Below are 895,581 nucleotides of genomic sequence, written 5' to 3' on the forward strand. Positions count from 1 at the left end.
AGGGCGAATAAGTACGTCGCATGACGACCCGAAACCAGGTGATCTATCCATGAGCAGGTTGAAGGTAAGGTAACACTTACTGGAGGACCGAACCGGTGAATGTTGAAAAATTCTCGGATGACTTGTGGATAGGGGTGAAAGGCCAATCAAACCTGGACATAGCTGGTTCTCCGCGAAAACTATTTAGGTAGTGCCTCGGACGAATTCCTTGGGGGGTAGAGCACTGAATGGATGCGGGCGGCGCGAGCTGTACCAATTCTAATCAAACTCCGAATACCCAAGAGAACTATCCGGGAGACACACGGCGGGTGCTAACGTCCGTCGTGAAAAGGGAAACAACCCTAACCATCATCTAAGGCCCCCAAGTACTGGCTAAGTGGGAAACGATGTGGGTTTGCTTTGACAACCAGGATGTTGGCTTAGAAGCAGCCATCATTTAAAGAAAGCGTAACAGCTCACTGGTCAAGCGAACCTGCGCGGAAAATGTAACGGGGCTAAAGCCAGTCGCCGAAGGTATGGGTGTGCGTAAGCACGCGGTAGCGGAGCGTTCCGTAAGCCGATGAAGGTGAGGCGTGAGCCTTGCTGGAGGTATCGGAAGTGAGAATGCTGACATGAGTAGCGATAAAGAGGGTGAGAGACCCTCTCGCCGAAAGCCCAAGGGTTCCTGCGTAAAGCTAATCTGCGCAGGGTTAGTCGGCCCCTAAGGCGAGGCCGAAAGGCGTAGTCGATGGGAATCAGGTGAATATTCCTGAACCAGTTGGAAGTGACGGATCTGGTAAATTGTCAGGGCTTATTGGATTGCTCCTGGCAGTGAACAGGTCCCTGGAAATAACTCCAACGGAGACCGTACCCGAAACCGACACAGGTGGGCAGGTAGAGTATACCAAGGCGCTTGAGAGAACTATGCTGAAGGAACTCGGCAAATTGCACGCGTAACTTCGGGATAAGCGTGACTCTCTTTTGGGCAACCAGATGAGAGTGGCACAAGCCAGGGGGTAGCGACTGTTTATCAAAAACACAGGGCTCTGCGAAGCCGCAAGGCGACGTATAGGGTCTGACGCCTGCCCGGTGCCTGAAGGTTAAAAGGAGGGGTGCAAGCTCTGAATTGAAGCCCAGGTAAACGGCGGCCGTAACTATAACGGTCCTAAGGTAGCGAAATTCCTTGTCGGGTAAGTTCCGACCTGCACGAATGGCGTAACGACTTCCCCACTGTCTCCAGCATAGGCTCAGCGAAATTGAATTCCCCGTGAAGATGCGGGGTTCCCGCGGTCAGACGGAAAGACCCTATGAACCTTTACTGCAGCTTCGCCTTGGCGTTAGCAGCAACATGTGTAGGATAGGTGGGAGGCTATGAAACCGGGGCGCCAGTTCCGGCGGAGCCATCCTTGAAATACCACCCTTATTGTTGCTGACGTCTAACCGCGGCCCGTTATCCGGGTCCGGGACATGGCGTGGCGGGCAGTTTGACTGGGGCGGTCGCCTCCCAAAGTGTAACGGAGGCGCGCGATGGTGGGCTCAGACCGGTCGGAAATCGGTCGTCGAGTGCAATGGCATAAGCCCGCCTGACTGCGAGACTGACAAGTCGAGCAGAGACGAAAGTCGGCCATAGTGATCCGGTGGTCCTGCGTGGAAGGGCCATCGCTCAACGAATAAAAGGTACTCTAGGGATAACAGGCTGATTTTGCCCAAGAGTCCATATCGACGGCAAAGTTTGGCACCTCGATGTCGGCTCATCACATCCTGGGGCTGGAGCAGGTCCCAAGGGTTCGGCTGTTCGCCGATTAAAGTGGTACGTGAGCTGGGTTCAGAACGTCGTGAGACAGTTTGGTCCCTATCTGCCGTGGGTGTACGAGACTTGAGAGGATCTGTCCCTAGTACGAGAGGACCGGGATGGACACACCTCTGGTGGACCTGTCATGGCGCCAGCTGTGCAGCAGGGTAGCTAAGTGTGGAATAGATAACCGCTGAAAGCATCTAAGCGGGAAACTAACCTCAAAACAAGGTCTCGCTGAGAGCCGTGGAAGACCACCACGTTGATAGGCCGGGTGTGGAAGTGCGGCGACGCATGGAGCTTACCGGTACTAATAGCTCGATAGGCTTGATCGTTCTTCAGTCAAACCCATGCACAAGCATGGCTCTACTTCAGACACTGATGTCTTCTTCACAATCACTGCCCTCGAAAGAGGGCTGTCGATATCCTTTTCGCTGACCTGGTGGCTTTGCCGGGGGTTCCCCACCCGATCCCATTCCGAACTCGGTCGTTAAGTCCCCCTGGGCCAATGGTACTTCGTCTCAAGGCGCGGGAGAGTAGGTCGCCGCCAGGTCCGCCAAAAGGATATCAATCACAAGTCCACGAACCCTCCCTCACAATCAACAAACACCCTGACGCGGGGTGGAGCAGCCCGGTAGCTCGTCAGGCTCATAACCTGAAGGTCACAGGTTCAAATCCTGTCCCCGCACCCAGTGGTTTCGTCCGATTTTCGCGCTCCGTCGATTTTCGCGGGGCGTTTTCTTTTGGCCAGAAACACAATTCATAGTTGCATTTTAGTCGCACTCACTGCCTGAAGCGCGAATTTTTCTGGCCTTCCGTAGCGTTGGACCAATTTTCTCCGCTCAAAGCCCATAGCGCGGACCGAGGTTTTGCGTCATGACTTCCCACGGAAGGACGCGGGCCGACTATCAGCCCGTCGATTGAGGTGTTTGAGGATAATATGGCGAACGGTGTCGTTAAGTGGTTCAACCCGGCCAAGGGCTTTGGCTTCATTCAGCCCGAGGACGGCGGCCAGGACGTGTTCGTCCACATCGCCGCGGTTGAGCGCTCGGGTCTGTCGGGCCTGAACGAAGGTGATCAAGTCGCGTACGAACTGGAAGAAGACCGCCGCTCGGGCAAGACCTCGGCGGGTCAGCTGCGCGTGACGGGCCATGGCGCCGTTCCCGCCGGCGGTGGCGCTGGTCGCGGTCCGCGTCCCCCGCGCAGCTTTGACGCTCCGCGTGGCGGCGGCGGTGGCGGTTTCTCGGCCGGCACCGGCGAGAGCGGCACGGGCGTCGTGAAGTGGTTCAACACTACCAAGGGCTTTGGCTTCATCCAGCCGGACAACGGCGGCGGCGATGTGTTCGTCCACATCTCGGCCGTGGAACGCGCCGGTCTGCGCGGCCTGAACGAAGGCCAGCAAGTCGGTTACGAGCTTGAACAGGACCGCCGCTCGGGCAAGACCTCGGCCGGCAACCTGCGCATCCTCTAAGCGCCAACGAAAAGGCCGCCCAGACGGACGGCCTTTTCGAAAGACTTTCGAGGGCCCCGCCCGACGTTGATGCGTCGGACGGGGCTCTTTTCGTTTCCGCGAGGCGGGCTAGCCGGAAGCCCGCTCCGATACGGCCTGATTCACGGCCAGGGCGGTGAGATTGACGATCCCGCGCGCGGTGACGCTCGGGATCAGCACGTGCAAGGGCTTGGCCATGCCGAGCAGGAGAGGGCCCACCAGAAGGGATTCCGTCGCCGCGCTCAGCAGCGTCAGGCCGATATTGGCCGCGTCCAGGGTCGGCATCACCAGCAGGTTGGCCGAGCCCTTCAGCGGGCTGTCGGCCACCATGCGGTCGCGCAGGTGCTGGCTCAGGGCGGCATCGGCGTGCATTTCCCCGTCGACCTCCAGCTCGGGCGCCTGGGCGCGCAGTAGGGCCAGGGCGTCACGCATCTTGCGCGCCGTCGGCGAGTTGCTGGCCCCGAACGAGGAGTGCGATAGCAGGGCCGCCTTGGGCGTCAGACCAAAGCGCCGCACAGCCTCGGCCGCGAGTTGGGTGCATTCGGCGATCTGCTCGGCGGTCGGGTCGACATTGACGTGGGTGTCGCAGAAGAACAGCGTGCCCTTGTCCAGGATCAGCGACGACATCGCATAGACGCGGCTGACATTGTCGCGCTTGGGGATGATCGGCAGAGCGTACTTCATGTGCTGCCACCAGTCGCCGCTGCCGCCGACCAAGGCGGCTTCGACATGGCCTGAGGCCAGCAGCATGGAGGCCGCCACGGTGCGGCGACCCGTGACCCGCCGCTCGGCCGCGATCGGCGGCACGCCGCGACGCCCGACCAGATGCTGATAGTCGGTGATGAGGGGGGCAAACAGCGCCTTGTCCGCCTGAGGATCGACGATCTCGACCTTGCCGTTCAGGCGCAGACCCAGCTCCTCGATCTTGCCGAGGATCACGTCGCGGCGGCCCACGAGCACTGGATAGGCCAGGCCCTCGTCCACGACCGTCTGCACGGCGCGCAGCACGCGTTCGTCTTCGGCCTCGGCGTAGGCGACCTTGACCGGCTGCTTGCGGGCGCGCTCGAAAACGGGGCGCATCAACTGTCCGGAGCGATAGACGAACAGCTCCAGCTCGGCCTGGTAAGCGTCGAAGTCGGCGATCGGGCGTGTGGCCACGCCGCTGTCCATCGCCGCCTTGGCCACGGCCGGGGCGATCTGCAGGATCAGGCGCGGGTCGAAGGGCTTGGGGATGATGTACTGCGAGCCAAACACCGGCGCGGCGCCGCCATAGGCGCTGGCGACGACCTCAGAGGCCTCGGCGCGAGCCAGTTCGGCGATGGCTTCGACGGCGGCGACCTTCATCGCCTCGTTGATCTCGCTGGCCCCGACGTCCAAAGCGCCCCGGAAGATGAAAGGGAAGCACAGGACGTTGTTGACCTGGTTGGCGTAGTCGCTGCGGCCGGTGGCCATGATCGCGTCGGGGCGGCTCTCATAGACCAACTCCGGCAGGATCTCCGGCTCAGGATTGGCCATGGCCAGGATCAGCGGGTTGGGCGCCAGCAGCGGCAGCCATTCAGGCTTGAAGACGCGCGGGGCCGAGAGGCCTAGGAAGATGTCGGCCCCGGGCAGAACCTCGGGCAGGGTGCGGGCGTCGGTCTGCCGGGCGTAACGGGCCATGTTGTCGGGCATGTCCGGTTCGCGGCCGGCGTGCACGACGCCCTTGATGTCGGTCAGCGTGACGTTTTCGACCGGCAGGCCCATCGAGACCAGCAGGTCGACGCAGGCGAGGGCGGCCGCACCGGCGCCGGAGGTCACCAACTTGACGTCCTTGAGCTGCTTCCCCTGGACGAGCAGGGCGTTGCGGACGGCTGCGGCGCAGACGATGGCGGTGCCGTGCTGGTCATCGTGGAAGACCGGTATGTTCATCCGCTCGCGCAGTTTGCGCTCGATGACGAAGCACTCGGGAGCCTTGATGTCTTCGAGGTTCACCCCACCGAAGGTGGGTTCCAGCGCCGCCACCACCTCGATGAAGCGGTCGGGATCCTTGGCGTCGACCTCGATGTCGAAGACGTCGATGCCGGCGAACTTCTTGAAGAGGACGGCCTTACCTTCCATCACCGGCTTGGACGCCAGCGGGCCGATGTCTCCCAGACCGAGCACCGCGGTGCCGTTCGAGATCACGGCCACGAGGTTGCCGCGCGCGGTGTAGTCGCGGGCGAGGTCAGGGTTCTCTGCGATGGCGACGCACGGCGCGGCGACGCCGGGCGAATAGGCGAGGGCTAGGTCGCGCTGGGTGGCCATCCGCTTTGTCGCCTCGATCGCCAGTTTCCCGGGGCGCGGCAGCCGGTGATAATCCAGGGCGGCTTTGCGGAAATCCTCGTCCATCGATCGGTCCTCTGGGCGGCCTGCGCGGCGCGGTTAGCCTGCCTCGTCTGCGTGCGAAGCGTGAAGAGCTTTGCTAGCGATGTTGGCGCGGCAATTCCAACCCTTCGCCGCCCGATCCTCGTTTTTTGTTGGTAGCGCTACCATTGTGCGAGCGCGATCAGCGGCGTTTTCGGGTCTCATAAGTAATAAATCTATTATATAATGCCTGTGCTTCGGGCGCCCGTCGCCGCCTTCCTTGGCGCTCCTCCTTCCAGAGCGGCCTTGTCGGGCGCGGCGCTGGACAGGGCGTCCGGAGCGACCCAGCATCGCTCTAACGAGCACTTCAAGGGACAGCGCATGAGCGGGCTGACGACACATATTCTCGACCAGGCGTCCGGCAAGCCGGCGGCCGATGTTGTCGTGAGGGTGTCGCGGCGCGAGGGCGACACTGTCCGAAAGCTGGCGGAATTCCGCACCGACGCTGACGGCCGTGCGCGACTTGTCGCCGGAGAGGCGCTTGAGATTGGTGGCTACCGTCTGGAGTTCGCGATCGGCGACCATTTCAAGGCTTCGGGCCTGACGGTTAACGACCCGCCGTTCCTCGACGTGGTGGTGATCGACTTCGCTGTGTCCAGCCTCGAGCAGCATTGGCACGTGCCGCTGCTGGTTTCGCCCTATGGCTACTCGACCTATCGGGGGAGCTGATGGGCGCGGTCATCCGGTTCTTGCTCGACGGCGAGGTTCAGGAGGTGCGGGGCGCCAATCCGACCACCACCGTTCTGGAGCATCTTCGCGGCCCCCTACGCCGAACGGGTACCAAGGAAGGGTGCGCCGAGGGTGACTGCGGCTCTTGCACCGTCCTGATCGGCGAGGCTGACGGCCAGGGCACGATGTGGCGCGCGGTGAACAGCTGCATCCAGTTCCTGCCCATGCTGCACGGCAAGGCGCTGATGACGGTGGAGAGTCTGGCCAAGGACAAGGTTCCGCATCCCGTCCAGCAGGCCATGATCGACAAGCATGGCTCGCAATGCGGCTTCTGCACGCCGGGCATCCTGATGTCGCTATATGGCCGGGCCGTGGGCGCTAAGGGTGCGGAAGGGCCGGTGGGGGAGGTGCTGGCGGGGAACCTTTGCCGCTGCACCGGCTATGGCCCGATCATCGAGGTAGCCAAGGGCGTGGAGGCCGAAGCGCCGCCTGCGGTCGACCTGTCGGCGGTCCGTGACGAGACCATGCTGGCCCTGCGCTATGAAGACGAGATCCACGGCATCACCCGCACCTGGCTGGCGCCGCGCACGGTCGAGGAACTGGCAAAGGCTTATGCCGCCCATCCCGATGCGACCATCGTCGCCGGCGCGACCGATGTGGGGCTGTGGGTCACCAAGCAACGCCGCCCCCTACCGGCCCTGATCAGCGTCGCCGAGGTGGCCGAGCTCAAGTCGCTGGAGGATACGGCCGACGGCCTGCGCATCGGCGCCGGCGTGCGCTATGTCGACGCGATCGAGGCGGTGGCGAAGCTCTACCCCGATCTCGGGGCCATGATGCGGCGCCTGGGTTCGACCCAGGTGCGTAACAGCGGCACGATCGGCGGGAATATAGCCAACGGCTCGCCGATCGGCGATATGCCGCCGGCGCTGATCGCGGCGGGCGCGCGCCTAATGTTGCGTCAGGGCGACGAGCGGCGCGAGCTGGCGCTGGAGGACTTCTTCCTCGATTACGGCCAGCAGGACCGGCGGCCGGGCGAGTTCGTCGAAGCGGTGCTGGCGCCGTGTCTGGAGGCGGGACGCCTGTTCAAGGTCTTCAAGCTGTCCAAGCGTTTCGACCAGGATATCTCGGCGGTGTGCGGCGCGTTCTTGCTGGCCATCGAGGACGGCGTGGTGACCGACGCGCGCATCGCGTTCGGGGGCATGGCGGGCACGCCCAAGCGGGCCAAGGCCTGCGAGGCGGCCTTGATCGGCCGGCCGTGGACGGAAGCGACCATCGAGGTGGCGATGGCCGCGCTCGACGCCGACTACAGCCCGATGAGCGACATGCGCGCCTCGGCCGCCTATCGCGCCCTGGCGGCGCGGAACATGCTGCGCAAGGTGTTCCTGGAGGCCCAGGGCGTCGAGGCCCGCGTCACGCCGGAGAGCGCCCATGGCTGATGCCGCCGCGACCGCGCCGATAACCAAGCCGCCGCAGGGTGTCCATGCCCCCTTGCCGCATGACAGCGCCGCCCGCCATGTGGCCGGCTCCGCCGTCTATATCGACGACATGCCCGAGCCTGCGGGTCTGCTGCATGTGGCCTTCGGCCTTAGCACCAAGTCGCACGCGAAGATCACACGGATGGACCTGTCGGCGGTCCGCGCCGCGCCGGGCGTGGTGCTGGTGATCAGCGCCGAGGACATTCCGGGCGAAAACGACGTCAGCCCTGTCATCCGTGACGACCGACTGTTCGCTGACGGCGAGGTCTATTGCGTGGGCCAGAGCCTGTTCGCGGTCGCGGCGACCTCGCTAGCCGCCGCGCGCGCTGCGGCCGCCAAGGCCGTGGTCGATTACGAGGACCTACCCGCCGCCGTCGATATTACCACCGCCCGCGCCATGGACCTGAAGATCGAAGCCAGCCAGCGCATGGCGCGCGGCGACGCCCAGGCCGCGCTCGCCGCTGCGCCGCGTCGCGTGCAAGGCCAGTTCGCGATCGGTGGTCAGGATCACTTCTATCTCGAAGGCCAGATCGCCCTGGCGACCCCGCGCGAGGATGGCGACGTCCACGTCTGGTCGTCTACCCAGCATCCCACCGAGGTGCAGCACCTGATCGCCCGCGTGCTGGGCAAGCCCGACCACTGCGTCACCGTCGAGGTGCGCCGCATGGGCGGGGGCTTCGGCGGCAAGGAGACGCAAGCCTCGCTGTTCGCCGCCGCCGCCGCCCTGGTGGCGGTCAAGACCGGGCGACCGGCCAAGTGCCGTCCCGACCGCGACGAGGACATGGTCATGACCGGCAAGCGGCATGACTTCGAGGCGGTCTACGACGTCGGCTTCGACGATGGGGGCCGCCTGACCGGTCTGTCTTTGGAGCTGTCGTCGCGCTGCGGGGCCACGACGGACCTGTCGCCGGCGATCAACGACCGGGCGATGTTCCACGCCGACAACGCCTACTACCTGCCGGCCGTCGAGATCGTCTCGCACCGCTATCGGACCCACACGGTCTCCAACACCGCGTTCCGAGGCTTCGGCGGGCCGCAGGGCATGATCGCGATCGAGCGGGTGATGGACGCCATCGCCGCCGCCACGGGGCTGGACCCGCTGGAGGTGCGTCGGCGCAACCTCTATGGCGGCGAAGGGCGAAACCTCACGCCCTATCATCAGGTGGTCGAGGACAATGTCGCCCCGCAGCTGATCGAGGAGCTGGCGGCCTCGTGCGACTACGCGGCCCGCCGTCGTGAGATCGAGGCGTTCAACCGGTCTAGCCCCGTGCTGAAAAAGGGCATCGCCCTGACGCCGGTTAAGTTCGGGATCTCGTTCACGACGACACACCTGAACCAGGCCGGCGCCCTGATCCACCTCTATGCCGACGGCTCGATCATGCTGAACCACGGCGGGACCGAGATGGGGCAGGGGCTGAACACCAAGGTCGCCCAGATCGTCGCCCAGGCGTTCCAGGTCGACATCTCGCGGGTGAAGATCACCTCGACCGTCACCGACAAGGTGCCCAACACCTCGGCGACCGCCGCCTCGTCGGGCGCGGACCTCAACGGCATGGCGGCGCTGAACGCGGCCGAGACGATCAAGGCGCGGCTGGTGGACTTCGCGGCCGCCAAGTGGGGCGTGGCCGCGACCGAGGTGGCCTTCACGCCCGACGGCGTGCGGGTGGGCCGCCAGACCCTGGCGTTCGACGCCGTCGTGCGCCAGGCCTATCTGGCCCGGATCTCGCTGTCGGCCACCGGCTTCTACGCCACGCCCAAGATCCACTACGACCGCGCCACCCATACCGGCCGGCCGTTCTACTACTTCGCCTATGGCGCGGCGTGCAGCGAGGTGCTGATCGATACCCTGACCGGCGAGATGAAGGTCACGCGCGCCGACATCCTGCACGACGTGGGCAAGTCGCTGAACCCGGCCCTGGACCTGGGCCAGATCGAGGGCGGCTTCATCCAGGGCATGGGCTGGCTGACCACCGAAGAGCTGGTGTTCGACGCTCAGGGGTGCCTGCGGACTCACGCGCCCTCGACCTACAAGATCCCGACCTGCGGCGACCGCCCGGCGCACCTGGACGTGCGGCTCTGGAAGGCCGGACGCAATGTCGAGGCCACGGTTCACCGCTCCAAGGCCGTGGGCGAGCCGCCGCTGATGCTGGCGATCTCGGTGCATTCGGCGATCACCCAGGCGGTGTCGAGCGTCGGGGACGGTCGGGTTTTTCCGCACCTTGATGCCCCAGCGACGCCCGAGGCGATCCTGATGGCGTGCGAGGATGTGCGGAGGCGGGCTCATGAATGAATCCCTCTTCCATAGGGAGAGGGAGGGGCCCGCCGCGAAGCGGTGGGAGGGTGAGGGGTTACGCCCTCATCCGCTGAAACCCCTCACCCCTACCCCTCTCCCTAAAGGAGAGGGATCATGAGCAACTGGGCCCGCGCCGCTCTGGCGCGCCTCGACGCCCATGACGAGGCCGCCCTGGTCACCGTTCTCGCCACCGAGGGGTCTGCTCCGCGTGAGGCCGGGACCAAGATGGTCGTCTGGCGCGGCGGTCAGGCCGGCACCATCGGCGGCGGCAATCTTGAGTACCGCGTCGCCGACCAGGCGCGGCGCATGCTGGACGGCGGCCAGGCCCATTTCGCGATCCAGGACTATCCGCTGGGGCCGCTACTGGCCCAGTGCTGCGGCGGCCGCGTGCGGCTGTTCCTCGAGCGTCTGAACGACAACAGCCGCGACTGGCTGACCGACGCGGCCAAGCGCATGGACGCGGCCCAGCCGTTCGAGGTCCGCACCCGGTTCGAGCCGGGTCTCTTGACCAAAACCGTCGCGCCGATCCTGTCCACCGAGGCCGACGGCCCGCTGGTGACCCTGGCTGGCGCGCCCGCCACCGCGCGCGGGGTTCGGCCAGAGCTGGGCGATGTCTTGGTCGAGCGCGCCGACGCGCCGCGTCCGCCGCTGCTGCTGTTCGGCGCCGGCCATGTGGGTCAGGCGATCGCCAAGGCGTTCGAGCCACTGCCGTTCCGCCTCTTCTGGTACGACAGCCGTCCTGAGACCGCCGACATTCCCGGCGTCACCGTGCTGGAGCCCGCCGAACTGGCGGCCAAGGCGATGGGCGCGGGGGCGGACGCCTATGGCCTGGTCCTGACCCATGACCACGCGCTGGACTACGCCCTGGTCTCGGCCGGTCTGGCGGGCGGGGGATTTGGCTATTTCGGCGTTATAGGCTCGAAGACCAAGCGCGCGCGGTTCATGAAACGGTTGCGCGATGATGGTTTCTCGGAAGCCGTGCTGACCCGCCTGACCTGTCCGATCGGTTTGCCGCACCTGAAGAGCAAGGCGCCTGAGGTGATCGCCGTGTCGGTGGCCGCCGACCTCCTGATGCGCCAGGAAGCGGCGCGCATTCGCAATGACGAGACCGCCAGTGCAAGCGTTTAGGGCCTCCATCCTCCACCTGCTGGACGATCCCGCCAAGCAGACGGAGGGCGCGGTCGCCTTCCACGAGGACGGCCTGCTGCTGGTCGAGGACGGCCGCGTGATCGGCTGCGGCGCCTATGCCGAGCTCGCCCCTTGGCTGGGCGGCGCCGAGCCCGAGGACCTGACCGGTCATCTGATCACGCCGGGCTTTATCGACACCCACATCCACTTCCCCCAGGTCGATGTCATCGCCGCCCACGGCAAGCAGCTTCTGGACTGGCTGGAGCAGCACACCTTCCCGGCCGAAGCAGCCTTCGCCGATCCCAAGCACGCCGCCGACACCGCCGCCTTCTTTCTGGACGAGCTGCTGCGCAACGGCACGACGACGGCCCTGGTGTTCGGCTCGGTGCACAAGGTGTCGGTCGACGCCCTGTTCGCCGAGGCCTACGCGCGCAACATGCGGCTGATCGCGGGCAAGTCGCTGATGGACCGCAACGCGCCGGACGGCCTCACGGACACCGTCGAGTCCAGCCGCCATGACATGCAGGCCCTGATCGCCGACTGGCACGGCAAGGGCCGCCTTGGCTACGCGGTCACGCCGCGCTTCGCCATCAGTTGCAGCGACGCCCAGCTGGCCATGGCCGGCGAGATCCTGGCCGAGCATCCCGACGTCTGGATGCAGACGCACCTCTCGGAGAACCTGCACGAGATCAAGGAGACGGCGCGGCTGTTTCCTGACGCGAAGGACTATCTGGACGTCTATGACCGCTTCGGTCTGCTCCGCCAGCGCTCGGTCTTCGCCCACTGCGTCCACCTGAAGGGCGACGCTTTCCGGCGCCTGGCGGCAAAGGGCGGGGCGGTGGCCTTCTGTCCGACCTCGAACCTGTTCCTGGGCTCAGGCCTGTTCCCGCTGGAGGAGGCCTGCTCGCACGGCGTGAAGGTCGGCATGGGCACCGATGTCGGCGCGGGCACCACCTTCTCGATCCTCCACACCCTGGGCGAGGCCTACAAGGTCGGCCAACTGCGCGGCGATGCGCTGGACCCCTTCCAGGCCCTGTACCTGGCCACCCTGGGCGGGGCGCGGGCGCTGGATCTCAACGACAAGATCGGCAATCTGGCCCCCGGCAAGGAAGCCGACTTCGTCGTGCTGGACCTGGCGGCGACGCCGCTGATCGCGCGGCGCCTGGCAGGGGCGAAGAGCTTGGCCGACAGGCTCTTTGCGCTGACCGTGCTGGGTGATGACCGCGTGGTGGCGCGGACGTATGTGGCGGGCGTGGAGCGGCATAGGCGGGGGTAGCTTTGAGACCTGCCCCTCCGCGCTGCGCGCTCCTCCCCCGGAGGGGGAAGAAGGATCATCTTCCGCCCGTCTTTGGGGGCGGACGACCCGCGAAGCGGGTCAGGTGGGGGGAGTCACCCGTACTTCGCCCTCATCGTTTCCGCGTACAGCGTCAGCAGTCGCGCGCCATCCACCGCCACGGTGGCGGCCTGGATCGGCTGGTCGTCCCAGGCTGAGGGGCCGAACAGTTCACCCTCGGCCTTCTGGCAGGTCTGGCCCAGGGCGATGCCTTCGGTGACCACGCGCACCGAACCCCGGCGCACGGTGAAAAGCGTCGGATCGATCACATAGGCTACGGCCGCAGCGTCATGGACGCAGCAGCCGACGACGCCGTCGCGCTCGCCATAGAAGGCCGCATAGGGCTTGGAGATGGCGTTCAGGAAGGTCAGGGCGTCCGAGCCTCCCGTAGACAGCTCGTCCATATAGTCGGGTGACATCACGACCTGGGTCGTCACGTCCAGGCTGACGGCGGTCAGGCTCCAGGGCGCGGTGAAGACCTGGTCGGCGGCTTCCGGATCGTTCCAGATATTGGCCTCGGCCACCGGCGTGACATTGCCAGGCTTGCCCGCCACGCCGAACGCGCCGCCCATGATGACGACGGACTTCAGCAGGTGGGCGACCTCGGGGTCGGCCTGCAGCGCCAGGGCCAGGTTGGTCAGCGGGCCAACGGCGCACAGCACCACCTCGCCCGGATACTGGCGGGCCAGATCGATGATCGCCTGGTGAGCAGGCTTGGCCTCCGGCTGGGCGGGAATCAGGCCCGTCAGCTCCACATCGCCCAGGCCGTTCACGCCGTGCACGAAGGTGGGCGAGGGGTTGCGCGGACGCGTCAGCGGCTTGTCCGTGCCCTTGTAGACCGGCGCCGTCAGGCCGAAGCGGTCCTTGAGGTACAGCGCGTTACGGGTGGTGGTCTCGATGTCGGAATTGCCGAAGATGGTCGTCACCGCGATCAGGTCGAGGGCGGGGCTCGCCTCGATGAACAGCAGCGCCATCGCGTCGTCGATGCCGGGATCGGTGTCGAAGATGATCTTGGTCGTCATGGAAGGGCTCTAGCGTTTTTCTTGTTCTGGAGCGAGGCGCTGATCGCTCCCGCCCTGCATCAGGGATACGTGGGCGCACACGACCTTCCAGCCGTCGGCGGTGCGGACCCAGGTCTGGCTCTGGCGGCCGATCTTGCCGGTGTCTTCACGGCGGAATTCGACATTGGCGATCGCGAAGTCCGCGCCAAAGGTGGTGACCTCGGTGCGAAGGCGCGTGCGGGGCGGCGAACCACCGGCCCGGCCGACGCGGAAGGCGGCGATCTCGTCAAAGCCCCAGAGGTTCTCCGCCACGCCCAGGCGCACGGTATGCGGCGAGGCCCAGAAGGCGCCGTCCAACGCCGCGACGTCATTGGACATCAGCGCCACTTCGTAGGCGTCGACCAGGGCGGTGACCTCGGCCAGCACGGCAAGATCGTTGACGATCATAGCGCCCCCGTCGGCGGATGGGCCGCCACCACGCCGGCGTGTTGCAGGCGCAGGGCGGCGGCGAAGGCCAGGTCCTCGCGCCAGGCCGGCGCGATGATCTGCACGCCGATCGGCAACTGGCCGGGACGGTTCACCGGCGCGGCGACCACGGGCAGGCCGACATAGCTGATCGGCTGGGTGAAGGCGCCCAGGTTCTTGCGCACCGACACCGGAACCCCGTCCATCTCCATCGTCGCCTGGCCTATCGGCGGAGCCGGACACACCGAGGCGGGCGCCAGCAGGATGTCGTAGTGCTGGAAAGCCTCGCGAACCTCGTCGCGGAAGATCGTGCGGAAACGCTTGGCGGCCTCGGCCACGCCCTCGGGCAGCAGGGCGCCGGCCAAAAGGCGGTCGCGGACGGCGGGGTCATAGTCCATGGCGCGCTTGGCCAGATCATCGTGATGCAACTCGCCGCCCTCGAACGCCGTCAGGCAGAAGGCGGCGGCGCGGGCGGCCTGGGCGCTCTGCAGGGTGACGGTGTTACTGGCTTCCAATGCGTCACCGACGCGACCCAGCGCCTCGAGCACCTCGCGAAAGGCGCCCTGCTGGAACCAGCCGCCCAGCACACCCACGCGCAAGGGCTGCTCGGCCAGGGCGTCGAGCCGACTCGCCAGCAGCTCGGCCTCGCGGACGCAGATCGGATCGCCGGCCGGATCGGCGCCCTGCAGCACGTCGTAGGCCAGGGCCAGATCCTCGACCGAGCGCGCGAAGGGGCCGACATGGTCCAGGCTCTCGACGAACGGGAAGACGCCCTGGCGCGACAGGCGGCCATAGGTGGGCTTGAGGCCGAACACGCCGCACAGGCCGGCGGGAATGCGGATCGAGCCGTTGGTGTCTGAGCCCAGGGTCAGGGGGACGAGGCCCGCCGCCACGGCCGCCGCCGAACCGCCCGACGAGCCGCCGGCGATCCGCGTCGGATCATGCGGATTGCGCACCGGGCCGTCATGCGCGTTCTCAGTGACGAAGCCGTAGGCGAACTCGTCCATGTTCAGCGCGCCCACCAGGATGGCGCCGGCGGCGGTCAGGCGTTGGACCAGGGTGGCGTCGCGGGGCGGCGGTGCGGCGTCGCGACGGATCTTGGATCCGGCCAGGGTGGGCAAGCCTTCGATATCGAAGAGGTTCTTCACGGCGAACGGCACACCGGCCAGCGAGCCGACGGCGCGACCCGCCGCGATGTCAGTGTCGACGGCCTCGGCGGCGGCGAGAGCGCGTTCGGCGGTCACCGCCGTGAAGGCGTTGATATCGCCGTCCAGGCGCTGGATGCGCGAGAGGGTGGCTTCGGTCACCGCGCGGGCGGTGACCCGGCCGGCGCGGACCTCGCCGGCGATCTCGACGACGCTGCAGAAGCTCACGGCTGGAAGGTCTCCGAGGCCTCGCCGGCCGCATCGCCCAGCGCGGCGACGAAGAGGGCGGTCTGGCTCTTGAGCAGGACGAGGTTGTCGATCACGCCGGGCAGAGCTGGGGCGGGCGGTTCGACGCCACGCTCGGTGGCGCGGCGCCGCGCCCAGGCGGCCACCTCGTCGTCGTCGAGGGCCAGGAAGGCTGTCGTGTCCGCGTCGAGCGCCATGGGCGGGATTCCATAAGTAAGAAAAAACTTCATACACCCGGGTTCGCCGGACGCGCCAGTCCCGCTTTCTCGGCAACCGTGATCCGCTCAAGCGTGCGGCACTGGGGCTGTGGATCGCTCGCCTGGAAGGCAGGTTGAGGTCAAGCCACGTGAGCATGGCGCTTCGCCTTAGGCCCCATCGCCGGTTCGGCTCAGATGCGTTTGTAAGGAAGGACTTACTTGATGGCGCATCACCGCCTGGCCTCTACGCCCGACACCGTCCGCTTTGGCATGTTCGACGCGGCGTTCGATCCTGTGCTTGTGGTGCAGTCAGGCGACAGGGTTACGGTCGAGTGCGTCTCGGGCGGCGTCGAAGTGATGCCTCCGGCCGGGTCGCCTTACGCCATCCCGCCGGCGCTCCAGGCGATCCACGATAGCAACCCGCCTCGCATCGGTCCGCACATCCTCACAGGGCCGATCGCCGTCGCTGGCGCCGAGCCCGGCGACATGCTGGAGGTGCGGATCGAGACGATCGAACCCAACAACGACTGGGGCTATTGCGCCGTGCGTCCGCTGGCCGGAACGCTGCCCGAGGACTTCCCTGAGCGCTATGTCAGCCATATCGCTGTCGACGCCGCCCGCGGGGTCTGCAAGCCGGAGTGGGCCCCGGAGATGCCTCTGGCGCCGTTCTTCGGGACGATGGGCGTGGCCCCGCCCGCGAAGTATGGCCGTCTCTCCAGCCGTGAGCCGCGCGAGCACGGCGGCAATATGGACAACAAGGAGCTGGTCGCCGGCTCGACGCTCTATCTGCCGGTCTGGGTTCCGGGCGCGAACTTCTCGGTCGGTGACGGTCACGGGCGCCAAGGCGACGGCGAGGTCTGCGTCAACGCGCTGGAGATGGGCCTCACTGGGACCTTCACCTTCGTGCTCCACAAGAAGGCGCATGGGGCCGCAGACGCCGGCGCCTTCGCCTGGCCGCGCGCGGAGACGCCGACGCATCACATTCTGATGGGCTTCCACGAGGATCTCGATCTGGCCATGAAGCAGGCCCTGCGCCAAACGATCGACTTCATCACCGCCCGCACCGCCCTGACGCGTGTGCAGGCCTATCAGTTCTGTTCGCTGGCGGTGGACTTCCGGGTCACCCAGACCGTGAACGGCGAAAAGGGCGTTCACGCGCTGCTGGCCAAGGGAGTGCTCGTCTAACCCGGCGGGGTCCGTTTACCCTTAATATTCCCGTCAACGTAGAAAGGGTTTCGGCACGCGACTTGCAGCCGATAGGTCACGCTGAGGTTGCAGTGTGATTTCGGGAGCGGGTGATGGATTTGCGCGGTACGCAGGGCGCCGACACTTTGGTCGGCGGCGCCGACGATGATGTCATCTACGGCTTCGAAGGCGCCGATACGCTCAAGGGCGGCGGCGGCAACGACGTCCTCGCCGGCAATGAGGGCAATGACGTCCTGCAGGGCGGCGACGGCGACGACTATCTGCTGGGCGGTGCGGGCAACGACACGATCGACGGCGGCGCGGGCAACGACTGGGCGGCCTATGAGGACGCCGCAGCCGGCGTGAAGGTCGACCTCACCCTGAACGGCGCCCAGAACACGGTCGGGGCCGGGACCGACAAGCTTATCGGGATCGAGAACGTCTACGGCTCGGCCTTCAACGACACCCTGATCGGAAGCGCGGCGGCCAATATGATGGTCGGCGGCGCAGGCAATGACACGGTCAGCGGCGGCAAGGGCGACGACACCCTGTGGGGCTCGGACGGCCATGACACGCTGGATGGCGGCGACGGCGACGACTACTTGGTCGGCGGCGCGGGCGATGACCTGATCAAGGGCGGCGCGGGCTGGGACTGGTCGTCCTATGAGGACGCCGCGGCCGGCGTCACCGTCGACCTGACCAAGACCACGGCCCAGAACACCGGCGGCGGTGGGACCGACACCCTGAGCGGCATCGAGCACCTCTATGGCAGCAAGTTCGCCGACGTCCTGACCGGCGACGCTAAGGACAACTACCTGTGGGGCGACGCCGGCGACGACAAGCTCTACGGCGGCGCGGGCGATGACCACCTGTCCGGCGGAGCAGGCGTCAATGTCATCGACGGCGGCGAAGGCTGGGACACGGTCGACTACGCGTTCAGCGAGGTCGGGGTGTCGATCAATCTTTCGGGCGCGCCGGCGCCGCAGATCCCCATTCCGGACGGCGTGGACGCGCTGGTCTCGATCGAGGCGGCGATGGGCTCGACCCATAACGACTACATCGTCGGCAACGACGCGGAGAACTATCTGTTCGGTGACGCGGGCGACGACGTGCTGTTTGGCATCGGCGGCCACGATGTTCTTGACGGCGGCGAGGGTAACGACGTTCTGCGCGGCAGTTTCCGTAAGCCTGGGGATATGCTGCTGGGCGGCGCGGGGCGCGACCAGATCATCGTCTGGACAGGCCCAGGCAGCGAGGGCGACGCAACCATCGTCGATGGCGGGACCGGGGTCGACGACCTGATCTTCTCGTCAATCGTCGACATCACGCTGGATCTGTCGAAGACCGGCGACCAGGTGATCGCGCCCGGCGTCCACATGGTCGTCTCGAATATCGAGAACGTGATGGGAGGCTCCGGAAATGACCGCCTCACGGGCGACGCGGGCGACAACAAGATCGTCGGTCAGGCCGGTGACGACGTTCTGGACGGCGGCGCGGGCTTCGACATCGCCTCATACGAGGGTGACCAGAGCGTTCGGGTGGACCTCTCCAAAACCGGACCGCAGAATACCGGCGGCGCCGGCGTTGATACGCTCCGCAACTTCGAAGGCCTGAAGGGTTCGCTGAGAGCCGACGTCCTAATCGGCGACGCTAAGGACAACACAGTCGAAGGCGGCCTGGGCGACGACATCATCGACGGCGGGGCCGGCGCCGACACCGCGATCTTCATCGGCAACGCCAACCAGTACACCTGGAACCGGAACGCCAACGGGACCTGGACGGTCAAGGGACTCGAAGGCACGGACACGCTGCTGAACATCGAGACGCTGAAGTTCAGCGACAAGTCGGTGACGCTGTCGCCGTCGGCGACGACGGTGACAGTGGATGATGTGCTGAGCAGCAAGTCGCCGCTAATGGGCGACAGCGAGGCCAACATCCTGACGGGTCGCGCTCTGGGCGACACGATCTACGGCTACGGCGGCGCTGACGTGATCACTGGGGGGAAGGGCGCGGATGCTCTATACGGCGGTGAGGGGAACGACACGTTCGTCTTTGCGGCGGGTGATACGACCTGGTCTGCGACCAGCGACGTCGGCGTGGATGTGATCCTGGACTGGGAGGCCGGCGACAAGCTCGTGTTCGGCGCGCCCGCTATGTCGTTCGAGGTTGGCAAGTTCACCGCGAATAGCTGGCAGGAAGCCCTGGCGGACGCGTCGCTTCACGTCGACACGTCGCATAAGGCCTTTTTGGCGTATCAAGTAGGGGGCGACGTCTACGTCCTCTACCAACCGAACGCCTCGACTGGCGTCTTCGAGAACGTGGTCAAACTGGCCAACACCACGCTCGACAAGGTCAGCATGGCGACCTTTATCCCGAGCATCGGTGTTTCCTTCGAAGGCGATAGCGCCGCCAACCTTCTGTGGGGAACCGGGTTCGACGACACCATTGATGGCAAGGGCGGGGACGACGTGATCTGGGGGGGCGCCGGTTCGGATAAACTGACCGGCGGCGCGGGAGCAGACCGGTTCCAGTTCTTGAACGGCGACAGTGGGTTCAGTGCAAAGTTGGATACAGGTGTCGATGTCATCACCGACTTCGAAGTCGGTGATCGGCTCGCATTCCAGTGGAATTTCGGCACGCTCAGCCTGAGCGAAATTCAGATCAACACCGGAAACCTGGGCAGTCCGACCAGCGCTGTCTTCCAGCTCGTTATGCAAGGTTGGATAAACCAGCGCGCTACGGGAGCCGGTCCGCGCTTCATAATCTTCGGGTCCGAAGGCGACACGTATGTGCTCGCTGACGTAGATGGTTACATCGACTTAAATGGGCAGACGCACGATTGGATGTACGACACGACGATCAAGCTCCAGGGCTTCAATCCGGCAAACTTCACGGTCGACATGATCACAGGGGCTTAGTCCACCACCCCTCCCGCAACCGCGACTGCATCCTTACGATGTCGTTACGTCGGCGTAAGGGTGTGCCGCTCTTCCGCAAGGCGTTCGGAGTCCGTCCAACTAAGGACGGGCCCGCACCATTGGAGGGAAGTGTATGAAGTCGTTGTTGCCCGCCGTCGCCTTGCTCGCGCTGGCCGCCTGCTCACCCCAGCCCGCCGCCGACAAGAAGGCCGAGGCGCCCGGCGCCGCGCCGGCCGCCGCCGCGCCCAAGCCGCCCAAGGCCGACATCCCGGCCGGCGACTACACGCTGGACAAGAGCCACGCCTCGCTGACCTTCAAGGTCAGCCACCTGGGTTTCTCGAACTACACGGCCAGCTTCGCCGATTTCGACGCCAAGCTGCGCTTTGATCAGGCCAACGCCGCCGCCAGTTCGCTGGAGGCGACGATCGATCCTAAGTCGCTGACACTGCCTGCGCCGCCGCCCGGCTTCCAGAAGGATTTGACCGGTCCGCAGTGGCTGGACGCGGCGCGGTATCCGGCGATCACCTTCAAGTCGACCAGGATCGAGACCACCGGTCCCGACACCGGCAAGGTCACTGGCGATTTGACCCTGCACGGGGTGACCAAGCCGGTGACCCTGGATGTGACGTATAACGGCGGCTATGTCGGCCATCCGATGGATCCGAACGCGCGGATCGGCTTCTCGGCCAAGGGGGCGTTCAAGCGCTCGGACTTCGGGATCGCCTACGGCGTTCCGGCGCCCGGCACGACCATGGGCGTCGGCGACGAGGTCCAGGTCGAGATCGAGGCCGAGTTCAGCGGCCCGCCGCTGAAGGCCGCGTCCTCCAGCTAGCGCTTCGGCGCCCCCCGCGTCAGATAGCCTTCCAGCAGGGCCAGGGCGTGGTCGAGCCGCGCCCGGCGCCATTCCGGCGCGCTCATGTCGGTGTTCAGCGTGGCCGACAGCGAATAGCCGTTGGCCAGGTGAAAGCGGCTCATGGCCGCGATCGTCACATAGATCTGCACCGGGTCGAGATCAGGCCCGAACAACCCTTGCTTCTGACCGCTCTCGATCAGCCGCTCGATCGTGCGGCGCAGCGGGAAGGCCGTCTCAGTGACGACCCGCGATTGCGACGCGAACTTGCCGTGCTGCAGGTTCTCGTTGCGCAGCAGGCCCTCGAAGCGCGGGTTCTTCTCGAAATAGTCGAAGGTGAAACGCTGCAGCTCCAGAAAGCCGTCCAGCGGCTTGTCGAAGTCGATCTTCAGCTCGGCCTCGCGGGCCCGGAGGTCCATGTAGGCGCCTTCGAGAACGGCCATATACAGGCCCTTCTTGTCCCCGAAGTAGTGGTAGAGCATCCGGATATTGCACTTGGCCGCCTTGACGATCTTCTCGATCCGGGCGCCCGCGAAGCCGGCCTGGGCGAACTCCTTGAGGGCCGCGGCGAGGATCGCCTTGCGAGTGCGCTCGGCGTTACGCTTGCGCGGCGCGCCGTCCGCAGCCTCGAGGGCGGCGTCGGCTTGCGCGTCCAGGACGGCGTCGGTCACGGGATCTTGGCTCCCTGTTTGATCCAGGCGCCCAGCTGGGCCCGCTCCTCATCGGTCATGCCGGTCTCGTTGCCAAGAGGCATGCTGGTCGAGAGCACCGCGCGTTCGTTGATTTTCGCCGCATAGGTCTTGATGTGCGCCGGCGTGTCGAAGGTCGCGCCCAGCGGCGGGGCCGAGAACCCCGCGTGGGTCGGCGTAGCGGCGTGGCAGGTCACGCAGTGTTTCTGGACGATGGCCTGGGCGGTGGTGAAGGGCACCTCGCTGGTGATCTCAACCTTGTCCTTGGGCTTCATCGACGCGATGGCCGTGGCGCCGAAGATCAGCATGGCGCCGTAGAACAGGAACTCGTGCCGGATCTTCCCGAAGTGGCGCTGGATGAAGAAGTAGCGGATCGCGATCGCGCCGGCGCTGATCATGGCCAGCAGCAGCCAGGCCTTCGGGTGTCCCGAGACGGCCGGATAGTGGTTGCTGATCATGATGAAGATGACCGGCAACGTCATGTGGGTGTTGTGCACCGACCGCTGCTTGCCCATGGCGCCCAGGCGTGGGTCGACGGGGCGGCCGGCCAGCATGTCGGCGACGATCTTGCGCTGGTTGGGGATGATGACCAGGAACACGTTCCCGACCATGCAGGTGCCGATGATCGCGCCCACATGGATGAACGCGCCTCGGTCGGAGAACAGTTGCGTCAGCGCCCAGGTCGCGGCGGTCAGGATCGAAAACCAGACGACGCCGAACAGCTTGCCGTTCTGGCCCAGGGGCGAGCGGCACAGGGCCTCGTAGGTCGCGAGGCCGCCGAAGATGAAGGCCAGGCCCACGCCGATCGCCTGGGTTTGCGTGAAGGCGTGCCTGACCGGGTCGATCAGATAGACCCCCGCCTGCCAGTAATAGAGCACGATCAGCAGCGCAAAGCCCGACAGCCAGGTGGTGTAGGCCTCCCATTTGAACCAGTGCAGGTGCTCGGGCATGTGCGCAGGGGCGTTCAGATACTTCTGCGAGTGGTAGAAGCCGCCGCCGTGTACGGCCCACAGCTCGCCCTTCACGCCGTCCTTTGGGGGATCGGGATCGCGCAGATTGTTGTCCAGCCAGACGAAGTAGAAGGACGCGCCAATCCAGGCCACGCCCGCCACCACGTGCAGCCATCGCAGGGCCATGCTGGCCCAGCCCGCGAAATCGTAGTCCATCAGTTGGTCACCGCGTCGAGCAGTCGAAGCTTGGAGATCAGGCCGATCTGGATGATGGCCTCGGCGATCTCGGCCGCCTCGTCGTTGGAAAGCCGCGTCTGCATGGCCGCCAGGATCGCGGCCTTGTCGTTCAGCCGCACGCAGATGATGAACGGAAAGCCGAAGCGATCCCGATAGGCGGCGTTCAGGTCATGGAAGCGCGCGAACTCCTCGGGCGTCAGCCGGTCAAGGCCCGCGCTGGCCTGCTCGGCGTTGCTCTCAGCCGTCAGCTGCTTGGCGATCGCGGCCTTGCTGGCCAGTTCCGGGTGGGCGCGGATCAAGGCCAGCTTGTCGGCGGTGGTCGCGGTGTTGAGCACCGCCATCATCGCGTCGTGCAGGGCCTCGACGCTGGCGAACGGACGCTCGCTCCAGGCGCGCTCGACCACCCAGGGCGACAGCTCGAAAGCGAACCCCAAAGCGGTGGCGAAGCCGGTCTGGTTCATGCTGTTGAGCCGAGCCAGGGTCAGGGGCGGGGCGCCGCTCATGGCAAAGCTCCTCTCCCTTCCCCCTCGATGGGGGAAGGGCCGGGGATGGGGGTGAGCTCAGTGCTGTTCAGGTTGGGTCCGAGAGGCGCGAACGGGGCATTGATCAGCTTGCTGGCGGACGCCGCAATCACCCCCATCCCAACCCTTCCCCCATCGAGGGGGAAGGGCTTGGAGAACATGCTCATGCCTTGCCCTCCTGATACGGATGCGTCGCGATCCAGTGCCGCGCGATGTCGATGCGCCGGGCCACCCAGACGCGGTCATGGTTCGTCACGTGCTCCAGGAAACGCCGCAGGGCGCCGATGCGGCCGGGCTTGCCGACCACGCGGCAATGCAAGCCGACGCTCATCATCTTCGGCGCGGTTTCGCCCTCCAGGTAGAGGGCGTCGAAGGCGTCGCGCAGATAGGTGAAGAACTGCTCGCCGGTGTTGAACCCTTGCGCCGCCGTGAAGCGCATGTCGTTGGCTTCCAGCGTGTAGGGCACGATCAGCTGCGGGCGGCCGTGCTGGTCGTCCCAGTAGGGCAGGTCGTCGGCGTAGCTGTCGGCGTCGTAGAGAAAGCCGCCTTCCTGGGCCACGAGCCGCGCGGTGTTGGGGCTGGTGCGCCCCTGGTACCAGCCTAGCGGGCGTTCGCCGGTCAGGCGTTTCTGGATTTCGATGGCCTGCTGGATGTGCTCCAGCTCCTGGTCTGGCGTGAAGTGCTGATAGTCGATCCAGCGATAGCCGTGGCTGGCGATCTCCCAGCCGGACTTCATCATCGCCTCGACCGCCTGGGGATGGCGCTCCATGGCCTGGGCGACGCCGAACACGGTCAGCGGCAGGCCGAACTCCTCGAACAGGCGTCGGATGCGCCAGAAGCCGGCGCGCGAGCCGTATTCGTAGAGGCTCTCCATCGACATGTGCCGCATCCCCTGGATGGGCTGGGCGCCGACCATCTCCGACAGGAAGAACTCGGAGACGGGATCGCCGTGCAGGATTGAGCGCTCGGCGCCTTCTTCGTAGTTCAAAACGAACTGGACGGCGACGCGGGCGTCATTGGGCCAGCGCGCGTGCGGCGGATGCTCGCCATAGCCGATGAGGTCGCGGGGATAGGTCGCAGTCATGCCTTCTGCCCCCGCTGGGGGCGGACGACCGCGCGCAGCGCGGTCAGGTGGGGGCGACTAAGGTGACTACTCACTGACTTGCCCCCTCCGCGCTTCGCGCTCCTCCCCCGGAGGGGGAAGAAGGTGCTGATCGGCCCGCTCATCCGTACACCTTCGCCGCCGCGTCGACGCCTGCGCCGGCCGGAGCGCTGAAGCCTTCCCAGCGCAGCACGGCCTCGAAGGCCGCCAACGTCTGCAAGACCGCGTGTTTGCGGGCGTTCACGCCCATCGTGCCGATCCGCCAGATCTTGCCGGTCAGGGGGCCGAAGGCCGAGCCGATCTCGATCTCGAAGTCGGTGCGCATACGCGCCTTCACGCGGTCGTAGTCGACGCCGTCAGGGACCCAGATGCCGGTGACGTTGGTCATCTTGTGCGCCTTGTCGCCATAGATCGACAGGCCCATGGCCTCCAGGCCAGCGGTCATGGCCGCGCCCGCCTTGGCGTGGCGCTCGAAGCGCGCCGGCAGCCCTTCCTCCAGCACCAGCCGCGCGCATTCGCGGGCCGCGAACAGCATCGGGGCGCATTCGGTGTGGTGGTTCAGGCGCTTCTCGGACCAGTAGTCCATGATCATCGCCAGATCGAAATAGTTCGAGGCGATGCGGCGGCCGGCGCCCGCCGCGCCGCCGGTTCCGACGAGGCCCTTCTCGACATGGCGACGCGAGAAGATGTGCTCGGCGGCCTGGTCGCTGATGGTGATCGGGGCCGAGCCGGAGGGGCCGCCCAGGCACTTCTGGAGGCCGGCGGTGACGATGTCGGCGCCCCAGGCGTCGACCGGAACGTCCATGCCCGACAGGGTGGCGGTGGCGTCGACATACATCAGCGCCCCGTGCGCGCGGCAGATCGCGCCGATCTCGCTAAGCGGCTGGGCCATGGTGGTCGAGGTGTCGCCGTGGACGCAGGCCACCAGGCGCGGCTTGACGCGCTTGACGGCGTCCTCGACCGCCTGCGGATCGACCACGGTCCCCCAGGGGGCCTCGACGAAGGTGACCTTGGCGTCGCAGCGCTCGGCGATCTCGGCCAAGAGCAGGCCAAAGCGCCCGGCGTTGACCACCACGACGTCGTCGCCCGGCTGAAGGGTCGAGACCAGCGCCGCCTCGATGCCGGCGCGCGAGGTGCCGTCGATCGTGAAGGTCCAGCGGTTCTTCGTCTGGAAGACCCCGCGATAGAGGGCCATGACCTCGTTCATATAGCCGGTGAACTCGGGGTCGAACTGGCCGAGCAGCTGCACCGACATGGCCCGCAGCACGCGCGGGTGCACGTTGATTGGGCCGGGGCCCATCAGCAGGCGGGCAGGGTGGTCGAGCTCGTGAAAGGCGCCAAGGGTGTCTTGGGTCATGCGCGTTCGCGTCGTTCTAGCTTGTCGATGAAGGTGAGCATGGCGCGGGCCGCCAAGGCGCAGTCGGCCTCGGTGACGGCCTCGGCCGGATTGTGGCTGATCCCGCCCTCGCAGCGGATGAACAGCATGGCGGTGGGGCAGAGGTCGGCCATCACCATGGCGTCGTGACCCGCGCCCGAGGGCAGCCGGCGGACGGGCAGGCCCAGGGCGGCGAGGCTGTCTTCCAGCAGACCCATCAGCGACGGATCGCAGGGACTCTCGGCCAGGGCCTGCATCAGGGTGACGGTCGCCGAAAGGCCCCGCGCGGCGGCGATGGTGTGGATCTCGGCAGTGACCGCTTCGACGGCGGCGTCGCGCGTGGACGAGGTCTCGGCGCGGATGTCCATCGAGAACTCGACCGCGCCCGGAATGACGTTGAAGGCGCCGGGTAGGGCGGTCATGCGGCCGACCGTGCCGACCAAGCCGTCGGTTCCGGCGCGGCAGATCCGCTCCAGCGCCAGCATGGCCTCGGCGGCGGCGGGGCCCGGGTCCTTGCGCAGACCCATGGGCGTGGTGCCCGCGTGCCCGGCCTGACCCTCGATACGGACCATCAGGCGCTTCTGGGCGGCGATGGCGGTGACGACGCCCAGGGCCAGGCCCTCGGCCTCCAGCACGGGGCCTTGCTCGATGTGGGCTTCCAAGAAGGCCAGCACGTCTTCGGGCCGGCGCGCGGCGCTGGCGATCCCGACCGGATCGCCGCCGAATTCCGCCAAGGCCTCGGCCACCGACACGCCGTCGGCGTCGCGCATCTCCAGAGCGCTGACGTCCAGCACGCCCGCGATCGCGCGGCTGCAGCTCATCGAGGCGGGGAAACGCGAGCCTTCTTCGTCGCCGAACGCGACCACTTCGATCGCGAACGGCAGGCGGCGGCCGGCGCGATTCAGCGCCTCCACAACGTCGATTCCCAGCATGATCCCGAGCGGCCCGTCATAGCGTCCACCGTTGCGGACGCTGTCGATGTGCGAGCCGATGATCAGGGCCTTCGCGCCCGGCGCTTCACCCTCGTAGCGACCGATGAGATTGGCGACGGCGTCGCGGCGGACGCTCATGCCGGCTTCGGCCATCCAGCCAGCGAGGGCCTCCAGCGCGGCCTCGTGAGCCGGTGTCAGGAAACGGCGCGTAAGCTGGCCTTCGATCTCGCTGTAGGGCGCAAGACCCAGGGCGTCGCAGCGCGCCTTGGCCCTTACCCCGATGTCGAAACCGTCTGTCACGTCTGGCTAGGCCCCCGCTTCGTCACCAACCCTAGCAGGCTGCGCCCGCGGGTCCCGTGTCACAAGCCTTTGTGGGGCGAGTTGGCGAAGGGCGCCCGCGCGAGCGCCACGCCGCCGTCACGGGCGCCTCTTCATAAGTCATAATTTGCTTACTTAGGAAGGGCGTTCCGACAGAACGGGGCGGACGGGATCATCCGCAAGCGCCAGGCGGCTTCTTGGGAAGGCTTCTGGCAGCTCGTCGCGCAGGAAGGCCATCATCTTTTCACGGACTTCGCAGCGCAGATCGAAGGTGATCGGCGCATTGCGCGCGCTGATCAGACAGCGGATCTCCATCACGTCGGGGCGCAGGTCGGTGACAGCCAGATTCACGACCTTGCCGTCCCACAGCGGCGAAGCGCGCGCGATCTCCTCCAGCTTGGCCCGCAGCCGATCGACGGGGGCGGCCGGGTCCACATACAGCATCGCCGTCCCGATCAGCGCGGCGTTTTCGCGGGTCCAGTTCTGGAACGGCGTCTGGATAAAATAGGTCAGCGGCAGAACCAGGCGTCGCCAGTCCCACAGGCGCACGACGACATAGGTTGCGGTGATTTCCTCGATGTTTCCCCACTCCTTTTCGACGATCACCGCATCGTCGATCCGAATGGGCTGGGTCACTGCGATCTGGATGCCCGCGATCAGGTTGGTCAGCAGGGGCTGCAGGGCCAGGCCGACGATGAGGCTGGCGGCGCCGCCGGCGGCGAGCAGGCTGACGCCCCACTGTTTGACCCCGGGTACGGTCATCAGGGCCAGGGCAAGGGTGAACAACCCGACCAGGATCGCCATCGCCCGTCGAAGAATCCGCACCTGGGTGATGTGCTTGCGCGCCAGAAGGTTGTCTTCGACATCCACCTTGAAGCCGCGCAGATAAAGCGCCGCCGCGATGTCCAGCGCGGTCATCGCCATCCAGCCAACCAGCAGAATGAACAGGACGAGCAGGACGTGTCGCGATGCGTCGGCCTGGCCGGCGGAAAGCGGCGCGGCGGAGACGGCGGGACCCAGCGCGGTGACCACAAGCGCCATGCGTGTCGGGCGCCGGGTGCGGGCGATCAGCGCCTGCCAGAAGGCGTCGCGCCGCGAGAGGGTTCGCCGCACCAATCGGACCAAGGCGGCGTGCGTAGCGAGGGCCGTAAGCAGGGCCAGAGCGATCAGAAGCAGGCTTATCAGCCAGGGCGGGGCCCAGGCGAAGCCGGTGACGAGACCAGACAGGTCGGCGGTGAGGGCGTCCATGACCAAGGCGAACGCCTCGCCGAGGTCATGGCTCCCTTGCGAACGTCAGCGCGCAGCGAACCAACGCGCCGCCGCATAGCCGGCTGACGCCGCGACGGTGGTGATGAACGTCCCCCAGGCCATGTCGACCAGGGTGATCGTTGTCGACCAGGTCTTCATCGTCGCTTGATTGGTCAGGTCATAGGTGGCGTAGGCGACCAGGCCGAACACCGCCGCGTGGACCAGAAGCCGCTTCCAGCCGCCCTCGCGCAGCGCCGGCATCACGGCCAGGATGACGATCCCCGCCACATAGAGCAGGTAAAAGACCACGGCCGGCGGCATCGACGGCTTGTCGGCCAGCAACTCACCGATGCGAGGCTGGTAGAGGCGATTGACCATTTGGGTCAGCCAGATGATGTCGAGGACCAGCATCGCCAGCGCGGTCCCGACATAGGCGACGGCGAACTGGATCATTGGGCGGTCTCCGTAGGGATCGGGCGCATCCGGTAGTGGCTGACGCCCCATTCCTCGCCGCCGCGATGGCCGAACAGGCCGGCGGTCGCCAGGAAGAACAGGCGCCAGCGGCGGCGCCAGACGGAGGCGTGCTTGCCGTAGACCTCAGCCAGGATCGGATCGATCGTGGCGCGGCGGGCATCGAAGTTCTCAAGCCACTGGCGGGCGGTGCGGGCGTAGTGCTCGCCGCTCCAGCGCCAGTCCCGCTCGACCGTGAAGAGATCAGGGAATTGGCGCGGCAGATCATGGCTGGGCATGACGCCGCCGCTGAAGAAGTACTGGGCGATCCAGTCGGCGGGATCATCGACCTCGAAGCGGTAGGGCGTATTCTTGTGCGTGAACACGTGCAGGAACAGCAGGCCGTCCGGCTTCAGCCAGCCCCGCACCCGGGTCAGCAGCGCGCGCCAGTTGGACATGTGCTCGAACATCTCGACAGAGACCACGCGGTCGAAGCGCTGGTCGGTCTGGAAGTCGTTCATGTCGGCGGTGATGACCTTCAGGTTGGTCAGGCCCTGCTCTGCAGCGCGGGCTTCGATGAAGGCGCGCTGCGAGGCCGAGTTCGAGACCGAGGTGATGGACGAGTTGGGGCACCGGGCCGCCATCCACAGCGACAGCGAGCCCCAGCCGCAACCCAGTTCCAGGACCGACTGGCCATCGCGCAGGTCCGCGTGCTCGGCCGTCTCGCGCAGAGCCGCCGCTTCGCCTTCGGCCAGGGTGGTGGCGCCCGGCGGATAGAGGCCGCTGGAGTATTTCAGGTTGGGGCCCAGCACCGCCTCGAAGAACGGAGCCGGCAGTTCGTAGTGCTGCTCGTTGGCGTTGGCGGTGTGGGTCGCGATTGGACGCGTTTCCATCTCGCGGGCGAAGGACGAGGTCGCGTCGGCCGGCGCCTGTTCAAGGCGGCGTCGCGCGTCGCCCACGAGAAAGTCGATCGCCGCGCGCGACACGACGTCGGGCATCGGCGCGTCCTCAAAGGCGTGGATCGCGGTCTTCACCAGGCTCATGGTCGTTCTCCGGGAGGCTTGAGAACGGTTACGCACGGACAAGGCGTTCGGATGCGTCCGGAGGTCGCAGCGGAGCGTAACGGGTTGCAGGCGTCGTCGTGTCGCCTTGGGAGATTGTCTTGGCCGCTGTTGTTCCTCGCCAATCCATCGCCGTGATCGGCGCTGGCGTTTCTGGGCTTTCCGCCGCGTGGCTGCTGTCGCACCGGCACGATGTGACGCTGTACGAAGCCGACAATCGCCTGGGCGGACACGCCAACACGATCATCGCCGAGGGCGTGGCGGTCGACACCGGCTTCATTGTCTACAACGAGCCGAACTATCCGAATTTGACGGCGCTGTTCCGCCATATCGGCGTCGAGACGACCGAGACCGACATGTCTTTCGGCGTTTCGCTCGACGGCGGCGCGCTGGAGTATTCGAGCACCAAGCTGCTGGCCCAGAAGCGCAACGCCGTGAACCCGCGCTTCCTGAAGATGCTGCTGGACGTCGTGCGGTTCTATCGCGAGGGCCGCAACATTCCTGCCGATCTGGAGCAGGGCGGCCTCTGCCGGCTGGACGACTATCTGCGCCGCCAGGGCTTTGGCCGGGCGTTCCAGGAAGACCACCTGCTGCCCCAGGCCGCCGCCATCTGGTCGGCCTCGCTGCGTGACATCCGAGAGTTTCCCGCCGCCGCATTGCTGCGCTTCTTCGACAATCACGGCCTGATGCTGCCGATCGACAAGCGTCCCATCTGGCGCACCGTCGTGGGCGGCTCGGCGCGCTATGTCGAAAAGCTGGCGGCCGGGGTTTCAGGCCCGATCCTGACCGGCCGTCCCGTCAAGGCGATCCATCGCGGGCCGGATGGCGTGAAGATCGAGGATACGACCGGCGAGACCCGGGCGTTTGACCACGTGGTCATCGGCGCGCACGCCGACCAGGCTTTGTCGATGCTGGCCTCGCCGACCGCCGAGGAACGCGACCTTCTGGGCGTCTTCCGCTACAGCCGCAACCGGGCCGTGCTGCACAGCGATCCGGCCCTGATGCCCAAGCGTCGACGCGCTTGGGCCAGCTGGAACCATGTCGGCCGTCGCGGCGAGGACGGCGAGGGCGGTGTCACCTACTGGATGAACATCCTTCAGCCGCTGGGCGTGGACCGCCCCTACTTCCTGTCGCTGAACCCCATGCAGGACCCCGCCGGCCTGATGCACGATCAGGTCTACGAGCACCCGCTGTTCGACGGTCCGGCGATGATGGCCCAGCGTCGCCTGTGGTCTCTTCAGGGGCGCCGGCGCACCTGGTTCTGCGGCGCCTATTTCGGATCGGGCTTCCACGAAGACGGCCTGCAGGCCGGGTTGGCCGTCGCCGAGCAGCTGGGCGGCGTTCGTCGTCCCTGGCTCGTGCCCAACCCGTCGGGCCGCATCGTCCTGGACGTGGCCGAGCCCGCCGCTGATCGTGAGTTGGTTGCGTGATGAGCCGCTCGGCGCTCTTTGCGGGCCACGTCGTCCATGATCGGACCCGCCCTAAGCGTCATCATCTGCGCTACGGCGTCTTCATGCTGCTGCTCGACCTCGACGAGGTCGAAGCGCTCAGCGCGCGGCTTCGCCTGTTCTCCCGGCGGGGCTGGAACCTGATCGGGTTCCATTCGCGTGACCATCTCGACGATCCCGGAGCGACGCTGCGGGACGAGGTGCTGGCCAAGCTGTCGGTCCATGGCCTAGCCGAGGGGGTGACGAGCATCCGGGTTCTGACCATGCCCCGCATCCTGGGCAAGGGCTTCAACCCGCTGACGGTATTCTTCTGCTACAATGCCCAGGACGGCCTGGTCGCCACCGTCCACGCCGTGCGCAACACGTTCGGCCAGCGCCACGACTACGTGATGCCGGCCCGCCTCGGTCGCGACGGCTGGGTGGAGCAGACGGCAGACAAGGCCTTTTACGTCTCGCCGTTCCTGCCGATGGACCTGCGCTACGGCTTCGAGACGCGCCCGCCGAGCGAGGACGTCCATGTGGGCGTCGACGTGCTGGACGAGGCGGGCATCGTGCTCTCCGCCACGTTTGAGGGCGAGCGCCGCGCCTTGACCGATGGCGCGATCCTGAAGGCGCTGATCGGCCATCCCTGGCAGGTCGCCGGGGTGCTGGTGGCGATCCACTGGGAAGCCCTGAAGATCATCCTCAAGGGCTTCCGCTACTATCCGCAGGACAAGGCCACGCGCGGGCTGCGTCGCCCGGCGGCCACCTGAGCGCCTCTAAGCCATCCAGGCTTCGAGGTCCCTCAGCGCCCGCAGGCTCATCAGCCGCTTTTTGGCGCGGCCGCGCTCCTTCAGCGGGATCTTCTTGCCCTCTTCGTCAACCTTGGGCGCCTCAAGCGGCGGCAGCAGACCGTAGTTGATGTTCATCGGCTGGAAGCTGCCGGGGCCGACGCCCGCGTCCAGATGGCCGCCGGTGATGTGCTCGACGAGGGCGCCCAGGGCGGTGGTCGGGGGCGGGGCGTCGATGGGCGCGCCCTTGCGGTCGGCGGCGGCGAAGCGACCCGTCAGCAAGCCCATCGCCGCGCTCTCGACATAGCCCTCAACGCCGGTGACCTGACCCGCGAAGCGCAGGCGCGGCATGGCCTTCATCCGCAGCGATTTGTCCAGCAGCTTGGGCGAGTTGATGAAGGTGTTGCGGTGCAGCCCGCCCAGGCGCGCGAACTGGGCGTTCTCCAGGCCCGGGATCATGCGGAAGGTCTCGGCCTGGACGCCGTGCTTCAGCTTGGTCTGGAAGCCGACCATGTTCCACAGGGTGCCCAAAGCGTTGTCCTGGCGCAGTTGGACGATGGCGTAGGATTTCACGGTCGGGTCGCGCGGATTGGTCAGGCCGACCGGCTTCATCGGACCATGGCGCAGGGTCTCGCGGCCGCGTTCGGCCATCACCTCGATCGGCAGGCAGCCGTCGAAATAGGGGACGTTCTCCCATTCCTTGAACTCGGACTTGGGGCCGGCCAGCAGGGCGTCGATGAAGGCCTCGTACTGGTCCTTGTTCATCGGGCAATTGATGTAGGCGGCCGCGTCGCCGCCCGGGCCTTCCTTGTCGTAGCGCGACTGGCGCCAGGCGACGTCCATGTTGATGGACTCGAAATGGATGATCGGCGCGATGGCGTCGAAGAACGACAGCTGCCCTTCGCCGGTCAGGTCCAGGATCGCCTGGGCCAGGGCGGGCGAGGTGAGGGGACCGGTCGCGACGATGACGTTATCCCAGTCGACAGGGGGCAGGCCGGCTATCTCCTCGCGGACGATCGTGACCAGCGGGTGCTGCGACAGGCGCTTGGTGACTTCTGCGGAGAAGCCGTCGCGATCAACGGCCAGAGCCCCGCCGGCCGGCACCTGGTGCTGGTCGGCGCAGGCCATGATCAGGCTGTCCAGCTTGCGCATCTCGGCGTGCAGCAGGCCGACGGCGTTGAACTGCCAGTCGTCGGACCGGAACGAGTTGGAGCAGACCATCTCGGCCAGGCCGTCGGTCTGGTGGGCGTCGGTGATGACTTTGCCGCTGGCGTCGTCCTTGCGCATCTCGTGCAGGATCACCGGAACGCCGCTCTGGGCGATCTGCCAGGCGGCTTCGGAACCGGCGAGGCCGCCGCCGATGATGTGCACAGGCTGATAGGTCGAGTTCGTGGTCATGGCGCGCCCTATACCCCCGGCTGTCGTTTGGCGAAACCTCGTGTAGGCTCATGATCCTGGGCCGGGCCCTGCGCGCCGGGCGAGCATGGGGAGGGGACATGGCGACGTTTTCCGTAACCGAGGCGGCGACGGCCGGCTTCGGTGTCATAGGCCGCAAGCCTTTGGCGGTGGTCGGCTGGGCGCTGGCGCTCGCGATTGGGATGATCATTCCCGCGATCCTGGGCTTCCTGGCGCTAGGGCCGCAGGTGCAGCAGATGATGCAGATGGCCATGACGCAGAAGGAGGGCGCGCCCGATCCGGAGTTCATGCGTCAGATGCTTCAGGCGCAGTCGGGGATGACGGCCGCGAACCTGCTGTTCTGGCTGTGGTCGACCTTCCTCAAGGCGGTGTTCTGCGCCGCCGTCTTCCGCGCGGTCCTGACCCCCAAGGCGTCTTCCTGGGCCTATCTGCGTCTCGGTTCCCGCGAGATGTGGCTCACCCTGCTCCTGCTGGTGGAGCAAGTGCTGATCATGATCGTCGCCTTCGTGGTGGCCCTGGTGATCGCCGTCCTGGCGGCCGTTGCGGGCGTCAGCGGCGGCGAGAACGGCGCGATGGCGGCGGTCACCACCGCCTTCGCGGGCGCGGCGGTCGCCATCGCGGTTCTGGTCTGGTTGGCTCTCCGCCTGTCGATGGCCGCGCCGATGACCTTCGCCGACAATCAGTTCCGGCTCTTTGAGTCCTGGGCGCTGACGAAGGGCCAAGGCTGGCGCCTGTTGGGCGTGGCGTTGCTGGTCGTGGTGTTCGTGATCGGGGTCGAGATCCTGATCGGCGCGGTGCTGCTGGGCACGGTCTTCGCCGCCGGCGGCTCGCTGGCGGCGCTCCATGGCGAGGCCGGCTTCGAGGCGTTCATGGCTCGGCCGCCCCTGACGATCCTGCGGGATGTGTGGCCTTGGGTCGCGGTGATCGGCGTGATCGGCGCGCTGTTCAGTGCGGTGGTGCAGGCCATCTTCTACGCGCCGTGGGCGGCGGTGCATCGGGCGCTCACCTCGGAGGCCTGATCGGCCGTGGCCTCTGCGTGACGGTGCGTCGAAATCCTGAGTTCGATGCGCACCACCATCGCCAGACGCGCGGGGAGCCCTTAGATTATCGGGGATAGCGGCGACTCATCCGGTTTCTCGGAGTGGGCCCCGCACCTGAGGACGTGATCGAATGACGGAAGGATCGGCGGGCGTTGGCGCGACCTTGCGCGCGGGCCTTTCCGATGTGGGCGGGGCCGTTCGCGACTGCTGGGGCGCGCTCGCCCTGGCGGCGATGTTGAGCATGACCGCCAGCGCGCTGCCGTCCGGCGCGCGGTTCGTGGTCGCGCTCGTCGCCGGTGTCATCGCCCAGGGCGCGCTGTTCCGCCGAGCCTTCGCGCGCGCTGGCGGCCTCAAGGGGCTGCGCTGGGGCGCCGACGAGTGGCGCCTGCTGGCCGCTCAGTTGATGATCCTGGGCCTCTTCGTCCTGATCGGCTCGATCCTCTTGATCATCGTCGGCGGCGTGGCGCTCGGCGTGGCGCGGACGGCCGCTCCGAACTTCGACCCTTCGACGTCCGAGGCCTGGCGGGCGGCGTTCGCCCAGGCCGGACCGGCCGGACTGATCGTCGCCATCGTGCCCCTGGCCAGCCTGTTCATTCTGATCTGGCTGGGGCTGCGCCTGTCGCTGTCGGCTCCGGCCACGGTCGACCAAGCCGGTGTGCGCGTGCTCAGCGCCTTTCCGCTGACCCGAGGCCGGACGCATATTCTGCTGGTCGTCGGTCTCGCCATCTCGGTTCCCGTCATCGTGCTGAGCGCCCTGCTGGGCTTGGCGCCCGGACAGGGCGCGGTGGTGACCGGGTTGATGGCCGTCTGCACCTATTTCTACGCCATGCCGGCCTGGACCGGCGCGCTCGCCCACTTCTACCGCCACGGCGCGGCTCAGCAGGACGCCTGAATGTCTGTTCGTCCCGTCGATGCGGCCCTCGAGGGCCTTCAGACCATGCGCCGCCGGCCGCTGATCGTGCTGGCCTGGGCGGGATTCTCCCTCGTCATGCTGCCCATCCTGGGGCTGCTGGTGAAGATCGGCCTGGGCGATGAGGGCCGTCAGGTTCTGGCCGGTCGTGGCTCGTCGGCCGACCCTCGGGAGATGCTGGACCTCGTCATGCACCTGGGCGGGGTCATGGTGCTGCTGATCGCCCTGGCCCTGTTGCTGGGCGCGGTCCTGCAAGCCGCGATTATTCGTTCGGTCATCGAGCCGCGGAACGATCGCTTCGCCTACCTGCGGCTGGGCAAGGAAGAGATCCAGCTTTTGATCGTGTCGCTGATCACCTGGGCCACGGCGCTGCTGTGCACGGTTATTCCGTCGGGCGTGGTGGTCTTGGGCTCCTCGCTCCTGTCGGGTGCGGCGGCCGCCTGGTTCGCGTTCCTCGGCGCCCTGGCGGTGATCGGCTTCTCGCTTTGGGTGGCGGTGCGCCTTTCGCTGCTGGGGCCGCACGCCTTCTCGCACCACCACATCGACATCCGGGCGGCCTGGATCCAGACGCACGGACAGTTCCTGCGTCTGCTTGGCATGTTCGTGCTAACGATCGTGATCTGGCTGCTCATCTCCCTGCTGGGCGCGGCTGTGGCGAGCGTGATCGGGAAGTCACTGACGGCGGCGGTCAATCTCGGCGCCAGCGGGGTGGCGGGCAGCAACTCGTGGCTGATCCTCAGCCTTCTGGCCAACCTCCTGCTGGCCCCGATCTTCCTGACGCTGCAGACGGTGATCCTGGTGGCCGCCCCGGCCCGCGCCTTCGCCCAGTTGAATCAGGACGAGATCGACGCGGGCCTGCACGCCTAGTTCACGCGGTCGCACTGGGGCGGGCGGCCATCCGCTCGCGCCAGGCCAGGACGTGCTTGGCTTCCGCCGGTGTCGAAAGCCCCGTGAAGTCGGCGAAGTCCAGCGTGGTCTGCCCGGTGATGTCGGCGATCGTATAGGTGTCGCCGGTCAGGTAGGGCCGGCCGTCCGACAACTCGCGATCCAGCCAGAGCTGCGCCTTCTCGACCACCTCACGATTGGATTCCCCGAACTCGACGTTCTGCTTCAACAAGCGCGCGGTCAGCGGATGGGCGTGGCGCCAGAACATGCCGACGGGGACCATCAGGCGAAACTCCATGCGACGGGTCCACATCTCAATATGCGCCTGCTCAAGCGCGCTGACACCGAACAGGGGCGGGTCAGGGTGCAGCACCTCGAAGTAGCGGCAGATGGCGATGGTCTCGCTGATCGTGGTTCCGTCATCCAGTTCCAGCACCGGCACCTGCCCCAGACTGTTGCGCGCCAGGTGTTCGGGACTGCGATGCCCGCCCTCGCGCATGCCGATGCGGATTTCCGGAACCTCCACGCCCTTTTCGGCCAGGAAGATACGCACCCGGCGCGGGTTTGGCGCGGGCATGGCTTCGCCGTAGAGCTTCATCAAACCTCCCTCGGCCGCTTCAGCGGGCCGTTCAAACGAACGTTAGAGGTGAGCGCGGCGGAAGCAAGCGCTCCGGCGACGATTTCACACGCCGCGCCCTGTTGAAGCGTCGCGAACCTTGTTAGGCGTAGGACGACTCCCGGTCCCACCACTCAAGAGCAAGTCATGGCGAAGTTCTCGGCCTCCGACGCGGCCTTTTCCGGTTTCCGCCTGGTGCGGGAAAATCTGAAGACGGTCGGAATCTGGATCGTGGTGATGACCGTGGTGTCGATCATCGCCAACGCCCTGACCATCAAGTTTTTCGGGGCGCAGATCGAGGCGGCTACGGCGCTGATGACCGATCCAAACGGCGCGCAGCCCGAGGAGATGGCAAAGATCGCCGACCAGATGACGCCGACTCTGCTGTGGACTCTGCCCTACAACCTGTTTGTCCAAGGCGTCACCCTGGCGGCGCTGAACCGCGTGATCCAGCGCCGCAGCGACAGCCGCTTCGCCCATCTGCGTCTTGGCATGGACGAGGTTCGCCAGATCGTCGTGTCGATCCTGACTGGTCTTTTGTTGATGGCGGTGGTGTTTGGCGCGGCTCTGCTGACGGGCGTTCTGGCGGCGGTCGGCGGCGGGGCGGTGGGCGTCCTGGTGTCTCTCGTCGCCATCTGCGGCGCGATCTATCTGATGGTCCGCCTGTCCCTGGCCAGCGCCATGACCTTCGACAAGGGACAGATCATCTTTTTCCGATCCATGCAGGTCACCAAGGGCGCGTTCTGGTCGCTGCTCGGGGCCTACCTGGTCGCGGCCGTGATGAGCGTGATTGTCTGGCTGCTGATCTTCATCATCGTTTATGCGGCGGTGGCCATCGTGACCGGGGACTTCTCGACGGCAGGCAATGCGCTGCGCGCCGACACCAGCTCGCTCAGCGCCTATTTCACGCCATCGGGCATCGTCCAACAGCTGTTCTCGGGCTTCATGGCGGTGCTGAGCGCCCTGATCGTTCTGTCGCCCGCGCCCACCATCTATCGTGAACTGACCGCCGGCCAGACGACCCCGGAAGGCTGGGGCGGCTAAGCCGTCCCAGACCTTACAGGCTTCTAGGCGCGCTTGGCGGCTTTCAGCTGCGCCACGCGCGCCTTGCGGCGCTCCTCGTGGCGGTCCAGCAGCTCCTTCAGATAGCGGCCGGTCCAGCTGGCCTCGACCTTGGCCACGTCCTGAGGCGAGCCCACCGCGACGATCTCGCCGCCGCCGTCGCCGCCCTCGGGGCCGAAGTCGAGCAGCCAGTCCGCCGTCTTCACCACGTCCAGATTGTGCTCGATGACGACCACGGTGTTGCCCTGGTCGACCAGCTCATGCAGCACCTCGAGCAGCTTCTTGGTGTCCTCGAAGTGCAGGCCGGTGGTCGGCTCGTCGAGGATGTACAGCGTGCGGCCGGTGGCGCGCTTGCTGAGCTCCTTGGACAGCTTCACGCGCTGGGCCTCGCCGCCCGACAGGGTCGTGGCCTGCTGGCCGACCTTGATGTAGCTGAGGCCGACGCGCTTGAGCGTTTCCATCTTGTCGCGGATCGGCGGCACGGCCTTGAAGAAGTCGGCGGCCTCCTCGACCGTCATGTCCAGCACGTCGGCGATCGTCTTGCCCTTGAACACGACATCCAGGGTCTCGCGGTTGTAGCGCTTGCCCTTGCAGATATCGCAGGTGACGTAGACGTCGGGCAGGAAGTGCATCTCGATCTTGATGACGCCGTCGCCCTGACAGGCCTCGCAGCGGCCGCCCTTGACGTTGAAGCTGAACCGGCCCGGGCCATAGCCGCGCGCCTTGCTTTCCGGCAGGCCGGCGAACCAGTCGCGGATCGGGCCGAAGGCGCCGGTATAGGTCGCCGGGTTCGAGCGCGGGGTGCGGCCGATCGGCGACTGGTCGATGTCGATGACCTTGTCGAAGTGCTCAAGGCCCTCGATCCGCTCGTGCGGGGCGGGGGCGTCGCTGGCGTTGTTCAGACGGCGCGCGGCGGCCTTGTACAGGGTCTCGATCGTGAAGGTCGACTTGCCGCCGCCCGACACGCCGGTGATGCAGGTGAAGGTCCCGACCGGGATCTCGGCCGTGACGCCTTTCAGGTTGTTGCCGGTGGCGCCGACGACGCGCAGCATCTTCTTCTTGCTAAACGGCCGGCGCTGCTCAGGCACCTCGATCTCGCGGGCGCCGGTCAGGTACTGGCCGGTCAGGCTCTTGGGATTGGCCATGATTTCGGCGGGCTTGCCCTGGGCGACGATCTCGCCGCCATGGACGCCGGCGGCCGGGCCCATGTCGATCACGTAGTCGGCGGTCAGGATGGCTTCTTCGTCGTGCTCGACGATCAGCACCGAGTTGCCGAGGTCCCGCAGGCCCTGCAGCGAGGTCAGCAGGCGGGTGTTGTCGCGTTGGTGCAGGCCGATCGACGGCTCATCCAGCACGTAGAGAACCCCGGTCAGGCCCGATCCGATCTGGCTGGCCAGGCGGATCCGCTGGCTCTCGCCGCCCGACAGCGTGCCCGAGCCGCGCGACATGTTCAGATAGTCCAGGCCCACATCGACCAGGAACCGCAGGCGGTCGTTGATCTCCTTCAGAATCCGCCGGGCGATCTCCATCTGCTTGGCGGTCAGCTGGTCTTCCAGGCCGCTGAACCAGTCCCGCGCGGGGCGGATCGCCATCATCGAGACCTCGGCGATGTCCTTGCCGGACACCTTCACTGCCAGGGCTTCCGGCTTCAGGCGTTTGCCGTGGCAGGTCTCGCAGGGCGTGTCGGACTGGAAGCGCCCCAGCTCCTCACGCACCCAGCTGGAGTCGGTCTCGCGCCAGCGGCGCTCCAGGTTCGGCAGCACGCCTTCAAAGGGCTTTTCGACCTCGTATTTGCGGGCGTTGTCGTCATAGACGAACTTGATCTTCTGGCCCTTGGAGCCATTCAGCACCACGTCGCGGGCGTCGGCCGACAGCTTGTGCCACGGCTCGTCCATCGAGAAGCCGTAGTGCCGCGCCAGGGCCTGCAGGGTCTGGGTGTAGAGCGGTGAGGGTCCCTTCGCCCAAGGGGCGACCGCGCCCTTGTGCAGGCTCTTGTCCTTGTCGGGGATGACCAGATCGGCGTCGAAGGCCAGCTTCGCGCCCAGGCCGTCGCAGACCGGGCAGGCGCCGGCCGGATTGTTGAACGAGAACAGGCGCGGCTCGATCTCGGCGATCGTGAAGCCGCTGACCGGGCAGGCGAAGCGTTCGGAGAACAGGATGCGCTTGGGCTCAGTCTCGCCCTCCTCGATGGTGGCGAACTCGGCGACAGCCAGGCCATCGGCCAGGCGCAAAGCCTGCTCGATGGAGTCGGCCAGGCGCTGCTCCATGTCGGGCTTGGTCACCACGCGGTCCACGACCACGTCGATGTCGTGCTTGAACTTCTTGTCGAGGGCCGGAGCGTCCTCGATCGGATAGAACTCGCCGTCGATCTTCAACCGCTGAAAGCCGGCCTTCTGCCACTCGGCGATCTCTTTCTTGTACTCGCCCTTGCGGTCGCGGACGACGGGGGCGAGCAGGTAGAGACGCGTGCCTTCGGGCAGGGCGGTGATCTTGTCGACCATCTGGCTGATGGTCTGGCTCTCGATCGGCAGGCCGGTGGCGGGCGAATAGGGGACCCCGACGCGCGCCCACAGCAGGCGCATGTAGTCGTGGATCTCGGTCACCGTGCCGACGGTCGAGCGCGGGTTGCGGCTGGTGGTCTTCTGCTCGATCGAGATCGCGGGCGAGAGGCCTTCGATCAGATCGACGTCGGGCTTGCTCATCAGCTCCAGGAACTGGCGGGCGTAGGCCGACAGGCTCTCCACGTAACGGCGCTGGCCCTCGGCGTAGATCGTGTCGAAAGCCAGAGACGACTTGCCCGAGCCCGACAGGCCGGTCAGCACGACCAGCTCGCCGCGCGGGATGTCGACGCTGACGTCCTTGAGATTGTGCTCACGGGCTCCGCGAACGCGGATGAAGTTCAGTTGCTCAGCCATGATGTCCGGAACGTTGGACCGCGAGGTGGGTCGCGGCGCAGCGGCTATATGTAGGGCTCATCGCGCGGATTAACACAAGAACAAGATGCGAACAAATGTCGCGCGCGTGAGCCGAGGCGGCTGCTGACAGCCCGTGTCAGCAGGGCGGGCGGCTGACCCGGGCGTTGGCAATCCCTAAACCCTGTTTGGAAGCGGGTTCTTCAGGCTGGACGTGGTTCAAAGGCCAAGCGCGCGCAATGTCCCCACGCGCGCCAAGGGAGACCGGTCATGGCCAAGAAGGCCGCCGCAAGCGGAAAGCAGGAAGCCAAGCACGACGCCTTCGACGCCCTGAAGGGCGTGGAGGCTAAGCCGCGCTCGATCGTCATCGATGGTCTGGTCTTTATCGGTGGGATCGGGTCGCTGCTCTACGTCCTCCACACCATGGCGCCCAGCTAGGTCGGCCTTGGTCACGCTTGCGGCGGATTGTTTGCGAGCGTACTGAACGTCCTTCGTATCCGATGGAGGCTCCCATGATCAGCAAGACGGAAGACCGCTTCGTCCTTTCCGTTTCCCTGACCGTGGGTTCGCATGTCCTTCGTCACTCTGGATTCCGTCGCCGCCGCCACGCCTGACGGCCGGCTTCTCTTCGAAAATCTGAACCTCTCGATCGGGGCCGAGCGCATCGGTCTCGTCGGACGCAACGGCGCGGGCAAGAGCACCTTGCTGGCGCTGATTGTCGGCGCGCGGGCGCCGTCCGCCGGGACCGTCGCTCGGACCGGTTCGGTCGGCCTGCTGGATCAGGTTCCAGATCTCTCCGATCAGGCCCGGCTGGTCGACCTTCTGGGCGTCGGCGCGGCCTGGGATCGCCTGTCACGGATCGAATGCGGCGAAGGCGACGCGGTCGACTTGAACGAGGCCGACTGGACCTTGCCGACGCGGCTCGAGCAGGCCTTGGCCGAGGTTGGCCTGACCGAGGTCGTACCCGAGCAGCCGGTCGCGGCGCTGTCGGGCGGCCAGGCGACGCGCGCGGGTCTGGCCCGGCTGCTGATCGCTGCGCCCGACGTGCTGCTGCTGGACGAGCCCACCAACAATCTCGACGCCGAGGCCCGCGATGCGGTCGGGCGGCTGCTGTCGCGCTGGCGGGGTGGCGCGGTGGTGGTCAGTCATGACCGCGCGCTGCTGCGCGGCATGGACCGGATCGTGGAGCTGTCGTCGCTCGGCGCGCGGTCCTACGGCGGCGGCTATGATCTCTATGCCGAGCGCAAGGCGCTGGAGGCCGAGGCCGCCCAGCGTGAACTTGACCACGCGGAGAAGGAGGTCCGGCGTGTGGCCCGCGAGGCTCAGGTCGCGCGCGAGCGCAAGGACCGCCGCGACGCAGCCGGTCGTCGTTTCGCCGATCGTGGCGGGACTCCGAAGGTCCTTTTGGGGGCTATGGCCGAGCGGGCGGAGAACAGCGGGGCAAGGGCGGGCAAGCTCGCCGACAAGCTGGCGGCCCAGGCGGAGACCGCCAGGGCCTCGGCCGAGGCGCGGGTGGAACGCGCGCGGGCCCTGGGCTTCGAACTCCCGTCGAGCGGCCTGCCCGAGGGCCGCACGGTGCTGACCCTCGACGATCTCGGCTTCGCCTGGCCCGGCCGCGAACCCGTGATCGACGGCCTGTCATTCCGGGTTTGTGGACCCGAACGCCTGGCGGTCAGTGGGCCCGACGGCGCGGGAAAGACCACGCTGATCCGCCTCGTCACCGGCGATCTGGCGCCGACGCACGGGACGGTGAGTCTCGGCGTGCCGGTGGCCCTGCTTGACCAGCGCGCCGCCGTACTAAGGGACCAGGAGACGATCCTGGAGAATTTCCGGCGACTGAACCCGGCGTCCAGCCTCAATGACGCCCATGCGGCGCTGGCCCGCTTCCTGTTCCGCAACACGGCGGCCCACCAGATGTGCGGAACCTTGAGCGGCGGCGAGCGCTTGCGCGCGGCCCTGGCCTGCGTACTGTGCGGCGCCACCCCGCCGCAACTGCTGGTGCTGGACGAGCCGACCAACCACCTTGATCTGGCCTCCATCGCGGCGATCGAGACCGCGCTTTCGGCCTATGACGGCGCGCTGCAGGTTGTCAGCCACGACCAGGATTTCCTAAGGGCGATCGGCGTGACACGACACATCCGCTTGGGAGACCGCCGCCATTGAGCCTGGACGTCGAGGCCTTCATTCGCGAGCGGTTGCCGCTCGAGCCCGTCCTGGGCGCGCCGGAGGTGCGCCTGCATCGCGCCGGGCCGCACAGCGGCCTCATGCGCTTGGCCGAGGCGGATCCAGACTTCGAGCCACCCTACTGGTCGCGCCCCTGGGGCGGGGGTCTGGTCCTGGCCCGGCACGTGCTGGATAACCCCGACCTCGTGGCCGGCCGGCGTGTGATGGACCTGGGCGCCGGCTCGGGTCTGGTGGCCATCGCCGCCGCGCTGGCGGGCGCGGCCAAAGTCGTCGCCGTGGACGTGGATCCCTACGCGATCACCGCAGCGCGACTGAACGCGGCGGCCAACGGCGTGGCGTTGTCGTATCTGCGGGCTGATCTGACGCGCGGGGCGCCGCCCGATGTGGACCTGATCCTGGTGGGCGATCTGTTCTATGCGCGAGGTCTGGCCCGCCGGGTGGAGGCCTTTCTTCGCCGTTGCCAGTCGGCCGGGGTGTCCGTGCTGATCGGCGACCCCGGGCGGGAAGCGCTGCCGGCGGCGCGTCTGCACGTCGTCGCCGAGCACCCGGTCGTCGACTATGGCGATCCGGGCGGAGCGGTCAGGAACGCCGCCGTATACGCGCTGATCTAGCTAGGCCTTGCGATTCAGCGTGATCGCCGCGCCGTGCTGCGGACGGTCGGCGACCACGCCGCCGGCGCCATAGGTGGCGGCCGGCGCGGCGCGCTGGCTGGCGATCTCCTGGGCCACGGCATGAACCAGGCCCTCGGTGACGGTCTTGGCGGCGTTCACCGCCCGCGCCTGGCGCGCCAGAACGGCGTCGAACGCTTCGGTGGCCCGCATCAGACGCTGGCGAAGCTCAAGGCGCGCGCTTTCCACCAGCCCGACATTGGCCCGCACCCGCATCGACTCGTGGCGATAGACATTGGCGAGCTTGGCGGTCTCCTCGACGTATTGGACGGCCTCGTGGGGGCGATGCGTCTCGAAGGCGACGGCTTCCTTGGCGATCAGATCGGTCAGGCGCTCGGTCAGCAGGATCAGTTGGTGGACGCGATCGTCGGCGTCGACGGCGGCGATGGCCATGACTCTACTCCTTCAGACCCTGAAGCTTCAGCATTTCGCGCTGGATGGTGGAGGCCAGGCCCACCCCGCCGGCCTTGGTGATTTCCTTGGAGATCGCGTCGGTCAGGACCGACTTGAACATCTCCTCGCCGTTGCCGCCGCCGAAGGGCGCGGAGGTCTTCACCCCCTCGAACATCTGCTGCGTCATCACTGACAGGAATGAGGCCTCGAAGGTCTTGGCGGTCTCGGCGATCCGGGCGCGTTTGACCTTCTCCTCGGCCGACACGACGAGCTGCTTGGCGGTCGCTGCTGCGGCGTCGATGCGAGGGGGCAGGCTGGTCAGGGCGGAAAGCAAGCTCATCACATCACCTCGATATCGGCTTGCAGCGCGCCGGCGGCTTTCACCGCCTGCAGGATCGAGATCATGTCGCGCGGGGTGACGCCGAGCGCGTTGAGGCCCCCAATCAGACCCTTCAACGACGGCGCGCCGCCCAGGGTCAGGAACTGCTTACCCTTCTCTTCCTCGACATTGACCGTCGACTGCGGGACGACCGCGGTCTGGCCCTGGCTGAACGGCGCCGGCTGGCTGACGGCGGGGTTTTCCTGCACCGAGATGGTCAGGTTGCCTTGGGCGATGGCCACCTTGCTGATCCGCACGTCGTCGCCCATGACGATGACGCCGGCCACTTCGTCGATCACCACCTTGGCCGGGCCATCGGGCTCGACGGTCAGGTTCTCGATGTTGGTCATGAAGGTGATCATGTCCATGCCGGGCGGGGCGCGGGTGGCGATGATCGTGGGGTTCTGGGCCTGAGCGCAGCCGGGGAACTTGGCGTTGATGGCGTCGGCGACGCGGCGTGCGGTGGTGAAGTCGGGATTGCGCAGGGTCAGGCGCATGATGTCCATGTTGACCATCTGGAACCCGGTTTCGCGTTCGATGACGCCGCCGCCGGCGATACGGCCGGCCGTCGGTACGCCCTTGGTGACCGAGCTGCCCGAGGCGCCGCCCGCCGAGACCGAGCCGGTCTGCACCGTGCCCTGGGCCACCGCATAGGTCTGGCCGTCGGCGCCTTGCAGGCTGGTGACGATCAGGGTGCCGCCCAGCAGGCTCTTGGCGTCGCCCAGGGTCGAGACGGTGACGTCCACCTTCGACCCAGCGGCCGAGAACGGCGGCAGATTGGCTGTCACCATGACGGCGGCGGTGTTCTTGGTGTTGAGGTTGGCGTCGCGGACGTTGACCCCCTGACGCTCCAGCATCGCCTCCAGGCTCTGCTTGGTCATCGGCGCATTGCGCAGGCTGTCGCCCGTGCCGTTGAGGCCGACGACGATGCCGTAGCCGATCAGCTGGTTCTCGCGAACGCCCTCGAAGGCGACGATGTCCTTGATCCGCGACTTGGCGAACGCCGGCGCGGCGACCAGGCAAGAGGCGGCGACCAGGGCGGTCAGAACGGTGCGAAAGAATGAACGCGGCATGGCTGTCCCGTGGCGGGGAGACGTCCCCACGCCGCTCCATGCCAGAAGCGGGCCAGTTTCATGAGCGTGTCCAATCCCTTGTGACTCAAGGGATTTCGGGATGGGCGTCGGTTCCGTCGGCGCCTCGCGGCAGATTCTGCCCGGCATTAACCATACTTCAAGCGCCGGGGCTGATAGTGGTTGCTGTGGCGAGGTCAGTGACTCGCGCGCGTGGCTTTTGGAGCTGTCGGATGAAGGTTTCCAGCACGGGGGGCGTCTCGGCGACCGGCGCGTCGCGAGCCAAGCCGGCCGGTGGTTCGTCGAGCTTTTCGTTGCCCTCCGTCAACGCCGCCAGCGGCGCGGCCAGCACCGCCTCGGTCGGTGGCCTGACCGGCGTGGGTTCGGTCGACGCCCTGTTGGCCCTCCAGGCGGCCGGCCCCGTCGGAGGCCCCCTGGAGCGCCGCAAGCGTGCGGTGCGCCGCGCCGACGATATCCTCGACATCCTGGGCGAGGTGCGGATCGCCCTGATTGACGGCGACATCTCGCACGCGACGCTGGACCGCTTGTCGCGCGCCCTCCGTGAGCAGCGCGACGCCACCGACGACCCCCGTCTGGAGGGCGTCTTGAACGAGATCGAGACCCGGGCCGCCGTCGAGCTGGCCAAGCTCGAAGCCCGCGGGCGCTGACATGCGCGGGGCGAGGCGTCAAAACCGGATGTCGACTCGCCACGCTCTGATCGCTCGCGCGTTTCACACCCGTCGCCGTCGCGATTTTGAACCTCACGGAAGAAAGCGCGCGTCTGAACGCGCCGCTCACGCGAGGTTCATTGAACGCGGCTCACCTTTTGGTATAAGCACCCGGCCTTCGAGGGCTGAGTTCATTGGGGCGTGAGGCGTTAATGCAAACGGCCGCAAGTCTGCTAGAGAAATCCGACTACCGTCCTTCCGAGGACGAGCCTTTTATGAACGAGCGGCAGCTTGAGTATTTCAAGCAAAAGCTGCTGGCATGGAAAGAAGAGATCCTCCGCGAATCTCGCGAGACGGTTTCCCATCTCCAGAAAGAAACCGAGAATCATGCCGATCTGGCCGATCGCGCGTCCTCGGAAACCGACCGGGCTCTTGAGCTCCGCACTCGTGATCGCCAACGCAAGCTGATCTCCAAGATCGACCAGGCCCTGCGCCGCGTCGAGGACGGCTCGTACGGCTATTGCGAGGAGACGGGCGAGCCGATCGGCCTGGCCCGACTGGAAGCTCGCCCGACGGCGACCATGAGTGTCGAAGCCCAGGAACGCCACGAGCGCCGGGAACGCGTCCACCGCGACGACTAGGTCCTCGTCGTTGGCGCCAGCCAGGCGCGGGGTGATCAAATGCTAACGGCCCGGGGCGCAACCCCGGGCCGTTTTTTCGTCTCACCCATCCCAGAAGCGCCGGGCCCGCAGGTGCGGGCCCGCGCCTCCAGGCTACTTCGCCGGATTGCCGTCGGCGTCGATGATACGCGGCTCGACACCCATCGCCTTCAGCTTGGGCTCGACCGCAGCGCGGTCGCCGACCACGACCCAGATCAGTTCTTCGGGCTTGATCACCTTCTTGGCCGCCGCGGTCGCCGCGTCGAGCGTGACCGAGCGGACATAGTTCGAATAGTTCTCGGGATAGCTGTCGGGCAGGTTGAAGTTGACCAGCTCTGAGATCGACCCGCCGACGCCGGCGGCGGTTTCCCACGAGCCGGGCAGCGACAGGGTCAGGCTGTTCTGGGCCTTGGCCAGTTCGGCGGCGGTGATCGGCTTGTCGCCGATGATCCCCAGAAGCTCCTTGCGCGCCTCGGCGAACGACTCGGCGGTCTTGTCGGTCTGGACCGGCGCCAGGGCCATGAACAGACGCGTGCCGCGCGCGCCGGTCACCAGGCTGCGGGCGCCATACGACCAGTGCTTGTCCTCGCGCAGGTTCATGTTGAGGCGCGAGACAAAGTCGCCGCCGAACAGGGTGTTCATCACGTCGATCGCGGCTTCATCGCTCGGATCGCGCGGCGCGACCAGGTTGCCGACCATCAGCATCGACTGCTGGGCGCCGGGCTTGTCGATCAGGTAGACCGCCGCCTTGCTGGGAGCGGCCGTGACGGAGGGCTTGGCCCTGGCCTGAGCGCCGGTCCAGCCGCCCAGCTGCGCTTCCAGCTTCGGCATGATCTGTTCCAGCGTGGTGTCGCCGACGATGATCAGGGTGGCGTCCTTGGGCTGCAGCCACGCCTTCTGGTAGGCGATCAGGTCGTCTCGCGTGATCGAGCCGACGCTGGCCTCGGTCGACAGCACGCCATAGGGGCTGGACGGGCCATAGGCGAGCACCGGCAGGATCCGCGAGGCCATGGCGTTCGGGTTCTGCTTGGCCTGCTGGATGCCGGCGATCGACAGGCGCTTGCGGCGGGTCAGGTCGTCGGGCGTGTAGGCCGGATTGCGCAGGATGTCGGCATAGAGCGCCAGGGCCGGATCAAGCGTGGTGGTCAGGGTGTTCAGCGAGACCGTCGAGGTGTCGAGGCCGTTGCTGGTGCGCACGGACGCGCCCAACTGCGCCAACTCGCGGCTCAGGGTCAGGTTGTCGCGATTGGTGGTGCCCTCGGTCATCATGCCGACCGCCAGGGACGAGACGCCGGCCTTGCCGCTCGTCTCGGCCGCCTGGCCGGCGTCGAACAGCAGGCTCAACTGGACCTGCGGCGTCTCATGCCGCTCGGCCAGCACGACCTTCAGACCGTTCGAGAGCACGCCCCGGTGCAGCTTCACGAAGCTCGGCGGCTTCTGGGCCCCGACCTCGGGCATCGCCTTGCGGTCGGCGCCGACGGTCGCGGCCTTGTAGTTGGGGAAGGGGCTGACGGTGAGGGTGAAGTCACCGTCGCTCAGCCACTTACGGCCGGCCGCGACCAAATCCGAAGCCTTGGCCGCCCGCACCCGGTCGAGGCTGCGCTTATAGGCGCCGGCGTCGCCAAGATAGACCTGGTTCTGCGCCAGGATGTCGGACTTGCCGCCGAAACCGCCGATCCGCTCGGCGCCGCGCACCACGTTGGCCAGGTTGTTGGTGCGGACCTTGGCGACCTCCTCGGGCGTCGGGCCATCGCGCAGCAGGCGCTGGAATTCCTCGTCAAAGGCCTTTTCGACCGCCGCCGGATCACCGCCCGGCTTGACGGTCAGGGTGACCAGGAACTGGCCGCCGATCTCGCTGGGGCTGACACCGGCGCTGACGGCGGTCGCGGTCTGGTCGGTGAACACCAGGCGCTTGTAGAGCCGCGAGGTCTTGTCCGAGACCAGGACTTCGCCCAGCAAATCCAGATAGTCGGTGTCGGCCGCGCCGAAGCCCGGCGTGTTCCACACCTTGTAGATGCGCGTCTGCGGCACGCGATCCTGCATCTCGGCGCGCTGTGAGCCGGTCCGCTTGGCGATCCATTCCTTTTGGCGCGTCACGGGCGGGCCCGACGGGATGTCGCCGAAGTACTTTTCGGCCTTGGCCTTGGCCTCGGCGACGGTGATGTCGCCGGCCAGCACCAGCGTCGCGTTGGCCGGTCCGTAGTAGTTCTTGAACCAGGTCTTCACGTCGTCCAGCGAGGCGGCGTCGAGATCGGCCATCGAGCCGATGACCGAGTGGCCGTACGGGTGATCCTTGGGATAGGTGCTCTCGGTGATGATGTCCCAGACCTGGCCGTAGGGCTGGTTCTCGCCCTGGCGCTTCTCGTTCTGGACGACGCCGCGCTGCTCATCCAGCTTGGCCTTGTCGATGGCGTTGACCAACCAGCCCATGCGGTCGCTTTCCAGCCACAGCACCTGGTCCAGCGCCGCTGTCGGTACGTTCTGGAAGTAGTTGGTGCGGTCCTCGTTGGTGGTCCCGTTCATGTCGGTGGCGCCCAGCTTCTCCAGCGCCTTGAACCAGTCGTCGTTGAAGTGCTCCGAGCCGTTGAACATCAGGTGCTCGAACAGGTGGGCGAAGCCGGTCTTGCCGACCGGCTCGTTCTTGGAGCCGACATGGTACCAGATGTTCACCGCGACGATCGGCGCCTTGTGGTCCTCGTGGACGATGACGGTGAGGCCGTTCGACAGCTTGAAGGTGGTGTGCGGGATGTCGATGGTCGGCAAGGCCGTGGCCATCGCACCGGTGACCTTCGCCGCAGCCTTGGGCGGGGCGGCTTTGGCGGGCGTGGCGGCCAGCGCCGGCGAGGCGGCGACGAGGGCCGCGATGGCGGCGGACGCGAACAGCTTCTTCATGGTCATTCCAGCTAGGAGTACGCTCCCCGATGAGCGCGGGCACCGTAGGTTGCGTTCGGTCCGGCTGGCAAGCGCCCATAGCCACGCTCTAAGGCCGCTCGCCTACCAGAGTGATTTGGCCGCGCGCTCGGGCCAGGCACGGTCATAGGATTCGCCGCCCACTTCGCCGTCCGTGACCGCCGCCAGCATGGCTCCGGGCGAGGGCAGGGACATCGGGTCCACCTGGCTCTCCGCCTTCCACAGGCCTGAACGCACGATCGCGCGGGCGCATTGGAAGTAGGCTTCCTCGACGGTGACGACGATGACCGTGCGCGGCGTCTTGCCGTCGACCGCGAAGCTCTCAAGCAAGTCCGGAGCAGCGCTCAGAACCGCGCGACCATTGACCCGGAAGGTCGTGCCCGACCCGGGGATCAGGAACAGCAGCGCTACGCGCGGGTCACGCACGATATTGCGCAGGGAGTCGATGCGATTGTTCCCACGACGGTCCGGCAGCATCAGGGTCTTGCGGTCGGCGATCCGCACGAAGCCCGGCCGATCGCCACGCGGACTGCAGTCGAGACCTTCCGGGCCGCAAGTGGCCAGGGCGACAAACGGCGAGGCCTCGATCAGGGTCGCATACTGCGGCGTGATATAGGGGGTGACCTTGACCGTCGAGGCCGGCGTGGGCGCGGGTTGGTAGAGCGCTTCAAGCGCCTCCAGGGTGGTGATCTCGTGCAATCGCGTCCTCCCCTACACCGGCTCGAGGCGTTCGGAGCGGGCGGCCCAATCCTAGGCGTCGAAGGCCCGAGCGCAAGCCTCGGCCAGATGGCGCGGCGAGATCGGCTTGTCGACGACCGGCTTGAGGTGGTCTCGCACCTGATCGGCGTTGCCCGTCACATAGACCACCGGAATATGTCCCAGTTGTCGCTGAATGGCCTCGACCGCCTCGACGCCGGTGCCGCCGACGATCCGATAGTCCGCAGTGATCAAATCGGGAGGATTGGCCAGCGCCAGCGCCAGAGCATCACCCGGGCTGTCGGCGATGTCGAAACTGGTGAAGCCCTGCTCCGCCAGGAGAGCCTCGACCTCGAACGCGACGAGGATTTCGTCCTCGATGATCAACACGTGTCGGGCCTTCTCGTGCTCGGTCATCGCCGCAGCCTTCTCCGTCGTCCCGATTCCCATTTCAATGTGGTCTTGAGGCCGTACGCTAGTCGCTTTTTCGTGATCTGATGAAAAGCTTACGTCTTCCGCGTCGCTCTGGATGTGTCGGGGCGTAAAGCAGGCTATGGAAGAGAAAAACAAGCCTTAGCAGGAGCGCCCCTTGTCTTTGATCCTCACCGAGAAGCGCGGTCACATCGCCATCCTGACCTTGAATCGCCCGGACGCGATGAACGCGCTGGGCGCCCCAGGCGACGGCGACCAGGTGGCGGCGGCCTGCGAGGCGATCAACGACGATCAGGACATCCGCTGCGTGATCCTGACTGGCGCAGGCAAGGCCTTCTCGGCCGGCGGCGACGTCAAGGCGATGAAGGCCCGCGAAGGCGCGTTCGGCGGTAACGGCGTCAAGGTCCGCGACGGCTATCGCAAGAACATCCACCGCATCGTCCGCGCCATCTATGGCCTGGAGGTTCCCTCGATCGCGGCGGTGAACGGCGCGGCCATCGGCCTGGGCTGCGACGTGGCCTGCATGACCGACATCCGCATCGCCGCCGACACCGCCCGGTTCGGCGTCACCTTCCTGAAGCTGGGCCTGATCCCTGGCGACGGCGGCGCCTGGTTGATGCCGCGCACCATCGGCATGAGCCGCGCGGCCGAGCTCTTGTTCACCGGCGACGTCATCGACGCGACTAAGGCCGCCGAGTGGGGCTTGATCAGCAAGGCCGTCCCCGCTGGCGACCTGATGGGTGAGGCCCTGGCCCTGGCCGAGCGGATCGCCCAACAGCCGCCACACGCCCTGCGCATGGCCAAGAGCCTGCTCAAGCACGGCCAGACCGCCAGCTACGACACCCTGATGGAGATGAGCGCGGCCGCCCAGGCCATCGCCCACCACACCGAGGACCACATGGAAGGCGTCGACGCGATCCTCGAAAAGCGCAGCCCTGTGTTCAAGGGCGCCTGAGGATGGGTAAGGAGGCGAGCGGCGTCTGGGGCCAGCTGTCCGACGGCGAGAGCGAGGGCAAGCTCCTGTGGGAGCCGCCCAAGCTCATCTTCCGGGGCGCCGTGCGCGGCATCTATCAAGGCCACGCCCTGAAGAACGTCCGCGCCGACGGCGACGACCTTGTCTTGAGCGACGGCACGCGCTTCACCCTGGAGCCCGGTCAGGCCGCCAAGTGGGTCCACGCCATCCTCAACCCGCCCTCGCGCCTGGACAAGCTGGGCGTGAAGCCCGGCATGACGGTGGTGATCGACGGCGTGGACGACGAGGCCTTCCTTGAGGAGCTTTCGACCCGCGTGGAGCCGGTCGAGGCCGACGAGGATATCGACATCCTGTTCCTGGCCGCCGAGGACCTGGCCGATCTTGACCGCATGGACGACTGGAAGGGCGCCCTGGCCGACAAGGGCGCGATCTGGGTCGTCTCGAAGAAGGGCAAGGGGGCGCCGCTGAAGGACACCGACATCCTGGGCGCCGCGCGCGGCCTGGGGTTCTCGGACACCAAGGTCTGCGGGTTTTCGAGCACGCACACGGCGCTGCGGTTCGTGAAGCGCAAGGGCGGGTGAGGGGGCGTGGGCCGGGGCGCTGTTCTCCGCTCCGCTTTCAAACTGTTGGCCATCTCAAATAGACCGACCTCCCCGGCGAACGCCGGGGCCCAGATTCATCCGGAGCGGCCGGGGGTGATGCGACATCGCGCGGCGCTTGTTGGACAGCCGCTGGTGGGCTCGATCTGGATCCCGGCATTCGCCGGGAAGGTCGGGTTTTTGGGGGGAGGCGAGAGACAGTTCGCGATCCTTGGCGGCCGGGAAATCCCTCTTCCAAAGGGAGAGGGAGGGGCCCGCCGCGTAGCGGTGGGAGGGAGAGGGGTTACGAGGTTTGACGGCGTGCCGGCGCTCCGTCGGACGCCATAACCCCTCTCCCCAACCCTCTCCCTTTGGGAGAGGGAGCATGGTCGCTTCCCCACCCTTCTCAGCCCTCCGGAACGTCCGCTTCCTATGTCCGCATCGGGTTCGCCGGTGACCCGCTTATTTACCGGCGGCCAAGAGCCTGTGCCGCGAGGCAGCCAGCAGCAGCAGTCGCCGCCGCTCCGCCTCGCCGCGATAGAGAAAGTCGTGGGGCAGTCCTAGTCGCACACTGGCCTGGCAGGGCGGAGAACTCCGGATCGCGATCTTGTCGGCCAGTCTCCCGGCCGCCTTCAGCGCCAGGCCTTCGGCGAGGCTTAGGTCGTGCTCGCGCCCCAGCGCCAGCGTCCGCCGCACCGGCGGCGGCAGAAGCGAGACGGCGGCCCGCGCCAGCGCGCGATGCAGGGGTCTTGGGACGACGGGCGCGGCCTGCCCGGACGCGATGGTCTGCAGGAACTCATCGACGATCGGATGCGGCTCGAAGCGCGGCGCCAGCGCCTGCAGCATCGCCATGAATTCGGCCTCCGAGCCTGGCGAGACCGTCGCGCCATAGAGATGGGCGACGAGCGCGGCCTCCTCGTAGAAGCGGTTCTTCTCAGCCTCGCTCAACGGTTCGACAAACCGGTCATAGGCGGTGACGAAGCCATAGACCGCCGTGGCGGCGACCCAGTTCAGGAGGTCGGGGTCCAGCGCCCGGTAGGCTTCGCCGTCCGGCGTCTCGCCCGACACGCGGGCGTGCATGTTGTTGACGCCCTGGATCACCCGCCGCGCCGCCGAGACGGGGCCATAGACCCCGATCAGGGCCGCGGTTCCGGTGCGCCTCGCCCGGCCGAGCGGATCGCTCTTGAAGGTCGAGTGATCCCACACCCCCGACCGGATGCGCGGCTCGGCGAACTCCAGCAGCACCGCCGCCACGCCCCCGACCGCCAGGGCGATCGGGTTCTTGTAGACGCGCCAGTGTACGGAGCCGGGGTCGAGCAGAGCCGGCTCGCCGAGCGGATGGGCGTAGTCGATCTTCCAGCCGAGATAGGTGGACGGGTGGGCCATCAGCGCTCCTTGCGCCGTAATCTCGGCGCTCAGCGGGCGGGCCGCAACCGATCCGCCTAACCCCTGTCCAGCCGATCAGGCCGGTTCCAGCACCTTCTCCGGCGCAGCCTTCACCGAAGCGCCGGTTTTACGGCCGAACTGCATCACGCCGTCCTCGACCTTGCCCATCCGCAGGGTCATCAGGTCCAGCGCGTAGTTCTGATGCACCTTCCAGGGCTTACGCGTCCCCTGCTTGGGGAACTGGCCGATTGAGCGGGTGATATAGCCCGACGAGAAGTCCAGCCACGGCGCGGCCTCGACCTCGCCGTCGAGCCGCGGCACGCAGTAGTCGGCGCCCGTGCGGTCCATGTGGTTGAGCAGGCGGCAGACATACTCGCTGGTCAGGTCGGCCTTCAACGTCCAGCTGGCGTTGGTGTAGCCGAACACCGAGGCCAGGTTCGGCACGTCGCTGAACATCATGCCCTTGTAGCTCATCGACTGCGACAGGTCGGCGACCTTGCCGTCGACCACGACCTCCATGCCGCTGAGCAGCTGAAGCTGCAGGCCCGTGGCGGTGACCACGACATCGGCGTCCAGGGTCTTGCCGGACTTCAGCTGGACGCCCGTCTCGGTGAAGGTGTCGATGTGGTCGGTGACCACCGAGGCCGCGCCGCTCTTCAGCGCGTCGAACAGATCGGCGTCGGGCACCAGGCACAGGCGCTGGTCCCAAGGATTGTAGCGCGGGGTGAAGTGGGTCTCGACGTCATAGTCGGGGCCCAGGTGCTCGCGCACCATGGACAGCAGGCGCTCCTTGGTCTTTTCCGGCTTCTTGCGGGCCAGGTTGAAGAACAAGAGCTGGAACAGCACGTTCTTCCAGCGGGTGATGCCATACGCGGTCATGGCCGGAAGCTTCGATCGCAGCCAGTTGGCGATGCCGTCCTCGGCCGGGCGCGACACCACATAGGTCGGCGAGCGCTGCAGCATGGTGACATGGGCGGCGGTCTTGGCCATTTCGGGCACCAGGGTCACGGCGGTGGCGCCGCTGCCGATGACCACGACCTTCTTGCCGCTGTAGTCGAGGTCTTCTGGCCAGTGCTGCGGATGGACGATGCGGCCCTTGAAGCGCTCGGTTCCGGCGAAGTCCGGCGTATAACCGGCCGAATAGCGGTAGTAGCCCGAGCACATGTGCAGGAAGCGGCAGGTGAAGGTAACCGGCTTGCCGTCGTGTTCGGCCTCGACGGTCCAGGTCGCGGTCTCACTGGACCAGCTGGCGCGCTTGACCAGGTGCTTGAAGCGGATGTGGCGGTCGATGTCATGCTCGCGGGCGGTCTCGCGGACATAGTCCAGGATCGACGGGCCGTCGGCGATGGCCTTGGCCGCCTTCCAGGGCTTGAAGCTGTAGCCCAGGGTGTACATGTCGCTGTCGGAGCGGATGCCGGGATAGCGGAACAGGTCCCAGGTGCCGCCGATCGCCTCGCGCCCTTCGAGGATCGCGTAGGTCTTGCCGGGGCAGTGCTTTTGCAGGTGGTAGGCCGCGCCGATCCCTGAAAGCCCCGCGCCCACGATCAGTACGTCGACATGTTCCATCGCCATCTCAGTTTCCGCCCCCTGGCAAGCGCCGCGCGCCCGCATGTTCCAACCGCGTCCGCCCGCCGGTTGACCCGGCGTGGTGTATGTGAACGTTGTTCACCAACAAACGACCGTTTTGACCGTACGTCAACCGTGACCCGTCGACGCGAAGGCGGGTTTTGATTGCGTACGAATGGGGCGGCGGCTTAAGCGGTGTCTCATGTCCCTTCGCGACTTTGGTCTTCTGGTGCTGATCTGCCTGGTGTGGGCGGGCAGCAACATCATCTCCAAGCTGGTGGTCGCCCACTGGGGCGTGCCGCCGCTCTATTACGCGGCCGTGCGCTTTGCTCTGGTGGCGTTGCTGACCTTGCCGTGGCTGCTGCCCGCGCCTCGGCCGACCTGGCGGATGGTGCTGGTGGGCCTTCTGATGGGCGGCGGCAACTTCGCCCTCCTGTTCATGGGCTTTCAGACCGCCTCGCCGTCGGCCGCCTCGGTGGTGATCCAGGTCGGGGTGCCGTTCACGACCCTGCTGTCGGTGCTGATCCTGGGCGAGAAGATCCGCTGGCGCCGAGGCCTGGGCATCGCCCTGACCCTCCTCGGCGCGGTGGTGGTGATGTGGAGTCCCAAGGGCATCGAGCTGTCGGCGGGGCTCTGGCTCATCGTGGCGGCGGCGTTCACCGGCTCCCTGGGCGCGGTGATGATGAAGCAGATCGAGGGTGTGAAGCCGTTGCAGTTCCAAGCTTGGGTGGGCTTCTCCTCGCTCTGGCCCCTGGCGGCGATGAGCGCCTTCATGGAGCCGGGGCAGGTGGCGGCGGGCCTCCACGCTGGCTGGCCGTTCGTCGCGGCGGTGGTGTTCTCGGCCGTGGTGGTTTCGATCCTGGCCCACACGGCCTATTACGGCCTGATCCAGCGCTATGAGGCCAATCTGATCGCGCCGCTGACCCTGATGACGCCGCTCTTCACGATCGGCATGGGCGTGGTGGTCACCCACGACCACTTCGATCTGCGGATGGGGATCGGCGCGGCCCTGGCGCTGCTGGGCGTTCTGATCATCGCGCTTCGGCGGAATCAGGTCATGCCCCTGCTGATGTCGCTGCGGAGCCGCCTGCAATGAGCCTGTCCCTGATCGAGGCCCCGTCGCCCAATTTCGACGCCCGCAAGGCCGTGCCCGACACGGTGATCCTGCACTATACGGGCATGGAGACCGGCGAGGCGGCGATCGAGCGCCTGCGCGATCCCGAGGCCAAGGTCAGCGCCCACTACTGCGTCGAGGAGGACGGCCGCATCGTGCGCCTGGTGGCCGAGGAGCGTCGGGCCTGGCACGCCGGCGCGGCCTTCTGGAAGGGCGTCAAGGACATCAACTCGGCCTCAATCGGGATCGAGATCGTCAATCCCGGCCACGAGTTCGGCTATCGCCCGTTCCCCGAGGCCCAGATCGCCGCGGTGATCAACCTGCTGGCCGACATCCGCTTGCGCTGGATGATCCCCGATGCCCGCATCCTCGGCCATTCCGACGTCGCGCCGGCGCGCAAGATCGATCCCGGCGAGCTCTTCCCCTGGAAGCGCCTGGCCGAGAGCGGCCATGGCCTGTGGATCGAGCCGCCGCCTTCGCCCGGCGCGCCTTTGGGCCAAGGCGAGGAGGGGACCGGCGTCTTCGCGCTGCAGGCCGGTTTGACGCGCCTGGGCTATGACTGCGCGCCCAGCGGAAAGTACGACGAATGGACCGCCACCGTCGTCTCGGCCTTCCAGCGCCACTGGCTGCAGAGCCGCTTTGACGGAATCGCCGACGGGGAGACCCGCGCCCGTCTCGTGGGCCTGCTGCGGGCGGGCGCCGACTGATGCATCCGGCCCCGGCTTTCCGCGTCGAGGACCGTGCGGTTCTGCTCGATTTCCTGCGCGCCCATCCGTTCGTGACGCTCGCCGCCAGCGTCGGCGGGCGGCCCTTCGTGGCCCAGTCGCCGATCGTCATTCGCGAGCTTTCCGGCGAGATCGCGCTGGACTTCCACCTGTCGCGCGGCAACGTCCTGACGCCGCACCTGACCCAAGGCTTCCCGGCCATCGCCTTGGCGACCGGCCCGGACGCCTATGTCAGCCCCGACTGGTACGAGAGCCCCGATCAGGTGCCGACCTGGAACTATCTCGCCGTCGAGGCCGAGGGCGCGGTGGCGCCGCTGAACGACGAGGAGCTGACCGCGCTGCTCGACGACCTGTCGGCCCAGGAAGAGGCCCGGCTAGCGCCGAAGACGCCCTGGACCCGCGATAAGATGAAGGTCGGCAAGTTCGAGGCCCTGCTGCGTGGCATCATGGGCGGGCGCTTGTTCGTCGAGCGTCTGGAGGGGACCTTCAAGCTCTCGCAGAACAAGTCGGACGCCGACCGCCTGGGCGCGGCCAAGGGCCTGGGCGACCATCCGATCGCGGGGCTGATGCGCTCCTGACTCCCTCTCCCAAAGGGAGAGGGCGGGGCCCGCCGCGAAGCGGTGGGAGGGAGAGGGGTTATGAGGTTTGACGGCGTGCCGGCGCGCCGTCGGACGCTATAACCCCTCTCCCCAACCCTCTCCCTGTGGGAGAGGGCGCCGGTCGGATGTCTGTTGACCTCGCGGCCCGGCAAGGTCATTGAACCCCCGGACCAGATGGTCGGGCGGTCGCGTCGTCTTCGGACGCCGAGGAAAGTCCGGGCTCCACGGTGACAAGGCGGTGGGTAACGCCCACCGGGAGCGATCCCAGGGATAGCGCCACAGAAAGCAAACCGCCTCCCGTTCGCGGGCGGTAAGGGTGAAAGGGTGGGGTAAGAGCCCACCGCGGACCTGGTGACAGGGACGGCATGGCAAGCCCCGCCTGGAGCAAGACCGAATAGGGACCCCGCGTCGGCCTCGCGCCGACTAGGCCGTCACTGGCCGAGAGGGTCCGGGTAGGTCGCGAGAGCCGTCCAGCAATGGCCGGCCTAGAGGAATGATCGTCGCCGTCTCGCAAGAGGCGGAACAGAACCCGGCTTACAGATCATCTGGTCCATTTTCGGCGGAGGCGGGGAGCGCCCCCTCCGACGCGCGGCGACGCCGCGATCCACCTTGCCCCGTAGGCGGGAACGCAAACCGAAGTCGAATTGAGTGCGCTGTCACCGTTATCGACGGTTATCTGAATTCCACCTCCTGTTGAACTGTCAATGATGTCCAGCGTTGTCGGTGCAAATATCGCCAAGGCGTGATTTAAATATTTCAATGCGTTTGCTAATCGCAAGCGCGATTGTTGCGGAAATGAATATAAATACTATAGCGTGAGTGTAATGATAATTATTATTGTGGGAAATTGTTAGGTGCTTCCCGAGGCCAATGTTGAACGCTACGTGAGCCGACATCGCCACCAGCACCGCGTGCCATGTCTTCCCGGTAAGTAGGCCGAATACGATCGCCGTTGCTGAGGCGACATGAAGAGCGGCTGCCGGCGCGTAGTCGATCAGGCTGTGGCCGATATTTTGGTATCCGACCGCGCGACTTGCGAACTCGGCCACGGCAACGCCAAGCCCAGCAAAGGCAATGGCGACCAAGCCGCTGGAGCGCATCTTCAAGATGAAGCCCGCAGCACATAGCCGCGCCAACTCTTCCGCGATCGCCGACAATGCCAATGGCGAGATTGCGTAGAAATCGCTGGCGCGGAAACTATGTGGCAACGGTAGTGCTAGGCCTAAAAAGAGAAGAATAGTTGTAAGCGCAATGCTCAATAATATCCAAAATATTATTCCGATCATCCCGAAAACGCAGGAGCGCATAACTTTTATCTCCACAGAAGGGGGGGCGGTTCTCCCTCTCGTCTATTAAATTAAGTGCCGCCTAGCGTGCCTCCTGGGCGATATTTGGAAGAACTACGATGGCAGTGTGCTTAAGTTCCGACAGTTCCCTACAGCCCAGGCTCGCGCTTGGCTCGACGTCAATCTAGTGCGCTGTCACCGTAATCCGCAGCACCGACAACGGCCCTGAGCGTGCTGGCCGACAATCCCGCCGTCACGCTGGCCCTGGGTATCGCAACCATGGTGCAACTGATCCTCTCCACCCTTCTCATCTTCCTCTTCGGTCTGGCCGTGAAGCGCCGCTTCCAGATCAGCTAGGCGACCGTCCGGCGACCCTCTGCGTCGGCTGCGCCGCCACCTCTTCCACGTGGAGAGGGTTTTCCCCTGCCTCGCAATGGGCTCAACTGACACTGCGGGCGTCGCCTAACTCATCAGTTCTGTGTATGTTCTGTGGATTAACTTTCCACCTCCGTGAGCAAGGGGTGCAACATCTTTGAAATTGCGATGAATTGCTCTGGAGTGTCATTGTATCCCAGTTCATCCCATGTTAACCCAATTCTCGTCGGAGCGAGGGTGGTGGCTCGCTGACCGGCTTGGGTCTGGCGGGGTTTAAGCTTCAGTGTTTCTCTCGACGTTCGAGAAACAGCTCGACAGCAAGCGGCGCATTGTCGTGCCGCAGGAATTCCGCGCGGCCGTCTCGGGTCCCTTTGACGGCATCTTCTGCTTCCCCTCGATCGAGGCCGACTGCCTGGAGGCGGGCGGCAAGGCGCTGTATGATCGCTATCAGGCGGTGATCGAGGAGATGCCGTTCGGCGATCCCGTCCGCACGGCGCTGGAGACCAGCATCCTGGGCGGCATGGCCCGGCTGACCTTTGATACAGCTGGTCGCATTACGCTGCCCGACCATCTGTGCGACATGTTCGGCCTTACGGATTCGGTGGCCGTCGTCGGTATGGGTGAGCGTTTTCAGATCTGGTCGCGCGAGGCCTTCCAGGCCCATCGCGCGCAGCAGCGTGATCTGGCGCGCGAAGGCCTGGCGGCCCTGCGCGCCCAGCAGCGCGCGGCCAAGTTCGGGGGCGCAGCGTGAGCGCCGCGCCGCACATCTCGGTCCTGCTGGACGAGGTCGTCCAGGCGCTGGACGTCAAGCCCGGTGACGTCGTCGTCGACGGCACCTTCGGGGCGGGCGGCTATACCCGTGCGGTGCTGCCGACCGGCGCTGGCGTCGTGGCCTTTGATCGCGATCCGACCGTCCGCCAGTTCGCCGAGGGCCTGCCGGCCGATCGCTTCCGCCTGGTCCAGGCCCGCTTCTCCGAAATGCTGGACGAGCTGGGCCCGCAGAGCGTCGACGGCGTGATGCTGGATCTGGGCGTTTCGTCGATGCAACTGGACCAGGCCGAGCGCGGCTTTTCGTTCATGCGCGACGGGCCGCTGGACATGCGGATGGGCGATACCGGCCCCACCGCAGCCGACCTCGTCAACACGCTGGAACAGACCGAGCTGGCGCGCATCCTCTATGTCTATGGCGAGGAGCACGCCTCGCGCCGCATCGCCAGCTTCATCGTCCGCCGCCGCGAGGAAAAGCCGTTCGAGCGCACCCTGGACCTGGCCGAGGTGATCGAGCGCGCGGTCGGTGGCCGCAAGGGCGCCAAGGTCCATCCGGCCACGCGGTCGTTCCAGGGGCTGCGCATCGCGGTCAATGACGAGCTGGGCGAGCTGGAGGCGGGCCTCGCCGCCGCCGAGCGGGTGCTCAAGCCCGGCGGACGGCTGGTGGTGGTCACCTTCCATTCGCTGGAGGACCGCATCGTCAAGGCGTTCCTGGCCGAGCGGGCCGGGCGCACGCCGGGCGGCTCGCGCCATGCGCCGCCGGTCCAGGCGGGCGCGGCGCCCAGCTTCCAGCTGATCTCCAACAAGGCCATCGCCCCGAGCGAGGCCGAGCTGGCCGTCAACCCGCGCGCCCGGTCCTCGAAACTGCGCGCGGCCGTTCGCACCGATGCTCCGGTGTGGGAGGGCGCGGCATGACGATGTCCGGCGTCTTCAATCGACGTGTCCGGGGTTTCCGCGTCGTCGAGGTCGCGGGGCTTTGCATCCTGCTGACCCTGGTCACCACCGTCTATCTGGCCAAGACGTTCGCGGGCCGTGAGCGCCAGGAGATCGCCCGCATCGAGCAGGAGATCGAGGAGGAGGCCGCGCGCAAGCGCCTGCTGGAGGCCGAGGTTGCGCACCTCGAACAGCCTCGCCGCATCGAGCAGCTGGCGCGGATGATGCAACTGAAGCCGATCGCGCCGGATCGTGAAATCACCGAAGACGCTCTGATCGATGTCGCGCGCCGCCGCGAGCTGCCGAAGGCGGCGGTGTCGGCCGAGCCGATCACGCCTGAGGCCTTGGCCGCCGACGCGCCTGAACCGCTGCCCGACGATGCGGCGGTTCCTGCGGCCCCCACGCCGGGGGCGCCGCGATGAGCCTTTCGAACCTGGGTCCTGGCGGCTTCCAGTCGCCGCTCTGGCGGTGGGTGATCGAGCGCGTCTGGCGGCTGGAGCACGCTTTTGAGCGTTCGCGCGCGGCGGCGCGTCCCGAAGACGACACCCGCATCCGTATCTTTCTGGTCATGGGTTTCTTCGGCCTGTGCTTCGTCGGCGTGAGCCTGGGGGCGGGCTGGTCGGCGTTGTTCTCGCGCGCGGGGCAGGGCAACGCCTACGCTCAGGGCGTGGAGGGCGCACGCGGCGATCTCGTCGATCGCAACGGCAAGCTGCTGGCGGTGGATCTCGCGCACTACGCGCTCTACGTCGATCCGCGGGAGATCTGGGACGCCAAGGAAACGCGCACGGCGCTGGGCCGGGCGCTGCCGCAGGTGCCGGGCAAGCGTCTGGACAAGGTGGTGTACGGCGATCACCGCGCCTTCGTCCTGGGCGGCCTGACGCCCGACGAGAAGGACGCGATCTTCAACCTGGGTCTGCCGGGCGTGTCGTTCGAGGAGCAGGAGCGGCGGATGTATCCGCTGGGCGCGACCGCCGCCCACCTGATCGGCTTCGTCGACAGCGGCGGCAAGGGCCTTGCCGGCGCCGAGCGGGCGCTGGACGATCCGATCCGCCGCGCGGCGGGCGGCGAGGGCGGTCCGACCCAGCTGTCGATCGACATCCGGGTGCAGGCCGCGCTTGAGGACGAGTTGCGCAAGGCCGCAGAGGAGTTCACGCCCAAGGGCGCCGTCGGTTTGGTCACCAACGTCCACACCGGCGAGATCCTGGGTATGGCCAGCTGGCCGGACTATGACGCGAACAAGGCGGGGGAAGCCACCGACGACCAGCGCCTGAACCGCGCCGCCGCCTCGGTGTACGAGATGGGCTCGACCTTCAAGGCGTTCACCGTGGCGATTGGGCTGGATACGGGCGTGGCGACGGCGTCGTCGACCTTTGACGCGCGAGAGCCGTTCAAGCTCGGCTACCGCACGATTCACGACTATCACGCCGCCCGGGCCATCCTGACCCTGGTAGAGGTGTTCAAACACTCCTCGAATATCGGCACGGCCATGCTGGCCGAGCGGATCGGCGGCGAGCGTCTGAGCCAATATTTCACCAATCTGGGCCTGACCAAACCGGCCAAGGTGGAGCTGAAGGAGTCGGCCCGGCCCCTGACGCCGCGCAAGTGGGACCAGGACGCGGTGGCCTCGACCTCGTTCGGTCACGGCATGAACGTCAGTCCCCTGGCCCTGGCCCAGGCGATGAACGCCCTGCTCAACGGCGGCGAGATGATGCCCCTGACCATCCGCAAGCTGCCGCCGGGCGTTCGTCCCGAAGGCAAGCGCGTGTTGTCGGAGAATACTTCGGCCGAGATGTTGAAGATCATGCGGGCCAATGTGGTGCCCGGCGAAGGGGGCAGCGGCGGCAAGGCCGACGTGCCGGGCCTGTCGGTCGGCGGCAAGACGGGGACCGGTGAAAAGTACGATCCCGCGATCCGGGGCTACAATCATCAGCGGCAGGTGTCGTCGTTCGCCGCGACCTTCCCAACGGACGGGCCGGTCGAGGCCGACCGCTACTTTGTCCTGATCCTGCTGGACGAGCCGAAGGGCAACGCCAATTCGTTTGGCTTCTCGACCGGCGGCTGGGTCGCCGCGCCGGCCGCAGGCCGGGTTATCGAACGCATCGCGCCGTTCCTCGGCGTCAAACGCAAGACCGAGCTGGTGACCATCGCCAGCCAGCCAAAGACGGCCACTCCGGAGGCGGGGCTATGACCAGACGATTGTCCGACCTGTTCAACCGTCCGTTCGTCCATGATCCCGTGATCGCCGGTGTCACCGCCGACAGCCGCAAGGTCACGGCCGGCTGGCTGTTCGCGGCCCTGCCGGGGACTAAGGTCGACGGCCGCGACTTCGCCGAAGGCGCGGTCGCCAAGGGCGCGGCGGCGATCCTGGCGCCGGAGGGCGGGCTGGAAGGTTTGGGCGTGCCGGTGGTGCGCTCCGAGGACGCCCGCCGCGCCTACGCCCTCGCGTCGGCGGCGTTCTGGGGCAAGCAGCCGGCCATGTGCGTGGCCGTCACCGGCACCAACGGCAAGACCTCGGTGGCCGGCTTCTGCCGCCAGATCTTCGCCAAGCTGGGCCACAAGGCCGCCAGCATGGGCACTCTGGGGGTCGTTGTCAGCCAGCCGGGCCAGCCCGACCAGCAGCTGACGCCCCCGGGGCTGACCACGCCGGACGCCGGTGACGTCGCCGAGATGATCGCCCGCCTGGCCGACATGGGTGTGACCCATCTGGCGCTCGAGGCCAGCTCGCACGGCGTCGACCAGCGCCGCATCGACGGCGTCAAGCTGAGCGCGGCCGGCTTTACCAACTTCACCCAGGACCACCTCGACTATCACGGCTCGATGGAGGCCTATCGCGCCGCCAAGCTGCGCCTGTTCGACACCCTGACGCCCGTCGGCGCCACGGCGGTGCTGAACGCCGACAGCGAGGCGTTCCCCACTTTCGCCTCGGCCGCCGTCACCTCGGGCCAGAGCGTCTTCTCCGTCGGCGAGGACGGGCAGGGCCTGCGGTTGTTGTCGCGGACCCCGACACCGGCCGGCCAGGACCTGCTCGTCGAGGCGGAGGGGGGCGTTCATCACCTCAAGCTGCCGCTGGCCGGCGCTTTCCAGGCGTCGAATGTGCTTGTCGCGGCGGGCCTGTGCATCGCCGCCGGCGAGGACAGCGCCAAGGTGCTCAAGGCCCTGGAAAGCCTGGAAGGCGCGGCCGGTCGCCTGCAGCGCGTGGGGCGCGGCCCCAAGGGGGGCGAGGCCTATGTCGACTACGCCCACACGCCCGATGGCCTGCAAACGGTGCTTGAGGCGCTGCGGCCGCACACCGCCGGCAAGCTGATCGCGGTGTTCGGCGCAGGCGGCGACCGGGACCGGGGCAAGCGTCCGTTGATGGGCGCCATCGGCGCGAAGCTTGCCGACATCGCCATCGTCACCGACGATAATCCGCGTTCGGAAGATCCGGCCTCGATCCGCGCCGCGATCCTGGAGGGCGCGCCGGGCGCCCGCGAGATCGGCGATCGCCGGGCCGCCATCCGCGCTGCGGTCGAGCTTATGGTCGAGGGCGACGTGCTGGTCGTCGCTGGCAAGGGTCACGAGCAGGGCCAGATCGTCGCCGGCGTCGTGCATCCGTTCGACGATGTGGCCGAGACCCTGGCCGCTCTGGAGGGCGTCGATGCCTGACGCCCTCTGGACCGCTGATGAGATCGCCCAGGCGGTTGGCGGCCAGGTGGCCGGCGACTTCGCCGCCACCGGCGTCTCGATCGACACCCGCTCGGTGGAGCATGGCGACCTGTTTGTGCCGCTGGTCGGCGCACGCGACGGTCATGACTTCGTGGCCCAGGCGGTAGCGAACGGCGCGGCGGGCGTCCTGGCGGCCAAGGCCGTCGACGCCCCGGCGGTGATGGTCGCCGACACCTTCAAGGCGCTGGAAGCCTTGGGCGTCGCCGCCCGTGAGCGCGCGCCCCAGTGCAGACGCGGCGCGGTGACGGGTTCGGTCGGCAAGACCAGCGTCACCCGCGCCATCGAGGCGGGCCTGCGCCTGGCCGGCAAGGCCCACGCCTCGGTCAAGAGCTACAACAACCACATCGGCGTCCCCCTGACCCTGGCGCGGATGCCGCGCGACACCGAACGGGCGGTGTTCGAGGTCGGCATGAACCACGAGGGCGAGATCGTCCCGCTGTCGGGCTTCATCCAGCCGCATGCGGTGGCGATCACCACCGTTGGCCCCGTCCACATCGAGAACTTCCCGGACGGCGAGGCCGGCGTCGCCCGCGCCAAGGCCGAAATCTTCGCGGGTCTGCGGCCCGGCGGCGTCACTGTGCTGAACGCCGATAACCGTTGGTTCGACTACCTGAAGGGCGAGGCCGAGAAGGCTGGCGCGACCGTCTGGAGCTTCGGCGAGGCCGCCGGGGCGACCGCCCGCCTGACCGGCTTCCAGGTGGAGGGCGCGGGCGCGACCGTTTCGGTCGAACTACGCGGCGAGACCTTCAGCTTCCCGATCCGCCAGACCGGCGTCCACTGGGGGCCCAACAGCCTGTGCGTGCTGCTGATGCTGGAAGCGCTGGGCGTCTCGCGCGACACCGCCCTGGCGGCGCTGGCGGCCTTCGCGCCCATCGAGGGGCGGGGCGCCGAGAAGACGATCCGCATTCCTGGCGGCGCCTTCACCCTGGTCGACGAGAGCTACAACGCCAACCCGGTCTCGATGCAGGCCGCGCTCAAGACCCTGGGGGCGCGCAAGGTCGCCGGCCGCCGGGTGGTGGCGCTGACCGACATGCTCGAATTGGGCGAGGACTCCGAGCGGTTTCACGCCGGGCTTGCGGACCCGATCGCGGCCGCGAACATCGACGTCGTTTTTCTGGCGGGCGTCCACATGAAATCGCTGTGGGAGGCGCTTCCTCCGACTCGGCGGGGCGGCTACGCGGAGGTTACTGAAAAGTTAACGTCGGTGTTGGCGGGGGCGATCCAGCCTGGCGATGTGGTGATGGTGAAGGGGTCGAACGGCTCCAGGGCTGGCGCGCTCGCCGTCGCTCTGTCCGCGCTCGATCTTGGGGAACAGGGCTGATGCTGTACCTTCTGTACGAATGGCTGACGCGCTCGCAAGAGCACTTTCCAGCCCTGAACCTGTTGAAATACCTGACCTTTCGGTCCGGCATGGCGATGCTCACCGCCTATATCGTCGCTGTGGCCATGGGCTCGCGCTTCATTCGCTGGATGAAGGCCAAGCAGGGCAAGGGCCAACCGATCCGCACCGACGGCATCGCCCGTCACGTCACCGAAAAGGCCGGCACGCCCACCATGGGGGGCTTCATGATCCTGGCCGGGCTGTTCGTCGGCGCCCTGCTTTGGGCGGACCTGCGCAACGTCCATGTCTGGGTGGTGCTGCTGGTCACCGGCAGCTACGGCGTGCTGGGCTTCATGGACGACTACGCCAAGGTCACCAAGCAGACCACGGCCGGTCTTTCCAGCGTTCAAAAGCTGGTGGCGCAGTTCATCGTCGCGATCATCGCCACGGTCATCCTGGTCCTGTTCGCGCCCAAGTCGCCGATGACGCCGGGCATGGAAACCAGTCTGGTCTTCCCGATCTTCAAGGCGCTGGTGATCAATCTGGGCTGGTTTTACGTCGCCTTCGCGGCGTTCACGATCGCCGGCTTCTCCAACGCCGTGAACCTGACCGACGGCCTGGATGGCCTGGCCATCGTGCCGGTGATGTTCGCCGCCTCGACCTTCGGCCTGATCGCCTACCTCGTCGGCAACTACAAGTTCGCCGACTATCTGAACCTGCACTTCGCGCCGGGCGTCGGTGAGCTGGCGGTGCTGTGCGGGGCGATCATCGGCGGGGGCATGGGTTTCCTCTGGTACAACGCCCCGCCGGCCAAGATCTTCATGGGCGACACCGGTTCGCTGGCTCTAGGCGGCGCGCTGGGCGCGATCGCCGTCTGCGCCAAGCACGAGCTGGTGCTGGGCATCGTCGGCGGCCTGTTCGTGGCCGAGGCGCTGTCGGTGATGATCCAGGTCGCCTACTTCAAGAAGACCGGCAAGCGGGTCTTCCTGATGGCGCCGATCCACCACCACTTCGAGAAGCTGGGCTGGGCCGAGTCCACCGTCGTGATCCGCTTCTGGATCGTGTCGATGATCCTGGCCTTCATCGGCCTGGCCACGCTGAAGCTGCGATAGGGGGCGAGCCGATGATCCCCGTCCGCGGATTCGAGGACAAGACCGTTGCGGTGTTCGGCCTGGGCCGCACCGGCCTGACGGCGGCGCGCGCCTTGATCGCGGGGGGCGCCAAGGTCGCCCTGTGGGACGAAAAGCCGGCCAGCCGCGAAGCGGCCGCCGCAGAGGGTTTTCCAGTCGTCGACCTGGAGGCCGCCGACTGGAGCCAGTTCGCCGCTCTGATGCTGTCGCCGGGCGTGCCGCTGACCCATCCCAAGCCTCACTGGACCGTCCAGAAGGCCAAGGCCGCCGGAGTCGAGGTGCTGGGCGATGTCGAGCTGTTCGCGCGCACGGTCAACGCCGCGCCGGCCCACAAGCGCCCCAAGATCATCGCCATCACCGGCACCAACGGCAAGTCGACGACGACGGCTCTGATCGGTCACCTGTGCGCCTCCGCCGGGCGCGACACGCGGATCGGCGGCAATATCGGTCTCGGCGTTCTCGGCCTCGAGGACATGCACGGCGGCGCGGTCTATGTGCTGGAGTTGTCGTCCTACCAGCTGGACCTGACCTCCAGTCTGCACGCCGACGCGGTGGTGCTGCTGAACATCTCGCCCGACCATCTGGATCGTCACGGCGGCATGGACGGCTATATCGCCGCCAAGCGCCGGATCTTCCTGAACCAAGGCAAGGGCGACACGGCGATCATCGGGGTCGACGACGCCTGGTGCCAGCAGATCTGCACCGAGATCACCGCCGCCAATCGCCGCACCATCTGGCCGATCAGCGCCGGGAAGGCGATGGGCCGGGGCGTCTATGCGCTGCAGGGCGTTCTCTATGACGCGACCGGCGAGCGCGTGGTCGAGGTCGCCGACATCCTGCGCGCCCGCAGCCTGCCGGGCCGTCACAACTGGCAGAACGCCGCCGCCGCCTACGCCGCCGCGCGCGCCATCGGCATTCCGATGCAGGACGCGGTCGACGGTCTGATGACCTTCCCGGGCCTGGCGCACCGGATGGAAACGGTCGGCAAGCTCGGCAAGGTGCGTTTCGTCAACGACAGCAAGGCCACCAACGCCGACGCCGCGCGGCAGGCGATGTCGTCCTATCCGAAGTTCTATTGGATTGCCGGCGGTGTGGCCAAGGCCGGCGGCATCGACGACCTGAAGGACCTGTTCCCCCGCATCGCCAAGGCCTACCTGATCGGCGAGGCGGCCGAGCCCTTCTCCTGGACGCTGGCGGGCAAGGCCGAATGCGTGCTCAGCGGCACGCTGGAGCGGGCGGTGCAGCAGGCCTATGCCGACGCCGCCGCCAGCGGGGAGGAGGCGATCGTCCTGCTGTCGCCCGCCTGCGCCTCCTTCGATCAGTTCAGCGACTTCGAGGCGCGCGGCGAGGCGTTCCGCGCCGCCGTGAACGGCCTTTCGGCGAGCGGCGGCAAGGCCGCCGTCGCTTAAGGGATGACCCCGCCGGCCGAGGCCCCCGAACCGGAGAGCGCCAAGGCCGCTTCGACCCCTTGGCGTTCGGTCCTGCGGGTCGCGGCCATCGACCGCGCCAGCCTGAGGCAGGCCGGTCGCCAAGCCCTGCCTTGGCTGGCCTGGCTGCGCCGGCGGACCCGATCTTCCGAACTCTGGGTCATCGCCGTCGCCACGGTGGTCGGTCTCGTGGCCGGCGCCCTGGCGGTGCTGCTGGGCGCGCTGGCCCATGGGACGCAGGTGTGGATCTTCGATTTCGATCCCAACCAGCGTCTGTCGGCGCAGGCCCGGATCGAACCCTGGCGCCTGCTGGCCATCCCGCTGGGCGGACTCGTGCTGGGCCTGTTCACCGCCGCGATCCTGCGCTTTCGACCCAGCCACGCCGTCGACCCGGTCGAGGCCAACGCCTTGCACGGCGGGCGGCTGTCGGTCCGCGACAGCCTGTTCATCTGCATCCAGACGCTGATCTCGAACGGATCGGGGGCGTCGGTTGGGCTAGAGGCGGCCTACGCCCAGGCCGGGGGCGCGACCGCGTCCTGGGTCGGACAACGGCTGAGCCTGCGGCGGGGCGACCTGCGGATCCTGGTCGGGGCGGGCGCCGGTGCGGCGATCGCCGCAGCCTTCGGCGCGCCGCTGACCGGCGCCTTCTACGCGTTCGAGATCGTCATCGGCGCCTACACCGTCGCCAACATCGCGCCCGTGGCCGCCGCCGCCCTGGCGGGCGTGCTGGTCGCCAAGGCCCTCGGCTCGACCCCCTACCTGATCAAGACCTCGGTCGTCGCCATTTCCTCGCCCGCCGACTACGCGCTTTATGGCCTTCTGGGTCTGCTCGCGGCCGTCTTCGGCGTGATGTTGATGCGCGCCGTGGCGGTCGCCGACCGATGGGCGGCCAAGGCCCCGCTGCCGCGTTGGTCCAAGCCGGCGATCGGCGGCGTCGCCCTGGCGGCCCTGGCGCTGGCGACGCCGCAGACCCTTTCGGGCGGTCACGGCGCCCTGCACCTGGACCTCAACAGCGACCTGCCTCTGAAGGTCCTGCTGGTGCTGATCCTGATGAAGTCGGTGGCCTCGATCGTGTCCCTGAGCGCGGGCTTTCGGGGCGGGCTGTTCTTCGCCGCCCTGTTCCTCGGCGCGCTGACGGGCCAGGCGTTCGCCGAGGTGGTGAACCTGACGGCCGGGGACGGTCGCCTCGACCCGATCGCCGCCTCGCTGGTCGGCATGGGCGCGCTGGGCGTCGCCATCGTCGGCGGTCCCTTCACCATGTCGTTCCTGGTGCTGGAGGCGACGGGCGACTTCACCGTCACCGGCGCGACCCTGGCCGCCTCGCTGATCGCCAGCGCCGTCGTGCGCGAGACGTTTGGCTACTCGTTCTCGACCTGGCGCCTGCACCTTCGGGGCGAGACCATCCGCAGCGCTCACGACGTCAGCTGGATGCGGAACCTCACCGCCGGCAAGATGATGCGCCGCGACGTGAAGACGATCCCCTCGGCCACCACCCTGGCCGAGTTCCGCCGCCGTTTTCCGCTCGGCTCGACCAAGCGCGCAGTGCTGACCGATGAGACCGGACGCTACGCCGGTATCGTCGCCACGGCGGCCGTCTACGCCGAGCCGGCTGAACGCGAAGCGACCGTCGCGTCTCTGGCCGCCCATACCCGTGTCGCCCTGGCGCCGGAGCTGTCCATCAAGGCGATCATGACCGCTTTCGACGAAACCGGCGCCGACGAACTGGCCGTCGTCGACGAGGGCGGCGAGGTGATCGGCCTGATCACCGAAGCCCACGTGACGCGGCGCTACGCGGAAGAGCTGGAAAAGGCGCGGCGGGAGTTGACGGGAGATACGGGGTAGGGGGCTTCTGAAGACTCGGACGGGACATCTAACTGGACCGACCTCCCCGGCGAATGCCGGGGCCCAGATCCATCCGGAGCGGCTGGGGTTGGTGCGACATCGCGCGGCGTTCAGTGACTGGCGTCAGTGGGTTCGATCTGGATCCCGGCGTTCGCCGGGAAGGTCGGGCTTTCGGATGGAGCTGGAGTCTTGGCGCGCCGTTTGACTGACCTCGGCTAGACTCGCTTTTCAATGTCCCATGATTGTATGGTTTTCATGGGCTCCATCTCTGGGTGTTTGAAAGCGAGTGGCATAGAAATGCTTCCACCTCACAATGACGCCTCGCGTTTCATCAGCTTGGCCGGGCTCGCCATTCTCGTCGTGTTCATCGGTGTCTTGCTGTGGCAGACGCTCCGTGGCGACGACATCACGGTCGGGGTGAGACCGGGTGGGCGCTTGCCTGTTGTTTCAAGCGCTTCTGGGAACTGACAGCCCTCGGCGAGCTCCCAACCTCCGCCCCTCACCCCAGCGGCATGAACGCGTCGGCCTTGTCCAGCGAGGCCAGCGGCGCGTCGATGGCGCACCGCAGGCCGTCGGCACGATAGTCGACGGAGACGGTTGCGGAGAGCTCGCCCGGTAGCGCGGCTTCGACGATCCGCGAGCCGAAGCCACGGCGTTCCGGGGGGCGCACGGAGGGGCCCCCGCTCTCGCGCCATTCGATATGCAGGCGGTCCTCGGGTTCGACCGTCCAGGTGACGTCCACATGGCCGGAGGGGGCGGACAGCGCGCCGTACTTCAGGGCGTTGATCGCCAATTCGTGGAAGGCCAGGGCCATGACGACGGCGGGCTTGGGCGAAACCTTCAGGTCAGGACCCTTCACAGTCAGTTGGGACGGGTTCGAGCGGTAAGGCGTCACCGCACCATCGACGATCTGGCGCAGACTCGCGGCGGACCAGTTCTGGTCCGTCAGCACGTTGTGCGTGGCGGCGATGGCCATCAGCCGTCCTTCGAGCGCGTCACGCACGGAAGACTCGACCCCGGCGTTGCGCAGCGACTGGTTAGCGATCGACTGGACGGTGGCCAGGGTGTTCTTGACCCGGTGGTTCAGCTCGTTGACCAGCAATTGGCGATGGTCTTCGGCCAGGCGCTCGCCGGTCACGTCGCGCGAGGTCGCCAAAACGCGGATGACCCGTCCGCCATCGAGGATCGGCGACACGGTGGTGTCCCACCAGCGCGGCGCGCCCTTGGCTGTCGGGCAAAACGCCCGGAAGGCGACGGCGTGGCCGGCCATGGCCGCGCGCAGCGCCTGTTCGACCGCCGCCCGGCTCTCGGGCGGCCACATGTCGGGCCAATACTGATGTCGATTACGGCCCTCGAAATCCTCGATCTCCAGAAGCAACTTGCCCTGGGTGTTCATGTATTCGAGGTGGCCGTCGGCGCTGATGACGCGGATGCAGTCCTGACTAGCCTCGACGACGCTGAGGAAATAGGCCCCAGCGCCCTCCAGAACAGCCTTGTCGGATGCGTCGTCTGCCACGCCACGTCCCTGCCCGATACGGGCAATGATCACGTCAAGCGCGAAGAATACAAGCGTCGGTTTTGAGCCCTGGCGCTTTTCGGCTCGGCTCGGCTCGGACCGGCCGAGACGCCGTGTTCAGTCGAAGAGTTCGGCCAGTTCGTTCAACAAGCTCTCTCGCCAAGTCTCCAGATTGGCGACGCTGCGCGCGCGATCTAGAATGTCACGCGCTTTTTCAACGTCCTCGGCGTCGGCCTCGTCGACGGTTTCCAGCGCCTGCAGCGCTTCGTGCGCGGCCTCATAGCCGCCCGAGGCGACCAGTTCGACCAGCAAGGCGACATGGTCCGAACAGTCGAGGAAACCTAGCGCGTGGATCAGCGGCCCGCGCTTGTCGGCCAGGTCAGGGCGCTGGATCAGTCGCACCAGCAGCGCTTCAAGGCCGGGCGTTCCCGCTTGCGCCAGCCGCAGGGCGAGGGCGTTGCGCTGGTCGGTATCGGCGGTGGTTTCCAGGAGGCGGATGTCGTCGGAGGCGGCCATGGCTTCCTCATCACGCGCTTTTCGCCGCATGTCCACGGGGTTAGACCGGTCCGGCAAGGTTTGATTAACCCTCCGACCCGACTCTCCGCCCATGGCCTCCAACGCGACACATGCTTTCGCCCGCACCGACCGCACCGCGCTCGGCCTGTGGTGGTGGACGACGGATCGCTGGCTGCTGGGCGCGACCGCGATTTTGGTGACCTTGGGCGTGCTGCTGTCTTTCGCCTCCAGTCCGGCGGCGGCCCAGCGGATCGGTATCGACAACCAATTCCATTTCGCCCAGCGCATGTGCCTCTTCGCCAGCGCTTCGACGGTGCTGATGCTTGGGGTGTCTATGCTGTCGCCCAAGGGCATCCGGCGCGCGGCGTTTTTCATCTATCTCGGGGCGATCGCAGTGATGATCGCCCTGCCGTTCATCGGCCACAACGCCAAGGGCGCCACGCGCTGGCTACAGTTCGGCGGCTTCACTCTGCAGCCGTCGGAATTCATGAAGCCGGCCCTGATCGTGCTGATCTCATGGATGTTCGCCGAGGGCCAGAAGGGCGAGGGGGTGCCGGGCGTATCGATCGCCTTCCTACTGTATTTCATCGCCGTGGCGCTGCTGCTGATCCAGCCCGACGTCGGTCAGACGGTGTTGATCACCATCGCCTTCGGCGCGGCCTTCTGGATGGCGGGCGTGCCGATCAGCTGGATCATGGGGCTGGGCGTTGTGGCCGTAGGCGGGCTGATCTCGACCTACTTCCTTTTCGACCATGTCCATGCCCGGGTGCAGAAGTTCCTCAGTCCCGACCAGGCCGACACTCACCAAATCACGCGCGCCGCCGAGGCCATCCGCGCCGGCGGCCTGTTCGGGCGGGGGCCGGGCGAGGGGGTGATGAAGCGTCACGTGCCCGACCTGCAGACCGACTTCATCTATTCGGTAGCGGCCGAGGAATACGGCCTGATCTTCTCGTGGTGCCTGATCAGCCTGTTCGCCTTCGTCGTCGTGCGCGGGCTCTACAAGGCGATGAAGCTGAACGACCCGTTCGAACAGGTCGCGGCGGCCGGATTGTTCGTCCTTGTGGGTCAACAGGCGCTGATCAATATCGCGGTGAACTTGAACATGATCCCAACCAAGGGCATGACGCTCCCGTTCATCAGTTACGGGGGCTCTTCGATGCTCGCGATGGGTTTGACGCTGGGCATGGCCCTGGCCTTGGTGCGCAAGCGCCCCGGCGCCTATGGCGCGAGCGGCGAGTTCGGCTTCGGCCGCGCTGACGCCTGATGAGCAAGCTGGCCGTTGTCGCCGCCGGGGGAACCGGCGGCCATATGTTCCCCGCCCAGGCCCTGGCCGAGGCGCTGGCCACGCGGGGCTGGCGCGTGGCGCTGGCCACCGATGATCGCGGCGCGCTGTACGCCGACAAGTTCCCGGCGCAGGAGCGGCTGGCCCTGTCGGCCGCCACGGCCAAGTCGAACGATCCGCTGGGCATGCTCAAGGCCGGTGTCGTGGTGATGCAGGGCGTGATGCAGGCGCGCGCGGCGTTCAAGCGTCTCGACCCGGCCGTTGTGGTCGGCTTTGGCGGCTATCCGGCGCTGCCGGCGCTGCTGGGCGCGCTGTCGCAAGGTCGTCCCACCGTCATCCACGAACAGAACGCCGTTCTGGGCCGCGTGAACCGTTTCCTCGCCCCGCGCGTCAACGAAGTGGCCTGCGCCTTCCCGACGCTGGAAAAGGCCACGCCGGCGGTGAAGGCCCGCGCGCATGTGGTCGGCAATCCCGTTCGCCCGCCCGTGCGGGATCTGTTCGACGTGCCCTATCTGGCGCCCGAGGTGCAGTTGCGCCTCCTGGTCACCGGCGGCAGCCAGGGCGCGCGCCTGCTCTCCGAGCTGATCCCCGAGGCGGTGGCCAAGCTGCCCGAAGAGATGCGCGGGCGCCTGAAGGTGTTCCAACAGGCCCGCGCCGAGAGCATGGAGCAGGCCCGCAAGGTCTATCGCAACGCCATGGTCGACTGCGAGGTCGCGCCGTTCTTCCGCGACATGGCCGGCTATCTGCGCCAATCCCACCTGGTCATCGGCCGCTCTGGCGCCTCGACCTGCACCGAGCTGGCGGTGGCCGGCCGCCCCTCGATCCTGGTGCCGCTGAAGATCGCCGCCGACGACCACCAGCGCTTCAACGCCAAGCTGCTGGAAGAGGCCGGCGGGGCGGCCGTGTGCCTGGAGGACGAGCTGACCGTCGACGTGATGGCCGCCGCGCTGAAGGCGCTGCTGTCCAAGCCCGAACGCCTGGAAAAGATGGCGGCCGGCGCGCGGTCCGTGGCCAAGCCAAACGCGGCGGAAGAGCTGGCGGATCTGGTGGAGAAGACGGCGCGCCTCTGACTTGAGCCTGCGCAAAGCTGTCACCCACGTAGCAGCTTAAGGCGAACGCGCGGCGGCGAGGACTGCCTGCGCAAATGAGGTTCGCCCATGTTTAGGACTTTGATGATCGTCGGCGCCATCGCGGGCGTCGCCCATGCCGCCTCGGCCTCCGCTGCGGAGCTCACGGTCAAGATGCGCAACCAGGGCGCTGAGGGGCCGATGGTGTTCGAACCCTCTTCGGCCAAGCTCAAGCCCGGCGATACCATCCGCTTCGTCCCCACGGACGCGGGCCACAACGTCGAGACCATTCCGGGCCTCGCGCCGGCCGGCGTCCCGCCTGTCAAAGGCGTGATGGGCAAGGAGGTCGTTGTGAAAGTGGCCAAGCCGGGCGTCTACGGCTTCAAGTGTCTGCCGCACTGGGGCATGGGCATGGTCTTCGTCGCCAAGGTGGGCGACGCAAAGCTCGATCCTGCGGCCTCGAGCGCCGTTCTCGCCTCGGCGCCGCCGTTGACCAAACGTCGCCTGACGGCGGCTTTCAACGCGATCAGGTAGACCGCGCGGGGCGTTACGGTTCTGCGCCTGTTTCGATCAGCGGGCGGCCGATCCGCACGGCTTCCTCGATGCTGCTCGCCACCGGGACCTTGGTGAAGGGCTTCCACCCGTCGCAGACGACCTTGGCCACCCCTTCTTCGGCGCTTCCCGCCGGCAGGGGCTGGGCCGGACGGAGCGCGCCGGTCACGGGACCCTCGCGGCCGCCCGCCCGCACGCTGCCAAAGCCCGCATGGGCGATGGTGCGGGCGTCGCAGTCGATGACCTCGTGCCGCCAGCCGCCCCAGAACTCTTCGGCGCCGGCCTTGAAGCCGCCTTCGGTGACCTGCAGCACGCGCAGTTTGGCGGTCCGACCCGTCCACTGGACGCCGCCCATGTCGACGAACATCGCAAAGCGGCCGACATCGGCCAGGCGCAGCTCAAGCGGGGGCGGAAGCGTCGTCGGGGAGGCGGTTTGGGCGAGCACCGGGCTTGTCCACACAACCAGCGCCAACAGGGCGTTTCGCGCCGCGCGCAAATGGTCTAATCGGCTTTTCATGATCCAGCGTCGACGCCCCGTACCCTTCGAACTCGGCCCCGTGCACTTCATCGGCATCGGCGGCATTGGCATGTCCGGCATCGCCGAGATCATGCTGCGTATCGGCTACACCGTTCAGGGCAGCGACGCCAAGGCCAGCGCCAACACCGAGCGCCTGGAAAAGCTGGGCGCGCGCATCTTCATCGGCCATGACGCCGCCCACGTCGAGGGCGCGTCGGCCATCGTCTATTCGACCGCCGTGAAGGCCGATAACCCCGAAATGGTCGCCGGCCGCGACAAGCGCCTGCCGCTGGTCCGCCGCGCCGAAATGCTGGCCGAGTTGATGCGCCTGCAGTTCTCGATCGCGGTGGGCGGCACGCACGGCAAGACCACGACCACGTCGATGGTCGCCACGCTGCTGGACGCCGGCGGGCTTGATCCGACCGTCGTCAACGGCGGCATCATCAACGCCTATGGCACCAACGCCAAGGTCGGCGAGGGCGACTGGATCGTCGTAGAGGCCGACGAAAGCGACGGCTCGTTCCTGAAGCTGAAGTCGACCGTGGCCATCGTCACCAATATCGACGCCGAGCACCTGGACCACTGGGGCGACTTCGACGCGGTGAAGAAGGGCTTCCAGGACTTCATCCAGAACATCCCGTTCTACGGCTTCGCCGCCGTCTGCACCGACCACCCCGAAGTGCAGGCCCTGACCGCGCGGATCGAGAACCGCCGCCTGGTGACCTACGGGACCAATCCGCAGGCCGAGGTGCGGGTTTCCAACATCGAGATGGGCCCGGACGGCGCCAAGTTCGACATCGTGGTCTCGCCGCGCGACGGCGAGGTCGTCCGCTATGACGGGCTGAAGATGCCGATGGCCGGCCACCACAACGTGCTGAACGCCGCGGCCGCCGTCGCCGTAGCGCGCGAGCTGGGCGTCGACGTCGCCTCGATCGCCAAGGGCCTGGCGGGCTTTGGTGGGGTCAAGCGCCGCTTCACCACGACCGGCGTCGCGAACGGGATCCGCGTGGTCGACGACTACGGCCACCACCCGGTCGAGATCGCCGCCGTGCTGAAGGCCGCCCGCGCCGTGTCGACGGGCAAGGTGATCGCCGTGGTCCAGCCGCACCGGTACACCCGCCTGCGTGACCTGATGACCGAGTTCTCCAGCTGCTTCAACGACGCCGACACGGTGGTCGTGGCCGACGTCTACACGGCCGGCGAGCAGCCGATCGAGGGCGTCAACCGTGACGCCCTCGTCGAAGGGCTCAAAAAGTTCGGCCACCGCCGGGCCCTGCCGCTGGAAAGCCCGACGGCCCTGCCGCGCCTGATCGCCGCCGAGGCGACCAGCGGCGACCTCGTCGTGCTGCTGGGCGCCGGCGACATCACCACGTGGGCCTATGCGCTGCCGGGGCAGCTTGAGGCCCTATCGCAGTGAGCTGGAAGACCCAACTCCCGACCGTCCGCGGCAAGCTGCTGATCGACGAGGCTCTGGCGCCGTTCACCTGGTTCCGGGTCGGCGGTCCGGCCGACGTCGTGTTCCTGCCGGCTGATGAGCAGGACCTGTCGGACTTCCTCAAGGCGCTGGATCCGACCGTGCCGGTCATGGCGATCGGCGTTGGGTCGAACCTCCTGGTCCGCGACGGCGGCGTCGAGGGCGTGGTGATCCGCCTGGGCAAGGGCTTCAACACGGTCGAGCCGCTGGGCGACAACCGCATCAAGGCCGGCTCGGCTGTCCCTGACGCCATCCTGGCCCGCAAGGCGGCGGAAGCGGGCGTCGCGGGGCTGGAATTCTATGTCGGCGTGCCCGGCACGATCGGCGGCGCGGTGATCATGAACGCCGGCTGCTACGGGTCCGAGACCGTCAATGTGGTCAAGTCGGTGCGCGTGATGGATCGCGCCGGAGTCGTCCGCGAACTGAGCGTCGAGGACCTGCACTACACCTATCGCCATAGCGTCCTGCAGGACGGCGAGCCGGTGATCGTGCTGGACGCGATCTTCGAAGGAACACCGGACGAGCCGGAGGCGATCAAGGCCCGCATGGCCGAGATCACCGCGCGCCGCGAAACCACCCAGCCCATCCGTGAGAAGACCGGTGGCTCGACCTTCAAGAACCCGCCGGGCCACTCGTCGTGGAAGCTGGTCGACGAGGCCGGCTGGCGGGGCAAGGCTTTTTCGGCGAGCGGCAAGGGCGGCGGTGCAATGTTCAGCCCGTTGCACAGCAACTTCCTGATCAACACCGGCGAGGCGACGGCCGCCGACCTGGAGGGGTTGGGTGAGGCGGTCCGCGCCGACGTCAAGGCCAAGACCGGCGTCCAGCTGGACTGGGAAATCAAGCGCATCGGCCGGGCGGGGTAGGGCGGCCAACGCCGCTGGCCCCCACCTGACCACGCTCCGCGTGGTCGTCCGCCCCCAAAGGGGGCAGAAGGAAACGCGGGCCTTCTTCCCCCTTTGGGGGAGGAGCGCGTCAGCGCGGAGGGGGTGAGTAAGAGGATTGCAGCCTCCATCCCATTGCTGACTCCCCGCGGCGCGAACCGGTGTTATGACTCCCGCGCCTCTGGGGAGAATCCGTGCTCATGTTCCGTCGACTATTGATCGCTTCCGCCGCCGTCGCTCTGCTCTCGGGTGGCGCTCAAGCGCAAACTGTTGCGCAGAAGCAGGGCATCAAGGACTACTTCGCGGCCGAGGCCGTAGGCCCGATCGCAACCGCCGAGGCGCTGCGCGACAAGGCGCTGCGCGACTATCTGGCCTGGGACATCACCGAGGATCTCACCACCAATATCGGCCCGCGCCTGGTGGGCTCGCCGGCCATGGCCAAGGCCAAGGACTGGGGCGTGGCCAAGTTCAAGGCGCTGGGTTTCACCAACATCAAGGTCGAGGAGTTCGCCAAGCCGTCTTGGACGCGCGGCGAGGAGAGCGCCGAGCTGGTCGCGCCCTACGCCATGAAGCTGGGCGCGGTGGGCTTGGGCCGCACCGTCTCGACGCCGGCCGGGGGGATCGAGGCCGAGGTCGCGCTGTTCAAGACCTTCGCCGACATGATGGCCGCGCCCGAAGGCGCGCTGAAGGGCAAGATCGTGGTCATCACCCAGCCGATGGTCCGCACCCAGGACGGCGCCGGCTATGGCGTGGCGGGGATCTCGCGCCGGGTGGGCCCGGTCGAGGCGGCTAAGCGCGGCGCGGTCGCCATGCTGATCCGCTCGATCTCGACCTCCGACTCCACTGTCCCGCACACCGGCGGCACCGCCAGCGGCGAAGGCGTGGTGACGATCCCGGCCGCCGCCATCGGCGTCCCCGAAGCCGAGCAGCTGGAGCGCCTGGCCGCCCGCAAGGTCCCGATGCGGGTCAAGCTGAAGCTGGAGTCGAGCGTCAATCCCAACAACGTGGCCTGGAACATCTCGGGCGACATCAAGGGCTCGGAAAAGCCGGACGAGGTCATCGTCATCGGTGGCCACCTGGATAGCTGGGACGTCGGCACCGGCGCGCTGGACGACGCCACGGGCATCGCCATCACCACGGCGGCCGCCAAGCTGATCGGCGACCTGCCCAAGCGCCCCAAGCGCACCATTCGCGTCGTGATGTGGGGCTCCGAGGAGAGCGGCGGGTCGTCGGAGGCCTATCTGGCCGCGCACAAGGACGAGCTCAACAAGATGGTGCTGGCCGGCGAGAGCGACTCCGGCGCGGACCGCATCTACAGCCTGCAGGTTCCGGCGGGGTCGCTGGAGCATCCTGTCGTCAAGGCCGCCGCCAGCGTGCTGGCCCCGCTGAAGATCTATGTCGACCGCGCCCCAGCGGCCGGCGCGGGCGCCGATGTCAGCGGGATCGAACGGGCGGGCGTGCCGGTCATCAAACTGAACCAGGACGCCAGCCGCTACTTCGATTACCACCACACCATGGACGACACGCTGGACAAGGTTCGCCCCGCCGAACTGGCCCAGAACGTCGCCGCGTGGGCTTCGTTGGTCTATCTGGTGGCCGACAGCGACGTGGATTTCCGTGCGCTGAAGCCGGCGGCTCCGACCCCGACCGCGAAGTAGGCTTCGGCTACAATACAGTGTCATCCCGGACGGCCCGCAGGCCCGATCCGGGACCCTGGGGCCAAGCGCGATGCAGCGGCCCCTGGGTCCCGGCTCTTCCCCCGGCTTTCGCCGGGGTGCGGCCGGGATGACGCGGCTTTGTTCAGCGTCTTGCTGTTGGCAGGCGCGCGCGGGCTGACTAGGAGTGGCTGAACGTCGCAGCCCTCCTGAAGAGTCTCCCGCCAAATGACCCAGCAGCCCCTGTCCGGCCGCCATATCGCCGTCCTGCTCGGCGGCCCCTCGTCGGAACGCAAGGTCAGTCTGGTGTCGGGCGCCGAATGCGCAGACGCACTGGAGCGGCTGGGGGCCAGGGTCACGCGGATCGACCCCGGTCCGGATGTGGCCCAGGTGCTGACGGCGACCAAGCCGGACATGGTCTTCAACGCCCTGCACGGCGAATGGGGCGAGGATGGTTGCGTCCAGGGCGTGCTGGAAACGCTGAAGCTGCCCTACACCCACTCGGGCGTGTTGGCCTCGGCCCTGGCGATGGACAAGGCCAAGGCCAAGGCCGTGCTGGCGGCCGCTGGCGTGGTCGTGCCGGGCGGCGGTCTCTTCAACCGCCATGATGTCGCACGCGACCATGTGTTGCAGCCCCCCTACGTGGTGAAGCCGAACGCCGAGGGCTCTTCGGTGGGTGTGTTCATCATCAAGGAAGGGGCCAACCGGCCGCCCGAGGAAGTGGGGGCACCGTCCTGGACCTTTGGCGAAGAGGTGATGGTCGAGCCCTACATCCAGGGGATGGAACTGGCCGTCGCCGTCCTGGGTGAGTCAAATGGCCCCAGGGCCCTGGCGGTGACCGATATCCGTGCATCCACAGGTTTTTATGACTACGAGGCCAAGTACTCCGAGGGCGGCTCAATCCACGTCCTGCCGGCCCCAATCCCCAACGCTGTAAGGGATCGCGCGATGCGGATGGCCGAGCTGGCGCATACCGCTCTTGGTTGCCGAGGGGTAACCCGGTCTGACTTCCGTTATGACGACATTAACGACCTTCTGGTCCTTCTAGAGGTCAACACGCAGCCCGGCATGACGCCGACCTCGCTCGCCCCCGAGCAGGCCGACCACGTCGGGATCCCGTTTGACCAGTTAGTTTTGTGGATCGTGGAGGACGCTTATGCCCGCTGTAGTGCGGGGGGGACCGCCTAAGCCTAGGCGACCCCGGGCCGAAGCGCCCGCAAGTCCGAGCAAAGGCAAGCCGGCGCCCCGCAAGGCGCAGCCGGCTGCGAAGCTGCACGCCGCGCGGGGCGTGGGCCTGTCGCCCACGGTGGCCCTTAGCGTGGCCGGCGCCGCCTTGGGTCTTGGCCTTGTGGTGATGCTTGCGACCGGCCACCGCGCCGAGCGTCTCGGTGCGACCATGGTGCGCGGCGTCGACAACAGCTTCGCCTCGGCCGGTTTCAAGCTGAAGACCGTCCATATCCGCGGCGCCTCGGCGACCGCGCAAGCTGACATCCTGAAGGCCTCGGGCCTTTATCTCGATCAGCCGACCCTGGGCATGGACCTCGCCGACATTCGCGCGCGCGTGCAGGGCGTGGGCTGGGTCAAGGACGCCAAGGTCGTCCGTATGCTGCCCGATACGGTGCTGATCGCCGTTGAAGAGCGGCCGGCCTTGGCGGTGTGGCAGAACAAGGGCCGGATGAAGGTCATCGACGGGGAAGGCCAGGTGATCACCGAGGCCGACCCCGCGCGCTTCCCGCAACTGCCGCTGGTGGTGGGGCAGGGCGCCGACCAGGCCGCGGGCCTGATCCTGCCGGCCGTGGCGTCGCGTCCGCGTCTGCGCGACCGGCTGGAGGCGATGGTCCGTGTGGACGATCGTCGCTGGGACCTGCGGTTGAAGGACGGCTCGCTGATCCAGCTACCGGCGATCGACGAAGAATCCGCGCTGATTCAATTGGATCAGCTCGACCAACGGCAGCGAATCCTGGACATGGGTTTTGCGCGGATCGATCTGCGCGACCCCGAAATGGTGGCTGTGAGACCTCGCGACGTGGTGCTGCCCGGGCAGCCTGCGGCCGACGGGGCGTAACTGACGTGATGGGCTGAGGTGGCAATAGCAATGTCGCGAATGGAGGATCGGAAACAGGCCCGCGAAGGTCTGAAGGCCACGCTCGTGCGCCAGCCCGCCATCGCGGCCGTCGATCTGGGCGCGTCGAAGGTGACGTGCTTCATCATGAAGGCTGATGGCATTCATCGGGACAACCGCACCCTGACCACAGCCGGCGTCGGCTATGTGCAGTCGCGCGGCGTGCGCGGCGGCGCGATCGTCAATCTGGATGAGGCCGCCCAAGCCATCGCTCAGGCCGTCGAACGCGCCGAGACTGTCGCCGGCGTCAGCGTTCAGGGCGTCAGCGTCTGCACCGCCGGCGGCCAGCTGGCCAGCCACCGCGTTCACACCCAGGTGTCGCTGGGCGCGCGTCCGATCGGCGACGGCGACCTGTCGCGCGCCATCGCTTCGGCCCTGGCCCAGGTCCGCATTCCCGGCCGCAAACCGATCCACCTGCTTCCCATCGCCTGGTCCGTCGACGGCCAGCGCGGTATCCGCGACCCGCGCGCCATGTTCGGCCGCGCTCTGGGTCTTGAGCTGCTGGTGGTCTCGGTCAACGAGAACATCTTCCACACGTTGGCCCACTGCGTGGAGCGGGCGCACCTGTCGTTCGAAGGCATCGTCGCCGCGCCGTTCGCCTCGGCCCTGGCGGCCCTGGAAGAGGACGAGATGGACCTCGGCGCCGTCTGCATCGACATGGGCGGCGGCTCGACCTCCGTGGCCGTGTTCAACAACGGCGCGCTCTGCCACGTCGACAGCCTCGCTGTCGGCGGCGGGCACGTCACCCAGGACATCGCGCGCGGCCTTCAGACCTCGGTCGTCGGCGCCGAGCGCATCAAGACCCTGCACGGCAGCGCCATCGCCTCGGCCAACGAGGATCGCGAGATGATCGAGGCGCCGCCGCGCGGCGACGATCCTGGCGCGGGTCCGGTGATCGCCCCGCGCAGCCTGCTCAAGGGCATCATCCAGCCGCGTGTCGAGGAGACCCTGGAACTGCTGCGCGAACGCCTGAAGGCTTCGGGTGCGCCGGTCGAGCCGGGCGCGGGGATCGTGCTGACGGGCGGCGCCAGCCAGCTGGCCGGCGTGCGCGAAGTGGCGGTGCGCGTCTTCGACCGTCCGGTTCGCCTGGGCCGTCCACGTAGGGTTCCTCATTTGGCCGACGCCGCCTCGGGGCCGGCCTTCTGCGCCGCCGCAGGGGTTCTGCACCGCACGGCCTTTGGCCCGCGCGAAGCCGTTTCCTCCAAGGCCCTGGCCGGCGGCGTGGCGCGCAAGCGGCCAATCGATCCGAACGCCAGTCCCGTCGCCAAGGCCGCCGCCTGGCTGCGCGACAATCTCTAGGCCGCGACAAAAGCGCGCGAAGTCTTAAAGCGTGAGTAACACTACAGTTTAACTTTCGGGGCCCGGTCGAGCGTCTTGACCGGGCCTTCTGCTGCGTGGAAGTGGCGGTAGACGGAGGTTTTGAGCCTCAGCGGCGTTCGGTCGCACGCGCCTGTGGATCCCGTTAGAACCTTTGGTTCATTGAGGGATTCTGTTGATAGACCACAATTTATCCAACGGCCCCGCTCGACCGGGCCACGACTCAGATTATGCAGTTAACCGCCGATTAACGATGGTGGTTGTTCTGTTAACACGATCGTCGAGGCATCCCCGGCGATTAGGTGTCGCCGAGGTCTAATTTGACGATTTCGGCGTAAGGACGCGAGGGTCCCATGGCTATTTCTCTTTCCGCGCCGCGTACGACCGAGCTGAAGCCGCGCATCGTGGTTTTCGGCGTTGGCGGCGCTGGCGGCAACGCCGTGAACAACATGATCGAGGCGGGCCTCGAGGGTGTGGAGTTCGTGGTGGCCAATACTGACGCTCAGCAGCTTCAGTTCGCCAAGACGGACCGTCGCATCCAGCTGGGTGTTCAGATCACCCAGGGCCTGGGCGCCGGCGCGCACCCTGAAGTGGGCATGAGCGCGGCCGAAGAGAGCTTCCCGGAGATCGGCGAGCACCTCGACGGCGCTCACATGGTTTTCATCACCGCCGGCATGGGCGGCGGCACCGGCACCGGCGCGGCGCCGATCATCGCCAAGTGCGCCCGTGAACGCGGCATCCTGACCGTCGGCGTCGTGACCAAGCCCTTCCACTTCGAAGGCCGTCACCGTATGCGTCTGGCCGATAGCGGCATCCAGGAGCTGCAGCGCTACGTCGACACCCTGATCGTCATTCCGAACCAGAACCTGTTCCGCGTCGCCAACGAGCGCACGACCTTCGCCGAGGCCTTCGGCATGGCCGACCAGGTGCTGCACTCGGGCGTGCGTTCGATCACCGACCTGATGGTGCTGCCGGGCCTGATCAACCTCGACTTCGCCGACGTACGCACGGTCATGACCGAGATGGGCAAGGCGATGATGGGCACGGGCGAAGGCACGGGCGAAGACCGCGCCCTGATGGCCGCTCAGAACGCCATCGCCAACCCGCTGCTGGACGAAGTCTCGCTGAAGGGCGCCAAGGCCGTGCTGGTCAATGTGACCGGCGGCATGGACATGACCCTGCTGGAAGTCGACGAGGCCGCCAACGCGATTTCGGATCAGGTCGATCCGGAAGCCAACATCATCTTCGGCGCGGCCTTCGATCCGTCGCTGGAAGGCGTGATCCGCGTGTCGGTGGTGGCCACCGGCATGGACGGCGCTTCGATCGCCCAGATCGAGCCCAAGCCTGTGTCGCGCAACACCTCGGCGGCTCCGTTGATCGCCGAAACCACGCGTCCGGCGCCGCAGCCGGAGCCGGCCCGTCCGACCGCACGCTATGAAGCCGCGCGTCCTGCCGAACGTCCGGTCGCCTTCGCCCCGGAGCCCGCTCCGGAGCCGGAGATCGTGATGTCGGCGCCTCAGGCCGAGCCGGAGGCCGAACTCTATTACGACGAGCCGACCGTAGCTGAAGAACCGCGTATTTCCGCGGCTCCGGCCCGGCCGGTGACCCGCATCGTCGACCCGCTGGTCGATGAAGCCGGTGACGAGCCGCTGTTCCCGGAGAGCAACTACTACGAGGAGCGTCGTCCGCAGAAGCAGGGCGGGTTCTTCTCGATGTTCGGCGGCGGTCGCCAGCGGTACGAGCAACAGGCCTCCGCGCCGCAGCCGCAATCGCGTTCGGCCCAGAGCGCGCGTCCGCAGATGCAGCCGATCGAGACGCCCCAGGCCGACGACGCCGAGGACCTTGAGATCCCGTCGTTCCTGCGCCGCCTGGCGAACTGAAAGACCCCCAAGACCTGAACAGACGCCCCGGGATCGCTCCCGGGGCGTTTTGCTTTGTGCGCTCGCCTTGCGACTCTCGCCCGCCTTGGTCACAGTTCGCGCCGCGATCGCGAGGGGAAATCTATGCGCAAGCTTTTGTTCGGCCTGTCGGCCTTGACCTTGGCCGTGGCCAGCGCGGCGGCCGCGCAGGACCCCGGTCCCGCAGCCCCTGTTCAATACGAAGTCGCGTTCTCCAACGCCACGCACCGGGAAGCCCAGATCACCGCGATCTTCCGCAAGGTCCCCAAGGGCGCCTTGCAATTGCGGATGTCGCGGTCGTCGCCTGGCCGCTACGCAATCCATGAATTCGCCAAGAACGTCTATCGGGTCAGCGCCGTCGACGGCGCGGGCAAGCCGCTGAAGGTCGAGCGCGCCGAGCCCTACGGCTGGTCCGTTTCAGGCCACGACGGGACGGTGAAGGTCACCTACACCCTGTACGCTGATCGCGGTGACGGCACCTATTCGCAGGTCGACACGACCCACGCGCACCTGAACATGCCGGCGACCTTCCTGTGGGCGGTCGGCTATGACGACAAGCCGATCCGTGTGCGTTTCGAACGCGCCGATCCAAGCTGGAAGATCGCCACCCAGCTCCCGCCGGTGGCCGGACAGGCCGACAGCTTCTGGGCGCCCAACCTTCAGTACTTCATGGACAGCCCCACCGAGCTCAGCGCCATGACCGTGCGCGAGTGGACGGTGACCGACAAGGGGCGCGATTACACCTTCCGCCTGGCTCTGCATGATCCCGGCACGCCCGAGGACGCTGACAAGTTCGCTGAGAAGTTGAAGGCCATCGTGCCCGAGCACATCAAGGTGTTCGGCGAGCTGCCGAAGTTCGACTATGGCCAGTACACCTTTATCGCCGACTACATGCCGCAGATCACCGGCGACGGCATGGAGCATCGCAACTCCACCTTCATCAGCCAGCCGCGCTCGCTGTTCCGAGGCAATTTCAGCCAGCTGGGCACGGCCAGTCACGAGCTGTTCCACGCCTGGAACGTCGAGCGAATTCGTCCGGCCGAGCTGGAGCCGTTCGACTTCACCAAGGCCAATCCGACCCCGTCGCTATGGCTGGCCGAGGGCTTCACCCAGTACTACGGCCCGCTGCTGATCCGTCGGGCGGGGCAGTCGACCACCGACGAGTTCCTGACCGGGCTGTCCGGCACGTTGAACGGCGTGGTCAATGGACCCGGCCGGCTCTATGGTTCGCCGCAGGAGATGAGCCTGCGCGCGCCGTTCGTCGACGCCGCCGCCGCGCTGGACCCTGTTAATCCGAACATCTTCACGTCGTACTACCCCTACGGTGCGGTGATCGGTCTGGCCTTGGACCTGCAGCTGCGCGGGCGCGACAAGCCGCTCAGCCTTGATGACTTCATGAAGCAGATGTGGCGCGCCCACGGGGTGACCGAAAAGCCCTACAAGCCGGCCGACATCCGCGCCGCCCTGGCCAAGACGACGGGGGATCAGGCCTTCGCCGACGCGTTCTTCAAGGCCAGCATCGAGGGCTCGGCCCTGCCGGACTTCGCGCCGCTGCTGGAGCGGGCGGGGCTGAAGCTGCGCCAGAAGTCGCCCAAGAAGGCCTGGCTGGGAGCCGGCCGCGTCAAGGTCAGCGGAACCGACCTGCTGCTCGATGCGCCGCCCGTACCGAACAGCCCGCTCTACGGAGCCGGCGTCGAGGTCGGCGACCGGATCGTCAGCATCGGGCGCTTCGTATTCGCCAACGAGAGCGACTGGACGGACGCGTTGGACCGCCTGAAGCCGGGCGAGTCCACGACTGTGAAATTCATCCAGCGGGGCCAAAGCCGCGAGGCGCCGCTCACGGTCGCCGCCGATCCAACCTTGGAGGTGGTGCGTTTCGAGAAGGCCGATCTCAAGCCGACCGAGGCGCAGCTCGCGTTCCGAAAGGCGTGGTTGGGCGCGGAGACCGAGGCGGCGAAGTAGGGCGCGCCGGGCCAGTCCGACGGGTCTGTTACTGTATAACATTCCCACTTGTCGGGCGCGCCGAAATTGTCCAATATGTTATAACATAACATTTTGGATCTTCCCATGAGTGCTGTGTCTTCCCCGGCGGTCGCGAGGGTCGACCGCCGATTGCCGGTCACGGTCCTGTCGGGCTTTCTCGGCGCCGGCAAGACGACCCTCCTGAACCACGTCCTGGCCAACCGCGAAGGCAAGAAGGTCGCGGTGATCGTCAACGACATGAGCGAGGTCAATATCGACGCGGCCCTGGTCGCCGAGGGCGGCGCGGACCTTTCGCGCACCGACGAAGCCCTGGTCGAGATGTCGAACGGCTGCATCTGTTGCACGCTGCGCGAGGATCTGCTGAGCGAGGTGCGCCGTCTCGCCGCCGAGCGTCGTTTCGATTACCTGCTGATCGAGTCGACGGGCGTTTCCGAGCCGATGCCGGTGGCGGCCACCTTCGATTTCCGTGACGAGGCCGAGCAGAGCCTGTCGGACGTGGCCCGGCTGGACACCATGGTCACCGTGGTCGACGCCTTCAACTTCCTGCGCGACTACAGCTCGCGCGATCGGCTGGCCGATCGTGGCGAGACGGCGGGGGAGGGCGATACGCGCACGGTCGTCGACCTACTGGTCGAGCAGATCGAGTTCGCCGACGTGATCGTGCTGAACAAGACCGATCTGGTCTCGGCCGACGACCTGGGCCAACTCGAGGCGATCATCGCCACGTTCAATCCGCAGGCGCGGATCGTCCGGTCCGAGCGCGGCGCCGTAGCTCTGGACGAGGTGCTTGACACCGGCCTCTTCGATCCTGTCCGGGCCGAAGGCGCGGCGGGCTGGCAGAAGGCGCTGATGGGGGAGGTCCTGCCGGAGACGGAGGAATACGGGATCAGCCACTTCGTCTATCGGGCGTCCAAGCCCTTCCGTCCCGAGAAGCTGAAAGCCTGGCTGGAAAGCGAATGGCCCGGCGTCATTCGCTCCAAGGGTTTCGTCTGGCTGGCGACCCGGACGGATCGGGTCGGCGGCTGGAGCCAGGCGGGGGCGGTCACGCAGTTTGGTCCGCACGGCCGCTGGTGGGCCACGGCGCCTCGGGATCAGTGGCCCGACGATCCGGCCTGGCGAGCGGCGATCGAAAAGGTCTGGAAACCTGTCCATGGCGACCGCCGCCAGGAGATCGTGCTGATCGGCCAGAACATGGATCGGGCGGCTCTGACCCGCGGCTTCGATGCCTGCCTGCTGTCGGACCTGCAGTTCGGCTTTGGTCCCAAGGCCTGGGCCAAGCTCCCTGACCCGTTCGCGCCTTGGTGAAGACCGCGCCGCCCGTGGACGCCGAGGGCGTCCTCCAGGAACCGACGCCCGAGTGGGTCGCCGCGCGTTTCGGGGTCAGCCGCGAGGAAGCCGAGTGGACCCTGGTCCTCTATCGGTTCTCGATGCTGCACCCCGAAGGGCCGGAGCCCGGGCGCTTCTTCTGCGAGGCGCTTTAGCTTGCGGACGTCCCGAAGCTCGCGGAACGGGCGCGGGCGGTGCGGAACGCGCCCGTGACGCCGAAACAGATCGATGCCGCTAGCAGGACGATCGTCGTGGCCACGCTGGCCTCGGGACCAAAAGCACCGCCCGTCAGCCACCACGGCGCGCCAGCCTTGGGGGCCAAGTCGATGACGAGGCTCTGCACCGCGATCCGGCCGCCGCTGACTTCGAGGCCGAATCCGACGCCCAGAAGCCAGTTCCAGGCGGTATGCCAGGCGCAGACGCCCCACAGCGACCCTTCCTTGATCGCATAGAGGCTGATCATGACGCCAAACAGGATCAGGTTGACCAGGGCCAAGGCCAGGTCCTTCGACGGCGCGATGTTGCCGCCATGCATGACGGCGAACAGCACGCTGTTGATGACGACGGCGGCGACAAGACCGTGGCGCGAGGCGACCAGTTGCATCAGCCAGCCGCGCATCAGCAGCTCTTCGGTCCCGCCCTGGATCATGAAGCCGCCGAGCAGGGCCAGGATCGGCAGGAAGAGGATCGGCGACGGCGCGGTCCAGACGCCGCGCCCCTCGATCCGATAGCCGCCGGCGATCCAGATCAGCGCGATGACGGCGAGCAGGAAGCCACAGCCGACCAGCAGGCCGCGCATGTATCGCCGGACAAACGCGCCATTGAAGCCCAGAACCCGCGGCGTACGCCGCTCGAACAGCCAGACCCAGGCCAGCAGCAGCAGGGCGGTGAAGCCGAAGCCAGCCAGTTGGATGACGAGTGGTAGCCACTGGGTCGCGAGATCGGCCTGATGGAAGCCCATCGGCTTCAATACGGCGAAGATCGTGGCCAGTTGGCCCAGAACGAAGAAGACGATGATTAGCGGAATGGCCGCCGCCGTCCATGTGCGGCGATGCTTGGGCGCTCTAGGCCCGTAGAGTTCGACATTCTTCAAGGTGAGCCCCCGCTCGTTCGGTGTCCGCCGGTTATGGTCGGCGCCAAGGCTGCGCTCGTCGCCCAGAACGCGACGTCTGGAAACTTAATTATGTCTCATGAAGTCCCGCGCGTCCGTGCGAACGCGCGGCTTCTAGATCAAAAGCTCGATCAGAACCTGGACACGGTCGCCCGCCGTGACGCCGGCCCGACGGCGAACCTCGGCCTTCACGGGTAACAGGAAGCTCTTTGAGCGATTGTCGGGAAACACCGAGGTGTTCCAGGTAACCCCGCCGATTTGGGCTCGCACCCGAACGGAGCCGAAGCCCTCCGCCGGTCCGCTCAAGGCGCGAAGGCTCGCCGCGACTTCGCCGGGGAGGGTCGTGAAGAACCAACCGCCAGCTCCGGACGAGCGCCAGATCTCGGCTTCGAAGGTGTATTGCATGGCCCTTCCGTCCTTTCAGGGCGGAAGATGGAGGGCGGCGCGTCGAGGCTTGTCAGCATCCGACGCGCCGCCGTCCGGTTAGTCGATCTTGACGAACGGCGTTCCGCCGCTGGTCACCTTGGGCATCTCACCGTTCCACTTTTCGATGGCCAGCTGCTGCAGGACTTGCGGATTGGCGCGCAGGGCCTCGCCCTTGATGCGGATGGCCTCGGCCTCGCCCCGCGCCTTGGCGACGGCGGCGTTGGCTAGGGCGGTTTCCTTGGCTTCGAGCGCCTTGGCCGCCAAGGCTTCCTGCTCGAGCTGGGTCTTGGCCTGCATCTGCTGGATGATCGCCTGCGGGTAGCGGATCGAGCCGATCCAGTCGAGCTGGCTGATGTTGACGCCATGGCGGGCCCACTTGCCGGCCACGCGGGCATAGGCCTTCTGGATCACCATCTGGCGTCCGCCGCTGTAGAGCGTCTCGACCCCGACCTTCTCGGCCTCGGCCGCGACGGCCGAGCGGACGTCGTTGCGGATCGGGCCGTCCAGCAGCTGGTCGAACGACAGGCGGTAGGTCTGGTACAGGTTCGGGGCTGAGGCCGGATTGACCTGCAGCGTCACCGAGATGTCCGCAGTCATCGGCAGGCCGGTGTTGTCCGAGAAGGTGATTTCCTCGTTCTCGTTGCCACGCTCGTCGGCTTCGCGTGTGTAGCCATAGGTGCGCTGGATCACCGGATACTGGATGATCCGCTCGCCAACGCCGCGCAGATACCAACGGGCGGGCAGGGGCTCGGGGTCGACGCCGGCCGACGAGCCCAGGGTGCGAATCTTCACGCCGACATTGCCCGGCTCGACCGTCGAGCTCTGGGTGACGACGACGCAGGAGCTCAGCAACAGCAGCACGACGCCGACGCTGATGGCCAAGGCCTGCTTGCCCTTGCTTTGGAAAGGCGACTTGAAGGGGGGCTTATTGCTGGAGGGGATGGCGAATGGGCTCTCGGGCATGCGGGGGTCCTCGCTCTAGATTTTCCACAGATGGTAGAGCGGTAAGCGCGACCGTGCGCAAGCGGTGTCTCCCACTCGCCTCGTAATTCCGCTAGCCTGACACGATCTGCCAATTTTATCCGAAAACCGGTCACGATGAAGCTGACGCGCGCCGATCGTAAGATTCTTCAGATCCTGCAGGAAGATGGCAAGATCTCGAACGTCGAGCTAGCCGAGCGGGTGGGCCTGTCGCCCAGTCCCTGCCTGCGCCGCGTCAAGCAACTGGAGGCGTCCGGCCTGATCAGCGGCTATGTGGCCCTGCTGGACCGGCGCAAGGCCCGGCTGGATGTGCTGGCCTATGTCGAGGTGCAGGTCGATCGCCACAGCGAGGAGGCCGCGGAGGCTTTCAAGCAGGCGGTTCTGCGCGAGCCCGAGGTCGTCGGCTGCTACGCCATGACCGGGGGGTACGACTACCTGCTGCGCGTGGTGGTGCCGAGCCTGGACGCCTATGCCGATTTCACCATGAAGCGCCTCCTGAAGATGCCGGCCGTGAAGGACGTGCGCTCCTCGTTCGTGCTGGACACCATCAAGGACCAGACGGCGCTGCCCTTGGATCATCTGCACTGATGCGTGGCCAAATTTCGCATCCTGTGGCTAGTGAGATTTGATTCAGGTCATAAACTGCCAATTCTTCGGACAAGAGTGGTCACAATCGACAGGTTCTGACATCGGCTTGGCGTTAAGCTCCGCAGGCTGGTTGTCACGGCGCTTCGGCGCTGCTCGCAGGAGGTCGCATGTCTGCTTATTCGGTGTTCGCCGGGCTGAAGCCCCAGGCCCCGGACGCGCTGCTGTCGTTGATCGGCCTCTATCGCCGCGACCCGCGTCCCGAGAAGATCGACCTGGGGGTCGGGGTGTTTCGTGACGACGCCGGCGCCACCCCGGTTCTGGCCTCGGTCAAGGCGGCCGAGCGCCTGCTGCTCGAAGGCCAGTCTACCAAGGCCTATCTCGGCCCCGAGGGCGACATCGGCTATCTCGACCTGCTCAAGCCGATCATCTTCGGCGACCGGATCGACCACGAGATGTTCGCCGTGCAGACGCCTGGCGGCACCGGCGCCATCCGTCTGGCGTGCGAGCTGCTCAAGGCGGCCAAGCCGGACCTGCGGATGTTCATCGGCGTCCCGACCTGGCCCAACCACACCCAGATTCTCGACCAGCTGGGGATCGAGACCGTCGCCTTCCGTCACTACGACCAGCGCGCCCAGCGGCTGGCTTTCGACGAGATGATGGCCACGTTGGAGACGGCGCGGGCCGGCGACGCGGTGCTGCTGCACGGCTGTTGCCACAACCCGTCGGGCGCCGATTACAGCCTGGACCAGTGGGCGGCGATCGCCGAGCTGGTGGCGCGCAAGGGGCTGACCCCGCTGATCGATCTCGCCTACCAGGGCCTGGGTCTGGGTCTGGAGCCCGACGCGGCAGGCATGCGCCTTGTTCTGGCGGCCGCCGAGGACGGTCTTCTGGCCTATTCCTGCGACAAGAATTTCGGTCTCTACCGCGAGCGTGTCGGCGCGCTCTACACGCTGACGCGCGACGCCGAGACACTGGACATCACCGCCAGCAACATCCGCGCCCTGGCCCGCACCAACTGGTCGATGCCGCCGGATCACGGCGCGGCGACTGTGCGGGTGATCCTTGAGTCCGAGGCCCTGACCGCGCTCTGGCGCGACGAGCTGGAGGCGATGCGCGCGCGGGTCGCGGGGCTGCGTCAGGGTCTGGCCAAGGCGAGCCCGGTGCTGGCTCCGCTGGCCGGCCAGCACGGCCTGTTCGCCCTGCTACCGCTGTCGCCGGCCCAGGTCGCCGCGCTGCGCGAGCGCCACGGCGTCTACATGGCCGGCTCGGGCCGTATCAATCTGGCGGGCCTGACCCCCGACACCATCGATGTTTTCGCGCGGGCCTTCGGGGCCTGTCTGCAAGGAGAACCCGCATGACCCTCGTCACCGAACAGAACCCCCTGGGCCTCGACGGCTTCGAGTTCGTCGAGTTCACCAGCCCCGATCCGGCGGCCATGAAGGCCCTGATCGAGCAGCTGGGCTTCGTCGCCGCCAGCACTCATCCGACCAAGGCCGCGACCCGCTACAAGCAGGGCCGGGTCAACCTGATCGTCAACGAGGAGGCGACCGGCCAGGTCGCCGACTTCCGCGCCGCGCATGGCCCGTCGGCCAACGGCATGGCCTTCCGCGTCGAGAACGCCGAGCAAGCCTATGCCGACGCGATCAAGCGCGGCGCCAAGGCCGCCGACGCCTCGCGGTCTCTGCTGGGTTCGGACGCCAAGGTGCTGGAAGGCATCGGCGGCAGCTTGCTCTATCTCGTCGACCGCTACGGCGATGCGGGCACGATCTACGACGCCTGGGATCAGGTTCCCGGCGCCGCTGAAGCAGAAGCCGCCAACAACGTCGGCCTGGATCTGCTCGACCACCTGACCCACAACGTCAAGCGTGGCCAGATGCGGACGTGGTCGACCTTCTACAACCAGATCTTCGGCTTCGAAGAGCAGAAGTACTTCGACATCAAGGGCCAGGCGACCGGCCTGTTCAGCCAGGCGATGATCGCGCCCGACAAGGCCATCCGCATCCCTCTGAACGAGAGCCAGGACGACAAGAGCCAGATCGAGGAGTTCATCCGCCAGTACAACGGCGAGGGCATCCAGCACCTGGCGATGACGACGGACAACATCTACGAGACCGTCGAGAAGCTGCGCGCGCGCGGCGTGAAGCTGCAGGACACCATCGAGACCTATTACGAGCTGGTCGACAAGCGCGTGCCCGGCCACGGCGAGGACCTGGAGCGCCTGCGCAAGAACCGCATCCTGATCGACGGCGCCGTCGGCGAGGAGGGCCTGCTGCTGCAGATCTTCACCGAGAACCTGTTTGGTCCGATCTTCTTCGAGATCATCCAGCGCAAGGGCAACGAAGGCTTCGGCAACGGCAACTTCCAGGCCCTGTTCGAGAGCATCGAGCTGGACCAGATCCGTCGTGGGGTGATCACGGTCGACGCCTGAGGATGCGGCCTCAAAATACCCTTCGGCGTCATCCCGGCCGAAGCGTAGCGTAGAGCCGGGACCCAGGGGCGGCGCGCACAGCGTTCCGTGACCCCTGGGTCCCGGATCGCCCTTTTCAGGGCGTCCGGGATGACACGGGAAAAGTGCTGAACAAGGCACGGGAACGCACATGGACCTCCGCTACCAAACCGGCTTCGGCTCCTATTTCGAAACCGAGGCGCATCCCGGCGCTCTGCCGATCGGGCGCAACTCGCCGCAGAAGGTTCCGTTCGGCCTCTATGCCGAGCAGCTGTCGGGCTCGGCCTTCACCGCGCCGCGTCATGAAAACCGCCGCACCTGGCTCTATCGCCTGCGGCCCAGCGCCGGCCATGGGGCCTACCAGCCCTATGCGCAGGACAAGCTGGTCTCGGCCTTTCCCGGTCCCGCCACGCCCAACCGCCTGCGCTGGAGCCCGCTGGAGATCCCCGCCGCGCCGACCGACTTCGTCGACGGCCTGGTGAGCCTGGCCGGCAACGCCGACGCCGCCACCCTGGGCGGGATCGCCGCGCACGTCTATCTGGCCAACGCCTCGATGAAGAAGCGGGCGTTCTACAACGCCGACGGCGAGATGCTGATCGTGCCGCAGATGGGCGAGCTGACCCTGGTCACCGAGATGGGCGTGCTCAAGGCCGGCCCCGGCCACATCGCGGTGATCCCGCGCGGCGTGCGCTTCCGGGTCGAGGTCGAGGGCCCCTCGCGCGGCTATGTCTGCGAGAACTACGGGGCGGCCTTCCGCCTCCCGGAACTGGGCCCCATCGGCGCCAACGGCCTGGCCAATCCGCGTGACTTCGAAGCGCCAGTGGCGGCCTTCGAGGACATCGACGCGCCTACTGAAGTGATCCAGAAGTTCCAGGGCGCGCTGTGGGCCGCGATCTGGGATCACAGCCCGCTGGACGTGGTGGCCTGGCACGGCAACCTGACGCCGTACCGCTATGATCTGTCGCGCTTCAACACGATCAACACGGTCAGCTACGACCACCCCGATCCATCGATCTTCACGGTCCTGACCTCGCCCAGCGACACGCCCGGGACGGCCAACTGCGACTTCGTGATCTTCCCGCCGCGCTGGATGGTGGCCGAGGACACGTTCCGGCCGCCGTGGTTCCACCGCAACGTGATGAGCGAGTTCATGGGCCTGATCCACGGCGCCTATGACGCTAAGGAGGGCGGCTTCGTGCCCGGCGGCGCGTCTCTGCACAACTGCATGAGCGACCACGGCCCCGACGTGGCCAGCCACAAGAAGGCGACCGAGGCGGTCCTGGCCCCGCACAAGATCGACGGGACCATGGCCTTCATGTTCGAGAGCCGCTGGGTGTTCCGCCCGACGGCCCTGGCCCTGGAATCTGCGGCGCTGCAACCCGACTATGACGCCTGCTGGACCGGCTTCCCCAAGGCCCGCCTGTCCTGATCCAAATCCTGTATGCGATCTCCCGTAAGGACGCGCGCCGGCCTCGAACCGGCTTGCGCGCGGTCCGGCGATGTGGGGGGATGGCTGAAAATCCAAAGTCCCGGAGGAAAACCGAATGAAGCTCGCGTCTCTCAAGGGTGGTCGCGACGGCCGTCTGGTGGTGGTCTCCAACGACCTGGCCTGGTTCACTGACGCCGGGACGATCGCGCCGACCCTGCAGGCTGCGCTCGACAACTGGGAGCGCTGCGGGCCCATGCTGGCGGGTCTGGCCGAGAGCCTCGAGCACGGTTCCGTGCCCAAGGAACGCTTCCACGAGCACGAGGCGCTGAGCCCGCTGCCGCGCGCCTATCAGTGGGTGGACGGCTCGGCCTACGTGAACCACGTGCAGCTGGTGCGCAAAGCGCGCGGCGCCGAGATGCCCGACAGCTTCTGGACAGACCCTCTGATGTATCAGGGCGCGTCGGACGGTTTCCTGGCCCCGCGTGATCCGATCCCGCTGGCCGACGCCAGCTGGGGCTGTGACCTGGAGGGGGAGGTGGCGGTCATCGTCGACGACGTGCCGCTGGGCGCGACCCGCGAGGAGGCCCTGGCCGCCATCCGCCTGGTGATGCTCTGCAATGATGTCTCGCTGCGCAACCTGATCCCGGGCGAGTTGGCCAAGGGCTTCGGCTTCGTGCAGTCCAAGCCCGCCAGCGCCTTTTCGCCGGTCGCAGTGTCGCCCGACGCGCTGGGCGAGGCTTGGAAGGACGGCAAGCTGCACGGCGCGCTCTTGATCGAGCTGGACGGCAAGGACTTCGGCCGCGCCGACGCCGGGGTCGACATGACCTTCGACTTCGGCACGCTGGTGGCTCACGCGGCCAAGACCCGTCCGCTGTGCGCCGGCACCATCGTCGGCTCGGGCACGGTCAGCAACCGCGACGCCGACGGCGGCCCCGGCAAGCCGGTCAGCGAAGGGGGGCTCGGCTATTCGTGCCTGGCCGAGGTTCGCACGGTCGAGACCATCCTGCATGGCGCGCCCAAGACGCCGTTCCTGCTGGGCGGTGACACGATCCGCATCGAGATGAAGGACGCCAAGGGCCACTCGATCTTCGGGGCCATCGAGCAGACGGTCGAGCGGATTTGACGGACGAGACGGCGCCCGTCGCAGCTGGACGGATTTGGGAAACGCGGGCCGGGATCAATCTTGGCCCGCTGGATCTGATCCCCGACGGCGGCGCGCGAAACTATGTGCTGCAGATCGGCGAGGCGCGCTTCCACGGCTTTGTGGTGCGCCGGGGCGAGGCGGTGTTCGGCTATGTCGACCGCTGCCCCCACGCCGGCCTGCCGTTGGCTCAGGAACTGGACCGTTACCTGACGCCGGACGGCGACCTGATCGCCTGCTCCTGGCACGGGGCGGTGTTTAGCGTTGAGGACGGCGCTTGCGTGGGCGGGCCCTGCGTCGGCGCTCGGCTCAAGCCCTGGCCGGTCGAACTAAGAGACGGGCGGGTGGTGACGGCCTAATCGTCGCCTTCAGGCCCGTCGCCCATACGCCAGCCTCCGCCTAAGGCCTGATATAGGGCGATCACGTTCAGCAGCCTTGCCTCCCGTACCTGAGTGACGGTCAAATCGGCTGCAAAAAGGCCGCGTTGAGCATCGAGCGGTTCAAGATAGGCGGCGTATCCCGCCTCGAAACGTCTTTGCGCGTGGGCGAGGGCCTTGGCGTTCGCATCGCGTTGCCTTTGCGTCGCGATTTCTTGGGCGGCCAACTGGTCCAACCCTTCCAGCGCGCTCTCCACCTCGCCGAAAGCAGTTAGCGCGGCCTTGCGATAGGCGAATGCGGCCTGGTCCCGGCGCGCCGCCGCGCCGTCCGCCTGGGCGCGCAGGCGACCGGCGTCGAACAGAGGCGCCAGGACGCTGCCCCCGACGCTCCAGACGGTGAGCGGATCGAGGTGACGCACGAACAACTCGCCCGCGGCGGCCGAGAGACGGACCTGGGGCAGGAAGGCGGCGCGCGCTGAAGCCAGGCTCGCGTCCGACGCGGCCAAAGTCGCCTCGGCCTGGGCGAGGTCTGGGCGACGTCGGAGCAGCGTCGATGGCAGCGGCGCACGAGGTGTCGGCACGGTCAGAGCGGCGAGCTCCCCTCGCGCCACCGGCCCACTGTTGCGTCCAAGAAGGATATTGAGGGCTGTCTCTTGCCGACTGATCGCCAGCGCGAGCGCCGGCGCGCGTTGCGCCGCCGCCTCGAGTTCGGCTAGCGCCTGTTGGCGCTCAAGGTCAGCCGTCTGACCCACGCGCGCCCGGTGGTCGGCGCGGGCGGCGGCCTCCCGCCGAGAAGCCAGGGCCGCCTCGGCGGTGGCGCGCTGAGCGTCTAGGGACAGCAGGCTCACATAGGCTCTGGCCACGGCGCCGGCGATCGAAAGGCGGGCGGCGTCTCGCGCGTATATGTTGGCCTGAAGGCTGGCGCGTGCCGCGCGATCGGCCTCGCGAATTCGACCCCAGAGATCGGCCTCATAGGCGACCTGGATCTGCGGCTGAGCAACGGTTGTGGTGCGCGGTGTTCCGAACGGGCTAAGTTCTCGGCTCTTCTGCGCGCCCAGGGAGAGGTTGATCGAAGGGGCCAGGGCCGATTGCGCCTGTTGGCGCAGCGCCTCGGCCTCGCGCACGCGCGCTTCGGCTATGGCAAGGTCGGTATTGTTGGCGAGGGCGACCGCGATCAGGTTGGCCAGATGTTCGTCGCCGAATGAACGCCAAACGTCGGTCACCGAGGTCTCGGTTTCCACCGTGGCTGGCGCTCGCCACGCCGTCGGCGCCTGAACTGTGGCGGCGGGCGGGGGACTAGAGCCTGGCGGCGTCGCGCAAGCCGCTAGAATGGGGAGGCTGGCGAAGGCCAGGATCATGCGCCGCATCAGCGCGCTCCCGCTTTGGCCGTGTCGACCTCGACCTGGACCGACATTCCAGGGCGCAGCCGTTCCAGGTCGCGCTGGCCGGCGTCCAGCAGAATCCGCACCGGCAGACGTTGGGCGATCTTGGTGAAGTTGCCCGTCGCATTCTGCGGCGGCAGCAGGCTGAACTCCGATCCCGTCGCCGGCGAAATCGACTCCACTCGGCCGGTGAACGCTTGGTCGCCCAAGGCGTCGACCGTAACGCGAGCGATCTGGCCAGGGCGCATCCGCCCGGACTGGCGTTCCTTGTAGTTGGCGATCACCCAACGTTGCGGCGGCACCAGCGCCACCAACTGGCTGCCAGCGGTGACGTACTGTCCGAGCCGCACGCCGACCTGGCCCAACTGACCGTCTGTCGGCGCCACCACGCGGGTGTTGGCCAGATCGATTTCGGCGAGCCGGACGGCGGCTTGGGCGCCGGCCACGGCCGCCTCCAGACCCTGCCGCGAAACGCTGACGGATCGCACATCCTGACGCGCGATCTCGCCCGCCGCCTGGGCCGAGACCAGCGTCGCCTCAGCGGCTCTGAGGCTCGCACGCGCCTGATCTCGCTCGCGCTGAGAAACCGAGCCATCGCCGACCAGCTGATCCATGCGCGCAAGGTCGGCCCGCGCCCGTTCCACTTGAGCGCTCGCCGAGCGGATGTCGGCAAGTCTGGCTTGAACGGCGGCGTCACGCGAAGCGCGCGCCTGGGCGGCGTTGGCCAGATCGGCCTGACGCGCCGCGAGCGTGGCGCGCGCTTGTTCGAGGCGCTGGATGTAGAGCCGCTGATCGATCTCGAACAGGGATTGGCCGGCGCGAACGGTCTCGAAGTCTCTGGCCATCACCTTGACGACGTAGCCGCTCGACTGAGGTGCGATGACGGTCACCTGGCCGCGCACATAGGCATTGTCGGTGCGCTGCACCGATCCGGCGAACGGCGGAAGCTTCCAGAGGAACAGGATCAGCAAGATCAGCGCGACCGCGCCGAGGACTGTCAGGCCCAAGGCGCGCCGGCTTGGAGGCGCTGGCCTTGCTGAGGATGCGCTGGCGGTCGCCCGGTCTTCGGGTTGAGGTGTGGCGGACGGATCGGAAGATGAGGCGTCGGTCATGGGGTCTCTGCGGTGGCGAGCGGAGCTGCGGGCGGCGCGTCGGCGGCGCTGCGGGTGCGGAGGGCGAGTCGGACAAACAGGAAGCCGGCGTAGGCGAACTGGAGAAGAGCGATCACGCCGATGACGAGGAAAACGTCGTTGAAGGCGAGGATATTGGCCTGCTGGGTGACCTGTTGTCCGAGTAGCGCGGTCGCGTCGATCGTGCGCAAGGCGGGGTCCGCCTGGGTGGAGGCGTAGACGCCGCCATAGCTCTGCAAGGTCGCCGCGATATTGGGGTCTGTGGCGGTCAATCGCTCGGCCAAGGCCACGGCGTGATGTTGCGCACGGACGGTCTGAAGCGTGCCAAGCAGAGCCGCACCACCCAGGCCGCCGAGATTCTGGGCGACGCCGAACATCACCGAGAAGGTGATGATCGAGCCGAGGCCCCGGCTCAGCAACTGACCGATGCCGAACATGAATGAAGGTCCCAGGAACATGGCGGCTGCGAAGGCCAGCAAGGCCTGGCTCACAAAAAGGTTGGCGGGTCCGATCTGTGGCGTGGCGCGGGCGTCGAGAAACGCGCCTGCGGCGATGAGCAGGATCGAGAGGAGAAATTGCGGGGCCAGGGTCTTGGTGTTCAGCGTAGCAGCGCTGATCACGACGCCTGCGGCCGTCGCCGCCAGCACGACCATGTAGAGCAGGCGTTGTTGTTCCGGAGCAAAGCCCAGGGCCTGCATCAGGCCGGCCGCGCCGACGCTCTGTTCGGACAGGATGACGCGAACCAGGGCGATGTTGAAGGCGAAGCGCAGGAAAGTCCCCGTCGCCACCCAGCGCGTGTCGATCAGCGGATGGGCCCGATGATGCTCTATCAAGGCTCCTGCGGCCAGAAGCACGACGGCGCCGACAAGGCTCCAACCCAGCCACGGCGCCTCGAACCACCACACAATCCGGCCGAGCCCCAAGACGGCGACGATCAGGCCGAGCCCCGCGCCCAGCAGTCCGAAGGAGAGGATGTCGGTCGACTCGAAGACGTGGATGCGCGCGCCTTGCGGCAGCCGAAACAGCACGACGGCGGCCAGGCTGGCCAGCGCCAGGCAGGCTTCCAGCGCGTAGAGGCCTTGCCAATAGGCGGCGTCCAGCAGATCAGGCGAGATCACGCGCGCCAGAGGGCCTCCCAGCTGCGAGACGCCGACGCCGAGCACCAGGGCGCCGATCCGGAACGAGGCCGGGAACGCCTGCAACATGTAGAACATCGCCAGGGCGCTCAGCGCTGCGGCGCCGACACCGCTGATCGCGCGGAGGAACAGCGCCATCGGGTAGGTGTCCAGGCTCAGATGAGCGAAGGCGGCCACCGTATAGAGGGCCAGGAACACCAGGGTGAAGCGTCGAATGCCGAACTGCTGGCGATACTTCACCAGCAGCAGGTTCATCGAGATGTTGGTCATGATGTAGACTGTCGTCAGCCAGGCCCCTTGCGTCGGGGTCAGGCCTAGCGCGCCCTGAATGGCCGGCAGATTCACCTGCACCAAGGCCGAGCCCAGGGATCCGGTGACGCCGATCAGCAGGGCGATCAGGCCATGGATAAGCCGGAAGGTGCGCGGAAAGTCCGGCGTTGACGGGGAGCCCGGGAGAAAGGGGCGCTCGTGGGGCAGCCAGTCCGGCGTTTCTCCAATGGGCTGGCCATGGGTGGGCATGCGCAAGGGCTCAGGTTCGGCGGGCGCTCATGCGTCCTCGTACGGTGCAGGGAGCGATTTTGTACGGTGAAGGTTCCCAACGCTTTGCGCGATGTTCGTTGGCCATGCCCCAGACAAAAGAACGGCCGCCTTCCAGGAGAAGAAGGCGGCCGAGTCATTGGGAGGAAACGCCCGAAAGGGCTGTGTTTCCTATAGCGAGGTCCGTTCGGCTTGACAACGTTGTCACGAAAATAATTTCGCCGAACGGTGAAATTGGTGGCGACGGGGCGAGCCTACTTCTTCTTGGCGGCCTGGACTTCGATCTCGACCAGCATGCCGTCAGCGACCAGGGCGCTGATCTGGCTGGTGATCCGGGCGGGCTTGTTGGGCTGGGCGGCGGTGCCGAAATAGGTCTTGTAGCCCTCCATCATACCCATGAAGTCCATCTTGCCGTCCTTGGCCGGGTCGCCGACCAGCAGCACGCGCATCATGACGACATCGGCCATGGTGGCGCCCTGGCTCTTCAGGGCGGCTTCGATGCGGCCCAGAACGCCCAGGGTCTGGGTCTTGGTGTCGCCGAACTTGGCCACGCCGGTAGCCTTGTCGTCGATGACTGGCGGGGTCATGCCGCTGACATAGATCATGTCGTAGCCGGCCGGTACGGTGACGACGCTGGCGATAGCCGACTTGGGATCGCCGCCACGGACGATGTCCTGGGCGTGGGCGGCGCCGGCGAGGGCGCAGAGGCCGGCGGCGAGGGCGACGAGGCGTTTCATGAGTATTCTCCCTTGGAAATTGAAGGATCAGTGAGCCTGGAGCCCGCGCGAGGCGGTCTTGGCGCCGCCGCGCGCCGCGGCGATCTGCTTGGGCGCCAAGGCCGGCGCCTTGTTGCCCCACGACGAGCGGACATAGGTCAGGATGGCCGCCAGATCGGCGTCGGACAGGTCGTCCTTGAACGCCGGCATGCCCGCGCGGCCATTCAGCACGGTGGAGGCGACGATCTTGGGATCTCCCTGGACGAGGGGCGATCCGGCCAGGGCGGGGAAGGCGCCCTTGACGCCCTTGCCGGTGACCTGGTGGCAGGCCGAGCAGTTGTCCATGTACAGCGACTTGCCATCAGCAGCGGCCACGGCCGGCGCGACGAGGCCGGCGATCAGACAAAGCGCTGCGAGACGGGGGGCGGCGAGGCGGTAAACGACGGTCATGCGGTTCCTCGGGACTCGGGGTGTTTCAGGCCTGCTGCACGCGGGCGTGGATCTTCGCGATCTGAGCCCAGGCCGACTCGATGGCGCCGGCCTGCCAGCCACCAAGGTAGCTGAGGTGCTCGCCAGCGAGATAGAGCCGCCCGTCGGGCTCGCACAGCAGCGGATAGGCGCTCTTGCGCCCCGCCTCGCCCCATTCGGCCCAGCCGCCCAGATTGTGCTCGGCCAGGTGCCAGCTGAAGGAAAAGGCGTTGTCGAAGTTTTCGGCGTATTCTGGGAAGATTTTCTGGCCCGCCGCCACGGCGAAGGCGGCGCGGTCGGCCGGGCTCTTGGCGCTGATCCGCGCCGCTTCGCCGCCAAACGCGTAGTAACCCAGCAGCACGCCCTTCTGGCCCTGCCAGCCATAGGAGGGTAGGGAGATCGAGTTGATCCCGGCCAGGTCGGTATAGATATGGCCGCCGTAGATGTGGTGCTTGTCTTCCCAGAAGCGGCTCTTCATCTGGATGCCGATCTTGTTGACCGGGGCGTAGGCCACACCGCCCATCGCCGCCTTGAACGGGGCGGAGGCGTCGAGGTCGATCTGCTTGAGCACGCTCAGCGGAATGGTGCAGACGCAGTAGTCGGCGGTGACTTCGCCTGGCTTGCCATCGGCGCCCTTGAACGCGACGGTGACCCCGGTCGGCGACTGTCGGATCTTTTCGACCACTGTGGAGTAGCGGATCATCGGCCCGACCTGCTTTTCGAAGGCCTTGGCGATCCGGTCCATGCCGCCGATCGGCTGCAGCATGGTGCGCTGCTGCTCGAAGCCGGTGACCGAGCTCAGCACCTTCCAGGCGTTGCTGTCGAGGACGTCCTTGAAGGCGAAGGGCGGTAGTTCTTCGCCTGGCGTCATCCCCGCGCCTGGATGCACGGAGAAGCCGCGGCCCTCTGTGCCCTTGTAGGCGAGGTCCTTGGACAGGCGGCCTTCGTTGACGAGGTAGGCGACAAAGCGCTCGCGATCCAGGCCTGACAGCGGGGCGTCCAGGGCTCCCAGGCTGGCGGCCTTGGCCACCAGTTCAGCGGTGTAGCCGCGAATGTCAGCGGCGACCTCGCCCTTGCGGATGGGCTTGCCGTTCAGCGGGCCCTTGCCCTTCTCGAAATAGATATAGGCCGCGTCATTGTCGTTGACAAAGCTCTCCAGCGGCACGCCGAATTGCTTGGTGTAGTGCAGGGTCGAGCGGTGGTGATACGGGATCCGCCAGGCGCCGTGATTGATGTACTGGCCCTCGTCGAAGTCGCAGGTCTGTTGGTTGCCCATCAGATCGGTGTGCTTGAAGCCCTTGCGCGCGGTCTGGCAGCGGCCGCCAGCGAAGTCGCGGGCCTCTAGGATCTGAACCTGATAGCCCGCCTTGGACAGTTCGTAGGCGGCGGTCATCCCCGCCAGGCCCGCGCCCAGGATCACGACCTTGGTGTTCTTGGCCCCGCCGCTCAGGGCAGGCGGCGTCTCGGCCGCCGAAGCCTGTGAAAAGCCCAGCGCCTCCATGCCCGACAGCACCAGAGACGTGCCGCCAATGGCGGCCAAGCTTTCAAAGAACCGGCGGCGCGTCAGTACGCCGCCGCCCGAAGACGCGTCCAAACCACTCATCAAATCCCGCCCTTGTGTCTTGGGCCGGCGCCCCCTCGCGTCCGGCCACGGTCGCCGACGGGCTAGCCGCGCCGGACAGGGAGCATCTCGAAATCAGCCGCCCCCGCGCGCAATCCATTTTGGCGGCGCCCCCGGCCTCACCGCCGATAAGCCTCGCCATTGGGCGCCGCGCACCCAGGCCTGAGCGATCGATGAGCGTGTGGCATAAAGGACGGTGCGGACGAAGGAATCGGCTTCTCAGCGTCAGGTTGTCGCCGTGAAGGAGTGCTGATGACGATCCCCCATTCAAACCTTCGCCTTCGCTTGGCGCTGGCTGACGACATGCCCGTGCTCTCGGCCTTGATGGATCGGGCGATCGGCGAGCTGCTGCGCGACTTCCTACCGCCCGAGGGCGTGGCCGCCTCGTACGAGATCATGGGTCTGGACACACAGCTGATCGCCGACGGCACCTATTTCGTCGTCGAAGACGCGGGCGAGATCGCCGGCTGCGGCGGCTGGAGCCGGCGCGCCACGCTGTTCGGCGGCGACCACTCGGCGGGACGCGACGCGGCGCTTCTGGACCCGAAGACCGACGCCGCGCGGGTCCGCGCGATGTACACGCACCCCGACCACACCCGAAAGGGCGTGGGCCGGATCATTCTCGACGCCTGCGAGGCCGCCGCCCGCGCCGAGGGCTTCAGCCGCGTCGAGATGGCCGCCACCATGGGCGGCGTGCCGCTCTATCGGGCGTGCGGTTATCACGACATCGAGCCTTTCGAGGCCGTGACGTCGACGGGCTATCGCGTGCCGCTGATCCGGATGGGGAAGGGGCTTTAGCGCCCAAAGCGTACAGCCAAATAGCAGAAGGGCCGGGGTGTTCCCCGGCCCTTCGCATGTTGAAGTCTGGGCGAGCGTTAGAAGGTCGCCGAGACCTTGGCGTACCAGAAGCCGCCTTGCCAATCGACGATGGTGTCCGAGCGGTAGATGCGGCCGTTGGTGGCCGACTCGCCCGTCATGTCAGGATCGGGATAGTTGGCGAACAGGTTCCGCGCGCCGATCGCGACCGAGTAGTTGTCGGTGGCCTGGTAGGACAGTTCCATGTCGAAGAACGTCTCCGGATCCCACTTCTGAACGATCGGGTTGGCGACGCTGAACATGTTCTTGTACGGCCCCCAGATGTTCAGGCGGCCGGTGGCCTTGAACTTGTCGATCTGGTGGGTCGCCGAGATCACCGACCGCCAGCGCGGCGCAGCGTTCTCGAAGTCATGCACGCCTTCGGCGTCGAAGAAGTTGGCCGAGAAGACCTTGTCGATCTTGAACTTGTTGTAGTTGCCGCTCACCGAGAGGTTGGTCGACTGGCCGTTCTCCCAGGCCTTGCGGTAGGTGGCCACGACGTCGACACCGGTGGTCGTCGAGTCGAAGGCGTTCTGGAAGAACTGCACCTGACCGATAGTGTCGGCGCCGGGAATGCTGGCCGAAACCAGCGCCGTCCGGATCGCCGGGGTCACGGTGATCGGCGTCGTGGCGTAGAACTGGTCCTTGATCTTGATGCTGTAGGCGTCGACCGTGAGCGACAGCCCCTCGAACGGCGTGGCGGTGAAGCCAATGGCGAAGTTGGTCGACTTTTCAGGCTTCAACTCCTTGGCGCCCAGGAACTGGGCCACCGGATTGGTCGCCGGGAAGAGACCCGAAGCGATGATCGCGCCGTTCTCGACCCGGGTCGACACGTTGGTGGTGAAGGCCTGGCCGGGGGTCGGGGCGCGGAAGCCGGTGCCCACCGAACCGCGCAGACCGAAGTTCGGGGTCACTTGGTACTGGGTGGCGGCCTTGCCGTTCCAGGTGCTGCCGAAGTCCGAGAAGTGTTCGCCGCGCACCGCGAAGTCGAGGAACCACTCTTCGGTCACGTTGCCGGAGGTTTCCAGATAACCAGCGTAGGAGTTGCGGGTCAGCTTGCCGGAGTAGAGCGGCGTGTTGCCAGGGAAGCCGTTCGAACCGACCGCCAGGGCGTTGTAGACCGGGTCGATGCCCGCAAAGCCGTCGGCGTTGGTCGAGAGGTAGTTGGCGCAGTTCAGACCGGCCGTGGCCGGCAGGGCCAGACCGGCTGCGGTTGGGGTGCGTGTGGTGGCGTTACAGAACTTGAAGGGATCGGGCACGGCCCAGCTCCCAGCGACATACGACGGGACATCGCCCGGCTCGATCTCATAGCCTTCCTTGCGGTATTCGGCGCCGAAGTTGATCGTCACCGGGGTCTTGAAGCCGAGCCCTTCCCAATCATAGGCGAAATCGGCGTTCGCGGCGGACTCGCTCGAGATCAGGGCGCCGTCATAGAACTTCTTGGGCGAGGCCGGTCCCATCGAGGGGTTGACGGTGTCCCACAGCGTGTAGGCGATCTTGTCGTTGCCGTAGCGCGCCGACAGATCGTAGCTCAGACCATAGCTCGTCAGGCCCTTGAAGCCGCCCGTGAGGCTGTAGTCGGTCACGTCGCCGCCGAACATGGGCGTGAAGCCGGCGGGGAAGATCGAGCTGAACTGGAAAGTCGAACCGTCCTGCAGTCGGATCGGCGTGGCGTTCACGGCGTTGCTGACCGGCGGGCGATAGTTGAAGTATTCGACTGCGCTGCTCTTGGAGTAGTTGGCGAAGGCGTAGACCGACAGATTGTCGCTAAACGCATAGCCGGCGTTGACGACAGCGCGGGTGGCCTCCGCGTCGGGCTGACCCCACTTCTGAACATAGTCGTTGATCAGCGCGCCGTAGGCCGGATTGGTCGCCGCGTAGCTGGCGACGCAGAAGCCGGCCGACTGGTTCGGAATGCCGACGTTACAGTACTGACGACCGCGATTGACCTGGTTCTGGCTGGTGTATTCGACCGTGGTGTTGATGAAACCGTTCTCGCCGAGCGGCAGGCCGAGGTTACCGGTGACCAGTACATCCTCGCCGTCGCCCAGGTAGAATTGGCCGTACTGGGCTGTCAGCGAACCGCCGCTGGGGCTGTCCTTCAGCTGGAAGTCGATGACGCCGGCGATGGCGTCCGAACCGTATTGCGCGCCGGCGCCGTCGCGCGTGACGACCACGTTCTTCAGGGCCGAGGCAGGGATCGTGGCCGCGTCGGGCGCCTGGGCGCCGGTGCCGCCGATCGTGACCAGCGCCGAGCGGTGACGGCGCTTGGAGTTGACCATGAAGAGGGTCTTGTCGGTGGGAAGGCCGCGCAGGCTGGCGGGGCGAATGAAGGTGGCGCCGTCCGAAATCGGCTCACGGGCCAGAGTGTAGGACGGGACCAGCGTCTTCAGGATGTCGTTGGTGTCGGTGAAGGTCGAGGCCTTGATGTCGGCTTCGCCGAAGGAGTCGACCGGGACGGCGGAGTCGAGAACCGTGCGCGGTTTGCCGCGGGCGGTGACGACAACTGTTTCAAGCTCCGAGGCTTGGCTCGGCGCGTCGGTCGCAGGCGTCGCTGCCGAAGAAATCTCCGCACTGGCGGCGGGTTGGCAGTAAACGAAAGTAATCGATAGCGCGGAAATACCCGCGAGAAGCGCGGGTTTAAAACGCCGAGTCATAAGTAGCCCCCTCATTGTGTTTATTGACGCATGTCGATTCCCTTCTCCATGGCGTTTTTCTCCCGTCGATTATATTTTTGAACGCGGGCACTAAAATTTATCGACGCACTGTCGATCTATTCATGAGGTTTCAAGCTGTGGCGTTCGGCAATGGGCGCGAGGCAGAAAAGCGCGCAAGCCGCGCGAGCGCCTCTTGGGCGCCCCTTTGCGCGGCGTCTGTTCACGGATTTTAGGCAGATCGCCCCCGCGCGATCCCCGCGAAGGTGGCGACGAGGCGGTGGTGCGACGCCAGGTTCAGGCGCAGAGCCGCAGCGGTTGAGCCATTTCGTCGGTGTCCTCGGTCTCGAAGAGCTCGAAGGCCTCTTCCCAGGGCATGAGGCGCGACTCGCGCAGCTCGGCGTCGTCGGTGACCCGGACGATCTGGTCCTCGCGGTCGTTCCAGACCAGGCCGATGTCGGTGACCCGCTCGACGTCGCGGCCCAGCAGCAGGAACATGTCGGCCTTGGCCGCACGCTCGTGGCTGATGCGGCGCAGGGTGCGCCCGCCGCCCAGGTCGCGATGGATATCGGCGAAGTCCAGCACCGCCGAGATCATGGCGGCGTTGACGGGAGCGACGGTCCAGGCGGGGCAGGCGAAGCGGGTCATCGGGGATCCTTGGGGTCTCCAGGGGCGATGATCGAAGATTGTCCGCGCATTGCGACAGAAACGGTCGTATGACATTGGCATGAGACACGAGAAAGCCACCCGCCTGCTGGATCTGGCCCGCATGTTGGCGGGCTCGGCCGAAGGCTTGACCCTGGACGAGATGGCTTCGGCCCTCGGTGTGGGACGCCGGACCGCCGAACGGATGCGCGACGCGGTCTGGGCGGCCTTCCCGCAGATGGAGGCCTTGGACGATCCGCCGACCAAGCGCTTCCGCATCCCGTCGGGCCTTGACGGCGTCTTCCAGACCCCGACCGCCGAGGAGTTGGCCGCCCTGCGTGTGGCCGCCGACTCGCTGAAGGCCTCCGGCGCCGACGCGCGCGCGGCGTCGCTCTACGCGCTGGAGGCTAAGCTGTTGTCGGCGCTGCGCGGTTCGGCCCGCCGCCGGGTGGCCCCGGACGTTGAGGCTCTTGTACAGGCCGAGACCATCGCCGTTCACGCCGGTCCACGTCCGTTTGAGGACCAGGCCGTGCTCAGCGCGATCCGGACGGCCATCAAGGGGCTGCAGGCGCTGTCGTTCCGCTACGAGGGCGGCTCCACGCCCGGGCGTACGCGTGAGGTCACCCCGTTGGGCGTGTTGTTCGGGCGCTCCAACTACCTGGTCGCGCTGGAAGGGCAGGGCGGCAAGCCGCGCTCCTGGCGCCTGGATCGCATGAGCGATCTGACGGTGCTCGACAGGCCCGCGCCGCCGCCGGCGGACTTCTCATTGCAGGCCTTCGCCGACGAGAGCTTCGGCATCTATCACGACGAGATTCAGGACGTGGTGCTGCGCATCCACAAGAGCCGGGCCGAGGACGCCTTGCGCTGGCGCTTCCACGCTACGCAGAAAGTCACCCCGGAAGCGGACGGCTCGGTGCTGGTCACTTTCCGGGCCGGCGGCATGCGCGAGCTGTCCTGGCACCTCTTCACCTGGGGCGACGCCGTCGAGATCGTCGCGCCGCAGGCGCTGAAGGACATGATGGTCCAGGAGCTACGTGAGGCTGGTCGCGCGCACGGGGCGTGGTAGGAGCGGATGCATGAACTACCGCCACGCCTTTCACGCCGGCAACTTCGCCGATCTGCACAAGCACGCGATCCTGCTGGCCATGCTGTCGGCCTTGCAGGAGGAGAGCCCGGCGCTGGCGGCGATCGACACGCACGCGGGGGCGGGCGGCTATGACCTGGCCGGCGAGATGGCGCGGCGCTCGGGCGAGGCCCAGGCGGGGATCTTCCGGCTGAAGGCGGCGATCGACGCGCCGTCGGTGTTCCAGCCTCTGCTCGACGCGGTCGCGCTGATGAACGGCGGCAAGGCCGGCGACCTCTATCCTGGCTCCCCGCGCCTGATCGCGCGCGCGCTGCGTCCCGCCGATCGCTATGCGGGCTGCGAGCTTCGCGACGACGATGTCGTCTTGCTGCGCAAGACACTGGCGCCGCACGCCAACGCCCGCGCCTTGCAGGCCGACGGCTTCGAGACCGCCGCCCGGGAGGCTGGCAAGGGCGGCCGGGGCTTTGTCGTCATCGACCCGCCGTTCGAGCGGCCGGACGACTACGACCGCATTGTCGCCTCCACCCGCGCGATCCTGACGCGCGCGCCCGATGCGGCCTTGGCGATCTGGCTGCCGATCAAGGATCTGGAGACCTTCGACGCCTTCCTGCGCGGGATGGAGACCGTCACGAACGACCTGTTAGTGGCCGAGCTTCGCCTCCGCCCCCTGACGGACCCGATGAAGATGAACGGCTGCGCGATGGTGATGATCGGCGCCCCCGGGGCGGTCGACGCGGCCGCCGCCGAGGCGGGCGACTGGCTCGCCGCGCGGCTCGGTGAGCCTGGCGGCCGTTCGCGCGTGTGGCGGACCTGACATGGCGCGGGCCGGGCCGACCTTCGCCCAAGCGTTGCCGGTCTGGCTGAAGGTGGGGGTACTCGGGTTCGGCGGTCCGGCGGGCCAGATCGCGCTGCTGCACCGCGAGGTGGTTGAGACGCGCGGTTGGGTCGACGACGACGATTTCAGCCGCGCCCTGAGCTTCTGCATGCTCCTGCCCGGCCCTGAGGCGCAGCAGCTGGCGACCTGGCTGGGCTGGCGGCTGCACGGCGTCCGGGGCGGGCTGGCGGCGGGCCTGCTGTTCGTCCTGCCGGGCCTGGCGGTGATCCTGGGACTCTCGGCGCTGTACGTCACCCATGGCCGCTCCGCCTGGGCCGGTCCGGTCCTGCTGGGCCTGAAGGCCGCAGTGGTGGCCTTGGTCGTTCAGGCGCTGCTCCGGATCGGCCAGAGAACCGTAAAGGACCGCGTGTCAGCGGCCGTGGCGATCGGCGCCTTCGCCCTGACGGCGTTCACCCTTCTGCCGTTCCCCTTGGTGATCCTGGCGGCCGGCGCGGTGGGATGGCTCCTCGGCGGGAAAGGGCAGGCGGCCGGTGTCCCTGTCGCGCCCGTGAGGCTGGGCGGCGTGCGCATGGCCCTGGTCTGCCTGGCGGCCTGGCTGGCGCCGATCGCCCTGGCCTGGGCGATCGCGCCGGGCTCGACCCTGGCCTGGATGGGCCTGACCTTCGGCGGGCTGGCGGCGATCAGCTTCGGCGGCGCCTATGCGGCCCTGGCCTATCTGGGACAGGCGGCGGCGGGCTTTGGCTGGCTGTCGGCGAGCCAGATGCTGGACGGGCTGGGCTTGGCCGAGACGACGCCGGGCCCCCTGGTTCTGGTGTTCGTGTTCGTCGGTTTCGTCGGCGCCTTCCAGGCCGCGCCGCCCGACAGCGCCTGGCTGCTGGCGGCGCTGGGCGGGTTGATGGCGGCCTGGACCACCTTCGCGCCGTCGTTCCTGTGGATCTTCGCGGGCGGACCCTGGATCGAGCGGTGGGGACGTCAACCTAGGCCCGGACGGGCGCTGGCGATGGTGTCGGCGGCGGCTGTAGGCGTCATCGGTCAGTTGGCGCTGTGGTTTACGATCCATCTGCTGTTCCGGAGCGGGCGAACCGTCGAGGCCGGCCCCCTGCGGCTGCTCGTTCCCGACCTCGGCGCGGTGAATCCCGGCGCTTTGGGCCTTGTGCTCCTGGCCCTGGGCCTGACGTTTGCTATGCGGCTGCCCATGCTGGCGATGATCGCCGTGACGATGGGCGCGGCGGTTCTTCTGCGGGTGATCGGATTCAATTGACGCTAGGTTAGTTTTTTGCGCTTGCGAACGCGAATTCCGTGTTATGTTGCACCGCAATAAATCGCGGTTGCCAGGAGCGCGCCATGGTTTCCCTCTTCAGCTTTCTCCCTGAGTACCCGGTCGACAAGGTCGAGCCCGAAACCGCGCCCCGCGTGGCGGTGGGCGCGGCCTCGCCTCTGTGGTTGATGTTTGGCGGCGCTGCAGCCGCCGGCGCGGCCTATTGGTGGTGGGCCTCGCGCTGGCGCGAGGCGGTGAACCTCGAAGCGCTGATGGCCCTGGCGCCGGAGCCCGTGGCGCCGGTCGAGCCTGAAACGGTTCTGGAGGCGGCGGCCGAACCGGTCGTCGAGGCGATGACGGAGACCTCCGAGGTCGTCGAGGCCGTGGCGGAGACCATTTTGGCTCCGATCGAGGCCGCCGTTGCTGTGGCAGCCGAGCCGGTCGAAGAGATTGGCGCGGCCGACGAAACCCTGGCGTCGCCTTTTGAGGCGTCCGAAGCGACCGAGGTGTCGCCGATCGCGCTCGAGGCGTTGGTCGTTGAACCGGTGGCCGAAGCGGAAGTCGAAGCCGAGACGGTTAAGGCGGTCGAAGTGATGGAGTCGGTCGGTGACGACCTGACCCGTCTGGTCGGGATCGGTCCCAAGCTGGCGGCGTCCTTGGCCGAACTCGGCGTGACGCGCTTCAGCCAGATCGCCGCCTGGACGCCCGACGAATTGGCCTCTATCGACCAACTCCTCGGCCTGAAAGGCCGCGCCGAACGCGACGCCTGGATCGCCCAGGCCAAGCGCTTCGCCGAGCCGGCGCAGGCCTAACCGCAACCCTCTTCCCTCTCCGGGGAAGCAGCGCGAGCGCGGAGCGAGGCGAGGACAGGATCGCCTCCTCAGCAGTCATCGCATCCCCAGCCCTTCACCACGCAGGGGAAGGGAGACTCCCTTGTCGTCGCCCGTGGCCCGCGACCAATCGCCTCGGCCAGGCGATTAACCGGGATTCACCACGCACAGGTACGCCGCCTTAACCATCACCGACCATACTGTTCTGGAATGGGACTGGAGGGGCGCATGGGGCAGCACGTGGAAACCCTGGTGATCGGGGCCGGTCCGGCCGGCCTGACGACCGCCTATACCCTGGCCAAGGCCGGGCGCGGCGTGACCGTGCTGGAGATGGACCCGACCTATGTCGGCGGAATCAGCCGGACCGTCGACTACAAGGGGTTCAAGTTCGACATCGGCGGTCACCGGTTCTTCTCCAAGAGCAAGGAGATCGTCGACCTCTGGAACGAGATCCTGCCCGACGATTTCATCGACCGGCCGCGCCTGTCGCGGATCTATTACCGCGAGAAGTTCTACGCCTATCCGCTGAAGGCTTTCGAGGCCCTGGCCAATCTGGGCGTCTGGACGGCCACCAAGTGCATGGCCTCGTTCGGCTGGGCCAAGCTGAACCCGATCGAGAACCCGACCACCTTCCACCAGTGGGTGCGCAACCAATTCGGCGAGAAGCTGTTTTCGATCTTCTTCAAGACCTACACCGAAAAGGTGTGGGGTATGAGCTGCGACGAGATCTCGGCCGACTGGGCCAGCCAGCGGATCAAGGGCCTGGACCTGGGCGCGGCGATCATCGACGGCGTCAAGCGCTCGCTCGGCCTGCGCGGCAAGGCCGCCGAGGGCGGACCCAAGACCCTGATCGAGAGCTTCCGCTATCCCCGCAAGGGCCCCGGCATGATGTGGGAGGCCTGCGCCGACAAGGTGATGGCCCTCGGCGGCGACGTCCGGATGGGCCGCAAGGTCGACGGCCTGCACTACGACAAGATGGCCAAGATCTGGACCGTCGCGGTGACCTGCGCCGACGGCCGCAGGGAGATCTACACGGCCAACGAGGTGGTCTCGTCTGCGCCGATCCGCGAGCTGATGCAGTCGATCAGCCCCACGCCGATCAGCGTCTTCCATGCCGGCGAGCTGATGTATCGCGACTTCATCACCGTGGTCCTGATCGGCAAGCCGCAGAAAGAGCTGCCCGACAACTGGATCTATATCCATGACCCGTCGGTGAAGGTCGGCCGTGTGCAGAACTTCCGCTCGTGGTCGCCGGAGATGATCCCGGACGGCGTCTCGACGTGCCTGGGCCTGGAATACTTCTGCTTCGAAGGCGACGGTCTCTGGACAACCTCTGACGAGGACCTGATCACCCAGGCCAAGCGCGAGATCGGCAAGATCGGCCTGATGGAGCCCGCCGACGTCTACGACGCCTGCGTCGTGCGCCAGCACAAGGCCTATCCGGTCTATGACGACGCCTATGCCGAGCACGTGAAGATGGTCCGGCTGGACCTGAAGATGCACTTCCCGGGCCTGCACCTCGTGGGCCGCAACGGCATGCACAAGTACAACAACCAGGACCACGCCATGATGACCGGCCTGCTGACGGCCGAGAACATCATCGCCGGCGAGATCATCCACGACGTCTGGGAAGTCAACGAGGACGCCGAGTACGGCGAGGCCGGTGTCTCGGGCGCCCGCGAGGCCCTGCGCAGCGAGCGGGCCGTGCCGACCAAGGTCGCCGCATGATTTTCACCCTGGCCGGACCGATCTGGCGCCTCCTGCCGGTGGGCCTGCGCGAGCTGATCCTCTATGGCATGGCCAGCGCTGCGGCGCTGGCGGTCGACTGGGGGCTTCTGGTCCTGTTGACCTGGATGGGCGTCGACTATCTGGTCGCCTCGGGCGTCGGCTTCTGCGCCGGCATCGGCGTCGCCTACGCCCTGTCGATCCGGATGGTCTTCGCCCATCGTCCGATCGCCGAGCGCTGGCGCGAGTTCACCGGCTTTCTCGGCGTGGGCCTCGCCGGCCTGCTGCTGACCCAGGGCCTGATGATGGTCTGGGTCGAGGCGTTCGGCATGGCGCCCGCCGCCGCCAAGGGGCCCACGGCCTGCTTCGTCTTCCTGTTCAACTTCACCGTCCGTCGGGCGCTGCTGTTCCGCGCGCCGCGCACCGACATCGCTGCGTCGTGAACCGCTCAGAGCCTGTCGGTTTCCGATGGAGCCAGCGAACCCGACACGCAGGCTTTGAGTCGTAGGTTATGAGCGTAACTGGCGCTGAAACCGGTTCCCAATCTGGGCGGCCCGCTCTGGCGCGCTTCGCCGACAGCCGCTGGCTCGGCTGGCTGGCGGCGTTTGGCCTCTTTCTGCTCAGCCGTCCGTTTTCGGGCGTCCACCACGACGGCCGCCTCTATGTCGGTGACGCCCTGGCCAAGCTGGACCCCGCCGGCGTCGGTCAGGACCTGATCTTCGTCCACGACGGCCAGTTCGGGTTCAGCCTCTATACACCGCTGCTGGCCCGGCTGATCGCGATCCTGGGCCTGTCCGGCGCGACCCTGGCGATCGTCGTCGTGACGCTGCTCGCCTGGTTCGCGGCCCTCGTCTTGTTGATCGAACGCCTCCTGGCCGACCGCTCACCAGGCGAGCGATGGGTCGCTCTGGTCTTCGCCGCGATCCTGCCGCCCCTCTATGGCGCGATGAACGTCATCGGCTTTGGCGAGCCTTACGCCACGCCGCGCGGACTGGCTGAAGCTGTGGGTCTGCTAGGCATGGCCGGCTATCTGTCGGGTCGGCGAATCCTGGGCCTGTGCGCCTGTGGGCTGGCCATGCTGTTCCATCCGATCATGGGCCTGTGCGCCGCCGCCGTTATCGGGCTGGCGGTCGCCCTGGAGGATCGCCGCTGGCTATGGGCGGGCTTGGCGGCGCTCGGCGTTTTCACCTTCGCCGGACTGCTTCGCCTGCCCTTGGCCGACCGCATCGTCACGGTCATGGATCCAGCCTGGCGCGCGATCGTCGAGACGCGCAGTCCGATCCTGTTTCCCTCGCTCTGGAGCGCGGAGACCTGGGGGCGGATCGCCGTACAGGCCTGCACGCTCGCGGCGGCCGCGTCGCTGCTGACCGGCGCGCCCCGACGGCTGGCGTTGGCCGCGCTGGCGGCCGGACTGGCCGGAGTGGCCGCCGCCGCACTGCTCGGCGATCGTTTCTCGCTGCTGCTTTTCCTGCAGGCCCAGACGTGGCGCACGCTCGAGCCCATGGCGGTGCTGTCCGCCATCAGCCTTGCCTTGGTCTGCATCGCGGCCCCGAGGAGGGGCGCGGCCGGCCTGATCGGACTGGCTTTTCTGGGCATGGGCTGGATGTTTCGCAACATCGGCGACCTTGGATTGCTGGCCGGGCCGATTGGGCTGGTGTTCTGGCTGCTCGCCGACCGGGCGCGCCTGTCGCGGCCGAGACTTTACGGAGCGATCGCGGTCGGCGTTTTGGGCGTGGCTCTGCTGAGCTATGCGGCGCTGCGGACTTTTGCCTTGGGCCAAACTCTCGCCCGTCTGCCCGACACCTGGCCCTTCAGCCACGGGCTGGTGTGGAGCAGCGACCTGCCGACCCTGCTTATCGTGGCCGTGCTTGGGCTGTGGATGGCGCGGTCGTGGACCGCGCCTGTCCGAACGATGCGCCTGGCCGGCCTGCTCGTGATCGGGCTTCTCGTCGCCCTGCTATGGGACGACCGATCGGCCTATGTCCGCCAGCGGGACTTGGGTCGAGACCCGGCCTTGATGTCGATCATCGCGTCGAAGTCCGGCGATATTCTCTGGCTGGCCGGTGATGTCGAGCCCTGGGTTCTGGCGGGGCGCCCCAGTTGGGGCAGCAAGGTGCAGAGCGCCGGTATCGTGTTCTCGCGACCGCTGGCGATGGCCCTGCACGACCGGGTGGCGCGGCTCGAAGCCTCAGGGCTGGCAGGACGCGACTGGATTCGCCCGCTGACCTTGGACTCTCTGAAGCCGCCACGGCCCGAACCGAGGAAGGTGCGCGCGTTCTGCGAGGCGCCCGACGCCCCGGCGTGGATCGTCTCACCGCTGTGGGACGGGGAGGGGGCGCTGGACCCGCGTCTGAGCGCTCGCACCTGGTCACCAAAAGCGCCTTATGTCGAAGACCTCTCCGACGCCTCGGGCCGGCGCTGGAGAACGGCGCGGCGTTACGCGGTGATTCCGTGCCGAGGCGCTTGAACCGACTCCGGACGCGAGCGGCGCGCGGTCAGGCGGCTTGCGCTCCAGCAGATGAAATGCACGAGCGCATCAGCCAGGCCGACGATCGCGGCCAGCACGAAAACGCTCGAAATCGCAAGGATCGCCAGTACCGACATGGTGGTCTCCCGTTCGCTTGATCAAGGCGAAACAGGGTCTGCGGGTTCCCGGCTGGCGGGCTGAAAACCGGGAAAATCAACGCATATGGTTGACAACGTTGTCACGTTTCCGGTGAATGCGGCATCCGCGCGAAGACGGATCTGACATATCGTCACTAGGGAGTGGTGCAGTGATTGCGGTGCTGACGTTGAACCTCGGAGGTGTCGGCCAATGACCGACGCCGCGATCGCCAAGGCCACGACCAAGGGCGGGGGTGTCAAACTTGCCGTCGTCTACGTGACCTGCCTCTTCTTCATCTGGGCGCTGGTCACCAATCTGCTCGATCCGCTGCTGAAGACCATGAAGACGGTCTTCACCCTGACGCCGGTTGAGGCCAGCCTGACGGGCTTCGCCTTCTTCATCGCCTATGGGATCATGTCGCTGCCCTCGGCGGCGTTTCTCTCCAAGCTGGGCTACGCCCGCTCGGTGATGGTCGGCCTGGGCGGCATCGTCGCCGGCTGCTTCATCGCCATCGCCGCGGCCAAGCTTCACGTCTTCGGCGTCTTCCTAGTCGGCCTGTTCGTGATGGCTTCGGGCGTCACTCTGCTGCAGGTCGCGGCCAATCCGCTGATCGCCTCGATGGGCAAGCCCGAGGAGTCCTCGTTCCGCCTGAACCTCTCGCAGGCCTTCAACTCGCTGGGCGCGGCCTGCGGCCTGTGGTTCGGCGCGAACTTCCTGCTGAAAGGCGACATCTTCAAGAAGGACGTCGTCATCACCGACGCCATGCGCGAACAGGCGCTGGGCTTCGTCAGCAACGTCTATCTGGCCATTGGTCTGGGCCTGGCGCTGTTCATCCTGCTGATCTTCATGGTCCGCCAGAAGATCACCGACGCCGCCCCCAAGACCGGCCAGCTGGTCAACCCGTTCACGGCCCTGACCTCCAAGTGGGCCAACCTCGGCGCGATCGGCATCTTCCTCTATGTCGGCGCGGAAGTGGCGATCTCGCTGCACCTGCTGCTGTTCCTGGAACAGGCGCACATTCTCGATATCTCGTCCGAGCAGGCTGGCAAGCTGACCACCTTCTACATGGTCTTCGCCATGATCGGGCGGTTCGCGGGCTCGGCCCTGCTGAAGACGATCAAGGATTACATCATGCTGGCCGTCGTCGCCGTTGGCGCGATCGCCCTCTGCATGGTCGTCATCCTGACCAAGGACATGACGCCCAGCGCCCACGCCGGAACCGTGAACCTGCTGCTGGCCTCGGCGCCGGTGACGTCGGGACTGATCCCGGCCTTCGCGGCCCTGCTGATCGGCCTGTTCAACTCGATCATGTTCCCGACCATCTTCACCCTGACGCTGCAGCGTTCGTCGGCGCCGACCTCGGCGACCTCGGGCCTGCTGTGCATGGCCATCGTCGGCGGCGCCTTCCTGCCGCTGGCCTTCGCCAAGATCGAGGAAATGACCGGGTCCATGGCAATGGGCTTCGCCGCGCCGCTGGCCTGCTACGTCTATGTTCTGTGGTTCGCCTTGGTCGCCAAGAAGGCCCCGACCCACGAGATTCAGGAGGGCGTGGCCGGCGGCCACTAGCCTTTCGCCCGAAACTGCCCTGCAAGCGCCCCCGGGAGGTTTGTCCTCCCGGGGTTCTTTTTGCGCCGGAGGTCGCCCGGCGCGGAGCGCGGTCGCCGCGTTTTTAGGCGCTTCAGTTTTCCTGGGGCCGCCCCCCGAAAAACCTCACTCGTAAATCCCAGCGCACAACACGACATTGCCGGCTTACGATCGCCGAGGAACGTCATGGCCGCAGCACAAGCCAAGAGCAGCCGCTTCATCAGCGGCTTCGGAGCACAGGTCCTGATCGCCATGGTCGCGGGCCTGGCCCTGGGGCTTCTGGCCCGTAACCTCGGGCCGGCCGAGGGGCAGGGCGGCTACGCCCTGGCCGAGACCCTGCACCAAGTGGGACAGATCTTCGTCCAGCTGCTGCGGGTTCTAGTCCCGCCGTTGGTCTTCACGGCGATCGTCGCCAGCATCGCCAACATCGCCCAGATGCAGAACGCCGCCCGCCTGGTGTGGCGGACGCTGTTCTGGTTCGCGGTCACGGCCCTGATCGCGGTGGTGATCGGGATCGCGCTGGGCCTGATCCTGCAACCCGGCCTGCACGCCAGCCTGGACGCCGCCGCCGCCAAGGCCCCGAAGACGCACGGCTCGTGGCTCGATTTCCTGACCGGCCTCGTGCCAGTGAACATCCTGGGGCTGGCGGCCTCGACCAAGATTTCCGACGCGGGCGCGGCCAGCACCTCGCTGTCGTTCAACGTCCTGCAGATCGTGGTGATCTCGCTCGTCACCGGCGTCGCGGCCCTCAAGGTCGGGGAGGCGGGCGAGGCGTTCCTGAAATTCAACGCCTCGGCCCTGGCCATTGTTCGCAAGGTGCTGTGGTGGGTTATCCGCCTGACGCCGATCGGCACGGTCGGCCTGTTCGGCAACGCCGTCGCCCAGTACGGCTGGACGACCCTGGGGCAGCTGGGCGCCTTCACCGGGGCCATCTACGCCGGACTGGGCCTGGTTTTGCTGGTCGTCTATCCGAGCCTGCTGGCGCTGAACGGGCTGAATCCCGTCCGCTTCTTTCAAGGAGCCTGGCCGGCGATTCAGCTGGGCTTCGTGTCGCGCTCGTCTGTGGGCACGCTGCCCGTGACCGAGACCGTGACGGAGACGCGTCTGGGCGTGCCGCGCGCCTACGCCGCCTTTGCCGTGCCCCTGGGCGCGACCACCAAGATGGACGGCTGCGCGGCTATCTATCCCGCCATCGCGGCGATCTTCGTCGCGCAGTTCTTCGGCGTGCATCTGGCCTGGTCGGACTATCTGCTGATTGTGTTCGTCTCGGTCATCGGCTCGGCGGCGACCGCGGGCCTGACCGGCGCGACAGTGATGCTGACCCTGACGCTGTCCACCCTGGGGCTGCCGCTGGAAGGGGCGGGGCTCCTGCTGGCGATCGATCCGATCCTCGATATGGGGCGTACGGCGGTGAACGTCGCGGGCCAGGCGCTGGTCCCGACCTTGGTCGCCAAGCGCGAAGGCATCCTGGACCTGGACGCCTACAACGCCCCGGACGTTGCGGCCGACGCAGCGCTGCACGCGGCCGAATAGGCGAGCGCGGTTGCGTGGTGGCGCTTTAGCGGCGAGTTTGCGCGCCTCGTGAAGCGTCCCCGGGGGATTCCATGGCCTTGAAGACGAAGACCGGCGGCCCTGCGGGGCCCAGCCGACGCGGATTCTTGTCTGGCGCGGCCGCGTTGGCGGGTCTGGCGGTGACGGCGCCCCCGGCTTTCGCCCGGGCCTCTGGGCGCGTCGAGGCGCTGCTGGCCCAGATGACGCTTGAGGAGAAGGCTGGCCAGCTTTCGTGCTTCGCCGACATGATCCGTCCGCCGATCGGCGACATGAATCCGCTGGTCAACATCCGTAACGCCCAGACGCTGACGGCCGAGGTCAAGGCGGGGCGGATCGGGACCCTGATGAACGGCGTCGGCGCCCAGGCCGGGCTTGAGACCCAGAGAGCGGCGGTCGAAGGATCGCGTCTGAAGATCCCGCTGCTATTCGCCGCCGACGTCATTCACGGCTTCCGCACCGTCTATCCTATCCCGCTGGCCGAGGCGGCCAGCTTTGATCCGCATCTGGCCGAGCGGACGGCTCGGGCGGCGGCGGTCGAAGCCTCGGCCTCGGGCCTGCACTGGACGTTCGCGCCGATGGTCGACGTGGCGCGCGACCAACGTTGGGGGCGTGTCGCCGAAGGCGCGGGCGAGGACGTCTATCTGGGCGAGGTCATGGCCGCCGCCCGCGTGCGTGGCTTCCAGGGCAAGGATCTCAAGGCCGACGACAGCATGCTGGCCACGCCCAAGCACTTCGCCGGCTATGGCGCGGTGATGGCCGGCTTGGAGTACAATTCTGTGGAGCTCTCCGAGGCCAGCCTTCGCGAGACGCATCTGCCGCCGTTCCAGGCGTCGTTCGCCGCCGGGGCCCTGACGACGATGTCGGCGTTCAACGACATTAACGGCGTCCCGGCGACCGCCAACCGCCGCCTGCTGACCGACGTGCTGCGCGGCGAGTGGGGCTTCAAGGGGGTCGTCATCTCGGACTACACCGCCGACCAGGAACTGGTGGCGCACGGTTACGCGGCCGATGATCGCGACGCCGCCCGGCTGGCCATTCTGGCGGGCATCGATATCAGCATGCAGAGCGGGCTCTACATCCGCTACCTGCCGGAGCTGGTCACGTCGGGTGCGGTCCCCGTCGAGGTCGTGGACCAGGCGGTTCGACGGGTGCTGGCGCTGAAGGAGGCGATCGGCCTCTTCGACAACCCGTATCGGTCCCTCGACCCCGAAGCCGAGGCCAAACGCACCGCCACCCCGGCGATGCGGGCGCTCAGTCGCGAGTCCGGCGCCCGGTCGATCGTGCTGTTGAAGAACGAACAGAACCTGCTGCCGCTCCCCAAGGCGGGAAAGCGCCTCGCGCTGATCGGACCCTTCGCCGACGACCGGGACAACGTTTTGGGCGCCTGGGGCGGCTTCTTTGCCGACCGCCGCCTGAACGTGGATCTTGCTACGGGACTGCGGGCGCAACTGGCCGATCCGGCCAGTCTGATCGTCGAGCGCGGCTGCGAGGTCGAGACCACCCTGGCCGGCGGGTTCGAACGCGCGGTCGCCGCGGCCCAAGCGGCCGACATCGTGCTGCTGGCGGTCGGCGAGAGCCAGGACATGACGGGCGAGGCCAAGTCTAGAACCGACATCCGGATTCCGCCGGTTCAGCAGCGCCTTGCCGAGGCCGTCGCGGCCACCGGCAAACCCGTCGTCGTGCTGTTACGGCACGGGCGCGCTATCGCGCTCGAGGGCGTCGTTCGCGATGCTCCTGCGATCCTGGCGACCTGGTTCCTGGGCAGCGAGATGGGCAATGCGGTGGCGGACGTGCTGTTCGGGACCGTCAATCCCTCGGGACGGCTGCCGGTCAGCTTCCCGATCGACAGCGGTCAGCAGCCCTTCTTCTACAACAGCCGGACCACCGGGCGCCCCGCGCCTACGGATGCGAACGCGCAGGAATACAAGGCGCGCTGGCGTTCCATCCGCAACGACGCGCTCTATCCGTTCGGGTTCGGCCTAGGTTACGCCCCGTTCGTTTTGTCCGACCTGAAACTGAGCGCCACGAAGCTGGCCTGGAGTGACACGTTGCATGTCAGCGCCCGCGTACGGAACGCCGGACAGGTTCACGGGGATCACGTTATCCAGCTCTACATTCGGGACCGGGTCGCCAGCCGGACCCGTCCGGTGCGGGAACTGAAGGGTTTCCAGCGGATCTCGCTGGCGCCGGGCGCCGAGCGCGAAGTGCGCTTCGAGCTCAAGCGCGAGAACCTGATGTTCGTGGGTGACAACGACTACTGGACGGCCGAGCCGGGCGTTTTCGACGTCTGGGTGGCCAATTCAGCGACCGATGGCCTGTCGGCGAGCTTCGAACTGGCGCCAGCCGAACGCGCTTAGCCGAATCGAAATCTTAATCGAACCCGGATTTCAGCCGACCGGGCGGGTCCAGAAGGTCTGCGCGCGCCGCGAATATTAGTTCTGCGTCAACAGATTTGACGATGGCAGGTCCAGGCTTCGTCGAGGCTTTTAATCCCGTGATGCATTGACCTGAAAGGGTTTTTTGAAGTGCGGGACCTTTCTGCGGAGAGGTTCTTCGGCGCGGGCGGCGGCAAAGTTGATCTGCGGCCGCGTGTCTCGTTGAAAGGTGTTGGAAAGGAAATATGGTTACCGCGACGTAGCCGTGGTCTGGCTATATTAGGCGCTCGCGTACGAGGGCGTCTTCAGCACTGCTCGGGCGCGCGATGGGGGCGTCCACCAGCAAGGATGGACGTATGGCGATCTCCAGTCTTTCCGCGGCGCAGATCTCGGCCCTTTCGGTCACCGCGATCCAAGGGCTGACCACCACGGACATTCAGTCCCTCAACGGAACGCAGATCGCCGCCATCAGCGCGACGGGCATCGGCGCGCTCGCCGACACTCAGGTCGCCGCGCTCTCGACGACCCAGGTCAAGGCGCTGACAGCGACGCAGATCCCGAAGTTCGCGACTTCGGTGGTTTTCGACGTCACCCAGCTGACGCAACTCTCCACCCAGCAGGTCTCGGCGCTCACCTCCACCCAACTGGCGGCGCTCGACACCTCCCACATCGCCGTGCTCAGCGCGACGCAGATCAGCGCGCTCTCGGCCAGCAACTTCTCGGGCCTGGACTCCACCCAGGTGGGCCAGCTCAACGAGACCCAGGTCAAAGGACTGACGGCCAGTCAGGTCAAGGGCCTGACCGTCACCGATATCGGCGAACTGGCCAGCACGCAGCTGGCCGCCCTGGCCACCGATCGCATCGCCGCCCTCAGCGTCACCAACCTGTCGGCGCTGGATTCGACGCAGGTGGGCGCGCTCAGCACCAGCCAGGTGGCGGCGCTCTCGACGACCCAGCTCAAGGGCTTGACCACGACGGACATCGGCGAGTTGGCGACGACCCAGGTCGCGGCGCTGTCCGCCGCCCAGGTCGGCGCGCTGTCGCCCACCAATTTCTCAGCCCTCAGCGCCACCCAGGTGGGCGCGCTGTCGGTGACTCAGGTCAAGGGCGTCACGGTTGACCAGATCAAGGGTCTGACCACCACCGATATCGGCGAGTTGGCCGACACCCAGGTGGGGGCGCTGAGCACGTCCCAGGTCGGCGCGCTGGCGACCACCCAGGCGCAGCAGCTTTCGACGACCCAGCTGGCGATCCTGGCTTCGACCCAGGTCGCGGCTCTGGGCGCGGCCAACTTCTCGGCGCTGAACGCCACCCAGGTCGGCTCGCTGAGCGAGACGCAGTTCAAGGGGCTGACGACCGCCCAACTCGGCGCGCTGACCGCCGCCGATATCGGCGAGCTGGCGACCACTCAGATCGCGGCGTTGTCGGCCTCTCAGCTTGGCGCTCTGACCGCCACTGCGGTTTCGGCGCTGGACGCGACGCAGGTCGCCGTCCTGTCGACGACCCAGGTCAAGGGCCTGGCGACGACGCAGTTGAAGGGTCTGTCGGCGGCCGACATTGGCGAACTGTCGAGCACGCAGATCAGCGCGCTGTCGACGACCCAGCTGGCGGGCGTCACTGCTACGAACGTGTCGGCGCTGGACGCGACCCAGGTGGCTGCGCTTTCGGCCACCCAGATCAAGGGGCTGACGGCTGACCAACTGAAGGGGCTCAACGCCACCGACATTGGCGAGTTGGCCGACACCCAGGTGGCGGCGCTGCTGGTCGATCAGATCAAAAACCTGTCTGCGGCCAATGTTTCGGCGCTGAACCAGACCCAGGCAGCGGCCCTGACGACCACCCAGGTCGCGGGCCTGACGGCTTCCCAGGTCAAGGGGCTCACCACCACCGACATCGACGAGCTGTCGGCGACGCAGCTGGGCGCGCTGACGACCGCGCAGATCAACCTTCTGGCCTCGACCCAGGTGCAGGAGCTGTCGACCACCCAGATTGGCGGCCTGTCCTCCACCCAGATCGGCGCGCTGACCCCGACCAACTTGGCCCTGCTGGACGCCACGCAACTCGGCGCGCTGACCGCGACCCAACTCAAGGGCCTGACCAGCGCCCAGATGGCGGGGCTGACGACCACGAACCTCGGCAATTTGGCCGACACTCAGGTCGCGGCGCTGTCGTCGACGCAGCTCGGCGCGCTGACAGCGACTGGCTTTTCCGCCCTGAACAGCACCCAAGTCGCGGCCCTGTCGGAAACGCAGGTCAAGGGCCTGACCGCCTCGCAGCTGAAGGCGCTGAACGCCACCGACATCGGCGAACTGTCCACCACTCAGCTGACGGCGCTGTCGACCGCTCAGCTCGGCGCGTTGACGGCGACCAACGTCTCGGCGCTGGACGCCACCCAGACGGCGGCCCTGACCACCACTCAGATCAAGGGTTTGACGGCCGATCAGCTGAAGGGCCTGACGACAACCGACATCGGCGAGCTGGCGGACACCCAGATCGCCGCCCTGACGGCGGATCAGATCAAGAATCTGTCGGCGACCAATGTCTCGGCCCTCAGCCAGACCCAGGTCGCCGCGCTGAACGGCACCCAGATCAAGGGTCTGACGACCACCCAGCTCCAGGGCCTGACGACGACGGACATCGCTGAGCTGTCCGCGACCCAGGTTGGCGCTCTGGCGACATCGCAGATTTCCGCGATCAGCCTGACCAACATCAAGAGCCTCTCGACCACTCAGGTCAGCGCGCTCAGTGCGGCCCAGATCGGCGCGCTGTCAGCAACGAACTTCTCGGCGCTGGATGCGACGCAGATCGGGGCTCTGAACGAAACCCAGGTGAAGGGCCTGACGACCTCGCAACTCGCCGCCTTGAACGCTACGGACATTGGTGAGCTGGCGACGACTCAACTGGCGGCGCTGGCGTCGACGCAGATCGGCGCGCTCTCGGCGACGGCCTTCTCGGCGCTGGACGCGACCCAGACCGCCGCTCTGTCCACGACTCAGGTCAAGGGCCTGACCGCCACCCAGTTGAAAGGCCTCACGGCCGCTGACATCGTCGATCTGGCCGACACCCAGGTCGGCGCTCTGAGCGCGACGCAGCTGGGAGCCCTGACCTCGACGGGCTTCTCGGCCCTCAACGCAACACAGGTCGCGGCCCTGACGACCACTCAGGTCAAGGGTCTCACCGCCGACCAGCTCAAGGGGCTGACGGCTACGGATATCGGCGAGCTGGCTGACACCCAGGTCGCGGCGCTCTCCGCCGACCAGATCAAGAACCTGTCGGCGGCCAATGTCTCGGCGCTCAGCCAGACCCAGATCGCCGCGCTGAGCAACACCCAGGTCCAGGCGCTGTCGGCCACCCAGTTGAAGGGCCTGACGACCACCGACATCGACGAGTTGTCCGCCACCCAGGTCGGCGCGCTTTCGGCGGCTCAGATCACGGCCCTGGCCTCGACCCAGGTGCAGGAACTGTCCACGACCCAGATCGGCGGGCTGTCCTCGACCCAGGTGGGTGCGATCACCGCGACCAACCTCAGCCTGCTGAACGCCACCCAGCTTGGGGCCCTGACCTCGACCCAGATCAAGGGGCTGACCGCCGGCCAGATGGCCGGGCTGACGACGAACAACATCTCGGCCCTGGCCGACACCCAGGTCGCGGCCCTGTCGTCGACCCAGCTGGGCGCTCTGAACGCGACGAATTTCTCGGCCCTCGACGGCACGCAGGTCGCCGCCTTGACCGAGACCCAGATCAAGGGCGTGACGACCACGCAGCTGAAGGCTCTGACGACCACGGACGTGGCCGAGCTTTCGTCCACCCAGGTTTCCGCGCTGTCGGCGGTCCAGATCGGCGCGCTGACCGCGACAAACTTCTCCGCGTTGAACGCGACGCAGGTGGGAGCGCTGAACGCCACCCAGATCAAGGGAATCACGGCTGACCAGATCAAGGGTCTGTCGACGACCGATGTCGCCGAGTTGGCCAATACGCAGATCGGGGCGCTGAGCGCCGACCAGATCAAGAACCTCTCGGCCACCAACCTGTCGGCGCTGGACGCCACCCAGACCGCCGCGTTGACCGTCACCCAGATGAAGGGCCTGACGAACACCCAGCTCGGCGGGCTGACGACGACGGATATCAGCGAACTGGCCGACACCCAGATCGGGGCGCTTTCCTCGGCTCAGATCACGGCGCTGAACGTTCAAGACCTCACCACCACCCAGATCGCCGGTCTGAGCTCCTCCGTGATCGGGGCGATCGGGCCGACCAAGTTCTCGGCATGGAACGCCACGCAGGTATCGGCGCTGAACGCCACCCAGATCAAAGGTCTCACCACCAGCCAGCTCTCGGCCCTGACGCCTACGGATATCGGCGAACTGGCCGACACCCAGGTCGCGGCCCTGACCGCGACCCAGCTTGGCGCCCTGTCGGCGACCGGTTTCTCGACGCTTGACGCGACGCAGGTGGCCGCGCTGTCGACCACTCAGGTCAAAGGCCTGACGGCCACCCAACTGAAGGGCCTGACGACGACGGACATCGCCGAGCTGTCCGACACCCAGGTGGCGGCCCTGACCGCGACCCAGCTTGGCGCGCTGACGGCGACCGGGTTCTCGGCGCTCGACGCAACCCAGTTGGCGGCGCTGAGCACGACCCAGATCAAGGGGCTTACCGCCGACCAGTTGAAGGGGCTCTCGGCCACCGACATCGGCGAGTTCTCGACCACGCAGGTCCAGGCGCTGACGGCCGACCAGCTTAAGAACCTCTCGGCGACCAATGTCTCGGCCCTCGTCGGCACCCAGGTCGCGGCGCTCAGCAACACCCAGATTCAGTCGCTTTCGGCCACGCAGCTGAAGGGTCTGTCGGTGACCGATATCGACGAGCTGTCGGCGACGCAGATCGGCGCGCTCAGCACGGCGCAGATCGCGACCCTGGCGGACACGCAGGTCGCGGAGCTGTCGACAACCCAACTCGGCGGTCTCACGGCCACCCAACTCGGCTCGCTCAGCAACACCGCCTTGAAGGCGCTGAACACGACGCAGATGCAGGCGTTGTCGGCGACCCAGATCAAGGGGCTCACCGCGACCCAGCTGAAGAGCTGGGGCGCGGACGAATTCGTCGAGTTCTCGACGCAGATCACCAACCTGGCCTCGACGCAGATCGGGGCCCTCACCGGAACGGCGCTGGACAGCCTGAGCACAACGCAAGTCCAGAGCCTTTCGAGCACGCAGGCCCAAGGTCTGGTCGCCACGCAGATCACAGGTCTGCCTTCGCCTGGGTTCCTCCATAATCTGGACTCGACACAGGCCTCGGCCCTGTCGACCTCGGTCATCGCGACGATCACCGCCACCAGTCTGAACGCCCTGACGACGACGGCGACGCAGAGCCTGACCGCCACCCAGCTCAAGGCGCTGACGGCGACTCAGGGCAAAGCCATGGCCGGCGTGTTCATCAACGACATCAGCGAAACCCAGGCGGGTCAGCTAAGCACCAACTTCCTCTCGGCGCTGACGATGTTGGATGGTCTTTACGAGACCCAAGTCCAAGCGCTGACCACGACCCAGATCAAGGCCCTGACGACGACCCAGATTTCGTCGCTGTCCGGCGCGTTCCTGGCACGCATTAACGAAACGCAGGGCGCGGCGCTGACGACTGCGCAGATCGCGGCGTTGGCCTCGACCAATCTGGCGTCGCTGGACACGACGACCGTCAAGGCGCTGAGCACGACCCAGCTCGGCGCCCTCAGCAAGGCGGCGTCCAACGCCTTTGTCGTGGCGTTCCAAAACGATCTCGAAGCGACCCAGATCCCCGGTCTGAGCACGACGACGATCGCGGCCATGTCGAACGGCATTCTGGGTTCGTTCAGCACAACAAACCTGGCCGCTCTGACAGGCACCCAGATGTCGGCCATGTCGACGACCAATCTGAGGGCTCTGGATGAGACCAAGGTCGGGGCGCTGACCGCGACGCAGGTGAAGGGCCTCTCGGCCACTCAGATCAATGGCATGACCTACTATGCGCAGACCTTCAACGAGACCGTCATGGCCTCGCTGAGCGCGACGCAGGTCGGCGGCTTTGACGCCACGGCGCTGCAGTACATGGACGCTACGGACTGGGGCGCCCTCAGCAGCACCCAGATCAAGGGTTTGACGGCGACCCAGGTGAAAGGGCTGACCACCAACGCGGTTGGCCTGCTGGCCGATACGCAAGTCGGTGCTTTGACCACGGCTCAGGTCGCGGCGTTCAGCACGACGGGCTTCTCCGCTTTGAATGCGACCCAGGTGGCCGCACTGTCGAGCACGCAGGTCAAGGCGCTTACGGCTGATCAGCTCAAGAACCTGTCGACCACCGACATGGCCGAGTTCACGACGACACAGATCGCGGCGCTCACCGCCGATCAGCTTAAGAACCTGTCGGCGACCAATGTCTCCGCGTTTGCCGACACCCAGGTTGCGGCGCTGAGCAACACCCAGATCCAGGCGCTTTCGGCTACACAGCTGAAGGGTCTGTCAGTGACCGACATCGACGAGCTGTCGGCGACCCAGATCGGCGCGCTGTCCGCCGCCCAGATCGCGGCTCTGGCCTCGACGCAGGTGCAGGAGTTGTCGACGACCCAGATCGGCGGTCTCACGGCCACGCAAGTGGGGGCGATCCCGGCGACAAACCTGAGCCTGCTCAACGGAACCCAGTTGGGCGCCCTGACGACCACACAGGTCAAGGGCCTGACCGTCGCTCAGCTCGGCGGCCTCAACACCACCAACATCAGCGACCTTGCCGACACCCAGGTGGGCGCGCTGAGCTCGACGCAGCTGGGCGGCCTGACCGCGACCGGCTTCTCGAACCTCAACGGCACGCAGGTCGCCGCGCTCAGCAGCACCCAGTTGAAGGGTCTGACCGCCACGCAACTGAAGGGCCTGACCACCACCGATATCGGTGAGCTCGCCGACACCCAGATCGCAGCGCTAAGCGCGGCCCAGATCGGTTCGCTGTCGTCGACTAACGTCTCGGCGCTGAACGCGACCCAGGTCGCGGCCTTGACGACCACCCAGATCAAGGGTCTGACCGTCGATCAGATAAAGGGTTTGACGACGACGGACATCGGCGAATTGGGCGACACCCAGATCGCCGCCCTGGCCACCAGCCAGCTGGCCGCCCTGTCCACGACCAACATCTCAGCCTTCAACGCCACGCAGACGGCGGCGCTGACCGTAACGCAGGTCAAGGGGCTGACGGTTGATCAGGTGAAGGGCCTGTCGACGACGGATATTGGTGAGCTTGCCAACACCCAGGTGGGCGCGCTGACCAATTCGCAGATCACCGCCTTGGCCACCACCCAGGCCCAGCAGCTGACGACCACCCAGTTGTCGGCCTTGAGCGGGACTCAACTGGGGGCCCTGACGGCGACGGTCTTCTCGACGCTCGACGCGACCCAGATCGGTTCGCTCAGCAGCACTCAGGTCAAGGGTCTGGTCAGCAGCCAGCTGGCAGGTCTGACGACGACCGATATCGGTGAGTTCGCCGACACCCAGATCGCGGCGCTGGCCGTCACACAGTTGACCGCCTTGTCGGCGACGAACGTCTCGGCGCTGACCGCCACCCAGACGGCGGCGCTATCGACGACCCAGGTCAAGGGGCTGACGACGACGCAGCTGAAGGGGCTGAGCTCGACCGATATCGCCGACTTGACCGCGACCCAGATCGGCGCGCTGGCCTCAACCCAGCTCGGCGCCCTGACCACCACGGTGATCGACAGCTTGACCACGACCCAGATCGGCCAATTGCAGCCCACGCAGCTGCCAGGTCTGACGTCGACCCAGCTCGACTATCTGTCGACCACTAATATCGAGGCGATGACCAGCACGCAGGCGAATGCTCTGACCAGCACTCAGGTGCAGAGCCTGAGCGACGCTCAGGTGGCCTCGTATCTGAACGTCACCTAACCGTGGCCTCCGCCGATCGCTCCGTTCGGAGCGGTCGGCGGATCGCTCTTCGGCCGATGGTCGAGGTTTCGGCCCCATGCCATCATCGCCCAGGGCTGACTCGCGCTCTGCGTTTCCCTGTGCTTGTCCGCCGCCTATCGCTTTCAGGAAGACAATGGCTGACGTCGACACCCTGGAAATGCTCAGCAAACTAACCGCCGAAGGCTGTTCGCTCGGCGACGTCATCACGCTTGCCGGCGATCTCGCCACCCAGGGGCAGCCGGCCCTCGCGGACCAGGCCTACAAGATTTGGGTCAAGTTCAACGCCGAGCATCCGCAGCTGTCCGTGGCGCTGTTCAACCGCTCGGTGTTGCAGGCCGCGCTCGGCGATAACGTCGGCGCCGCCACCTCGCTCGAGCAGGCCATAGCCATCAACCCTGACTTCATGCCCGCCTATGTGAATCTGGGCGGACTCCAGGAGCGGGCGGGGCTGAACGAGCTGGCCATCGCGACCTGGGAGGCCGGAGCCAACCGGCCGTTCGTGCTCAGCGGCATGGGGGTCAGCTACGCCTTCACCTGCCTCAAGCAGATCGCGCGTCTGCTGGGCGACATGCACCAGCCTGCGCGGGCGGAATTGGCGCTGCAACGCGCGGCCGACATTGATCCCAGCGCCATGGACGTTATCGGTCAGCTGGTCGCCACGCGCCTGTCGCAGTGCAAGTGGCCCGCCGTGCAGCCGAACGATCGCCTCAGCCGTGAAGCGCTTTTGAACGGCGTCAATCCGCTGTCGATCGCGGCCTATTCGGATGATCCGCTTCTGCAACTTGGCGCGGCCAACCAGTTCATCGAGCGCGAGGCCAAGACCACGCCCGAGCAGATCCGCGCCGACCGCCGTGATGCGCCGATCGACCTCACCGGCCGCCGGCCGCGGATTGGCTATATTTCATCCGACCTGCGCGACCACGCCGTGGGTTACCTGATGGCCGAACTATTCGAGGTGCACGACAAGTCGAGGGTCGAGGTCTTCGCCTATTACTGCGGACCGGAGTCCAGCGATGGCCTGAACACGCGAATCCGCGCGGCGGCCGAGCATTTCACCGATATCCGCCTGATGAGCGACGACGAGGCCGCCCAGCGCATCGCCGACGACGGCATCGACATTCTGGTCGACGTGAACGGCCACACCCGCGACGCCCGCACGGCCGTCTTCGCGCGGCGTCCTGCGCCGATTATCATCAACTGGCTGGGCTATCCCGGCACGATGGGCAGCGACTATCACCACTACATCATCGGCGATCCGTGGATCATCCCGCCGGAGATGGAGCTCTATTACTCCGAGGCCGTCCGTCGGATTCCCTGCTATCAGCCCAACGACCGCCGCCGCGTCGTGGCCAGCGAGGTCCCGACGCGCGCCGAGGCGGGCCTGCCCGCAGACGCCTTCGTGTTCTGCTGCTTCAACGGCACGCAGAAGATCACGCCGCACGTCTTCGACCGATGGATGGAGATCCTCAAGCGCACGCCCGGCAGTGTGCTCTGGCTGCTGGAAAGCAACCCGGAGACCAACGCCCGCCTGCGCGACAGCGCCGAGGCGCGCGGTGTGGATCGGACGCGTCTGGTCTTCGCGCCGAAGATGCAGAACGCCTTCCATCTGGCGCGCTATCGCCTGGCGGACCTGTTCCTCGACACCACGCCCTATGGCGCCCACACGACGGCCTCCGACGCCCTCTGGATGGCTGTGCCGGTGCTGACTTGGTCCGGCCGCTCGTTCGCTTCGCGGGTCTGCGGCAGCCTGGTGCGTAGCGCCGGCTTGCCTGAATTGGTCGTCGACAGCGCTGAAGCCTATGTCGAAAAGGCTGTCGAGATCGGTTCTGACCGTGCGCGCGCCCAAGCCTTGCGCGCGACGCTGGAGGCCAATCGCGACACCTGCGTCCTGTTCGACATGGACCTGTTGGCCGACAAGCTGGAGGCGCTCTACAGCGAGATGATCGCCGAGTATCAAGCCGGCCATCGCCCGAAGCCCAACCTCGCCAATCTCTCCACCTACCTGGAGATCGGGCTGTCGCTGGATCGCGATGAGCGGGAGGTCCAGAGCGAGTCCGATCTGCACGCGGTCTATCGTCACGAGTTGGCGCGGCGTCACGCCGTCAAGGCCATGGCGCCGGATGGGCGTCTCTGGGAAGGCCAGGATCGGTGAACCACGACCAACTACAGGCCCTAAAGCTGGACGGCTATGCGCCGCGCACGATGCTGGACGTCGGCGCGCATGTCGGCAGCTTCACGCGCGGCTTCCTGCAGGTGTTTCCCGACTGCGCGCCGACGCTGGTCGAGCCCAATCCATTCTGCGAGCCCGATCTGGCGGCGATGCCGTTCGAACGGCACATGGTCGCCGCCTCGGACGAGAACGGCGAGGCTGAGCTGTTCCTGACCAAGGAATGGCTGCAGTCGACGGGGACATCGCTCTATCGCGAGAACACCGACTTCTTCCGCGACGATGTGATGATCCGCCGCGTCGTGCCCAAGGCGCGGCTGGATGATTTGCTGGCGGGGCGTCGCTTCGACTTCGTGAAGATCGACACCCAGGGCGCGGAACTGGACGTGCTGCGCGGCGGCGAGACCGTCCTGCGCCAGGCCGACTACATCCTCCTCGAGATCTCGGTCGTGAACTTCAACCAGGGCGCGCCGCCGGCCGAGCTGGTGTTCGCGCAACTGAAGTCTATGGGCTTCGTCCCGGTCGACGTGACCGATTTCCACCGCTTGCGCGGCGTGCAGGACGGCGGGCTTCTACAGCTGGATTTTCTGTTCAAGCGCAGGGCCGCGCGTCCCTCGCAGTTCGCGCAACTGTCCGGACTGAACGATCTTGGCCCGCTGGTCGCCCATCTGCGGGCGCGCAAGGCGGCGGATCCCGCATTCAGCGTGCTGCTGATCGGCGGCGGGCCGCCAGGATGGCCAGAGGACCTCCGTGACGCCACGCTTGGGGGGGCAAACGGGGCGCATGCCGGTGATCTGTCCGATCCGGAGACCTACCGAGGCCTGCTGGCGCAGGTCGCGCGCGAGGGACGCTTCAACTATGCCGTCGCGCCGCATGTGCTCCAGACCCTGGCCCGTCCGTCGGCGTTGCTGGAGCGTCTGCCGCTAATCGCTGAAGCTGGCTGGATCACCACGCCGTCGCGCTATCTCGAGATGCTGCCGGTTGAAGGCCCGCATCGCGGCTTCGCCCATCACCGGTGGGGCGTGGACCATGAGCAGGGCGCGCTGATCCTGGCGCCCAAGACTCCGCTCGTTGAGCGCATGGCCTTTCCGGCTGAAGCGCACTGGCGGCAGGCCACCGACCGCTTCGAGCTGCAGGTCGGCTGGCGAGGCGGCCTGCGCTACGAGATCCTGACAGGGGAAGGCGTACTTCCGACCCAAGACGCCGGGAAGGCGCTGCTCGGGCGCTTCTTCGAGGGCGTGAGCGCCGATGACGCGGCGCCGGTCGCGACGACGGAAGCCCCGCTCGACATCGCGGCGGAGTTGGCTAGGGCAATAGCCGCCGCGCGCGACACGGACTCCGGCCTGCATCCGCTGGGGCGCATGAAGTACTATCATGACGCCGTCAGCCTGATCCTGTGCGAGCCGCTTGCCGCCGAGCGTCTGGCCTTGTTCGAAGCGTTGCTCGACGAGGCGGCGGCGCTGCGGGTCGAGCCTCCGACGCCGGAATGGCGCGACTGGGTGATCCACTATCAAGTGGTCATGGAGGCGTTGACCGGCGCCGAACTGGACGCGCCTACGCCCGACGCGTTGGACGATGGCCCTCAGGTCTTTCTGACCGGCGATGGCCGCACGCTCGACGGCGAGGGGCTGAAGGCGCACGCCGACGCCGTGGGCGCCCAGGTCGTGTTCTTCGCCGCGGCCGACGCGCGCTATGTCGAGCTCTACGGGCGCTGGCTGGCCTTGTCGGTCATCAAGCACAGCGACGTGCCGTTCCTGGTGGTGATCCACGTGATCGGTGGGGCCGAACGCCTCGCGGAGGCTGCCGCAACCGTTGGCGTGAGCGACCCCCGCCTCATCTTCACCGGTGACACCTTCGACGCCTCGGCCATCACTACCCGGTGTTACGAAGCCCCTCCCAAGGGGCTGATCGAGATCCCTGTCGCGCACTACCAGTCGGTGCGTTTCCAGCGCCTGGGCGGGCTGCTGGATATGCTGCAAAGGCCCGTCTTCGTCTCCGACATCGACCTCTTGCTACAGCGAGGCGTCGAGGACCTTTTGGACCAGTGGCGCGACGCCGACTTCGTCATCAACGAGAATGAACGCAACACCCAGGCAGGTTCGCGGATCACCGCGAACCTGCTGTTGGCGCAGCCGACGGCGACGACCGCGATCATGCTGCGCTGGCTGCGGGCCTATCTGGATGAGCGGCTGTCGCGAGAGACCGTCACCCGCTGGATCGACCAAGTCGCCCTGAACCTGGCGCGACATCACTTGGCGCTGAAGGTCCCCGACGCGAAGATCGGCGCCTTCGACACCTTCAGCGACATCAACAACGTGATGTTCAGCGCGTACGTGCCCGGCCACCCCTTCCGGTTTCTGTCGCTTTACCACGGCTTCGACACGTCGACGCTGGAGGAGTAGGGCGCTCAGAACGCGACGCGGGCCCGCATCAGGGTGGCGTCGCCGCAGCGGGCCCACAGGTCCGCGCCGTCTTCTGTCAGGCGCCCCTCCGCCGTGACCGTCTCGCCGGCGTAGGCGGGTTTGAGCGCGCGGAACGAAAAGTGGCTGATCTCGCGGGGAGGCATGGCGTCGAGCAGCAGCAGGGCGATCAGAGGCCCATGCACGACGAGGCCGGGATACCCCTCGGCCTGAGTCGCATAGCTCAGGTCATAGTGGATGCGGTGGCTGTTCGAGGTGGCGGCGGAGAAGGCGAAAAGCAGCACGGGATCGGTCGCCGTGGCGCGGCTCCATGCGGCCACGGGAGCCGGCTCGCTGTCGGCCACGCGCGGCGCGGGCGCAGCGCCCGTGTAGACGAGGGTCTGACGCTCCCGGACGCGGACCTCGCCAGCCTGTGAGATCTCGCGATTGACGGTGACGAAGGTGAGGGGGCCGCTGGCGCCCGGCTTTTCCTCGATATTGGCGATGGTCTCGACCAGGTCGGTCTCCTGACCCGCCAGCAGCGCGCCGGAAAAGGTCATGTCGGCCGAGGCGAACATCCGGCGCGGCGCTTCGATCGGCGGGAGGAAGAGGCCGCGACGCGGGTGGCCGTCGGGGCCGAGGTCGGCGCGGGACACAGGTTCGGCGAGACAAGCCCAGTGCCAGGCCGGCGGGACCTCGGAGGGCGGCGGTCGATCCAGCAGCGCCGCCAGCCTGGCGAGGTCGGCGGCCTCCAGCACGGCGGTCCTCTCGCGTGTGCGCCCAATCCAGTCCGCGTACGGCGACATCAGTACGAGCGCGGCAGGCCGAGCACGTGCTCGGCGACATAGGCCAGGATCAGGTTCGTCGAGATCGGGGCCACCTGATAGAGGCGCGTCTCGCGGAACTTGCGCTCGATGTCGTACTCCTCGGCGAAGCCGAAGCCGCCGTGAGTCTGAAGGCACATGTCGGCCGCCGCCCACGAGGCTTCCGAGGCCAGCATCTTGCCGATATTGGCCTGCTCGCCGCAGGGCTGGCCCGCGTCGTAGCGCGCCGCAGCGTCATAGATGGTCAGGCGCGCGGCGTGAGTCTGGGCGTAGGCGCGGGCGATCGGGAACTGCACACCCTGATTCTGGCCGATGGGGCGTCCAAAGACCACGCGGCTATTGGCGTAGTCGCGCGCCTTGCCGATCAGCCAGGCGGCGTCGCCCAGGCACTCGGCCCCGATCAGGATGCGCTCGGCGTTCATCCCGTCGAGGATGTAGCGGAAGCCCTTGCCTTCCTCGCCGATCAGACTGTCGGCGGGGATGACGAGGTTGTCGAAGAAGACCTCGGTCGTGGCGTGGTTCAGCATGGTGGCGATCGGCTTGATCGTCAGGCCCTTGCCGAGCGCGGCGCGCATGTCGACCAGGAACACCGACAGGCCGTCGGCCTTGCGGGAGACCTGATCCTTGGGCGTCGTGCGGGCCAACAGCACCATCAGGTCGGAGTGCTCGGCCCGGCTGGTCCAGACCTTTTGGCCGTTGATGACATAGGTGTCGCCCTCGCGGCGAGCGAAGGTCGAGATCGAGGTCGTGTCGGTGCCGGCCGTGGGTTCGGTGACCCCGAAGGCCTGCAGGCGGATCGAACCATCGGCGATGCGCGGCAGCCAGGTCTTCTTCTGCGCCGTCGAGCCGTGCCGCAGCACCGTGCCCATGGTGTACATCTGGGCGTGCAGGGCTGCCGCGTTGCCGCCGCTAGCGTGGACCTCTTCCAGGATCGCGGCGGCGGCCGTCAGGCCAAGACCGCCGCCGCCGTATTCCTCGGGTATCAGCACGCCCAGAAGGCCTGCCTTGGTCATGGCGGCCACGAACGCGGTCGGGTAGGCCTTCTCACGATCCAGGCCCCGCCAATAGGGCGGGGGAAAGTCGCGGCACAGGGCCCGCACCGTATGGCGCAGAGCCTCGATCAGTTCGGGATCGGCGAGCGACACTAGACGCGCTCGAAGGCCAGCGCCGCGCCCTGGCCGACGCCGATGCAGAGGGTGGCGAGACCGCGCTTGCCGCCGCTCGCCTCCAGTTGACGCAAGGCAGTGAGCACCAGCCGCGCGCCGGACGCGCCCAGCGGGTGGCCCAGCGCGATGGCGCCGCCATTGGCGTTCACGTGCGCGCCATCGTCGGACAGGCCCAGCTGCCGCAGCACCGCCAGACCCTGGGCGGCGAAGGCCTCGTTCAGCTCGACGGTGTCGAAGTCGCCGATGGCGAGGCCCGTCTTGCCCATCAGCTTGCGGACGGCGGGAACGGGACCGATGCCCATGACGCGCGGCTCGACCCCGGCGGTGGCGTAGCCGGTGATCCGGGCGCGCGGCGTCAGGCCATGGCGCTTCACCGCGTCCTCCGACGCGATAATCAGGGCCACCGCGCCGTCATTGACGCCCGAGGCGTTGCCGGCCGTCACCGTGCCGCCCTCGCGGACGATCGGTTTCAGCTTGGCCAGGGCCTCCAGGGTGGTCTCGCGGGGGTGCTCGTCGCGATCGACGATCGTCGGACCGGCCTTGCCGGGGATCTCCACGGGCGTGATCTCGCCGGCCAGGAAGCCGTTGGCCTGGGCGGCGGCGGCGCGGGCCTGGCTGCGCAGGGCGAAGGCGTCCTGGTCCTGGCGATTGACGCCGTAGTCGTCAGCGACGTTCTCGGCGGTCTCGGGCATGGAGTCGACGCCGTACAGCTTGCGCATGGTGGGGTTGATGAAGCGCCAGCCGATGGTGGTGTCGAAGATCTCGGCGTTGCGGGAGAAGGCGCTATCGGCCTTGCCCATCACGAACGGCGCGCGGCTCATGCTCTCGACCCCGCCGGCGATGACGAGGTCGTTGTGCCCCGAAGCGATGGCGCGCGCGGCATAGCCGACGGCCTCCAGGCCCGAGGCGCAGAGGCGGTTGACGGTGACGCCCGGAACCGAGACAGGATAGCCGGCCAGCAGCAGCGCCATGCGCGCGACGTTGCGGTTGTCCTCACCGGCCTGGTTGGCGCTGCCCAGCACCACCTCGTCGATGGCGGAAAGATCCAGGCCGGGATTGCGTGCGGCCAGGGCCTTCAGCGGGATCGCCGCCAGATCGTCGGCGCGCACCTTCGAGAGAGCTCCGCCATAGCGGCCGATCGGGGTGCGGATCCCGTCACAGATATAGGCGGTGGTCATGCGAGCTCTCCCATCGTCGCGATCAAACACTTGTTAGATGCGCGAGGTCTGAGCCTCAACGGTTTTCGAGTTGCGAGCCGAAGGAGCGGCCCGTCTCAGCGTTTGACCGAGGTCGGGGCGGTCATCCGCAGGATTTCGCGGCTGCGACGGGTGATACCGTAGAGCGTTCCCTTGTCGCTCTCATCCCAGTCAATGGCTTGCCCCTCGGCCTCCATCGGCAGGGTTTCCAGATGGTCGAGCACACCGCCGCCATTCGGAACCGCCACGACGTAGAGTTCCGGCAGGTCGTGGCCGCTGAGATAAAGGCGACCGTCGGGACCCCAACCGCCCCCCGAGATGCTCATCGGCTTGATGCGCTCCAGGATCGTGGCGGGCAGGGCCCAGCCTTCAAGTCGCCGCCATTGGTCGTCGAACTTGACGAGGGTCGTATGGCGGTGGTCGCGCGGGGGCTCGCCGCCCTTCGCGTCATAGTTGGCGAACATCGCCCACCAGAAGCCGTCCTTGCGGTCCACCCAGGTGATCGAACCCGTACCCAGGCCCAGAGAGACGCTCTTGCGATGCGCCAGGCTCATGGGATCGAAGAACTCGACCGTGCTGACCTGCGGCGTGCCCGGGAAGTTGGAGCTGGCGCACACCAGATCCCTTCCGATCACGGCGCAGGAATTGATGTGCGGAAAGCGCGACCGCTCGCCGGTCCATTCCCCGCGTTTCTCGCCCGTCTTCTTGTCGAGACGAACGATGTTGAAGTTGCTGACCGCGTAGAGGTCGTGCGGCCCGACCGCGACGCCTTGGCTCGCGTTGCTGGCGTAGCGGCGAACCGTCTCGAAGCCCGCCGTGCTCGGCGATACGGGAGTCGGCGCGGCCTGAAGCGCGACCACTAGAGCTAGGACGAGCGACACGACCCTACCTCTCCGCCTAGAAGTTCACGGCCGCGCCGACCCAATAGGTCCGGCCGTAGTTCGCCCACTCTTGAAGATTGCGGCGGCCAGGGCCAGTCACTTCCTGACGGCCGGTGTTCGACAGGTTCTGGCCTTCGACGAACAGGCTCACGTGCTTGTTCCAGCGCCAGGACAGGCTGGCGTCGAACACGTGGCGACCCTTCCAGTACTGGTCGGAATTGACGTTGGCGTCGTTGATCGTCTCCAGCTGGCCGCCGATGTAGTTGTGCGACACGCGGGCCTCGAAGGGGCCGCGCTGATAGTAGACCGCCGCGTTGGTGGTGATCTCCGGCTGTTGGAACAGGCCCGTGACGCGCGGACCGGTCGAGGTCAGGAACGTGAACTCGGTGTCGAGCCAGGTGACGTTGCCGTTGAAGCCGAACCCGTCGAACGGCGCCGGCAGGAAGGTGAAGGCCTGCTGCACCGCGAACTCGACGCCCTTGATCTTGGCCGTCTCGGCGTTGCGCGGCGTCGAGATCAGGACCGTCTCCACGCCCCGGCCGACGTCCAGCCGCTCGCTCGACGACAGGGTGAAGATCTCGTTCTTGATGTCCTTGGAGAACAGGGCCAGCGAGATCATGCCGTCAGTCGGATAGAGCTCGACGGAGATGTCGAAGCCTTCGCTCTCGCGCGCCTTCAGGTTGGGGTTGCCGCGCGAGAGAGTCGGCTGGCTGCCGTCGAAATTCAGGTTCTCGGTTGCGGCCAGAGAGCCATAGTCCGGTCGGCCGATGGTGTTGGTCCAGGCCGCGCGGACGATCAGGTCCTCACGCGGCTTCCACTGCAGGTGCAGGCTGGGCAGCCAGTTGTCGTAGCTGCCGTTGTTGGACACCGGGGTCAGCACGCCGCCGGTGTTGCGCACCGCGTCGGACTCCACCTTGGTGTGCTCATAGCGCAGGCCGCCCAGAAGGGTCAGGTCGCCGACCTGATAGCTGGCCTGTGCGTAACCGGCCTGCACGTCCTCGCCGACATCGTAGTTGCCGGTCGGCGCGGCCACGGTGGTTGTGAAGCGGCCGCGATTGGCGCGGAAGAAGGCGGTGGCTGCGTCCGCATCGATGCGCGGATCAAGACGGTAGCGACCGGCGATCAGCTCGGCCGGGCCAGGCTTGTCCACTTCGGCGAGGGTGTAGGTGAAGCCCGATCCAGCGCGATAGGTCACCTGACTGTTGCGCGAGTCGCGTTCGCTGGATCGCAGAACGCCGCCGAACTTCACTCGCCAGTGGGCTTCGTCGTCATAGGCGAAGTCCAAGCGCGCCTCGCTCGTGCTTTCGTTGGCCTTGGTCAGCGCGTCCCGGTGCTGCTGCAAGACGTAGTTGGCCGGATTGCGCAGCGCCGCTTCGTTGATCGGGTTGAAGGTCGGGAACAACGGATTGGTGGTGTCGTAGGTGAAGGCGTAGTTGGCGCCTTGGGCGTCGACAGTACGGAACTCTACCGAGTGATTGGGCACCTTGAGGCCGGCCAATGAGTAGACGAAACCGCCTTCGGCTTTCCAGTTCGGCGCAAAGGACCAGGCAAAACCCGTGCGGGCCAGGCCGATCTCGCGGGTCGTGATCGGCTGGTTCAGGTGGATGATGCCACGGCCGCGCGCGAAGGCGCCGCTGGTCGGGGTCTGGTTGGCGACATTGCCCAGCGGTTCGATCCGATACTCGATCCGCTCTTCGTCATCCTCCATGCGCGAGGCCAGCACCGAGGCGTCCCAGCGGAACGTATCGCTCGGGCGGTATTCGAGCTTGGCGTTCAAGCCGCTGCGCTGCTTGGTGTTGTTGTACCAGAACAGGCGCACCTGAGTGGGCACCTGGAAGCCGTTGCCCGTCGCCGCGCCCGACAGCACCGGCGCCCCGGCGGCGGTGTACTCCCGAACGCTGGGCGAGGCGGCCTCGACTTGGGGGATGTCGTAGTCCAGTTGCTCGTGAGAGCCGCCGACGACGACACCCCATTGATCCTCGGCGCCGAAGGTGCGACCGGCGGCGAAGGCCAGGCGATACGAAGGCTTGTCGTTTCGGACATCGCCGCTACGCTCATACTGGCCGTAAGAGGCCATGCCGTTGAAGAACGGGCGTTTGGCGTCGAAGGCGCTGCGAGTCGTGACGTTGATGACGCCGCCGATGGCGTTGCCGTCATTCTCCGGCGTCACTGTCTTAATGACTTCCAGGCGGCCTGCCATCACCGAGGGGACGATGTCCATCGGCACGGTGCGATCGCTCTCGTCTACAGAGGCCACGGGCGCACCGTCGATCGTGGTGCGGTTGTAGGTCGACCGCAGGCCGCGGACGACGGGGAAGCGGGGCTCGCCCTGGTCTTCCATGACCGAGATGCCGGGGATCCGGCGCAGGGCGGCGGCGGTGTTGTGATCCGGCAGCTTGCCGATGTCGTCGGCGGAAACCACGTCAGACACGACGAACGCTTCACGCTTGACCGCGATGGCGGCGCGCTGGGCTTCGCGCTGGCCCGTGATCACCACCTCATCGACGGTCGTCGCGTCCTGCGCGGAGGCGATGACCGGGGCGCTCAGGGCGCTCGTCGCCAACAGACCTGCGATCACTTTGCGAGACACAAACTTGGACACGAGCCGACTCCCACCGCTGATTGGGGCCGGTCATAAGGAGGCTCGACGACGCCAAGGCTAAGGTTTCGTCGCGCTTTGGCGACGGAAAAACGAAGGTTCTGTGTCTGGGGGGGGAGTCCGGTTGTGACGTGTGGTCAAACCCCTGGGCGCCTTAGTCTCAAGCCAGGCCGATAGCGCCTGGCGCTTCGCCCGCGCCCAGACCGGACACTTCAGCCGGCGTCTTGAGCAAAATCGATCTCTAGCTCATCCGTTTGCTTGTTTGGGCGCGGACGGGTGAGGCTCAGCCCCCTGAAGATCCGCGCAATGCAGAAAGGCGACGGGATAACCCGTCGCCTTTGCAAAGCCCGTCGACAGCCTGATCAGGGCTTTGCGAGCACTGTACCCTGCAGGGTGGTCGTCTCGGGAACGGGCGGCCCGCCAGTTTTGTAGCTGGCGATCAGCTGCGCCTTCTCCGCCGCCATCTGCTCCCCCAGCGCGTCCATGTCGAGGCCGGCCTTGCGGGCCTGGCTGAACATGCCTTCGACGCGCTGTTCTTCCTCCTTAACGTGGTGCTCGATCATTTCCGACAGCACCTTGACCTTGGCGTCGTAGAACGCGTCATCCGGACCGCCAGCCTCGATCTCGGCGATCAGCACCTTGGCGCCGTCATGCTCGACATAGGCCTCCTTGAGCAGGTCCTCCTCCACCTTGCCCTCGCAGGCCGGGTAAAAGATGTCCTCTTCGAGCTTTGTGTGGACCGTCAGCTCCATGCAGATCTTTTCGGCCAGGACCTTTTTCTTGCCGTCACCCTTGGCGGCTTCGAATTGGGCGAAAAGGTCTTCGACCTTTCTGTGGTCGGCCTTCAGCAGGGCCACGGCGTCGAGTTTGGGGGCGTCAGCCATCTTCGTGGTCTCCATAAAACAGCCAGGGAGACTGTTGGAAGGGGTAACGGGGGGCTTGTGGCCTTGTTCCAAGAGCGGCAGGTCTTGCGAGACGTTCTCGAACGCCCCCGTGGGATACCCGCCTTGGATGTCCTGCTTCTCGAACCTCAGACGCGGCGGGGGCGCTAAGTGTCCTTTCTGACGATCAAGACCTCGACCTGATCGTCCTTCTGATGGAAACGGATGTCGACCCGCGCGGCGCCGAGCGGAAGATCCTCGATCTCCAGCCGATCGATCCCAATCGGGAGGCGCGGCTGGGTGACGCTGACCGCGCCGGTCCATCCATCGACCGTCACGCCCAGGCACGCCTGCAGCATCATGAAGATCGATCCGGCCGCCCAAGCCTGCGGCAGGCACGCGACAGGGTACGCGACCGGCGGTTCGCCCGCAGCCCGCTTGAAGCCGCAGAACAGTTCGGGAAGACGCATCTCGAAGCTAGCGGCGGTCTCGAACAGGCCTGCGGTCAGCCGCACCACGCCGTCGCGCTCGCCGTAATTGGCCATGCCCTGCGCGCAAAGGCCCGTATCGTGAGGCCAGATCGACCCGTTGTGATAGGACATCGGATTATAGCGCGGCTGTCCCTGGGCCAGGGTCCGTATCCCCCACCCTGCGTTGAAGTCCGGCGCCAGAAGAGTCTGGATGACCGCCTGAGCCCTGTCAGGGCTGGGCAAGCCCGAGAACAGCAGGTGGCCAGCATTGGAGCCGCGGACTTCGCAGGGCTTGCCCTGGCCGTCGATGGCCATGGCGTAGAACTGCTGGTCCTCCATCCAGAACCGGCTCTCGACCACGTCACGAAGCTGATGGGCGCGGGCGAGCCAGCCCTGGGCCAGTTCGGCCTCGCCCCGCCGTTCGGCCAGCCGCGCCATGCCCTTGAACGCCGCGAAGGCGTAGCCCTGTACTTCGACCACGGCGATGGGCCCCGCGGGAAAGCGGCCGTCGGCATGAAAGACGCTGTCCTCACTGTCCTTCCAGTTCTGGTTCGACAGGCCCGTATCGGCGCCGCGCGCATAGTCGATCAGGCCATCTCCGTCGCTGTCGCCGAAATCCTCGATCCACGCGATGGCCTTCCGCAACGACGGCCACAGCGCGTCGACAAAGTCCAAGTCGCCCGTGCGTTCGGCGTAGGCGCAGGCCAGGGCGACAAACAGCGGCGTCGTGTCGACCCCCCCGTAATAGCGCCCGAACGGCAACTCACCGAGCGTGGTCATCTCGCCCCGCCGGGTCTCGTGCATGATCTTGCCCGGCGCGCTGTCCTGAAAGGCCGATATCTCCATCGCCTGATGTCGAGCCAGATAGGACAGGACGCCACGGGCCAGACCAGGCTCGATCCACAACACCTGCCAGGCGGTGATGATTGCATCGCGTCCGAACGGTGTCGAAAACCAGGGAATGCCGGCGTAGGGGTAGGGCCCTGTATCTAGCTCCGTCGTCAGCAGGGCGAGATCAGCTCTGGATTTCTGGATCCACTCGTTGAACAGACGGCCCGAACTATGCACGCGCGCGCCTCGACGCGTACGCCGCCGCATGTCCAGGCGCGCCTGCGCGGCGGCCGCCCGCCAACGCTCGCGGCAGGGCGCGGGGGCCAGGACCGGGCCGATCTCGAGATAGAGCTCGAAACGATCTTCGCTGGAGAGCATGAACAGAAAGTCCGCGCGGTTCGCGGTCAATCGACCCGGCGGCTCCGAAAAACTGATGACGCTGCCCCGCTCGATGTTGTCCAGGCCCACATAGTCGAAGGCCACGCTGCGCCCCGCCGCGCGGGCCGGCGACCGGCGGCCGCGCGCGATGCGTTTGGAGCCCCGAACCTCGAACATGTCGGCGAAGTCGGCGTCGAACTCCAGCGCCACGGGCGCCATAACCAGGTCGCGACCGTAGTTGGTGAAGGTTAGGCGCTCATAGCACCGGCGGTCCCACAGGAAACGCTTCCGCTCGACATGGATCACGCCATGAGGCGCGGCCCCCGCCCCCAGCAGGGGTAAGTCCTGGTTGGTGTTGTGGCTGCTGAAGAAGACGTTGTCCTGCGACACCGCCGCGCTCAACAGGGACGGTTGGTGGCCGCCCAAAGTCAGCCTCAGCCTGGAGATCAGCCGCGTGTCGTTATGAAATAGGCCATCGCCCGCGCCGACGATGTCGCCGAACGCGTCGGCGACCATGAAGGTGTCATGGTCCTTGAGTGCGAACAGTCTGAACGGCGAGCGTGGTTCGCGCGCATCTAAGTGTTCGCTGGGCGCAGTGTCGACGGGAACCGGTTGATTCATCTCCGGACCTCCTTCCAGGGTCAGGCGATGCAGGCCAGGCTCAGCGCCGGACGCCCGGCCTTAAGCATGTCATCATAGAGTTCAATGTAACGACGAGCCATGGCGACGGCGGAAAACCGCAGGTCAAAGCAATCGCGGATCGTCTTTCGGCTCAACGCGTCAAGACGTCCTACCGCCTTCGCCGCTTCTTCTTCGCCGTTGACGATGAAACCGGTCAGACCGTCGACCAGGACCTCCCGGACCGAGCCATGGTCGTAAGCGATCACCGGTGCTCCGCGCGCCATGGCCTCGATCATCACCAGACCAAAGGGCTCCGGCCAGTCGATCGGGAACAGCAGGGCTTCCGCCGCACCCAGGAACTGCGCCTTGTCGCGGTCACCGATCTCACCGACGAACTCGACGAGCGGATCGGAGAGCAACGGCTCTATGACCTGGTGGAAATAGGCGCGATCAGCATCATCGACCTTGGCCGCCAACTTGATCGGCATGCCCACGCGACGTGCGATATCGATCGCGCGGTCTGGCCCCTTCTCGGGCGAGATGCGCCCCAGGAAGGCAAGATAGCCGCCGGCGGCGGCCGGCAACACTTCATCCTCGATATGCATGCCGTGCAACACCGTACCGAGCCAGTTGGCGTCCGGAAGGGGCGTGCGTTGGGCGTCCGAGATCGAGACCACGCCGAACTGCGAAAAGCGTTGATAGACGCCAGCCAGATCCTTCAGATCCAGGCGGCCGTGCAGCGTGGTGATCGTCTTTTCCGGCATGTCGGCGAACATGCCAAACTGGATCATGTCGGTATGAAAGTGGATCAGGTCGAACTCGTGCGCCCGTCGCCGGACTTCCCACAGCATGCTCATGTGCGCCGCGAGGTCTGATTTGAGCGGCGCTGGGTCCAGGCGCAGAGCCTGGTCGCGCACCGGGGCCAAACGGGCCCGCGTGCGGGCCTCGGCGCTGGCGAAAAGGGTGACGTCATGGCCAAGCTCGACCAGGGCGTCGGAAAGATGGGCCACAACCCGTTCGGTGCCGCCATAGAGGCGCGGGGGCACGGCCTCATAAAGCGGGGATACTTGGGCGATACGCATGGGGAGACGTCCTTGGCTCACCGGGCAAGCCGCGCGGCTCAAGACCCAACCGCGTCAGTGGCGGTGAGTTCCCGTCTGCTCGCCAGGAAATCGAATCGCCGTCTTTGGCCTGCTTCCAGAAACGCGATATCCGGCGCCCGGCCGAGAAGGCGCCCCTCATCACATCGCGAGATGGCCCAGCGCGACCGATCTCTTCCGGATGTTCAAGTCCCTTCAGGAGGCGTTCAAGCGGCCTTCAAGCTGGCCGACATGGCCAGCGTTCGGTTGAGCAGGGGAGATCATGCGACCGGTTCGGCGACAAAGCCGTGCTCGCCTGAAATTCGGATCTGGCAGGCTTTTCCCTGCCCAAAGCAGACTTGAGCGCGTTTGGCGGCCGAAGCCTTGACGATATCCTTGTCGGCTGACGTCGCAAAGAAGATCCCTTCCTCTTCGGCCGCCCACAGGCCCGCCTTGCGGCAAACTGTGATGACAACGCGCTGGACGATCGGCTTTTTCATCGAAATGTTCCTTGCCCCGTAGGGGCGACATCAAAGGCGCCGGACGCGCGGCAACCCATCAGCGCTCGGATTTTAGTCTTCACGGCGCGGAGAGCGTCCCGCTTGCAAGGCCGCATCCGAGGCCTTCTGGCCGAGCTTTTCGGCGAGCCAGCCGACCTGTGCTGTCAGCGCATTGAGCTGACGCTGAACGTCATCGCAGCTCCGGCGAAGCTGTTCGCATTCTTGTCGCAGATACTGAAGGTCGTCGCTCATGCCCGTGCTTTCAGTGTCTCCAAACGGGGAGGTCTGCGCTGCGGCCGGCGGTGACGCTCGTACGAGGCCATCGGGCGGACGTCATGCAAGGCCGTTGGGGCCGAGCGCGTTATCGCTCTCGCATCGTTCCAGATAGACCAGCCCCGCAGCCGTTGGCCGCCAACCGCCCCGGCCGTGCTGGGCCAAACCCAGCGTGGCCAGCTGCTGAACTTCGCGGATGTTCACCGGATCAAGATGGCCAGTGCGTATCCGCCGCTCCAACTGCCTCAAGGCTCGCAGCGCGTCGCTGGCAAGGCTGTGCTCGCCGCGATCACACTCGGATTTTGCAACGAGCCTAAGATCGGGGGGCGTTGATGGACTCTCAGGATCAGACATGGCTGGGCTCCAGTTTCAACGTCTTGCGGGCGCGACAGAGGGGATCGATTTTTGACTGGTCCGCAGATGGGCGATCATCCAGCGGCGCAGGTCACGTCCTCGCTCTTCGGTCCCGCGTTCATCGTCCGGCAGACCGAGCGCCGTCATCAGAGTCTCATGCACCAGAAAGTGCGCGGCGTTGTGATCGGGCTGCAGTCGGTCGGCAAGAGGATGGAGGTCGCGGGCTTGCGTGATGAGCTGGGCGTTGCGTTGGAGGCGGGGCAACATCTCGGCGAACCTTCATAAAGGGCTCGACAGCGTATCGACGCGCCAAAGCGAGCTCAGAAAAATCATATCGATAAAAAATTCTACACACCTCCATCGACTATTTCAGTTTTCGGAGGATATTTTACTGTTTGACAATGCGCTTATTTTCCCAAATCGTCGACACAATATTTATTAAATATTTTTCCGTTCCACGCGAGAACTCGCTCTGGTGGCGGGATTAATTCGTAACGGCGGCCACGCGTCGCTCGCTTTCAGGATCAACCATGCGCTTCGACATTGAAGCTTCGCTGACCTACGACTTTCCAGCGCCTTGCGAGGTGTTACTCTTGGTTGAGGCCTCGCACGGGCATGGGCAGACGGTATTGGCCGAGGCCCTAACGTTCTGGCCGCCTGTCACAGCGACGCGTATCGACGACGCCGTGACTGGTGAGCGCCGAACAGTGTTTACGGCGACGGGCCGTGTAAACGCGCTCTATCGCGCAACCGTAGAGGTCGCGCCCTCGGAACACGATTTCCTCAACGCCCCTGAGTTAGCGATCCATCACCTGCCGGGCGACACGCTAGCCTATCTTCGCACAAGCCGTTACAGCCCCTCGGATCGCCTCATGCGGTTTGTCGAGCGGGAGTTCGGCGCGTTGAGCGGCGGGACCAAGGTGGCGGCGATCGTCGCTTGGATCGCCAGTCACATCGACTATCAGGCCAACGTCAGCCACTCGGCGACAACGGCTGTCGACACCTTCATCGACCGCGCCGGCGTTTGCCGTGACTTCAGCAACCTGATGGTTGCGCTTTGCCGCGCGGCCAATGTTCCAGCGCGGGCCGTGAGCGCCTATGCCTGGGGTCTGGACCCGCCCGACCTGCACGCCGTCGCCGAGGTCTATCTGGGCGGTCGCTGGTGGCTGATTGACGCCACCGGCATGGCGCGCACCGAAAGCTTAGTCCGCGTCGCGACCGGGCGGGACGCGGCCGACATCGCCTTCATGACCATCTTTGGAAGCGCGGCCCTTTGTGAGCAACACTTCAAGATCGCCAGGATGGACGGATAGGATTGCAATCTGGGACCCATCTTACAGGCCGAAACCGCCGGGAGACCGGGGTCCGTGGCGTGACACGTTCCGGTCAAGCTCCGCAGGTCCGCGCCGGGCGGGGCAGGCGATACAGCGTCGGGCAGTGACGCTCGGTTCATTCGAGGATGACGACTGGCGGATCGCCTGATGGTCTCAAGCGAAGAGATGCGCCTTCAGGGGCAGGATCGCGGCGCCGCGCGCCGAGGGCTCGTCTGCGACCCCCGCCGGCATGATCGGGGGAAGCGGGCGCGGCGCGCCCCGTCGGGGGGACTCGAAGGGCGCGATATCCGGAATTAAGGCCTGGGCCAAGGTGGTGGGAATGCGTCCGCCCAGGACTATGACTTCCGGGTCCGCCACGGCGCCCAAGGCTGAAACGATGACGTCGAGGGGCTCGCGCACACGCGCGCGCCAAGCTGCGACACCCGGCATATCGGGCGCGAACCTCGCCGTCAGGTCGGAGATCGAGTCGACGTCGACGCCCGCATCGCGGACCATTTCAAGAAGCAGGCTCATCGTCGGGCGATCATCGAACAGCCGCAATGGCAGGGCGCCGGCCACTTCGCCCGCGTTGCCGCGGGCGCCCCGCACGAGTTCGCCGTTCAAGACCAGGGCGCCGCCTACGCCGGCGGCGAAGTGAACATAGGCGAACGTCGGGTGGGCGCGACCTACGCCCAGGAAGCCCTCGGCGAGTGCGGCGGCCGAAGCGTCGTTCTCGATGATGACAGGCAGGCCCAGGCGGCTGGAGAACATGGCGCGCAGGTCGATCAGCGCGAAATCGTCCAGCGGCGCCGGCGGATTGAGGCGGCGCCCGTCCTCGACGAAATAGCCGGTCACTGCGACGCCGACGCCCAGCAGCCGTGAACGGTCCGGCACGTGCTGGTCGCTCATGGCTTTCAACAAGTCCTGCACGCGGGCCAAGACGGCTTCCGCGGACATGTCCCGGCGAGGCTCGAAGTGATTGTCGAGCACTTCGCCCCGCAAGTTCATCAGAACCACGGAGAGAGCGTCGGTCATCAGCGAGACGCCAAAAGTGAAAGCGCCAATTGGGGCCAACTCTATGCCAAATCCACCTGACGGGTTCCCGCGCGTGCTGATCCGCTCGCCGCGCCGCACGAGGCCTCGCGCTTCCAGGCCCTCGACCAGGCGTGAGACTGACTGGATCGTAAGGTGCGTCTCGCGGGCTAACTCGGCGCGTCCGATCACCCCATGACGCAGGATCAGGCTCAGCAGCGCCCGCTCGTTACGGCTCGCGGCCACGTCGAGGCGACGGGAGAAGGCGGGCTGCGCGGCGAGGCTGGTCTTGCTGGTCATCGTCCGATGTGTGGCGCGGACATCTCGGTTTCGTCAAACCCAAGACGCTAGCTTATTGTCACAAAATAGTTAGTTTAAGTGAGTAATGGGTTCGGGGTCACTTTTTGGGGGTTCCGATGAACACGTCCTTCCGCTTTCGCAGCCTCTTGCTGGCGTCCGCAGCGACCTTGTTCTCGCTCGACGTCGCCATCGCGCAGACGTCGGTCGCCGCCACTCAGGACGCTGTGGACGCAGTCGTGATCACCGGCGGGCGGCTTCAGAATCGGCTGGCGATCACTGAGCGTCGCGACAACCTCCAGGTTACGGACTCCGTTACGTCGGACGACGTGGGCAAACTGCCGGACTTCAATATCGGCGAGGCTCTGGCGCGCATTCCCGGCGTCGCGGTGCAAAACGATCAGGGCGAGGCGCGCTTCGTCACGGTCCGCGCGATGAACGCGAACTATAATTACACACAGGTGGACGGCGTCTCGATCGCCGTGCCTGACCGTAATGGCCGTCGGGTGTTTATGGATGTCATGCCCGCCGCCCTGGCTGCGAGGATCGACGTCTACAAGACCTTCACGCCCAATCTCGAGGGCGGCGCGATCGGCGGAGTCATCGATATCCGCACCGCCAGCGCCTTTGATCGCTCGCGCCGCGGCCTGCGCGTTTCCGCCGAGATCGGCCAGTATGACAACAATGAAGGGTACGAAGGCGCGGGGCCCTCGGGAGCCATGAGCGTCTCTTACGGAACGACATTCGGCGCCACCGACAAGTTCGGCATGGTGCTGTTCGCCAACTACTACAAGCGCGACTCCTACTCTCCGCAGACCGAGTACGGCAGCACGCGCTACTTCTACAACGCCAATGGGACAAGCGCGGGCCAGCCGGGGGCCAATACCGGGACCTATCCTGGCACGGGACTGGCCGTCCCAGGCGAGCGCCGGTGGATGTTCTATCACAACGACCGCACCCGTCTGGGCGGGGGCGCCAAGCTGGAATACCGCCCGACCGGCGACGACTACGTCTTTCTCCGTGGCTTCTGGAACACGGCTACTGACAACGAGGCGCGCCAGACCGACCTGTGGACCCACGGCGGGAACGGAACGCTCTCCAACCAGACCGCGACGAGTGGAGAACTACGCAACGCTTCCAACCTTTCGATCCAGCAAAACCTCGGTCAGTTCGACTTCGAGCGCACCGTCTGGGCGCTGACCACGGGTGGCGATCACAAGCCGGGCGGAGGGGAACTCTCCTGGCGGCTGAACTACTCGGGCTCCCACTTCGAAAACTGGGAGGACTGGGCTGAGTGGCGCCAGAACGGCGCCAATGTCGCCTTCGCCTTCCAGCGAGCCGGCGACCACTACGTGTTCACGCCCCTGAACCCGACAGCCTTCAACGACTACAAGCTCTATGCGCCTTTCCGTCGCCAATACGATGGTCGCGAGCTGAACGAGGACATCTACGAAGCAAAGCTCGATTTCGGGCGTCCGATCGACGACCACTGGAGCGTCAAGGTCGGCGGTCAAGTCCGCCGCATCGATCGTGCGTTTGACGAGAACCGCAATCGCTACCTGCCGGCGGCCGGCAACACCTACACCCTCGCCGCCGCTAACGTCCTGAATCCGAGGGTTTGCCACCAGATCCCGGGCGCCGGCCAAGGCCAGTGCATCCTCATCATCGACCCCGGCGCTTCCAACGCTCAGTTTCTAGCCCACCTGGCCGCCAATCCGGGGCAATGGACGCTGGACACCATGTCTACGGATGACAACAACCTCGACTATAGCCTGCGAGAGACGGTCACCAGCGGCTATGGCCTCGTGCGCTACAATGGCGAACGGCTGAACCTGGTGGCGGGCGCGCGCTATGAGAAGACGTCCACCCGAGCCGAGGGACGTCGGCAGGTCGGAAGCGCCTGGACCGACACGCGTAACGAAGGCGGCTACAGTGATTTCCTTCCGTCGCTCAACGTGAGCTACGATCTCGCCGACGCCGTAAAGCTGCGCTCGGCCTACTCAAAGTCGATCGGCCGCGTGCCCTTCAACGCGGTCGCTCCGGTGGGCGAGCGCCTGAATGAGACCGCCTCGCCGATCACCCTGGCGCGCTCAAACCCGGATCTCTTGCCGCGTCGTGCGGACAATGTCGACGTCGCCGTCGACTGGTACTTCGGCCAGGGACGTGGTCTGCTGTCCGCCAGCCTATTCTACAAGAAAATCCGCAATGAGTTTTTCACCGCTTCGGCGGTGACGAGCGTCGAACTGAATGGCCAGCAGATCGAAGCGCTGGTCACCCAGCCGAGAAATGCCGGCAGCCCGGTCGATGTCCTGGGTGTCGAACTGAACCTGGTGCGCGAACTCGACTTCATCCTGCCCCCAAGCTTGAAGGGCTTCACGGTCTCGACAAACGTCACGCTGCTCGACACCAACTTCAAGCAGATCATGACCGACGGCTCGGAGGTCGAGTTGGCCACCATGGTCGGTCAGCCGAACACCACCTACAACATTGCATTGTCGTATGATCGGGGACGGATCTCGGGGCGACTGGCCTACAACTACACGAGCATCCGGATGTCCGAGCGGGTGAACAACACCACAGCCTATCGCAATCGCTATGACGGCGCCGACGAGTCCCTGGACTTCAAGGTTCGCTACAAGGTCAACGACAAGCTTTGGGCGCAGTTCACAGCCTCCAACCTGATCGGGGCGGAGCGCACCGAATGGATCGGCTGGAATCGTGAGCTTCCCATGGTGGCCGCCGACTACGGCGCGGCCTACTTCGTCGGCTTCAACTTGCGCTATTGAGATCGCCGTGAATTGCAAAATCATCCGCCGTCTGACGGCGCTCGTTGTCGCTGCGGGTCTGCTGGCGGGGTGCGTGAGCACGCCGGCTCCGCAAGATCGGCTCAGCCTCCTGCGCGGCCGCTTCCTGGATCCAAATGGACCCGTGATGGTGGTCGCCCACCGGGCCTGCTGGACGTCGACGGCCGAGAACTCGCTGGCGGCCATCGACCGGTGCCGCGACCTTGGCGTCGACATGGTCGAGCTCGATGTGCAGCGCACCCGCGATGGTCAGCTGGTCCTGATGCACGACTCCACGGTCGACCGCACGACCAACGGAACCGGCCGTGTCGCGGACCTGACCCTCACCCAGATCAAGGCTCTGCGGCTGAAGGCGGGGGCGGGCGGTCCGGCCGCGCCTTTAACCGGGCAATCCCCACCGACCTTCGCCGAGGCGATGCGCGCCGCGCGCGGTATGCTGGTCAATGTCGACGCCAAAGGCGAGGTCAATTTGCAGGCCGCCCAAGAGCTGGAAGGGATGGGTCTCATCGATCAGGCTGTGATCAAGAGCGCGGCCCCCGCCGACGATCCGGCGCTCCTCGAGGTGCTAACCGGCAGGACATTGTTGTTCATGCCGATTTTGCGGGAGCGCGACGGGCGATCGCTGGCGGTCGAGGCCGACCGTTACGCGCAAAGGCCGCCGGCCTTCGAGATCGTGTTCACCAGCGAAGCCTTCTTCCGGTCCGGCGCGCCGGCGCTTCGCTCGCGTCCCGCAAGGGTCTGGGTCAACACGCTGCAGCCCGGCCATGCTGCGGGCCACGTGGACGCTGACGCGGTGAAGGCCCCTGAAGCTCACTGGGGGCGCTTGATCGACATGGGCGCCAACATCATCCAGACCGACGCCCCGGCCGACCTCATCGCCTGGCTGAAACGTTGCGGCTGTGGCGGCGCGCGGCCGTAAAGCCGATCCAACTCATCAGGATAAGCTGCAATCCGTCATGGCGGCCGGAGCGCTCAATCGTCTGTGTCGCGCCGCCGCGATCACAGGCTGACGAAGAGCGCGCCGGAGGCGCGCAGGACGCCTACCCGCCTGCGCCCCTCGCGCTCAGTCTCCGATCGCGGCTGCGGGGCCATGGCCTAGAACGACGCCCGCAGGGTGACGCCCCAGGTGCGCGGGTCCCCCGGCTGACCGGCGATCAGGCCAGTGTTGCTGGGACCCACGGCCAGGAACTCGAAATAGTTCTCGTCGAAGGCGTTGCGCACCCAGCCATAGAGATTGAGGCCCTCCGGCGTGCGGAAGCCGGCCCGGAAGTTGGCGATCGCATAGCCGTCGACCCAGGTGTAGGCCGAGGGCGACGGATTGGATGAGAACTTGCTCCGATAGCTGCCGTCATAGCCGACATAGAACTCGCCGGTCTTGCCGAGAAAATCGCCCGGAACATTCACCTCGGCGCCTAGCGCCACGCTCCACTTCGAGACGCCGGGCAGGCGCTGGCCCGAGACGTCGCAGTTGGCCGGGCTGAGCGCGCCCGCCACGCCGGCCGCGCCCGGAACCTGGGTCCCGGTCGCCACCGTGCCGCCCGACAGCTCCGGCGGGCACGGCGCATCCACGAAGCGCACATACTTGGCGTCGGTGTAGGCGGCGTTCAGATAGGTCGAGAAGCGGGCGTTGGGCCGATAGGCCGAGTCCAGCTCCACGCCCTGCGTGCGCACCTTGCCGGCGTTGGCCAGGTAGCCGCGCAGCACGCCCAGTTGTCCGTTGCTTACCGTGGCCTGGTAGTTCTTGATGTCGCTGCGGAACACCGCGAGGTTAGCCGTCAGCGTGCGGTCCAGCCACTGGGTCTTCAGGCCGCCTTCGACGTGATTGATGTCCTCGGGCTTGATCGCGCCCGCAGCTTCGATCGGCTTGCCCGCCGCGTCGGTCGGCAGGCCGTTCTGGTTGATGCCGCCGGTCTTGAAGCTCTTGGCGTAGGTGGCGTAGGCCAGCAAGTCGCGATTCAACTGATAGCTGGCCGACAGATCGTAGGTGAAGTTCCAGTCGTCGAAGCTGGGGGCGCTGACTTGCGGGGTATAGACCGCCAGCTGGGCCGCGCGCCGCGCGCCGGTGTCGGTGAGCAGCACGGGCGCGCCCTGGCCGTCGATCACCTTGCGCTCATAGAAGCCCGACTTCTCGTCGTAGTTCAGGCGCGCGCCGGGTGTCAGGGTGAAGGCGTCGGTGACTTTCCAGCTGAGCTGGCCGAACACCGCGAAGCTCGTGCTCTTCAGCCACTGGGTGTTGAGCGCCGTCAGGCCCGCCAGGACACTGGAGTCGTTGGACAAGGCGTTGCTGGGGTTGATGTTCCAGCGGCTGGCCGCCGCGCCCTGCTGCTCGGTGCCCTGGGTGTCGATACGCTGGTGGAAGGCGAAGGCGCCGACAACTAGATCATGCGCGTCCCAGGAGCGGTTGAAGCGCAGTTCCTGGCTGTACTGGTCCTGCTGCGAGGGGTTCTGCGACTTGGCCACGATCGACAAGCCCAGGAAGTCGCGGTCGTTCTGCGGCTTCCAGTCCCAGAAGCGCCAGGCCGTGACCGAGGTCAGGGTTCCGCCCGCGACGTTCCAGACCACCTTGGCCGAGGCGCCGCCGACCTTGTTGCCGGCGTTGAGCTCGGCGTCGACGTCCGTGACGCGGTCGAAGGCGTTGGTGCTGGGGACCGCATAACCTAGGGCCGAAGTCAGGGCCGCGTACTGACGGTTCAGCGCCCGTTGGGTGGCGCCGGTGCGCACATAGATCTGGGCGAAGCCCTCGGGGTCCTGGCGGCTGTAGTCGGCGGCCAGGGTCACAGCCAGATCGTCGCTCGGCTTGAACAGCAGCTGGCCGCGCAGGCCCAGATTGTCCTGCTCATTGATGTATCGGCGGCTGGTGACGTTATAGATCGTGCCGCGCCGATGGGTGCTGGACACCGCCAACCGTGCGGCGACCTTGTCGCTCAGCGGCCCGGAGATAGCCGCCTTGGCCTGCTTATAGTCCAGATTGCCCAGCGAGATCTCGGCGTTCGCCTCGAAGTCGAAAGTCGGCTGGCGGGTAGTGATGTTGATCGCGCCGGCGGTCGTGTTCTTGCCGTACAGCGTGCCCTGCGGACCGCGCAGCACCTCGATGCGGTCCACGTCCAGGAAGTCGAAGGTCGCCGTAGCGACCCGCGAATTGTAGACATCGTCGACATAGATGCCGACGCCCTGCTCAAAGCCGTCGCTGGTCAGGCCGAACGGCACGCCAAGACCCCGGATGTTGACCGAGGTGTTGCGGGGATTGGACGAGTAGAACTGCAGGGTCGGCGTCAGTTGCTGCAGACGACCGACATTAAATGAGCCCGTGCCGTCCAGGCGGTCGCCGCCGACCACGGAAACGGCCAGCGGCACCGACTGTACGGTCTCTGACCGGCGGCGGGCCGTGACCGTCAAGGCCTCGACCGTCGCGCCGGCCACGTTGGAGCCGTCGGTGACAGCGCCCGGGACCCCGGAATCGGAGCCTGACACCGTCGTGCCCTCGGCCACGCCGGCATAGGCCCCGCTGGCGCCGCCGCAGAGCAGCGCCGCGAGCAGCAGGGCCTTGGTGGCGTCTTTACGCTGGATGAAGGACATGTCCGATCCCCTCGGTTGAAGTCTGGGGGAAGCGATATCCCTTAAAGCCCATCGGACTAATTGGGTTTAATTGAGGTAGGCGTTAGCTATTCTCGTAACGCCGTTCTTGCGTTCGTACCGGGGCCAGGCGACATAACTTGGCGTTGAGGTCGATGACGCGCCCGGTCTGAATGTCGCCTTCCTGGAAGGACGCCAACGACGGCAACTGGCGCTACACGGACGCGCAAAGTTATCAGACGGTAAGTCGGCCAGGTCGGAAACTAGCCCCGACAGCCAAGCGCGTTTTTGAGATCAATTCAGGGGCATTTCAGGGGCGGCGCCCCAAGTCGGCTTCAGCGGAAGCCTAGATCTCCTTGCGGAGAATGGTGGGTGTACAAGGATTCGAACCTTGGACCCGCTGATTAAGAGTCAGCTGCTCTACCAACTGAGCTATACACCCATTCGACGGTCCGAAGCACTTGCGAGCCCCGGCGGCGAGGCGCGGAACATACGCAATGATTTTGGGAGCGCAAGCGCTTTTTTCATGGCCAGACGAGATATTAGCGGCGCGGTCGATTTCGCCTATCTGGAGGGGTTCGCGGCCGGGGATTTCGCGGTTGTTGACGAGGTGCTGGCGCTATTCCGCGAACAGGCCGCGCTGTGGGCGCCGATGCTGGATCAGGCCCATCCCGGCTGGAGAGACGCTGTCCATACCGTCAAGGGCGCGGCCCGGGGCGTCGGGGCCTTCGCCTTGGGTGAGGTCTGCGAGCGCTGTGAAGCGGGGCAGGAGAGCCTCGAGGCGGTCAAGACGGCGCTGGACGTGGCGCTGCTGGACATCGCCGCCTACGCGCATGAACAGGCGCTCCGTTCGCTGAAGGGCTAGCCCCCAAAAAGAGGGGCCGAAGCTTGCGCTTCGGCCCGCAGGGGAGTGGAGGGGAAGGCGCGCTTTAGAATGTGGCGCGCAGGGTGAGCTGGTAGGTGCGCCCGTCGTAGTCGATGAAGCGGGGCAGCATCGGATCGTTCTCGTATTCGGCGCGCTGGGCGTTGGTCAGGTTGAACGCGTCGACCGAGACCGTCATGCTCTCGGTGAGCTTGTACGAGGCCGAGGCGTCCAGCTGGCTGCGGGCCTTGACCGTCCGGGCGTCGCCGACGAACGAGTTGCCGGCGGCAAGATCGTACTTGTCGCGCCAGTTATAGACGAGGCGGACGCCGCCCCAGCCGGCTTCGTAGTACCCGATCACGTTGAGGTTGTTCTTCGACACGCTGGGCAGGGTGATCTTCTTGCCTGCCGTGTCGACCCCGTCGATCTTGGTGTACGAGTAATTGAACGCGCCGCCGAAGTTCTTCCAGAAGCCCGGCAGGAAATCCAGGTTCTGCTGGATGTTGAACTCCAGGCCCGTCACGGTCATCGGCGACTGGTTGGTCCGGCCGCTGACGCGCACCTCGGCGTTCTTCAGGATGCCGCCCGAGCCGACGAAGCGGTTGGAGCTGACGCACTTGGGCGAACCTGCCGAGGTGTCGATCGTCAGCGTGCCAAGATCGACGTCGATGCCATCGATCTTGCCGCTGGCCGGGCATAGCACAGACGGATCAGTGATCGGGCCGATGAAGCCCTTGATCTCCTTGCGGTAGGCCGCGAGCGAGACCAATCCGCCTGGACGGTTGTACCACTCCAGCGACGCGTCGAACGAGTCGGCGGTGTAGGGCTTGATGTCGGTGGCGCCGAGCGTGACCGTATAGACTGGGTCGGTCGGCGGGTTCACGTCGACGGGCACCTGAACAAAGGTCGTCGGGACGTTGTCGCGCGGCTGCGGACGCACATAGGTGCGATAGGCGGCGGCGCGGAACACCAGGTCGTCCCGCAGGTCGGCCATGAAGATCGCCGAGGGCAGCCAGTAGTCATACTCGTTCTTGCGCGTCGAGGTGCTGAGCGAGTGGTTGATGGGGCCGGCCTGACCGGAGAGGGCGGTGGTGCAGTTCTTACAGTTCAGGGCGACGATTTCTTGCTGGGTGCGCTCGTAGCGCGTGCCGAGCGTGCCGCGGAACGGAATGCTGAACAGGTCGCCTTTAAACTTCGCCGCCACATAGGCCGAATAGACGTCGTTCTGGTTGCTGAAGTTGTTGTTCCAGTAGTTGCCGTCCGTGTAGTTGTTCACGAAGCCGTACGGCGTGAGGAAGACGCCCGGCGCGCCCAATTGGAACTGATCGGGGAGGCCGTTCGGGTTCAAGGCGGTGCGTAGATTGGTGTTGAGCGGCGTCAGGGCCGTCAGCACGCGTTGCACGTCGACGGTCATCCAGTTGGCCGTCGCGCCTGGGGCTTTGCCGCCAAAGAAATCGTTCGCGTAGGACAGCTGCGAAGCCATGTCCGGCGTGATGTTCTGGGTCTGGGCGCCGAGGGCCGTGTTGCGAGAGCCGCTGGAGGTGAACTTGGCCGTTTCTGCGCGGCCGCCGAACTGCAGCACGGTGAAGAAGCCGTCGAGGGTGCGCTCGAAATCGACCTGGAAAGCGTCGAGCGTGTTGTCGGCCTTGCCGTTCGTGCCGGTGACGCCGAAGCGGTCGGCGGCGGTGGTGGCGCTCTGGCCTGGCATCGGCGCGCCAGCCTGGGTGGTGGCGGTGGCGGTCGCCGGGATCGGGAAGCCCCCGTTGGGCAGGTGGGTCGGTTTGGGGGTCGTCAGGTTGGCCGAGTAGTTCGACAGGTCCGAGCCGCCCAGGTTCACCAGCGCCACGATGCCGTTCAGGCCAGCGGGGCCGAGGTTGCGATAGGGGTTCTGGACGACGTCGAACTCGATCTGGTTGGCATAGGCCTTGGCGCGCGAGACGGTGAGGGTGGCCGTGGCCTTCCAATCGTCGTTCTTGAACTCGAGGGTCGGGTTGATAGCCCAGGTCGAGTTTTCCGCCGGTTCTGAGCGGACCGAGTCGAACGTGTTGATATTCTCGGCCTTGAACGAATTGATGTAGGCGCGGTCGCCGTTCGGCGTCTTGACGATGAAAGGCGTGCCGATCTCGCTGATCTTGGCGACGGCCGAGGTGGCGCCCAGGCCCGTATTGGTTCCGTTACCAGCGCCGGCGTCGATGTAGAGCAGATGGTTGGTGGCCTCATCCAGCTTGCGCTTGGTCATGAAGGCGTTGGCGCCGAACTTCCAGGACTCGTTGATGCGGTATTCAAACCCGGTGGAGGCCGAAAGGGTCGTGCCGCGATTGAACTTGACCAGCTGGCGCGTCTGGCTGGGGTAGTAGACGCCGCCCGGATACTGGGCCAGCAGCGCGTCGTAGACAGGGTTCGAGCCGGCGGCGGCCTGATTGCCCAACTGGATCGCACCCAGGCGGTTGCCCCACGAATTCACCGTGATCGAGTCGCGGCGGAACTTTTCGTCCTTCCAGGCGACTACGCCGAAGACCGCGAAATCGTCGGTCAGGTGCTTGTTGTAGCCCAGCGAGGCCAACGGGCTGCCGAGGCTTCCCAGGTCATTGTACTCGTAGGACAGCTTGGCGAAGCCGCCGTCCTTGCGCGACAGGGCGGGGTTGATCCGGAGGTCGACATTGCCCGACAAGCCGCCGGCCAGGTTCGACGCCGACGGCGTCTTGATCACGTTGATCGCCGTGAAGATGTCCGAGTTGAACGCGCCCAGCGGCGTTGAGCCGTTCAGGATCGGATCGGCGAAAGCGCCGCCGTTCAGCGTGGTGCGGGCGAAGCTGCCGGGCAGGCCGCGCAGGCTGATCGTGGCGTTCCGGCTGCCGGCTTCGCGGTTGATCTGGACGCCCGGAATCCGTTGGATCGCTTCGCCGACATTGAGGTCCGGGAAGCGGCCCAGGCCGTCCGACGAGATGCCATCGGAAATTTCGAGGGTTTCGCGTTTGGTGGCGATCGCGTTGGCGTAAGCTTGGCGGAAACCGGTGACGACGACCGCCTCGACGGTTTCGGCTTCGGACTTCTGACCTTCGGCGGTCTGAGCGTGCGCGGCCGATCCAACGGCCAGCGCGGCGCAGGACGCCAGCAGCGCGGCGCGAAGGGCGAAGGTGTTGCGAGCATGGATCATGAGTATGCCTCCCCCGGCGCACTCAGATGGCGCCTTCAAGGGAGTTATCCGACCAGTCTATGCGCTTGTCAACAATTGGTAATGCCAATTCGTCCCGCAAGTCTCTTGCGGTAAGGCCAAGGCGCGGCGCGGCTCGTCCGATCGTTAGTCAGAATCGCGATGGGCGAAAGGGCGGCAAACCACCTGATCTCCCTGCTGCCCCCGCGTGTTCATGTCGGTTGGCGATGCGAGGTCTGGGTTGCCTACATTAATGGTATGACCAGATGGGTGTAGGCGACTTGACCTCTGGTCGCGCCGAATCCTTTCAGAATAAAGGAAGGGTAATTGGCGGCGGACCGCCGCCGCGGCTAGAACAGGGGCTCTGACATCAGGAGCCTTTCATGCCGACCAGTCCCTGGAGCCATCAGCGCAACGCCAATGTCGCTGACGACATCGACTTCGAAATCAAGGGCGAGGACCTGCAGTTCGTCGAGATCGAGCTTGATCCGGGCGAAAGCGCGGTGGCCGAGGCCGGCGCCTTCGTCTGGAAAGACGCCAGCGTCCAGATGACCACTGTGTTCGGCGACGGCGCGGCCGACCAGGGCGGCGGCTTCATGGGCAAGCTGCTCGGCGCGGGCAAGCGCCTGATCACGGGCGAGAGCCTCTTTACGACCGTCTTCACGCACCACGGGACGGGCAAGGCGCGCGTGGCGTTCGCCTCACCAACACCGGGCACCATCCTGCCGCTGAACCTGGGGCAGTTGGGCGGGACGCTGATCTGCCAGAAAGACAGCTTCCTGGCGGCGGCCCGCGGCGTCTCGATCGGTCTTCACTTCCAGAAGCGGATGATGACCGGCCTCTTCGGCGGAGAAGGCTTCATCATGCAGCGGCTGGAAGGCGACGGCTGGGTGTTCGTCCAGATGGGCGGCACGCTAGTCGAGCGCACCCTGGCGCCCGGCGAGGAGTTGCACATCGATACGGGCTGTCTGGCCGCCTACACGCCGGATGTGGACTTCGACCTCGTCATGGCCGGTGGCGTTAAGAGCGTGTTGTTCGGCGGCGAGGGGCTGTTCTTCGCCCGCGTGCGCGGTCCCGGCAAGGTCTGGATCCAGTCCCTGCCGTTCGCGCGTCTGGCCGGCCGCATGCTGCAGGCCGCCAACCACCAGGGCGGCAATCAGGGCGAGGGCTCGATCCTGGGCGGCTTTGGTCGGATGATCGACGGGAACTGAGGCGGCGCACGACGCCCCCTCCTTCTCGCTACGTATCCGCAGCGATCCACCTCCCCCGCGTGCGGGGGAGGAAGGGTTCTATCCTTCCCCGTGCAACGGGGGAGGTGGCCCAAAGGGCCGGAGGGGGCGCTGATCGCTACCCCTTCGTCCGGTCCCAGCTGTCGTATTCATAGGCGATGCAGCGGTCGATCAGCGTGCGCCACACTGGCTCCGCGATCGCCTCAGACAGCCCCGCTTCGCGCGCGGCGGCCTTGACCTTGGTCACCACGTCCTCGATCCGCGCGCGGTCGAAGACCTTGTTGCGGTCGGCCTTGATGCGCGCCGCCGCGTCCATGTAGCCCTGACGCTCGGTCAGGAGCTGGACCAGGGCCCGGTCCAGGGCGTCAACGCCCCGGCGCACATCGGCCATGGTCTGGCAGTCGGCGGGCGCGAGGCGCTCATCGACCGTGAGAGTCGTCGTTTTCATGCGCCCCTTTAAGCGGTTTTGGGGCGGTCGGACCATCCCAAAACCTGACGATTGCGGCGTCAGATGCCCGCGCCGTTATCCATCGTGCGCAGCGCGGCCTCATGGGCCTCGGCTTCGGCCTTCAGCCAGTTCACGAAGGCCTTCACCTGCGGCAATCGTCCCTTCGCCTTGGGGTGGACCACGTAGTAGGCGAAGTCGACGGCGGTCGAAGCCTCGAACGGGATGACCAGGCGCCCGGAGTCGAGGTCGGCCTGGGCCAGGGTGCGCTTGGCCAGGGCGATGCCCCGGCCGTTGGCGGCGGCCTCGATCACCAGGCTGGACTGGTTGAAGCGCGGACCCCGCGCGCCATCGACGCCCTTGATCCCTCGCGCGGCCAGCCACATCGCCCAGTCGGGGCAGCTGTCGTCGGCGTCGGGCGAGCCGTCGTGCAGCAGGATATGGTGGGCCAAGTCCTCCGGCCGCTCCAAGGCGTTGTGCTCAAGCAGTTCCGGGCTTGCGACAGGCACCACCGTTTCCTGCAGCAGGCGGATGACCTCCAGACCTGGGTAGCGGCCGGACCCGTAGCGGATGGCCATGTCAACCTCGCCGGTGGCGAAGTCCACGACCTCCATACCCGCCGACAGCCAGACGTCCACCTGCGGATGGGCCTGCTCGAACTTGCCCAGACGCGGCACCAGCCACTTGGCGGCGAAGGACGGGGCGGCCGTCAGGGTCAGACGACGGCCGTCGACGGCCGCGGTCAGCAGGCTGGCCGCCTCGGCCAGGCGATCGAACGCCTCGCGCAAGGCGGGCAGGGCGGTCTGCGCCGCGTCGGTCAGCAGCAGGCCCTTAGGTGTGCGCTTGAAGAGGGCCGCGCCAACATAATCTTCGAGGTTTTGGATCTGCTGGCTGACTGCGCCGGGGGTCACCGACAGCTCGTCCGCCGCCCGGCTGAAGTTCAGATGGCGTGCGGCCGCCTCGAACGCGCGCAAGGCGTTCAGGGGCGGCAGGCGACGGCGCTCGTTGGGTCTTTCCATGAGTTTTACTGAACGCCCCGGCAGAAGTCCTTGTTTGCGAATTGGCCCCTTCGAGCCGAGTTTGCAAGCGTTCGCTGGCGGATTGGCCCTTTTCGTCGGCGAGTGCGAGCGGGGTTGTCCTTAGGGGCGACCCCGCCTTGCGTTCCACCGCTTTATTCCGAGCGGCTTGATAGAGGTTCTAAACCCATGGCCCGCCAGCCGGCCCGAAATCGCGCTCCCGGACTCGTCGTCGTCGGTGGAAAACACGCCGGTCGCGCGCTCGGTGTGGTCTGGCTGGTGGGGGCTGGTCCCGGCGATCCGGACCTCCTGACGTTCCGAGCGTTCAACGCCCTGCGGGCCGCCGACGTCGTGGTGCACGACGGCCTGGTCTCGGACGAAATCCTCGACCTCGCCCCGAGCCGCGCCCGGCGGATAAACGTCGCCAAGCGCAAGTCGCGCCACATCCTGCCTCAGGACGACATCAACCAACTGCTTGTCGCGCTGGCGCTTGAGGGGCTGACCGTAGTCCGGCTGAAGGGCGGTGATCCGTTTCTGTTCGGTCGCGGCGGCGAAGAACTCGCGGCCTGTCGCGCAGCAGGCGTCGACTGCCACGTGGTGCCGGGCGTCACCGCCGCCCTCGCAGCCAGCGCCGGAGCCGGAGCTCCGCTGACCCACAGGGGCTCGGCCCAGGCGGTGACCTTCGTCACGGGTCATGCAGCGCACGGAGAGCCTGACCTCGACTGGGTCGCGCTGGCGCGTCCGAACCAGACGGTCGTCGTCTATATGGGCGTCTCGACCGCCGCCTTGATCGCCGAGCGCCTTGTCGCCGCAGGCCGCGCGGCGTCGACGCCGGCCCTGATCGTCGAGAATGCGAGCCGCCAGGACGAGCGCCGACTTCTGACGACCTTGTCCGGACTGGCCAAGGCCGCCGCTTCCGTGCGTGGGCCCGCGCTGCTGATGGTGGGCGAAGCCATGGCGATAGCGGATGTCGCGGTTCCCGCAACGGACTCCGCACCGACCGTTTCTCTTGAGCGGAGCGCTCGCTGATGAAAGCCGTAGTCGCCAATCGCCTGATCGACGGCGAGGTCGTGTTCTGGAAATCCGGGCAGTGGGTGGAGCGCTTCGGCGACGCCGAGCTGTTCGACTCTGAGGCGCCGGTCGAGCAGGCCGTCGCGGTCGGCAAGTCTCAGCCGACCGTCGTGGTCGACGTCTATCCGATCGACCTCGTGCAGTCCGAAGGGCGCTGGGCGCCGCTCAGCTATCGCGAACGCATCCGGGCGCTGGGCCCGACCAACGAACCCACGCACGGCAAGCAGGCCGAGGGTGGCGACGTCGTCGAGGCGCTGCGTCACGCCGCCGGCGCGGCGCGCTCGACCGGTCGCGTTGACCTGATCCGCAGGAAGTAGGGCGGCATGTACCAGTACGATCTCATCGACAAGGAATTCCTGGCTGACCGCTCGGCCGAGTTCCGAGGACAGGTCGCCCGCCGTCTGTCCGGCGAGCTGACCGAGGACCAGTTCAAGCCGCTGCGGCTGATGAACGGCCTCTATCTGCAACTGCACGCCTACATGCTGCGGGTCGCGATCCCGTACGGCTCGCTAAATCCGACCCAGGCCCGCCGCCTGGCCGAGATCGCGCGCGACTATGACAAGGGCTATGGCCACTTCACCACGCGCCAGAACATCCAGTTCAACTGGATCAAGCTGAAGGACGCGCCCGAGATCCTGGACAAGCTGGCGGAGGTGGATCTCCACGCGATCCAGACCAGCGGCAACTGCATCCGCAACACCACGTCCGACCCCTATGCCGGCGCGACCGCCGAGGAGGTCGACGACCCGCGCGTCTGGTGCGAGGTGATCCGCCAGTGGTCGACCCTGCACCCGGAATTCTCGTTCCTGCCGCGCAAGTTCAAGATCGCCATCACCGCCTCGGCCAGGGACCGCACGGCGGCCAAGGTCCACGACATCGGCCTCTTGCTGCGCCAGGGCCGTGACGGCCAGCAGGGCTTCGAGGTGATCGTCGGCGGCGGGCAGGGGCGCACGCCCTATGTCGGCCCGACCATCAAAGAGTTCCTGCCGACCGACCGGCTGCTAAGCTATCTGGAGGCGGTCCTGCGCGTCTACAATCGCCATGGCCGCCGGGACAACATCTACAAGGCCCGGATCAAGATCCTGGTCGCTGCGCTGGGCGCCGAAGAGTTCGCCCGCCAGGTCGAGGAGGAATGGAGCAAGATCGACGCCGCGCGCGCCGACCTGCCGGCCTCTGAACTGGCCCGTATCCGCGCCGCCTTCGCCACGACGCCGTTCGAGACGCTGCCGGCGCGTTCCGAAGCGTTCGAGGCGGCCAAGGCCAAGGACGCGGCCTTCGCCCGGTTCGTTCGCAACAACGTCCGCCCCCACAAGCAGCCCGGCTATGCGATTGTCGAAATCTCGCTGAAGGCCCAGGAGCAGACACCGGGCGACGCCTCGGCTGACCAACTGGACGTTGTGGCCGATCTGGCCGAGCGCTACGGCTTTAACGATCTGCGCGTGACCCACGCTCAGAACCTGGTCCTGCCGCACATCAAGCTGGACGACCTGCCGACCGTGTTCGCAGCGCTGCAGGCGGCCAATCTGGCGACGCCGAACATCGACCTGGTCAGCGACATTATCGCCTGCCCGGGCCTCGACTACTGCGCCCTGGCCAACGCCCGCGCCATCCCGGTCGCCCAGTACATCGCCCGCCAGTTCGCGGACCTGGATCGCGCCGAACAGGTCGGCGAGCTGAAGATCAAGATCAGTGGCTGCATCAACGCCTGCGGCCACCACCACGTCGCCCACATCGGCATCCTGGGCGTCGATAAAAAGGGCGAGGAATTCTACCAGCTTTCGCTGGGCGGCTCGGGCGCGGAAGACGCCTCAATCGGCAAGATCCTGGGTCCGGCCCTGCCGGCCGACAAGGTCGCCTCGGCCGTGGACCAACTGGTCGAAGCCTATCTGAACGCCCGCGTCGACGGAGAGCGCTTCCTCGACACCTATCGTCGGGTCGGCCTCGAGCCCTTCAAGGAGGCGGTCTATGCCCAAGCTGATTGAGCTCGTTGACGGTCAAGCCCGCTGGGCCGAGGACAGCTTCGCACATCTGGCTGACGACGATGCGATCCCGTCCGCTGGCGACGTGATCCTGTCGCTGGCCCGCTTCCAGGCCGAGGGGGACGCTCTGCTGTCCTCCAACAGCCGTCGCGTCGGCGTGCGGATCGAGCCCGACCATGAGGTCGAGGTCCTGGCCTATGACCTGCCGCGCATCGCGGTGGTGGCCCTGGCCTTTCCGAAGTTCCGTGACGGTCGCGCCTATACCTCGGCTCGGCTGCTGCGCGAACGGTTCGGCTATCAAGGCCAGATCCGCGCCGTGGGCGATGTGCTGCAGGAGCAGGCGGGTTTCATGGTCCGGTGCGGCTTCGACGCGTTCGAGCCCGCTGACGGCGCGACGCCTGACGTGCTGACCAAGGCGGCCAGTCGCTTCCGGCATGTCTATCAGCGCGCGGCCGACGATCGCCCGATCGCCTTGGATGAGAGGGCGGTCTGATGGCCTACGACCAGACGAGCGCGACGGCTCCCGGCCTGGCCGCCCGGCTGGACGCCGAGCTGCGCGAGGCTCATCCGAGCGAAATCCTGCGCACGGCCCATGAGCGCTTCGGCGACAAGCTGGCGCTGGTCTCGTCGTTCGGCGCGGAGTCGGCGGTGCTGCTGCATCTGGCGTCGCGTGTCTCTCCCGCCATCCCGGTGCTCTTTCTCGATACCGGCATGCTGTTTGGCCAGACGCTGGATTACCGCAAAAACCTCGCGGCCCGCTTTGGCCTGACCGATGTCCGCGACCTGCGACCGGCCTTCGCCGATCTGGCGACCCAGGACCCCAACTCCGACCTCTGGCGCACCAGCGTCGACGGCTGCTGCCATATCCGCAAGGTGCTGCCGCTGGACCGGGCGCTGGGCGGTTTTGACGCCTGGATCACCGGCCGCAAGCGCTTCCATGGCGGCGATCGCCTGAGCTTGCCGGTGGTCGAGGAGGCTGACGGCAAGATCAAGTTCAACCCGCTGGCCAACTGGTCCAAGGCCGAGCTTGACACCTATGTCGCCGAGCATGACCTGCCGGCCCATCCGCTGGTGGCCCAAGGCTACGCCTCGATCGGCTGCTGGCCCTGCACCCAGCCGTCTGAAGACGGTCGCTCGGGGCGTTGGGCCGGCCAGGAGAAGACCGAGTGCGGCATCCATGTCGCCCGCGCGCCCGGCGTCGCGCCGAACGTGGGCGGGGATATTTGACGCTTCTCCCTCCCCCTCAATGGGGGAGGGCAGGGTGGGGTTGATCCGACGGGTGATGCAGCGCGCTGCATCCCGTTCAGCGGTCACCCCTATCCCCAACCCTTCCTCCATCAAGGGGGAAGGGGGCCAAATCACTCCCCCGGTCGATACGTCCGCACCGCGTGCTTCTTGACGTCCTCGGGATAGAAATAGACGTCCCGCAGGTTACCGACGCTGTATCGCAGCGCCTGGTCATTGAAGTGCGGCGAGGCTGGATCGCCGCTCTCGCCACCGACCGAAACGGCCCGGGCGCGGACCTTGTCGCCGAACTGCACGACGGCCACGAAGCTGTTGCCCAGGGTGCCGTAGTACTTCTTTGTGCCCGGCCAACGCTTCGCGCCGAACGAGGCCAGCGAGCCCCACTGCGCCGAGGTGAAGCCGACGGGGATACTGGGCTTGTTGTCGTCGAAGGTCTGGACGATGGCGCCATCGTTGCGCTGGAAGCGGTTGATCTCGCCCCACGGCGTCTTCCATGAGCCGAAGTCGGCGGTCAGGCGGTCGGAGGCTTCGGCCAAGGCCGCCAGCTTGTCGGCCGCCGAGAGCTTGTCGGCCATGTAGTCGTAGGTATTGAGCCCCTCGGCCTTGGCGGCGGGCGCGGCCTTGGCCCACATCGCCTCGCCCCAGAACACCGCGAGCGAGGTTTCTGTCGAGCGCTTAGACCACTTGCGGTCCCAGGCGGCCAGGTCGGCCACCTGGGCGGCGACCTTGGCCTTGACCGGATCGCTGTCCGGCGTCGCGGCGTAAGCGGTCTCGAGCGTGGGGATCAGGCGCGCGAAGGCGGTCAGGTAGGGATCGTAAGCCTTCTCGATCAGACCGCCCAGCGTGAGGTTCTTCACGTCCTTCAGGACCAGTTCGGCATGAAGCCCGCGCGGGTTTTCTCCGAACGTGTCCATGTATTTCGGGAAATTCGCCTGCTTGGGGCTGTAGGGCCCCGCCGCCGTATAGGGCCAGTTGTTGGTGTTGAAGGCCCAGCCGTTCGGCGGGTTCAGCACCTGCGGGGCGTCTTTCAGGGCGTGCAGTCCCTTCCAGTCTGTCGCCGGGTTCGAGCCGTCGACGGGCTTGGTGTAGTCGAAGCGATCGTCGCGGATCGGGATGAACTGCGGGTGCAGATAGGCGATCTCGCCCTTGGCGCTGGCGAACAGGGTGTTGTTCGAGGAATTGGCCTTCAGCTCGGCCACCTTCATGAACGAGGCGTAGTCGGTCGCCTTGGTCCGCAGGAACGACTGCTGAAGCGCGGCGACGGGCTTGTTCATCAGCGCGATGCTGATCCACTTGCCGTCGGCCTCTCGCACGATGGGACCGCGATGGGTCTTGAAGACCGTGAACTTGCGCTCGGCCATCGATCCGTCGGCGGCGCGATAGGGGACGGTGATCACCTCGGTCTTCAGCGGGCGAAGCTGGTCGCCGTACTTGTAGAAGCGCTGGCCGTCTTTCTCGACGATCGTTTCGGCGAACTCGTCGACGACGTCGACGCCGCTGGAGGTGTGCATCCAGCCGGCCTTGGCGTTGAAGCCCTGATAGATGAAGAACTGGCCCCAGGTCGTGGCGCCGTAGGCGTTGAGGCCCTCGCCGCTGGAGACCTGCATCTCCGAGCGGAAGAAGAAGCTGGTGTGCGGGTTGATCAGCAGCATCGCTTCACCGTCGAGGGTCAGCTTTGGCGCGATGGCGATGCCGTTCGAACCGCTGGGCTCCTTAAAGAGAAGGCCCTTCTCGTCGGCGGTCATGGCCATCTGACGCTTGCCATAGAAGGCTTCCAACTGCGTGAGCGCCACCCGTTCGATGTCGCCGCCGATGCTGCCTTCGGAGAAGCTGAGCGCCATCCACGGCTCGAAGCGCTGGATGACGCGCGGCTGCACCGCCGGATGAGTGTCCAGATAGTAGTTCAGGCCGTCGGCCCAGGCGTTCATCAACGCCTTCAGCCAGGCTGGGCTCTTGGCGTAGTCGGCCTTCAGCACCGCCGGGTCGATGAACAGCTTCTGGCGCAGGTCGGCCCAGATCGCCTTCTCGCCCTCGGCTTCTGCGGTCCGGCCCAGCGATGTCATGAAGTTGGTCTCGACGCGGTTGAAGTCGTCCTCGGCTTGGGCGTAGGCCATGCCGAACACCGCATCGGCGTCAGTCTTGCCGTGGATATGGGCGATGCCCCAATCGTCGCGGATGATCTCGACCTTGGCCGCGCGAGCCTTCAGCCGAGACAGCGTGTCGCCGGCCTGCGCCGAGCCTGCGCAAAGCGCGATGGCTAGCGCCAGAATGCTGATCGTGTGGCGACGCATGGACTATCCCCAAAGACCTGATGTTCCCCAGATGCAGAGGATTCAAGCCGAGTTCGGGAAGCAACGCCAGTCCGCTTGGCGGAGTTGAGCCGCTATTGCGGGGGGCAGCCCTTGAATTCGCCGACCTTGGAGACCGAGAGGCTGGAAAGGTCCAGGTCGCGCAGGGCCTTCATGGAGTTCGCGCCAAAGCCGCTGAACAGGTCGAGCTTGAGGCCCTTGATCGCCCCGCCGATGTCCGAGGCGTACCAGTAGCCGTCATGCTTCTCGCCGTTCGGCATGGGCAGACCGACGGTCTCCTTGATGAAGATCACCGTGCGCCGCGGGATCACCTTCGGATCGACGGCGACCGTGCGCATGGCGGCGACCTTGCAGCCTAGCGAGTCGAACGCACGGATGCCCTTGGCGCCGGCGTGATACATCGTCGCCCTCATCTTCCACTCCACCGAACCCGGCAGAGCCCCGCCACTGAGCGCGGAGGCGATGATGTCGCCGAGTGGATCAGTCTGGGCGGCGGCGGCCGGCGCAGAGTCCGCCCCAGGGGCGGCTACGGCGATGGCGGGAGCGGCGAACGCGGAGATGACCGCGGTGGCCAAAATTCCGGCGAGCTTGCGTCGCATCGAGGGTGTCCTCTTATCGGCGGTCTGTCGGGCGGGGTCTGGATAGTCCGATCACGGCTCCGTGACAACCCTGTGAGTCGATATGGCGCGCCGCAGCCTCGCGTCGCGCGGGAAAAACCGGCATCGATTCAGAGGGTTGAAACTTGGCCTTGGAGGAGTCGTTTTTTCCTCTGGAGCCTTCCAAGGGGACAAACATGGCGTTGCGGATCTATGGCGACTCGATTTCCGGCAACTGCCTGAAGGTAAAGTGGACCGCCGACCGCCTAGGTCTTGCCTACGATTGGATCGAGACCAATGTGCTGACCGCCGAGACGCGGACAGCCAAGTTCCTGGCCTTGAATCCCGCCGGCCAGGTCCCCCTGGTGGTGCTCGCCGACGGGCGGCCGCTGGCGCAATCCAACGCGATCATTTTTCACCTGGCGGAAGGATCGGCTCTGATCCCCAGCGACGCATTCGATCGGGCGAAAATGCTCGAATGGATGTTCTGGGAGCAGTACAGCCACGAGCCGTACATCGCTGTGGCGCGGTTCCAGATGCGCTACCTCGGTAAGCCGGCCGAGAGCCTGGAGACGCGTTTGGTGGAGCGCGGGGCGGCCGCTCTGGCGCGGCTCGAAACACAGCTGAAACAATCGCCGTTCTTGGTCGGAGAGAGGGTCACTCTGGCGGATGTCGCTCTGGTGGCCTACACCCGCGTTGCGCACGAGGGTGGGTTCGATCTGTCGCTCTATCCCGCCGTCGAAGCCTGGGTAGGTCGCGTCGAAGCCGACCTCGGCATAAAATAGTCTTCCGGAGTTTAAGTCCTTGCGCCTGTCGTCCAGCCTGAAAGTCCTTGCTCTCGCCGCCGCTCTGGCGACGCCCGCCACCTCGGCGCTTGCCTGGGGCGCTTCAGGCCATCGTGTTGTTGGTGTGGTCGCGGCGAGCAGCCTGCCGTCGGACGTCCCGGCTTTCCTGCGCACGCCCACCGCCATCGCGGCCATCGGGGAGTACGCTCGCGAGCCGGATCGCTGGAAGGGCTCGGGCAAGATCCACGACACCGATCGCGATTCCGCTCACTTCCTCGACATCGATGACCAGGGACGCATGTATGGCGGCCCGATGTTCACCGTGGCGACCTTGCCGCCGACGCGTGCGGATTACGAGACCGCTCTTCGGGCTGTCGGACAGGACGCTTGGAAGGCCGGATATCTGCCCTACGCGATCATCGACGGCTATCAGCAGCTGGTGAAGGACTTCACCTATTGGCGCATCCTGACGGCGGTGGTGAAGATCGAGAAGGACGCCACCAAGCTCGCCTACTACAAGGCCGACCTGAAGCGTCGGGAAGAGCTTCTGCTCCGCGACCTGGGCGTTTGGGCGCACTATGTGGGCGACGCCAGCCAGCCCCTGCACCTGTCGGTGCACTACAACGGTTGGGGCGATTACCCCAACCCCAACGGTTACACCAACTCGCGCCAAATCCATTCGCAGTTCGAAGGGCCGCTGGCCAAGGCGGTCGGTGACCAGGCGTCGATCCAGGCGCTGGTTCCCGCTTATCAGGCCTGCGACTGCTCGATCGAGACCCGCGTGGTCGGCTATCTGAGCGAGACCTGGAAACAGACCGAGCCGCTCTATCAGCTTGAGAAGGCCGGGGCGCTGGTGGCCACCGACCCGCGCGGCAAGGCCTTTGTCCAGACGCGCATCGCGGCGGGCGCCACGGCGCTGCGCGATCTTGTCGTCGACGCATGGAGCGCCAGCGCCAAGGGTACGATCGGCTATCGCCCTGAAATAAGCGTCGCCGACGTCGAGTCCGGCAAGGCCGATCCATGGCTTGATCTCTACGGCAAGGACTAAGCCAGCGATGCTGGCTTTCGGCGCGCCCGTCGCGGGGCTGAACTACAAGGATCGTCCTGCGGCGTTCGGCGTGGCCGAAAACAGCCTGGGCCAGATCGCCCTGGCCCAGGTCACCAAGCCTGGAAAGGCGCCGTACTTTGACCTGCCCGGCGGCGCGGTCGACGGCGAAGAGACCGAGGCTGAGGCCTTGGTCCGCGAGTTCGGTGAGGAGACCGGACTGGTCGTGCAGGCGGGCGCGTTGATCGAGCGCGTCTCGCAGTTCTTCCTGAAGTCCGACGGACAACCGGTGAGAAATTTCGGCGGGGTCTATGCGGTGCGGGTCACGGGCCTGCAGCCCGACCTCAAGGTCGAGGATGACCACGCGCTCGTCTGGCTGGATCCTCGCGACGCCGTTGTCGCCCTGCGCCACGACGCCCATGCGTGGGCTGTCGCGGCGTGGATGCGGCGGGGCTGAGCCTGCGGACCTTCGCAGGATCTGGAAGCGGCCTAGTTGGAGGCCAGGTTGATATCTGCGCCGGCCCGGCGAGCCAGTTTCAGCTCCGCCCGTTGGCGATCGGTCAGCGCCGCCTGCAAGTCCTCATTGAAGTCGATCAGGCAAGCCCGGGCCGACAAGCCGCGAAAGCCCTTCGCCTGGCAGGCCTCGATCACGGCGGCTTGGGCGCGTTTCTCGAACTCGCGCGCATCGGCAGGGCGCGACAGGTTCAGGTCGCCGACCTTGATCCGGATGGACGGCGCTTCCGCCGGCGTCGCAGCGTGGGCGGCGGTCAGGCCGATGATCGGCGTGGCGGCCAGGGCCAGGGCGGCGGCGACAGCGATGCGGTTGACGAGTTTGCTCATGTCTTGATCCTCGGTTCAGGTGGTCGGCGTGGCGATCCGTTGAGCGAGGATGTAGAGCGGTCGGGCGGCGAACACCCGTTACGACTGCTTCATGACGTCGAATTAAGTCTATGAAAAAGAAGTCATAATTCGGAGGGTGGCCGCGGCGTCGAGGTGCTGGCGCAGCTTTCGTAAATGATTAACCGCAAAACTTGGGTCTTCGTTAGCGCGCTTTTGAGACAACCCCTTCATCAACTTTGTTCGCCAGAAGGGATGGGCGGCTATGAAATTCTCGATCGCGATCGCCGCGGGTATCGCTGGCAGCTTCTTCGTCGCTCAGGCGGCCTCGGCCGCCGGTGGCTTCGAAGACCAGATGAGCCGCTGCCTGCAGCAGTTCGCTAACACGCGCGACGCCGCGCAAGTCATGCTTGAGTGCAACGCCGACGGCGGCAAGCTGTCGGACTGCAAGGTCGTGGACAACAGCGCGGCGGGCAAGGGCTTCGATAAGGCCGCCATGTGCATCGCCGAAAAGCTGCCGATGGGCGCCAAGACCGGCACTGTGAAGGTTCCGTTCCGCTTCCCGGGCGGCGCGTAAGCGTCTGTCCCGAGGGACCTCGAAAAGCCCCCGTCGACATGGTCGGCGGGGGTTTTCTTTTTAGGCCGCCACGAAGTCGCGCGATGACTTCTGCTGGCTTTGTCGGACGGGCAGGGTGAAGCTCACCGTCGTGCCTTCGCCCGGCGTCGAGTGCATCTCCAGCACGCCGTCGTGCAGGGTGATCAGCGACTTCGTCAGGGCCAAACCCAGTCCCGTGCCCTGGGTTGTCTTCGAGAATTGGCTTTCGACCTGCTCGAACGGCTTGGCCAGCCGCGCCAGATCCTCCTTGGCGATCCCGATGCCGGTGTCGGTGACCGAGACCTTGACCAGATCGCCGAAGGGATCGCGACGCACTTCGGCGCGGACGGTGACGCTTCCCGCCCGGGGCGTGAACTTGATCGCGTTCGACAGCAGATTCAGCAGCACCTGCTTGACCGCGCGATAGTCGGCCTCGATCTCGGGAAGTTGCGGGAACTCGATGTTCAGCTTCAGGCCCGCAGCCTCGGCGCGGTTACGCACGAGCCGCACGGCGTCCTCGGCGACGTCCTCCAGGTGCATCGGCTCGAACTTGAGGTTCATCTTGCCGGCTTCGATCTTGGACATGTCGAGGATGTCGTTGATCAGGGCCAGCAGGTGTTGCCCCGACGAGTGGATGTCCTGGCTGTAGCCCTTGTAGCGCTGGTCGCCCAGCGGCCCGAACATCTCGTTCATCATGATCTCGGAGAAGCCGTTGATGGCGTTCAGCGGCGTTCGCAGTTCATGGGACATGTTGGCCAGGAACTCGCTCTTGGCCTTGTTGGCGCTCTCGGCCTTGACCTTCTCGGTCTCGTACTTGCGGGCAAGCTCGGCCAGTTGCTCCTGGCTGCGCTCAAGGCCCGTGACAGCGTTCTGAAGCTGTTCCTCGTTGCGCCGGCGGGCTTCTTCCTGGGTCTTGATCGCGGTGATATCGGCGGCCGTCATGACCAAGCCGCCCTCGGCCGTGCGGCGTTCGCTGATCTGGATCCAGCGGCCGTCCATCATCTCCGCCTCGCGTACGCCCTTGGCGCCGTCGGGGGCGGGGTGCTCCTGCTTGATCGCCAAGGCGGCGAAGCGATTGACCTCGGCGCGGGCGGCGCCGGGCTTCAGGATCTTGGGCTCCAGCGAGAAGACGCTACGATAGTTGCGGTTGCACATCAGCAGCCGGCCCTGCCGATCCCACAGAACGAAGGCTTCGGAGACGCTTTCGATGGCGTCGCGCAGGCGGTTCTCGGCGGCCTGGGCGCGGGCTTGGGCGATCCGTTCCTCGGTGACGTCCAGCGCCACGCCGATGATCCGGGCGTGGCCATCGCCGCCGGGCTGGCCGAAGCCCTGACCGCGCGCGTCGATCCATAGCGACCGCGCGCCTTGCTCGTTGGCCGGCACGCGGAACGACACATCGAACGCGCCGTACATGGCCGCATTGGCCAGCGCCTGTCTCACGCGTTCGCGATGATCGATCGAGATGCGTTCCAGCAGGTCCTGACCCGAGACGACGCCGCCGCCGCCCCACCCGAACATCGCGCCCGTGACATCGGAGAGGTAGACTTGATCGCCGTTCAGGTCCCACTCCCAGATACCGCAACGCGCGGCCTCGACCGCGAGACGGAAGCGGCGCTCGCTGTCCACGAACTCACGGTGCGCGACCTCGGCCTTCCGGCTCTGGATCATCAGCAACAGCGCCAGGGCGATGCCGACGCCCAGCGGCACCAGCAGGTTGAAGGCGCCTTCCATGACCTGTTGATCGAGGTTGGCCATGGACCGGGTGGGGGCGGCGGCGATGGCCAGCAGGGCGCCCTCGGCGACCGGTTGTACGGCGACGTCCAGCACAACGCCATCGACGCCTTGGCCGCGAACGGCGCCGGCGCCTTCCCCGATATCCTCGATGGACACCGCAAAGGCTTCCCGCAGCGCCCCTGCGCCTTGAACGTTACGGCCTTTGGCGGCGATGAGCTGGCCGCCGGCCAGGGCCAAAGCGCCGCTCTCGTCCTTCGCAGGTTCTGCAAGGAGGCGCGACGCATCACCACTGGAGATCACATAGGCGCGGGCGTTATCGAGGGAGGTCGCGGTGGCCACGTAAAGGCGACCGGTTTCGCCGATCGACCCAACCCAGGTGCTTCGCCCCGCAGCTCCCGCAGCTTGAGCAGCCGATTTCCAGTCCGCGCCGTCGTCGCGGCCCGCGATCGAGACGACGCCGGCCTGACTGACCACGGCGACCGCGGCCGCTTCGCCGCCGGCGGCGCGCAGGGCGGTCTCGGCGGCGTCCATCGTCGCGCCGGGGTCGCGTTTCAACAGGTCCGAGGCGGCAGAAAGTCCCGCGCGCTGCGCGGCGAGATTGGCGTCCACACGCCCGGCGATCAGTTCAGCCTTTGCGGCCAGAGGGGCGCCCCCGGGCTGCACCGACGCCTCGCTCTGCAAGCGTTTCACGCCAAAGGCGGTGTAGACGGCCAACAGGAGCAAAGCCGCCAGGATCACGATGCGAACCAGCGCCTGCGATGGCGCAGCCAAGGACTTCGCGCGCATGGCGGTAGGCGCGGTCGGTCCGGCGTCTGCCGTCCCCCCGTGTCTGGCCATGCCCCTTTTCAACGCGTCCGGCTCACGTGGATCCCCATGGCGAGTCACTTCGCCAGACGGTGAATCTAACGTACCGCCACGGTTCGCGTCACCGCCGAACCGGCGATTTCCAGATGTGTGAGCCTATTGGTCGCAATCTAGGGGCCGGCCTTCGCCAGGAAGACCGGTCAGCCGAGCGCCTTGGTTGCGAGCTCCAACACGTTTTTGGATAAGTTGGGGTGCGCGGCGATGCGCTCCAGCTGAGTCCGCATCAGCCCTCCGAGCTCTGGCTTGTAGCGTCGCCAGCCGCCAAGAGGCTCGACGAGGCGCGCCGCCGTCATGGGATTAAAGGCGTCGACCTTGAGGATCTCGTCCGCCAGGAACGCATATCCGGCGCCGCTGGGGTCATGGAAACGCGCCGGGTTGAAGTTTGCGAAGGTCGATATGAGGGCGCGCAGCCGATTGGGGTTGGTGGGCTCGAAATCCGGATGGCGGGTGAGGGCGATCACCCGTTCGAGCGCGTCGGGGTTGGGATCGCGCCCTTGAACCGCGAACCATTTGTCCAGCACCAGCGGCTCAGCCTTCCAGGCCCGGTGAAAGGCTTCCAGCGCTTCGTCGCGGAAAGTTCCGCCGAGCACCACCAGCGGATAGAGCCCGCCAATAAGGTCCGTCATGTTCAGCGCCGCATCGAAGTGGCCCTTGAGCCGCGCCAGGTTTTCGGCGTGCGGATCGGCCGCGAGCGCCTCGGCGCAGGCGTTGCGAAGCGCGCGCCGGCCAGCTGCTGAAGCCTCGGCCGAGAACGCGCCGGTGCTCTGCATCTCGCCATGCAGGCGACGCAGCAGGTCGCCCAAGTGCACGGCGATCCGCGTGCGCAGATGGTCGCGAGCCTCGTGCAAAGCGGCGGGATCGGCGGCCTCGATCATCAGCGTCAGGTCAGGCTCGGACGGCAGCGCCAGCAGCAAGGCCTTGAACGCCGGTTCGGCGGTGTCGTCGACCAGCGCGCGGCCCAGGGCTTCGGCGTAACGTTCCTCGCCAACCTCATCAGGCGCACCTGTGGCGCGGGACAGGATCAGGTCTCGGGCCAGGGTCTGGCCGGCTTCCCAGCGATTGAAGAGATCCGGGTCAGAGCCGAACAACACGTAGCGATCCGACGGCCGCGCGTCGGTCGACAGGTTCACCGGCGCGGAGAAGCCGCGCAGCGCGGAGAGCACGGGCGGCTCGGCGATGTCGTCCCAGCGGACCGTCATGTGCGCTTGGTCCAACAGTACGATTTCGGTGTCGCGCAGGACCGCGCCTTCCGACGACAGCAGACCGATCGCGACCGGGATCGGAAGCGGCTTCTTTACAGGCTGGCCAGGTGTGGGCGCAGTGGTTTGAGACAGGGTCAGGGTCAAGGCCCGCGCCCCGGCGTCGTAGGCCGTCTCGATCGTCACAGAGGGCGTACCGGCCTGTTCGTACCAGCCAAAGAAGGCCGAGAGGTCCCGGCCCGACGCCTCGGCGAAGCAGGCGATGAAGGCCTCGACGGTGGTCGCCTCGCCGTCGTGACGCTGGAAGTAGAGGTCGCAGCCCTTTCGGAACGCGTCCGGCCCCAGGATCGCCTTCAGCATCCGGATGATCTCCGCGCCCTTCTCGTAGATGGTCGCGGTGTAGAAGTTGTCGATCTTCAGGTAGCTGGAGGGGCGGACCGGGTGAGCCAGGGGGCCGGCGTCTTCGGCGAACTGACGCGCCCGCAGCGCGCGCACGTCCTTCATGCGCTGGACCGCGGCCCCGCGCATGTCGGCGCTGAAGCCCTGGTCGCGGAAGACCGTGAAGCCCTCCTTCAGGCACAGCTGGAACCAGTCGCGGCAGGTGATGCGGTTGCCGGTCCAGTTATGGAAGTACTCGTGGGCGACGACCGCCTCGATGCGCTCGTAGTCGACATCCGTGGCTGTTTCCGGGTCGGCCAGCAGCAGGGAGCTGTTGAAGATATTCAGCCCCTTGTTCTCCATGGCCCCGAAGTTGAAGTCGCGCACGGCGACGATCATGAACAGGTCGAGGTCGTATTCCCGACCGAAGACCTCCTCGTCCCACTTCATCGCCCGCTTGAGGCTGTCCAGCGCGTAGGCGGCCCGCGACGCATGGCCCGGGTCGACGAAGACGCGCAGCGCGACCTCCCGGCCGCTCATGGTGACGAAGGTGTCCGCCAGCACGTCGAGGTCGCCCGCGACAAGCGCGAAGAGATAGCAGGGCTTTGGGAACGGGTCCGTCCACTCGGCGAAATGGCGTTCGCCATCGAGCGGGCCCGAGGCCACCGGGTTGCCGTTGCTGAGCAGGTGAGGGAACTTGGCGTCGGCCTCGATCCGCACGCTGTAGCGCGAAAGCACGTCTGGCCTGTCGGGGAAATAGGTGATCGTGCGGAAGCCCTCGGCCTCGCACTGGGTGCAGAAGCGCCCGCCGGACATGTAGAGGCCCATCAGCGCCTTGTTGGCGGCCGGATCGATCTCGACCTCGGTGGTCAGCACGAAAGCGTCGGGCGTCTCGGGCAGGGTGAGATGTTCTGCGTCGACGCCGTACTGGCTGGGCGCGAGCGTCTGGCCGTCGATGGCGACCGACAACAGTTTCAACCGCTCGCCGTTCAACACCAGGGGTTCCGATGTCGCGCCTGTGCGACGCACCGACAGCTCGGCCTTTACCCGCGTCTGGTTCGGATGCAGGTCGAAGACCAGCCGCGTATTGTCGATGGCGAACGGGAAGGGGCGGTAGTCCGCGAGGCGAACGGCTTGGGGCGTATCAGTGCGCATGGACCCTACTTAGTCCTGCGCGTTCGCCTCGGCGAGGGGAGCCTGGCGGCTCGGGTTGAATTATTGGTCGCCGGCGGGCGGGGGCGGCGGAGCCTCCTGCAGGTAGCGCTCCACCAGCATGACTTTCTGAGCCAGCGCCGCCAGGGCCGGCGGTGCGTCCTCGGGACTCTCGGACACCAGGGCCACCAGCTCACGGGCGACCGCGCGCAAGCGGGGCGCGCTGGCGATCAGTCTGGCCTGATACTCCATCTTGTAGGGATCTCGGTCGTACTCCGCTCCGGGCGTGCGCCAGCCGCCCCAGTCGTTGGGATCGGTGACTACGACGGGGTAGGTGCCCGGATAGGGGTGGTGGGCGCAATCGCCCTCCTGCTGCCACTTGTTGCGGGCCCGCAGCACGCGCCAGTTGGCGTCGGAGCCGTCATCCTGCGGCTCGATCTTGTCCTCGGGCTTCAGTTCGTGGCCTTGGAACTCGCGTCCCAGTCCGACGTCGTAGGTGACCCGGACCGGTTCGTCGAAACCCTTGGCCCAGATAGGAACGATCCGCTCGATGATCGCCCAGCAACCGACGCTGTCCACCCACACGCGCTGGTTCTTCTGGAAGAGGGTCTTGGCCATGGGCGCGATGGATCCGCAGTCGTGAAGCTGTCGCCATAAGAACCTGAAATTCTTGACGCCGGGTCAATCTTTCCCTTCGCGTGAACGTCGTTCAGTGTGCCCTGCGTGACGCGCCACAGAGCGCGGCCAGGGAGGTTCCAGTGGATTTCGACTATTCGGACGATCAGAAGTTCCTGAAGGAGGAGGCGCGCAAGTTCCTAGCCGGAAATTGCGATGTGGGCGTGGTGCGCGGCGTGCTCGACAACGCCGACCGCTCGTTCGATGAAAAGCTCTGGAAGGGCGTCGCCGAGCAGGGCTGGCTGGGGGCCTCGATCCCCGAGGAACATGGCGGCCTGGGTCTTGGTCGCGTCGAGCTTTGCGCCATCGCCGAGGAACTGGGACGCGCGGTCGCGCCGATCCCGTTCGCGTCGACGGTCTATTTCCTCGCCGAGGGCGTGATGGCCTACGGTTCGGAGGCCCAGAAGGCTTCGATCCTGCCCCGCATCGCGGCGGGCGAGGTGATCGGTTGCCTGGCGACCTCGGAAGGTCCAGGCGTGGTCGGCCCGGCGACGCTGCAGTGCCGCGTCGAAGGCGGCAAGCTCTCGGGGACCAAGATCCCCGTCACCGATGGCGATGTCGCTGATATCGCCCTGGTCCTGGCCTCGGAAAGCGGACGTCCTGGCCTTTTCCTGGTCGACCTGAAGGGCGCGGGCGTGTCCCGTGAGACGCTCAAGAGCCTGGATCCCACGCGAGGCGTCGCCAAGATCGTGTTCGACGGCGCGGCCGCCGAGCGTGTCGGCGATGCGGGCGCGGGCTTCGAGGTGGTCCAGGGGATCATGGATCGTGCTGCTGTGCTTCTGGCGTTCGAGCAGCTCGGCGGCGCCGATCGGTGCCTGGAGATGGCCAAGGAGTACGCCTTGGGCCGTTACGCTTTCGGCCGGGTCATCGCCGGCTATCAAGCCGTCAAGCACAAGCTGGCCGACATGTACGTCAAGAACGAGGTCGCGCGCTCGAACGCCTATTACGGCGCCTGGGCGTTGAACGACGACGCGCCGGAGCTGCCGATCGCGGCCGCCGCGGCGCGCATCGCCGCCTCGGACGCCTTCTGGTTCGCCAGCAAGGAGAACATCCAAGTCCATGGCGGCATGGGTTTCACCTGGGACGTCGACTGCCACCTCTTCTACCGCCGTTCGCGCCAACTGAGCCTCGTGGCCGGGGCGCCGAAGGTGTGGAAGGAGCGGCTGGTGGCCGAACTTGAAAAGAAGAACGCGGCTTAAGGAGCGGAAAATCATGGATTTCAACGATTCCACCGAAGAAGCCGCCTATCGCGAGAAAGCGCGCGCCTGGCTTGCTGAAAACGCTGCGGCGCACCGCGCCAAGTGGGGCGAGCTGAAGCCGAATACGCCCGAGCACATGGCCGCCGCCAAGGAATGGCAGGCCACCAAGGCCAGCGCCGGCTATGCCTGCATCACCTGGCCGGCCGCCATCGGCGGGGGCGGCGGCACGCCGATCCAGTCGGTGATCTTTGGCCAGGAGGAGACCAAAGCCGGTCTTGGCTACGGCTACTTCACGATCGGACTGGGCATGTGCGTGCCCACCGTGATGGCCTTCTCCGACGGCGAGACCAAGAAGCGTTTCGTGGGCCCCGCCGTGCGTGGCGAGGAGATCTGGTGCCAGCTGTTCTCCGAACCAGCCGGCGGCTCTGATGTCGCCGCGTTGCGCACCCGGGCAGTCAAGGATGGCGACGAGTGGGTGATCAACGGCCAGAAGGTCTGGACCACCGGCGCGCACTATTGCGACTACGGCATCCTGCTGACCCGGACCGATCCCGACGTGCCCAAGCACAAGGGCCTGACCATGTTCTGGATCGACATGAAGGATCCGGCGGTCGAGTGCCGTCCGATCCACCAGATGTCGGGCGGACGTGAGTTCAACGAGGTCTACTTCACCGACCTGCGCGTCAAGGACAGCCAGCGTCTGGGCGAGGTCGGCGACGGCTGGAAGGTCGCCCTCGTCACTCTGATGAACGAGCGCCTCGCTGTTGGCGGTTCGACGGGCCCCAACTATCGCGAGATCATGAAGCTGGCCCGCGAGCTCTCGGGCATCGCCGGCCCGGCGCTGAAGGAGCAGGGATTCCGCGAGAAGCTGGCTGACTGGTACGTGCAGTCCGAAGGCCTGAAGTTCACGCGGTTCCGCACCATGACCGCGCTTTCGCGCGGCCAGACGCCGGGGCCGGAGAGCTCGATCGGCAAGATCATCTCGGCCAACCAGCTGCAGGAGCTGGCCAATACGGCCGTGGAGATGGAGGATCAGTACGGCATCCTCTCCGATCCTGACGTCGCGCCGGCCGAGGCCGCTTTCCAGCAAAGCCTGATGTGGGCCCCGGGCCTGCGGATCGCGGGCGGAACCGACGAAATCCTCAAGAACATCATCGCCGAACGGGTCCTCGGACTGCCCGGCGACGTTCGAGTCGACAAGGATGTTCCGTTCAAGGACATGCCGACCGGACGCTGATTTCGTCGGACTTAAACGCGACTTTCCCATGTGCGAGTCGGTGGCTAGCCAGTTTAGCCGCCGACTCGTTTTCGTTCTGGATAGTTATTTTATCCCTGTCTCGCCGCGCGGAAGTTCCGCGAATTCGCCTGTCGCGCGAACCGGAGGCGTCGCACAAAGTCTTCATGGTCGGGCGGACTGAGCTGACCTTGACAGTGGCCCGTCCCGGGAACATGAGAGATCATTGATTTATGGTTAACGGCGACGGCTGAAGGGGGATTCATGCGCGATGCCGGGGACGCAATTGCGCGCCTTCGCAGGCTCCGCGACAAGGCGGAGAGCCTGGTCGCCAGCCGCGCTGTTCTCCTGCGCCGAGCGCCCGTCAGCGTCCTGGTCGCGGCTGTAGTGATTCCCCTGGTGGGCTGCGACACAGGCCCCAGCTTCTGGTTCCACAAACGGGCCAGCGCCTGCCCGCGTCCTCAGGCCGCTCAGGGAGTTTCGGGGCAGTTCAATCAGCAGCAGCAGGAAATCCGGTCGCTTCGGCAGGGCGGTTTCCGAGGCGATTTCTTCGCCCAGCTTGAACTCGCGCGCCGCTACGAAGGCCAGCGCGCCGTCGACAAGAATCTGGAAGATCCGGTCGAGGCGGCTGTCTGGTACGGCATGGCGCTGGCCAATTCCGGCGGCTATGCGCCGATCGCCGCCTATGAACGCCGCGGCAAGGACTCCCGCGCCGTTTCCCGCTTCGACGACTGCCGCGCGTTCGAGCGGCGCAGCGCCTATGGCGCGCTGGATCGGCTGCTGTCGCGCATGTCGACCGAGGAGCGCGAGCGGGTCCGCAATCGCATGATTTACATCCTGTCCAGCCAAGGCGCGGATGGCTTCCGCACCCTTGCGCGGATGCACGACGGCTATTTCGGTCCGTTCGGCGAGCCCTCGGACAATCTCCAGGCCATCGAGGCTTACGGCAAGCCCAGCCAGCCCGGCGCGCCGGCGGCGCTGGACCTGTTCCGGCGCAATGATGTGGACGCCTATCTCTACAACTATCTGGCGGTGCAGACCGGCGACGTCTCGGCTTACGTGATGCTGAAGGACTTCGAGCGTTCGTCCCCGCAGAGGGCGTCTTACGGCTCCTTCGTTGAGACCAAGGCCAAGCGCTGGATCCCGCCGTACGAGTTTTATCCGCCCGACTCGCCGGACTCCGGCGTGCCGCATTCCGACGAGGCGGACCTGTCGGGCGAAGCGCGTGAGGCGGCGCTGTCGCGGCTCACCGAGCTTCCGTTCGTCCATGTCGGCGAAGCCCTGGCCTATCTTCGGGTCATCCCGACGGCGATCCTGGACGAGAAGCTTCTGGGGGTGACCGAAGCTCAGACCTTCCAAGGCATGATCGGGCGCCCGAACACTGGCCGTCTGGCGCCGATCGAGAAGGTGCGCGCGATCCAGTACGCCGCCGTCAACGGCTCTTCCAAGGCTCAGCTCGTGCTGGCGGTGATGTACTCCGAGGGTGTCGGCGTGCCGCGGGACTACGCTCGCGCCTATCATTGGTACGAAGAGGCCGAACGGCAGGGATCGGCGGAAGCCAAGTACGCCATGTCGACCTTCTTTTCGCTGGGCCTTCAGGGCGTGGCCGATCAGGATCGCGCCAAGGCGGTGGTCTATCAGATCGACGGCGCGCTGGCCGGTTTCAAGCCTTCGGCCTGGCGATTGCAACAACTGTTGGCGCAGGTTTCGCGTCCGCCGCGTGCGGCGGGCGAGCGTCCGCTTCCACGTCCCGCCTATGGCGCCGAGTATGACCGCGCGGCGCCGCGCGCCGATGATCGCGACCCGCGACAGGATCAGCCCGGCCCCGACCGAGGCGGCCGTCCGTACAACGAAGGGAACTACTAGATGCGCCGCCTCAGCCGCCTGCTGGCGCTTTGGGCCGCTGTGACCCTCGGCGCCGCTCTCGCCGCCTCGCCCGAGCTGGCCGTCGCCTCGCCCGACGCCAAGATCGATCAGCAGATCCGTCCTTGCTTCGGGCTCCTGCTGCAGCCCAATCTTTCCCACGGCTGTAAGGTCCGTGACGTGCGGCCGAAGCCGTGTCCCCGGGGCACGATCCGCGCCAAGGGCCGCTGTGTAGTCCCTTACAGCAACGGCGGCGGCTACGCTTATGTCTCGCGGGAGATCAACTGCGACTACGCCTATCCGGGCCAAATCTCCGACACGCTTTATCGCCTCTATGAAGGCGATGTGCTGACACTGACCTCGACCAATGGCGGCGCCTGCGTCGACTCGCTGAACATCACGAAGGCGATCAGCATCGTGGTGCGCGACTATTCGCCCAGCCGCTCACGTCCGATCCTGATCGCCAGCAGCGGCCAGCCCTGCATCAAGATCCAGGCGGGCGTGCAGTACGTGGTGCTGGACGGTCTGGGCATCGAAGCCACTCGCGCCGGCGCCGCCTCGTGCATCGTCGGCCGCGCCACCGAGATCGCGATGCGCGGCGTGACCGTGCGGTATGACGGCGAGGGCTCGGCCTTCGACGTCGGCGACAGCCGGATCGAGCTGGCCCAGACCACCTTCATCGGCCGCACCCGCCAGCCCGTGGTCAAGGCCACCGGCACGATCATGGCCGCCGACGTCGAGATCGCCGCCACCGCCATTGGCGCGGCGCTGGAGACCTCGGGCGACAGCCGGCTGCGCGATGTCCGCGTCGTGCGTCTGGGCGACTGGACGGGGTCCTCGCGCACCCGCAACTCGGCGGGCTTCATCATCGCCGGCATGAACCGCCAGCAGCTGGTCCAGATCGATGGCCTCTATGTCGACGGCTTCTCGCGCGGGATCTATGTCGGCGGCGGCGACGAGACCGCGCTGCTGCGTCCGGTGGTGCGCGACAGCGACTGGGCCGTGACGCTCGAAAACGCCAACCTGCGCGTGGTTGAGGGCGAGCTTGAGGCCGTGGATGTGGGTATCTACGCCGCGTCCGGCGTGGTGTTCGCGTCGAACAACAAGATCATGGGCGTCATGCGCTCGGGCATCTACGCCGACGCCGGCGGTCAGGTTCGCGCCGTCGACAACCGCGTCTATGCGCGGCCTGAAGGCTGCCGCGCTTTGGTCACGGGTTTTTTCAACGGCGAGCTGACCTGCCGTCCGTGGTTCGAAGCGCCGGAGCTCTATCGCACGCCGCGTGACCGAGCTCGGCTGGATTTCGACAGCTATTGGCCCGCGCCCGCGATCACCGCCGGCGTCACCGCACAGGGGCCTGCCGAACTTTCCGGCCCGCCGCTCGCCGGCGCGCCCGTTTCCGCGCCTCAACAAGGGGGAGCTCCGCGATGAGCCAGTCTTTCCGTGGCCCGCTGGCCGCTTCCCTCTGCGCTCTGGTGACCCTGTCCAGTCTCGTCACGACCCAGGCCTGGGCCCAGAGCGGTCCGGGCGGCGGTCCCGGGCGTGGACGAGAGGTCTGCGGCTCGCCGATGACGGGCGCAGCGCCCGACATCATGAGCTATGACAGCGCGACCGGGACGCAGGTCTTCGTCAACAGCGGCCGGGGGACCGGGACGGACGTCTCGGCCTACAACGCCCAGAGCGGTTCGGCCGCCCAATTCGCCGGCGATCTGAGCCGCCCGGGCTTGGTGTCCTCGTGCTCGGTCGACGGCTTTAGCCGGCAGGCCTATGGCGTTGACGCCACGCGCCCTGGCCAGGTGGTCGTCTCGGGCCGTGACGAACGCGGCGAGCGCTGGGCGTTCACGCGCGCCGACGGCAAGGTCGAAGTCTGGGACCCGCGCGGCGACAACCGCTGCTTCAAGACCGGCCTTGGGATTTTCACGCCGTCGGGCGGCTATGGTGTAGCCCTGGCGACTCCGCCGGGCGCCGTCGGTGTCGGGATTGCGGCCGGGCAGCACTTCGGCGGCGTCGGCGTGGGCGCCAACCGAAACTTCGTCGGCGCGGGTCTGGTGGGATGCTGAGAGCTGCCGTGGCTGTGGGTCTGTTGGCGGCGAGCCTGACGGCTTGCGCCGCGCCGCGTCCCCATGGTCCGCCGCCGCCGTCGGCTCCGAACCGGGCCAAGGTGACGCCGCCGCCGCCGCCGATCGAGGCGATCCGCCCGCGTTACTGATGGCAGCGCCCCGGCTGTCGGAGATCTCCCTATGCTGAAGTTTCTGTCGCTCCTGGCGCTGGTGCTCGCGCCGTCTCTGGCGTTCGCCGAGGTCTCTCCCCAGCAGCGAGCGGTCGAGGCGGTGATCGCCGACAGCGCCGCCGGCTGGAACGCCGGCGATGTCGCGCGCTTCATGGCCAGCTATTCCGACGCGCCGGAAACCAGCTTCGTCACCGAGGAAGGCCTCGTGCGCGGCAAGGCCGCCATGCTGGAGCGCTACAAGGCCAAGTACGACTTCGGCGATCCGGCCAAGCGCGGCGTCCTAAGCTTTGAATCGGTCGATTTCCGCCTACTGGATCCGACCCACGCGCTTTACGTGGGCCGGTGGGCGCTGGCCTATCCCAACGGGACCTCAGCCAAGGGATACACCAGCCTGATCATGGCCCTGGAGCCCGGCGGCTGGCGCATCATCGCCGATCACAGCAGCTGAGCGCTCACGGCGCGATCGTTGTCTTGAAGGTCGGCGCCTTGCGGTGCTTCGTCGCCTGCTCGTAGGCGTAGCCCAGGTTCAGCAGCAGCTTCTCGCTCCAGGCCGGACCGATGAACGACAGCCCGACCGGCAGGCCCGACACGTCGCCCATCGGCACGGTCAGGTGCGGATAGCCGGCCACGGCGGGCAGGGTGGTCGACGAGCCGCCGTAGTTGTCGCCGTTCAGCGGATCGATGGTCCAGGCCGGGCCGGTGGTGGGGGCGATGATGGCCACCGCGCCCGTGTCCTTCAGGATCTTGTCGATGCCTTCAGCACCGGCCAGGCGCTTGGAGTCCGCCAGCGCCTTGAGGTACTCGGGGTCCTCAAGCCCCTTGGTCTTTTCGGCGCGCTCGAAGCTTTCCTGGCCGAACCATTCGAACTCCTTCGGGGTCATCTTGTTGAAGGCGATCAGGTCGGCCAGCGTGCGGCTCGGGACCTTCTTGGGATCGGTCGAGGCCAGATAGGCGGCCATGTCGGCCTTCAGTTCGGTATAGAGCACCACGCCCTCGGCCTTGCCGATCGGGCCTTCGTCGAAGTCCTTGACGTCGACCAGGGTCGCGCCCTGGGCCTGGAGCTCTTTCAGCGCCCGCTCGAACACGGCGTCGGTCTTGGGCGAATAGCCGGTGTAGAACCGCGCCACGGCCAGCGTCACGCCCCTCAGCGCATCCTTGGAGAGGCCTTTGGCGTAGTCGGTCTTGCGCGTGTCGGCTTCTTTCGTGGCCGGATCGGCGGGATCGGAGCCGGCGATGATGGTCAGCACCTTGGCCGCGTCCTCGACCGTCAGGGTCATCGGGCCGGCGGTGTCCTGGCTGTGGCTGATCGGCACGATGTGGGTGCGCGAGACGAGGCCCACGGTCGGCTTGAGGCCCACCAGGCCGTTGATCGCCGAGGGGCAGGTGATCGAGCCGTCGGTCTCGGTGCCGATGGCCAGGGGCGCCAGGCCCGCCGCCACTGCCGCGCCCGAACCGCTGGACGAGCCGCAGGCGCTGCGGTCCAGGGCGTAGGGGTTGCGCACCGTGCCGCCCACCGCGCTCCAGCCGCTGATCGAGTGGTTGGAGCGGATATTGGCCCATTCCGACAGGTTGGCCTTGCCCAGGATGACGAGGCCCGCGTCGCGCAGCCGCTTGGCGACAGGGGCGTCGCGGCCGGTGATGTTGTCCTTCAGCGCCAGCGAGCCGGCGGTGGTGGGCAGGGGATCGGCGCTCTCGATATTGTCCTTCAGGAGGATCGGAACGCCGTGCAGGGCCGAGCGGACCTTGCCGGCCTTGCTTTCGGCGTCGAGGGCCTTGGCGTCGGTCAGGGCGTTCGGGTTGGTGGCGATCACGGCGCGCAGGACGGGGTTGCGCTGCTTGATGGTCTCCAGCGCGGCCTTGGTCGCCGCCTGGGACGTCTGGGCCGAGGCGTTACCGGCGAGCAGGGCGATGGCGGCCGCGCCGGCCAGGATGGCGAATTTGGTCATCAAGCTTTTCCCCCAACGCGGCCGCGACTCCGGCGGCCAAGCGGGCGGAGCATGGGGTCAAAAATCCCGGTTCGCCAAGCGCCAACCGCCACAGTCGTGCGTGATCAGACGAATATCGCCACGTTCTGTCGCGCCAGGACCAAGGGGCGGCCCTTGGCGTCCCACAGGTGCATTTCCTGGGTCGAGTAGCCGTCGCCGATGGTTTCGGCGCGGGTGCGCAGCAGTCGCCAACCGTCGTCGTCAGCCTGCGGCAGGCCTACGATGTCCAGCGACCAGGTCATGGTCGAGATCGGCCCAAACTGCGGGAACAGCGCCATGGCCGGGGGCGGGGGCATGTCGGCCAGGGCCACCAGGGCCGAGATCGAGGTCGCGGCCGCGTCGCGGTGCCGGATCCACAGCAGGTATTCGGGCTCGCCCCCGGCCAGGGGACGCGTACCACCCGCCTTGCGAACCTCGAACTGCGACGAGAAGTGCGGTGCGCCCTGGCGGTTTTCCGGGAAGAACAGCTCGCAGGCGTTGGCCGGGGAGACGGGCGGGCAGAGGACTTCCTCGTAGGACAGAGCCGAGGCCCGCGCCGCGCCAAAGGTCAGCACACCGTGCGTGGCCACGCCCTGCTCGCCGATCAGGTCGACGGCGACGAACAGAGTCGACTTGCCTTGGCGCAGCGGCCGCACCGAGATCGCCAGCTCGCCCGAGGCGGGACCCACGAACGCGAACTGCGCCGAGCGCAGGGGAGGGGCCTCTGGAAATGTTCTCAACGCCGCTTCGACGCACAACGCGCCGCTCAAGCCGCCATAGGTGGTGCGGCCTTGCTTCCAATCGTCTGAAACGTGGGCGGAAAAGCCGGTGTCGGTCGGAGCGATGGCGGCGACGAGGTCGGTGTAGAGAGTCATGTGGCGAGTGTTCGTTTTCTTTCGCTACGGAAGTCAAGGGAGGTGCGGGGGGAATCCTTCCCCGTGATGGGGAGGGGGGCGGTTTTAGCGCCGGGGATAAGTTCGGCCGTAAAAGTGAGAAGTGATTGATTTTGCTGGATTCTGCGTCGCCAATTCCGAACGCCCACACCCGCCAATCCCCGTAAGCTCATGTCATCCCGGGCGGCGAAGCCGACCCGGGACCCAGGGGTTGCAAGAGCGCCGCGCTTCGTCACCCTCTGGGTCCCGGCTCTCCGCTACGCTCCGGCCGGGAGGCGCGTGTGTTTACGACCGTTCCCAGGCGGCCCTCAGCAGCGTCTGTACGGCGTCATCAACCTCGCCGGCCGAGCCGAAAACCAGCTTGGCCTTCAGTCGCTCGGACCAGCCTTCGTTGCGAGGCTCTGCGAGGCGCGGCGCGGCGTCCGGTGACAGAGCGAGGCCCAGAACGACGCCGCCGCCCTTGAGCGGCTTGGCGGCGGCGAACTGGCTTTTGCGCGACCAGGCGGTGTAGCCCTTGCGTTGGCCGGTCACCACGTCGGGCAGATCGGCGATCACCGCCTCAAGGGCGGTCAGCACAGCGGTCGAAGCCGCGTCGGTCCACAGCGCCGCGCGCAGGCCGGCGGCGTCGTCCCAGCCCATCTCCGAGGGGAAGGCCACGCCGAAGATGGTCGCCGCCCGGTTCTGGTCGATCCCGTAGGTCGCCTTCAGCCAATCATTGCGAGCCTTGGGGCGGGTTTCCGGGCATTCGCGCCGGACGATCTCGACCCATTGCTCGAGGGTCTTGCCCGTCTCGCGCTCCAGGTTGGCGCGGACCGAGGCGAACCACTTCTGCTGCTGCTCGGTGAGCCCCTGCGGCTGGCTATCCATGGTTTGCGCGCCCCTTCGCGTTTGCTACGACCTGTGCGTCACAGGGAGACGGTCATGAGCCTCGACGGACGCTACGACACGGACAACATCTTCGCCAAGATTATCCGGGGCGAGATCCCCAGCGTGAAGGTGTTCGAGGACGAGAAGGTCCTGGCCTTCATGGACGTCTTCCCGCAATCGCGCGGCCATGCGCTGGTGATCTCCAAGGTCAGCCAGGCGCGCAACCTGCTGGAGGTCGAGCCCGACGTGCTGGCCGACCTGATCGCCGCGACTCAGAGGCTGGCCAAGGCGACGGCGACGGCGCTCAAGCCCGACGGCGTGGTCGTCACCCAGTTCAACGGCGCGCCGGCGGGGCAGACCATCTTTCATCTGCACTTCCACGTCATCCCCCGCTACGAGGGCGAGGCGCTGGGCCGTCACGGAGAGGGCGGCATGGCCGATGTCGCCGAGCTGAAGGCCCTGGCGGACAAGATCAGCGCGGCGCTTTAGTTAAAAACAAAAGGCCCGGATCGCTCCGGGCCTTTCGCTTTGAGGGTTGGTCGCGCGCCTATTCGGCCAGCGCGGGTTCGGTCTCGTCGGTCTTGCCGGCCTTGGGCGCGGTCGAGGAGTCGATCTCGAAGTCGATCTTGCTGTCCTTGAGCACGACCTTGACGTGGCCGCCGCGGACCAGGCGTCCGAACAGGATATCGTCGGCCAGGGGCTTCTTGATGTGCTCCTGGATGACGCGACCCAGCGGACGGGCGCCGTAGAGCTCGTCGAAGCCGTTCTTGGCCAGCCAGTCGGCCGCGTCGTCGGACAGTTCGATCGTGATGTTGCGGTCGGCCAGCTGGGCCTCCAGCTGCATGACGAACTTCTGCACGACCTGACGGATGATGTCGGCGCTCAGCGGTTTGAAGGCCACGACGGCGTCCAGGCGGTTGCGGAACTCCGGCGTGAACAGGCGCTTGAGGGCGGCCTCTTCCTCGCCTTCGACCTTGGAGCGGCCAAAGCCGATCGAGTTGCGCTGGGCGTCGGAGGCCCCCGCATTGGTGGTCATGATCAGGACCACGTTGCGGAAGTCGACCTTCTTGCCGTTGCTGTCGGTGAGCGTCCCATTGTCCATAACCTGCAGCAGGATGTTGTAGACATCCCCGTGCGCCTTCTCGATCTCGTCGAGCAGGACGACGGCGTGCGGGTGCTGGTCGACCGCATCGGTCAACTGACCGCCCTGGTCGAAGCCGACATAGCCGGGAGGTGCGCCGATCAGGCGGCTCACGGTGTGGCGCTCCATGTACTCCGACATGTCGAAGCGCAGCATCTCGATGCCGAGCGTCTGGGCCAGCTGCTTGGCGGCTTCGGTCTTGCCGACGCCCGTGGGGCCGCTGAACAGGTACGAGCCGATCGGCTTGTTCGGTTCACGCAGGCCGGCGCGGGCCAGCTTCATGGCGGCGGCCAGTTGGCTCAGAGCCTCGTCCTGGCCGAACACGGCGCGCTTGAGGTCGCTTTCCAGCTCCTTCAGCGCCTCGGTGTCCGACTTGCTGACCGACTTGGGCGGAATGCGGGCGATCTTGGCGACGACGCTTTCGATCTCCTTGACGCCGATGGTCTTCTTGCGACGGCTTTCCGGCAGCAGCATCTGCGAAGCCCCGGCCTCGTCGATCACGTCGATCGCCTTGTCCGGCAGCTTGCGGTCGGTGATGTACTTGGCCGACAGCTCAACGGCGACCTTCAGGGCGTCGCTGGTGTACTTCAGCTTGTGGAAGTCCTCGTAGTAGGTCTTCAGACCCTTGAGGATCTTGATGGTGTCTTCCACCGTCGGCTCGTTGACGTCGATCTTCTGGAAGCGGCGGACCAGGGCCCTATCCTTCTCGAAGTGCTGACGGAACTCCTTGTAGGTGGTCGAGCCCATGCAGCGCAGCGTGCCCGAAGCCAGGGCGGGCTTGAGCAGATTGCTGGCGTCCATCGCCCCGCCGCTGGTCGCGCCGGCGCCGATCACGGTGTGGATCTCGTCAATGAAGAGCACCGCGTTGGGATGGTTCTCCAGCTCCTTGACCACCTGCTTGAGGCGCTCCTCGAAGTCGCCGCGATAGCGGGTGCCGGCCAGCAGCGCGCCCATGTCGAGCGAGTAGATGGTCGCGCCTTCCAGGACCTCGGGGACCTGGTGGGTGACGATCTTGCGGGCCAGGCCTTCGGCGATGGCGGTCTTGCCGACGCCGGGATCCCCCACGAGCAGCGGGTTGTTCTTGGTGCGGCGGCACAGGATCTGGATCGCGCGCTCGACTTCGCTGGCGCGGCCGATCAGCGGATCGACCTTGCCCTGGCGGGCCTTTTCGTTGAGGTCGACGCAGTAGGCCTCCAGAGCCTCGCCGCCGGTCTTGGCGTTCGATTTCTCGCCGTCTTCCTCGGTCTGGTTCGAGCCGGCGCTCGCGCCCTTGACGCTCTTGGGTTCGGACGCGCCGGCCTTCTTGGCGATGCCGTGGGCGATGAAGTTGACCGCATCGTACCGCGTCATGTCCTGCTCCTGCAGGAAGTAGGCGGCGTGGCTTTCGCGTTCGGAGAAGATGGCGACCAGCACATTGGCGCCGGTTACTTCCTCGCGGCCGGACGACTGGACGTGGATCACCGCGCGCTGGATCACGCGCTGGAAGCCGGCGGTCGGCTTGGCGTCCTCGTCGTCGTCGACGACCAGGGAGGACAGTTCGACATCGAGATAGTTCGACAGGCTCTTCTTCAGCGCGGCGAGGTCGACATCGCACGCCCGCATCACGCCGGCGGCGTCCTCGTCATCGGTGAGGGAAAGCAGAAGATGTTCCAGCGTGGCGTATTCGTGCTTACGCTGATTGGCGTAGGCCACGGCGCGGTGCAGGGACTCTTCCAGGGGGCGCGAAAAAGAGGGCAACGGGGGAGGCTCCTCAGTCCTTTTCCATGGTGCACTGCAGGGGGTGCTGATGGCGTCGCGCCGAGTCGATGACTTGGGCGACCTTGGTTTCTGCGACTTCGTAAGTGTAGACACCGCAGACACCGACACCGTTCTGATGAACGTGCAGCATGATGCGAGTAGCGTCTTCACGCGACTTGTTAAAGAACCGCTCGAGCACGTAGACGACGAACTCCATGGGAGTGTAGTCGTCGTTAAGAATTAGAACTCGATAGAGCGAGGGCTTTTGTGTCTTCGGCTTCACTTCCGTGACGACCGACGACCCAACGCCGTTACCTTGCCCGCCTTGCTTCCGCTCGGCCATCGACTTGTTCTCTCCCGGCGGGCAAATCACCCGCCTGCCTGGATTAGATATGGAAACGCGGCGGCTTTGGAAGAGCCCGAAGCGCCGCTGCGCCGCTTTAGCACACAGGCGCCTCGGTTTTCGGCTTCACGTTTGGGAGAGCGAAGGCCGCGCGTGAACGGTTCCAACGATGAAGGGCCCAGATGGTGGCCGAGGTCCCGTCATGCAAGTGGGCGCCCGCTCACCGCCCCTTCAGCGCGCGGCCGGTGACGACGGCGGCGGCTCCGAACTTGCCGCGCAGAGCGTCGATGGCGGTCTCGCTCTTCAGGGCGCGGCGCTCCTCGTCCGCGAACATGTCCGCGCCGGCGGTGTCGGCGTCGACGAACTCGGTCAGGCCTGCGCCGATCAGGCGATAGGCCAGGCCCCGCGGTTCGGCGGCCAGCAGCTCGCGGGCGACCTGGAACAGGGTGCGCGCGGTCTGGGTGGGCACCGCCAGGGTGCGCCGGCGGGTGTGGATCTTGAAGTCGGGCGTGCGCAGCTTCAGCGTCGCCACGCGGCCTGCCACGCCCTCCTTGCGCGCCTGCTTGGCGACCTTCTCGCAGAGGGGCCACAGCTCGTCCTCGAGGTCCTCGCGCTTGTGCAGGTCGTCGTTGAAGGTGGTCTCGGCGCTGATCGTCTTGCGGGCCTGGTCGGGGTCGACCATCCGGCTGTCCTGGCCGTGCGCCAGGCGATGCAGCCGCATCCCGCCCGAGCCCAGGCGGTTGGCCAGCAGCTTGAGGTCGGCGGCGGCGATGTCGCCCACGGTGCGCAGGCCGATCTCGGCCAGGGAGGCGACGGTGGCCGGACCCACGCCGGGCAGGATGTTGACCGGCTTGTCGGCCAGGAAGGCTTGCGCCTCGGCCGCGCCGATCGCCGAGAAGCCGCGCGGCTTGTCCAGCTCCGAGGCGATCTTGGCCAGGAACTTGTTGGGCGCCAGGCCCACAGAGACCGTCAGGCCGATGTCGCGCTCGATCTCGGCCTGCAGGCGGGCCAGCATCTGGGCCGGCGTCGCGCCGTGCAGGCGTTCGGTGCCCGTCAGGTCGATCCAGGCCTCGTCCAAGCTGAGCGGCTGAATCAGCGGCGTCAGCTTGTCGAGCTTTTCGTGGATGCGCCGGCTCTCTTCCTTGTACTTGGCGAAGTTGGGCTTGATGACTACGGCGTCGGGGCACAGCTTCAGCGCCTTGAACATCGGCATGGCCGATTTGGCGCCGCTCATCCGGGCGATGTAGCAGGCGGTGGTGACCACCCCGCGCTTGCCGCCGCCAACGATCACCGGCAGGTCGCGCAGCGACGGATCGTCGCGCTTCTCCACGGAGGCGTAGAAGGCGTCGCAGTCCATGTGGGCGATCGAGAGAGTCCCTAGCTCCTCGTGGAACACCGTGCGCGGCGAGGCGCAGGACGGGCAGCGCGGGGCCTTGGCCTCGCCCGTCCATCCGCAGTCGCGGCACAGGGACTTCATGACGATTGCTAGGCCTCGGGCGGCCAGAGCCAGACGGCGCCGCGCACGCCGGAGCTGTCGCCGTGGCGGGCCTTGCGGACCGGGGTCTCGAAGACGTCCGAGAACACATGCGGCGCGATCGCGTCCGGCAGGCGTTCATAGAGCGCGTCGACATTCGACATGCCGCCGCCCAGGACGATGACGTCGGGGTCGATCAGGTCGCAGACCACGGCCAGCGCGCGGGCCAGACGGTCGACATAACGGTCCAGCGCCGCTGAGGCGGCGCGGTCTCCAGCGCCGACGGCTTCCATCGCCGCTTGTCCCGTGGCGAAACCGGCGTCTCGGGCGAAGGCAGGGCCGGCGATCCAGGTCTCCAGACAGCCCTTGCGGCCGCACCAGCAGGCGGGACCCGGATACTCTTCGGGCTTGGGCCAGGGCAGGGGTGAGTGGCCCCATTCGCCACCCACGCCGTTGTGGCCCTCGATGATCTTTCCGTCGACCACGACGCCGCCGCCGCAGCCGGTGCCGAGGATGGCGGCGAACACCACGCGGGCGCCTTGACCCGCGCCGTCGGCCGCCTCCGAAAGGGCCAGGCAGTTGGCGTCGTTGGCCAGGCGCACGGGGCGGGCGAGCCGCGTTTCCAGGTCTTCGCCGAACGGGCGGCCGTTCAGATAGGTGCTGTTGGCGTTGCGGATCAGGCCCGTACGGGGCGAGATCGAGCCGGGGATGCCAAGGCCCAGGCGCGCGCAACTGCCGCCCGCCATCGACTCCGCATCCGCGACGAGGCCGGCCACCACTTCCAGGGCGTCGTCGTAGTTCCCCGGATTGGGTTTGCGCACGCGCGCCACGAAGTCGCCGGCCGCGTTGAGCGCGGCGACCTCGATCTTGGTGCCGCCGAAATCGACGCCGAAACGGATCATGAAAACAGGCGCTCCTCGATGGCGATCTTCAACTGCGGCCACTCATCGATGCGGACGTGGCGGTCGGGCGCCGAGGGGGCGAACGGCCGCAAGCGTTCGTCGCTGACCATCTGGAAACGGCCGACCTGGGGGGCCTTTTCCGCCACCGATTCCAGCTGCGGCAAAAGGTCGTCGATGAACACCACAGGTCCGGCGGTGCGCGAGGCCAGTTCCGCGGCCGGCGGGCCCTTGGGGCCGCTGTTGATCACCAGGGGATAGTCGAAGCCGTGGGTTTTCAACCACTTGGCGCGCGCTAGGCGGCCGTGTTCGGGCGCGTTGGTCAGAATCACGACCTGGGCGCGGGTCGACAGGTCGGCCAAGGCGTCGGCCGCGCCATGGGCAGGATCCAGATCATCGGCGCCGTCACGGAAGAAATCGTCGAACAGGGCCTTGCCTGCGATCAGATCCAAGTGTTGGCTTTCGCCGGGGCGATAGATGTTCTGGAACAGGGCGAAACGATCGACGCGAAGCTCGAAGCCGTGACGGGCGACGAACGCGCCAAATCCGCGCATGAACTGCGCCAGGACTTCGTCGACGTCGACGATGACCAGGGGCGCGGCCGGGGAAATGGCGCAAGTCTGCAGGTCGGAGGATCGCGGTTCCATGAGCTCTGGTCGTTGGGTCTAAACGCGATTAGCGCGGGCTTAAGGATATCCGTGCGATCAGGTTCTGGAAGACGGCGCGAATCCCTAGGCGTCGCCACGTGACCGCATGGTCGGGGTAAGGATGACGAAGAAGGTCCTCATCGTGGAGGATAACGAGCTGAACATGAAGCTCTTTCATGATCTGCTCGAAGCCCAGGGTTACGAGACCCTGCAGACCCGCGAGGGTCTGTCGGCGCTGTCTATTGCCCGCGACAACAAGCCAGACCTGATTCTGATGGACATCCAGCTGCCCGAGATCTCGGGCCTGGAAGTCACCAAGTGGCTGAAGGAAGACGACGAGCTGGCCCACATTCCGGTGGTGGCGGTGACCGCCTTCGCCATGAAGGGCGATGAGGAGCGCATCCGCGAGGGCGGCTGCGAGGCCTATATCTCCAAGCCGATCTCGGTCGTGCATTTCCTCGACACCATCAAGCGCCTGCTGGAAAGGCAGCCTGCATGAGCGCCCGGATCCTCGTCGTCGACGACATCGAGGCCAATGTCCGTCTGCTCGAGGCCAAGCTGACGGCCGAGTACTATGAGGTTTCCACGGCGCTGGACGGCCCGACCGCCCTGGCTATGGCGGCGCGGGACCTGCCCGACATCATCCTGTTGGACGTGATGATGCCCGGCATGGACGGCTTCACCGTCTGCCGCAAGCTCAAGGACGATCCGGCCACCCGCCACATCCCGGTGGTGCTGATCACCGCGCTCGACGGGCGCGGCGACCGTATCCAGGGGCTTGAGTCCGGCGCATCGGACTTCCTGACCAAGCCGATCGACGACGTCATGCTGTTCGCCCGCGTGCGCAGCCTGACCCGGTTCAAGCTGGTCATCGACGAGTTGCGCCAGCGCGAGGCCTCGGGCCGGCGCATGGGCGTGATCGCGGGCGCCGCCGCGCGTCTGGACGGCGTGGGCGGTCGGGTGCTGATCGTCGACGACAACGAACGCCAGGCGCAACGCATCGCCGCCGAGCTGGGCGTCGAGCATCGGCCGGTGGTCGAAAGCGACCCAGAAAAGGCCAAGATCAGCGCCGGCGGTCCGGTCGACCTGGTCATCGTCAACGCCGTGGCCAAGGGCTTCGACGGCCTGCGCTTCACCGCCTCCTTGCGGTCGGAGGAGCGGACCCGTCAGCTTCCCGTACTGGCCATGGTGGACCCCGACGACCGCGGCCGGATGGTCAAGGCGCTGGAAATCGGCGTGAACGACATCCTGTCCCGCCCGATCGACCCGCAGGAGCTCTCGGCGCGGGTCAAGACCCAGATCCAGCGCAAGCGCTACACCGACTATCTGCGCAACAATCTGGATCATTCGCTGGAACTGGCGGTGACTGACCAACTGACCGGTTTGCACAATCGTCGCTACATGACCGGCCAGCTGGACTCGCTGGTCAAGCGCGCGTCCCTGGGCGGCGACCCGGTCTCGGCCCTGCTGATCGACATCGATTTCTTCAAGAAGATCAACGACACCTTCGGCCACGACATCGGCGACGAAGTGCTGCGCGAGTTCGCCCTGCGTCTGGCTTCCAACGTCCGCGCCATCGATCTGCCCTGCCGTTTCGGCGGCGAGGAGTTCGTGGTGATCATGCCCGACACGGCCCTGGCCGACGCCCTGCGGATCGCCGAGCGGATCCGGATGCACGTGGCCGGCTCGCCGTTCACGGTGGCGCACGGCAAGGAAATGCTGAACGTCACCATCTCGATCGGCGTCTCGGCGACGGCGGGCGAGGGCGATACGCCTGAGGCCCTGCTCAAGCGCGCTGACGAAGGCGTGTATCAGGCCAAGGCGTCCGGCCGAAACGCGGTGGTCGGCAAGGCCGCCTAGCAGCCGGCGCTTACCCTTTTTTTGCGCCGCAAACCCTTAGAACCTTGCGTCCTCGTAGGCTTCGCGCGAAATCGCTTGCTATGAAGAAGATGCTTACCTGCGGCGTGATCGCCGCCGCCGTCTCCGTCGGCTTCGCAGCTCAGGCCCAGTCGGCCAAGCCCGCGCCGAAGCTGGTGGTCGTTATCTCGATCGACCAGTTCAGCGCCAATCTCTACGCCCAGCACCGGGCCGAGTTCACCGGCGGGCTGAAGCAGTTGAGCGGCGGGATCGTCTACCCGAACGGCTACCAGTCGCACGCCTTCACCGAGACGTGTCCGGGCCACTCGACGCTGCTGACGGGCAAGCATCCCAACAAGACCGGCATCAGCGCCAACGACTGGTACGACAAGACCACGGGCAAGACTGTCTACTGCCTGGCCGATCCCAGCGTGACGCTGGCCGATGACCCCAAGGGCCGTGCGGTCTCGCCAGCCAACATGGTGGCGACCACCTATGGCGACTGGTTGAAGGCCGTGTCGCCCAAGAGCCGCGTATTCGGCGTCTCGGGCAAGGATCGCGGCGCGATCACCATGTCGGGCCATGTCGCTGACGGGCAGTTCTGGTACCAGCCCGGCTTTGGCTTCACCACCTATGTCCGTCCGGGGCAGACGGCTGAAGAGCGCCTGAAGCCTGTCGCGGCGTTCAACGCCAAGCTGGCGGCGGACCTCAAGAAGCAGCCGTTCGTCTGGGACTACGCCCGCAGCCCGCTGGACGCGGTGTCCGGCGGCGGTTCGGCCAAGCGGTGCAAGGCCCTGGAGGCCGACTACGAGACGGGCGGGCGCAAGTGGCGCGCGGCGCTGCCGATCCCGGCGGCGACGAACGAGGCCGACAAGCGCCGCGACCTCTATGCAAGTCCGTACACGGATCAAGTGACTCTGGAGTTGGCGACCGCCCTGCGTGAGGCTTATGGCCTGGGCGATGGCCCCCAGATCGACGTCCTGACCATCAGCCTCTCGGCGACCGACTTCATCGGTCACCGCTATGGCACGCGCGGACCGGAGATGTGCGACCAGATCGCTCGCCTCGACGACCGCCTGGGTGTCTTCCTCAAGAGCCTGGAGAAGGTGAAGGGCGGCGTGCTGGTCGCGCTCAGCGCTGATCACGGCGGCGCCGACATGGCCGAGCGCCTGCATGACGAGGGCTATGACTACGAGCGCGTGATCGGCAAGCCCTGGATCGCCAAGCTGAACTCCCAGGTCCGCGCGCAGTTGGGCCTGTCGTGGGACCCGCTGAACGCCGAAGGGGGGCTGGACCAGATCTATGTTGTCGGGCCCGACCGCAAGGCGGTGTCCGATGTCGAGCGCGCGCGCATTACCGCCGCCGCCCTGCCTCTGATCAACAGCGATCCTGCCGTCGCGGGCGCGTTTGACTCCAATGCCATCTTCACGCTCGACCCCGCGCCCACCGACGCCTCTCCCGAGGAGCTGTCACTGGCCGAACGCCTGCGTCGCAGCGCCTATCCGGGCCGGGTCGGCGACATCCTGGTGGCCTTCCGCCCCGACCGTGTGCCGGCGACCGCCGGGCCCACCTATGTGTCGACCCACGGCAGCCCCTGGGACTACGACCGCCGTGTGCCGATCCTGTTCTGGTGGAAGGGCGCTGCGCCTCACGAGCGCGTGCTGCCGCTGGACACGGTGGACATCGCCCCGACGCTCGCCGCCGTCACCGGCGTCAAGCCGCCGGCTGATATCGATGGCAAGTGTCGCTCGCTGGTCTACGGCCAAGGCTGCTAAGCGCCTTAGACTCCAGCGCCTTCGAAAGGGGGCGCTGGGGGTAGACGTTGGCAAAATAAAACGCCCGGCTATCGCTAGCCGGGCGTTTCGATGTCGTAGCGCTGAAAGCGATCTTACTTGATCTTGCCTTCGCGGAATTCGACGTGCTTGCGGATGACCGGGTCGTACTTCTTCAGCACCATCTTCTCGGTCTTGGTGCGGGCGTTCTTCTTGGTGACGTAGAAGAAGCCGGTGTCCGCCGTCGAGTTCAGGCGGATCTTGATGGAAGCCGGTTTGGCCATGGTCGAATCCCTGCGGTGGTCGCGCAGGTTCCCGCGCGTTGGAAATGAGAGGCGCGGAACATACTCATCGGCGGCTCAAAGTCAATTGCCGGCGGGACACCGCTTGTAAGGAAAGTCGGCCGAGCGCTCCTGACCGTTCACCGAGCCCTCGATGCGGGCCACCAGCGTGTCCTTGTCGGCCAGCCGGTAGAGAATCCGCTGCGGGAAATCGTTCTTGGGGTTCTCGAAGGTCACGGCATTTGCGGTCAGATCCTTCACGGCGAACGCGGTCTCGGCCTGACCAGACGGAATCACCACGTAGCGCAGCGTCCCGTCGTCGCCTGGGACGATGCGCATGAATTCGTACTCGCGCAGCTTGCCGTCGCGCACGCTGCGGCTCATGCCGATCATCGCGCCGCCGGCCGGCGCCAGCCACTGTTCCTCAATCTTCGTGCCGTTCGGGCGGACCAGCGTCCAGCAGCCGCCGAGAAAGCCCAGCTTGTTGATGTCGCTGGGCGCAGCCACGACGCTCAGAGCCATGAGGGCGGCGATCATACGGAACCTCCCGATCAGCGCCCGTGCCGCTAGAGGTGGGTCAGATGGCGCTTGCCGTTCAGGAAGCGCATGAACGGCGCCGGCCGTCCAGTCTCCGCCAGCCGCTGGCCGATCTCATGGACGACGAAGCGGGTGATGTTGGGCAGGTCCAGGGCCATGGCTTCCTGGAAGTCGACCCAGGCGATCTCGTCCAGCTCGCCGCAGTCGGGCCGGCGGTCCAGAGACAGCAGCGACTCGGCCGAGGCCATGAAGAAACGCGCGTCGAACCGGCGGGGGCGATAGGGCGGGGTGATCGCCCGGGCCACGAAGCTGAGCGGCGCCAGGTCGGGCAGGGCGCCTTGGGCCAGGAACGGCCGCCAGGGACCGGCGCCCGGACGCTCCGGCGCGGGCTTGGCCAGGAGCAGCCCGGTCTCTTCGAAGGTCTCGCGCACGGCCGCCAGCGCCAGGGCGCGAGCCAGGCGCGTGGGCTTGGGGTGACGGGGCTCCAGTTCAAGCCGCGCCGTCACGCCGGCGTCGAGTTCGGTGGCGCTGGGGGCGTCATAGTCGGTGCGGTCCACCCGTCCGCCCGGAAACACCCACTTGTCGGGCATGAAGGCGTGGCCGCGGTTGCGGCGGCCCATCAAAAGGCGCGGCTGGGGACCGTCGGTGCGGACGATGATCAGGGTGGCCGCATGGCGCGGTTTTATGGCCACGCCGGTCTCGCGCGTCGCGCCGTCGTTGATGGTGTCGAATTTGGCGTCGATCGGCGGCAGGTTCATGGGCTCACGTTAGTCCCATCCGCGCGCCTGCATAGAGCGACGTGGCGTCAAGGCAGCTTGCGCTTGACCCCTCGTGGCGACGCGTCCCAATCTCGCGCCGCTTTTGCTGGAGGGGTTGTGATGATCGGACGGGTTTCGACGCTGGCGCTGGTCGCCGGCTTGGCGATGAGCGCGCCGGCGATGGCCGCGCCGTCCGCCGCCAAGGTCCAGGCGGCCGCCAAGGCGGTCCAGCCCAAGGTCGTCGCCTGGCGGCGCGACATCCACGAGAACCCCGAACTGGGCAACCAGGAGGTCCGCACGGCCGCCCTGATCGCCAAGGAGCTCCGGGCGCTGGGCATCGAGGTGCGCGAGAACGTCGGCAAGACCGGCGTCGTGGGGGTCTTGAAGGGCGGCAAGCCCGGCAAGGTCGTGGCCCTGCGCGCCGACATGGACGCCCTGCCGGTCGAGGAGAAGACCGGCCTGCCGTTCGCCTCCAAGGTCAAGGCCACCTGGGAAGGCCGCACGGTGCCGGTGATGCACGCCTGCGGTCACGACACGCACGTGGCCATGCTGCTGGGCGCGGCCACCGTGCTGGCCGGCATGAAGCAGGACATCAAGGGGACCGTCGTCTTCCTGTTCCAGCCGGCGGAAGAAGGCCCGCAGGCCGGCGAGGAGGGCGGCGCCAAGCTGATGATCCGCGACGGCGCGCTGGACAATCCCAAGGTCGACGCGGTGTTTGGCCTGCACATCGGCCCCGGCGACGCCCACGAACTGAACTACCGCCCCGAGGGCTTCTACGCCTCGTCTGACCGCATCACGATCACGGTCAAGGGCCGCCAGACCCATGGCGCCCGGCCCTGGGCGGGCGTCGACATGGCCAGCGTCGCCGCCGACATTATCCAGGCCACCAACCAGATCGCCGCGCGCCAGGTCGACGTCGGCGCCTCGCCGTCGGTGCTGACCATCGCCACCATCAATATGGGCTTCCGCCAGAACATCATCCCCGAGGACCTGAAAATGGAGGGGACCATGCGGACCTTCTCCAAGGCCCGCCGCGAGGACCTGATCGCCCGGATGCAGAAGTCGGTGGCCGCCATCGGCGACCGCTACGGCGCCAAGGCCGAGGTGGTGTTCACCCAGCCCTATCCTGTCACGTACAATGACCCGGCCCTGTCGAAGTGGGTGAAGGCGACGCTTGAAAAGGCCTCGCCGGGCAAGGTCGACGACAACGCCGCCCTGGTCACCGGCGCCGAGGACTTCTCCATGTACGCCGAGAAGGTTCCGGGCGTGTTCATCCAACTGGGCGGCCGCAAGGCCGATGTGCCAGCCGCGACCGCGCCGGCCAACCACTCGCCCTATTTCGACGTCGACGAGGCGGTGTTCGAGACGGGTGTGAAGGCCGAGGTGCTGATGGCGCTGGATTATCTCGACCAGAAACAGAAATGACGGCGGCGGCGCTTCGGCGCCCCCAATGGTCATGGAGTGAACCGTGCTTGCGCAAATCCTTCAACTGACGCCGACGTTCATCGTTGGCCTGATCTATGCCGCCATCGTGTACGTCGTGGCGCGCAAACGCGGCCTCAACCCTTGGGGCTGGACCCTGGGAGCGCTAATCCCGGTGTTCGGGATCATTGTCTCGGCGGTGTTCATGCTGCTGACGTTCTTGTCGATGCTGGATCGCCTGAACGCCCTCGAAGGCAAGGCTAAGCCGTCGGAACCGGCCGAGGCTTGAGCGCCGCGAACCAGGGCGTGATCCGGCGCAGGGCCTCTTCGACCTCGGCCGTCGAGACCGCGAAGCTGAAGCGGATGAAGTGCTTGCCCTCGACAGGGTCGAAGTCGACGCCGGGCGCGGTGGCGACGCCGGTGTCCTTCAAGAGCTGCTCGCAGAAGGCCAGCGAGTCGCCGGTCAGGTGTGCGATGTTGGCCCAGATGTAGAACGCGCCGTCGGGCGGGGCGATTTCCTTCAGGCCCAGGGCGGGCAGGGCCTCCAGCATCAACTGGCGATTGGCGCGATAGACGGCGATGTGGCCTTCCAGCTCGTCGATGCAGTCCATGGCGGCCAGGCCTGCATGCTGGGAGAGCGATGGGGCGGTCAGGAACAGGTTGCCGACATAGGCCCGGGCGCGCTCCAGATCCTCGCCGGCCGGCGTCAGCAGCCAGCCCAGCCGCCAGCCGGCCATGCTGAAGTACTTGCTGAAGCTGTTGACGATCAGGGCGTCGGGCGCGAACTCCAGCATCGAGGGCGTGCGGCCGGTGTAGCTGAGCCCGTGATAGATCTCGTCGCTGATGATCCGAATGCCGCGCTCGCCGCAGACCTTGGCGATCGCCTCCAGTTCGGCGGGCGCGATGATGGTGCCGGTCGGGTTGGCCGGGCTGGCGACGATGACGCCAGCGGGCGCGGGATCCAGCGCCGCCAGGTGCTGGGCCGTCAGCTGGAACCGGTGTTCAGGCCCGCAGGCGATCTCCACCGGCTCAAGGTGCAGGGCCTTCAGGGTGTTGCGATAGGCGACATAGCCGGGGCGGGCCAGGGCGATGCGATCGTCCGGCTTGAACACGCTCGACAGCGCCAGCACCAGCGCCGGCGAGGCGCCGCAGGTCAGGATGACCCGTTCAGGCTCGACGGTGACGCCGTAGAGCGTCTGATAGCGCTGGGCGATCTTCTCGCGTAGCAGCGGGCTCTCCCAGTAGCCCATGGCTTCCTGGTCGAGAATCTCGTGAGCCTTGGCCAACGCCTTGCTCGGCGCGCCCGTCGAGGGCTGCCCGAACTCCATGTGGATGATCGATCGGCCTCCCATCTTCAGCTGGTGGGCCAGGCGGCTGATGGCGATGGCGTGGAAGGGTTCGATCTCGGCGCGCATGGCGACTGCATAGCTAGGTTTGACGCGGCGCGCATCCCGCATGAGAAGAGGACATGCTCGCCCTTATTCTCGCCGCCGCCCTTGTCCAGACCCCCTTGCCGCTGAACATCGGCGGCCGCGTCGCGCCCGCGCCGGGCGGCGCCCACGACTTCGGCTGGCCCGGGGTCTATTTCGAAGGCCGCTTCATCGGTCCATCCGTCGAGATCGCGGTCGATACCGGCGAAGAGCATGTGGCCGTCAGCATCGACGGTGTCCGCAAGGCCGAGCTGACCAAGTCGGGCCAGATCCGCCTGAAGCTGGACCGCTTGGGGCCGGGCGAACACGTCGTGCGGCTGGACAAACTGACCGAGAGCCAGTCGGGATCGTCGCGTTTCCAGGGCTTCTTCGTCGGCGAAGGCGGCAAGGCGCTACCGGCGCAGGCCCGACCGCGCCGGATCGAGTTCATCGGCGACTCGCACACTGTGGGCTACGGCGTACGCTCGGCCAGTCGCGACTGCACGCAGCAGCAGGTCCACGACCTGACCGACACCAGCCTGGCGCTCGGGCCGATCCTGGCCCGGCGACTGGACGCGGACTACCGCATCGAGGCGTTCTCTGGACGCGGCGTCGTGCGAAACTACAACGGCTTGGCGCCCGGCGAGCCGCTGCCGGTCCTGTTGCCGCGCCTGATCCCCGGCCAGGACCAGCCGCGCGTCGCCGCCGATGACGGCTGGAGCCCCGACCTGCTGGTGATCGGCCTGGGGACCAACGACTTCTCGACGCCGCTCAAGCCTGACGAGCCCTGGGCCGACGAGGCCGCGCTGCGCAAGGACTACCGCGACCGCTATGTGGCCTTCATCGAGGGGCTGAAGGCCAACCGGCCCAAGGCCAAGGTCTTCCTGATCGCCGGAGACACCTTCGCCGAGGATGTCGCCGAGGTCGCCGACCGCACCGGGGCCAAGGCCGTGCGGATCACGGGCATGGACCGCAGCGCCTGCCACGGGCATCCGTCGGTGGCGGACCAGATCATGATGGCCGACCGGCTCGAGGCGGCGATCACGGCGAAGTAGTTCCTCCCCCGCATCGCGGGGGAGCATCTAGTGTCTCCGGGCTACCGCCGCTTCCCGCGCCGCACGCCCTTGGGCAGGCCGCCGCGTGGCTTCACCGCCGCCTGGCGACGCGCCCCAAGCCGAGGCCGAGGCATCTTGGGGTCGGGCGGCAGCGGGTCGCTGAGCATTTCGAACAGCAGACCGCCCGTGACAGGCGTGGCCTCGACCAGCTTGACCTCGACACCCATGCCCAGCGGCCAGCGCTTGCCGGTCCGTTCGCCGACCAGGGCGTGCATCTTGTCGTCGTGGACGAAGAACTCCTGGCCGAGGCTCGAGACCGGCACGAGGCCGTCGGCGCCGGTGTCGGCCAGCTTGATGAACAGGCCGAAGCGGGTGACGCCGGTGATCCGGCCCTCGAAGGTCGCGCCCACCCGGTCGGCCAAGAAGGCGGCGATGTAGCGGTCTGTGGCGTCGCGCTCGGCGGCCATCGCCCGACGCTCGGCGTGGGTGATGACCTCGGCGGTGTCCTTGATCTGGGCGATGTCCTGGTCGGTCAGGCCATCGGTCCCGAGGCCCAGGGCTCGGATCAGACCCCGGTGCACGATCAGGTCGGCATAGCGGCGGATCGGGCTGGTGAAGTGGGCGTACTTGGCCAGGTTCAGGCCGAAGTGACCGATGTTGTCGGCGCTGTAGTGGGCCTGCATCTGGGTGCGCAGGACCACCTCGTTGATGATCGCCGCGTTCGGGCTCTCGCGGGTTTCGTCCAAGAGCTTGTTGAACCGCGAGGTCTGCGGCGCCTCGCCCTTGCTCCAGCGGATTTCCAGAGTCTGCAGGAAGTCGGCGAGGTTCTGCACCTTCTCCAGACTGGGCGTATCGTGGACCCGGTAGATCAGGGGCGAACGCTTGGCCTCAAGGCTTTCGGCGGCGCAGACATTGGCCTGCACCATCATCTCCTCGATCAGCTTGTGGGCCTCAAGGGAGGCGCGTTTGGTGATCGAGGTGATCTCGCCGCCCTTGATGATGATCCGGCGCTCGTCGCTCTCGATGGCCAGCGGCGAGCGGGCGTCGCGGCCGATCTTCATCGTCCGGTAGGCGTCCCACAGGGGCTTGAGGATCGGTTCTAGCAGCGGACCGGCCTTGTCGTCCGGTTGGCCGTCGATCGCGGCCTGGGCTTGCTCGTACGAGAGCTTGGCGGCCGAGCGCATCAGGCCGCGCACGAACCTGTGGCCCTTCTTGCGGCCCGACTTGTCGAACACCATCCGGACGGCCAGCGTAGCGCGGTTCTCGCTCTCGCGCAGTGAGCACAGGCCGTTCGAGAGGGTCTCGGGCAGCATCGGCTCGACGCGATCAGGGAAGTAGACGCTGTTGCCTTTCTCGCGGGCGTCGCGATCCAAGGCCGAGCCGGGCCGGACGTAAGCCGCGACATCGGCGATGGCGACCCAGACGACAAAGCCGCCCTTGTTGGTCTCGTCGTCGTCGGGATGGGCGTAGACGGCGTCGTCGTGGTCGCGGGCGTCCACCGGGTCGATGGTCACGAACGGCAGATCGCGCAGGTCTTCGCGGCCCGCCAGGGTCGGCTCGACGGCGGTCTTGGCCTCGGCTTCGGCGGCTTCGGAGAAGCCGGTCGGGATGCCGTGGCTGTGGATGGCGATCAGCGAGGCCGCGCGCGGGTCGTTCTCGGTGCCGACCACCTCCAGCACCTTGCCGGGCTTGGGACCATAGCGGCCGCCGTGCGTGCCCACCTGGGCCAGGACAAGGTCGCCGTCCTTGTATTCGTGGGCCACGCTGGGATCGAGAACCAGGCTTTCCTTGGACTTGCGATCCACCGGCTCGACGCGGACTTCGCGGCGGTGTTTGCGGATGACGCCCAGGATCTTGTGGGCGCTTTGGCCCAGCTTCTTGATCAGCTTGGCCTCGAATTCGCCGGTCTCCAGCCGCTCGAAACGGACGAGTAGGCGGTCGCCGAGGCCCGGCGCGCCGGCGGCGGCCTCGCCCTTGCCGGGCGCGAGGCGGACATTGGGCACGTCGTCGTCGGACTTGGTCAGCTTCACATAGAGCTCGCCGTCGCCGTCGCGCTCGACCACATCGGCCACACCGACGGGCGGCAAGGAGCCGGCTTCGGCGAAGCCCTTGCGGCCGCGCTTGGCCAGCGCGCCTTGGGCTTCCAGCTCGCGGATCATCTCACGCAAGGCCCGGCGGTCGGCGCCCTTGAGGCCGAAGTGCCGGGCGATGTCGGCCTTGCCGGTCTCGCCCGCGTCGCGCAGGAACGCCAGCAGCGTCTCGCGGTCGGGCAGGCCAGCCGGCGGCTTGGGCTTGAAAGTCTTTGTCGGGCGAAGTTTAGCCATGTCCTGCCTTAACGCGTTCGGCGGACTTAGGGAAACGCGGGGTGGGCGTCTTGGTCCTGCCTCAGTACAGATCCTCGATCGACTTCGGCGCCTGAGGCTCGGCGGGCTTGGGTTCAGCGGCCGGTGCGGGCGCGGTCGGCGGCGCTTCGACCACCGGGGCGGGGGGCGGGGCTTCCTGCTCGACGGTCTTGACCTCGACGGCCTTGGGCTTGGGCGTCTCGACCGGCGGCGGCTCGTAGGCGAAGGCGGGGGCGGCGTCCTTGACGGGCGTGCCCGACACCTCGGCCAGCGGGGCTTGGGAGGTCACGGAGCCGCCGCGATCCAGTTTCATCGCGTTGGTCAGGCCCATGGCGAAGCCGCCGATGCAGCACAGCGCCAAGGCCACAAGCACCACTTGCAGCGGCAGGGGACGTTCCAAGGTCGTCATGGGCGAAGTCTACTCCCGTCCCTTAGCCCTGAACAGCCTTCAGCCCTCGTCGTCCCAAGGCGCGTCGCCATCATCGGACGCGGCGGCTGCCTTGGACTTCGGCGCAGCTTTCTTGGCGGCCGGCTTCTTCGCGGCAGGCTTCTTCGCCGCCGTCTTCTTGGCCGGCGCGTCGCTTTCCGCCTTTGCCTTGGACTTCGAAGCCGCCGCCTTCTTGGCGGGCTTCTTAGCCCCGCCCTTGGCCGCGCGTTCGGCGATCAGGGCCAGCGCCTCTTCCAAGGTGATCGCGGCCGGGTCCTTGCCCTTGGGCACATTGGCGTTGGTGTCGCCGTGCTTGATGTAGGGGCCAAAGCGGCCCGACAGCACGCGGATCGGCTTGCCGTCCTCGGGGTGATTGCCCAGTTCGGCCAGGGCCGCCGCCGCCGCGCGCTGGGGACGCCCGCCGCCTGCGCGCTTGTCGGCCAGGATGGCCACGGCGCGGTTCAAGCCCACGTCGAACACCTCGTCGGCGTTCTCCAGATTGGCGTAGGTGCCGTCGTGCAGCACGAACGGCCCAAACCGTCCCAGGCCCGCCGTGATCGGCTTGCCGTCGTCCGGGTGCTTGCCCACCTCGCGCGGCAGCGAGAGCAGGCGCAGGGCCTTCTCGAGATCCATGGCCGAGGCGATCCAGCCCTTGGGCAGGGACGAGCGCTTGGGCTTGTCGCCGCTGCCCTCTGCCGCCAGCTCCTCGACATAGGGACCAAAGCGCCCGTTCTTCAGCCAGACCGCCAGGCCCGTGGCCGGGTTGAGGCCCAGCTGCTTGTCGGCGCTCTCGGCGTCGCCTTCGCCTTCGGACACGCCCAACTGGCGCGTATAACGGCACTCCGGATAGTTCGAGCAGCCGATGAAGGCCCCGAACTTGCCGGTCTTCAGCGACAGTTGCCCCGAGCCGCAGGTCGGGCACAGGCGCGGGTTCGAGCCATCGCCCTTGTCGGGGAAGATGTGCGGGCCCAGCGCCTCGTTCAGGGCGTCCAGGACGTTGGTCGTGCGCAGCTCGGCGATCTCGCCGACGGCGGCGTGGAAGTCCTTCCAGAAGTCGCGGAGGAACTGTTTCCAATCCAGCTTCCCGTCCGAAACGAGGTCGAGTTGCTCTTCGAGCGCGGCCGTGAAGTCGTACTCGACATAGCGCTTGAAGAACTGCTCCAGGAACGCGGTGACCAGGCGCCCCTTGTCCTCGGGGATGAAGCGCTGCTTCTCCATGCGGACATATTCGCGGTCGCGCAGCACACCCAGCACCGAGGCGTAGGTCGACGGACGGCCGATGCCCAGCTCTTCCATCTTCTTGACGAGGCTGGCTTCGGAGTAGCGCGGCGGCGGTTCGGTGAAGTGCTGGTCGGCGCGGCTTTCGATGACCTTGGCCGCCGCGCCCTCGGTGATGGCGGGCAGGCGGGCGCTGTCCTCGTCGCCCTCGTCGTCGCGGCCTTCTTCATAGACCGCCAGATAGCCGGGGAACTGCACCACCTGGCCGGTGGCGCGCAGGCCGGTCTGGCCGTCGGCGCTGGTCAGGTCGACGGTCGTGCGCTCGATACGGGCGCTTTCCATCTGCGAGGCGATGGTGCGCTTCCAGATCAGCTCGTACAGGCGGCCCAGCTCTGGCTCCAGGCGCAGCGAGCCGGGATTGCGGGCCAGGCTGGTCGGGCGGATGGCTTCGTGAGCCTCCTGGGCGTTCTTGGCCTTGGACTTGTACATCCGCGGGGAGTCCGGGACGTACGCCTTGCCATAGACCGAGCCGATGACGTCGCGGGCCTCGAAGATGGCTTCGGGCGCCATCGAGACGCCGTCGGTCCGCATATAGGTGATCAGACCCACCGTCTCGCCGCCGATGTCGACGCCCTCGTACAGCTTCTGGGCGGCCTGCATCGTGCGCTGGGCCGAGAAGCCCAGCTTGCGGGCGGCTTCCTGCTGCAGGGTCGAGGTGGTGAAGGGCGGGGCGGGCGAGCGCTTACCGGGCTTCTTCTCGACGGCCTCGACCTTGAACACGGCGGCCTCGACGGCCGCCTTGGCGGCCAGGGCCGAGGCTTCGTTGCCCAGGTCGAACTTGGTGAGCTTCTTGCCCTCGTGCTTGACCAGACGCGCCAGGAACGGGTCGGACCCTGCCGAGACGTCGGCGTCGACGGTCCAGTATTCCTGGGTCCGGAAGCGCTCGATCTCCAGCTCGCGATCGACGACCAGGCGCAGGGCCACCGACTGCACGCGACCGGCCGAGCGGCTGCCCGGCAGCTTGCGCCACAGCACGGGCGAGAGCGTAAAGCCGACCAGATAGTCGAGGGCGCGGCGGGCGAGGTAGGCCTCGACCAGCTCCATGTCAAGATCGCGCGGGGCCTTCATGGCCTCGGTCACGGCGGTCTTGGTGATGGCGTTGAAGGTGACGCGTTGGACGGTCTTGTCCTTCAGCGCCTTCTTCTTGTTGAGCACTTCCAGGACGTGCCAGCTGATCGCCTCGCCTTCGCGATCCGGGTCGGTGGCCAGGATCAGGCGGTCGGCCTTCTTCATGGCGTCGACGATGTCGCTGACGCGCTTGGAGGCTTTGGCGTCGACCTCCCAGCTCATGGCGAAGTCGTTGTCCGGCTCGACCGAGCCGTCCTTCGACGGCAGGTCGCGGATGTGACCGTACGAGGCGAGAACCGTGTAGTCGGACCCGAGATACTTGTTGATGGTCTTGGCCTTGGCCGGGCTCTCGACGACGACGACGTTCATTCTGACTCTTGTTCAGGAAAAAGAGATCGCCCTGCAGGCGAGCGGCGCGAAAGTGGGGGCTTCACTAGGGGTCTGTCAACGAAGGACCCGGAAAACAGTCAGGCTTTGGTGTCCGGTAGGCGCTTGTTAAGCCCCTTGCGCGACACTGACGTGGCAAGTTCCACCTGTGCTGACCCCGATGGACCTGACCGTCAACCGGATCGCCACCGAGGCCTATGTCTCGCCGATCCGCCCGATCAAGCCCGTGACCTCCAACGCCGAACGCGCGGAAATCGCCGACCGGCTGAAAGAAGCCGTGCGCGCCGCGCCGGCGGCGGGGACGGGGTTGTTGGTGGATCTGAGCGTTTAGAGCGGTCGACCGCGCAGGGCTTCGCAAGACGCGGGCCCTTCTCCTTCTTTAGAGAAACCCAGTGCCCGGACTTCGCGATGAAGGAACGGCGGTAGGGACCATTCGCGATGAACCCGCAAGGTGTATCCGCCGCTGGGACCGCCCCCCTCGGTTCTGACGCAGGTCAGTCCAGGAGCTAGGGACGTGGTGTTCGCCTGAGCCTCGAACTCGCCAACCGTAAACCGCAGGCCTAGCGCGCCAATCGTACCCAGGAAGTAGCCGAAGGCGACAGGGATCAGCGCTGCGGCAAGGACAATTCGCTTGGCAACGGAGGAAAGGCGCATGGCGCTGAGCGAAAGCACCAAGAGGACATAGGCCCCATAGGCGATGGCCAGCACGACGATGTTCGCGGTCAGGGAGACGAACCGCACGCCGAACGCCGCCGACAGGATCACCAGTCCAATTCCGGCGCCCAGAAACCACATCATGGCCCTGCGACGCTCTGTTGAGAGGCGGTCTCTTGCAGCGAGATGCAGCCCCACGGCCACGACGGGCGCGCCGAGCAACAAAACCCAGGCCAGGATCGCGGGGCTCATGCTGAATGCTCCTTGGTTGCTACCTTGAATTGATTGTTACGTTTGGCAAGCTCGACCATTCGCCCCTTTCCTGACGCGGAAGCGTGGTGGCTTCGCCGCCTGAGCCAACACAGGGGCTCGTGGCTTGGCGAGCTGGATGACGCACTGGAGGCGACGCGGGGGTAAGGGCTTGGCGGTGGTCGCTAGCGTCTGCGCGCATCTCGCCGCCTTGACCCTGCTCTTGAGGGTTCAGCCGTCGCCGCCAACCCCTTCTGGGACTCCGCCCGTGGTCGTATCGCTGGTCGAGCCACCACCGCCTCCGCCTCCGCCGCCACCGCCGCCACCGCCCGCGCCGCATGACGCACCCAAGTCGCCGGTGAAGGCGCCTCATAAGCCGCCGTCGCCGGAAAAACCCAAGGACACCGCCCGAGCCGCGCCGCGCTCGCCGCTGCGGGTGACCAAGGCGCCGGTCCCCAAGGACGTGATCCCGCTGCCGGCCAGCCCGAAGCCGGCGCCGTCGCGCGTCATGGGCCTGGGCGAGGCCGAGCTGATGGGCGCGGCGACCGCCGGCTCAGGATCTGGCGGCGGCGGGGGCGGGGCGGGCTGCGACATGGTCCGGCTGCTGCAGGAGGGTCTGCGCAAGAACCCGCGCGCCCGGGCCTCGCTGATGCGGGCCCACGCCGCCACCGTCGGCGCCGGGCGCGCGCCGCTGGTCTGGAACGGCGACTGGCTTCGCACCGACGGCGAGGAAGGCGACGGCCTGTCGGGTTTGCGCGAGATGATCATGCTGGAGGTCGCCTTCGCCCCGGCCGCCTGCCGCGCCGAGCCGATGCGCGGGCTGGTGCTGATCTCGCTTAACGACGGCCCCGGCGCGGCCCGCTTCGCCCTGGGCGGCGGCCACTGGCGGTGGTCGGACCTGCTGTTCGCCAAGGGCGCGCGACGTTAGGGGCGGGTCTTCCGCAGCACGTAGAGCCCGCCTGGGATCGCAGCGTCGGCCTGCCGCCGCAGCGGCGTCTGGAGATGCTGGATCACCTCCAGCCCGGCGCCCGCGCCAGCCGCGCGAACATAATCGTCGCCGTGCGCGTAGCGCGCCGAGGGCAGCAGTCGCCACCCCGTCTGGCCCTGCTCGACGCTGAAGGCCAGCAGGCCATCGTCGCTGAGCGCTTCAGCCGAGGCGGCCAGGATATCGCCCAGGTCGCCGAGGTAGCTGAACACGTCGGCGGCGACGATCAGGTCGAAGCGTTCGGTGGTCTCGCGCAGGAAGGCGACGGCCTCGGCGTGGACCAGCGCGTCATAGCCGCCGCGTTCGGCCGCCTTGGCCAGCATGGCGGTGGAAAGGTCGACACCGGTCAGGCGGGCGACGGCGGCTCGGAAGGGCGGACCCGCCAGGCCCGTGCCGCAGCCGAGGTCCAGCATGTGCTTGAACCGGCGCTCGGCGACGCCGACCATCTCGGCCAGGATCGCCGGGGCCTGGTACTCGAGGTTCTCCACCAGCTGGTGGTCGAAGCGCTCGGCGAAGGCGTCGAACAGCGCTTCGACATAGGCGGGCGGGGCGCGGTCGATCTCGGGATCGGTCAGCACCCGCAGCTCGTGGGCCTGGACCGCGTCGCCCGGCGTGCGGGCCTCCAGCCATCGGCCGAGCTTGCGCGCGGCGTCCAGGCGCTCAAAGGCCACGAGGGCCGAGAAGCCTTCGCGCGCCACGGTGTCGAGATCCTCGGCCACCGGCCCGGCGATCCGGCCATAGAGCGCCAGGGCGTTGTCGGCGTCAGCGCCGTCCAGCGCGGCGTAGGCGGCCGAGCGGGCCCAGGTCAGGCGCGCGCCATCGTGGAAGCCGTCCTCGGCTTCCATAGCCGCGAACGTCTCGGCCGCCTGCGCGAATGCGCCGGTCATGTAGAGCGCCTGGGCCAGGCAGAGAAAGCGGACGGGCTCAGCCCCCGGCTGAGCGGCGCCGCCTTGCAGGGGCGCCACCGCTTCGGTGAAGCGTCGCAGCCCCATCAGGGTCAGCCCCAGGCCAAAGAGCGCTTCGCCCTCATGCGGCAGGACCGTCAGCACGGCGCGGAAGCCGGCCTCGGCCTCGTCCAACCGTCCCTGGCCATGGGCTTGAACCGCCTCGTCGAAGGTCCGCTGCAGGGTTTCGGCGTCCACGAATCTCTCCGGTGCGTCTGACGCCAGCGTATCAGCCGGGATCCGGAGCGGAAGCTTAGGCCCCCGCGACCAATCCGCCGTCGAGAAGTTCGGCGCGGCCGGCCAGGCTCAGCTCCACCAGCGCCGCCATCACCGCCGAGGCCGGGGCGGCGGCGGCGCGGACGAGGTCGTCGCGCGAAACGGGCGTGGGCGAGAGCAGGGCGGCGATACGCTCGCGCAGAGCGTCGTGGTCGATGTCCATGTCGGGCGCAGGCTCGTAGCGGTGGTCGTGTTCACGCAGATGCGTCTGGCCCGACAGCGAGCGCAGCACGTCCTCGGCGCCTTCGCACAGGATCGCGCCCTGGCGTATCAGGTCGTTCGTGCCCTTTGAGCGCGGGTCCAGCGGCGAACCCGGCACGGCGAAGACGTCGCGGCCCTGTTCGGCGGCCAGGCGCGCGGTGATCAGCGAGCCCGACTTCAGCTCGGCCTCGACGACGATGACGCCCAGCGACAGGCCCGAGATGATCCGGTTGCGGCGTGGAAAGTCCTTGGCCTGGGCGCGGCGGTCGGGCGCGCTTTCCGAGACCACGCAGCCCTCGGCGGCGAGACGGGCATGCAGCCGGTCGTGCTCGGGCGGATAGATGTCGCCGACCCCGCCGCCCAGAACCGCCACCGCGCCGGTGGCCAGCGAGCCTTCGTGGGCGGCGCCGTCGATGCCGCGCGCCATGCCCGACACAACGACATGGCCGGCGGTTCCCAGATCCGTGGCCAGTTGGCGCGCGAAGCGCTGGCCGGCGGCCGAGGCGATGCGGGCGCCCACAATGGCGAGGCTGGGCTGGGACAGCAGCTCCGCCCGTCCCAGCGCCCAAAGCACGGGCGGGGGAGGATCCAGGGCCGCAAGCCGTGGCGGGAAGTCGGGCTCGCAGCCGCAGATCAGGCGCGCGCCCAACTTGTCGCCGGCCTCGAGCTCCTGCTCGATCGCCTCGCGCGGCGGCAGGGACAGCGGTACGGCGCGGCCGCCCTTGCGGGAGAGGTCGGGCAGGGCCGACAGGGCCCGCTCGGGCGTGCCGTAGCGGGCGATCAGGTGGTCGAAGGCGACAGGGCCGACGGTCTCGGTGCGCGCCAGGCGCAGCCAGGCGAAGCGCTGGATGTCCGAGAGCCGGCCGGGCGTCACGGCGCATCGGGCGCGGGCGGAGCGTCCTCCGCCGGCTTCTTCTTGCCGATCTTGGGCTCCTGGCCCTTGAGCAGGCGCGCGATGTTCTCGCGGTGACGGATGAAGATCAGCACGGCCATGAACAGGCACAGGCCCAGCATCGGATAGGGTTGGTCGAAGGCCAGGGCGAAGGGCGCGGCCAGCACGGCAGCGGTCAGGGCCGCCAGCGAGCTGATGCGGAACAGGAAGGCCATGGCCAGCCAGGTCGCCCCGGCGGCGACGCCCACCGGCCAGGCCGCGCTCAGCAGAACGCCATAGAAGGTGGCCACGCCCTTGCCGCCCTTGAACTTCAGCCAGACGGGGAACAGGTGGCCCAGGAACGCCGAGCCGCCGGCCAGGGCGATCACCGCCGGATTGCCGTTGGTCAGGTAGCGGGCCAGCAGCACGGCTACCACGCCCTTGCCCGCGTCGCCCAGCAGGGTGATGGCCGCCAAGTCCTTGCGGCCCGAGCGCAGCACATTGGTCGCGCCGATATTGCCCGAGCCGATCTGGCGGATGTCGCCGGCCCCACCCAGCCGCGTGGCGATCAGCCCGAACGGGATGGAGCCCAGCAGGTAGCCGCCGACGATGGCGATCCCGAGGGTGAGATAGGCGATGGCGGCGAGATCTTGCACGGTTCGACCCTAAGGCGAGTTGCGCGCGAATTCAACCGCTGCGCAAGCGAAAGCTGTGGGAGAAGTTTAGGGCAGAGTCGGACACTAAGCGAGTTTCCTTCTCTTCCTGCGGGAGAGGGGCGTGGCGAGACGGATGGGCGGTTACCAAGCGCAACAACACTTCTCTTCAATTGGCGGCCTTGCGCATCCTCGCGCAAGACGTGCAATGGTGAAGCAGGCTATGTCGGCGTCGGGGCGGGGATGCCCTTCAAGCCCAAGTCACTGAAGCAACGGTCAAAATGAGCGATATCAAACTCTTCCGTATCGGTGCCTCGCCGGTGGCTGAATTGGCGCCGCAGAGCTACCAAGTCGAAAAATCTCTACAGAGCCTTTTTGAGGCAAACCTCGAAACACTTCTTGGAATCCGGTTTGTCGCTTCTGAGTACAGCACAGGGCCAGTTCACGGTGGACGTATAGATACGCTTGGTCTCGATGAGGATGGAAGTCCTGTCATCATTGAGTACAAGCGATCCGTGAACGAGAACGTTATAAATCAAGGTCTATTTTATTTAGACTGGCTAATGGATCACAAGAAGGAATTCATGTGGCTGGTCATGGACAAAATGGGTAAGGAGGTGGCCGACAAAGTTGAGTGGTCGGCGCCTCGACTAGTCTGCATCGCTGGCGATTTTACTCGTTACGATAGTCATGCTGTGAAGCAGATAAACCGCAGCATTGAACTCATGCGATACCGTCGCTTCTCAGATGAAATGCTACTGATCGAGCTCATCCACACGCCTCGGGTAGCGTCCCGAGCGTCGACGATACTAGAAGTCACATCCCAGGAATCCGCCGCACCGGCTACGGGCGGTAAAGACCCCTATCTAAGCTCAAAAATTGAATATCGGCTGAGTAACTCTGCTGGAGAGTTGCGAGATCTATGGGATTCGACCAGCAATTTCCTGATGGGTCTGGGCGACGACGTTCAGCTTAAGGAGCTAAAATTTTATCACGCCTTCAAGCGCATAAAAAATTTCGTGTGCCTAGAGATATATCCTAACGCGAAGACGGTAACGGCCTATGTAAAGATAAGTCCTGATACAGTATCTCTTGAGGCGGGATTTACTCGCGACGTCCGGAAAATTGGACACTTCGGCACGGGCGACCTTGAGGTCACGATGCGGAACTTTGACGATTTTGCAAAAGCGCAGACACTGTTCCAACGTGCCTACGAGGGCGGGTGAACGAACTTAAACGAGCGCATTCTATCGAATACTCGTTTGGGCGCATTCGGTCCGACGAGGGCTTGGTCTGCTCACCTACTATGCCACTGGCATCCAGAGCTCTAACCCTCCGCCCGATGCACCACACGGCCATCCACTACCGTCATCAACACCTGCCCCTGCAACCGCCGCCCGTCGAACGGCGAGTTCTTCGACTTCGACAGCAGGCGCGCGGCGTCCACGATCAGCGGCGCGTCGATGTCGCAGAGCACGAGGTCGGCCGGCGCGCCCGGAGAGAGACGGCCCCCGCGCAGGCCCAGCAGCTGGGCTGGGGCCAGGGTGACGGCGCGGATCAGGTCCAGCAGCGGCAGGCGCTCCTCATGGTACAGCGACAGCAGGGCCGGCAGCAGGGTTTCCAGGCCCACGGCGCCGGGCGCGGCCTCGTCGAACGGCAGGCGCTTGTCCTCGGCCGGGGCCGGGCTGTGTGAGGAGACGACGATGTCGATCAGGCCCGAGGCCAGGGCCTCGATCAGGGCTTGGCGGTCGTCCTCGCCGCGCAGGGGCGGGTTCAGCTTGGCGAAGGTGCGGTAATCGCCGATGTCCAGCTCGTTGAACGACAGGTGGTTGATCGACACCGAGGCGTTGATCCGCAGGCCCTTGCCCTTGGCGCGGGCCAGGGTTTCCAGCGCCTGGGCCGAGCTGATCTGGTCGACCAGCAGCTTGCCGCCGGTGGCTTCCAGGAGGGCGACGTCGCGCTCCAGCATGATCCGCTCAGCCATGGGCGAGATCGACGGCAGGCCCATGCGGCCGGCGAACTCGCCGCCGATCGCCGCGCCGCCCCGGCCCAGCCACGGGTCCATCGGCCGGTGGGCCAGCAGGGTGTCGAAGCCCTTGGCGTAGGTCAGGACGCGCTGCATGACCTTGCTGTCGACGATCGGTTTGCCCGCGTCGGTGACATAGACGCAGCCGGCCTCGCGCATCAGGCCGATCTCGGCCATCTGCTCGCCCAGGAGGCCCTTGGTCGCCGCGCCGGCCACCAGGATGCGGGCGCTGTCGACGTCGCGGGCCCGGCGCAGGATGAAGTCGACCATGCTGGGGTCGTCGATCGCCGGGGCTGTGTCGGGCTGGACGACGAACGAGGTGACGCCGCCGGCCGCGGCGGCCTTGGCGGCGCTGGCCAGGGTTTCCTTGGTTTCGGCGCCGGGCTCGCCGGTGCGGACGCGCAGGTCGATCAGGCCGGGGGCCAGCAGCGCGCCGCCGCAGTCCACGACCCGCACGGCCTTGGAGAGCTTGCCGAACTCGCGGCCCTTGGCCACGTCGGTGATGACGCCTTCGGAGACGATGACGCCGCCGGGACCGTCGTAGCCGCTCTCAGGGTCGACCAGGCGGGCGTTGACGAAGGCGAGGGGCTGGGGGGCGTTCATGCTTGCAGGCCTCGCGAACCGAAAACAAACATCCGATCCTCCCGGCGAATGCCGGGACCCAGATTCATACGATGATTTTGGGGTGATCGCGCCATCGAGCCCGACCTCGGATGGTTATGCTCGCGGGTTCGATCTGGGCCCCGGCATTCGCCGGGGAGGTCGGGAAAATGGATGCAGGCCGCGATCATCGCCCAGCCTCCTCGATCCGCGCCGCGAGGCTGGTGAGCACCGCCATCCGGGCGGCGACGCCCATTTCGACCTGGTCCTGGATCAGGCTGACGGCCGGGTCGTCGGCGACGTCGGAGTCGATCTCGACCCCCCGGTTCATCGGGCCGGGGTGCATGACCTTGGCGCCGGGCGCGGCGCGGGAAAGCTTTTCGCGGTCAAGGCCATAGAAGCGGAAGTACTCGCGCGTGGACGGCACGAAGGCGCCCTGCATCCGTTCCAGCTGCAGGCGCAGCATCATGACAACATCGGCGCCTGCCAGGCCCGACTTCATGTCGTGGTGGACGGCGACGCCCCAGCGCTCGGCCTGGGCCGGCATCAGGGTGGGCGGTCCCACCAGGCGCACGCTGGCGCCCAGGGTGTGCAGCAAGGCGACGTTCGAGCGGGCCACCCGGCTGTGCAGCACGTCGCCGCAGATCGCCACCGTCAGGCCCGACACGCGGCCAAAGGCGCGGCGGATCGACAGGGCGTCGAGTAGAGCCTGGGTCGGGTGCTCGTGCTGGCCGTCGCCGGCGTTGACCACGTGGCCGCTGACCTTCTGGCTGAGCAGGCTGGCCGCGCCCGACGAGGCGTGGCGGACGACCAAGAGGTCAGGCCGCATGGCGTTTAGGGTGACGGCCGTGTCGATCAGGGTCTCGCCCTTGGCGACCGACGAGGTCTTGGGGTTCATGTTGACGACATCGGCGCCCAGACGCTTTCCCGCCAGCTCGAACGAGCTCTGGGTGCGGGTGCTGTTCTCGAAGAACAGGTTCATCAGCGTCCGACCCTTGAGGATGTCGAGGGTCTTGGAGGTCTGCCGGTTCAGGGCGACGAAGGCGTCGGCAAGATCCAGCAGATCGGCGGCCTGCGGCGCGTTCAGATCGCCTGCGGACAGGAAATGGCGCTTGGGAAAGGCGAAGACGCGGGCGCGGATCGTCTCGATCGCCTCGCGGGCGGGGTCATGGGCGGAAGCCGTCATGAGCCCGCGTCTTAGGCGGCTTTGACCGTTAAGGAAAGGGCGGGCGACCCGGCGCGCGCCGAAGGGGGTGGATTAGGAACCTATTCGATCGCCCGACTTGTTGCCAGCCTCCGGAGGCGCATACTGTAGGCCTTCGCGTTCCACTGGGGCGCGCCGATCGGGGTCGGCCATGCTGCTGCTCATACTCGCTGTCTTGCAGACCTCCGCGCCGGCCGAGGAGGCGCGCGCCAAGCTTCAGTCGTGCCAGACGACCGACAAGGGCTGGGTCTGTCACTATCAGTTGCCGACCGAGATGACGGTGAAGCCGTTGGAGGGGCCGCCGCCGGTGGTCGCGCCGCCTGCGTCGGTGGAGCTGTCGCCAGCCCCGCCCGCCAAGCCCGAACCGGAAGCGCCGGTCGCCGACAAGCCTGCGGACCTGTCGCGCCAGACCCGCCTGATCGCCCGCTGCGGCGACGCCAAGTGGTACTCAGTCTGCCTGCCGGGCGAGCGCAAGGAAGCCCAGCTTCTGAAGGAGGCCGCCGCCAAGTCAGCCGCTTTGCGAGCCAAGGTCACAGGTCTTTTGAGCGAGAATCGCTGCGATGAGGCGGTGAAGGCCGCTCTGGAGGGCGGTGACCTGCCTCTGGCCCGTGAGGCCCGGGCGTTCTGCGCGCCGCAGCGCTGAGGTTCAAAAGAAAGAGGAGGGGCCTTTGGGGCTCCCTCCTCTCGAAACACTGAACTCGAAGAGCGCTTAGCGGCGCGGCGGAGCCGGCTCGCAGCGCACGCCGTCGGCGCAGCCCGAGAAGTGGATCTGCGGCGCCTCGACCGTGACGGCCGACGGACGCACGAAAACTTCCGGACGATGCAGGTAGATCTGCGGCGCGGCCACGCGGACCGGCGGCGCGTCGACATAGACCGGCGGACCCTGGATATCGATGCGGCCCGACGGCACGACCACCGGCTCGCCATAGACGCGGACGCCGGGCGCCGCGACGCGGATGTCACCCCAGCCCGTGGTCGGGCCATAGAACACGACCGGACGCGTGCAGAGGCAGTCGTCCGCTGACGGAGGCGGCGGCGACGGAGGACGCGGCAGCGGCGGATAGGTCGGCGGCGGCGGAACCGGCGGATAGCTGCGAGCGGCGGGCGCCGGCGCGTAATTACGGCCATCCGCGAGCACGGGGCTCACCGACATGCCGGTGATGGCCACGGCCATCAAACCCATGAAGACCTTCTTCGTCACGCGAGCCCCCTCGTTTGCCCTCAACCCCAATTGCATCGTGCAGGAACGAACCTGGAGCCCTGTCCTGACGCGCAGATCTTAACCTTAACCAAATGTAAAACGATGTTGTCCCAAAAATTCACCTCGGGGGCGAATTTCTTCTTCGCAACGTCGATACCGACGGAGCGAAGACCCCAAAAAGGGTTTCAGCCACGCGGGCCCTAATGAGACGCCGACGGGCGACGCGCCGGCCCCTCACAAGCGATCGTCCGCCAGTCAAAGCTGGCTTCGCGCAGGACGCGGCGCGTCATCACCAGCCGATAGGTGGCGGGCGCCGTGTAACGTTCGGTCCGGGCAGGCGTGACGAGGACAGACTCGGAGACCGTCTTGTAGACGGCCGGCGCGCCGGCGGTGGCCTCGCGAACCAGGACCTCTTTCTGCTCGAGGCGGTAAACCGCTTCGAGCGTGCGCGTCTCGACCCGGGCTGGTTGGTCCAGCACCTGCTCGGCCTGGTCCTCGTACTGCGCGGGCAGATAGACCTTCTCATAGCACTTGCCGGGTTCGGGATTGGGCGGGCAGTCGCCGCCGTCGCCCGCGACGGTCACATCCGCCGCCAGCATCGCCAGCAAGGCCGCCGCGGTCGCGACCGCGCGACGCTGGTCTGTCTTGTGCTTGAAGTCCACGCCCGCCCCCGAGTTCGCGATCGACCCAGATTAACCAAACCGGTTTGCTGCGGAAAAGCCCAAGGTTTCTCGCTACGGGCGAAAGTCTTGATGGACCGGGGATTTTAGAGCCCTCGCAGGCGCTCCAGCGCGCCCTGCAGGATCCAGCCGGCGGCCATCTTGTCGACCACCTCGTCGCGGCGCTTGCGCGAGATGTCGTGCTCGTCGATGAGAACGCGGGTGACGGCGGCCGTCGACAGGCGCTCGTCCCAGAAGGTGATCGGCAGGTCAGGCTTGAGGCGCAGCAGGTTGCGGCCCAGCGCCCGGTTGGACTGGCAGCGCACGCCTTCAGTCCCGTCCATGTTCATCGGCAGGCCGATGACGATTCCGACGGCGCCCCGGCTGTCCATCAGCTTGAACAACTGCTCGGCGTCCTTGCTGAACTTGGTCTTTTCGATCAGGGCCAGCGGGCTGGCGACGGTGCGGGTGACATCGGATACAGCGACGCCGATGGTCTTCTCACCGGGGTCCAGACCCACAATGGCGGCGTATTGCGGGAGGGCGGCGGCGAAGTCTTCAATGTCGAGAACGGGCATAGCTCTCCTTATCAGGAGCCGCGCCGCTTGAAACCTTGTCTCCAGCCTAGTAACCGACGCGTTCGAATTTCAGGAGATCCCCATGGCCATTGACGCCGCCACCGTGCGGAAGGTCGCGCGCCTCGCCCGCATCGCGACGCCCGAAGAGCGCCTGGAGCCGCTGGCTCAGGAACTGAACGGCATCATGACGTGGATCGAACAGCTGGCCGAGGTGGACACCGACGGCTGCGAGCCGCTGACCAGCGTGGTCGCCGCCGGTCTCCCGCTGCGCGAAGACGCCGTCACCATGGGCGGCGACCCCGCCAGCGTGACCCGCAACGCGCCCAAGTCGATCAACAACTTCTTTGTCGTGCCGAAGGTCGTCGAATAATGAGCCTGACGAACCTGACCCTGAAGGCCGCCGTCGACGGCCTGGCCGCCGGTGAGTTCACCTCTGTCGAACTGACCAAGGCGCACATCGAGGCCATCGAAGCCGCGCGCGGCCTGAACGCTTACATCCTGGAAACGCCGGAGCAAGCGTTGGACATGGCCGCCAAGTCCGACGCCCGTCGGGCGGCTGGCCAGGCCGGGCCGCTGGAAGGCGCGCCGCTGGGCGTCAAGGACCTGTTCTGCACCGAGGGCGTGCGGACCACGGCCTGCTCCAAGATCCTGGAAAACTTCGTCCCGACCTACGAGTCGACGGTCACGAGCCAGCTGTGGCGCGACGGCGCGGTGATGCTGGGCAAGCTGAACCTCGACCAATTCGCCATGGGCTCGTCGAACGAGACCTCCTATTTCGGCCCGGTGACCAACCCCTGGCGAGCCCAGGGCTCGACCAAGGCTCTGACGCCGGGCGGCTCGTCCGGCGGTTCGGCCGCGGCGGTCGCGGCGGACCTGTGCCTGGGCGCCACGGCGACCGACACCGGCGGCTCGATCCGCCAGCCGGCTGCGTTCACAGGCACGGTCGGGATCAAGCCGACCTACGGCCGCTGCTCGCGCTGGGGCGTCGTCGCCTTCGCGAGCTCCCTGGATCAGGCCGGCCCGATCGCCAAGACCGTGGAAGACGCGGCCCTGCTGCTGACCTCGATGTCGGGCCACGACCCCAAGGACTCGACCAGCCTGGACATCCCGGTTCCGGACTTCACCCAGTTCGTCGGCAAGTCGGTCAAGGGCCTGAAGATCGGCATTCCGAAGGAGTACCGTGTCGACAACATGCCGGCCGAGATCGAGAAGCTCTGGCAGGACGGCATCGCCTGGCTGAAGGAAGCTGGCTGCGAGATCGTCGACATCAGCCTGCCGCACACCAAGTACGCCCTGCCGGCCTACTACATCGTGGCCCCGGCCGAGGCGTCGTCGAACCTGGCCCGCTATGACGGCATGCGTTACGGCCTGCGCGAAGAGGGCGCGAACCTCACCGAAATCTACGAGAACACCCGAGCCGCCGGCTTCGGCGACGAGGTCAAGCGCCGCATCCTGATCGGCACCTATGTGCTGAGCGCCGGCTATTACGACGCCTACTACCTGAAGGCCCTGAAGGTGCGTCGCCGCATCGCCGAGGACTTCGACAACGCCTGGACGCAGTGCGACGCGATCCTCACCCCCACTGCGCCCTCGGCGGCGTTCGGCCTGGGCGAGAACAGCAACGACCCGATCGCCATGTACCTGAACGACGTCTTCACGGTGACGACGAACCTGGCCGGTCTGCCGGGCCTAAGCCTGCCCGCCGGCCTCGACGCCAACGGCCTGCCGCTGGGTCTGCAGATCATCGGTAAGCCCCTGGACGAGGCGACGGTGTTCTCCGTCGCCGGGGCCGTCGAGAAGGCCGCCGGCTTCAAGGCGAAAGCCGAGAAGTGGTGGTGATGTAGAAAAGGGCGGCTCCGGATCGGAGCCGCCCTTCTTCTTTGCGCTTAGGCCGCCGTTACATCGGGTTCACGGGATCGGGCGTCGGCGTCGTGGTCGTTTGGGGCGCGGCCGGGGCCGGGATGACGAGCGGAGCCGGTTCAGCGATCGGCGGCGCGCTGACGGTTGGGGGCGGGGCCGAGACCGTCGCGCTGACGTTGGACGAAGCGCTAGAAACGTCCGGTGTGCTGGCCTCCACCGGCGCGGCGATGGCGCTACGGGCCGGAGCGCGGGCTGGGGCCGAAGCGCGCGGCGTCACGGCGCGGGCGACAGGAGGCGGCGCCGGGGCGGCGAGTTCGTTAGCCGCCAGTTCCGTCGGCTGCGGAATCGGCGTGGCCGGGCTTTCGATCGGGACCGCGCGGGCCGCCGGTTGGCTTTGCGCCGCAGCGGCCTGCAGAGACTGGGGATCGGTCGGCGTGTCGGGGCGATCGCCCATCGCCATCCAGACCAAGCCGCCCGCCACCAGGGCCAGGACGGGGGTGCCCACCATCAAGGGCAGGTTGTCGCCGGTCTTCTTCTTGGGCGTCCGCGCATAGACGGGTTGCGACGGAAACAGAGCCGAAGCATTCCGGTCCGCCATAACGGTGGGTTCGGGCGCATCGAAGTTGAGCGTCGGGCGGCTTGTGTAAGCGGTGGCCATGTCTACCTCCGTGAATGAGAAATTCGTGGAATCGAACGGCGTGATAACTCAGCGGTTCCCAGCGCCTCGCAATGGCGCCGGATTTGACTAGAAACCGCCATTTTCTCGCTCGCGGTTTAATACTTCCCGCTCCGCTAGGGAGAGGCCCGCCGCGTAGCGGCGGAGTGTGGCCTGTCTGCGCGACGGGCGGCGCCAAGGCCTTGCGGAAGAGTGCACGCCCGTGCCGCGAGAGCTTTTCCGCGCGCCCTTGCTTGATGTAGAGAGACCGCCATGACGCAAGAATCCAAACAGATCCAAGGCCGCACCGGCCCCTGGGAAATGGTCCTCGGTCTAGAGGTGCACGCCCAGGTCGCCAGCAAGTCCAAGCTCTTCTCGGGCGCCGCCGTCGGTTTCGGCGCGGGGCCGAACGAGCAGGTGAGCCTCGTGGACGCGGCCATGCCGGGCATGTTGCCGGTGCTGAATCGGTTCTGCGTCGAGCAGGCGGTAAAGACGGGCCTGGGCCTGCGCGCGCAGATCAACCTCAAGAGCCGCTTCGACCGGAAGAACTACTTCTATCCCGACCTGCCGCAAGGCTATCAGATCAGCCAGTTCGACCAGCCGATCGTCGGCGAGGGCGTCGTGACTGTCGAGCGTGACGACGGCACGACCTTCGACGTCCGCATCGAGCGCCTGCACCTGGAGCAGGACGCCGGCAAGTCGCTGCACGATCAGGATCCCAACGCGACCTACGTGGATCTGAACCGCGCCGGCACCGCGCTGATGGAGATCGTCTCCAAGCCCGACATGCGCACCTCCGAAGAGGCCGCCGCCTATGTGAAGAAGTTGCGGACGATCCTTGTGTATCTCGGCACCTGCGACGGTGACATGGAGAAGGGCAACCTGCGCGCCGACGTGAACGTCTCGGTCTGCCGTCCGGGCGACTACGAGAAGTTCCGCGCCACGGGTGACTTCAAGCACCTGGGCACGCGCTGCGAGATCAAGAACGTCAACTCGTATCGCTACATCCAGCAGGCGATCGAGTACGAAGCCCGTCGCCAGATCGAGATTCTCGAAGACGGCGGGAAGGTCGACCAGGAGACCCGCCTGTTCGACCCGAACAAGGGCGAGACGCGCTCGATGCGCAGCAAGGAAGAGGCGCACGACTACCGCTACTTCCCCGATCCGGACCTGCTGCCGCTGGTGCTCGACTCGGCCTGGGTGAAATCGATCGAAGAGACCCTGCCGGAGCTGCCGGACGCCAAGAAGGCGCGCCTGCAGAGCCAGTACGGCCTGTCGGCCTATGACGCCGGCGTGCTGATCATCGACGCCGACCGCGCTGACTACTTCGAGGCCGCCGCCAAGGGGCGTGACGCCAAGCTGGTGGCCAACTGGGTGACCAACGAACTGCTGGCCAAGCTGTCGGCGGCCGGGACCTCGTTCAGTGACTCGCCCCTGCCGCACACCGACATCGCCCAGTTGGTCGAGCTGATCGAGAACGGCACCATCTCGTCGAAGATCGCCAAGGAGGTCTTCGAGCACATGTGGGCTGGCGAAGGCCGCCCCGCCGAGATCGTCGAGAAGCGCGGCCTGGTGCAGATCAACGACACCGGCGCCATCGAAAAGGCCATCGACGATCTGATCGCCGCCAATCCTGACAAGGCCGAGGCGGTGAAGGAAAAGCCGCAGGCGCTGGGCTGGTTCGTCGGCCAGGTCATGAAAGCCACCGGCGGCAAGGCCAACCCCGGCACGGTCAACGAACTGCTGCGCAAGAAGCTCGGCGTCGAATAGGCGCCCGACCACTGCGAAACGGACGAGGGCCCGCAGCGTTAGCTGCGGGCCCTTCTTCGTTGATGCGAACGGTTTCGATTACTGCGGAGTTTGCGGCGCTTCGGGTGGCGTGGTTGCGGGGGTGCTGCCGGCCTTCTTGGGCTTTTTGGCCTTCTTGCCGGCGAGATCGCCGGGCGAGGGAGTCGTTGTCTGATCCTCAGCCACCGGTGCGGTGGTCGAACTGGGCGTTGCGGCCGAGTCTGCGGGGGCGGCGGTCTCCGGCGGGGCGGGTGCGTCGGGTGACGCCGGGAGCGTCGTCGAGGCCGGCGGAGTCGTCATAGACGGCAGGGGCGTCGTGGATGGCGTGGTCGTCTGGGGAGACGTCTGAGCCAGCGCCGAGCCGGCATAGGCCAGGGTGGCCAGGGTCAGGGCGGCGGTGGCGGCGCGCAGGGTGTTCATGGGCGTGACCGTGTTGCTGCAGCGTCGATGTGTGACGCAAGGCCTACGCTGGCGGGGCAATACGGTCGAAATAACCTCGGATTCGGGCCATGACGCCGCATCCGGGACGCTGATGCGGCGCGGATGGCGGTAAAACGGCGCCCCAGGCAAAGCCCAGGACGCCGTCGAAAGGCCCGTAAACGCTTTGAGGTCTAGCGGTTGGCGATGACGTCGAAGATCAGGCCCGTCGCGATCGCCGCGAGCACGTAGTCATTGCCCGTGCGGTACCAATAGTAGCCGCGCGGCGGCGAGCGCAGGTCGTAGCGGTAGTAGTCGTTCACGACGTAGCCGTGCCCGCGATAGTAGCTCGGCAGATAGGCGCCGCGACGCCAGGCGCTGTAACCGGGGCGATAGCCGGGATGCCCATAGTAGGCCACCGGCGGCGGGCCGTAGTACCAGCGGCTATTGTAGTAGTAGCCGTTATGACGGCCGCGATCCCAGCGGTCGCCGCGATCCCAGCCGCCACGGCGGTCGCGATCCCAGCCGCCTCGGTCATGGTCACGGCCTCGATCCCAGTTGCGGTCCCAATCGCGCTCGCGGTCACGGTGTTCCCAGCGGCCACGGTCCTGAGCGGCGGCCTCGGTGGCGGTCAGCGCCATGGGGCCGGCAACCGAGGCTGCGGCGGCGATCGTCAGCAGCAGACGTTTCATCTCGTCTTCTCCTTGTGGTCGGGCGAACACCCGGGGGCGGCGCCAAAAACTTCCCTCGACCTTGGAACGCACGATGAGCGGCTCTGGCTGAACCCAGCCTGAATGGGCTTGTCAGCGATTTGCCCTGTCGCCCTCTTGGCGTGCGGGCGGGCTTCGGCCGATGGCCGGTCAGACCCATCGGCTGTACGCGGTGCTGAGCAAGCGCCTCGACGGTCGCAAGTTCATCTGCGGCCAATTGTCCATCGCCGACTTCATGATCTGGCTCTGGATTGCGGCTCGGAAAAATCAGGGCATCATCCTGGGAGAGTTCCTGCACCTGAAGGTGTGGTTCGAGCGCGTCGGCGCGCGTGAAGCCGTTCAGAAGGGCTTCAAATTGCGGTCGGAACTGCGCTCCGGCGGGCGGCAAGCCTCTGGAAAGGCTGCGGAAGACGCTCGCAGAGTCCTGTTTGGCCGGAGGAGGGCGTTAACGCGCTGTATACTGGGGTTTACGTCCAGTAATCACCGCTAATAACCAGTGTATTCGACATAATTTTCATGATGTTTCGCCGCTTAACTATATGTTCAGTGGCGGTGGACTTTTCTTCTCTCAGGCTCTGATCCGCCAGAACGGCGGGGCCAGCCCGAGAGAGGAGATGTGCCATGATGTTGATGAACGAACCGCCGGCCGTCGTTTCCACGCTGCCGTTGCCCACCGCCGAATCCACCGGCGACGAACTGTTCCGCATGGGCCTGCTGTATTCGACCGGTCAGGGCGGCGCGCCGCTGGACTATGTGTCGGCCCACATGCTGTTCAACCTGGCCGCCATGCGCGGTTCGATCGAGGCCAAGGTCTATCGCAAGGAACTCTCGCAGGAGATGGCCAGCGAAGACGTCGCCGAAGCCCAGCGTCAGGCGCGCGAGTGGTTGGCCCACGGCTGAGCCTGGGTCGCCAGGCTCACGTCGCCTCGTTGCCGCGACGTCCTAACGGATGTTGCCGTTGATCGCGTAGCTGAAGCTGACCGGCAGCAGGTCGCGGAAGTACTGCTGCATGAACAGGCCCGTCTCCGCCGCGCCGCTGCGCGGCACGTAGACGATGTCGAAGCGGCGCAGCGGCACCAGGTCCGCGCCGCCCGGGCTGGTCAGACCCTTCAGCAGGTCGGCCGTCCGCATCATCGCCCGCCCGTCGGGGCCGCGGCGAATGATGATCACCTGATTGCGCTTGGCGCTGGTCTTGAAGCCGCCCGCCTGGATGATGGCGCGCAAGGCGTCCCCGTCGCCGGCCATGTCGTAGACGCCGGGGTTTCCGACCTCGCCGCCGACGAACACCTTGAGCGGCGCCGTCGCCTTCACTGAAATCTGAACCTGAGGCCGCAGCAGCGTGCCGGCATAGGCCTGGCTCAGCGAGCTCTGCAGTTCGCCGATCGTGCGGTCCGCAGCCATGACCGGCGCGACCAGAGGCACGGTGATCCTGCCGTCGGGCTGTACGGTGGCGCTCTTGTTGAGCTCCGGCGCCGAGGGCACGGTCATCTCGATCTCGTCGCCCGGATAGAAGCGATAATCGGGCTCTTCCTCGCTCCAGTCCGCATAGCCGATGTTGGAAAAGCTTGCGGTCGGCCGGGGCGCGGGCGTGATCGGCTCTGCGTCGAGATGGCCGCACGCGGTCAACCCGCCGGCCAACAGGACCACGGTCAAGGCCGTCGTGAGATGCGTGCGGCTCTGCATGCGGCAAGTCTTAACAGGAATGGGTAACGAACCCTTAAGACCGCCAGCCCCAGGGTGCGAGACAAGTTAGATCGCCCGGATTCGCATGTCGACGAGCGCCTGGATCAGCGTGCCGCACGACTCTCCGCCGCCCATGGCGGGGGGAAGCGCGGGCGCGCGGGCGCGCTACGCCCCGAGCGACTTCGTCACCCTGCTGTGGCGCGAGCGTTTCCTGATGCTGGCGGTGTTCCTGGTGATCACCTTGGCCGGCGTCGGCTTCGCGCTGAGCCTGAAGAAGAGCTACGAGGCTCAGTCCAGCCTCTTCGTGCGGCTGGGCCAGGAATATGTCTACGAGCCCCGCGCCGGCGACGCCGGGCGCGGCGCGGTGCCCAATACCGACGAGGTGATCCAGTCCGAGGCGGAGATTCTGGGCAGTGGCGAGCTACGTGAGCGGGTCATCCGCAAGATCGGCTTTGGCAACATCTTCCCGAACGCCGCCGCCAAGTACGCGGCCGCGACGCCGGAGGGGAAGCGCAAGCTGATCGCCGAAGGTCGCGACTCGATCGCCAAGAGCATGAAGATCGAGACCGCGCCGGATAACTCGATCATCCGTCTGGCCTACAAGCATCAAGACCCGGAAATGGCGGAGAAGGTCCTCAATACCCTGCTTGAGGAGTACCTGATCTATCGTCGCACGCTGCTGATCGGCGGCGACAACCGGGTGCTGCAACGCCAGCGCGACATCTTCTCGCAGAAGCTGTCGGACGCTGACGCGGCCTATCAGTCGTTCCTGACCACCAACGATATCGGCGACTTCACCGCCCAAAAGACCGCGTTGACCCAGCTGCAGGCCCAGGTGGAGCAGCAGAAATACTCGGTCGACGCGCAACTTCAGGATCGCATGGGACGCTTGGCGGCCGTGGAGGCTGAGCTGGCGCGCACGCCGGCCGAGACCATCCTCTACCGCGACACCGATATGTCGGCCTCCACAAAGCTGGCCCAACTGAAGCTGGACCGCGAGGGGCTGCTGTCGCGCTACACGCCCAATGCTCAGCCGGTGATCGACATCAACGCCCAGATTGCCCAGCTTGAGGCGGGGTTGGCCGCCGGCCGCACTGCGGGCGAAGGTGCGCGCCGCAGCGGTCCGAACCCGATCTGGCAGACCCTGGCCACCACCCGAAACGACCTGCGGGCCGAAGTTGCGGCGCTGCAGCAGTCGCAGGCCGCCTACGCCCAACAGGTGACGGACGTGAATTCGCGCCTGCTGCGTCTGGCGCAACTGGAGCCGCAGTTCAACGAGCTGTCGCGCGACCGTGACGTGCTGTCCTCGAACGTCCGCGATTTCACGGTCAAAGAGCAGCAGGATGAGGCCCAGCGCCAGATGTCGGCCGAGAGCAGCGACAACATCCGCATCGTCCAGCGCGCCGTCGCGCCGTCGATCGGCAAGAGCCTGAAAAAGCCGGTTCTGGCCCTGGCGATCATGTTCGCGGCCTTCACAGCCTTCTGCGCGGGCCTAGTGCGGATGTTCCTGCGGCCGGGGCTCCAGACGCCAGCCTCGGCTTCGCGCACTCTGGGCATGCCCGTGCTGGCCACGGCCGCCGTCAAACGGTGAGCGCTTTCGTCGCCTTTCGCCCGTAGGGTTAATATCGCAACTTGCGAAGTCCTGGCCGCGTAGCGATTCGGTAGATGGTGGATTTGAACGTCGAGATGACGGAGTTGTGGAGCGCGCTGGGCGCGCCCCCGGCCGGCCGTCCGCACGTCGTTCAGTTCGTGGCGGCGCGGCGCGGAGAGGGGACCTCGACGGTCGCCCGGGAATTCGCGCGCTTCGCCTCACGAAGGGCCGGTCGCAAGACGTGGCTGGTCGACCTTGATCTGGTTGAGCCTAGTCAGTATCGCGCCCTGGCGGCCGATCCCCAGCGCTATGGCCCGCTGGGCCCGCCCGTGGCGGCCTCGCCGGACGATTCGGCCCCCTTCACCGTGCAGCCGCCCGCGCCGCGCCCCGAGGGCGGGGTGTGGCCCGATGCGAAGTATCTGGTTGGCCACAGCGTCGGCGGCCCGCGCCTGTGGGTCGCGCGGTTCAACCGCGAGGCCTTGCGGGGCCGTCAGCAGGCGCACCTGATCCCTTCGCCGGACTATTGGAAGGCCCTGCGCAAGCACGCCGAGATCATCGTCGTGGATTGCCCGTCGGTCGACCGGTCCCCGGCCGGCCCGACGATCGCCCGCCATATGGACCTGACGGTTCTGGTCGTCTCGGCCGACCAGCCCGACGTGCGGCAGCCAGCCTTGCTGCGCGACGCCATCACGGCGGCCGGAGGGCGGTGCGCGGGGCTGTTTTTCAACAAGGTCTCGTTGCAGCCGCCGGCGTTCCTGAAGGCGATCCTGCCGTGACCTATGCGCCCGCCCCGGTCGGCTGGAGCGCCGCGCGGCCCCAAGCGGTTTCGCCCTCGCTGCTGACGGTCATGGCGGCGGTGGTCATGCTGCTGATCTACAGCGCCGGCTGGCAGCTTCCGCTGTTTGGCGAGAAGGCTGACGAATCGGCGTCTGGCCTGCTCCGGGTGGCCTTTCTGCCGGCCTATGGCCTAGCGTTTCTGCTGATCATGGGCCGGCCGTGGAACATGATCCGGGTCACCGTTCGGCAGCCCTTTCTGATCCTTCTGATGGGCGTCATCGCCGCCTCGATCTACTGGTCGATCCAGCCGGACGTCTCGATCCGACGGGGCTTCGCGGTCGGCTGCACCACGCTGTCGGGGCTGGCGCTGGCCGCCCGGTTCCGCTGGGCGGAGCTGGCGCGGGTCTATGCGATCGTCTTCTGCATCCTGATCGTCGCCAGCTATGTCGTCTGCCTGGCCGTCCCGTCCATCGGGGTGATGACCGAGCTCTTTCCGGGCGCCTGGCGAGGCCTCTGGATGGAAAAGAACTCCCTGGGCGGCCTGATGGCCCTGGGGGTCTGCCTGCTCGGCGCCACGGCCTTGCTCAATCCATCCACCGCCAAGCTGTTCCTGCCGTTCGCCTTCCTCGCGCTGGGCCTTGTGCTGATGTCGCAATCCAAGACAGCGCTGGCCTCATTGATGCTGGGCCTGATGGCGCTGGGTTTCGTGTGGATCGTCCAGCGCGGACCCGCCTACGGCGCGGCGGCGACCTGGGCGGGGGTGACGGGCGCGCTGCTTCTGGGGATGTTCCTGCTGCTGGCTTCGGACGTCTTCTTCTCCATCCTCGGCAAGGACGCCACGCTGACCGGCCGCACCGAGATCTGGACCGCCGCTATGCGCCAGATCGAACAACGCCCCTGGCAGGGCTACGGCTACGCCGCCGTCTGGAGCGACAAGTCGGGCTGGGGGCCTCTGGCCTGGATCGTCAACGACGCCAAGTTCATTCCCCAGCACGCCCACAACTCTTGGATCGAGCAGTGGATCGGCATCGGCCTGTTCGGCCTCGGCGCCTGGGGCCTTTTCTATCTGCAGACCATGTCGCTGGCGCTGGTGGCGGTCTACCGCGAACGCGGCGCGATGCTGGCCTTCCCGTTCCTGGTGGTCTTCACGCTGGTCAGCCTGACCGAGAGCATCGCCGTGGTGTATAACGACTTCCGCTGGGTGCTGTTCGTCTCGCTGGCGGCCAAGCTGGCCTTCTCCGACCGCGCGCAGGACGACGCTTAGAGTCCGATCCGGCGAGCGCCCTCAGCGACTGTCACGACATCGAAGCCATCGGCGACGGCACGGTCGATCAGGCGCTCCAGCGCCGCCGTCGTGCATCCCCACTGCGAGGGCTGCTCAGCCACGTCATGCGTGTAGAGGATCAGCCAGGCCTTGCGGGTCTTGGCCTTGTCGAGCCAGGCGCCGGCGACGGCTTCACCGGCCTCGCCCTCGATGCCGACCGCCGGGGCCTGGTTGAGGTCGGCGCCGTCCGTGATCAGCCCGTGATGCAGAGCGCGCAGTGTCTTGAACCGCCCGCTCAGCGCCGTCTTGGCGGGGGAGGCGACATCGCCATAAGGGTAGGCGAAGCTGACCGGCTCCCCGGCCCCCCAGGCCGCCAGGCTTTCGGCGTTGCGGTCCACGTCCTGCAGAGTGGTCGCGCGGCTGGACTGGCCGCAGTCGAGGTGGGAGTAGGTGTGGCAGGCGATCTCGTGGCCGGCCTGATACAGGCGTCGGGCGTCCTCGCCCGTGGCGAACCGGCCCATGGGCCCGTCGCGCCCGGCCAGGCCGGCGGCGAAATAGTAGGTGCCGCGCAGGCCCCGGGTTTCCAACGCCCTGGCGCCCGCCTCGCAGGCGGTGGCGGGCGCATCGTCGAAGCTGAACGACACCATCGGCCGCTCCAGCGCCACCCGGGCCGGGCGACGATGAGCCAGTCGGATCAGACGACGACGCAGCTTGCCCTTCAGGCTGCGGTCGGGCTCGTAGGCGTCAACCTTCTCGAACTCCACCTGCATCAGACGGCCTCGCTGTAGAGCGCCGCGCGATAGAGCCGCATGGCGAAAGCGCGGAGGGAGACGGGCGCGGCCTCCGAGAGCGCCATCTGTTTCAGCATCGGCCGCCATACACCGTGCAGCGGAACCGACTTCAGGAGCTTGGCGACCTTGTAGCTGGGATAGGCGCGGACGACCTCTCGATGGCTGGCGACCACCCGCGCGAAGTTGGCGGCCGACTGCTCGTACTTGGCGGCCATGACCGGCGCGGGGTCCAAGCCCAGATGGGTGGCGGTGTTGTCGATATGCAGAATGGGATGCTGGCGCGCGACCCGCATGGCCCACTCGACATCCTCCCAGCCCCAGCCCGAAAAGCCCTCGTCGAAGCCGATGGTCTCGAACACGTCGCGATGTACCAGCAGGTTCGAGGTGAAGACGTGTTTCTCCGGCGCCTTGGCGCGCTCGGGCGCGGGCGTGCAGTCGCTCTTCAGAGCCATGGCCCGGTGCAGGGCGTGCTCGGGGCGCGGGGGTGTCTGGTCGAGCGTGAACCCGCCGAACGCCACCGCTGCGCCGCTGTCGGCAACCGCCGTCCAGCGCTCCAGGAAGTCGGGCGTGTCGGGCAGCATGTCGCTGTCGAGGAACAGCAGGTGCGCGCCGCGCGCCTGCGAGGCCAGGCGATTTCGGCCTCGGGCGCGGCCTTCGTTACGCGCCAGCCGGATAAAGCAGGCCGGAACCCGCATCCGCTCGATCCGGCGCGCGATCCGTTCGGCCAGGACATCGTCGCCGCCACCATCGTCCAGCAGCACGACCTCCACCGGGGCGAGGGCCTGGTCCAGCGCCTTCAGCAGCGCGCAGGGATCGTCGCGGAAGGTGGGGATCAACACCGAGAGCCGAGGCTGGGCGTCGGCCCAGGCGGCGTTCTCCAGGCGTAGCGCGTTCATGGGCGCGTTCATGCGGCTTGCGCCTTTCGACGGAGGATCAGGGAAAGCTTGCCGCGCAAACCCGCGACATCGAGACCCAGCACCAGGGCGCCGTAAACAGCGGCTCCGACACCGGCCTTCAGGACCAGTTCCAGCAGACCGCCCGGTGACGGAAGCGCCCAGACACAGGCGGCCATGACCAGGCTCGCGCCGCCCGCCTTGAACAACACGTCCCACGGGATGGGGAGGGGACAGGCGCGGCGGCCCAGCGCCCAGGCGGCGACCGCGCCCAGCCCGTAGCTGACCGTCGTGGCGATTAGCGCGCCGTCCAGTCCCAGGCGAGGGATCAGAACGAGGTTGAGCGCCACGTTGGCCAGCGCCGGCGCGCTCATGCTGACGATCAGCAGCGGCGTGCGGCGGGCCAGGGTGAAGGCTTGCAGGAGATAGTAGGTCGTCACGCCCGACAGCCAGCCGCTAGCGGCGATCCAGGGGGTGACATGGCTGGCTTGCGCCCGCATGACTTCGCCGACCATCAGGTCCGCCAGGGGGCGGGCGACCAGCGCCAGGCCGACGGCGGCGGGCAGGGTGAGCAGGGCCATGACGCCGGCCTGTTCGCGCGCCGCGTCTTCCAGGGCCGGCTGTCCGCCGCGCTCCAACGCCTGGATCAACGCCGGCCCACCGGCCATGCCCAGCCAGATAAAGACGACATCAAGGGTGCGGCTGCCGAGCGAATAGCCGGCGTGGTAGACGCCGACGGTCGCCTCGTCGAGGAAGGCCGCCAGCAGCAGGCGGTCGGTGCTGGCCAGCACCAGGGCCAGGATCAGCGACAGCGCCACGGGCGCCCCGTAGATGAAGTAGCTCCGCGCCAGCGCCTTGTCGAAGCGTCCGCCGGCCATGAACCTCAGTTCGCGCGGGAGCACCATGGCGACGCAGACGAGCGAGACGACCCCGATGCCAAGCAGCGGCGCCGCGCCGCCCAGGCCTGTAAGCGCGAAGCCCAGGCCCAGGGCGAACCCGCCGGCGGTCTGGACCATCGACAGCAAGGCCGCGCTTGAAACCTCGCCCGCCGCGCGGCGACGCTCCTGCGCCAGCTTCGCCAGGCTGTTGACGAGCACGGCGGCGAAGCCGGCCGCCAGCGCGATCCGCAAGGGCTGTCCCATGGGCGCCAGGGTGAGAACGGCGCCGCCGATCACCGGAACGGCCAGGGCGGCGCCCAGCCAAAGGCGATAGAGGGTGGCGAAGTGGTCGGCGATCCGGCCATCCTCGGCGCGCGTCGCCAGAAACCGGGCCATGGCCGCCTCGGTCCAGGTCAGCAGGGCCGTCTGGGTTAGGCTGAAGACCGAGAACGCCAAGGCGTAGACGCCGTACTGGGCCGGATCGAGCAGTCGCGTGAACAGGACGATGGTGAGAAGGCCCACCACGCCCTGAACGATATTGACCGGCAGGTAGCCGAGGACGCCACGCCAGAACATGCCGGGCGGCCTAGCGCACGGCGGACCGATCCCCCAGCAGGCAGGGGATGGTCATGGCGATAATGTAGAGGTCCAGCCACAGCGACTGGCGCTCGATATACTCCACGTCCAGCGCCACGCGCAGGCGGACGCTTTCGGGCGTGTCGACAGGGCCTCGCGAGCCCTTGATGGCCGCCCAGCCCGTCAGTCCGGGCTTGATGCGGTGGCGATGGGCGTACTGAGCGACCAGCTTGGCCGACTCCACGCCGCCGGTCTTCATACCGATAGCGTGCGGGCGGGGGCCGACGATCGACATCTCGCCCTTCAGCACGTTGAACAACTGCGGCAGTTCGTCGAGGCTGGTCTTGCGGATGAAGCGGCCCAGACGGGTGACGCGCTCGTCTCCATAGGTGACCTGGCGCGTGGCGCAGGCGTCGGCCATGTCGTGGCGCATCGAGCGGAACTTCCACACGAGGATGACCTCGTTGTTGAAGCCGTGGCGACGCTGACGGAAGAAGATCGGGCCAGGACTGTCCAGCTTCACGGCCAAGGCGACAACCAGCATGATTGGACCGGCCACCAGCAGGCCCAGGCTGGCGACGATCAGGTCCTGGGCGCGCTTGAGCAGCGCCCGGCGGGCCGAGGCGGGCGAACCGGACAGCGGGCTGTCGCTACCTGCGGCGATGCGGGCGAGCGCGGCGTCGTCTTCAACCACGCCGCCAACGTCGATGAACAGGTGAAGCGGGTTGGGCAGAACGTCCAGTTTCTCGACCAGCTGGCGCACGCGCGCCTGGGCGGTCGAGGCCACGGCGATCACGATCCGGTCGACATAGGGCATGATCCGATGGTCGAGCAGGGCGGATGTGTCGCCCAGGACAGGAACCCCCAGGATGTTCTCGGGCGCGCGGTCCAGCCGATCGTCGAAGACGCCCAGCACATTGACCTCGCCGGTGCGCATCGCCGCCTCGATGAGGCGCTCGGCGTTCTTGGTTGCGCCGACCACGACGATGTTCGGCGTCAGGCGACCTTGCGCGCGGCCGCGCGCGATGACTGTCCACCACGCCAGATGTGATACGCTCAAAGCTCCGGTGGCCGCCAACAGCGCCCAGACAGCGGTGGGCTCCGACCGTCCGGAGACGACGACGAGACCCGTCGCGATCAGGAGGCTGACGCCCAAGGCTAGTCCAGCCCGCGCCATGTGCGCGGCTAAAGACTGCTTGCGCGGAAAGGCGTAGGTGTCGAGGAGTCTCAGGCCGATCAGGGTCGTGACGGCCCACACGCCGGCGGCGACCGGATGACCCGCCACGGTGATCGCGCCCCCCAAGCCCGCAGCGAGCACGACGTCCAGCCCCCGCGCGGCGCGCGCGAGGAGCCGTGTCTCAAGTCTGGCCCGCGATGGCACCAGACGACCCGGGCGGAACGGACCTCGCTTGGCCGGCCCCGGTCCAGGCCCGTTCGCCGCGCCACCGGTGAACGGCGAAGCCGACTCCGGCGCGACGCCGAAGGCCAGGTTTTCGACGGTGGAGACGGGGGAAGACACGGTACGCACAGGGCTCGTCATTGAAAAAACCGCGTTCAGCCTAGCGGCCCCATCTGAGCGTGGCGTTAACATCGGAATTTTCCGACATCCGCCGTTGTCATCGCGAACCGAACACGCTATCGAACCGCTCCCTCTCAGGAGGAGACGTGGCCGAGAGGCTGAAGGCACCGCTTTGCTAAAGCGGCATACCTCAAAAGGGTATCGAGGGTTCGAATCCCTCCGTCTCCGCCAACACCTCGAATAAGTCATTGTTTTTCGGGTGAAAATTTCCGCCGATCAGCATCGGCCCTACTTCAGGTCCCACTTGTTGAAACAGATATCGGCCTTCGTTTCGTAAGCGGACCCGACGTCGAATCGTTTCAACGTCCATTTCCCGCAGCAAGCTAGATGCCCCCAGGGCTTTCCACCCACGCCGATGGCTCAGCGCCTGAGGGCTTGGATGACGACAATCAGGATGCTGCCATCGGCTTCGGGTTTCGGGCGCCCCCTGAAACCCTGCCTCGTGGGGAACAGCGGGTGTGCAAGCGGAGCTCCGCCTTCGCGGGGAAGAGGCCGCATGGAGCGCGGCGAGGGAGGCTGGGCGGAAGGCGCTCGTAGTGCGCGGAGGGCGGGCTAGGTTTTCGCGGGCACCTCCCACGCCCGAACTCGCGCTTCCCCCTCGTCGATGCTGATGGAAATGAAATCGGGACGCGGATCGGGCGGTGGCCTAGCTGGATCGTTCTGTCGGCCAAGGTAGCCGTGGTACGTTGACACAAGACCAGCGGCCGATTTTTTGCCCCAATGGGGCGTGAGGAGATCGCCAAGGTGTCAAACGGCGTCCAAAGCTGACCCCCAATATGCGTCCAAAGTTGACCCCTCTACGCTCTGTTCCCGGACCGGCGGCGAGGCGCGTAGCGGTCAGCTAGCGCAGCGCGTCGCCGCCTAGTGAGCCACTGATCTTTCAGCTGCCCGGAGGGGGTCTGGGGGAGGTTGAACAAGTTGTGGATGACGCTGGGCGCGCCGGTCAGGCGCGGTTCCTGAGCCGCCAGCTGTCATTGCCGGTCTCGACGATGTCGCAGTGATGAGTCAGGCGGTCGAGCAGCGCCGTGGTCATCTTGGCGTCGCCGAAGACGGTGGGCCACTCCCCGAAGGTCAGGTTGGTGGTGATGATCACCGAGGTGCGCTCGTAGAGCTTGCTGATCAGGTGGAACAGGCGCTGGCCGCCGGACTGGGCGAACGGCAGGTAGCCCAGCTCGTCGAGCACCACGACGTCCAGACGTGAGAGCTGGGCGGCCAAGGCGCCGGTCTTGCCGCGCCGGGCCTCGTCCTCAAGGCGGTTCACCAGATCGACGGTGTTGAAGTAGCGGCCACGGGCGCCGGCCCGCACGACGTTGGCGGTGATGGCGATGGCCAGGTGGGTCTTGCCGGTGCCCGTGCCGCCGACCAGGACGATGTTGCGGTGATCGGCCAGGAACGAGCCGCTGTGCAGGGCGCGGACCAGGCCCTCATTGATCGGCGAGCCGTCGAAGGTGAAGCGCGCCAGATCCTTCATCGCCGGCAGCTTGGCGGCGGTGATCCGGTAGCGGATGGAGGCGGCCTGGCGGTGCGCGGTCTCGGCCTTGAGCAGGTCGGCCAGCATCTCCAAGGCGGTGCGGTTGCGCTGCAGGCCCGTGGTCACCGCGTCGTCGAACGCGGCGGCCATGCCCTTCAGGCCCAGCTGACCCAGGGCCTCGATCATCTCATGCCGCTGCACGGGGACCTCGCAGCAGGTCGTAGCGGGCGCAGTCGGCGATCGGCGGATGACGCAAGGCCAAGGCCTGTGACGTGGTGATCGCCTCGGGCCTGGGCGGTTCGCGCCGTCGGGCCAGGATGTTGAGGATCACCTCGTCACTGGCGGCGCCGGCGTCGAGGGCCTCGCGGACCGCGTCGTCCACGGCGTCCAGGCCGTCGTCGAGGACGCTGGCCAGCACCCGAACGAAGCGCCGATCGGCCTCGTCGCCCGAGCCCAGTCGCTTGCGCAGCCGGGTCAGGGCGGGCGGCAGAGACCAGTCCTGGAACGGCGCGCCGTTGCGCAGCGCCCCAGGCTTGCGTGCCAGGACAGGCAGATAGTGCCAGGGGTCATAGACGGTGTGGTCGCGCCCAAAGCCGCGGGGATGATCGGCCACGACCTCGCCGTCGCACAGGACCATGACCCGGTCGGCATAGGCTCGGATCTGCACCGCCCGGCGCGCCGCCCTGGCCTCCACCGAGTAGCGGTTGCGGTCGAAGTTGATCAGGCAGGTGGCCTGGGCGACGGCCTCGACCTGGTGGAAGCCGTCGAAGGGCCCTACGAACGGCGCCAGGAACGGCCGCTCAGCCTCGAACACCTCCTGGACTGTGCGGTCGCGATACTCGGGGTGACGGTCGTTGCGGGCCCGGCGCTCGCACTCGGCTTCCAGCCAGCCGTTCAGCTCCTCCAGGGTCCTGAACCGAGGGCGCGGCTTGAAGATGTTGTCGCGGGCGTAGCCGACCTGGTTCTCCACCTGGCCCTTCTCCCAGCCCGAGGCCGGGGTGCAGGCCACAGGCTCGATCAGGTAGTGGGAGCACATCTGCTCGAAGCGCCGGTTGAAGCGCCGGGTCTTGCCGGCGAACACCGCCTCCACGGCGGTCTTCATGTTGTCGTAGATGCCCCGCCGGGTGACACCGCCAAACAGCGCGAAGGCCCGGGCATGGGCGTCGAACACCATCTCCTGGGTCTCGCGCGGATAGGCCCGGATGTAGAAGCGGCGGCTGTGGCTGAGCCGCAGGTGGGCCACCTTCACCGTCAGCGGCGTGCCGCCGATCTCCACCTGGTCGTGGCTCCAGTCGAACTGGTAGGCGTCGCCCGGCGCGAAGCTCAGGGGCACGAAGGCCTCGACCGGCGAGCTGACGCCCCGGCGCTGATCAGCCCAGCGGCTCGCGTAGCGCCGAACCGCATCATAGCTACCGTCGTATCCCTCACGACTTAGTAGGTCGGCGATCCGTGTCAGCGTCAGCCGGTCTTTACGAGGGCCCGAGGCATTGGCCTCCAACATGCCCTCCAGGCGCTCGATGAAGGTCCCAAGCTTGGGGTGCGGCTGCTCGCGCCGCTCGTAGACCAGAGAGGTCTCTCCCGATCTCAAGACCTTGCGCACCGTGTTGCGCGCCAGGCCCATCTCCCGCGCGATCGTCTTCACGCCCTTACCCCGCGCGAAATGCTCGCGCCGGATCTTCGCCACCGTCTCCAATACCAACATCCCTGTCTCGATCCGCAGCTCCACAAGCCGCCGATCTGGCCATCAAAGCCTCAAGGATAGGGGGTCAACTTTGGACGCCTATCTCCCCGAGAAGGGGGTTAGTTTTGCAAGCCGGAACACACGCCAAGCCACACCGCGCCCTCAAGCTTCTCGGTGTCGCTCATGACCGCTGGCGCGATATGGGCCAGCCCCTCGTCCGCCGTAGCGAAGAAGTACCGGGTCTTGGCTTGCTCGCTTTGGCTGACCCTTTGAACAAAATCACTAAGCTGGGTGATGTCCCAGGCAGCGTTGCGAACACCGGCAATCGCATCCTCACGATTGCGGCCGCGCAGGCCCTTCATTAGCCCGCCTTTCGGGCCATGGGGGGCGAAGTAGTAGAGGGCGAACGCTAACGCCGATCCGGCAAGCATGAAATCCTCGAACATCCAACGCATCAGCTCCCTCGCCCTATCGGCGGGCGCGCGGTCTGACAGCCCTAGCTCGGCGACTTTCAGGGCGGCAATGTAGTTGCGTCGCCAGCGCCTAAGCGGCAACGCCAAATCGATGTCTTCGGCAGACGTGGGTTTACCAAGCTCCAGTCTCTGCCGCCGCCCCATAGCAAGATCAATCCAGGCCTGGACGTTGTTGTGATCGGCCGGGCGAAACCAGCGAAGTTCCTCGTGCGCAGTGGCGTTGCTCTCGCGATGGGCCAGCTCGTGATAGGCAATGGAGGGTTCAACTTGAATATCCATGGCCTGGCAAAACGCCATCAAGTCCACTGCAAGGCGCGTAGGCTTGTCGTCCTTAGCTGGAGCGCCATGCTGGGCAATGGCAGCTAACCGAGTGACAAGGTTGCGGTCGGGGAGCATCTGGAACTGCCAACCCTCCATTTCCCGCATGTAGAGGATCGCTCGATAATCCAGCATGCCGACAGATGCCGGCGTGAACCCAGGCGTAACGCCGCCGGTCGCAGCCAGCCTGGCCCCGAGAGCTTCAACGTCGGCGATCGGGAAGCCCGGTGGAAAGCGAAACAGAAGAGAGCCATTCATTTCCGCTCCTACCCACTGTTCGCCTTCGATTTGCCGGTGCAGCTCAGACAAGGGTACTAAAATTTTGAACGGCGCTGGATCACTTCCAGAAGCGTCTCACCGACTTGGGTTGATGGTTCTTCATAACCACGAAACATCGCAAACATCGGCGCCATAAGCTGTTCGACGACCGGTGCCAGTGCAGAAACCGGCGTATCGGCCGAGAAGCTGACCTTACATATTGGTGAGACATCATCGGCGGACACGTATTCACTCGGCCCGCGCATGAACCACTCATCAACATGCCGGCCAGCGAGACCCGACCATCGAAAAGCCCAATGAAGCGTATGCTGCTCATCAGCGATATTCAGGGCAGAAGCGAAGGCAAGTCCGGTAGCCAGAACCTCGACAACATCGGTTAGCGCCTGACGCTCGCCAAGAACCGTGCGGGGACGTCCACCATTTCTTCGAGCGATGACGTCGGGAAGAAGGAGCCTCCGTTCGTAGAACTTCCCATTCGGGTCAAAAACATTGAATGTCAGTAGGTCGAATATTTCGTCGGCATAAATCAGCGCCTCCCAACAACCATCACGAACTTGTGGCGCATACTTAGGTCCGGCTGCTGTTGTGTCTAACCACGGCGGATAACTCGTAAAGCGCGGCGCACTCGCTAACATCCGATGCAAGAAATCTTGAGTGGGGCCAAATCTGTTTGGCGAAGGAGAGATTACTAGGGCGACTTCCCGCCCACCCAACGCTCTCAAATCCGCAGCCCGCTTAGGCAACTCCGCACTCGCGAACGCCACATCAAATCGAACGCGCCCTCGCTCAAGAAAGTCGCCGACCTCATCTGGTGATGGGATGGCCTTAACGGTCGCAACTAGCTCGGCCAGGGCGGGAGCCACACCTCCCAAATGCCGCCGGATAAACCGACCAATATCAGCCTCACGGTTGTCGAAGCAGACCTGCATCAGGCGCTCCCAATCCGGATCACTAGCTGGCGCGGTGCTTGGCCGGCCGTTGCTCTCTAGCGTACGAACGGGGACCTCGCCGGCCGCCAGCAGGGTAACGGCTGCGTTCGCACGTTGCTCGACGATGGAAGCCTTGACCCGAACCGGGGTGCGGATACCGGTCGGCACCTCGATCCGAGGATGGTCGCCTGCTGCCGATCGCTCGTAAGTTACGGCGATCTCGAAACGCTCAGATGCATACTTCGATACGACATCCTGAACTCGGTCGATATGGTAGGCGATCGTCACGTCGAAGCCAGCAGAGTCGGTTCGCAGATTCCCGTCATTGTCGTATCCGACGAGCAAGCTCCCGCCACCGTGGTTGCGAAGCGCTATGAGCGTTCTAACGATCACCGCCAAATGCGCGGGCCGGGCCGGATCGAGCCAGGACTTCAATTCCAGCGCCAAGCCTTCGGTGACGCCGGTAATTGAAGGGGCGATTTGATTCATTGTGATGAGGCTTACTTCCAGCGAGCTGAGATCGACGACCCATCAGTCAAGTCACCAGTGGATGGCATCACAGCCACCGCTGAGCCGTCTCGCAAGTTTGTCAGTTGATGAGACCACATAAGCTGCCCTGGACGAACATTGCTCCTCAGCATGTCGCCGGCCTCCCACTTGCTCAAAATTCCCTGGGATCCAATCGGCACGGCCCTCCATGCCGAGCCGTTCGAGCATGAAATAATGCCGCCTCTCGTTATCGATACGAGATGGATTGAACTATCTTCCATGCCTCAGAAATCCCGAGCCGTTGCAAAACAGTCGCCATCGAATACCTTGTCCCCTGGCCTTGCAAGGAACGACGTCGTGCCGTCAACCACCGCTCAACACGTGAAGGACCACGCCTTTTCCTGTAATGGGCGCAATTTCGTCGCCAGAGTTTGGTTCGAGCCGACTACCCAAGAGATTGTTGTTGAGCCGTATGAGGCGGGGAATCGGGTGATTTTGACCTATCCAGACGGCGCTAAGCTAATGCCTCGATGGACCGCCACGCTAGTGACAGCCTTGGACGTTCAACAAATCCTAGGTCTTGATGCCATCGAATACCTCTTGAATGACGCGGAACGAATGGTGGCGGAGTTGGCCTAGCCTCAGACCAAGGTGTGCTCCATCTGTTGCCAGTGATTTCCGCCTAGCTATAGGCGACGCTTCTGCGATGAAACTAAACGGCGCACGCCACAGCTTAGTCCACGAGCTCTACCTGCGCACGGCGGACGAGACTTATATCGTCGCGCGGTGGTGTGGAAACGTCGGTTTAGGTACAGACTTCCTCTGGAATAGCGCGCACGCCCTAGAGAAGTACCTGAAGGCGGCACTGCTGCTGAATGGTCGCCCGATCCGCGATTTCAATCATGACCTTGTCGAGATGTACGACGAGCTGACAGAGATCGCTGGGGAGCTGCTTCCAACACTGCTCACCCGCCCCCCGCCGTTGGACATCGGCAGTTGGCATGAAGAAGCGCCACGCGGCTTTTTGGAACGACTGGAGCAGGCCGGTAGCCCTAGCAATCGCTACCTTTTGCTAGGCTACGACTACCGCTACGACGACCTGCACAAGCTGGACGCTATGGCCTATGCGATACGTCGGCTGGTGATCGGCCTGGACGATCTGGTTCGCGGCGCCGATGTGACCTTCCGCGAGGTCTTGCGGGATTCAGGATATCTCGATTTCACGCCGGATATGCCGCTGAGCCGGCTGATCCGCGAGAACGGGATGTCGGAAGTCCGGCGCTCAACGTTGAACCTCAACTTTGCCTTTGCACCGAGGTCGTTCGACCACCTGGCTGGCACCAGCCGCGCTGCGTTCGTCGAGCCCGTCATTTATCGCCGCATCTTCGAGCCGCTCTCCAGCGACAACCGAGAGATTGCGCTGGGTGGTGTGCTCGCGGCGCAATGGTTGCTCGACAACGTCTCGCTGCCTAACTCCACTCAGTCCCGCCGCAAGGAGCGCGCGGCCAGGATCGCCAAGGCAACGGGCTTGCCGTCCACACCGGTAGAGCCGGGATTGCGCAGTGAGATTGAAGCGGCAACAAAGGAAGCGATTGCCCGCCACGGCTTCGTTCTGAGCCCTGAGAACGAGTGGAAATTGGGGCCGCACTTGCCCTGAGGCCAATTACACGCCATTTTAATGGTAGGCCGATATGATCGGTCCAGGAGATTAAGCTTTATCCTAATCCGCGCCCGAGCCGCTTTGCGGTGCAAGCGCACGTCGAGAAGCGGATACCTGGTAGGTGATGCAATCGGCGTAGGCGACGGTCATTCGTGACCCGCTTCTCCGGGTAGCTTCAGGCTCGACCTGAGGGACCTAGGGGATGTTGAGGTTGGCTAGCCCAACTAACCGGCTGGAGAGGAAGATAAAGCGGCCTTTAAAGGACGGGCAGCGATGCTCGTCCTTTAATTTTTCAGGCCTCGCGCACGTAGTCGTCGGGATAGACATTAGCGTGCGATCCGCTGAACGCCTTAGGCCCAGCCTCGGCGCAGTCGAAGATCTGGTTGGCCAGTAGCTTGCCATCGGTCCATTGAACGTCGTGTTGAAAGCCCTCGGGAATGGGCGTCCCGAACCTGAAAAGGCTCTCGAGCTTCTGCCTCAGGATAGGAACGTCCGGCGTCTCCGACGGCAACTCCCACACGCGACCATGCTGGCCATACTCGGACTTGGCGAACACCAATCCACGATCGTCGTAGGCGAATGATTTGTTCCGGCCTTGGGTTCGTTTGTAAAACTCTTCCAATTCCTCAAACTTGAACCGGCGAGTTTCGACGACCGCTTCTATATCGGAAGCCGTGTTGGTCGGGTTATCGAGCCACGCGCGATAGTGAGCCGCCAGGCGGTCGCCGCCGGCATGATAATTACGACCTGGGAGCATTAGGGCATCGTCGTTTCTGCGCGCCTGAAGCCGGAGATGCAGGCTCATCATCTCAGGAGAATCAGCCGCCGCTAAAGCCTGCTTGATCAGCGTCAGGAGGGTTTCTGGATAGTGCCGCCAGTGACGACCACCAGGCCATTCCCAACGATCGTCCGCGAGCTTCATCGGCAAGACGGAGTGGCCGAACGCATCAAGGAGTCTGCCTGCCGATGGATCATCGACATACGCCAGCACCGCCCGGTTTGGCTCCGGCACGGCCTTTCCTTCGGGAGAGCGGCGGTGTTTGGCGAACTCGAAGGCTGCACGCATCGACTCGATGATCGCCGTGTCTTGAGCATAGAGACCCCCATCCTTTTCGGCGAACGGTCGGCAAACAGCCCGCCAAGGGGGGGTCTGCTTTTCGATCGCCCCGACCACGGAAGCGGCCAACGCGCCGGACACGCCAGTGACAATGACTAGCGGAGCGACGGTGTCGATGCGTTCGTTGTTGCTGCGACGCCCGCTCATCAGGGCCTTTTCAACAGCAGCGCAGCGATGTCGGCCGGAATAACAAAGCGGGAAAGATAGTTTGGATCTTGAGCCGCCAGAAGCCGCGCCAAGGCGCTGGAGCTTTGCCCCCGCGAGAAGGTCTTCGGGTCGAGCTTGCAGGCTTCACACCAAGCCAAGAAGCCCTTCCACAAAGCATCCTTGTCCTCGGGGCTAGCGTTTTTAAGAGCTAGCCCAGGCCTGCGGTATTCCTCTGCGATAGCTAAAAAGCCAGGTCGAACCAGCTCGTGGGAATGAAACCGAGCGTAGCGGAACGGCGGCGCAGAACGAACCGCCACGACTTCGTTGGCCTCGGTGCGCAGACAGAATGCAATTTGGACCGACGTCGGCAGGCCGTCGAATGCGCTGCTGTGCGACCTCACCGCAGCCTGGGTTTCGTTGATCGTTCGCTCGATTTCAGGACTGCGACTAGCCGGAACGACGGCCTCGCGACCGCGCGTCTCTGCCGGCGCGACGACCTTCAAACGGTCGATCGCCAGGGCGATGGCCTGAACAAGCGTACCGCCCTCGTCACGGATCGCTTTGATCAGCTCCGGATGGAGCTGGCCGAAGCGCGAGAGCAGCAGCGGCTTTTCGGGATTATCGGCGTAGTAGGCCTCGACGACCTCTACCACCTTTTCCACGATTTCCTGCTTCATCGTCTCGGTTGCCCCGATCATTGCTCAACTGGACTTCGATCCCACGACGGCACTCTCCGCTCAAGGGCGTCGCTTACCGGGAAAGCATTTCGGTCACGAAAATAATGAGCGAAGCGCGTGGCTCGCCAGCAATATGCGCGCATTTCCCGTGATAGCTTATCACCGAGAGCGTCCATTAGACGAGGAACGCTCTAGTCTCATATTCTTAGGAGGCGTCGTTCTGCCGTTGCCAGTGGGAGCGACCGGCAACGACAATTCTCTCCACCGCTCTGGATCGGCGACTGACAGCAGGCGCTCGCCTGCCGACCACATGTCACGGCGGAGCACGTGCGCCGCTCTTCTTTCCGGCCAGGCCCAGCCAGCGGGCGCGGCATTTACGATCAAGGTGGATGCACTTGCATACAGCACCGCGCCACCGACGACGCCAATAGTCGCCGCCTGAACAAGCCGCCAGTTCTGCAGGCTGGCCAGCCGCGCACGATCAATCCACCCGTTGAGATCGCGGGCGGCGCGCTGAAGCGCTTCTTGAGCTTGATGAACCGCTTCTCGATCCTGCCGCCGGACCTCATCGCCAGCCGCCGCGACCTGCCGCGCGATCTCCGCCGGGCTCATGGTGAGGGTAGGACTCGCCACCAGCTTTCCCAATCGACCGACTGCGATTGACACGCTCTTGGCGATCTCGCCCAACGTCTCGCTGTAGTCTGGCACCGACGCTCGTTCGGCGGCTAGCCCTGCCAGAGCGACATTCAGCAAGGCCACCTCCCGCCGCAACGCCTCGAACGCCACCGCCGCCGGATCTACCGGCGCTTCTGATCCGATGTTCTGATCCATCACGTCCTCCTGCCTTTCAGATGCCAAGTCCCCGGCCGCGCCCGATGCCGAGGTAGTCCGAGAGCCCCTGGCCCACGCTCCGCCCAATCTCTGCGGGGAGCCCAAGCTCGGGCCGGCGGGTGCGCAGCAACGACTCCACCTGCGGATCGCGCTCCAGGCTCTTGGCCATGGCGCCCATGCGGTCCTTGACCTGACCGGCGCCGGTCATGTCGCCCGCGCGGTGCAAGGCCGTGCGCTGGCGCTCCAAACCCTGCCAACGCTCGACGAAGCGGTCGGCGCGTAAACGCGGATCGGCGCGAACCTCGGCCTCAAGCTGAAGGACTCGGATCGCTCTTTGGGTGCGGCCCGACGCTGTCTCGCCGGCCAAGGCCGGATCACGGACATAGGCCCCCTCCAGATCCTTGGCGGCGTGCGGACCGATCTTCCCCATCGCCTCGCGCGCCTGCTCCAGTGCCTGCCGCTGATGGGCGAGCACCGGCAAGCCGCGGTCGTTCATGCGCATGACGTCGCCCGCGGCGCGGGCATGGCGCTCGATCGCCTGGCGCTGCGCAAGCTGGGCATCATCACGCGCCGGCGCCGCCGGCTGATGCGCGGGACTGGCCGGCTTGAACCCTGCGAACATGCCGCGCTCGCGCTGCTGCGGCTCCTTGGGCCGCATCGACGGCGGCACACGGATGTCGCGTCGCTCAGCGAAGTCGCTGGCCATGTCCTTGGCCCGCTCACGCGACAGGACGCGGGTCAGCTTGCCCAGATCTTCGAACTCGTCGCGTCCGTAGTGAAGTTGCACGCTGTCGCGGTGCCGCGACAGGGCGACATAGGCGCCATGACGATCCATCCCCGGCGTCGCCAGCACATGGGTCCGATCGACCGTGACGCCCTGACTCTTATGGATGGTGGCCGCATAGCCATGATCGACTTGGGCGTAGTCCTTCAAGTCGAAGGCGACGGATCGCTCGGCGTCGAGCCGCACGGTCATCTGGGTGGGCGAGACCTGCTCGATCTCGCCGAGCATGCCGTTCTTCACCCCGAGCCCACGATCGTTCTTCAGAAACATCAGCCGATCGCCGACCGCAAACTTGCGCTCGCCGCGCTCGGCATTGACCGTCACGTCCTCGCCCAAGGCGCTGGCCTGACGCAGCCGCCCGCGCGCGGTCAGATTGAGATCGCGCACCTCGTCGTTGGTGTGCGTCAGGATGATCCGGCTCTTGCCGGGCTCGGCGATCCGCTCGCGATCCCAACGCTCGACCAGATCCTCGCGCGCCTGATCGCGGGTCTCGGCCGCGTGGACCATGCCGTGCGCCTCGTAGGCCGCTAGCGCCTCGCCCGTCCGGCCGGTGGCCAGATGCCTGGTGGCGTCGCGCTGCCACTCTTCATATTGCCGGCGAACCTGAGTGATCTCCACGTGCGAATGACGCTCGGCGATCGACCGGAATGCCGCGCCGGCCTCGATGGCCTGGAGTTGCTCGGGATCGCCGACCAAAACCACCTTGGCCCCAGCCTTCTCGGCGGCCGACAACAGCCGCTCCATCTGCCGCGAGCCGATCATCCCGGCCTCGTCGATCACCAACACGTCGCGGGCGTCCAGCAGCTCGCGGCCCTGCGCCCACTGGTGCTCCAGACTGGCGATGGTGCGCGACGCGATGCCTGATCCGCCCTCCAGGTTCTCGGCGGCGATGCCCGACAAGGCCAGGCCCTGGACGCGATAGCCGGCGTCCTCCCAAGCCTCCCGCGCCACGCCCAGCAGCGCCGACTTGCCCGTGCCCGCATAGCCAACCACCACGCCCAGATCGCGGGCCTGGGTGACGTGCTCGAACGCTGCCTTCTGCTCACCGGATAAGACGAGACCGCGCTGTTCGGCGCGCGCCAGGGCGCGGCGTTGATCCAGTTCGCTGACCCGGTGCGCCCGACGCTCGGCCATCACGGCGGAGGCACGATGTAGGCGGTCCTCGACCGCGATCATCTCGCGGCTGGTGAACCTATCCTGGCCGCGTCTGTCCTGGCCCAGAGCGAGAAGTTCGGGCGAAGCCTGCACCGCGCCAATGGCCCGGTCGAACTGCTCCTTCCCGTCCGAATGGCGGTGAATGAACATCGCCAGATCGCGGCGGGTGAAGGTCGCCTGCTGCTTGGTGATGGCGTCCAGGGCGATGCGGGGATCGGCGATGATCCGCTCGCCGTTGGCGCGCGCGATCTCGTGGTGTTCGTCGAGCCGATCGGCCTCCAGGCCCTCGTCGGCTCTACGTCCGGCGGCCGGTCCGATCTTGTTCTGCGGCTCAAGGTCGATGCCCTGATCTTCCAGGCTGCGATGATCGATCCGCGCATCGATGTCGAGCTGCGCCAGCCGCTCGTTGACGTGGTCAGCCCAGGCCTCGCGCCAGTGCTCGACCAGTTCGGTCCGGTTCCAGTCGCGGACCTTGGCGCCGAACCCGTCCTCGCCGACCTCCCGCATCGACAGCATGACGTGGGCGTGGGGCTTGGCCAGGCCGTCCGGTCCGATGTCCCAATGCACATTGAGGTCGGCGACCATGCCGCGATCGACCATCTCGCGCTGCACGAAGTCGCGGGCCAGCTCGATGCCTTGGGCCTGGTCCATCTCGCGGGGGATGGCGAACTCGACCTCGCGAGACAGCTGGGCGTCCTTGCGCTTCTCGCCGGCCTCGACCGTGTTCCAAAGCGCCGCGCGGTCGGACAGATGCTCGGGCGCGCCATCCGGCAGCATGACCTCGGAATGGACGACGCCGGACTTGTTGGTGAAGTCGTGGTCGCGATCCAGCCGCTCGTCGTGCAGCCGCGAGGCGGAGCGATAGGCGGCCGAGGCCACGGCGCTGGCCCCGGTGGCGCGGCTGATGACTTTGACGGAGAAGTGGTAGATCGCCATGGCGACAGACCACTTACCTTCCTGAGCGCACGTCGGCACGACGTATAAGCGCGCCCTCCAAGATTAAAATCTCGGGAGGGACCGGACTGTCTCAGTGTGTTCCACCGATCTTACAGCATTCCGAGACCGGCTGCTTTATCCTGAGTGCATCCCGCCATCATGGAGACTGCGATGCGAAAACCTCGTGACTTCGACGCCGAACTGAAGACGCTGGAAGACAAGGCAAGGACGCTCAAGGAGCGAAAGGTCAAGCAGCTCGGCGAACTGGTGATCGCCACCGGGGCCGATGCTCTGGACGTCGAGACGTTGGCGGGAGGACTGCTTGGCCTGGTCGAGACAAAGGACGCGGCCCGCAAGGCGGAGTGGCGCAAACGCGGCGCGGAGTTCTTTCGCAGCGGGAAGGCAGAACCTGCGCGCGCTGCTGGTGGCGACCAATGACGCGGCCAGGAGGTCCATGGCGACGCGACACAGGCTTGAGGCGCGGCGGGCCAGGACCGACACGCGGGCCTGGGTGATGCAGCGGCGCGAGCGGACCCATCACCTGATCGAACTCGGCGGCCTGGTGCAGAAGGCCGGCCTCGTCGATCTGACCGGCGACGATCGCGCCGCGCTCTACGGCGCGCTTCTGACCCTGGCGATGATGCTCCAAGGCGAAGACCGCGAACACACGCTCGCCCTCTGGCGTCGCGGTGGAAAGCGGGCGTTCGAGCAAGATGCTGCCAACCGCCCCGTATGATCGATACGGCGCTGCTTCATCCTGGTCAGGCTTCTTTTGCGGACGGGCGATATGGCAAAAGGGAGACAGCCCGGCTCATTCGCTGAATCCATGCAACAGAAACGTCCATCTCGGGTTGGTCGTGTATCCGACTTTCGCGTTTGGCATTTTCCAGCGTTTGTTGGCAGGGGGCAGCATGACGACCACCGAAGAGACGGCGGCAACAAAACCAATCGTCCTTGTCGTTGAGGACGAGGTGCTCGTGCGCATGCTGGCTTGCGAGATTCTGGCGGATGGCGGTTTTGACAACCTGGAGGCCGTCAACGCGCAAGAGGCGCTGGTGCTCATTGACGCCAGGCCAGACATCGCCGTGATGTTCACCGATGTCGATATGCCTGGCGAGATCAACGGCCTGGGATTGGCGCATCTGGTGGCGATGCGAGCGCCGCACGTAAAGATCCTTGTGACCAGTGGAGCAGCGGCCCTGAGAGCGGGCGATCTGCCAGCCGGAGCGCGGTTCGTGCGAAAGCCCTACTCGCCGTCCACGCTTCTGGACCTACTGGCCGAAATGCTCGCCCCGGCTCCTTAAGACGCTTTGTCTGAATCGGCCTCTTCCGCCATTGCGCGAACCAGGTCGAGGATCTGTCGGCGAACACGACCCTTGCCAATCTTCGGGAAGATCGCCGCCAGTTCCAGGCCCTCGGACGTATTCAGAAAGTCCGTGATGACCCGATTGGCGGCCTCGCCGACATCGTCGCTCTCATCGGTGACAGGGTCGGCGAGGCCGTCGAAGAAGTACGACACCGGGACCTGGAACGTCTTGGCGATCTCGTAGAGCTTTGATGCGCTGACCCGATTGGCGCCGCGCTCGTACTTCTGAACCTGCTGGAAGGTCAGCCCCAGCGCGTCGGCCAGATGCTCCTGGCTGACGCCGAGCATCTTGCGGCGCATGCGAACGCGACCGCCGACATGGAGATCGACCAGATTGGGTGTTCGAGCTTCAGGGATAGAGGTCAAGTATCGGCTCCGTCAGGTTTCGGCTCGAAAAGGGCCACGCGATCACAAGGCAGCGGTTCAGCGGAAGAACGGCTTGCGCCGCTCCATTTCAAGCCCGTTCTCCAATGAAGCTGTATTGGCGGCGGATTCGACGGGTCCGGATCGTTCCGTCATGCTGGGTGGATGGCCAAGCACGACCCTCTCAACGACCTTTGGCAAGTGGGCTGGAGCAAGCCCATCGGCTACCTTCCACTGCGAGCGATCGAGTCATGCGGCTCGTCCGCGACGCAACTCTCGGCTTGGGCTGAGAAGAACGACCTCAAGCATGCCCTCGTCACGGAAGACGAAGGCCATGTCGTCAGTGGCGCGGTCTACATCTGGCATGAAGGCGCGGTGCAGCGCCTGCTCAACCTCAATCCAAACATTTTGACGCGAAGCGGCTGGCCTACTGAGGCCGATGCGTTCGTGAAGACGGTCGCGACGCGGACGGCCGAAGGCGAAGACATCTACGATTTGGTGGGCGCCATGTTCGACGACAAGCGGATGGTGCAGACTCCCCGTGTTCACCGCCCGCGCTAAGGTCATCATGCCTGTAGCGACTTGATCAGGCCGCCAGATTTCGGCGACCTGATCCTCTGGCTGACCTTAGGCGCTTTTGGCGCGCGCCTTCGTGGCCTTGACCGGCGCCTTGGCCTTGCGACCGCCCTGCCCAAGACCGAGGGCTTTGGCCATCGCGCTGCGCGCTTCACTGTAAGCCGGCGCCGTGGTCGGGTAGTCATTGGGCAGTCCGAACTTGGCCTTGTACTCGGCAACGGTCATTCCGTGCGTGGTCAGATGGCGCTTCAAGGTCTTGTAGGGCTTGCCGTCGAGAAAGCTGATCAGCGCGTCGGGCGTGATGCTCTTACGGATCTGCCCGGCAGTCGGCTTGACGGTTTCCTCGGCCGCTTCAAGCACCGGGGCCTCGGCGCCAGACAGGGCGGCGTGAACGGTCTTGATCAGGTTCGGAAGATCAGCGACCGCCACGGAATTGTTGCCGACAAAGGCGGCGACCACATCGGCGGTCAAACCGATCATCGCGGCGTTCTTTTCATCCATAGTGCAGCCCTTCACTTCGAAAATAAGGGCGGAACCGTCGCACTGACTCGGGAAGTTAACAACCGACCGTTCAGCCGTAATTGTAAACTCTGGGCCAAGAGCCAGAACCTTCCTTAAGTGCATGCCGAGCCCTGGCCGGGCGGTCCGATGGCGGTCAAGGGCGGCTTGCCGTCGCGTAGCGAGGCGCGCGAAGCGCGCACCCTTGAGGGCCATCGGACCGTCTGGCGTCCTTGCCGCAGGCACGGAAGTTCTGACTGAAGGGCCAACCCAAAACGCGAACAGCGCCCGTGCCGGGGGAGAGCACGAGCGCTGCGCTTTGCGACGCGGGGGCCGGCGGGGGGAGACCGGCTTGTCTCGCTGTCGAACCTCAAATTGGTGGGGCAGAGAGGCTTTGCAACGGCGCGATTGGGGTCATTTTGCGTTCGGCGGCGTCGGGCGGGTCTCGACGACAGGCGCGCCGCAATGGGTGCATCGGACGTGCTGCATCTCGGCCACCGCACCCTTGAACAATTCAAAGCCGTCGCCGCGTTCATGGTCCATGACCTTCACGGCGACCTGAAGCTTGCTGGCGACACCTCGCATGTCGCGCGCGACCAGGGCCGGGAGGGCGTCGAGCCCTTGGCGCCGCTGCTCAAACAGTCCCTTCACCTGCCTGTCGATGGCGTCCATTTCTTCGGTGGGCGACAAGGCCTCACGCTGGTCGGGCGTCATCTTGTGCCACCGCTTTTCTTTCACGAGCACGTTCTCCAGGTCCGACCACCGCGACAACAGCCGGTCGATCTCGGCGTCGAGCGCCAGCCATGCGTCACAGCGCGCCGTGACGTCATTGGACAGTGAGGTGGGGCCAGCGCTGGCCAGGATCGGCGTGGCGCTGGCCGCCCCGATCAGGACGCGGCGGGAGACCGCGAAGGGGTCATCCTTGCTGTCAGACATGGCGATCCTCCGGGCTGGATGCAGCAGCGCGTCGCGGGCGGACGCGCTCGACAAAGTCGATGGTTGAGGTGACCTCGTAGAGCGCTGACGCCATGTGCGCCTGGACGACTTCAACGGTGAGGCCCAGGTGACGGCTGATCAGGGCGTAGTCGAGCGCCTGGACGCAGCTCAGCAGGAAGACGTCTCGCGTATCGCCACGCAGCGCCATCACGGCATAGGACGTCACCTGCTGGCTGTTGTGCGGATCAAACCCCTGGCCGCGCCACAAGCGCCGGTATTGGCAACGCCACCACTGCGAGGGATCGAGCAGCCAAAGTCTCCCATGGCGGCGCATCATTCGCCCTCCATGTTCATCAAGCAGGACTCGCCGGCCGACGCCTCGCCATCGACGACGGCGCCCACGGCGGTGATGAGGTCTCGCACCGTTTCGCAGGCCTCGAACCAACACACCGACGCGGTGACGTCCGGCGCCATCGCTGAAATGGCATGGACCTCGTAGTAGGGGCTGAGTAGCGCGGCGAGCGCGGGAAGCTCCGCAGGCGCGCCGTTGAAGCCGGCGCGTCGAGCGCACTTCAACGCCTTGATCAGATCGTGGCGGATGTGAATCCGGTTCCAGTCGTCTCGGACTCCCCGGTGCAGCAGATAGGCCTTCAGCCCCAGTTCGATCGCGATAGCCAGGAAGTAGCGGGTCGCCTCCGGGTGGCGATCTAGCGCCGTCTCGGCGGCCTCATGAAAACTCGCTGCGTTGCGGCGGAAAGTGTACGCCAAAAGCCAATCGGCGTCGCCGCGTCGTCTGGGCGCCCGGCGGTTCATTTTGGCGCGCCAAGCTTGGCGAGGTCGCGGACGGCCCGAACGATCAGCCCATGCGCCTCGGGGTGGTCTTCTTCGAAGATCAAGCGCCCCGCCACCGCCAGGTTGGCAATGATCGCTTCGACGCTCTTGGCCGGGGCCGGTCGCATCGCCTTAAGAAGTGCATTGCTGTCGGTCTCCAGCACATCCAGCCTCGCCTCGATCTGCGCCAGCCTCGCGCCCTCGGGGACTGCGGCCCGTTCATCGGGCGACAGGCGAAACCAACGGCGATGCCTGATTAGCCAACCTTCGAGGGTGCCCCACTCGGCCAGGAGCTGGCGGTGCTCAATGTCCATGGCGATCCAGCGCTGGCAGATGGCCAGGTTGTGATCGCCAGCCGCGCTTATTGGGGTCAGCCCAGCAATCAAAGGCCCGATCGCAACCCCAGACATGGCCGCCCGGCGAGAGATCGCTGACTGATTCTCAGCGCCAGCTTCGCCTTCGCTGTTGAGCTTTGGCACTCGACGAGATCGCATCATTGCCTCCATAACCGATACCGCTTATACCTAAGCGATATCGGTTATGTCAATTTTCCGGCGATGAAGAATGTGATTGGGTTGGAAGGCGGTCGCGCACCCGATAGGCATGAGCCTATGGGACGCCCCGCGCTTGGATTGAAGCAGACGACAGTCCGGTTGCCGGTTGAGACCGTGCGCCGCATCGAAGCTTTGTTGGGGCCTCATCAGCTAGCGGCGTTCATTCGCGAAGCCGTCGAAAACGAGCTGAAGCGGCGCGAACAGCGCGGCTGACACCACCGGTTCACCACGGCTAGAGGCGCACCGTTCCGGTTGGACCCTTGCTCAGGCACGGTGAGCCTACGCTAGAGGGCGCCTAACGCCTGTCTTTCTTTCCCAGAGTACGATCCGGTCCGTCGCGGCCTTGCGGCCTCCGTCTATCAATCCAATTCTGGTCCATCAAATGCCCCGAGATCCCAGTCTATGGAGCTTGTCGCGATGGCTGAACCCGACCGTATTCTTCGTATCCGAACCGTGCTGCAACGCACGGGCCTGAGCCGCTCAACGCTCTACCGCAAGATCCAAGACGGCTCCTTTCCCCGCCAAGTCCAGATCAGCGTCCATGGCGCCGGTTGGCGAGAGTCGGCGATCAACCATTGGATCGCCGACCCCGCCGGCTTTCGGATGGAAGAAAGGACAGGAAGGGCCTGACGGAGATCGCCCCCTCAAGGGCGGCTTCGCCGTCGCCAACGGCGATGCGCTTCGCGCCCCCTTGACCGACCGCTCTCCGCCAGGCTGGGGCTCGGCGTGCGGCTTAAGCCGCGCTCCGCCTACCAATAGGCGCTCCTTGAATAGAGGACGCCAGCCGACTGGACGGTCAGCGCCAGCCGATAGACACCTTGAAGGCCTGCTTATCGCCAGGACGCCGGATCCCGCTCTCGCCCCTCCTGAGGCGTTCGGAAGTTCCGCTTTCGCACGGCAGGCCAACCCAACCGTCCGCGCCAGATGTCGCTGTTCTACGGCTTCACCTCGAACCGATAGCGCCCCGGCATGTCGTGGTCCTCGGTGACGATCTCCCACGAGACCGTGTAGGCGCCGGGCTTCAGCTTGGCCTTGATCGGGATGATCAGACTGAAGCTGCCCTTGTCTGTCGCCAGGGCGCCGATCGCGATGGGCTTGCCGTCGGGGCCTTCGATCTTGGCGGTGCTGAGCGGCAGTTCAAGTTGCTCGCTGAACATCACGCGCACCTCCTTGGGCGAGGTCTTCAGCTTGGCGCCAGCTTCCGGGCTCCGGGTGATGACTTGCGGATGGGCCAAGGCGGTCGTGGCCATCAGCAGTCCGGTGACGGTGATCGCGGCGAGCAGTTTGGGTCTGAACATCGGGGTTCCTTTCGGGGGAAATGAGTGCGGGCGCGAGGGCGTTAGCTGGAAGCCTTGGGCAGTATCTTGGCCTTGTTGCCGGGTTCGCCGGGCGGGACGAGCTGGTAGAAGCCGCTGATCCTCAGCTTGACGACCACGGCCTTGGCCGACTGGTTTTGCAGATACCAGCCGTGGATGCCGTCCATAGGCGCGATCAGTGAGCCACTCGATGAAGTCCCCGTGGCCTGGCGATATTCGATCACCTTGACCTTGGGAGACGGCGGGCTCTCGCCGTGGAAGTCGGAGTAGAACTCTTCGGGGACGGTGACCCCATCCACGCTCCAGCTGTAGACCAGGCTGTCGCCGGTCTTCATGCGGACCTTGTATTCCAGCTCTTCGCCGCCCCGGCCGGCGTCGGCGGTGTTGAGCGGGATGTCGATGACGTCGGAGCGATAGGCCGTGGTCGTATAGCGCGCGACGCTTTGGTCGGCGGGGGCCGTGGTGACGACCTCCTCTTTGGGCGCGGCCAGCTTCGACAAGCCCGTCAGCTTGCCGACACCGATCGGGTCCTTGCCGAACTCGGCCGGCAGAACGACGCCGACGAAGAGGATCGCCGCGATGGCCGTGGCGCTCGCGACGATGATCGCCAACCGTTTGCGATCGGGCGGCGTAATCGTGGTGTCCGGAACCATCTAGGCTCTCCCTTCGAGGACGTAGCCGGCCAGCTGGTAGGCGACCAACACGAAGCCGGCGGCCATCAGCGCGCCGTTGGCGGCGATGGCCTGCTTGTTGAAACTGGCCCTGGCGCGCCACCAGATGATGGCCCCCAGGATCACAGCCAGCGCGATGAGCTGGCCCAACTCCACGCCGATGTTGAAGGCGATCATGTTGACCAGCAGGCCGTCGGGCGACAGCTCCAAGGCTTGCAGCTTGGTGGCCAGGCCAAAGCCGTGGATCAGACCAAAGCCCAGGACGGCAAGGCGAGTGTCCGGCTGGACGCCGAACACCGTCTTGAAGCCGCCGAGATTGTCGAAGGCCTTGTAGGCCACCGACAAGCCGATCACCGCATCGACCAGGAACGGATTGACGTTGATCTTGCCCAGCACGCCGGCCAGCAGCGTGATGCTGTGGCCGATGCTGAACAGGGTGACGTAGAGGGCGACATCCTTCAGCCGGTAGAGGAAGAAGATCACGCCTAGCAGGAACAGCAGATGGTCGTAGCCGGTGACCATGTGCTTGGCGCCCAGATAGAGGAACGCGATCGGCTGGGGGCCGCTGTTCTCGGCCACGAAGGCCGCGTCCTTGCCCTGGACGCCGTGCGCCAGCGCCATGTCCGCCGCGCCCTGGAGCAGCAGCAGGATGAGCGCCAGACCTAGCAACACCGCGCCGTCACGCAGGCGATGCAGAGCGTGAGGCGATAGCCGTTCTGTGGTGTCGGCCATCATGCCATCTGCTCCTGGGGCGCGGAGCCGTTCCTCTTGCCTAGTTGCGAACTATTTGCAAGTCGGTAGAGGGCGGGCAGGACCAGCAGGGTCAGCAAGGTCGAGGATATGATCCCGCCGATCACCACGGTCGCCAGCGGACGCTGCACCTCGGCGCCGGCCCCGACATTGAAGGCCATCGGCACGAAGCCCAGGCTGGCGACCAAGGCGGTCATCAGCACCGGCCGAAGCCGGGTCAAAGCGCCCTCGGAGATTGCCTCGTCCATCGACCGGCCCTCGGCGAGCAGGCTGCGGATGAAACTGACCATCACCACGCCGTTGAGCACAGCCACGCCCGACAAGGCGATGAAGCCGATGCCCGCCGAGATCGACAGCGGCAAGCCGCGCAGCAGCAGCGCCGCCACGCCGCCGGTCAGGGCCAGGGGCACGCCGGAGAAGACGATGGCGGCGTCCTTCACCGATCTGAACAAGGCGAACAACAGGCCGAAGATCAGCAGCAAGGCGGCCGGCACGACCAACTGAAGCCGCTTGGCCGCCGAGATCAGCTGTTCGAACGTGCCGCCGTAGCTGACCCAGTAGCCGGTCGGGATTTCCACCTCGGCCCCGACCTTCTGCTGGACCTCGGTGATGAACGACCCCAGGTCGCGACCGCGAACATTGGCGGTGACCACCACGCGGCGCTTACCGTCCTCGCGGCTGATCTGGTTAGGGCCGATGACAGTCTCGACCTTGGCGACATCCTGGAGTGGCACGAAGCCGCGCGCACCGTCGGCGGTGGCCGGCAGCGGGACGCGAAGCCGTCCCACGCCATCGACATTCCCGCGTATGGCTTCCGGCAGGCGGACCACGACATCGAAGCGCCGATCACCTTCGAAGACTTGGCCGACGACCGCCCCACCGATCGAGGTGGCCACGACCTCCTGCAAGTCCTGCACGTTCAGCCCCAGGCGCGCCAAGGCGGCGCGGTCGGGGGTGATCTGCAAGACCGGCAGACCCGTCACCTGTTCGACCCCGACGTCCTGGGCGCCTTCAATCCCCTCGACCACGCTGCCAACGCTTTTGCCGATTTCGAGAAGCTGGTCGAGGTCGTCGCCGAACACCTTGACGGCCACGTCGGCGCGCACCCCCGACAGCAGCTCGTTGAACCGCATCTGGATCGGCTGGGTGAACTCATAGTTGTTGCCGGGGATGGTGGCGACGGCGGCCTGGAGTTCGGCGACCAGCTTGGCGCGTGGCTTGCGTGGATCAGGCCAGTCCTTTCGATCCTTCAGCATGATGAAGGTGTCCGCAACGCTGGGCGGCATGGGATCGGTGGCGACCTCGGCGGTGCCGATCTTGGCCACCACCCGCTCGACCTCGGGCATCTGCTTGATCCGCGCCTCCAGCGCCGTCTGCATGCGGACGGCCTGGGTGAGGCTTGTGCCGGGGATGCGCAGGGCGTGCATGGCGATGTCGCCCTCGTCGAGATTGGGCACAAACTCCGAGCCCATCCGACTGGCCGCGAAGCCGGCGATTACCACCAGCGCCACGGCGCCGGCCACGAAGGCGATCCGCAGTCGCAGCGCCATGGCTAAGGCCGGCTCATAGAGGCGGCGGGCTCCGCGCATCACGCGGCTTTCCTTCTCTTCGACCTTGCCGGTGACGAAGGTCGCCACGGCGGCCGGCACGAAGGTCAGGGACAGCACCAAGGCGGCGGTCAGGGCGATGACAACCGTGATCGCCATCGGGTGGAACATCTTCCCCTCCACCCCGGTCAGGGCGAAGATCGGCACATAGACCAGGGTGATGATCAGCACGCCGAACAGCGACGGCTTGATCACCTCGCCGGCCGCGCTGGCGGTCAGGGCGAAGCGCTCGTCCTTGCTGAGCAGGCGCCCCAGACGATGCTGGGCCTCGCCAAACCGGCGCAGGCAGTTTTCGACGATGATCACCGCGCCATCGACGATCAGGCCAAAGTCGAGCGCGCCCAGGCTCATCAGATTGCCCGACACCCGGCTCTGCACCATGCCGGTGATGGTCAGCAACATGGAGAACGGGATGATCGCCGCCGTGATCAGCGCCGCCCGGATGTTGCCCAGCAGCAGGAAGAGCACGACGATCACCAGCAGCGCGCCCTCGACGAGGTTCTTCTCGACGGTGCGGATGGCGCGATCGACCAGGTCCGTGCGGTCATAGACCGCCTCGGCGACGACGCCGGGCGGCAGGGCCTTGGCGGCCTGCTCCAGACGCTGGGCCGCCGCGCGAGCGACGGTGCGGCTGTTTTCGCCGACCAGCATGAACACGGTGCCCAGCACCACCTCCTTGCCGTTCTCGGTCGCCGCCCCGGTGCGCAGCTCCTTGCCGAGCCCGACGTCGGCCACGTCGCCGATGCGGATCGGCGCGCCGCCGCGATTGATGATGATCGTGCCGCGCAGGTCTTCGACGCCGCTGGCCTGGCCCGGAACCCGGACCAGATACTGCTCGCCGTAGCGTTCGATATAGCCGGCGCCGACATTGCTGTTGTTCTTGGCCAGGGCGTCGGTGACGTCGGCCATGGTCAGGCCGTAGGCCGACAGGCGCTCGGGCCAGGGCGTGACGTGATACTGCCGCTCGAAGCCGCCGATGGTGTTGACCTCGGTGACGCCGGGCGTGTTGCGCAGCTGGGGCCGGATCACCCAGTCCTGCAGGGTGCGCAGGTCCTCAGGGCTGTAGGCCTTGCCGTCAGGACGACGCGCGCCCGGCTTGGCCTCGACCGTGTACATGAAGATTTCGCCCAGGCCCGTGGAGATCGGGCCAAGCTCGGGCGTCAGGCTGGAAGGCAGCTGGGCGCGGGCGGCCTGGAGCCGTTCGTTGACCAGCTGCCGCGCGAAATAGATGTCGGTCCCGTCCTTGAAGACGACGGTGACCTGGCTCAGACCATAGCGTGAAACGGAGCGGGTATATTCCAGCCCCGGCAGGCCGGCGATGGCCGTCTCGATCGGGAATGTGAGGCGTTGCTCGGCCTCCAGCGGCGAGAAGCCTGGAGCCTCGGTGCTGATCTGCACCTGGACGTTGGTGATGTCGGGGGTAGCGTCGATCGGCAGGCGCTGGAAGCTCCAGACGCCGACGACCGCCGAGGCGAGGACGAGCGCCAGGACGATCCACCGAAAGCGGATCGACAGCGCGATGATACGGTCAAGCATGGCTGCGCGCTCCTAGTGATCGTGGCTCGCGCCGGACTTTTCGATGTCCGCGCGGATCAGGAAGGCGCCGTCGGCGACATATTCGGTTCCAGGCTCAAGCCCGCCCAGGACCTCGGTCCATTCGGGCGTCTGGCGGCCCAGCTCCAGCATCCGCACCTCGTAGGTGTCGCCCACCTTTGCGAAGACCACCGTGAAGTCGCGGAAGCGCTGGAGGGCCTTGGTGCGCACCGCCAACGGAACGTGGCTGGAGGCGACCTGGAACGAGCCTTCGACGCCCATGCCGGGCCTGAACGCGGCTGACCCCTCGGGCAGGTGGACGTGGGCCATCAGGGTCTGACTGGCCAAATCGGCGGTCGGTAGGACGGCTTCTACCCGCGCCATAAGTCTGGTGTCGCCCGACAGGCTTCGCACCTCGACCGGCTGGCCAACGCGCACTTTCTCGGCGTCGCGGGGATAGACGAAGAACTCCGCGTGCAGCTTGGTCGGATCGGCGATGACGAAGATCGCCCGCTCGCCGGCCACGTCGCCGACATTGAGATTCTTCTCGACGATGATCCCGCTGATCGGCGCGAAGATCGAATAGGTCTGAAGGCTCTCGCTGGACTCCACGCGCGCCAGCAACTGGCCCTTGCGGACCTGCGTCCCCAGTTCGCCACGAAGCGCCATCACCCGTCCGGGATACCAGGCGCGAACCTCGCCCTTGCCCTCGGGCGTGATCTCCACGCGACCGGCCATATCGACCAGCTGGGCGACATCGGCGGCGCCGGCGATCTCCGTCTTCACGCCGCCCGCCTTGGCGGCCTGCGCGCTGATCGTCGTGCGCCCCTCGTAGGACGCGTAGGTCCATTGATGGCTCTGGCCGCCCTGGCTGGCGCGCACTTTCACGTCGAAGGAGTGGGGCTCATGCACCACGCCCGCGCCGCGCAGATAGTCCTCCTGCGGTGCGAAGCTGAACCGATCGACCTTGCCGCCCAGGCGGGTCAGTTCGACCGACAGCTGGACCTGACGCGGATCGACCGGCTTGTCCTTGCGGTAGGCATAGACGTGGAACTCAGGTTCGACGCCATCCTCGAAGATCGTCATCTCGATGGCCAGGTCGCCGTCGCGCAACATGCGGCCACGATGCGGGCCGCGCTCATAGTCGCCGGCCTTGGCGGCGTGGCCTTCTGTTTCGGCGGCGGGCTTGGCGCTATCGCTGCAGGCCGTGAGCACCAGGCTGGAGGCCATCAACAGGGCAAGGCGCACGGAGGCGCGCCGGGTGTAATCGCGGTTCATCGGACAGTCTCCGAAGTGGGAATGAGGGCGGCATGGCGGCCAGTCAGGCGGGCCAGCAGGGCGCGGTCGGTATGGAAGGCCTTGAGGGCCTCGAGGCGCCGGCTTCGGGCGTCGATCAGGACCTTCTGGGCCTCGATGACGTCGAGATAGCTAAAGCCGCCCCGATTGAAGCCGTCGCGAACCAGGGCGACGGTGCGTTCGGCGGCGGGCAGAACTTCGGCCTCGATACGACGGGCCTCACTGGCTCGTGCGGCGAGGTCGGCCTGAAGCCTGGCGATCTGCCGCTCGCGCAGGACCTTGCCGCTGAGCAGGTCGGCGTCGGCCGCTGTGCGTTCGGCCTGGGCGCGCTCGATGGCGCCGCGATTGGTGTCGTAGCGTGCCAGGGGGATCGAGCCGCCCACCACGACGGCCATGTCGCGACCTTCGTTGAGGTAGCGCAGACCGGCGCGCCAGGTCGGGTCCTGAACGGCCTTGGTCTCCTCCAGCCGCACCCGAGCCGTAGCGGTTTGCCGTTCGGCGTCGAGCAGGGCCATGTCCACGGTCGAGGCCTCGCCCGCTATGTCCTGGGCGGCGGACGTGTCTTCGAGCACGGCGGCGTCGATCTCGAAATCGACGCCGCCGTTCCAGTAGCCAGCCAAGGTCCGGCGCGCGGTGTCGGCTGTCATCTGGGCCTGCGACAGGGCGATCCTGGCCTCGGCGACCTGGGCGTCGGCGCGGGCTCCGGCAAATAGCGGGTCGCGGGCCGCCTTCACGCGGCGATCGACTTCGCCCCGGGCGCGCTCGGCGATGTCCAGGCGGGTTTTGGCCAGGCGAACCTGGGCTTCAGCCGCCAGGGCTTCGACCCAGGCCAGTTCGACCTCCTTGAAGAGGTCCAGCACCTTGGTCTGGTGGCGCAGTCGAACGAGGTCGATCTCGGTGCGCGCCAAGGCGGTTCGAGCCTCGCGCTTGCCGCCACGTTCAAGGCTCTGCTGGTAGTAGACCGTCGCCTGGGCGCGATCGGCGAGGGAATAGGGACCGGTTCCGGTCAGGTCTTCCAACTCGACGCCGACCACGGGATTGGCGCGAACGCCGGCTTGCCGAGCGCCTGCGTCGGCGGCCTTCAAGCGAGCCTCGACAGCCGGTCGGGTGGGATCGGCCTGGGCCGCTCGGGCGAGCGCCTGGTTCAGGGCCAGGGATTGGCTTTGCGCCGCTATGGGCAAGGCCACGATGGGCAGCGCGACGGCGAGCGCCGACGCGAGCAGCCAGGATCGCGCGCGGCGACCGTGGATAGGACGGGACATGGATTTCTCTCGAACGGAGGCAGGCGCGGCGCAGGGCCGCGTCGGTCAGGCGACGTGTTCGAGGCTGGCCTTGGGGGGGCGTTTCTGCGGAGAGGGCTCTGCGCTGGCGAGCGAAGCCCCACCGTCAGGCCAAGGTGCGGCGGAGGCGGCCCAAGGGCTCACCATCGCCATGTCCGTCACGAGACCTAAGAACGAAGGGGCATCGTGGTGGTGATGCGCGCCTTGCGGGGGAGAAGGATCACGATCGTCGTCAACCGCGAGCAACGCCATATCGTCCGCGTCGTCATCGTGGTGATCCTGGGTCACCTGCTGGTCATGATCGTGGTCGTGATCATGACCCGACAGATCGACCGTAAGAGGGCCAGCGAAGGCATTGGCCACGTGGGCCTGACCGCTGGCGTGCAAGGCTCTATCCACCATCGCGACCGGCGCCTGAACCACGAGCATGGCGATCAGCATCACGGCTAGAGCCGTCACGCCTTTCCCAAGCCGATTGTTCAGATGCTGAAGCAAGAGTCCCTCGAAGCAGTCGTGAGCGGCGACATAGTCGTCGCAAGCTAGGCTTAGATCAATGCGTCTCGGTCAACGCAGGATCGCGGCCACAGCTTGCCAGGCCAAGATCAAGCCCACCACGGTGATCAACGCGCCGGAGGCGTAGGGCGCGCGGCGGGCGAAAGTCGAGAACGTCCCGGCGAAACGCTTCTCCGCATGGCGCATGCCGATAGCGGCCACGACCCCGACAGTGACCATGGTGATGGCCAGGCCGATCGAGAAACACAGCACCAGAGTCGCGCCGAGGGCGACCTGCTTGAGCTGAAGGCAGAGCAGCAGGACGGTGATCGCGGCCGGACAAGGGATCAGGCCCCCGGTCAGACCAAAAAGGATGATCTGGCCCGTGGTGACGTCGCGGCCTGCGAAACGTTTCTTGATGTCGTTGGCGTGGGCGCGCTCGTGGGCGTCCTGGAAGCCGGGGTCGGATACGTCGAGGCCTCCATGGTCGCGGCCATGGTCATGCTCGGCGAAGACGACATCGAAGTCATGGCCGTGCGAGCCGTGCGCGATCGACAGCCGGGCGTCGAACGCATGCGGCTCGGGAATCGTATCAACCGATTCCAGGAAGGCGCCCTTGTCGATGAAGGCGAAGGTCTGCACCGTGCCGTCGGGACGTGTGGTGGTGACGGTCAGTTCACCGGCGCTCGGCGCATGCCCGCGCTCGGCGGTGACCCGGAAGCACGGCGGCACGCCGTCCTCGAAGATCGCCAAGGCGACGACGCCCTGGCCGGTGTCGATGCGCCGGACCTCGTCGTCGTGGCCGTGATGGTGATCATGGTTGTGTTCGTTGGCCTCAGCGCGGCCTTCACGCCAGGTGCGCCAGACCATCCACAGGGCCACACCGATGATGATCGCCGCCGAAGCCAGCTGGAACCAGGGCTCAGCCGTATTCAGGTCGAGGTTGCGCCCGAAATAGAGACCCGCCAGGCCGATCACCCAGACGATCAGGGTGTGGGACGCGGTCGCCGATAGGCCCAGCAGGATCGCCTGCCACCCAGTACCGCGAACGGCGACGATGAAGGCGGCCATCATCGTCTTGGAGTGGCCCGGCTCCAGGCCGTGAAGCGCGCCCAGCAGCAGGGCCGAAGGGATGAACAGCCAGGCGTGCCCGGCGCCCTGGGCGAGAAGATCGGCAAGGGAAGTCATCGGCGCCTCAGAGGTACTTGGTGATCTGCTTCAGCTCATCCATCGCCTTGGCCGCGTCGCGCGGCTCGTCTTCGGCGGCGTGAGCCAGGCAGTGATCGATATGATCGTGGATCAGCGTCTTCTTGGCGGCGGCCACGGCCTTCTCGATGGCGTGGAGCTGCTGTGCCAAGTCCAGGCAGGTGCGCCCCGCTTCGATCATCGCGATGGTCTTGCGCAGATGCCCTTCGGCGCGCTTCAGGCGATTGATAATCTCGGGATGGGTTTCGTGGACGACGTGAGCCATAGTAGACAATCCTATCCCCCAGGAGGGGATCTAGCAATTAGTCTTGGTGCTCTACGCTGCGCTTGCTCATGTGCCAAATTTAAAACGTCGTCTCTCCACCCATCTGGGAAGCTGGCGACGTCCGCTTATAGACGGCCAGCGGCGTGGCCGCTGGCCGTCCAGTGTGCTGGCGCCCTCTAGCTTGAAAGCCAAAAATGGAACGTCAGTTCAGTCCGCTCTGCCCCGGCGTAATTGCACGACCTTGTCTGCCTTCTGAGCGGCGCAATAACCCGTCCAGGCCTCCATCAGCTTTCGGCGCTTATCGAACAGGTCGCCGCGCCGGTAGGCCGCCTCGGCCTTGTTGGCGATGGTGTGGGCCAGCGCCATTTCGCAAACCTCATGCGAAAAGCCCGTCGTCTCCGACGCCCAGTCGCGGAACGTGGAGCGAAAGCCGTGGACAGTGATGTCCGACTTCATACGGCGGATGAGCATCGCCATCGCCATCGACGATAGAGGCTTTCCTGGCTTTGGCCCGGCGAACACGTAGCCCTTGCCATCGGCAAACTGCGCTTCGACAATCTCCATTGCGCGAGCCGATAGCGGCACGCGGTGTTCCCTTCCGGCCTTCATGCGCGTCGCGGGTATAATCCAAACCTTCTTGTCCAGATCGATCTCGTTCCAAGTCGCGCCCAACACCTCGCCAGAACGGGAAGCTGTCAGGATCGCGAACTCTAGCGCGCGCGCCGCCACGGCGCCGCGTGTACGCAGATTGGCCATGAAGTCGGGGATTAGACCGTAGGCCAACGCAGCATGATGGCCGCGCGCAAGTCTCTGGCGCTTGGGTAGGAGCTGGTTGAGGTGGCCGCGCCAGCGAGCCGGGTTCTCGCCTGTACGCAAACCTTTCGCCTTTGCGGCGTCCAACACGTTCTCCATCCGGCCACGTAGGCGTTCGGCGGTTTCCGGCGTGCGCGTCCATAGGGGTTGCAGCACGTCCAGAATATCCTGAGTGGTAAGTTCGTTGACCGGCCGCTCACGGATAGGGGCCGCGTACTTGGTCAAGGTCATTTTCCACTGTGCGGCGTGCTTCTCGTTTCGCCATGACGGGCGCATCGCCTCGACATAGGCGTCAGCGCAAGCGCCGAAGGTCTGCGCCTGGTCATCCTTCGCGCGCTCAACCTTGGGATCGAGGCCGTCCGCGAGCATGGTCCGGAATGCTGCCGCCTCGACGCGGGCGTTGGCGAGCGACAGATCGCGTCCGCCGCCCAGGCCCAATTCCGTGCGTCTGCCGCCGCGCGTGTAGATGAACACCCAGCGTCGCCGGCCGCTGTCATCGATCGAAAGGTACAGACCGCCGCCGTCGGAATGCCGACCGGGCACCTTCAGCTTCGCCGCTTGGATCGCGGTCAGTTTGTGGAGTGATCGTCCCATACCAAACCTCCAACTTAGGCCGGCCCCACTTTCAAACAGTCCCTCGGCCCCACTTCGGGCAACCCCGGTCTGTCGTCCTGACGAAATCGGCCGCGCTCGATTTTCGGCCCCACTTTGGGCCCCACTTTCGGTCCTGTTTTGTACCTGAAATTTGATGAGACGTCGAGAGACAACGCGGGAAGGTATTTCCAGATTTCTTTATAAAATCAGATGTATAATGGAACGCGGTGAGCGCGCATGATGCGGTATGGGACTACTGGTTTGGCGGACTCCGTCTCCGCCATCCCCTTGCACATGGTCCTGTCTCCGCCAGCGTCGCTAACCCCGTGGGTCCGCGCGCCGACTGTTCGGTCAGGCGAAGCGCAGTCTCTCGTGAGCGGTGTTGGGCATGGTGAGGGCTGGGCGGCCGTTCCGCCGGTCAAGATGAAGGTTTCTTGAAGTTTCAGCGGTTCGGCGTCGCCGCCGCGTCCCTTGGTTCTGAGGCCGCTTTGCAGGCCCAACAACGGGGATCGCATATCATGACCGCTCTTTCCTTCCGCCACAGCCTGATGCTGACAGCCGCCGCGCTGTGCCTGGGGGCCACCCCCGCACTGGCTGACAACACGGATCAACCGATCGCCACAGCCGCTTCCGACAGCGTCGTCTCCGAAGTCGTGATCGCCGGCCAGCGCCGCAGCCAGGCGCGCGCGCTTGAAGAGCAGCGCGACAGCCTGACCGTCGCCAACGTCGTTTCGGCCGAAGAACTGCAGGCCCAGCCGACCGCCAACCTGGCCGACCTGCTGTCGCGTCTGCCGGGCCTGTCCTCGGCGGTGGACCAATCGCGTAACCAGGCCGGCACCGGCGAGGCTCAGTACGTCACCATCCGCGGCCTCGACAGCGCCTGGAACGCCTACTCGATGAACGGTGTTCGTCTGGCTCAGACCGACTCCAAGGCCCGTACCATCTCGATGAACCTGCTGTCGCCGTTCGCCCTGTCGTTCGTGCGCGTCGACAAGGCCCCGACCGCCGAGATGGACGGTGACGCCCTGGCCGGCACGGTCGATTTCCGCACCGCTTCGGGTTTCGACTTCGCTTCGAACTACAACCGCCTGCGTCTGCAGGGGCAGTTGGCAGACCGCGCGATCCAGCGCGACGTCGACGGTCTGGGCTACACCGCCCAACTGGAACTGGCCCGCACGTTCGGCGACGCCGAGCAGTTCGCCGTCTATGGCAACCTCTACTATCAGGACAAAGACAACGCCGGTGAGTCGCGCGCGGTCCAGCAGGACTATGTGAAGAAGGACTCCACGGCGCCGGGCCTGATCCGCGATCAGGGCGCCAATCTCTACGCCCGTGGTCCGCAGTGGAATTTCTACCGCAACAGCGTCAAGCGTCAGGGCGGGACCCTGTCGCTGGACTACAAGACCGACGCCCAGAGCCTGTATGGCCGCTTCACCTATGGTGAGTTCAAGCTGCTGACCAACATGGACCAGTCGTCGGCGCGCCTTGGCCTGGCGACCGCGCCTAGCGGTTCCAAGGAACTGGTCGACTTCCTGACCTCGGTGCGTCCGTCGTCGGCCTGGCAGACGAACGGCGACAGCGATCCCAAGGACGTCAAGTTCTATGGCGCGATCCCGGGCCAATACAGCCGCACCGAGCACTCGACCCAGACCCTGACCACCGCTCTGGTCGGCGGCGAGACCAAGCGTGACGCCTTCACCCTGGACTACGCGGTGTCGTACTCGAAGGGCCGCACCGAATATCCGTTCCGGATGCAGGCCGGCTTCTACGCTTTCCCGTTCATCGGCACGCCGGACCAGGGCGGCAAGGCCGTGGCGCCGCTGCTCACCGACATCTCCAATCCGAAGGATCCGCGCGCGGTTCTGCCGCCGGAAGGCCTGCGCTACATCGGCCGCACCGACATCACCCGCCAATGGTACGTGACCTACGGCCACGAATACGCCGAAGAGTCCAAGACCGACGTCAAGGCCAACCTGTCCTGGGATCTTGACCATCCGATCGTTAAGTCGATCAAGGGCGGCCTCAAGTACGAGACGGCGGATCGTGAGTCGAACGATGTCGGCACCGACGACGATAACCGCTTCTACTTCTACAAGAAGGACGCCAACGGCAACTGGACGACCAACCCCGCGCTCCTGAGTAACGGCAGCAACCGTTGGGCCGCACAGGGCGATTATCTGTTCGACCTGCCCGGCAAGACCCTGACCAGCTTCATGATGGGCGGGCTGCAGGTGCCGATGCGTCTGGTCGATCCGGAGTACCTGAAGAAGCAGGCCTACCAGTACGCGGCAACCATTCCGTGGACGGATGAAGTTCTGAAGCGGAATCTGCTCTCGGGCGAGGAGACTCGCGCGTCGGCCTACCTCCAGTCCACCCTGACCTTTGGCGACGCCCTGACCGTCGTGCCGGGCGTGCGCTACGAGGACAACAACTTCAAGGGCGCTTACTGGCGTCCCGAGAGCGTCAAGGGCGCGGACGGCAAGACCACCACGACGCGGGTTCGCGCCTCGTCGGATCGCGGCATGGGCATCGTGCTGCCCAGCCTGGTGGCCAGTTGGCGTCCGAACGAGGAGATCGTGGTGCGGGGCGCGGTGCGTCGCGCCTATACCCGTCCGGCCTTCGACCAGATGATCGGCGCCACCAGCATCTCCAAGGACGCCGACGGCAAGATCATTGCGATTAGCATCGCCAATCCGGACCTGCAGCCGGTGACGGGCGTCAACTATGATCTCAGCATCGAAAAGTACGGCCAGGACGGTCAGTACCTGATGGCCTCGATCTATTACAAGGACCTGAAGAACGTGATGTTCGTCTCGGGTTCGACCAACACCGGCTCGGACTACAACGTCTGGACGGGCGACGTGATCAAGGACGCCGGCGGCGCCGAGATCACCCGCCTCGACAACGCCAAGAATGGTTCGGTGCTGGGTCTTGAACTGGGTCTGCGTCAGCGCTTCACCAGCCTGCCGGGCTTCTGGAACGGCTTTGGCGTCAGCGGCAATGTAACCTTCCAGAAGACTGAGGCCGATATCCGCATCGGCGGTCTGGGCAAGGATCTGAGCCGCCGCCTGATCAATGCGCCCGACAGCATCGTCAACGCCTCGTTGTTCTACAACAAGCACGGCGTGCGGGCCGAACTGGCCTATAGCCGCGTGGGCCTGATCTACAAGGATGTCCGCAACAACAACGACGACACCTGGGTCCAGCCCATGCGGCGCCTGAACTTCAACGCCAATTACCAGCTGCCCTACGGTCTGCAGGTCGGCGTTGCGGTCGAGAACATCCTCAACGACCAGTCCTATTGGGCCACTCAGGGCAAGGCAGAGACTCTGCTCTCGCACGACCGCAAGGGCGGCTATGTCGAGACCGGCCGCACCTACATGATCAACACGTCCTGGACGTTCTGATCCCTCCTCTCGGGAGCGCGCTCGGCTTTACCGCAGAGCGCGCGCTTGGGACCTCTGCTTGAGTAGTTTCTGTCTGTTTTCCGATGGTTCCGTCTGAACCGGGCAGATCCTTTGGCGCGGCCTTCCCCTCGGCGCGCCTTTTCCTTCGAGGCCGGGGGCGTCGCGTCGCCGGCCTCGCTTTTCTGCGGACATGGATTGGGTGATTTCAGAACCGGGCGCGGAGGGCGAAGTTGAACTGTCGGCCTGTGTGAACGCGGCTGGCGATGGCGCGGCTGTGGCGGCCGACATGCGCGTCATAGGCCAAGGCGTCATCCAGATTCACCACCCCGGCCTCGACCTGGGCCCGTTCGTCGATCCGGTATCGGACGCTCAGATCGGTCGCGATCACCGGCCGGATCCAGAGATTGTCCCAGTCGCCCGGCGCTTCCAGAGCGTTGTACTCCGAGAGCATCGCGCCGGTGTAGCGGGCGTTGAAGCGCACGCGCCATGGACCGCGCTCATAGGCCGCGGCCAGGCTGCCCAACCAGTCGGGCGCCGATTGCAACGACGTCGACCGGCCCAGCTCAGCACTGCCGAGGTCCGCCTGGGTCCATTGGCGACTGACGCTGCCCGACAGTTCGAGCGTCGAGGCTGGATCGAAAGCGGGGCGCAGCCGGCGGACCCACTCGGCCTGCAATCCACGGACCGTCGCGACGCCGCCGTTCTGCGGGGTTATCAGCCGGGCCAGGCCCGGCCGGGTGCGTGGCGCGGCATTGCTAAAAACGCCCCCGCTTTCAAACAGGATATTGTCGAGACGTTTTGCCCAGGCCGAAAGGCCCCAGCCGCCGTTGGGCGTGGTTCGCAGCCATTGCAGATCCAGATTGACGGCGGTGATGGCCGCCAGGTCTGGGTTGCCCTGGGTCAGAACCTGACCGCCTTGCTCATCGGTGCTCAGGGTCGCCCCGCCGCCCAGCTGGTAGAGAGCCGGCCGGCTATAGGAGCGCCACAGTCCGGCGCGCAGGACGCGGCCGCCGTCGGGGCGCCAGGTCACGAACACCGAAGGCAGGGTCTCGCCGAACCGACTGTGGTCGGTGCGCCATTCGCCCGGCTCCTCGCCCGACGCCAGGATCTTGGCCAGCCAGTAGCGGCTCCGCACCAGGGTGTCCTCGCGGCGCACGCCGACGGTCAGTTCCATCAAGTCCCAGCGGGCGGTCACCATGCCGTAGGCCGCCGCGACGGACTCGCGACCGAACTGACTTCGGCAGTTGAGGTTGTTGATGGGCAGCGCCCCACAGCCGTCCAGGCTGCCCGGGCCGACCGCGCGGGCGAACCAGGCGTCGAGCGCCTCATGGTCGACGCGCGGCGCGCGCCAGTCGTAGACACCGGGCCAGACCGCCGGCCAAGTCCCGCCGGTCGAGACGCCCAGCGCCCGCCAAGTGAGCCCGGCCTGCCCCAGGACCACGGCGAAGGGGGGATTGGTCCAGTTGCGGCTGGTCACCTCACGTCGGCTGGCCGAGAACGACAAGCCCGCCTTGAGCGTGACTGGACTCTCGCCATCCAGCCACTCGGCGTCGACCGCCGCCTGGGCCCGATCCTGGGCGCTATGCTGCTCGGTCCGCTGCCCTGCGCGGCGCGCCAGAAGCCGCGTGTCGGCTTCGTCCAGATCGGCCTGGAGTTCCGGGGTCAGGCGCGGCCGTGGAAAGCCGCCGGTGTAGTCGATCAGCAGGCCACCATACGTGCGCGCCGTCCGTCCCTGATTGAAGGCGTCGTTCTGGTTCACCCGGATCGAGGCCTCAAGCCGATCCGGGCGATCACTGGTGGCGCGGCTCAGGGTCACGCGCGGGGTCAGAAGCCACGCGCCCGTACGGCCGGCCAGCTGACCCGAGCGCATTTCGCGGCCCGCCAGGGTCAGGACCGTCAGCCCGACCACGTCGGGATTGGTCTCGTACCAGACCCGGCTGGACACCTCGCCCAGCGACAGGCGGTAGCCTCCGGCGGGGTCAGGCGTCCAGCTTCGCGCGCCGCCCACCAACTGGGTCAAGGTCGAGTTCTGTTCGGTGTGCGAGCGCAGGTCGACGAATGTCAGGCTCAGGGCCCGGTCGTCGTTGGGACGCCAGTCGGCCGTGAGCATCACGGAGCGGCTGCGTTCCTGGACTTCGGAGACGCCGGCGTTGAGCGCGGTCAGGGTCAGACCCTCCTCGGGACGCGCGGGATCGCGGGGCGCGCCATGGAACAGCGGGCCGGGCGTCGCCGACCAGGCCCAGGCCCAGCCTTGGTCGTTCTGGGCCGACATCACCCCCGCCATCTCGGCGCTGATCATGCGACGCGTAGCGCGCCGCAGGCTGAGCGCGAGCCCCAGCTGGTCCTGGTCGCCGAACCGTCCGGCCATGACCACGCCCTGCCCGCCGCCGCGACCCGGGGCGTCGTACCGGCGGGCCAGAGACGCCGAACGGGTCGAGACGGTCACCTCCAGCCAGCGGCGTTCTGGAAAGTCGGTCGACCGAAACGGCCGGAAATCGATCGCCCCGGCGATCAAATCGCCTTCCAGGTCCGGCCGCCCGGTCCGGTGGATCAAGACCTCGGAGAGTCCCTCCGGCGGGATCATGTTCAACTGCACGCCGCGCGAATGCGGCAGGCCCTGGGCGACCGGCGCGCCCTGCATCAGGGTGACGCTGAGCTCGGGATTCAGCCCTCGGAGACCCACGAACAGACCTTCGCCCCGGGTAGCCGAGTCGACGCCGGAGACAAACGAACGTCCGGTGGTCAGCACCGTGGTGTCGGGCAGGGCGGCGATGGCGTCGGTGATGTTGCTGATGGCGCGTCCCTCGTAGCGGTCGCGCGACAACACGCTGAAGGTCAGGGGAGCGGCCAGGGCGTCGTCGAAATCGTCCGCCGCCCCGCGCGACGGACGCGGTCCAGGGCGGGCGGCGAGTACGGTCAGAGCGGTCAGCAGCGTGGGGCTCTCCGGCACGGGCGCACGCGTGGCGGAGCGACTGTCCGTTTCGGTCGGGCGAGCGGTAGACGCGGCGGGCTGCGGTCGCCGGACGATCACGAAGGTGCGCGAATCCAGACGCCGCGCCGTCAGGGGCTGCCCCTCCAGCAGGCGGGCCAGAGCGGCCGGGGCGGCCGCGCCGACATCCGGCGGCAAAGCGACGCGCGTGTGCGGCAGGTCTGCGGCCGAGAACAGGATTTGCAGTCGTCCTTGTTCGGCCAGACGCCGAAGCGCCTGCTCCAGCGGCAGGATGACGGTCGTGACTTCGGGACGCGACGCCGTCGGCCGAGCGGCCGCGCTCGCTTCGGTCACCGTCAGGGCCAGCGCCGTCCCCAGGCACAGGCGTCCCCAGGTCTCGCCAAATGGTGCGCCGCCGCTCGCCAAGTCCGTCCTGTCGTGCTGGTCCCCAGAGTTCCTCTAGCGGTGCTGTGTAATGGCTTTCTGACATCGGCCCCTCTATGCTGCTTCACCCGGCGATCTCCTCCGTGCCAAACGCGCAGTCGCGCCGTCTGGGACGCGGGAGAGGCGCGCAGCGGCGCGGACGCGACGTGATAACTGGAACGGATGCAGTTCAGGATCTGGTCGGCCGCTTCGACGGCCGATTGCGCCGCTATGTCTCTCGGTTCCTGGAGCCGGTCGATATCGACGACGCCCTGCATGACATCTACGCACGCTTGGCGCGGCAAGCGGCGCGCATCCCGCCGCCCAGCTTCAACAGCACCTATGTGTTCAAGACGGCTGATGGCGTCTTGCGTGACCTGCATCGCCGACGGCAATCGCGCGACGCAGGCCGCCATGTCGAGTTGACCGAAGACATCCCTTCGGACACGCCTACACCCTTCGAGTCGACGCGCTGGAAACAGAACCTGGACATCTTGCGCGCGGCGATCCTGAGTCTGCCCCGTCAAGAACGATTGGTGCTGATGATGCACCGGGTGGAAGGGCGCAAACTCACCGAAATCGCCGAAAGCCAGCGAATTCCGCTGCGTACGGTGCAACAGCTTCTCGCCCAGGCCTTGGCGCGATGCCGTGGAAAGCTCAAGGAGGACGGATGGTTCGAGCAGTGACGCCCTTGCGCCGTCCAGAACCGGCCGCGCCCCCGATCGTCGAGGCGGATCTGGACGCCGCCGCGCGGCTTGTCGACGCCCTCGCCGCCGAGGAGGCGGGCGGCCCCTCTCCCGTGGTGGGCCGGTCCGACCCGGCGGTCGCGGAGACGGAGGCGGTTTGGGACGCCCTCGGCGCCCTGGAGGCCGAGGACTTTAAGCTTGCCGCGCCGGCGCCCGCACCGCTGTGGCGGCGTCGCGAGATCCAGATTGGTGGATTCGCGGCCCTGGCCGCCTGTCTGGTCGCCGCAGTCTGGCTCCAGGGGCAAGCCGGGGTTCAAGTTTATTCCACCAGCGCCGGTGAACGCCGGGTGGTGGCGCTGAAGGACGGCTCTCGCCTCGAACTGAACACGCGCTCGCGCCTGGAGGTTCGGATCTCGGCCCGCCAAAGGCAGGTGCGGCTGGTTGAGGGCGAGGCGCTGTTTACCGTGGCGAAGCGTCCGGATCGCCAGCCGTTCACCGTCGACGCGGGGGCGGCCAGCATTCGGGTGACCGGCACGCAGTTCAACGTCCGCAAGACGACCGATCAGACCCGAGTGGATCTGCTGGAGGGCCATGTCGAGGTGCGCGGCCGGCGCGATGCGCCGCTGGCGCGCCTGAGCGCGGGCCAGGCCGTGCGGGTGAGCGCCTCGGGCGACCTGACTGTCGGCGCACCGGCTGATTTCGCAAGGGTGCAGGACTGGCGCGCGGGCCGCGTGACCTTGACTCGGGCCCGTCTCGACGCGGCGGTGGCCGACATCAACCGCTACGCCGCCAAGCCCATCGCCCTGGCGCAACCCGCGCTCGGCGATCTGACTGTCGACGGCGTGTTCGAGGCGCGCGACACCCGCGCCTTCGCCCGGGCGGTGGCGACCTTGCACGGCCTGACGTTGCGCGAAGACGACCATCGTCTGGTGCTGTCTCGCTAGACCGCTCGCGTTCAGTCTAGGCTCCGTGGGGGCGTTGTTTCCTGACGAGCGCGGCGAACCTGTCGGCGACGGTTTGCGAGAGCCAGTTGACCGGGTTCTCGCCCGGCCGGTTGCGGCTGGACATCCACACGGTGACGCAAGCAGAGGCGAACAGGCCCGCAGGGACGCCAACCGTCGCCAGCGCCGAAAAGCCTGTCGCCGTGGTGAGGGCTTGACCCATGACCAGCGAGGTCTCGAAGAGGAACAACAGCAAGCCGCCAATCACCATGGCCGACCCCGCCCCGGCCCGCTTGGCGCTCAACGCGAAGGGGACGGCCATCAGCGGCAGCAGCGGTAGAATCAGCGCGCGGGACGAGCGTGTGAACAGTTCGGCGAGCAGCGCCTGGCGGGGCAAGGCGGGCGTCGCCTTACCAAAACCCTGCTGGGCCAATTCCAACAGAGTGAGTTCGCTGACCTTGTCCCCGCGGATCCGCAGAGACTTGGCCTGTGCGACCGGCAGGTCAAATCGAAATCGCGTAAAATCAGCGACATAGACTTCATTGAGGGGTGTCGTGCTGACCTGCCGGCCATCGCTGAGCACCAGGGTGGCCTTCTGCTCTCCGGGGGCCTTCAAGACCTCGGCTGAGGCGGCGGTCAGAACATCCTCCCGGCCGTCGGGGCCGAGTTGCCGGATGAAGATCCGCCGCAGGTGACGTCCGCTGGCGTCGGCGGTGTCGGCGGTCAGCAGGATGTCCTTGCCCGCCGACAATAGCGCCTTCGGCCGCACGTCGCCGTTCCAGCCTGCGTTCGCCACCGCGTGGAGCACCGCGTGATAGGCGTAGCGACTGTAGGGCTGCACGAAGCCGAAGAGCACGATGCTGAACACCATCAGCGCCGCTCCTAAAGCCACGAACGGCGCGGCGAAGCGGTCCAGGGAGACGCCGCTGGCCAGGATCGCGTCGATTTCCGAGCTCTTGTTCAGGCCGTTGACGACGACGAACAGGCCGATGAAAAAGCCGCCGGGCAGGGTGAGGCCGACATAGTGCGGCACCAGGTTCACCAAGAGCTCCATCAGGAACCTGAAGCCCTCGGCGGTTTGGGACAGCACCTGGAACGACCGCATTAGCCGTTCCATCAGGAACATCACCATCGTGCTGACCAAGACCGCCGACATCGGTGTCAAGGTTCGCCGCAGCAGGTAGCGGTCGATCGTATTGGGGATCATCGGGCGACGAGGCTCAAAGAACAGGCAGGCCGTTCGGCTGAGGCTCGACGTAGCCACCCCGTCTGGACCGAGCCAGGCTCGGGGCGCGCCAGGTCGGCGTGCGCGCGGCGTGGCGGTCCAGGGCCTCGGCATAGACTTCGAACACCTCGTCGAGGATGTTTGTCCAGCGATAGGCCGCGCTGCGATCCAGCGCCTCGGCCGCCAGGCGCCGCCGCTCGCGCGTGTCGACCAGCAGCGCCGCCAGCGCGTCGGCGTAGGATGTCCGCTGGTCGTGCGCACAGAGCAGGGCGTCTTTCCCGTCACGCAACAAGGCGCGGGTGTTGGGCGCGTCGGCGCACACCATGGCCAAGCCACAGGCCATCGCTTCGAGATTGACGTTTCCGAACGTCTCGGTCGTGCTGGGATTGAAGAAGATGTCCCCGCTGGCCAGCGCGCTCGCCAGGGTTTCGCCCGATAGGAAACCGGTGAAGACAGCCTCTGGCATACGGGTCTCGAACCAGGCCCGCGCGGGGCCGTCGCCGATCACCAGGACCTGTGGCGCGTGGCCGGCCGCCTTGAGTTGCGCGATCGTGTCCGCGAAGGCCTCCAGGCCCTTCTCCATCACGATGCGGCCCAGGAACACGATCACGGGACGATCCGGGTCGAAGCCCTGCTTAAGGCGCCAGGACGAATCGCGTCGGCCCGGATGAAAAAGCGCGGGGTCCACCCCGCGAGCCCAGGTGCGTACGCGGGTTGAGGGGGCTTCGGTCCTCAGTTCTTCGGCGATGGCTTCGGTAGGAGGCATCACGTAGTCGCATTCGCCGTAGAACTTCCAGAGCTGACGGCGCGCGAGCGGGCGCATGAAGCCCAGCCCGTAATAGTCGAGATAGCTATCGAACAGCGTGTGAAGGCTGGCGACCACGGGCACGTTCAACCGGCGACCGAACTTCAGCGCCGCCGAGCCCAGGAAGTCCGGCGCCGACAGGTGGATCAGGTCGGGGGCGAAAGCCTCGATATCCCGGCGGATGTGCGCCGGAAGGCCAAGCGCCACACGGTAGTCGCTCCGGAAGGGGACCTTGACCGAGGGCACCGAGACGAGATCGCCGACGGGCGCAAAGGCCGGGGTCTGCGAGGTGGGCGAATAGACCCGCACCTTGGCGCCCCTGCTGCTTTGCAAGTGGTCGACCAAACGGTTCAGGGACTTATTGGCGCCATCTAAGGTATAGTTGTAATTGCCGGAGAATAAAGCGATCCGCATCGACCGCGTTTCGCCCGCGCCCATCAGTCTCTGGCTTTCCATGCTTGCCCCTTCGCGTGTCGACTTGGCTCTCCACCAAGACGACGCGCTCGCCCCTTCACCACACGGATTGTGATCACCGGATGAGGCGTACACCGGCTCATGTCGTGTTTTTGTGAAGGTGGCCCCGCCAATCCGTCACACAGTTGTCTTAGCGGTGCTTTGGAAACGCATTTTGAGGAAGTTTCGAGACGCCATGCGCCTTGTGGATGTCGCCGAGTTCTATTCACCGACCGGCGGCGGCGTGCGAACCTATATCGACCGCAAGCTGCAGGCGGCCGAGCAATTGGGCCACGAACTGTTCGTCATCGCGCCGGGGCCGCGCGATAGCTTCGAACAGCGCGGGACGGGTGGAGTGATTCAGGTCCGAAGCCCCACGCTACCGTTTGACGCCAACTACCATATGTTCTGGGACGCGGCCCCAGTGCACGCCTGGCTGGATCGACTGACGCCGGACCTGGTCGAGGCCTCCTCGCCTTGGCGAGGCGCTTGGATTGTCGCCCGCTGGTCCGGCTCCGCGCGGCGCGCGATGTTCGTGCATTCCGATCCGGTGGCCTCGTATCCGCAGCGCTGGTTCGCGCCCGTCGTCGGTCCGGAACGGGTCGATAGCCTGTTTTGGTGGTTCTGGCGGTATCTTCGCCAACTAACCGCGCACTTCGAGTCCGTCGTGGCTGGGGGAGCCTGGTTGGCCGACCGGCTGATGGGGCGGGGCGTGGACGCCGTCACGAGCATTCCGCTGGGCATTGATCGCACGGCGTTCTCGCCGTCTCTGCGTGACGAGGCTCTAAGGTCGCGCCTCCTAGGGGCCTGCGCTTGTCCCTCCGACGCCCGACTGGTGCTCGGCGTCGGCCGGTTTCACCCCGAAAAGCGCTGGCCCATGGTCATGGAGGCGGTGACGCGCGCCGGGGCCGGGACGCCGCTGGGTCTCGTTCTGATCGGCGACGGCGTCGACCGCGCGCGCGTGCTTCGCGCCGCCGCCGGCAAGCCCCATGTCCAGATCCTGCCGCCGATCCATGATCGGCCGCGTCTGGCGGCGCATCTGGCCAGCGCCGACCTTCTGATACATGGCTGCGAGTCGGAGACCTTCGGACTGATCCCAGCCGAGGCCATGGCGAGCGGCCTGCCCGTCGTGGGACCCGATCGGGGCGGCTTCGCGCATCTGGCGCGGCCGGAGACGTCAGAAGTCTACCGTTCGGGCGACACCGCCGCAGCGACAGCGGCGCTTGAGCGGCTTCTTTCGCGCGATCCGCAGACCCTGAGGGCCGCCGCGCTCGAGGCGTCGGCCAGGGTGCGGCGCGACATCGACCACTTCGCCGAGCTCTTCGAACACTACGCGTCTGTCGTCGCGAAGGCTCGGGCATGACCGACCCAAAAGACCTTGAGGCGCCCGATCAAGCCGTCCAGTCCGCCGTCGGCGGCGGCGCCTCGCGGCGATGGGTGTGGCTTGGCGGTCTGCTATCCGTTGGCATGGTGGCGGCGATCGTTCTGCAGCTTGGCGGCGCCACGTCCGAGGTGCTGGACACCATCGGCCGTTTGCCGCTGCTGGTCTGGCCCGCGCTTGTGCTGCTGTATCTCGTCCAGCCGCTCTTCGACTTCGTGATCTTTCGTCGACTGTGGAACATGCCAGTGGCCGGCATCGAGGCCTTGCTCCGCAAGAACATCATCAATGAGGTCGTGCTGGGCTACAGCGGCGAGGCCTATCTCTATGTCTGGGCGCGCCGGGCGACGAGCGTGGTCGCCGAGCCCTTCGCGGCGATCAAGGACGCGAACATCGTTTCGGCCCTGCTGGGCAACCTGTTGACCCTGGTCCTGGCGGCGGTCAGCGCGACGCAGCTTCGCGACCTGGATTTCGCCCGCCAGTTGGGGCCGGCCCTGTGGTCGGGGGTTATCCCTTTAGCCATCTCCCTGGGCGTCCTGTTCTTCGGGCGGCGCGTGTTCTCGCTTCGGCTCGGCCAGCTGGTCTACGTTGGCGTGGCCAGTTGCTTGCGGCTGGCGATCTGGACCGGGCTGACCGTCCTTGTCTGGCGTCTGGCGATGCCGGAGGTTCAGCCTGGCCTGTGGATCGTGCTGCTGGCGATCCGCTATCTGATCTCGCGCATCCCTCTGATTTCGAACAAGGATCTGGTGTTCGGCAATCTGATGCTGCTGTTGCTGGGCGCGCACTCGACGGTGGCGACCCTGCTGGCGGCTTTGGCCTTGGTGACGCTGGTCATGCACCTGGTCGTCACGGTCGGACTGGGCGCGCTCGACCTGGCGCGACGGTTCCGGCGCGCTTCGGTCAAGTCCAAGGCGGAGGCGGGGTCATGACCGATTGGCGAGCGAGGATCCCTGGACGGGACATCTGGCGCGTGGGTCTCGTCCAGGCGCCCATCGCTGAGGTCGCTCGGCTCGGCTTTTCCGCCGCGCCGGCGGTCCGCTGGCTGGCCGAGGAAGCGCGGCTGAAGTTCGTGGCCGACCCGTTCGGCCTCTGGCGTGACGGGCGCCTGTATTTGTTCGTCGAGGCCTACGACTACCGAAGCCGCCACGGGATCATCGAGGTGATCGAACTTGATGGCGCTTTCTCGCCGGTCCGGCGCTCGGTTGTTCTGCGCGAGCCCTGGCATCTGTCCTACCCTCACGTCTTCGAGGCCGACGGTCAGGTGTGGATGCTGCCTGAGGCCCATCGATCGGGCGCGCTGACGCTCTATCGCGCGGCCGCGTTCCCAAACGTCTGGGAGCCCGTGGCGCGTCTGAAGCTGGACACGCCGGCGATCGACGCCACCCCGTTCCGCCACGGCGGGCTCTGGTGGCTGGCCTATTCCCCCACCGGACCGCAGCGCTGGAAGCAGGGCCGTCTTCACCTGGCCTTTGCGGAGCGTCTGAGCGGTCCCTGGCGACTGCACCCCGGCAATCCGGTCCGCAACAATCTGGCGTCCAGTCGTCCCGGCGGCACGGTCTGGATAGAAGACGCTATGCCCGTCCTGCCGGTGCAAGACTGCACGCTGACCTACGGCGGCGCTATCCGACAGCTGAAGTTTCTGCGGCTGGACCCAGATCGATTCGAGGCCGAGGCCAGCGCGCCGTTGGCGCCGCCCTCCGACGTTGGGCGCTATGCGATGGGACTGCACACCCTGTCGGCCGCAGGTTCGGTCACCCTGTTTGACGTCAAGCGCATCGATCGCTCGCTTTGGCCGTCGCGAAGAGAGGCCGCGTCTTGCGCGTCCTGACCTTCCTTCACAGTTTCGAGCCGGGCGGGGTCGAGCGGATCGCCCTGCGCATGGTGCGGCAATGGCGCGCGCGGAACATCGATGCGCCGCTGTTCGTCGGCCGTCTCGACGGCGACATGCGTGAGGATGTCGGCGCAGGCCTGGAGGTGATCTGTCCGCCGGGCGGTGGTCGGCACGTGGCCCACCTGGAAACGCTCTGGATGATCTGGACGCTGCCCGCAGTGGTGCGGCGGCTGCGGCCCGATGTCCTGTTCTGCGCGGGCAACACCTATGCCGTGGTCGCGGTGGCCCTGAAGATCCTGCTGGGGCGCGATTGTCCGCCCATCCTGTTGAAGATCAGCAACGATCTGGACCGTCGCGACCAGCCCGGCTGGTTTCGGATGGTCTACCGACTGTGGCTCCGCGTTCAGGGACGGCTCATTAGCCACTTCGTGGGCATGGAAACGCCGATGGCCGAGGAGATCCGCGACGGCCTCGGCGTTTCGGCCGACCGGATCACGATCATTCCCGATCCCGCCTTGTCGCTGCCCTTGATCGAGCGTTTGCGGACGCGCCCCAGCGTTCCGCGCGTCGAAGGCGTCGGGCGTCGCTTCGTGTGTGTCGCGCGGCTCACGCGGCAGAAGAACATCAGCCTGATGCTGCGCGCCTTCGCGCGCGGCGCTCAAGAGGGCGATACGCTCAGCGTGATCGGCGACGGCCCGGAACGCCCGGCGTTGGAGCGCCTCGCCCACGATCTTGGACTGGAGTCGCGCGTACGGTTCGACGGCTATCAACCCGACCCGGTGCTCCAGCTGCCGCTGTTCGACGTGTTGTTGCTCTCTTCGGACTATGAGGGCGTGCCCGCCGTCATTCTTGAGGCCTTGGCGGCGGGATTGCCGATCGTGGCCACCGATTGCAGCCGCAGCATGCCGACCCTGCTGTGTCACGGGGCCTTGGGTCGACTGGCGCCTGTCGGCGACGAGCAAGCGCTGGCCGACGCCATCGCGAGCGTCGACGTCTCGTCGCAGGACCAGAGCCTGAGCCGGATCCAGGCTGAGCGTTTCACGATCGAGGGGGCGTGCGAGGCGTATCTGCGCGCCATGGCCGGACTCCGCTCCGAGCGATTTCGTTGACGCTGGCGGGAGCGCGCGCTTCAGACCGCGCGCTCCCGTCGCCCGATGAGATCCTATTTCAGTCCGAGCTTGGCCGCGATGTCCGCCCACGGCACGAGCTTGAAGTTCTGCGCTTCGGGCGGGGAGATGTTGCGGCCGTCCTGCGCGACGAAGGCGCCGGCCTCCAGGCCCGCGCCGAACGAGGCGCTGCTGACGTCCAGGCCATCGGTTTCGGAGACGCCATCCACGCCGTTGCCGCCATTGGCGGTCACCGCGAAGCTGCCGACATAGGCGTTTGCGCCCTCGCGCCGGAACACGGCGTAGGTGTTGTTGCCCTGGCTGGAGACGACCAGATAGCCCTTGCCGTGGGGCTGCGCGTACAGGCCGACACCTTCCAGATCGTCCTTGAGCGCGGGGTTGTCGGCCACGCGGGCGATCGCGGTCCTGGCCGAACCCGCCTTGGCGTCAGCGCCCAGTTTCCACAGCGCCACGTCCTCCTCGGCCACGTAGAGCGCGCCGGTCTCGTCGTCGGCGACGCATCCTTCGGTCTGAGAGTCGAAACGGACATCGCGCACGGCCTTGGCCACCACCTTGCCCGCCGCGTTGGCGGTCAACTGGAACTGGCGCACCAGTCCCTCGGGATCGGAGATGAACGCGAAGGTTCCGCCCTTGCGGTCGCGGTACATGCAGAGGCCGTAGGGGTCGCTGAGGCCGGTGGCCTGGATGCCGTCGGCGACGCTGCTCAGCAGCCGGGTTTCCGGATCGATGGTGTAAAGGGCGACGGCCTTGTGCGTCCGGTCGCTGGCCGCGACCAGGGTGACGGTCTTGCCGCCCAGCTTGAAGCCGCCCCGCAGGTCGACGTTGTTCATCTTTCCGTCGGGAAGATACTGCAGGCGCTTGCCCGACAGATCGTAGACCAACATGCCGCCCTTCTTGTCGGTGGCGATGATGGCGCTCTTGGCCGGATCCGTCGGATGAACCCAGATCGCCGGATCATCCGCCGCGTCGCCGTCGTGGCCCACGGGTTCAGTTTCCATCGCCGCCTGGGTTAGGGCGACCCGGCTCTTGGCGACCGGAGGGGCGTCCTGACCGACCGGCAGCTTCAGGGCGGCGGCGACATCGGCCCACGACACCACTTTACTGTTGCCGCCGGCTTTGCGGTCGTCCGCGATCAGCAGGGCGCCGGCGGGAAGGCCCGCGCCGACCGGCGCGCGCAGGCCAAACAGACCCGAGGGGCTCTCGATCGCCGGCGCGCCGTTCTCGCCGACCCGGAAGGCGCCGACGAAGCGGTCGTCGCCGGAGCGGTCGTAAACGTTGTAGTCGCCCGCGTCGGCGTTGGCCGCCACCAGATAGTTCGCGCCCGGGCCGCCGTTGATCACGGCCAGGCCGGCGACCTCGCCGGCGATATGTCCCAGGCGGTTGGCGTCGACCAGGGTGGGAACGGGGTCGGCCTCGGGGTCGGCGTCATAGCGCCAGATTCCCACGGCCTCCTGCGCCACGTAGAGCGCGCCGCTGGCGTCGTCGGCGACACAGTACTTCGCTTCGGACGAGAGGCGAAGGCGGCGCAGGACGCGCCCGTCAATCTGACCATCCGTGGTCGGATAAAGCAGCCATTGGTCGAGTTGGCCCTCGCGTCCCATGACGAACGCGTAGAGCGCGCCGTCACGCGCGCTGCGGTGCAGGCAGACGCCTTCGCCGGAGAAGCCGAGCTGGATCGGTCGGGCGTCGACCGCGGCGATCTGCCCCGTCGCATAGTCCCGACCGAACACGCGCAGGCGGCCGGCTTGGCGATCCAGCGCCACGACCAGCGCCCGCGCGCCGTCATCGCGGGCGTCGACCGCATAGACCTCGCCGCCCGGCACGGCGGCCGTGCGCCGACCGTCCAGGTCGTAGATTTCAAGCCCGCCAAGCTCACCGGTCGCGGCGATCACGCTCTTTCGCGGATCAGCCGCGTCGCGCAGCAGGACCACTCCATTGGCGCCGCCGCGGGCGGTGGGCGCGGTCGTGCTGATGACACCAACGGCGGGCGTCGTCTGGGCCAGCGCCGGCGCGGCGGTCATCAGCGCCAGCAGGCTGGCGGCGAGTTTCAGTCGAGTCATGGCAGCGCCCTTCTTGTCCCTAAATCTGGTGGGCTGGAACTAGACCGCAAACGCTGACGGGAAGCTGACGGAACCGCGACAGATTCTACACCGGGCGTAGACAAGTCCGGATGACGCGGTGATCGCTCGGAGGAGCCAGGGCCGGTTCGCTCCACCACCCGCCGCGCCGTCCGTGGTGGCGCTCAACGCCTTGACGCTGTCGCTAGTGCCTCCGAAGTTGGCGCCAGGGGCAGCAGCTTGCGGCTCCTCCCACTGTTTCAAGCGAATGCCATGAAAGTCGGGTAGGGCGCTTCACTCAAGGGCGCGCCGCCGATCTCGCGCGCCAGGGGACGCTACGCAATGCTTGATCTTGTCACTGTCACGCCCGAGGAGTTCGCTGACCTGCGCGCCAGTCTGCCGGCGATCACCGACCGCTACCTGTTCGACGTGTTCGGCATCAGCGAGACGACCTGGGTCAAGCTACGCAAGGGCCTGCCGATCAAGCGCGTGACTCTGGAGCGGGCACTGGCCAAGCGCGAGCGCTGGCGGGCCCAGGGCGGAGCCAGTCGGGTCGCGGCCTGACGAGACGTCGTTCGCGTAACCTCGCCCTGTCTCGGAGCGGCCAGACGCCGACTGCGATCCGGGCGTTGCGGCGCGTCAGCCTCGTGTCAGGATGGACGTGGAATCGTTAGGTCCATGATCCAGCCCCAATCCACGCTCCGCGCCGTTCTCATCGCGCTGGTCGCCTCGACCGCGATGACCGGCTCGTCCGCCCTCGCCAGCGAAAGCAAGAAGAAGAACCACGAAGTCGCGCGTCAGGCGCTGCTTCGCAAGGAGGTTTTGCCGCTGACGCAAATCCTGGCGATCGCCGCGCGCCGGGCTCCTGGCGAAGTCATCGAGGTAGAGCTGGAAGACGCCGGCGGCGGACGTCTGAAATATGACCTGAAGATCCTGGCCAAGAATGGGCGTGTGCGGGAACTGGAGCTCGACGCCAAGACCGGCGCGACCCTGAAGCTTGAGGACGACTGAGTGCGGGCTCTGATTGTCGAGGATGATCCCGTTGTTGGCCTGGACCTGACCAAGGCGCTGAGCGGCGCCGGCTTCGTGGTCGATCTTGCGCGCGACGGCGAGGATGCCTCCTTTAGGGGCGAGGTCGAGGACTACGCTGTCGCGATTCTGGACCTGGGCCTGCCGCGCCTCGACGGCCTGTCGGTGCTGCGACGTTGGCGCGCGAACAACCGGACCTTCCCCGTGCTGATCCTTTCGGCGCGCGGCGACTGGACCGAGAAGGTCGAAGGCATCGAGGCCGGCGCAGACGACTATATGGCCAAGCCTTTTGAAATGGGTGAATTGCTGGCTCGGGCCAGAAGCCTCGTGCGCCGAGCCGCCGGTCGTGTCTCGCCCGTGATCGAAGCCGGCCGTCTGTCGCTGGACACCCGCGGGATGACCGCCACGCTGGACGGCGCGGCGATCCGGCTCTCGCCGCTGGAGTTCCGCCTGCTGGACTGTCTTGCCCATAATCCCGGCCGCGCCGTGTCGGCGGGAGAGCTCGCCGAACAGCTATACGGGGTCGCAGACACCGCCGACACCAACGCGATCGAGGCGCTGGTGACCCGCCTGCGCCGCAAGGTGGGGCCGGACGTCATCGAGACCCGGCGAGGCTTCGGCTATCTGCTCGCCGGCGGCGACGCGTGAGGCGCGGTTCACTGCGATGGCGGCTGATCGCGGGCGGCATGCTGGCGATCCTGACGGCGCTAGTGGTCGCTTGGCTGGCCATGATCTGGCTTTTCGATCGCCACATCGTTCGCCGGGAAACCGCCGAGCTGAGCCGTACGGGCGAGGCGCTGGTTGCCGGACTGAGGCTGAAGCCAGACGGCGCGCCGATCGTCGATGCGGTTTTGCCCGATCCTCGGCTCTCCAGGCCAGCAGGCGGGCTTTATTGGCAGGTGTCCACGCCGCAAGGCGGCGACCGGTCGCTGTCGTTGTGGGATCAGACGCTCAGCCCGCCGTCTGTCGCGCCCGTCAACGGTTGGGGGGCGCGTGTCGTGGCGGGTCCCTTCGACGACGAAATCCTGCTGGTCGAGCGGTCGGTGCGGCCCGATCGCGGCGGACCGGCCGTGCTGATCCAGATCGCCACCGACGAGAAGGTCTTGCGCGCCGCCCGCGGGGCGTTCGGCCGGGACCTCGCGCTCTTCCTGATCGGTCTTTGGGCGGTGCTGTCGGCAGCCGCAGCCTTGCAGGTCACTCTGGGCCTGTCGCCGCTCAAGCGCGTGCGCGACGATCTGGCGCGGCTGCGCAAGAGCCCATCGGCGCGGATGTCGGAGGTTCATCCGGTAGAGATCGCGCCGCTGGCCGAGGCCATCAACGCCTTGGCGGAGGCCCGAGAGGGCGACCTCGCCCGTGCGCGCCGGCGGGCTGGTGATCTGGCGCATGGTCTCAAGACCCCGCTGGCGGCCCTGGCCGCCCAAAGCCGTCGCGCGCGGGAGGCTGGCGCGGTCGAGGCCGCCGATGGGCTGGACGATGCGATCGCCGCCGTAGGCGCGGCCTTAGAGGCCGAACTCGCCCGCGCCCGGGCGGCGGCGGCTCGCGAGACCACGTTCGTCACAATGAGCGCGCCGGCGAAAGTCGCTGAGCGCCTGATCGCCGTCCTGGAGCGCACCACGGAGGGCGAGCGCCTCATTTTCGAGGTGGAGATCGCAGACGACATCACAGCGCCCGCATCTCAGGACGTGCTCACCGAAATCCTCGGCGCCCTGATCGAGAACGCCGCCCGCTATGGTCGACGTCGCGTGCGCGTCTCCGGGGGCGTGGCCATGGGCGGGTGCTATCTCGCTGTCGAGGACGATGGTCCAGGCTTGGACGAAGGCCGGGCCGAGGCCGCTCTGGCGCGTGGCGCCAGACTGGACGAGGCGGGACCCGGACACGGCTTGGGGTTGGCCATCGCCCGTGATCTTGCCGAGGCGTCAGGAGCTGTGCTGCGTATGGATCGCGCGCCGCTCGGCGGTCTTCGAGTCATCGTTCTGTGGGAGACCCCCGCAGGCTGAATCTACGGCCCAAGGGGGACGCGGCTGATTTTCAGGTCTACTTGACGACAGGCCGCGTGAGCGCGCGGGCGAGCGTCCCGCTCTGTCCCGACCCGCCCGCCTTTACTCGAAGTTTTCCTTTATCGCGGAGGGTGGCCCATCGAACACTCGGCGGGCCCATGGCGCTTCCTTCCTTCGCTCAGTCCGTTTCGCCGTCAAATGGCGGCGAAAGCCGCATTCTCTCCCACCTGGAACAGGCGCGGGGGGCTATTGAGGGGCGTTTTCTCGAGGTCGGCGACGTGCTGTCCCGGATCGTCGATGGCGCTAACGTGCTGATCGACTCCTTGGACCGAACCCGCGAACGGCTCACCGGTGACACGGTTCGCGCTGCGACAAATCAGCTCACGGACGCGTCGATGCGGCTCAGGAGCTTGCCGGAGTCCCTGCGCGAACGCCGTGATCGGATCGGCGATTTGATGCGCGCGGGCGGTGATCTCACCGTGCATATCGAGGATATGCGCCAGCATCTGGCCTACCTGCGGGTCTTCGGCGTCAACATCAAGATCACTTCTGGCGGGATCGCTGCGGCAGGTCCTGAGTTCGCCATCTTCGCGCAGGAAATCTGTGATTGTATCGAACTGGGCAGAGGCCAGCTCGACACCTTCCGGGCCGACCTTGCCAAGCTCGACGAGGTTCTGAGCGCGGCGGTGGCGCACGAGGAGCGGTTGCGGCGACGTTGCGAGGAACTGGTGCCGGCGATCCCTGACGCGCTGGTTTCGGAAGCCTCCGCAGTCAGCGCTCATCAGGCGACGGTCGCCGAGATCAGCAGCAATGTCGGAGAATTGGCGCGCGGTCTTCGCAAGAAGATCGGCGCGGTCCTGGGCGCGCTGCAGATCGGCGACATCACGCGCCAACGCATCGAACACGTTCAGCATGGCCTGGGGTTGCTGGAGACTTTCGCCGAGGCCCAGGCGCTGCCGGCGGAAGCGCGGGGTCGCCTTGAAGGGTTCATGCGCCGATTGCTGGCGGCTCAACTGGCGGCGACGACCCGGGACTTCGAGACAGAGGTTTCCAGGATCGGCCATAATGTCAGCGCGATCGCGGGCGACGCCGACCAGATCATGCGCCTGCGCGATCACGCTCAGGGACGGGCCTCGGACGGCGAGGGCAGCTTCCTGGCCGGCCTCGAAGCCAGCCTCGTCCAGGCTTCGGCGCTGGTGCAGGACATTGACGCCGGCGAACGCCTGGCCGAGGAAGTCAGCCGTTCGGCCGCGAGCGCCGCCCGCGCGCTGGCGACCCAGATCCAGGCCATCCAGAACATGCGCGCCGACGTACAGATGATGGCGCTGAACACCACCCTGAAATGCGCGCGTATCGGCGAGACCGGCAAGCCGCTGGGTGTCATCGCCATCGAGCTGCGTCAGCACGCCGGCCATCTGGAAACGTCTGCGGCGCGGACCCTCGCGGCCCTTGAGGGGCTTTCAATGAGCGCCGGCGCCTCGGGCGGACGCGACGGAGCGGGCGGAGCCACGCTCGTGGCCGAAGCGCTGCAGTCGGCGGTGGAACACTTCCGCAGCACCGGCGAGGAGATCGATGGCGATCTGGCCGCCGCCGCCCGCGAGGGGGAAGGGGTCGTCGACCTGCTTCGGCGGGCCGTCGCGCGCTTCGACTTCCACGGTCATGTGGGATCGTATCTCGACAAGGCGGCGAGCGAACTCGCCGCCGCCGGCGCCGACAACGCGCCCGTGGACGATCTGATGCCTGTTCTGGGGCCGATGCTTCAAAGCCTGGCGCGCACCTACACGATGGTGCAGGAGCGCGAGGTTCATGCTTCCATGACGGCGGATCTGGGCGAGATGCCGGAGCCGGCCGCGCCGGCCGTTCTGGTGGACGACGACGTTCTGTTCTGAGGGGCGCGTTCGAATTCTGCAGGCGCTCGGCGGAGGCCTGCCCGAGCGCTCCGATCTAGCGCTTGGATACTCTCAGGATCTCTGCGGCCAGGGCCTGCAACGGCGCGATCCGATCGACGCAACCGCGCGCTATGGCCTCCTTGGGCATGCCGAAGACGACGGACGTCGCCTCGTCCTGAGCGATTGTCATGGCGCCGGCGTTCTTCATTTCTTCCATGCCCCGGGCGCCGTCGTCGCCCATGCCGGTCATGATCACCGCGATGGCGTTCGAGCCCGCCGAGCGGGCGGCCGACCGGAACAGCACGTCCACCGACGGCCGGTGTCGCGAGACGAGCGGCCCGTCCTTGACCGAGACGTAGTAGCGGGCGCCGCTCCGCTCCAGGAGGGTGTGCTTGTTGCCGGGCGCGATCAGCACCCGACCGCGCAGCACCGTATCGCCATCCTCGGCTTCCTTCACCGACACCGCGCAGAGGCCGTCGAGCCGCTTGGCGAACGAGGCGGTGAACTTCTCCGGCATATGCTGGACGATGACGATCCCGGGGGAGTCTGCGGGAAGGCCTTCAAGCACCTGCCTGAGCGCTTCGGTCCCGCCGGTGGATGCGCCGATGCAGACGACCGTCTCGGTGGTGCGCGCCATGGCTCGGCCGTCGGGTGGGGGAAGCATGGCGTCGGCCGTGAGCTTCCGTGCGGGTTCCTGGATGGCGTGCGACAGGGGCACGGGCGCGCGGCGCGCCCCGGCCACGCGAGCGCTGGCGGCGGCCTTCACCGCATCGCAGATGCGGATACGCGACTCGACCAGATGCTCCGCCACGCCCATGCGTGGCTTGAGGATGACGTCGACCGCGCCGGCTTCCAGGGCCTGAAGCAGGGTCTCGGAGCCCGCCTCGACCAGGGACGAGCACATGACCACTGGCACCGGGTGCTGGCTCATGATCTTGCGCAGGAAGGTGATGCCGTCCATTCGGGGCATCTCGACGTCCAGGGTGATGACGTCGGGGATTTCGTCGCGGATGCGACGGGCGGCGACGAAGGGGTCGGAGGCCACCCCGATCACCTCGATCTGCGGATCAGACTCCAGGATGCTGGCCAGGGTCTGGCGGACCGTGGCGGAGTCATCAACGATCAGAACGCGGACTTTTCCGATGATCGGCACGGGCTAGCACCTCTGGAAGACTGTATTGGCGACCTGTCGGACGGGGAGATCCAGGCCGACGATCGACTCCGAATGACCCAGGAACAGGTGGCCGTTCGGCCGCAGGTGGCGACACAGCCGCGAGAGCACCTTCGCCTGGGTTGCTTTATCGAAGTATATCAAGATGTTGCGGCAGAAGATGATGTCCATGTCCTGATCGAGGGGGTAGTCTTCCTCCATCAGGTTGAGACGGCCGAACAGGACCTTTTCTCGCAGGCTGGGCGCGATCCGGACCTCGTGCCGAGAAGCGTCCCTGGATTGGCGAACATAGCGCCGCCGAAAGGCGACTGGAACGGGGTCAATCATCGAGGCCGGATAGCGGCCGTCCAGCGCTTGAGACAACACCTCGGTGCAGATGTCGGTGGCGAAAATGGCGTAGTCTAGCCCGCGCTGCTCCCTGCAGAACGCGTCCAGCACCATCGCCAGGGTATAGGGCTCCGCCCCCGTCGAGGCGGCGGCGCTCCAGACCTTGATCTCACGCCGTCCGGCCTTGGCCAGCCTGGGCAGCAGCGCTTCTTGCAGATAGGTGAAGTGGACGGGTTCGCGGAAGAATTCGGTCTTGTTGGTGGTGACGGCGTCGATCAGATGCACGGTCTCGGTGTCGAGCCCATGCTCCTCGAATAGAAAGCGGCAGTAGTCGTTGACGTTGTCGTAGCCGTGCACACGCATGCGCCGACGAAGCCTGCCCTCGAGCATGGTCTTCTTGTTGCCGGGCATCTTGATGCCGCTGTAGTCGTGGATGAAGACGGCGAGGCGGTCGAAGTTCTTAGCGCTCAGCGGCTCGCCGTTCACGTCGGGCTGCAGGGCGAGGGCGGCTTGAGACACGGCGATCCTTAGGCGAACGCGGGACGCTTATGGTTAGGCGGCTTGCGCGATGAGTGCGGCGTCCTGCCCGGTCAACAGTCGGGCCAGGTCGAAGATAACGACGAAGCCGCTGTCCCGGCGCACGACGCCTTGGATGTAGTCCGACCGCCAGGGGACGCCGATGTCGGGCGCAGCCTCGATCTGGCTTTCGGAAAAGGCCGCGACCTCGATCACGCGATCGGCCACAAGCCCTAGCGAGAGCGTGCGATCATCGATCGGCACGTCCACGACCAGGATCCGGGTCGTCAGCGTCGGCGCGACCCCCGGTAGGCCCAGCTTGCGGCGAAGATCCAGGGTGGGGGTTCCCCGGCCGCGCACATCGGTCAGGCCCAGCATATAGCCAGGGCCTTCGGGGATCCCGAAGGGCGGCGCGAAGTCCAGGATCTCCCGGACGTAGGCCACGGGGACGGCGAAGACCTCCGCCCCCAGACCCAGGGTGACGTATTGACCATCGGCGGCGCGGCTCAAGTTCCGTACTCCTTGAAAGCGGCGTCGTCGGCGTCCGCGCTTCCGTGCGCCATGTCCAGGGCGAAGCCCGCAGCGCGGGCCTGCTGGGAGGCGACCGCGCGAGTCGAGGCGGTCTTCGGAGGCGCTTTGCGCGCGGCGGAAGGGACCGGTCGTTTGACCGACGGTGGGGCGGCGCGACGGGCGGCGCCCGCGCTGTCGGTGCGGAAGAAGGCGATGGACGCCTGCAGTTCCTCGGCCTGGGCGGCCAGCTCTTCGGAGGTCGCCGACATTTCCTCGGAGGCCGAGGCGTTCTGCTGGGTGACCTTGTCGAGCTGCTGGATAGCCTCGTTGATCTGCCCGGCGCCGATGTCCTGCTCGCGGCAGGCGGCGCTGATCTCGGAGACCAGTTCAGCGGTCCTGCGGATGTTCGGCACCAGGGTGGTGAGCATCTCGCCGGCGGCCTGGGTGGCCTTGACGGTGTCGCTGGACACGGCGCTGATCTCGGCGGCGGCGGTCTGGCTGCGTTCGGCCAGCTTGCGGACTTCCGACGCGACGACGGCGAAGCCGCGACCATGCTCGCCGGCCCGGGCGGCCTCGACGGCGGCGTTCAGGGCCAGGAGGTCGGTCTGGCGAGCGATTTCCTGAACGATGGTGATCTTCTCGGCGATGGTCTGCATGGCGCCGACCGCGTTGCTGACCGCCTGGCCCGAGGTCTCGGCTTCGATCGCCGACTGGCGGGCGATCTTCTCGGTTTGCGTGGCGTTGTCGGCGTTCTGCTTGATGTTGGCGGCCATCTCTTCCATCGAGGCCGAGGCCTGTTCGGCGGCCGAGGCCTGCTCGGTGGCGCCCTGGCTCATCTGCTCGGACGTGGCCGAGAGTTCCTGGCTGCCGGCCGAGACGTTCTCCGAGGCCGAGACCGCGTCGGCGACTACGCCACGCAGGCGGTCGACCATGCGCTCAAGGGCCAGGCCCAGGATATCCCGATCCGAACGCGGCCGTGGCTGCACCGTCAGGTCGCCGTCTGCGATCTTGTCGGTGAGGGCGGCGGTTTCACGCAGATTGGCGGTCATCCGTTCCAGCGCCAAGCCCAGCGTGTCCTTGTCGGAGTTCAGCTTGATCTGGACGGTCAGGTCGCCATCCGCCACCTTGTCCGCCAGGGACGCGCTAGCCTGAAGGCTGTCGACCATGCGCTCAAGCGACATGCCTAGCGTGTCCTTGTCAGACAGCGGCTTCGGCCGCACGCTCAGGTCGCCGCTTGCGACCTTGTCGGCCAGCGCAGCAGTCTCCCGCAGGTTGCCGGTCATGATGTTGAGATAGTCGATCAGGTCCTTGATCTCGTCGTTGGTGGTTACCGTAACGGTGTTGTTCAGATCGCCGATGGACACGGCTTGTACGGCTTCGCTGGCCTTGCGCAGTCCCAGGGTGACCGTCCGCGAAATCCAGAAGGCTGCAGCCACGCCGAGGGCCAGGGCCAAGGCCATCAGGCCGATGAAGATCAAGCGCGCGTCGGCGAAGATCTTGTCGCCAGTCGCGCTGGCGGCATTGCCGCCGGCGACATTGAGTTCGACCAGCTTCAGCAGTTCGCCCGACATCTCATCGTAGGTTGCCTGGCTGTCCTCAAGCATCTGCGCCGCCGCCACGTTCTGGTTCTGGCGGGAGAGGACGAGCGCCTTGTCGGCCTCCTCAAGGTAGTCGTCGTACTTGCGCGAGAAGGATCCGTAGAGAGCCCGCTCCTGCTCCGACGAGATCAGCTTCTCATACCGCGTCCGGGTTTGGGCGATCAAACCCGTCAGGACCTTGATCTGCTTTTCAATATTCGCCATGTCGGCGGGGTCGGTTGAAGCGACGTGGGCATAGTGTCCAAGCCGTAGGTCGGAAGTCGCGGTGTTGATGCGATGGATCGCATCGATGCTCGGCATCCAGTTTTCAGCGATGATGGTCGACTGATCATTGACCGTCGCCATCTTGATCACGCCCGTGGCGCCGAGGGTTGCTGTCAGCAACAGAACGACGGCGAAGGCGCTGGCGAGCTTCAACTTGATCGTTGCGCGCATTGGGTTTTATTCCTTGGGCGAGCGTGCGATTGGGAGAGCGATCTCAGGCGTACTCGCGGAAGTCCGCGTCATCGGCGTCCGGCCCGCCCTTGGTCAGGTCCAGAGCGAAGCCCGCAGCGCGGGCCTGCTGGGCCGCAACTGGTGTGCGTGCGGGCGATTTGGGCTTGGTCGCGGTCTTGGTGGATGCCGAGGTGCGCTTGACCGAAGATGTCGGCCGAGCGGCGGGACGACGGGCGCCGCCTGTGCTGTCGGTGCGGAAGAAAGCGATGGAGGCCTGGAGTTCCTCTGCCTGGGCGGCCAGTTCCTCGGAGGTCGCCGACATCTCCTCGGAGGCCGAGGCGTTCTGCTGGGTGACCTTGTCGAGTTGCTGGATGGCTTCGTTGATCTGGCTGGCGCCGATGTCCTGTTCTCGGCAGGCGGCGCTGATCTCGGCCACCAGTTCGGCGGTTTTGCGGATATTGGGCACGAGGCTGGTGAGCATCTCACCGGCGGTCTGGGCGGCCTTGACGGTGTCGCTGGACACGGCGCTGATCTCGGCGGCGGCGGTCTGGCTCCGTTCGGCCAGCTTGCGGACTTCCGAGGCGACGACGGCGAAGCCTCGGCCATGCTCGCCGGCCCGGGCGGCCTCGACGGCGGCGTTCAGGGCCAGGAGGTCGGTCTGGCGGGCGATTTCCTGAACGATGGTGATCTTCTCGGCGATGGTCTGCATGGCGCCGACCGCGTTGCTGACCGCCTGGCCCGAGGTCTCGGCTTCAATCGCCGACTGGCGGGCGATCTTCTCGGTCTGCGAGGCGTTGTCGGCGTTCTGCTTGATGTTGGCGGCCATCTCTTCCATCGAGGCCGAGGCCTGTTCGGCGGCCGAGGCCTGCTCGGTGGCGCCCTGGCTCATCTGCTCGGACGTGGCCGAGAGTTCCTGGCTGCCGGAGGAGACGTTCTCCGAGGCAGAGACCGCGTCGGCGACCACGCCACGCAGGCGCTCGATCATCACGTTCACATGGCCTAGCAGATCGCCGATTTCGTCGCGGCTGGTGATTTCGACCGTCCTGGTCAGGTCGCCGTCAGCGACGGCGCTCACGGCTTCCGACGCGCGGTTCAGGCCCTTGCTGACGACCGCCGCGATGTAGATGGCGGCGCCGACCGCAGCCAGAAGCGACACGATCGAGACGCCGATCAGGACGTTCCGCGTCCCGGCGAAGTCTTCATCGGCCTTGGTCGACGCGGCGTCGAGCTGTGCCTTGGAGAGTTCAACCAACTCGTGCGCTCGTGCGCTCGCTTCGGTCACGACCTTGCGGCCTTCGCCCATCGACAGCGTCGCCGCAGCGCGATCGTCGCCCGCCAGGGTCAGCTGTACAACCTTGGCATGGACTTCGTTCAGCTGTTCGAAGGCAGTTCCCAGCGCCACCCACTTGGGGCGTCCCTCGGCCGTGGCCAGTCCCTCAGCCTTGGTCAGCACCGCGTCGAACGCCTGGCGCTCCTTGTCGAATGACGCCTCGAGCTTGCGAACCTCTTCGGGCGAACCCACGAGGATCATGTTCTTCTCGTTGCGCACCATGTTCAGCAGGTGGATTTCAAGCTGTTGTGCGGCTTCGAGACGCGCGGTGGGGCCCTTGATGATGGCGTCCATCTCGGCGCTGGCCTTGGACAGGCTGTTGAGTCCGAACAGGTTGCCCATCAGCAGCAGGACGATGATGAACCCGAAGGCGGCGGCGAGTTGTAGCTTGATGGTGAGGCGCATGGGGGACTCCGGCCGTTCAGCGGACTTGGGGCGGATGGAAGGGCGTGATCGAGGCTGTCTGGCCCCGTGCGGCGAAGATCTGATCGAGGTCGGGGATGACGATGAGGTCGCCGTCCCGTCGGGCGAGGCGGTGAATGAAGTCGGCGCGCCAGCGCATGCCCACGCGGGGGACGTCGGCGGTGCTATCCTCGGTGATGGCGGTGACCTCGTGGACCTTGTCGGCGCGCAGGCCGATCAGGGCGGGCTCGCCGTCCAGCGGGTGCTCGATGACCACGATGCGGTTGTCGATGGTCGTCTCGGCCAGCGGCATGTCGAAGGCGACGCGCAGGTCGACCAGGGGAATGATCCGGCCACGGAAGTTGATCACTGCGCTGACGAAGGCCGGCGCGCCGGGGACTTCGGTCTCGGGCAGCAGGTCCAGGACTTCCCGGACCAGCGTGGCCTCGAGTGCGAAGGTTTCGCCGTGCAGGTCGAAGGTGAGGGCTTCGAGGGTGCTCATGAGGGCTCCTATCCGGCCGCGCGCAGGTGGGCGTCGTGCCGCTGGCCCATCTGGACCAGGGCGGGGATGTCGAGGATCAGGGCCACGCCGCCGTCGCCCAGGATGGTCGCGCCCGAGAAGGCGCCGACATCGGCGTGGAAGCTGGACAGCGGCTTGATGACCGTCTGGTGGTCGCCCAGGATCTGGTCGACGACGAGGCCGACGCGATCCTGGCCGGTGGCGACGACGACGATCTTCTGGTGCGGATCAGGCGCGCTGTGGGACTTGAACTGGTCGCGCAGGCGGATGAAGGGCACCAGCTCGTCACGCAGGGTGATCAGGCTGCGGCCGGTCGAGCGCGCGTCCTGGGCGGGGGAGAGCTCCACGCACTCCTCGACCGCGCCCAGCGGGATGACATAGCGGCTGGCGCCGACCCGCACGAGCAGGCCGTCGATGATCGCCAGGGTCAGCGGGATCCGCAGCGAGACGACCGAGCCCTGGCCGGGCTCGCTGCTGATGTCGATTGCGCCGCGCAGGCCCTCGATGGTCTTCTTGACCACGTCCATGCCGACGCCGCGGCCCGACAGGTTGGTGATCGCCGCGGCGGTCGAGAAGCCGGGGGCGAAGATCAGCTGCAGCAGCTCCTGGTCGCCCAGCACCGCGCCGGGGGCGATCAGGCCGTTCTCCTCGGCCTTGGCCCGCACGCGGGCGCGGTCGATGCCGCGGCCGTCGTCGGTGATGGTGATGACCACCTCGGCGCCGGACTGGCGGGCGGCCAGCATGATGCGGCCCACCGGCGGCTTGCCGGCGGCGGCGCGCTGTTCGGGTCCTTCCAGGCCATGGTCGGCGGCGTTGCGGATCAGGTGGATCAGCGGGTCGGCCAGACGTTCGATCACCGTCTTGTCCAGCTCGGTGGTCTCGCCCTCGGTCGACAGCTCGATGCGCTTGCCGGTGTCGCGCTCCAGATCGTGGATCAGGCGGCGGAAGCGGCCGAACAGCTGGGCGATCGGCACCATGCGGACGATCATCATGGTGTCGCGCATCTCGGCGGCCAGGCGCTCGATCTCCTCGGCGACGGCGCGCAGGGCGACGTCGCTGCTGGAGGCGGCCAGCTGCTTGAGGCGCGACTGGGCGATGACCAGTTCGCCCACGCGGTCCATCATCTCGTCCAGGCGCTCGGCCGGGACACGCACGGTGTCGCCGGCCTTGGCGGCGCGGCCGGCTTCGGGCCCGGCTCCCGGGGCGGCGGTGGCGGCGGCGGGGACGTCCTGAGGCGCGGCCTCGGCGACCAGCGCCGGGGCGGGCGTTTCCTCCCGGGTCGCGGTCGCGGCCGGGGCCGGGGCCGGGGCCGGGGCCGGGGTGAGGTCCTCGACCTCCAGGGTCATGTCGTCGATCACGAAGATGAACACGTCATCGATCGCATCGCGGCCGTGGGCGGTGGTCAGCACCACCTCCCAGGCCAGGTGACAATGGGTCGGAACCAACTCGCCCAGCGGCGGCACCGCGTCGGTGATCACCCGGACCGTGGCCTCACCCAGGTCTCGCAGCTCGTCCAGCAGCGGCAGGGGCCGCGCGCCGTTGACCAGCGCGTCGGCCGGCAGACTGAAGCGGATCTTGAAGGTCTTGAGCGCTGGCGTGGTCGACGCGTCGCTCGGCGCGGCGCCATCCACGGCGGCCTGGAGATCGGCCAGCAGGGCTTCGCCGACTTCGGCGGCGACAGGTCGCCCTTCGGCCAGCGCGCGGATGTGGTCCTGCGCAGCCAAAACCGCTGCGATCAGGGCGGGGGAGGCGGGAACCTGGCCCTTGCGCACCCGGTCGAAGGCGGTCTCGCAATGGTGAGTAAAGGCGGCCAGGGCGTCGAAGCCGAACATCGCGCCCGAGCCCTTCAGCGTGTGCAGGCCCCGGAAGACCGCGTCGACCAGGTCGCGATCGTCCGGGCGTCCGGCCAGGTCGAGCAGGCCCTGTTCGACCTGCTCCAGCATTTCCTGAGCTTCCTGGCGGAAGGTCTCGACCGGATCGACGCCGCTCACTTGGCGAGGACCTTCTGGACGACGCGGACCAGCTGGTCCGGATCGAAGGGCTTGGTGAGCCAACCGGTCGCGCCGGCCGCCTTGGCCTGCGCCTTGACGTCGGCGTCGGACTCCGTGGTGAGGAAGATGATGGGGACGCCCGCGCCGGCCGGTCGCTGCCGGAGCTGACGGATCATGGTCAGCCCGTCCATCACGGGCATGTTCAGGTCGGTGACCACAAGGTCGAAGCCCCCGGCGGTAGCCTTGTCCAGGCCCTCGGAGCCGTTCGCCGCTTCGGTCACGCTGTAACCTTCAGAGCTCAAGGCGATCTTGATCGCCGCTCGGATGCTGGCGGAGTCGTCGACGGTAAGGATCGCGGTCATTGCGGTGTCGTCCCTTGAAGCCAGAAATCGACCCGCGCCGGGTCCGATGAGTCGAGGAAGCCGCCGCGCCGCAGCAACTGAAGGACCGCGCCGTCGGCGGGTTGGCTCAGGCGGATCTCCCGCCCTTCGATCGCTGCGGACCGCCGCGCGGACTCGATCAGCTGAGGCAGCGTGATGTCTGCGTCAGTGACGCGGGAAATATCTATCGCAATCGGGAGTTTCTGATCGAACGCGGAAAAGATCAGGTCGCGAACGTCAGAGATATTTCCGATAACAATAGAATCTGAAATTGAAACCGAGAATTTTTCTTGGTTATTCATGGTTTTGACCTGAGAGGCGGTGATCTATTGAGATCAAATCTTAAAAAGATTTCGTGATAACGGTGCGCTCTGGCCCTTAAATTTGTATGAAGGGATCAACCTTGAGACGTGCGACAATGTGTCCTCCCGCGCTCGTGTCTGTTGCGCGGCGCTGGCCCGACCTGCGCGAGGTTCGGGATTAGCCATCGGCGATGCTGAAGCGCGCGCGCCGGCGGCTTCAAGGACTGAGCTCAACCCAGAGTCCAAATGGTCTCGCCACAGCGCCAGCGGGGGGAGGCGTCTTTGATATTTCGTCTGGGACAGAAAGTGGATCTTCGAGCCCGGCGGAGCGGACTGGGCCACGCGCTTGGAAGAGACCTGACGGCGCGTGTATTAAAACCGACAAAAAAGTGCGGCTATTCCGTCATCTAACTGTCGTCCTGCGGTGATCCGCAAGCGCTACAGGCCCCCTCAAGGAGCGTCACCATGACGCCAAATGGGGATATGCATGTTCAACCGCTCGAAAGTGGCGCTTTTGCGTCGCGCTAGTCTGCTGGCGATCTCGGTCGTCGCGATCTCCGGCGTCGCCCACGCCGCCGATGTCGTGGCCGATGAAGCTGACTCGGTGAGCTCCGTCGTTGTCACGGCCCGCCGCCCCCTGGCCGAGAGCCAGGCTGCGGCCATGCAGATCCAGAAGAACTCGGACTCGCTGATCAGCGTGCTGTCGGCGGACGCCATCGGCGACCTGCCGGACCAGAACATCGCCTTCGCCGTCGGCCGTCTGCCGGGCGTCGGCGTCGAGCGTGACCAGGGTCAGGCCCGCTACATCAACCTGCGCGGCGCCCCCGTCTACTGGACCACGCTGTCCTTCGACGGTCTTAGCGTCGTCAGCCCTGAAGGCCGCGCGACGCGCTTCGACAACATCCCCTCGGCGATCGCGAGCCTGATCACGGTCGAGAAGGCCATCGTCCCGTCGATGCCGGGCGACACGGTCGCGGGTAATGTCGACATCCGCACCCGCCGCGCCTTCGACTACAAGGGCCAGAAGATCACCGGCAAACTGGGCGTCGGCCGCGTGAAGCTGGGCGGCGGCGACGAGCTGGACAGCAACCTCGTCTACTCGAACATCTTCGGCGACAAGCTCGGCATCGTGGCCCAAGCCTCGTACTATTCGCGCGAGATGGCGACCGACAACTGGGAGACCGATCCCTATCTGACGAACACGGTCGATCCGAGCAAGCACTTCGCCCGTGAGCATGAGAACAAGCACTATCGCCTGACCCGTCGCAACATGTCGGCCTCGATCCGTGCCGACTACAAGTTCGACGAAAACAACTCGATCTTCGTCAGCACGATCAACACCTACTATAACGACGACGAACTGCGCGATAACTTCCTGTTCCGCCTGGATCAAGGCACGGACGCCGCTGGTAACAGCTACACCAGCACCGCCTACATCAATGGTAACAACCCGGTCTCGGGTACCGTCTATGGCGCGCGCATCAACGCCCGCATCGACTACCGCGACACCAAGGAAGCGATGACCACCAACACGGTGGGCGGCGAGCACCGTTGGGACAAGCTCAGCGCGTCGTGGCGCCTGAACTATACCTACACTCAGGACGGCCGCGACACGCCGGTCACCATGGCCTTCCAGAGCCCGTCGACCTTCTCGCTGCGTCCCACGGTCGAATACGACTTCCGCAATGGCGACGTGAACACCGTGCGCCTGTTCCAGACCGGCGGCACGAGCACGGCGCGCACCAAGGGCGCTCAGGTCACCAATATCGAGGACTTCCAGTTCCCGCTGCAAAGCGCCGGCATGCTGAAGGGCGGCGACTTCACCGGCGCCTACACGGCCAAGGCCGACTTCGACTACGAGAGCGAACTGTTCGGTCGCGAGACCAAGTTCGAGTTCGGCGGCCTGTGGACCTCGCGCACCAAGAAGTCGCGCGAAAGCAGCTTCACCCGGAGTTATTCGGGCTCGGGCGTGCCGACCTGGGCGCAGTACGCCACCAACATCGATTACCTTGGCAGCCAGAACCTGAATTACACGTTCCGCTACACCAATAAGGACGGGACGACGAACTTCGTCGAAGAGTTGGTGAAGACGGGTCAGGCGACCAAGGACGACACGCGTGGCAACTACTGGCGCGTGGGCGAGACGATCACCGCCGGCTATGCGATGGCCACCACCCGTTTCGACTGGGGCAACATCGTCTACGGCGTGCGGGTCGAGCATATCGAGAACGAAGGTCAGGCCTTCGTGAACTTCCCGGCTTCGGGCACGACCCCGGCCGGCCTGCGCCTGGTCAAGGTCTCCAGCGACGACACGCTCTACTATCCAAGCGCGCACCTGAACTGGAACCTGCGCGAAGACGTGAAGCTGCGCGTCGGCCTCACCACCTCGGCCTCACGCGCCGACTTCGACGACCTGCGCCCGAACTTCACCTTCAGCGACTCCAACCAGACGATCTCGGGCGGCAATCCGGACGCCAAGCCTGAGCGCCAAGTGGGTCTCGACACCTATCTGGAATGGTACGTTGATCGTGAGACCTTCGTATCGGCCGGCGTGTTCTACAAGGACTTGAAGGACGTTCTGGTCCAGACCTCCAAGACGTTCGGCGACACCTCGCTGAACTCGGGCGGCGTCGACCGTTCGGGTTACGCCTTCTCGAGCATCGGAAACGCCGGCGAAGGCCATATCAAGGGCCTGGAAGTCTTCTTCACCGGCACGGCCGAGAGCTTTGTCCAGTCGCGCAACCTGCCCGCTTGGCTGGGCGGCTTCGGGACGCGCCTCTCGGGCACCTGGACCTCGTCGGAAGTCACCCTGCCGTCGGTCAGCGGCGTTCCGGCCCGCACCATCTCGGTGCTGGGCACCTCGGACGCGGTCTACAACGTCCAGGCCATCTACGAAAAGTACGGCCTGACCATGCGTCTGGCCTATCAGTACCGCACGCCGTGGGGGCAGTCGGTGGGCTCCTACCGCGTGATCAACGGCGGCGTCTTCGCCTCAGGCAATGGCGACATCTTCTGGGATAGCGACGAGGAGCTGGACTTCTCGGCCCGCTACCAGGTCAACAAGAACATCGAAGTGTTCTTCGACGCCAGCAACTTGACCAACGCCGGCGCCCGCCGCTATGCCGACCAGAGCCGCTATACGATCGAGTATGAGAAGTTCGGCCCGCGCTACGTCGCTGGCGTGCGCTTCAACTTCTGACGTCGGTAGGTGATCGCCCGGTCCAGCGACCGTTTGGTCCTGGATCGGGCGATGAGCGAGGTGTTCAGGAATGGAAACGTCACATCGCTCGATTAAGAAGGCGCATGCCTAAGCATTCGACTCATCGCCGACCCGGCCTCTCGCGCGCCGCCCTGGCGGTTGCGCTTTGCCTCGCGCCAGCGGTCTCGACCACGGCGTCCGCGCACCCTGGACACGCCATCGAGCCGGTCGGACCCACGCGCCCTGTCGCGCGCGCGGTCAAGCCCTCGGAGCGCCGGTGGCTGGCGGGCGATCATCACGTCCATAGCTGGTTCAGCGTCTCCCTGAAGCCCGGCGCCGACCCCTCGCAGCCGCCGACCCTCATCAAGGCGGGTGACGCGGTCAATCCGATCACGACCAACGCCCGGATGGCGGCCAAGCATGGTCTGGCCTGGATGGTGGCCACCGACCACGGCGGTCCCAACCACTCCAAGCTGAACCGGGACGAAGCCTATCCGGAGCTGCTGCGGTCGCGCATCGAAACGCCCGGCGTGCTGCAGTTCTGGGGCATGGAGCTCGACACGCCCGCCGCCGAACATTCCAGCCTGATCCTGCCGCGCTCGCCTGAAGAGCGCGATGCGCTGTTCGGCATAGAGAGCCGCTATAATCGGCGCGAACCCTGGCCCGCCGATCCGGCGCGCGACCAAGAGGCCTTCATGCTCGAGGCCCTGCGCCACATGAAGGCGCTGAAGAAGCCGCCCGTCGTCATCGCCAACCATCCGTCGCGCAGCGCGACCGGCGTGGGGCGCTATGGCCTGGTTTCGCCGTCGGAGTTGCGCAACTGGAATGACACCGCGTCCGATGTGGCGGTTGGGATGGAGGGAGCGCCTGGCCACCAGGCTTCGAGCCTGAACCCCGACGGCTCCATCAAGCCGAAGGGCGATCGCGGCGGCTATTCGCGCGCGCCGACCATGGGCGGCTTCGACCAGATGACCGCCAAGCTGGGCGGCTTCTGGGACTCGATGCTGGGCGAGGGGCGTCGCTGGTGGGTCACCTCGACCTCGGACTCGCACCGCCACTACACCGACGGCGGCGACGACTTCTGGCCCGGCGAGTACTCCAAGACCTATGTGAAGGCCGCCCAGACCTATGACGACGTGCTGGACGGTCTGCGCAACGGCCGCGTCTTTGTGACCTTGGGCGATCTGGTGTCGGAAGTCGACGTTACCGCCAGCGCTCCGGGCGTCAAGGCCGAGATCGGCGGCCGCCTCGAGGTCCCCGCAGGCTCGGATGTCACGGTGGTGATCCGCGTGCGCGATCCCGCTGGAAAGAACTTCGGCGGCCGCTCCCCTAGCGTCGCGCGCGTCGACCTGATCCAGGGCGACATCCGCGGTCCCGCCAGCGACCGGACCGCTGACGCCAATCCCACCACGCGGGTGGTCCGCGCTTTCACGCCGACGTCCTGGGTGCGTGAAGGCGAGGTGCTGTCGATGGTTCACGTGCTCAAGGATGTCCGGGGTTCGGTCTATGTCCGGGTCCGGGGGACCAGCGGCGACGAGGTGGAGCCTCTGCCCGATCCGCTGGGCGAAGACCCTTGGTCGGACCTGTGGTTCTACGCCAACCCGATCTTCATCACCGTGAAGCCCTGACGCATCACGCCAAGGAAAAACGCCGCCCTCGGAAGGAGAGGGCGGCGCGATCTAGGCTTTGGGGAGAAGGTAGGCGGCCTAGAAGTTATAGCGCAGGCCGACGATGAACTGGCGGCCGCTGTGCGTGTAGACGTTCAGGCGGTTGCTATCGCCGACATATTGGTCGTTGAACTCGTCGGTCAGGTTCACGCCTTCGACCGAGAGCTTCAGGTTGTCGCGAATGTTCCAACTGGCCTGCATGTCGACATTCAGGGTCTCGTTGGTGCCCTGGACGGTGTTGCCGTCGCTGCCGGGCACCTGGGTCAGGTAGCCGTCGCGATAGGCCAGCGAGCCCCGCACGCTCCACTTCGGCGTCTCGTAATAGAGCGTCAGGTTGGCGGCGTTCTTCGACAGGCCCACCAAGGTGGCGTTGACGGTCGGCGCGCCCGGCGCGGTCGAGGTCAGATACTCGATCTTGGAGTCCACGTAGGTATAGTTGGCGATGACGCCGAAGTGGCTCCAGAAGCCCGGCAGGAAGGTGAAGGGCTGCTGGACGTTGATCTCGAAGCCTTTCAGGTCGCCGCCGTCAGAATTCACGGGCTGGGTGACCTGGAAGACTTGATCGGCCGTGGCGCCGGTGCCCGTCAGCAGGGAGTCCGGCAGGCCGAGGGTGTTGTAGACCGCCTCACGCCGGAGCGTGGCCACGAAGGTGTCGATGCGCTTGAAGAAGAAGCCGGCGGCGACCATCGTCCCTTGAGCGGGGTACCATTCCAGCGAGACATCCAGGTTCTTGGACTGGGTCGGGTCGAGGAACGGGTTGCCTGAGCTGTAGTTGCGGTTGGCGCCCTGCACCGAGACATCACCGCCGGGCGATAGGGAGCCGATGCCGGGACGGGCGATTGTCTTTGCCGCGCTGAAGCGCGCCACGAACGTATCGGTCACGTCAGCGGCGAGGTTGAAAGACGGCAAGGTCAGGTCGTAGTCACGCTTGACCTCGACGCGTTTGATCGCCCCGCTGACAGCGGCGTAGCCCGCAGACTCCTGCTGGGTGTGAACCCGGCGTACACCGGCGTCACCCCGGAAGGGCATGCCGAAGGCCTCGAACTTGAAGTCGGCCTGGATGTAAGCGCCGGTGTCCTGCTCCTCGACCGCGCCGTATTGGCCACGCGCCGAGCTGTTGTTGGTGTTGGTCAGAGCGTAGATGCCCGTGTTGCTGTAGATGTTCAGCAGCGCGTTGTACTTGTCGATGTCCGGCGCGAGCCAGGCGGTGGCGTTGCCGGTCGGCATGTCGAGGTTCTTGCCGAAACCGCTGAACACCTTCGACACCGAGGCCAACTCGGCGGGCGTCAGGGTCTGGCTGACGGTCTCGCTGGTCCGGTAGGCGCCGTAGCTGTCGTATTCGAACTTGCGCCAATCCAGGCCCGCCTTGATCCGCAGGTTGTCGTTGGCTTCCCACTCGCCATAGACCTTGGCCGTCGAGAACTGGTTCTCGACGAATTGCGGGCGGATACGGACCTCGGACGTGCCGTTGATCGCCGACCAGTTGGCCGGATCGGTCGGGTCGAAGCCCAGCAGGATCTGCGGCGCGCGGCTGTTGCGGAAGTCGTAGGTGTAGTTCTGGCTGTTGGCCCGGTCGAAGGTGATGATCGTCGAGATCGGCTGCGTGAACGTGGAGTCCGCATAGCCGGCCAGAGCGCCGACCACGAGCCGCGAGCCGAAGTTGTGTTTCGCCGAGAGCGTGAACTGCTTGAACTCGGTGTTCAGCTCGTCATAGGCCGACTGCGTGCGCAGATCGACGTTGTCCATCCGGGCGTAGACGAGGTTCCCGTTCTGGACGACGCCGTCCCGGATGATCGTCTGCGGCTTGCCGACGCCAGACCGCGAAAGGCCGATCGCCTGAAGTTGCGCTTCTTTGCGGATGCCGTGCAGATAGGCGTACAGGGTATCGAGCGTGATCTCGGTGTCGGGCGTCGGCTTGAACTGGAACGAGCCGGTGATCCCAAGGCGCTTATTGTCGATATCGTAGCTGACATAGGACGGGATGCGCGGTGCGAAGATGCCGGTGGTCGCGTCAGTATTGTTGATCTGGGCGATCGTGTAACCCGGCACCGTCGAGGCGGCGTTGAAGCCGCCGTTGCTGCCGCCGACCGCCCAGCGCGTGATGTTGGCGCCTTCTTCCTTCAAGCGGCGCTGTTCGTAGGCCACCGAGACCAGCGCGCCCAGCTTGCCATCGAAAAAGGTGCGGCTGGCAAGAGCCGAGACACGTGGCGTGGTCTTGCCCGACAGGTCGTTGTAGCTGCCGCCGACCGCCATCACGAGTTGGGGCTTGCGGGTGTCGAAGGGGCGGGCGGTCGTCAGGTCCACGGTGGCGCCTAGCGAGCCTTCTTCAACATCCGCGGAAGCGGTCTTGCGGACGGCGATGCTGTTGAAGAGGTCGGACGCGAAGACGTTGAAGTCGAACCCGCGGCCACGGTTGGTGCCGCCGCTGTTGGCGGTGCCGCCGGTGGTGGAGATCGCCTCCATGCCGTTGATGCGAACGCGTGTGTACTCAGAGCCGAGGCCCCGTACGGTGATCTGGCGGCCTTCGCCGTTGATGCGCGAGATCGAGACGCCGGGGATACGCTGCAGCGACTCCGCAAGATTGAGGTCGGGGAACTGGGCGATATCCTCGGCCTTGATCGCGTCCACAACGCCGCTTTCGTTGCGCTTCAGGTTCATCGCGCTCTGCAAGCTGGCGCGGAAGCCGGTGACCACGACGGCCTCGACCGTGTCGTCGGTCTGCGGCGCAGCGGTTTGAGCGGTGGCGGCGGTCGCGAGGCTCAACGCCAGGGCCGAGGCGCTCAGCGCCAGAACAGCGCGCGCGGCGGGGTAGCGGTTGGTCGACATGATCCCTCCCAGTGCCCGCATTTGGCGGGTCTCATTGGTGGCGAAGGCGGCCAGGACCCCCTTCTTCGTTGGCTCAAGATAGGAATGGGTTCTTGTCGAGGGCCAATCTCAATCAGGTATGAACCGATGCGCGTTCGGCACGGATCGACGACGTCAATCGCTTTAGGTTCGCCCAAAACCAGCTGCCGCGATCGAGTTTCCGACTAGGGGCGGGCGCCGGGGCGACGAAATCGATGCGGTCGGCGCCTTGATCCATGTCCTGTGTGGATCGGTCCATAGGCGATTTGACTTAGACGCCCGCCGCGGGCGCCTCTAGCGTCAATCCTATCAACGCCGACGCGAGATCGGCTCTTTGGGAAGGGATGCGTATGACCGACTCCACCAAGCGGACACGTGTGCGCTGGCTGATCATCACGGTCCTCTTCATCATCACCACCATCAATTACGCCGACCGCGCGACCTTCTCGATCGCCGGCCAATCGGCGTCGAAGGAGCTGGGGCTGGATCCGGTGGCCATGGGGTACATCCTGTCGGCCTTCGCCTGGGCTTACGTCCTGGGCCAGATTCCCGGGGGGGCGTTGCTCGACAAGTTCGGCTCCAAGCGGATCTACGTCATTTCGCTGGTGGTCTGGTCGCTGTTTACGGCGCTTCAGGGGTTCGCCGGGTTCTTCACGGGCCTGGCGGCGGCCTCCGTGTTCTTCGCCATGAGGTTCGCCGTGGGCTTGGGCGAGTCGCCCTCGTTTCCCGCCAACGCCCGCATCGTGGCGGCTTGGTTTCCGGGATCGGAGCGGGGCACCGCCTCGGCGATCTTCAATTCAGCCCAGTACTTCTCGCTGGTGGCCTTCGCCCCGTTGATGGGCTGGCTAGCCCACACCTTCGGCTGGCGCTCGGTGTTCTGGGTGATGGGCGTGGTCGGGCTGGTCGCCGCCGTCGTCTTCGTCAAGCTGATCCACAGCCCATTGACCCATCCTGCGGTCAACAAGGCCGAGGTTGACTTTATCGAGGCCGGCGGGGGACTGGTGCGCATGGAGGAAGCCTCGGCTTCGAACGGCGCGGCCTTCACCTGGGCCAACGTCAAGCAGGTGTTGTCCAGCCGGATGCTGCTGGGCGTGTATCTGGGGCAGTACTGCATCAACGTGCTGACCTACTTCTTCGTCACCTGGTTCCCGATCTACCTCGTGAAGGCGCGGGGCATGTCGATCATGGAGGCGGGCTTCACCGCCGCCGCGCCCGCGCTGTGCGGCTTCATCGGCGGTGTGTTCGGCGGGATCATGTCGGACATGCTGCTCAAGCGCACCGGCTCGCTCGACATCGCCCGCAAGACGCCGCTGCTGATCGGCATGCTGCTGGCCACCTGCATCATGGCCTGCGTGTGGATCGAGCAGGAGTGGCTTGTCGTGGTGGTGATGGCGCTGGCCTTCTTCGGCAAGGGCGTCGCTTCGCTGGGCTGGGCGGTGGTTTCGGACACCTCGCCCAAGGAGATGGCCGGCGTGACGGGCGGGGTCTTCAACACCTTCGGCAACGCCGCCGGCATCGTGACCCCGATCGTCATCGGCTACATCGTCAAGGCCACGGGCTCGTTCGACGGCGCCTTGATCTTCGTCGGCGTCCACTGCGTGATCACCATCCTGGCCTATTTCCTGATCGTTGGGAAAATCCAGCGGCTGGAACTGAAGGCGGCTTAAAGCATGACCACCCGTCGCTTTTTCCTCGCTGGCGTTTCGGCGCTGGTGCTGGCGGGCGGAGCGGGGCCCGCCGCGGCCGCGCCGGTCGCGACGATCGCCACGCCGATGGCCCCGCCCGAATGGGCGCTGCTGCAGCGCCAGTTGCTCAGGGCCAACGAGGAGGCCTGCGCGGCCTTCTTTGCGCGCTATTTCGACGAGCGGGGCTGGCTGCAAGCCGTGGCGCGCTGGGGCGCCAATGACGGGCCCGACGACGCGATCGAGAACGTCAACGACTGGCCGACGCTGCACGCCCTGGGCGCCGATGACAGCGTACTGGCCATGGCCAAGAAGGCTTTCGAAGGCAATGTCGCCCAGTACACGGCGGCCCGGACCCAAGAGGTGCCCTTCACGCGAGAGGGCATGTACTTCCGCGAGTTCCCGGTCATGACCGACTGGCAGCACCTGTCCGAAGGGCTGTCGGTCTTCAACCTGCTGGGTCTGTCGGACCCCTACGATGTTCGATACCGCGACCGGGTCAAGCGCTTCTCGGGATTCTACACGGGCGAGGACAAGACCGTCGCCAACTACGACACGGAGCGGAAAATCATCCGCAGCATGATCACCGGCAGCAAGGGGCCGATGCTGCGCCAGGCGACGCCGCTGGACTGGGCCGGAGACCGTTTCGATCCGACCCACTTCTTCATGGAGCACGGCGAGAGCACCTACGAGGAGACGCTGCGCCACTACGACGAGTATGGCGACGTGGTCGGCGACGCGCCTCTGAACCTGCAAGCCACCAGCCTGGTGCTCAACGCCTATATGCTGGACCAGGAGCCCAAGTACCGCGACTGGATCGTCTCCTATGTCGACGCCTGGATCGAGCGGGCCAAGGCCAATAGCGACGTGCTGCCCAGCAAGATCGGGCTGGACGGCAAGATCGGCGGCCCCAAGGGTCAGTGGTGGAGCGGGACCTATGGCTGGGGCTTCAGCCCCGTAGCGCCGCACACGGGAAAGCGCGAGGACCGCAACCGCGTGCCAAGGTCCGTCGTCGGGTTCCTCAACGCCTATCTGCTGACCGGCGACGATAAGTACCTCGATGTCTGGCGGCGCCAGAACGCCGTGATCAACGCCCAGAAGAAGGTCGTCGACGGCAAGGTCATGACGCCCCGCATGTATGGTCCTAAGGGCTGGTACGGCTATGCGCCCGGCGAATACCGGCTGAACGGGCTGGAGATCTGGTACATGTCGCAGACGGCGTCGGACCGGGCGCGGGCCGCCGACCACCCCTGGCTCGCCTTCCTGGAAGGACAGGACGCGACCTATCCGGTAAAGGCGCTGCGAGCCGATCTGGAGCGTGTCCGCGCTCGCGCCCAGGCGCTGCGCGACGACAAGACGACGCCTGACACGCGTCTGGCGGACGCCACCTTGAACATCAATCCGGCCAGCGTCACCGCCCTGATCCACCTGATGGAAGGCGGGATCCACATTGCGCGTCCGCCGTGGTCGCCGACCTCGCCGGCGCAAGGCGGCGCGCTGCACTACGCGCGCCTGCGTTGGTTTGATCCCGTGCGCCGCCGCGCGGGTGTCCCTGAGGACGTGGCGGCTCTGGTTGAGCGGCTCGCCGATGACGAGACGGTGGTGACCCTGGTCAACACCAACCAGGTCAGCGCCCGGGAGGTCACTGTACAGGGTGGCGCTTATGGCGAGCATCAGATCCTCAGCGCCCAGATCGGCGATGCGCCAGCCAAGGCGGTCGACGCCTCGGCGTTCTCGCTAAGCCTGGCGCCTGGCGCGGGGGCGACCTTGACCCTGAAGATGAAGCGCCACGCCAACCCACCGAGCCTGAGCTTCCCGTGGGATAGGCGCTAGGTTCCTTCCTTGAGGAACGGGGCGGCGGCGAACAACTCCCGCTCAGCCTTGCGCGGATCATCGACCATCCGCGAGGTCTCGTTGATGACCAGCGTGGCCCGACGCGGCAGGTCGTACTTTTCCCAAGCGGGGATGGCTGCGCCATTGGGATCGCCGGTTCGCGCGAAGTTGACGAAGGCGGCGCTCATCTGGTCGCGCACCTTTTGCGCGGCGGCCCCAGTCCCGGTCATCGACCCCTTCGCGTCCAGGGTCCCGAACACCAGCGGGATGTCATAGCCATGGAAGGCCCCCATCTTCGGATCGGTCTGGGCGCCGAAATCCAGCTGGTACATCCAGGCCGGGGCCCCGATCCCCGCGCGCCGTTCGGCCTGGATCAGGTGGCCGGGCCAGGACCGTCCCGCCGTGGTGATGGCGAAGAAGCAGTCCGACGGCGTGTAGTGGGGATAGAGTCGGCGGTACTGGGCGACCAGGTATTCGGGCGACAGGTCCAGCACCAGCTCGTTGTCGAGCTTGCCGGGCAGCTCCGCCCAGGTCATCGCGAAGTTCTTCGGATCGCCGCCCAAGAACGCCTTGGTCTCGTCGTGGGTGTTGCCGATGATCATCGGGATATGGGCGCTTTCGCGCGGCGCGTCCGGATAGAACGGATGCCGTGAGAGCACGCGGTGGTCGACGACGGACCAGAAGACGATGCTTCCCTTACGCTCGAGCGGGTCGCGCATCTTCAGCGCCTCGACCAGTTGTCCAGCGGGCAGGGTCTTCAGGCGCTCGGTCTGGTCGGGCTTGAGGCCCAACTGAGCCATGAAGGCCTTGGCGCGGATCGTGGCGTGGATCGGCCCCATCGCCGTCACGTGCTGGCCGCTCATGGTCGCGACCTTGTGGTAGAGGCCCGCCGCGCGCGGCATGGCCATCAGGGTCACCAGCTTGGCCCCGCCGCCGGACTGGCCGAAGGTCATGACATTGCCAGGATCGCCGCCGAAGGCCGCGATGTTGTCGCGCACCCACTCCAGCGCCAGGATCAGGTCGAGATTGCCGACATTGCCGCTGTCGGCGAGGTCGGGATCGCCCAGGCGGGCCAGATAGGCATAGCCGAAACAGTTGAGGCGATGGTTCACCGTGACCACGACCACGTCGTGGGTGCGCGCCAGCCAGGTTCCGTCATAGAGCGGGCTCGATCCCGAGCCGTTGGCATGGGCGCCGCCATGCACATAGACCATCACCGGCCGCCGCTTTCCATCGGCGAGGGCGGGGGTCCAGACGTTCAGGAACAGGCAGTCTTCGCTGGTGGCCTCCTCGGCCCTGGTCTGGGGACAGGCCGGGCCATAGGCCAGCGCGTCGACGACACCCTTCCACGGTTGGGCCGCCTGCGCCGGCTGGAACCGCCGCGGGGCGGTGTCAGCGCCATACCGCACGCCCTTGAAGACCTTGATCCCGTCGACCTCCAGCCCGCGTACCCGGCCCGCCACCGTGTCGGCGATCGGGGCGGCGCGACCACTCGCATGGACCTGCGGGGCGACGGCCGCCGCCAAGGTTCCGGCCAGGACGGCGCGGCGATCGAGGGTCATGATGTCTCTCCCGGGGCTTTTGTCGTTGGGCGCGGGCGCGCCGGGGAGAGGCCTGCGCGTCAGCGCGCGGCGGGCTCCGCCGGCGACGCCTCGGCCAGGCAAAGGTCGATGAAGGTCTGGAGGATCGGGCTCTCGTTGTCCTTGCGCCAAGCCATGTAGAGCTCGACGGGTCGGTCTGGCGTCGTCTCGACGGGCCGGAACTGCACGTCGTCGAAATTGAGGCTCATCGCCGCCTCGGGGACGATCGCCGCGCCGAGCCCCGCGTGGACCAGGGCCAGCATCGAGTGGATCTGGGTGACGTGCTGCACGTAGTTCGGAGTCACGCCGTTGGCGTCGAACAGGGTCGTCAGCATGTTGTAGAAATAGCCGGCGCCTTCAGGCGAATACATGATCAAAGGCTGGTCGTCGAAGTCGGCCAGGGTAAGGGAGGCCTTGGCCAGGCGCGCATCTCCCGTCGGCAGGGCCGCGACCAGCGCCTCGGAAAGCACGCGCGCGGTGGCGAACTCGGCCCGTTCCATCGGAGGGCGGACCAGGCCGATGTCGATCCGGCCCGTCAACAAGGCCTCGACCTGTTCGCGCGTCACCATCTCGCGCAGGGTCAGATCGGCGTTGGGCAGGCGGGCTTTCGACAGGATCACCAGCTGGGGCAGAAAGTTGTAGCCCGAAGCGGCGGTGAACCCGATCGCGATCTGGCCCGCGTCCCCGCTGGCGATCCGGCGCGTGGCCAAGGCCGCGCTCTCGGCCAGGCGCAGGATCCGGCGAGCCTCCAATAGGAAGGCGCGGCCTGCGGGCGTTAGGCGCACCGAGCGGCTGGTGCGGTCCAGCAGGGTCACGCCCAGGATTCGCTCCAGAAGCTGCACCTGCCGGCTGAGCGGCGGCTGCGTCATGTTCAGCCGCTGCGCCGCTCGACCGAAGTGCAGCTCCTCGGCCGTGGCCACGAAGCAGCGAAGCTGGCTCAGTTCGAACATCGGAAAGCGCCCGTCGACAACACCCTGGAGGCGCGAAGCTAGACGCTCGTTCGGACCGATCGCCAGCGTCTTCTTGCCGGGCAGAGGCGCGAAGGCGTTCATGGCGGCGCCAGTGCGCCGTCGATCCGTCGCTCGCCGAAGCGAAACGCCAGGCGCACGCCGGTCGATGCGTCAAACGCATGGACAGTGCCGGCTTGGCCCTGACGAGCCGCACCGGCGATCAGAGACTCACCCGTGAGCGGCACGGCGAACATCGACCGGGTTCAAGCGGGCGATCAGGCCCTGCAGTTCGGCGTATTCGGCGGGAGTCAGTTCGGTCAGGGGCAGGCGCACGGGCCCGGCGTCGCGGCCCACCGCCTTCATGCCCGCCTTGACGATCGAGACGGCGTAGCCCCGGCCGCGATTGCGCAGCGCGATATAGGGCAGCACGAAGTCGCGCAGGCCCGCCATCACGGTGTCCCGATCGCGGGCGCGGACCGCCTTGTAGAAGTCGAGCGCCCATTCGGGCAGGAAGTTGAAGATGGCCGACGAATAGGTCGTCACGCCCATCTCCAGATACGGCAGGGCGAAGGTCTCGGCCGTGGGCAGGCCGCCGATATAGGTTAGGCGGTCGCCAAGACGAGCGTAGTTCCGCATCATCAGTTCGAGGTCGCCGACCCCGTCCTTGAAACCGACGAGATTGGGATTGCGCGCGCAGAGTTTCTCCAGCGTGTCCTCATTGAGGATCGCGTTGTCGCGATTGTAGACGATCACCCCCAGCTTAGTGGCCTTGCAGACCGCCTCGATGTGACCGGCCAGACCGTCCTGGGTGGCGTTGGTCAGGTAAGGCGGCAGCAGGAGCACGCCATCGGCGCCGGCCGCTTCGGCGTCGGCGGCCAAGTCGGTGGCGATGGCCGTGCCATAGCCGCAGCCGGCTATCACAGGAATCTTGCCCGCCGTTTCGGCGACGGCGGCGCGCACCACCTGGCCGACCTCGGTCGGGCGCAGCGAGAAGAACTCACCGGTGCCGCCTGCGGCGAACAGGCCCGCCAGGTCACGCTCCAGCATCCAGCCGCAGTGCTCGCGATAAGGCGCTTCTTGGAATTGGTGATCAGCATCGAAGTGGGTGACAGGGAACGACAGCAGGCCGCCGCCGAGCTGGCGGGCCATTTCCGTCGGCGACATTCGGCTCATGAAGTCCTCTCCGAGCGGCGGCCGTCGCTCGGGTCGCTCCCGAGAGGCCGCTTCTTGATCGTCACGGTAGAGAGGGGCGGTGTCGCGGTCTAAGCCAAAGGCGCTATGGACCGATGCGGGAATTGGCTTGATCCGCAGACGGTGACGGAGTCCGGCCTTGACCGCTTCTGGTCGGACGGCCAGTCCTAGCCAAACCGTCCTAAAGAGTAGCTCGTGCCGTTAGACGCTCCGCCAGCCCAAGTCGCCGCCGTCGTTGTCGAAGCGCCCCGGCTGCCGCCGCTGGCGGGGCAGGAGGCCTTCTCCACCGCGCGTTACGACGCTCAGGCCCTTGGAGCGACGGCGCGACTGGACGCCGTGCTGAGGACTACACCCGGCGTTTCGCTGTTTCGCCGGACGGGCAGCGACGCCGCCAACCCGACGATCCAGGGCCTCTCGCTTCGCGGTGTCGCGCCATCGGGGGCGGGCCGCGCTCTCGTCACGCTGGATGGCGCGCCGCAGAATGATCCGTTCGGCGGTTGGGTGATCTGGACCGCTTTGCCCGGCGAAGGGCTATCCGGCGCGACCATCGTGCGGGGCGCCGGGGCGGGGCCCTATGGCGCCGGCGCGCTGACAGGCGTCGTCGCGCTCAGCGAACGGGCCAGCGGCGGCGGACTCTCCAGCTTGAGCGCGCAAATCGGTGCGCGTGACAGCTGGCGCGCGGCCGGGACTTTCGGGACCGAGCGTCTGCTTCTTACCGCCAGCGGCTTGCGCACCGATGGCTACTATCCGGTCCGAGATGGTCAGCGCGGCCCGGCCGATACGCCCACGACCCTGGAGGACGGCTCCCTCGCCGCCAGGCTTCAGGGCCAGATGGACCGCGTGCGGTGGGCGGTCCGTGCGGGCGTGTACCAAGAGCGGCGCGATGCGGGGCTGGCGGGTGCGCGTTCGAACGCGAGCGGCGGCTCGCTGGCGGTCACCGTGGCCGGCGACGCTTGGCGGCTGCAGGCGTGGGCGCGACGGAGCGATCTTGAAAACACCTCGGTGTCCGTCGCTGCCGGTCGGGTTGCGACAACGCCGGCCAATGACCAGGTCTCAACCCCCGCTACAGGCTATGGCTTCAACGCCGCCTGGCAGGGGACAGCCGGGGACTGGTCGTGGGAAATGGGCGGTGACGCCCGGGCGGCCGAAGGGCGGGTGAACGAGCGCTTCCGCTATCAAGCCGGCGCGTTCACCCGGACGCGTGAGGCCGGCGGGCGAACCCTGGTCGGCGGTCTCTACGCCGAAGCCGCCTTGGCGCGAGAAGACCTGTCGTTCACGGCGGGCGCGCGGCTTGACGGCTGGCGCTCCTACGGCGGTCTCCGGCGCGAGAGAGACGCAGCGACGGGATCACTGACCCTGGACGCGCCGATCGCCGACGCTTCCGGTCTGACCCCGACCGCGCGGGCTGGCGTGCGCCAACGTATGACGGGCGACATCTGGTGGCGGGCTGCAGCCTATGCCGGCTTCCGCCCCCCGACGCTGAACGAGTTGCATCGTCCGTTCCGGGTGGGCAACGACGTCACCGAAGCCAATTCAGCGCTCAAGCCCGAGACCCTCTATGGTCTCGAAGCTGGGTTGGCGGGGGAGGGCGCGGTTCGCTGGACGCTCTCGGCCTTCTACAACCAGCTCAGGGACCCGATCACCAATGTGACCGTCGGGGTCGGGCCGGGCGCCTTTCCCCTTGCGGGCTTCATCCCAGCCGGCGGGGTGCTGCGTCAGCGGCGCAATGTCGGTGAGATCAACGCCCATGGGATTGAGGGCGATGTCGAGACTGAGCTGTCGCGCGCCTGGAGCCTGCGCGCGGCCTTCTCCTGGACCCACGCGCGGGTCGACGGTGCGGCGGCGGCGCCTCAACTCACGGGCAAGCGTCCCGCTCAGGCCCCCGCCCTGACCCTGACGGCCGGGACGCGCTGGCGCCCCCTGGAGCCGCTCAGCCTGACGGCCGATCTCCGCTATGAGGGGATGCGTTTCGAGGACGATCTGAATCTGCGCCGGCTCAAGGCGGGGGCGGGGCTGGACCTGCGGGCCGGGTGGCGGCTCTCGACGTCCAGCGAGCTCTTCATCGCCGCTGACAACGCTCTGGACCGTAGCTTGGCGGTCGGTCAGACGGCGGACGGGGTGACCAGCTACGCCGCGCCCCGGACGGTGTGGGTAGGCTTTTCGCTTCGGCGATAGGTTCCGCCGCGAGCGTTCTAGAGGCGCAGCCAGACCTCCTGTCGGGACATCGACACAGGAACGGCGCATCGCCACCGCCGTTGTGTTCCCACTGATCCTCGGGATCGCCCTTCTCGGATACTTGGGAGCGCACGCCTTGTACGGTGGAGAACGTCTCGCGCGCCTTGGCGCCTTCAACCCCCGGGTCCCCGATGCAGAAGCCCTGCATCGGACACTGGCCCATTGGAATCACACCCGGCTGGCGCCGGCCGAGCCTAGCGAAGCGTGGCGCGAGGATCTGGCGACCGAGCAGCGGATGCGCCTGTTGGAAGGCGAGTTCGTGGAGGCTTTCCGCGTCCATGTCGCTCCGCTCGTTGACGCTGCTCCATGCGACCCGGACGGCTTTGTGGCTTGGTTCGAGGCGCTGAAGGACCACGGGCCCGGCCAGTGGGACCCATTGTTCGATTGGCTTGAAGGCAAAGCGTCGCTTGAGGACCTCAAATGGTTCCTGACGCAGGAGGCCGCAGGCGAGGCCGGGTTCGACGATCTGGTCGCGATGACCCAGGTGAAGATCTCCGATCGCGCCAAGCTCGAGCTGGCGCGAAACTACTGGGACGAAATGGGACGCGGAAGCGCGCGGGGCATGCATGGCCCGATGCTGACGCGGACCACGGCGATGCTGGGCCTGACCCCGACCATCGACGCCACGCTTTGGCAGTCGCTGTGCCTAGCCAACACCATGACCGCTTTCGCGACCACCCGCCGCTATGTCTGGCACTCGATCGGCGCGTTGGGCGCGGTGGAGTTGACGGCGCCGACGCGCGTGGCCTGTGTCGACGCCGGCCTCAAGCGCGTCGGCGTATCGCCGGAGGCGCGCAAGTACTTCGCCCTCCACGCCCACCTGGATGTCGAGCACTCCAAGGCGTGGAACGCCGAGGCGCTGGTTCCGCTGGTGGCGGAAGACCCGCGCCGCGCCCGCTACATCGCCGAGGGCGCGGTCATGCGTCTCATCTGCGGCGAGCAGTGTTTCGAGACCTATCGCGCGCATCTCTGGGCCCATGTCCACCCCCTGGTTTACGCGGCGGAGTAGGGCGGGTGACGCGGCGGCTAAACTGCTCAAGGCAGGCGTCTAGTCGCCGGCCTTCCGCGACCGCAATCGGCCTTTGCAGCGGTCCGAGCACGTCTTCACCGCGTCCCAGTCGCGCGCCCACTTGCGGCGCCACGAAAACGGCCGTCCGCAAGCCGCGCACATCTTGTCGGGGATGGTGGCTTTCGGACGCTTCGCGGCTTTCATCGGCTTTGTCGGTTCCTGAGGGCGCGCTGATGACTACGCGCGGAGGCTCGTTCCGGATGATTTCGGCCGAGAGGGAACGCGCAGGCGCGCCGACGACTTCCGGATCGGTAGCGTGGGAGGAGCCTCATGCCGAAAGACACCGCTTTTGAGAAATCGGCCGAGGCGGTTCTCGTCTATGTGAACCATGACGAACCTGGGATCGGACGCGTCCCGACAAAGACTGGCTTTCGGTACCGAGACGCCGAGGGGCGGCCTGTCCGCGACCCGGACACGATCGCGCGAATTACGACACTTGCGATCCCGCCGGCCTGGACCGAGGTTTGGATCTGCCCGCTCGCCCGGGGCCACATTCAGGCCATCGGCCGCGACGCCAAGGGGCGCAAACAGTATCGATATCACGACGCCTGGCGCCGTGATCGGGACGGTCTGAAGTTTGAGCGGATGATTGCCTTCGGACGCGGCTTGCCGCGCCTGCGGGCGCGCGTGGAGAAGGATCTGGGACGGCGCGGCCTCCCCCGCGAAAAGGTGATCGCCGCCGTTGTCCGCCTGATGGAGTTGACCCTGATCCGCGTCGGAAACGAAGCATACGTCAAGGAAAACAAGAGCTTTGGGCTGACTACCCTGCGTGATCGCCATGCGACGCTTTCGGGGGTGGGCGGGGTCTTCGAGTTCAGAGGCAAGAGCGGGAAGGTCCATAAGACCGGCTTCCGCGACCGCCGGCTCGCACGCATCGTCAAGGCTTGCCAGGACATCCCCGGCCAGCGCCTGTTCCAGTATCTCGACGCGGAAGGGGCGCGCCGGTCCGTCGAGTCCGCCGACATCAACGCCTATATCCGCGAGAGCCTGGGCGGGGACTTCTCCGCCAAGGATTTCCGCACCTGGGCGGGCACCTTGGGGGCGGCGCGAGCGCTGTGTCAGCGTCCCAAAGCGAGCAGCGCGACGGAAGCCAAGCGCAACGTGACCGACTGCGTCAAGGCGGTGGCAAGCCTGCTGGGCAATACCGCCGCCGTCTGTCGCGGATCCTACATCCATCCGCTGGTGCTTGAGGCGTATGAGCAAGGGGCGTTGCCTTTGAAGCCCGGCCGTTCGCCCCGCGCTTTCGAGCTGGCGGTGATCCGTTTCCTTGAGGCGGCCCGGGCCTCTCGCGTCGCACGCTGACGGAACGCCTCATCTCGCACCGCCGTTGAAGGGGATCATCGAGGAGAACCGCTCATGGTCGCCGGCCGTCCCACCTGGCAAGGGCATTTGCGCTTATCGCTCGTGACCTGCCCGGTCGCGCTGTACACCGCCACGGACTCCCAGAGCGATGTGCGGTTCAACATGCTGCACAAGACGACGCACAACCGCATCCGGATGGTGCCCACCGATCCTGACCTGGGGCCGGTCGAGCGCGCAGACATCGTCAAGGGCTACGCCTACGAGAAGGACCAGTACGTCGTCATCACTCAGGACGAGATCGACGATGTCCGACTGGAGAGCACGCGAACCATCGACATCGAGCGTTTCGTCTCCGCCAGCGAGATCGACCGGCTCTATTGGGACAATCCCTACTTTCTCGTTCCCGACGGTAAGCTGGCCGCCGAAGCCTATACGGTGATCCGCGAGGCGATGAGCGAGGAAGGACAGGTGGCCCTGGGGCGGGTCGTCATGCATCAGCGCGAGCGCCTGCTGGCGATCGAACCGCGTGACAACGGTATGGTCGCCTGGAGCCTTCGCGCGCATCGCGAGGTTCGCGACGCGGCGGACTATTTCGACGATATCCCCGACCAGAAGGCCGATCCGGGCATGATTCAGATCGCCCAGAAGATCATCGCCCAGAAGGAAGGGCCTTTCGATCCCGAGCAGTTCAACGACCGTTATGAGGACGCCCTGCGCGAGCTGATCGCGGAGAAACGCAAGGGCAAGGGCCGCAAAGTCTCAGCGCCGCCGCCCGAGGAAACCAATGTGGTCGACCTCATGGACGCCTTGCGCAAGAGCCTGGGCGATGCGCCGAAGGCGCGAAAGCCCACACGCGGTAAAGCGACCAAGCCGGCCAAGAAGGCGAGTTAGCGCTTGGTCTTTTCCAGCTTGCGGATCGCCGCCGCCAGGGGCCTGGCGCTATCAGCAAAGGTGTCCCAGGCGTCGAGGCTCTTCAAAAGGCCAGGGGCGGTTCGCAGGTTGAAGCGCGAGGTCTCCAAGCCCTTGCGAACCTGCGTCCAGTTCAGCGGCCAGGACACCGGTGCGCCGGGACGGGCGCGTGGCGACAGCGGGGCCACGGCTGTGCTCATCCGATCGTTGCGCAGATAGTCCAGGAAGATGCGGCCGCCCCGATCCTTCTTGGCCATGGTGATCAGATAACGGTCCGGACTTTCGGCCGCCATGCGGGCGCAGACCTCACGAGCGAACGCCTTAGCCGTTTCCCAATCTAGACCTTCGGCCTTGATGGGTGAGACGACGTGCAGACCCTTTCCGCCCGTCGTCTTGCAGAACGGTGTCAGACCCAGCGCCTCGAGCCGGTCACGGATCTCCCGCGCCGCCTCGACGACGGCGTCGAACGGCACATCCGGCGCGGGATCGAGGTCGAAAACGAGCCGTCCGGGAACCTCGGGCGCGTTCGGCGCACAGTTCCAGGGGTGCAGCTCGGTCGCGCCCCACTGGGCGGCGGCGACCAAGCTCTCGACGGTATTGAAGACCAGATAGGGTTTGCGATCGCCGCTGACCGTCACGGCGTCGATCAACGCTGAGACTCCCTTGCCCGCGTGGCGCTGGAAGAAGGTCTCACCCGCGATACCGTCTGGGGTTCGGATGACCGAGCAGGGCCGTCCTTTTATGTGTTCAAGCATCCATGGACCGACCGCGGCGAAGTAGTCGGCGAGCTCTCGCTTCGTTCCCGGAGTCCCGTCGCCGGCGTCGGGCCAGAGCGGCTTGTCGGGATTGGTGATCGTCACGCCCAGCACCAGGGAATTGCCGCGCGAGGCGGGGGACGGGGCGGGCGTGGCCAGCTCCGCGTCCGCCGCCGGCGCCGGGGCTTCGGCCTCGACGGCCTTGGCGGGCTTGTCCTCGCGGAGCCCTTTGAACGACGCTTGCCGCACCGATCCTTCTCCCGTGAACCCAGCGAACTCTATCTCGGCGACCAGTTCGGGTTCCACCCAGTGAGTGCTCGGTCCCCCGCGCGGCGCGCCCTTGCCGGCAAAGGGAGACGCTTCGCGCGTCAGACTCTTTAGCGCCGGTACGAGTTTGGCGAGCTTTTCGCGGCCAAAGCCTGTTCCGACACGACCGACATGAACGAGATCCCCGTCACGATAAACGCCGACGATCAGTGAGCGGAAGGCTTCTCCCGTGGTGGTCCAGCCGCCGATCACCACCTCGTGGCCCGCTCGGCACTTGGCCTTGGTCCAGGCCGCGCTCTTGCCCGAGCGGTAGGGCGCGTCCAGCCGTTTGGAGACCACGCCTTCCAGCGACATTCGACACGCCGATTGCAGCACCGCCTCGCCGCCGCTGGTGAAGTGTTCGACATAGCGCAGGCGATCGCCGGTCTTCGGCAGGAGGGTCTTCAGCCGTTGCTTGCGCTCTTGCAGCGGCAGGTCGGCAAGCGCTTCGCCGTCGGTGTGCAGAAGATCGAATGCGAAGAAGATCAGGTCGTCGGTGTCCTGTTCCGACAACGCCGCCTGCAATCCGGCGAAAGAGGGAGAGCCTTCGGCGTCGAGCGCGACGACCTCACCATCGATCAGCGAGTCCGGCAGGTGGGCGGCGTCTTCGATCAGTTGAGGAAAGCGGTCGCTCCAGTCGAGGCCTGTGCGTGTCCGCAGCGTCGCGACGCCGCCTTGGACGCGCAGTTGCATCCGGTAGCCGTCGAACTTGATCTCGTGTGCCCAATCGCTGCCGGCGGGCGGGCGATCGACCAGCTTGCACAGTTGCGGTGGGACGAATTTCGGCATGGTGTTTGAGCGGTTCGCGGGCGCCTTCCGCTTGGGCGGCGTGGCCGCTGCGTCTTCCCGGTCGCGGGCTTTCGGCGAGGCCGTGGTGCTCCACACCGCGTCTGCAGGTTGGCGCGTCTCGGCCATAAAAGGCGTCGGCGCGCGGCCCTTGCCCGAGGCGATCTCCTCCATGGTGCGGCCCGAGGCGATCGAGAAAGCCGAAGTTTCCAGGAAGTCGGCGTCTTCGTCGCGCGCGAAGGCGTCGCGGTGCTTGATCAGCAGCCAGTTCGCCCGTTTGCCGCCGCTGCGGTCGCTCTTGATCCGGACCAGGACCCAGCCGCCCTTCATCCGCTCGCCGGAGAACACCAGCTTGATCTCGCCGCGCTTGAGCCCCTTTTCGAGATCGAAACCGGGTTCCGGCGCCCACCATCCGCGATCCCAGAGCATGACGGTTCCGCCGCCGTACTGTCCCTTGGGGATCACCCCCTCGAAGTCCCCGTAGGCGAGGGGATGGTCCTCGACCTGCACGGCCAGGCGTTTGTCATGAGGATCGCGCGAGGGGCCTCGCGTCACGGCCCAGGACAGGAAGACGCCCTCATGCTCCAGCCGTAGATCGTAATGAAGGCGCGTCGCATCGTGTTTCTGGATCACGAATCGCGCCCGGGCGGACGCCGCGACGCGGGCCTCGTCCGAAGGTTCGGACGTGACCGTAAAGTCGCGTTTGGCCCGGTAACTCACCAGCGTCCGCTTGGCCACTGCGGCTATTCTCCGTCGAACACTTCAGGCCTTCGGTCGTCGACATCGCGGCCGTCGCCCGCGTCCATGTCACGCTCCAGCGCGACGATCTCGTCGTCGTCCAGGTCCTCGCCGATCAAGGCGTCATCGTCGTCGGCGTCGCCCTCGGCCTGGGTGACGTCGAGCACATTTGGCAGTTCCTCGAAGGTTCGCAGCTCGCCGTCTTTGCCGACGACGTCCTCGTCCAGGGTCTCGGCGCCGTCCTGCTCGTCCCATCCGCTATCGACATCGGTCATCGGCTTCGCTCCTGCTTGCGTCTAGGGAATGGGCAGGGGGCCAAGGGCGTTCCGCGCGAAGACGATTGTCGGCGTCGGCCTTGCTGGTCAGGTTGCAGACCGCGTAGGTAGGGGCGAATGACCGACAAGACGCATATTCTCGTGACCGGCGGGGCCGGGCAGGTGGGCTTGGAACTTCTGCGCGCCGCTTGGCCCGAAGACGTCGTGCTTCATGCGCCGTCCCGAACCGAGCTGGACCTGACAGACGAGGCCTCAATCCGCGCCACCTTCGAGGCTACGCCGTTCGCCGCCGTCATCAATTCGGCCGCCTGGACGGCCGTGGACAAGGCCGAGAGCGATGTCGCCGCCGCCTTCGCCGCAAACGCCCTGGGCCCCGCGCTGTTGGCCGATGCGACACGGGCGCGGGGCGTTCCGTTGATCCAGGTCTCCACCGACTACGTGTTCGACGGCGAGAAGGCTGAGCCCTACCGCGAAGACGATCCGGTCGGGCCGATCGGGATCTACGGAGCCTCGAAGCTGGCCGGCGAGACGGCGGCGCGCCTGGGCAATCCCCGCTCGGTCGTGCTGCGCACGGCCTGGGTGCTCAGCGCCCATCGCGCCAACTTCCTGAAGACCATGCTTAGGCTGGCCGCCGACCGGCCGATCTTGAGGGTGGTCGACGACCAGCACGGCTGTCCGACCTCTGCGCGGGACATCGCCGAGGCGCTGAAGACCATCGCGCTGCGGATGATCGCCGATCCGCAGGCGCCAACCGGCGTCTACCATTTCGTCAACGGCGGCGAGGCGAGCTGGGCCGATCTGGCGCGTGAAATCTTTCGTCTCAGCGCCGCCAGCGAGGGCGTTCATGCTGAGGTTCAGGGCATTCCAAGCAGCGAATATCCCACGCCGGCCCGTCGTCCGCGAAACTCACGCCTGTTGACCAACAGGATCGGCGCGGACTACGCCATCCACCCCCGGCCCTGGAAAGAGGCCGTGGCCGACATCATCGCGGAACTGACCGCTCAGGGAGCCCCTGCATGAAGGGCATCATTCTCGCCGGCGGCTCCGGCACCCGACTGCACCCGATGACCCTGGTCACGTCCAAGCAGCTGATGCCGATCTACGACAAGCCGATGATCTATTATCCGCTGTCGACGCTGATGCTGGCGGGGATCCGTGAGATCCTGATCATCTCGACGCCGCGCGATACGCCCAACTTTGAGGCGCTGCTCGGGGATGGCTCGCAATGGGGGCTGGAGATCCAGTACGCCGTCCAGCCAAGCCCCGACGGGCTGGCCCAGGCCTATGTGATCGGCGCGGACTTCGTGGGCCGTGATCCCTCGGCGCTGATCCTCGGCGACAACATCTATTTCGGCCACGGCATCACCAACCTGTTCACGCGGGCGATGGCGCGGCCGCATGGCGCGACCGTCTTCGCCTATCACGTCAACGATCCCGAACGTTATGGCGTCGTCGAGTTCGACAAGCAGATGACGGCGCTCTCGATCGAGGAGAAGCCGGCGGTCCCGAAGTCGAACTGGGCGGTGACGGGCCTCTATTTCTACGACGGTGACGTGGTCGACATCGCGCGGGACCTGAAGCCCTCGGCGCGGGGCGAGCTTGAGATCACCGACGTCAACCGCGCCTACCTGGAGCGCGGCGACCTGTCTGTCGAGCTGATGGGACGCGGCTATGCCTGGCTCGACACCGGCACGCCCGACAGTCTGCTGGAGGCCGCCGAGTTCGTGCGGGTGCTGGAAAAGCGCCAGGGCTTCAAGATCGCCTGCCCCGAAGAGGTCGCCTACCAGAAGGGCTTCATCGACGCGGCGCAGGTCGAGCGCTTGGCCGACGCCTTGGGAAAGAGCGCCTATGGCGCCTATCTCCGGACAGTCATCGGCGGCGGTCCGCGCTAGACGGCTAACCGGCGCCCGCATCGGGCGCCGGTCGTTTCGATCCTACATCGGTCCCACGCCGCCAGGCGTGGTCTGGAAATCGAAGGCCGGCTCGCGCGCGCGACGCGGGTTCGGAACGCCTTGGCCGCCAAAGCCATAGGTGAAGCCGATGAACACGGCCCTGAGGTTGAGATCCATGTCCCTGCGGTTCTTCAAGGCGGGCGTGTCGATGACCGTCTTGTCGCCGAAGGTCTTCAAGGCGTCCTGCACGGTCACAACGCCCGACAGGCGGTCGTTGAACTTGTGTCGGTAGCCCAGCAGCAGCATCCCGGTGGGCTCCTTGTAGCCTTGCGGCGTGAGGCGCTTGCCGGTGGCGAAGCCGCTGATCTGCAGGAAGTCCTTTGGCGTGGCTTGTATGTTCAACGCCGCGTAGCCCGAGACCGTCCAGGTCGAGCGCTTCTCGGGGAAGCCGAGGTCCGTCGCACCGATTTCCGTCCAGGCCGTATTGCCGCTGATCGTGTAGGATAGCTTGGGTGAAAGGCGGGCGTTGGCGACCAGTTCAAGACCCCCGCTGCGGCTCTTGGCGAGGTTCGCCTTGGTGGTCAGCAGCACCCCATCCCCGATGTCGCGGACCACGTCGGTGACGCCGTCGCGCGCCTCGCGCCAATAGAGCGTGCCCAGGTAGTAGTTGAAGCCCTTGCGCACCTGATAGGCCACCTCGAAGGCGTCGGTCACCTGCGGCTTCAGGCGCGGGTCGCCCTGCCGGTAGCTGTAGGGGTCCTGATAGATTCGGTAGGGGTTCAGGTCCTGGGCGGTCGGGCGCTGGATGCGGCGGCTGTAGCTGGCGTTGACCTGGCGCAGGTCGTCCACCCGGTACTGCACGTGCAGCGACGGGTAGGCGCGCAGGTAGTCATAGCCATCCTTGAGCCGCGAGGTGATCTGGTTGGTGTCGACCGTGACCTCCTCGATCCGCAGGCCAGGCATCACCGTCCAGTCGCCCATCGGGCGGCTATAGGTGGCGTAGACCGCATGAACCGCCTGGTCGTACTGAAAGCGGTTGCTCAGGGAGGGATCGACGCTCAGCGCGCCGCCCTTGGGCCCGCGAGCGCCGTAGTTGTCGTAGTCGTTGTCGTCGATCTGGAGCTCGTAGCCGGCGACCAGCTTGGCGCCGTCGGGCAGGGGGCGCTTGTACTCGGCCTTGAGGCGGGTCTGCACCAGCTCGTCGCCGATCCGAACGCTTTCGACGGTGTCGGAAATCGAGGGCAGCTGGTTGAAAGCCTCGGCGAAGCTGGTCTGGCGATTGCGCGTACGCTCGACGCCGGCGTGCAGCGTGAACTCGTGGTCATCGCCGGCCAGCTTGCGGCGCAGGTCGCCCGTCACACCCGCAACCGATCGCCTCATGCCGCCGTCGCTCAGGCGCTGATAGCGGACGCTGGGTGCGCCGCCGGGCGTCTTGCCCTCGTAGGCCGAGCCGGCTTCTGAGTCGTAGCGCATATCGTTGTAACGGGCCTCGGCGCTCAGCCGCGTGCGCTTGTCGAGGTCGTAGTCGACTCCGGCGCGGGCGTTGTGCGACTGCCCGCGGCTGGTGAAATTCACCTTCTGCCGGCTGGTCGCGTATCGGCCGCTGACCGGGTCCAGGCGCTCGCGCTCGTCGATGATCTCGCCCTTGGCCTTGTCGCGACGCCAGCCGGCGTCGGCCGAAACCGTCAGGGTCTTGGTGTTACGGGCGAGGCTTAAGCTGGCGTTCTTGCGGCCTTCGGTTCCGAAATTGCCCCGCACCGAGCCGGTCATGCCGACGCCGCGCTGCTGCTTGGTGATCAGGTTGATGATCCCGGCCGTCCCCTCCGGGCTGAAGGCGGCCGAGGGGTTGGTCATCACCTCGACCCGTTCGAACTGGCTGGCCGGGATCTGTTGCAGGACCTGGCCGCGGTTTTCGCCCTTGAACATGCCGGACGGCTTGCCGTCGATCATGATCGTGACATTGGGATCGCCCCGCAGGCTGACATTGCCCTGAACATCGACCTGGACGGACGGGACATTCCGCAGGACGTCAGCGACCGAGCCCGTGGTCGCCTGCAGGTCCTTGCCCAGGCTGTAGCTGCGGCGGTCGATCGAAGTCTTGATGTCCTGCGCAGCGGGGGCGGTGATCGTCACGCCCTGAACCTGGTTGGGCTGATCCTTCTTCGAAGCGGGGGGGGACTGGGCGAAGGCGGCGGTGCCGAGCGCGGCCAAGCCCGTGGCGGCCAGCAGGGCGACGCGTCGAGTCGGGGTGGTCATGGAAGTCTCCTCTGTTGGCGAGGAAACTGCCTGCGACCGGCAAAGCCTGGCAGTGCCGGGCGTCAGGCGCCTGGGGTGACGTTTGTCACCTCCGACGAGATCGCAAGGATTTAAACCATTTTCGATCCGATAGGCGTCTCAGGCCTATCGAGAAACGTCCTACGGCTCCGCCGTCAGCGGCTCGAGCGATTGCGGGACGCCCGCCTCGGCGCCGGAGAAAATCAGCGTGCGGGTGACTCCGGCGCGGCGGATGTTCACCTGGTTCACCTCGTCGGCGTACACATCGGCGAACATCGCCGAGATGACGGCGACCTCAGCGCGGGTCTGGTTTGCAGCAACCCGACCCGAATATTCGAAGCGCACCTCGTCCGCGCCCAAGGTCATGTCCTTCAGCGTCAAGGCGACCGTCTGGTTGGACACCGCCAGCAGGAAGCGCTTGTCCATGTAGAGTTTCAGCGCCTCGACCGCCTCGGGATCGTCGAGGCTGGCCTGGGCGTCGGGCGCGATCAGGGCTAGGGCAGGCTCAGCGTCATGGGTGGGAACCCGATGGCTGACCCTGACCTCGCCCGATTTCACGTCGATCTCCACGACGCTCAGCGCGCCGTGGCCGCGGTGGGCGGCCGCCGGGAGCGGGGCGAGCGCGAGGCTCGCCGCCGCGAACAGGGCGACCGCGCGCTTGATCACTTGGGACCGTCTTCCTTCTTCGGCTCTTCGGCCGGGAACGTGCCCAAGCCGCCCGGCTCAACCTTCAGGTTGGCGTCCTTCATGCGGTTGGAGCTCTCGGGGAATTTCGGCAGCCGCAGCGTCATCGGCGTGATCGCGCCCTCATAGACGTTGTTGCCGCGATCCGCGTCGGCGGTTTCCCACTTCGGGTCCAGTTCAGCCCCTTTCAGCTCCTTGCCGGTGACGTACTGCCACGTCACCTGCTTGGAGCTCTTGCGCCAGATTTCGGCCGGGATACGGACCGTCTCGCTGGTGCCGTCGGTGAAGTCCATCTTCAGGATCACCGGCATCACCAGGCCGCCGATGTTGCGGAAGGTGAAGCGGTAGAAGTTGTCCTTGAAGTCCTGAGCCGCCAGTTCCTCGGGCGTCATGTCGGCGCGGGCGGTCTTGGCGCGCTTGCGGGCGCTGTCAAAGACGGTGAACTGGTCGGTCTGATCGTAGAAGTCGCGCACCTTCGGATCGCGCTCCACGACCGTCTGGCCTTTGTTGTTGGCCGCCGTGAGCGATTCAGGCTCCTTGGCGTCCGCAGCCTTACGCACGCCGGACTCCACGTCGGGATCGCCGCTGTCGAGGCGTGCCTTCACCACCTTGTCCAGCGAGATGTCGACGTGGTCGGTCGAGTAGAACCAGCCGCGCCAGAACCAGTCGAGGTCGATGCCCGACGACTCCTCCATCGTACGGAAGAAGTCGTAAGGGGTCGGGTGCTTGAAGCGCCAGCGGTTAGAATATTCCTTGAACGCGCGGTCGAAGAGCTCGCGGCCCATGATCGTCTCGCGCAGGATCACCAGGGCGGTGGCCGGCTTGGAGTAGCCGTTGGGGCCAAACTGGATCACCGAGTCCGACTGGGTCATCAGCGGCACCTGGTCCTGGCTGACCATGTACTCGACGATGTCCTTGGGCTCCCCGCGACGCGCCGGGAACTTCTTGTCCCACTGCACCTCGGCCTGGAACTCGAGGAAGCTGTTGAGGCCTTCGTCCATCCAGGTCCACTGACGTTCGTCTGAATTGACGATCATCGGGAAGTAGTTGTGGCCCACCTCGTGGATCACCACCCCGATCAGGCCGTACTTGGCGCGTTCGGTGTAGGTCAGGGCGCCGGTCTTCTTGTCCTTCACCGGCCGCGGGCCGTTGAAGCTGATCATCGGATATTCCATGCCGCCGACCGGGCCGTTGACCGACTGGGCCACCGGGTAGGGATAGGCGAAGGTGAAGTCCGAATAGACCTTCAGGGTGTGGGCGATCGACTTGGTCGAATAGGCGTCCCACAGCGGGCGCGCTTCCTTGGGGAAGAACGACATGGCCATCACGACGGGATGCTCGGCCTTGGGGTCTTCCTGCTTCACGCCCAGCGCGTCCCAGACGAACTTGCGCGAGCTGGCCCAGCCGAAGTCACGGACATTGCTGGCCTGGAAGATCCAGGTCTTCTCGGTCTTGGCCTTGCCCTTCTCGGCCGCGGCGGCCTCTTCGGGCGTGACGACATAGACCGGTTCGCTGGCGGTGCGGGCCTTTGCGAGGCGGTCGCGCTGGGCTTGGCTGAGCACCGCGCCCGGGTTCTGCAGCACGCCCGTCGACGACACCACGTGGTCCGACGGAACCGTCAGGGCGACGCGATAGTCGCCGAACTCCAGCGTGAACTCGCCGGCGCCCAGGAAGGCCTTGTTGTGCCAGCCTTCGTAGTCCGAATAGACCGCCAGGCGCGGGAACCACTGGGCGGCTTCGTAGATGCAGTTGCCGTCTTCGCCCTTGCCGGTGAAGCACTCATAGCCGCTGCGGCCGCCGATGACCTTGTTCTCGACCAGCGGCAGTGACCACTCGATGATGAACTTGGTTTCGCCGCCGTTGGCCCGCACGGCGGCCGGCAGGTCGACGCGCAGCAGGGTGTCGACCACGGTGAACTTCAGCGGACGGCCCGAGGCGTCCTTCACCGACTTAATCGTGAAGCCGCCTTCCCACTCCTTGAAGCGCTGGATACGGCGAACCTGGCCAAGGCTGATCGCGTCGCCCGAAACGGTTTCGGTCAGCTTGCTGATCGAGTCGCGCTTGGCGTCCTGGTCGAGCAGCAGCCACAGATAGGGCAGGCTGTCGGGCGAGTTGTTGCGATAGGTGACCGTCTCGCGACCCGTCAGGGTCTTGGTGTCCTCGTCGAGGCGCACGGCGACGTCATAGTCGACCTTCTGCTGCCAGTAGCGATAGCCCGGCGCGCCCGACGCATTGCGATAGTCGGTCGGGGTTGGCCAGTCCTCGCCTTCGAGCTGACGGAACTTGTCATCGAACGGCGCCTTGGTCTGCTTGATGGCGTCGGCGTGCGCGACAGTGACGGAGAGCGCGGCGGCGATGACGCCGGCCACGGCGTAGCGAATGGAACGCTTGGACAAGTTCGATAGCCCCTCAACTCAGAATACTGAGAAAACCCCGCACGGACTTTGACGGGGCTGGAGGCGAAAATCATCCCATTTTCGCGGAGCGGATCAAAAATTGATCTTGATGCCCGCGCGGATGGCGCGAGGTTCCACCGGGTGGAAGTGAATATCCTCAACCCCGCCCGCCGGCTCTTCCGGGAGGCGCGAGGCGTAGAAATAGGCGATGTCGTCGCGCCGGCTGTTGGTGAGGTTGAGAACCTCCACCATCAGGCTGCCGGGGCCGATCTCCTGGACGAACAGGGCGTTCACGAGTCCAGTCGGGCGCGAACGCACCGAATTGTCCTCGATCAGCGGCGCGGCGCCCAGGCGACGATAGGTCAGGGTCAACGTCGAGGTCGGACCGAGCTTCCAGCTGGCTCCGCCTGTCAGCACCGAGGCGACGGCGTTCGGGATACGCTCGCCATTGGTGAACCTGGCGTGCGTTCCGGCGTAGGACGCGGTCAGGTTCAACCGTGGTGTGGGCCGCCAGTCGGCCAGGAGTTCGATCCCCCGCCGGCGGGTCGCGCCCGAGGCCTCGGTGAAGCCGGCGTCGCCGACATAGACGAGCTCGGAGTCGACATGCAGCGCCCAAGCGGCGGCGGTGAGGGTCAGATCCTCCCGGCGCCAGCGCAGGCCCAATTCGGCGCCATCGGTCGGCGATAGCAACGGCGCGCGATCGGCCGGATCGCCGGTGATCGGATCGACCGTGATCACCGCGCCCCGCGCATCGTTCGAGTGGAAGCCGCGCCCGGCGTCCGCATAGAGCTCGAAGGTCTTGGAGATCCGCCAGGCGAGCGTGACCTTGGGCGAGAGCAGCACATCGCTGATCGTCCCGGCGTTCCGGCGATCACCCGCCTCGACGTCGGCGCCCATCGCGTCGGCGCGTAGACCCGCCGTGGCGTCGACCGGGCCCAGGCGTTTGGAAACTTCACCCCAGACGCCAGTCGACCATTGGGTCAGCGCATCCTGGCGAACCGTCGCGCGCCGTTGCCGGGCGGTGGTGCGGTAGAGGCCGACTTTTCCAATGTCGTCGATCCGGGCGGACGCCCCGGTGCGGGCGCTCCAGCCGTCGGCCAGTACCCAGCGTTTGGTGAGCGAACCGCCATAAATCCAGCGCTGGTCGACCTGTTCGAACTGGTCGCCGTTGACCGGATCCTCGAGGAAGTAGGTGAAGTTCGAATAGATATCGAGCGTGTAGCGCTGGACATAGACCACGGTGTCCAGCCCCCGCAGCAGATCGCGCCGGCGGGCCGAGAGCATGTAGCGCGAGGTCTTTCCACCATCCGTCTCGTCGATCGCGCCGAGGCGATCCAACTGGCCGGAGGCCACGGCGCGGCGCGGTACCTGGTCGGTGGCCTTCCAGCGCGCGTCGTAGGCGAGGGCGGTCATTGACCAGCCGCCAACCAGCGCGCGCCCGAGCAGGTTGATCTTCCGAAGGTCCTCGGGCTGCGTCCACGCGCCGTCGTTGGTGGCGAGGTCGGCGGCGACGAGAACGTTGCTGGTCAGGGCCTTCGAGCCGACGGCGCGATAATAGCCATTCTCGCCGGCCCAAGCTTGTAGGCCGTCGCCATGCAGGTGATCGGCCGTCTCGAACGCCACCGCGCCTGCTGTCGCGAAGTCACCGTTCTCGGCGGCGTAAGGCCCTTTTTTGAAGCTGATGTCGTGGACAAACTCAGGTGTCAGAACATTGAGATCCAGATAGCCCTGCCCATGGCCGTGCGACGGCAGGTTCAGCGGCACGCCGTCCAGCGACGCGGCGAGGTCCGTCCCGTGATCGAGGTTGAAGCCGCGCAGGAAGTACTGGTTGGCCTTGCCCGCGCCCGAATGTTGGGTGGCGGCCAACCCCGGCACCGCCTCGATCAGTTCGCCGGGGCGGAGCAGGGGGCGCGAGGCGAAGTCGGCATAGGCGATACGGCCTTCGCTGGCCGACGTGGCGCGGCCCAGGTCGTTGGCGCGCCGTCCCCAGACCGAAATCGCCTCCACCTCCTGCGCCAGGGCTGGCGTGGAGACGGTGGCCAGGAGCAGCGAGAGGGAGGCAAGGCGGACGTGCATCGGGCCCTGTTAGGTGAGGCTCCGGGGGCGGGCAAGGCGCGCATGAAAAAATGGATCCACCGCAGGTTGCTCCGTCACACCAAGTTTTAACGGCGCCATGGCATCAAGGCGTAGCTGAAGGGCATGGGGGCCGTAGTTTGAAACCAGTGGCGCTACAATCGGCGACCGAGCAAGGCGCTGCGGCCATGGCCGTGGACGCTCCGGCGCAGAGCCTGGGGCGCGGGATGCTCGCGCTCGCGCTCGTCGGCTATGTGGTTTGCGCTCTGGCCGGCTGGTGGTTGGCCCTCAGGCTGATCCCGGCCGAGCTGAGTGTGACCGTGCTCGGGCGCACCCTGCACACGGCGTCGGCGCACGCCCATCTCAACAACATCTTCCTGGTGTTCTTGCTCCTGCCCACGGTTCTGGGCATCGAGGCCGCCGTCGTCGGCTGGTCCAAGAGCTCGCTGCGACAGCTGCTCTTCTCGCGCACGCCATCGCTGAACACCGATCTGACTGTGTTCGTGTTGGGCCAGGGCCACGTCCTGGACATCGTCGGCCGGGTTCTGATGCTTGGCGCCTCGATGATCTCGGGCGCATGGGTTCACGAGGCCATTCGGGTCCGAACCGGGCTGGATCTGGGGCCGCCCGCCCTGCCGTTCGTGCTGCAGTTGCCCTTCTACTTCGCGATCTACAGCTTCTTCGACTACTGGACCCACCGGATCGACCACACGAAGAACTTCTGGCCGCTACATCGCTATCACCATTCGGCCGAGGACTTCGCCGTGGTGACCTCCGTGCGGCAACATCCGGCGGCCTTCACGGCGGTGTTCGTCGTCAATCTGCCGCTGGCCGTGCTGGGCGCGCCGCCGGACGTGATGATCTATGTGAACGTGCTGGTGATCGCGATCGGCTTTCTGGTTCACTCCAAGATCGACGCCGACTGGGGCTGGGTCGGGCGCTGGCTCATCCAATCCCCCAACCACCACCGAGCCCACCACAAGCTCGACATGACCCATCCGACGGGCCACTTCGCCGTCGCGCCGATCTGGGACCGTCTTTTCGGCACCTGGTACGAGGACAAGCCCGATCCGAACCTGGCGATCGGCGTCGATACGCCCTACCGCCACGGAGTCTTCGTGCCGCGCGACATGGCGCGGGACTATGCGCACTTCTGGCTCGGCTGGCTGGGCCGTCCCAACGACGGCCCCAACTCCGACTTTGGGATCTTCCGCCGGCGCTAGGGCCCTTTCCGATCCGATAGGCGTTCGAGAAGGCTCTAGGCGGCTTTCAACAGGCCGTCGAAATACTCGATGGTCTTCATCAAGCCGACGTTCAACGGCGCGGTAGGCGTCCAGTCGAGAACCTGCTTGGCCAGGGTGATGTCCGGCTGACGCTGGCGCGGATCGTCTGAGGGCAGGGGGCGATGAACGATCGCCGAGCGGCTGCCGGTCAGTTCCAGAACCAGTTCGGCGAGCTGCTTCATCGTAAACTCGACGGGATTGCCCAGGTTGATCGGACCGGTCACCTCGTCACCGGTGTCCATCAGGCGGATCAAGCCCTCGACCAGGTCGTCGACATAACAGAACGACCGAGTCTGATTGCCGTCACCATACAGGGTGATGTCCTCGCCCTTCAGCGCCTGAACAATGAAGTTCGAGACCACGCGCCCGTCGTTCGGATGCATCCGGGGGCCATAGGTGTTGAAGATCCGCGCCACCTTGATGCGCAGCTTGTGCTGGCGCCAGTAGTCGAAGAACAGGGTCTCGGCGCAGCGCTTGCCCTCGTCGTAGCACGAGCGCAGGCCGATCGGATTGACGTTGCCCCAGTAGCTTTCGACCTGCGGGTGGATGGTCGGATCGCCATAAACTTCCGAAGTCGAGGCCTGGAGGATCTTAGCCTTCACCCGCTTGGCCAACCCCAGCATGTTGATGGCGCCGTGGACGCTGGTCTTGGTCGTCTGAACCGGGTCGAACTGGTAGTGAACCGGGCTGGCGGGGCAGGCCAGATTGTAGATCTGGTCGACCTCGACATAGAGCGGCATGGTCACGTCGTGGCGTAGCAGCTCAAAGCGCGGGTTCGACAGGTTCTGCGCCACGTTCAGGCGCGAGCCGGTATAATAGTTATCGACGCAGAGGACCTCGGCGCCTGTTTCCAGCAGGCGATCGCAGAGATGCGAGCCCACGAAGCCCGCGCCGCCGGTGACCAGGATTCTCCGCGTGTGCATCGGCCAACCCGCCTCCCAGGGACTCAGCTCTCGCGACCTTTATAGCCGGGCCTAGTCCAGGACTGCCACCGCGCCATGTGACGCGGTGGGCGCGGGTGACGTTTGTCATATCCAGCGCGTGACGCCCGGCACTGATGGCGGACCTCGCGTTCGGCGATCTTGGTTCCACAGAGACGGAGCCGACCATGTCACCCCAATCCCCCCAGCCGCCGATCGCGATCCTCAGCAAGGTTCTCAAACGTCGGGGCGCGACCCTGGCGTTGAACGGCCTGGATCTGGCCATCCGACCCGGCCAATGCGTGGCCCTGCTGGGGCCGAACGGCGCGGGCAAGAGCACCAGCGTCGCCCTGTTGACCGGACGGCTGCGTCCCGATGCCGGCGAGGCGTTCCTGTTCGGCGGAGACCCTCGGACCCTGGCGGGTCGTGGTCGCATGGGCGTGATGCTGCAGACCGCCGGACTGCCCAATACGCTGAGCGTCCGCGAACAGATCGACCTCTTCCGAGGCTACTATCGCAAGCCGCGCCCCCTGGAAGAGATCGTCGAGCTGGCGGGTCTGGAGGGGCTGGAGCGTCGTCGCTGCGGGGCGCTGTCCGGCGGGCAGCAACGCCGGGTGCAGTTCGCCCTGGCCATCTCCGGACGTCCCGACTTCCTGGTGCTGGACGAGCCGACGACGGGCATGGACATCGACGCGCGCCGCGCGCTCTGGAGCGCCGTGCGGTCTGAAATCGGGCGGGGCGCGGCGGTGCTGCTCACCACCCACCATCTCGACGAGGCTGAGGCCCTGGCTGATCGCATCGTGGTCATCGACCACGGCCAGGTGATCGCCGACGGCACGCCCGAAGCCATCAAGGCCCGCGTTTCGGGCGTGGCGATCCGCTGTCGGACGCGTCTTTCGGACGCGGAGCTTGCGTCTCTTGCACGGGTCACCGGCCTCAGCCGAGACGGCGGCAAGGTCACGCTGCTGACCACCTCTGCCCCTGCCACCCTGCGCGAACTGCTCGCCCGTGATGAGACCGTCGACGACCTGACCGTTTCGGGCGCGTCGCTAGAAGACGCTGTCACCCGCCTTGTCCAAGCCGGCCAAGCGGCCGCCCATCAACGCCAACCCGAGGTCGCCTGAGATGCACACCCTAGCCGTCTACGTCCGTGAAGCCCGCGCCCAGGTCCTGGCCACTTGGCGCACGCCGCAATTCATGATCCCCAGCGTCATACTGCCCCTGCTTTTCTACGGCTTGATGGGGCTGGGTCTCAGCAAGGGGCGTGAGCCCGTCGCCCACATGATGCTGGCCAACTACGTGATCTTCGCCGCCATCGCGCCGGCGATGTTCGGCTTCGGGGCCGCCGTCGCGGCGGAGCGCGAGGCCAAGCTGGTTGAGCTCAAGCAGATCGCACCCTTGCCGGCTGGGGGCTACCTGGCCGGTCGCCTGGCCGCCGCGCTGGCGCTGGTCGCCGTGGCGATCGGGTTGCTGGGCGGTCTGGCCTATTTCGGGGGCGTGAAGATGGACGCCTGGCGCTGGGTCGCGACGCTGGGACTTGGCCTCTGCTCGGCTGTTCCCTTCGCGCTGATCGGCCTGAACCTTGGCCTGCGCATGGGCTCTCAGGGCGCCACGGCGCTGACCAATCTTCTGTTTCTGTGCTTCAGTCTGTTCGGCGGCCTGTGGATCCCGCTTCAGGCGATGCCCGCCTGGTTCGGCAAGATCGCCCAATTCACGCCGTCGTACCATTTCGGCCAGCTGTCGCAGATGCTTTCGGGCATGCAGCCGGTGACCGATGTCGAGCGCCATGTCTCGATACTTGTCGCCATGAGCTTGGCGGCCCTGATCGGGGCCTGGGCGGCGTGGCGGCGACAGGCGGCTTGACCATGACGAAGGGCGCGCGCGAGATCGCCGACATGAACAAGGACAACAAGTCCAGAAACACGTCCGGGACCGGCGCGCCCGATCCCCATGCCCCGGTCGCCGGCGAGTCTTTCGTCCGGCGACACTGGAGCCTCGTGTTCCTGGTCTATCTGCCGTTCTACTTCATCTCTTGGCTTTATCGCCGGCCAGAGACGCTTGAAGTGGTTGCGTCGCTAGCCGGGCTGGTTGTCTTTCTGGGACTGTTCGCGAGCATCCATATTCGCAAGGGGCCACCTCGGCTGTGGCAGGTTCTGGCCATCTTCGCCGTCGGCATGGCCTTGTCACCATTCAAGTCGACCTGGAGCGTCTACACGATCTACGCCATGGCTTACGGCGCCCGTCTGGCGCCTCGGCGAATGGCCCTGCGCATGCTGATTGGCATGGAGGTCGTGGTTCTCTTGATTGGCGTGTTGTTCCTTCGGGACGCGTGGCCGATCTGGACCTCGGGGCTGTTGTTCGGCGCCATCACCGGGTTCGCCACCCTGATGCAGGCCGATATCGAGCGGAAGAACGAGGCCCTGGCCATCGCGCATGAGGAGGTCCGCGCCTTGGCCAGCACCGCCGAGCGTGAGCGGATTTCGCGAGATCTCCACGACCTTCTCGGTCACACTCTGACCCTGGTGGCGGTGAAGGCCGAGTTGGCGGCTCGGCTGGTCAGCCGCGACCCCGCGGCGGCTGAACGTGAGATGCAGGCGGTGGCCGCCACCGCCCGTGAAGCGCTCTCGGAAGTCCGCACCGCTGTTGTCGGGATGAAGGGGGCCTCCATCGCCTTCGAGCTGGACAAGGCCCGGCAAGCCCTGGCCGCGGCCGGCGTCGAGGCGACCGTTTCGGCGCTGACGGCCGATGGTCATCCTGGGCAAGAGGCGGTTCTGGCGATGGCCTTGCGCGAGGGAGTGACCAACGTGATCCGCCACGCGGGCGCTTCGCGCTGTGAGATCAGCCTGTCGCCCAGCGCTTCGGCACTTGTGCTCACCATTGTCGATAACGGTCCGGGCGCACGACTCGTCGAGGGCTCGGGTCTGAAGGGCATGCGCTCACGCCTGACCGCCATCGGCGGGACCCTTGAGGTCAAATCCGACAAGGCCGGCACGCGCCTTGTCGCCACGGCGCCGCTGCGCGCCCAAGGGGAGGGCGTGTCTTGATCCGCGTCGTCATCGCCGAAGACCAGAAGATGGTCCTGGGAGCCCTCAGCGCCCTGCTCGAAATGGAAGGCGACATCCAGGTTGTCGGCCGCGCGCCCGACGGCGCCGTGGCGCTGGACCTTGTCCGCGCTGAGAAGCCGGACGTTCTGATCTCCGACATCGAAATGCCCCACCTGACAGGGATCGACGTCGCCGCGCGCCTCAAGGCCGACGGCGCCAGCACGCGCGTACTGATCGTTACCACCTTCGGCCGGCCCGGTTATCTGCGTCGGGCGATGGAGGCGGGCGTGAAGGGCTATCTCCTCAAGGACGGCCCTAGCAGCGTGCTGGCGGCGGCGGTCCGGACCATCGCCGCCGGCGGACGGGCCATCGCGCCGGAATTGTCCGAAGCGGTGTGGGACGCCGAGCCAGATCCCCTGACCGACCGCGAACGCGAGATCCTGCGGCTGGCCGAGGAGGGCCGCTCCAACAAGGACATCGCCGACGTGCTCGATCTCTCACCCGGCACGGTGCGCAACTATCTGTCGGAGGCGGCGCAGAAGCTTGGCGCGGCGAACCGTGTGGAGGCGGGGCGTATCGCGCGATCGAATGGTTGGCTGTAGCTTGGCGGAATGATCGTTTCTTCGACCACGGACTTTCGCGAAGCCGCGCGCCGCCGGCTGCCGCGCTTTCTGTTCGACTATATCGACGGCGGCGCCTACGCCGAGCGGACGATGGCGCGCAATATCTCCGACCTTGCCGACATCGCGCTTCGTCAACGGGTCTTGAAAGACGTCTCGGCAGTCGATCCGTCCACCACTCTGTTCGGCGTCCATCAGGCCTTGCCGGTCGCCCTGGCGCCGATCGGGCTGACGGGCATGTACGCCCGCCGGGGTGAGTGTCAGGCGGCGCGGGCGGCGGCGGCCAAGGGCGTGCCGTTTTGCCTGTCCACCGTTTCGGTCTGCGATGTCGACGAGGTGCGCGCAGCCTCGCCTGCGCCGTTCTGGTTCCAGCTCTATGTGCTGCGAGACCGGGCCTTCATGCGCGATCTTCTGGCCCGCGCCAGCGCCGCGGGCGCGACCACGCTGGTCTTCACCGTCGACATGCCCGTGCCTGGCGCCCGCTATCGCGACGCGCATTCGGGCATGTCGGGGCCTTACGCCCCCGCGCGGCGCCTTCTTCAGGCGGCTTTGAAGCCAGGGTGGGCCTGGGAGGTTGGCGTGATGGGCCATCCTCACCGGCTCGGCAACGTCGCTCCCGCTCTGGGGCGAGCGTCGGGCCTGCAAGACTTCATGGGCTGGCTGGGCGCCAACTTCGACCCATCGATTCAATGGTCGGACCTGGCGTGGATCCGTGATGCGTGGAAGGGCCCTCTGGTCATCAAGGGCGTGCTCGACCCCGAAGACGCCAAGGCCGCCGCCGATATCGGAGCGGACGGCGTGGTTGTCTCTAACCATGGCGGCCGCCAGCTTGATGGCGTCCTCTCCAGCGCCCGCGCCTTGCCCGCCATCGCTGATGCGGTCGGCGATCGTCTGACCGTTCTGGCCGACGGCGGCGTTCGATCGGGCCTTGATGTGGTTCGGATGCTGGCCCTTGGCGCGAAGGGCGTCCTGATCGGTCGCGCCTATGCCTACGCCCTGGCCGCCAGCGGCGAAGCCGGCGTGACCCAACTCCTTGAGTTGATCGACAAGGAGATGCGGGTCGCCATGGCGCTGACGGGCGTGCGCGCGGTCTCCCAGATCAACAGCACGGTCCTCGCCGCGCCCCCGCAACGCTGAAGAAAGAGGGGCCTAGGGCCTCCACGCGAGCGCAGCGACCGTAGCCGATGGGTCGCGTTGCTGGAAAATCGCCGTTAGGGGCTTGCGTCGCGGCGTCGCGATCGGTTCTTGGCGGTCCGCGAAGACTTGCCGAGAGGCGGGTTCGTGCTCAGTTATGCGGTCGCGACCGCCGGGCCGCGGTCCAACGATTCCAGACGGGGCGAGTGAGGCCCCGATTCCAGCGAGATTCCAGAACATCATGCAGCCGGTAAAGACCCTCATTCTCAGCGCTGGTCAGGGCAAGCGACTGTCGCCTCTGACCGACGACCGGCCCAAGTGCCTGGTCGAGCTGGCCGGTCGCTCCGTGCTGGAATGGCAGTTGCGCCATCTGCATCAGGCTGGCGTGACCGAGGCGGTGGTGGTGACCGGCTTCCGCAGCGATCTGGTCGAGGCCGAGGTCGCGCGGCTGACTATGCCGGGCCTGAACGTGCGCACGCTCTACAACCCGTTCTACAGCGTCACCGACAACCTCGCGACCTGCTGGCTGGCCCGGGAAGAGATGCGCGGCGGGCCGTTCATGATCCTCAACGGCGACACCTTGTTCGAGCCGGCGATCGCCGAGCGCCTGATCAGCGCGCCGGACGCCCCAATCACGGTCACCGTCGACCGCAAAGCGGGCGGCTATGACGCCGACGACATGAAGGTGCTGACCGACGGCGACGCTCTGCGCGCCATCGGCAAGACGATCACGGAGTACGACGCCGAGTCGATCGGCTTCCTGCGCTTCAACATCGAGGGCTCGGCCCTGTTCGTGAAGACGCTGGAAGCGATCATGCGGACGCCCGAGGGCCTGAAGCGCTGGTACCTGAGCGTGATCAACGAGATCGCCCAGAACCATGACGTGGTGCGCGTGCGGTCGATCGAAGGCCTGGACTGGGCCGAGATGGACTTCCCGGAAGACCTCGTCCGCAATCGCGCCCTGACGGCGCAGTGGGCCGCCAAGGAGGCCGAGGCCGTTTAGGCCTCGCCCACCAGTTCACGAACCAAATCAAGGTCGGACGGCTTGTCGACATCGACGGCCGCGAGACCGTCTTGCGCCCGCACGGCGGCGGCCTTGACGTCGGCTAGGGCGCCCAGCCGCGCCACGGCCTGGTCCAGGGTCAGCAGCCCGAGCGCGTAGCGGATCAAGAAGCTCGGCCCCAGCATCGCGGCGATCTTCCACGGCTGCTTGCGCAGGGCCTCGACTTTGCGCCAGAGCGTGACCACCCCCATCGCCCGCTCGTCCCGCAGCAGGAACAGATTGCAGCCCGAATAGCGCCCGTCGCGGAACTTAAGATAGGTGCGCTTGGTCTGCGGCGCGGCGGCCTGGACGCGCGCCTCGGGGGCCAGCAGCACTGCGACCTCGGCCCAGTCGGGCGTGTCGGCGAGGAATTGAGTGATCCACTCAGGCTTGAGCAGGGCGTGGTCCACCGTGGTGATCAGCAACGGAAAGCCCAACCGCCCAGCGGCGTCGGCGACGCTTTGGCTGGGGCCCTCGGCGGTAGGCAGCGCCACAGCGCGCGTTCCCGCCAGCGCGGCCTTGATCGTCTCATCGTTGGCGCTGACCCCGATCTTGGCGGCGCCGGCCGCTTCCACGGCGCCAAGCACCCGCGCCAGCAGGGTCTGGCCCTGCAGCACGATCAGGCCCTTGTGGGCGACGCCTGCATAGGCTGCGGCGGGATCGACTTCTCCGGGGCGCGACCCGGCCAGGATCAGCGCCTTGAAAGGCTCGATCACAGGGCCTTCTCATAGACGCGATAGGTCTTGTAGTGCGTGCCGCCGACGTTCTCGGCGATGTGCGTCATGGCCTTGTTGGCCTCCAGCACCCACGAGATTTCATAGCGGTTGTAGCCCAGGCTCATCGCCATATCGCGGCTGGCCTTCATCATCCAGAACGGCAGCATGCGGCCGCGCTGGCTTGTCTGAAACTTCTTCTTTACGCCCATCAGGGGAATGCGGGCCGACTTGACGCCCTTGACCTTCAGCCGCCACAGCAGCTTGGCCCAGCCGAACGGCAGGAGCTTGCCATTCAGGTCGGCGATGGCTTCGTTCACGTTGGGCAGGAAGACCACAACGCCGGCGGCCTCGCCGTCGATCTCGGCGAACCAGACCAGGCGCTTGTCGATCACCTGCTTCAGGGACTTGGCCAGCTGGCGGGTCTCGGCCTCGGTGGTGGGGGTGAAACCCCAGTTGTCCGACCAGGCGTCGTTGAGGATCTCGGTGAGGGTCTGAACCTCCTGGTCGTAGCGGCTCATGTCCAGCTGACGCAGCACCACGCCTGAAGGCAGGCCGCGCTTGACCCGGCGCTGGGCGATCTCGGGGATGTCGCCGGTCTCGTCGGCCCTGTAGGCGAAGAGGTCTTGGGCCTTGGCATAGCCCTGCTCCTCGACCCGCTGGCCGGTATAGATCGGGTCGTGGCCCATCAAGACCATGGGGGGCGTATCGAAGCCCCAGACTAGCAGACCGACCTCTTCGTTGATCGACAGGTTGAAGGGGCCCACGGCGTGCGTGCGGCCGCGCGCGCGCAACCAGTCTTCAGCCGCGCGGAAGAGGACGTTGAACACCGCCGGATCGTCCTCGGCGGCGATCATGCCGAAGTGACCGTCGAGACGCCCCTCGACCGGTTGGGGCGTGAGCTGGTCTATCTGGGCGCTGATCCGGCCCACATCGCGCCCGCCGCGCGTGGCGAGGAACAGCTGCACCTCGGCGTGGTCGAAGAACGGATTGGTCTTCGGGGTCAGGGCGTCGGTCCGCTCCATGAACAGCGGCGTGATCCAGTTGGGATCCTTGGCGTTCAGGCGCGCGGGCAGGGCGATGAACCGTTTCAGCTCGGCCGGCGTCTTGACCGGAATGACCGAGAGGTCGGCGTTGGTGGAGTCGAAAGGCATCACCCCTCCAGGGCCAAGAAGGTTCGGACGGCCAGCGCGCCGAAGATCGCTGGCGCGGCCCAGACGGCCAGGAACGGCGACAATGCGCCGGACTCGCCCAGGGCCGTCAGCATCCCGTTGGCGACCAGGAACATGAGTCCGGCGGCCAAGCCGACGGTCAACAACACTGCGCCCTGGCCGCTTCGGAAATTGGCAAGAGCGACCGGAGCGCTCAGGAGCAGCATCACCAGCGAAACGAAGGGTGAGGCGAAGGCCGCCTGGAAATGGGTGGCGTAGAAGCTCTCGGGACGGTCGGAGCCGCCGTTCTCAAGCGCCCGCCGAGCGGATGCGGCCGTCGGCATGGCGTCCTCGCCGAACAGGCCTTGGACATCTTGCGGGCGGAGTGCGGTCGGCCAAGAGGTCGAGGCGGCGGTGGAGGCTTGCGCGAGATCGCCGGCGAAGCGGGTGGTCTTGGGCTGCGCCAAGGTCCAGGTCTGGCCGTCAAAGCGCGCCGCAGGCGCCTCGACCTTCTCGACGAGGATACCCTTGCCATCGCGACGGAAAATGGTGACGCCCGTGATCGTGCGCCCGTCGGCCGAAGCGTCGGCGCCGATGATCAGGTCTCCGCCCGCCCGGAATGTGCGGGGCGCGGGGGCTTTGCGCTCCGCCGCGGGGGTGGTGTTGCGCCACCAGTCCGCAAGCGTGGGATCGGCGCGTGGGGCCAGCACCTGACCGCAAAGGGCGTCCAGCAGCATGACGGCGACCACCGCCGGCACGGCCATGGCGATGATCCGATAGCCCGAAATGCCGCTCGCCCGCATGGCGACGACGGCGCTTTCCCGGGCTAGTTGTGAGAAGGCGAAAAGCCCCCCGGCCAGCACGGCGATCGGTGCGACCTGCTCGAAAAGCCGGGGCATGCGCAGGGCGGCGTAGTAGGCGACCCCAGCCATGCCCAGGCCTCGGTCCAGGATGTCGCTGGTGACGTCCAGCAGGTCCAGAATCTGAAGGACCGACATCAGGATCAGGGCCGCGCCGAGGATGCGGGTGGCCACCGTCTTCAGGACGTAGAGCTGCAGCTTCATGCGGCTTGTCGCTTCTTCGGCTGGGGCAGCAGTCGCAGGGCGCGCGTCACCAGGTTGTTGATCCGGCGCACCAGACGCGACACCGGCGTGTCGCCCGGGCGGGTCCGGCTGCCGACGAACAGCCAGACGCTGAAGCCGGCGAAGAGCATGAAGGGAACCCAGATCGCGGGGAAGGCGTCAGTCTTGCCAGCCTTGGCCATGCCTTGCCCCAGCAGCAGCGCGTGCTGGAAAGACAACAGCAACAGCCCCGCCATGATCAGGCCCGGCGCCCGGTTGCCGCGCTTCGAGGCCAATCCCAGCGGGAAGGCGAGAAGCGGCAGGAAGGGGAGGAAGGCGGCGCGGGCGATGCGGCCATAGAATTCGCCCATCAAGGCGCCTTTCGAGACCACGGGGTTAGGCGACTCCGCCTGTTTACGGAGTTCGCCCATCGTCAATTCGCGCTCGTCGCCGCCGCGTGCGCGTAGCAAGACGGCGGCCGCTGCGACCGGGGTCTGGGTGGTCAGGCTGTCGAAGGCCAGGTTCCGATAGGTCCCGTTGACGTCATGCGCGATGCGGCGACCGTCGCGCAGGTCCATGGTGATGGTCTTGCCGTTAGGGTCCATCGTCAGGTCTGCCGAAGCGGCGGTGATGATCTCTTCCTGACCCTTGGCGTCGAGACGGCGGATGAACACGCGCGTCAGGCGCTGGCCGGCGATGTCGGCGCTGTCGGCGGTCAGCAGAGAGCCCTTGTCGTCGATGAAGGCTCCGCCGGTCAGGCGCCCGTTCCAGCCCGCGTTGACCGCTGCGTGCATGACCGCGCGAAAGGCGTAGCGGCTATAGGGCTGCATGTAGCCGAACACGATGATGCTGAAGACGCTGAGGAAAAGCCCCACCGCCACGAACGGCGCGGCGATGCGCTCCAGAGACTGGCCGCTGGCGAGCAGCGCATCGACTTCCGAGCCGTCCGACAGCTTCACAATGACGATGAACAGGGCCACAAAGAAAGCCACCGGCAGGGCCAGACCCAGATAGTGCGGCACGAGGTTGGCGGCCAATTGCGCGACATAGCCGAAGCGCGCGCTGCTTTGCGACAAGACGTCCAGCAAGCGCAGGATGCGCTCCAGCAGAAGCGCGATCACTGTTACGCCCAAGCAGGCGACCAAGGGCCAAAACAGCAGGCGCAGCAGGTAGCGGTCGATCAGGCGCGAGCCGCCGCCGGAGGGGCTTTGCGCGCTCACGCGGGGTTCCAAGCCTTGGCGAAGCGCGCAGCCAGACGTTCCACGGCCTCTGGGGCCAGCTCGACCGCTGAGCCCAGCGCGGGGGCGGCCGGCCACCCTGCGTCAGGGAATGAAACGCCATCATGCTCGCGTGCGCCGGCGTATCGCGGCAGCACGTGGAAATGGACGTCCCTATCGACCATCATCAGCATCAGGTAGTTTATCTTCTCGTAGTCGACCTGGCTTTTGAGCAGGCGCTCGATCCCCGCCACCGCCAACTGCAGGTCGGCGAAGGCGGCGGGACTCACCTCCGAGAACGCCTGCACGGCTTCTTTGCACACCAGCACCAGAGACCCAAACGTGGGCTGCTTGGGGCGAACCAGGATAAGCCAATGTTCGGTCTCGGCGACCAACGAAGCGGGGTAGCCGAACGCGAGGGCTGTGGGATTGGTCATGAGAACGCCGAAACTTCCGACCTTTAGCGTCGGCGCATCACAATAGGGACGCGGCGACGGGCGGGAAAGGGTGATCCGCCGGGAATGTGCTGAGCCGGGGCGGGGCGCATCATTCGGCCGAGCCCGCTTTCAGCGCCAGATCGGCCAGGGTGAAGCGTCCCAGCTCTCCGATTTCCAGGGTCTGATCTTTTAGCCCTCGGGCGACGACGCGAACGTGGTGACCGTCCGCCGCACGCGGCTCGATCTCGATCTGGTGCCAGCGCGCGGGCGAATGTCCGCTCGGCTTGGCGGAGGCGGACGGGACGCCCAGAACTGGGATCGCCGCGCCGCCGGGACCTGGAACCGAGCCAACCAAGGCCTCATGCGCGTGGCCGTGCAGCAGGAGGTCCGCGCCACGCCGGGCCAGCACAGCCCGAAGCGCCTCCTGATCTTCCAGGCGCTTGCGCTTGGAGACCGCGCCGGGGTGCGGCGGGTGGTGAAGGATCACCAGCCGGAACAGGTTGGCATAGGCCGGATCGCCGAGCGCGGCGTCGAGGCGTCGAAGCTGTTCGTCGCCCAAGCGCCCGGTCGCCAGATGGGGGGCGGTCGGAACCGCCGAGCACAGGTTGAAGATCGCGACGGGGCCCCGCACGCGTACTTGCGGAAAGCTCGCCTCGCCGCCGTCGCCCAGCCAGGGCGACCAGATCGCAAAGCGCTCATGGCCGCCGACGCCGGCGAGCGCGTCGTGATTTCCGGGGGTCACGGTGTGGTCTGAGGCAGGGCCCAGGCTTTCGAGCCAGGCGCGTGCGGCGGAGGTCTCCGCCGGGGAGGCGAAGTTGGTCAGGTCGCCGCTGATGACTACGTGATCGGGCGCGACCGCCTTCATGTCTGCGACTATCGCCGCCAGAACTTCGGGACGATGGATCTTGCGCTTCTTGCGCCAGGCGATGCGGCTCAACAGACGCTTGGTGAACACGTCTCGCAGGCCGAACGCGCCGGGCGGCGGCGGCAGGTGCGGGTCGGACAGGTGAGCGATGCGATAAATGGACAAGAGGCGTCTGCGGTTCTGGTCGAAGAGGACGAAGCTGCTTATCTATCAGGCCGGGATTCAAGGGGTATAGCCGTCTTTGAGTGGTGAAATTCAAAATGGGCCGCGCGCGCTGACCGTAGGCCGCAGCGACGCCCGCATCTGGGGCATGAGCTCGGCCGAGCGCCTGTCGCGCATTTACCGTCGGCTGGATCTCGTCGAGACGCCGGCGGTGGACCTGTCGCACGCGGTCGTAGCGGTCGATGCGGGCTGGGTGTTCGACGAGTCGTTGATCAAGGCCTTGGCGGGTCGCGAAGGCGCGGTGCTGGTCGACGATGGCGGTCGCGCGGTGGCGGTCCATGCCCCGGCCGATCTGGCCTATGCCGCTTCCGAGGCCCTCGCTAACGGAAGAGACCCGTCTGGATTGGATCCGCGCTTCACCCGCCTCACGGCGCTTGAGCTGGGGTCGGCCTACAACAGTGCGCTGCGCAAGCGTGAGCCGCCTGTCCTCGAGCGCCTGACGCCCGAGACCGTGCGCGCGGTCGAGAAGCGCTTGTTCCAGGGCTCGTACAAGGGCGTCACGGACTTCGTCACCAAGTACGTCTGGCCGACGCCGGCGCGGATCGTCACGCGCTGGTGCGCCCTCGCCAAGATGACGCCGAACCAGGTGACCTTTATCGGCTTTCTGCTGGTGCTGGCTGCGACCTGGCTATTCTGGCAGGGGCAGTTCGGCTGGGGTCTGGTCTGCGCCTGGATCATGACTTTCCTTGACACGGTCGACGGCAAGCTGGCCCGCGTGACCCTGACTTCGTCGAAGTGGGGCAACGTCTTCGACCACGGCATCGATCTGCTGCACCCGCCGTTCTGGTGGTGGGCCTGGTTTGTGGGCGTCTATGCGGTCGGACAAGAGATCCCATATGCCGCTCTCAGCCTTGCCATTGTGGTTGGCGGCTACGTCGCCCAGCGGGTGGAGGAGGGGATCTTCCTGGCCCTGTTCAAGCTGGAGATGCACGCCTGGCGGCCGTTCGACAGCTTCTTTCGCCTCATCACCGCGCGTCGTAATCCGAACCTGATCCTGTTGACGGGCTGCGCGATGGTTGGCCGGCCCGACGTGGGCTTTACGCTCGTGGCGATCTGGACCGCCCTGTGCTTCCTCGTGCACGCCGTCCAGATCGTCCAGGGCCTGGCGGCCCCGAGGGGGTCGATCCAGTCTTGGCTCTCGAAATGACGCGCATCGGAGTTGTCCGCAATCCCCAGAGCCACGGCAACCGTATCCGGCCGCCGGAACCGGCGCCGGAAGGCGTGCGTCTGGTCGAGCCGATCGGCCGTCAGGCTCTGCGGGATGCGCTGGACGACTTCGCGCGCTATGGTCTGGATCTTCTGATCATCGACGGCGGGGACGGGACGATCCGCGATGTGATCAGCTTGTTGCCGCATACGTTCGGGGAGGCCCCGCCGCTTCTCGCGGTGCTGCCGTCCGGCAAGACGAATGTCCTGGCCATTGATCTCGGCGTGCCCGAGGTCTGGCGGCTGGAAGACGCGCTTCTCGCCGCGCGGCGGGAAAGCCCCACGATCAAGTCGCGCCCGCCGCTGAGGGTCAGCTGGGCCGATGACAGACCGTGTCTCCAGGGCTTCTTCTTCGGCGTCGGAGCCCCCGTGAAGGCGACCAATCTGGCGCAACGCGTGCACAAGGTCGGCTTCTTCCACAATATCGCCGTAGCTATGACCCTGGCGACAGCGGCGCTGGGCGCGCTGTTTGGCGGAGCTCGCGACGAGTGGCGAGAGGGCGTGCCGGCTCGTCTGGTGCTGGATGGAGAGGTCCAGGCCGAGGGTAATCGGTTCGCTGTGATCGCTACGGCCTTGAAGCGCCTGCCGTTCGGACTGAAGCCGTTTGGGGTTCCGCGCGAAGGATTGAAGCTTCTCGACGTCAACGCCCCGCCGCGCCGTTTGCACAAGGCTCTGCCCCTGGTTCTGAGCGGCAGGGTGATCCCGGTTCTGGAGAGCCTGGGCTATCGCCGGCGCGACCCCAATGACGTCCGTCTTTCGGGGGGCGCGCCCTTCGTTCTCGACGGCGAGGTTTTTGAGGGCGGAGATTTGACGATCCGTCTCGGACCGGCCTTGCGGTTCCTGGTCGGATGAGCCGCTTGCGCGACCTCGTCGCGGCCGAGCTCTCCCAGACGACGCCCGAACCAATCTCCGCCTTCGCGGCCCATCTGGCGAAGCGATTTTCGGGCGCGCGCGCGGTGTTGTTTTATGGCTCGATTTTGCGGACCGGCGACCTGTCCGGGGTGCTGGACTACTATGTGCTGACCGAGCGTGTCCCAGTCGGCTGGCGTGGGGTGTTCACGCGCCTGCTCTGGCCGGATGTCAGCTACCATGAGTTCGAGCACGGCGGCACGACCTTGCGGGCCAAGGTCGCGTCGATGACCTTGGCGCAATTCCAGCGCGCGACCGGTGGCGAGGGTCTCGACACGACGATCTGGGCGCGCTTCGTGCAGCCCAGCGCACTTGTCTGGTCCGGCGACGGCGCGCGTGAGGCGGTGATCGACGCGGTCACCGAGGCGTGTCGCGCGGCGGCGGGCTTCGCCCAAGCCCTGGGACCGACGGGCGGCGCGCCGCTCGCGCTTTGGGCGGCGCTCTTCCAGGAAACCTACAAGGCTGAGCTGCGCGTCGAGAAGGCTGGCCGCGAGGTGTCTATCCTGACCTTTGATCCGGATCGCTACCATCGGCTCATGGAGAGCATCTGGGCTGACGAGGAGCGGGGCCTCAAGCCGGATGAACGCGAAGGGCTGGTCAAGGCTTGGCGCCTTCGACGCGCGTTTGGAAAGCCTTTGAACGTCGCGCGCCTCCTCAAGGCAGCCTTCACGTTCCAGGGGGCGGCGCGTTATGCGGCCTGGAAGATTCAACGCCATACGGGCGTGGCGATTGAGGTCACGTCTTGGCGCGAGCGCCACCCGATCCTCGCCGCGCCGGGCGTGCTGCTCAAGGTGTGGCGAGAGCGCCGGCGAACCACCTGAGCCGATCCAAAGCAAAACGCCCGAACCGTGAGGTCCGGGCGTTCTGTCTAGCGATAGGACTGCTCTCAGGCGCGGGCGCGCTTGAGGGGTTCGATCACGCCCAGAGCCGCGCCGATCTCGCCATAGGTCTTGAGGACGGCGTCGATCTGTTCATCGGTGTGCGCGGCGCTGACGCTGGCGCGCAGCAGCGGACGGCTGTCGGGCGTGGCGGGCGGCAGGGCCAGGTTCAGATACACGCCGGCCTGCAGCAGCCCGTTCCACATGGCGATGGCGCGTTCCTGGTCGGGCATCGTCGCCGCGACGATCGGACTGGCGCTGGGGCCCGTCAGGAAGCCCATGGCGGTCAGGCCGTCGTACAGGCGCTTGGCGTTGCGGTTCAGGCGATCGCGCAACTCGGGCTGCTCGACCATGCGGCGCAGGGCCGTTACGGTCGACGCGACCACGGCGGGCGGCAGCGAGGCGGTGAACATGTAGGGACGGCAAACGACGCGCATGACATCGAAGTCATCGTGATCGGAGACGCAGAAGCCACCGATGGCGCCCAGGCTCTTTGAGAAGGTGCCGACGATGAAGTCGACGTCTTCCTCAACGCCCGCCGCTTCGGCGAGGCCGCGACCGGTCGCGCCCAGCACGCCCATCGAATGGGCTTCGTCGACGAGCAGATAACCGCCCATCTCGCGCTTTACGGCGGCGATTTCCTTGAGCGGCGCCACGTCGCCAATCATCGAGTAGATGCCTTCGACGACGATCAGGCGCTCGCCCGGGGCGTCGCCCAGGCGACGCAGGCGCTTGGCCAGGTCTTCGGGGTCGTTGTGGCGGAAGCGGATCACCTCAGCATGGCCAAGGCGCGAGCCGTCATAGATCGAGGCGTGGCTGTCGGCGTCGAGGATCAGATGGTCGCCGCGGCCGACCAGAGTCGACAGCACGCCGAGATTGGCCTGGTAGCCGGTCGTGAAGACCATGGCGTGCTTGCGGCCGTAGAACTTGGCCAGTTCATGCTCAAGTTCGACGTGGGTCTCGAAGCTGCCGTTGGCGATGCGGGAACCTGTGGTGCCCGTGCCGCGTTCCTGTACCGCTTTCACCGAAGCGGCGATGGCCTGTTCGTCGAAAGTCAGGCCCAGATAGTTGTTTGTGCCCAGCAGGATCGTGGGACGCCCATCGACGACCCCCTCGGTCGGCGAGTGGACGGCGTCGAAGCGCACCTTGAACGGATTGGCGCCGACGTCCTGGATAGCCTTGTACGCATCGCGATAGGCCAGGTGCTTATCAAATAGCCCCATCAGTTAAGCCCTAGTCCGGAGATCGTTGATCAGTTTGGAAAGGTCGCCAGCGGTCTCGACGGACGCCAGACGGTCGAGCGGGATGGAGATGTCGAAGGTATCCTCGAGCTCCATGATGATGTTCATCAGGGCGAGGGAGTCGACGGCGAGGTCGCGACCAATATGCGACTCCGCACGAACCTCGACGGCCCGTCCAAGAACCTTGCTCGCTGCTACCCCGATCTCGCGCAAGCTGAGATCCGTAACCGTATCCATTCTGAGTCAAACCTCCGGGAGCCCCACCCGTTACACTACTGTAGCGACGAGTCTGTCAGATTTCCGCCATATTTGAACTCGGCGGCGATATTTTTGGGTAACCAACCCGCTGCTCGGTACCAATCGACGGTGTGAGCGAACCCGTCGATGAGACCGAACATGCTGGGTACTCCCTCCGACATCGGAGCGCTAGATAGGGTCCAATCGGCGTGAAGCAACTCCCGCGCCTTGCCCCAACCAAAGACGGAAGGGGTTTTTGTGAGCGAAGACCAAGCATCTGCAAGGGCTCCAGCGGCGAGGACGCCCTGATCCGGAAGCCTGACCAGGCGTGGATTCGCCCCCATAACCCTCGCCGCGCCGCTCATGATTTCCGTCCAACTGTAACCATCGCGCCGCACATCGGACAGCTCCACGACGCCCAAAGTGGGTGACCGACAGAACGCCACGAGCTTTGCGGCCGCATCATGGACGTGAATCATCGCGATCCGGGACTTGGGCGAAAGCACGGGAAGCACCGGGCTGCGGGCCGCGAGTCGGAAGAGCGCCAGGGTCTCCGTGTCGCCCGGTCCATAGATCGCTGGCGGCCGCACGATCAGGGCGCTGGGATCGGTGGCGCGCACCGCTTCTTCGCCTGCGCGCTTGCTGGCGGCGTAGTGGGAGAGCCCGGGTTCGCGGGCGGCGAGGCTGGACACCAGGATGAATCGAGCGCCGGCCGCCTTGGCCGCCGCCGCCGCCGCCTGGGCTCCGTCCCGGTTGACGCCGTGAAAGGCTTCCAGGCTCCGGGCCTTGATCAGGCCCGCGCCATGAATGACCGTTTCCGCGCCCGAGGAAAGCCGCTCAAGCGCGCCGGGTGTGCGAAGATCGCCGGTGACAATCTCGACTTCGATATCGCTCCACAGCGGATGGATCGGGTCGCGCCGGACGAGGACACGAGGCGTCCAGCCGTCCTGCGCCAGGGCGCGGACGAGGTGTCGGCCCAGAAAGCCCGTCGCGCCGGTGACGGCGACGACGCCCCGCGCCCTAGTCGCCATAGGCGCCGGCCAGATAGGCCGCCTTGGCTTTCGAACGGCTTAGCTTGCCTGACGAGGTCTGGGGGAGGGCGTGGGCGCCGACCAGTTTGACCTTGGTTTCCACGCCATGCCGGGTGCGCAGAAGGGTGGCTACAGCCTCGCTCAGCGCGGAGCGGCTGTCGGCGTCACCGCCGCGCGCTTGTACGAGAACAACGATTTGGTCCTCGGGTTCGGCGGGGATCGCGAAGGCGCACACGTCGCCGCTGCGCAGGCCGTCGATCTCATTATCCGCCGTCCATTCAAGGTCTTGCGGCCAGATATTGCGACCGTTGAGGATGATCAGATCCTTGGCGCGACCGGTGATGACGATTTCGTCGTCGATTTTGAAGCCGAGGTCACCGGTGTCGAGCCAACCGTCGGCGGACAAGACGCGGGCGGTCTCCTCGGGATTAGCGAAGTAGCCGCTCATCACCGACGGTCCCTTGGCGAAGATACGACCCACGCCGCGCTGAGGCAGAACCTGGCCGTCATCGCCGCGCACTTCCAGGAAGTGGCCGGGCAGGGCGGGGCCGCAGCGCGCGAAATCTCGGGCGCGTTCTGAGTCCGCCGGCGCTTCGACAGCCAGAGAGTCCCTTTCGAGGCGCTCGACGTCCAGGGTTTCGGCCCTTAGGCCCTGGCCCAGCGGCGCCATCGACAACGCCAGGGTCGCCTCGGCCATGCCGTAGCTGGCGACGAACGCCTTGTCGGAAAAACCTGCCGGCGCGAAGGCCTCGACGAACGCTTTCAGGGGCGGCATGCGGATCATGTCGCCGCCCAGACCCGCGCTTCGCCAATGGGACAGGCTGTAGTTTTCAAGCGACTGGCCCTGCACGCGGCGGGCGCAGAGCTCGTAGCCGAAAGTGGGGCTGTAGGCGATCGTCGCCTTGTTCCGGCCGATCAGGTCGATCCACAGCAGTGGACGGCGGACGAAGGCCCCGGTCGGTAGCAGGTCGACCGACATCTGGCAGCTGAGCGGGCTGAGCAGGAAGCCGATCAGGCCCATGTCGTGATAGAGCGGCAGCCAGGAAATGGCGCGGTCCGAGGCCTTCACTTGCAGGCCATCGCGCGTGATGGCGACGCAGTTGGCCATCAGGGCCTTGTGGCGGACGAGCACGCCGGTTGGCGTGCGTGTGCTGCCCGACGAGAACTGGAGATAGCAGGGGTCCTCGGGCGTAATGGCCGGCAATGTCGCGCCAGCGTCCTCGGGGAGGTCGGCCAGAACTCCGGCGAAGGACAGCCCAGCGCGCGCGCCGATCTCGACGACCCAGTCCTTGAGGCCAGTCGGACCGATCAGGATGTTGGCCTTGGCCGAGCGGGCAAGGTTGGAAATCTGTTCAATATAGGCTTCGCGACCGCCCAGTGGGGTCGGCAACGCCATCGGTGCGGGCAGCAGGCCGGCGTACTGGCAGGCGAAGAAGGCGCGGACGAAATCGCCATCGGTCTCGGCCAGCAGCGCGACGCTGTCGCCGACCTTGGCGCCGGTCGCCAGCAACCGCCGCGCCAAAACCACCGCCTCATCACGAAGCTTGGCGTAGGGCAGGGCTTCCACCAGTTCGCCGCGCAGCGAGTAGAGGTTGATCCCGGTCTCGCCCGTCGCGGCGAAATCCAGGGCCTGGGTCAGGGTCGGGAAGTCGGCGAACCGAACAGTGCGGTCAGACGCCGTGGGCGTGATCATAACTTGGGCCTTCATCGTCTTATGTCGGACGCGGCGCGACGTTGTCCTCGGCCGCGAGTCGGGCGAGCCGGCGGCGCGCCATCAAATACATGCCAATCGCCATTGCCAAAGCCGACGCAACCAGAGCGGCGCCTGCGCCCGTCAGGCCGAAGGTCCTGATGAGCGGTACGAGGGCCGAAAGATAGGCCATGACAACGACGAGGCGAACCATCAGAGCCGCGCCCGCCGCGCGCATCGACACCAGCATCGGCTCCAGTGGTAGGGTCATGACGCCGATGGCCGCTGCGGCCACCTGCCAGTTCATGACGCCCGCAGCGGCGCCGAAGGCGGGACCCATGACCGTCTCGAGGATCCATCGTCCAGCGAGCAGACTGGCCAGCAGAAGCACCCCGGCCGCCGCGCCCCCGATCAGGGCGATCTGAACCGCCAGTTTGGTCATGGCCTGCTGTCCGCCAGAGGCGCGCATCTTGGCCAGCTCCGGGTAGAGCGCCGGCACCATCAGACGCGCGGGCTTGGCCATGCCGTCCGCCACCTGCTTGCCGATCCGCCAGAGCGCAGCCTGCGCAGGACCCAGCAAGGCGCCGACCGCCATGGTGAGCACATGGGTGAAGCCGACATCCAAGGTTCCGGAGAAGTTGGTCGCGAGGGCGAAGCGCCAGACCCCCGGTATGTCCTTGCTGGTAGGGCCAATGACGGTAAAGCCGGTGAGCAAGCCCCGCCGCGTCAGATCGCGGAGCGCGATGGTCGCGATGTAGAAGAACGAGGCGAAAGTTCCGGCCGCCCAGGCCAGTAGGAAGTACTGGATGGGCGCCTCAGTCAGGGCGCAGATCGCGCAGCCGACCATCCGGACCAACGAGCTGACCGCTTGTTCAGCGGCGAGATAGCGGAACCGGTCGAAGAGGCGCAGCAGCCCGACGCCCGTGGCCGAGGTCATGACGCCAATCGACAAGGCGTAAAGCGCGCCATAGCCGCTCATGCCCTCCGGCCAGCTCAGCTGACGCCAGAATAGCCAGGCCCCCACCACGCCCAAAAGCACGCCCAGGACGCCGCTGATCAAATCCAGAAGAAGCGAGAAGCGTAGGACCTGTTGGAAACGTCGCCTGTCGTTCTCCATCAGCGGCCCGGCGCCGAAGGTGATCATGGTCTGCCACGACTGGAAGTGCGCGACCTCGCCCAGGAACTGCGCGAAGGCGTTGATGACGACCAGAACGCCCATCAACTCCGCGCCAAGGCTGCGGGCGGTGAGAGCAATGTAGGCTAGGCCCACGATCGCGTTGACGACACGGCCGCTGAGCAACTGACCCGCGTTGCTGAGCACCTTCTTGAGCGGGGTCTCGATGACTTGCGTCATGCAGACCCCTCCGGCGCCGCAACGGCCATGGCGGCGGTCACCGACAGGCTTTGCCAAACCTGCCGGCGTTGCATGATGTTTATGAGGCAGACGCGTTGTGCGCTGGCCACGTCAGGGTCGCGGCTCCAGCCGCGTTTTGACGCGCCCTTTCAGCACGACCCGGTCGCCCTGGTCCGTCACATCATAGGCGTTGGCGCGCGTGCTGCCCTTGGGCCCCGAGCCCGCGATCCCGGCGTCGCCACTGACTGCACCCGTCCGCATGTCGATCAAAGCGCGAGGCGCATCAAAGTCATAGCCTTCGCTGCTGGTGATCTTCACGTCATCGGTCAGAAGCAGCGTATGCTCGGCCTCTCGATAGAGGCCCGTCTTCGCGGTCGCCTGGCTGGGGTTGGGCTGGCCGTAGCCCCGGACAAGCACGGGCGCGGTCAGGCGCACGAGGTTCTCGTCCTTCAGGTCGCGTTCGGCGCGGTCGGCGGTGATCAGGAACGGGCGACCGTCCTTCAAGACACCCGTGAAGCGCGGCTTGTCCAGGATCAGCGGCGCGCTGGCGGCCCGAGTCTGGACCTTGCTGGACGCCACACTGCGCCAGGACGCTTGAAGGATGACAGCGGCGCCGACGCCGATCGCGAACAAGGCAAGCGCCAGCCGCAACCGTCGAACCGGCGTTCGACGGTGGTTGCGCGCCCGTTCGGCGGCGCTGAGAGAGGAGGTGACGGCGGCGACGCCGTCGGATTGGGTGAGCATCGGGGGGAATGGATAGTCTCCCAGAGCCTTTCCCCCAAGACCTTTGTTACCGGGCGCATGCCGCGTGGCTGCGTGGGTTGCAGCCTCATGCTGGTTGTTTGGCGTCGCTAAGCGCGTGATCCCGCGCCGCACGCCGTGTAAGAACCGCGTCATGGTTCCCAGCGGTTCACGACATAAGGATTTCGGCGTCTTCCTGCCTGTCGCCAATGGCGGCTGGATCGTGTCCGGAACAACGCCGGTCCTGGATGGCCTCTACGCGCAGAACAAAGCTGCGGCGGTGCTGGCGGACGCGATCGGCATGGATTTTGTCATGTCGATGGGCAAGTTTCGGGGCTTTGGCGGCGAAACCGACCACTGGGGAACCTCGCTGGAGTCGGTGACCCTGATGGCGGCGATCGCCGAGGCGACCCAGAACGTTCGCATCTGGACCACAATCCATCCGCTTCTGCAGAACCCGGCCGTGGCCGCAAAGATGGTGGCGACGCTGGACCACATCAGCGGGGGGCGGGCGGGCCTCAACATCGTCGCCGGGGCGTACAAGGCCGAGTTCGACCAGATGAGCGCCTGGGACGATTCGCTGTCGCACGACGATCGCTACGCGCTGGCCGAGGAGTGGACGACCATCGTCAAGCGGCTGTGGACCGAGGACAGCGTCGACTTCGTCGGGCGCTATTTCACGATGAAGGACTGTCAGTCCAAGCCTAAACCGCTTTCCAAGCCTCGCCCGGAGTTGATCTGCGCGGGAATGTCGGACAGGGGCTTTCAGTTCTCGGTGCGGGAAGCCGACGCCTGCTTCATCGGCGGGCGTTCGCGCGAGGAGCATCGAGACGCCTCCCGTCGCGCCAAGGGCATGGCTGAGCGCTTGGGGCGAACGATCCGCACCTATGCGATGTGCACTGTCATCCATGGTGAAACCGATGAGGCTGCGCAGGGGTTCGTGGCGCGCTACGCCGATGGCGCTGACATCGGGGCGATCCTGGCGATGCTGAGCAGCTGGGGCGTACCGGCCGACCAGTTGCAGGCAACGGCCAAGCGCCAGGGCGCGTTCATGACCCAGACGGTGGTCGGCTCGCCCGCATCGTGCCTGGAGCAGGTCTCGGCCTTCGTCACGGAGTGCGAACTGGATGGCTTGATGCTGATTTTCCCCGACTATGCCGAGGGCCTGGCGATGTTCGGTTCGGAGATTCTGCCGACTCTGCGGAGGACGTTCGCGTGAGCCTGAGCGACTGGATCGCGCCGGGACGAACGGCGCTTGTCATCGTTGACATGCAGGTCGACTTCGCCGCTCCTGACGGTCTGTCCGCGCAGTGGGGCATGGATCTTTCGGCGGTTCCCGCCGCGATCGCGGCTGCGGAGCGTCTCGTGGAGGCTGCGCGCCAAGCCAAAGCGCCCGTGGTCTTCGTAGGGCTCTTCACGACGCCCGATACGGATTCGGAGGCCTGGTACGAGCGCGGACGGCGAAAAGGTCATGACCCCAACGAGAGTCCCGCGCTGTGCCGCGCCGACGCGCCGGGCAGCGCGTTCTACGGGCCTCAGCCGTTAAACGGCGACCTCGTCTTTCGAAAGACCCGTTACAGCCCGTTCTGGGACACCGACATCGCCGCCAGGCTCAGGGCTATGGGCGTCGACACCCTGGTGCTCGCGGGTTTGACGACCGAATGCTGTGTCGACAGCACCGCGCGCGACGCGTTCAACCATAATTTTCATGTCTTCGTCGTCAGCGACGCCTGCGCCGCCTACGAGCCTGACCTACACGCTGCGGCGCTGAGAATGCTCGACCTCAACACCGCCATTCTGACCGATGCCGACAGCGTCGTGCGAGTGTGGAACGCGGCGCTCTAGGTCGCCGGGGCGGACGGGGTCAGCGCCATGGCCGCTCGAATGTCATCTTCCAGCATTCCCAACCTGTCCTGGCCCCAATGCGCCTCACGCCCGCTGACCCGGAAGGTCGGCGCACCCCATAGGCCTGCCTGCAGCAGCGCAGCCCGATTGACCTCGGCGCGCTGGCGCCAGCTTTGATCCGCCAGCGCGGCGGCGGTCTGGGCGTCGGTCAAGCCTGCTTGGCGGGCGACATCGTAAAGGCCGGCGTCCTCGGCCAGGGCGATGCCGTCGGCGAAGGCGGCCTTGAGGCCCAGTTCCGCAAACTGTTCGCCTAGACCCAGATCCATCGCGTGGTGGAGGACGGCCAATGCGCGCTCAGCCCCCGCACCGACCGGATCGACGATGCGCCCAAAGGGCAGGCCCAGTCGCTCGGCTTCGCGTTTGCAGTCCAGCGTGATGTAGATCGTCTTGATCCTGGGCACGGCCAGGCCGCGCATGACCATCGGCAGGATCGGCCGCAATTCCAACTTGGCGCCATAGGCCTGGGTCAGCTCCCGGATGCGCGGCATGAACAGCCAGGAATAGGGGCTGCGGAACGAGAACCAGGCCTCTACCGTCGGCGGGGCGCCGAGCGGCGCCGGCCCAAGGGAGGGCTCCAGGGCAGGGGCCAGCGGCGGCGAACCGGCCTCGCGGTCCAGCCCGCGCGCTCCGAGCCGCGCTTCCAGATGTCCCAGGCGATCGACGCCCCAGAACCACTCGCCTTCGAAGTGAAACATGCCGCCCAGATAGTGTCCGAGCTCTGCGCGTCGGGCCGCGCCAGCGGCGAGCAAAGCGTCTGCGCGGCCTGGACTTGGAACTCCATTTGACGTCGCCCGTCCGGTGAGCGTCGTGTCATCGCCCATCCACAGGCTGGCCCCGGCGGTAGGCGCGACATCGTCGAAGCGTCCCTGATCAAGCGCTTCGGCGAGAACGGCCTGAAGATGCTTCACCGCTTTCGGGGCGGGCAAGGCGGCGTTGCCCGGAAACGCGAGCCCTCGGACCTGCGCCACCCGGGCCGCATCACGGAGGCCATAGGCGCGAAGCCGTTCACGATCGGGCGCGGCGGAATCCTCGGGCGGCGGAACAAGACAGATCTCGATCTCCGCCGCGTAGCGCGTGCGCAGCCTGGGCAGCATCTGCGCCGCCAGGTGAGAATAAGGGTCGTCGGCCTGGTGGAAGTAGCGGATTGTCGGCCGCTCGCCGCGCAAGCGGGCCGACAACGCCGCCGCGTCTCGGGCCCACCTCCGGCGGGTGGGACTGGTCAGGGCGGTAGTCACGCTTCGCATGATCAGGGCGCGCAGGGACAAGGCAGGGCCTCCAAGTCGATCGTTGGATGACATCTAGCGGCACGATGAATGTCAATATATGCTGCGCTTAACAGTGTGAAAGAGAAGGGGAGGCGCGCATGAAGGCCTGGAAACCGCTTGTCGCGGGTGTCGCTGTTCTGGCTGTCGCGGGCGCGACGGCGTGGCATTTCCGCTTTGACTTGATCGTGATGCTGGCCAAGGCCCGGCAGCCCAAGATCGTCGCCAACATGCCGGTGACCTGGGTCAAGGGGCCCGAAGCGGCGCCGGCAGATGCGCAGCGGCCGCCGAACGTGGTGTTCATCCTGGCTGATGACCTAGGCTACAACGACATCACGCTGAATGGCGGCGGCGTCGCCGGAGGAACCGTGCCCACGCCTGCGATCGACTCGATCGCCAAGGACGGGGTGACCTTCGCCAACGGCTACAGCGGCAACGCCACCTGCGCGCCTTCGCGCGCGGCGATCATGACCGGCCGCTACGCCACGCGGTTCGGTTTCGAGTTCACGCCGACGCCGGTGGCGTTCTCGCGGGTCGTCGGAGGGCATGCCGGAGATCCGCTGCATCCCTCTCGCTTCAATGAGGCCGAGGTGAAGAACATCCCGAAGGATGAAAACAGCCAGGCGGTCCCCAGCACCGAGATCACGATCGCCGAGGCGCTTAAGACCAAGGGCTATCACACCATCCACCTGGGCAAGTGGCATCTGGGCGGTGTGAAGGGTTCGCGGCCGGAGGATCAAGGCTTCGATGAGAGCCTAGGCTTTATGGCCGGCGCCTCGTTGTTCGCGCCGGTGGGCGACCCCAGCGTCGAGGAGTCGCGCCAGGATTGGGATCCGATCGACAAGTTCCTGTGGGGCGCCGCGCCGTTCGCGGTGCAGTACAATGGCGGTCCGCTGTTCAACCCCACCCACTACATGACCGACTACCTGACGGACGAGGCGGTGAAGGCGATCGACGCCAACAAGAACCGGCCGTTCTTCATGTATCTGGCCTATAACGCCGTCCACACGCCGCTGCAGGCGCCCAAGGCCGACTACGATGCGCTGTCGCACATCAAGGACCATCGGATGCGCGTCTACGCGGCCATGGTCCGCAACCTCGATCGCAATGTCGGCAAGGTTCTGCAGGCGCTGAAGGACCGGGGGCTGGACGACAATACGCTGGTGATCTTCACCTCGGACAACGGCGGGGCGAACTACATTGGTCTGCCGGACATCAACAAGCCGTATCGCGGTTGGAAGGCGACGTTCTTCGAGGGGGGAATCAAGGTGCCGTTCCTGCTGCGCTGGCCCGCCCAGCTGCCCGCCGGCGCGGTCTATCGTAGCCCGGTGGGCCACGTGGACATCTTCGCCACCGCCGCCGGCGCGGCCGGCGCGCCGACGCCGAAAGACCGGGTGCTGGACGGCGTGGATCTCGTTCCCTTCATCAAGGGGCAAGCCTCGGGCGACCCTCACAAGGCGATCTTCTGGCGTTCGGGCCGATACAAGACCGTGATGGCGGGCGGTTGGAAGCTGCAGGTGGCTCAGGAGCCGAACAAGTCCTGGCTCTTCGACCTCACCACCGATCCGACGGAACGCAAGGACCTGTCCAAGGCGCGGCCGGACAAGCTTCGCGAAATGCAGGCGATCCTGGCGCAACTTGACGGGCAGATGGTTAAGCCTGCATGGCCATCCTTGGTCTCTGGCGCGTTCTATATCGATCACCCCGGCGGCCAGAAGGCCAAGCCGAGCGACGAGTACATCTATTGGGACAACTGAGGGCAGCCGCCATCCTGATGACCCTGGCGCTGGCGGGCTGCGGCCGGCCAGCGCCCAAGGCTTGCCTGGCTGATCCCCCCGTCCCGGACCCGCAGAACCGCACGTTAGGCATGGTCCGGCTGGCGGGGGGCGCGTTCCAGATGGGGGCGGCGCCGCTGCGTCCGGAGGAAGGACCGCCGCAGACCGTCAAGGTTGCGCCGTTCTGGATCGATCGAACCGAAGTCACCAACGCCGCCTTCGCGCGGTTCGTCGAGGCTACGGGATATCGCACCGTGGCCGAACGACCGCTCGACCCCGCGCGCTACGCCCACGTACCGGCGGCGCAGCGGCGTCCGGCCTCGCTCGTCTTCGTGGGGGCGAAGGGGGCGAGGTCGGACGATCCTTCCCAATGGTGGCGGGTGATCCCCGGCGCCGACTGGCGGCATCCGGAAGGGCCCGGCTCGAACATCCGCGGCAAGGACGCCTGGCCGGTGGTTCACATCGCCTGGGAGGACGCCATGGCCTATGCCCGCTGGCTGGGTCGCGACCTCCCGACCGAAGCCGAATGGGAGTACGCCGCGCGCGGCGGTCTCGTGGGCAAGCGCTACACCTGGGGCGACCAGCCGCAGGATCCATCCAAGCCACGCGCCAACACCTGGCAGGGCGTCTTTCCAGCCCAGGATCTCGGCGATGACGGCTTCAAGGCCCAGGCCGCGCCTGTCGGTTGCTTCCCGCCGAACGGTTATGGCCTGCGCGACATGGCGGGGAATGTCTGGGAGTGGACCCGGGATTGGTTCAGGCCCGGCCTTGATCCGGTCAGCGTCATCGAGCAGGGCGGTCCGCCAGAGGCCCGGGCGCTCGATCCGGAAGACCCCAGCGCCCCCAAGCACGTGGTCAAGGGCGGCTCCTTCCTCTGCGCTGACGACTACTGCTTCCGCTATCGCCCTGCGGCGCGAACGCCGGGCCCGCCGGATAGCGGCGCTTCACACGTTGGTTTCCGGACCGTCCTGCGCGCTGAACGCTGAACGCTGAGGCTCGGTCTCGGGCCCAGGTAGCGAGGGCGTCGGGGCTGAGTCCGACGCCCTTCTCGTACCGCCAGGCGCGCTAGAAGCCTGGCCCGGGGCGGGTGCGGATATTGAGCTGGCCCGCCAGACCCGCCTTTCGATGGTGTTCGATGGCTTGCATTTCCGGCGAGAGCGCCATCGTCTGGAAGGCGGCGAGGGAGGGGTATTCGGCCAGGGCGACCGCGTCCCACATCTCCTCCACCTCGCCCAGAAGCAGCCCGGTGACCGCGCCGCTATAGCGGATGCGACCGCCCAGCGCCTCGACCATGGCCGAGACGGCGGCGCCGTAGCGGGCATAGGCCTCGCGGCCCGACAGCTCAGGTTCCGAGCCATCGGGATATTCGGCCTTCTCCTTGAATTTCAGCAAGTTGACCATGACGAATGGACCATCGTCAGGCGCGCCGAAGAACTCTTGGAATTGTTCGGGGCTGGGGAAGACGGTGTTGACGACCTTCATCTGACGGCTCCGGTTCAGGCTTTGGGCAGACCGGCGACGAGACCGTCCAGCAGCGACGCGATCTCCGAGGGGCTGTCCTCCTGCACGAAGTGGCCGCCCTTCAGCGTCGTGTGGGCAACGCCCTTGGTTCCGGGCACACGGGCCAGGAACATCGCCTCGCCACCGCGCGTGATCGGGTCGGCGTCGCTGAAGGCGGTGACGAAGGGCTTTTCGAATTTTTCCAGCACCGCCCAGGCGGCCTTGTTCTCTTCGACCGAGGCGTGTTCGGGCGTGATCGGCACCAGCGCCGGGAAGATGCGGGCGCCTTCCTTGTAGCTTTCGTCCGGGAAGGGCGCGTCATAGGCCGCCCGTTCTGCGTCCGACAGATCGCGCGCCGTGCCGCCGTTCAGGATGAAACCGATGGGCAGTTCCGGCGTGTTCTGGCTGAAGTTCAGCCACGCCTCGAAGCCCTCGCTCTTGCCCACGCCGATCGGCAAGCCAGTATTAGAGACCACCACGGCCGAGAAGCGTTCCGGGAACGCGGCCACGAGGCGCAGACCGATCAGGCCGCCCCAGTCCTGACAGAACAGCACGATGTCCTTGAGGTCGTTCTGGACCAGCCAGTCGCTCATCCACGCCACGTGGCGCTCGTAGGTGTAGTCGGCGCGCTTGGCGGGCTTGTCGGAGCGGCCGAAGCCAATGAGGTCCGGCGCCACGGCGCGACGCCCCTTGGCGACCAGGTCGGCGATGACCTTGCGATAGAGATAGGCCCAAGACGGCTCGCCGTGCATCAGCAGGATCGGCCGCTGATCCTTGGGCCCTTCGTCGACGTGGTGGATGCGCAGCGACGTGCCGTCGGCGTCGGTCACCTCCGTATAACGGGGCGCGAAAGTCCAGTCCGCCAAGCCCTCGAACCGCTCGTCCGGCGTCCGCAACACATCCATGGGATTTCTCCGACCATCGAGATTTGTATTGACACTATGCGTGCCATTATGTCGCCTATTGGTCAAGGACGAGATGGAGAGGGCGGATGCGTAAGGTTTGGATCGGGTTGGGCGTTGCGGCCGGCGTGATCGCGGTGGGTCTGGGAAGCGCCTGGTTGATGCGCGAGCGTCTGGCGCAAGCCGCTATGCGCAAGGTCTATGAGCAGGTCCTGGCCGTCGATACGATGAAGGACTTGCCGGATGGCCTGCATGTGGGTCTCTGCGGGGCGGGATCGCCGATGGCGGATCCCCTGCGGTCTGGGCCCTGCGTGGCGGTGGTCGCGGGCAAGGATCTCTTCGTGGTCGACTCAGGGTCCGGATCGACCCGCAACCTGCTGCTGATGAATATGCCGCCCCCGCGCGTGACCGGGGTGTTCATCACCCACTATCACTCCGACCACATCGCCGACCTGGGCGAACTGATGCTGCAGCGCTGGGCGTCGGGAGCCTCCAAGACGCCGACGCCGATCTACGGCCCGCAAGGGTTGGAGCAGGTGGTTCAAGGCTTCGAGCAAGCCTACACGCTGGATCGCGGCTACCGCATCGCCCACCATGGCGAGGCCGTGGCGCCGCCATCGGGCTTTGGCGGCGAGCCGCACGCCTTCGTGGCCAATCCGGCGGCGCCCGATATTCTGGTGCTGGAGAAGCCCGGCCTGAAGGTCTGGGCCTTCCCGGTGGCGCACCATCCGGTGGAAGGCGCCGTCGGCTATCGCTTCGAATACAAGGGGCGCAGCGTCGTGATCAGCGGCGACACGGGCCCTTCGGAACGCTTGGTGAAGGCCGCCAAGGGCGCTGACCTCTTGCTGCACGAAGGGTTGGCGCCGAACCTGGTGGCCGTTCAGAAGGAGGTCGCCGAGAAGCTGGGTCGCGACAACTACGCCCATATCTTCCACGACATCCTCGACTACCACACCGCCCCGGAGGTTGCGGCCCGCGAGGCCAAGGCGGCGGGTGTCGGCGCGCTCCTGTTCTATCACATCATCCCGCCGCTGCCGGTCCGCGCGCTGGACGGACCGTTCTTCGGCCGCTCGCGCCAGATCTTTGGCGGACCCGTCAAGGTTGGCCGGGATGGCGACTTCGCCTCGCTGCCGGTGGGTTCCAAGGAGATCAAGTGGTCGAACCGGCTGATTGTCCTCTAGTTCGCACTTGGCCCCACGCCGCTCGCGGGGCTAAGCAGAACCGAACAGACTGAGAGGATCCCGTTCGTGAGTTCTGCGCCGCGCTACCTTCGAGCGGGGGCCGATGTCGAGCCCGAAGCCCCCGCCGCGGACGGTCGCCGCCGGCGTTCGCAGGACAGTCGCGCCCGGATCGTTCAGGCCATGCTCGATCTTGTCCGCGAGGGGGAGATCTCTCCTTCCGCCGAGTTGGTGGCGACGCGGGCGGATGTCGGTCTGCGCACGGTGTTCCGACACTTCAAGGATCTCGAGAGCCTGTACCTTGAGATGTCGGCGGTGATCGAGGGCGAGCTGATGTCGCTGGTCCACACTCCGTTCAAGGGCGCGACCTGGCGCGAGCGGGTGCTGGAGCTCGTGGAGCGTCGGGGTTGGGCCTATGAGCGGATTGGCCCTTTCAAGCGCGCTTCGGAAGTTCTTCGCCACAGCTCACCGACCCTGGTGGCTGACAACACCAAGATGGTCGAGGTCTCCCGCGAGATTTTGCGCCGACAACTGCCGGTCGAGATCGCCAAGGATCGCGTCCTCTTCGAGGGGATCGACATGCTGCTCAGCTTCGATGTCTGGAACCGTCTGCGGCGCGATCAGGCGCTTTCGCCCAAACGCGCGACGGAGGTCTTGCAGGGCATGATCGGCCGATTGCTGGAGGTCGCCGGCGCAGCCTGAGGGGCGCTAAGGTGCGCCCCAGGGCCTGGACGCGCGACTGCTGCCACCTTGTGGCGGCAGCGTGGCGGTCAGCCTCTTTCTCGCACCGACGGGAACAGCGAAGTTCGAGCGACGTTGTCGTCGCTTAGGCGCCAGCGATCTTCGCTTGCCCCAGGAGCGCGCATGAAGCCGGACGATTTTCCCCTGATAGGCGCCGCTGTAGAGGCGCAAAGCCTGGTGGAGCGCTATCTGGCCGTGCGGCGTCGGACCGAGAACCTGGCCGCCCCGCTGTCGCCCGAGGACCAGGCCGCCCAATCGATGCCTGACGCCAGTCCGACGAAGTGGCATCGGGCTCACACCACGTGGTTCTTTGAGACCTTTCTGCTGACGCCCTTTTTGCCGGGGTACACGGTCTACGACCCCGCGTTCGGCTATCTCTTCAACTCGTATTACGAAGCGGTCGGGCCTCGACAGCCGCGGCCTCAGCGCGGACTGCTGACGAGGCCTTCGGTGGTAGAGGTGGGCGCCTATCGCGCATTCGTCGATGCGGCGATGACGCGTCTGCTGTCCCAGGCGCCGACACCGGAAGTCCTTGAGCGGCTGGAATTGGGCCTCGCGCATGAGGAGCAACATCAGGAGCTGATCCTGATGGATATTCTGCATCTCTTCGCCCAGTCGCCGCTCGACCCAGCTTACCGGGTGGCCGAGCCTCGGAGGTCTGGCGATGCCGGCCCTCAGCGCTTCCTGCGCTTTCAGGGGGCACTGGTCGATGTCGGCGCTCGGGAAGCGGGTTTTGCTTTCGACAACGAGCGGCCCCGCCATAAGGCCTATGTCGCGCCTTACCAGTTGGCTGATCGTCTCGTCACCAATGGCGAATGGCTGGCCTTCATGGAAGCAGGCGGTTATCGCCAGGTCGAGTTCTGGCTGTCCGACGGCTGGACCCTGGCGCAGTCCGAAGGCTGGGAAGCGCCCGCCTACTGGCGTCGCGAGGAGGCCGGCTGGAGCACCATGACGTTGGAGGGGCGGCGTCCCGTCGATCCTAACGCGCCGGTGCTTCACGTCAGTTACTACGAAGCGGCCGCCTACGCCGCCTGGAGCGGCCACCGCTTGCCCACCGAGGCGGAGTGGGAGGCGGCGGCGACCAGCGTCGAAGGTGGAGCGCTTCGGCAACTCTACGGTCACGCCTGGCAATGGACCTCCAGCGCCTACGCGCCCTATCCCGGTTTTCGGCCGGGCGCCGGAGCGCTTGGCGAGTACAACGGCAAGTTCATGGTCAACCAGATGACCCTGCGCGGCGGCTGTCTAGCGACCCCGCCCGGCCACTCAAGGCCAAGCTATCGAAACTTCTTCCACGCGGGCAGCCGCTGGATGTTCGCCGGCGTTCGGCTTGCCGAGGATGATCGCCCGCCGCTCCCGACGCCTAAGAACGCCTTCCTCGATGAGGTGGTGGCGGGTCTCTCCGGTGGGCAAAAATCGCTTCCGTCAAAGTACTTCTACGACGCGGAAGGCTCACGTCTTTTCGAAGCGATCTGCGAGCTGCCCGAATACTATCTCACGCGCACGGAAACGGCTCTTTTGTCGAAGATCGCGCCCGAGATCGCCGTTCTTGTTCCGCCCGACGCCGCGCTTGTGGAGTTTGGTAGCGGCGCGAGCGCAAAGACCCGGATCCTGTTGGACGCCGCGCCGCAGATCGCCGTCTACGCGCCGATCGACATCAGCCCGGAGGCCTTGGACTCGGCCGCGCGGCGCCTCCGCTCAGTCTACCCCAGGCTGGTCGTCACGCCTCTGGTCGAGGATTTCACGCGCGCCATCGTTTTACCGGACGCGGCTCAAGGTCGTGCGGCGGTCGGTTTCTTTCCAGGGTCCACGATCGGCAATTTCGCGCCGGCTGAGGCCGAGGCCTTGCTTGGGCAGGCGCGCGCGCTTTTAGGGGAGGGCTCAACCTTCATCGTGGGCGCGGACGTCGCCAAGGATCCGAACGTACTGATCCCAGCCTATGATGACGCCCAAGGTGTGACAGCGGCGTTCAACCGCAACATCCTTGCCCACATCAATCGCGCACTGGGCGGGTCTTTCGAGCTGGAGGCGTTCGCGCATCGCGCGGTTTGGAACGCGGACGACAGCCGCATTGAGATGCACCTTGAAAGTCTGCGCGATCAGGCCGTGACGATAGCCGGCCGGAGTTTCCCGTTCCGAGTGGGCGAGACGATCCACACCGAGAATTCTCACAAGTATCGCCCGGAGATGTTCGAAGCGATCGCGGAGCGCGCGGGCTGGCGTGTGATGCGGCGATGGACCAGCGAGGATCCGGCCTTCGCGATCTATGCCCTGACTGCGTGAGGCTTGCAGGTCTGCGGGCGTCTGAGCCGCGTCAATTGAGCGCCTCAAGCCAAGAAGTGCGCCCATCGCTCATCTCGCGGACGGGCGAAAGCGCGCCGGCTTCGAGATCCGAAGCCGGCGCGTCTGCTCAGAGGGTTGCTTAGAGAGACCTTTCGCCGGGGCGGGAGCCCCGCGACGACGATCCGCCCTTGCGGCCTGCGTTGGCCGCGAGGTCACGATCCTTGGCGAAGCTGCGTTTCTCGCTGGGCACGCTAGCTCCGCCTTTCCTGGCGATCTCGCGGCGGCGTTCCGGGTCCATGGCGGCGAAACCGCGACGACCGCGGGGACGTTCGCTATCGGTGTCCATGTGGGGCTCCTAGTCGGGACTGGTCACAGGCGGAACGCGCGAGAAGGCGGCGCTGTAAGGACGATCGTCTCCCGGATCGACCGGGGGCGAGCGTGGGGGCTCCTCGACCGGGGCGACGCCGGGCTCATACTCGGGCGGCTTGGGCTCGGGCGGGGGCGGGGCGTCGGGATCGGTCATGGCGTCCTTCCTGTGCGTTCCAGTGAAGTAACCGGTGAAGCCGCTTTCGGTTCACCGTCGGAACGGACTAATTACGTCGCGAGCCGGTGTTCAGCCGTTCAAGGAGTTGCTCAAAAAATGGCTGCAACGAAGAAGCAGATGGGGAGACGGGTGCTCGCCCATTGGCGTTTGGCGGCGTCTTTCACGGCCGGCTTGGTCGTCTGGAGCGTGGCGAAGTACTTTGACGCCCCCAGGGGTGCTCATGTTTTGCTGGGCTGGGACGCCGGAGCGATTATCTATCTGGCGACGACATGGTGGCTGTTCCTTACCGCAAGCGAGGCCAAGGTGCGGTCGCGGGCGGCGGAGGAGGACGAGGGCGTGCCCGTTCTGCTGTTGATCGTCCTGGCGGCGATCCTGGCGAGCTTGGGGGCCGTCGTCGACGCGATGATTACGGCCAAGGACAGTACCGACGACATCAAGTTTCTCGTCGGTGTGGCGGCCGGGTCAACGATGATGCTGTCCTGGCTGGTGCTGCAGTCGGCCTTCGTTCTTCACTATGCGCATCGCCATTTCGGGCGCGGCGAAGGCCAGGGCGGCATCCAGTTTCCAGGTGAACCACCCACCAGCTACATGGACTTCGCCTATCTGGCTTTCAGCGTCGGCGCGACATTCCAGGTCTCGGACAACAGCATCCTGACTTCGAAACTGCGCCGGCTGGTGACGGCCCACGCGGCGGCGGCCTATTTCTACAACACCGCCATTCTGGCTCTGGGGATCAACATCATCGCCAGTTTGGTCGGGGGATAGCGTCAGCCAGGTGGTCGCCCGCCGCGTCCGTTCGCGCCAATCGGACCACGCCCCCGCTCGGAGCCCAGGGCTCCGCCGCCCCGCCCCGGGCGCAAGCCGACCTGCGAGGGGGTCTTGGGAAGTTCCGCTAGCCGCAGCAGTCCGTCTCGGTCCTTGTCTAGCAAAGCAAAGCGGGCCTTCGCTGCTCTGGCCGCCTCCTCACGGGTTATCCGCCGATCGAAGTCTCCGTCCGAGGCCATGACGGGTTGCGGCTCGGCGATCAGGCCGTAAAGCGCTGCGCCTTGTAGCATGTTCGCGCTCCGTTGCCGGGGTCTGGGTTGTTCATCTCCGCCCTGCCCAAGTCCCCTCGGCCCTGGGCGCATCGGTTCTGGGGCGGGGCCGCCCAGTATTTCCGGCGCGATGCGGTTCTCGTAGGCGGAGACCTCAAAACCGTCGATGACGCCGTTGCGATCCGCATCAAGGACGACGAAGAAGCGCAGGGTGTCGGCGACGAACTCGTCGCGGCTCAAGGCGCCGTCGTGGTTAGCGTCGGCGCCCGCGAACCAGGTCACGACGGGATAGGGCGCGTCGGACGGCGCGCGAAATGGCTCGCCAGCGGGACTTATGAAGAGCTGCGGACTCTGTCGACCGGGGGCGTATTCGTCCCTGCGGTGGGCGCTGTGCGGTTCGAGCGGTTCGTGTGGCGCACTGGAGCAGGCTGACAGCGCAGCGGCCAATCCGACGGTCAGACCGAGTGAGCGTAGCAACATAGAGGTGTCTCCAAGCGGTACGGACTTGAAGATCACAAGCTTGGCCTTGAGATGGCCGGCGGCGCCGAACGGTTTTCCGGGAGGAAACAAACCTGACCCGTCGCCGCCGTAATCAGGCCGGCAGTTTCACCGTGGCGCGGAGGCCGCCGCCGAGTCGGTTGGCCAGGGTGACGTCGCCGCCATGCGCGCGCGCCAGAGAGCGGACGACAGCCAACCCTAGACCCATCCCGCCGGTCTCGCGATTGCGCGAGGGCTCACCCCGGTAAAACGGCTCAAAGACGCGCTCCAGGTCGGCCGGCGGCACGCCGGGGCCATCGTCGTCGATCTCGATGATCGCCATGCCGTCCTCGGAGAACGCGCGGCCCCGCGCTCGGCCGCCATACTTGAGAGCGTTTTCCACCAGATTGGAGACGAGGCGCTTCAGGGCCACCGGGTCGCCCTCGATGATGGTCTTCTCGGCCCGCTCGACCGTGGTGTCGCCCCCCGTCTCGGCGGCTTCGTCCATGACGCTTTCCAGCAGCGAGGACAGTTCCAGCTTGGTGCGTTCGGCCGGGCGGTTGGTGTCGCGCACGAACCCTAAGGTGGCGGCGATCATGGCCTCCATCTGGTCGATATCGGCGGCGAGCTTGGGCCGGACATCGTCTGGCACGGCCTCGATCCGGAACTTCAGGCGGGTGAGAGGGGTGCGCAGGTCATGGGCGATCGCCCCGACCATCGCCGTGCGATCCTCCACATACCGACGCAGGCGCTCCTGCATCATATTGAAGGCGTTGGCGGCGGCGACGACCTCGCCCGAGCCGGTGATGGTCAGCGGCGGGGTGCGGGGATCCTTGCCCAGACGCTCGGCGGCGTCGGCGAAGGCGGTGATCGGCTGGGCCAGCCGTCGGGCGAACAGCCAGGCCAGCGGGGTGACGGCGATCACCGACAGCAGCAGGATCAGCAGGATGCGCTGCTGCCAGCTATCGAAGCGCAGGGTGGGCTTGGGCTCCACGACCAGCCAGTGACCATCGCTTTGCCGGACCCCGACCTTGAAGTCGCCAAAGATCAGAGGTTCGTCACGAGCCTGGGCGTTCCGCGCATTGCCGCCGCCGCCCGGGGCGGCGCCTTCACGGGCGAAGGGCTCGCGCGAGCCGGGCTGAGCGTTGGTCGAGGGGGGGGCGCATCCGGCTTGGGCGGGGTGACGGGCGTGCGACGCACGAAGAAGCGCGGGCCGTTGTCGATCTGCAGTTCGACGCGATTGGCGGGTACGCCCAGCGCCTTGCCGATGCCGGCCTTGAAGTCGGCGCGCCGCGGCGTGTCCGGGCCGCCCGAGCGGATCGAGCCCTCACGCTTGACCACCAGCAGCCGTCCGTCGCGCGGCTGGACCGACTGCCCGGTCTTCAGCGCTTTGACGATCTCGCTGGAGCGATAGAACTCCGGCGGCGGCGGCGGCAGGGTGAAGATCACCGCGATCGAGATCAACTGCGCCGCCACCAGGGTGACGATCAACAGTTCCAGCGCCTGAACGAACAGCGGCGCCCCGCGCCGGGACAGGATCATGGCGTGCGCACGACCTTGGCGGTGAACATGTAGCCTTCGCTGCGGATGGTGCGGATCAGCTCGCTGCCGCCGCCATCGTCGAGCTTGCGGCGCAGGCGGCTGATCTGCACGTCGATGGCGCGGTCATAGGCGTCGCTGTCGCGGCCTCGCGCCAGGTCCAGCAACTGGTCGCGTGTCAGCACCCGCTGAGGGCGCTCCACGAAGGCGCGGAGCAGCGAGAATTCGCCGCTGGAGAGGTTCACCACGACCGATTGCGGCGAACGCAGCTCGCGACGGACGAGGTCCAGCCGCCAGCCGGCGAATTCGCAGGCCGCGCCCATGGCGTCGTCGACGACACGGGGTTCCTGGCGGCGGCGGAGTACGGCGCGGACGCGGGCCAGCAACTCGCGAGGATTGCAGGGCTTGGGCAGGTAGTCGTCGGCGCCGAGTTCAAGGCCGACGATCCGGTCGGTTTCCTCGCCCATGGCCGAGAGCATGATGATCGCCGGCCCATCGGCGGCGGCCGAGAGGCGTCGACAGATGGCCAGACCGTCTTCGCCCGGCAGCATGACGTCGAGCACGATCAGGTCGATCGGACCGCGCGCCAGCACCTGCTCCATCGTGCGCGCGTCCTGGGCGGTTTCGACGATGTAGCCGTGCTTGGCGAGGAAGTCGGAGACGACGTCGCGGATGCCGGGGTCGTCATCGACAATCAGGATCCGCGAGGATGCGCCACGGGCCGCGTCGAGGTCGCCTTGAACGGAGTTCTGGACATTTTCCATGCAATTTTCCTGTCACGTCCCCGTCGCGTTCAGATTTCACGGCTGAAACAGCCGCGCAACCCAGGCCGCGACCGGACGTCTCAGGTCTGTCAGCCGGGCGAGTTGTTCTTCGGGATCTGGAATCCCGCGCCCTGGGCCTTCATCGCCGCGACCACTCGATCCCCGACAAAGGGATTGCCACGACGCTCGGCGCCGAAGGTCGACATGGGGCCATGGCCCGGCACGAAGCGAACATCTTCGCCCAGCGGCCAGAGCTTCTGGGTGATCGAGTCGATCAGGTCCTGGTGGTTGCCCATGGGAAAGTCGGTGCGACCGATCGATCCCTGGAACAGCACATCGCCGACCTGGGCGAACTTGGTCTCGCGGTGGAAGAACACCACGTGTCCCGGGGTGTGGCCTGGGCAGTGAAAGACTTCGAACTCGGTCTCGCCCAGGGTGACCTTGTCGCCGTCGTCGAGCCAGCGATCGGTGACGAAGATGCGGGCCTCGGGGATGCCGTACATCTCGCCGCTTTCCTGGATGCGGTCGATCCAGAACTGGTCGTCCTTGTGCGGGCCCTCAATCGGCACGCCCGTCCGCGCTTTCAACTCGGCCGCGCCGCCGGCGTGATCCATGTGGCCATGGGTGATCCAGATTTTCTCGAGCGTCAGACCCTTGTCAGCGATGGCCTTGAGCAGGCGATCAACTTCGCCGCCGGGATCGATCACGGCGGCCTTCATCGTCTTCGTGCACCAGACGATCGTGCAGTTCTGCTGCAGCGGGGTGACCGGGGCGATCACGGCGGCGATCGGCATGGTCTGGGTCATGGAAACTCCTTGGCTGCGCGCAACATAGACGCAGGGCCAGCCCAAATGAAGAAGGCCCGGGATCGCTCCCGGGCCTTCTGTTGTCCACCAGGGTGGCGGATTACTTCACGTCGTCCACGCCACGACCCATCGCCTCGGCGGGCGAGTTCATGTCGGTGTCTTCGGTGATGTCGATGCCCTTGGCGAGCTTGGAGTGCCAGAAGCCGTAGGCGATGTAGATCACCGCGCCGACCGTGGCGTAACCGCCCAGGATCATCAGCGGCAGCGGATTGTCGTTCATCGCGTGAACGATCATCGGCTGGAAGTTCTGCCAAGCCAGGCCCAGACAGGCGAGGATGCCAAGCACGGCGGTGAAGATGCCGCCGGGAACGCGGAACGGACGCGGCAGGTCGGGGTGCTTGATGCGCAGATAGATCACCGACAGGCAGACGATCGAGAAGGCGACGGCCGTGCCCAGCGACACCAGATCGCCCAGCAGGCTGATCGGCAGGAACGAGGCGGCGATGGCGATCACGACGCCCAGCAGGATGGTGCCCATCCACGGGGTGCGGAACTTCGGGTGGATCTCGGCGAACACCTTCGGCAGCAGGCCGTCGCGGGCCATGGTGTAGAAGATGCGGGTCTGGCCGTAGCAAAGCACCAGCATGACCGACGACAGGCCGGTGATGGCGCCGATCTTGATGGCGAAGCTGATCAGGTTCAGCTTGCCGCCTTCGGCTGCGGCGTAGGGGATGTCGGCCCATTCCAGGCCCATGCGGTCGATGGCGACGGCAATCGGGGCCGGGCTGGCCAGTTCACGGAAGGGCACCACGCCGGTCATGACGGCCGCGACGGCCATGTAGATCAGCGTACAGATCACCAGAGCGCCCAGGATGCCGATCGGCACGTCGCGCGAGGGGTTCTTGGCTTCGGCGGCGGCGGTCGAAACGGCTTCGAAACCGACATAGGCGAAGAAGATGATGGCGGCGCCGCGGAAGATGCCGCTGATGCCGAACTCACCCGGCTGACCGGTCGGCTCGGGGATGAAGGGGTGCCAGTTCGCCGGATTGATGTACTGCGCGCCGACCGCGATAAACGTCACCAGCACGATCACCTTGATGACCACGATGGCGTTGTTGACGTTGGCGGACTCGCTGACGCCGATCACCAGCAGGGCCGAAACCATGGCGATGCCGATGGCGGCCACCAGGTTCAGCGTGCCGGTCATGGCGAACATCGTGCCGCCGCCAGGCGCGGCGACGGCTTGGATCAGCGGCGTCGCCCACATCGGGGCGTCAGCGCCGGCCACCTGGATCATCGGGAAATTGATCCCCAAGGCGTGCAGGGTGCTGACCACATAGCCCGACCAGCCGACCGCCACGGTCGAAGCGGCCACGCCGTACTCGAGCACGAGCAGCCAGCCCATGATCCAGGCGAAGACTTCGCCCAGGGTGCCGTAGGCGTAGGTGTAAGCGGAGCCCGAAACCGGCATGGTCGAAGCCAGTTCGGCGTAGCAAAGGCCGGCCAGGGCGCAGGCGATGCCCGCGACAATGAACGACAGCATGATGGCGGGACCGGCGTTGGCCGAGGCCACCTGACCCGTCAGCACGAAGATGCCGGCGCCGATGATGGCGCCGACGCCCAGGCTCATCAGGTTGATGGGACCCAGCGTACGCTTCAGCTGGCTATGGGCGGCTTCCTTCTGGATGCTCGCGATCGACTTTTTCAAAAATAGCCTGTTTCCGGCCATGTGTGCGTTTCCCCAACGACCAGCGAACCCCCGCCGGTCAGGCATTGGGGGCGGACGTTAGTCAGAGAGGCGTCATCGCGCAACGCCTTGCGGTGACGGATGCGATTTCAGGGGCTATGCCTCCACCCAATGCTGCCGATCGAGAATGTCCTGCCCGCGCTGAAGGCGGCGCTGCTCGCAAACAACGCGACCGTGCTGGTTGCGCCGCCCGGCGCGGGTAAGACCACGGCCGTTCCGCTGGCCTTGTTGGACGCGCCGTGGGTCGAGGGACGAAAGATCATCGTGCTGGAGCCTCGTCGTCTGGCCGCCCGCGCGGCGGCCGCGCGCATGGCGTCCAATCTGGGCGAATCCGTTGGTGACACGGTTGGTTTTCGCGTCAGGCTCCAGTCGAAGGTATCGGCCAAGACACGGATCGAGGTTGTCACCGAGGGCGTGTTCACGCGAATGATTCTCGACGACCCCGGCCTGGACGGGGTCGCCGCCGTGCTGTTCGACGAGTTCCACGAGCGCAGCCTCGACGCCGATCTCGGCCTTGCCTTCGCCCGCGACGTTCAAAGTGTGCTGCGCGAGGACCTGCGCCTGCTGATCATGTCGGCGACGCTGGACGGCGCCCGTATCTCCTCGCTCTTGAATGACGCGCCTGTCGTCGAGAGCCAGGGCCGCATGTTCCCGGTCGACACGCGCTACCTCGGCCGCGATGAGCGCCAGCGACTCGAAGAGCGCATCGGGCGGGCGGTCGAGCGGGCTCTGGCCGAGGAGAGCGGCTCGATCCTCGTGTTCCTGCCCGGTCAGGGCGAGATCCGGCGAGCGGAAGCCTGGCTGAACGAGCGCCTGCGTCGCCCCGACGTCGATATCGCGCCGCTCTATGGTGCGTTGGAGCCGGCGGCGCAGGATCGCGCCATCTCTCCCGCCCCGTCTGGCCGCCGTAAGGTCGTGCTGGCCACCTCGATCGCCGAGACCAGCCTGACGATCGAAGGCGTGCGGGTGGTGATCGATGCGGGCCAGGCCCGTGTGCCGCGCTTTGATCCGGCCTCGGGCATCACGCGGCTGGAGACGGTGCGCGTCAGCCGCGCCGCCGCCGACCAGCGTCGTGGCCGCGCCGGCCGCACCGAGCCCGGCGTCTGCTACCGCCTGTGGGACGAGCCCGAGACCCGGTCGCTGCCGACCTTCGCCCGGCCCGAAATCCTGGAGGCGGACCTGTCGCGGCTGGCGCTGGATCTGGCGCGTTGGGGGACGAAGGATCCTGGCGACCTGACCTTCCTGGATCCGCCGCCCGCCGCCGCCTTCGCCGAAGCGCGGGCGCTGCTGACCCGCGTTCAGGCCCTGGACGCGCAGGGCGACCTGACCGCCCACGGCAAGGCGCTGGCCGACCTGCCGCTGCCGCCGCGTCTGGCGCACATGGTCGCGCGGGGGGCGGCCTCGGGCCAGGCCCGCGAGGCGGCCGAGATCGCCGCAGTGCTGACCGAGCAAGGGCTGGGCGGTCGCGATGTCGACCTGCGGCGGCGGCTGGAGGGCCTTCATCGGGATCGCTCGCCGCGCGGTCGCGACGCCCTGGCCTTGGTGGAACGCTGGAGTCGCGCGGCCGGCAGGCCTTCGGGCGCAAAGTCGCTCGAAATTGGGCTGCTGCTGGCCGAGGCCTATCCCGAACGTGTCGCCAAGGCGCGCGGCAAGCCCGGTGAGTTTCAGCTGGCCGGCGGGCGCGGCGTCTATCTGGAGCCGACCGATCCGCTGGCCCGCGAGGCCTGGCTGGCGATCGGCGAGCTGGGCGGCGGCGACAGCCGCGACCGCATCCTGCTGGCAGCCGCCGTCGACGAAGCGGACCTCCGCGAGACCTTCGCCGATCGCCTGGTCGCCGAGGATCGCCTGGAGACCACCGGCGGCAAGGTGCGCGCCAAGCGGCTGCTGCGTCTGGGCAAGCTCGTTTTGGAAGAGCGGCTAATCGAGAACCCCGATTCCGCCATGATCGCCGGCGCGCTGACGGACCAGGTCCGCGCCGAGGGGCTGTCGGCCCTGCGCCTGGGCGAGCGGGGCAGGGCGCTGCTGGACCGCGTGGCCTTCCTGCGCGCGGTCGATGGCGACGCCTGGCCCGACCTGTCGGAGGCCGCCCTGATCGAACGCCTCGACGAATGGCTGGAGCCGCTGCTGGCCGGTCGCTCGTCGCTCTCCAGCCTGGACGAGGGGACTCTGCACGATGCGCTGAAGACGCTGGTGCCGTGGGACCTGCAGCGGAAGATGGACGCCCTGCTGCCCGTCCGCTTCGAAGCGCCGACCGGCAACACCTTCGCTATCGACTATTCCGCAGAGGGCGGGCCCCGCGTCGAAGTGCGGGTGGGCGAACTCTACGGCCTCTCCGAACACCCCAGCGTCGCCGGCGGCAAGGTCCCGCTGACGCTCTCGCTGCTGTCGCCCGCCCACCGCCCGATCCAGATCACCAAGGACCTGCCGGGTTTCTGGAAAGGCTCCTGGCGCGAGGTGAAGGTCGAGATGAAGGGGCGCTATCCCCGGCACGTTTGGCCGGACGATCCGGCGAACGCCGCGCCGGTGACGCGGGCTAAGCCGAGAGGGACGTGAGGGGGGTCTGCTAGCGACCCATACTTGCCCCCTCCGCGCCTTCGCGCTCCTCCCCCGGAGGGGGAAGAAGGGAAAGGCGCGCACCTTCCGCCCCCTATGGGGGCGGACGACCATGCGAAGCATGGTCCGGTGGGGGCCTGCGGCCTGTCCGATTTCCGCCCATAGCGGCCGTTTACGCCGCCGTCCGCTACCCCGTCACCGTATAGATCATGATCCCCGTGGCCACCGACAGATTCAGGCTATCCGCCCGGCCGCGCATCGGGATCTTCACGTTCACGTCGCACGCCGCCGCCAGCTCCGGCGGCAGGCCCTGTTGTTCGTTGCCCATCAGGATCAGCGACGGCTTCACATAGTCGGCGGACTTGTGGTCGACGGTGGCGGTCAGGAGCGTCCCCACCACGCTGCCGGGCCAGGTTTCGCGCCAGGCCAGGAACTCCGGGATCGTGGCCTTGGCGATCTTCACGGCGAAGATCGAGCCCATGGTCGCGCGGACGCCCTCGACCGAATAGGGATCGACGCAGTCGCCGACCAGGATCACCCCGCCGCAGCCCGCCGCGTCGGCGGTGCGGATGACGGTGCCGAGGTTGCCGGGGTCGCGGACGGCCTGCATGGCCACCCAGCAGGGGGCGCTCTCAGGCACGATGGCCGACAGCGGCGTGAATACCTGCTTGAAGACGGCGACAACCGCCTGCGGGTTGTCACGGCGCGAGACCTTCTCCAGGATTTCGCGATTGACCTCAATGACTTCGCCGCCGGCCTTGAGGCACGCAGCGACGGCCTTCTTCAGCATCGGATGGTCGGCGGCGTCGGGGCCGTACATGACGATCTTGGGCGCGTGGCCGCAGTCGATCGCCTCGATGACGATCTTCAGGCCCTCGGCGAGGAACAGGCCGCTCTCCTCGCGCTCCTTGCGCATGTGCAGGGCGCGGACGGCCTTGACGGTGGTGTTGGTCAGGGAGGTGACGGTCTTGGTGTTCATGTCCCTCAACCCTCCGAAGACCAGCGCGCGAAGAACGACAGGCCGATCTGCCGGTCGCCCTTTTCCTCGACGAGGGACAGTTCACCCCAGTCGATGACGCCGCCACGGCCTTGCAGCTCCTGGGCCAGCAGTCCCGACATCGCCGCGCCAGAGACGCGGGCGGCATAGGCGTTCATCAGCAGGAACGAGGCGTCGTCGCTGAGCAGGGCGGCGCAGTCCTTGGTCAGGGCGGCCAGGTCCTCGAACAGACGCCAGACCTCGCCGTCGGCGCCGCGGCCGAACTTCGGCGGGTCCAGAATGATGCCGTCGTACTTGTTGCCGCGCCGGACCTCGCGGGCCACGAACTTGCGGGCGTCCTCGACGATCCAGCGGATCGGCTTGTCGGCTAAGCCGGCGAAGGCCGCGTTCTCGCGGGCGAAACCGACAGACTTCTTGGAGGCGTCGACGTGAGTGACGGCGGCGCCGGCGGCGGCGCAGACCAGCGAGGCCACGCCCGTATAGCCGAACAGATTCAGGATTTTAGGCTGAGCCTTGAAGGCGCGCACCCGCTCGTCCTGCCAGGCCCAGTTGGCCGCCTGCTCGGGGAAGAAGGCCAGGTGGCGGAAGGGCGTGAACTGGCCATGGAACTTGGCCTTGCCCCAGGCCAGATCGAACCTCTCGATCGGCTTGCCCTTGAACCGCCAGCGGCCGGCCTCGTCCTCGTCGGTGGGGTCGAAGACGGCGTCGGCATTGTCCCAGACCTTTTGCTCCAGGCGCGGCGCCCAGAAGCACTGCGGCTCGGGGCGAACGACGGTGTAGCGGCCGTAGCGCTCCAGCTTCTTGCCGTGCCCGCTGTCCAGCAGGGCGTAGTCAGCCCAGCCGGTGGTGCGCATGACGATGGGGGCGGGAGCGATCTTCGGAGCCATCGCCCGCCCATACCGCCTTAGGGGGGCGAAGGTCCAGAGCGCGGCACATGCAGGGTCTTGTCCCATCGGTGGGGCGCGGTGATGAACTGATACAGCGCCTTGACCGCCGCCGCGCTCTGGCAGAGCCAATAGAGCGGCATGCCCAGCAGGTGCAGCCACCTGGGCTGTCCGCCCGCGCGCATCACACCGCGCGCCCCGGCGATCGCCGCTGCGCCCCAGCCCAGCACATAGAGCACAAGGTCCCAAGGCGGGATGGCCAGGGATGCGTCCGGCATGAAGTCGACAAGCGCCAAGGCCACGGCCACCGCCATGACAGGCCCATGCAGGTGCGACGAGGCGACCGACTGGGCCAGAGTCAGGCCAAGAGCGATGGCGTTTCGGGCCTGTCGCGGAACGGGCCCGCGCGCATGGACGGCGAGGGTCTGCATGTGTCCCTTGATCCACCGGGCGCGCTGGGGGAACCATTGGGCGCCGGTGGTCGGGGCCGTTTCCCAGGTGGGCCGATCGATGACGCCTAAGTGATAGCCCGCTGCGGCGAGCCGAAAGCCGACGTCCGCATCCTCGGTCACATTGTAGGCGTCCCAGGCGCCAATCCGCCGGAGTGCGGCGATCTTGAAGTGGTTGCTCGTTCCGCCCAGCGGGAACACCAGTCCCCATCGTGCGAGCGCCGGCAGCAGCACCTCGAAGTGGGCGGCGTATTCGAGCCGGAACTGGGATGGCAGGAACAGCGAGAAGCCTGGGTCTTCGATCCGCAGGGGCGCCTGCAGGCAAGCCAGGCGCGGATCGGAGGCCGCGAACCGCGCCGCCGCTTCGCGTAATTGGCCAGGATCGGGCATGTCCTCGGCGTCGTAGATCACCACCAGCTCGCCTCGGGCGCGTTCCAGCGCGTAGTTGCAGGCGCGGGGCTTGGTGCGCGGTGTCCCGGGCGGGACCACCAGCACCTGCACGAAACTTGGCAAGTCCAGGGCGCGGGCGACGGCGCGGGTGGTCTCGTCGTCTGCTTCCAGCACAATCAGCGCCTGCAATCGGTCGCGTGGGTAATCGATGGCGCAGAGGTTTTCGATCAGCTCGGGCAGGACCTCGGCTTCGCGGTAGAGGGGCGCGATGATCGTGTAGGCAGGAAGCTCGGCGTCCGGCAGCGACGGCGGCGTGTGTCGAGGCAGGGGCGTCATCGACGCCGCCAGCCGGGTGAGGCCGCCGAGAAGGAACACCACGAAAAACAAGTGGTGGACTGTCGCGAGAGCTGCCAGCGGCGCGAGGGCCGCGCCCAGGGCGGCGAGCGCGCCTGCAGCGCCCAAGGCGATCATCTGAGCTTGGGAAAGAGGCCGATGCGCGCCGTCGCGATATTGCGCCGTCGAGCTGTCAGCAGGCCCGAAGCCCTCAGGATTTTCAACGGACACAGGTCCGCTCGCCGGCGCGAGCGCCGGTTCCAGCCGTCTATCTTCGCGCGCCATGGATGCCCCTGGATACGCAGCTCGCCCCAACAGACCTGATAACGGAATCTCAACCGAAGCGTGTCAATATCAAAAAATGCTCGTTATAGACACATTCTGCGGCGCGCGGGCGGCGGTCGGGCCTTGGACACAGCGACTTGCGACGGCTGGGTGATTCCCGTTTAGTGTTCTGCTGGGGGACATGAGGGGAAGCTAGGTCCGTGACCGTCGTTTTGAAGAAGCCGCACAAGTCCGCGAGAAAGCCCAAGGGAGACGGACACTTACGCCGGGGCGAGATCCTGGCGGCGGCCGAGAAGATCTTTATCGCCGAAGGCTATTCGGGGGCGACGATCCGCAAGATCGCTGATGCGGTGGGCGTGTCGTCGACCGCCCTCTACATGCACTTTCGCGACAAGGACCAGATCCTGCTGGAGATCAGCAATGACGCGATCGAGCGTCTGCTGGACCTCAATATCCAGATCGCGAGCCAGCCAATCGATCCGGTTTCGCGCGTCCGTCTGATGCTCGAGGCGTACATGCGTTTCGCTCTGGACAATCCGAACACCTACCAACTGGTGTTCTGCAGCACCGGCGATCACGTCTCGGCGGACAAGATCGGAGAGACGATGGCGCTCGGCGACCGGTGCTTCGAGAAGTTCAGCGAACCGGTCCACGATATCGCCGCCCAAGGACGTCTGCGGTCAGGATCGGCGGTCCAGGCGGCCGAGGTGCTTTGGAGCGGCTGCCATGGTCTGGTCTCGCTGCTGATCACCAAGCCTTCCCGGGGCTGGTCCGAACCGGAACAACTGATGAAGGTGATGCTGGACGGGCTGTTGCACGGTCTGGTTACGGACTGAATTCGTGAGCGCCGCCAAGGCTTTGTGCGCCCTCGTGGCGGTAATGGCGTTTGTCCCGATTCCGGTGGTGGCCACGCCGCGCGTGATGTCGCTTGATTCGTGCGCGGACCAGTATGTGCTGGCTCTGGCGCCGCGCGAGGCGATCGTCGGCCTGTCGTACCGCGCGGTCGCCGCCGACAGCTACATGCGCGAGCAGGCCGTCGGTTTGCCCTTGCGCCGGGCGACCTTCGAAAGCCTCGTATCGGCGCGGCCGCAACTGGTGGTGCGGCTTTGGGGCGGCGACGCCCGGCTCTCCAAGGCTTTGCAGGCCAAGGGTGTAGCGACCGTGACGCTGGATGACGCTGCGGATTTCGACGGGGTCCGGGCGAACATCCGCAAGGTCGCCGCCGCACTGGATCGTAGTCCGCAAGGCGAAGCATTGATCACCAGCATGGACGCGCGTCTCAAGGTCGCCGCTGGCGCGGGGCGGGGACGCGAGGCGCTGTATCTGACGCCCGGTGGTTACACCGCTGGGGCCAACACCCTGATCGATGCGATGCTGCGGGCTGCGGGCTATGCGAACGCCACCAAGGCGCCGTACTTCGCACCGGTGTCTCTGGAGCAGATGGTCATGACGCCGCCGGCCGCCGTGGTGCTGGGTTTTTTCGATCGCGCCCGAGCCGGCGCCGACCGATGGGGACCGGGACGGCACGCGGCTCTGCGTCATGTCGTTCGTAACCGTACAGTGGCTTCGCTCCCCGCCGCAGTGGTCGGCTGCCCCGCCTGGTTCGCCGCCGACGGATCTGCAGCGCTGGCCAAGGCGGCGCAATGAGTCTGAACCGACTTTGTTTTCTGATGCTAGCGCTTCTGGCGCTGGCGGCCGGGCTGGCCGTGGCGCTCGGCGAGACCTCGTTCTCGCTGGCGCAATACGCCGAGGCCCTGACGCGCCCGTTGTCCCCGCCCGGCGAGGTCTTGTGGACGATCCGGGCGCCACGGGTGGCGGTGGCTGCGCTGGTGGGCATGGCGCTGGGGATGGCTGGCGCGACCATGCAGGGGCTTTTGCGCAACCCGCTCGCCGACCCCGGGGTGCTTGGGGTCTCGGCGGTTTCAGGCCTGGGCGCGGCTTTCGCCATCTCAGCGGGGTTCGCGGTCCTTCCAGGGGCGATCGAGCTGTCGGCGCTGGCGGGCGCGCTGATCGCCGGCGCGATCGTGGTCGCCGTGGCGGCGCGCTTTCGCGAGCCCGAGGCGCTGATCCTGTTCGGTGTGGCGCTGTCGGCCTTCGGCGGCGCGCTGACGGCGTTGGTTTTCAACCTCTCGCGCTCGCCGGTCGCGACTGCGGAGATGTTGGCTTGGCTTATGGGCTCGGTCGAAAACCGCGACGCGATGGACGCGCTGCGGGCGTTGGTTCCGATGGTCCTGGGCTCGGCTCTTTGCCTGCGCGCCGGCGCGGGGCTGCGGATGCTGACTTTGGGCGAGGAAGCCGCGCGGATGTCGGGCCTGCCGATGGGGCGGCTGCGGGTGTACGCCGTCGCCGGCTCGGCGTTGCTGACCGGGGCGGCGGTCGCCGCTTCGGGTGTGATCGGCTTCGTGGGCCTAGCGGCTCCGCACCTGGTGCGCTCACTCGTCAAGGACGACCCCAAGCGCATCCTCTGGCCCTCTGCCTTTGCTGGAGCCTTGCTTGTGGTGCTGGCGGACCTCGCCGCTCGGATGATCCCGACCGAGCAGGAACTGAAGCTCGGCGTCGTCACCGCTCTGTTCGGCGCGCCCGCCTTCGCGCTGCTGGCCTGGCGGGCGTCGCGGAGCTGGCGGTCATGAGCGCGCTTTGGACCTTGGTCGACCTGTCCATCCGTCAAGGACGCAAGACGGTGGTCGAAGACGCGACGTTTTCGGTAAAGCCGGGAGAGCTCGTGGGCGTGGTCGGTCCCAACGGCGCGGGCAAGACCAGCCTGCTTCGCGCCGGGCTGGGCCTGCTCCCGCTCCTCAGGGGCGAGGCGCGTTTGTCGGGGCAGGCGGTGACGAGCCTCGCGCCCACGGCGCGCGCGCGTCTTGTCGGCTACCTGCCGCAGGATCGGCGCGTCGCCTGGAACGTCTCAGCGCGCATGGTCGCCGCCTTGGGCGCCACCGACTTGCCGGAATCCGAGGCCGACGCGGTGGCCGTTGAAAGACTGGCGCGTGTGGGCGCCGGCGATCTGGTCGATCGCGGGGTGCTGGACATGTCCGGCGGCGAGCGGGCGAAGGTTCTGCTGGCCCGGATGCTGGCGACCCGCGCGCCGCTGCTGGTGGCGGATGAACCCGTCGCGGGGCTTGATCCGGACGCTCAGCTTCTGACGCTGGACCTGCTGCGTGGAGAGGCCGCGAGCGGCGCCGGCGTCGTGGTCACGCTTCACGACCTTGGTCTTGCCGCCCGCTGCTGCGACCGCATCGTGGTCGTGTCCAAGGGCCGTGTCGTAGCCGATGCGCCGCCACGGGAGGCCTTGTCGCGCGGCGTTCTGGCCGACGTGTTTTCTCTGGACGGCGAACTGATCGAGACTGCGGCGGGGCCTGTGCTGGCGGCCCGCCGCGTGTCGTGAGGATCAGGGCTGGGCGCCGCCCGTGTCGGCCGTGGCCACGGACGGCGTGTAGACATAGCCGCCCCGCTTGAGGTCCGAGGACAACGTCAGCGGCGCGACGCCGCCGTTGAGGCGCGCCCGATAGACCATCGTCGTCTCCAGCGTCCGCATCACGTAGTTGCGGGTTTCGGAGAACGGAATGCACTCGATGAAGTCCAGAGGATCGGTGGACGCGCCACGCGGGTCACCGCAAAGCCCCGCCCACTGCGCCGGGCGTCCCGGGCCGGCGTTATAGGCGGCGGCGGCCATGATGTAGGAGCCGCTGAAGGTGTTGATCATGTCACCCAGATACACCGAGCCCAGGCGCATGTTGTAGGAGGCGTCGCCGAGGCGATCGATCGAGTGAGGCTCGCCCAGTTTGCGCGCGACGAGCGACGCCGTAGCCGGCATCAACTGCATCATGCCGCGCGCGCCGACGCCCGAGCGGGCGGCCGGGTCGAAATTGCTCTCCTGGCGCGAGATCGAATAGACGAAAGCCGTCTCGGCCGCGCCGGGTCCGGGCGTGAAATGATGGTCCAGAAGCGGATAGCCGCGCTCGGCCAGGATGAAGCCGCGCTGGGCGGCGGTGCGTACCGCGCGCATCGCCAGGTCCTGGTCGCCATAGCCGCGCGCCATATCGACAAGCAGGGCCGTCTCCTCGGCGTTGGGAAGGGTGTCGTCGATATAGAGCACCAGACTGCGGAAGAGATCACGCGCCCCGATATCGGCCAACATACGCGCCGCGCGGACCTGTTCGCGGCCATAGAAGCGCGCGCGGTCTGCCTGGGTGATGACCGGATCGCGTTCGAGACGAATTTCCTGCAGCCCCGCCTTCTCGGCGGCGAGTTGGCCGTAGAAGGTCGTGATGTAGCGCGCACCCTCCGAGTAGAAGGCCTTGGCGGCGATCAGATCGCCTTGCGCCTCGGCCGCGCGGCCTTGCCAATAGAGGGCTCGGCCCCGGGTGATCGGCGAGGCGCCGACGGCGGCGATCTGGGCGAAATGCGCGGCCGCCGCGTCGGGGTTTCGCAACCGAGTCAAGGCGATCCAGCCGGCGTAGAATTCGGACTCGGCGATGTCGGCGGGCGCAAGGGCTTGGGTGTTCTCGGCCGCTGCGTAGGCGCCCCGGCTGTCGCCCGCCTTCAGGGCGGCGACGATCAGTTGCTTGCGTTCCTTCCAGATCGTGGTCGACGCTTCCTCGGTCGGCGGGGCGGGGAAGTTGACCACCATCGGCAGGGCCAGGGTGTCCATGCCCTTGCGGCGCAGATAGGCCGCGCGCTCGAAGACGACGCCGGGTGAGGCCTGCAGGTCGGGCGTCAGGTTATTGTAGAGGTCGTTGGCGGCGGCGGAGTTGGCGCGATAGGCCATGCGCACGCGCGCAGCAGCCTGCTGGGTGTCTGACAGCATGGCGACCATCTCGCGCGCCCCCGGCCCTTGCTGGCCGTAGAGCAGGATATCGGCGCGGCGGACGTAGTCGTCCGGCGTCAGCATCGCGCCGAAGCGGGCGATCATGCTGCGCTGGGCGTCGGCCTCAAACACCTTGTCGCGGAAGGTACGGCGGATCAGGTCGACGGCCGCCTGCTGCTGGCCCGTAGCCTGATAGGCGCTGGCCAGCGCCATGGCGCCCTCGGCGGTGGCAGGCTGGGCGCCGCCGAACCAGGCGATGATCCGCGCTGGATCGAGGCCGGAGGTCGAAAGCGCCTTCTCCGCCGCGGCGTCGCGGCGGGCGCCGCGCGGCCAACCGGACAGATCGCGTCGCGCGGCGTCCAGCTCGAAGAAGCTAAGCGCTTCAGCGTTGCTGTCGACCAGCTGCCATTGGGCGATCTTCTTGGCGATCGGATCCTGCAGGCTGTCCATGGCCATGCGCGCGCCCGACAGGTCACCGCGCTTGGCGGCCGCGAGCGCGGTCTGGAGATTGGCCGAGTCGGTGTCGCTGAGCGCGGTCGAGACCGCTGTGGGGGGCGTGGTGATCAGGCTGGGCGCGGCTTGCGCGGAGGCGTAGGAGGCCGTGGTTTGGGCGTCTGCGGCCCCGACCACCGTCACGATACAAGCTCCGCCGAGCAGAATCCGACGCATTCCTGAAACCAAAACGCTCTCCTTGCGGTCCTTGCGGACCTTTTACCCGATTTCGTCGCCACCCTATGCGACGATTCAGGCCTCAATAGGTTTCTAAAGTCCGGTCGCGGGCTTGACCCGGAAGGCCTGGCCCATCAAATCGCACCTGCCCCTTTGATCCGTACCGAGAGCCGGTTGCGGGACGGCGGGGCAGGGACATATTGTCCGCCTCCATCGTCCCGCTGCAACACATGCGGCCTCATGCTCACGGCAATTTGCAAGTCATGGTCCAGTCTCACTTCAAGGGCGTCATTCCGGCCCTCGTCACGCCGTTCCGGGACGGTGAGGTGGACGAAAAAGCTTTCGTCGCTCTTGTCGAGCGACAGATCGCCGGTGGCGTGCATGGCCTAGTGCCGGTCGGCACCACGGGTGAGACCTCGACCCTGTCGCATGAAGAGCACCGCCGGGTTGTCGAACTTTGCGTGAAGACGACGGCTGGTCGCGTGCCGGTGATCGCGGGCGCGGGCAGCAACTCGACCGACGAAGCGATCGAGCTGGCGCGGCACGCCAAGGCCGTGGGTGCGGACGCCTGCCTGGTCGTGACGCCGTACTACAATCGCCCCAGCCAGGAGGGCATGTACCAGCACTACAAGGCGATCAACGACGCCGTGGAACTGCCGATCTTCGTCTACAACGTGCCCGGCCGCACGGGCGTGGATATCAACAACGACACGCTGGCGCGCCTCGCCAAGCTGCCCAACATCGTCGGGATCAAGGACGCTACCGGCGACCTGACCCGCATCAGCTTCCAGCGCCTGATGTGCGGCCCCGAATGGGTGATGCTGTCGGGTGATGATCCGACGGCCCTGGGCTACATGGCGCACGGCGGCCACGGCGTGATTTCGGTCACCGCCAATGTCGCGCCGGACGCCTGTTCGGCCTTCATGAACGCCTGCATGCAAGGCGAATGGGAAAAGGGCCTCTATTGGCAGGATCGCCTGGTGCGTCTGCACAAGGCGCTTTTCCTCGACTCCTCGCCGGCGCCGACCAAGTTCGCCATGGCCCAGCTCGGCCTCTGCACGGAAGATGTTCGCCTGCCGATCACGCCTTGCGCTGAGGCTGTGCGTCCCGCGATCCTGGAGGCCATGCGTGAGGCCGGTCTGCGCTGATGTCCAAGCCGATCGCTGAAAATCGGCGGGCGCGCTTCGATTACTTTATCGAGGACACGTTCGAGGCGGGCATCATGCTCACCGGCACCGAGGTGAAAAGCCTGCGGACCGGTCGCGCGAATATCGCCGAGTCCTACGCGTCGGTGGAGGGGCGCGAGATCGTGCTGATCAACGCCGATATCCCCCCCTACGGCCATGCCAATCGCTTCAACCACGAGCCGCGTCGCCACCGGAAGCTGCTGCTGCATCGTCGCCAGATCGACAAGCTGATCGGCGCCGTTCAGCGCGAGGGACGCACCTTGGTTCCGATCAAGCTGTACTGGAACGACAAGGGTCTGGCCAAGCTTGAGGTCGGCCTCGCCAAGGGCAAGAAGCTGCACGACAAGCGCGACACCGCCGCCGAGCGCGACTGGCAGCGCGACAAGGCGCGGCTGATGAAGGGCGACCGCGGCGACTGAGGCTGCGGTCCACGACGAGGCTAACTGGCCCTCATGAGGAGAAAGCCGAGGGCCAGTCCGACCACGAAGCCGCCGACGCTGATCATCAGGAAGACGCGGAACTCCGTCCGCAAATAGTCACGCGTACTCTGGGCCATGTGCGGCTCCGGCGAATCCGCCCTTAGGCGGCGCGCGGCAGTTCGTAGACCCGCGAGCGGACGCCGCGATCGAACAAGTTGCCACAGATGGTGAGAGCCTGATTGTAGGCGGTCTCTACGGTTTCGAAATGCCCCGCCAGACGGCCGCCTTCGGTGACGATCCAACCTTCGGCGACATGGACGATTTCGATACGCTCGCAACGCGCGGCGTCGGACATGACGACGAGCTCCTGAACTGGAAACCACGCCCTTGAGGATGGACGCAAAACGTCCTTAACGCGCGCAGGCCCGTTTCCAATGTCAAAGATTGTAAAGCTATTAACCTTGCCCGCCTTCGCGAGCGCCTAGCCGTTTTCCAAGGCAAGGAGCGCGAAGGTCGCCAGCCAGTGCTCGCCCATATAGTCGCCGGCGATGTGCGGCACGGCTGCGGCCAGATGGGTCATCGCAGCGTTGACGGCGTGGGCCTGAGCGGGATCGTGCTCCGACATTGCGCCGGCTAGCAGTCGCCAGCACCAGGCGCGCGAGAGGTTCAAGCCGTCCAGATGCGCGATCTTGCCGTCTGTCCGATCGGCGACGCGCGCCGGCGTGAACAGCGTCGCGGGCTCCTTGTCCCCCAATCTGGGCAAGAAGCGGGGGAACCAGAGATCAAAGCGCTCGCGCGGCAACAAGCGTCGCATGGCCTCGGCCTCGATCAGGGCGGGCGACAGAAAGTCGTCGCCGGAAGGCTCCCAGCCTTGGCAGTCAGCGTCCTGCCCGTACCAGACCAGCGCGCGGTTCTGCAGCAGATCAAAGAACGCCTGATCGTCGGTCATCACCGCGAATTCACAGGCCAGGACGAGCGCGAAGGCGGTGTTGTAGTGCGTGCCGACCCGGACGGGGTAGTCGGCGATGGGCAGGAAGCTCTCGAACCTCTGCTTGAACGCGCTGGCCAAGGGGGCGTGAGTCCGCGCCCAGGGACGATCATGCCGCAGCAGTTCGGCCTGCAGCATGAGGCTCCAAGCCCAGCCGTAAGGGCGCTCGAATCCGCGACTTTCCGGCCGCGCCAGATAGGCGACTTCGTCGGCGACCTTCTCTTCGGTAAAGGCGTCGTCGAACAGGGCGATGATACTGGGCGCTTCGGGCATTTCGGGGCGAAGGCGCAGCACCGTGGCCAGCAGCCAGTAGCCGTGGACGCAGGAATGCCAGTCGAAGCTGCCGTAGAAGATCGGGTGTAGATCGCGCGGCGAGCGAACGTCCTCCGGCCCCGCCATCACGTGATCCAGCTTGTTCGGGTACTCGCGAGTCAGGTGCCCAAGCGCGATCTTGGCGAAGCGCGAGGCGGTGGAGCGGGCGAGGCTCATGGGTGGAAGGCCAGGGCGTTCATCAGGATCACGTTGACGATCAGCATCAGGACGGCCGTGGGCGCCTGGGCGCGGATAACGGCGTAGCGGTCTTTCAACTGCAGCAGCGCGGCGGGCACAAGGTTGAAGTTCGCGGCCAGCGGGGTCAGCAGGGTGCCGCAGAAGCCTGACAACATGCCGATGGCGCAAACCACGGCCGGGTCACCTCCGAAGCGGCCGATCACCAGGGGAAGGGCGATGCCGCCGGTCATTACCGGAAACGCGGCGAAAGCATTACCCATCATGATCGTGAAAATCGCCATGCCCAGGCAGTAGGCGGTGACGGCCGCGAAGCGGCTGTCGACCGGGGTGATCATCACCGCGATCTCGCCGATCGTCTTGCCCACGCCCGCCAACGCGAAGACCGCGCCCAGCGCCGCCAGCATCTGCGGGAGAAGGGCGGCCCAGCCGACGAGATCCATCAGCCGGCGGCCCTCCTGCACGGGCGCGATAGCTGGCTGCTTGAACATGATCTGCGACAGCACCGCCGCGACCAGGGCCGCCAAGGCCAGCGCGATCAGCGTCGCCTGCTTGGGATCGACAAGGTGCGCTCCTTGAACGGTAAGGTGCTTGAAGGTCAAGGAGCCGGCGAGGACCAGCACCGGGATGACCAGCGCGGGCGCGTAGAGCTTCACGCCGTGAGTGGCGGCCAGGCTCTCCCGCTCTTCGGGGCTGGTGGTCTTTGGCGCTCCGACACCGAGCTGGCCCGTCCCGGCGATTAGCGCCAGGCAAAGAACGAGCACGCCGTTGCCAAGGTCGCCGAGGTGGTCGCCGGCCAGGAAGCTTAGCGCGAAAAGACCCCAGAAGGCGGCGTTGCCGAACCGCTTCGGGTTCTCGCGGTCCACGGCGCTGAGGACGCTGAACGCCGCGAACATCAGGCCCGCGAGCAGATAGACGAGCGGGAGGCCGATCATGCGGCGTCCTCCGCCTTGGGCGTCAGGCGACGATCGAACATCAACAGTCGCGCGCCATGGATCAGGAAGGCGGCGATGGCGGTCGGGATCGCCCAGACCGACAGCGCCAGCGGTTCGACGGTGATGCCGCTCTGGTCGAGGAAGCCGACAATCAGCAGGATCGAGCCAATGGCCAGAAAGATGTCCTCGCCGAAGAACAGACCGATGTTGTCGGTGGCCGCGCTCATCGCCCGGACCTTCTGCCGCTGGTCGTCGGACAGCGGCTCGGCGGCGGCCTCGGCCATGGGCGCGAGCAGTGGGCGCACGGTCTGGGCTTGGCCGGCCACCTGGGTCAGGCCCAGGGCGGCGGCGACCTGGCGCAGAGCCAGATAGGCCAGGAGAATACGACCGGCCGTCGCCGCGCGCAGGCCCTGGATCGTCCGACGCGCCTGCTCTCGCAGTCCAGCGCGCTCCAGAACGCCGATGGCCGGCAGGACCAGCCAGGCGACGCTGACATAACGGTTGGTGTTGAAGGCCTTGCCGAAGGCGGCCAGCACCTCGACCGGTGTCAGGCCTGCGGCCAAACCTGAGGTCATGGCCGCTACGACGACCACCAGCAGCGGATTGAAGCGTAGGGCGAAGCCCAGCACGATCACCGCCACGCCCAATAGGGTCAGCATTCCCCGCGACTCCCCCTCATTCCGTGGGGGACCGTCCGACGGCGCGGCGTCGCTGGCAAGCCGGTGTCTGCTTGTCGAGGATGAGGTTCCGCTTGACGATCCGGGGGCTCGGCGCGACGCTTAACTCAACAATGATAACCTACGGGAGGCCCCCATGGCCGACGGTGCTCTGCCCATCACGTCCCTCAAGGGCAAGGTCAGCGAAGCGGAGTGGCAAGCGCGGGTCGATCTCGCCGCCCTCTATCGTCTCGTGGCCCTGCATGGCTGGGACGACATGATCTTCACCCACATCTCGGCCCGCATCCCAGGGCCTGAGCATCACTTCCTGATCAACCCCTACGGGATGTTCTTCGGCGAGATCACCGCCTCGAGCCTGGTGAAGGTCGATCTTGAGGGCAACGTGATCGACAAGACGCCTTACTATATCAATCCGGCGGGCTTCACGATCCACTCGGCCGTCCACGCCGCGCGTGAGGACGCTCACTATGTGATGCACCTGCACAGCGATCAGGGCGTGGCGGTCTCGGCGCACAAGGACGGACTGCTGCCGCTGACTCAACATGCGCTAATCGTCTTGCCTCAACTCGCGTATCACGATTATGAAGGCATTGCGCTCAACCTTGAGGAGCGCGAACGTATCGTGGCCGACCTCGGCCAGAAGAAGCTGATGATGTTGCGCAACCACGGCACCCTGTCGGTGGGCGCGACCGCAGCAGAATGCTGGTTGGGAATGTTCTTCCTGGAGCGAGCATGCGCGCAGCAGGTGATGGCGCTTTCGATCGGAAGGGACAACGTGCTGCTGGCGCCCGACGCCGCGCAGGACGAGGTCCGCAAGCAAACGGGCATGGGCATGGGCATGATCGGCGGCCTGGCCTGGCCCGGTTGCTTGCGCAAGCTGGACCGCGAGTCGCCGGGCTACGCGGACTAAGGGCTTTTCCGCACACCCTGAAAGCCGTCGCGATGCTCGTCATCGCGGCGGCTTTTTCGTGCCTGGTCGCCAGCGTCGCGAAGGCCGGCCCCTGGCCGGTCGCCCCCGGCAAGACCCAGGTCATCGGCAAGTACGAGCCTCAGAGCGCCGATCAGGGCTTCGATCCGGACGGGGTGCTTGTCGACATTGACGGACGACGCGACGAGTCGCTTTCGCTGCTCGTCGAGCATGGCTTGAGCCGAAGCCTGACCTTGCAGGCCAAGGCGGGGGTGACGCGCGGACATGACCGTTGGGTGAGCTATTCTGGGCGCGGACCCTTGGAACTGGGCCTTCGCTGGACGGCGCGGCGCGACGATCGCTCGGTGCTCTCGCTCTATCTTGGCGCGGCCGAGGGCGGGGTGGGGCGTAATGCGGGCTACGCGGCGCCCGGACAGGGAAGCCTGGATCTGGAAGCGCGGGCGCTTTATGGCCGCGCCGCGACCTGGCGAGGTCGATCGGTCTACATCGACATCCAGGTCGCGCGGCTCCGCCGGGAAGGGTTGGCGGACGAAACGCGCGTTGACACAACCCTCGGCTTTCGGCCGACGCGGAGGGTGTTGGTCCTGGCCCAGACCTATGCCGGACGGGCGCATCGGCTTGGCGTCGATACCGGCTGGCTGAAGAGCGAAATCTCGGTCGTCCGCGCGTTCGGAGATTGGAGCGCGCAGGTCGGTTGGCGAGACACGATGGCTGGACGGGAGACCGCCCGGGATCGAGGCGTTGTGCTGGCGATATGGCGTAACCTTTAGCGTGTTTCAGGTCTGAAACAGATGGTCATCCTGGTGTCACTGGACGCCGGTTTAGGCTGCGGTCATATCTCGCCGCGTTTGTCATCCTGCCGAGCTTACTCGGCGCCCGGAGCGTTTCCTTGATCCGTAGGCACTTCTTCCTCGTGGTGGCCCTGGCGGCTGTCGTTCTCATGGTCGGCGTAGGCGGCTTCAAGCTGGCGTTCGCCAACAAGGAAACGAAGGCGGGCGGCGGTGGTCGGGCGACCAGCGTGTCGCAGATGGTGGTCGGCGAGCGCTCGTTCACGGACCGCATCGAGGTTCTGGGCGCCGCCAAGGGGCGCCAATCGGTGACGATCACCTCCAACACGGCCGAACTGATCACCGCCGTGCGCTTCACGGACGGCCAGGCCGTCTCGCGGGGGCAGGTGCTGGTCGAACTGAAGGCCGAAGCCGAAGACGCCGGGATCGCCGAGGCGCGGGCGCGTCTGGCGCAAGCCGAGCGCGACTACAAGCGCTGGAAGACCCTGGCGGACAAGGGCATCGCGCCGCGCGCCACTGCCGAGCAGTATCTGGCCGCGTACGAGACCTCCAAGGCGGCGGTCGAATCCGCCCAGGCCAACAAGCTCGACCGCGTCATCCGCGCGCCGTTCGCGGGACGGGTCGGCATTTCGGATGTGGCGCCAGGCATGCTGATCAGCCCCGGCACGGCGATCGTCACCCTGGACGACACCTCAGTCATCCGCGTCGATTTCTCGGTGCCGGATCGCTATCTCGAAACCCTGCGGATCGGCCTGCCGATCAGCGCCAAGCCGGACGCGCTGCCGGGCGAGACCTTCCAGGGGCGCATCGCCCAGCTGGACACCCGCATCGATACGACCACCCGCGCCATCAAGGCCCGCGCCGAGTTTCCCAATACGAATGGCCGCCTGAAGCCTGGGATGCTGGTCAAGGTGGCGATCGACCAGGGCGTGCGCACCGGCGTCGCCGTGCCGGAGGCCGCCGTGCAGTTCGAGGGCGAGCAAGCCTCGGTCTATGTCGTCGCCAAGGGCCCCAAGGGCATGATTGCGCGCCGCACCGATGTCGACACGGGCATCACCGAGGGCGGCTTCGTCGAAATCCGATCGGGCCTGAAGAAGGGCGACAAGATCGTCGCCGACGGCCTTAACCGCATCCAGGACGGCGCCGCCATCGGCGGGGGCAAGCCTGGCGGGCAGAAGCCGGACGGCAAGGGCGGCGCTGACCGCAAGGCCGGCTGATGCTGTCCGATCTTTCCGTTCGTCGTCCCGTATTCGCCGCCGTCGCGGCGATCATTCTCTGCGTCATCGGCTTGGCGGCGTTCACGTCGCTGCCGATCCGCGAGCTGCCCAGCGTCGATCCGCCCGTGGTGTCGGTCTCGACCAGCTATCGCGGCGCCTCGGCCGAAGTCATCGAAGAGCGCATCACCCAGGTGATCGAGCGCCAGGTCGCGGGCATCCAGGGGATCGACCGCGTCAACAGCTCATCGCGTGACGGTCGCTCCAACATCAGCATCACGTTCAACCTGGATCGTGACCTCGACGCCGCCGCCAACGACGTGCGCGACGCCGTCAGCCGCGTGACCAGCAACCTGCCGGATCAAGCCGATCCGCCGCAGATCGCCAAGGCCAACGCCGACGCCGCGCCGATCATCATCCTGAACCTGACCTCGACCACGCTGAACCCGCTACAGCTGGCCGACTACGCCGACCGCTATCTGGTCGAGCGGATGTCGACCATCGACGGCGTGGCCCAGGCCAACCTGTTCGGCGCCAAGATCTATGCGATGCGCATCTGGCTCGACGCTAACGAGATGGCCGCGCGCGGCGTCACGGTGGACGATGTCGAGAGCGCGCTCAACGCCCAGAACCTGGAGCTGCCCGCCGGTTCGCTGGAAAGCGCCTCCAAGGACTTCACCATCCGCGTGGCGCGCAACTACGCCAAGCCCGAGGATTTCGCGCGACTGCCGCTGCGCGCCGCCAATGGCTCCGGCTACGTGCTGCGCTTGGGCGACGTCGCGCGGATCGAAGAGGGTCCGGACGAGCGTCGTCGCCTGTTCCGTGGCAATGGCGTCGACCAGGTCGGCATCGGCCTGACCCGTCAGTCGCAGGCCAACGACGTGGCCATCTCCAAGGCCGTCCGCGCCGAGGTCGGGGCGATCAACCAGACCCTGCCGCCGGGCACCAAGATGGTGGTCGCCGTCGACAACTCGGTGTTCACCGCCGAGGCGATCCACGAGGTGTGGATCACGATGGGTCTGTCGATCGGGCTGGTTGTGCTGGTCAACCTGCTGTTCCTGGGCAGTTGGCGTTCGGCGCTAATCCCGTCGATCGTCGCGCCGATCTGCATCCTGTCGACCTTCATCATTCTGGCGCCGCTCGGCTTCTCGCTGAACCTTCTGACCCTGCTGGCCCTGGTGCTGGCGGTGGGTCTGGTGGTCGACGACGCCATCGTGGTGGTCGAGAACATCCAGCGCCGCGTGGACGAGGGCGAGCCGCCTCTGGTGGCCGCCGAACGGGGGACGCGTCAGGTGTTCTTCGCCGTCGTCGCCACCACCATCGTGTTGGTGTCGGTGTTTGCGCCGCTGATGTTCCTGCCGGGCTATATCGGTCGCCTGTTCGTCGAACTGGCCGTGGCCATCGCCGCCGCCGTGGCCTTCTCGGCGCTGCTGGCGTTGTCACTGTCCCCGATGATGGCCTCGAAGTTGCTGCGACCCGCGCACGGCGAGGGCTGGCTGGCCCGGCGCGTCAACAAGGCCATGGGCGCGCTGAGCGCCTCTTACCGCGCCTCGCTGGAGCAGATCCTGGGCGGATGGTCGGCGGCGATCTCAGGCGTGCTCGTGGTGCTGCTCGCCGGTTTCGCGGCCTTGCTGTTCGTCAGCCTGCCCAAAGAACTGGTGCCGGCCGAAGACCGGGGACGTGTGGACGTCTCGATTTCGGCCGCCGAAGGCGCCGGCTACGACTATACGTCGGCGATCGGCCTCAAGATCGAGAAGGTTATCGACAAGTACCGCCAGGATGGCGTGTCCGAGCGCACCATCATGACCATCCCCCGCTTCGGCGGGAACTCGTTCAACAGCGCCAACGGCGTCGTCGCGCTGAAGCCCTGGGGCGAGCGTGACAAAACCGCCGATGAAGTCGCGGCGGAGCTCAACAAGGAGCTGGCCAAGTTCACCAGCGTCCGCGCCGTGGCCAGCGTTCGCGGTCCCTTCCAGCGGGGTGGCGGCGGCGGCGGTGGCGGCGGCACCAATGTCGACCTGATCGCTGTCGGCAACGACTACGTGCAACTGGCCGAATGGCTGAAGCCGATCCTGGCCGCAGCGCAGGATAATCCTGGCTTCGCCCGTCCGCGCCTCGACTACGAGCCCACCGCGCCGCGCCTTCTGGTGCAGATCGACCTCGACAAGGCCGCCACGCTCGGCGTTTCGGCCCAATCGGTCGGCCGCGCGCTGGAGACCATGTTCGGTTCGCGTCGCGCGACGACCTACATCAAGAACGGTCAGGAATACGATGTCATTCTGCAGACCAACCTGGATCAGCGCCGGAGCATCGAGGACCTCAATCGACTGAACGTCCGCACCAGCGCGGGTGGGATCGTGCCCCTCTCGACGGTGGTGACCACCCAGTTGCGCGGGGATACGCCGGACCGTCCGCGCGTGGATCGCCTGCGCTCCGTGACCCTGACCACGCAGCTCAACCCAGGCTATACGGTTGAGGATGCGGTGGCGTTCTTCAAGGATCAGGCGGCGCAGCGTCCGGTGCCCGGCGTCAGCATCAAGTGGGGCGGCCAGGCCAAGGACTATCTGGAAGGCTCGGGCGGTATCGCCATCGCCTTCGGCCTGGCCCTGCTACTGGTGTTCCTGGTGTTGGCCGCGCAGTTCGAGAGCTGGATCCACCCGGCGGTCATCATGCTGACCGTGCCGCTGGCGGCGCTGGGCGGGCTGTTCGGCCTCTTGGTCATGGGCTCGACCATCAACACCTACAGCCAGATCGGCCTGATTATCCTGATCGGTATCGCGACCAAGAACGGCATCCTGATCGTCGAGTTCGCCAATCAGCTCCGCGACGAGGGCCTGACCGTCCGCGAGGCGGTGATCGAGGCGGCGGCCCTGCGCCTGCGTCCTATCATCATGACCTCGGTCTCGGCCGCGATGGGCGCCCTGCCGCTGATGCTGTGGGCGGGCGCGGGGGCGGGCAGCCGCCAGACGATCGGGGCGGTGATCTTCACCGGCGCGATCTTCGCCACGCTGCTGACGCTGTTCATCGTTCCGGTGTTCTACGACCTGCTGGCGCGCTTCACGAAGTCGCCGGAGTGGACGGCGCGCCAGATCGAAGCGTATGAAGCCCAGGAAAAGTCGGGTGAGGGGCAAACCTCACCCGCATAAACCGGGTGAGGAAGCATGGCTGACGGCGCTCTGACGGCCAAGCGGCAGGAAATCGCGCTGCTTCGGCGTCTCGAGGAACGGATTCTCTGGTTGGCGGCGTGGACCATCCACAACGCCAACCACCTCCGGGAAAGTCGCGACGGCCTGAAGGTCGGTGGTCACCAGGCGTCCAGCGCCTCGCTGACCACGATCATGACGGCGCTCTACATGAAGGCCTTGCGCCCGCAGGACCGGGTCGCCGTCAAGCCGCACGCCAGTCCTGTCTTCCACGCGATCCAGCACCTTTTCGGACGCCAGAACCTCGACAATCTCAAGCGCTTCCGGGCCCTTGGCGGCGCGCAGTCCTACCCGTCGCGCACCAAGGACGTCGACGATGTCGACTTCTCGACCGGTTCGGTGGGCCTGGGCGTGGCCATGACCGCCTTTGCCTCGCTGACCCAGGACTATCTGGCCGCGCGCGGCTCGGTGAAGCCCGAGAAGATGGGGCGAATGATCTCGCTGCTGGGCGACGCAGAACTGGACGAGGGCAATATCTATGAAGCCCTGATCGAGGCCTGCAAGCACGACATTCGTAACACTTGGTGGATCGTCGACTACAATCGCCAGAGCCTGGACGCGACCACCCAGGACCGAATGTTCACGCGCTATGGCGAGATCTTCGAGGCGGCCGGGTGGTCGGTCGAGACGCTGAAGTGGTCCAAGCGCCAGCGGGAGGCCTTCGCCAAGCCGGGTGGGGACCGGCTGCAGGCCTGGATCGAGACGGCGCCCAACGATCTCTTCTCGGCCCTGACCTATCAGGGCGGCGCGGCGTGGCGCGAGCGGCTCAGCGCTGACCTCGCCGACAATCCCGAGGCCCTGGCCCTGATCGCGGCCTACAAGGACGTCGATCTCGCCGAGCTGATGACCGAGCTGGGCGGGCACTGCCTGGAAACCCTGCTGGAGGCCTTCGAGAAGGCCGGTCAGGACGACCGTCCTCGCTTCTTCATCGCCTACACCGTCAAGGGCCTGCGGCTGCCCTTCCAGGGGCATAAGGACAATCACGCCGGCCTGATGACCCCGGCCCAGATCGCCGAGTTGCGCGAGCGCCTCGGCGTGGTCGAGGGCGAGGAATGGGACCCGCTTTCGGGCCTTTCGGCGGCCGAGCGGACTGCGATCAAAGGCCTTATCGCGCGGGCTCCGTTCGCCGCCGAGGTCCAGCGCAATCACCGCGCGCCGTCGATCTCCACGCCAACGGCGGACGAACTGCTGGCGGCGGTGGCGGGCGGGGGCGAGCAATCGACCCAAGCCGCGTTCGGCAAGGTGATGTTCGAGATCGCGGCCCGAAAGGACGAGTTCGCCGGCCGGGTGGTCACGACTTCGCCGGACGTGACGGTCTCGACCAACCTCGGCGGTTTCGTAAACCGACGCGGCGTGTTCCAGCGGCGCGCCCACGATGACGTCTTCAAGCGGCGGCGGATTCCGTCCGCCCAGGTGTGGTCCAAGGCCGAGACCGGACAGCACGTGGAGCTTGGCATCGCCGAGAACAACCTGTTCATCGCCCTGGCAGCGCTGGGCCTGACGGCGCCGCTGTTCGGCGAGCGGCTGTTCCCGGTGGGCACGCTCTACGATCCGTTCATTGCCCGCGGTCTCGATGCGCTAAACTACGCTTGCTACCAAGACGCCCGGTTCCTGCTGGTGGCGACGCCGTCCGGTCTGACCCTGGCGCCGGAAGGTGGGGCGCACCAGTCGATCAATGCGCCGGTGATCGGCATGGCCCAGCCGGGCCTCGACACCTACGAGCCCGCCTTCGCCGACGAAACCGCAGTGCTGATGGCGCACGCGTTCGATCGCATACAGGCCGAGGACGGGGCCTCAACCTATCTGCGGCTGTCAACGCGGGTTCTGGCTCAGCCCGAGCGGACGGGCGAGGCCTGGCGACAGGGCGTGATCGATGGCGGCTATTGGCTCAAGGCTCCTGCGCCGGGCGCGCGATTGGCGATTGTCTATAGCGGGGCCCTGGCGCCCGAGGCGCTCGCCGCGTTCGAGGCGCTGGCCGAGGACATGCCTGAGGCCGGCCTTCTGGCGGTGACCTCGGCGGACATGCTGCACCGGGGCTGGACCGCCGCCGGTCGCGCCCGATGGACAGGGCAGGAGACCCGGACGTCGGCGATTGAGGCGCTGTTAGCGCCGCTGGCGCGCGATGCGGGGTTGGTGACGCTGACGGACGGCGCGCCGCTGGCCTTGTCCTGGCTGGGCTCGGTGCGCGGCCAGCGTGTGCGGGCTTTAGGCCTGGAGGCGTTCGGCCAGTCGGGCGATCTGCCGGATCTTTACGCCACGTATCGACTGGACGCCGACGCCGTGCTGGACGCCTGCGCGGATCTCCTGGCTTAGAACCCGCTCAGGATCGTCATCCCCGACAGCAACTCGTCGCGGAAGTGATAGGTCAGCCGTGCGCGAGTGTCTGACCAGATCTGGCCCTGCTCGGTTTCAACAGCGTACTGCGCCTCGACGGTCAGGGCGTCGGGTGTTTCTTCTGTGACCTCGATCAGTTGAATGTTCGGTCGGATCGTCGCGAAGACGCGGGCGAAATGGCCCATGACCGCCGCCTTGCCGACCAGGATCTCCCCGGTTTCTAAGGTGTTGGGCCACGTGGCGTCAGGATGGATGAAGCGGCGCAAGCCCTCTGCGTCGTGTGCGTTGAACACGGCGAAGGCGTCTTCGAGCACTGTCCGTAACGCGGTCATGGCGGCGACTCCCCGCTGTCGTCGACGTCCTGCGCAGTGATCCGTCCAGCATAGACGCGGTACCAGACGACGACGGGGCCATCCTGCCAAAGTCCGCCATCCGGACCCCTGGTCTCTGCCAGCATTCGCGCCCTGATGCGATCATCGCTCTCAAGACGGTAGTCGAGCAGGGATAGCGTGGTGTCGACAGTCTCGAAGAGACGCCGATGGTAGGCTCCAATGGCCTTGGCGCCGACGATTTCACCGCCTTCCAACATGTCGGTGAAGCGCGCGTCCGGCGCATAACAAGCGACGGCGGCCTCGGCATCGCGGGTGTTGATCGCGTCAATGAGGCGGGTCAGCATTCGTTCGACGCCGGCGAAGGTTGGCTCCGCATAGGCTTGTTCGCTGTCCATCCGCGAAACCAAGCCATCCCGCAAGGTATAACTGTGGCGCGCCCGTGTGCTTGACCAGACGGTGCCATCGGCGGCGCTGGTTATGACTTGGCGTGAGAGCACGTCCACCCGATGCGGAGCCGGCGTGAACAGGCTGATGGGCTCATAGTGCGCGCGCAAAGGCGCGGTCAGGCTCGAAAAATAGGTTTTCACGGACCCAATTCCCTCGAGCCGCCCGTTCTCCAGCTCGTCCGGCCATGAGACATCCGGCGTCATCATGGCAAAGCAGCGATCGAAGTCGCGGGCGTTGAAGGCTTCGTAGAGCCGCGCGATCCGGTCCTCGTCGGGCGTCATCAGCGTCGAACCATGTTCTCCGTGTACGACTCTTCCATGCGCCAGAACCGGTCGTCGAGGAGCGTGTAATAACGCCGCACGCCTAGTTTGCTGGCGGCTGGTAGCCCGTTTCCACCTTCAGATAGGCGATCAGGTCGATCCGGTCCTTCTCGTTCTTGATGCCGGCGAACGTCATCTTGGTGCCGGGCATGAAGCCTCGGGGATCCGCCAGCCACTTGTCGAGTTGCTGAGCGTCCCAGACGAAGCCCGCAGCCTTCACGGCGTCGGAGTAGCTGTAGCCTTCCTTGGTCCCGGCCTTGCGGCCGAACACGCCGTACAGGTTCGGACCCGTGAGATCGGGGCCGCCTTGAGCGATCGTATGGCAAGACCGGCAGAGCGCGAACTTGCTCTGACCGTTCGACAGGTCGCCCGTGTTGTAGGGGGCGGGGAGGGCGGCGAGCGCGGCGGCCTTCTCTGCGTCGGTCGGCGCCGGAGCGGAGGCCGGGGTGGGCGCGGCCGCCGGCGCATCGGCGGGAGCTTCGCTGGAGCTTCCTCCGTCCTTCGAGCATGCGGAAACGGCTACGCAAAGAGCCGCGACGGCGGCCAGTTTCAACGAGCGCATTGTGATCCTCGACTGACGTTTCGCCGCAGGTTCTGCGACGCCGCGACGCATTCCAAACCCTTATAAAATCTGGTCCGGCGCCTTGTCACGCAGTGATGGTCCTTAAGCGTGGGGGTTACGGCCAGGATGCGACAATTGCTGGTATCCCCGTGATTCTCATGACGAAAAGTGAGCTTGCAAAACGTGGGTCTGCACATAACCGTTTGACGGTCGTTAACCATAAATCTTACCCCTTTCCTCACGGAGCGGGCTGGCTCCGGGCAGGGCTGGAAGCAAGATCATGGACTGGAGCGAAGAACGCACGGCGACCCTGAAGAAGCTGTGGCTGGAGGGACTGAGCGCGAGCCAGGTGGCCCGCCAATTGGGCGGCGTCAGCCGTAGCGCGGTGATCGGAAAGGTGCACCGCCTGGGCATCACCGTCCGCGAAACCCCCGTCCGCCAGCGGGTGTCGACAGCTCGAGCGCCTTCGCGAATTGCCGTCCGTCAGCGCCCGTCTCGTGAGAGCGTTCCGCAACGTATCGCGCCGCGCTTCGAGCGCGTCGAGGAAGACCTGCTGCCGACCTCCGGTATTCTGGGCCTCGGCGCCCATTCGTGCCGGTGGCCGATCGGCCACCCCGAGAACGACGACTTCGGTTTCTGCGGCCGTCCCAAGACGAGCGCGCGGGGTTCGTACTGCGAGCAGCACAGCCAGGGCGCCTTCCGCCGTCTGGGGTCCACCCAGGCCGTCGAGGCCTGGGCCCTGAAGGGTGTGAAGGAAAAGCGCGTGCAGTCCCGCCTGGTCTGAACGCCGCCTGATCGTCTCCCTATCCCTTTCCCTCGACATCGATGAGTCTTCCGATGAACATGGTCCTGATCGAGAACGCCGCCGGCAGCAGCCAAGTGATCACCATTATCGAGGAGTTCGCCGGCCACTCGGTGTCGCGGGACCTCAATCCCGGCGATCACGCCGAAATCCCGGTCACCCAGTTCAAGTCGATCACGGTGCGGGAGACCTATCCCGACGACTGGCTTAGCCGCGGCCTCAGCCGCAACCGCGCCGCGGCGGCCTGAGCTCAGGGCGAGAGAGTTGAACGCCACGACCCCGCGAAGCCTTTCGCGGGGTTTTTTGTTTCCCTGCGGCGCCGACGATTGCATGGGCGTTAACCTTGTGACACACAAAGCGCCGTTTTGCGGGGCGGACATAAAGATGGGCGAGGGGGAAGAGCGCGTAGAGGCCGGGCCTGAGCATGCGCTGCCGTTGTCCAGCTATCTGAGCTACCTGCTCTACCAGACCGAACAGCACCGCCGCGCGGTCGCGGCCGATCTTCTGGCCAAGCATGGGCTGTCCTTCGCCAAATGGGTGGCGATGATTTCGCTGCGGCGCTTCGGGGACCTGTCGATGACTCGGCTGGCCAAGCTGGCGGCCACAGACCGCACCACCCTGACCCGCTCGATCGACAGCCTGATCGCCGACGGCCTTGTGGCGCGAGAAGCCTCGGCGCGTGACCGCCGGATCGTGGTCATCAAGCTGACCGACGCGGGCCGAGCCTTGCTTGAACGCATCCGGGGAGAAATCCGGCCTCTGAACCAGGCGGTCTGCGCCCAGCTGACCACCGAGGAGCAAGCCGCCATGACCCGATACCTGCAGAAGATGCTGGGCGGCCTGATCGTCGAGCCTGACTGGAAGCACGACGTCATCGCCTTCAGCGCGCCCGCACCGCCGGAGACGGCTTGAGGTCACGCCTTAGAGCCTCGCGCGTCAAAACGGGAACGTTTTGACGCGATAACGAGGCTCTAGATCAAATACTTAGAGCGTGCCTCGTGCCGAAATCGGCTCCCGCTTTCGGCGTCACGCTCTAATCGTCGAGCTTCACCCGCCCGCGACCGGACTTCACCGTCGACCGCTTTGATTTTCCCTCCAGCCGCTTGAGCTTGCTGGAGTAGGTGGGCTTGGTCGCCTTGCGGGGCTTGGGTTTTTCGGTTGCGCGGCGGATCAGGTCGATTAGCCGGTCCAGGGCGTCCTGCCGGTTCATCTCCTGCGAGCGCGAGCCCTGCGCGAACAGCACCAGCACCCCGTCCTGGGTCAGGCGGCTGCCGGCCAGGGTCTCCAGCCGCGCCTTAACGTCGTCGGGCAGATAGGGCGAGTTGCGGACGTCGAAGCGCAGCTCGATGGCGGTCGAGGTCTTGTTGACGTGCTGGCCGCCGGGTCCAGAGGCGCGCGCAGCCTTCCAGATGAGGTCGTCCTCGTCGATCCGCAGCCAGGACGTTATCTCGATCATCGCGGGCATGCGATCACCGGGGCGTCGCGCGCTTGGCCTTGACCATAAGCTGGTCCAGCGCCTGCAGGAATCGCGAGCGGTCAGCATTGGCGAAAGCGGCCGGGCCCTTGGTGACCTCGCCCATGGAGCGCAGGTGCTCGCCGATCGAGCGCGAGGCGAGGGCCGAGCCGATCGTGTCGGGACTGAACACGCGTCCGTTCGGGGCCACGGCCGCCCCGCCGGCCTTCAGTACGCGGTCGGCGAGAGGAATGTCATTGGTGACCACCACATCGCCTGGGCCGCAGCGCTCGGCGATCCAGTCGTCGGCCACGTCGGGGCCAGCCTCGACCACCACCTGCTCGATCACCGGCGTCTGGGGCACGCGGATCCAGCTGTTGGACACCACGAAGGTCTTGAAGCCGTGACGGGCGGCGACCTTGTAGCACTCGTCCTTCACGGGGCAGGCGTCGGCGTCGATGAAAAGCGTGGCGACCATCGCGCGAGACCTCGGACGAGGGAAATGGTGCCGGCTGAGGGGATCGAACCCCCGACCTTCGGTTTACAAAACCGCTGCACTACCGCTGTGCTAAGCCGGCTGATCGGCGCGAGGCCGAACGGGGGTCTTCCTTAGCGAGAGGCGTTCGTCTGGGCAATGGGGCGCAATCGCTTGGCGGTGGCGTTGCGAGTCTCGCGCCCAGAGGCTAGGGACGGGCAACGCAGGAGAACCCCCATGGCGCAGGCGAAACTCATCGACGGCAAGGCCTTCGCGGCCGATCTGAGGGCCAAGATCGCCGAGGAGGTCGCCGCCCTGAAGGCTGAGCACGGGATCACCCCCGGCTTGGCGGTGGTGCTGGTTGGCGAGGATCCGGCCAGTCAGGTCTATGTCCGCAACAAGGGCGAGCAGACGACCGCTGCGGGCATGTACTCCGAGACCCACCGCCTGCCGGAGACCACCACGCAGGACGAACTGCTGGCTGTCGTGGCCAAGCTGAACGCCGATCCCAAGATCCATGGGGTGCTCGTACAGTTCCCGGTGCCGCCGCACATCAATCAGATGGACGTCGTGGCCGCGCTCTCGCCGGACAAGGACGTCGACGGCCTGACCGTGACGAACGCCGGGCGGCTCGCCAGCGGCTTGCCGGCCCTGACGCCCTGTACGCCGCTGGGCTGCATGATGCTGCTGAAGGACACGGTCGGCGACCTGAAGGGCAAGAACGCCGTGGTGATCGGCCGCTCGAACCTGATGGGCAAGCCGATGGCCCAGATGCTGCTGGCCGCCGACTGCACCGTCACGATCGCCCACTCGCGCAGCCAGGACCTGCCCTCGATCGTGCGCCAGGCCGACATCGTCGTGGCCGCCGTCGGCCGCGCCGAGATGGTCAAGGCCGACTGGGTCAAGCCGGGCGCTGTGGTCATCGACGTCGGCATCTCGCGCTTCCCAGCCCGCGATCCGGAAGCCGCCGCCGCCGGCAAGACCCGTCTTGTCGGCGATGTCGCGTTCGATGAGGTCAAGGATGTCGCCGGCGCCATCACGCCCGTGCCCGGGGGCGTGGGGCCGATGACGATTGCTTGCTTGCTGGCCAACACGCTGACGGCGGCTAAACGTCTGTCGGGTATCGCCTGATGCGCGCGGCTTTGGTGCTGATCACCGCGGCCCTGGCGCTTTCGGCCTGCGGGTCCAAGGCCCCTCCGCCGCCCACGCCCGAGCAAGCCCTGGCGCTGCGGCCGGCCGACACGCGACTCGCGGGCCTGTACGAGACCTCGTGCCACGCCTGTCACGCCATGCCCGAGAGCGGGGCGCCCATGGTGCATGACCGCGCCGCGTGGGATCCGCGCTGGAAGCAGGGTGAGGCGGTTCTGCTGGACCACACGATCCAGGGCTTCAACGCCATGCCGGCCACCGGTCAATGCGCGACTTGCACGCCGGACGATTTCAAGGCCCTGATACGGTTCATGGCGGGGCGAGACGACTCCGCGACCTAAACACTCGGGGAGGCGGCATGATCTCGCGGCGCGGAGCCTTGATCGCGGGCGGCACAGGCGTGGCGGTGGTCGCTGGCGGCGCAGCGGTCGCTTACGGAGTCGCTACCGGCGATAAGCCAGAGCCGCCCGCGCCCGCTTCGGTCAACGCGCAGGGCAAGCTGCTCTGGCGCAACTGGTCGGGCGTGCAGAACGCCTATCCCGCCGCGCGACTGGCGCCCAAGGACGAGGGCGAGTTGGCCACGGCGCTAAAGGTCGCCCAAGCGCCGATCCGCCCGGTGGGGGCCGGGCATTCGTTCACCGCCCTGGCGCCGACCGACGGAACGCTCGTCTCGCTGGACTCCATGTCGGGTATCGTTGGCTGGGAGGGCGACGAGGCGATCGTTCGTACCGGTACGCGCCTGGGCGCGCTGGGGCCGCTGCTGGCCGAGAAGGGCCGAGCGTTGCCCAACCTGCCGGACATCAACAAGCAGTCGCTGGGTGGCGCGCTGGGGACGGCGACGCACGGCACCGGCATCAAGCTTCCAGCCATGCACGGCGACGTCACGGGGCTGCGGTTGGTTACGCCCTCGGGCAAGATCATCGACGCCGACGCCGCCATGAACCCGGAGGTCTTCCAGGCCGCTCGCGTCTCGCTGGGCGCGCTGGGGGTGATAAGCCAGGTGCGGATGCGGACCAGCGCCAATCGCCGGCTGCGCCGCCGCGTCTGGCTGGAGCCCTTCGAGGAGGCTATGGCCCAGGCGGACAGCCGCTGGGCCCAGCACCGGAACTTCGAGCTCTATGCCGTTCCGTTCACGGGGCTGGCGGTGAACATCAGCCACGACGAGACCGACGATCCGGCCGAGGCGCGCGGACCCGACCAGGATGTCGAGTTCCTGCAGGCCCTGCGCGGGCTTCGGAACCTCTTGGGGTTCGCCACGCCACTGCGTAAGGCGGCCGCCAAGGCGCTGTTGTCCTCGGCCAAGCCCGAGACCGCCGTAGACGAGGGCTGGAAGCTGCTATCGACTGAACGTCCAGTGCGCTTCAACGAGATGGAGTTCCACCTGCCCGTCGAGAACCAGCTCAAGGCGCTGGACGAGGTGGTCCGGGTCATCGAAACCGAACGCCCGGATGTCTTCTTCCCGATCGAGGTGCGGCGTATCGCGGCCGATGACGCCTGGTTGTCACCGTTCAGCGGCGGCCCGCGGGGTTCGGTGGCGGTCCACGCCTACTACCGCGACGACTTCAGCTTCCTGTATCAGCTGATCGAGCCCATCTTCCGCCGCTACGAAGGTCGCCCGCACTGGGGCAAGCTCCATACGCTGCGGGCCGGGCAATTGGAGGCGCTTTATCCGCGCTGGAAAGACTTCCTGGAGGTCCGCCAAGAGCTCGACCCCGAGGCGCGGATGCTAAATCCGTACCTCAAGAGCCTGTTTGGACTAATGTAGTCAGCCGGCGGAGCCGAGATACTCAACCACGCGCGCCTCGAGCTCGGTGCTGAGAGCCTTGCCGACCGGGTGGGTGTCGAGCTTGATGTCGTCGCGCACGCAGGCCTTGATCGCGTCGATATGGGCGTCGACCAGGAACATCGGCGCTTTCAGCCGGGTGTCCGGGTCGTCGATCAGCTTGCAGAGCGAGGCGGCGAGGCGGGTGACCAGGGGGAATTCGTAGGTGGCGCCAAGACCTTTCAGGTCGTGGGCGCGAAGATAGAGCGTTTCGACCGTCTGCGCGGTCAGCCCCTCAGTCTTCACAGCCTGCCGGGCGGCCTCAAGCTTGACGATTTCGTCGTTAAGCCATTGGGCGAAATTGCCAGACAGGCTCTTCAGCGCGGCCTCCGCCTTGGCGATCGCGGCCATGTCGATCCCGCCGCGCCCGCCCACCTTGAGCTTGAGCATGTTCGGCACTTGGATCACCTCGGCGGTGGTCTTATCAGTCACGTTCGCCTCCCCAGCGGCGGTACAGGTTGGGCATGGCTAACATAGCAGGCGTTAACATTAGATGAGACCATGGTTTTATGCGACCCAACGTCTCATCTTCCAAATCATGCCGAGAATTGTTCGGCCAGAACTCTCTCCTCAAGGCTCCGGCCTGCATCAAACAGCATCGCCAGCGATGTGCCGCGATCCTCGGAGATGTGGACCTCCATGACGTCGCGCACCTCGAAGTTGTCGGCCACCGCACTGACCGGCCGCTTGTCGGCCTCGAGGATCTCGAAAGTCACGCGCGCGGATTGGGGAAGCAGGGCGCCGCGCCAGCGGCGGGGGCGGAAGGCGCTGATCGGTGTCAAGGCCAAGACGCGGCCGTCGATCGGAATGATCGGGCCATGGGCTGACAGGTTGTAGGCGGTCGATCCCGCAGGGGTCGCCAGCAAGGCGCCGTCGCAAACGAGTTCGCCCATCCGAACCTTCCCGTCGATCGAGATGCGCAACTTGGCGGTCTGGCGGGTCTGGCGGAGCAGCGAGACCTCGTTGATCGCCAGAGCCCGGTGCTGGGTTCGCCGCGCGTCGATTGCGACCATCGCCAGCGGATGGATAACGGCCCGCTCAGCGGCGTTGATCCGCTCGAGCAGTCCGTCCTCACTGTACTCGTTCATGAGGAAACCGACCGAGCCGCGGTTCATCCCGTAGATCGGCGTCTGGCTCGCGATCGCTTCGTGCAGGCTCTCAAGCATGAAGCCGTCGCCGCCCAGGGCGACGATAACCTGTGCGTTCTCGGCCCCCACATCGCCATAACGCGCTGCAAGACGCTCACGAGCCTCTTGGGCCTCGGGGCGGTCGCTGGACTTGAAAGCCAGGCGAGTCACGAATGGTTGCGGCTGATACATGCGGCCAAGAGGCGGGAAGGCCGAAGCCTTGTCAAACCTGGGTCCTGTCAAACCTGTCCGACGGCCTGCCGGAAGGCCATGCCCGCGATGTCCGGCGTGAACGGGCCAAAGGCGTTGGCCGCACGACGAACGCCTTCTTCGCCGCCCCCCGGTCGGCCACCGTTCAACTGGCGGACATGCTCCAGGATCGTGGGGAAGACACTGCGATCGATGCCAACAGCCGAGCAGGCTAGCGCCAGCAATTCGGGGCGGCTTGAGTCGATCGCGCGGCGGATCTGGTTCGGCTCGAACTTCCCAAGTCGCGCCAGGGCCATGACGAACAGTGGCAGGCGCCCTTCACGAAGAACGCGCAACAGGTAACCCGGTCTGAGCTGTCCGGCCGAATCGAGTTTCTCGATCAGCGATCGCTCCATGTCCTGGCGAGCCTCGTCGATCTCGACGGGATCGGCCGGATCGTCACCGTCGCCCTTGTGCGCCGCCTGCAGCGCCTCACTGACGGCGGCTTGCATCTGCGCGGCGTCCAGATGGAAGCGCGCCGAAAGCGCGTCTCTCAGGGCTCGGCCCACAAGGAGATAGAGCTGCTCGGCCAGGTCGCTGGACAGCTTGGGGTGACGGGCGAGCGGCGAACGTAGCGCCACCACATCTCGCGACCGGTTCACCAGGCGTCGCATTGCGTCGGGCGAAACCTCCGCGCTGTCGTTGGAGGCCAGGGCTGTGAGGACGGCGGGTTCATCCTGCCCGATGATCGCCTCGACCACCGGGGCCTTGAGGTGCGGGCGGCGAGCAATCTCGATCTGGTGCTCCAAGGTGGCCTGCACGAGAAGCCGGATCAGGTCGTGATCCTGAAGCACGGGACTGCGCGCGATGATGGGCCGGGCGATTTCGATCTCGTCCAGCGCCATGATGTTGACCAGGGCCGGCGGCGCCCACTCCGCATCGGCCAGGCGCTCGGACAGGCGTCGCCGGATATCCCGCTCGGCCTCGACCACCAGGGTCATGAAGATGGAGTTCAAGAGCGCCTGGATATCAGGGTGTGTCGGCTCGCCTCGGGCTCGTCCCGCCTCGCAAAGATCGATGATGCCACTGAGCAGGCGTTCGCGATCGTTGGGATCGCGGCTACGCGCCAGCGTCATCAGCGAAGCGATCTCGACGGTCTGAATGGCCCCGCCCCCAACGAATCCGGAAGGTTCGACAAGGATGACCTTGCGGCCCTCAAATGAAAACATGCTTAAACAGGCCAAAGACGCCGACGCGATGACACGCGTCGAGACGTCCCGAGCTTGAGTGGAGGACCCGTCAATGGCGCAAGAACTGATCCTGGCTTTGGACCAAGGCACCACCAGCACGCGCGCCATCCTGTTCGACCGCGCCGGCGTATCGCTCGGCGAGGCGTCGAGGCCCTTGCGCCAGAGCTATCCGGCCGACGGCTGGGTCGAGCACGACGCCGAGGAGATTTACGCCGCGGCAGTCGCCGTATTGCGCGAGGTGAGCGAGGCGTCGGGTCGGGTGGCGGACATCGCCGCGATCGGGATCACCAACCAGCGCGAAACCGTGGTGGTGTGGGACCGCGCGACGGGGCGACCCATCCATCCGGCCATCGTCTGGCAGGATCGGCGCACGGCGGATGTCTGCGCGCGCCTGAAGGCCGACGGCTCTGAGCCGAAGGTCACCGAGGTGACCGGACTGCTGCTGGACCCCTATTTCTCTGCGACCAAGATCGCCTGGATTCTCGACAAGGTCCCGGGCGCCCGCGCTCGCGCCGAGGCTGGCGAGTTGCTGTGCGGGACCATGGACTGCTGGGTTATCTGGCGGCTGACCGGCGGCGCCGTCCATGCGACCGACGCCACCAACGCCTCGCGAACCCTGCTGTTTGATATCGGCGCACAGGCCTGGTCCCCAGAGATGATGGCGTTGTTCGACGTCCCCTCGGCGATGCTGCCGAAGGTGCTGGACTGTGTGGACGACTATGGCGCGACGCGGGCCGACATCCTGGGGCGCGAGGTTCAGATCCGGGGCGTGGCGGGCGATCAGCAGGCCGCGCTAATGGGGCAGGGGTGCGTCGCCCCCGGCCAGATGAAGGCCACCTATGGCACCGGCTGCTTCATGCTGATCAATACCGGCGCCGAGCGTCCGGTGTCTCGCGCTCGGCTATTGACCACGGTCGCAGCGCGGGTTGGCGGCAAAACGACCTACGCCCTGGAGGGATCGATCTTCGTGGCCGGCGCGGCGATCCAGTGGCTGGGCGAGGGGCTGGGGATCACCGGTGGCCCCCGCGCGGCCGAGGCCCTGGCGCGGGCAGCCAAGCCGGATCACGCGGTGGTGGTCGTTCCAGCGTTCACGGGTCTTGGCGCGCCTTGGTGGGACGCCGAGGCGCGCGGCGGAATCTTCGGCCTGACCCGCGACGCGGGCTTGCCTGAGATCGCAGCGGCGACTTTCGACGCCTGTGCGCTGCAGAGCCGGGACCTGATCGAAGCCATGCGCGCCGACGCCCCTTCGGCCTTTGGCGAGGCCGCGCAACTGCGCATCGACGGCGGTATGTCGAAAAGCGCCTGGTTCTCGCAGCGGCTCGCCGATCTGACCGGGCTTTCGGTGCGGCGGGCCAGCTATCAGGAAACGACCGCCCTGGGCGCGGCGTTGTTCGCCGGTGTTGGCGCGGGGCTCTACGGATCCATCGAGGAGGCGGCCGAGGCCAGCCCCGCCGCCGAAACCTTGGCGCCAGCCTTGGCCGAACATGCGCGGGAAGCCGCTTACGCCCGTTGGCTAGACGCGGTGCCGCGCGTGCGACTTTAGTCGATCGCTGGTTGCGGTGACATCGCTGTCATGGTCTCTAATCCGCAAACAATGACAAGCGGAGGCCGCCATGACCACTCGACGCGCCATGCTGGGCGCGGGTGTCGCTCTGATCGCGGGAGCGCATTCGACGAAGGTCAAGGCTGAAGCGGCGCCCTATCCGAGGATCGGCCAGATCCGCCGCCTATCGTCCAAACTGGATGCGGTGCTTGATGTGACCGCGCCGATTGAGAAACTGACCGATGGGATAATGTGGGCGGAGGGCCCGGCGTGGGTCGCGAGCGGCGGCTATCTGCTGTTCTCAGACGTACCTGGCAATGTGATGCACCGTTGGGACCCCAAAACCGGCAAGACCGACTTCCTAAGACCGTCCGGCTATGATGGTCCGCCCACCAAAATCTTCCGCGAGGCCGGCACCAACGGCGCGATCATCAGCACGGCGGGAGAGCTGCTGGTCTGCGACTGCGGCAACCGCGCGGTGGCGCGGATCGACCTTGTGACCCGCAAGAAGACGCTGTTGGCCACGACCTTCAACGGCAAGAAACTCAATAGTCCCAACGATCTGGTCGAGGTTCTTCGCGGGCCGCTGAAGGGCTCGCTCTACTTTACCGATCCGCCCTATGGATTGGAGGGGATGGACGCCTCGCCGGCCAAGGAGCAGACTGTCAACGGCGTCTACCTGCTGCGTCCGAACGGCGAGGTGGCGCTGGTCGACGGTTCGCTCAGCTTCCCCAACGGGGTGGGCCTGTCGCCCGATGGCCGGCGCCTGTACGTCGCCATTTCCGATCCCAAGCGTCCGGTGATCATGGCCTATGACCTGGGCGCCGATGGACTTCCGACCGCTTCACGGGTGTTCTTCGACGCCTCGGACCTGCTCAAGGCTGGTGGGCCTGGCCTGCCGGACGGGATGAAGATCGATGCTGTGGGGCGACTCTTCGCCAGCGGTCCGGGCGGCATCATGATTCTGACGCCCGACGCCAAGCTGCTGGGCGTGATCGAGACCGGCTTCCCCGCCGCCAACTGCGCTTTTGGCGAGGACGGGCGCACCCTGTTCATCACCTCCAACCACATCGTGGCGCGTGTGCGCACCAAGACCCAAGGCCTGGGAGGCTAATCATGGACGCGATCAGCAAGCGCACGTTCTTGGGAGCAGGCCTGGCGACCGGCGTCGCCGCTCTGCCGCTCGGGGCCTTCGCCGCCGAGCCCGGCCGCAAGCTTGGCTATGCGATCCTGGGTCTCGGCTACTACGCCACCCGGATCATCATGCCGCGCTTCGCCGAGTGCGAGCACTCGCGCCTGGCGGCTCTCGTCAGCGGCACGCCCGAAAAACTGAAGACCTACGGCGAGCAGTACGGGGTCCCCGAGACCCACCGCTACAGTTACGAGACCTTCGACCGGATCATCGACAATCCTGACGTCGACATTGTCTATGTGATCACGCCCAACAGCCTGCATCGCCCCTTCACCGAGCGGGCCGCCAGGGCCGGCAAGCACGTGATGTGCGAGAAGCCGATGGCCAACACGGTTGCCGATTGCGAGGCGATGATCGCCGCCTGCAACAAGGCCGGTCGCCAGTTGATGATCGGCTATCGCAGCCGCTTCCAGGCGCACAACATCGAGGCGATTAAGCTGGTGCGGGACGGCGCGCTGGGAAAAGTTCGCACCGTTGTCGCCGATCACGGTTTCACGATCGGCGACCCGAAGCAGTGGCGTCTGAACAGGGCGCTGGCTGGCGGCGGCAGCTTGATGGACATCGGTATCTACAGCCTGAACGCCGCCCGTTATCTGACGGGTGAGGAGCCCGTGGCGGTCAACGCCATGGAGTCCACCGATCGGTCCGACCCGCGCTTCCGGGAGGTCGAGGACATCATCAATTTCCAGCTCCTCTTCCCGTCGGGCGCGACAGCCAACGGCGTGTCGGCCTACAGCGTCAACTGCAACCGCTATCGGGTCAGCGGACCCAAGGGCTGGGTCGAGATCGATCCGGCGACCAGCTACCAGGGCCAGGCCATGCGGGCCCAGCTGGGCGCTCCGCCCGCGCCGCTCGAACCGGCGCGCCAGTCCAAGAACCAGTTCTCGGCGCAGCTGGATCACCTATCCGAATGCATCCTGACCGGCCGCGAACCGATTGTCGGGGGTGAGGAGGGCCTCAAGGATCTTCGGGTGATCGAGGCGATCTACCGCGCCGCGCGCGAAGGTCGGACGGTGAAGCTGTGAGGGCGATGGTTCTGATCGCCGCGCTGCTAGCGCCGACGGCGGCGCTGGCGCAGCAACAGGTCTCGCTGTGGCCCAATGGCGCGCCGGGCTTTGAGAGCCGTAAGGCGATTCCGGAGCAGGCCGCCGAGTACTGGGCCAAGAGCATCAATAACCCGTCGATCACGGCCTTTCTGCCGCCCAAGGATGTCGCCACCGGCGCGGCCTTGATCGTGCTTCCGGGCGGCGGCCACCGGATGCTGGTCATTCATCCCGAGGGCACGGACGTGGCCAAGGTGATGAACCCCAAGGGCGTGGCGGTTTTCGTGCTGAAGTACCGGCTCTTCCGGGAAGAGGGCTCACCCTACACGATCGACCACGCGCGCCAGGACGCTGTACGAGCGGTCCGTCATGTTCGCGCCCACGCAGCCGAGTTTGGCGTCGACCCCCGCCGCATCGGTTTGATGGGCTTCTCGGGCGGTGGCGAGGTGGTGAACCTGGCCGTCTACGAAGGCGCGGCGAAAGATCCTAAAGCGGACGCCGTCGACGAGGTCAGCGCCCGCCCGGACTTCCAGGTTCTGATCTATCCCGGCCCGCTGGGCGTGCCACAATGGGTCCCTGCCGACACGCCGCCTGCCTTCATCTTGGCGGCGGACGATGACGAGTGCTGCTCGGCGCCGCCGGTGGAGCTGCTGACCAAGTTCAGAGCCGCCAAGGTTCCGGTGGAGTTCCACCTTTTCCAGTCGGGCGGCCACGCCTTCAACATGGGCTTGCGGACTGACAAGGTCGCGATCAAGGCTTGGCCGGATCGGCTGGGCGACTGGATGGCCGACAATGGCTGGCTGAAAGCGCGCCAGAAACCCTAGCTGACAAGCGCCGCATCGGTGGCCCGCACCAGACCGTCAATGACGCCCGGCTCCGTCGAAGCGTGGCCGGCGTCCCAGACAATGTCGAACCGGGCTTCGGGCCATGCCTTGTGCAGCCGCCAAGCGCTGTCGAGCGGTGTGACGACGTCGAACCGTCCCTGGACGATCCAGCCCGGAATGCCCCGGATGCGGTCGATGTTCTTCAGGATCCAGTCGTCCTCGTCAAAGAACCCCTTGTTGGTGAAGAAGTGGCTCTCGATCCGCGCGAAGGCGATTGCGAAGTCTTCCTCGTTGAACTTGGCGGGACGCGCCTCGGGGCCGCGCAGCGAGATGGTGTCGCCCTCCCACTGACTCCAGGCGGCGGCGGCTTCGAGTTGCACGCGGCGGTCGGGCGCAACGAGGCGACGATGATAGGCGGCCATCAGGTCGCCGCGCTCGTCATCGGGGATAGGGGCCAGGAACCGCTCCCAGGCGTCGGGGAACAGCATTGAGGCGCCGTCCTGGTAGAACCAGCGCAGCTCCTTCTGGGTCAGCAGGAAGATGCCGCGCAGCACCAGGCTGTCCACGCGGTCCGGATGCTTGATGGCGTAAGCCAAGGCGAGGGTCGAGCCCCACGATCCGCCAAACACGGTCCAAGACTTGATTCCGAGATGTTCGCGCAGCCGCTCGATATCGTCGATCAGGCTCCAGGTGGTGTTGTCTTCCAGGCTGGCGTTGGGACGGGAGCGACCGCAGCCGCGTTGGTCGAATAGCGCCATGCGCCACTTGGCCGGGTCGAAGAAGCGTCGCATCGTCGGATTGACCGCGCCGCCAGGGCCGCCGTGCAGGATCACGCAAGGCTTGCCGCGCGGGTTGCCGCATTCCTCGTAATAGATCTCGTGAGGACCGCCGGTGGGCATCCAGCCGAACGAAAACGGCTCGACCTCGCGGAAGAGGCCGCGGCGACCGACGGAACTCATGGCGGCGGCGGAAGCATAACGATCCATGATGCGAACCTAGCGCGTTCGGCGCGGGGTTGTGAACGGCGGATCGCGCCGGGTTCATGCCTTTCGTCGGCTTCTGTATGCTGCGCGCATGACTCAGATCGCGCCCGAAGACTATTCCGACGACGAGCTGCTGGCGATGCTGAAGCCGGTCCAACTGGCCGAACTCGATCGCCAGATCGGCGAGATGTTCAGCGCCGAGGGGGTGGATCGGGTCGAGGCCCTGTTCGCCATGGCCAATGTCTATGCCATGCGCGCGGCCGAGCGTGACGAGACCTCCGCCCTGGCCATGCTGCAACTGGCCGCCGCCATGCGTCGACGCGCCCAGGCGATGGCGGCGGCGCGCAACTGACCTACAGCGGGAACCTGCGGTCCAGCCAGTCCAGGATCGCCGCGTTCACCTCGGCGGGTTTCTCCTGCTGGGTCCAGTGTCCGCTACCCTCGATCAGCACCTTCTCGAGGTCGCTGATCTGGTCGCCCATCCGATCAGCCATGGCGGGAGGGAGAACCACGTCCAGCTCCGCCATGATCATCAGGCAGGGGATGCCGTCCACCCGGCGCGGCAGGTGTTCTGAACGTTCCCAGTTCCGCGTGAAGTTGCGGTACCAGTTGATGCCGCCGGTGAAGCCGGTGCGCTGGAAGGCCTCGACGAAGAAGGCCAGTTCGTCTGGCGTCAGGAACTGATTGTCGTCCGTGGACGGCTCGTAGTGGGCCAGGGCGGTCTGCAAGGCGAGGCTACGCCGCTCGGCCGGTTGGGCCAGGAAGTCTTCTTGCGTACCCTTCGGCTTGCGCATGAAGTAGCGGATGGTCTTCTCGACATCTGCGCCCAATTCCGCATCGGCGACGCCCGGTTTCTGGAAGTGGACGATGTACATGTCCTCGCCATAGGCGTTGCGGTACATCTGGATGGGATCAAGCGGCAGACGCGGGAAGAACGGCGTGTTCAGCCCGATGATCCCGGCGACTCGGCTAGGATGCATCAGCGGCAGTTGCCACACGACGATGCCGCCCCAGTCGTGACCGACGAAGATCGCTTTCTCGACGCCCAGATGGTCGAGCAGGCCGACAAGATCGCCGGTCAGATGCTCCATGTCATAGGCTTCGACCGCCTCTGGTCCTGGCGTCAGGCCATAGCCGCGCTGGTCGGGCGCGATCACCCAGCGGCCGGCCGCAGCGAGCGCGGCAATCTGGTGTCGCCACGAGAACGCCAGCTCCGGGAAGCCGTGACAGAAGACGATGGGAGCGCCCTCGCGCGGGCCGGCCTCGTAGTAAGCCATGCGGATGCCGTTCACCTCGGCGAACTGCGGCGCGGGCATAGCAGGGGTCTTCGCAAGGGTGTCCGTCATGAGCGCTCGATCTCCCGCGATTGTTATGTGATTGGCGATAAGCTGCTGCGCCCGCGCCGGCCCGGCAAGCGTCATTTCCGGTTTCCGTAGGGGCGAAGGGGGGTAAAAGGCCTGCATGATCGAAGCCAGCCCGCCGCCCGCCCACGTTCCGTGGCGCCTTGTCCTGCTTCTCGGCGCGCTGACGGCCTTCGCACCGATGTCGATCGACATGTATCTGTCGAGTCTGCCGTCGATAGGGCGCACCTTGAACGCCGCGCCCGACCAGACCCAGGCGACGCTGGCGGCGTTCTTTGCCGGCATGGCCATTGGCCAGGTCTTCTATGGGCCCGCCTCCGATCGCTTCGGCCGTCGGCCGCCTTTGCTGGTCGGCATTGGCCTATTCATCGTCGCCTCTATCGTCTGCGCGCTCGCACCCAATATCGAGACCCTGATCGCTGCGCGGTTCCTGCAAGCGCTGGGCGGCTGTGCCGGCCCGGTCGTCGCCCGCGCCGTGGTCCGCGACCGCTTCAGCCATACCGACACCGCCCGCGTGCTGTCGCTGATGACCCTGATCATGGGGCTGGCCCCAGTGCTGGCGCCGCAGCTGGGCGGTATCGTCCAGTTCGTCGCGGGCTGGCGCGGCGTATTCTGGACCCTGGTGGTGTTCGGCGCGCTGATCGCGACGTGGGTCGTGGTCAGCCTGACGGAATCCCGCTCGGCCGCCACCGAGGCGCAGGCGCGTACCGAGAATCCTCTGAAGGCCTATGTCGCGCTGTTCGGGATGCGGCGGCTGATGGGCTACGCCCTGGCGGGCGCGTTGAACGGCGCGGTGTTGTTTACCTACATCTCGGGCGCGCCGGAGCTGGTGATGGGGACCTACGGACATAGCCCCCTGATGTTCAACCTCGTCTTCGCCTTCAACGCCGTGGGCATTATCGGCGCCAGCCAGGTCAATCGCTGGCTGTTGCGGCGCGCGGCTCCGGATCAGGTGCTTGCGCGGGCCAGCATCGCCTCCATCGTCGCCGCACTGCTGCTTACGCTCGCGGCGTGGACCGGCTGGGGCGGGCAATGGACGGTCTTGCCTTTGCTGTTCGCGGCGCTCTCGCTCTACGGCCTCATGGGCGGCAACACCATGGCGGGGGCGCTGAGTGTTGATCCGCGTCGCGCGGGCTCGATCTCGGCCTTGATGGGCTCGGCCTCGTTCGGCGCGGGGGCGCTGGCCTCATGGGCGGGCGCGGCGCTGCATGACGGAACGCCCCGCCCGGTGGCCGGCGTGATGTTCGCCTGTCTGGTCGGATCGGCGCTGGCGATCTTCCTGCTGGCCTTGCCGGGCGCGAAGAAGCTTCAGGCCTGACGAAGGCCAAAGCCGCGCCAGGCCATCAACGCCCAGCCCGCCATGAACGACAGGCCGCCGAGCGGCGTGATCATACCCAGGGCGCGCGGCGCGCCCAAGGCCATGGCGTAGAGCGATCCCGAAAACAGAAGAACGCCGACGAAGAACAGCGCGGTCACGACCCCCATGCTCTTGGCCCCCGCGCGATGAAGCGTGAACGCAGCGAAGGCGGCCAGGGCGTGGATCATCTGATACTGCGCGCCGGTCTTCAGCCACTCGACAGCCTTCCAGCCGTCGATCCCGTGCGCGGCGAAGGCGCCGAACGCCACCGCCAACAAGCCGTTCGCCGCCGCGAGGCCTATCCAGGTCCGAGGAGTCCAGCCTTCCATCGGATTTACGCTCCGTCACCGTTGCAATCGTCATCTGCGACCTTAACGTCGATCACCTGGACGTAAAGCCGGCCCATCAGAGCGTCGGCGCGAACAGGGGAGGAACGGCATGGCGCTCACCTGGGGCGACGACTATCCGATCCATCAGACGCCGGAGCCGGTCGCCTACGCCGGTACGGATCGGAACTTCTATGATCGCTACTTTTTCAACGGCTACGCGCCCGAGGGCGATGGGGGCGACCTGTTCTTCGCGGCCGCGTTCGGGGTCTATCCGCACCTGAACATCGCCGATGCTTCGTTCTGCGTGATGAAGGAGGGCAAGCAGGTCAATCTGCATGCTAGCCGCTGGCTGGGCATGGAGCGGATGGACCTGAGGGTCGGCCCGATCTCGATCGAGGTGCTGCAGCCGCTCCAGCGTTTGAAACTGGTCGTTCAGGCCCCCGAGCAAGGAGTCGCGGCCGAGATCATCTTCGAGGGCCGCGCCTTCCCGATCGAGGAGCCACGGTTCATCCGCCGCAACGGTCCCCGCGCCTTCATGGACTACACCCGCCTGACCCAGAACGGCCGCTACAGCGGCTGGGTCGAGGTGGATGGCGTGCGCTCCGCCATCGACGGGTTCGTCGGTACGCGCGACCGGTCGTGGGGCGTGCGGCCCGTCGGCGCGCGCGATCCTCAGGAGCCGGTTCCGCCCGTGCCGCCGCAGTTCTTTTGGCTGTGGAGCCCCTGCAATTTCGCCGATGGCAGCTTCTTCTTTCACACCAACGACGACGAACTGGGCCGCGCCTGGAACCAGCGCGCGGTATGGCTGGAGGATGGCGGGCGCGAGGAGGCGTTCGGGGGCTTTGCGCAATCGTCGTGCGCCATCCGCTGGAAAAGCGGTACGCGCCACGCCGCCTCGGCGAGCCTTGACCTGGGCGAAGGCGGTTCGGTGTCCATCGAACCGCAGACCGAGTTCTTCATGTTGGGCCTGGGCTATACCCATCCGGTCTGGGGCCATGGCCAGAACCAAGGCGAACTGAAGGTCGAGCGGGAAGACTTTGTGCTGGCCGACATCGATCGTCGTCTGCCGCATCACCTGCATGTGCAGGCGCTGAGCCGCGTGACCTATGTCGACGGCCAGGGGAGGTCTCGGCTTGGTCGCGGCGTCTTTGAACAACTGGCCATTGGCCCGCATGCGCCCTCCGGATTCGCCTCGATCCTGGATCTAGCCCCATGAGCCTGACCGATCGCCTTGAGGCGTATCTATCGCGTATCTGGTCGACGCCCGTCGCCGTGTCGGATCTCTCGCGCATTCCTGGCGGCGCCAGCCGCGAGACCTATCGCTTCAACGCCGTGGCCGAAGGCGAAACGCGTCCACTGATCCTGCGTCGCGACCCGCCGGGCAGCCTGATCGAAACCGACCGCAATCTTGAGTACCTCGCGTTCGCGTCCTTTCACGGCTCTCTGCCGGTCCCACGGCCGGTGGCGATGGAGCCCGAGGGCGCGGAGCTCGAGCGACCTTTCTTCATCATGGAGCGGGTGGACGGAGGCGCTGCCGCGTCTCCCTTCACTGTGCTGCCTTACGGTGAACATGCTCGGGGGATCGGCGAGCAGTTCTTTCGGATCCTCGGAACCATAGCCGGCGCGGATCCCACCAACCTGCCGCTGGCCAAGGCGGCCGAGCGGCCGGCGCCCGAAGACTGTTGGCGGATCGCGCTCGACCACTGGACCAAAGTGATCGAGGACGACCAGCAGCATCCCCAGCCGATCGTCTGGGCGGCGATCCGCGCGCTGCGTCGCCGCCCGCCACCGCCGGCCCAGACGGTGCGTGTGGTCCATGGCGACTACCGCACCGGCAACTTCCTGCACGATGGTGCGGGCAAGATCCTGGCGATCCTGGACTGGGAAATGGTCCATCTCGGCGATCCGCTGGAGGATCTGGGCTGGGCCATGGATCCGCTCTGGGGTCACTTCGAAGCCGATAAGGTTGGCGGCATGCTGCCGCGTGACGAGGCTCTGGCCCTATGGCGCGAGGCCAGCGGGTTGCAGGTGGATGAGACAGCGCTTGCCTGGTGGTCGCTGTTCAACGCGGTGAAGGGTCAGGCCATCTGGACGTCTGCGGCCAAGGAGTATCGTGACGGCGGGTTCAAGGACCCAGTCCTGGCGATCTCGGGTTGGTACACCGCGCGCCGCCACGACCAGATCCTGGCCGAGGCGCTGATGCGCATGGAGGGGCTGTCATGACGCCGAGCGTACCCGATATCCTGGTCGGTAACTTCATGTGCATGGCCGACCCCGGGCCGCCGGAACAACAGGGCGAGTTCCTGGCTGGCAAGGTGGCAGTGGTGGCGCTGCTTTCACTACTTGCGGCTCAGGAAGCCGAGCGCGGCGCGGCGGCGCGGGTGACCGAGAACGCCGCCATCCGCGAAATCCTCGCCGAGGCCGCCTTGGACTATAGTCTGCAAGGTGACTGGCCCGCCGACCCCGCCGAACCGACGATCAGTGGCCTGGATCGGGTGAACGCCGCCCTGCGGCTGGCGCTGATGAATCTTCACGAGATGGTAGAGGCGCGAGGGGACACGGTTCGCCATAGCAGCATACTGCGTCTCTATGCGCGAATGGCCGAGCTTCGGCGTCTCGACCTTCCGCCGTTGCCGGGCGCCCGTTAGGTTTGAAAAGGCAGCGTTCAATATGTTTGAGCGCTGACGCCTAATCAGCGGTGCTTGTTATGCTGCGTGACCTCATCCGGCTTGATGTCCAGCGGGCCGGGCGCAGCGGCGTTGTAGGCGGCCGTCTGGTTGAGATCGATCACGACGCTGCGGTGACCCTGCCAGATCATGTGGAGCGCCACATACAGCACGATCGCCAGGCCGATGAATCCGATCCAGCGGTGCTTGTGCAGCAGGTTGGCGATGGCCGTCGCGGCCACGCCCATCAGGATGATCGACAGAATTAGGCCAAACACCAGAATGCCGGGATGCTCACGGGCCGCGCCGGCGACGGCGAGGACGTTGTCCAGCGACATCGAGACGTCGGCGATCAGCACTTGCAGGAAGGCGGCCTTGAAGGTCTTGGCCGGGCGGGCGCGCGGTTCGGTGTTGGGGTCGTTGTCGATCGAGGCCATGGCGTCGGCCTCGTCATGCGTGGTTTGTTCGCGCAGCTCGCGCCACATCTTCCAGCAGACCCAGAGCAGCAGGAAGCCGCCGGCGAGAAGCAGGCCGACCACGCCGAGCAGCCAGGTGGTGATCAGGGCGAAGGTGATCCGCAGCACAACCGCCGCGCCCAGGCCGTAGAGGATGACCTTCTTGCGATCCTTGGCCGGCAAGCCCCCTGCGGCGAGGCCCACGGCGACGGCGTTGTCGCCAGCCAGCACGAGGTCGATCATCAGAACTTGCAAGAGGGCGGTCAGCGGGCCTTGGAAGGCGCCGAGCTGGGCGATCAGAGCGTCGAACATGTCATCTCAATGCGGTGACGCGCCCAACGATGCAAGGCGCAAAAGGCGTCACGGCCTGTCGCCAAAAGAAAAGAGCTCCGGATCCAGGGACCCGGAGCTCAATCTCTTTGACACGGCTCGTCCTAGTGGTGGGTGAGCTCGGGTTGTTTCTGGTGCGCCCCATGATCGTCGTGGCCGTGGCCATGATCATCGTGAGCCTCGGCATGGTCGGCATGGTCGGCATGACCGTCGTGGCCTTGGTGATTGTCGTGGCCGTGGTCGTGCGCGTCACCATGATCGTCGTGATGGCTGGCGGTCGTCGCGGCCAGCATCGGGTTCACATAGGAAACATGCTCGGCGGGCGCGTGAGGCTCGGGATGCGCGCCGGCGTGCAGCTCGTGGCCATTGTGATCGTCATGGCCGTGGGCCTCTTGCCCATGGCTGTGGTCGTCGTGCGCGTGAACCGGGGTCTCGTGACCATGAGCGTGGTCATGATGATCGTCATGGTGCGACAGGGTCGAAGCCGCCACTGCGCCTGCGGCCGCGCCACCGGCGGCGGCCATGAACGGGTTGACGTGCGACACGTGCGTGCTGGCCGGCGGCGCGTCGAACTCCATCTCGTTGCGGCCATAGTCGGTCAGCGTGCGATACTTCCGCTGGCGCTCGGCCTTGCGGCGCGCGGCGGCGGCGCTCCGCGACACGGCGACCAAGATGATCAGCGCCAGCAAGACCAACGCCGCGCCAAGCACGGTCTTGATCGGCGTCGGACCCACGCCCGGCAGCGAGATCTTGCCGTTCAGCGCGCCGAGATCCAGCTTGTTGACGCCCTTCTTGGCCTCAGCGGGCAGGGCGGCGACGCGCTTGCTGATCTCGCCGAGCGAGAAGCCTTGCGGCGCCTTCGCGCCGGTCATCTCGACGCCGAACTCCGACTTCAGCTGACCTTTCGCCTCCGGGCCCGGCTTGACCTGCCAGGCGAAGGTGGTCGGCTCGCCGGGTTTGACCACAGCGGTCTGGCGACCGTTCGGCGTGATTTCATAGCCTTCGCCCTCGAGTTCGGCGTAGGCGCTGGTCTTCTTGGCCGCCTTGCCCAAGCCGAGCTTGGCGGCTTCCTTTTTGATCATGTCGCCCAAGGTCGCGGGCAGCGCCAGGGTCACCTGGCCGGGCTGGCCCTTGCCCAGGCTCTCACCGGTCGCCAGCACGGCGCCGTTGGTCGCCGCCGGGGCGACCGCCGCTTGTAGCTGCTCGAGCTTGGTCGGCGGCTTGGCGGGGGCTGCGGGCGGCTTTGGCGGGATGGCCGCCACGACGGGCGGCTTGGCCAGCGGCGCGGCGGGCTGTGCAGGTTGAACGGCCTTCACCGGTGCGGGAGCGGGCGCGATCGTCTTCGGCGTCACAGGCTTGACCGCCGCGACGACAGCCGGCTTGGCGACAGGTTTCGACGGCGTGGCCGAACCCTGGGTCTGTACGGTGGCGTGAACGCGGTGCGGCCGCGCCGGCGCGGCGTAGTGTTTCGGGTTGGGGATCGGCCGCATGGCCGTGACCAGCGTCCCGTCGGGACGGCGCCAAGTCCGCAGACGCGAATTGTGCGTGGGCGCGGGCAGGGGGCGCACAGCGTCAGCTTTCGCCTGCGCCTGGGCTTGGTTCGAGGCTGACGCTGTCGGACCGCCCAGCAGACCATCCGGAGCTTCCGAAGCGCTGGGGGGCGGCGGTGCGCCCATCAGTTCCGGCGCCTGTGACGAACTCTGATGATCGCTCGGCGGTGGCGGCGCCGAAGCGGAGGGTTCGCCAGCGCTACATCCCACAAGCGCCAGAACACCGACCGCCGACGTCGCCAAAGCGACTAAGCGTACCTTACGTCCAAACATCGGGTCCCCCGATCCCATGTCAGATTCCTCCGCGAAGCAACGCTCGCGGACCACTGTTCGCGAGAAGAGCACGAGCTTGCGACGAAATCAAAACGGTTAAGGGAGATTCACGAAACGATTTCGTCCGCTGCGCGAACTTTCGAAGCTTCATACAGAGCGATCGCCGCTGCTGCCGATACATTCAGGCTCTCAAATCCGCCCGGCATGGGGATTTTACCCAAGGCGTCGCAGTGCTCGGCGACGAGGCGACGCACGCCTTCGCCTTCAGACCCCAAAACGAGGACGGTCGGTTGCGTGTCGAGCACTGACGCCAGGCTCTCTTCGGCTTCGCCGGCCAGGGCCACCGCTCGCCATCCCAGGTCGGCGAGCTCCTCTAGAGCGCGCGACAAGTTGACCACGCGCGCGTAGGGCGCCTTGTCGACCGCGCCGACGGCGGTCTTGGCCAGAACGCCGCTCAGGGCGGGGGCGTGGCGATCCTGCAGGATCACGCCTTTGGCCCCGAACGCCGCTGCCGATCGGAAGATCGCGCCGATATTTTGCGGGTCGGTGATCTGGTCCAGCATGACCAGAAAGCCCTTCGCCGGCGTTCCCAGTTCGGCGATCGTCAACGGCTCCGGCTCGTCAATCTTCAAGGCCAGGCCCTGGTGCACCGCACCCGGCGGAAGCTGCTTGGCGATCTCCTGACCTTCCATCACCTGCAGGCAGCTCAGTTTCTGTAGATGCGGGGCGAGTCGTTTGGCGCGGTCGGGCGTGGCCAGGAGGCGCTTCGGCGCAGGTCGGCGGGGATTGGAAAGGGCGGCTTCGACGGCGTGAGTCCCCCAGATCCAGTCCTTGGCGTCGCCTTGGCCTCTGGAAAAATCGTTCTGTTTCCGAGGCTTGGAACGAAAATCGCGTCCTTGTGCAGAAGGTCGCTTCCGGTCGTTGCGTTCGGAATGAGAGGACACTATAAGACGCGCTCCGATTTGGGGCCCCAAGGGTTTCTCGGCCGGCCGGCGCTGCTCTTAGCATCGTCCGTCACTGGTCCAAGAAGCTTTTGTTCCAGTTCGAAGTTCAGCGCTTGCCGTTGGTCATCGAACCGGATAAAGGCCGCCGGCTTCGGAACTCCATCGCGTGCTTGGGGGAATGTCCCGAGTGGCAAAGGGGGGGACTGTAAATCCCCTGGCGTAAGCCTTCGTAGGTTCGAGTCCTACTTCCCCCACCAGGCGCGCGGTGAGTTTCGGAAGGCAGCATGGGTGTCCCAGAGCCGAAAGACCGGGAGCCGATCGCGACCCCGCTAGCCCCGAAGGGTGATTGGGCGGGTATAGCACAATGGTAGTGCAGCAGCCTTCCAAGCTGAGGATGCGGGTTCGATTCCCGCTACCCGCTCCAGCTCCCCGAGAGTTATTCCCAACAACCCAGCCGCCGGCGCGAAGGTAGAGACGATGGCCAAGGAAAAGTTCGAACGCACTAAGCCGCACTGCAACATCGGCACCATTGGTCACGTTGACCATGGCAAGACGACGCTGACCGCCGCGATCACGATGACGCTGGCGAAGTCGGGCGGTGCGACGGCGAAGAAGTACGACGAAATCGACGCGGCGCCGGAAGAAAAGGCCCGCGGCATCACGATCAACACCGCGCACGTGGAATATGAGACGGCCAACCGTCACTACGCCCACGTCGACTGCCCCGGCCACGCCGACTACGTGAAGAACATGATCACGGGCGCGGCGCAGATGGACGGCGCGATCCTGGTGGTTTCGGCCGCTGACGGCCCGATGCCGCAGACCCGCGAGCACATCCTGCTGGCCCGTCAGGTCGGCGTGCCGGCTCTGGTCGTGTTCATGAACAAGGTCGACATGGTCGACGACGAAGAGCTGCTGGAGCTCGTCGAAATGGAAGTGCGCGAGCTGCTGAGCAGCTACCAGTTCCCGGGCGACGACATCCCGATCACCAAGGGTTCGGCTCTGGCCGCCGTTGAAGGTCGTGATCCGCAAATCGGCGAAGAGAAGATCCTGGAGCTGATGGCTTCGGTCGACGCCTACATCCCGCAGCCGGAACGCCCCGTCGACATGCCGTTCCTGATGCCGGTCGAAGACGTGTTCTCGATCTCGGGCCGCGGCACCGTGGTGACCGGTCGCGTCGAGCGCGGCATCGTGAAGGTCGGTGAAGAAGTCGAAATCGTCGGCATCCGTCCGGTCCAGAAGACGACCTGCACGGGCGTCGAAATGTTCCGCAAGCTGCTGGACCAAGGTCAAGCCGGCGACAACGTGGGCGTGCTGCTGCGCGGCACCAAGCGTGAAGACGTCGAGCGCGGCCAAGTGCTGTGCAAGCCGGGTTCGATCACGCCGCACACCAAGTTCGTGGCCGAAGCCTACATCCTGACCAAGGAAGAAGGCGGCCGTCACACTCCGTTCTTCACCAACTACCGTCCGCAGTTCTACTTCCGCACGACGGACGTGACGGGCATCATCAAGCTGCGCGAAGGCGTGGAAATGATCATGCCGGGCGACAACGCCGAGCTGGACGTCGAGCTGATCACCCCGATCGCCATGGAAGAGAAGCTGCGCTTCGCCATCCGTGAAGGCGGCCGCACCGTCGGCGCCGGCGTCGTCGCCAAGATCGTTGAATAACGATCATCGCGACCGTGCTTGAGTTCACCAGAAGCGCCTCGCGCTTCTGGCGGGCCAAGATCGTTGAATAATCCAACGATCTTCAGCGCACGCTGAACTGATCTAAGCGAAGGCCCCGGAGAGCATTCTCCGGGGCCTTTTGCTTTTCCGCTGAAAAGTCGAAAGTCGGGTCATGGCGATGATCACCGATCCCGACGACTTCTTCACCAAAGGCTGCGGGCGATGCTCACGGTTCGCCACGCCCGACTGCTCGACCCGCCCGTGGATCGATGGCCTGAACGCCCTGCGCCGCCTCTGTCTGGAGATGGGCCTGGAGGAGACCGCCAAGTGGGCCCACCCCTGCTACATGCACGCCGGGCGAAACATCGCGCTTCTGGGCGCGTTCAGGGGCGACTTCCTGATCAGTTTCCTGAACGCGGGTCTGCTCATCGATGACGCGGGTGTGCTGAAGGCGCCGGGTCCCAATAGCCAAACCCCGAGCGTTATTCGCTTCACCACGGTCACCGCAGTTGAGGCGCTCGCTCCCACGATCCGCGCCTATTTGCGCCAGCTGATGGATCACGCCGAGGCGGGAACCAAGCCGCCCAAGACGGCCCGCGAGATCGACATGCCCGATGAACTGACCGAGGCGCTCGACGCGGACCCTGTGCTGGCCGAGGCCTTCCACGCGCTGACGCCCGGGCGGCAACGGAGCTATCTTCTCGCTTTGAACCAGGCCAAGCAGTCAGCGACCCGGATCGCGCGGATCGAAAAATTTCGCGACAAGATCATCGCGGGTAAGGGCGCCTTGGAGCGATAGGGCCGTTCCGGCCCACAACGGGCGGGGTTAGACTAGGCTCCTGAGGGCCTGGAGTCGCTGACGCAGCGCCATAAACGAGACCGCCGCTGCGGACGCCTCCCACAAGACGTCCGTAACGGCGGCAGGGGTCTCCTGGACCCGCTCGCGCCCCCACATCGAACGCGATTGGCGCTAAGGGATAACGGTGTCATGCGGGCGTCGACCAGTTTCTCCCCTTGGGCGAACCTTCATATTGCCTTGCCCCGGCGGCGCGCTATCTACGCGCCATGGCGCTGCACATCATCAAGCTGGTCGTCGGCTGCGACACGATCGACGACCTCGTGGCCTGGCACAGGACGGGCGAGCCGTGGGTGATGCATACCCGCATGACGCCCAAGCGTATCCCCGAAGTATTGGATGGCGGTTCGCTGTACCGGGTGTTCAAGGGACAGGTGCTTTGCCGCCAGAAGATCCTGGCCATCGACACAGTCGGTTCCGGCGCCGCCTCGCGCTGCGAGGTGACGGTGGATCCGACCATTATCCGGGTGGCCCCGCAGCCGCGACGCGCATTTCAGGGCTGGCGTTATCTGAAGCCCGAGGATGCGCCGCCAGATCTTAGCGAGACCGAGGCCGCTGACCTGCCCGCTGATCTGGCGCGTCAGTTGCGCGAGCTCGGCGCCTGGTAACTTTGGCGGGCGCATTAGCTTTGTGGCAACCAGTGCGGGTGTTTTCTGTTCTACGAGGGAACAGGAGGGCCGTCATGAAAGCCGGTTATGCCGCCTTGGGCGTGGGAATGTTGTTCGTGGGACTGATTGGTGGGCTGCTGATCGCGCTGCGCCCCATCGGATAAGTCAATTGACCGCCATGTTGTCGATCAGGCGGGTTTTGCCCAGCCAGGCGGCGACAAGGATGCGCCCGGCCGCTCCGGCGATCGGGCCGGGACCCAGCCGGGAGAGGTCGCTGGCTTCTCGCACCTCGACATAGTCGACCTGACCAAAGCCGGCCGCCTTCAAGGCGGTCACCGCCGCCTGCTCAGCATCTTCGATGCGAGCGCCAGCGGCGACTGCGGCGGCCGCGGCCTTCATCGCTGTCGGCAGGGCCACGGCGGCCGCGCGCTCTTCCCCAGAAAGATAGGCGTTGCGTGAGGAGAGGGCGAGGCCGTCCTCCGCGCGGGCGGTGGGCGCGCCGATGATCTCCACCGGGATGTCCAGATCGCGAGCCATGCGGCGAACGACTTGAAGCTGCTGATAGTCCTTCTCGCCAAACACCGCGACGTCGGCCTGCGACTGGATGAACAGCTTGGCGACCACCGTCGCCACCCCGCCAAAGAACTGAGGCCGGGCGGCGCCCTCCAGCGGCTCGGACACGCCCGACACGCTCACCAGGGTTGAGAAGCCAGGTGCGTACATCTCTGCGGCGTTTGGGGCGAACATCAGATCGCAGTCCACAGAGGCGAGCTTCTCGGCGTCGACGGTTTCGCCGCGCGGATAGGCGTCGAAGTCCTCGTGAGGGGCGAACTGTTTGGGATTGACGAACACTGTGGCGATTACGCGCTGGGCGTGCTGCTGGGCAAGGCGCACCAGCGACAGGTGGCCGTCATGCAGGGCGCCCATGGTCGGAACGACCGCCACACGTTGTCCGGCGGCCTTCCAGGCGCGCACGTGCTCGCGCATCTCGGCGACGGTACGGACAATGATCGGGCTGGTCATGCGGGCCTCCACGCGAACTGGCGAGCGCTTATGGCCTTCCAGATGGCGAAGGTCCACCATCCCCCGAGGAGAAGGCTTATCCAGGCTGCGACAATAAGGTCTGTGGATTGAGACCTTTAGGCCTCTCTAGCGGCTGAAGACATCGTGTTAACGTTCAATTAAGAGTCGCTGAGTCGCGACGCAGAGGGACCCAAGCCATGGCCGAAACGCGCGTTATCGTCGTCGGCAACGAGAAGGGCGGCGCTGGCAAGTCGACCATCGCCGTGCACCTCGTCACCGCGTTGTTGTACGGCGGCGCCAAGGTCGCCGTGATCGACCTGGACCTGCGCCAGCGCACGTCTGCGCGGTTCTTCGAGAACCGTCGTGCGTGGCTTGAGAACAAGAAGATCGAGCTGCCCGAGCCGCTCGCCCTGAATCTCAGCGACAACGACGTCGCGCTGGCCGAACGGTCGGAAGAGGAGCAGGTGGTCGGATTCGAGGCCGCCTTCGCCAAGGCCTTGGCCGAATGCGACTTCGTGCTGATCGACACCCCCGGCGGCGACAGCGCCATCACCCGCATGGCGCACGGGCGCGCGGACCTGGTGGTCACGCCGATGAACGATAGCTTCGTCGACTTTGACATGCTGGGCACGGTGGATCCGGTGAGCCTGGAGCTGACAAAACCCAGCCTCTATTCGCTGACCGTTTGGGAGGGCCGCAAGCAGCGCGCTCTGTCGGGCCAGCGTCAGGCGATGGACTGGGTGGTGCTGCGCAACCGTCTGGCCACCACTGAAGCCCGTAACCGCAAGCGTCTTGAGGACCGCCTCAATGCGCTGGCCAAGCGCGTTGGCTTCCGGATCGGACCCGGCCTGCGCGACCGCGTGATCTATCGCGAATTGTTCCCGTTCGGCCTGACCATCGCCGACCTGTCGCCGCAGGTGCGTCCGGTGCCGGTGTCGCTGCAACACCTGGCGGCGCGCCAGGAGCTGCGGGCCCTGATGCACAGCCTGGGTCTCTCAGCCTATTCCGGCGAAACCATGCTGGCGGCGCAGTAGGCGCGCGGCTACACATTGAAGCGAGCGGGCGGCCAGGGTGACCTCGCCGCCCGTTTTCGTTCTTGGAGCGTCGATGATCTATCTGCTGCTGGGCGCGGTGATTATCACCTTCCTGCTCTGGCCGCGTGGCCGGACGCTGTTGAAGGGCGACGGCTGGCGCGTGGGGGCAGGGGCTGCGGCGATGGTCGCCTTCGCGGTGGCGGCCTATGCGACGATCCGAGGCGCGTGGGGCACGGGCATCGTGCTGGGGATTGTCGGTCTATGGAGCGCCACCGAGGCGCGGCGGCGGCCGATCGTACGCCGCGAAGTGGTCCACCCGCCCAAGCCAGAACTCAGCCTTGCTGAGGCCCGCGCGATCCTGGGGGTCGGGCCGGAGGCGAGCCTGGCCGAGGTCAAGGCCGCCTACACCCGCCTGATCCAGATGGCGCATCCCGACAAGGGCGGCACCGAGGGGCTCGCCGCCCAACTGAACGCGGCGCGGGATCGTTTGATCAAGCCGCGCGGCTAAGCTAGGGTTTCAGCATGATCAATCGCGAACGCTTCTGGCGCCGCCGCTCGTCAGGCCAAACCTGCTCGGTATGACGCTCTGAACCCGGTTCAGGACGGGCCGCGACCTGTGGCTCCCGATGTCATCTTCAGTTCGGACTTTGATCACTCCCATGACGACCCAGACCCAAGAGCGCGCCCAGGATTGGGCTGGCCGCTTCAGCGAACGTATGAGCCGCGTCCGCGCCAGTGAAATCCGCGAACTCCTCAAGTTGCTCGACCAGCCCGACATTCTCTCCTTCGCCGGCGGCATTCCCGACCCTGGCCTGTTCCCGGCAGAGGAGATCCAGAAGGGTTACGACGCTATTCTCGCCGATCCTGTCCTGTCGCGGCAGGCGCTGCAGTACTCGGTCAGCGAGGGCTACCTGCCGCTGCGCCAGTGGATCGCCGAGCGGATGACCCGCGATGGCATGCCGTGCGATCCGGACAACATCATGCTGACAGCCGGCTCGCAGCAGGCGCTGGACCTGATCGGCAAGCTGTTCCTGACCAAAGGCGACACGGTGATGGTCGCGCGGCCGACCTATCTGGGCGCGCTGCAGGCCTTCAATGGCTATGAGCCGGCCTACCTGGATCTGCCCGAGACGGCGCTGAGCCAAGGCGTCGACGAGGCGGCCCTGATGGCGGGGCGCGCGCCGCGTCCGCTGGGCTATTTCGTGCCTGACTTCGCCAACCCCACCGGTGTCAGCCTGACCCTGGCCGAGCGCGAGGCGCTGCTGGCCATGGCCGATCGCCTCGACATGACCCTGGTCGAGGATGCCGCCTATCGCGAACTGCGGTTCGTGGGGGAGCCGACGCCGACAGTCTTGGGCCTCGACATCGCCCGCGCCGGCGGGATCGACAACGCCCGGACGCTGTTCTTGGGCACGCTGTCCAAAACCCTATCTCCGGCCCTTCGGATCGGCTGGGTCTGCGGTCCCAAGCCGGTGATCGAGAAACTGGTGCTCCTGAAGCAGGGGGCGGACCTGCATGTCTCGACGATCAACCAGATGGTCGCTCATCGCGCGGTGAGCGAAGGTTATGACCAGCATCTGCATCGCCTGCGCGGAGCCTATGGCGCCAAGGCCCGGGTGATGCTGGCGGCGCTGGAGCGGACCATGCCCAAGGGCGTGACCTGGTCGCATCCGGAAGGCGGCATGTTCGTCTGGATCGATCTGCCCGAAGGCGTCGACGGGGCGGCGTTGCTTGCGCGGGCCATCGAGGAGGAGCGAGTGGCCTTTGTCCCGGGAGCGCCCTTCTTCGCGGAGAAGCAGACCCCCAACGCCATCCGCCTTAGCTACTCGCTGCCGACAGACGCGCAGATCGAGGAGGGCGTGCAGCGGCTTGCGCGCCTGATCACCAAGGTGATCGGCGGCGATTAAGCCTCGCGGAAGGGGCCTGAAAAAGGCGCTGAGCTTGATCGCTCAGCGCCTTTCTTTGTTACAGAAGGCCTGATCAGAGATCGTCTACGGCTTCAGCACCATGCAGGGCACGCGCTTGGCTTTCAGGGCTGAGCAAGCCTCGCGGGCGGCGTCGTTGGTCATGCCCTGGAACTGCGCCCGGAAGGTGCCGCCGGCGCCTTCGACGGCGGCCTCGGCGTCGTGCACAAGCTTCGAGAAGCGGCCGCGCACCAGTTTCAGCTGGTCGTTGGCCAGAGACTTTGAGCGGAATGCGCCGACCTGGACGGCCCATTCGCCCTTTGGCTTCTTGACGGCCTTGGCCGGGGTTGCGGCCTGGGCCCCCCGCAGGGTGGGGGAGACCTTCACCGGCGCCGCGCGTGGTGTGTCGGTCAGGACAATCCGAAGGCCGGCTTGGTCACCGTCGCCTTGCTCGACCGAGGGGCGCTCGACCGGGCCCGACGGCTCGTCTTCGTAGATGTTCGCGGCGATCGTGGTGCGCTCCCCCCGCGCGCGGCGCTTGATCACGTCAAAGCCGGTCAGCAACAGGTCTTCCATGTTGTTGTCGCGCCAGGCGGTCGAGGGGCCGCCCAGCACCACCGCGATCAGGCGGCGGCCGTCGCGCACGGCGGAGCCGGCCAAGTTGAAGCCAGAAGCGTTAGTGTAGCCCGTCTTCAGGCCGTCAAACCCCTCCATGCTGTCCAGCAGGCGGTTATGGCCCTTGATGTAGTTGCCCCGGAAATAGAAGCCCTTGACCGAGAAGTAGCTGTAGTACTGCGGGAAGTCGCGCATCGTGGCGCGCGACAGGATGGCCAGATCGCGAGCGGTCGAAATCTGCCGACTGTCGGGCAGGCCCGAAGCGTTGACGAAGCGCGTGTTGCGCATGCCCAGTTCCTGGCCGCGCAGGGTCATCAGGGCGGCGAAGCGTGACTCGCTGCCGGCCAGCCGCTCGGCCATGGCGGTCGCGACATCGTTGGCCGACTTGACGGTCATGGCCTTGATCGCCTCGTCGACGGTCATGCTCTCGCCGGGGCGCAGTCCGATCTTGGTCGGAGCCTGAGCCGCGGCGCGAGGCGACATGGTGATGCGGTCGGTCAGTTTCAGCCGACCCTCGCTCAGCGCCTCAAAGGTCAAGTAAAGCGTCATCACCTTGGTGACCGAGGCGGGATAGCGGGGGCTGTCCCCGCGCTTGTCATAGAGAACCTCGCCCGAATTGGCGTCGATCACGATCGCCGCGTACTTGGGCTCTGAGGCGTTCAGCTGGAGATAGGGGACGGCCGCCGAGACGGTCGAAGGCGCGAGCGCGCCGCTCAGACACGTCAGGGCCATGCCGGCGGCGGCGAGCAGGAAGCGGGCGGAGGTAAGCCTGGCGAACATGAAGCGACGTCCGTCATTTGAACTGGAAGCGGTTCCGCACCGCCACACGCGTAGAGCCTACCATGATGGATGCGGTGTTTCGCTAAAGTAAACAACTGGTGAGCGATCATGCCGCAGACGCCGAAAAACGAGGCGCGTGTTTCCCATGCTGCAGCTTGACCCTAGGTTATGGTGCGCTGCACAAATTTCTTGACTGCTGCACTGCAACATGACAAAACGGCGTTGTTCCAAGCGCAGAGGGGCGAGTTGCAGCTCGACCTTCCGCCCCGCCTCCTTTCCTCCCCAGGAGACTCCCCATGGCCGCCGCCGAAACCATGAAGACCACCGTCGAGCAATTCACCACCGCCTCGAACCAAGCGTTCAAGGACGGCGTCGAGAAGTCGCTGGCCGCGCTGGCCGAAGCCAACACCCACTCGAAGAAGAACCTGGAAGCCGTCGTCGCCTCGGTGACCGCCGCCACCAAGGGCGCTGAAGCCCTGGGCGCTCAGACCTTCGCCTACTCGAAGAAGGCCGCCGAAGACCAGGTCGCCGCCGCCAAGTCGCTGGCCGCCGCCAAGAGCGTTCAGGAAGCCGTCGAACTGCAGACCGCTTGGGCCAAGTCGGCCCTCGAAGCCTACATCGCTCAGGTCAGCAAGGCCTCGGAGATCGTCTCGGCCTCGATCAAGGACTCGGTGAAGCCGCTGAACGAACGCGTCAGCGCTGCCGTCGAAAAGTTCCAGGCCGCCCGCTAAGGCCTGACTTCGAGCGCGCCCGCTGGCGCGTTCGAGACACCCAGAGCTCGAAGGCCCGGATCGCAAGGTCCGGGCCTTTTTGTTTGGGTCGGCCCGCCCTGTCAGGGCCGTGCGGCTTAGACCTTTTGCAGGGCGGTGCGGCGCGGTAAGCATGCCGCCTGAAATCTGAGTGGAGCGCACGCATGTCGACCGTCGAGGACCGCCTGAAGGCCATGGGCGTGGAGCTGCCGCAACCGGTGGCGCCGGTGGCCAACTACGTGCCCTTCGTGCGCTCTGGAAGCCTGGTGCATATCTCGGGCCAGATCTCGATCGCCGCCGATGGCGGCATCAAGGGCACGGTCGGGGTCGATGTCGATCTGGAGACTGCCCAGAAGGCGGCGCGCCTCTGCGGAATCAACCTGCTGGCCCAGATGAAAGCCGTCTGCGAAGGCGACCTGGAGCGTGTGGTCCGGGTCGTGAAGCTCGGCGGCTTCGTTCAGGCCGGTCCCGACTTCATCGACATTCCCAAGGTCATCAACGGCTGTTCAGACCTGATGGTCGAGGCCCTGGGCGATAAGGGGCGGCACGCCCGTTCGGCGGTAGGGGTCTACAAGCTGCCCCTCGGCTTCGCGGTCGAGGTGGATGCGGTTGTGGAGATCGCCTGATGCCCCGGCGCGAACGCCCTCCGGTCGAAACCTTCGGAGCGGCGTGGGACGCGCTCTTTGATCGACCGATCGCCCACCGCGGGCTTTGGGCCCGCGACGGCGCGCCGGAGAACTCGCTCGGCGCCTTCCAGGCCGCCTGCGCTCACAACTACGGCATCGAGCTGGATGTTCAACTGACCGCCGACGGCGACGCGGTGGTGTTCCATGACGAGCGTCTGGAGCGGATGACCGGCGTCGAAGGGCGCGTGCGCGATCATACCGTGACCGAGTTGCGCGCCTTGGCTCTGAAGGGCGCCGACGAGACCATTCCTACTCTCGCCGAAGCGCTTACGGTGGTCGGTCACCGCGCCATGGTCCACATCGAGCTGAAGACGCCCTTTGGCGAGGTCGGGCCGCTGGAGAAGCGGGTGTCCGAGATTCTGCTCGACCATAACGGTCCGACCGCGATTATCGGCTTCAATCCCTATTCCCACGCCTGGTTTGCTGATCACCACCCCCAGATCCTGCGCGGCCTGGACAGCTACGGTTGGAACGACGAAGGCGCGCGCCATGTCGCGCCAGAGATCCGCAAGGCGATGGCGGGGCTTGAACATGTGGAAATCGCCCGACCCGACTTTCTGGCCTTGGGCCTCGACATGTTGCCGAGTCCCAAGGCCGACGTGCTCCGCGCCAAGGGCATGCCGGTGATCGCCTGGACAGTGAGAAAGCCCGAACAGTGGGACGCGGTGAAGGACCACTGCGACAACCTGATCTTCGAGGGTTTCCACGCGTGACATCCCGTCCCGTGGGGGTGCAGTCGTCGGTTCGCGTCCATCGCGCGATCAGCGAGATCGGTCGGGAGGCCTGGGACGCCTGCGCCGCACCGACCGGTGATCCGTTCGTCTCCTACGATTTCCTGGCGATCTTGGAGGAGAGCGGCTGCGTCGCCGCCCGAACCGGCTGGGCTCCGCAGCATCTGTCGGTGCTCGATGAGGCCGATCGAGTCGCCGGCGTCATGCCGCTGTACCTCAAGTCCCACAGCCAAGGGGAGTACGTCTTTGATCACTCCTGGGCCGACGCCTATGAGCGGGCAGGGGGGCGCTATTATCCCAAGCTCCAGTGCTCGTCGCCGTTTTCTCCGGTGACCGGCTCCCGTCTGATCGTCCGTCCCGATATCGACCTCGACGACGGACGCTCGGCGCTGCTGGGCGGCGCCCTGACCCTGTGCGAGCGCATGAGCGCTTCGTCTTTGCACGTGACGTTCCCGGTCGAGGATCAGTGGCGCTGGATGGGCGAGCGCGGGATGCTGCTGCGCCAGGATCAGCAGTACCACTGGGAGAACCGCGACTACGCCACCTTCGACGCGTTTCTGGGCGCGCTATCGGCCAATCGGCGCAAGACGATTCGCCGGGAGCGCCGGGACGCCCAGGAAGGGCTCGAGATCGTCGCCTTGACCGGCGCGGAGCTCACGGAAGACCACTGGGACGCCTTCTTCGCGTTCTACATGGACACTGGCGGCCGTAAGTGGGGCCGGCCCTATCTCAACAGGCCGTTCTTCTCGTTGCTGGGCCAGCGGATGGCCGACGAGGTGTTGCTGATCATGGCCCGGCGGCCGGGCGGCCCTTGGATCGCTGGCGCCCTGAACCTGATCGGCCGCGACTGCCTCTACGGCCGACATTGGGGCTGTGTCGAGGACGTGCCGTTCCTGCATTTCGAGCTTTGCTACTACCAGGCCATCGAACACGCGATCCGCCTCGGCCTGGCGCGCGTAGAAGCGGGCGCCCAGGGTCAGCACAAGATCGCGCGAGGTTATCTGCCGAGCCCCGTCTATTCGGCGCACTGGATCGCCGACCCGATGCTACGCGAGCCGGTTGCGCGCTATCTGGAGCGCGAGCGGGCGGCCGTGGAAAGCGATATGGAAATGCTCACCGAGGAATATTCGCCTTTCCGCGAGGAGCGGTAGCGCCGAGGCTCCACCCTCGACGAAGGCGGCCTTAGTGGATTGTGGGGGGAGCGCTGAGCCAGCTCTCGAAGGCGCGCGCTTCGACACGGTCTTGCTCGTCGTCGAGGCTCATCTCCTCCAGAAGGATGGCCGCCAGCAGCCATTCTTCGAGATCCTCAACTGTCGCGCGGCCGTCTTCGATTGCTTCCTTGACGGTGTCGAGCAGCCATTCGACGGCCACATCGGGGGTTTTGGTCATGACGCATGTTTCCTGAACCAGCGTCATTAACCTTACGCCCCGCTCGCTCCTGCGACCCTGCGACATAAGGTCGAGCTGCGGCGGCGCGATGTCGCACCGAGCCGACAGGCCCGCGCCGAGAGGACGCGGGCCGCACTCGGCCCTATCGGCTTTTCAGCTTGCGGTCGAAGAACTCCAGGTGAGTCTTGAGCACGCTGAGTCCCTTGGTCTTGCTGCCCGGCGCGCTATGGCGTTCACCCGGATAAAGAGCCATCTCGAAGGGGATCGCCTTGCGTTGCAGCGCCGCCATCAGGCGAGTGCTGTTTTCGAAGATCACGTTGTCGTCGGCCATGCCGTGCAGCAGCAGCAGGCTGCCGGGGGGCAGCTTGTCGATGCGGTTATTGATGTCCGAATAGGCGTAGCCGGCCTTGTTTTCGTCCGGCTTGCCCATGTAGCGCTCGGTATAGGCCGTGTCGTACAGGCTCCACTCGGTCGGCGGTGCCCCGGCGGCGCCGGCCTTGAACGGGGTGTTCTCGGCGGTCAGCAGCATCAGCGTCATGAAGCCACCGTAGGACCAACCCATCACGCCCAGCTTCTCGGCGTCGACATAGGGCTGGCTGGCCAGGAACTTGGCGCCCAGCAGTTGGTCCTCGACCTCGACGGTGCCGAGCTTGCGGTCAAGGGCTCGCATGAACTTGGCCGAGCGGTTGCCGCTGCCGCGGTTGTCCAGCTTGAAGATCACGTAGCCGGCTTCGAGATAGGTGCGCTCCGACGGGCTATGCCAGCTCTTCATCACGCGTTGGGCGTGCGGGCCGCCATAGACCGAGACGATGGCCGGGTACTTCTTGGCCGGGTCGAAGCCGACTGGCTTGAGGATCTCGTAGTGGAGCGTCTCGCCGTCCGCGGCCTTCAGCGAGCCGAACTCCGGCTGGGGCAGGTTGGCGGCGTAGGGCCAGTAGGGGTGACTCTCGGCCAGCTTGTTCTCCTCGATCCAGCGCACGCGCTTGCCGTCGGCCGAATAGAGGGCGGTTTGGGGCGGGGTCTTCGGATCGCTGTAGGTGCCCGCGAACGCGCCGCCGTTGTCGGCCACTTTCGCGCCCCACCAACCGCCGGCGGATGTCAGGGCTTTTGGCTTGCCCGGCTTGGCGTAGCTCACCTCATAGAGGCGGCGCTCAATCGGCGTATCGATCGAGGCCGAGAAGATCGCGACCTTGCGCGCCTCGTCCACGCCCTCCAGGCCGATGACCGGCCAATCGCCCTTGGTGACCTGAGCGATCAGCTTGCCGTCCGCAGCGTAGCGATAGAGGTGCTGATTGCCGTCCTTTTCCGAGCCCCACAGGAAGGTGCCGTCCTTCAGGGGGCGGAAGTCGTTGCTGACCTCGATGAAGTGAGGATCGGTGTCGGTCAGGATCGTCTTGCCCGCGCCCGTGGCGGCGTCGAAGGCCAGCAGGTCGAGCGTCTTCTGATCGCGCGACAGCCGTTGGACATAAACCGTCTTGCCGTCGGCCGACCAGGTCACCCGCGCGACATAGATGTCCTTGTTGGGGCCCAGATCGAGAGCCGTGACCTTGCCCGACGCCAGATCGCGGACGAACAGGTCCACCACGGCGTTGGGGCGGCCGGCGCGCGGGTAGCGCTGGTTGACCACCGTGGCGCCGCCGGGACCGATGTCGGCGCGCGGCACGATGTCGACGCCGCTCTCATCCACGCGGGTGTAGACGATGCGGGACTCGTCAGGGCTCCACCAATAGCCGGTGAAACGGTCGAGCTCCTCCTGGACGATGAACTCGGCCACGCCGAACGACAGCGCGTCCTTACCGTCGGTGGTCAGGGCGACCTCGGCGCCGCCGGCCACCGGCTTGATGTAGAGGTTCTGGTCGCGGACGTAGGACACATAGCCGCCCTTGGGCGAGACCTTGGCGTCGACCTCGTCGCCGGGGGTCTGCGTCAGACGCGTGATCTTCCCGTCTGCGACGGCGTCCAGATAGAGGTCGCCGTCCAGCGGGACCAGGATGAAGCGGCCTTGGCGGTCCCAGCTGTATTCGACAATGCCGCGCGCCGAGACGCGGGCGCGCTCACGACGCGCCTTCTCGGCTTCAGAGAGCTCCTTGTCGCCCGACGACAACGCGGCGCTGTCGATCAGACGATAGGGCTCGCCGCCCTTCACATCCGCCGCCCACAGATCCTGGATGTTCGCCGCCTCGGGCTTGCTCTTCAGATAGGTGACGCGCTTGCCGTCAGGCGACAACGCCACGCCCCTGGCCGTCGGCCCGCTGAGGCTGGGATCGGCGAAGACGCGTTCCGGGGTGAGTTTCTGCGCCAGAGCGGGCGAGGACAGGGCGAGAACGGCCGCGAGCGCCGTGAGCGAGGGCTTTTTCATGGCGCGGGACGCTATGCGGGCGCGCCGCGCTTGTCAGCAGTGAAGTTGTGTCGTGGTTGAAATGCGAAGGTGCTCAGCGGCACATCGCGTCAAGCGGCGCGAGATCGATGGGATTAGGCGGAACGGGCAGGCCCTTAGCGCGCAGCGCGGCGTCCAGCGTGGTGGGGCCCGGCGGCAACCCCGGGTCGGTGTCTGTCTTGTAGAAGGGGTGCTTCTGGGCCTGCGCGAGGGTCGTGAAGCCAAAGCCCTTGTCCTGGTAGAGCTTGAAAAGGCGCGGCGCCATGCGGGCGTCGAAGGCTCCGCCGTGCATCAGCAGCACATAGGGGATGTCCTTGCCAAACAGCGCGTGGCTCATCGCCCTCGCTCGGTCGGCGTCGGCGGCCGCGCCCGCCAGGAAGCGTTGTTCCAGTTCGGCGATGGCGGCTTGGTCGCCCTTGGCCATGCAGCGGGCGTAGGGCTCGTTATAGGCGTAGTCGCCAAAGCTCATCGTGACGCTGGCGATCTTGTAGTGGTTGGCGGCGAGCCAGGCCCGCACCGCCAGGCGCTTCTCCGGTGTGTCGCCCTCGGACAGGAACGGATAGCGCAACCAGCGCCAGTCCTCCGGGCCCATCAGAGCCTGCAATACAGGCTCGTTACGCTCGATCTCGGCGATGAACTGATCAGCCGTCAGGCTGGTGAGGTTCTGATGAGACCAAGTGTGGTTGCCCAGCGGCTGACCCGCGTCGCGCCACATTTGGAGCACCGGCGCCGCGCCGGGTTCCCGTTCGTTCTGCACCGCGTTGATGAAGCCGAAGGCAGGCGCCTTGGCTTCCGCCGAGGCCTTCAGAAGATCGGCGGCGACTTGCACGCGGGTGACGCCGGGGGGCAGGGCGCTGTGGGCGGGCAGGTCGTCCCAGGTGACGGCGATGACCGGCTTGTCCGCCGCTTGGGCCGCGCCCGCCAGCGTCAGGGCCAGGACGGCGGAAAGCAGGACGCGCATCGGTTAGTGGTTCTCAAACAGGCTCAGCGGAATGGCGTCGGCCATCGCTTTGTAGCCCGCCATATTGGGATGCAGGCCGTCATTGTCGTAGGCTGGCAAAAGGTGGGTCGGACGCGCAGGGTCGCGGAGCACGGCGTCCCAGTCGATCACCGCGTCGAAATTGCCGGGCGCGCGGATCCAGGCGTTGATCGTCTGACGCGCCGCTTCCGCCTCTGCCGGCGGGTGATAGTAGGCCGATCCTGAGTAGGGGAGGATCGTCGCGCCGATGGCCTTGATGCCCTTGGCGCGAGCCTTGGCGACCATGCTGGCATAGGCGCGGATCAGGTCCTGAGCCATACGCGCGTTGGTCGGCGCGTCCTGGCTTTTGTCGCGGTTCAGCACGCCCAGATCGTTGACGCCTTCCAGGATGATGAAGTGGGTGACGCCCGACTGCGAGAGGACGTCACGGTCGAAGCGCGAAACGCCGCTCGGCCCCAGCCCGTCGGCCAGCACGCGGTTGCCGCCGATTCCGAGATTCAGGACGGCGATGTTCTTGCCCTTGAGCCGCTCGATCAGCCCGTCGGTCCAGCGCAGATTGGTGTTCGGCTGGACGCCGTAGCCATCGGTGATGCTGTCGCCGAACGCGACGATGGCCGAGGCTTTCCGGGACGCGATATCGATGCCGGCGATCTGGAACCAGCGGTCAGCGGTCTTGGCGCCGGGGAGGTCAGTCGCTGCAGTGTGATCGCCGGTGAGGACATAGGACGTCGCCCGCGAGCCCGGATGCCCGGTCTGGACGCTGGGGGCGGCGGGGTAGTGGAGACTGACGACGAGGTGCGCGAGGGGCTCCACCTTCAGCGCAACCGGATCCGACCAGGTTTCGCCGCCGGCGGGGATCGTCACCCGGGCGCTCGCGGAGAAGGTGAGCGGGCGGTCCGTCGCGGGGTCGATGCGAGGTGTCGACGGTTCCGCCGAGACCGCTATGCGCGCTGCGTCGATGGTCAGCGGCTGGGTCCCGAAGAGGTTTGATAGCTTGACCCGCAGGGTGTCGCCTCCGATGGACACGCGCACGATCTGCCGCAGCGTGGCGTTGGGGTAATCCTCCGGCCCCAGGCTGTTCTTGGCGTCGGGCGCCAGTTGCGCGCTGGACCAGGCCCCGACCCAGCGCTGGGTCTCGGCCTTGACGGATAGGGGGAGGGCCAGGGCGAAGGCCAGACCTGCGGCGACAAGGGCTGACCGCTTGCACATATTCATGAACGTCTTCTCCCGCCCCGTCGTCTGTTTCGTTCGGTAGCGGTAACATTCGTAGGGCGCCCGGTGGGGCGCGTAAAGCGTCCGCCGTGAGGCGGGTACAGCGTCATCTCGTGCGACCGCTGGTCGCGGTTGATAGGAATCGCTTGCAACTGAACACATGTTAGCGCTATCAATCCCTTGTGAGGCGCCGAGCGCCTCTGCCCTTCCTGGGCGTTTCCTCCCTATGACTTTAAAGCCCGGTCTTGATGGCCGGGCTTTCTTTTTGCGCGCAACGCGCTCGCTGGTTTAGACTTCGTCGGTACGTTCGGAGATCCGTGATGCCCGTCGGCAAGCCGTCCAAGAAGACTGAAACCCTGGAAATCCGTCTGCCGCCGGAGACGAAGGCCGCCTTCATGGCCCGCTGCCAGGCCTCACGCCGTACGGCCAGCGAGGCGCTTCGCGGGTTTATCGAGCAGGACCTCGTCGCTCCGAAGGTGGGGCCGCGCCGTCGCAGTCTGGCTTGGCACGCGCTCGCCGCCGCAGTTGCGGGCCTGGCCGTGGGCGCGGTCGCCGCACCCTCGCTGGCGCGCACGGCGACGTCCGACGCGGCCTTCGAGCGCCTCGACGTCAACCACGACGGCGTCCTGAGCATCGAGGAGTTCCGCGCTCGCTAACGGATCGGCCGCGCGAACCGATCCCACTGAAGGTTCAGCCAGGTCCAGGGCTTGTAGAGCGCCGCGCCAGGCTTCCAGGAGGCCAGAACGAAACTGGCCTTGCCCACGATGTTCTCAGCCGGCAGGAAGCCAACGCCGACTTCGCCTGACCACCGGCTGTCGAGCGAGTTGTCGCGGTTGTCGCCCATCATGAAGTACTGGCCGGCGGGCACGACGTAGGTCTCGGTGTCGTCGCCTGGCTGGCCCGCACCGCCGTCGTAGGTGACGTACGCGCGACCATCGCCCTGCCGCTCGCGCACTTGCAGGACAGTACGGTCCGGCGCGTCGTGATCCTGCGTCAGGCCAAGCTGAGCCTGAGGCAGCGCGACATCGTTGACGAACACCTGGCCGCCCTGCACGCGAATGCGGTCGCCGGGGAGTCCGATCACCCGCTTGATCCAGGTTTGGCTCGGATCGCGAGGCAGGCGGAACACCACGACGTCCCCGCGCTCTGGCTGCCTGCCCAGCAGGCGGCCAGAGGGCAGCGGCGGATCGAACGGGACCGACGCGCGGCTCCAGCCATAGGCGAACTTCGACACCACGATGTAGTCGCCGATGACCAGCCCCGGCTCCATCGAGGACGAGGGAATGGTGAAGGGCTGAAAGACGACGACGCGCAAGGCCAGAGCGATCGCCAGGCCCGCTCCGGCAACGCGGAGCGTCTCAAGAATTTCGTGGCGAAGCGAATTTGGCGCTGCGGGTGGGGAGGGGGCCGTCTGGGTCATGGGACTAGTCAGACGCGACGAGCTGCGCTTCGCCAGCAAGACCGTGTGGGGACAGCCGGATTTCGTGTCCGGACACGCCGTTGAGAGGCGTGCTCGCCCCCAAAAAGAAAGGGCCGGACGACGTGCGTCCGGCCCAAGTTCGAGGGGAAAGAGAGTGACTTAGAAGGACTTCTTGATCGACAGGTAGACCTGACGCGGAGGCGCGGTCAGTACGGTCTGGGCCTCGCCGGTCGGGTCGCTGTTGACGAAGCCGCCCGAACCGATGGTCGAGATGTAGTCCTTGTCGGTGAGGTTGGTGACGTTGATCTGGATCTGCGTGCCCTTGGCCCAGCCTTCGCCCTCGAAGCGATAGCCGAGCGTCAGGTCCGCGACCGTCGTCGACGGCGCCAGGCCGCCGATGTTCTCGTAGGTGTAGTAACGCTCGTCGGTGTAGGCGACGCCCAGCTTGGCGAAGAAGCCGGCCTGGTCGAACGCGATCTCGCCCTTGAAGATGTTCTTGGGCGTGTTGACGACGGTCTTGCCCTTGGTGCGAGCGCGGATCGTGCCGTCTTGGGCGACGACGTCGTTCTCGTACTTGGAGTCGTTGTAGGTGTAGGCGCCGTAGAGGCTCCACGCGTCGGTCAAGCGATACGTGCCCGCCAGCTCAATGCCCTTGGTCTCGACCGAGCCCACGTTCGACAGCACCGGCGCGTTGCCTTGGATCGCCGAGCCCTGAGCCACCGCCAGCAGGCGATTGTCGAAGGTCACGTGATAGGCCGCCGCAACGCCTTGGAAGCGTTCGGTGCGATAGCGACCGCCCAGCTCGAAGGTCTTGGAGCTTTCCGGCTTCAGCGTCCGGGCGATGTAGTTGACGCGGTCCTGGTTTTGCGAGGCGAACGGACCCGACGTGGCCGCCGAGACGTAGGCGCCCAGGTTCTCGGTGTAACCGCCGAAGACTTCAAAGTCCGGGGTGGCTTTGTAGACGAAGCCGATCTGCGGCAGGAAGTTGTCCTTGCTCTCGATCGTGCCCGCCAGCGCGCTGCCGACGACGGTGTTCACAGTGTTTTCGACCTTGATCGCCTTGAAGCCGAAATTGACCTTCAGCGCGTCGCTGATCGTCCACTCGTCCTCGATGTGGCCGGTCGTGGTCTTGGTCTGGAACCCATACTGCCACTGGGTGAAGAACGGGTTCGACTGGAAGTCCAGCGGGTTGCGCGACGGCGCGGCGGCCGTCTCGGCGTAGAAGCGGCGAGCCTGATTGAAGTTGTTCACTTCGTGCCAGAAGCCGCCGCCCAGGCGGTGGGCGCCGATATCGACCGTCAGGCCGGCCGTCAGGCCGCCGCGGTCGATGTCATACTCGGTGGTGCGGATCGACAGCGGCGCGGCGGTCGAACCAGCCGTGCCGAAGCCCGGGCTCGGGACGTAGGGCGTGTACCACAGGCCCTGACCCTCGTTTTTGTGCTGGTAAGCGGTGGCGTCCAGGGTGACGCGGTCGGTGATGTCGAGGTTCAGCTTCGCGCCATAAAGGTCGTCGTTCCGAACGCCGGCGCCGGCGTAGTAGGCGTCATCGACGGTCTTGAACGGCGCGGGCAGGGCGGCGCCCGGCGTGTTGTAGGCGCGGGCCGCCGCGATCGCGAGGCCCCAGTTCGGCTGGGTGTTGTCCCAGTCGCGGCCAAGGCGCCTGATCATGTCGAACGACAGATCCTGGTAGTCCTGCTCGCGACGCTCCGAGCGGTGGTAGAAGCCCGTCAGGTCACCGCGCTCGCCGAGCGGCAGCACCAGCTTGGCGTCGTACTGACGCTGCTTCTGCTCGCCGCCGCCCTTCCACTTGTCGCTCTTCTGGTCGGCGACCGAGACGTAGCCGCGCAGACCACCCAGTTGGCTGATGGCGCCGGTCTCAAAGCGACCGAACACGCGGTGCATGTTGTCCGAACCGCCCGTCAGATCGATCTCGCCGCCCATCGTTTCGGACGGATCGCGCGAGAAGAACTGCAGCGTGCCGCCCAGGTTCGAGGTAGAAGCGGTGCCCAGCGCGCCGGCGCCTTGAGCCAGCTCGACGCGGCCGATGTTCTCGCTGGCGACGGCGCGGCTGATGTGCAGGCCGTTGTGGTTGCCGTAGCTCATGTCGCCCAGCGGCACGCCGTCGAGGGTGAAGCCCAACTGGTTCTGGTTGAAGCCACGGATCGAGATGCGGGTCGACCACTCGTAGGCGCCAAAGGCGTCGGCCGATTGGAAGGTGACGCCCGGCAGCTTGTCGATCGCCTTCAGGGCGCTGGTGCCGGCGGCCTGCAGGCCGATCGCTTCGGTGTTCAGCGTCTGGACCTGACGGCTCTGGCCCTGACCGATGATGATGACGGCGTCGACTTCCGAGGTCTCGGGCGGCGCGGCGTTGGTGGCGATGGGAGCGGAGGCGGCCGTGTCAGCGGCGAAGGCCGGCGCAGCGACCATCAGGAGCGCGCCAGCGGCGGCGCCCAGCAGCAGGTGGTTCTTCATTTCAGTCATCCCCTTTGTCCCGACGTTGAGAGGCGTCGGCTGTGGGGCTCGGCTAACAGCGCATGGCGACGTCACGGCGAAGCTTCCGTGTCGGGTTTCCGACGCTGGCGCGAAGGAACGATGACAGCCGTCCTGCTCCGGAAGGCTCAAGGCCGCTCGGCCGACGATTGCGCGAACGCCTCTGGACCGCTATTTCAGCGCCCAATCCCCGAAACATCGTCCCAGCGAGATCGCGAGCCTCATGGCGCAGCAATACATTTTCCAGATGCAGGGCCTGACCAAGGCCTATCCCGGCGGCAAGAAGGTCTTCGAGAACATCTGGCTGTCGTTCTACTCCGACGCCAAGATCGGCGTGGTCGGCGTCAACGGCTCGGGTAAGTCGACCCTGCTGAAGGTCATGGCTGGCCTCGACAAGGAATTCTCGGGCGAGGCCAAGGCCGCCGACGGCATCAAGCGCGGCTATCTCCCGCAGGAGCCGGTGCTGGATCCGACCCTGGACGTCTGGGGCAACGTCATCGCCGACTGCGAAGACAAGAAGATTTTCGACAAGTACAACGAACTGGCGGCCAAGCTCGGCGAGGACTACTCCGACGAGCTGATGGAGGAGATGACCAAGCTCCAGGAGATCATCGACGCCAAGGACCTTTGGGACATCGATTCCAAGGTCGAGATGGCGATCGACGCCCTCCGCTGCCCGCCGAATGACGCCAATATCGAGACCCTGTCGGGGGGCGAGAAGCGCCGCATCGCGCTGGCGCGCCTGCTGCTCAGCAAGCCCGACATGCTGCTGCTCGACGAACCGACCAACCACCTGGACGCCGAGTCCGTGGCCTGGCTGCAGCACCACCTGGAAGAGTTCCCCGGCTGCGTGATCCTGGTCACCCACGACCGCTACTTCCTGGATCAGGTCACCAAGTGGACCCTGGAGCTGGATCGCGGCAAGGGCATCCCCTACGAGGGCAACTACTCGGGCTGGCTGGAGCAGAAGCAAAAACGCGTCGTCCAGGAACAGTCGGAATCGGAAGCCCGCCAGCGCGCGCTCACCCGCGAACTGGAATGGGTCCGCAGCTCGCCCAAGGCCCGTCAGTCGAAGTCGAAGGCGCGTCTGGCCTCGTACGAGGAAATGGTCGCCGCACAGGAGAACGCCCGCGCCGCCCAGACCCAGGCCCACATCCAGATCCCGCCCGGCCCGCGCCTCGGCAACGTGGTGCTCGAAGTCAACGGCCTGGAGAAGGAGTACGGCGACAAGGTGCTGTTCAAGGACCTGTCGTTCCGCCTGCCGCCGAACGGCATCGTCGGCGTCATCGGCCCGAACGGCGCCGGTAAGTCCACCCTGTTCAAGCTGATCACCGGCCGCGAGCAGCCGGACCAGGGCACGATCAAGGTCGGCGAGACCGTCAAGCTGGCCTATGTGGACCAGTCGCGCGACGCGCTCGACCCGAACAAGACCATCTGGGAAGAGATCAGCGGCGGTACCGACGTGATGATCGTCGGCAAGCGCGAGATCAATTCCCGCGCCTACGTCGGCAGCTTCAACTTCAAGGGCGGCGACCAGCAGAAGAAGGTCGGCCTGCTGTCGGGCGGTGAGCGCAACCGCGTCCACCTGGCCAAGACGCTCGCCACCGGCGGCAATCTGATCCTGCTCGACGAACCGACCAACGACTTGGACATCGAAACCCTGCAGGCCCTGGAAGAGGCGCTGGAAGAGTTCGCCGGCTGCGCCGTGGTCATCAGCCACGATCGCTGGTTCCTGGACCGCCTCGCCACCCACATTCTGGCCTTCGAGGGCGACAGCCACGTCGAATGGTTCGAGGGCAACTTCGAGATGTACGAGGAAGACAAGAAGCGCCGCCTGGGCGCCGACAGCCTGATCCCCAAGCGTATCAAGTTCCAGAAGTTCGCGCGGTAGGGCGCGAGGCTCCAAAGGGTGAAAAGGGCGGTGGTTCTCCACCGCCCTTTTTCTTTGCCGCCGCCGTGGGCGCTTCGGGCCCACAGGCGGCGATCCGAAGGGTGGCAGCCGCAATGCGCGCCAGGCCGCGGGGGCGCCGGGAGCGGCGAGGGAATGGTCGCTCGGAACCGCCGACGCGGCGGAGGGTTGTTGGCTGGCCCTTTCTCGCCCCCACAGGAGTTCCCGCCATGACCGATCAAACCCTCGCCGGCCGCAAGGTCGCCGTCCTCGCCACCGACGGCTTCGAGCAGTCCGAACTGGAAAAGCCGGTCGAGGCTTTGAAGGCCGCCGGCGCCATCGTGGAGGTGGTCTCGCCGAAGTCGGGCGAAATCCAGGGCTGGGAGCATCACGACAAGGGGCGGGCCGTGCCGGTCGATCGCGAACTTTCGTCCGCCCGTCCCGAAGACTATCAGGCGATCATGCTGCCGGGCGGCGTGATCAACCCCGACGCCCTGCGTCTTGAGCCCAAGGCGATCGACTTCATCCGCCACTTCGTGACCGAAAAGAAGCCGATCGCGGCCATCTGCCATGGGCCGTGGACCTTGATCAACGCCGGCGCGGTCGAGGGACGTGAAGTGACCTCATGGCCGTCGTTGGAGGCTGATCTTACGAACGCCGGGGCCCGCTGGGTCGACCAGGAGGTCGTGGTCGACGACGGTCTGGTCACCTCGCGCAAGCCCGATGACCTGCCGGCGTTCTGCGCCAAGATGATCGAAGAATTCGCCGAAGGCCGACACTAGGGCTCTCGATAGGCTTGAGGCGCAGTGGCGCGGCCAGCGACAGGCCGCGCCGCTTTGGTCTGGGCAAACGCGACAGGTGGAGTAGCTTGGACGAAACACGCGTCTAGCGTCGGCTGGGCAGGTCGGCGCTTCGGAGGAAACGGATGCCGCAAACCGCCACCGAGAAGCCCCATGTCCTGCTCTCGCACGAAATGCTGATGCCGCTGCAGCCGCTGCTGGAGAGCATCTATGTCGTGCATCGGCTCTGGGACTACCCGGATCGGATGGCCTTCCTCGAAGGGCCTGGGCAGAGCATTCGAGCGATCGTCCATGCGGGCGAAATGGCGCTGAGCCGAGACATGCTGGCCGAGATGCCGCGCCTGGGACTCATCGCTTGCGTCAGCGTCGGCTACGACGGCGTCGACGTGCCGTGGTGCAAGGCGCACGGCGTCGCGGTGACCCATTCGACGGGGCTCAACGCCGCCGACGTGGCCGATCATGCCGTGGGTCTGGTTCTGGCCGCTTGGCGCGGGATCGTCGAAGGCGACCAGCGGCTGCGCGCCGGCCGGTGGTCTCACGCCGAGCGGATGGCACCCCGCCATGGTCTTCGCGGCCGCAAGGCGGGGATCGTGGGACTCGGCCACATCGGCGAGGCGGTCGCCCGGCGCCTGAGCGCGTTCGACATGAAGGTCGCCTGGTGGGCGCCGCGGCTCAAGGAAGCGGACTATCCTCGCGCCGAAAGCCTGATGGCCCTGGCGCGTGAAAGCGATGTTCTGGTCGTTTGCGCCCGTCCCGACGAGACCAATCGCCACCTGATCAACAAGGCGGTGATCGAGGCCGTCGGCCCGCAGGGCCTGATCGTCAATGTCGCGCGCGGATCGCTGATCGATGAGGGCGCTTTGATCGCGGCGTTGCGGTCGGGCTCGCTCGGTATGGCCGCCCTGGATGTCTTCGAAACTGAACCGACGCCGGCGTCGCGTTGGGCGGACGTTCCCCGCACCGTACTGACGCCGCACACGGCCGGCGCGACCCTGGACAGTATTCCGGCCATGGTCAGCCTGACGCTCGAAAACCTGCGCCGTTACTTCCATGGCGAGCCGCTCGCTACCCCGGTGGCGGCCTAGCCGGGAAACGGGACGGCGAAATCTTCAGGCTCCAGGCGTAGGCCGTTCGCCAGGAGGCTGACCGTCCGGTAGAAGCCGGCGAGCATCATCAACTCGATCCGGGCCTCTTCGCTGAAGACCTTGCTGAGGCGCGCCCAAAGTTCGTCATCGATGGCGGCGCGAGCGTTCACCGCGTCGCAGAAAGCGATCAGCAAGGCCTCGTTATCGCTCCAGCAGTCGGCGACGCCAGGAGCGAGGGTTGCGGCGAGACGTTCGGCGTCCAGACCGGCCGCCGAGGCGAAGATCGCTGCGTGGACGCCCCATTCGTAGCCGCAGCCGTTGAGGGCGCAGATGCGGTGGATGACGATCTCACGATCTCTCAGCGACAGGTGGCCCGGATCCAGTAAGCCGCTGCCGGTGAAGCGCGCAAAGAGCCGCTCGTCTCGGGCCAGGGTCCGGAACAGCGACAGGGGTTCATCGCCGGGCGTCTTCAGCCGGCCCAAAGCCTTGGCGACGGCGGGCGGGTAGGGCGCTTTTGCGGGCTCGATCCTGGGCGACATTTGAAATCCTCCGTGCTACAAAATTTGTATCATGCAAGATCGTGGCGATGCTACAAAAAATGAAGCGCCTCTTCCGGGCGGCCCCGTTCGTGGCTCGGACTCTGGCCGCCCCATCATGGCCGCCCTCGATCTGTTGGGGCGTCGCGGCGCCCTGCGGATCGTCTGGGAACTGCGGGAGGGGCGTGTTTTGACGTTCAGGGCGCTGCAGGCGGCGGCTGAACTGCCGCCCGGGACCCTGAACACCCGTCTGGCTGAACTGCGGGCGGCGGATATCGTCGCTGTCGACTGCGGATATCGCCTGAGCTCGCGCGGCGCGGACTTGATCGTCGCGCTGTGGCCTCTGCTAAGGTGGTCCGAGGATTGGGCGAGCGCGCTGGAGACCTGACGTGGCCAAGGTGCTGGGACTGGGCGGGATCTTCTACAAGGCGCAGGACCCAAAGGCGGTCCGTGACTGGTACGCGCGGGTGCTGGGTTTCGAGATCCACGATTGGGGCGGGGCGGTGTTCGAACATCCCCGCTCGACCTCGACGACCTGGTCACCCTTTGCGTCGGACACGCAGTATTTCGCGCCATCGACGTCGCCGTTCATGATCAATTTCATTGTCGATGATATGGATGGGCTCCTGGCTAGGGCGGCCGCCGAGGGCGTGGAGCCCATTGGGCGTCAGGACGAAGACGGCATGGGTCGGTTTGCCTGGCTTATGGACCCCGCAGGGGTGAAGATTGAGCTCTGGGAGCCCGTCAAAGGCGACTCCGAGGCATAAGTTTCTCTTGCCAAATCGGACATAAAGATATCTTTATGTCCCCATGAAGCTTACCGCCGAACAGGTTGTCGAGGTGCTGCGCGCGGCCGGCGAGTCCACGCGCCTGCGGCTTTTGGCCTTGCTGGCGGCCGAGGAGCTGTCAGTACTGGAGCTCTGCCGCATTCTCGACCAGAGCCAGCCGCGCGTGTCTCGCCATCTGAAGCTCCTGGCCGAGGCCGGCCTTGTAGAGCGCTTCCCGGACGGCGCCTGGGTGTTCTATCGCCTGGCCGCAAAGTCGCCCGGCCGGTTGCTGGTTGAGCAGGCGTTGGACCTGATCGACGAGGGCGACGAAATCATCCAGGCCGACGCCGACAAGCTGGCCGCCGTGCGGGCCGAGCGCTCGACCGACGCCCAGGCCTATTTCGCCCGCAACGCCGCACGCTGGAACGAGATTCGCTCGCTCTATGTCGACGAGGCCGAAGTCGAAGCCGCAATCCTGCGCGCTACCGGCGAGGGGCCGTTCGACGAGATGGTCGACCTGGGCGCGGGCGCGGGGCGGATGCTGACCCTGCTGGGCAGGCGCGCCAGCAACGCGCTGGGCCTGGATCTCTCGCAGCAGATGCTGAACATCGCCCGCGACGAGGTGGCCAAGGCCGGCCTCACCGCCTGCGAGTTGCGGCATGGCGACATCTTCCGCACCGGCTTGCCGGGCGGCTGCGCCGATCTCGTCACCGTCCACCAGGTGCTGCACTACCTGACCGATCCGGCGACCGCCGTCGCCGAAGCCGCCCGCCTCGTGACGCCAGGCGGCCTGCTGTTGATCGCCGACTTCGCGCCGCACGATCACGAATTCCTTCGCGAGGTTCACCAGCACCGCCGTCTGGGTTTCGACGACGCCGAGATCGTCGCCTGGATCCAGGCCGCCGGGCTTGCGCTGGAAAGCAATATCGCGCTCCCGCCTGCCACGGCCGAGGGGCTGACCGTCAAAATCTGGACGGCGCGCCGTCCCAGCAAGGCATCCCTCGAAAGGAGCGCCGCATGACTCTTCCGCCTACCCGTCGGGTGATTGGCCCCGTGGCGCGCGCCGGCGAACGTACGGGGCGTCCGCGCGTGTCGTTCGAGTTCTTCCCGCCTAAGACGCCGCAAATGGAGGAAAGTCTGTGGGCGGCGATCACGCGCCTGGCTCCGCTGGATCCTGCGTTCGTGTCTGTGACCTACGGCGCGGGCGGCTCGACGCGCGAGCGCACGCACCGGACCGTCAAGCGCATCCTCGACGAGACCCGCCTCAAGCCTGCGGCGCACCTGACCTGCGTTGGCGCCAGCCGCGACGAGGTCGACGACGTCATCCGCGAGTACTGGGAGACGGGCGTTCGCCACATCGTCTCGCTGCGCGGCGATCCGCCTCCGGGCGAGGGCGGCATCGGCGGGGTCTATGTGCCGCGCGCCGACGGCTACGCCAACGCCACAGAGTTGACCAAGGCCGTGCGCGGGATCGCGCCGTTTGAGGTGCTGGTCGGGGTCTATCCCGAGAAGCACCCTGAGAGCCCTTCTCTGGAGCACGACATCGACGTGCTGAAGCAGAAGGTCGACGCCGGGGCGACCCTTGGCATCAGCCAGTTCTTTTTCGACCTCGATGCGTTCCTTCGCTACGTCGACAAGGTCCGCGCGGCCGGGATCACGATCCCGATCGTGCCGGGGATCATGCCGGTGACGAACTTCGCGGGGCTGAAGAAGATGGCCGCCGCCTGCCAGACGGCGATCCCAGCTTGGTTGGGCAACCTGTTCGACGGCCTGGAGAACGACGCCGAGACCCGTCGCCTGATCGCCTGCTCGGTCGCCGCCGAGATGTGCGCCAAGCTGCAGGAGCAGGGGTTCGAGGACTTCCACTTCTACACCCTGAACCGGGCTGATCTCGTTTACGCCATCTGCCGGGTGCTTGGCGTGCGCGAGGTCTCGCCCGCCACCTCTGAGGTCGCAGCATGAAGCGCTTGCTCCTGATCGCCGCCGCCTCGCTGTTGGCTCTCGCGCCTGCCGCCTACGCCGACGACATGCCGGCCAACTGGACCAAGCCGACCAAGCCCTACCGGGTGGTCGGCAACATCTATTACGTCGGCACCGAAGGCATCTCGTCCTGGCTGATCACCTCGTCCGCGGGGCATGTGCTGCTGGACGGCGGGCCGAACGCGGAGACCGGCAAGCAGATCGAGCGGAACATCGCGTCGCTGGGCTTCCAGCTGACTGACGTGAAGATGCTGATCAACACCCACGCTCATTTTGACCACGCGGGCGGTCTGGCGCAGTTGAAGGCTGACACCGGCGCCAAGGTGTGGATCTCGCGCGGCGACGCGCCGGCCATGACGGCGGGCCACCACATCGGCGACAACGTCTATGGCGCGACGCCGATGCCCGCCGTGAAGCCGGATCGGACCTTCGGCGACCAGACCAAGCTGAAGCTAGGCGAGATCGCCATGGTCGCCCACCTGACGCCGGGTCACACCATCGGCTGCACCAGTTGGACGACGGCGGTGGTCGAGAAGGGGCGGCCGCTGAACGTGACCTTCCCGTGCTCGCTGTCGGTGGCCGGCAATGTGCTCGTGGGCAATAAGACTCACCGGACCATCGTCGCCGACTATCGCGCCAGCTTCGCCAAGCTGCGCGCCATCCCCACCGACGTCATGCTGCCCGCGCATGAGGAGCAGGGGAACCTGCTGGCCAAGCGCCAGAAGCAGCTGCGCGGCGACCCCAACGCCTTCGTCGATACGACCGAGCTTGCCCGATTCGTCGACGCCTCCGAAGCCGCCTTCAACAAGGAGCTCGCGCGCCAGCAGGCGGCGGGGCCCAAGCGATGACCGACCTCTCCATCCGCGCCAATCGCGTGGCCGCGCTCAAGGCCGCCGCGAAAGAAAAGATCCTCATTCTCGACGGCTCCTGGGGCGTGATGTTCCAGAAGAAGGGGCTGACCGAGGCGGATTACCGCGCCGAGCGTTTCGCCACCTACAACGGCCAGATGAAGGGCAACAACGACATCCTGTGCCTGACCCGGCCGGATCTCGTGGCCGAGCTGCACGACGCCTATTTCTCGGCCGGCGCCGACATCTCCGAGACCAACACCTTCTCGGGCACCACGATCGCCCAAGCTGACTATCACCTGAGCGAACAGGACGTCTGGGACATCAACATCGAGGGCGCGAGGATCGGCCGCTCTGTCGCCGACCGCTGGAACGCTGAGAACCCGGCAAGTCCGAAGTTCATCGCCGGCTCCATGGGGCCGCTGAACGTCATGCTGTCGATGTCGTCCGACGTGAACGATCCGGGCGCGCGCAAGGTGACCTTCGATCAGGTCTATGAAGCCTATCGCCAGCAGGTGGACGCGCTCTACCAGGGCGGGGTCGACCTCTTCCTGATCGAGACGATCACCGACACCCTGAACTGCAAAGCCGCGATCAAGGCGATCCTTGACTGGCGCGACGAGGGGCACGAGGCGCTGCCGATCTGGATCAGCGGCACGATCACCGACCGCTCGGGCCGCACGCTGTCTGGCCAGACGGCCGAGGCGTTCTGGAATAGCGTCAAGCACGCCAAGCCGTTCGCGGTGGGCTTCAACTGCGCCCTGGGCGCGGACCTGATGCGTCCGCACATCGCCGAGATGGCCCGCATCGCCGACACCCTGGTCGCGGCCTATCCCAACGCCGGCCTGCCCAACGCCATGGGCCAGTATGACGAGGAGCCGCACGAGACTGGCCACGCCCTGCACGAATGGGCCAAGGACGGTCTGGTCAACATCCTGGGCGGCTGCTGCGGCACGACGCCGGACCACATCCGCCACGTCGCCGACGAAGTGCGCGGCGTGAAGCCCCGCCAGATCCCCGAGCGCCCCAAGGCCATGCGCCTGGCGGGCCTCGAACCGTTCGAGTTGGCTTAGAGCTTCGCGGCCCTCTCTCCTCCCTTCCCCTTTGATGGCGAAGGGCCGGGGATGGGGTGACAGCGCATCAGAATTGAACGCGGTGGTCGGGACAGACCGCTGCGTCACCCCACCCCAACCCCTCCCCATCAAGGGGAGGGGAAAGAGCTATCTGGACTTCGACCGATCATGAGACCCGTCTTCGTCAACATCGGTGAGCGCACCAACGTCACCGGCTCGGCCAAGTTCAAGAAGCTGATCGTCGAGGGCAACTACGCCGAAGCCCTGTCGGTCGCGCGCCAGCAGGTCGAGGCCGGCGCCCAGGTCATCGACGTCAACATGGACGAGGGCCTGCTGGACAGCCAGCAGGCCATGGTCACCTTCCTGAACCTGATGGCGGCCGAGCCGGACATCGCCCGCGTGCCGGTGATGATCGACAGCTCCAAGTGGGAGGTGATCGAGGCGGGCCTGAAGTGCGTCCAGGGCAAGGCGATCGTCAACTCGATCAGCCTGAAGGAGGGCGAGGAAAAATTCCTCCAGCAAGCAAAGCTGTGCCTGCGCTACGGCGCGGCCGTGGTGGTCATGGCCTTCGACGAGGTCGGCCAGGCCGATACGGAAAAGCGCAAGGTCGAGATTTGCGAGCGGGCCTACAACACCCTGGTCGACAAGGTCGGCTTCCCGCCCGAGGACATCATCTTCGACCCCAACATCTTCGCCGTGGCGACGGGGATCGAGGAGCACGACAACTACGCCGTCGACTTCATCGAGGCCACGCGCCGCATCAAGCAGATGCTGCCCTACGCCCGCGTGTCGGGCGGGGTGTCGAACGTCTCGTTCAGCTTCCGCGGCAACGAGCCGGTGCGCCGGGCGATCCACTCGGTGTTCCTGTATCACGCCATCAACGCCGGCATGGACATGGGCATCGTCAATGCCGGTGACCTGCCGGTCTATGACGACATCGACCCGGTGCTGCGGGAGGCCGTCGAGGATGTGATCCTCAACCGGCCGCAACGCGATCCGAACCAGACCAACACCGAGCGTCTCGTCGAGATGGCCCCCCGCTACAAGGGCGAGAAGGGCCAGCAGCAGGTCGCGAACCTGGAATGGCGCAAGGGGACGGTGAACGAGCGCCTGACCCACGCCTTGGTCCACGGCATCACCGAGTTCATCGAGGCCGACACCGAGGAAGCGCGCCTGGCCGCCGAGCGCCCGCTGCACGTCATCGAAGGCCCGCTGATGGACGGCATGAACGTCGTCGGCGACCTGTTCGGCGCGGGCAAGATGTTCCTGCCTCAGGTCGTGAAGTCGGCCCGCGTCATGAAGCAGGCCGTGGCCTGGCTGATGCCGTTCATGGAGGCCGAGAAGGAAGGCCAGGAACGCCAGGCCGCCGGCAAGGTGTTGATGGCCACGGTGAAGGGCGACGTCCACGACATCGGCAAGAACATCGTCGGCGTCGTGCTGCAGTGTAACAACTATGAGGTCGTCGACTTGGGTGTCATGGTGCCCGCCGACCGCATCCTCGATGAGGCGCGCAAGCACAAGGTCGACATGATTGGCCTGTCCGGCCTGATCACCCCCTCGCTGGACGAGATGGTGTTCGTGGCGGCCGAGATGGAGCGCCAGGGCTTCGACATCCCACTGCTGATCGGCGGCGCCACCACCAGCCGCACCCACACGGCCGTGAAGATCGAGCCGGCCTACCGCCGGGGCCCCACGACCTATGTCGTTGACGCCAGCCGCGCCGTCGGCGTGGTCTCAGGCCTTCTGTCGCCGGGCGAGCGCGACCGGATCATCGCAGAGACCCGCGCCGAATACGTCAAGGTCCGCGAGCAGTATGCGCGCGGCCAGACGACCAAGGCCCGCGCCTCGATCCAGGAAGCCCGCCAGCGCGCCTTCGCCATCGACTGGAAGGGCTACACGCCTCCGAAACCCGCTTTCATCGGTACGCGGACCTTCGAGCCGTCGCTGGCCGAGCTGGTTCCCTTCATCGACTGGTCGCCGTTCTTCGCCAGCTGGGAGCTGATCGGCCGCTTCCCGCAGATCCTGGAGGACGACGTGGTGGGCCAAGCCGCCACCGACCTCTATCGCGACGCCCGCACCATGCTGGACAAGGTGGTTGAGGAGAAATGGTTCGGGGCCAAGGGCGTGATCGGCTTCTGGCCGGCCCAGGCCCAGGGCGACGACATCGTGCTCTACACCGACGAAACCCGGGTGGCCGAGTTCTCGCGCCTGCACACCCTGCGCCAGCAGATGGACAAGGGCGAGGGCAAGTCGAATGTGGCGCTCTCCGACTTCGTCGCGCCGATCGGGCGGGGCGCGGACTATGTCGGCGGCTTCGCCGTCACGGCAGGCCACGGCGAGGACGAGATCGTCAAGCGCTTCAAGGACGCCGGCGACGACTACAACGCCATCATGGCCTCGGCCCTGGCCGACCGCCTGGCCGAAGCCTTCGCCGAGTGGCTGCACCACAAGGCCCGCGTCGAGCTGTGGGGCTACTCTAACGAAGACGCCGACGTCGAGCGCCTGATCGCCGAGAAGTACCAGGGCATCCGCCCCGCGCCCGGCTATCCAGCCCAGCCCGACCACACCGAAAAGGGCACGTTGTTCAAGCTGCTCGACGCCGAGGCGGCTACCGGCCTGCAGCTGACCGAGAGCTACGCCATGACCCCCGGCGCGGCGGTCTCCGGCCTCTACTTCAGCCATCCGCAGGCGCACTATTTCGGCGTCGGCAAGATCGACGCCGACCAGGTCGAGGACTACGCCCGCCGCAAGGGTTGGGATCTGGCGACCGCCGAGCGCTGGCTGTCGCCGATCCTGAACTACGACCCGCTGGCCAGGGGGCGCGGCGCGGCGGCTTAGGATGGAGACGCAGCCTCCCTCGTGGGGAAGGATTGTCAGGCGCTGAGCCTCAACGCATCCTCCTCCCAACACATAACCGGAGGGGACTGCATGCAACGCTCAGGCGTGAGCCGGCGAGCGCTAGGGGCTTTGGCCCTAGGCGGCGCGGCGGCGGGGCTTTCGGGCTGCGAGGGGACTGGGGACGCCGACCTGACGCCCAAGAGCCGGCAATTTCCTAAGGACTTCGTCTGGGGGGTGGCGACAGCGGCCTTTCAGACGGAGGGCGCTCAGACCGCCGACGGGCGCGGACCCAGCGTCTGGGACGTCTTCGAAAAGGTCCCCGGCCACGTCAAAGACGGTTCCGACGCCACGTTCGCCACCGACAGCTACCGCCGCTACCAGGACGATGTCGACCTGATCGCGGGCGCCAGTCTCAACGCCTACCGCTTCTCGATCAGTTGGTCGCGCATCCTGCCGACCGGGGCAGGGGCGGTCAACGCCGCTGGCCTGGACCATTATTCCCGGCTGGTCGATGCGTTGCTGGCCAAGGGCGTCACGCCCTACGCGACCCTCTTTCATTGGGACCTGCCGCAAGGCCTGCAGGATAGGGGCGGGTGGGCGAACCGCGACACAGCCCAGCGATTGGCCGACTATGCGGGCGCGGTGGTCGAGAGGCTCGGCGACCGTCTGAAGAACTACATCATCTTGAACGAAGCGGCTGTCCACACGGTGTTCGGTCACGTATTGGGCGAGCACGCGCCGGGGCTCAAGGACGCGGCGCTGCTGGGGCCGGTCACCCACCATATGAATCTGGGTCAGGGACTGGCGATCCAGGCGCTTCGTGCGGCGCGGAGCGATCTGGCGGTGGGCACCACCATGGCTCTGCAACCCTGCCGCCCTGCCGGTGGGCCGCTGGCCTTCTGGAACCGCCTGGCCTCGGATGGGCTCGATCAGATCTGGAACCTGTCCTGGCTGGATCCTCTGTTCAAAGGAACCTATCCGAAGGCGATGGAGGAGCCGCTGAAGGGCGTCCTGCGCGATGGCGATCTGAAGATCACGCGGCAGGCCGTGGACTTCCTGGGCGTGAACTATTACGCGCCCGCCTATGTGCGGCTGGATCTTTCTGCCCCGAGCCGGATCGCCGCCGCGCCCGCCCCCGAAGGCGCCGAGCAGGATGCGTTTGGGCGCCATGTCGATCCCTCAGGCCTGTTCGAGGTTCTGGATCGCGTTCGGCGGGATTACGGCGCGCCCAAGATGCTCGTAACCGAAAACGGCTGCTCAGACCCCTTCGGCAGCGGTCCCGCTATTCTGGATGACAAGTTCCGCATCAAGTACCTGCGCCGTCATCTTCAAGCGGTGCTGGCGGCCCGCGAGGCGGGGTGCGACGTGCGGGGCTACTTCGAGTGGACCCTGATCGACAACTTCGAATGGGACCTTGGCTACACCTCGAAATTCGGCCTGAGCGCCATGGAGGCCGCGAGCGGCCGACGCATTCCGAAGGCGTCCTACGCCTGGTTCAAGGCCTTGGCCGAGAGCGGCGTATTGCCCTCGGCCCCCTGATCGGTGGCGGCTCAGTCCGCCTTGCAGATCAGGACGTCCTTGCCGCCGCGCTTGGCCGGAACCAGGCTACCCGCGCAAGGGACCGGATTGGCGGGGTCAACGATGACTTCAGTCGAGGCCGTCGGTTTTGCCGCCGGCGCTTTAACCGTCGGCTTCGCCGGGGCGGGGACCGACTTAACCGCAGGCTTGACCGGCGAGGCGGGAGGCGGTTCAGGCGCGGTCTCCGCCGGAGGCGCAGCCTCAGCCGCTGACGGAGCGTTCGCAGGCGCCTGAGCCTCCGTGGCCGGGGCTTGCGTCGTGGCCGAGACGGCGTTGTAGTTCAGAGCCTTGCCGAGGATGGAGGACTTGATTTCAAGCGCCTTGGCGCGCTTTTCGCAGTCGCCGGGCGGGCTCCAGCTCATCCACATCTGGGCCAGGCGCGCCTTGTCGATCGAGCCTGCGCCTTGCCAGATGGCCGCGCCGCGTTTGACCTGTGAGCCGCCATATTCTGAGATGGGGCGCGGGCTGGCCTTCTCGGCCGCCGTGATCGCCGAGGCGAAGGTCTTCAGGTCCTTCCGGGCCTGAGCGCGAAGCTCGGGATAGGTCTTCAGTGAGGCTTCCACGCCATCCGGACCGGGAAACGCCTTCTCGATCCGAGTCACCTCCGGCATCACCTGATCGTACAGCGAGGCGTAGCCGCCCAGAGCGCCGTAGCACCAGGCAACATAACCATACTCGTCCGACGGCGGCGCGTTGGGGCTTTGGGGACTCGCTTGGCCGTCTTGGGCCAGCAAGGCCAGGGCGAGGAAGAGGGCGTTCGCCATGCGGGCGTAGGTCCTTTCTGATTACCGGGTGTCTTCACTAGAGTATTTCGATCCGGATTGGGACCGTTGCGTGGCGGTGGCGCTTCACCGACAAGCGGAGCCATAACGATCAATCCCGCGTTCGGCTCCCGTGCGATATCGGCGCGGGCATTCGCCGCATTGCACTAAAGTCATGTGAACGATCATTCTCATTGTGCTAGAAGCGCGGAATGAGGTGATCCGGTCGCTCTGTCGTGCGTATCTCTCTTGTCCGTTGCTGGTTTCGAGGCGACCCATGTCCTTCTGGCGCAACATCGCGAGCATCGCCGCCCGGCGTCTGGACCTGGCCGACTGCACCGAGTGTCCCGGCGGTCTGCCCGGCGAGGATCCGGCGTTCTCTACGGCGGTGACGGCGCTCGGCGCTAAGCTGGCGAAAGTCGATGGTCGCGCCGATGGCGGGGAGTTCGCCGCTTTTACCGAGGTGTTCCAGCCTGACCCGGCCTCGGAGCCCAACATCCACCGCCTTTACGACTTGGCGCGCCAGACCACACACGGCTTCGAGAGCTACGCCAAGCGTCTGGCCAAGCGCTACTCGAGCTGCCCGCAACTGCTGGAAGACGTGGTCGATGGTCTCTTCCACATCGCCAAGTCCGACGGCTTTGTCTCCCAGGATGAGCTCGACTATTTGGAGCGGGTCTCGAATCTGTTCGGCATGTCGCCGCTGGCGTTTCGTCGCCTGCGCGCCACCCATCTGGGCGTGGGGCCCGACGATCCCTACGCGATCCTGGAAGTGCCGCCGGACGCCGACGACGCCACGGTGCGTTCGGCCTGGAAGTCGGCGCTGTCGAGCGCCCACCCTGATCGCGCCCGCGCCCGCGGCTTGCCGTCCGAATTCATCGAAGTCGCCGAGGCCAAGGCCGCTGCGATCAACGCCGCGTTCTCGACCGTGATGAGGGAGCGGCGGGAACTGGGCTTGGCCGCCGTAGGCTGACCGAGACAATCCGTCCCGCACCGACCTCGTAAAAAGGCTTTCCATCCTTTGCGAGGGAGTGTTCAGTTGACGTTCAGCGCTTGTGAACCAACTTGTTTGACCATGAGCGCCGACGAAAGGACCCCGATGAGCACCGTCGCTTCGCCCTTGCGAAACTTGGCCTGGCTGGCCGGCGCCCTGGCGACCTCGGTCGCGGTGGTCGTGGGCGCGGTGCTGGCGGTGATTTTCGCGGCGACCGTGGTCGTAGTCGGCTTTATCGGAAGCGCGCTGTTCGGCTTGGCCGCTTTCGCGTTCCGCGGGCGAAAGGTCGCCAAGTCCTCGGCGGATGACGGCTTGATCGAAGCGCGCAATGTCGGCGGCCACTCCTGGGTCGCCTATGGCTGGAACGAGCGTTCCTAACGAATTTCGATCTGATTGCCCGCCGAGGCGATAATCGCAGGCGCACTTCCGCTACGTCTGGCCTTGCCGCGCGCCGCGCACTCCCGCATCCTGCAATTCAAACAATTGTTGGGAGGAAGACATGATCGGCGTTGTCGCGACCTTGAAGGTCCAGCCGGCCAAGGCTGCGGAATTCGAAAAAGTGTTCCTGGATCTCGCCGCCAAGGTGAAGGCCAACGAGCCGGGCTGCCTTATGTACCAGCTGACGCGCTCCAAGAGCGAAGAGGGCGTCTACAAGGTGCTGGAGCTCTACGCCTCGACGGATGCGCTGAAGCACCACGGCGGCACCGACTATTTCAAGGCCGCCGGCGCGGCCATGGGTCCGACCATGGCGGGCGCGCCGGTCATCGAATATCTCGACGCGGTGGAGTAGGGCGCGATGGATCTGGCGTTCTCGGCCGAGGACCTGGCCTTCCAGCAAGAGGTGCGCGACTGGATCGTCACCGCCTATGACGACGATCTGCGCCGCCAGATGAGCCAGTCCAAGAACGGCTATCTGGACAAGGCCGGTCAGGTGAAGTGGCAGAAGAAGCTGGCCGAGCGTGGCTGGGCGGCGCCGGACTGGCCCGTCGAGCTGGGGGGGGCTGGTTTCACGCCCTCGCAGCGCTACATCTTCAACATGGAGATGAGTCTGGCGGGTGTCCCGACCTCGTCCCCGATGGGCCTGAAGATGGTCGCTCCGGTGATCATGGCGTTCGGATCGGACGCGCAGAAGGCTCAACATCTGCCACCGATCCTCAACTCCGACATCTGGTGGTGCCAGGGCTATTCAGAGCCCGGTTCGGGCTCGGATCTGGCCAGCCTGCAGATGCGGGCCGTGCGCGACGGCGATGACTACGTGCTCAACGGGTCGAAGATCTGGACCACCCACGCCCAGTGGGCCGACTGGATGTTCTGTCTGGTGCGCACCTCGACCGAGGGCAAGCCGCAGGAAGGCATCTCATTCCTGCTGCTGCGGATGGATACGCCCGGCATTCAGATCAAGCCGCTGCCGACCCTAGACGGCCCGCCGGACAACGAGCAGGAGATCAATCAGGTCTTCTTCGACAATGTCCGGGTGCCGGTGGCCAATCGTATCGGCGAGGAGAACAAGGGCTGGACCTACGCCAAGTATCTGCTCGAGTTCGAGCGCGGCAACGCCTATGCGCCCGGCCTGATGAACATGCTCAAGAAGGTCAAGCGCATCGCGGCCTTGGAGCGGGCCGACGACGGCGGTCGCCTGATCGACGATCCGGACTTCCGCAGCAAGATCGCTAACCTTGAGATCCAGGTGGAGGCGCTAAACGCCTCTGAACTGCGCATCTTCTCCGGACGTGGCGCGGGCAAGAACATTGGCCCCGCCTCGTCGATGTTGAAATGCGTCGGCTCCGAGCATCAGCAAGCGATCACTGAGCTGACGCTAGAGGCGGTTGGCAATTATTCCGCGCCGTTCGTGCGTGACACCTGGTCGCCCGCCAACGATGGCCGGGCGGGGCCCGACTACGCCGGCCCCGCTGCGCCAGCCTATTTCAACTACCGAAAAGCCTCGATCTACGCCGGCTCCAACGAGATCCAGCGCAACATCATGGCCAAGATGGTGCTGGGACTCTGAGGATCGACAAAAGGGGGCTCAGGCCTGTGTCTGGGCCCCTTTGGATTTGCCGAGCCAGCGGATCAGCAGCGGCGGTGCGGCTACGCCCACCACCACAAGCAGCGCGAACCAGATCTTGTTGAAATCCGTCGCAGGCAGTCCGCTGCCGAACCAAGCCAGAGCGTTCAGGGCCGCACCGACCAGCATCAAGGGGTAGGAAGCCTTAAGGTTGGCGATCAGACGTTCGGCAGGCCAAATCGACCGCATCAGGGCGGTCATGAACAGGATCACACCGATCAGCGCCTCGCCCACCTTGTGGTGAATGGTCGGGGAGGTGAGCAGGCCCTTGTAACCCGCGTGCGCCAGGATCGCGTGGCCGTGGTCCATGAAGTCCTTCAACAGGAACACCGCAGCGAAAATCCCCGCCGCCAGCATGATCCACCAGTTCGCCGGCTTGCCGCCCATAATCCGCCCTCCCATCTGAGCCGCGCGTTTGTCGCGTTCCCGTCGCGCCGACGCAAGCCTTCGCGCGCGGAACCGCCGCCGTTGCAGTTTTTCTGCCTTGGCTTAGGTCTCGAACGCGTGTTTGAATTTTTAAGACGATTTTCTCTCCCCTGGAGCCTTCATGTCGCTCGACGCCCTCTTCAAGCCCTTCGAGTTCAAGTCGCTGAAACTGCCTAATCGGGTGGTGATGGCGCCGATGACGCGGTCGTTCTCGCCGGGCGGCGTGCCGACCGATGAAGTCGCAGCCTACTACCGTCGCCGCGCCGAGAATCAGGTCGGCCTCATCGTGACCGAGGGCACCGGCGTCGCGCGCGCCGCCTCGCTGAACGACGCCAACGTGCCGCGTTTCCACGGCGAGAAAGAGCTCGCGGCGTGGAAGAAGGTGGTCGACGAGGTCCACGCCGCCGGCGGCAAGATCGCGCCTCAGCTTTGGCACGTCGGCGCTGCGAAGGGTAAGGACGTGCTGGGCAAGGTCGATAGTCCCTCGGGTCTGTCCAAGGCCGGCGGCAATCCCTTCACGGAGCCGATGACCGATGCCGAGGTGGCCGACACCATCCAGGCCTTCGCGACGGCGGCTGCGGACGCCAAGCGCCTGGGCTTCGACGCCATCGAACTGCACGGCGCCCACGGCTACCTGATTGACCAGTTCTTCTGGTCGGGCACCAATGTCCGTAGCGACGCCTGGGGCGGTCCGACGATCGGCGAGCGGGGCCGCTTCGCCGCCGAAATCCTCAAGGCTGTGCGCGCGGCGGTCGGGCCGGACTATCCGGTGATCATCCGCCTGTCGCAGTGGAAGCAGCAGGAATACACCGCCCGTCTGGCCCAGACGCCGCAGGAGATGGAGGCCTGGCTGCAGCCGCTGGCCGACGCCGGCGCTGACATCTTCCACTGCAGCCAGCGTCGCTTCTGGGAGCCCGAGTTCGAGGGCAGCGATCTGAACTTCGCCGGTTGGGCCAAGAAGCTGACCGGCGCGCCGACCATCACCGTCGGCTCGGTGGGCCTCTCGGGTGAGTTCATCGCCGCGTTTGGCGGGGAGGGCAGCCAGCCGACCTCGATCGACAACGTGATCGGCGGTCTGGAACGCGGCGAGTACGACATGGTCGGCGTCGGCCGCGCCCTGCTGCAGGATCCGGAGTGGGTCACCAAAATCCGCGAGGGCCGCTCGAACGAACTTAAGGCGTTCGAGCGCGCCGCACTCGGGACGCTGTACTAACCCCCTTGTTCCGGGGCTGTCCGGCTGGACGGCCCCGGCGCATCGTCACCTCCGATCTTGGGAGGTGAACGATGTCCTGGTTGCCTTATATGTCGGGTCTTCTGGCCGTGCTGGCCGTAGCCCTGCTGATCGCCGGCTCGTTCCTGCGCGAAGAGTAGTCCGGTCTAGGCGTTGAAGTTCAGCTTCAACCCCGGGCGAGGCCAGCGCGCCTTGTAGAGCTTGCCCGTCCCAGAGGCGGTGATCCATGCATCGCGCATGTCCGCGCCGCCAAAGCAGATGTTGGTCACGATCACGTCCGGGAAGGCGTAGTGCTCGGTGGAGCCGTCCGGCGCGAAGGCGGTGATCCCGCCGTTGATGATCGTCGCTACGCACACCTTGCCGTCCGCCTCCACCGCCAGACTGTCCAGCAATTGATAGCCCGGCAGGTTGCAGACCACATTGCCCGGCAGCAGCGGGACGGCCTCGGCGAGGACGCCCGGCGAGGCGATATCGAACGACCACAGCCGCCCCAGCATGGTGTCGGCCATGTAGACGGTTTTCTCGTCGGGCGAGAGTCCCACGCCGTTGGGGGAGACGAAGTGGTCGCGCCAGCGGGTGATCTTCGAGCCGTCGGGCAGGGCGTAGTACAGCGCACCGTACTTGCGGCCATCGGGCGTCGAACAGCCATGGTCGGTGAACCAGAAGCCGCCCTGTTTATCGAAGACCAGGTCGTTGGGGCCGACCAGCGGCTTGCCGTCGCATTTGGTGTAGAGCGTCGTGACCGCGCCCGTCTGCAGGTCCACCCGCTGAATGGCGCCGCCCGTGTGGGTGGGCGGCGTGGGACCGGGAATGTTCAGGCCGTTGGCCTCGAAGAACTGGAAGCTGCCGCCATTGTTGGTGACGTAGATTGCGCCGTCCGGACCGATTGCCGCGCCGTTCGGGCCGCCGCCGGTTTCGGCCACGGTTTCCTTGCGACCGTCCGGCCAGACGCGGGTCAGGCGCTGCCCCTGGATCTCGGTCAGGATCACCGAGCCGTCGGCCATGGCGATCGGGCCTTCCGGGAATTGCAGGCCCTCGGCCACCAGGTGGATATCCATGTCGCGTCTCCCTGAGCGCCTCTGACGGGCGGTCAGGAGACTATAAACGCACGTTTGAATCTGGCCAGGGTGACTTGCGCGCGACGCGCTTTCGCGGTGAGTCGGGGGCCCACTTGCGGACAAGGGATTCTGCGATGCGTTTATCTGTACTGGCGGCGGCGACCATGGGTTTGGTCGTGACGGGCTGCGGCGCCAAGGTTCCCTTCCTGCCCCGTCTGTCCGCTCCGCTGTCGACTCCCCAGCCTGCGGCCAAGCCAGCCGCGATGCCGACGCGCCCTAGCTGCCCGGCCTTGAAGGACGCCGATTGGAAGCCGGTGTTGGACAGCGCGGTCCACAAGGCCTTCGATCGGGATCTCAGCAAACGCTACGGCGATACTGCGGTGCAGTTCCGCACCGGCTGGGATCGTGACAACCAGAGCAACATCGTCATCACCGCGCACCGGATCGGCCCGGCCGGCTACGCCTTGCCCGCGCCCGGGCGAGGCGGGAAGGTCGCGGTCGTCTTTCGTGCCTGCACAGGCGAGGTTCTCAAGACCCGCAAGCTCGCCAATCTGGAGCGCAGACCTAGCGCCGCTCCAGCACCCGGAAAGTAAAGGCGTGATCATCACCGACGCCGGCGGGATGCTCTTCCCGCCGGACCTCGGTCCATAGCGCTTGATCGAAGTCCGGAAAGCGCACGTCACCCTCAACCTCGGCGGCGACCTCTGTCAGGTACAGGCGCCGGGCCTTTGGCAGGGCCAGTTCGAAGAGCGCCCGACCACCGATCACGCAGACCTCCTCCGCCCCGTCGTCGGCGGCCTGCTCGCGCGCGATCTCCACCGCTTCCATCCAGGTTTCGCAGGCGACCGCGCCCTCGGGTTCAAAGCTCTGATCGCGGGACAAGACGATATTCGTCCGCCCGGGCAGCGGCTTACGCGGCAGGCTATCCCAGGTTTTGCGGCCCATGATGATAGGCTTGAACAGGGTGTTGGCCTTGAACAGGGCCAGATCCGACTTCAGGCGCCAGGGCAGGTCGCCATCGCGACCGATCACCCCATTGGCGGCGCGGGCGACGACAATGGCGAGGGTGGGCATGCTCATGCTCCCTGATTAGCGAGCGTCGGCTCTGTGCGCCATGCCTTGATCCAAACCTGAACGTCGATAACTCTGCTGTCCGAAGAACAAGTATCGGGGAGGCGCGCGATGTCTGGTACGGCGTTCGAGATGCACATGGCCCGGACGGGCGGCGTCGAGGTGCTGCAGGGGCGCGAGGTCGCCCTGCCGCCACCCGGTTCCGGCGAGGCGCGCGTGACGATCGAAGCCGCCGGCGTCGCCTTCGCCGATATCGTGATGCGCACTGGTCTTTATCCCGGCGTGAAAGCGCCGGTGACGCCTGGCTATGACTTCGTGGGCCGGATCGAGGCGCTCGGTCCTGATGTTCAAGGCTTCTCGGTTGGCCAGCGCGTCGCCGCGCTGACGGTGACGGGCTCCTACGCGTCTCGGCGCAATATCGAAGCGCGCTACCTGGTGGCCGCCCCGGAGGATCCGCCGGCCGAGGCGCTTGTCGCTGGCGTGTTGAACGGCCTGACCGCTTGGCAGATGTTCCATCGTGTCGCGGGCTCGGCGGCCGATGAGTGGGTCTTGGTTCACGGCGCGGCCGGCGGCGTGGGCGGTCTGCTTCTGGAGTTGGCCCGCCTGTCGGGTGTGCGGGCCATCGGAACGGCCTCGGCGGGCAAGAAGGCGGAGGTCGAGGCCAAGGGGGGGATTCATATCGACTATCGCGCCGAAGCCGTCGCTGAGCGGGCGCTGGCCATCTCGGGCGGTGGCGTGGTCGCGGCTTTCGACCATGTGGGTGGCCCGCACCTGAAGGCCGCCTCCATGGCCGCCCTGCGCGATGGCGGGACGGCGGTTCTGTACGGCGGCTATGACGCGACGAAGGGCGGCAAGGCCCAGCCTGCCGCCATGCTCAAGATGCTGCTGGCTGATCGGCTCTCGGCGCTGAAGCTGTTCAGTAGTAGCCGAGGTGTGGTCGGTTACAACGTCACGTCGTGGCGCAATGCGCGGCCAGGGCCCTACCGCGAGGATCTGGCCCGGGTGTTGTCGCTGATCGCGGAGGGCGCGATCCAGCCGAAGATCGCCAAGGTCCTGCCGCTCAGCGAGGCGGGTGAGGCTCAGGCCCTGCTGCAGTCAGCCAAGCTGGCGGGCAAGATCGTTCTCAAGCCTTAGACCGAAACCTCGGCCTTGATGTGCGGGTGGGCCTGATAGCCCTCCAAAGTGAAGTCCTCGTACTCGAAGCCAAAGAGGTCGCGCTTGTCGGCGATCTTCATGGTCGGGAAGTCGAAGGGCTCGCGGGTCAGTTGCTCGCGGGCCTGGTCGAGGTGGTTCAGGTAGAGGTGGGCGTCGCCGAACGTGTGGACGAACTCGCCCGGCTCCAGGCCGACGACCTTGGCGACCATCAGGGTTAGCAGGGCGTACGACGCGATATTGAATGGCACGCCCAGGAATACATCGGCGCTACGCTGGTAGAGCTGGCAACTCAGCTTTCCGTCGGCGACGAAGAACTGGAACAGGCAGTGGCAGGGCGGCAGGGCCATGTCGTCGACGTCGGCCGGGTTCCAGGCCGTGACGATGTGGCGGCGGCTGTTGGGGTTCGTCCTCAGGTTCTCGACCAGGGTCGAAATCTGGTCGATCACCCGGCCGTCGGGCGTGGCCCACGAGCGCCATTGCTTGCCGTAGACCGGGCCAAGGTCGCCGTTCTCGTCTGCCCACTCGTCCCAGATGCGCACGCCGTTGTCCTTGAGGTAGGCGATGTTGGTATCGCCCTTCAGGAACCACAGCAGCTCGATGATGATCGAGCGCAGGTGCAGCTTCTTGGTGGTCAGGACCGGAAAGCCCTTGGCCAGATCAAAGCGGATCTGGCGGCCGAACACGCCCAGGGTGCCGGTGCCGGTGCGGTCGCCACGCTGCACGCCGTTTTCCAGGATGTCGGCCAGCAGGTTCAGATACTGCCGCTCGGGATGGTCGGCGGCGGCTTTCGGAAGGTCGAGGACGGCGGTGCTCATGGTCGCCACTGTGGCCGCGAATCGCCGGGTTGAACACTGCGGCGCCTTGGCTCCTCCACAGTCCTATCAGGCTCGTACCGTGGCGGCTTACCCCGCGAAGCCGCCTTCATCCAAGAACTCCTGCTCGGCCTCGGTGGTCTCGCGGCCCAGGCCCGGGTTGCGGTGGGGGAAGCGACCGAACCGGGCGATAATATCGCGGTGGATAATCGCGTACTTCATCGACTCCTCGTCGCCGGTGTCGGCCTGCAGCGCCGCGAACAATTGAACGCTGAATTCCTGGTCGACCAGAGACTCCGAGTGCTCGAACGGCAGGTAGAAGAATCGCCGAAGCTCCAGGGGAATCGAGGGATCCTGGTCGTGACCGGCGGCGATGGCCTCGCGGGCGAACATCCGCGCCAGCGGATCGGTGGCGAAGGCGTGCGGGGTGCCCCGATACATGTTGCGCGGGAACTGATCGAGCAGGATCAGTAGCGCCAGGGCGCCGTGAGGCGTCTGGTTCCAGGCGTCGTACTTACGCATTGAGGCGCGGTAGTGGGTCTGTTCGAACTTCAAGGCGATTGCAGCGTCGAAGGCCTGATCCTTGGCGAACCACTTGCTGGGGCCCGCATGGCGCCAGAAGCCTACGATATCGTTGGGGTGCGCGGTCATCCTGGCTCCGTTCAAGCGCGGTTCATCCGGCGAGTCCGATGTTGCTATCAAGGGACAAGCCCGGGCCATGCTTCAAGGCCCTTCGGAGCAGGAAATGAAACGTCTGATCACGACCGCAATGCTGCTTTCGCTGATTGGGGGCGCGGCTGCGGAGGCCGGCGCCGCCGGGGCGGTGGTCGCCCAACAGCAGCAGGCTCAGCGCGAGCAGCGCGACGGCGGCCCGCGCGGCGATCGAGGCGATCGTGGCGGCTGGCAGGGCGGTGATCGTGGCGATCGCGGCGGTCAGGGCGGTTGGAACCGGGGCGGTGACCGCCCGCAACCTCAACCGCAGGCGCAACCTCAACCGCAACAGCAGCAAGGCGAGAGCGGCTGGAATCGCGGCGATCGGGGAGAGCGTGGTGATCGGGGTAACCGTCCTGACGGGAACGGTGGCGGGTGGAGCCGTGGCGGAGACCGACCCCAACCCCAACCCCAACCTCAACCGCCTCAGAGCAACGTCGGCGGAAGCGGCTGGAACCGCGGGGACGATAACCGCGATCGGAGCGGCTGGAATCGCGACAACAACAATCGTGGCGGCTGGAACCGGGATGACAACCGAGGGCAGGACCGGGACCGCGGCAGGGACGATCGTCGCGGTCGCGACAACGATCGTTGGGACAATCGCGGCGGTTGGGACCGCGGCGGCTGGGATCGGGACGACCGTCGCCCAGGCTATGGTCAGTACCGGGACCGTGACCGCGGGCGTCAGCACTATGATCGCGGCTACTATCGCCCGAGCTTCCGGTCGATCCAGCGCTATCGCGCGCCGGCGTATCGTTATCCCAGCGGCTGGTACGCAAGAGCGTGGTCGTTTGGTGATTACCTTCCGCACGGCTGGTACTCGCCGTCCTACTATCTGGACGCCTGGCGCTATGGCTTGCCGCAGCCGCCGATCGGCTGCGAGTGGGTGCGGGTCGGTGACAACGCCCTGCTGGTCGACGTCTGGAGCGGCCAGGTGCTGAGCGTCTATTACGATCTGTTTTGGTAGTAAGACACGTCGATAGACCGAGGGGCGGAGGCATGAGCTTCCGCCCTTTTGTCCTTACGGCCGTTGTCCGCGAATTCGCGCTTGCGAAGGGGCTCGCGTGCAGCGCCACATGGCGCAGCTCCGCCAGAGCGCGTAAAAGCAAACGCAAAGGCTTTGGTATTTCGGTGTTCTGTCGGCTTCGCCTTGACGAAACGGCAAAAAAACGCTCAAACGCCCGGCCTTTGTCGCTCTGCCGTTGCGCTGTGCGGCCATGATTGACCAGTCTTGGAGAAAAAATATGCGCGTGTACTACGACCGCGATGCTGATCTGGCCCGTATCCTGGACCGGAAGATCGCCATCGTAGGCTATGGCAGCCAGGGCCATGCCCACGCGCTCAACCTTCGGGACTCGGGCATCAAGAATGTGGCCGTCGCTCTGCGCGCCGGCTCGCCGACCGCCAAGAAGGCCGAAGGCGAAGGCCTGAAGGTCATGACGGTGGCTGAAGCTGCCGCCTGGGCCGACCTGATCATGATCCTGGCGCCCGACGAGCATCAGGCCGCGATCTACAAGAACGAAATCGCCCCCAACATCCGTGACGGCGCGGCCCTGCTGTTCGCCCACGGCCTGAACGTCCACTTCGGCCTGATCGAGCCGAAGAACACCATCGACGTGCTGATGGTCGCGCCGAAGGGCCCGGGCCACACCGTTCGCGGCGAGTACCAGAAGGGTGGCGGCGTGCCGTGCCTGATCGCGGTGCACCACAACGCCACGGGCAACGCTCTCGACCTCGGCCTGGCCTATGCCAGCGCTATCGGCGGCGGCCGCTCGGGCATCATCGAGACCAACTTCCGCGAAGAGTGCGAGACCGACCTCTTCGGCGAACAGGCCGTGCTGTGCGGCGGCACGGTCGAGCTGGTCCGCGCCGGCTTCGAAACCCTGGTGGAAGCCGGCTACGCGCCGGAAATGGCCTATTTCGAGTGCCTGCACGAACTGAAGCTGATCGTCGACCTCATGTACGAAGGCGGCATCGCCAACATGAACTACTCGATCTCGAACACGGCCGAGTACGGCGAGTACGTGACGGGTCCGCGCATCATCACGCCGGAGACCAAGGCCGAGATGAAGCGCGTGCTGGAAGACATCCAGTCGGGCAAGTTCGTGCGTGACTTCATGCTGGAGAACGCCGTTGGCCAGCCCAGCTTCAAGGCCACGCGTCGTCGTTCGGCCGAGCATCAGATCGAAGAGGTCGGCGCTCGCCTGCGCGGCATGATGCCTTGGATCGCTAAGAACAAACTGGTCGATCAAGCCAAGAACTAAGTTTCAGTCCCCAAACTGATCCCACGAAGCCCTCGGCCCCAGGCCGAGGGCTTTTCGTTTGCCACTTGCACGGGGCGGGCTTGCGTGCATACTGAACCAGATGGTTCAGCAAAGCGCCGCCCGCCTTGATGTGTCTTTCGCCGCCCTGTCGGATCCGACGCGCCGGGGCGTGCTGGAGCACCTGGGGCGAGGGGAGGCCTCGATCACGGATCTGGCGGAGCGGTTCGGCATGACCCTGACGGGCATGAAGAAGCACGTCAGTCTGCTTGAGGAGGCGGGGCTGGTGATTACCCAGAAGGTCGGACGCGTCAGGCTCTGTCGCCTACAGGACGGCGGCCTCGAGGCTGAAGCCGCTTGGATCGAGCGGTATCGCCAGCGCTGGGCGCTACGGTTCGATGCGCTCGACGAGATCGTCGAGAACTTGAAGCAGAGGGACATCGCGAATGGCCGGAAAGAATGAAACTGTGGTGGAGCGAAGGTCGGATTGCGAATTGGTGGTGACCCGCCTTTTCGACGCCCCGGTCGAGATCGTCTTCGAGGCCTGGTCTAAGGCCGAGCTCTTTCAGCGTTGGTGGGTTCCCAAGGCGTTGGGCGTGCCTCTGCGAGCCTGCGAGATGGATGTCCGCACGGGCGGCGGCTATCGCTTGGAGTTCGGGCTCGACGCGGCCAACGCCATGGCGTTCTACGGCAAGTACACGGACGTGACGCCGCCCTCGCGGATCGTCTGGACCAATGAAGAGAGCGGCGAGATCACCGTGACGACGGTGACGTTCGAGGATCGGGCCGGCAAGACGTTGCTGACGCTCAGCGAGCTCTATCCCAGCAAGGAGGCCTGCGATGAGGCGCTCCAAGGTTCCGCCGCAGGTCTGCCGGTCCAGTTCGAGCAACTGGAGGAGCTTCTGCCGGAACTGGTGGCCTGAGATCGACAGGAAAGGGGCTGGCGTTTGTGGGTTGCGCGGTTCATCGCCGCACGGGAAGCTCGCCGCCGCTCCCGCCTGGGAATGACGAAGGAGACGCTCCATGAAACGCCTGCTCGCCGCCATGATCGCCGGCGCCGCTCTGTCGGTCGCCGCCGCCCCGGCCTTTGCCGAAGAAGTCGCTTACAAGCTGGATTCTTCACACACCGAGACCTTCTTCTCGATCGACCGGATGGGCTTCACGTCGATCCTGGGCCTGTTCGCCCAGTCGGAAGGCACAATCTGGCTGGATGAAGCCGCGCCCGAGAAGTCGCGCGTCGAGGCCACCGTCGCCGTCGGCAGCATTCTCACCGCCAACACCGCGCGTGATGAACATCTGAAGGCCGAGCGCTGGCTGAACGCCGCTAAGAACCCGACCATGACCTTCAAGTCGACCAAGGTGGAGAAGACGGGCGACACCACCGCCAAGGTCACCGGCGACATGACCGTTATGGGCGTGACCCAACCGGTCACCCTGGACGTCAAGCTCAACAAGATCGGCGTCGGCAACAATCAAAAGAAGCAGGCTGGGTTCACCATCACCGGCCAGATCAGCCGCAAGGCGTTCGGCCACACGATCGGGGCGGGCGCGATCGGTGATGCGGTCAACATCCGGATCGAAGCTCTGGCGGTTGCCCAATAGGGCTAGCCGAGGACAAACACGGGGCCCCAGGCCACCTGGTAGCGGCGTTCACCGGTCGATAGGTGAGGGCGCAGCTGCCAGGCCCCGGGCGTGAGCGCCGTGGCGGCGCGATCCTCCAGATAGGTCGCGGTCAGCACCTCGCCCCCGGGCTCGGACACCGAGAACTGCCGAATAGCTGGCGTCGCATAAGAGAGGGCCCGGGCGATCTCGTCCGTCGTCCGCACGCGTAGCGGCGCGGGACCGGCGAGACGAGCGCTGACCTCGGCGTAGGCGCCGACAGCGATGACGCGCGGCCCCTGACGGAACACCCCGTAGCCGACATGGGTGAAACCCGGCGCCAGCAGATTGGCGCGGTGGCCGGGGCTGGTCTTCCACTGGTTCATGATCTGGTCGTAGGTCACGGCGCTGGAAGCATTGCGTCGCATGGCGATGTTCTCGCCGGGCGCGCCCACCAGATCGCGCGCGAACAGGCCCACCCGTCCGGCGGGAGAGAACCCTTCGCGGGTCATGTGCTCGAAGACGCCAGTGACCGCGACATCGGCGGCGTGCGCGCGGGCGGCGAGCCTGAGGCCCTCGTCCCAGGCCAGCGGCGCGCGGCCCTGGCGCTGGCGGTAGATGTTGTTCAGATCGAGCAGGGTCTCTTCGAAGTCGGGATCGAAGTCACCTCCAGGCGGATCGGACAACAGCCCGCGCAGGCGGCGCTCGTAGGCGATCCAAGGGGCTGCCGGCGCCGCCAGGGCGGAGGAGGCCGCCAGGGCCAAGCCGGTGGTCAGCAAGGTTCTACGCGCGATAGTCCGCATTCGATCTCCGCGGCCCGAAATGAGGCCCAGCATTGACACCCGCCGCTCGGGACCAGACCTAAGGCGGTATGAAACCCGTTCGTTCCTTATGGCTGGCCGGCCCAGAGGCGTGGCTCCCCGATTTCGACATCCAGGCGTCGCGTCAGCGGGCGCTATGCCTTGAAGCCGGGCTCGAGGCCCTGGTCCCCGCCCGCATGCCTGTCGGCGATACGGGCGATGAACTCGAGGCTAGACAATTCTACGCGGCTCGCATGGCGCAATTGCGCCAGGCCGACGCCGGCGTCATCAACCTGACCCCATTTCGGGGCCCCACGGCCGACACCGCGACGGTGTTCGAGGCGGGCGTGCTGGCGGGATTGGGCAAGCCGACGTTCGCCTACATGAACGTGACCCACGAAATCCAGGCGGAGTATGTCGCGCGCGTCGATACCGCGCTCGGCGCGACTCTGGACGAAGACCGTATCTGGCGTGACGGCGACGGCTGCATGATCGAAGACCACGGTCTTCCTGAGACCGTCATGCTTTGGGGCGAGGCGCGTCGCCTTTTCGTGATCGTCACCGAAGATCCGCTGCGCGACCTCACGGGACTGGAATTGTGCCTAGAGGCGCTGGCGCTCTACGCCGAATAGGCGTCTGGCTTGACCTGCATCAAGGTGGGGATGGTGAATGGCTCCACCTTCGCCTTTTCGGAGGGTTGACGATGCATTTGGGGATCGGTCTGAGCCTTGCGCTATCGAGCCTGCTGTTAGGACCGACATCCGTTGGTCAAGCCGCGTCGTCTCCCGATCCCGTCGCCAGGGGCAAGGCGATCGTCTTGCGCGACTGTTCTGGCTGCCACGCCGTGGGGACCGCAGGGGACAGCCCCAATCCCAAGGCGCCTCCGTTTCGGACGCTTCAGGAGCGCTATGATGTCGAGGCGCTCGCGGAGGGTCTGGCCGAAGGCCTGACCGTCGGCCATGGCCCTATGCCCGAGTGGACCTTTCCGCCTGACGACGTTACCGCCATCGTGGCCTATATGAAGTCGATCCAGACCCGTAGCGGCGGGCCGACGACGCCCCCGTCCGACCCGCGCCCCTGACGCAGGGCGGGTTACCAAGACAGGTCGAGCGCACCGCGCAGAATCGCCTCGGCTCGCGCGGCATGTTTGCCGCCCTCGCGATCGTGCATGACCAAAGGCGGCAGAAGGACCAGCGGCGCTTTGCCAGTCTTGATCGCGCGCACGATCACCCGCTTGGCGGGCGCGTCAACGAAAGGGGCCACCGGGCGAATTCGGAATGATCCGGCCTTGGGCGCCAGGAGGTCCAGAATATCGGCCAAGCGATCGGCGCGATGGATCAGGGTGATCGTCCCTCCCTCGCGCACCGCCTTCAGACAGAAGGCTGTCCAGGCGACCAGTCCGCCGTCCGCCATCCATGCGCCGCTCTTGGCGGGGGAGGGCGCGCGCAGGACGCTTGGGTCATCGAAATAGGGCGGGTTGGCCATCACCGCGTCGAAGGCCGGCAGGCCCAGCGCGCGAAATCCCGCTTCGACATCGCCGGTCGAGATGCTGACTCTCGAGGATAGATCATTCAGCGCAATATTCTCGGCGGCGAGCGTGGCGGCCGCCGCGTCGCGCTCGACGCCGTGGAAGATCGCCTCCGGGCGGCGAGTCGCCGCCGCCAGCAACGCTCCGCCGACGCCGCAGCCGGGCTCGAGCACACGCTGACCAGGCCCCGCGTCGCAAGTCGCCGCCAACAGGGCGGCGTCCATGCCGGGCCTGTAACCATCAGGCGCCTGACGGAGCCGTACCCGGCCGTCCAGAACTCGATCCTCGGTCACGCCTGCGTCGTTCAATGCTTTCTAGGCCTTGTGCTCGCCTTGACCCTGACCTATCCCGCCACCATTGTCCCTCGCAATGGTTCGCGGGTGGCCGTCTTAAGGAGAGCATGGTTTTGGACGCAGCCGCAGCGACCCTGCCCCGGAAGTCGGGATCGGTGGATCGTCTCGTGCGCCTCGCCGAGGCCGACATGGCGGGCGTCAACCGCCTGATCACCGATCGCATGCAAAGCGACGTGGCGATCATCCCCGCCCTGGCCGAGCACCTGATCGCCGCCGGCGGCAAGCGGCTGCGGCCGCTGATGACTGTGGCCGCCGCGCGGCTGGCCGGCGCCGATAACGACCATTTCCAGAAGCTCGCCGCCGCCGTCGAGTTCATCCACACCGCCACGCTGCTGCACGATGACGTCGTCGATGGCAGCCAGCTGCGTCGGGGCAAGGTCGCCGCGCACCTGATCTGGGGCGGCGCCCAGAGCGTACTGGTCGGCGACTTCCTGTTCGCGCGCGCCTTTGAGCTGATGGTCGAGACCAACTCGATGAAGGCGCTGGAGATCCTGGCCCGCGCCAGCCGCGTCATCGCTGAGGGCGAGGTTCTGCAGCTGATGCGCAGCCACGACCTCAATCTCTCGCAGGCCGTCTATCTGGAGATCATCCAGGCCAAGACCGCCGAGCTGTTCGCCGCCGCTTCGGAGGCGGGGGCTGTGTCGGCGGGCGTCGACGCCGCTCAGTCCCAGGCGCTGCGCGACTATGGCCTGAACCTGGGTCTGGCGTTCCAGCTGGCCGATGACGCCCTGGACTACGGTGGCGCGACCGAAACGCTGGGCAAGAACGCCGGCGACGACTTCCGAGAGGGCAAGGCCACCCTGCCGCTGCTGTTGGCGATCGCCCGCTCGGGCCCGCGCGAGGCCGAGTTCTGGGAACGGGCCATTGGTCGCCGCGAACAGACCGAGGCGGACTTCCGCCGGGCGCGAGAGCTGATCATTGGTTCCGGCGCGCTTGACGCCACGCTGGATCTGGCCGCCGACTACGCCGACAAGGCCAAGGCCGCGCTGGCGATGTTCCCGGCCAACGATTGGCGCGAGGCGCTCGAGGAGCTGGCCGACTTCGCGGTCAGCCGCCGCGCCTAGATGACGGCCCGGAAGTCCATGATGGGCGGACTTCCGCCGCTGAAACCAGGCGAAAAGCCGCCGCGCTTGCAGACTGTGATCGCGACCTCGCCTGAAAATCCGGCCGGGGACCCCAATATCCGCCCGCACGAGGCTGGAGAAGCGGCCGGAAAGGTGATCGGCGGCGGGCTGGGCGTCCTGCTGGTCACGGTCTGCGTCTTGCTGCTGTTGGGTCCCGTACTGTGGGGGCCGAGCTGGGCGGGCCTGCGGGTCGCGCGGTTTCTGAGCGGACCCTGGCAACCCTGGCTCGCGGGCCTGGGCGCCTTCGTTGCGGTCGCCGTGCTTCAGACCTGGTTGCTGGTCCAGCGCCACCCGGCGCTGCGTTATCCCGTGGTGGCGTTGTTCTCCGTGCTTTGGGTCGGAGGGCTCTGGCTGGAGTTCAACTCCCCCCGACACGACTGGGTGACGACGGCGCCGACCCTCCAGATGCCGGGGCCCTGGTCGTGGGTTCTGATCGTCACGGGATCGATTATTTATGCCGGTATCTACCTGCTGGCCCTGGGGCCGGTGGTGAAAAGCCGGCGGGCGCGCCGATGGCAGTTGATCAAATAGGGCGGTGAATTCGGCGTAATCCACGCCGAAAGCCCTTCACAGCGACGCCTTGCGGAGCCACCTCTAGGCTCTCTTCTTGGGGCAACACATGATCCGCTTCATCCTGAACGTTCTCTGGCTCATCTTCGGCGGTTTGCTGACCGGTCTTGGCTGGCTGCTGGCCGGCGTCATCCTGGCGATCACCATCGTGGGTCTGCCCTATGCCGGCGCGGCCTGGCGGATCGCCGGCTTCGCCTTCTGGCCCTTCGGCAAGGAGATCGTCAGCCGTCAGATCGTCACGGGCCAGAAAGACCTCGGCACGGGACCGATCGGCGCTGTGCTGAACGTGATCTGGTTCCTGCTCGCCGGCTGGTGGTTGGCGCTGAGCCATCTGCTGGTCGCGGTGGCTGAGGCGATCAGCATCATCGGCATCCCCTTCGCCATCAAGGACCTGCAGTTGGCGCGCATCGCCCTGGCGCCGATCGGCGTCGCGGTGGTCAAGCGGTAGGAGCGTAAGGGGCTTCAGCGGCGTAGGGCGTGTGTCCAAGGCCCGCCGGCGTCCGACCGAAACCCCAGGGCTTCCCAGAACGCGCCTGCGGCCTGGGAAGCCCTGGCGTTGACAGTCAGTAGCCTGACGCTGTCGAAGCCTTCGTGGATCAGCGCTGAGGCGAGGGCGGTGGCGACGCCGCGCCGGCGCAGGGCGGGGCGGACATAGAAGCGGCGCAGACGCCGCGCGGGTTCGAGGGCGGCGGGTTCGGGTGTCATGGCGCCGATCCCCGCCAACTCTCCGGCCAGGAAGGCGGCGAGCAAGGCCTTGCCGTCGTCTTCAAAGTGCACGCCAGCCCGCCAGCTTTCCGCCAGCAGCGCCATGTTGCGCACGCCTTCGCCGGAGGCTTCGGCGACCAGGTCGCCAAAGCTTTCCGGCAGCTCGTCGAAAATGCGGACGAGCTGGAGCACCTCAGGTCAGCCCGGCGAGATCATCTTCTCCGGACGGACATACTGGTCGAACTCTTCGTTCGTCAGATAGCCGCCGCCGACGGCCTCCTCGCGCAGGGTGGTGCCGTTCTTGTGCGCGGTCTTGGCGATCTTGGCGCAGGCGTCATAGCCCAGCTTGCCGTTCAGGGCCGTGACCAGCATCAGGCTGTTCTCGACGCCCTTCTTGATATTGTCGACGCGCGGCTCGATGCCGACCACGCAGTTGTCGGTGAAGCTGATCGCGGCGTCGGCCACCAGGCGGACCGACTGCAGGAAGTTGTAGGCCATCACCGGGTTGAAGACGTTCAGCTCGAAGTGGCCCTGGCTGCCGGCGAAGGTCAGGGTCGAGTGGTTGCCGAACACCTGCGCGCAGACCTGGGTCAGGGCTTCGGACTGGGTCGGGTTGACCTTGCCCGGCATGATCGACGAGCCCGGCTCGTTCTCCGGCAGGGCCAGTTCGCCCAGGCCGGCGCGGGGGCCAGAACCCAGGAAGCGGATGTCGTTGGCGATCTTGAACAGCGAGGCGGCGACCGTGTTGATCGCGCCGTGGGTGAAGACCATCGCGTCGTGGGCGGCCAGGGCCTCGAACTTGTTCGGGGCGGTGGTGAAGCCAAGGCCGGTGATGCCGGCGATCTTTTCGGCCACCAGCTCGGCGAAGCCCACCGGGGCGTTCAGGCCGGTGCCGACGGCGGTGCCGCCTTGGGCCAGCTGCATCAGCATCGGCAGGGTGCTCTCGATCCGGGCGATGCCGTTCTCGATCTGCTGGGCGTAGCCGCCGAACTCCTGGCCCAGCGTCAGCGGGGTGGCGTCCTGGGTGTGGGTGCGGCCGATCTTGATGATGTCCTTCCACTCGGCGGCCTTGGCGGCCAGGGCCTTGTGCAGGTGCTTGAGGGCCGGGATCAGGTCATGGACCACCTGCTCGGCGCAGGCGATGTGCATGGCCGTCGGGAAGGTGTCGTTCGACGACTGGCTCATGTTGACGTGGTCGTTCGGGTGGACAGGCTTCTTGCTACCCATCTCGCCGCCCAGCATCTCGATGGCGCGGTTCGAGATGACCTCGTTCGCGTTCATGTTCGACTGGGTGCCCGAGCCGGTCTGCCAGACGACCAGCGGGAAGTGGTCGTTCAGCTTGCCTTCGATCACTTCATTGGCGGCGGCGATGATCGTCTCGGCGATCTTCGGGTCCAGCTTGCCCAGGGCGAGGTTAGCCTCGGCGGCGGCGCGCTTGACGATGCCCAGGGCGCGAACGACGGGCAGCGGCTGCTTTTCCCAGCCGATCTTGAAGTTGCCCAGGCTGCGCTGGGCTTGCGCGCCCCAGTAGCGGTCGGCGGCGACTTCGATCGGGCCAAAGGTGTCGGTCTCGATACGCGTGGCGGTCATGCGGCGTGTCTCCCAAAAACGGTCGAGCGCGGTCTAGACCTTGCGCGGCGGGAGGGCAATGTTCGCAAGCGCGAAGGAGACCCGCATGAGCCCCTATTTGGCGCTGCCCCGTTCAATCAATACCGGCAAGCGCAAGGTGCTTAAAGACGACCTGCTGGGCGTCGCGCGGGATCTAGGCTTCACGAGCGCCAAGACCTATCTGGCGAGCGGCAATCTCGTCCTGTGGGGCGACCACGAGGGCGGGCTGGTACTGGAGAAGGCGCTGGAGGACGCGCTCGAGGCGCGGATGGGTCTTAGGACCGACTTCATGGTGCGATCGCCCGCCGAGCTACGAGCGATCATCCACGGCAATCCGTTCAAGGCCGAGGCTCTTGACCATCCCAGCCACGTGATCGTCAATTTCCTGAAGAGGCCGCTGCCGGCCGAAGACGAGACGATCCTGCGCGAAGCGATCACGGGGCCGGAACGCTTTGTTGTCGGCGCCCGAGAGCTCTATCTGGACTTCCCGATCAGCATGGCCGACTCGGTGTTGGATCGGGACTGGAAGAAGACCAAGCGTTCGCCCGTCGGGACGACGCGGAACTGGAACACTGTGATGGCTCTGGCCGGGATGATGGACGCGTGAGCCAGGCGCTCGATGGCATGGACTGGACCCACCACGGAAAGGTCCGCGCCCGCGAGACGGGCGGCGAGCTGACCCTCGTGGTCGATGGCCTCACCACCCAGGGCAAGTACTACAAGCCGCTGATCTACGAGTTCTTTCGCAAGTCCTGGCGCGGCTCACGGCCGGCCTGGGGTGAGTTCAGCGTCGAGATCGGCATGGAATATGTCGGCGAGCCGCCGTGGATGGATCTCGACAACCTGGCCAAGGCCCTGCTGGACGCGATCAAGGGCTACGCCTTCCACGACGACGCCCAGGTCGCCAGATTGCTGGTCGAGCGACGGCCGGGCGAACGCGAGCGGATCGTGATCCAGGTGCGGAAGCTGACCTCAAGCCTTATGCGGCGCACGCTCGAAGACTGACGCCGCCACGGCCACGTACAGGACGACCAGAAACGCGCCGTAGCGCCCGGCGCTGACCGGATCGGTCGTCGGCATGACCTCGGCGTAGCGCGACACGACCAGCGCGCCGGCGACCAGGCCTGGCGTCGAGAACATCAGCATCGGAAACAAGCGGCGGCGGCGCGGTGTGTGCGTCAGCCGCGCCACCGCCTGAAAGGCGAAGGTCACGACCGCCGCGGCCGCGAACGCGTTCAGTGCATAGAACCAGAAGGCGCTTTCGAGAACGCCCCCACCGAAAGCTGCGTAGAACAGGGTGGCCGCCGACCAGGCCGCTAGTCCTGTCCCCCCAAACGCCAGACCGTCCAGTTTTGACACGTCGCGTCTCCTTATCCCGCTCCCAGAACGCCGATCTGCAAAGTCCGCGCCTGGGAAAGGAAGCTGGGCGCGGCGAGCCGAAGCCGCCGGCGCTAGCTCCAGGGCAGCAGGTAGCCCCAAAGGCCCAGGAGCAGGCTCAGGAAGGCCAGGAGCAGCGCCGTGAACGTGGAGGCGACCTTACGGCCCTCGCTCCAGCTGTCGACGCGACGCCCACCGCGCCAGGCCATGGGGAGGAGGCCCAAGGTCAGGACGCCCAGCGCCGTTGCGACGAGCGCGCAGGCCGAGCCGCTGAGCAGCCAGCCGCTGGGCCAGTCGAAGAAGGTCGTGGTCTGGTCCGCCGCCTTCATCGCGAACATGCCCATGCAGCCTGCGGAGATCAGCCAGAGCACCGACTGCATGACCTGCATCTGACTGGCGCGGGCCTGGGTCGGCGTCTGTCGCGCCTCGCGACGATTGCGGAACAGCGCGCCGAGGATCGTGGCCACACAGGCCAGGGCCGCCAGCGCAATCGTCCAGGACAGCAAGGAGGCGGAGCGCAGGAAACCGACCCGCTCATAGGTCGCGAAACCGCGCGCGGCGTAGAAGCGCGACGGCCGGTCGCCGTTGGTGTCGAACACCAGGGTGAGCGGACCATCCACCGCCTTGAACACGCCAGGCCGTCCGGTTCCGTTGAAGAGGGAGGTGACGCCGCCGTCGGTGACCGACAGACGTCCCTCTGGCGTGGCGCGCACCTGAGCGCGGCCGATGAGCCGGTTGGTGAAGCCTTCCAGCCCGCCATAGGCTCGGCGGGTGGTCAGATAGTCGCCTTCGTAGACCTTGGCCTGGTCATAGGTCAGGGCGCTGTTGGCCGGCACGGCCGAAGCAGGGGCGTAGAAGTGCTCGACGATCGTGGAGGGCAAATTCGCGGGAAGGTTTGCGCCGCTGTCGGTGTTGACCGAGACGAAGATCCCCAGCCCCAGCTCGGGCACGATCACCATGTTCGAATGGAAGTACAGCGTCGCGCCTTGATGTCCGAAGCCGCGACGCCCGCCCGGTAGGGGGACGTCCTGAAAGCCCGCGTTCCAGCCCGCCGCGTCGGGCGCTGGGCGATACATCGGCGTACGGAAGGCTTGAGCGGTCTTGGGGGAGAAGATCGTCCTGCCGTCAAGGGTTCCGCCGTTCAGCAGCAAGGTCATGTAGCGAGCGATGTCGGCGGCGGTGCTGGAGGCCGAGGCGGCGGGCGCAGCCTGACCCATAAACTCGCGCGGTTGGGTCTTCCATCCCATCGCTGTCCACGAGAAGGCGTCTGACAGGTCTGCGGCCAGGGGCTCCGCCATCGGCGCGGGAAGACCATCCCGCCATGGACGCGCTTCACGGAAGGTGGTGCGCGTCATGCCTGCTGGGATAATGATCCGCTCACTGATCAACTGCTCGAAGGGCTTGCCGGTGACATTGGACACCGCCGCGCCGGCGAGGGCGGCCCCATAGTTGGAATAGCTGGGCAACAAGCCAGGTTCGCGGACTCGGCGCGGGCGCTCCTGCCTTAGATAGTCGGTCAAGGGGCGGACACGGTTCGGGTCGCGCTCGAAGAGCTGCCCGAGGGCGCGATCCTCGAACCCGGAGGTGTGCGTCATCAGATCGCGCAGGCGGATCTGGGTCTTCTTGCCCTGGTCTTTCACCTGCAGCGCTTCGGGCAGGTAGAGATTGACCGGACCATCAAGGCGCATGCGACCGGCCTCGATCTCGTTCATCAGGGCGATCCAGGTGAAGGTCTTCGAGATCGAGGCGACCCGGAACAGAGTCTTGTCGGGATCGACCCGCTTGCGTTGGCCAAGATTCGAAAAGCCATAGCCCTTCTTCAGCACCACTTCGCCGTTCTGAACGATCGACAGGGTGACGCCGGCGATATGGTCTCGGGCCATCGCGCGTTGCACAACGCCGTCCACGAACGCTTCCAATTCGGGTCGCGGCAGGGCAGCCACCCCCGGCGCAGGCGGCATGGCCGGCGCTGGCGCCGCCGAAGCGAGCGTCACGGCGGGGATAGGCGTTGGGCGGGGCGCTACCGGGACCGGCGCGACTCGACGCGGTGGGCGTGTCCGGCGCTGTCGCAGACTGGAATACGGACGGACGGTGGATTCCGAGGCCGTGGCGGCGGGTGTCATCGCGGCTGGGGAGGCGTCCTGCGCCCACGCCTCCGATCCGCCAGCGGTGGAGCAAAGTGCGAGCATGGCCGCAATCAAGGCGGCCGCGAGCGAAACGCGCGACGTCAACGATGTCCCCTGGGTGAAGCGGAAACTTCTAGGGTTTGTGTAACGTGCTGACCGCCAGGGTCAAACCCGATCGCGCCTTAGGGTGCGTTCGGCGAGGTTCTGTTGAAGGCGTAGAGCGGCAGCAGCGGCCGGAGCGCGGGGCCGACCCAGATCTGAGGTTCCGAGGCGGGCTCTGCGCCCGTCTCCTTCTCCTTGCGCGACACGCAGGCTTGGACCCCCGCGCCGAGCGCAGCGAAGTCTCGGGCGCCGGGGGCGGCGGACAGGAAGCACTCGTCAAAGAACGGATACTTGTCGCTCTCGCCACACCCGAACGACGCGCGGTCAGGCCGGGCGGCCGTCAGGATTAGCCGGTCCGGCTTCTGCAAGGGCGGGATGAAGACGCCCGAGAAACAGGCCGAAATCACAACGATGCTAGGCCTGGCGGGGCAAGCCTCGTTCAGCATCGCCGCCAGCAGGTGTGGGCGAAGCAGTTCCTTGCCCAGAATCACGCCCTCGGGGCTGCCATGGGTGCTGATGTAGAAGAGGCAGCCGGACTTGGCGGTCTCTGCCCGTGTGCGAAGCGCTTCGTAGATGGTCTGGGCTTTGGCCCGCGCGGGGGCTTCGGCGGGATAGCGCTCGGGGCGGACCGAGAACTGCTGGATCGACGCGCTCTGGAAGCCCATGCCGGCCAGCGTCTTGGTCACGTCGCGGCGGGCGTTGTCGAAAGCTTCGGTCGGGCCGCCCGAGTGAGCATGGAAATCACCAGCGATGACGACGGCGGTCCAGTTGGAGAACGGTCCGCCGGCGAACGTCGCCGAGGCGGGCGAGAAGAGCAAAACCAGAAGTCCAATGACCGCCGCCGCCCTTCGCATCGCCTGCCCCTATTTCTTCTTGAAATTGGCGAAGGGGGTGGGCATCGCCGTGCCGGTGGATTTGGCCAGCAAACGACCCTCGGCGTCGTACAGCTCGCCTTCCATGAAGCAGATGCTTCGCCCCCATTTCACGACCCGGCCGACCCCGCGCAGCGAGCCCGGCATGGCCGGTCGCAGGAAGCTGGTCTTCATTTCCAGCGTAGGGACGACGTGGGTCATGCCGGAAGTGATCATACCGGCCACCGACATGCACTCGTCCAGCATGGCGCAGACATAGCCGCCCTGGACCTGGCCCATCGGATTGCAGAGCAGCTCTGCGCGTGCGGTAAAGCCGACCTCCACCTCGCGTTCGGCCTGACGGACGGCCAGCAACTCGAAGCCCAGCGTCTGGGAGCCGGTCGGTTGCCGCGTCGACGCACGGAAGCGAGCGAGGATCGCCTCGTCCGTCAGGGTTTCCGGCGCGTCCGAGGCGATATCGGTCATTTCTTGCGGAACTGGTCCAGGGAGACGATCTTGGGTCCGTCCTCGCCCGAAGCGGCGCTGGGCGCCTTGTCCTCAGGTTCGGGATCCGGCTCGGGCTCATCCTCGACGATGTCAGGCGCCGAGAACTGCAGCGCGAACTGAACCGACGGGTCGTAGAAGCGGGTCAGGGCCGCATACGGCACCGACAGGCGCTTGGGCTGGCCACCGAACTTCAGGGTCACCGAGAAGAAGGTCTCGCCCGGCGCGAGGTCCCAGTACTGGTGCTGCAGGACGATGGTCATCTCGTCGGGATACTTCGACAGCAGGTCCTGGGGGCCCGATACGCCGGCGGCCTTGGTCTTGAAGGTAATGTAGAGGTGGTGAGGTTCGGGCAGGCCACCCGGCGCAGCGGCCTTTTTCAGGGCCGCCTTGACCACGCCGCGCAGGGCGTCCTGAGCCATGGCCTCGTATTGCATGAGGTCTTCGGGCGGTTCGGTCTGGGACATGCTCGGCGTGAAACTTCGAACTGAAAACGAGATTCCGAACCTAGCGCGTCACGAGCCACGCGCAAAGCGGGCGACACCGGAATCCCTTTCGATCTGAGGCGAAGGGGGAGGGATTCTGTTGGCAGGCGCCCCCGTGCCCTCACGAAGAAGAGGAGGGAGCCTCGGCGATGCGGTGGAAAGTGGAGGGATTCTGTTGGCAGGCTCCCCCATGCCCTCACGAATAAGAGGAGGGAGCCTCGGCGATGCGGTGGAAAGTGGAGGGATTCTGTTGGCAGGCTCCCCCATGCCCTCACGAATAAGAGGAGGGAGCCTCGGCGATGTGGTGGAAAGTGGAGGGATTCTGTTGGCAGGCTCCCTCCGGGCCCCGCCTAGGGATCTGAACCCCTAGGACTTAAGAGGCGAATTCACCTGCACCGCATTACGCGGCGACGGCGAACTCTTCAGCGAAGTTATCGTTCGCATTTAGATAAAGGCCCGAAACGGTGGGCCAAGCCGAGAGAAAGCATACACCTTTACACGTCTGTCGATGCTGATCGGCCCCATGCAATCCCATGATAACTTGGGAGAGATTTGGTGGAGCCGCCGGGAATCGCACCCGGGTCCAGTCCGCTTATTACGTGCGCGTTTATCCCCATAGTTCGGCCGAAGCCGGACAGGTTGAATATAGGGGGCGAAGGGCGCGTAGGGAAGGGTCTCCGCCGCTTTGGCGATCACGGGCGCAGCGGGTGGCTCATCCCGTCAGGGGCAGGCTCGGCGGCGACGGGGGGCGGTTGAGGACGGTCGCTTGCCACGAGCCGTCCGCCTGATTGCAGCAGCATTCCGTAGGCGGCGGCTTGGCGGGTAAAGTCCGAGCGCCTTGGAACTGCGGCGTCGAAGCGGGCGTCGTGACCCAGGGCGGCGCCGACCATCGTCATCAGTTCCGGTGCAATCGACCCGATCTCGGCGTCGTCGCACGCACGCCGCAGGTGGCGGGCCTGACCTGGGACGAGAAGCGTGACATCCCACGAAACGCCGTTCACGCAGACCGCCGAGACCGCGCCGCCGCCATAGTCGACCGTCACCGACTGCGGCTGGCTCCAGGCAGGTGACAGAGCCAGAGCCTTCATCGCGCTCACGGCGGAGGGCGGCAGTTCTGCGTTGATGTCGACCCGACGACCGATTTCCGGCGTGCAGCAACCGAGACCGGCTCGAGCCTGCATGAACGCGCGGCCGTCGCGACGCACCGTAATTCGTATGACGGCTTGCCGTACGTCGCCGGAGGGGCGAGCCCAGGCTTCGACCACCTGTTCGCCGTCGCGGACGATCTGGGATTGAAGCGGTGGAAGCCCCCACAGGCGATAGAGCAGGGGATCCACGCCATTATTGATGGGAATGGGGCGTTCATCGCGCGCCCATCGGCGTCCGCCCAGTGGATCGAGAACGGCCGGTGGGCGCGGGACTTCCGGGGACCACCACGCGGCGGGGTCGGGCGTGGCGTCCTGCTGAGCGATGGCGAGAGCAAGCCCCGCGATCAGTCCGGTCAGGGCCATCGCCTGCCTCCGCTACATGCCTTCGAAGCCCCGCTCGATGGAAAGGACGCCGGTGCGTGAAAGTTCCACCAGGCCCAACGGACGCATCAGATCGAGGAACTTATCGATCTTGGACGGGGCGCCGGAGATCTCGAAGACGAAGCTTTCCAGCGTGGTGTCGACCGGCTTGGCCCGGAAGATCTCGGCGATCCGCAGCGCCTCGACGCGATCGACGCCCGACCCGCGCACCTTAACCAGCGCCAACTCGCGCTCGACGCCGTTGGGGTCGCGGGTGACGTCGTGCACGCGGCGGACGTTCACAACCTTGTTCAGCTGGGCTTCGATCTGATCGAGCACCTGACGCGTGCCGCGGGTCACCACGGTGATCCGGCTGGTGTGGGCCTTGCGGTCGGTCTCGGCGACCGTGAGGCTTTCGATGTTGTAGCCCCGCGCGGCGAACAGGCCGACCACACGGTGCAGAACGCCCGGCTCGTTGTCGACGAGTAGGGCGAAGGTGGCGGACTGTTCGACCTGGTCCTTGGAGCTAAGGTCGTAGGCCGAGGCGGGGGCGGGTTGGACGTTGGCGGTCATGGATCGCTTCTAAGCCAAAGGGTTGCAGAAGGGCGAGGGGTCTTAGACCAACCCCGCGCCGTCCTCGCCGATGACGTTGCCGATATCCTCAACCTCGCCCATGATCATTTCGTTGTGCGCCTTGCCCGACGGGATCATCGGCAGGCAGTTCTCGTGCTTCTCGACACGGCAGTCGAAGATCACCGGCTTGTCGCTGTTGATCATCTCCAGAATCTTGGCGTCCAGTTCCGCCGGGTCGTCGCAGCGGATGCCGACCGCGCCGTAGGCCTCAGCCAGCTTCACAAAGTCGGGCAGGCTGTCCGAATAGGAGTGGCTGTAGCGCTCGCCGTGCAGCAGTTGCTGCCATTGGCGGACCATGCCCATCCATTCGTTGTTCAGAATGAAGATCTTGACCGGCAGATCGAACTGGATCGCGGTCGACAGCTCCTGGATGCACATCTGGATCGACGCTTCGCCGGCGATGTCGACGACCAGGCTGCTGGGGTGGGCCAGCTGCACGCCCAGGGCGGCGGGCAGGCCGTAGCCCATGGTGCCCAGGCCCCCGGAGGTCATCCAGCGGTTCGGCTGCTCGAAGCGGAAGAACTGCGCGGCCCACATCTGGTGCTGACCGACTTCCGTGGTGATGTAGACGTCTTTGTCCTTGGTCAGCTCATACAGGCGCTCGATGGCGTACTGTGGCTTGATGACCGAGTCAGAGCGGCGATAGGCGAGGCACTGGCGCGCGCGCCACTGGTCGATCTGGGCCCACCAGTCGCTCAGGGCGGCCTTGTTGGGCTGCAGGTTCGCGGCTTTCCAGGCGGCGATCAGGTCTTCCAGGACCGAGCCGGCGTCGCCGACGATCGGCAGGTCGACGCGGACGTTCTTGTTTATCGACGACGGGTCGATGTCGATGTGGATCTTCTTGCTGCCCGGCGAGAAGGCGTCGAGGCGGCCCGTGACGCGATCATCGAACCGCGCGCCGACGCAGATCATCACGTCGCAATCGTGCATGGCGTTGTTGGCCTCGAAGGTGCCGTGCATGCCCAGCATGCCCAGCCAGGCCGGATCGGCTGCCGGGAAGGCGCCCAGGCCCATCAGCGTCGAGGTGACCGGTGCGCCGGTGAGGGCGGCGAACTCGCGCAGAGCTGCGCTGGCCTTGGGACCGGCGTTGATGACGCCGCCGCCGGTGTAGAAGATCGGACGGCGGGCCTGGGCGATCATTCTAGCGGCGTCTGCGATCCGCCCCGCGTCGCCTTTGGTGCGCGGCGCATAGGCGTGGCTTGAGGCGACTTCGGTCGGACCGTAGTATTCGCCCTTGGCGAACTGAACGTCCTTGGGGATGTCGATCAGCACCGGGCCGGGGCGGCCGGTGGTGGCGATCTTGAAGGCCTCATGGATGATCTGCGGCAGGTCGCGGACGTCTTTGACCAGGTAGTTGTGCTTGGTGCACGAGCGGGTCATGCCAACCGTATCAGCTTCCTGGAAGGCGTCTGTGCCGATCAGGTGCGTCGGGACCTGACCGGTGATGACGACCATCGGGATCGAGTCCATCAGGGCGTCCATGATGCCGGTGATGGCGTTGGTCGCGCCGGGACCCGAGGTGACCAGGACGACGCCCGGCTTGCCCGAGCTGCGGGCGTAGCCCTCGGCCGCGTGGGCTGCGCCTTGCTCGTGACGGACGAGAATGTGCTGCAGGCGCGGCTCGTGGAACAGCGCGTCATAGATCGGGAGGACCGCGCCGCCGGGATAGCCGAAAAGCACCTCGACGCCCTGGTCCACGAGGCCGCGAACCACAATCTCGGCGCCGGTCATGGCGCGATCGTTGGTTTCGGTCGGAGCTTGGCTCTCGATGGTCTGGTGGGCGGTCATGGGAAGATCCGGTGGAGATAAGAGGCGAAGAGGGGGCTGGAAAAGAAAAAAGGTCCCGAAGGACCTTTGCGCGCGCGACCGAGCTACGACGTGACTTCGAGGTCACCCCGCGAACGGCCGCTCCATAAGTACGATCATGGTTTTGCGCACTAGTCTTGCTCCAAAGCTACGGAATGGGTCATGACATGCGCAAGATGGAGCGTCAAGGCGCTCTTTGCCGCAAGGTTGTGCCTCTCGCGGTGATGTGACCTTGCCGGGATCGGGTTCTCCAAGGGGTAGGTTTCACCCCTCGGGGCGGCTGCTGGGAAACGCAGCGTCGCTGCAGTGATCTCTACGGCGACTTTTTCTCGCCAACGACGTCAGGTCTGCAGCGCTTCGAGGAGGAGTTTGAGCGCCGTATCCCGGAAGGCCTCCATGTTCGCGGCGCGATCGCCGTGGCCCGTCTCGATGACCAAGCTTAGCGAGACAGGGCCGGACACCGCCAAGCAGCAGTGGCCGGCGGCGTCGCCATAGGCGTTCCCCGAAGGGCCTGTGGCGCCCGTCTCGGCTATACCCCAAGTGGCAGCCATGCGCTCGCGTACGGTGCGCGCCATGAACTGGGCGTAGGGCTCGCTGGCCGAGCGCATCTCGCCCATCTCCTCCCTGGTCACGCCCATCAACGCCGCCCTGGCCTTGGGCGTGTAGACGATCGCGCCGCCGCGGTAGTAGGCCGACGCGCCCTCGACGCTCAGCAACGCGGCCGAGATCAGTCCGCCGGTGGAGGACTCGGATACCGCGATGGTCTCGCCCCGCGCCTTCAGCAGCGCGGCAATCTCTTCGATCAGGGTCACGGGCTGATCCTTTCCCAATCCGGCGTCTGGTTACGGAACCACGTCAGTTGCCGCTTGGCGTAGCGGCGGGTTTCCTGGCGTGCGGCGTCCAGGGCTCGGTCCAGCGTGGTTTCACCGCGAAGGTGGGCTGCGAACTCGCGGTAGCCGACGGCCTTCAAGGCGGGGAGGGCGGGGTCCAGGCCTCGGGCCTCCACGGCGCGAACCTCGTCCAGAGCGCCCTGTTCGACCATGACAGCCAATCGCGCGTCACAGCGCGCGTAGACCTCGGCCCGTGGCGGATCCAGGACAAGACCCTTCCAGGTCCCGGGGGCGAGGGCGGGCTTGGTGTCGGTCTGCCAGGCGGTCAGGGACTTGCCAGTGGCGATGGCGACGGCGTGTGCGCGAACCAAGCGCTGGCGGTCGCCCGTCTCGATCCGCACCTCGGCTTCAGGGTCCAGCGACCTGAGGATCTCGCGGAATTCGGACTCCCCCCGCGCCGCGTAGAGCAGGCTAGAGATCTCGCGTTGAGTTTCCGGCACCGGGGGCACGTCAGCGAGGCCGTGGGTCAGGGCGCGGAAATAGAGTCCAGTTCCGCCCACAATGATCGCGGGCTTTCCGCGGGCCTGGATTTCGGAGAGGACTTGAGACGCCGCCTCCAGCCAGCGTCCGACCGACCAGCCGATGGCCGGGTCGACGACCTGAAAAAGGTGATGCGGCGCCCGCGCGGTCTCTTCCGGCGAAGGGCCGGCGGTGAGCACGCGCAGACCCGCGTAAATCTGCATGGAGTCTGCGTTGACGATCTCGCCGCCGATACGCTCGGCCAAATCCAGGGCGTAGGCGGACTTGCCGCTTGCGGTCGGGCCCGCGATCAGCCAGATGCGGGACGCGATGTCCGAGCTCTCCACCATTCCGACCGTCCTCACCGTCGTGGGGGCAAACCCCGACGCTTACGCACAAGCCGTTTCGCGCGTCGAAGCGGCCCTGTCCAGCCGTCGCGAAAGCCTGGGGCCGCTGGCCGCAGACTTCTTTGTCGACGGCGGCGATGTGGAGCCCGTCAAGGCGGCCTTGGAGGACCTGGCTGTGGACTTCGCGATCCAGCCGGTGGTGAACCGCCGCAAGGGCCTGCTGATCGCCGACATGGACTCCACGATCATCAACGTCGAGTGCCTGGACGAACTGGCCGACTTCGCCGGGGTCAAGGCGCAGGTATCGGAGATCACCGAGCGCGCCATGCGCGGCGAACTGGCCTTCGAGGGCGCGTTGCGCGAGCGCGTCGGCATGCTGAAGGGGCTGGGCGTTTCGGCGCTGCAGGCCTGCTACGACGAGCGGGTCAAGCTCAACCCCGGCGCCGAGACGCTGGTGCGGACCATGGCCAAGCACGGCGCGCGCTGCGCGCTGGTGTCGGGTGGCTTCACGTTCTTCACGAGCCGCGTGGCCGAAGTAGCGGGCTTCCACCTGAACCGCGCCAATACCCTGATCGAACTGGACGGCGTACTGACCGGCGCGGTCGGCGATCCGATCCTGGGCAAGGAGGCCAAGCTGGCCGCCTTGCGCGAAGAGACCGCGGCGCTTGGTCTGACGCCCGCTGACGCCCTGGCGGTCGGCGACGGCGCCAACGATCTGGCGATGATCGAGGCGGCGGGCCTGGGCGTGGCCTATCGCGCCAAGCCGATCGTGGCGGCGCAAGCCGACGCCAAGGTCGATCACACTGACCTGACCACCTTGCTCTACTTCCAGGGCTACAACGCCGAGGAGTTCCACGCGTGAGTTTCCCCCGCCGCGTCGAGGCCGTGGTCTTCGACATGGACGGCCTGCTGCTGGACACCGAGATCGTCTATCGCGCAGCCATGATCGAAGCCGGCCAGGTGTTCGGCATCGGCTTCACCGGCGAGATCTACGCGGCGATGGTGGGTAAGACGACGCCCGAATGCGGCGTCATGCTGCGCGAACTTTTCGGCGAGACCTTCCCGGTTCAAAGCTATTTCGAGCGGGTCTGGGCCGATGTCGAGGATCTGCTCGAGGCCGAAACGCGCCTCAAGGCGGGGGTCATCGAAATTCTGGATTTCCTCGACGACCGGGGCCTGCCGCGCGGCATCGCCACATCAAACGGCAAGCCGGCGGTCGAGCGCTATCTGGGTCGCTTTAACTTGTTGCCGCGCTTCAACGCCGTCGTCGCTCACCATGACGTCACCCGGCACAAGCCGCACCCCGATCCTTATCTGGAAGCGGCGCGCCGTATTGGAGTCGATCCGCTCGCTTGTCTGGCGCTGGAAGACTCCCACCCTGGTGTCCGCGCCGCTCACGCGGCGGGAATGATGACGGTGATGGTGCCTGATATCCTCGATCCGAACGAGGAGATGCACGAAAAGTGCGTGCACATCGCCGACAGCTTGCACCACGTGCTGGATCTGCTGAAGGCCTCGGCCTGAACGATCAGGCGATCCGACGGCTCTCGGTATCGACCGGCAGGTCGATCGACCACGCGTCTAGGAACGCGATCAACGGTTCGACGGCCAGCGGCTTGGCGACGTGATAGCCCTGCGCAAGGTCACAGCCCATCAGCTGCAGGGCGGCGATCACCTCGCGAGTTTCGACGCCTTCGGCAGTGACCTTCATGCCGAGGCTGTGGGCCAGGTCGACCGTCGACTTCACGAGCAACGCATCGGTGCCGCCGGACGCTAGGGCCGTCACGAACATCTTGTCGATCTTCAGTTCGTCGGCGCGGATCTGCTTCAGATAGGCCAAGGACGACAGGCCTGAGCCGTAGTCGTCGATCGACACGCGGATATTGGCCTCGGCCAGTCGGGCCAACACCGCCAGGGCGATGTCCGGATTGCCGATAACCGCCGTCTCGGTGATCTCGAAACAGATATTGGCCTTGGCGGCCGAAACTTGCGCGATGGCGTGCTCGGCGAAGGCCTGATCGTCGATCAGCCGGCCCGAGATGTTGACCGACACCATCACCTCGTGGCCCGCCGCGCGCAGACGCGCTTGGTCCTCGATGGCTTGGGCGAGGACGTAGTCGGTTAAGGCCCGAATATGGCCTGTCTCCTCGGCCATGCCCACAAAGAGGTCCGGCCGCAGAAAACCTCGTGTCGGATGGTTCCAGCGAACCAGCGCTTCGACCCCGGTGATCCGACCCGAGCGCAGGTCGAGCTTGGGCTGGTGGTTCAGCAGCAGGCCGCCGTGGCGGACCGCCTCCAGCATCTCGCTCATCAGGGACAGGTTGGAGGCCGGATCGCCATAGGCCTCGGCGTCGAATACCATCAGCTTTTTATGGCTAGCGCGGGCCTGGTCCAGTCCGATCAGGGCGTGCTCGATCAGCCTCGCAGCGTCGCTGTCGCCGGCCCTGGCCGCCGCCATGCCGAAGGTGATGTGAACATCGACCGGCTCGCCGCCGATCTGCACCGGGGCTTCGAGGCTGGGAAGCAGACCTTCGGCTCGGGCCAGGACCTCATCGATGTGGGTGGCGGTCGAGATGACGCACAGGACCGAGGTGGTCAGTCGCCCCACGACCAAGCCGGGCGTGGTCTCGCCAACGCGTCGACCTAGCTTTGCGACGAGCTCCGTCGCCAGTTCGTAGCCAATCGCCGCGCGAACTTGGGTGAAGCGGTCGAAGCCGATCGTTCCGATGACCAGTTGTTCGCCCTCCGCCAAGCTGAGCAGGCGGGTCTGGATAGACCGTTCCAGCGCGCGGCGGTTTGGCAAGCCCGTCTCAGCGTCGTGCAGCGCTTGATGGACCATCTCCGCCTCACGCTCGCGGATCTCTCCGGCCATCAGGTTGAAGCTTTCGGCGAGTCGGCCGATCTCGTCGCGTGTGGTGACCTCGACGACGACATTCTCGCCGCGCTGCAAGCGGCGAGCCGCTTCATCCAACGCGGTGATCGGCTTGGCGAGGCCTCGCGACAGCGCCCAACTTGCGGCGGCGACGAGGGCCGCGCCGATCAGCCCGACCACGATGACCGCCGCCATCAGCGGGCGGTAAGGCGCCATGGCGAGCGCCATAGGATAGCGCAGCACCAAGGCCGCGCCGCGTGTTGGGTCGAGGGTGCGGATAGGCTGCACCAGCACCAGACTGTCGCCATCGCTACGAAGCCTGGAGGGGGCCAGGGACTTCTCTCGCATTGCTTTTGCGACATACGCCGCTAGCGCTTTTGCAGCGGGCGCTTGATCGGCGGAGACCCAGGCGTCGCCGCGCTGGGTAAAGACTTGGGCGTCCAGCCTGATCGCCGAGAGCTTCTCCAGCGCCTGCATCTCACGCTCGTCAAGCTTGGCGGCGAAGACGACCCAGCCTGTTAGGGTCGGCGACAGGATTGGCGCGGAGATCAATTGATAGGGCTGGCCATCGACGGCGAACACCCCCAGCGCGCCGTCCTCGGCGTCCAACGCGGTCCACAAGGTTTCGAGATCCAGACGGCGCGGATCAATGCCGACGACATCGCCATCAACGCCGACGGTGAAGGCGAGGTCCAGGCCCAGGCGCTGGCGCAGATTGGTGACGGCCGACTCCACGGTCGCCCGATCATGGGTGGCGACTGCGGCGCGGAAACCAAAGTCACGGGAGAGCAGCTCGGCGCCGTCCTGCAGGCGTTGCGTGCGAAGCGCCCATACCCGGTCGAACACCGTTCCGGTCGCGGCGAGCTCCTGGCGTACAGCGCGCTGGGCGTTGTTGGCGATCGCCACATAGACCGTCACGGCCACGACGCTCAGCGCCAGGGCGAAGAGCCCGGCGTAGAGGACGGTCAGCTTGGTCTGGAGGCGCTGGAACATCGCCGACCTAGTGACGGCCAGAGGGTTGGCGCAGTTCGACCGTAACGGCTTCGCGCACGGCCCCGGCGCCGACATTGGCAGTCGCCAGGGCTTTCTCATTCTTCATGGCGCGCAAATAAGGGTGCCAGACCTTGGCGGTCACCGCGCCAGCTGGAACATCGCGGACCGTGACGACGCCATTCGCATCGGTCTTGCCGGCGTAGGCGGTGTCCACCACGCGAATGAAGCTGACCATCTGGTCGTGGATATTGCAGCCAATGGCCACGACGCCCGGCGCGTTCATCCTCGCCGTGCGGTTCTCCTCGTGACCGTAGAGCTTGATCTCGAACTTGTTGCCTGAGGAGAACGAGTAGACGTGATGCCGAACCTTATCGAGGTTCGGGAACTGCACGTCGGCGCCGACTGGGACCACCAGCATGAACGGGTTGAACTGAATGTTCTGCTGCGAGATCCGGTATGCCCATGGGAACTTGATAGGGCCCTTCGTGGGCTGTCCGTTTGGATAGACCATGACCACTGCGTCCGGAACGGGCTTTCCATCGACGCTACGCACCGAGATGGTCAGATCGCCAGCGTGGGCATATCCGCCAATGGACAGAGCAATAAGTGATGTCGCCAGACGCTTCATACGTCTAGCTCTACCTAAGCGCCGGTGAAATCGCCGTTAATGCAGATTTTCCGACCAGCTGGAACTGGATTGGAAAGTTCATGGCGGTCGCCTAGTCGGAAACCTTCTGTAAAAGCTTTGGATAACAAGGTGTGAACGTCCGGTGCGGGACGTCGGACTCGCGATCAGCTCTCTTGGAGGGGCCTATGAAGCCAGTTTCAGTGGCGACCATCTTCTTGTTCGCAGCTCTGGCGGGCGCCGCGTCGGCTGGGGAGATCGAGACCGGCGGGAAGCTTCTGCTGACGCACGGCGTCAGCGCGCTGGAGGGCGGCGCAGGCGGGGGTCTGGCGACCTGGGCGGTGATCGCCGGTGGAGCGACCAATCGCGGTGTCGGCGGCGAGGTCCACTACACGCACGTCGGCGTTGATGACTACAAGCTGGGCGCCTTCGGCGCGGCGGTGGGCTATCGCGATCGCGTCGAGCTGTCGGCGACCCAGCAGGTGTTCGACACCGGCGCGACCGGCGCCAAGCTTGGTCTTGGGCGCGGCTTCAAGTTCAAGCAGACCGTTCTGGGCGCCAAGGTGCGGGTGATCGGTGACGCGGTCTATGACCAAGACCGCTGGCTGCCACAGATCGCGGTCGGCGCGCAGTACAAGGATAACAATCAGGACGCCCTCGTCCGGGCGCTCGGCGCCAAGAAGGATAGCGGCGTCGACTACTATGTCGCCGCCACCAAGATCCTGCTCGACAAGTCTCTGGTGCTGAGCGGCGCGGTGCGGCTGACCAAGGCCAACCAGACGGGGCTGCTCGGGTTCGGCGGGACCGATGGCTACAAGCCTCAGTTTGAAGGCTCGGCGGGCTATATGCTGAGCAAGCGGCTGGTGGTGGGCGCCGAGTATCGGACCAAGCCCAGCAATCTGGCGTTCGCCAAGGAGGATGACTGGATGGACCTCTTTGCGGCCTATGCCATCAACAAGAACCTGTCGGTGACCGCCGCCTATGTGGACCTCGGCGACATCGCCACCTTCAAGAACCAGCGCGGCGTCTATCTGTCGCTGCAGGCCGGCTTCTAAGCGGAAATGACCATGAAGACCTTCAGAGCCCTCATTCTGGCCGGGGGCGCCTCCATGTTGTTCGCCGGGGCCGCCTTCGCCCAGGACACGACGCCGCCCGGTGAAAAGCCGGTTGATCCCTACACGCAGTCGCCCGCCAACGCCGGCGCAGCACCCCTGTCTGATCCGGCGACCTTCCAGGCCTTCCATGGCAAGGAGGGCCTGGCGCGGATCGCCTCCGACCTGGTCGATCGCAGCATCGCCGACCCGAGGATCAAGGAGATCTTCGCCACCACCGACGTCCCGCGCCTGAAGCGGACCCTGACCGAGCAGTTCTGTTATGTGCTGGGCGGCGGCTGCGTCTATACCGGCCGCGACATGGCGTCGGTTCACAAGGACATGGGCGTCACCAACAAGGACTTCAACGCCCTGGTCGAGAACCTGCAGTGGGCGATGGACAAGGAAGGCGTGCCCTTCGCCGTCCAGAACAAGCTGCTGGCCAGGCTGGCGCCGATGCAGCGCAAGGTCGTTGAGCGTTAGGGCCGCTACGCACTTGAAATGACTGCTGGTCACGCGGATATGAGGCCCCCGACCAGGAGGCTCCGCCCGTGACCGCAACCCTCGAAGACGCCCGCGTGGCGCTGGACCGCATCGCCGACCCGGCCAGCGGGCAGGGGTTGGTGACGGCGGGTCTGGTCCAGGGCCTGGTCGTCCGTAACGGTCGCGCCGGATTCATGCTGGAGGTCCCCGCCAGCGTCGTGGCGTCCTACGCGCCGGTCCGCGAGGCCGCTGAGAAGGCCCTGGCTGGCCTGCCGGGAATCGAGCAGGCGCAGGTGGTGCTGACCGCCCAGGCCGCCGAGGGCGCGACCCGCGTTCGCAAGGGCGCCAAGATCACTGAGGACCCGCAGGCTCGCATGGCCCCGCCGCCGGAGGCGGAGAAGCCCAAGCACGTGCGCCATGTCATCGCCGTGGCGTCGGGAAAGGGGGGGTCGGCAAGTCGACTGTGTCGACCAATCTCGCCGTGGCCTTCGCCAGGATGGGCCTTCGGGTGGGCCTGCTGGACGCCGACATCTATGGCCCTTCGGCCCCCAAGATGATGGGCGTGGACGGCGATCCGCTGTTCGAGAACGATAAGCTCCAGCCGCTGGAGGCCCACGGCGTCAAGCTGATGTCGATCGGCTTCATCGTCGACGAGGGCAAGGCGATGATCTGGCGCGGGCCGATGGCCTCGTCGGCCGTTCGCCAGATGATCCACGACGTGGCCTGGGGTTCGGAGGCGCAGCCGCTGGACGTGCTGGTCGTCGACCTGCCGCCCGGCACCGGCGACGTGCAGTTGACCCTGGTGCAGAAGCTCCGCATCGACGGCGCGGTGCTGGTGACCACGCCGCAAGAGATCGCCTTGATCGACGCGCGCCGGGCGGCCTCGATGTTCGAAAAGACCGCGACCCCGATCCTCGGACTGATCGAGAACATGGCCTTCTTCGCCGATCCCTCGACGGGCGCGCCAATCCCGATCTTTGGCGAGGGCGGCGGGGTCGCCGAAGCCGCGCGTCTGAACGTTCCGCTGCTGGGCCGCGTGCCGATCGAGATCGCTGTCCGACTGGGTGGCGACCAGGGCGTGCCGGCGGTGATCGGCGAGCCCAAGGGGCAGGCCGCCCAGGTGTTCGTCGCCGCCGCACAGGTGCTCTGGGAAGCGATCGACTAAAGGAAAAGCCCGCCTGGATCGCTCCAGGCGGGCTTGTCGTTCCAGGGGCGCTTGGCCTTAGAAGCTGAAGCGCGCGCCGGCGGCCAGCACCACGGCCGAACCTTCGACATCGCCGCGCAGGCGGACGGTCGAGCTGGTTGCGGTGACGTCGGTGCGGTTGATCTGGCTCTTGTCGAACGCGATGTAGCTGAGCGCGGCGTCGAGCTTCAGGTTCTCGGTCGCGGCCCAGGTGGCGCCGGTGGCGTACATCATGCGGTCGCCGTCCGGCACGCGGGCGGTGCGGCCGATGTCCGGCGTCGGGGTCGGGTCGTACTGGACGCCGGCCCGCAGGGTCAGGCGCGGCGAGGCCTGATAGTCGACGCCAGCGGCGTAGGTCGTGACGTCCTTGTAGTTCTGGACGCTGGTCGAGCCGCCGCCCGGGAAGCTCACGCGGATGGCGTCGAACTCGCTCCAGCCCACGCGGCTGACCGAGCCGTTCAGGGTCCACTGGTCGTTCACCGCCCAGCGAGCGCCGAGGTTGGCGATCCAGGGCAGGGTGATCTTGGCCTGGCCGTCGACGGTGAAGTTGTTGGCGGCGGGGATCGGGGCCAGCAGGCCCGAGACCTTCACCGTGCCGTCCAGCTTGTGGTCGATCTTGCTGCGGTAGCTGGCGCCAATCGTCAGGCTCTTGGACGGGTGGAGCTGAGCGCCGACCGTGTAGCCGTAGGCCCAGCCGTCACCCTTCAGCGACTGCGCGCCATCGAGTTGCAGCGGCGAGATGTTGGGCAGGGCGTTGGTCAGTTCCGCGTCGGCGTACATCGCCGTGACGCCGACGCCGAGGTCCAGCATGTCGTTGACGCGATAGGCGACCACGCCTTCGACGTTCACGGTGCGCAGCTGGGACTTCAGCGCGTCGTAGCGGGTCCAGCTGTCGGCGTTGTACTCGGTGGTGAAGTTGTAGGGCGCGGCGACCGACAGGCCCAGCGACAGCTTGTCGTTGACCTTCCAGGCGCCGCCGAGGTTGGGGACGATCCCGTCATTGATCGGATCGAAGGCGGTGTTGGCGCCGCCGACCGGCGTGGTCAGACCCGTAGGCGGAACCGGACGGGTGATGGTCGAGCCGGTGTTGGTGACCTTGGAGTCGACCTGGATCGCGTTCAGGCCGAAATAGGCTTCGCTGCGGGCGATGCCGGCGATCGAGGCCGGGTTCCACCAGAGGCTGCCCACGCCCTTGTCGGCGACTTCGCCCGAATAGGCGCGGCCCGTGCCGCGAACCGATTGTTCCTGCAGGTAGAAGGCCGAAGCAGAGGCCTGGGAGGCGGCGACGAGCGCCACGAAAGCCACGCCGACGGCGAGGCGGGTACGCTTGAGAGACATTTTGACTTGCGACCTTCTTGGGGAGGAGGAGGTCCGCCGGACGCCGGCTGGCGCTCGAGGAGCGCGGCCTGTAACGCATCTAGTCAAATACCGTTGCTATTATTGATGCATGTTGTGAATTTTGTCAGCCGCGTAAAAGAAACGGGGGCGCGAGGCCCCCGTATCAATCGCTGTTATGTCAAATATGGATCGAACACTGGTTTTCGATCTGTGTTTTATTTGTGGCGTCTTAGCCGCCCGCCATCTTGCGGAAGAACTTCTGGCCCTGCTCGCCGCCATTGAAATAGGCCTTCTGGCCATCCTCGGCGGTGATCTTGTCCCAGCTGTCGCGGACTTCCTCGGCCGACAGGCCGCCTTCGCCCAGATACACGCCTTCGGTCTCGTAGATCCGCGACAGGGCGAAAGCGCCCGCGCCGGCGGTCAGGATGGCGCCGGTCGGGGCCTCGTCCGAGCAGAGATAGACGACGCCCGGCGTCACATATTCCGGGGCCAGCTTGGCCAGCACTTCGGGCGGCATCAGGCCTTCGGTCATGCGGGTGGCCGCGACCGGGCTGATGGCGTTGATCTTCACGTCGTTCTTGGCGCCCTCGAGCTTGAGGGTGTTCATCAGGCCCAGCACAGCCATCTTGGCCGCGCCGTAGTTGCTCTGGCCGAAGTTGCCGTACATCCCCGACGACGAGGTCGTCACGACGATGCGGCCATAGTTCTGGGCCTTCATGATGTCCCAGACCGCCTTGATCGGCTTGAAGGTGCCGAAGACGTGGACCTGCATGACCGCCTCGAAGTCGGCCAGTTCCATCTTGGTCAGGGTGCGGTCGCGCAGGATGCCGGCGTTGGCGATCAGGATGTCGATGCGGCCCCAGGCGTCCATGGCCTGCTTGACCATGTGGGCCACGCCGGCGTCGTCAGTGACCGACGAGCCGTTGGCGATGGCTTCGCCGCCGAAGGCCTTGATCTCCTCGACGACCTTTTGGGCCGCTTCGGAGCCGCCGCCCGAGCCGTCGACGCTGCCGCCCAGGTCGTTGACCACGACCTTGGCGCCGCGCCGCGCCAGTTCCAGGGCGTGCTGTCGGCCAAGCCCGCCGCCGGCGCCCGTCACGATCGCCACCTTGCCGTCGAAGCGGATGTCCGCCATGCCGAAGTCTCCCTCAAACGTGTGTTTGGTTTGGCGCGTTTGTGCGGCGCGGGAGAGGGGAGGTCAAGGGGAGTGGCTGTGTCATGATCCTCGCCGCTGCGTTGTTTCTTCTGCCCCCTTTGGGGGCGGACGACCGCGAAGCGGTCAGGTGGGGGCCTGCGGCGTCGGCGGGCCCTTTCCTGACTTGCCCCCTCCGCGCCTTCGGCGCTCCTCCCCCGGAGGGGGAAGAAGGTTGGCGCACAGCTTCGCGGCCTCACGCGGTTTCCCACTGAAGGTCTGGAAAGGGCTGCGGAGCGCCGGACATCCGTCCGGAGTGTGAGTTTGTAGATACCGTTTCGACGAAGCCCGACGCTCCGCGCAGCCGTTATCCGCCAGCGTCCCGGGAAGGTGGCCCTGTTCGGGCCTTACCGGGACCCGGGCGCTTCCGTTTCCGGCAGCGCCCGGCGATCGAAGAGGGACGAACCCTTTCCCTCGACCACGCCGACGGCGGGCGGGCCTGACCAGCATCAGGTCCCCGGACCGTTCGAGTATCCCCCTCGAACCTGTCCCCGCTCGACCGCCCCCCGCCGCCGCAAATGGTCGCTGGCCATGCGCCCTTTCCTCGCGACGAGGTGGAAGCATTGTGAGGGTGGTTTTGCGGAGGATGCGTCGATTTTGGATGGCCCCGTCGCTCGGTGGGATAAGGCGTTGATTGTGTTGGGGGCGGGTGGCCCGGACTCCCATGAGGAAAGGGGGCTCGCAAGCTGACGCCTGCGGCTTCTGGAAGGGGTGGAAGTCGGACAGGCCGCAGCCCCCCACCGGACCATGCTTTGCATGGTCGTCCGCCCCCATAGGGGGCAGAAGGTGCGCTCCCTTCTTCCCCCTATGGGGGAGGAGCGCCGAAGGCGCGGAGGGGGCGAGTATGGGTCGTGAACTGCCTCGAGCACGCCTCCGGAAAACCGACCTTCCCGGCGAACGCCGGGATCCAGATCAAGTCCGGCAGGGGAAACAAAAACGCCGCGCGGTGTCCCGCGCGGCGTTCTAAGCAGGCGTGGGCTGAGGGCGAGCCTTAGGCCTTCTTCTTGGCTCCGCCGGCCACCGGCGGGGTCGGCTTATCCCGCTTCACGCCGGCCTTCTGGCCGGGCTTCATGAACTTGACCAGCACGCGCTGGCCGACCAGCAGCGGGGCGCCGTCGGCGCTGACCACTACTTCGACGACGCGCTCGTCGCTGCGCTGGCTGGGATCGTCCGAGGCCAGCTTGCGGGCGCCGAAGACGGCGGCGCGGCGCAGGACCTTGCCGACATAGGTCTTGTCCGGATCGCCCTCGGGCTGGATCTCAACTTCCTGACCGATGGAGACATTCGGGATGTCGGCCTCGACGATTTCGGCGCGGGCGATGCGCTGGGTGTTGGGCTCGAGGTCGAACATGGCGGTGACGTTCAAGGTCGAGGCGCCCGAGCCCGGATTAGCCTGGCGGCGAGCGATGCGGCCGTCGGCCGGCGCGCGGATCACCGTCAGTTCCTGAGTATACTGAGCCTGGGCCAGTTGGGCCGAGGCGACGCTGATCTGCGCCTGCTGGGCGCCGATATTGGCCTGGGCCTGGGCGATCTGGTCGCGGGCGGCGTCCAGCTTCTGGGCCGCCACATAGTTCGAGGCGGCAAGGCCCTGCAGGCGGTTGAACTCCCGCTGGGCGGTGCGCAGTTGCACCTGATAGAGCGCAAGCTGCGCCTTGGCGGAGGACAGGTTCGCCGCTGCAGTCTGGGCGGCCAGGCGGGCGTCATCGTCTTCCTGCTTGGCCAGCGGCTGGCCGGCCTTGACGATGTCGCCCTCCTGGACGAACACCTCGCGGATGATGCCCTGGCGGCGCGCGGCCACCTGGATCACGCCGCCCTCGACGTCAGCCTTGCCCTGGGCGATGGCCGCGTAGGGGGAGGGCTCTTCTTGGGCAGCGGCGGCCTCGAGCTTCTTCTTTTTCTCGGCCTGTTGGCCCTTGGCGTAGAAGAAGCCGCCGCCGAGCAGAAGCACGACGACCAGGACGATGTAGAAGGCGGGTCGGCGCAGGAAGCCGGGCATGTGGAATTCCCCCAGAAAATCAGTGGCTGAGCGGCGCGGGATTGGCGTCGGGCGTTCTACGCACGTCGTCCAGGATCCGGCCGTCTTCGATGTGGATGACGCGGTCGGCATAGGCTTCGAGCCGCGGGTCGTGGGTCACGCAGATCACCGCCGCGCCGCGCACCGAAGCCGCTTCGCGCAGCAGGCGGATGACGACCTGGCCGTTCTCGCCGTCGAGGGCCGAAGTCGGCTCGTCGGCGAAGATCAGGTTCGGGTTCTTGGCCAGCGCACGAGCGATGGCGACGCGCTGCTTCTCACCGCCTGAGAGCTCCGAGGGGCGCTGGTTGACGCGGGGGCCAAGGCCCACCGACTCCAGCGCCGCCTGAGCGCGGCGGGCCTGTTCGCTGGGGCTGGCGCCCTGGTACTTCAGCGCCGTCATCACCTGCTGCTTGGCCGTGAGAGCCGGGAACAGGTTGAAGCCCTGGAAGATGAAGCCGCAGTGATCCAGGCGGAACTTGTCGATCTTGCCGCTGGACAGCGCCCACAGGTCCTTGGCTTCGAGCGCCGAGACCTTGCCCTCGTCGGGCTTCAGAAGGCCCGACAGGGCGGCGACCAGGGTCGACTTGCCCGAGCCCGACGGCCCCATGACCATGGTCACGTCGCCGTGCTTGGCGTCGAAGTCGATGCCCTTGAGCACCTCGATATAAGAGCGGCCGGTCTTGAAGCGCTTGACCAGGCCCTTGGCCTCGAGGGCGGTTTCGCCGCGCTTGTGCGCGTTGTCACGGGTCATCGCAGCAGGTCCGCGGGTTGGCTGTTCTTGAGGACGCCGAGCGACAGGAAGCCCGACAGCATGGCGATGGCGACGAGGAAGCCCGCCACGATGGCGACCAGAGCCGGCGGGAAGTACATCGGCACGCCACCCATGGCCGCCAGCAGCGACACACCCCAGGTCAGCAGACCGGCGGCGAACACGCCGACGATGCCGACCCAGAAGCTGAGCTCCATGACGATGTTGCGCAGGTCGCCCATCGACACGCCCAGAGCGCGCAAGGACGCGAACTCCTTGATGTTGGCCATGATGGCGCCGCGCAGGGTCTGCCAGGTGATGGCCACGCCGATCAGCAAGCCGAGGAACGCCGAGAAGCCCAGCATGATGCCGATGATCTGGTCGTCCAGCATGGCGCTGGAGTTGGCGTCCGCCAGCTCCTGGCGAGTCCAGGCTCGAAACTTGCCGTCGGCCTTCTTGTTGAGCTGCGCGGCGACGATTTCGGCCCGGGCTGGATCTTGGATCTCGACCATCAGCGGACCCACGCGCTGACCGACATCGGCCTCGCCCAGCATCCGCAGCGTATCGCGCGACATGACCAGGGTGGGCTGGATGATATTGGGATAACCCGTGGTCACCACGGCGATGTTGATGGTCTTGCCATTATAGATGGCCTTGTCGCCCTTCTTGACGCCCAGGCGCTTGAGGGCGGTCTGGTCGACGGCGACCGCATAGGGGCGGCGCAAGGCTTCGACCATTTCGGGCGTGTAGTCGGTGGGTACGGTCACATAGCCCGGGATCGCGTCGATCACCGTGACATTGACGAACTCGGTCTTGCGGCCGCCGCCCTGCGGGGGCGACTTTCCGCCCTTGGCCGCGGCCTTGGTGCGGGCCTCGATCTTGGCCTGCTCCTCGGGCGTCAGGATGTTCTGGAAGCGACCGCCCGAGCCGTCCAGCGGGGCGACCTGGGTCACTTCGGGGTGGCTGTAGACCAGCGGGATCATCCGGCGCGGCAGGCCCGAAGGACCGCCGAACAGCGCCTTGGCGCCGGGGCCCAGCACCATGATATCGGCTCGCGCGCGGTCGATCTGGGCGGTAAAGCCCTTGCCGATGCCGACGAACATGCCGACCTGCGCCAGCACCAGGAGGCCTGAAAAGGCCAGGGCGACGACGGCCGCCATGTAACGACGCCACTCGTATAGAAGTGTGGCCAAGGCCAACGACATTTGCGGACTCGCGCTCCCCAATCGACGGTTGCAGCAATGAACGGCGATCGGCGAGCGGCCAAGTTAAATCGGGGTAAGGCGAATTTCGGGGGTGAAATAGTCCCAGCAAGCAGCGGTGAAGTCCGGACCACGTCGCGCGCCAGGCGGCCCGCCCGGCCAGCGCTTCCGGGGTAATAGGCTTATGACTTGATCGATTTGCAGGCTGGTTAACCATTCCTTACGCAAGGCGCTTGCGTGCGACGCCGCAGTTGGTGTCAATCTCGCCTCTTGGTCGGCGTCGCGGGGGCGTCGCCTCAGTGTAAGGTCTTCGTCTTGATGTTCCGTCCCGAGAACGTTCAGGCCCTGGCGGGTCTGGCGCTCACCCTGGGCCTTTGTTGGCTCGTTTCCGAGAACCGCAAGCGGTTCCCCTGGGGTCTGGCCATCGGCGCCGTCGTCATCCAGGTCGCGCTGGTCATGGTGCTGTTCGGCCTGCCGCAGGCCCAAAAGCTGATGCAGAGCGTCAATGGGGCGGTTGAAGGCCTCGCGGCCTCGACCCAGGCGGGCACCGCCTTCGTGTTCGGCTTCCTGGCCGGCGGCGACCAGCCCTATCCGGTCAGCAACCCCGGAGCGGGATTTATCTTCGCATTCCGGGTGATGCCCGTGATTCTCGTGGTTTGCGCGCTTTCGGCGCTGCTCTGGCACTGGCGAATCCTCAAGTGGCTGGCGCAAGGCTTCGGCTTTGTCTTCCAGAAGACGCTGGGCCTGCGCGGTCCGCCCGCCTTGGCCACCGCCGCCACCATCTTCATGGGCCAGATCGAGGGCCCGATCTTTATCCGGGCCTATCTCGACAAGCTGAGCCGCTCGGAACTCTTCATGTTGATTGCGGTCGGCATGGCCTGTGTTTCGGGCTCGACCATGGTCGCCTACGCCACGATCCTGGCCGACGTCCTGCCCAACGCCGCCGCTCACGTGCTGACCGCATCGATCATTTCGGCGCCGGCCGGGGTGCTGCTGGCGCGGATCATCGTGCCGTCAGACCCGATGGAGAAGGGCGCTGATCTCGACCTCGCCACCGAGGACAAGACCTATGGCAGCTCGATCGACGCGGTGATGAAGGGCACGACCGACGGTCTGCAGATCGCCCTCAACGTCGGGGCCACCCTGATCGTCTTCGTAGCGCTGGCGACGATGGTCGACAAGATCCTGGGCGCCTTCCCGCCGGTCGGCGGCGAGCCGCTCAGCATCGCCCGCGGGCTGGGCGTGATCTTCGCGCCGCTGGCCTGGGCGATGGGCGTGCCCTGGAAGGAAGCCGGCACGGCCGGCGGCCTGCTGGGCGTGAAACTGATCCTGACCGAGTTCACCGCCTTCATTCAGCTGTCGAAGGTGGGCGAGTCGCTGCTCGACGAGCGCACCCGCATGATCATGACCTACGCCCTGTGCGGCTTCGCCAACATCGGCTCGGTCGGCATGAACGTCGCCGGCTTCTCGGTGCTGGTGCCCCAGCGCCGGCAGGAAGTGCTGGGCCTCGTTTGGAAGGCGATGATGGCCGGTTTCCTGGCCACCTGCCTGACCGGCTCGCTGGTCGGCCTGATGCCGCGAAGCCTGTTTGGGCTGTAAAATCTACTAAAAGTTGCCCTATCTTCTCCCTTCCCCTTTGATGGGGAAGGGTAGGGGATGGGGTGACGGCGTGTCCGAAGGAACACCGAGACCTCGGCATGCTCCCGGCGTCGTGAAGCGCGCCCGTCGTCTCCGGAATGAAATGACCGCCAGCGAGAGGGCCCTTTGGAAAGCTCTCCGCGCCCTCGATCGCCACATCCGCCGACAAGCGCCGATCGGGCGCTACGTCGTCGACTTCGTCCACCATGGCGCGCGGTTGGTGATCGAGGTCGACAGCGGCTGGCACGATGACCCCGAGGCCCAGTTGCATGACGCCGAGCGTGACGCCTGGCTCGCAAAGCAAGGCTATCGGGTGATGCGGGTCCGCGACGGGGAGGCTTTCGGCAATCCGTATCTCGTGGCCGAGCGCGTCGCGGCGGAGATTCAGCGATCACCCCATCCCAACCCTTCCCCATCGAGGGGAAGGGCTTCTACTGTTGGGCAAAAGGGGAGGACACCATGAAACTCTACGATTGCCTTCGCGCCCCCAATCCGCGTCGTGTCCGCTGGTTCATGGCCGAGAAGGGGATCGACGACGTCGAGATCGTCACCCTGTCGATCATGGGCGGCGAACACAGGTCGCCGGAGTATCGCGGCAAGGCGGGCCTCGCGCACATGCCGGCGCTGGAGCTGGACGACGGGACGGTGATCACCGAGTCGGTCGCCATCTGCCGCTATCTGGAGAGCGTCTATCCCGAACCGAACCTGTTCGGTCGCGACGCCAAGGATACGGCGATCATCGAGATGTGGCTGCGGCGCACCGAGATGATGGTCGCCACGCCGATGATGCAGGGCGTGCGCCACAGCCACCCCGGCATGGCGGCGCTGGAGGCGCAGGTCCCCGAGGTCGCCGCCTACAATCTGGAGAGCGTCAGAAAAAGCCTGAAGGTGCTGGACGACCGCCTAGCCGCCAGCCCATTCATCGCCGCCGACCGCCTGACGATCGTCGATGTGGTCGCCGTCACCAGCCTCGACTTCGGCCGGATGATCAAGTGGCGGCTGGATCCGGCGCTGGTTCACGTCAACCGCTGGTTCGACGCGATGCTGGCGCGGCCCGCCGCCGCAGCGGGCATGACCGCCTGAGGGACTAGCGCGAACGCATCCTCTTGATCACGCCCGAGAAGTTCAGCATCGGGCTGGACCCGGTCGAGATCAGGCCGCGCACGAACAGCAGCGAGCCGCCGGCGCGCACGACCTCGCCGGTGGCGGTGACCAGGTCGCCGGGGCGGGCTGGGCCGACGAACTCGCCATTCAGGCTGACCGTCACGGCGTGGGTTCCCGCCAGATCGCGCCAGGCGATGGCGAACAGGCAGAAGTCGGCGAAGGTCATCATGCAGCCGCCGTGCATGAAGCCGCCGCCGTTCATGTGCTTGGGCTCGGCGCGGAAGGCGCAGGTGACGCGGCCGGTTTCATCCTCGCGGAAATAGAAGGGGCCGGACTGGTCCTCGAACGGGTCCATGCCCTGCCAGGTGCGCCAGCCGGCCCATTCGCCGGTCTCGACCAATCGCGAGCTGCTGGAAACCTCGGCGCCGCCGTCCATGTCGTCCCCTCCGAAACTTATCGGGGTTCAGTTAGAGGCGTCGTCGCGCGCACGCAAGCCGCGCCTCGCGTTTGAGCGCGATCCATGGCATGGCGAGGCGCATGACCACCCCGATCCAAGACACCATTCTTTCCCAGCTGGCGGCGCTGCCCGCCGGCAAGTCGATCGACCCGATGAACGTCGCCAAGGCGATCCAGCCCGAGCGCTGGCAGCAGCAGCTGGGCCACGTGCGCACCAACGCCATCGAGCTGGCCCGTGAGGGCAAGGTCGTGATCCTGCGCCACAACAAGCCGGTCAATCCCGAGAAGTTTCGCGGCGTCTATCGCATCCGCCTGCGCCTGGAAGGCGATCCGACCAGCTTCGAAGAGACGGCCGGCGACGAAGAGTAGGCGTCGCCACGAGATCGTCTTGAAACGAAACTGAGTCCGTGGCCAATGGTCTCCCAAACTTGGGAGGCCATTGATGCTCATCTACGGTTCGTCGCTTTCGCCGTTCGTCCGCAAGACCATGGTGTTCGCCACCGAAAAGGGTCTGACGTACGACAACAAGGTGGTCCGTCTCGGCCAGCCTGACACCGAATTCGACGCCTGCAGCCCCTTCGGCAAGATTCCGGGCTTCCAGGACGGCGATTTCAAGATCTCGGACTCCTCGGCGATCATCACCTATCTCGACGCCGCCCATCCCGAGCCGAACCTGATCCCCACCGAACCCAAGGCGCGCGCCTGGACCGTCTGGTACGAGGAGTATGCGGACTCGATCTTCGTCGGCGCGGCGGGACCGATCTTCTTCAACCGGGTGGTGGGGCCGCGCTTCATGGGCGCCGAGCCGGACCTGGCGGCGATCGAAAAGGGGACCAACGTCGCCATGCCGCCGGTGCTCGACTATCTCGAGCGCACGATCCCGGCGAGCGGCTTCCTGGTTGAGGACCGTTTCACCCTGGCCGACATCGCCGTGGCCAGCCCCTTCGTGAACCTGGAACACGCTGGGTTCGACTTCGCCAAGTGGCCCAAGGCCAGGGCCTATGCCGACGCCATCCTCGCCCGGCCGTCGTTCGCCGACATCATCAAGCGCGAGCGCCGGATGCTCGGCGCGTAAGGCTCCGCTTGGGGCAGGGGACGGGATCGCTTACATCCCGTCCATGCCGCTCGAAGCGCTTCTTGAGGACATCGCCGCCTGCCGGGCGTGTGCGCCCTATCTGCCGCACACGCCGCGGCCGGTAACCCGCGTCAGCTCCGCGACGCGCATCCTGATCGCCGGCCAGGCGCCAGGGCGGATCGTCCACGAGACGGGCCTGCCGTTCAACGATCCCTCGGGCGACCGCCTGCGCCAGTGGATGGGGATCGACCGGGACACCTTTTATGGCCGGTCCGAGATCGGTGTCGCGGCTATGGCCTTCTGCTTCCCGGGAACCAACCCCAAGGGCGGCGACTATCCGCCGCCGCCCCGTTGCGCGGCGTTGTGGCGAACCCGGTTACTGGGGGCATTGCCGAACGTTGAACTGACCTTGCTGGTCGGTAGCTACGCCCAGAATTGGGCGCTGGCCGGGCGTACGGGCAAGACCATGACCGAGACCATCGAGCGCTGGCGCGAGTTTGGCCCGAACGTCCTGCCGCTGCCGCATCCCTCCTGGCGCAACACCGCGTGGCTGAAGCGCAATCCCTGGTTCGAGGCGGAGGTCACGCCCTTCCTTCGCGAGCGCGTCGCGGACATTCTGGGCCGATGAACCGTCGCGCCTTGATCCTGACCGCCTCGGCGGCCGCGCTGTCGGCCTGTGCGCCGCTGCGCCAGCGGCCCGAACTGGCGGCGCTCGGGTTTCGCGGCCCGCGCCTGACGGATGAGGCCTTCATCAGCTTCGACGGCGCCCGGCTGGGCTTGATGCGCTGGCTCCCGGCCGTGGAACCCGACTGGGTCGTGGTCGGGCTGCACGGCATGAACGACTATTCCAACGCCTACCGTCTGGCCGCCGCCTGGTGGGCGGGGAGGGGCATCGCGACCTATGCGCTGGATGTGCGCGGGTTCGGGCGCTCGCCCGAGCGCGGCGTCTGGGCGCCGGCCGACCTGGTGATCGAGGATGTCCGTCTGCTGGTCGAAGCGGTCCGTGAGCGGCACCCAAGGTCCAAGATCGCCCTGGCGGGAATCAGCATGGGCGGCGGCCTGGCGATCAGCGCCATGGCCACGTCCGACCCGCCGCGCGTCGACAAGCTGATGCTGTTCGCACCGGCGGTCTGGGGGTGGTCGAGCCAGCCTTTGCCGAACAAGCTGAGCCTGTGGATCACCGCGCACACCGCAGGCGGTTGGGTGGTCAAGCCGCCCGAATGGTTGGTCCGGGAGGTCATGCCCTCCGACAATATCGACGAACTTCGCCGCATGGGCCGCGACCCGTTGATGATCTGGGGCGCACGTTCCGACACGCTGTATGGACTGGTCGGCCTGATGGAGCGGGCGTGGCGCGCGCCGGGCGCGATCGCGGCGCCGGTCGCGTGGTTTTACGGCGCCAACGACCACATCATCCCGCGAGCGTCGACGGCCGAGGCCGTAGGCCGTCTCAAGCCCGGCGCGCTAACCGCCTACTATCCCAAGGGCTACCATCTGCTGCTTGTTGATCGACAGGCTGAGACGGTCTGGTCGGACGCCGAGGCGTTTCTGCGCGAAGCGCCCGCGCCGTGGCCGCCGTCAGGCGTTCCCGCCATTCCGGACAGCGCGGCCGCGATGACAGCGTTGGACCCGCCGAAGGCCGACAAGCGCAGGGTGTCGCAAGGTCAGCCTTCGGGCTTGTGAGCCAGGGCAAGCCAGCGTACACCGCCCGCCAACTTCATTCTGGCTGAGGCGAGACCGGCAGCATGACCTTGTTCGATTCCCCCGATTTCGAGGGACACGAAGGCGTTCACGCTTTCTTCGACGAAAAAACTGGTCTGAAGTCGATCATCGCGGTCCACTCGACCGCGCGAGGGCCCGCCGCCGGCGGCTGCCGGATGTGGGACTATTCCAGCGCCGGTGCGGCCCTGACCGACGCCCTGCGGCTCTCGCGTGGCATGTCCTACAAAAACGCCATGGCGGATCTCGACTTCGGTGGCGGCAAGGCCGTGATCATCGGCGACAGCCGCAGCCAGAAGACGCCGGAACTGTTCGAGGCCTTCGGTCGCGCCGTCGACAGCCTGGGCGGAAAGTACTGGACCGCCGAGGACGTGGGCGTCTCGCCGTCGGACCTGGAAAGCACGCGCAAGACCACTCGCTTTGTCGCCGGCCTCGAAGGCCATGCGGCCGCGTCGGGCGATCCGTCGCCAGTGACCGCCGAGGGCGTGTTCCGGGGCGTGCGTCTCTGCGTCGAGCGGGCGCTGAATCGCGACCTGAACGGCGTTCGCGTCGCCATCCAAGGCGTCGGCCATGTCGGCGCTTACCTTGCCGAGAAACTACACGCCGCCGGCGCTGAACTGATCATCGCCGACGTCAACCAGGTCGCCCTGGCCGAGGTGGCCGCCAAGACCGGCGCGACGATCGTTCCGACCGACGCGATCTTCGACGTCGAGGCCGATGTCTTCGCCCCTTGCGCGCTGGGCGGGGCGATCTCGAACGCGACCCTGCCTCGCCTGAAGGTCAAGGTGATCGCGGGGGGCGCCAACAACCAATTGGCGGACGCCATGATCGGCCAGACCGTGTTTGATCGCGGCATCCTCTACGCCCCGGACTATGTCATCAACGGTGGCGGCATCATCAATGTGGCGGCCGAGATCCGCGCTCTTGAAGCCGGCGGCGCGTTCGACGGTGGCTGGGTGGCGATCAAGCTCGACCGCCTGGCCCAGACCCTGGCGGAGGTGATCGATCAGTCGATCACCGAAAAGCGCCCGGCCAACCTGGTCGCCGACGAAATCGCCCGCGCGCGGATCGCGGCGGCGCGGGGCTAGGCCGTCCGAGACAGCCGATAAGGCAAGCAGCGACGGTCCAGCTTGGCTCTAGCGGCCCTGGATCGACACCGTGACCCCGACGACCGTGTCCTTGTCGGAATAGTCGATTGACTTCAGGTTGCGGCGGGTCGCCGACAGCGAGACTTGCTTGTTATCCTTGCGATAGCCAAGGCCGACCTGCCGGCTGCCGAAACGGGCCAGCTTGTCTTCGCTGAAGCCGGCGTTTCGCCAGCCGTTGATCGCGTCACGCACCAGATTGAGGCTGTAGGCCTTGCCGGAGCTGGCGGCGAAAATCATCCACCGCCCGCGCCGCAAATCCTCAGCCGAGGCGCTGGCCTTCGACATCAGGTTCGACGCGTTCAGGGTCAGGCGCTTTACGGCGGTGGGCTGCAGGCCCATCGGGGTGAAGGCGAGCGGCCGATCATTGACCTCGACCTTCAACAGCTTGCCGTAAGGGCGTTGTGTCTTGACTTGGGCCAAGGCTAGGGCCGGGCGGGACTTTGCCGGCGAATTCTCGGCCAGTATGCGCGCCGCCGGGCGCGCAGGCGCAGGCGCGGTCTCGGCCGGAGCTTGCGCGCGGTTCGCGGATGGCTCGGGCGTACTGGGCGCGGCGCCGGCCAAACCTGACTCCGCCGGGCCGCCGGCCAGCGCCACGGTCGCGACCGCCGGGATCGCAACGGTCTCGGCCGCGAGAGCGCGAGAGCGCTCACCGCCATAGCGCGCCGTGGCGATCGGCGCGTCGGGGTCGTCGCCGACGGCCGGCGGTCCGCCCGCCAGGGTCAGAGTCTGGTTGAATTCTTCAGGAACACGAGTCGACAGCGCCGTCGCGGTCCCTACGCCCACGAGACTGACTGTCGCCATCAAACATCCGAGCGCGACCCGTCGCATGCTCGCTAGCTCCCCCATTCCCTATTGGAAGGTTAAGAGCGGCGCAGCACTCTGTATAGGCGTTTAGCCTGTGGGTTGAACGGTTTCGCCTTGTCGATACCCGACTTTGGGGATCAATGACCCGGCTTGGGTTGGAAGCTGCGCGTCTCTTTAAGCTTCACGCATTCCGGCGCAGGCTTTCCGCCGTGCTGCGGTTTTGGAGCAGACTTCGGGACGGAGAGGTTCCTGTTGGGGTTCTGGTTCTGGAAGCCGCTGGTCATGGCTTTTCCTCCGGGGCGCACGCTACTTTAACACAGCCGCCTGACCGGTTTCGTCCAACAACTGGACGTCCACGGAGACGTGAAGACGAGACGCTCCGGGGGCGCCGATGATGGCGCCCGATACCGGAAGGGCCTGAGCGGGGGTTCGGGTCGCCGCGACACGGATCAGGTCCGGCGACTCCGCCAATCCGTTGGTCGGATCGAACTCCAGCCAACCAAGATCGGGCAGGAACACTTCACACCAGGCATGCGTGGCGCCGGCGCCGCGGATCTGGGCGCCGGGGGAATGGATGTAGCCGGTGGCGAAGAGCGCGGCGTAGCCGAGGCGACGCAGACCTTCCACCATCAACCAGGCCAGATCCCGACAGGCGCCGCTTTGCTTGCGCAGCGTCTCGACGGGGCTTTGAACGCCTTCTTCCTGCCGGGTGACATAGTCGAACTGCTGGTGGATCAGTTCGTTGACGCGCAACAGGAAAGCCAAGGCCGGCTCGTCGCGACACGCCGGAAGGTTTCGCAGCCAGCGCAGTAGTTCCGCGTCGGGATCGTCGGTCACCGGCGCGATGAATGGCTCCAGCGTCGCCCGGTCCTCTCGTGAGTAGACAATGGGCGTCAGGGTGTGCGGGTCTTCCGCGCGCTGCAGCGCTAGCGGCGCGGGGTAGCGGTCGATCACCAACTCGCTGACGACACGCATCGCGTTCGCGCCTTCGGAGGGCTGGAAAATGCAGACGCAATTGCCGTTGGCGTCATAGCTCCAGCGGGTGGCGCCCTGCGGAAACAGGCGAAGCGACGCCTGAACGATGCGCAGGGCGTGGCTATCGCGCGGTCGGATCATCAGCCGCTGGGGGCCAAAGCCGACCGGATGGTCGTAATCGTAGTGTGTCTCGTGAAGGATGCGCAGCCGTCCCATGCGCGGGCCAAACGCCCGACACGAACGCCTGTTCCGGCCGCGTCCCCGTTTAGGCTCGGAAGCCGGCTTCGGCGAAGCTCAGCATGCGATCCAGCAGGGCCACGACGTCCGCTTCGCTGGTCTGGCCTTCCGACAGGACATTGAGGCGGTCGAACTCCGCAAAGCGGTTGTTGTGCAGCATGCCCAGCGTGAAATGCAGCCGCCAGTAAACCTCTTCCGGCGAAAGATCGGGGCGGGCGCGAAGCAGGGCGTCCGAGAAGCGGCGCAGATGCGAGACATCGGTCTTCAGCACCTGGCGGATCTCGTCGGTGCCCTCGCTGCGGGCGCGGATCAGGAACTGCAGCGAAATCCGCCGCTCGTGGTCCGGCGCCAGCCAACGCAGGGGCGGGGTCAGCAGCGCCGCCAGGATGTCGCGCAGGGGCGGCGCGCCGGCGTTCCGGTCATTGGCTTCATGCAGCATCTTGGCCCGCTCGCGATTGAGCTCGGCCGTGCGCCGCTTGAAGATCTCGAACAGCAACGCATCCTTGGAGCCGAAGTGGTAGTTCACCGAGGCCAGGTTCACGCCGGCGGCGGCCGTGATGTCGCGCACCGAGACGTTCTGGAAACCGTGCAACGCGAACAGGCGTTCGGCGGCGACGAAAACCAGATTCTTGGTGGCGGCTTCGGTCTCGGCGGCCTCGACCTCATGCGAGGCGGTGGCGTCGTTGCTCGGACTCACTAGAGATTCCCCTTTACCCGCGGGGAAGTCTTACGGGCGTTCGAATTTGGCGCAAGCGTCAAGATCGTCAGTGCCGCGCGTAATGATCGCCCAGCCTTGGCGCTTTCCGCCAAATCGGCGCTGGGGGATGTCAGCTCGGAACGGGAAGCAATCGCTTGGCGGGCCGCCGCACGCGGCGACGCAACACTTGCCGGGCAAGGGGGCGAGCCAGGGCCGCCACCAGGATCAGCGGCGCGAGCAGCGCCGTCAGCACCTTGTGCCGCTTGAGCTGGGCGCGCTTGAAGAAGTAGCGGATCAGGCCCTTACCCTTGTGCCACTCGATCACGAGCGGGCTCTCGCGGCTGGTCGAACCCACGTGAACGATCCGCGCCTTGGGCTGGAACAGGACGCACCCGCCCGCGCGGCGCGCACGCCAGCACAGGTCGATGTCCTCGACATGCAGGAAGTAGCCCTCGTCAAATCCGCCCAGGCGCTGGAAGTCGCGCGCCGTCATGTAGAAGCACGCGCCGGATATGGTCGGCGTATCCACCGGGTAGGGCGGCGGGGGCTCGCCCTCCCGGTGGATCTCGAAGCGGCGCAGCGGGGGCAGGGTGGCGCTAAGCTTCGAGAGGCTGAGCAGGGTGGTGACGGGCGTGATCTCGCCGCGTCGTCCGCCCCGCTGTTCGGTGCCGTCGGTGTTGAACACGCGCGCGCCCACCACGCAGGGCGAGGGGCGATCGCGGGCGGCGTCTCGCAGAGCCGGGATGGCGCCGGGCGTCAGGAAGGCGTCGGGATTGAGGAACACGAGTTCCTGGCCCTTGGCCGCAAGGGCGCCCAAGTTCGCGGCGCGCGCAAAGCCGATGTTGCCCAGCCCCTGAAGCAGGCGCACCCGGCCCTCTCGCTGCGACAGGTCCCGCAGCCACGCGGCGTCGGCGGACGAGGAGCCGTTGTCGACGACGACGAACTCATCGACCCAGGGTTCCGCCAGCACATGCCGGACGCTCTCCATCAGGGCCGGGCCGGTCATATAGACGACCATCACCACCGAAAGGCGAGGCGGGGCCGTTGAGGCAGGGTCGCCAGAGCCTGCGCGAGCGTTCGTTGCGAGCATGGTTTTGCTTCGTTCAAAATAGTTGCGTAAAAACTGTATATGCCGTGTCGCCGGCTTGCAAGGCGGTTTAGGCGCACGCAACGGGTTGTTGCGTTTTTATGCAATGTGTAACAACTAGTGAGCGCCCGCGGGTGGGCGCGCGAACGGCGTTGCGATGTCACGAACGGCGATGAACCCCGCCAAGGCGGCCCTGACCAAGTCTCTGCGTCGCGAGGCCGGCCGTTGGCTAAAGGCTGCGCGTGAAGCCGCCGGGCTCACCCAGGCCGAGTTGGCCGAAAAGACGGGCCTGCGCTACTACACCTTCGTCTCGCAGGTCGAGAACGGCCTGGGACGCGTGCCGATCGAGGCTCAGGCGGTGTGGGCGCAGAGCCTGGGCCTGGATCCCAGCCAGTTCGCGCGGACCTTGCTGCGCTATTATGAGCCGGAGCTGTATCGGCTGCTGTTTGACGGCGCGGCCGAAGAGGCCGAGCCCGAACAGGCCGCGCGGGCCTGACCCGTATCGCCATGGGTGATATCCTTCCCTTCATCCCCCGGCCTCTGGCCTCCGACTGGTCCGCCAACGAGCGAGGCCTTCTTCAACTGCTGACCCAGCAGCTGAAGGCCAGCTATGGCGAGGTCGACGGCGTGTTCGGCCTCAGTGACTCGGGCGATCCCTGGTACGTCGTGACCGACGCCAACCAGGACGTTCTGGTGCATATCGCGCGCATTGAGGGCCAGTTCGTCGTTCACGACGCGGCCGTCGACATGTTCCACCAGGTCGGCAGTCTCTGGAGCGCGCTCCGGCAAGTGATGGCGTCCGGCGCGCCGGCGGATCCGAACGGCGTGGTTGTGGCGTTCAACCCGGCCAGCCGCGAGGCTCAGTCGTTCCTGTCGCTGGTCATCGCCGTTGGCCTATTCCTGGAAATCCGGGGCGCGGAGTTCGCCGACATGGCGTCCTCGATCGGGGACGGTTCGCCCCGCACAGGCGAAGCCACGACGGAGACGCTGGCCTCAAAGCTGATCGCGGCGCTGAGCCTAGAGGCCGACCGCGGCCAGATCGAAGCCCTGATCGCCGCCGTCACCGCGCGCGAAGCCGCGCCGCAAGCCCTCCCGCCGCCGGTCAAGGCCGAGAGCGTGGCGGCGCATGCGTTCCAGATCGAGTCGCCGAGCCTCGTGGCGTTCAAGCCGACCAGCGCGGCCTCCGCGCAAGCGGTGCCCTTCCCACAGGCCCAGCCCAAGTCGGCCCCGCCGCCCATCGGGGGATCTGGAGAACACGACGCCGCCGGAACAGGCTTCGCGGCGACCAAGGCCGTGCTGCGGGGAACCTCCGGCGACGATGTCCTGATGGGATCTCGCGCCGGCGAAATCATCAACGGCGGCGCAGGCGACGACCACATTAGCGGCGGCGGCGCGGGGCCCGGTCAGATCGACCGTCTCAACGGCGAGGCCGGAGACGACCGTATCGTCATGGACGCGCGGGTGGTGGCCACCGGCGGCGCGGGCGCCGACACCTTCCTGATCTCCGCCCATCCGTCCGCCGACGGGGGCGAGGGTCTGCTTGGGGTCGTGCTCGATTTCTCGGTCGCCCAGGGCGACCAACTCGCCGTGCTGGACGGCGCGCAAATGACCGTGGTGAGTTCCACGGCGTTCGGGGATGTTCTGAGCCTTCAAGGCGTCGCGCTGGGCGAGGCCAACATCGCCGCCCTGGCGGACGTCAGCCAGCCGACCCCGGGCGCGCGCGTGGGCTTCGACGTTAATGGCGACGGCCGCGAGGATGTCTTTATCCTGCTGGGCGGCGCGACGGTGACGGCTTTCCGCGTCGGCGAGACGATCGGGCCCGACCATGCGCCCGCCTCGACGCAGATGGTGCCCCTGGTCGGCCAACCGACGACCGAGGTTGGTACGTTCGGCGAACCGCCGCCTCGCGGCTGACGGGGGCTAACCCCGCACCAGTTCCCGCATCGCCTTGTCCAGGCCCTCGATGGTCAGCGGGAACATCCGGTCGGCCATGATCTGGCGCATCACGCCGATCGACTGGGTGTAGTCCCAGTGGCGTTCGGGCGTCGGGTTCAGCCAGATGCAGCTCTGGTAGATCTCGGTGACCCGCTGCATCCAGATCGCGCCGGGCTCTTCGTTCCAGTGCTCGACGCTGCCGCCCGGATAGGTGATCTCGTACGGGCTCATGGTTGCGTCGCCGACGAAGATCACCTTGTAGTCGGCCGGGAATTTGTGGAGCACGTCGAAGGTCGGAATCTTCTCGGTCTGGCGACGCTTGTTGTCCTTCCACACGGCCTCATAGAGGCAGTTGTGGAAGTAGTAGAACTCCATGTTCTTGAACTCGGTGCGCGCGGCGCTGAACAGCTCCTCGCAGAGCTTGATGTGACTGTCCATCGAGCCGCCGATGTCGAAGAACAGCAGCACCTTGATGGCGTTGCGGCGCTCAGGCCGTAGCTGGATGTCGAGATAGCCCTTCTCGGCGGTGCCCTTGATTGTGCCGTTCAGGTCCAGCTCATCGGCCGCGCCGGTGCGGGCGAACTTGCGCAGGCGGCGCAGGGCGACCTTGATGTTACGGGTGCCCAGTTCGACGCTGTCGTCGAGGTTCTTGTACTCGCGCTTGTCCCAGACCTTCACGGCGCGGCCATGGCGGCTCTTGTCCTGGCCGATGCGCACGCCTTCGGGATTGTAGCCGTTGTTGCCGAACGGGCTGGTGCCACCCGAGCCGATCATCTTGTTGCCGCCCTCGTGGCGCTTCTTCTGCTCGCGCAGGCGCTCCTGCAGGGTCTCCATCAGCTTCTCGAAGCCGCCCATGGCCTCGATCTGGGCCTTTTCCTCATCGGTGAGGAACTTCTCGGTCAGGGCTTTGAGCCATTCCTCGGGAAGGTCGGCGGCCAGGCCGTCATTGACCGTCTCCAGTCCCTTGAAGACGTGGCTGAACACCCGGTCGAACTTGTCGAGGTTCTTCTCGTCCTTCACCAGGCTGGCGCGCGAGAGGAAGTAGAAGTCCTCCACCGAGCGGTCGATGACGTCCTTGTCCAGCGCCTCCATCAAGAGGAGGTATTCGCGCAGGCTCACGGGAACCTTGGCCTGACGGAGCTCGGTGAAGAAGTTGAGGAACATCGGCGCGGCTTTCGAACAGATGTTCGGATTGTGGAGCGGAACGGCGAGCCGCGCAACGCCCCCTCCGTCTCGCCGCGTATCCGCGGCGATCCACCTCCCCCGCAAGCGGGGCAGGAGGACTAGCTTTTCCTCCTCCCCTGCGAAGCGGGGGAGGTGGCCCGAAGGGACGGAGGGGGCGCTCTGTCGCCCTCACCCCCGCCGCAGGATGAACTCCAGATCGTTCGTCTCGCCCACCGGGAAGAAGTACTCGCCGACCTTCTCGAACCCCAGACGGCCGTATAGCCGCTGCGCGCCAAAGTTCTCTGACCACACCCCGATCCACAGGCGACGCGGGCCGGCGGGCTCCAGCCAGTCGAGCGCGGTCTTCAACAGGGCCGAACCGCGACCGCCGCCCTGGTGGCTTTTCAGCACGTAGATCCGCTTGAGTTCGCCATCGTCCGGCGAGACCTCGTCATGCGGCAGATCGCACGGGCCGGCCAGGGCGTAGCCGATCGCCTCGCCGTCCTCGTCCTCAATCAGCCAGGTGGCCTTGTCGGGATGGAGGAGGTCATTGCGCGTCCGCTCCAGGCCGTAGGCGTAGGCCAGGAAGGTCTCCAGATCCTCGGGCGGATAGAGGTGGGCGAAGGTCTCGCTGAAGGTGCGCGCGCCCAGGCTCGACACGGTGTCGGCGTCATCGATTGTGGCCCGACGAATGGTGTACGAGGCGATGGTCGGATCGGCGTTCACGGTCTAGGAATCTCCCATGGCTCTCGCGCTTTATACGCATTTGGACATGTTGGACCACCGGCCCGGCGATGGGCACGTCGAGCGCCCTGAGCGCCTGCGCGCGGTGATCGACGCCCTGAACGATGATCCCAACCTGGCGCTCGATCCGATGGAGGCGCCGCTGGTCGAGGTCGAGGACCTGCTGCGGGTTCATCCCAAGGCCTATGTCGACGCCGTCTTCTCCGCCGCGCCCTCGACGGGGCGGGTGGCGCTGGATCCTGACACCGTTCTATCGGCGGGCAGTCTCGCCGCCGCGCGCCGAGCCGCCGGCGCCAGCGTGGCGGCGGTGCGGGCTGTGGCCCAAGGCGGCGCTGAGCGCGCCTTCTGCGCCGTCCGCCCACCGGGGCATCACGCCGAGCCCGGCGTAGCCATGGGGTTCTGCGTCTTTTCCAGCGTGGCGGTCGCCGCCCGCGCCGCTCAAGCCGTAGGTCTCAAGCGCGTGGCGATCGTGGATTTCGACGTGCATCACGGCAACGGCACCCAGGCGGTGTTCGAGCACGATCCGACTGTGTTCGTCGCCTCAATCCACCAGTCGCCGCTGTATCCTGGCACCGGCGATCCCAGCGAGACGGGCCTTGGCAACATCGCCAACGCCACGGTGCCCGCCCATGCCCCGCGCGAGACCTGGCGGGCGCGGTTCGAGGGCTTGATGGACAAGGTCGACGCCTTCGCCCCCGAACTTGTGATCGTCTCGGCCGGCTTCGACGCCCACGCCCGCGATCCCCTGTCGGCGCAAAGCCTTGAGGAGGACGACTTCGCCTGGGCCACCCGCGCGATACTCTCGGTGGCCAGGGCGCGCGCCAGAGGGCGGGTTGTGTCCTCGCTCGAGGGCGGTTACGACCTTCAGGCGCTAGGGCGTTCCGCCGCCGCGCATGTTCGCGCTCTTCAGGAGGGGTGAGAAGACGGCGCGGCCTTCGGGTCGCGGGGCTTCTCTTCAACATGGCCGACGCCATCATCGCTAACCCAACGTCCACGCCCGCGCGACCGGGCGTCATCACCTTGGCGCGCCATGGCGAGCCCGCCCTGTCGCGCAAGGTTCGGCTGAACGCGCCCGAATACGGTGACTGGTGGGCCCGTTACGAAGAGGGCGGCCTCAAGGCGGGACAGGCCCCTCCGTCCACCCTGATCGAGATCGCGCGGGAAGCCGGGGTGGTCATCGCCTCCACCCGCCTACGCTCGATCGAGACCGCCAGGGCTGTCGTCGGGGATCGGGCCTTCGCGACCGATCCGACCTTCATCGAGGCCCCGCTGCCGCCGCCGCCTTGGCCCCTGTGGCTGAGGATGTCTCCCAAGCGCCTGGGCTTCTTCGCGCGCTTCTGGTGGTGGTTCTTTGACAACCACGGCGGTCAGGAAACGCGTAAGCAGGCCGAGGCGCGGGCCGGGCAGGCGGCTGACCTCCTGATCGCGTTGGCCGAAAACGGCCAGGACGTGCTGGTGCTGGCCCACGGCTTCTTCAACTGGATGATCGCCGACGCGCTGAAGGCGCGGGGGTGGGCGAAAATCGTTGATGAAGGTCACGCCTACTGGAGCATCAAGCGCTTCCGTCGCGCCTGAGCTTCAAAGCCTCTTCCCTTAATCACGGCTTAGTTCTAGAGCGTGACGCCGAAAGTGGGAACCGGTTTCGGCACGAGTCACGCTCTAAGTGTTTGATTTAGAGCCTCGTTATCGCGTCAAAACGGTTCCGTTTTGACGCGCGAGGCTCTAGGCCGTTGCCCGCACCGCCTGTCGCCACTAGGCTGACGGCTGTTCACCTGAGAGTTGAAATGACCGACGCCGCGAACACGCCCGCTGACATCTCCGCCCTCAGCTTCGAGGAAGCGCTGTCGCAGCTGGAGCGCATCGTGCAGGAGCTGGAGTCTGGCCAGGCCGCCCTGGAGCGCTCGATCGACATCTATGAACGCGGCGCGGCCCTGAAGGCGCATTGCGAGAAGAAGCTCGAGGCCGCGCGCCTGAAGGTCGAGAAGATCGTGCTGGGGCAGGGCGGCGCGGTGGCCGCGGAACCGGCCGAGTTCAACTGATGCCCGGCGATCGTCCGGCGTGCGAGGGGAGCCCCTCATGAGCGACCTTGCCAAGCGGATCGTCCAGGCGGCCGACATCGTCACGGTGGCGCTGGACGAGCTGCTGCCACGCGCCGACGGTCCCGAGAGCCGCCTGACCGAAGCCATGCGCTATGCGGCCCTGGGGCCGGGCAAGCGCCTGCGGCCGTTCTTCGCCCTCGAAACCGGCAAGATGTTCGACCTGCCCGAGCGGCCGGTGCTGCGGGCGGCGTGCGCGCTGGAATGCATCCACGCCTACAGCCTGGTGCATGACGACCTGCCGGCCATGGACGACGACGACGTGCGCCGGGGCCGTCCCACCGTGCACAGGCAATATGACGAAGCCACGGCGATCCTGGCGGGCGACGCGCTGCAGACGGCGGCCTTCGAGATCATGGCCCACCCCGACACCCACGACGACGGCCATGTTCGCTCTGAGTTGGTGCGCAAGCTGGCGATCGCGTCGGGCGCGCGCGGCATGTGCGGCGGCCAGATGATCGACCTTCTGGGTGTCCGTGACGACCTGGGCGCGGTGGCGCGAATGCAGCGCTTAAAGACTGGCGCGCTGATCGCCTTCGCCTTCGAGATCCCGCTGATCATCGCGCGGGCCAAGGACGCCGAGCGCTCGGCGCTGATGGCCTTCGCACAGGACCTGGGCCTGGCCTACCAGATCGTCGACGACATCCTGGACGCCGAGGGCGACGAGGCGACGCTGGGCAAGGCCGCCGGCGGCAAGGATGCGGCCAAGGGCAAGGCCAACTACGTCACTTTGTTGGGGCTGGACGCGGCGAAGGAACGTGTGAGCCTTTTGGCCGAACAGACGCGTTCCCATCTCGAAATCTTTGGCGAACGAGCCGAACATCTGCGCGAGAGCGTTGATTTCGTGCTGGACCGTCGCAGCTGACCGCGCTTTTTACAGATATGTCATCCAAAACGCCTCTCCTCGACACCATCGCCTCGCCCGCCGACACGCGGGGGCTGTCTCTCGCCGAGCTGAAGCAACTGGCGGCGGAAGTCCGCGCCGAGACGATCGACGCTGTGTCGGTGACGGGCGGTCACCTGGGCGCCGGCCTGGGCGTGGTCGAACTGACGGTTGCGCTGCACCACGTGTTTGAGACGCCCAAGGACATCGTGATCTGGGACGTCGGCCATCAAGCCTACCCGCACAAGATCCTGACCGGCCGTCGCGACCGCATCCGCACCCTGCGGCAGGGCGGCGGCCTGTCGGGCTTCACTAAGCGAGCCGAGAGCGAATACGACCCGTTCGGCGCGGCCCACGCGGCGACCTCGATCTCGGCGGCGCTGGGCTTCTGCGCGGCGCGGGATGCGAAAGGCGAAGACAACAGCGTCATCGCCGTGATCGGCGACGGCTCGCTGGGTGCGGGCATGGCCTACGAGGCGATGAACGCGGCGACGGACACGACCAAGCGTCTGATCGTCATCCTCAACGACAACGACATGTCGATCGCCCCGCCGGTGGGCGGTATGAGCGCCTATCTGGCCAATCTCGTCTCGGGCGGCGCCTACCGCTCGGTGCGCAAGCTGGGCAAGACCGTGGTCGAGAAGCTGCCGAGCTCGATGCGCGAGGCCGCTCGCAAGGCCGAGGAATACGCTCGCGGCATGGTCACCGGCGGCACCTTCTTCGAAGAACTCGGCTTCCACTATGTCGGCCCGATCGACGGCCACGACATGGACGCCCTGGTCAGCGTGCTGAAGAACGCCAAGGCGTTCGGCGACAAGCCGGTGCTGGTTCATTGCGTCACCCAGAAGGGCAAGGGCTACGCCCCGGCCGAGGGCGCGGCCGACAAGCTGCACGCGGTGGTCAAGTTCGACGTGGTCACCGGCCAGCAGCAGAAGGCGGCCGGCGGCCCCCCCAGCTACACCAAGGTTTTCGCCCAGGAGTTGATCAAGCAGGCGGAGCAGGACGACAAGATCGTCGCCATCACCGCCGCCATGCCGTCGGGCACGGGCCTGGACCTGTTCCAGAAGGCCTTCCCGGATCGCACCTTCGACGTGGGCATCGCCGAGCAGCACGCGGTGACCTTCGCGGCGGGCCTGGCGGCCGACGGCATGAAGCCGTTCGCGGCGATCTATTCGACCTTCCTGCAGCGCGGCTACGACCAGGTTGTCCACGACGTCGCCATCCAGGGTCTGCCGGTCCGCTTCGCGATGGACCGCGCGGGCCTGGTCGGCGCCGATGGTCCCACCCACGCCGGCAGCTTCGACATCGGCTTCATGGGCGCTCTGCCCGGCATGGTGCTGATGGCCGCCGCCGACGAGGTGGAGCTGGCCCGCATGGTCGCCACCGCTGCAGCGATCGACGACCGCCCCAGCGCATTCCGCTATCCGCGCGGCGAGGGCCTGGGCCTGGACATGCCGGCCATCGCCGAACCGCTGGAGATCGGCAAGGGTCGCATCGTCCGCGAGGGGACCAGCGTCGCCATCGTCTCGTTCGGCACCCGCCTGACCGAGAGTCTCAAGGCCGCTGACCTGCTGGCCGCGCGCGGGCTGTCAGCCACCGTCTGCGACGCCCGCTTCGCCAAGCCGCTGGACCTTGACCTTTTGCTGCGCCTGGCGCGCGAGCACGAGGCCATCGTCACGGTGGAGGAGGGCGCCATGGGCGGCTTCGGCGCGTTCGTGCTGCAAGCCCTGGCCCAGCACGGCGCCTTGGACCGCGGCCTGAAGATCCGCACCCTGTGCCTGCCCGACATTTTCCAGGACCAGGACAAGCCCGACGCGATGTACGCCCAGGCGGGCCTCGACGCCGAGGGCATCCTGCGCGGCGCGCTGTCGGCGCTGGGCGTGGACAATGTCAGCGCGGCGGGCGCGGGCCGTCGGGCTTAAGTCTCTGCCGATACCCTGCGTCTCGGCCTTGGCTTCGGCAACCGTTTGGGGAGTTGAGGGATGGCGTCGGTGACGAGCTTGGGCGCAGCGTTTCGCGCGCTGTCGTGCGGCGTGCTGGGTCTGGCGATTTTCGCAACGGCCACCCCGACCGCCGCGCAGGTCTGGCGCTCCGACAGCGGCCGGGGAACCTACGCCAATCCGCCACTCAACGCCGACTATCCGGATCCCGACATCATCCGGGTCGGCGAGGACTTCTACTTCGCCTCGACGACCTTCGTGAACACGCCGGGCCTGGTGATCCTGCATTCCAAGGACCTGGTGAACTGGGACATCGTCGGCCACGTGATCCCCAGACTCACGGGCAATCCGAAATATGACCTCGTGGACGGGGGCGACTATCGGCACGGCGTCTATGCGCCAAGTCTGCGCTATCACAAGGGACGCTTCTATATCGCCGTCACTCCGGTGGGCGGTCATACGCGGATCTACTCCGCCGCTAAGATCAACGGTCCCTGGACCATGCGGGAACTGGATCGGGAAGCTTTCGATCCGGGCCTGTTCTTTGACACCGATGGCAAGGCCTACATCGCCACCGCGATCGGCTCGAACGGCACGATCACGCTGCTGAGCCTGAACGACGACTTGTCCGCCGTAGTCGACGCTCGCGTCGTTCACTTCAACAAGGGCGCGGAAGGTTCCAAGCTGATCCGGCGGGGCGACTGGTACTATCTGTTCAACGCCATTCCATCGCGCCTCGGGCTGACGGTCTCGCGCGCCAAGAGCCTGACCGGACCGTGGGAGACGCGACCTCAGATCGACGACAAGACGGGCGGGCACCAGGGCGCGCTGGTCGATCTTCCCGATGGGGGCTGGTACGGCTTTGTCATGCTGGACGCTGGCGCCGTGGGCCGCGTGACCAATATCGGCCCCGTCTTCTGGCAGGATGACTGGCCGGTATGGGGTACGCCAGAGGCTCCGGGACGCGTGCCCGCCACCGCCGCAAAGCCGATCCAGGGCCACGCGTTCCGCGAACCGCCCAGCTCCGATGAGTTCTCAAGCGGCGTGCTGGGCCGTCAATGGCAGTGGAACCATAACCCGGACGACCAGCGTTGGTCCTTGACCGAGCGGCCGGGCTTCATGCGCCTGAAGGCAACTTCCAGCGAGACGTTCTGGGCCGCTCGCAACACGCTCGTACAGAAGGGGCAGGGGCCGCGCAGTCGCGGCGTGGCCAAGCTGGATTTGCGCGGACTGGCGGTCGGCGATCAGTGCGGCCTTGGCACGTTCGGAAAGTTTTCCGCGCAACTGGTGGTGACCCGGACCTCAGACGGCCAGGGCGAGGTGAGCGCGCGCCTGATCGAAAGCACTGTCCAAGGCTCAAAGATCATCTCACTATCCCAGCCCTACACGGTCGCTTTGACGGACCTGTGGCTCTCCGTGACCATGGACTTCACGACCGACAAGAGCACGCTGCGCTATAGTCGGGACGGCAAGGCCTGGGTGACCTTGCCGGGTGACTTCCCGCTGGCGTTCGACTGGCGGACAGGCACCTTCCAAGGCGAGCAATACGGCCTGTTCTGCTACAATCCGACCGGTGGCGAAGGCCGGCTGGATATCGACAGCTTCACCTTGGAGAAACCATAGGGCCTCGAGGTCTAAACCCCGCAGGCCTTGAAGAACGCCTTTACCTGCCCCCGATCTCCGGCTGTCGCCGCCAGGCTGTGGCGCTCGCCCTTGGTCAGCACGGCAAGGTCGCCGGACCGGCGGAAGGCTGCGAGCGCCGGGGCGCTGGCCTCGCCGCGTGCCTCCAGAAGGTCGCCGCTCATCGGGTCCTGGACGGTCACGCCCTCAAAACGGCTCTCGGATCGACCGGACGCGAGCACGAGACCGGTGTCGGTCAAGCCCGTCGCCGAGACGTCGACCGCGTCCCGCCCAGGCTCACAGCGGATCATCAGCACCACGTCGTCGCTGTTTGGACGTCCGTAGGCGAGACGGGGCTGAACCGCGTCGTCGCCGACATAGGCCCACTGGTATCCCGTATTCGCCATCTTCTCGTGCGCGCAGCCGACTAGGGTGGTCGCGAGCGTAAGGGCGGCGAGGGCGAGACTGCGGGGCGACATGGCGGTGATCCTCCTGCCTGGATCAACGCCGAAGCCAGCTGAACGGCTCCTGAAACGGATCGGGCGCGGAAGCCTCTCGGCCGCCGCGCCCGACGAGGGTGTCTCGAAAGCCTCGCTTAGAACGGCGAGAACTTCTCCACCAGCGACTGGCCGGCCGGGGTCTTCTGCACGCGGCTGATGTCGCCGCGACCGCCGTAGCTGATGCGGGCTTCAGCGATCTGGGTGTGGCGGATGGTGTTCGCCGAGGAGATGTCCTCGGGGCGCACGATGCCGGCGACGGTCAGCTGGCGTAGCTCGGCGTTGGTGCGCACCTCCTGGGTGCCCTGGATGACCATGTTGCCGTTCGGCAGGACCTGGCTGACCACGGCGGCGATCGTCAGGCTGATCTTTTCCGAGCGGCTGACGCCGCCCGAGCCGGCGTTGGTGGTGGTCGATTTGGTTTCCAGCGCGTTCTCGGGATCGAAACCGCCCGGCAGGAACTTGCCCAGGCTCGATTCCATGCCCAGCAGGTGCGGCACACCGGCCTTCATGTTGGCCGTGCGCGAGCTGTTGCTCGCGTTCTTGGTGCTGGCGCTGTCGTCGATGTCGATCATCACAGTGACGATGTCGCCGACGCGGCTGGCGCGCTGATCGTTGAAGAAGGCGCGGGCGCCGACACGCCACAGCGAGTTGGCCGAGGCAGCCTGCGGGGCGGGCTCGCGGGCCGAGACATACTGTTGCTGCATCGGGGCCAGCTGGGCCGGGTAGCCGACCGGCGCCAGATCAGGGCCCTTCACGGCTTCCTTGACGGTGGAGCAGGCGGCCAGCGGGGCCAGGAGGACGGCGACAGCGAGAACGACGGGACGACGCATGATCAGGGCCTCTTAGCGAGCGGCGAAACGGACGGGTTGAGAACGGGCGAGCAAGGTCTGGGCCTGCGGACCGACGGCGGCGGTTCCGGGACCGACGGCGACGGCCTGGATGACCTTCTTGGAAAGGGTGTTCTGGACGGCGAAGACTTCGCCGGCGGCGGCGCCGGCCATGGCCTTGCCTTGCAGCGACAGGGAAATACCGCCGTCCTGATAGTTGATGGTGATCAGATCGCCAGTCTTGATGACTTGCGGCGCGGCGACATCACGCAGTCCGACCGCAGCGCCTTCACGCAGGGGGCGTTTGGCGGCCATGCCGATCACGGCGTCGGCGTCGCGCGGGGCGTCAGCCGGGGCGCCGGCCATCTTGACCCAAACCAGATCCTGCGGCTGGACGATTTCGCCGACCGCCAGGCTGCGGGCGTAGGCAAGAACTTCCACATTGGCGCTCGGAGCGCCCGCCAGGCCGGCGGCGGTCGCAGCGCGAGCGCCGCTCGAGACGCCACCATTGTCGGCGCCTTGGCGCACGATTATGCGGCGGACGCCGTTGGCGTTGGTCCAATCATAGCCCGCGCGGCGGGCCGACATCTGCACCTGACCGGCGTCGAGCACGGCGGTGGGACCCATGCGGGACGCCACGACCAGATTGGCGGCCGGCCCGCTGACGCCATCGAACAGGTCGCCCAGCGTGATGCGGCCGTCCGTGTCGGTGGTGTCCAGGCGCAGGGTCACCGGCGTTCCGGCGAAGGCGGGCGCCGACAGGGCGGTGATCACCAGGGTGGCGGCGGCGGCGAGGAGGAAGGTCTTCATGAGCTTACGACCGCAGCTGCGAGGTGGTTTGCAGCATCTGGTCCGCCGTCGAGATCACCTTCGAGTTCATCTCGTAGGCGCGTTGGGCGGTGATCAGGGCGGTGATTTCCGAGACCGCGTCGACGTTCGAGGCTTCGGTGTAGTGCTGCAGCAGCACGCCGAAGCCCGGCTCGCCCGGCGCGGCGATGTTGGCCGCGCCCGACGCTGCGGTTTCCAGGAACAGGTTGTCGCCGATGGCTTCCAGGCCGCCTTCGTTCAGGAAGTTGGCGAGCTGGATCTGGCCAACGGTCTGCGGCGCGGTCTGACCGTCCATCTTCACCTGAACGAGGCCGGTCTTGCTGATCGTGATGTCGGTGGCGTTCTGCGGGATCGTGATCCCGGGCTGCACCGTGTAGCCGTCCTCTGTGACGATCTGGCCTTGTTCGTTAGTCGAGAAGTTCCCGGCGCGGGTGTAGGCCGTCTCGCCCGAGGGCAGCAGGACCTGCAGATAGCCCTTGCCCTGAATGGCTACGTCGAGGGGGTTGTCGGTCAGGGTCGGCGTGCCTTGCTCGGTGATGCGATAGGTCGAGCCGGCCTTGACGCCGCCGCCCACCTGCACGCCGGTCGGCACGATGTTGCCGTCGCTGGACGACTGCGAGCCGGCGCGCTCGATCGTCTGGTACAGCAGGTCCTGGAACTCGGCCCGCTGGCGCTTGAAGCCAACGGTGTTCATGTTGGCGATGTTGTTCGAGATGACTTCGACGTTCAGCTGCTGAGCAGCCATACCCGAAGCGGCGGTGCGGAGAGCTTGCATCGGCTAGCGTTCCTTAATTGACCTTGCCCAGACGCTCGACGGCGCTGCGCGACAGTTCGGAGGTGTTGTCCATCATCTTGGCGACGCTCTCGTAGGCGCGCTGGATCTCGATCAGCTTCGTGATCTCGAGAACCGGTTGGACGTTCGAGGATTCCAGCATGCCCTGGTGGATCTGGGCGTCCGTGACGGGCTGCAGGGTGGTGTTGGCGGTGTTGCGGAAGAGGTTGTCGCCATCCTTGGCCAGGCTGGACAGATCGTCCGGGCGCACGACCGCGATACGGCCAGCCCGCAGCGCGCCCTGGCTGACGATGCCGTCCTTGCCGACCGTGACGGGGCCCAGACGAGGGTCGATGGTGATCTGGCCGCCGCCTTCGTCCAGAACGGGATAGCCGGCCTGAGTGACCAGCACGCCTTCCGGGTTGGTGGTGAAGCGACCGTCGCGGGTGTAGCGCTCGCCGCCGGCGGTCTGGACCTTGAAGAAGCCCATGCCGTTGATCGCCAGATCGTAGTCGCCGCCCGTCTTGGTCATCGGGCCCTGGCTGAAATTGCGGGCGACGCCGGTGTCCATCACGAACTTCACGGGCGCGGAGCCGTCCAGGGTCTTGGCCGGCTTGGCTTGCTCGGTGCGGACCATTAGATCCTCGACCTTGAAGCCCGTGGTGTTGGCGTTGGCGATGTTGTTGGCCACGATGTCGAGCTCGCGGCGCAGCGTCATCTGACGCGAGAGGCCGACATAAAGCGCGTTGTCCATGGCGAGTTAACTCGGGCGGCTAGCGCGACAAATGCGCCGAAAGCTGGAAAGCAATCTTCGTGCCAGCGCTAAAAGCTTATATTTTTCAATAAATAGAAAGGTTAACGGCGAGGGTGTGGTCGGACTCTGCCGGGCAGATTCAGCCTGCGACCAATTGGCCGCCAAAACACATCGTTAACCATGCCTCGCGCATGAGTACGGGTATAGATTCCAAGGAACCGCGCGCGTGGCCAAGAAACCCGAGAAGGAAGCTCCCGCTCCCGAAGGCGAAGAGGGCGCTGAAGGCGAAGCTCCGGCGAAGAAGAAGCCGCCGATCCTGATCATCGCCATCGCCGCCGGCGTGCTCGTTCTGGGCGGCGGCGGCGCTGCGGCCTTTTTCCTTCTGAAGCCAAAGCCCGCCGCCGAAGCCGGCGAGCACGGCGCCGAGAAGGAAAAGGAAAAAAAGGAAAAGAAGAAGGAAGAAAAGAAGGACGAGAAGAAGGAAGGCGAGAAGGGCGCTGAGGGCGCCGCCGGCACGCCGGTCATCAAGGAAGGTCCTGATGGGATCGTGTTCTACACGCTGCCGGACATCGTCGTGAACATGCAGACGGCCGAGGGCAAGTCGACCTTCCTGAAGCTGAAGCTGACCTTCGAGCTGCCCGACGAGGAAACGGCCGACGAGCTGACGCCGAATCTGCCCAGGCTGCAGGACATGTTCCAGACCTTCCTTCGCGAACTTCGCCCCGAAGACCTGAACGGCAGCCAAGGCACCTACCAGCTGCGCGTGGAGCTGCTGCGCCGGGTGAACCTCGTGGCCGCGCCGGCCAAGGTCAACGCGGTCCTCATCGAGGAGATGCTGATCAACTAGTCCTGGGGACGGGTTGGGCGAACGATCATGGCGGATGAACTCGACGATCAGGCGGCGATGGCCCAATGGGCCTCGCAGAACCCCCCGGGGGCTCTCGGTGAGGGCTCCGAGGGGACCAATGAGTTCGGCGATTTTTCCGGCGGCATGGGCGGCTGGGATGACGCCGGCGGCGATGGAACGTCTGAGCGGATTCTGAACCAGGACGAGATCGACAGCCTGCTGGGCTTCGATCTCTCCGGCGACGGCGGTGACGATCGCACCGGTATCCGCGCCATCATCAACTCGGCGCTCGTCTCCTACGAACGTCTACCGATGCTGGAAATCGTCTTCGACCGCCTGGTGAGGTTGATGACGACATCCCTCCGCAACTTTACCTCCGACAACGTCGAGGTCAGTCTCGACAACATCAGCTCGATCCGCTTCGGCGATTACCTCAACTCGATCCCGCTGCCGGCGATTCTGGCGGTCTTCCGCGCCGAGGAGCTGGACAACTACGGCCTGCTGACCGTCGACTCGAACCTGATCTACTCGATCGTGGACGTGCTTCTAGGGGGGCGTCGGGGCACCGCCGCGATGCGCATCGAGGGTCGTCCTTACACGACGATCGAGCGCGTGCTGGTGCAGCGGATGATCGAGGTGGTGCTGCACGACCTGAAGAGCGCGTTCGAGCCTCTACATCCGGTCAATTTCTCGCTGGATCGCCTGGAAACCAATCCGCGCTTCGCCGCGATCGCCCGGCCGGCGAACGCGGCCATCCTGGTGAAACTGCGCATCGACATGGAAGACCGCGGCGGTCGTATCGAGCTCTTGCTGCCGTATGCGACGCTGGAGCCCATCCGCAAGATGCTGCTGCAGCAGTTCATGGGCGAGAAGTTTGGCCGCGACAACATCTGGGAAGGCCACTTGGCCACCGAGCTGTGGACCACCCAGATGGAGGTGCGCGCCGTGCTGGACGAGCAGCAGGTGCCGCTGTCGCGGGTGCTGAACATGCAGGTCGGCGACACCCTGATGCTGAACGCCACGCCCGACAGCCTGGTCGAGCTGCGCGCCGGGGCCATTCCGCTGACGCGCGGCCGCATGGGCCGCCGAAATCATGCGATCGCCGTGCGGGCCGAAGCGCCGCTGACGCCGGCGGCGAAGAAGGCCGTGCAGAAGCTGAAATGAGCATCGTCGCCCTGGCCATGAACGGTTTCCTGGCGGTGCTGCTGATCGCGGCGCTTATCTTCGGCTGGCGCCTGGAGCGTCGGCTGAAGGCGCTGCGCGACAGCCATGAGGGCTTCGCCAAGGCCGTCGCCGATCTCGACCAGGCCGCCGCTCGCGCCGAACAGGGCCTGGCCGACCTGCGCGCCGCCACCGACGAAGCCGCCGAGACCCTGGCCGTTCGGATCGAACGCGCCCAGGCCCTGGCCGCCCAGCTCGAAGAGCGTGTGAACCGCCCCGCGCCCAACCGGTCCCAGGACGCCCCCGCGCGCGAGTCCGCGCAACGGCCTGCCCGCGCAAGTGAGGCTCCGCCCGCTGCTTCGGCGGGTGAGCGACGTCTGTCGGCGGCCGATTTCGAACGGCTGCTGGAGCGCGAGGACCGGGCCGAGCGCGCCGTACGCGGCGAGCCGATTCCGCGCCCCGCGCCTCGCTCCAGCCCCATCCCGGAAACGCCGCGTTCACGAGCGCGGATCGATGATGACTTGTTCGAGGGGCCTGGCGAAAGCCCGCGTCCTGGCAGCAATCCAAGAGCACCGCGCCGATGAAGAATATTCCGCGAATCCTGCCCCTGATCGGGGTCGCCGCCGGCGGGGTGCTGGCGATCAACGCGATGTCCGGCGCCAAGTCGCTGCCCGACCTCGTCAGCGGCGCGAAGGCGTTCGCCGAGGGCGTCGCCAAGCCGGAAGGTAAGGAAGCCGCCGAAGGCGAGGGCGCTCCATCCGCCGAAGGGGCCGCCCAGCCCGCCGCGGCAAAGGCCCCGCCGCCGCGCGTCTGCGCGCCGTCGGCCGACGCCCTGGCCCGTGAAGCGGGCCTGTCTCCCGCCGAACTGCGTATCTTGCAAAGCCTGGGCGCGCGCCGGGGACAGCTGGATCAACGCGAGCAGGACATCGACGTCCAGCTGCAGCTGCTGGCCGCCGCCGAGGCCAAGCTCGACGCCAAGATGAAGGCGCTCACCGGTCTGAAGGGCGACATCCAGGGCCTGTTGGGTCAAGTCGACGCCCAGAAGCAGGCCGAAGTGGATCGTCTGGTCGTCGTCTATCAGGGCATGAAGCCCAAGGACGCCGCGGCGCGCATGACGCTGCTGTCGGACGAGGTGCGTCTGCCCATCGCGGCGAAGATGAAGGAAAAGACCCTGGCGATGATCCTGGCCAATATGGCGCCGGGCGACGCCAAGATCCTCACCGAGCGTCTGGCCTCGCGCCTGGTCAACCCGGCGGTCGACAAGGGCAAGGCGGCGATCGCCGACAACGCCGCGCCCCGGGCCGGCGCGCAACAGGCTGCAGGCGGGCTGGCGGGAGCCGCGCCCGCCGCCGCCAAGCCGCCTGCTCCCCAGGCCGGTTAAGGGAGGCTCATGACTCTCCGCCAGCTCCTGCGCTCCAGCGTCGCCGCCGCGTGTATCGCGGGCACGCTGGCGCCGTCCGGCTACGCCGCCGCGCCACCGAGCGCGGCGCGCGGCGCCCTGGACGTGCGCGTGGCCCAGGCAGCGGCGTTCTCGCGGATCGAGTTCCACTGGGCTGGCGGCGCCCGGATGACGCCGGTGCGGCAGGGTCAGTCGCTGGTTCTGCGCTTCAGTCGGGACGCCAACCCAGATCTTTCCGCGCTGAAGATCGCCCCGCCGCGCTGGGTCAAGTCGGCGGAAGCCCGTCGCGTCAACGGCAAGCTGGAGTTGGTGATCACGCTGACGGACGACGCAGACGCCAAGCTCGGCACCGCCGATGGCGTCGATTTCGTCAATATCTACCCCAAGGCCGACGCGGCGCCGACCGCGACTCCCTCGCCGACGACCGCGCCTGCGCCGGTCGGCCGCCCCAATCCGATGCCGCGCGACGGCGTGGTGCGCGCGGGCATTGAGCGGCGCGATGGGCAAGTGACCCTGTCGTTCGACTGGGCCGCGCCCGCCGGCGCGGCGGTCTTCCGGCGCGGCGAGGCGGTCTGGATCGTCTTCGACACCCCGGCGCGGCTCGATATTTCCAAGCTGCCCGGCACGACGCCTCGCTATTCGAAGCTGCAGGTCTATCGCGGCGCCGACTATGTCGCTCTGCGCGTGGTCGCTCCGGCGGGTGAGCCTTTCGTCGCGGTCGGCACGGGGCCGTCCTGGCGGATCAGCTTCGGGGCGGGTCCTCAGCAGAGCCCGGACATCATCCAGGTCACACGTGCCGAAGGCGCGGCCTCGGCGGCGCTTTCTGCCTCGGTGGCCGGCGTTACGCGGGCCATATGGGTGGATGATCCGGCCGTCGGCGACAGGATCATCGTCGCGCCGGCCCTGGCTCCGGCGAAAGGCCTGCCGTCCCGACGCGAATATGTCGAGTTCGCGCTTTTGCAGTCGGTTCAAGGCCTTGCGGCGGAAGCCTATGCCTCGGACCTGATGGTGCAAGCCCAGGCCGACCAGGTTCGCATCGGCCGCCCCAAAGGCCTTGCCCTGTCGCCGGCCTCCGCCGCCGCGCCGCCCGAAGAGGCCAGCGCCGGCGCGCCGCAGCCGTTGTCGATGCCGGCGCTTGTCGACCTGGAGAACTGGCCCAAGACCGGGTCGGGGGGATTCCTGGCGCGTTACAACGCCTTGCAGGGCGCGGTGGCCGCAGCGGGCGACGAGCAGGCCGATGTCGGCGCACGGCTGGCCCTGGCGCGGTTCCTGGTCGGTTCGGAGATGTCGTTCGAGGCGATCGGGGTGCTGAACGCGGGCGCTCGCAAGCACCAGACCTTGGTGGGCAATCCCGAGTTTCGCGGCCTGCGCGGCGTGGCGAGGGTACTGGCGGGGCGCCTTTCCGAGGCTGACGCCGACTTCTCCTCGCCAGTGTTGGCCGATGAACCTTCAAGCGCGCTCTGGCGCGGCTATATCTCGGCCAAGAACGGCCAGTGGCTGGACGCCCGGACCCAGTTCGCAAACGGTTCGCGGGCGTTGGATCTCTTCCCGCCAGTTTGGCGTGCGCGCTTTCTCAAAGCCCAGGCCGAGGCCGCGCTCGGGGTCGGTGATCTGACCGGCGCCATGCAGGCGGTGGCCAAGGCGCTCGCCCAGCCCAAGATCTCGGTCGAGGATCAACTGGATATTCGACTTGTCCAGGCCCGGATCTTCGAGGCCAAGGGCGAGAAGGCCCGCGCTCAGCGCATGTTTACAGCCATCGCCGGGGCGCCGATCGATCGTATCGCCGCGCCGGCGATGCTGCACGCGACGCAACTGCAGTATGCGCGTGGCCAGATCAATGCGACCAAGGCCGCCGAGACGCTGAACCAACTTCGCTACCGCTGGCGCGGGGATGGGGTGGAGCTCGAAGTCATTCGTGCGCTGGGCAGGCTCTACATCGACCAGGGTCGCTATCGCGAGGCGCTCGAGGCGCTGCGGTCGGCGGGGCGGCGTCTGTCCGACCGTCCCGAGGCCGTGGCCTTGCAGAATGACCTGTCCGAGGCCTTCCGTCAGTTGTTCCTACAAGGTCTGGCCGACGGCATGCAGCCCATCCAGGCGGTGGGCTTGTTCTACGACTTCCAGGATTTGACTCCCATCGGCGCCGACGGCGATCAGATGGTGCGCAACCTCGTGCGCCGCCTCGTTGATGTCGATCTGCTCGGCGATGCGGCCAAGTTGTTGAAATACCAGGTAGAGAACCGCCTCAACGGCGTCCCCAAGGCCCAGGTCGCCACCGACCTGGCCTGGATCTACCTGATGGACAAGAAGCCCGAGGACGCGCTGAACACCATCAACGCGACCCGCACGACGATCCTGCCGCCCGCCCTGAACGCAGAGCGGCGTCTGGCGACGGCTCGGGCCCTTATGGGGCTGGGCCGTTACGACGCGGCGCTGGAGTTGGTCGAAACCGACACGAGCCGCGACGGACAGGAACTGCGCGGCGAGATCGCCTGGAAGCAGCGGGCATGGCCGGCCGCCGGCGCGCTTTACGAACGGTCGCTGGGCGATCGCTTCCGGACGGCCGGCGCGCTGAGCGCCGCCGAGGAGGCAAGACTTCTCCGCGCCGCCGTCGCCTACAGCCTGGCCGATGATAACGCCGCGCTCGGCCGGCTGCGGGCCCGCTGGTCGGGGTTCATCGACACCGCCAAGAACCCTGACGGCCTGCGTGTGGCGCTGCAGGGCATGTCGATGGAAGCGGTTTCGGCGTCCGACTTCGGTCGGGTCTCCGCCGACAACGAAGCGTTCAACGGCTGGATTGGCCGGATGAAGGAAAAGTTCCGCACCGCTCAACCGGCCGGTGCGCCCGCCCGGGCCGGCCGCTAGGGCGTTTCCGTTCCCAAAGCCGCGCTCAATTCGGCGGCTAAAGGCAGGTTCTTTCGGGCAACCGGCTCAAGCTTGCAAAAGCTCACTGCCAAAAGAGAATTGGTCTTATGGCGGGGCGTCGACGTTTGGCCTAGTTAGGGCCCGCGCTCTCCGATCCCGGGGGCCTTGGATCGCGGCCGCTTGCCTTTCTGCCGCAGTCATGTCATGACAACGTTGTCATAGGGTGGACGACATTGGCTAAGAACAACGACGACGGCGATAACGGCCGCGAAGTCTTGGTGCTGCTGGGCGGAGCGGGCGATCTGGCGCTCCGGATGCTGCTGCCTTCGCTGTATTTCCTCGAACTCGACCGTTTGCTGCCGCACGATCTGCGGATCATCGGTGTGGCTCGGGCCGACCACGACGCCGCCAGCTACAAGGCGCTGGTGCGCGAGCAACTGGGCAAGCGCGCCACGGTCGAGGAAGCGGTCTGGAATCGTCTCGCCGCGCGCCTGGACTATGTGCCGGCCAACATCACCAGTGAGGATGACACCCGCAAGCTAGCCGAGCGGATCGGCGAGCACGGCTCCTTGGTGATCTTCTTCTCGCTGTCGCCGAGCCTTTATGGCCCCGCCTGTCAGGCGCTGCAGGCCGCCGGTCTGACGGGGCCGCAAACCCGCCTGATCCTCGAAAAGCCGCTCGGCCGCGATCTGGAAAGCTCGAAGGCGACCAACGCCGCCGTCGCCGCCGTGGTCGATGAGAGCCAAGTCTTCCGCATCGACCACTATCTGGGCAAGGAGACGGTTCAGAACCTGACCGCTCTGCGCTTCGCCAACGTGCTGTTCGAGCCGCTGTGGGATCGCAACACGATCGACCACGTGCAGATCACCATCGCCGAGACCGAGAAGGTCGGCGACCGCTGGCCCTATTACGACGAGTATGGCGCCCTGCGCGACATGGTGCAGAACCATATGCTGCAGCTCTTGTGCCTGGTCGCGATGGAAGCGCCGTCGGGCTTCGACCCCGACGCCGTGCGCGACGAGAAGGTCAAGGTGCTGCGCAGCTTGCGTCCGTTCACCAAGGAGACCGTGGCGCACGACACGGTGCGCGGTCAGTACGTCGCCGGCGTGGTCGAGGGCGGTGCGCGGCCCGGCTATGTCGAGGAGGTGGGCAAGCCCACCAAGACCGAGACCTTCGTGGCCATGAAGGTGGCGATCGACAACTGGCGTTGGGACGGGGTGCCGTTCTTCCTGCGGACGGGCAAGAACCTGCCGGATCGCCGCACGCAGATCGTTGTTCAGTTCAAGCCGCTGCCGCACAACATCTTTGGCCCGACGACCGACGGCGAGCTGGTGGCCAACCGGCTGGTGATCGACCTGCAGCCCGACGAAGACATCTCGCTGACCATCATGAACAAGCGTCCGGGCCTGTCGGAGGAGGGCATGCGCCTGCAATCGCTGCCTCTGTCGCTGTCGTTCGGCCAGACCGGCGGCCGTCGCCGGATCGCCTACGAAAAGCTGTTCGTCGATGCGTTCCGGGGCGACCGTACGCTGTTCGTGCGACGCGACGAGGTCGAGCAGGCCTGGCGCTTCATTGATGGTGTCTCGGCCGCCTGGGAAGAGGCGAAGATCGAGCCGGCGCACTATGCGGCGGGCACCTGGGGGCCGCAGTCGGCCCAAGGGCTGATCTCGCCCGGCGGCCGGGCCTGGAAGGCCTGAGATGCCGTCTACGCCCGTCAAGCTAGAAGCCTTCGGCTCGCGCGAGGACCTCTATGACGCCGCTGCTTCGATCCTGGTTGGCGCGCTGACGACCGCCGTCGCCAGTCACGGTCGGGTCGGGTTCGCCGCCACCGGCGGTACGACGCCGGCGCCGGTCTATGACCGCATGGCGACCATGACGGCGCCCTGGGACAAGATCACGGTCACCCTGACCGACGAGCGCTTCGTTCCGGCCAGCGACTCCAGCAGCAATGAAGGGCTGGTGCGTCGGCATCTGCTGGTCGGGGAGGCGGCTAAGGCCTCGTTCGCGCCCTTGTTCTTCGACGGCGTCAGCCACGAAGAGAGCGCGCTGAAGGCGCAAGCGGGGGTCAATGCCGCTCAGCCATTCGGCGTGGTGCTTCTGGGCGTCGGCGCCGACGGCCATTTCGCCTCGCTCTTCCCCGGCAATCCTCTGCTGGAAGCCGGGCTGGACCTGACGTCCGACCGCTCGGTTCTGGCCGTGCCGCCGAGCGACCCCGCGCCGGACATCCCGCGTCTCAGCCTGACCCTCGCGGCCCTGACTCGCACGGATTTGATCGTGCTGCTGGTCACCGGAGCGGCCAAGAAAGCGTTGTTGGAAGGCGACGTCGATCCGGCCCTGCCGGTCGCCGCCATTCTGAAACAGGACCGCGCCAAGGTCCGCATCCTCTGGGCGGAGTAGATCGCCATGAGCCTGAACCCGGTCATCGCCGACGTCACCGCCCGCATCGTGGCGCGCAGCAAGGACAGCCGCGCGGCCTATCTCGCCAATATGGAGCGGGCGATCGAGAACCAGCCCGGCCGGGCCAAGCTGTCCTGCGCCAACTGGGCCCACGCCTTCGCGGCCTCGCCGGGTGTCGACAAGGTGCGCGCCCTCGACCCGAACGCGCCCAATATCGGCATCGTCTCGGCCTATAACGATATGCTCTCGGCCCACCAGCCGCTGGAAGCCTATCCGGCGCTGATCAAGGACGCCGCGCGCGAAGTCGGGGCCACCGCTCAGTTCGCCGGCGGGGTGCCGGCCATGTGCGACGGCGTCACACAAGGCCGTCCGGGCATGGAGCTGTCGCTGTTCTCGCGCGACGTGATCGCCATGGCGACCGCCGTCGCCCTGACCCATGACGCCTTCGACTCCGCGCTTTACCTCGGCGTCTGCGACAAGATCGTGCCGGGCCTCGTGATCGGGGCCCTGACATTCAGCCATCTGCCGGCTCTGTTCGTGCCCGCGGGGCCCATGACCTCAGGTCTGCCCAACAGCGAAAAAGCTCGCATCCGAGCGCTCTACGCCGAGGGCAAGGTCGGCCGCGCCGAGCTGCTGGAGGCCGAGAGCGCCAGCTATCACGGCCCGGGCACCTGCACCTTCTACGGCACGGCCAACACCAACCAGATGCTGATGGAGCTGATGGGCTTCCATCTGCCGGGTTCGGCCTTCGTCCACCCCAACACCCCGCTGCGCGAGGCCCTGGTCAAGGAAGCCGCGCGCCGCGTCGCCGCCGTGACCAACAAGGGCAACGAATTCATCCCGGTCGGCCGGATGATCGACGAGAAGTCGATCGTCAACGGCGTGGTCGGCCTGATGGCGACGGGCGGGTCGACCAATCTGGCCTTGCATATCATCGCCATGGCGAACGCCGCCGGCGTCCAACTGACCTTGGAGGACCTGGACGACATCTCGCGGGCGACGCCGCTGCTGGCGCGCGTCTATCCGAACGGCTCGGCTGATGTGAACCACTTCCAGGCGGCCGGCGGCATGGCCTTCGTGATCCGCGAGCTCCTGAAGGCCGGGCTCGTGCACGAGGACGTCCAGACGATCGCCGGCGCGGGGCTGTCGCTCTACGCGCAGGAGCCGGTGCTCGAAGACGGCGTTCTGAAGTGGCGCGACGGCGCCCATGAGAGCCTGGACACCGCCATCGTGCGCCCGGTCTCCGATCCCTTCAGCAAGGAGGGCGGTCTGCGCCTGATGGCGGGCAATCTGGGGCGCGGCGTCATGAAGATCTCGGCGGTTAAGCCCGAGCACCATGTCATCGAAGCGCCCTGCGCCGTTTTCCAGGAGCAGGAAGATTTCATCGCCGCCTTCAAGCGCGGCGAGCTGGATCGCGACGTCGTGATCGTCGTCCGCTTCCAGGGGCCGTCCGCCAACGGCATGCCGGAACTGCACAACCTGTCGCCGTCGATCTCGGTGCTACTGGATCGCGGCCACAAGGTCGCGCTGGTCACCGACGGCCGCATGTCGGGCGCCTCGGGCAAGACGCCGGCCGCCATCCACGTGACGCCGGAAGCCGCCAAGGGCGGGCCCCTGGCCTTTGTCGAGGACGGCGATGTGATCCGCGTCAACGCCGAGACTGGCGAACTGAACATCCTGGTGGACGAGGCGATCTTGCTCGCCCGTACCCCAGCGAACGTCCCGGCGTCCAAGCCGGGCTTTGGTAGGGAACTGTTTGGATGGATGCGAGCGGGGGTCGGCGCCGCCGACGCCGGCGCCTCCGTCTTTGCTTGAGGAAGCGCTAGGTCATGGACGGCAATCATAGCGGCGGGCTCGGCCTCGTCGGCGACATCGGCGGCACGAACGCCCGCTTCGCCTTGGTCGAGTTCGACGGTCCGGACCCGCGCCTGATCGAGCCCACCGCCTACAAGGGCGAGGACTACGGCACGGCCGAGGACGCCATTGAGGACTACCTGCGCAAGGTCGGGGTCAGGCATCCTGATCAGGCGGTGGTCGCCGTCGCCGGTCCGATTGACCATGGTCAGGTCCACATGACCAATCTCGACTGGCGGATTTCCGAGGATGGCCTGCGTCGCGCGGGAGGATTCCGGAACGCCAAGCTGATCAACGACTTCACCGCCCAGGCGCTTGCCGCGCCACGCCTGAGCCCCAAGGACCTGCGCCAGATCGGTCAACTGCCGACCTCGGGCGAGGGGGACTTGGCGATCCTCGGCCCAGGCACCGGTTTTGGCGTCGCGGGCCTGGTGCGCCGCCACGGCCAGGAAATTCCGCTGGCGACCGAAGGCGGCCACGTCGCCTTCGCGCCCGTCGACGACGTCGAGATCGAGGTGCTCCGCGCGTTGAGCAAGCGCCTGGACGGTGGCCGGGTCTCGGTCGAACGCATCCTGTCCGGGCCGGGCATGGAAGATCTTCACATCGATCTGGCGGCCACTGAGGGGCGGCAAGTCGAGGCGCTGAGCGCCAAGCAGATCACCGAGCGGGCGGTCGAGGGCTGCGGCGACAGTCTGGCCACGGTGAACCGCTTCTGCGCGGTGTTGGGTTCAACGGCGGGCGACATCGCTCTGACTCTGGGCGCGCGCGGCGGGGTGTTTATCGCCGGCGGCATCGCGCCGCGCATCATCGACATCCTTGAGAAGAGCGCATTTCGCGAGCGCTTCGAAAGCAAGGGCCGACTGTCGGGCTTCACTCAGGCGATCCCGACCCACGTCATCCTGCACCCGCACACCGCCCTAATCGGTGCGGCGGTGGCCTTGACGCCGGAGGGGCGGGCCGCCGTTTCGTAGTCGTCTTCTTGGGGCTCGCCATGACAGCCTTGTCATGGCTAAGTACGCGCCGAACCGAACGAATCGGGGCGGTGAGGGACGGAATTGAGCGCCAAAGTCACGATCCACGACGTGGCCCGCGAAAGCGGAGTCTCGATCAAGACCGTTTCGCGAGTCCTCAATCGCGAGCCCAACGTCAAGGCCGACACCCGGGACCGTGTACAGGCCGCCGTGGCCGCGCTGAACTATCGGCCCAACATTTCCGCACGTAGCCTGGCCGGGTCTAAGGCCTATCTGATCGGCGTCTTCTTCGATAACCCCAGCCCTGGTTACGTCACCGACGTGCAGCTTGGCGCGATCGCGCGCTGCCGCCAGGAGGGCTTCCACCTGATCGTCGAGCCGATAGACTCCACGGCGGACGTCGAAGACCAAGTAGCCCCGATGTTGGCGACGCTTCGCATGGACGGGGTGATCCTGACGCCGCCGCTCAGCGATCATCCTGTGGTGCTGGCCGCCCTGGAGCGCGAAGGTGTGGCCTATGTCCGCATCGCGCCCGGCGGTGAACTGGACCGGGCGCCGTGGGTCAGCATGGACGATCGCCTGGCGGCCTACGAGATGACCAAGCACCTGATCGAGCTGGGCCACAAGGATATTGGCTTCATCATCGGCCACCCGGATCACGGCGCCTCGCATCTGCGTCATCAGGGTTTCCTCGACGCCATGCGCGACAGCGGTTTGCTGGTTCGCGACAGTCGGGTGGAGCAGGGCTGGTTCTCGTTCCGGTCGGGTTTCGAGGCTGCGGAGAAACTCCTGGGCGGACCGGACAGGCCGACGGCGATCTTCGCCTCGAACGACGATATGGCGTTAGGGGTGATGGCGGTGGCCAACCGCCTGCGCCTGGACGTTCCGGCCCAACTTTCGGTCGCCGGCTTTGATGACACCCCCGGCGCAAAGATCACCTGGCCGCAGCTCACCACCGTTCGGCAGCCGATTCACGCCATGGCCGGCGCCGCCGCGGACATGCTGATGCAGGGCGTCGAGCGGGAGGAGGGGGCGCCGCCGCCCTCGCGGCTGCTCGACTTCGAGCTGGTGGTGCGGGAGTCCACCGGTCCCGCCTCGCGCTGAGCGGAAGGTTCGTGCGCCATGTTACCGTAATCATAATGTTCTTGACAGCGCTGTCCAATCTACGTGAGATCGCTTCGATCAAGACAGTCGCCCACGAAAAGGCGGCGTCAGGAGGAAACGCCATGACCTCGCCTGGCCAGTCCAGCGGCTGTCGCGCCCTGTGCGCACGATCACTCCCCTCCAAGCGGACCTGAACCGCTTTCTTCGCTCGGCGCGGTTCCCCGCAAGCGCCGCGTCGAGCGCCTTTCTTGCAAAAGCCGCGTCGTTCACCGGACGCCTCCAAAGGACTGCCCATGCTTTCGCGCCGTTTCGCCTTCGCTTCCGCCCTGTCCTTGACGATCGCCTGTGGATCGGCCGGCGGGACCTTGGCCCAGACGGCGGCGAGCGCCACCGCCAACCCCGCGGTGTGGCCCAAGGCGGCTAGCCCCAAGACCATAACGGACGCCAAGACCGAGGCCTTCATCACCCGGCTGATGAGCCAGATGACGGTCGAGGAGAAGGTCGGCCAGACCATTCAGGCCGACGGCGCCTCGATCACGCCCGAGGAACTTAAGCAGTACCGTCTGGGCTCGGTGCTCGTCGGGGGCAACTCTGCGCCGGACGGAAACGACCGCGCGAGCGCTCAGCGCTGGATCGAGTGGATCCGCGCCTTCCGGGCGGCGGCCTTGGAAAAGCGGGGAGAGCGGCAGGAAATCCCGATCATCTTCGGCGTCGACGCTGTGCACGGGCACAACAACGTCGTGGGCGCCACGATCTTCCCGCACAATGTTGGTCTCGGCGCCGCGCGCGACCCTGACCTGATCCGCCGCATCGGCGAGGTGACCGCGCGGGAAATGGCCGCGACCGGCGCGGACTGGACCTTTGGTCCGACGGTGGCTGTACCCCGCGACGAGCGTTGGGGGCGCGCCTACGAGGGCTATGGCGAGGATCCTGAGATCGTGAAAGCCTATTCGGGGCCGATGACGCTAGGCCTCCAGGGCGCGCTGAAGGTCGGCAAGCCGCTGGCGGCTGGACACGTGGCGGGCTCGGCCAAGCACTTCCTGGCGGATGGCGGCACCGAGAACGGCCGAGACCAGGGCGACGCCAAGATCTCTGAGGCCGATCTGGTCCGTCTGCACAACGCCGGTTATCCACCCGCGATCGAGGCCGGCATCCTGTCGGTGATGGTTTCGTTCTCCAGCTGGAACGGCGTCAAGCATACCGGCAATAAGAGCCTGCTGACCGATGTGCTGAAGGGCCGGATGGGCTTCGAGGGCTTCGTGGTCGGCGACTGGAACGCCCATGGCCAGGTCGAGGGTTGCACCAACACCAGCTGCGCCCAGGCCTATAACGCGGGCATGGACATGATGATGGCCCCCGACAGCTGGAAGGGCCTGTACGAGAACACCCTGGCGCAAGTGAAGGCGGGGCAGATCTCCATGGCGCGGCTTGACGACGCCGTCCGGCGCATTCTGCGCGTCAAGGTCAAGGCCGGCCTCTTTGAGGACAGGCGTCCGCTGGAAGGCAAGCTCGACCTGCTGGGCGCGCCCGAACACCGGGCCGTGGCGCGTGAGGCGGTCCGCAAGTCGTTGGTGCTTCTGAAGAACGAAGGCGTCCTGCCGCTGAAGAGCTCGGCTCATGTGCTGGTGGCGGGTGACGGCGCCGACGACATCGGCAAGGCCTCGGGCGGTTGGACCCTCACCTGGCAGGGCACCGGCAACAAGAACAGCGACTTTCGGCACGGCCAGTCGATCTATGCGGGTGTCGCCGAGGCGGTGAAGGCCGGCGGCGGCAGCGCCGAGCTGTCGGTGTCCGGCGACTTCCAGAAGAAGCCCGACGTGGCGATCGTCGTCTTCGGCGAAAACCCCTACGCCGAGTTCCAGGGCGACATCACCAGCATCGAGTACCAAGCCGGTGACAAGCGGGACCTGGCGCTGCTGAAGAAGCTGAAGGCGTCCGGTATCCCCGTGGTGTCGGTGTTCCTGAGCGGTCGCCCGCTGTGGACCAACCCTGAGCTGAATGCGTCGGATGCGTTCGTGGCGGCGTGGCTGCCTGGCTCGGAGGGCGGCGGCGTGGCCGATGTTCTGGTCGGCGACAGGGCCGGCAAGCCGCGCCATGACTTCCAGGGCAAGCTGTCCTTCTCCTGGCCCAAGCGCGCCGACCAGGAGCCGATCAATGTGGGCGATCCCGGCTATGATCCGCTGTTCGCCTATGGCTACGGTCTCAGCTACGCGAAGCCCGGCAAGGTGGCGGCGTTGACGGAAGACCCCGGGGTGGCCTCGGCGGCGACCAATGTCGACCGCTACTTCGTCGATGGACGCTCGCCGGCGCCGTGGATGATCAGCGCGTCGGGCGCGGCGTCGCTGAAGACCATCGACGCCGGCGCGCAAGAAAACGCACGCCAGGCGATCTGGAGCGGCGAGGGCCCCGGCGTCGTTGGCGTCAACGGACCCTCTGTCGATCTCTCCCGCCAGACCACGGGTGATATGGCCCTGCTGATCCGCTACCGCGTGGACGCCGCCCCGAAGAAGCCGGTGTCGCTCAGCCTAACCTGTGGCGAATCCTGTCGGGCGGCGGTAGACGTAACGTCAACGTTGTCAGGTGCGAAAACGGGCGAATGGCGTACGGCGAAGATCAAACTTTCCTGCTTCCAGGCCAAGGGCGCGGACATGGCGCACATTTCGTCCCCGTTCGGACTCTGGACAGCAGGCGCTTTGACGCTGTCATTCACCGAAATCCGCCTCGCCTCGAACGAGGGCGACGCCTTCTGTCCCACCTAGTCCTGGAAGGAGCGACGGCATGATCCGCGCCCGTCGCTCTCGTATCGTCGCCACCCTGGGTCCGGCGTCGAGTTCGCCCGAGATGATCGTCACGCTGGCCAAGGCCGGGGCGGACGTCTTTCGCCTGAACTTCAGCCACGGAGCGCACGAGACCCATGCGGCTGTCTATGCGGCTATCCGGGAGGCGGAAAAGATCGTCGATCGTCCGCTGGGCGTCCTTGCCGACTTGCAGGGACCCAAGCTGCGTGTCGGCAAGTTCGCCGATGGTCCGGTGATGCTGAAGCCGGGCCAGGCGTTCCGGTTCGACAGCGATCCGACGCCGGGCGACGCAACGCGCGTGCATCTGCCTCACCCGGAGATCCTGACGGCCATGCGGCCGGGCGCGACGCTGCTGCTGGACGATGGCAAACTGCGGATGACGGTGACCGAGGCGGGACCAGGCTACGCTGACACCACGGTCGTGAACGGCGGCAAGCTGTCGGAGCGCAAGGGCGTGGCGGTGCCGGATGTCGTCATCCCGATGTCGCCGCTGACCGCCAAGGACCGCGAGGACCTGGCCTTCGCCCTGCGCCTGGGCGTGGACTGGGTGGCGTTGTCGTTCGTTCAGGCGCCTGAAGACATGGCGGAGCTGCGCCGTATCGTGGAGGGCCGCGCCGCCGTGCTGGCCAAGATCGAAAAGCCGCAGGCGCTGAAAGTGCTGGGACCGATCCTCGATCTCTGCGACGGGGTGATGGTCGCGCGCGGCGACCTCGGCGTTGAGATGGCGCCCGAGGAGGTGCCGGTCGCCCAGAAGGAAATCCTTCGCGCCGCGCGTGAGCGGGGCATCCCGGTGATCGTCGCGACCCAGATGCTGGAGTCGATGACCAGTTCGCCCACCCCCACGCGGGCCGAGGCGTCCGATGTCGCCAACGCGGTCTATGAGGGCGCGGACGCTGTGATGCTGTCAGCCGAGTCCGCCGCAGGGGATTATCCGGAAGAGGCGGTCTCGATGATGAACCGCATCATCGAACGCGTTGAGCGCGATCCGCGTTGGCCCGAGCTGATGTTCGCCGAACAGAGCCACGGCGACGTCGACGCCGACGTCCTGGTGGTCGCCGCCGCCGGCGCGGCCAAGGCCGGGTCCACCAAGTGCCTGGTGGCCTTCACCACTACCGGGGCCACGGCGCGTCGCCTCGCGCGCGAGCGGCCCTTGCAGCCGGTGCTGGCCTTGTCGCCGGAGATCAATGCGGTGCGCCGCATGTGCCTGGTGTGGGGCGTGGAAGCGCGTGTCAGCGCTCAGCCGGACAGCCTTGAGGTCGTGACGACCGACGCCTCGAGCAAGGCGCTGGAGTTGGGCCTTGTGGCGCCGGGGGAGAGGCTGCTGGTCGTCGCGGGTACGCCGTTTGGCGCGCCGGGCGCGGCGAACCTTCTGCGTCTGGCGCACGCGCCTGCGCCGGCCCGCCGCCGCTAGGCGAACGACGCTGGCAACAGCCGTTCGTAGCCTCGCCTGACCGTGCCGTAGCACTCGCAGGCGAGGGCCTTGAGGCCCTCGCGGTCCAGGATGTCCACCACGCCGCGACGATAGCGGATCAGGCCCTTGTCCTGGAGCGTTCGCGCGACGGCCGTCACGGTCGTCCGCTGAACGCCGAGCATGTCGGCCAGGAACTCTTGGGTCAGGCTGACGGTATTGGTGTCAATCCGGTCTTGGTACGACAGGAGCCAGCGGCAGAACCGCGCCTCGACGGGGTGGAGCGCATTGCAGGCCACCGATTGGATCGCGTGCCCAAACAGCGCTTCGTTGTGTCGGTCCACCATGTCTCTCAGCGAAGGGCTGCGGCTCCAGACCTCGTGGAGGTTCTGAGCGGAGATCCGGAAGGCGGCGCCCGGGGCTTGGACGATCGCGCGGCTCAAGGATTGGCGCGGTCCGACGGCGGCCATCAGGCCCAGCGCACCCTCCCGACCGATGGTGGCGGACTCGATGGCCGAGCCGTTCTCCATCAAGGTCATCAGAGAGACCACGCAACTTGCCGGAAAGTAGACCTGATCGAGCAGATCCCCTGGGTCGTAGAGCAGGCGACCCTTCTCAAGTTCAACCTGTGCCAGCTGTGGCGCGAGGAGCGCCTTGTCGTCCGCAGGCAGGGCTGAAAGGAAGCGGTTCATCAAGATCGGCAACGGCCCAGTCATGCGGAATCGAACGTCATTCTACGGCAAGGGTTGCAAGCCGTAGATGAAGTCGAGAACAGATGCCGTCGCTTAGCCGACACAAGCGTATGGAGTGAGGTATAAAGTGAGAAGAGTCCACAGAAGCGGACTGTCATGCTCCTCGCTCCACTTCCGACCGATTTGTCGGGTTCCCGACTTAGCTGCTCGTGTCGAGCGCAGAATGTATATCTTTTCTCAATCACGATAAAGAAAGAGCCGCCCTTCAGGGCGGCTCGAGAGAGATCAGCGGATGGATAAGCCTAGGCTAGGTTGATGTGTTCCTGGCGGCCCACATCCGGGGTATCGCCGGTCAGATTGGCCTTCGCGATCTCCCAGGCGAAGCGAACGCCCCCCTTGGAGGCCCAAGTCTCGGCGTCGATCATATCGAAGCGCAACAGGGTCAGGCTGGGATCGTCCTTGCCGCGCGGAAACCAGGCCGCGACCATCGGGTTCCAGTAGCGCTCGATCCGGGCGCGGTCCTTGTCTTCGGTCAGGCGGCCGCCGATGCAGGCCTGATAGTCCTGATCCTTGGCCTGGACGATGAACATCGCCGCGTCGTGACCCTCGCCCACGGCGCGGATCAGGCCGTTGTCATCATTCGTGAAGAACCACAACGCATTGTCGTCGGGTTCGGCGAAGGCGGTCATGGGTTGGAAGTGGTCGCCGCTGGCCGGGACGCCGAGCATGCCGAACCGGACGTCGTCGATTTCCTTCCAGAGCCGGCGTTCAGCTTCGGCCTTGTCGTGAAGGGTGTCTTGCATGGGAGGTCTTCCTTGCGATCGGGGAATCGCAAGGAAGAACCGATGGCGCGGGCGGCGGTTCCGGCGCTTCAGGTTCCACGCCTTTTCCCAGGGCGAGACGAGCGTGTGGCCTGCTCCCACGCAGCAGGCCCGCCAGCTACCCTGAAGGCGGAGCCCTTGCGTCGCGCGGCGTGAAGATCGCGCCGCCGCGCGATCCGGCCGGAGGTCTATTTGGCTTTGGCGAAGGCGGAGGACATCCAGCCACGGGCGCCGTTTTCGTCGTCGACTTCCATCCAGACGCCGTTGCGCTGCCCGGTCGGATAGACCGAGGCGCCCGCCCTGACTGAGCCGACCACGGCCGCCGTCGGCGAGGCGGAGGCGCGTAGCGCGATATCTTGCGTCGCCGCCAGAAGGTTTGGCGCGCTGGTTGAGACAGGCGCGGTTGCAAGAGTGGCCGACACCGCCGTCGCGGTCGGGGCGCCAGCGCACTTGCCCTGATAGAGGCCGCCCATCACCGCGCGCCGTTGCTGAGCGATCTGGATGTTCTGGGCCTCGCGTTGGGCCTTGGCCGCCGCTGCGGCCTTGGCTTGCGCCGCCGCGGCGTTGGCGAACATGCCAAGGCCCGGTACGCGACCCAGCGCCCCGCTGTAGAGCGCGGCGTTCACGCCCAGGCTCGCCGCCGTCTCGGCCCCGCGCGCGGCCCCTTCGGCGCTGGCGATCGCGGAGTTGGAGGCGCCCATCAACTGATCCATGCGCACCATTTCCGCGCTGATCTGCTCGCAGGTCATCGACGCGTCAGTGGGATAGCTCATTTGAAGCGGGGTCTGGGCGTAGGTGGCCGTCGCGCTCAGGGCGAGGCCCAGCGCGGCGAAGGTAGCCAGGGTCTTGGTCATGTTCGGCTCCGGATGACGGGAGCCGGCGACCGTCTAAGCCCACCGCGGGCGGCCGGTCCGTCATTACGCGAACGACGGTATCCGGCGGCTGGCGCGGGGGCCTATCCCCTGAACGGGGGGGTTAGAAGCCCATCAAGCGGGCATAGCGGTCGCGATGGAAGCTGGCGCCGCCGAACAGGGCCTCGGTGACGCGCGCGCGCTTCATGTACAGGCCGGCGTCGTGGGCGTCGGTCATGCCAATGCCGCCGTGCATCTGAACCATCTCGTTGGACGCCAGATGCACCAGTTCGCTGGCCTTGGCCTTGGCCAGAGACGCCAGGGCGCGGCTGTCGGCGCCGGCGTCCAGAGCCTCCAGAGCGGCCTCGACGCACGAGCGGGTGGTCTCCAGGTCGGTGAACCACTTGGCCGCGCGGTGCTGCAGGGCCTGGAACGTGCCGATGACCTGGCCGAACTGGGTGCGGGTCTTCAGATAGTCCAGGGTGATATCGAAGGCGGCGCTGGCGCTGCCCAGCATCTCGGCGGCGAGGCCGGCATAGGCGCGATCCAGGGTCGGCTCGAGCACGGCCCAGCCCTTGTCGACCTCGCCGAGCACGGCGTCTGCGCTGACTTCGACACTGTCAAAGTCGATCTTGGCCGCGCCGCGTGAGTCGATCAGCGACAGGTGCGAGCGGGTCACGCCGGCAACGTCGCCCGCGACGAGGAATAGGGTCAGGCCGGCGGTGTCGCCTGGCTGACCGCTTGTGCGGGCCGCGACAATCAGCAGATCGGCGGCCTCGCCGTCCAGCACCAGGGTCTTGGCGCCGTTCAGCACATAGCCTGCGCCGCTCTTGGTCGCCGAAAGGGCGGTGCGCGCCGGCGTGTGGTGGGAGCCTTCGTCGATCGCCAGGGTGGCGACGGCCTCGCCGGTGGCGATCTTGGGCAGCCAGGCCTGCTTCTGGGTGTCCGAGCCGCCCAGCTGCAACGCCGAAGCGGCGATCATGGCGGTGGAGAGCAGGGGAGAAGCGGCCAGGGTGCGGCCCGTCTCTTCCAGGATCAGGCCCAGGCCCAGATAGCCGAAGGCCGAACCGTCATAGGCTTCCGGCACGATCACCCCGGCCCAGCCCATCTGGCCCATTTCGGCCCAGGCGGCGGGATCGAAGGTCTGCTTGCTCTTGCTGTCGCGCAGCTTGCGCAGGGCGCCGACGGGCGCGCTTTCGCTGGCCCAGCCCTTGGCGGCGTCGCGCAGCATCGTCTGTTCTTCAGTCAGGACGGCCATGTTCAGGCTCCTCGAAAAGTCTTGGTCTTGGCGCGCCGTTCCGACGGCGGGCGCGGGTTGCGGTGCGAAGGGGCTACTGGTGGTCCAGCAGACCCAGGACCCGCTTGGCGACGACGTTCAGATTCACCTCGCTGGTGCCGCCCTCGATCGAGTTGCCCTTGGCGCGCAGCATGGCGCGTGGCGCGGCCAGCTCCTCGGCGCTGAAGCCTTCGCCCTCCCAGCCCAGGCCCTGAAGGCCCAGCGCCTCGACGAGCAGCTCGGTGCGCTCCTGGTTCATCTTGGCGGCGGCGTACTTGATGATCGAGACGGCGGCGCTGGGGCCCGAGCCCTGCTTGGACTCCGCCTCGGCGCGGCGCACGGTCAGCATGAACGCGTGGGCGTCCATCGAATGGGCGGCGAGGCGAGCACGGAAATCACCGTCGGCGATCCGGCCTTCGCTGTCGACGCCGATCTCCTTCTTGGCGGCCTCCACGACCGACAGGCCGCCGCCGCCGCCAAAGCCCGAGGCGCTGATGTTCTGGCGTTCGTACTGAAGCAGGCGCTTGGCGATGTCCCAGCCGCCGTTCAGCTTGCCGACCAGCTGTTCCTTGGGAACCTTCACATTGTCGAAGAAGGTCTCGCAGAACGGCGAGGAGCCGCTGATCAGCTTGATCGGACGGGCTTCAACCCCCGGCGTGGTCATGTCGAACAGCACGAAAGAGATGCCCTCGTGCTTCTTGCTCGTGTCAGTGCGCACCAGGCAAAAGATCCAGTCGGCCTGGTCGGCATAGCTGGTCCAGACCTTCTGGCCATTGATCAGGTAGTGGTCGCCCTTGTCCTCGCACTTGGTCTGCAGGGACGCGAGGTCAGAGCCGGCGCCTGGTTCGCTGTAGCCTTGGCACCAGCGAATCTCGCCGCGCACGATCTGCGGCAGGAAGCGCTGCTTCTGCTCCTCCGTGGCGTATTCCAGCAGCACCGGGCCAAGCATCCAGACGCCGAAGCTCATCAGGGCGGGCCGCGCCTTGATGCGACGGAGTTCTTGCTCGAGCACCTTGTTCTGGGCCTTGGAAAGGCCGCCGCCGCCGTACTCCTTGGGCCACATCGGCGCGGTCCAGCCGCGTTCGGCCATCCGGTCCAGCCAGAGCTTGGCGTCAGGGTTCTTCCACACCATCTTGCGGCCGCCCCAGGGGGCCTCATCCTCGCCCATGGGCGCATTGAGCGACTTCGGATAGTTGGCTTCGAGCCAGGCGCGGGTGTCGGCGCGGAAGGCGTCGAGATCGGTTCCCCCGAAATCGGCCATGGTCTCTTCTCCCTAAGCGGACCGGTGTTGGCCGACACACTACGCCTAGCGGCGACGCGGGCAAGCTGTTTCAAACAATCGTTCGCATCTTGGCGCGCGACCCCGCCGGGCATTACGCTGTATAGAAGCGGCTGCTCCTGGATCCCTCGGGGATTCGCGATTTCGGGATCTGGATGTCCTCGACAGTTTTCAGGCCCGCGGCCCACGCGATCGCCCCCACCGTGGCGGCGATCCTGACCGCGTCGGCAGGCGTCATGCTGTTAGCCTCCGGCGCGACGCCTTCAGAGCCGACCCGTTTCCTGCTGCTGCTGGCCTTCGCGCCGGATCTGCTGATCGAAATCAGCCACTTCTTCTCCTCCATTCTGGGTCTCGTACTGCTGTTGCTGGCCTTTGGCCTGCGCGCCCGCCTGGGTGCGGCCTGGTGGGCCGCCTTGATCGTGCTGGGGGCTTCGGCCGTTCTCGCGATCTTCAAGGGCTTGAACTGGGAAGAGACCGCGATGCTGCTGGTCTGCTTCTTCCTCATCCTGCCATTTCACGACGCGTTTCCTCGCAAGGCGGCGCTGACGAAGATGGAGATCACGCCCGGATGGCTGCTATCCGCCGCAGCCGCCATTGTCGGCGCTTCTGTTCTGGGTTGGTGGTCGTTCCACCACACCGAATTCGCCGATAAGTCCTGGATCAAGATCCTTCAGGATCACGACGAAGCCGCCCGGGCCATCCGCTCGTCGGTCGCCGCCGCGATTGTCCTGCTGGCCGTTGGCGTCTGGCGCCTGATGGCGACGGCGGCGACGCCCTCTGTCGTTGATGACACCGACCCGGAGTTTGACCGGGTGCGCGCCATTCTGGCCAAGGCCGAAGGGGCAGAGCCCAGCGCCAACCTCGCGCTTCTGGGCGACAAGCGTTTCTTGTTCTCGGCCTCGGGCGAGACCTTCTTGATGTTCGGCGTTCGCGGTCGGTCGTGGATTGCGCTCGGCCCGCCGGTCGGCAAGCGCGAGGAGCGCATGGAGCTCTTCTGGCGGTTCCGTGAACTGGCCGACGCCCACGCCGCGCGCGCGGGCTTTTACGGGCTCGGGCCCGACGACCTGCCCGATACGGTGGACTTGGGTCTGGCGATCCAGAAGACCGGCGAAAGCGCGGCTGTGCCGTTGGAGGCGTTCAGTCTTGTGGGGCGACGCCGGGAAGTGCTGCGCCGGAACTGGCGCAAAGCCGGGGAGGGGGGCGCGGCGTTCGAGGTCCTGCCTGTCGGCGCGGCGCCGGCCCTGATGGATGAGCTGAAGGCGATCTCGGACTCCTGGCTCTCGCATCACGCCGGCGGCGAAAAGAGCTTTTCCATGGGCGGCTTTGATCCGCGTTACGTCGCCGAGTTCCCTGTCGCGGTCGTTCGCAGCGAAGGCAAGATCGTTGCATTCGCTACGCTGTGGACCACGGCCGCCAAGACCGCGTTTTCCATGGATCTGATGCGCTACTCCGACGAAGCGCCCAAGAACGTCATGGACTACCTGTTCGTCGAGTTGCTCCAGTGGGGCAAGGACGAGGGGTACAGCGCCTTCGAGTTCGGCGTCGCGCCGCTGGCGGGCCTGCAGGATCGGCCGCTGGCGCCGATCATGTCACGCGTCGGGCGGCTGCTCTTCGAGCGCGGCGAGGAAATCTACAATTTCCAGGGCGTGCGCCGCTACAAGGACAAGTACGACCCGGTCTGGCAACCGCGCTACATCGCCGCGCCTCAGAAGTGGGCCATCCCGTTCCTGCTGGCGGACGTCGGCTTGTTGTCGTCGGGAGGGGTGTCGGGATTGGCCAAAAGGCCCAAGAAGACGCCTGAGAAGGCCGCGACCTAATAGCGCGGCTGGCCGCCGGTCTGCACGCCCAGCAGGTTCACCAGATGCACCATCATGAGCATCAGGCCGACGACGCAGATCATCATCAACGGACGCCACGGAATCAGCCGCGGCCCCTTGAGAACATTGATGGGCCGAGCGCCAAGCCAGCCGAAGAGCACGGCGAGGATCAGGAACAGGATCGCGGCGGCGGCGGTGACGGTCAGGTCCATCCGCGCTTCTAAGCCTGCGACAATCCGCCTGGCAAATGGTTAACCTGCGTTAACCCTCTTGCTTTTGAACCGCGTTACAGAGTGATGGGACTCTGTCCTGATTCCTCCACAGTGAATCGCGCAGCCACTACATCTGGCGTTTTCGTCGCGTTTACACCCTAGGAATCGGTGACTAGCGTTTTCCCCAGATGCGGGGAGATCGATTCGCATGACGGCGGCGTCGCCATGGAGCGTTAAGGGGATTGACCCCAAGGCACGGGAGGTCGCGAAAGACCTCGCGCGTCGCTCCGGCATGACTCTGGGTGAGTGGCTCAACCGCATGATCATCGAGGGCGATGGTCTGGGCGCCGACGCGCGTCCAGGCTCCGACGAGGCCCCGAACCGCGCCTATCTCGAGATCGTCAAAGAGGACGCGCCTCCGCGTATCGAGATCGCCGAACATCCCGCCGATGAGGTTGGCCGCGTCGCGTTGGCGCTGGACCGTCTGACCCAGCGCATCGAGGCCGCCGAGGGCCGCAACGCCGCAGCCATCACCGGCATCGACCATTCCGTCCGTGACGCTCTGGCCCGGCTGGGTCAGTCGGAGCGTGAGCAGATCGCCGTCGCCGCGAGGTTTGAAGGCGCTGTCGATGAACTGAAGACTGAACAGGCCCGGACGACCGAACGCCTACGCCGGATCGAGGCCGAAGCGGCGGGCCCGCGCTCGGCCGAGGCGCTGCGCGCGCTGGAAGGGGCCTTGGGCAAGGTCGCTGGCCACCTTTACGAGGGCGAGGCCAGGACCCGCGAGGCCATCGCGACGCTGGAGGCACGGCTGAACCAGCAGGTCGCCAGCGATCCGAGCGCTCTGGTCGACGCCGTCGTCGCTCGCCTGGGTGAACGGCTGGAAGCCGCCGAGAGCCGCACCAGCGAAGCTCTGCGCGAGCTGGGAAGCTCGTTCCAGGCGCTGGATCAGCGTCTGGGCGCGGTGGAGAGCGCCAACCCCGCGTCGGGGGTTCAGGAGCGACTGGACAGCCTCGCGGCCACCCTCACGCAAAAGATGGAAGCCGCGCGCCTTGAGATGGCGGCGAAGCTTCGCGAAAGCGCTGACGGTCGCTTTGACCGGATGGAGCGCAAGCTGGGCGAGATGGCGGCCCATGTTCAGGCCGCCGAACAGCGCTCGGCTCAAGCCATTGAGCGGATGGGGCGCGAGATCGTCGGCGTGGCCGACGCCTTCAACCGTCGCGTTCACGCTGCCGAAAGCCGTAACGCCAGCGCCATTGAGCAGGTCGGCGGCGAGGTCGCGCGCATCGCGGCCAGCGTCGAACACAAGCTCAACCGCGCCGACAGCGTACAGGCCCAAGCCCTTGAAAAGCTGGGCGGTGAGATCGCCCGGATCACCGAAAAGCTGGCCGAGCGGATCGGCAGCGCCGAGCGTCGCAACGCCCTGGCCATCGACGATGTCGGCGAGCAGGTGGCCCGCGTCACCGAACGCCTGAACCAACGCCACGAACGCTCCAGCCAGGAGCTGGTGGATCGGATTCGCCAAAGCGAGGAGCGCACGCTCCGGATGCTCGAGGAGGCGCGCGAGAAGATCGACAGCCGTCTATCCGACGCGCAGCGCAAGCTGGAAGCGGCCGCGCCGCCGTCGGCGCCGATCGCCCCGGCCGCGCCGACACGACCCGCCGCTCCGACGCCGTCGCCGTTTGACGACAGCTACTTCAGCCAGGCCGCATCGTTCAGCACGGTCGACGACGAGGAAGAGGTCTTCGACCCGCCGCCGACGCCCGCCCGGAGCTTTGAGGTTGAGGCGTTTCCGGCCGTTGAGCCCGAGGACCGAGGTTTCGCTCAGGACGACTACGCCATCGCCGACGGCTTCGAGCCCGAAGGTCAGCGCTACGAGGTCGAGCAAGAGGTTTCCGACTTCGCGCCGGCCCAACCGACCCGCCCGATGTCGACTCGCGACATCATCGAGCAGGCGCGCGCCGCCGCGCGCGCGGCCGCCGCGTCGGAAGGCAAGAGCCCAAGCAAGGGCAAGGCCGACAAGGCCGCCAAGAAGGAAAAAAGTCCCAAGTCCAGCGGCTCGCTGTTCAGCGGCTTTGGCGGGTTCTCGACCAAGAAGTCCAAGGCGCGCCTGGGGGCGACCCTGAGCACGGCGTTCATCGTGTTCGCCGCCGCCGGCGCCTTGGGCGCGGGCGTAGGGGGGCTGCTGCTCCTGAACACGGAAGGTTCGAACACCGCGCCGAGCCGCGTCGCTCAGGCGATCGCCGGGCGCAAGGCGGATGTCGAAGTCAACGGACCCGAAGCTGACACCACGCCGGGCGCGCCGCGCGCAGCTGTTGCTCTGGCGACGGGACAGGTTGCGCCCACGCCGGTCGACGCGACCGCTGCGCCGCCGACGAACGAGTCGAAGGCTCTGTTCGAAGACGCGGTCCGCAAGATCGAGTCGGGTGACCGGACCGGTGTCGAGCTGCTGAAGCGCGCCGCGAACGGCGGCTATCCGGCCGCGCAGTTCTATCTCTCAAAGATGTACGAGGGCGGAAAGAACGGCGTGAAGGTCGACATGGCCCAGGCCCGGCGCTGGAGTGAGCGCGCGGCCAACGGCGGTGACCCGCGCGCCATGCACAACCTGGCGCTCTACTACTTCAAGGGCGAGGGCGGTCCCCGCAATTCGACCACCGCCGCGACCTGGTTCCGCAAGGCCGCCGACATGGGCCTCGTCGACAGCCAGTTCAATCTCGCGCAGTTGTACGAGAGCGGCCTTGGCGTCAGCCAGAACCCCGCCGAGGCCTACAAGTGGTACGTGATCGCGGGGCGGGCCGGCGACTCGACCGCCCGTGGCCGCGCCAACGCGCTGCGCTCGCAACTGACCGCGGAAGCTCAGCAGACCGCCGATCGCTCGGCCTTGGCCTTCCGTCCGCAGACGCAAGTTCAGACCGCAGGTCTATCGGCCGCCGCGCCGGCCGCCGCCAACGCCAATCTGGGTCTGGCTCAACGTGTTCTGTCGCAGCTGGGCTACTATCAAGGTCCTCGGGACGGTGTTTCGTCCCCGGCGCTGCGAATGGCGATCTCGGCCTACCAGCGCGATCAGGGTCTGCCCGCCACCGGCGCGGTGGATGGCGAGACGCTCAATCGACTGTCGGTCTACGCGCGCTGACAGCCTCGCGGGCTAACGCTTCCGACAACGCTAAACGGGCGCGAGGCGCCTGCCGAAAGCGGCGCACGGACAAAAGTCCATTGCATTCAATCGCCTTTCTAGGCCACTTCAGGTCATAAACCATCTAGCCGGTCGCCGAAGATCGTCCGTGGACCTATCGCGTCCGGTCGGTAATAGTCGCGATAGGGGCAGGGCAGGCGGCCACGGTCGTCGGCCGAAGGAGTTGTGGCATGAACGAGTCCGCGGGCGGGCGGACGCCGGTTCCTCCGGCGGCGTGGGTCTTTGGTCTTTCGACCTTGATCCCCTTCTTCTTGGCGTCGGGTCTGTTCTGTTACGGCCCCGCCGCGATTCAGAAATCCGCGCTGCTGGGGCTGCTGGCCTACTCTGCGGCGATGGTCTCCTACTTCGGCGGGGTCCGCACGGGCCTGGAGATCGAGAACCCCAGCCCCCGCTGGTCGGTGTTGGGCATTTCGCTGCTGTTTCCGCTCGCCGGCTTTGGCTTGCTGCTCGGCGAGCTGAAGTTCGAGCCCGCCTGGCAGCTGTCGGGATTCCTGCTGGTGTTCCTGCTGCAATGGGTCTGGGACGTCACCGACCATGAGGGACCAGGCTGGCGTCCGCGCATGCGCACCTTGTTGACCGCCGGGGCGGCCATCTCTCTAGCCTTTTCCCTGGAGCAGGCCCTGCACATGTGATCCGGCGTCAGTCGGGTCTCAAGGATTTCGCGCCCACCGCGTGCACCCGGCGCGGCCCCAGGGCGCCGGCCATGACCGGCCCCTCGAAGAGGTTCGAGAACGCCTTGTCCAGGACATTCAGACCCCCCGTATAGGCGCCGAAGGCTGGCAGCACGATGCGGGCGCCGTCCGTGACGAAGCAGCGCCGGCGCACCGTGGCCCGTCCGCTGGAAACCTTGGCCGCAGGATGCAGGTGGCCGGCCACTTCGCCGGGCTGCGCGCCGGCCAGGGGTTCATGCCGCAGAACGAGACCCGCGATATTGGCCTCATCGATAACATCGCCTGGCAGCGATTGCGGGCCCTCCAGATCATGGTTGCCGACCGCCCAGATCAGCTCGCGTCCCACAGCTAGCCCTTCGACGCGTCGGTAATCTTCCGTCGCTAGCCGAGTTTCGCCCTGGCCGTCATGGAAGCTGTCGCCGAGAAAGATCAGCCGCTCAGGCGCAAGCTGAGCGATCTCGCGATCGAGCCGGTCGAGAGTCTCGCGCGTGTCGTAGGGCGGCAGCATCTGACCAAACCGCGCGGCGTAGCTGCTGCCTTTTTCGAAGTGCAGATCGGCCACGATCAGCGTGCGCTCGCCCTCGATCCACATCGCGCCGGACCAGCGCAGCATCACCTCGACATTGGCCAGGGCCACGCGCAGGCCACCGCATGCGGAGGGTTCGAAGCGGGTCATGGCCGCGCCTCGGCGATCAGGTCTTCCTCGGCCTCGGCGAGGATCATTTCGCCGGCGGCGTCGCCTGGCGCGCGTTCGCGACCGATCTCCAGCATCATCGGCACAGCGAAGGGAGACACGCGATCGAGCGCCACGTGTCGGATATGGCCTCTGACCCGGGTCAGCATGTCGCCCAAGCGGGCGATGTCGAGAAGACCCGTCGCGGCGTCGAACCGCGCGCAACGCAGCATCAGGTGGTCAGGTTGGTGTTTGCGCAGCACGTCGTAGATCAGGTCCGTAGAGAAGGTGACTTGCCGGCCCGACTTCTCGGCGCCGGGGTGACGACGCTCGATCAGGCCGGCGATCAAGGCGCAGTGCTTGAACGATCGCTTCATCATGAAGCTCTCGTCCAGCCAGGCCTCCAGGTCATCGCCCAGCATGTCCTGGGCGAACAGCTCATCCAGGTCGAGCTCGTCCATCGGACGCAGCGACCAGAGGTTCAGCGCGTAGTCGTTGCAGACAAAGCCCAGCGGGCCCACGCCCAGGCGATCCAGACGCCGGGTCAGAAGCATGGCCAGGGTCGTGTGCGCCAGACGCCCGTCGAACGGATAGCAGACCATGTGGAATCGCTTCCCGCGCGGGAAGGTCTCCAGCAGCATCTCGCCTTCCGATGGAATGGCTGAGCGGGTCTTCTGCCACGACAGCCACTCCTGCACATCGCCGGGCAGGGCGCCCCATTCGCGCTCGTCATGCATCATTTGACGAACGCGCCCGGCCAGATAGGTCGACAACGGGAACTTCGAGCCGCCCCAGCTGGGCATCTTGGGATCATCGTTCGGCGCAGGCGAGACAAAGGCGTCTGCCCCGACAAGGCTGTTGTAGCGCCAGACCTGACCGGCGAAGACGAAAGTGTCGCCGGGCGTCAGTTGCTCGAAATAGCCTTCCTCGGCCTCACCGATCTTGCGGCCGCCCACCGGTTTGCGGCCCCCGCCGATCCGGATGTTGATCGTGGCCGGGGAGATGATGGCTCCGACGTTCATCCGGTGTTGCTGCCGCGCCTGGGCGTTGCGCGCGGTCCACAAGCCATCGGCGGTCTGCACGATCCGGCGAAACTTGTCGTAGGTGCGCAGGGCGTAGCCGCCGGTCGAGACAAAGTCGACGACGGCCTCGAAATCCTCCCAGCTCAGATCCGCGTAAGGTCCCGCAGAACGGACCTCGTCATAGAGGTCGGTCAGCTTGAACGGTTCGGAGCAGGCGCAGCCCATCACATGCTGGGCCAGCACGTCGAGGGCGCCGATGCGCGGCGGTTCGCCGTCGAGATGGTTTTCCAGGATCGCGTCGGCGGCGGCGCGGCATTCCAGCATCTCGAAGCGGCTGGCCGGCACGAACAGGGCGCGGCTCGGCTCGTCCAGGCGGTGGTTGGCGCGGCCGATACGCTGGACCATCCGCGAGGCCCCCTTGGGCGCGGCCAGCTGAATGACGAGATCCACGTCGCCCCAGTCGATCCCCATGTCGAGAGTCGAGGTGCAGACCACCGCCCGCAGCTCCCCGCGCGCCATCGCCGCCTCGACCTTGCGCCGCTGCTCCGCCGAGAGACTCCCGTGATGCAAGGCGATCGGCAGACCCTCGTCGTTCAGCTCCCACAGGCGTTGAAAGGCGAATTCGGCCTGGAAGCGGGTGTTGACGAAGACGAGGGCGGTCTTGGATCCCTTGATGATCTCATAGACCTCGGCCATGGCGTGCTCGGCCGTATGGCCAGCCCATGGGACGCGTCCGCCTGACACCAGCACTTCGACCACCGGCTGCGCGCCGCCTGAGCCGAGGACGAGGTCGATGGAGCAATCCTCCCCTTCAGGGAGAGGGCTTTTGTTTGCGCCTAGCCACTTCCTCACCAAGTCCGGATCATCGACCGTCGCCGACAAGCCGACCCGCCGCATCCTCGGTGCGAACTGCTGCAGGCGCGCCAGGCCCAACGCCAAAAGATCGCCGCGCTTGCTGGGCCAGATCGCGTGAGCCTCGTCGATGATGACGCAGGAAAGGTCGGAAAAGTACTCCCGCGCGCCTTCCCAGGCGCAGAACAGGGCCAGTTGCTCGGGCGTCGTCAGCAGGATGTCGGGCGGACGGACTTTCTGGCGGGCCTTGCGGCTCTCGCCGGTGTCGCCGGTGCGGCTCTCGGCTACGATCGGCAGGCCCATCTCGCGGATCGGCGTCAGAAGGTTACGCTCGACATCGACCGCCAGCGCCTTCAGGGGCGAGATGTAGAGGGTGTGGACGCCGGCGGGGGTGTTGCGGGGCGCACGCTCGGCCAGCTCGATCAGGCTGGGCAGGAAGCCGGCGAGCGTCTTGCCGCCCCCCGTCGGCGCGATCAGCAAGGCTCCGCGACCGGCCCGCGCCTTTACCAGCATGGCGAGCTGATGTTCGCGCGGGGTCCACCCGCGCTTGGCGAACCAGGCCTGGAACCGGGGGGGAAGGGCGTTCGCCGCAGACATTGGTGGCGATATAGCATGTTCCCTTTCTGTTTCATCCGTCTTTTGCGCGCGCGTCGCGCGAGTTCGGTTGCGTCGGCCGCTGCTCGCGGTTGTCTATGCCGATGCTGGCGAGGTTGACCTGACGGCCCCGGCGAAGATGGGGATCGTATGCGTCCGGGATGGGTGATCGCGCTGGTGCTCGTGGCCTTCGGGCCCGCCGGCGCGGCATGGGGCGAGGATTGGCGACCCCGGGTCGACTGCGACGCCGTCGAGCGTGCTTCCCTGCAGGGCGATACGTCCTTCTATGTCGACTTGGCCATCTGTCATCTGCGGGGCGAGGGGCGTGAGCCGGATGTCGCCCAAGGTCTCGTCTGGCTGCGAAAGGCTGTGGCGCTGGGCGACACCGACGCGATGGTCGAGCTGGGTAACCTCTATCTGCTCGGCGCTGAAGGGCTTGCGGCCAACACCCGCGACGCCGTGGCGCTCTATGTGCGCGCCGCGCGGCGGGGTGATCCGAACGCGATGTTCAACCTCGCCGTCATCCATCGTGGCGATCACGGCCTGCCCGAGAACCCTCGCCTCGCGCGGGCTTGGTATATCCGGTCGGCGGAAGCGGGATCCGCCACGGGCGCGTTTGGCGCCGGCGTGGCCTTGATGACGGGGTACGGCGGGCGCGCGGATACAAGGCGGGGCGTGCTCTGGCTGCGGCGGGCCATCGAGATGGGCTCGCCCGAGGCGATGAACGAGCTGGGTCGTCTGCACGCCGAAGGAACCGGCGTTCCGCCAGACCCGGCCAAGGCGATAGATTTCTATCGGGCCGCCGCGTGGAACGATCTGCCGGACGCGATGTATCGGCTGGGCGCTGCGCACTACAATGGGCAGCTGACGGCCAAGAACTACATCGAGGCGATGCGCTGGTTTCAGCTTGCCGCCGAGCGTGGCGATCATGACGCCTGGTTTGCGCTGGGGCTGATGTGCGAGACCGGCCGAGGCATCCCGGCCGATCCGGACCTGGCGCTGGAGATGTACCGCCGCGCGGCCGACAGCGCCGATCCTGCCTTGCGCGAAAAGTCTCAGAGGGCGATCGACCGCCTCCAGGGTCTTGCCGAGGACGATGAAGAGCCCGTGGACTGAGACGCGCCTGCGCGTTCCCATTCTGTTTCGAGCCGGGTTCTGGTAACGAACCTGGGTGACTGCTTCGCCGCCGACTCTGGATCTGGCTCCCGCCCTGGTCGTCCTGCCTGGACCGCGCGCCGGCTTCGCCGATGGCGGCGAGGCCCGCATGTTGCGTGCGCCAGACGCGCGCGACCTGTTCGAGCACGGTCCGGTGTTGGTGGCTCACGCGGCGATGACCGCTCGCCGCCTGAACCTGTCCCCGCCGCCGCGTTCTCCGCGCTTGTTCGATGTGCTCGAATTGCACGCCTTTGTCCGCCCGGCCGCGTTCTGCGCCCCTTCGGCGGTGGGGCTGGCCACGGCCCTGGGTCTGCGCGAGCCGCACGGTGCGGCCGAGCAGGCGCAGACCCTGCGCGAAGCGGCCGACGCCTTGCTGCGCGAGCTGGCCCTGACGCCAGTCCCGTCCCGCGAGGAGACGCTGGCGATCGCCGAAACCCTGGCCAAGGCCGGGTGGTCCTGGGGGGCGGCCGTGATTGGCGCTCTGCGCTCCGTACCGGTCGGCAACCAGTTTCGCGGATCGGGCCTCGATGTCTGGGCCCGGCTCGTCGAGTGGGAAGATCAGGCGCCGCCCGGCGAGGCGGGCTCGCGCCCCATCGACCCCGAGCGCGCCGGCGAGCGCCTGGCCGAACTGCTGCAACGGTCGGGCCTGGAAGAGGTCCGTGAAGCCCAGGCGACCTTCGCCAAGGAAGCCGCGTTCGCCTTCCAGCCGCGCGAGCGCGAGGGTGAGCCGCGTATGATGCTGGCCGAGGCTGGCACGGGCGTCGGCAAGACTCTGGGCTATCTGGCGCCGGCGTCGCTGTGGGCCGAGGCGAATGGGCCGTCGGTGTGGATCAGCACCTATACGCGCGCGTTGCAGCGGCAGATCGAGCGCGAGAGCCGGTCGATCTATCCCGATCCTAAGGAGCGCGCCCGCAAGGCCGTCGTGCGAAAAGGTCGGGAGAACTATCTTTGCTTGTTGAACTTTCAGGAACAGGTCAACGGTGCGCAGCTGGGCAATGGCGACCTGATCGGGCTGGCGCTGACGGCCCGCTGGGCCCGCGCGACTCGCGACGGCGACATGACCGGCGGGGACTTTCCCGCTTGGCTTCCCACCCTGACAGCTGTGCCGCCCTCCATGCAGGCCAGCCCCGCCAACCTCGTCGACCGACGCGGCGAGTGCATCCACGCCGGCTGCCAGCACTATCGGATCTGTTTTATCGAGAAGGCGGTGCGCGCCTCAAAGCGCGCGGATCTGGTGATCGCCAACCACGCTCTGGTCCTCACGCAGGCGGCCTTCGACGGCGCGCGGACCGCGCGCGGGCTGAAGGGTGACAACGAGACGACCAGCCTCAAGCGGATCGTCTTCGACGAGGGCCACCATCTTTTCGAGGCCGCCGACAGCGCCTTCTCCGCCGCCCTGTCCGGCGCTGAGGCGGCGGAGCTGCGGCGCTGGATCCGTGGGCCCGAAGGCCGAGGCCGTCGCGGGCGCGGCCTGGAGGCGCGCTTGCTAGACATCCTGGGCGACCGGGAGGGCGCGCGGGGCGCGATGAGCCAGGCCATCCAGGCCGCGGCCGCCCTTCCCGGCGAAGGCTGGTCGGGCCGGGTCGCGCCGCCTGACGGCCAGATCAACCCGATCGGCCCGATCGAGAACTTCCTGGTCGCCGTCATCGAGCAGCTGCGCGCCCGCAGCGGCGACCGGGGTGGGGCCGATCTTGGCCTGCAATGCGATGCTCGCCCGCCGATCGATCTCGTCCGCGAGCGTGCGCCAGAGGCGGCAAAGGCGCTGGCGGCGATCGAAGCCCCGCTGCTGGCCCTGGCGCGTGCGCTGGAGGACGTGCTGGACGAGGACGCAGAGCACCTAGGCGCCTCGGAACGCGCGCGGATCGAAGGCGCGCTGCGCGGGTTGGATCGGCGCGCGCGCATGACGCTGCCGGCCTGGCGCTCGATTCTGAAAGCCATCGAGGACGACGACGTCGAGCCGAGCGACAGCGATCCCGATTTCGTCGACTGGTTCGAGGCCACTTTCCTCTATGGCCGCGTGGTCGACGCCGCCTGCCGTCGCCACTGGGTGGACCCGACCGAACCCTTGCGCGCGGCGGTGCTTTCGCCGGCGCACGGCGTGCTGGTGACCAGCGCCACCTTGGTCGATCCCGCGCTGGAAGATCCGTTCGCCCTGGCGGAGATGCGCACGGGAGCCGCGCGGCTGCCCTCCGCGCCCAAGGTCCTTCGGCTGGTTTCGCCCTTCGACTACGAGAACAACGCCAAGGCCTTTGTGGTCACGGACGTGAACAAGGAAGATCCGCGTCAGGTCTCTGCGGCCATGCGCGAGCTGTTCCTCGCGGCTGGGGGCGGGGGGCTTGGCCTCTTCACCGCCATCCGCCGCCTGAAGGCCGTGCATGAGCGTATCGCCGCGCCGCTGGCCGATCAGGGCCTGGCGCTCTACGCCCAGCATGTAGATCCCCTGGAGGTCGGGGCGCTGGTCGACATCTTCCGGGCCGAGGAAGACGCCTGCCTGCTGGGCACCGACGCCATTCGCGACGGCGTGGACGTGCCCGGCCGCTCGCTGCGGCTCTTGGTGTTCGACCGCGTGCCCTGGCCGCGACCGGACGTGCTGCACAAGGCGCGCCGGCTACGCTTTGGCGGCAAGGGCTATGACGACGCGGTGGCGCGGGCGCGAATCAGCCAAGCCTTTGGGCGACTGATCCGACGCGCCGACGATCGCGGGGTCTTCGTGATGCTGGACGCGGCGGCGCCCACCCGGCTGTTCTCCAGCCTTCCCGAAGGGGTCACGCTGGAGCGGGTCAGTCTTGTCGAAGCCATTGAGGCGACCAGCGCCTTCCTGACCGCGAAGACGGTCTGAACCCACCTGCGCGATGCGTCCGGTCGACGTTCGGAGTCGTACCGCTCCTCGTCACGAGGAGACCTGTGCATGCGTGTTCGAAACCCCGTCGCCCTGGCTGTCGTGGCGTTCTCACTGCTGGTCGCGGGCCAGGCCTGGTCCTTTGAGCTTTCCGCCAAGGCCAAGGCGGCGCTCGCCAAGGGGGAGGCTTATGCCGAGGTGTTTCCGGATCCTGACGGCATCTCGGGGCATGTGAAGGGGGTGGTGGATATCAATGCGCCGCCTGAGAAGGTCTGGCGTATCATGACCGATTGCGCGGCGGCCAAGGTGATGATCACCACGCTTGCCGTCTGCCGCATCGTCGAGGGCGACATGGCCCGGGGCTGGGATATTCGCGAGCATGTGACCCGCAGGAACCTGGTGTTTCCCGGTATGCGGATCGTGTTCCGGTCCGACTACGAGCCCTACAGCCGCATCAGGTTCAAGCTGGTCGGCGGCGATCTGAAGGTCGAGCAGGGCGAATGGAAGCTGCAAGCCTTGGACGACGGCCGGCGAACCCGCGTCTTCTACGACAATCGCCTGGCGGTGGACTGGCCTGTCCCCAAAGCGCTGATCCGCGAAGCGCTACGCAAGGACACGCCCAAGGTGCTGATGAATCTCAAGCGTCTCTGCGAGTAGTCAGGTCCTGTCAGCTCGCGGTCACGTACTTGATCAGCGCGGCCATGTTCTCGATGTAAGTCCCCGTGGAGATGCCGATCTTGGGCGTTTCGGTGATGTAGGGGGAGGTGTCCGTCGCATCGCCGACTCGCGTCTGGCTGAAGTCGCCCGGCGCCGGCGTTGGCGAACCGTCGCCGATGTACGGATTGCTGGTCGCCTTCAGTTCGGTCGGCCACCAGCCTTCAGCGTTCAGCGACGCGATCAGGCCGGCGACCTTGTCCGGCGAGGTCTGGCCGGCGTCGGCCTTCAGCGTGTCCACGTTCAGGTCGGAGACCGAGATGTCTCCGGTCGTGAAGTACTTCGGCAGCGCCTTGCGCCCCCCCCTTGAGCGGCGAGTCCTTGCTGGCGACCTCGGGGGGCGTCGCCTGAAGCTTGGCCAGTCGCTTGCGCAGCCCCGCGACGTTCACTGACCGGAACGATGAATAGTGGATGACCGTGCCTTGCGGGTTCTGGTCGGCATAGTATTCGCCGTTGACGACATTGCTGCCCCGGCGGTGGATGTAGAGCGGCTTTCCCGTGCCGATCTCGATGAAGGTGGGATAGGGGCGGCCCTTCTGGATTTCCTGCGGCAGCTTGATGCTGTCCAGCCAGTCCAAGGCCTCGCCCAGGCGCGCCAGATACTTCGGGTCGCCCGTCAGTTCGTAGAAGTCCATGCAGGCGGCGATGTTGGCGCCGGTGGTGTGAGAGGCGAAGGCCTCCGGCTCGTAGCTGCGCGCGGCGGCGGGTTTCAGCGTGTCGACGTGGTGCTGCAGGCCCCAGGCCGGCTGCGGCTGTGGCTGCTGGCAGATCACGAAGCAGTCCATCGCCTTCCTGATCGCAGGCAGGGCGCGGGGATCGCCCAGGGTCTGCCAGACCATGATCAGGAACTTGATGTTCTCGCCGGCCACATCGTCGTTGAAGGTGATGTAGCCAGTGTAGTCCGCGTGGCCGTGGTTCTTGAAATCGGTCTTGAGCGGGAAGCGCTGGGGCCAGCCGCCGTTGGGATACTGGCTGTCCAGAACGAACTGCAGCGCCTTGTCCAAGGCCGGTCTGAAGCGCTTGTCCTGCTTTTCGGCGGAGAGGCGCAGCAGGAACTGGGAACTCTCCGCCGTGCCGGCGTCGTCGAAGGTGGCGTTGCCGTAGTAGTGCTGGAATTCCTCGAGCCGCCAGCCGTTCTTGCCGATGGTGTCGTACCATTTGCGGATCGACGCCTCGCCGGCGAGGTCGCCCAGGTAGTTCCAGCCGCCAGCGGGATGCTGGATGGCGATCAGGGCCTCGGCCGCCTTGCAGGCGGCGTCGTAGTAAGCCTCGTCGCCGGTGGCGTGATAGGCGTCGAGGAACAGGTGCCCCATCGTCGCCGTGCCCGGCGGCTGCACCCAGATCATGGTGGGATAGGCCTCCATCTCGCCCCAGCGGCGCGAGAAGTCGGGCAGATAGCTCCAGACGTAGCCACCCTTGTAGGCGACCTTGTCGACCATGAAGCGCGTAGCTTTGCGCATCGTCTGCAGCGCGGCCTCGCGGGTCGGCGCGGCGAGCGCACGGCGGGGCGACAGGACGCCGGCCGCAGCGAAGGCCGCCGCAGAAGTGGCCAGGAGGCGGCGGCGGGAGAGCGGGCTGACGGGCATCAAGAACTCCGATCGGCGCGGAGCTTACATCGAGGGTTGGGTGAGCGAACTCCCTGGCCAGCGATGGCTCCGTCATCTTTGACGTGACGTTGAGGCTAGTATGCTACCGGTGTCATCATTTTGACTATCCACTTTTCATCCCTGTGGGCACAGCGGAATCTGTCGATCTGGATCGTTCGTCGCGCTTAGGCGGATCTCCTGCGACAGGGAGACGCGTTGCCTGATGATCTGCGTTCGGCGAGGTTCTGCGCGTTCATTTGAGGCGACGCCGCCGCGCTCGGAGCAGCGTGGCCGACGCCGTCCTGTTGGGGAACAGGACGACGCCCCCGGGTCCGCAAAGGCCCGGGGGCGTTTTCATGCCGCCAGCGAAGCGGCGATGCCATTCTGGTGACAGAACGGTGATCACTCTGCGTCCAGCGGTCGCATGGTGTGCAGGTGTTTACGTCTTGTAAATCTATCGGCCATGGGGACACGCGACGACCACCTGACCGAAGCCGAGCGGCTTGAGCGACAAGCCGAGATCGCCGATAGCGCGCACGCGCGCGCCGCCTTGCTGCGCATGGCGCAAGCTTCGCGCGGCGCCGCCGCGTTGGTGGGCCTGTTCGAGGCCAGTTACGATGAAGCGCTTACGGTGTCGCGCGGTTAGCGCCTCAATCGGCGAGACAGACCTCGACGCAGCGGACCGCCAGGGTTTGCGTGGCGTCGAGAAACGGCGTCGACAATTCGGTCTGAGACAGGACCAGAGGCACTTCGGTGCAACCGGCGATGACCGCCTGGGCGCCCTTGTTGATCAGGCGGTGGGCGAGAGCGGCCATGGCCTCGCGAGAGGCCTGTCCCACATCGCCCCTCTTGATCCGGTAAAGCAGAGCCATGAACTCGACCTGCTCGTGATCGTCCAAGGTTACGACTTCCAGGCCAAGCTGAGAGAACCGGTCTCGATAGAGTCCGAGCGCCAGGCTCGTGCCCAAGACGCCCGCGACGCCGGCGCCCTGGGCTCGCGCGGCGAGCCCGGCCGTTTCCAGCATGTCGATCAGCGGCAGACCCGAAGCGCGCACCTCCTGTGCGTAAGCGTGCGCGGTGTTGCACGCGATCGCCAGCACCTGCGCGCCCGAAGCGCTTAGGCCAGCGGCCATCGCGGCCAGCACCGGTCCAGGATCGGAGCCGTCGACATTCCTGTCGGGGACCTTGGGATTGATATCCACTAGCACCCGCAGATGGTCCTGCTCTCGGCTTACTGGCGTCGCGGCTTGGAGTTTGGCCAGAAAGTCGAGGGTGGCGGCCGGACCCATGCCGCCCAGAACGCCTAGAACCTTGCTCATCCGAAACGCTCCTAGCCTAGCGCGGGCTCTAGCACCGTCTGATAGCCGAACAGCCCCTGGGCGCCGCCGGTATGCAGGAACACGACCCGTTCGCCCTTGAAAGCGCCTTTGCGCGCCTGATCGATGAGCCCCTTCATCGCCTTGCCCGAATAGACCGGATCGAGCAGCAGGCCTTCGGTGCGGGCGGCCAGGGCCAGGGCATCGATGACGCCTTGGTCCACGAGGCCGTAGCCTTCGCCCACATAGTCGCAGTCGGCGACGACCGCTTCGCGCCGGACCCGGCCCGCCGCGCCGATCGTCTCGGCCGTCGCGACGGCGAGGTTGTAGACGTTCTCTTCCTGCTTAGGCTTGGGCGCGCGCACGCCAAACCCCAGGATCGGGATGTCGACCGACAATGCGGCGAAGCCGGCGACCAGGCCCGCATGGGTGCCTGCGCTACCGGTGGCGGTGACCAGGCGATCGATCTTGAGACCCATCTGGTCAGCCTGAACCACCAGTTCGCGCGCGCAGTCGACATAGCCAAGCGCCCCGACGGTGTTTGAGCCGCCGCCGGGTATCACGTACGGCTTGCCGCCGCGCTGGCGCACGCTCTGGGCCGTGATCTCAAGCTCTGCGACCATGTCGGTCCCGCCCGGCACATAGCGCAGCGACGCGCCCATCAACTTATCGAGCAGTACATTGCCGTTGCCCATGTAGTCGCTGGCCTTCGACCCGGTGCGCTCCTCCAGGATCACTTCGGTCCTGAGGCCAAAGCGGGCCCCGACGGCGATGGTCTGGCGAACGTGGTTGGACTGCACAGCCCCCTGGGTGACCAGGGTGTCGGCGCCCTGGGCCAGGGCTTCGCCGAGTAGAAACTCCAGCTTGCGGGTCTTGTTGCCGCCACCGGCGAGGCCGGTGCAGTCGTCGCGTTTGACCCACAGGTCGACGCCCAGTTCCGCGCCGAGGCGGGGGAGGGGTTCCAGGGGTGTCGGCAAGTGCGCGAAGCGGGCGCGAGGAAAGCGGGCGAGGTGCATGGGCGCGGTTCCTGAACGAGTCGCGCTCTTGTTATCACGTCCGACGCGGTGGCCACCGCACGACTTCAGGGTTGCTGGGCTTCCGCCTTGGCTTCAATGCGTCGTCGGGCGCGCTCAGCCGCCCGGGCGCGCGCTTCGGGGTCTTTGAGCTGCTTCTTGATCATCTGAACCAGTTCGTAGGGAGGGTCAGTCGTCGGGGGGGATCCGCTCGGATCGCCCATGATCTCGGCCACGACATTCGCCGTGTCCCTGGCCCTTTCCTGATCGTACCACTGGCGAAGCGTGCCGCAGACCGTCTTTGGGATGATCGTGCCCCCCATGGTCTTTTTCACGCAGACCACGCGGTCGGGCTCAGCCTTATGGAGTGCGTTCAACTGCTCGATGATCTCCTGATCCGGCAGGGTCTTCTGGAGAACCTTGCGAGAAGCCTCCACCGTCACCGCATCCACTGGCGCATCCTGGGCGGTCTGGCCCGATAGGGCGATAAGCAAGGCAACAATTAGCATGGCGACAACCTGCGGGTGAGCTCTCCTGTATCGCCCAGTTTCGCACGCTCGCACAGGGGGCTCGCGGCTTGAGTTGAATTGGCGGGCGACCGGCGGCCTCGCTTCCGGTGTCCCTCTCAGTTCTTGACGGGGGCAAAGCATGCTAGGCTGACATCACGAAAAGAGCTGATCGACGTGCGTCGCAGAGGTGCGGGGTCGACCGCTAACAATGGGAGGAAGTCATGAGTCAGCGTGGCCTTCTGATGAGGGCGGTTCTGGTGGCGACGCTGCTGGGCGCTTCGTCGCTTTCGACCCTGGCCAGCGCGTCGACGCTCGTGATCGGGGGCGGGCTGGCCAAGGAGTGCTCTGACGCTGCGATCGACGGCCGATCGGACAAGGCGTCGGTCGTGACCTGCACGACGGCGCTGGAGACCGAGACCCTGAACTTCAGGGACCGCGCGCGCACCTTCGTCAACCGGGGCGTCCTCCAGATGCGGCAACGCGATTTCACCGGCGCCAGGGCCGATTTCGACACGGCGTCGAAGCTGGATCCCAATCTTGGCGAGGCCTGGGTCAATCGCGGCGCCGCCTATGTGGGAGAAAAGCGCTACCGCGAAGGCGTCGAGCAGATCGACAAGGGCCTCGCGCTCGGCGTCAAGGATCCGGAGCGAGCCTGGTTCAATCGCGGTCTCGCCAACGAAGGGCTGGGCGATCTGAACGCAGCCTATCGCGACTATTCACGGGCGGCCGCCTTGAAGCCGGATTGGGCGGCGCCGAAAACAGAGCTCGCGCGTTTCACGGTCAAACGGCCCTGAGACTGAAACCATCGAGAGACCCGGATGATCGTGTCCTGCTGCGCGAGGGGCGTCATATGATGCGTTCAGGCGCTGCCTGTTTGGCGATGATTTGGTTCCTGGTCTGGCCTCTTTCCGCCGGAGCGCAGGATCTGCGGGACCTTCAGGCGCGAAACGCCGCCGCCCACGCCCTTGAAGACATCCGTCGCGAGGCGGTGCAGAACCAGATCGCGGCGTCCAACGCTCAGGAGCGGGCGCGCACCCAAGTCATCCTGCGCGGCCTGAACTCAGGTTTGGTGACCGGACCTGTCGTGTTGAGGGAGTGGACCCCGCCGCCCGTGGATGCTGAAGCGATGCGGCGGGAACTGGATTTTGACGCCTCTATGGAGCGCCTGGAACGGCTCACTCAAGAGGCCCTGGCGCAGAGCAATGCTCGGATGCGGGCGATCCGGCCCGCTAGCGAGCCGAAGGAGTAGGGTTTCATGGAGTGGGAAGGCGGTCGTCGGTCGGGCAATATCGAGGACCGACGTGGGCTTGGACCTGTCGGGATCGCGGGCGGTGGGATCGGCGCGGTGGTGCTGGCGGCGATCGGATACTTCGTCTTTGGTGTCGACCCTCGGACGACGCTTGAGGCGACCCAGCGTCTGCAGCAGCCCGTCCAACAGGAAGGCGTGCGTGGTCAGGTCTCCGATGCGGAGGGCCAGTTCGTCGATGTGATCGAAACCTCGAACCGAGACGTCTGGACGCCGATCTTCCGTCAGGAAGGCGTGGACTACAGGCCGCCCGCCGCCATTGTGCTTTATGAGCAAAGCACGGGCACGGGCTGCGGCACGGGCCAATCGGCGATGGGGCCGTTCTACTGTCCCGCAGACCAGAAAGTCTATCTGGACCTGTCCTTCTGGCAGGAGCTGGAGGCGCGCTTTGGCGCCAAGGGCGAGTTCGCGCGCGCCTATGTGATCAGCCACGAGGTCGGCCATCACGTCCAGCACCTTCTGGGCGCTGATCAGCAGGCCCGGCGGCTGGGGGCTCGCGGCGAAGAGAGCGGGTCGGTCAGGCTTGAACTGCAGGCCGACTGCTACGCCGGGGTCTGGGCGGCGCGGGCCGGAGACGCGTCAGGTGGTGGTATCGTCATCAATCCCGCCGACATCGAGGATGGCCTTGGCGCGGCTGCGGCGGTGGGCGACGACACGATCCAGAAGCGCTCTCAAGGCCAGGTCGTGCCCGACAGCTTCACGCACGGTTCCAGCGCTCAGCGCATGCGCTGGTTCCGGCGGGGTTTCGAGCAGGGCGACCCGGCGGCTTGCGACACCTTCTCGGCATCGCGGCTCTGATCGCAGGGCCGCACTTGACCTCCACGTCAGCGGGCCTAGTCTCCGCCCTCTGTTCACCGGGGGGCCGCTCGCGCGGCTGAGATTGGGCTGACGCCCTGACCCGTAGAACCTGATCCGGGTCATGCCGGCGAAGGGAGGGAACGCGGACGGGAGCGTTTGTTTCGTCCGTTAGACCGCTCAAGCACGCACGTCCGGGTCTCCTTGGAAGCTTGAGGAGCGCCCGAAATGAATATTCAGAGCACCATCAAGGCCGTGGCCGAGACGATCTCGACCGGTCCGATCCCCGGTTCGCGCAAGGTTTACCAGGCCGGCGAACTTTTCCCCGAACTGCGCGTGCCGTTCCGCGAGGTGGCCGTCCACCCGTCCGCCAACGAGCCGCCAGTCACGATCTATGACCCCTCCGGCCCCTATAGCGACCCGACCGTCCAGATCGACATCGAGAAGGGCCTGCCGCGCACCCGCGAAGCTTTCGTGGTGGCGCGCGGCGACGTCGAAGAGATCACAGATCCCCGGCAGGTGAAGCCAGAGGACAACGGCTTCGCCCAAGGCAAGCACCTAGCCCCGGAGTTCCCGGACACTGGCCGCAAGATCTACCGCGCCAAGCCGGGCAAGCTGGTCACCCAGCTGGAATACGCCCGCGCCGGGATCATCACGGCCGAGATGGAATATGTCGCCATCCGTGAGAACCTGCGCCGTGAGCAGACCCGCCCGTGCGTGCGCGACGGTGAGGACTTCGGCGCCAGCATCCCCGACTTCGTGACGCCCGAGTTCGTGCGCCAGGAAGTGGCGCGCGGCCGGGCCATCATCCCGGCCAATATCAACCACGGCGAGTTGGAGCCGATGGCGATCGGCCGGAACTTCCTGGTCAAGATCAACGCCAATATCGGCAACTCGGCGGTGCTCTCGACCGTCGCCGACGAGGTCGACAAGCTGGTCTGGGCCACGCGCTGGGGCGCCGACACGGTCATGGACCTGTCGACGGGCCGCAACATCCACAACATCCGCGACTGGATCATCCGCAACAGCAGTGTGCCGATCGGCACGGTGCCGATCTATCAGGCGCTGGAGAAGGTCAACGGCGTGGCCGAGGATCTGAACTGGGAGGTCTTCCGCGACACTCTGATCGAGCAGTGCGAGCAGGGCGTCGACTACTTCACGATCCACGCCGGCGTGCGCCTGCCGTTCATCCCGATGACCGCCAAGCGCGTCACCGGCATCGTGTCGCGCGGCGGCTCGATCATGGCCAAGTGGTGCCTGGCCCACCACAAGGAGAACTTCCTCTACGAGCGCTTCGACGAGATCTGCGAGATCATGCGCGCCTACGACGTGTCGTTCTCGCTGGGCGATGGCCTACGTCCCGGCTCGACCGCCGACGCCAATGACGAGGCCCAGTTCTCGGAACTGCGCACCCTGGGCGAGCTGACCAAGGTGGCCTGGAACCACGGCGTCCAAGTGATGATCGAAGGGCCGGGCCACGTGGCCATGCACAAGATCAAGGCCAACATGGACGAGCAACTGAAGCATTGCCATGAGGCGCCGTTCTACACCCTCGGCCCGTTGACCACGGACATCGCGCCTGGCTACGACCACATCACCTCGGCCATCGGGGCTGCGATGATCGGCTGGTTCGGCACGGCGATGCTCTGCTACGTCACGCCCAAGGAGCACCTGGGTCTGCCGGACCGCGACGACGTCAAGACCGGCGTCATCACCTACAAGCTGGCCGCCCACGCTGCTGACCTCGCCAAGGGCCACCCCGGCGCGGCCATGTGGGACGACGCCATCAGCCGCGCGCGCTTCGAGTTCCGCTGGGAGGACCAGTTCAACCTGGGCCTCGATCCCGAAACGGCGCGCAAGTTCCACGACGAGACCCTGCCCAAGGAGGCGCATAAGACCGCGCACTTCTGCTCGATGTGCGGTCCCAAGTTCTGCTCGATGAAGATCAGCCAGGAGGTCCGCGACTTCGCGGCCGCCAAGGCGCCGAACGACGCCGAGCTGGGCATGGCGCAGATGAGCGAGAAGTTCCGCGAGCAGGGCTCGGAGATCTATCTGAAGAGCGAGTGACGTCGTTTTCACTGGCGTGGCGGCGGAGACGCCTCCACCGTCGCGCCCATGAAACGCTTGAGTCTTCTTGCGGCCGCAGCGGCCGTCCTGCTTGCTTCGCCGGCCTTGGCGGAAAGTCCTTTCTGGCCGGTGCAGCCGAAGAACGCGCCGGTGGCGGCCGAGCTTCGAGGCGCGTGGAAATCCAGAGGCTATGGCTGGATCGTCCTGTTTGGACCCGATGGCGCGCAGCTCTTCCATACCGCCGGCGGCGCCTGCTATCCCGATCCCCGCCGCGAGCCTGATCCGGATGAAGTCTTGAGCCTTTGGCGCGCCGAAGGCCCTGGCGTCATCAGTCTGACTGGTGACGCGGCGGGCACGCGATATCAGTTCGACCGACTGCCTAATCTGCCGACGGACTGTATCTCGGCGGCGGGCTGGACCCCCGACCGCATTGTCGCTTTCGCCGCCGACACCTTCGCCGAAGTCTATCCGCGCTCGGCCGAGCGCAAGCTGGACTGGGCGGCGCGCAAGACCAAGGCGCTGGCGCGGGTCAGCCCGAGCGCCACCGATGATCAGCTCTGGCTGGCGCTGACGGATCTGCTAAGCGGACTGGATGATCCGCATGTCGAGCTCCATGGCACGGTGCAGGGCGCGCGCCGCGACCTTGAACCCGGCGAGGCGTCGACCCTGTTGCGAGTCCGCGCAACCGATCCAGCCGGCGAGGAAAAGGCCTGGCTCCAGGCTTACCGCGAAGGGATCCTGACCGGTGTGCTGAAAGGGCAGGGGCGGCAGGCCGCCAACAATCGCGTGTTCTGGGGACGCGTCGACGATGTCGGCTATCTCAACATCGTCACGATGGGCGCTTTCGCACGGAACGCCGCTCCAGACGATCCTCGCCCGCTGGACGCGGTGCTGGACGAGGCGATGGCCGCGTTCGTCGGCGCCAGGGCGGTGGTGGTCGACGTCAGCAACAATCGAGGCGGCTACGACTCCATCAGCCGCCGCATCGCGGCGCGCTTCACCGACCAGCCCCGCATCGTCTACGCCAAGGTTCCGGTCGGGGGGAAGGCCTCGCCGCAGGTGATCCGGGTGGAGCCGTCCGGCGCGGTCGCGTTCACCGGGCCGGTCTATGTGGTGACCAGCGACATCACGGTCAGCGCCGGCGAAACCTTCACCTTGATGATGAAGGCCCTGCCGAACGTCACCCAGGTGGGCGGAATCACGCGCGGCGCCTTCTCCGACCAACTGCCCAAGCCGCTGCCGAACGGTTGGACATTGGCCTTGCCGGCGGAACTGTATCGGTCCGCGAAGGGGCAGGAGCTCGAAGGTCGCGGTTTGACGCCCGACGTCCAGATGACGGTCTTCCCGGAGGAGGACCTTTTGGGCGGGCACACCAAGGCCATCGCGGACCTCATCGCGAGGATCCGCGCGGGCGGCGTCGCAGCCCCAGCGCGCTAGGCGCGGCCGTCTGTCAGGCGTCTCGCGAGGCGTGCCCGACCCGACCCACTACCCATGCCCGCTATGATTGTGCCTTCTGCTTTCATCGTCGTTTAGCTGGGCTGGTCGGGAACGTATCGGTTGGCGAGCACGCTGAGGGCGAGCGCGATTGTTTCTTGATCGAAACATCGTGTCGTGTCGCACATCTCATTGCGTCAAATATGTCTATTTTTCAAAGCCTAGGCCGTATTTGGCGCGGATTGGGACACACCACTGTGTGCTTTCTGCTGCAATAGCTGAGCTTGTTCCCGATGGCTGTTGCGGTGGTCTCCGCCCAGCCGTAAGGAGCGGCAACTCTGCGTTGGCGCCGTTTGCGTCGGCGTCCCTCGCAACTCAGACTTTTGTGGGCCTGAATGACCCTTTCGACCGTGCTCCTGTATGGGCTGGCCGCTGCTTCGCTCAACCCGGCCGCCGACGGTTCGGCGCCGTCGCCCAGCGTCGCCGTGGCCGCCGCTGGCGTCGGGCAGACGAAGGCGCAGCAGAAGGACGACGGCCCCAACGAGGTCGAGGGTCTGGTCATTCAGGCCGATCCGCGCGGCAAGGTCGAGGGAAACATCCAGCCCGAGCTCGAACTGAACGAGGAAGAGATCAAGAGCTTCGGCGCCAACAGCATCGGCGAGCTCCTGAGCCTTCTGACGCCGCAGACGACCAGCACGCGGGGCCGCGATGGGGGCGGCGGGCCGGTGATGCTGATCAACGGCCGCCGGATCTCGGGCTTCCAGGAAATCCAAGGTGTCCCGCCGGAGGCGATCGAGCGCTTCCAGGTGCTGCCGGAAGAGGTCGCGCTGAGCTACGGCTACAAGGCCGACCAGCGGGTCGTGAACATCATCCTGAAGAAGAACTACAACGCCACCATGACCCAGGCGTCCGCGACGGTCGCCACGGACGGGGGGCGCACCTCGCTGAGCGGTGGCGGAAATCGGGTTCGCATCGACGGCGACAAGCGCTGGAATCTGGACCTTCAACTGCAGCGCGAACCCTATCTGCTGGAAACCGACCGAGACATCGTGCGTGCGCCCAACGGCCAGCCTTTTGATCTGGTCGGCAATATCGGTGGTCTGAACGGTGGCGAGATCGATCCCGCCCTTTCCGCCGCGGCGGGCGGTCTCGTGACGATCGCGGGCGTCCCGGACGCGGCTCAAACCGGCCGGGTCAGTCTTTCGGCCTTTTCGCCCCTGGCTGGGCGCTACAACACCGATGACCTGACCGCCAGCCGGTCCCTGATCTCAAAGTCCGATCGCGCGACCTTGCGCGGCTCGATGAGCCGGGACCTCAACAAGACCACGCAGCTCACCGTCACCGGCAATCTGGAAGACACCAGCAGCCACGCGCTGCTCGGCCTGCCTGGCGTGACCTTCACCCTGCCGGCCGGCAGTCCGTTCTCGTCGTTCTCGAAGCCTGTCACCGGCTACCGCTACATTGACGGGCCCGGCGCTTTGGCGCGGGAGACCGATGTCCTGCGGACGCAGCTGAGCATGGCCGCCAACGGCCGGGTAAACGATTGGCGCTGGAACCTGACCGGGGACTTCGATCGCGTTGCGACCGACACCACGACCGGACGCGGGCTGGACGCTTCGGCGTTCCAGGCGGCGGTCGCCGCCGGCGATCCTGGCCTCAATCCGTTCGGCCCCATCCCGACGAACCTGTACAAAAGCGTAGCCGCTGACACCGCCCATTCAGTCTCCACCTCGGCCAGCGCCGAGTTCGTGCTGAACGGCAATCTCTTCCAGTTGCCGGCTGGCGGACTCCAGACCACCTTCAAGCTGGGCGCTGACACCCGAACCCTGGACTCCAAGACCGTGCGGTCGGGCGTTACGGCTCAACGGAACGTCAAACGTAGCCGGGAGAACTTCCAAAGCAGCTTCACCCTGCCGCTGACGAGCACGCGCAACGATGTTCTGGCCAAGGTCGGGGACCTGTCGGCCAACTTCAACGCGGGGTATGAGAACCTCTCGGACCTGGGCGGCCTGACCACCCTCGGGGCTGGCGTCAACTGGACGCCGATCAAGCCGCTCAGCTTCATCGCCAGCGTGACGGATGAGGAGGGCGCGCCCTCCACGAACCAGATCAATGACCCGCTCATCGTAACGCCGAATGTCTCGGTGTTCGATTTCACCACGGGCCAGACCGTCTTGGTCACCCGGACAGACGGCGGCAATCCGACCCTGCGCAATGACAATCGCCGGGTCTCCAAGTTCCAGGTGAACTACAAGCCGCTGGAAAAGGTCGAGCTGACCTTCAACGCCACCTACACCCGCGCCGAGACGACCAATGTGATCTCGTCCTTCCCGGCCATTACGCCGGATCTGGAACGGGCCTTCCCTGATCGGTTTACGCGCGATGCGACGGGCCGCCTGCTGGCGATCGACGCCCGGCCCGTGAACTTCGCCAGCGCCGAGCGAGAGGATATCCGCTGGGGCTTCAACCTGTTCAAGCCGGTCGGCAAGCCGACGCCCGGGGCGGCGTCCGCGGCGGGCGGCGGTCGCTTCGGCGGCGGCCCTGGGGGCGGCGGCATGGGGCCGATGATGCGTTTCGGCGGCCCAGGCGGAGGCCCGGGCGGCGGTGGCGGCATGATGGGCGGAGGCGGTCCCGGCGGCATGATGCGGCCGGGGCAGGGCATGCTGCAGCTGTCCGTGTACCATACTTGGCGCCTGACCGACGAACTGACGACCCGCAAGGGCCTGCCCGTACTGGACCAACTGGACGGCGCGGCGATCAGCTCGCGCAATGGCCAAGCCCGACATGAAGTTCAGGTGCAAGGCGGCTATTTCAAGGACGGCCTTGGCATGCGCTTCAACGGTGTCTGGAAGGCTTCAACCTGGGTCAATGGCGGCGCCACGGGGGGGCAGACCTTGTACTTCTCGGATCTCGCCACGCTTGGCATGAGTTTCTTCGCCAGCTTCAACGCTCCGGCTCGCAAGCCGCTGGTGGACAAGTATCCGATCCTGAAGGGTGCGCAGGTCTCTCTGAACTTCGAAAACCTATTCGACGCCAAGCAGACGGTGCGGGATCAGAACGGTGTGACGCCGCAAGCTTATCAGCGGGACTATCTGGATCCGCTGGGCCGGACGGTGCGGCTGGGCTTCCGCAAGTTGCTTTAGCCGCGCGAGAGCGCATCCGCGCTCTCAACCCCTCCTTAAGCAGTCGAGCGCACGCTGAGGATCTGAGCGGCCGGCTAGCGGCCGGATCGGAGGCCGTCATGGCGACCATGACTTCCAGTACGCGGCGTACCGGCGACCACTTCGAACCGACCGACACGGACCCGCAAGTCCAGCGCCGGCTCCGGGGCTATCTTGAGCAGATCGACTACACCGCCTATGCGTCCAACAAGGCCGTGCTGGGCGCGACCTTCCCGCGGGTGGAGGGTGTGCAGTTCCAGCGACTGGCGGTGGCGGCTGCGACGGCGCGGGCCAGATGGGTGAGTGAGGCGGCTCAGATGGCTGAGGCGGGCGCGTCGCTTACCGAGGCCCAGGTCGCGCGGCTGGCGCACCTGCGAAGCACCTATGAGGAGCTCTCGTCTGTCTACGAGGCCACCCGACGTATGGTCGAGCGCGGTTACGTCGCCTACCGGCCCATTCCGGCGTAATTTATCCGGGCGATATTGACGTCGAGTTTTATCCGGGTAAAAGCGGGCCCGGAGGTTCGCTATGTCTGGACGCGATGCGCTGCGACGCGCTTACAAGGAACGCAAGGTCGAGGCGGGGGTCTATGCCGTGCGCTGCGCCGCGACCGATGAGGTTTGGGTCGGCGCAACGCCCGATCTTTCGACACGACAGAACGGAATCTGGTTCTCGCTACGGCTGGGTTCGCATCGTGAGCCTAGTCTGCAGGCAGCCTGGAACATCCACGGCGCCGACCGCTTCGCCTACGAGACCGTGGAAACGGTCGATTTGGACGGCCTGGACACGTTCGGCCGGGTCTCGCGCCTGAAGGACCGACGCGCCCATTGGATCGAGGCGTTCGGCGCGCGAGGGCTGAATTGATGGACGGGGTCTTTGTGGTGTTCCAGGGGGGGCGGCGCGTGGCGGCCGGCTCCCAGGTCGAGGCGGCCTTGGCGGCGCAGGCCTTGGCTGGCGAGTCTGGCGTGCTGATCTTCGACCCCCAGGGGCGATCGGTGGATTTCGACCTTCGGGGCGGCCCCGAGGCGGTGCGGGCGCGGTTCGCGCCCGAGGATGAAGCCCCGCGGGGACGCGGCCGGCCCAAGCTCGGTGTGGTGGCGCGCGAGGTCACCCTGCTTCCAAGGCATTGGGAATGGCTGGCCGCGCAGCCCGGCGGCGCTTCGGTCGCGCTGCGAAAACTGGTCGAGGCCGCGCGCCGAGCCTCGGAGGGACCCGATCGCATTCGAGCGTCCAGGGACGCGGCCTACCGCTTCGCGTCCGCCATGGCCGGTGACCTCGTGGGCTTCGAGGAAGCGATGCGCTGCCTGTTCGCCGGCGATGACGCCGGTTTCGAGGCTCGGATCGAGACTTGGCCGGGCGATATCGCGGCGCAGCTCAGAACCTATGCCGCCGAGGCCTTTGGGGCCGACGACGCGACCGCCTAAGGTCCCGAGCGGGCGATTACGTCGGTGAGCACCGCCTGATAGGCCGCGTCGAAGGCGCGCTTATCGTTTTCCGGTTTCGCCGGCCAAAGCGGGCGCAGGGCCGCAGTGCGAGCTGCGGTCTGCAGCAGCCACACCTTGTCGGCTCCGGCCAGCTTGGCGATCCGCGCCTCTACCTCGGTTTTCGGAAGGCCCTGATAGGCGAGCAAAGACCGCAGCGCCCACAGCGCTTGCTCTTCAGGGTTGGGCTTAGCCGAGCCCGGGATGCGATGGGCTGCCCAGCGTATCGCGTCCAGCAGTTGGGCGCGGTAGCGCGGGTCGTTCCAGGTACTGGGCGTGTGGCCCAGATTGGTATGGAACAGACGGCCCTTACCGAGCTGGCGCGCCCAGGTGACGGGTACGAACCAGGGGCGTTTCAGCGGCGTCTCGGTAAAGTCCAGCGCTTGCAGCGCCCGCACCCTGGTTGGGTCATAGTCCGAGTACTGATAGATCTCCTCGGCATAGGCGAACCGGCGTGGCCAGGCCTTGTTCACCGGGCTGGAGCCACCCAGCGCCTGAATGGTCATCGGTGTGCCCTCGGTCCAGGGATGACCCGCGAACCGGCCGTTGATGAAGGCGGTATAGGTCTGGCCCGGTCCCGAATAGTTCCAGTGCGTATCCGTGGCGCTATGCAGGCCTACAAAGCCGCCCTTGCCGCTCGCGACCCATTGCTGGATCGCCTGCCAAGCCATTGGCGCGATCGGCAGCTCGCCAGTCGTGTAGAACACCAGGACGTCGATGGTCTTGAGTTTCTCGGGCGTGATCTGGCGCGCGTCCTGGGTCGATTCCACGCTGAAGGCCCCGCTGCGCGCGCCGATCTCGGCCAAGGCGATTTCGGACGGCGTCGGACCGTTACTGTTTTTAGGGCGCGTGACGGGGGCGTGCCGCCAGCCGACCGACTGGTCAAGATAGAGCACGCGGATCTTTGGCGCGGCTTGCGCCGCCGAACAGGCGAGGGCGGTGACGAGCGCGACGAGGAGAATGAGGCGGTTCATGGCGAGTTCAGGCCTTGGGTTGCATCAGGTCCCAGCGATTGCCGGAATGATCCTCGAAAACCGCGACCGTTCCATAGGCCTCGTGGCGCGGTTCCTCGAGAAACCGGACGCCCGCCGCGCTCATGCGGGCGTAGTCGCCGACGAAATCATCCGTATGCAGAAATAGCCAGACTCGCCCACCGCCTTGGCGACCGATTGCTTCGGCCTGTTCGCCTGCGGCGCGGGCCAGCAGGAAGTCGGTCCCATCGTTACCCGGCGAGACGACCACCCAGCGCTTGCCGTGCCCCATGTCGGTGTCCTCGACCAAAGAAAAGCCAAGCTTTCCAACATAGAAGGCGATCGCTTCGTCATAGTCGGCGACAAGCAACGAAACCAGGGCGAGACGGCGAGACATCTTTGCGACTCCAGTGGATAGCCCGTCCTAGCACGCGTCTGCGATACCGCCTTTGCATCGTTTCAGACGTTGAGGGCGGATATGGTCCACCATCCGTCCTTTGAGGAGTTCACCGTGACCCCCCATCTCATCTCGGTCCTGGCCATGGTCCTGGCGCCCGTCGCGGACACCAAGATCACGCCCGTGGCGGTCAAGGATCTGCCATCGGCCGTCGTCGTCGTCGTCAAGAGTGCGGCGCCGGCCATGACCATCAAGGCGGCGGAGCTCAAGGAGCGCGAGAACCGTCGCTACTTTGATGTTGAGGGCGTGATGCCGGATGGTTCGGAGATCGAGTTCGACCTGCTTGAGAAGGACGGCGCCTGGACGATTGTCGAAACCCAGCGGGATATTGCTTGGCCCGATGCGCCTGAGCCGGTGCGCAAGGCCGCTGCGGCGTCAGCCAAGACGATCAGCCCCGTGCGGGTCATCGAGAGCAAGCAGAACGATGGCATGGTGATCTACGAGCTGTTTGCTGCGGGCAAGCCGAAGGAGCCCTCGATGGAGGTCAGCTTCAAGGACGGTCGGGCCAAGATCTTGAGCGAGGTGTGGCCGCACTAGCGGCCGCTCGTTGCCCGGCGGCTACCCGCCTGAGTAGCCGCCGATGATCGGCAGGATTTCTCCGGTGATGTAGCTGGCGGTTTGGGGGGAGGCCAGGAACACATACGCCGGCGCGATCTCTTCAGGCTGCGCAGCGCGTCGCATCGGTGTCTTGGCCCCGAATTGGGCGACCTGCGGCGCAGCCTTGTCGGCGGGATTGAGCGGCGTCCAGACGGGCCCCGGCGCGACGGCGTTGACCCTGATGCCCTTGTCGATCAGGTGGGTGGCCAGCGAGCGGGTAAAGGCATGGATGCCGCCCTTGGTCATCGAATAATCCAGCAGGTCCTTGTTGCCGAGCAATCCAGTGACCGAGCCGGTGTTGATGATCGACCCGCCGTTGGGCAGGTGCTTCACCGCCGCCTGAGCCATATGGAAATAGCCATAGAGGTTGGTGCGCAGCGTGCGGTCGAAGTGTTCTGGCGTCAGGTTCTCGAACGCGGTGACATGCTCCTGAAAGGCCGCGTTGTTGACGAGAACATCCAGTCGCCCGAGGGTCTCGACCGTACGTTCCACCGCGGCCCGGGCGTAACTGGGATCGGCTACATCGCCTGGCAGCAGGATGGCGCGGCGGCCCTCGTTCTCCACTGCCGTCTTCGTGTCCGCCGCATCGCGGTCCTCGTCCAGATAGGCGATGGCGATGTCGCAGCCTTCGCGGGCGAACAGCACCGCTACGGCGCGACCGATCCCGCTGTCGGCGCCGGTGATCAGCGCGACCTTCCCCTCAAGCTTTCCTGAGCCCTTGTAGAACGGCGCTTCGTACATCGGTGCGGGATCCAGGCGGCTCTCCAGGCCGGGCTTTGTCTGATGCTGCGCGGGATAAGGTGGCGCGGGATAGGCCCGTGCTCCGGCCTGCATGGCCTTGGGCTGATCCCGCTCGTCCTTTTCCTTCGGTTGGAAGGAGCGCGCCTCCCTGGCGTCGAGCGGCGCCTGGATGTCGCGATAGGCTTGGGCGACGCGTTCGCCTGTGTGTTCGAACTCCGGGGTGTGGGTCTTGGTCATGGCGCGCTCCTGCGGGACGGGATCGGGTAACCGTCGGGGTCGCGCGATGTTCCAAGCGCTGCTAAATGCGGGTTGCCCGAAAAACGGGCATGGGCCACCTTGCCCCCTTATTTGACAGTGGTGACGACCATGCCGCGCGACGCGGCCGGAACGGCGCTCTCCCCAGAGCGGCCGCGCGGCCCCATCATGACCGATCTGATCGAACTGCTCCGCCTGGCCGGGCCGGTCGTGCTGTCGCGCTTGGGCATCATGGTGATGGGCCTGACCGACGCCATCGTGGTCGGACACTTCTCGGCGCAGCAGCTGGGCTACCACGCCATGGCGTGGGCGCCGTCCTCGGTGTTCGTCACCGCGACCGTCGGCCTCCTGGTTGGCGTGCAGGTCATGACCGCGCGGGCGATGGGGGCGGGGAATCCGCATGAAACCGGCGCGGTGCTGCGGCGCGGCCTCGTCTACGCCGCCTGGCTCGGATTTGGGTCTATGGCCTTGCTGGCGCTGCTGGGGCCGATGTTCCTGCAGGCCATGGGGCTGAAGGACGGCCTCGCCGAGGGCGCGACCCTGCCACTGATCGTCTTTTCGCTGTCCCTGCCGGTCTATGCGATCTCGGTGGTTCTGACGTTCTGGCTGGAGGGCCTTTCCAGGCCCGGGCCTGGCGCGGCGATGATGTGGCTGGCCAATGTCGTGAACTTGGCGGCCAATCTGCTTTTGGTGCCGGGCGTGCTGGGCCTGCCGGCGCTGGGGGCGGTAGGCGGCGCCTGGGCGACTTTCATCGCGCGATCCGCGCTGGCCCTGGCGCTGGCGATCTTCGTCCTCCGCATGAAGGAGGCGCGCGACCTGGGTGTGTTCGACAAGCCCGTGCGTGACCGCCCCGCCGAGATCGAGCAGCGGCGCATAGGCTATGGCGCTGGCGCGTCCAACTTCTTCGAGGTGTCGGCCTTTGCAGGTATGAACCTGATCTGCGGCTGGATCAGCGCCCTGGCCGTAGCGGCTTACACGGTGGTGCTGAACGTCTCGGCGATCATCTTCATGGTGCCGCTCGGCGTGGCTTCGGCCACTGCGGTGATGGTGGGGCGAGCCTATGGCGCGCGCGACCCGGCGGGCATGACCCGCGCAGGCTGGATCGCCTTTGCGGTGATCGCGGTGATCGGCGTGCTGTTTGGCCTGCTGCTCTATCCGACCAAGCACTGGGTGGCCCTGGCCTACACCACCGACCCGGCGGTGCTGGCGCTGATCCTGCCGGCCCTGGTTCTGGCCTGCCTGTTCTTCGCGCCCGATGCGGTGCAAGTCGTCGCGGCCCAGGCGCTGCGCGCTCGGGGCGAGGTCTGGGTCCCGACGATCACGCACCTGATCAGCTACGCCCTGGTCATGGGGCCGCTGGCCTGGTGGCTTGCGATCCCCAAGGGCATGGGCCTGAACGGGGTGCTGATCTCGATTATTGTCACCAGTTTCCTGGCTGCGGGCTTCCTGCTGATGCGGTTCCGAATGCTGGACTGGCGCGATCGAAAGGCAGGGGGCGAGGCTTAGGCTCCCAGGATCCAGCCTTCTTCGCTCGCGGCCGCTGCCAGCGCTTCTTCAGCCAGACCCTTGGGCGCGTCGAACGCCGCGCCCAGCTTGCCGGCCTCGTCGAGCTTGGCGAAGTGTTCGGCCAGGCTGCGGACCTGGGCCAGGTCCTTCACCTCGCCCGGCGCCGGCGCCGGCTTCAGCAGCGAAGGATAGACCTCGGCGACGACGACCTCGACACCCTCGAGATCCGCCTCGGTCAGGGCCTTGAAGCCTGTCTCGAACGGCCAGACCCGAACGGCCTCACCGCGCGCGTCCTTCAGGCGGCGCACGGCGGGGATGCCCATGATCGCCTGACCGCCGACCGAGCCGTTGTAGTAGAGCTTCCAGATCGAGTGCGCGCCCTTGGCTGCCTGATCCGCATAGCGGAACTCGGGTAGGTCGCCCGGCCCATGCTCCCGCACCCGCTTTGGCTGCAGGGTCGTCAGCGCGTCCTTGGGCGGGCAACCCCAGAAGGGGAAAGGCCCGCCCGTCAGTCGGCGATTGATCTCAGAGCCGACGCCAAAGCGGTTGTTGGTGTTGTCGGCCTTGTCCTTGACCATCTTGGCCAGCTGGTCCCACACCGCGCGCCACGGCGTCTCGCCAGGCAGGGCCAGGGCCTGGGCCAGGCCGCGCGGAAAGCCCAGCGGGAAGTCGAAGCCCACCAAGGCCCGCTCGCCGCGCTTCTTCAGGTCGTCGAGGATGGCGGCCAGCTTGGTCTCTGCCTCGCCGCGCGTCGCCGGATTGAAGCTCTCGAAGCTCAGGCGGAAGCGGACATCGCGCTTGAGCACGCCGATCCAGATGGAGTCCGCGCCCGTGGTCGGCTTAGCCGCCGCGCTCCAATCGACGATGACATAGGCGCTGAACAGACGCGACACGGCACGCGGCTCCTTGGACGGAAACGAAGCCGCGCTTCTACCGCTCTGGGCCGCTCAGGACCAGCCCGGTTTGCGTGTTGTCAGATCAGGCCGCGTCGCGAATCTTGGTGGTGGGACCGATGGGGCGCCCATTGCGCGCGAACCAGCGGATCGGGGGTTCGCAGGCGGCGCCCACGGCGGCCCGGACAATGGCCGGCGGGCGGCGCTCTTCCGGGGTCATGAACAGGCCGTTGGCCTTCAGCTTCAGGCCGGCCACCTTGTGGGCGCCGAGCATGGTCAGCGGCACGGCCAGAACCAGACCGGCCAGGATCGGAGCCGTGGCGGTCAGCAGGTCCGGCGTGAACCAGAACGACGCCGCCAGGATCAGGCCCGAGAGGCTGATCCAGCCCATGGCGGCCCAGGCCTCCTTGAAGTCTACCTTGTCGGCGTCGCGGCGCTGGGCGGCCCAACCGCCGACCTTGCCGGCCAGGATTTCAACGATGGCGCGGGTCTGAGTGAACATCAGCATCGGCGCGACCAGGGCCGAGAACAGCATCTCGACGGCCAGACCGGCGGCCATGCGACGCTTGCCGCCAAAACCTTTCACCTCACCCTTGCGCGCCAGGACAAGAATGGCGCCCAGGATCTTGGGGCCAAACAGCAGGACGAAGGTGATGATCATCGCCCAGGCGGTGGCCTGGATTTCGCGCCAGTCGATCAGGGCGTGCGCGGCGGCCTTTAGATCAGCCATGGTGAAGGCGGCCTTCTTGAGCTCCGGCATCAGGGCGCGCGAGATCAGGCCGGCCGACAGACAGAAGAACCACAGCGGCGACAGGGCGTAGCTGAGCACGCCGATCACCAGGTGCATGCGGCTCATCCAGTGCAGGCCGGGCAGGGCGATCAGCGGCACGTGCTGGATGTTGCCCCGGCACCAGCGACGGTCACGCGTGGCGAAGTCTAGCAGGTTCGACGGGCTCTCTTCGTAGGAGCCGTCAAGATAGGGGGCCAGATGCACGCTCCAGCCGCCGCGGCGGAGCAGGGCGCTTTCGAGGGCGTCGTGGCTCATCACCTCGCCGCCGAAGGGCTTGGGGCCGGGCAGGTGCGGCAGGCCGCACGTCTCGGCGAAGGCGCGGGTGCGCACGATGGCGTTGTGGCCCCAGAACGAGCTCTCCGAACCCGACCACCAGGCCAGACCCGTCCAGGCGACGCGGCCGTACAGGCGCGTGGCGAACTGCAAGGTGCGGGCGAAGATCGTCTGGCCGTTGATGATCATCGGCATGGTCTGGATCAGACCCGCGCCCGGGTGACGCTCCATCGCATCGGCGAGGCGCACCATGGCCTCGCCGGTCATCAGGCTGTCGGCGTCCAGCACCAGCATGTGCTCGTAGGCGCTGCCCCAGCGGCTAACCCAGTCGGCGACGTTGCCCGCCTTGCGGCCGGTGTTTTCCTTGCGGATGCGATAGTAGACGTTGCAGTTGGCCTCGCGGCGGAAGCGCGCGAAGCAGGCTTGTTCGGCCAACGCCACCTGCGCGTCGCGCGTGTCGCTGATGACGAAGATGTCGAAGTTCCGAGCCGCGCCAGCCTCGGCGATCGAGGCGTCCATGGCGCGCAGGCGCGCGAACACCGCCGCAGCGTCCTCGTTATAAACCGGCATCAGGATGGCGGTACGCGTATGCAGTTTGGGCATCGGCGTTTCGCCGTCGATGCCCAGCGGATCCTTGGGTCGGCCCATCAGCACCACAAAGCCGATTAGGGCCGTACAGAACCACAGCGACAGCGCCAGGAAGAGTGGGGCCAGCAGAGTCAGGACGACGGCTTCCAGACGGGTCACGCCGCCCAGCGCGATGGTGTCGAACGAGGCCTTCCAACCCGCGACGCCCATGGCGATGGTCATCAGGCCCAGCATCCAGCGACGCAGGTTCATGTCCTGGATCAGGGCCGTGGCGCGCCGCGCGCCGCCCTGCCAGAAGCTCAGCGGTTGCACCGGCATGGCCAGGGGGGCTTCGGCCGGGATTTCGACCGTGTCACGGCGAACGACCTGATCGAGGCTCACGCTGGTGGAGGTGCGCACATCGAAGAGGGCGGAGCGATCGCTCATATCGTCAGATCTCGGACTTTTCCGGCAAGCCGGGCTCTCTCCGCGCGCTCCTTCCGCCGAGACCCCTTTTCGCTGGCCTGCGCGTTCGCTAGGGAACGGACAGGCGCGTTGAGCGCTTCGCGACGGACGAGAACCGGCGTGGAGAGCCGCCGGTGGCACTACAGTAAAACTTCGATCACAAATTCGCTACCAGAAATCACGCTGATTTCGCAGCTGCGAGAAGATTTCGTGACATCGCGGCGGACGCCGAACACCCCGTCCGCCGGAAGGAGTATATAAGATAATGAAATATATCATGATTGTCGCAGTTCTCGCGCTTTTCGGCCTAGCGGCTTGCGGAAGAGAGGCCCCCGAGACGACGTCTGAAGGCGGCGCGGCCGAGGCTGTTGCGTCCTCTGAAGGTCTGCCGAGCTTTGAATCCAAGGGGGTCATCACCAGCCTGGAGGGCCAGATTCTCACGCTCGATCACGAGGGCGCGAGCGCGGCCGGCCTGAAACCTGGCCGCGATGGTTTCCGCGTTTACGCCGATGTGTTGGCCGAGGCGCCGATCACGCCCGGATCGCGTGTGAGTTTCGCGTTCAAGAAGACGCCTCAAGGTCTGGAGATCGCCGAGCTTGGCGCGCGTCCCTGAATGCAGAACGGGCGGCTGGTGGTCCAGCCGCCCGACTGATCAGGTCTTCCTACGGCAACCGCCGCCCCAAGGCGGCTAGCCCAGCTTCACCAGCATCTTCCCGAGGTTCTCGCCGGTGAAGAGTTTGAGGAACGCCTCGGGCGCGCGCTCGACGCCTTCCTCGACCGTCTCTTTCCAGGTGATCTTTCCGGCCTTGATCCACTCGGCCATGTCCTTGGCGAACTGCGGATAGAGATCGAAGTGGTTGGAAACGATGAAGCCTTCCAGGCGCAGGCTTTTCCCCACCGCCAGGATGATGTTCGACGGGCCTTCCGGCTTACCGGTTTCATTGTACTGCGAGATCATGCCGCAAAGGGCGAACCGGGCGAAGGGGCGGGCCGAGTTCAGGGCCGCCTCCAGGTGAACCCCGCCGACGTTTTCGAAATAGACGTCGATGCCCTTGGGCGCGACCTTGGCCAACTCGGCCACCACGTCGGGCGTAGCCTTGTAGTCGATGACGTGATCGACGCCGATCGACTTGAGGAACGCCACCTTTTCAGGGCCGCCAGCCGAGCCGATCACGGTGTGGCCCTTCAGCTTGGCGATCTGGCAGACGATCGAACCGACCGCACCAGCGGCGGCCGACACGAAAACGACGTCGCCATCCTTCAGGGCCGCGACCCGCAGCAGCCCGGCGTAGGCGGTCATGCCGGGCATGCCGACCACGCCCAGGAAGGCCTGCGGGGGGATGCCGTGGGTCTCGATCTTGGTGATCGCGCCCATGCCGGCGGCGGCCAGCGACTTGGGATGGGCGTTGAACGCTTCACGCCAGCCAAACATCGAACTGACCATATCGCCCGGCTTGAAGTCGGGATCGTTGGAGGCGATCACCTCGCCGATCGCGCCGCCTTGCAGCGCTTCGCCCAGTTGGAAGGGCGGGACATAGCTGGGACGGTCGTACATGCGGCCGCGCATGTAAGGGTCGACCGACATCCACAGGTTCTTGACCTGGATTTCACCATCGCCCGGCGCGGGCAGGTCGACGGTCGCCAGGTCGAAGTCCGACGCCTTCGGCATCCCGACGGGACGGGCTTTCAGACGGATCTCGCGCGAGGTGGTCATGGGGGTCCTCCCTGCCTTGGACTTGGCCAAGGGTTGCAAATTTAAACAGATGTTTAGCGCGCCCTTACGCAAGTCGCCAGTGCTTCTAAGCGGCCCCGAAGCGGGGTAGAGAGCGGTCCATGACCCAGACTCTCAAAGCGGGCGTTGTCGGCGCCGGTGTGTTCGGCGGCTATCACGCCAAGAAGTACGCCGAGTTGGACGGCGTGACTCTGGTCGGCGTGTTCGACATCGACCTAGCGCGGGCCAAGGCCCTGGCCGAGCCCTTGGGTGCGGAAGGCTACGATGACATGGCGGCTTTCCTGGGTGCGGTGGATGTGGTCACCGTCGCCGCGCCGGCCGTTCATCATGCCGCGCCGGCCCTGGCCGCGCTCAAGGCCGGCAAGCCGGTCTATTCGGAAAAGCCGATCGCCGTGTCGCCTGAGGACGCCGACAAGATGGTCGCCGCAGCCGCCAAGGCGGGTGTGCCGCTGGCCTGCGGGCACCAGGAGCGGGTCGTGTTCCAGGCCATGGGCCTGTTGGACATCCCCGAACAGCCCTTGCGCCTCGAAGCCGTGCGTCGCGGCACGCCGTCGGATCGTAATCTCGACGTCTCGGTCGTGCTGGACCTGATGATCCACGATATCGACCTTGCCCTGGCGCTCTGCGACGGCGAGCCGATCGCGGTCGAAGGCGAGGGGGCGATCACGCGCTCGACCTCGCTGGACTGGGTGAAGGCCGAAGCCACCTTCGACAACGGCTTCACGGCCGTGTTCGACAGTTCGCGCGTCGCCGAGGCTCGGGAGCGGACCATGAAGGTCGTCTACCCCTCGGGCGAGGTCGAAATCGACTTCCTGCAGCGCACCTTCCGCAACACTACGCCCTATCCGCTGATCGAGAACTTCACCGAGACCCCGGCTGGCAAGGACCCCCTGGGCCTGTCGGTGGCGGGCTTCCTGGCGGCCGTTCGCGGCGAGACCCCTCGGCCGGTCGTGACCGGCGAGGAAGCCGCGCGGGCGCTCGATCTGGCGCTGGCGGTCGAGCAGGCGGTCGAGGGTTAAGCGCCCTCCGACCGCGCACACGACATCAGGCGGGGAACATCGTCGCCAGGGTCTGCTCCAGCACCACCAGCGGCATCGGGCCTTGCAGCAGCACGTCGTGGAAGGTCTTCAGATCGAAGCGGGCGCCGACGCGCTTTTTGGCCTCCTCACGGAGCCGCACCCATTCGACGTGGCCGATCTTGTAGCTGCATGCCTGGCCCGGCCAGACGCAGTAGCGATCGATCTCCCGCTGGACGCGCGCGCGGGGCATGCCCGTCTGACTGACCATGTAGTCGGTGGCCTGGGCTCGGGTCCAGCGCTTGAAGTGCAGCCCCGTGTCGACCACGAGGCGCACGGCGCGGAACTGCAGAGACTGCAGGTAGCCGATCTCGCCCAACGGATCGCCTTCATAGACGCCCATCTCGGCGGCCAACTGCTCAGCGTACAAAGCCCAGCCCTCGCCATAGGCTGCAAAGCCCATCCCGGCGCGCCGCAGCATGGGGATCTGCTGAGAGCCCAATGAGATGGATCCCTGCCAGACATGGCCGGGGAGGGCCTCGTGATAGGTGAGGGTGGGCAGGTTGAACTTAGGCCACTCGGCCGTGTCCTTGAGGTTGATGTAGAACCGGCCCGGCCGCGAGCCGTCGAGCGCCGGCGCCTGAGCATAGCCGTTCGGCGCGCCGTCCTCGATCTCCGGCGGCACCCGGACGATTTCGACGGGAGCCGCGGGCAGGGTCCTAAACACCGTGCCCATGCGGGCCCGGATGGCGGCGGTCTGGGCGTTGAGGTCCGCCAGCAATTGGGCGCGACCGGCGTCGGTATTGGCGTACTGCTGGTCAGGCCGCGCCGATAGCGCCGTGAGCCGCTGCGCGACGGTTCCTGTGGTCAGGCCCAGGCGGCGAAGGCGCGTATCGATCTGCGCTTCCAACTCGGCCACCTGTTGGAGCCCCAGGCGGTGGACTTCATCGGGCGTGCGACGGGTCGTGGTCTGGAAAGCCAGAGCGTCGGCATAGAAGGCGTCGCCGTCGGGCAGTTTCCAGGCGCCCGCATCGCTCGTGGCCTTGGCGCGCGCGGCTTCCAAGGCGGCGATTTGGCGATCGAGGGCGGGATACACTGCGGCGCTGACGATCGCCGCAGCGCGTCCGGCCCAGTCGCCCGTCAGACCGGTCTTGGCGGCGCGAGTGGCGAGCGAGCGGGTTACGCTGGCGTCCGTCGCCCCGACGGCGCGTTGTCGGCGCAGCTGCGCGAGGCCGGCGTCCAGCGCGAAGTCCGGCGCCAAAACGCCCTTGGCCGCGTCCAGCGCCAGGGCCTGCGTGTTTGCGTCCAGCGCCATCGCATAGGCTTCGAGGCGCGAGAGATAGGCCTCGGCGTCCTCCGTCGTCCGGACGGGATGGCGGGAATCAAGGAAGTCCGGGATCGCCTGATAGGCCCCGGTCAGCTGGCTGAGCACATAGGGCGAGTATGGCGCATAGCCAAAGCCGGCCTGGCCTTCGCCGAAGTCATATTTCATGCCACCATCAAGGGTCCGCCGATAGGTGTAGGTGGTCACCTCGTGGTCGACCCGAGCTGCGGGCGAGAGGTCCTCGGGCGATATGCGCGCGAGCGCTGCGAGGCGCTCCTTTCGCGCCGCGATCCAGGCGTTGCGTCCGGCCCGGGAGGCGTCATTGAGCTTGCCGCGCTGGGCGGCGCGTGGGCCGACGTCAAGCCCGCGTTCGGTAGCCATCTGCGGCGCGGCGTCGAGGTCGGCGTTCCAGAAGGTGTCAAGCAGCGCGCGGAGTTCCGCGTCGCGAGGGCCCGGTTCCGCGCCAAAGGCCGAGCGCGCGCCCAATAGCGGCGCCGCAGCCGCCGCGCCGAACAGAAACTGGCGTCTATCCATCTTGTCTTGTTTCCCCACTTGAACCTTCACGCTAAGCCCATTCGTCGCCCTTTCGCCATAGCCGAGAAGACGAAGAGGCGACTGTCGCCTTCAATGACCGCCGCGCCTGAGGAGAGCCTGTTTGTCGCACGACGCCTGGCCCGTCGATCCTTCCGCGATCGCGCCTTTCCTGGCGGCGATCGTGCTGATCGAGCTGACCCCCGGCCCCAATATGGGCTACCTGGCCGGTTTGTCGGCGGTCGAAGGACGTCGCGCGGGGCTGGTGACCATCACCGGGATCACTGCGGGCCTGCTTGTCTACATGCTGGCCTCGGTGGCGGGGTTGACGGAAATCCTGCGCCTGAACCGCCCGCTCTACGAGGTGCTGCGTTGGGCGGGAGTCGCTTACATTTTCTGGCTGGCGTTCGACGCTTGGCGAGGTGAGAAGCCGACCGACTGGCAAGGGGAGGACGGGCGTGCTTGGGTGCATTTCCGACGCGGGCTCCTGGCGAACCTGCTCAACCCGAAGGCCGCGCTCTTCTACGTGACCTTGTTGCCGGGGTTCATTCAGACCGGCCATGCATCGCCCACCGTTCAGGCGCTGATCCTAGGCGGTGTCCACATCGCGGTCAGCATCGTCGTGCATGGGGCCATCGTCCTGTCGTCGGACGGTCTGGCGCGGCGGTTGATCGCGACCGGTTCCAGCCCGCTCAGCCGACGCCTCTTCGCGCTGGCGCTGGCGGCTACGGGTCTCTGGATTGGCATCGAAACAGGTCGATAAACGCGGCCTAGTCGTCAAGATCGAACGGTAACTCGTCCTGGTCGTTCGAGGTCTCGCGGCGCGCCTTGGACACCGGTTGATAGGTTGGTGGCGTCGCTTGAGGGCGCGAAGATTGCGTGGGCTCGTCCTCATCCCAAGGCGGATCGCCAAACATGTCCGGCTCGCGATCCGGGGCCGGCGCGGGCGCGGGCACGGGCGCGACGCGCGACCCGGGGCGCGAGCCGCCGGGGCGGCGCGGATCGTCCAGCAAAGGCCGCCTCGCCAGAGGCGGTGGTGTGTCGGGCAGGGGCTGTGGCGGGGCGCGGAAATCGTCGTCGTCTCCCGGATCGACAGGCGCTAGGTCCTGCGGCGGGCTCGGCGGCGAGGCGACCGCCGGTTCTGTCGGTTTCGGCGCGGGACGTGGCGGCAGTGGGCGGCGCACGATCGCTTCGCAGCGCGCCAGCCAGCGATTGGCTTCCTGCATCAACTCAGCTGGAGAACGGCTCTCACGACGGAGTTCGTCGCCGGGCGCCCAAAGTTCAAGCGCGAAATCAGGGTGACGCGGATCGTCGAAGATCAAGCGCAGGGTGACGGTCTGGGCCTGCGGCGCGACATGATCGATCGCTCGACGGCCTTCGCCCCGAAACACGCGCCCCATCACCTGGCCGTCGACCAGAAGCTCGGCGCCGACAAGTTCCTCCAGGCGGTAGAGCAGGCACCATGCGCCTCGATCCCAGGCGACCGCGAGCAAGTTGGTCGAAAAGGAAAAGCCGGCTCCCCGTCCGCGGCCGCGGGCGAACACGATGCCCTCCGGCTCACTTCTTAGGACGTTGCGAAGGGCCCGGCGAATCCGCCGGTCTTCGTCGCCGTACCAGATGGCCAGGCTGCCGAGGAACGTCACCGCCGAGCCGGCGATGGCCACGAACAGCAGAAGACGCGCGAGTTCGCTCATGGTGGCGCGAAACTAGCGAGAGTCGTGACGAGGGGACAGGCGGGCTAGGGCGCGCGGCAAATGTCCTGGCCATTCAGCAGCGAAAACTGCAGCGGCGCGCCGCCCTGACCGCTTGAACTGGAAATCAACGCCGCCATGGAACGGCCCGCCACCTTTACGCAATGCAGTTCCTGGCGCATCGGCTTGGAACCCGGACCGCTATCCTGAACCACGCGCGTTGGCGCCTCTGCCGCCAGCAAGCCCAACGCCATCCGACGCAGGTCTTCGCCGTTTCCCTGTCCGACACGCATGTAGCAGCCTACCTGAGGCGGACTATCGGACATCAGGATCTGGCCCGCTCCCTTCATCACGTAAAGTCCGCGATCCTTTTCGGCCAGCACAATGGACGGGTTGGACAGTGTGGCAAGCTTCACGCCCTGGCGCGCCGCCGCGAGGCACCCGTGGGTCAGGGCGTATCGTGCGGCCTCCGTTGGCGAAGTCGCGGCGGCGGGTGGCGCGGGCGGCGTGCTCGCCGCCAGGGTGAAGCCCAACAAGGTCGTCATGAGCATCTGAAACCTCCGGGCGGCTCCAGAACCTTCTCGCTAAACCCTAGGTAAGTCCACTGCTCTAATCTCGAAAGTGACCGACGACCGGTACGTGGTCCGAAGGCTTTTCCTTGTCGCGCTCGTCGCGGTGGATGACGACGCCGGTCAAGCGGTCCGCCGCCTGGGGTGACAGCAGCAGGTGATCAATACGGATGCCAAGGTTTCGCTGCCAGGCGCCGGCCTGATAGTCCCAGAAGGTGTAGCCGCCCGGCGCGCCGTCAGCCTGCATATAGGCGTCGGCGAAGCCCAGGTTCTTCAGCGCGCGGAAGGCGGCGCGGCTCTCCGGCTGGAACAAGGCGTCACCCAACCAGGCCTGCGGGTTGGCGACGTCCTCGGCCTCTGGGATCACGTTGTAGTCGCCGGCGATCACCAAGGGTTCTTCGAACGCCAGTAGTCCTTGGGCATGGGCGTGCAGCCGGCGCATCCAAGACAGCTTGTAAGCAAACTTCTCGGTCCCGATCGGGTTGCCGTTCGGAAGGTAGATGCCGACTACGCGGAACGGTGTGGGCGCGGCGATGACCGCCTCGATATAGCGCGCCTGCTCGTCGACTTCGTCCTCGGACAGGAAGGGCAGACCTTTGCGGACGTCCTCGATCGGGTGCTTCGAAAGCAGCGCGACGCCGTTGTAGGTCTTCTGGCCGTGAACCGCGACATTATAACCAAGACGTTCAAAGGCTTCGGTCGGGAACTTCTCGTCGACGCACTTCAGCTCCTGCAGCACCGCCACATCGGGGGCTTCCGATTCGAACCACGCCAACACGCCTTCCAGGCGAGCGTTGATCGAATTGACGTTCCAGGTGGCGATACGCATTGACGGCTCCGAGATGCGGCGAGAGGCTAGGGCGCATGAAGGCCGCGCTCAAGTCGGGGAAGGTTTCTAAAGACCGCACTCAGCTAGCGCTGATGGCGTTGGCGACGTGTGTCAGCGTCGCCCTGGCGATCGTTGGAGCCATCCTGGCGATCTTCACGCCCCTGGTGTTCGATCGTGCAGGTAACGTGCTGAACCCCTTCGCTTGGCTCAGCTTCGCCTTTGCGGCCCTTTTCTGGGTTGTCTGTCTGCTCGGCCCTCTCGCCGGCTGGATCCTTTGGCGCAAGGGCGCGACGCAACTGGCCTGGGCCGCGATGGTCACACCGCTGGCCTGGGGCGCGGCCACGGTCACGCTTCTTGGCTTCGTGCCGGCCTGACGGATCAGATCGAGAAGCTGACGCCGCAACCGCAGCTGGACTTCGCGTTCGGATTGCGCACCCGAAACTCCGCGCCGGCCAGTTCGTCGACGAAGTCGATCTCAGAGCCCTTCAGGAGGGCCAGCGACACGACATCAACCAGGGCCGCGGCGCCATCGCGCTCGACCTTCAGGTCATCGTCCTCGACGGTCTCGACGAGATCGAAGCGATACTGAAATCCCGAGCAACCGCCGCCGTCGACGGCCACACGCAGCATGAGGGGGCGCCCCTCGGTCTCGGCGATGGCCCTGATCCGGCGCGCGGCGTTTTCGGAAAGCGTTAAGTCGATTTGGGTCATGGCTGTGGAAAACTCACCTTCGGCCTATATGAGGGTGTCGTGGCCTCTTCGGAAGGGGCCAAATCGTCCAATGCGATAAAGGCGGTCTATGTCTCAGACTCCGTACTACGTTCCGCGCGCGCCCTACGCCGAAGATCCCTCCAAGTCGAAGGGGCGTCGGTTCAAGGAGGACGAGAGCCGCACGCGTACGCCGTTTGCGCGTGACCGCGACCGGATCATCCATACCTCGGCGTTCCGGCGCTTGAAGGAAAAGACCCAGGTTTTTGTCGCTCACGAAGGTGACAATTTCCGTACGCGCCTGACCCACACGTTGGAGGTCGCGCAGGTGGCGCGTTCGCTAGCCACGGCGTTGGGCCTGGACGCCGACCTCGCCGAGACCATCGCCCTGGCGCACGATCTGGGCCATCCGCCGTTCGGCCATGCCGGCGAGGATGAGCTCGAAATCCAGATGCGCGAGTACGGCGGCTTCGATCACAATGTTCAGACCTTCCGGGTCGTGACTGAGCTGGAGCACCGTTACCCAGACTTCGTTGGCCTGAACCTGACCTGGGAAACGCTGGAAGGCGTGATCAAGCACAATGGGCCGGTCACCAACAAGCTGGGTAAGCCGTCCTGGAAGGCGATCTCCAAGTACGACAATGAGTACGAGCTGGGCCTGAACACCTGGGCCTCGGCCGAGGCCCAGGTCGCAGCCCTGGCCGACGACATCGCCTACAACAACCATGACGTCGACGACGGTGTGACGGCCGGCCTGTTCACGCTGGACGAGCTGATGGACGTGCCGCTGATCGGACCGATCTTGGCGGCGGTGAAGAGCGAGCGGCCCGACCTGGACGCGCGGCTGACCCATCTGGAGGCCGTGCGCCGCATGATCGGGGCAATGGTCGACGACGTGATGGGCGAGACGCTGCACCGTGCGGCCGCCAGCGGCGTCCAGTCAGCCGACGACGTGCGCGCGCTGGACCATGCCCTCGTCGCCTTTTCCTCGGACATGGCCGAGGATCTGGCGAGGCTTCGGGGCTTCCTCTACGAGCGGATGTACCGCCACTGGCGCGTCAACCGCACCCGCAGCCAGGCTCGCCGTATTCTGGGCGAAATGTTCTCGCTCTTCTTGCGCGAGCCGGAGGTGTTGCCCACCGTCTGGTTCGCCAAGTCGCAGAACCGCGACGAAGCCGGCCGAGCCCGTGTGGTCTGTGACTATATCGCGGGCATGACCGATCGCTTCGCGATAGAAGAACATCGCAAGCTGTTCCATCTCGACGTCTGGAACTGACCCTCTAGGGTCAGGCGCCGCACCGTTGAGGCGAACGGCCGATCGTCCGCCACCGGAGCGGGGCGGACGCTTCTGAGACGGGCCGGCCTTGGGTAACCTAGGGTCGCGCGCGTCTGATTCGATGCGTCGTTCCGTGCGCCGCTCGTCGGCGCGCCGAGTTTTGGAGCCTATCTGAGATGTCTGATCCGCACCGCGGGGCCTATACGCCGCCTACCGACGCGCCGTTGTCGTTCGATGCGCGTCAGCCCGTGCGCGGCGCGCGGCCGCTGCCCATGACCCTGATCATCAGCGCGGTCGTCCTCGTCACGCTGGTGGTGGCGGTGGTCATGATCTATCGCGGCGGCGTGCGCGGTCCGAACGATCCGCCGCAGACGGTTGGAACCGAGGTCGCGCAGATGAAGACGCCGCCGGCCGAGGGCAGCCAGCCCAAGGACCCGGCCTCGGGCCTTCAAATCTATCACAACGAGGATCCGCAACCGTCCGCGACCTTCGCCGCGCCGCCGGAAACGCCGCAGGCGCGTCCCGTCGCCCCGACGGCCGCAGCGCCCGTTGAGACGGCCAGCCTTCCCGCCGCCAAGCCTGCCGCGCCTGCGCCGACGATCGAGTCACTGGCCACGGCTGCAGCGACCGCGAAGCCGGCGCCAAAGCCTGTGCAGGTGGCTCAGACCGCCGCCCCGAAGCCCGTCGCTGCAGCTCCCACGACCCCGACGACCGCGCCAAAGCCTGCTACGGTTTCGACCGGTCCTGCCTCCGTGCAGATCGGCGCCCTGTCGTCGCCGGCCTTGGCGGACAAGGCCTGGACCGACGCGGTGCGTCTTGCTCCGGGCCTCGCGGCCGGGAAGGGCAAGAAGGTCGAGACGGTCGAAAAGAACGGGGCGACGCTCTATCGCACCTCGGTCACCGGCTTTGCGACCCGCGAGGCGGCTAAGGCTTTCTGCGAGGCGATCGCCGCCTCGGGCAAGTCCTGCTTCGTGAAATGAGCCTTCTGATGGGCGCGCCTTCCGCCGCTATTCTCGGCTGCGCCGGGACCACGCTCACGCGTGAGGAGATTGATTTCTTCAAGGACGTGAAGCCCTGGGGCTTCATCCTGTTCAAGCGCAATATCGCTGATCCTAACCAGGTGCGGGCGCTGACCGCCGCCCTGCGCGAGACGGTCGGCCGTCCCGACGCGCCGATCCTGATTGATCAGGAGGGCGGCCGCGTCGCGCGTCTGCAGCCGCCGCACTGGCGCACCTATCCGCCGGGCCGGGCCTACGGCGAGCTGGTTGCGAACGATCCGTTGGTCGCGCGCGAGATTACGCGCCTGGGCGCACGGTTGATCGCCCATGACCTGCATGCGCTGGGGATCAATGTCGATTGCGTGCCGGTGCTGGACGTACCCGACCCCAAAGGCCACGAGATCATCGGCGACCGCGCCTATGGCGACACGCCCGAGCAGGTGGCCACCCTAGGCCGCGCGGCGGCCGAAGGGCTTTTGGCCGGCGGCGTCCTGCCGATCATCAAGCACATCCCGGGGCACGGCCGCGCCATGGCCGACAGCCACCTGGAGTTGCCTGTGGTCAACGCCAAGCTGGCCGAGCTGGACGCGCGCGACTTCGCGCCTTTCCGGGTGTTGTCGGACATGCCGATGGCGATGACCGCGCACGTCGTCTACACCGCCATCGACCGCAAGAACCCGGCCACGACCTCGAAAAAGGCGATCAAGAAGATCATTCGTGAGTCCATCGGCTTCGACGGACTGCTGATGAGCGATGACCTGTCGATGAAGGCGCTGTCAGGCGACTTCAAGCAGCGCGCCAAGGACAGCCTTTCGGCCGGCTGCGACGTCGTCCTGCACTGCAACGGCGACATGGCCGAGATGAAGGCCGTGATGTCTGGCGTGGGGCGCATGGGCAAGGAGGCCCGTCGCCGCGCGCAGGCGGTCATGGGCCGCTTGGTCAAGGTTCCCGAACCTTTCGACGTGGCCGAGGCCCGGGCGCGTTTCGACGCGGCCTTTGACGGAAAGTACGCTTGAGCACGGGCTTTCAGCCCACATTCGACTTCGAGGCCGCCAACGAGGCTGCCGAGGATGGCGCAGCGCTCGTCATCGACATCGATGGCTATGAAGGCCCGCTTCACGTGCTGCTAGCCCTGGCGCGCAGCCAGAAGGTCGACCTGCTGCAGCTGTCGATCACCCGTCTGGCCGAGCAGTATCTGGCCTTCGTCCAACAGGCGCGTCGCGTGCGCTTCGCCCTGGCGGCCGACTATCTGGTCATGGCCGCCTGGCTGGCCTACCTGAAATCGCGCCTGCTGCTGCCCAAGCCCGAGCGCGCCAAGGCCGAGGAGCCGCCGGCCGAGGAAATGGCGGCGCAGCTGGCCTTCCGGCTGGCCAAGCTGGACGTGATGCGCAAGGCCGTGGAGGCCCTGAAGGAGCGTCCGATCCTCCAGCGCGATGTCTTCATGCGCGGGGACCCGGACGCGGTGAAGATCGTTTCCTCGACGCGGCTGGAGGGCGATCTCTATGGCCTGATGAGCGCCTACATCGCCCAGCGCAAGCGTGAGCACAGCCGCCATTATGCGCCAAGGCCGCCGACGGCCTATCCTCTGGAAGACGCTCGTGATCGCCTCCGGAGCCTGCTGCCCAAGATGGAGGACTGGACCGTCCTGACCTCGGTGGCGCCCATCGATCGGGTGCTGGAGGAGGATGATGGCCCCTCTCCGGCGTCGTATCTGGCCTCGACGCTCTCGGCTTCGCTGGAGCTGGTGAAGGAGGGGGTTCTGGAGGCGCGCCAGCTGGAGCACTTCCAGGACATCTACTTGCGGACACGGGCAGAGCCCTTGGAAATCGTCGAATGACCACCGCGTTGGATCCGCTTTTTGTCGAGCGCAGCATCGAGGCGCTGCTGTTCGCGGCGGCCGAGCCGCTAAGCGATGTGGATCTTGCCAAGCGCCTTCCTGAAGGGGCGGACATCGCCGCAGGGATCGCAGCGCTTCGCGCGCGCTACGAGGGGCGCGGGATTGAGCTGGCCTGCGTGGCGGGGCGCTGGCGGTTCCAGACAGCGGCCGACCTGTCGTTCCTGATGACCGAGGAACGCGAGGAGCCGCGACGCCTGTCCAAGGCCGCGCAGGAGACCCTGGCCATCGTGGCCTATCACCAGCCCGTCACGCGCGCCGAGATCGAGGCCGTGAGGGGCGTGCAGGCCAGCCGGGGCACTATCGATGTACTGCTGGAGCTGGGACTGATCCGCATGCGGGGGCGGCGGCGCACGCCTGGGCGGCCCGTGACCTTCGGGACCACCGACGCTTTCCTGGAGCACTATGGCTTGGCGACCTTGGCCGATCTGCCCGGGATCGCCGAGATGAAGGCGGCGGGGCTGTTAGAAATGAACCTGCCTCCCGGTTTCACCGTGCCCGATCCGCTCGGACTGCGGCCCGGCGAAGAAGAGGATCCTCTCGACCTCGATGACGCTGACGCGCCCGAATTCGCGCAGGATTTCCTAGGCGAGCCCGAAAAAGCCTGACGCGCCGGGCGACACCGCCGATAAGATCCGGCTACGCTTGGCTCTAAGCCTCGCGAACGCCTATATTGAGACAGAGATTGTAACGGCGCGGCTCACGGTCTAAAGCGCCGCTGTCGCAAGGAGCACCGACGCTATGGGTAGCATGAGTTGGATTCACTGGGTGATCGTCATCGGGATCGTCGCCCTGTTGTTTGGCGGTCGCGGCAAGCTCTCCAGCGTCATGGGTGACGCCGCCAAGGGCATAAAGGCGTTCAAGGACGGCCTGAAGGACGACACCAGCAGCGAAGTCGCCGATAACAAAGCCAAGGGCGCCTTGCCGCGTACCGAGGCCGAGGCGGAAGAGCTCCGCAAGTCGTAATCGCGGCGCGCGGAGCTTAGCTTCGTGCGTTGGTCCAACCTCGCGGGGAGTCTTCTGGCTCCTCCGCTCTAAGGCGCGTCCATGCTTCCTGATATCGGCGGCACAGAACTTCTCATCATCGCCGCCGTCGCCCTGATTGTGGTGGGTCCCAAGGATCTTCCCGTTCTGCTGCGAAAGCTTGGCCAATTTGTAGGACGCATGCGTGGCATGGCGTCGGAGTTCCGCGCCAGCTTCGACGAGATGGCCCGCCAGTCCGAACTCGACGAGCTGCGCCGCGAGGTTCAGGCCATGCGGTCGGGGCAGTTCTCCAACCCGGTGCAGGATGCAGCCGACGCCGCGCGGGACGTGAAGGTCGACGATGTATTCGCCGATATCGACGCCTCGCTGTCCAGCGGCGCGATGCGGGCCAACCCGTATGCCGCCGGCGAGGTCCATAACTCGATCCTCCCCACGGCCGAGCCGTCGGCCGAGATCGTCGAGGCCAAGCCCAAGCGTGCGCCCCGCAAGAAGGTCGCCGCCGAGCCTGCTGTGGTGGAGCCGGTCAAGGCGCCTCGCAAGCGGGCCAGCGCCAAGAAGGACATCACCGTGGAAGCGCCCAAGGCCGTCCGCGCGCCGCGTAAGCGCGCTAGCAAGGCCGGCGATTCCACCGCTTCGGATATCGTCTCGTGAGCAAGGCCATCGGACACGACCCCGAAGAGGAGATCGAGGCCTCGCGGGCTCCGCTGCTGGATCATCTGATCGAGCTCCGCACCCGTCTGATCATCTGCGTCGCGGCCATCGCTGTCGCCTTTGGTGTCTGCTTCGCCTTCGTGAAGCCGATCTTCCTGTTTCTGGTGCGCCCCTTCACCGTGGCTGAAGGTCTTAAGGCCATGCAGGACACGAGCGGTCAGCACGGCCCATTCGACCTGCTTCTGGCCCTCGTTGGGGTGAAGAAGGTTGCGACCGGCGCCCTCGCCAATATCACCTTGCAGGCCACCGCGCCGCTGGAGCAGTTCTTCACCAATATCAAGCTGTCGGCGTTCGGGGCGGTCATCCTGGCTTTCCCGATCATCGCCTGGCAGCTCTACCGGTTCGTGGCGCCCGGTCTCTACAAAAAGGAGCGCAACGCGTTCCTGCCGTTCCTGATCGCCTCGCCGGTGCTGTTCCTGATGGGGGCTTCGCTGGTCTACTACGTGATGCTGCCGTTCGTGCTGTGGTTCTCGCTGAGCCAGCAGATCGTGGGTGACGGCGTGAAGGTGGTTCTGCAAACCCGCGTCTCGGAGTATCTGACGCTGGTCACCACGCTGCTCTTGGCGTTTGGTCTCAGCTTCCAACTGCCCGTCGTCTTGTCGTTGGGCGGTCTGGCGGGGCTGATCACGTCGCAGATGCTGCGCACGGGACGTCGCTATGCGATCGTCGCGGTGTTCGTGGTGGCGGCCATCGTCACGCCGCCCGATCCGATCAGCCAGATCACCTTGGCGCTGCCGCTGTGCCTGCTCTACGAAATTTCGATCTGGTGCGTGTGGCTGATTGAGCGCCGCCGGAAGGAAGAAGACGAGCAGGCGGGTACGGATCTCGTCGCCTCGTAACAGAAAGGGCTCCGCGATCCTGTCGCAGAGCCCTCTTTATTTCCGGTCGGTTCGAGTGGTTTTAGGCTGCGGCGCCCATGCGCGCTTGCAGCTGGGCCTTGGCGTCGCGAACGGCGTCGGCGACGCAAGCTTGATAGCTGGCGACGCTGAAGCGCGGCTGGGCCTTGCAGACCGTTTGGGCGGCGACGCGGATTTCCGAGTGGATCTGGTCGCGGGTCTTGCCCTTCAGCGAGATGCGGACGACCGAGAGGGTTTCCGACGACAGGGCCTTACCGGTCTCGCGGGCGCGGACGATCATGGCCAGCTGGCGGTTGGCGCCGGCGACCGCGCTGTCGACGCAGTCCTGAGCAATCAGCTTGCCGTTGGCGGTGCAGACGGTGGCGGCGGCCGCCTTGATCGCGGTCTGAATCTCGACCGAATTCTTGCCGGCGATCGAGACGCGGACTTCGTTGGTCTTGGCGCTGGCCGGGGCGGCGACGGCGGCGGCGATGGCGAGGGCGGCGAGAGCGGCGAACGTCTTCATGGTGTTCGATTATTCCTTGAATGGTCGAGCGGGCCGGGGAGGGCCGATGAGAAGCGAGAAAGCGCACTGAATTGAGCGGGGCTTCTCGGCGCTCGGCGTTAAACCCGTGTGACAAAGCATGATTAATTTTCGCTAATGATTGGAATGTTGATGCCGAGGGGCGGCCATAAGGGGGAGATTGCACTTTAGGTCCCTGCGTTATGCGGTCGCAGTTGGCGCAAAATGCGCCTTCTGGCGCAATGAATGTTCCGGAGGGTTCGGCCTGGGCCTGATCAGGAAGGCGTTCAGACGGCGGTGCGCGATCCGGAAAGCTTGGCGCCCCCGCCGACGCGCCTTAGAGAGGGCGTTTCTTACCGCCTCTTCCGAGCTAGCGTTCGATGCACGACATCAAGGCCATCCGCGAAAATCCTGAAGCCTATGACCACCATTGGTCAGCCAAGGGTCGTTCGGGCGCGGCTGCTGAGGCCGTCAAGCTGGACGCGCAACTTCGGGCCGCTCAGACCTCCCTGCAGGAGGCCCAGGCCAAGCGGAACGAGAGCTCCAAGCTGATCGGCATGGCCAAGGCCAAGAAGGACGAGGCCGAAGCCCAGCGCCTGATGGCCGAGGTCGAGTCGCTGAAGGGCGTCATGGCTACGGCGGCCGAGGAAGAAGCCCTGGTCGGCGGCAAGCTGAAGGACCTGCTCGCCAGCCTGCCGAATATCCCCGCGCCTGAAGTGCCGGCGGGTGAAGATGAGCACGGCAATGTCGAACAGCGCGCCTGGGGCGACGCCAAGGCCCTGCCAGCCGGCAAGCTGAACGCGCCGAAGGATCACGTCGACCTGGGCGCGGCCCTGGGCGGCATGGACTTCGAGGCCGCCGCCCGCATGAGCGGCGCGCGCTTCGTTGTCCTGAAAAAAGAGATCGCCCGCCTGGAGCGCGCCATCGGCCAGTTCATGCTGGACCTGCAGACGGTCGAGCACGGCTATACGGAGGTGAGCCCGCCGCTGCTGGTGAAGGACGAGGCGTTGTATGGCACGGGCCAACTGCCGAAGTTCGCGGACGATCTCTTCCATACGACGGACGATCGCTGGCTGATCCCCACCGCCGAGGTCTCGCTCACCAACATCGTCCGCGAGCAACTGATCGCCGAAGAAGAGCTGCCCATGCGGCTTACGGCTCTGACGCCGTCGTTCCGCGCCGAGGCCGGTTCGGCCGGTCGCGACACCCGCGGCATGATCCGCCAGCACCAGTTCTACAAGGTCGAGCTCGTTTCGATCACCACGCCCGACCAGTCGGAAGCCGAGCACCAGCGCATGGTCGAGTGCGCCGAGACCGTGCTCAAGAAGCTGGAGCTGCCGTTCCGCACCATGCTGCTGTGCACCGGCGACATGGGCTTCGGCGCGCGCAAGACCTATGATCTCGAGGTCTGGTTGCCGTCGCAGAACATGTACCGCGAGATCAGCTCGTGCTCGAACTGCGGCGACTTCCAGGCCCGCCGCATGGACGCCCGCTACCGCAAGACCGGTGAGAAGGGCGGCCACTTCGTCCACACCCTGAACGGCTCGGGCCTGGCCGTCGGCCGCACCCTGGTGGCGGTGCTGGAGAACTATCAGGACGAGGGCGGTAGGATTCATATCCCGGCCGTGCTGCAGCCCTATATGGGCGGTGTGACGCACATCGGGGGGCAGGCGTGAGGATTCTCCTCACCAACGACGACGGCATCCACGCGCCGGGTCTGCAGGCGTTGGAGAAGATCGCGCGCGCCCTGACCGACGACGTCTGGATCTGCGCGCCCGAGTATGAACAGTCGGGCGCCAGCCGCGCCCTGACCCTCGCCGACCCGATCCGCGTGCGAAAACTGGATCCGCGCCGCTTCGCCGTCGAAGGCACGCCGACCGACTGCGTGATGATGGCGGTGCAGCAGCTGATCGAGGGCGCTGCGCCTGATCTCGTGCTGTCCGGCGTCAATCGCGGCCAGAACATCGCCGAGGACGTCACCTTGTCCGGTACGGTGGCCGGCGCCATTGAGGGCATGGCCCTGGGTATCCCGTCGATCGCCCTCTCGCAGTCGATGAACTATTTCCACGATGAGATCGTGGCCCATTGGGAGACGGCCGAGGCTTTCGCGCCGGGCATCGTCCAGCGCCTGCTGGAGGTGGGCTGGCCGGCCGACGTGGTCATGAACGTCAACTTCCCCGCTTTGCCGCCGGAAAGCGTCGAGGCGGTCGAGGTCACCCGTCAGGGCTTCCGCGACGGCCATCTTCGCCACATGGACAAGCGCACCGACCTGCGCGGCCGTGACTATTACTGGATGGGCTTCACCGCCAAGGCGTCGCAGCCGGCTGAGGGCACCGACCTGCGGGCCATCTACGAGGGGCGGATTTCCGTCACGCCGCTGCACATCGACTTGACGCATAACGAGACCGTCCATGCGCTGAAGGGCGTGCTGGGCGGTGCGCCCCCCAAGAAGGCCGGCGCATGAGCGGAGGGAAGGCCCGCGCCGCTGAGAACGCCAAGGCAGATCTGCCGCGCCTGATGCAGGCGCTGCGCGACCAGGGCGTCACCGACCCCCAGGTGCTGAAGGCCATCGAGACCACGCCGCGCGACCTGTTCACGCCGGATCTGTTCAAGGACCGCTCGTGGGAGGATTCGGCCTTGCCGATCGCCTGCGGTCAGACCATCAGCCAACCCTTCATCGTCGGTCTGATGACCCAGGCCCTGACGGTCGAGCCTCGCGCGCGAGTGCTGGAGATCGGCACCGGGTCGGGCTATCAGACGACGATCCTGAGCAAGGTGTCGCGTCTGGTCTATACGATCGAGCGCTACCGCACCCTGATGAAGGAGGCGGAGGCGCGTTTCAACACGCTCGGCTTGACCAATGTCATCACCAAGTTTGGTGATGGCGGCGAAGGGTGGGCCGAACAAGCGCCCTTTGACCGCATTATGGTCACGGCCGCAGCGGAAGATGACCCTAAGCGACTGCTTTCGCAGTTGAAGCCGAACGGCGTGCTGGTCGCGCCGGTCGGGAAGGGGCCTGTCCAGAGCCTTCGGCGCTATGCCGGGGATGGAAAAGGGGGCTTCCGGGTCGAGATTCTGTGCGACGTGCGCTTCGTGCCCCTGTTGGCCGGCGTCGCCAAGGATCAGTGAGTTTCTGGGGACGCGTCCATCACGCGTTCCGGATGTTAAAGGTTGGTTTACCCTGGCGGGGCGTTCTGGCGCTCCGGCGGGAAAGGAGAGGCTATGAGGCAGTTGTGGACGCAAGCGGCGGTGATCGCCCTGACGGCTGGAACACTCGGCGCTCCCGCGCACGCCGCCGGACTGGCCGCGCAGCGGTTCACGCCCAATTTCCCGATCACCCAACCAGCCGCGCCGCCGCCTGGCGAGGCCGTCTCGACGCCGCCGAGCGAACCTGAGGCCTTACCGGCGCCGACGCCGATCGCGTCCCAGCCCGCGCCCGCCGTCACCCAGGCCGAATTGCCGCCTCCGACCCAGCAGACCCCACCGGCCGAGCCTAAACCCGTACTGCGTGCGGCCCCGACCCGGACCGTGGTGACCACTACGGTGACCGGGCCAGTGGTCGAGGTGCAGGGCAAACCCCAGGTACGGGTCGTCGAGTCCGGCGACGCGCTCGACGCCATCGCGCGCGGCATGGGTTCCACCCGCGCCGAATTGGTCAAGCTGAACGACCTGCAGCCGCCGTACCGTCTAAAGCTTGGCCAGAAGATCAAGGGACCCGCGACGACCGCCAAGGCCTATGTTGTCCAGACCGGCGATACGATGTTCTCGATCGCCAAGCGGTTCAACGTCACGGCCGCCGCCCTCGCCGAAGAAAACGACCTGAAGGCGAGCTCGGCCATTAAGAAGGGCCAGAAGCTTCGCCTCCCCGACGGCTACAAGGACAAGGGTCCGATCAAGACCACCCAGGTGATCCCGGGGGCCCCCGCGGCGACGGTCGCCGAGGCCGAGCCCGCGCCGGCCACGCAACGTCCCGCGTCGCCCGCCGCCTCCGCCTCGCGCCCCGCGCGCCAGACGGTCTCGGAAGAGGCCCCGGCGCCGATCGCCACCAGCACCACGACCCTGAGCGTGACGGGTTCGGTCGTGAGCGTGGCGGGTCCGCGCCAGATCCACACCGTCAAGTCCGGCGACACCCTGACCGCGATCGCGCGCAAGTTCGACATGAGCGTCAGCGAACTCGCCGAGGCCAACAAGCTCGACACCGACAAGCCTCTGAAGCTGGGCGCCAAGATCAAGGGGCCGGCCACCACCCAGAAGGCCTATGTCGCGCAGAGCGGCGATACGCTGGCGGCGGTGGCCAAGCGCTTCAACGTCAGCGTGAAGGACCTGGCGGCGGAAAACAACCTGCGCGCCACGGCGGCGATCAAGAAGGGCCAGAAGCTCGCGCTCCCGGACGGCTATAAGGACAGGGGGCCGATCAAGACCACGACGACGGTCGCGGCCGCGCGTCCTGCGTCTCCGCCCACGAACACCCCCGCAAACACCTATGCGCGTGTCGACAGCAGCGCGCCGTCAGCGACCGCGCCGGCCCTGCCGTCTGGCCCCATCCCCTACACCGCCAGCGGCGCCACGCCGCCGCGCCCTAGCGCGCCTGTGGCGGCGCAGCCGATCACGCCTCCGCCGGCTGCGCGGCCGATCATCGAAAGCACCGCTGCGCCGACCGAGGCCGAGATTATTGCGTCTGGCAAGGGCAAGTTCGCCTGGCCAGTGCGGGGTGAAATCATCTCCGGCTTTGGCGTGAAGGGGACGGGTCAGCGCAACGATGGCCTGAACATCCGCGCGCCGCAGGGCTCTCCGGTGTTGTCGGCCGCCGACGGCGAGATCGCCTATGCGGGCAACCAGGTGCCGACGTTTGGCAATCTGGTTCTGGTCAAGCACGCCGATGGCTGGGTCACGGCCTATGCGCACCTCTCCAGCACGTCGGTGAAGATGCGCCAGCAAGTCAAACAGGGCGAGCAGATCGGTACGGTCGGCGCGACCGGCGGGGTCAATGAGCCTCAGCTGCACTTCGAAATGCGCTATGCGCCAACGGCCAAGGACAAAGCCAAGCCGGTTGACCCCGGACTGGTGCTGCCGCGCTGATCTCAAAGAGGCCCGCTTCGAAAGAGGCGGGCCTTTGTCGTTCGGGGTCTAGCTGGGCAGGGAAGCGCCCAGTTCACCCGCCAGATCGCGGACGAACTGCCAGGCGACCCGGCCCGATCGTCCGCCCCGCATCTGCGACCACTGCAAGGCCCTGCGGTCGAGATCCGCGACGTCGAGCTCGAAGCGGGCCGCATAGCTGCGGATCGCTTGCAGATAGGTCGCCTGGTCCATCGGCGGGAAGCCGATCCACAGGCCGAAGCGGTCGGAGACGCTCATCTCCTCCTCGGCGTTCTCGGCCGCAGCGATGGCGCCCTGGCGCTCGGCGTGGTCGCGCGGCATCAGGTGGCGGCGGTTGGAGGTGGCCACGAACAGCACATTTTCGGGCGGACCCGAAACGCCGCCCTCCAACGCTGACTTCAGCGCCTTGGCCGCCGCCGCCCCGTCTTCGAAGGAAAGATCGTCGCAAAGGACCACGAACCGTTCGGCTCGCGCCCGCAATAGATCAAAGAGCGGCGGCAAAGCCGCGACCTCGTCGCGATCCACTTCGATCAGCTTCAGGCTTGGATAAGCGTCCGCCAGCGCCACGAAGGCCGCCTTGGTGACCGAGCTCTTGCCGGTGCCCCGCACCCCCCATAGCAGCACGTGATTGCTGGGGAGGCCCTCGGCGAAGCGCCGGAGGTTCTCGACGAACCGCGCCTTCTGGCGGTCGATGCCGACCAGCAAATCCAGCGACAACGGATAGTCCGGGGCCGCGACGAACGCGCCGGTCGCGGGCTCGTGCCGGAAAAGGCGCGCCGCCGTGAAATCCGGCGCCTGCGGGGCGGGCGGGGCCAGGCGCTCCAGGGCGTCGGCGATACGGGCGAGGAGGGGGGCGATCGCGTCTGTCATGTGTGGCTGCATACCCTCACGCGCTCGCATTGCAAAAGAGAAGGCGAACGCATAGCTTCCGCCGGCTCAGCGCGACCCTATTTTAGGCGGCGCGCATATCGGATTTTTGGAGAGACCATGCCCACCGGTTCCACGACGGCGACCCTGATGAACATCCTGCCCATCATCCTGATGGTCGTGCTGTTCTACTTCATGCTGATCCGTCCCCAGCAGAAGCGCCAGAAAGAGCATATGAACATGCTCAACAACCTGAAGCGCAATGACACCGTCGTGCTGTCCAGCGGCATGATCGGCAAGATCGTCCGCGTCGAGGACCGGGAAGTGGGCGTCGAGATCGCTACCGGCGTGACCGTGAAGGTCGTGAAGGGCATGATCGCCGAGGTCCGCGCCAAGGGTGAGCCGGCGGTCGCCAACGACGCCAAGGGCTGATCCAAAACGCTCTCCAAGTGGCCGTCGGTCGAGTACTCCCGCCGAACGGCCTCGAACCTGCTGATCTGAGACCCGACCTTAGGCCCTCATGGCATAACGGTTGGGTCTCAGCGCTAAATCCAGGCGTCAAAAGGCGTCGCTCCGAGCTTTAATCCATGCTGACACTGTCTCGCTGGAAGATTGTCTTGGTCACCTTGTCGGTGATCTTCGGCATCCTCTTCACCTTGCCCAATCTCCTGCCGCAGAAGACGCTGGATAGCTTCCCGGGCTGGCTGCCCAAGCAGAAGCTGAACCTCGGCCTCGATCTGCAGGGCGGCTCCTACCTGATGTACGAGGTCGATACCGACGCTCTGCGCAAGGAGCGCCTGAAGAACCTCGTCGAGGATGTCCGCACCGTTCTCCGGGGCGAGCAGATCACCTTCGGCGAGCTGGCAGAGGTCAACGGCACGGTTCGGCTTCGCATCGCGGACGCCGCCAAGGTCGACGACGCCGCCAGCGTGCTGCGTCGTTCGGTCGGTTCGCCGTTCGCCGGTTCGGTCAGCGGCCGCGACGTCACCGTAAACAAGCGCGATGACCAGCGTCTGGAACTGTCCTTCATCCCGGAAGCGGCGGCTCAGGACGCGTCGATGGCTGTCGATCAGAGCATCGAGACCATTCGTCGCCGTATCGACACCCTGGGCACCAAGGAACCTAACATCACCCGCCAGGGCGCGGATCGCATCGTGATCCAGGCCGCCGGTGAGAGCGATCCGGAGCGGCTCAAGGCCGTGGTCGGCAAGACCGCCAAGCTGACGTTCCAGATGGTCGATGACTCGGTTACGCCCGAAGACATCGCCGCCGGCCGGATCCCGCCGGGCTCGGAGGCCCTGCCGAGCGACGATCGCTTTCAAGCAGCGTATGTTGTGCGCAAACGCGCCCTAGTGTCGGGCGACGAACTTGTCGATTCGCGCCAGAGCTTTGATGATCGCGGCGCGCCTGCAGTGTCGTTCAAGTTCAACGGCTCGGGTTCGCGCAAGTTCGGCGACGCTACCGCGCGCAACGTCGGAAAGCGCTTCGCCATCGTTCTCGACGGCCGCATCATCTCGGCGCCGACGATCAACGGCGCCATCCTGGGCGGCAGCGGCATCATCACCGGCTCGTTCACGGCCGAGAGCGCTTCTGACCTAGCGCTGCTGCTCCGTTCGGGCGCGCTGCCCGCGCCGCTGAAGGTCGAGCAGCAGAGCACCGTCGGCGCCGAGCTGGGGGCGGACGCCGTACGCGCCGGCGCGGTTTCGACCCTGGTCGCCTTCATCACGATCGTAGCCTTCATGATCCTGAGCTACGGCTTCCTGTTCGGCGGCATCTCTGTGATCGCCCTCGTCGTCAACGGCATGATGATTGTCGCCGCCATGTCGCTGACCCAGGCGACGTTGACCCTGCCCGGCATCGCCGGCTTGATCCTGACCCTGGCCGTAGCCGTCGACGCCAACGTTCTGATCTACGAGCGCATGCGTGACGAGGCGCGCGCAGGAAAGTCGCCGATCATGGCCGCCGACGCGGGCTTCTCACGCGCCATGGGCACGATCATCGACGCCAACGTCACAACGCTGGTGGCGGCCGCGATCATGTTCGCCTTTGGCGCGGGCCCGGTTCGAGGCTTCGCCTGGACACTGTCGATCGGCGTTTTCACTTCGGTCTTCACCTCGGTGATGATCAGCCAAGTCCTCATCGGATGGTGGTTCCGCGCCGCGCGTCCCAAGAAACTTCCGATCTGACGGAGCGCCCCCATGTCCTGGCCCCTGATCAAGCTGCTTCCGCAGAAAACCAATTTCCAGTTCGTCCGGTTCTCGCGCCTGATGGGCATCCTCAGCGCCGTGCTGGTCGTCGCGTCTATCGTCGGCTGCTTCTATCCCGGCCTCCAGCTCGGTATCGACTTCAAGGGCGGTACGGTGATGGAGGTTTCGACCGCGCCCCGCGCCGCCGACCTTGGCTTGATCCGCGAGACTCTGGATCGTCAGGGCCTTGGTGACGTCCAGGTCCAGCAGTTCGGTTCGCCGGACAAGGCCCTGGTGCGCTTCCAGACCCCTGCCGGCATGGAGGCTGACGCCACCATGACCAAGGTGCAGGGCGAGCTGCGCAAGTCCCTCGGCAATGAAGCCCGGTTCCTCAACCCCTCGGTCGTCGGGCCGAAGGTGTCGGGCGAGCTGTTCCGCAGCGGTCTGCTGGCCCTGGGCTTGGCGATCGCGCTGATGTTCCTCTACATCTGGTTCCGCTTCGAGCCGCAGTTCGGTCTCGGCGCCGTGGCCGGCTTGCTGCACGACCTGGTGCTGACCTTCGGCTTCATCGTGCTGTTCAAGATCGAGTTCAGCCTCAACACCGTGGCCGCGCTGCTGACGGTGATCGGCTACTCGATGAACGACACCGTCGTGGTGTTCGACCGCTTGCGTGAAAACCTCCGCAAGTACAAGAAGATGCCGCTTGGCGAGGTCATCGACCTGTCGATCAACGAGACGCTATCGCGCACCATCATCACTGGCGTGACCGCAATCATGGCGCTGGCGGGCCTGGCGATCTTCGGCGGCGACGCCCTGTTCGGCTTCTCCGTCGTCATGATGTTCGGTATCGCCGTCGGCACCTACTCGTCGATCTATGTCGGCGCGCCGATCATCCTACTGTGGGGCGTGAAGCGTAACGACGAAGAAGCCGCGCCGATCAAGCTCGGCGCGGCCTCGCGTCCCTGATGCGCCAGCCGCCGTCCATCGACGCCTGGGGCGGCGGCGGCTTTCGGGTCGCCGGCGTCTGGCGGCCCGGCTCGTTGTTGATCCTCGATGATCAGCCGCGCGACTGGGCAGTTTCGGCTCTTTCTAAGCTCACGCCGGAGTCGTTCGCAGAGGTTTTCGCGGCCGGCGGCGCGGTGGAGTTCGTGCTGCTGGGCGTGGGTGTCGCCAACGCGCTGCCGCCGCGCCCGGTCCGCGACGCCCTCAAGGCCGCCGGCGTGGGGCTTGAGTTCATGAGCACCGAAGCGGCCGCGCGCACCTATAACGTCCTGGCCAGTGAAGGCCGCAGGCTGGCGGCGGCGCTGATCGCGGTCTAGCCGTCGTCTCGCCGACTCTCGGTATCCCGGCTTTGCCCGACTCCGAAACATCCCTATGGTCCCCTTAAGGGAAATGGGATCCGAGGGGGAAACCGATGATTGGACTGCTTTCAAACTTCCGCAACACGATCATCGTCAGCTTTGTGCTGGCCCTGGTGATCGTCATTGGCTACGGCCACAGCCCGCACGGGCATGACAGCACCTACTTCCAGGCCATCTTCCGCTGGCTACACGTGCTGTTCGGCATCCTGTGGATCGGCCTGCTGTACTATTTCAACTTCGTGCAGATCCGCGTGATGCCGCAGATCCCGGCCGAGCTGAAGCCGGCGGTCAGCAAGTATATCGCGCCCGAGGCGCTGTTCTGGTTCCGCTGGGCCGCCCTGGCGACCTGGGTGATGGGCGTGCTGCTGGCCTACAATCGCGGCTATCTCGTGGAGGCCTTCACCCTAGGTCTCGCCGGTGGCTACACGCCCGGCGTCGACATGGGCTTCACCTTCATCGGCACCGGCATGTGGCTGGCGACGGTGATGTTCTTCAACGTCTGGGTCTTCATCTGGCCGAACCAGAAGATCGCCCTGGGCATTGTCGAGGCCGATGCGGACGCCAAGGCCAAGGCGGCCAAGACCGCCATGCTGTTCTCGCGCACCAACACCCTGCTCAGCATCCCGATGCTGGCCACGATGGCGATGAACCAGACGCTGTTTGGCTAAACGCGGCGCGAAAATGCTGTAAGGGGAGGGCCCGCCGCGACTCGCGACGGGCCTTCTTAGTTCTGGACACCATGGCCGACACCGAGACCCTCGACGACCTCGTGCGCCGCGTCGATCCCGACCGCTGGCTGGCGACCCGGTTCATCGCCGATGCGGCGGCGCGCGCCGATGTGATTGCTCTCTATGGCCTGAATTATGAGTTGGCCCGCGTGGCCGGCGGTGTGTCCAATGCTCTGATGGGTGAAATCCGTCTGACCTGGTGGCGCGAGGCGATGGAAGAGATCGCCGCCGGTAAGGCGCCCCGCAAGCATCCCAATGTCGAGGCCTTGGCGGCTTCCGGCTTTGATCCCAGCGCCCTGGCTGTCTTGACTGATGCTCGCTTTGTGGACCTCGATGAGGGTCCCCTGAAGGATGAGGCTGCGGTGCTGGCCTATATCGACGGGACGGCTGGAGCGCTGGCCGTGCTGGCGGCGCGACGCCTGGACTCCCGTGCTGATCCGCACGCCGTGAAGGGCGCGGCGCGCGCTTGGGGCCTTGCGGGTCTATGGCGCCTGAAGCAGGCGGGACGCTCGCGTCTGCCGGAAGACTGGACTCAAGAAGAGGTGGAGCAGCGGGTCCAAACGCAACTAAGGGCCGCGCGCGGTGAGGTGAAGCGCCTGCCGGTGGCGGCCTTCCCCGCCGTGGCCCCGGCGGCTCTTGCTCGCGCCTACGCGTCCGGGCGCGAGATAGGCGAGCTCGAGAAAAAGGCTCGCCTGACCTTCTCGGTAGCGACGGGGCGGCTTTAGCGCCGCCTCCGTCACGCCGCGTATTCGCGGCGCGCCAACTCCTCGCTTCACAGGTGAGCAGGAAGCGCCATCCCGCCATGAAACGGCGGAGCGGACGCTAGGCCGCGATCACTTCCCCGGGCGGGTGTTGCCTGTCCACTGGTCCAGCCAGTCCAACACTTCCTTGTGCCACTGCACCGAGTTCTGGGCCTTGAGCACCCAATGGTTCTCGTTCGGGAAGTACAGCAGCTTGCTGGGCACGCCCCGGCGCTGCAGGGCGGTGAAGGTGGCGAGGCCCTGTTCGACGGGGATGCGATAGTCCAGCTGGCCTTGAACGACCAGTTGCGGCTTGACCCATTTGTCGACGTGGAGCGCGGGGTTGAACGTCTCATAGGTTGTGCCGGCCTGCCACGGCGGGCCACCATTCTCCCACTCGGTGAACCACAGTTCCTCGGTCGAGTAGCCCATGGCGCGGGTGTCGAAGACGCCGTCGTGGTTCACCAGGCACTTCCAGGGCTGGTTCCAGTTGCCGGCGATCCAGTTGACCATGTAGCCGCCGTACGAGGCGCCGAGCGCGCAGGCGCGATCACCGTCCAGGAAACCGTACTTCGACAGGGCGAAGCTCCAGCCCTTCTGCAGGTCCTCCAGCGGCCGGTCGCCCCAGTGCTGGCTGATCGCGTCGGTGAAGGCCTGACCATAGCCAGTCGAGCCATGGAAATCGACCATCACCACCGCGTAGCCGGCATTGGCGTAGACCTGCGGGTTCCAGCGGTAGGACCAGCTGTTACTGAACGAGCCCTGCGGACCGCCGTGAATCAGGAAGGCGACGGGGTATTTCTTGGCCGGATCGAAGTTGGCGGGTTTCAGGACGAAGCCGTGGACCGTCTCATCGTTCCAGCCCTTGAAGTTGAACTGTTCCGGCTCGCCCCAGGCGACGTTTTTCAGCGCTTCGCTTGACACGCTAGCGACCTTCACCGCCGGTCCCTTGGCCGGCAGCAGGAACAGCTCGGACGGGCTCTTCAGCGAGTCCGAGGCGTAGACGATCCCGCTGGGACCGACGTCAAAGGCGGTGACGTGACCCTCGCCGGTCAGGGCGGTGACTTTGCCGGACTTCACGTCGATCGCGAAAAGCTTGCCTTGGCCGACATCCAGGGCGGTGGCGTAGATCGTCTTGCCGTCGCGGCTCCAGGCGATGGCGTCGGCTGAGCGATCCCAGTTCGGCGCCAGCTCGCGTTCCAGGCCGCTGGCGACGTCGCGCAACATGATTGCGAAGCGGTCCGCTTCAAAGCCAGGGCGCTTCATCGCGCGGTAGGCCGCCCACCTGCCGTCGGGCGAGAACACGGGCGCGGTGTCCCAGGCCTTGTTGGCGGCCGTCAGGTTCTGGAGCTTTTCCGAGCCGTCCAACGGACGAGCCCAGATATCGAAGTTGGTGGTCCAGGCTTCGTCCTTGCCCGCTACCTTGGCCGAGAAGGCGATCGCCTTGCTGTCCGGCGTGATCGTGAAGTCTTCATCGCCGCCGTAGGGTTTGGTCGGCGAGTCGCCGTCGAAACCCTTCATCACCGCCACGGGCTGCCCTTGAGCGACGCCGTTCGCATCCAGGCCGTAGGCGAAAAGGTGGTTCTTCGTCCCGTCGTTCCACGTGTCCCAATGGCGGACGAACAGGCGGTCATAGACAACGCCGGTCGCCTTCGTCGTCCCCTTGGCCGCGAGTCGCGCCTCGGTGCAGGCTAGGTCAGCGCAGTCGGGAAACACCGCCATCGCCACGACAATCGTCTTGCCGTCCGGCGCCACCTTGTACGCTTGCACATCGAAGGGAGCCGTCGTGACCTGCGTGGCGGTTTCGCCCATGGCGTCGGTTTTGAACACCTGCTCGGTTCCGCCGGCGCGGCTGGACGTGAAGTAGATCGTCTTGCCGTCGGCGCCCCAACGGCCGCTGGCCGCGCCACCGTCCGAGATTTTCAGCCGTCGCGGGGCCATCTTGGTCTTCAGGTCCGCCAGCCAAAGCGACATCGACGCCCTGTTGGCGGGGTAATCCATCGTCCGCACGCTGTAGAGCACATAGCGACCATCGGGCGAGACGCGGGGGTCGCTCAGCCGGTCAAGGCTGGCCATCTCCTTGGCGGTGAAGATGTCCGCCTTCGCCGGGATCTGGGCGGCAGCCGCGCCGACCACGGCGGCGGACAGGGCGAGGACGGAGGCGGCGACGCGCAAGCGCTTGATCATGAAACCCGATTTCCCGGAAACGGTTATGCTCACTGGCGGCGGAGCCTAGACCTGCTTCGCCTCCGCCGCTAGGCCCGCCGGAACGTCTCGCCCGAGCGCCGATCATCGATCCGCGTTCGATCTCCGGCCGCGCAGTCGCGTTATAAAAGTGAAATAAATACAGCCGCTTACGTGGTAACAATCCGAAACAGACTTTGCTTTGCCGCAGCGCGGCAACGCTCCTAAATGCTAAGTGGGGGCGAAAGGTCGGCTGCAGAGTCGTCCGTAGCCAATAAGGGTTTCGAGTGTCGGCTTCGGGTTATTTTCAGCACACGGTCGCCGGACCGGTGATCTTCGCGGGGATTGGCCTGCACACGGGCGCACATGTGCGCGTCGCCGTGCGCCCGGCGGTCGCCGACATGGGGATCGTCTTTGTGCGGACCGACGTACATGACCGCGACAACCGCGTGCCGGTCACTGCGGAAGCCGTCTGTCAGACCCAACTCGGCACGGTTATCAACAACGCTGACGACGTGCGCGTCTCGACGATCGAGCATCTGATGGCGGCGCTGGCGGCGCTGTCGATCGACAACTGCATCGTCGAGGTCGACGGTCCGGAAGTGCCGATCATGGACGGTTCGTCCGAGCCCTTCGTGCAGATATTGGACCGCGCGGGCCGTCGCCGGCAGGAAGCGGTTCGCCAATATATTGAGATCCTGGCTCCGATCACCGTGGAGGAAGGCGACAAGCGCGCCGCGCTGCTGCCTTCGGATCGATTCGAAGTCGCCTTCGAGATCGCCTTCGCGAGCAAGGCCATCGGCCGTCAGGCTGTGGATCTGGTGGTCGACGAGGACTCGTTCCGCGCCGAGCTGTCTGACTGCCGCACCTTTGGCTTCGTTCGCGACGTCGAGGCGCTGCGGGCGATTGGCTTGGCGCGCGGCGGCTCGATGGAGAACGCCGTGGTGATCGACGGTGACCGCGTGCTGAATCCTGAAGGTCTGCGGCGTCCTGACGAGTTCGTTCGACACAAGGCGCTGGACGCCGTCGGCGATCTCTACGTGCTGGGTAAGCCGATCATCGGCCGTTTCGAAGGCGTTCTGGCCGGACACGGCCTCAATAACGCCGTGGTTCGGGCGTTGCTGGCCCAGCCGCGCGCCTGGCGCCTGCGCGCCTTCGCGCCGGCCTTGGCGGAAGCGGTTTAAGAGCGTCTTCGAAAAGTCGGGTTCGGCCTTCGCATTTGCGCCTTTGACGGCGTGGTGTAGAAGCCTTGCACGGCGCAGGGGCGCGCGTTTGCTTCGAGGGTGAGAGACTCCGTGCTTCGTATTTTTCAGGGACGTTCGGCCGTCACTATCGCCGCTGTCCTCGTCGCCGCCTCGGTGGCGGGCTGCGCCGGCAAGGCCAAGAAGCCGACCCTCGCCTACGAAGAGCGTCCCGTTGAGCTCCTGTATTCCACCGGCGCCGACCGCCTGGATCGTGGGAACTGGAACGAGGCCGTCGACTATTTCCGCGAAGTCGAGCGCCAGCACCCGTATTCGGAATGGTCGCGCCGTTCGATTCTGATGACCGGCTATGCCCACTACATGGGTAACCAGTACGCCGAGGCGATCGGCGACGCGGATCGCTTCATCTCGCTCTATCCCGGCAATCCGTCGGCCCAATACGCCTTCTACCTGAAGGCCATCTGCTACTTCGAGCAGATCGTCGACGTGAACCGCGACCAGGCCGCGACCGAGCAGGCCCTTGCGGCGCTGCGCGACGTCGTTCAGCGCTACCCGAACACCGAGTACGCGACCGATGCGCGCCTGAAGATCGACATGGTCAACGACCAGTTGGCCGGCAAGGAAATGGCCATCGGTCGCTGGTACCTGAAGAACGGCCAGACGCTGGCCGCCATTGGTCGCTTCAAGGCCGTGATCGAGCGCCACCAGACCACGTCGCATACGCCCGAGGCGCTGTTCCGCCTCGTCGAAGCCTATTTGACGATCGGCCTCACCGAAGAGGCCAAGCGCAACGGTGCGGTCCTGGGCTACAACTTCCCAGGCGATCGCTGGTACCTGGATGCGTACCGATTGCTGAACGACAACGGTCTTCGCCCGGCTGTCGAGCCGCTGAAGGCCGGGGCCAAGCGCAACGCTCTGGAGCGCATCCTGTCGAAGGACAAGACCACGACCCTGGCTCCGCCCGGCGAGCGCAAGGCTCGCAAGGGCCTGACGGGCATCCTCGGCATGTAGGGGACGCGGGATCGTGATTGCGATCCCGTTTCGTTCCGCCTTTGCCCTTCCAAAAACCGCGATTCCCGGCGATCTTGCCCCCATGCTGATCGGCCTATCCATCCGTGACGTCGTGCTCATCGAGAGCCTGGACCTCGCCATCGGCGAAGGCCTTACGGCGCTGACCGGTGAGACCGGCGCGGGGAAGTCGATCATCCTTGACGCCCTTGGGCTGGCAACCGGCGCTCGCGCCGACGCCGGACTGGTTCGCCGGGGCGCCGCAGGCCAAGCCTCGGCCACGGCGATCTTCGCGCTGCCGGCCGATCATCCCGCCTTCGCGTACCTCGACGACAAAGGCCTGTCTTACGCGCGCGACGAGGACCTCGTGCTGCGCCGGCAGCTGTCGCCCGACGGTCGCTCGCGCGCCTTCGTCAACGACCAGGCCACCAGCGTCGGCGTGCTGAAGGACTTGGGCGCGCTGCTGCTGGAGGTGCATGGCCAGCACGAGACCGTCGGCCTGCTGGACCCCAAGACCCACCGTGGGCTGCTCGACACATTCGGCGGAGTCAGCCTGGGCGCGGTGGCGTCGGCGTGGAGCGCTTGGCGAGCGGCGCGTGACAAGGCCGAAGATCTACGCGATCTCGCTGGCCGCGCGGCGGCGGAGACCGAGGAGCTGACGCTGCGGCTCTCGGAATTGGAACGCCTGGATCCTCGCGAGGGTGAGGAGACCAGTCTGGCTGAGGAGCGGGCCCTGCTGAGCTCGGCCGAAAAGGCCATGGCCGACATAGCCGCCGCCCAGGACGCGCTGGGCGGAGACAATCTATCCGGCCGCCTGGCTCAGGCCTATCGCGCCCTGGAGCGCGCGCGCGATCGTGCGCTTCAGGCCGGCGCGCCCGCCGAGGGCGCGGCGATGACTCGTCTGTTGGCGGCCTGCGAAGCGGTCGACCGCGCCCTGGTCGAGGCGCAGGAAGCGTCGGCCGCCATCGATTCTGTCGCCGAAACCTTCGAGTTCGAGCCCGATCGCCTGGAAAAGGCTGAGGAACGCCTGTTCGCCCTGCGCGGCATGGCGCGAAAGCTGAACGTGCTGGTCGATGATCTCCCAGCCAAGCGCGCCGAGTTCGCCGCCCGCCTGCAGGCCATCGAAACCTCGGAAGACGCGCTACACGCCGCCGAGAAGGACGCTGCGGAAGCCCGCGAGGCCTATCTCTACGCCGCCGAAGCCTTGTCAGCCGAACGCCGTGCGGCCGGTGACGCCTTGGCCAAGGCCGTCGAGGCCGAACTGGCGCCCTTGAAGCTCGAGAAGGCAAAGTTCCGGGTCGCGCTCGAGCCTTTGGGCGAGGATCGCGCTGGGCCGTCGGGTCTGGATCGCGTGGTCTTCGAGATATCCACCAACCCGGGCGCGCCGTTTGGACCGATGGAGGCTATCGCCTCCGGGGGCGAACTGGCGCGCTTTGCGCTGGCGCTCAAGGCGGCCCTGGCCGGTCGCGGCGGGGGACCGCAGCCGCTGATGATCTTCGACGAAGTCGATCAGGGTGTTGGCGGCGCGGTGGCGGATGCGGTGGGTCTGCGTCTCAAGCGGCTGGCCGCGAACGCTCAGGTGCTGGTGGTGACGCACTCGGCCCAGGTCGCCGCGCGAGGCGATGCCCACTGGCGGATCTCGAAGTCAGGCGACGACACCTCGACCCGCACCAAGGTTGAGCCACTCTCGCCCGCGCAGCGCGAGGAGGAGATCGCCCGCATGCTCTCTGGCGCCGAGGTGACGGAGGCCGCCCGCGCCGCCGCCCGCGCCTTGATGGCGTAGCCTAGGCCTGACGAACTTGGGCCAAACGCGGCGCGACTGACCGGACTGCTCGTGACTTGATCCAGGTTTGCAGCGGCGCGTCGACCAGGCGCTCGAACAGCCAGGCGGCGATGATGCTCGCCGGGATCGTCACCGCCCACAGCGTCCACTGCGCAGGGAGGGACAGGCCAAGCTTGGCGTCGAGCAATCGCACGAGGCCGAACCACACCATCGCGGTCAGGGTGTTGGTCAGGAAAAGCGGGAACGACAGGCGTCCCGCCGCGCCCGCCCAGCGCCAGGCGCGCGGCTTTGAGGCGCCAGCCGCGTAGATCAGGAACGCCAGCAGGGCGAGGCTGAAATAGTCGAAGTTCCCCAGGGCCTGAACGCCGACGACAATCGCCAGGCTGGCCGCCGCCAGGGGCAGGGCTTGCCGCTCAGTCAGGCGCGTGACCGGCAAACGGGCGACCAGCACCCCGATCAGGAACAGGGGCACGCCGCGGATCAGGCCAAGGCGTAGCGGCAGCTGATAGCCGTGCGCGCCAAACGCCATCAGCGCGGCTTGGTCGATGATCACCCAAGCGCAGATACCCATGGCCAGCAGCAGGAGGGGCCGCGACGTGGTGGCGACCTTACGCCACACCATCGGAAACAGCGCATAGGCCACAATCAGGGCCGACAGAGTCCAGGTTGGAATGTTCCAGCCCGAGGTCCCCGGCACGAACCAGGCTTGAACCAGGAAGATCTGAGGCAGGAGTTGGTCCCACTGGAACCATTGCGGGTTCTGCGGCGCCAGGCCGATCGCCGAGGTTACCAGGAAGAAGGCGACGAACAGGGTCAGCATCACCAGATGCGGCGGCCAGATCCGCTGCACGCGGCGTTTCAGAAAGGTCCAGGTGTCGACGTCGCCCTTCAGGACGCGCGATCCGTAGGTTCTGGCCAGCACATAACCTGAGAGCATCAGGAAGAAGTCGGTGGCGAGATAGCCGCGGCCGAACGCCGGCGACAGGCTGAACAGCGACACCGGCGCGCGCTCGGCCACGTGGTAGAGCACGATGAACAACGCCGCCAGGAAGCGCAGGGCGTCCAGGGGGCCGTCGCGCGACAGCGCGGGCTGGGCGGGGCTTGTGCCGGCTTTGGACATCGGTGGCTCCTTCGCAGAGGTCACCGCAAGGACCACGCCAGGCCCTCCCGCCGCGCGGGCGAGGTTGCTAACGTGCCATCCCGTCTTCCGCCGGATTCGCCCTCGTGTCCCAGACCCCCGTCGCCGATCTCACCGAAGCCCAGGCCGTCGAGGAACTGGAGCGTCTGGCCGACCTCCTGGCGACGCACGACATCGCCTATCACCAGCAGGACAATCCGACGGTCAGCGACGCCGAGTATGACGCGCTGAAGCGCCGGAACCTCGAAATCGAGGCCCGCTTCCCGCATCTGATACGCGACAACTCCCCGTCGATGCGGGTTGGCGCGGCGCGAGCCGAGCAGTTCGCGCCGGTGGAGCACGGCGTGCCGATGCTCAGCCTGGACAACGCCTTCTCGAACGACGAGGCGATCGAGTTCGACGCGCGCATCCGGCGCTTCCTGCGGATCTCGCCGTCCGAGACAGTCGCCTACACGGCCGAGCCCAAGATCGACGGCCTGTCGGCCTCGTTGCGCTATGAGAAGGGCGTGCTGGTTCAGGGCGCGACGCGGGGCGACGGGCGCGTGGGCGAGGACGTCACCGCCAATCTGCGCACCATCGCCGACATTCCTCACCGCCTGAAAGGTTCGGGCTGGCCCGACGTCATCGAGGTGCGCGGGGAGGTTTATGTCGAGCTCGAAGCCTTCGCCGCCTTTAACAAGGCCGCCGAGGAGGCTGGTCAGCGCACCTACGCCAATCCCCGCAACTTCGCCGCCGGCTCGCTGCGCCAGATTGATCCCAAGATCAGCGCCCAGCGACCGCTGCGGTTCTTTGGCTACGCCTGGGGTCTGGTTTCGGGGTCGTTCGCGGAGACCCAGTGGGACGCGCTGGAGGCGCTGGCCGAATGGGGCTTCGTGACCACGGCGCCGCCCGCGCAGCGTGTCGAGAACGCGCAAGGGCTGCTCGACATCTACGCTCGGTTCGAGACTCTCCGGCCGACGTTGGGTTTTGACATCGACGGCGTTGTCTACAAGGTCGACGACTTGGAGCAGCAGCGCCGACTGGGCTTCGTCTCCCGCTCGCCGCGCTGGGCGATCGCCCGCAAGTTCCCGGCGCAACGGGCGCGGACCGTGCTCGAAGCCATCGACCTCCAGGTTGGCCGCACCGGGGCCATCACGCCTGTGGCGCGCCTGAAGCCGGTGACGGTCGGCGGCGTCTCGGTGACCAACGCCACGCTGCATAATGGCGACGAGATTGCGCGTCTGGATGTTCGCGTCGGCGACACCGTCGTCATCCAGCGGGCTGGAGACGTGATCCCGCAGATCGTCGAGGTCGCGCTGGACGCGCGGCCCGATCCCGCGCCGCGCCCCTACGAATTCCCGCACGTCTGTCCATGTCCCTTGCAGACGCCGCTGGCGCGCGAGGTAACCGCGTCAGGCCAGGAATCGGTGGTGCGTCGCTGCACGGGCGAGTTCGCCTGTCCGTTTCAGCGGGTCGAACACCTGCGCCACTTTGTATCCCGCCGGGCGTTCGACATCGAGGGCCTGGGCGAGAAGCAACTTCAGGCCTTCTTCGAGGAGGGCTGGATCACCGAGCCCGCCGACATCTTCAAGCTGGCCCGCGATGAGGAAAAGCTGGCCGTCCTGCGCGAACGCGAGGGCTATGGCGAGACCTCGGTGGCGAATCTTGTGAAGGGGATCGAGGCGCGCCGTACGATCGGCATGGACCGGATGATCTATGGCCTGGGCGCGCGCGACATCGGCGAGACCACCTCGACCGTGCTGGCCCGCAACTTCGACCGCTTCGAGGACCTGCAGGCCGCCGCCGAGGCCGCCGCACGGGCGCTACCCGGCGAGACCTATCTTGCGCTTTCCACCGCGCCGGGCGTCGGACCCAAGGCGCTGGACATGCTGATCGAAGCGGGGAAGGGCGGGCTCGTCGCCGATCCCTGGCCGCAGACCGACGATCTTGAGATCAAGATCGGTCACGCCGTTCCCAAGCTGACCAAGCCGGCGCGTGCGGCTCTGGCGCAGCGCTATGGAACCTGGACCGCCTTCGCCGAGGGGCTCGCCGCCGCCGCCACGGGCGCGCCGGGCGATGACTATCTGCACCTGGCCGCGATCGACGGCGTCGGTCCGGTCGCAGCCCAGTCCCTGGCGCGGTTCTTCGCCGAGGATCACAATCGCCAGAAGGTCGCCAACCTCGTCGCAGAGCTCGACATCCAGCCGGTGGCCAAGCCCAAGACCGACACCGCCGTGGCCGGCAAGACCATCGTCTTCACCGGTTCACTGGAGAAAATGACCCGCGACGAAGCCAAGGCGCAGGCCGAGGGGCTTGGCGCCAAGGTAGCGTCCTCGGTGTCCAAGAAGACCGATCTTGTCGTGGCGGGGCCGGGCGCGGGCTCCAAGCTCAAGACGGCGACCGAGCTCGGTATCCAGGTGATGACCGAGGACGAGTGGCTGGCGCTGGTCGCGGGCTGATCGCTTTCCGAATTCTTGCCGCGATTTCGTGCGAACGCTTGTTTTGAAGGGCGCGATCGCGCAACCAAGCGCTCAAGACGCACGCTGATCGCGTGAACATGGAGATTTCGATGATCCGCACCGCCACGATCGCCGCCGCCGCGCTAGGTTTGAGCTTCGCGACGGCGGCGCCAGCCTTCGCTGCGGACGTCACGGGTCTTTGGGCCACGCCCGGCAACGGCGGCCAAGTCGAGATCGCGCGCTGCGGCAACAGCCTATGCGGCAAGCTGGTCACGTCCGACCATATCAAGACCAATCCGAGCTTGAAGGACGTCAAAAACAAGGACGAGAGCCAGCGCGGCCGGACCTTGAAGAACCTGCAGATGCTCTACGATTTCAGCGGCGGCCCGACCAAGTGGACGGGCGGCAAGGTCTATAATCCCGAGGACGGCGGCACCTATTCGGGCACCATCGAGCTGATCAGCAACACCGAACTGAAGCTCAAAGGCTGCATTGTCGCGCCCCTGTGCAAGACGCAGAAGTGGACGCGGATACGCTAGGGGGCGTCCGCCCCCTCCGCGCTTCGCGCTCCTCCCCCATAGCGGGAAGAAGGGGCGCGGCGGCCTTCCGCCCGCTATGGGGGCGGTCGACCGCGAAACGGTAAGGGGGCAGGTCGCCGCTTAAAGCGGGGCGCAGGCCTCTTCCAGCCAGGCCCGAACCTCCGGCTCCACGCGCGGTCCGATCTCGCGCAGGACTCGGGCGTGGTAAGCGTCGAACTGAGCGATCTCTTCCGCACTGAGCAGCGACTTGTCGATCAGGCGACGGTCGATCGGCGCAAGGGTCAGGGCCTCGAAACGGTGCATGGGTCGCTCGCCGCCGGGCACGTCCTCTGCGGGCATGACGACCTCGAGGTTCTCGATGCGGATGCCGTATTCGCCATCCTTGTAGTAACCCGGCTCGTTGGAAACGATCATGCCCGGCTGCAAGGCGATGGTATTCGGGGCCTTGGAGATCCGCTGCGGCCCCTCATGAACGCCAAGGTAGACGCCGACGCCATGGCCAGTGCCGTGGTCGTAGTCGAGGCCGTGCGACCAAAGCGCAGCGCGGGCAAAGGCGTCGATCGCCGAGCCGGTGGTGCCGGCCGGGAAGCGCAGGCGCGCGATGGCGAGGTGGCCCTTCAGCACTAGAGTGTTGCGCTGGACCATCTCGGCCGTGGGCTCGCCGATCGCCACCGTGCGGGTCACGTCGGTGGTGCCATCGAGGTACTGGCCGCCGCTGTCGACCAGCAGCAGCGAGCCCATTTTCGCCCGCTCGTTGGAGCGCTCGGTCGGGCGGTAGTGGGGCAAGGCCCCATGGCCGTTGGCTGCGCCGATGGTGTCGAAGGAGAGGTCTTTGAGCACGCCGGTGGCCTCGCGGAAGGCTTCCAGCTTGGCGACGGCTTCCTTCTCGTCCGGCGGATTAATCTGACCTTCGGTGGCCAGCCAGTGCAGGAAGCGGGTGAGTGCCGCACCGTCGCGACGGTGCGCCTCGCGCGTGCCTTCCAGTTCGATGGCGTTCTTGCAGGCGCGCGGCATGGTGCACGGGTCCATTGCTCGCACCACCTTGGCGCCCGCAGCGGTCAGGGTGTCGAAATACCAGGCCGAGGACTGGGTCGGGTCGACTACGACGCTCTTGCCCGACAGCTCGGCCAGAGCCGCTTCCAGCTTGTCCGGGGTCTCCAGCGAAACCTGATTGCCCAGCCAGGCTGGCAGGTCGGTCGTGACCTTGGCCGGTTCCAGGAACAGCCGCGCAGTGCCGTCGGCGTTGAGGATGGCTTGCGACAGCGGTAACGGGGTGCGGATAACGTCGCCGCCGCGCACATTGAACAACCAGGCGATCGAGGCCGGGGCGGTGATGACTGCGGCGTCGGCGCCCAGCGCGGCGACCGACGCGCCGACGCGGGCGCGCTTGGCGCTCGACTCCTCGCCGGCGTGTTCGAGGCGCTGCGGCACCACGGGGGCCATAGGCTGGGCAGGGCGGTCCTCGCCCCAGGCCTGGTCGACCGGGTTGGCGGCGACGGGCTTGAGCACTGCGCCGGCGCGGCTGGCGGCGGCCTTCAGGCCATCCAGCGCGGCGGGGCTATGCAGGCGGGCGTCATAGCCGATGACTGCGCCCTTCGAGACGGTTTCCAAATAGGCGGGCACACCGCCCTCGACGAGGTCGCGGATCTCGAACACGCCCTGATCGACTTGCTCTCGGACCTGCAGCGTGTACCGGCCGTCGACAAAGACGGCGGCGCGGTCTTTCAGGATCACGCCCGCGCCGGCTGAGCCGGTGAAGCCGCTGGCCCAGGCCAGGCGGTCATTGGCGGCGGGCAGATACTCGTTCTGGTGCTCGTCCTCATGCGGCACGAGGAAGCCGTCCAGCCCCTGCGCCGCCATGGCCTGGCGGATCAGCGGGACGTGCTTGGGGCCGAAGGAGGGATCGGTGGATTCTTCGAAGGTCTGGCGCATGGCCCGGATTTAGAGTCTCGGCGCCTAAACGCCAAGGGTTGTCGGCGCCGCGCGGGCGATGCGTCCCGACGCCACATGGTCACGTTCCGCGGATAATGAAACTGTCTAGCTTCAATCACGGGGAGCGAAGCCCATGCACGACTGCTGTTCTCACAAGGTCGCCGGATTCTCGCGTCGGCAGGCTTTTGGCATGATCGCCTTGGGCGGGGGTGTCAGCTTGCTCTCAACTCTGGCGCCAGGCCTGGCGCGGGCGCGCGGTCATACGGACATGCTGCTGCTGACCTGCATGGACTATCGCCTCACCGAAGAGACCATCGCCTACATGGACGGGCGGGGGCTGCGCGATAAATACGATCATGTGGTTTTGGCGGGCGCCTCGCTCGGCGCCTTGACTGACAAGTATCCCAGCTGGGGCGAGACCTTCTGGAGCCACCTGGATGTGGCAATCAACCTTCACGCAATCCACAAGGTCATGGTGCTCGATCACCGCGACTGCGGAGCTTACAAGGTTATCCTCGGCGCGAACGCTGTCGACAGCCCTGACAAAGAGCTCGCGGCCCACACCCAGGCGCTCCACGCCCTCCAGAAGGAAATCAAGCGTCGCCATGAGCACCTTGAGGTCGAGCTTGGCCTGATGGCGCTCGATGGCAAGGTGCAGGAGATCGCCTGAACAGCCGCCTTAGGGACGTTGCAGCACCAGCGTCGCCCAGGCGTCGCGGTGGATGCGGGTTACGACCTTGAAGCCGCGCGACAGATAAGCGGCCTTCACCATCCGCTCCTGGGTGCGCAGCAGGCCTGACAGGATGACCGTGCCGCCGGGCGTCAAGGCGCGCTTGATGTCGTGGGCCAGGCTGATCAGTGGGCGGGCCAGGATGTTGGCGAAGACGAGGTCATACGGCGCGTTTTCGGCCACCAGACGATGGCCCAGACCCGAGGCGTGGACGAAGCGGGCGTTGGCCTTGTTGACCTGGGCGTTCTCCTTGGAGATCCGCACGCTGGGCTTGTCGATATCGGTGCCGACCGCCAGCTTGGCGCCAGTGCGCGCCGCGGCGATGGCCAGCAGGCCCGTGCCGGCGCCGACGTCGAGCACCTTGTTGAACTTCCGCGCCTTTATCAGGCGGTCATAGGCCTGCAGGCAGCCAACGGTCGTGCCGTGATGACCGGTGCCGAACGCCGCGCCGGCCTCGATCCGGAGGTTCACCGTGCTGGCCGGCAGGCGGCCCCGATCGTGCATGCCATAGACGAAGAAGCGGCCCGCGCGCACGGGCGGCAGCCCCGACAGCGCCATGGCCAACCAATCGGCGTCGGCCAGGGTGTCGCGCGAAACCTTCAGATCGTACTCGGCCAGCAGCGCCATCAAGCTGGCGTCTTCCTCGTCGGTCGTCGGAAAGGCGTCGATGCGCCAGACGCCCTTGTCCTCGTCCTCTTCCAGGATCGAGTAGGTCGCGCCTTCCAGGCCCGGATGGTTGTCGATGGCGTCGGCGGCGGTCTCGGCTTCGACGCGCGAACCACGGGCGACGATCTGCTGGGGCGTATAGTCGGTCATGCCGCTCCGTTAGCGGCAAAGTTGGCGAAAAGCGAGCCTTCAGCGTGATGTCATGCCGGTGGCCGCTGCGTCGGCCAGCATCATATTGTCGGGAGATCCTGATCGATCTTCAGGAAGAGAAAGGTCGAGGATATCGCCGCGCTCCGAAGCCCAGCGGCCGCCTTCTGTTGCGGTTGGCATATCAGCTGGGCCATGCCGAGCGGGGATGTAGGCAGGAAGCTCAGGCGGCGGGAGGAGGGGCGGCGGCTCGTAGCTCGCGTAGGTTGCCGGAGGCGCCTGCGTCGCTTTGAGGAAGTCGGTCCCGACCACATAATCGGGGAGATTGCCGGAGGGATAGACGATGGGCTCGACAGTCGCCTCCGCCATGGTGCGGGCCGGTTCCATCTGCGGCTGGAAGGGGCCTTCTTGCGCACCCGTCTGCATGGCGAGGCCGGCCAGCGCGCCGATAAAGGCGCAGGCAGGCGCCCCGAAGGCGACGGGCTTGGTTTCGCCGAAGGCTTTCAATGAGGCGAGCAAGTGATTTAGGCGTTCCATAGCGGCATAGCGCACCAAGAAGACTTTGGTTCTCGGCTCCTGGTTGGCGTCTATGCGTTAGGGTGACCGACATGACGAAGACCGCGCCCAGCCTGCTACGTCCCCGTAACGCCGAAGAACATGCTCGGGTCACCTATGCAGAGCTGTTCTTCGATCTCGTCTTCGTCTTCGCGGTGACCCAGCTCTCGCATGTCGTCCTCAAGCATCCGGACGGTCCTGGCCTTCTGCACGCGGCGGTGCTGCTGTTGGCGGTGTGGTGGTCATGGATCTACACGACCTGGGTCACGAACTGGCTGGATCCGGAGCGGGGACCGGTTCGACTGATGCTGTTCGTCATGATGGCCGCCGCCATGGTGCTGGCGGCCTCGATCCCCGACGCGTTTGGCGCGCGAGGCCTGGCTTTCGCCGCCGCCCATGTCTTCATTCAAGTGGGCCGAAGCGCGTTCTTCCTATGGATAGCCTGGAAGGACAAAGGGCACCGCGCCAACTTCCTCCGCATCACCGCCTGGCTGGCCTTTGCTGGCGTGTTCTGGATCGCCGGCGCTTTCGTCGAGGGACAGGCGCGTCTTCTGGTGTGGGGGCTGGCGATCGCGATTGAGTACGTCTCGCCCGCCGTCGGCTTCTGGACGCCTGGCCTGGGACGCACCAAGACCTCGGAGTGGAATGTCGAAGGCGGCCACATGGCCGAGCGCTGCGCCCTGTTCACGATCATCGCGCTGGGCGAGTCGATCATCGTTACGGGCTCGACCGTGATGGGCCTTGAGTGGGAAGCGCCGGTGATGGCCGCCTTCGCCGGCGCGTTCCTGTGCAGCTTGGCTATGTGGTGGATCTACTTCTCCTCCACAGCAGAGGCGGCCAGCAAGGCGATTGCGGACTCTAGCGATCCTGGCGCGATAGCCCGGGTCGCCTACACCTACGCCCACCTGCCGATCATCGCCGGGATCATCGTGACCGCCGTCGGCGACGAGTGGGTGATCCATCACCCGGTCGGCCACATGGAGACCAAGGTGGCGCTGGCCCTGATCGGAGGGCCCGCGCTGTTCCTGCTGGGCGCATTTCTGTTCAAGCGGGCCGTGTTCAGGCGCTGGTCGAGGTCCCGTCTGTTCGGCCTGATGGCGCTGGCGGGCTTGGGCGTGGCGTCGCCGCACCTTCAGCCGCTGGCTTTGTCCTGGCTGACGACCTTGGTTCTGGTCGCCGTCGGCGCCTGGGAGAGTCTGACGCCACGCCCGGCCGAGATTCCGCCCAAACACGACGGGGTTCGTCCTGGGCTCAAGCCCGAGGCGTGATCAGGCCTTTTCGACGAAGCTGTCGATGACCTTCTTCTCGCCGGCCTTGTCGAAGGCGACGGTCAACTTGTTACCCTCGATGCTGGTGACCTTGCCGTAGCCGAACTTGACGTGGAACACGCGGTCGCCGCGCGAATAGGCGCTGTTGACCGGCGCCGAGACCGCGACCAAACGGCCTTCGCCCTCGATCGGCGCTGACCGTGCGGCTGAGCCGGCGCGCACGCCGCCGCCACGCCAGGAGCCACCGCGTTCCGCGAAGCCCGAGGTTCGCTCCTGGGCCCGCTTCCAGCCGGGGCTGTCATAGCCGCTGCCGGCCTGGAAGGCGCTTGTGCCGGGATCGTCCCAACGCGAGGCCGCCGTCGACTGCATGCCTGGACCGCCGCCGTAGTAGCCTGTCTCCGAAGCCGCATCGACGTGGGCGATTGGCAGTTCGTCAACGAACCGGCTGGGCAGTTGGCTGGTCCAGCGGCCATAGACTTGGCGGTTGGCCACGAAGCTGATCCGGGCCTCCTCGCGGGCGCGGGTGATGCCGACATAGGCCAGGCGCCGCTCTTCCTCGAGCCCCTTCTCGCCCTTGTCGTCCATGCTGCGCTGGCTGGGGAACACGCCTTCCTCCCAACCGGGCAGGAAGACCAGCGGGAACTCCAGGCCCTTGGCCGAGTGCAGGGTCATGATCCAGACGGCGTCGCCGGTGGCCTCGCGGTCCAGGTCCATGACCAGCGACACATGCTCCAGATAGGCTTCGAGCGTGTCGAACGCGCCCATCGACTGAACCAGTTCCTTGAGGTTCTCCAGCCGGGTCTGGCTGGTCGGGCCCTTGTCCAGGCGCAGGGCGTCCGTGTAGCCGCTCTCCTCCAGAACCGTTTCCAACAGGCGCTGATGATGGACCGTCCCCACCAGCGAGCGCCAGCGGTCCAGATCGCGGATGAAGTTGCTGAGCGCTGTGCGGGTGCGAGCCGGCAGGTCGTCGCTCCCGATGATCACGCGCGCGGCCTCGACGGTCGAAATCCCTTCCAAGCGGGCGATCTGCAGCAGCTTCTGCACTGAGGTGTCGCCGATGCCGCGCTTGGGCGTGTTGACGATCCGTTCGAAGGCCAGGTCATCGTCCGGCGACTGGATCAGGCGCAGATAGGCGTGGGCGTCGCGGATTTCGGCCCGTTCGAAGAAGCGCGGGCCGCCGACCACCTTGTAGGGGATCTGCAGCATCACGAAGCGCTCTTCGAAGGCGCGCATCTGGAAGCTGGCGCGAACCAGGATGGCCATCTGGCTGTACTTGCGGCCGGCCTTCTTGGCGCGTTCGATCTCGTCGGCGATCAGCCGGCTTTCGGCTTCGCCGTCCCAGACGCCTGAGACCTTGACCTTCTCGCCGCCCTTGGCTGGGGTCCACAGGGTCTTGCCAAGCCGCCCCTTGTTGGCGGTGATCAGACCCGAGGCGGCGGCCAGGATGTGCTCGGTCGAGCGGTAGTTGCATTCCAGCCGCACGACCTTGGCGCCCGGAAAGTCGCGCTCGAAGCGCAGGATGTTGTCGACCTCGGCTCCGCGCCAGCCATAGATCGACTGGTCGTCGTCGCCGACGCAGCAGACGTTCTGGCGGCCCTGGGCCAGCAGGCGCAGCCACAGGTACTGGGCGACGTTGGTGTCCTGGTACTCGTCGACCATCACGTATTTGAAGCGACGCTGGAAGTCGTCCAGCACGTCGGGATGACCGGTGAAGATACTGATGTTGTGCAGCAGCAAATCGCCGAAATCACAGGCGTTCAGGATGCGCAGGCGCTCTTGGTACTGGCGGTAGAGGGTTATGCCCTTGCCGTTGGCGAATTCGCCGGCTTCCGACGTCGGGACGCGATCGGGCGTCCAGCCGCGGTTCTTCCAGCCGTCGATGATCTGCGACAGGATCCGCGGGGTCCAGCGCTTGGCGTCGATATTCTCGGCCTCGATCAACTGCTTCAGAAGCCGTTCCTGATCGTCGGTGTCGATGATCGTATAGTTCGACTTCAGGCCGATCAGCTCGGCGTGGCGGCGCAGGATCTGGGCGGCCACCGAGTGGAAGGTGCCCAGCCACCGCAGACCCTCGGCCTCGGGACCGATGATGTGGGTGATCCGCTCGCGCATCTCGCGGGCGGCCTTGTTGGTGAAGGTGACGGCCAGCAGCTCCCACGGCCGAGCGCGGCCCGTGGCCAGGATATGGGCGAGGCGCGTGGTCAGCACCCGCGTCTTGCCGGTGCCGGCCCCCGCCAGAACCAGGAGCGGTCCCTCGGTGGTCTCCACCGCTTCGCGCTGCTCGGGGTTCAGGCCGTCCAGATAGCCAGGCGCAGCGCCGGCGGGCGGGCGGGCTCTAGCCAGGTCCGAGATGCGCGGGGAGGGGAGGTCGCCGGGGAAGTCCTCAAGGGGGCTCGGCGAGTCGGTGTCGGGAAACATGGAACATATGTAGCACAAAGCGCGTGGGGCTTAAGCCCTTCACCGACCGTGGGATGATGCGCCTTCTTGGACGAACGGAACTTCCGGTATCGCGCGCCGTTGATCGGCCATCACAGACATGGCCGAAAGGCGCGGAGGTTCATATGGCGGACGGTGCCAGCAGGGGCGGAAATAGTGGCTTGGCGTTTATTGTTGGCGCCTTGGTTGTGGTGGTCGCCGTGCTGGCCTTCTTCGTGATGTCCGGCGGCTTCACCCAGCAGAAGAAGGTCGATGTGGACATCTCGGCGTCGGCGCCGAAGCTGCCGGACGCGCCGAAGCCTGCCGGAAGCTGAGGATCGCCATGCGGTCGCCGGCTCGCCCCTCTGACCATCGCCACGTCGCAAGCTCGCGTGGTGGCGGCTGGGTGGCCCTCGGAGTCGCAGTCGCCGTCGTCGTGGCGATCGCGGGCGCTTGGCGTCTCGGCGTCATGGCCGGCGACCAAGCGCAGTGGCGGCAGGGGCTGCCCGATCTATCGCGGCTCGCGCCGACCGCGCCGGGGCCCCAACCTCCGCCCCTGCCGACCCAAAAACGACCCCAGATCACCTTAGCGTACACGACGCGCTAGGCGCCGTTAGCAGCGCAAGAGGTTTCAGCCTCCCGCGCAGGACAGGGCGAACACCCGACAGGCCGACGCGAGCGGTCTCTCGCCTCGCTTCAGATCTATGCGCTGGATCAGACCTGCGAGGCTGAGGCCTTCCCGTTCGGCTGCGCGGTCGAGCACCGCCCAGAACTCTGGCTCCAGGGCGAGCGATGTCGCGTGGCCGGCGAGGTTCACGGATCTCTTTTTCAAACCAGCCAGGCGTCAGTCCTCACGCTTGGCGCCGTCGAGATCGCGGCGAAGCTTGTCCGCGCGCGCTGCATTCAGGGTCTTCTCGCCCTTGGTTCGGCCAAAGCGCACGCGATTTTCGGCGGCGCGCACCTTGTCGTCGGCCTTGGCCTTCGCCTTGCGCGCTTGGTTCAGATTGACGATGTCGGCCATGGGTCTCAGGGCTTCTTCTTGGCGACGGGACGGATGATCACAGTCTCTTGCAGCCGCAGCGTCTGGTCCTTCTTGAGGATCATCGGCGCGCGGCCTGGAAAGACGCAGTTCTGCATCGAGCGAACATTATACAACATCCAGCGCGTCACTGCTTGCCCGTTGGCCTTGCAGGCCAGGCCTACCGTCCAGGCCGGCGAATTGGAGCCGCCTGACCAAGCGAAGCCCATCGACTGTCCGGCGTCCAGGACCGCTCCGTTCGGGACGAGGGTCTTGCCGCCCGACGCGAAGGTCAGATGCTCGGGATCGACCAGACGGATCGAGAAGCCGCCGAACCCCCGGTCGTCCTCGCTGCCACCCAGCCCGAGCGCGTCGAGGCGAGAGGTAATGGTTGTGTCGAACTCCAGCCGCCGGACACCGGATTTGAGGGGACGCACCGTCACCTTGGTGACTTCGCGGGCGACGAAAGAGAGTTCGTCTCCGGAATTGACGATCCAGTCGACCTCGACCGTCAGCGTCCCACCGCCTTCGGCGTCGCCGAGGAAGCGCTTCTCGCGGACTGAGTAAGCCAGGTTCTTCATGTACCAGCCATCGGCGACGATCTTGCCGTCCGCCTGCACCTTCATCCACGCCCACCAGACGCCGCGCTGATGGGGGTGGTCGCCGGGCTTGTCCTCGGTCAGCGCCGTGCCATCCGGGGCGTAGAGCGGGCTGATATAGTTGGCTCGACCTGGCTCAGTCGCGGGATTGATCGGCTTTGTCCGATAGACGAGCACCGTCTTGCCAGCCTCGGTCAATGTGACGGTGTCGTCGGCGAAGACCGCATCGACGCGCTTGCCGATCGCGGGATCGGCCAGAACCGGCGAGGCGAGCGCCAGGATGGTGGCGGTGAGAAACGAGCGGAGGCTCATGGATTTCTCCGAAGCTTGGCGTGAACGTATCAAGAACAATCTCCGCGTGCATGGCAAGCGCGAAGTTTCGCGATGCGTGACCACTGATCTCACGACGGCTGCGCTTTCGCCGACTTGACCCCGGCCGGGAAGCAGCCGTCTATCCGCTGCGAAAACGGAAGGATGCGCCATGTACACGCTCTACGGCTCGCCGAGCACTGCCGGTACGGCCATTCACTGGCTGTTGCTGGAACTGGCCGTTCCGTTCGAGATTCGCTTGCTGGACTTCGACAAGGGCGAGCACAAGACCGCGCAGTACCTGACGATCAATCCGGACGGCGTCGTGCCGACCTTGATCGTCGATGGCGCGCCGGTCACCCAAATGGCGGCGATCGCCACGCTGCTCGCCGAGCGTCATCCTGAGGCGGGGTTCGCGCCCGCGCCGGGCTCGCCTGACCGCGCCGCCTATCTCAGTTGGAGCTTCTGGCTGGCCAACAGCTTTCAGCCCCATTTCAGGGCCTGGTTCTATCCGCACGAACCGGCGGACGGCGAGGCGCTGGAGGCCGTGCGGGCCGCTGCGCGCGCGAAGATCGAGGCGGGGCTCACGCGCTTGGACGCGCACCTCGCTGAAAGGGACTTCGTGGTCGGCGAAGGCTTCACGACGGTGGACCTTCTCGCGACGATCCTCTGCCGCTGGACACGAAACATGCCTAAGCCTGCGACGGAGTGGGAGAACCTAAAGCGCTATCTTGATCGAATGCGTCAGCGACCGGCGCTGCGCGAGGTTCACGCCCGCGAGGGTCTGACCGACTGGATTGGCGGGTAGACGTTGAAAATCCTCCCCCTAGCGGGGGAGGTGGCGCGAAGCGCCGGAGGGGGAAGGGCCTGAGCGCGTGCCTCTTCCCCCTCCGTCGTCTCTTCGAGCCGACACCTCCCCCGCTAGGGGGAGGGTTTGAAGTCTACTTCACGTTGGCGCAGAAGCGCTGGATGCGCGAGCAGGCGTCTTCCAGAACTTCGTTGCTGGTCGCGTAGCTGATGCGGAAGAACGGCGAGAGGCCGAACGCCGCACCGTGCACCACGGCCACGCCTTCGCTTTCCAGCAGCTCAGTGGCGAAGTCTTCGTCGCTCGCGATGACCTTGCCCGAGGGCGCGGTCTTGCCGATCAGGCCGGCGCACGACGGATAGACATAGAACGCGCCTTCCGGGGTCGGGCAGTGCAGACCAGTGGCCTGGTTCAGCATCGACACCACGAGGTCGCGGCGCTCCTGGAACAACTTGGCGTTCGGCTTGATGAAGTCCTGCGTGCCGTTCAGCGCCTCGAGCGCGGCCCACTGCGAGATCGAGCAGGGGTTGGAGGTCGTCTGGCTGATCATCTTGCCCATGGCCTTGATCAGCGGCTCGGGTCCGCCGGCGTAGCCGATGCGCCAGCCGGTCATCGAATAGCCCTTCGAGACGCCGTTCATCGTCAGGGTGCGGTCATAGAGCTTGGGCTCGACCTGGGCGATGGTGGTGAACTCAAAGTCGTCGAACACTAGGTGCTCGTACATGTCGTCGGTCAGCACCCAGACCTGTGGATGGCGCAGCAGCACGTCCGCGATCGCCTGCAGCTCGGCGCGGGTATAGGCGCCGCCCGAGGGGTTCGAGGGGCTGTTGATGATCAGCCACTTGGTCCTGGGCGTGATCGCCGCTTCGAGGGCTTCCGGGGTGATCTTGAAGCCGCTCTCGGCGGTGGTCTCGACCGAGACGGGCGTGCCGCCTGCCAGCAGGGTCATGTCGGGATACGACACCCAGTATGGCGCCGGGATGATCACCTCGTCGCCCGGGTTCAGGGTGGCGACCAAGGCGTTGTAGATCACCGGCTTGCCGCCTGGGGCGACGTGGATCTGGCTCGGCTTGTACTCCAGGCCGTTCTCGCGCTTGAACTTGGCGCAGATGGCGGCCTTCAGCTCGGGCATGCCGTCGGGGTCGGTGTACTTGGTCTTGCCGGCCTTGATCGCCTCGATCGCGGCGTTTTTGATATTGTCCGGCGTGTCGAAGTCGGGCTCGCCTGCGGAAAGGGCGATTACGTCACGACCGGCGGCCTTCAGCGCGCGCGCCTTGGCGCTGATGGCGATGGTGGCCGACGGTGCGATGCGCCGCAGGGCGGCGGACTCGAGCGACATCTTGCAGGACTCCCCTGGGTTTGCCTGGTCCGACTGAGGACCGTTTCAGGATTGCGGCGGTCTTACGCCCCCGTTCGCCGTGGTGCAACGCGGCAAGGTCCTGCTTCAAGACATTTTGGCTAAGTCCGCGCTCGGGGTTCTTGCGCGAGATGTCGCTCAAAGATACCGCTACCATTTGAGGGGGCTGTACCGGGGAACACGGACGATCCTCAGAGGAAACGCAGGGCCGCTGACCGGCCATGAAGGGCGGGGAAGTCAACTATGAAGCTGAAGCTTCTTTATATCGCGCTCGCCGCGCTGGCCCTGGCTATCGGCGCAGCCTCGCCGGGACTGGCGCGTCAGTCGGGCGACGGGGAAATCCTGCAAAAGGCTATCAACAAGCCCTCGGCGACATGGGGCGTCTACGGCGCGGGCCAGAAAAGCGCGCAGGTGAAGGACAAGGCGGTTCAGGGGAGCGCGGCGACCAAGGTCGAGATTCTGGCCGCCAGCGGCAAACCTTGGGACGTGGGGGCCTCGCAGCCGATAGCCGGCAAGATCGCTAAGGGCGACGTTCTGCTGGTGGCGTTCTGGGCCAAGGCCGAGGCTGTTGATGGCGGTGCGGCCAGCGCCGAGATTCCGGCTGTCCGAGTCCAGCAGGCCGCCGCGCCCTACGACGCCGCTTTGCAGGGGGGGATCAAGGTCGGCGGCGAGTGGAAGATGTACACCGTGCCGGGGCGCGCTCTGATCGACATCCCGGCGGGGACGGGCGCGGTCGGCCTGCATCTTGGATCCGCCAAGCAGACTGTTCTGCTGGGGGCTTTGTTCGTCCTGAACTTTGGGCCGGACTACGATCTGCGCAAGCTCGCGGGGGGCTAGGGTCGCCAACTCCGACGTATTGCGAGCGCTTATCCGGCGCGAACCCGGATGTCCTCTTGGCCGAGCAGCATTGGCGCCAGCAGCGTCCAAAGACGCGTAATTTCTTCGGCGGCGGGCGATCCCGGCTCCCACTCGCAAACCGACCGACCATGGGCGATCGATTGCTGAAAGGCCGCACGGGCGCGCAAGCCCACGCCGGCAAGCGGCATTCCGCTAAACCGAAGGGCTTCCGCCGCTTTCAGCACGGCAGGCGGCTCGACCCCGTTGCGGCGCGACGGCGCCTGATTCAGCACGATCAGCCCCTTCTTGCCTAGACGGCGCACGGCCTCGGCTGAGCGGACCACCGAGGCGATATCCAGGAAGGTCGGCCGACACACGAGCACGCAAAGATCGGCGCAGTTGATCGCTTGCAAGGCCTCGGCCTCCGGGGAGGCGGGCGTGTCGATGATGACCGCGTCGAAATCGGCGCTCTTGGCCTGCACCTGGGTCGAGAAGAGTTTGCCCGCGTTGATTTCGGCGAGAACCGGACCATCGCCTGCGCGGGCCCTCAGAGCGTCCGACGCCGAGCGCTGCGGGTCGATATCCGCCAACATGGTCCTAAGGCCGGAAAGGTGCGCGGTAATCGCCAGATTGACCGAGAGCGTCGTCTTGCCGGCGCCGCCCTTACGGGAGATGACAGCCAAGGTTTTCACGTCCGCTCTCCTTTTGGCGCCGGGGTCTGCAGGCTTAAGGGCCTGTGGATAAGTAACGCTGTCATGTTAAACGTGTGCAACACAAATGTCGCGATGGGCGAATCTTGGCGTCCCCGGATCGCGGTTTAGAGGTAGCGGTCGGAAAATCGCCTGTTTCGTTTGCAACTGTCCGACGAGCGCGGCTTGACCCCTGACGACGCTTGGGCGAGGAGGGCCCGTGATCCGCCGTATCCTCGACTTTGTGACCAATATGGACGCCCGCGCCTGGCGAACGGTGGCGGTTTCGTTCGTGCTGTTTGGTGGCGTGGGTGTCGTCTTCCTTTTTGGCGCGCAGGTGTTGGGCGTTAATGGCGAGGCGACGGTCGAGCATTGGCTAGGCGCGGCAAGCGGACCATGGGCGCTGCCCGTGGCGGTCGCCGCTTTTGCGGTCATGGCGTTCTTGGGCGTTCCGCAGTTCGTGCTGATCGCGGCTGCTGTCGTGGCTTTCGGGCCTGTGACGGGTTTTGCCTACAGTTGGATCGGCACGCTGGTCTCGTCACTGGTCGGATTCTGGCTTGGCCGCGTCTACGGCGCCCGCATCCTGCGAGACTTCGCGGGCGAAGGCGTCAACAAGTTCATGCGGATGATCGGCAAGAACGGCTTCATGGCCAGCTTGATCGTTCGCCTTGTGCCGAGCGCGCCGTTTATCGTCGTCAACATGGCCGCCGGCGTTACGCCCATGCGCTTGCGCGACTTCACGGCCGGGACGGCGATCGGCATCATCCCGAAAATCGCCCTCACCGCCTTCGCCGGCAACTCGATCGTTCAGGCCATGCGTGGCGGGGGAAAGCAGCATATCGCCATGATCGCGCTGGCGATTGTGATCTGGCTGGCGATGGGATTGCTCAGCCGCGCCTGGCTCAAGCGCCGGGAGGCTGGGGAAGCGGCAGAGGGCTAAGTCCGGCGGCGGCGTAGGTGGCTTCTCGCCAGGCGCGGACGATCTCGCCAAACCAGCGGGTGCGGGTCGCGTCATCCATGCCGTCGCTTTCCTCTATCCCCGCGGCCCAGGCCTCGATCACGAACGGCATGAAGGTGCGCGCGGCGTGGCGGCAGGTGGCGCGCGCCGCTTCCGAAGCGTTGGGCGGCGCGGCGACGAAGGGTTCGATCAGGCGGGTCAGCAAGTCTTCCAGCGCCGTGCGCCAGGCGACGGCCTCGGGCGCGGCGCGCGCGTCCCGCAGCAGAAGCAACGCCAGCTTGGGATTGACGCGTGACATGGTCACCAGGCGGGCGATGCTCGACCCATAGCCGCCCCAAGGTCGCCCCGCTTCGGCCTCGACCCGCGCCAGCATGTCGGCGAACAGCGCGTCGATGAGAGCCTGACGAGACGGGTAGAGCCGATAGATCAGGATCTTGGCCACGCCCATACGATCGGCGACGTCCTGCATCGTGGCGGCCTGCAGCCCCTTCTCGGCGAAAACCTCGACGGCGGCTTCCAGCACGGCGAGGCCGCGCGCTGCCTTGTCCACCCGGGGCTTCGGCTGGCCAGGACGGCCTCTGGGCGCGCCTGAGGATGGGGCTTTCGCGACGGGGCTCATCGGTGATATGTAGAATGAAACTATAAAGTTTCAAATAGGAGGGGTGAGATGCGCAGGGGGATGTTCGCGGCGACCGCGCTGGCGACGCTGTTGGCGGCTGGTGTGGCCATGGCCGGAGACCCGGCTTCTCCTATCACCGTCGAGCGGCAGAAGGCCTTCGCCCAGACCCTTCCGATGAACGACCGGCAGGACTTCGAGTTCGCCGACAAGGGTTTCATGGGCACCCGTGCAGACCCGGTCATCAAGCGCGCCGACGGGCAGGCGGCCTGGAATCTGGCGGCCTATGACTTTCTTAAGGCGGAACCGCCGGCGACGGTGAACCCAAGCCTCTGGCGGCAGGCGCAACTGCTGTCCAAGCACGGGCTCTACCAAGTCTCGGATCGCGTTTATCAGGTGCGCGGCTTCGATATCTCGAACATCACCTTCGTGCGAGGCGACACCGGCTGGATCGTCATCGATCCCCTGACCATGCAGGAAACCGCCCGCGCGGCCCTGGATCTGGTCAATGAGAAGCTCGGCAAGTTGCCGGTTACGGCGGTGGTCTATACCCACAGCCACAGCGATCACTTTGGCGGTGTGCGTGGCGTGGTCGACGAAGCCGACGTCAAGAGCGGCAAGGTGCCGATCGTCGCGCCGAAGGGCTTTATGGAAGAGGTCGCCGCCGAGAACATCCTGGCGGGTAACGCCATGAGCCGGCGTGCGCAGTACCAGTTCGGGGTCATGCTGCCGCCGGGCGTCGAGGGGCAGATCACCTCGGGCATCGGACAGAACATCGCCCGGGGCTCGATCACCCTGATCCCGCCGACGGTGATCGTCGACCATACCGGCCAGGAACTGACTCTGGACGGCGTCAAGGTTCGTTTCCAGTACACGCCCTCGACCGAGGCTCCGGCCGAGATGAATCTTTATTTCCCGGATTTGCGCATTCTGGACATGGCCGAGAACGCCAACGTCTCCATGCACAATATCCTGACCCCGCGCGGGGCGCTGGTTCGGGACAGCAAGGCCTGGGCCGAGGGATTGACCGAGGCGCTCCGCCTGTTCGGCGACGCTTCGGACATCATGATCACCAGCCATGGGTGGCCGCGCTTCGGCGGCGCGGTGGTGAAAGACTTCCTGGCCGATCACCGCGACGCCTACAAATATCTGCATGATCAGACCGTGCGGATGATGAATCAGGGGCTGACCGGCGACGAGATCGCGGCGAAGATCCAGCTGCCGCCCACCTTGGCCAAGAACTGGTTTAACCGCGGCTACTACGGCTCGATGAGCTTCAACAGCCGCGCCGTCTATCAGCGCTACATGGGCTGGTACGACGCCAATCCTGCGCACCTTGTCCCATCGCCGCCGGCCGACGCCGGCAAGCGCTATGTCGCGGCTATGGGCGGCGCGCCGAACGTCAAGGCGATGGCCAAGGAGGCGGTGACCAAAGGCGACTATGGGTGGGCCGCCACCCTGTTGAACCACGCGGTGATGGCCGACGACCGTGACAAGGAAGCCAAGGCGCTGTTGGCCAGCGTCTATGACCAGCTCGGGTACCAGACCGAGAACTCGCTGTGGCGCAACATGTACCTGACCGGGGCCGATGAGCTGCGGGACGGGGTGCGCAAGCTGCCGCCCTCCATGGCGCCGCTGGACATGATCGCGGCGCTCGAGAGCCAGATGATCTTCGACGTGCTGGCCATTCGGCTGAACGCTGAGAAGGCGGGCGACGCGCGCCTGCGGATGGTCTTTGTCTTCCCCGACCGTAACGAGCGGTTCCTGATCGAGGTCCGCAACGGCGTGCTGGTGGCTCAGCCGTCGAAAGGCGGGGAGGGCGCTGACGCGACGCTGATCGTCGATCGGCCCGTCTTCCTGGACTCGCTGTTCCGGGGAACCTCGCTGCTGCCAAAGATTCTGAAAGGCGAGGTCAAGCTGGAGGGAGATCGGGCGGCGATGAGCCGTTTGGCGGGGTGGTTTGACACCTTCCCGACAGACTTCCCGATCGTAACTCGCCCCAAGTGAGTGGTTTCGGGGAAGGAAGTTGCGCCGCCCGCGACGGATCGTTCGGGTGGCGCAAATTGCTTGCTCGATTCAGGGGCGCTGTGTAGAAAGTCCGGCATGACTGTCGCGCGCGACCTGCTTTCGCTTCGGCTTATCAGCCCCTGGGCGCTCTAGGGGCCGCGCATCGTCGTGGCCGGGCGCACAGGGGATGATTGAACCCGCAGCCCGCACGCAGACACACCCCTTTCGACGAGTACTCCCATGACCACCGTACCCGCTGGCGCTATCAGCAAGCGCGACAACGTCGTCGTATTTGACACCACCATGCGCGACGGCGAGCAGTCGCCCGGCGCCTCCATGTCGCTGGAAGAAAAGCTGGAACTGGCCAAGATCCTCGAGGAGATGGGGGTCGATGTCATCGAGGCCGGCTTCCCGATCGCCTCGAACGGCGACTTCGAGGCCGTCCGCCAGATCGCCGAGCTGATCACCGAGAGCACCGTCTGCGGCCTGGCCCGCGCCGCCGCCGGCGACATCGACCGCTGCGCCGAGGCCGTGCGCCGCGCCAAGCGTGGCCGCATCCACACCTTCATCTCCACCAGCCCCGTACACATGAAGTACAAGCTGCAGATGGAGCCCGACGCGGTTCTGGAGGCGATCACCCGCTCGGTCAGCCACGCTCGCAATCTGGTCGGCGACGTCGAGTGGTCGGCCGAGGACGCCACCCGCACAGAGCGCGACTTCCTGAAGCGCTGCGTCGAGGCGGCGATCAAGGCGGGCGCCACCACGATCAACCTGCCCGACACGGTCGGCTATTCGTATCCGTCGGAGTACGGCGAGCTGTTCCGCGACGTGATCACCAGCGTTCCGGGCGCCGACAAGGCGATCTTCTCAGCCCACTGTCATAATGACCTGGGTCTGGCGGTGGCCAACTCGATCGCCGCGATCGAAGGCGGCGCCCGCCAAGTCGAGGTGGCGATCAACGGCATCGGCGAGCGCGCCGGCAACGCCGCCTTGGAGGAGATTGTGATGGCCCTGCGCGTGCGCGGCGACCATCTGCCCTACGGCACGAACGTTGATCCTGTGCACATCACCCGAGCTAGCCGCTATGTCTCGGCCATCACCGGCTTCCCGGTGCAGTTCAACAAGGCGATCGTCGGCAAAAACGCCTTCGCGCACGAGAGCGGCATCCACCAGGATGGCATGCTGAAGAACGCCGAGACCTACGAGATCATGAAGCCGGAAGACGTGGGGCAGGGCGCCACGAACCTGGTCATGGGCAAGCACTCGGGCCGTCACGCATTCCGCGAGAAGCTTAAGGCCCTGGGCTACGAACTGGGTCAGAACGCGCTGAACGACGCCTTCGGTCGCTTCAAGGAGCTGGCCGACAAGAAGAAGCACGTCTTCGACGACGACATCGTCGCCCTGGTCGACGACGCCCTGGCCCGTGGCTCGGAAAAGATCCGTGTCTCGCGCCTGCGCGTCGTGGCGGGCACCGACGGCCAGTCGGCCGAACTGACCCTGGACATCGACGGCGTCCCCAGCACCGCCGAGGCGACCGGCGACGGTCCGGTCGATGCGGTGTTCAACGCCATCCACAAGATCGTGCCGCACAGCGCGGCCCTGCGCCTGTTCCAGGTGCATGCGGTGACCGAGGGCACCGACGCCCAGGCCCAGGTCTCGGTGCGTCTGGAGGAGGACGGCCGTATCGCCACCGGCGCGGCCGCCGACACCGACACCTTGACCGCTTCGGCCAAGGCCTATGTCAACGCGCTGAACAACCTCTTCGCCCGCAAGGAAAAGAGCCGGCCCGAGGCGGCGATCGCCAGCGGGTTCTAAGGTTTAGGCGTTCCGGCTCCGTCGGAACGCAGCCTTAACCGCCACCCCATCGCTTGAACCTGCCGGTAGGGCGGGTCGTGTGCGTCCGACTTCCAGCGGGAAGTCGGTCGATGGCGCATGCCTGCGCCCATGAAGAGGACCGCCATGATCTTTGGCGACAACACGGCTGCGGCGCCGGCCGCGTGGGCGCATATCCAGGCGCGTACCGTCGCGATGGGCTTCGATATGCCATCTGAGCCGAACACCGGCGCGATGCTCCAACTTCTGGCCGCTTCCAAACCCGGCGGACGGTTTCTGGAACTGGGAACAGGCACCGGCCTGGCCACGGCTTGGCTTCTGAGCGGAATGGATGGCGCCGCGCGGCTGATCAGCGTGGATGTTGACCTCGCCGTTCAAGGCGTCGCGCGCGAGGCGCTCGTGGACGAGCGCCTGATCTTCGTGGTGGCCGATGGCTTGGACTATGTACGTGGCCAACAGGCGAGTTCATTCGACATGATCTTCGCCGACGCCTGGCCGGGCAAGTACGACGGTCTGGACGAGACTTTGGCGCTACTCAAGTCAGGAGGGCTGTACGTGATCGACGATATGACGTCCCAGCCCAATTGGCCGGTGGGACATCAGGCCAGGGTCGACGGCTTGGTTATCGACCTCGAGCGCCGTCCCGATCTGGCCTTGGTGCGGCTGGACTGGGCTTCGGGCCTCGTCGTCGCCGCGAAGCGGTAAGGCGATGATCTGGATTCCCATCACCGTCGCCGCCGCTGCGCTTCAGGTGGCGCGCAACGCCGCGCAGCGGTCCATCATGGGCGACGCCGGACCCTGGGGTGCAACCCTGGTGCGGTTTCTGTTCGGGCTGCCCTTCGCCACCGTCTTCGCCGTGGCCGCATGGACCCTCACGCCCGGTGCGATCGCTCATCCGACGCCGGTCTTCTGGGCGGCGTGCTTCGCTGGAGCTGGTCTGCAGATCGCCGCGACGGCGGCTCTGCTGACCGCTATGCAGCGCTCGACCTTCGCTCTGGGCACGGCCATGCAGCAGAGCGGCCTGCCGTTCGCCCTGGTCTGGGGCGTGCTCTTCTTTGGCGACCATGTAGGCGTCGTCACCTGGGCCGGAGGGCTGATCGCCACGCTGGGCCTTGCGATCCTGACCTGGCCACGCGGCGAGGTCGTCATGCGCAAGGGCGCGGTTTGGGCCGGACTGGGATCGGGCGCGATCTTCGCGCTGAGCGCCAACTGTTTCCGGCAAGCCAGTCTGGCGTTCGAGCCAGCGCATCCGGCCGCCTCGGCGCTGGTCACCGTGATGGTCGTCCAGGCCATCCAGACGGCGGCCCTGACGGGTTACCTCGCTTGGCGCGATCGCGGGGCGCTCAGGGCCGTCATCGCCGCCTGGCGACAGTCGCTGGGCGCGGGGTTCTGCGGCGCGGCGGCGTCCGGGCTCTGGTTCACCGCCATGGCGCTGTCGCCCGTGGGCCCGGTGCGAGCTGTCGGGGTCGTGGAAATGCCGATCGCGGCGATCGCCGGGCGGCGTCTGTTCAAGGAGCGCCTGACGTTCTCGCAGATGGTCGCTGGACTGATCACGGCCGTCGGCGTGGTCATGGCGGCCCTCGGCTAGATTTCGCCACTTTCCGATGCTGGGCGGGTTTGGCGGCAAAAGCCTGCGTGACCCCCGCGAATAGACCTTGAAATCAACGCTTTCGCAGGGCAAACGGGCGGCGTCGGCGCGTTTTTGTCGCTCGGACGACGGCGCGGCCAGGGGGCGGCGCTCCCGTCTAGGGCTCAGACGCGCGGACCGGGTCGAAATCCCCCAAATGCGGGAATCATGTTGTCCTCGCATTGAATTGAAGTAGGAGCCTTTTCTTCTCCGCCGACCCCGTCTTTTGGACGGAATTGGCCCTAACTTCGACGACCTGCCCTTCGATCCGACCGCTCGTTACGCCCCTCCTACCCCTCAGTCAGGGCTTTCAATGTTCTCTTCCCTTTTCGGCGTGATCTCGAACGACATCGCCATCGACCTCGGAACGGCCAACACCCTTATCTATCAGAAGGGTAAGGGCATCGTACTGAACGAGCCGTCGGTCGTGGCGCTGCGCAATGTCGGCGGGCGCAAGATCGTCCACGCCGTGGGTATCGAGGCCAAGCAGATGCTGGGGCGTACGCCGGGCCATATGGAAGCCATCCGTCCGATGCGCGACGGCGTGATCGCCGACTTCGAAGTCGCCGAAGAGATGATCAAGTACTTCATCCGCAAGGTTCACAACCGCAAGGGCTTCGTGAACCCTAAGGTGATCGTGTGCGTGCCGTCGGGCGCCACCGCCGTGGAACGTCGCGCCATCAACGACAGCTGCCTGAACGCGGGCGCGCGTCGCGTGGGTCTCATCGACGAGCCGATGGCCGCAGCGATCGGCGCGGGCCTGCCGATCCACGAGCCGACCGGTTCGATGGTCGTCGATATCGGCGGCGGCACCACCGAAGTGGCGGTGCTGTCGCTGTCGGGCATCGTCTATTCGCGCTCGGTCCGCGTGGGCGGCGACAAGATGGACGAGGCGATCATCAGCTACATGCGTCGCCACCATAACCTGCTGATCGGCGAAACCACTGCCGAGCGCATCAAGAAGGAAATCGGCACCGCCCGCGCGCCGGCCGATGGCGAAGGCCTGTCGATCGATGTCAAGGGCCGCGACCTGATGCAGGGTGTGCCACGGGAGGTCCGCATCTCGGAGAAGCAGGCCGCCGACGCCCTGGCCGAGCCGGTCGGTCAGATCGTCGAGGCCGTGAAGGTCGCGCTGGAGGCCACGCCGCCGGAACTGGCGTCCGACATCGCCGACAAGGGCATCATGCTGACGGGCGGCGGCGCGCTGCTGCGCGGCCTTGACGCCGAAATCCGCGATCATACTGGCCTGCCGGTGACCGTGGCCGATGATCCGCTGTCTTGCGTGGCCCTGGGCTGCGGTAAGGTCCTTGAGCATCCGAAGTGGATGAAGGGCGTCCTGGAATCCACCCTGGCCTAGACTTAGCGTTCCGCTAGAGGCGCCGGGGGGCGCCAGGAGAGAAGTCCTTGCGCTTTCGCGAAGGTCCACTTGGCGACCTGAAGGTTCCGCTAACCTGGACGGCGGCGGTGGCGCTGATCGTGGCTGCGGTCATTGGCGTCGCCTTTCTGCTGGCCGATCGGCGCGAGACGCTTCAGGAGCAGGCCTATGGCGTGACGCGGCAGACCGTCGACACCGTCGCCCGGCCGGTCAGCGGAGCCATCGCCGCGCCCGGACGCTGGACGGGCCTGGGTCTCGACTATATCCGCAGCTACTTCTTCACCGCGTCCGAGAACCGCCGGCTGAAAGCCGAACTGGCCGAGATGCGCCAATGGCGGGATCGCGCCTTGGCGCTGCAGGACCAGAACGATCGCTTCAAGAGCCTTCTGGGGCTTCGCACCGACCCGCCGATCCCGATGGCGTCGGCCCGCGTCGTCAGCGACAGCCGTGGTCCGTTCGCCAACACCCGTCTCGCCGACGCCGGTTCCGAGCGGGGCATCGTCGTCGGCAATCCGGTGCTCAACGAGCGTGGCCTCGTGGGCCGCGTCGTCGGCGTATCGCGTGGGGTCAGCCGCGTGTTGCTGCTCACCGACATCGCCTCGCGCACCCCGGTGATGATCGACCGCACGAACGCCCGCGCTATTCTCACCGGCGACGGCGGCCCCAATCCCAAGCTTGAGTATCTGCGCGGCGTGGATCCTATCCAGCAAGGCGATCGGGTCGTCACCTCTGGCGATGGCGGCGTGGTGCCGCGCGGCCTGCCGGTCGGCGCGGCCGTGAAGGGCTTGGACGGCCGCTGGCGTGTGGTGCTGTTCGCCGACCAGGCCTCGATCGACTATGTGCGGATCCTGTTGTTCAAGGACTTCGCCCAGCTCGCCGATGAGCAGCAGTTGCAAGCCAAGGCCCTGCCGCCGGTCACGACCGAGGACCCCAAGACCTCGATCCTATCCGCCCCGGTCGCCGCGCCGCAGCCCTCTGCTCCGAAACCTCCCGCTCCGAAGCCGCCGACCAGCGCAGCCCAGCCGCAAGCCGCTGGAGCGCCGCGATGAGCATGAGCGGTGCGCGGCCTCTGAATCCCGGCCGCTGGCTGGGCGTGCCCATGCTGATGTGCATGGGCGCGACCATAGTCTTCGCCGCCCCCATTCGGATCTGGGGGCTGCAATTGCCAGAGCCCGTCTTCGCGATGGTGCCGGCCTTCGCCTGGGCGATGATCCGCCCGTCGATCCTGGCGCCGTTCGCCTTGCTGGTTCTCGGGCTGTTTCTGGATATCTTCTGGGGCGGTCCGACGGGCCTCTGGGGCCTGTCGCTTCTGGTCGCCTATGCGATGGTGCTGATCCTGCGGAACGCGATGACCGGCCAGAGCAGACCCATGCTTTGGGCCTGGTTCGCGGGCGTGACCGGGATCGCCATGATCGCCGGTTTCCTCTTCACCATGCTCGACAGCCTGGCCATGCCCAGCCTGCTGGCTGTGTTCTGGCAGTTCCTGGTGACGGCGTTGCTGTTCCCGTTCGCACACCGGCTCGTCGATCGCTTCGAGGACGCCGACGTGCGGTTCCGGTGAGGCGATGAGCGAACCGTCCATCTTCTTTTTCGAGGTCAACGAGCGCCAGGGGGTGTTCCACCGGCGCGCGTTCCTTCTGGGCGGGCTCACCGGCATGGGCCTGCTGGCGCTGGGCGGACGGCTCGCGCAATTGCAGCTGGTCGAAGCGCAGCGCTACCAGAAGCTTTCCGCCGGCAACCAGTTCAACTACCGCCTTGTTCCGCCACCGCGTGGCCTGATCATGGACCGCAACGGCGTTTCGCTGGCCTCCAACCGGCCCAACTTTCGGCTGATGATCAACAAGGACAAGGGGCTCGAGGCCGAGGCTGTCCTGGACGATCTCTCCAAGCTGGTGCCGATCGACGGCACGCGCCGCGCACGGATCCTCAAAGAGCTGGACCGGGCGCCTCGCAAGGCTCCGGTCGTGGTGATGGAGGATCTCTCGTGGGAGGAGTTCTCGCGCGTCAATATCCGCGCGCCGGAACTCCCCAATGTCACCGCCGACATGGGTGAGGTTCGCGTCTACCCGTTCGGCGGCGCCTTCGCGCACGTCATCGGCTATGTCGCCAAGGTTTCCGACCGCGATCTCAAGGCGGCTGAAGGCGACACCACTCAGGACCAGGACCTGTTGCATCACCCGGGCTTCCGGATCGGCAAACAGGGCGTCGAGAAGGCTTTCGATAAGGAGCTTCGCGGCCGCGCCGGCGCGACCAAGACCGAGGTCGACTCAGTGGGGCGTGTCGTCCGTCTCGACCCGGCCGGCGATATACCGCCCGTGGCGGGTAAGGCGATCCACCTGACTCTCGACGCCGATATCCAGAACCGTGCGCTCGAGGTGATGGGGGAGGAGAGCGGCGCCATCGTCGTGATGGACTGCCGCACGGGTGACCTGCTCTGCATGGCGTCGGCGCCGAGCTTCGACGCCAACCGCTTCGTGCGTGGCCTGTCCGGACCCGAGTACAAGGCGCTTGCCGAATATGAGCGAAAGCCGTTGCTCGACAAGGCGATCACCGGGGTCTACCCGCCGGGCTCGACCTTTAAGCCCACGGTCTCGCTCGCCGCGCTGAGCGCGGGCATCGACCCGGAGGTCCGGATCTTCTGTTCGGGAAGCTGGTACTACGGTGGGCGGACCTGGCGCTGTTACAAGCCCGGCGGTCATGGCTCACAAAACATGCACGAAGCCATCAAGAACTCGTGCGATATCTATTTCTACCAGACCTCGCTCAAGATCGGTCCGGACGCGATCGCCTCGGCCGCGCGGGCGATGGGCTTTGGCCAGTTGTTCGACATCGGCATTCCCGGCCAGAAGCGGGGCATCGTGCCGGACCGGGAATGGAAGAAGCGAGCGTTCAAGCGCAATCCGGCCAATCAGATCTGGTTCCCGGGCGAGACGCCCAGCTACGGGATCGGGCAGGGCGCTCTGACGGTCAACGCCTTGCAGCTGGCGGTGATGACGGCGCGTCTGGCCAACACCAAGAAGGCGCTGGTGCCGCGGCTGATCAAGTCGATCGGCGGCGAGGAGCGCCCACGCGGCTCGGATGTCCCAGACCTGCCGTTCGCGCCCGAGCACCTGGCCTATGTCCGAGCCGGCATGGCGGCTGTGGCCAACGACGTGACGGGCACCGCCTACCGCAACAGCCAATTGGGCCTGGGTGACGTGCAGATGGCGGGTAAAACCGGCACGGCCCAGGTTCGCAGCTTCGACAAGGGCGTTTCTCGCGACAGCAAGGATGTGCGCTGGCGCCTCAAGGATCACAACCTGTTCGTCGCTTTCGCCCCCTATGATGACCCGCGCTACGCGGTTTCGGTGATTATCGAGCACGGCGGCTTGGGCGGCGGCACGGCTGGCGCGCCGCGCGCGCGCGAGGTGATGCGCGTGGCCTTGCTGAAAGATCCTGAAATTCGCGCGCGGATCGAGAAACCCGCGCCCCTACCGGAAGCGGTTCCGGACGACATCATGGAAGGCGCCGCGCCCGAAGAGCCCATCGAAGGTCCTCCGCCGCCGACGACACCTCCAACGGCTCCGCAGGGAGGCCAGTTATGACCCTGAGCGGCGGCCTTTCCCGGCCCGGCGAGCGCGACCGGCCGACCATCAAGTTCATGGAGATCGACTGGACCTTCTGTCTGGTCCTGTGCCTGATCGCCGGCGCTGGCGCGCTGATGCTCTTTTCGATCGCCGGCGCGTCCTGGGAGCCGTGGGCGGCCAACCACCTGATCCGTTTCGGGCTCTACTTCATCATGATGGTCGTCCTGGCCATGTGTGACCTGCGCTGGTGGTTCATGGCCGCCTACCCGGTCTACGGGGTCGGGCTGCTGTTGCTTATCGCCGTGGAGGTCGCTGGCGATGTGTCGCTCGGCGCGCAGCGCTGGCTTTCGATCGGCGGTTTTCGGTTTCAGCCGTCCGAGATCATGAAGATCGGCCTCGTGCTGGCCCTGGCGCGCTACTACCACGGCTTGTCCGCGGACAGCGCCCGAATGTCATGGCGCCTGCTGATACCGGCCACCATGATCGCGCTGCCAGTCTTGCTCGTCGCGCACCAGCCGGACCTTGGCACCGCGTCGCTGATCGCGGCGACCGGGCTTTCCATCGTCGTCCTGGCCGGTCTCTCGTGGCGGATCATCATCGCAGGGATCGTCGCGGTTATGGTCGCTATCCCGCCGTTCGTGATGTTCGTGCTGCACGATTACCAGCGCCACCGCGTCATGACCTTCCTGAACCCCGAAGGCGACCCCTCCGGCAAGGGCTACCAGATCGTTCAGTCAAAGATCGCCTTGGGGTCAGGCGGCCTGCTCGGCAAGGGCTTTGGCCTGGGGTCGCAGAGCCAGTTGAACTTCCTGCCCGAAAAGCAGACCGACTTCATCTTCGCCACCCTGGCCGAGGAGTTCGGTTTCGTCGGCTGTTTCGCCGTGCTGTTCCTGTATGGCGCGGTGATCTTCATGGCGCTGCGCATCGCCTCGATCAGCCATAGCCACTTCGGGCGCCTGGCAGCCGGCGGCACGATCTCGACCTTCGCGGTCTATGTGCTGATCAACGGCGCGATGGTGATGGGCATGGCCCCGGTCGTGGGTGTGCCCATGCCGATGCTGTCGTACGGCGGCACAGTCATGCTGACGGTGATGATCGGCTTTGGCCTGATCCAGGCCGTGCGTGTCCACCGCTACACCGAGGTGACCAGCGGCAAGGGCTCGCTGGTCTAGTGAACGGGGGCGGGGAGGAACTGCTTCCCGTTGTTGTTACGCCGCGCCTTCGGCTCCGCTGTTGGCGTCCGAGCGATGCAGCGGCTCTGTCGGCCAACATGACATCCAAGGTGAGCCGTTGGCTCAGCTCATGGCCAGGCCCGACATCAACGGAACTCGCGCTACAACGCATCGTCGAGGCGAGGGCTGGCGTATGCGAAGGCTGGCACGTGAGCTACGCCATCGAAAGGCTGGCGGATGGTTTGGTGATCGGCGGCTTTGGCGGCGGCGCGAGAGACCAGCGGACCCGCGTCGAAATCGGCTACCATCTCGCGGAGGCGGCGCACGGCCAAGGCTACATGGGGGAGGCCGCCCAGGCAGGGCTTTCCGCCTTGTGGTCGCTGCTGCCGGCGGCCGAAACCATCGAAGCCCAGGCTCACCCTGATAACGCAGCCTCGCAAGCGATTCTGACCAAGCTGGGCATGAGGTTTGTTGGCGAGCGGCCAGTCTTCGCTTCCGCGCGGGACGCCTGGGAGCCCGGCTGCTGGTACGAGATTGACCGGCCTAGCTGACCAGCGCCGCTCCTGATCGCGCGGCTCCCAGTTCCGATTCCGGAGCGTGCTAGCCCGCCTCGTCCAGATAAGCCTTCACCCGCGCGAACAGGTCCTCGAACATCGGCGTCGTCAAGCGGCCGGTGTTCGTGTTGAGCCGCGAGCAGTGATAGCTGTTGAAGATCCGATAAGGACCCGCCTGGAACTCCGAGCCATGGCCAGGCACACCCGCCGAGGCTTTCAGGCCCAGGGTCTTCAGCACGTTGCGGCGCGAGACGTCGCCCAGAGTGACGATGACCTTCAGGTTCGGGAACATCTCAAGCCGCGCCTTCAGGAATGGCCGGCAGGCGTTTTCCTCCGAGGTTTCGGGCTTGTTGCCGGGCGGGGCGCAGCGGACGGCGTTGGTCACCGCCGCGTCGACCAGCTTCAGCGAGTCGTCAGGCCGCGCCTCGAACTGGCCGGTGGCGAAGCCGAACTTGATCAGGGTCTCGTAGAGGAGGGCGCCGGCGTAGTCGCCGGTGAACGGCCGGCCCGTGCGGTTGGCGCCCTTGCGGCCTGGGGCCAGACCCACGACGAGCAGGCGGGCGTTCCTATCGCCGAACGACGGCGCGGGGCCGTTGAACCAGTCCGGGTAGAGCGCCTGATTTTCGCGGCGATAGGCGACGAGCCGAGGACACAGCGGGCAGTCGCGCGGCGGCTCGGCGGGGTTGGGCACGACTTCGCCGACGATGTTTGAGGCCTGAGGCATGCTTAGTACTCGTCGTCGGCGTCGCGTTCGGCCGGGGTGCGGCTGTCCATCATCTGGCGGGGCGGCGTGCGCTGAGGGCGGCCGATGATGTTTCCGAGATCGGCGAGGTCGACGAAGTTGTCCGCTTGGCGGCGCAGATCATCGCTGGTCATCGGCGGCTGGCTCTTCATGGTCGAGACCACGGTGACGCGACGGCCCTTGCGCTGCACGGCTTCGACCAGGGCGCGGAAGTCGCCGTCGCCCGAGAACAGCACCAGGTGGTCGGCGGTTTCGGCCATCTGCAGCATGTCGACGGCGATCTCGATGTCCATGTCGCCGCGCCAGCGCTTGCGGCCCATGCTGTCGGTGAACTCGCGGGCGGGTTTCGTCACCAGGGTAAAGCCGTTGTAGTCCAGCCAGTCCACGAGGGGACGGATCGGCGAATAGTCGTCATTCTCGGCGATCGCGGTATAGTAGTAGGCGCGGATCAGAATTCCGCGCTTTTTGAACTCGTCGAGCAGCTTGCGATAGTCGATATCGAAGCCCAGGGCCTTGGCGGCGGAGTAGAGATTGGCCCCGTCGATGAACAGGGCCAGGCGGTCGGTTGGATAGAAGGTCACGATAATTCCTTGAAAAATCAGGTCGTTCGAAATGACTTGGACGAGGCCGTGATCGTGGCGCTCGGCTGCAATCTGCCCGGAGCCTATACGAGTCGCGAAGCCTTGTTGGAAGCCGCCGTGGCTGCGCTACCCGAGGTGGGTCTAGAGGTGGCGGCGTGTTCAGGCTGGTGGGTCTCGGCCGCCTGGCCGGACCCGGCGGGTCCGGAATATCTCAATGGTGTTGCGGTCGTACGGACCGACCTTTCACCGCGACAGGTCCTGGACGCGCTGCACGAGGTTGAGCGGCGGTTCGGTCGGACGAGAGAGCAGGTCAACGCCCCGCGCACGCTCGATTTGGATCTCATCGCCCACGGGCGCAGCGTCCTGGATGACGGCCTCGTCGTACCGCATCCGCGCGCCCACCAGCGACTCTTCGTGATGGGGCCGCTCGCCGAACTGGCGTCCGCCTGGGTTCACCCGATCACGGGTGAGTCGGCTTTCCGTCTGGCCGCCAACGCCACGGTGGGGCTTGACGCGCGCCCCATGACGGCGCTCGGCGCCTAGAGGGTGGACATTGACCCCCGAAGCGGGCATAAGCGCCCGCTCGCGAAAGCTGGATGATCGTGCGCGGCGTTGCGTGTCGCCGCACGGAAGCCTATTTTGCGATTGCTCATCGGCAGCCCGAGGAACTCATGGCCCGCGTCACCGTCGAAGATTGCGTCGAGAAGGTTCCGAACCGCTTCGCGCTCGTTCTGCTCTCGGCCCACCGCGCCCGCGGCATTTCGGCCGGCGCCGCCCTGATGGTCGACCGCGACAACGACAAGAACCCGGTCGTGGCCCTGCGCGAGATCGCCGACGACGTGATTGACCACGAAGGCCTGAAGGAACACCTCATCAGCACGCTGCAGCGCGTTGACGAGCATACCGAGGCCGAGGAAGAGGCCGAAACCCTGGCCCTGCTGGCTGATCCTAGCCACATGCAGATGAGCGAACTGGAACTGGTCCGCGCGCTGCAAAGCGACCGAGACGGTGGTCAGGAGGAGCGGTACTGAGCCCCGACGGCGCAGACCCTCTGACCCTTGAAGCGGTCGGTCAGACCGCTCCATCCGAACGCGCGCCCGATAACGAATCGGGCGCGTCGTCGTCTGTGGCCCCCACCGCCACGACCGAAGCGCCGGCCAAGTCGCGTCCAAAATTTCTTCGTCAGTATGAACTGATCGAGCGGGTCCACGCTTATGACCCGACCGCTGACGAGGCGCTGCTGAACCGCGCCTATGTCTATGCGATGCGGATGCATGGCTCGCAGACCCGGGCCAGCGGCGACCCCTACTACGCCCACCCGATTGAGGTTGCGGGCATCCTCACAGATTACCGGCTGGACACCGCGACCATCGTCACGGCGCTACTGCACGACGTGATCGAGGACACGCCGGTCACCAAGGAAGAGATCGCCAAGCTGTTCGGCGATGAGATCGCTGAGCTGGTCGAGGGCGTCACCAAGCTTTCCAAGCTTGAGCTGCAGGCCGAGCATATGCGCCAGGCCGAGAACCTGCGCAAATTCATCCTGGCCATCTCCAAGGACGTCCGCGTCCTACTGGTCAAGCTCGCCGACCGTCTGCACAACATGCGGACGCTGCATTTCATCAAGAACCAGGCCAAGCGCGAGCGCATCGCCCGCGAGACGCGCGACATCTACGCGCCCCTGGCCCGCAACATCGGCTGTCACCGCATCTGTATCGAGCTGGAAGAGCTGTCGTTCCAGCACACCAACCCTGTCGCGCGCGACGCCATCATCCGGCGTCTGGACGTCCTGCGCGAGGAGCAGGGCGGGGCGGTGGCCCTTGTCAGTCAAGAAATCTCGGCGCGCCTGGAGTCGGCGAACCTGCCCGCCCGGGTCTTCGGTCGCGAGAAGTCGCCCTACTCGATCTGGCGCAAGCTCCAGCGCAAGTCGATCGGCTTCTCCCAGATGTCCGACATCTATGCGTTCCGGGTGATCGTCGACAGCGAGGAAGACTGCTACCGCGCCCTGGGCGTCGTGCACCGCGCCTGGTCCAGCGTGCCCGACCGCTTCAAGGACTACATCTCGACGCCGAAGCGGAACAATTACCGCTCGCTGCACACCACTGTGGTGGGTCCGCGCGGCATGCGCATTGAGATGCAGATCCGCACCGAGAGCATGGATCGCGTCAACGAAGAGGGCGTCGCCGCCCACTTCCGCTACAAGGACGCCTCGTACGGCCTCGACCTTGAAGGCATGGAGGCCGCCGGCGGCCGCGACCCGCTGGCCAACCTTCGCCAGCTGGTCCAGGTGCTGGAACACGGCGGCGACAGTGAAGAACTGGTCGAGCACGCCAAGCTCGAGATGTTCCTCGACCAGGTGTTCGTGTTCACGCCCAAGGGCAAGCTGGTCAGCCTGCCGCGGGGCGCCATGCCGCTGGACTTCGCCTATGCGGTCCACACCAGCGTCGGTGACACCTGCATCGGCGTGAAGATCAACGGTGAGCTGAAGCCGCTGCGCACGGTGCTGGTCAACGGCGACGTAGTGGAAGTGGTTCGTGGCTCGAAACCTGTCGTGCCGCCGGACTGGCGCTCTCTGACCGTGACCGGCCGCGCCCGCTCGGCCATCCGCCGCCATATCCGCCAGACTGAGAAGGAAGAGTTCCTGCGCCTGGGCCGCGCGTCGCTGGAGCAGGTGTTCGAACGCGCCGGCAAGAAGCTGAAAGACGTGTCGCTGCGGCCGATCCTGGAGCGCTTCGTGCTGGAGAGCGACGAGGCGCTGTTCGACGCTGTCGGCCGTGGCCGAGTCTCGCCCAGCCAGGTGCTTGAGACGGCCTATCCGGGCATGAAGGACTCCGAGCGCGAGGCCGCGACGGCCCGGCGCAAGATCGAAGGCGGCCAGGAGGCGGCGCGCCTCTATGTGCGCGGCGGCGGTCTGACTCCTGGCGTCTCGCTACACTTCGCCCACTGCTGTAGCGCCGTGCCAGGCGACCGCATCGTCGGCATCCTGCGCGAGGACGGCGAGGGCTTGGATGTCCACACCATCGATTGCCCGCGCCTGGCCGAATACGAGGACCGCGAGGAGCTGTGGCGCGACCTTAACTGGACGCCCGAGGCTGAACGCTCGACCATTTCGCTGACCCGACTGCACGCCACCATCCAGAACGCGCCGGGCGTGCTGGGCATCGTCTGTACGATCATCGGCGAGGCGGGCGGCAATATCGTCAATCTGCGGATGCATCACCGACAGAGCGACTTTTTCGACACCGACATCGATGTCGAGGTGCGGGACGCCAAGCACCTGACAAACATCCAGGCCGCCCTGCGGGCCTGTCCGTCGGTCGAGACCGTGGATCGCACGCGGGGCTAGCCTTTAGGCTGTTTTGTTGATTTATTCTCGCCACAGGTGCATCGTCGCCGCCGGCTCCTAGCCGGGGGAGGCGACCATGCAAGATGTGCGCGTCTATTTCGCGACCAATCGGAACCATCAGCCTGAGAACAGCAAGCTGGTCTTTGGTCCACGCTTCAATGCCGACGGAGTCGCGGCGCTTCGCTATGGGCATGTCCAGTTCGCGGCCGGCGTCGAGACCCTGCAGGCGGCGGAGGTTGAGGTCTATGACGACGCCATGGGGGCGGAGTCCGACATCACCAAGGGCGGCGGCCGCCTGCTGGAGGCGTTACGGCGTGGCATGTGCGAAGAAGGGCGCGACACGCTGGTGTTCGTTCACGGCTTCAATGTCAGCTTCAACGGCGCGATCGAGGCCGGTATGCGGCTGGCCCGTGAAGTCGGCGTTCGCGAGACCGATGGCGTCGTTCGACCGGTCAATGTGGTGGTGTTCAGCTGGCCTTCGGACGGCGCGGCCATCCCTTACATGTCCTATTACAGCGACCGCGAAGATGCTCGGGCGTCGGGTCCGGCGCTCGCGCGAGCCTATCTGAAGCTCCGTGACTTCCTGGCGCAGTTGCCGCTGGAGCAGCGCTGCGGTCGCCGTATCCACCTGCTGGCGCACAGCATGGGCGCCTATGTGCTGCGCCACGGCGTTCAGGCGATCCTGGCTAAGGACGCGGACGGCCTGGTTCGCCTGTTCGACCAGATTCTGCTGGCAGCTCCAGATGAGGACGACGACACCTTCGAACTCGACACCAAGCTCAAGCCGCTGCCCCGGATCGGGCGTCAGGTGACGGTCTATTTCAATCCGTCGGATCTGGCGTTGGCGACCTCGGACAAGACCAAGGGCAATCCCGACCGACTGGGGTCGGATGGTCCGCGTCTGGTCGACCTGATCCCGAAGAAGGTCGTGCTGGTCGACTGCCGCAACGTCGCGCGCGACGCCGACATGCTGGTTGGCCACAGCTACTATTCGCGTAGCGCGGCCATGGCCTTTGACATTGCCTCGGTGCTGGAGGGCGTCGAACCCGAGCGGATTGGAAACCGTGTCTATATGCAGTCGCTACGGGCCTGGAGGATTGTCGAAGAGCGCGCCTAGCTCCGTTGGAGCGCGCTGACGGCGTCACGCGTGGCGGCGGTCAGCGGCGAGGGTAGGGCGTCCAGAGCAAACCAACCCCATTCATGAAGGGCGTGCGCCTCCTGGATGGCCGGTTCTCCCCGCCAATCGACCGCCAGATAGGTGATCGCCACCCAGTGATAGTCCGGCGCCACCATGTCGGTGACCGCCAGCACGCGTCCGGCTGTAAGGCGGATCCCCAGCTCTTCATGGATTTCGCGCTCGGCGCAGCCGCGCGCGGCCTCGCCCCAATCAAGCTTGCCGCCAGGCACGCCCCAATGATCGGCCTCAGGATTCTTGATCCGCTTGACCAGCAGCAGACGGCCCTGGTCGTCCAGGATCGCCGCGCCGCAGCCGACGCGGGGGCGTTGCGCTTCCTCGGTCATGGTTGCGGTAGGCCAGAAACGCCGGGCCGAGGCAACCGGCATTTGAAGACTCGCCGCCGTGGTCTATAGGCAGCGCTCATGACCAACGATGACGTCCTCGACGAATTCCGCGCCGCAGGGGCTCTGCGCGAAGGCCACTTCGTGCTGTCCAGCGGCCTGCACAGCCCGGTGTTCTTGCAGAAGAACCTGGTGTTCATGCGCCCCGAGCGCTGCGAGCGGCTCTGCAAGGCCTTGGCCGAGAAGATCATCGCCACGGTCGGTCAGGTCGACGTCGCCGTCTCGCCCGCCGTGGGCGGCATCATCCCGGGCTACGAGACCGCGCGACACCTCAACGTGCCGTCGATCTACGTCGAGCGCGAGGGCGGCGGTTTCAAGTTCCGTCGCGGTTTCCATCTGGAGCCCGGTCAGAAGGTCGTGATGGTCGAGGACATCGTCACCACGGGCCTATCGTCGCGCGAGTGCATCCAGGCGATCAAGGACGCCGGGGGCGACGTCGTGGCCGCAGCCTGCATCGTCGACCGCTCGGGCGGAAAGGCCGATGTTGGCGTCCCGCTGATCGCTCTGGCCAGCTTGGAGGTTCCGGCCTACCCGGCCGACGCCCTCCCTCCGGAGCTTGCCGCGATCCCGATCGAGGATCCCGGCAGCCGCCGGTTGCGATAGGGGCGACGAGAGCCACCCAAGCTCGCTCACAAACCGTGTCATCCCGGAAAGCGCGCAGCGCTTGTCCGGGACCCAGGGGCCGGCGCATCGCCGTTACCCCTGGGGCCCGGCTCTCCGCTGCGCTGCGGCCGGGATGACACGTGTTTTAGTGGCGGAGACTGTAGGCCCCCGCCTTACTTCGCGCCCGCCGGCGGCGTCAGCGTCTTGACCGGCCAAGCGATCCGAAGCTGCTCCAGGTACGTCCCGTACTTGTCCGGGTCGTAGTAGAACGCTTTCATCTCAGGCCGGAAGGTGGCCATGATGTTGGCGTTGATCTGCGTCTGCGGCTTATCCGTCGCCGACAGCATCGGCACGTACTTCTGGTCCTTGGTTTGGACGTTGGTGAAGTAGGCCTTCGACTCGGCCAGCAGTTTGGGCTGGGTAAGCAGGTCCAACGCCGTCATCGCCACCACCTTTGAGCCGGCGACCACGCCCTTGTGCGCGATCGGCGTGGCCATCGAGATGGCGTTGGCCCAATGGTGGCCCGGCAGGTCGGGGATATTGGACGGGTAGTTGATCGTGATCGTCGGCATGATCCACGAGATGTCGCCGATATCGTCAGATCCGCCGCTCTCTGGCTTCTCTTCCGGTGGCTTCAAACCCTTCAGCTTGACGTCCAGGCCCTGCTGTTTGGCGGAGCCGACGTTCTTTTGCACCGCCTTGGCGAAGGCCTGCTCGTCATCGTTCCATTTCGGCAGGCCGATCAGCTCAATATTCTTCTGGGCGGCCTCCGCCATCGGGCGGTTGAAGTGGCGCGGAGCCGCTGTGCCGACGACGGCGGAATCGACCTTGGTGTCCGTCATGTCCGCAGCGGCCTTGGCGATCTTGTCGCCGATCGCCCGGTTCTTCTTGATCGCGTCGAAAGTCTGCTCTCGGAAATAGTACCAGACGGTCGCCTCGGACGGGACGACGTTGGGCTGGTCGCCGCCGTCCGTAATGACATAGTGCGAACGCTGCTCGGGCTTCAGATGCTCGCGCCGCATGTTCCAGCCCATGTTCATCAGCTCGACGGCGTCGAGCGCGCTGCGGCCCCGCCAGGGGGCCCCGGCCGAGTGTGCGGACTCGCCGTGGAAGCTGTACTTCACAGAAACGAGGCCGGTGCCCGACGCCTGTCCCCAACTGGTCTGCAGGTTCGAGCCGACGTGGGTGAAGATCGTCGCATCGACGCCTTTGAAAACGCCGTCGCGGACCATGTAAGCCTTGCCGGCCACCAGTTCCTCGGCGACGCCCGGCCACAGCACCAGGGTCCCGGCGATGTTCTGCCTGACCATGATGTCCTTCACCGCCAGCGCGGCGACGACATTCAGGGCCTGACCGGAGTTGTGGCCCTCGCCGTGTCCCGGCGCGCCAGGGATGATCGGATCGTGCCAGGGCACGCCGGGCTTTTGCGAAGCCTTCGGAATGCAGTCGATATCGCTGCCCAGCGCGATCGTCGGGCCGCCCTGGCCATGGGTCCAAGTCGCCGTCCAGGCAGTCGGGATTCCCGACACGCCGCGCTGGATGGTGAAGCCGTTCTCCTCCAGCACCTTGGTGATGTAGGCCGAGGTCTCCACCTCCTGGAAGCCGAGCTCGCCGAACGAGAAGATCTTGTCATTCATGACCTGAGCCAGCTTGGTCCGGCTTTCGACCCCCGCGACGGCCTCGGCTTTCAGGCTCTTGAGCTTGCTGGTGGAAACCTCGGTGGCGAAGGCCCCTCGCGCGGTGACGAGCGTCAGCAAGCTCACGGTGATCGCGAGTGTGGTCTTTCTGCACATGGCCTGGCGCCTCCCCCAGCTGGAACCGCGATACGATCCGACGCCCACCAAGGTTTGTCCATCCAGGCATTGAGCCTCTGCCAAGCCCATCGGGGTCTGCTCAATTGAGGCGCGACGCGCTAGGATTCGGCGCCCGGCGGGAGTAACCCTGCCGCGAAGGCAGGAGGACCTGAGCGCATGAGCTTGCGACTGGGCGTCAATATCGATCACGTGGCCACGATCCGAAACGCGCGCGGCGCCTCCTATCCCGAGCCGGTCCGCGCGGCCGAACTGGCGCTGATCGCCGGCGCCGACGGTATCACAGCGCACCTGCGCGAGGATCGCCGACACATCAGCGACGCCGACATCGCCGTGCTGACCGACCTCTGCCACAAGCGCGGCAAGCCGTTGAACTTCGAGATGGCGGTCACCGACGAGATGGTCGGCATCGCGCTGAACGCGCGTCCGCACGCCGCCTGTCTGGTGCCCGAGCGCCGCGAGGAGGTCACCACCGAAGGGGGGCTCGACGTCATCAAGGGCCAAAACCGTATCGCCGACGCCACGGCGCGTCTGCGGACGGTCGGTGCGCGCGTGTCGCTGTTCATCGAACCCGATCCCGACCAGATCCGCGCCTCGGCCGCAGCCGGCGCTCAGGTCGTGGAACTGCACACCGGCGCCTATTGCGACGCGGCGCGGGCCGGAGAAGACGCGCGGGCCGGGGCCATCCTTCAGCGCCTGAAGGCCGGGGCCGCGCTTGCCCACGACCTGGGTCTCGAGGTCCACGCCGGCCATGGCATCGACTACGCCACGGTCAAGCCGATCGCCGCCATCCCGCAGATCGCCGAGCTCAATATTGGTCACTTCCTGATTGGCGAGGCCATCTTCGTCGGCCTGCCTGAAGCGATCTACCGCATGCGCTCCCTGATGGACGCGGCGCGCGTCGAACTCGAGGTCATGGCGTGATCATCGGTATCGGTTCTGACCTCTGCGACATCCGGCGGATCGAGAAGTCGCTGGAGCGCTTCGGCGAGCGATTCACGAACAAGGTCTTCACCGAGATCGAGCGCGCGCGCTCGGAGCGCAAGCCTGACCGGGCGTCGAGCTACGCCAAGCGGTTCGCCGCCAAGGAGGCGTGCTCCAAGGCTCTGGGCACGGGTCTCAAGCGCGGCGTGCATTTGGCGGGCATGGGTGTGGTGAACCTGCCCTCGGGTAAGCCGACCATGGCCCTCACGGGCGGCGCGCTGGAGCGGCTGAACGCGATGGTTCCAGAAGGCATGGAGCCCGTGATCCACCTGTCGCTGACCGACGATCACCCCTACGCGCAGGCGTTCGTGATCATCGAGGCCTTGCCCAAGTCCTAGGAGGGCGCGTGGCTGACTATATTCTGTTGATGCATGGCGACGGCCGCGCAGAGAGAGCGGCCGACTGGCAGACCTATCTGGACGGTCTGTCAAGCATGGGACGTTTGCGGGGCGGCAGCGCGATTGGCCTGGGCGCCAGCTACCGGAAAATCGGGGCGCCCGGTCCTGTATCCACCCAGTTGACAGGCTTCATCAGGATCGTCGCCGAAAGCCTGGCGGACGCTGAAATCTGCCTAGCCGGCAACCCCGTCTATGAGGCTGGAGGGACCGTCGAGATTCGCCTTTTGCCCGAGGACGTTTGACGTCGCGGCCCAAACCTCGCCATGAAGCTTGGCTACGCGCCGCTCTTGCCCGTCCGGCCAAGCCCGTCTAGCAAAGCCGTGCCGGTTCTCCGGCCTTTCATTTTCGAAGAGCTCCGCGCCCGCATGACCGACGCCGCCGACGATTTCACGCCGCCCGAAGAGAAGGGCGCGATCGCCGAGTTGATCGAGATCGTCAAGACCGTCGCCTACGCCCTGGGCATCGCCTTGGTGCTGCGCGTCCTGCTGTTCCAGCCGTTCACGATCCCGTCGGCCTCGATGGAGCCGAACCTCTACCAGGGCGACTACATCATCGTGTCGAAGTTCAGCTACGGCTGGAGCAAGCACTCGATCCCGTTCAGCCCACCGATCATCAAGGGCCGGATCTTCGATCGCGCCCCCACGCGCGGCGACATCGTCGTGTTCAAGCTGCCGCGCGACAATCGCACCGACTACATCAAGCGCCTGATCGGCATGCCGGGCGACAAGGTCCAGATCCGCGGCGGCCAAGTCTATATCAATGGCAAGGCCTTGCCGCGCAAGGCGCAGGCGCCGGCCCTGGTCGATACGGGCTATGGCTTCACCCAGCAGGTGCAGCGCTTCCAGGAGACCAATCCGGAAGGCCGCCAGTACAACATCCAGGATTTCGGTCCGGATAGCCGTGGCGACAACACCGGCGTTTATACGGTTCCGGCCGGCTGCTACTTCTTCATGGGCGACAACCGCGACAACTCGGCCGACAGCCGCTTCGATCCCGGCGTCTCGCCCTACAAGGAAAGCGCCTGCAAGTGGGACTACGAGATGGATCAGTACATCGGCGACGAGATCGGCGTCGGTTTCGTGCCGGCTGAGAACCTCGTTGGCCGCGCTCAGATCATCCTGCTGTCGTGGAACGCCGAGGCCAGCCTGTTCAAGCCCTGGACCTGGTTCCTGAACGCGCGTCCCAGCCGCTTCTTCCACGTGCTGAAGTGATCGCCACCCATGGATAGACGGGTCGCCGCCGTCGGCGACCTGGAGCGCCGGATCGGCCACAAGTTCGAAGACCGCGAACTGCTCGAACGCGCCCTGACGCACGCCAGCGTCGGGGACGGGGCCAAGAAGGTCCGCGACAATGAGGTGTTGGAGTTCATCGGCGACCGCGTCCTGGGCCTTTTGGCCGCCGAGGCCCTGGCCGAGCGTTTTCCGAAGGCCAAGGAGGGCGAGCTCGCGCCGCGCCTCAACGCCCTGGTCAGCCGCGAGACCTGCGCTCGCGTGGCCCGCAAGGCCGAGCTGGGCCCCGCGCTGCGCCTGTCGGCCTCCTCCAGCAAGATCGGCGGCCGCGAAACCGACTCGATCCTGGCCGGCGCCACCGAAGCCCTGATGGCGGCGCTCTATCAGGACGGCGGGCTGGAGACGGCGCGCAAGGTGTTCCTTGATCTCTGGGCCGACGAGTTCGACCGAGCCAAGGAGGGCCGCCCGCGCGACCCCAAGACCGCGCTGCAGGAATGGGCGCAAGGCAAGGGGCGCCCGCTGCCGACCTATCGCGTGCTGGACCGCACCGGCCCTGACCACGCCCCGGTGTTCACCGTCGAGGTCGTGGTCAAGGGCGTGGACCCCGCCATCGCCAAGGGCAAGTCGCGACAAGAGGCCGAGAAGGCCGCCGCCAAGCTCTTGCTGGACCGGGAAGCCGCCGGAGATTCCTGACGCCACGGCCCGAGCCGGTTGCGCTACCAGCGATATAATGGCACGGTCTGTGTCATTACTGCGGGGGCGGCGATGGCGAGTTTCTGGACTTGGGCGGCGGCGGCGATCCTCTACGCGGTGTTTCTGGCCTGGCATCAGAACTGGCGCGGCCGGCTTTCAGCGGATGAGATCGAGGCCACACTCGCGAAACTCCAGGCGCAAGGCGCGGGGGACAACGGTCGTAACGACCTATCGACGTTGAAGGCGTTCCTTCAAGCGGACGATGGTCGGCCCTTCTACATGCTCAACGTGGTGCGGCTGGCGCCCGGGCCGGTGATCGATCCGATGGGCCACGAAGGCTCTGCTCGCGAGGTCATGGCGGGCTACACACGAATGTTCCTGCCGGCCCTCTTGGCCCGAGGCGGATATCCCGCCTTTGCTGCTCGAAAGGTCGGCGGCTACTTCGATACGTGGGGCGTCGAGCCGGGCCCGGATTGGTCGTTCATCGCTCTGATGCGTTATCGAAGCCGGCGCGATCTCGCCAAGCTCGTCTGCGATCCGCGCTTTTCCGGCGCCCATGAGTTCAAGTTCGCGGCCATGCCGCAGACCTTCAACTTTCCGACCCATCGCCTGGGCGGGCTGATGATCCAGCCGCCCGTCTGGGTGGCGATCGTTCTGGGGCTGGCGGCCGCCATGACCCAGATCGGCTGGTTGTTGGTTGGCGCGGGGACGGTGCAGTGAGCCTCATCCCGCCCTCCACCAATTCCAGCTACGCCGGATCTCGCATCGCGGCCTATGGGCTGATGCTGTTGGGCGCGATGACCGTTGCTGTCGGCCTCATCCACTTTGCCCTGCCCGACGGCGGTATCGGCGTCATCGCGGGCGTGGACCTCTCGGTCGGCCGCGAAACGATCGTCAGCATGGCGGCCTGGATGGGGGCTTTGCAGATCGCCCACGGCCTCGCCCTGCTCATCGTGGGGTGGCGCTACCGGACCCTGGTTCCGCTGTTCCTGCTATTGACCGCGCTCGAGCGGAGCCTGATGGCGCTGGATGGCTGGCTTCTCAAGGGCCCCCGGGCTGGCCATCACCCGCCGGAACACTATGGTAGTGTGGCTATCGTCATCCTGTGTCTGGCCCTGTTGGGCCTTTCCTTGCGGACAGGGACCTCGAAGTCCTGAACGATCGCGGGATTTTCTGGCGCATTGGTGCTAAACGCACGCGCAATGACTGACACCACCTCCAAAACTCGCGCGGGTTTCGCCGCCATCATCGGCGCGCCGAACGCCGGCAAGTCCACCCTGGTCAACCGCATGGTCGGGGCCAAGGTCTCGATCGTGACCCAGAAGGTCCAGACCACCCGCTTCCCCGTGCGCGGCGTCGCCATCGAGGGCGACACCCAGATCGTCCTCGTCGACACCCCCGGGATCTTCAGCCCGCGTCGGCGTCTGGACCGCGCCATGGTTCGCGCCGCCTGGGCCGGCTCCGAAGAGGCCGAGGCCACCGTCCATCTCGTCGACGTGCAGGCCGAGCTGGCCAGCCGCGCCGACAAGGCCACGCCGGGCGAATACCGCTCGGCCCAGGACGTCCAGACCATCATCGAGGGCCTGAAGGCCGCCGACCGCAAGGTGATCCTGGCGTTGAACAAGATCGACGGCATCAAGCGCGACACCCTGCTGGCCGTGGCCAAGGACTTCTTCGACACCGGCGTCTACACCGACGTGTTCATGATCAGCGCCTCGACCGGCGCGGGCGTCGACGACCTGACGGCCAAGCTGGTCTCGATGATGCCCGAGGGGCCCTGGCTCTATCCGGAAGACCAGACCGCTGACCTGCCGGCGCGCCTTCTGGCCGCCGAGATCACCCGCGAGAAGGTCTATCTGCGGGTCCACGAGGAGTTGCCCTACGCGGCCACTGTCGAAACGACCGCCTTCGAGGAGCGCAAGGACGGCTCGGTGCGGATCGAGCAGACCATCCTGGTCGAGCGCGAAGGCCAGCGGGTCATCGTGATCGGTAAGGGCGGCCAGACGCTGAAGTGGATCGGCCAGGCCTCGCGCGAAGAGCTGTGCGACATCCTCGACCGCAAGGTTCACCTGTTCCTGCACGTGAAGGTCAAGGAAAACTGGGCCGAGGAACGCGGCCTGTTCAGCGACATTGGCCTGGATTTCGATGTTTGACGCGCCGGCCCCAGCTGTCGACCTGGGCGCCTATTTTCGCCGGATCGGCTATGACGGCCCGCGCGAGGCGACCCTGGATGTGCTGCGCGCGATCACGTTTCGCCATCCGGACGCCATCCCGTTTGAGAACCTCGACGTCCTTCTGGGGCGAGGGATCAGCATTGTCCCGGCCGATGTCGACGCCAAGCTGATCGGAGCCGAGCGGGGCGGCTACTGCTACGAGCAGAATGGGTTGTTGAAGCGCGTGCTGCAGGCGCTGGGCTTTCAGGTCGAAGGCCTGATGGCCCGCGTGCTGTGGATGGCCCCGGAAGGCGCGCCGCCGCGTCCGCGCTCGCACCAGGTGCTGGGCGTGACGATTGATGGCGAAACCTGGCTGGCCGACGCCGGCTTTGGCGGTTGCGTGCTGACCGCGCCGATGCGCCTGTTCTCGGATGAGGTCCAGGACAGCCCGCACGGCAAGTTCCGCATTGTCGATACGCAGACCAACGGCGTCGCCGAGCGTCAGGTTCAGGCCGACCTCTCGGGCCGGTGGTCGCCGCTCTATCAGGTGTCGCAGGGCGCCTGGGCCGAGGTCGATTACGAGCAGGCCAATTTCTACACCTACACCCACCCCAGCTCGCACTTCACCTGGAGCATGACGGTGGGACGCACGACGCCGACCGCGCGCTACGCCCTGAAGAACAACCGCTTCACCCACCGCGACGTGACCGGCGCCGTGGTCGAGCAGCGTGACCTTTCCGTCGAGGAGCTGGAAGCGACCCTGCGCGATGTGATCGGCCTGCCGGTGGAGGCCGACTGGCGGCCGGTGCTGGAAAAGGTTGTGGCCTGGGGAACGCCCGCTTGAGCCTGGAGTGGGAGGACGAAGCCTATGTCCTCTCGGCCCGCTCGCATGGCGAGACGGGGGCCATTGTCGAACTCCTGACCGAGGCGCGCGGTAAGGTCGCCGCGCACGTGGCCGGCGCGGCGTCGCGGCGGATGAAGCCGTTCCTGCAGCCGGGCGCGCGGGTCATCGCCCGCTATCGGGCCCGGGTCGAGGGTCAGCTGGGATCGGCCAGTCTGGAGCCGATGGGCGAGGGGCCTTCGAGCCTGTTCGACGATCGCCTGGCCCTGGCCGGCCTCTCGGCGGCGGCCGCTGTCGCCGCTGCGGCCCTGCCGGAACGCGAGGCTCACCCCGGCGCTTTCCACGCGCTTGAAGCCCTGATCCGCGTGCTGGAAATCCCCGACATCTGGCCGGCGGTCTATGTGCGCTACGAGGCGGGACTGCTGCAGGAGCTGGGCTTTGGCCTGGACCTTTCGAAATGCGCGGCGACGGGGACGTTCGACGATCTCGTCTATGTCAGCCCGCGAACCGGACGCGCTGTCAGCCGCGAGGCGGGCAAGCCCTATCACGACAAGCTCTTGCCGTTGCCGCCGTTCATGCTGTCCTCGCAGGGCGGGCTGGCGGAAGGCGACGTGAAGGCGGGTCTGGACATCACCGGCCATTTTCTTGAGCAGTTTGTCTTCGGACCCCTGAACCGCCCGCTGCCGCCGGCCCGGCTCTGGCTCTTGGACCGCCTGACCGACGCAGGACGACTTTAAGAAGCGTCACAAATGCGGTTTATCCCGAGGCGGAAGTTTCGGAGCCGCTTGATGTCTGTCCTTGATCGCTACGCCCTCAGCCGTCGCCGCCTGCTGTCCGTGTTCGGCGGCGCCGCAGTCTCCGCGCTCGCCATCCCGATGGAAAGCGGCAAGGCCCTGGCCCAGGCCGTCTTCTCGACCTACCCGTTCCAACTGGGCGTGGCCTCAGGCGATCCGTCACCGGACGGCTTCGTGATCTGGACGCGCCTGGCGCCGGAGCCCTTGGAGATCGGCTACGGCATGCCCAGCGCGCCTGTCGCCGTGGAATGGGAAGTCGGCGACGCGCCGAACATGCGCAACATTGTGGCTAAGGGCCGTGCGATCGCCCCGCCCGAGTTGGGCCACGCGGTCCATGTCGAGGTCAGCGGACTGCAGCCGGGGCGCGACTACTGGTATCGCTTCACTGCGGGACGGGAGCGCAGCCTGACAGGCCGGGCGCGCACCACGCCCGCCCTGGGCGCGGTCGTAGACCGGGTCCGCTTTGCGGTCGCGGGTTGCCAGAACTACGAGCAGGGCTTCTACACCGCGCACCGTCGCCTCGCGGCCGAGACGCCGGACTTCGTGTTCTGCTACGGCGACTACATCTACGAGGGCCGCGGCAACCGGGTCTGGAACAGCGCGGACGGCCCCGTCGAGAACGTCCGCCAGCATTTCGGCGGCGAGATCTACAGCCTCGACGACTATCGTCGTCGTTACGCCCAGTACAAGATGGACACCGACCTGCAGGCGGCTCACGCGGCTGCTCCGTGGTTCACGGTGTGGGATGACCACGAGGTCGACAATAACTGGGTCAGCGATCACGACCAGGACGGGGTCGATCCTAAGCTCTTTCTCCTGCGCCGGCAGGCGGCCGCCCAGGCCTACTACGAAAACATGCCGCTCCGTGCGGCGAGCTTCCCTTCGGGGCCTTCTCTGCGCATCCATCGCCGCGCGTCGTTCGGCGGCTTGATGGACATGAACCTGCTGGACACCCGCCAGTTCCGAAGCCAGCAACCGTGCGACGATCGCTACGGAACGACTTGCGCCGGCGTCGACGATCCTGCGGCTCAAGTGCTGGGGTCGGAGCAGGAGAAGTGGCTGTATGAGAGCCTCGGCGCGTCGAAGGCCACTTGGAACGTGCTGGCCCAGCAGGTCATGCTGATGGATCTTGATCGTCAGGCTGGTCCGGAGGTCGGCTATAACCTCGACAGCTGGGGCGGCTATCGCTCGCCGCGGGCGCGTCTGCTCAGCGAGATCCGCGATCGCAAGGTGCGTAATGTCGTGGTGCTTACGGGCGACGAGCACCAGAACTACGCTGGCGATGTCTATCTCGACGGGGCGAAGCCAGACGGCGCCCCTATCGCGGCCGAGTTCGTGGTGACCTCGATCAGCTCCGGCGGTGACGGGACGGACCAGCGCAGCGACATGGCCGCCATCCAGAAGGCCAGCCCGATGCTGAAGTTCAACAACGCCCAGCGCGGCTACGCCATCTGTGACGTGACGCCGAAAGCCTTCGTGACCGAATTCAAGGTGCTGGACGCCATCACGCGCCGCGACGGCAAGCTCACTACCCGTGCGAAATGGGCGGCGGAGGCCGGAAAGTCGGGGATTGTCAGGGCCTAACCGCTCGAATCATCGAGGGGGTTTCTGCTAGGCTCGCGCCTCGGAGTAACGAATCCCCTCGATGAACAAGCCTGTCCTTCCTCCTCCCGGCGGCCCCGACGACGGCGACCGCATTCTCGACGAGCCGCTGACCGAGGCGCTGTCGCGGCGCTATCTGGCCTATGCGCTGTCGACGATCGGCTCGCGGGCGCTGCCCGACGTGCGCGATGGCCTGAAGCCCGTGCACCGTCGCGTGCTGTACGCGATGAGCAACATGCGGCTGAACCCCGATGCTGCGGCGCGCAAATGCGCCAAGGTGGTCGGCGAGGTGATGGGTAACTTCCACCCGCACGGCGACGCCTCGATCTATGACGCGCTGGTGCGTCTGGCTCAGGAGTTCAGCCAGCGCATCCCGCTGGTCGAAGGGCAGGGGAACTTCGGCAATATCGACGGCGATAGCGCTGCGGCCATGCGCTACACCGAATGCAAGATGACGGAGGCGGCGACGCTTCTGTTGGACGGCATCGACGAAGACGCGGTCGACTTCCGCCCGACCTATGACGGCCAGGACGAAGAGCCGGTCGTGCTGCCCTCGGGCTTCCCGAACCTGCTGGCCAACGGCTCTTCAGGCATCGCCGTCGGCATGGCCACCTCGATCCCGCCGCACAACGCCGCAGAGCTGATCGACGCCTGCCAGCTCTTGCTGGCCAATCCCGACGCCACCACCGAAGACCTGCTGGAAAAGGTGCCGGGCCCGGATTTCCCGACCGGCGGCGTGATCGTCGAGTCGCGCGCCAGCCTGCTGGAAACCTACGAGACCGGTCGCGGCGGCGTGCGGATGCGCGCCAAGTGGGAGAAGGAAGACACCGGTCGCGGCACCTACCAGATCGTCGTCACCGAGATCCCATACCAGGTAAAGAAGTCGGACCTGGTCGAGCAACTGGCCGACCTGATCGACAGCAAGAAGGCAGCCCTCTTGGGCGACGTCCGCGACGAGAGCGCCGAGGACATCCGCCTGGTGCTGGAGCCGAAGTCCAAGAACGTCGAGCCTGAAGTGCTGATGGAGAGCCTGTTCAAGCTCTCGGCGCTGGAGAGCCGCTTCCCGGTCAACATCAACGTGCTGGACGCGCGCGGCACGCCGGGCGTGATGGGCCTGAAGCAGGCCCTGATGGCGTTCCTGGCGCATCGCCGCGAGGTGTTGACCCGCCGCGCCCGCCACCGCCTGGCCAAGATCGAAGCCCGTCTGCACATCCTGGACGGCCTGCTGATCGCCTATCTGAACCTCGATGAGGTCATTCGGATCGTCCGCTACGAGGACAAGCCGAAGGAAAAACTGATCGAGACCTTTGCGCTGTCGGACATCCAGGCCGACGCCATCCTCAACACCCGCCTGCGCCAACTGGCCAAGCTGGAGGAGATGGAAATCCGTCGCGAGCACGCCGAACTGGTGGAAGAGCGCGACGGCATTCTGGCCATGCTGGCCAGCGAGGCCAAACAGTGGAAGCTGGTCGGCGTGGGCCTGTCCGAGGTTCGCGCGGCGCTGCTCAAGATCAAGCACCCGCTCGACAAGGCGCGCCCCACGGGCGTCACAGGTCGCTCGGTGTTCGGCGAGGCCCCGCAGGTCGACGCCGACGCCGCCATCGAGGCGATGATCGTGCGCGAGCCGATCACGATCATCCTGTCCGAGCGCGGCTGGATCCGCGCGGCCAAGGGCAAGGTCGATGATCCGTCCGAGCTGAAGTTCAAGGAAGGCGACAAGCTGGGCTTCCTGGTCCCGGCCGAGACCACCGACAAGCTGCTGATCTTCTCCAGCGACGGGCGCTTTTTCACGCTGGGCTGTGACAAGCTGCCCAGCGCGCGCGGTCATGGCGAGCCGGTGCGGATGATGATCGAGCTGGACGACAAGGTGAAGATCATCGACGTCTTCCCGTTCAAGGCTGGCCGCAAACGCATTCTGGCCTCGAAGGGCGGCTATGGCTTCCTGATGCCCGAGGAAGAAGCCCTGGCCAACCGCAAGGCCGGCAAACAGGTCCTGAATGTCGGCAACGAAGGCGCGGCCTTCTGCCTGGAGGCCGTCGGCGACCAGCTGGCGGTGATCGGCGACAACGGCAAGATCCTGATCTTCCCGCTGGAAGAGCTACCCGAAATGCCGCGCGGCAAGGGCGTCAAGCTGCAGGCCTATCGCGAGGGCGGGCTGCGCGACGGCCTGTCGTTCAACGCCGAAACCGGAGCCTACTGGATCGACACGGCCGGCCGGCGTCGTGACTGGGCCGAGTGGAAGGAATGGGTGGGCCGTCGGGCCGGCGCCGGCAAGCTGGCGCCCAGGGGCTTCGCCACCAACAAGCGGTTCCGGCCCAAATGAGGACCGGACGGCTGCGTCGTCGCGCGTTGAGCCTTTTGGCCGGCGTCTTCGGCTGCGCGGCCGTCGCCGCGACCCCGGCCTTGGCCTTGCCGAAGGGCAAGCCGCAGGAAGGGGGCTTCAACGCCGAACGGCTCAAGCACCTCGACGATCACATGCAGTCCATGGTCGATCGGGGGCAGATCGCCGGCGGCGTGACTCTACTGGCGCGTCATGGGCGGATCGTGCATGCGCGGGCCTTTGGTCGCCGGGTGCTGGGCGGCGATCCGATGCCGATGGATGCGATCTTCCGCATCCGCTCAGAGACCAAGCCGGTGACCGGCGTGGCTATGATGATCCTCTTCGAAGAGGGCAAGTGGAAGCTGGACGATCCGGTCAGTCTGCACGTTCCGGAGTTCGCCAATCTCCGCGTCGCCAAGGGTGTCGATGAGACGGGGCAGCCAATCCTGACTCCGATTTCCAGACCGCCCACCATGCGCGAGCTGATGACCCACACAGCGGGTTTTGCCTATGGACTGGCTAATGATCCCAGCAGCCCGGCCGACCAGGCCTATTATCGGGCTGCGGTCCTGCAGTCGTCGTCGCTGACGGACCTGGTTCAGAAGGTCTCGGGGCTGCCGATGTTCGCTGAGCCGGGGCAGCTCTGGCGCTACAGCGTAGCCGCCGACATTCAGGGCTATATCGTCGAGAAGCTGTCGGGTCAGAGCCTGCCGGTGTTCATGCAGGAGCGCATCTTCACGCCGCTGGGCATGAAAGACACCGCCTTCTACGTCCCCGAGGAGAAGCAGGCCCGTCTGGCCGCGCTGTACGACGCTGATCCGACCACGGGGCAACTGGTTCCCGCCGTCGAGGGCGCCTGGCGCGACGTCAGTAAGCCGCCGGCCGCGCCGCTGGGCGGCGGCGGACTGGTGTCGACGGCCGGCGACTTCGCGCGGTTCGCCCAGACGATCCTGAACAAGGGCGAATTGGACGGTGTGCGGATCCTCAAGCCAGAAACCGTGGCGCTGATGACCCAGAACCACCTGCCGGAAGGGTTCGTGGTGACGACAAACGGCACCACAGGCGTGTTGGCGCCGGCGTCGCGGCCTTTTCCGTTCGCACCGGGGATGGGCTATGGGATCGATATGGCCGTCGCCGTCGATCCCGCCGCATCTGGCGCGCCGGTTGGGGCAGGAACCGTCAGCTGGGGCGGTAGCGCCGGGACTTGGTTCTGGATCGACCCGGCCAATGACCTCTTTTTCGTGGGCATGATCCAGCGCCTTGGTGGCGTTGGGTCCGGCCTCGACGCTCAGTCGCGGTCGCTGGTTTACCAGGCGATCGAACGCCCGTCGGCCATGCCTGTGCAGATCTCCAACAAATCTGCGGCTCGGGCCGCGATTTCGCGCTGACGCGCTCTCGTTCGCGACTCTAGGGCCTGGCGGCAAATTGCGGGTTCCAACCGTCGCGCCCTCGCTCTAAGGTCCTTCAAACAATTGTTTGGGAGGTTGGGTTGGCGATCCGGAAATGGGTGGCGGCGAGCGCCGTCGCGCTGCTTTTGGCGGGGGGAGCGCCGGGAGCCTGGGCGGAGACGAAGGCGCCGGCCATCGCCGCTGCTTCGCCTGAGAGCGCCGGGTTCTCGGCCGAAGGCCTTAGGAAGCTGGATACCCACATGCAGGGTCTGGTCGAAAAGGGCCACCTGCCTGGCGTGACCACCATGCTTGTCCGTCACGGCAAGGTCGTTAACTTTGAGGTCCACGGCAAGAAGGGCTTCGACGGCCCGCCGATGACCAAGGACACGATCTTCCGAATCTACTCGCAGACCAAGCCGGTGACCGGCGTCGCGATGATGATCCTCTTTGAAGAGGGCAAGTGGACGCTGGACGATCCGGTCAGCAAGTTCATCCCCGAGTTCGCTAATCTTCGGGTGTTTAAGAGCGTGAACGCAGACGGGTCGTTCGAGACAGTTCCCGCCGAGCGCCCGCCGACCATGCGCGAACTGATGAGCCATTCGGCGGGCTTCGCCTATGGCCTCGTCCCCGACAATCCCCTCGACAAAGCCTACGCCGACAAGGTGCTGGGCGCGCGCTCGCGCGATGATTTCGTCAAGGCGATCGCCGAGATCCCGCTGGTGGATCAACCGGGCAAGCGCTGGAAGTACAGCATCGCCGTCGATATCCAGGGCCTGATCGTTGAAAAGCTGACCGGCATGTCGCTGGGCGACTTCATGAAGCAGCGCATCTTCGACCCGCTGAAGATGAAGGACACGGGCTTCTGGCTGCCCGCCGAGAAGGCGGATCGACTGGCGTCGCTCTATCTCTGGAGCCCCAAGGTCAACAAGCTGGTCCCGGCGGATGGTTTTATGGTGCTGGACATCAGCAAGCCGCCCGTCATGGCGTCTGGCGGCGGCGGCCTCGTCTCGACCAACGCCGACTACGCCCGCTTTGCCCAGATGCTGCTGAACGGCGGTGAACTGGAGGGCGCGCGCATCCTGAAGCCCGAGACGGTCAAGCTGATGCGCACCAATGCGCTGAGCGACACGATCATGAATTCCAGCGAGCCGCCGTTCAACACGGCGCGCGGGCGCGGCTTCGGTCTCGACTTCGCCGTCGTGCTTGACAGCGCCAAGGCGGGTCCGCAGGGCGAGGGGACGTTTAGCTGGGGCGGCGCGGCCGGCACCTGGTTCTGGATCGACCCGAAGAACGATCTCTTCTTCCTCGGTATGATCCACATCCTCAACAAGGGCGGCGATCCGGCGATCAAGGACATCGACGATGACAGCGCCAAGCTTGTCTACGACGCCCTGATCGATCCGAAGAAATAACACCTTCATCCGATTTCCCCGGCGAAAGCCGGGGCCCAGATTCAGTCTGAGCGATTTGGTCGCTCGCGCCGTTCTCCCGGCCAATGAGGAGAGGTCCCGTGTTCGATCTGGACCCCGGCTTTCGCCGGGTGAGGTCGGGGTGGGGTAAAAGGGAGGTGCTGATGAAAGCCGCTGTCTATTACGAAACCGGTGCTCCCGACGTTCTGCGCTACGAGGATGTTCCGGATCCTGTCTGCCACGCCCAGGGCGTGGTCATCCGCGTCGAGGCGGTCAGCATTGAGGGCGGTGACACGCTCAATCGCGGCGGTGGCCAGATGGCGGGCGTGCCCCACATCGTCGGCTACCAGGCGGCGGGCGAGATCGTCGAGGTCGGCGCCGAGGTCACCCACCTGAAGGTCGGCCAGAAGGTCGTGACGGTGAACGCCTTTGGCTCCCACGCCGAGCTGCGTTCGGTTCCGGCGCGCAACGCCTGGCCGATCCCTGAAGGCTTCGACCTCCATAAGGCCGCTGCGATCCCGGTGCCGTTCGGCACGGCGCATGAGTGCCTTTTCGGCGCCGGGCGACTGAAGGCCGGCGAGACGGTGCTGGTGCAGGCCGGCGCGGGCGCCGTGGGCCTAGCCGCTATCCAGCTGGCCAAGCAGGCTGGAGCCACTGTTCTCGCGTCGGCGTCCAACGATGAACGCCTGGAGCGCCTCAAGCCGTTCGGCATGGATCACGGGATCAACTATCGCCGCGACGATCTGGTCGAGCAGGTCATGAAGCTAACTGGCGGCAAGGGCGTCGATCTGGTCGTAGATCCCGTCGGCGGCGCGACCCTGCCGGGCAGCCTCGCGGCCTTGGGCTATCGCGGTCGCGTCTCGCTGGTGGGCAACGCAGGTCGCGAGCCGATGAAGGTCGATGTCGGCTCGCTGATGGGCGGCAATCGCAGCCTGACCGGCGTGTTCCTGGGCGCCGAGATCATGACCGATCGCGTTCACGACATGATCCAGGACCTGATTGAGAAGGCCGCGCACGGCGAGCTTGAGGTCGTGATCGACCGCACGTTCCCGCTGTCCGAGGCCGCCGCCGCCCACGCCTACATCGAAAGCCGCCAAGCCGTCGGCCGCGTGCTGCTCATTCCCTGAGGCTGATCATGACCAACCGCGTGCTCGCCCATACCGGGGCGAAGTATCCGATCATCCAGGCCCCCATGGGCTGGATCGCTCGCTACCAACTGGCCAGCGCGGTCTCCCGCGCTGGCGGCCTGGGCATTATCGAGACCTCGTCCGGCGAGACCGAGAACTGCAAGGCCGAGATCACCAAGATGGCCGAGACCGGTTTGCCCTTCGGGGTGAACCTGCCGATCATGTTCCTCCGCGACGACGCCATGCTCCGCTTCGTCTGTGACAGCGGGGTCAAGTTCGTGACGACCTCGGCCGGCAGTCCCGCCAAGTTCATCGGCCCGCTCAAGGACGCCGGCATTGTCGTCTACCACGCCGTGCCGACCGTCGACGCGGCGGTCAAATGCGTCGAGGTCGGCGTTGATGGTCTCGTCGTCGAAGGCGCTGAAGGCGGCGGATTCAAGAACCCAGAGGAGGTCTCGACTCTGGTTCTGCTGCAGGCCATCCGTGAGAAGGTGGATGTGCCGCTCGTCGCCGCCGGCGGCATCTGCGACGGACGCGGCATGGCCGCCGCCTTCGCCCTCGGCGCCGAGGCCGTGCAGATGGGCACGCGCTTCGTCAGCTCGGCTGAGAGCCCTGTGCACGCCAACTACAAGGCTGCGATCACCGGGGCGAAGGAGACTGGCACCTGGGTTCTGAACAAGAAGGCCAGCCCCTGTATCCGGGCCATCAAATCCGAGCTGACCAAGGAAATCTACGACGCTGGCGTCATGCCGCCGGACGTGCTGAAGAACATCCTCGGAGTCTATTTCGGCGGCGACATGGAGGCCGCCCCAGCCCTCGCTGGCCAGACCGTTGGCCTCATCAATGAGGTGAAGTCAGCCCAAGACATCATCGACGAGACCGTCGCCCAGTTTCATCAAATCACAGGGCGTCTCGGCGCCCTGGCCGCCAGTCGCGGCTTCTAGAGGGTAAGACTATGCAGAACCTGTTTTCGCTTGAGGGCCGCGTGGCTCTGGTCACCGGTGGCTCGCGCGGCATCGGCGCGATGATCGTCAAGGGCTTCCTGACCCACGGCGCCAAGCGCGTCTACATCACCGCCCGCAAGGCCGCCGCCTGCGACGCGGCCGCTGAGGAGCTGAGCCAGTATGGCGAATGCGTCTCGCTGCCGGGCGATATCTCCACCATGGAAGGCATCCAGGGGCTCGCCGCCCGCATCAAGGAACGCGAGCCCAAGCTCGACATCCTGGTCAACAACGCCGGCGCCGCCTGGGGCGCAGGCTTCGACGAGTTCCCCGAGAGCGGTTGGGACAAGACGGTCGACCTGAACATGAAGACGCCGTTCTTCCTGACCCAGGCCCTGATCGGCGAACTGCGGGCGGCGGCCAAGGACCGGGTGGCCAAGGTGATCAACATCGCCTCGATCGACGGCCAGTCGGTCACCAAGGACGAGACCTATCCCTATGGCGCGTCCAAGGCGGGTCTGCTGCACATGACCAAGCGCATGGCCCTGCGTCTGGCGCCCGAGAACATCGCGGTCAGCTGCATCGCGCCGGGCGCCTTCGCCTCGGACATGAACAAGGTGGCGCGCGACCACGCCGACGCCGTCGCCAAGATGATCCCGGCCGGCCGCATCGGCGAGGCCGAGGACATGGCGGGCGCGGCCATTTATCTGGCCTCGCGGGCGGGGGACTATGTGGTGGGTGGCGCGGTGACGGTCGACGGCGGCGTCAGCTTCGCGCGATAGGCCTCACGGCTCCCCGTCCCGCAGGGGCGGGGAGCGCCTTTACTCCAGATCCTCGATCTCCGCCGGTTCGGCGTCGCTGAGGGGCAGGTCGCAGGCGTCCTTGAGGGCGCCAGGACTGCGCGGCGCGCGCGCGCCGCGCTCACGGGCCGACATCAAAGACCAACCGCCAGGCTTCAGGATCTCCAGCGGCGAGAAACGGGCCTTGTAGGCCATCTTCTCGCTGCCCGGCACCCAGTAGCCCAGATAGACGTAGGGTAGGGCGTTCTGCTGCGCCTGCACGATGTGGTCGAGAATGATGAACGAGCCGAAGCTGCGGCGCGGCTGGTCCGGTTCATAGAAGCTGTAGACCAGGGACAGGCCGTCGGCGAGCATGTCGACCAGCACGCAGGCGACGAGATCGCCAGGGCCGCGATCGACCGACTTGCGCCGGTACTCGATCAGATGCGTGCGGACCGCCGTATCCTCGACCATCGCAACATAATCGGGCCAGGTCATCTCGGCCATGCCGCCGTCGGCGTGGCGGGCCAAGAGATAGCGCCGCAACAGTTCGAACTGCTCAAGAGTCGCCTCGGCCTCGACCCAATGGCGTTCCAGGTCGTCGTTGCGATTGAGGATCTTCCGCTCGGATCGCGACAGAACGTATTCAGCGGCTGGCGCGCGGGCGGACTGGCAGGCGCGACAGGTTTCGCAGGCCGGGCGATAGGCGATGTTCTGCGAACGGCGGAAGCCGACCTGTGTCAGGCTGTCATTTACGATCGGTCCGTCTGACAGGGGAAGGTGCGCGAACACCTTCCGCTCTTCACGACCGGGCAGGTAAGGGCAAGGCGTGGGCGCCGTCAGAAAGAACCGAAGCTGTCGCGTCGGAAAATGCTGCGTCACGTCCGGCCAGTTCCCTTCATCTTGTTGCGGCTCAGAACGAGATTAGGGGGCATAGCGTTTCGATGCGCAAGCTTCACGCAAGCGCGGCGCGGCGAACGGTCACAGTCCGTCGGGCAGAACGGGCTTTTCGCGCAGGAGAACGATCGAAATCCGGCGGTTGCCCGCCAGGGTCGGATCGTCTGCGTAAAGCGGCTCCGAGTTGGCCTTGCCGGACACCTGATAGATGCGGTCGTCATCGACGCCCGCGCCGCGAAGAATCTGCCGTGAAGCGTCCGCGCGTTGCGCTGAAAGGGCCCAGTCGCCGTCCTGCTTCTTGCCATACGCGTTGGCGCTGGTGTGACCCGAGATCGTCACACGGTTCGGCAGTTGGTTGATCACCTTGGCCACGGCGCGGAGCAGGATCCGCGTGCGGTCATTCGGCTCCTTGGAGTTTTCCTTGAACATCGCGCGACCTTCCTGGTCGACCAACTGGATGCGCAAGCCTTCCGGCGTCTGGTCGATCAGGATCTGCTTCGAGAGCTCCGCGAGCTCGGGCATATCCTGCAGCGACTGGCGCAAGGACTGGGCGGCCGAGGCGAAGCTGTCCTGTTCCTTCTTGGCCAGGGCGTCGCGAAGCGCCTGCTCGCTAGCGGAGTCCAGATTGGCGCTCTCGCTGCTCTGCGCGTCCTTGCTCACGTCCTGCGGGGCTTCGGGGGCCATCTGCTGAACGACCGAGAGCTTGCCGTCGGCCTTGGCGCCGTCATCGCCGAGCGAGGTGCCGCCCAAGATGCCGCCGGAGCCGCTAGTGGTGGACGAGATCGAGGCCGGCGCGAAATAGTCGGCGATGCCCTGCTTCTGCTCGGGGCTGGTCGTGTTGAGCAGCCACATCAGCAGAAAGAACGCCATCATCGCCGTCACGAAGTCGGCATAGGCCACCTTCCAGGCGCCGCCATGGTGACCATGGCCGCCGCCCTTCTTGACCTTCTTGATGATGATCGGCTGTTCGCTGTTGACCGCCATCGTGCTTAAGCCTGCTTAACCTTAAGCCCGCAACCTGCCCAAAGGTCGTTAAGATGGGGTTGCCGGAACAGTCGTTGCGCGCTTTATCCGAGCCTTCTTTTTAGGAGCAGCGGTATGAAGACGGCGTTTATCGGCATGGGCGTGATGGGCTTCCCGATGGCCGGTCACCTGAAGGCCGCTGGCCATGAGGTCGCCGTCTACAACCGCTCCCCGGAAAAGGCCCGTCGCTGGGCCGAACAGCACGGCGGACGGGCGTTTGAGACCATTGCCGAGGCCGTGGCTGGCGCCGAGGTGGTGCTCCTGTGCGTGGGCAATGACGACGATGTCCGCGACGTCGTGGCGCAGGTCCTGCCGGCCATGGCCGAAGGCGGCGTCATCGTCGATCATACGACCACCTCGGCCAAGGTGGCGCGGGAGATGGCTGCGCTGGCGGCGCAAAGCGGCCGTGCGTTCGTCGACGCGCCCGTGTCTGGCGGCCAAGCCGGCGCGGAGAACGGCCAGTTGACGATCATGGCGGGCGGCGAACAGGCGGCCTATGACCGGGTCCTGCCGGTGATCGAGGTCTACGCCAAGGCTGTGCGGCGCATGGGCGAGGTCGGCGCTGGCCAACTGACCAAGATGTGCAACCAGATCGCTATCGCCGGCGTCGTCCAGGGTGTCGCTGAGGCGCTGCACTTCGCCAAGCACGCCGGTCTGCCGACCGACGATGTGCTAGCGGCGATCTCCAAGGGCTCGGCTCAGTCGTGGCAGATGGAAAACCGCTGGCCGACCATGGCGCAGGGCAAGTTCGATTTCGGCTTCGCGGTCGACTGGATGCGCAAGGATCTCGGGATCGCCCTGGACGAAGCGCGCACGAACGGCGCCAAGCTGCCCGCCACAGCCCTGATCGATCAGTTCTACGCCGAGGTCCAGGCGATGGGCGGCAACCGTTGGGATACGTCCAGCCTGGTCGCTCGCCTCGAGAAGGACCGTTAAGCCGCGAGCAGGTCGACCAGCGCATCGGCTCCCCAACACCCGGTGCGCGGCGCGCTTAGGATCGGCGCGTGATGTTCGAACGCGCGGAGCAGGTCCAGGGTTTGATCCAGGTCGGGGGCTTCCAGGCTTTCGCTTACCACGACCGCCGCGACGGCCAGGCCCCGCGCGCGAACAACTTCAAGCGCCGTCAGCAGGTGGCTGGCCGTGCCCAGATAGCTGCCCGCGATCAGCAGTACGGGCAGCCCAAGGGCGGCCATGAGGTCGAGGTTGGTCGCATGGTCGGTCATGGGCGACATCACTCCGCCCGCGCCTTCGATGAGGGCGAGGTCCACATCGCGTTCGGCAAGCCATTGTCGGCAGTCGGCGATGAGGTCGTCCATGCGCAGGGCGTCGCCTTCCAGCCGTGCGGCCAGGTTCGGAGCCAAGGGCGCTCTGTAGCGACGCGGAGACACTTCGGGCCAGGCTTGGGGGCGGCCCAGGGCGGACGCCAGCCGGGCCGGATCGCTGTCGTCGGGCGCTTCGGGGTCAAAGCCGCTGACCACGGGCTTGAAGGCGTCGACCCTCAGGCCTCGTGCGCGCGCCGCTTCCAGCAAGGCGCACGCCACATGGGTCTTGCCGAGATCGGTTCCCGTGCCGGCGACGAAAAACGCTTTCACGAAACAGCTTCCCGCAAGGCGGCGATAGCATCGGCCAGCCGGATGACATCCTCGTCGTTGTGGGCGGCGCTGAACGCGATCCGCAGGCGCGCCGTTCCTTCCGGAACCGTCGGCGGACGGATCGCGATAACGAGGAACCCTTGCTCCTGGAGTTTCGCCGAAGCGGCGAGGGCGCTTTCCGCCGAGCCCAGGATGACGGGCGCGATCGGGCTGCGGGCCTCCGGCAGCTGAAGCCGGCGGGTGAATAGCCGAGCCTTGGCTAGCGGCGCCTCGGTCATGGCCGGATCAGCCTCGATCAAATCCAGCGCCGCCAGGGCCGCGGCGACGGAGGCGGGGGGGAGGCCTGTGGCGTAGACCAAGGTTCGCGCGCGGGTCTTCAGCAGGTCGACCACCGCCTGGGAGCCGCACAGATAGCCGCCATACGAGCCGAGCGCCTTCGACAGCGTGCCCATCTGCAGCGGGATTTTCGCAGCCGGAAAAAGCGCGCCCGAGCCGCGCCCGCCGGCGAGAACCCCCACGCCATGCGCGTCGTCGCTCAGCAGCCAAGCGTCGTGTCGCTGGCAGAGATCAGACAACACGTCGAGCGGCGCGATGTCGCCGTCCATCGAGAAGACGCCATCCGTCGCGACAAGGGCGTGGCGCGCCGCAGCGCGCTCTGCCGTGAGCAGGCGTTCGAGATCCGCCGGATCGTTGTGAGCGAACTTCACGACCTTGGCGCCGGACAACTGCGCGCCCGCCCAGATGCAGGCGTGGGCCAGGGCGTCGACCAGCACGACATCGCCGGGACCGACCAGGGTCGGAATGACGCCGGTGTTGGCGAGGTATCCAGAGCCGAAGACGCAAGCCGCTTCGGTCCCCTTCAGCCGCGCCAGCCGCTTCTCAAGGTCGGACAGCAGGGGGTGATCGCCGGTGACAAGCCGCGAGGCCGCCGCGCCGGCGCCGTAGTTCAGCGCCGCCTCAGCCGCCGCAGCGCGAACCGACGGGTGCTGCGAGAGGTTCAGATAGTCGTTGCAGGAAAACGAGATCAGTCGCTTGCCGTCGCGCTCGACCACCGCGCCGTCGTAGCGGCGGGTCGGGGACAGGCGTCGCCTGAGGCTCTTTACGTCGAGGGCCGCCAGCTTTTGGCTGGCGAAGGCGTCGAGGCTCCGCATGTCATTTCCCTTTCCGACGATGGAGCCGGGGGATAGGCAAGGCGCCCCGAGTCCGCAAACGGAAAGCGTCATGTCCGACCCCCTCTGGCTGACCGAAGGCGCGCCGCATGTCTGGCGGCCCTATTGCCAGATGAAGACCGCCAGGCCTCCGCTGCCGGTCGTCGCCACGCGCGGCTCGCGCCTGATCCTGGCGGACGGCCGCGAATTGGTCGACGGCCTGGCGTCCTGGTGGACGGCCTGCCACGGCTATAACCATCCGCACATCGCCGATGCGCTGCGTCAGCAGATCGAGGCGATGCCGCATGTCATGTTCGGCGGTCTGGCGCATGAGCCGGCGTATCGCTTGGCCAAGCGGTTGGCGGCCCTGCTTCCGGGCGATCTCGACCACGTGTTCTTCGCCGAAAGTGGTTCGGTCGCCGTCGAAATCGCGATGAAGATGGCGCTGCAATACCAGATTAATCGCGGCGTAAGCGGTCGCACGCGGTTTCTGGCGTTCCGGGGCGGCTATCACGGCGACACTCTGGCGACGATGACGGTCTGCGATCCGGAGGAGGGTATGCACAGCCTGTTTGCCGGCGTCATGCCGGGCCAGGTGATCGCCGACTTGCCGCGCGATGCTACCTCGGAAGCAGCGCTTGACGCCCTGCTCGCGGCGCGGGGCTCAGAGATCGCCGCCATGCTGGTCGAGCCCTTGATTCAGGGCGCGGGCGGCATGCTGTTGCATCCGCCGGAGGTGCTCCGGGCCCTCCGGCGCCTCGCTGACAAGCATGGCGTGCTGCTGATCTTCGACGAAATCTTCACGGGCTTTGGTCGGACGGGGTCTCTGTTCGCGATGCAGGCGGCGAACGTCGAGCCGGACATCGTCACCTTATCCAAGGCGCTGACCGGCGGGACTCTCCCGCTCTCCGCGGCCGTGGCGCGCCGCCATGTGTGCGAGGCCTTCTGGTCAGACGATCCGCAGGCTGCCTTGATGCATGGCCCCACCTATATGGCCAACCCGCTGGCCTGCGCCGCCGCCAACGCCTCGCTGGACCTCTTTGAGGACGGCGCCTGGGCGTACGAGGTAGCGCGCGTCTCGATAGCGTTAACCGAGGGACTTGAACCCTGTCGCGCCGGCAAGGGCGTAGTCGATGTCCGCACGCTGGGCGCGATCGGGGTCGTTGAGTTCGAGGAGCCGGTCGCCGTCTCGGACCTCTGCGCGCGTTTCGCCGCGCTCGGCGCCTGGATCCGCCCGATGGGCAAGGTGGTCTATCTGACGCCTGCCTTCATGACGCCGGACGATGATCTGGCGCTGTTGACGCGCGCCGTGCGACAGGTTGTCGGCGTCGATTGACCCGGCTCGCCGGGTCTGGTCCAAGCGGAGCTATGTCCGGCAAGTCATCCCCGCTCTCGGTCCTGGAGTATCTGGCGATCTTCGCGATCATCATGACTTGGGGAATCAATAACGCCGCCGCCAAGGTCGCCACCGCCTATCTGCCACCCATGACCGTTGGGGGGCTGCGCTTCCTGGCCGCCCTGGTCTTCCTGTTCCCGTTCATTCGCCCGCCGTTTCCAGAACCCAGGAAGCTGGCCGCGATCGTGTTGCTGACAGGTCCGATCCACTTCGGCCTCGTCTATGTCGGTTTCGGCATGGGCCAATCTTTGAGCCCGCTGGTGGTGGCTAGCCAGCTCTGGATTCCGTTCACCGCGTTGGTCGCGTGGAGGCTGCTGGGCGAGACCATGAGTCTGCCGGCGGTGCTGGGCCTGATCGTCGCCTTCGTCGGTGTCGCCTGGATGACGCTGGATCCCCACACGTCCGGTGACCTACCCGCGATCGTGTTGATCGTCGCGGCCAGCGCTTGCTGGGCGGTGGCCACGATCCTGGTCCGCATGACGCCGGGCGCGAAGCCGTTGAAGGTGCAGGCGATCACCGCGCTGTTCGCAGCGCCGACGCTGTTGGCGATGTCGTTCACCTTCGAGGGGCGGGTGGTGGAGCGCGTGATGGCCGCGCCGCCCATCGCCTGGGTGTGCGTCGTGTTTGCGGGTGTGGTCTCGACGATCGGGGCCAGCGCGCTGCTGTTCTGGCTGGTTCAACGGCGCGAGGCGGGCCGCGTGACGCCGTACTTCCTGCTGACGCCGCTGGTGTCTTGCACGATCGGCGTGCTGTTCCTGGGCGACAAGCTAACGCCCCAGCTGCTGATCGGCGGCGCGGCGACGATGGTCGGCGTGGCGCTTGTGGCCCTGACGGAAAAGCGGGCGCGGGCCGAAGAGGCCTTGGCGGAAACGGCTTAGCCCTTCGGCGGCGGGCACTGTGACGCCGGCTCGCGGCGCAGCGTGGCGGCGGAGGCTGTTATCTCGACCTGTCCACCGTCGCCGCCATAGACGCCGGTGGTGAGCTTTCCCGAGACGCTGGGCGCTTCTCCCGTTCGGGTGCGCACCAGGAAGAGGCCGGCGATGTCCGCGAGATTGTCGAGTCCTAGGAAGGCTGCGCCAACCGTGGCGTGGCCTTCCAGTTCCGTGATGCCCGCGCCGGCGCCCGTGACATTAATGGTCCAGCCTGCAGGGACGTGACAGACAGCCAGCACGTCAATGCCCGTGACCCGAAGGGCGAAGGCTTGCAAGTTTTGGTCGGCGTTCGCCGGCGCCCAGGCGATCGAGATAAGTTCTGCCGTGGCGGGGCGAGCGGCCTGCTGGGGCGCAGTAGCTGCGGATGGCGGCTTCGCCCCGCTCTTGTCCTTTCCTGGGTTGTCACACGCGCCCGTCGCCACGAGCAGAGCCGCCACAAACGAAAGTCGCCAGGAACGCATGGGGCCTCCCGCCAAGACGGCGTCTCGACGGGAGGTTAGGCGGCTACTTGATCACGCCGCAAGCCACCCGCGCGCCGGCGCCGCCGATGGGCTGGGTCTTATGATCGTCGGGATTGGCGTGAACGACGATCGAGGAGCCGTCGGCGTCCAGCAGGGCAGGGCGGCCGCCGGCGCCCTTCAGGGACACCAGGGTCGAGTAGATTTCGGCCGTCGCCGAACCGTCCGCGCCCGCGAAGATATTTGGCAGATCACCGCTGTCGTTGGCGTCGGGGTTCAACAACCCATGCACCGTGGTCGCGGCCGTGTGAACGTGGGCGCCCGCCGACTTGAAGTCCGGAGCGCCGCAGTCGCCCTTCTCGTGGAAGTGCGCCGCGTGCCAGCCGGGCGTCAGCCCCTTGAGTTCGAGCTTCAGCAGCACGCCATGCGGGGCTTCGGTGATGGTCACGACGCCCGCGTCCTTGCCGTCGCCGGCTTTGACGGCGGCGGTCGCGGTGGTCTGCGCCAAGGCCGGGGAAGCGGCGACGGCGGCGGCGAGGCCAAGCGCGGCGGCGGCGGGGAGACGGATCATGCGATTTTCCTTCGGATTCAAGCGAAACGACGGGGATCAGCCCCCCGAAAGGTGGCGTCGACCCTATCCGAATGCTAACAGTTTTAGACAGTTCCGTGTTCGATTCTGACGGCGAAAAATCCCCTTGAACGACGATCACAACACCATCCCCGCAGACGGTCCGCGCGGGGATATCGCCCCGATCAATATCGAGGACGAACTCCGCCGCTCGTATCTGGATTACGCGATGAGCGTGATCGTCAGCCGCGCCCTGCCGGACGCGCGCGACGGTCTCAAGCCCGTTCACCGCCGGGTGTTGTTCTCGATGCACGAGCAGGGCCAGACGCCGGAGCGACCCTACGTCAAATCCGCCCGCGTGGTCGGTGACGTGATGGGTAAGTATCACCCACACGGCGACGCCTCGATCTATTTCACCCTGGTCCGGATGACCCAGCCGTTCTCGATGGGCCTGGTTCTGATCGACGGTCAGGGCAACTTCGGCTCGGTCGACGGCGATATGCCGGCAGCCATGCGCTACACCGAGTGCCGTATGGCCCCGCCGGCCATGGCCCTCCTGGCCGACCTCGACAAGGACACGGTCGATTTCGCCGACAACTACGATGGCAAGGAGCAGGAACCGACCGTCCTGCCGTCGCGCATCCCGAACTTGCTCGTCAACGGTGCGGGCGGCATCGCCGTCGGCATGGCCACCAACATCCCGCCGCACAATCTGGGCGAGGTGATCGACGCCTGTCTGCTGCTGATCGACCAGCCGGACGTGACGACCGATCAACTGCTGGATCTGGTGCCCGGGCCGGACTTCCCGACGGGCGGGGAGATCATCGGCCGCGCCGGACCGCGTCAGGCGCTGCTGACGGGCCGTGGCTCGGTGATCATGCGCGGCGTGGCCAGCGTGGAAGAGCTGCGCGCCGGCCGCGAGGCCATCATCATCACCGAGATTCCGTATCAGGTGAACAAGGCCAATCTGGTCGAGCACATCGCCGAGCTGGTCCGCGAAAAGAAGATCGAGGGCGTCGCCGACATCCGCGACGAGAGCAACCGCGACGGCATGCGCATCGTGGTCGAGCTGAAGCGTGACGCCTCGGGCGAGGTGATCCTCAACCAGCTGTACCGCTTCACCGCGCTGCAGAGCTCGTTCGGCGTCAACATGCTGGCGCTCAATCGCGGGCGCCCTGAACAGATGGGCCTGCACAAGCTGCTGCAGCTGTTCGTCGAGTTCCGCGAGGAAGTCGTTGTCCGCCGGACTAAGTTCGAACTGGGCAAGGCTCGTGATCGCGGCCACGTGCTGGTCGGCCTGACGATCGCCGTCGCCAATATCGACGAGTTCATCCACATCATCCGTTCGTCCAAGGATCCGACCGAGGCGCGCGAGCGTCTGGTGGCCAAGTCCTGGCCGGCCGGCGACATGCTGCCCCTGGTCGAGCTGATCGCCGACCCGCGCACAGTGCAGGAAGAAGGCGGCCTCATTCGCCTGACCGACGAGCAAGCCCGCGCCATCTTGGCTCTGACCCTGTCGCGCCTAACGGGCCTGGGCCGCGACGAAATCGGCAACGAGGCGGCGGCGTTGGCCGACGCCATTCGTGGCTACCTGGAGCTGCTGTCCGACCGCGCCAACATCATGGCCGTGGTTCGCGAGGAACTGGTCGAGGTACGCGAGAAGTTCGCCATTCCGCGCCGTTGCCAGATCGTCGACGGCGACGCCGACATGGAAGACGAAGACCTGATCGTCCGCGAGGACATGGTCATCACCGTCACCATGGGCGGTTACGTGAAGCGCACGCCGCTGGCCAACTACCGGACCCAGCACCGGGGCGGCAAGGGCAAGTCGGGCATGGCGACAAAGAACGAGGACGCGGTCACGCGCGTATTCTCGGCCTCGACCCACGCGCCGCTGCTGTTCTTCACCTCAGGCGGCAAGGTCTACAAGATGAAGGTGTGGCGCCTGCCGCTAGGCGTCGCCAATTCGCGCGGCAAGGCGTTCGTCAACCTACTGCCGATCGAGCCGGGCGAGACGATCACCTCGATCCTGGCCCTGCCGGAGGATGAGGCGACGTGGGGCGGCCTGGACGTAATGTTCGCCACCCGCTCGGGCAGCGTGCGTCGCAACAAGCTCAGCGACTTTGTGGACGTGCGCCGCAACGGCAAGATCGCCATGAAGCTGGACGAAGGCGACGGCATCGTCGGCGTGGCGGTCTGCAACGCCGATCAGGATGTGCTGCTGACCACGGCGGCCGGCCGTTGCATCCGCTTCTCGGTCGACGAAGTGCGCGTATTCGCCAGCCGCGACTCCACCGGCGTTCGCGGTGTGAAGCTGCTGGACGGCGATCAGGTCATCTCGATGGCGGTGCTGCGCAGCGTGGACGCGACTCCCGCCGAACGAGCGGCCTATCTGAAGTACCAGCGCGCCTTGTTGCGCGCCCAGGGCGAGGAAGGCGACGAGGCCCCGGCCACTGCGGACGACGGCGAAGAGGACGGCGAGGCCACCGAGCTATCGCAGGAGCGCATCATCGAGCTTGGCGCGGCCGAGGAAACCCTGCTGACCGTGTCGTCGGAAGGCTTCGGCAAGCGCACCAGCGCCTATGATTTCCGTCGGACGGGCCGTGGCGGTCAGGGCCTGGCGGCTCAGGATCTGAGCAAGCGCGGCGGCCGTCTTGTGGGCTCGTTCCCGGTCGATGAGAGCGATCAGATCCTCCTGGTCACCGACCAGGGACAACTGATCCGGGTGCCTGTTTCGCAAATTCGTGTTGCAGCGCGGAATACTCAGGGCGTAACCATCTTCCGTACCGCGCAGGACGAGCACGTCGTCAGCGTCGAACGCCTCGCCGATTCCGGCGGGGACGACAACCAGGGCGAGGACAGCGGGGCGGAAGAGACCCCGTAACCCTCGCAGCCAGTAGAGGGGGTTGCATGCGGGTCGGGCTTTATCCGGGGACCTTCGATCCGGTCACCAACGGTCACCTCGACATCATCGGGCGGGCCGTGAAGCTGGTCGACAAGCTGGTGATTGGCGTCGCGATCAATATCGGCAAAGGGCCGCTCTTCTCGCTGGAAGAGCGGGTCGAGATCCTGGAGCGCGAGACCGCTCATCTGAAGAAGATCGCCGAGATCGAGGTGCGGCCCTTCAATAGCCTGCTGATGCACTTCGCCCGCGATGTGAACGCCCAGATGATCGTGCGCGGCCTGCGGGCCGTGGCCGACTTCGAATACGAGTTCCAGATGACGGCGATGAACCAGCAGCTGGACCGTGAGATCGAGACGGTCTTCCTGATGGCCGACCCGCGTCACCAGGCGATCGCTTCGCGCCTGGTGAAGGAAATCGCGAGCCTGGGCGGGGATATCGGCAAGTTCGTGCCGCCGGGCGTGGCTCAGCAGCTGCTGGCGAAGGTTGGCAAAGCCTAGCCTTCGCCCCGATCCGGCCGAATTCCTGCGCTTCAACAGTCGCCGCACTTGTCGGGGAGGCCGTGTCGTTCTACGCCCGGCCGCGACTGTTCTGTTCGGGGTACTCCATGAAGTTCGCCACGACCGCCGCCGCGATGGCGTTGGCCGCCACCACGGTTTCCTTTGGCGCGGCCTCGGCCCAAACCGTTTCCGACTGGCGCACACCCGATCCCAACAACGTGCTGGTTGTCGAGACGAACAAGGGCCGCATCATCGCCGAACTCTACCCGGAGGTCGCGCCCAACCATGTCGAACGGGTCCGGACCCTCGCCAAGAGCGGCTTTTATGATGGCCTGACCTTCTTTCGGGTCATCGCCGATTTCATGGCCCAGACGGGTGATCCCAAGAACACCGGCGAGGGCGGTTCGGACCTGCCGGACCTGACGGCGGAGTTCAATTTCCGGCGCGGCGCGGAGACGCCGCTGGGCGCCGGCTTCAAGCTTGGCAGCAACGAGGCGGGCTGGGTGAAGGCGCTGCCCGTGACCAGCCAGCCATCGGCTCTGGCGGTGATGACGGCCGACCGGAAGGTCTCGACCTGGGGCAACTTCTGCACGGGAGTCGTCGGCATGGCCCGCGCGGGCGATCCCAACAGCGCCAACAGCCAGTTTTACTTCATGCGCGCCGCCAATGCGGGCCTCGACAAGACCTACACCGCCTTTGGTCGCGTGCTGCAGGGTGTTGAGGTCGTGAAGGCGATCAAGACAGGCGAGCCCGTGCCGGATCCGCAGGACAAGATGTTGAGCGTCAAGATCCTGGCCGACATGCCGGCCGACAAGCGTCCCACGATCCAGGTGATGGATACGCGCGGCGCGGCGTTCAAGGCCCTGGTGACCAAGCGCCAGGGGGAGCTGGGCGCGAGCTTCACCAATTGTGACGTCGACGTTCCCGCCCAGGTGAAATGATGATGATCGCCCGCGCCCTTTTGACCGGTCTGTGTCTGGCGGCTGTCGCTCAGTCGGCGATGGCGGCTCCTAAGGTTGTCAAGCTCACGGAAGCCGACTGGCGCACGCCGGCGCCTGAAACGGTCATGGTGATCGACACCAACAAGGGGCGCGTGCTGGTCGAATTGGTTCCGGAAGTCGCGCCCAATCACGTTGCGCGCCTGCAGGACCTGACCCGCGCGGGCGTCTATGACGGCCGTACCTTTTTCCGGGTGATCGACCGTTTTATGGCCCAGACGGGTGACCCGACCAATACTGGCGAGGGCGGTTCGGATCGCCCGAACTTGAAAGCCGAGTTCACGTTCCGGCGCACGGCCGAAACCGGCTTCGTACCAATGGCCGCCCCGGCGGGTCTGGAGGTTGGCTACGTCAAGTCGCTGCCGATCGTTAGCCAGAACTGGAGCTGGAGCGACGTGACCAGCGACAAGAAGGTCTCTGCCTGGGGCACATATTGCCCTGGCGTGATCGGCATGGCGCGAGACGACGACAACAACTCCGCCAATAGCCAGTTCTTTCTGATGCGCCAGCCGTACCCGTCGCTCGACAAGCGCTACACGGCGTTTGGCCGGGTGATCAGTGGTCTTGAGGCTGTTCGCGCCATCAAGACGGGGGAGCCCGTTCCAGCGCCTCAGGACATGATGCAGAAAGTTCGACTGCTCTCGGATATCCCCGAAAGCGAGCGCCCTAAGGTGCGCGTGATCGATCCCAAGGGGCCTTGGTTCGCCGCCGAGACCCAAAGGCTCCGGGCGACGAGAGGAGCCGATTTTTCGGTCTGCGATATCGAGCTGCCGGTCGAAGTTCGGTAGTACGGGACGGATTTCCGGCTGCGGTGGTGTTCACAGCGGTGCGTAATCCACGCTAGAAGCGCCCATAACACTCGTCATCCAAGGGAAGACCATGTCGGCCGACCTCGAAAACACCCTCATCCTGACGCTCGAGAGCGGTCCAGTCACGATCAAGCTGCGTCCGGATCTGGCGCCGGGGCACGTCGCCCGTATCAAGGAGCTGGTTCGCGAAGGCTTCTACGACGGCGTCGTCTTCCACCGCGTGATCCCGGGCTTCATGGCGCAAGGCGGCGATCCGACGGGCACCGGCCGCGGCGGTTCGGACAAGCCGGACCTGAAGGCCGAGTTCAATGACGAGCCGCACGTGCGCGGCGTCTGTTCGATGGCGCGTACGCCGAACCCGGACTCGGCCAACAGCCAGTTCTTCATCGTGTTCGACGACGCCACGTTCCTGGACAAGCAATACACCGTCTGGGGCCAGGTGACCGAAGGCATGGAGCATGTCGACGCCCTACCCAAGGGCGAACCGCCGCGGGCGCCGGGCAAGATCGTCAGCGCCAAGATCGCCGCTGACGCCTGATTGATCGAAGGGCCGCCCATAGGGCGGCCCTTTTTGCTTCGGAGGCGGCTGGATGAGTGTGGACGTGCATGGGGCGCTTCCGGCCGTCAGCAGGGCTTGGCTCCGTGCGGCGTATAGCCAGCAACATCGTCGCTATCACACCCTTGCCCATATCGAGGACTGCCTGGCGCGGCTTGACCAAGTGCCGGATCTTTCGGCGCGGGAGCGCGCGGTGCTGACCGAGGCGCTATGGTGGCATGATGCTGTCTATGACCCCTTGCGAACCGACAACGAAGACGTCAGCGCCGATCTCGCGGTTCAGGCCCTTGCCGCTGCGGGCGGCTGGGAAGCGGACATCTCCGAGGTCTCCCGGCTTATCCGGCTGACAAAAGGGCATTCGGTAGAGGGGGGCGACCGGCTCGGCGCGTTGATGGTGTCGATCGATCTGTCGATCCTAGGCGCGGAGCCTGAGGCTTACGCCGCCTACGCCAAGGCGATCCGCGAGGAGTACGCGCACGTGCCCGAGGACGTCTATCGCTTCGGCCGCGCGAGGGTGCTTCGGACCTTTCTCGACGCGGCGGTTCTGTTTCCCGACCCGGCGTTCGCGGCGGCGCTGGAGGCTGCGGCCCGACGTAATCTCGCGGCGGAAATCGCCGCGCTCACATCCGCCTGAACGTCACCACCACCGGCCGATGGTCCGAGCCAATGGCGGGGCCGCGCTCGATCCTGACCGCGCGCCATTGCTCGCCTGCATAGACGTGATCGATCGGGAGAAACGGAGCCGGCGCCGCCATGATCCGCGAGAACTTGCCTGCGGGCCAGGAGGGGAGGGCGCGAGTCCAGCGTTGCAGGCCCAGGGCTTCATCCTGACGCTTCAGCGTGAAGGACCAGGGGGTGGAGTTAAAGTCTCCGGCCAAGATCAAGCCTTTGCGGTCGAAGGCCGACGCCAGCTTCACCAGCTTACGGCTCTGCGCCTGCTGAGGTCCTGCGGGAACCGGCCATGTGTAATGGACGCCCAATACCGTGAACGGGCCCTTCGCGTCGGCTAATGTGGCCCAGGCGGCGGACAGGTACGGGCCTTCGAACGTCGCCCCCCGCGGGCGATCATCTTTTTGCGCGAAAAGATCCAGGTCTCGCAACGCATGCCCTTCTCGCATGAAGCGAACGGATAGCTGTCGCGTAGCGCCTTGACGATGGGCCGCGAGTCTCCGCCGCCTTCCTCAATGACAACCACGTCGGCGTCCTCGGCGAGGATCCAGGCAAGGCTCTTCTCGGGCGTTCGATTGCTGTGCCAGACGTTGAACTGAATGAGTTTTAGATCGCTCTCGGCGACCGTCGCGGGCTTGAAGCGCGAGGCCGCCCAGAGTTCGGGCGCCATCAGCACTGCGCAGGCTACGACGCCGACGACGCCCAAGGCGACCATCACCAGCCGTTCGGCGTTTCGTGCGAACGCCCCACCGAGCACCGCAGCCCCAAAGCTCATGGCCAGCCACAGCGGCGCAGCGTGGGTGAAGGCGTCCAGCCGGTCGCTGAACACGCCGCCGATACTGGTCACGGCCATCTCCGCGCCGACCAGACCGAGCATCAACGCGGTGCCGCGAACAAGCAGGCTCAAGAGCTGGACGAGCAGACGCATGGGTTGGCCTTACCACGCCGGTGAGGCGGCGAAAGAGCGATCTAGTCGCCCGCGAAATAGCTGAAGCTGATGTTGCGTATCCGTTCGGCGCCCACTTGCAGCCCCCCACGCAGGACGATGAGGTCGCCAACGCCCGGACCTTCCGCTTTCGCCGCCTTCAGCGCGTTCAGGTCGAACGCGCCCGAGAAGACGACCTCGCCGACGCGCGGGTCTTGGGCGCGGAAAACGACCGCATTTCCGTCGACACGATAGATCGCGGGCAGCAGGCGGAAGCTCACCGTTCGGTAGGTCTGGCCCAGTTCGTTCAGCGCCGTCGGGCTTGTCACGTCCTCGAACTCCAGGAAGATCGGGGCGTAGGCGCTGGGGCGCTTGCCCTGCTCCCAGGCCGCGAAATCCTCCGGCGTCCCGATGTTCAGGGAGGTGAGCGCCCAGTTTCCAGACTTTACGGGCGTGGCGCTGAAGTAATAGCCGAACGCATCCAGCTTCGGGTCGTGCTGGAAGCTCGCGCCCGAGGCGTCGGCGGAAACGACTGGCTTGCTTGGGGAGGCCGAGGTGTTCTGGCGCGATACCGTCGATGGCGCGGAGGCTGGTTTGGGCGCGTCGCAAGCGCTCAACAGCAGCAATGACCCCAAAGCTGACACGAGCAGACGTTTCACGTCTTTCCCCCAAGCGATGCCTACCTCGCCTGCAGCATGGGGACACATCATACCGCTTGTCCACACGCCTCGCTTGGCGGGCTAAGTCTTGACCTTCCGGGTTCATCGTGCGCTTGAAGCCCGCCCATGCGCCTTTCCGACTTTGATTTCGAACTGCCCGAGGACCGCATCGCCCTACGGCCCGCCGAACCCCGCGATGCGGCGCGGCTGCTTGTCGTGCGTCCGGGGCAGCCGCTCGCCGACCAAGTGGTGCGGGCGTTGCCCGATTTTCTCCGCCCAGGCGACGCCCTGGTTTTTAACGATACGCGGGTGATCCCAGCGCGTCTGTCAGGTCTGCGCGAGGGGCGCGCGACGGGCGGCGGCGACGGCGGTCCTGTCGCCGTCGAGGCCACTCTGCATCGCCGCGTATCGCCCGACCGCTGGAGCGCCTTCATGCGCCCAGGAAAGCGTCTGAAGGTCGGTGATCGCATCGCTTTCGGTGGACGGGAAGATCGCGCCTGCGAACTCAACCGGCTGGACGCCACCGTCGCCGAAAAGCGTGAAGGCGGCGAGGTTATCCTGGCCTTCGATCTCTCGGGTCCGGACCTTGATGTCGGCATCGCCCAGCACGGTGACATGCCGCTGCCGCCGTACATCGCCGCCAAGCGGGGCGAGGACGAACGCGACCGCGCCGACTACCAGACCGTTTATGCGCGCGAAGACGGGTCAGTGGCGGCCCCGACGGCGGGCCTTCATTTCACCCCGGCGCTTTTGAATGCGCTTCGGGCAAAAGGCGTTTCACTTCACTTCGTCACGCTCCATGTCGGCGCGGGCACCTTTCTGCCGGTCAAGACCGACGACGTCTCCGCGCACCGGATGCACGCCGAATACGGTCTGGTGACCGCCGAAGTCGCTGACGCTCTGAACGCGGCCCGTCGCGCCGGCGGTCGCATCGTCTGCGTCGGCACGACCTCCCTGCGGCTTCTGGAAAGCGCAACCGGCGAGGACGGGGTCGTAAGGCCCTTCGCCGATGAGACCGCCATCTTCATCACGCCGGGCTATCGGTTTCGAGCGGCCGATGTGCTGATGACCAACTTCCACCTGCCGAAGTCGACCCTCTTCATGCTGGTCAGCGCCTTCGCGGGGCGGTCGGCCATGCGCGCGGCCTATGAGCACGCCATCGAGACGGGCTACCGCTTCTATTCCTACGGCGATAGCAGCCTGCTGTTCAAAGACGAGACCCGCTGATGGCCGCGTTTCCCTTCGAGATCAAAGCAACCGACGGCAAGGCGCGGACGGGCGTGCTGAGAACGCCGCGCGGCGATATCCGGACGCCGGCTTTCATGCCCGTCGGCACGGCCGCCACGGTGAAGGCCCTGACGGTGGATCAGGTCAAGGACACCGGCGCCGACATCATCCTGGGCAACACCTACCACTTGATGCTTCGCCCGTCGGCCGAGCGGGTGAAGCGCCTGGGCGGTCTTCACAAGTTCATGCGGTGGGACAAGCCGATCCTGACCGACAGCGGCGGGTTCCAGGTGATGAGCCTGTCGGGGATCAGCAAGCTGACCGAAGAGGCGGTGACCTTCTCGAGCCATGTCGATGGCTCCAAGCATGTGCTGACGCCCGAGCGCTCGATCGAGATCCAGGCCGATCTGCTGGGCAGCGACATCGTCATGCAGCTCGACGAGTGCGTCGCCTGGCCGGCGGAGGAGGCCAGAGCGCGTAAGGGCATGGAGCTTTCGGCCCGATGGGCCAAACGCTCTAAGGACGCCTTTGGCACGCGTGACACCCAGGCTCTGTTCGGCATTCAGCAGGGCTCGACCTTCGAGCCGCTGCGTCGCGAATCTTCCGAGCGCCTGCGCGAGATCGGTTTCGACGGCTATGCGATCGGCGGCTTGGCGGTCGGCGAGGGGCATGAGGCGATGTGCGAGGTGCTCGACTACGCGCCGGGCCTGCTGCCGGAAGACCGTCCGCGCTATCTGATGGGGGTGGGCAAGCCGATCGATCTCGTCGAGGCGGTGGCGCGGGGCGTGGACATGTTCGACTGCGTGCTGCCGACGCGATCAGGCCGCCATGGCCAGGCCTGGACCTGGGACGGGCCGATCAATCTGAAGAACGCCAAATACGCCGAGGACGATACGCCTCTGGATCCCGATAGCGACTGCCCTGCCAGCCGCGACTATTCGAAGGCCTATCTGCGGCACCTCTTCAAGGCTGAGGAGATCCTCGGTCAGGTGCTGCTCTCCTGGCACAACATCGCCTTCTTCCAGGCGCTGACCGCCGCGATGCGGGTGGCGATCGCCGAAGGACGTTTCGAGCAGTTCCGACGCGATTTCGCCGTCCGCCATCTGGGGCGCTAGCTTTCCGGGCCCTTGGGAACCGTCGGAGCTTCTTCCTTGTAGATCGGGAACCGGGGGCGGCGCGGACCGTAAGGATCGGGCGGCGGAGGCATCCCTGGATCGACGACGGGCGGCGCGGCGAGCGGCTTGTGCAGGGGCGTGGCTGGCGGGTTGCAGCCGCGCGCCTCCCCCAGGCCCTTGAGATAGGCGCGACGAACGTTTCCCGACGCGATGGCGCTCTGCACCAAACGATCGTGCCGCTCTGCGCCGGTCAGCTTCCGCACCCAGCCCCGCATCGGTATCAAGTCCTGGGCGGTGCTGGCGATCGCCCCCAGCGCCGCGTCACCGGCGGCCTTGCGCCCGCGATCCATCAGGTCTTCGTTCTCCTGCGGCGGGTTGCGATCGATATCCTCGCCCAAAGCCACATCCAGCGGTTCGACCAGCGCAGTCAGAGTCCGACAATCGGCCGGGTTGGGGCGCCGGTAGGGATCATCCATCGCTTCGAGCAGGATGCGGGGGATCTTGGTGCGGACGATATTCACGTCGCGGAGAGGGGCGCTGACCGCGCCGCTGATTCCGTCCTTGTTCGCCTCGGACGTGGACTTGATTCGTCCGTCGTCAGTCGATGACTGCGACGGCGGGGCCGGTTCCTGCTGCCGCGCGACAGCGTTCGCGGCCAGGGCCGAACCGAAAAGAACCAGGACCAGGAAGGTTCGACGCATGAGTCACCTGACGCCTACACAGCTTGACCATCATCCGACGCAAAAACGGCGAAACCATGCTTGCGACGCGGCCGCCCCCCGACTATGGTCCGCGCCGCTTCCACCGGTCCCCGCCGGATCGTGAGCGGGCCGGTAGCTCAGTGGTAGAGCATTCGACTTTTAATCGAATGGTCCTGGGTTCGAATCCCAGCCGGCCTACCAATTCGCGCCCTCGGATAGGTGCGGTCCCATTCTCGGATGTGTCTTAGAGAGAGCTCGCCCGAGGTGCGCGCAGAGCGCGGTCGGGAGAGAGTTTTTCTGTGGCCTGGACGGGGCTTTTCTCATTTGCCCTATCGACAGGGTAGGGATTTAAGCGGCTCAGTTTTTTATCGCTTGTGTCCGTTCGGTCCGGGCGATTGATTCCCAAGTCGCGCCGTGGCGCGCCCGGAGCCTGGACGACGATCAGACGATGACCGCCGAAACCGCCCTTAAGCGGCCGCCAGCCCCGTCCAGCAAGAGGCCGTTGTTTCGGCGGCGCTCGGCCATTCCTGGCTTTGGCTTGACCATGGGCGTGACGGTGACGGTGCTGTCCCTGATCGTGCTGATCCCTCTCAGTGCGGTGGTCCTGAAGGCCGCGCAGCAGTCGCCATCAGAGTTCTGGGCGGTGGCGACGTCGGAGCGCGCGCTGGCGGCTTATCGTTTGAGCTTTGGCGCCGCCTTCGTGGCTGCGGCGATCAACGGCGTGTTCGGCGTCCTGACGGCTTGGGTGCTGGTGCGGTACGATTTTCCGCTGAAGACCGTTGTCAATGCGCTGGTCGATCTGCCGTTCGCCTTGCCGACCGCGGTGGCGGGCATCGCCCTGGCCACGCTCTACGCGCCGACGGGGTGGGTGGGACAATTTCTGACTCCGCTCGGGATCAAGGCGGCTTACAATCCCGTCGGTGTCGTGATCGCCCTGGCGTTTATCGGCCTGCCGTTCGTTGTTCGCACGATCGAGCCGGTCCTGCGCGACGCCGCCGCCGATGTGGAAGAGGCGGCGGCCAGCCTGGGCGCCAGTCGGATCCAGACCATCGTCAGGATCGTCGCGCCAGCGCTGGCGCCGGCCTGGCTGACTGGTTTCGCCATGGCGTTCGCACGGGGCGTCGGTGAATACGGCTCGGTGATCTTCATCGCCGGCAACATGCCCTACAAGTCGGAGATCGCGCCGCTGCTGATCATCATCCAGCTTGAGCAGTTCGAGTACGCCCGCGCGGCGACGATCGCGGTGGTGATGCTGACGGTCTCGTTCACCATGCTGCTCGTCATCAACGCCATTCAGGCCTGGGCGCGGAGGTTCGATTGATCAGCCGTGATAAGCGGACAGCGCGCCGCCCCACCGACGATCCCCTATGGGCCAAGTGTCTGCTGATTGGGCTGGTGCTGGCCTTTCTGGCCCTGGTGCTGATCCTGCCGCTGGTGGCGGTGTTCGCCGAAGCCCTTCGCAAGGGCCTCGGCGCGGCGATAGAAGCGGCGAGCAATCCCGACGCCCTGGCCGCCGTGAAGCTGACCCTTCTGACCGCGGCGATCGCGGTGCCGTTCAACGCCGTTTTTGGTCTTTGCGCCGCCTGGGCCATCGCCAAGCACGAGTTCTGTGGCAAGGCGCTGCTGATCACCCTGATCGATCTACCGTTCTCGGTGTCGCCGGTGGTGGCGGGTCTGATCTACGTGCTGATCTTCGGACTGCAGGGCTGGTTTGGCGATTGGCTGGTCGACAACGACATCAAGATCATCTTCGCGGTCCCCGGCATCGTGCTGGCGACGGTGTTCGTGACCTTCCCGTTCGTGGCGCGCGAACTGATTCCGCTCATGCAGGAGCAGGGCGTCAGCGAGGAGGAGGCCGCTGTGTCGATGGGCGCTTCGGGGCTCTACACGTTCTGGCGGGTCACCGCGCCCAATGTGCGCTGGGGTCTGCTGTACGGCGTCCTGCTGTGCAACGCCCGTGCGATGGGCGAGTTTGGCGCGGTGTCCGTAGTCAGCGGACATATTCGCGGCCTGACCAACACCATGCCGCTGCACGTCGAGATCCTCTACAACGAGTACGACTTCGTCGGCGCCTTCGCCGTCGCGGCTCTGCTGTGCCTGTTGGCGGTAGTGACCCTGGTGCTGAAGACCACGCTCGAAATCGCCCAGCCCGGTGTTCGCGGGCACGGCGGACACTGAACGGACCCGGACCCATGACCATTTCCATCCGCTCCGTCGAAAAGCAGTTCGGCCGCTATCCAGCGCTGAACAAGGTCGATCTCGAGATCGCCGACGGCGAACTCCTGGCGCTCCTGGGCCCGTCGGGTTCGGGCAAGACGACGCTGCTGCGCACGATCGCCGGTCTGGAGTTTCCCGATGCGGGGCAGGTGCTGTTCGACGGCGTGGATGTCACCTTTGCGTCCGCCGCTGCGCGGCGGGTCGGCTTCGTCTTCCAGCAATATGCGCTCTTCAAGCATATGACCGTGGCCAAGAACATCGCGTTCGGGTTGGATGTCCGAAAGGGCAAGGACAGGCCCCCCAAGGACGAGATCGCCCAGCGCGTCGAGGACCTGCTCAAGCTTGTCGAACTGGAGGGGCTGGGAAAGCGCTATCCTTCGCAGCTTTCGGGCGGCCAGCGTCAGCGGGTGGCGTTGTCGCGGGCCCTGGCGGTTCAGCCCAGCGTCCTGTTGCTCGACGAGCCCTTCGGGGCCTTGGACGCCACCGTTCGCAAGTCTCTGCGCCGCGAGCTTCGTCGGGTGCATGATGCGACCGGCGTCACCACGATCTTCGTGACCCACGATCAGGAAGAAGCGCTGGAACTGGCCGATCGCGTGGCGATCCTGAACCAGGGCCGCATCGAACAGCTCGGCACGCCCGATCAGGTCCACGATCATCCCCAAACGGCCTTCGTTTGCGGGTTCGTCGGCGAGGCGAACCGCTTTGAAGGGCGAGTCAGCGGCGGACGCTTCATGGCTGGGTCTGTGGCCCTACCGGCGACGGGCGCGCCGGACGGCCCGGCGACGGCCTTTGTCCGACCGCACGACCTGGTGCTCGACGATGCCGGTTTCGAGGTGAGGGTCGAGCGCGCCCATGTGCAGGGGCCGTTGACCGCCGTCAGCGCCACGACGCCCGATGGGCGCCGCCTGGAAATCAGCGCCGCCCGCGCCGATGCGGCCCGCTTCACCGGCTCTGTCAGGGTCGCCGCACGCAAGGCCCACGTTTACGCTGCTTAAGCACAGATCCGCTAAGTCTAAACGCGGGCCGGCGCGCGCGACCTCTGTGAGATCCGAAGTGTGCGCGGGCTTCGAGAACGACAGGTCGGTTTCTGGAAGCGGATTGTCATGGTCGAGACTTCGAGCGCCGAGCGGCGCGCGCATCCCCGGATGCCGGCGGCGCGCAAGATCTACGTCGTCGATGATCCAAGGTCCTGGAAGGCCTCGCTTCTCGACGTCGCCGAGAAGGGCGGCCGACTGTCGACCGCCGGCATCACGCCGCCGCCGGATACGTTCGTCTTCGTAGACGCTGGCGGTCGGCGAGTTCACCGCGCCAATGTCGTCTGGCGGTCGGGAACGGAGGTGGGCGTCCAGTTCACGGCGACGCAGCGCATCGGCCCGCGCGCCGGCGGTGCGGCCGGCGCGCTCGAGATCGCCCGCAGGTTCCTGGCCAGTTTGACTGCGGACGCGACGATTTAAAGCCTATTGCTGCTGCTGCTGCTGCTGGTGCAACTCCTCTCGCAAGGCCGTGTCGGGGCGTCGGCGCCCGCCCGCGAAGGTCGGGTGCGCCATGCGCAGGAATTCCGGTTCCGCCAACGCGGCGCGTGCGCGACGCACCGAAACGCCAACCGCCAGCTGGCTTTGAGCGTCACCCTTATAGACGCCCCGTGACGGTGTCACGTCGCCGTAGTCGCGACCGACCGCCACGGCCACATGCCGCTCGCCGGCCATCATGTTGTTCGTCGGGTCAAAACCCACCCAGCGCAGGCTGGGTAGGAAGACCTCGACCCAGGCGTGGGTCGCGTCGGGATCCGAACGGTCCCCGGCATCGCGATCGGTGAATAGATAGCCGGAGACATAACGCGCTGGGATCCCCCATCCCCGGCAAACCGCCAGCATGATGTGGGCGAAGTCCTGGCAAACACCTCGTCCGGCGCTGAGCGCCAGGTCGATGGGGCTGTTGGCGTCGGTCACCCCGGGCTCGTACTCGAACGCGCTGTAGATCGTCTCCGACAGGGTGCGCACGGCCGTAAGAGGATCTCGCCGCTTCAAGCCGTCCAAGTCGTGCTCATTGACGAACGTTTGAAGCGCGTCGGTCGTCTTCACGAAACCATGAGGTCGCAGGAAGTCGAAGCACTCGCCCCTGACGAACTCGCTGCGCAGGCGATCCCATTCGCCCATGTCCAGATGATCGGGACGCTCGCCTGGTGACTCGGTCTCGACCGCCGACCGGGCGATTATGGTCAGCTTGTCGTGGGGCTGAGGCACATCGAAGTGATAGACGGCGTTGCCGAAGCTGTCGGCGTAGGAGAACACCTGAGCTGCGGGGTTCAGGTCCAATTCGAAGCTGACTAGACGTTGCCGAGCCGTCTTCTGGGGCTGCATCCACAGCTCCATCAGGCTTTCCCGGACGGGACGCTCGTAGTGGTATTGGGTGACGTGACGGATTTCGAGCAGCACGATCCAGGATCCTAGGCGGGCAGACGCGTTTCGAGGGGGTAGGCCACGAAGGTCTCGTAGATGGCTTCGTGGATACGGGCGCATTCGTTCACTACGGTGGTCAGCAGCGGGCCCGCGCCGACGGCTTCCAGCTCGTCGACATCCGCGAACTGCAGACGCGCCTTCAAGCGACCGGCGAGCCGTTCGGGACCCGCGCGTTCGTTGGCGGAAACGCTCCTGGCCATGGCGCTGAGGTGCTGTTCGATCTGGGCGGTCGCAAAGCGGATGGAGCGCGGGAAGTCCTCGTCGAAAACTAGGAACTCCAAGATGTGCCGGGGTTCGATCTCGGCGGTATAGACCCGAAGATAAGGCTCCAGCGCGCAGGCCATGCGCAGGAGGCTGACCAGCGCGACGTGATCGGCTAGGCGGCCTTGCGTTGGCGACTCCGCGAAACAGACCTCCAGAAGTCGCGACACCAGTTGGGCGCGCTCCATGTAGATGCCGAGCATCATGAATCGCCAGCTTTCGCCGTGGCTCATGGTGGTGTCGGCCGCGCCCTTGAACAGGTGCAGGTCGGCGATGACGTCGTGCAGGAAGATGTCCGAGCCCGCCGCGAAATCCTTGGGCGCTTCGGGGTCCGTGACTTTCAGATACAGCAGATTGAGCCGTTCCCAGGTCTCGGTGGTGATCTGGTCGCGCACTTGACGGGCGTTTTCACGGGCTCGGGCCAGCGACGATACGACCGAGTTGGGATCGCCTCGGTTCAGAACCAGGGCTTGTGCGGCTTCGAACGAGCCAACTTCGGCTCCGTCGCCCGGTTCGCCCACGGCGGCCAGGGCGATCCAGACGGCCTGAGCGCCGGAGTCGGTCTGGTCGAGCGTGGCGTTCAACATGACCGAGGACAGGCGCGACAGATGCTCGGCCCGCTCGATATAACGGCCAAGCCAATAGAGGCTGTCGGCGACACGGGCGAGCATCATGGGCGGGCGCTCCCGGTCACATGGCCATTGGCGGGCGCGTCGTCGGCCAAGACCCAGGTGTCCTTGGAGCCGCCGCCCTGGCTGGAGTTCACCACCAGCGACCCACGCTTGAGCGCCACGCGGGTCAAGGCGCCGGGGGTCACGATGGTTTTCTCGCCTGACAGGATGAAGGGGCGCAGATCGACGTGGCGGGGCTCGATGCGGCCGTCCACCAGGCAAGGCGCAGTCGAGAGCTGGATCGTCGGCTGGGCGATATAGTTCTCGGGATCGGCCTTGATCGCTTGCGCGAAGTCGTCGCGCTCCTTCTGGCTGGCGTGCGGTCCAACGAGCATTCCGTATCCGCCGGAGGCGCCGACCGCCTTGACCACGAACTTGTCGAGGTTGGCCAGAACGTGACTCAACTGGCGCGGCTCACGGCAGAGATAGGTTTCGATGTTCGGCAGGATCGCGTCTTCGCCGAGGTAGTATCGGATGATGTCGGGGACGTAGGCATACACTGCCTTGTCATCGGCCACGCCGGTACCGGGGGCGTTGCAGATCACCACATTCCCGGCCCGATAGGCGTTGAAGAGGCCTGCGGCGCCAAGCGAGCTGTCGCGCCGGAAGGTGAGGGGATCGATGAAGTCGTCGTCGACCCGGCGATAGATGACATCGATCCTGCGCAGGCCGGTCGTGGTGCGCATGTAGACCATGTTCTCGTGGACGACGAGGTCGCGGCCTTCGACGAGCGGTACGCCCATCAGGCGGGCGAGATAGGCGTGCTCGTAGTAGGCGCTGTTGTAGACGCCGGGCGTCAGCACGACGACCTGCGGGTCGCCGCGCCAATCGGCGGCCATGCTTTTCATTGTCGATAGCAGCAGGTCCGGGTAGCGCTCGACAGGCCGAACGCCGGCGGCGCGGTATGTGCCGGGGAAGGTGCGCTTTGCCGCGTCGCGATTGGCCAACATGTACGACACGCCCGAGGGGACGCGCAGGTTGTCCTCCAGCACCGCGAACTGACCGTCCTGGCAGCGGATCAGGTCACTGCCGCACACATTGGCGTACGCCTTGTGCGGAACGTAGAGGTGCTGCATTTCGCGGCGATAGGACGGCGCGCCCAGCACCAGTTCGCGCGGCACCACGCCGTCCATCAGGATCTGCTGATCGCCATAGATGTCGGCGAGGAAGAGATTGAGGGCCCGCAGGCGCTGGGTCAGGCCGGCTTCGATTCTCGCCCATTCGGCCGCAGGAATGATGCGCGGAAAGAGATCGGTAGGGATGATCCGTTCGGTGGTGTTCTCGGCGCCGTAGACCGTGAAGGTGATCCCCTGGAGCAGGAACGAGCGCTCAAGCGTGCGCTGACGTCCGGCCAGCTCTTCCGCGCCGAGCGTCGACATTCGGCCATGCAGGGGATCGTAGTGCGGCCGAACCTCACCCTCTGGGGTGAACATCTCGTCGTAAGCTACGCCCGGCAGGTATGCGGCCTCCGTCATCGGTAGGGTCGGGGTGTCCGCTCGGGTTTGGGTCTTCGCCGCCACGCTTTTATCCGCTTGTCTTCGATCTTGGGCGCGTCCCACCGGCGCGCCGTCCAAACTCTAGAGCTTCGTCGCCGCTATGCGCCTCGGATTCGACACCCGCTGAGTGATTGCACACGACTGCTCATCATTTGGGCGCCATTCGGTCGCTTTGAGAAGCGTCGCCGACGCCGAAACGGTAGCATTTCCGAACGTGACACGAGGCGAACCCCGGACTACAGCAGGTGCGGGGGCGCTTCGCGCGGGGAACGAGATTTGGTGCTTGGGCGGACTACCCTGGCCGTGGCGACGGCGACTTGGCTTTGCGCCTCGGTCGCTTGGGCCGACGAGCCGATGGCCCAGATTCAAGGTGTCGACGACAGAGCGCTGCGCGAAGCGATTCAGCGGGCGTTGGCGGAATCCGATCAGCCTGCCCGCAGCCGCTCCGAGGCGCGACGCCGCGCCCGTCAGGCTGGCGAAGACGCGATCGCGGTTCTGCGCGCCGAGGGCTACTACGCCTATACGGTCGAACCTGACGTCAGCGACGGAGAACCTCCGGCCGCCGTGGTCAAGATCGCGCCGGGACAAGTCTTTCTAATCGCCGATCCGCAGATCGCCTGGTCAGGATCGCCGCCCGATGAAGGGGTCCGGCAGCGCGCCGCAGCGGCCATGCGGCTGACCGAGGGCGAGCCGGGACGGTCGGCGGACATCGTCGGCGCGGAGGGGCGGATCGTCGCGCAGGTCGCCAAGCTCGGCTACGCCGACGTCGCTCCGGAGCCGCGTGAGGTGATCGTCGACCACGCGGACCACACCGTTCGCCCGACGTTCAGGATCATGGCGGGCGAACTGGTCCGCCTGGACGGCGTCGAGGTCGTCACGAAGGGGCGAACCAACCCCCAATGGGTCGCGCGCCTGGCCCCCTGGGTCGCGGGCGATGTTTACGATCCCGAAGACGTCGCCGAATTGGAGCGTCGCCTCCGCGACACCGCCGTATACGACTCCATTTCCGTGACGCTCGCGGGGGCGGACAAGGCGACGGCGGAGGGACTGAGGCCCGTGGTCGTCACGCTCTCGGATCGCCGGGCGAGGACCATCGAACTGGGAGCGGGCTATTCCACCAGCGAAGGCGCCGGCGTCGACGCCCGCTGGATTCGTTACAATCAGCGATCCCGTGCGGACACCACCACCTATGCTCTGCGCTTCGCGAAGCTGGAACAGCGGCTTGGCGCCGAAATATCCCTGCCGCACTGGCGCCGGCCTCAGCAGACCTTGAAGCTGAACAGCTCGGTCTTCCGGAACGACACCGACGCCTACAACGAAACCGGCGCCACCATCGGGGTGGACCTGACCCGGCGACGCCAGACCACCGCCTATCGCACCTTCGGGGTCTCGTTCGATCTGTCGCAGACCAAGGAGCAGGTGAGCCGCAATGGCTCCATTGCGGGGCGCAAACTGAACCTGGCCACTCTGGCTGGTCTGGTCGCCTACGCCTGGGACTTCTCCGACAGCATCCTGGATCCGAAGCGTGGTTGGCGGCTGGAGACGCGCGCCGAGCCCACCTATGTCGCCGGCGACACCAGTGTCCCGTACTTGAAGTTGGCGGCGCAGGGTTCAGCCTACCTGCCTTTCGGCCGCCAAGACAGCACCGTATTGGCCGCGCGCCTGAAGGTAGGGGCGATCGCCGGCGGGAGCGTTCTGGATGTCCCTGCCTCCCGGCGCTTCTTCTCCGGCGGCGGCGGTTCTGTGCGCGGTTACGCCTATCAGGGGATCGGCCCTCGTCTGTCCGATAACACCCCGCAGGGCGGGGTTTCCTTGATCGAGAGCTCTCTGGAAGTCCGCCAGAAGATCACGGACCGCTGGAGCGGCGTCGCCTTCATTGACGCCGGGGCGATCGGCACGCAACAGACTCCGAAACGCGACGACCTTCGCGCCGGGGCGGGCTTCGGTATCCGCTATGATCTTGGATTTGGACCTATACGCGCGGACATCGCCGCGCCGTTGGGACGCCGCAAGGGCGACCCCCGGTTCCAGATCTATCTCAGCATCGGACAGAGCTTTTGAGCGGCGATCAGGACAAGCCGGAGCTGGCGGAAACCGTCGCCCAGGCCGCCGAGGCGGCGGGCGAGACCGCCGTCAAGGTCGCCCGAAAGGTGGGTTGGGGCGGCGCGGTGCTGATCGCGGTCGGAATCCTGGCCGCGCTTCTGCTGGTGATGGCGGGGGGGCTGCGGCTGGCGCCGATCACGCCGCAGGGGCGCATGTTCCTCGAAGCGCGGGCCTCCGGCCTGAAGCTAGGCCGCATCGGCAAGCTTCGCATCGAGGGGCTGTCCGGCGATATCTGGAAGGACTTCGGTGTTCGCCGCCTGACAATCTCCGACGGAAAGGGCGTCTGGCTCGAGGCTCACGACTTACGAGTCGCTTGGCGGCCTACCGAGTTGTTCGCTCGCCGCTTCCACGCCGAACGGGTCGATGCTCGCGATCTGATCGTGCTGCGTCGTCCCGACTTGGGCCCTAAAGGCAAGTCCGGCGCCGCGCCCGTCTCCGTGGATCTCGACGCCTTCGCCTTTCGCTTGCTCACGCGCCCAGCCTTCAGCGGCGCGGAGGGCGACTTCGACGTGAAAGGCGCCTACGAGATGGCGCGGCGCGGCGGCCAGCAGGGTAAGATCGCGGTCGCCTCCCGGCTTCATGTCGGCGATTATCTCAATGTCGAGTTCGACCTGGGGCGATCCAAATCGCTGCGCCTGTTGGCCGACGCCACCGAGGCCAACGGCGGCGCGATCGCGGGGGCGCTGGGGCTGCCGGCGAACCGGGCCTTTGACCTCAAGGCCAAGGCCAATGGAACCACCAGCCGCGCGGCCTTTGATCTCGTGGCGCGGTCGGGCGCCGACACCCCCCTTGAGGCGCAGGGCGCCTGGACCGAGCAGGGCGGATCGGCGCGAGGGCGGATTGACCTTGAGGCCTCGAGGCTCACCGAGCGTCTCGCCAGGATGTTCGGCCCACGCGCGGACTTTGTCATCGAAGGCCGCAAGGCCGCTGCTGACAGCCTCTCGGCGCTGAAGATCGCCGTCAATTCAGAGAATTTGGTCCTCCGCGGCGAAGGCCTCGCCGACTTGAGCAAGCGCCGCACCGGTCCCGATGGCCTGGCTTTCACGGCGCGCGTCGGCGCCCTTAGCCGTATCGTGACGATCCCGAAGATGGGACGCGGTGACGTGAGCGGCGTGTTCCGCCTCATCGACGGCGGGTTTGTTGTCGACGGGGTGGCGGATGTCAGCGATCTGGAACTTCTGGGTTACCGGCTCAAGCGCGCCCGAGGCCCCGCCAAGGTGACCTGGGCCAAGGGCGATCTTGAGATCAAAGCGCAGGCGACAACGTCCGGTGGGGGCGGGACCGGCTTGCTGGCGGTGCTCGGCGCCAGTCCCAAGGCGACGTTCGAGGCCGAGCGGGTCAAGGGCGGACGGTTCCTGATCAAGGCCGCGCGGATCGACGCGCCAAACCTGATCGTGACGGGGAAGGGCGGTCGGGGCCTGTTGGGCGGCCTGTCGTTTGACGGCGAAATGAAGGTGGCCAGCCTGGCGCCGGTGAGGTCGGGCGCCAAAGGGTCCGTGACCGCGCGGTGGTCGGCCTCAAGCTTTGTGGGACGCCCCTGGAGCTTCACGGTCGACGGCAAGGCCGTGAATTTCGCAACGGGTTATGCTGAAATCGATCGCCTGCTGGGCGTGACGCCGCGCCTTTCGGGCAAGGCCAGTTGGAACGCTGGCGTGCTGACCGTGGCCGAGGCCAAACTGGACGGCGCCAACGCGGCGGTGAAGACGTCGGGTCGGCTGGGTGAAGGACTATCCTTGGATTTCGGCCTCGACTGGACGGCGACCGGGCCTTTCCGCGCGGGGCCGGTCGAGGTCGCGGGCAAGGCGGCCGGCGATGGGCGTATTGGCGGAACGCTATCCGCGCCGAAGGCCGATCTGAACGCCGTTTTCGATACGATTGACCTTCCCCGCTTGCCGCTGAGCAAGGCAAGGCTGTCGCTGACGTTCGCGCGTGCGGCCAACGGCACGGACGGGATGGTCACGCTACAAGGCGACAGCGCCTATGGCCCCGCGCGCGGGCGTGCGTCCTTCCGCTTCTCGCCCGGGGGCGTCGAGCTAAGCCAGGTTGATGTCGACGCCGGCGGCGCCAAGGCGCAGGGCGCGGTCTCGCTACGCGACGGACGCCCGGCCACGGCCGATTTGCGGCTGGCGATCGGCCCCGGCGCCTTCCTGCCCCAAGGTTCGGTGCAGGGTTCGGCGCGGCTCGTCGATACGCCGGGGGGCGGTTCGCCGAGCGCAACGCTGGATCTCGTTGCGGAGAATGTGACCAGCGGATCGTGGAAAGTCCGCTTAGCGCGGATCAAGGCCGATGGTCCGCTTGCGCGATTGCCGCTGTCGATCGACGCGCGCGGCGAGGCTCCTGGCGGAGCTTGGCGTCTCAGCGGCGCGGGTGACTTGGCCCAGGCTGGGAAGATCTATGATCTGACCCTCAATGCGTCTGGTCGCGTCGGGCGAACTGAACTCAAGACCCTGGAGGCCGCGCGTGTTCGCTTCGGCGACGGGCCGACCCGGGCGCGCCTTCGTCTGGCCGTCGACAAGGGGCGGGCGGATATCGACGCCGATCTTGGCGGGGCAGCTACGATGCTGAAGGCCGAACTGAGCGGCGTTACCTTGACCGCGTTCGACCCGGATCTGGACGGTGACATCGACGGCGCGTTCAACCTTCACGGTCAGGGCGAGACACTGGCCGGGGGCTTCTCGATGCGGCTCTCCAACGCGCGGGAGCGCGGCGCCAAGATCGAGCAATCGCTGGATGCGAAGATCCAGGGGACGTTGACCGATAGCCAGCTGACGATCATCGCCGATGGCGACAACCGCCAGGGCCTCAAGGCCGAGGCTAACCTTGTGCTTCCCGTCGAGGCCTCGGCCATGCCGCTTCGTCTGGCCGTCAACAAGCGGCGAGGCGTGCAGGGGCGCTTTTCGGCGCAAGGTGAAATCAAGCCGCTTTGGGACTTGTTGCTGGGGCCGGAGCGCTCGCTGTCGGGCCGCATCAACCTGCAGGCAAGCCTGGGCGGCACGCTGGGCGACCCTCGCCTGATCGGTCAGGCTACGCTGGATCGCGGTGGTTTCGACGACGGACAGTCGGGACTTCGGTTGCGGAATGTGACCCTCCGCTCGGCCTTGGCCGACAACGCCATCGACGTCAGCCAGGCGATTGGCGAGGACGGGCAGGGCGGTTCGATCTCGGGCGCGGGACGGATCAGCCTTTCGCGTGGCGGCGAGGGCAATTTCAAGCTCGACATGAAGAACTTCCGCCTGATCGACAATGATCTGGCCTCGGCGGTCGCGACGGGACAGGCCAGCGTCAACCGCTCGGCGGACGGGAAGATCAAGCTGACGGGCGCTGTGACGCTAGATCGCGCCGACGTCTCGGCCCAGACCAAGACCCCGGCGGGCGTGGTGGCGATGGATGTCGTCGAGCGCAATCGCCCGGCGGACCTCGATCAGGGCCTTCAGCGCCGTCCGACGACCGGCGGAATGATCTTGGATCTGGACCTCAAGGCGCCGCGACGCATCTTCGTGCGAGGCCGCGGGCTCGATGTGGAGCTATCGCTGGACGCGCACGTCGGCGGCACATCGCTGGCCCCGCAACTCAGCGGCGTCGCCAGGATGGTGCGGGGCGAGTACGACTTCGCCGGCAAGCGGTTCGAGTTCGATGATGACGGCGTGGTCTATCTTTCGACCCAGCTCGATCAAATCCGGCTCAATCTCTCGGCGACCCGCCAAGACGCCGCGCTAACCGCCGTGGTCCGGATCCTGGGCACGGCGGCCAAGCCGGAGATCACGCTGACGTCCAAGCCGGAGCTGCCCAGCGACGAGGTGCTCAGCCAGGTGCTGTTCGGCGCCTCGGCCGCACAGTTGTCGCCGATCGAAGCTGCTCAACTGGCCTCGGCTCTGGCCGCGCTCGCGGGTGGCGGCGGTTTCGATGTCATCGGCAATCTGCGGAGCTTCGCGCGGCTGGACCGGCTCGCCTTCGCCGAGAGCGCCACCGGGATGACCGTGGCCGGCGGCAAGTATGTCACTGACGATGTCTATGTTGAAATCATCGGCGGGGGCCGCGAAGGTCCTGCGGCGCAGGTCGAGTGGCGGATTCGCCGGACGTTGTCTCTGGTCTCCCGCATTGGCGGTCAGAACGACGCAAAGCTTTCCGTTCGCTGGCGAAAGGACTATTAAGCACGCAAGGCTGTTGCGCGGGCGCCCGGTTACCTCGTCTGAGGTAAGTACGATTTGCCCGCGGCCCTTGGTTATCTTGACTGAGGGAGGGACGGCCTTTCATGCTTCTCACATCTGACGATCGCGACGTTCTGGAAGCTATTGCGCGAGATGGCGGCCGCATCGTCGATCGCGCGGTCGACTGGTGCGCGGTGAACTCCGGAAGCCGCAACCTGGAAGGGCTGGAGCGTCAAAGGCGGATCTTGCTCGACGCGGCCGCGAGCCTGCCGACCGCGCCGGTCGAAATCCCGTTGGCCGCCTCCCGAGAGATCGACGCCAGCGGCCGTGAGGTTGAGTTCCCCCATCCGCCCTCCGTGGCGGTGATCGTGCGACCCGAGGCGCCGGTTCAGGTCATTCTGACGGGCCACTACGACACGGTGTATCCAGAGAGCAGCCCGTTCCAGGTGGTTCGAACCCGACCGGACGGCGCGCTGCATGGCCCGGGCATCGCCGATATGAAGGGCGGGATCTCGGTGATGCTAGCGGCGCTGGAGGCCTTCGAGGCCCATCCTCTGGCTGGCAACGTCGGCTACCGCGTCCTTCTTTCTCCCGACGAGGAGATCGGTTCGATCGCTTCGGGACCCGTCCTGTCCGAGTTCGCGCGACTGGGGCATGTCGGCCTCACCTACGAGCCTGCGTTGGCGGACGGGGCCTTGGCCGCCGCGCGCAAGGGCTCGGGCAATTTTCACATCGTCATCCACGGGCGCGCGGCGCATGCCGGGCGCGATTTCGCGGCGGGCCGCAATGCCGTGATCGGCGCGGCCCGCGTCGCCGAGAAACTTCATGCTTTGAACGGCTTGCGCGACGGTCTTACAGTGAATGTGGCGCGGATCGATGGCGGCGCGCCCCTGAACATGGTCCCCGATGTCGCCGTCGTGCGGTTCAATGTCCGTTTTCCCGAGGCTGAAGCCGCAGCTTGGTTCCAGGCCGAAGTCGCTCGGATCGTGAGCGAAATCGACCCCGAGCTCCACGCGCATCTGCACGGCTTGATCACGCGGGGCGCCAAGCCATTCAACGTCGCCCAGCAAAAGCTGTTCGAAGCGGTTAAAGCGGCCGGCGCGCTCCTAGGTCAGGACATCACCTGGAAACCCTCGGGCGGGGTCTGCGAAGGCAACAACCTGTTCGCCTCCGGCCTGCCCAACGTCGACACCCTGGGGGTGCGCGGCGGCGATATCCACAGCGAGGCCGAGCACGCTTGGCCCGAAAGCTTCGTCGAGCGCGCCCAGCTCTCGGCGACGATCATGATGAAGCTGGCCAGCGGCGAGATCGACGCCAGAGCGATCCGCGCGGCCATGGAGAATGCGTGAATGCTAGTCGTCCGTCCTGCGGGATCCGCAGACTTCGAAGCCTTGATGGAATTGGCCATCCTTTCCGGGCGCGGGTTCACCAGCCTGCCCGAGGACGAGCACACCCTGCGCACGCGCCTGGACCTGTCGGAAGCCAGCTTCGCGGCCGGAGTTGCTCCCCCCGAGGCCTGGTACACCCTGATGCTGGAGGACCTCGAAACCGGGAGCGTCGAGGGGGTCGCGGGCGTCAAAGCCGGCGTGGGCCTCAAGCGGCCCTTCTTTTCCTTCCGTGTCGTGACCCTCGCTCAGTCCTCGCCGACCTTGGAGATGCGCTTCGATCACAAGGCGCTGGTCCTGGTAAACGAGTGTGCGGGCTGGTCCGAGGTCGGATCGCTGTTCCTCCGCCCCGAGAAACGTAAGGGCGGCGCTGGTCGGCTGCTGGCCCAGTCGCGCTACATGCTGATCGGCATCGAGCCGCAGCGCTTCGCCGAGATGGTGCTGGCCGAACTGCGGGGTTGGTTCGACGAGGACGGCCGCTGCCCCTTCTGGGAGCACGTCTCGCACAAGTTCTTCCGACTGGATTTTGATCAGGCCGATCTGATGAGCGCCTCGACTGATGGCCAGTTCATTCTAGACCTCGCGCCGCGCCATCCCATCTACACCGAGCTGCTCCCCGAAGAGGCGCGCGACGTGATCGGTCGCGTCCATCGTGACGGCGAGGCGGCACGTGCGATGCTGGAGCGCGAAGGCTTCCGTTACCAGGGCCTGGTCGATCTGTTCGACGCCGGGCCCACGGTGGCCTGTCCGCGAGACGACATCCGAACCGTGCGCGACGCCAAGCGTCTACGCGTGAAGGCCGGCGAGGACGCCTTTGGCGAAGAGGCGCTGATCTCCACGGGGGAGGTCGCCCGGTTCCGCGCGGTGCGTGCGCCGGTGCTGATCGACGGCGAGACGGCGATCCTTGGGCGCGACGCGATGGACGCCTTGGGCGTGAGCGAAGGCGAAGTGGTGCGGGTGAAGGCATGAGCGGCGAATTGTTCATCGACGGCAAATGGCGCGCCGGGCAAGGCGCGGCCCTGGTGTCTACGGACCCGGCGACGGGCGAGACGGTCTGGCGCGGCGCGACAGCGACCGGCGGTGATGTCACCGAGGCGGTCGAGGCGGCGCGCAAGGCTTTCCCGGACTGGGCCGACCGTCCGCGCGAGGAGCGGATCGCCATTCTGCGCCGCTATAAGGATATCCTGATCGAGCGCACGGCGGCCTATGCCGAGGCCTTGAGCCGGGAGACGGGCAAGGCGCTCTGGGAGACCAAGGCCGAGCTCGCCTCGATGGCCGGCAAGGTCGACCTGTCGATCCGCGCCTATGACGAGCGCACCGGCGTCACGGAGAACGCAATGCCGTTCGGACACGCGGTGTTGCGTCACCGCGCCCACGGCGTGATGGCCGTGCTCGGCCCGTTCAACTTTCCAGGCCACCTGCCCAACGGCCACATCGTGCCCGCGCTGCTGGCCGGCGATACGGTGGTGTTCAAGCCCTCGGAGGAAACGCCCCTGGCGGGTCAGTTGCTGGTCGAGGCCCTTGAGGCCGCCGGCGTGCCGGAGGGAGTCGTCAATCTTGTCCAGGGCGGACGCGAGACCGGTCAGGCGCTGATCGCCCAGGAGATCGATGGCCTGCTGTTCACGGGCTCGGCTGCGGCCGGGGCCTATTTCCGCCGCTACTTCGCCGACCGGCCAGACGTCATCCTGGCGCTGGAGCTAGGCGGCAACAACCCGCTGGTGGTCTGGAGCGCCGACGATGCGCCTGAGGCCGTAGCGGCCCTGGTCGTTCAATCGGCCTTCATCACCACTGGCCAGCGGTGCTCGTGCGCACGCCGACTGATCGTGCCGGACGACGCTTCGGGCCGGGCGGTGATCGAGGCGACGGCGGCTCTGGTCGAGCGGCTGACGATCGGCGCCTGGAACAGCCCCAGCGAGCCGTTTATGGGGCCGCTGATCTCCGCGCGCGCCGCCAGGGCCGCGCGTGACGTCGCAGCGGCGACGAGCGGCGATACGATCCTGCCCCTCGAGGGCGTGGCGGGGCTGGGTGAGGCGTTCCTGAAACCGGGAATGATCGACGTCACAGGCGTCGAGACGCCCGACGAAGAGCTGTTCGCGCCGCTGCTGCAAGTGCGCCGGGTCTCGAACTTCGACGAGGCGATGACCGCCGCGAACGCCACGCGCTACGGCCTTTCGGCTGGCCTTATCTCTAATGATTCAACGCTCTGGAAAAAATTTCTCAACCGAATTCGCGCCGGCGTGGTCAACTGGAACCGGCCGACCACCGGAGCGGCGGGGTCGATGCCGTTCGGCGGTCTGGGCGCCTCCGGCAACCATCGGCCCAGCGCCTATTACGCGGCCGACTACTGCGCCTATCCGGTCGCCAGTTTTGAAGCTCCGGAAGTGGCCGATACCTTCAAGGATATCAGAGGTCTGAAGGGATGACCTTAGCCTTCGAAGCCAACTGTGATGGCCTCGTCGGGCCGACCCATTCTTATGTCGGTCTTTCGCCTGGCAACCTTGCCAGCACCCGCAACGCCGGCGAGGTGTCCAATCCGCGCGGCGCGGCGCTGGAGGGGCTGTCCAAGATGCGGCGACTGGCCGACCTGGGCCTGCCGCAGTTCGTGTTGCCGCCGCATGAGAGACCTGCTCTAAGCCTCTTGAAGCAGCTCGGTTTTTCGGGCTCGGAGGAAAATATTCTCGCGTCCGCCTGGAAGGACGCGCCGGCTCTGGCGGCGGCGGCTTGCTCGGCCTCGCCGATGTGGGCTGCTAACGCCGCGACGGTCACGCCCAGCGCCGACACAGCCGACGGGCGGGTTCATTTCACGCCCGCCAACCTGCTGACCAATCTGCATCGCAGTCTGGAAGGCCCCCAGACTGCGCGGTCATTGAAACGGCTCTTTCCGGACGAGACGCTGTTCGCCGTCCACGATCCGTTGCCGGCGCAGCCCCACTTCGCCGACGAGGGCGCGGCCAACCACGTTCGTCTCTGCGCCGATCACGGCGCTGCGGGCGTCAACCTTTTCGTCTGGGGGCGCGAGGCCTGGGGCCATTGGGATGGCCGCTTCCCCGCCCGCCAGACCAGGGAAGCGTTCGAAGCGATACAGCGTCGGCACGACGCGGCGCGGGCGGTGTTCCCTCAGCAGGGGAAGTCGGCGATCGAGGGCGGCGCCTTCCATAACGACGTCGTCTGCGTAGGAACGCGCGAGTGCCTGTTCTTCCACGAGCGGGCGTTCGAAGATCGGGCCGCGATGGAGCGCGATGTCAGGATGGCGGCCGCTGGGCTTTTCGAGCCGGTCTTTGTCGAGGTGTCGGAAGCCGACTTGCCGATGGCCGACCTCGTCGCCAGCTATCTCTTTAACTCGCAGCTGCTGGTCGTTCCAGGTGAGGATAGGCTGGTGCTGCTGGCGCCGGCGGAGACGCGGGACAACCCGCGCGCCCACGCCGTGGCTGAGGGACTAGCGACGTCGAACGGGCCCATCGGCCGGGTCGAGTACGTCGATGTCCGCCAGAGCATGCGCAATGGAGGCGGTCCGGCTTGCCTGCGTCTGCGTGTCGTACTGACAGAGGCCGAGTTGGCGGCGGCGAACGCGTCGCAACGCTTTACGCCTGCGCTTGAGACTACGCTGACCGACTGGATCAGCCGTCGATATCGCGACCGCCTGGCGCCTGCTGACCTGTCCGACCCGAGACTCCTGACCGAGAGCCGTGAAGCGCTTGACGAGTTGACCCAGATCCTGGGTCTGGGCGGCGATTTCTATCCCTTCCAGAGGATGGCATGAGCATCACGGTTCGTCGCGCCACAGTCGCCGATCGCGACGCGATCTTGGCCGTGCATCGCGCTGCGGCCGTGACGCCCGGCGCCTTGGCCCGTACGCCCGAGGAGGTGACGCCAGCCTATGCCGAGGCCGCCATCGCCGCCGATGTGTGTCTCGTCGCGGTTGATGCGGACGGAACCGTTTGCGGCGAGATCCATGCGAAGCGGGAGACGATCGCGCTTTTCGCCCATGTGCTGGGCGGTCTTACAGTCGCTGTGCGCCCCGACTACCAGGGACGTGGGGTGGGGTCGAAGCTGTTCGAGATGTTGATCGCCTGGGCGCGCTCGGCGGAGCCTGAGGTCGTGCGGATTGAACTGGCGGCCGGCGCGGGCAATCCGGGTGCGGTTCGCCTGTATGAACGGTTGGGCTTTCGTCACGAAGGTCGCCAGCGTGCGCGCGGGCGGTTGCCCGACGGTCGCTTTGAGGACGACATCCTGATGGGTCTGTTGCTGCGCGAGGTCGATTAGTTCTCTGCGCGCAGCGCCGTCAGAGCTTCTGGGAACCGCCGCGACAGCGGCGCCTCCAGCGCACCGAGCTCGATCGTGTAGTCGCCTGAACCCTCGGGCCGCAGCCCCGTGACGCGCGCGCCGTTCACGAGCCAGGATTTGTGAGTGCGCACAAAGCCGTGGGTTGCGAGCCCGTCCTGCATCGCCGCCAGCGAGGAGCGCATCAGCGGGCGTCGATCATCCGTTAGAATGAACTCCACATAGTTGCCCGCCGACCGGATGGCGACGATGTTCTCCACCGAAACACGGATCATCCGCGCGCCGTCCCGAATGTCGAAGGTGGCCGGACGCGCCGGCGCCGCTGCGGCCGGTTTCTGGTCACTGCGCTGCAGAGCCAGCCAAAAGGCGCCGGAGGCCAGAAGATAGGCGAGAAAGTCCTTGCGAAACTCGTACGGAAACTCGGTTGAAAGCGGCCCGTAGTCGTAGGCCTCGCCCAGAAGCGCGGCATGGGCCCATTCGCGCAGCACCAGGAACCCCGCGACGTGGAGCGCCGAGTAGGCCAGCAGCGCCGCGAGGTGCGCCGGAAGGGCGATCCACCAGCGAGGACAGGTACGGGCGGTCCAGAGCGCCATTGCTGCGGGGATGGTGAAGATCACCATCGTCACCAGTGCGCTGCTGCCCTCCCAGATGATCGGACGGAGCGGACCCAGATCTGGCGAGTCGTGCTGGATCGTCAGCACGTTGACGATGCAGATGCAGCCGATCAGGCAGACGCCCAACAGCCAGGCTCTGAACAGCCATCGGCGTTCCTCGCCGGTCATCCCCAATAGACCGCCGTTCGGCTCCAAGGCTGTGCCGGATGTCCCAGCCAGCGCCCGCTGATCCCCCGGAGCTTGGACTGCGGCGGGCCGTCGCGGCAGGTCGGTGGCATCGCTCTTCACGTTGGAAGCCCCCTCATGACCTCGGTGACAGACCTCGACAGACGCCATGACCTCGATTGGATTCGGGTTGGCGCTTTCTTTCTGCTGATCCTCTACCATACCGGAATGTTCTATGTGCCCTGGGACTGGCACGTGAAGACACCGCATCCGGTCGAGGCCCTTGAGCCGCTGATGCAACTCACGAACCCCTGGCGCCTGACCCTGTTGTTTCTCGTCTCGGGGGCCGCGACGAGGTTCATGGCCGACAGGGTTTCGGTCGGGCGGCTGACGATGTCGCGGGTCGCACGGCTGCTGCCGCCGCTGCTGTTCGCGATGTTCGTGATCGTGCCGCCGCAGAGCTATTACGAGATCGTCGAAGCCGTCGCCGCGCGCCCTGGCGCCGGACTGGTCGCAGACCCGTACGGTGCGTTCTGGCTGAAATACGTCACGGCGTCCGGGCATTGGTGCGACGGCGATGACTGCCTGATCACGCCGACCTGGAACCACATGTGGTTCGTGGCCTACCTGTTGGTTTATTCGCTGGTTTTGGCCGTGATGCTGCTGTTGCTTCCGCGCCTGGGCGCGCGGCTACAGGGCGGCTTGGAGAGAAGCCTTAAGGGCGCCGGACTGTTTGTCTGGCCGATCGCTTTTCTGGCGGCGACGCGGATCATCCTTATGCCGCACTTCGAGATCACGCATGATCTGGTGCAGGACTGGTACAATCACGCGGTCTCGTTCACGGCGTTCCTGCTCGGCTTCGGGCTGGCCAAGTCCGAAGTCCTCAAGGCTCGCCTGATCAAGGTCCGCTGGGCGGCGCTGGCGCTTGCGCTCGCCAGCGGGGCGGGCTGGGCGACCTATGCGTGGATATACCGCGCTGACGACGCGAACCCACCGGAGACCCTGCGGATCGTCATGCGCTGCGTCTACGCCACCGATCAATGGTGCGCGATCGCCGCCATCTTGGGCTTTGGAGCGCGGCATCTGTCGAACAAGGGCGGACCGGCGTTGCGCTATCTGACCCTGGGCGTGTTCCCATTCTATATCGTACACCAGACCCTAATCGTCGTCATGGCGCATCACCTCGCCAAGCTGGGGCTGCCCCAGGCTCTAGAAGGCGCGATCCTGGTGGCCGCGACCTTCGCCGGGTGTTTTGCGACGTACGAGATCGTCCGACGCATCCCCAGTGTCCGAATTCTCTTCGGCTTGAAGGGTCAGCCAGCCCCAGCGCCGGCCAGCCGGCCGCCCGCCCTGGCGTAGGCTTGGGTGCCGCGTGTCAGAACGGTGTCGCCGGGAACGATTTCGGCGACACCGATGTCGGTGGCGGCGGCCAGCCGCTGGTAGATCGCGCCGAAATCGCGAAGGGTCACCTCCTGCAGGGTCTGGATCGAGTCGATCACGAAATAGACCTGCTGGAAGTCGTCGATCCGGTACAGCGTCCGCATCACGCGCTCCAGGTCGAAGCCGATACGGTTGGGGGAGGGGTCATCGAGGGCGAAGATCGACTCGGTCCGCGAAGACACGATCCCCGCGCCGTAAATCCGCAATCCAGCGGGGGTGTTCATCAGGCCAAACTCCACCGTGTACCAGTAGAGGCGCGCCAGATTGGCCAGGCGACCCAGGCCCAGGGCGCGGCGGCCCCCTTCGCCATAGGCCTGCATGTAGTCGGCGAAGACCGGGTCCGTCAGCATGGGCACGTGGCCGAACACATCGTGGAAGATGTCCGGTTCCTGCAGGTAGTCCAGTTCGTGCGGCTTGCGGATGAACTGGCCAGCCGGAAAGCGGCGGTTGGCGAGGTGGTCGAAGAAGACGTCGTCGGGCACCAGGCCTGGCACCGCCACCACGGTCCAGCCCGTCAGGCGCTTGAGCTCTTCGTTGATGCGGGCGAAGTCTGGAATGCCCGAGCGGTGCAGGTCCAACGCGTCCAGGCCCCGCAGGAACGCGTCGCATGCGCGACCATGCAGCATGTCGGTCTGCCGCTCGTACAGGGTGATCCAGACGTCGTGCTCGGCCTGGGTGTAGGTTTCCCAGCCCTGATCAATCGTCCAGTCGGGACGCGCGCCGGGGGGCGGTCCGTTGCTCAGGCCATCTGCGCTCATGCGATGACGCTACGCCCCGGATTTGGCAATTGCTGTTCGGAATTTTCGCTAAAACGCCAGATCGGCGGAGAAACGTTGTTCTCAAACGGGGCTCGTTCGCAACGAGATGCCGCCAATCTTGGCGGCAGCCCGCTCAGTGCGAAATTCGCGGCCGAAGCTTGTAGAGCCCGTGATCGAACGACTCGAAAATCACCGCCGTCTGCGGGTGGCCGACCGGCTCGCCGCTGTCGTCGGGGAGCAGGTTCTGCTCGGACACGTAGGCCACATAGCTGTTGTCCTCATTCTCGGCCAACAGATGGTAGAAAGGCTGGTCCTTGGTCGGCCGAATATCCTCGGGGATGGATTCCCACCATTCCTCGGTATTGGCGAACACAGGGTCGACGTCGAACACCACGCCCCGAAAGGGGAAGATGCGGTGGCGGACGACCTGACCGATCGCGAATTTGGCGAGTCGAGCATTCATGGCGATCAGATTAGCAGGCGCACCTGACTGATTCCTGAACGTAATCGTCGGAAGGCGGATGACAAGGCGGCGCCTTCCGGCGCGCGAGTGACATGCTATGGTCGACTCGAAATGAGACGTCGCAGCTGTTCGCGACGTCTGCGAGACAGGTGGTTAGGACCATGTCGGAGGCGCCGCGCGCGCCCGGCGCGCCAGGAGGGCGGCGCCGGCGGTCGCCGGAGGAGACGTCGTGCTATGCGGCGCTCGATCTCGGGACCAACAACTGCCGCCTTTTGGTGGCGACGCCCACGCCGCGCGGGTTCCGCGTGGTCGAGGCCTATTCCCGCATCGTTCGCCTGGGAGAGGGTCTTTCCCAGACGGGTCAGTTGTCGGACGCGGCCATGGATCGCTCTCTGGCGGCCCTGAAGGTCTGCGCCGAGAAGATTCGCCGGCGCAAGGCGATCCGCGTGAAGGCGGTCGCGACCCAGGCCTGCCGAGGCGCGGCCAATGGTCCAGAGTTTGTTCGCCGGGTCCACGAAGAGACAGGCCTCAAGCTTCAGATCATCAGTCCGCGCGAGGAAGCGCAGCTTTCGGTCGCCGGGTGCATGAGCCTGTTCGACCGTCAGCAGGACGCGGCCCTGGTCATTGATGTCGGCGGCGGCTCGACGGAGCTGTCCTGGGTGGACCTGAAGAGCGGTGGGTTGGACGCCAAGCCCCGACAGTTCGCGGCCTGGAAATTGCCGATCAAGGCCTGGCTGTCGATCCCTGTCGGCGTGGTCACCCTGGCCGAGCGCTTTCCCGAGGGCGAACGAGCCAATCCGGCCTGGTTCCGCGCCATGGTCGACGATGTGAAGGCCCGGATCGAGACGTTCCCGCATGCCGAGCCGATGCGGAAGGTGTTTGCGGAGGGCCGGGCGCATCTGGTCGGCACCTCCGGCGCCATCACCAGTCTCGCGGGTCTGCACCTGGGCTTGCAGCGCTATGACCGCAACGTGGTCGATGGTCTGTGGATGAACCGCACCGACTGCGACGCGGCCGCCGATCGCTTGCTGGCCCTCACCTCGGCGGAACGCGCGGCCGAACCCTGTATCGGGGCCGACCGCGCCGATCTGGTCCTGGCCGGCGCGGCGATCCTCCAGGCGGTCCAGGAGTTGTGGCCATGTTCGCGCGTGCGTGTCGCCGATCGAGGGCTTAGAGAGGGGCTGCTATTGTCCTTGATGTCCGATCAGCAGCGACGCCCGCGCCGGCGTCGTCGCGGCGGCGCCCCGAAGAAGTCCGAAGCCGCATGAGCGAAGATCCTCCCCGCCGTCGTATGGTCAAGCCGCCGACGGGCGGCAACGAAGGCGGACGTGGCAAGCCCGCGCGCCTGAAGACCGCCTATGGCCGCACCCCCAGCCAGCAGGCTTGGCTGGAGCGGCAGATCAACGACCCGTTCTCGGCCAAGGCCCGGGCGTTGGGCTATCGCAGCCGCGCGGCGTTCAAGATCAGCGAGATCGACGACAAGTTCCATTTCTTCCGCAAGGGCGCGAAGGTCATCGATTTGGGCTGTGCGCCGGGCGGCTGGCTGCAGATCGCGGTCGAGCGTGGCGTAACCACCCTGGCGGGGATCGACCTGTTGCCTGTCGATCCGGTGGCGCCGGCGCACCTTCTGGAGATGGACTTCACCGCCGACGGCGCGCCCGAGAAGCTTCTGGAGCTTCTGGGCGGCGAGCCTGACCTCGTCATGTCCGACATGGCCCCGAACACCGTGGGCCACCGCGAGACCGACCACCTGAGGATCGTCGGCCTGATCGAGATCGCCGCCGAGTTCGCGATCGATGTGCTCAAGCCGGGCGGCGCCTTCGTCGCCAAGGCGTTCCAGGGCGGAGAGACGGCCGAGATCATCGGCAAGCTGAAGCGGCATTTTGACAAGGTCCAGCATTTCAAGCCCAAGGCCAGTCGGCAGGACAGCTCGGAGGTGTTCCTGGTCGCGACGGGATTCAAGGGGCGGTGAGGCCGGGGGAGCGCGTGATCGGTGGGCTGATCGCGCGGCCCTTTCGCAATCTGGCCTTCGCCGTGGCGTTCGTGCTGGCGGTGGCGGGCGTCGCGATCCTGGCCTACATGCGCGCCGGCTGGTCGTTCGACGACGCCCTCTATATGGTCACCCTGACGATTTTCACGGTGGGCTACGGCGAGGTTCGCCCCGTCGACACCGACTACTTGCACGCCGTGACGATGGGCACGATGGTGTTTGGGTGCACCGGCGTCATTGTTGTCACCGGTGCCTTGGTTCAGGCGCTGACCCAGTCTCAGCTGGAACATTTCTTTGGGAAGCGCGTGGAACGCGACATCGAAAAGCTCGACGATCACATCGTCATCTGCGGCTTTGGGCGCATCGGCCTGATGCTCGCCAACGAACTGTCGGCTGCGGGCGAGCGCTTCGTGGTGATCGAGCGCGACGAGGCGCGGTGCCAGGAGGCGCGGGACCTCGGCTACCTCTGCCGGCACGCCGACGCCACCGACGAGGATATCCTGCGCGCCATGCGCGTTGAACGCGCCAAGGTGCTGGCGACCGTACTTCCAGACGACGCGGCGAACGTGTTCATCACGCTGTCGGCCCGTAGCCTGAACCCCAAGATCGAGATCATCGCGCGGGGCGAACGACCCACGACCGAGCGCAAGCTGGTCCAGGCCGGCGCGGACAAGGTGGTGATGCCCGCTCACATCGGCGCCGAGCGGATCGCCGAGATGATCCTCTATCCGCGCCTGGCCAGCTTTCTGAAGGAGGCCCGGGCGCCCGCCGCCCACCAGAGTGAAGCGCTGGCGCAGTTGGGCCTGGACCTCGGACTGGTCACGGCGCCGGCGTCCTTCGCCGCGCGGCGCGTCACGGTGGGCGAGTTCGAGCGGCGAGGGGGCGTGCTGGTCGTCCGGATCGAGCGCGCCAACGGGACCCTGATCGAAAAGCCCAAGCCCGACGAGGTCATCAGCGCGGGTGACGGCGTGGCGGTTCTGTCCAAGCTTGGTCGCCTGGGTCTGGACGCCATCGCGGACTGACCTAGGGGGCGGTTGAGGAAAAATCATCTCCAAATCGGCGACGTGGCGGGTCGACAACGGTCGACCTCACGGCTATATCCGCGCCGCAAAATGGAGACTCCGATGGAGATTCGCGAAGGGCTCACCTTCGACGACGTTTTGCTCGAACCCGCAGCGTCCGACGTCATGCCCACCCAGGTGACGACCGAGACCCGGTTCACGCGTGAAATCAGTCTGAACATTCCGCTCGTGTCCGCCGCGATGGACACGGTGACCGAAAGCCGCCTGGCGATCGCCATGGCTCAGGCCGGCGGCATGGGCGTCCTGCACCGCAACCTCACCAACGAGGAGCAGGCCGACCAGGTGCGCGAGGTCAAGCGCTATGAAAGCGGCATGGTGATCAATCCGCTGACCATCCATCCCGACACCACCCTGGCCGAAATCCGCGAGATCAAGGCCCGTCGCAAGATCTCGGGCTTCCCGGTGGTCGAGCGCGGCTCTGGCAAGCTGGTCGGCATCCTGACCAACCGCGACATGCGGTTTGAGGGCGACGACAAGGTTCCGGCCTCGGCGCTGATGACCCGCGAGAACCTGATCACCGTCTCGGAAGGCGTGGATCACCGCGAGGCGCGCGAGCTGCTGCGCAAGCACAAGATCGAGCGCCTGATCGTGGTCGACGACGCCTACCGCGCCGTCGGCCTGATCACCGTCAAGGACATCGAGAAGGCTCAGGCTCATCCTTTGGCCGCCAAGGACGACAAGGGCCGGCTGCTGGTCGGGGCGGCCTCGACCGTGGGCGACGCGGGCTTCGAGCGCTCAATGGCGCTGGTCGACGCGGGCGTGGACGTCGTCGTCATCGACACGGCGCACGGCCATTCCAGCCAGGTCGCCGCCGCGGTGACCCGCCTGAAGCGCGAGGCCAACCGCGTCCAGATCGTCGCCGGTAATATCGCCACCTACGACGCCGCCCGCGCCCTGATCGACGCCGGCGCCGACGCGGTGAAGGTCGGTATCGGTCCGGGCTCGATCTGCACCACCCGCATCGTCGCAGGCGTGGGCGTGCCGCAACTGACCGCGATCATGGAAGCGGTTCGCGCCGCCAAGGACAGCAACACCCCGGTGATCGCCGACGGCGGCATCAAGTACTCGGGCGACCTGGCCAAGGCCATTGCCGCCGGGGCCTCGACCGCCATGATGGGTTCGATGTTCGCCGGCACCGAAGAGGCGCCGGGCGAGGTGTTCCTGTACCAGGGGCGCTCCTACAAGAGCTATCGCGGCATGGGCTCGGTGGGCGCCATGGCGCGCGGCTCGGCGGACCGCTACTTCCAAAAGGAAGTCACCGACAACTTCAAGCTGGTGCCGGAAGGCATTGAGGGGCAGACGCCCTATAAGGGCCCGATCTCGCCGGTGCTGCACCAGCTGGTCGGGGGCTTGCGCGCGGCGATGGGCTATCTCGGCGCGCCGACGATCCCCGAACTGCAGCAGCGCGCCAAGTTCGTGCGCATCACGGGCGCGGGCCTGCGTGAGAGCCACGTCCACGACGTGATGATCACCCGCGAGGCGCCCAACTATCCGAGCGCGGTCTAGCCGATGCGGATGGCCTTCGAGCTGCAGATGATCGCCGTGGCGGTCGTCATCGGGATTCTCAACCTGCTCTGGGCGTCGGCCGCCGCCCAGCCGCAGCGCGGCTTGAAGTGGAATGTCGGTCCTCGCGACGAGAAGATCGAGCTGACCGGCATGGCCGCTCGGCTCACGCGGGCCTTCGCCAATTTCCGCGAGACCTTTCCGTTCTTCTTGGCCTTGGTCATCATCGACTACCTGGGAGGTCGCCTGGGGGATCTGACGGCCTATGGCGCGGCGCTGTATGTCGCCGCGCGCGCGGCCTATGTGCCGCTCTATGCGTTCGGTGTGCCCTTTGTCCGCAGCCTGGTCTGGCTAGCGTCGATGTTTGGGATCCTGATGCTGCTCGCGGCCCTGGTGGTCTGATGCGGGACGGAGGACGGGTTTCAGCGGCGATCGAGGTTCTCACCGAGATCGAGGCACGGCATTTTCCGGTGAAGATGGCGCTGAAGCGCTGGGGCGAGACCGCGCGCTATGCGGGGTCCAAGGACCGCGCGTTCGTGTCGGGTCTGGTGCTGGACGCGCTGCGCCGCAAGCGCTCGCTAGGCTGGATGATGGCGGACTCCAGCGCCCGGGGCGTGATGTTGGGCGTGCTGGCCTTCATGTGGAAGTGGCCGGTCGAGCGGATCGCGGAAGCCGCCGCTGAGGAGCACGGCTTCGGCGCCCTGACGGACGTCGAGCGTGAGCACCTAGCCACGCCGGTTTCCATCGAAGGCGCGCCGGCGCCCGTAGCGGGCGACTACCCCGATTGGCTGGAGCCGCACCTAGGGCGCGCTTTGGGCGCGGATCAGGCGGTCGAAATGCGCGCCTTGTCGGAACGCGCCCCGGTAGATCTGCGGGTCAACACGCTGAAGACCGATGTCGAACGTTGCGCCAAGGCCCTGGCCTTGATCGACGCCGCCCCGGCCGGCGTCTTGCCGACCGCCTTCCGCATTCCCGCGCCCGCCGCCGCCGACCGCACGCCGTCGGTGGAGGCCGTGCCCGCCTTCTCGAAGGGCTGGTTCGAGGTTCAGGACCTGGGCTCGCAGATCGCCGCAGCCGTGGCGGGCGAGGTGAAGGGCAAGCAGGTTCTCGACTTCTGCGCCGGCGGGGGCGGCAAGACGCTGGCCCTTGCGGCCGCCATGGGCAATAGCGGCCAGATCTTCGCGCACGACAGCGACGCGCGTCGCCTTGCCGACACCATCCGCCGTGGTCAGCGCGCCGGTGTTCGCAACCTGCAGATCCGCTCGCCGATCGAGGCCACGCCCCTGAAGGGCCTGGAAGGCAAGATCGACGTCGTCTTCGTCGATGCCCCTTGCACGGGCGCCGGCACTTGGCGCCGCCACCCGGACGCCAAGTGGCGTCTGTCGCCCGACCAGCTGGCCAAGCGCCAGATCGAGCAGGACAGCGTGCTGGAAGACGCCGCGACCTTCGTGAAGGCCGGCGGTCGCATGATCTATGTGACCTGCTCGCTGCTGACCGAGGAGAACGAGGACCGTGTCGCCGGCTTCCTCGAGCGCCACCCTGAATTCACCGTCAAACCGATCGCCCTGGACGGGGTCACCCATGTGACCCCGGAAGGCTATCTGCGCCTGACGCCCCATCGCGCGGGCACGGACGGCTTCTTCGCCGCCGTGCTGCAACGCGCCTCCTATACGCCCTGATCGCTCAAGTCCGACCGCTGGAGACCTCGCCCATGACTCAGAAAACCGACCACCAGCGCGTCCTGATCGTCGACTTCGGCAGCCAGGTCACCCAGCTGATCGCGCGCCGGGTGCGTGAGGCCGGCGTCTATTGCGAGATTCATCCGTTCGACAAGGCCGAGACCATCGTCGACGACTATCAGCCCAGCGCCATCATCCTGTCGGGCGGTCCGGCCAGTGTGCTGGAGCAGGATAGCCCTCGCATCGGCCGCAAGCTGTTCGACCTTGGCTTGCCGATGCTGGCCATCTGCTATGGCCAGCAACTTCTGTGCGACGTTCTGGGCGGCAAGGTCGAGGGCGGTCACGCGGGTGAGTTCGGCCGCGCCGAACTGACCATCGGTAAGCAAAGCCCACTGTTCGCCGGCCTGGCCGGCGTCGGCGAGGTCGAGACGGTGTGGATGAGCCACGGCGACCGCGTCACCGCGATTCCGGAGGGCTTTGAGGTCATCGCTACTTCGACCGGCGCGCCGTTTGCAGCGATCGGCAATGACGCCAAGAAAATCTATGCGCTTCAGTTCCACCCCGAGGTCTATCACACGGTCAACGGACCCGCGATGTACCGGAACTTCCTGTTCAATATCGCCGGCCTGAAGGGCGACTGGACCATGGCGGCCTTCCGCCAGGAGATGGTCCAGAAGATCCGCGACCAGGTCGGTTCGGGCAAGGTGATCTGCGGCCTGTCGGGCGGCGTCGACAGCTCTGTGGCCGCCGTGCTGATCCACGAGGCGATCGGCGACCAGCTGACCTGCGTGTTCGTCGACACAGGCCTGCTGCGCAAGAACGAGGCCGACCAGGTCGTGACCCTGTTCCGCGACCACTACAACATCCCGCTGGTCCATGTGGACGCCGGTGACCTGTTCCTGGGCGAACTGGCCGGCGTCAGCGACCCGGAGACCAAGCGCAAGACCATCGGCCGTCTGTTCATCGATGTCTTCGACAAGGAAGCCGCCAAGATCGACGGCGCGGAGTTCCTGGCCCAGGGCACGCTCTATCCCGACGTCGTCGAGAGCGTCTCGGCGCGCGGCGGCCCCTCTGCGGTGATCAAGAGCCACCACAATGTCGGCGGTCTGCCGGACTACATGAAGCTGAAGCTGGTCGAGCCGCTGCGCGAGCTGTTCAAGGACGAAGTTCGGGCGCTGGGCGTCGAGCTGGGCTTGGCCCCAGCCTTCGTCGGCCGCCATCCGTTCCCTGGTCCGGGTCTGGCTATCCGCATCCCGGGCGAGATCACGCCCGAGAAGGTCAAGATCCTACAAGACGCTGACGCCATCTACCTCGAAGAAATCCGCAATGCGGGCCTCTACGACCAGATCTGGCAGGCCTTCGCCGTGCTGCTTCCTGTGAAAACGGTCGGCGTGATGGGCGACGCGCGCACCTACGAGAACGTGCTGGCCCTGCGAGCCGTGACCTCGACCGACGGCATGACCGCAGACTTCTTCGAGTTCCCATGGCCCGTGCTGGGCAAGACCGCCACGCGCATCATCAACGAGGTTCGCGGCGTCAATCGCGTCGTTTACGACGTGACCAGCAAGCCGCCCGGCACGATCGAGTGGGAATGATTTTTGCCCCTCCGGCAGTATCCGATTGTACGCCAGGGTACGGCATAAGTATCTGAATAACAAAGATAAAACTGTCATCGTCTATCGCCATCTATCGAGGGACAGTGCTCCGGTTTGACGGTATAGTGGACGGTATGGGGGAACTTGTTCGGTTAGAGATTTCGCTATACCGTCATGGCCAAGAGAGCTGCTGACGGTATAGTTTTTGGCCTTAAGGCATTGAAAGAGCGAATGAAATTCACTTTCAGTGACCCCAGTTTTGGGCTGACGGTATAATCGGTGCCTCTCTGCTGTTTTTGGACAGATTTGGAGGTCTCCATGCTCACGGACACAGCGATTAAGGCGCTGAAAGCACAGAAGAAATTGTACAAGGTGAGTGACCGTGACGGTATGTATGTCGTGGTCCAGCCGTCCGGGGCGATCGTGTTTCGGTACGACTATCGACTCAACGGACGGCGCGAGACGCTGACGCTCGGCCGATATGGCCCTGACGGCCTCTCACTTGCCAGGGCTCGCGAGAAGCTGATCGATGCGAAGCGGGCCATTTCAGAGGGGCGGTCGCCTGCTCAAGAGAAGCAGCATGACAAGCGGCGACTGAAGGAGGCGAAGCGATTCGGCGAGTTCGGCGAAAAGTGGTTCCAGGAGTCGCGCATGGCGGACAGCACGCGGGCTATGCGGCGCTCCATCTACGAGCGCGACATTCTGCCGACATTCCGAAACAGGCTCCTAACGGAGATCACGCCGGACGATCTCCGTATGATGTGTGGGAAAGTGAAGGATCGCGGCGCTCCAGCCACGGCCGTCCATGTGCGCGATATCGTGAAGCTGATCTTTGCATTCGCCATCCTGCATGGCGAGAAGGTCGCCAACCCAGCGGATGAGGTTGGGCCTGCGTCCATCGCGACCTTCGTGCCGAAGGATCGGTCCCTATCGCCCGCGGAGATCCGCGTCATGCTCGGTCAGCTTGAGCATGTGCCGACACTGCCGACCATACGGTTGGGAATGAAGCTTTTCCTCCTGACGATGGTCAGGAAGAGCGAGCTCCAGGATGCCACCTGGGATGAGGTCGATTTTGAGAACGCCGTCTGGTCGATACCCAAGGAAAGAATGAAGCGGTCGAAGGCACACAACGTCTACCTGTCTCAGCAGGCCATCGACATCTTCATCGCGTTGAAAACCTGCGCCGGCAATTCGCGCTATGTCCTTCCGTCGCGATATGACGCTGACGCGCCAATGTCGCGGGCGACGTTCAACCGGATCACGACCGCCGTGGTCGCTAGAGCGAAAAAGGAGGGGCTGCCACTTGAGCCCTTCACTGTTCACGATCTTCGACGCACCGGGTCCACTTTGTTGAACGAACTCGGCTTCAACAGCGACTGGATCGAGAAGTGCTTGGCGCATGAGGACGGACGGTCCTCGCGTGGCGTCTACAACAAGGCGGAGTATGAGCACCAGCGCCGGCATATGATGCAGGAGTGGTCCAACCTGGTGGACGCTTGGGTCGCGGGTCGGAAGTATGTGCCGACCCTGCTCCCGGCCACGATGGAGCTGCTTGAGCTCGAGCCTAGTGTTTGACAGGCCGAGAGCGGCGCAATCTCACGTCGGGGCTTGGAGCGCGTTCGATAGCATTGGCCCGAGAGGCACGGCGTCGAGCGTCAAGCCAAGCTTCGACTTCTGCCAGATCCCAGACGACGCAACGCGAGGTGAGATAGAAGCGCTGCGGGAATTCTCCTCGCTGCTCCATGTCGTAGATTGTGCTGTCGGCAAGCGGCACGATCTCTCGTAGCTGATGCCGGCGAATTGTCCTGCGGGCGACATGCGGCGCAACGCTCATACCGTATCTCCACTTCTTTACTCTTGTGGAGATAGAAGGCGATAGATCTTCCGATTTGAAGCCGCCGCGTGAAGGGATGCGGTAATATCGGGCTATAGCGTGCACATCGGACGGGCCGTCTCAACGGGCAAGTGCCATCTAGGAGTGTCGGCTGACCCTTGGGTTCTTGTTTGAAGCGCCGTCATCCGTGGAATAGCAGCCCGATGAAAGCCGCGACTCACTTCAAAATCCGCCGTAGAAATACGTGTCGGTTCGAATCCGACCGCCCGCACCATCTACCCAAAGCGGCACCCTAAATGGGTGATGAGAGACGTTGTCTCGTAAGGAACCCCGTTCCCGATCGCCGCCTAAGTCCTCCGCTGCCCGGAAAGCTGATTGACTGCATCCTACAGACAGTTGGGATATGAGATCGCGACCTGCACGACAGCCCAATTATTCATTCATCGCGGCAACGCGATCTCCGAAAAATGCTTCCGGATGAAATCCAGCTTTGGATCGATGTAGCGCTGGCAGAAGGGCCTGCTTGGATCGGTGCGATAATAGTTCTGATAGCGCTCGTCCGAAGCTTTGAAACCCTTGAACGGGAGCACCAGAGTGTGGACAGCCTTGTCTGTTTCAGCGGCAAACTGCGCGATTGCCTTCTCGGCTTCTATCCGCTGACCGACTTCAAAGACATAGATGGCGCTTCGATATTTTCCGCGCGGTGAGCGAGCTCTTGTGGCGGAGTGCGTCCTTAGATGCACTTCGGCGAGCGTGGCCAATCCAATAGCCGCAGGGTCGAAACTTACGACCACACCTTCGGCCCACGTGTCGGCCGGCGTTTCTGATTGCAGAAAGCCCTGATCGACTTGGGAGACGCCTCGCAGCGCCTGAAAGACGCCCTCGGTGCACTAGTGGCATCCGCCGCCGAAGCCGACTTTCTCCATTCATCAGCTCCTATGCAGTCGGGTGATCCCGGCCGCCGCCGGCGCGGGCGATAAGCTGCCGAGGAACGAGATGATCCGCGGCGCCACTTGGTCGGCCATTTCGACGTGGGGATAATGGCCGGCACCTTCCACGATCATTGTCTCGGCATGCAGCCGGCTTGCTAGGTTCTGAGCTTCCTCGACCGGGTTTGGGAAGTCCGGATCCTTCGTCCCCATCACAACAAGCGCGCGAACGGCGCTGTCATCTAGAATGGCGGCCGTGTCGGCTTTCGAAAGCGAGAGCATCGTCAGCAGCGCCTGCATCCGTCCCGGCTCTCTGAGATTTCGAGCGATGGCCGACTTGATCGCCTCGTGGTCAAAAGCTCGCTTCGTTGGTGTGTTCCGGCTTGCAAAACTAACCCCCTTCTCGGGGAGATAGGCGTCCAAAGTTGACCCCCTATCCTTGAGGCTTTGATGGCCAGATCGGCGGCTTGTGGAGCTGCGGATCGAGACAGGGATGTTGGTATTGGAGACGGTGGCGAAGATCCGGCGCGAGCATTTCGCGCGGGGTAAGGGCGTGAAGACGATCGCGCGGGAGATGGGCCTGGCGCGCAACACGGTGCGCAAGGTCTTGAGATCGGGAGAGACCTCTCTGGTCTACGAGCGGCGCGAGCAGCCGCACCCCAAGCTTGGGACCTTCATCGAGCGCCTGGAGGGCATGTTGGAGGCCAATGCCTCGGGCCCTCGTAAAGACCGGCTGACGCTGACACGGATCGCCGACCTACTAAGTCGTGAGGGATACGACGGTAGCTATGATGCGGTTCGGCGCTACGCGAGCCGCTGGGCTGATCAGCGCCGGGGCGTCAGCTCGCCGGTCGAGGCCTTCGTGCCCCTGAGCTTCGCGCCGGGCGACGCCTACCAGTTCGACTGGAGCCACGACCAGGTGGAGATCGGCGGCACGCCGCTGACGGTGAAGGTGGCCCACCTGCGGCTCAGCCACAGCCGCCGCTTCTACATCCGGGCCTATCCGCGCGAGACCCAGGAGATGGTGTTCGACGCCCATGCCCGGGCCTTCGCGCTGTTTGGCGGTGTCACCCGGCGGGGCATCTACGACAACATGAAGACCGCCGTGGAGGCGGTGTTCGCCGGCAAGACCCGGCGCTTCAACCGGCGCTTCGAGCAGATGTGCTCCCACTACCTGATCGAGCCTGTGGCCTGCACCCCGGCCTCGGGCTGGGAGAAGGGCCAGGTGGAGAACCAGGTCGGCTACGCCCGCGACAACATCTTCAAGCCGCGCCCTCGGTTCAGGACCCTGGAGGAGCTGAACGGCTGGCTGGAAGCCGAGTGCGAGCGCCGGGCCCGCAACGACCGTCACCCCGAGTATCGCGACCGCACAGTCCAGGAGGTGTTCGAGGCTGAGCGGCCGTTCCTGGCGCCGTTCGTAGGGCCCTTCGACGGCTTCCACCAGGTCGAGGCCGTCGCCCAGGCCACCTGCCTGATCAACTTCGACCGCAACCGCTACTCGGTGGAGGCCAGGGCGGCGCGCCGGGCGGTGCAGATCCGAGCCTATGCCGACCGGGTCATGGTCCTGTGCGACGGCGAGGTCGTGGCCGATCATCCCCGCGGCTTTGGGCGCGACCACACCGTCTATGACCCCTGGCACTATCTGCCTGTCCTGGCACGCAAGCCTGGGGCGCTGCGCAACGGCGCGCCGTTCCAGGACTGGTCTCTGCCGCCCGCCCTGACCCGGCTGCGCAAGCGACTGGGCTCGGGCGACGAGGCCGATCGGCGCTTCGTTCGGGTGCTGGCCAGCGTCCTCGACGACGGCCTGGACGCCGTGGACGACGCGGTCCGCGAGGCCCTCGACGCCGGCGCCGCCAGTGACGAGGTGATCCTCAACATCCTGGCCCGACGGCGCGAACCGCCCAGGCCCGAGGCGATCACCACGTCACAGGCCTTGGCCTTGCGTCATCCGCCGATCGCCGACTGCGCCCGCTACGACCTGCTGCGAGGTCCCCGTGCAGCGGCATGAGATGATCGAGGCCCTGGGTCAGCTGGGCCTGAAGGGCATGGCCGCCGCGTTCGACGACGCGGTGACCACGGGCCTGCAGCGCAACCGCACCGCCTTGGAGATGCTGGCCGACCTGCTCAAGGCCGAGACCGCGCACCGCCAGGCCGCCTCCATCCGCTACCGGATCACCGCCGCCAAGCTGCCGGCGATGAAGGATCTGGCGCGCTTCACCTTCGACGGCTCGCCGATCAATGAGGGCCTGGTCCGCGCCCTGCACAGCGGCTCGTTCCTGGCCGATCACCGCAACATCGTCCTGGTCGGCGGCACGGGCACCGGCAAGACCCACCTGGCCATCGCCATCACCGCCAACGTCGTGCGGGCCGGCGCCCGTGGCCGCTACTTCAACACCGTCGATCTGGTGAACCGCCTTGAGGACGAGGCCCGGCGCGGCAAGACCGGCGCCTTGGCCGCCCAGCTCTCACGTCTGGACGTCGTGGTGCTCGACGAGCTGGGCTACCTGCCGTTCGCCCAGTCCGGCGGCCAGCGCCTGTTCCACCTGATCAGCAAGCTCTACGAGCGCACCTCGGTGATCATCACCACCAACCTGACCTTCGGGGAGTGGCCCACCGTCTTCGGCGACGCCAAGATGACCACGGCGCTGCTCGACCGCCTGACTCATCACTGCGACATCGTCGAGACCGGCAATGACAGCTGGCGGCTCAGGAACCGCGCCTGACCGGCGCGCCCAGCGTCATCCACAACTTGTTCAACCTCCCCCAGACCCCCTCCGGGCAGCTGAAAGATCAGTGGCTCACTAGGCGGCGACGCGCTGCGCTAGCTGACCGCTACGCGCCTCGCCGCCGGTCCGGGAACAGAGCGTAGAGGGGTCAACTTTGGACGCATATTGGGGGTCAGCTTTGGACGCCGTTTGACATCGTTGGATAGAGGCTGCTCCAGTATGTCGTCCAAAACCACGTCCGCCATGGCCCGGCGAACCCTATCGAAAGGACGAGCTTCTGGACGCTCGTCAGTGGAAGGTCTCGGACTATCGGACCGAGGAGCACGACACTGCGGACCAGGTCCGGACTCTCTCTCGCCGCCCTATAGAGCTGACCCGGCCGCGAAAGAGTTGCCAGTGATGGTGGCAGGGCCTGCGCCCAAGCGTCTCACGATAGAGATTGCGTCCAGGCCCACTGACCGGGCGGAGTAGTCAGTCCATCGCGCTGACGTTTCGCCGAATCCCCGCACATCCATCGTGACGACGCGGAATTCTGCCTGCTTTAGGTCGGGCCCTAGGAGCCGATATTCGGATCGCAGATCGCCCATCCCTGGAATGCACAGCACGATGTGCCCCGGACCGCCGGTGTCGTCGAAGGCGATACGGCCGCTGTCGACCTCAATGTACTCGGTGCGGACAAGAGACGAGGCCATCGAGTTTCCCTTCCCGTGAGATCGAGCTTCAGGCTGGTCGACCGACTTCGAACAAGAACCAGGCGCGTCGCTCCGCCTCGTCGGTCCAGGTGTCGATCAGGCCGGAAGTTGCGTTGTCCTTGGCTTTGTCCGCCACGTCCTTGGCGCGACGCAGTGACTCCACCATGTGTAGGTTGTCAGCGCGCAGCTCAGCGAGCATGTCCTGCGGCGTCACGAAATCCGCGTCGTTGTCCTTGATCGTTTGATGGCGAGCGATATCGCCGATCGATCGTAGCGTGGTGTTACCCGTCTTCCGGGCGCGCTCTGCGATCGCGTCAGTGGCAGCGAGTATCTCGGCCGCCTGCTCGTCGAGGAGCAGGTGATAATCCCTGAAATATGGCCCGGAGACGTGCCAATGGAAGTTCTTCGTTTTCAGGTAAATAGCATAGCTGTTCGCCAAGATGATCTTGAGAGCATCGGCGACAGTCATGGCCGCGCTTTCGTCGAGGTCAGATGGCGTCGGAGCGGGTGCGGAACTAGATTTCGTCATCGCTAGGACTTCCTCGATTGAATATTCTGCGGGATATCAGCGTCGTGCCTCCTCTGACGCTGCGGTGTAGAAGAAGGATTTACTGAATGATCCCGTCCAATAAATCGTCGCTATAGTTTCGATATCCTTGGTGGAGCCGAAAGGCGCTGCTGAAATTCGATGCCTAGGGACGCTGCGAGCGCCTTGTTCTTCAGGCGTCCGGTCGATAGCTCAGAACGAACGCTACAACCTTATCCGCCGACATCTCACACGGCTTGAGCGACGCCTTCCCGGAAGAGACGCGATAAAGATTGAAGCTGATAAGGTCTGAGCCTGCCAACTCCCGGGCGAAAAGACTGTTCCGTCGTCCATCCTTCGATCGACGCACGGTCACGCCGAACCGTCGACCGTCGTAGATGCCTTCGCTGTAACCTTCCGGCAGTTCCTTGAAGGCCGCATCAAACTTTGCCCGCTCCATCCGACCCCACCACACTCATCTGAAGGACGGTTTGAACCCCGTTGTTTCCCTAACGGCCAACGAGTCCAGAGTCAGCCGACCGCGCTCAGACTTCTAATGTCGGCCAAGCGTCATCCGCACGTTATCATCCCAAAGAAACCCAGCTTTGTGAGCGTTGGAAAATGACCGACCGCTACGCAACATCCACGCCTTTCCAGAAAGCAAAGTAGCCTCTAATCGCTTCAGCGCTGGCCGTTGGGTCAGGATAGGTCCAAGCGGCATTTAGGTTGCGCTCGCCGCCTACACGAATGTGGAAATAGTGGGCGGATCCCTTCACAGGGCAGACCGAAGTCTGCTCACTCCGTTCGAGCCGGCTGTGGTCGACGTCTTTGGGCGGGAAATAGTGATTGCCGTCGACGACTACCGTTTCGTCGCTCGTAGCGATGGTGGCGTCTTTCCAAATTGCTGAGACCATAAAAACCTCCTGTGTCGCCTATCGCCCTCGGGCCGGCAGGCCGAGGCGAAGCCCAGTCAGTTCGCGGGCGCCCCGCCCGCAAGAAGCTTGTCCAGTTCGCCATCGGCATCGAGCCGGGCGAGATCGTCGGAGCCACCGACGTGCGTTCCGTTGATGAAGATTTGGGGCACGGTGCTGCGGCCCGACGCCTTGATCATCGTCTTTCGGTGTGCCGGGTCGGACTCGATGTCGTGCTCGGTCCACTGCACGCCTTTTTCAGTGAGAAGTGCCTTCGCGCGACGGCAGAACGGGCACCAGCTCGTGGTGTAAAGGAGGATGTCTGGTTTCATTTCCTCGTCTCCGATCGTTCATGTGTGGGGTTGCGGCCGATGCTTGGGGGACGTCGACCTCTGCGAAGGTGTAGGCATGGGACCGAGCGGCGGGCTCAAGGGTTTCGGTTTCGAAAGTCCGATTGCGGATGAGTTGGGCCATCACGCTGCCATCCTTCGGACCGTGTCTAAGACGCGGTCCCGGCGATAAGGCTTTTGAAAGAAGACGATGTCCTGCGGCACGACCGCTGCTTCCGGCCACGGCCTGCCGGACGTGATGATGATCTGGATGGCGGGCCAGCGCTCGCGAATGCGGATGGCGAGCATGATTCCATCGATGCCGCCGGGCATGTTCACATCAGTGAAGACGACACGGATGTCGAGCCGATCTTGCAAAGTTACGAGCGCATCGGACGCATCCGACGCCTGAAGCACTTCGAATCCTGCTTCCTCGATCATGTCCGATGCGAACAGACGAAGGAGTGGCTCGTCTTCGACGACGAGCACCACGGGTTTCACCATTCCACGCATACTCCCATCAACCTTGAACCAGGTGACGCATGGAGGCGTGTAGATCAGCAGCTAACCCGGAGGGCTCGTAGCGGACATCGACGCCTCCTGTGCCGACAAGGCCGATGTTGATCAGCTTCGAACCAAAACCTCTGCGCGTCGGCGGGACGACGGGTGGTCCCCCGCGCTCACGCCATTGGATGCTTAGAAGATCGCTCTCCTGCCCGTTCAGTATGCCCCACGTCAGAGACACCTCGCCGTGATCATTGCTCAGCGCGCCGTACTTGCAGGCGTTGGTCAGCAACTCGTGCACTATCAGCGAAAAAGAGAGCGCCGCTCGCGGCCCAAGGGCCACCGTAGGGCCACTCATGTCGACCCGATCCGAGAATCCTATCGCGTCAATCACGGTCGCGGCGATCGTTTGCAAGTCAGCCTGCGTCCAACTCATTTGAAGCAAGGCGTCGTGCGCCGCGCTAAGAGCCATCAGACGGCGCTCAAAGGCGTAGACTGCATCGCGATCGGTGACGTTTCGCAACGTTTGGCTCGCGATGGCCTGAACCATAGTGAGCATGTTCTTCAAGCGGTGAGCGATCTCACCATTCACGATGACTTGCTGCTGCTCGGTGCGGAGCCTCGCGACCCCAGCCTCGAGCCGGTCCGCCGCGCTCCGCAGGAACGAGATTTCTTCTGCTGGCCACGGTCGGGGGTGCGCCGAATGGACAAAGAAGACGGCGATGGTCTTGCCTCGATCTCTCACTGGCATGTCGACCAGAGACCGAACGCCGACACGCACTGCGCTCTCGAGATTATGGAGCGTGCGGTCGTCGGTTAGGGCGTCCCAAACGATCAGGGGGTCGCCACCGACGAGCGGCTTGCGCAAGCTTCCGTACTCTTCGAGACGGTGGCGGCCGGCGATGCTCATAATCCCGGGCGCCGTCCAATCTGTTTCGACGTCAATGGTCTCGACGTCATCGTCGACGGATCCGAACCCGGCCCGGTCCGTGGCAAGCGCCCTGCCCACGATGGCGGCGGTAGCCGACGCCATCTCGGCGGTGTCGTGACTGCTTCGTATGGTCTCGCCGATCTCGACCAAGGCTGTCTGCAGCCCCGTGAGGCGCTCGCTCGCGTTGGCGACACGGCGCAGTTCAAGATTTTCGCTGGCGAGGCGAGCAAGTGCCTGAAGCATCGCCTTTTCCGCTTCGCTGAGCCCTTTAGGCCGCGGAGCGGTATCGATGACGCAGAGCCGACCAACGATCGCGCCGGATCGCAGCATGAGCGGTGCGCCAGCGTAGGCGCGAAAGTGCCTGACGCCGGTGACGAGCGGATTGCGCTTGGTCCGCGCGTCATTTGTGAGATCGACGATTTCCAAGAGGTCGCCCTGATCGATCTCGATCCGACAGACCGAGTGTTCGATTTCGGTCTCGCACACCTCGAGCCCGTACTTGGCCTTGAACCATTGACGGTCGGTGTCGAGGAGAGTGATGAGCGCGATCGGAACGTCGCAAGCCTTTGCCGCGACGAAAACGAGATCGTCGAAGGCTTGCTCTTCCGGCGTGTCGAGGACCATGAGGTCCGCAAGCGCCTTCGCCCGCTGTGCCGGCCCGAAATCTGTTTTGTCAGAGTTCAGGCTCACCAGAGCTCTCCCGGTCGGGGCCTTGAAGCCTGAACATGGCCGATCATGCGCTTTGGCTTAGTCACGTCAGTGCCCCCTCACGCGCGGCGGCCACTGCGATGACGGGCCCCCCGTGTCGCGGCTCTGATCGGCGGCGGCACCAATAGTCAGAACGATCTTGCCCTGGATGTGGCCTGCCTCTGCTCGATGATGAGCGGCAGCCGCTTCGGAAAGCGGGAATGTGCTGTCCACGGCGACGCGAACCGCACCGCTATCGAGTAGTTGAGCTAGCTTGGCCAACTGATCGCCGTTGGAACGAACCTGAGTCGCCGAAACGGTCACCCCCCGGCCGGCAGCCTCGTCATGTCCGGCAAAGCCGAGGGGAAAAATCGGGAACAGCGCGCCGCCCGGACGGATGGTCTGCAGAAAGCGGCTCGCGGCCGGGCCGCCGACAGCGTCGACGACGAGATCGACGTCGCGCACATCGTCTTCGGGCTTGGTCTGCGTGTAGTCGATGAACTCGTCAGCACCCAGTTCGCGGAGGAAAGCCTCGTGCCGGCTTGACGCGACAGCTAGTGGCGCATCCTCATAGCGGAGGACCTCGGGAGCGCCGAACTCATGGAAGCGGATCGCCTTCATCTCATACCCCCCAATCAGACGCGTTCGAGGAGGGCGACGGTGCCTTGACCGCCGTCGGCACAGATGCTGACGATCCCGAGAGACCCGACCGGCATGGCCCACAGCTCTTTGACGGCTTGGCTGAGGTCACGCGCGCCAGTCGCGCCGAAGGGATGCCCGATAGCTACCGAACCGCCGTTGGGATTGACGCGATCCCAGTCGAAGTTACCCATCTCGGGCGAGACGCCGGCCTTCTCTCGGACCCAATTCGGATCGGTGATGGCTGCGACATTGGCCAAGACCTGTGCCGCGAAGGCTTCGTGGATCTCCCAAAGGGCAATGTCGGAGAATGCCAGCTGATGTCGCGCGAGCAGACGCGGAATGGCATATGACGGTGCCATCAGAAGCCCCTCCGTGTGGAGGTCGACCGCAGATATTTCGAAGTCGACGAGCCGCACGTGAGCCGTGCCTTCGGGGAGCCTCTGCAAACCTTCTTCATTGGACACCCAACAGCCGGCCGCCCCATCTGTGATCGGAGAGCTGTTGCCAGCTGTCAGGCTACCCATGCCGCTCTCGCGATCAAAGGCCGGCTTCAGACCTGACAGCCGTTCGGCGGACGTGTCCGCACGCGGGTTTGCATCGCGGGCAAGTTCCGGCAGTGCAATCACGAGGTCATCGAAGAAACCGCTGTCCCAACCGGCGATCGCTCGCTGGTGGCTCTTGAGAGCCCAGTCGTCCTGTGCCTCACGCGAGATCCGCCACGCCTTGGCGGTCTCCTCCATGTGATCGCCCATCGTCCTGCCGGTAAGGCGGTTGGCCCATCCCTTCGTCGGGAGCACATAGTCGGTAGGAGCCAGCGCCCCCAAGGCGGCAAGTGCTGCTGCGGCATCCTGCGCGAACAAATCGGTGAGCCGCTTTGATGCCTCGGGGGTAAGCGCGAGCGATGGCCGGCTCATGACCTCAGAGCCGCCGACCATGATCAAGTTAAGGCCGCCACCGAGCATGCCGGCCGCAGCGAAACACGCGGTCATGCTGGTTGAGCACGCAAGAACAACGGAGAATGCCGGGACATTGGGATTGAGTTTCGCGTCTAGCCATACCTCACGAGCGATATTGCTCCAGCCCAGGTTTGGGATGACGCTTCCCCAGACAACGAGGTCGGGCTCGGCAAGCTTCCCCATCTCCTGAACGACGGGCACGGATAAGGAGACCGCGTCATAATTCGCCAGTGCTCCCCCGCCGCGCCCAAAAGGGGTCCGAAGGCCTGCGGCTACGAAAACTGGTTCTGCAAAGCGGCTCACAGTGGTCTCCCGAAAGACAAAGGTTCGAATAAGCGACGCGGCGTAGTGCGCTCAGGCTCCCCGGCCTGGGCCGTAGTTGAGCGCTTTCGTCTGGAGGGATTCGACCATTTCGCTGCCTCTACCCTCCATAGCGCTCAGTCTTAATGATCGAGGCGTCGAGCCCGGCCGCTAACGCGCCGTCCGTCGCGATGTTGACGAAACCGTTGGACCCGCAAACGAACACGTGGGCAGGATCTCGACCCAGGCGGGCGATCGTCTCCTTGACCATCTCGGCGTCGATCCGTCGGCCAAAGTCCGAGGCGCGCATTGGCGCTTCGCGCGTTATCGCGACGGCTAGGACCAACGCAGAATCACGCATCTCGATCGAGCGAAGTTCGCTGGAGAAGAGTACGTCGCGACTGGTCCGAGCGGACAAGAGCAGCGCAACTGGAACGGCCTGGGCCAGTGCTTGGCGCTGCCTGATCATTGCCATCAGTGGGACCAAGCCCGAACCTGCGCCGATCAGCAGCACCGGGTCGTCAGCAGGTTCGGGCCACAAAAAGTGGCCACCGAGAGGACCTCTAAGTTCGATTTCGTCGCCAGGAGCGGCGACGTCGTGGAAGAACGGCGAGACTTCGCCATCGGGCAGACGCTCTATTGCCAACTCGAGGATCGGGGACGAGGCAGCCGACGATGCAATCGAATAGCTGCGCATCGCTTGATAGCCATTGGGGGCGGTCAGGCGCACGTCAACGTGCTGGCCGGCGGTATGGAAGAAAGGCTCCCGTAGCAGCAGGAAAAAGCTCTTTATACTTGGGGTCTGCTGGACGATCTCGTCGATCACACATGACTGCCACGACGCGGGTTGCGCGTCGATCTCAGTCATGGGTGTACCGTTGTTCGCGCCACGGATCGCCGTAGATGTGATAGCCGCGCAGTTCCCAGAAGCCAGCTTCATCACGCGTCGTGAACTGCAGCCCATTCACCCATTTGGCGGACTTCCAAAAGTATAGATGAGGTACTAGCAGGCGCGCCGGTCCGCCATGATCACGGGGAAGCGGCTCGCCCGCATACCCAGTCGCGACCATCGCCTTACCGGCCAGAAGGTCGGCGAGCGGGACATTGGTCGAATAGCCATCGTAGCAGTGGGCCAAGACGAAATCGGTGGGCCGCTCGAGTCCTGCATCCGCGAGGATGTCTTCGATCAGCACGCCTTCCCACTTGGTGTCGAGCTTCGACCATGACGTAACGCAGTGTATGTCTTTAGTTACGTTGGTTTTCGGAAGGGCGTTAAACTCGCTCCAGGTCCAGACCTTGATCGGCTTTGGACCGATCTTGACCGTAAACTTCCAGTCGGATGTCTCGATACGTGGCGTCGGTCCCGCGGTCAGTACGGGAAAATTTTCTACGAGATGTTGACCCGGCGGAATGCGGCCATCGTGGTCGCCGCCTGAACCGCGGCCGGTGAAACCTCTGGTGACCATGCCGAACCCCCTTGCTCGTCACGACAGACCGGAACCGACTTAATCTCAGGCTACTGCGTAGATGATCTTCGCACTTGCATGATGCCGAATGGATCGACAGGCTGAAACTCAGACAACCGAATGCCGTATCAGTATAGATCTGTTTATCATCACTATGAATCGCGCTAATCGCACCTCGACTATAGCGGTAGAGCAGCATCTTTGCCCAATGTCTGCTCGCTATAGTTTCAATACCTTCCGACCAGCGTTGCACGCGTATGTGCGCCCGTGGGATGTTAGGCGAACGCCGCCGGCTGACGGACGGAGAAGGCACGGTCATCGCCTGCTTGCGGTTCACGTCATGAGGTCGCCATGCGCGCTCAAGCTGAAATCATCGCAGCGCTCGGCGTCTCTCAAACGTTCGATGCTGAACAAGAGGCCGCGAGCCGTATCGGCTTCCTTCGCGATTATTTGAGAAGGTCTGGCCAGCGAGCGTATGTGCTTGGAATCAGCGGGGGCGTCGATTCCCTGACCGCGGGCCTGCTGGCGCAATCGGCCGTGAAGGAGCTTCGCCGCACCGGGTACGAGTGCGAGTTTCTTGCGGTGCGGCTACCTTATGGCATTCAGTCGGATGAGCACGATGCTCAACTTGCTCTCTCGACGATCAAGCCTGACCGTACGGTGGCGATCAATGTGAGGCCCGCAACGGACGCTCTTTGGGCGGAACTGACGTACTCCGGATACGATCCAGTTGATCCTCACGACCGCGGCAGAGCGCTAGGTAACGTCAAGGCGCGCCAGCGCATGATTGCTCAATTCGCGCTCGCTGGAAGCCTGGGTGGCCTAGTGATCGGTACGGACCATGCAGCGGAAGCGGTCATGGGGTTCTTCACCAAATTTGGCGATGGCGCCGCGGATGTTCTGCCTCTCGCGGGTCTCAACAAGCGACGTGTTCGCGCGATTGGGGTTCACCTTGGCGCCCCGCCTGAGATAATCGGCAAGGTTCCGACTGCGGATTTGGACGATCTCATGCCGTTGCGCCCAGATGAGGATGTCTACGGCGTGACCTACGATGAGATCGACGATTACCTCGAGGGACGCGTCGTGGCGCCGACGGCTGTAGAGACAATCGAAGAAGCGTACCGAGCGACAGCCCACAAGCGTAAGCTACCTGCTGCGCCCGCTTTCCAGATTTGACGTCACCCAGGTCGAACGCACGCTCCGATTTGCTCCCGTCGAAGATATAGAAACTATGTCACGTCGCTATTGGAAAAGTTCAGCGTGGGAATTCATAGTCGATCACGCGAACGCTTTGTTTCGATGGGTATAGTTGAGAAGAGCATTGGTCTCATCGACCACGCGACCCTCTGGCTCAGGGAGCAGTAACGCATAGCAAAGCCGCTGTGGACGCGATGTTTCGCCAGGCATCGGGTGTCTGCATCGTGGTTGGAGAGAAGAATGAGCCCGGCCGAACGTCAAGCTCCTCAGCTTCGTGTGCAACGGTGGATCGGTGTAGATGGCGGCAACCTCGCCACGCCGATCCAACTATCGGATCTGGGCGTAGGCCCGAAGATCGTGTTCGCGTTTCAGCATTGGTGCCGTGGCTGCCATCTGCATGGATTTCCCACTCTGCAGAAATTGCACGGAGCGCTGGAATCCAGAGGTGTCGGGTTTGCAGTGATCCAAACGGTCTTCGAAGGTGCCCACGAAAATACCTTCGAGAAACTGCGCATCAATCAAGTCGAATACAATCTCCCCATTGCTTTCGGGCATGACGAGCCGCCAGCTGGCGCGGCTTTTCCCACATTCATGGAAGATTACAGAACACGGGGAACGCCGTGGTTTACCGTCATCAACGCCAACGGTCGCATCGTCTTCTCGGATTTTCATCTCGACGCGGATCGTTTGGTGGCGGAACTGGAGAGCACGTGAAAGATGCCACGTTGGCTCATTCTAGCCGCCACCCATATCGCCGCCGCCGCCGCAGGCTTTGCTGGTGGCATCTACATGCTCCCGATCCTGACCGCGCCGGTTTCGCCGACCGAAGCTGTCCTGCGCAGCTCGACGCCTGAAGCGCTTTATTCCGGAAGGCTTGTTCGGGATCTCGCCGGCAGCGACCTGCTGCATTGGGGCGAAGGTGAAGTGCGGGTCTTGCCTCCCCGGATCGCGCACATCGGCCGCCTCTCGCCGGGGCCGGACTACAAGCTCTATCTCACCCCACACTTCGTCGACACAGAGGAAGCGTTCCTCGCGATCAAGGACGCATCCGCTCGGGTGGGCGATGTGAAAACGTTCAACGGCTTCATCGTAGAGGTGCCCGCCGATATCGATGTTCGAGACTACAGCACCGTTGTCATCTGGTGCGAAGCCTTTGCTCAGTTCATCAGTTCCGCGGAGTATCAGCCTCCGCGTCAGGCTCGGAAATGAGCCAGGCGATGGACGACGTAAAGGCAGCGTGCGCGCGGGGACTCGTTTTGGCTCCGGTTGCGGCGCTGTTGTTAAGTGTCGCCACACTGCTCCTGGGCAATGGTCTGCTGGGTACTCTCCTGATTGTGAGAGCTGGTCAGGAAGGCTTCTCGGCCGGGACGATCAGCGCAATGATGTCCTTTTATTTCGCGGGCTTCACGATCGGCGCGCTGGTTTTGCCCCGGATCATCGTGTCTGTCGGTCACGTCAGGACCTTCGCTGGCTTCGCGGCGATCGCTTCGATGACTTCTCTCCTCCATGTCGCATTCGTAGACGCGAGCGCATGGATGCCACTTCGGCTTGTAACCGGCTTCGCCTATGCCGGCATGATCCTTGCGACTGAGAGTTGGCTCAACGCTCACGCTATTCCGTCCACACGCGGTCAGCTCTTGTCGATCTTCGGCGTCGTTTCGATGGGCTCGTGGGCTCTTGGCCAAGCACTTCTAAACGTGGCCCCACCTGCAGACGTGACCCTGTTCCTGATCGTCTCACTGCTGATATCGGCGGCGGTCGTCCCAGTCACTCTGCTGCCCAGCCATCCGCCGGCCGATGTTCGACAGGAACCCGTCGCCTTCCGCGATCTTTTCGCGGTCTCGCCTCTAGCATCGGTCGGCGTCTTCCTGGCGGGCCTGGCCATAGGCGGTTTCTGGGGCTTGGGACCTAACTTTGCACAGAGGATCGGCCTCGATGTGGGCGGCATATCCGCGTTCATGGCGGCAGTCCTTGGTGGGACGCTCGCCCTGCAATGGCCTCTCGGATGGCTATCGGACCAGGTGTCGCGAAACCTCGTCATCGCCGGCGCGGCCCTGGCTTCCGCAGCGTCCGCTATCGCCGTAGCGATGGCGGCGGACGCGCCTCTGCCTCTGCTACTCGCCGCGGGCGCGCTGTTCGGCGGCTTCGGCATTCCCATCTATTCGCTATGTCTAGCCGTCGCCAACGACGATCTTCCTGCGGGTCGGCTTCTGGGCACAGCTCGCGGGCTTCTTCTGCTCAACGGTATCGGGACCGCTGCTGGGCCGCTCATCGGGGGAGTAGTGATGGATTTAGTGGGGCCCGGCGGCTTGTTTCTCTACGCGGCGGCGTTGCTCACTGCGCTGGCGGTGTTGGCCGGTGCGCGCAGGCGTACTCACCGCGCCATCGAGACACGCGCCATACGCTGCCCAAGCACGGCGATGATCACCGGATCCCTCGATGCGATGATAACAACGCAAGCTAAGCCACAGAAATGATCATTCGCGGCCGAAGGCCAGTCAGCTGATGCAGACGCTTGGCCCAAACGAAGCGAAGCCCGCCATGGACGAGACAGTGTGTGCTCCCGCTCAAAGCGGGGCCCATGAAATGAAGCGGGGTGCTCTTGCCATCCTTCCCTTGGCGTTGGGAGCCAGCGTGTATGGCATGGCCTTCGGTCTTCTGGCTGTGCAGGTAGGCTTTCCGTGGTGGGGCGTGGGGATCATGAGCGTCTCTAGGGGCATAAACTCAACATCGGTTCGATGTAACGGCCCCGGGAGATAGCCGTTGGGTCGGCAAGGCTTTTGACGCTATCTGTCCGCAGCCTCACCCCCCAGATGTTGTGTGTGCCAACCGCTGGGCCGCGGCCGCCTAAGATCCGGATTGAATTTCTGTGGGGCTGCATAATGCAGCACGGCGGGTCCTCGCCTAGGCAACGGCCTCAACGGTGAGGTCCCGGCCGTTGAACTGCACGGTTTCACCCGCCCGCGCACCCTCGATCGCCTCGAAGATCGGGGCCATCGTGGAAATACCCATGAGCTCACGCCCATGACAGGTAAACCTACTCGTCGACACTGCGATCACGAAGTACTTGCCGGACAGCTTGATGACGGCGCCCTCCGCAACGGCTGACTTCGGCCCGAAATCGATCGCACGCAGCTTGTCGAGCTTATCCGCATAATCATCGAGAGTGTCGTCGAGCGCTTCAGCGAAATCGCTTGCGACCTCGGCTTGCGCCTGCTCGTCGTTCTCTATCGGCTCGCTCCGATCGAGGCGCGCGGTGGAAACGTAATCGAGATAGTTGTCTCGAGCGCTGTGTAGTGCGGCCGTCTCAAGCGACAGCATGGTCTCCCGAATGTGGTCTTTGTTCCAGTCCATCTTGTCCTCGTTACTTCGTGATTTGGAGCCGACGCACATCCTGGGCGATTGCTCGAGAAGCGGTCTCCGCGAACAGCGAACGAGTCATTCGTCGCTAATGACGTCTTCGCCCTGGTAGGGAATTCTGATTAGCCGAGGGTCCCGAATGATGCTCGTGACGAGCCAAACGTAGGACTGTTCTGCAGTATCGAAGCCGAGGATGCTGAATGCGCCCCCGAACGGACACGCTGGAAAGTCCGGAAAGCCCTCTCTCAACACGTAGCGCTCCGGATCGCGATCGAACTCGCTTTTATAGACCTTGCGCAGCCCATGCTTGCTCGGGACGTCCTCGTCGCCAGCCGGGGCTGTCTCGCGGTGCTCGATAAGCCGTTCAGACAGGTCGCGGTGACATATCTCGTCAAATACGTCGAACGCATCGATCAGCAGGCCTTTGTGCTCGGTCGCCGGATCGGTGATGGCGTAAATGTTGGACGCGTCTTCGGCCCCGTCCCCGCTTTCGAGACGCAATGCTGCGTCGACGCGAATGCTGCATGGATCGAGCGTTGATCCGAGTTCGAGATCGACGAGAGCGCCGTCCTTCACGCGATATTCTCGGTCATAGCCTTTCGCCACGAAGGACTGCACGGCATCCAGAACGTCTGTCACTTGGGTCGGCATAAACGCACCTCGAATTCGCATTGGAAGGATCGCGCCAGGGCGGAGAGCACGCAATGGCGCATCGACCAATCAGCGCGCGAAGCGTGGGCTTCCGTCATAGCCATTTTGCTCGCTTGAAGCGCACGAACAGGAACAGGCAGAACGTCAACATCAGTCCGAGCACGACGAAGTAGCCGTAGGCTGTATCCAGCTCAGGCATGTTCCTGAAGTTCATCCCGTATATCCCCGCTATGGCCGTCGGGACCGCAAGGATGGCCGCCCAGGCCGCGAGTTGGCGCGTGATGACACCTGTTCTCTGCGCTTCCAGCAGGCTGCTGAATTCGAAAACAGTGGACAACACCTGGAGGAGGCCGTCGACCATGGACTGAACGCGATCGACATGGTCCGCGACGTCGTTGAAGTAGGGGCGAACTTCAGCGCTGATGCATGGAAAGTGTCCGCGCACGAGCTTGCGCACCAGCTCCGCCATAGCGCCGAGCGTACGCTGAAAGCGCGTTAGCTCGCATCGTAAGCCGAAGATGCGGGCGACTTCCTCTCGCCCGAGGAAATCGTCGAGCGACCGCCTCTCCATCTCGAGAACGTCATCTTCGATCATTTCGAAGATGGGAAGATACTGATCTACGATCCGGTGCAGGATCGCGTGAAGGACGTAATCGACGCCCTTTCCGAACTGGGCGGGCGAGCCCTCCAGTTGCTCTCGAAGATTGCCCAATGCCCCGGCGTTGCCGTGGCGCACGGTGATGAGGTGGTTATGGCCAGTGAAGATCGCCGTTTTGCCGTAGCGTATGCGATCTCCAACCAGCTCGGCCGTCTGGGCGACGACGTAAAGCTCGCCATTGTAAACTTCGAGCTTCGGCGGGCACATCGGGTGCATCGCGTTGTCGATCGCCAATGGATGCAGATTGTAGGTCGCCTGAAGCGTCTTCAGTTCGCCTATTGACGGCTCGCTGAGCCCAATCCAGCAGAAGCCCGAACGGCTCTTGTCGAGCTCGACGCGCTCGTCGATCGCGACTTCGCGGATCCGCCGACCCTCGTTGTAGTAATACGCGGCGATGACGCTCATGCCGGCCTCGCCGGGATGAGCAGGCCCCGCTGCACAGCTGGCCGAGCAAGGCCGCGGTCTAGCCACGCTCGGACGTTCCGGTGATCGTCAAGGCGCAGCAGGTCGCCGGCGTCATAGCTGCCGACCAGGGCATTGACCCAGCCGAGCGTCGCAATGTCGGCGACGGAGTAGTCCTCGACGATCCAGTTGCGCCCTTCGAGCTGGCGATCCAACACCCCCAGGAGGCGCTTGGACTCGTCGGCGAACCGCTGCTGAGGCCGCTTGTCCTCATAGTCCTTGCCGCCCCAACGCAGGAAGAAACCCAGTTGACCGAACATCGGGCCGATCGCCGACATTTGGAAAAATACCCAACTGAGCGCTTCGTAACGCCTGGCTGCCGCCGCTGGGATCAGTTGGCCGGTCTTCTCGGCAAGATAGACGAGGATCGCACCGGATTCCCAAAGACCGAGCGGCTCACCGTCCGGACCGGATGGGTCAATGATCGCGGGTATGCGGCCGTTGGGATTTAGAGACACGAAAGCCGGGTCTTTGGTCTCATTCCGGCTGATGTCGATGAAGTGCGGCTCGTATGGGAGGCCGGTCTCCTCCAGCATGATGGAGACCTTGACGCCGTTTGGCGTCGGAGCCGCATAGAGCTGCAACAGATCAGTGTTGGAGGCGGGCCAGCGCTGAGTGATCGGAAACGATGAAAGGTCTGGCATGCTGGGCGATCCCACAACGTGATTTCAGCGAAGAAGCGTGACCGCCTGATTGGCTGGCTCGGGGACCGCATCGCTGGTCGATGCGGTCCCGATGCTTACGATCCAGGGGCTTAGCCGCGCTGGCCGTTGCAGCTATTCCGCTGCCTCTCCGGCGGTGCGCTGAGTGTCGCCAGCGTCATTACGTTTGGGGAGCACCCAGTTTGCGCGAGGGAAATGGCAGGTGTAGCCACCCGGCCGCTTCTCCAGATAATCCTGGTGCTCTGGCTCTGCTTCCCAGAAATCCCCAACGGGTTCGACTTCGGTGACCACCTTGCCGTCCCACAGTCCGGATGCGTCAACATCAGCGATCGTGTCTTCTGCGACGCGCTTTTGTTCGTCGTCGACGTAGTAGATGCCCGACCGGTATGAGAGTCCGCGGTCATTGCCCTGACGGTTCTTCGTGGTCGGATCGTGGATCTGGAAAAAATACTCCAGGATGTTGCGATAGTTCGTCACCTCGGGGTCGAAGATGATTTCGATCCCTTCGGCATGCGTGCCATGATTGCGATAGGTGGCGTTTGGCACGTCGCCACCGGTGTAACCCACGCGGGTCGAGACGATTCCGGGCTGCTTGCGGATCAGATCCTGCATACCCCAGAAGCACCCGCCTGCGAGAACAGCGCGCTGCTGCATGTTAGGCCTCCTCTACTTGATCGAGATATTCACCGTAGCCCGCGGCTTCCATCTCATCGCGTGGGATGAAGCGAAGCGCTGCTGAGTTGATGCAGTAGCGCAGGCCGCCGCGGTCGGACGGACCATCCGGAAACACGTGACCGAGATGGCTGTCGCCGTGTACTGAGCGAACTTCAGTCCGTACCATCCCATGCGAGCTGTCTCGAACCTCGTTGACGTGCGCCGGGACGATCGGCTTGGTGAAACTCGGCCAGCCGGTGCCCGACTCGAACTTGTCCGTCGACGCGAACAACGGCTCACCGGATACGACGTCGACGTAGATGCCCGCCTCCTTGTTATCGTTGTACTCGCCGGTGAAGGGCCGCTCGGTGCCGTCCTGCTGGGTGACCCGGCGCTGTTCCGGCGTCAGGCGCTCAATTGCTTCCTTTGATTTCTCAAACTTCATGATGGTCTCCAATACTTAGTTAGAGGTCCAGGCACACTACGTTCAGTTTATCTTTGCGGTGGTCGCCTCAACTATCGCAGCGGCTCCAGTTTTTATCCAATACGTCGTGTGTATAGTTTTGATACCGCCCGTGCACTTTGCTTGCGAGGTCAACTCCACTCGTAACGCGCTGCGAGTTGTGCAATTTTCCGTATCTCGACCGGCGCCGTGGACCCTGAAACGGTCGCGATCACCACCTCACGTTCCAGGGCGAAACCCTCAATCGGTCTGGTTACCAAGCCAGGCGCGGCAGCCGATCGTTCAGGCAGAATGCAAATCCCCCGCCCTTCAGCGACGACACGCTGGACCCAATCATCTCGATCTGAGCGAAAACGAGGGCGGACGAGCACCTCCCGCCGAGCGAAGTGATCGAGGATCTGATCGCGGAACTCGCATTTCAGCCGATCCACGAACGGGAAGGCCAGGAGGTCTTCGCCGCGAACGGTGTCGGTCTCCGCTAAAGGGTGATTGACGGAGCAGCCCAGCACGAACCGTTCCTTGAACAGGGGCCGGACATCGAGCTTGCGGTCCGGTCTCGATTCGCGGGGTAGGATGCAAGCATGGTACTTACCTGAGAGCACCTCCGACGTGTCTTCGCTCGACTGTAGCGAATGCAGTTTGATCTCGATTGACGGAACCTCTTCCAAGGCGCTGTCGAAAAATGTCGTGAAAGCCTTTGGGCCGACCGTCGGAGCGACCGCGACATCGAGAACGCGGTGTCGTCCCATGGCCCAGTTTTCCGAGTGATGCCTTACGCTTTTCATCGCGACCAGCATGCGGCGGAACTCGAGTTCGACATCCTGACCGAGGCCGGTGAGCCTGCTGTTCTTCCCGTCACGATAAATCAGCGGTCCACCAAGTTCTTCCTCCAGGCGGCGGATCGCGCGGGTCAGGCTTGGTTGGGAGACACCACTAAGACGAGCAGCTGCCGTGAAATTCAGCGTCTCGGCCAAGTTGATGAAATAGCTGACCTGATTGAGTTCCATAGCCCTTCGGCCCGTGCGCCTGACAGATGCTACCGCTGACTGAACGTCCCCCGCGGACGCCCTACAGAAGTATGCGCGACGCATATAATCATGACCGAGGGGCTTGTCTATATGCGCCACGCATATAAAAGAGATGTCCTGCGGTGCTGGGTTTGGTCGCGAATATGTCGATCGGTTCGGCCGAGTTTGCGCGCTGGCACGCTCGCACCGCGGCGTGTGGGAGGCTCGAAGACATGGCAGGCACTGCGTTCACGTTTCTCAACGCGGCAGGTTCACGGATTTCCGGGCGGCTAGAACCCCCGGAGGGAACACCTCGCGGCTGGGCGATTTTCGCCCATTGCTTCACCTGCGGAAAAGACAACCGTGCCGCAGTTCACATATCGCGCGCGTTGTCGCGCGCGGGCATCGGCGTCTTGAGATTTGACTTTGCCGGCGCTGGGATCGGCGAGCCGACCGCCGATGCTTTGAACTTCGCCTCGGACGTTCAGGATATCAGGTCAGGCGCAAAGGCGATGAAGGCCGCCGGTAAGACCCCCTCTCTTCTTATCGGGCATAGTCTTGGCGGCCTTGCAGCAATCGTAGCCGCGTCAGAGCTACCAGATGTCGCTGCGGTGGCAACGATCGGTGCGCCGGCGGACCTGCACCATATCCTGAGCATCTTTAAGCAAGATGACCTCGACGCCATCAGGGAAGACGGGGAAGCCTCGGTCGAAATCGCCGGTCGATCATTCGTGATCAGTCGTAGCTTCATCGAGTCTTTGCAAGCAATCGATGTGGAGACGGCCATCAACTCACTACGACGTCCGGTGCTGGTTATGCACTCCCCGGTCGATCAGGTGGTTGGGATCAACCATGCGTCGCGCATCTTCGTCTCCTCGCGCCACCCAAAGAGCTTCATATCGCTTGATACGGCGGATCACCTCCTCAGCGATGCAGGCGACGCGAACTACGCTGCCGCTATGGTCGCTGCCTGGGCCAACCGCTTTCTTCCGCCACTCGTGGACGACCTCCCGCAAGTTGAAGCGGCGAAGGGCGTGAGCGCCACGGAGACGCTAGCCGGAAAGTTCCAGCTTATGGTGCGCAGCGGCGAGCACACTTTGTTTGCGGACGAGCCGCCGTCGGTCGGCGGACTTGGCAGCGGATTGTCCCCTTATGAATTGGTGTCAGCCGGTCTAGCGGCCTGCACCGTCATGACGATGCGACTTTACGCGAACCGCAAGGGATTTCCGCTTGAGCGCGCGAGCACGACCGTCGAGCACATGAAAGTGGCAGATATGATGCCCCCCGATCGCTTCAAACGGACGGTCGTTCTGGAGGGGCCGTTGAGTGATGAGCAGCGTGCGCGGATACTTGAGATTGCTGATCGCTGTCCGGTGGACTTGACGCTCCTCCGAGGGTCGGATGTGCAAACCGAGTTGATAGACGGATTAGCATTCATCACGCCCACGAAGGTGGAGCCGTAATCGTGACTTCCGCAAAAAGTCACGGTCAATCAGTTAGCGAAACCATGCGTCGAGAACGCGCAATCCTTGCTGGTGGGTGTTTCTGGGGCTTGGAGGATTTGTTTCGGCGAGCCAGGGGGGTCGTAGGCACGCGCGTTGGCTACATAGGCGGAGAGATGCCTGACCCTACATATGCTCGTCATCATGGCCATGCGGAAGCGGTTGAGATCACATTTGATCCGGCGGTGACGAGCTATCGCAAGATCCTGGAATATTTCTTCCAGATCCACGACCCGACAACTTACGAGCAGCAAGGTAGCGACGTCGGTCCAAGCTATCGTTCGGCGATCTTTTACACGTCGCAGGCCCAAATGGACGTGGCCTTAAAAACGATCGCCGAGATCGAAGCGTCAGGCCGCTGGCCTGGCCCGGTGGTATCCGAAATCAACCCGGAGGAGCCGTTCTGGGAGGCGGAAGCTGAGCACCAACTCTATCTCGCCCGGAATCCCCAGGGTTATAGCTGCCATTTCGAGCGAGCGAATTGGCGCTTGGACAGGTCAGATCGATGAGTTCCAAACTGGCGCGGCTTTGTCTCATGTTCGGCTTCGCGTCTCGCGATGCGAAGCGAGGTCGTGATGCCTGAGTACGTGATCGCGGGCCTGTGGGGATTGCTGTCAGGCAGTGGGCTGCTTGTCGGCGCGATCGTCGCGGATGCCCTCTTTGGCAAGCTCACTCACCGCATGATTTCAGCCGTCATGGGCTTTGGCGGCGGTGTTCTGATAGCAGTTGTAGCCACCGAGCTCATTGGAGAACGGGTCTCGGACGATCTCGGGCCCACAGCGGTCATCGCGCTGCTTGCCGGCGCTGCGATCTTCAGCGGAGCCAATTTCTACCTGTCTCGGCGTGGCGCGAAGAATCGCAAGCGATGCGGTGAATGCACCGAGCAGCCGCGTGAGGGCGAGCAGCACGGGAGCGGCGCTGCGATCGCGCTCGGCAGCGTCCTTGACGGCATCCCGGAAGCGATGGTGATCGGGATGTCGGTCGCGAACGGCGGCGCGATCAGCGTTGCGGTGATCGCTGGATTCTTTCTCGCAAACGTGCCGCAGGGTCTGTCGAGTACATCGGGTATGAAAGTCGCCGGGCGATCTCGACGCTACATCTTCACGATCTGGATCGGCATCCCACTTCTCGTGGGCATTTCAGCAGCTTTGGGCAATCTGCTTTTTGGTTCGGCCGATACGCAAGCTCCCGCAATTCTTTCCTTCGCTGCGGGCGCGGTCATCGCGATGCTGGCTGAGGCAATGATTCCAGAAGCCTTCGAAAAGGCGCCTCCGTTCATCGGTTTCATAACCGTTGTGGGCTTCCTCGCAGCTTATTTGATCGCGCAGCACTGACGCCGCCACGTCAACAAGCTGGTTACGCGCCGTCGCTGCCTTCTCGATCCACGCCTCTTTCGTGCAGTTCGGCGTCGATTGGACAGTTGGTGCAGCCATCGTAGCAGCAGAGCCGACAAATCCGATATGAGTGCTCGAGGTTCTCCAAACGAGCGCGGAGGACGCGTTCGGCGATATCGCACAGGAGCTTCACTTCGGCAGGATCGAGGATCGAAAGACCCTCGGCGATGACTTCGTCCCGCGATGCGAGCACGCCGTCGCTCGCAACCTTCCCTGACTCAGTGAGATAGAGAGACCGCGTGCGTCCGTCTGTTGAATGACCCCGGCGTTCGATCAGCCCTTCGGCCGCTAGCCGGTCCACGAGACGAACCGTTCCTGCGTGTGACAGGCCCACGCCGACCGCGAGCATACGAATAGATAGCCCAGGCTTGTGCGCGAGCAGCGCCAATGCAGAGGCAGCAGGGCCAGCTTCCGGCGCCCGCGATGAACTAGCGCGAACGATGTCGTCGCTGATCATGAGTGCGAACGCCCCGAAAATGTTGCGATCTCGAGGTCCATCCATTGCCGCATCTATATGTGCGCGGAGCATAGACAGCAAGCCAAACTCTTACACGATTTGCGGAGAGACTGCGTTAGGAAAGCGCGCTTTTACAATGCTTTACAGTCGGTTACGGGACTCCCCCCCGCTGTAGCTATGAGATGTCGCAGCGCTCAAGACGCCCTTCAATCGATAGCTATCGGCTATGATGTTCGCGAGATTGACCGCATGACCACCGAGCCGGGACACGAATCACCTCGGTCGTCCCGCTAGACGTGGCGACCTCGTTATCCGCAGGCTTGCGCGACTCCTGCGCCTAGGCATTGGACCGCGTGTGCGGCGGAGCTACGTGTTCCGAGGTCAATCAGCATGCGATCGCGGACCTCGCCTGTTGCTCGTTGGGCAGCGAGCGCCTTTTGCGCATCTCTGTCCGGCACAAAGGCGATACCTCCTGTCAGGCGCGCAACCGTGACGGCGACCTGCAACTACACTTGGCTGAACGCAACGCCATGGGCGCACTGGCAACGTGTTGACGTTCTACTCTCCTCGCGATAGGTCTATGCGCGGCGCATACATACTCAACCGTTTCGGTCTTTCAGGGCCGTCGGCTTCAGCCGGCCGTCGGCGATGAGCGGTACGCCAGGGCGAACGCCGAGGAAGGCCGTCGATCAAGCGGCTTGAACTACGGACAAGCGGAGACGCGCATGACGATCAAGGTCGCAATAAATGGCTTCGGACGTATCGGACGCCTCGCGTTGCGCTCGATTGTCGAGCATCGCCGCCAAGACATTGAGGTGGTGGCCATCAACGATCTTGGTCCCGTCACCACGATGGCGCATCTCCTCAAGTACGACTCGGTGCATGGTCCCTTCCGGGGCTCTATCGCAGCGGGCGAGGACTGGATCGACGTCGGTTCCGGAAGGATTAAAGTTGTTTCGGAGCGTGATCCGGCAGACCTCCCGCATGCATCGCTTGGCGTCGATGTCGTGCTCGAGTGCACTGGGCTTTTCACGACGAGCGGAAAGGCACAATCCCACCTTCGGGCAGGCGCGAAGCGAGTATTGGTTTCAGCGCCTAGCGAGGGGGCTGATAAGACCATCGTCTTCAAGGTCAATCACGACGCTCTAACGCGAGATGACATAATCGTCTCGAACGGCTCTTGCACGACGAACGTGCTCGCGCCGGTAGCCAAGGTTTTGAACGATCTCTTCGGCATCGAGCGCGGATATATGACGACGGTGCACGCCTATACGGGCGACCAGCCGACATTGGACACCGTCCACAAGGACCTTTACCGCGCGCGTGCTGCCGCACTCTCTATGATCCCGACGTCTACTGGCGCCGCGAACGCGATCGGGCTCGTACTCCCAGAGCTGAGAGGGAAGCTTCACGGATCGTCCATCCGCGTACCGACGCCCAACGTATCTGTCGTGGACTTGAGTGTGTCAGCCGCCCGTGAAGTGTCGATCGAGGAAGTCAACGACGCCATTCGGCAGGCCGCTGAAGGGTCGATGCAGGGTGTGCTCGCGACGACCTCAGAACCCCTTGTTTCAATCGATCTCACCCACCGCAGCGAATCCGCCATCGTCGCTCTGCCGCAAACTGACGTCGTGGACGGCAGAATGGTTCGGGTCCTTGCCTGGTACGACAACGAGTGGAGCTTCGCCACGCGCATGGCGGATACGGCAGTAGCCATGGGCAAGCTGATCTAGCCGGCAGGATGCAGGCGGCTACGATAGGGATGCTGCCTGCTTCGCCGAGAACGACATTCGGGTAGGAGCGATCATGGGCATGACTGGACCATTGGCGCGCGCAGCGCGTGCTCTTGTTCAGTGGCCCCGCGCTCACGCTGCCTTAGTGGCGGGGCTGCAGGAAGACGCCATAGCGGATTTCGAAGCTGGCAGAGCGGGGCTCGATTTCGCCGACATAGCTCGGTTACGCGATGCACTCGAACGCGGAGGCGCGGTTTTTATCGACGATGATTCGAGCGGGGGGATCGGGGTGCGGCTTAAGTTCAATGCCAAGGATGTGCGCGCCATCAATCGAATGGAGGGTGAAGGTGGGCCGGTGGGCACCGACGACGTCTGAAGCCGAGCATTCGTCGCTGCCGGGCAAGAGGCCGTGAGCGCGAGAGAGCCGGCGATGACTATCATCAAGCTTCACGATACGGCTGCTCTTAAGAAGCGCGTGTTCGTTCCGAGCAATCCTGCCCGGGTCACGATGTATGTGTGCGGACCGACTGTCTACAGCCGCGCCCATATTGGGAACGCGCGGCCGGCCGTGATTTTCGACGTGCTTTCGCGCCTGCTGCGGCATGTTTATGGAATGGATGCGGTGACCTATGCCCGCAACGTAACTGACGTCGACGACAAGATCATCGATGAAGCGAGCGCGGAGGGTGTGCATCCGTCAGTTATCGCGCGGCGGTTTGAGGAACTGTACCTCGCCGACATGGGCGCACTAGGCGTGCGCCCGCCGGATATCGCGCCGAAAGCCACAGCCCATGTTCCTGGCGTGATCGCCATGATCTCTAAGCTTCTCGAGGGCGGCTTCGCCTATGAAACACACGGCCACGTGCTGTTTCATGTCCCGTCCGACCTGCACTATGGCGCGCTCGGACGCCGTGACCGCGATGCAATGATCGCCGGCGCACGGGTGGAGGTGGCTTCCTACAAAAAGGATCCGGCCGATTTTGTCCTGTGGAAGCCGTCACCGCCGGAGGCAATCGGGTGGGACTCGCCCTGGGGGCGTGGGCGCGCGGGCTGGCACATCGGATGCTCGGCAATGATTGCAGAGAATCTCGGCGAGACAATCGACATTCATGGCGGCGGGCTTGATCTGGTGTTCCCCCATCATGAAAACGAAAGCGCACAAAGCCGGTCGGCTCATGCAGGCTCGCCGTTGGCACGCTACTGGTTGCACAACGGCTTTCTGACGATGACGGACACTGCGGCCGGTGTTGGGAAGATGTCAAAGAGCCTCGGCAACGTTGTGAGCGTCGGCGAACTGCTGGAGCGGGGCCACGGAGGCGAGACGCTGCGTCTGGCGTTGCTGTCAGCGCATTATCGGCAGCCGCTGGAGTGGAACGAGGCGCTGCTCTCCCAAACAAAAACGATTTTGGATCGACTGTATCGGCGACTGAAGATGTTTAGTTTCATCGACGATGAGGAACTCGGCATCGATGACTGCAATCAAGCTGTCGTCGACGCCCTTGCCGACGACCTGAACACGCCGCTGGCGCTCTCAAAGTTGGTCGCGATCGATGACCCGAAATCGCTCATTGCGAGCGGCATGCTCCTTGGGCTGTTTTCGAGACGTGAACGTTGGTTTCGCTTCTTTTTAGACGGGCCTAGTGGGGAATCAGATCACGTCGCCCGTCTGATCGACGCTCGCACGGACGCGAAGAGCCGAAAGGATTTCGCCGAGGCGGACCGGATCCGCGCAGAACTCACAGACTTGGGTATCGCGTTGGAGGATGGACCTACAGGGACAACCTGGCGACGGTTGTGAACTCCTATAGTAGCGCTCTAGCGGCTTGGCAGTTCTGTAGCCTGCCCGTGGGACGGCTCGACAACACTCACTCGATATCGTATGCGCGACGCATATATCGAATGAGTTGCGATGATGGATGAACCCTCTGATCGCTTGATCAACATTTTCGGCGCGCTTTCGCAAGCGGTAGCGGATCGAGTGCGTATAGCGATCGGCGAGGCTTTCAGCGCTGGTGGCGAGACCGCTGCCGCTCTCATCGCTATCGGTCACGCGCCGGGCATGTCGATCGGACAGGTCCGCCAAGTCCTTCGACTGTCACACGCAGGCGCCGTCCGCGTCGTCGAGAGGCTGGAGGATCAGAAACTCGTAGCGAAGTCGCAATCGACTTCTGACCGTCGTGTGGCTCACGTTACTTTAACCGCCCTCGGCCAAGTAGAGAGAACTAAGTTGCTTGGCCTCCGTAACGCCGCTGTGGCGGAGCTACTCAGCAAGGTTTCAGTTGAGGATCGCGGCGCATTGGAGCGCGCGGCCGACTCCATCCTGTCGTCTCTACTGTGCGATCCCCTCGGGGGGGTTGCGACTTGCCGGCTGTGCGATCAGGCCCGTTGTCTCGACTGCCCGGTTGAAAGGCATCGTCCGTATCGACGGCAGGAATGATCGCACGGGCATCCATTTTGAAGTGCTTTCGCGGCTCTACAGTGCGGGAGCGCGCCGGCCGGGCAGCGCGTTCCGCGCGGCAAAGCCGATGACGATGGTCAGCGTCATCAGAAGGTAGGCGACTATTCCGCCAGGAGAGAGCGTAGGAACAGCCGCCAAGATCATTGCGTCGTTCCCGCCGGGTATGAGAGCTATACCGACACCCATGAGAGCGCCACCGACGATCGATCGAATTATGCCATAGCCAGTGGGCAGTGACGTGACCCCCTGAAACTCCTCCAGGAATAGCTAGAGTCCGCCCTAACGAAGGACGGACAGAATGAAGCGATCAAGGTTCACGGAAGAGCAGATCATTGGGATCCTGCGGGAGCAGGAGACCGGTGTGGCGACGGCGGAGGTTTGCCGACGCCACGGGGTGAGCTCGGCGACCTTCTACAAATGGAAGGCCAAGTTCGGCGGGCTCGACGTGTCGGAGGCTCGGCGGCTGAAGGCGCTCGAGGACGAGAATGCTCGGCTCAAGCGGATGCTGGCGGACGCGATGCTGGACAACGTGGCGCTGAAGGACCTGCTGGGAAAAAAGTGGTGACGCCCGCCGGCTACCGCGAGGCGGCTGGTCATCTGCAGGCCGCCTACGAGATGAGCGAAAGGCGGGCGTGCCGTGTGCTGGGCGTGGATCGGACGAGCGTGCGCTACCAGACGACGCGCCCGGACGACGGCGCCCTGCGCGACCGGCTGAAGGCCCTGGCTCAGGAGCGTCGCCGGTTCGGCTATCGCCGCCTGCACGTCCTGCTGCGGCGCGAGGGTCATGCGGTCAACAAGAAGCGGGTCCAGCGGATCTATCGCGAGGAGCGACTGACGGTGCGCCGGCGGGGCGGTCGGAAGCGAGCAATGGGCACGCGGCGACCACTAGACGTGCCGCTGGCGGCCAACCAGCGCTGGTCGCTGGACTTCGTCGCAGACCAGATGACGGACGGACGGCGCTTCCGCATCCTGACGGTGATCGACAACTGCACGCGTGAATGCCTGGCGCTGGTGGCCGACACCTCGCTGTCGGGCGCGCGGGTCGTGCGGGAGTTGGACGCCGTCATCCGGCAGCGGGGCCGGCCCGACACCATCGTCAGCGACAACGGGACGGAATACACCTCGAACGCGGTCCTGGCCTGGTCCGACGACACCGGCGTCGGCTGGCATTATATCGCGCCCGGCAAGCCCCAGCAGAACGGCTTCAACGAGAGCTTCAACGGACGCCTGCGCGACGAGTTGCTGAACGAGACGCTGTTCCGATCCCTGCCGCACGCCCGCGCAGTGCTGGAGGCGTGGCGACGCGATTATAACGAACGGCGTCCGCACTCGAAGCTCGGGTGGTTGACGCCACAGGCTTATGCAGAAGCGCTCAGCGGACAGATCGGCCGGTCCGCTGCGCTGGTTGGGGGCTGCGCTGACCGGCCTCTTGCCAACCCCGACAACCCCAGTTCAGATCAACCCAGGACTCTCGTTATGGCTGGATGAGAAACGGGGGTCACGTCAGCAGTTGAAGACGCAGATTGCCCTGCCGAAAGGAAGCCGTGAGAGCACCCGCGACCGATGAGATCACCGTAACAAGCGTGACCTCGCCTGATGGTGACATGCGGAGAGGAAGCCCGCGTTGAATCAAGTCAGCGAAGGTCCACGCTGGTGACAGTGCGTACAATAGACCGCCAGTTACGCCGAGGCCGATCATCGACGCGGCGAAGGGCCACGCCGGCCTCTTGCGCGCAACGCGCTTTATACAGACGAACACGATCGACAGCATAAGCACCAACAAAAGACCGGCAAGCGTCGCAAGGCCCAACAGAGTGGGAGTAGCAGTGAGGCTTGGCCATGACGCCTCATAGCCGAACCTTGTTTGATCGGCCGCCCATATACCGAAAGCCAAGCCAAGCGGCAGCGCTATAAGCCTTATCTCCCCATCGCCCAAGCGTGCCAATGACCCGAGAAGACAAGTGTCGTTGATCAGTGCGCCTAGCCCAAATGCGATTGCTCCAACTAAGAGAAGCCAGTTGATGCTAGTCGACGGCGTGAGAGTAGCGCCCAGCGCTCCAGACCAGACAAGCGGTATCGAGATAAGGCCCGCAGCTGCTGACGCCGCTAGAAATCCAACAAACATCCTCGGCGGGCGTCGCTTCTGGATTTCGTGAGCAGCGACGACTAGGCACGTTCCACCTTGATTGGCGGAATACCCAAACCAGAAGGCAAGCACGCAAAGCAGAAATTCGAGGGCTATCGAAGCCAATTGTAGACCTGCTCAATCATCTTGTCAGCCTCAACGGGCAACGTTTCGGCGCCGGGACCGCCCTGTCTGGCCCACGGGTCCTGAATGGACTTGTTTTCCGTAGCCGAGCAGTTGGCAGAGGCTGCTAGAGCCGGATTTGTCGAACCCATTAGCTGAAAGCAGCCGTTCGGATAGAGTGCCGAGGATGTCGAGATCTCCGCGCGACAACGCAGAGACACACTCATCGATGACGCGCTCTCGCGCTTTGAGTAAAGCTCCAGTCAGACGTTCCCCCGAACCGGTGAGGTGGATAAGTCGCGCGCGTTGGTCTGCATTATTCCGGCGTCGTTCCACCAAATCGTCCTGTACCAGTCTGTCGATCAGCCTCACTGTTCCAGCATGCGACAGCCTAATCCGGGTCGCTAGAACACTGATTGGAAGCCCAGGCTCCAAACTCAGAAATATCATCATCGCGGTCGCGGAGCCGCTGGGTGAAAGCGAGGCCGAGACGCTGGCGATGCTTTCGGCGACCGCCAGCGCCAGAGCACCAAAATGATATTTGGCGACCTCAGGCTCCATTCCGAAATAATATATGCGTCGCGCATAGACATCAAGATGGGAGAAATGTATGACCGACGCATACATCTCTCACGGATTCGGATATGGTCATGCTCAACAAAGGGCTCGGCTCGGATTCCACATCTGGGATCGATACGCATGCAACCTTTTCATGCGCGAGGCGGCTTGAGCGGGCGCGCTTCCGACGGCTCCGGCTTCTGGGCTCGATCTCCTGCAAGCGGGCCACAGCCATGGGAAAAGTGTCATGCCCGATCTGACGCTGGACCTTCGATACTTGAAGTACGCCGTTCAGGTCGCTGAGGCGGGTAGTTTTCGACGCGCGGCCGAGCGCCTTGCGATATCGCAATCCACCGTGAGCCGTCGGGTTCAGATACTTGAGCGCCAGCTTGGGTGCTCGCTATTCCACCGCACGCGATCAGGCGCTGATTTGACGCCCGAGGGGGAACGCTTCCTTCAGCAGGCGGTAGTGGGTGCGAGATTCCTTCGCGAAGCCGCGACGGAAATCCGCACTACACGGAAGCAGACGACCGGTGTCGTCAGGTTCGGAATGCTCGAAGCATTTCCCGCGTGCCCTATCATCGACCTTCTAGCGAGCTTCCGGCTCCGATACCCGACGATTGAGGTCAAACTCGAGGAAGGAACGTCAGAAGCAAACACACTGGGTGTCAGACGGGGGTTGCTAGACGCGGCAATCAGCCTGGGCGCGGCTAGAGACCCTGCGCTCCAAATCCGACGCCTATGTGAACCGGATCTGTTCGTCGCGCTGTCCCCAGGTCACAAATTGGCATCGCGGCCTAATCTCGTCTGGGATGACCTCTGCGGAGAAATCTTTCTGTCCCGCTCCGATGGGGCCGGACGAGAACTCGCTGCGATGCTGCGACGGATGGTCGGGGCGGTCGAGAGTGCCGTCCAACTTTCAATTCAACAGGTCAGTCGAGAGACCCTGCTGACGATGGTCGAACAGGGGTTTGGGGTTACCATCACGAGTGCGGTTCGCCGTCCAGACCTTGCTCTGGTGCCACTTCGATCCAGCCGGGCGCCGACCGCAGCAATGATCTCGTCTAGCGACAACGATAATCCAGCGCTGCCCCTTCTACTGAAGTGTTTCGACGCTCTACCCGGTATGAAAGTAGGCGCCGCCTAATCAGCCTTCCGCTGCGTGGACGCTCGCCGCGCCTTCGCGAAGCCGCGATCTGTAGCGATGAACCGCTGTAGCATCGGGACGATCAACCGAGCGGGTTCCACCGCCGGCTGGCCTTGCTCGCGGCCCAGGAGGTCCGCGTAATCGGCCAAGTCCTGATGCAGAGGGGCTGGCAGCTCGACCTGAACCTTTACGGGTTTATCGTCCGCGAGGGGACCTAGCTTGAGCTTAGACATATTCATTCCCCATAGGGTTCGAGCACGAGATCACGCGTTACGATGACGCGGACTGGGTAGCCTGGGCGAATTGTGAGAGTGGGCGCCACGTTGAGCTGACGGCGGACGATCTGCTGTCCGGCGTCATTGATCGTGTCCTGGCCGCCATTGCGGATCGCCTGGATAAGCCGGTCATCATTATCGACGGCAAGTTCGGCGCCAACGCTGAGGAGCGTCGAAAGTCCTGCCGCCTTGGCGAGATCCCACCAATGGTAATCCACCCCATCCTGCAGGCCGGCATATCCCTCGGCGTCGGCACCAGGCTGGCGCTCGAGAACGATCGAGCGACCATTCGGAAAGATCAGCCGGTTCCAGACAAGCAGCACACGGCTTTGCCCGAACTGCACATTGTTGTCGTACTGGCCGATGACGCGCGTGCCCTGTGGCACGAGCAGGATGCGTCCTGTGGGACTGTCGTAGATGTTTTCGGTCACCTGGGCGGTGATCTGGCCCGGGAGGTCCGATCGGATGCCGGTTATGAGTGCCGCCGAGATGACTGCGCCGGCCTGAAGGATGTTCGGCGACGCCGGAGCAACGACGCGATCGGGAGACACCGTTCGTCGATCGGTGGCCGCGTTGAGAAAGGCGTTCTGACGATCCTGTGCGGAGGGAGTTGCTGGCGGCGGCGCGAGGCCAAGGCTCGCCAAATCCGGTGCGGGCGGGAGTGCCGGGGCCGCCCCCGCCGCAGCGGGCGCACCCCGGCTTTCCGATCCGGAGAATAGGCGACTCGTCCGCGCGGTCTCGATCTCCTGTAGGCGCCGCTGCTCTTCCGGGCTGATGCCGGGATTGGGCGTGGCGATGCCAGGGGTCGGCACTGGCTGGCCGCGATCCTGTGTGCTGAGGATAGGCCGGCCGAGGTCTCCGGGAAGCGGCGGACCAAGCCGCGGCACGCCAGCATAGTCTCGCGGTAGCCCGGCCAGGCCATCGGCTGTGGAGCGGTTCTCGGTGGAATACAGCTCCTCATTCGGCCGGGCGCCGTCCCGCGTTTGAAGCGCGTAAATCAATGCGCCGCCAAGCCCGACGCTGGCGATCAGGCCGAGCCCTGCCAACACCTTACGCGACAGCCGCGTCACACGCGGCGGCTCGGCCCGCAGCCGCATTGGCGCGGGACCGGCGGGTTCGCCGGTCAAGGGCTGCGGATCGTCGTCCGGGGCATCCCCACTCCGGGGCGGGCTCTCGCTCACGAGGTCGGCCTCCCATCGGTGCGGGTGATGCGAACGCGCCGTTGCCGGTCGCCGGAGCCGAACCTCAGTTCGGCCGCGGCGAAGAGCCGATCGACGATCATGTGATGGCCGCGGACGCGATAGTTGACCAATTCGGAGGTGTTGCCTTCGGCGCCCACGACGAAGAGCGGGGGCATCTCGCCCTGGCCGATGCCGCGCGGGAACTCAATGAAGACCTGTCGGCCGTCGTCAAAGGCGCGGAGCGGCCTCCACGGCGCGCGGTCCCCCTCGATTGCGTAGCGGAAGTTGACGTTGGCGAGATCGACGCCGCTCGCCACGGGTTGGGCGGCTTGCGCCTCGGCATTCTGCCGACGCAATGCGATAAGCTGATCCTGTGGATACTGCCACGAGACCGATGCCATATAGGTCCGCTCGGTCGAGCGAAGCTCCATGTGATAAGTGCGCATGTTGGTGTTGATGACGAGGTTGGTCATCAGGTCGGCCCGTGTCGGCTTCACCAGGATGTGGACTTGGCGCGTCGCACCCGATCCGCTCTCGGTGTCGCCGATGATCCACCGTACCGTGTCGCCTGCGGCGACGGGTCCTGCGCCGACGAGCTGCTCGCCGGGCTGGAGCGCGATGTCAGTGATCTGTCCGACCGCCGTATAGACTTGGTAGAGCGCACCCTGCGTCCAGGGATAGACCTGCATCGAATTGATAAATCCATCACGCACCGGCTGGACGCGGGCCGCCTCGTTGGCCTGGTTGACGCGCGCCGTCGGGTTGGCCGGCTCGGGCGCGCGTCGCGTCTCCGGCACGCGCTGCAACTGGCCGGGTAGCGGGAGCGGCCGCGGCAGCTCGACCACAGTGACGGGCGCTGGTGGATCGACGGTCTGCACCGCGGGAGCCGCGTTGTCGTAGGATATTTCAGGCGGGGGGTTGGTCGTAGCGCAGCCGGCGAGTGCGGTTGTCGCCAGCAGGACCATCGGGATTGCGGCCCTGCGGAGAGCCGGGAATACGAATGTGTGTAAAGCCGGGCTTCCGGCTTTACGGAAAGACGGCTTCATTGCCCAAGCTCCCGTGACCAGTTGATGGCGTTGACGTAGATGCCGAGCGGGTTCGCCCTCAGCCGATCGGCGTTTCGGGGGACCTGCACGACGATCGTCAGGATCGCAGTCCAGCGGGTTGTCTCGGCGAGCTGGCCGTTCTCGTAGCGGCGCTCCACCCACGCGACGCGGAAGCTGTCCGGCGAAGCGCGGATGACGCTGGAGACGTCGACGGCGACCTGCTGGCGGCCGACCCGTGTGAACGGGTCGTTGGACCTGGCGTAGTCGTTCAACGCCATGGCACCGCGATCGGTCGTGAAGTCATACGCGCGCAGCCAGTTTTGCCGCACGATGATCGCGTCGGCCGGGATCGAGCGAACCTGCTCGATGAAGCGCGCCAAGTGGAAGGCGATCTGCGGATCGGTCGGACGGTAGTCCGCCTCGGCGGGAGCGACCGCTTGTGCCTGACCGAGTCGATCGACCTGGACCACCCAAGGAACTATCGTTCCCCGTGCCGACTGCACGACGAGCGCGGTGGCGAAGCCGGCCGACAGGATCAGCGAGCCGAATGCCATCAAGCGCCAGTTCTTGGCCTGCACGCGCGGGGCGCCGATGCGTTCATCCCAGACCTGGCCGGCACGCTGGTAGGGCGTCTCGGGTTCGGGGGCTTTGCCGTAGTGGGTAGAGGGTCGTTTGAACATCAGCGATCGCCTTCGGACAGGTTGACGGAGGAGCCGCCGCCGTGGGCGTCGCCGGAGCGGACAGCGTGGGCCGTGGCTTGCACGGCATGGGTCATGTGTTGGGAGCGGCGCATCCGCTGCGCCCAGGCGGGTGGCCCGCCGGCACCGGCGGAACCCGAGGACGCGGCACCGTCACCGGCAGCGTCACCGCCGATCGAGCCCATGGTGGAGGAGCCGCCCGTCGCCTCGAAGGCGGCCTTGCCGCCCGCGTTGAAGCTGGACTTCATGCTTTCGGCGGCGCGCGATGCGGCCCGACGCAATGGAGAGACAGCGGCACTTCCGCCAGCGCGGGCAACGCCACCGAGACCGGAAGCGACACCAGCCGCGCCCGACTGACCGGCAGAGCCAAGGCTGTAAGCGGTCGAAGCGCCGCCGGCGACCGCAGCGCCGCCACGAGCCGCAGCGGCGGCGCCGCCAGCCAGGGCTGCACCTCCGGATGCGGCGGCACCGACAGCGCCAGCACCGAGTGCGACCATTCCGCCTGCGGCTAGGCCGGTACCAACCGCAGCGCCAGCGCTGAGTTGCGGGCCGCCGGAAACGATGCCGCTGGCGATGCCGGGGCCGAAAATTCCCAAACCGAGCAGCGACAAAGCTGCAAGGACGATCGCCATAGCCTCGTCGATCGACGGGTTCTGCCCCCCGAACCCGGACGTGAACTCGGAAAATAACGTCGAGCCGATGCCGATGATGACGGCGAGCACCAGGACCTTGATGCCGGAGGAAATGACGTTGCCGAGGACGCGCTCGGCCATGAAGGCAGACTTCCCGAAAAGACCGAACGGGATGAGCACAAAGCCGGCCAACGTGGTCAGTTTGAATTCGATGAGCGTGACGAACAGCTGGATCGCGAGAATGAAGAAGGCGAGCAGCACCAGCACCCATGCGAGGAACATGCAGGCGATCTGGATGAAGTTCTCAAAGAAGGACCAGTAGCCCATCAGGCTGGAGATCGAGTCGAGCAGCGGCCGGCCAGCATCCAAGCCGGTTTGGGCGACCTTGCCCGGGCGCATCAGGTCGGCGGTCGAGAAGCTCGTGCCGCTTGCCTTCAGACCTAGACCGGCGAAGCTCTCGAAGATGATCCGGGCGAGGTTGTTCCAGTTGCCAATGATGTAGGCGAAGACACCGACGAACAGCGTCTTCTTCACCAGCCGCGCTACGATGTCGTCGTCGGCGCCCCACGACCAGAACAGCGCCGCAAGCGTCACGTCGATGACGATGAGGGTGGTTGCGATGAAGGCGACTTCGCCGCTGAGGAGGCCGAACCCGCTGTCGATATAGCGGGTGAAAACCTCGAGGAAGTGGTCGATGACGCCGGTGCTGCCCATGATGCTATCGCGCCTCGTCGAGCTCAGGCGTGGCGGGCGTCGCGGCTGGTGCGTTGCTTCGTTCGGACTGAGGCGTGAGGCCATCGCGCTGCGCGGGCGGCATGTCCGGCAACCGCTCGGCGGGCCGCGCGCCAGGCGCGAGGAAGCGGTGACGGTTTTCCGCCCAGGCGCGTAGGCAAGCTGAATCGCGCGGGCCGGCTTCGCCGAGCGCCTGGCAACGGATCAACTCGTCACGCAGCGGATCGCTCTGCGATTGAGTGGCGCGGCCGGACGGCCATAGCTCGGGCGGCTCCTCCTTCCGGGTCATCTCGATCGCCGTGGCGGTGACCGCGACCGCGACGAATACAACCGCCCCGACCCGCGCGAGCATCTTGCCGTCCATGACCACGTCCTCAGTTGCCGCTCGGGAACATGCGGGCGTTGCCGGGCTGATAGCCGCTGCCTGGCGTCAGAAATCGGCGACGCTGTTCGCGACCCTGTTCAGCCGCGGCGGCGCGCTCGGCCTCGGAAAGGCTCTGGGCACGCCCGTTGGCGGCGACGACGGCGGTGAGGTCGGCGAGCTGCTGGGCTTGAAGGGCGAGAAGCTGATTGCCGGCCTGTGTCGCCTGCAAGGCGCCCGTCGCGCCCTGGCTCTGGCCGACCAGTGCCGACATCTCGCCGCGATTGGTGTCGATGTTGCCGACGACGCCCGCCTGCACGCGCATGGCGTCCTGCAAACCGCCGACGGTGTTCTGCCAGCGCTCGCGCGCTCCGGCGACGAGCGCCTGATCGGAGGCCGACATCGAGGCGTTGCCGTAGGTCGACGTGAACGCCTGGTCGATGCGCTGGACATCGTAGGCGATGCCCTGCGCTTGTTGCAGGAGCTGCTGGGTTCGCTGGACGGACTGCTGAAGCTGCTGCAGCGAGGAGTAAGGCAGGCTCGCCAGATTGCGCGCCTGGTTGATCAGCATGGTGGCTTCATTCTGAAGCTGGGTGATCTGCTGATTGACCTGCTGAAGCGTGCGAGCGGCCGTCAGGACGTTTTGGGCGTAGTTGGTCGGATCGTAGACGACCCACTGCGCGGCTGCCGGCGGGGCGAAGATCGGCGACAGCGCGAGCGGCGCGGCGAGTAGCGCGGCGCTCATGCGCAGCGCGCGCGAGCGGGAATGAACGGAACGGGTCATGGGCGTGCCTCCGGATTATGTTGGGGGGTGACGTTGGTGAGGTCGGCTACGAGGTCGGCGGCCCAGGCGAGCCGGTTTTCGGCCAGCCACTCGGTGAGAAACCCGTCCGTGCCGCTACGGGCGTGAACCGCGGCGATCAGTGCCTGATGCTGTTTCGACGAGGCCGCGCAAAGCGCGAGCGCCACATCCGACAGGCCCAGCTCGAAGAGCCTGTTTCCCCTGCGGCTCTGGCAGTAGTAGTCGCGCTTGGGCATCGCCCGCGCGAGGATCTCGATCTGGCGATCGTTTAGGCCGAAGCGGCGATAGATGGCGGTGATCTGCGGCTCGATCGCGCGTTCGTTCGGGAGCAGGATGCGGGTCTGGCAGCTCTCGATGATGGCGGGCGCAATCGCCGATCCGTCGATATCGGAGAGGGATTGGGTGGCGAAGATAACGCTGGCGTTCTTCTTCCGGAGCGTCTTCAGCCACTCGCGGAGCTGACCGGCGAAACCGTCGTCGTCCAACGCGAGCCAGCCCTCATCGACGATGAGCAGCGTCGGCCGCCCGTCGAGGCGGTCCTCGATACGGTGGAAGAGATAGGCCAGCACGGCGGCGGCAGCACCGGTGCCGATCAATCCCTCGGTCTCGAAGACCTGAACATCGGCTTCGCCGAGATGCTCGGCCTCAGCGTCGAGCAGCCGACCATAGGGCCCGCCGACACAATAGGGTCGGAGCGCCTGCTTCAGGTCGTTGGACTGGAGCAGGACGGAGAGGCCCGTCAACGTGCGCTCCGCGACGGGCGCCGATGCCAGCGAGGTCAGGGCCGACCAGAGATGCTCCTTGACCTCGGGCGTGACCGTTACGCTCTCGCGGGAGAGGATCGCGATCAGCCAGTCGGAGGCCCAGGCCCGCTCCGCGACGTCGTCGATGCGGGCCAGCGGTTGCAGCGACACCCTGTCGTCGGCGCCGTCCGTTAGGCCACCGCCCAGGTCATGCCAGTCACCACGCATGGCGAGCGCCGCGGCGCGGATCGATCCGCCGAAGTCGAAAGCGAAGACTTGGGATTGCGGATAGCGCCGGAACTGGAGCGCCATGAGTGCGAGCAACACCGACTTGCCGGCGCCGGTCGGCCCGACGATCAGCGTATGACCGACATCGCCGACGTGGATGGAAAGCCGGAACGGGGTCGAGCCCTCCGTTCTGCCGTAAAGCAGTGGGGGTGCATCGAAGTGCTCGTCCCGTTCCGGTCCCGCCCACACCGCCGACAGCGGGATCATGTGGGCGAGATTCAATGTGCTGATGGGTGGCTGCCGGACGTTGGCGTAGACGTGGCCGGGCAGCGAACCTAGCCAGGCGTCCACGGCATTGATGGTCTCGGCCATCGCGGTGAAGTCGCGGCTCTGAATGATTTTCTCGACCAGCCGGAGCTTCTCGGCGGCGATGCGCGGATCGTCGTCCCAGACCGTGATCGTGGCCGTCACATAGGCCTGGCCGGCATAATCGGCGCCCAGCTCCTGCAGCGCCATGTCGGCGTCGGCCGCCTTGTTCGCCGCATCGGTGTCGACGAGCGCCGAGGCCTCGTTCGTCATGATTTCCTTGAGGATGGCCGCGATCGACTTGCGCTTGGCGAACCATTGCCGCCGGATCTTGGTCAGCAGCTTGGTGGCGTCGGTCTTGTCGAGCAGTACCGCGCGCGTCGACCAGCGGTAGGGAAAGGCCAGCCGGTTCAGCTCGTCGAGAATGCCGGGCGTGGTCGCGGTCGGGAAGCCGACGACGGTGAGGATGCGCAGATGCGCGTTGCCAAGCCGGGGCTCGAGGCCGCCTGTGAGCGGCTGATCGGCCAGCAGCGCGTCGAGATACATCGGCGTCTCGGGAACACGGACTCGATGCCGTTTCGTCGAGATGGTCGAATGCAGGTAGGTCAGCGTCTCGGCATCATCGAGCCACGCGCATTCCGGCATGAAAGCGTCGATGAGGTTGAGGATGCGGTCGGTGCGGTCGGCGAAGCCGCGCACGATCTCATGTGCGTCAACGCCGGTATGTTCGCGGCCCTCGTAGAGCCAGGTTTCGGCGCGCGCCGCATCCTCGGCCGGGGGCAGATAGAGAAAGGTGAGGAAGTAGCTGGACTCGTAATGCGCGCCGGCTTCCTCGAAATCGGCCTTGCGTTCGGCATCGACCAGCGCCGAGGCGCTGTTGGCGAACATGCTGGCGGGATAGGTCGCAGCGCCGTGCCGCTGTGCCTCGACGAAGATGGCCCAGCCGGAGCCGAGGCGGCGAAAGGCATTGTTGAGGCGGCCGGCGACCGCGACCAGCTCGGCCGGTACGGCGCTGTCGAGGTCAGGTCCGCGAAAGCGTGCAGTGCGTTGCAGGCTGCCGTCCTTGTTCAGTACGACGCCTTCGCCGACCAGCGCGACCCAGGGAAGGAAGTCGGCGAGCCGGGTGTTACGATTACGATATTCGGCAAGGTTCATCATCGGTGTCGCTCCTCAGACCGACAGGTGGCCGGGGATGCGCAGATGCTTGCGCACGACGTCGACGAACTGCGGATCGCGCTTGGCTGCCCAGACGGCCGCGAAGTGCCCCACCGCCCAAAGGGCGAGACCCACTAGCCAGAGGCGGAGGCCGAGACCGAGCGCGGCCGCCAGTGTGCCGTTGAGGATGGCGAGCGAACGTGGGGCGCCGCCGAGCAGGATGTGCTCGGTCAGCGCCCGGTGGACGGGCACGGAAAAGCCCGGAACCTCGCCGCCATGATCCGCGCCGTCGGCCATCAGACGAGCGCCCCGCCGCCGAACGAGAAGAACGACAGGAAGAAGCTGGATGCGGCGAAGGCGATCGACAGGCCGAACACGATCTGGATCAGCTTGCGGGCGCCACCCGACGTGTCACCGAAGGCCAGCGTCAGCCCGGTGATGATGATGATCATGACCGCGATGATCTTGGCGACCGGTCCCTCGATCGATTCCAGGATCGACTGGAGCGGGGCTTCCCACGGCATCGATGAGCCCGACGCATGCGCGGCCGGTGCCAGTGCGAGCGTGAGGAAGGTGACGGACGCCGCCGTGGCGATGTGGCGGCGAAAGCGCAAAGCATGCTTGATCATGACGGGTCTCCTGTGAGGGGTTGGCTTGCGGGCGTGACGCGGTAGTCGCCGTTGGGGCCGAGGCCCTCGATGCGGGCGAGTTCGGCAAGCCGGCGCGAGGCGCCGCGGCCGGAGAGCACGGCGACCAGATCGATCGTCTCGGCGATCAGCGCGCGGGGGACCGTGACGACGGCTTCCTGGATAAGCTGTTCCATTCGGCGCAGCGCGCCGATGGCGGTGCCGGCGTGGATCGTCCCCACGCCTCCCGGGTGGCCGGTGCCCCAAGCCTTGAGAAGATCGAGCGCCTCGGAGCCGCGGACCTCGCCGATGGGAATGCGGTCGGGTCGCAGGCGGAGCGAGGAGCGAACAAGATCGGAGAGCGAGGCGACGCCGTCCTTCGTCCGCATGGCGACGAGGTTGGGCGCGGCGCATTGCAGCTCGCGCGTGTCCTCGATCAGGACGACGCGATCCGAGGTCTTCGAGACCTCTGCCAGCAGCGCGTTGGTGAGGGTCGTCTTGCCGGTCGAGGTTCCGCCGGCGACGAGGATGTTGCGCCGATCGGCAACGGCCTGGCGCAGCGTTTCGGCCTGATCCGCCGCCATGATTCCGGACGCCACATAGTCGCCGAGCGTGAACACAGCGACGGCGGGCTTGCGGATCGCGAAAGCCGGCGCGGACACCACGGGAGGCAACAGCCCCTCGAACCGCTCCCCCGTCTCGGGCAGTTCGGCCGAGACCCGCGGGGCGCCTGGATGAACTTCGGCGCCGACGTGATGGGCGACAAGGCGAATGATCCGCTCGCCATCGGCGGGCGACAGTCGTTCACCGGTGTCGGAAAGACCCTCTGAAAGCCGGTCGACCCAGAGCCGCCCATCGGGATTGAGCATCACCTCGACGATCGCGGGATCTTCCAGAAACGTGGCGATCGCTGACCCGAGGGCTGTGCGCAGCATGCGCGCGCCGCGAAGGATCGCCTCCGATTTCTGGTGAGGTGCCGCCACGTCGTCCCCGTTCTCTTGCGGGTCCGCGATGCGCGGCCCTGGATCGGGGATGAGTAGAAGAGGCAGAAATCATGGCCTGACAACAACCATGATGTGGCAGTCGTACTGTGGCGTACAAAGACAGGAAAACGGCGGAACGCCCGAATACTTGTGATGCGCGGATCAGTGATTATTCCGCGTCACGCGCGGGCGGGATGTCTTCCGCAATCTCCTGTCTGAGCTTCGGTCCCTGCGCGAGTCGTCGGCCGAGCGCGGTCACGAAGGCTTCGTAGCGCTCGGCCGCCTTGGCGCGTGCCGCGACCTGGGCCGGCTCCGGCAACGGCGGATTGGACGTCAGCCAGAAACGGATGAATACAGCTAGCGTCTCGACCGATATGCCGAGGTCGCGCTCCATTCGCGCCAGGCGACGGTCGAGTTGATCGAGCCGCTTCGTCGTGGCTGCCTCCTGCCGCTCAGCGGCGTCCGGCGAGAGAAACGAAGCAATGCCAGCCTCGGCAACCAGCGATAGGGACAGGTCTCGCCGCGCCGCATGGGCCGCGAGCGCCTTCATGACATCCGGGTCGAGATACACGGAGAGGCGTTGCTTTTTCGGAGGCTTGCTCACCGACACATCCTAAAGTTCGATACCGTCGCCCGGATCGAGCGAGGCTTGGCGGGCGACTTGGCGCATCGTCTGCGTCATGCGGCTCAGGCGTGCGGCATCCTCGTCGACATCGTCACGGGGATCGATCTCGAATTCATTTTCGAGCACCGGCTTTCGCTCGACGGCCTGGGTCCGGCTCAGTTCGGGTTGATGCCGGCGTTCGGAATCCGTCGGATCGTCATCGGACCCGTCCTGCACTGCGATGACCGTGCTCAGCTTGGGAGCCGCCGGTATGGCGAGCGTGCTCCAGTCGTCGGTCATTGCGCTCGCCGGCTTGGTGAGTGTGGGCGGCGTGAGGATGCGTTCCTGAAATCTGCGATCCTCGTAGTAGCGGGCCTTCTTCGCCCGGATCGGCGGAATGCCGGCGACCATGACGATCTCGTCGGAGGGCGGGAGCTGCATGATCTCGCCGGGCGTCAGCAACTGTCGGGCGGTCTCCGAGCGCGATACCATCAAGTGGCCGAGCCAGGGCGATAGCCGGTGGCCAGCATAGTTTTTCATCGCCTTCATCTCGGTCGCGGTGCCGAGGGCATCCGAAACGCGTTTGGCCGTGCGCTCGTCATTGGTCGCGAAGCTCACGCGGACATGGCAATTGTCCAAAATTGAGTTGTTAGGGCCGTAGGCCTTCTCGATCTGATTCAGCGATTGCGCGATGAGGAAGGCCTTGAGGCCGTAACCGGCCATGAAAGCGAGCGCGCTCTCGAAGAAGTCGAGGCGGCCGAGCGCGGGAAACTCATCGAGCATGAGCAGCAGGCGGTGCCGGTTGCCCTTAGCCTGCAAGTCCTCCGTCAACCGGCGTCCAACCTGATTCAAGATTAGGCGGATCAGTGGCTTGGTCCGATTGATGTCGGATGGCGGGACCACGAGGTAGAGCGTCGTCGGACGCTTGCCGCCGACCACGTCAGCGATGCGCCAGTCGCAGCGGCGGGTTACTTCCGCGACCACCGGATCGCGATACAGACCGAGAAAGGACATCGCGGTCGACAGCACGCCCGACCGCTCGTTGTCCGACTTGTTGAGCAGTTCACGAGCCGCGCTGGCGATCACCGGATGAGGCCCGGCCTCGCCGAGATGGGCGGTCTTCATCATCGCCGCGAGCGTCGATTCGATCGGCCGCTTCGGATCGGACAGGAAGGCCGCGACACCCGCCAATGTCTTGTCGGCCTCGGCATAGAGGACGTGCAGGATCGCGCCGACCAGAAGCGCGTGCGACGTCTTCTCCCAGTGGTTCCGCTTCTCGAGCGAGCCTTCCGGGTCAACCAAAATGTCGGCGATGTTCTGCACGTCACGGACTTCCCATTCGCCGCGGCGCACCTCGAGCAGCGGATTGTAGGCCGCCGACTTCGCGTTTGTGGGATCGAACAGCAGCACGCGGCCGTGCCGGGCGCGGTAGCCGGCGGTCAGGGTCCAGTTCTCGCCCTTGATGTCGTGAACGATCGCCGAGCCCGGCCAGGTCAGGAGCGACGGCACGACCAGGCCCACGCCCTTGCCGGAACGTGTCGGCGCGAAGCACAGCACATGCTCCGGGCCGTCGTGGCGAAGATACTCGCGCTCATGCCTGCCGAGCACGACGCCGTCTGGACCGAGGAGGCCGGCGGCCTTCACCTCTTCAGGCCGCGCCCAGCGGGCTGAGCCGTAGGTCTCCACATTCTTCGCTTCGCGTGCCCGCCACACGGACATGCCGATGGCGACGGCGATGGAGATGAACCCGCCGGACGCTGCGATATAGGCGCCCTCGACGAAGATCGGCGGGGCATAGGCGTCATAGAAATACCACCACCAGAAGAAGGCCGGCGGATAGTAGATCGGCCATCCGACGAGCTCGAACCAGGGCTGGCCGAGCTGAGGCTGGAAGCCAAGACGATAGGCCGTCCATTGCGTCGCGCCCCAGGTCGTCATCAGCACGATCAGGAAGACGGTGAGGATCTGGCCCCAGAGGATCTTCGTCGCCGACATGGCGGGCACTCCTTTCTTAGTTGGGTTACATGCCGAGGCCGCGATTGCGGCCGAAGCTCCAGTCGACGCCGCCGGGGCCGCGCGAGACGCCCGAGACGTGCTGACCGTGCTGCCGTTCGAGGGAGGGCGACCAGGGCACGAGCTGGAACCCGAGGCCGTCGTCGATCATGGCGAAGCGGCCCGAGGCGAGCGCGAAGCGCTGGCGGTAGGTGCCCGCCACATACTCGCCCGATCCGGCCTTGGTGAACGGACGCCCGGTTTCGGCCGCGAGCTTTTCGCCGAGCGCTTCGACCTCGCGCTGGCGCAAGGTTTCGATGAGGCCCGGCGAGAAGCTGACGCCGCGCGTCTGCCGCTCGGCGAGGCCCTGGCCAACGAGATGCTCGGCACGTCGGTCCATCGCTTGGCGCACCTCCGCGCCGAAGCCGCCACCGCCAAGGGCTACCGGCTCGCGGGCGATCGCCTGCCGGTCGAGCCAGGTGGCGCCGGTCGCATGGACCTGCCGCTCAATATCGAGATCCGAGCGAACGGCGAGCGCGACACGCCGGCGGCCCTGCGCGTCGTCGAACTTGCGCAGCTCGACGATCGAACCCGGTGCGCTGTCGCCGGCGGCGTCGAGATCGGCGAGCTTGATGTGGTGGGTGCGCCCGTCGGTGCCGTCGACTACGGCATAGGCCGTGCCCTTCAGCTCGTCATCGAGGCCGCGGTCGACCAGCCGGCCGATGACCGGATCGTCGATGCTCTCGCCGGCGAGCACATAGCTCGCGGCGCCGCGTTCGATGCCGCGTTCAGTCAGGCCGCGGTGGATGCGCTTGATGATGTCGCCACGCTCGCCGAGCGCGCGCAGCGTCTTCTCGGCATTCTCCGATACGACCCATTGGCCGGGACCGACCTGATCGGCGAGGCCGAGTGTCTCCAGCTTGCGCAGCCGACCGACCTTCAGCGCGTGGAATTCGTCTGGCTGCCGATCGGGATGTGGGGCGAGGTCGGCGACGCCGGTGCGATAGCTATCGCGGGCAATCTGGCGATCGAGATCGGTCCAGCGTTCCGCCTCGACCTGACGCCCCAGGTTGCGGCGGATCTCGTGATCGGTGCGCGGTCCCAGCTCCTGGGTGACGAGGTCCTGCGCGCGGGCGCGCATGCCTTCCTTGATGTAGTCGCGGGAGATGACGAGGTCCTGGCCGTCGTCAGTCCGTCCCCGCAGGATGATATGGACATGCGGGTTGTCGGTGTTCCAGTGATCGACGCCGACCCAGTCGAGCTTCGTGCCCAGGTCCTTCTCCATCTGCCCCATCAGTTCGCGGGCATAGGTCTTGAGGTCGCTCATCTCGGTCGCGTCCTCTGGTGAGACGATGAACCGGAAGTGATGCCGATCGTCCTGGGTGCGCTCGGCGAAGGCCTTCGGATCGGAGTCCTCGGTCTCGGCACCAAACAGGTGGGCCTTCTCCCCATCCCGGGTGACGCCCTCGCGGCGGAGATAGCTGAGGTGGGTGGAGAGCGGCGCAGCCCGCGCGCTATGACGGACGACGCGTGTCTTGATGACCGTGTTTCGCGATCGGCTCGTGAGCAGCCGATTGGCCTGCACGGTCGCGCGCTGTCCGCGTCCAAACCGCGAGCGATTGCCCTTGCTGATCTGGCCGGAGCGCGAGACGCGTCCACCGGCTCGCTGCGCGGCTGCCAGCGCCTGCGCGATAAAGGGCCGCGCAGCTTGAGCCCGGGTCGAGCGGATGCGGCCAGGGCGAATGCGGAAATCGTCCTCTCCGCTCATGGCCAAGGCCCCGCACATCGCGCAAAGCCAAGGAAATTCCTCAATAAAACGCGAGAGCGCAGGCTGCGCCGATCAGGCGCACCTCGCGCAAATGCGCCATAAGTCCCTGAAAAAACACGACCGCACCAAGCCGCACCTCGCGCGCTTTTATCTCGCCATCGTGCGGTTGTGCTGACTGCTCCTCCTCTCCGGACCGCCATTTGCCCGCCAGACCACGCCACAATGCGAACGGGTGCGAACGCGGTCATTGCGGGCCACCGGCGACATTGCGCGCGACGAAAAGGCCATCGGTGCGCGAAGCCGCCGGGCCTTGATCGCGCTCCGGTGCAGACGCCGTGCTGTTACCGGGCGCGCCTTCGGACTGCGTTGGCGCGGCAGGTCCGCTGCCGGCCGACTGCACGACGAAGAGCGGCGCCCGCGTCCAGGCGAGCGGATCGGCAGCCGCCACCACGACTGGGCCGGCGAGTTCTCCGCCGCCGACAATTGGGGCGAGCGTCGTGACATAGGCGCGCGTCTCGGCCGGCAATGGGCGACCGGCGAGATACTCTTCGTAACGGCCCGGTCCGGCGTTGTAGGCCGCCAGGAAACCGGGCGATCCGTAGCGATCGTGCATGTCGCGCAGATACGCGGCGCCCGCCAGGATGTTGTCGCGAGGATCGTAGGGGTTGCTGCCGAGTCGATGGCGAACGCGCAGTTCGGCCCATGTGGCGGGCATGATCTGCATCAGGCCCATCGCCCCGGCCGACGAGATGGCGCGCACGTCGCCGGCGCTTTCGACGCGCATGACGGCGCGAATCCACGCTTCCGGGACGCCGAACCGCTGCGCCGCCTCGGTGATAAAAGCACCATAGGGATCACTGCGCGACGGCCGCTCGGCGGACGCCTGCTGTGCTCCGGCCGGGCTCGCCCCCGGCGCGGCGAGGATCAGGCCGGAAAGGAGAAGGAGGGCTGCACGTCGGAGGGTGATCCTCCCTCCGACGGCAGGCTGACGGCGCGCGGCGGGCATCGTTAGTCCCGCTCGCCGCGCTTCGGCGGGCGATTCCAGTGCAGGCCCCAGGCGGACTTGTCGTCGGCCGACTGGAACAGATTGGCGCGGATCGGATGTTCGAAGGTCGGATCGTCGAGCTGCAGCGAGACGTATTCGCCGGCCTTCTCGCCGGTGCGCTTCCAGCCCGCGCCGATCTCCGCGCCGGTCTCGTTGCTTATGGTGTCAAGCACATGGACGCGGTAGTCCGGCGCGTTCTCGGCATCGGACGGTTCGGCCGCGACGATGATGATGTCCTGATGCAAGGACAGCGTCGTCAGGTGGCCGATGAAGCCATCATTTTCGCGCATGAATTGACCGATCACGGGCATGGGTCGTCTCCTTCAGATTGCGGTGGGCAGGGTCATGGGCGGGCCGTCACCGCGTCGGCGCGCGCCAGACGAAGCGGCCATCGCCGTCCTCGTCGGTGTAGAGGGGGGTGGCCCGGCCGATCACGGCGGTGGCCGGAAGCGGGCCGAAATAGCGGCCGTCGAGGCTGTCGCGGACCTGCCAGTTCATCAGGAACAGTTCGCCGTTCGCGACCAACCGGCAGCCCTGCCAGATCGGGAGCGGGCGACCGCGACGATCGCGATCAAGGGCTTCACCCATCGGTACACCGTCGACCGTGATGGCGAGCCCGGACCGGCAGACCCGCTGTCCCGGTAGCGCGGCGACGCGCTTCAACAGCGGCACGCCGCGCGGCAGGTAGCCGCCGTCGGACAGGAAAGTGGCGAGTGGCTCGGGGGCATCCACCGCGACCAGATCGGTCACGGCGACCGGGCCGGGTTCTTCTATCGTGTAGAAGCCGACGGGCGTGCTGGCGGACGCGTTCCAGATCAGCTTCGGCGCGAACGATGCCACGGAGGCGATGCCGAGAAGCGACACGGCCACTGTCGTGACGATGGCATAGGAGAGCCGGGTCATGCGCCGATCTCCCGGCGCAGGAGAAATGCGCGATGCTGCCGAAGGCCATAAGCGCGTGGCGTTTCGCCGACGGTCATCCGGTTGTGGACGTGGCGCCAATGGTCCGGCGAAACGTCGATCGGGTCGATGCCGCGCGCCTCGATGGCGTCGATGAGCTGGAGCACGCGCTCGACCTTCGGCCAGCCATCGACATGCAGCAGAACCTCTGCGCCGGGCGCGACCGTCGGAACGGTCTGGCACGCTGCGTTGCGCTCGACCGTGCGCAGGATGTCGAGCCGCGAGAGGACAGTGCCGTGCTCGTTGGCCGCCCAGCGCACGAGCGCGAAGACGCTGCCGGGAGGGAAGAAGAGGATGCGACGGCGGCGGTCGAGGATCTGCTCGCGCCGCTCGCGGCCGAAGCGGACCCAGTACTCCGTGTGCTTCTCGATCCAGACGAGTTCGACCTGGGTGAACGCTTCGGGCGGCAGCTCGTCGGCAGCACGGCCGACGCGTTTTGGCACGGCGACAAGGCCGGTCATTGTCCTTCTCCTGACGGGGGTGGAAACTCGCGCTCGAACAGCGCACGCAGCATGTCGGCGACGGTCTGGCCGCGCTGAAAGGCGGCGATCTTGATGCGGCCGCGCATGTCGGCGGTGACGTCGATCGTCAGCCGGGCCGAGAAGTCCTCGGCGGGCTGACTGCGGGAGGCATGGCGTTCGGGCGCCTTGATCCAGTCTTCGGGATCGGCCGGACGCGCCGCAAAACTGCGCTTCGGGGACCGTTCGCTCATGCGCCGATCCTCGCGACTTCCGCTGCGAGCGCGGCGATCTCGCGCGCGCCAGGGCAATTCTCGTCCTGCTCGGCGGCGAGCCGGCCGGTCTGAACGACATCGGCGAAGACGATGCGCTGGCCGATCGTCGTCGAGAGCAAGGGCGGGTCGTGATCCGCCAGCGTCTCGGCGGTCTCGCGGGCCAGAACCGTGCGGGCCGCGCAGCGGTTCAGCACGAAGCGTGCGGCGAGCTGCGGGCGATAGATGCGCGCCTCGCCGAGCAGCGCGAGCATTTCGGCGGAGGCCCAGCCATCGAGCGGCGATGGCTGCACCGGGATCAGCACGAGATCGGCGGCGAGCAGCGCCGAGCGCATCAGCCCGGCGACACGGGGCGGGCCGTCGATCACGACATGGTCGGCGTTGCGGGCCAGTTCCGGCGCTTCTCGGTGGAGCGTGTCGCGGGCCAGGCCGACGACACCGAACAACCGCTCCAGCCCCTCCCGGCTGCGTTGCTGGGACCAGTCGAGCGCAGACCCTTGCGGATCGGCGTCGATCAGCGTGACGCGCTGTCCACGGCGAGCCCATTCGCCAGCAAGGTGCAGGGCGAGCGTGGTCTTGCCGACGCCGCCCTTCTGGTTGAGCAGCGCGACGATCATGACGATCTCCCGGCGATCGGGGACTCGTCCACAGCGGCCGAAAAACGCGGTCGCGTTAGAAAGATTCCGTAGGAATCTAAGTTAGATAAGTTAGAGGGCTCGCAAGCTACTGATTCACCGCGAGGAATCGATGATTCCGGTCCCCGATAGCACGAGAGTCCGGTCCCCGATGGCACGATAGTGCCGGTCCCTGATAGCACGAGACGATTCACAGCTTATCCCCAGGGCGAGAGTTGCTCCGGCGACGACGGCGCGGGATGCCGAGGGCATCCGGGTCGGTCGGCACGAAGGAGAGGATTTCCGGTCCGCCGAGGCCCTGCTCGATGGTCAGGCGGTAGCCCGGCAGAGGCTGCCGGCGGACGATGTCCCGCAGGTCGTAGGCGAAATGCTTGAGCGGCGAGAGCGAGCCGGACTTGGCGTGGAGATGCGGAAAATCGAAGCTCCAGCCGAATTCCTGCTTGCCGCCGTGCTTGCGCACGAGGCGATAGAGCCAGCGCTCCAGGCCGCCCGTCAGGCCGAAATAATTGCGGTCGATCGTCAGTACGAGCGCGTCGTCGAGCACGGCGGCGTAGAACCAGTCCGGCACGATCAGCTCGAGGCCGAGCGGGCGGCCTTTGCCGTCGGCGCGCTCTTTCCACTCGTTGATCCAGGAGAAGCGGTGCAGCCGCCGCTCCGTCGGCTGGCGGATCGACGTCGCGATGGTGGTCGACTGAAGTCGGTCGAGCGCGGCCTTCAGCCGCTCATAGTCCCGCAGGCTGACGCCGCGGCCGATGAACTGAAGAATCTCGTAGGGCGTGGTCGCCATCAGACGCGATGGGCGCAATCCGTGGTCTCGTGCCTCGACGATCTGGGAGGCCGCCCAGATCAGCACGTCGGCATCCCAGATGGTGGCCATGCCGTGCTCGGGGACGGCTTCGACACGGATGACGATGGAGCCGGTTTTGAAGTCGATAGGCGCCACCCGCTTGGACTTGCCGAGCGCGAAGAACGGGTACGCCATCAGGTCCTGCGCATCGCGCAGCGCGAGATCGCCGGGCAGCGCCCGGAAGAGATCGAGCTGCTCGCGTTCGCTGCTGTGATGGCGCGCCGACATGCCCGGACTCAGCGCGGGAAACGTTCGGCGACCGCAGGGGAGACGGCCTGGCGCTTGGCCGGAAGAACGGTGCCGCCGCGCGGATCGGAGGTCGAGGTGACGAGACCGCGATCAGCCCAGGCTTGAAGGTCGTCAACGGAATAGACGACGCGGCCGCCGAGTTTGCGGTAGGTCGGGCCGGTCCCGTAGGTGCGATGCTTTTCGAGGGTGCGCTCGGAAAGCCCGAGGAAGCGGGCTGCCTCCTGCGTTCTCAGGTATCGTGGCGGTAGATTGGCGGCTTTTTCGGCCATGATCGAACCTCCGTGGTCTCGCGGGTGGCCGCTGCGAATAAGCGGCGGGTTGCGAGCACGGTGGCGCGAAGACGGCGCCCCGGACGATGTCGAAGTAAGATGCTAAAATCGACACGCGAGCGGGTATCAGCGATCCCGGCGTGGGCGACGCAGCAATGTCCGATAGCCGCCGCGAACGAGCTTCATGCCGTCGCGGGCAAGACGGATGGTGATCTCCCGGATCGGGTCGCCGACCCAGGATGCTGCATCGATCTTGTGCTGGGGGAAGAGATGCTCCGCGACGGTGCGGTAGATGGCGCCGCTCGCGCGCGCGTCGATGGCGCGCAACATCTGGCGGGCGCGCTGACGTCTTTGTGGCGTCAGGCGTGGATCGGGCGGCACGCGCTTGCCGAACATAGCGTGCCAGAGGCGTTCAACCGCGGTCAGCCGGTCGGGTGTCAGTTCATCGAACATGATGAACGCGCCAAGAGGGCGGGCATCATCAACGCCGATCAGGGCGACGTCGTGGGGTTCGCCGCGCAGTACGAGCCGGATCAGACCAGGATCATGCTCGATGATGGCGTGGGCGTGAAGATCCTCAACGCGGAGGCGGAGATGTCTCGCCGGGTTAGGTCCGACGGTGAACGGAAGTGTCGCGGGATCGGTTTGCGGGGTCCAGAAGATCGGCTGGATTAGCGCCGAGTTGCGAGGGTCGGCGACGAAATCGCAACCCCCATCGTTCAGCGAATTCCTGAGCGATAGCTTCGGTAAGGCGCCCGGTGGCTACCAAGTCACGGTATGCGTTCCGATAATCGGGGTTACGACGCAAGAACTCCCAAGCAAGATCGCCGGGGGTCAACTTATCGATGTAGTCATAGGCGGCCTCGGACCGCCAATCTTCATCTTCGGACATCCTTCTCTGCCTCTGCGCAAATTCGTGCAACGCGAGTTATGCGGCAGATACGATTCCCGGTTGAACGAGGCGGGGGAAGGACGAAGTGGGCGCGACGTGATGCGGTTTGCGCATCACCTTAATGAAGGCGACACTGAAGAAGCTCGCAGAAGCCGCTTTTCGTCATCCATTTCGCGCGGTCGAGATGGCTGGTGTAGACGTGCAAGGCGCGCTCCGGATCGGCGCCCGCATCGAGATTGAACAGCACCGCGACGACCTCACGCCAATCCGCGCCCTCACTCTCGGCGTCGAGCAGCCGGACGTAGAGCTTCAGATGTGCGTGGTCATAGGCCGTGAGCGCTGCCCCGGACGGCGGCTGATCAAGAAAGTCGTCTTTGGTCACAACATCCCCCGATCGCGAGATGTATCCAATCCGGAGGGAATTGTTAACGATGATTTTATCGGAAGGATGACGCAAGGCCCGGCTGCGGGAGGTTGAGCCAACGCGGCGAGGTGTCGAACGTCAGGTTTCCTTCTTTGCATCGACGAGTAGCACTCCCTTGCCCTGATCGGAGTTCAGGAAGACGATGCCGGCGCGTTCGAAGGCCCTTCGTACCTCATCGCGCGTACTCTCAAAGACCTCGAGACCACTGGTGGATTCGAGGCGCTTGAGCGCAGTCAATGAGACCCGGGCCTTGTCAGCGAGCGTCTCCTGTGTCCAACCCAGCAACGCGCGTGCGGCCCGAAACTGTCGGGCGGTGATCATGCATGATCACCTCCCATACGGACCTACGCGCACGCCAAAACTACGACTATAATAGTCGTTCTCGGCGTGATTTTCTAGCAAGAAGTGCCTGCGAGGGCTCGGTGCGATCCAAAAACGCGGCGACTGATTCGGTCGCCTGGCTGTCACAACCGAAGGCCCCGACCTTCCGGCCGGGGCCTTGCGCGGAGCCTCAGTCGCCGCGCCGCCCGTTGGGGCGGGACCAGATCAGCGAGAAGGTGTCTTCGCCTTCGTCGTCGAACAGGTTGGCGTAGATCGGTGCGTTGAAGCTCGGATCGTCGAGCTTGAGGCCCAGATAGTCGCGGCCCTCGTTGGAGCGCTTGGACCAGGCGGCGCCGATCTCGGCGCGGCCGACCAGGACCCGGTGGCTGGGAGCGTTCTCGCCGGTGGCGCGCTGGTCGGGGACGATGCGTACGTTCTTGGCCTGGACGCTGAGGGTGACGATGTCGCCGGTGAACTCGTTCGAGCCGCTCTTCTTGAAGGTGCCGATGGTCGCCATTGTAAGTCTCCGTTTTCCGTTCCCGAGCCGCACCATTGCGGCCTCGATGGCGATCGGTTGGCCGGAGGCGATCGACGGCGCACCCCGAAGGGGCCTGACAGCTAAGGAGGGCTTTCTTGTCTCGCGAGGAATGACGGCGCAGCCGGCAGGGGAAGAAAGTTTGACGCGGCTGTTGCGTCATAGGCGATCGAGGCGAAGCCGGCCTTCGGCCAGATCAGGCCATTGGAGAGGCCGTTTGGAGCGGTCGCGTGACGGACAGAAAGGAAGAGATGGCGGCCCGCCGCTGCCGCCAAGATGACATCGCCACGAACCTCACCGGCGAGCTGTCGTCCTTTGTCTGGGCCGATCACGGCATCCTGACCCGGCCTGCCTCCGGCGGACGTCCCCGCATCAACGGATCTCGGTTCTCGCTACGACGGCTGACGCTTCGCCTGCGCCCGCCGTGGGTCGCTCTCAGGGCCGAACGACGATCCGCTTTCCAAGCCCCGCAACCGCCCATTCTCCTGACGGGGATCGCCGCTTCGATCATCGCGCTGGCCCGCACCATGACGACATGCGTGACGTCAGGCCCGCGCGAGGTCCCGGCCGGTGGGGCCGCTGGCCGTGGCCATTCCCGCGACCCGGACGAAGGCCGTGATGCCGACAGCGATGGCCCCGACGACGGAGAATGTGATCTGCCAAGCGTCCGACGGCATCAGGTGCTTCACGATGCCATGGGTGGCGTGGAAGCCCGCGACGGCGGCGGGCGCGACGAAGATGACGGCGACGCAGAGCTTCAGCCACATCGGCCGCGCGAAGGTGATGAGGAGCTGGCCGACCGCGAAGGTGACGGCCGCGGCGACGAGGCCGACCAGGATCGCGCCGGGAATGCCGGCGCCGGTGCCGTGGGCCCAGGCTCCTGCGGCGAAGCCGACGAAGGCCGGCAGCGCGAAGACGGCCAGCGTGAACAACAGCCAGCAAAGCAGGCCTATTGCTGCGAGGGATGCGAGTATAGCGAGGATGATCATAGTGGTGGCCTCCGTGCCAAAAGGTCTGACGGTTGCGCCTGCCACCACCACCACGGCGCGACCGCACTATAGCTGAAGGTCGACTGCGCCGGGAGCGGAAATCGCGGCGGATTTCCGCTTCGGCGGACCGGGTTGCCCCGGTCAGGCGAAAGGATCGATCTCATGGACAATCGCGGCGGTGTCGCCGTCGTACTCGCTGGCGGGCATCACGGAATGCGTGCCGTCGCCGGCCTGGAAGATGACGATGGCGGCCATCAGCGAGGTGGCGAGGCTGAAGGCGAAGGCATGTGCTTGCTTGAGGGACATCGACCCGGCTCCTGTTTCGAGCGGAGGACCATCCCCCGCTGACAGGCGCCCGAAGTGTCGGACTGGTCGCTGCAATCACCGCGCAGGCGCAGCCGCAGCGGCGGCATGCTCGCATAGCCGACCCTTTACGGGTTGATGGCACCAAGCGGCCAGTCTGACCAAGGATCAGCGCAGAGAAGCGGGTGTGGTGCTCGGCGCCGCGAGCCGGTCCTGTCCCGTCAGTCGGGAAGCACCTGCATTCGCCATGCCGGTGCGTTGGCGATGAAGTCCCGGTAGGCATAGTTGATAAGGTCGCGAACCAGCTCGAGCAGCCCGCCGACCGGCAGTCCGTCGAAGGGATCGCCATGCGCCATGCCGTTGCGCCGCTGGCTGAGGCTGGGCTTCGCGTCGCCGGTGACGAAGCCGATCGCGGTGCCGCCGGTGCGGACGGTCATCGGGATGTGCGCGTCGGTCAGGCCGTCGACGTCGACCATATGCTTCAGCAACGCCGCGAAGGGGCGGCTCTTCTTCGGAATCTTGTCGCCATATCGGTCCATCGTGGCGAGTTCGAGGGCGATCAGCGCCGCAAGCTCGCCGGCTTTCAGCACGTCGAGGTCGACCCAGCCCAGGAGGTAGAGCGTCTGCGCTCGTGCGAACTTCGCGCGCACGACGTCCGGGATGCGCTCGTCGATGCCGAGGCTGACGATGAATTTCCGCCAAGTCTCGGGATCGTTGAATTGAAGGAATCCACCGGGCATTCCCGGCGATGGCCAGGGAATGATGAGTGGTTCTGAGCGCGGCGGAAGGTCCAGGTCGAGATTCAGCGGCGTCTCCTTTCTGATATTCCGGCGCGCAATAATACTCGCGATCGGCAAGTATTGCGAAGTCTGACGGCGCTCACGCGCCGCCGAACTTCCAGACCGGGATGCCGAGCTTCTTGGCCTTGTCGGCGAGGTTGTCGTTGATGCCCGTGCCCGGGAAGTGCATCACGCCCTTCGGCACGATCTCCAGCATCTCGTCGTTGCGCTTGAAGGGCGCTGCGCGGCCGTGCTTCGTCCAGTCGGGCGCGAAGCCGATCTGCGGCACGTTGCGGTTCTTCGCCCAGAGCGAGGCGATCTTCTCCGCGCCCTTCGGCGACTTGCCGTGAACGAGGACCATGTCGGGGTGCTTCTCGTGCACCTGGTCGAGCTTGGCCCAGATCAGCGGGTGATCGTTGAAGTCGAGCCCGCCGGTGACGACGATCTTCGGGCCGGGAGGAAGAAGGACTTCCTGTTCGGCACGCTTCTTCGCCATAAGGAAATCGCGGCTGTCGATCATTGCCGAGGTGAGATTGCGATGGTTGACCTTCGATCCGCTGCGCGGGAGCCAGGGCTTGCCGACGTGGCGCTCGTAGTGCTCGGCGGCCTGGTCGCGCATGAGCTCGAAGGCGGCTTGGCGCTCGATGAGAGTCATGCCCTCGGCGATCTGGCGCTCGAGTTCGACCGATTTCACCTCGCTGCCGTCCTGTTCCCGCTGCGAGCGCTTCTGGGCCTGCTCGTTATCGTCGAGCTCGCGTGCGATCCGTTCGGTGGCGCGATGGAAGACGTTGACGGTCGACCAGAGGAGATCGTCGAGGTCGGGTTCGAGGCGTGTGTCCTCCAGCGTGACGATCAGCGCGTCGAAGATGTCGGCGACGGCGCCCGCGACTGCGTTTCCGTCCGGAAGAAGCCGCTGGTCCGGTTCGTCGGCGAAGGGCCGGTAGCCGTGGAGCTGCAATTCGTTGAGGACGTGGTCGGTGGGTGAGGATTCGTGGTGGGGTTCGAAGTCGTCGTGGTCGTCCATGGGATGCTCCGTCGGTAGGACCGCGACCGTCGCGGCCTTCATGGCGACGAAGCCCATCGGCGGGACGGCTCTGCACCCGGAGCGCAGCGAAGGGCAGGAGCGTCAGCGGAGGATGGCGAAGGCCGGCTATTTTGCCTCGCGATGGAAAGGCGCGGCACGCGCCGCCGGAAAATAGTCGGCCGCCGCCATTGCCGGGCCGGCCCGACTGTGGGCCGATCGCCCTCTCGAAGGCCGAGGCGCGGTCCTCTCAGACGGTATGGGGCATCCGGACGGGCCTGACGGCACCGCCGCCGCCTTCCTGCCTGCCGGCTATGCCACTAGCGCCATGAAACGCACCACGTCCTGCGGCCCGATCTGCATCCGGGTCTGGCTTCTGAGCGCGTCGATGCCGAGGGTGCGGAGATCCTCGTTGAAGTCGCCGAGCTGGGGCGAGATGACGATCGCCTCGATGCCGGCCGCGTTCGCCCGTTCGACCAGGCTGTCGCGCGCACCGTCACCGGCCGGATCGTCGTCGCGCAGGACGTAGAGCCGCCGCAGCGTGTCCGGGAACAGGATGGCGGCGAGATGGGCTGCGGAGAGCGCCGCCAGCATCGGCATGTCGGGCAAGACCTGCCTGACCGACAGTACGGTCTCGATGCCTTCGCCGGCCGCCATGACTTCGCCGCCCGTGCCGAAGCGCACCGCGTTGCCGAGAAGATCGCCCATCGCCCGCCTCGGCGTGTCGAGTGGCGCCTTGTCGCGGCGTCGCGGGTCGAGCCAGGTCCGATGCGCTCCGGTGATCCTGTCGCGGAGGTCGGTGACGGCTGCGATCATCGCCGGCCAGGTCTCGGTCGGAGAATGCTCGTCGGGCCGATAATAGCAGCGCGGGTGGAAGCGCAGGTTTCCGGTTCCGCGTAAATCCGTAATGCCGCGTTCGCGTAAGTACGATTGTACGAGCGTGCCGGTGATCGGCTGCGACATGCCGATCAGGCGGCGGGCTGCCTCGGGCGATCCGTGCGGCGCTGGCGCCTGACGTGGGTTCGCCGGCATCGGCGTGGATGCGGGCATGCTGAGGAAGGTCCGTGCCTCGTCGGCGACGTCCTTGAAGTCGATGAGGCCGCAGCTCTCCCGGATCACGTCGAGAAGATCGCCATGCTCGCCGGTCGCGGCGTCGGTCCATTTGCCGGCCGGACCTTTCGGAGAGTCCTTGAGCCGCACATACATCGAGCGACCGGGCGTGTTGCGCACGTCGCCGACCAGCCAGTAGCGGCCCTCGCGCCGCCCGCTGGAGAGGTAATGGCGACACACCGCCTCGGCCTGCCGGCCGAGACGCTGCGCGAGATCGGAAGCATCGCGACGCGACATCACGCGGCCTCCCGTTCGGAGATGCGCGCCACCGGATAGGTGTCGAGTAGCTTGGTGAGGATGCTCACGCCGCTGGCGTCGGCCGGTACGAAGAAGCGGAGCTTCCACGAGATGATCTCGCTGAACAGGCCATAGGCCCGCAGCCGCTCGCGCATCGCCTCGGTGAAGCCGGTCAGCTCCAGGCGATAGGCGCTCATGACGCGGGCGCGGCGAAGCTGGAGGCCCTCGGCGAGATCGAGGACCGTACTGCCCTCCATCAGCGCGGCGAAGGCATGTTCCGGCGTCAGCGTGCTCGCCCCCTGCGAGGCGGCGTTGGCGGCCCAGGCCGGCGAGACCCGGCGGCCGATGATGCGCTCGCCCGCGTCGGTCTGGAGCCGATACACCCGCGTCGACTCGTCCGGCAGGCGCTTCCAGATCGGCAGCAGCAGGCCAGCGACGATGTGGATCGTGCTGTCGGAGAACTCCGGGATGTCGGCAAGCTCCGCTTGCCATGCCGCGGCGAAGCGAGCGCGATCAGCTTCCTCCCAATGGCTTTCGTCCATCATGCGCAGCGGCGCATAATGCTGCTCCATCGGCCGGATCAGGCAGACGCGGCGTTCGATCTCGCCATCGTCGAGCATCATCGACGGCGCCGGCATCTGCACGGCGGAGCGCCCCGAGCGACCGTTCACCAGCGGGCGCGCGCGAGGATCGGCGAGATGGCCCAGTGCATCGGCGAGTGAGATCGGGCGATTGCGCTCCCGGCGTGTGATGGTGAGCAGCCGCGTCTCGGCGCCGGTGCCGGGATGGACGTGGATGACCTGGCTGTCGGTGACCACGAAGCTCTCGGCCTGCAACGTCTCCAGCCCGACGTCATAGTGACCGCTGCGGATCGCGCCCTCGATCTTCGCCGTCAGAAGCTGCTCGAACGCGGTGAAGAGGATACCCTGCAACTCGATGGTCAGCGCCAGCAGCCGGTTGAGGAAGGTCGTGATCGGCGGCAACTCATCCTTGATGCCGTTGTCGTCCATCAGCTTCAGGCCGGTGGCGGACTCGAAGCGATCGAGCGAGCAGCCCTCGACCTTGCCGCGCACGAGCAGCAGGTAGAGCTGGCGCAGCGCGTCGCGCGCATAGTGGGATTCGAGATTGTCCTCGGACCGGAACAGACCCTGACCGCCGGTCTGGCGCTGGCCGCGCGTGATGGCGCCGAGCGTGTCGAGCCGGCGCGCGATGGTCGAAAGGAAACGCTTCTCGGCCTTCACGTCAGTCGCGATCGGCCGGAAGAGCGGCGGCTGCGCCTGGTTTGTACGGTTGGTGCGGCCGAGCCCCTGGATCGCCGCGTCAGCCTTCCAGCCGGGCTCCAGGAGATAGTGGATGCGCAGGCGCTGGTTCCGGGCGGCAAGGTCAGCGTGGTAGCTGCGACCCGTCCCGCCGGCATCGGAGAAGACGAGGACGCGCTTGTCGTCGTCCATGAACGCGGCCGCCTCGGAGAGGTTGGCCGATCCCGCCCGGTTCTCGACCGTAAGGCGGTCGCCTTTGCGAACCACGCGCCGCGAGCGGCCGGTCACCTCGGCGACCACGTCCGTGCCGAACCGCTGGACGATCTGGTCGAGGGCTCCGGGCACGGGCTCCAAGGATGCGAGGCGCTCGATCAGCTCATCGCGGCGAGCGACGGCATCCCGGCTCTCGACCGGCTGGCCGTCCCGGTAGACCGGCCGCGACGACAGGTTGCCCTCGCTGTCGGAAAACGGCTCGTAGAGCTGTACCGGGAAGGAATGGGCGAGGTAGTCGAGGACGTATTCGCGCGGCGTGATGTCGACGCGGACGTCATTCCACTCCTCGGTGGGGATCTCGGCCAGCCGCCGCTCCATCAGGGCTTCGCCGGTCGAGACGATCTGAATGACGGCGGAATGGCCGGCCGCCAGGTCCTGCTCGATCGAGCGGACCAGCGTCGGCGTCTTCATACTGGTCAGCAGATGACCGAAGAAACGCTGCTTGGCGCTCTCGAAGGCTGAGCGCGCGGCGGATTTCGCTTGCCGGTTCAGCGTGCCGGTATCGCCGGTGATATTGGCGGCGCGCATCGCCGCGTCGAGATGATTATGGATGATGGCGAAGGCGCCGGCATAGGCATCGTAGATGCGGGTCTGTTCGGGTGTGAGCTGGTGCTCGACCAGCTCATATTCGACGCCGTCATAAGAGAGCGAACGGGACGTATAGAGGCCGAGCGCCCGAAGGTCGCGGGCCAGCACCTCCATCGCCGCGACGCCGCCATTCTCGACGGCTTCCACGAATTCCGCGCGGTTGGCGAAGGGGAAATCGTCGCCGCCCCACAGGCCGAGCCGTTGGGCATAGGCGAGATTGTGGACGGTGGTCGCGCCGGTCGCCGAGACATAGACCACGCGGGCGTTCGGCAGCGCGTGCTGGAGCCGGAGCCCCGCACGGCCTTGCTGCGACGGGGCGACATCGCCCCGTTCTCCCTTGCCGCCCCCGGCGTTCTGCATCGCGTGGGACTCGTCGAAAATGATCACTCCGTCGAAATCGGAGCCCAACCATTCGACGATCTGCTTGACCCGTGAAAGCTTCTCGCCGCGGTCGTCGGACCGTAGCGTGGCATAGGTGGTGAATAGGACGCCTTCGGGCAGCCGGATCGACGTACCCTGAGGGAAGCGCGACAGCGGCGTGACCAGCAAGCGTTCCATGCCGAGCGCCGACCAGTCGCGCTGGGCGTCTTCGAGCAGCTTGTCGGACTTGGAGATCCAGACTGCCTTGCGGCGGTCCTGGAGCCAGTTATCGAGGATGATGCCGGCAGACTGGCGGCCCTTGCCGGCGCCGGTCCCATCGCCGAGCATGAAGCCACGGCGGAAGCGGACCGCGTTCGGGGCATCGTCCGGCGCGGCGGTGACGAGATCGCCGGTCTCGTCCACGGTCCAGGCCCCGGCGAGATATTCGCCATGCGTCTCGCCGGCATAGATGATCGTCTCGAGCTGGGCGTCGGATAGGATGCCGTCGGCGACGATCGGCGCCGGCAGCGTCGGTCGGTAGCTCGGCTTTGGCGGCGCGACCGAGGCCATGGCGGCGGACTGCACCAGCTTGGTCGGATGCGGCTGTGCGCCGGCGATGCGGATCGACTGGAGCGCATAGGCCTCATAGATCGACTCCGACAGGCGGCCGGTCTCCGGCGGCGTCCAGTCGATGGTCTCATAGTCGAGCGGCACGCCTTCGAGCTGGGCGATACGGCGGGCGGGCTGGGCCGTCGCCGCGCGGGCGAGATAGCCTCGCACCGTGCGCGGCGTTGCGGCCGGTGTCGCGGCGGGACGCATGATCGAGACCGGCAGGCGTGCCGGAAGCTGCGCGTCGATCCAGCCGAGCAAGGTCGCGACATCGGGTGCGATCCCGGCCGAATCCGGGAAATGCTCGGGGTCCTCGGCCGGCGCTTTGTCGATGACGGTCAGGCGGGTCTCGATGGTCGTGCCGTGCTTGGCATAGACCGAGCCGGCGATCGCGGCGGTGAACACGACGCGGCCGCGTCCCTGCAGGCGCACGAAGGCGTCCCGCCAGGCCGGAAGCTCGGGCGAGAAGTTCGCGCCCGTGATGGCGACGAGGCGTCCGCCGTCGGCCAGCCGGGCCAGCGCCGAGGCGATGTGCCGATAGGCGGCGTCCGCGACCCGCCCGGTGACGTTCGCCATCACCGAGAATGGCGGGTTCATGATGACGACGCTCGGCACAGCGGCCGGATCGAGATGGTCGTCGATCTGGGCGGCGTCGAAGCGCGTGACGGGCATGGCCGGAAAGAGAGAGGTGAGAAGATCGGCGCGGGTCTCGGCCAGCTCGTTGAGGATGAGCGATGCGCCTGCGGTCTCGGCGAGGACGGCGAGCAGTCCGGTCCCGGCGGACGGGTCCAGCACGCGATCTGCCGGGGCCAATGTTGCCGCCGTCAGCGCGGCAAGGCCGAGCGGGATCGGCGTCGAGAATTGCTGGAAGGCCTGCGCCTCCTCGGATCGGCGCGTGTGCGTCGGTAACAGTCCGACGATCTTCACAAGCGCGGAGAGTCGTGAAGCCGGCGATGCGGCTTTACGGAAAAGCGGCTTTCCGTATTTGCGTAGGAACAGGACGGTCGCGACCTCGCAGGCGTCATAGGCGGCTTTCCAGTCCCACGCGCCGGCTGCGTCGGACGCGCCGAAGGCATCCTCCATGGCGCTGCGCAGCATGGCGGCATCAACGGTGCGGCCCTGTTCGAGGTGGGAGAGGATGCGTTCGGCGGCGGCGAGGATAGAGGCGGCCGGCGGCGTGTGGGGGACAAGCGGGAGCGAAGCCGCGTGAGCGGCTGGAAGCGGATCATGAAGCATGAGAGGAACCTCGGAGAGCGGAACAGGAGCGAGCCGGCCCGGCGCTCTCTCTCGACCGGACGGGCTCAAACCCGTCCCGGCCACCCTCTCACTCTGGCGCGGCCGGAACCCGGCCTGTCGCACCGGCTTCCGGCGGTGCGGATGGGACGCTAAGTTCTCGTAGGAAAACAAGCCGCTGTGCCTCGCACCATTCGCGCGTGCCGCGCCGGCTGAGTGAGCATCGGAGGCGAGATGAAGGGCAGTGCGATTGGCATTCTCGGCGCGGCCTGTCTGGCTGTCGGCTTCGGTGCGGGTTTCGTGCTCAGGCCGGTGATCTCGCCGGTCACTGCATCTCCGGCCGTCGCCGCCGGCGTCGCAGAGCCGAGCGAGGGCGAAGCGACCGCGGCCGTGCGGCGCCATCGCCTGTTCACGGGCACGTCGCTGGCGAACGCGACGCTGAAGCTCGGCGATTGCTCGCCGGGTGGGGTCGGTCCGGGCGTGACCTGCATGACGCAGATCGTGCTCGATCCGACCAGGCCGAACGCGAGCCCGCAAAACCGGCCAATCGGATTTGCCCGCGTCAACGGGCAGTGGGAAGTTGCGGTCTGGTAGCGGCGAGCGAGGACATTGGGCGCGCGCTCGCCTATGTCGACGCGTCCGGCGGGCTGTAGATTTCGAAGGGATTGCCATCGGCGAGATGGCCGAACGGTGTGAAGACGAACTCGCCGTCATCGCGGCCGACGGCGCAGATCACGTAGCGCGGTTCGCCGGTTGCTACGTCGGTGCATTCCATCAGCGCCAGGTCGCCACTGTTCGCGGCGCGCAGGAGCGTCTGGAAGTTGGCGCGGGCATGGTCGGGGATGCTCATCGCGCGCCTCCCCTGGCAAGCCGGTCGGCGAGCCAGCGGCCGGTGCTCGTCCATGCGATCGTCTCGCCGGTGGCAAGATCGAGCACATGGGTGCCGCCCGAGAAACCATCGACCACGGGATCGGAGGCGATGCCGGCCCATTGAAATCCCCAACGGCCGGTCAGCGCGAGGGCCTCGGCGCAGCGCGTCACGAAGGTGATCGCAAGCTGCGGATCTGCGGTGCCGGGATCGCGCAGCCAGAGCCGCGACGCACCGTGATCGGGTGTCACAGATAGATGAAACGGCTCGGCCGGCGGGTCTTCGCGGTCGTTCTCGGCCATCAAGGCGGCGTAGATGTCGAAGGCCCGGGCGACGTTGGCGGAGGTGCCGACATCGAGCAGGCAGGAATAGCGGGTGGAGAAATCGGTCATGGCGGGCTCCGGAAACGAAAAGAGCCCGGCGCTCGGGCCGGGCTCGGAGTGGGTTCGGGGTGGCGCGGCTAGTAGCCGAACTGCCAGGATGGCCAGGCCTGGCCGTCGTCGGCGGCGCGGATGGCGTCGGCGAGATAGGCGGGATCGCCTTCGACGACGACGGGGGCGCGCACCGGGGTTTCGTCGATGATCGTCACGCGGCCGACGATGCCGTCCTCGACCTCGACATGTACGGGAACGAGGTACTGGAAGACGACGCGGCGTGGCGACGGGTTGGATCGCGACATGGCGATGCTCCTTCAATCGGGGAAAGGACCGGAGCGGCCGAAGCCGCTCCGGGTGCTCGTCATTCGGCTGCGACAAGGTGCGCTTCGTCGTCGGTGGCCTCCGCCGTGACAACCTCGTCGTCGCCGGCGAGGAACGCGGGCAGCGCCGCATCGTCGTCCTCGCCGCCAGCCTCGACCTCCGGCGTGGACACCTCGGCATCGTCGATCAGGCGCAGCGGCTCGGGCAGCCAGCCGGTCTCGGCGAGCAGCCGCTCGGCCTCCTTGGCCATGTCGCCCTTCTTCAGGTGGTCGATGAGCTGCGCGGCCTGCTCTCCGACGCCCTCGCGAACCGCCTGCAGGATGCGGGGCTTGGTGACACGGTTGAGGTAATTGCCGAAGGTCGGGCGCCAGCCGGCCTCCACCAGATCGAGCCCAGTCGCCTTGGTCAGGCGGTCGGCCTGGGCGAGCCGCATGCCGAGCGTGTGCTGCGACACGCCGCCGGCGCTGTGCGGGTTCGGCCGCTCATAGAGCGCGTTGACGCCGTAGCTGACGCAATGCGCCAGCAGCGCCATCCGGCTGGCGTCGTCCAAGCCCGCGAGCCAGTCCCATAGGGCATCGTCGTCCTTCGGGATGTCGCCGGCCCAGGCGGCGTGACGGTCCTGCACCGCGCGGGCGGACGGGCAGTCCTTCAGCCCATCGTCCTGCGCCGGGAAGAAGACGTGCTTCACCCCGGCCTCCATGGCGCCCGTGTACATGCGGGTCATGAAGGTGTCCGACACCAGCTTGTGGAGCAGTGCGGTCATGGCGACGTGCGGGTTCTCCGCGACGGCGTTGCGCAGCGCGAGGGTGCGATAGGCCGTCAGCTCGATGACCAGGCGCTCGGGGAGCGGCTTGATCGCGTCGTCCTCGTCGTCCTCCGCCTCGACGGGCTGGCCGCCGATCGTGATGACGGCGCGCTGCACGGCCGGCGCACCGGGCTCATCCGACCGACCTTCGGTTTCGCCCCCATCGGCCTCGGCGCCGGGGTCGGGAGCCTCGTCCTCGGCCCGGACATAGCCGCGATCGATGGCGACGGTGCCGTCATGAGCGATGCTGATGAACACACCGGCGCGGGCGATGTCGGCGGCCTCGAATCGCACGGGACGGGTGTCGAAGGCCGACAGCGCCGTCTCGATCTCGCCGAGCCGCTGGTCGACCTCGTCGGGCAACTCATCGGCGTCCTCATATTCGGCCTCGAGCTTCTGGTACTCGGAGTTGAGCGCCGCGATCGTCGCCTGTTCATCCGCCGTCAGGTCGAGCGGTTCGCCCTGCAGCTCGCGCAGGCCGCGCGTTGCGTCGTAGGGGAAGCTGACCGCGACCTCGATCCACTTCCAGGCCTCGGCGGCGATGGTCTCTGCCGTCGCCTTCAGCTTCTCTGCGACCAGCCGATCGAGCAGCGCCGCATCCTGCAGCCAGCCGCCATCGTCGGACTGGAACAGGTCGCGCATGACGATGCCACCGGCCAGCTCATAGGCTTCGACACCGACGAAGACGGCGCGCTTGTCCGAAGCGCGCACCGTCGTCTCGGTGAGCATGCGACGGATTTGATAGGGCTCCTTCGACCAAGCGTCCTTGATCGCCTCCCAGACCTGCTCCTGGCGGGCATGGTCGTCGGTGACGGTGAAGGCCATGAGCTGGTCGAGCGTCATGCCGTCCTCGGCATAGACGTCGAGCAGGACGGGCGATGCGGCCGCGAGGCGCAGGCGCTGCTTGACCACCTGGACCGGGACGAAGAGCGCTGCGGCGATCTCCTCCTCGGTCTTGCCCTTCACCCGCATATCCTGGAAGGCGCGGAACTGGTCCAGCGGATGAAGCGGCGCGCGATCGATATTCTCGACCAGCGACACTTCCTCGGACAGGACCTCGTCGTCGCGCTTGCGCACGACGCACGGCACGGGGGCGATCTTGGCGAGGCGCTTCTGCTTGACCAGCAGCTCCAGCGCACGGAAGCGGCGGCCGCCGGCCGGGACCTCGAACATGCCGGTCTCCTGACCTTCGGCGTCGACCACGGGCACGACGCTGAGGCTCTGGATCAGGCCGCGACGCGCGATCGAGGCCGCCAGGTCCTCGATCGAGATGCCGGCCTTCACACGCCGGACGTTGGACTGGCTGAGCACCAGCTTGTTGAAGGGGATGTCGCGTGAGGACGACAGGATGATCTTCTGAACTGCAGTAGCCATCGGGGATTACTCCGCGACGGGCGCCGAGAGACTCTCTCTCAGCCCTAAACCCGTCACGAAGCGAAGCGCCGCCCTCTTCCTCTAAAGGGGGCAGCGCCACGGACCGGGAAACCAGAAAGGCACGGAAGCGCAGAGCCGGAGACACGCAAACCGCATCCCCGGCCTTGCGGAGATCAGGCCGCCCGATCGAGCAGCTTCTTAGCCTTGGCCTCCATGTCGAGACGGGCGTCCTGATGCGCCTTGTCGCGGGCAACGGCGGTGATGCCCTGCACGAAATCGAAGATCGACTCGGGCGGCCGGCCTTCCTCGGCCAGCACGGTGTCGATGATCTTGCTGGTCTCGGCCTTCGAAAAGCCGCGGCGGCGCAGGAAGTCGGTACGGTCCTCATCGGTGCGTGCCACGATTCTCTCGCGGGCTGCCTTTATGCCGTTTACGAAAGGCAGGGCTGAGGAGTTGGCGAAGTTCGCCAGCGCCGGCGCCGCCTCATGGGCGAAGCGGTTGGCGGCATATTTGGAGTGGCGGATGGTGATTTCCTCGAAATCCTCCACGCCCCATAAATTGCGATTCTGGCAGACCGCCCGCAGATAGAAGCTCGCCATGCCGAGCGTCTTGGCGCCCACCTCGGAGTTCCAGCAGTAGAAGCCGCGGAAATAGAGATCCGGCGAGCCGTCCGCCAGCCGTCCGGCCTCGATCGGGTTCAGGTCGTCGACGAGGAACAGGAAGACATCCCGATCGGAGGCATAGAGCGTCGTGGTGTCTTTGGTGATGTCGACGCGCGGATTGTAGATGCCGGTCGACCAGTCCAGCACGCCTGGCACCTTCCAGCGTGTGTCGCCCGTGCCGTTGCCGGCGATGCGCTGCACCGCCTCGACCAGCTCGTGGTCGAAGATGCGGCCATAGTCCGGGCCGGTGACGGCGCGCAGTTCGACACGGCCGTTATCGGTTTCGAGCGTCTTGATCTGCTCGGCCCGATTGGACGTCAGGCCATATTGCAGGTTGATGGCGGCGAGCGGCGCCGGGAGTTGGCGCAGATAGGCGGCCGGCGCGCCGACCAGGCCGGCCAGTTGGCCGAAGCTCCAATGGGTCGGGGCGATAGGCGTATCCGTGCCGGGAAGGATCAACGCCAGGCGTTCCGGGTCGCGGCGGTTCGCCTCCACATGGATGAGTGCGCTTTCCACGACACGCGTCCGGCTGCGGTCGGCCCGGTCGCGAACGGAATGCGCCAGCTCGGACAGAGATAGATAGCGCTCATCCGCTGGCCGGGAGAACCATTCGGACGAGACGCGGCCGATCTGCTCGCCACGGCTGACATCGACCTTGTAACCGCCACGCGCATCACTGCGCGCATCGAGGACCTGTATGTTCATGGGACCAATCTCCACGACGGGCACCGGAAGCTCTCTCCCAGCTCTCAACCCGTCACGGAAAACCGGTCCGCACTCTCACTCTCAGGGGGCGTTGCGGGGTCTCCCCGCAGAAGGGGTCGACCGAGACAAAGGCTCGGCCGCCGGGGAATGCTTTCCCCTCAAGGTCATCTCTGGAAGCCTCGACGGCCCACAACTAGGACATCGGCCGCGCGATCAGCTCCCGCAGGGGCCGCAAGCACCCCGTTGAATCCCCAGGATGGGTTCGATATAAAGTTCCTGTTTTGTTCCTGCGTTGATTGAGGGAAGCACAGCCGGTCGAGATGTCGCCCACACTGGTCTGGCCGGCTGGGCGGCTGAGCTTCGCATCCCACGGGTCGAAAGAATGGTTAGGAAACTCTGTGGTAGAGAGGAAACGGTGGCGCTTTTGGCCTGATTCCGATAGCGTTGGCGAAGCAAGCGAGAGCCAAAAGCATCTGAGCAGGCAACAGTATAGCGAGGCCCAACCAAAGAAAGGAGGCGAGCATGTCGACTAAGCAAATTCTCGCACTCCTGAACTCGCATATCGACGGGGATGAGGACCAGCTCCTGTCGATCGCCTTGCAGATCGCCGCTCAGGAAGCTCGCCAGGGCCGTGCGGATGACGCTGAGAAGCTGAAACGGCTTGTCCAGAAGGCACGTGATCAGCGAGGGACCGGCAAACCTGCCGGCGGACAGACCCCGATCCCGCTCGCCCGGCCGCGCGGCGAATTGCAGGGCCTCGTCGAGAGCGCCTATCCCAAGGTTGCGCTCTCGAGCATGGTGCTCTCCGATGAAATTGCCAAGCGGCTGGGCCGTGTCGTCCGCCAGCAGCAGGAGCGTGCGACCCTGCGTGAGCACGGACAGACCCCCGCCACGCACATGCTCCTTGTTGGCCCGCCCGGAACGGGCAAGACGATGACGGCCTCGGCCTTGGCCGGCGAACTGCGGCTGCCGCTGTTCACGGTCCGGCTCGAATCGCTGTTCAGCCGGTTTTTCGGCGAGACCGCCGGCAAGCTGCGCTTGCTCTTCGACCAGATTGCGCAGACCCGCGGCGTCTATCTACTTGATGAGTTCGACGCGATCGGCTCTCGCCGAGGCCACCCGAACGATGTCGGCGAAATACGACGGGTTCTGAATTCGGTGCTGGCCTTCATGGAGGAGCCAAATTCAACCGACAGTCTCGTGCTGGCCGCGACCAATCATGTCGAGATCCTGGACGAAGCTCTGGCGCGTCGTTTCGACGAAGTGGTCGAATATACATTGCCAGACGCGACGTCAGCGCGGGCCATCGTTGAACGTCGGCTTGGCAAGTTCAAGTTCGCGTCGACGGTATGGCCCGGCATTGAAAGCGTGCTCGAAGGCCTGAGCCAGGGCGAGTTGGTCCGCGCGGCCGATGCCGTCGTCAAGGACGCCATCCTGGAAGGCGCCTCGAAGGTATCGCCCGATGCCTTGCGTGACGCGCTCCAAAATCGACAGACTTTGAAGGGCAAGTTCCGTCGCCAACCCGGCCGTTAGGCAGGCTCCGCCGAACGGATCGAACGGAACGCGAATGAAGAAGTAGGAGCCTATGGCAGAGCCCGATAATTTCGACACGAGAGACCGCGCGCATATCTCGATCGACGTCTTTCGTGAGACCGCGGCCTATACCTTTCCCTCACGCAATCAGGAACGCAAACCCCTCCGGGGAGACTATACGGCGCATGCGACGCAGCTCCTCGACCAGCTCGCAGCGGCGCTGGGGACGGTTCCGGCTGCCGCTGCCGACCCGCGCCTGCCCATACAGGGGCTGAAATCCGGTACTGTCGTGGAGGTCACGACGCTGCCGCCAGCGGAAGACTCCCGGATCAAGGCCGTGAAGGTGCCCGCGGCGCTGGAGTTTCCTACACAGGACGTTGTGATCTTGCGATCGGAGCGCAACGAGGACCGCACCGAAAGCGCCTTGGTGTTCGTGCCGGATGATGCCCGCGCCTTCCTGCGCAATCGCATCGCTGACTATGGACGCGATCCCGGCAATCAGAGACGCCCCGATGCCGAGCGGTTCGAGGTGATCGAGGAAGTCAGGGCTGCAGAAGCCGTATCGCTGTTCACCGGCGAGGTGGATCTGGCTGCGCCCGACATCCTATGGTGGGAGCTCTGGGTTCGCCAGCCGGTCGCACTAGCGGATCGCCTGGTGGCGGCGGCCCGCAATGCGAACATCGATGTGCACGGCGATCGCCTGATCTTTCCCGACACGACGGTTGTCTTCATTCACGCGGTTGCTGCGGCGGTGGCAGCGTTCGCGGCGCGCGTGCCAGGCGCCATCACCGAAATTCGCCGCGCGACGGGAACGATCGAGCCTTTCCTCGACCGTGGGGAGACCGGTCTTGGACAGCATGACTGGGTGGAAGAGCTGGCGCAGCGCGTGAGCCCGCCGTCTCCTGACGCTCCCGTGGTCTGTACGCTCGACACTGGCGTGATGGCGGCTCATCCGTTGATTGCGCCCGGCCTGCGCGGCGCTTGGGCTTACGATCCCGCCTGGGGTGCGGACGATCACCAGCCGCATGGCGGTCACGGCACGCCGCTTGCGGGGCTCGTACTCTACGGCGACCTGGAACCGTTGATGAACGATGAGCGTCCTGTCGAACTCACCCATGGCGCCGAATCCATGAAGCTGCTGCCGCCCGGCGGGTTTCCGCCAACAAAGCCGCCCAGCTACGGTGTGGTGACCCAGGGCGCCGTCAGTTCGGTCGAGATCGAGCGCCCGGATGTGGTGCGGAGCTTTTGCATCGCCACGTCCGCCACCGATTTCCCTCCAAGCCGGCCATCGACTTGGAGCGGTGCGATCGACCAGATCGCGGCGGGGGCCATGCCAGGCGAGGCTGATGACACCGTCCCGGCCGCGGAACGACCGAAGAGGCTGATCGTCGTCGCCACCGGGAACGTCTCTGGTGGCATGGCGGTGGACGTCCTTCCTTCGCAGCCTCTGGAAGACCCGTCACAGAGCTGGAACGCCCTGACCATCGGCGGCTTCACGCGCAAGGAGCAGCCGCCGGCGCCGCCGCCGGTGTTGCAGGCCGCCGTTCCGGCCAATCACCGCAGCCCGTTCAGTCGTGGCTCACAGTCGCTGCCCGACGACCTGACGCCGATTAAGCCGGAAGTCTTGTTCGAGGCCGGCAATATGATGTCGGACGCGACCGGCTTCTGCGGCTGGGACCCGGCCGTCTCTCTCCTGTCGGCCGGCTCCGATGTGACGGCTGAACCGCTTGTCCCGTTCTGGGCGACGAGCGCTGCCGCCGGCATGGCCGGAAACTTCATCGGCCGCCTGCAGGCGGCTCGGCCGGACCTGTGGGCGGAGACGCACCGCGCACTGACCGTGGATTCGGCCCGATGGCCCGAACCGATCCGGAGAAAGTTCATCGGCACCGGTGCCCACTGGAAGACCGGGAAGGCGGCCACCAAGGGCAAGAAGCAGGAGATGCTTCGCGAGTTCGGTTACGGCGTACCGGACATCGAGCGAGCGATCCTGTCGGCGCGCAATGACGCCACGCTCGTCGCCCAGGCCGAGATTCAGCCCTTCGCGATCGGTGCGGACGGCCGGACCGGCGTGTTCAATGAGATGCACTTCTACGATCTGCCTTGGCCGAAAGCAGCGCTGGAGAAGCTCGAAAACGAGATTGTCACGATGAAGGTGACCTTGTCGTATTTCATCGAGCCGAACTTGGCGGGCAAGGCGGCGACCCGACCGGACACCTATCGTTCTTTCGGGCTGCGGTTTGACATGAAGAAGCGCACCGAGACGGCAGCGCGCTTCCGTAGCCGGATTTCAGCGAGCCAGGCCAAGGACGGCACCGAAGCCGATGGCGAGGCCAGTTGCTGGCTTCTAGGGCCAAAAGCTATCCAGGCGGGGTCGCTGCATTGCGATCTGTGGCGCGGCAGGGCGATCGAACTGGCAGGTCACGACGCCATCGCGGTCTATCCGGTCGGGGGATGGTGGAAGTCGCACGTCGGCCAGAAGCGGGTGGCTGATAAGGCGCGGTACGCTCTGGTCATTTCCATCTCTGCGCCCGGCCAAGATGTCGATCTCTACAGTGAGATCAGCACGCTTGTTGAGAACAAAGAGATAGAAGTGCTACTCGGTTAGCGTACCGATTAAGAGGGCGGGACAAAGCCGCAGTGGGCGGGTTGGGCGGGCATGGACGCTCTCGTACCGGTGTTCAAGGGGCACTTCACTCTTGAAGGCCTACGGCGTTACGCGAACAGGCGAGCGACCTCGGCCATCGGGAGGAAAAGACGGCGGCCGGCGTTATCCAAGGGAAGGAAGTCGTAGGCGCGGTAGAAAGCTCCTGCGGCTTCGTCCTTCGCGTCGACCAGGATGGCGAATGTGGTGATTTCGCTGCGCAGCGCTCGTGCGAAGGCGTCCAAAAGCATGTGCTCGCCCAGTCGGCGTCCGCGATGGCGCCGATCGACGGCGAGTCGCCCGAGCAACGTCGCCGGTACGACGGGGTAGCGCGGCAAGCGCTTCGTCAGCGTTGCCGGAAGGTTGGACAGAGCGATCGATGTTCTGGCAAGTGTCGAGAACGCGAGAGGCGTGAGATCACCCTCTACGAGGACGAAACAGGAGGCGACGCGTCGGCGAACGTCCTGACTGGCTTGGGTGCGGAAATATCGGTCTAGCGCGTCCACGCCGGACTCGAACCCGGCGCGATCGTGAGTGTCGTCGAGTGTCTGGATCAACAAGGGCTAGCGAGCATTCGGCTCATGCGCCGCGACCGACGCCATATAGCGCCGAGCGGCCGCGGAAAGTCGCGAGCCGGGCTCTCGGGGGTTCAGGAGAGCCTCGGCGAAAGCGCGGCTTTCATCAACCGCTAGCTTGACCGACTGCAGGTCCTCAAGGGTGCGCACGGCGGCCTCATGCACGCTCGAGATGACAAAATCCGTGAGCGTTCGGCCCTGCAACTCGGCAGCACGGAGGAAAAGTTCCTTCTGATCAGAGGACACACGCGCCTCCAATCGCTCGCTGCGGGCCGCGACCCGCCTTTTCGCCGCCGTATGTTTCATGGGCCATTGCCTTAATGATCGCCTGAAGGCTATTGTACGGCTTACAGCCGGACGCATCAAGGGGGTGAAGGCGAGCCTTTGGGCGGTTCAGCTTCTTGGTGCGCGGTAATAGGCGCACAAGACCATGAGCACGAACGACGATCAGACACCTTCTCGACCCGACCTTCCGGCCGGCTGGGCGGTGGTCCGCGTCGACCAGGCCGGCGCCGTTCGACTCGGCCGTCAACGGTCCCCGGATCAAGCCATGGGCGAACACCTGACCAAATATATTCGAGCCGCGAATATCACCCCTGCGGGTATCAATCTTGATGACCTGCTGGAGATGAATTTCACCCCGGCCGAGCAGCAGGTGTTCGGTCTTGAGGTGGGGGATGTCCTGCTGACCGAAGCCTCGGGGAGCGCTAGCCAAGTCGGCCGATCAGCGATCTGGCGCGGTGAGGTGCAGCCCTGCTGCTATCAGAACACGGTCATCCGTTTTCGCCCCCATCTAACCACGCCCGAGTATGCGTTGATCGTATTCCGACAAATGGCCGTATCCGGCGCCTTCGCTCAAGCCGCTCGAGGTGTCGGCATTCAGCATCTCGGCGCTTCGCGATTCGCAGAACTAGACTTTCCATTGCCACCGTTGAAGGAACAGGCGCGGATCGTTGCCATAGCTGACCAACGCTTGACCGAAATCCGCGAGGCCGAGACGCGACTCCAGTCCGCATTGCGGCTTCTGGATGAGCAGCTCCGAGAGGTGCTCGCTGCGGCCGTTGCCGGTGAGCTGGTCGCGCAGCGGGATGAAGAGCTATCCGAGCGCAGCCGCACGCCGGCGAGCGCGGCGCGCGCTGAACCAGATCTATTCGGTCAAAGCGAACGGGCGCCTAACCTAGAAGGCTTTGACCCGGTGCTTCCCGCGGGCTGGGCTTGGTCGCGCGTCGATGGGGCGGGCGAGGTGACCCTCGGCCGCCAGCGTTCACCCAAGCATGAACGCGGCAAGCACATGCGGCCCTATCTTCGGGTCGCCAACGTCTATGAGGATCGGATCGATACCTCGGACGTGCTCCGCATGAACTTCGAGCCTGAGGAAGTGGCCATCTATGAATTGCGCGACGGGGACATTCTGCTGAACGAGGGACAGAGCCCTGAGCTGGTGGGTCGCCCAGCGATCTACCGAGGTGAGGTGCCGGGCGCGTGCTTCCAGAATACGCTTATACGCTTCAGAGCGTATGAGCACGTGGACCCCAATTACGCGCTGTTGGTCTTTCGACACTACATGCATTCGGGTGTTTTCAAATCCATTGCCCGGTGGTCGACCAACATTGCCCATCTAGGCTCAGGACCTATTAAATTGCTTGCATGACGGGCGTTGCTCTGATTCCCGATAGGGATCGGGGAGGCGTTGATGAGCGATCTTTTGTGGTTGTCGGACAGGCAGATGGCGGTGATTGCGCCGTTCTTTCCGTTGGCGCACGGCGTACCTCGGGTGGATGACCGGCGGGTGGTGTCGGGGATCGTGTTCGTGATCCGGAACGGCCTGCGCTGGCGCGATGCGCCGTCGGCCTATGGGCCGCACAAGACGCTGTATAATCGGTTTGTGCGCTGGAGCCGCCTGGGGGTGTTCGACCGCATCTTCGCGGCCCTGGCCGGACAGGCGGGAGAGCCGGACGCCATCATGATCGACAGCACCCACCTGAAGGCGCATCGCACGGCGGCGAGCCTGCTCAAAAAGGGGATGTTCCCCGCCGCATCGGGCGAACCAAGGGCGGCCTGAACTCCAAGCTGCACACCGTCTGCGACGACCGGGGGCGGCCCCTGGTCATGCTGCTCACCGAAGGCCAGATGAGCGACCACAGGGGCGCCGCCCTCATGCTGGGCGCCCTGCCGCGCGCCCGCGTCCTCATCGGCGACAGGGGCTACGACAGCCGCGGCTTCCGCGACGCTCTCGCCGCCCGCGGAACCGACGCCTGCATCCCCTCAAGCCGCAGCCGCAAGATCCCAATCCCCCACGACCCGGCCGTCTATCGCCGCCGACACAGGATCGAGAACCTCTTCGCCCGCCTCAAGGACTGGCGCCGCATCGCCACCCGCTACGACCGGTGCGCCCACACCTTCATGGCCGCCATCACCATCGCCGCCATCATGATCTTCTGGATCAATGAGTCCTGAGCCTAGGCCTAGAGCGATACCGGGCGTTGCCGTTCCCGACGCCACCTTTGGCGGAGCAGGCGAGGATTGTGCAGGCGGCGCGAGATCGGCTGCGCATCACACAACAACAGATATCAGCCGTACGGACCTCGTTGGCTCGCCTGCCTGATCTCGAGCAGGAGCTGTTCGCTGCGGCCGTGGCCGGAGAACTCGCTCCTCAGGATCCCAACGATGAGCCGGCGTCGGCGCTCGCAATCAGGCTGGGCGGTCCGCCGCAGGCTGTGACCGCGGTGACGACGAAGAGCTCGGGAGGAAAGAATATGCCGCAACGTAAACCACGCCCATCGCGACAGGCGGAGCCAAGTCCTGATCTGACGTCCGTCCTCCGCGAGAATGGCGGGGTTCTTCCCTTGCCGGATCTGTTCGCATTAGCGGGATACAATCGCGACATGCCCGAGCATGTCGAACTTTTCTACCTCGCGCTTCGCGAGGGCATGAAAGGAAGCTTGCGGCTGAGAGGCGAGGCAACCGAGAACGCCGAAGTGGAGATCGTCGATGCGGCTTGAGAAGGTCAGGATCGGCTCCTTCAAAAACCTTCGTGACCTTAACGTCGTCTTCGACGAGCTCTCACCTTACACCGTCCTCGTTGGCGAAAACGGTGCCGGGAAGTCGAATCTGATCGAGGGCCTAGCGCTGGTCTTCCGCAACCTCGATCTCGATGTGGAGGCCCCCTTCGACTACGAGCTGCAATATGAGTGCCGTGACAACATCATATCGGTCAAGGCGAAGGCCGACCAGCATCCCAGCTTTCGGATAAGGCGGCCGGGCGAAGAGTCGTTCGCGGACTTATCCCGCAAGGCCTTCATGGCGGAGGACGCGGATGGGCGGCCTCGCCACCGGCCGGCGTTTGTGTTCGGCTATTACTCTGGGCCGAGTGATCGCCTAACGTCGATCTTCGAGAAGCATCGGGAGCGCTTTTACAGCTGGATCATCAAAGCGCCGGAGCAACGTGGGAAGGCGATCGCTGACCCGAATTCGCTGCGACGGCTGTTCTACGCCGAAACGCTGCACGGCCAGTTCGCCCTGATCGCCTTCTTCATGGAGGCGAGTGAGGCGTCGAAGGCCGACCGCGACTTCCTTCGCGACCACCTGCAAATCGAGGGTCTCGACAGTGTTCTGTTCGCTCTCAAGGAGCCGCCGTGGAAGCGCAAAGGCGGCGATCCGCGTTTCTGGAACGCCGTGGGCGAGGTTCAGCAGTTTCTTGCTTACCTTTACGACAAGGCACTGTTGCCGCTCCGTATGACGCGGCGAATTCCGATCGACTTGACCAAGAACCCGATCGTTCAGAGCTTATACCTGTTCCTCTCCAACACCGACGCGCTGGCCGAAGTTTACCGAACCTACGGCAACCAATATGCCTTCTTCACGGCATTGGAGAGCATGCACCTATCGAAAGTGCTCGGCGAGGTGCGCACTCGCGTCAAGATGACGCCGGAAGCTGGCGGCGGGAACGTGACCTACCGCGACTTGAGCGAGGGCGAACAGCAGTTGTTGCTCGTGCTCGGGCTTCTGAAATTTACCGCGAGGGATGAAGCTCTCTTCCTGCTCGATGAGCCGGACACCCATTTGAACCCCGCCTGGAGCACTCAGTATCTCAGTTTCCTCGACCGTTTCATCCGCGATCGGGACAGTTGCCATATTGTGATGTCGACGCATGATCCGTTGGTCTTCGCTGGATTGAAGCGCGAACAGGTGCGGATTTTTCGGCGTGACGAACAGGGGTGCGCCGTTGCTGACCCTCCTGACCAAGACCCGCGGGGCATGGGCGTCGCAGCTATTCTAACAAGCGATCTCTTCCGGCTGCGCACCACATTGGACCCCGAAACCCAGGCGGATCTTGATAAGCAACGCCTGTTGGCCATGAAGGAGAACCTCACTGATGACGATCAGGCCGAACTGGCGCGGCTGCGGGAGGTGCTGCGCGGGCGCGGTTTCGACCTGACGCAGCGCGATCCACTTTATCAGGAATTCCTGAAGGCCTGGACTGCCCAGGAGGACCCTCGCTGGCGCGAGACTGTGGAACTCACCCCTGAACAGCAGCAGGCGCGGAGCCGTTTAGCCGCTCGCATCGTCGAGGAGCTGCGTCGCGAGCAGGGCATGTCGTAACGCGATGCAGTACATTAATTTGGAAGATATCCTGCCCAACATCCGGCATCTGCTCGCCGATCTGCAAACGGCGCAAGACCTCATCATGGCCGAAGCCGACCCCCGCCGTCGGGCTGCGCTCATTGAGGCAAACCAGAACCGGTGGACTGCGTTGCGCGACGCCTTCGAGGGCGCGTCGGGCGGCAAATGCTGGTACACCGAGTGTGAGAGTCCTGGCGCGGACAACGACATCGACCATTTCCGGCCGAAGGGGAAGGTAAAAGAGGACCGGCGTCATCCCGGCTACTATTGGCTGGCCTTTGACTGGCGCAACATGCGGTTGAGCTGTCAGCGAGCGAACCGGCCACGGATTGCTCCGGGCGCCCGCGTTGCCGGCGGGAAATCGACCCATTTCCCGCTTCTCGCGACCGGTGTACGCGCAACCGAGCCAGGCGACGACATCCGTCTTGAGCATCCGGCTTTGCTGGATCCCACCGACCCCGGGGATCCGATTTTGCTGACGTTTTTACCGAACGGCGAGATCGATCTGTCTCCGCAGTATCGCGGAAATGCTGTCGCTGAAGCCAAGATCGCCGCCAGTCGATTGGGCCTGCACCTAAACTGGCCAAAGTTCGTGGAGGGCCGCATGACGCTCTACAACATTATTGAGCGCGACGTGGAGCGCGGCAAGCGAGAAGCGCCGAACGACTACCTTGGGATGCCGCAAGCCTCGCAAGCCTTCAAGGATGTGATCGGTGACCTCAAAAGGCGGCTGAACCCGAGGGCGCAGTACGCGGCTGCGGCCAAGGTCTACGTCGAATCGTTTCGTGATATTTGGTGGATTAACGACGTGGTGTTGAAGCTCTGATTATGGTGGGAACCCAGCAACGCGCCGATGGCGCACAGAACATTGTTCGTCGCCTCTGGCAGTATTGCAATATCCTGCGGGATGATGGCTTGTCTTACCCAGATTATGTCGAGCAGCTTACTTATCTGCTGTTTCTCAAGATGGCGGACGAGCAAGCGGGTGAGATGGTCCCAAAGGAGCTCTCGTGGGGCGTTCTTGCCAGCCTTGATGCGGTCGAGATGCACGCGCATTACACCCGTATTCTGCCCGCCCTCGGTGAGCTGGGAGGAATGCTGGGCCTGATTTTTGGCAACGCCAAAAACAAGATACGCGATCCCGCAAAACTGCGGCTCCTCATCGTTGATCTGATTGGCCAGACGGAGTGGACAGGCCTATCCGATGATCTGAAAGGGGACGCGTACGAGGGGCTGCTTGAGAAGAATGCACGCGACACCAAGAGCGGGGCAGGCCAGTATTTCACTCCGCGCCCCTTGATCGAGGCCGTTGTCGCTTGTGTGGATCCGCGTCTGGGCGAAGTCATCTGTGATCCAGCGTGCGGCACAGCCGGATTTTTGCTCGCGGCTCACGACTACCTCCGAGAGAATAATCCCGAAATGACGCCGCGGCAACGCAAACAGCTTGCCACCAAAGCGATCCGCGGGGTCGAACTCGTCGAAGAGGTTGCACGGTTAGCCACGATGAACCTGCTGCTGCATGGCGTCGGCGGCAATGCCGAAGATGAGCTGCCGATCGCGTGCGAGGACAGCCTGAAGGCACCACCAAAGATGCAGGTCGATGTGGTGCTTACGAATCCCCCCTTCGGCATCAAAGGCAGCGTGACCTATTCACAAGGGAAGTCGTCCCGGGTCGACGACAGCCTTACTATCGTTCGCCCCGACTTTTGGGTTCAGACCGCCAACAAGCAGTTGAACTTCATGCAGCACATCGTGGCGCTGCTGAAACCGGGCGGCCGTGCGGCGGTCGTCGTGCCAGACAATGTTCTCTTTGAGACCGGTGCCGCAGCATCGGTTCGCCGCCGCTTGGTTGAGACATGCCGGCTCCACACCATCCTGCGGCTTCCGCCGGGCCTGTTTTATGCCGCGGGCGTTAAGTCAAACGTCGTCTTTTTCGACAAGCCGGTTCGCGCCTCCGGCGGTCCTGCGGAATCGATCTGGGTCTATGACCTTCGGTCTGACAAGCGCTTTTCGCTCCGTACCAAGCCGCTGCAGGCTGAAGACCTTCGCGAATTCGTAACGCTGTTCAAATCGGATCATCGGGAAAGCGGCGATCGGCACCGGCAATTTGCGACGTCTCACGTCCTCGCGAACGCTGACTGCCGGCTCGATCTTACGTGGAGCGCGACTGGGGCGGCGCAACGCACGCCCGGCCTCGCTCGTCTCGATGAGCTGTCGGAGTTGGTCGCTGATGATCTCCGGCGGGCGCTGGAACTCATCACTAAGGCGAAGGCTTGAATAACGACCATCGCCTCGTTCCGCCTTTAGGTCCCCGAGTTTCGGCAGCATCGATGTCGCGGGTTATGCCGAAGCGATCGCGCAGGATCGTGCCTTCATCGACAGCGCAAACGGCAACTAGCCGGACGATCCGAAGCGGCTCGCCCATCGGATCGTCGCGCTTGCTGCGCAGTTTGAGCCGCCATCGCGGCTCGTGTTCGGTGACGCCCTGCAGTGGGCGGCGCAAAGCTCGAGTAATGCAGCAGGAGATTCTCCAATCCGCCAATGATAACTGACAGGTGAGGCCGATAACCGCTGTTGAAATGCCGGACTCAGCGAAGGCCAGCAATCCGGTATGCCGCGGAGCGGAGGAAAACGACATACATTGAACAGTTTAGCGGCGGCTGACGGTATAGTGGGGCGGAGGATGTAAGGGAACAGTCGTACCGGGGCGTACAGGCGGCGGGGGGTGCGAACGCGGTCAGGAGGGGAGTTGGCTTTCCGTGCGCCGCGATAGACCGCGAAGGATCAAATTCCGGAAACCAACCAAAAAGACCAGTGTTTTCAATAGCCGGTGTTTTTGACGGTGTGCCTGACGGTATAGAGAACGTCGGAAAATTTTTTTGCGCGCAATATCAATTGGTTATGGTACTAGGAAATAATCGAGTGGGAGTAGCGGTAAATTAATACCGCATTCGCCGGGTAAACTTGCGGCGACTGGCGCGCTCAGTCTGCTCCGTCGGGAACTCCGGTTGCGGCGACGTGTGAAGCGGCTGCGCCGGTCCTCAGCAGTCTACCGCGCAAACTCCGTGGCCAGCCGCCGAAGCGCCTGCGACATATGCTTCTCTACCGCGCTTCGCGAGATACCAAGCTGCTGGGCGGTTTCGGCGTGCGACAGGCCGTAAAACTTGTGCAGCCAGAACACGCGCTGGGTCCTATCGGGCAAATCCGTAATCACCTGAACCAACCGCTCAAGACGGAGGCGAGCGCCCACGGCGGCTTCAGCGTCCGGTATGTCGGCGATGTCGGCCCCGTGCAGGCTTACATGGCTGTCGCGCCGCCAGGCGGCGTCACGGACAGCCGCGCGGCGCCGGCTGCGCGCTCGGTCGACCAAGAGATTTGACGCTAGCCTGTATAGGTAGGCCGAGGAATTTTCGATCGGTTCGTGATCCACCCTTTGAACCTTGAGATAGAGGTCCTGCATCAGGTCCTCAACCTCTCCGTTCCCGCCGGCTCTGACGGCGAAGAAGCGACGCATGTCTTGGCGCCGAGCCAGATAGGCGAGGACGAGGGGCGGCGTCGACGGAGGGCGTGAAGCGGTCACGGCGTAGGGCGTTGGAAGAGCGGAAAGGAAGGGCGACGAGGGGGAGGGCGTCCCGTCATGCGCTCCAGCACGTCGGTCTCGCCGCCCCGGTCCGAAAGGCGATGCTTCAGCGCGCCGATGACGTGCAGAAGCGCCAGGCCCAGCAGCGTGTAGGCCAGGACCCTGTGCAGCCATTGAAAGACAGCGAAACCGGCGTTGCTCTTCGGCAGCAGTTCTGGAAGCGCCATGAACAGGAAGGGCACGCCGTCGCTGTCGATGTAGGAACTGGACATGGCGTAGCCCGTCAGGGGCACGATCACGGTCAGGACCAGCAACGCGCGATGGATCATGCGCGACAGGGTCGCCTCCCAGCGCGAGAGCCCGCGTGGCTCGCCGGGATAGGTCGAGCGCCCCCGCACGATCAGTGCGATGACGGCGATGATGAAGACCGTGACGCCCATTTGCTTGTGCACGGGGTAGAGCGCGAACTTGATCGGATCGGCGTCCGGCAAGGCGGTCATCCACCATCCAAGAGCAATCAGCCCAAGAACCAGCACCGCCCGCAACCAGTGCAGCCCCACCATGGCGAACGGATAGCGGCGGGGAGCCACCTCTTTGGCGAAAGTCATCGCAGGTCCTCTCTGGATTGCGGTCGGTCCAGTCCTCCGCCGAGTGCGGCGTAGAGCGCGACCATGGACGCGAGTTGGTCGTGCCTAAGCGACAGCAGGGTCTGACGCGCGGCGTAGTCGGCGCGTTGGGCGTCGAGCAGCTCAAGCCGCCCATCCAGGCCGGAGCGATATCGCAGGCTCGACAGATGCAGACGACGGCTGGCCGCGTCGGCCGCCCCCTTCTGCACATGAGCCTGGTTGGCGAAGGTGGCCTGAGCGGCCAGTCCGTCGGCGACTTCGCGGAAAGCGACCTGGATCTGCCGCTCATAGGCCGCGACGGCGATCGACTTGCGCGCCTCGGTCAAGGCCAGGCCGCCCCGCAACTGACCATTTCGGAAGATGGGCTGAGTGATCTGCGGCGCGAACGACCAGGCTCTGCTCGCAGGGTTGAACAGTGCGCCCAGGTCCGTGCTGGCCCCACCGAACGCGCCGCTCAAGCTGATGCGGGGCAGGAAGGCGGCGCGTGCGGCGCCGACATTTGCGTTGGCGGCGCGCAGCATGTGTTCAGCCTGCGCGATGTCCGGTCGCAGGACGAGCAGATCGGCGGGAAGGCCGGGCTCCAACTGGGTGGGAAGCGGCTGATCGGCCAGGGAAATCGCAGTCGGTAACGAGGCAGGAACTGGCCCGCCGACTACGAGTTCAAGCGCATTGCGCGCCTGGGCCAGCGCGCGTCGGCCAGCTTCGCGATCGGCTTCGGCTTGACGCACCAAACCCTCGGCCTGGGCGACGTCGAGGCCGCTCGCCTGCGAGGCAGACTTGAGCCGTTGAGCGATGTCGAACGATGCGCGCCAGTCCGCCAGGGTGGCTTCGGTCAGTGTTAGTTGCTCCGCCGCCAGCCGCTCGTCGAGATAGGCGGTCGCGACGGCTGAGATCAGGGCGATCCGAGCGGCGCGCGCACCGGTTTCGCTGGCCAAGTAGCGCTCGTAGGCGGCGCTGGACTCCGCTCGGAGGCGACCGAAAAGGTCCAGTTCGAAGGCCGTCAGCCCCAGATTGACGGAGTAGGTGTCTGACCGACCTTGCGTTGGGGAGCGCTCCCGGGTTTGCGAAAGACCGACGTCGAGACTTGGTCCCAAGGGGCTGCGTGCGATGCGACGTTCGGCGCGGGCGGCTTCGACATTCAATAGGGCGGTCCGAAGATCTCGGCTCTGGTCCAGCGCCAGACTGATCAGCGCTTGCAACCGGGGATCGCCATAAACCTGACGCCAGGCCAAAGACCTCGCGGTCGGCATGTCTGCCGCAACGCCGCCTTCAACGACCGGATAGGCTGGCGCTACGGGCGCTGCAGGCAAGTCCAGGCGCGGCGTGGTGGAGCAGGCGGCCAGCAGCGCCGCGCCGCCGAGGATAAGGGAGCGCATGATCAGACCTCCGCCGCCGAGACGGATTTGCGATGTCCGGCCAAGCGCTCCGCCGCGCCGACGACCAAGACGAAGAAGACAGGAACCAGGACGATCGTCAGCAGGGTGCCGGTGATCATCCCGCCGAACACGCCGGTGCCGATGGCGTGCTGGGTCTCCGCGGCCGCGCCCGAGGCGATCACCAGGGGAACGACGCCTAAGGCGAAGGCCAAGCTCGTCATCAGGATGGGACGCAGGCGAAGCTTTGCGGCGTGGATGGCGGCTTCAGCGAGCCCCATGCCCTCGGCGCGTCGGGCCTTGGCGAACTCAACGATCAGGATGGCGTTTTTCGCCGACAGGCCGATGATCGTGATCAGCCCGACCTTGAAGAAGACGTCGTTGGGCAGGCCGCGCAGCAGGACGGCGGCCAAGGCGCCGATCAGACCGAGCGGGATGGCCAGCATCACCGACAATGGGATCGACCAGCTTTCGTAGAGCGCTGCCAGAACCAGGAACACGACCAGCATCGACAGGACGAGCAGGGCGGGGGCCTGGGCGCCGGCGAGCTTCTCCTGCAACGATTGCCCTGTCCACGCGACCGCGTAGCCCCGGGGGAGCTGGGCCGCCAGTCGCTCCATCTCGGCCATGGCCTGACCGCTTGAGACGCCCGGCGCGGGTGATCCGGTGAGACGGACCGACGGATAGCCGTTGAAGCGCGTCATCTGGGCGGGCGCCTTGGTCCAGACCGGCGTCACCACCTCGGACAGCGCGACCATTCCGCCGGACTCGTTGCGGACGTAGAGCTTCAGCACGTCGCCGAGCTGCATCCGGAATGGCGCGTCCGCCTGGACGATCACCTGCTGTAGACGGCCGGCGTTGACGAAGTCGTTGACGTAGCTTGAGCCCAAAGCGGTCGACAGCGTGTCGCCGATCGCCGCAAAGGAGACTCCCAGGGCCTGGGCTTTCTGTCGGTCGATATCCAGCCGCACCGTCGAACCCGGCGGAAGGCCGTCGGGATAGACGCCCGTCACCAGCTTGCTCTGGGCGGCGAGCTCGAGCAGCTGCGTCTGGGCCTTAAGAAGAGCCTCGGGCCCGCGGTTGGCGTGGTCCTGCAGCGCCAGGGTGAAGCCGGACGAACTCCCCAGTTCGTCAATGGATGGCGGCATCATTGACATGATCTCACCCTCGCGCTGGACCTTCATGGCCTCGGTCGCGGCCTTGACTTCGCTGGCGCTGGTCGCGCCATCGCGCTTTTTCCAGTCCTTGAGCATCGTGAAGACCAGAGCCGCGTTGGGACCTTGACCTGAGAAGCTGAAGCCGGTGACGGCCTGGGTCGTCTCGATCGCGGGCCTGGTGCGGGCGTAGTGCTCGAAGCGCGCGACGGCTTCGCTGGTGCGCTGGGCCGTCGCGTCGGCCGGCAGCTGGAAAGAGGTCAAGAAGTAGCCTTGGTCTTCCTCAGGCAGGAAGGCCGAGGGCAGCACCAGGAAGGCGCCCGCCGTGACGGCGACGACCACGCCGAAAGCGGCCATCGCGCGTCCGCTGCGGCGCACCACCTTGCCAAGCAGGCGCTCGTAGCCCTCGGTAAGGCGGTCGAAGCGTTGGTCGAACCACGCAAAGAAGCCCGTCTTGGGCGCGTGGCCGTCGATCGGCTTCAGCAAGCTCGCGCACAGGGCCGGAGTCAGTGACAAGGCCAGGAAGGCCGAAAACAGGATCGAGACGGCCATCGACAGCGTGAACTGACGATAGATCGCGCCGACCGAACCGTCGGCCAGGGCCATCGGGATGAACACGGCCGCGAGGACGGCGGTGATACCGATGATCGCGCCGGTCATCTCCGACATCGCCTTGCGGGTGGCGTCCTTGGGCGAGAGACCTTCGGTCGCCATGATCCGCTCGACCGCCTCGACCACGACGATGGCGTCATCGACGATGATGCCGATCGCCAGCACCATGCCGAACATGGTCAGCACGTTGATCGAAAAGCCAGCCGCCAGCATCACCGTGAACGTTCCCAGCAGGGCGATCGGTGCGACGATGGCGGGGATCAGCGTGTAGCGGACCTTCTGCAGGAACAGGAACATCACCAGGAACACCAGCGCCATGGCCTCGGCCAGGGTCTGGACGACCTTCTCGATCGACACGCGAACGAACGGCGCTGTGTTGAAGGGGATGGCCAGCTGCATGCCGGGCGGCGCGGACTTTTGCAGCTCGTCGAGCCGGGCCTGGATCGCCGCGGCGGTCCGGACGGCATTGCCGCCGGGCGATAGCTGGACGCCCAGCGCCGTCGCCGGCTGACCATTCTCACGGGTGGCGAAGCTAAAATTGGCTGAGTTCAGCTCGATGCGCGCCACATCGCCCAGCGTGACGCGCGCGCCCGAGGTATTGGCGCGCAGCACGATGGCCTTGAACTGCTCGATGGTCTGCAATTGGCCGTCGGCGGTCAGCGGGATCGTCACACGCTGGTCCTTGACCGTTGGTTCGCCGCCCAGGGCGCCAGGCGCCAGCTGCTGGTTCTGAGCCGCGATCGCCGCCGTGACGTCGCTCAGCGCCAGATTGAAGCCCGTGAGCTTGTGCGGGTCGATCCAGATCCGCATGGCGCGCTCAGAGCCGAACATCTGCACGCGGCCGACGCCCGGGACACGCTTCAGTTCATCGGCGATGTTGCGGACCATGTAGTCGCTGAGCGCGACCTCGTCGTCGCGCCCGTCGACGCTGCGCAGGCTGACCATCATCAGGAAGTTGGACGCGGCGCTTTCGACGCTGACGCCAGTCTGGCGCACGGTCTGAGGCAAGCGCGGCTCGATCGTCTTCAGGCGGTTCTGGACGTCGACCTGGGCTAGCTCCGGGTTCGTGCCGGGCTTGAAGGTGGCTGTGATCGAGGCCGAGCCAGAGGTGTCGGTCGTGGACTCGAAATAGAGCAGGTTCTTGACGCTGGAGAGCTCGCGCTCGATCAGGCCGACGACCGAGTCGTTCATGGCCTGGGGCGTGGCGCCGGGATAGCTGGCGTAGATGCTGACCGTTGGCGGCGCCACGACGGGGTAGCGCGCCACGGGCAGGCGAGGGATCGCCAACAGGCCGGCCAGGATGATCGCGATAGCGATAACCCAGGCGAAGATCGGGCGCTCGACGAAAAACTTCGGCATGGGGCTAGCGCGCTCCCATCCGGAACGGGACGGTCTTGACTCGGGTCCCGGCCGCAACGCGGTCCTGCCCTTCGACGATGACGCGCTCGCCGGCCTTCAGGCCTTGGGTCACGACATAGCGGCCGTCCACCACGTCCCCGACTTCGACGGGGCGGGTCTCGACGACGCCCTTGGCGTTCACCAGGCTGACGAGCGGCTTGCCGCCGCTGTCGCGGAGCACCGCCTGTTGCGGCGTCAGGACCGCGCCCTGGATCGGCGCGCGTGGCAGACGGGCGCGGACGAACATGCCCGGCAGAAGCGTGCGATCAGGATTGTCGATCTGAACCCGCGCGATGGCGTCGCCGGTCGCTGGATCCACCGTGACGCCAGAGAACAAGAGCTTGCCTTTGCGCGGGTAGGCCACGCCGGAGGGGGACAGGATCTCGACGTCGTGGCCCGCGCCGCCGCCCGCCAGGGCGCGCAGCGCTTCTAGGCGCGCGGAGGGTTGTCGGACATCGACATAGACCCGGTCGATCTGTTGGACGGTGGCCATGGGACCCGCGCCACCAACGGCGACGAGGGCGCCTTCCGTAACCAGCGCCTCGCCAATTCGCCCGGAAATCGGGGCTCTCACGGTCGCGAAGCTGAGCTCGACGCCGCGGCGGCGGAGGGTCGCGCGCGCCTCGGCCAGGTCTGCCTCCGCCTGAGCCTTGGCCGACACCGCGTCATCATAGCTCTGACGACTGATTGCGTCGGCCTCGACCAATGGCGCCAAGCGCGAGACCTGGGCCTTGGCGCGGTCGGCGACCGCGATCGCGCGCAAGAGCGCGGCTTGCGCGCCGGCCGCTTCGGCTTGGTAGGCGGCGGGATCGATCTGGAACAGGGGCTGGCCTGCTTGGACCTCGCCGCCCTGCGTGAAGTACCGCCGGGTCACCACGCCCGAGACCTGCGGACGGATCTCGGCGGTTCGGAAGGCCACGACGCGAGCGGGCAGGTCGTCCATCGGCGCGACCGTCGCGAGCTCGGCGACCGCCACGGCCACTTCTGGCGGCGATGGGGCGGAGGCCACTTGCGTCTGGCCACAAGCGGCGAGCGAAGCGGCGCTCAGCAACAGCGCTGCGACGATCCGGGGGCGATGGCGGTCCATGAAACAAGGGCTCCCAAGCCCCGCCTTCCGGGGCGCCACAGCCTATGCCCGAGCCCGGTTGCGCGACTGTGGAGCCAATGTTGCGAGTTTGTGGAGGGTCCTGGCGCAGACCGCAGAAGGGTGTTTAGTGCCATGATTAGCGCCCGAGCTAGCCTGTGAGACCCTATGAACGCGCTGGTTCTGATCGTTGAAGACGAACGCGAGATCGCGGAAATCCTCGTCGGCTATCTGGAGCGCGAAGGGTTCAGGACTGTCACGGCCCGTGATGGCCAGACGGCGGTCGAGCTGCATCAGGCGCTGCGGCCTGACATCGTCCTGCTCGACGTCGGGCTGCCCAGGCTGGACGGGTGGGAGGTCCTGGCTCAGCTGCGCCGGCGTGGCGCGACGCCCGTGATCATGTTGACAGCCCTGGACCAGGATCTGGACAAGCTGCAGGCGCTGCGGATTGGCGCCGACGACTATGTCGTCAAGCCCTTCAATCCGCTTGAGGTCGCCGCCCGCGCCAAGGCCGTGCTGCGCCGCGCGTCAGGCCGGGACGCCGCCTCGGTGGCGCGAGCCGGACCGCTTGACGTCGATCCCGTCAATCACACCGCGACGGTGAACGCGCCCGACGGCCCGCGGCGGCTGACCCTGACCCTGACCGAGTTCCGCTTATTGCTGCACATGGCCCAGGCGCCGATGCGTCTCTATACGCGCGCCGAGTTGCTGGACGCCTGCCTGTCGGGCGGAGACGCTCTGGAGCGGACCGTCGACAGCCATCTTAGCAAACTGCGCAAGAAGCTCGAAGCCGCCGGAGCGCCGGGCATGCTCGGCAATGTCCGAGGTCTCGGCTATCGCCTGCTGGGGGACCAATGAAAGCACAGAGCCTTTCGCAGCGCCTGAACCTTGCTGTCGTCGGCATCACCCTGGCGACCTTGATCCTCAGTCTGATTTTTATAGCCTTCGCCTACGGGCTCCTTTTCCAGTTCGCCCCAAAGCTGGTGTCGGCCGAGGACGCGATCCTGCCGGCGCCCGTGGAATGGGGGATGTACTCAGTCTGCATCGTGCTGGGCAGCATCGCGGCCAGCGTGGTGGCGACGCGGGTCGCGCGAAGGATGGTCGAGCCGCTCGAGGCCTTGGCCGAGGCCGCTCGCAAGATCTCCGGAGGGGACCTGGCGGCGCGGGCGAACTTGACCGCTCGGGCCCCGACCGAAGCCAGTCAGATGATCGCCGACTTCAACGCCATGGCCGATCGGCTTGAGAAAGCCGTCGATGACATCGTCACCTGGAACAGCCTGATCGCCCACGAATTGCGGACCCCGGTCACGATCCTCAAGGGACGGCTTCAGGGGCTCGCCGAGGGGGTCTTTCGGCCCGAGCCGGCGCTTCTGCTATCCCTTCATCAACAGGCGGACGCACTGGCGCGTCTTGTCGAGGACCTGCGAGTTGTCAGCCTACTCGACAGCGGCCGCCTGCAACTGCGGCCTGTCGAGATCGATCTGGCCTCCGAGATCGAGGGACTTGCCCGTCTGGTCGAGCGCGACCTCGACAAGGCTGGCTTTGGCCTGCGCATGGCCCTCACCAGCGATCGCTGCGTCGCCGATCCAGTCCGCTTGCGGCAAGCGGTGCTGGCTCTCGTCGACAACGCGCTGAAGTATGCCGAACCCTGCGTCCTGGAAATCGCCACGCGCGTCGATGACGCGGATGTCGCCATCAGCGTCATTGATGCGGGGCCTGGCATGCCGGAGAGCCTCACCGCTCGAGCTTTCGAGCCGTTCCGACGCGGAGACGACGTCGACATGAAGTCTGGGTCGGGCCTGGGCCTCGCCGTTGTGCGCGGCATCGCCGAGGCTCATGGCGGGCACGTAAGCTATGAGCGCCGCGATGGCCGTTCGGCTTTCACGATCACGCTGCCGAGGAAACCTTCACCAAGATGATCGAAAATCGGTTTTGGATTGAATGATGGGGCGTGAGCGGCGCGTCTATCGCGCCTGTTCGCTGAAGAAGCGCCGCGCTTCCTCCAGAAAGGCTGCGGCTAAGCGGTTCATCGGCGCCAGGGCTGAGGTCATGAACGCATATTCGTGCAGGATCTGAGGCCGGAAGACGCGGATCGCGACGCCGGGACGTGCGAAGTTGTCGGCCAGCAGGGCATTGACGACCGCCACGCCGAGACCGCCAGCGGCCAAGGCGCATGCGGAGCCGACCGTATGCGTCTCGACGCGGACCTCTGGGCGGACGCCGCGCTCGCGGAAAGCGTCATCGATCTGTCGCCGCGTCCACGTGCCGGCGCCGAGCAGCACCAAGGGCTCGCCGCGCAGCAGTTCAGGCGTAAGAACCTCGTGCGCGGCGAGCGGATGAGCATCGGGCAGGACGCAGACCGTTTCGCTGGTCGAAAGCGTGACCGTGGAAATGTCACTGCGCTCAAGCGGCAGCTTCACGAAACCGCAGTCCACCGTGCGATTGGCCACCATCGCCCGAGCAGTCTCGGTGCTGCGCGACTCGATGGCGATCCGGACCTTCGGAAACTTGGCCATGAAGCGCGGCAGGATTGTCGACAGCACGCTCTCGGATAGGCTTGGCGGGGCTACGATCTTCAGAAGGCCCGTGTTGAAGGCGGCGATATCGCGGGCCAGGGCGTCGACCCGCTCCAGGCCGCCGAAGGCCAAGTCGATCTCGTCATAGATGATCAGGGCCTCGGGCGTGGGGCTAAGTCGACCGCGTTCGCGATAGAAGAGCTCGAAGCCGACCTCTTGCTCCAACTGTGCGATCAGCCGACTGACTGCGGGCTGTGTCAGGCCCATGCGGCCAGCGGCGGCCGTGGCCGAACCGCTCAGCATGGTCTCCCGAAAAGCTTCCAGGCTCCGCAGGTTCAGCTTCATTCGGGCTCTCGGACTAGCGCTTGATGATCGGCAGAAGCAGGCGTGATGGCCGCCGCGCATCCATATAGACCCGATTTCGCGCGCGCCGAGGCGTAAAGCCATACCCCTCGGGTTCGTCCGTGTTTGGATTGACGTCGAAGTGCGGGAAGTTGCTCGACGCCACGTCCAACCGGATGCGGTGGCCTCTGACGAACCGGTTGGCCGTGGGGAAGGCTTGGACCTCGATGAAGTAGATTTCGCCGGGGGTCATCCAGGTCTCGCGGTCGAAGCCCTCGCGGTAGCGTGCGCGCAGGATGCCGTGAGACAAGTTCATGGCGAAGCCTTCAGGATAGTCCTCGGACGGCGGATGGACATCGATCAGCTTGATCGTAAAGTCGGTGTCGACGCAGTCGGAACTGACAAAGAGACGTGCGCAGATCGGGCCGATCACTTCGATATCGGACTCCAGCGGCGGTGTTTCGAAGACCAGCACGTCTTCACGATCCCGCAGCGCTTGATACGGGGGTTTGCAGCCAAAGATGTGTTTCGCCTCGCGCTGGTCGTAGGCGCCGGGCTCCATCAGCGGCGCACCCGAAGCGATCGCGCCGCCGATCGTGGGGACAGGGTTTAGCGGGTCATGCACGTACTCGCGGAAGGCTTCCTCCGTCGCCTGCGGCCCAGTTGTCAGGGCGCCTGCGGTGGAGAGGAAATAGTCCGTCAGCGATGCGTCTATTGGCGGCCATGAGGTCTCGCTGCGCCAATGCCCGCCATGGTCCAGCCGCCCCTCAGGCGTCTTACGTCCGGATCCTCCGCCCATGACGAACAAACTCACAGGCGGTAGCGGGTCTTTGGCGCCGTCGCGCGGCTTCAGCCAGGCGTCGAACCAAGCGAGTCTCAAGGCGACGTAGTTCTCGGCCAAGGCCCCGTCCAGAGTCGCTTCGGCGCCGAAGTCGACATCTCCGGCGTGGGTGACCGAGCGTTGGCCGTGGGTCCAGGGTCCCAGGATCAGCTTCACCGGTGAATGTTTACGGGCTGCCAGGCTGGCGAAGTTCTCCGTCGCGGTGACGGAGTAGGGATCGTACCAGCTGCTCATGTGCACCATCGGCACGTCTGCGTAGCTGTCATAGCCACCGCGGGCGTAGATGCCGTTCTGGGTCCAGTAGGGGCCGAACAGGCCGTTGCGCCACTGTTCAAGCAGATACTTCTCGTACTCCGGTGCGGCGCTGAGAGGCGAGTGACCCTCGGACCAGGGCATCTGCTTGAACCACGCCTTCAGGTCCTGCGCCTCCAGCGCGGCGAGGCGGGCGGGATTGCGCTGAGTTTCCGGACTGAGCAGCGCGTGCTTGTACGCCCAGGTGGCCTGCTTCAACTCGAAGGCGCCGCCCTGGCGAATACCGGAGTGATAGGCGCTGGAGAATCCGCCGGAATCCAGGAACATGGCGGCCAGGGCCGGGGGCGCAAGGCAAGCCGCAGCGCTTTGGACATGGGCGCTGTACGACAGGCCGTAGGTCGCCACCCGACCGTCGCACCAGGGTTGATCGGCGAGCCAGGCGATCGTGTCGTAACCGTCTGGACCTTCGCTCAGATATTTCTCGAACACCCCTTCGGAGGCGTAGCGGCCTCGGCAGTCCTGGATGGCGACGACGTAGCCGCCTCGGACGAACGCCACCGCCAGTTCGGGTTTCGATTTGGGGATCGGATCGATGCGCGTTCGGTCACCGTGGTTCGTACCCAACTTGTCGTAAGGGGTGCGCTCAAGCAGCACGGGCAACGGCGTTGCGATCGGCGCGCCCGCGACGGCGGGGCGATAGATGTCCATGGCCAGTCGAACGCCGTCGCGCATGGTCACCATGACGTCGCGCGTCACGTGCACGTCGGCGGGGGGCGCGAAGGTGTGGCCGACGTCAGGCGGGTCGATCAGATGGGCGGGGTTCAAAACCGGTCCTCGGCGTCGGACGGCGACCCGGAGGCCGCCGTCCAATCCAGTCTAGAACTTCGCCGACACGCGGACGTAACCGAACCGGCCGCGCGCGTCGTAGGTGTAGATGTCATAGTTGATCGGAGCGTTGGCGTAGGACGCCGGTGGCGCCTTGTCGAAGATGTTGCTGATCCCGACGCTGATCGACGTGTCGTAACGTCCGAACTGATAGCCGCCTTCCAGATCGTTGTAGAAGATCGCCTTGGTCTTGGCCTCCTTCACGGTGTTGGCGACATCCGTGGTCGAGCCGATGTAACGCCCGCGCCACAGAGCGTTCCAGGATCCGCCGGTCCAGCTGAACGAGGCCTGGCCCTTCCAATGCGGATAGGTCGAGCGCGGCTGGTCGCCCTTGCCGGCCCGTTCGTCGACGATCGGCGCGCCGCCCGCTGGATTGGGGCTCGTGGTCTTGAAGCTCTCAAGATACGAGGCGTCGACAACGGCGGCGAACTTGCCCGCGTCATTGCTGAAGTCGTAGCGCAGCGTGGTGTCGACGCCCGAGGTCTTGATCTCGGCGAGGTTCAGCACCCCTTGCAGCAGGTTGGTGATCGCGCCCGTCGAAGCGTCGCGGGTGACCAGATTACAGAACACGCCGCCGCGCTGGGCGCAAAGGCTGAGGATCTGCGTGGCGGACTGGCTCGAGATCGCGTCGCGGACTGTGATCTCGTACCAGTCGACCGTCAGGCTGAGGCCAGGCGCGAAGCGCGGCTTGATGGCGACGCCGGCGCTGTAGGTGTCGGCGGTTTCGGCCTTGAGCTTGGTGTTTCCCGAGATGGTGCCCGGGATCAGGCCGTTCAGGTTGTAGTTGATCTGGTTATAGCCGGTGGGCACGCCGACGCAGCCGGGCAGGCTGGCGTTGGCGGTCGCGCCGCCATTGCAGGGGTCCGTGCCCTGGAAGCTGGTCTGGCGCCCCCCTTGGAAGAGCTCCAGGATCGACGGCGCGCGGAAGCCCTGCGCGTAGGTGCCGCGCACCAGGATGTCCTCGATCGGACGCCAGCCCACGCCCACCTTAACGGTGCTGTCGCCGCCGACGGTGTCGTAGTCCGAATAGCGGGCGGCCAAGCTGATATCGAGCGTCTTGGCCAAAGCCACGTCCTTCAGCAGCGGGATGGCCGCTTCGGCGTAGATTTCGTTCAGGCTGTACTGGCCGACGGTGCCGATCCGGGTCTGCGCGGTCGTGGTGGTGTTGCTGGCGAACGCCGCTCCGGAGGCTGGGGTCGGGATATTGGTCGGCAGGGCGTTGACGAAGGGATCGGGGCTGTCGGAGGCCTTGTTCTTGCGGTGCTCGACGCCGGCGGCGATCGCCAACGGACCGGCGGGTAGTTGGAAGAGTTCGCCGGTGATATTGGCCGTGAAGTCGTAGATTTCCGTCTGGTTCGACTCGCGCGCGGTGAAGCGGATGTAGTCCGCCTGCGCGGCCGTCATGGGCGAGAACAGGTTGATCGCCACGCAGCCCGACGTCGTCGCGCAGTTGGGGCCTAGGCCGAGAGCGAGCCGATCATAGTTCACGCCGTTCAGCGCCTGGGTGTCGATCTTGTTCTTGGAATAGAGGCCGTAGACGTCCCAGCTCCACTCGCGGCCGAACAGGTTCAGTTCGCCGTCGAAGCCGCCGGCGATGCGCCAGGTCTTCACGTCCTGGATGTTGTCGCGGTTGCCAACCTCGGTCATCACCTTGCGAATGCGCCAGGCCGAGTTGGCGGCGAAGGCCAGAGCATTGGCGGCTGGAACCCCGTTGGCCGTGCCGAAGGGGTTGAACGGCTGATTGTTCGGGATCGCGAAACCCCGGATCGTGCCAGCCGAGCCACCGATGTCCAGGAGGACCGGTGAGAATAGCTGGTCGGACTTGCGCGCGTTGAACAGGCCCTCGAGCTTGAAGCGGACGCTGTCGCTGAGGTCCGTAGTCCACCGAGCATAGATCCCGTAACGTTCGCTCGGACCGGCCGAATAGATGCCTTGGGCCTGGGTGTTGTAGTAGTCGCCCGGCAGGGCTGCCGGGTGATAGGCGTTGTCGGCCAGAGCGCCAGCGCCGATGGTCCCTCCGGCGTTGAAGGCGATCGGGCTGGCCGAGGAGGCGAAGCCGGTCGGCGTACCGAAGAAGGCGTTGTTGGACAGACCCGGCAGGATGTAGAGCCCGTTCGGGCTGGTGCCGGGCGCCGTCACCGGGACCAGGGTCACCCGGGTCAGATCCCGCGACGTGGTCAGGATCGGCTTGTCCTTGACGTAGCTGGCCGAGATCAGGATCGCGCTCTTGTCGAAGCGTTTGCCGAAATTGGCGATCGCCGAATAGGACTGGCCGTCGCCATGCGTCGTGCCGCCGTACTTCGCCGTGAGCTTGAGGCCGTCGAAGTCGCGCGCCGTCTTGATGTTCACCACGCCGGCGATGGCGTCAGAGCCGTAGATCGCCGACGCGCCGTCCTTGAGCACTTCGACGCCTTCGATCATGCCCAGCGGCATGGTGTTAAGATCCACGAAGTCGCGGAAGCCGCGTTGGCCGACGCCATCGACCCAGCGATGGCCGTCGACCAGCACCAGTACGCGGTTGCCGCTGCCCTCGGCGCCGCCAAGGTAGCGCAGGTTGATCGAGCTGGCGCCGTAGGAGGTGCCCTGGGTTCCGTTGCTGCTGAGGCTGACACCGGCCGCAGGCAGCTTCTGCAACAGTTCGCCCACTGAGCCGGCGCCGGAATTCTTCAAGTCCTGCTCGGTGATCGTGGTGACGACGCCCACGGCGTCGGCGTCCTTACGCTGAATGCGCGAACCGACGACGATGATCTCTTCGACGGCGTCAGAGGCCTGGACGGCGGGCGCTGCGGCGGACTGGGCGAACGCAGGCGTGGCCAGGGCCCCGGCCAGCAGGGCGGCGTAGGCGGTTCCGACGCGCAGCGCGCGCAGGTTCAGTACGGGCATAGGATGAAGTCCCCTCGTCATGGCTCGTTCGGCGAGGCTCTGTCGGCCTGCTCCCCTTGGATTTTGGAAGCCTAGGGGCGGGCGGTTTTGGCGCGCAACGCTATTGGTTCGGCGCATCACCCTATGCGTTGAGGGCATAGTCGCCGACCGATGATCGCTGAAATGCATGACGCCGTCGCCTGGAGGACAGGCGACGGCGAAAGCTGTGCTTGGACGATTTACTGGCTAGCGGGGCGTGGTGGTGTGAATGGCGGCCGACGAGAGGTAGGTGCTCGGCGCGCCCGGTCCGACGGGAAGGCTCAGTCCAACCCAGGTCAGGACGAGCAGCATTCCCGCCAACGCGAAGCCGATCGTGTAGGGCAGCATCAGCGCCACCATCGAGCCCACGCCAAAACGCGGGCGCCACTTCTGCGCCAGGATCAGCACCAACGGGAAGTTCGAGGCCAACGGTGTGACGATGTTGAAGATCGAGTCGCCCATCCGATAGGCGGCGGTTGTCATCTCGGGCGACACGCCCAGCAGCATCAGCATGGGCACGACGATCGGCGCCATGGCGCTCCACTTCGCGGACGCGGAGCCGATCAGGAGGTCGAGAAAGGACGACATGATCAGCAGTGAGAGCAGCAAGAGCGGCTTGGGCAGACCAAGTCCCCGCAGCGCTTCGGCGCCTTGTACTGCCATTACGGGGCCCATCTTGGACCAGGCGAACATCGCCACGAAATGGGCGGCGAAGAAGGCCAGCACCAGATAGGGCGCCATGGCGCGCATGCCCTCAGCCATCATCGCCACGATATCGCGATGCGACTTCACCGTGCCGGTCGCCGAGCCGTAGGCCCAGCCTGTCGCCAGGAACAGCAGCATGAAGGCGGCGATGAGGGATTGGTAGAAGGGGGTCATGCGCTTGGCCCCGACGGCCTCGTGATCCAGCAACGGCGCGCCGGGCCAGAGCGTCAGGACCGCGAAAAGACCGATCACGATCAAGGCCGCCACGGCCGCTCGACGCAGTCCCTTCTTTTGCGCCTCGCCGATCGCGTCTAGGGCAAGGTCGGGCGCCGCCGCTGCGGTGTCAGCGCGGGTCCAGGCACCCAAACGCGGCTCCACCACGCGGTCGGTCACCCACCAGGCGATCGGCGTGAACAGGGTTCCAATGGCCAGGGTGAACCACCAATTGCCCAGCGGGTTCATCACGAAGTTCGGATCAATCAACTGGGCCGCCGGCGCGGTGATGCCCAGGATCAGCACGTCGAACTGGCCAGGCAGCATATTGCCGGCGAAGGCGCCGGAGATGCCGGCATAGGCGATGGCGATTCCCGCGAGCGGATGGCGTCCGGCCTCAGCATAGATCAGCGCCGCCATCGGGATCAGCACCACATAGGCCGCGTCGGCCGCATGGTGGGACATGACCCCGATCACGAAGATCGCCGGGCTGAGAATGGCCTTGGGCAGCTTGCGGATCGCATCGCCGAGCAGGGCGCCGAACAGTCCCGATCGTTCGGCCACCGCCGCTCCCAGCATGACCACCAGCACCAGACCGAGCGGCGGAAACTTGGTCATGGTCTCGGGCATGTCGACGAACAGCTTCGCCAGGTTCTCGCGCGAGAGGAGGCTTTCGGCCTCAAGGTGCTTGCCTGTGACGGGGTTCACCGCGCTCCAGCCCAGCGTCGAGGCGATGACGGAGGCGGCCACCAGCACGGCGATACAGCCGATGAAGATGAAGACCGGATCTGGCAGGGCGTCGCCGACGCGTTCAATACGATCCAGAAGGCGTCGCCAGCCGCGCCCACCCGTGCTCTGCGGCTCGGTGCTCTCGTTCATCTAGGCCCCCCATAGCGTCCCGAGACCCTGGCAGCGCCCTTGACCGCCGACAACGGTATAGCCGCCGATCATCAAGCCATACGGCGCGCGCATGATGTGGTTGAGGTTTGGCCGTTCGGCTTAATGTCTCCGACGAAAAAGCTTTGGGGGCTGTGATGGATCGACGGGGCCTATTGCTTGGGGCGCTGGCCTTGACCGCGACGCCGGCGGTCGCAAAGCCAGGTCGCGTCCGTCTGGCGTTGCTTGGCCAAGCCTTGATCGAACATGCTCTGCCGGAGGAACAGTGGCCGGGCCGGCGAGCAGTCGCGCGCGAACTCGCCAAGGCCGACCTTGGCTTCACCAATCTCGAGACCGTCGTCAAGGGACCGCGTGCGGGCGCGCCGACGCGCGAGGCCCTGACCCTGCATACGGCCCAGCCGGCGGTGCTCGACGCGCTCAAGGCGATGAACATCCGCCTGCTGGCCACCGCGAACAACCACGCCTTCGATCTAGGAAGCGGCGGCATCCTGGATACGGTCGACGCGATCGAGCGGGCCGGCCTGATATCGGCAGGGTCGGGGGCCGACCTCGCGCGCGCCGCCGCGCCCGCCTTTGCCCGGACGGCGGGCGGGTCCGTCGCCCTCGTCGCCTTCGCGACCGGCAAGGTTCGGGAGGGCGGCGCTGCGACGAATTCGCGCCCTGGGGTCAACGAACTGCGCCGCGACTCGTCGGGCCTCCCGCGTGAGCAAGACGCCGGGCGGGTATTGACCGCCATCGCCGAAGCCAGGCGGCGCGCCGAGGTCGTCATCGCCTATCAGCACAATCACGACTGGGAGCCGAACCAGGCCGACGTACCGGCTTGGCAGAGAGCGTTCGCGCGTCGATGCGTCGAGGTTGGCGCCTCGGTGTTCGTCGGGCATGGCGCGCCCCTGTTGCAGGGGATCGAGATCCATGATGGCGCACCGCTCTTCTTTGGACTTGGCAACTTCGTCTTCCAGACCGAGAAGCCGCCGGGCGCCTACGCCGCCGAATGCTGGGAAAGCGTCATCGTGCAGGCCTCGTTCGAGCGCGGGCGTTGCCAGGCTTTCGAACTGACGCCGATCGTAATGAACGAGATCGGACTGGGTGGCTCTGAAGACATGGCCACGCGCGGCATGCCGGCCTTGGCGTCGCCCACGCAGGCGCGGGCCATCCTGGATCGCGTGAATGCGCGCTCCGCGGGTTTGGGCTCAACGGCGTTCGCGGTGCGCGGGTCTCGCGCGGTCTGGACCGCTCCCATCAAGGGGTGAACCGCCCTCGCTTGCGGCGATGCGCGGGCTGGTCAATCCTGCCCGCCTTGCCGGCCAAATAACGCCGGCTCCACGGAGTAGGGCGGATGACGATCAAGCCGATCATGGGTCTGGCGAGCTTTGCGTTCGGCATGGGGCTCATTAGCGCCGCCGCCTCGGCTCAGACCCGTCCCGAAGACACCGAAGTGTGGAAACCGGTCCCTGCGGTGGTGACGCCGGCGTCAGCGCCGGGCGCAGCGCCGTCCGACGCGATCATCCTGTTCGACGGCCGCGACCTGGATCAATGGGTCACGGCGGCCGACAAGTCTCCGGCGGGCTGGGCCGTCGCCGACGGGGTGATCACCGTCGACAAGGCGCGGGGCAATATCGAGACCAAGCGGACGTTCCGCGACTATCAGCTTCACTTGGAATGGCGCATTCCCGCTGATATCGCCGGGTCTGGCCAGGGACGCGGCAACAGCGGCGTGTTCCTGGCGTCGACCGGCTCACGCGATCAGGGCTACGAGGTTCAGATCCTCGACAGCTATCAGAGCGCCACCTACGTGAACGGCCAAGCCGGAGCGGTCTACAAGCAGCATCCTCCGCTCGCCAACGCCAACCGCAAGCCGGGCGAGTGGCAGACCTACGACATCATCTGGCGCGCGCCGCTGTTCGCGGCGGATGGGGCGCTGGCGACGCCCGCCTCAGTGACGGTGCTGCATAACGGCGTACTGGTACAGGACAACGCGATCCTCGCGGGCGAGACCGTCTATATCGGCAAGCCGGCCTACAAGGCTCACGGCCCATCGCCGATCAAGCTGCAGGCGCACGGCGACCCCAGCGCGCCGATCAGCTTTCGGAACATCTGGGTGCGAGAGCTGGCGCCGCGCTAGCTCAGCGGCGCGGCAGTGCTGTTCCTGACCACCAGCTGGTGGGGTAGGGTGATGTTCTGCAGCGCGGTGGATCGTCCGGCGAGAATGTCGAGCAGCAGTCGGACGACCTCATGGCCGATCTGCTCCTTGGGCTGGCGCACTGTCGTAAGCTGCGGGTGCAGGTACTGGGCGAAGCGGATGTCGTCGAAGCCGACCAGCGAGATGTCGCGCGGGCAGTCCAGGCCGCGCTGACGGATCGCCTCCATGGCGCCCATGGCCATCTCGTCGCTGAAGCAGAAGATCGCCGTCGGCCGACCGGGTTCGTCCAGCAGTTCGCCGGTTTGCCGGACGCCGGACTCGATCGAGAAGTCGCCAATGGCGATACGTAGGGCGCTGGCGCGTCCATGTCGCTGGGCGGCCGACAGCACGCCCGCAAGACGGTCGCTGCTGATGGGGCTGGCCAGCGGGCCCGTGACGACGCCAACCCGGACGTGGCCTAGGCCATAGAGGTGGTCCATGACCTCGGCGGCGGCGCGCTCGTTGTCGATGTGGGCGCTGGAGACCGCCAGTCCCGGGCGAAACTCGCAGCCATTGACGATGGGCGTGCGTGGACCCTTGGCGGCGACCATCTCGGCCAGGATATCCGGCAGGCGATGCCCCAGGAAAATCAGGCCGTCGGCTTCCTTGCGCCGGAACATCAGCGCGTATTGCTCTTCGCGCGCTTCTTCGTGGCGCGTGTCGCCCAGCAGCACTGAGTAACCGGCCGCCAGGGCGGCTTCCTCGACGCCGCGGATCACGGCCGAGAAGAAGGGGTTGGAGATGTCGGGCACCGTGACCAGGATCTTCTCGGTCCGCAGGGTGCGAAGGCTCTTGGCCGCGAAATTGGGCTCGTAGCCCAGGCGATGAACGGCCTCCATCACCTTCTGGCGCGTCGGCTCCAGCACCAGTTCGGGCGCGCTGAAGACCCGCGAAACGGTTGCGGTCGAGACCCCGGCTTCACGGGCGACATCTTGAATGGTGGCCATTGGCCGGACACTGGCGGCTCGCTGAAAGCTTGGCAAGGGCGGTGAAACCCTGGCTGTCGTGTCCGGGCAGTTGCCGGTTTCGCGCACCCCTGTTATCGATGAATTCGATTACATTGGAGCGGCGCGCGTCCGAACGGGCGAAAAGGGAGCCGCCCGAGGGTCGGGGAGGACGAGGGCATGACGACGAGTTTGCGTCTGTTCATAATGATGGTGCTGCAACTGGCGATCTGGGGCGCCTGGGCGCCGAAGATCTTCCCCTACATGGGCATGTTGGGTTTCGCGCCCTGGCAGCAGTCACTGGTGGGCAGCGCCTGGGGCGTGGCGGCGCTGGTCGGCATTTTCTTCTCGAACCAGTTCGCCGATCGCAACTTCTCCGCCGAGCGGTTTCTGGCGGTGAGCCATCTCATCGGCGGCTTAGCGTTGCTGGGCACGGCGTTTTCAACGACCTTTTGGCCGTTCTTCGCGTGCTATCTGATCTTCAGCCTTGTCTATGTCCCGACGCTGTCGGTGACCAATTCCATCGCCTTCGCCAATCTACGCGACCCGGCGGCGGGGTTCGGCGGGGTTCGGATGGGCGGAACAGTCGGCTGGGTGCTGGTCAGCTGGCCCTTCGTGTTCCTGCTGGGCGCCCAGGCGTCGGTGGAGCAGGTGCGTTGGATCTTCCTGGTGGCGGCGATCATCTCGTTCGCCTTCGCCGGTTACGCCCTGACACTGCCGCACACGCCGCCGCGCAAGGCCGATGACGCGGTCGACAAGCTGGCCTGGCGCCGGGCGTTCAAGCTGCTGGGCGCGCCTTTCGTGCTGGTGCTGTTCATCGTCACCTTCATCGATTCCGTCATCCACAACGGCTACTTCGTGATGGCCGACGCCTTCCTGACCAATCGTGTCGGGATCGCGGGCAATCTTAGCATGGTTGTGCTGAGCCTGGGCCAGGTGGCCGAGATCGTCACCATGCTTGTGCTGGGGCGCGTCCTGGCCAAGCTGGGTTGGAAGATCACCATGATCGTCGGCGTCCTGGGCCACGCCGCGCGCTTTGCGGTGTTCGCCTACTTCGCCGACAGCGTGCCGGTCATCGTGGCGGTGCAACTGCTGCATGGCGTCTGCTACGCCTTCTTCTTCGCCACCGTATACATCTTCGTCGACGCGGTTTTCCCCAAGGACGTGCGCTCAAGCGCTCAGGGTCTGTTCAACCTGCTGATCCTGGGCGTGGGCAATGTGGCCGCCAGCTTCATCTTCCCAGAATTGGTGGGCCGCCTGACGACAGACGGCGCTGTAGACTACACGACCCTGTTCCTCGTGCCGACAGCCATGGCCCTGGCCGCCGTCTGCCTGCTGGCGTTGTTCTTCCGACCGCCGACGCGGGGCCCTGCTTCGGAGGCGGATTCTGCGTCGTCCGCCGCCAGCCCGGCCCAAGTCTAGATATCAGGAAAGGTGAGCCCCATGCGCATGAGCGCCTTCGATAATCCGAGCCCGCCCCTGTCCCGTCGCGGTCTGCTGGCCGCCGGCGCAGCCGCGTTCGGCGCGAGCGTCGCCGGAGCGGCGGGCGCGAGCGCGTCGCCGTTCTTTCAGCGGCGCAAGCAGCCGGTTGGAATCCAGCTCTATAGTCTGGGCCCCGATCTCGCGAAGGAGCTCGACGCCCAGCTGGCGACGGTGGCCAAGATCGGCTTCAAGACGGTCGAGTTGGCCGGTTACCTTGGCCGCACGCCTGCGGAACTGCGCGCCGCCTTCGACAAGCATGGGCTTGCCTGCCCCAGCGCGCACATCTCGCCCAAGGGGCCCAATGGCTTTAGCGGCGACCTCGCCAAGCTGGCCGACGAACTGCACGTGATCGGCGTGAAGTCGGCGATCATGCCGATCTTCTACATCCCCGAGCGTATGGGCGCCGCGGACCTGCGTCAGGCGGACGTGCAGATGACCGCCGACGAATGGAAGTGGAACGCCGACTTCCTCAATGAGAAGGCCGCCGTCCTGAAGAAGGCGGGAATCCTCGCCGGCTATCACAACCACAACTTCGAGTTCGCGCCCCTGACGGACGCCAAGGGCGGCGAGACCACCGGCATGGATATTCTATTGAAGGGGACCGACCCGTCGTTGGTCACCTTCGAGATGGACGCCGGCTGGGTGACGGCGGCCGGGCGTGACCCGTTCGCTTTGCTGAAGGCCTATCCGGGGCGCTTCACGCAGATGCACGTCAAGGACGTCAAGCCGACGACCAAGCCCAACTTCGAGCTGCGGCAAGATCCAACCGAGGTGGGCTCTGGCATGATCGACTGGAAGCGCCTGCTTCCGGCGGCGTACGACGCGGGCGTCCGGGGCTTTTACTACGAGCAGGAGCCGCCGTTCGCTCATACGCGTCTGGAGTCGGCCAAGATCAGCTTCGACTATCTCGCGAAGGTGGTCGCCTGATGGCGCTGCGCATGGCCATGGTGGGCGGCGGTCCGGGCTCGTTCATCGGGCCGGTGCACCGCATGGCCGCAGAGCTGGACGGCCGTATCCGGCTGGTGGCGGGCGTATTCAGTCGCGACCCTGTCAAGAACGCTCAGGCCGCCGCCGAGTGGGGCGTGGCGCCGGATCGAGTCTATCCGGACCACCACACGATGTTCGCGGCGGAGCGCGCGCGTCCCGACGGCGCGCAGCTTGTCTCGGTCGTTACGCCGAACCATCTGCATTTCGAGGTTTCCGCTGCGGCCCTCGAGGCCGGGCTGAACGTGATCAGCGACAAGCCCGCGACCCTGAACCTCGCAGAAGCGCAAGCCCTGGCCGAGGTGGTCGCGGCCTCGGGCAAACAGTACGGCCTGACCTACACCTATACCGGCTATCCGATGGTCCGCGAGGCGCGCGAGATCGTCGCACGCGGCGATCTGGGCGTGGTGCGCAAGGTCGTCGTCGAGTACTCGCAAGGCTGGCTCTCGACGCCGTTGGAGCGCGACACCGGCAACAAGCAGGCCAGCTGGCGCGCCGATCCCAAGCAATCGGGCGTCGGGGGCTGCATCGGTGACATCGGCGTTCATGCGTTCAACATCGCTGAGTTCATCACCGGGAGGCGCGTTGAACGGCTTTGCGCCGACGTCGCCACCGTGGTGCCCGGGCGGGGCCTCGACGACGACTGCAACGTGCTGCTGCGGTTCGAGGGCGGGGCGCGCGGTGTGCTGATCGCCTCGCAGATCTCGGCCGGCGCGCGCAACGGCCTGACGATCAGCGTCTATGGCGAGAAGGGCGGACTGACCTGGTCGCACGAGAACCCCAACGTGCTGACCCTGGATTGGCTGGAGGGCCCCAGCCACGTGCTGCACGCCGGCTCCGGCTATCTCGGCTCGGCGGCGCGGGCGGTGACGCGCCTGCCGACCGGGCATCCCGAAGGCTTTATCGAGGCCTTCGCCACGATCTATCGGGATTTCGCCGACGCGATCGAAGGCCGTGCCGGCGGCCTAGTGCCGGATATCAACGAGGGCGTGCGCGGCATGGCCTTTGTCGAGCGCGCCGTTGCGGCCAGCCGCGACGATGCGGGTTGGGTGTCGCTGCAGGGAGAAGGCTGATGAAGACGCTCAAGGGGCCGGCCATCTTCCTGGCCCAGTTCATCGGCGACACGCCCCCGTTCGATAAGCTGGAGACCATGGCCGCCTGGGTGTCGAGCCTCGGCTACGCCGGCGTGCAGATGCCGACCGGCGGCGCAGACTCGTTCTTCGATCTGGCCCTGGCCGCCGAGAGCCAGACCTATTGCGACGACATCGCCGGGCTGCTGGCCGAGTACGGTCTGGAGATCACCGAGCTGTCGACCCACCTGCAAGGGCAGCTGGTCGCGGTGCATCCGGCCTATGACGAGCTGTTCGACGGCTTCGCGCCGCCGGAGCTGCGCGGCAAGCCTCAGGAACGGCAAGCCTGGGCGGTCGAGCAGGTGAAGGCTGCGGCCGTCGCCAGTCGTCGCTTGGGCCTGAAGGCTCACGCGACCTTCTCGGGCTCGCTCGCCTGGCCCTATCTCTATCCTTGGCCCCAGCGGCCGGCGGGCCTGATCGAGGAGGCGTTCGCCGAACTGGGGCGTCGCTGGAAGCCGATCCTGGACGTGTTCGACGAGAACGGGGTCGATGCGGCCTATGAGATCCACCCGGGCGAAGACCTGCACGATGGCGCGACCTTCGAGCGTTTTCTCGATGAGGTCGACGGCCACCCTCGAGCCAATATCCTCTATGATCCCAGTCACTTCGTGCTGCAGCAGCTGGACTATCTGGGCTACATCGACCGCTACCACGAACGGATCAAGGCGTTCCACGTCAAGGACGCCGAGTTCCGCCCGTCAGCGCGCTCAGGCGTCTATGGCGGCTATCAGGGTTGGGTCGATCGGCCGGGGCGGTTCCGTTCGCTGGGCGATGGCCAAGTGGACTTCAAGGCGATCTTTTCAAAGCTGGCGCAGTACGACTATGACGGCTGGGCGGTCCTGGAATGGGAGTGTGCGCTCAAGCATCCCGAGCAGGGAGCCGCCGAGGGCGCGCCGTTCATCCGGGACCATATCATTCGGGTGACGGACAAGGCGTTCGACGATTTCGCGAGCGCGGGGTCTGATCCCGGACGTAACCGAAGGCTGCTCGGCCTATAGTCGAAGCTTGAGTTCTGACGGAGTTGGTTGATGAAGGTTCGGCTTATTCTCGCGGCCGCCGTCGCGGGCTTGGCGTCCAGCGCCGTCGCGGCGCCGTCGGGACAGCAGTTGTTCGAGCAACGCTGTGGCATGTGTCACGCCCTGCAGGCCGCCCCTGGCAAGATGGGGCCGCCGTTGGCGGGCGTGGTCGGTCGCAAGGCCGCGAGCCTGCCGGGCTATGCCTATAGCTCGGCCATGAAGGGCTCGGGGATCACCTGGAGCCCTGACAAGCTCGACGTGTATCTGAAGGCTCCCAGCAAGACGGTGCCAGGCACCAAGATGCTGCTGGGCGCGCCCAATGACGCCGAGCGCGCGGCGGTGATCGCCTATCTGGCCAGCATCAAGAAATAGTCGGCTTGCGCCGCGCCGAAGGCCTTTCGGGGGTCAGCGCGGCGTCAGCTCCTGGATTTCGATGTCCTTGAACTCGATCGGCGCGCCCTCGCTTTGCAGGGCGATGTAGCCGCCGGTCACCGCCTGCGCGCCCCGCGCCATGATGTAGGGCTTGGCGCCGCCCGCGACGGTGTCGTCCGGATCCAGCGCGGCGCCGGCGTAACGGTGGACCACGACGCCATTGATCTTCTGCGTGATCGCGCCGCTGGGCAGCACCTCAAGCTCGGCCTGCACCCAGGTTCCGTTGGCGATGGTCGGAGCGTTGGCGGGCGGCGTGCAGTGCTCTTTCACCTTGGCGCCGTCGATCGTGATGGTGATCCCGGGCGTGCAGACCGCCCCGGTCGGGCGCGGCGCGTCGCCGTCCTTGCCCAGCAGCTGGAACTCGATGGAGACCGGGAACGGCTGGTCCGCCGTCATGCTCTCGGCGCTCTGGCTGTGGAACATGACGCCGCTATTGGCCCGCGCCCAACCGGGCGTATCGGGCAAACCGCCTTCTGTGAGAAAGCGATACGATAAGCGCAGCCGATATGCGCTGAAGGGCGTGCTGTAGAACAGGTGCCCGAACTGGTTATCGAACTTGTCATAGCCGGCGTAGGAGACGCGGATCACGCCCTGACCGGCGATAAAGGTCTGACGGTAGTTGTCTCCCACGGGATGCCGGGCGACCTTCGCAGTCCAGCCATTCAGCGTCTTGCCGTCGAAGAGCGACCGCCACGGACCGGCGCGGACCTCTTCGGCGCCTGCAGCGCCGGGCAGGCAGAGCGCAAGAGCTGCGAGGCCCAAGGTCGCGCGTCGGCGCAGCGGCTTCATCCGGAGCATGACGCTTCCTCCCTCTATCCTATCGCTGCGGTCGAAACGCCGAGCTTTGTTGCAATGTAACCCATTTCATGGAAGCCTCCAGGCAAGAATGAGGGGGTCGCCGGGGAGGGCGTCGTGTTGCTTGGAGGCAGCTCGACGCGGTCCATCAAGCGACCGCGAAGGGAGCGAACATGGCCAACCTGAACGGCCGCGCGCGGCGTAAGAACACTTACGACGCCATCGTGGTGGGCAGCGGCATTACGGGCGGCATAGCGGCCAAGGAACTGACCGAGAAAGGCCTGAAGGTCCTGGTGCTCGAGCGTGGGCGAATGGTCCGCCACCTCGAGGACTATCCGACCGCCACCCTTGATCCGTGGCAGACCAAATATCCGCAGGGAAAGCTTCCCGAGGCCGAACTGGACGCGCACTACAAGGTGCAGCGGCGCACCGGCTACACGATGACGGAGCAGACCCAGCACTTCTTCGTGCGGGACGACGAGCATCCCTACACCGAGGAGAATCGTTTCGACTGGATCCGCGGCTATCATGTCGGCGGCCGCTCGCTGACCTGGGGGCGGCAGAGCTATCGACACAGCCCAATCGACTTCGAGGCTAATGCGCGGGAAGGGATCGCGGTCGATTGGCCGATCCGCTACGAGGACCTCGCGCCGTGGTACGACCACGTCGAACGCTTCATCGGCGTGTCTGGACAGGCTGAGGGCCTACCGCATTTCCCGGACGGCCAATACCAGCCTCCAATGGAGTTGAACTGCGTCGAAAAGGCCTTCAAGGCGCGGTCGGAGGCCCGTTTTCCCGAGCGGCGCGTCACGATCGGGCGCACCGCGCACCTGACAGATCCGACCGAAGAGCAGCTCTCGCTGGGACGCACCAAGTGCCAGTACCGCAACATGTGTATCCGCGGTTGCCCGTTCGGCGGCTATTATAGCTCCAACTCCGGCGGGCTTATCGCGGCCGAGCGCACCGGCAACCTGGTGATCCGGCCAAACTCGATCGTCACCGAGCTCATCTATGACGACCGCAAGGGTCGGGCCAGCGGTGTGCGGATCCTCGACGCGGAGACGCTGAAGGACGAGGAGTTCTACGCCGAGGTGATCTTCCTCTGCGCCTCGGCGCTGAACTCGGCCTGGATCATGATGAACTCCACGAGTTCGCGCTTCCCGAACGGTTTTGGCAACGCCAGCGACCAGCTCGGCCGAAACGTGATGGATCACCATCTGGGCGTCGGCGCCTCGGGTGAAGCGCCGGAATTCGCCGAGATGTACTTCTCCGGACGCCGGCCGAACGGCATCTATGTGCCGCGCTTCCGCAATCTGGGCGACGACGCCACCAAGCGCTCGGATTATCTGCGCGGCTTCGGCTATCAGGGCGGCGCCGGCCGCGCGACCTGGGAGCGGGATCGCGGCCAGGGCGGCAGGGGCTTTGGCGCGGCGCGCAAGGCCGCACTCAGCCAGCCGGGGCCCTGGACCATGGGCCTGGGCGGCTTTGGCGAGATGCTCCCGTACGCCGACAATCGGGTGACCTTGAACCGCGATGTGAAGGACAAGTTCGGCCTGCCGACCCTGACCATGAACGTCACCATGCGTGACAACGAGATGGCGATGCGACGCGACATGCAGTCCGCCGCGGCCGAGATGCTCGAGGCTGCCGGCTTCAAGAACGTGCGCGGCTACGACGGCGGCTTCGCGCCGGGTCTTGGCATTCACGAGATGGGAACCGCCCGCATGGGTCGGGATCCCAAGACGTCGGTGCTGAACGCGCACAATCAGGTGCACGAGTGCAAGAACGTGTACGTCACCGACGGCGCGGCCATGACCTCGGCTTCGTGCGTGAACCCATCCCTGACCTACATGGCCCTGACGGCCCGCGCCGCCGACCACGCCGTGCGCGCCCGCAAGCGGGGAGAGCTGTAATGCTGAATCGACGCGACACCCTCCGGGGCCTTGCCTTGACGGTCGGGGCCGCCGCTACGGGATGGGCTGGCGCCGCCGCCGCGAGGACTGCGCTGACCTGGACGCCGACGGCGCTCACGCCCGCGCAGGCCGAGATACTCGACGTGGTCGCCGAACTGATCATTCCCGCCACCGACACGCCTGGCGCGCGGGAAGCGGGCGTGCCGCAATTCATTGACCGCGCGATGGCCAACTATTGCGAGAAGTGGCAGGTCGACCAACTGACGGCCGGGCTCGCCCGCATGGACGCCGACGCGAAGGCCGCGCACGGGCGACTGTTCGTGTCTCTGACGCCAGAGCAGCAGGTGACCATTCTCAGCGTCTATGATCGCGAGACGGCGACCTCGACCAGCGGCCATTTCTTCCCGTTGCTGGAGGATATGGTCACCGTGGGCTATTTCACATCCGAGCCTGGCGCGACACGAGCTCTCCGCTACGATCCCGTGCCTGGCGAGTATCGAGGATGCGTCCCTCTGGCCGAGATCGGGCGAGCCTGGGCGACGCGATAGCGCCTAGACTCAGTCGACGGTCGGGAGGCGTACGGTGAAGGTGCTGCCCTGACCCTCACCGCCGCTTTGCACGGTGACTTCGCCGCCGTGCAGCGCGACCAGTTGCCGGACGAGAGCGAGGCCAATGCCCAGGCCTCCCTGCGACTGTCCGAGATGATCTTCGACCTGAGCGAAGATCTCGAAGATCTTTGACTGCATGGCCTCGGGAATGCCGACGCCCGTATCGGTGATCGCTATGGTCGCCATGTCGCCCTCGGTCCTGGCCCTGAGAGTCACCACTCCGCCGGGCGGGGTGTACTTCGCCGCATTATTGAGCAGGTTGGCGACGATCTGCGCCAGGCGGGTATGGTCGGCCTCAAGCCAGATCGGCTCGTCGGAGAGCTCGACCTCGAACCTGTGCTTGGCCGCCTCAATGGTGTGCTGGCTGGCTTCGATCGCCGATCGCAGCACCTCGCCAAGTTCCACCCGCGCCTTTTTCAGCGAAATCTTGCCCTGGCTGACTCGTGAGACATCGAGGAGATCGTCGACCAGGTGCGTGAGGTGGTCTAGCATCCGCTCCATGCGGCCGCGAATGTCTTTGGCGCGGTCCGGGGCGATATCCTTCCCGAGCAGATGCAACCCGCCACTGAGCGCTGCGACGGGATTGCGCAGTTCGTGCGCCAGCACCGCCAGGAAGCTGTCCTTGTGACGGTCGGCGCGCCGCAAGGCTTGTGCGGCGGCCTCCAACTCGTCGCGCTGCGCCTCGATCTGGAGACGCTGGTGGTGGAGATCGAAAAAGACGTTGGCCTTGCTGCGCAGCACATCCGGTTCGATCGGCTTCTGGATGAAATCCACGGCGCCCGCCTCGTAGCCGCGGAAACGCCGCTGGCTGTCGGCCGCGCCGGCGGTGACGAAGATGATCGGAATGTGCCGCGCGCGCTCGCTGCCGCGCATGAATTCGGCGAGTTCGAAGCCGTCCATGCCGGGCATCTGAACGTCCAGAAGCGCCAGGGCGACCTCATGGGTCAGCAGCAGTTCGAGGGCTTCCTCGCCACCGCGCGCCTTGAGACAAACCAGCCCCTCGCGCTCGAGCAGCGCTTCAAGGGCCAGCAGATTCTCCTCGAGATCATCGACCAGCAGGAAATGGATTGGCTTGTCCGCGTGGGTCATGCGGCCCTCAAACTGGTCAGGTACGTCGTGATGGCGTCGATGGTCATGGAACTGGCTGAGGGGCAGGCCCGTAGCGCGGCTTCCGGCATCGCCGTGGCGTAGGCCTCCGTGCGATCCTGGACGATCACCGAGCCGCCGGCGGCTTGGATCGCTCGCAGTCCAGCAGCGCCATCATGGTTGGCCCCCGTCAGGATGACGCCCACAACCTCGGCCCCAAAGGCGTCGGCCGCGCTTTCGAATAGGACGTCGATGGAGGGGCGGGAGAAGTTCACGGCCTCGTCAGTGGACAGGGCCAAGCAGTGGTTCGTTTCGACGAGCATATGGTAATCAGAGGGCGCGAAATAGACCACGCCGTTCTCGATTGGCTCCTTGTCCTCGGCTTCCTTGACGGTGATCTGGCATTTCGACTGGAGCAGCGGCACCAGCATGTTGTCGCGGTCGGGCGGAATGTGCACGACAACCAGGATCGGCAGCGCGAAACTGGCGGGCAGGGCAGGTAGAATTGCCAGAAGGGCCTGGACCGCTCCGGCGGACGCGCCGATCACCACGACTTTGCGAGGCTCGCCCGTCACGGCTCCCGCCTTTGATAGATCTTGTCCTCCGGCACGTAGTCCGCGAACGCCGGGGCATGGGTGGAAAACCGCAGGCTCTCCTTCGAGCCAAGACCCAAAAAGCCCTTTCGCGCCAGCGACTCCCGAAACAGGCCGATCGCTCGATCTTGGAGCGGGCGATCGAAATAGATCATCACATTGCGGCACGAGATCAGGTGCATCTCGGCGAACACGGCGTCGGTGACCAGGCTGTGATCCGAAAACACGACGCGATTGCGCAGACTGCTATCGAAGACCGCTCGGCCGTAGGCGGCGGTGTAGTGATCCGACAGCGAGGATCTGCCGCCTGATCGCTGGTGGTTTTCGGTGAACTTGCGAATCCGATCCACGGAATAGACGCCGGCTTCGGCGGCCGCGAGCGCCTCGGGGTTGATGTCCGTGGCATAGAAGATCGTGCGGTCGTAGAGCCCTTCTTCCTTGAACAGGATAGCCAGGGAATAGACCTCTTCGCCGGTGCTGCAGCCGGCGATCCAGACCCTGAGCGAGGGGTAGGTGCTCAGGTGCGGCAGCACCTTTTCCCGCAGAGCCTTGAAGTAACTCGGGTCGCGGAACATCTCGCTGACCTGGACGGTCAGAAAGTCCAGCAGGCGAGGGAGCATGGCCGGATCGTGCAGCACGCGATCCTGCAACGCCGACAGCGTCGCGAAGCCCAACTGCGTGCGCGCCTGGGCAAGGCGACGCTTGATCGAGGCCCGCGCGTAATGGCGGAAGTCGTAGTGATACCGCTGGAACAGAGCTTCCAGAAGCAGCTCGATCTCAATGTCTTCGGTAGAGGCTGACATGCGGCTAGCGTGGCATCCAGACGCGAACAAGTGAGAGCAGCTTGTCGACGTCGATCGGCTTGGCCATGTAGTCGTTGGCCCCTGCTGCGATACAGCGCGCCTGATCGTCGGGCATGGCCTTGGCGGTCAGCATCAGGATGGGGAGCTTCGACCAGCGGGCGTCTTGGCGGATCTGGCGGGCGGCCGTCAGGCCGTCCATCACCGGCATCATGACGTCCATCAGGACAAGATCGATGGCGCGCGTGGGGTCCTCGGCGGACCGGCCCAGCGCGTCGATGGCCTCCTGGCCGTTACGCGCGATCTCGACGACGGCGCCGCGTGGCTCAAGCACGTTGGTCAGCGAATAGACATTGCGGATATCGTCCTCGACGATCAGCACGCGTCGCCCTTCCAGCACCGCGTCGCGATGCCTCGCCTTCTGGATCATCTTCTGCTGTTCGGCGGGGAGTTCCGACACCACCTGGTGCAGGAACAGCGAAACCTCGTCGAGCAGCCGTTCCGGAGACTTGGCGCCCTTGATGATGATCGAGCTGGAGTAGCGGCGCAGGCGCTGCTCGTCGTCCGCCGATAGATCGTGGCCCGTATAGACAATGACGGGCGGGAAGGCGTGATCCCCGTCCTGGCTCAAGGTCTCCAGCAACGAAAAGCCCGACGCGTCGGGCAGGGACAGGTCCAGCACCATGCAATCGAAGGTCTGCTCGCGCAGCATCTGCAGGCACTCGGCGGCGGTGCCGACGCCGACAGTCTCCACCTCGCCCGACGACAGCAACTGGCCAACCGCCTCGCGTTGAACCGGATCGTCCTCGACGATCAGAACCCTCCGCACCCTGCTCGACAGCTTGGCTTCCAGGGATTTCAGCACATCGGCCAACGCCTCGCGCTTGACCGGCTTGATCAGATAGCCAATCGCCCCGAGCGAGAGCGCGGTCTGGCTGTGATCGGCGGCCGAGACCACATGGATGGGAATGTGGCGGGTCGCGTCGTCCCGCTTCAGGCGATCCAGCACCATAAGGCCGGATTCGTCGGGCAGCCCCACGTCCAGCACGACCGCGCTCGGCTTGAACCGACGGGCCAACTTCAGGGCTTCCTCGGCGGTTCCGGCGACGAGGCATTGGAAGCCCAGCTCATGCGACAGGTCGCGGACGATAGCGGCGAACTTGTCGTCGTCCTCGATCACGAGCAGGACCCGCCGGCCGCCACCGATCTGGTCTCGATCATCCTCGACCGCCACCTGGGCGACGGAAGGCTGTGACCCTTTCGCACGCGGCAAGGTGACCGGCGCCTTGACCGCGAGAGGTTGGTCACGCGGCGTCACGCGCGCTGGATCGTAGATTTTCGGGATGGTGACCGTGAAGGTGCTGCCCTCGCCGGGCTTGCTTTCCAATGCTATCGCCCCGCCGAGCAGGCGTGACAGTTCCCGGGAAATTGACAATCCCAGACCCGTTCCGCCGTACTTGCGGCTGATGGTGCCATCGGCCTGGCGGAACGCTTCGAAGATCATGTCCTGCTGCTCGCGCGACACGCCGATCCCGGTGTCCGTCACCGAGAAGGCGATATCCCGGTCCCCAGACGGATTGATCTCCAGCCTCACCTTGCCCTTTTCCGTGAACTTGAAGGCGTTCGAGAGCAGGTTTTTCAAGATCTGCTCCAGGCGCTGGCGGTCGGTTTCAATGCGGGAAGGGCAGTCGGCGGCGATCTTGATCTCGAAGTTGAGGCCGCGCTCCGAAGCGACGGGTTTGAACAGCTGCGTCAGATCATCCTTGAGCCGCTGCAGCGGCAGCGGTTCGGCGCGCACCTCCACATGGCCAGCCTCGATCTTCGACAGATCCAGGATGTCGTTGATCAAGGTGAGCAGGTCGTTGCCCGAAGACGCGATGGTCTGGGCGAACTTGATCTGTTCCGCGGTAAGGTTGCCCTGCGGATTGTCGCTCAGCAGTTTCGAGAGAATGAGCAGGGAGTTGAGCGGCGTGCGCAGCTCGTGGGACATGTTGGCCAGGAAGTCCGACTTGTACTGGCTGGCCTGCTCAAGTTCGCGCGCCTTCAGTGTGACGGCGGCGGTGGTGCGCTCCAGTTCGTCGCGCTGGACCTCAAGAGTCTGCGCCTGTTCCTCAAGCTGACTATTGGTCTGTTCAAGCTCGGCCTGCTGCTGCTCGAGACGGATCTGGGACTCCTTCAGCGCGCGCCCCTGTTCCTCCAGCTCCTCGTTGGAGACGCGAAGCTCCTCGCTTTGCACCTGCAGTTCTTCGGCCTGGCGCTGGGTTTCTTCGAGCGCCTTTTGCAGTTCCGAGCGATAGCGCGCCGATCGCAGGGTAATCCCGATGGCCGGCGCGGCTTGCTTGAGCAAATCGACGACGAGGTCATCGACGGGATGAAGAAAGCCCAGCTCGATAACGGCGTTGACGACCTCGTCGGCGTGGGTGGGCACGATCACCAGGTGCCGTGGCTTATCCTCGCCCAGGGCCGAGCCGATGGTCATGTAGCCGTCTGGGACGTCGCGGATGATGGTCGCCTCGCCCTCGGCGGCCACCTTGCCCAAGAGGCCTTCCTTCAGGTTGAAATGCGACGGCGAGTTGGCTTCAGCCGACAGCCCAAGCGCGGCGGTTCGATGGAAGCGCCCGTTCTCGCCCTTGAACAGGACGCCCGCCTGGAAGTCGAGGTGACGCGCCAGATACGTCAGGATGCTATCGGAAAGGGCCTCGACGGACTTGTCGCCCATCATCGCTTCCGACAGACCGACCTGACGGGTTTGCAGCCAGTCTTCCCGCGCCTGCGCTCTGTTGGCGCGGCGGATCAGATAGAAGACGACCAGCGTGAGAAGAGCGCCGAGCAAACTTGAAAGAAGGCCGCTGAACAGCGCCGTCTGGTAGGCCACGTCCATCTCGGACAGGCGAAGGTCGCGCTGGCGATCTTCCTCCTGTCTCATGGCTTCGATTTGCTGACGGATCGCGTCCATCTCGACCTTGCCGCGGTCGGTGCCGACCACGGCGAGCGCGGCCGCCTGGCTTCCTGCCCGTCGGAGGTTGATCGTCTCCTCCAGTTCCTCGAACTTGGCTTCGATCTGCTTTCGCAGGACCTTGATGTTCGCCTGTTGGGTCGGATTGTCGCGTGTCAGCGTCTGTACGGTCTGTATGCGGTTGTCGGCCTGAGTCTTGGCGACCTCATAAGGATTGAGATAGTCGGCCTTTCCGGTCAGCAGATAGCCGCGCTGCCCGGTCTCGGCGTCCTGCGCCATCGACATGAGCTCGTTGAGCGCCATCATGACGTCGTGGGTGTGCCAGATCTTCTGGCTGTTGCTCCGCAACACGGCCACATTGCGGTAAGCGATAACTCCGCTCAGCACAAAGAAGATCAACACCACGGCCAGGCCAAGGGCGGTCCACAGCTCGGTCCGCGATACGGTGAGCGACGAGAAACGCTGTTTCTTAAGCGACATTCTGCACGGGCCGGCTGAGAGGGTTGAACCGATAAGGTAGCGAGGAAGGCGCTGCGACGTGTTCGCTAGCAGCGGGCGTCAGTCGCGTCGAAGAGCGCGGCGCCATACGCCCTGGTGGCGTAAAGTCTGCATTCGAGAAAAACACAACGCCCCCGGGACGCGAAACAACGCGTGGCGTTTCAACGCGTTCGCGCCGACATGGTTCCTGCATCGCGCCGTGTTTCTTGCGGTGGAGGCGGGGGGCTCATTTTCGACCGCTTCACCTCTTCCCCTTGAACGTCTAGCTTCAGGCAGATTGTGTTTCGTGACGGCAAGAAGGCGACCGCGATGAGCCGAATTTTGTCTATGGCGTCCATCGTCGCGGTGATGAGCGCGATGAGCGTAGCCGGGCCGGCGCTCGCGGCCGATGCAGGTCCCGCGCGGCCCAGCGACATCTTCGGCGTCTGGCGCAATCCCAAGGGCAGCGTCCACATCGAGATCAAGCCCTGTGGCGCCGGCACCTGCGGCTATGTGGTATGGGCGAACGCCGAAGCGCAGGCGGATGTCAAAAAGGGCAGCAATCAGGGGCTGGTCGGGATGCAGCTCCTTCGCGACTTCTCAGCTTCGGGCGACAACGAGTGGAGGGGCAAGGTCTTCGTCCCCGACCTGAACATGACCTTCTCGGGTCAGGTACGCCTGTTGGACCGCGCCGCACTGCGCGCCAAGGGGTGCTTGCTGCCCAACTTCCTGTGCAAGTCGCAGGTCTGGACCCGCGTCGAAGCGGCCTCGACGGTGAGCGGTCGGGCGCTCTGAGCGCCCAGCCTGTTCAGCCCCCCGCTGAGCTTGGCGCTCGGCGCGGGATGCCAATCCAGGCGGTGCTTCGACTAGGTCTCCATGGCCAACAGGGCGAAAAGCGCGCCCTCGGTGTCGGAGAGGCGCCAGCCACGATGAATGAAAATTCTCCCGGCCCGGAAGTCGGCGGCGACGGCTGCGCGCAGGGCCGGCAGGGCCTCGGGTCCGCGACCAGCGGGAAACAGTCTAGCCGAAAGCGTCCGCTCGGTCGCTTCAGGGTGGCTGTCGCGCCAAGCCTGGCCGATGCGGCGCACCGCGTTGCGGTCAAGGTCGGGCAAGGATGGCGCGGCGGCGGAGAAGCCGGGCGCTGCCGCCAGGGCCATGAGAGCGGCCAGTAGATCTCGTCGAGTGCTCATTTGTCAGGCGGCCTTCTTTTCGGACTTGAGGTGGTCGGCCAGACGAAGGGTCAGCGCCAGGATGGTGAGGGTGGGGTTGACGATCCCGGAGGTTGGAAAAACCGAACTGCCGGCGACATAGAGGTTGCGGGCTTCGTGAAGCCTTCCGTTGATGTCGACGACGCCCTTCTTGGGATCTCGGTGCATTCGGGTTGTCCCCATGTGGTGGCGGGAGGCGCTGGACGCGGCCAGCAGTTCGTCGCGCCGAAGCGACCAGCACAGCCGCCCTTCGCCGGATGCGCCCAAGGCGTTCGCGAGCCCGTCGATGGAACGCTCCAGATCCTCGAAGTCCTTTTTGCCGTGAACCCAGGTCAGGCGAATCCGTGGCGTACCCAGCGCGTCCCTCTGGTCGGGATCCAGCGTGATCCGGCTATCGGGGTTGGGAAAATGCTCGGTCATGGCGAAGAAGCCGAGCAGGTTTGATTGATCCTGCCCCCGATCGAGCTTGGCGGCCCCCTTGCCGAGCGTCTGAGTGTCCGCAGCGATTGTCGGGTCAGTATTCGAGAAGTTGGCGCGGAACAGGGTGGCGGTGAAGTTACCCGTCTGCATGCGCTTTTGCGCCGCAAGGCCGGCGCCGATTACGCAATGAGGCGCGATCCTCTGCGCGGGCGCGTAGAGATCCAGAGGCGCGGCCCTGGACGCGGCGAAGGCGGAGCCTTCGCGCTGCGTGTCGCTGTCGTTCGAGTACGTCAGGTGCCCCTGAAAGAAGCGCCCGACGAGATCATGGCGGTTGCCCAGGTTGTCGGACGCCAGCAGAAGGCGCACGTTCTCGATCCCCCCGGTCGCCAGCACGTAGCGCGCAGCCTTGGCCGTGTGGCGTTTGCCGTCGAGACAGGCGACCTCGAGGCCGGTGACGATGTCCCGCTCACGTCTAATGCGGACGACATTGGCGTACAGATAGACGGTGATGTTGGGCGCGTCAGCGAATTGGGTGCGGAAGCGATCGAACGCCGGCTTGTCGGCTCGTCCCGATATCCGGGCGAATACGCGGGGCGCGGGGAAAAACCCGTCCTCATCGTCCAGCGCCAGCGGTTGCAGCGCCTCGGCCGTCGTGGTCGGCCGTTTCAGGGGGAAACGATCGATCTCCAGCAGGTCGCAAGCGCGATCATAGTAGCCCTGCATCTGCTCGCGCGTGACGGGCCAACCGCTGTTGGGGATCCAGGGACGCTCGGCGAAGTCGGCCGGATCCAGCGGCCCGCACTTGCCGCCCCAGACGTGCCCGGATCCGCCAAGGGCGCGAACACGTGACTGGACCGGGTAGTTGTCCAGAGGGCGATCCTTGGCGCCATCAGCCTTCTGCACGCAGGACCCCGCATAAAGCGCCTGGGTCTCGGGCTCCATTTCGAGGCCGCCGCTTTCCAGGACGATGATCTTCAAGGGACTGCCGGCCAGTTCCTTGGCCAGGGTGATCCCGGCTAGGCCGCCGCCGATAATCACGAGATCGGCCTCCAGGTGGCTGGCGTCAGGCAAGGCTCGGGCGTCGATGATCGCCATCGTTGAAAACTCGCTGATTTTCAGAGGGGAAATAGAGGGGGACGCGCGGCTCGGCCGCGCGCCGCGGCGTTAGCCGCGGGCTCCCCGGCTCTTAAGATAGTCCGCGACCGCGCCGTGACCGTTCTTGCGGGCCATGCCGAGCGGAGACCGCATCTCGCCTGGATTGGCCAGCACCGCGCGGTTTACGTCGGCGCCGCGCTCAACGAGGTACTTCACGACCGCGAGGTCGCCCCGGCGCGCGGCGCCGATCAGGGGTGTTTCGTCGCCGGGCACGAAGGATTCCACGTTCGCGCCGCTCTCGACCAGGGCGCGCACGATATCGAGACGGCCGGCCTGCGAGGCTTGGATCAATGGGTCGCCGTCACCCCGCACGGCCAGGCTGGGATCGGCGCCGGCGGCGAGAAGCGCCTTGACCGTGTCGGCCTGGCCGGTCCGGGCGGCTTCGATCAACGGAGAACCGTCGCCCCGTGAGATGTAGTTGACGTTGGCGCCGAGCGCGATCAGCTCTCGGACGCTTCCAAGATCGTGGCGGCGGACCGCATCGAACAGCGGCTGGCCGAGATGGCGGGACACGGCGCGACGCGCGTCCTCGGCCGATTGTTGTACGACGCGGGCGGGTTGGGCGGCCCAGGTTGCAGCGGCGCCGCTCATGCTGAGCAGCACCACGGCTGCGGCCCCGGCCAGATGACGTCGACGATCGGTGTGATGGTGCGCGAGCATGATGAAACGCTCCTTCAATTGCGGGTTGGCGGAGGCCGGCCAGTGGCAGCCCAGGGGCGGAGCGCAGGTGGCTAGCTGCGTCTTCAGCATGGCTTCGCCATAGGCGCGGCGGGTTTTCGGATGGCGGGCGAGCACGGCTTCGTCACACGCGATCTCCTGATCGACGCGCAGAGCGGCCGCGCCCAGATGGACAACGGGGTTGAACCAGAACAGGCATTGCAGGCCCATGACGAGCGCGTTGATCTGGGCGTCTCCCGCAGCGAGATGGTTGCGCTCGTGGGCTAGGATCAGCGCCTGTTCCTCGGCGGTGTATCGCAGGTGAAAGTCGGCGGGCAGCACGACGCGCGGCGTCAGGGCTCCGATGACGGCCGGGCCGACGCCCTGTTTCTCAGAGCGGAGTAGGCCCGTTTCATCGGCGACGCTCAGTGCCCCCAGTTCGCGGACGAACCGGCGCTGTCGCTCGGTCTGGAGCACAAGGCCGCCGCCGGCCACGATCAGCCAGAAGGCCAACAAGATCTCCGCGATAGGAAGGCTTGGCGCGGAGCGGGCGGAGACGTCGCGCGCCGCCGCCGCCGCTGCGGGCGAGGGCTGCGGGGTTGTTGTTGTGATCGCCGCCGGTGCGGTCGGGGCCGGCAGCGCGATGGTACGGGCCGGGATCAGCAGCGCGGCGACCGAGAGCGGAGCGATCAGCCACAGCGCGTAGGCGCTGCGCGCGCCGAACGCCTTGCGGACCAGTCTTCGCAGCGCCAGCACCAAAAGCACGGCCGCCGCGAGCGCGATATTGGCCTTGCCGAGGAACAGCAGGATGTCACTGGCCATCGTCGATGTTCTCCAGCAGTCGGCGGAGTTCCGCGACGTCTTCAGGATTGAGCTTCTCGCGCTTTGAGAAGTGACTGACGAGGGGCGCTAGCCGGCCATCGAACAGTCGGTCCAGCAAGCCCTGGCTCTCGGCGTCGACATAGTCTTCGCGGCCGATCAGGGGGCGATAGAGGAAACGGCGACCATCCTTGTCGGCGGCGATGGCGCCCTTCTTCAACAGACGGTTCAGCAGCGTCTTCACCGTGCCTTCCGCCCAGCCTTGCTCCTTGGCCAAGATAACCAGAAGCTCCTCGGCCGGTTTGGGGCTGTCGGTCCACAGGACCTTCATGACTTCGCTCTCGGCGGCGCTGATGCGGTGTGGGGTCGTTTCCATGATGCAACGTTTACGCACGTAAACGATCGCGTCAAGGGATCGATTACGTGCGTAAACGAAATGTAATGCGGCGTTGGAGCCGCGTTCGAAGCAGCTTACGGGGGGCTGCCGGAAGGAGTACGCGATGCCAGAGACGCTTCAGTTGGGTCTGCCCGGATTTGATCCGCCGACGCCGACGGATCGACTGATGTTCCTGCTGTATCCGGACGCGACGACGGCGGCGCGGATCGCGGGGGAGGCCGCTCGCTTGAAGGCCAGTCTTGGCCTGCGCGGAGGGCTGCTGCAGACCGAGCGCCTCCACGTCACGCTGCACCACCTCGGCGACTATGTCGGCCTGCCGCACGATACTGTCGGCAAAGGCGTTGTGGCGGGTGACGCGCTGAGCGCCTCGTCCTTTGAAGTGATCTTCGATCGCGCTCTCAGTTTCGCCAACCGGCTGGGAAACAACCCTTTCACATTGCAGGGCGGGCAGGGGCTGGGTTCGCTGGTCGCGTTCCAGAAGGCGCTGGGTGAGAAGATGGCCGCCGCCGCTCTACGACCCGACCGTAGCTTCACGCCGCACGTCACCTTGCTCTACGATGAGCGCATCGTGGTCGAACAGCCGATTGCGCCGATCCCCTGGACCATCGATCGCTTCGCCTTGGTGCAGAGCAAGCTGGGGCGGACCCAGCACGTGATCCTTCGGGAATGGGTGTTGGACTGAGATCAGCCGGTATGGCTGCGCTGCGCGGGATCGACCTGTTACGCTGAGCGAGGCGATGGCAGGAACAGGCGCTAAGAGATTCGACGCGCCAGGACGACCCATGACTCTCACCCTCTATGGCATCAAGAACTGCGACACGGTCGCCAAGGCCCGCAAGTGGTTGGACGACCATGGTCGGACCCATCTGTTCCATGACTACAAGACCGCCGGCATTGACCGGGGGCGGCTTGAGGCCTGGGTCGCCGAACACGGCTGGGAGGTCGTTCTGAACCGCGCGGGGACCACGTTCCGCAAGCTGCCAGAAGCCGACCGCTTGGGCGTTGACGCGAGCAAGGCCGTGGACCTGATGCTGGCCCAGCCGTCGATGATCAAACGTCCGATTCTGGATTTGGGTGAGCGCCGCCTCGTGGGCTTCAAGCCCGATCTTTACGCGGCGGCGCTCGGTTAGCTTCAGCCTCTCCGCGCCTTGTCTAGCGAAGTTTAAGACGACATCCGGCGACGGATCAGTCTATCAGTGGGATGAGGCTCGTTTGGTGCGAGCTCATGGAGGACATTGCGCGCGTGGGGAAGAACGCCGTCTCGCGATACGAGCTGGTCATCTTCGACTTCGACGGCACGCTGGCGGACAGCGCCGCGTGGATGATGCGCGCCGTCAATCCCATGGCCCGCCGCTACGGCTTCAAGACGGTCACCGACGAAGAGATCGAGATGCTGCGGGGACGCAGTACGCGCGAGGTCATCCGCTATCTGGGCGTTTCGCCGTGGAAGCTCCCGCTGATCGCGCGCGCCGGCAAGAAGCTTATGGCCGCCGACGCCCACACGATCCCGCTGTTCCCGGAAACGGAGAAGATGCTCCGCGCCCTGCACGCCGCCGGCGTGAAGATCGCGGTGGTCAGCTCCAATAGCGAGACGGTGATCCGGCGCGTCCTGGGTGAGGAGCTGGGAAACCTGATCAGCCTCTATGCCTGCGGCGCGTCGCTTTTTGGCAAGGCGCGCAAGTTCAAGCAGGTCACCCGGCAGGGCGTCGCGCGCGACAAGATCATCTGTATCGGCGACGAGACCCGTGACATTGAAGCGGCCCGGGCCGTCGGCCTGGACTGCGGCGCCGTCGGTTGGGGCTACGCCAAGCCCTCGATCCTGGCCCAGCACGGTCCGACCGTGTCTTTCAATTCGATGTCCGAAATTATTTCCTACGTCGGCGCATCCAAGACGGCGGTTGGCGGCGACTAACCTTCGAAAGCGCGGAGGATCGCGCTGCAAGGAGGGGAGTCCTGTGACAGACCTGTTTCGAGATTTCTGGTGGCTGCTATTTGCCGTCAGCTTTATCGCCTTGGGCGCCTTCCGAGCCTGGCTTGATTGCCGCGCGCGCCTGGAGACGATCCGCACGCTTCGTGAACTCGCCGCCCGAGGGCAGGAGCCGTCGCCGGCGCTGCTGGGCCAACTCAAGCGCTGAGGGAAACATCGATGTCCGAGGATCTCTTTCGTCAGTTCTGGTGGCTGATCTTCCCGCTGAGCTGGTTCGTTTTCGGCGCGTGGCAGTCCTGGCTGTCGTATCGCGCCAACCGCGAGGCGCTGGACCTGATCAAGACCTACGCCGCCGCCGGTCGCGAGCCGCCGCCCGAATTGCTGGCGCGCATCGACAAGCGCTTCAACTTCGATGAGAACGACGACGGCTTCGAAGGCCGTCGTCGGCGCCGTTATCGCGGTCGCGAACGCGGTTGGTACCAGGCGGTGCTGTTCGGGATCATGGGGCTGGGCTTTGGCTACGCCGCCGTCAGCGACATGTACGGCGAGGGGCAGGCGTTCACGATCGTGGCCTTCGTGATGGCCGCGCTCAGCGCGGCGTCCCTGGTCCATGTGTTGTTCGACCGGAATCGGCCCGGTCTCTGATGGAGGCCGCGCTCGTCCGACAGGCGCGCGCGGGCTCCCAAGCCGCTTTCGCTCGTCTCGTGGCGCTCCATGAGAAGCCATTGCGAGGGTTTCTCCGCAAGAGCGGCTGGATCGACGCGGACGATATCGCTCAGGAAGCTCTCGTGGCGGCGTGGTCAGGCCTGAACAAGCTCCGGGATGACGACGGCTTTCGGGGGTGGCTCTACGGCGTCGCCTGGCGCAAGGCGCTCGGTCATCGGCGCGGCGTTAAGCGCGCTGCGGCGCGCGACGAGGCCTGGCGCGGCGAACAAGTGCTGGAGGCCGCCGCCGAGGTCGCCGCCGAGGACCGTCTGGCGCTGGAAGCCGCGCTGGCGACCTTGCCGGCGGACCAGCGCGCCTGCGTCACCCTCTGTCTTGGCCAGGGATGGTCACACGCCGAGGCGTCCGACGCTCTGGGGCTTCCCCTCGGGACCGTCAAGTCGCATGTTGCCCGTGGCCGCGAGCGGCTGCTGGCTGTTTTGAAAGGCGCGCCATGACCCTGGATGATCAACTCTCGGCCTTTCTGGCGGAGGCGCCCCAGCAGAGCCGTGCGGCGATATTCTCAGCCGAGGTCATGAAGCGGATCGAGCGCCGGATATTCCTTGAGCGGCTGGCGTTCGTGACCCTCGTCACGGCCGTATTGGCGGTGGTGCTCTGGGCTTGCTCGCCCGTTCTCAATCTGGCCGCTTCGGCCTTCGCGTCGACCTTCACCCCGGCCGCCGCGATGCTCGTGTTCGCCGCTGCTATCCTGTTGGCGGGAGGACCGGCTGTCTGGCGCGGCCTGGGCCTGCGCTTCGGCTAGTTTCGCCTTACGAAAGTTTCATGGCGCGGGGCGCCTCCAAACGGAGCCTTGAAGCCCTCTTACCAGTGAAGGCGGCGCGGAGCGTCGTCGAACGAGAAACTAGGAGGATTTGAAAATGGGTCCCGAAATCATCGTCCCCGTCGCGCTCTTCGCGATGATCTGCGCCGTCGTCTGTGTGCCCCTGTACCTCAAGAGCAAGGAGCGGATGGAAATGCAGGCGACGCTCCGTCTCGCCATCGAGAAGGGGCAGCCGGTCCCGCAGGAAGTGATCGAGGCCATGACCCGTAACGTGAAGATGCCGCCGACCCGCCTGCGCGATCTGCGGACCGGTGTCATCTGGCTGGCGGTTGGCATCGGCGTCGGGCTGGCGACCTATTTCGGCGACTTCATCAGCGGCAGTGGTGATTTCGACGGCTTCGGCATCGCCTGCATCCCCGCCGTCATTGGCGTCGCGTTTATCGTTTTGAGCTTTTTCAATCCGAACAAGGAAGCGCGGGTCTAGCGCCCGAGGCCTTGGGAGGGGCTTGTACCAATGGGCATGGAACGCCCGCCGACCGGTCATGACGTCGAACTCGCCGCACAAGCAGCAGCGGGTGACCGGCGGGCCTATGGGGAGCTCGTTCGACGGCACGGCTCGGCCGTCCGCGGTCTCCTGCGTCGTATGGGCGCGGAGTCCGCTACGGCCGATGATCTGGCTCAGGACGCCTTCATGACCGGCTTCGAACAGGTTGCCGAGTTTCGGGGCGAGGGGACCTTCGGCGCCTGGATCAAGAAGATCGCCGCGCGGCTCTATCTAAAGCGCGTGAAACGTGAGGCGCGGCTGATCTTCTCGGACAATGTCGAGCCCCTCGAAGAGATTTCCATACGAGATGCGTCCGGCGACGCCGCCAGCCGTATCGATCTCGACGAGGCGCTGAAGAGCCTGTCTCGGGGTGAACGGCTGTGCGTTTCGCTGTGCTACGGGGCCGATTGGTCCCATGGCGAGGCGGCCGAGGCGTTGAATATCCCGATCGGCACGGTGAAATCCCATGTCAAACGTGGTTTGGACAAACTTCGGGCGAAACTCGCCCGACCGGATGAGGGCGCGAGGAGGGAAGCTCATGGCTGAACCCGATTTCGAAGCGCAACTGACCCGCATGTTCGCCGAACCGCCGTCGTTTCCGGACGCGGCGCTGTTCAACGCGGAGGTCGCGGCCAAGTTGGACCGCGGCTGGGCCATGCGACGGATGTTCATCGCCGTTGCAGGAACGGGCGCGGGCCTGATCGGCGCGGTGCAGATCTTCGGTAGCCGGTTCTCGAGCGAGCTGGCCCAGCTCTCCCGCGACGGCAGCCACGGCCTGGAGGCGGAGATCAATGGCGGATGGGCCAAGCTCACCGCTCTGCTGAGCACGCCGTCGAGCGCCGAGGCGGTTTGGCTGGCCGCCGGCCTGGCGGTTGTCGCCCTAGCCTTCGCGGTGACCCGTGTGGTCGAGGATTTCTAAGGGGTTCTCGACGTCTTATCGCTGTTCATGTTGCGGTGCGACGCGATCTCGCCCACAAACGGCGCCCAAAAGCGTCTTAGGGAGGGTTCGCCCTGTCCGCCCATCGTGAAGAGACGGTCCGCCGCCTGGCCGCCCCCGACATCGCCGCCCGCAAAGGCGGCGTGCCCATTGTCTGCCTGACAGCCTACACCGCCCCGGTCGCTGGGGCGCTGGACGAGGCTTGCGACGTCCTGCTGGTGGGCGATTCGCTTGGCATGGTCGTCCATGGCCTGCCGAATACGGTTGGCGTGACGATGGAGATGATGATCCTGCATGGTCAAGCCGTCATGCGGGGCTCCCGCAAGGCCATGGTCGTGATCGACATGCCGTTCGGCTCGTACGAGGCTTCGCACGAAGAGGCCTACGCCAACGCGGTCCGCATCATGAAGGAGACGGGCGCTCAGGCGGTGAAGGTCGAAAGCGGTCCGACTGTGCCCGAGACCATCGCCTACCTCACCCAGCGTGGCGTGCCAGTCATGGGCCATGTTGGTCTGCGGCCTCAGGCCGTGCTGCTGGAGGGCGGCTTCAAGGCGAAGGGCAAGGACGACGCGGGGCGCGCCAAGGTGCTGGAAGAGGCGCGTCTGACCGCCGAAGCCGGAGCCTTCGCCATCGTCGTCGAGGGCGTCGCCGAGAGCCTGGCGCGCGAGGTCACCGAGTCGGTGTCCGTGCCGACGATCGGCATCGGAGCCTCGGCTGGTTGCGATGGTCAGGTGCTGGTCGTCGACGACATGCTGGGCCTGTTCGACTGGACGCCAAAGTTCGTTCGGCGCTACGCCGATCTGAAGACCCAGATCGAACGGGCGGCCGCGCAGTACGCCAGCGACGTTCGCGACCGGAGCTTCCCCGGACCGGCGGAAACCTACTACGCCAAGAAGCCTTGAAACGGCGCGTTGCGACCGCGCGCGGCACGCTATAGGTTCGCCGCCTCGGGCGGACGGCCCTTCGTCCGCCACAATCTGTCCTAAACCCGGTGGGGTTCTTCGCAGTCGCGAGGAGCGTCCAAGGGCCAGAGCCTGTTTTCGGAGCCTCGTTTCGTGGTCGATGTTTTTGACGAAGTCGAAGAACAGCTTCGGGCGGAGCGCTACCGCACGCTAGCCAAGAAGTCGCTGCCCTGGGTGGCGGCGGCTGCTGCGGCGGCGGTGATCGGCGTGGGCGGCTTCTGGGGATGGCGCACCTATCAGACCGATCAGGCCGACAAGGCTTCGCAGGCTTACCAGGCTGCCTTGGAAACCGCTCAGAAGCAGGGGCCGGCCAAGGCGTTCGACGGTTTCAAGAGCGTCGCCGACATCAACGCCAAGGGCTACAAGTCGCTGGCGCTGATGCAGATGGGCGCCATCCGCCTCGAGGAAAGCAAGACCAAGGAGGCCGTCGCCTATTTCGACGAGGCGGCCAAGGTCGCGCCGAACGCGATGATCGGCGACCTGGCGCGCCTCAAATCCGCCTTCGCTCTGATGGACACCGCCTCGTACAAGGATATCGAGACGAGGTTGACGCCTTTGGCGGGGGAAAAGAGCCCGTACCGCGTGTACGCCAAGGAGGCCCTGGCCTTCGCCAAACTGCAGGCCGGTGATCTGGCGGGCGCGCGGGCGGATTTCGTCATTCTGGCCAATTCGCTCGACGCCAACACGTCTGAGGCCGTTCGGCAGCGCGCCCAGGCGGCGATGCAACTGATCGACTCCGGTTCCGCCAAGGCCCTGCCGGGCGCGGTGAAGGCCGCCGCGGCCCTTCCGAAGACTCCGCCGATGATGCAATTGCCGCCCGCCGTCGCCCCGAACGCCGCCCAATGAGCCATAAAATGATCTCCAAGCGTTCCGTGGCGCTGGTCGCGCTGATGTCGACCGCGATGGCTGTTTCCGGCTGTTCGACGGTCTCCAAACTCAACCCCTTCGACAAGGGTGAGAAGAACAAGAGCACCGCCAGCCAGGGGCAGCGCATCTCCATCATCGCCTTCGACCAGAAGGTCGAAGCCAATGAGTCGCTGAAGGGCGCCGACTTCTTCCTGCCCGATCCCACGGTGCAGGCGGAGTGGCGCTTGCCGGGCGGCAACGCCGAGCAGTCCATCGAGCACGTCGACGCCGGCAAAGCGTTCGAGATCGCCTGGAAGAAGGGTTTCGGGAAGAAGGCCGGCGCCAAGTTCCATGTCACCGCGCCCCCGGTGGCGTCCGCCGACCGCATCTTCGTCATGGATGGCGAAGCGGACGTGGTGGCGCTGGATGCGCGCTCGGGCGCCACGATCTGGCGCAAGGATCTTCGACCGGCTGCTGGTCCGACCCGCAAGGGCGGCTTCATGGGGCTGATCCCCAAGAAGAACGACCGCACGGGCTTCGGCGGCGGCCTTGCCCTCAGCCCCGACAACAAACTGTACGTGGCTTCGGGCTTCCGCTTCGTCGCCCAGATCGACGCCGCGACCGGCGCCATGGGCTGGACCCAGCCGACCTCGACCCCGGTCCACGCCGCGCCGACCGTCGTCGACGGGCGCGTCTTCGTGGTCTCGACCGACAACGAGCTCTTGACCTTCGCCGCCGAGACGGGGGTGCCGGGCTGGACCTATCAGGCCCTCAGCGAGCCTGCCCGGATTCTGGCGGCCTCGACCCCGGCCGTCAGCGGCGACACCGTGGTGTCGGGCTTCGCCTCGGGCGAACTGATCGCGTTGCGCGCCGCCAACGGCAACGACCTGTGGAGCGAGGCGCTCAGCCGCGCCAGTCGCACCAATGCGCTGTCGGAAATCCGCGACATTCCCGGGCGTCCCGTCATCTATAAGGGCGACGTGTTCGCGGTCAGCCACTCGGGCGTGTTCGCGGCGACCGATCTCCGTTCGGGTCAGGCCCGCTGGAGCCTGCCGGTGACCGCCATCACGACGCCTTGGGCGGCCGGTGACGTCGTCTATGTGGTGGACAAGGCCGGGCAGGTGATCTGCGTGTCGCGCGAGAACGGCGCGGTCTATTGGATCCAAGACCTCAACGACTCGGCCAACCTCTCCAAGAAGCAAAAGAAGAAGCGCGCCAAGAAGCCGCGCCTCTGGTCGACCCCCATCCTGGCCAACGGCCGGCTGATCACGGTCTCCAGCGAAGGTGAGGCCGTCGCCCTGAACGCCAAGACCGGCGCCAAGGAAAAGACGCTGAAGATCGGCTCGCCGGTGCTGCTGAACCCGATCGCTGTGGGCGACATGATCTACCTCGTCACCGACGACGCGGAGCTCGTCGCCATCCGTTAGCCGTCTGGTCCTCCGCAGGACCAGAGGCCAAAGCCCTTGAAGCCCGGGTCGGCGAAAGCCGGCCCGGGCCTTCGCTTTTTCGGCTCCCTTTTGCGATAGGGGCGAAAATCGACTACTGGACGCCTATGCCTTTGAAACTCGCCATCGTCGGCCGCCCTAATGTGGGCAAGTCCACGCTGTTTAACCGTCTTGCCGGCAAGAAGCTGGCGATCGTCGACGACCAGCCGGGCGTCACGCGCGACCGCCGCTACGCCTCCGGCAACCTCGGAGATCTTGAGCTCGAGCTCATCGACACCGCAGGCTTCGAGGATGTCGATGACTCCAGTCTGGAAGCGCGTATGCGCGCCCAGACCGAGGCCGCAATCGAGGAGGCGGACGTCTCGCTGTTCGTCTTTGATAGCCGTGAGGGCGTGACTGCGCTCGACGAGGTGTTCGCGGCCATTCTGCGCAAGCGCGACAAGCCGGTGATCGTCGCGGCCAACAAGGCCGAGGGCAAGGCGGGCGAGGCCGGCGCCGGCGAAGCGTTCCGCCTCGGCCTGGGCGAACCGATCCCGATCTCCGGCGAGCACGGCGAGGGCATGGCGGAACTGTACGCCGCGCTTTTGGCCTTCGAGCCGCAGGCGGAAGAAACCGACGACGAAGACGACGACAGCAAGCCGATCCGCATTGCGATCATCGGTCGCCCGAACGCGGGCAAGTCGACCCTCGTCAACCGCCTGCTGGGTGAAGATCGCCTGCTGACCGGCCCAGAGGCCGGCATCACGCGCGACTCCATCTCGGTGGACTGGGAGTGGGATGGTCGCAAGATCCGTCTGGTCGACACCGCTGGCCTGCGCCGCAAGGCCAAGGTGCAAGACAAGCTCGAGAAGCTGTCGACCGCAGACACGATCCGCGCGATCACCTTCGCCGAGGTGGTGTTGCTGGTGATGGACGCCACCCACCCGTTCGAAATCCAGGACCTGCAGATCGCCGACCTGGCGGAGCGGGAAGGGCGGGCCGTGGTGTTCGTGCTGGCCAAGTGGGACCTGATCGAGGATCAGGCCGCGCACCTCACGGCCTTCCGCGAGCATGCCGAGCGCATGCTGCCCCAGCTGCGCGGCGCGCCCGTCGTGGCGCTATCGGGCGAGACGGGCAAGGGCATCGACCACCTGATGCCGGCCGTCATCAAGACGCACCGCGATTGGTCGACCAAGGTCAAGACCCGCGACCTCAACGACTGGCTGCAGATGGCCATGCAGCGGCACCCGCCGCCGGCCGTGAACGGCAAGCGGGTCAAGCCCAAGTACATGGCCCAGACCAAGGCGCGGCCGCCGACGTTCGTGCTGTTCTCCAGCCGCGCCGACCAGATGCCGGATCACTACCGGCGCTATCTGGTGAACAGCCTGCGGGAAAGCTTCGATCTGCCGGGGGTGCCGCTGCGGATCACCGTGAAGTCGGGCGCCAACCCCTATGCGGATGGCGAAGCCAAAGGGCACAGCGGTCGTGGCAAGCGCGAGTTCGAACGTCGCGAGCGGGAAGAAGAGCGCATTCGCGCCTCGCGCAACACGGTCAAGAAGTCCAAGCGCCTGGCTGAAGAGGCCGCCGCTAAGGCGGCGGAAGCCGCCGGGCTGCCGGATCCGGGCAAGGCTGCGGTAAAGTCTGTGAAGAAGAAGGGCCCAGCCGTCGCCAAGCCTGCCGCGCGCGACACCGCCGTTGCGGCCGAACCCGGCAAGGCTGCGGTCAAGTCGGTGAAGGCCAAGGGGCCGCGCGCCCAGAAGAAGGTCTCCACCACGCCAAGCTACAAGGTCGGCGCGAAGGCGGCCGGCGGCAAAGCGGCCGGGCCAAAGCGTCCGACGGCGGGGGCGCGCACGGTGCGCGGCAATACTGGTCCGAAGTCGAAGGGGCGCTAGCAGGCCGCAGCCGCCCCCTTCGGGCCGCCGTTCTCCGGTCAGGCGTCGATCGACGCCGACTCCTGCCCGCGTTCCTTGAAGCGGACCACGCCCTTGGGCGCGGGGCGGTCGGTGCGCAGCAGGTCGACGATAAACGGGGCGATCGTCTCCGGCGCCGGAACGGTCGCGGGATTTTCGCCCGGGAACGCGGCCGAGCGCATCTTGGTGCGCATCGCGCCCGGATCGACGCAGAAGGCGCGCACCGTGGTGTTCTCCATCTCGTCAGCATAGACGTCGACGATCGCCTCCAGAGCCGCCTTGGTCGCCGTATAGGCCCCCCAGAACGCCGGGCGCGTCTTGGCGACGCTGCTGGAGAAGAACAGGGCGCGACCCGCATCCGACGCTCGCAGCAGCGGGTCCATGGCGCGGATCAGGCGCCAGTTGGCCGTCAAGTTGGTGGACAGGATCATGTCCCACCCCTTCGGCTCGAGATGGCTGACGGGCGTCAGAGGACCCAGGACGCCGGCCGCGCCGACCAGGATGTCGAGCTTGCCCCAGCGCCGGTGGATGGCGGCGCCCAGATGGTCCAGACCGTCGGGCTCGCGCAGGTCCAGCGGCACGAGCGTAGCGCGTTCACCTGTCGCCTGAAGGATGGCGTCGTCCAGCGCCTCTAGAGCGCCCTGGGTGCGGCCCACGGCGATCACATGGGCGCCGGCCTCGGCCAAGCCCAACGCGACGGCTCCCCCGATGCCGCGCGTGGCGCCGGTAACAAGAGCGATGCGGCCGGCCAGCGGCTTGGAGGAGTCAGAGGTCATGGGGGCGTTCTAGTGCAGGGAAGTCGAAACGAAAACCAGCGGAAGCCCTTAAGCTTCTGCGGTCTGGCGCGGCCGCGTCGCATAGTGCTGGGCGATCACCGAACAGGCCATCAGCTGGATCTGGTGGAAGATCATCAAGGGCAGCACGATGATACCCGCCGTGGCGCCGGGAAATAAAATCCCAGCCATGGGCACGCCCGTGGCCATGCTCTTCTTCGAGCCGCAGAAGATGATGGTGATCTCGTCTTCCTTCGAGAATCCAAGCGCCCGAGCGCCATAGGTCGTCGCCGCCAACACGACCGCCAGCAGCGCGCAGCAGGTGATGAAGAGGGCGACCATCTCCAGCGCCGAGACCTTGCTCCAGATGCCGCCGACGACCGCCTCGCTGAAGGCGGCGTAGACGACCAGCAGGATCGATCCGCGATCGACGTAGCCGACCAGCTGCTTGTGCTTTTCGATCCATTTGGAGACCAGCGGACGGGCCAGCTGGCCCACGATGAAGGGCAACAGCAGCTGGACGACGATGTCCTGGATGGATTTCCAGCCGCCGGCCGCACCGCCTTGGGTGTGCATCAGCACGCCGACCAAGACGGGTGTGACGAAGATACCAAAGAGGTTTGAGGCCGAAGCCGCGCAGACCGCTGCGGCGACGTTGCCGCGGGCGATCGAGGTGAAGGCGATCGAGGACTGCACCGTCGAGGGCAGGCAGCACAGGAACAGCATCCCCGCCGCCAGGGTCGACGACAAGACGCCCAGCTTGCTGGCGACCAGGCCCAGAACCGGGAACATGACGAAGGTGAACGCCAGGATCGTCAGATGCAGACGCCAGTGGGTGACGCCCGCCACCACGGCTTCGCGCGACAGCTTTGCCCCGTGCAGGAAGAACAGCAGGGCGATCGCCAGTTTGACAACGATCGACAGCCCCTCGGCCGCCACGCCACGTACGGGCAGGACCGACGCCAGGACGACCATGCTGAACAGGGCGATGACGTAGGGCTCGATCTTCAGCTTGTCGAGCAGGCGTTTGAAACCCATGGACAAAATCCTCGTCCCACCCGGTGATGGCGGGACGAGGGGTATGTCACGCGCTGACCAGCAGCGAAAGCTGCTTGTCGTTGGTTTCGTTGCGGCCTTCGGCGATCTCGCGGTCCGTCAGGCGGGTCGGATAGTCGCCGGTGAAGTAGTGGTCGGTGAATTGCGGCGTCGCCGGATCGCGCTGACCGGCTTCCAGGGCGTCATAGAGGCCGTCCACCGACAGGAAGCCCAGCGAGTCGACCTCCAGGAACTTGGCCATTTCCTCCAGCGATTTGTTGGCCGCCAGCAGCTGCTCGCGCTCGGGCATGTCGATCCCGTAAAAGTCGGGCCACTTGATGGGCGGGCTGGCTGAGCGGAGGTGAACCTCCTTGGCGCCGGCCTCGCGGACCATGCGGACGATCTTCAGCGAGGTGGTGCCGCGCACGATCGAGTCGTCGATCAGCACCACGCGCTTTCCGGACAGGATGGCGCGGTTGGGGCTGTGCTTCATGCGAACGCCCAGCTCACGGACGCCTTGGGTCGGCTGGATGAAGGTGCGGCCCACATAGTGGTTGCGGATGATGCCCATCTCGAACGGAAGACCACTCTGCTGGGCGTAACCGAGCGCGGCCGGCACGCCGCTGTCGGGCACGGGCACCACGACGTCGGCCTCGACGCCGGTCTCCTTGGCCAGGTTCATGCCCATACGCTTGCGCACGCCATAGACCGAGCGGCCGTTCACCACGCTGTCGGGGCGGGCGAAGTAGACGTACTCAAACACGCAAGGGCGCGCGGGGGCGGTCTGGAACGGCTTGGTCGAGGTGATGCCGGTCTCTTCGATCACCACCATCTCGCCGTGCTCGATGTCACGGACGAAACGGGCGCCGATCATGTCGAGGGCGCAGGTCTCAGAAGCCAGCACCGGCTTGCCGTCCAGGTCGCCCAGCACCAGCGGCCGGATGCCCAGCGGATCGCGCACGCCGATCATCTTCTTGTTGGTGATAGCCACCAGGGCGTAGCCGCCCTCGATCTGGCTGATCGCGTCGACGAAGCGGTCGACGATCTTGGCCTTCCTTGAGCGGGCGATCAGGTGAAGGATCGCCTCGGAGTCCGAGGTCGACTGGAAAATCGCGCCTTCCTGCACCAGGCGCTCGCGCAGGGTCAGGAAGTTGGTCAGGTTGCCGTTGTGGGCGATCGCAACACCGCCGGTCTCGAGATCGGCGAACATGGGCTGGACGTTGCGGATGAAGCTGCCGCCGGCCGTCGAATAGCGCGTGTGGCCGATGGCCATGTTGCCCGGCAGGCGTTGCACCAGGTCGGAGCCCGTGAAGGCGTCGCCGACATGGCCCATATGGCGTTCGGTGTGGAAGCGATTGCCGTCGAAGGCAGCGATGCCGCAAGCCTCCTGGCCGCGGTGCTGAAGGGCGTGCAGGCCCAGCGCGGCGATGGCGGCGGCGTCACGCACGCCGAACACGCCGAACACCCCGCATTCCAGGCGGAGGGTGTCATCCTCCGGATCGCGCCAGGGCGCAGAAGAGTAGCGGTCGGTCGACTGGCCCAGGAAAGTCATCGCGATTTCTCCACCAGGTCGTCGAGGTTCCGACGCTGGTTCTCATCATAGCCTTTTCCCGACGATTCCTCGCCGGACGTATTGTCGCCGCCGTCCTTGACGGCGTCCTTGATCGCGGGGGCCAGCTTGCCGGCCAACGCCTTGCCCTTGGGAGCGAAGACCTTCAGCACGGTCCCGCTCACTTCCGAGAGCGGATAGAAGATCGAATCCTCCACCCAGCGCGGCATGCGGTCGGGCGGCGTCGCCAGATGCAGCAGAAGGTTGAAGACGCCCAGGATCACGAAGGCGCGGATCAAGCCGAAGCCGGCGCCGACCGCTTGGTCTAGAACGCCTGCCGAGGTGTCATGCAGACTGGCGGTGATGCGCCCGCCGATCAGGCGGACGATCAGGAAGACGATCACGAACACGACCAGCACCGCCGTGGCCGTCGCGGCCCAGTCCGGATCCATCATCGAACGGAACAGGGGGCCGGTGACGCGCAGCCCAAAAAGGGCGATGGCGGCGGCGAAGATGAAGGAGAGCGCCGAGGTCAGTTCGCGCGAGGCGCCCCGCACCCAGCCCGTGACGCCGGAAACCAGCAGGAGCAGGCCGGCGATGATATCGAACGGTGTCACGTCAAACTGGTCCAGATCTCGTCGCCGATGCGGCGCACGGCGTCCGTCAGGCGCGCCACGCCTGCGACGGGCAGTGCGCCGCCGCCCTCAGGCAGGCCGGCGAGCGGGCCGAGGGCGCGGCCAAACCCCAGTTTCGCGGCTTCCTTCAAACGGGTCTCCATCCGACTGACCGGGCGGACTTCGCCCGACAGGCTGAGTTCGCCGAACACGACGCAGTCCTGGGGCAGGGCGACGTCCAGGGCGGAAGAGGCCAGGGCCGCCGCCGCCGCGAGATCCGCCGCCGGTTCGGTAATGCGCAGGCCGCCGGCGACGTTCAGATAGACGTCCTTGTCGCCAAAACCAAGGCCGCATCGGGCCTCGAGTACGGCGAGCACCATGGCCAGACGCCCGGAGTCCCAGCCGACGACGGCGCGGCGCGGCGTTCCGTAGGCCGACGGCGCGACCAGGGCCTGGAATTCCACGAGCACGGGGCGCGAGCCCTCGATGCCGGCGAACACCGCCGCGCCGGCCGCGCGCTCGCCGCCCTCGTTGAGAAACAGGGCTGAGGGGTTCTTGACCTCGCGCAGGCCCACATCGCCCATCTCGAACACGCCGATCTCGTCGGTCGCGCCGAAACGGTTCTTGGCGCCGCGCAGGATACGGAACGGATAGCCGCGCTCGCCCTCGAACGAGAGTACGGCGTCGACCAGGTGCTCGACGACGCGCGGGCCGGCGATCTGGCCGTCCTTGGTGACGTGACCCACGAGCAGGATCGCCACGCCCTTCTTCTTGGCCAGGCGCACCAGCTCGGTGGCGCAGGCGCGCACCTGGGTGACCGTGCCGGGTCCGGCCTCGTGGGCGTCGCTCCACATCGTCTGGATCGAGTCGATGACCACCAGGTCGAAGCTGTCACGCTTCAGGCCGTCGAGGATGTCGCGCAGGGCGGTCTCGGCGGCGAGGCTGACATTGGCTTTGGCCAGACCCATGCGGTCGGCGCGGCCCCGGATCTGCTCGACGGCCTCTTCGCCCGAGATATAGGCGCAGGATACGCCCCGCGCGGCGGCGCTGGCGCAGACCTGAAGCAAGAGGGTCGACTTGCCCACGCCCGGATCGCCGCCGATCAGCAAGGCCGAGCCGGGCACCACGCCCCCGCCGCAGACGCGATCGAACTCGTCGACGCCGGTCAGGATGCGGGGAGGGGGCGCTGTCTCGCTTTCCAGTCCCGTGAACTGCAGTCCGCGCACGCGGGTGGCCTTGGTCGCCGACAGGGCGCCGGGCGGCTTGGCGCTGACCTCTTCGACCAGAGTATTCCAGCTCTGGCAGGCCGAGCACTGTCCGGACCATTTGGTCTGGACCGCGCCGCAGGACTGGCAGGCGTAGACTGCGCCGTCGCGGGCCATGAGGTCTCCTGATTCTCGAATGCCGGGAGACTACAGGCTGGCGGCGCGCTGCGCCAAAGACGGACGCATGCGCGTCAGCGCGAAGCGCCGACGTATCGCCGAACGCCGCGCAGCGTCAGTCGAGTGAGGCGCTCGTAGGCGGTCGTTCCCGCTGCATCCGCCGCATCGTCGACCGGCAAGTTGGCGCCGAACAGTTCGACCATCGCGCCCGGACGAGCCGCGTCGCAGTCGGTGACGTCCACGGCGATCAGGTCCATGGACACGCGGCCCAGCATAGGCCGCCGCGCACCGTCAAACCAGACTTCGCCATGCGGGAAAGCGGCGCGAGGGACGCCGTCGGCGTAGCCGGCCGCGACAATGGCCACGCGGGTGTTGTCGCTGGCGGTCCAACCTGCGCCGTAGCCAATGCTCTCGCCGCGCGGGACGACGCGAACCTGTAGGATCGGCGCCTCGACGGTCGCCACCGGGCGGATCTCGGGATGAGGACGCCCCTCCGGCCCGCCGCCGTAGAGGCTGACGCCGGGGCGGGCCTGGTCGAACCGATAGGCTTCGCTGAGGAAGAGGCCGCCTGAGTTAGCCAGGCTGCGCTTGACGCCCGGTAGCATGGCGGCGGCTTCCTGGAAGCGCTCGAGCTGCTTGGCGTTCTGCGGATGCTCGGGCTGGTCGGCGCAGGCAAGGTGGCTGACGACCATCTCCAGGTCCAGCCGCTTCAGACGGTCGACGGATCCGACCAGAACCTTCAGCTCTTCCGGACGCAGGCCGAGCCGGTTCATGCCGGTGTCGACGTGCAAGGCCGCCCGCAGGCGCCCTGAGCGCGCCTGAACGTTCCAGGCTTCGACCTGGGGAAGGCTGTTGAGAACGGGGATCAGCTTTGCGCCCTCGAGCGTGTCGCCTGATCCCGGCGTGGCGCCGTCCAGCACATAGATGCGAGCCTCGCGGTCGCCCAGAGACTGACGCAGGGCCACGCCCTCGGCCAGCCGGGCGACATAGAAGCTGCGCGCGCCTTCCGCCCAGAGGCGATCAACGACCGGAGCCGCGCCCAGGCCGTAGGCGTCCGCCTTCACGGCGGGCGCGACCTCCGCATCGCCCGCGCGCGCGCGCAACGCGGCGTAGTTTTGCGCCAGAGCGTCGAGGTCGATGGTTACGCGGATGTCGTGCGGGTCGGTCACCTCTTGGGCCTAGCCGACACCGCCCTTGCGTTCAACGGATTAACCGGGATGGGCGAGCAGGAACTTGGCCACGAGGTTCTCCACGCCGGAAGCGATGATCTGCACGCCGATGCAAAGCAGCAGAAACGCTACCAGCCGCGACAATACGCGGGCGCCGGAAGGGCCCAGCATCCGCATGACCTGACCTGAGGCGCTGTAGCAAAGCCAGACAAGGATTGCGACGAGCGCGGCCGCCAAGCTGGCGCCGATGAAGAACGGCGCCACCGCGTCGCCTTCGGTCGGCCGCTGAGAGGACAGGGCGATCGCCACCGAGATCGAACCCGGACCGGTGGTGAAGGGCATGGTCAGCGGGAAGAAGGCCACGTCGTTATGGCTCTGGGCCGACTCGGTCTGATTGGCCTTGCGGTCTTCGTTCTGCTCGGGGTCCATCAGGAGGCCCCAGGCCCGGATCGCCACGACCAAGCCGCCCGCGACCCGCAGCGCGCCGATGCTGACCCCGAAGAAATTGAGGATATAGCCGCCCAGCAGCAGCGACCCCAGCAGCACCAGAAACGCGTAGAAGCCGATAGCGCGCGCCAGCTTCAGGCGTGCGGGTCGCGACCGGTTTCCCATGGCCTGATCGAAGATCAGGGCCGCCCCGACCGGGTTGACGATCGAGAAAAGCGCCGGGAACGCCAAGAGGAAGGCCCCGATCAGGCTGGAGGTGGGTAGCGGGCTGAAGTCCATGTGACTCGTCGGGCTGGGAGGCGAGGCGCCGACCGTGGCTCGCCCAGGGCGACAAAGTCAAACCTGACAGGCCTGTCCGGTTTACAGGGTGTCCACAGCCGCGCGCTCGGCGGGCCAGTGATCGAAGCTCATGACAAACTGCTGCGCGGTGGCGTCGGCGATCAGAACGCCGTCGGGTCGGCGAAAGTCGGCGCGCGTGGTGATCAACTGCCGTGTTTGCGCCACCACCCGCGCCTCGATCTCAAGCGGCGTGTCTCGACAGACCCTAAGGAAGTTCATCTGCAGGTTCACGGTGCGGTAGAGGCGGTCGTGAGGCACGATGGTCATGGCGGCGAACGCCAGGACCTGATCGGCCAGCGCTGCGAGATAGCCTCCAAACAGGGACCCGTCCGCCGTCGCGAGGGCGGGATCGGGGCGCCAGGATTTGCGCACCCAGCCCTCGCCCCAATCCTCAAGCAATCCCAGCTTCAAGGTGCTGACGATTGGCGGCGGTGTCGCGACACCGGCCTTGAGTGCGTCCAATCTTTCGGTCGCCCAGGTCATCGCGTGGCCTTTTCGTTGTCGGTGGAGCCAACATAGGTTTGTTCCGCGCTCGTGGTTACTCGACATCGGGCGCGGCGAGACTGCGGGGGAGCGACACGTGACGACTGTTGAAAAGACTCGGAAATCTCCCCGGCAAAGCCGATCTCAGGACTCTGTCGACTGCATTCTCGAGGCTGCGGCTCGGATTCTGGAGGTCAACGGCGAGGACGGCTTTACGACGAACGCCGTCGCTCTACGCGCCGGTGTCAGCATCGGAACGCTCTATCGCTACTTTCCGAACAAGCGCTCCATCCTGGTCGCCTTGGCGGAGCGCGAGACCGAACTGCACCGACGGGCGGTGCGTAAGATCACATCTGGCGAGGCGCCGTTGGCGCGAGATCGCGCGTTGATCCGAGCTTTTGCGGGCGCTTTTGCGCGACGCGACGGCGCGCGCAGGATCGCGATGAGCGCCATGCTCGCTGACGCGGACCATGCCGAGCTCGCCTCCCGTTTCGCCAGCGCCGAGGAGGGGATCACCGACGCCGGTGGGCGGCCTTTGTCGCGCATCCAAGCCTTTGTGCTGGCGCGCGCGATCCATGGCGCGTTGCGGGCTGCGGTGCTGGAAGGTGTGGATTTCCTTCAGAGCCGCGAGTTCGAGGACGAACTCGTCCGCCTTGGCCGCAGCTATCTGGGGTTCGGGGTCGCCACGGCGCGATAGGCTCGCCCTATTCGTCGGACGGGATGTTCCGCGCCTGGGCGAAGTAGTGGTCGCGGGCCAGGTTGCCAAAGCGGGTGGTGTCGCTGTTGAACGACAGGCGCACTGTGCCGATGGGGCCGTGACGTTGCTTGGCGATGATCACTTCGGCCAGACCCTGAAGCCGATCCATCTCTTCCTGCCAGGTCAGGTGTTCGGGGGTGCCTTCGCGCGGTTCGGCGCGGCCCACATAGTAGGCTTCGCGATACACGAACCAGACCATGTCGGCGTCCTGTTCGATCGAGCCCGACTCGCGAAGGTCGGAGAGCTGGGGGCGCTTGTCGTCGCGCTGTTCGACCTGGCGCGACAGCTGCGAGAGGGCGATGACCGGGACGCTGAGCTCCTTGGCCAGGGCCTTTAGGCCCATGGTGATCTGCGAGACTTCCTGCACGCGGTTGGCGTTGGCCCCGAGGTCGGAGCCGGTGACCAGCTGCAGGTAGTCGACCACGATGAGATCCAGGCCGACCTGACGCTTCAGGCGGCGGGCCCGGGCGGTCAGCTTGGCGATCGAGATACCACCGGTGGCGTCGATGTAGAGGGGGGCGTTCTGCAGCTCCATGGCGGCGTCGCGAACGCGTCCGAACTCGCTGGCGTCGATCTCGCCCTTGCGTAGGCGGTCGCCAGACACGCCCGAGGCGTCGGCCAGCATACGCAGAGCCAGCTGTTCGGCGCTCATTTCCAGCGAGTAGAAGGCGACGACGCCGCCCTGGACGGTCTTCTTGGTCCCGTCGGGCTGGATTTCGTAGGCGTATTTCTTGGCGATGTTGAAGGCGATGTTGGTCGCCAGCGCCGTCTTACCCATCGAGGGACGGCCGGCCAGGATGATCAAGTCGGACGGGTGGAGGCCGCCGATCTTCTGGTCCAGGTCGATCAGGTCGGTGGCGACGCCCGACATGCCGCCGTCGCGGCTGTAGGCTTCGGCGGTCATTTCGACAGCGCCGCGCAGGGCGTCTCCGAACGACACAAAGCCCGACGACGCCGCGCCGCTTTCGGCCAGGCTGTAGAGCTGCTGTTCGGCGGCTTCGATCTGATCTCGCGCGGCGCGCTTCTCGTCGTTGCCGCCTTGGGCCGCCGTGGCGATATCGCCGCCGATACGGATCAACTCGCGGCGCAGGGACAGGTCGAAGATCACCCGCGCATAGTCGCTGGCGTTGGCGGCCGGCGGCGCGCGATCGACAAGGTCGGCCAGGTAGCGCAGGCCGCCCAGTTCCTCGAACGCGGGATCCTTCTTGAACTCGTCAGCCAGCAGAATGGGCTCGGCCAGCTGGCCCTTGCGGACGTGAGTCTCGATGGCCTGGAACAGGCGCTGGTGGAATGGCTCGTAGAAGCAGCGGGCCTGCAGATTGTCGCTCAGGCGCTCGTAGGCGGCGTTGTCGTAGAGCAGGATGCCCAGCAGCGCCTGTTCAGCCTCCATGTTGTGCGGCGCCACGTTGATCGTGGGCTCGGGAGGCGTGGGGAGAACGAGGTCGAGCGCGGGTACGAGGGACATCGGCATAAGTTAACGCGGCGCGTCTTGCGGCGCTCGGGCCAGTTGCCCGGCGACCCAAGATGAACGGGGATGTTCTGTGTATGTTTTCGCCGCGCTGATGCGCAAGTCAGACCGCCGGAAGGGGCGTCCGCTTCTGACGTTGGCGTGAAGAGAACGGGCGCGGAGATGGCTCTCCGCGCCCGCGCGTGTTGGATCCAGGGATCCAGTCAGCCTACCAATTGACGCTGACGCGGCCGTAGAAGAAGCGGCCGTTGAAGCCGAACGGCGAGAAGCCGGTGAAGGCCGTGGCGTTGGTGGTGTTGATGTTCGCCGGCGTCCGGTTGGGATACTCGTCGAACAGGTTGTTGGCGCCGATCGCCAAGTTGACGCGCTCGTTGATCGCGTAGCGACCTTCCAGGTCAACGACCGCCTTCGCGCCCGTCCGCACGTCGAACGCCCCGGTGGGGTCGTTGTTGGGCGACAGGACCGAGCCGTAGAAGGTCGTCTTCAGCGTCGCGCCCCAGGCCTCGCGGCTCCAGTCGCCGGCCAGGGTGATCTTCCGCTTGGGCGTGCCTTCCTCAAAGGTCAGCACGTTGGCCCGGGCGAAAAGGGACGGCGGCACGGGCAGCGACGAGATCGTGTTGGTCGTCGGCAGCTTGGTGACGTCGGTCTTGTTGAAGTTAGCCGCCGCGGTCAGGTCAAAGCGCCCGGCCTGCTCGTCGTCGATCCGATAGCGGGCCACCACATCGACGCCCTTGGTCTTGGTGTCGACCCCGTTCAGGAAGAACCGCGCCGCCGTCACGTTGAACGGCGCCAGCAGGTTGTAGATCGCCGTCGCCGTGGCCGTGCCGGTGGCCGAGCCCTGGATGTTCTCCGAGAGTACGATCCGGTTGTCGATCTTGATCTGGTAGGCGTCCACCGTGAGCTCGAACGGTCCGCGGTGGAAGACAAGGCCGGCCGAGTAGTTGTTCGACTTCTCGGCTTCCAGCGGCTTGGCGCCCAGCACCTTGGCCACGGCGCTGGTGGCCGGGAAGGTGCCCACCTCGACCGGCGTCGAGACGCCGTTGACGATGATGAAGTTGGTCGAGGTGGTGGTGAAGAACTGTTGCTGCAGGGCCGGGGCGCGGAAGCCCGTCGAGGCCGCGCCGCGGATGGCGAAGCCGTCGGACAGCTCGTAACGCGCGGCGAGCTTGCCGGTCGTCGTGGCGCCAAAGTCCGAATAGTCCTCGTAGCGGATGGCGGCCGAGGCGGTGAAGCGCTCGGTCAGGCGCGATTCCAGGTCGAGGTAGAGGCCGATGTTGTCGCGGTCCCGCGACAGCACGTTCGACGGCTGGAAGCCGGGGAAGCCTTGAGCGCCTGCGGCGGCGGTGGTGATCGGGCCGCGGTTGTACGAGGTCGGTTCACCGGCGCGGATCGAATAGCCTTCCCAGCGCGCTTCGGCGCCGAAGGCGACGTTCAGGGGCTCATAGGCGCCGATATCGATACCGCGCGACACGTCCAGCCCGACGACGGTCTGGTCGTAGGTCATGCCGCCGGAGTTGAAGCTGGTCTGGCTGGCCGCGCCGTAAGAGGCGTTGGCCGAGCTCTCGGTGCGGTAGTCGATCTTGTTCTTGCCGTAGACAACGTTCAGGTCGACCTTGAAGCCCGCCAGATCGCCCTTCAGGCCGAAGGCGGCCGTGGAGTCTTCGATGTCGGTCGCGATGATCGGCAGGTAGCCGTTCGGATAGATCGAGGCGACCGGCGTCTGGCGCGCGTCGCCGACGATGCGCGGGAAGGCCGCGCTGCCGCCTTCGCGGGTCTGGTAGCCTGCCCAGCCATAGGCTTCCCAGCCCGAGCCCACCGGCAGGCCGGCGTTCAGATAGACAGTCTTGTCCTTCACCTCGGCGTCGCCGTAGCGCGAGGTCACGCGGGCCGGGGTGACGCGGTTGTCGATATCGCCGCGGCTGGTGGGGTTGCGGTCACGATACTCGGCCGAAACGGTCAGGAAGCCGTCGGGACCGAGCGGCAGGCCTTGCCAGGCCTGGACTGTCACGGTCTCACCGTCGCGCTCGCGGCGGCCGTCGGTGTTCCGCGCGGTTTTGACCAGCGTATTGTAGCCGCCGTAGGTGATCGTCGCGCCGCCGCCCGATCGGGCTTCGCGCAGGCGCAGGTTGATGACGCCGGCGATGGCGTCCGAACCGTACTGCGCGGAGGCGCCGTCACGCAGGACTTCGACGCGGTCGAGCGCGATGGTCGGGATCGCGTTCAGGTCGACAGCGGCCGAGCCGCGACCGATCGAGCCGTTCACGTTGACCAGGGCCGACGAATGGCGGCGAGCGCCGTTGACGAGCACCAGGGTCTGGTCGGGCGCCAGGCCGCGCAGTGTCGCCGGGCGGATGTGGTCGGTGCCGTCAGTGATGGCCGGTCGCGGGAAGTTGATCGACGGCGCCAGCGTCGAAAGCGACTGGGCGAGCTCGGTGGTGCCGGTTCGGGTCAGCGCCTTTTCGCTGACGACGTCAACGGGCGCAACGGTGTCGAGGCGCGAGCGGCCGGCGGTGCGGGTGCCCGTGACGACCAGTTCTTCGACAGAGGTCTGGTCAGTGTCGCGGGCCGTTTGGGCTTGGGCCATGGTGGCGATGCTCGCGACCGAGACGGCGGCGAGTAGGAAGGTCTTGTAGCGCATCGATTACCCCTCTCGTGATCGGGGCGCTCCACGCTATCGCGGCGCGCTCCGGACGGGGTCTAGTCGCCCCGCACCGAGAACATGGGTCGTTCACAATTTAGACACAAGGCGCCTCGTCTCGAAGCGTTCTCATAACGGGCGCAGAAAAAAACGGCGCGGATCGCTCCGCGCCGTTCTTCTGAAACCTTCAGAACCCTGACGGGTCTTAGGCCTCGTAATGATCGCCTTCGTGCGAGCCAGCGCCACCTTCCAGCATGTCCTGGGCGGCTTCGGCGTCAGCGGCGCGATCTTCTTCGAACTGAGCGGCGATGACGTTTTCGCCGCGCGCTTGGCGCTCGGCTTCGTCTTGGCTGCGCGCGATGTTCAGGGTGACCGTGATGGTCACTTCGGCGTGCAGCTTCACCTTCACTTCGTGAACGCCGAGCGTCTTGATCGGCTTGTCCAGGACGACCATCGAGCGGTCGACCTTGCCGCCTTCGGCGCGGATGGCGTCAGCCACGTCGCGACCGGCGACCGAACCGTACAGCTGACCGCTTTCGCCAGCTTGACGGATCAGGACGTATTGCGTGCCGTCCAGCGCTTCGCCGTTCTTGGCGGCCGCTTCACGGTTCTTCACGTTGCGGGCTTCGATCTCAGCGCGCTGAGCTTCGAAGTGGGCCAGGTTCGCCTTGGTGGCGCGCAGGGCCTTGCCGCGGGGCAGCAGGTAGTTGCGGGCGAAGCCGTCCTTGACGGTGACTTCGTCGCCGAGGACGCCGGTGCCTTCAACGCGTTCGAGCAGAATGACTTTCATCGTGGCGTCTCCCTTACTTCACGACGTAGGGGAGCAGAGCCAGGAAGCGGGCGCGCTTGATGGCCTTGGCCAGTTCGCGTTGCTTCTTGGCCGACACCGCGGTGATGCGCGACGGCACGATCTTGCCGCGTTCGGAAACGTAACGCTGCAGCAGCTTCACGTCCTTGTAGTCGATCTTCGGCGCGTTGGCGCCCGAGAACGGGCAAACCTTGCGGCGACGGAAGAACGGACGGCGGGCGCCGCCAGCGGCGGCGGCCGGAGCGCCGGCTTCGGGAGCAGTCGTATCGGTCATGATCTATCTCTCCCTTACGCCTGAGCCTGAGCGCCGAAGTCTTCGCGCGGACGTTCCGGGCGATCGCCACGGTCACGACGGGCGAGAACCGGCGACAGTTCCAGGTCCAGCTCTTCAACGCGGATCGTCATGAAGCGCAGAACGTCTTCGTTGATCAGCAGCTGGCGCTCCATTTCCTTCACGGCCGCCGCCGGGGCGTCGATCGCGAGCAGGGAATAGTGACCCTTGCGGTTCTTCTTGATGCGGTAGGTGAGGTTACGCAGGCCCCAGTACTCGATCTTGGCGATGTGACCGCCATTTTCTTCGATGAGGGCTTTGAGTTGCTCGTTCAGAGCTTCGGCCTGTTGCGGCGAGATGTCCTGCCGCGCAATGACCACGTGTTCGTAGAACGCCATGTTTTCCTTCTTCCATTGTGGAAGGCGGCGCAGACGACGATGGAAGTTCGTCGACCACGATGGATCCTGCAAGCCGAGCGGGGCGAACCCCGGTCCCGGATGGGTGCGTGCAAGACCGCCTTCCGTGAGAGCGCGCGCTATTACAGGAGAAGGGCGACAAACGCAAGCTAGCGCACGGTTTGCCGCAAGATCGGGCGCCCGCATGAACTGTCCGACAAAAGACCTGCAAGGCTTCCAAGGCCAAGGTCAATTATGCTAGCAGGCGAGCATGCGGAACGGTGCTCGTCTTTGGATCGTGCTCGCGGCGGTTTTCGCCGGCGGGGTCGCGCGCGCCGAGATCGTCCAGAAGCCCGCGATGTCGGTTTCGGCCAAGGATGGCCGCTTCGCCGGCTATTACGCGGCCTTGCCGCTGGATCTCTCCACCGACAATGAGAAGGTCGCCCTGACGGTCAAGTCGTCGGGCAAGCTTGGAAACCCGACCTACGATCTCGATCTCAACTTCGTTCAAAAGCCCGACGATGAGCGTGTCGGCCAGCGATCGCTGGCGCTGGGCGCCTCGTGGAACGAGAACGAGGCGCGGCTGCGCTCTTCGATGTCGAAGCTGTTCGGCTTTGGGCTGCTGCCCCGCGCCAACTACGTTCGCGTGTCGATGGATATGAACGCCAGCCAGTCGATCACTGCGCAGGGGGTGGCGCCGGTTGCGCGGGCGAATATCCGCTCGTCCCTGACCCTGGACGGCAAGCCGATCGGGTCCATCGCAGTGGGCGGCGGCACCACCGGTGATGAGGGCGTCGATCTGAGCCTGACGCGGCCCTTCGATCTGCCGGCCGAGTTCACCGTGAGCCTGCGGGGCGTCAATAACCCGCGGGAATCCTGGCGGCTTCAGGACGCCCGCGCCATGGTCAAGCTGGTGAAGGCGACCTGGTAGCCTCCGGCTTCCGGTTTCTTTTCCCCGTCACCTCTGCGAAGCGCTTTAGGTATTCCGGGTGCTCGGTGCCCATCAGCTTGTCCCACCAGGTAAAATAAAGACCGTAGTTCCAGCCGGCCTGCGCATGGTGCAGGTCGTGATGGGTCACGGTGGTCAGCCACGGGATCATCGGCCGCCCGTCTTTGCGCGCGGGGAATAGCTCGTAGCCAGAGTGTCCGATCGTGTTGCGAACGATCTGGTGCAGCATGAAGAGGCCGACCACCGGCCACTGGGTCGGGACCAGGATCATCCAAAGCGGCACGAAGACGCCGTTGATGGCGGCCTCGCCGAGATCGAAGCTGTAGGCGCTGAACGGCGATGGGTTGTTAGACCGGTGATGCCGACGGTGGAAGGTCCGAAACAGCCGCCGATCATGGATCAGCCGGTGCGTCCAGTAGAACCAGGCGTCGTGGGCGATGATCATCAGGACGAGGCTGGTCGAGAACCAGACCGGTCCCCAGGTCTTGGCGATGGAGGGGCCTGGCAACAGTCCTGCCCGGAACAGACCGAACGTCAGCAGGCCCAGCGTCGAGAAGATGGCGATCGAGCGAATGGAGACAGCAAACTCGGTCAGCAGTTGACGTGCTGGTGGCCGACTGTCGCGGATCTTGCGACCGGCCAGGGGTTTGGCGAGCACGACCCAGAGGATCAGCCACACCCCGACCGCGAATATAACGTAGCGGGTGATGTCCAACTGCATGCCGACAAGCCAGTTGCGGGCGTAGGGAAGAAGGGTGTCGAGCATGGCGCGCTCCGAGGGTTGCTAGGCCCGAAGAGAGAAGGCCGCGCGACCAGCTTGCGTCTCGCCGTCCTTGAAATCAGGCGGTCTTGCCCGTTTTCGGCGCGCGTTCGCCGCTTTCGACAAGCCGTAGGGACGGGTAGGTTGGTGTGGCCTCCTGACGCCAGGCGGTCGGGGTCGAGCCCGTGGCGGCGCGAAAGGCCCGGTTGAATGGCCCCAATGAGGCGAAGCCCAGCTCGTAGGCGATGGTCGAGACCGACTTCAGCGCCTGTTCGGGATCGGCGAGCGCGACCTTGGCGGCCTCTATGCGCCGGCCGTTGACGTAGTCGGCGAAGTTGCGGTGTCCCAGCGTGCCGTTGATCAGCTTGCGAAGCCGATGCTCGGGCGCGCCTACCAGGGCGGCCAGGCTCCCAATCGACAGGTCCTCGCCGCGCCAGACCTCGTTCTCGTTCATCGCCTTGTCGAGGCGGGCCAGGATCAGGCGGTCGGCGGGGGTGAGATCTAGGGTTTCGGCGGCCTTCGGGGGGGGCGCTTCGCCGGCCGCTGGCGAGACCTGGACCAGCACGGGTTCGGCGCGCAGCAGCGCGAGGGCCGAGCCGACTCCAAGGGCTGCGGTCCCCAAGGCCTGAACGAGGCTTGGCAGGACGGGGCCTTGGCCGAAGCCGAAGTCACAGAGAGTCTGCACGAACATGTAGCCCGTGGCCGCTGCGGCGATCGGCGCGCGCAGGTGGCGGCGACGCTCGACGAGGTCAATCCGCCAACCGCGCCAGGCCATCAGAAGGATGTGGCAGTGAATCGCGACCGAAACTGCGGCGAAGCTCCACCAGACGGCGGCCCGCGCCGGTGACGGCGGAAGGAACGCGCCGGCCGCCCACTGAACAATCACGAACGCGGGCACTACGAAGCGCCATGCTGGGATCTTCGGCTCGTCCTCGAACAGGACCGAACAGAACAGCCAGAACACGGCGGCGGTCCAGGCCGACAGCGCCCAGGTCAGAATGCTGAAATGGCGCTGCTCGGCATAGAAGAAGTGGCTGTCGATGACGTGAGAGATCGCGCAGGCCATGAGCAGGACCCCCAGCCAACGGACGGGGGTCATCTTCCGGCTGGCGGCGAGCGAAACGCCCGTGGCGGCGAAGGCGCCGACGGCGAGGCCGCGCACCGCGAGTTCGACTTGCGCGAGATCGGTCATGGCCGATCATGGTGGCCAGCGAGCGCGCGCTTCAACCCGCGCCGCTGGCCGAAATCCGAAAACGCTCTCTACTTCTTGGCCTTGTAGGCCTTCACCGCGCCCATGGTCTGCTGGACGTGGCCCATGAAGTTGCCGTCGGTGTGGCTGAGCAGGATCTTGCCGTCGGGCGCGATCACATACGAGGTGCGATTGGACCAGTCCGGCTTCACCGCCAGGGCCACGTCATAGGCCTTGATCAGCGCCTTGTCGGCGGCGGCCACTGCGAACTTGTCGCGGCAGTGCTCCTTGGAGAAGTCCTTCAGGCGATCGATGTTGCCTGCCGTCACGCCGATCACCGTCGCGCCCAGCTTTTCGAACTCAGGCGTCGCCTCGGCGAATTCGTGCGCCTCTGCGGTGCAGCCCGAAGTGTAAGCCGCCGGGAAAAAATAAAGGACAACCGGCCCTTTCTTGAGCGCCTTGGCCAGGTTGAAGTCAAAGTCCTTGCCGGCCAGGGCTCCCTTGGCCGTGAAGTCCGGGGCCTTGTCGCCGACCTTGAGGGCGGCCAGGGCGGGGGAAGCGGCGGCAAAAGCCAGGGCGGCCGCGGCGACGCCGGCGAGAACGGATTTCATGGCGCGACTCCAAAGTGCGTGGATGCCTCGATTACGAGAGCCGTGGCACTTTGGACGTGGTCGCGGTGATTGCAAGCCTCGGCCGCCACGCGGCGTCGCACTTGCCCGTGTCTCGGCTTTACCCTAACCCTCGCGGCCTTGAATCTCTCAGAAGCGGAGCGGGCTTAGATGAGCATCGCCTTCATTTTTCCGGGCCAGGGCAGCCAGTCGGTCGGCATGGGCGTCGATCTGGCCGAGGCCTTCGTCACCGCGCGCGAGGTCTTCCAGGAGGTGGACGACGCGCTGGGCCAGAAGCTGTTCGCCTTGATGAAGGACGGTCCCGAAGGCGACCTGACCCTTACCGAGAACGCGCAGCCGGCCCTGATGGCCGTGAGCTTGGCGGTGACCCGCACGCTGGAGAAGGAATTCGGAGTCGGGATCGACAAGGCCGCCTTCGTCGCCGGTCACTCGCTGGGTGAGTACTCGGCCCTGGCCGCCGCCGGCGCCATCAGCCTGGCCGACACCGCGCGTCTGCTGAAGCTGCGGGGCCAAGCCATGCAGCGCGCCGTGCCGGTGGGCGAGGGAGCCATGGCCTCGCTGATCGGTCCGAAGACCGATCTGGCCCTGGCCGAAGCCGCCGCCGCCGCCGGTTCGGAGGTCGGGGTCTGCGTCGTGGCCAACGACAACAACAACGGCAACGTCGTGATCTCCGGCGCCAAGGCCGCTGTCGACAAGGCGATCGAGAAGGCCAAGGAACTGGGGGCGCGGGCGATTCCGCTGAACGTCTCAGCGCCCTTCCACTGTCCGCTGATGAAGCCGGCCGCCGACGAGATGGCGACCGCCCTGGCTGCGGCGACGATCATCGCCCCGCGCGCGCCGCTGGTCGCCAACGTCACCGCCGCGCCGGTCCACGATCCCGACGTCATCCGCAAGCTGCTGGTCGAGCAGGTCACCGGCCGCGTCCGCTGGCGCGAAAGCATGACCTGGATGGCGACCGAGGGCGGGGTCACGCGCTTCGCCGAAGCCGGCGCTGGCAAGGTGTTGTCGGGCATGGCCAAGCGCATCGCCCCGGACGCCGAAGCTGTCCCCCTCAACACGCCGGCGGACCTCGAAGCGTTCGCCAAGTCGCTCTAAGCCCTAGGAAGTCCGAGCATGTTTGATCTTACCGGCAAGACTGCGCTCGTCACCGGCGCCACGGGCGGCATCGGCGGCGCCATCGCCCGCGCCCTGCACGCCCAGGGCGCGCATGTCGTCCTCTCCGGCACGCGGGAATCGGCCCTGGCCGAGCTGAAGGCGCAGCTGGGCGACCGCGCCTCGACCGTCGTGGCCAACCTCTCCGACGCCGAACAGGTCGACGGCTTGGTCGCCAAGGCCGAGGAAGCCGCCGGCGCGCCGCTCGATATCGTGATCGCCAACGCCGGGATCACCCGAGACGGCCTGATCGTCCGCATGAAGGATGAGGACTGGGACACCGTGATCAAGGTGAACCTGGAAGGCTACTTCCGCCTGGCCCGCGCCGCCGCCAAGGGGATGATGAAGCGCCGCGCCGGCCGGATCATCGGCATTACCTCGATCGTCGGCGTCACCGGCAACCCCGGCCAGACAAACTACGCCGCCTCGAAGGCCGGCATGATCGGGTTCTCCAAGGCCTTGGCCCAGGAGCTGGCCAGCCGCGGCGTGACCGTCAACTGCGTCGCGCCTGGCTTCATCGCCAGCCCGATGACCGACGCGCTGAACGAGCAGCAGAAGGCCGGCATCCTGTCGACCATCCCCGCTGGCAAGCTGGGCGAGGGCGCCGATATCGCCGCCGCCTGCGTCTATCTCGCTAGCGACGAGGGCGGCTACGTCACGGGTCAGACCTTGCACGTCAACGGCGGCATGGCGATGATCTAGGGGCTTTAAGATCCAGCCGCTTTGGCGAAGCTTCTTTGTCGAGGCTTCCCAACTCAACGTCCTCCACGCGCCGTTGAAGCCCGGCGCGGATATGGCGCACGCTTCGCCTTGCTACGACGACTGCTTCGCCTTCACGCGGTTTCATTCCGTCTTCCTGCTGGGCAGGTCGCCGCATGTTCTGGCTGAGCGGACCGGATTCACGATTGTTGATCGCGAGCGCGATGGCGAATACATCAACTACGTGTTTCAACGAGTCTGAAATCGTCGACCGTTGAAGCCGCTCGCCGCAAGAGCGCTTCGCGGGAGATCGGCGGCGCTGGTCACCCGAAAAAGAACGTGATAGGCGGTGGCCCGACGAGCCGTGGTGATCTCCCTGGGAGGGGGCTGCGGCTTCTGAATTTGATCAAGAGGGACTGAACAGAATGTCCGACATTCTCGAGCGCGTGCGTAAGATCGTCATCGAGCACCTGGATGCCGATCCCGAGAAGGTCACCGAGAAGGCTTCCTTCATCGACGACCTGGGCGCCGACAGCCTCGACAACGTTGAGCTGGTGATGGCGTTCGAAGAAGAGTTCGACATCGAAATTCCGGACGACGCCGCCGAGCACATCCAAACGGTCGGCGACGCCGTGAAGTTCATCACGGAAAAGACCGCCTAAGGTCTTCGGGTTCGCCTTGTTCGCGAACCGGAGTATTTCCGCCGCGCCGCACGGGCTCTTGCCATCGTGCGCGCGGCGGTTTTCGTTTTAGGCCAAGATTCGCGGTGGCGCGGAGCGGGGGTCTTTCCCACATCCGTCGTCCCGCATCGAAGGTTGGGAGTGAACCATGCGTAGAGTCGTCGTCACGGGTATCGGCCTGCTGACCCCGCTCGGCCAAGGTGTCGACATCACCTGGAAGAACATCCTCGCCGGCAAGTCCGGCGCGAATCGCATCAGCGCGTTCGATCCCACCGACTATTCCTGCCAGGTCGCCTGCGAGGTTCCGCGCGTCGATGGCCGTGGCGGCGGCGGTCCCGATGTCGAAGGCTCGTTCGACCCCGACCAGACCATGAGCCCGCGCGACCAGAAGCGCGTCGATGACTTCATCCTGTACGGAGTCGCCGCCGCCGACGAAGCGATCAAGGACTCGGGCTGGGTCCCGGAGACCGACGAGGACAAGTGGCGCACCGGCGTCATCCTAGGGTCGGGCATCGGCGGCTTGTCGACGATCGCCGACACCGCGCTGGAACTGGAGGCGAAAGGCCCGCGCCGCGTCAGTCCGTTCTTCATTTCCTCGGCCCTGATCAACCTGATCTCGGGTCAGGTCTCGATCAAATACGGCTTCAAGGGCCCGAACCACGCTGTTGTGACGGCCTGCGCGACCGGCGCTCACGCCATCGGCGACGCCGCGCGCCTGATCAAGTACGGCGACGCCGACGTGATGATCGCCGGCGGCGCGGAAGCTGCGGTCTGCAAGGTCGGCATCGCCGGTTTCCAGGCCTGCCGCGCCGTGGCCACCGCGTTCAACGACACGCCCGAAAAGGCCTCGCGTCCCTATGACAAGGACCGCGACGGCTTCGTGATGGGCGAGGGCGCCGGGGTGCTGGTGCTGGAAGAGTACGAACACGCCAAGGCGCGCGGCGCCAAGATCTATGCCGAAGTCGCCGGCTATGGCCTGTCGGGCGACGCCTACCACATCACCGCCCCGTCGGAAGATGGCGAGGGTGGCGCGCGGGCCCTGGCCGCCGCCGTGCGTGACGCGGGCCTGAAGCCCTCGGACATCAACTATGTCAACGCCCACGGCACCTCGACCATGGCCGACGGCATCGAAGCCAAGGCGGTCGAGCGGTTCCTCGGCGATCACGCCAAGAACGTCGTCATGTCCTCGACCAAGTCGATGACGGGCCACCTCCTGGGCGCGGCCGGCGCCATCGAGGCGGCGTTCTCTATTCTGGCCATCCGCGACCAGATCGCACCGCCGACCATCAATCTCGACAATCCGGATGTCGAGGTCGCCATGAACCTGGCCCCGCACAAGGCCGTGCCGATGAAGATCGACGTGGCCGTGTCCAATAGCTTCGGCTTCGGCGGCACCAACGCCTCCGTCGTGTTCAAGAAGGTCTCGTGAGCAAAAAGTCGCCGCCTCGCGCCCGTGCTCCCAAGGGAGCGGGCTCCCGCCGTGAGACGGCCTCCGCCGGCCGTCGCATGATGAGGGCCCTGTTCGGGGCCGCCGCTACGCTGGTCGTGGTCGGTATGGTCGCCTTGATCGGCGCGGCCTGGGTCTACAACGGTCCGGGACCGGCGGCGAAGGACGGCGACAAGACCACCGTGGTTCTGCGCAAGGGCGCCAGCCTGCCCGAGATCGCCTCCAGCCTCGAGCGGGGCGGCGTGATCGGCTCTTCGTCGATCTTCATGACCGCCGCCAAGATCACTGGCGCGGCGCGGACGCTGAAGGCCGGCGAGTACGAGTTCAAGAGCCGGGCCTCGATGGCTCAGGTTTTGGACGCCGTGCGCCGGGGCCGCATCGTCCGCCACTGGATCACCATCCCTGAGGGGCTGACCTCGGACATGGTCATGGACATCCTCAACAAGTCGACGGTGCTGACCGGCAATGCGGCCACGCCGCCTGAGGGCGCGATCCTGCCCGAGACCTACGAGGTCCAGCGCGGCGAGGATCGGGCTGCGGTGCTTCAGCGGATGATGGACGATCGTGACGCGGTGCTGAACGCGCTTTGGGCCAATCGGGCGCCCAATCTGCCGTTCCGCACCAAGGAGGAAGCCGTCACGCTGGCCTCGATCGTCGAGAAAGAGACGGGGCTAGCCGAGGAGCGCCCCCGCGTTGCCGCTGTGTTCGTGAACCGGCTGCGCACCGGCATGCGGCTGGGCTCGGATCCGACCATCATCTACGGCATTTCAAGAGGTCGGCCGCTAGGGCGCGGCATCCTCCTGTCGGAGCTTCGCCGCCCGACTCCTTACAACACCTATCTGATCGATGGCTTGCCGCCGACGCCGATCGCCAATCCCGGTCGCGAAGCGCTGGCGGCCGTGATGAACCCGCCCAAGAGCGACGATCTGTACTTCGTGGCCGATGGGACGGGCGGACACGTCTTCGCCCCGACGCTGGAACAGCACAACGCCAACGTCGTTAAGTGGCGTCAGATCGAACGCGAACGCGCGGAAAAGGCGCCGACCCAGCCGGCGGCTCAGCCGCTCGCGGGGGGCTGAGGCGTGGCGCTATCGGGGATGACCGGCTTCGCGCGCGTCGAAGGGGCGCACGGAGCCTGGTCCTGGGCCGTGGAGGCGCGCAGCGTCAACGGGCGGAACCTTGAGACGCGCTTCCGGGGTCCTCTGGGCTTCGAGGGCCTGGAACGCGTCGCTCGCGACGGCGCCCAAGCGCGGTTCCAGCGGGGCCAACTGACCGTCAACGTCCAGGCCAGGCGCGCGGAAGCCTCGGGCGAGACCCAGGTCAATATCCAGACGCTTGAGCGCTACCTGACCGCTGGCGGGCCCTACGTGGCTACCGGCATGGTCGCCAAGCCGACTCTCGACGGGCTGCTGGCTCTGAAGGGCGTGATCGAGGCGCGGGAAGACGTCGACGACGCCGAGGCCCGCGCGATCGTTGAAGCGGCCATGAGCGCCTCGATTAGCCAGGCGCTGGACGGGCTGAAAGCGGCGCGTCTGGAAGAGGGCGCGGCGCTGGATCCAGTGCTCGGCGGCCTAGTGACGCGCATCGAGCAGCTGACGGCCCAGGCCGAGCGGGAGGCCGCCGGGCAACCGGCCATCATCAAGGAACGCTTCGCGCGTCGCATGACCGAACTGGTCGGCGAGGCCGCCAGCGAGGAGCGCATCGTTCAGGAAGCCGCCGCCCAGGCGGTGAAGGCCGATGTGCGCGAGGAACTCGATCGCCTTGCGAGCCACGTCGCCGCCGCGCGTGGCCTGCTGTCGGGCGAAGGCGCGTCGGGCCGGCGGCTCGACTTTCTGTCTCAGGAATTCATGCGAGAATCCAATACCCTCTGCTCGAAGTCAGCCCTCACCAACCTGACCGCGATCGGTCTGGAACTGAAGGCTGTGATCGAGCAGTTCCGCGAGCAGGTTCAGAACGTTGAATAAGTCCCATCACCCTCACCGCGGCCTGCTGTTGATGGTCGTCGCGCCCTCGGGCGTCGGCAAGACCTCGCTGACGCGTCGCCTCGTCTCCGACCATGGCGACCTGCACCTGTCGATCAGCGCCACGACCCGCGATCCGCGCCCCGGCGAACATGACGGCCGCGACTACCACTTCGTCTCGCGCGACAAGTTCCAGGGCATGTTGTCGGAAGACGCGTTCCTGGAATGGGCCGAGGTCTATGGAAACTTCTACGGCAGCCCCAAGGCGCCGATCATGGAGGCTCTAAATCGCGGCGAAAGCGTGCTGTTCGATATCGACTTTCAGGGCGCGATGAAGGTGCACAAGCAGGCCGGGCCGGATAGCGTTCTGGTCTACATCCTGCCGCCGTCCTTGGCCGAGATGAGCCGTCGCCTGCATACGCGCAGCCAAGACAGCGAGGAGGTGATCCACCGCCGCCTGTCGCGCGCCAAGGATGAGGTCGCCGCGTGGGAGCAGTTCGACTACGTGATCCTGAATGACGATTTCGATAGGGCTTACGCCGATCTGGCGCACATCTATCATGCCGAGCGGCTGAAGCGCGCGCGTAATCCGTGGATCGGTGATCTCGTCAACGACCTGCTGCGGGAAGAGATATGAGGCTGGGCGGCGGGTCCGCGACCCGCCGCCCAGACTGAGTTAAACGGCGCGTCGGCCAAAGATGAGGTGGTACAAGGCCAAGATGACCACCGCCCCGATCGTGGCGACCAGCAGGCTGTAAAGATTGAAGCCCGAAACACCGGCGTTGCCGAACTGGTTGAACAGCCACCCGCCGACGAACGCGCCGACGATGCCGAGAACGATATCCAGCAGCACGCCGCTGCCAGTGCGGTTGACGAGCTTGCTGGCGATGAAGCCGGCGATCAGGCCCAGAAGCAGCCAGGCGAGAATAGACATCGGTGGAACTCCGTGAGCGGTCGCCCCTTTGCGACCCTGCCCAAACAAGAGCCCAGCGGCGCCGTTAGTTCCCTGCGCGAAGCCGGTCTTGAACGTAGGCGATCAATTTTTCAGCCGGCGGACGGCCAAGAGCGATGAATACGCCCGAGCCCAACACCGCCCCGATTAAGAATTCCAGGCTCATCGTGACACGCTCCTAAGATCACGTGAGCTAGTGCAGGCGCCGCGTGGCGAAGCCAAGGCGACATCGGGGCGCTGCGACGATCCGTCCCGAGCGCCGGCTTCAGGGGATCGCGCGTGTCGGCGTCTGGAGGGTGAAGACGCATGTCAGGCCCTCAGGCGCATAGTCGAAGGTGGCGGTACCGGCCAGATCGCCGCGCAGGCTTGAGGTGATAAGTCGCGATCCAAATCCCTTCCGCACAGGCGGGTGGGTGTGCGGTCCGCCGCGCTCTTGCCAGGTCAAGGTCAGCCGCGAGCGCCCCTCGTGCGACCAGCAGATTTCGATTTTCCCCTCGTCGGTCGAGAGTGCGCCGTACTTGGAAGCGTTCGTCGCCAACTCGTGGAAAATCATGGCCAGCGCCACGGCCGCATTCGGCGCCAACGGGGTGGGCGGCCCATCGACGCTCACCTGCGTCGCGTACGGCTGTAGAGCCTCCAAGACCAGTTCGCCAAGATCGGCGCCCTCCCAACTGCGCCGGGTGAGGAGATCGTGGGCGCCCGCCAAGGCCATGATGCGCTCATTGAACTGCGCCAGGCCGTCCTCGCCGCCATCCTTGAGGCTGTGACGGGCCAGCGACTGGACGACCACGAGCGTGTTCTTCACCCGATGGTTCAGCTCATTGATCATCAGTTGCTGCCGCTCTGCGGCCGCGCGGGCTTCATCGTCACGGCGGCGCAGAATATCCGCCGCCGCGCGGAGCGAGCCGCGGACCTCGGCGATCTCCTGCAGGTGCGATGGCGCGGGCGCCAGGGAGTGGCCCGCAGCGAGCGCCTCGGCCTCGTCGACGAGGCCACGCACGTCCCGCGAGATCGGGCGGGCGAACGCCAGGGCGGCCATCACGCCGAGCGCGATCATCAGAGCCGAGCCGAGCATCGCAGGACCCAGCGAGCCCAGGATAGTTCTGTTCAGTTCATCGCGCGGCACGCCTACGATGAAGGTCCAGCCATAGGTTGGCGATCGGCTGAAGGCGGAAAGGGTCTCTACGCCATCGAGCGTGTGGGTGTTGACCACCCCGTCCTGCGCGAGGGCCATAGCCTTGCGCATGTCCGGGCTCGCGTGACGACCTAGCATCTTGTCCTGATCGCGGGAGCGGGCCAGCAAGGCGGCGTCACGATCCACGATGCTCGCGGTCCAGGTGTCGGGGAGGCCTTGGCCGCTCACCAACGCCTGGAAGACGGCCGGATGCTGCATGTAGCCCAGAACATAGATCCGCCCCTTCACCAGCACAGGGACGTTCACGCCGATGATCGGGCCGGCGTACGGGCGCGGGATCAGGTTGCTGACATTGGACTTGCCCGTCGTCATCTCGCGCCAGGTCGCGTCGGTGATCGGCGCACGCGGCGGTGGCGCGCCGGGCGGCATGCGCGTGTTTATCCACTGCCGGTCCTGGCTCATCAGCACGACCCAGCCGTCACGGCCTTCGACAGCTTCGCGGGCTTGCTTCTCGAAGGTGGCGAGGTCGCCTTGGGAGAGGGCGGGGGACACCGCCAAGCCTTGCAGAACGCTCTGGCCCTGACCGATCTGGCGGTCGGTGGCCAGGGACAGGGCGCGCGTCGTGGTGACCAGCTGGGTGGCGAAGCGGCGCTGCCCCTCGCTGTATTGCATGGCGACCAGGGCGCCCATCAACAGGATGGCGGGCGCGGCCAGCGTCAGCGCCATGAACAAGAGCCGACGCGTCACGGTGGAAGGCGCTTTTGTTGCGCGGTTGATGGTCACTTCCACTCCGTTCTAAGCCGGGGGGAAGCTGGCGGGGCAGGCGTTTGGCGTCAATAGGAGTCGGCCACGCCTGTGCGTGTTTAGCCCGCCACTACGGCCGGCGATCGGGCTGTATGGCTAGTCGGACGGCGCCCGTCGGCAAGCACCGACAATGCGGCCAAGGATAGCAAGGTGCAGATCAGAATCAGACGGATGGCCACGGCGGTCTCCTCGGCTTGCCTGCCCATCAAGCGGCGCCGTGGATGAACCGGAGCTGAAGGGGTCTTAGGCGGTTGGGCTGTCCAGCACGGCCCCGGCCAAGGCGAGGAACCCCGCAAGATCGATCACCTCGGCGCGGGCGTCGGGGCTGATACCAGCGCGCTCGCACAGCGCCGCGCCACCCAGCGCCTTCAGGCTGGAGCGGAGCATCTTGCGCCTCTGGCCGAAGGCGGCGGCGGTCACACGTTCCAGGGCCGCCACGACTTCGGCCAGCGGTGGATCGGCCTTGGGGACGAGTCGCACGACGGCCGAGGCCACCTTCGGCGGCGGCGTGAAGGCCTTGGCGGGGAGGTCCATGACGGTTCGGGCTTCGCAAAGTGTCTGGGCGATCACCGCCAGGCGTCCATAGGCGTCGTCATCGGGCTGCGCCACGATGCGATCAGCGACTTCCTTCTGGAACATCAGGGTCATCGACAAGGGGCGGAACGGCCCCGTGAGCCAGTTGATCAGCAACTGGGTGCCGACATTGTAAGGCAGGTTCGACACCACGTGCGCCGGTCCGCCTGCAGCCAGCGCCGCATCAACTTTCAGGGCGTCGCCTTCGACAAGCTGAAGACGCCCGTCGGCCACGTCGGCGACCTCGGCCAGGAGCGGCAGGAAGCGGCTGTCCTTCTCGATCGCGACCACCCTCGCGCCGGTTTCGAGCAGGGCGCGCGTCAGGCCGCCGGGGCCAGGACCAACCTCGACCACGGTATCGCCCTCGTTGACCTGAGCCAGTCGCGCGATCTTGCGCGTAACGTTGAGGTCCAGCAGGAAGTGCTGGCCGAAGCTCTTGCGCGCCATCAGGTCGTGGCGTTCGAGGGCCTCGCGCAAGGGCGGCAGATCGGCCAGGCTCATGGTCTTCACGTCTCTCAGGCGCCGCGACGGGCGGCGATATCGGCCGCCAGCCTGATGGCGGCGATCAGGCTATCGGGACGCGCGATCCCGCGTCCAGCGATGTCGAAGCCGGTGCCGTGATCGGGCGAGGTCCGAACGATCGGCAGCCCCAGCGTGATGTTCACGCCGCCCCAGAAGTCCAGCATCTTCACAGGGATCAGGGCCTGGTCATGATACATGCAGAGCACGCCGTCGAAGCGCGCGCGCGCTTCGGGATGGAACAGGGTGTCGGCCGGCGCCGGGCCGTAGGCGTCGACTCCCAAGTCGACCAAGGCGCGCACGGCGGGGCCGATGACCTCGATCTCCTCGCGGCCCAGGGCCCCGCTTTCGCCGGCGTGCGGATTGAGCGCGGCGACGGCCAGACGCGGCTTGGCGACGCCAAAGTCGCGGCGAAGCGCCTGGGCGGTGACGAGACCGCTGTTAACGATGCTCTGCAGGCTCAGAGCCGCTGGAACCTGGCTCAGAGCGGTGTGGATCGTGACAAGCGTCGCCCGCAGGTCGCCCGCCGCCAGCATCATCACGGGCCCACGCGCGCCGTCCATGCTGGCTGCCGCCGTCAGCTCGGCCAGGAACTCGGTATGACCGGGAAAGGCGAAGCCGGCTTCGTAGAGCGGAGCCTTGGCGATCGGCGCCGTGACGAGGCCGCTGACCGCGCCGGACAGAGCCAAGCCGACCCCGGTTTCGATCCAGCGGATGATCTGAGGCGCGTGGGCGGGGGAGGGGCGTCCGGAAACGACCGGCGACAGCAGGGGGATGTCAAGGACGGGCAAGGCGTCCGCGAACACCCCCGGAGCGTCCTGGGGGCCTGTCACGGCGCGCACCTTCACCTCTCCGCCGGCGGAGCCGAGAAGCTGAGCGTCGCCGATGACCACGAAGGCGGGGCCTTCGTGGCGGAGCGCCCGCCAGGCCTTGGCGATGATCTCCGCGCCGACGCCGGCCGGATCGCCGGCGCTGATGGCGAGCGGTCGTTGCGTCACCGGGTTTCGATGGTCGCCTGGTTGCGCAGATCGCGTAGATAGCGCTTGGCGATCAGGGCCAGTTGCTGGCCGCGCAGGCGGTTCTCGATCTGGTCATGGGTCGGAGCGTTGGCGCCGCCCTGACGCTTGCCGCAGACGGCGATCAGATGGAAACCGGCGTCCGTGCGGATCGGGTCGGAGACTTGGCCGACCTCAAGCTTGTTGGCCGCTTCCTGGAACGCCGGGGCGAGATCGGTAATTTCGGCTTCGCCAAGGTCGCCGGCCACAAGGCCGTCGATCTTGGCGGCCGTGGCTTCCAGCGTCTGGCAGCTGGTGATCTTGGGCTTGAGGTCCGCAAGCGTCTTGGTCGCGGCGTCGATTTGGGCCTGGCTCGCGTCGGCCGCCAGCGGCGCGGCCACCTGCTTGAGATCGACGATCGCCGTCTTGGAGCCGGCCCGCTTGTCCCGCAGGTAGATGATATAGACGCCGTCCCGGACCTGGATCGGTCGCGAGAGCTGGCCGGGGCGCAGCTGCTCAAGGGCGGCGTCGACTTCGGGGGGCATCTCGCCCTGGCTGACCCAGCCGACCTCGCCGCCGTTGGCGGCGGTGGCCGAACCCGAGAACTGGCGGGCGACGGCCGCGAATGGCGCGCCTTGCTGCATCTGGGTGATCAACTGGGCGGCGCCGTTCTGGGCCACTTCCATCCCGCCGACGCGGGCCGCGTCGAGGAAGACTTCGCTGATCTGGTACTGCGGCTTGGCGGCGGCGTCGGCCAGACGGCGCTGGTAGGCCTTGATCTGGTCTTCGCCGATCCGAAGACGCGAACCGTAGCGACCCTGGATCCAGGACTGCCAGCTGGACTCGGCGCGCAACTGCGCGCGCCAGGTCTCAAGGCCGATCCCCTGCGCGACCAACTGCTGCTTCAGTTGGTCAGCGCTGACCCGGTTGGCCTGGGCGATTTCGCCGATCTGCTCCTCGACCTCCTTGTCGGTCGAAATGATGGTGATCTTCTGCTGCTTCTCGACGCGCTTGAGCTCTTGCATCTGCAGGCGCTCGTCGATCAGGGAGCGCAGGGCCTCCTGTTCGATCTGCGGCAGGTTTTCCTGAGTCGGTTGCATGCCGGAGGTCGCCATCAGCAGGCGCATCCGTTGCATCAGGTCGTAGCTGGAGATGATGTCGTCGTTGACGACCGCCGCCACGCTTTCGGACAACGGCTGTGGGCCAGCCGGCCGCTCCGCCGGCGGCGCGGCGACCTGGGGGGGCTGGGCCATCGCGGCCGAGCCGAGGCTCGCCACGGTCAGGGCCAGAATGGACGCGGCCCCGGCCGCGAAAGTCGTCACGCTACGCGCAGACCGCATGGATAGTGTCGTTCCTCTAGGCCCAGCCGCTCCGTTCGGAGCGCGGTCGATTATTACGATTTCGGAGTCGGCGGTCGCCCTACCGGCGTTTCCTTTCGGCCGTCGCCCCCGATAGACGCGCCTGTCTGGCCTGCGGGCCCGCCCGCACGCCCCCCAGACGTGGTCAGTTACTTGCTGCTGTACCCTGTATCACCCAATGTGGCGAGCGTTAGGCGGAAGACGATCGTTCGATCGGGCTGCAGCCGCAGGCCGCTGGCCGTCGAGGCGTAACGGTCTTCCTGTTGGTAGATGACATCGATCCGAATGCAGTCGTCCTGGTAGGCCAAGCCGAGGTCGCGGCGACGCCAGACATCCTGCACCATGTCGCGCTGGCCAAAGGCGGTCAGCGAGAAGCGTTGCGTCAGTTTCAGCTCGCCACGCGCTTCGAAGTTCTCTTGGCGATTGCCGTTGGCGTCCAGTTCGTCCTTCAGGTAGCGGACCGACCCGCTGCCGCGCTTGGTGAAGGCGTCGACCCCCGTCTCGATGCGGTGAATCTCTTGCGTCTTGGAGTCGAGGCGCGTGCGGACGAACGCGTTGATCCCGCGAACCGGAGTGACGGTCGCCGCCACGATCCAGTCGGACGACTTGCTCTGCAGACCGGTGCGGGTCGGCAGAAGCGGATCGAACTCGGACCGGAAGCTGCGGCCGACCAGAATGCTGCCGCCGCGGCCATCCGGTCGCGCAAAGGTCGCGCGGCCGCCGACGTTCAGGCGCTGGCCGCCTTCATAGAGGTCGAAGCCCGGCGACTTGTTAGCCTGGAACAGGTTGGTTTCGTCAAACTCCAGCGTGGCGCTGTCTTCATTGTAGAGGTAGCGCCGGGTTCCATCTCGCGCCACGACGACCGGCACGCGCGAGCTGTCCGAGCCCACCGCCACCTGGGCTAGAGGTTCGAGCACCACGCTGCCGCCCTTCGCCAGCGGCTTGTAGAAGGGCAGGCTGAAGTCCACGCCGCCGACGCCAAGCGCCCGCGTGTAGGTTTCCTTGGTGTCGTCGCCCAGCGCCCGCGCGGCGGGCGTGACATAGGTCTTGATCGCATAGGCGTCGCCGCGCGCTTGCGCGAACGGCGAGACCTTCAGGCCGGGCCCCACGATGGTGCTGCTGCGCCAGTCGGCCTTGACGCTGGCCCGGCTGGAGTCAACGCCGTTCTGGCCCTTGTAGGCGCCCAGGAAGTAAGGCGCTTCGCCGAACTGGGACTCCGAGCGGTTGAGCATCACGCCGGAGCCTTGCAGGCGCAGGCGTCCGCCCAGAACCGGACTTTGCGGCTCCCACCGGGCCTCGACCAACGGCCCGATCAGCGGGAACGCGCCGCTGTTTTCGAAGGCGTTCGCCGCGTTCGTGGCGGCGTTGATGCCGACGACGCGCAGGCCTTGCACGGAGACCGCCGACACCGACAGCCATGAGCGCTGCGCCTGGCGGGTGGCGTAGAGTTGCGAGACCAGACGATGGTCGTCGCTCGTGAACAGCCCGCGCTGCTGATAGACGTCGTTGACCTTGTACTTGTCGAACAGCAGGGCGTCCGAAACACGCTCGGCCGAGAAGCCCCACTTCCAGTGCCGGTCGATGTCGAACTTGCCGCTGGCGAGGATGTAGCTGCGGAGCGTTTCTTCGCCGAAGCGGTCGCCCTTGATGTCGAATTCCTTGTCGTACGTGAAGCCGCCACGCGCCTCGAGCATCCCGGAATAGAAGCGCTTGCGATAGTTCACGTTCAGGAACGGATTGACGTGACTGTTGATCTGCGGCGCGACGATGACGTCCGACGACGGCGAGATCACGTAATAGTAGGGCTGATTATACGAGACGCCGCGGCCCTTGGAGAAGTCGAGCTTGGGCGCCAGGAAGCCCGAGCTGCGCTTGGCCTGCGGATCAGGGTGCCAGAACAGCGGCAGGTAGAGCACCGGCGCGCCCCACATCCGGATCACCGCATTCTTGTAGTAGATGAGCTGCTTGGGCTTATCCTGCACGATCTTGTCGGCCGAGACCGACCAAGTCGGCGTCGGCTTTTCGGCGCAGACTTCACAGGGGGTGTAGATCGCCCTGTTCAGCTCCTGAATGTTCTCGTTGCGACGCACGGCGCTCGCCGCAGCGATCTTCATGTTCTGCTCGAGCCTGGCCGAGAAGTTGCGGGCGAAGCCCGCCTTCATGTCGCGGTCCAGCTCAAGATGGTCGGCGAACTCCGCAGTGCCGTCCGGATTGATCAGCTGCACGTGCCCATCAGCCGTGATCGCGCCGGTCTTGCTGTTGTAGACCACTTTGTCGGCGCGCAGCGTGCGGCCTTGGTACCGCGCTTCCACCGAGCCCTCGGCGGTCATGATCTGGTTCTGGTCGTCCCGGATCAGCAGGTCGGATTCAAGGTAGTAACCGTCATCGCCCAGGCCGTCGGCCGGGGGCGCCTTCACAAGCGGCGCTTGCGGGATGGTCGCGAGACTTTGTTGGTCCTGTGCGTGGGCCGCGCCCGCGCAGGCCAGCGCCAGCCACGCCGCGCCGGTCATCAGCAGCGCGCGGCACACGGACGGGACGCTGGAACGCGTTTCAGACATGGACGACCCTGGAAACAATGACTCACCCATCTTCCGTATAGCAAAGCAAAGTGAAGCCCACCAAAAGCGCGACGGTCGGCGGGGTCCAGGCGGCGATGAACGGGGCCAGAACGTCGGCCTTGCCCAATGTGCTGCACAGCTCGTTGAAGAAAAAGAACCCAAAGCCCAGCGCGACGCCTGAGCCGGCCAGCATGGCCAGGCCGCCCAGGCGCATCAGGCGCAGCGAGAAGGCGGCCGCCAGCACCGACATGGCCGCGAACAGAAGCGGCGTGGCCATGTCCTGTTGCAGGCGCAGCTTGAAGGGCGCGGCCGAGAAGCCTGCGTCCTCGGTTCGCTTGATCGTGGCCGGAAGCCGCCAAAGCGCCACCGCCTGAGGCGAGTTGAAACGTTCCGACGCGGTGCGGTCGTCCAGGTTCGACGGGATGGACAGGCTGTCCGAGCGAATGGCGCCGGCCCCCGGCGTCGCCTCGCGCACGCCGCTCAGGCGCCAGAAGCCGGGCTCCAGCCGCGCCTCGTTGGCCTCGATCCGGCGCGTGAAGTCCATGACGCCCTTGGCGTTCAGCGTGTAGACGAACAGCGACACCCCGCGAAGGCGCACTGAGCCGTCGATGACGTCACGGGCGCGGGCGCGGATGACGATCTGAGTCTTGTCGTCGCCCTGACGAAGCCACGTGCCCTTCGGCGTCTCTTTCAGGTAGCCGTTCATGGTGCGGTCGCGCTCGGTCTCGAACTTGGCGGTCATCGCCGTGGTGAGCGGGTTCAGCAGCGTGATGGTCAGAAGGCCGATGACGAACGACGCGGCGGCGGCGGGCATGATGAAGCGCCATGCCGAGATGCCAGCCGCCCGCATCGCGATCAGTTCGCTGCGTCGGTTCAGTTCGACAAACGCCCACATGGTGCCGAACAGAAAGACGAACGGCGCCAGGACCAGGATCGTCGCCGGGGCCTGGAGGAGGGTGAGGTAGAGCAGGCGCAGGAAGCTCGCGTCGGCCCGGGTGCCGACATTCCGCGCGATGTCGACGAAGGCGATCAGCATCACCATCGCGCCCAGGACCGCCAGGGCGGCGACCAGCGCGCCCATCGTGCGCCTCAGCACGTACCGCTCCACCATGCCCATCGTCAGCATCAGGCGGCTCCCGTCAGGGCGGGGATAGCCTTGGAAGGCGTGGCCTTGGAGCGCGAGCTGATCTTCTGGCGGAAGATCTGCGACATGCTCCACCACACAGCGGCCATGGGCACCAGGTACTGCAGCACGTTAAGCCACGGATCGTCCTCGCAGGCGGCCTGCACGCCGAACCCGACGATGCGGACGATGGCGGCGGCCGCGCCGACGGCGGCGATGCGCTTGCCATAGCCCATGCGGCTGAACGATCCGCCCAGCACCGCCGCCAGAGCCATGCTCATCAGGGCGATGTTGTAGAGCGGGCCGGCGAAGCGCGAATGGCCCTCGGCCAGCAGCTTGTCCTTGTTGCGCTGCTCCCACTCCTGGGTCAGGTCCGGGAAGAACAGCTCGTGGGGATATCGGTCAGCGATCTTGTAGTGCAGCAGCTCGTCGCTGTTGAACAGGCTGGACAGGTCGAAGGTGTACTCGTCGAACGAGGTGTATTGCAGCACGCCCTCGCGGGAGAACTGCTGGTTGCTGCCGTGCCGCATGATCAGCACCGGCTCACCCTTTCGGGTGGCGATCTCGGCCTCGCGCGACGAATAGGTCGTCGCCGCGCCGTTGGGCAGATCCTGATGGATGAATAGGTTCTGGATCTTGTTGTCGCGATCGATCGACTGGGCATAGACGGTCAGACCGGGGCCAGGTTCGGTGAACTGTCCGGGCTGGACCAGGGTCGAAGCGACATCGGTCTTGATCTGGAAGGCCGTCTCGCGGATCTGACGCGCGCTCCACGGCTGCAGCCAGAGGCCTGAAATCAGCGAAATCAGGGCCGCGATCATGGCAAGGCGGATGGCCGGCGAGATCACGCTCCAGCGGCTCATGCCGCCCGCGAAGCAGACCACGATCTCCTGCTCGGTATGCAGGCGATTCAGGGCCACCAGCGCCGCCACGAACAGCGCCAGCGGCATCATGATGCCCAGCAGTTGAGGCAGGGCCAGCAGGATTATCTTCAGGAACACCATCGCGCTTTGGCGCTGCTCCACCAGCACGTCGAATTCCGACAGGCTGCGCGCCAGCAGGGCGAGCGCCACCAGGGCCGCGGTCGCCAGAAGCGTCGGGCCGAGCAACTGCCGGAAGAGATAGCGTTCTATGAGGCGCATGAAGACGGGGTCGGGGCGGATGGATTCGTGGGACGAACCCCGAAGATGCGCCGTTCTACACGGCGCCCTTACGCCAGCACAACCGGGGACCTGACTTGAGTGTTTCGACTGGAGCCGAACGGAGCCTTTTCTAAGGCGCGGCATTGGACTATGCCGCCTTGAAGAGAAAAGCCGGCGCACGGTCTGTCGCGCGGCTTCGGTCGCCCAAGATACAGGAGCGCGGCATGCGTATCGAGTTCGTCCCCGTCGACACCCAGGCCGGCGCCACCGCCGCGCTCGCGGTCCTGGCCCACGAAGGCGCGGCCCTGTCGCCGGAAGCCCGCGCGGCCAACGAGGCCACGGGCGGCGCGCTCGCTCGCGCCATCGCCGGCGGACGCTTCACCGGCGCCAAGGGCCAGACGCTGGACATCGTCGCGCCGCACGGTCTGGAGGCCGCGCGCGTGGTGCTGGTCGGCGTGGATGGTTCGGGCGCGGTCGAGCCGGAAGCCGTCGAACTGGCCGCCGCCTCGGCCTTTCACGCGGTCAAGACCTCGGGCGTTGTCGAACTGGTGCTAAAGCTGGGCGCGGACGCCGAGAGCGCCGCCCGCGCCGCGTTCGGAGCCCGCCTGGCCGCCTATCGATTCGACAAATACCGTACGACCGAAAAGGCCGAGAAAAAGCCCTCGGTTCAGGTCATCAAGATCGCCGCCGCCGACCCGATCAAGGCGCAGAAGGCCTACGAGCCGCTGGCGGCCCTGGCCGACGCCATCGTCTTTAGCCGTGACCTCGTCTCCGAGCCGGCCAACATCCTGCATCCCGAGGAATTCGCCGCCCGCGCCAAGGGCCTGGAGAGCCTCGGTCTCGAAGTCGAGATCCTGGGCGAGGCCGAGATGGCCAAGCTGGGCATGGGCAGCCTGCTGGGCGTGGGTCAAGGCAGTGTCCGTGAAAGCCAGCTTGTCATCATGAAGTGGATGGGCGCGGCCGATAAATCCGCCCAGCCGATCGCCTTCGTGGGCAAGGGCGTGTGCTTCGACACCGGCGGTATCTCGATCAAGCCGGCCGACGGCATGGAAGACATGAAGTGGGACATGGGCGGCGCAGCCGCCGTGGCTGGCGTCATGCACGCCCTGGCCGGCCGCAAGGCCAAGGTCAACGCCATCGGCGTGCTGGGCCTCGTCGAGAACATGCCCGACGGCAACGCCCAGCGTCCTGGGGACGTGGTCACCTCGATGTCCGGCCAGACCATCGAGGTCATCAACACCGACGCCGAAGGCCGCCTCGTGCTGGCCGACGCCCTTTGGTACACGCAGGAGCGTTTCAAGCCGCAGTTCATGATCGACTTGGCCACCCTGACCGGCGCGATTATCATCTCTCTGGGTCATGACTACGCTGGTTTGTTCAGCAATAACGATGGCTTGTCGGAAAAACTTCTCAGCGCGGGCAAGGCCGAGCGCGAGACCTTGTGGCGCCTGCCGCTACCGGCCGCCTACGAGAAGCAGATCGAAAGCCCGATCGCCGACATGAAGAATATCGGCGGTCGCCCTGCGGGTTCGATCACGGCGGGTCTGTTCCTGCAGCGCTTCGTCAATAACGTGCCGTGGGCGCACCTCGATATCGCGTCGGTGGCCTGGAAAAAGCCGTCGGCCGACCCGACCGTGCCCGACGGCGCGGTGGGCTTTGGCGTCCGTCTGCTCAATCGCCTCGTCGCCGACGCCTACGAAGGCTGAGCGTGACGGCCGCGCCCTGCGAGGTCTGGTTCTACCACCTGGAGCGTTCGCCGCTCGAGGCGGTGCTGCCCGAGCTTCTGGAAAAGACGCTCGGCAGGGGCTGGAAGGCGCTGGTGCGCGGCGGTGACCCGCGGCGGATCGAGGCGCTGGATCAGCACCTGTGGACCTTTCGCGAGGACAGCTTCCTGCCGCACGGCCTTGCTAGCGAGCCGATGGCCGAGCGCCAACCGGTGCTGCTGACAACCGCCGAGGGGAACCCCAACAGCGGCGATGCGCTGTTTCTCATCGACGGGGCCGAACCTGGAGATCTTTCAGGGGTTTCGCGCTGTATCCTGTTGTTCGATGGCCGTGATGAACGGGCCTTGGCGCAGGCGCGGGGCCGTTGGTCGATGTTCAAGAAGGCCGGTCATCCGGTGTCCTACTGGCGTCAAGGCGCCGAGCGCGGTTGGGAGAAGCAGGCATGAAGCGGTTCGCGTCCGTGTTGGTCCTGGGTCTGGTCTTGGCCTCGTGCTCCAGCGCGCCGGAGCCCGCGCCGCCTCCGCCGCCCACGACACCGACGGCTCCGCCCGCCATCGCTCTGCCGGCGCCCCCGCCGCGTAGCGAACCCAGGGACGAGTGCGGCCTGAAGGACGCTCAGCGTTTCGTCGGCCAGCCGCGCACCAGCCTCCCGGCGCCGGTTGACCCGTCGCGCTGGCGCGTGGCCTGCACGACCTGTCCGGTGACCATGGACTACCGCGCCGACCGTCTGAATATCCTGTTCAACGCCGACACTGGCATCGTCCAGCAAGTGAAGTGCGGCTGAAGATAGAGGCTGAAGACATCGGCTGAAGACCTAGGCGGCTAAGCTTTTGTGGCGTGTCTGCAAAGCGCATGAAATAACGGAATCAGCCCTTTCAAAGGCTGATGCAAAAGCATGGTTGTCAAACCGACGTCAGAGACAGGATCACGGGGTGATCTGGGCGGAGCGGCCTTGGCCGGTCTGGTCGCTGCGGTCGGTTTTGCCTTTCTGGCCTATCTGTGCGTCGAGGTGCCGCGCGCCTACGACCATGTGACGCCGATCTGGCTGTCAAACGGATTTCTCGCCGCTTTTCTGCTGTCGTCGCCGTCACGCCGCTGGTCGGCGATCATCCTGGGTGGGATCGTCGGCGCGCTGGCCGCCGGCGCGCACGCCGGCGACAGCCCCATGGTCAATGTGATCCTGGTGACCATGAACGTCTCGCAGGCGGTTCTGGCGGCTTTCCTGGTTCGCAAAGCCGTTGGCGAGGCGATCGACTTGGGACGCCCGCGCCACATGTTGGCCTTCGTCCTGTTGGCGGGAGGATTGGCGCCGCTCGTCACCGGCCCCATCGCGGCCTTAATCCATACCGCCCTGCGGGGTGGGGCGTTGCTGCACAACGTCATCGCCTGGGCGCTGAACGACATCCTGGGCATGCTGTGCATCGGCCCTGCGATTTTGGTGTTCCTCAAGGCTCGGCGCTACCTCCAGGAAAAGCCGCTGACCCGGGACGGCGTGTTTTCGATTCTGGCCTGTTGCGCGATGACGCTGATCGTCTTCGCCCAGACCCGTTACCCGCTGCTGTTCCTGGTGCCGCCGATGATGCTGATCGCCGCCTGGCGCCAGGAGGTGTTCGGCGCGGCGCTCTGCTCGGTGTTAGTGGCCGCGATCGCTTTGGTGCTGACGCTCGCGGGGCGGGGGCCGATCAACCTCATCAACGGCGGCGCCTATGATCAGTCGTCGGTGCTGCAGTTCTTCCTGGCGGTTTCGACTTTCGTCAGTCTGCCGGCAGCGGCGCTCCAGCGGCAACGCCGCGATATCGTGGCCAAGCTGATCACGGCGCGCGCCGAAGCCGAGTTGAGCGAGGCGCGATACCGTCTCCTCGCCGAAAATGCTCTCGATATCATCGCCCATAGCGACCTTGAGGGCCGGATGACCTACATGTCGCCGGCGACGCGCACGATCCTTGGATACGACGCCAAGGAGCTGCTGGGATGGGCCTATATGAAGGTGCTCCATCGGGAAGATGCTCCACGGATTGCTGATCTCGTGAGGGCTCAGCGCGAGGCCAGCGGCCGCGGCGAGGTGATGAGTATCACCGTCGAATACCGTGCTTTCCGCAAGGACGGCGCGATGATCTGGCTGGAGTCGCGCCCGACCCTGGCCTGTGATGCGCGGACAGGCCAACCTGTCGGGGTCACCGACATCATCCGCGATATTACCGCGCGCAAGACGCTTGAGATGGAGCTGCGGGCCGCGCGCGCAGAGGCCGAGACCGCCGCCGCCGTAAAGGGCGAGTTCCTGGCCAATATGAGCCATGAACTGCGAACGCCGCTGACGGCGGTTATCGGGTTCGCCAATCTCTTGTCCGAGGAGCCCGACCTAGGCGCGCGATCAAGGCGTTATGTCGACCGTATCGCCACCGGCGGTCAGACCCTGCTGACGACGATCAACGACATCCTGGACTTCTCGCGGCTGGAACAGGGGCGTATCGCCCTTCAGCCGCGCCCGATCGCTGTTGTGGATCTAGTCGCTGATGTTCTGGAGATCCTGACGCCGTCCGCACAGGAAAAGCAGCTGACGCTGCGGTCCGCGGGCGCCGACGCCATTCCTGAGCGCGTGATCCTTGATCCCGAGCGGGTTCGCCAGGTGCTGCTGAACCTCGTCGGCAACGCGGTGAAATTCACCGAGGTCGGCGAGGTGGTGCTGGAGGCGGCCTACGACAATGAGAAGGGCCGCTTGCGCATGAGCGTGATCGACACCGGCCCAGGGGTTGTTGAGGCCGATCAGGCCCTGATCTTCACCCGCTTCGCCCAGATCGACGCGGCCCTTAATCGCAAGCATGGCGGCGCCGGCCTGGGCCTAGCCATCTCCCGCGGGCTGGTGGAGCTGATGGGCGGCGAGATCGGCGTGGCGAGCAGCCCAGGACAGGGCGCGCGCTTCTGGTTCGAAATCCCAGCGCCGATCGCGTCGACGCACGCCTCAGCAGACGATGACGACGTCCCCGATTTTCCGATCCCGCCGTCGGGGCTTCGCGTGCTTGTCGTCGACGACAACGCTGGTAACCGCGAACTGGTCCGTTCGGTGCTCGAAGCCGTCGGCGTCGAGGTGGCCGAAGCTGTCGACGGCGAAGACGGTGTCGCCGCCGCAGGCGCGGCGTCCTATGACGCCATCTTGATGGATTTGCGAATGCCACGCCTGGACGGGGTGGCGGCGGCGCTGCGGATCCGCGCCGAGCGCGGCCCCTGCGCCAAAGCGCCGATCATCGCCTTTTCGGCTGACGTGCGTGCTGGGCCCTTGGACCCCGTATTCGATGGCGCCACGCCTAAACCGCTGACCGTGATGTCGCTGCTCTCGACGCTGGTCCAGGCCTTGGAGCCCCCCAAGCCGGTAACGGCCTGAGACGGTTGGCCGGGCTCGGGAGGCCTGGACCTTACGCGGTCGTCCGGAGTTGGTGACTTCATGGCAAGGAGGCATCGTCATAGCGACGGGAGTGACCGAGATGCGACACCTACTGATAAGCGCTCTGGCGATGGTGGCCCTGATGGCGCCGGCGATGTCATCGGCCCAGTCGTCGCGATCCGCTGGCGTCGCCGACGACGCTATCCCGGGTTCGCCCGCAAGGGGGGCGGCCTTCGCGTCCAAGCAATGCGCCAGTTGCCATGCGATCACCGCCGATGGCGTCAGCCCGCGTTCCGACGCTCCGCCCTTCGGAGAGGTCGCCAAAAAGTACGCTGACTATCGGCTGGATTGGGAACTGGAGGCGATCGCGTCTGTCGGCCACTACGCCATGCCGCCCAAGGCGATGACGGCGATACAGATCGCCGATGTCACCGCCTATCTTCGCACACTGTACGACAAGCCGCGCGACGACTCCCGTCGCTGATAGGGCGCGCCGTCAGCGCTTGCCCACGCCCGGAAACTGCGCGACGCCGTCTTCGAAGACGCCAAGATAGCCGAGCTCGCCGAGCAGGGGCGTCAGGTCCTCGACCAGATCGCCCGACTTCGGCAGGTGGACCGGGCGGTCCTTCTGATCGTGCAGGCGATACACCGTCCACATCTTGCCGCGCGGCGCCGGCGCGCCGGGCTGAATGAACTTGTGCTCCCAGCCGACCAGAGCCGGCGAGCGGCCGACTTCAACGTCGAAGGGGCGGTCGCGGAAGGCCAGGTCCATCTCGATCCGCAGGGCCTCGCCGATCCGGGTGTTCACCCACTCGGCGAACGCCTCCAGCACGACGTGCGACGACAGCCCCTCGGGGTTGGCGACGACATGGTTGCGGGGGTGACCTGTGCTCATAGGCCGCACCATGCGCTTCCAGACGTTCTGGAAGCGCTAAACGACATGGTTTAACGGCCGTTCACCTGAGGCGGCTCAGCCCTCGGCTTCAGCCAGTTCCTCCGCCAGGGTCATCCAGGCCTCTTCGGCCTCGCTCAGCTTGGCCTGAGCGTTGTCCCGACGTTTGGTCAGCTCGGCGACCTTGCCTGGGTTCTTGATGTAGAGGTCCGGGTCGCCAAGCTGGGCCTCCAGTTCGGCGAGGTCCCGGGTGCGGCGGTTCATCACCTGCTCGGCGGCCTCGACCTTGCGACGTAAAGGCTCGATTGCGACCTTCTTCGGCGCGGGCGAAGGGGGGGCGGCGGCCTTGACGTTCTCGCGCGCGACCTGGGTGGGCTTTACGGCCTGCTTGGCGCGTTCCAGCACGAACTTGGCGTAGTCGTCCATGTCGCCGTCAAACGGCTTGATCGTACCGTCGGCCGCCAGCCAAAGCCGGTCGGCGACCAGCTCCATAAGCGAGCGGTCGTGGGTGATCAGGATCACCGCGCCCATATAGTCGTTCAGCGCGTCCAGCAGGGCCCGGCGGCTGTCGATGTCGAGGTGGTTGGTCGGTTCATCGAGGATCAGCAGGTGGGGCGCGTCCATCGCCACTAGGTTCAGCAGCAGGCGGGCCCGTTCGCCGCCCGACAGCGCCTCCACCCGGGTCTCCTGCTTCTCGAACGGCAGACCAAACTGGGCGAGGCGTGAGCGACGCGAGGCCTCCGTGGCCTCCGGCATGGCGCGGCGAATGATCTCCAGCGCCGTGTCGTTGGGATCCATCGCCTCGATCTGGTGCTGGTGGAACCAGCCGACCTTCATCTTCTTGTCGCGGTGGAACTCGCCGCTCTGCACGTCAAGCGCGCCGGCGATCAGCTTGGCGAAGGTCGACTTGCCCGCACCGTTGACGCCCAAGAGGCCGATGCGGTCGTCCAGGTCCATCCGCAGGCCCAGACGCTTGAGGATCGGCCGACCTTCCTCGTAACCTACATTGGCTTTCTCCAGCCGGATCAGCGGCGGCGGCAACGGCTTTTCGGGCGAGGGCAGGGTGAAGGGGGCGACGCGCTCCTCAAGGGTCACCGACACCGGCTCCATCTTGGCCAGACGCTTCATTCGCGACTGAGCCTGAGCGGCCTTGGAAGCCTTGGCCTTGAAGCGGTCGATGAACGACTGCAGGTGGGCGCGCTCGGCGTCCTGCTTGGCCTTAGTGGCCATCTGCAGACGGGCTTTCTCGGCGCGGCGCTTCTCGAAATCGTCGTAGCCGCCCGTGTAGAGCTCCAGCTTGGCGTTGGCCATGTGCAGGATGTGGGTGCAGCTGTTGTTCAAGAGCTCACGGTCGTGGCTGATGATCAGCGCGGTATGCGGATACTTGACCAGCCGCGCTTCCAGCCATAGCGCGCCTTCCAGGTCCAGATAGTTGGTCGGTTCGTCGAGCAGCAGCATGTCGGGTTCGGCGAACAGCGCCGCCGCCAGCGCCACCCGCATCCGCCAGCCGCCGGAAAACTCGCTCATGGGGCGGGCGAGGTCCTCCTGGCTGAAGCCCAGACCCACCAGGATTTCGGAGGCGCGGGACGGGGCGGCGTCGGAGTCGATCTCGATCAGCCGAGCCCAGATTTCGCCCATCTCTTCGGGGTTGGCTGTCTCCAGGCGGGTCAGCAGGCTGTGACGCTCCTCGTCGGCCTCCAGGACGGTGTCGAGCAGCGATACGGGCGTGGCCGGGTGTTCCTGGTCCACCGAGCCGATACGGGCGTTCTTGGGCAGGCTGATCTCGTCGTCGTTGGCGTGCAGATGGCCAAGGATCAGCTTGAACAGCGTCGACTTGCCCACACCATTGCGGCCCACCAGGCCGACCTTCGCGCCGGGCGGCAGGCTGACGCTGGCCTTGTCGAAGAACCGCCGGCCCCAGGCATCGAAAGTCAGGTCGTTGATCTGAAGCATTTTTGTGAAGGTTACGCGGCGGGGTTGGCGGGGGCGGGGCGCACGGCTATAAGCCCGCAACCTCCCAATTCACAACTTTTCTGTGAGATCACTACCGTGACCGAACGCACCTTCTCGATCATCAAGCCGGACGCCACCCGTCGCAACCTGACCGGCGCCATCAACGCTGTGATCGAGGCCGCCGGCCTGCGCATCGTCGCTCAGCGTCGCGTGAAGCTGACCGAAGCCCAAGCCAAGAAGTTCTACGAAGTCCACGCCGAGCGTCCGTTCTACGGCGAACTCGTGGCTCAGATGACCGCCGAGCCGGTCGTCGTCCAAGTCCTGCAAGGCGACAACGCCGTCGCGAAGTACCGCGAAGTCATGGGCGCCACCAACCCGGCCAACGCCGACGAAGGCACCATCCGCAAGCAGTTCGCCCTGTCGATCGGTGAAAACTCGGTCCACGGTTCGGACAGCCTGGAGAACGCCGGCATCGAAATCGCCCAGTTCTTCACGGAAGAAGAAATCGTCGGCTAATCGCTTGCGACTTTTCTGATGACCAGAGGCGGCCGGATCGGTGACGATCCGGCCGTTTTCTTTTGCGCGGGAGTCGGGACGTGCAGCACTACGGACGCGGCGAGGTGGCGTTGGCGGTCACGCTGTCGGGGGTGGCGGGTTATGTCGACGCGATTGGCTTCCTCAAGTTGGGCGGCTTCTTCGTCTCGTTCATGAGCGGCAACTCCACGCGCCTGGGTGTGGCGCTGGCCACCGCGCATTGGGCCGCGGCGCTGACGGTTTTCGGTCTGGTGACGGCTTTCGTTACGGGCGTGGTGCTAGGCGCGCTGACCGCGAGAGCCTTTGGAGAAGAGCGGCGTTCGCCGGTGCTGATCCTTGAGGCTACATTGCTGGCCGTCGGAGCGATCCTGCTGGCGCTGGGCCACGATCGAGCCGGTATCGCTGCGGTCGCCATGGCCATGGGCGCGGAGAACGCTGTCTTTCAACGCAACGGCGATG

Annotated in this window: 836 protein-coding genes, 7 tRNA genes, 2 rRNA genes, 2 other RNA genes, 27 pseudogenes and 1 riboswitch (2 of these 875 running past the window's edge); of the genes and pseudogenes, 455 read left to right on the plus strand and 419 right to left on the minus strand. The window is 66.1% G+C overall.

The genetic code is table 11. From position 1 onward, the window contains the following. The 5 genes and pseudogenes from CSW63_RS07585 to CSW63_RS23715 all read left to right on the plus strand — a co-directional run. Window positions 1-2,106: ribosomal RNA gene (locus CSW63_RS07585) — 23S ribosomal RNA — on the plus strand; it begins 680 nt to the left of the window's first position. A 103-nt stretch (window positions 2,107-2,209) separates the two neighbouring features. Next, a 5S ribosomal RNA gene (gene rrf / locus CSW63_RS07590) occupies window positions 2,210-2,324 on the plus strand. A 62-nt stretch (window positions 2,325-2,386) separates the two neighbouring features. Next, a tRNA-Met gene (locus CSW63_RS07595) sits at window positions 2,387-2,463 on the plus strand. Window positions 2,464-2,711: 248 nt separating this feature from the next. Further along, a pseudogene (locus tag CSW63_RS23710) lies at window positions 2,712-2,915 on the plus strand (cold-shock protein); the annotation flags it as partial. Between the two features lie 132 nt (window positions 2,916-3,047). After that, window positions 3,048-3,242 (plus strand): cold-shock protein, encoded by a 195-nt coding sequence (locus tag CSW63_RS23715; RefSeq protein WP_035017693.1) that lies wholly within the window; start codon window positions 3,048-3,050, stop codon window positions 3,240-3,242. A 108-nt stretch (window positions 3,243-3,350) separates the two neighbouring features. Here the strand turns inward: CSW63_RS23715 and CSW63_RS07605 are convergent, their stop codons facing one another. Then, window positions 3,351-5,627, minus strand: a complete 2,277-nt coding sequence (locus CSW63_RS07605) for an NADP-dependent malic enzyme (RefSeq protein WP_099503841.1) — start codon at window positions 5,625-5,627, stop codon at window positions 3,351-3,353. 336 nt (window positions 5,628-5,963) lie between these two features. Between CSW63_RS07605 and uraH the strand changes: the two genes are divergently transcribed. The 6 genes and pseudogenes from uraH to guaD all read left to right on the plus strand — a co-directional run bounded on the left by uraH (window position 5,964) and on the right by guaD (window position 12,483). After that, entirely contained in the window at window positions 5,964-6,311 is a 348-nt protein-coding gene (uraH, locus tag CSW63_RS07615) for a hydroxyisourate hydrolase (RefSeq protein WP_062096248.1), read from the plus strand. Next, on the plus strand, window positions 6,311-7,747 hold the full coding sequence (gene xdhA / locus CSW63_RS07620) for a xanthine dehydrogenase small subunit (protein ID WP_062096250.1): 1,437 nt from the start codon (window positions 6,311-6,313) through the stop codon (window positions 7,745-7,747). The genes uraH and xdhA overlap by 1 nt, the downstream gene beginning before the upstream one ends. Next, window positions 7,740-10,076 carry a xanthine dehydrogenase molybdopterin binding subunit gene (gene xdhB, locus CSW63_RS07625; RefSeq protein ID WP_062096252.1) on the plus strand — a complete coding sequence of 779 codons (2,337 nt, stop codon included), beginning with the start codon at window positions 7,740-7,742 and terminating at the stop codon, window positions 10,074-10,076. The genes xdhA and xdhB overlap by 8 nt, the downstream gene beginning before the upstream one ends. Then, a pseudogene (locus CSW63_RS24115) lies at window positions 10,076-10,150 on the plus strand (hypothetical protein); the annotation flags it as partial. The gene xdhB and the pseudogene CSW63_RS24115, both read left to right, overlap by 1 nt. 40 nt (window positions 10,151-10,190) lie before the next feature. Continuing rightward, on the plus strand, window positions 10,191-11,207 hold the full coding sequence (xdhC, locus tag CSW63_RS07630; RefSeq protein ID WP_062096257.1) for a xanthine dehydrogenase accessory protein XdhC: 1,017 nt from the start codon (window positions 10,191-10,193) through the stop codon (window positions 11,205-11,207). Continuing rightward, window positions 11,194-12,483 (plus strand): guanine deaminase, encoded by a 1,290-nt coding sequence (gene guaD, locus CSW63_RS07635; protein ID WP_082749485.1) that lies wholly within the window; start codon window positions 11,194-11,196, stop codon window positions 12,481-12,483. Before xdhC ends, guaD begins: the two co-directional genes overlap by 14 nt. Before the next feature lie 11 nt (window positions 12,484-12,494). Here guaD and CSW63_RS24025 read toward each other — a convergent pair. The 5 genes and pseudogenes from CSW63_RS24025 to CSW63_RS07655 all read right to left on the minus strand — a co-directional run. After that, a pseudogene (locus CSW63_RS24025) lies at window positions 12,495-12,582 on the minus strand (hypothetical protein); the annotation flags it as partial. 14 nt (window positions 12,583-12,596) lie between these two features. Further along, the gene (locus CSW63_RS07640; RefSeq protein WP_062096261.1) at window positions 12,597-13,562 is read right to left on the minus strand and encodes a nucleoside hydrolase; all 966 of its coding nucleotides are present in this window, start codon (window positions 13,560-13,562) and stop codon (window positions 12,597-12,599) included. A 9-nt stretch (window positions 13,563-13,571) separates the two neighbouring features. Next, window positions 13,572-13,988, minus strand: coding sequence for an oxalurate catabolism protein HpxZ (gene hpxZ / locus CSW63_RS07645; RefSeq protein ID WP_062096263.1), 417 nt, complete (start codon window positions 13,986-13,988; stop codon window positions 13,572-13,574). Then, window positions 13,985-15,379, minus strand: a complete 1,395-nt coding sequence (locus CSW63_RS07650; protein ID WP_062096266.1) for an AtzE family amidohydrolase — start codon at window positions 15,377-15,379, stop codon at window positions 13,985-13,987. Before CSW63_RS07650 ends, hpxZ begins: the two co-directional genes overlap by 4 nt. Beyond that, window positions 15,376-15,594: a hypothetical protein gene (locus tag CSW63_RS07655; protein ID WP_062096285.1), complete on the minus strand. Its 219-nt coding sequence runs from the start codon at window positions 15,592-15,594 to the stop codon at window positions 15,376-15,378. Before CSW63_RS07655 ends, CSW63_RS07650 begins: the two co-directional genes overlap by 4 nt. A 219-nt stretch (window positions 15,595-15,813) precedes the next feature. On the opposite strand from CSW63_RS07655, the gene CSW63_RS07660 reads away from it, so the two are divergent. The 3 genes from CSW63_RS07660 (at window position 15,814) to CSW63_RS07670 (ending at window position 20,529) form a co-directional block, all read left to right on the plus strand. Beyond that, window positions 15,814-16,779, plus strand: a complete 966-nt coding sequence (locus tag CSW63_RS07660; protein ID WP_168193623.1) for an acetamidase/formamidase family protein — start codon at window positions 15,814-15,816, stop codon at window positions 16,777-16,779. 113 nt (window positions 16,780-16,892) lie between these two features. After that, on the plus strand, window positions 16,893-19,697 hold the full coding sequence (locus tag CSW63_RS07665) for a calcium-binding protein (protein ID WP_062096270.1): 2,805 nt from the start codon (window positions 16,893-16,895) through the stop codon (window positions 19,695-19,697). Window positions 19,698-19,830: 133 nt separating this feature from the next. Next, the gene (locus CSW63_RS07670; protein ID WP_062096272.1) at window positions 19,831-20,529 is read left to right on the plus strand and encodes a YceI family protein; all 699 of its coding nucleotides are present in this window, start codon (window positions 19,831-19,833) and stop codon (window positions 20,527-20,529) included. Here the strand turns inward: CSW63_RS07670 and CSW63_RS07675 are convergent. The 9 genes from CSW63_RS07675 to CSW63_RS07715 all read right to left on the minus strand — a co-directional run bounded on the left by CSW63_RS07675 (window position 20,526) and on the right by CSW63_RS07715 (window position 29,412). Then, entirely contained in the window at window positions 20,526-21,218 is a 693-nt protein-coding gene (locus tag CSW63_RS07675; protein WP_062096274.1) for a TetR/AcrR family transcriptional regulator, read from the minus strand. The two genes, CSW63_RS07670 and CSW63_RS07675, sit on opposite strands and share 4 nt — an antisense overlap. Further along, a complete protein-coding gene (locus CSW63_RS07680) occupies window positions 21,215-22,402 on the minus strand; it encodes a urate hydroxylase PuuD (protein WP_062096276.1) in 1,188 nt (395 codons plus the stop codon). The genes CSW63_RS07675 and CSW63_RS07680 overlap by 4 nt, the downstream gene beginning before the upstream one ends. Then, window positions 22,402-22,926, minus strand: coding sequence for a 2-oxo-4-hydroxy-4-carboxy-5-ureidoimidazoline decarboxylase (gene uraD, locus CSW63_RS07685; RefSeq protein WP_062096278.1), 525 nt, complete (start codon window positions 22,924-22,926; stop codon window positions 22,402-22,404). Before uraD ends, CSW63_RS07680 begins: the two co-directional genes overlap by 1 nt. Before the next feature lie 181 nt (window positions 22,927-23,107). After that, entirely contained in the window at window positions 23,108-24,028 is a 921-nt protein-coding gene (gene puuE, locus CSW63_RS07690) for an allantoinase PuuE (protein ID WP_062096282.1), read from the minus strand. 139 nt (window positions 24,029-24,167) lie between these two features. Continuing rightward, window positions 24,168-25,403, minus strand: a complete 1,236-nt coding sequence (locus CSW63_RS07695; protein WP_168193624.1) for an alanine--glyoxylate aminotransferase family protein — start codon at window positions 25,401-25,403, stop codon at window positions 24,168-24,170. Further along, a complete protein-coding gene (locus CSW63_RS07700; protein WP_062093677.1) occupies window positions 25,400-26,653 on the minus strand; it encodes an allantoate amidohydrolase in 1,254 nt (417 codons plus the stop codon). The genes CSW63_RS07695 and CSW63_RS07700 overlap by 4 nt, the downstream gene beginning before the upstream one ends. A 153-nt stretch (window positions 26,654-26,806) precedes the next feature. Beyond that, the gene (locus CSW63_RS07705) at window positions 26,807-27,919 is read right to left on the minus strand and encodes a mechanosensitive ion channel family protein (protein ID WP_062093678.1); all 1,113 of its coding nucleotides are present in this window, start codon (window positions 27,917-27,919) and stop codon (window positions 26,807-26,809) included. 45 nt (window positions 27,920-27,964) lie between these two features. Next, on the minus strand, window positions 27,965-28,372 hold the full coding sequence (locus CSW63_RS07710; RefSeq protein WP_062093679.1) for a DUF2177 family protein: 408 nt from the start codon (window positions 28,370-28,372) through the stop codon (window positions 27,965-27,967). Beyond that, complete coding sequence (locus CSW63_RS07715) at window positions 28,369-29,412, minus strand: cyclopropane-fatty-acyl-phospholipid synthase family protein (protein WP_062093680.1); 1,044 nt, start codon at window positions 29,410-29,412, stop codon at window positions 28,369-28,371. The genes CSW63_RS07710 and CSW63_RS07715 overlap by 4 nt, the downstream gene beginning before the upstream one ends. Window positions 29,413-29,531: 119 nt before the next feature. Between CSW63_RS07715 and CSW63_RS07720 the strand changes: the two genes are divergently transcribed. Beyond that, window positions 29,532-30,860 (plus strand): NAD(P)/FAD-dependent oxidoreductase, encoded by a 1,329-nt coding sequence (locus CSW63_RS07720; RefSeq protein ID WP_082749319.1) that lies wholly within the window; start codon window positions 29,532-29,534, stop codon window positions 30,858-30,860. Next, entirely contained in the window at window positions 30,857-31,630 is a 774-nt protein-coding gene (locus tag CSW63_RS07725) for a DUF1365 domain-containing protein (protein ID WP_062093681.1), read from the plus strand. Before CSW63_RS07720 ends, CSW63_RS07725 begins: the two co-directional genes overlap by 4 nt. A gap of 6 nt (window positions 31,631-31,636) precedes the next feature. Here CSW63_RS07725 and trmFO read toward each other — a convergent pair whose 3' ends face one another. After that, window positions 31,637-33,046, minus strand: coding sequence for a methylenetetrahydrofolate--tRNA-(uracil(54)-C(5))-methyltransferase (FADH(2)-oxidizing) TrmFO (trmFO, locus tag CSW63_RS07730; RefSeq protein WP_062093682.1), 1,410 nt, complete (start codon window positions 33,044-33,046; stop codon window positions 31,637-31,639). Window positions 33,047-33,144: 98 nt separating this feature from the next. Here trmFO and CSW63_RS07735 point away from each other — a divergent pair, with 98 nt between their 5' ends. The 3 genes from CSW63_RS07735 (at window position 33,145) to CSW63_RS07745 (ending at window position 35,881) form a co-directional block, all read left to right on the plus strand. Further along, complete coding sequence (locus CSW63_RS07735) at window positions 33,145-34,083, plus strand: hypothetical protein (protein ID WP_062093683.1); 939 nt, start codon at window positions 33,145-33,147, stop codon at window positions 34,081-34,083. A 151-nt stretch (window positions 34,084-34,234) separates the two neighbouring features. Then, the gene (locus CSW63_RS07740) at window positions 34,235-34,996 is read left to right on the plus strand and encodes a hypothetical protein (protein WP_062093684.1); all 762 of its coding nucleotides are present in this window, start codon (window positions 34,235-34,237) and stop codon (window positions 34,994-34,996) included. Continuing rightward, complete coding sequence (locus CSW63_RS07745) at window positions 34,997-35,881, plus strand: hypothetical protein (RefSeq protein ID WP_062093685.1); 885 nt, start codon at window positions 34,997-34,999, stop codon at window positions 35,879-35,881. Between the two features lies 1 nt (window position 35,882). On the opposite strand, the gene CSW63_RS07750 is transcribed toward CSW63_RS07745, so the two are convergent. Beyond that, window positions 35,883-36,497 carry a glutathione S-transferase family protein gene (locus CSW63_RS07750; RefSeq protein WP_062093686.1) on the minus strand — a complete coding sequence of 205 codons (615 nt, stop codon included), beginning with the start codon at window positions 36,495-36,497 and terminating at the stop codon, window positions 35,883-35,885. Between the two features lie 165 nt (window positions 36,498-36,662). Here CSW63_RS07750 and CSW63_RS07755 point away from each other — a divergent pair, with 165 nt between their 5' ends. Then, the gene (locus CSW63_RS07755) at window positions 36,663-37,559 is read left to right on the plus strand and encodes a hypothetical protein (protein WP_062093687.1); all 897 of its coding nucleotides are present in this window, start codon (window positions 36,663-36,665) and stop codon (window positions 37,557-37,559) included. Between the two features lie 23 nt (window positions 37,560-37,582). Here CSW63_RS07755 and uvrA read toward each other — a convergent pair whose 3' ends face one another. Continuing rightward, window positions 37,583-40,492 (minus strand): excinuclease ABC subunit UvrA, encoded by a 2,910-nt coding sequence (uvrA, locus tag CSW63_RS07760; protein ID WP_062093688.1) that lies wholly within the window; start codon window positions 40,490-40,492, stop codon window positions 37,583-37,585. Between the two features lie 267 nt (window positions 40,493-40,759). Here uvrA and CSW63_RS07765 point away from each other — a divergent pair, with 267 nt between their 5' ends. The 4 genes from CSW63_RS07765 to CSW63_RS07780 all read left to right on the plus strand — a co-directional run bounded on the left by CSW63_RS07765 (window position 40,760) and on the right by CSW63_RS07780 (window position 43,284). Continuing rightward, window positions 40,760-40,927: a hypothetical protein gene (locus CSW63_RS07765; RefSeq protein WP_062093689.1), complete on the plus strand. Its 168-nt coding sequence runs from the start codon at window positions 40,760-40,762 to the stop codon at window positions 40,925-40,927. A gap of 62 nt (window positions 40,928-40,989) precedes the next feature. Beyond that, on the plus strand, window positions 40,990-41,103 hold the full coding sequence (locus tag CSW63_RS07770; protein ID WP_127846952.1) for a hypothetical protein: 114 nt from the start codon (window positions 40,990-40,992) through the stop codon (window positions 41,101-41,103). Next, window positions 41,060-42,652: an ABC-F family ATP-binding cassette domain-containing protein gene (locus tag CSW63_RS07775; protein ID WP_062093690.1), complete on the plus strand. Its 1,593-nt coding sequence runs from the start codon at window positions 41,060-41,062 to the stop codon at window positions 42,650-42,652. Before CSW63_RS07770 ends, CSW63_RS07775 begins: the two co-directional genes overlap by 44 nt. Beyond that, complete coding sequence (locus CSW63_RS07780) at window positions 42,649-43,284, plus strand: methyltransferase (protein ID WP_231737286.1); 636 nt, start codon at window positions 42,649-42,651, stop codon at window positions 43,282-43,284. The genes CSW63_RS07775 and CSW63_RS07780 overlap by 4 nt, the downstream gene beginning before the upstream one ends. Here the strand turns inward: CSW63_RS07780 and CSW63_RS07785 are convergent, their stop codons facing one another. From CSW63_RS07785 to CSW63_RS07795, 3 genes are read right to left on the minus strand one after another with little or no spacing between them, the layout of a single operon-like run. Continuing rightward, window positions 43,285-43,734: a hypothetical protein gene (locus CSW63_RS07785; RefSeq protein WP_062093691.1), complete on the minus strand. Its 450-nt coding sequence runs from the start codon at window positions 43,732-43,734 to the stop codon at window positions 43,285-43,287. Between the two features lie 4 nt (window positions 43,735-43,738). Next, window positions 43,739-44,074 (minus strand): rod-binding protein, encoded by a 336-nt coding sequence (locus CSW63_RS07790; protein WP_062093692.1) that lies wholly within the window; start codon window positions 44,072-44,074, stop codon window positions 43,739-43,741. Further along, window positions 44,074-45,186, minus strand: coding sequence for a flagellar basal body P-ring protein FlgI (locus tag CSW63_RS07795; RefSeq protein WP_062093693.1), 1,113 nt, complete (start codon window positions 45,184-45,186; stop codon window positions 44,074-44,076). The genes CSW63_RS07790 and CSW63_RS07795 overlap by 1 nt, the downstream gene beginning before the upstream one ends. 230 nt (window positions 45,187-45,416) lie before the next feature. Between CSW63_RS07795 and fliX the strand changes: the two genes are divergently transcribed. Both fliX and dksA read left to right on the plus strand, forming a co-directional pair. Beyond that, on the plus strand, window positions 45,417-45,851 hold the full coding sequence (gene fliX / locus CSW63_RS07800) for a flagellar assembly regulator FliX (RefSeq protein WP_062093694.1): 435 nt from the start codon (window positions 45,417-45,419) through the stop codon (window positions 45,849-45,851). Between the two features lie 212 nt (window positions 45,852-46,063). Further along, on the plus strand, window positions 46,064-46,492 hold the full coding sequence (dksA, locus tag CSW63_RS07805; protein ID WP_062093695.1) for an RNA polymerase-binding protein DksA: 429 nt from the start codon (window positions 46,064-46,066) through the stop codon (window positions 46,490-46,492). A gap of 132 nt (window positions 46,493-46,624) precedes the next feature. Here dksA and CSW63_RS07810 read toward each other — a convergent pair whose 3' ends face one another. The 3 genes from CSW63_RS07810 to CSW63_RS07820 form a co-directional block, all read right to left on the minus strand. Next, window positions 46,625-49,408, minus strand: coding sequence for a pitrilysin family protein (locus tag CSW63_RS07810; RefSeq protein ID WP_062093696.1), 2,784 nt, complete (start codon window positions 49,406-49,408; stop codon window positions 46,625-46,627). 96 nt (window positions 49,409-49,504) lie between these two features. Next, complete coding sequence (locus CSW63_RS07815) at window positions 49,505-50,119, minus strand: pyridoxamine 5'-phosphate oxidase family protein (RefSeq protein WP_062093697.1); 615 nt, start codon at window positions 50,117-50,119, stop codon at window positions 49,505-49,507. A gap of 51 nt (window positions 50,120-50,170) precedes the next feature. Next, the gene (locus CSW63_RS07820; protein ID WP_062093763.1) at window positions 50,171-50,533 is read right to left on the minus strand and encodes a response regulator; all 363 of its coding nucleotides are present in this window, start codon (window positions 50,531-50,533) and stop codon (window positions 50,171-50,173) included. A 172-nt stretch (window positions 50,534-50,705) separates the two neighbouring features. Here CSW63_RS07820 and CSW63_RS07825 point away from each other — a divergent pair, with 172 nt between their 5' ends. Beyond that, window positions 50,706-51,503, plus strand: coding sequence for a crotonase/enoyl-CoA hydratase family protein (locus tag CSW63_RS07825; RefSeq protein WP_062093698.1), 798 nt, complete (start codon window positions 50,706-50,708; stop codon window positions 51,501-51,503). Between the two features lie 2 nt (window positions 51,504-51,505). Then, entirely contained in the window at window positions 51,506-52,102 is a 597-nt protein-coding gene (locus CSW63_RS07830) for a DUF3052 family protein (RefSeq protein ID WP_062093699.1), read from the plus strand. Window positions 52,103-52,344: 242 nt separating this feature from the next. Here CSW63_RS07830 and CSW63_RS07835 read toward each other — a convergent pair. From CSW63_RS07835 to CSW63_RS07845, 3 genes and pseudogenes are all read right to left on the minus strand, one after another. Continuing rightward, window positions 52,345-52,509, minus strand: a pseudogene (locus CSW63_RS07835) (hypothetical protein); the annotation flags it as partial. 52 nt (window positions 52,510-52,561) lie between these two features. Next, window positions 52,562-53,485: an oxygenase MpaB family protein gene (locus CSW63_RS07840; RefSeq protein WP_062093701.1), complete on the minus strand. Its 924-nt coding sequence runs from the start codon at window positions 53,483-53,485 to the stop codon at window positions 52,562-52,564. A 75-nt stretch (window positions 53,486-53,560) separates the two neighbouring features. Continuing rightward, a complete protein-coding gene (locus CSW63_RS07845; protein WP_082749320.1) occupies window positions 53,561-55,057 on the minus strand; it encodes an NAD(P)/FAD-dependent oxidoreductase in 1,497 nt (498 codons plus the stop codon). Window positions 55,058-55,253: 196 nt separating this feature from the next. On the opposite strand from CSW63_RS07845, the gene CSW63_RS07850 reads away from it, so the two are divergent. The 3 genes from CSW63_RS07850 to CSW63_RS07860 are packed head-to-tail and all read left to right on the plus strand — an operon-like array spanning window position 55,254 to window position 57,468. Beyond that, window positions 55,254-56,147, plus strand: coding sequence for a DMT family transporter (locus tag CSW63_RS07850; RefSeq protein ID WP_062093702.1), 894 nt, complete (start codon window positions 55,254-55,256; stop codon window positions 56,145-56,147). Continuing rightward, window positions 56,144-56,872, plus strand: coding sequence for an N-acetylmuramoyl-L-alanine amidase (locus CSW63_RS07855; RefSeq protein WP_062093703.1), 729 nt, complete (start codon window positions 56,144-56,146; stop codon window positions 56,870-56,872). The genes CSW63_RS07850 and CSW63_RS07855 overlap by 4 nt, the downstream gene beginning before the upstream one ends. Continuing rightward, the gene (locus CSW63_RS07860; protein WP_062093704.1) at window positions 56,872-57,468 is read left to right on the plus strand and encodes an FMN-binding negative transcriptional regulator; all 597 of its coding nucleotides are present in this window, start codon (window positions 56,872-56,874) and stop codon (window positions 57,466-57,468) included. Before CSW63_RS07855 ends, CSW63_RS07860 begins: the two co-directional genes overlap by 1 nt. Window positions 57,469-57,470: 2 nt before the next feature. Here the strand turns inward: CSW63_RS07860 and CSW63_RS23725 are convergent. Further along, a pseudogene (locus CSW63_RS23725) lies at window positions 57,471-57,647 on the minus strand (hypothetical protein); the annotation flags it as partial. Window positions 57,648-57,659: 12 nt separating this feature from the next. On the opposite strand from CSW63_RS23725, the gene rnpB reads away from it, so the two are divergent. Continuing rightward, window positions 57,660-58,042, plus strand: an RNA gene (gene rnpB, locus CSW63_RS07865) — RNase P RNA component class A. 148 nt (window positions 58,043-58,190) lie between these two features. Here the strand turns inward: rnpB and CSW63_RS07870 are convergent. Beyond that, complete coding sequence (locus CSW63_RS07870; protein ID WP_127846953.1) at window positions 58,191-58,796, minus strand: hypothetical protein; 606 nt, start codon at window positions 58,794-58,796, stop codon at window positions 58,191-58,193. Between the two features lie 210 nt (window positions 58,797-59,006). Here CSW63_RS07870 and CSW63_RS23985 point away from each other — a divergent pair, with 210 nt between their 5' ends. The 10 genes from CSW63_RS23985 (at window position 59,007) to CSW63_RS07915 (ending at window position 70,276) form a co-directional block, all read left to right on the plus strand. After that, on the plus strand, window positions 59,007-59,132 hold the full coding sequence (locus CSW63_RS23985) for a hypothetical protein (RefSeq protein ID WP_255357736.1): 126 nt from the start codon (window positions 59,007-59,009) through the stop codon (window positions 59,130-59,132). A 301-nt stretch (window positions 59,133-59,433) separates the two neighbouring features. After that, window positions 59,434-59,901 carry a division/cell wall cluster transcriptional repressor MraZ gene (locus tag CSW63_RS07875; RefSeq protein WP_062093705.1) on the plus strand — a complete coding sequence of 156 codons (468 nt, stop codon included), beginning with the start codon at window positions 59,434-59,436 and terminating at the stop codon, window positions 59,899-59,901. Beyond that, window positions 59,898-60,833, plus strand: a complete 936-nt coding sequence (rsmH, locus tag CSW63_RS07880; protein ID WP_062093706.1) for a 16S rRNA (cytosine(1402)-N(4))-methyltransferase RsmH — start codon at window positions 59,898-59,900, stop codon at window positions 60,831-60,833. Before CSW63_RS07875 ends, rsmH begins: the two co-directional genes overlap by 4 nt. Continuing rightward, complete coding sequence (locus tag CSW63_RS07885; RefSeq protein ID WP_062093707.1) at window positions 60,830-61,273, plus strand: cell division protein; 444 nt, start codon at window positions 60,830-60,832, stop codon at window positions 61,271-61,273. The genes rsmH and CSW63_RS07885 overlap by 4 nt, the downstream gene beginning before the upstream one ends. After that, window positions 61,270-63,039: a penicillin-binding protein 2 gene (locus CSW63_RS07890; RefSeq protein ID WP_062093708.1), complete on the plus strand. Its 1,770-nt coding sequence runs from the start codon at window positions 61,270-61,272 to the stop codon at window positions 63,037-63,039. The genes CSW63_RS07885 and CSW63_RS07890 overlap by 4 nt, the downstream gene beginning before the upstream one ends. Next, window positions 63,036-64,496 carry a UDP-N-acetylmuramoyl-L-alanyl-D-glutamate--2,6-diaminopimelate ligase gene (locus CSW63_RS07895; protein WP_099503837.1) on the plus strand — a complete coding sequence of 487 codons (1,461 nt, stop codon included), beginning with the start codon at window positions 63,036-63,038 and terminating at the stop codon, window positions 64,494-64,496. The genes CSW63_RS07890 and CSW63_RS07895 overlap by 4 nt, the downstream gene beginning before the upstream one ends. Next, window positions 64,489-65,877 (plus strand): UDP-N-acetylmuramoyl-tripeptide--D-alanyl-D-alanine ligase, encoded by a 1,389-nt coding sequence (gene murF, locus CSW63_RS07900; RefSeq protein WP_062093710.1) that lies wholly within the window; start codon window positions 64,489-64,491, stop codon window positions 65,875-65,877. Before CSW63_RS07895 ends, murF begins: the two co-directional genes overlap by 8 nt. After that, a complete protein-coding gene (gene mraY, locus CSW63_RS07905) occupies window positions 65,877-66,989 on the plus strand; it encodes a phospho-N-acetylmuramoyl-pentapeptide-transferase (protein ID WP_062093711.1) in 1,113 nt (370 codons plus the stop codon). Before murF ends, mraY begins: the two co-directional genes overlap by 1 nt. 11 nt (window positions 66,990-67,000) lie before the next feature. After that, window positions 67,001-68,416 carry a UDP-N-acetylmuramoyl-L-alanine--D-glutamate ligase gene (gene murD, locus CSW63_RS07910; RefSeq protein ID WP_062093712.1) on the plus strand — a complete coding sequence of 472 codons (1,416 nt, stop codon included), beginning with the start codon at window positions 67,001-67,003 and terminating at the stop codon, window positions 68,414-68,416. A gap of 3 nt (window positions 68,417-68,419) precedes the next feature. Then, complete coding sequence (locus tag CSW63_RS07915; RefSeq protein WP_062093713.1) at window positions 68,420-70,276, plus strand: chloride channel protein; 1,857 nt, start codon at window positions 68,420-68,422, stop codon at window positions 70,274-70,276. Window positions 70,277-70,775: 499 nt separating this feature from the next. On the opposite strand, the gene CSW63_RS07920 is transcribed toward CSW63_RS07915, so the two are convergent. Both CSW63_RS07920 and CSW63_RS07925 read right to left on the minus strand, forming a co-directional pair. Beyond that, window positions 70,776-71,792 carry a sensor histidine kinase gene (locus CSW63_RS07920; RefSeq protein WP_062093714.1) on the minus strand — a complete coding sequence of 339 codons (1,017 nt, stop codon included), beginning with the start codon at window positions 71,790-71,792 and terminating at the stop codon, window positions 70,776-70,778. 117 nt (window positions 71,793-71,909) lie between these two features. Continuing rightward, window positions 71,910-72,308, minus strand: coding sequence for a hypothetical protein (locus CSW63_RS07925; RefSeq protein ID WP_062093715.1), 399 nt, complete (start codon window positions 72,306-72,308; stop codon window positions 71,910-71,912). Window positions 72,309-72,399: 91 nt separating this feature from the next. Between CSW63_RS07925 and ftsW the strand changes: the two genes are divergently transcribed. The 3 genes from ftsW (at window position 72,400) to CSW63_RS07940 (ending at window position 75,191) form a co-directional block, all read left to right on the plus strand. Further along, window positions 72,400-73,572, plus strand: a complete 1,173-nt coding sequence (gene ftsW, locus CSW63_RS07930; RefSeq protein ID WP_062093716.1) for a putative lipid II flippase FtsW — start codon at window positions 72,400-72,402, stop codon at window positions 73,570-73,572. Further along, on the plus strand, window positions 73,572-74,660 hold the full coding sequence (gene murG, locus CSW63_RS07935) for an undecaprenyldiphospho-muramoylpentapeptide beta-N-acetylglucosaminyltransferase (RefSeq protein ID WP_062093717.1): 1,089 nt from the start codon (window positions 73,572-73,574) through the stop codon (window positions 74,658-74,660). Before ftsW ends, murG begins: the two co-directional genes overlap by 1 nt. Window positions 74,661-74,747: 87 nt before the next feature. After that, window positions 74,748-75,191, plus strand: coding sequence for a pseudoazurin (locus CSW63_RS07940; RefSeq protein WP_062093718.1), 444 nt, complete (start codon window positions 74,748-74,750; stop codon window positions 75,189-75,191). A gap of 13 nt (window positions 75,192-75,204) precedes the next feature. Here CSW63_RS07940 and CSW63_RS07945 read toward each other — a convergent pair whose 3' ends face one another. Then, a complete protein-coding gene (locus CSW63_RS07945) occupies window positions 75,205-75,726 on the minus strand; it encodes a hypothetical protein (RefSeq protein WP_062093719.1) in 522 nt (173 codons plus the stop codon). Here CSW63_RS07945 and murC point away from each other — a divergent pair. The 12 genes and pseudogenes from murC (at window position 75,725) to CSW63_RS08000 (ending at window position 88,537) form a co-directional block, all read left to right on the plus strand. Continuing rightward, the gene (murC, locus tag CSW63_RS07950; protein WP_062093720.1) at window positions 75,725-77,143 is read left to right on the plus strand and encodes a UDP-N-acetylmuramate--L-alanine ligase; all 1,419 of its coding nucleotides are present in this window, start codon (window positions 75,725-75,727) and stop codon (window positions 77,141-77,143) included. The two genes, CSW63_RS07945 and murC, sit on opposite strands and share 2 nt — an antisense overlap. Further along, window positions 77,140-78,063: a UDP-N-acetylmuramate dehydrogenase gene (gene murB, locus CSW63_RS07955; RefSeq protein WP_062093721.1), complete on the plus strand. Its 924-nt coding sequence runs from the start codon at window positions 77,140-77,142 to the stop codon at window positions 78,061-78,063. Before murC ends, murB begins: the two co-directional genes overlap by 4 nt. 218 nt (window positions 78,064-78,281) lie before the next feature. Further along, window positions 78,282-79,739, plus strand: coding sequence for a M20/M25/M40 family metallo-hydrolase (locus tag CSW63_RS07960; protein WP_369797825.1), 1,458 nt, complete (start codon window positions 78,282-78,284; stop codon window positions 79,737-79,739). A 17-nt stretch (window positions 79,740-79,756) separates the two neighbouring features. After that, window positions 79,757-79,875, plus strand: a pseudogene (locus CSW63_RS24120) (hypothetical protein); the annotation flags it as partial. A gap of 89 nt (window positions 79,876-79,964) precedes the next feature. Further along, window positions 79,965-80,924 carry a D-alanine--D-alanine ligase gene (locus CSW63_RS07965; protein WP_062093723.1) on the plus strand — a complete coding sequence of 320 codons (960 nt, stop codon included), beginning with the start codon at window positions 79,965-79,967 and terminating at the stop codon, window positions 80,922-80,924. Beyond that, a complete protein-coding gene (gene ftsQ, locus CSW63_RS07970) occupies window positions 80,893-81,801 on the plus strand; it encodes a cell division protein FtsQ (protein ID WP_062093724.1) in 909 nt (302 codons plus the stop codon). The genes CSW63_RS07965 and ftsQ overlap by 32 nt, the downstream gene beginning before the upstream one ends. Window positions 81,802-81,831: 30 nt before the next feature. Next, window positions 81,832-83,157: a cell division protein FtsA gene (gene ftsA, locus CSW63_RS07975; RefSeq protein ID WP_062093725.1), complete on the plus strand. Its 1,326-nt coding sequence runs from the start codon at window positions 81,832-81,834 to the stop codon at window positions 83,155-83,157. Window positions 83,158-83,428: 271 nt separating this feature from the next. Beyond that, the gene (locus tag CSW63_RS07980) at window positions 83,429-83,494 is read left to right on the plus strand and encodes a hypothetical protein (RefSeq protein ID WP_024265820.1); all 66 of its coding nucleotides are present in this window, start codon (window positions 83,429-83,431) and stop codon (window positions 83,492-83,494) included. A gap of 34 nt (window positions 83,495-83,528) precedes the next feature. Further along, window positions 83,529-85,055 (plus strand): cell division protein FtsZ, encoded by a 1,527-nt coding sequence (ftsZ, locus tag CSW63_RS07985; RefSeq protein ID WP_062093726.1) that lies wholly within the window; start codon window positions 83,529-83,531, stop codon window positions 85,053-85,055. A gap of 123 nt (window positions 85,056-85,178) precedes the next feature. Then, complete coding sequence (locus CSW63_RS07990; RefSeq protein ID WP_062093727.1) at window positions 85,179-87,035, plus strand: M61 family metallopeptidase; 1,857 nt, start codon at window positions 85,179-85,181, stop codon at window positions 87,033-87,035. A gap of 105 nt (window positions 87,036-87,140) precedes the next feature. Then, on the plus strand, window positions 87,141-88,361 hold the full coding sequence (gene zigA, locus CSW63_RS07995; RefSeq protein WP_062093728.1) for a zinc metallochaperone GTPase ZigA: 1,221 nt from the start codon (window positions 87,141-87,143) through the stop codon (window positions 88,359-88,361). Then, window positions 88,358-88,537: a hypothetical protein gene (locus CSW63_RS08000; RefSeq protein ID WP_168193580.1), complete on the plus strand. Its 180-nt coding sequence runs from the start codon at window positions 88,358-88,360 to the stop codon at window positions 88,535-88,537. The genes zigA and CSW63_RS08000 overlap by 4 nt, the downstream gene beginning before the upstream one ends. Here the strand turns inward: CSW63_RS08000 and CSW63_RS08005 are convergent. The 3 genes from CSW63_RS08005 to CSW63_RS08015 form a co-directional block, all read right to left on the minus strand. After that, complete coding sequence (locus tag CSW63_RS08005) at window positions 88,534-89,475, minus strand: CPBP family intramembrane glutamic endopeptidase (RefSeq protein ID WP_062093730.1); 942 nt, start codon at window positions 89,473-89,475, stop codon at window positions 88,534-88,536. The genes CSW63_RS08000 and CSW63_RS08005 overlap by 4 nt on opposite strands. A 132-nt stretch (window positions 89,476-89,607) precedes the next feature. Then, entirely contained in the window at window positions 89,608-89,898 is a 291-nt protein-coding gene (locus tag CSW63_RS08010; protein ID WP_062093731.1) for a DUF1905 domain-containing protein, read from the minus strand. 78 nt (window positions 89,899-89,976) lie between these two features. Continuing rightward, window positions 89,977-90,882 carry an SPFH domain-containing protein gene (locus tag CSW63_RS08015; RefSeq protein ID WP_062093732.1) on the minus strand — a complete coding sequence of 302 codons (906 nt, stop codon included), beginning with the start codon at window positions 90,880-90,882 and terminating at the stop codon, window positions 89,977-89,979. 135 nt (window positions 90,883-91,017) lie between these two features. Between CSW63_RS08015 and CSW63_RS08020 the strand changes: the two genes are divergently transcribed. The 6 genes from CSW63_RS08020 to CSW63_RS08045 all read left to right on the plus strand — a co-directional run bounded on the left by CSW63_RS08020 (window position 91,018) and on the right by CSW63_RS08045 (window position 96,863). Next, window positions 91,018-91,488 (plus strand): Lrp/AsnC family transcriptional regulator, encoded by a 471-nt coding sequence (locus CSW63_RS08020; RefSeq protein ID WP_062093733.1) that lies wholly within the window; start codon window positions 91,018-91,020, stop codon window positions 91,486-91,488. A gap of 167 nt (window positions 91,489-91,655) precedes the next feature. Then, complete coding sequence (locus CSW63_RS08025; protein WP_062093734.1) at window positions 91,656-92,846, plus strand: amino acid aminotransferase; 1,191 nt, start codon at window positions 91,656-91,658, stop codon at window positions 92,844-92,846. Further along, window positions 92,843-93,916 carry a 4-hydroxyphenylpyruvate dioxygenase gene (gene hppD, locus CSW63_RS08030; RefSeq protein ID WP_062093735.1) on the plus strand — a complete coding sequence of 358 codons (1,074 nt, stop codon included), beginning with the start codon at window positions 92,843-92,845 and terminating at the stop codon, window positions 93,914-93,916. The genes CSW63_RS08025 and hppD overlap by 4 nt, the downstream gene beginning before the upstream one ends. A 169-nt stretch (window positions 93,917-94,085) precedes the next feature. Continuing rightward, a complete protein-coding gene (gene hmgA / locus CSW63_RS08035) occupies window positions 94,086-95,363 on the plus strand; it encodes a homogentisate 1,2-dioxygenase (protein WP_062093736.1) in 1,278 nt (425 codons plus the stop codon). Window positions 95,364-95,478: 115 nt separating this feature from the next. Further along, window positions 95,479-96,486, plus strand: a complete 1,008-nt coding sequence (locus CSW63_RS08040) for a fumarylacetoacetate hydrolase family protein (protein ID WP_062093737.1) — start codon at window positions 95,479-95,481, stop codon at window positions 96,484-96,486. Beyond that, window positions 96,483-96,863: a Rieske (2Fe-2S) protein gene (locus CSW63_RS08045; RefSeq protein WP_062093738.1), complete on the plus strand. Its 381-nt coding sequence runs from the start codon at window positions 96,483-96,485 to the stop codon at window positions 96,861-96,863. The genes CSW63_RS08040 and CSW63_RS08045 overlap by 4 nt, the downstream gene beginning before the upstream one ends. Here the strand turns inward: CSW63_RS08045 and CSW63_RS08050 are convergent. The 6 genes from CSW63_RS08050 to CSW63_RS08075 all read right to left on the minus strand — a co-directional run bounded on the left by CSW63_RS08050 (window position 96,860) and on the right by CSW63_RS08075 (window position 103,853). After that, the gene (locus CSW63_RS08050) at window positions 96,860-98,248 is read right to left on the minus strand and encodes an efflux transporter outer membrane subunit (protein WP_171012820.1); all 1,389 of its coding nucleotides are present in this window, start codon (window positions 98,246-98,248) and stop codon (window positions 96,860-96,862) included. The genes CSW63_RS08045 and CSW63_RS08050 overlap by 4 nt on opposite strands. Continuing rightward, a complete protein-coding gene (locus tag CSW63_RS08055; protein ID WP_231737287.1) occupies window positions 98,248-99,270 on the minus strand; it encodes an HlyD family secretion protein in 1,023 nt (340 codons plus the stop codon). Before CSW63_RS08055 ends, CSW63_RS08050 begins: the two co-directional genes overlap by 1 nt. 101 nt (window positions 99,271-99,371) lie before the next feature. Then, window positions 99,372-101,048, minus strand: a complete 1,677-nt coding sequence (locus tag CSW63_RS08060; protein WP_062093740.1) for an MFS transporter — start codon at window positions 101,046-101,048, stop codon at window positions 99,372-99,374. A gap of 272 nt (window positions 101,049-101,320) precedes the next feature. Next, window positions 101,321-101,803 (minus strand): RidA family protein, encoded by a 483-nt coding sequence (locus tag CSW63_RS08065; protein WP_062093741.1) that lies wholly within the window; start codon window positions 101,801-101,803, stop codon window positions 101,321-101,323. A 27-nt stretch (window positions 101,804-101,830) separates the two neighbouring features. After that, complete coding sequence (locus CSW63_RS08070) at window positions 101,831-102,232, minus strand: cytochrome c (protein WP_062093742.1); 402 nt, start codon at window positions 102,230-102,232, stop codon at window positions 101,831-101,833. A 25-nt stretch (window positions 102,233-102,257) separates the two neighbouring features. Continuing rightward, window positions 102,258-103,853: a flavin monoamine oxidase family protein gene (locus tag CSW63_RS08075; RefSeq protein WP_099503835.1), complete on the minus strand. Its 1,596-nt coding sequence runs from the start codon at window positions 103,851-103,853 to the stop codon at window positions 102,258-102,260. A 270-nt stretch (window positions 103,854-104,123) separates the two neighbouring features. Here CSW63_RS08075 and CSW63_RS08080 point away from each other — a divergent pair, with 270 nt between their 5' ends. Further along, window positions 104,124-104,669 (plus strand): GNAT family N-acetyltransferase, encoded by a 546-nt coding sequence (locus tag CSW63_RS08080; protein ID WP_062093744.1) that lies wholly within the window; start codon window positions 104,124-104,126, stop codon window positions 104,667-104,669. Between the two features lie 77 nt (window positions 104,670-104,746). Here CSW63_RS08080 and CSW63_RS08085 read toward each other — a convergent pair whose 3' ends face one another. Beyond that, window positions 104,747-107,398 (minus strand): TonB-dependent siderophore receptor, encoded by a 2,652-nt coding sequence (locus tag CSW63_RS08085; protein WP_062093745.1) that lies wholly within the window; start codon window positions 107,396-107,398, stop codon window positions 104,747-104,749. A gap of 279 nt (window positions 107,399-107,677) precedes the next feature. Further along, the gene (locus CSW63_RS08090) at window positions 107,678-108,028 is read right to left on the minus strand and encodes a hypothetical protein (protein ID WP_062093746.1); all 351 of its coding nucleotides are present in this window, start codon (window positions 108,026-108,028) and stop codon (window positions 107,678-107,680) included. Between the two features lie 79 nt (window positions 108,029-108,107). On the opposite strand from CSW63_RS08090, the gene CSW63_RS08095 reads away from it, so the two are divergent. From CSW63_RS08095 to CSW63_RS08125, 7 genes are all read left to right on the plus strand, one after another. Beyond that, entirely contained in the window at window positions 108,108-109,091 is a 984-nt protein-coding gene (locus CSW63_RS08095; RefSeq protein WP_062093747.1) for a YafY family protein, read from the plus strand. A gap of 10 nt (window positions 109,092-109,101) precedes the next feature. After that, entirely contained in the window at window positions 109,102-109,923 is an 822-nt protein-coding gene (gene rlmJ, locus CSW63_RS08100; protein ID WP_062093748.1) for a 23S rRNA (adenine(2030)-N(6))-methyltransferase RlmJ, read from the plus strand. Window position 109,924: 1 nt separating this feature from the next. Continuing rightward, window positions 109,925-111,205: a chromate efflux transporter gene (gene chrA / locus CSW63_RS08105; protein ID WP_062093749.1), complete on the plus strand. Its 1,281-nt coding sequence runs from the start codon at window positions 109,925-109,927 to the stop codon at window positions 111,203-111,205. Between the two features lie 83 nt (window positions 111,206-111,288). After that, entirely contained in the window at window positions 111,289-112,014 is a 726-nt protein-coding gene (gene phaH / locus CSW63_RS08110; RefSeq protein ID WP_062093750.1) for a phasin PhaH, read from the plus strand. A gap of 246 nt (window positions 112,015-112,260) precedes the next feature. Further along, on the plus strand, window positions 112,261-113,760 hold the full coding sequence (locus tag CSW63_RS08115; protein ID WP_062093751.1) for an NAD(P)/FAD-dependent oxidoreductase: 1,500 nt from the start codon (window positions 112,261-112,263) through the stop codon (window positions 113,758-113,760). Further along, complete coding sequence (locus tag CSW63_RS08120; protein WP_082749322.1) at window positions 113,757-114,200, plus strand: GtrA family protein; 444 nt, start codon at window positions 113,757-113,759, stop codon at window positions 114,198-114,200. The genes CSW63_RS08115 and CSW63_RS08120 overlap by 4 nt, the downstream gene beginning before the upstream one ends. A 68-nt stretch (window positions 114,201-114,268) precedes the next feature. Then, window positions 114,269-116,224, plus strand: a complete 1,956-nt coding sequence (locus CSW63_RS08125) for a hypothetical protein (RefSeq protein ID WP_082749323.1) — start codon at window positions 114,269-114,271, stop codon at window positions 116,222-116,224. Here the strand turns inward: CSW63_RS08125 and CSW63_RS23345 are convergent. After that, window positions 116,194-116,361: a hypothetical protein gene (locus CSW63_RS23345; protein ID WP_156447732.1), complete on the minus strand. Its 168-nt coding sequence runs from the start codon at window positions 116,359-116,361 to the stop codon at window positions 116,194-116,196. The genes CSW63_RS08125 and CSW63_RS23345 overlap by 31 nt on opposite strands. Window positions 116,362-116,531: 170 nt before the next feature. Between CSW63_RS23345 and CSW63_RS23505 the strand changes: the two genes are divergently transcribed. The 7 genes from CSW63_RS23505 to CSW63_RS08155 all read left to right on the plus strand — a co-directional run bounded on the left by CSW63_RS23505 (window position 116,532) and on the right by CSW63_RS08155 (window position 134,387). Beyond that, the gene (locus CSW63_RS23505; RefSeq protein WP_197425222.1) at window positions 116,532-116,576 is read left to right on the plus strand and encodes a hypothetical protein; all 45 of its coding nucleotides are present in this window, start codon (window positions 116,532-116,534) and stop codon (window positions 116,574-116,576) included. Then, the gene (locus tag CSW63_RS08130; protein WP_062093752.1) at window positions 116,573-117,928 is read left to right on the plus strand and encodes a sugar MFS transporter; all 1,356 of its coding nucleotides are present in this window, start codon (window positions 116,573-116,575) and stop codon (window positions 117,926-117,928) included. Before CSW63_RS23505 ends, CSW63_RS08130 begins: the two co-directional genes overlap by 4 nt. A gap of 204 nt (window positions 117,929-118,132) precedes the next feature. Next, window positions 118,133-119,479 carry a dicarboxylate/amino acid:cation symporter gene (locus CSW63_RS08135; RefSeq protein ID WP_062093753.1) on the plus strand — a complete coding sequence of 449 codons (1,347 nt, stop codon included), beginning with the start codon at window positions 118,133-118,135 and terminating at the stop codon, window positions 119,477-119,479. Between the two features lie 71 nt (window positions 119,480-119,550). Next, window positions 119,551-121,854: a glycoside hydrolase family 3 N-terminal domain-containing protein gene (locus CSW63_RS08140; RefSeq protein ID WP_168193625.1), complete on the plus strand. Its 2,304-nt coding sequence runs from the start codon at window positions 119,551-119,553 to the stop codon at window positions 121,852-121,854. Window positions 121,855-122,198: 344 nt separating this feature from the next. Further along, entirely contained in the window at window positions 122,199-129,797 is a 7,599-nt protein-coding gene (locus tag CSW63_RS08145) for a hypothetical protein (protein ID WP_062093754.1), read from the plus strand. Between the two features lie 154 nt (window positions 129,798-129,951). Next, on the plus strand, window positions 129,952-131,970 hold the full coding sequence (locus CSW63_RS08150) for an N-acetylglucosamine transferase (protein ID WP_062093755.1): 2,019 nt from the start codon (window positions 129,952-129,954) through the stop codon (window positions 131,968-131,970). Then, window positions 131,949-134,387: an FkbM family methyltransferase gene (locus CSW63_RS08155; RefSeq protein WP_062093756.1), complete on the plus strand. Its 2,439-nt coding sequence runs from the start codon at window positions 131,949-131,951 to the stop codon at window positions 134,385-134,387. Before CSW63_RS08150 ends, CSW63_RS08155 begins: the two co-directional genes overlap by 22 nt. 5 nt (window positions 134,388-134,392) lie before the next feature. Here CSW63_RS08155 and CSW63_RS08160 read toward each other — a convergent pair whose 3' ends face one another. The 12 genes and pseudogenes from CSW63_RS08160 to CSW63_RS08215 all read right to left on the minus strand — a co-directional run bounded on the left by CSW63_RS08160 (window position 134,393) and on the right by CSW63_RS08215 (window position 146,704). Beyond that, a complete protein-coding gene (locus CSW63_RS08160; protein ID WP_062093757.1) occupies window positions 134,393-135,190 on the minus strand; it encodes a MaoC family dehydratase N-terminal domain-containing protein in 798 nt (265 codons plus the stop codon). After that, entirely contained in the window at window positions 135,190-136,353 is a 1,164-nt protein-coding gene (locus CSW63_RS08165; protein WP_062093758.1) for an acyl-CoA dehydrogenase family protein, read from the minus strand. The genes CSW63_RS08160 and CSW63_RS08165 overlap by 1 nt, the downstream gene beginning before the upstream one ends. Then, window positions 136,353-137,552 (minus strand): 3-oxoadipyl-CoA thiolase, encoded by a 1,200-nt coding sequence (gene pcaF / locus CSW63_RS08170; RefSeq protein ID WP_062093759.1) that lies wholly within the window; start codon window positions 137,550-137,552, stop codon window positions 136,353-136,355. The genes CSW63_RS08165 and pcaF overlap by 1 nt, the downstream gene beginning before the upstream one ends. Window positions 137,553-137,647: 95 nt before the next feature. Next, the gene (locus CSW63_RS08175; protein ID WP_062093760.1) at window positions 137,648-138,451 is read right to left on the minus strand and encodes a hypothetical protein; all 804 of its coding nucleotides are present in this window, start codon (window positions 138,449-138,451) and stop codon (window positions 137,648-137,650) included. A gap of 16 nt (window positions 138,452-138,467) precedes the next feature. Then, a pseudogene (locus tag CSW63_RS08180) lies at window positions 138,468-141,087 on the minus strand (TonB-dependent receptor). A 325-nt stretch (window positions 141,088-141,412) separates the two neighbouring features. Then, window positions 141,413-141,934, minus strand: a complete 522-nt coding sequence (locus CSW63_RS08185) for a hemerythrin domain-containing protein (protein ID WP_099504029.1) — start codon at window positions 141,932-141,934, stop codon at window positions 141,413-141,415. A gap of 164 nt (window positions 141,935-142,098) precedes the next feature. Continuing rightward, window positions 142,099-144,231 carry an amylo-alpha-1,6-glucosidase gene (locus CSW63_RS08190; protein WP_099503832.1) on the minus strand — a complete coding sequence of 711 codons (2,133 nt, stop codon included), beginning with the start codon at window positions 144,229-144,231 and terminating at the stop codon, window positions 142,099-142,101. 20 nt (window positions 144,232-144,251) lie between these two features. Then, window positions 144,252-145,313: a glycosyltransferase family 4 protein gene (locus tag CSW63_RS08195; protein WP_099503830.1), complete on the minus strand. Its 1,062-nt coding sequence runs from the start codon at window positions 145,311-145,313 to the stop codon at window positions 144,252-144,254. Window positions 145,314-145,591: 278 nt separating this feature from the next. Further along, on the minus strand, window positions 145,592-145,810 hold the full coding sequence (locus CSW63_RS08200; RefSeq protein ID WP_099503828.1) for a hypothetical protein: 219 nt from the start codon (window positions 145,808-145,810) through the stop codon (window positions 145,592-145,594). Window positions 145,811-145,882: 72 nt separating this feature from the next. Next, window positions 145,883-146,062: a hypothetical protein gene (locus CSW63_RS08205; protein WP_246842046.1), complete on the minus strand. Its 180-nt coding sequence runs from the start codon at window positions 146,060-146,062 to the stop codon at window positions 145,883-145,885. A gap of 81 nt (window positions 146,063-146,143) precedes the next feature. Next, window positions 146,144-146,437 carry a hypothetical protein gene (locus CSW63_RS08210; protein ID WP_099503826.1) on the minus strand — a complete coding sequence of 98 codons (294 nt, stop codon included), beginning with the start codon at window positions 146,435-146,437 and terminating at the stop codon, window positions 146,144-146,146. A 15-nt stretch (window positions 146,438-146,452) separates the two neighbouring features. Beyond that, window positions 146,453-146,704, minus strand: coding sequence for a hypothetical protein (locus tag CSW63_RS08215; RefSeq protein ID WP_099503824.1), 252 nt, complete (start codon window positions 146,702-146,704; stop codon window positions 146,453-146,455). A 263-nt stretch (window positions 146,705-146,967) separates the two neighbouring features. On the opposite strand from CSW63_RS08215, the gene CSW63_RS08220 reads away from it, so the two are divergent. Next, complete coding sequence (locus CSW63_RS08220; protein WP_099503822.1) at window positions 146,968-147,750, plus strand: transglutaminase family protein; 783 nt, start codon at window positions 146,968-146,970, stop codon at window positions 147,748-147,750. A gap of 174 nt (window positions 147,751-147,924) precedes the next feature. Here the strand turns inward: CSW63_RS08220 and CSW63_RS08225 are convergent, their stop codons facing one another. Further along, window positions 147,925-149,082 carry an ROK family transcriptional regulator gene (locus CSW63_RS08225; RefSeq protein ID WP_099503820.1) on the minus strand — a complete coding sequence of 386 codons (1,158 nt, stop codon included), beginning with the start codon at window positions 149,080-149,082 and terminating at the stop codon, window positions 147,925-147,927. A 116-nt stretch (window positions 149,083-149,198) separates the two neighbouring features. Between CSW63_RS08225 and CSW63_RS08230 the strand changes: the two genes are divergently transcribed. Both CSW63_RS08230 and CSW63_RS08235 read left to right on the plus strand, forming a co-directional pair. Beyond that, window positions 149,199-151,865 carry a TonB-dependent receptor gene (locus CSW63_RS08230; RefSeq protein WP_099503818.1) on the plus strand — a complete coding sequence of 889 codons (2,667 nt, stop codon included), beginning with the start codon at window positions 149,199-149,201 and terminating at the stop codon, window positions 151,863-151,865. 7 nt (window positions 151,866-151,872) lie between these two features. Next, window positions 151,873-152,802: a glycerophosphodiester phosphodiesterase family protein gene (locus CSW63_RS08235; protein WP_062099531.1), complete on the plus strand. Its 930-nt coding sequence runs from the start codon at window positions 151,873-151,875 to the stop codon at window positions 152,800-152,802. 176 nt (window positions 152,803-152,978) lie between these two features. Here CSW63_RS08235 and CSW63_RS08240 read toward each other — a convergent pair whose 3' ends face one another. Continuing rightward, a complete protein-coding gene (locus tag CSW63_RS08240; RefSeq protein ID WP_168193626.1) occupies window positions 152,979-155,459 on the minus strand; it encodes a TonB-dependent receptor in 2,481 nt (826 codons plus the stop codon). A 363-nt stretch (window positions 155,460-155,822) separates the two neighbouring features. Continuing rightward, window positions 155,823-155,898, minus strand: a tRNA-Lys gene (locus CSW63_RS08245). Between the two features lie 84 nt (window positions 155,899-155,982). Here CSW63_RS08245 and CSW63_RS08250 point away from each other — a divergent pair. After that, window positions 155,983-156,321 carry an Hpt domain-containing protein gene (locus tag CSW63_RS08250; protein ID WP_062099532.1) on the plus strand — a complete coding sequence of 113 codons (339 nt, stop codon included), beginning with the start codon at window positions 155,983-155,985 and terminating at the stop codon, window positions 156,319-156,321. Window positions 156,322-156,385: 64 nt separating this feature from the next. Here the strand turns inward: CSW63_RS08250 and CSW63_RS08255 are convergent, their stop codons facing one another. Next, window positions 156,386-159,475: a TonB-dependent receptor gene (locus tag CSW63_RS08255; protein ID WP_062099533.1), complete on the minus strand. Its 3,090-nt coding sequence runs from the start codon at window positions 159,473-159,475 to the stop codon at window positions 156,386-156,388. Between the two features lie 380 nt (window positions 159,476-159,855). On the opposite strand from CSW63_RS08255, the gene CSW63_RS08260 reads away from it, so the two are divergent. After that, a complete protein-coding gene (locus CSW63_RS08260) occupies window positions 159,856-160,683 on the plus strand; it encodes an AIM24 family protein (protein ID WP_062099534.1) in 828 nt (275 codons plus the stop codon). Between the two features lie 136 nt (window positions 160,684-160,819). On the opposite strand, the gene CSW63_RS08265 is transcribed toward CSW63_RS08260, so the two are convergent. Both CSW63_RS08265 and gcvA read right to left on the minus strand, forming a co-directional pair. Next, window positions 160,820-161,149 (minus strand): chorismate mutase, encoded by a 330-nt coding sequence (locus CSW63_RS08265; RefSeq protein WP_168193627.1) that lies wholly within the window; start codon window positions 161,147-161,149, stop codon window positions 160,820-160,822. A 59-nt stretch (window positions 161,150-161,208) separates the two neighbouring features. Continuing rightward, the gene (gcvA, locus tag CSW63_RS08270; RefSeq protein ID WP_062099536.1) at window positions 161,209-162,165 is read right to left on the minus strand and encodes a transcriptional regulator GcvA; all 957 of its coding nucleotides are present in this window, start codon (window positions 162,163-162,165) and stop codon (window positions 161,209-161,211) included. 186 nt (window positions 162,166-162,351) lie between these two features. On the opposite strand from gcvA, the gene cobA reads away from it, so the two are divergent. From cobA to CSW63_RS08295, 5 genes are read left to right on the plus strand one after another with little or no spacing between them, the layout of a single operon-like run. Next, the gene (gene cobA / locus CSW63_RS08275; RefSeq protein WP_062099537.1) at window positions 162,352-163,191 is read left to right on the plus strand and encodes a uroporphyrinogen-III C-methyltransferase; all 840 of its coding nucleotides are present in this window, start codon (window positions 162,352-162,354) and stop codon (window positions 163,189-163,191) included. Further along, the gene (locus tag CSW63_RS08280) at window positions 163,191-163,550 is read left to right on the plus strand and encodes a DUF2849 domain-containing protein (protein ID WP_062099538.1); all 360 of its coding nucleotides are present in this window, start codon (window positions 163,191-163,193) and stop codon (window positions 163,548-163,550) included. The genes cobA and CSW63_RS08280 overlap by 1 nt, the downstream gene beginning before the upstream one ends. A gap of 6 nt (window positions 163,551-163,556) precedes the next feature. After that, window positions 163,557-165,215 carry a nitrite/sulfite reductase gene (locus CSW63_RS08285; protein WP_062099539.1) on the plus strand — a complete coding sequence of 553 codons (1,659 nt, stop codon included), beginning with the start codon at window positions 163,557-163,559 and terminating at the stop codon, window positions 165,213-165,215. After that, complete coding sequence (locus CSW63_RS08290; protein WP_062099540.1) at window positions 165,199-165,705, plus strand: DUF934 domain-containing protein; 507 nt, start codon at window positions 165,199-165,201, stop codon at window positions 165,703-165,705. Before CSW63_RS08285 ends, CSW63_RS08290 begins: the two co-directional genes overlap by 17 nt. After that, the gene (locus CSW63_RS08295; protein WP_062099541.1) at window positions 165,705-166,439 is read left to right on the plus strand and encodes a phosphoadenylyl-sulfate reductase; all 735 of its coding nucleotides are present in this window, start codon (window positions 165,705-165,707) and stop codon (window positions 166,437-166,439) included. Before CSW63_RS08290 ends, CSW63_RS08295 begins: the two co-directional genes overlap by 1 nt. Before the next feature lie 131 nt (window positions 166,440-166,570). Here the strand turns inward: CSW63_RS08295 and CSW63_RS08300 are convergent, their stop codons facing one another. Then, a complete protein-coding gene (locus tag CSW63_RS08300) occupies window positions 166,571-168,748 on the minus strand; it encodes an acylase (RefSeq protein ID WP_062099542.1) in 2,178 nt (725 codons plus the stop codon). Window positions 168,749-168,840: 92 nt separating this feature from the next. Beyond that, entirely contained in the window at window positions 168,841-169,365 is a 525-nt protein-coding gene (locus CSW63_RS08305; RefSeq protein ID WP_062099543.1) for a 3D domain-containing protein, read from the minus strand. Between the two features lie 194 nt (window positions 169,366-169,559). On the opposite strand from CSW63_RS08305, the gene CSW63_RS08310 reads away from it, so the two are divergent. The 3 genes from CSW63_RS08310 to CSW63_RS08320 are packed head-to-tail and all read left to right on the plus strand — an operon-like array spanning window position 169,560 to window position 171,649. After that, window positions 169,560-170,147: a glutathione S-transferase family protein gene (locus tag CSW63_RS08310; protein WP_082749745.1), complete on the plus strand. Its 588-nt coding sequence runs from the start codon at window positions 169,560-169,562 to the stop codon at window positions 170,145-170,147. 19 nt (window positions 170,148-170,166) lie between these two features. Next, window positions 170,167-171,195 (plus strand): S1/P1 Nuclease, encoded by a 1,029-nt coding sequence (locus CSW63_RS08315; RefSeq protein WP_062099544.1) that lies wholly within the window; start codon window positions 170,167-170,169, stop codon window positions 171,193-171,195. Window positions 171,196-171,202: 7 nt separating this feature from the next. Beyond that, window positions 171,203-171,649: an NUDIX domain-containing protein gene (locus CSW63_RS08320; protein WP_062099545.1), complete on the plus strand. Its 447-nt coding sequence runs from the start codon at window positions 171,203-171,205 to the stop codon at window positions 171,647-171,649. 32 nt (window positions 171,650-171,681) lie between these two features. On the opposite strand, the gene CSW63_RS08325 is transcribed toward CSW63_RS08320, so the two are convergent. Beyond that, complete coding sequence (locus CSW63_RS08325) at window positions 171,682-172,032, minus strand: UrcA family protein (RefSeq protein WP_062099546.1); 351 nt, start codon at window positions 172,030-172,032, stop codon at window positions 171,682-171,684. Window positions 172,033-172,294: 262 nt separating this feature from the next. Here CSW63_RS08325 and CSW63_RS08330 point away from each other — a divergent pair, with 262 nt between their 5' ends. Then, window positions 172,295-172,606: a hypothetical protein gene (locus CSW63_RS08330; RefSeq protein ID WP_062099547.1), complete on the plus strand. Its 312-nt coding sequence runs from the start codon at window positions 172,295-172,297 to the stop codon at window positions 172,604-172,606. Between the two features lie 60 nt (window positions 172,607-172,666). Here the strand turns inward: CSW63_RS08330 and CSW63_RS08335 are convergent, their stop codons facing one another. The 3 genes from CSW63_RS08335 to CSW63_RS08345 all read right to left on the minus strand — a co-directional run bounded on the left by CSW63_RS08335 (window position 172,667) and on the right by CSW63_RS08345 (window position 178,569). Beyond that, complete coding sequence (locus tag CSW63_RS08335) at window positions 172,667-175,195, minus strand: ATP-binding protein (RefSeq protein ID WP_062099548.1); 2,529 nt, start codon at window positions 175,193-175,195, stop codon at window positions 172,667-172,669. 167 nt (window positions 175,196-175,362) lie between these two features. After that, window positions 175,363-177,954: an aminopeptidase N gene (gene pepN, locus CSW63_RS08340; RefSeq protein WP_062099549.1), complete on the minus strand. Its 2,592-nt coding sequence runs from the start codon at window positions 177,952-177,954 to the stop codon at window positions 175,363-175,365. A gap of 60 nt (window positions 177,955-178,014) precedes the next feature. After that, window positions 178,015-178,569, minus strand: coding sequence for a hypothetical protein (locus CSW63_RS08345; protein ID WP_062099550.1), 555 nt, complete (start codon window positions 178,567-178,569; stop codon window positions 178,015-178,017). Window positions 178,570-178,709: 140 nt separating this feature from the next. Between CSW63_RS08345 and CSW63_RS08350 the strand changes: the two genes are divergently transcribed. The 7 genes from CSW63_RS08350 (at window position 178,710) to CSW63_RS08375 (ending at window position 185,600) form a co-directional block, all read left to right on the plus strand. After that, window positions 178,710-179,825 (plus strand): acyl-CoA dehydrogenase family protein, encoded by a 1,116-nt coding sequence (locus CSW63_RS08350; protein ID WP_062099551.1) that lies wholly within the window; start codon window positions 178,710-178,712, stop codon window positions 179,823-179,825. A 13-nt stretch (window positions 179,826-179,838) separates the two neighbouring features. Then, the gene (locus CSW63_RS08355; RefSeq protein WP_099503815.1) at window positions 179,839-181,062 is read left to right on the plus strand and encodes an acyl-CoA dehydrogenase family protein; all 1,224 of its coding nucleotides are present in this window, start codon (window positions 179,839-179,841) and stop codon (window positions 181,060-181,062) included. Between the two features lie 261 nt (window positions 181,063-181,323). Then, a complete protein-coding gene (locus tag CSW63_RS08360) occupies window positions 181,324-182,925 on the plus strand; it encodes a tetratricopeptide repeat protein (protein ID WP_062096195.1) in 1,602 nt (533 codons plus the stop codon). Further along, window positions 182,926-184,353, plus strand: coding sequence for a hypothetical protein (locus tag CSW63_RS08365; RefSeq protein WP_062096197.1), 1,428 nt, complete (start codon window positions 182,926-182,928; stop codon window positions 184,351-184,353). Beyond that, entirely contained in the window at window positions 184,350-184,982 is a 633-nt protein-coding gene (locus CSW63_RS08370; protein WP_062096199.1) for a hypothetical protein, read from the plus strand. The genes CSW63_RS08365 and CSW63_RS08370 overlap by 4 nt, the downstream gene beginning before the upstream one ends. An 8-nt stretch (window positions 184,983-184,990) precedes the next feature. Beyond that, complete coding sequence (locus CSW63_RS23350; protein WP_156447769.1) at window positions 184,991-185,131, plus strand: hypothetical protein; 141 nt, start codon at window positions 184,991-184,993, stop codon at window positions 185,129-185,131. Window positions 185,132-185,162: 31 nt separating this feature from the next. After that, entirely contained in the window at window positions 185,163-185,600 is a 438-nt protein-coding gene (locus tag CSW63_RS08375) for a DUF4440 domain-containing protein (protein WP_062096201.1), read from the plus strand. Between the two features lie 4 nt (window positions 185,601-185,604). Here the strand turns inward: CSW63_RS08375 and CSW63_RS08380 are convergent. The 4 genes and pseudogenes from CSW63_RS08380 to CSW63_RS08395 all read right to left on the minus strand — a co-directional run bounded on the left by CSW63_RS08380 (window position 185,605) and on the right by CSW63_RS08395 (window position 188,876). Continuing rightward, window positions 185,605-187,190: pseudogene (locus CSW63_RS08380) on the minus strand (amidase). Window positions 187,191-187,202: 12 nt separating this feature from the next. Next, window positions 187,203-187,991 carry a thioesterase family protein gene (locus CSW63_RS08385; RefSeq protein WP_062096205.1) on the minus strand — a complete coding sequence of 263 codons (789 nt, stop codon included), beginning with the start codon at window positions 187,989-187,991 and terminating at the stop codon, window positions 187,203-187,205. A gap of 140 nt (window positions 187,992-188,131) precedes the next feature. Further along, window positions 188,132-188,266, minus strand: a pseudogene (locus tag CSW63_RS08390) (hypothetical protein); the annotation flags it as partial. 28 nt (window positions 188,267-188,294) lie between these two features. Further along, window positions 188,295-188,876, minus strand: coding sequence for a DUF5655 domain-containing protein (locus CSW63_RS08395; RefSeq protein ID WP_099503813.1), 582 nt, complete (start codon window positions 188,874-188,876; stop codon window positions 188,295-188,297). 54 nt (window positions 188,877-188,930) lie between these two features. Here CSW63_RS08395 and CSW63_RS08400 point away from each other — a divergent pair, with 54 nt between their 5' ends. Next, window positions 188,931-189,365: an HIT family protein gene (locus tag CSW63_RS08400; protein ID WP_062097975.1), complete on the plus strand. Its 435-nt coding sequence runs from the start codon at window positions 188,931-188,933 to the stop codon at window positions 189,363-189,365. 58 nt (window positions 189,366-189,423) lie between these two features. Here the strand turns inward: CSW63_RS08400 and clpA are convergent, their stop codons facing one another. Genes clpA through CSW63_RS08425 form a run of 6 tightly spaced genes read right to left on the minus strand, consistent with a single transcriptional unit; the run spans window position 189,424 to window position 195,117 of the window. After that, window positions 189,424-191,754: an ATP-dependent Clp protease ATP-binding subunit ClpA gene (gene clpA / locus CSW63_RS08405; RefSeq protein ID WP_062097977.1), complete on the minus strand. Its 2,331-nt coding sequence runs from the start codon at window positions 191,752-191,754 to the stop codon at window positions 189,424-189,426. 13 nt (window positions 191,755-191,767) lie between these two features. Further along, window positions 191,768-192,097 carry an ATP-dependent Clp protease adapter ClpS gene (clpS, locus tag CSW63_RS08410; protein WP_012640501.1) on the minus strand — a complete coding sequence of 110 codons (330 nt, stop codon included), beginning with the start codon at window positions 192,095-192,097 and terminating at the stop codon, window positions 191,768-191,770. A gap of 26 nt (window positions 192,098-192,123) precedes the next feature. Further along, window positions 192,124-192,279 carry a hypothetical protein gene (locus CSW63_RS23735; RefSeq protein WP_369797875.1) on the minus strand — a complete coding sequence of 52 codons (156 nt, stop codon included), beginning with the start codon at window positions 192,277-192,279 and terminating at the stop codon, window positions 192,124-192,126. A 38-nt stretch (window positions 192,280-192,317) separates the two neighbouring features. Continuing rightward, window positions 192,318-193,574 carry a DNA polymerase IV gene (locus CSW63_RS08415; RefSeq protein ID WP_062097979.1) on the minus strand — a complete coding sequence of 419 codons (1,257 nt, stop codon included), beginning with the start codon at window positions 193,572-193,574 and terminating at the stop codon, window positions 192,318-192,320. 8 nt (window positions 193,575-193,582) lie between these two features. Then, window positions 193,583-194,473: an ROK family protein gene (locus CSW63_RS08420; protein ID WP_062097981.1), complete on the minus strand. Its 891-nt coding sequence runs from the start codon at window positions 194,471-194,473 to the stop codon at window positions 193,583-193,585. After that, window positions 194,470-195,117: a hypothetical protein gene (locus tag CSW63_RS08425; protein WP_062097983.1), complete on the minus strand. Its 648-nt coding sequence runs from the start codon at window positions 195,115-195,117 to the stop codon at window positions 194,470-194,472. The genes CSW63_RS08420 and CSW63_RS08425 overlap by 4 nt, the downstream gene beginning before the upstream one ends. A 121-nt stretch (window positions 195,118-195,238) precedes the next feature. Here CSW63_RS08425 and divK point away from each other — a divergent pair, with 121 nt between their 5' ends. From divK to CSW63_RS08440, 3 genes are all read left to right on the plus strand, one after another. Beyond that, window positions 195,239-195,616 (plus strand): cell-cycle response regulator DivK, encoded by a 378-nt coding sequence (divK, locus tag CSW63_RS08430; protein WP_062097996.1) that lies wholly within the window; start codon window positions 195,239-195,241, stop codon window positions 195,614-195,616. Next, the gene (locus CSW63_RS08435) at window positions 195,613-196,977 is read left to right on the plus strand and encodes a PleD family two-component system response regulator (protein ID WP_062097984.1); all 1,365 of its coding nucleotides are present in this window, start codon (window positions 195,613-195,615) and stop codon (window positions 196,975-196,977) included. The genes divK and CSW63_RS08435 overlap by 4 nt, the downstream gene beginning before the upstream one ends. 104 nt (window positions 196,978-197,081) lie before the next feature. Further along, complete coding sequence (locus tag CSW63_RS08440; RefSeq protein WP_137803476.1) at window positions 197,082-198,749, plus strand: alkaline phosphatase family protein; 1,668 nt, start codon at window positions 197,082-197,084, stop codon at window positions 198,747-198,749. A gap of 113 nt (window positions 198,750-198,862) precedes the next feature. Here CSW63_RS08440 and rpmG read toward each other — a convergent pair whose 3' ends face one another. The 3 genes from rpmG to CSW63_RS08455 form a co-directional block, all read right to left on the minus strand. Continuing rightward, entirely contained in the window at window positions 198,863-199,030 is a 168-nt protein-coding gene (gene rpmG, locus CSW63_RS08445; RefSeq protein ID WP_010920317.1) for a 50S ribosomal protein L33, read from the minus strand. Window positions 199,031-199,111: 81 nt separating this feature from the next. Further along, complete coding sequence (locus CSW63_RS08450; RefSeq protein ID WP_062097988.1) at window positions 199,112-199,564, minus strand: DUF6265 family protein; 453 nt, start codon at window positions 199,562-199,564, stop codon at window positions 199,112-199,114. A gap of 29 nt (window positions 199,565-199,593) precedes the next feature. Continuing rightward, entirely contained in the window at window positions 199,594-200,322 is a 729-nt protein-coding gene (locus CSW63_RS08455) for an NUDIX domain-containing protein (RefSeq protein WP_062097990.1), read from the minus strand. A 120-nt stretch (window positions 200,323-200,442) separates the two neighbouring features. Here CSW63_RS08455 and CSW63_RS08460 point away from each other — a divergent pair, with 120 nt between their 5' ends. Together CSW63_RS08460 and CSW63_RS08465 are read left to right on the plus strand one after the other, a co-directional pair. After that, window positions 200,443-201,747 carry a M20 family metallopeptidase gene (locus CSW63_RS08460; protein WP_062097992.1) on the plus strand — a complete coding sequence of 435 codons (1,305 nt, stop codon included), beginning with the start codon at window positions 200,443-200,445 and terminating at the stop codon, window positions 201,745-201,747. Window positions 201,748-201,790: 43 nt separating this feature from the next. Next, a complete protein-coding gene (locus CSW63_RS08465) occupies window positions 201,791-202,033 on the plus strand; it encodes a hypothetical protein (RefSeq protein WP_062097994.1) in 243 nt (80 codons plus the stop codon). On the opposite strand, the gene CSW63_RS08470 is transcribed toward CSW63_RS08465, so the two are convergent. After that, complete coding sequence (locus CSW63_RS08470) at window positions 202,005-203,159, minus strand: pyridoxal phosphate-dependent aminotransferase (RefSeq protein ID WP_099504027.1); 1,155 nt, start codon at window positions 203,157-203,159, stop codon at window positions 202,005-202,007. The two genes, CSW63_RS08465 and CSW63_RS08470, sit on opposite strands and share 29 nt — an antisense overlap. Window positions 203,160-203,212: 53 nt before the next feature. Between CSW63_RS08470 and CSW63_RS08475 the strand changes: the two genes are divergently transcribed. Continuing rightward, window positions 203,213-204,208: an SGNH/GDSL hydrolase family protein gene (locus CSW63_RS08475; protein WP_062093601.1), complete on the plus strand. Its 996-nt coding sequence runs from the start codon at window positions 203,213-203,215 to the stop codon at window positions 204,206-204,208. A 41-nt stretch (window positions 204,209-204,249) separates the two neighbouring features. On the opposite strand, the gene rnr is transcribed toward CSW63_RS08475, so the two are convergent. From rnr to topA, 3 genes are all read right to left on the minus strand, one after another. After that, window positions 204,250-206,532, minus strand: a complete 2,283-nt coding sequence (gene rnr, locus CSW63_RS08480; RefSeq protein WP_062093602.1) for a ribonuclease R — start codon at window positions 206,530-206,532, stop codon at window positions 204,250-204,252. Window positions 206,533-206,593: 61 nt separating this feature from the next. Then, window positions 206,594-206,959 (minus strand): hypothetical protein, encoded by a 366-nt coding sequence (locus CSW63_RS08485; protein ID WP_082749309.1) that lies wholly within the window; start codon window positions 206,957-206,959, stop codon window positions 206,594-206,596. A gap of 39 nt (window positions 206,960-206,998) precedes the next feature. Further along, window positions 206,999-209,692 carry a type I DNA topoisomerase gene (gene topA, locus CSW63_RS08490; protein WP_062093603.1) on the minus strand — a complete coding sequence of 898 codons (2,694 nt, stop codon included), beginning with the start codon at window positions 209,690-209,692 and terminating at the stop codon, window positions 206,999-207,001. A gap of 178 nt (window positions 209,693-209,870) precedes the next feature. On the opposite strand from topA, the gene CSW63_RS08495 reads away from it, so the two are divergent. Next, window positions 209,871-210,041, plus strand: a complete 171-nt coding sequence (locus CSW63_RS08495) for a hypothetical protein (protein WP_062093605.1) — start codon at window positions 209,871-209,873, stop codon at window positions 210,039-210,041. Here CSW63_RS08495 and CSW63_RS08500 read toward each other — a convergent pair. Next, window positions 210,038-210,616 carry a hypothetical protein gene (locus tag CSW63_RS08500; RefSeq protein WP_062093604.1) on the minus strand — a complete coding sequence of 193 codons (579 nt, stop codon included), beginning with the start codon at window positions 210,614-210,616 and terminating at the stop codon, window positions 210,038-210,040. The two genes, CSW63_RS08495 and CSW63_RS08500, sit on opposite strands and share 4 nt — an antisense overlap. A 136-nt stretch (window positions 210,617-210,752) precedes the next feature. Here CSW63_RS08500 and CSW63_RS08505 point away from each other — a divergent pair, with 136 nt between their 5' ends. Beyond that, on the plus strand, window positions 210,753-211,541 hold the full coding sequence (locus CSW63_RS08505) for a hypothetical protein (RefSeq protein WP_099503809.1): 789 nt from the start codon (window positions 210,753-210,755) through the stop codon (window positions 211,539-211,541). Here CSW63_RS08505 and CSW63_RS08510 read toward each other — a convergent pair. Genes CSW63_RS08510 through plsY form a run of 3 tightly spaced genes read right to left on the minus strand, consistent with a single transcriptional unit; the run spans window position 211,538 to window position 214,546 of the window. Further along, entirely contained in the window at window positions 211,538-212,740 is a 1,203-nt protein-coding gene (locus CSW63_RS08510) for a methyltransferase (protein ID WP_062093266.1), read from the minus strand. The two genes, CSW63_RS08505 and CSW63_RS08510, sit on opposite strands and share 4 nt — an antisense overlap. Before the next feature lie 55 nt (window positions 212,741-212,795). After that, complete coding sequence (gene dprA, locus CSW63_RS08515) at window positions 212,796-213,893, minus strand: DNA-processing protein DprA (protein ID WP_062093265.1); 1,098 nt, start codon at window positions 213,891-213,893, stop codon at window positions 212,796-212,798. Next, complete coding sequence (gene plsY, locus CSW63_RS08520; RefSeq protein WP_062093264.1) at window positions 213,890-214,546, minus strand: glycerol-3-phosphate 1-O-acyltransferase PlsY; 657 nt, start codon at window positions 214,544-214,546, stop codon at window positions 213,890-213,892. Before plsY ends, dprA begins: the two co-directional genes overlap by 4 nt. A 278-nt stretch (window positions 214,547-214,824) precedes the next feature. Between plsY and CSW63_RS08525 the strand changes: the two genes are divergently transcribed. After that, window positions 214,825-215,769, plus strand: a complete 945-nt coding sequence (locus CSW63_RS08525) for a DUF5655 domain-containing protein (protein ID WP_062093263.1) — start codon at window positions 214,825-214,827, stop codon at window positions 215,767-215,769. 101 nt (window positions 215,770-215,870) lie between these two features. Here CSW63_RS08525 and pyrC read toward each other — a convergent pair whose 3' ends face one another. Continuing rightward, the gene (gene pyrC, locus CSW63_RS08530) at window positions 215,871-217,172 is read right to left on the minus strand and encodes a dihydroorotase (protein ID WP_062098690.1); all 1,302 of its coding nucleotides are present in this window, start codon (window positions 217,170-217,172) and stop codon (window positions 215,871-215,873) included. Window positions 217,173-217,356: 184 nt separating this feature from the next. Next, the gene (locus CSW63_RS08535; protein ID WP_062098691.1) at window positions 217,357-218,355 is read right to left on the minus strand and encodes an aspartate carbamoyltransferase catalytic subunit; all 999 of its coding nucleotides are present in this window, start codon (window positions 218,353-218,355) and stop codon (window positions 217,357-217,359) included. Between the two features lie 169 nt (window positions 218,356-218,524). On the opposite strand from CSW63_RS08535, the gene CSW63_RS08540 reads away from it, so the two are divergent. Further along, window positions 218,525-219,016 carry a hypothetical protein gene (locus CSW63_RS08540; protein WP_062098692.1) on the plus strand — a complete coding sequence of 164 codons (492 nt, stop codon included), beginning with the start codon at window positions 218,525-218,527 and terminating at the stop codon, window positions 219,014-219,016. A 66-nt stretch (window positions 219,017-219,082) separates the two neighbouring features. Here CSW63_RS08540 and CSW63_RS08545 read toward each other — a convergent pair whose 3' ends face one another. The 3 genes from CSW63_RS08545 to ruvX form a co-directional block, all read right to left on the minus strand. Continuing rightward, window positions 219,083-219,574: a hypothetical protein gene (locus CSW63_RS08545; protein ID WP_062098693.1), complete on the minus strand. Its 492-nt coding sequence runs from the start codon at window positions 219,572-219,574 to the stop codon at window positions 219,083-219,085. A gap of 200 nt (window positions 219,575-219,774) precedes the next feature. Continuing rightward, the gene (locus CSW63_RS08550; protein ID WP_099503807.1) at window positions 219,775-220,236 is read right to left on the minus strand and encodes a hypothetical protein; all 462 of its coding nucleotides are present in this window, start codon (window positions 220,234-220,236) and stop codon (window positions 219,775-219,777) included. A gap of 104 nt (window positions 220,237-220,340) precedes the next feature. Beyond that, window positions 220,341-220,811 carry a Holliday junction resolvase RuvX gene (gene ruvX, locus CSW63_RS08555; RefSeq protein ID WP_062098696.1) on the minus strand — a complete coding sequence of 157 codons (471 nt, stop codon included), beginning with the start codon at window positions 220,809-220,811 and terminating at the stop codon, window positions 220,341-220,343. Between the two features lie 82 nt (window positions 220,812-220,893). Here ruvX and gatC point away from each other — a divergent pair, with 82 nt between their 5' ends. Both gatC and gatA read left to right on the plus strand, forming a co-directional pair. Continuing rightward, window positions 220,894-221,181: an Asp-tRNA(Asn)/Glu-tRNA(Gln) amidotransferase subunit GatC gene (gene gatC, locus CSW63_RS08560; protein WP_062098697.1), complete on the plus strand. Its 288-nt coding sequence runs from the start codon at window positions 220,894-220,896 to the stop codon at window positions 221,179-221,181. Next, window positions 221,181-222,650: an Asp-tRNA(Asn)/Glu-tRNA(Gln) amidotransferase subunit GatA gene (gatA, locus tag CSW63_RS08565; RefSeq protein WP_062098699.1), complete on the plus strand. Its 1,470-nt coding sequence runs from the start codon at window positions 221,181-221,183 to the stop codon at window positions 222,648-222,650. The genes gatC and gatA overlap by 1 nt, the downstream gene beginning before the upstream one ends. Window positions 222,651-222,708: 58 nt before the next feature. Here gatA and CSW63_RS08570 read toward each other — a convergent pair whose 3' ends face one another. Then, a complete protein-coding gene (locus tag CSW63_RS08570) occupies window positions 222,709-223,329 on the minus strand; it encodes a hypothetical protein (RefSeq protein WP_062098700.1) in 621 nt (206 codons plus the stop codon). 270 nt (window positions 223,330-223,599) lie between these two features. On the opposite strand from CSW63_RS08570, the gene gatB reads away from it, so the two are divergent. Next, window positions 223,600-225,096 (plus strand): Asp-tRNA(Asn)/Glu-tRNA(Gln) amidotransferase subunit GatB, encoded by a 1,497-nt coding sequence (gene gatB, locus CSW63_RS08575; protein WP_062098701.1) that lies wholly within the window; start codon window positions 223,600-223,602, stop codon window positions 225,094-225,096. A 78-nt stretch (window positions 225,097-225,174) separates the two neighbouring features. Here the strand turns inward: gatB and CSW63_RS08580 are convergent, their stop codons facing one another. Beyond that, a complete protein-coding gene (locus tag CSW63_RS08580) occupies window positions 225,175-225,534 on the minus strand; it encodes a hypothetical protein (RefSeq protein WP_062098707.1) in 360 nt (119 codons plus the stop codon). Between the two features lie 191 nt (window positions 225,535-225,725). After that, window positions 225,726-226,223 carry an RcnB family protein gene (locus CSW63_RS08585; RefSeq protein WP_168193628.1) on the minus strand — a complete coding sequence of 166 codons (498 nt, stop codon included), beginning with the start codon at window positions 226,221-226,223 and terminating at the stop codon, window positions 225,726-225,728. A 136-nt stretch (window positions 226,224-226,359) separates the two neighbouring features. On the opposite strand from CSW63_RS08585, the pseudogene CSW63_RS08590 reads away from it, so the two are divergent. Further along, a pseudogene (locus CSW63_RS08590) lies at window positions 226,360-226,731 on the plus strand (hypothetical protein); the annotation flags it as partial. 131 nt (window positions 226,732-226,862) lie between these two features. Continuing rightward, the gene (locus CSW63_RS08595; protein WP_062098712.1) at window positions 226,863-227,141 is read left to right on the plus strand and encodes a sel1 repeat family protein; all 279 of its coding nucleotides are present in this window, start codon (window positions 226,863-226,865) and stop codon (window positions 227,139-227,141) included. A gap of 42 nt (window positions 227,142-227,183) precedes the next feature. Here the strand turns inward: CSW63_RS08595 and CSW63_RS08600 are convergent, their stop codons facing one another. Further along, window positions 227,184-227,924, minus strand: a complete 741-nt coding sequence (locus CSW63_RS08600; RefSeq protein ID WP_062098714.1) for a polysaccharide biosynthesis/export family protein — start codon at window positions 227,922-227,924, stop codon at window positions 227,184-227,186. Between the two features lie 85 nt (window positions 227,925-228,009). Between CSW63_RS08600 and CSW63_RS08605 the strand changes: the two are divergent. The 3 genes and pseudogenes from CSW63_RS08605 (at window position 228,010) to CSW63_RS08615 (ending at window position 231,556) form a co-directional block, all read left to right on the plus strand. Continuing rightward, a pseudogene (locus tag CSW63_RS08605) lies at window positions 228,010-229,541 on the plus strand (Wzz/FepE/Etk N-terminal domain-containing protein). A 48-nt stretch (window positions 229,542-229,589) separates the two neighbouring features. After that, window positions 229,590-230,291, plus strand: coding sequence for a hypothetical protein (locus tag CSW63_RS08610; RefSeq protein ID WP_062098718.1), 702 nt, complete (start codon window positions 229,590-229,592; stop codon window positions 230,289-230,291). Continuing rightward, window positions 230,288-231,556, plus strand: a complete 1,269-nt coding sequence (locus tag CSW63_RS08615) for an O-antigen ligase (RefSeq protein ID WP_062098720.1) — start codon at window positions 230,288-230,290, stop codon at window positions 231,554-231,556. Before CSW63_RS08610 ends, CSW63_RS08615 begins: the two co-directional genes overlap by 4 nt. On the opposite strand, the gene CSW63_RS08620 is transcribed toward CSW63_RS08615, so the two are convergent. From CSW63_RS08620 to CSW63_RS08635, 4 genes are read right to left on the minus strand one after another with little or no spacing between them, the layout of a single operon-like run. After that, window positions 231,553-232,326, minus strand: coding sequence for a polysaccharide deacetylase family protein (locus CSW63_RS08620; RefSeq protein ID WP_062098722.1), 774 nt, complete (start codon window positions 232,324-232,326; stop codon window positions 231,553-231,555). The genes CSW63_RS08615 and CSW63_RS08620 overlap by 4 nt on opposite strands. Then, a complete protein-coding gene (locus tag CSW63_RS08625; protein WP_062098723.1) occupies window positions 232,326-233,255 on the minus strand; it encodes a glycosyltransferase family A protein in 930 nt (309 codons plus the stop codon). Before CSW63_RS08625 ends, CSW63_RS08620 begins: the two co-directional genes overlap by 1 nt. Next, the gene (locus CSW63_RS08630) at window positions 233,252-234,694 is read right to left on the minus strand and encodes a lipopolysaccharide biosynthesis protein (RefSeq protein WP_062098725.1); all 1,443 of its coding nucleotides are present in this window, start codon (window positions 234,692-234,694) and stop codon (window positions 233,252-233,254) included. The genes CSW63_RS08625 and CSW63_RS08630 overlap by 4 nt, the downstream gene beginning before the upstream one ends. Window positions 234,695-234,704: 10 nt before the next feature. Next, window positions 234,705-236,213 carry an exopolysaccharide biosynthesis polyprenyl glycosylphosphotransferase gene (locus CSW63_RS08635; protein WP_099504025.1) on the minus strand — a complete coding sequence of 503 codons (1,509 nt, stop codon included), beginning with the start codon at window positions 236,211-236,213 and terminating at the stop codon, window positions 234,705-234,707. A 140-nt stretch (window positions 236,214-236,353) separates the two neighbouring features. Here CSW63_RS08635 and CSW63_RS08640 point away from each other — a divergent pair. After that, window positions 236,354-236,444 (plus strand) — tRNA-Ser (locus CSW63_RS08640). A 772-nt stretch (window positions 236,445-237,216) separates the two neighbouring features. On the opposite strand, the gene istB (CSW63_RS08645) is transcribed toward CSW63_RS08640, so the two are convergent. The 4 genes from istB (CSW63_RS08645) to CSW63_RS08660 form a co-directional block, all read right to left on the minus strand. Beyond that, a complete protein-coding gene (istB, locus tag CSW63_RS08645; RefSeq protein WP_066684304.1) occupies window positions 237,217-237,945 on the minus strand; it encodes an IS21-like element helper ATPase IstB in 729 nt (242 codons plus the stop codon). After that, window positions 237,932-239,446 carry an IS21 family transposase gene (gene istA, locus CSW63_RS08650; RefSeq protein ID WP_066684306.1) on the minus strand — a complete coding sequence of 505 codons (1,515 nt, stop codon included), beginning with the start codon at window positions 239,444-239,446 and terminating at the stop codon, window positions 237,932-237,934. The genes istB (CSW63_RS08645) and istA (CSW63_RS08650) overlap by 14 nt, the downstream gene beginning before the upstream one ends. A 98-nt stretch (window positions 239,447-239,544) precedes the next feature. Then, window positions 239,545-240,525 (minus strand): hypothetical protein, encoded by a 981-nt coding sequence (locus tag CSW63_RS08655; protein ID WP_127846954.1) that lies wholly within the window; start codon window positions 240,523-240,525, stop codon window positions 239,545-239,547. Window positions 240,526-240,530: 5 nt separating this feature from the next. Then, window positions 240,531-241,913: a helix-turn-helix domain-containing protein gene (locus CSW63_RS08660; RefSeq protein ID WP_127846955.1), complete on the minus strand. Its 1,383-nt coding sequence runs from the start codon at window positions 241,911-241,913 to the stop codon at window positions 240,531-240,533. Window positions 241,914-242,619: 706 nt separating this feature from the next. Between CSW63_RS08660 and CSW63_RS08665 the strand changes: the two genes are divergently transcribed. Next, complete coding sequence (locus tag CSW63_RS08665; RefSeq protein ID WP_099503801.1) at window positions 242,620-243,570, plus strand: hypothetical protein; 951 nt, start codon at window positions 242,620-242,622, stop codon at window positions 243,568-243,570. Between the two features lie 295 nt (window positions 243,571-243,865). Here the strand turns inward: CSW63_RS08665 and CSW63_RS08670 are convergent, their stop codons facing one another. From CSW63_RS08670 to traA, 4 genes are all read right to left on the minus strand, one after another. Continuing rightward, complete coding sequence (locus CSW63_RS08670) at window positions 243,866-244,837, minus strand: hypothetical protein (protein ID WP_099503799.1); 972 nt, start codon at window positions 244,835-244,837, stop codon at window positions 243,866-243,868. Beyond that, window positions 244,837-245,514: a hypothetical protein gene (locus CSW63_RS08675; protein WP_127846956.1), complete on the minus strand. Its 678-nt coding sequence runs from the start codon at window positions 245,512-245,514 to the stop codon at window positions 244,837-244,839. The genes CSW63_RS08670 and CSW63_RS08675 overlap by 1 nt, the downstream gene beginning before the upstream one ends. A gap of 159 nt (window positions 245,515-245,673) precedes the next feature. Beyond that, window positions 245,674-246,345 carry a DUF6118 family protein gene (locus CSW63_RS08680; RefSeq protein ID WP_062095039.1) on the minus strand — a complete coding sequence of 224 codons (672 nt, stop codon included), beginning with the start codon at window positions 246,343-246,345 and terminating at the stop codon, window positions 245,674-245,676. Window positions 246,346-246,361: 16 nt separating this feature from the next. After that, a complete protein-coding gene (gene traA, locus CSW63_RS08685) occupies window positions 246,362-249,220 on the minus strand; it encodes a Ti-type conjugative transfer relaxase TraA (RefSeq protein ID WP_062095041.1) in 2,859 nt (952 codons plus the stop codon). Between the two features lie 171 nt (window positions 249,221-249,391). On the opposite strand from traA, the gene CSW63_RS08690 reads away from it, so the two are divergent. From CSW63_RS08690 to CSW63_RS08700, 3 genes are all read left to right on the plus strand, one after another. Then, the gene (locus CSW63_RS08690) at window positions 249,392-249,658 is read left to right on the plus strand and encodes a conjugal transfer protein TraD (RefSeq protein ID WP_197425234.1); all 267 of its coding nucleotides are present in this window, start codon (window positions 249,392-249,394) and stop codon (window positions 249,656-249,658) included. 16 nt (window positions 249,659-249,674) lie between these two features. Further along, window positions 249,675-249,956 (plus strand): conjugal transfer protein TraD, encoded by a 282-nt coding sequence (locus CSW63_RS08695; protein ID WP_082749410.1) that lies wholly within the window; start codon window positions 249,675-249,677, stop codon window positions 249,954-249,956. 175 nt (window positions 249,957-250,131) lie between these two features. Beyond that, window positions 250,132-250,524 (plus strand): response regulator, encoded by a 393-nt coding sequence (locus CSW63_RS08700; protein ID WP_062095064.1) that lies wholly within the window; start codon window positions 250,132-250,134, stop codon window positions 250,522-250,524. Here the strand turns inward: CSW63_RS08700 and CSW63_RS08705 are convergent. Beyond that, the gene (locus tag CSW63_RS08705) at window positions 250,521-250,952 is read right to left on the minus strand and encodes a helix-turn-helix domain-containing protein (protein WP_062095046.1); all 432 of its coding nucleotides are present in this window, start codon (window positions 250,950-250,952) and stop codon (window positions 250,521-250,523) included. The genes CSW63_RS08700 and CSW63_RS08705 overlap by 4 nt on opposite strands. A 162-nt stretch (window positions 250,953-251,114) precedes the next feature. Between CSW63_RS08705 and CSW63_RS08710 the strand changes: the two genes are divergently transcribed. Then, a complete protein-coding gene (locus CSW63_RS08710; protein WP_062095048.1) occupies window positions 251,115-251,510 on the plus strand; it encodes a hypothetical protein in 396 nt (131 codons plus the stop codon). Window positions 251,511-251,576: 66 nt separating this feature from the next. Here CSW63_RS08710 and CSW63_RS08715 read toward each other — a convergent pair whose 3' ends face one another. From CSW63_RS08715 to CSW63_RS08735, 5 genes are all read right to left on the minus strand, one after another. Next, window positions 251,577-252,026 carry a MucR family transcriptional regulator gene (locus CSW63_RS08715; RefSeq protein ID WP_062095050.1) on the minus strand — a complete coding sequence of 150 codons (450 nt, stop codon included), beginning with the start codon at window positions 252,024-252,026 and terminating at the stop codon, window positions 251,577-251,579. A 411-nt stretch (window positions 252,027-252,437) separates the two neighbouring features. After that, window positions 252,438-252,959, minus strand: coding sequence for a hypothetical protein (locus CSW63_RS08720; protein WP_062095051.1), 522 nt, complete (start codon window positions 252,957-252,959; stop codon window positions 252,438-252,440). Beyond that, window positions 252,952-253,296, minus strand: a complete 345-nt coding sequence (locus tag CSW63_RS08725) for an RNA polymerase subunit sigma-24 (RefSeq protein ID WP_231737392.1) — start codon at window positions 253,294-253,296, stop codon at window positions 252,952-252,954. Before CSW63_RS08725 ends, CSW63_RS08720 begins: the two co-directional genes overlap by 8 nt. Continuing rightward, the gene (locus tag CSW63_RS08730) at window positions 253,293-253,727 is read right to left on the minus strand and encodes a hypothetical protein (RefSeq protein ID WP_231737395.1); all 435 of its coding nucleotides are present in this window, start codon (window positions 253,725-253,727) and stop codon (window positions 253,293-253,295) included. Before CSW63_RS08730 ends, CSW63_RS08725 begins: the two co-directional genes overlap by 4 nt. A 41-nt stretch (window positions 253,728-253,768) precedes the next feature. Further along, window positions 253,769-254,200: a hypothetical protein gene (locus CSW63_RS08735; protein ID WP_062095055.1), complete on the minus strand. Its 432-nt coding sequence runs from the start codon at window positions 254,198-254,200 to the stop codon at window positions 253,769-253,771. Window positions 254,201-254,761: 561 nt separating this feature from the next. Here CSW63_RS08735 and CSW63_RS08745 point away from each other — a divergent pair. Next, window positions 254,762-254,974: an AlpA family transcriptional regulator gene (locus tag CSW63_RS08745; protein WP_062095066.1), complete on the plus strand. Its 213-nt coding sequence runs from the start codon at window positions 254,762-254,764 to the stop codon at window positions 254,972-254,974. Between the two features lie 305 nt (window positions 254,975-255,279). On the opposite strand, the gene CSW63_RS08750 is transcribed toward CSW63_RS08745, so the two are convergent. Genes CSW63_RS08750 through CSW63_RS08775 form a run of 6 tightly spaced genes read right to left on the minus strand, consistent with a single transcriptional unit; the run spans window position 255,280 to window position 262,779 of the window. Then, window positions 255,280-255,642, minus strand: coding sequence for a copper resistance protein CopC (locus CSW63_RS08750; RefSeq protein ID WP_062095059.1), 363 nt, complete (start codon window positions 255,640-255,642; stop codon window positions 255,280-255,282). A gap of 41 nt (window positions 255,643-255,683) precedes the next feature. After that, window positions 255,684-256,313 (minus strand): hypothetical protein, encoded by a 630-nt coding sequence (locus CSW63_RS08755; protein ID WP_099503798.1) that lies wholly within the window; start codon window positions 256,311-256,313, stop codon window positions 255,684-255,686. Then, complete coding sequence (locus tag CSW63_RS08760) at window positions 256,314-257,066, minus strand: HupE/UreJ family protein (RefSeq protein WP_231737280.1); 753 nt, start codon at window positions 257,064-257,066, stop codon at window positions 256,314-256,316. Continuing rightward, entirely contained in the window at window positions 257,063-260,224 is a 3,162-nt protein-coding gene (locus tag CSW63_RS08765; RefSeq protein ID WP_062093643.1) for an efflux RND transporter permease subunit, read from the minus strand. Before CSW63_RS08765 ends, CSW63_RS08760 begins: the two co-directional genes overlap by 4 nt. 12 nt (window positions 260,225-260,236) lie before the next feature. Next, window positions 260,237-261,499: an efflux RND transporter periplasmic adaptor subunit gene (locus CSW63_RS08770; protein ID WP_062093644.1), complete on the minus strand. Its 1,263-nt coding sequence runs from the start codon at window positions 261,497-261,499 to the stop codon at window positions 260,237-260,239. Beyond that, window positions 261,496-262,779, minus strand: a complete 1,284-nt coding sequence (locus CSW63_RS08775) for a TolC family protein (RefSeq protein WP_062093645.1) — start codon at window positions 262,777-262,779, stop codon at window positions 261,496-261,498. The genes CSW63_RS08770 and CSW63_RS08775 overlap by 4 nt, the downstream gene beginning before the upstream one ends. 204 nt (window positions 262,780-262,983) lie before the next feature. Between CSW63_RS08775 and CSW63_RS08780 the strand changes: the two genes are divergently transcribed. Beyond that, the gene (locus CSW63_RS08780; protein ID WP_127846957.1) at window positions 262,984-263,247 is read left to right on the plus strand and encodes a hypothetical protein; all 264 of its coding nucleotides are present in this window, start codon (window positions 262,984-262,986) and stop codon (window positions 263,245-263,247) included. 114 nt (window positions 263,248-263,361) lie between these two features. On the opposite strand, the gene CSW63_RS08785 is transcribed toward CSW63_RS08780, so the two are convergent. The 3 genes from CSW63_RS08785 to CSW63_RS08795 form a co-directional block, all read right to left on the minus strand. Further along, on the minus strand, window positions 263,362-264,477 hold the full coding sequence (locus CSW63_RS08785) for a nickel/cobalt efflux transporter (protein ID WP_099503796.1): 1,116 nt from the start codon (window positions 264,475-264,477) through the stop codon (window positions 263,362-263,364). A gap of 7 nt (window positions 264,478-264,484) precedes the next feature. Then, window positions 264,485-264,760, minus strand: a complete 276-nt coding sequence (locus tag CSW63_RS08790; RefSeq protein ID WP_099503794.1) for a metal-sensing transcriptional repressor — start codon at window positions 264,758-264,760, stop codon at window positions 264,485-264,487. A gap of 207 nt (window positions 264,761-264,967) precedes the next feature. Next, on the minus strand, window positions 264,968-266,167 hold the full coding sequence (locus CSW63_RS08795) for a site-specific integrase (RefSeq protein WP_062093649.1): 1,200 nt from the start codon (window positions 266,165-266,167) through the stop codon (window positions 264,968-264,970). Between the two features lie 477 nt (window positions 266,168-266,644). Here CSW63_RS08795 and CSW63_RS08800 point away from each other — a divergent pair. After that, window positions 266,645-269,574: pseudogene (locus CSW63_RS08800) on the plus strand (TonB-dependent receptor). A 205-nt stretch (window positions 269,575-269,779) separates the two neighbouring features. On the opposite strand, the gene CSW63_RS08805 reads toward CSW63_RS08800, so the two are convergent. Next, window positions 269,780-272,929, minus strand: a complete 3,150-nt coding sequence (locus CSW63_RS08805) for a TonB-dependent receptor domain-containing protein (protein WP_062093650.1) — start codon at window positions 272,927-272,929, stop codon at window positions 269,780-269,782. A gap of 164 nt (window positions 272,930-273,093) precedes the next feature. Here CSW63_RS08805 and CSW63_RS08810 point away from each other — a divergent pair, with 164 nt between their 5' ends. Together CSW63_RS08810 and CSW63_RS08815 are read left to right on the plus strand one after the other, a co-directional pair. Then, a complete protein-coding gene (locus CSW63_RS08810; RefSeq protein WP_062093651.1) occupies window positions 273,094-273,612 on the plus strand; it encodes an RNA polymerase sigma factor in 519 nt (172 codons plus the stop codon). Next, window positions 273,597-274,556, plus strand: a complete 960-nt coding sequence (locus CSW63_RS08815; RefSeq protein WP_231737282.1) for a FecR family protein — start codon at window positions 273,597-273,599, stop codon at window positions 274,554-274,556. Before CSW63_RS08810 ends, CSW63_RS08815 begins: the two co-directional genes overlap by 16 nt. 16 nt (window positions 274,557-274,572) lie before the next feature. Here the strand turns inward: CSW63_RS08815 and CSW63_RS08820 are convergent, their stop codons facing one another. Together CSW63_RS08820 and CSW63_RS08825 are read right to left on the minus strand one after the other, a co-directional pair. Next, the gene (locus CSW63_RS08820; RefSeq protein WP_062093653.1) at window positions 274,573-275,760 is read right to left on the minus strand and encodes an LptF/LptG family permease; all 1,188 of its coding nucleotides are present in this window, start codon (window positions 275,758-275,760) and stop codon (window positions 274,573-274,575) included. Window positions 275,761-275,773: 13 nt separating this feature from the next. Next, the gene (locus CSW63_RS08825; protein ID WP_099503792.1) at window positions 275,774-277,039 is read right to left on the minus strand and encodes a glycosyltransferase family 1 protein; all 1,266 of its coding nucleotides are present in this window, start codon (window positions 277,037-277,039) and stop codon (window positions 275,774-275,776) included. A 193-nt stretch (window positions 277,040-277,232) separates the two neighbouring features. Between CSW63_RS08825 and CSW63_RS08830 the strand changes: the two genes are divergently transcribed. From CSW63_RS08830 to CSW63_RS08845, 4 genes are read left to right on the plus strand one after another with little or no spacing between them, the layout of a single operon-like run. After that, on the plus strand, window positions 277,233-278,399 hold the full coding sequence (locus CSW63_RS08830; protein WP_062093655.1) for a glycosyltransferase: 1,167 nt from the start codon (window positions 277,233-277,235) through the stop codon (window positions 278,397-278,399). Next, window positions 278,396-279,343: a hypothetical protein gene (locus tag CSW63_RS23355; protein WP_062093656.1), complete on the plus strand. Its 948-nt coding sequence runs from the start codon at window positions 278,396-278,398 to the stop codon at window positions 279,341-279,343. The genes CSW63_RS08830 and CSW63_RS23355 overlap by 4 nt, the downstream gene beginning before the upstream one ends. Next, window positions 279,340-280,242: a hypothetical protein gene (locus tag CSW63_RS08840; protein ID WP_197425219.1), complete on the plus strand. Its 903-nt coding sequence runs from the start codon at window positions 279,340-279,342 to the stop codon at window positions 280,240-280,242. The genes CSW63_RS23355 and CSW63_RS08840 overlap by 4 nt, the downstream gene beginning before the upstream one ends. After that, window positions 280,230-281,354 (plus strand): glycosyltransferase, encoded by a 1,125-nt coding sequence (locus CSW63_RS08845; RefSeq protein ID WP_082749314.1) that lies wholly within the window; start codon window positions 280,230-280,232, stop codon window positions 281,352-281,354. The genes CSW63_RS08840 and CSW63_RS08845 overlap by 13 nt, the downstream gene beginning before the upstream one ends. Before the next feature lie 53 nt (window positions 281,355-281,407). On the opposite strand, the gene CSW63_RS08850 is transcribed toward CSW63_RS08845, so the two are convergent. Continuing rightward, the gene (locus CSW63_RS08850) at window positions 281,408-283,432 is read right to left on the minus strand and encodes a phytase (RefSeq protein ID WP_062093657.1); all 2,025 of its coding nucleotides are present in this window, start codon (window positions 283,430-283,432) and stop codon (window positions 281,408-281,410) included. A 339-nt stretch (window positions 283,433-283,771) separates the two neighbouring features. Here CSW63_RS08850 and CSW63_RS08855 point away from each other — a divergent pair, with 339 nt between their 5' ends. The 4 genes from CSW63_RS08855 (at window position 283,772) to CSW63_RS08870 (ending at window position 286,455) form a co-directional block, all read left to right on the plus strand. After that, complete coding sequence (locus tag CSW63_RS08855) at window positions 283,772-283,993, plus strand: hypothetical protein (RefSeq protein WP_062093658.1); 222 nt, start codon at window positions 283,772-283,774, stop codon at window positions 283,991-283,993. 114 nt (window positions 283,994-284,107) lie between these two features. Continuing rightward, a complete protein-coding gene (locus tag CSW63_RS08860; protein ID WP_082749315.1) occupies window positions 284,108-284,440 on the plus strand; it encodes a PepSY domain-containing protein in 333 nt (110 codons plus the stop codon). Next, window positions 284,441-285,106: a response regulator transcription factor gene (locus CSW63_RS08865; RefSeq protein ID WP_062093660.1), complete on the plus strand. Its 666-nt coding sequence runs from the start codon at window positions 284,441-284,443 to the stop codon at window positions 285,104-285,106. After that, window positions 285,103-286,455, plus strand: coding sequence for a sensor histidine kinase (locus CSW63_RS08870; RefSeq protein ID WP_168193629.1), 1,353 nt, complete (start codon window positions 285,103-285,105; stop codon window positions 286,453-286,455). The genes CSW63_RS08865 and CSW63_RS08870 overlap by 4 nt, the downstream gene beginning before the upstream one ends. A gap of 194 nt (window positions 286,456-286,649) precedes the next feature. Here CSW63_RS08870 and CSW63_RS23740 read toward each other — a convergent pair whose 3' ends face one another. Then, entirely contained in the window at window positions 286,650-286,961 is a 312-nt protein-coding gene (locus tag CSW63_RS23740) for a hypothetical protein (RefSeq protein ID WP_231737284.1), read from the minus strand. Between CSW63_RS23740 and CSW63_RS08875 the strand changes: the two genes are divergently transcribed. Continuing rightward, window positions 286,950-288,344, plus strand: a complete 1,395-nt coding sequence (locus CSW63_RS08875) for a hypothetical protein (protein ID WP_231737285.1) — start codon at window positions 286,950-286,952, stop codon at window positions 288,342-288,344. The two genes, CSW63_RS23740 and CSW63_RS08875, sit on opposite strands and share 12 nt — an antisense overlap. Before the next feature lie 55 nt (window positions 288,345-288,399). Here the strand turns inward: CSW63_RS08875 and CSW63_RS08880 are convergent, their stop codons facing one another. From CSW63_RS08880 to CSW63_RS08920, 9 genes are read right to left on the minus strand one after another with little or no spacing between them, the layout of a single operon-like run. Then, window positions 288,400-289,488: a chemotaxis response regulator protein-glutamate methylesterase gene (locus tag CSW63_RS08880; protein WP_371415248.1), complete on the minus strand. Its 1,089-nt coding sequence runs from the start codon at window positions 289,486-289,488 to the stop codon at window positions 288,400-288,402. Between the two features lie 12 nt (window positions 289,489-289,500). Continuing rightward, on the minus strand, window positions 289,501-290,361 hold the full coding sequence (locus CSW63_RS08885) for a protein-glutamate O-methyltransferase CheR (protein WP_099503788.1): 861 nt from the start codon (window positions 290,359-290,361) through the stop codon (window positions 289,501-289,503). Between the two features lie 33 nt (window positions 290,362-290,394). Continuing rightward, window positions 290,395-290,868 carry a chemotaxis protein CheW gene (locus CSW63_RS08890; RefSeq protein ID WP_062094436.1) on the minus strand — a complete coding sequence of 158 codons (474 nt, stop codon included), beginning with the start codon at window positions 290,866-290,868 and terminating at the stop codon, window positions 290,395-290,397. Beyond that, the gene (locus CSW63_RS08895; RefSeq protein WP_099503786.1) at window positions 290,865-292,901 is read right to left on the minus strand and encodes a methyl-accepting chemotaxis protein; all 2,037 of its coding nucleotides are present in this window, start codon (window positions 292,899-292,901) and stop codon (window positions 290,865-290,867) included. Before CSW63_RS08895 ends, CSW63_RS08890 begins: the two co-directional genes overlap by 4 nt. 43 nt (window positions 292,902-292,944) lie before the next feature. Next, complete coding sequence (locus CSW63_RS08900; RefSeq protein ID WP_099503784.1) at window positions 292,945-294,636, minus strand: methyl-accepting chemotaxis protein; 1,692 nt, start codon at window positions 294,634-294,636, stop codon at window positions 292,945-292,947. 16 nt (window positions 294,637-294,652) lie between these two features. After that, on the minus strand, window positions 294,653-295,135 hold the full coding sequence (locus tag CSW63_RS08905; RefSeq protein ID WP_062095979.1) for a chemotaxis protein CheW: 483 nt from the start codon (window positions 295,133-295,135) through the stop codon (window positions 294,653-294,655). A gap of 8 nt (window positions 295,136-295,143) precedes the next feature. Beyond that, window positions 295,144-297,144: a chemotaxis protein CheA gene (locus tag CSW63_RS08910; RefSeq protein ID WP_099503782.1), complete on the minus strand. Its 2,001-nt coding sequence runs from the start codon at window positions 297,142-297,144 to the stop codon at window positions 295,144-295,146. Next, on the minus strand, window positions 297,141-297,506 hold the full coding sequence (locus CSW63_RS08915; RefSeq protein ID WP_062093992.1) for a response regulator: 366 nt from the start codon (window positions 297,504-297,506) through the stop codon (window positions 297,141-297,143). The genes CSW63_RS08910 and CSW63_RS08915 overlap by 4 nt, the downstream gene beginning before the upstream one ends. After that, a complete protein-coding gene (locus tag CSW63_RS08920) occupies window positions 297,503-297,826 on the minus strand; it encodes an STAS domain-containing protein (RefSeq protein ID WP_062093993.1) in 324 nt (107 codons plus the stop codon). Before CSW63_RS08920 ends, CSW63_RS08915 begins: the two co-directional genes overlap by 4 nt. Before the next feature lie 487 nt (window positions 297,827-298,313). Between CSW63_RS08920 and CSW63_RS08925 the strand changes: the two genes are divergently transcribed. Together CSW63_RS08925 and CSW63_RS08930 are read left to right on the plus strand one after the other, a co-directional pair. Beyond that, window positions 298,314-301,025 (plus strand): TonB-dependent receptor, encoded by a 2,712-nt coding sequence (locus CSW63_RS08925; RefSeq protein ID WP_062093994.1) that lies wholly within the window; start codon window positions 298,314-298,316, stop codon window positions 301,023-301,025. 104 nt (window positions 301,026-301,129) lie between these two features. Continuing rightward, the gene (locus CSW63_RS08930; protein ID WP_062093995.1) at window positions 301,130-302,653 is read left to right on the plus strand and encodes a hypothetical protein; all 1,524 of its coding nucleotides are present in this window, start codon (window positions 301,130-301,132) and stop codon (window positions 302,651-302,653) included. A 78-nt stretch (window positions 302,654-302,731) separates the two neighbouring features. On the opposite strand, the gene CSW63_RS08935 is transcribed toward CSW63_RS08930, so the two are convergent. Then, the gene (locus CSW63_RS08935; protein ID WP_062093996.1) at window positions 302,732-305,518 is read right to left on the minus strand and encodes a TonB-dependent receptor; all 2,787 of its coding nucleotides are present in this window, start codon (window positions 305,516-305,518) and stop codon (window positions 302,732-302,734) included. Between the two features lie 368 nt (window positions 305,519-305,886). Here CSW63_RS08935 and CSW63_RS08940 point away from each other — a divergent pair, with 368 nt between their 5' ends. Then, window positions 305,887-307,203, plus strand: a complete 1,317-nt coding sequence (locus CSW63_RS08940) for an MFS transporter (protein ID WP_062093997.1) — start codon at window positions 305,887-305,889, stop codon at window positions 307,201-307,203. 3 nt (window positions 307,204-307,206) lie between these two features. Further along, window positions 307,207-309,051 carry a hypothetical protein gene (locus CSW63_RS08945; protein WP_062093998.1) on the plus strand — a complete coding sequence of 615 codons (1,845 nt, stop codon included), beginning with the start codon at window positions 307,207-307,209 and terminating at the stop codon, window positions 309,049-309,051. On the opposite strand, the gene CSW63_RS08950 is transcribed toward CSW63_RS08945, so the two are convergent. From CSW63_RS08950 to kdgD, 3 genes are all read right to left on the minus strand, one after another. Further along, window positions 309,048-310,613 (minus strand): carboxylesterase/lipase family protein, encoded by a 1,566-nt coding sequence (locus tag CSW63_RS08950; RefSeq protein ID WP_062093999.1) that lies wholly within the window; start codon window positions 310,611-310,613, stop codon window positions 309,048-309,050. The genes CSW63_RS08945 and CSW63_RS08950 overlap by 4 nt on opposite strands. 59 nt (window positions 310,614-310,672) lie before the next feature. Continuing rightward, on the minus strand, window positions 310,673-311,683 hold the full coding sequence (locus tag CSW63_RS08955) for a LysR substrate-binding domain-containing protein (RefSeq protein ID WP_231737314.1): 1,011 nt from the start codon (window positions 311,681-311,683) through the stop codon (window positions 310,673-310,675). Between the two features lie 126 nt (window positions 311,684-311,809). Beyond that, window positions 311,810-312,754, minus strand: coding sequence for a 5-dehydro-4-deoxyglucarate dehydratase (gene kdgD / locus CSW63_RS08960; RefSeq protein ID WP_099503778.1), 945 nt, complete (start codon window positions 312,752-312,754; stop codon window positions 311,810-311,812). Window positions 312,755-312,967: 213 nt separating this feature from the next. Here kdgD and CSW63_RS08965 point away from each other — a divergent pair, with 213 nt between their 5' ends. After that, window positions 312,968-314,947 (plus strand): TonB-dependent receptor, encoded by a 1,980-nt coding sequence (locus CSW63_RS08965; protein WP_062094001.1) that lies wholly within the window; start codon window positions 312,968-312,970, stop codon window positions 314,945-314,947. A gap of 136 nt (window positions 314,948-315,083) precedes the next feature. Continuing rightward, a complete protein-coding gene (locus CSW63_RS08970; RefSeq protein ID WP_082749347.1) occupies window positions 315,084-316,016 on the plus strand; it encodes an iron-containing redox enzyme family protein in 933 nt (310 codons plus the stop codon). A gap of 39 nt (window positions 316,017-316,055) precedes the next feature. On the opposite strand, the gene CSW63_RS08975 is transcribed toward CSW63_RS08970, so the two are convergent. Beyond that, window positions 316,056-316,220 (minus strand): DUF2256 domain-containing protein, encoded by a 165-nt coding sequence (locus CSW63_RS08975; RefSeq protein WP_062094002.1) that lies wholly within the window; start codon window positions 316,218-316,220, stop codon window positions 316,056-316,058. Between the two features lie 126 nt (window positions 316,221-316,346). On the opposite strand from CSW63_RS08975, the gene CSW63_RS08980 reads away from it, so the two are divergent. Next, window positions 316,347-317,378, plus strand: a complete 1,032-nt coding sequence (locus CSW63_RS08980; RefSeq protein ID WP_062094003.1) for a DNA topoisomerase IB — start codon at window positions 316,347-316,349, stop codon at window positions 317,376-317,378. A 54-nt stretch (window positions 317,379-317,432) separates the two neighbouring features. Beyond that, window positions 317,433-318,269 carry a Ku protein gene (locus tag CSW63_RS08985; RefSeq protein ID WP_062094004.1) on the plus strand — a complete coding sequence of 279 codons (837 nt, stop codon included), beginning with the start codon at window positions 317,433-317,435 and terminating at the stop codon, window positions 318,267-318,269. On the opposite strand, the gene ligD is transcribed toward CSW63_RS08985, so the two are convergent. Together ligD and CSW63_RS08995 are read right to left on the minus strand one after the other, a co-directional pair. Continuing rightward, window positions 318,266-320,872 carry a DNA ligase D gene (gene ligD, locus CSW63_RS08990; RefSeq protein ID WP_099503776.1) on the minus strand — a complete coding sequence of 869 codons (2,607 nt, stop codon included), beginning with the start codon at window positions 320,870-320,872 and terminating at the stop codon, window positions 318,266-318,268. The two genes, CSW63_RS08985 and ligD, sit on opposite strands and share 4 nt — an antisense overlap. A 5-nt stretch (window positions 320,873-320,877) precedes the next feature. Further along, window positions 320,878-321,147 carry a hypothetical protein gene (locus CSW63_RS08995; RefSeq protein ID WP_062094006.1) on the minus strand — a complete coding sequence of 90 codons (270 nt, stop codon included), beginning with the start codon at window positions 321,145-321,147 and terminating at the stop codon, window positions 320,878-320,880. Between the two features lie 117 nt (window positions 321,148-321,264). On the opposite strand from CSW63_RS08995, the gene rfbD reads away from it, so the two are divergent. Further along, the gene (gene rfbD, locus CSW63_RS09000; RefSeq protein ID WP_062094007.1) at window positions 321,265-322,167 is read left to right on the plus strand and encodes a dTDP-4-dehydrorhamnose reductase; all 903 of its coding nucleotides are present in this window, start codon (window positions 321,265-321,267) and stop codon (window positions 322,165-322,167) included. Then, complete coding sequence (gene rfbA, locus CSW63_RS09005; RefSeq protein ID WP_062094008.1) at window positions 322,164-323,039, plus strand: glucose-1-phosphate thymidylyltransferase RfbA; 876 nt, start codon at window positions 322,164-322,166, stop codon at window positions 323,037-323,039. Before rfbD ends, rfbA begins: the two co-directional genes overlap by 4 nt. A gap of 42 nt (window positions 323,040-323,081) precedes the next feature. Here the strand turns inward: rfbA and CSW63_RS09010 are convergent. The 4 genes and pseudogenes from CSW63_RS09010 to CSW63_RS09025 all read right to left on the minus strand — a co-directional run bounded on the left by CSW63_RS09010 (window position 323,082) and on the right by CSW63_RS09025 (window position 330,469). Continuing rightward, window positions 323,082-325,348: pseudogene (locus CSW63_RS09010) on the minus strand (TonB-dependent receptor domain-containing protein). Window positions 325,349-325,454: 106 nt separating this feature from the next. Beyond that, window positions 325,455-325,979 (minus strand): DUF6702 family protein, encoded by a 525-nt coding sequence (locus CSW63_RS09015; RefSeq protein ID WP_062094010.1) that lies wholly within the window; start codon window positions 325,977-325,979, stop codon window positions 325,455-325,457. Further along, the gene (locus CSW63_RS09020; RefSeq protein WP_062094011.1) at window positions 325,976-328,393 is read right to left on the minus strand and encodes a M1 family metallopeptidase; all 2,418 of its coding nucleotides are present in this window, start codon (window positions 328,391-328,393) and stop codon (window positions 325,976-325,978) included. The genes CSW63_RS09015 and CSW63_RS09020 overlap by 4 nt, the downstream gene beginning before the upstream one ends. Before the next feature lie 93 nt (window positions 328,394-328,486). Then, a complete protein-coding gene (locus tag CSW63_RS09025) occupies window positions 328,487-330,469 on the minus strand; it encodes a TonB-dependent receptor (RefSeq protein WP_062094012.1) in 1,983 nt (660 codons plus the stop codon). A 185-nt stretch (window positions 330,470-330,654) separates the two neighbouring features. Between CSW63_RS09025 and CSW63_RS09030 the strand changes: the two genes are divergently transcribed. Next, complete coding sequence (locus tag CSW63_RS09030) at window positions 330,655-331,689, plus strand: sterol desaturase family protein (RefSeq protein WP_062094013.1); 1,035 nt, start codon at window positions 330,655-330,657, stop codon at window positions 331,687-331,689. Window positions 331,690-331,724: 35 nt separating this feature from the next. Here the strand turns inward: CSW63_RS09030 and CSW63_RS09035 are convergent, their stop codons facing one another. Continuing rightward, window positions 331,725-332,672 (minus strand): UDP-glucuronic acid decarboxylase family protein, encoded by a 948-nt coding sequence (locus tag CSW63_RS09035; protein WP_062094014.1) that lies wholly within the window; start codon window positions 332,670-332,672, stop codon window positions 331,725-331,727. Window positions 332,673-332,806: 134 nt separating this feature from the next. Between CSW63_RS09035 and CSW63_RS09040 the strand changes: the two genes are divergently transcribed. From CSW63_RS09040 to CSW63_RS09065, 6 genes are all read left to right on the plus strand, one after another. Next, a complete protein-coding gene (locus tag CSW63_RS09040) occupies window positions 332,807-333,793 on the plus strand; it encodes an ABC transporter ATP-binding protein (RefSeq protein WP_062094015.1) in 987 nt (328 codons plus the stop codon). Between the two features lies 1 nt (window position 333,794). Next, window positions 333,795-334,532, plus strand: a complete 738-nt coding sequence (locus CSW63_RS09045) for an ABC transporter permease (protein WP_062094096.1) — start codon at window positions 333,795-333,797, stop codon at window positions 334,530-334,532. Between the two features lie 2 nt (window positions 334,533-334,534). Continuing rightward, on the plus strand, window positions 334,535-335,713 hold the full coding sequence (locus tag CSW63_RS09050) for a sensor histidine kinase (protein ID WP_062094016.1): 1,179 nt from the start codon (window positions 334,535-334,537) through the stop codon (window positions 335,711-335,713). After that, the gene (locus tag CSW63_RS09055) at window positions 335,710-336,315 is read left to right on the plus strand and encodes a response regulator transcription factor (protein WP_062094017.1); all 606 of its coding nucleotides are present in this window, start codon (window positions 335,710-335,712) and stop codon (window positions 336,313-336,315) included. The genes CSW63_RS09050 and CSW63_RS09055 overlap by 4 nt, the downstream gene beginning before the upstream one ends. A gap of 9 nt (window positions 336,316-336,324) precedes the next feature. After that, entirely contained in the window at window positions 336,325-337,470 is a 1,146-nt protein-coding gene (gene lldD / locus CSW63_RS09060) for an FMN-dependent L-lactate dehydrogenase LldD (RefSeq protein ID WP_062094018.1), read from the plus strand. 238 nt (window positions 337,471-337,708) lie between these two features. Further along, the gene (locus CSW63_RS09065) at window positions 337,709-338,470 is read left to right on the plus strand and encodes an NTP transferase domain-containing protein (RefSeq protein ID WP_062094019.1); all 762 of its coding nucleotides are present in this window, start codon (window positions 337,709-337,711) and stop codon (window positions 338,468-338,470) included. On the opposite strand, the gene CSW63_RS09070 is transcribed toward CSW63_RS09065, so the two are convergent. The 6 genes from CSW63_RS09070 to CSW63_RS09095 form a co-directional block, all read right to left on the minus strand. Beyond that, the gene (locus tag CSW63_RS09070) at window positions 338,467-339,225 is read right to left on the minus strand and encodes a nucleotidyltransferase family protein (protein ID WP_062094020.1); all 759 of its coding nucleotides are present in this window, start codon (window positions 339,223-339,225) and stop codon (window positions 338,467-338,469) included. The two genes, CSW63_RS09065 and CSW63_RS09070, sit on opposite strands and share 4 nt — an antisense overlap. Beyond that, window positions 339,222-340,376, minus strand: a complete 1,155-nt coding sequence (gene bcerS, locus CSW63_RS09075) for a ceramide synthase (RefSeq protein WP_062094021.1) — start codon at window positions 340,374-340,376, stop codon at window positions 339,222-339,224. The genes CSW63_RS09070 and bcerS overlap by 4 nt, the downstream gene beginning before the upstream one ends. After that, on the minus strand, window positions 340,376-341,437 hold the full coding sequence (locus CSW63_RS09080) for an LptF/LptG family permease (RefSeq protein WP_099503772.1): 1,062 nt from the start codon (window positions 341,435-341,437) through the stop codon (window positions 340,376-340,378). Before CSW63_RS09080 ends, bcerS begins: the two co-directional genes overlap by 1 nt. Further along, window positions 341,434-342,654 carry an LptF/LptG family permease gene (locus CSW63_RS09085; RefSeq protein WP_062094023.1) on the minus strand — a complete coding sequence of 407 codons (1,221 nt, stop codon included), beginning with the start codon at window positions 342,652-342,654 and terminating at the stop codon, window positions 341,434-341,436. Before CSW63_RS09085 ends, CSW63_RS09080 begins: the two co-directional genes overlap by 4 nt. Further along, window positions 342,651-343,088, minus strand: coding sequence for an HIT family protein (locus CSW63_RS09090; protein ID WP_062094024.1), 438 nt, complete (start codon window positions 343,086-343,088; stop codon window positions 342,651-342,653). The genes CSW63_RS09085 and CSW63_RS09090 overlap by 4 nt, the downstream gene beginning before the upstream one ends. Window positions 343,089-343,197: 109 nt before the next feature. Beyond that, on the minus strand, window positions 343,198-344,118 hold the full coding sequence (locus CSW63_RS09095) for a metallophosphoesterase (RefSeq protein WP_062094025.1): 921 nt from the start codon (window positions 344,116-344,118) through the stop codon (window positions 343,198-343,200). Between the two features lie 76 nt (window positions 344,119-344,194). Here CSW63_RS09095 and CSW63_RS09100 point away from each other — a divergent pair, with 76 nt between their 5' ends. From CSW63_RS09100 to CSW63_RS09110, 3 genes are read left to right on the plus strand one after another with little or no spacing between them, the layout of a single operon-like run. Beyond that, window positions 344,195-345,322, plus strand: a complete 1,128-nt coding sequence (locus CSW63_RS09100; protein ID WP_062094026.1) for a CDP-alcohol phosphatidyltransferase family protein — start codon at window positions 344,195-344,197, stop codon at window positions 345,320-345,322. Next, the gene (locus CSW63_RS09105) at window positions 345,241-346,233 is read left to right on the plus strand and encodes a diacylglycerol kinase family protein (protein WP_062094027.1); all 993 of its coding nucleotides are present in this window, start codon (window positions 345,241-345,243) and stop codon (window positions 346,231-346,233) included. Before CSW63_RS09100 ends, CSW63_RS09105 begins: the two co-directional genes overlap by 82 nt. Beyond that, entirely contained in the window at window positions 346,230-347,111 is an 882-nt protein-coding gene (locus tag CSW63_RS09110) for a hypothetical protein (protein WP_062094028.1), read from the plus strand. The genes CSW63_RS09105 and CSW63_RS09110 overlap by 4 nt, the downstream gene beginning before the upstream one ends. A gap of 65 nt (window positions 347,112-347,176) precedes the next feature. On the opposite strand, the gene spt is transcribed toward CSW63_RS09110, so the two are convergent. The 6 genes from spt to lptC all read right to left on the minus strand — a co-directional run bounded on the left by spt (window position 347,177) and on the right by lptC (window position 353,465). After that, entirely contained in the window at window positions 347,177-348,391 is a 1,215-nt protein-coding gene (spt, locus tag CSW63_RS09115) for a serine palmitoyltransferase (RefSeq protein ID WP_062094029.1), read from the minus strand. A gap of 3 nt (window positions 348,392-348,394) precedes the next feature. Next, window positions 348,395-348,646: an acyl carrier protein gene (locus CSW63_RS09120; protein ID WP_062094030.1), complete on the minus strand. Its 252-nt coding sequence runs from the start codon at window positions 348,644-348,646 to the stop codon at window positions 348,395-348,397. Window positions 348,647-348,681: 35 nt separating this feature from the next. After that, a complete protein-coding gene (gene cerR / locus CSW63_RS09125; protein ID WP_062094031.1) occupies window positions 348,682-349,677 on the minus strand; it encodes a ceramide reductase in 996 nt (331 codons plus the stop codon). Then, window positions 349,667-351,385 (minus strand): fatty acyl-AMP ligase, encoded by a 1,719-nt coding sequence (locus CSW63_RS09130; RefSeq protein ID WP_082749349.1) that lies wholly within the window; start codon window positions 351,383-351,385, stop codon window positions 349,667-349,669. Before CSW63_RS09130 ends, cerR begins: the two co-directional genes overlap by 11 nt. A gap of 4 nt (window positions 351,386-351,389) precedes the next feature. After that, complete coding sequence (locus tag CSW63_RS09135; RefSeq protein WP_062094032.1) at window positions 351,390-352,721, minus strand: lipopolysaccharide biosynthesis protein; 1,332 nt, start codon at window positions 352,719-352,721, stop codon at window positions 351,390-351,392. A gap of 111 nt (window positions 352,722-352,832) precedes the next feature. Beyond that, complete coding sequence (gene lptC, locus CSW63_RS09140) at window positions 352,833-353,465, minus strand: LPS export ABC transporter periplasmic protein LptC (protein WP_062094033.1); 633 nt, start codon at window positions 353,463-353,465, stop codon at window positions 352,833-352,835. A gap of 151 nt (window positions 353,466-353,616) precedes the next feature. Here lptC and CSW63_RS09145 point away from each other — a divergent pair, with 151 nt between their 5' ends. Both CSW63_RS09145 and CSW63_RS09150 read left to right on the plus strand, forming a co-directional pair. Continuing rightward, window positions 353,617-354,681, plus strand: coding sequence for an LLM class flavin-dependent oxidoreductase (locus tag CSW63_RS09145; protein ID WP_062094034.1), 1,065 nt, complete (start codon window positions 353,617-353,619; stop codon window positions 354,679-354,681). After that, complete coding sequence (locus CSW63_RS09150; RefSeq protein WP_062094035.1) at window positions 354,678-355,307, plus strand: cysteine hydrolase family protein; 630 nt, start codon at window positions 354,678-354,680, stop codon at window positions 355,305-355,307. Before CSW63_RS09145 ends, CSW63_RS09150 begins: the two co-directional genes overlap by 4 nt. On the opposite strand, the gene CSW63_RS23360 is transcribed toward CSW63_RS09150, so the two are convergent. Next, entirely contained in the window at window positions 355,304-356,611 is a 1,308-nt protein-coding gene (locus CSW63_RS23360) for a DsbA family protein (protein WP_231737317.1), read from the minus strand. The genes CSW63_RS09150 and CSW63_RS23360 overlap by 4 nt on opposite strands. Window positions 356,612-356,730: 119 nt before the next feature. On the opposite strand from CSW63_RS23360, the gene CSW63_RS09160 reads away from it, so the two are divergent. Then, window positions 356,731-358,386, plus strand: a complete 1,656-nt coding sequence (locus tag CSW63_RS09160) for a sulfatase-like hydrolase/transferase (protein ID WP_062094037.1) — start codon at window positions 356,731-356,733, stop codon at window positions 358,384-358,386. 17 nt (window positions 358,387-358,403) lie between these two features. Further along, window positions 358,404-359,390, plus strand: coding sequence for a formylglycine-generating enzyme family protein (locus CSW63_RS09165; protein ID WP_369797837.1), 987 nt, complete (start codon window positions 358,404-358,406; stop codon window positions 359,388-359,390). A 79-nt stretch (window positions 359,391-359,469) separates the two neighbouring features. Here CSW63_RS09165 and CSW63_RS09170 read toward each other — a convergent pair whose 3' ends face one another. Together CSW63_RS09170 and CSW63_RS09175 are read right to left on the minus strand one after the other, a co-directional pair. After that, complete coding sequence (locus tag CSW63_RS09170; protein WP_062094039.1) at window positions 359,470-359,886, minus strand: DUF1330 domain-containing protein; 417 nt, start codon at window positions 359,884-359,886, stop codon at window positions 359,470-359,472. Window positions 359,887-359,900: 14 nt separating this feature from the next. After that, window positions 359,901-360,809: a haloalkane dehalogenase gene (locus CSW63_RS09175; RefSeq protein WP_062094040.1), complete on the minus strand. Its 909-nt coding sequence runs from the start codon at window positions 360,807-360,809 to the stop codon at window positions 359,901-359,903. Window positions 360,810-360,895: 86 nt separating this feature from the next. Here CSW63_RS09175 and CSW63_RS09180 point away from each other — a divergent pair, with 86 nt between their 5' ends. From CSW63_RS09180 to egtB, 3 genes are all read left to right on the plus strand, one after another. After that, window positions 360,896-361,987: an MBL fold metallo-hydrolase gene (locus CSW63_RS09180; protein ID WP_099503770.1), complete on the plus strand. Its 1,092-nt coding sequence runs from the start codon at window positions 360,896-360,898 to the stop codon at window positions 361,985-361,987. Between the two features lie 66 nt (window positions 361,988-362,053). Then, window positions 362,054-362,686 carry a TetR/AcrR family transcriptional regulator gene (locus CSW63_RS09185; protein ID WP_062094042.1) on the plus strand — a complete coding sequence of 211 codons (633 nt, stop codon included), beginning with the start codon at window positions 362,054-362,056 and terminating at the stop codon, window positions 362,684-362,686. A 162-nt stretch (window positions 362,687-362,848) separates the two neighbouring features. Then, window positions 362,849-365,005 carry an ergothioneine biosynthesis protein EgtB gene (gene egtB, locus CSW63_RS09190; RefSeq protein WP_062094043.1) on the plus strand — a complete coding sequence of 719 codons (2,157 nt, stop codon included), beginning with the start codon at window positions 362,849-362,851 and terminating at the stop codon, window positions 365,003-365,005. 139 nt (window positions 365,006-365,144) lie between these two features. Here egtB and CSW63_RS09195 read toward each other — a convergent pair whose 3' ends face one another. Both CSW63_RS09195 and CSW63_RS09200 read right to left on the minus strand, forming a co-directional pair. Continuing rightward, a complete protein-coding gene (locus CSW63_RS09195) occupies window positions 365,145-365,351 on the minus strand; it encodes a general stress protein (RefSeq protein WP_062094044.1) in 207 nt (68 codons plus the stop codon). Window positions 365,352-365,374: 23 nt separating this feature from the next. Then, window positions 365,375-365,528 (minus strand): annotated as a pseudogene (locus CSW63_RS09200) (hypothetical protein). Between the two features lie 117 nt (window positions 365,529-365,645). On the opposite strand from CSW63_RS09200, the gene CSW63_RS09205 reads away from it, so the two are divergent. Then, complete coding sequence (locus CSW63_RS09205) at window positions 365,646-366,314, plus strand: DUF1345 domain-containing protein (protein ID WP_062094045.1); 669 nt, start codon at window positions 365,646-365,648, stop codon at window positions 366,312-366,314. Window positions 366,315-366,316: 2 nt separating this feature from the next. Here CSW63_RS09205 and CSW63_RS09210 read toward each other — a convergent pair whose 3' ends face one another. The 5 genes and pseudogenes from CSW63_RS09210 to CSW63_RS09230 form a co-directional block, all read right to left on the minus strand. Beyond that, a complete protein-coding gene (locus tag CSW63_RS09210) occupies window positions 366,317-366,865 on the minus strand; it encodes a hypothetical protein (RefSeq protein ID WP_349290478.1) in 549 nt (182 codons plus the stop codon). Window positions 366,866-367,175: 310 nt separating this feature from the next. Next, window positions 367,176-368,602 (minus strand): annotated as a pseudogene (locus CSW63_RS09215) (ATP-binding protein). Beyond that, window positions 368,599-369,363: a response regulator gene (locus CSW63_RS09220; protein WP_062094047.1), complete on the minus strand. Its 765-nt coding sequence runs from the start codon at window positions 369,361-369,363 to the stop codon at window positions 368,599-368,601. Before CSW63_RS09220 ends, CSW63_RS09215 begins: the two are co-directional and overlap by 4 nt. 89 nt (window positions 369,364-369,452) lie before the next feature. Beyond that, entirely contained in the window at window positions 369,453-370,169 is a 717-nt protein-coding gene (locus CSW63_RS09225; RefSeq protein ID WP_062094048.1) for an MBL fold metallo-hydrolase, read from the minus strand. A gap of 100 nt (window positions 370,170-370,269) precedes the next feature. Beyond that, window positions 370,270-371,898, minus strand: a complete 1,629-nt coding sequence (locus CSW63_RS09230; RefSeq protein WP_168193631.1) for an amino acid permease — start codon at window positions 371,896-371,898, stop codon at window positions 370,270-370,272. A 99-nt stretch (window positions 371,899-371,997) separates the two neighbouring features. Here CSW63_RS09230 and hrpB point away from each other — a divergent pair, with 99 nt between their 5' ends. Next, window positions 371,998-374,469 carry an ATP-dependent helicase HrpB gene (gene hrpB / locus CSW63_RS09235; RefSeq protein WP_168193632.1) on the plus strand — a complete coding sequence of 824 codons (2,472 nt, stop codon included), beginning with the start codon at window positions 371,998-372,000 and terminating at the stop codon, window positions 374,467-374,469. A gap of 187 nt (window positions 374,470-374,656) precedes the next feature. On the opposite strand, the gene CSW63_RS09240 is transcribed toward hrpB, so the two are convergent. From CSW63_RS09240 to CSW63_RS09250, 3 genes are read right to left on the minus strand one after another with little or no spacing between them, the layout of a single operon-like run. Next, on the minus strand, window positions 374,657-375,448 hold the full coding sequence (locus tag CSW63_RS09240) for an RNA methyltransferase (protein WP_062094051.1): 792 nt from the start codon (window positions 375,446-375,448) through the stop codon (window positions 374,657-374,659). A gap of 5 nt (window positions 375,449-375,453) precedes the next feature. Next, window positions 375,454-376,353, minus strand: coding sequence for a class I SAM-dependent methyltransferase (locus tag CSW63_RS09245; protein WP_062094052.1), 900 nt, complete (start codon window positions 376,351-376,353; stop codon window positions 375,454-375,456). Between the two features lie 17 nt (window positions 376,354-376,370). After that, entirely contained in the window at window positions 376,371-377,807 is a 1,437-nt protein-coding gene (locus tag CSW63_RS09250) for a glycosyltransferase (protein WP_062094053.1), read from the minus strand. A 200-nt stretch (window positions 377,808-378,007) separates the two neighbouring features. Here CSW63_RS09250 and CSW63_RS09255 point away from each other — a divergent pair, with 200 nt between their 5' ends. From CSW63_RS09255 to CSW63_RS09270, 4 genes are read left to right on the plus strand one after another with little or no spacing between them, the layout of a single operon-like run. After that, the gene (locus tag CSW63_RS09255) at window positions 378,008-378,643 is read left to right on the plus strand and encodes a TetR/AcrR family transcriptional regulator (RefSeq protein ID WP_062094054.1); all 636 of its coding nucleotides are present in this window, start codon (window positions 378,008-378,010) and stop codon (window positions 378,641-378,643) included. 4 nt (window positions 378,644-378,647) lie between these two features. Beyond that, on the plus strand, window positions 378,648-379,454 hold the full coding sequence (locus CSW63_RS09260) for an ABC transporter substrate-binding protein (RefSeq protein WP_062094055.1): 807 nt from the start codon (window positions 378,648-378,650) through the stop codon (window positions 379,452-379,454). Further along, complete coding sequence (locus CSW63_RS09265; RefSeq protein ID WP_099503768.1) at window positions 379,397-380,437, plus strand: iron ABC transporter permease; 1,041 nt, start codon at window positions 379,397-379,399, stop codon at window positions 380,435-380,437. The genes CSW63_RS09260 and CSW63_RS09265 overlap by 58 nt, the downstream gene beginning before the upstream one ends. After that, window positions 380,434-381,192: an ABC transporter ATP-binding protein gene (locus CSW63_RS09270; protein ID WP_062094057.1), complete on the plus strand. Its 759-nt coding sequence runs from the start codon at window positions 380,434-380,436 to the stop codon at window positions 381,190-381,192. Before CSW63_RS09265 ends, CSW63_RS09270 begins: the two co-directional genes overlap by 4 nt. 3 nt (window positions 381,193-381,195) lie before the next feature. Here the strand turns inward: CSW63_RS09270 and CSW63_RS09275 are convergent, their stop codons facing one another. Next, complete coding sequence (locus CSW63_RS09275) at window positions 381,196-383,295, minus strand: lytic transglycosylase domain-containing protein (protein WP_168193633.1); 2,100 nt, start codon at window positions 383,293-383,295, stop codon at window positions 381,196-381,198. 251 nt (window positions 383,296-383,546) lie between these two features. Between CSW63_RS09275 and dapA the strand changes: the two genes are divergently transcribed. Beyond that, window positions 383,547-384,431: a 4-hydroxy-tetrahydrodipicolinate synthase gene (gene dapA / locus CSW63_RS09280; protein WP_062094059.1), complete on the plus strand. Its 885-nt coding sequence runs from the start codon at window positions 383,547-383,549 to the stop codon at window positions 384,429-384,431. Continuing rightward, window positions 384,431-384,889: an SsrA-binding protein SmpB gene (smpB, locus tag CSW63_RS09285; protein ID WP_062094060.1), complete on the plus strand. Its 459-nt coding sequence runs from the start codon at window positions 384,431-384,433 to the stop codon at window positions 384,887-384,889. The genes dapA and smpB overlap by 1 nt, the downstream gene beginning before the upstream one ends. Window positions 384,890-385,049: 160 nt before the next feature. On the opposite strand, the gene CSW63_RS09290 is transcribed toward smpB, so the two are convergent. From CSW63_RS09290 to CSW63_RS09305, 4 genes are all read right to left on the minus strand, one after another. After that, window positions 385,050-385,244 (minus strand): hypothetical protein, encoded by a 195-nt coding sequence (locus CSW63_RS09290; protein ID WP_062094061.1) that lies wholly within the window; start codon window positions 385,242-385,244, stop codon window positions 385,050-385,052. A gap of 126 nt (window positions 385,245-385,370) precedes the next feature. Then, window positions 385,371-386,366: a DUF2891 domain-containing protein gene (locus CSW63_RS09295; protein ID WP_062094062.1), complete on the minus strand. Its 996-nt coding sequence runs from the start codon at window positions 386,364-386,366 to the stop codon at window positions 385,371-385,373. Further along, the gene (locus CSW63_RS09300; protein WP_062094063.1) at window positions 386,363-387,319 is read right to left on the minus strand and encodes a DUF979 domain-containing protein; all 957 of its coding nucleotides are present in this window, start codon (window positions 387,317-387,319) and stop codon (window positions 386,363-386,365) included. Before CSW63_RS09300 ends, CSW63_RS09295 begins: the two co-directional genes overlap by 4 nt. Further along, window positions 387,316-387,978: a DUF969 domain-containing protein gene (locus CSW63_RS09305; protein ID WP_062094064.1), complete on the minus strand. Its 663-nt coding sequence runs from the start codon at window positions 387,976-387,978 to the stop codon at window positions 387,316-387,318. The genes CSW63_RS09300 and CSW63_RS09305 overlap by 4 nt, the downstream gene beginning before the upstream one ends. Window positions 387,979-388,132: 154 nt before the next feature. Here CSW63_RS09305 and CSW63_RS09310 point away from each other — a divergent pair, with 154 nt between their 5' ends. From CSW63_RS09310 to CSW63_RS09330, 5 genes are all read left to right on the plus strand, one after another. Next, on the plus strand, window positions 388,133-388,906 hold the full coding sequence (locus CSW63_RS09310; RefSeq protein WP_062094065.1) for a class II aldolase/adducin family protein: 774 nt from the start codon (window positions 388,133-388,135) through the stop codon (window positions 388,904-388,906). A gap of 32 nt (window positions 388,907-388,938) precedes the next feature. Then, window positions 388,939-389,694: a hypothetical protein gene (locus CSW63_RS09315; protein ID WP_062094066.1), complete on the plus strand. Its 756-nt coding sequence runs from the start codon at window positions 388,939-388,941 to the stop codon at window positions 389,692-389,694. A 119-nt stretch (window positions 389,695-389,813) separates the two neighbouring features. Further along, a complete protein-coding gene (locus CSW63_RS09320; protein WP_062094067.1) occupies window positions 389,814-390,929 on the plus strand; it encodes an efflux RND transporter periplasmic adaptor subunit in 1,116 nt (371 codons plus the stop codon). Continuing rightward, the gene (locus tag CSW63_RS09325) at window positions 390,929-394,072 is read left to right on the plus strand and encodes an efflux RND transporter permease subunit (RefSeq protein ID WP_062094068.1); all 3,144 of its coding nucleotides are present in this window, start codon (window positions 390,929-390,931) and stop codon (window positions 394,070-394,072) included. Before CSW63_RS09320 ends, CSW63_RS09325 begins: the two co-directional genes overlap by 1 nt. A 15-nt stretch (window positions 394,073-394,087) precedes the next feature. Beyond that, a complete protein-coding gene (locus CSW63_RS09330; protein ID WP_062094069.1) occupies window positions 394,088-396,442 on the plus strand; it encodes a transketolase in 2,355 nt (784 codons plus the stop codon). Here the strand turns inward: CSW63_RS09330 and CSW63_RS09335 are convergent. The 3 genes from CSW63_RS09335 to CSW63_RS09345 all read right to left on the minus strand — a co-directional run bounded on the left by CSW63_RS09335 (window position 396,439) and on the right by CSW63_RS09345 (window position 398,124). Then, the gene (locus CSW63_RS09335; protein WP_062094070.1) at window positions 396,439-396,795 is read right to left on the minus strand and encodes a nuclear transport factor 2 family protein; all 357 of its coding nucleotides are present in this window, start codon (window positions 396,793-396,795) and stop codon (window positions 396,439-396,441) included. The two genes, CSW63_RS09330 and CSW63_RS09335, sit on opposite strands and share 4 nt — an antisense overlap. Further along, complete coding sequence (locus tag CSW63_RS09340) at window positions 396,792-397,523, minus strand: nuclear transport factor 2 family protein (protein ID WP_062094071.1); 732 nt, start codon at window positions 397,521-397,523, stop codon at window positions 396,792-396,794. The genes CSW63_RS09335 and CSW63_RS09340 overlap by 4 nt, the downstream gene beginning before the upstream one ends. An 82-nt stretch (window positions 397,524-397,605) precedes the next feature. After that, entirely contained in the window at window positions 397,606-398,124 is a 519-nt protein-coding gene (locus tag CSW63_RS09345) for a cytochrome c family protein (protein ID WP_062094072.1), read from the minus strand. A 280-nt stretch (window positions 398,125-398,404) separates the two neighbouring features. Here CSW63_RS09345 and CSW63_RS09350 point away from each other — a divergent pair, with 280 nt between their 5' ends. The 3 genes from CSW63_RS09350 to CSW63_RS09360 all read left to right on the plus strand — a co-directional run bounded on the left by CSW63_RS09350 (window position 398,405) and on the right by CSW63_RS09360 (window position 399,838). Continuing rightward, window positions 398,405-398,908: a GcrA family cell cycle regulator gene (locus tag CSW63_RS09350; RefSeq protein WP_062094073.1), complete on the plus strand. Its 504-nt coding sequence runs from the start codon at window positions 398,405-398,407 to the stop codon at window positions 398,906-398,908. A gap of 53 nt (window positions 398,909-398,961) precedes the next feature. Continuing rightward, complete coding sequence (locus CSW63_RS09355; RefSeq protein ID WP_062094074.1) at window positions 398,962-399,174, plus strand: hypothetical protein; 213 nt, start codon at window positions 398,962-398,964, stop codon at window positions 399,172-399,174. A 136-nt stretch (window positions 399,175-399,310) separates the two neighbouring features. Then, window positions 399,311-399,838 carry a MarR family transcriptional regulator gene (locus CSW63_RS09360; protein ID WP_062094075.1) on the plus strand — a complete coding sequence of 176 codons (528 nt, stop codon included), beginning with the start codon at window positions 399,311-399,313 and terminating at the stop codon, window positions 399,836-399,838. Window positions 399,839-399,959: 121 nt separating this feature from the next. On the opposite strand, the gene arfB is transcribed toward CSW63_RS09360, so the two are convergent. The 3 genes from arfB to CSW63_RS09375 all read right to left on the minus strand — a co-directional run bounded on the left by arfB (window position 399,960) and on the right by CSW63_RS09375 (window position 400,957). Next, window positions 399,960-400,391, minus strand: coding sequence for an alternative ribosome rescue aminoacyl-tRNA hydrolase ArfB (gene arfB / locus CSW63_RS09365; RefSeq protein ID WP_062094076.1), 432 nt, complete (start codon window positions 400,389-400,391; stop codon window positions 399,960-399,962). Between the two features lie 4 nt (window positions 400,392-400,395). After that, window positions 400,396-400,857, minus strand: a complete 462-nt coding sequence (locus CSW63_RS09370) for a YaiI/YqxD family protein (protein WP_062094077.1) — start codon at window positions 400,855-400,857, stop codon at window positions 400,396-400,398. Window positions 400,858-400,882: 25 nt separating this feature from the next. Continuing rightward, window positions 400,883-400,957 (minus strand) — tRNA-Thr (locus tag CSW63_RS09375). 134 nt (window positions 400,958-401,091) lie between these two features. On the opposite strand from CSW63_RS09375, the gene folD reads away from it, so the two are divergent. The 3 genes from folD to CSW63_RS09390 are packed head-to-tail and all read left to right on the plus strand — an operon-like array spanning window position 401,092 to window position 403,768. Then, on the plus strand, window positions 401,092-401,985 hold the full coding sequence (gene folD, locus CSW63_RS09380) for a bifunctional methylenetetrahydrofolate dehydrogenase/methenyltetrahydrofolate cyclohydrolase FolD (RefSeq protein ID WP_062094078.1): 894 nt from the start codon (window positions 401,092-401,094) through the stop codon (window positions 401,983-401,985). Further along, entirely contained in the window at window positions 401,985-402,344 is a 360-nt protein-coding gene (locus tag CSW63_RS09385; RefSeq protein WP_062094079.1) for a cytochrome c5 family protein, read from the plus strand. Before folD ends, CSW63_RS09385 begins: the two co-directional genes overlap by 1 nt. A gap of 17 nt (window positions 402,345-402,361) precedes the next feature. Further along, entirely contained in the window at window positions 402,362-403,768 is a 1,407-nt protein-coding gene (locus CSW63_RS09390) for a D-arabinono-1,4-lactone oxidase (RefSeq protein ID WP_062094080.1), read from the plus strand. Here CSW63_RS09390 and CSW63_RS09395 read toward each other — a convergent pair whose 3' ends face one another. The 3 genes from CSW63_RS09395 to CSW63_RS09405 all read right to left on the minus strand — a co-directional run bounded on the left by CSW63_RS09395 (window position 403,769) and on the right by CSW63_RS09405 (window position 406,277). Then, entirely contained in the window at window positions 403,769-404,257 is a 489-nt protein-coding gene (locus CSW63_RS09395; protein WP_062094081.1) for a hypothetical protein, read from the minus strand. A gap of 104 nt (window positions 404,258-404,361) precedes the next feature. Continuing rightward, a complete protein-coding gene (locus CSW63_RS09400) occupies window positions 404,362-405,144 on the minus strand; it encodes an NAD kinase (RefSeq protein ID WP_062094082.1) in 783 nt (260 codons plus the stop codon). 47 nt (window positions 405,145-405,191) lie between these two features. Then, window positions 405,192-406,277: a DUF2336 domain-containing protein gene (locus CSW63_RS09405; RefSeq protein WP_062094098.1), complete on the minus strand. Its 1,086-nt coding sequence runs from the start codon at window positions 406,275-406,277 to the stop codon at window positions 405,192-405,194. Between the two features lie 166 nt (window positions 406,278-406,443). On the opposite strand from CSW63_RS09405, the gene glpK reads away from it, so the two are divergent. The 4 genes from glpK (at window position 406,444) to CSW63_RS09425 (ending at window position 410,993) form a co-directional block, all read left to right on the plus strand. Continuing rightward, window positions 406,444-407,934: a glycerol kinase GlpK gene (glpK, locus tag CSW63_RS09410; protein ID WP_062094083.1), complete on the plus strand. Its 1,491-nt coding sequence runs from the start codon at window positions 406,444-406,446 to the stop codon at window positions 407,932-407,934. Between the two features lie 70 nt (window positions 407,935-408,004). Further along, complete coding sequence (locus CSW63_RS09415; RefSeq protein WP_062094084.1) at window positions 408,005-409,048, plus strand: SMP-30/gluconolactonase/LRE family protein; 1,044 nt, start codon at window positions 408,005-408,007, stop codon at window positions 409,046-409,048. Continuing rightward, the gene (locus CSW63_RS09420) at window positions 408,955-410,151 is read left to right on the plus strand and encodes a Gfo/Idh/MocA family protein (protein WP_168193736.1); all 1,197 of its coding nucleotides are present in this window, start codon (window positions 408,955-408,957) and stop codon (window positions 410,149-410,151) included. Before CSW63_RS09415 ends, CSW63_RS09420 begins: the two co-directional genes overlap by 94 nt. A gap of 5 nt (window positions 410,152-410,156) precedes the next feature. Beyond that, entirely contained in the window at window positions 410,157-410,993 is an 837-nt protein-coding gene (locus CSW63_RS09425) for an alpha/beta hydrolase (protein ID WP_062094086.1), read from the plus strand. Here CSW63_RS09425 and pip read toward each other — a convergent pair. After that, window positions 410,990-411,979, minus strand: a complete 990-nt coding sequence (pip, locus tag CSW63_RS09430; RefSeq protein WP_062094087.1) for a prolyl aminopeptidase — start codon at window positions 411,977-411,979, stop codon at window positions 410,990-410,992. The genes CSW63_RS09425 and pip overlap by 4 nt on opposite strands. 88 nt (window positions 411,980-412,067) lie before the next feature. Between pip and CSW63_RS09435 the strand changes: the two genes are divergently transcribed. Then, window positions 412,068-412,328 carry a low temperature requirement protein A gene (locus tag CSW63_RS09435; RefSeq protein WP_082749351.1) on the plus strand — a complete coding sequence of 87 codons (261 nt, stop codon included), beginning with the start codon at window positions 412,068-412,070 and terminating at the stop codon, window positions 412,326-412,328. A gap of 1 nt (window position 412,329) precedes the next feature. Here CSW63_RS09435 and CSW63_RS09440 read toward each other — a convergent pair whose 3' ends face one another. Further along, the gene (locus CSW63_RS09440; protein ID WP_062094089.1) at window positions 412,330-413,322 is read right to left on the minus strand and encodes an alpha/beta fold hydrolase; all 993 of its coding nucleotides are present in this window, start codon (window positions 413,320-413,322) and stop codon (window positions 412,330-412,332) included. Window positions 413,323-413,437: 115 nt separating this feature from the next. Between CSW63_RS09440 and CSW63_RS09445 the strand changes: the two genes are divergently transcribed. Next, complete coding sequence (locus CSW63_RS09445) at window positions 413,438-414,655, plus strand: multidrug effflux MFS transporter (RefSeq protein WP_062094090.1); 1,218 nt, start codon at window positions 413,438-413,440, stop codon at window positions 414,653-414,655. On the opposite strand, the gene CSW63_RS09450 is transcribed toward CSW63_RS09445, so the two are convergent. Further along, the gene (locus tag CSW63_RS09450; protein WP_062094091.1) at window positions 414,646-415,023 is read right to left on the minus strand and encodes a DUF423 domain-containing protein; all 378 of its coding nucleotides are present in this window, start codon (window positions 415,021-415,023) and stop codon (window positions 414,646-414,648) included. The genes CSW63_RS09445 and CSW63_RS09450 overlap by 10 nt on opposite strands. Window positions 415,024-415,132: 109 nt before the next feature. On the opposite strand from CSW63_RS09450, the gene CSW63_RS09455 reads away from it, so the two are divergent. Genes CSW63_RS09455 through CSW63_RS09465 form a run of 3 tightly spaced genes read left to right on the plus strand, consistent with a single transcriptional unit; the run spans window position 415,133 to window position 417,671 of the window. Further along, a complete protein-coding gene (locus CSW63_RS09455; protein WP_062094092.1) occupies window positions 415,133-416,239 on the plus strand; it encodes a hypothetical protein in 1,107 nt (368 codons plus the stop codon). After that, a complete protein-coding gene (locus CSW63_RS09460; protein ID WP_099503764.1) occupies window positions 416,236-417,246 on the plus strand; it encodes a phosphotransferase family protein in 1,011 nt (336 codons plus the stop codon). The genes CSW63_RS09455 and CSW63_RS09460 overlap by 4 nt, the downstream gene beginning before the upstream one ends. Continuing rightward, window positions 417,243-417,671, plus strand: coding sequence for a hypothetical protein (locus CSW63_RS09465; protein ID WP_062095019.1), 429 nt, complete (start codon window positions 417,243-417,245; stop codon window positions 417,669-417,671). Before CSW63_RS09460 ends, CSW63_RS09465 begins: the two co-directional genes overlap by 4 nt. A 44-nt stretch (window positions 417,672-417,715) precedes the next feature. On the opposite strand, the gene CSW63_RS09470 is transcribed toward CSW63_RS09465, so the two are convergent. From CSW63_RS09470 to rlmB, 3 genes and pseudogenes are all read right to left on the minus strand, one after another. Continuing rightward, window positions 417,716-418,456, minus strand: coding sequence for a TerC family protein (locus CSW63_RS09470; protein ID WP_062095017.1), 741 nt, complete (start codon window positions 418,454-418,456; stop codon window positions 417,716-417,718). 125 nt (window positions 418,457-418,581) lie between these two features. Further along, a pseudogene (locus tag CSW63_RS09475) lies at window positions 418,582-420,297 on the minus strand (stalk-specific protein X); the annotation flags it as partial. Between the two features lie 107 nt (window positions 420,298-420,404). Beyond that, window positions 420,405-421,241 carry a 23S rRNA (guanosine(2251)-2'-O)-methyltransferase RlmB gene (gene rlmB / locus CSW63_RS09480; RefSeq protein ID WP_062095013.1) on the minus strand — a complete coding sequence of 279 codons (837 nt, stop codon included), beginning with the start codon at window positions 421,239-421,241 and terminating at the stop codon, window positions 420,405-420,407. 172 nt (window positions 421,242-421,413) lie between these two features. Here rlmB and CSW63_RS09485 point away from each other — a divergent pair. The 6 genes from CSW63_RS09485 to CSW63_RS09510 all read left to right on the plus strand — a co-directional run bounded on the left by CSW63_RS09485 (window position 421,414) and on the right by CSW63_RS09510 (window position 424,537). After that, a tRNA-Tyr gene (locus tag CSW63_RS09485) sits at window positions 421,414-421,498 on the plus strand. A 93-nt stretch (window positions 421,499-421,591) separates the two neighbouring features. Beyond that, a tRNA-Gly gene (locus CSW63_RS09490) sits at window positions 421,592-421,665 on the plus strand. Window positions 421,666-421,718: 53 nt separating this feature from the next. Continuing rightward, window positions 421,719-422,909 (plus strand): elongation factor Tu, encoded by a 1,191-nt coding sequence (gene tuf, locus CSW63_RS09495; protein ID WP_010919120.1) that lies wholly within the window; start codon window positions 421,719-421,721, stop codon window positions 422,907-422,909. Window positions 422,910-423,081: 172 nt separating this feature from the next. Beyond that, on the plus strand, window positions 423,082-423,708 hold the full coding sequence (locus tag CSW63_RS09500; protein ID WP_082749417.1) for a YdeI family protein: 627 nt from the start codon (window positions 423,082-423,084) through the stop codon (window positions 423,706-423,708). A gap of 266 nt (window positions 423,709-423,974) precedes the next feature. Then, the gene (locus CSW63_RS09505; protein ID WP_062095161.1) at window positions 423,975-424,373 is read left to right on the plus strand and encodes a DUF1489 family protein; all 399 of its coding nucleotides are present in this window, start codon (window positions 423,975-423,977) and stop codon (window positions 424,371-424,373) included. Window positions 424,374-424,447: 74 nt separating this feature from the next. Further along, window positions 424,448-424,537, plus strand: a complete 90-nt coding sequence (locus CSW63_RS09510; RefSeq protein ID WP_127846959.1) for a hypothetical protein — start codon at window positions 424,448-424,450, stop codon at window positions 424,535-424,537. A 1-nt stretch (window position 424,538) separates the two neighbouring features. Here the strand turns inward: CSW63_RS09510 and panC are convergent, their stop codons facing one another. After that, window positions 424,539-425,396 (minus strand): pantoate--beta-alanine ligase, encoded by an 858-nt coding sequence (gene panC / locus CSW63_RS09515; protein WP_062095274.1) that lies wholly within the window; start codon window positions 425,394-425,396, stop codon window positions 424,539-424,541. A gap of 197 nt (window positions 425,397-425,593) precedes the next feature. Here panC and mipZ point away from each other — a divergent pair, with 197 nt between their 5' ends. The 4 genes from mipZ to CSW63_RS09535 all read left to right on the plus strand — a co-directional run bounded on the left by mipZ (window position 425,594) and on the right by CSW63_RS09535 (window position 428,337). Next, window positions 425,594-426,430 carry a division plane-positioning ATPase MipZ gene (gene mipZ / locus CSW63_RS09520; protein WP_062095163.1) on the plus strand — a complete coding sequence of 279 codons (837 nt, stop codon included), beginning with the start codon at window positions 425,594-425,596 and terminating at the stop codon, window positions 426,428-426,430. A gap of 73 nt (window positions 426,431-426,503) precedes the next feature. Next, window positions 426,504-426,938 carry a DnaJ domain-containing protein gene (locus tag CSW63_RS09525; RefSeq protein ID WP_062095165.1) on the plus strand — a complete coding sequence of 145 codons (435 nt, stop codon included), beginning with the start codon at window positions 426,504-426,506 and terminating at the stop codon, window positions 426,936-426,938. Between the two features lie 14 nt (window positions 426,939-426,952). Next, window positions 426,953-427,012, plus strand: coding sequence for a hypothetical protein (locus CSW63_RS09530; RefSeq protein WP_024265769.1), 60 nt, complete (start codon window positions 426,953-426,955; stop codon window positions 427,010-427,012). 44 nt (window positions 427,013-427,056) lie between these two features. Further along, window positions 427,057-428,337, plus strand: a complete 1,281-nt coding sequence (locus tag CSW63_RS09535) for a PLP-dependent aminotransferase family protein (RefSeq protein ID WP_062095168.1) — start codon at window positions 427,057-427,059, stop codon at window positions 428,335-428,337. Between the two features lie 84 nt (window positions 428,338-428,421). Here the strand turns inward: CSW63_RS09535 and CSW63_RS09540 are convergent, their stop codons facing one another. Then, window positions 428,422-429,729, minus strand: a complete 1,308-nt coding sequence (locus CSW63_RS09540; protein ID WP_062095170.1) for a D-alanyl-D-alanine carboxypeptidase — start codon at window positions 429,727-429,729, stop codon at window positions 428,422-428,424. 296 nt (window positions 429,730-430,025) lie between these two features. On the opposite strand from CSW63_RS09540, the gene CSW63_RS09545 reads away from it, so the two are divergent. The 4 genes from CSW63_RS09545 (at window position 430,026) to CSW63_RS09560 (ending at window position 433,046) form a co-directional block, all read left to right on the plus strand. Beyond that, window positions 430,026-430,460, plus strand: a complete 435-nt coding sequence (locus tag CSW63_RS09545; RefSeq protein ID WP_062095172.1) for a phasin family protein — start codon at window positions 430,026-430,028, stop codon at window positions 430,458-430,460. A gap of 182 nt (window positions 430,461-430,642) precedes the next feature. Then, window positions 430,643-431,104 carry a RidA family protein gene (locus CSW63_RS09550; RefSeq protein WP_099503762.1) on the plus strand — a complete coding sequence of 154 codons (462 nt, stop codon included), beginning with the start codon at window positions 430,643-430,645 and terminating at the stop codon, window positions 431,102-431,104. Beyond that, window positions 431,104-431,877, plus strand: coding sequence for a glycerophosphodiester phosphodiesterase (locus CSW63_RS09555; protein WP_062095176.1), 774 nt, complete (start codon window positions 431,104-431,106; stop codon window positions 431,875-431,877). Before CSW63_RS09550 ends, CSW63_RS09555 begins: the two co-directional genes overlap by 1 nt. Further along, window positions 431,874-433,046 carry a GNAT family N-acetyltransferase gene (locus CSW63_RS09560; protein ID WP_062095178.1) on the plus strand — a complete coding sequence of 391 codons (1,173 nt, stop codon included), beginning with the start codon at window positions 431,874-431,876 and terminating at the stop codon, window positions 433,044-433,046. Before CSW63_RS09555 ends, CSW63_RS09560 begins: the two co-directional genes overlap by 4 nt. Before the next feature lie 31 nt (window positions 433,047-433,077). Here the strand turns inward: CSW63_RS09560 and CSW63_RS09565 are convergent, their stop codons facing one another. The 4 genes and pseudogenes from CSW63_RS09565 to CSW63_RS09580 form a co-directional block, all read right to left on the minus strand. Next, window positions 433,078-433,284 carry a hypothetical protein gene (locus CSW63_RS09565; protein ID WP_062095277.1) on the minus strand — a complete coding sequence of 69 codons (207 nt, stop codon included), beginning with the start codon at window positions 433,282-433,284 and terminating at the stop codon, window positions 433,078-433,080. 142 nt (window positions 433,285-433,426) lie between these two features. Next, entirely contained in the window at window positions 433,427-435,643 is a 2,217-nt protein-coding gene (locus CSW63_RS09570; RefSeq protein WP_062095180.1) for a S9 family peptidase, read from the minus strand. A 73-nt stretch (window positions 435,644-435,716) separates the two neighbouring features. Further along, a complete protein-coding gene (locus CSW63_RS09575) occupies window positions 435,717-436,622 on the minus strand; it encodes a polysaccharide deacetylase family protein (RefSeq protein ID WP_062095182.1) in 906 nt (301 codons plus the stop codon). Between the two features lie 3 nt (window positions 436,623-436,625). Then, window positions 436,626-437,962, minus strand: a pseudogene (locus CSW63_RS09580) (SGNH/GDSL hydrolase family protein). Window positions 437,963-438,172: 210 nt separating this feature from the next. Between CSW63_RS09580 and CSW63_RS09585 the strand changes: the two are divergent. Next, window positions 438,173-438,508 carry an EF-hand domain-containing protein gene (locus CSW63_RS09585; protein ID WP_062095186.1) on the plus strand — a complete coding sequence of 112 codons (336 nt, stop codon included), beginning with the start codon at window positions 438,173-438,175 and terminating at the stop codon, window positions 438,506-438,508. On the opposite strand, the gene lepB (CSW63_RS09590) is transcribed toward CSW63_RS09585, so the two are convergent. Both lepB (CSW63_RS09590) and CSW63_RS09595 read right to left on the minus strand, forming a co-directional pair. Next, window positions 438,505-439,272 (minus strand): signal peptidase I, encoded by a 768-nt coding sequence (gene lepB / locus CSW63_RS09590; protein WP_062095188.1) that lies wholly within the window; start codon window positions 439,270-439,272, stop codon window positions 438,505-438,507. The genes CSW63_RS09585 and lepB (CSW63_RS09590) overlap by 4 nt on opposite strands. Window positions 439,273-439,431: 159 nt before the next feature. Next, window positions 439,432-441,744 (minus strand): TonB-dependent receptor, encoded by a 2,313-nt coding sequence (locus CSW63_RS09595; protein ID WP_062095190.1) that lies wholly within the window; start codon window positions 441,742-441,744, stop codon window positions 439,432-439,434. Between the two features lie 241 nt (window positions 441,745-441,985). Between CSW63_RS09595 and ettA the strand changes: the two genes are divergently transcribed. The 3 genes from ettA (at window position 441,986) to CSW63_RS09610 (ending at window position 445,535) form a co-directional block, all read left to right on the plus strand. Then, a complete protein-coding gene (gene ettA / locus CSW63_RS09600) occupies window positions 441,986-443,653 on the plus strand; it encodes an energy-dependent translational throttle protein EttA (protein WP_062095192.1) in 1,668 nt (555 codons plus the stop codon). Between the two features lie 227 nt (window positions 443,654-443,880). Continuing rightward, window positions 443,881-444,432 carry a type 1 glutamine amidotransferase domain-containing protein gene (locus CSW63_RS09605; RefSeq protein WP_062095194.1) on the plus strand — a complete coding sequence of 184 codons (552 nt, stop codon included), beginning with the start codon at window positions 443,881-443,883 and terminating at the stop codon, window positions 444,430-444,432. 143 nt (window positions 444,433-444,575) lie between these two features. Continuing rightward, window positions 444,576-445,535: a 2-hydroxyacid dehydrogenase gene (locus CSW63_RS09610; RefSeq protein ID WP_062095196.1), complete on the plus strand. Its 960-nt coding sequence runs from the start codon at window positions 444,576-444,578 to the stop codon at window positions 445,533-445,535. On the opposite strand, the pseudogene CSW63_RS23745 reads toward CSW63_RS09610, so the two are convergent. Then, window positions 445,532-445,764: pseudogene (locus tag CSW63_RS23745) on the minus strand (hypothetical protein). The gene CSW63_RS09610 and the pseudogene CSW63_RS23745 overlap by 4 nt on opposite strands. Before the next feature lie 25 nt (window positions 445,765-445,789). After that, window positions 445,790-446,074 (minus strand): annotated as a pseudogene (locus tag CSW63_RS23750) (carboxymuconolactone decarboxylase family protein); the annotation flags it as partial. 115 nt (window positions 446,075-446,189) lie between these two features. Here CSW63_RS23750 and CSW63_RS09620 point away from each other — a divergent pair. The 8 genes from CSW63_RS09620 to CSW63_RS09655 all read left to right on the plus strand — a co-directional run bounded on the left by CSW63_RS09620 (window position 446,190) and on the right by CSW63_RS09655 (window position 455,116). After that, window positions 446,190-446,459: a helix-turn-helix domain-containing protein gene (locus CSW63_RS09620; RefSeq protein ID WP_082749418.1), complete on the plus strand. Its 270-nt coding sequence runs from the start codon at window positions 446,190-446,192 to the stop codon at window positions 446,457-446,459. Between the two features lies 1 nt (window position 446,460). Continuing rightward, window positions 446,461-446,838 (plus strand): VOC family protein, encoded by a 378-nt coding sequence (locus CSW63_RS09625; RefSeq protein ID WP_062095201.1) that lies wholly within the window; start codon window positions 446,461-446,463, stop codon window positions 446,836-446,838. A 43-nt stretch (window positions 446,839-446,881) separates the two neighbouring features. After that, window positions 446,882-447,859 (plus strand): metalloregulator ArsR/SmtB family transcription factor, encoded by a 978-nt coding sequence (locus CSW63_RS09630; protein ID WP_062095203.1) that lies wholly within the window; start codon window positions 446,882-446,884, stop codon window positions 447,857-447,859. After that, window positions 447,856-448,800: a methylenetetrahydrofolate reductase [NAD(P)H] gene (metF, locus tag CSW63_RS09635; RefSeq protein WP_062095205.1), complete on the plus strand. Its 945-nt coding sequence runs from the start codon at window positions 447,856-447,858 to the stop codon at window positions 448,798-448,800. The genes CSW63_RS09630 and metF overlap by 4 nt, the downstream gene beginning before the upstream one ends. Further along, complete coding sequence (gene blaCAU / locus CSW63_RS09640; RefSeq protein WP_062095207.1) at window positions 448,797-449,666, plus strand: CAU/MBL1b family subclass B3 metallo-beta-lactamase; 870 nt, start codon at window positions 448,797-448,799, stop codon at window positions 449,664-449,666. Before metF ends, blaCAU begins: the two co-directional genes overlap by 4 nt. Further along, window positions 449,663-450,739 carry a homocysteine S-methyltransferase family protein gene (locus CSW63_RS09645; RefSeq protein WP_062095209.1) on the plus strand — a complete coding sequence of 359 codons (1,077 nt, stop codon included), beginning with the start codon at window positions 449,663-449,665 and terminating at the stop codon, window positions 450,737-450,739. Before blaCAU ends, CSW63_RS09645 begins: the two co-directional genes overlap by 4 nt. Window positions 450,740-450,838: 99 nt before the next feature. Further along, the gene (gene metH, locus CSW63_RS09650) at window positions 450,839-453,577 is read left to right on the plus strand and encodes a methionine synthase (protein ID WP_255357746.1); all 2,739 of its coding nucleotides are present in this window, start codon (window positions 450,839-450,841) and stop codon (window positions 453,575-453,577) included. Between the two features lie 90 nt (window positions 453,578-453,667). Beyond that, on the plus strand, window positions 453,668-455,116 hold the full coding sequence (locus tag CSW63_RS09655) for a GH1 family beta-glucosidase (RefSeq protein ID WP_062095213.1): 1,449 nt from the start codon (window positions 453,668-453,670) through the stop codon (window positions 455,114-455,116). 11 nt (window positions 455,117-455,127) lie between these two features. On the opposite strand, the gene CSW63_RS09660 is transcribed toward CSW63_RS09655, so the two are convergent. Further along, complete coding sequence (locus CSW63_RS09660) at window positions 455,128-455,919, minus strand: hypothetical protein (RefSeq protein ID WP_062095216.1); 792 nt, start codon at window positions 455,917-455,919, stop codon at window positions 455,128-455,130. 274 nt (window positions 455,920-456,193) lie between these two features. On the opposite strand from CSW63_RS09660, the gene CSW63_RS09665 reads away from it, so the two are divergent. The 4 genes from CSW63_RS09665 to CSW63_RS09680 all read left to right on the plus strand — a co-directional run bounded on the left by CSW63_RS09665 (window position 456,194) and on the right by CSW63_RS09680 (window position 458,918). Further along, window positions 456,194-456,889 (plus strand): DnaJ family molecular chaperone, encoded by a 696-nt coding sequence (locus tag CSW63_RS09665; RefSeq protein ID WP_062095218.1) that lies wholly within the window; start codon window positions 456,194-456,196, stop codon window positions 456,887-456,889. Window positions 456,890-456,985: 96 nt separating this feature from the next. Next, the gene (locus tag CSW63_RS09670) at window positions 456,986-457,288 is read left to right on the plus strand and encodes a hypothetical protein (RefSeq protein ID WP_099503758.1); all 303 of its coding nucleotides are present in this window, start codon (window positions 456,986-456,988) and stop codon (window positions 457,286-457,288) included. Between the two features lie 121 nt (window positions 457,289-457,409). Next, window positions 457,410-457,700 carry a putative quinol monooxygenase gene (locus tag CSW63_RS09675; RefSeq protein ID WP_062095221.1) on the plus strand — a complete coding sequence of 97 codons (291 nt, stop codon included), beginning with the start codon at window positions 457,410-457,412 and terminating at the stop codon, window positions 457,698-457,700. A gap of 6 nt (window positions 457,701-457,706) precedes the next feature. Next, window positions 457,707-458,918 carry an acyl-CoA dehydrogenase family protein gene (locus tag CSW63_RS09680; RefSeq protein WP_062095223.1) on the plus strand — a complete coding sequence of 404 codons (1,212 nt, stop codon included), beginning with the start codon at window positions 457,707-457,709 and terminating at the stop codon, window positions 458,916-458,918. A gap of 18 nt (window positions 458,919-458,936) precedes the next feature. Here CSW63_RS09680 and CSW63_RS09685 read toward each other — a convergent pair whose 3' ends face one another. Next, entirely contained in the window at window positions 458,937-459,377 is a 441-nt protein-coding gene (locus CSW63_RS09685; RefSeq protein ID WP_062095225.1) for a hypothetical protein, read from the minus strand. Between the two features lie 145 nt (window positions 459,378-459,522). Between CSW63_RS09685 and CSW63_RS09690 the strand changes: the two genes are divergently transcribed. Continuing rightward, window positions 459,523-460,614: an NADH:flavin oxidoreductase gene (locus CSW63_RS09690; protein ID WP_062095227.1), complete on the plus strand. Its 1,092-nt coding sequence runs from the start codon at window positions 459,523-459,525 to the stop codon at window positions 460,612-460,614. Between the two features lie 164 nt (window positions 460,615-460,778). Here CSW63_RS09690 and CSW63_RS09695 read toward each other — a convergent pair whose 3' ends face one another. Then, a complete protein-coding gene (locus CSW63_RS09695; protein WP_062095229.1) occupies window positions 460,779-461,690 on the minus strand; it encodes an SMP-30/gluconolactonase/LRE family protein in 912 nt (303 codons plus the stop codon). 134 nt (window positions 461,691-461,824) lie between these two features. Here CSW63_RS09695 and CSW63_RS09700 point away from each other — a divergent pair, with 134 nt between their 5' ends. Further along, window positions 461,825-462,283, plus strand: coding sequence for a hypothetical protein (locus tag CSW63_RS09700; RefSeq protein WP_062095231.1), 459 nt, complete (start codon window positions 461,825-461,827; stop codon window positions 462,281-462,283). Here CSW63_RS09700 and CSW63_RS09705 read toward each other — a convergent pair. Continuing rightward, window positions 462,255-462,770, minus strand: coding sequence for a dihydrofolate reductase (locus tag CSW63_RS09705; RefSeq protein ID WP_062095233.1), 516 nt, complete (start codon window positions 462,768-462,770; stop codon window positions 462,255-462,257). The genes CSW63_RS09700 and CSW63_RS09705 overlap by 29 nt on opposite strands. Window positions 462,771-462,872: 102 nt before the next feature. On the opposite strand from CSW63_RS09705, the gene CSW63_RS09710 reads away from it, so the two are divergent. Beyond that, on the plus strand, window positions 462,873-463,895 hold the full coding sequence (locus tag CSW63_RS09710) for a medium chain dehydrogenase/reductase family protein (RefSeq protein ID WP_062095235.1): 1,023 nt from the start codon (window positions 462,873-462,875) through the stop codon (window positions 463,893-463,895). Here the strand turns inward: CSW63_RS09710 and CSW63_RS09715 are convergent. After that, the gene (locus tag CSW63_RS09715; RefSeq protein WP_062095237.1) at window positions 463,892-464,731 is read right to left on the minus strand and encodes a thymidylate synthase; all 840 of its coding nucleotides are present in this window, start codon (window positions 464,729-464,731) and stop codon (window positions 463,892-463,894) included. The two genes, CSW63_RS09710 and CSW63_RS09715, sit on opposite strands and share 4 nt — an antisense overlap. Window positions 464,732-464,818: 87 nt before the next feature. After that, complete coding sequence (locus CSW63_RS09720; RefSeq protein WP_062095239.1) at window positions 464,819-465,379, minus strand: DUF924 family protein; 561 nt, start codon at window positions 465,377-465,379, stop codon at window positions 464,819-464,821. A gap of 94 nt (window positions 465,380-465,473) precedes the next feature. Here CSW63_RS09720 and CSW63_RS09725 point away from each other — a divergent pair, with 94 nt between their 5' ends. From CSW63_RS09725 to CSW63_RS09745, 5 genes are all read left to right on the plus strand, one after another. Then, the gene (locus CSW63_RS09725) at window positions 465,474-466,406 is read left to right on the plus strand and encodes an RcnB family protein (RefSeq protein WP_062095279.1); all 933 of its coding nucleotides are present in this window, start codon (window positions 465,474-465,476) and stop codon (window positions 466,404-466,406) included. Between the two features lie 277 nt (window positions 466,407-466,683). Further along, on the plus strand, window positions 466,684-467,703 hold the full coding sequence (ilvC, locus tag CSW63_RS09730; RefSeq protein WP_062095240.1) for a ketol-acid reductoisomerase: 1,020 nt from the start codon (window positions 466,684-466,686) through the stop codon (window positions 467,701-467,703). Window positions 467,704-467,803: 100 nt separating this feature from the next. Further along, window positions 467,804-468,163, plus strand: a complete 360-nt coding sequence (locus CSW63_RS09735; RefSeq protein ID WP_062095241.1) for a helix-turn-helix transcriptional regulator — start codon at window positions 467,804-467,806, stop codon at window positions 468,161-468,163. Window positions 468,164-468,197: 34 nt separating this feature from the next. After that, the gene (locus tag CSW63_RS09740; protein ID WP_371415244.1) at window positions 468,198-468,623 is read left to right on the plus strand and encodes an SRPBCC domain-containing protein; all 426 of its coding nucleotides are present in this window, start codon (window positions 468,198-468,200) and stop codon (window positions 468,621-468,623) included. 100 nt (window positions 468,624-468,723) lie between these two features. After that, on the plus strand, window positions 468,724-469,302 hold the full coding sequence (locus tag CSW63_RS09745) for a YceI family protein (RefSeq protein ID WP_062095243.1): 579 nt from the start codon (window positions 468,724-468,726) through the stop codon (window positions 469,300-469,302). Window positions 469,303-469,304: 2 nt separating this feature from the next. Here CSW63_RS09745 and CSW63_RS09750 read toward each other — a convergent pair whose 3' ends face one another. Then, window positions 469,305-470,102, minus strand: coding sequence for a CAP domain-containing protein (locus CSW63_RS09750; protein WP_062095245.1), 798 nt, complete (start codon window positions 470,100-470,102; stop codon window positions 469,305-469,307). A gap of 68 nt (window positions 470,103-470,170) precedes the next feature. On the opposite strand from CSW63_RS09750, the gene CSW63_RS09755 reads away from it, so the two are divergent. Together CSW63_RS09755 and CSW63_RS09760 are read left to right on the plus strand one after the other, a co-directional pair. Beyond that, complete coding sequence (locus tag CSW63_RS09755; RefSeq protein WP_062095247.1) at window positions 470,171-470,731, plus strand: nucleoside 2-deoxyribosyltransferase; 561 nt, start codon at window positions 470,171-470,173, stop codon at window positions 470,729-470,731. A gap of 71 nt (window positions 470,732-470,802) precedes the next feature. Continuing rightward, window positions 470,803-471,180 (plus strand): cytochrome c, encoded by a 378-nt coding sequence (locus CSW63_RS09760; protein ID WP_062095249.1) that lies wholly within the window; start codon window positions 470,803-470,805, stop codon window positions 471,178-471,180. An 11-nt stretch (window positions 471,181-471,191) separates the two neighbouring features. Here the strand turns inward: CSW63_RS09760 and CSW63_RS09765 are convergent, their stop codons facing one another. After that, the gene (locus CSW63_RS09765) at window positions 471,192-471,935 is read right to left on the minus strand and encodes a tRNA1(Val) (adenine(37)-N6)-methyltransferase (protein ID WP_062095251.1); all 744 of its coding nucleotides are present in this window, start codon (window positions 471,933-471,935) and stop codon (window positions 471,192-471,194) included. A gap of 98 nt (window positions 471,936-472,033) precedes the next feature. On the opposite strand from CSW63_RS09765, the gene CSW63_RS09770 reads away from it, so the two are divergent. The 3 genes from CSW63_RS09770 (at window position 472,034) to CSW63_RS09780 (ending at window position 474,122) form a co-directional block, all read left to right on the plus strand. Then, complete coding sequence (locus tag CSW63_RS09770; RefSeq protein ID WP_168193737.1) at window positions 472,034-473,044, plus strand: polyprenyl synthetase family protein; 1,011 nt, start codon at window positions 472,034-472,036, stop codon at window positions 473,042-473,044. Continuing rightward, window positions 473,045-473,635, plus strand: a complete 591-nt coding sequence (locus CSW63_RS09775) for a hypothetical protein (protein ID WP_062095253.1) — start codon at window positions 473,045-473,047, stop codon at window positions 473,633-473,635. It begins immediately after the preceding gene. Between the two features lie 88 nt (window positions 473,636-473,723). Further along, window positions 473,724-474,122 carry a YccF domain-containing protein gene (locus tag CSW63_RS09780; protein WP_062095255.1) on the plus strand — a complete coding sequence of 133 codons (399 nt, stop codon included), beginning with the start codon at window positions 473,724-473,726 and terminating at the stop codon, window positions 474,120-474,122. 14 nt (window positions 474,123-474,136) lie between these two features. On the opposite strand, the gene CSW63_RS09785 is transcribed toward CSW63_RS09780, so the two are convergent. Both CSW63_RS09785 and fumC read right to left on the minus strand, forming a co-directional pair. After that, the gene (locus CSW63_RS09785; RefSeq protein WP_062095257.1) at window positions 474,137-474,571 is read right to left on the minus strand and encodes a GNAT family N-acetyltransferase; all 435 of its coding nucleotides are present in this window, start codon (window positions 474,569-474,571) and stop codon (window positions 474,137-474,139) included. A 6-nt stretch (window positions 474,572-474,577) separates the two neighbouring features. Further along, a complete protein-coding gene (gene fumC / locus CSW63_RS09790) occupies window positions 474,578-475,969 on the minus strand; it encodes a class II fumarate hydratase (RefSeq protein ID WP_062095259.1) in 1,392 nt (463 codons plus the stop codon). Between the two features lie 85 nt (window positions 475,970-476,054). On the opposite strand from fumC, the gene CSW63_RS09795 reads away from it, so the two are divergent. Both CSW63_RS09795 and CSW63_RS09800 read left to right on the plus strand, forming a co-directional pair. Next, window positions 476,055-476,594, plus strand: a complete 540-nt coding sequence (locus CSW63_RS09795) for a DUF1697 domain-containing protein (RefSeq protein WP_062095284.1) — start codon at window positions 476,055-476,057, stop codon at window positions 476,592-476,594. Next, a complete protein-coding gene (locus tag CSW63_RS09800; protein ID WP_062095262.1) occupies window positions 476,552-476,992 on the plus strand; it encodes a RusA family crossover junction endodeoxyribonuclease in 441 nt (146 codons plus the stop codon). The genes CSW63_RS09795 and CSW63_RS09800 overlap by 43 nt, the downstream gene beginning before the upstream one ends. On the opposite strand, the gene CSW63_RS09805 is transcribed toward CSW63_RS09800, so the two are convergent. From CSW63_RS09805 to miaA, 12 genes are all read right to left on the minus strand, one after another. Next, window positions 476,960-477,346: a DUF5367 family protein gene (locus CSW63_RS09805; protein WP_062095263.1), complete on the minus strand. Its 387-nt coding sequence runs from the start codon at window positions 477,344-477,346 to the stop codon at window positions 476,960-476,962. The two genes, CSW63_RS09800 and CSW63_RS09805, sit on opposite strands and share 33 nt — an antisense overlap. Window positions 477,347-477,438: 92 nt before the next feature. Then, complete coding sequence (locus CSW63_RS09810) at window positions 477,439-479,595, minus strand: serine hydrolase (protein ID WP_062095265.1); 2,157 nt, start codon at window positions 479,593-479,595, stop codon at window positions 477,439-477,441. 77 nt (window positions 479,596-479,672) lie between these two features. Next, a complete protein-coding gene (locus tag CSW63_RS09815; protein ID WP_062095267.1) occupies window positions 479,673-480,446 on the minus strand; it encodes a C13 family peptidase in 774 nt (257 codons plus the stop codon). 9 nt (window positions 480,447-480,455) lie between these two features. Further along, window positions 480,456-480,929, minus strand: coding sequence for a PaaI family thioesterase (locus tag CSW63_RS09820; protein ID WP_062095269.1), 474 nt, complete (start codon window positions 480,927-480,929; stop codon window positions 480,456-480,458). Further along, window positions 480,926-481,414, minus strand: a complete 489-nt coding sequence (locus tag CSW63_RS09825; RefSeq protein ID WP_062095271.1) for an SspB family protein — start codon at window positions 481,412-481,414, stop codon at window positions 480,926-480,928. The genes CSW63_RS09820 and CSW63_RS09825 overlap by 4 nt, the downstream gene beginning before the upstream one ends. 328 nt (window positions 481,415-481,742) lie before the next feature. Continuing rightward, window positions 481,743-482,107: a transfer-messenger RNA gene (gene ssrA / locus CSW63_RS09830) on the minus strand. Between the two features lie 17 nt (window positions 482,108-482,124). After that, window positions 482,125-482,943: a hypothetical protein gene (locus CSW63_RS09835; protein ID WP_062097872.1), complete on the minus strand. Its 819-nt coding sequence runs from the start codon at window positions 482,941-482,943 to the stop codon at window positions 482,125-482,127. A 12-nt stretch (window positions 482,944-482,955) separates the two neighbouring features. Further along, entirely contained in the window at window positions 482,956-483,513 is a 558-nt protein-coding gene (ilvN, locus tag CSW63_RS09840) for an acetolactate synthase small subunit (RefSeq protein WP_062097870.1), read from the minus strand. A gap of 42 nt (window positions 483,514-483,555) precedes the next feature. Next, window positions 483,556-485,361 carry an acetolactate synthase 3 large subunit gene (locus CSW63_RS09845; protein WP_062097867.1) on the minus strand — a complete coding sequence of 602 codons (1,806 nt, stop codon included), beginning with the start codon at window positions 485,359-485,361 and terminating at the stop codon, window positions 483,556-483,558. Window positions 485,362-485,463: 102 nt separating this feature from the next. Continuing rightward, entirely contained in the window at window positions 485,464-485,511 is a 48-nt protein-coding gene (locus tag CSW63_RS09850) for a hypothetical protein (RefSeq protein ID WP_024265762.1), read from the minus strand. A gap of 209 nt (window positions 485,512-485,720) precedes the next feature. Then, entirely contained in the window at window positions 485,721-486,191 is a 471-nt protein-coding gene (locus tag CSW63_RS09855) for a CinA family protein (RefSeq protein ID WP_062097865.1), read from the minus strand. Beyond that, window positions 486,188-487,078 carry a tRNA (adenosine(37)-N6)-dimethylallyltransferase MiaA gene (miaA, locus tag CSW63_RS09860; protein WP_062097875.1) on the minus strand — a complete coding sequence of 297 codons (891 nt, stop codon included), beginning with the start codon at window positions 487,076-487,078 and terminating at the stop codon, window positions 486,188-486,190. Before miaA ends, CSW63_RS09855 begins: the two co-directional genes overlap by 4 nt. Here miaA and serB point away from each other — a divergent pair. After that, on the plus strand, window positions 487,059-487,937 hold the full coding sequence (gene serB, locus CSW63_RS09865) for a phosphoserine phosphatase SerB (protein ID WP_062097876.1): 879 nt from the start codon (window positions 487,059-487,061) through the stop codon (window positions 487,935-487,937). The two genes, miaA and serB, sit on opposite strands and share 20 nt — an antisense overlap. Further along, a complete protein-coding gene (locus tag CSW63_RS09870) occupies window positions 487,934-488,599 on the plus strand; it encodes an HAD family phosphatase (RefSeq protein WP_062097864.1) in 666 nt (221 codons plus the stop codon). Before serB ends, CSW63_RS09870 begins: the two co-directional genes overlap by 4 nt. A 4-nt stretch (window positions 488,600-488,603) precedes the next feature. Here CSW63_RS09870 and CSW63_RS09875 read toward each other — a convergent pair whose 3' ends face one another. Both CSW63_RS09875 and CSW63_RS09880 read right to left on the minus strand, forming a co-directional pair. Further along, the gene (locus CSW63_RS09875; RefSeq protein WP_062097862.1) at window positions 488,604-490,940 is read right to left on the minus strand and encodes a bifunctional diguanylate cyclase/phosphodiesterase; all 2,337 of its coding nucleotides are present in this window, start codon (window positions 490,938-490,940) and stop codon (window positions 488,604-488,606) included. A gap of 7 nt (window positions 490,941-490,947) precedes the next feature. Beyond that, window positions 490,948-491,568, minus strand: a complete 621-nt coding sequence (locus CSW63_RS09880) for a hypothetical protein (RefSeq protein WP_062097860.1) — start codon at window positions 491,566-491,568, stop codon at window positions 490,948-490,950. A 185-nt stretch (window positions 491,569-491,753) separates the two neighbouring features. Between CSW63_RS09880 and CSW63_RS09885 the strand changes: the two genes are divergently transcribed. From CSW63_RS09885 to CSW63_RS09895, 3 genes and pseudogenes are all read left to right on the plus strand, one after another. Continuing rightward, complete coding sequence (locus CSW63_RS09885; protein WP_062097858.1) at window positions 491,754-492,620, plus strand: DUF3034 family protein; 867 nt, start codon at window positions 491,754-491,756, stop codon at window positions 492,618-492,620. Window positions 492,621-492,632: 12 nt separating this feature from the next. Continuing rightward, window positions 492,633-493,139 (plus strand): group 1 truncated hemoglobin, encoded by a 507-nt coding sequence (locus tag CSW63_RS09890; RefSeq protein ID WP_197425283.1) that lies wholly within the window; start codon window positions 492,633-492,635, stop codon window positions 493,137-493,139. A gap of 68 nt (window positions 493,140-493,207) precedes the next feature. Next, window positions 493,208-494,304 (plus strand): annotated as a pseudogene (locus tag CSW63_RS09895) (Mrp/NBP35 family ATP-binding protein). A 57-nt stretch (window positions 494,305-494,361) separates the two neighbouring features. Here the strand turns inward: CSW63_RS09895 and CSW63_RS09900 are convergent. The 6 genes and pseudogenes from CSW63_RS09900 to CSW63_RS09925 all read right to left on the minus strand — a co-directional run bounded on the left by CSW63_RS09900 (window position 494,362) and on the right by CSW63_RS09925 (window position 500,819). Then, window positions 494,362-495,660 (minus strand): outer membrane protein transport protein, encoded by a 1,299-nt coding sequence (locus CSW63_RS09900; protein ID WP_062097854.1) that lies wholly within the window; start codon window positions 495,658-495,660, stop codon window positions 494,362-494,364. Between the two features lie 229 nt (window positions 495,661-495,889). Continuing rightward, entirely contained in the window at window positions 495,890-496,795 is a 906-nt protein-coding gene (locus CSW63_RS09905; RefSeq protein WP_062097852.1) for an SDR family NAD(P)-dependent oxidoreductase, read from the minus strand. Between the two features lie 404 nt (window positions 496,796-497,199). Beyond that, a pseudogene (locus CSW63_RS23755) lies at window positions 497,200-497,416 on the minus strand (hypothetical protein). Between the two features lie 427 nt (window positions 497,417-497,843). Further along, the gene (locus CSW63_RS09915; RefSeq protein WP_062099193.1) at window positions 497,844-498,848 is read right to left on the minus strand and encodes an HlyD family secretion protein; all 1,005 of its coding nucleotides are present in this window, start codon (window positions 498,846-498,848) and stop codon (window positions 497,844-497,846) included. 19 nt (window positions 498,849-498,867) lie between these two features. Continuing rightward, window positions 498,868-499,617, minus strand: a complete 750-nt coding sequence (locus CSW63_RS09920; protein ID WP_062099191.1) for an ABC transporter ATP-binding protein — start codon at window positions 499,615-499,617, stop codon at window positions 498,868-498,870. Next, window positions 499,614-500,819: an ABC transporter permease gene (locus CSW63_RS09925; RefSeq protein WP_062099189.1), complete on the minus strand. Its 1,206-nt coding sequence runs from the start codon at window positions 500,817-500,819 to the stop codon at window positions 499,614-499,616. The genes CSW63_RS09920 and CSW63_RS09925 overlap by 4 nt, the downstream gene beginning before the upstream one ends. Before the next feature lie 315 nt (window positions 500,820-501,134). Between CSW63_RS09925 and CSW63_RS09930 the strand changes: the two genes are divergently transcribed. The 3 genes from CSW63_RS09930 (at window position 501,135) to CSW63_RS09940 (ending at window position 503,537) form a co-directional block, all read left to right on the plus strand. Further along, entirely contained in the window at window positions 501,135-502,415 is a 1,281-nt protein-coding gene (locus CSW63_RS09930) for a NupC/NupG family nucleoside CNT transporter (RefSeq protein ID WP_062099188.1), read from the plus strand. A gap of 112 nt (window positions 502,416-502,527) precedes the next feature. After that, window positions 502,528-502,917, plus strand: a complete 390-nt coding sequence (locus CSW63_RS09935; RefSeq protein WP_256371373.1) for an endonuclease domain-containing protein — start codon at window positions 502,528-502,530, stop codon at window positions 502,915-502,917. Next, window positions 502,914-503,537 (plus strand): glutathione S-transferase family protein, encoded by a 624-nt coding sequence (locus CSW63_RS09940; RefSeq protein WP_062099184.1) that lies wholly within the window; start codon window positions 502,914-502,916, stop codon window positions 503,535-503,537. The genes CSW63_RS09935 and CSW63_RS09940 overlap by 4 nt, the downstream gene beginning before the upstream one ends. A gap of 4 nt (window positions 503,538-503,541) precedes the next feature. On the opposite strand, the gene CSW63_RS09945 is transcribed toward CSW63_RS09940, so the two are convergent. After that, window positions 503,542-503,994 (minus strand): PaaI family thioesterase, encoded by a 453-nt coding sequence (locus CSW63_RS09945; protein WP_062099182.1) that lies wholly within the window; start codon window positions 503,992-503,994, stop codon window positions 503,542-503,544. A 101-nt stretch (window positions 503,995-504,095) separates the two neighbouring features. Here CSW63_RS09945 and CSW63_RS09950 point away from each other — a divergent pair, with 101 nt between their 5' ends. From CSW63_RS09950 to CSW63_RS09970, 5 genes are all read left to right on the plus strand, one after another. Next, window positions 504,096-504,383: a DUF3253 domain-containing protein gene (locus CSW63_RS09950; protein WP_082749710.1), complete on the plus strand. Its 288-nt coding sequence runs from the start codon at window positions 504,096-504,098 to the stop codon at window positions 504,381-504,383. Between the two features lie 73 nt (window positions 504,384-504,456). Further along, window positions 504,457-505,089 carry a glutathione S-transferase family protein gene (locus CSW63_RS09955; protein WP_062099178.1) on the plus strand — a complete coding sequence of 211 codons (633 nt, stop codon included), beginning with the start codon at window positions 504,457-504,459 and terminating at the stop codon, window positions 505,087-505,089. Between the two features lie 43 nt (window positions 505,090-505,132). Then, window positions 505,133-505,717: a uracil-DNA glycosylase family protein gene (locus CSW63_RS09960; protein WP_062099176.1), complete on the plus strand. Its 585-nt coding sequence runs from the start codon at window positions 505,133-505,135 to the stop codon at window positions 505,715-505,717. Then, window positions 505,714-506,772 (plus strand): alpha/beta hydrolase, encoded by a 1,059-nt coding sequence (locus CSW63_RS09965; RefSeq protein WP_062099174.1) that lies wholly within the window; start codon window positions 505,714-505,716, stop codon window positions 506,770-506,772. The genes CSW63_RS09960 and CSW63_RS09965 overlap by 4 nt, the downstream gene beginning before the upstream one ends. A 62-nt stretch (window positions 506,773-506,834) precedes the next feature. Next, window positions 506,835-507,896 (plus strand): Glu/Leu/Phe/Val dehydrogenase, encoded by a 1,062-nt coding sequence (locus tag CSW63_RS09970; RefSeq protein ID WP_062099172.1) that lies wholly within the window; start codon window positions 506,835-506,837, stop codon window positions 507,894-507,896. 48 nt (window positions 507,897-507,944) lie between these two features. On the opposite strand, the gene CSW63_RS09975 is transcribed toward CSW63_RS09970, so the two are convergent. The 5 genes from CSW63_RS09975 to CSW63_RS09990 form a co-directional block, all read right to left on the minus strand. After that, window positions 507,945-508,802 carry a hypothetical protein gene (locus CSW63_RS09975; RefSeq protein WP_099503751.1) on the minus strand — a complete coding sequence of 286 codons (858 nt, stop codon included), beginning with the start codon at window positions 508,800-508,802 and terminating at the stop codon, window positions 507,945-507,947. A 95-nt stretch (window positions 508,803-508,897) separates the two neighbouring features. Further along, window positions 508,898-509,044, minus strand: coding sequence for a hypothetical protein (locus tag CSW63_RS23515; protein ID WP_210408503.1), 147 nt, complete (start codon window positions 509,042-509,044; stop codon window positions 508,898-508,900). A 22-nt stretch (window positions 509,045-509,066) separates the two neighbouring features. Further along, on the minus strand, window positions 509,067-509,951 hold the full coding sequence (locus CSW63_RS09980; RefSeq protein WP_062099168.1) for a transglutaminase family protein: 885 nt from the start codon (window positions 509,949-509,951) through the stop codon (window positions 509,067-509,069). A 49-nt stretch (window positions 509,952-510,000) separates the two neighbouring features. After that, entirely contained in the window at window positions 510,001-510,669 is a 669-nt protein-coding gene (locus tag CSW63_RS09985) for a TetR/AcrR family transcriptional regulator (protein ID WP_062099166.1), read from the minus strand. 130 nt (window positions 510,670-510,799) lie between these two features. Continuing rightward, on the minus strand, window positions 510,800-511,759 hold the full coding sequence (locus CSW63_RS09990; RefSeq protein ID WP_062099164.1) for a glycosyltransferase family 2 protein: 960 nt from the start codon (window positions 511,757-511,759) through the stop codon (window positions 510,800-510,802). A gap of 154 nt (window positions 511,760-511,913) precedes the next feature. Between CSW63_RS09990 and CSW63_RS09995 the strand changes: the two genes are divergently transcribed. Both CSW63_RS09995 and CSW63_RS10000 read left to right on the plus strand, forming a co-directional pair. Beyond that, window positions 511,914-512,252 (plus strand): helix-turn-helix domain-containing protein, encoded by a 339-nt coding sequence (locus tag CSW63_RS09995; RefSeq protein WP_062099162.1) that lies wholly within the window; start codon window positions 511,914-511,916, stop codon window positions 512,250-512,252. An 11-nt stretch (window positions 512,253-512,263) separates the two neighbouring features. Further along, complete coding sequence (locus CSW63_RS10000) at window positions 512,264-513,670, plus strand: hypothetical protein (protein ID WP_062099160.1); 1,407 nt, start codon at window positions 512,264-512,266, stop codon at window positions 513,668-513,670. A gap of 6 nt (window positions 513,671-513,676) precedes the next feature. Here the strand turns inward: CSW63_RS10000 and CSW63_RS10005 are convergent, their stop codons facing one another. Beyond that, window positions 513,677-514,855 (minus strand): VWA domain-containing protein, encoded by a 1,179-nt coding sequence (locus CSW63_RS10005; RefSeq protein WP_062099158.1) that lies wholly within the window; start codon window positions 514,853-514,855, stop codon window positions 513,677-513,679. Window positions 514,856-515,044: 189 nt separating this feature from the next. Beyond that, window positions 515,045-515,581 carry a GNAT family N-acetyltransferase gene (locus tag CSW63_RS10010; RefSeq protein ID WP_062099156.1) on the minus strand — a complete coding sequence of 179 codons (537 nt, stop codon included), beginning with the start codon at window positions 515,579-515,581 and terminating at the stop codon, window positions 515,045-515,047. A 16-nt stretch (window positions 515,582-515,597) separates the two neighbouring features. Here CSW63_RS10010 and CSW63_RS10015 point away from each other — a divergent pair, with 16 nt between their 5' ends. From CSW63_RS10015 to CSW63_RS10040, 6 genes are all read left to right on the plus strand, one after another. Further along, complete coding sequence (locus CSW63_RS10015) at window positions 515,598-516,518, plus strand: histone deacetylase family protein (protein ID WP_062099154.1); 921 nt, start codon at window positions 515,598-515,600, stop codon at window positions 516,516-516,518. After that, window positions 516,515-517,174 carry a histidine phosphatase family protein gene (locus CSW63_RS10020; RefSeq protein ID WP_062099152.1) on the plus strand — a complete coding sequence of 220 codons (660 nt, stop codon included), beginning with the start codon at window positions 516,515-516,517 and terminating at the stop codon, window positions 517,172-517,174. The genes CSW63_RS10015 and CSW63_RS10020 overlap by 4 nt, the downstream gene beginning before the upstream one ends. A 209-nt stretch (window positions 517,175-517,383) precedes the next feature. Next, on the plus strand, window positions 517,384-517,638 hold the full coding sequence (locus CSW63_RS10025) for an exodeoxyribonuclease VII small subunit (RefSeq protein WP_062093816.1): 255 nt from the start codon (window positions 517,384-517,386) through the stop codon (window positions 517,636-517,638). A gap of 37 nt (window positions 517,639-517,675) precedes the next feature. After that, a complete protein-coding gene (locus CSW63_RS10030) occupies window positions 517,676-518,560 on the plus strand; it encodes a polyprenyl synthetase family protein (RefSeq protein WP_062093817.1) in 885 nt (294 codons plus the stop codon). Window positions 518,561-518,577: 17 nt separating this feature from the next. Beyond that, complete coding sequence (gene dxs / locus CSW63_RS10035) at window positions 518,578-520,500, plus strand: 1-deoxy-D-xylulose-5-phosphate synthase (protein ID WP_062093818.1); 1,923 nt, start codon at window positions 518,578-518,580, stop codon at window positions 520,498-520,500. A gap of 60 nt (window positions 520,501-520,560) precedes the next feature. Beyond that, window positions 520,561-522,141, plus strand: coding sequence for a glycoside hydrolase 43 family protein (locus CSW63_RS10040; protein WP_062093819.1), 1,581 nt, complete (start codon window positions 520,561-520,563; stop codon window positions 522,139-522,141). Window positions 522,142-522,152: 11 nt separating this feature from the next. Here the strand turns inward: CSW63_RS10040 and CSW63_RS10045 are convergent, their stop codons facing one another. The 5 genes from CSW63_RS10045 to flgF form a co-directional block, all read right to left on the minus strand. Then, complete coding sequence (locus CSW63_RS10045) at window positions 522,153-522,617, minus strand: hypothetical protein (protein ID WP_171012793.1); 465 nt, start codon at window positions 522,615-522,617, stop codon at window positions 522,153-522,155. 116 nt (window positions 522,618-522,733) lie between these two features. Continuing rightward, window positions 522,734-523,468 carry a flagellar basal body L-ring protein FlgH gene (flgH, locus tag CSW63_RS10050; protein ID WP_062093821.1) on the minus strand — a complete coding sequence of 245 codons (735 nt, stop codon included), beginning with the start codon at window positions 523,466-523,468 and terminating at the stop codon, window positions 522,734-522,736. Window positions 523,469-523,480: 12 nt separating this feature from the next. Beyond that, window positions 523,481-524,275, minus strand: a complete 795-nt coding sequence (flgA, locus tag CSW63_RS10055) for a flagellar basal body P-ring formation chaperone FlgA (RefSeq protein ID WP_062093822.1) — start codon at window positions 524,273-524,275, stop codon at window positions 523,481-523,483. A 4-nt stretch (window positions 524,276-524,279) separates the two neighbouring features. Further along, window positions 524,280-525,068, minus strand: coding sequence for a flagellar basal-body rod protein FlgG (gene flgG / locus CSW63_RS10060; protein WP_062093823.1), 789 nt, complete (start codon window positions 525,066-525,068; stop codon window positions 524,280-524,282). Between the two features lie 13 nt (window positions 525,069-525,081). Further along, window positions 525,082-525,819 carry a flagellar basal-body rod protein FlgF gene (gene flgF, locus CSW63_RS10065; protein WP_062093824.1) on the minus strand — a complete coding sequence of 246 codons (738 nt, stop codon included), beginning with the start codon at window positions 525,817-525,819 and terminating at the stop codon, window positions 525,082-525,084. A 226-nt stretch (window positions 525,820-526,045) separates the two neighbouring features. On the opposite strand from flgF, the gene fliL reads away from it, so the two are divergent. The 12 genes from fliL (at window position 526,046) to pyk (ending at window position 542,623) form a co-directional block, all read left to right on the plus strand. Beyond that, window positions 526,046-526,666, plus strand: coding sequence for a flagellar basal body-associated protein FliL (fliL, locus tag CSW63_RS10070; protein WP_062093825.1), 621 nt, complete (start codon window positions 526,046-526,048; stop codon window positions 526,664-526,666). A 27-nt stretch (window positions 526,667-526,693) separates the two neighbouring features. Then, complete coding sequence (fliM, locus tag CSW63_RS10075; protein WP_062093826.1) at window positions 526,694-527,830, plus strand: flagellar motor switch protein FliM; 1,137 nt, start codon at window positions 526,694-526,696, stop codon at window positions 527,828-527,830. After that, window positions 527,827-528,411, plus strand: coding sequence for a DUF6468 domain-containing protein (locus tag CSW63_RS10080; protein WP_062093827.1), 585 nt, complete (start codon window positions 527,827-527,829; stop codon window positions 528,409-528,411). Before fliM ends, CSW63_RS10080 begins: the two co-directional genes overlap by 4 nt. Next, window positions 528,408-529,208 carry a MotE family protein gene (locus CSW63_RS10085; RefSeq protein ID WP_062093828.1) on the plus strand — a complete coding sequence of 267 codons (801 nt, stop codon included), beginning with the start codon at window positions 528,408-528,410 and terminating at the stop codon, window positions 529,206-529,208. The genes CSW63_RS10080 and CSW63_RS10085 overlap by 4 nt, the downstream gene beginning before the upstream one ends. A 9-nt stretch (window positions 529,209-529,217) precedes the next feature. Then, entirely contained in the window at window positions 529,218-532,088 is a 2,871-nt protein-coding gene (locus tag CSW63_RS10090) for a lipopolysaccharide assembly protein LapB (RefSeq protein WP_062093829.1), read from the plus strand. Between the two features lie 233 nt (window positions 532,089-532,321). Beyond that, entirely contained in the window at window positions 532,322-533,785 is a 1,464-nt protein-coding gene (gene zwf / locus CSW63_RS10095) for a glucose-6-phosphate dehydrogenase (RefSeq protein ID WP_062093830.1), read from the plus strand. Window position 533,786: 1 nt separating this feature from the next. Then, window positions 533,787-534,485 carry a 6-phosphogluconolactonase gene (pgl, locus tag CSW63_RS10100; RefSeq protein ID WP_062093831.1) on the plus strand — a complete coding sequence of 233 codons (699 nt, stop codon included), beginning with the start codon at window positions 533,787-533,789 and terminating at the stop codon, window positions 534,483-534,485. A 6-nt stretch (window positions 534,486-534,491) separates the two neighbouring features. Beyond that, window positions 534,492-536,300: a phosphogluconate dehydratase gene (edd, locus tag CSW63_RS10105; RefSeq protein WP_062093832.1), complete on the plus strand. Its 1,809-nt coding sequence runs from the start codon at window positions 534,492-534,494 to the stop codon at window positions 536,298-536,300. Window positions 536,301-536,314: 14 nt separating this feature from the next. Beyond that, the gene (glk, locus tag CSW63_RS10110) at window positions 536,315-537,310 is read left to right on the plus strand and encodes a glucokinase (protein WP_062093833.1); all 996 of its coding nucleotides are present in this window, start codon (window positions 536,315-536,317) and stop codon (window positions 537,308-537,310) included. Between the two features lie 84 nt (window positions 537,311-537,394). Next, the gene (locus CSW63_RS10115; RefSeq protein WP_062093834.1) at window positions 537,395-538,414 is read left to right on the plus strand and encodes a LacI family DNA-binding transcriptional regulator; all 1,020 of its coding nucleotides are present in this window, start codon (window positions 537,395-537,397) and stop codon (window positions 538,412-538,414) included. Window positions 538,415-538,707: 293 nt separating this feature from the next. Further along, on the plus strand, window positions 538,708-541,173 hold the full coding sequence (locus tag CSW63_RS10120) for an exo 1,3/1,4-beta-D-glucan glucohydrolase (RefSeq protein WP_062093835.1): 2,466 nt from the start codon (window positions 538,708-538,710) through the stop codon (window positions 541,171-541,173). A 19-nt stretch (window positions 541,174-541,192) separates the two neighbouring features. Continuing rightward, window positions 541,193-542,623: a pyruvate kinase gene (pyk, locus tag CSW63_RS10125; RefSeq protein ID WP_062093836.1), complete on the plus strand. Its 1,431-nt coding sequence runs from the start codon at window positions 541,193-541,195 to the stop codon at window positions 542,621-542,623. On the opposite strand, the gene CSW63_RS10130 is transcribed toward pyk, so the two are convergent. The 5 genes from CSW63_RS10130 to CSW63_RS10150 all read right to left on the minus strand — a co-directional run bounded on the left by CSW63_RS10130 (window position 542,620) and on the right by CSW63_RS10150 (window position 547,521). Further along, window positions 542,620-543,336: a Crp/Fnr family transcriptional regulator gene (locus CSW63_RS10130; RefSeq protein WP_062093837.1), complete on the minus strand. Its 717-nt coding sequence runs from the start codon at window positions 543,334-543,336 to the stop codon at window positions 542,620-542,622. The two genes, pyk and CSW63_RS10130, sit on opposite strands and share 4 nt — an antisense overlap. 278 nt (window positions 543,337-543,614) lie before the next feature. After that, window positions 543,615-544,115: a pyridoxamine 5'-phosphate oxidase family protein gene (locus tag CSW63_RS10135; RefSeq protein ID WP_062093838.1), complete on the minus strand. Its 501-nt coding sequence runs from the start codon at window positions 544,113-544,115 to the stop codon at window positions 543,615-543,617. 206 nt (window positions 544,116-544,321) lie between these two features. Next, window positions 544,322-544,987: an SH3 domain-containing protein gene (locus CSW63_RS10140; protein ID WP_062093839.1), complete on the minus strand. Its 666-nt coding sequence runs from the start codon at window positions 544,985-544,987 to the stop codon at window positions 544,322-544,324. A gap of 121 nt (window positions 544,988-545,108) precedes the next feature. Further along, the gene (locus CSW63_RS10145; protein WP_062093840.1) at window positions 545,109-546,242 is read right to left on the minus strand and encodes an acyl-CoA dehydrogenase family protein; all 1,134 of its coding nucleotides are present in this window, start codon (window positions 546,240-546,242) and stop codon (window positions 545,109-545,111) included. A gap of 73 nt (window positions 546,243-546,315) precedes the next feature. Beyond that, on the minus strand, window positions 546,316-547,521 hold the full coding sequence (locus CSW63_RS10150) for an acyl-CoA dehydrogenase family protein (protein WP_062093841.1): 1,206 nt from the start codon (window positions 547,519-547,521) through the stop codon (window positions 546,316-546,318). Between the two features lie 173 nt (window positions 547,522-547,694). On the opposite strand from CSW63_RS10150, the gene CSW63_RS10160 reads away from it, so the two are divergent. Then, entirely contained in the window at window positions 547,695-549,356 is a 1,662-nt protein-coding gene (locus tag CSW63_RS10160) for a bifunctional lysylphosphatidylglycerol flippase/synthetase MprF (RefSeq protein ID WP_062093842.1), read from the plus strand. Here CSW63_RS10160 and CSW63_RS10165 read toward each other — a convergent pair. After that, the gene (locus CSW63_RS10165; RefSeq protein ID WP_062093843.1) at window positions 549,353-549,568 is read right to left on the minus strand and encodes a hypothetical protein; all 216 of its coding nucleotides are present in this window, start codon (window positions 549,566-549,568) and stop codon (window positions 549,353-549,355) included. The genes CSW63_RS10160 and CSW63_RS10165 overlap by 4 nt on opposite strands. Window positions 549,569-549,776: 208 nt before the next feature. Here CSW63_RS10165 and CSW63_RS10170 point away from each other — a divergent pair, with 208 nt between their 5' ends. Further along, a complete protein-coding gene (locus tag CSW63_RS10170; RefSeq protein ID WP_062093844.1) occupies window positions 549,777-552,701 on the plus strand; it encodes a peptidoglycan-binding protein in 2,925 nt (974 codons plus the stop codon). Window positions 552,702-552,931: 230 nt separating this feature from the next. Then, on the plus strand, window positions 552,932-553,393 hold the full coding sequence (locus tag CSW63_RS10175; RefSeq protein WP_062093845.1) for a DUF3429 domain-containing protein: 462 nt from the start codon (window positions 552,932-552,934) through the stop codon (window positions 553,391-553,393). A gap of 7 nt (window positions 553,394-553,400) precedes the next feature. Here CSW63_RS10175 and pdeM read toward each other — a convergent pair whose 3' ends face one another. Continuing rightward, a complete protein-coding gene (gene pdeM / locus CSW63_RS10180) occupies window positions 553,401-554,108 on the minus strand; it encodes a ligase-associated DNA damage response endonuclease PdeM (protein ID WP_062093846.1) in 708 nt (235 codons plus the stop codon). Continuing rightward, window positions 554,105-556,576 carry a ligase-associated DNA damage response DEXH box helicase gene (locus tag CSW63_RS10185; RefSeq protein ID WP_062093847.1) on the minus strand — a complete coding sequence of 824 codons (2,472 nt, stop codon included), beginning with the start codon at window positions 556,574-556,576 and terminating at the stop codon, window positions 554,105-554,107. The genes pdeM and CSW63_RS10185 overlap by 4 nt, the downstream gene beginning before the upstream one ends. Before the next feature lie 147 nt (window positions 556,577-556,723). On the opposite strand from CSW63_RS10185, the gene CSW63_RS10190 reads away from it, so the two are divergent. The 3 genes from CSW63_RS10190 (at window position 556,724) to CSW63_RS10200 (ending at window position 561,224) form a co-directional block, all read left to right on the plus strand. After that, entirely contained in the window at window positions 556,724-557,689 is a 966-nt protein-coding gene (locus tag CSW63_RS10190; RefSeq protein ID WP_062093848.1) for a tetratricopeptide repeat protein, read from the plus strand. A gap of 55 nt (window positions 557,690-557,744) precedes the next feature. Continuing rightward, window positions 557,745-560,567 carry an ATP-dependent DNA helicase gene (locus CSW63_RS10195; protein ID WP_062093849.1) on the plus strand — a complete coding sequence of 941 codons (2,823 nt, stop codon included), beginning with the start codon at window positions 557,745-557,747 and terminating at the stop codon, window positions 560,565-560,567. A gap of 69 nt (window positions 560,568-560,636) precedes the next feature. Continuing rightward, window positions 560,637-561,224: an SRPBCC family protein gene (locus CSW63_RS10200; protein WP_062093850.1), complete on the plus strand. Its 588-nt coding sequence runs from the start codon at window positions 560,637-560,639 to the stop codon at window positions 561,222-561,224. A 10-nt stretch (window positions 561,225-561,234) separates the two neighbouring features. Here CSW63_RS10200 and CSW63_RS10205 read toward each other — a convergent pair. Continuing rightward, a pseudogene (locus CSW63_RS10205) lies at window positions 561,235-562,867 on the minus strand (pectate lyase). A 463-nt stretch (window positions 562,868-563,330) separates the two neighbouring features. Here CSW63_RS10205 and CSW63_RS10210 point away from each other — a divergent pair. Then, the gene (locus CSW63_RS10210; RefSeq protein WP_062093852.1) at window positions 563,331-563,513 is read left to right on the plus strand and encodes a hypothetical protein; all 183 of its coding nucleotides are present in this window, start codon (window positions 563,331-563,333) and stop codon (window positions 563,511-563,513) included. 4 nt (window positions 563,514-563,517) lie between these two features. On the opposite strand, the gene CSW63_RS10215 is transcribed toward CSW63_RS10210, so the two are convergent. From CSW63_RS10215 to CSW63_RS10225, 3 genes are all read right to left on the minus strand, one after another. After that, window positions 563,518-564,186 (minus strand): aspartate/glutamate racemase family protein, encoded by a 669-nt coding sequence (locus tag CSW63_RS10215; protein WP_062093853.1) that lies wholly within the window; start codon window positions 564,184-564,186, stop codon window positions 563,518-563,520. Between the two features lie 11 nt (window positions 564,187-564,197). Then, window positions 564,198-565,199, minus strand: coding sequence for a D-cysteine desulfhydrase (locus CSW63_RS10220; RefSeq protein WP_062093854.1), 1,002 nt, complete (start codon window positions 565,197-565,199; stop codon window positions 564,198-564,200). 65 nt (window positions 565,200-565,264) lie between these two features. Then, entirely contained in the window at window positions 565,265-565,648 is a 384-nt protein-coding gene (locus CSW63_RS10225; RefSeq protein ID WP_137803258.1) for a hypothetical protein, read from the minus strand. Between the two features lie 299 nt (window positions 565,649-565,947). Between CSW63_RS10225 and CSW63_RS10230 the strand changes: the two genes are divergently transcribed. The 9 genes from CSW63_RS10230 to CSW63_RS10270 all read left to right on the plus strand — a co-directional run bounded on the left by CSW63_RS10230 (window position 565,948) and on the right by CSW63_RS10270 (window position 575,892). Continuing rightward, the gene (locus CSW63_RS10230) at window positions 565,948-566,499 is read left to right on the plus strand and encodes a tetratricopeptide repeat protein (RefSeq protein ID WP_099504022.1); all 552 of its coding nucleotides are present in this window, start codon (window positions 565,948-565,950) and stop codon (window positions 566,497-566,499) included. An 86-nt stretch (window positions 566,500-566,585) separates the two neighbouring features. After that, window positions 566,586-566,954: a hypothetical protein gene (locus CSW63_RS10235; protein WP_246842053.1), complete on the plus strand. Its 369-nt coding sequence runs from the start codon at window positions 566,586-566,588 to the stop codon at window positions 566,952-566,954. Window positions 566,955-566,960: 6 nt separating this feature from the next. Further along, window positions 566,961-567,809, plus strand: a complete 849-nt coding sequence (locus CSW63_RS10240) for a neutral zinc metallopeptidase (RefSeq protein ID WP_062093857.1) — start codon at window positions 566,961-566,963, stop codon at window positions 567,807-567,809. Between the two features lie 47 nt (window positions 567,810-567,856). Then, window positions 567,857-567,962, plus strand: a riboswitch (TPP riboswitch). A 72-nt stretch (window positions 567,963-568,034) separates the two neighbouring features. Continuing rightward, window positions 568,035-569,873, plus strand: a complete 1,839-nt coding sequence (gene thiC, locus CSW63_RS10245; protein ID WP_062093858.1) for a phosphomethylpyrimidine synthase ThiC — start codon at window positions 568,035-568,037, stop codon at window positions 569,871-569,873. 48 nt (window positions 569,874-569,921) lie between these two features. Next, window positions 569,922-571,310 carry a S41 family peptidase gene (locus tag CSW63_RS10250; protein WP_062093859.1) on the plus strand — a complete coding sequence of 463 codons (1,389 nt, stop codon included), beginning with the start codon at window positions 569,922-569,924 and terminating at the stop codon, window positions 571,308-571,310. A gap of 392 nt (window positions 571,311-571,702) precedes the next feature. Further along, complete coding sequence (locus CSW63_RS10255) at window positions 571,703-574,450, plus strand: TonB-dependent receptor plug domain-containing protein (RefSeq protein WP_062093860.1); 2,748 nt, start codon at window positions 571,703-571,705, stop codon at window positions 574,448-574,450. A 98-nt stretch (window positions 574,451-574,548) separates the two neighbouring features. Next, window positions 574,549-574,935: a hypothetical protein gene (locus CSW63_RS10260; RefSeq protein WP_062093861.1), complete on the plus strand. Its 387-nt coding sequence runs from the start codon at window positions 574,549-574,551 to the stop codon at window positions 574,933-574,935. A 61-nt stretch (window positions 574,936-574,996) separates the two neighbouring features. Continuing rightward, complete coding sequence (locus CSW63_RS10265; RefSeq protein ID WP_062093862.1) at window positions 574,997-575,332, plus strand: GIY-YIG nuclease family protein; 336 nt, start codon at window positions 574,997-574,999, stop codon at window positions 575,330-575,332. Next, on the plus strand, window positions 575,332-575,892 hold the full coding sequence (locus tag CSW63_RS10270; RefSeq protein WP_062093863.1) for a DUF2239 family protein: 561 nt from the start codon (window positions 575,332-575,334) through the stop codon (window positions 575,890-575,892). The genes CSW63_RS10265 and CSW63_RS10270 overlap by 1 nt, the downstream gene beginning before the upstream one ends. On the opposite strand, the gene CSW63_RS10275 is transcribed toward CSW63_RS10270, so the two are convergent. Both CSW63_RS10275 and CSW63_RS10280 read right to left on the minus strand, forming a co-directional pair. After that, window positions 575,889-576,923 carry a ThuA domain-containing protein gene (locus tag CSW63_RS10275; RefSeq protein ID WP_062093864.1) on the minus strand — a complete coding sequence of 345 codons (1,035 nt, stop codon included), beginning with the start codon at window positions 576,921-576,923 and terminating at the stop codon, window positions 575,889-575,891. The two genes, CSW63_RS10270 and CSW63_RS10275, sit on opposite strands and share 4 nt — an antisense overlap. A 7-nt stretch (window positions 576,924-576,930) precedes the next feature. Continuing rightward, window positions 576,931-577,317 carry a VOC family protein gene (locus CSW63_RS10280; protein ID WP_062093865.1) on the minus strand — a complete coding sequence of 129 codons (387 nt, stop codon included), beginning with the start codon at window positions 577,315-577,317 and terminating at the stop codon, window positions 576,931-576,933. A 114-nt stretch (window positions 577,318-577,431) separates the two neighbouring features. On the opposite strand from CSW63_RS10280, the gene CSW63_RS10285 reads away from it, so the two are divergent. Then, window positions 577,432-577,914, plus strand: coding sequence for a hypothetical protein (locus tag CSW63_RS10285; protein ID WP_062093915.1), 483 nt, complete (start codon window positions 577,432-577,434; stop codon window positions 577,912-577,914). 21 nt (window positions 577,915-577,935) lie between these two features. On the opposite strand, the gene CSW63_RS10290 is transcribed toward CSW63_RS10285, so the two are convergent. Next, the gene (locus tag CSW63_RS10290; RefSeq protein WP_082749333.1) at window positions 577,936-578,952 is read right to left on the minus strand and encodes an SDR family oxidoreductase; all 1,017 of its coding nucleotides are present in this window, start codon (window positions 578,950-578,952) and stop codon (window positions 577,936-577,938) included. Between the two features lie 111 nt (window positions 578,953-579,063). Here CSW63_RS10290 and CSW63_RS10295 point away from each other — a divergent pair, with 111 nt between their 5' ends. Then, complete coding sequence (locus CSW63_RS10295; RefSeq protein ID WP_062093866.1) at window positions 579,064-580,476, plus strand: MATE family efflux transporter; 1,413 nt, start codon at window positions 579,064-579,066, stop codon at window positions 580,474-580,476. Here the strand turns inward: CSW63_RS10295 and CSW63_RS10300 are convergent. Then, window positions 580,473-581,369, minus strand: coding sequence for a hypothetical protein (locus CSW63_RS10300; protein ID WP_062093867.1), 897 nt, complete (start codon window positions 581,367-581,369; stop codon window positions 580,473-580,475). The two genes, CSW63_RS10295 and CSW63_RS10300, sit on opposite strands and share 4 nt — an antisense overlap. Before the next feature lie 85 nt (window positions 581,370-581,454). After that, complete coding sequence (gene mdoH, locus CSW63_RS10305; protein WP_062093868.1) at window positions 581,455-583,446, minus strand: glucans biosynthesis glucosyltransferase MdoH; 1,992 nt, start codon at window positions 583,444-583,446, stop codon at window positions 581,455-581,457. A 283-nt stretch (window positions 583,447-583,729) separates the two neighbouring features. Here mdoH and CSW63_RS10310 point away from each other — a divergent pair. Continuing rightward, window positions 583,730-584,096 (plus strand): annotated as a pseudogene (locus CSW63_RS10310) (copper-binding protein); the annotation flags it as partial. A gap of 56 nt (window positions 584,097-584,152) precedes the next feature. Here the strand turns inward: CSW63_RS10310 and CSW63_RS10315 are convergent. After that, a complete protein-coding gene (locus CSW63_RS10315) occupies window positions 584,153-585,178 on the minus strand; it encodes an NADP-dependent oxidoreductase (protein WP_062093870.1) in 1,026 nt (341 codons plus the stop codon). A 119-nt stretch (window positions 585,179-585,297) separates the two neighbouring features. On the opposite strand from CSW63_RS10315, the gene CSW63_RS10320 reads away from it, so the two are divergent. Further along, complete coding sequence (locus tag CSW63_RS10320; protein ID WP_062093871.1) at window positions 585,298-586,215, plus strand: Gfo/Idh/MocA family protein; 918 nt, start codon at window positions 585,298-585,300, stop codon at window positions 586,213-586,215. Between the two features lie 25 nt (window positions 586,216-586,240). On the opposite strand, the gene CSW63_RS10325 is transcribed toward CSW63_RS10320, so the two are convergent. Further along, window positions 586,241-588,088 (minus strand): DUF885 family protein, encoded by a 1,848-nt coding sequence (locus CSW63_RS10325; RefSeq protein WP_168193635.1) that lies wholly within the window; start codon window positions 588,086-588,088, stop codon window positions 586,241-586,243. Window positions 588,089-588,191: 103 nt separating this feature from the next. On the opposite strand from CSW63_RS10325, the gene CSW63_RS10330 reads away from it, so the two are divergent. Next, window positions 588,192-588,830, plus strand: coding sequence for a LysE family translocator (locus CSW63_RS10330; RefSeq protein ID WP_062093873.1), 639 nt, complete (start codon window positions 588,192-588,194; stop codon window positions 588,828-588,830). 7 nt (window positions 588,831-588,837) lie between these two features. Here CSW63_RS10330 and CSW63_RS10335 read toward each other — a convergent pair whose 3' ends face one another. The 3 genes from CSW63_RS10335 to xth are packed head-to-tail and all read right to left on the minus strand — an operon-like array spanning window position 588,838 to window position 591,156. Beyond that, entirely contained in the window at window positions 588,838-589,761 is a 924-nt protein-coding gene (locus tag CSW63_RS10335; protein WP_062093874.1) for a hypothetical protein, read from the minus strand. Between the two features lie 44 nt (window positions 589,762-589,805). Next, on the minus strand, window positions 589,806-590,309 hold the full coding sequence (locus CSW63_RS10340) for a hypothetical protein (protein ID WP_099503744.1): 504 nt from the start codon (window positions 590,307-590,309) through the stop codon (window positions 589,806-589,808). A gap of 58 nt (window positions 590,310-590,367) precedes the next feature. After that, the gene (gene xth, locus CSW63_RS10345; protein ID WP_062093876.1) at window positions 590,368-591,156 is read right to left on the minus strand and encodes an exodeoxyribonuclease III; all 789 of its coding nucleotides are present in this window, start codon (window positions 591,154-591,156) and stop codon (window positions 590,368-590,370) included. Between xth and CSW63_RS10350 the strand changes: the two genes are divergently transcribed. Continuing rightward, a complete protein-coding gene (locus tag CSW63_RS10350; protein ID WP_062093877.1) occupies window positions 591,156-591,530 on the plus strand; it encodes a hypothetical protein in 375 nt (124 codons plus the stop codon). The two genes, xth and CSW63_RS10350, sit on opposite strands and share 1 nt — an antisense overlap. Window positions 591,531-591,534: 4 nt before the next feature. Here CSW63_RS10350 and erpA read toward each other — a convergent pair whose 3' ends face one another. After that, a complete protein-coding gene (gene erpA / locus CSW63_RS10355; RefSeq protein ID WP_062093878.1) occupies window positions 591,535-591,867 on the minus strand; it encodes an iron-sulfur cluster insertion protein ErpA in 333 nt (110 codons plus the stop codon). 88 nt (window positions 591,868-591,955) lie between these two features. On the opposite strand from erpA, the gene CSW63_RS10360 reads away from it, so the two are divergent. The 8 genes from CSW63_RS10360 to tatC all read left to right on the plus strand — a co-directional run bounded on the left by CSW63_RS10360 (window position 591,956) and on the right by tatC (window position 598,566). After that, on the plus strand, window positions 591,956-593,140 hold the full coding sequence (locus CSW63_RS10360; RefSeq protein WP_062093879.1) for a deoxyguanosinetriphosphate triphosphohydrolase: 1,185 nt from the start codon (window positions 591,956-591,958) through the stop codon (window positions 593,138-593,140). A gap of 176 nt (window positions 593,141-593,316) precedes the next feature. Beyond that, the gene (locus CSW63_RS10365; RefSeq protein ID WP_062093880.1) at window positions 593,317-594,120 is read left to right on the plus strand and encodes an SPOR domain-containing protein; all 804 of its coding nucleotides are present in this window, start codon (window positions 593,317-593,319) and stop codon (window positions 594,118-594,120) included. After that, window positions 594,117-595,154, plus strand: coding sequence for a beta-N-acetylhexosaminidase (nagZ, locus tag CSW63_RS10370; protein ID WP_168193636.1), 1,038 nt, complete (start codon window positions 594,117-594,119; stop codon window positions 595,152-595,154). The genes CSW63_RS10365 and nagZ overlap by 4 nt, the downstream gene beginning before the upstream one ends. Then, on the plus strand, window positions 595,151-595,975 hold the full coding sequence (locus CSW63_RS10375; protein WP_062093881.1) for a ScpA family protein: 825 nt from the start codon (window positions 595,151-595,153) through the stop codon (window positions 595,973-595,975). The genes nagZ and CSW63_RS10375 overlap by 4 nt, the downstream gene beginning before the upstream one ends. Continuing rightward, window positions 595,972-596,640: an SMC-Scp complex subunit ScpB gene (gene scpB, locus CSW63_RS10380; RefSeq protein ID WP_062093882.1), complete on the plus strand. Its 669-nt coding sequence runs from the start codon at window positions 595,972-595,974 to the stop codon at window positions 596,638-596,640. Before CSW63_RS10375 ends, scpB begins: the two co-directional genes overlap by 4 nt. A 133-nt stretch (window positions 596,641-596,773) precedes the next feature. After that, window positions 596,774-596,998 carry a twin-arginine translocase TatA/TatE family subunit gene (tatA, locus tag CSW63_RS10385; protein WP_062093883.1) on the plus strand — a complete coding sequence of 75 codons (225 nt, stop codon included), beginning with the start codon at window positions 596,774-596,776 and terminating at the stop codon, window positions 596,996-596,998. Between the two features lie 81 nt (window positions 596,999-597,079). Further along, window positions 597,080-597,667: a Sec-independent protein translocase protein TatB gene (gene tatB, locus CSW63_RS10390; RefSeq protein WP_062093884.1), complete on the plus strand. Its 588-nt coding sequence runs from the start codon at window positions 597,080-597,082 to the stop codon at window positions 597,665-597,667. Beyond that, window positions 597,664-598,566, plus strand: coding sequence for a twin-arginine translocase subunit TatC (tatC, locus tag CSW63_RS10395; RefSeq protein WP_062093885.1), 903 nt, complete (start codon window positions 597,664-597,666; stop codon window positions 598,564-598,566). The genes tatB and tatC overlap by 4 nt, the downstream gene beginning before the upstream one ends. 61 nt (window positions 598,567-598,627) lie before the next feature. Here the strand turns inward: tatC and CSW63_RS10400 are convergent, their stop codons facing one another. After that, complete coding sequence (locus CSW63_RS10400) at window positions 598,628-599,089, minus strand: UrcA family protein (protein WP_082749334.1); 462 nt, start codon at window positions 599,087-599,089, stop codon at window positions 598,628-598,630. A gap of 377 nt (window positions 599,090-599,466) precedes the next feature. On the opposite strand from CSW63_RS10400, the gene serS reads away from it, so the two are divergent. From serS to CSW63_RS10420, 4 genes are all read left to right on the plus strand, one after another. Next, complete coding sequence (gene serS / locus CSW63_RS10405; protein ID WP_062093886.1) at window positions 599,467-600,762, plus strand: serine--tRNA ligase; 1,296 nt, start codon at window positions 599,467-599,469, stop codon at window positions 600,760-600,762. After that, window positions 600,759-601,550: a 5'/3'-nucleotidase SurE gene (gene surE, locus CSW63_RS10410; protein ID WP_062093887.1), complete on the plus strand. Its 792-nt coding sequence runs from the start codon at window positions 600,759-600,761 to the stop codon at window positions 601,548-601,550. Before serS ends, surE begins: the two co-directional genes overlap by 4 nt. Further along, entirely contained in the window at window positions 601,547-602,215 is a 669-nt protein-coding gene (locus tag CSW63_RS10415; protein WP_062093888.1) for a protein-L-isoaspartate(D-aspartate) O-methyltransferase, read from the plus strand. Before surE ends, CSW63_RS10415 begins: the two co-directional genes overlap by 4 nt. A gap of 93 nt (window positions 602,216-602,308) precedes the next feature. Beyond that, entirely contained in the window at window positions 602,309-604,165 is a 1,857-nt protein-coding gene (locus CSW63_RS10420) for a LysM peptidoglycan-binding domain-containing protein (RefSeq protein WP_062093889.1), read from the plus strand. 48 nt (window positions 604,166-604,213) lie between these two features. On the opposite strand, the gene CSW63_RS10425 is transcribed toward CSW63_RS10420, so the two are convergent. Next, the gene (locus CSW63_RS10425) at window positions 604,214-605,053 is read right to left on the minus strand and encodes an ATP-binding protein (protein WP_062093890.1); all 840 of its coding nucleotides are present in this window, start codon (window positions 605,051-605,053) and stop codon (window positions 604,214-604,216) included. A 117-nt stretch (window positions 605,054-605,170) separates the two neighbouring features. On the opposite strand from CSW63_RS10425, the gene yajC reads away from it, so the two are divergent. The 6 genes from yajC (at window position 605,171) to CSW63_RS10455 (ending at window position 610,050) form a co-directional block, all read left to right on the plus strand. After that, complete coding sequence (gene yajC / locus CSW63_RS10430; RefSeq protein ID WP_062093891.1) at window positions 605,171-605,482, plus strand: preprotein translocase subunit YajC; 312 nt, start codon at window positions 605,171-605,173, stop codon at window positions 605,480-605,482. Window positions 605,483-605,637: 155 nt separating this feature from the next. Beyond that, window positions 605,638-607,236 carry a protein translocase subunit SecD gene (gene secD / locus CSW63_RS10435; protein WP_062093892.1) on the plus strand — a complete coding sequence of 533 codons (1,599 nt, stop codon included), beginning with the start codon at window positions 605,638-605,640 and terminating at the stop codon, window positions 607,234-607,236. Between the two features lie 12 nt (window positions 607,237-607,248). Then, window positions 607,249-608,202, plus strand: a complete 954-nt coding sequence (gene secF / locus CSW63_RS10440) for a protein translocase subunit SecF (protein WP_062093893.1) — start codon at window positions 607,249-607,251, stop codon at window positions 608,200-608,202. After that, window positions 608,202-608,555, plus strand: coding sequence for an Mth938-like domain-containing protein (locus CSW63_RS10445; protein ID WP_062093894.1), 354 nt, complete (start codon window positions 608,202-608,204; stop codon window positions 608,553-608,555). Before secF ends, CSW63_RS10445 begins: the two co-directional genes overlap by 1 nt. 95 nt (window positions 608,556-608,650) lie before the next feature. After that, window positions 608,651-609,265 carry a urate hydroxylase PuuD gene (locus CSW63_RS10450; RefSeq protein WP_062093895.1) on the plus strand — a complete coding sequence of 205 codons (615 nt, stop codon included), beginning with the start codon at window positions 608,651-608,653 and terminating at the stop codon, window positions 609,263-609,265. Window positions 609,266-609,336: 71 nt separating this feature from the next. Continuing rightward, entirely contained in the window at window positions 609,337-610,050 is a 714-nt protein-coding gene (locus tag CSW63_RS10455; RefSeq protein ID WP_062093896.1) for a squalene/phytoene synthase family protein, read from the plus strand. A gap of 108 nt (window positions 610,051-610,158) precedes the next feature. Here CSW63_RS10455 and CSW63_RS10460 read toward each other — a convergent pair whose 3' ends face one another. Next, window positions 610,159-612,252: a S9 family peptidase gene (locus CSW63_RS10460; protein ID WP_062093897.1), complete on the minus strand. Its 2,094-nt coding sequence runs from the start codon at window positions 612,250-612,252 to the stop codon at window positions 610,159-610,161. A 284-nt stretch (window positions 612,253-612,536) separates the two neighbouring features. Here CSW63_RS10460 and lpxC point away from each other — a divergent pair, with 284 nt between their 5' ends. The 3 genes from lpxC to recN all read left to right on the plus strand — a co-directional run bounded on the left by lpxC (window position 612,537) and on the right by recN (window position 616,242). Beyond that, window positions 612,537-613,433, plus strand: a complete 897-nt coding sequence (gene lpxC, locus CSW63_RS10465) for a UDP-3-O-acyl-N-acetylglucosamine deacetylase (RefSeq protein ID WP_062093898.1) — start codon at window positions 612,537-612,539, stop codon at window positions 613,431-613,433. 99 nt (window positions 613,434-613,532) lie between these two features. Continuing rightward, window positions 613,533-614,462 carry an outer membrane protein assembly factor BamD gene (locus CSW63_RS10470; RefSeq protein ID WP_082749336.1) on the plus strand — a complete coding sequence of 310 codons (930 nt, stop codon included), beginning with the start codon at window positions 613,533-613,535 and terminating at the stop codon, window positions 614,460-614,462. A gap of 82 nt (window positions 614,463-614,544) precedes the next feature. Then, window positions 614,545-616,242: a DNA repair protein RecN gene (gene recN / locus CSW63_RS10475; RefSeq protein WP_062093900.1), complete on the plus strand. Its 1,698-nt coding sequence runs from the start codon at window positions 614,545-614,547 to the stop codon at window positions 616,240-616,242. A gap of 1 nt (window position 616,243) precedes the next feature. Here recN and CSW63_RS10480 read toward each other — a convergent pair whose 3' ends face one another. Further along, window positions 616,244-617,362: an acyltransferase gene (locus CSW63_RS10480; RefSeq protein WP_062093901.1), complete on the minus strand. Its 1,119-nt coding sequence runs from the start codon at window positions 617,360-617,362 to the stop codon at window positions 616,244-616,246. 104 nt (window positions 617,363-617,466) lie between these two features. On the opposite strand from CSW63_RS10480, the gene ligA reads away from it, so the two are divergent. Continuing rightward, the gene (gene ligA, locus CSW63_RS10485) at window positions 617,467-619,818 is read left to right on the plus strand and encodes an NAD-dependent DNA ligase LigA (RefSeq protein ID WP_062093902.1); all 2,352 of its coding nucleotides are present in this window, start codon (window positions 617,467-617,469) and stop codon (window positions 619,816-619,818) included. 110 nt (window positions 619,819-619,928) lie between these two features. Then, window positions 619,929-620,357 carry a DUF2147 domain-containing protein gene (locus tag CSW63_RS10490; RefSeq protein ID WP_082749338.1) on the plus strand — a complete coding sequence of 143 codons (429 nt, stop codon included), beginning with the start codon at window positions 619,929-619,931 and terminating at the stop codon, window positions 620,355-620,357. 120 nt (window positions 620,358-620,477) lie between these two features. Here CSW63_RS10490 and CSW63_RS10495 read toward each other — a convergent pair whose 3' ends face one another. Beyond that, window positions 620,478-622,289, minus strand: coding sequence for an aminopeptidase P family protein (locus CSW63_RS10495; RefSeq protein WP_062093903.1), 1,812 nt, complete (start codon window positions 622,287-622,289; stop codon window positions 620,478-620,480). Between the two features lie 190 nt (window positions 622,290-622,479). On the opposite strand from CSW63_RS10495, the gene CSW63_RS10500 reads away from it, so the two are divergent. Beyond that, complete coding sequence (locus CSW63_RS10500; RefSeq protein ID WP_246842047.1) at window positions 622,480-622,959, plus strand: carbonic anhydrase; 480 nt, start codon at window positions 622,480-622,482, stop codon at window positions 622,957-622,959. A gap of 9 nt (window positions 622,960-622,968) precedes the next feature. On the opposite strand, the gene CSW63_RS10505 is transcribed toward CSW63_RS10500, so the two are convergent. Together CSW63_RS10505 and CSW63_RS10510 are read right to left on the minus strand one after the other, a co-directional pair. Further along, window positions 622,969-623,835, minus strand: coding sequence for a 50S ribosomal protein L11 methyltransferase (locus CSW63_RS10505; RefSeq protein ID WP_062093905.1), 867 nt, complete (start codon window positions 623,833-623,835; stop codon window positions 622,969-622,971). A 39-nt stretch (window positions 623,836-623,874) separates the two neighbouring features. Next, on the minus strand, window positions 623,875-624,384 hold the full coding sequence (locus tag CSW63_RS10510) for a hypothetical protein (RefSeq protein ID WP_231737299.1): 510 nt from the start codon (window positions 624,382-624,384) through the stop codon (window positions 623,875-623,877). A gap of 56 nt (window positions 624,385-624,440) precedes the next feature. On the opposite strand from CSW63_RS10510, the gene CSW63_RS10515 reads away from it, so the two are divergent. Then, window positions 624,441-625,655, plus strand: coding sequence for a low temperature requirement protein A (locus CSW63_RS10515; RefSeq protein ID WP_062093907.1), 1,215 nt, complete (start codon window positions 624,441-624,443; stop codon window positions 625,653-625,655). Here CSW63_RS10515 and CSW63_RS10520 read toward each other — a convergent pair whose 3' ends face one another. Next, entirely contained in the window at window positions 625,656-628,073 is a 2,418-nt protein-coding gene (locus CSW63_RS10520) for an ATP-dependent helicase (RefSeq protein ID WP_062093908.1), read from the minus strand. 143 nt (window positions 628,074-628,216) lie between these two features. Here CSW63_RS10520 and CSW63_RS10525 point away from each other — a divergent pair, with 143 nt between their 5' ends. Continuing rightward, window positions 628,217-628,405, plus strand: coding sequence for a hypothetical protein (locus CSW63_RS10525; protein ID WP_062093909.1), 189 nt, complete (start codon window positions 628,217-628,219; stop codon window positions 628,403-628,405). A 296-nt stretch (window positions 628,406-628,701) separates the two neighbouring features. On the opposite strand, the gene CSW63_RS10530 is transcribed toward CSW63_RS10525, so the two are convergent. From CSW63_RS10530 to CSW63_RS10540, 3 genes are read right to left on the minus strand one after another with little or no spacing between them, the layout of a single operon-like run. After that, window positions 628,702-628,911, minus strand: a complete 210-nt coding sequence (locus CSW63_RS10530) for a ribbon-helix-helix domain-containing protein (protein WP_062093910.1) — start codon at window positions 628,909-628,911, stop codon at window positions 628,702-628,704. Between the two features lie 3 nt (window positions 628,912-628,914). Continuing rightward, complete coding sequence (locus CSW63_RS10535) at window positions 628,915-629,091, minus strand: DUF4169 family protein (RefSeq protein WP_062093911.1); 177 nt, start codon at window positions 629,089-629,091, stop codon at window positions 628,915-628,917. Window positions 629,092-629,096: 5 nt separating this feature from the next. Next, window positions 629,097-629,999 carry a DUF6807 family protein gene (locus CSW63_RS10540; RefSeq protein ID WP_062093912.1) on the minus strand — a complete coding sequence of 301 codons (903 nt, stop codon included), beginning with the start codon at window positions 629,997-629,999 and terminating at the stop codon, window positions 629,097-629,099. 169 nt (window positions 630,000-630,168) lie between these two features. On the opposite strand from CSW63_RS10540, the gene CSW63_RS10545 reads away from it, so the two are divergent. Next, window positions 630,169-630,804, plus strand: a complete 636-nt coding sequence (locus tag CSW63_RS10545; RefSeq protein ID WP_062093913.1) for a glutathione S-transferase family protein — start codon at window positions 630,169-630,171, stop codon at window positions 630,802-630,804. 133 nt (window positions 630,805-630,937) lie between these two features. Here CSW63_RS10545 and CSW63_RS10550 read toward each other — a convergent pair whose 3' ends face one another. After that, on the minus strand, window positions 630,938-632,140 hold the full coding sequence (locus CSW63_RS10550; RefSeq protein WP_062097142.1) for a pyridoxal phosphate-dependent aminotransferase: 1,203 nt from the start codon (window positions 632,138-632,140) through the stop codon (window positions 630,938-630,940). 261 nt (window positions 632,141-632,401) lie between these two features. Between CSW63_RS10550 and CSW63_RS10555 the strand changes: the two genes are divergently transcribed. Continuing rightward, the gene (locus tag CSW63_RS10555; RefSeq protein WP_062097140.1) at window positions 632,402-632,995 is read left to right on the plus strand and encodes a hypothetical protein; all 594 of its coding nucleotides are present in this window, start codon (window positions 632,402-632,404) and stop codon (window positions 632,993-632,995) included. A gap of 29 nt (window positions 632,996-633,024) precedes the next feature. Here the strand turns inward: CSW63_RS10555 and CSW63_RS10560 are convergent, their stop codons facing one another. After that, window positions 633,025-633,687 carry a ParA family protein gene (locus tag CSW63_RS10560; protein ID WP_062097138.1) on the minus strand — a complete coding sequence of 221 codons (663 nt, stop codon included), beginning with the start codon at window positions 633,685-633,687 and terminating at the stop codon, window positions 633,025-633,027. A 217-nt stretch (window positions 633,688-633,904) separates the two neighbouring features. On the opposite strand from CSW63_RS10560, the gene CSW63_RS10565 reads away from it, so the two are divergent. Beyond that, on the plus strand, window positions 633,905-634,624 hold the full coding sequence (locus CSW63_RS10565) for a TVP38/TMEM64 family protein (protein WP_062097136.1): 720 nt from the start codon (window positions 633,905-633,907) through the stop codon (window positions 634,622-634,624). Here CSW63_RS10565 and CSW63_RS10570 read toward each other — a convergent pair. Beyond that, window positions 634,587-635,261, minus strand: coding sequence for a TetR/AcrR family transcriptional regulator (locus CSW63_RS10570; RefSeq protein WP_062097134.1), 675 nt, complete (start codon window positions 635,259-635,261; stop codon window positions 634,587-634,589). The two genes, CSW63_RS10565 and CSW63_RS10570, sit on opposite strands and share 38 nt — an antisense overlap. Before the next feature lie 48 nt (window positions 635,262-635,309). On the opposite strand from CSW63_RS10570, the gene CSW63_RS10575 reads away from it, so the two are divergent. The 11 genes from CSW63_RS10575 (at window position 635,310) to CSW63_RS10625 (ending at window position 647,389) form a co-directional block, all read left to right on the plus strand. Continuing rightward, a complete protein-coding gene (locus CSW63_RS10575) occupies window positions 635,310-637,265 on the plus strand; it encodes an alkyl/aryl-sulfatase (RefSeq protein ID WP_062097133.1) in 1,956 nt (651 codons plus the stop codon). Between the two features lie 96 nt (window positions 637,266-637,361). After that, window positions 637,362-637,418, plus strand: coding sequence for a hypothetical protein (locus CSW63_RS10580; RefSeq protein WP_127847010.1), 57 nt, complete (start codon window positions 637,362-637,364; stop codon window positions 637,416-637,418). An 87-nt stretch (window positions 637,419-637,505) separates the two neighbouring features. Continuing rightward, on the plus strand, window positions 637,506-639,080 hold the full coding sequence (locus tag CSW63_RS10585; RefSeq protein WP_062097130.1) for a 2-isopropylmalate synthase: 1,575 nt from the start codon (window positions 637,506-637,508) through the stop codon (window positions 639,078-639,080). A gap of 144 nt (window positions 639,081-639,224) precedes the next feature. Beyond that, window positions 639,225-639,803: an O-methyltransferase gene (locus CSW63_RS10590; protein WP_231737510.1), complete on the plus strand. Its 579-nt coding sequence runs from the start codon at window positions 639,225-639,227 to the stop codon at window positions 639,801-639,803. 4 nt (window positions 639,804-639,807) lie between these two features. Next, window positions 639,808-640,686 carry a DMT family transporter gene (locus tag CSW63_RS10595; protein ID WP_062097129.1) on the plus strand — a complete coding sequence of 293 codons (879 nt, stop codon included), beginning with the start codon at window positions 639,808-639,810 and terminating at the stop codon, window positions 640,684-640,686. Between the two features lie 352 nt (window positions 640,687-641,038). Then, entirely contained in the window at window positions 641,039-642,082 is a 1,044-nt protein-coding gene (locus CSW63_RS10600; RefSeq protein WP_056761599.1) for a rod shape-determining protein, read from the plus strand. Window positions 642,083-642,129: 47 nt separating this feature from the next. Continuing rightward, window positions 642,130-643,149, plus strand: a complete 1,020-nt coding sequence (gene mreC, locus CSW63_RS10605) for a rod shape-determining protein MreC (RefSeq protein ID WP_062097128.1) — start codon at window positions 642,130-642,132, stop codon at window positions 643,147-643,149. Further along, the gene (locus CSW63_RS10610; protein WP_062097127.1) at window positions 643,146-643,661 is read left to right on the plus strand and encodes a hypothetical protein; all 516 of its coding nucleotides are present in this window, start codon (window positions 643,146-643,148) and stop codon (window positions 643,659-643,661) included. Before mreC ends, CSW63_RS10610 begins: the two co-directional genes overlap by 4 nt. A 4-nt stretch (window positions 643,662-643,665) precedes the next feature. Further along, window positions 643,666-645,684, plus strand: a complete 2,019-nt coding sequence (gene mrdA, locus CSW63_RS10615; RefSeq protein ID WP_062097125.1) for a penicillin-binding protein 2 — start codon at window positions 643,666-643,668, stop codon at window positions 645,682-645,684. Continuing rightward, complete coding sequence (rodA, locus tag CSW63_RS10620; protein ID WP_062097122.1) at window positions 645,681-646,838, plus strand: rod shape-determining protein RodA; 1,158 nt, start codon at window positions 645,681-645,683, stop codon at window positions 646,836-646,838. Before mrdA ends, rodA begins: the two co-directional genes overlap by 4 nt. Continuing rightward, window positions 646,838-647,389, plus strand: coding sequence for a GNAT family N-acetyltransferase (locus CSW63_RS10625; RefSeq protein WP_062097120.1), 552 nt, complete (start codon window positions 646,838-646,840; stop codon window positions 647,387-647,389). The genes rodA and CSW63_RS10625 overlap by 1 nt, the downstream gene beginning before the upstream one ends. A 49-nt stretch (window positions 647,390-647,438) precedes the next feature. On the opposite strand, the gene CSW63_RS10630 is transcribed toward CSW63_RS10625, so the two are convergent. Beyond that, window positions 647,439-648,116 carry a uracil-DNA glycosylase gene (locus CSW63_RS10630; RefSeq protein ID WP_062097118.1) on the minus strand — a complete coding sequence of 226 codons (678 nt, stop codon included), beginning with the start codon at window positions 648,114-648,116 and terminating at the stop codon, window positions 647,439-647,441. 2 nt (window positions 648,117-648,118) lie between these two features. Next, window positions 648,119-648,715, minus strand: coding sequence for an NYN domain-containing protein (locus CSW63_RS10635; protein ID WP_062097116.1), 597 nt, complete (start codon window positions 648,713-648,715; stop codon window positions 648,119-648,121). A 48-nt stretch (window positions 648,716-648,763) separates the two neighbouring features. Here CSW63_RS10635 and folK point away from each other — a divergent pair, with 48 nt between their 5' ends. The 4 genes from folK (at window position 648,764) to CSW63_RS10655 (ending at window position 653,178) form a co-directional block, all read left to right on the plus strand. Next, window positions 648,764-649,258: a 2-amino-4-hydroxy-6-hydroxymethyldihydropteridine diphosphokinase gene (folK, locus tag CSW63_RS10640; RefSeq protein ID WP_168193739.1), complete on the plus strand. Its 495-nt coding sequence runs from the start codon at window positions 648,764-648,766 to the stop codon at window positions 649,256-649,258. Between the two features lie 128 nt (window positions 649,259-649,386). After that, a complete protein-coding gene (gene rpoZ, locus CSW63_RS10645; protein WP_010919426.1) occupies window positions 649,387-649,746 on the plus strand; it encodes a DNA-directed RNA polymerase subunit omega in 360 nt (119 codons plus the stop codon). 95 nt (window positions 649,747-649,841) lie between these two features. Further along, window positions 649,842-652,061, plus strand: coding sequence for a bifunctional (p)ppGpp synthetase/guanosine-3',5'-bis(diphosphate) 3'-pyrophosphohydrolase (locus CSW63_RS10650; protein WP_062097112.1), 2,220 nt, complete (start codon window positions 649,842-649,844; stop codon window positions 652,059-652,061). Window positions 652,062-652,137: 76 nt separating this feature from the next. Then, complete coding sequence (locus CSW63_RS10655; protein ID WP_062097110.1) at window positions 652,138-653,178, plus strand: alpha/beta fold hydrolase; 1,041 nt, start codon at window positions 652,138-652,140, stop codon at window positions 653,176-653,178. Here CSW63_RS10655 and CSW63_RS10660 read toward each other — a convergent pair. Beyond that, window positions 653,175-653,582: an NUDIX domain-containing protein gene (locus CSW63_RS10660; RefSeq protein ID WP_062097152.1), complete on the minus strand. Its 408-nt coding sequence runs from the start codon at window positions 653,580-653,582 to the stop codon at window positions 653,175-653,177. The two genes, CSW63_RS10655 and CSW63_RS10660, sit on opposite strands and share 4 nt — an antisense overlap. Window positions 653,583-653,660: 78 nt before the next feature. On the opposite strand from CSW63_RS10660, the gene pyrE reads away from it, so the two are divergent. Beyond that, on the plus strand, window positions 653,661-654,242 hold the full coding sequence (gene pyrE, locus CSW63_RS10665) for an orotate phosphoribosyltransferase (protein WP_062097104.1): 582 nt from the start codon (window positions 653,661-653,663) through the stop codon (window positions 654,240-654,242). A 31-nt stretch (window positions 654,243-654,273) separates the two neighbouring features. Here pyrE and CSW63_RS10670 read toward each other — a convergent pair. Both CSW63_RS10670 and CSW63_RS10675 read right to left on the minus strand, forming a co-directional pair. Next, window positions 654,274-654,387: pseudogene (locus CSW63_RS10670) on the minus strand (hypothetical protein); the annotation flags it as partial. Window positions 654,388-654,415: 28 nt separating this feature from the next. Then, window positions 654,416-656,035, minus strand: a complete 1,620-nt coding sequence (locus CSW63_RS10675; protein ID WP_062097102.1) for a M20 family metallopeptidase — start codon at window positions 656,033-656,035, stop codon at window positions 654,416-654,418. 177 nt (window positions 656,036-656,212) lie between these two features. On the opposite strand from CSW63_RS10675, the gene CSW63_RS10680 reads away from it, so the two are divergent. The 17 genes from CSW63_RS10680 (at window position 656,213) to CSW63_RS10760 (ending at window position 672,714) form a co-directional block, all read left to right on the plus strand. Then, a complete protein-coding gene (locus CSW63_RS10680; protein WP_099503739.1) occupies window positions 656,213-656,977 on the plus strand; it encodes a pyridoxine 5'-phosphate synthase in 765 nt (254 codons plus the stop codon). Next, complete coding sequence (acpS, locus tag CSW63_RS10685; protein WP_062097099.1) at window positions 656,974-657,375, plus strand: holo-ACP synthase; 402 nt, start codon at window positions 656,974-656,976, stop codon at window positions 657,373-657,375. Before CSW63_RS10680 ends, acpS begins: the two co-directional genes overlap by 4 nt. Window positions 657,376-657,383: 8 nt before the next feature. Continuing rightward, window positions 657,384-657,677 carry a hypothetical protein gene (locus CSW63_RS10690; RefSeq protein WP_062097098.1) on the plus strand — a complete coding sequence of 98 codons (294 nt, stop codon included), beginning with the start codon at window positions 657,384-657,386 and terminating at the stop codon, window positions 657,675-657,677. Window positions 657,678-657,800: 123 nt separating this feature from the next. Beyond that, window positions 657,801-658,646: a signal peptidase I gene (lepB, locus tag CSW63_RS10695; protein ID WP_062097097.1), complete on the plus strand. Its 846-nt coding sequence runs from the start codon at window positions 657,801-657,803 to the stop codon at window positions 658,644-658,646. Between the two features lie 9 nt (window positions 658,647-658,655). After that, window positions 658,656-659,357: a ribonuclease III gene (gene rnc / locus CSW63_RS10700; protein WP_062097095.1), complete on the plus strand. Its 702-nt coding sequence runs from the start codon at window positions 658,656-658,658 to the stop codon at window positions 659,355-659,357. Window positions 659,358-659,429: 72 nt separating this feature from the next. Further along, window positions 659,430-660,077 (plus strand): hypothetical protein, encoded by a 648-nt coding sequence (locus CSW63_RS10705; protein ID WP_062097093.1) that lies wholly within the window; start codon window positions 659,430-659,432, stop codon window positions 660,075-660,077. Next, a complete protein-coding gene (locus tag CSW63_RS10710; RefSeq protein ID WP_062097091.1) occupies window positions 660,074-660,514 on the plus strand; it encodes a hypothetical protein in 441 nt (146 codons plus the stop codon). The genes CSW63_RS10705 and CSW63_RS10710 overlap by 4 nt, the downstream gene beginning before the upstream one ends. Before the next feature lie 45 nt (window positions 660,515-660,559). Further along, window positions 660,560-661,510, plus strand: a complete 951-nt coding sequence (gene era / locus CSW63_RS10715; RefSeq protein WP_062097089.1) for a GTPase Era — start codon at window positions 660,560-660,562, stop codon at window positions 661,508-661,510. Then, complete coding sequence (locus tag CSW63_RS10720; protein ID WP_062097087.1) at window positions 661,503-662,354, plus strand: arylamine N-acetyltransferase; 852 nt, start codon at window positions 661,503-661,505, stop codon at window positions 662,352-662,354. Before era ends, CSW63_RS10720 begins: the two co-directional genes overlap by 8 nt. Window positions 662,355-662,356: 2 nt before the next feature. Then, window positions 662,357-663,088, plus strand: coding sequence for a DNA repair protein RecO (gene recO, locus CSW63_RS10725; protein ID WP_062097150.1), 732 nt, complete (start codon window positions 662,357-662,359; stop codon window positions 663,086-663,088). 51 nt (window positions 663,089-663,139) lie between these two features. Further along, window positions 663,140-664,729: an alkaline phosphatase gene (locus CSW63_RS10730; RefSeq protein ID WP_062097085.1), complete on the plus strand. Its 1,590-nt coding sequence runs from the start codon at window positions 663,140-663,142 to the stop codon at window positions 664,727-664,729. Between the two features lie 61 nt (window positions 664,730-664,790). Continuing rightward, the gene (gene parC / locus CSW63_RS10735; protein ID WP_062097083.1) at window positions 664,791-667,070 is read left to right on the plus strand and encodes a DNA topoisomerase IV subunit A; all 2,280 of its coding nucleotides are present in this window, start codon (window positions 664,791-664,793) and stop codon (window positions 667,068-667,070) included. After that, window positions 667,067-668,455: a serine hydrolase gene (locus tag CSW63_RS10740; RefSeq protein ID WP_062097081.1), complete on the plus strand. Its 1,389-nt coding sequence runs from the start codon at window positions 667,067-667,069 to the stop codon at window positions 668,453-668,455. The genes parC and CSW63_RS10740 overlap by 4 nt, the downstream gene beginning before the upstream one ends. A gap of 101 nt (window positions 668,456-668,556) precedes the next feature. Next, the gene (locus tag CSW63_RS10745) at window positions 668,557-669,867 is read left to right on the plus strand and encodes a serine hydrolase (RefSeq protein WP_062097079.1); all 1,311 of its coding nucleotides are present in this window, start codon (window positions 668,557-668,559) and stop codon (window positions 669,865-669,867) included. A 161-nt stretch (window positions 669,868-670,028) separates the two neighbouring features. Beyond that, the gene (locus CSW63_RS10750; RefSeq protein WP_062097077.1) at window positions 670,029-670,991 is read left to right on the plus strand and encodes a zinc-binding alcohol dehydrogenase family protein; all 963 of its coding nucleotides are present in this window, start codon (window positions 670,029-670,031) and stop codon (window positions 670,989-670,991) included. 8 nt (window positions 670,992-670,999) lie between these two features. Beyond that, window positions 671,000-671,935 carry a nitronate monooxygenase family protein gene (locus CSW63_RS10755; protein WP_062097075.1) on the plus strand — a complete coding sequence of 312 codons (936 nt, stop codon included), beginning with the start codon at window positions 671,000-671,002 and terminating at the stop codon, window positions 671,933-671,935. Window positions 671,936-671,946: 11 nt separating this feature from the next. After that, window positions 671,947-672,714, plus strand: coding sequence for an SDR family oxidoreductase (locus CSW63_RS10760; protein WP_062097073.1), 768 nt, complete (start codon window positions 671,947-671,949; stop codon window positions 672,712-672,714). 39 nt (window positions 672,715-672,753) lie between these two features. On the opposite strand, the gene CSW63_RS10765 is transcribed toward CSW63_RS10760, so the two are convergent. Then, the gene (locus tag CSW63_RS10765; RefSeq protein ID WP_062097071.1) at window positions 672,754-673,593 is read right to left on the minus strand and encodes an arginyltransferase; all 840 of its coding nucleotides are present in this window, start codon (window positions 673,591-673,593) and stop codon (window positions 672,754-672,756) included. A gap of 99 nt (window positions 673,594-673,692) precedes the next feature. Further along, a complete protein-coding gene (locus CSW63_RS10770) occupies window positions 673,693-674,592 on the minus strand; it encodes a flagellar motor protein MotB (protein ID WP_062097069.1) in 900 nt (299 codons plus the stop codon). 114 nt (window positions 674,593-674,706) lie between these two features. Between CSW63_RS10770 and CSW63_RS10775 the strand changes: the two genes are divergently transcribed. Continuing rightward, entirely contained in the window at window positions 674,707-675,567 is an 861-nt protein-coding gene (locus CSW63_RS10775; RefSeq protein ID WP_062097067.1) for an NAD(P)-dependent oxidoreductase, read from the plus strand. Here the strand turns inward: CSW63_RS10775 and bioD are convergent. Together bioD and bioF are read right to left on the minus strand one after the other, a co-directional pair. Then, window positions 675,564-676,223: a dethiobiotin synthase gene (gene bioD, locus CSW63_RS10780; RefSeq protein ID WP_062097066.1), complete on the minus strand. Its 660-nt coding sequence runs from the start codon at window positions 676,221-676,223 to the stop codon at window positions 675,564-675,566. The two genes, CSW63_RS10775 and bioD, sit on opposite strands and share 4 nt — an antisense overlap. Then, window positions 676,220-677,374 carry an 8-amino-7-oxononanoate synthase gene (bioF, locus tag CSW63_RS10785; protein ID WP_062097064.1) on the minus strand — a complete coding sequence of 385 codons (1,155 nt, stop codon included), beginning with the start codon at window positions 677,372-677,374 and terminating at the stop codon, window positions 676,220-676,222. Before bioF ends, bioD begins: the two co-directional genes overlap by 4 nt. 70 nt (window positions 677,375-677,444) lie before the next feature. Here bioF and CSW63_RS10790 point away from each other — a divergent pair, with 70 nt between their 5' ends. Together CSW63_RS10790 and CSW63_RS10795 are read left to right on the plus strand one after the other, a co-directional pair. Then, window positions 677,445-678,707 (plus strand): adenosylmethionine--8-amino-7-oxononanoate transaminase, encoded by a 1,263-nt coding sequence (locus tag CSW63_RS10790; protein WP_062097062.1) that lies wholly within the window; start codon window positions 677,445-677,447, stop codon window positions 678,705-678,707. Further along, a complete protein-coding gene (locus tag CSW63_RS10795) occupies window positions 678,704-679,645 on the plus strand; it encodes a DMT family transporter (RefSeq protein WP_168193637.1) in 942 nt (313 codons plus the stop codon). The genes CSW63_RS10790 and CSW63_RS10795 overlap by 4 nt, the downstream gene beginning before the upstream one ends. Here the strand turns inward: CSW63_RS10795 and CSW63_RS10800 are convergent. Both CSW63_RS10800 and CSW63_RS10805 read right to left on the minus strand, forming a co-directional pair. Then, entirely contained in the window at window positions 679,642-680,160 is a 519-nt protein-coding gene (locus CSW63_RS10800; RefSeq protein WP_062097059.1) for a hypothetical protein, read from the minus strand. The genes CSW63_RS10795 and CSW63_RS10800 overlap by 4 nt on opposite strands. A 43-nt stretch (window positions 680,161-680,203) precedes the next feature. Next, the gene (locus tag CSW63_RS10805; RefSeq protein WP_062097058.1) at window positions 680,204-680,728 is read right to left on the minus strand and encodes a superoxide dismutase family protein; all 525 of its coding nucleotides are present in this window, start codon (window positions 680,726-680,728) and stop codon (window positions 680,204-680,206) included. A 124-nt stretch (window positions 680,729-680,852) separates the two neighbouring features. On the opposite strand from CSW63_RS10805, the gene gyrA reads away from it, so the two are divergent. From gyrA to CSW63_RS10835, 6 genes are all read left to right on the plus strand, one after another. After that, a complete protein-coding gene (gene gyrA, locus CSW63_RS10810) occupies window positions 680,853-683,609 on the plus strand; it encodes a DNA gyrase subunit A (protein WP_062097057.1) in 2,757 nt (918 codons plus the stop codon). Between the two features lie 26 nt (window positions 683,610-683,635). Continuing rightward, entirely contained in the window at window positions 683,636-684,127 is a 492-nt protein-coding gene (gene coaD, locus CSW63_RS10815) for a pantetheine-phosphate adenylyltransferase (protein ID WP_062097056.1), read from the plus strand. Window positions 684,128-684,234: 107 nt separating this feature from the next. Then, window positions 684,235-685,068, plus strand: a complete 834-nt coding sequence (locus CSW63_RS10820) for a peptidylprolyl isomerase (protein ID WP_062097055.1) — start codon at window positions 684,235-684,237, stop codon at window positions 685,066-685,068. Next, window positions 685,065-685,913, plus strand: a complete 849-nt coding sequence (locus tag CSW63_RS10825; protein ID WP_099503736.1) for a peptidylprolyl isomerase — start codon at window positions 685,065-685,067, stop codon at window positions 685,911-685,913. Before CSW63_RS10820 ends, CSW63_RS10825 begins: the two co-directional genes overlap by 4 nt. A 91-nt stretch (window positions 685,914-686,004) precedes the next feature. Beyond that, window positions 686,005-686,472 carry a peptidylprolyl isomerase gene (locus CSW63_RS10830; protein WP_062097052.1) on the plus strand — a complete coding sequence of 156 codons (468 nt, stop codon included), beginning with the start codon at window positions 686,005-686,007 and terminating at the stop codon, window positions 686,470-686,472. Window positions 686,473-686,683: 211 nt separating this feature from the next. After that, on the plus strand, window positions 686,684-687,124 hold the full coding sequence (locus tag CSW63_RS10835) for a phosphohydrolase (RefSeq protein ID WP_231737506.1): 441 nt from the start codon (window positions 686,684-686,686) through the stop codon (window positions 687,122-687,124). Here CSW63_RS10835 and CSW63_RS23370 read toward each other — a convergent pair. The 3 genes from CSW63_RS23370 to CSW63_RS10845 are packed head-to-tail and all read right to left on the minus strand — an operon-like array spanning window position 687,111 to window position 688,743. After that, window positions 687,111-687,590, minus strand: coding sequence for an endonuclease/exonuclease/phosphatase family protein (locus CSW63_RS23370; protein WP_168193638.1), 480 nt, complete (start codon window positions 687,588-687,590; stop codon window positions 687,111-687,113). The genes CSW63_RS10835 and CSW63_RS23370 overlap by 14 nt on opposite strands. Continuing rightward, complete coding sequence (locus CSW63_RS23375; RefSeq protein WP_168193639.1) at window positions 687,497-688,087, minus strand: hypothetical protein; 591 nt, start codon at window positions 688,085-688,087, stop codon at window positions 687,497-687,499. Before CSW63_RS23375 ends, CSW63_RS23370 begins: the two co-directional genes overlap by 94 nt. Window positions 688,088-688,128: 41 nt before the next feature. Continuing rightward, window positions 688,129-688,743, minus strand: coding sequence for a hypothetical protein (locus CSW63_RS10845; RefSeq protein WP_231737505.1), 615 nt, complete (start codon window positions 688,741-688,743; stop codon window positions 688,129-688,131). Window positions 688,744-688,869: 126 nt separating this feature from the next. Here CSW63_RS10845 and queA point away from each other — a divergent pair, with 126 nt between their 5' ends. Further along, entirely contained in the window at window positions 688,870-689,970 is a 1,101-nt protein-coding gene (gene queA / locus CSW63_RS10850; protein WP_062097046.1) for a tRNA preQ1(34) S-adenosylmethionine ribosyltransferase-isomerase QueA, read from the plus strand. After that, window positions 689,970-691,085, plus strand: coding sequence for a tRNA guanosine(34) transglycosylase Tgt (tgt, locus tag CSW63_RS10855; protein ID WP_062097044.1), 1,116 nt, complete (start codon window positions 689,970-689,972; stop codon window positions 691,083-691,085). The genes queA and tgt overlap by 1 nt, the downstream gene beginning before the upstream one ends. Here tgt and CSW63_RS10860 read toward each other — a convergent pair. Continuing rightward, entirely contained in the window at window positions 691,082-691,786 is a 705-nt protein-coding gene (locus CSW63_RS10860) for a hypothetical protein (protein ID WP_062097042.1), read from the minus strand. The two genes, tgt and CSW63_RS10860, sit on opposite strands and share 4 nt — an antisense overlap. Before the next feature lie 126 nt (window positions 691,787-691,912). Between CSW63_RS10860 and CSW63_RS10865 the strand changes: the two genes are divergently transcribed. The 5 genes from CSW63_RS10865 to CSW63_RS10885 all read left to right on the plus strand — a co-directional run bounded on the left by CSW63_RS10865 (window position 691,913) and on the right by CSW63_RS10885 (window position 695,457). Continuing rightward, window positions 691,913-691,987, plus strand: a tRNA-Lys gene (locus CSW63_RS10865). Window positions 691,988-692,234: 247 nt separating this feature from the next. Next, a complete protein-coding gene (cysT, locus tag CSW63_RS10870; RefSeq protein ID WP_062097040.1) occupies window positions 692,235-693,107 on the plus strand; it encodes a sulfate ABC transporter permease subunit CysT in 873 nt (290 codons plus the stop codon). Then, the gene (gene cysW / locus CSW63_RS10875; RefSeq protein WP_062097146.1) at window positions 693,107-693,964 is read left to right on the plus strand and encodes a sulfate ABC transporter permease subunit CysW; all 858 of its coding nucleotides are present in this window, start codon (window positions 693,107-693,109) and stop codon (window positions 693,962-693,964) included. Before cysT ends, cysW begins: the two co-directional genes overlap by 1 nt. A 14-nt stretch (window positions 693,965-693,978) precedes the next feature. Beyond that, on the plus strand, window positions 693,979-694,998 hold the full coding sequence (locus CSW63_RS10880; RefSeq protein ID WP_062097038.1) for a sulfate/molybdate ABC transporter ATP-binding protein: 1,020 nt from the start codon (window positions 693,979-693,981) through the stop codon (window positions 694,996-694,998). A gap of 102 nt (window positions 694,999-695,100) precedes the next feature. Then, complete coding sequence (locus tag CSW63_RS10885; protein ID WP_062097144.1) at window positions 695,101-695,457, plus strand: PilZ domain-containing protein; 357 nt, start codon at window positions 695,101-695,103, stop codon at window positions 695,455-695,457. A gap of 3 nt (window positions 695,458-695,460) precedes the next feature. Here the strand turns inward: CSW63_RS10885 and CSW63_RS10890 are convergent, their stop codons facing one another. Genes CSW63_RS10890 through CSW63_RS10900 form a run of 3 tightly spaced genes read right to left on the minus strand, consistent with a single transcriptional unit; the run spans window position 695,461 to window position 698,914 of the window. Next, entirely contained in the window at window positions 695,461-696,438 is a 978-nt protein-coding gene (locus CSW63_RS10890; protein ID WP_062097036.1) for a transglutaminase family protein, read from the minus strand. Window positions 696,439-696,449: 11 nt separating this feature from the next. Continuing rightward, complete coding sequence (locus CSW63_RS10895) at window positions 696,450-697,397, minus strand: alpha-E domain-containing protein (protein ID WP_062097034.1); 948 nt, start codon at window positions 697,395-697,397, stop codon at window positions 696,450-696,452. Next, entirely contained in the window at window positions 697,394-698,914 is a 1,521-nt protein-coding gene (locus CSW63_RS10900; RefSeq protein WP_082749558.1) for a circularly permuted type 2 ATP-grasp protein, read from the minus strand. Before CSW63_RS10900 ends, CSW63_RS10895 begins: the two co-directional genes overlap by 4 nt. Window positions 698,915-699,166: 252 nt before the next feature. Here CSW63_RS10900 and CSW63_RS10905 point away from each other — a divergent pair, with 252 nt between their 5' ends. The 7 genes from CSW63_RS10905 to CSW63_RS10935 all read left to right on the plus strand — a co-directional run bounded on the left by CSW63_RS10905 (window position 699,167) and on the right by CSW63_RS10935 (window position 710,789). Beyond that, entirely contained in the window at window positions 699,167-700,951 is a 1,785-nt protein-coding gene (locus CSW63_RS10905) for an autotransporter assembly complex family protein (RefSeq protein WP_062097030.1), read from the plus strand. 23 nt (window positions 700,952-700,974) lie between these two features. Next, a complete protein-coding gene (locus CSW63_RS10910; RefSeq protein WP_168193740.1) occupies window positions 700,975-705,144 on the plus strand; it encodes a translocation/assembly module TamB domain-containing protein in 4,170 nt (1,389 codons plus the stop codon). Window positions 705,145-705,245: 101 nt separating this feature from the next. Next, window positions 705,246-706,490: a hydrolase gene (locus CSW63_RS10915; protein ID WP_062097026.1), complete on the plus strand. Its 1,245-nt coding sequence runs from the start codon at window positions 705,246-705,248 to the stop codon at window positions 706,488-706,490. Further along, window positions 706,491-707,495, plus strand: a complete 1,005-nt coding sequence (locus CSW63_RS10920; RefSeq protein WP_062097024.1) for an arginine N-succinyltransferase — start codon at window positions 706,491-706,493, stop codon at window positions 707,493-707,495. It abuts the gene before it with no gap. Further along, on the plus strand, window positions 707,492-708,949 hold the full coding sequence (astD, locus tag CSW63_RS10925; RefSeq protein ID WP_062097022.1) for a succinylglutamate-semialdehyde dehydrogenase: 1,458 nt from the start codon (window positions 707,492-707,494) through the stop codon (window positions 708,947-708,949). The genes CSW63_RS10920 and astD overlap by 4 nt, the downstream gene beginning before the upstream one ends. Continuing rightward, complete coding sequence (gene astB, locus CSW63_RS10930; RefSeq protein ID WP_062097020.1) at window positions 708,946-710,286, plus strand: N-succinylarginine dihydrolase; 1,341 nt, start codon at window positions 708,946-708,948, stop codon at window positions 710,284-710,286. Before astD ends, astB begins: the two co-directional genes overlap by 4 nt. Further along, entirely contained in the window at window positions 710,283-710,789 is a 507-nt protein-coding gene (locus CSW63_RS10935) for a GNAT family N-acetyltransferase (RefSeq protein ID WP_062097018.1), read from the plus strand. The genes astB and CSW63_RS10935 overlap by 4 nt, the downstream gene beginning before the upstream one ends. Here CSW63_RS10935 and CSW63_RS10940 read toward each other — a convergent pair. Continuing rightward, window positions 710,786-711,757: a LytTR family DNA-binding domain-containing protein gene (locus CSW63_RS10940; RefSeq protein WP_082749560.1), complete on the minus strand. Its 972-nt coding sequence runs from the start codon at window positions 711,755-711,757 to the stop codon at window positions 710,786-710,788. The two genes, CSW63_RS10935 and CSW63_RS10940, sit on opposite strands and share 4 nt — an antisense overlap. Between CSW63_RS10940 and CSW63_RS10945 the strand changes: the two genes are divergently transcribed. After that, the gene (locus CSW63_RS10945) at window positions 711,725-712,945 is read left to right on the plus strand and encodes an acyltransferase family protein (protein WP_062097014.1); all 1,221 of its coding nucleotides are present in this window, start codon (window positions 711,725-711,727) and stop codon (window positions 712,943-712,945) included. The genes CSW63_RS10940 and CSW63_RS10945 overlap by 33 nt on opposite strands. On the opposite strand, the gene phhA is transcribed toward CSW63_RS10945, so the two are convergent. Next, window positions 712,900-713,784 carry a phenylalanine 4-monooxygenase gene (gene phhA / locus CSW63_RS10950; protein WP_062097012.1) on the minus strand — a complete coding sequence of 295 codons (885 nt, stop codon included), beginning with the start codon at window positions 713,782-713,784 and terminating at the stop codon, window positions 712,900-712,902. The genes CSW63_RS10945 and phhA overlap by 46 nt on opposite strands. Window positions 713,785-713,917: 133 nt before the next feature. Further along, a complete protein-coding gene (gene hspQ, locus CSW63_RS10955) occupies window positions 713,918-714,247 on the minus strand; it encodes a heat shock protein HspQ (RefSeq protein ID WP_062097010.1) in 330 nt (109 codons plus the stop codon). A 161-nt stretch (window positions 714,248-714,408) separates the two neighbouring features. Here hspQ and CSW63_RS10960 point away from each other — a divergent pair, with 161 nt between their 5' ends. The 8 genes from CSW63_RS10960 (at window position 714,409) to CSW63_RS10995 (ending at window position 723,671) form a co-directional block, all read left to right on the plus strand. Beyond that, the gene (locus CSW63_RS10960; RefSeq protein WP_062097008.1) at window positions 714,409-715,515 is read left to right on the plus strand and encodes a Ppx/GppA phosphatase family protein; all 1,107 of its coding nucleotides are present in this window, start codon (window positions 714,409-714,411) and stop codon (window positions 715,513-715,515) included. Further along, the gene (locus tag CSW63_RS10965) at window positions 715,512-716,219 is read left to right on the plus strand and encodes an RlmE family RNA methyltransferase (protein WP_062097006.1); all 708 of its coding nucleotides are present in this window, start codon (window positions 715,512-715,514) and stop codon (window positions 716,217-716,219) included. Before CSW63_RS10960 ends, CSW63_RS10965 begins: the two co-directional genes overlap by 4 nt. Next, window positions 716,216-717,259 carry a TrkA family potassium uptake protein gene (locus CSW63_RS10970; protein WP_062097004.1) on the plus strand — a complete coding sequence of 348 codons (1,044 nt, stop codon included), beginning with the start codon at window positions 716,216-716,218 and terminating at the stop codon, window positions 717,257-717,259. Before CSW63_RS10965 ends, CSW63_RS10970 begins: the two co-directional genes overlap by 4 nt. Before the next feature lie 102 nt (window positions 717,260-717,361). Beyond that, window positions 717,362-718,825, plus strand: a complete 1,464-nt coding sequence (guaB, locus tag CSW63_RS10975) for an IMP dehydrogenase (protein ID WP_062097002.1) — start codon at window positions 717,362-717,364, stop codon at window positions 718,823-718,825. Between the two features lie 3 nt (window positions 718,826-718,828). Beyond that, on the plus strand, window positions 718,829-719,224 hold the full coding sequence (locus CSW63_RS10980) for an MAPEG family protein (protein ID WP_062097000.1): 396 nt from the start codon (window positions 718,829-718,831) through the stop codon (window positions 719,222-719,224). Next, complete coding sequence (locus tag CSW63_RS10985) at window positions 719,224-720,501, plus strand: RsmB/NOP family class I SAM-dependent RNA methyltransferase (protein WP_062096994.1); 1,278 nt, start codon at window positions 719,224-719,226, stop codon at window positions 720,499-720,501. Before CSW63_RS10980 ends, CSW63_RS10985 begins: the two co-directional genes overlap by 1 nt. A gap of 32 nt (window positions 720,502-720,533) precedes the next feature. Beyond that, window positions 720,534-722,096 (plus strand): glutamine-hydrolyzing GMP synthase, encoded by a 1,563-nt coding sequence (gene guaA / locus CSW63_RS10990; protein WP_099503734.1) that lies wholly within the window; start codon window positions 720,534-720,536, stop codon window positions 722,094-722,096. 318 nt (window positions 722,097-722,414) lie between these two features. Next, window positions 722,415-723,671 (plus strand): tyrosine-type recombinase/integrase, encoded by a 1,257-nt coding sequence (locus CSW63_RS10995; protein ID WP_099503732.1) that lies wholly within the window; start codon window positions 722,415-722,417, stop codon window positions 723,669-723,671. On the opposite strand, the gene CSW63_RS11000 is transcribed toward CSW63_RS10995, so the two are convergent. The 3 genes and pseudogenes from CSW63_RS11000 to CSW63_RS11010 all read right to left on the minus strand — a co-directional run bounded on the left by CSW63_RS11000 (window position 723,661) and on the right by CSW63_RS11010 (window position 725,282). Next, the gene (locus CSW63_RS11000) at window positions 723,661-723,930 is read right to left on the minus strand and encodes an AlpA family transcriptional regulator (protein WP_099503730.1); all 270 of its coding nucleotides are present in this window, start codon (window positions 723,928-723,930) and stop codon (window positions 723,661-723,663) included. The two genes, CSW63_RS10995 and CSW63_RS11000, sit on opposite strands and share 11 nt — an antisense overlap. 440 nt (window positions 723,931-724,370) lie before the next feature. After that, window positions 724,371-724,808 (minus strand): annotated as a pseudogene (locus CSW63_RS11005) (peptide-methionine (S)-S-oxide reductase); the annotation flags it as partial. A 51-nt stretch (window positions 724,809-724,859) separates the two neighbouring features. After that, the gene (locus CSW63_RS11010) at window positions 724,860-725,282 is read right to left on the minus strand and encodes an alpha/beta fold hydrolase (protein WP_127846962.1); all 423 of its coding nucleotides are present in this window, start codon (window positions 725,280-725,282) and stop codon (window positions 724,860-724,862) included. Window positions 725,283-725,352: 70 nt separating this feature from the next. Here CSW63_RS11010 and istA (CSW63_RS11015) point away from each other — a divergent pair, with 70 nt between their 5' ends. Beyond that, window positions 725,353-726,867: an IS21 family transposase gene (gene istA, locus CSW63_RS11015; RefSeq protein WP_066684306.1), complete on the plus strand. Its 1,515-nt coding sequence runs from the start codon at window positions 725,353-725,355 to the stop codon at window positions 726,865-726,867. Continuing rightward, window positions 726,854-727,582, plus strand: a complete 729-nt coding sequence (istB, locus tag CSW63_RS11020) for an IS21-like element helper ATPase IstB (RefSeq protein ID WP_066684304.1) — start codon at window positions 726,854-726,856, stop codon at window positions 727,580-727,582. The genes istA (CSW63_RS11015) and istB (CSW63_RS11020) overlap by 14 nt, the downstream gene beginning before the upstream one ends. Window positions 727,583-727,947: 365 nt before the next feature. Here istB (CSW63_RS11020) and CSW63_RS24125 read toward each other — a convergent pair whose 3' ends face one another. From CSW63_RS24125 to CSW63_RS11075, 11 genes are all read right to left on the minus strand, one after another. After that, window positions 727,948-728,277, minus strand: a complete 330-nt coding sequence (locus tag CSW63_RS24125) for an alpha/beta fold hydrolase (RefSeq protein ID WP_099503726.1) — start codon at window positions 728,275-728,277, stop codon at window positions 727,948-727,950. Window positions 728,278-728,305: 28 nt separating this feature from the next. Beyond that, a complete protein-coding gene (locus CSW63_RS11030; RefSeq protein WP_246842048.1) occupies window positions 728,306-728,746 on the minus strand; it encodes a Dps family protein in 441 nt (146 codons plus the stop codon). A 250-nt stretch (window positions 728,747-728,996) separates the two neighbouring features. Further along, the gene (locus CSW63_RS11035; RefSeq protein ID WP_058193713.1) at window positions 728,997-729,263 is read right to left on the minus strand and encodes a hypothetical protein; all 267 of its coding nucleotides are present in this window, start codon (window positions 729,261-729,263) and stop codon (window positions 728,997-728,999) included. A gap of 172 nt (window positions 729,264-729,435) precedes the next feature. Further along, window positions 729,436-729,717 (minus strand): DUF427 domain-containing protein, encoded by a 282-nt coding sequence (locus tag CSW63_RS11040; protein ID WP_058193715.1) that lies wholly within the window; start codon window positions 729,715-729,717, stop codon window positions 729,436-729,438. Window positions 729,718-729,773: 56 nt separating this feature from the next. After that, on the minus strand, window positions 729,774-730,046 hold the full coding sequence (grxC, locus tag CSW63_RS11045; protein ID WP_058193717.1) for a glutaredoxin 3: 273 nt from the start codon (window positions 730,044-730,046) through the stop codon (window positions 729,774-729,776). Window positions 730,047-730,187: 141 nt separating this feature from the next. Continuing rightward, entirely contained in the window at window positions 730,188-730,547 is a 360-nt protein-coding gene (locus CSW63_RS11050) for a response regulator (protein WP_200969033.1), read from the minus strand. A gap of 16 nt (window positions 730,548-730,563) precedes the next feature. Further along, on the minus strand, window positions 730,564-732,168 hold the full coding sequence (locus tag CSW63_RS11055) for a sensor histidine kinase (RefSeq protein ID WP_058193720.1): 1,605 nt from the start codon (window positions 732,166-732,168) through the stop codon (window positions 730,564-730,566). Between the two features lie 66 nt (window positions 732,169-732,234). After that, on the minus strand, window positions 732,235-732,786 hold the full coding sequence (locus tag CSW63_RS11060) for a zinc-binding dehydrogenase (RefSeq protein ID WP_079979739.1): 552 nt from the start codon (window positions 732,784-732,786) through the stop codon (window positions 732,235-732,237). 14 nt (window positions 732,787-732,800) lie between these two features. After that, window positions 732,801-734,066, minus strand: coding sequence for a thiolase family protein (locus tag CSW63_RS11065; protein ID WP_071537973.1), 1,266 nt, complete (start codon window positions 734,064-734,066; stop codon window positions 732,801-732,803). 118 nt (window positions 734,067-734,184) lie between these two features. Beyond that, on the minus strand, window positions 734,185-734,931 hold the full coding sequence (locus tag CSW63_RS11070) for a ferredoxin reductase (protein WP_058193722.1): 747 nt from the start codon (window positions 734,929-734,931) through the stop codon (window positions 734,185-734,187). Continuing rightward, window positions 734,924-735,529, minus strand: coding sequence for a sulfite oxidase-like oxidoreductase (locus tag CSW63_RS11075; RefSeq protein ID WP_058193725.1), 606 nt, complete (start codon window positions 735,527-735,529; stop codon window positions 734,924-734,926). Before CSW63_RS11075 ends, CSW63_RS11070 begins: the two co-directional genes overlap by 8 nt. 351 nt (window positions 735,530-735,880) lie before the next feature. On the opposite strand from CSW63_RS11075, the gene nadE reads away from it, so the two are divergent. From nadE to CSW63_RS11095, 4 genes are all read left to right on the plus strand, one after another. Then, window positions 735,881-736,705 carry an ammonia-dependent NAD(+) synthetase gene (nadE, locus tag CSW63_RS11080; RefSeq protein ID WP_099503722.1) on the plus strand — a complete coding sequence of 275 codons (825 nt, stop codon included), beginning with the start codon at window positions 735,881-735,883 and terminating at the stop codon, window positions 736,703-736,705. 261 nt (window positions 736,706-736,966) lie between these two features. Beyond that, window positions 736,967-737,440 carry a peroxiredoxin gene (locus CSW63_RS11085; RefSeq protein ID WP_071537974.1) on the plus strand — a complete coding sequence of 158 codons (474 nt, stop codon included), beginning with the start codon at window positions 736,967-736,969 and terminating at the stop codon, window positions 737,438-737,440. Window positions 737,441-737,443: 3 nt separating this feature from the next. Continuing rightward, on the plus strand, window positions 737,444-737,935 hold the full coding sequence (locus CSW63_RS11090) for a DM13 domain-containing protein (protein ID WP_099503720.1): 492 nt from the start codon (window positions 737,444-737,446) through the stop codon (window positions 737,933-737,935). An 8-nt stretch (window positions 737,936-737,943) separates the two neighbouring features. Then, on the plus strand, window positions 737,944-739,203 hold the full coding sequence (locus CSW63_RS11095) for an MFS transporter (RefSeq protein ID WP_058193734.1): 1,260 nt from the start codon (window positions 737,944-737,946) through the stop codon (window positions 739,201-739,203). 427 nt (window positions 739,204-739,630) lie between these two features. Here CSW63_RS11095 and CSW63_RS11105 read toward each other — a convergent pair whose 3' ends face one another. From CSW63_RS11105 to CSW63_RS11135, 7 genes are all read right to left on the minus strand, one after another. Further along, entirely contained in the window at window positions 739,631-740,080 is a 450-nt protein-coding gene (locus tag CSW63_RS11105) for a hypothetical protein (RefSeq protein WP_058193737.1), read from the minus strand. An 84-nt stretch (window positions 740,081-740,164) separates the two neighbouring features. Then, a complete protein-coding gene (locus CSW63_RS11110) occupies window positions 740,165-740,737 on the minus strand; it encodes a hypothetical protein (protein ID WP_058193739.1) in 573 nt (190 codons plus the stop codon). A 94-nt stretch (window positions 740,738-740,831) separates the two neighbouring features. Further along, window positions 740,832-741,800, minus strand: a complete 969-nt coding sequence (locus tag CSW63_RS11115) for a magnesium and cobalt transport protein CorA (RefSeq protein WP_058193741.1) — start codon at window positions 741,798-741,800, stop codon at window positions 740,832-740,834. Next, a complete protein-coding gene (locus tag CSW63_RS11120) occupies window positions 741,797-742,501 on the minus strand; it encodes a glutathione S-transferase N-terminal domain-containing protein (protein WP_058193743.1) in 705 nt (234 codons plus the stop codon). The genes CSW63_RS11115 and CSW63_RS11120 overlap by 4 nt, the downstream gene beginning before the upstream one ends. A gap of 132 nt (window positions 742,502-742,633) precedes the next feature. Beyond that, complete coding sequence (gene msrA / locus CSW63_RS11125; protein WP_058193745.1) at window positions 742,634-743,173, minus strand: peptide-methionine (S)-S-oxide reductase MsrA; 540 nt, start codon at window positions 743,171-743,173, stop codon at window positions 742,634-742,636. 1 nt (window position 743,174) lies between these two features. Beyond that, a complete protein-coding gene (msrB, locus tag CSW63_RS11130; RefSeq protein ID WP_058193748.1) occupies window positions 743,175-743,618 on the minus strand; it encodes a peptide-methionine (R)-S-oxide reductase MsrB in 444 nt (147 codons plus the stop codon). Window positions 743,619-743,767: 149 nt separating this feature from the next. After that, entirely contained in the window at window positions 743,768-744,643 is an 876-nt protein-coding gene (locus tag CSW63_RS11135; protein WP_170233918.1) for a LysR family transcriptional regulator, read from the minus strand. A 143-nt stretch (window positions 744,644-744,786) separates the two neighbouring features. On the opposite strand from CSW63_RS11135, the gene CSW63_RS11140 reads away from it, so the two are divergent. The 3 genes from CSW63_RS11140 (at window position 744,787) to CSW63_RS11150 (ending at window position 747,479) form a co-directional block, all read left to right on the plus strand. After that, the gene (locus tag CSW63_RS11140; RefSeq protein WP_246842049.1) at window positions 744,787-746,106 is read left to right on the plus strand and encodes a bifunctional alpha/beta hydrolase/OsmC family protein; all 1,320 of its coding nucleotides are present in this window, start codon (window positions 744,787-744,789) and stop codon (window positions 746,104-746,106) included. 44 nt (window positions 746,107-746,150) lie between these two features. Beyond that, entirely contained in the window at window positions 746,151-746,654 is a 504-nt protein-coding gene (gene msrA / locus CSW63_RS11145) for a peptide-methionine (S)-S-oxide reductase MsrA (RefSeq protein WP_058193752.1), read from the plus strand. A 66-nt stretch (window positions 746,655-746,720) separates the two neighbouring features. Further along, on the plus strand, window positions 746,721-747,479 hold the full coding sequence (locus CSW63_RS11150; protein ID WP_069311316.1) for a ZIP family metal transporter: 759 nt from the start codon (window positions 746,721-746,723) through the stop codon (window positions 747,477-747,479). 22 nt (window positions 747,480-747,501) lie between these two features. Here the strand turns inward: CSW63_RS11150 and CSW63_RS11155 are convergent, their stop codons facing one another. Continuing rightward, window positions 747,502-747,996 (minus strand): MarR family winged helix-turn-helix transcriptional regulator, encoded by a 495-nt coding sequence (locus CSW63_RS11155; RefSeq protein ID WP_210408504.1) that lies wholly within the window; start codon window positions 747,994-747,996, stop codon window positions 747,502-747,504. 725 nt (window positions 747,997-748,721) lie between these two features. Between CSW63_RS11155 and gap the strand changes: the two genes are divergently transcribed. The 4 genes from gap to CSW63_RS24130 all read left to right on the plus strand — a co-directional run bounded on the left by gap (window position 748,722) and on the right by CSW63_RS24130 (window position 752,166). Further along, window positions 748,722-749,729: a type I glyceraldehyde-3-phosphate dehydrogenase gene (gap, locus tag CSW63_RS11160; RefSeq protein WP_069310780.1), complete on the plus strand. Its 1,008-nt coding sequence runs from the start codon at window positions 748,722-748,724 to the stop codon at window positions 749,727-749,729. A 73-nt stretch (window positions 749,730-749,802) separates the two neighbouring features. Further along, entirely contained in the window at window positions 749,803-750,105 is a 303-nt protein-coding gene (locus tag CSW63_RS11165; protein ID WP_069310779.1) for a DNA-binding protein, read from the plus strand. 54 nt (window positions 750,106-750,159) lie between these two features. Next, a complete protein-coding gene (cysS, locus tag CSW63_RS11170) occupies window positions 750,160-751,527 on the plus strand; it encodes a cysteine--tRNA ligase (RefSeq protein WP_069311315.1) in 1,368 nt (455 codons plus the stop codon). A 114-nt stretch (window positions 751,528-751,641) separates the two neighbouring features. Beyond that, window positions 751,642-752,166: a MarR family winged helix-turn-helix transcriptional regulator gene (locus tag CSW63_RS24130; RefSeq protein WP_281289537.1), complete on the plus strand. Its 525-nt coding sequence runs from the start codon at window positions 751,642-751,644 to the stop codon at window positions 752,164-752,166. Between the two features lie 36 nt (window positions 752,167-752,202). On the opposite strand, the gene CSW63_RS24135 is transcribed toward CSW63_RS24130, so the two are convergent. Continuing rightward, a complete protein-coding gene (locus CSW63_RS24135) occupies window positions 752,203-752,448 on the minus strand; it encodes a YeeE/YedE thiosulfate transporter family protein (RefSeq protein WP_371415249.1) in 246 nt (81 codons plus the stop codon). A gap of 37 nt (window positions 752,449-752,485) precedes the next feature. Here CSW63_RS24135 and CSW63_RS11185 point away from each other — a divergent pair. Beyond that, window positions 752,486-753,675, plus strand: a protein-coding gene (locus CSW63_RS11185; RefSeq protein WP_127846963.1) for an IS3 family transposase whose coding sequence is annotated in 2 segments (ribosomal slippage) — window positions 752,486-752,738 and window positions 752,738-753,675 — 1,191 coding nt in all. Because the reading frame shifts where the segments join, the coding sequence is not laid out codon by codon here. Between the two features lie 10 nt (window positions 753,676-753,685). On the opposite strand, the gene CSW63_RS11190 is transcribed toward CSW63_RS11185, so the two are convergent. Together CSW63_RS11190 and CSW63_RS11195 are read right to left on the minus strand one after the other, a co-directional pair. Continuing rightward, a complete protein-coding gene (locus CSW63_RS11190; protein ID WP_256371376.1) occupies window positions 753,686-754,405 on the minus strand; it encodes a YeeE/YedE thiosulfate transporter family protein in 720 nt (239 codons plus the stop codon). Between the two features lie 63 nt (window positions 754,406-754,468). Then, entirely contained in the window at window positions 754,469-755,062 is a 594-nt protein-coding gene (locus CSW63_RS11195) for a MarR family transcriptional regulator (protein WP_346000851.1), read from the minus strand. Window positions 755,063-755,240: 178 nt separating this feature from the next. Between CSW63_RS11195 and CSW63_RS11200 the strand changes: the two genes are divergently transcribed. Next, on the plus strand, window positions 755,241-756,140 hold the full coding sequence (locus CSW63_RS11200; protein ID WP_099503716.1) for a LysR family transcriptional regulator: 900 nt from the start codon (window positions 755,241-755,243) through the stop codon (window positions 756,138-756,140). Here the strand turns inward: CSW63_RS11200 and CSW63_RS11205 are convergent. The 14 genes from CSW63_RS11205 to CSW63_RS11270 all read right to left on the minus strand — a co-directional run bounded on the left by CSW63_RS11205 (window position 756,137) and on the right by CSW63_RS11270 (window position 770,272). After that, window positions 756,137-756,373 (minus strand): DUF2274 domain-containing protein, encoded by a 237-nt coding sequence (locus CSW63_RS11205; RefSeq protein WP_099503714.1) that lies wholly within the window; start codon window positions 756,371-756,373, stop codon window positions 756,137-756,139. The two genes, CSW63_RS11200 and CSW63_RS11205, sit on opposite strands and share 4 nt — an antisense overlap. A 2-nt stretch (window positions 756,374-756,375) precedes the next feature. Continuing rightward, window positions 756,376-757,596: a TrbI/VirB10 family protein gene (locus CSW63_RS11210; protein WP_099503712.1), complete on the minus strand. Its 1,221-nt coding sequence runs from the start codon at window positions 757,594-757,596 to the stop codon at window positions 756,376-756,378. Then, window positions 757,593-758,642 (minus strand): P-type conjugative transfer protein TrbG, encoded by a 1,050-nt coding sequence (gene trbG, locus CSW63_RS11215; RefSeq protein WP_099503710.1) that lies wholly within the window; start codon window positions 758,640-758,642, stop codon window positions 757,593-757,595. The genes CSW63_RS11210 and trbG overlap by 4 nt, the downstream gene beginning before the upstream one ends. After that, window positions 758,639-759,322, minus strand: a complete 684-nt coding sequence (gene trbF / locus CSW63_RS11220; protein WP_099503708.1) for a conjugal transfer protein TrbF — start codon at window positions 759,320-759,322, stop codon at window positions 758,639-758,641. The genes trbG and trbF overlap by 4 nt, the downstream gene beginning before the upstream one ends. Next, a complete protein-coding gene (trbL, locus tag CSW63_RS11225) occupies window positions 759,322-760,686 on the minus strand; it encodes a P-type conjugative transfer protein TrbL (protein WP_099503706.1) in 1,365 nt (454 codons plus the stop codon). The genes trbF and trbL overlap by 1 nt, the downstream gene beginning before the upstream one ends. A gap of 4 nt (window positions 760,687-760,690) precedes the next feature. Continuing rightward, window positions 760,691-761,068 (minus strand): putative entry exclusion protein TrbK-alt, encoded by a 378-nt coding sequence (gene trbK-alt / locus CSW63_RS11230; protein ID WP_099503704.1) that lies wholly within the window; start codon window positions 761,066-761,068, stop codon window positions 760,691-760,693. A 10-nt stretch (window positions 761,069-761,078) separates the two neighbouring features. Continuing rightward, window positions 761,079-761,849 carry a P-type conjugative transfer protein TrbJ gene (trbJ, locus tag CSW63_RS11235; RefSeq protein WP_099503702.1) on the minus strand — a complete coding sequence of 257 codons (771 nt, stop codon included), beginning with the start codon at window positions 761,847-761,849 and terminating at the stop codon, window positions 761,079-761,081. Next, the gene (gene trbE, locus CSW63_RS11240) at window positions 761,846-764,302 is read right to left on the minus strand and encodes a conjugal transfer protein TrbE (protein WP_099503701.1); all 2,457 of its coding nucleotides are present in this window, start codon (window positions 764,300-764,302) and stop codon (window positions 761,846-761,848) included. Before trbE ends, trbJ begins: the two co-directional genes overlap by 4 nt. A 12-nt stretch (window positions 764,303-764,314) precedes the next feature. Next, window positions 764,315-764,596 carry a VirB3 family type IV secretion system protein gene (locus CSW63_RS11245; protein ID WP_099503699.1) on the minus strand — a complete coding sequence of 94 codons (282 nt, stop codon included), beginning with the start codon at window positions 764,594-764,596 and terminating at the stop codon, window positions 764,315-764,317. Continuing rightward, window positions 764,596-764,928 carry a TrbC/VirB2 family protein gene (locus CSW63_RS11250; protein WP_099503697.1) on the minus strand — a complete coding sequence of 111 codons (333 nt, stop codon included), beginning with the start codon at window positions 764,926-764,928 and terminating at the stop codon, window positions 764,596-764,598. The genes CSW63_RS11245 and CSW63_RS11250 overlap by 1 nt, the downstream gene beginning before the upstream one ends. Continuing rightward, a complete protein-coding gene (gene trbB / locus CSW63_RS11255) occupies window positions 764,925-765,860 on the minus strand; it encodes a P-type conjugative transfer ATPase TrbB (protein WP_211091093.1) in 936 nt (311 codons plus the stop codon). The genes CSW63_RS11250 and trbB overlap by 4 nt, the downstream gene beginning before the upstream one ends. A 217-nt stretch (window positions 765,861-766,077) precedes the next feature. After that, window positions 766,078-766,512, minus strand: a complete 435-nt coding sequence (locus CSW63_RS11260) for a CopG family transcriptional regulator (RefSeq protein WP_099504016.1) — start codon at window positions 766,510-766,512, stop codon at window positions 766,078-766,080. Between the two features lie 9 nt (window positions 766,513-766,521). Beyond that, window positions 766,522-768,507, minus strand: coding sequence for a conjugal transfer protein TraG (locus tag CSW63_RS11265; RefSeq protein ID WP_099503690.1), 1,986 nt, complete (start codon window positions 768,505-768,507; stop codon window positions 766,522-766,524). A gap of 25 nt (window positions 768,508-768,532) precedes the next feature. Beyond that, entirely contained in the window at window positions 768,533-770,272 is a 1,740-nt protein-coding gene (locus CSW63_RS11270) for a VirD2 family relaxase/mobilization nuclease (protein WP_099504014.1), read from the minus strand. Here CSW63_RS11270 and CSW63_RS23380 point away from each other — a divergent pair. After that, the gene (locus tag CSW63_RS23380) at window positions 770,271-770,447 is read left to right on the plus strand and encodes a hypothetical protein (protein WP_168193640.1); all 177 of its coding nucleotides are present in this window, start codon (window positions 770,271-770,273) and stop codon (window positions 770,445-770,447) included. The genes CSW63_RS11270 and CSW63_RS23380 overlap by 2 nt on opposite strands. A 69-nt stretch (window positions 770,448-770,516) precedes the next feature. On the opposite strand, the gene CSW63_RS11275 is transcribed toward CSW63_RS23380, so the two are convergent. The 19 genes from CSW63_RS11275 to CSW63_RS11360 form a co-directional block, all read right to left on the minus strand. Continuing rightward, window positions 770,517-771,278, minus strand: coding sequence for a lytic transglycosylase domain-containing protein (locus CSW63_RS11275; protein ID WP_099503688.1), 762 nt, complete (start codon window positions 771,276-771,278; stop codon window positions 770,517-770,519). A gap of 2 nt (window positions 771,279-771,280) precedes the next feature. Beyond that, a complete protein-coding gene (locus CSW63_RS11280; RefSeq protein ID WP_099503686.1) occupies window positions 771,281-771,628 on the minus strand; it encodes a DUF736 domain-containing protein in 348 nt (115 codons plus the stop codon). Window positions 771,629-771,674: 46 nt separating this feature from the next. Then, window positions 771,675-772,220, minus strand: coding sequence for a S26 family signal peptidase (locus tag CSW63_RS11285; RefSeq protein ID WP_099503684.1), 546 nt, complete (start codon window positions 772,218-772,220; stop codon window positions 771,675-771,677). Beyond that, window positions 772,217-772,738, minus strand: a complete 522-nt coding sequence (locus CSW63_RS11290) for a DUF2840 domain-containing protein (protein ID WP_099503682.1) — start codon at window positions 772,736-772,738, stop codon at window positions 772,217-772,219. Before CSW63_RS11290 ends, CSW63_RS11285 begins: the two co-directional genes overlap by 4 nt. Then, entirely contained in the window at window positions 772,735-772,989 is a 255-nt protein-coding gene (locus CSW63_RS11295) for a hypothetical protein (RefSeq protein ID WP_099503680.1), read from the minus strand. Before CSW63_RS11295 ends, CSW63_RS11290 begins: the two co-directional genes overlap by 4 nt. Beyond that, window positions 772,986-773,624, minus strand: coding sequence for a ParA family partition ATPase (parA, locus tag CSW63_RS11300; protein WP_099503679.1), 639 nt, complete (start codon window positions 773,622-773,624; stop codon window positions 772,986-772,988). The genes CSW63_RS11295 and parA overlap by 4 nt, the downstream gene beginning before the upstream one ends. A gap of 208 nt (window positions 773,625-773,832) precedes the next feature. Then, window positions 773,833-774,717 (minus strand): replication initiator protein A, encoded by an 885-nt coding sequence (locus tag CSW63_RS11305; protein WP_099503677.1) that lies wholly within the window; start codon window positions 774,715-774,717, stop codon window positions 773,833-773,835. Between the two features lie 8 nt (window positions 774,718-774,725). Next, window positions 774,726-775,007, minus strand: a complete 282-nt coding sequence (locus CSW63_RS11310; RefSeq protein WP_099503675.1) for an AlpA family transcriptional regulator — start codon at window positions 775,005-775,007, stop codon at window positions 774,726-774,728. A gap of 126 nt (window positions 775,008-775,133) precedes the next feature. Continuing rightward, the gene (locus tag CSW63_RS23525; RefSeq protein ID WP_210408505.1) at window positions 775,134-775,460 is read right to left on the minus strand and encodes a DUF2285 domain-containing protein; all 327 of its coding nucleotides are present in this window, start codon (window positions 775,458-775,460) and stop codon (window positions 775,134-775,136) included. Window positions 775,461-775,614: 154 nt separating this feature from the next. Then, a complete protein-coding gene (locus CSW63_RS23765) occupies window positions 775,615-775,899 on the minus strand; it encodes a transcriptional regulator domain-containing protein (protein ID WP_246842050.1) in 285 nt (94 codons plus the stop codon). A 118-nt stretch (window positions 775,900-776,017) separates the two neighbouring features. Then, the gene (locus CSW63_RS11325; RefSeq protein ID WP_099503671.1) at window positions 776,018-776,281 is read right to left on the minus strand and encodes a DNA -binding domain-containing protein; all 264 of its coding nucleotides are present in this window, start codon (window positions 776,279-776,281) and stop codon (window positions 776,018-776,020) included. Window positions 776,282-776,401: 120 nt separating this feature from the next. Continuing rightward, window positions 776,402-776,644 carry a helix-turn-helix transcriptional regulator gene (locus tag CSW63_RS11330; RefSeq protein WP_024021493.1) on the minus strand — a complete coding sequence of 81 codons (243 nt, stop codon included), beginning with the start codon at window positions 776,642-776,644 and terminating at the stop codon, window positions 776,402-776,404. A gap of 190 nt (window positions 776,645-776,834) precedes the next feature. Next, window positions 776,835-777,161 (minus strand): DUF736 domain-containing protein, encoded by a 327-nt coding sequence (locus tag CSW63_RS11335; RefSeq protein ID WP_099503669.1) that lies wholly within the window; start codon window positions 777,159-777,161, stop codon window positions 776,835-776,837. A gap of 563 nt (window positions 777,162-777,724) precedes the next feature. Continuing rightward, window positions 777,725-778,168, minus strand: coding sequence for a hypothetical protein (locus CSW63_RS11340; RefSeq protein ID WP_099503667.1), 444 nt, complete (start codon window positions 778,166-778,168; stop codon window positions 777,725-777,727). A gap of 141 nt (window positions 778,169-778,309) precedes the next feature. Beyond that, entirely contained in the window at window positions 778,310-778,474 is a 165-nt protein-coding gene (locus CSW63_RS23385; protein ID WP_162894760.1) for a hypothetical protein, read from the minus strand. Between the two features lie 218 nt (window positions 778,475-778,692). Next, complete coding sequence (locus CSW63_RS11345; RefSeq protein WP_199777575.1) at window positions 778,693-779,328, minus strand: hypothetical protein; 636 nt, start codon at window positions 779,326-779,328, stop codon at window positions 778,693-778,695. Window positions 779,329-779,350: 22 nt separating this feature from the next. Further along, window positions 779,351-780,274: a DUF2493 domain-containing protein gene (locus CSW63_RS11350; protein WP_099504010.1), complete on the minus strand. Its 924-nt coding sequence runs from the start codon at window positions 780,272-780,274 to the stop codon at window positions 779,351-779,353. A 309-nt stretch (window positions 780,275-780,583) separates the two neighbouring features. Further along, on the minus strand, window positions 780,584-781,618 hold the full coding sequence (locus tag CSW63_RS11355; RefSeq protein WP_099503665.1) for a toprim domain-containing protein: 1,035 nt from the start codon (window positions 781,616-781,618) through the stop codon (window positions 780,584-780,586). Further along, the gene (locus CSW63_RS11360; protein ID WP_099503663.1) at window positions 781,618-785,943 is read right to left on the minus strand and encodes a strawberry notch family protein; all 4,326 of its coding nucleotides are present in this window, start codon (window positions 785,941-785,943) and stop codon (window positions 781,618-781,620) included. The genes CSW63_RS11355 and CSW63_RS11360 overlap by 1 nt, the downstream gene beginning before the upstream one ends. A gap of 231 nt (window positions 785,944-786,174) precedes the next feature. Here CSW63_RS11360 and CSW63_RS11365 point away from each other — a divergent pair, with 231 nt between their 5' ends. Further along, window positions 786,175-786,534 carry a hypothetical protein gene (locus CSW63_RS11365; protein WP_099503661.1) on the plus strand — a complete coding sequence of 120 codons (360 nt, stop codon included), beginning with the start codon at window positions 786,175-786,177 and terminating at the stop codon, window positions 786,532-786,534. 31 nt (window positions 786,535-786,565) lie between these two features. Here the strand turns inward: CSW63_RS11365 and CSW63_RS11370 are convergent, their stop codons facing one another. From CSW63_RS11370 to CSW63_RS11390, 5 genes are all read right to left on the minus strand, one after another. Next, a complete protein-coding gene (locus CSW63_RS11370; protein ID WP_099503659.1) occupies window positions 786,566-786,790 on the minus strand; it encodes a DUF6117 family protein in 225 nt (74 codons plus the stop codon). Beyond that, on the minus strand, window positions 786,787-787,200 hold the full coding sequence (locus CSW63_RS11375; protein WP_099503657.1) for a hypothetical protein: 414 nt from the start codon (window positions 787,198-787,200) through the stop codon (window positions 786,787-786,789). The genes CSW63_RS11370 and CSW63_RS11375 overlap by 4 nt, the downstream gene beginning before the upstream one ends. A gap of 68 nt (window positions 787,201-787,268) precedes the next feature. Further along, complete coding sequence (locus CSW63_RS11380) at window positions 787,269-787,487, minus strand: hypothetical protein (RefSeq protein WP_099503655.1); 219 nt, start codon at window positions 787,485-787,487, stop codon at window positions 787,269-787,271. Between the two features lie 59 nt (window positions 787,488-787,546). Next, the gene (locus CSW63_RS11385) at window positions 787,547-789,685 is read right to left on the minus strand and encodes a ParB/RepB/Spo0J family partition protein (RefSeq protein WP_099503653.1); all 2,139 of its coding nucleotides are present in this window, start codon (window positions 789,683-789,685) and stop codon (window positions 787,547-787,549) included. A gap of 173 nt (window positions 789,686-789,858) precedes the next feature. Next, a complete protein-coding gene (locus CSW63_RS11390) occupies window positions 789,859-791,052 on the minus strand; it encodes a DUF932 domain-containing protein (protein WP_099503651.1) in 1,194 nt (397 codons plus the stop codon). Window positions 791,053-791,574: 522 nt separating this feature from the next. On the opposite strand from CSW63_RS11390, the gene CSW63_RS11395 reads away from it, so the two are divergent. After that, window positions 791,575-792,585: an AAA family ATPase gene (locus CSW63_RS11395; RefSeq protein ID WP_099503649.1), complete on the plus strand. Its 1,011-nt coding sequence runs from the start codon at window positions 791,575-791,577 to the stop codon at window positions 792,583-792,585. A 52-nt stretch (window positions 792,586-792,637) separates the two neighbouring features. Next, entirely contained in the window at window positions 792,638-795,190 is a 2,553-nt protein-coding gene (locus tag CSW63_RS11400; RefSeq protein WP_099503647.1) for a S8 family peptidase, read from the plus strand. Window positions 795,191-795,297: 107 nt separating this feature from the next. Here CSW63_RS11400 and CSW63_RS11405 read toward each other — a convergent pair whose 3' ends face one another. Together CSW63_RS11405 and CSW63_RS11410 are read right to left on the minus strand one after the other, a co-directional pair. After that, window positions 795,298-795,783 (minus strand): GNAT family N-acetyltransferase, encoded by a 486-nt coding sequence (locus CSW63_RS11405; RefSeq protein WP_246842051.1) that lies wholly within the window; start codon window positions 795,781-795,783, stop codon window positions 795,298-795,300. A 6-nt stretch (window positions 795,784-795,789) separates the two neighbouring features. Beyond that, window positions 795,790-796,107 carry a DUF1778 domain-containing protein gene (locus tag CSW63_RS11410; protein WP_099503642.1) on the minus strand — a complete coding sequence of 106 codons (318 nt, stop codon included), beginning with the start codon at window positions 796,105-796,107 and terminating at the stop codon, window positions 795,790-795,792. 124 nt (window positions 796,108-796,231) lie between these two features. Here CSW63_RS11410 and CSW63_RS11415 point away from each other — a divergent pair, with 124 nt between their 5' ends. The 6 genes from CSW63_RS11415 (at window position 796,232) to CSW63_RS11440 (ending at window position 802,701) form a co-directional block, all read left to right on the plus strand. Further along, window positions 796,232-797,452, plus strand: coding sequence for a restriction endonuclease subunit S (locus tag CSW63_RS11415; RefSeq protein WP_099503640.1), 1,221 nt, complete (start codon window positions 796,232-796,234; stop codon window positions 797,450-797,452). Window positions 797,453-797,494: 42 nt separating this feature from the next. Continuing rightward, window positions 797,495-798,258 (plus strand): IS5 family transposase gene (locus tag CSW63_RS11420; RefSeq protein WP_099503638.1). Its coding sequence is split into 2 segments (ribosomal slippage): window positions 797,495-797,828 and window positions 797,828-798,258, totalling 765 coding nucleotides; the frame shifts between segments, so codons are not numbered across the junction. A 26-nt stretch (window positions 798,259-798,284) separates the two neighbouring features. Next, window positions 798,285-798,803: a hypothetical protein gene (locus tag CSW63_RS11425; protein WP_127846964.1), complete on the plus strand. Its 519-nt coding sequence runs from the start codon at window positions 798,285-798,287 to the stop codon at window positions 798,801-798,803. Beyond that, window positions 798,793-800,403 carry an AAA family ATPase gene (locus tag CSW63_RS11430; RefSeq protein ID WP_099503634.1) on the plus strand — a complete coding sequence of 537 codons (1,611 nt, stop codon included), beginning with the start codon at window positions 798,793-798,795 and terminating at the stop codon, window positions 800,401-800,403. Before CSW63_RS11425 ends, CSW63_RS11430 begins: the two co-directional genes overlap by 11 nt. A gap of 19 nt (window positions 800,404-800,422) precedes the next feature. After that, a complete protein-coding gene (locus tag CSW63_RS11435; RefSeq protein WP_127846965.1) occupies window positions 800,423-801,250 on the plus strand; it encodes a hypothetical protein in 828 nt (275 codons plus the stop codon). 2 nt (window positions 801,251-801,252) lie between these two features. Beyond that, a complete protein-coding gene (locus CSW63_RS11440; RefSeq protein WP_099503630.1) occupies window positions 801,253-802,701 on the plus strand; it encodes an N-6 DNA methylase in 1,449 nt (482 codons plus the stop codon). Between the two features lie 772 nt (window positions 802,702-803,473). Here CSW63_RS11440 and CSW63_RS11445 read toward each other — a convergent pair. The 5 genes from CSW63_RS11445 to CSW63_RS11465 all read right to left on the minus strand — a co-directional run bounded on the left by CSW63_RS11445 (window position 803,474) and on the right by CSW63_RS11465 (window position 810,254). Then, window positions 803,474-803,938 (minus strand): RNA polymerase sigma factor, encoded by a 465-nt coding sequence (locus tag CSW63_RS11445; protein ID WP_231737367.1) that lies wholly within the window; start codon window positions 803,936-803,938, stop codon window positions 803,474-803,476. A 62-nt stretch (window positions 803,939-804,000) separates the two neighbouring features. Continuing rightward, window positions 804,001-804,612, minus strand: coding sequence for a cytochrome b (locus tag CSW63_RS23770; RefSeq protein ID WP_062094827.1), 612 nt, complete (start codon window positions 804,610-804,612; stop codon window positions 804,001-804,003). Continuing rightward, window positions 804,609-806,006 carry an efflux transporter outer membrane subunit gene (locus CSW63_RS11455; RefSeq protein ID WP_062094825.1) on the minus strand — a complete coding sequence of 466 codons (1,398 nt, stop codon included), beginning with the start codon at window positions 806,004-806,006 and terminating at the stop codon, window positions 804,609-804,611. Before CSW63_RS11455 ends, CSW63_RS23770 begins: the two co-directional genes overlap by 4 nt. A 2-nt stretch (window positions 806,007-806,008) precedes the next feature. Beyond that, entirely contained in the window at window positions 806,009-809,128 is a 3,120-nt protein-coding gene (locus CSW63_RS11460; protein WP_099503628.1) for a multidrug efflux RND transporter permease subunit, read from the minus strand. Window positions 809,129-809,132: 4 nt separating this feature from the next. Beyond that, complete coding sequence (locus tag CSW63_RS11465) at window positions 809,133-810,254, minus strand: efflux RND transporter periplasmic adaptor subunit (protein ID WP_099503626.1); 1,122 nt, start codon at window positions 810,252-810,254, stop codon at window positions 809,133-809,135. Window positions 810,255-810,419: 165 nt separating this feature from the next. On the opposite strand from CSW63_RS11465, the gene CSW63_RS11470 reads away from it, so the two are divergent. Further along, window positions 810,420-811,109 (plus strand): response regulator, encoded by a 690-nt coding sequence (locus CSW63_RS11470; protein ID WP_099503624.1) that lies wholly within the window; start codon window positions 810,420-810,422, stop codon window positions 811,107-811,109. Beyond that, window positions 811,106-812,170: a HAMP domain-containing sensor histidine kinase gene (locus CSW63_RS11475; protein WP_099503622.1), complete on the plus strand. Its 1,065-nt coding sequence runs from the start codon at window positions 811,106-811,108 to the stop codon at window positions 812,168-812,170. The genes CSW63_RS11470 and CSW63_RS11475 overlap by 4 nt, the downstream gene beginning before the upstream one ends. A 45-nt stretch (window positions 812,171-812,215) precedes the next feature. On the opposite strand, the gene CSW63_RS11480 is transcribed toward CSW63_RS11475, so the two are convergent. The 4 genes from CSW63_RS11480 to CSW63_RS11495 form a co-directional block, all read right to left on the minus strand. Continuing rightward, window positions 812,216-813,112: a LysR family transcriptional regulator gene (locus CSW63_RS11480; protein ID WP_099503620.1), complete on the minus strand. Its 897-nt coding sequence runs from the start codon at window positions 813,110-813,112 to the stop codon at window positions 812,216-812,218. A gap of 13 nt (window positions 813,113-813,125) precedes the next feature. Then, complete coding sequence (locus tag CSW63_RS11485) at window positions 813,126-814,943, minus strand: CocE/NonD family hydrolase (protein ID WP_246842057.1); 1,818 nt, start codon at window positions 814,941-814,943, stop codon at window positions 813,126-813,128. Window positions 814,944-815,078: 135 nt separating this feature from the next. Further along, window positions 815,079-817,991 (minus strand): TonB-dependent receptor, encoded by a 2,913-nt coding sequence (locus tag CSW63_RS11490; RefSeq protein ID WP_099503618.1) that lies wholly within the window; start codon window positions 817,989-817,991, stop codon window positions 815,079-815,081. A 204-nt stretch (window positions 817,992-818,195) separates the two neighbouring features. Continuing rightward, a complete protein-coding gene (locus CSW63_RS11495; RefSeq protein ID WP_127846966.1) occupies window positions 818,196-819,785 on the minus strand; it encodes an AbgT family transporter in 1,590 nt (529 codons plus the stop codon). Window positions 819,786-819,928: 143 nt separating this feature from the next. Here CSW63_RS11495 and CSW63_RS11500 point away from each other — a divergent pair, with 143 nt between their 5' ends. Together CSW63_RS11500 and CSW63_RS11505 are read left to right on the plus strand one after the other, a co-directional pair. Then, on the plus strand, window positions 819,929-821,053 hold the full coding sequence (locus tag CSW63_RS11500) for a CapA family protein (RefSeq protein ID WP_099503616.1): 1,125 nt from the start codon (window positions 819,929-819,931) through the stop codon (window positions 821,051-821,053). An 86-nt stretch (window positions 821,054-821,139) separates the two neighbouring features. After that, on the plus strand, window positions 821,140-821,925 hold the full coding sequence (locus CSW63_RS11505; RefSeq protein WP_099503614.1) for a DUF1080 domain-containing protein: 786 nt from the start codon (window positions 821,140-821,142) through the stop codon (window positions 821,923-821,925). Here the strand turns inward: CSW63_RS11505 and CSW63_RS11510 are convergent. Beyond that, window positions 821,922-822,929 (minus strand): LacI family DNA-binding transcriptional regulator, encoded by a 1,008-nt coding sequence (locus tag CSW63_RS11510; protein WP_099503612.1) that lies wholly within the window; start codon window positions 822,927-822,929, stop codon window positions 821,922-821,924. The genes CSW63_RS11505 and CSW63_RS11510 overlap by 4 nt on opposite strands. 177 nt (window positions 822,930-823,106) lie before the next feature. Between CSW63_RS11510 and CSW63_RS11515 the strand changes: the two genes are divergently transcribed. The 5 genes from CSW63_RS11515 to CSW63_RS11535 are packed head-to-tail and all read left to right on the plus strand — an operon-like array spanning window position 823,107 to window position 827,910. After that, entirely contained in the window at window positions 823,107-824,348 is a 1,242-nt protein-coding gene (locus tag CSW63_RS11515; protein ID WP_099503610.1) for an MFS transporter, read from the plus strand. Then, window positions 824,349-825,335, plus strand: a complete 987-nt coding sequence (locus CSW63_RS11520) for a sugar phosphate isomerase/epimerase (RefSeq protein ID WP_099503608.1) — start codon at window positions 824,349-824,351, stop codon at window positions 825,333-825,335. It begins immediately after the preceding gene. Beyond that, window positions 825,335-826,465 carry a Gfo/Idh/MocA family protein gene (locus CSW63_RS11525; protein ID WP_099503606.1) on the plus strand — a complete coding sequence of 377 codons (1,131 nt, stop codon included), beginning with the start codon at window positions 825,335-825,337 and terminating at the stop codon, window positions 826,463-826,465. Before CSW63_RS11520 ends, CSW63_RS11525 begins: the two co-directional genes overlap by 1 nt. After that, on the plus strand, window positions 826,465-827,520 hold the full coding sequence (locus CSW63_RS11530) for a sugar phosphate isomerase/epimerase (protein ID WP_099503604.1): 1,056 nt from the start codon (window positions 826,465-826,467) through the stop codon (window positions 827,518-827,520). Before CSW63_RS11525 ends, CSW63_RS11530 begins: the two co-directional genes overlap by 1 nt. Window positions 827,521-827,547: 27 nt before the next feature. Continuing rightward, on the plus strand, window positions 827,548-827,910 hold the full coding sequence (locus tag CSW63_RS11535; RefSeq protein WP_168193642.1) for a cytochrome c family protein: 363 nt from the start codon (window positions 827,548-827,550) through the stop codon (window positions 827,908-827,910). Between the two features lie 33 nt (window positions 827,911-827,943). Here CSW63_RS11535 and CSW63_RS11540 read toward each other — a convergent pair whose 3' ends face one another. Then, window positions 827,944-828,768 carry a DUF1080 domain-containing protein gene (locus tag CSW63_RS11540; RefSeq protein WP_099503600.1) on the minus strand — a complete coding sequence of 275 codons (825 nt, stop codon included), beginning with the start codon at window positions 828,766-828,768 and terminating at the stop codon, window positions 827,944-827,946. 170 nt (window positions 828,769-828,938) lie between these two features. On the opposite strand from CSW63_RS11540, the gene CSW63_RS11545 reads away from it, so the two are divergent. Together CSW63_RS11545 and lacC are read left to right on the plus strand one after the other, a co-directional pair. Continuing rightward, a complete protein-coding gene (locus CSW63_RS11545; RefSeq protein ID WP_099503598.1) occupies window positions 828,939-830,678 on the plus strand; it encodes a GMC oxidoreductase in 1,740 nt (579 codons plus the stop codon). Further along, entirely contained in the window at window positions 830,678-831,226 is a 549-nt protein-coding gene (lacC, locus tag CSW63_RS11550; RefSeq protein ID WP_099503596.1) for a lactose 3-dehydrogenase subunit gamma LacC, read from the plus strand. The genes CSW63_RS11545 and lacC overlap by 1 nt, the downstream gene beginning before the upstream one ends. A 9-nt stretch (window positions 831,227-831,235) precedes the next feature. Here lacC and CSW63_RS11555 read toward each other — a convergent pair whose 3' ends face one another. The 4 genes from CSW63_RS11555 to CSW63_RS11570 are packed head-to-tail and all read right to left on the minus strand — an operon-like array spanning window position 831,236 to window position 837,201. Further along, entirely contained in the window at window positions 831,236-832,375 is a 1,140-nt protein-coding gene (locus CSW63_RS11555) for a hybrid sensor histidine kinase/response regulator (protein ID WP_099503594.1), read from the minus strand. Next, a complete protein-coding gene (locus tag CSW63_RS11560) occupies window positions 832,372-832,947 on the minus strand; it encodes a chemotaxis protein CheB (protein WP_099503592.1) in 576 nt (191 codons plus the stop codon). Before CSW63_RS11560 ends, CSW63_RS11555 begins: the two co-directional genes overlap by 4 nt. Continuing rightward, the gene (locus CSW63_RS11565) at window positions 832,944-833,768 is read right to left on the minus strand and encodes a protein-glutamate O-methyltransferase CheR (RefSeq protein ID WP_099503590.1); all 825 of its coding nucleotides are present in this window, start codon (window positions 833,766-833,768) and stop codon (window positions 832,944-832,946) included. Before CSW63_RS11565 ends, CSW63_RS11560 begins: the two co-directional genes overlap by 4 nt. 4 nt (window positions 833,769-833,772) lie before the next feature. Further along, window positions 833,773-837,201: a response regulator gene (locus CSW63_RS11570; protein ID WP_099503588.1), complete on the minus strand. Its 3,429-nt coding sequence runs from the start codon at window positions 837,199-837,201 to the stop codon at window positions 833,773-833,775. Between the two features lie 229 nt (window positions 837,202-837,430). Between CSW63_RS11570 and CSW63_RS11575 the strand changes: the two are divergent. After that, window positions 837,431-837,993: pseudogene (locus CSW63_RS11575) on the plus strand (DUF2147 domain-containing protein). Window positions 837,994-838,064: 71 nt separating this feature from the next. On the opposite strand, the gene CSW63_RS11580 reads toward CSW63_RS11575, so the two are convergent. The 4 genes from CSW63_RS11580 to CSW63_RS11595 all read right to left on the minus strand — a co-directional run bounded on the left by CSW63_RS11580 (window position 838,065) and on the right by CSW63_RS11595 (window position 841,833). Further along, window positions 838,065-838,388: a hypothetical protein gene (locus CSW63_RS11580; protein ID WP_099503586.1), complete on the minus strand. Its 324-nt coding sequence runs from the start codon at window positions 838,386-838,388 to the stop codon at window positions 838,065-838,067. Between the two features lie 3 nt (window positions 838,389-838,391). Further along, complete coding sequence (locus CSW63_RS11585; protein WP_099503584.1) at window positions 838,392-839,921, minus strand: FAD-dependent oxidoreductase; 1,530 nt, start codon at window positions 839,919-839,921, stop codon at window positions 838,392-838,394. Between the two features lie 69 nt (window positions 839,922-839,990). Next, window positions 839,991-841,460, minus strand: coding sequence for a M56 family metallopeptidase (locus tag CSW63_RS11590; protein ID WP_099503582.1), 1,470 nt, complete (start codon window positions 841,458-841,460; stop codon window positions 839,991-839,993). Beyond that, window positions 841,450-841,833, minus strand: a complete 384-nt coding sequence (locus tag CSW63_RS11595) for a BlaI/MecI/CopY family transcriptional regulator (protein WP_099503580.1) — start codon at window positions 841,831-841,833, stop codon at window positions 841,450-841,452. Before CSW63_RS11595 ends, CSW63_RS11590 begins: the two co-directional genes overlap by 11 nt. Before the next feature lie 124 nt (window positions 841,834-841,957). On the opposite strand from CSW63_RS11595, the gene CSW63_RS11600 reads away from it, so the two are divergent. From CSW63_RS11600 to der, 14 genes are all read left to right on the plus strand, one after another. After that, complete coding sequence (locus CSW63_RS11600; RefSeq protein WP_099503578.1) at window positions 841,958-842,536, plus strand: 2'-5' RNA ligase family protein; 579 nt, start codon at window positions 841,958-841,960, stop codon at window positions 842,534-842,536. 100 nt (window positions 842,537-842,636) lie between these two features. Continuing rightward, on the plus strand, window positions 842,637-842,984 hold the full coding sequence (locus tag CSW63_RS11605) for an ArsC family reductase (protein ID WP_099503576.1): 348 nt from the start codon (window positions 842,637-842,639) through the stop codon (window positions 842,982-842,984). 95 nt (window positions 842,985-843,079) lie between these two features. Then, on the plus strand, window positions 843,080-843,766 hold the full coding sequence (locus CSW63_RS11610; protein WP_099503574.1) for an HAD family hydrolase: 687 nt from the start codon (window positions 843,080-843,082) through the stop codon (window positions 843,764-843,766). Between the two features lie 43 nt (window positions 843,767-843,809). Beyond that, window positions 843,810-843,989 carry a hypothetical protein gene (locus CSW63_RS11615; protein WP_099503572.1) on the plus strand — a complete coding sequence of 60 codons (180 nt, stop codon included), beginning with the start codon at window positions 843,810-843,812 and terminating at the stop codon, window positions 843,987-843,989. Window positions 843,990-844,000: 11 nt separating this feature from the next. Next, complete coding sequence (locus CSW63_RS11620) at window positions 844,001-844,426, plus strand: hypothetical protein (RefSeq protein ID WP_099503570.1); 426 nt, start codon at window positions 844,001-844,003, stop codon at window positions 844,424-844,426. Further along, the gene (locus tag CSW63_RS11625; RefSeq protein WP_099503568.1) at window positions 844,426-844,941 is read left to right on the plus strand and encodes an RNA polymerase sigma factor; all 516 of its coding nucleotides are present in this window, start codon (window positions 844,426-844,428) and stop codon (window positions 844,939-844,941) included. The genes CSW63_RS11620 and CSW63_RS11625 overlap by 1 nt, the downstream gene beginning before the upstream one ends. Then, window positions 844,938-845,246, plus strand: a complete 309-nt coding sequence (locus CSW63_RS11630; protein ID WP_099503565.1) for a hypothetical protein — start codon at window positions 844,938-844,940, stop codon at window positions 845,244-845,246. Before CSW63_RS11625 ends, CSW63_RS11630 begins: the two co-directional genes overlap by 4 nt. A gap of 109 nt (window positions 845,247-845,355) precedes the next feature. Next, window positions 845,356-845,748: a DUF6249 domain-containing protein gene (locus CSW63_RS11635; RefSeq protein WP_099503563.1), complete on the plus strand. Its 393-nt coding sequence runs from the start codon at window positions 845,356-845,358 to the stop codon at window positions 845,746-845,748. A gap of 30 nt (window positions 845,749-845,778) precedes the next feature. Continuing rightward, window positions 845,779-846,354 (plus strand): RNA polymerase sigma factor, encoded by a 576-nt coding sequence (locus CSW63_RS11640; RefSeq protein ID WP_099503561.1) that lies wholly within the window; start codon window positions 845,779-845,781, stop codon window positions 846,352-846,354. After that, window positions 846,347-846,727, plus strand: a complete 381-nt coding sequence (locus CSW63_RS11645; RefSeq protein WP_168193644.1) for a hypothetical protein — start codon at window positions 846,347-846,349, stop codon at window positions 846,725-846,727. Before CSW63_RS11640 ends, CSW63_RS11645 begins: the two co-directional genes overlap by 8 nt. A gap of 92 nt (window positions 846,728-846,819) precedes the next feature. Further along, complete coding sequence (gene panB / locus CSW63_RS11650) at window positions 846,820-847,647, plus strand: 3-methyl-2-oxobutanoate hydroxymethyltransferase (RefSeq protein WP_099503557.1); 828 nt, start codon at window positions 846,820-846,822, stop codon at window positions 847,645-847,647. A 153-nt stretch (window positions 847,648-847,800) separates the two neighbouring features. Further along, a complete protein-coding gene (locus CSW63_RS11655) occupies window positions 847,801-848,553 on the plus strand; it encodes a tetratricopeptide repeat protein (RefSeq protein ID WP_099503555.1) in 753 nt (250 codons plus the stop codon). Further along, entirely contained in the window at window positions 848,550-849,980 is a 1,431-nt protein-coding gene (locus CSW63_RS11660; RefSeq protein ID WP_099503553.1) for a PQQ-like beta-propeller repeat protein, read from the plus strand. The genes CSW63_RS11655 and CSW63_RS11660 overlap by 4 nt, the downstream gene beginning before the upstream one ends. A gap of 125 nt (window positions 849,981-850,105) precedes the next feature. Further along, window positions 850,106-851,869, plus strand: coding sequence for a ribosome biogenesis GTPase Der (der, locus tag CSW63_RS11665; RefSeq protein WP_099503551.1), 1,764 nt, complete (start codon window positions 850,106-850,108; stop codon window positions 851,867-851,869). A 38-nt stretch (window positions 851,870-851,907) separates the two neighbouring features. Here the strand turns inward: der and CSW63_RS11670 are convergent, their stop codons facing one another. The 8 genes from CSW63_RS11670 to CSW63_RS11705 all read right to left on the minus strand — a co-directional run bounded on the left by CSW63_RS11670 (window position 851,908) and on the right by CSW63_RS11705 (window position 859,678). Further along, entirely contained in the window at window positions 851,908-852,663 is a 756-nt protein-coding gene (locus tag CSW63_RS11670; RefSeq protein ID WP_099503548.1) for an SDR family NAD(P)-dependent oxidoreductase, read from the minus strand. A 48-nt stretch (window positions 852,664-852,711) separates the two neighbouring features. After that, window positions 852,712-853,698, minus strand: a complete 987-nt coding sequence (locus CSW63_RS11675) for a bile acid:sodium symporter family protein (RefSeq protein ID WP_099503547.1) — start codon at window positions 853,696-853,698, stop codon at window positions 852,712-852,714. Window positions 853,699-853,744: 46 nt separating this feature from the next. Continuing rightward, window positions 853,745-855,247 carry an amidophosphoribosyltransferase gene (gene purF, locus CSW63_RS11680; RefSeq protein ID WP_099503545.1) on the minus strand — a complete coding sequence of 501 codons (1,503 nt, stop codon included), beginning with the start codon at window positions 855,245-855,247 and terminating at the stop codon, window positions 853,745-853,747. Beyond that, window positions 855,244-855,861, minus strand: a complete 618-nt coding sequence (locus CSW63_RS11685) for a CvpA family protein (protein WP_099503542.1) — start codon at window positions 855,859-855,861, stop codon at window positions 855,244-855,246. Before CSW63_RS11685 ends, purF begins: the two co-directional genes overlap by 4 nt. Then, window positions 855,858-857,240: a DNA repair protein RadA gene (gene radA, locus CSW63_RS11690; RefSeq protein WP_062099601.1), complete on the minus strand. Its 1,383-nt coding sequence runs from the start codon at window positions 857,238-857,240 to the stop codon at window positions 855,858-855,860. Before radA ends, CSW63_RS11685 begins: the two co-directional genes overlap by 4 nt. A gap of 74 nt (window positions 857,241-857,314) precedes the next feature. Further along, the gene (alr, locus tag CSW63_RS11695) at window positions 857,315-858,409 is read right to left on the minus strand and encodes an alanine racemase (protein ID WP_062099602.1); all 1,095 of its coding nucleotides are present in this window, start codon (window positions 858,407-858,409) and stop codon (window positions 857,315-857,317) included. A gap of 39 nt (window positions 858,410-858,448) precedes the next feature. Continuing rightward, window positions 858,449-859,135, minus strand: a complete 687-nt coding sequence (locus CSW63_RS11700; RefSeq protein WP_062099603.1) for a MarC family protein — start codon at window positions 859,133-859,135, stop codon at window positions 858,449-858,451. 81 nt (window positions 859,136-859,216) lie between these two features. Next, window positions 859,217-859,678 carry a PaaI family thioesterase gene (locus CSW63_RS11705; protein WP_062099604.1) on the minus strand — a complete coding sequence of 154 codons (462 nt, stop codon included), beginning with the start codon at window positions 859,676-859,678 and terminating at the stop codon, window positions 859,217-859,219. Window positions 859,679-859,775: 97 nt separating this feature from the next. On the opposite strand from CSW63_RS11705, the gene CSW63_RS11710 reads away from it, so the two are divergent. Further along, on the plus strand, window positions 859,776-860,375 hold the full coding sequence (locus CSW63_RS11710; protein WP_062099605.1) for a TetR/AcrR family transcriptional regulator: 600 nt from the start codon (window positions 859,776-859,778) through the stop codon (window positions 860,373-860,375). Between the two features lie 7 nt (window positions 860,376-860,382). Here the strand turns inward: CSW63_RS11710 and CSW63_RS11715 are convergent, their stop codons facing one another. From CSW63_RS11715 to rpsF, 5 genes are all read right to left on the minus strand, one after another. Beyond that, entirely contained in the window at window positions 860,383-861,906 is a 1,524-nt protein-coding gene (locus tag CSW63_RS11715) for a replicative DNA helicase (protein ID WP_062099606.1), read from the minus strand. Window positions 861,907-862,111: 205 nt separating this feature from the next. Then, entirely contained in the window at window positions 862,112-864,541 is a 2,430-nt protein-coding gene (locus CSW63_RS11720) for a TonB-dependent siderophore receptor (protein ID WP_062099607.1), read from the minus strand. Window positions 864,542-864,746: 205 nt separating this feature from the next. Continuing rightward, window positions 864,747-865,331, minus strand: coding sequence for a 50S ribosomal protein L9 (rplI, locus tag CSW63_RS11725; RefSeq protein ID WP_062099608.1), 585 nt, complete (start codon window positions 865,329-865,331; stop codon window positions 864,747-864,749). Window positions 865,332-865,344: 13 nt separating this feature from the next. Further along, window positions 865,345-865,623, minus strand: a complete 279-nt coding sequence (gene rpsR / locus CSW63_RS11730; protein WP_004615089.1) for a 30S ribosomal protein S18 — start codon at window positions 865,621-865,623, stop codon at window positions 865,345-865,347. Window positions 865,624-865,637: 14 nt separating this feature from the next. Next, window positions 865,638-866,018, minus strand: a complete 381-nt coding sequence (gene rpsF / locus CSW63_RS11735; protein WP_062099609.1) for a 30S ribosomal protein S6 — start codon at window positions 866,016-866,018, stop codon at window positions 865,638-865,640. A 268-nt stretch (window positions 866,019-866,286) separates the two neighbouring features. Between rpsF and CSW63_RS11740 the strand changes: the two genes are divergently transcribed. Further along, window positions 866,287-866,946, plus strand: a complete 660-nt coding sequence (locus tag CSW63_RS11740; RefSeq protein WP_062099610.1) for a hypothetical protein — start codon at window positions 866,287-866,289, stop codon at window positions 866,944-866,946. On the opposite strand, the gene CSW63_RS11745 is transcribed toward CSW63_RS11740, so the two are convergent. The 3 genes from CSW63_RS11745 to CSW63_RS11755 all read right to left on the minus strand — a co-directional run bounded on the left by CSW63_RS11745 (window position 866,921) and on the right by CSW63_RS11755 (window position 869,524). Then, entirely contained in the window at window positions 866,921-867,730 is an 810-nt protein-coding gene (locus tag CSW63_RS11745) for a sterol desaturase family protein (RefSeq protein WP_062099611.1), read from the minus strand. The genes CSW63_RS11740 and CSW63_RS11745 overlap by 26 nt on opposite strands. 73 nt (window positions 867,731-867,803) lie before the next feature. Then, window positions 867,804-868,916 carry an AraC family transcriptional regulator gene (locus CSW63_RS11750; protein WP_062099612.1) on the minus strand — a complete coding sequence of 371 codons (1,113 nt, stop codon included), beginning with the start codon at window positions 868,914-868,916 and terminating at the stop codon, window positions 867,804-867,806. Window positions 868,917-868,984: 68 nt separating this feature from the next. Beyond that, complete coding sequence (locus CSW63_RS11755; RefSeq protein ID WP_062099613.1) at window positions 868,985-869,524, minus strand: peroxiredoxin; 540 nt, start codon at window positions 869,522-869,524, stop codon at window positions 868,985-868,987. Between the two features lie 168 nt (window positions 869,525-869,692). Between CSW63_RS11755 and fabD the strand changes: the two genes are divergently transcribed. The 8 genes and pseudogenes from fabD (at window position 869,693) to gmk (ending at window position 876,118) form a co-directional block, all read left to right on the plus strand. After that, on the plus strand, window positions 869,693-870,637 hold the full coding sequence (gene fabD, locus CSW63_RS11760; RefSeq protein ID WP_062099614.1) for an ACP S-malonyltransferase: 945 nt from the start codon (window positions 869,693-869,695) through the stop codon (window positions 870,635-870,637). A gap of 18 nt (window positions 870,638-870,655) precedes the next feature. Continuing rightward, window positions 870,656-871,396, plus strand: coding sequence for a 3-oxoacyl-[acyl-carrier-protein] reductase (gene fabG / locus CSW63_RS11765; RefSeq protein ID WP_099503540.1), 741 nt, complete (start codon window positions 870,656-870,658; stop codon window positions 871,394-871,396). A 64-nt stretch (window positions 871,397-871,460) separates the two neighbouring features. Further along, window positions 871,461-871,655 (plus strand): annotated as a pseudogene (locus tag CSW63_RS11770) (methyltransferase); the annotation flags it as partial. Window positions 871,656-871,818: 163 nt separating this feature from the next. Further along, complete coding sequence (locus tag CSW63_RS11775; RefSeq protein WP_004615098.1) at window positions 871,819-872,055, plus strand: acyl carrier protein; 237 nt, start codon at window positions 871,819-871,821, stop codon at window positions 872,053-872,055. Between the two features lie 166 nt (window positions 872,056-872,221). Beyond that, complete coding sequence (fabF, locus tag CSW63_RS11780; protein WP_062099616.1) at window positions 872,222-873,502, plus strand: beta-ketoacyl-ACP synthase II; 1,281 nt, start codon at window positions 872,222-872,224, stop codon at window positions 873,500-873,502. After that, on the plus strand, window positions 873,499-874,599 hold the full coding sequence (mltG, locus tag CSW63_RS11785) for an endolytic transglycosylase MltG (protein WP_062099617.1): 1,101 nt from the start codon (window positions 873,499-873,501) through the stop codon (window positions 874,597-874,599). The genes fabF and mltG overlap by 4 nt, the downstream gene beginning before the upstream one ends. A gap of 3 nt (window positions 874,600-874,602) precedes the next feature. Further along, window positions 874,603-875,484 carry a YicC/YloC family endoribonuclease gene (locus CSW63_RS11790; RefSeq protein ID WP_062099618.1) on the plus strand — a complete coding sequence of 294 codons (882 nt, stop codon included), beginning with the start codon at window positions 874,603-874,605 and terminating at the stop codon, window positions 875,482-875,484. Continuing rightward, entirely contained in the window at window positions 875,477-876,118 is a 642-nt protein-coding gene (gene gmk, locus CSW63_RS11795; protein ID WP_062099619.1) for a guanylate kinase, read from the plus strand. Before CSW63_RS11790 ends, gmk begins: the two co-directional genes overlap by 8 nt. 39 nt (window positions 876,119-876,157) lie before the next feature. On the opposite strand, the gene CSW63_RS11800 is transcribed toward gmk, so the two are convergent. The 9 genes from CSW63_RS11800 to lptF all read right to left on the minus strand — a co-directional run bounded on the left by CSW63_RS11800 (window position 876,158) and on the right by lptF (window position 886,640). Next, window positions 876,158-876,415, minus strand: coding sequence for a GlsB/YeaQ/YmgE family stress response membrane protein (locus CSW63_RS11800; protein WP_062099620.1), 258 nt, complete (start codon window positions 876,413-876,415; stop codon window positions 876,158-876,160). A 283-nt stretch (window positions 876,416-876,698) separates the two neighbouring features. Further along, window positions 876,699-878,351, minus strand: a complete 1,653-nt coding sequence (locus CSW63_RS11805; RefSeq protein WP_082749760.1) for a sensor histidine kinase — start codon at window positions 878,349-878,351, stop codon at window positions 876,699-876,701. Window positions 878,352-878,431: 80 nt separating this feature from the next. After that, window positions 878,432-878,551, minus strand: coding sequence for a hypothetical protein (locus tag CSW63_RS23775; RefSeq protein WP_062099644.1), 120 nt, complete (start codon window positions 878,549-878,551; stop codon window positions 878,432-878,434). Between the two features lie 64 nt (window positions 878,552-878,615). Next, window positions 878,616-879,446: a 16S rRNA (adenine(1518)-N(6)/adenine(1519)-N(6))-dimethyltransferase RsmA gene (gene rsmA, locus CSW63_RS11810; protein WP_062099622.1), complete on the minus strand. Its 831-nt coding sequence runs from the start codon at window positions 879,444-879,446 to the stop codon at window positions 878,616-878,618. A 14-nt stretch (window positions 879,447-879,460) separates the two neighbouring features. After that, window positions 879,461-880,462, minus strand: a complete 1,002-nt coding sequence (gene pdxA, locus CSW63_RS11815) for a 4-hydroxythreonine-4-phosphate dehydrogenase PdxA (RefSeq protein WP_062099623.1) — start codon at window positions 880,460-880,462, stop codon at window positions 879,461-879,463. Continuing rightward, a complete protein-coding gene (locus CSW63_RS11820; RefSeq protein ID WP_062099624.1) occupies window positions 880,459-881,799 on the minus strand; it encodes a peptidylprolyl isomerase in 1,341 nt (446 codons plus the stop codon). The genes pdxA and CSW63_RS11820 overlap by 4 nt, the downstream gene beginning before the upstream one ends. 167 nt (window positions 881,800-881,966) lie before the next feature. Further along, complete coding sequence (locus tag CSW63_RS11825; protein WP_062099625.1) at window positions 881,967-884,405, minus strand: LPS-assembly protein LptD; 2,439 nt, start codon at window positions 884,403-884,405, stop codon at window positions 881,967-881,969. Next, window positions 884,398-885,504, minus strand: a complete 1,107-nt coding sequence (gene lptG / locus CSW63_RS11830) for an LPS export ABC transporter permease LptG (protein ID WP_062099645.1) — start codon at window positions 885,502-885,504, stop codon at window positions 884,398-884,400. The genes CSW63_RS11825 and lptG overlap by 8 nt, the downstream gene beginning before the upstream one ends. Next, entirely contained in the window at window positions 885,501-886,640 is a 1,140-nt protein-coding gene (gene lptF, locus CSW63_RS11835; RefSeq protein ID WP_062099626.1) for an LPS export ABC transporter permease LptF, read from the minus strand. Before lptF ends, lptG begins: the two co-directional genes overlap by 4 nt. Window positions 886,641-886,864: 224 nt before the next feature. Here lptF and CSW63_RS11840 point away from each other — a divergent pair, with 224 nt between their 5' ends. The 5 genes from CSW63_RS11840 (at window position 886,865) to CSW63_RS11860 (ending at window position 892,227) form a co-directional block, all read left to right on the plus strand. Further along, complete coding sequence (locus tag CSW63_RS11840) at window positions 886,865-888,346, plus strand: leucyl aminopeptidase (protein WP_062099627.1); 1,482 nt, start codon at window positions 886,865-886,867, stop codon at window positions 888,344-888,346. Window positions 888,347-888,348: 2 nt separating this feature from the next. Continuing rightward, window positions 888,349-888,810 (plus strand): DNA polymerase III subunit chi, encoded by a 462-nt coding sequence (locus tag CSW63_RS11845; protein ID WP_062099628.1) that lies wholly within the window; start codon window positions 888,349-888,351, stop codon window positions 888,808-888,810. After that, entirely contained in the window at window positions 888,807-889,148 is a 342-nt protein-coding gene (locus CSW63_RS11850) for a peptidase inhibitor I78 (protein ID WP_062099629.1), read from the plus strand. Before CSW63_RS11845 ends, CSW63_RS11850 begins: the two co-directional genes overlap by 4 nt. Before the next feature lie 168 nt (window positions 889,149-889,316). Then, complete coding sequence (locus CSW63_RS11855; RefSeq protein ID WP_168193645.1) at window positions 889,317-891,743, plus strand: MASE1 domain-containing protein; 2,427 nt, start codon at window positions 889,317-889,319, stop codon at window positions 891,741-891,743. A 100-nt stretch (window positions 891,744-891,843) separates the two neighbouring features. Continuing rightward, window positions 891,844-892,227: a cytochrome c gene (locus tag CSW63_RS11860; RefSeq protein WP_099504006.1), complete on the plus strand. Its 384-nt coding sequence runs from the start codon at window positions 891,844-891,846 to the stop codon at window positions 892,225-892,227. Window positions 892,228-892,239: 12 nt separating this feature from the next. Here CSW63_RS11860 and CSW63_RS11865 read toward each other — a convergent pair whose 3' ends face one another. Then, complete coding sequence (locus CSW63_RS11865) at window positions 892,240-892,638, minus strand: hypothetical protein (protein ID WP_062099631.1); 399 nt, start codon at window positions 892,636-892,638, stop codon at window positions 892,240-892,242. Between the two features lie 75 nt (window positions 892,639-892,713). Next, window positions 892,714-894,588, minus strand: a complete 1,875-nt coding sequence (locus tag CSW63_RS11870) for an ABC-F family ATP-binding cassette domain-containing protein (RefSeq protein ID WP_062099632.1) — start codon at window positions 894,586-894,588, stop codon at window positions 892,714-892,716. Window positions 894,589-894,684: 96 nt separating this feature from the next. On the opposite strand from CSW63_RS11870, the gene ndk reads away from it, so the two are divergent. Next, entirely contained in the window at window positions 894,685-895,104 is a 420-nt protein-coding gene (ndk, locus tag CSW63_RS11875) for a nucleoside-diphosphate kinase (protein ID WP_062099633.1), read from the plus strand. On the opposite strand, the gene CSW63_RS23780 is transcribed toward ndk, so the two are convergent. Further along, window positions 895,101-895,343: a hypothetical protein gene (locus tag CSW63_RS23780; protein ID WP_127846967.1), complete on the minus strand. Its 243-nt coding sequence runs from the start codon at window positions 895,341-895,343 to the stop codon at window positions 895,101-895,103. The genes ndk and CSW63_RS23780 overlap by 4 nt on opposite strands. On the opposite strand from CSW63_RS23780, the gene CSW63_RS11885 reads away from it, so the two are divergent. After that, a protein-coding gene (locus tag CSW63_RS11885) for a YoaK family protein (protein ID WP_082749762.1) crosses the window boundary here: on the plus strand, window positions 895,227-895,581 show its 5' portion. The gene runs 245 nt beyond the window's last position; the window shows 355 of its 600 coding nt (coding positions 1-355); the start codon lies at window positions 895,227-895,229; its stop codon lies beyond the right edge, outside the window. The two genes, CSW63_RS23780 and CSW63_RS11885, sit on opposite strands and share 117 nt — an antisense overlap.

This window comes from Caulobacter sp. FWC26, from assembly GCF_002742645.2.
In the GTDB taxonomy this organism is placed as follows: domain Bacteria; phylum Pseudomonadota; class Alphaproteobacteria; order Caulobacterales; family Caulobacteraceae; genus Caulobacter.

Excerpts from the sequence above, each read along its gene's own strand:
- CSW63_RS07710 (WP_062093679.1), bottom strand. The coding sequence starts at position 28,372 with ATGATCCAGTTCGCCGTCGCCTATGTCGGGACCGCGCTGGCGATGCTG.
- CSW63_RS11485 (WP_246842057.1), bottom strand. The coding sequence starts at position 814,943 with ATGGTGACCATGCGCGACGGCGTTCGACTGGCCATGGACATCTATCGC.
- rpmG (WP_010920317.1), bottom strand. The coding sequence starts at position 199,030 with ATGGCCAAACCGGCTTCCATCAAGATCCGCCTGAACTCGACGGCGGAC.
- CSW63_RS07785 (WP_062093691.1), bottom strand. The coding sequence starts at position 43,734 with ATGGCCATCGCCGCCGTCGACGCCGACGATCGCGTCCACCAACTGATC.
- CSW63_RS10755 (WP_062097075.1), top strand. The coding sequence starts at position 671,000 with ATGACCAACCGCGTGCTCGCCCATACCGGGGCGAAGTATCCGATCATC.
- CSW63_RS09340 (WP_062094071.1), bottom strand. The coding sequence starts at position 397,523 with ATGACGCCCGACGAGGACCGGATCGCGCGGCTCTACGAAGCCTTCAAC.
- CSW63_RS07665 (WP_062096270.1), top strand. The coding sequence starts at position 16,893 with ATGGATTTGCGCGGTACGCAGGGCGCCGACACTTTGGTCGGCGGCGCC.
- CSW63_RS11590 (WP_099503582.1), bottom strand. The coding sequence starts at position 841,460 with ATGGCCAGTGACATCCTGCTGTTCCTCGGCAAGGCCAATATCGCGCTC.
- CSW63_RS11620 (WP_099503570.1), top strand. The coding sequence starts at position 844,001 with ATGTCCGAGGATCTCTTTCGTCAGTTCTGGTGGCTGATCTTCCCGCTG.
- CSW63_RS09745 (WP_062095243.1), top strand. The coding sequence starts at position 468,724 with ATGAAACGCCTGCTCGCCGCCATGATCGCCGGCGCCGCTCTGTCGGTC.
- CSW63_RS07870 (WP_127846953.1), bottom strand. The coding sequence starts at position 58,796 with ATGCGCTCCTGCGTTTTCGGGATGATCGGAATAATATTTTGGATATTA.
- CSW63_RS10820 (WP_062097055.1), top strand. The coding sequence starts at position 684,235 with ATGAAGTTCGCCACGACCGCCGCCGCGATGGCGTTGGCCGCCACCACG.
- CSW63_RS23355 (WP_062093656.1), top strand. The coding sequence starts at position 278,396 with ATGACCGACCCAAAAGACCTTGAGGCGCCCGATCAAGCCGTCCAGTCC.
- CSW63_RS10275 (WP_062093864.1), bottom strand. The coding sequence starts at position 576,923 with ATGAACCGCCTCATTCTCCTCGTCGCGCTCGTCACCGCCCTCGCCTGT.
- CSW63_RS10130 (WP_062093837.1), bottom strand. The coding sequence starts at position 543,336 with ATGACTGGGCCGTTGCCGATCTTGATGAACCGCTTCCTTTCAGCCCTG.
- CSW63_RS11380 (WP_099503655.1), bottom strand. The coding sequence starts at position 787,487 with ATGTCGCGATCCAACCCGTCGCCACGCCGCGTCGTCTTCCAGTACCTC.
- CSW63_RS09735 (WP_062095241.1), top strand. The coding sequence starts at position 467,804 with ATGGTTCAGCAAAGCGCCGCCCGCCTTGATGTGTCTTTCGCCGCCCTG.
- CSW63_RS09885 (WP_062097858.1), top strand. The coding sequence starts at position 491,754 with ATGAAGCCAGTTTCAGTGGCGACCATCTTCTTGTTCGCAGCTCTGGCG.
- CSW63_RS08070 (WP_062093742.1), bottom strand. The coding sequence starts at position 102,232 with ATGACCGTCGTTTACCGCCTCGCCGCCCCCCGTCTCGCAGCGCTTTGT.
- trbJ (WP_099503702.1), bottom strand. The coding sequence starts at position 761,849 with ATGACCCGTTCCGTTCATTCCCGCTCGCGCGCGCTGCGCATGAGCGCC.
- CSW63_RS10450 (WP_062093895.1), top strand. The coding sequence starts at position 608,651 with ATGATTGGACTGCTTTCAAACTTCCGCAACACGATCATCGTCAGCTTT.
- CSW63_RS08425 (WP_062097983.1), bottom strand. The coding sequence starts at position 195,117 with ATGGAACCGCGATCCTCCGACCTGCAGACTTGCGCCATTTCCCCGGCC.
- CSW63_RS08950 (WP_062093999.1), bottom strand. The coding sequence starts at position 310,613 with ATGACCCTCGATCGCCGCGCCGTCCTGGCCGGAACCTTGGCGGCGGCC.
- CSW63_RS09030 (WP_062094013.1), top strand. The coding sequence starts at position 330,655 with ATGGCCGTGGACGCTCCGGCGCAGAGCCTGGGGCGCGGGATGCTCGCG.
- CSW63_RS10980 (WP_062097000.1), top strand. The coding sequence starts at position 718,829 with ATGCGGATGGCCTTCGAGCTGCAGATGATCGCCGTGGCGGTCGTCATC.
- CSW63_RS08255 (WP_062099533.1), bottom strand. The coding sequence starts at position 159,475 with ATGATCCATGCTCGCAACACCTTCGCCCTTCGCGCCGCGCTGCTGGCG.
- grxC (WP_058193717.1), bottom strand. The coding sequence starts at position 730,046 with ATGAAACCAGACATCCTCCTTTACACCACGAGCTGGTGCCCGTTCTGC.
- guaA (WP_099503734.1), top strand. The coding sequence starts at position 720,534 with ATGACTCAGAAAACCGACCACCAGCGCGTCCTGATCGTCGACTTCGGC.
- pgl (WP_062093831.1), top strand. The coding sequence starts at position 533,787 with ATGCCGTCTACGCCCGTCAAGCTAGAAGCCTTCGGCTCGCGCGAGGAC.
- CSW63_RS11670 (WP_099503548.1), bottom strand. The coding sequence starts at position 852,663 with ATGACCTCTGACTCCTCCAAGCCGCTGGCCGGCCGCATCGCTCTTGTT.
- CSW63_RS10595 (WP_062097129.1), top strand. The coding sequence starts at position 639,808 with ATGATCTGGATTCCCATCACCGTCGCCGCCGCTGCGCTTCAGGTGGCG.
- CSW63_RS11375 (WP_099503657.1), bottom strand. The coding sequence starts at position 787,200 with ATGACCGATTTCTCCACCCGCTATTCCTGCCTGCTCGATGTCGGCACC.
- bcerS (WP_062094021.1), bottom strand. The coding sequence starts at position 340,376 with ATGCCTTTCGACTCCACCAACGCCGACCTCTCGGTCATTCCGGTCAAG.
- CSW63_RS09775 (WP_062095253.1), top strand. The coding sequence starts at position 473,045 with ATGACGGCCCGGAAGTCCATGATGGGCGGACTTCCGCCGCTGAAACCA.
- CSW63_RS08345 (WP_062099550.1), bottom strand. The coding sequence starts at position 178,569 with ATGGCCAAGACCCTCTTCCAGAAGAACCAGCGCGTGTGGGTGGACAGC.
- CSW63_RS08195 (WP_099503830.1), bottom strand. The coding sequence starts at position 145,313 with ATGCGTATCGCCCAAGTATCCCCGCTTTATGAGGCCGTGCCCCCGCGC.
- CSW63_RS11095 (WP_058193734.1), top strand. The coding sequence starts at position 737,944 with ATGGACGACGTAAAGGCAGCGTGCGCGCGGGGACTCGTTTTGGCTCCG.
- CSW63_RS08830 (WP_062093655.1), top strand. The coding sequence starts at position 277,233 with ATGCGCCTTGTGGATGTCGCCGAGTTCTATTCACCGACCGGCGGCGGC.
- CSW63_RS09890 (WP_197425283.1), top strand. The coding sequence starts at position 492,633 with ATGAAGACCTTCAGAGCCCTCATTCTGGCCGGGGGCGCCTCCATGTTG.
- CSW63_RS09680 (WP_062095223.1), top strand. The coding sequence starts at position 457,707 with ATGGATCTGGCGTTCTCGGCCGAGGACCTGGCCTTCCAGCAAGAGGTG.
- CSW63_RS07840 (WP_062093701.1), bottom strand. The coding sequence starts at position 53,485 with ATGGCCCACCCGTCCACCTATCTCGGCTGGAAGATCGACTACGCCCAT.
- CSW63_RS11245 (WP_099503699.1), bottom strand. The coding sequence starts at position 764,596 with ATGGCCGACGGCGCGGATCATGGCGGCGAGGTTCCGGGCTTTTCCGTG.
- CSW63_RS10210 (WP_062093852.1), top strand. The coding sequence starts at position 563,331 with ATGGGGACACGCGACGACCACCTGACCGAAGCCGAGCGGCTTGAGCGA.
- CSW63_RS09170 (WP_062094039.1), bottom strand. The coding sequence starts at position 359,886 with ATGAAGGTCGTCAACACCGTCTTCCCCAGCCCCGAACAATTCCAAGAG.
- CSW63_RS08250 (WP_062099532.1), top strand. The coding sequence starts at position 155,983 with ATGGCCAGACGAGATATTAGCGGCGCGGTCGATTTCGCCTATCTGGAG.
- tatB (WP_062093884.1), top strand. The coding sequence starts at position 597,080 with ATGCTTCCTGATATCGGCGGCACAGAACTTCTCATCATCGCCGCCGTC.
- CSW63_RS08130 (WP_062093752.1), top strand. The coding sequence starts at position 116,573 with ATGACCGACGCCGCGATCGCCAAGGCCACGACCAAGGGCGGGGGTGTC.
- CSW63_RS10340 (WP_099503744.1), bottom strand. The coding sequence starts at position 590,309 with ATGCTCATGACGACCTTGTTGGGCTTCACCCTGGCGGCGAGCACGCCG.
- CSW63_RS11750 (WP_062099612.1), bottom strand. The coding sequence starts at position 868,916 with ATGACCGATCTCGCGCAAGTCGAACTCGCGGTGCGCGGCCTCGCCGTC.
- CSW63_RS11035 (WP_058193713.1), bottom strand. The coding sequence starts at position 729,263 with ATGGAGCGGGCAAAGTTTGATGCGGCCTTCAAGGAACTGCCGGAAGGT.
- CSW63_RS10830 (WP_062097052.1), top strand. The coding sequence starts at position 686,005 with ATGTCGGCCGACCTCGAAAACACCCTCATCCTGACGCTCGAGAGCGGT.
- CSW63_RS10045 (WP_171012793.1), bottom strand. The coding sequence starts at position 522,617 with ATGTCGCCCCGCAGTCTCGCCCTCGCCGCCCTTACGCTCGCGACCACC.
- CSW63_RS07755 (WP_062093687.1), top strand. The coding sequence starts at position 36,663 with ATGGCGAAGTTCTCGGCCTCCGACGCGGCCTTTTCCGGTTTCCGCCTG.
- der (WP_099503551.1), top strand. The coding sequence starts at position 850,106 with ATGCCTTTGAAACTCGCCATCGTCGGCCGCCCTAATGTGGGCAAGTCC.
- CSW63_RS10190 (WP_062093848.1), top strand. The coding sequence starts at position 556,724 with ATGCGTCCGGGATGGGTGATCGCGCTGGTGCTCGTGGCCTTCGGGCCC.
- CSW63_RS08225 (WP_099503820.1), bottom strand. The coding sequence starts at position 149,082 with ATGACCAGCAAGACCAGCCTCGCCGCGCAGCCCGCCTTCTCCCGTCGC.
- pip (WP_062094087.1), bottom strand. The coding sequence starts at position 411,979 with ATGGATCGTTATGCTTCCGCCGCCGCCATGAGTTCCGTCGGTCGCCGC.
- CSW63_RS11030 (WP_246842048.1), bottom strand. The coding sequence starts at position 728,746 with ATGACTGTCGCCGATGCTCTCAAGATCATCTTGGCGAACAGCTATGCT.
- CSW63_RS10600 (WP_056761599.1), top strand. The coding sequence starts at position 641,039 with ATGTTCTCTTCCCTTTTCGGCGTGATCTCGAACGACATCGCCATCGAC.
- CSW63_RS11470 (WP_099503624.1), top strand. The coding sequence starts at position 810,420 with ATGAACGCGCTGGTTCTGATCGTTGAAGACGAACGCGAGATCGCGGAA.
- CSW63_RS11645 (WP_168193644.1), top strand. The coding sequence starts at position 846,347 with ATGGCTGAACCCGATTTCGAAGCGCAACTGACCCGCATGTTCGCCGAA.
- CSW63_RS09925 (WP_062099189.1), bottom strand. The coding sequence starts at position 500,819 with ATGTCGTTGGCCTTGGCCACACTTCTATACGAGTGGCGTCGTTACATG.
- CSW63_RS08765 (WP_062093643.1), bottom strand. The coding sequence starts at position 260,224 with ATGCTTGACCGTATCATCGCGCTGTCGATCCGCTTTCGGTGGATCGTC.
- CSW63_RS11335 (WP_099503669.1), bottom strand. The coding sequence starts at position 777,161 with ATGGCGACCATCGGCACCTTCAAGAAGAGCGGCTCGAACGAGTTCACC.
- CSW63_RS07860 (WP_062093704.1), top strand. The coding sequence starts at position 56,872 with ATGCATCCGGCCCCGGCTTTCCGCGTCGAGGACCGTGCGGTTCTGCTC.
- fabF (WP_062099616.1), top strand. The coding sequence starts at position 872,222 with ATGCGTAGAGTCGTCGTCACGGGTATCGGCCTGCTGACCCCGCTCGGC.
- rsmA (WP_062099622.1), bottom strand. The coding sequence starts at position 879,446 with ATGAGCCTGGCCGATCTGCCGCCCTTGCGCGAGGCCCTCGAACGCCAC.
- CSW63_RS09970 (WP_062099172.1), top strand. The coding sequence starts at position 506,835 with ATGACCTTGTTCGATTCCCCCGATTTCGAGGGACACGAAGGCGTTCAC.
- CSW63_RS07830 (WP_062093699.1), top strand. The coding sequence starts at position 51,506 with ATGGGTAAGGAGGCGAGCGGCGTCTGGGGCCAGCTGTCCGACGGCGAG.
- CSW63_RS10790 (WP_062097062.1), top strand. The coding sequence starts at position 677,445 with ATGTCCGACCCCCTCTGGCTGACCGAAGGCGCGCCGCATGTCTGGCGG.
- CSW63_RS07770 (WP_127846952.1), top strand. The coding sequence starts at position 40,990 with ATGGAGGCTCCCATGATCAGCAAGACGGAAGACCGCTTCGTCCTTTCC.
- ruvX (WP_062098696.1), bottom strand. The coding sequence starts at position 220,811 with ATGCCCGTTCTCGACATTGAAGACTTCGCCGCCGCCCTCCCGCAATAC.
- hmgA (WP_062093736.1), top strand. The coding sequence starts at position 94,086 with ATGGACCTCCGCTACCAAACCGGCTTCGGCTCCTATTTCGAAACCGAG.
- CSW63_RS09655 (WP_062095213.1), top strand. The coding sequence starts at position 453,668 with ATGCAACGCTCAGGCGTGAGCCGGCGAGCGCTAGGGGCTTTGGCCCTA.
- CSW63_RS08525 (WP_062093263.1), top strand. The coding sequence starts at position 214,825 with ATGAGCGATATCAAACTCTTCCGTATCGGTGCCTCGCCGGTGGCTGAA.
- CSW63_RS11715 (WP_062099606.1), bottom strand. The coding sequence starts at position 861,906 with ATGCCGATGTCCCTCGTACCCGCGCTCGACCTCGTTCTCCCCACGCCT.
- CSW63_RS09760 (WP_062095249.1), top strand. The coding sequence starts at position 470,803 with ATGCATTTGGGGATCGGTCTGAGCCTTGCGCTATCGAGCCTGCTGTTA.
- CSW63_RS09290 (WP_062094061.1), bottom strand. The coding sequence starts at position 385,244 with ATGTCCGACGCCGCGCGTTGCGAGCGTATCGAAATCGTCCATGTCGCC.
- CSW63_RS08095 (WP_062093747.1), top strand. The coding sequence starts at position 108,108 with ATGAGACACGAGAAAGCCACCCGCCTGCTGGATCTGGCCCGCATGTTG.
- CSW63_RS09305 (WP_062094064.1), bottom strand. The coding sequence starts at position 387,978 with ATGCTGACCCTATTGGGCGTGGCGGTGATCGTGCTGGGCTTCGCCCTA.
- CSW63_RS09225 (WP_062094048.1), bottom strand. The coding sequence starts at position 370,169 with ATGACCCAGACCATGCCGATCGCCGCCGTGATCGCCCCGGTCACCCCG.
- CSW63_RS09240 (WP_062094051.1), bottom strand. The coding sequence starts at position 375,448 with ATGAACACCAAGACCGTCACCTCCCTGACCAACACCACCGTCAAGGCC.
- CSW63_RS08585 (WP_168193628.1), bottom strand. The coding sequence starts at position 226,223 with ATGAAACGTCTGCTGCTGACGATCGCCGCCGCAGCCTCGGTTGCCGGC.
- CSW63_RS09550 (WP_099503762.1), top strand. The coding sequence starts at position 430,643 with ATGTCGACCGTCGAGGACCGCCTGAAGGCCATGGGCGTGGAGCTGCCG.
- CSW63_RS10575 (WP_062097133.1), top strand. The coding sequence starts at position 635,310 with ATGCGCAGGGGGATGTTCGCGGCGACCGCGCTGGCGACGCTGTTGGCG.
- CSW63_RS09160 (WP_062094037.1), top strand. The coding sequence starts at position 356,731 with ATGAAGGCCTGGAAACCGCTTGTCGCGGGTGTCGCTGTTCTGGCTGTC.
- CSW63_RS09435 (WP_082749351.1), top strand. The coding sequence starts at position 412,068 with ATGACTCAGATCGCGCCCGAAGACTATTCCGACGACGAGCTGCTGGCG.
- CSW63_RS10455 (WP_062093896.1), top strand. The coding sequence starts at position 609,337 with ATGGCCGACACCGAGACCCTCGACGACCTCGTGCGCCGCGTCGATCCC.
- CSW63_RS09270 (WP_062094057.1), top strand. The coding sequence starts at position 380,434 with ATGAGCGCGCTTTGGACCTTGGTCGACCTGTCCATCCGTCAAGGACGC.
- CSW63_RS10000 (WP_062099160.1), top strand. The coding sequence starts at position 512,264 with ATGGGTGATATCCTTCCCTTCATCCCCCGGCCTCTGGCCTCCGACTGG.
- CSW63_RS11070 (WP_058193722.1), bottom strand. The coding sequence starts at position 734,931 with ATGACTGAGATCGACGCGCAACCCGCGTCGTGGCAGTCATGTGTGATC.
- CSW63_RS09080 (WP_099503772.1), bottom strand. The coding sequence starts at position 341,437 with ATGAAGCTGCAGCTCTACGTCCTGAAGACGGTGGCCACCCGCATCCTC.
- CSW63_RS10760 (WP_062097073.1), top strand. The coding sequence starts at position 671,947 with ATGCAGAACCTGTTTTCGCTTGAGGGCCGCGTGGCTCTGGTCACCGGT.
- CSW63_RS09915 (WP_062099193.1), bottom strand. The coding sequence starts at position 498,848 with ATGCCCGGCTTCCTGCGCCGACCCGCCTTCTACATCGTCCTGGTCGTC.
- CSW63_RS11675 (WP_099503547.1), bottom strand. The coding sequence starts at position 853,698 with ATGGGTTTCAAACGCCTGCTCGACAAGCTGAAGATCGAGCCCTACGTC.
- CSW63_RS08955 (WP_231737314.1), bottom strand. The coding sequence starts at position 311,683 with ATGAACGCCTTCGCGCCTCTGCCCGGCAAGAAGACGCTGGCGATCGGT.
- CSW63_RS23385 (WP_162894760.1), bottom strand. The coding sequence starts at position 778,474 with ATGTCCCTCAAGCAAGCACATGCCTTCGCCTTCAGCCTCGCCACCTCG.
- CSW63_RS09460 (WP_099503764.1), top strand. The coding sequence starts at position 416,236 with ATGAGCCTGACCGATCGCCTTGAGGCGTATCTATCGCGTATCTGGTCG.
- CSW63_RS11360 (WP_099503663.1), bottom strand. The coding sequence starts at position 785,943 with ATGCTTCATGATCCGCTTCCAGCCGCTCACGCGGCTTCGCTCCCGCTT.
- CSW63_RS08775 (WP_062093645.1), bottom strand. The coding sequence starts at position 262,779 with ATGTCCCGTCCTATCCACGGTCGCCGCGCGCGATCCTGGCTGCTCGCG.
- parA (WP_099503679.1), bottom strand. The coding sequence starts at position 773,624 with ATGATCGTCGCGCTGCTCAACCAGAAGGGCGGCGTCGGCAAGACCACG.
- CSW63_RS09825 (WP_062095271.1), bottom strand. The coding sequence starts at position 481,414 with ATGTCCCAGACCGAACCGCCCGAAGACCTCATGCAATACGAGGCCATG.
- CSW63_RS11355 (WP_099503665.1), bottom strand. The coding sequence starts at position 781,618 with ATGTCGCGTCGCGATGCTTCCGATCTCGCGCAGCGTCTCGGCCGGCAG.
- cysT (WP_062097040.1), top strand. The coding sequence starts at position 692,235 with ATGACCGCCGAAACCGCCCTTAAGCGGCCGCCAGCCCCGTCCAGCAAG.
- phaH (WP_062093750.1), top strand. The coding sequence starts at position 111,289 with ATGGTTTCCCTCTTCAGCTTTCTCCCTGAGTACCCGGTCGACAAGGTC.
- CSW63_RS09250 (WP_062094053.1), bottom strand. The coding sequence starts at position 377,807 with ATGGCGCGCGAAGATAGACGGCTGGAACCGGCGCTCGCGCCGGCGAGC.
- CSW63_RS08455 (WP_062097990.1), bottom strand. The coding sequence starts at position 200,322 with ATGAACCTGCCGCCGATCGACGCCAAATTCGACACCATCAACGACGGC.
- CSW63_RS08280 (WP_062099538.1), top strand. The coding sequence starts at position 163,191 with ATGAAAGCCGTAGTCGCCAATCGCCTGATCGACGGCGAGGTCGTGTTC.
- recN (WP_062093900.1), top strand. The coding sequence starts at position 614,545 with ATGCTGATCGGCCTATCCATCCGTGACGTCGTGCTCATCGAGAGCCTG.
- CSW63_RS07765 (WP_062093689.1), top strand. The coding sequence starts at position 40,760 with ATGGCCAAGAAGGCCGCCGCAAGCGGAAAGCAGGAAGCCAAGCACGAC.
- CSW63_RS11490 (WP_099503618.1), bottom strand. The coding sequence starts at position 817,991 with ATGACGAGGGGACTTCATCCTATGCCCGTACTGAACCTGCGCGCGCTG.
- CSW63_RS08760 (WP_231737280.1), bottom strand. The coding sequence starts at position 257,066 with ATGATGGCCGACACCACAGAACGGCTATCGCCTCACGCTCTGCATCGC.
- CSW63_RS07775 (WP_062093690.1), top strand. The coding sequence starts at position 41,060 with ATGTCCTTCGTCACTCTGGATTCCGTCGCCGCCGCCACGCCTGACGGC.
- CSW63_RS08205 (WP_246842046.1), bottom strand. The coding sequence starts at position 146,062 with ATGAGCGACGACCTTCAGTATCTGCGACAAGAATGCGAACAGCTTCGC.
- CSW63_RS23380 (WP_168193640.1), top strand. The coding sequence starts at position 770,271 with ATGGCCAAGGCCCCGCACATCGCGCAAAGCCAAGGAAATTCCTCAATA.
- CSW63_RS10570 (WP_062097134.1), bottom strand. The coding sequence starts at position 635,261 with ATGAGCCCCGTCGCGAAAGCCCCATCCTCAGGCGCGCCCAGAGGCCGT.
- CSW63_RS08220 (WP_099503822.1), top strand. The coding sequence starts at position 146,968 with ATGCGCTTCGACATTGAAGCTTCGCTGACCTACGACTTTCCAGCGCCT.
- CSW63_RS07885 (WP_062093707.1), top strand. The coding sequence starts at position 60,830 with ATGACGATGTCCGGCGTCTTCAATCGACGTGTCCGGGGTTTCCGCGTC.
- hpxZ (WP_062096263.1), bottom strand. The coding sequence starts at position 13,988 with ATGATCGTCAACGATCTTGCCGTGCTGGCCGAGGTCACCGCCCTGGTC.
- CSW63_RS09880 (WP_062097860.1), bottom strand. The coding sequence starts at position 491,568 with ATGAAGCGTCTGGCGACATCACTTATTGCTCTGTCCATTGGCGGATAT.
- CSW63_RS09415 (WP_062094084.1), top strand. The coding sequence starts at position 408,005 with ATGACCACTCGACGCGCCATGCTGGGCGCGGGTGTCGCTCTGATCGCG.
- CSW63_RS09455 (WP_062094092.1), top strand. The coding sequence starts at position 415,133 with ATGGCGCTCACCTGGGGCGACGACTATCCGATCCATCAGACGCCGGAG.
- miaA (WP_062097875.1), bottom strand. The coding sequence starts at position 487,078 with ATGGTGGAGAGCTCGGACATCGCGTCCCGCATCTGGCTGATCGCGGGC.
- CSW63_RS10880 (WP_062097038.1), top strand. The coding sequence starts at position 693,979 with ATGACCATTTCCATCCGCTCCGTCGAAAAGCAGTTCGGCCGCTATCCA.
- CSW63_RS10945 (WP_062097014.1), top strand. The coding sequence starts at position 711,725 with ATGACCTCGGTGACAGACCTCGACAGACGCCATGACCTCGATTGGATT.
- CSW63_RS10460 (WP_062093897.1), bottom strand. The coding sequence starts at position 612,252 with ATGATCAAGCGCTTGCGCGTCGCCGCCTCCGTCCTCGCCCTGTCCGCC.
- radA (WP_062099601.1), bottom strand. The coding sequence starts at position 857,240 with ATGGCCCGCGACGGCGCAGTCTACGCCTGCCAGTCCTGCGGCGCGGTC.
- topA (WP_062093603.1), bottom strand. The coding sequence starts at position 209,692 with ATGAACGTCGTCGTCGTCGAGAGCCCGGCCAAGGCCAAGACCATCAAC.
- CSW63_RS11545 (WP_099503598.1), top strand. The coding sequence starts at position 828,939 with ATGGCCAACCTGAACGGCCGCGCGCGGCGTAAGAACACTTACGACGCC.
- CSW63_RS08120 (WP_082749322.1), top strand. The coding sequence starts at position 113,757 with ATGATTTTCACCCTGGCCGGACCGATCTGGCGCCTCCTGCCGGTGGGC.
- secF (WP_062093893.1), top strand. The coding sequence starts at position 607,249 with ATGTCCTGGCCCCTGATCAAGCTGCTTCCGCAGAAAACCAATTTCCAG.
- CSW63_RS10935 (WP_062097018.1), top strand. The coding sequence starts at position 710,283 with ATGAGCATCACGGTTCGTCGCGCCACAGTCGCCGATCGCGACGCGATC.
- ilvC (WP_062095240.1), top strand. The coding sequence starts at position 466,684 with ATGCGCGTGTACTACGACCGCGATGCTGATCTGGCCCGTATCCTGGAC.
- rpsF (WP_062099609.1), bottom strand. The coding sequence starts at position 866,018 with ATGGCGTTCTACGAACACGTGGTCATTGCGCGGCAGGACATCTCGCCG.
- CSW63_RS10490 (WP_082749338.1), top strand. The coding sequence starts at position 619,929 with ATGATCCGCACCGCCACGATCGCCGCCGCCGCGCTAGGTTTGAGCTTC.
- CSW63_RS10660 (WP_062097152.1), bottom strand. The coding sequence starts at position 653,582 with ATGACCGAGGAAGCGCAACGCCCCCGCGTCGGCTGCGGCGCGGCGATC.
- CSW63_RS08395 (WP_099503813.1), bottom strand. The coding sequence starts at position 188,876 with ATGGATAGCCAGCCGCAGGGGCTCACCGAGCAGCAGCAGAAGTGGTTC.
- CSW63_RS11390 (WP_099503651.1), bottom strand. The coding sequence starts at position 791,052 with ATGAACATACAGGTCCTCGATGCGCGCAGTGATGCGCGTGGCGGTTAC.
- CSW63_RS10540 (WP_062093912.1), bottom strand. The coding sequence starts at position 629,999 with ATGAGCCTCCGCTCGTTTCTCACCGCCACCATCCTGGCGCTCGCCTCG.
- CSW63_RS23360 (WP_231737317.1), bottom strand. The coding sequence starts at position 356,611 with ATGCGAAGCGTGACTACCGCCCTGACCAGTCCCACCCGCCGGAGGTGG.
- CSW63_RS08210 (WP_099503826.1), bottom strand. The coding sequence starts at position 146,437 with ATGTCTGATCCTGAGAGTCCATCAACGCCCCCCGATCTTAGGCTCGTT.
- smpB (WP_062094060.1), top strand. The coding sequence starts at position 384,431 with ATGTCCAAGCCGATCGCTGAAAATCGGCGGGCGCGCTTCGATTACTTT.
- scpB (WP_062093882.1), top strand. The coding sequence starts at position 595,972 with ATGACCACCGCGTTGGATCCGCTTTTTGTCGAGCGCAGCATCGAGGCG.
- murC (WP_062093720.1), top strand. The coding sequence starts at position 75,725 with ATGATCCAGCGTCGACGCCCCGTACCCTTCGAACTCGGCCCCGTGCAC.
- CSW63_RS07740 (WP_062093684.1), top strand. The coding sequence starts at position 34,235 with ATGACGGAAGGATCGGCGGGCGTTGGCGCGACCTTGCGCGCGGGCCTT.
- CSW63_RS10270 (WP_062093863.1), top strand. The coding sequence starts at position 575,332 with ATGGACGGGGTCTTTGTGGTGTTCCAGGGGGGGCGGCGCGTGGCGGCC.
- mdoH (WP_062093868.1), bottom strand. The coding sequence starts at position 583,446 with ATGAGCGATCGCTCCGCCCTCTTCGATGTGCGCACCTCCACCAGCGTG.
- CSW63_RS11515 (WP_099503610.1), top strand. The coding sequence starts at position 823,107 with ATGACGACGAGTTTGCGTCTGTTCATAATGATGGTGCTGCAACTGGCG.
- msrA (WP_058193745.1), bottom strand. The coding sequence starts at position 743,173 with ATGCAGCAGCGCGCTGTTCTCGCAGGCGGGTGCTTCTGGGGTATGCAG.
- CSW63_RS10080 (WP_062093827.1), top strand. The coding sequence starts at position 527,827 with ATGAGCATCGTCGCCCTGGCCATGAACGGTTTCCTGGCGGTGCTGCTG.
- rfbA (WP_062094008.1), top strand. The coding sequence starts at position 322,164 with ATGAAGGGCATCATTCTCGCCGGCGGCTCCGGCACCCGACTGCACCCG.
- CSW63_RS08895 (WP_099503786.1), bottom strand. The coding sequence starts at position 292,901 with ATGCGCGCAACGATCAAGTTGAAGCTCGCCAGCGCCTTCGCCGTCGTT.
- CSW63_RS08080 (WP_062093744.1), top strand. The coding sequence starts at position 104,124 with ATGACGATCCCCCATTCAAACCTTCGCCTTCGCTTGGCGCTGGCTGAC.
- CSW63_RS08725 (WP_231737392.1), bottom strand. The coding sequence starts at position 253,296 with ATGATGCGCCGCCATGGGAGACTTTGGCTGCTCGATCCCTCGCAGTGG.
- pepN (WP_062099549.1), bottom strand. The coding sequence starts at position 177,954 with ATGCGCACTGATACGCCCCAAGCCGTTCGCCTCGCGGACTACCGCCCC.
- coaD (WP_062097056.1), top strand. The coding sequence starts at position 683,636 with ATGCGGGTCGGGCTTTATCCGGGGACCTTCGATCCGGTCACCAACGGT.
- CSW63_RS08875 (WP_231737285.1), top strand. The coding sequence starts at position 286,950 with ATGCGCCAGCATCTGGCCTACCTGCGGGTCTTCGGCGTCAACATCAAG.
- CSW63_RS11460 (WP_099503628.1), bottom strand. The coding sequence starts at position 809,128 with ATGCCGAAGTTTTTCGTCGAGCGCCCGATCTTCGCCTGGGTTATCGCT.
- flgA (WP_062093822.1), bottom strand. The coding sequence starts at position 524,275 with ATGAAGACCTTCCTCCTCGCCGCCGCCGCCACCCTGGTGATCACCGCC.
- CSW63_RS09545 (WP_062095172.1), top strand. The coding sequence starts at position 430,026 with ATGGCCGCCGCCGAAACCATGAAGACCACCGTCGAGCAATTCACCACC.
- parC (WP_062097083.1), top strand. The coding sequence starts at position 664,791 with ATGAACAAGCCTGTCCTTCCTCCTCCCGGCGGCCCCGACGACGGCGAC.
- CSW63_RS09725 (WP_062095279.1), top strand. The coding sequence starts at position 465,474 with ATGAAACGTCTGATCACGACCGCAATGCTGCTTTCGCTGATTGGGGGC.
- CSW63_RS10525 (WP_062093909.1), top strand. The coding sequence starts at position 628,217 with ATGGCGGACGGTGCCAGCAGGGGCGGAAATAGTGGCTTGGCGTTTATT.
- nadE (WP_099503722.1), top strand. The coding sequence starts at position 735,881 with ATGCGCGCTCAAGCTGAAATCATCGCAGCGCTCGGCGTCTCTCAAACG.
- CSW63_RS11135 (WP_170233918.1), bottom strand. The coding sequence starts at position 744,643 with ATGGAACTCAATCAGGTCAGCTATTTCATCAACTTGGCCGAGACGCTG.
- CSW63_RS09620 (WP_082749418.1), top strand. The coding sequence starts at position 446,190 with ATGGCCGCCCTCGATCTGTTGGGGCGTCGCGGCGCCCTGCGGATCGTC.
- CSW63_RS08815 (WP_231737282.1), top strand. The coding sequence starts at position 273,597 with ATGGTTCGAGCAGTGACGCCCTTGCGCCGTCCAGAACCGGCCGCGCCC.
- uraD (WP_062096278.1), bottom strand. The coding sequence starts at position 22,926 with ATGAGCGGCGCCCCGCCCCTGACCCTGGCTCGGCTCAACAGCATGAAC.
- CSW63_RS08820 (WP_062093653.1), bottom strand. The coding sequence starts at position 275,760 with ATGATCCCCAATACGATCGACCGCTACCTGCTGCGGCGAACCTTGACA.
- CSW63_RS11700 (WP_062099603.1), bottom strand. The coding sequence starts at position 859,135 with ATGGACTTCAGCCCGCTACCCACCTCCAGCCTGATCGGGGCCTTCCTC.
- CSW63_RS10215 (WP_062093853.1), bottom strand. The coding sequence starts at position 564,186 with ATGAGCAAGGTTCTAGGCGTTCTGGGCGGCATGGGTCCGGCCGCCACC.
- rplI (WP_062099608.1), bottom strand. The coding sequence starts at position 865,331 with ATGAAAGTCATTCTGCTCGAACGCGTTGAAGGCACCGGCGTCCTCGGC.
- CSW63_RS11155 (WP_210408504.1), bottom strand. The coding sequence starts at position 747,996 with ATGATCAGCGACGACATCGTTCGCGCTAGTTCATCGCGGGCGCCGGAA.
- CSW63_RS09595 (WP_062095190.1), bottom strand. The coding sequence starts at position 441,744 with ATGAAGAACCACCTGCTGCTGGGCGCCGCCGCTGGCGCGCTCCTGATG.
- CSW63_RS09470 (WP_062095017.1), bottom strand. The coding sequence starts at position 418,456 with ATGTTCGACGCTCTGATCGCCCAGCTCGGCGCCTTCCAAGGCCCGCTG.
- fumC (WP_062095259.1), bottom strand. The coding sequence starts at position 475,969 with ATGACCGCCACGCGTATCGAGACCGACACCTTTGGCCCGATCGAAGTC.
- CSW63_RS07735 (WP_062093683.1), top strand. The coding sequence starts at position 33,145 with ATGGCGACGTTTTCCGTAACCGAGGCGGCGACGGCCGGCTTCGGTGTC.
- CSW63_RS09965 (WP_062099174.1), top strand. The coding sequence starts at position 505,714 with ATGAACCGTCGCGCCTTGATCCTGACCGCCTCGGCGGCCGCGCTGTCG.
- cerR (WP_062094031.1), bottom strand. The coding sequence starts at position 349,677 with ATGGCGACTAGGGCGCGGGGCGTCGTCGCCGTCACCGGCGCGACGGGC.
- CSW63_RS10170 (WP_062093844.1), top strand. The coding sequence starts at position 549,777 with ATGACGGCGGCGTCGCCATGGAGCGTTAAGGGGATTGACCCCAAGGCA.
- CSW63_RS10175 (WP_062093845.1), top strand. The coding sequence starts at position 552,932 with ATGAACGAGTCCGCGGGCGGGCGGACGCCGGTTCCTCCGGCGGCGTGG.
- CSW63_RS10150 (WP_062093841.1), bottom strand. The coding sequence starts at position 547,521 with ATGGCCGATTTCGGGGGAACCGATCTCGACGCCTTCCGCGCCGACACC.
- ettA (WP_062095192.1), top strand. The coding sequence starts at position 441,986 with ATGGCGCAGCAATACATTTTCCAGATGCAGGGCCTGACCAAGGCCTAT.
- CSW63_RS11475 (WP_099503622.1), top strand. The coding sequence starts at position 811,106 with ATGAAAGCACAGAGCCTTTCGCAGCGCCTGAACCTTGCTGTCGTCGGC.
- CSW63_RS07890 (WP_062093708.1), top strand. The coding sequence starts at position 61,270 with ATGAGCCTTTCGAACCTGGGTCCTGGCGGCTTCCAGTCGCCGCTCTGG.
- CSW63_RS07750 (WP_062093686.1), bottom strand. The coding sequence starts at position 36,497 with ATGAAGCTCTACGGCGAAGCCATGCCCGCGCCAAACCCGCGCCGGGTG.
- CSW63_RS10535 (WP_062093911.1), bottom strand. The coding sequence starts at position 629,091 with ATGGCCGACATCGTCAATCTGAACCAAGCGCGCAAGGCGAAGGCCAAG.
- ftsW (WP_062093716.1), top strand. The coding sequence starts at position 72,400 with ATGGCCTCCAACGCGACACATGCTTTCGCCCGCACCGACCGCACCGCG.
- mrdA (WP_062097125.1), top strand. The coding sequence starts at position 643,666 with ATGAGCGAACCGTCCATCTTCTTTTTCGAGGTCAACGAGCGCCAGGGG.
- CSW63_RS08020 (WP_062093733.1), top strand. The coding sequence starts at position 91,018 with ATGAAGCTGACGCGCGCCGATCGTAAGATTCTTCAGATCCTGCAGGAA.
- CSW63_RS09360 (WP_062094075.1), top strand. The coding sequence starts at position 399,311 with ATGGGCGAGGGGGAAGAGCGCGTAGAGGCCGGGCCTGAGCATGCGCTG.
- CSW63_RS09120 (WP_062094030.1), bottom strand. The coding sequence starts at position 348,646 with ATGGATACGGTTACGGATCTCAGCTTGCGCGAGATCGGGGTAGCAGCG.
- purF (WP_099503545.1), bottom strand. The coding sequence starts at position 855,247 with ATGACTTTCCTGGGCCAGTCGACCGACCGCTACTCTTCTGCGCCCTGG.
- CSW63_RS10915 (WP_062097026.1), top strand. The coding sequence starts at position 705,246 with ATGCTTCTCACATCTGACGATCGCGACGTTCTGGAAGCTATTGCGCGA.
- CSW63_RS11350 (WP_099504010.1), bottom strand. The coding sequence starts at position 780,274 with ATGGACGACCACGACGACTTCGAACCCCACCACGAATCCTCACCCACC.
- CSW63_RS10965 (WP_062097006.1), top strand. The coding sequence starts at position 715,512 with ATGAGCGAAGATCCTCCCCGCCGTCGTATGGTCAAGCCGCCGACGGGC.
- CSW63_RS08625 (WP_062098723.1), bottom strand. The coding sequence starts at position 233,255 with ATGAACGCGCCCATGAACGCGCTACGCCTGGAGAACGCCGCCTGGGCC.
- CSW63_RS11775 (WP_004615098.1), top strand. The coding sequence starts at position 871,819 with ATGTCCGACATTCTCGAGCGCGTGCGTAAGATCGTCATCGAGCACCTG.
- CSW63_RS09050 (WP_062094016.1), top strand. The coding sequence starts at position 334,535 with ATGACGAAGGGCGCGCGCGAGATCGCCGACATGAACAAGGACAACAAG.
- CSW63_RS23780 (WP_127846967.1), bottom strand. The coding sequence starts at position 895,343 with ATGCGCGGTGGCCAGCGCCACACCCAGGCGCGTGGAGTTGCCGCTCAT.
- traA (WP_062095041.1), bottom strand. The coding sequence starts at position 249,220 with ATGGCGATCTACCACTTCTCCGTCAAAGTCATCAGCCGCGCCACCGGG.
- arfB (WP_062094076.1), bottom strand. The coding sequence starts at position 400,391 with ATGCCCGCGATGATCGAGATAACGTCCTGGCTGCGGATCGACGAGGAC.
- CSW63_RS09385 (WP_062094079.1), top strand. The coding sequence starts at position 401,985 with ATGCGCGCGGCTTTGGTGCTGATCACCGCGGCCCTGGCGCTTTCGGCC.
- CSW63_RS09940 (WP_062099184.1), top strand. The coding sequence starts at position 502,914 with ATGAAACTCTACGATTGCCTTCGCGCCCCCAATCCGCGTCGTGTCCGC.
- CSW63_RS11090 (WP_099503720.1), top strand. The coding sequence starts at position 737,444 with ATGCCACGTTGGCTCATTCTAGCCGCCACCCATATCGCCGCCGCCGCC.
- CSW63_RS10805 (WP_062097058.1), bottom strand. The coding sequence starts at position 680,728 with ATGATCCGTCTCCCCGCCGCCGCCGCGCTTGGCCTCGCCGCCGCCGTC.
- CSW63_RS08300 (WP_062099542.1), bottom strand. The coding sequence starts at position 168,748 with ATGCGTCGCCACACGATCAGCATTCTGGCGCTAGCCATCGCGCTTTGC.
- CSW63_RS11310 (WP_099503675.1), bottom strand. The coding sequence starts at position 775,007 with ATGGCCGAAAAAGCCGCCAATCTACCGCCACGATACCTGAGAACGCAG.
- CSW63_RS09945 (WP_062099182.1), bottom strand. The coding sequence starts at position 503,994 with ATGGACGGCGGCGCCGAGGTTTCCAGCAGCTCGCGATTGGTCGAGACC.
- CSW63_RS10675 (WP_062097102.1), bottom strand. The coding sequence starts at position 656,035 with ATGTGCAGAAAGACCACACTCGCGATCACCGTGAGCTTGCTGACGCTC.
- CSW63_RS07845 (WP_082749320.1), bottom strand. The coding sequence starts at position 55,057 with ATGGCGATGGAACATGTCGACGTACTGATCGTGGGCGCGGGGCTTTCA.
- CSW63_RS10185 (WP_062093847.1), bottom strand. The coding sequence starts at position 556,576 with ATGTCTGCGGCGAACGCCCTTCCCCCCCGGTTCCAGGCCTGGTTCGCC.
- gatC (WP_062098697.1), top strand. The coding sequence starts at position 220,894 with ATGGCCATTGACGCCGCCACCGTGCGGAAGGTCGCGCGCCTCGCCCGC.
- CSW63_RS10705 (WP_062097093.1), top strand. The coding sequence starts at position 659,430 with ATGGCGAGTTTCTGGACTTGGGCGGCGGCGGCGATCCTCTACGCGGTG.
- fabD (WP_062099614.1), top strand. The coding sequence starts at position 869,693 with ATGAGCATCGCCTTCATTTTTCCGGGCCAGGGCAGCCAGTCGGTCGGC.
- CSW63_RS24130 (WP_281289537.1), top strand. The coding sequence starts at position 751,642 with ATGGATGAACCCTCTGATCGCTTGATCAACATTTTCGGCGCGCTTTCG.
- CSW63_RS09440 (WP_062094089.1), bottom strand. The coding sequence starts at position 413,322 with ATGACGGACACCCTTGCGAAGACCCCTGCTATGCCCGCGCCGCAGTTC.
- msrB (WP_058193748.1), bottom strand. The coding sequence starts at position 743,618 with ATGAAGTTTGAGAAATCAAAGGAAGCAATTGAGCGCCTGACGCCGGAA.
- lacC (WP_099503596.1), top strand. The coding sequence starts at position 830,678 with ATGCTGAATCGACGCGACACCCTCCGGGGCCTTGCCTTGACGGTCGGG.
- gatA (WP_062098699.1), top strand. The coding sequence starts at position 221,181 with ATGAGCCTGACGAACCTGACCCTGAAGGCCGCCGTCGACGGCCTGGCC.
- CSW63_RS10280 (WP_062093865.1), bottom strand. The coding sequence starts at position 577,317 with ATGTCTCGCCGTCTCGCCCTGGTTTCGTTGCTTGTCGCCGACTATGAC.
- dxs (WP_062093818.1), top strand. The coding sequence starts at position 518,578 with ATGTCATCCAAAACGCCTCTCCTCGACACCATCGCCTCGCCCGCCGAC.
- CSW63_RS09835 (WP_062097872.1), bottom strand. The coding sequence starts at position 482,943 with ATGGCCCTGACCGGACTGATCGCGGGGCTTGCTCTCGCCATCGCTCAG.
- CSW63_RS09205 (WP_062094045.1), top strand. The coding sequence starts at position 365,646 with ATGGCTGCAACGAAGAAGCAGATGGGGAGACGGGTGCTCGCCCATTGG.
- edd (WP_062093832.1), top strand. The coding sequence starts at position 534,492 with ATGAGCCTGAACCCGGTCATCGCCGACGTCACCGCCCGCATCGTGGCG.
- CSW63_RS09065 (WP_062094019.1), top strand. The coding sequence starts at position 337,709 with ATGCAGCCGGTAAAGACCCTCATTCTCAGCGCTGGTCAGGGCAAGCGA.
- CSW63_RS08010 (WP_062093731.1), bottom strand. The coding sequence starts at position 89,898 with ATGCAATACACCTTCGAAGCCGAGATCTGGCGCTCGTCCGGAGCTGGC.
- CSW63_RS11640 (WP_099503561.1), top strand. The coding sequence starts at position 845,779 with ATGGGCATGGAACGCCCGCCGACCGGTCATGACGTCGAACTCGCCGCA.
- CSW63_RS09535 (WP_062095168.1), top strand. The coding sequence starts at position 427,057 with ATGTCATCTTCAGTTCGGACTTTGATCACTCCCATGACGACCCAGACC.
- puuE (WP_062096282.1), bottom strand. The coding sequence starts at position 24,028 with ATGACTGCGACCTATCCCCGCGACCTCATCGGCTATGGCGAGCATCCG.
- CSW63_RS10515 (WP_062093907.1), top strand. The coding sequence starts at position 624,441 with ATGACGAAGACCGCGCCCAGCCTGCTACGTCCCCGTAACGCCGAAGAA.
- CSW63_RS08355 (WP_099503815.1), top strand. The coding sequence starts at position 179,839 with ATGGATTTCAACGATTCCACCGAAGAAGCCGCCTATCGCGAGAAAGCG.
- CSW63_RS10265 (WP_062093862.1), top strand. The coding sequence starts at position 574,997 with ATGTCTGGACGCGATGCGCTGCGACGCGCTTACAAGGAACGCAAGGTC.
- ftsQ (WP_062093724.1), top strand. The coding sequence starts at position 80,893 with ATGCCCGCTGTAGTGCGGGGGGGACCGCCTAAGCCTAGGCGACCCCGG.
- CSW63_RS08660 (WP_127846955.1), bottom strand. The coding sequence starts at position 241,913 with ATGAATCAAATCGCCCCTTCAATTACCGGCGTCACCGAAGGCTTGGCG.
- CSW63_RS09920 (WP_062099191.1), bottom strand. The coding sequence starts at position 499,617 with ATGACCCGTGACAACGCGCACAAGCGCGGCGAAACCGCCCTCGAGGCC.
- CSW63_RS09175 (WP_062094040.1), bottom strand. The coding sequence starts at position 360,809 with ATGGATGTGTTGCGGACGCCGGACGAGCGGTTCGAGGGCTTGGCGGAC.
- tatA (WP_062093883.1), top strand. The coding sequence starts at position 596,774 with ATGGGTAGCATGAGTTGGATTCACTGGGTGATCGTCATCGGGATCGTC.
- CSW63_RS09505 (WP_062095161.1), top strand. The coding sequence starts at position 423,975 with ATGGCGCTGCACATCATCAAGCTGGTCGTCGGCTGCGACACGATCGAC.
- CSW63_RS09565 (WP_062095277.1), bottom strand. The coding sequence starts at position 433,284 with ATGACCAAAACCCCCGATGTGGCCGTCGAATGGCTGCTCGACACCGTC.
- CSW63_RS08140 (WP_168193625.1), top strand. The coding sequence starts at position 119,551 with ATGGCCTTGAAGACGAAGACCGGCGGCCCTGCGGGGCCCAGCCGACGC.
- CSW63_RS10495 (WP_062093903.1), bottom strand. The coding sequence starts at position 622,289 with ATGCGCCAGACCTTCGAAGAATCCACCGATCCCTCCTTCGGCCCCAAG.
- CSW63_RS23740 (WP_231737284.1), bottom strand. The coding sequence starts at position 286,961 with ATGCTGGCGCATATCCTCGATATGCACGGTGAGATCACCGCCCGCGCG.
- CSW63_RS09570 (WP_062095180.1), bottom strand. The coding sequence starts at position 435,643 with ATGAAAAAGCCCTCGCTCACGGCGCTCGCGGCCGTTCTCGCCCTGTCC.
- CSW63_RS07925 (WP_062093715.1), bottom strand. The coding sequence starts at position 72,308 with ATGGCCGCCTCCGACGACATCCGCCTCCTGGAAACCACCGCCGATACC.
- CSW63_RS11555 (WP_099503594.1), bottom strand. The coding sequence starts at position 832,375 with ATGACCCACGCGGACAAGCCAATCCATTTCCTGCTGGTCGATGATCTC.
- CSW63_RS10995 (WP_099503732.1), top strand. The coding sequence starts at position 722,415 with ATGCTCACGGACACAGCGATTAAGGCGCTGAAAGCACAGAAGAAATTG.
- CSW63_RS07680 (WP_062096276.1), bottom strand. The coding sequence starts at position 22,402 with ATGGACTACGATTTCGCGGGCTGGGCCAGCATGGCCCTGCGATGGCTG.
- CSW63_RS09350 (WP_062094073.1), top strand. The coding sequence starts at position 398,405 with ATGGACTGGAGCGAAGAACGCACGGCGACCCTGAAGAAGCTGTGGCTG.
- CSW63_RS10985 (WP_062096994.1), top strand. The coding sequence starts at position 719,224 with ATGCGGGACGGAGGACGGGTTTCAGCGGCGATCGAGGTTCTCACCGAG.
- CSW63_RS08580 (WP_062098707.1), bottom strand. The coding sequence starts at position 225,534 with ATGAACACCCTGCGCGCCGCCACCGCCGCCCTGACCCTGGCCACCCTG.
- CSW63_RS08365 (WP_062096197.1), top strand. The coding sequence starts at position 182,926 with ATGCGCCGCCTCAGCCGCCTGCTGGCGCTTTGGGCCGCTGTGACCCTC.
- CSW63_RS11720 (WP_062099607.1), bottom strand. The coding sequence starts at position 864,541 with ATGCGCTACAAGACCTTCCTACTCGCCGCCGTCTCGGTCGCGAGCATC.
- CSW63_RS08310 (WP_082749745.1), top strand. The coding sequence starts at position 169,560 with ATGGCGTTGCGGATCTATGGCGACTCGATTTCCGGCAACTGCCTGAAG.
- CSW63_RS09955 (WP_062099178.1), top strand. The coding sequence starts at position 504,457 with ATGCTCATCTACGGTTCGTCGCTTTCGCCGTTCGTCCGCAAGACCATG.
- pdeM (WP_062093846.1), bottom strand. The coding sequence starts at position 554,108 with ATGACCCGCTTCGAACCCTCCGCATGCGGTGGCCTGCGCGTGGCCCTG.
- CSW63_RS11800 (WP_062099620.1), bottom strand. The coding sequence starts at position 876,415 with ATGTCTATTCTCGCCTGGCTGCTTCTGGGCCTGATCGCCGGCTTCATC.
- murF (WP_062093710.1), top strand. The coding sequence starts at position 64,489 with ATGCCTGACGCCCTCTGGACCGCTGATGAGATCGCCCAGGCGGTTGGC.
- CSW63_RS11105 (WP_058193737.1), bottom strand. The coding sequence starts at position 740,080 with ATGGACTGGAACAAAGACCACATTCGGGAGACCATGCTGTCGCTTGAG.
- CSW63_RS09325 (WP_062094068.1), top strand. The coding sequence starts at position 390,929 with ATGCTGTCCGATCTTTCCGTTCGTCGTCCCGTATTCGCCGCCGTCGCG.
- rpoZ (WP_010919426.1), top strand. The coding sequence starts at position 649,387 with ATGGCCCGCGTCACCGTCGAAGATTGCGTCGAGAAGGTTCCGAACCGC.
- CSW63_RS08025 (WP_062093734.1), top strand. The coding sequence starts at position 91,656 with ATGTCTGCTTATTCGGTGTTCGCCGGGCTGAAGCCCCAGGCCCCGGAC.
- CSW63_RS08770 (WP_062093644.1), bottom strand. The coding sequence starts at position 261,499 with ATGAACCGCGATTACACCCGGCGCGCCTCCGTGCGCCTTGCCCTGTTG.
- CSW63_RS11370 (WP_099503659.1), bottom strand. The coding sequence starts at position 786,790 with ATGAGCATCCCCGACCATGCCCGCGCCAACTTCCAGACGCTCCTGCGC.
- CSW63_RS08285 (WP_062099539.1), top strand. The coding sequence starts at position 163,557 with ATGTACCAGTACGATCTCATCGACAAGGAATTCCTGGCTGACCGCTCG.
- CSW63_RS11290 (WP_099503682.1), bottom strand. The coding sequence starts at position 772,738 with ATGACCGGCCTTGTCGCCGTGCCAAAACGCGTCGGCCGTGCTGCCGAC.
- CSW63_RS11365 (WP_099503661.1), top strand. The coding sequence starts at position 786,175 with ATGAAGGGCAGTGCGATTGGCATTCTCGGCGCGGCCTGTCTGGCTGTC.
- CSW63_RS08335 (WP_062099548.1), bottom strand. The coding sequence starts at position 175,195 with ATGGCCAGACACGGGGGGACGGCAGACGCCGGACCGACCGCGCCTACC.
- CSW63_RS08050 (WP_171012820.1), bottom strand. The coding sequence starts at position 98,248 with ATGCGGCGCATGATCCTGGCCTTCGCCAGCCTCCCCATTCTAGCGGCT.
- CSW63_RS09700 (WP_062095231.1), top strand. The coding sequence starts at position 461,825 with ATGCGTTTATCTGTACTGGCGGCGGCGACCATGGGTTTGGTCGTGACG.
- CSW63_RS11495 (WP_127846966.1), bottom strand. The coding sequence starts at position 819,785 with ATGAACGAGAGCACCGAGCCGCAGAGCACGGGTGGGCGCGGCTGGCGA.
- flgG (WP_062093823.1), bottom strand. The coding sequence starts at position 525,068 with ATGCAAGCTCTCCGCACCGCCGCTTCGGGTATGGCTGCTCAGCAGCTG.
- CSW63_RS09165 (WP_369797837.1), top strand. The coding sequence starts at position 358,404 with ATGACCCTGGCGCTGGCGGGCTGCGGCCGGCCAGCGCCCAAGGCTTGC.
- CSW63_RS11000 (WP_099503730.1), bottom strand. The coding sequence starts at position 723,930 with ATGAGCGTTGCGCCGCATGTCGCCCGCAGGACAATTCGCCGGCATCAG.
- mipZ (WP_062095163.1), top strand. The coding sequence starts at position 425,594 with ATGGCCGAAACGCGCGTTATCGTCGTCGGCAACGAGAAGGGCGGCGCT.
- CSW63_RS08825 (WP_099503792.1), bottom strand. The coding sequence starts at position 277,039 with ATGGAAAGCCAGAGACTGATGGGCGCGGGCGAAACGCGGTCGATGCGG.
- CSW63_RS23765 (WP_246842050.1), bottom strand. The coding sequence starts at position 775,899 with ATGTCCGAAGATGAAGATTGGCGGTCCGAGGCCGCCTATGACTACATC.
- CSW63_RS09450 (WP_062094091.1), bottom strand. The coding sequence starts at position 415,023 with ATGGAAGGCTGGACTCCTCGGACCTGGATAGGCCTCGCGGCGGCGAAC.
- CSW63_RS09035 (WP_062094014.1), bottom strand. The coding sequence starts at position 332,672 with ATGCACACGCGGAGAATCCTGGTCACCGGCGGCGCGGGCTTCGTGGGC.
- zigA (WP_062093728.1), top strand. The coding sequence starts at position 87,141 with ATGAGTGCTGTGTCTTCCCCGGCGGTCGCGAGGGTCGACCGCCGATTG.
- CSW63_RS09315 (WP_062094066.1), top strand. The coding sequence starts at position 388,939 with ATGCTCGTCATCGCGGCGGCTTTTTCGTGCCTGGTCGCCAGCGTCGCG.
- CSW63_RS09405 (WP_062094098.1), bottom strand. The coding sequence starts at position 406,277 with ATGACGCTGGCGCGTAGCCGCGATCCCAACGATCGCGAACGCCTGCTC.
- CSW63_RS10400 (WP_082749334.1), bottom strand. The coding sequence starts at position 599,089 with ATGAAGACGTTCGCCGCTCTCGCCGCCCTCGCCATCGCCGCCGCCGTC.
- fabG (WP_099503540.1), top strand. The coding sequence starts at position 870,656 with ATGTTTGATCTTACCGGCAAGACTGCGCTCGTCACCGGCGCCACGGGC.
- CSW63_RS08190 (WP_099503832.1), bottom strand. The coding sequence starts at position 144,231 with ATGAATCAACCGGTTCCCGTCGACACTGCGCCCAGCGAACACTTAGAT.
- CSW63_RS10610 (WP_062097127.1), top strand. The coding sequence starts at position 643,146 with ATGAGCATGAGCGGTGCGCGGCCTCTGAATCCCGGCCGCTGGCTGGGC.
- CSW63_RS10365 (WP_062093880.1), top strand. The coding sequence starts at position 593,317 with ATGTCTGATCCGCACCGCGGGGCCTATACGCCGCCTACCGACGCGCCG.
- CSW63_RS09425 (WP_062094086.1), top strand. The coding sequence starts at position 410,157 with ATGGTTCTGATCGCCGCGCTGCTAGCGCCGACGGCGGCGCTGGCGCAG.
- phhA (WP_062097012.1), bottom strand. The coding sequence starts at position 713,784 with ATGAGCGCAGATGGCCTGAGCAACGGACCGCCCCCCGGCGCGCGTCCC.
- CSW63_RS11705 (WP_062099604.1), bottom strand. The coding sequence starts at position 859,678 with ATGACCTGGGCGACCGAAAGATTGGACGCACTCAAGGCCGGTGTCGCG.
- CSW63_RS10030 (WP_062093817.1), top strand. The coding sequence starts at position 517,676 with ATGAGCGACCTTGCCAAGCGGATCGTCCAGGCGGCCGACATCGTCACG.
- CSW63_RS08980 (WP_062094003.1), top strand. The coding sequence starts at position 316,347 with ATGCCGAAAGACACCGCTTTTGAGAAATCGGCCGAGGCGGTTCTCGTC.
- CSW63_RS08715 (WP_062095050.1), bottom strand. The coding sequence starts at position 252,026 with ATGGATGAAAAGAACGCCGCGATGATCGGTTTGACCGCCGATGTGGTC.
- erpA (WP_062093878.1), bottom strand. The coding sequence starts at position 591,867 with ATGACCCAAATCGACTTAACGCTTTCCGAAAACGCCGCGCGCCGGATC.
- CSW63_RS09755 (WP_062095247.1), top strand. The coding sequence starts at position 470,171 with ATGAAACCCGTTCGTTCCTTATGGCTGGCCGGCCCAGAGGCGTGGCTC.
- CSW63_RS11585 (WP_099503584.1), bottom strand. The coding sequence starts at position 839,921 with ATGGCGATCATCGACGCCCGAGCCTTGCCTGACGCCAGCCACCTGGAG.
- CSW63_RS09135 (WP_062094032.1), bottom strand. The coding sequence starts at position 352,721 with ATGACGCAAGTCATCGAGACCCCGCTCAAGAAGGTGCTCAGCAACGCG.
- CSW63_RS08610 (WP_062098718.1), top strand. The coding sequence starts at position 229,590 with ATGGTGGATTTGAACGTCGAGATGACGGAGTTGTGGAGCGCGCTGGGC.
- CSW63_RS11610 (WP_099503574.1), top strand. The coding sequence starts at position 843,080 with ATGGAGGACATTGCGCGCGTGGGGAAGAACGCCGTCTCGCGATACGAG.
- CSW63_RS08690 (WP_197425234.1), top strand. The coding sequence starts at position 249,392 with ATGCGAAAACCTCGTGACTTCGACGCCGAACTGAAGACGCTGGAAGAC.
- CSW63_RS23375 (WP_168193639.1), bottom strand. The coding sequence starts at position 688,087 with ATGCGTCTGCTCGTCCAGCTCTTGAGCCTGCTTGTTCGCGGCACCGCG.
- CSW63_RS09690 (WP_062095227.1), top strand. The coding sequence starts at position 459,523 with ATGTCGCTCGACGCCCTCTTCAAGCCCTTCGAGTTCAAGTCGCTGAAA.
- CSW63_RS10255 (WP_062093860.1), top strand. The coding sequence starts at position 571,703 with ATGACCCTTTCGACCGTGCTCCTGTATGGGCTGGCCGCTGCTTCGCTC.
- CSW63_RS09555 (WP_062095176.1), top strand. The coding sequence starts at position 431,104 with ATGCCCCGGCGCGAACGCCCTCCGGTCGAAACCTTCGGAGCGGCGTGG.
- CSW63_RS11510 (WP_099503612.1), bottom strand. The coding sequence starts at position 822,929 with ATGGCCACCATTCAAGATGTCGCCCGTGAAGCCGGGGTCTCGACCGCA.
- CSW63_RS09330 (WP_062094069.1), top strand. The coding sequence starts at position 394,088 with ATGGCTGACGGCGCTCTGACGGCCAAGCGGCAGGAAATCGCGCTGCTT.
- CSW63_RS09180 (WP_099503770.1), top strand. The coding sequence starts at position 360,896 with ATGCGTAAGGTTTGGATCGGGTTGGGCGTTGCGGCCGGCGTGATCGCG.
- CSW63_RS08855 (WP_062093658.1), top strand. The coding sequence starts at position 283,772 with ATGCTTGATCTTGTCACTGTCACGCCCGAGGAGTTCGCTGACCTGCGC.
- CSW63_RS10940 (WP_082749560.1), bottom strand. The coding sequence starts at position 711,757 with ATGGCGTCTGTCGAGGTCTGTCACCGAGGTCATGAGGGGGCTTCCAAC.
- CSW63_RS07705 (WP_062093678.1), bottom strand. The coding sequence starts at position 27,919 with ATGGACGCCCTCACCGCCGACCTGTCTGGTCTCGTCACCGGCTTCGCC.
- CSW63_RS08670 (WP_099503799.1), bottom strand. The coding sequence starts at position 244,837 with ATGAGCGGGCGTCGCAGCAACAACGAACGCATCGACACCGTCGCTCCG.
- folD (WP_062094078.1), top strand. The coding sequence starts at position 401,092 with ATGGCGCAGGCGAAACTCATCGACGGCAAGGCCTTCGCGGCCGATCTG.
- CSW63_RS09040 (WP_062094015.1), top strand. The coding sequence starts at position 332,807 with ATGGCGGACCTCGCGTTCGGCGATCTTGGTTCCACAGAGACGGAGCCG.
- CSW63_RS10680 (WP_099503739.1), top strand. The coding sequence starts at position 656,213 with ATGAGCTTGCGACTGGGCGTCAATATCGATCACGTGGCCACGATCCGA.
- CSW63_RS10920 (WP_062097024.1), top strand. The coding sequence starts at position 706,491 with ATGCTAGTCGTCCGTCCTGCGGGATCCGCAGACTTCGAAGCCTTGATG.
- flgF (WP_062093824.1), bottom strand. The coding sequence starts at position 525,819 with ATGGACAACGCGCTTTATGTCGGCCTCTCGCGTCAGATGACGCTGCGC.
- thiC (WP_062093858.1), top strand. The coding sequence starts at position 568,035 with ATGAATATTCAGAGCACCATCAAGGCCGTGGCCGAGACGATCTCGACC.
- CSW63_RS11275 (WP_099503688.1), bottom strand. The coding sequence starts at position 771,278 with ATGCCCGCCGCGCGCCGTCAGCCTGCCGTCGGAGGGAGGATCACCCTC.
- CSW63_RS11630 (WP_099503565.1), top strand. The coding sequence starts at position 844,938 with ATGACCCTGGATGATCAACTCTCGGCCTTTCTGGCGGAGGCGCCCCAG.
- CSW63_RS11570 (WP_099503588.1), bottom strand. The coding sequence starts at position 837,201 with ATGTCGCTTAAGAAACAGCGTTTCTCGTCGCTCACCGTATCGCGGACC.
- CSW63_RS10145 (WP_062093840.1), bottom strand. The coding sequence starts at position 546,242 with ATGGCCGTCCTGACTGAAGAACAGACGATGCTGCGCGACGCCGCCAAG.
- CSW63_RS08330 (WP_062099547.1), top strand. The coding sequence starts at position 172,295 with ATGAAATTCTCGATCGCGATCGCCGCGGGTATCGCTGGCAGCTTCTTC.
- CSW63_RS11605 (WP_099503576.1), top strand. The coding sequence starts at position 842,637 with ATGACTCTCACCCTCTATGGCATCAAGAACTGCGACACGGTCGCCAAG.
- CSW63_RS07745 (WP_062093685.1), top strand. The coding sequence starts at position 34,997 with ATGTCTGTTCGTCCCGTCGATGCGGCCCTCGAGGGCCTTCAGACCATG.
- CSW63_RS08860 (WP_082749315.1), top strand. The coding sequence starts at position 284,108 with ATGATCCAGCCCCAATCCACGCTCCGCGCCGTTCTCATCGCGCTGGTC.
- CSW63_RS10260 (WP_062093861.1), top strand. The coding sequence starts at position 574,549 with ATGGCGACCATGACTTCCAGTACGCGGCGTACCGGCGACCACTTCGAA.
- CSW63_RS10090 (WP_062093829.1), top strand. The coding sequence starts at position 529,218 with ATGACTCTCCGCCAGCTCCTGCGCTCCAGCGTCGCCGCCGCGTGTATC.
- CSW63_RS09720 (WP_062095239.1), bottom strand. The coding sequence starts at position 465,379 with ATGACCGCGCACCCCAACGATATCGTAGGCTTCTGGCGCCATGCGGGC.
- CSW63_RS08940 (WP_062093997.1), top strand. The coding sequence starts at position 305,887 with ATGACCGACTCCACCAAGCGGACACGTGTGCGCTGGCTGATCATCACG.
- fliX (WP_062093694.1), top strand. The coding sequence starts at position 45,417 with ATGAAGGTTTCCAGCACGGGGGGCGTCTCGGCGACCGGCGCGTCGCGA.
- CSW63_RS11860 (WP_099504006.1), top strand. The coding sequence starts at position 891,844 with ATGCGACACCTACTGATAAGCGCTCTGGCGATGGTGGCCCTGATGGCG.
- CSW63_RS10545 (WP_062093913.1), top strand. The coding sequence starts at position 630,169 with ATGTACACGCTCTACGGCTCGCCGAGCACTGCCGGTACGGCCATTCAC.
- CSW63_RS09995 (WP_062099162.1), top strand. The coding sequence starts at position 511,914 with ATGTCACGAACGGCGATGAACCCCGCCAAGGCGGCCCTGACCAAGTCT.
- CSW63_RS08415 (WP_062097979.1), bottom strand. The coding sequence starts at position 193,574 with ATGAAGTCCCTGTGCCGCGACTGCGGATGGACGGGCGAGGCCAAGGCC.
- CSW63_RS07640 (WP_062096261.1), bottom strand. The coding sequence starts at position 13,562 with ATGACGACCAAGATCATCTTCGACACCGATCCCGGCATCGACGACGCG.
- CSW63_RS08485 (WP_082749309.1), bottom strand. The coding sequence starts at position 206,959 with ATGACGACCTTGGAACGTCCCCTGCCGCTGCAAGTGGTGCTTGTGGCC.
- CSW63_RS11820 (WP_062099624.1), bottom strand. The coding sequence starts at position 881,799 with ATGCGGTCTGCGCGTAGCGTGACGACTTTCGCGGCCGGGGCCGCGTCC.
- CSW63_RS11850 (WP_062099629.1), top strand. The coding sequence starts at position 888,807 with ATGAAGCGGTTCGCGTCCGTGTTGGTCCTGGGTCTGGTCTTGGCCTCG.
- era (WP_062097089.1), top strand. The coding sequence starts at position 660,560 with ATGACTGACACCACCTCCAAAACTCGCGCGGGTTTCGCCGCCATCATC.
- chrA (WP_062093749.1), top strand. The coding sequence starts at position 109,925 with ATGGCGCGGGCCGGGCCGACCTTCGCCCAAGCGTTGCCGGTCTGGCTG.
- CSW63_RS07990 (WP_062093727.1), top strand. The coding sequence starts at position 85,179 with ATGCGCAAGCTTTTGTTCGGCCTGTCGGCCTTGACCTTGGCCGTGGCC.
- CSW63_RS09685 (WP_062095225.1), bottom strand. The coding sequence starts at position 459,377 with ATGGGAGGGCGGATTATGGGCGGCAAGCCGGCGAACTGGTGGATCATG.
- CSW63_RS10420 (WP_062093889.1), top strand. The coding sequence starts at position 602,309 with ATGAGGCAGTTGTGGACGCAAGCGGCGGTGATCGCCCTGACGGCTGGA.
- CSW63_RS08930 (WP_062093995.1), top strand. The coding sequence starts at position 301,130 with ATGCCTAAGCATTCGACTCATCGCCGACCCGGCCTCTCGCGCGCCGCC.
- CSW63_RS10505 (WP_062093905.1), bottom strand. The coding sequence starts at position 623,835 with ATGACCGACTATACGCCCCAGCAGATCGTCGCCCGTGGTTCGCGCGTC.
- CSW63_RS07940 (WP_062093718.1), top strand. The coding sequence starts at position 74,748 with ATGTTTAGGACTTTGATGATCGTCGGCGCCATCGCGGGCGTCGCCCAT.
- CSW63_RS11205 (WP_099503714.1), bottom strand. The coding sequence starts at position 756,373 with ATGTCTAAGCTCAAGCTAGGTCCCCTCGCGGACGATAAACCCGTAAAG.
- serS (WP_062093886.1), top strand. The coding sequence starts at position 599,467 with ATGCACGACATCAAGGCCATCCGCGAAAATCCTGAAGCCTATGACCAC.
- CSW63_RS08305 (WP_062099543.1), bottom strand. The coding sequence starts at position 169,365 with ATGCGACGCAAGCTCGCCGGAATTTTGGCCACCGCGGTCATCTCCGCG.
- CSW63_RS07670 (WP_062096272.1), top strand. The coding sequence starts at position 19,831 with ATGAAGTCGTTGTTGCCCGCCGTCGCCTTGCTCGCGCTGGCCGCCTGC.
- CSW63_RS07695 (WP_168193624.1), bottom strand. The coding sequence starts at position 25,403 with ATGACCCAAGACACCCTTGGCGCCTTTCACGAGCTCGACCACCCTGCC.
- CSW63_RS11430 (WP_099503634.1), top strand. The coding sequence starts at position 798,793 with ATGCGGCTTGAGAAGGTCAGGATCGGCTCCTTCAAAAACCTTCGTGAC.
- CSW63_RS10750 (WP_062097077.1), top strand. The coding sequence starts at position 670,029 with ATGAAAGCCGCTGTCTATTACGAAACCGGTGCTCCCGACGTTCTGCGC.
- CSW63_RS09710 (WP_062095235.1), top strand. The coding sequence starts at position 462,873 with ATGTCTGGTACGGCGTTCGAGATGCACATGGCCCGGACGGGCGGCGTC.
- CSW63_RS09025 (WP_062094012.1), bottom strand. The coding sequence starts at position 330,469 with ATGCACGTCCGCCTTGCCTCCCTCTCGCTGCTCCTGGCCACCGTCTCC.
- CSW63_RS09300 (WP_062094063.1), bottom strand. The coding sequence starts at position 387,319 with ATGATCGGCCTCCCGCTCGTCTATCTGCTCGCGGGCCTGATGTTCGCG.
- CSW63_RS08920 (WP_062093993.1), bottom strand. The coding sequence starts at position 297,826 with ATGAATAACCAAGAAAAATTCTCGGTTTCAATTTCAGATTCTATTGTT.
- CSW63_RS09130 (WP_082749349.1), bottom strand. The coding sequence starts at position 351,385 with ATGAAGGCCCAAGTTATGATCACGCCCACGGCGTCTGACCGCACTGTT.
- flgH (WP_062093821.1), bottom strand. The coding sequence starts at position 523,468 with ATGCGTCGTCCCGTCGTTCTCGCTGTCGCCGTCCTCCTGGCCCCGCTG.
- CSW63_RS08265 (WP_168193627.1), bottom strand. The coding sequence starts at position 161,149 with ATGAAAACGACGACTCTCACGGTCGATGAGCGCCTCGCGCCCGCCGAC.
- CSW63_RS09500 (WP_082749417.1), top strand. The coding sequence starts at position 423,082 with ATGGCGATGATCACCGATCCCGACGACTTCTTCACCAAAGGCTGCGGG.
- CSW63_RS10550 (WP_062097142.1), bottom strand. The coding sequence starts at position 632,140 with ATGTCGCTCGAGTCCGCCGCCCTGCGGCGCATCGCACCGTCGGCCACC.
- CSW63_RS11115 (WP_058193741.1), bottom strand. The coding sequence starts at position 741,800 with ATGAGCGTCATCGCCGCGTATTACTACAACGAGGGTCGGCGGATCCGC.
- hppD (WP_062093735.1), top strand. The coding sequence starts at position 92,843 with ATGACCCTCGTCACCGAACAGAACCCCCTGGGCCTCGACGGCTTCGAG.
- CSW63_RS08935 (WP_062093996.1), bottom strand. The coding sequence starts at position 305,518 with ATGTCGACCAACCGCTACCCCGCCGCGCGCGCTGTTCTGGCGCTGAGC.
- CSW63_RS10740 (WP_062097081.1), top strand. The coding sequence starts at position 667,067 with ATGAGGACCGGACGGCTGCGTCGTCGCGCGTTGAGCCTTTTGGCCGGC.
- CSW63_RS08900 (WP_099503784.1), bottom strand. The coding sequence starts at position 294,636 with ATGCGCCTCACCATCAAGCTACAACTCGCCGCCGCCTTCGGGTTCATC.
- CSW63_RS10480 (WP_062093901.1), bottom strand. The coding sequence starts at position 617,362 with ATGTCCAAAGCCGGCACAAGCCCCGCCCAGCCCGCGCTGTCGCGCGAC.
- murG (WP_062093717.1), top strand. The coding sequence starts at position 73,572 with ATGAGCAAGCTGGCCGTTGTCGCCGCCGGGGGAACCGGCGGCCATATG.
- CSW63_RS10135 (WP_062093838.1), bottom strand. The coding sequence starts at position 544,115 with ATGCAAGACACCCTTCACGACAAGGCCGAAGCTGAACGCCGGCTCTGG.
- CSW63_RS10360 (WP_062093879.1), top strand. The coding sequence starts at position 591,956 with ATGTCTCAGACTCCGTACTACGTTCCGCGCGCGCCCTACGCCGAAGAT.
- ftsZ (WP_062093726.1), top strand. The coding sequence starts at position 83,529 with ATGGCTATTTCTCTTTCCGCGCCGCGTACGACCGAGCTGAAGCCGCGC.
- dksA (WP_062093695.1), top strand. The coding sequence starts at position 46,064 with ATGCAAACGGCCGCAAGTCTGCTAGAGAAATCCGACTACCGTCCTTCC.
- CSW63_RS10220 (WP_062093854.1), bottom strand. The coding sequence starts at position 565,199 with ATGCACCTCGCCCGCTTTCCTCGCGCCCGCTTCGCGCACTTGCCGACA.
- CSW63_RS09465 (WP_062095019.1), top strand. The coding sequence starts at position 417,243 with ATGACGCCGAGCGTACCCGATATCCTGGTCGGTAACTTCATGTGCATG.
- ilvN (WP_062097870.1), bottom strand. The coding sequence starts at position 483,513 with ATGACCGCCAACGTCCAACCCGCCCCCGCCTCGGCCTACGACCTTAGC.
- cobA (WP_062099537.1), top strand. The coding sequence starts at position 162,352 with ATGGCCCGCCAGCCGGCCCGAAATCGCGCTCCCGGACTCGTCGTCGTC.
- CSW63_RS08375 (WP_062096201.1), top strand. The coding sequence starts at position 185,163 with ATGCTGAAGTTTCTGTCGCTCCTGGCGCTGGTGCTCGCGCCGTCTCTG.
- CSW63_RS10425 (WP_062093890.1), bottom strand. The coding sequence starts at position 605,053 with ATGACAGACGCGATCGCCCCCCTCCTCGCCCGTATCGCCGACGCCCTG.
- CSW63_RS09245 (WP_062094052.1), bottom strand. The coding sequence starts at position 376,353 with ATGGCTCCGAAGATCGCTCCCGCCCCCATCGTCATGCGCACCACCGGC.
- CSW63_RS08125 (WP_082749323.1), top strand. The coding sequence starts at position 114,269 with ATGAGCGTAACTGGCGCTGAAACCGGTTCCCAATCTGGGCGGCCCGCT.
- uvrA (WP_062093688.1), bottom strand. The coding sequence starts at position 40,492 with ATGGCTGAGCAACTGAACTTCATCCGCGTTCGCGGAGCCCGTGAGCAC.
- CSW63_RS11745 (WP_062099611.1), bottom strand. The coding sequence starts at position 867,730 with ATGCTCGACACCCTTCTTCCCTACGCCCGCAACTGGCTTGTCGGCATG.
- CSW63_RS08700 (WP_062095064.1), top strand. The coding sequence starts at position 250,132 with ATGACGACCACCGAAGAGACGGCGGCAACAAAACCAATCGTCCTTGTC.
- CSW63_RS09575 (WP_062095182.1), bottom strand. The coding sequence starts at position 436,622 with ATGCGCGTCCTGCTTTCCGCCGTCCTGGCCCTGACGCTGGCGGGCGCG.
- CSW63_RS11285 (WP_099503684.1), bottom strand. The coding sequence starts at position 772,220 with ATGACCCGGCTCTCCTATGCCATCGTCACGACAGTGGCCGTGTCGCTT.
- CSW63_RS08215 (WP_099503824.1), bottom strand. The coding sequence starts at position 146,704 with ATGTTGCCCCGCCTCCAACGCAACGCCCAGCTCATCACGCAAGCCCGC.
- CSW63_RS10520 (WP_062093908.1), bottom strand. The coding sequence starts at position 628,073 with ATGTTTCCCGACACCGACTCGCCGAGCCCCCTTGAGGACTTCCCCGGC.
- CSW63_RS08720 (WP_062095051.1), bottom strand. The coding sequence starts at position 252,959 with ATGTCTGACAGCAAGGATGACCCCTTCGCGGTCTCCCGCCGCGTCCTG.
- CSW63_RS10015 (WP_062099154.1), top strand. The coding sequence starts at position 515,598 with ATGGCTCTCGCGCTTTATACGCATTTGGACATGTTGGACCACCGGCCC.
- CSW63_RS09950 (WP_082749710.1), top strand. The coding sequence starts at position 504,096 with ATGACCACCCCGATCCAAGACACCATTCTTTCCCAGCTGGCGGCGCTG.
- CSW63_RS08150 (WP_062093755.1), top strand. The coding sequence starts at position 129,952 with ATGGCTGACGTCGACACCCTGGAAATGCTCAGCAAACTAACCGCCGAA.
- CSW63_RS09230 (WP_168193631.1), bottom strand. The coding sequence starts at position 371,898 with ATGGCCGGAAACAGGCTATTTTTGAAAAAGTCGATCGCGAGCATCCAG.
- kdgD (WP_099503778.1), bottom strand. The coding sequence starts at position 312,754 with ATGAGCCGAATGTCGCCGACGGAAATGGCCCGCCAGCTCGGCGGCGGC.
- CSW63_RS10230 (WP_099504022.1), top strand. The coding sequence starts at position 565,948 with ATGAGGGCGGTTCTGGTGGCGACGCTGCTGGGCGCTTCGTCGCTTTCG.
- CSW63_RS08240 (WP_168193626.1), bottom strand. The coding sequence starts at position 155,459 with ATGTCCTTCATCCAGCGTAAAGACGCCACCAAGGCCCTGCTGCTCGCG.
- CSW63_RS07915 (WP_062093713.1), top strand. The coding sequence starts at position 68,420 with ATGACCCCGCCGGCCGAGGCCCCCGAACCGGAGAGCGCCAAGGCCGCT.
- CSW63_RS11595 (WP_099503580.1), bottom strand. The coding sequence starts at position 841,833 with ATGGAAACGACCCCACACCGCATCAGCGCCGCCGAGAGCGAAGTCATG.
- CSW63_RS09660 (WP_062095216.1), bottom strand. The coding sequence starts at position 455,919 with ATGGCGAACGCCCTCTTCCTCGCCCTGGCCTTGCTGGCCCAAGACGGC.
- CSW63_RS09705 (WP_062095233.1), bottom strand. The coding sequence starts at position 462,770 with ATGAGCATGCCCACCCTCGCCATTGTCGTCGCCCGCGCCGCCAATGGG.
- CSW63_RS08925 (WP_062093994.1), top strand. The coding sequence starts at position 298,314 with ATGTTCAACCGCTCGAAAGTGGCGCTTTTGCGTCGCGCTAGTCTGCTG.
- CSW63_RS08470 (WP_099504027.1), bottom strand. The coding sequence starts at position 203,159 with ATGCGCGCCGAGATCGAACCCTTCCACGCCATCGCCATCAGCCGCCTG.
- CSW63_RS24125 (WP_099503726.1), bottom strand. The coding sequence starts at position 728,277 with ATGGCCTCGTCTCTTGTCCGCACCGAGTACATTGAGGTCGACAGCGGC.
- CSW63_RS08185 (WP_099504029.1), bottom strand. The coding sequence starts at position 141,934 with ATGGCTGACGCCCCCAAACTCGACGCCGTGGCCCTGCTGAAGGCCGAC.
- pyk (WP_062093836.1), top strand. The coding sequence starts at position 541,193 with ATGATCCGCGCCCGTCGCTCTCGTATCGTCGCCACCCTGGGTCCGGCG.
- CSW63_RS08630 (WP_062098725.1), bottom strand. The coding sequence starts at position 234,694 with ATGTTCTGGCGTGGCGTCCTCGGCTACCTGCCGGTCAATATCGTTCAG.
- CSW63_RS09975 (WP_099503751.1), bottom strand. The coding sequence starts at position 508,802 with ATGGGGGAGCTAGCGAGCATGCGACGGGTCGCGCTCGGATGTTTGATG.
- astB (WP_062097020.1), top strand. The coding sequence starts at position 708,946 with ATGACCTTAGCCTTCGAAGCCAACTGTGATGGCCTCGTCGGGCCGACC.
- CSW63_RS08945 (WP_062093998.1), top strand. The coding sequence starts at position 307,207 with ATGACCACCCGTCGCTTTTTCCTCGCTGGCGTTTCGGCGCTGGTGCTG.
- CSW63_RS23515 (WP_210408503.1), bottom strand. The coding sequence starts at position 509,044 with ATGACCAGCGGCTTCCAGAACCAGAACCCCAACAGGAACCTCTCCGTC.
- CSW63_RS09990 (WP_062099164.1), bottom strand. The coding sequence starts at position 511,759 with ATGCTCGCAACGAACGCTCGCGCAGGCTCTGGCGACCCTGCCTCAACG.
- CSW63_RS10025 (WP_062093816.1), top strand. The coding sequence starts at position 517,384 with ATGACCGACGCCGCGAACACGCCCGCTGACATCTCCGCCCTCAGCTTC.
- lepB (WP_062097097.1), top strand. The coding sequence starts at position 657,801 with ATGACCGACGCCGCCGACGATTTCACGCCGCCCGAAGAGAAGGGCGCG.
- tuf (WP_010919120.1), top strand. The coding sequence starts at position 421,719 with ATGGCCAAGGAAAAGTTCGAACGCACTAAGCCGCACTGCAACATCGGC.
- CSW63_RS09605 (WP_062095194.1), top strand. The coding sequence starts at position 443,881 with ATGACCGATCAAACCCTCGCCGGCCGCAAGGTCGCCGTCCTCGCCACC.
- CSW63_RS08850 (WP_062093657.1), bottom strand. The coding sequence starts at position 283,432 with ATGACTCGACTGAAACTCGCCGCCAGCCTGCTGGCGCTGATGACCGCC.
- trbL (WP_099503706.1), bottom strand. The coding sequence starts at position 760,686 with ATGGGCAGCACCGGCGTCATCGACCACTTCCTCGAGGTTTTCACCCGC.
- CSW63_RS11400 (WP_099503647.1), top strand. The coding sequence starts at position 792,638 with ATGGCAGAGCCCGATAATTTCGACACGAGAGACCGCGCGCATATCTCG.
- CSW63_RS23770 (WP_062094827.1), bottom strand. The coding sequence starts at position 804,612 with ATGACTTTCGCCAAAGAGGTGGCTCCCCGCCGCTATCCGTTCGCCATG.
- CSW63_RS10040 (WP_062093819.1), top strand. The coding sequence starts at position 520,561 with ATGGCGTCGGTGACGAGCTTGGGCGCAGCGTTTCGCGCGCTGTCGTGC.
- CSW63_RS11600 (WP_099503578.1), top strand. The coding sequence starts at position 841,958 with ATGCCAGAGACGCTTCAGTTGGGTCTGCCCGGATTTGATCCGCCGACG.
- CSW63_RS08540 (WP_062098692.1), top strand. The coding sequence starts at position 218,525 with ATGCTGCTGCTCATACTCGCTGTCTTGCAGACCTCCGCGCCGGCCGAG.
- CSW63_RS10585 (WP_062097130.1), top strand. The coding sequence starts at position 637,506 with ATGACCACCGTACCCGCTGGCGCTATCAGCAAGCGCGACAACGTCGTC.
- CSW63_RS09645 (WP_062095209.1), top strand. The coding sequence starts at position 449,663 with ATGACCGACCTCTCCATCCGCGCCAATCGCGTGGCCGCGCTCAAGGCC.
- CSW63_RS11330 (WP_024021493.1), bottom strand. The coding sequence starts at position 776,644 with ATGATCACCGCCCGACAGTTTCGGGCCGCACGCGCGTTGCTGGGTTGG.
- pyrC (WP_062098690.1), bottom strand. The coding sequence starts at position 217,172 with ATGAACGCCCCCCAGCCCCTCGCCTTCGTCAACGCCCGCCTGGTCGAC.
- CSW63_RS08595 (WP_062098712.1), top strand. The coding sequence starts at position 226,863 with ATGATGTTGATGAACGAACCGCCGGCCGTCGTTTCCACGCTGCCGTTG.
- CSW63_RS10800 (WP_062097059.1), bottom strand. The coding sequence starts at position 680,160 with ATGCGTTCCTGGCGACTTTCGTTTGTGGCGGCTCTGCTCGTGGCGACG.
- CSW63_RS10085 (WP_062093828.1), top strand. The coding sequence starts at position 528,408 with ATGAAGAATATTCCGCGAATCCTGCCCCTGATCGGGGTCGCCGCCGGC.
- CSW63_RS08500 (WP_062093604.1), bottom strand. The coding sequence starts at position 210,616 with ATGAGCCCCGCGATCCTGGCCTGGGTTTTGTTGCTCGGCGCGCCCGTC.
- CSW63_RS09540 (WP_062095170.1), bottom strand. The coding sequence starts at position 429,729 with ATGTTCGCCAGGCTTACCTCCGCCCGCTTCCTGCTCGCCGCCGCCGGC.
- CSW63_RS10960 (WP_062097008.1), top strand. The coding sequence starts at position 714,409 with ATGTCGGAGGCGCCGCGCGCGCCCGGCGCGCCAGGAGGGCGGCGCCGG.
- CSW63_RS09335 (WP_062094070.1), bottom strand. The coding sequence starts at position 396,795 with ATGACCGCGTTACGGACAGTGCTCGAAGACGCCTTCGCCGTGTTCAAC.
- CSW63_RS11075 (WP_058193725.1), bottom strand. The coding sequence starts at position 735,529 with ATGGTCACCAGAGGTTTCACCGGCCGCGGTTCAGGCGGCGACCACGAT.
- CSW63_RS10445 (WP_062093894.1), top strand. The coding sequence starts at position 608,202 with ATGCGCCAGCCGCCGTCCATCGACGCCTGGGGCGGCGGCGGCTTTCGG.
- CSW63_RS11410 (WP_099503642.1), bottom strand. The coding sequence starts at position 796,107 with ATGAAACATACGGCGGCGAAAAGGCGGGTCGCGGCCCGCAGCGAGCGA.
- gatB (WP_062098701.1), top strand. The coding sequence starts at position 223,600 with ATGACGCAAGAATCCAAACAGATCCAAGGCCGCACCGGCCCCTGGGAA.
- CSW63_RS11295 (WP_099503680.1), bottom strand. The coding sequence starts at position 772,989 with ATGAGCGAACGGTCCCCGAAGCGCAGTTTTGCGGCGCGTCCGGCCGAT.
- CSW63_RS08755 (WP_099503798.1), bottom strand. The coding sequence starts at position 256,313 with ATGGTTCCGGACACCACGATTACGCCGCCCGATCGCAAACGGTTGGCG.
- murD (WP_062093712.1), top strand. The coding sequence starts at position 67,001 with ATGATCCCCGTCCGCGGATTCGAGGACAAGACCGTTGCGGTGTTCGGC.
- CSW63_RS11525 (WP_099503606.1), top strand. The coding sequence starts at position 825,335 with ATGGCGCTGCGCATGGCCATGGTGGGCGGCGGTCCGGGCTCGTTCATC.
- CSW63_RS08400 (WP_062097975.1), top strand. The coding sequence starts at position 188,931 with ATGAGCCTCGACGGACGCTACGACACGGACAACATCTTCGCCAAGATT.
- CSW63_RS10555 (WP_062097140.1), top strand. The coding sequence starts at position 632,402 with ATGAAGCTGAAGCTTCTTTATATCGCGCTCGCCGCGCTGGCCCTGGCT.
- CSW63_RS08360 (WP_062096195.1), top strand. The coding sequence starts at position 181,324 with ATGCGCGATGCCGGGGACGCAATTGCGCGCCTTCGCAGGCTCCGCGAC.
- CSW63_RS08260 (WP_062099534.1), top strand. The coding sequence starts at position 159,856 with ATGCCGACCAGTCCCTGGAGCCATCAGCGCAACGCCAATGTCGCTGAC.
- CSW63_RS08135 (WP_062093753.1), top strand. The coding sequence starts at position 118,133 with ATGGCCGCAGCACAAGCCAAGAGCAGCCGCTTCATCAGCGGCTTCGGA.
- CSW63_RS09715 (WP_062095237.1), bottom strand. The coding sequence starts at position 464,731 with ATGAGCACCGCCGTCCTCGACCTTCCGAAAGCCGCCGCCGACCATCCC.
- CSW63_RS08995 (WP_062094006.1), bottom strand. The coding sequence starts at position 321,147 with ATGACCGATGTCGATAGCGGATGGGACGAGCAGGACGGCGCCGAGACC.
- CSW63_RS09675 (WP_062095221.1), top strand. The coding sequence starts at position 457,410 with ATGATCGGCGTTGTCGCGACCTTGAAGGTCCAGCCGGCCAAGGCTGCG.
- CSW63_RS09045 (WP_062094096.1), top strand. The coding sequence starts at position 333,795 with ATGCACACCCTAGCCGTCTACGTCCGTGAAGCCCGCGCCCAGGTCCTG.
- xdhA (WP_062096250.1), top strand. The coding sequence starts at position 6,311 with ATGGGCGCGGTCATCCGGTTCTTGCTCGACGGCGAGGTTCAGGAGGTG.
- CSW63_RS11625 (WP_099503568.1), top strand. The coding sequence starts at position 844,426 with ATGGAGGCCGCGCTCGTCCGACAGGCGCGCGCGGGCTCCCAAGCCGCT.
- glk (WP_062093833.1), top strand. The coding sequence starts at position 536,315 with ATGGACGGCAATCATAGCGGCGGGCTCGGCCTCGTCGGCGACATCGGC.
- CSW63_RS08230 (WP_099503818.1), top strand. The coding sequence starts at position 149,199 with ATGAACACGTCCTTCCGCTTTCGCAGCCTCTTGCTGGCGTCCGCAGCG.
- CSW63_RS11395 (WP_099503649.1), top strand. The coding sequence starts at position 791,575 with ATGTCGACTAAGCAAATTCTCGCACTCCTGAACTCGCATATCGACGGG.
- CSW63_RS11445 (WP_231737367.1), bottom strand. The coding sequence starts at position 803,938 with ATGCGTCGCTTCTTCGCCGTCAGAGCCGGCGGGAACGGAGAGGTTGAG.
- CSW63_RS10630 (WP_062097118.1), bottom strand. The coding sequence starts at position 648,116 with ATGCCTCAGGCCTCAAACATCGTCGGCGAAGTCGTGCCCAACCCCGCC.
- CSW63_RS08320 (WP_062099545.1), top strand. The coding sequence starts at position 171,203 with ATGCTGGCTTTCGGCGCGCCCGTCGCGGGGCTGAACTACAAGGATCGT.
- xth (WP_062093876.1), bottom strand. The coding sequence starts at position 591,156 with ATGCGTATCGCCACCTGGAACGTCAATTCGATCAACGCTCGCCTGGAA.
- CSW63_RS08075 (WP_099503835.1), bottom strand. The coding sequence starts at position 103,853 with ATGAGTGGTTTGGACGCGTCTTCGGGCGGCGGCGTACTGACGCGCCGC.
- trbB (WP_211091093.1), bottom strand. The coding sequence starts at position 765,860 with ATGCTGCGCACAGCCCTCGGGTCAGCGATCGCCACGTTTCTGGAAGAT.
- CSW63_RS08115 (WP_062093751.1), top strand. The coding sequence starts at position 112,261 with ATGGGGCAGCACGTGGAAACCCTGGTGATCGGGGCCGGTCCGGCCGGC.
- CSW63_RS09930 (WP_062099188.1), top strand. The coding sequence starts at position 501,135 with ATGTTCCGTCCCGAGAACGTTCAGGCCCTGGCGGGTCTGGCGCTCACC.
- CSW63_RS08160 (WP_062093757.1), bottom strand. The coding sequence starts at position 135,190 with ATGTCGCCGTACGCGGACTGGATTGGGCGCACACGCGAGAGGACCGCC.
- CSW63_RS10655 (WP_062097110.1), top strand. The coding sequence starts at position 652,138 with ATGCAAGATGTGCGCGTCTATTTCGCGACCAATCGGAACCATCAGCCT.
- CSW63_RS08015 (WP_062093732.1), bottom strand. The coding sequence starts at position 90,882 with ATGCCCGAGAGCCCATTCGCCATCCCCTCCAGCAATAAGCCCCCCTTC.
- CSW63_RS11870 (WP_062099632.1), bottom strand. The coding sequence starts at position 894,588 with ATGCTTCAGATCAACGACCTGACTTTCGATGCCTGGGGCCGGCGGTTC.
- CSW63_RS07820 (WP_062093763.1), bottom strand. The coding sequence starts at position 50,533 with ATGACCGAGCACGAGAAGGCCCGACACGTGTTGATCATCGAGGACGAA.
- CSW63_RS08505 (WP_099503809.1), top strand. The coding sequence starts at position 210,753 with ATGACGCACTGGAGGCGACGCGGGGGTAAGGGCTTGGCGGTGGTCGCT.
- rlmJ (WP_062093748.1), top strand. The coding sequence starts at position 109,102 with ATGAACTACCGCCACGCCTTTCACGCCGGCAACTTCGCCGATCTGCAC.
- CSW63_RS09815 (WP_062095267.1), bottom strand. The coding sequence starts at position 480,446 with ATGCGAAGGGCGGCGGCGGTCATTGGACTTCTGGTTTTGCTCTTCTCG.
- rpsR (WP_004615089.1), bottom strand. The coding sequence starts at position 865,623 with ATGACCGATACGACTGCTCCCGAAGCCGGCGCTCCGGCCGCCGCCGCT.
- CSW63_RS10200 (WP_062093850.1), top strand. The coding sequence starts at position 560,637 with ATGCGTGTTCGAAACCCCGTCGCCCTGGCTGTCGTGGCGTTCTCACTG.
- CSW63_RS07715 (WP_062093680.1), bottom strand. The coding sequence starts at position 29,412 with ATGAGCCTGGTGAAGACCGCGATCCACGCCTTTGAGGACGCGCCGATG.
- CSW63_RS11865 (WP_062099631.1), bottom strand. The coding sequence starts at position 892,638 with ATGAGCACAGGTCACCCCCGCAACCATGTCGTCGCCAACCCCGAGGGG.
- CSW63_RS11280 (WP_099503686.1), bottom strand. The coding sequence starts at position 771,628 with ATGCCCGTGATCGGTCAATTCATGCGCGAAAATGATGGCTTCATCGGC.
- CSW63_RS09750 (WP_062095245.1), bottom strand. The coding sequence starts at position 470,102 with ATGCGGACTATCGCGCGTAGAACCTTGCTGACCACCGGCTTGGCCCTG.
- CSW63_RS10500 (WP_246842047.1), top strand. The coding sequence starts at position 622,480 with ATGATCGCCTTGGGCGGGGGTGTCAGCTTGCTCTCAACTCTGGCGCCA.
- CSW63_RS08495 (WP_062093605.1), top strand. The coding sequence starts at position 209,871 with ATGGACCTGACCGTCAACCGGATCGCCACCGAGGCCTATGTCTCGCCG.
- CSW63_RS11270 (WP_099504014.1), bottom strand. The coding sequence starts at position 770,272 with ATGAGCGGAGAGGACGATTTCCGCATTCGCCCTGGCCGCATCCGCTCG.
- CSW63_RS10315 (WP_062093870.1), bottom strand. The coding sequence starts at position 585,178 with ATGACCACCTCGCGCGAGATCCGTCTGAAAGCCCGTCCCGTCGGGATG.
- CSW63_RS10860 (WP_062097042.1), bottom strand. The coding sequence starts at position 691,786 with ATGCGTCGAACCTTCCTGGTCCTGGTTCTTTTCGGTTCGGCCCTGGCC.
- CSW63_RS23525 (WP_210408505.1), bottom strand. The coding sequence starts at position 775,460 with ATGTTCGATGAACTGACACCCGACCGGCTGACCGCGGTTGAACGCCTC.
- CSW63_RS08710 (WP_062095048.1), top strand. The coding sequence starts at position 251,115 with ATGGCCAAGCACGACCCTCTCAACGACCTTTGGCAAGTGGGCTGGAGC.
- CSW63_RS08370 (WP_062096199.1), top strand. The coding sequence starts at position 184,350 with ATGAGCCAGTCTTTCCGTGGCCCGCTGGCCGCTTCCCTCTGCGCTCTG.
- CSW63_RS08785 (WP_099503796.1), bottom strand. The coding sequence starts at position 264,477 with ATGACTTCCCTTGCCGATCTTCTCGCCCAGGGCGCCGGGCACGCCTGG.
- CSW63_RS08085 (WP_062093745.1), bottom strand. The coding sequence starts at position 107,398 with ATGAGGGGGCTACTTATGACTCGGCGTTTTAAACCCGCGCTTCTCGCG.
- CSW63_RS09845 (WP_062097867.1), bottom strand. The coding sequence starts at position 485,361 with ATGACCGCCCACCAGACCATCGAGAGCCAAGCTCCGACCGAAACCAAC.
- CSW63_RS08435 (WP_062097984.1), top strand. The coding sequence starts at position 195,613 with ATGAGCGCCCGGATCCTCGTCGTCGACGACATCGAGGCCAATGTCCGT.
- trbG (WP_099503710.1), bottom strand. The coding sequence starts at position 758,642 with ATGAAGCCGTCTTTCCGTAAAGCCGGAAGCCCGGCTTTACACACATTC.
- CSW63_RS08450 (WP_062097988.1), bottom strand. The coding sequence starts at position 199,564 with ATGATCGCCGCCCTCATGGCTCTGAGCGTCGTGGCTGCGCCCAGCGAC.
- lptF (WP_062099626.1), bottom strand. The coding sequence starts at position 886,640 with ATGCGCCTCATAGAACGCTATCTCTTCCGGCAGTTGCTCGGCCCGACG.
- ftsA (WP_062093725.1), top strand. The coding sequence starts at position 81,832 with ATGTCGCGAATGGAGGATCGGAAACAGGCCCGCGAAGGTCTGAAGGCC.
- CSW63_RS11040 (WP_058193715.1), bottom strand. The coding sequence starts at position 729,717 with ATGGTCTCAGCAATTTGGAAAGACGCCACCATCGCTACGAGCGACGAA.
- gcvA (WP_062099536.1), bottom strand. The coding sequence starts at position 162,165 with ATGGAAAGACCCAACGAGCGCCGTCGCCTGCCGCCCCTGAACGCCTTG.
- CSW63_RS08795 (WP_062093649.1), bottom strand. The coding sequence starts at position 266,167 with ATGGGACGATCACTCCACAAACTGACCGCGATCCAAGCGGCGAAGCTG.
- CSW63_RS07850 (WP_062093702.1), top strand. The coding sequence starts at position 55,254 with ATGTCCCTTCGCGACTTTGGTCTTCTGGTGCTGATCTGCCTGGTGTGG.
- CSW63_RS09310 (WP_062094065.1), top strand. The coding sequence starts at position 388,133 with ATGGCCGACGGTGCTCTGCCCATCACGTCCCTCAAGGGCAAGGTCAGC.
- CSW63_RS09900 (WP_062097854.1), bottom strand. The coding sequence starts at position 495,660 with ATGTCTCTCAAGCGTACCCGCCTCGCCGTCGGCGTGGCTTTCGTGGCG.
- CSW63_RS11415 (WP_099503640.1), top strand. The coding sequence starts at position 796,232 with ATGAGCACGAACGACGATCAGACACCTTCTCGACCCGACCTTCCGGCC.
- CSW63_RS09630 (WP_062095203.1), top strand. The coding sequence starts at position 446,882 with ATGAAGCTTACCGCCGAACAGGTTGTCGAGGTGCTGCGCGCGGCCGGC.
- CSW63_RS11580 (WP_099503586.1), bottom strand. The coding sequence starts at position 838,388 with ATGAGCACTCGACGAGATCTACTGGCCGCTCTCATGGCCCTGGCGGCA.
- CSW63_RS09400 (WP_062094082.1), bottom strand. The coding sequence starts at position 405,144 with ATGTATCAGCCGCAACCATTCGTGACTCGCCTGGCTTTCAAGTCCAGC.
- CSW63_RS10590 (WP_231737510.1), top strand. The coding sequence starts at position 639,225 with ATGATCTTTGGCGACAACACGGCTGCGGCGCCGGCCGCGTGGGCGCAT.
- CSW63_RS09780 (WP_062095255.1), top strand. The coding sequence starts at position 473,724 with ATGATCCGCTTCATCCTGAACGTTCTCTGGCTCATCTTCGGCGGTTTG.
- CSW63_RS08570 (WP_062098700.1), bottom strand. The coding sequence starts at position 223,329 with ATGGCCACCGCTTACACAAGCCGCCCGACGCTCAACTTCGATGCGCCC.
- trbF (WP_099503708.1), bottom strand. The coding sequence starts at position 759,322 with ATGTTCAAACGACCCTCTACCCACTACGGCAAAGCCCCCGAACCCGAG.
- CSW63_RS08200 (WP_099503828.1), bottom strand. The coding sequence starts at position 145,810 with ATGAAAAAGCCGATCGTCCAGCGCGTTGTCATCACAGTTTGCCGCAAG.
- CSW63_RS11305 (WP_099503677.1), bottom strand. The coding sequence starts at position 774,717 with ATGTCGGCGCGCCATCACAGCAGCGAACGCGAGCAGCTCGATCTCTTC.
- CSW63_RS08420 (WP_062097981.1), bottom strand. The coding sequence starts at position 194,473 with ATGATCCGTTTCGGCGTCGATTTCGGCGGCACCAAGATCGAGGTCGCC.
- CSW63_RS10825 (WP_099503736.1), top strand. The coding sequence starts at position 685,065 with ATGATGATGATCGCCCGCGCCCTTTTGACCGGTCTGTGTCTGGCGGCT.
- CSW63_RS07790 (WP_062093692.1), bottom strand. The coding sequence starts at position 44,074 with ATGAGCTTGCTTTCCGCCCTGACCAGCCTGCCCCCTCGCATCGACGCC.
- CSW63_RS07895 (WP_099503837.1), top strand. The coding sequence starts at position 63,036 with ATGACCAGACGATTGTCCGACCTGTTCAACCGTCCGTTCGTCCATGAT.
- CSW63_RS08325 (WP_062099546.1), bottom strand. The coding sequence starts at position 172,032 with ATGAGCAAACTCGTCAACCGCATCGCTGTCGCCGCCGCCCTGGCCCTG.
- CSW63_RS09345 (WP_062094072.1), bottom strand. The coding sequence starts at position 398,124 with ATGCGCTCGTTGAAACTGGCCGCCGTCGCGGCTCTTTGCGTAGCCGTT.
- CSW63_RS08905 (WP_062095979.1), bottom strand. The coding sequence starts at position 295,135 with ATGAGCACCCTCGAAGCCCTCACCTTCGACCTGCACGGCGAAACCTTC.
- CSW63_RS10730 (WP_062097085.1), top strand. The coding sequence starts at position 663,140 with ATGTCTGTCCTTGATCGCTACGCCCTCAGCCGTCGCCGCCTGCTGTCC.
- rnr (WP_062093602.1), bottom strand. The coding sequence starts at position 206,532 with ATGGCTAAACTTCGCCCGACAAAGACTTTCAAGCCCAAGCCGCCGGCT.
- hspQ (WP_062097010.1), bottom strand. The coding sequence starts at position 714,247 with ATGAATGCTCGACTCGCCAAATTCGCGATCGGTCAGGTCGTCCGCCAC.
- CSW63_RS09875 (WP_062097862.1), bottom strand. The coding sequence starts at position 490,940 with ATGTTCCAGCGCCTCCAGACCAAGCTGACCGTCCTCTACGCCGGGCTC.
- spt (WP_062094029.1), bottom strand. The coding sequence starts at position 348,391 with ATGGGGCTATTTGATAAGCACCTGGCCTATCGCGATGCGTACAAGGCT.
- CSW63_RS08295 (WP_062099541.1), top strand. The coding sequence starts at position 165,705 with ATGGCCTACGACCAGACGAGCGCGACGGCTCCCGGCCTGGCCGCCCGG.
- astD (WP_062097022.1), top strand. The coding sequence starts at position 707,492 with ATGAGCGGCGAATTGTTCATCGACGGCAAATGGCGCGCCGGGCAAGGC.
- CSW63_RS11465 (WP_099503626.1), bottom strand. The coding sequence starts at position 810,254 with ATGGACCGCCATCGCCCCCGGATCGTCGCAGCGCTGTTGCTGAGCGCC.
- CSW63_RS11480 (WP_099503620.1), bottom strand. The coding sequence starts at position 813,112 with ATGAAGCTGAACCTGCGGAGCCTGGAAGCTTTTCGGGAGACCATGCTG.
- CSW63_RS09905 (WP_062097852.1), bottom strand. The coding sequence starts at position 496,795 with ATGGCGGACATCCGCTTCGACGGCAAGGTGGCGATCGTGACGGGCGCC.
- CSW63_RS08790 (WP_099503794.1), bottom strand. The coding sequence starts at position 264,760 with ATGGCTCACGTCGTCCACGAAACCCATCCCGAGATTATCAATCGCCTG.
- CSW63_RS11050 (WP_200969033.1), bottom strand. The coding sequence starts at position 730,547 with ATGGTGAAACCCGTGGTGCTCGTCGTCGAAGACGAGCCACTCCTTCGT.
- CSW63_RS10775 (WP_062097067.1), top strand. The coding sequence starts at position 674,707 with ATGAAGACGGCGTTTATCGGCATGGGCGTGATGGGCTTCCCGATGGCC.
- CSW63_RS11265 (WP_099503690.1), bottom strand. The coding sequence starts at position 768,507 with ATGTCGGCGACGAAGATCCTCTGGGGCCAGATCCTCACCGTCTTCCTG.
- blaCAU (WP_062095207.1), top strand. The coding sequence starts at position 448,797 with ATGAAGCGCTTGCTCCTGATCGCCGCCGCCTCGCTGTTGGCTCTCGCG.
- CSW63_RS09820 (WP_062095269.1), bottom strand. The coding sequence starts at position 480,929 with ATGACCGATATCGCCTCGGACGCGCCGGAAACCCTGACGGACGAGGCG.
- serB (WP_062097876.1), top strand. The coding sequence starts at position 487,059 with ATGTCCGAGCTCTCCACCATTCCGACCGTCCTCACCGTCGTGGGGGCA.
- CSW63_RS11455 (WP_062094825.1), bottom strand. The coding sequence starts at position 806,006 with ATGCGCTCCCTTATCCTCGGCGGCGCGGCGCTGCTGGCCGCCTGCTCC.
- CSW63_RS11060 (WP_079979739.1), bottom strand. The coding sequence starts at position 732,786 with ATGAAGGCGATCCGCTTCCATGAGTTCGGCGCTCCCGAGGTCCTCCGC.
- divK (WP_062097996.1), top strand. The coding sequence starts at position 195,239 with ATGACGAAGAAGGTCCTCATCGTGGAGGATAACGAGCTGAACATGAAG.
- panC (WP_062095274.1), bottom strand. The coding sequence starts at position 425,396 with ATGACCAGCCCGATCATTGTCCGTACCGTCGCCGAGATGCGCGAGCAC.
- istA (WP_066684306.1), bottom strand. The coding sequence starts at position 239,446 with ATGTTGGTATTGGAGACGGTGGCGAAGATCCGGCGCGAGCATTTCGCG.
- CSW63_RS11740 (WP_062099610.1), top strand. The coding sequence starts at position 866,287 with ATGCGGAACGGTGCTCGTCTTTGGATCGTGCTCGCGGCGGTTTTCGCC.
- CSW63_RS11540 (WP_099503600.1), bottom strand. The coding sequence starts at position 828,768 with ATGCTCCGGATGAAGCCGCTGCGCCGACGCGCGACCTTGGGCCTCGCA.
- queA (WP_062097046.1), top strand. The coding sequence starts at position 688,870 with ATGCGCCTTTCCGACTTTGATTTCGAACTGCCCGAGGACCGCATCGCC.
- CSW63_RS10770 (WP_062097069.1), bottom strand. The coding sequence starts at position 674,592 with ATGGCGGTCAACAGCGAACAGCCGATCATCATCAAGAAGGTCAAGAAG.
- CSW63_RS09295 (WP_062094062.1), bottom strand. The coding sequence starts at position 386,366 with ATGAGCCTCGCCCGCTCCACCGCCTCGCGCTTCGCCAAGATCGCGCTT.
- secD (WP_062093892.1), top strand. The coding sequence starts at position 605,638 with ATGCTGACACTGTCTCGCTGGAAGATTGTCTTGGTCACCTTGTCGGTG.
- CSW63_RS11505 (WP_099503614.1), top strand. The coding sequence starts at position 821,140 with ATGACGATCAAGCCGATCATGGGTCTGGCGAGCTTTGCGTTCGGCATG.
- CSW63_RS08475 (WP_062093601.1), top strand. The coding sequence starts at position 203,213 with ATGCTCGCCCTTATTCTCGCCGCCGCCCTTGTCCAGACCCCCTTGCCG.
- CSW63_RS08840 (WP_197425219.1), top strand. The coding sequence starts at position 279,340 with ATGACCGATTGGCGAGCGAGGATCCCTGGACGGGACATCTGGCGCGTG.
- CSW63_RS08745 (WP_062095066.1), top strand. The coding sequence starts at position 254,762 with ATGGCTGAACCCGACCGTATTCTTCGTATCCGAACCGTGCTGCAACGC.
- nagZ (WP_168193636.1), top strand. The coding sequence starts at position 594,117 with ATGAGCCTTCTGATGGGCGCGCCTTCCGCCGCTATTCTCGGCTGCGCC.
- CSW63_RS07655 (WP_062096285.1), bottom strand. The coding sequence starts at position 15,594 with ATGGCGCTCGACGCGGACACGACAGCCTTCCTGGCCCTCGACGACGAC.
- CSW63_RS08065 (WP_062093741.1), bottom strand. The coding sequence starts at position 101,803 with ATGAAACGCCTCGTCGCCCTCGCCGCCGGCCTCTGCGCCCTCGCCGGC.
- CSW63_RS11150 (WP_069311316.1), top strand. The coding sequence starts at position 746,721 with ATGCCTGAGTACGTGATCGCGGGCCTGTGGGGATTGCTGTCAGGCAGT.
- CSW63_RS08060 (WP_062093740.1), bottom strand. The coding sequence starts at position 101,048 with ATGCCCACCCATGGCCAGCCCATTGGAGAAACGCCGGACTGGCTGCCC.
- CSW63_RS10415 (WP_062093888.1), top strand. The coding sequence starts at position 601,547 with ATGAGCGGAGGGAAGGCCCGCGCCGCTGAGAACGCCAAGGCAGATCTG.
- CSW63_RS09510 (WP_127846959.1), top strand. The coding sequence starts at position 424,448 with ATGAAAGCCGGTTATGCCGCCTTGGGCGTGGGAATGTTGTTCGTGGGA.
- CSW63_RS09665 (WP_062095218.1), top strand. The coding sequence starts at position 456,194 with ATGTCCTTCTGGCGCAACATCGCGAGCATCGCCGCCCGGCGTCTGGAC.
- CSW63_RS10335 (WP_062093874.1), bottom strand. The coding sequence starts at position 589,761 with ATGAGCGAACTCGCGCGTCTTCTGCTGTTCGTGGCCATCGCCGGCTCG.
- CSW63_RS11840 (WP_062099627.1), top strand. The coding sequence starts at position 886,865 with ATGCGTATCGAGTTCGTCCCCGTCGACACCCAGGCCGGCGCCACCGCC.
- lptC (WP_062094033.1), bottom strand. The coding sequence starts at position 353,465 with ATGCTCACCCAATCCGACGGCGTCGCCGCCGTCACCTCCTCTCTCAGC.
- CSW63_RS08620 (WP_062098722.1), bottom strand. The coding sequence starts at position 232,326 with ATGCAGGTGGAGTTCGAGAAGGTTGACGCCTACGAGCCCGACCGCAGC.
- CSW63_RS09445 (WP_062094090.1), top strand. The coding sequence starts at position 413,438 with ATGATCGAAGCCAGCCCGCCGCCCGCCCACGTTCCGTGGCGCCTTGTC.
- hrpB (WP_168193632.1), top strand. The coding sequence starts at position 371,998 with ATGCGATTTCAGGGGCTATGCCTCCACCCAATGCTGCCGATCGAGAAT.
- CSW63_RS11660 (WP_099503553.1), top strand. The coding sequence starts at position 848,550 with ATGAGCCATAAAATGATCTCCAAGCGTTCCGTGGCGCTGGTCGCGCTG.
- CSW63_RS11340 (WP_099503667.1), bottom strand. The coding sequence starts at position 778,168 with ATGATCATCCTCGCTATACTCGCATCCCTCGCAGCAATAGGCCTGCTT.
- CSW63_RS08735 (WP_062095055.1), bottom strand. The coding sequence starts at position 254,200 with ATGTCTGGGGTTGCGATCGGGCCTTTGATTGCTGGGCTGACCCCAATA.
- CSW63_RS08040 (WP_062093737.1), top strand. The coding sequence starts at position 95,479 with ATGAAGCTCGCGTCTCTCAAGGGTGGTCGCGACGGCCGTCTGGTGGTG.
- clpS (WP_012640501.1), bottom strand. The coding sequence starts at position 192,097 with ATGGCCGAGCGGAAGCAAGGCGGGCAAGGTAACGGCGTTGGGTCGTCG.
- cysS (WP_069311315.1), top strand. The coding sequence starts at position 750,160 with ATGACTATCATCAAGCTTCACGATACGGCTGCTCTTAAGAAGCGCGTG.
- CSW63_RS11755 (WP_062099613.1), bottom strand. The coding sequence starts at position 869,524 with ATGAAATCCGTTCTCGCCGGCGTCGCCGCGGCCGCCCTGGCTTTTGCC.
- xdhB (WP_062096252.1), top strand. The coding sequence starts at position 7,740 with ATGGCTGATGCCGCCGCGACCGCGCCGATAACCAAGCCGCCGCAGGGT.
- CSW63_RS10140 (WP_062093839.1), bottom strand. The coding sequence starts at position 544,987 with ATGACCAAGACCCTGGCTACCTTCGCCGCGCTGGGCCTCGCCCTGAGC.
- CSW63_RS10240 (WP_062093857.1), top strand. The coding sequence starts at position 566,961 with ATGGAGTGGGAAGGCGGTCGTCGGTCGGGCAATATCGAGGACCGACGT.
- CSW63_RS08290 (WP_062099540.1), top strand. The coding sequence starts at position 165,199 with ATGCCCAAGCTGATTGAGCTCGTTGACGGTCAAGCCCGCTGGGCCGAG.
- uraH (WP_062096248.1), top strand. The coding sequence starts at position 5,964 with ATGAGCGGGCTGACGACACATATTCTCGACCAGGCGTCCGGCAAGCCG.
- rfbD (WP_062094007.1), top strand. The coding sequence starts at position 321,265 with ATGACCGACAAGACGCATATTCTCGTGACCGGCGGGGCCGGGCAGGTG.
- CSW63_RS11165 (WP_069310779.1), top strand. The coding sequence starts at position 749,803 with ATGGGCATGACTGGACCATTGGCGCGCGCAGCGCGTGCTCTTGTTCAG.
- istA (WP_066684306.1), top strand. The coding sequence starts at position 725,353 with ATGTTGGTATTGGAGACGGTGGCGAAGATCCGGCGCGAGCATTTCGCG.
- CSW63_RS07795 (WP_062093693.1), bottom strand. The coding sequence starts at position 45,186 with ATGCCGCGTTCATTCTTTCGCACCGTTCTGACCGCCCTGGTCGCCGCC.
- CSW63_RS09355 (WP_062094074.1), top strand. The coding sequence starts at position 398,962 with ATGAACATGGTCCTGATCGAGAACGCCGCCGGCAGCAGCCAAGTGATC.
- CSW63_RS10290 (WP_082749333.1), bottom strand. The coding sequence starts at position 578,952 with ATGACCAAGACCCACACCCCGGAGTTCGAACACACAGGCGAACGCGTC.
- CSW63_RS11110 (WP_058193739.1), bottom strand. The coding sequence starts at position 740,737 with ATGCCGACCCAAGTGACAGACGTTCTGGATGCCGTGCAGTCCTTCGTG.
- CSW63_RS08145 (WP_062093754.1), top strand. The coding sequence starts at position 122,199 with ATGGGGGCGTCCACCAGCAAGGATGGACGTATGGCGATCTCCAGTCTT.
- CSW63_RS10005 (WP_062099158.1), bottom strand. The coding sequence starts at position 514,855 with ATGTTCCTCAACTTCTTCACCGAGCTCCGTCAGGCCAAGGTTCCCGTG.
- lldD (WP_062094018.1), top strand. The coding sequence starts at position 336,325 with ATGATCGTTTCTTCGACCACGGACTTTCGCGAAGCCGCGCGCCGCCGG.
- CSW63_RS11385 (WP_099503653.1), bottom strand. The coding sequence starts at position 789,685 with ATGGCTACTGCAGTTCAGAAGATCATCCTGTCGTCCTCACGCGACATC.
- pcaF (WP_062093759.1), bottom strand. The coding sequence starts at position 137,552 with ATGACCACCGCCTATATCTGTGACGGGATCCGCACCCCGATCGGCCGC.
- dapA (WP_062094059.1), top strand. The coding sequence starts at position 383,547 with ATGGTCCAGTCTCACTTCAAGGGCGTCATTCCGGCCCTCGTCACGCCG.
- CSW63_RS10895 (WP_062097034.1), bottom strand. The coding sequence starts at position 697,397 with ATGATGCTCGCCCGTGTCGCCGACAGCCTCTATTGGCTTGGCCGTTAT.
- CSW63_RS08695 (WP_082749410.1), top strand. The coding sequence starts at position 249,675 with ATGGCGACGCGACACAGGCTTGAGGCGCGGCGGGCCAGGACCGACACG.
- trmFO (WP_062093682.1), bottom strand. The coding sequence starts at position 33,046 with ATGACCACGAACTCGACCTATCAGCCTGTGCACATCATCGGCGGCGGC.
- CSW63_RS09795 (WP_062095284.1), top strand. The coding sequence starts at position 476,055 with ATGAGCCCCTATTTGGCGCTGCCCCGTTCAATCAATACCGGCAAGCGC.
- CSW63_RS09145 (WP_062094034.1), top strand. The coding sequence starts at position 353,617 with ATGGTTCCCAGCGGTTCACGACATAAGGATTTCGGCGTCTTCCTGCCT.
- CSW63_RS10250 (WP_062093859.1), top strand. The coding sequence starts at position 569,922 with ATGAAACGCTTGAGTCTTCTTGCGGCCGCAGCGGCCGTCCTGCTTGCT.
- trbE (WP_099503701.1), bottom strand. The coding sequence starts at position 764,302 with ATGATGAACCTTGCCGAATATCGTAATCGTAACACCCGGCTCGCCGAC.
- CSW63_RS08090 (WP_062093746.1), bottom strand. The coding sequence starts at position 108,028 with ATGACCCGCTTCGCCTGCCCCGCCTGGACCGTCGCTCCCGTCAACGCC.
- CSW63_RS09390 (WP_062094080.1), top strand. The coding sequence starts at position 402,362 with ATGATCTCGCGGCGCGGAGCCTTGATCGCGGGCGGCACAGGCGTGGCG.
- rodA (WP_062097122.1), top strand. The coding sequence starts at position 645,681 with ATGACCCTGAGCGGCGGCCTTTCCCGGCCCGGCGAGCGCGACCGGCCG.
- CSW63_RS08535 (WP_062098691.1), bottom strand. The coding sequence starts at position 218,355 with ATGACGGCTTCCGCCCATGACCCCGCCCGCGAGGCGATCGAGACGATC.
- CSW63_RS08915 (WP_062093992.1), bottom strand. The coding sequence starts at position 297,506 with ATGACCGCGATCCTTACCGTCGACGACTCCGCCAGCATCCGAGCGGCG.
- CSW63_RS09195 (WP_062094044.1), bottom strand. The coding sequence starts at position 365,351 with ATGGACACCGATAGCGAACGTCCCCGCGGTCGTCGCGGTTTCGCCGCC.
- msrA (WP_058193752.1), top strand. The coding sequence starts at position 746,151 with ATGCGTCGAGAACGCGCAATCCTTGCTGGTGGGTGTTTCTGGGGCTTG.
- bioF (WP_062097064.1), bottom strand. The coding sequence starts at position 677,374 with ATGCGGAGCCTCGACGCCTTCGCCAGCCAAAAGCTGGCGGCCCTCGAC.
- trbK-alt (WP_099503704.1), bottom strand. The coding sequence starts at position 761,068 with ATGGACGGCAAGATGCTCGCGCGGGTCGGGGCGGTTGTATTCGTCGCG.
- CSW63_RS09960 (WP_062099176.1), top strand. The coding sequence starts at position 505,133 with ATGCCGCTCGAAGCGCTTCTTGAGGACATCGCCGCCTGCCGGGCGTGT.
- CSW63_RS09585 (WP_062095186.1), top strand. The coding sequence starts at position 438,173 with ATGCCCGTCGGCAAGCCGTCCAAGAAGACTGAAACCCTGGAAATCCGT.
- CSW63_RS11250 (WP_099503697.1), bottom strand. The coding sequence starts at position 764,928 with ATGATCAAGCATGCTTTGCGCTTTCGCCGCCACATCGCCACGGCGGCG.
- CSW63_RS07945 (WP_062093719.1), bottom strand. The coding sequence starts at position 75,726 with ATGAAAAGCCGATTAGACCATTTGCGCGCGGCGCGAAACGCCCTGTTG.
- CSW63_RS10120 (WP_062093835.1), top strand. The coding sequence starts at position 538,708 with ATGCTTTCGCGCCGTTTCGCCTTCGCTTCCGCCCTGTCCTTGACGATC.
- CSW63_RS10160 (WP_062093842.1), top strand. The coding sequence starts at position 547,695 with ATGTCCTCGACAGTTTTCAGGCCCGCGGCCCACGCGATCGCCCCCACC.
- metF (WP_062095205.1), top strand. The coding sequence starts at position 447,856 with ATGACTCTTCCGCCTACCCGTCGGGTGATTGGCCCCGTGGCGCGCGCC.
- CSW63_RS10165 (WP_062093843.1), bottom strand. The coding sequence starts at position 549,568 with ATGGACCTGACCGTCACCGCCGCCGCCGCGATCCTGTTCCTGATCCTC.
- gap (WP_069310780.1), top strand. The coding sequence starts at position 748,722 with ATGACGATCAAGGTCGCAATAAATGGCTTCGGACGTATCGGACGCCTC.
- CSW63_RS08975 (WP_062094002.1), bottom strand. The coding sequence starts at position 316,220 with ATGAAAGCCGCGAAGCGTCCGAAAGCCACCATCCCCGACAAGATGTGC.
- CSW63_RS23345 (WP_156447732.1), bottom strand. The coding sequence starts at position 116,361 with ATGTCGGTACTGGCGATCCTTGCGATTTCGAGCGTTTTCGTGCTGGCC.
- tgt (WP_062097044.1), top strand. The coding sequence starts at position 689,970 with ATGGCCGCGTTTCCCTTCGAGATCAAAGCAACCGACGGCAAGGCGCGG.
- guaB (WP_062097002.1), top strand. The coding sequence starts at position 717,362 with ATGGAGATTCGCGAAGGGCTCACCTTCGACGACGTTTTGCTCGAACCC.
- CSW63_RS10720 (WP_062097087.1), top strand. The coding sequence starts at position 661,503 with ATGTTTGACGCGCCGGCCCCAGCTGTCGACCTGGGCGCCTATTTTCGC.
- mraY (WP_062093711.1), top strand. The coding sequence starts at position 65,877 with ATGCTGTACCTTCTGTACGAATGGCTGACGCGCTCGCAAGAGCACTTT.
- CSW63_RS08985 (WP_062094004.1), top strand. The coding sequence starts at position 317,433 with ATGGTCGCCGGCCGTCCCACCTGGCAAGGGCATTTGCGCTTATCGCTC.
- CSW63_RS08385 (WP_062096205.1), bottom strand. The coding sequence starts at position 187,991 with ATGACTCTCTACACCGACCTCGTCGCCGCCATCGCTCCGACCGACACC.
- CSW63_RS11440 (WP_099503630.1), top strand. The coding sequence starts at position 801,253 with ATGGTGGGAACCCAGCAACGCGCCGATGGCGCACAGAACATTGTTCGT.
- CSW63_RS11120 (WP_058193743.1), bottom strand. The coding sequence starts at position 742,501 with ATGCCAGACCTTTCATCGTTTCCGATCACTCAGCGCTGGCCCGCCTCC.
- CSW63_RS09980 (WP_062099168.1), bottom strand. The coding sequence starts at position 509,951 with ATGGGACGGCTGCGCATCCTTCACGAGACACACTACGATTACGACCAT.
- CSW63_RS07810 (WP_062093696.1), bottom strand. The coding sequence starts at position 49,408 with ATGACCATGAAGAAGCTGTTCGCGTCCGCCGCCATCGCGGCCCTCGTC.
- rnc (WP_062097095.1), top strand. The coding sequence starts at position 658,656 with ATGGATAGACGGGTCGCCGCCGTCGGCGACCTGGAGCGCCGGATCGGC.
- CSW63_RS11085 (WP_071537974.1), top strand. The coding sequence starts at position 736,967 with ATGAGCCCGGCCGAACGTCAAGCTCCTCAGCTTCGTGTGCAACGGTGG.
- CSW63_RS09110 (WP_062094028.1), top strand. The coding sequence starts at position 346,230 with ATGAGCCGCTTGCGCGACCTCGTCGCGGCCGAGCTCTCCCAGACGACG.
- lepB (WP_062095188.1), bottom strand. The coding sequence starts at position 439,272 with ATGACCCAGACGGCCCCCTCCCCACCCGCAGCGCCAAATTCGCTTCGC.
- CSW63_RS07605 (WP_099503841.1), bottom strand. The coding sequence starts at position 5,627 with ATGGACGAGGATTTCCGCAAAGCCGCCCTGGATTATCACCGGCTGCCG.
- CSW63_RS07855 (WP_062093703.1), top strand. The coding sequence starts at position 56,144 with ATGAGCCTGTCCCTGATCGAGGCCCCGTCGCCCAATTTCGACGCCCGC.
- CSW63_RS08600 (WP_062098714.1), bottom strand. The coding sequence starts at position 227,924 with ATGCAGAGCCGCACGCATCTCACGACGGCCTTGACCGTGGTCCTGTTG.
- CSW63_RS09695 (WP_062095229.1), bottom strand. The coding sequence starts at position 461,690 with ATGGATATCCACCTGGTGGCCGAGGGCCTGCAATTCCCGGAAGGCCCG.
- CSW63_RS08675 (WP_127846956.1), bottom strand. The coding sequence starts at position 245,514 with ATGAAGCAGGAAATCGTGGAAAAGGTGGTAGAGGTCGTCGAGGCCTAC.
- CSW63_RS07960 (WP_369797825.1), top strand. The coding sequence starts at position 78,282 with ATGTTCCGTCGACTATTGATCGCTTCCGCCGCCGTCGCTCTGCTCTCG.
- CSW63_RS08750 (WP_062095059.1), bottom strand. The coding sequence starts at position 255,642 with ATGTTCAGACCCAAACTGCTCGCCGCGATCACCGTCACCGGACTGCTG.
- CSW63_RS11530 (WP_099503604.1), top strand. The coding sequence starts at position 826,465 with ATGAAGACGCTCAAGGGGCCGGCCATCTTCCTGGCCCAGTTCATCGGC.
- CSW63_RS09370 (WP_062094077.1), bottom strand. The coding sequence starts at position 400,857 with ATGGTCGCCACGCTTTTCATCGACGCCGACGCCTGCCCCGTGAAGGAC.
- CSW63_RS11825 (WP_062099625.1), bottom strand. The coding sequence starts at position 884,405 with ATGGGTGAGTCATTGTTTCCAGGGTCGTCCATGTCTGAAACGCGTTCC.
- CSW63_RS09220 (WP_062094047.1), bottom strand. The coding sequence starts at position 369,363 with ATGGAAAATGTCCAGAACTCCGTTCAAGGCGACCTCGACGCGGCCCGT.
- CSW63_RS10320 (WP_062093871.1), top strand. The coding sequence starts at position 585,298 with ATGACCCAGACTCTCAAAGCGGGCGTTGTCGGCGCCGGTGTGTTCGGC.
- glpK (WP_062094083.1), top strand. The coding sequence starts at position 406,444 with ATGGCGCAAGAACTGATCCTGGCTTTGGACCAAGGCACCACCAGCACG.
- CSW63_RS10235 (WP_246842053.1), top strand. The coding sequence starts at position 566,586 with ATGATTTGGTTCCTGGTCTGGCCTCTTTCCGCCGGAGCGCAGGATCTG.
- CSW63_RS08665 (WP_099503801.1), top strand. The coding sequence starts at position 242,620 with ATGAAACTAAACGGCGCACGCCACAGCTTAGTCCACGAGCTCTACCTG.
- fliM (WP_062093826.1), top strand. The coding sequence starts at position 526,694 with ATGGCGGATGAACTCGACGATCAGGCGGCGATGGCCCAATGGGCCTCG.
- egtB (WP_062094043.1), top strand. The coding sequence starts at position 362,849 with ATGAAGCCGGACGATTTTCCCCTGATAGGCGCCGCTGTAGAGGCGCAA.
- CSW63_RS09090 (WP_062094024.1), bottom strand. The coding sequence starts at position 343,088 with ATGACCAATCCCACAGCCCTCGCGTTCGGCTACCCCGCTTCGTTGGTC.
- pyrE (WP_062097104.1), top strand. The coding sequence starts at position 653,661 with ATGACCAACGATGACGTCCTCGACGAATTCCGCGCCGCAGGGGCTCTG.
- CSW63_RS08460 (WP_062097992.1), top strand. The coding sequence starts at position 200,443 with ATGATCGGACGGGTTTCGACGCTGGCGCTGGTCGCCGGCTTGGCGATG.
- CSW63_RS11200 (WP_099503716.1), top strand. The coding sequence starts at position 755,241 with ATGCCCGATCTGACGCTGGACCTTCGATACTTGAAGTACGCCGTTCAG.
- CSW63_RS09610 (WP_062095196.1), top strand. The coding sequence starts at position 444,576 with ATGCCGCAAACCGCCACCGAGAAGCCCCATGTCCTGCTCTCGCACGAA.
- CSW63_RS07965 (WP_062093723.1), top strand. The coding sequence starts at position 79,965 with ATGACCCAGCAGCCCCTGTCCGGCCGCCATATCGCCGTCCTGCTCGGC.
- CSW63_RS09525 (WP_062095165.1), top strand. The coding sequence starts at position 426,504 with ATGATCTATCTGCTGCTGGGCGCGGTGATTATCACCTTCCTGCTCTGG.
- CSW63_RS11195 (WP_346000851.1), bottom strand. The coding sequence starts at position 755,062 with ATGTATGCGTCGGTCATACATTTCTCCCATCTTGATGTCTATGCGCGA.
- yajC (WP_062093891.1), top strand. The coding sequence starts at position 605,171 with ATGCCCACCGGTTCCACGACGGCGACCCTGATGAACATCCTGCCCATC.
- CSW63_RS11565 (WP_099503590.1), bottom strand. The coding sequence starts at position 833,768 with ATGTCAGCCTCTACCGAAGACATTGAGATCGAGCTGCTTCTGGAAGCT.
- CSW63_RS08680 (WP_062095039.1), bottom strand. The coding sequence starts at position 246,345 with ATGGATCAGAACATCGGATCAGAAGCGCCGGTAGATCCGGCGGCGGTG.